Source organism: Lentzea sokolovensis (assembly GCF_033949975.1).
GTDB lineage: Bacteria > Actinomycetota > Actinomycetes > Mycobacteriales > Pseudonocardiaceae > Lentzea > Lentzea sokolovensis.
The window spans coordinates 115,344-961,712 of the sequence record NZ_JAXAVU010000014.1; the positions used below are offsets into that span (position 1 = coordinate 115,344).

The 846,369-nt window shown below is 69.5% G+C and carries 740 protein-coding genes, 1 tRNA gene, 10 pseudogenes and 1 riboswitch; of the genes and pseudogenes, 320 read left to right on the forward strand and 431 right to left on the reverse strand.

The genetic code is table 11. The features are described from left to right. Window positions 1–27: 27 nt before the first annotated feature. The 8 genes from ppk2 to SK854_RS34665 form a co-directional block, all read right to left on the reverse strand. Entirely contained in the window at window positions 28–819 is a 792-nt protein-coding gene (gene ppk2, locus SK854_RS34630) for a polyphosphate kinase 2 (RefSeq protein ID WP_319979345.1), read from the reverse strand. Next, complete coding sequence (locus SK854_RS34635) at window positions 819–3,344, reverse strand: cation-translocating P-type ATPase (RefSeq protein WP_319979346.1); 2,526 nt, start codon at window positions 3,342–3,344, stop codon at window positions 819–821. Before SK854_RS34635 ends, ppk2 begins: the two co-directional genes overlap by 1 nt. Continuing rightward, window positions 3,325–3,720 (reverse strand): CBS domain-containing protein, encoded by a 396-nt coding sequence (locus tag SK854_RS34640; protein WP_319979347.1) that lies wholly within the window; start codon window positions 3,718–3,720, stop codon window positions 3,325–3,327. The genes SK854_RS34635 and SK854_RS34640 overlap by 20 nt, the downstream gene beginning before the upstream one ends. Next, on the reverse strand, window positions 3,717–4,166 hold the full coding sequence (locus SK854_RS34645; RefSeq protein ID WP_319979348.1) for a universal stress protein: 450 nt from the start codon (window positions 4,164–4,166) through the stop codon (window positions 3,717–3,719). Before SK854_RS34645 ends, SK854_RS34640 begins: the two co-directional genes overlap by 4 nt. Before the next feature lie 25 nt (window positions 4,167–4,191). Next, window positions 4,192–6,768: a bifunctional acetate--CoA ligase family protein/GNAT family N-acetyltransferase gene (locus SK854_RS34650; protein ID WP_319979349.1), complete on the reverse strand. Its 2,577-nt coding sequence runs from the start codon at window positions 6,766–6,768 to the stop codon at window positions 4,192–4,194. Continuing rightward, the gene (locus SK854_RS34655; RefSeq protein WP_319979350.1) at window positions 6,765–7,268 is read right to left on the reverse strand and encodes a universal stress protein; all 504 of its coding nucleotides are present in this window, start codon (window positions 7,266–7,268) and stop codon (window positions 6,765–6,767) included. Before SK854_RS34655 ends, SK854_RS34650 begins: the two co-directional genes overlap by 4 nt. 77 nt (window positions 7,269–7,345) lie before the next feature. Then, on the reverse strand, window positions 7,346–8,560 hold the full coding sequence (locus SK854_RS34660) for an MgtC/SapB family protein (protein WP_319979351.1): 1,215 nt from the start codon (window positions 8,558–8,560) through the stop codon (window positions 7,346–7,348). Window positions 8,561–8,564: 4 nt separating this feature from the next. Then, window positions 8,565–8,762 (reverse strand): DUF1918 domain-containing protein, encoded by a 198-nt coding sequence (locus tag SK854_RS34665; protein WP_319979352.1) that lies wholly within the window; start codon window positions 8,760–8,762, stop codon window positions 8,565–8,567. 155 nt (window positions 8,763–8,917) lie between these two features. Here SK854_RS34665 and SK854_RS34670 point away from each other — a divergent pair, with 155 nt between their 5' ends. Continuing rightward, a complete protein-coding gene (locus SK854_RS34670; protein ID WP_319979353.1) occupies window positions 8,918–9,364 on the forward strand; it encodes a universal stress protein in 447 nt (148 codons plus the stop codon). A 10-nt stretch (window positions 9,365–9,374) separates the two neighbouring features. Here the strand turns inward: SK854_RS34670 and SK854_RS34675 are convergent, their stop codons facing one another. From SK854_RS34675 to SK854_RS34685, 3 genes are read right to left on the reverse strand one after another with little or no spacing between them, the layout of a single operon-like run. Then, window positions 9,375–10,250, reverse strand: coding sequence for a universal stress protein (locus tag SK854_RS34675; protein WP_319979354.1), 876 nt, complete (start codon window positions 10,248–10,250; stop codon window positions 9,375–9,377). Further along, the gene (locus SK854_RS34680; RefSeq protein ID WP_319979355.1) at window positions 10,247–10,813 is read right to left on the reverse strand and encodes a CBS domain-containing protein; all 567 of its coding nucleotides are present in this window, start codon (window positions 10,811–10,813) and stop codon (window positions 10,247–10,249) included. Before SK854_RS34680 ends, SK854_RS34675 begins: the two co-directional genes overlap by 4 nt. 26 nt (window positions 10,814–10,839) lie before the next feature. Continuing rightward, window positions 10,840–11,532, reverse strand: coding sequence for a hypothetical protein (locus SK854_RS34685; RefSeq protein WP_319979356.1), 693 nt, complete (start codon window positions 11,530–11,532; stop codon window positions 10,840–10,842). Window positions 11,533–11,597: 65 nt separating this feature from the next. Here SK854_RS34685 and SK854_RS34690 point away from each other — a divergent pair, with 65 nt between their 5' ends. Further along, entirely contained in the window at window positions 11,598–11,882 is a 285-nt protein-coding gene (locus SK854_RS34690; RefSeq protein ID WP_319979357.1) for an SHOCT domain-containing protein, read from the forward strand. Window positions 11,883–11,959: 77 nt separating this feature from the next. Next, the gene (locus SK854_RS34695) at window positions 11,960–12,616 is read left to right on the forward strand and encodes a response regulator transcription factor (protein ID WP_319979358.1); all 657 of its coding nucleotides are present in this window, start codon (window positions 11,960–11,962) and stop codon (window positions 12,614–12,616) included. Between the two features lie 4 nt (window positions 12,617–12,620). Here the strand turns inward: SK854_RS34695 and SK854_RS34700 are convergent, their stop codons facing one another. Continuing rightward, window positions 12,621–14,294 (reverse strand): sensor histidine kinase, encoded by a 1,674-nt coding sequence (locus SK854_RS34700; protein WP_319979359.1) that lies wholly within the window; start codon window positions 14,292–14,294, stop codon window positions 12,621–12,623. Between the two features lie 139 nt (window positions 14,295–14,433). Between SK854_RS34700 and SK854_RS34705 the strand changes: the two genes are divergently transcribed. The 5 genes from SK854_RS34705 (at window position 14,434) to SK854_RS34725 (ending at window position 20,299) form a co-directional block, all read left to right on the forward strand. Further along, complete coding sequence (locus SK854_RS34705; protein ID WP_319979360.1) at window positions 14,434–15,432, forward strand: Acg family FMN-binding oxidoreductase; 999 nt, start codon at window positions 14,434–14,436, stop codon at window positions 15,430–15,432. A gap of 106 nt (window positions 15,433–15,538) precedes the next feature. Further along, window positions 15,539–16,231: a universal stress protein gene (locus SK854_RS34710; RefSeq protein ID WP_319979361.1), complete on the forward strand. Its 693-nt coding sequence runs from the start codon at window positions 15,539–15,541 to the stop codon at window positions 16,229–16,231. A 67-nt stretch (window positions 16,232–16,298) separates the two neighbouring features. Further along, complete coding sequence (locus tag SK854_RS34715) at window positions 16,299–16,784, forward strand: hypothetical protein (protein WP_319979362.1); 486 nt, start codon at window positions 16,299–16,301, stop codon at window positions 16,782–16,784. Window positions 16,785–16,877: 93 nt separating this feature from the next. Further along, window positions 16,878–19,208 (forward strand): phosphoketolase family protein, encoded by a 2,331-nt coding sequence (locus SK854_RS34720; RefSeq protein WP_319979363.1) that lies wholly within the window; start codon window positions 16,878–16,880, stop codon window positions 19,206–19,208. Then, window positions 19,199–20,299: an acetate/propionate family kinase gene (locus tag SK854_RS34725; protein ID WP_319979364.1), complete on the forward strand. Its 1,101-nt coding sequence runs from the start codon at window positions 19,199–19,201 to the stop codon at window positions 20,297–20,299. The genes SK854_RS34720 and SK854_RS34725 overlap by 10 nt, the downstream gene beginning before the upstream one ends. A gap of 258 nt (window positions 20,300–20,557) precedes the next feature. Here the strand turns inward: SK854_RS34725 and SK854_RS34730 are convergent, their stop codons facing one another. The 3 genes from SK854_RS34730 to SK854_RS34740 form a co-directional block, all read right to left on the reverse strand. Then, window positions 20,558–21,460 carry a DUF1963 domain-containing protein gene (locus tag SK854_RS34730; RefSeq protein WP_319979365.1) on the reverse strand — a complete coding sequence of 301 codons (903 nt, stop codon included), beginning with the start codon at window positions 21,458–21,460 and terminating at the stop codon, window positions 20,558–20,560. A 268-nt stretch (window positions 21,461–21,728) separates the two neighbouring features. Further along, window positions 21,729–23,321, reverse strand: a complete 1,593-nt coding sequence (locus tag SK854_RS34735) for a phytoene desaturase family protein (protein ID WP_319980042.1) — start codon at window positions 23,319–23,321, stop codon at window positions 21,729–21,731. 2 nt (window positions 23,322–23,323) lie between these two features. Further along, complete coding sequence (locus tag SK854_RS34740; protein WP_319979366.1) at window positions 23,324–23,800, reverse strand: SRPBCC family protein; 477 nt, start codon at window positions 23,798–23,800, stop codon at window positions 23,324–23,326. Window positions 23,801–24,145: 345 nt separating this feature from the next. Between SK854_RS34740 and SK854_RS34745 the strand changes: the two genes are divergently transcribed. The 3 genes from SK854_RS34745 (at window position 24,146) to SK854_RS34755 (ending at window position 29,107) form a co-directional block, all read left to right on the forward strand. Then, entirely contained in the window at window positions 24,146–24,931 is a 786-nt protein-coding gene (locus SK854_RS34745; RefSeq protein WP_319979367.1) for an ANTAR domain-containing response regulator, read from the forward strand. 262 nt (window positions 24,932–25,193) lie between these two features. Further along, complete coding sequence (locus SK854_RS34750; RefSeq protein ID WP_319979368.1) at window positions 25,194–27,905, forward strand: SpoIIE family protein phosphatase; 2,712 nt, start codon at window positions 25,194–25,196, stop codon at window positions 27,903–27,905. After that, window positions 27,902–29,107 (forward strand): PP2C family protein-serine/threonine phosphatase, encoded by a 1,206-nt coding sequence (locus SK854_RS34755; protein WP_319979369.1) that lies wholly within the window; start codon window positions 27,902–27,904, stop codon window positions 29,105–29,107. Before SK854_RS34750 ends, SK854_RS34755 begins: the two co-directional genes overlap by 4 nt. Before the next feature lie 17 nt (window positions 29,108–29,124). Here SK854_RS34755 and SK854_RS34760 read toward each other — a convergent pair whose 3' ends face one another. Genes SK854_RS34760 through SK854_RS34775 form a run of 4 tightly spaced genes read right to left on the reverse strand, consistent with a single transcriptional unit; the run spans window position 29,125 to window position 31,314 of the window. Then, entirely contained in the window at window positions 29,125–29,589 is a 465-nt protein-coding gene (locus tag SK854_RS34760; RefSeq protein ID WP_319979370.1) for a nuclear transport factor 2 family protein, read from the reverse strand. Between the two features lie 29 nt (window positions 29,590–29,618). Continuing rightward, on the reverse strand, window positions 29,619–30,428 hold the full coding sequence (locus tag SK854_RS34765) for a DUF1295 domain-containing protein (protein WP_319979371.1): 810 nt from the start codon (window positions 30,426–30,428) through the stop codon (window positions 29,619–29,621). Between the two features lie 11 nt (window positions 30,429–30,439). Further along, on the reverse strand, window positions 30,440–30,877 hold the full coding sequence (locus SK854_RS34770; protein WP_319979372.1) for an SRPBCC family protein: 438 nt from the start codon (window positions 30,875–30,877) through the stop codon (window positions 30,440–30,442). Between the two features lie 50 nt (window positions 30,878–30,927). Beyond that, window positions 30,928–31,314, reverse strand: coding sequence for a hypothetical protein (locus SK854_RS34775; protein WP_319979373.1), 387 nt, complete (start codon window positions 31,312–31,314; stop codon window positions 30,928–30,930). A gap of 97 nt (window positions 31,315–31,411) precedes the next feature. On the opposite strand from SK854_RS34775, the gene SK854_RS34780 reads away from it, so the two are divergent. Further along, window positions 31,412–32,392 carry a carboxylate-amine ligase gene (locus SK854_RS34780; RefSeq protein ID WP_319979374.1) on the forward strand — a complete coding sequence of 327 codons (981 nt, stop codon included), beginning with the start codon at window positions 31,412–31,414 and terminating at the stop codon, window positions 32,390–32,392. A gap of 34 nt (window positions 32,393–32,426) precedes the next feature. Continuing rightward, window positions 32,427–33,389, forward strand: coding sequence for an iron-containing redox enzyme family protein (locus SK854_RS34785; protein WP_319979375.1), 963 nt, complete (start codon window positions 32,427–32,429; stop codon window positions 33,387–33,389). Here the strand turns inward: SK854_RS34785 and SK854_RS34790 are convergent. Continuing rightward, on the reverse strand, window positions 33,311–33,508 hold the full coding sequence (locus SK854_RS34790; RefSeq protein WP_319980043.1) for a CDGSH iron-sulfur domain-containing protein: 198 nt from the start codon (window positions 33,506–33,508) through the stop codon (window positions 33,311–33,313). The two genes, SK854_RS34785 and SK854_RS34790, sit on opposite strands and share 79 nt — an antisense overlap. Before the next feature lie 166 nt (window positions 33,509–33,674). Here SK854_RS34790 and SK854_RS34795 point away from each other — a divergent pair, with 166 nt between their 5' ends. Further along, on the forward strand, window positions 33,675–34,664 hold the full coding sequence (locus tag SK854_RS34795) for an NAD-dependent epimerase/dehydratase family protein (protein ID WP_319979376.1): 990 nt from the start codon (window positions 33,675–33,677) through the stop codon (window positions 34,662–34,664). Window positions 34,665–34,715: 51 nt separating this feature from the next. Here SK854_RS34795 and SK854_RS34800 read toward each other — a convergent pair whose 3' ends face one another. Both SK854_RS34800 and SK854_RS34805 read right to left on the reverse strand, forming a co-directional pair. Beyond that, window positions 34,716–37,022 (reverse strand): ATP-binding protein, encoded by a 2,307-nt coding sequence (locus SK854_RS34800; protein WP_319979377.1) that lies wholly within the window; start codon window positions 37,020–37,022, stop codon window positions 34,716–34,718. A 266-nt stretch (window positions 37,023–37,288) separates the two neighbouring features. Further along, the gene (locus SK854_RS34805; RefSeq protein WP_319979378.1) at window positions 37,289–38,125 is read right to left on the reverse strand and encodes a GAF and ANTAR domain-containing protein; all 837 of its coding nucleotides are present in this window, start codon (window positions 38,123–38,125) and stop codon (window positions 37,289–37,291) included. A 289-nt stretch (window positions 38,126–38,414) separates the two neighbouring features. On the opposite strand from SK854_RS34805, the gene SK854_RS34810 reads away from it, so the two are divergent. Further along, the gene (locus SK854_RS34810; protein WP_319979379.1) at window positions 38,415–38,774 is read left to right on the forward strand and encodes an STAS domain-containing protein; all 360 of its coding nucleotides are present in this window, start codon (window positions 38,415–38,417) and stop codon (window positions 38,772–38,774) included. Window positions 38,775–39,166: 392 nt separating this feature from the next. After that, complete coding sequence (locus tag SK854_RS34815; protein ID WP_319979380.1) at window positions 39,167–40,450, forward strand: cation:proton antiporter; 1,284 nt, start codon at window positions 39,167–39,169, stop codon at window positions 40,448–40,450. A 9-nt stretch (window positions 40,451–40,459) separates the two neighbouring features. Here SK854_RS34815 and SK854_RS34820 read toward each other — a convergent pair whose 3' ends face one another. Beyond that, a complete protein-coding gene (locus SK854_RS34820; RefSeq protein WP_319979381.1) occupies window positions 40,460–41,020 on the reverse strand; it encodes a hypothetical protein in 561 nt (186 codons plus the stop codon). A gap of 101 nt (window positions 41,021–41,121) precedes the next feature. On the opposite strand from SK854_RS34820, the gene SK854_RS34825 reads away from it, so the two are divergent. After that, window positions 41,122–41,559, forward strand: coding sequence for an Hsp20/alpha crystallin family protein (locus SK854_RS34825; RefSeq protein ID WP_319979382.1), 438 nt, complete (start codon window positions 41,122–41,124; stop codon window positions 41,557–41,559). Window positions 41,560–41,571: 12 nt separating this feature from the next. After that, window positions 41,572–41,829, forward strand: coding sequence for a hypothetical protein (locus tag SK854_RS34830; RefSeq protein ID WP_319979383.1), 258 nt, complete (start codon window positions 41,572–41,574; stop codon window positions 41,827–41,829). 195 nt (window positions 41,830–42,024) lie between these two features. On the opposite strand, the gene SK854_RS34835 is transcribed toward SK854_RS34830, so the two are convergent. After that, on the reverse strand, window positions 42,025–42,921 hold the full coding sequence (locus SK854_RS34835) for an oxidoreductase (protein ID WP_319979384.1): 897 nt from the start codon (window positions 42,919–42,921) through the stop codon (window positions 42,025–42,027). Window positions 42,922–43,018: 97 nt separating this feature from the next. Between SK854_RS34835 and SK854_RS34840 the strand changes: the two genes are divergently transcribed. Then, complete coding sequence (locus SK854_RS34840; RefSeq protein ID WP_319979385.1) at window positions 43,019–43,441, forward strand: PLAT/LH2 domain-containing protein; 423 nt, start codon at window positions 43,019–43,021, stop codon at window positions 43,439–43,441. 114 nt (window positions 43,442–43,555) lie between these two features. On the opposite strand, the gene SK854_RS34845 is transcribed toward SK854_RS34840, so the two are convergent. Genes SK854_RS34845 through SK854_RS34855 form a run of 3 tightly spaced genes read right to left on the reverse strand, consistent with a single transcriptional unit; the run spans window position 43,556 to window position 45,987 of the window. Beyond that, window positions 43,556–44,389, reverse strand: a complete 834-nt coding sequence (locus SK854_RS34845) for a DUF1963 domain-containing protein (protein ID WP_319979386.1) — start codon at window positions 44,387–44,389, stop codon at window positions 43,556–43,558. Between the two features lie 54 nt (window positions 44,390–44,443). Beyond that, window positions 44,444–45,358, reverse strand: coding sequence for an SDR family NAD(P)-dependent oxidoreductase (locus SK854_RS34850; protein ID WP_319979387.1), 915 nt, complete (start codon window positions 45,356–45,358; stop codon window positions 44,444–44,446). After that, window positions 45,355–45,987 (reverse strand): NAD(P)-dependent oxidoreductase, encoded by a 633-nt coding sequence (locus SK854_RS34855; RefSeq protein WP_319979388.1) that lies wholly within the window; start codon window positions 45,985–45,987, stop codon window positions 45,355–45,357. The genes SK854_RS34850 and SK854_RS34855 overlap by 4 nt, the downstream gene beginning before the upstream one ends. A gap of 58 nt (window positions 45,988–46,045) precedes the next feature. Between SK854_RS34855 and SK854_RS34860 the strand changes: the two genes are divergently transcribed. Continuing rightward, window positions 46,046–46,624: a TetR/AcrR family transcriptional regulator gene (locus SK854_RS34860; protein ID WP_319979389.1), complete on the forward strand. Its 579-nt coding sequence runs from the start codon at window positions 46,046–46,048 to the stop codon at window positions 46,622–46,624. On the opposite strand, the gene SK854_RS34865 is transcribed toward SK854_RS34860, so the two are convergent. The 8 genes from SK854_RS34865 to SK854_RS34900 form a co-directional block, all read right to left on the reverse strand. Next, a complete protein-coding gene (locus SK854_RS34865; protein WP_319979390.1) occupies window positions 46,621–47,967 on the reverse strand; it encodes an alpha/beta hydrolase domain-containing protein in 1,347 nt (448 codons plus the stop codon). The genes SK854_RS34860 and SK854_RS34865 overlap by 4 nt on opposite strands. A 22-nt stretch (window positions 47,968–47,989) precedes the next feature. Beyond that, entirely contained in the window at window positions 47,990–48,766 is a 777-nt protein-coding gene (locus SK854_RS34870) for an ATP-binding cassette domain-containing protein (RefSeq protein WP_319979391.1), read from the reverse strand. After that, window positions 48,766–49,623: an ABC transporter ATP-binding protein gene (locus tag SK854_RS34875; RefSeq protein WP_319979392.1), complete on the reverse strand. Its 858-nt coding sequence runs from the start codon at window positions 49,621–49,623 to the stop codon at window positions 48,766–48,768. Before SK854_RS34875 ends, SK854_RS34870 begins: the two co-directional genes overlap by 1 nt. Before the next feature lie 9 nt (window positions 49,624–49,632). After that, entirely contained in the window at window positions 49,633–50,574 is a 942-nt protein-coding gene (locus SK854_RS34880; protein WP_319979393.1) for an ABC transporter permease, read from the reverse strand. Between the two features lie 7 nt (window positions 50,575–50,581). Next, window positions 50,582–51,412 (reverse strand): ABC transporter permease, encoded by an 831-nt coding sequence (locus SK854_RS34885; RefSeq protein WP_319979394.1) that lies wholly within the window; start codon window positions 51,410–51,412, stop codon window positions 50,582–50,584. 20 nt (window positions 51,413–51,432) lie between these two features. After that, on the reverse strand, window positions 51,433–52,980 hold the full coding sequence (locus SK854_RS34890; protein ID WP_319979395.1) for an ABC transporter substrate-binding protein: 1,548 nt from the start codon (window positions 52,978–52,980) through the stop codon (window positions 51,433–51,435). Window positions 52,981–53,073: 93 nt separating this feature from the next. Then, window positions 53,074–54,174 carry an ArsR/SmtB family transcription factor gene (locus SK854_RS34895; RefSeq protein ID WP_319979396.1) on the reverse strand — a complete coding sequence of 367 codons (1,101 nt, stop codon included), beginning with the start codon at window positions 54,172–54,174 and terminating at the stop codon, window positions 53,074–53,076. Between the two features lie 53 nt (window positions 54,175–54,227). Next, the gene (locus tag SK854_RS34900; RefSeq protein ID WP_319979397.1) at window positions 54,228–55,280 is read right to left on the reverse strand and encodes a lysyl oxidase family protein; all 1,053 of its coding nucleotides are present in this window, start codon (window positions 55,278–55,280) and stop codon (window positions 54,228–54,230) included. 229 nt (window positions 55,281–55,509) lie between these two features. On the opposite strand from SK854_RS34900, the gene rph reads away from it, so the two are divergent. Then, a complete protein-coding gene (rph, locus tag SK854_RS34905) occupies window positions 55,510–58,032 on the forward strand; it encodes a rifamycin-inactivating phosphotransferase (RefSeq protein WP_319979398.1) in 2,523 nt (840 codons plus the stop codon). Here rph and SK854_RS34910 read toward each other — a convergent pair. Further along, on the reverse strand, window positions 58,029–58,625 hold the full coding sequence (locus tag SK854_RS34910) for a TetR/AcrR family transcriptional regulator (RefSeq protein ID WP_319979399.1): 597 nt from the start codon (window positions 58,623–58,625) through the stop codon (window positions 58,029–58,031). The two genes, rph and SK854_RS34910, sit on opposite strands and share 4 nt — an antisense overlap. Before the next feature lie 115 nt (window positions 58,626–58,740). Here SK854_RS34910 and SK854_RS34915 point away from each other — a divergent pair, with 115 nt between their 5' ends. The 3 genes from SK854_RS34915 to SK854_RS34925 are packed head-to-tail and all read left to right on the forward strand — an operon-like array spanning window position 58,741 to window position 61,327. Then, on the forward strand, window positions 58,741–59,967 hold the full coding sequence (locus SK854_RS34915) for a cytochrome P450 (RefSeq protein ID WP_319979400.1): 1,227 nt from the start codon (window positions 58,741–58,743) through the stop codon (window positions 59,965–59,967). Further along, complete coding sequence (locus tag SK854_RS34920; RefSeq protein ID WP_319979401.1) at window positions 59,964–60,158, forward strand: ferredoxin; 195 nt, start codon at window positions 59,964–59,966, stop codon at window positions 60,156–60,158. The genes SK854_RS34915 and SK854_RS34920 overlap by 4 nt, the downstream gene beginning before the upstream one ends. After that, a complete protein-coding gene (locus tag SK854_RS34925) occupies window positions 60,158–61,327 on the forward strand; it encodes an NAD(P)/FAD-dependent oxidoreductase (RefSeq protein WP_319979402.1) in 1,170 nt (389 codons plus the stop codon). The genes SK854_RS34920 and SK854_RS34925 overlap by 1 nt, the downstream gene beginning before the upstream one ends. 21 nt (window positions 61,328–61,348) lie before the next feature. Here SK854_RS34925 and SK854_RS34930 read toward each other — a convergent pair whose 3' ends face one another. Beyond that, on the reverse strand, window positions 61,349–61,975 hold the full coding sequence (locus tag SK854_RS34930) for a hypothetical protein (protein ID WP_319979403.1): 627 nt from the start codon (window positions 61,973–61,975) through the stop codon (window positions 61,349–61,351). A gap of 408 nt (window positions 61,976–62,383) precedes the next feature. Between SK854_RS34930 and SK854_RS34935 the strand changes: the two genes are divergently transcribed. After that, entirely contained in the window at window positions 62,384–63,325 is a 942-nt protein-coding gene (locus tag SK854_RS34935; RefSeq protein WP_319979404.1) for a hypothetical protein, read from the forward strand. Further along, complete coding sequence (locus SK854_RS34940; RefSeq protein ID WP_319979405.1) at window positions 63,325–65,448, forward strand: hypothetical protein; 2,124 nt, start codon at window positions 63,325–63,327, stop codon at window positions 65,446–65,448. The genes SK854_RS34935 and SK854_RS34940 overlap by 1 nt, the downstream gene beginning before the upstream one ends. Here SK854_RS34940 and SK854_RS34945 read toward each other — a convergent pair. The 4 genes from SK854_RS34945 to fxsA all read right to left on the reverse strand — a co-directional run bounded on the left by SK854_RS34945 (window position 65,423) and on the right by fxsA (window position 71,568). Then, window positions 65,423–66,664: a pentapeptide repeat-containing protein gene (locus tag SK854_RS34945; protein WP_319979406.1), complete on the reverse strand. Its 1,242-nt coding sequence runs from the start codon at window positions 66,662–66,664 to the stop codon at window positions 65,423–65,425. The genes SK854_RS34940 and SK854_RS34945 overlap by 26 nt on opposite strands. Further along, window positions 66,657–67,619: a hypothetical protein gene (locus SK854_RS34950; protein ID WP_319979407.1), complete on the reverse strand. Its 963-nt coding sequence runs from the start codon at window positions 67,617–67,619 to the stop codon at window positions 66,657–66,659. Before SK854_RS34950 ends, SK854_RS34945 begins: the two co-directional genes overlap by 8 nt. A 10-nt stretch (window positions 67,620–67,629) precedes the next feature. Next, window positions 67,630–71,301: an FxSxx-COOH system tetratricopeptide repeat protein gene (gene fxsT / locus SK854_RS34955; RefSeq protein ID WP_319979408.1), complete on the reverse strand. Its 3,672-nt coding sequence runs from the start codon at window positions 71,299–71,301 to the stop codon at window positions 67,630–67,632. A gap of 99 nt (window positions 71,302–71,400) precedes the next feature. Continuing rightward, the gene (gene fxsA, locus SK854_RS34960; protein ID WP_319979409.1) at window positions 71,401–71,568 is read right to left on the reverse strand and encodes an FxSxx-COOH cyclophane-containing RiPP peptide; all 168 of its coding nucleotides are present in this window, start codon (window positions 71,566–71,568) and stop codon (window positions 71,401–71,403) included. Between the two features lie 152 nt (window positions 71,569–71,720). Between fxsA and SK854_RS34965 the strand changes: the two genes are divergently transcribed. Together SK854_RS34965 and SK854_RS34970 are read left to right on the forward strand one after the other, a co-directional pair. Further along, complete coding sequence (locus SK854_RS34965; RefSeq protein WP_319979410.1) at window positions 71,721–72,836, forward strand: FxsB family cyclophane-forming radical SAM/SPASM peptide maturase; 1,116 nt, start codon at window positions 71,721–71,723, stop codon at window positions 72,834–72,836. 8 nt (window positions 72,837–72,844) lie between these two features. Beyond that, the gene (locus SK854_RS34970) at window positions 72,845–73,963 is read left to right on the forward strand and encodes an aKG-HExxH-type peptide beta-hydroxylase (protein ID WP_319979411.1); all 1,119 of its coding nucleotides are present in this window, start codon (window positions 72,845–72,847) and stop codon (window positions 73,961–73,963) included. 11 nt (window positions 73,964–73,974) lie between these two features. Here SK854_RS34970 and SK854_RS34975 read toward each other — a convergent pair whose 3' ends face one another. The 3 genes from SK854_RS34975 to SK854_RS34985 all read right to left on the reverse strand — a co-directional run bounded on the left by SK854_RS34975 (window position 73,975) and on the right by SK854_RS34985 (window position 76,542). After that, complete coding sequence (locus SK854_RS34975) at window positions 73,975–74,502, reverse strand: hypothetical protein (RefSeq protein ID WP_319979412.1); 528 nt, start codon at window positions 74,500–74,502, stop codon at window positions 73,975–73,977. 203 nt (window positions 74,503–74,705) lie between these two features. Further along, complete coding sequence (locus tag SK854_RS34980; protein WP_319979413.1) at window positions 74,706–74,987, reverse strand: DUF3040 domain-containing protein; 282 nt, start codon at window positions 74,985–74,987, stop codon at window positions 74,706–74,708. Between the two features lie 103 nt (window positions 74,988–75,090). Continuing rightward, complete coding sequence (locus SK854_RS34985; RefSeq protein WP_319979414.1) at window positions 75,091–76,542, reverse strand: amidase; 1,452 nt, start codon at window positions 76,540–76,542, stop codon at window positions 75,091–75,093. Between the two features lie 322 nt (window positions 76,543–76,864). On the opposite strand from SK854_RS34985, the gene SK854_RS34990 reads away from it, so the two are divergent. Both SK854_RS34990 and SK854_RS34995 read left to right on the forward strand, forming a co-directional pair. After that, a complete protein-coding gene (locus tag SK854_RS34990) occupies window positions 76,865–77,434 on the forward strand; it encodes a TetR/AcrR family transcriptional regulator (RefSeq protein WP_319979415.1) in 570 nt (189 codons plus the stop codon). A gap of 20 nt (window positions 77,435–77,454) precedes the next feature. After that, window positions 77,455–79,401 carry an ABC transporter ATP-binding protein gene (locus tag SK854_RS34995; protein WP_319980044.1) on the forward strand — a complete coding sequence of 649 codons (1,947 nt, stop codon included), beginning with the start codon at window positions 77,455–77,457 and terminating at the stop codon, window positions 79,399–79,401. A 57-nt stretch (window positions 79,402–79,458) separates the two neighbouring features. Here SK854_RS34995 and SK854_RS35000 read toward each other — a convergent pair whose 3' ends face one another. Further along, entirely contained in the window at window positions 79,459–80,595 is a 1,137-nt protein-coding gene (locus tag SK854_RS35000) for a hypothetical protein (RefSeq protein WP_319979416.1), read from the reverse strand. A gap of 260 nt (window positions 80,596–80,855) precedes the next feature. On the opposite strand from SK854_RS35000, the gene SK854_RS35005 reads away from it, so the two are divergent. Then, on the forward strand, window positions 80,856–81,971 hold the full coding sequence (locus SK854_RS35005) for a DUF3068 domain-containing protein (RefSeq protein ID WP_319979417.1): 1,116 nt from the start codon (window positions 80,856–80,858) through the stop codon (window positions 81,969–81,971). Here the strand turns inward: SK854_RS35005 and SK854_RS35010 are convergent. Continuing rightward, window positions 81,956–83,083: an amidase gene (locus tag SK854_RS35010; protein WP_319979418.1), complete on the reverse strand. Its 1,128-nt coding sequence runs from the start codon at window positions 83,081–83,083 to the stop codon at window positions 81,956–81,958. The genes SK854_RS35005 and SK854_RS35010 overlap by 16 nt on opposite strands. A gap of 249 nt (window positions 83,084–83,332) precedes the next feature. On the opposite strand from SK854_RS35010, the gene SK854_RS35015 reads away from it, so the two are divergent. Beyond that, window positions 83,333–84,289 carry a DUF3068 domain-containing protein gene (locus SK854_RS35015; protein ID WP_319979419.1) on the forward strand — a complete coding sequence of 319 codons (957 nt, stop codon included), beginning with the start codon at window positions 83,333–83,335 and terminating at the stop codon, window positions 84,287–84,289. Here the strand turns inward: SK854_RS35015 and SK854_RS35020 are convergent. After that, entirely contained in the window at window positions 84,286–85,047 is a 762-nt protein-coding gene (locus SK854_RS35020) for a class I SAM-dependent methyltransferase (protein WP_406601875.1), read from the reverse strand. The two genes, SK854_RS35015 and SK854_RS35020, sit on opposite strands and share 4 nt — an antisense overlap. A 102-nt stretch (window positions 85,048–85,149) precedes the next feature. Between SK854_RS35020 and SK854_RS35025 the strand changes: the two genes are divergently transcribed. Next, window positions 85,150–86,271: a glycosyltransferase family 4 protein gene (locus SK854_RS35025; protein ID WP_319979421.1), complete on the forward strand. Its 1,122-nt coding sequence runs from the start codon at window positions 85,150–85,152 to the stop codon at window positions 86,269–86,271. On the opposite strand, the gene SK854_RS35030 is transcribed toward SK854_RS35025, so the two are convergent. From SK854_RS35030 to SK854_RS35040, 3 genes are read right to left on the reverse strand one after another with little or no spacing between them, the layout of a single operon-like run. After that, complete coding sequence (locus tag SK854_RS35030; protein ID WP_319979422.1) at window positions 86,218–87,240, reverse strand: hypothetical protein; 1,023 nt, start codon at window positions 87,238–87,240, stop codon at window positions 86,218–86,220. The two genes, SK854_RS35025 and SK854_RS35030, sit on opposite strands and share 54 nt — an antisense overlap. A 4-nt stretch (window positions 87,241–87,244) precedes the next feature. After that, the gene (locus SK854_RS35035) at window positions 87,245–87,412 is read right to left on the reverse strand and encodes a hypothetical protein (RefSeq protein ID WP_319979423.1); all 168 of its coding nucleotides are present in this window, start codon (window positions 87,410–87,412) and stop codon (window positions 87,245–87,247) included. A 3-nt stretch (window positions 87,413–87,415) separates the two neighbouring features. Then, entirely contained in the window at window positions 87,416–89,020 is a 1,605-nt protein-coding gene (locus tag SK854_RS35040; protein ID WP_319979424.1) for a hypothetical protein, read from the reverse strand. 253 nt (window positions 89,021–89,273) lie between these two features. On the opposite strand from SK854_RS35040, the gene SK854_RS35045 reads away from it, so the two are divergent. Beyond that, window positions 89,274–90,449, forward strand: a complete 1,176-nt coding sequence (locus SK854_RS35045; protein ID WP_319979425.1) for a polysaccharide biosynthesis protein — start codon at window positions 89,274–89,276, stop codon at window positions 90,447–90,449. A gap of 64 nt (window positions 90,450–90,513) precedes the next feature. On the opposite strand, the gene SK854_RS35050 is transcribed toward SK854_RS35045, so the two are convergent. Then, on the reverse strand, window positions 90,514–94,551 hold the full coding sequence (locus tag SK854_RS35050) for an alpha-(1->3)-arabinofuranosyltransferase (protein WP_319979426.1): 4,038 nt from the start codon (window positions 94,549–94,551) through the stop codon (window positions 90,514–90,516). A gap of 75 nt (window positions 94,552–94,626) precedes the next feature. Between SK854_RS35050 and SK854_RS35055 the strand changes: the two genes are divergently transcribed. Beyond that, window positions 94,627–95,337 (forward strand): class I SAM-dependent methyltransferase, encoded by a 711-nt coding sequence (locus tag SK854_RS35055; RefSeq protein WP_319979427.1) that lies wholly within the window; start codon window positions 94,627–94,629, stop codon window positions 95,335–95,337. A gap of 18 nt (window positions 95,338–95,355) precedes the next feature. Here the strand turns inward: SK854_RS35055 and SK854_RS35060 are convergent, their stop codons facing one another. Next, window positions 95,356–96,903, reverse strand: coding sequence for a substrate-binding and VWA domain-containing protein (locus SK854_RS35060; protein ID WP_319979428.1), 1,548 nt, complete (start codon window positions 96,901–96,903; stop codon window positions 95,356–95,358). Between the two features lie 70 nt (window positions 96,904–96,973). Beyond that, window positions 96,974–97,237 carry a UBP-type zinc finger domain-containing protein gene (locus SK854_RS35065; RefSeq protein ID WP_319979429.1) on the reverse strand — a complete coding sequence of 88 codons (264 nt, stop codon included), beginning with the start codon at window positions 97,235–97,237 and terminating at the stop codon, window positions 96,974–96,976. A gap of 56 nt (window positions 97,238–97,293) precedes the next feature. Between SK854_RS35065 and SK854_RS35070 the strand changes: the two genes are divergently transcribed. Next, window positions 97,294–98,961: an FAD-dependent oxidoreductase gene (locus SK854_RS35070; protein WP_319979430.1), complete on the forward strand. Its 1,668-nt coding sequence runs from the start codon at window positions 97,294–97,296 to the stop codon at window positions 98,959–98,961. After that, window positions 98,961–100,373 carry an ATP-binding protein gene (locus SK854_RS35075; RefSeq protein ID WP_319979431.1) on the forward strand — a complete coding sequence of 471 codons (1,413 nt, stop codon included), beginning with the start codon at window positions 98,961–98,963 and terminating at the stop codon, window positions 100,371–100,373. Before SK854_RS35070 ends, SK854_RS35075 begins: the two co-directional genes overlap by 1 nt. A 136-nt stretch (window positions 100,374–100,509) precedes the next feature. On the opposite strand, the gene SK854_RS35080 is transcribed toward SK854_RS35075, so the two are convergent. Continuing rightward, entirely contained in the window at window positions 100,510–101,319 is an 810-nt protein-coding gene (locus tag SK854_RS35080; RefSeq protein WP_319979432.1) for an SDR family NAD(P)-dependent oxidoreductase, read from the reverse strand. A gap of 83 nt (window positions 101,320–101,402) precedes the next feature. Here SK854_RS35080 and SK854_RS35085 point away from each other — a divergent pair, with 83 nt between their 5' ends. Next, window positions 101,403–101,819 carry a MarR family winged helix-turn-helix transcriptional regulator gene (locus tag SK854_RS35085; protein ID WP_319979433.1) on the forward strand — a complete coding sequence of 139 codons (417 nt, stop codon included), beginning with the start codon at window positions 101,403–101,405 and terminating at the stop codon, window positions 101,817–101,819. 101 nt (window positions 101,820–101,920) lie between these two features. Here SK854_RS35085 and SK854_RS35090 read toward each other — a convergent pair. From SK854_RS35090 to SK854_RS35195, 22 genes and pseudogenes are all read right to left on the reverse strand, one after another. After that, a pseudogene (locus SK854_RS35090) lies at window positions 101,921–102,141 on the reverse strand (trehalose-6-phosphate synthase); the annotation flags it as partial. Window positions 102,142–102,333: 192 nt separating this feature from the next. After that, complete coding sequence (locus tag SK854_RS35095) at window positions 102,334–105,114, reverse strand: eCIS core domain-containing protein (protein ID WP_319979434.1); 2,781 nt, start codon at window positions 105,112–105,114, stop codon at window positions 102,334–102,336. Window positions 105,115–105,127: 13 nt separating this feature from the next. Continuing rightward, a complete protein-coding gene (locus tag SK854_RS35100) occupies window positions 105,128–106,003 on the reverse strand; it encodes a Pvc16 family protein (RefSeq protein WP_319979435.1) in 876 nt (291 codons plus the stop codon). Beyond that, window positions 106,000–107,328 (reverse strand): ATP-binding protein, encoded by a 1,329-nt coding sequence (locus SK854_RS35105; RefSeq protein WP_319979436.1) that lies wholly within the window; start codon window positions 107,326–107,328, stop codon window positions 106,000–106,002. The genes SK854_RS35100 and SK854_RS35105 overlap by 4 nt, the downstream gene beginning before the upstream one ends. A gap of 1 nt (window position 107,329) precedes the next feature. Further along, window positions 107,330–108,982: a hypothetical protein gene (locus SK854_RS35110; RefSeq protein ID WP_319979437.1), complete on the reverse strand. Its 1,653-nt coding sequence runs from the start codon at window positions 108,980–108,982 to the stop codon at window positions 107,330–107,332. Between the two features lie 5 nt (window positions 108,983–108,987). After that, a complete protein-coding gene (locus SK854_RS35115; RefSeq protein ID WP_319979438.1) occupies window positions 108,988–110,754 on the reverse strand; it encodes a hypothetical protein in 1,767 nt (588 codons plus the stop codon). A gap of 3 nt (window positions 110,755–110,757) precedes the next feature. Beyond that, the gene (locus SK854_RS35120) at window positions 110,758–112,185 is read right to left on the reverse strand and encodes a hypothetical protein (protein WP_319979439.1); all 1,428 of its coding nucleotides are present in this window, start codon (window positions 112,183–112,185) and stop codon (window positions 110,758–110,760) included. A 16-nt stretch (window positions 112,186–112,201) separates the two neighbouring features. Then, complete coding sequence (locus tag SK854_RS35125; protein ID WP_319979440.1) at window positions 112,202–113,776, reverse strand: phage tail protein; 1,575 nt, start codon at window positions 113,774–113,776, stop codon at window positions 112,202–112,204. Next, window positions 113,773–115,902 (reverse strand): baseplate J/gp47 family protein, encoded by a 2,130-nt coding sequence (locus SK854_RS35130; protein ID WP_319979441.1) that lies wholly within the window; start codon window positions 115,900–115,902, stop codon window positions 113,773–113,775. The genes SK854_RS35125 and SK854_RS35130 overlap by 4 nt, the downstream gene beginning before the upstream one ends. Continuing rightward, window positions 115,899–116,297, reverse strand: coding sequence for a GPW/gp25 family protein (locus tag SK854_RS35135; protein ID WP_319979442.1), 399 nt, complete (start codon window positions 116,295–116,297; stop codon window positions 115,899–115,901). The genes SK854_RS35130 and SK854_RS35135 overlap by 4 nt, the downstream gene beginning before the upstream one ends. Window position 116,298: 1 nt before the next feature. Beyond that, on the reverse strand, window positions 116,299–116,661 hold the full coding sequence (locus tag SK854_RS35140) for a hypothetical protein (protein WP_319979443.1): 363 nt from the start codon (window positions 116,659–116,661) through the stop codon (window positions 116,299–116,301). Next, the gene (locus SK854_RS35145) at window positions 116,658–118,160 is read right to left on the reverse strand and encodes a phage baseplate assembly protein V (protein ID WP_319979444.1); all 1,503 of its coding nucleotides are present in this window, start codon (window positions 118,158–118,160) and stop codon (window positions 116,658–116,660) included. Before SK854_RS35145 ends, SK854_RS35140 begins: the two co-directional genes overlap by 4 nt. Then, the gene (locus SK854_RS35150; protein WP_319979445.1) at window positions 118,157–118,807 is read right to left on the reverse strand and encodes a CIS tube protein; all 651 of its coding nucleotides are present in this window, start codon (window positions 118,805–118,807) and stop codon (window positions 118,157–118,159) included. The genes SK854_RS35145 and SK854_RS35150 overlap by 4 nt, the downstream gene beginning before the upstream one ends. Before the next feature lie 2 nt (window positions 118,808–118,809). Then, window positions 118,810–119,634: an eCIS core domain-containing protein gene (locus SK854_RS35155; RefSeq protein WP_319979446.1), complete on the reverse strand. Its 825-nt coding sequence runs from the start codon at window positions 119,632–119,634 to the stop codon at window positions 118,810–118,812. An 86-nt stretch (window positions 119,635–119,720) separates the two neighbouring features. Further along, a complete protein-coding gene (locus tag SK854_RS35160) occupies window positions 119,721–120,161 on the reverse strand; it encodes a hypothetical protein (protein WP_319979447.1) in 441 nt (146 codons plus the stop codon). 7 nt (window positions 120,162–120,168) lie between these two features. Beyond that, window positions 120,169–120,609 (reverse strand): phage tail protein, encoded by a 441-nt coding sequence (locus SK854_RS35165; protein ID WP_319979448.1) that lies wholly within the window; start codon window positions 120,607–120,609, stop codon window positions 120,169–120,171. A 3-nt stretch (window positions 120,610–120,612) separates the two neighbouring features. Next, window positions 120,613–122,505 carry a phage tail sheath subtilisin-like domain-containing protein gene (locus SK854_RS35170; protein ID WP_319979449.1) on the reverse strand — a complete coding sequence of 631 codons (1,893 nt, stop codon included), beginning with the start codon at window positions 122,503–122,505 and terminating at the stop codon, window positions 120,613–120,615. A 77-nt stretch (window positions 122,506–122,582) separates the two neighbouring features. Beyond that, on the reverse strand, window positions 122,583–123,326 hold the full coding sequence (locus tag SK854_RS35175) for an AfsR/SARP family transcriptional regulator (RefSeq protein ID WP_319980045.1): 744 nt from the start codon (window positions 123,324–123,326) through the stop codon (window positions 122,583–122,585). 164 nt (window positions 123,327–123,490) lie between these two features. Continuing rightward, window positions 123,491–124,654, reverse strand: coding sequence for an LLM class flavin-dependent oxidoreductase (locus tag SK854_RS35180; protein ID WP_319979450.1), 1,164 nt, complete (start codon window positions 124,652–124,654; stop codon window positions 123,491–123,493). Window positions 124,655–124,766: 112 nt separating this feature from the next. Continuing rightward, window positions 124,767–125,438 carry a DUF4166 domain-containing protein gene (locus SK854_RS35185; protein WP_319979451.1) on the reverse strand — a complete coding sequence of 224 codons (672 nt, stop codon included), beginning with the start codon at window positions 125,436–125,438 and terminating at the stop codon, window positions 124,767–124,769. After that, window positions 125,435–126,145: a hypothetical protein gene (locus SK854_RS35190; RefSeq protein ID WP_319979452.1), complete on the reverse strand. Its 711-nt coding sequence runs from the start codon at window positions 126,143–126,145 to the stop codon at window positions 125,435–125,437. Before SK854_RS35190 ends, SK854_RS35185 begins: the two co-directional genes overlap by 4 nt. A 74-nt stretch (window positions 126,146–126,219) precedes the next feature. Beyond that, window positions 126,220–127,479, reverse strand: a complete 1,260-nt coding sequence (locus SK854_RS35195; protein WP_319979453.1) for an FAD-dependent monooxygenase — start codon at window positions 127,477–127,479, stop codon at window positions 126,220–126,222. 53 nt (window positions 127,480–127,532) lie between these two features. Here SK854_RS35195 and SK854_RS35200 point away from each other — a divergent pair, with 53 nt between their 5' ends. Then, entirely contained in the window at window positions 127,533–128,102 is a 570-nt protein-coding gene (locus SK854_RS35200) for a TetR/AcrR family transcriptional regulator C-terminal domain-containing protein (protein WP_319979454.1), read from the forward strand. 50 nt (window positions 128,103–128,152) lie between these two features. Here SK854_RS35200 and SK854_RS35205 read toward each other — a convergent pair whose 3' ends face one another. From SK854_RS35205 to SK854_RS35215, 3 genes are all read right to left on the reverse strand, one after another. Continuing rightward, complete coding sequence (locus tag SK854_RS35205) at window positions 128,153–131,725, reverse strand: S8 family serine peptidase (RefSeq protein ID WP_319979455.1); 3,573 nt, start codon at window positions 131,723–131,725, stop codon at window positions 128,153–128,155. A gap of 104 nt (window positions 131,726–131,829) precedes the next feature. After that, window positions 131,830–133,701 (reverse strand): acyltransferase family protein, encoded by a 1,872-nt coding sequence (locus SK854_RS35210; RefSeq protein ID WP_319979456.1) that lies wholly within the window; start codon window positions 133,699–133,701, stop codon window positions 131,830–131,832. Between the two features lie 108 nt (window positions 133,702–133,809). Then, window positions 133,810–134,040: a hypothetical protein gene (locus SK854_RS35215; RefSeq protein WP_319979457.1), complete on the reverse strand. Its 231-nt coding sequence runs from the start codon at window positions 134,038–134,040 to the stop codon at window positions 133,810–133,812. On the opposite strand from SK854_RS35215, the gene SK854_RS35220 reads away from it, so the two are divergent. Further along, a complete protein-coding gene (locus SK854_RS35220; protein ID WP_319979458.1) occupies window positions 134,039–134,545 on the forward strand; it encodes a CBS domain-containing protein in 507 nt (168 codons plus the stop codon). The two genes, SK854_RS35215 and SK854_RS35220, sit on opposite strands and share 2 nt — an antisense overlap. A 78-nt stretch (window positions 134,546–134,623) precedes the next feature. After that, on the forward strand, window positions 134,624–135,907 hold the full coding sequence (locus tag SK854_RS35225; protein WP_319979459.1) for an ArsB/NhaD family transporter: 1,284 nt from the start codon (window positions 134,624–134,626) through the stop codon (window positions 135,905–135,907). On the opposite strand, the gene SK854_RS35230 is transcribed toward SK854_RS35225, so the two are convergent. Both SK854_RS35230 and SK854_RS35235 read right to left on the reverse strand, forming a co-directional pair. Continuing rightward, complete coding sequence (locus SK854_RS35230; RefSeq protein ID WP_319979460.1) at window positions 135,904–137,112, reverse strand: MFS transporter; 1,209 nt, start codon at window positions 137,110–137,112, stop codon at window positions 135,904–135,906. The genes SK854_RS35225 and SK854_RS35230 overlap by 4 nt on opposite strands. A 2-nt stretch (window positions 137,113–137,114) precedes the next feature. After that, window positions 137,115–138,092 carry a helix-turn-helix transcriptional regulator gene (locus tag SK854_RS35235; RefSeq protein ID WP_319979461.1) on the reverse strand — a complete coding sequence of 326 codons (978 nt, stop codon included), beginning with the start codon at window positions 138,090–138,092 and terminating at the stop codon, window positions 137,115–137,117. A 97-nt stretch (window positions 138,093–138,189) separates the two neighbouring features. Between SK854_RS35235 and SK854_RS35240 the strand changes: the two genes are divergently transcribed. The 3 genes from SK854_RS35240 (at window position 138,190) to SK854_RS35250 (ending at window position 140,109) form a co-directional block, all read left to right on the forward strand. Next, entirely contained in the window at window positions 138,190–138,585 is a 396-nt protein-coding gene (locus tag SK854_RS35240; RefSeq protein WP_319980046.1) for a RidA family protein, read from the forward strand. A 136-nt stretch (window positions 138,586–138,721) separates the two neighbouring features. Further along, a complete protein-coding gene (locus SK854_RS35245; protein WP_319979462.1) occupies window positions 138,722–139,336 on the forward strand; it encodes an RNA polymerase sigma factor in 615 nt (204 codons plus the stop codon). Then, a complete protein-coding gene (locus SK854_RS35250) occupies window positions 139,336–140,109 on the forward strand; it encodes a hypothetical protein (protein WP_319979463.1) in 774 nt (257 codons plus the stop codon). Before SK854_RS35245 ends, SK854_RS35250 begins: the two co-directional genes overlap by 1 nt. 167 nt (window positions 140,110–140,276) lie before the next feature. Here SK854_RS35250 and SK854_RS35255 read toward each other — a convergent pair whose 3' ends face one another. Beyond that, on the reverse strand, window positions 140,277–140,684 hold the full coding sequence (locus SK854_RS35255) for a nuclear transport factor 2 family protein (RefSeq protein ID WP_319979464.1): 408 nt from the start codon (window positions 140,682–140,684) through the stop codon (window positions 140,277–140,279). Window positions 140,685–140,950: 266 nt separating this feature from the next. Between SK854_RS35255 and SK854_RS35260 the strand changes: the two genes are divergently transcribed. After that, the gene (locus tag SK854_RS35260) at window positions 140,951–141,439 is read left to right on the forward strand and encodes a hypothetical protein (protein ID WP_319979465.1); all 489 of its coding nucleotides are present in this window, start codon (window positions 140,951–140,953) and stop codon (window positions 141,437–141,439) included. Window positions 141,440–141,852: 413 nt separating this feature from the next. Beyond that, window positions 141,853–142,128: a hypothetical protein gene (locus SK854_RS35265; RefSeq protein ID WP_218164774.1), complete on the forward strand. Its 276-nt coding sequence runs from the start codon at window positions 141,853–141,855 to the stop codon at window positions 142,126–142,128. A gap of 107 nt (window positions 142,129–142,235) precedes the next feature. Here SK854_RS35265 and SK854_RS35270 read toward each other — a convergent pair whose 3' ends face one another. The 4 genes from SK854_RS35270 to SK854_RS35285 all read right to left on the reverse strand — a co-directional run bounded on the left by SK854_RS35270 (window position 142,236) and on the right by SK854_RS35285 (window position 145,548). Beyond that, entirely contained in the window at window positions 142,236–142,802 is a 567-nt protein-coding gene (locus SK854_RS35270; protein ID WP_319979466.1) for a DUF402 domain-containing protein, read from the reverse strand. Window positions 142,803–143,003: 201 nt separating this feature from the next. After that, window positions 143,004–143,777 carry a maleylpyruvate isomerase family mycothiol-dependent enzyme gene (locus SK854_RS35275; RefSeq protein ID WP_319979467.1) on the reverse strand — a complete coding sequence of 258 codons (774 nt, stop codon included), beginning with the start codon at window positions 143,775–143,777 and terminating at the stop codon, window positions 143,004–143,006. A 391-nt stretch (window positions 143,778–144,168) separates the two neighbouring features. Further along, window positions 144,169–144,858: a M15 family metallopeptidase gene (locus tag SK854_RS35280; protein ID WP_406601870.1), complete on the reverse strand. Its 690-nt coding sequence runs from the start codon at window positions 144,856–144,858 to the stop codon at window positions 144,169–144,171. Between the two features lie 321 nt (window positions 144,859–145,179). Beyond that, complete coding sequence (locus tag SK854_RS35285; protein WP_319979469.1) at window positions 145,180–145,548, reverse strand: heavy metal-binding domain-containing protein; 369 nt, start codon at window positions 145,546–145,548, stop codon at window positions 145,180–145,182. A gap of 18 nt (window positions 145,549–145,566) precedes the next feature. Between SK854_RS35285 and SK854_RS35290 the strand changes: the two genes are divergently transcribed. Beyond that, window positions 145,567–145,842: a hypothetical protein gene (locus SK854_RS35290; RefSeq protein WP_319979470.1), complete on the forward strand. Its 276-nt coding sequence runs from the start codon at window positions 145,567–145,569 to the stop codon at window positions 145,840–145,842. A 64-nt stretch (window positions 145,843–145,906) separates the two neighbouring features. On the opposite strand, the gene SK854_RS35295 is transcribed toward SK854_RS35290, so the two are convergent. Both SK854_RS35295 and SK854_RS35300 read right to left on the reverse strand, forming a co-directional pair. Further along, window positions 145,907–147,835, reverse strand: a complete 1,929-nt coding sequence (locus SK854_RS35295) for a glycoside hydrolase family 44 protein (RefSeq protein ID WP_319979471.1) — start codon at window positions 147,833–147,835, stop codon at window positions 145,907–145,909. A 170-nt stretch (window positions 147,836–148,005) separates the two neighbouring features. Then, the gene (locus SK854_RS35300; RefSeq protein ID WP_319979472.1) at window positions 148,006–148,488 is read right to left on the reverse strand and encodes a YybH family protein; all 483 of its coding nucleotides are present in this window, start codon (window positions 148,486–148,488) and stop codon (window positions 148,006–148,008) included. A gap of 101 nt (window positions 148,489–148,589) precedes the next feature. Here SK854_RS35300 and SK854_RS35305 point away from each other — a divergent pair, with 101 nt between their 5' ends. After that, window positions 148,590–149,252, forward strand: coding sequence for a TetR/AcrR family transcriptional regulator (locus SK854_RS35305; protein ID WP_319979473.1), 663 nt, complete (start codon window positions 148,590–148,592; stop codon window positions 149,250–149,252). A gap of 82 nt (window positions 149,253–149,334) precedes the next feature. On the opposite strand, the gene SK854_RS35310 is transcribed toward SK854_RS35305, so the two are convergent. The 6 genes from SK854_RS35310 to SK854_RS35335 all read right to left on the reverse strand — a co-directional run bounded on the left by SK854_RS35310 (window position 149,335) and on the right by SK854_RS35335 (window position 156,360). After that, the gene (locus tag SK854_RS35310; protein WP_319979474.1) at window positions 149,335–150,366 is read right to left on the reverse strand and encodes a hypothetical protein; all 1,032 of its coding nucleotides are present in this window, start codon (window positions 150,364–150,366) and stop codon (window positions 149,335–149,337) included. Between the two features lie 29 nt (window positions 150,367–150,395). Then, window positions 150,396–150,950, reverse strand: coding sequence for an RNA polymerase sigma factor (locus SK854_RS35315; RefSeq protein ID WP_319979475.1), 555 nt, complete (start codon window positions 150,948–150,950; stop codon window positions 150,396–150,398). 187 nt (window positions 150,951–151,137) lie between these two features. Beyond that, window positions 151,138–151,836 carry a glycoside hydrolase family 11 protein gene (locus tag SK854_RS35320; RefSeq protein WP_319979476.1) on the reverse strand — a complete coding sequence of 233 codons (699 nt, stop codon included), beginning with the start codon at window positions 151,834–151,836 and terminating at the stop codon, window positions 151,138–151,140. Window positions 151,837–152,126: 290 nt separating this feature from the next. Beyond that, a complete protein-coding gene (locus SK854_RS35325; RefSeq protein ID WP_319979477.1) occupies window positions 152,127–155,060 on the reverse strand; it encodes a M48 family metalloprotease in 2,934 nt (977 codons plus the stop codon). Between the two features lie 116 nt (window positions 155,061–155,176). Next, a complete protein-coding gene (locus SK854_RS35330; protein WP_319979478.1) occupies window positions 155,177–155,338 on the reverse strand; it encodes a hypothetical protein in 162 nt (53 codons plus the stop codon). Window positions 155,339–155,568: 230 nt separating this feature from the next. Then, window positions 155,569–156,360 (reverse strand): PaaX family transcriptional regulator, encoded by a 792-nt coding sequence (locus SK854_RS35335; RefSeq protein ID WP_319979479.1) that lies wholly within the window; start codon window positions 156,358–156,360, stop codon window positions 155,569–155,571. Between the two features lie 91 nt (window positions 156,361–156,451). On the opposite strand from SK854_RS35335, the gene SK854_RS35340 reads away from it, so the two are divergent. Genes SK854_RS35340 through SK854_RS35360 form a run of 5 tightly spaced genes read left to right on the forward strand, consistent with a single transcriptional unit; the run spans window position 156,452 to window position 161,373 of the window. Continuing rightward, the gene (locus SK854_RS35340; protein ID WP_319979480.1) at window positions 156,452–157,330 is read left to right on the forward strand and encodes an SDR family NAD(P)-dependent oxidoreductase; all 879 of its coding nucleotides are present in this window, start codon (window positions 156,452–156,454) and stop codon (window positions 157,328–157,330) included. Between the two features lie 11 nt (window positions 157,331–157,341). Then, entirely contained in the window at window positions 157,342–158,217 is an 876-nt protein-coding gene (locus SK854_RS35345; protein WP_319980047.1) for an amidohydrolase family protein, read from the forward strand. After that, on the forward strand, window positions 158,214–158,672 hold the full coding sequence (locus SK854_RS35350) for a MaoC family dehydratase (RefSeq protein ID WP_319979481.1): 459 nt from the start codon (window positions 158,214–158,216) through the stop codon (window positions 158,670–158,672). Before SK854_RS35345 ends, SK854_RS35350 begins: the two co-directional genes overlap by 4 nt. Before the next feature lie 9 nt (window positions 158,673–158,681). Continuing rightward, a complete protein-coding gene (locus SK854_RS35355; RefSeq protein ID WP_319979482.1) occupies window positions 158,682–159,998 on the forward strand; it encodes an MFS transporter in 1,317 nt (438 codons plus the stop codon). Continuing rightward, entirely contained in the window at window positions 159,937–161,373 is a 1,437-nt protein-coding gene (locus SK854_RS35360) for an acyl-CoA synthetase (protein WP_319979483.1), read from the forward strand. The genes SK854_RS35355 and SK854_RS35360 overlap by 62 nt, the downstream gene beginning before the upstream one ends. Here the strand turns inward: SK854_RS35360 and SK854_RS35365 are convergent. Then, window positions 161,342–161,974 (reverse strand): TetR/AcrR family transcriptional regulator, encoded by a 633-nt coding sequence (locus SK854_RS35365; protein WP_319979484.1) that lies wholly within the window; start codon window positions 161,972–161,974, stop codon window positions 161,342–161,344. The genes SK854_RS35360 and SK854_RS35365 overlap by 32 nt on opposite strands. Before the next feature lie 97 nt (window positions 161,975–162,071). Here SK854_RS35365 and SK854_RS35370 point away from each other — a divergent pair, with 97 nt between their 5' ends. Beyond that, window positions 162,072–162,842, forward strand: a complete 771-nt coding sequence (locus SK854_RS35370) for an SDR family NAD(P)-dependent oxidoreductase (protein ID WP_319979485.1) — start codon at window positions 162,072–162,074, stop codon at window positions 162,840–162,842. Here the strand turns inward: SK854_RS35370 and SK854_RS35375 are convergent. Next, window positions 162,831–165,641: a BTAD domain-containing putative transcriptional regulator gene (locus SK854_RS35375; RefSeq protein WP_319979486.1), complete on the reverse strand. Its 2,811-nt coding sequence runs from the start codon at window positions 165,639–165,641 to the stop codon at window positions 162,831–162,833. The genes SK854_RS35370 and SK854_RS35375 overlap by 12 nt on opposite strands. A gap of 53 nt (window positions 165,642–165,694) precedes the next feature. Between SK854_RS35375 and SK854_RS35380 the strand changes: the two genes are divergently transcribed. Next, window positions 165,695–166,558, forward strand: a complete 864-nt coding sequence (locus SK854_RS35380) for an alpha/beta fold hydrolase (protein ID WP_319979487.1) — start codon at window positions 165,695–165,697, stop codon at window positions 166,556–166,558. 41 nt (window positions 166,559–166,599) lie between these two features. On the opposite strand, the gene SK854_RS35385 is transcribed toward SK854_RS35380, so the two are convergent. Next, window positions 166,600–171,057 carry an alginate lyase family protein gene (locus tag SK854_RS35385; protein ID WP_319979488.1) on the reverse strand — a complete coding sequence of 1,486 codons (4,458 nt, stop codon included), beginning with the start codon at window positions 171,055–171,057 and terminating at the stop codon, window positions 166,600–166,602. 259 nt (window positions 171,058–171,316) lie between these two features. Here SK854_RS35385 and SK854_RS35390 point away from each other — a divergent pair, with 259 nt between their 5' ends. After that, complete coding sequence (locus SK854_RS35390) at window positions 171,317–172,159, forward strand: polysaccharide lyase (protein ID WP_319979489.1); 843 nt, start codon at window positions 171,317–171,319, stop codon at window positions 172,157–172,159. A gap of 1 nt (window position 172,160) precedes the next feature. On the opposite strand, the gene SK854_RS35395 is transcribed toward SK854_RS35390, so the two are convergent. From SK854_RS35395 to SK854_RS35425, 7 genes are read right to left on the reverse strand one after another with little or no spacing between them, the layout of a single operon-like run. Beyond that, window positions 172,161–172,568 carry a hypothetical protein gene (locus SK854_RS35395; protein ID WP_319979490.1) on the reverse strand — a complete coding sequence of 136 codons (408 nt, stop codon included), beginning with the start codon at window positions 172,566–172,568 and terminating at the stop codon, window positions 172,161–172,163. A gap of 18 nt (window positions 172,569–172,586) precedes the next feature. Next, window positions 172,587–173,168, reverse strand: a complete 582-nt coding sequence (locus tag SK854_RS35400) for an alcohol dehydrogenase catalytic domain-containing protein (protein WP_319979491.1) — start codon at window positions 173,166–173,168, stop codon at window positions 172,587–172,589. Then, a complete protein-coding gene (locus tag SK854_RS35405; protein ID WP_319979492.1) occupies window positions 173,165–173,992 on the reverse strand; it encodes a carbohydrate ABC transporter permease in 828 nt (275 codons plus the stop codon). Before SK854_RS35405 ends, SK854_RS35400 begins: the two co-directional genes overlap by 4 nt. Continuing rightward, a complete protein-coding gene (locus SK854_RS35410; RefSeq protein WP_319979493.1) occupies window positions 173,989–174,870 on the reverse strand; it encodes a carbohydrate ABC transporter permease in 882 nt (293 codons plus the stop codon). Before SK854_RS35410 ends, SK854_RS35405 begins: the two co-directional genes overlap by 4 nt. Continuing rightward, on the reverse strand, window positions 174,867–176,144 hold the full coding sequence (locus tag SK854_RS35415; protein WP_319979494.1) for an ABC transporter substrate-binding protein: 1,278 nt from the start codon (window positions 176,142–176,144) through the stop codon (window positions 174,867–174,869). Before SK854_RS35415 ends, SK854_RS35410 begins: the two co-directional genes overlap by 4 nt. Next, entirely contained in the window at window positions 176,141–177,142 is a 1,002-nt protein-coding gene (locus SK854_RS35420; RefSeq protein WP_319979495.1) for a Gfo/Idh/MocA family protein, read from the reverse strand. Before SK854_RS35420 ends, SK854_RS35415 begins: the two co-directional genes overlap by 4 nt. Continuing rightward, window positions 177,139–178,275: a GntR family transcriptional regulator gene (locus tag SK854_RS35425; RefSeq protein WP_319979496.1), complete on the reverse strand. Its 1,137-nt coding sequence runs from the start codon at window positions 178,273–178,275 to the stop codon at window positions 177,139–177,141. The genes SK854_RS35420 and SK854_RS35425 overlap by 4 nt, the downstream gene beginning before the upstream one ends. 131 nt (window positions 178,276–178,406) lie before the next feature. Between SK854_RS35425 and SK854_RS35430 the strand changes: the two genes are divergently transcribed. The 3 genes from SK854_RS35430 (at window position 178,407) to SK854_RS35440 (ending at window position 180,940) form a co-directional block, all read left to right on the forward strand. After that, complete coding sequence (locus SK854_RS35430) at window positions 178,407–179,417, forward strand: NAD-dependent epimerase/dehydratase family protein (protein WP_319979497.1); 1,011 nt, start codon at window positions 178,407–178,409, stop codon at window positions 179,415–179,417. Further along, complete coding sequence (locus SK854_RS35435; protein ID WP_319979498.1) at window positions 179,417–180,448, forward strand: dihydrodipicolinate synthase family protein; 1,032 nt, start codon at window positions 179,417–179,419, stop codon at window positions 180,446–180,448. Before SK854_RS35430 ends, SK854_RS35435 begins: the two co-directional genes overlap by 1 nt. A 105-nt stretch (window positions 180,449–180,553) precedes the next feature. Further along, entirely contained in the window at window positions 180,554–180,940 is a 387-nt protein-coding gene (locus tag SK854_RS35440; RefSeq protein WP_319979499.1) for a glycoside hydrolase family 20 zincin-like fold domain-containing protein, read from the forward strand. On the opposite strand, the gene SK854_RS35445 is transcribed toward SK854_RS35440, so the two are convergent. The 4 genes from SK854_RS35445 to SK854_RS35460 are packed head-to-tail and all read right to left on the reverse strand — an operon-like array spanning window position 180,901 to window position 185,079. Beyond that, complete coding sequence (locus SK854_RS35445) at window positions 180,901–181,716, reverse strand: carbohydrate ABC transporter permease (RefSeq protein ID WP_319979500.1); 816 nt, start codon at window positions 181,714–181,716, stop codon at window positions 180,901–180,903. The genes SK854_RS35440 and SK854_RS35445 overlap by 40 nt on opposite strands. Further along, window positions 181,713–182,687 carry a carbohydrate ABC transporter permease gene (locus SK854_RS35450; protein ID WP_319979501.1) on the reverse strand — a complete coding sequence of 325 codons (975 nt, stop codon included), beginning with the start codon at window positions 182,685–182,687 and terminating at the stop codon, window positions 181,713–181,715. Before SK854_RS35450 ends, SK854_RS35445 begins: the two co-directional genes overlap by 4 nt. After that, window positions 182,684–184,090: an N-acetylglucosamine/diacetylchitobiose ABC transporter substrate-binding protein gene (gene ngcE, locus SK854_RS35455; RefSeq protein WP_319979502.1), complete on the reverse strand. Its 1,407-nt coding sequence runs from the start codon at window positions 184,088–184,090 to the stop codon at window positions 182,684–182,686. The genes SK854_RS35450 and ngcE overlap by 4 nt, the downstream gene beginning before the upstream one ends. Before the next feature lie 26 nt (window positions 184,091–184,116). Next, entirely contained in the window at window positions 184,117–185,079 is a 963-nt protein-coding gene (locus SK854_RS35460; protein WP_319979503.1) for an acyltransferase domain-containing protein, read from the reverse strand. Window positions 185,080–185,333: 254 nt separating this feature from the next. Between SK854_RS35460 and SK854_RS35465 the strand changes: the two genes are divergently transcribed. Genes SK854_RS35465 through SK854_RS35480 form a run of 4 tightly spaced genes read left to right on the forward strand, consistent with a single transcriptional unit; the run spans window position 185,334 to window position 189,467 of the window. Continuing rightward, a complete protein-coding gene (locus SK854_RS35465) occupies window positions 185,334–186,296 on the forward strand; it encodes a Gfo/Idh/MocA family protein (RefSeq protein WP_319979504.1) in 963 nt (320 codons plus the stop codon). After that, entirely contained in the window at window positions 186,284–187,216 is a 933-nt protein-coding gene (locus SK854_RS35470) for a Gfo/Idh/MocA family protein (RefSeq protein ID WP_319979505.1), read from the forward strand. The genes SK854_RS35465 and SK854_RS35470 overlap by 13 nt, the downstream gene beginning before the upstream one ends. Then, window positions 187,216–188,010, forward strand: coding sequence for a Gfo/Idh/MocA family protein (locus tag SK854_RS35475; protein WP_319979506.1), 795 nt, complete (start codon window positions 187,216–187,218; stop codon window positions 188,008–188,010). Before SK854_RS35470 ends, SK854_RS35475 begins: the two co-directional genes overlap by 1 nt. Next, a complete protein-coding gene (locus SK854_RS35480) occupies window positions 188,007–189,467 on the forward strand; it encodes a beta-N-acetylhexosaminidase (protein WP_319979507.1) in 1,461 nt (486 codons plus the stop codon). The genes SK854_RS35475 and SK854_RS35480 overlap by 4 nt, the downstream gene beginning before the upstream one ends. Here the strand turns inward: SK854_RS35480 and SK854_RS35485 are convergent. The 6 genes from SK854_RS35485 to SK854_RS35510 form a co-directional block, all read right to left on the reverse strand. Beyond that, a complete protein-coding gene (locus tag SK854_RS35485; protein WP_319979508.1) occupies window positions 189,457–189,816 on the reverse strand; it encodes a sunset domain-containing protein in 360 nt (119 codons plus the stop codon). The two genes, SK854_RS35480 and SK854_RS35485, sit on opposite strands and share 11 nt — an antisense overlap. 9 nt (window positions 189,817–189,825) lie before the next feature. After that, entirely contained in the window at window positions 189,826–190,791 is a 966-nt protein-coding gene (locus SK854_RS35490) for a hypothetical protein (RefSeq protein WP_319979509.1), read from the reverse strand. 111 nt (window positions 190,792–190,902) lie between these two features. Beyond that, window positions 190,903–191,421 carry a hypothetical protein gene (locus SK854_RS35495; RefSeq protein ID WP_319979510.1) on the reverse strand — a complete coding sequence of 173 codons (519 nt, stop codon included), beginning with the start codon at window positions 191,419–191,421 and terminating at the stop codon, window positions 190,903–190,905. Beyond that, window positions 191,414–192,514, reverse strand: coding sequence for a hypothetical protein (locus SK854_RS35500; protein WP_319979511.1), 1,101 nt, complete (start codon window positions 192,512–192,514; stop codon window positions 191,414–191,416). Before SK854_RS35500 ends, SK854_RS35495 begins: the two co-directional genes overlap by 8 nt. 11 nt (window positions 192,515–192,525) lie before the next feature. Then, window positions 192,526–192,912, reverse strand: a complete 387-nt coding sequence (locus tag SK854_RS35505) for a FixH family protein (protein ID WP_319979512.1) — start codon at window positions 192,910–192,912, stop codon at window positions 192,526–192,528. Further along, window positions 192,909–194,243 (reverse strand): hypothetical protein, encoded by a 1,335-nt coding sequence (locus tag SK854_RS35510; RefSeq protein ID WP_319979513.1) that lies wholly within the window; start codon window positions 194,241–194,243, stop codon window positions 192,909–192,911. The genes SK854_RS35505 and SK854_RS35510 overlap by 4 nt, the downstream gene beginning before the upstream one ends. Before the next feature lie 135 nt (window positions 194,244–194,378). Here SK854_RS35510 and SK854_RS35515 point away from each other — a divergent pair, with 135 nt between their 5' ends. Together SK854_RS35515 and SK854_RS35520 are read left to right on the forward strand one after the other, a co-directional pair. Next, on the forward strand, window positions 194,379–195,512 hold the full coding sequence (locus tag SK854_RS35515; protein ID WP_319979514.1) for a sensor histidine kinase: 1,134 nt from the start codon (window positions 194,379–194,381) through the stop codon (window positions 195,510–195,512). Next, window positions 195,509–196,168 (forward strand): response regulator transcription factor, encoded by a 660-nt coding sequence (locus SK854_RS35520; protein ID WP_319979515.1) that lies wholly within the window; start codon window positions 195,509–195,511, stop codon window positions 196,166–196,168. The genes SK854_RS35515 and SK854_RS35520 overlap by 4 nt, the downstream gene beginning before the upstream one ends. 147 nt (window positions 196,169–196,315) lie before the next feature. Here the strand turns inward: SK854_RS35520 and SK854_RS35525 are convergent, their stop codons facing one another. The 4 genes from SK854_RS35525 to SK854_RS35540 form a co-directional block, all read right to left on the reverse strand. After that, entirely contained in the window at window positions 196,316–196,945 is a 630-nt protein-coding gene (locus SK854_RS35525) for a hypothetical protein (RefSeq protein ID WP_319979516.1), read from the reverse strand. A gap of 92 nt (window positions 196,946–197,037) precedes the next feature. Next, the gene (locus tag SK854_RS35530; RefSeq protein WP_319979517.1) at window positions 197,038–197,682 is read right to left on the reverse strand and encodes a response regulator transcription factor; all 645 of its coding nucleotides are present in this window, start codon (window positions 197,680–197,682) and stop codon (window positions 197,038–197,040) included. Next, window positions 197,667–198,722, reverse strand: a complete 1,056-nt coding sequence (locus tag SK854_RS35535; protein ID WP_319979518.1) for a hypothetical protein — start codon at window positions 198,720–198,722, stop codon at window positions 197,667–197,669. The genes SK854_RS35530 and SK854_RS35535 overlap by 16 nt, the downstream gene beginning before the upstream one ends. Then, complete coding sequence (locus SK854_RS35540; protein ID WP_319979519.1) at window positions 198,715–199,737, reverse strand: sensor histidine kinase; 1,023 nt, start codon at window positions 199,735–199,737, stop codon at window positions 198,715–198,717. The genes SK854_RS35535 and SK854_RS35540 overlap by 8 nt, the downstream gene beginning before the upstream one ends. Before the next feature lie 131 nt (window positions 199,738–199,868). Here SK854_RS35540 and SK854_RS35545 point away from each other — a divergent pair, with 131 nt between their 5' ends. From SK854_RS35545 to SK854_RS35555, 3 genes are read left to right on the forward strand one after another with little or no spacing between them, the layout of a single operon-like run. Beyond that, the gene (locus tag SK854_RS35545; RefSeq protein ID WP_319979520.1) at window positions 199,869–200,435 is read left to right on the forward strand and encodes a VanZ family protein; all 567 of its coding nucleotides are present in this window, start codon (window positions 199,869–199,871) and stop codon (window positions 200,433–200,435) included. Between the two features lie 38 nt (window positions 200,436–200,473). After that, on the forward strand, window positions 200,474–201,139 hold the full coding sequence (locus SK854_RS35550; protein ID WP_319979521.1) for a response regulator transcription factor: 666 nt from the start codon (window positions 200,474–200,476) through the stop codon (window positions 201,137–201,139). Then, window positions 201,132–202,229, forward strand: a complete 1,098-nt coding sequence (locus SK854_RS35555; protein WP_319979522.1) for a sensor histidine kinase — start codon at window positions 201,132–201,134, stop codon at window positions 202,227–202,229. Before SK854_RS35550 ends, SK854_RS35555 begins: the two co-directional genes overlap by 8 nt. Here the strand turns inward: SK854_RS35555 and SK854_RS35560 are convergent. Next, the gene (locus SK854_RS35560) at window positions 202,183–202,770 is read right to left on the reverse strand and encodes a GrpB family protein (RefSeq protein WP_319979523.1); all 588 of its coding nucleotides are present in this window, start codon (window positions 202,768–202,770) and stop codon (window positions 202,183–202,185) included. The two genes, SK854_RS35555 and SK854_RS35560, sit on opposite strands and share 47 nt — an antisense overlap. Window positions 202,771–202,939: 169 nt before the next feature. On the opposite strand from SK854_RS35560, the gene SK854_RS35565 reads away from it, so the two are divergent. From SK854_RS35565 to SK854_RS35580, 4 genes are read left to right on the forward strand one after another with little or no spacing between them, the layout of a single operon-like run. After that, window positions 202,940–203,974, forward strand: coding sequence for a M12 family metallopeptidase (locus tag SK854_RS35565; protein ID WP_319979524.1), 1,035 nt, complete (start codon window positions 202,940–202,942; stop codon window positions 203,972–203,974). 11 nt (window positions 203,975–203,985) lie between these two features. Then, the gene (locus SK854_RS35570) at window positions 203,986–204,168 is read left to right on the forward strand and encodes a hypothetical protein (protein WP_319979525.1); all 183 of its coding nucleotides are present in this window, start codon (window positions 203,986–203,988) and stop codon (window positions 204,166–204,168) included. Window positions 204,169–204,181: 13 nt separating this feature from the next. Further along, window positions 204,182–204,439, forward strand: coding sequence for a hypothetical protein (locus tag SK854_RS35575; RefSeq protein ID WP_319979526.1), 258 nt, complete (start codon window positions 204,182–204,184; stop codon window positions 204,437–204,439). A 4-nt stretch (window positions 204,440–204,443) separates the two neighbouring features. Beyond that, a complete protein-coding gene (locus tag SK854_RS35580) occupies window positions 204,444–204,755 on the forward strand; it encodes a YbaY family lipoprotein (protein ID WP_319979527.1) in 312 nt (103 codons plus the stop codon). 1 nt (window position 204,756) lies between these two features. Here the strand turns inward: SK854_RS35580 and SK854_RS35585 are convergent, their stop codons facing one another. Beyond that, window positions 204,757–206,865, reverse strand: coding sequence for a discoidin domain-containing protein (locus tag SK854_RS35585; RefSeq protein WP_319979528.1), 2,109 nt, complete (start codon window positions 206,863–206,865; stop codon window positions 204,757–204,759). A gap of 182 nt (window positions 206,866–207,047) precedes the next feature. On the opposite strand from SK854_RS35585, the gene SK854_RS35590 reads away from it, so the two are divergent. Further along, window positions 207,048–207,950 carry a DUF1996 domain-containing protein gene (locus SK854_RS35590; protein ID WP_319979529.1) on the forward strand — a complete coding sequence of 301 codons (903 nt, stop codon included), beginning with the start codon at window positions 207,048–207,050 and terminating at the stop codon, window positions 207,948–207,950. A 32-nt stretch (window positions 207,951–207,982) separates the two neighbouring features. Then, a complete protein-coding gene (locus SK854_RS35595; protein ID WP_319979530.1) occupies window positions 207,983–208,468 on the forward strand; it encodes a DUF305 domain-containing protein in 486 nt (161 codons plus the stop codon). On the opposite strand, the gene SK854_RS35600 is transcribed toward SK854_RS35595, so the two are convergent. The 9 genes from SK854_RS35600 to SK854_RS35640 all read right to left on the reverse strand — a co-directional run bounded on the left by SK854_RS35600 (window position 208,459) and on the right by SK854_RS35640 (window position 221,299). After that, window positions 208,459–210,657, reverse strand: coding sequence for a discoidin domain-containing protein (locus tag SK854_RS35600; RefSeq protein ID WP_319979531.1), 2,199 nt, complete (start codon window positions 210,655–210,657; stop codon window positions 208,459–208,461). The genes SK854_RS35595 and SK854_RS35600 overlap by 10 nt on opposite strands. Before the next feature lie 94 nt (window positions 210,658–210,751). Then, entirely contained in the window at window positions 210,752–211,765 is a 1,014-nt protein-coding gene (locus SK854_RS35605) for a LacI family DNA-binding transcriptional regulator (RefSeq protein ID WP_319979532.1), read from the reverse strand. Window positions 211,766–211,804: 39 nt separating this feature from the next. Beyond that, window positions 211,805–214,897, reverse strand: coding sequence for a PA14 domain-containing protein (locus SK854_RS35610; protein ID WP_319979533.1), 3,093 nt, complete (start codon window positions 214,895–214,897; stop codon window positions 211,805–211,807). A 403-nt stretch (window positions 214,898–215,300) separates the two neighbouring features. Further along, window positions 215,301–215,564: an HAD family hydrolase gene (locus tag SK854_RS35615; protein ID WP_319979534.1), complete on the reverse strand. Its 264-nt coding sequence runs from the start codon at window positions 215,562–215,564 to the stop codon at window positions 215,301–215,303. Between the two features lie 29 nt (window positions 215,565–215,593). Further along, window positions 215,594–216,547, reverse strand: a complete 954-nt coding sequence (locus SK854_RS35620) for an XdhC family protein (protein WP_319979535.1) — start codon at window positions 216,545–216,547, stop codon at window positions 215,594–215,596. Between the two features lie 2 nt (window positions 216,548–216,549). Further along, window positions 216,550–218,637 (reverse strand): xanthine dehydrogenase family protein molybdopterin-binding subunit, encoded by a 2,088-nt coding sequence (locus SK854_RS35625; protein WP_319979536.1) that lies wholly within the window; start codon window positions 218,635–218,637, stop codon window positions 216,550–216,552. Window positions 218,638–218,641: 4 nt separating this feature from the next. Then, a complete protein-coding gene (locus SK854_RS35630; RefSeq protein ID WP_319979537.1) occupies window positions 218,642–219,622 on the reverse strand; it encodes an FAD binding domain-containing protein in 981 nt (326 codons plus the stop codon). Next, window positions 219,619–220,158 (reverse strand): (2Fe-2S)-binding protein, encoded by a 540-nt coding sequence (locus tag SK854_RS35635; RefSeq protein WP_319979538.1) that lies wholly within the window; start codon window positions 220,156–220,158, stop codon window positions 219,619–219,621. The genes SK854_RS35630 and SK854_RS35635 overlap by 4 nt, the downstream gene beginning before the upstream one ends. Before the next feature lie 91 nt (window positions 220,159–220,249). Further along, on the reverse strand, window positions 220,250–221,299 hold the full coding sequence (locus tag SK854_RS35640; RefSeq protein WP_319979539.1) for a LacI family DNA-binding transcriptional regulator: 1,050 nt from the start codon (window positions 221,297–221,299) through the stop codon (window positions 220,250–220,252). 107 nt (window positions 221,300–221,406) lie between these two features. Here SK854_RS35640 and SK854_RS35645 point away from each other — a divergent pair, with 107 nt between their 5' ends. The 5 genes from SK854_RS35645 to SK854_RS35665 all read left to right on the forward strand — a co-directional run bounded on the left by SK854_RS35645 (window position 221,407) and on the right by SK854_RS35665 (window position 229,393). Continuing rightward, window positions 221,407–223,017, forward strand: coding sequence for a glycoside hydrolase family 13 protein (locus tag SK854_RS35645; RefSeq protein WP_319979540.1), 1,611 nt, complete (start codon window positions 221,407–221,409; stop codon window positions 223,015–223,017). A 20-nt stretch (window positions 223,018–223,037) separates the two neighbouring features. Beyond that, a complete protein-coding gene (locus SK854_RS35650; RefSeq protein WP_319979541.1) occupies window positions 223,038–224,393 on the forward strand; it encodes an ABC transporter substrate-binding protein in 1,356 nt (451 codons plus the stop codon). Then, window positions 224,390–225,340, forward strand: coding sequence for a carbohydrate ABC transporter permease (locus SK854_RS35655; protein WP_319979542.1), 951 nt, complete (start codon window positions 224,390–224,392; stop codon window positions 225,338–225,340). Before SK854_RS35650 ends, SK854_RS35655 begins: the two co-directional genes overlap by 4 nt. A 319-nt stretch (window positions 225,341–225,659) precedes the next feature. Continuing rightward, window positions 225,660–226,523 (forward strand): carbohydrate ABC transporter permease, encoded by an 864-nt coding sequence (locus tag SK854_RS35660; RefSeq protein WP_319979543.1) that lies wholly within the window; start codon window positions 225,660–225,662, stop codon window positions 226,521–226,523. 17 nt (window positions 226,524–226,540) lie between these two features. Beyond that, the gene (locus SK854_RS35665) at window positions 226,541–229,393 is read left to right on the forward strand and encodes a carbohydrate-binding protein (RefSeq protein WP_319979544.1); all 2,853 of its coding nucleotides are present in this window, start codon (window positions 226,541–226,543) and stop codon (window positions 229,391–229,393) included. 30 nt (window positions 229,394–229,423) lie between these two features. Here the strand turns inward: SK854_RS35665 and SK854_RS35670 are convergent. The 3 genes and pseudogenes from SK854_RS35670 to SK854_RS35680 all read right to left on the reverse strand — a co-directional run bounded on the left by SK854_RS35670 (window position 229,424) and on the right by SK854_RS35680 (window position 231,015). Further along, window positions 229,424–229,692: pseudogene (locus SK854_RS35670) on the reverse strand (DUF6510 family protein). Between the two features lie 13 nt (window positions 229,693–229,705). Next, on the reverse strand, window positions 229,706–230,446 hold the full coding sequence (locus SK854_RS35675; protein ID WP_319979546.1) for a ferredoxin reductase: 741 nt from the start codon (window positions 230,444–230,446) through the stop codon (window positions 229,706–229,708). Further along, a complete protein-coding gene (locus SK854_RS35680; RefSeq protein WP_319979547.1) occupies window positions 230,416–231,015 on the reverse strand; it encodes a sulfite oxidase-like oxidoreductase in 600 nt (199 codons plus the stop codon). Before SK854_RS35680 ends, SK854_RS35675 begins: the two co-directional genes overlap by 31 nt. Window positions 231,016–231,070: 55 nt before the next feature. Between SK854_RS35680 and SK854_RS35685 the strand changes: the two genes are divergently transcribed. Next, a complete protein-coding gene (locus SK854_RS35685; RefSeq protein WP_319979548.1) occupies window positions 231,071–231,859 on the forward strand; it encodes a crotonase/enoyl-CoA hydratase family protein in 789 nt (262 codons plus the stop codon). 54 nt (window positions 231,860–231,913) lie between these two features. Here the strand turns inward: SK854_RS35685 and SK854_RS35690 are convergent, their stop codons facing one another. The 3 genes from SK854_RS35690 to SK854_RS35700 are packed head-to-tail and all read right to left on the reverse strand — an operon-like array spanning window position 231,914 to window position 237,113. Further along, window positions 231,914–234,091 carry a penicillin acylase family protein gene (locus SK854_RS35690; protein WP_319979549.1) on the reverse strand — a complete coding sequence of 726 codons (2,178 nt, stop codon included), beginning with the start codon at window positions 234,089–234,091 and terminating at the stop codon, window positions 231,914–231,916. 11 nt (window positions 234,092–234,102) lie between these two features. Then, window positions 234,103–236,424 (reverse strand): ABC transporter permease, encoded by a 2,322-nt coding sequence (locus SK854_RS35695; RefSeq protein WP_319979550.1) that lies wholly within the window; start codon window positions 236,422–236,424, stop codon window positions 234,103–234,105. After that, window positions 236,421–237,113, reverse strand: a complete 693-nt coding sequence (locus tag SK854_RS35700; protein ID WP_319979551.1) for an ABC transporter ATP-binding protein — start codon at window positions 237,111–237,113, stop codon at window positions 236,421–236,423. Before SK854_RS35700 ends, SK854_RS35695 begins: the two co-directional genes overlap by 4 nt. Before the next feature lie 138 nt (window positions 237,114–237,251). Between SK854_RS35700 and SK854_RS35705 the strand changes: the two genes are divergently transcribed. Continuing rightward, window positions 237,252–238,037 carry a sensor histidine kinase gene (locus SK854_RS35705; RefSeq protein ID WP_319979552.1) on the forward strand — a complete coding sequence of 262 codons (786 nt, stop codon included), beginning with the start codon at window positions 237,252–237,254 and terminating at the stop codon, window positions 238,035–238,037. After that, window positions 238,034–238,690 (forward strand): response regulator transcription factor, encoded by a 657-nt coding sequence (locus SK854_RS35710; protein WP_319979553.1) that lies wholly within the window; start codon window positions 238,034–238,036, stop codon window positions 238,688–238,690. Before SK854_RS35705 ends, SK854_RS35710 begins: the two co-directional genes overlap by 4 nt. Here the strand turns inward: SK854_RS35710 and SK854_RS35715 are convergent. Beyond that, window positions 238,674–241,352 carry an ATP-binding protein gene (locus SK854_RS35715; protein ID WP_319979554.1) on the reverse strand — a complete coding sequence of 893 codons (2,679 nt, stop codon included), beginning with the start codon at window positions 241,350–241,352 and terminating at the stop codon, window positions 238,674–238,676. The genes SK854_RS35710 and SK854_RS35715 overlap by 17 nt on opposite strands. 109 nt (window positions 241,353–241,461) lie before the next feature. On the opposite strand from SK854_RS35715, the gene SK854_RS35720 reads away from it, so the two are divergent. Beyond that, on the forward strand, window positions 241,462–241,782 hold the full coding sequence (locus SK854_RS35720) for a hypothetical protein (protein WP_319979555.1): 321 nt from the start codon (window positions 241,462–241,464) through the stop codon (window positions 241,780–241,782). After that, entirely contained in the window at window positions 241,779–242,285 is a 507-nt protein-coding gene (locus tag SK854_RS35725; RefSeq protein WP_319979556.1) for a YceI family protein, read from the forward strand. Before SK854_RS35720 ends, SK854_RS35725 begins: the two co-directional genes overlap by 4 nt. Before the next feature lie 7 nt (window positions 242,286–242,292). On the opposite strand, the gene SK854_RS35730 is transcribed toward SK854_RS35725, so the two are convergent. The 3 genes from SK854_RS35730 to SK854_RS35740 are packed head-to-tail and all read right to left on the reverse strand — an operon-like array spanning window position 242,293 to window position 243,676. Continuing rightward, window positions 242,293–242,613, reverse strand: coding sequence for a hypothetical protein (locus SK854_RS35730; RefSeq protein ID WP_319979557.1), 321 nt, complete (start codon window positions 242,611–242,613; stop codon window positions 242,293–242,295). Next, window positions 242,610–242,957, reverse strand: a complete 348-nt coding sequence (locus SK854_RS35735; protein ID WP_319979558.1) for a hypothetical protein — start codon at window positions 242,955–242,957, stop codon at window positions 242,610–242,612. The genes SK854_RS35730 and SK854_RS35735 overlap by 4 nt, the downstream gene beginning before the upstream one ends. Window positions 242,958–242,974: 17 nt before the next feature. Continuing rightward, on the reverse strand, window positions 242,975–243,676 hold the full coding sequence (locus SK854_RS35740; RefSeq protein ID WP_319979559.1) for a class I SAM-dependent methyltransferase: 702 nt from the start codon (window positions 243,674–243,676) through the stop codon (window positions 242,975–242,977). Window positions 243,677–243,934: 258 nt separating this feature from the next. On the opposite strand from SK854_RS35740, the gene SK854_RS35745 reads away from it, so the two are divergent. Continuing rightward, complete coding sequence (locus tag SK854_RS35745) at window positions 243,935–247,522, forward strand: discoidin domain-containing protein (protein ID WP_319979560.1); 3,588 nt, start codon at window positions 243,935–243,937, stop codon at window positions 247,520–247,522. Here the strand turns inward: SK854_RS35745 and lgt are convergent. The 4 genes from lgt to SK854_RS35765 form a co-directional block, all read right to left on the reverse strand. After that, the gene (gene lgt / locus SK854_RS35750; protein WP_319979561.1) at window positions 247,449–248,357 is read right to left on the reverse strand and encodes a prolipoprotein diacylglyceryl transferase; all 909 of its coding nucleotides are present in this window, start codon (window positions 248,355–248,357) and stop codon (window positions 247,449–247,451) included. The two genes, SK854_RS35745 and lgt, sit on opposite strands and share 74 nt — an antisense overlap. Window positions 248,358–248,418: 61 nt before the next feature. Then, window positions 248,419–250,200, reverse strand: a complete 1,782-nt coding sequence (locus tag SK854_RS35755) for a CocE/NonD family hydrolase (RefSeq protein WP_319979562.1) — start codon at window positions 250,198–250,200, stop codon at window positions 248,419–248,421. Between the two features lie 120 nt (window positions 250,201–250,320). Continuing rightward, window positions 250,321–251,439, reverse strand: coding sequence for a fatty acid desaturase family protein (locus tag SK854_RS35760; protein ID WP_319979563.1), 1,119 nt, complete (start codon window positions 251,437–251,439; stop codon window positions 250,321–250,323). A 76-nt stretch (window positions 251,440–251,515) separates the two neighbouring features. Continuing rightward, complete coding sequence (locus SK854_RS35765; RefSeq protein WP_319979564.1) at window positions 251,516–252,583, reverse strand: ferredoxin reductase; 1,068 nt, start codon at window positions 252,581–252,583, stop codon at window positions 251,516–251,518. 85 nt (window positions 252,584–252,668) lie between these two features. On the opposite strand from SK854_RS35765, the gene SK854_RS35770 reads away from it, so the two are divergent. Further along, window positions 252,669–253,814, forward strand: coding sequence for a helix-turn-helix domain-containing protein (locus SK854_RS35770; RefSeq protein ID WP_319979565.1), 1,146 nt, complete (start codon window positions 252,669–252,671; stop codon window positions 253,812–253,814). Here SK854_RS35770 and SK854_RS35775 read toward each other — a convergent pair. Continuing rightward, window positions 253,811–254,439 (reverse strand): annotated as a pseudogene (locus tag SK854_RS35775) (8-oxoguanine DNA glycosylase OGG fold protein). The gene SK854_RS35770 and the pseudogene SK854_RS35775 sit on opposite strands and share 4 nt — an antisense overlap. 119 nt (window positions 254,440–254,558) lie before the next feature. Here SK854_RS35775 and SK854_RS35780 point away from each other — a divergent pair. Genes SK854_RS35780 through SK854_RS35790 form a run of 3 tightly spaced genes read left to right on the forward strand, consistent with a single transcriptional unit; the run spans window position 254,559 to window position 257,229 of the window. Beyond that, the gene (locus tag SK854_RS35780) at window positions 254,559–255,320 is read left to right on the forward strand and encodes an ABC transporter ATP-binding protein (RefSeq protein WP_319979567.1); all 762 of its coding nucleotides are present in this window, start codon (window positions 254,559–254,561) and stop codon (window positions 255,318–255,320) included. Next, window positions 255,317–256,669, forward strand: a complete 1,353-nt coding sequence (locus SK854_RS35785) for a hypothetical protein (protein WP_319979568.1) — start codon at window positions 255,317–255,319, stop codon at window positions 256,667–256,669. Before SK854_RS35780 ends, SK854_RS35785 begins: the two co-directional genes overlap by 4 nt. Further along, window positions 256,666–257,229 carry a hypothetical protein gene (locus tag SK854_RS35790; protein ID WP_319979569.1) on the forward strand — a complete coding sequence of 188 codons (564 nt, stop codon included), beginning with the start codon at window positions 256,666–256,668 and terminating at the stop codon, window positions 257,227–257,229. Before SK854_RS35785 ends, SK854_RS35790 begins: the two co-directional genes overlap by 4 nt. On the opposite strand, the gene SK854_RS35795 is transcribed toward SK854_RS35790, so the two are convergent. The 5 genes from SK854_RS35795 to SK854_RS35815 all read right to left on the reverse strand — a co-directional run bounded on the left by SK854_RS35795 (window position 257,226) and on the right by SK854_RS35815 (window position 262,222). Further along, the gene (locus SK854_RS35795) at window positions 257,226–258,434 is read right to left on the reverse strand and encodes a GDSL-type esterase/lipase family protein (RefSeq protein ID WP_319979570.1); all 1,209 of its coding nucleotides are present in this window, start codon (window positions 258,432–258,434) and stop codon (window positions 257,226–257,228) included. The genes SK854_RS35790 and SK854_RS35795 overlap by 4 nt on opposite strands. Window positions 258,435–258,494: 60 nt before the next feature. Next, the gene (locus tag SK854_RS35800) at window positions 258,495–259,151 is read right to left on the reverse strand and encodes a response regulator transcription factor (protein ID WP_319979571.1); all 657 of its coding nucleotides are present in this window, start codon (window positions 259,149–259,151) and stop codon (window positions 258,495–258,497) included. Next, a complete protein-coding gene (locus SK854_RS35805) occupies window positions 259,148–260,272 on the reverse strand; it encodes a sensor histidine kinase (protein ID WP_319979572.1) in 1,125 nt (374 codons plus the stop codon). Before SK854_RS35805 ends, SK854_RS35800 begins: the two co-directional genes overlap by 4 nt. After that, window positions 260,269–261,096 (reverse strand): CPBP family intramembrane glutamic endopeptidase, encoded by an 828-nt coding sequence (locus SK854_RS35810; RefSeq protein WP_319979573.1) that lies wholly within the window; start codon window positions 261,094–261,096, stop codon window positions 260,269–260,271. The genes SK854_RS35805 and SK854_RS35810 overlap by 4 nt, the downstream gene beginning before the upstream one ends. A gap of 127 nt (window positions 261,097–261,223) precedes the next feature. Then, a complete protein-coding gene (locus SK854_RS35815; RefSeq protein WP_319979574.1) occupies window positions 261,224–262,222 on the reverse strand; it encodes a MerR family transcriptional regulator in 999 nt (332 codons plus the stop codon). A 203-nt stretch (window positions 262,223–262,425) separates the two neighbouring features. Here SK854_RS35815 and SK854_RS35820 point away from each other — a divergent pair, with 203 nt between their 5' ends. From SK854_RS35820 to SK854_RS35855, 8 genes are all read left to right on the forward strand, one after another. Next, on the forward strand, window positions 262,426–263,400 hold the full coding sequence (locus SK854_RS35820; RefSeq protein WP_319979575.1) for a TerC family protein: 975 nt from the start codon (window positions 262,426–262,428) through the stop codon (window positions 263,398–263,400). Window positions 263,401–263,409: 9 nt separating this feature from the next. Beyond that, entirely contained in the window at window positions 263,410–265,890 is a 2,481-nt protein-coding gene (locus tag SK854_RS35825) for an excinuclease ABC subunit UvrA (RefSeq protein ID WP_319979576.1), read from the forward strand. A gap of 27 nt (window positions 265,891–265,917) precedes the next feature. Beyond that, on the forward strand, window positions 265,918–266,724 hold the full coding sequence (locus tag SK854_RS35830; protein WP_319979577.1) for an IclR family transcriptional regulator domain-containing protein: 807 nt from the start codon (window positions 265,918–265,920) through the stop codon (window positions 266,722–266,724). Window positions 266,725–266,808: 84 nt separating this feature from the next. After that, a complete protein-coding gene (locus SK854_RS35835; protein ID WP_319979578.1) occupies window positions 266,809–268,227 on the forward strand; it encodes an amidohydrolase family protein in 1,419 nt (472 codons plus the stop codon). Further along, window positions 268,227–269,357 carry a CaiB/BaiF CoA transferase family protein gene (locus SK854_RS35840; RefSeq protein WP_319979579.1) on the forward strand — a complete coding sequence of 377 codons (1,131 nt, stop codon included), beginning with the start codon at window positions 268,227–268,229 and terminating at the stop codon, window positions 269,355–269,357. Before SK854_RS35835 ends, SK854_RS35840 begins: the two co-directional genes overlap by 1 nt. A 61-nt stretch (window positions 269,358–269,418) precedes the next feature. Beyond that, on the forward strand, window positions 269,419–270,186 hold the full coding sequence (locus SK854_RS35845) for a citryl-CoA lyase (RefSeq protein ID WP_319979580.1): 768 nt from the start codon (window positions 269,419–269,421) through the stop codon (window positions 270,184–270,186). 3 nt (window positions 270,187–270,189) lie between these two features. Beyond that, window positions 270,190–271,056 carry a dioxygenase family protein gene (locus SK854_RS35850; RefSeq protein ID WP_319979581.1) on the forward strand — a complete coding sequence of 289 codons (867 nt, stop codon included), beginning with the start codon at window positions 270,190–270,192 and terminating at the stop codon, window positions 271,054–271,056. Further along, window positions 271,041–271,931 carry a quinone oxidoreductase family protein gene (locus SK854_RS35855; RefSeq protein WP_319979582.1) on the forward strand — a complete coding sequence of 297 codons (891 nt, stop codon included), beginning with the start codon at window positions 271,041–271,043 and terminating at the stop codon, window positions 271,929–271,931. Before SK854_RS35850 ends, SK854_RS35855 begins: the two co-directional genes overlap by 16 nt. Here SK854_RS35855 and SK854_RS35860 read toward each other — a convergent pair. Then, a complete protein-coding gene (locus SK854_RS35860; protein WP_319979583.1) occupies window positions 271,904–273,262 on the reverse strand; it encodes an alpha/beta fold hydrolase in 1,359 nt (452 codons plus the stop codon). The two genes, SK854_RS35855 and SK854_RS35860, sit on opposite strands and share 28 nt — an antisense overlap. A 130-nt stretch (window positions 273,263–273,392) precedes the next feature. Here SK854_RS35860 and SK854_RS35865 point away from each other — a divergent pair, with 130 nt between their 5' ends. The 4 genes from SK854_RS35865 to SK854_RS35880 all read left to right on the forward strand — a co-directional run bounded on the left by SK854_RS35865 (window position 273,393) and on the right by SK854_RS35880 (window position 277,152). After that, window positions 273,393–274,826, forward strand: a complete 1,434-nt coding sequence (locus SK854_RS35865) for an FAD-binding oxidoreductase (protein ID WP_319979584.1) — start codon at window positions 273,393–273,395, stop codon at window positions 274,824–274,826. A gap of 126 nt (window positions 274,827–274,952) precedes the next feature. After that, window positions 274,953–275,594, forward strand: a complete 642-nt coding sequence (locus SK854_RS35870; protein WP_319979585.1) for a metal ABC transporter ATP-binding protein — start codon at window positions 274,953–274,955, stop codon at window positions 275,592–275,594. After that, window positions 275,591–276,418 (forward strand): metal ABC transporter permease, encoded by an 828-nt coding sequence (locus SK854_RS35875; RefSeq protein WP_319979586.1) that lies wholly within the window; start codon window positions 275,591–275,593, stop codon window positions 276,416–276,418. Before SK854_RS35870 ends, SK854_RS35875 begins: the two co-directional genes overlap by 4 nt. Next, window positions 276,394–277,152, forward strand: coding sequence for a metal ABC transporter solute-binding protein, Zn/Mn family (locus SK854_RS35880; protein ID WP_319979587.1), 759 nt, complete (start codon window positions 276,394–276,396; stop codon window positions 277,150–277,152). The genes SK854_RS35875 and SK854_RS35880 overlap by 25 nt, the downstream gene beginning before the upstream one ends. Here the strand turns inward: SK854_RS35880 and SK854_RS35885 are convergent. Both SK854_RS35885 and SK854_RS35890 read right to left on the reverse strand, forming a co-directional pair. Next, entirely contained in the window at window positions 277,133–278,629 is a 1,497-nt protein-coding gene (locus tag SK854_RS35885; RefSeq protein WP_319979588.1) for a class I adenylate-forming enzyme family protein, read from the reverse strand. The genes SK854_RS35880 and SK854_RS35885 overlap by 20 nt on opposite strands. Continuing rightward, window positions 278,626–280,239 (reverse strand): CoA transferase, encoded by a 1,614-nt coding sequence (locus SK854_RS35890; RefSeq protein ID WP_319979589.1) that lies wholly within the window; start codon window positions 280,237–280,239, stop codon window positions 278,626–278,628. The genes SK854_RS35885 and SK854_RS35890 overlap by 4 nt, the downstream gene beginning before the upstream one ends. 84 nt (window positions 280,240–280,323) lie before the next feature. Between SK854_RS35890 and SK854_RS35895 the strand changes: the two genes are divergently transcribed. Continuing rightward, complete coding sequence (locus tag SK854_RS35895; RefSeq protein WP_319979590.1) at window positions 280,324–281,403, forward strand: acyl-CoA dehydrogenase family protein; 1,080 nt, start codon at window positions 280,324–280,326, stop codon at window positions 281,401–281,403. Here the strand turns inward: SK854_RS35895 and SK854_RS35900 are convergent. Continuing rightward, on the reverse strand, window positions 281,384–282,148 hold the full coding sequence (locus tag SK854_RS35900) for a hypothetical protein (RefSeq protein WP_319979591.1): 765 nt from the start codon (window positions 282,146–282,148) through the stop codon (window positions 281,384–281,386). The two genes, SK854_RS35895 and SK854_RS35900, sit on opposite strands and share 20 nt — an antisense overlap. Next, window positions 282,133–283,260, reverse strand: coding sequence for an MFS transporter (locus tag SK854_RS35905; RefSeq protein WP_319979592.1), 1,128 nt, complete (start codon window positions 283,258–283,260; stop codon window positions 282,133–282,135). The genes SK854_RS35900 and SK854_RS35905 overlap by 16 nt, the downstream gene beginning before the upstream one ends. 71 nt (window positions 283,261–283,331) lie before the next feature. Here SK854_RS35905 and SK854_RS35910 point away from each other — a divergent pair, with 71 nt between their 5' ends. Next, complete coding sequence (locus SK854_RS35910; RefSeq protein ID WP_319979593.1) at window positions 283,332–284,006, forward strand: DJ-1/PfpI family protein; 675 nt, start codon at window positions 283,332–283,334, stop codon at window positions 284,004–284,006. On the opposite strand, the gene sigC is transcribed toward SK854_RS35910, so the two are convergent. Then, window positions 284,003–284,578 (reverse strand): RNA polymerase sigma factor SigC, encoded by a 576-nt coding sequence (gene sigC, locus SK854_RS35915; RefSeq protein WP_319979594.1) that lies wholly within the window; start codon window positions 284,576–284,578, stop codon window positions 284,003–284,005. The two genes, SK854_RS35910 and sigC, sit on opposite strands and share 4 nt — an antisense overlap. A 70-nt stretch (window positions 284,579–284,648) precedes the next feature. Here sigC and SK854_RS35920 point away from each other — a divergent pair, with 70 nt between their 5' ends. Next, window positions 284,649–285,386: a zf-HC2 domain-containing protein gene (locus tag SK854_RS35920; protein ID WP_319979595.1), complete on the forward strand. Its 738-nt coding sequence runs from the start codon at window positions 284,649–284,651 to the stop codon at window positions 285,384–285,386. Window positions 285,387–285,489: 103 nt separating this feature from the next. Here SK854_RS35920 and SK854_RS35925 read toward each other — a convergent pair whose 3' ends face one another. The 4 genes and pseudogenes from SK854_RS35925 to SK854_RS35940 form a co-directional block, all read right to left on the reverse strand. Continuing rightward, the gene (locus SK854_RS35925) at window positions 285,490–286,392 is read right to left on the reverse strand and encodes a S1 family peptidase (protein ID WP_319979596.1); all 903 of its coding nucleotides are present in this window, start codon (window positions 286,390–286,392) and stop codon (window positions 285,490–285,492) included. Window positions 286,393–286,473: 81 nt separating this feature from the next. Further along, on the reverse strand, window positions 286,474–286,929 hold the full coding sequence (locus tag SK854_RS35930; protein ID WP_319980057.1) for a sensor histidine kinase: 456 nt from the start codon (window positions 286,927–286,929) through the stop codon (window positions 286,474–286,476). A gap of 118 nt (window positions 286,930–287,047) precedes the next feature. Next, window positions 287,048–287,326: pseudogene (locus SK854_RS35935) on the reverse strand (DNA-binding response regulator); the annotation flags it as partial. Beyond that, window positions 287,254–287,490, reverse strand: a complete 237-nt coding sequence (locus tag SK854_RS35940; RefSeq protein ID WP_319979597.1) for a response regulator transcription factor — start codon at window positions 287,488–287,490, stop codon at window positions 287,254–287,256. The gene SK854_RS35940 and the pseudogene SK854_RS35935, both read right to left, overlap by 73 nt. A gap of 148 nt (window positions 287,491–287,638) precedes the next feature. On the opposite strand from SK854_RS35940, the gene SK854_RS35945 reads away from it, so the two are divergent. Next, window positions 287,639–288,910 (forward strand): cation:proton antiporter, encoded by a 1,272-nt coding sequence (locus SK854_RS35945; protein ID WP_319979598.1) that lies wholly within the window; start codon window positions 287,639–287,641, stop codon window positions 288,908–288,910. Here SK854_RS35945 and SK854_RS35950 read toward each other — a convergent pair. Together SK854_RS35950 and SK854_RS35955 are read right to left on the reverse strand one after the other, a co-directional pair. Further along, entirely contained in the window at window positions 288,856–289,302 is a 447-nt protein-coding gene (locus SK854_RS35950) for a GNAT family N-acetyltransferase (RefSeq protein WP_319979599.1), read from the reverse strand. The genes SK854_RS35945 and SK854_RS35950 overlap by 55 nt on opposite strands. An 83-nt stretch (window positions 289,303–289,385) precedes the next feature. Further along, window positions 289,386–291,665, reverse strand: coding sequence for a proprotein convertase P-domain-containing protein (locus SK854_RS35955; protein WP_319979600.1), 2,280 nt, complete (start codon window positions 291,663–291,665; stop codon window positions 289,386–289,388). A 196-nt stretch (window positions 291,666–291,861) separates the two neighbouring features. On the opposite strand from SK854_RS35955, the gene SK854_RS35960 reads away from it, so the two are divergent. Continuing rightward, window positions 291,862–292,731: a helix-turn-helix domain-containing protein gene (locus SK854_RS35960; protein WP_319979601.1), complete on the forward strand. Its 870-nt coding sequence runs from the start codon at window positions 291,862–291,864 to the stop codon at window positions 292,729–292,731. A gap of 82 nt (window positions 292,732–292,813) precedes the next feature. Here the strand turns inward: SK854_RS35960 and SK854_RS35965 are convergent, their stop codons facing one another. Further along, window positions 292,814–294,109, reverse strand: coding sequence for an MFS transporter (locus SK854_RS35965; protein WP_319979602.1), 1,296 nt, complete (start codon window positions 294,107–294,109; stop codon window positions 292,814–292,816). 152 nt (window positions 294,110–294,261) lie between these two features. Here SK854_RS35965 and SK854_RS35970 point away from each other — a divergent pair, with 152 nt between their 5' ends. Next, a complete protein-coding gene (locus SK854_RS35970; RefSeq protein WP_319980048.1) occupies window positions 294,262–294,804 on the forward strand; it encodes a class I SAM-dependent DNA methyltransferase in 543 nt (180 codons plus the stop codon). Here the strand turns inward: SK854_RS35970 and purU are convergent. Genes purU through SK854_RS35995 form a run of 5 tightly spaced genes read right to left on the reverse strand, consistent with a single transcriptional unit; the run spans window position 294,801 to window position 300,564 of the window. Next, a complete protein-coding gene (gene purU / locus SK854_RS35975; RefSeq protein WP_319979603.1) occupies window positions 294,801–295,643 on the reverse strand; it encodes a formyltetrahydrofolate deformylase in 843 nt (280 codons plus the stop codon). The two genes, SK854_RS35970 and purU, sit on opposite strands and share 4 nt — an antisense overlap. Next, window positions 295,643–296,221, reverse strand: coding sequence for a sarcosine oxidase subunit gamma (locus tag SK854_RS35980; RefSeq protein WP_319979604.1), 579 nt, complete (start codon window positions 296,219–296,221; stop codon window positions 295,643–295,645). The genes purU and SK854_RS35980 overlap by 1 nt, the downstream gene beginning before the upstream one ends. Beyond that, window positions 296,211–299,048 carry a 2Fe-2S iron-sulfur cluster-binding protein gene (locus SK854_RS35985; RefSeq protein ID WP_319979605.1) on the reverse strand — a complete coding sequence of 946 codons (2,838 nt, stop codon included), beginning with the start codon at window positions 299,046–299,048 and terminating at the stop codon, window positions 296,211–296,213. The genes SK854_RS35980 and SK854_RS35985 overlap by 11 nt, the downstream gene beginning before the upstream one ends. Beyond that, window positions 299,045–299,326 (reverse strand): sarcosine oxidase subunit delta, encoded by a 282-nt coding sequence (locus tag SK854_RS35990; protein ID WP_319979606.1) that lies wholly within the window; start codon window positions 299,324–299,326, stop codon window positions 299,045–299,047. Before SK854_RS35990 ends, SK854_RS35985 begins: the two co-directional genes overlap by 4 nt. Before the next feature lie 8 nt (window positions 299,327–299,334). Then, the gene (locus SK854_RS35995) at window positions 299,335–300,564 is read right to left on the reverse strand and encodes a sarcosine oxidase subunit beta family protein (protein ID WP_319979607.1); all 1,230 of its coding nucleotides are present in this window, start codon (window positions 300,562–300,564) and stop codon (window positions 299,335–299,337) included. Between the two features lie 68 nt (window positions 300,565–300,632). Between SK854_RS35995 and SK854_RS36000 the strand changes: the two genes are divergently transcribed. Continuing rightward, a complete protein-coding gene (locus tag SK854_RS36000; RefSeq protein ID WP_319979608.1) occupies window positions 300,633–301,289 on the forward strand; it encodes a GntR family transcriptional regulator in 657 nt (218 codons plus the stop codon). Here SK854_RS36000 and SK854_RS36005 read toward each other — a convergent pair. The 4 genes from SK854_RS36005 to SK854_RS36020 form a co-directional block, all read right to left on the reverse strand. After that, the gene (locus tag SK854_RS36005; RefSeq protein ID WP_319979609.1) at window positions 301,273–302,406 is read right to left on the reverse strand and encodes an aromatic ring-hydroxylating oxygenase subunit alpha; all 1,134 of its coding nucleotides are present in this window, start codon (window positions 302,404–302,406) and stop codon (window positions 301,273–301,275) included. The two genes, SK854_RS36000 and SK854_RS36005, sit on opposite strands and share 17 nt — an antisense overlap. Then, window positions 302,403–304,850: a GcvT family protein gene (locus tag SK854_RS36010; RefSeq protein ID WP_319979610.1), complete on the reverse strand. Its 2,448-nt coding sequence runs from the start codon at window positions 304,848–304,850 to the stop codon at window positions 302,403–302,405. Before SK854_RS36010 ends, SK854_RS36005 begins: the two co-directional genes overlap by 4 nt. Further along, complete coding sequence (locus SK854_RS36015) at window positions 304,847–305,932, reverse strand: S-(hydroxymethyl)mycothiol dehydrogenase (protein ID WP_319979611.1); 1,086 nt, start codon at window positions 305,930–305,932, stop codon at window positions 304,847–304,849. Before SK854_RS36015 ends, SK854_RS36010 begins: the two co-directional genes overlap by 4 nt. A 177-nt stretch (window positions 305,933–306,109) precedes the next feature. Continuing rightward, window positions 306,110–306,892 carry an IclR family transcriptional regulator gene (locus SK854_RS36020; RefSeq protein ID WP_319979612.1) on the reverse strand — a complete coding sequence of 261 codons (783 nt, stop codon included), beginning with the start codon at window positions 306,890–306,892 and terminating at the stop codon, window positions 306,110–306,112. Window positions 306,893–307,024: 132 nt separating this feature from the next. Here SK854_RS36020 and SK854_RS36025 point away from each other — a divergent pair, with 132 nt between their 5' ends. Continuing rightward, the gene (locus SK854_RS36025) at window positions 307,025–307,342 is read left to right on the forward strand and encodes a bifunctional 3-phenylpropionate/cinnamic acid dioxygenase ferredoxin subunit (protein WP_319979613.1); all 318 of its coding nucleotides are present in this window, start codon (window positions 307,025–307,027) and stop codon (window positions 307,340–307,342) included. Next, window positions 307,339–308,493 (forward strand): NAD(P)/FAD-dependent oxidoreductase, encoded by a 1,155-nt coding sequence (locus tag SK854_RS36030; RefSeq protein WP_319979614.1) that lies wholly within the window; start codon window positions 307,339–307,341, stop codon window positions 308,491–308,493. The genes SK854_RS36025 and SK854_RS36030 overlap by 4 nt, the downstream gene beginning before the upstream one ends. Here SK854_RS36030 and SK854_RS36035 read toward each other — a convergent pair. Beyond that, the gene (locus SK854_RS36035; protein ID WP_319979615.1) at window positions 308,488–309,270 is read right to left on the reverse strand and encodes an SDR family NAD(P)-dependent oxidoreductase; all 783 of its coding nucleotides are present in this window, start codon (window positions 309,268–309,270) and stop codon (window positions 308,488–308,490) included. The two genes, SK854_RS36030 and SK854_RS36035, sit on opposite strands and share 6 nt — an antisense overlap. A gap of 71 nt (window positions 309,271–309,341) precedes the next feature. Here SK854_RS36035 and SK854_RS36040 point away from each other — a divergent pair, with 71 nt between their 5' ends. From SK854_RS36040 to SK854_RS36065, 6 genes are all read left to right on the forward strand, one after another. Further along, on the forward strand, window positions 309,342–310,577 hold the full coding sequence (locus tag SK854_RS36040; protein ID WP_319979616.1) for an MFS transporter: 1,236 nt from the start codon (window positions 309,342–309,344) through the stop codon (window positions 310,575–310,577). A 5-nt stretch (window positions 310,578–310,582) separates the two neighbouring features. After that, window positions 310,583–311,191, forward strand: coding sequence for a TetR/AcrR family transcriptional regulator (locus SK854_RS36045; protein WP_319979617.1), 609 nt, complete (start codon window positions 310,583–310,585; stop codon window positions 311,189–311,191). A 128-nt stretch (window positions 311,192–311,319) separates the two neighbouring features. Continuing rightward, the gene (locus SK854_RS36050) at window positions 311,320–312,552 is read left to right on the forward strand and encodes a sensor histidine kinase (protein WP_319979618.1); all 1,233 of its coding nucleotides are present in this window, start codon (window positions 311,320–311,322) and stop codon (window positions 312,550–312,552) included. 4 nt (window positions 312,553–312,556) lie between these two features. After that, window positions 312,557–313,225 carry a response regulator transcription factor gene (locus tag SK854_RS36055; RefSeq protein ID WP_319979619.1) on the forward strand — a complete coding sequence of 223 codons (669 nt, stop codon included), beginning with the start codon at window positions 312,557–312,559 and terminating at the stop codon, window positions 313,223–313,225. Window positions 313,226–313,266: 41 nt separating this feature from the next. Then, a complete protein-coding gene (locus SK854_RS36060) occupies window positions 313,267–313,836 on the forward strand; it encodes a TetR/AcrR family transcriptional regulator (protein ID WP_319979620.1) in 570 nt (189 codons plus the stop codon). Continuing rightward, entirely contained in the window at window positions 313,833–314,699 is an 867-nt protein-coding gene (locus SK854_RS36065) for an SDR family NAD(P)-dependent oxidoreductase (RefSeq protein ID WP_319979621.1), read from the forward strand. The genes SK854_RS36060 and SK854_RS36065 overlap by 4 nt, the downstream gene beginning before the upstream one ends. Here the strand turns inward: SK854_RS36065 and SK854_RS36070 are convergent. Further along, the gene (locus tag SK854_RS36070) at window positions 314,676–317,573 is read right to left on the reverse strand and encodes an ATP-binding protein (protein ID WP_319979622.1); all 2,898 of its coding nucleotides are present in this window, start codon (window positions 317,571–317,573) and stop codon (window positions 314,676–314,678) included. The two genes, SK854_RS36065 and SK854_RS36070, sit on opposite strands and share 24 nt — an antisense overlap. A gap of 136 nt (window positions 317,574–317,709) precedes the next feature. On the opposite strand from SK854_RS36070, the gene SK854_RS36075 reads away from it, so the two are divergent. Further along, window positions 317,710–319,272, forward strand: a complete 1,563-nt coding sequence (locus SK854_RS36075; RefSeq protein ID WP_319979623.1) for a S8 family peptidase — start codon at window positions 317,710–317,712, stop codon at window positions 319,270–319,272. A gap of 20 nt (window positions 319,273–319,292) precedes the next feature. Then, window positions 319,293–320,825: a S8 family serine peptidase gene (locus SK854_RS36080; RefSeq protein WP_319979624.1), complete on the forward strand. Its 1,533-nt coding sequence runs from the start codon at window positions 319,293–319,295 to the stop codon at window positions 320,823–320,825. A gap of 69 nt (window positions 320,826–320,894) precedes the next feature. Here the strand turns inward: SK854_RS36080 and SK854_RS36085 are convergent, their stop codons facing one another. Both SK854_RS36085 and SK854_RS36090 read right to left on the reverse strand, forming a co-directional pair. Next, window positions 320,895–322,700, reverse strand: a complete 1,806-nt coding sequence (locus SK854_RS36085) for a trypsin-like serine protease (RefSeq protein WP_319979625.1) — start codon at window positions 322,698–322,700, stop codon at window positions 320,895–320,897. A 295-nt stretch (window positions 322,701–322,995) separates the two neighbouring features. Further along, complete coding sequence (locus SK854_RS36090) at window positions 322,996–324,561, reverse strand: phospholipid carrier-dependent glycosyltransferase (protein WP_319979626.1); 1,566 nt, start codon at window positions 324,559–324,561, stop codon at window positions 322,996–322,998. A 164-nt stretch (window positions 324,562–324,725) separates the two neighbouring features. Between SK854_RS36090 and SK854_RS36095 the strand changes: the two genes are divergently transcribed. Genes SK854_RS36095 through dinB form a run of 3 tightly spaced genes read left to right on the forward strand, consistent with a single transcriptional unit; the run spans window position 324,726 to window position 328,264 of the window. Further along, complete coding sequence (locus SK854_RS36095) at window positions 324,726–326,063, forward strand: MFS transporter (RefSeq protein ID WP_319979627.1); 1,338 nt, start codon at window positions 324,726–324,728, stop codon at window positions 326,061–326,063. 9 nt (window positions 326,064–326,072) lie between these two features. Next, window positions 326,073–327,038, forward strand: coding sequence for a serine hydrolase domain-containing protein (locus SK854_RS36100; RefSeq protein WP_319979628.1), 966 nt, complete (start codon window positions 326,073–326,075; stop codon window positions 327,036–327,038). A 35-nt stretch (window positions 327,039–327,073) separates the two neighbouring features. Next, window positions 327,074–328,264, forward strand: a complete 1,191-nt coding sequence (dinB, locus tag SK854_RS36105; protein ID WP_319979629.1) for a DNA polymerase IV — start codon at window positions 327,074–327,076, stop codon at window positions 328,262–328,264. Between the two features lie 57 nt (window positions 328,265–328,321). Here dinB and SK854_RS36110 read toward each other — a convergent pair whose 3' ends face one another. Both SK854_RS36110 and SK854_RS36115 read right to left on the reverse strand, forming a co-directional pair. Further along, a complete protein-coding gene (locus SK854_RS36110; RefSeq protein ID WP_093601844.1) occupies window positions 328,322–328,525 on the reverse strand; it encodes a cold-shock protein in 204 nt (67 codons plus the stop codon). A gap of 10 nt (window positions 328,526–328,535) precedes the next feature. Beyond that, the gene (locus SK854_RS36115; protein ID WP_319979630.1) at window positions 328,536–328,763 is read right to left on the reverse strand and encodes a hypothetical protein; all 228 of its coding nucleotides are present in this window, start codon (window positions 328,761–328,763) and stop codon (window positions 328,536–328,538) included. A gap of 150 nt (window positions 328,764–328,913) precedes the next feature. Here SK854_RS36115 and SK854_RS36120 point away from each other — a divergent pair, with 150 nt between their 5' ends. The 4 genes from SK854_RS36120 (at window position 328,914) to SK854_RS36135 (ending at window position 332,592) form a co-directional block, all read left to right on the forward strand. Further along, window positions 328,914–329,144, forward strand: coding sequence for a hypothetical protein (locus SK854_RS36120; RefSeq protein WP_319979631.1), 231 nt, complete (start codon window positions 328,914–328,916; stop codon window positions 329,142–329,144). Window positions 329,145–329,309: 165 nt separating this feature from the next. After that, window positions 329,310–330,968 carry a discoidin domain-containing protein gene (locus SK854_RS36125; RefSeq protein ID WP_319979632.1) on the forward strand — a complete coding sequence of 553 codons (1,659 nt, stop codon included), beginning with the start codon at window positions 329,310–329,312 and terminating at the stop codon, window positions 330,966–330,968. 68 nt (window positions 330,969–331,036) lie between these two features. Next, window positions 331,037–332,116: an NAD(P)H-dependent amine dehydrogenase family protein gene (locus SK854_RS36130; RefSeq protein WP_319979633.1), complete on the forward strand. Its 1,080-nt coding sequence runs from the start codon at window positions 331,037–331,039 to the stop codon at window positions 332,114–332,116. After that, complete coding sequence (locus tag SK854_RS36135) at window positions 332,113–332,592, forward strand: carboxymuconolactone decarboxylase family protein (protein ID WP_319979634.1); 480 nt, start codon at window positions 332,113–332,115, stop codon at window positions 332,590–332,592. Before SK854_RS36130 ends, SK854_RS36135 begins: the two co-directional genes overlap by 4 nt. A gap of 19 nt (window positions 332,593–332,611) precedes the next feature. On the opposite strand, the gene SK854_RS36140 is transcribed toward SK854_RS36135, so the two are convergent. After that, on the reverse strand, window positions 332,612–334,126 hold the full coding sequence (locus SK854_RS36140) for a GMC oxidoreductase (protein ID WP_455032268.1): 1,515 nt from the start codon (window positions 334,124–334,126) through the stop codon (window positions 332,612–332,614). 322 nt (window positions 334,127–334,448) lie between these two features. On the opposite strand from SK854_RS36140, the gene SK854_RS36145 reads away from it, so the two are divergent. Together SK854_RS36145 and SK854_RS36150 are read left to right on the forward strand one after the other, a co-directional pair. Further along, complete coding sequence (locus SK854_RS36145; protein WP_319979635.1) at window positions 334,449–336,380, forward strand: FAD-dependent oxidoreductase; 1,932 nt, start codon at window positions 334,449–334,451, stop codon at window positions 336,378–336,380. A gap of 130 nt (window positions 336,381–336,510) precedes the next feature. Next, window positions 336,511–337,059, forward strand: a complete 549-nt coding sequence (locus SK854_RS36150) for a DUF1062 domain-containing protein (RefSeq protein ID WP_319979636.1) — start codon at window positions 336,511–336,513, stop codon at window positions 337,057–337,059. Here SK854_RS36150 and SK854_RS36155 read toward each other — a convergent pair. Then, window positions 337,049–337,912 (reverse strand): LysR family transcriptional regulator, encoded by an 864-nt coding sequence (locus SK854_RS36155; RefSeq protein ID WP_319979637.1) that lies wholly within the window; start codon window positions 337,910–337,912, stop codon window positions 337,049–337,051. The two genes, SK854_RS36150 and SK854_RS36155, sit on opposite strands and share 11 nt — an antisense overlap. Before the next feature lie 74 nt (window positions 337,913–337,986). Between SK854_RS36155 and SK854_RS36160 the strand changes: the two genes are divergently transcribed. Further along, complete coding sequence (locus SK854_RS36160; RefSeq protein ID WP_319979638.1) at window positions 337,987–338,592, forward strand: dihydrofolate reductase family protein; 606 nt, start codon at window positions 337,987–337,989, stop codon at window positions 338,590–338,592. A gap of 96 nt (window positions 338,593–338,688) precedes the next feature. Continuing rightward, entirely contained in the window at window positions 338,689–341,673 is a 2,985-nt protein-coding gene (locus SK854_RS36165) for a TIM-barrel domain-containing protein (RefSeq protein WP_319979639.1), read from the forward strand. Here SK854_RS36165 and SK854_RS36170 read toward each other — a convergent pair. Beyond that, window positions 341,651–342,352 carry a FadR/GntR family transcriptional regulator gene (locus tag SK854_RS36170; RefSeq protein ID WP_319979640.1) on the reverse strand — a complete coding sequence of 234 codons (702 nt, stop codon included), beginning with the start codon at window positions 342,350–342,352 and terminating at the stop codon, window positions 341,651–341,653. The genes SK854_RS36165 and SK854_RS36170 overlap by 23 nt on opposite strands. 145 nt (window positions 342,353–342,497) lie before the next feature. Between SK854_RS36170 and SK854_RS36175 the strand changes: the two genes are divergently transcribed. Genes SK854_RS36175 through SK854_RS36185 form a run of 3 tightly spaced genes read left to right on the forward strand, consistent with a single transcriptional unit; the run spans window position 342,498 to window position 346,600 of the window. Next, the gene (locus SK854_RS36175; RefSeq protein WP_319979641.1) at window positions 342,498–343,859 is read left to right on the forward strand and encodes an SLC13 family permease; all 1,362 of its coding nucleotides are present in this window, start codon (window positions 342,498–342,500) and stop codon (window positions 343,857–343,859) included. A gap of 4 nt (window positions 343,860–343,863) precedes the next feature. Next, the gene (locus tag SK854_RS36180) at window positions 343,864–345,270 is read left to right on the forward strand and encodes an acyl-CoA synthetase (protein ID WP_319979642.1); all 1,407 of its coding nucleotides are present in this window, start codon (window positions 343,864–343,866) and stop codon (window positions 345,268–345,270) included. Continuing rightward, window positions 345,254–346,600, forward strand: coding sequence for a carboxyl transferase domain-containing protein (locus SK854_RS36185; RefSeq protein ID WP_319979643.1), 1,347 nt, complete (start codon window positions 345,254–345,256; stop codon window positions 346,598–346,600). The genes SK854_RS36180 and SK854_RS36185 overlap by 17 nt, the downstream gene beginning before the upstream one ends. Here SK854_RS36185 and SK854_RS36190 read toward each other — a convergent pair. Genes SK854_RS36190 through SK854_RS36215 form a run of 6 tightly spaced genes read right to left on the reverse strand, consistent with a single transcriptional unit; the run spans window position 346,582 to window position 350,350 of the window. Beyond that, complete coding sequence (locus tag SK854_RS36190; RefSeq protein WP_319979644.1) at window positions 346,582–346,746, reverse strand: hypothetical protein; 165 nt, start codon at window positions 346,744–346,746, stop codon at window positions 346,582–346,584. The genes SK854_RS36185 and SK854_RS36190 overlap by 19 nt on opposite strands. A 9-nt stretch (window positions 346,747–346,755) precedes the next feature. Beyond that, on the reverse strand, window positions 346,756–347,064 hold the full coding sequence (locus tag SK854_RS36195; RefSeq protein WP_319979645.1) for a hypothetical protein: 309 nt from the start codon (window positions 347,062–347,064) through the stop codon (window positions 346,756–346,758). Beyond that, window positions 347,061–348,236 carry a cation:proton antiporter gene (locus SK854_RS36200; RefSeq protein WP_319979646.1) on the reverse strand — a complete coding sequence of 392 codons (1,176 nt, stop codon included), beginning with the start codon at window positions 348,234–348,236 and terminating at the stop codon, window positions 347,061–347,063. The genes SK854_RS36195 and SK854_RS36200 overlap by 4 nt, the downstream gene beginning before the upstream one ends. Before the next feature lie 4 nt (window positions 348,237–348,240). Then, the gene (locus tag SK854_RS36205) at window positions 348,241–348,714 is read right to left on the reverse strand and encodes a cation:proton antiporter regulatory subunit (RefSeq protein WP_319979647.1); all 474 of its coding nucleotides are present in this window, start codon (window positions 348,712–348,714) and stop codon (window positions 348,241–348,243) included. A gap of 8 nt (window positions 348,715–348,722) precedes the next feature. Beyond that, complete coding sequence (locus SK854_RS36210) at window positions 348,723–349,370, reverse strand: response regulator transcription factor (RefSeq protein WP_319979648.1); 648 nt, start codon at window positions 349,368–349,370, stop codon at window positions 348,723–348,725. After that, window positions 349,367–350,350 (reverse strand): HAMP domain-containing sensor histidine kinase, encoded by a 984-nt coding sequence (locus SK854_RS36215; protein WP_319979649.1) that lies wholly within the window; start codon window positions 350,348–350,350, stop codon window positions 349,367–349,369. The genes SK854_RS36210 and SK854_RS36215 overlap by 4 nt, the downstream gene beginning before the upstream one ends. A 289-nt stretch (window positions 350,351–350,639) precedes the next feature. Between SK854_RS36215 and SK854_RS36220 the strand changes: the two genes are divergently transcribed. After that, window positions 350,640–350,786 carry a hypothetical protein gene (locus SK854_RS36220; protein ID WP_319979650.1) on the forward strand — a complete coding sequence of 49 codons (147 nt, stop codon included), beginning with the start codon at window positions 350,640–350,642 and terminating at the stop codon, window positions 350,784–350,786. On the opposite strand, the gene SK854_RS36225 is transcribed toward SK854_RS36220, so the two are convergent. After that, window positions 350,764–351,417 (reverse strand): winged helix-turn-helix transcriptional regulator, encoded by a 654-nt coding sequence (locus SK854_RS36225; protein WP_319979651.1) that lies wholly within the window; start codon window positions 351,415–351,417, stop codon window positions 350,764–350,766. The genes SK854_RS36220 and SK854_RS36225 overlap by 23 nt on opposite strands. A 122-nt stretch (window positions 351,418–351,539) precedes the next feature. Between SK854_RS36225 and SK854_RS36230 the strand changes: the two genes are divergently transcribed. Then, window positions 351,540–352,757 (forward strand): MFS transporter, encoded by a 1,218-nt coding sequence (locus tag SK854_RS36230; protein ID WP_319979652.1) that lies wholly within the window; start codon window positions 351,540–351,542, stop codon window positions 352,755–352,757. Here SK854_RS36230 and SK854_RS36235 read toward each other — a convergent pair. Continuing rightward, a complete protein-coding gene (locus SK854_RS36235; protein WP_319979653.1) occupies window positions 352,744–353,331 on the reverse strand; it encodes an XRE family transcriptional regulator in 588 nt (195 codons plus the stop codon). The genes SK854_RS36230 and SK854_RS36235 overlap by 14 nt on opposite strands. 67 nt (window positions 353,332–353,398) lie before the next feature. Here SK854_RS36235 and SK854_RS36240 point away from each other — a divergent pair, with 67 nt between their 5' ends. Then, window positions 353,399–354,352, forward strand: coding sequence for an alpha/beta fold hydrolase (locus SK854_RS36240; RefSeq protein ID WP_319979654.1), 954 nt, complete (start codon window positions 353,399–353,401; stop codon window positions 354,350–354,352). On the opposite strand, the gene SK854_RS36245 is transcribed toward SK854_RS36240, so the two are convergent. The 5 genes from SK854_RS36245 to SK854_RS36265 form a co-directional block, all read right to left on the reverse strand. After that, complete coding sequence (locus tag SK854_RS36245; protein ID WP_319979655.1) at window positions 354,342–355,814, reverse strand: amidase; 1,473 nt, start codon at window positions 355,812–355,814, stop codon at window positions 354,342–354,344. The genes SK854_RS36240 and SK854_RS36245 overlap by 11 nt on opposite strands. A gap of 4 nt (window positions 355,815–355,818) precedes the next feature. Beyond that, a complete protein-coding gene (locus SK854_RS36250) occupies window positions 355,819–356,670 on the reverse strand; it encodes an alpha/beta fold hydrolase (RefSeq protein WP_319979656.1) in 852 nt (283 codons plus the stop codon). A gap of 11 nt (window positions 356,671–356,681) precedes the next feature. Beyond that, the gene (locus tag SK854_RS36255) at window positions 356,682–358,076 is read right to left on the reverse strand and encodes an amidase (RefSeq protein WP_319979657.1); all 1,395 of its coding nucleotides are present in this window, start codon (window positions 358,074–358,076) and stop codon (window positions 356,682–356,684) included. Further along, the gene (locus tag SK854_RS36260; RefSeq protein WP_319979658.1) at window positions 358,073–358,648 is read right to left on the reverse strand and encodes a TetR/AcrR family transcriptional regulator; all 576 of its coding nucleotides are present in this window, start codon (window positions 358,646–358,648) and stop codon (window positions 358,073–358,075) included. Before SK854_RS36260 ends, SK854_RS36255 begins: the two co-directional genes overlap by 4 nt. 153 nt (window positions 358,649–358,801) lie before the next feature. Then, on the reverse strand, window positions 358,802–359,722 hold the full coding sequence (locus SK854_RS36265; protein ID WP_319979659.1) for a patatin-like phospholipase family protein: 921 nt from the start codon (window positions 359,720–359,722) through the stop codon (window positions 358,802–358,804). Window positions 359,723–359,940: 218 nt separating this feature from the next. Between SK854_RS36265 and SK854_RS36270 the strand changes: the two genes are divergently transcribed. The 4 genes from SK854_RS36270 to SK854_RS36285 all read left to right on the forward strand — a co-directional run bounded on the left by SK854_RS36270 (window position 359,941) and on the right by SK854_RS36285 (window position 364,825). Beyond that, complete coding sequence (locus tag SK854_RS36270) at window positions 359,941–361,551, forward strand: ABC-F family ATP-binding cassette domain-containing protein (protein WP_319979660.1); 1,611 nt, start codon at window positions 359,941–359,943, stop codon at window positions 361,549–361,551. Beyond that, complete coding sequence (locus SK854_RS36275; RefSeq protein WP_319979661.1) at window positions 361,544–363,115, forward strand: ABC-F family ATP-binding cassette domain-containing protein; 1,572 nt, start codon at window positions 361,544–361,546, stop codon at window positions 363,113–363,115. The genes SK854_RS36270 and SK854_RS36275 overlap by 8 nt, the downstream gene beginning before the upstream one ends. Window positions 363,116–363,158: 43 nt before the next feature. Beyond that, window positions 363,159–364,001: a hypothetical protein gene (locus SK854_RS36280; RefSeq protein WP_319979662.1), complete on the forward strand. Its 843-nt coding sequence runs from the start codon at window positions 363,159–363,161 to the stop codon at window positions 363,999–364,001. A gap of 74 nt (window positions 364,002–364,075) precedes the next feature. After that, complete coding sequence (locus tag SK854_RS36285; RefSeq protein WP_319979663.1) at window positions 364,076–364,825, forward strand: DUF899 family protein; 750 nt, start codon at window positions 364,076–364,078, stop codon at window positions 364,823–364,825. Here the strand turns inward: SK854_RS36285 and SK854_RS36290 are convergent, their stop codons facing one another. Continuing rightward, entirely contained in the window at window positions 364,826–365,557 is a 732-nt protein-coding gene (locus tag SK854_RS36290; RefSeq protein WP_319979664.1) for a class I SAM-dependent methyltransferase, read from the reverse strand. A 61-nt stretch (window positions 365,558–365,618) separates the two neighbouring features. On the opposite strand from SK854_RS36290, the gene SK854_RS36295 reads away from it, so the two are divergent. Beyond that, entirely contained in the window at window positions 365,619–366,806 is a 1,188-nt protein-coding gene (locus SK854_RS36295; protein WP_319979665.1) for a GNAT family N-acetyltransferase, read from the forward strand. Between the two features lie 132 nt (window positions 366,807–366,938). Further along, window positions 366,939–368,255, forward strand: a complete 1,317-nt coding sequence (locus SK854_RS36300; protein WP_319979666.1) for a cytochrome P450 — start codon at window positions 366,939–366,941, stop codon at window positions 368,253–368,255. Between the two features lie 46 nt (window positions 368,256–368,301). Here SK854_RS36300 and SK854_RS36305 read toward each other — a convergent pair whose 3' ends face one another. Further along, on the reverse strand, window positions 368,302–370,797 hold the full coding sequence (locus SK854_RS36305; RefSeq protein ID WP_319979667.1) for an ABC transporter permease: 2,496 nt from the start codon (window positions 370,795–370,797) through the stop codon (window positions 368,302–368,304). Continuing rightward, window positions 370,794–371,525, reverse strand: a complete 732-nt coding sequence (locus SK854_RS36310; RefSeq protein WP_319979668.1) for an ABC transporter ATP-binding protein — start codon at window positions 371,523–371,525, stop codon at window positions 370,794–370,796. Before SK854_RS36310 ends, SK854_RS36305 begins: the two co-directional genes overlap by 4 nt. A 236-nt stretch (window positions 371,526–371,761) precedes the next feature. Between SK854_RS36310 and SK854_RS36315 the strand changes: the two genes are divergently transcribed. The 11 genes and pseudogenes from SK854_RS36315 to menC all read left to right on the forward strand — a co-directional run bounded on the left by SK854_RS36315 (window position 371,762) and on the right by menC (window position 386,351). Next, complete coding sequence (locus SK854_RS36315; protein ID WP_319979669.1) at window positions 371,762–373,138, forward strand: serine hydrolase domain-containing protein; 1,377 nt, start codon at window positions 371,762–371,764, stop codon at window positions 373,136–373,138. Then, window positions 373,135–373,998: a serine hydrolase gene (locus SK854_RS36320; RefSeq protein ID WP_319979670.1), complete on the forward strand. Its 864-nt coding sequence runs from the start codon at window positions 373,135–373,137 to the stop codon at window positions 373,996–373,998. The genes SK854_RS36315 and SK854_RS36320 overlap by 4 nt, the downstream gene beginning before the upstream one ends. Next, the gene (locus tag SK854_RS36325; protein WP_319979671.1) at window positions 373,995–375,563 is read left to right on the forward strand and encodes an ABC transporter substrate-binding protein; all 1,569 of its coding nucleotides are present in this window, start codon (window positions 373,995–373,997) and stop codon (window positions 375,561–375,563) included. The genes SK854_RS36320 and SK854_RS36325 overlap by 4 nt, the downstream gene beginning before the upstream one ends. Beyond that, window positions 375,560–376,513 (forward strand): ABC transporter permease, encoded by a 954-nt coding sequence (locus tag SK854_RS36330; protein WP_319979672.1) that lies wholly within the window; start codon window positions 375,560–375,562, stop codon window positions 376,511–376,513. The genes SK854_RS36325 and SK854_RS36330 overlap by 4 nt, the downstream gene beginning before the upstream one ends. Before the next feature lie 85 nt (window positions 376,514–376,598). Then, window positions 376,599–378,428, forward strand: coding sequence for a dipeptide/oligopeptide/nickel ABC transporter permease/ATP-binding protein (locus SK854_RS36335; protein ID WP_319979673.1), 1,830 nt, complete (start codon window positions 376,599–376,601; stop codon window positions 378,426–378,428). Continuing rightward, window positions 378,425–379,120 (forward strand): annotated as a pseudogene (locus SK854_RS36340) (ABC transporter ATP-binding protein); the annotation flags it as partial. The gene SK854_RS36335 and the pseudogene SK854_RS36340, both read left to right, overlap by 4 nt. An 8-nt stretch (window positions 379,121–379,128) precedes the next feature. Continuing rightward, window positions 379,129–380,160 carry a dipeptidase gene (locus SK854_RS36345; protein WP_319979674.1) on the forward strand — a complete coding sequence of 344 codons (1,032 nt, stop codon included), beginning with the start codon at window positions 379,129–379,131 and terminating at the stop codon, window positions 380,158–380,160. After that, window positions 380,157–383,378 carry a serine hydrolase gene (locus SK854_RS36350; protein ID WP_319979675.1) on the forward strand — a complete coding sequence of 1,074 codons (3,222 nt, stop codon included), beginning with the start codon at window positions 380,157–380,159 and terminating at the stop codon, window positions 383,376–383,378. The genes SK854_RS36345 and SK854_RS36350 overlap by 4 nt, the downstream gene beginning before the upstream one ends. After that, complete coding sequence (locus SK854_RS36355; RefSeq protein WP_319979676.1) at window positions 383,378–384,442, forward strand: M20 family metallopeptidase; 1,065 nt, start codon at window positions 383,378–383,380, stop codon at window positions 384,440–384,442. The genes SK854_RS36350 and SK854_RS36355 overlap by 1 nt, the downstream gene beginning before the upstream one ends. Continuing rightward, a complete protein-coding gene (locus SK854_RS36360) occupies window positions 384,439–385,248 on the forward strand; it encodes a GNAT family N-acetyltransferase (protein ID WP_319979677.1) in 810 nt (269 codons plus the stop codon). Before SK854_RS36355 ends, SK854_RS36360 begins: the two co-directional genes overlap by 4 nt. Next, a complete protein-coding gene (gene menC, locus SK854_RS36365) occupies window positions 385,245–386,351 on the forward strand; it encodes an o-succinylbenzoate synthase (protein ID WP_319979678.1) in 1,107 nt (368 codons plus the stop codon). Before SK854_RS36360 ends, menC begins: the two co-directional genes overlap by 4 nt. A gap of 337 nt (window positions 386,352–386,688) precedes the next feature. Here menC and SK854_RS36370 read toward each other — a convergent pair whose 3' ends face one another. Further along, window positions 386,689–387,273 carry a hypothetical protein gene (locus SK854_RS36370; protein ID WP_319980058.1) on the reverse strand — a complete coding sequence of 195 codons (585 nt, stop codon included), beginning with the start codon at window positions 387,271–387,273 and terminating at the stop codon, window positions 386,689–386,691. A 139-nt stretch (window positions 387,274–387,412) separates the two neighbouring features. Then, a complete protein-coding gene (locus SK854_RS36375; RefSeq protein WP_319979679.1) occupies window positions 387,413–387,817 on the reverse strand; it encodes a hypothetical protein in 405 nt (134 codons plus the stop codon). Between the two features lie 999 nt (window positions 387,818–388,816). On the opposite strand from SK854_RS36375, the pseudogene SK854_RS48320 reads away from it, so the two are divergent. Both SK854_RS48320 and SK854_RS36380 read left to right on the forward strand, forming a co-directional pair. Continuing rightward, window positions 388,817–389,014 (forward strand): annotated as a pseudogene (locus SK854_RS48320) (helix-turn-helix domain-containing protein); the annotation flags it as partial. A gap of 168 nt (window positions 389,015–389,182) precedes the next feature. After that, complete coding sequence (locus SK854_RS36380) at window positions 389,183–390,472, forward strand: hypothetical protein (RefSeq protein WP_319979680.1); 1,290 nt, start codon at window positions 389,183–389,185, stop codon at window positions 390,470–390,472. A gap of 175 nt (window positions 390,473–390,647) precedes the next feature. On the opposite strand, the gene SK854_RS36385 is transcribed toward SK854_RS36380, so the two are convergent. Together SK854_RS36385 and SK854_RS36390 are read right to left on the reverse strand one after the other, a co-directional pair. Next, a complete protein-coding gene (locus tag SK854_RS36385; RefSeq protein WP_319979681.1) occupies window positions 390,648–391,208 on the reverse strand; it encodes a CBS domain-containing protein in 561 nt (186 codons plus the stop codon). Between the two features lie 76 nt (window positions 391,209–391,284). Next, window positions 391,285–391,362, reverse strand: a complete 78-nt coding sequence (locus SK854_RS36390) for a hypothetical protein (RefSeq protein WP_319980050.1) — start codon at window positions 391,360–391,362, stop codon at window positions 391,285–391,287. Window positions 391,363–391,472: 110 nt separating this feature from the next. Between SK854_RS36390 and SK854_RS36395 the strand changes: the two genes are divergently transcribed. The 10 genes from SK854_RS36395 (at window position 391,473) to SK854_RS36440 (ending at window position 403,920) form a co-directional block, all read left to right on the forward strand. Further along, on the forward strand, window positions 391,473–391,646 hold the full coding sequence (locus SK854_RS36395) for a hypothetical protein (protein WP_319979682.1): 174 nt from the start codon (window positions 391,473–391,475) through the stop codon (window positions 391,644–391,646). 127 nt (window positions 391,647–391,773) lie between these two features. After that, complete coding sequence (locus SK854_RS36400; RefSeq protein WP_319979683.1) at window positions 391,774–392,394, forward strand: SRPBCC family protein; 621 nt, start codon at window positions 391,774–391,776, stop codon at window positions 392,392–392,394. Continuing rightward, entirely contained in the window at window positions 392,394–393,617 is a 1,224-nt protein-coding gene (locus SK854_RS36405; RefSeq protein ID WP_319979684.1) for a wax ester/triacylglycerol synthase domain-containing protein, read from the forward strand. Before SK854_RS36400 ends, SK854_RS36405 begins: the two co-directional genes overlap by 1 nt. A 588-nt stretch (window positions 393,618–394,205) precedes the next feature. Next, window positions 394,206–394,631 (forward strand): hypothetical protein, encoded by a 426-nt coding sequence (locus SK854_RS36410; protein ID WP_319979685.1) that lies wholly within the window; start codon window positions 394,206–394,208, stop codon window positions 394,629–394,631. Beyond that, entirely contained in the window at window positions 394,628–396,640 is a 2,013-nt protein-coding gene (locus SK854_RS36415) for a hypothetical protein (RefSeq protein WP_319979686.1), read from the forward strand. The genes SK854_RS36410 and SK854_RS36415 overlap by 4 nt, the downstream gene beginning before the upstream one ends. A 49-nt stretch (window positions 396,641–396,689) precedes the next feature. Further along, window positions 396,690–398,555 (forward strand): hypothetical protein, encoded by a 1,866-nt coding sequence (locus tag SK854_RS36420; RefSeq protein WP_319979687.1) that lies wholly within the window; start codon window positions 396,690–396,692, stop codon window positions 398,553–398,555. A 4-nt stretch (window positions 398,556–398,559) separates the two neighbouring features. Continuing rightward, a complete protein-coding gene (locus tag SK854_RS36425; RefSeq protein ID WP_319979688.1) occupies window positions 398,560–401,325 on the forward strand; it encodes an ATP-binding protein in 2,766 nt (921 codons plus the stop codon). After that, the gene (locus SK854_RS36430; RefSeq protein ID WP_319979689.1) at window positions 401,325–401,783 is read left to right on the forward strand and encodes a hypothetical protein; all 459 of its coding nucleotides are present in this window, start codon (window positions 401,325–401,327) and stop codon (window positions 401,781–401,783) included. Before SK854_RS36425 ends, SK854_RS36430 begins: the two co-directional genes overlap by 1 nt. Before the next feature lie 167 nt (window positions 401,784–401,950). After that, window positions 401,951–402,079 carry a hypothetical protein gene (locus SK854_RS36435; protein WP_319979690.1) on the forward strand — a complete coding sequence of 43 codons (129 nt, stop codon included), beginning with the start codon at window positions 401,951–401,953 and terminating at the stop codon, window positions 402,077–402,079. Window positions 402,080–402,264: 185 nt separating this feature from the next. Then, a complete protein-coding gene (locus SK854_RS36440; protein WP_319979691.1) occupies window positions 402,265–403,920 on the forward strand; it encodes a PucR family transcriptional regulator in 1,656 nt (551 codons plus the stop codon). Here SK854_RS36440 and SK854_RS36445 read toward each other — a convergent pair. After that, window positions 403,901–404,680 (reverse strand): annotated as a pseudogene (locus SK854_RS36445) (LysR family transcriptional regulator); the annotation flags it as partial. The gene SK854_RS36440 and the pseudogene SK854_RS36445 overlap by 20 nt on opposite strands. Before the next feature lie 69 nt (window positions 404,681–404,749). Here SK854_RS36445 and SK854_RS36450 point away from each other — a divergent pair. Continuing rightward, entirely contained in the window at window positions 404,750–405,340 is a 591-nt protein-coding gene (locus SK854_RS36450; protein ID WP_319979692.1) for a short chain dehydrogenase, read from the forward strand. Here the strand turns inward: SK854_RS36450 and SK854_RS36455 are convergent. Then, the gene (locus SK854_RS36455) at window positions 405,328–405,909 is read right to left on the reverse strand and encodes a TetR/AcrR family transcriptional regulator (protein WP_319979693.1); all 582 of its coding nucleotides are present in this window, start codon (window positions 405,907–405,909) and stop codon (window positions 405,328–405,330) included. The genes SK854_RS36450 and SK854_RS36455 overlap by 13 nt on opposite strands. A 103-nt stretch (window positions 405,910–406,012) precedes the next feature. Between SK854_RS36455 and SK854_RS36460 the strand changes: the two genes are divergently transcribed. The 6 genes from SK854_RS36460 (at window position 406,013) to SK854_RS36485 (ending at window position 415,960) form a co-directional block, all read left to right on the forward strand. Then, the gene (locus SK854_RS36460; RefSeq protein WP_319980051.1) at window positions 406,013–407,536 is read left to right on the forward strand and encodes an MDR family MFS transporter; all 1,524 of its coding nucleotides are present in this window, start codon (window positions 406,013–406,015) and stop codon (window positions 407,534–407,536) included. A 13-nt stretch (window positions 407,537–407,549) separates the two neighbouring features. Next, window positions 407,550–408,035 (forward strand): universal stress protein, encoded by a 486-nt coding sequence (locus SK854_RS36465; RefSeq protein WP_319979694.1) that lies wholly within the window; start codon window positions 407,550–407,552, stop codon window positions 408,033–408,035. A 95-nt stretch (window positions 408,036–408,130) separates the two neighbouring features. After that, window positions 408,131–408,562, forward strand: a complete 432-nt coding sequence (locus SK854_RS36470) for a hypothetical protein (RefSeq protein ID WP_319979695.1) — start codon at window positions 408,131–408,133, stop codon at window positions 408,560–408,562. 49 nt (window positions 408,563–408,611) lie between these two features. After that, entirely contained in the window at window positions 408,612–411,299 is a 2,688-nt protein-coding gene (locus tag SK854_RS36475) for an AfsR/SARP family transcriptional regulator (protein WP_319979696.1), read from the forward strand. Window positions 411,300–411,507: 208 nt separating this feature from the next. After that, entirely contained in the window at window positions 411,508–413,634 is a 2,127-nt protein-coding gene (locus tag SK854_RS36480) for a hypothetical protein (RefSeq protein WP_319979697.1), read from the forward strand. Window positions 413,635–413,659: 25 nt separating this feature from the next. After that, entirely contained in the window at window positions 413,660–415,960 is a 2,301-nt protein-coding gene (locus tag SK854_RS36485; RefSeq protein WP_319979698.1) for a glycosyl hydrolase family 95 catalytic domain-containing protein, read from the forward strand. Between the two features lie 135 nt (window positions 415,961–416,095). Here SK854_RS36485 and SK854_RS36490 read toward each other — a convergent pair whose 3' ends face one another. Further along, on the reverse strand, window positions 416,096–417,103 hold the full coding sequence (locus SK854_RS36490; protein WP_319979699.1) for a LacI family DNA-binding transcriptional regulator: 1,008 nt from the start codon (window positions 417,101–417,103) through the stop codon (window positions 416,096–416,098). A gap of 99 nt (window positions 417,104–417,202) precedes the next feature. On the opposite strand from SK854_RS36490, the gene SK854_RS36495 reads away from it, so the two are divergent. Genes SK854_RS36495 through SK854_RS36505 form a run of 3 tightly spaced genes read left to right on the forward strand, consistent with a single transcriptional unit; the run spans window position 417,203 to window position 421,084 of the window. Beyond that, the gene (locus tag SK854_RS36495; RefSeq protein WP_319979700.1) at window positions 417,203–419,059 is read left to right on the forward strand and encodes a discoidin domain-containing protein; all 1,857 of its coding nucleotides are present in this window, start codon (window positions 417,203–417,205) and stop codon (window positions 419,057–419,059) included. Between the two features lie 42 nt (window positions 419,060–419,101). Next, entirely contained in the window at window positions 419,102–420,916 is a 1,815-nt protein-coding gene (locus SK854_RS36500) for a ricin-type beta-trefoil lectin domain protein (RefSeq protein ID WP_319979701.1), read from the forward strand. Between the two features lie 42 nt (window positions 420,917–420,958). Beyond that, entirely contained in the window at window positions 420,959–421,084 is a 126-nt protein-coding gene (locus tag SK854_RS36505) for a hypothetical protein (protein WP_319979702.1), read from the forward strand. A gap of 9 nt (window positions 421,085–421,093) precedes the next feature. On the opposite strand, the gene SK854_RS36510 is transcribed toward SK854_RS36505, so the two are convergent. Together SK854_RS36510 and SK854_RS36515 are read right to left on the reverse strand one after the other, a co-directional pair. Continuing rightward, window positions 421,094–421,501, reverse strand: a complete 408-nt coding sequence (locus tag SK854_RS36510; protein ID WP_319979703.1) for a DUF6292 family protein — start codon at window positions 421,499–421,501, stop codon at window positions 421,094–421,096. Window positions 421,502–421,583: 82 nt separating this feature from the next. Further along, window positions 421,584–422,129: a protein-arginine deiminase family protein gene (locus SK854_RS36515; protein WP_319979704.1), complete on the reverse strand. Its 546-nt coding sequence runs from the start codon at window positions 422,127–422,129 to the stop codon at window positions 421,584–421,586. Window positions 422,130–422,288: 159 nt separating this feature from the next. On the opposite strand from SK854_RS36515, the gene SK854_RS36520 reads away from it, so the two are divergent. Continuing rightward, window positions 422,289–424,919 (forward strand): helix-turn-helix transcriptional regulator, encoded by a 2,631-nt coding sequence (locus SK854_RS36520; protein ID WP_319979705.1) that lies wholly within the window; start codon window positions 422,289–422,291, stop codon window positions 424,917–424,919. Here the strand turns inward: SK854_RS36520 and SK854_RS36525 are convergent. The 15 genes from SK854_RS36525 to SK854_RS36595 form a co-directional block, all read right to left on the reverse strand. After that, window positions 424,900–425,280, reverse strand: a complete 381-nt coding sequence (locus SK854_RS36525) for an ester cyclase (RefSeq protein WP_319979706.1) — start codon at window positions 425,278–425,280, stop codon at window positions 424,900–424,902. The two genes, SK854_RS36520 and SK854_RS36525, sit on opposite strands and share 20 nt — an antisense overlap. After that, on the reverse strand, window positions 425,280–425,699 hold the full coding sequence (locus SK854_RS36530; protein ID WP_319979707.1) for a Dabb family protein: 420 nt from the start codon (window positions 425,697–425,699) through the stop codon (window positions 425,280–425,282). The genes SK854_RS36525 and SK854_RS36530 overlap by 1 nt, the downstream gene beginning before the upstream one ends. After that, window positions 425,699–426,826, reverse strand: coding sequence for an MFS transporter (locus SK854_RS36535; protein ID WP_319979708.1), 1,128 nt, complete (start codon window positions 426,824–426,826; stop codon window positions 425,699–425,701). The genes SK854_RS36530 and SK854_RS36535 overlap by 1 nt, the downstream gene beginning before the upstream one ends. Window positions 426,827–426,897: 71 nt before the next feature. After that, window positions 426,898–427,548, reverse strand: coding sequence for a GntR family transcriptional regulator (locus tag SK854_RS36540; protein ID WP_319979709.1), 651 nt, complete (start codon window positions 427,546–427,548; stop codon window positions 426,898–426,900). Window positions 427,549–427,568: 20 nt separating this feature from the next. Next, entirely contained in the window at window positions 427,569–428,912 is a 1,344-nt protein-coding gene (locus SK854_RS36545) for an ABC transporter substrate-binding protein (RefSeq protein WP_319979710.1), read from the reverse strand. Then, a complete protein-coding gene (locus SK854_RS36550; RefSeq protein ID WP_319979711.1) occupies window positions 428,909–429,814 on the reverse strand; it encodes an acetylxylan esterase in 906 nt (301 codons plus the stop codon). Before SK854_RS36550 ends, SK854_RS36545 begins: the two co-directional genes overlap by 4 nt. Next, entirely contained in the window at window positions 429,808–431,964 is a 2,157-nt protein-coding gene (locus tag SK854_RS36555; RefSeq protein WP_319979712.1) for a glycosyl hydrolase family 95 catalytic domain-containing protein, read from the reverse strand. Before SK854_RS36555 ends, SK854_RS36550 begins: the two co-directional genes overlap by 7 nt. Then, window positions 431,961–432,842 carry a carbohydrate ABC transporter permease gene (locus SK854_RS36560; RefSeq protein WP_319979713.1) on the reverse strand — a complete coding sequence of 294 codons (882 nt, stop codon included), beginning with the start codon at window positions 432,840–432,842 and terminating at the stop codon, window positions 431,961–431,963. The genes SK854_RS36555 and SK854_RS36560 overlap by 4 nt, the downstream gene beginning before the upstream one ends. A gap of 9 nt (window positions 432,843–432,851) precedes the next feature. Then, a complete protein-coding gene (locus tag SK854_RS36565) occupies window positions 432,852–433,811 on the reverse strand; it encodes a carbohydrate ABC transporter permease (RefSeq protein WP_319979714.1) in 960 nt (319 codons plus the stop codon). A gap of 17 nt (window positions 433,812–433,828) precedes the next feature. Further along, a complete protein-coding gene (locus SK854_RS36570) occupies window positions 433,829–435,787 on the reverse strand; it encodes an alpha-galactosidase D (RefSeq protein WP_319979715.1) in 1,959 nt (652 codons plus the stop codon). A 31-nt stretch (window positions 435,788–435,818) separates the two neighbouring features. Next, on the reverse strand, window positions 435,819–436,907 hold the full coding sequence (locus SK854_RS36575) for a mandelate racemase/muconate lactonizing enzyme family protein (RefSeq protein WP_319979716.1): 1,089 nt from the start codon (window positions 436,905–436,907) through the stop codon (window positions 435,819–435,821). 254 nt (window positions 436,908–437,161) lie between these two features. After that, entirely contained in the window at window positions 437,162–437,617 is a 456-nt protein-coding gene (locus SK854_RS36580; RefSeq protein WP_319979717.1) for an SRPBCC family protein, read from the reverse strand. A 25-nt stretch (window positions 437,618–437,642) separates the two neighbouring features. Then, window positions 437,643–438,491 (reverse strand): NmrA/HSCARG family protein, encoded by an 849-nt coding sequence (locus tag SK854_RS36585; RefSeq protein ID WP_319979718.1) that lies wholly within the window; start codon window positions 438,489–438,491, stop codon window positions 437,643–437,645. 74 nt (window positions 438,492–438,565) lie between these two features. Beyond that, window positions 438,566–448,972 (reverse strand): calcium-binding protein, encoded by a 10,407-nt coding sequence (locus SK854_RS36590; protein WP_319979719.1) that lies wholly within the window; start codon window positions 448,970–448,972, stop codon window positions 438,566–438,568. A 177-nt stretch (window positions 448,973–449,149) separates the two neighbouring features. Then, entirely contained in the window at window positions 449,150–450,091 is a 942-nt protein-coding gene (locus SK854_RS36595) for a D-2-hydroxyacid dehydrogenase family protein (RefSeq protein ID WP_319979720.1), read from the reverse strand. 25 nt (window positions 450,092–450,116) lie between these two features. Here SK854_RS36595 and SK854_RS36600 point away from each other — a divergent pair, with 25 nt between their 5' ends. Next, complete coding sequence (locus tag SK854_RS36600; protein WP_319979721.1) at window positions 450,117–450,575, forward strand: DUF3291 domain-containing protein; 459 nt, start codon at window positions 450,117–450,119, stop codon at window positions 450,573–450,575. On the opposite strand, the gene SK854_RS36605 is transcribed toward SK854_RS36600, so the two are convergent. Continuing rightward, window positions 450,532–451,089, reverse strand: coding sequence for a TetR/AcrR family transcriptional regulator (locus tag SK854_RS36605; protein WP_319979722.1), 558 nt, complete (start codon window positions 451,087–451,089; stop codon window positions 450,532–450,534). The genes SK854_RS36600 and SK854_RS36605 overlap by 44 nt on opposite strands. 56 nt (window positions 451,090–451,145) lie before the next feature. Here SK854_RS36605 and SK854_RS36610 point away from each other — a divergent pair, with 56 nt between their 5' ends. Then, the gene (locus tag SK854_RS36610) at window positions 451,146–451,538 is read left to right on the forward strand and encodes a hypothetical protein (RefSeq protein ID WP_319979723.1); all 393 of its coding nucleotides are present in this window, start codon (window positions 451,146–451,148) and stop codon (window positions 451,536–451,538) included. On the opposite strand, the gene SK854_RS36615 is transcribed toward SK854_RS36610, so the two are convergent. The 4 genes from SK854_RS36615 to SK854_RS36630 all read right to left on the reverse strand — a co-directional run bounded on the left by SK854_RS36615 (window position 451,528) and on the right by SK854_RS36630 (window position 455,838). After that, window positions 451,528–452,658: a lipase family protein gene (locus tag SK854_RS36615; protein ID WP_319979724.1), complete on the reverse strand. Its 1,131-nt coding sequence runs from the start codon at window positions 452,656–452,658 to the stop codon at window positions 451,528–451,530. The genes SK854_RS36610 and SK854_RS36615 overlap by 11 nt on opposite strands. 86 nt (window positions 452,659–452,744) lie before the next feature. After that, window positions 452,745–454,151, reverse strand: coding sequence for an FAD-binding oxidoreductase (locus SK854_RS36620; protein ID WP_319979725.1), 1,407 nt, complete (start codon window positions 454,149–454,151; stop codon window positions 452,745–452,747). A gap of 64 nt (window positions 454,152–454,215) precedes the next feature. After that, complete coding sequence (locus SK854_RS36625; protein ID WP_319979726.1) at window positions 454,216–455,313, reverse strand: calcium:proton antiporter; 1,098 nt, start codon at window positions 455,311–455,313, stop codon at window positions 454,216–454,218. 132 nt (window positions 455,314–455,445) lie between these two features. Continuing rightward, the gene (locus SK854_RS36630) at window positions 455,446–455,838 is read right to left on the reverse strand and encodes an SSI family serine proteinase inhibitor (RefSeq protein ID WP_319979727.1); all 393 of its coding nucleotides are present in this window, start codon (window positions 455,836–455,838) and stop codon (window positions 455,446–455,448) included. Between the two features lie 244 nt (window positions 455,839–456,082). On the opposite strand from SK854_RS36630, the gene SK854_RS36635 reads away from it, so the two are divergent. The 4 genes from SK854_RS36635 to SK854_RS36650 all read left to right on the forward strand — a co-directional run bounded on the left by SK854_RS36635 (window position 456,083) and on the right by SK854_RS36650 (window position 460,374). Then, complete coding sequence (locus tag SK854_RS36635) at window positions 456,083–456,670, forward strand: D-alanyl-D-alanine carboxypeptidase family protein (RefSeq protein ID WP_319979728.1); 588 nt, start codon at window positions 456,083–456,085, stop codon at window positions 456,668–456,670. A 90-nt stretch (window positions 456,671–456,760) separates the two neighbouring features. Next, complete coding sequence (locus tag SK854_RS36640) at window positions 456,761–457,381, forward strand: TetR/AcrR family transcriptional regulator (RefSeq protein ID WP_319979729.1); 621 nt, start codon at window positions 456,761–456,763, stop codon at window positions 457,379–457,381. A 33-nt stretch (window positions 457,382–457,414) separates the two neighbouring features. Beyond that, complete coding sequence (locus tag SK854_RS36645; RefSeq protein ID WP_319979730.1) at window positions 457,415–457,912, forward strand: COG4315 family predicted lipoprotein; 498 nt, start codon at window positions 457,415–457,417, stop codon at window positions 457,910–457,912. 221 nt (window positions 457,913–458,133) lie between these two features. Next, the gene (locus SK854_RS36650; RefSeq protein WP_319979731.1) at window positions 458,134–460,374 is read left to right on the forward strand and encodes an exo-beta-d-1,3/1,6-glucosidase; all 2,241 of its coding nucleotides are present in this window, start codon (window positions 458,134–458,136) and stop codon (window positions 460,372–460,374) included. On the opposite strand, the gene SK854_RS36655 is transcribed toward SK854_RS36650, so the two are convergent. The 10 genes from SK854_RS36655 to SK854_RS36700 form a co-directional block, all read right to left on the reverse strand. Continuing rightward, window positions 460,352–461,128 (reverse strand): hypothetical protein, encoded by a 777-nt coding sequence (locus SK854_RS36655; protein ID WP_319979732.1) that lies wholly within the window; start codon window positions 461,126–461,128, stop codon window positions 460,352–460,354. The genes SK854_RS36650 and SK854_RS36655 overlap by 23 nt on opposite strands. Beyond that, complete coding sequence (locus tag SK854_RS36660; protein ID WP_319979733.1) at window positions 461,125–462,858, reverse strand: class I SAM-dependent methyltransferase; 1,734 nt, start codon at window positions 462,856–462,858, stop codon at window positions 461,125–461,127. Before SK854_RS36660 ends, SK854_RS36655 begins: the two co-directional genes overlap by 4 nt. Then, on the reverse strand, window positions 462,855–463,991 hold the full coding sequence (locus SK854_RS36665; protein ID WP_319979734.1) for a glycosyltransferase: 1,137 nt from the start codon (window positions 463,989–463,991) through the stop codon (window positions 462,855–462,857). Before SK854_RS36665 ends, SK854_RS36660 begins: the two co-directional genes overlap by 4 nt. Continuing rightward, window positions 463,988–464,755, reverse strand: a complete 768-nt coding sequence (locus SK854_RS36670; RefSeq protein ID WP_319979735.1) for an alpha/beta fold hydrolase — start codon at window positions 464,753–464,755, stop codon at window positions 463,988–463,990. Before SK854_RS36670 ends, SK854_RS36665 begins: the two co-directional genes overlap by 4 nt. Next, window positions 464,748–465,008, reverse strand: coding sequence for an acyl carrier protein (locus SK854_RS36675; protein ID WP_036014077.1), 261 nt, complete (start codon window positions 465,006–465,008; stop codon window positions 464,748–464,750). Before SK854_RS36675 ends, SK854_RS36670 begins: the two co-directional genes overlap by 8 nt. Beyond that, window positions 465,008–468,673 (reverse strand): beta-ketoacyl synthase N-terminal-like domain-containing protein, encoded by a 3,666-nt coding sequence (locus SK854_RS36680; protein WP_319979736.1) that lies wholly within the window; start codon window positions 468,671–468,673, stop codon window positions 465,008–465,010. The genes SK854_RS36675 and SK854_RS36680 overlap by 1 nt, the downstream gene beginning before the upstream one ends. After that, window positions 468,661–475,170, reverse strand: coding sequence for an SDR family oxidoreductase (locus SK854_RS36685; RefSeq protein ID WP_319979737.1), 6,510 nt, complete (start codon window positions 475,168–475,170; stop codon window positions 468,661–468,663). Before SK854_RS36685 ends, SK854_RS36680 begins: the two co-directional genes overlap by 13 nt. 195 nt (window positions 475,171–475,365) lie before the next feature. Further along, window positions 475,366–476,160 (reverse strand): SIR2 family NAD-dependent protein deacylase, encoded by a 795-nt coding sequence (locus SK854_RS36690; RefSeq protein ID WP_319979738.1) that lies wholly within the window; start codon window positions 476,158–476,160, stop codon window positions 475,366–475,368. After that, window positions 476,157–477,002 (reverse strand): protein-ADP-ribose hydrolase, encoded by an 846-nt coding sequence (locus SK854_RS36695; RefSeq protein ID WP_319979739.1) that lies wholly within the window; start codon window positions 477,000–477,002, stop codon window positions 476,157–476,159. The genes SK854_RS36690 and SK854_RS36695 overlap by 4 nt, the downstream gene beginning before the upstream one ends. Before the next feature lies 1 nt (window position 477,003). Continuing rightward, window positions 477,004–477,756 carry a nuclear transport factor 2 family protein gene (locus SK854_RS36700; protein WP_319979740.1) on the reverse strand — a complete coding sequence of 251 codons (753 nt, stop codon included), beginning with the start codon at window positions 477,754–477,756 and terminating at the stop codon, window positions 477,004–477,006. 55 nt (window positions 477,757–477,811) lie between these two features. Between SK854_RS36700 and SK854_RS36705 the strand changes: the two genes are divergently transcribed. Then, window positions 477,812–478,630: a helix-turn-helix domain-containing protein gene (locus tag SK854_RS36705; protein WP_319979741.1), complete on the forward strand. Its 819-nt coding sequence runs from the start codon at window positions 477,812–477,814 to the stop codon at window positions 478,628–478,630. Between the two features lie 84 nt (window positions 478,631–478,714). Here the strand turns inward: SK854_RS36705 and SK854_RS36710 are convergent, their stop codons facing one another. From SK854_RS36710 to SK854_RS36720, 3 genes are all read right to left on the reverse strand, one after another. Further along, window positions 478,715–479,587, reverse strand: a complete 873-nt coding sequence (locus SK854_RS36710) for an aminoglycoside phosphotransferase family protein (RefSeq protein WP_319979742.1) — start codon at window positions 479,585–479,587, stop codon at window positions 478,715–478,717. A 69-nt stretch (window positions 479,588–479,656) separates the two neighbouring features. Then, window positions 479,657–480,628 (reverse strand): 3-oxoacyl-ACP synthase III family protein, encoded by a 972-nt coding sequence (locus SK854_RS36715; RefSeq protein ID WP_319979743.1) that lies wholly within the window; start codon window positions 480,626–480,628, stop codon window positions 479,657–479,659. After that, window positions 480,625–482,061 carry a ThiF family adenylyltransferase gene (locus tag SK854_RS36720; protein ID WP_319979744.1) on the reverse strand — a complete coding sequence of 479 codons (1,437 nt, stop codon included), beginning with the start codon at window positions 482,059–482,061 and terminating at the stop codon, window positions 480,625–480,627. The genes SK854_RS36715 and SK854_RS36720 overlap by 4 nt, the downstream gene beginning before the upstream one ends. A gap of 9 nt (window positions 482,062–482,070) precedes the next feature. Between SK854_RS36720 and SK854_RS36725 the strand changes: the two genes are divergently transcribed. The 3 genes and pseudogenes from SK854_RS36725 to SK854_RS36735 all read left to right on the forward strand — a co-directional run. Then, window positions 482,071–482,388, forward strand: a complete 318-nt coding sequence (locus SK854_RS36725) for a hypothetical protein (protein WP_319979745.1) — start codon at window positions 482,071–482,073, stop codon at window positions 482,386–482,388. A gap of 322 nt (window positions 482,389–482,710) precedes the next feature. After that, entirely contained in the window at window positions 482,711–501,268 is an 18,558-nt protein-coding gene (locus SK854_RS36730) for a type I polyketide synthase (RefSeq protein ID WP_319979746.1), read from the forward strand. Window positions 501,269–501,296: 28 nt separating this feature from the next. Further along, window positions 501,297–506,459 (forward strand): annotated as a pseudogene (locus SK854_RS36735) (type I polyketide synthase); the annotation flags it as partial. Here SK854_RS36735 and SK854_RS36740 read toward each other — a convergent pair. The 8 genes and pseudogenes from SK854_RS36740 to SK854_RS48330 all read right to left on the reverse strand — a co-directional run. After that, the gene (locus SK854_RS36740; RefSeq protein ID WP_319979748.1) at window positions 506,449–506,919 is read right to left on the reverse strand and encodes a GNAT family N-acetyltransferase; all 471 of its coding nucleotides are present in this window, start codon (window positions 506,917–506,919) and stop codon (window positions 506,449–506,451) included. The pseudogene SK854_RS36735 and the gene SK854_RS36740 sit on opposite strands and share 11 nt — an antisense overlap. After that, window positions 506,916–507,368: a winged helix-turn-helix domain-containing protein gene (locus tag SK854_RS36745; protein WP_319979749.1), complete on the reverse strand. Its 453-nt coding sequence runs from the start codon at window positions 507,366–507,368 to the stop codon at window positions 506,916–506,918. The genes SK854_RS36740 and SK854_RS36745 overlap by 4 nt, the downstream gene beginning before the upstream one ends. Window positions 507,369–507,383: 15 nt before the next feature. After that, window positions 507,384–508,316: an ABC transporter substrate-binding protein gene (locus tag SK854_RS36750; protein ID WP_319979750.1), complete on the reverse strand. Its 933-nt coding sequence runs from the start codon at window positions 508,314–508,316 to the stop codon at window positions 507,384–507,386. Between the two features lie 12 nt (window positions 508,317–508,328). Continuing rightward, a complete protein-coding gene (locus SK854_RS36755) occupies window positions 508,329–509,051 on the reverse strand; it encodes an amino acid ABC transporter ATP-binding protein (protein ID WP_319979751.1) in 723 nt (240 codons plus the stop codon). Further along, a complete protein-coding gene (locus tag SK854_RS36760) occupies window positions 509,048–509,881 on the reverse strand; it encodes an amino acid ABC transporter permease (RefSeq protein ID WP_319979752.1) in 834 nt (277 codons plus the stop codon). Before SK854_RS36760 ends, SK854_RS36755 begins: the two co-directional genes overlap by 4 nt. A 248-nt stretch (window positions 509,882–510,129) precedes the next feature. Continuing rightward, window positions 510,130–511,401 (reverse strand): LLM class flavin-dependent oxidoreductase, encoded by a 1,272-nt coding sequence (locus SK854_RS36765; RefSeq protein ID WP_319979753.1) that lies wholly within the window; start codon window positions 511,399–511,401, stop codon window positions 510,130–510,132. A gap of 12 nt (window positions 511,402–511,413) precedes the next feature. Next, on the reverse strand, window positions 511,414–511,665 hold the full coding sequence (locus tag SK854_RS48325) for a hypothetical protein (RefSeq protein ID WP_406601877.1): 252 nt from the start codon (window positions 511,663–511,665) through the stop codon (window positions 511,414–511,416). Window positions 511,666–511,744: 79 nt separating this feature from the next. Then, window positions 511,745–512,266 (reverse strand): annotated as a pseudogene (locus SK854_RS48330) (LLM class flavin-dependent oxidoreductase); the annotation flags it as partial. Between the two features lie 178 nt (window positions 512,267–512,444). Between SK854_RS48330 and SK854_RS36775 the strand changes: the two are divergent. Genes SK854_RS36775 through SK854_RS36800 form a run of 6 tightly spaced genes read left to right on the forward strand, consistent with a single transcriptional unit; the run spans window position 512,445 to window position 517,252 of the window. Next, window positions 512,445–513,455 carry a DUF6745 domain-containing protein gene (locus SK854_RS36775; RefSeq protein WP_319979754.1) on the forward strand — a complete coding sequence of 337 codons (1,011 nt, stop codon included), beginning with the start codon at window positions 512,445–512,447 and terminating at the stop codon, window positions 513,453–513,455. An 8-nt stretch (window positions 513,456–513,463) separates the two neighbouring features. Continuing rightward, window positions 513,464–513,856 carry a hypothetical protein gene (locus tag SK854_RS36780; RefSeq protein WP_319979755.1) on the forward strand — a complete coding sequence of 131 codons (393 nt, stop codon included), beginning with the start codon at window positions 513,464–513,466 and terminating at the stop codon, window positions 513,854–513,856. Window positions 513,857–513,901: 45 nt separating this feature from the next. Continuing rightward, window positions 513,902–514,282: a MerR family transcriptional regulator gene (locus SK854_RS36785; RefSeq protein WP_319979756.1), complete on the forward strand. Its 381-nt coding sequence runs from the start codon at window positions 513,902–513,904 to the stop codon at window positions 514,280–514,282. Further along, window positions 514,273–514,581, forward strand: a complete 309-nt coding sequence (gene trxA, locus SK854_RS36790) for a thioredoxin (protein ID WP_319979757.1) — start codon at window positions 514,273–514,275, stop codon at window positions 514,579–514,581. The genes SK854_RS36785 and trxA overlap by 10 nt, the downstream gene beginning before the upstream one ends. Window positions 514,582–514,600: 19 nt before the next feature. Then, window positions 514,601–516,184, forward strand: a complete 1,584-nt coding sequence (locus tag SK854_RS36795; RefSeq protein ID WP_319979758.1) for a Na+/H+ antiporter — start codon at window positions 514,601–514,603, stop codon at window positions 516,182–516,184. A gap of 18 nt (window positions 516,185–516,202) precedes the next feature. Next, on the forward strand, window positions 516,203–517,252 hold the full coding sequence (locus SK854_RS36800; RefSeq protein ID WP_319979759.1) for a gamma-glutamylcyclotransferase: 1,050 nt from the start codon (window positions 516,203–516,205) through the stop codon (window positions 517,250–517,252). Here SK854_RS36800 and SK854_RS36805 read toward each other — a convergent pair. The 5 genes from SK854_RS36805 to SK854_RS36825 form a co-directional block, all read right to left on the reverse strand. Continuing rightward, entirely contained in the window at window positions 517,233–521,213 is a 3,981-nt protein-coding gene (locus tag SK854_RS36805) for an NACHT domain-containing protein (RefSeq protein WP_319979760.1), read from the reverse strand. The two genes, SK854_RS36800 and SK854_RS36805, sit on opposite strands and share 20 nt — an antisense overlap. A gap of 87 nt (window positions 521,214–521,300) precedes the next feature. Beyond that, window positions 521,301–522,872, reverse strand: coding sequence for a hypothetical protein (locus SK854_RS36810; RefSeq protein ID WP_319979761.1), 1,572 nt, complete (start codon window positions 522,870–522,872; stop codon window positions 521,301–521,303). A gap of 85 nt (window positions 522,873–522,957) precedes the next feature. Continuing rightward, window positions 522,958–524,847: a VWA domain-containing protein gene (locus SK854_RS36815; protein ID WP_319979762.1), complete on the reverse strand. Its 1,890-nt coding sequence runs from the start codon at window positions 524,845–524,847 to the stop codon at window positions 522,958–522,960. A 41-nt stretch (window positions 524,848–524,888) separates the two neighbouring features. Beyond that, window positions 524,889–525,131, reverse strand: coding sequence for a DUF397 domain-containing protein (locus SK854_RS36820; protein WP_319979763.1), 243 nt, complete (start codon window positions 525,129–525,131; stop codon window positions 524,889–524,891). Then, window positions 525,046–525,894 carry a helix-turn-helix domain-containing protein gene (locus SK854_RS36825; protein WP_319979764.1) on the reverse strand — a complete coding sequence of 283 codons (849 nt, stop codon included), beginning with the start codon at window positions 525,892–525,894 and terminating at the stop codon, window positions 525,046–525,048. The genes SK854_RS36820 and SK854_RS36825 overlap by 86 nt, the downstream gene beginning before the upstream one ends. A gap of 130 nt (window positions 525,895–526,024) precedes the next feature. Here SK854_RS36825 and SK854_RS36830 point away from each other — a divergent pair, with 130 nt between their 5' ends. From SK854_RS36830 to SK854_RS36855, 6 genes are read left to right on the forward strand one after another with little or no spacing between them, the layout of a single operon-like run. Then, window positions 526,025–527,158 carry an efflux RND transporter periplasmic adaptor subunit gene (locus SK854_RS36830; protein ID WP_319979765.1) on the forward strand — a complete coding sequence of 378 codons (1,134 nt, stop codon included), beginning with the start codon at window positions 526,025–526,027 and terminating at the stop codon, window positions 527,156–527,158. Further along, window positions 527,155–527,835, forward strand: coding sequence for an ABC transporter ATP-binding protein (locus SK854_RS36835; RefSeq protein ID WP_319979766.1), 681 nt, complete (start codon window positions 527,155–527,157; stop codon window positions 527,833–527,835). Before SK854_RS36830 ends, SK854_RS36835 begins: the two co-directional genes overlap by 4 nt. Then, window positions 527,832–529,022, forward strand: a complete 1,191-nt coding sequence (locus SK854_RS36840; protein ID WP_319979767.1) for an ABC transporter permease — start codon at window positions 527,832–527,834, stop codon at window positions 529,020–529,022. Before SK854_RS36835 ends, SK854_RS36840 begins: the two co-directional genes overlap by 4 nt. Window positions 529,023–529,034: 12 nt before the next feature. Beyond that, complete coding sequence (locus SK854_RS36845) at window positions 529,035–529,532, forward strand: hypothetical protein (protein WP_319979768.1); 498 nt, start codon at window positions 529,035–529,037, stop codon at window positions 529,530–529,532. Beyond that, window positions 529,532–530,221, forward strand: a complete 690-nt coding sequence (locus SK854_RS36850; RefSeq protein ID WP_406601871.1) for a response regulator transcription factor — start codon at window positions 529,532–529,534, stop codon at window positions 530,219–530,221. The genes SK854_RS36845 and SK854_RS36850 overlap by 1 nt, the downstream gene beginning before the upstream one ends. Next, the gene (locus tag SK854_RS36855; protein WP_319979770.1) at window positions 530,218–531,468 is read left to right on the forward strand and encodes a sensor histidine kinase; all 1,251 of its coding nucleotides are present in this window, start codon (window positions 530,218–530,220) and stop codon (window positions 531,466–531,468) included. The genes SK854_RS36850 and SK854_RS36855 overlap by 4 nt, the downstream gene beginning before the upstream one ends. On the opposite strand, the gene SK854_RS36860 is transcribed toward SK854_RS36855, so the two are convergent. Continuing rightward, complete coding sequence (locus tag SK854_RS36860; RefSeq protein WP_319979771.1) at window positions 531,454–532,638, reverse strand: YbiU family protein; 1,185 nt, start codon at window positions 532,636–532,638, stop codon at window positions 531,454–531,456. The two genes, SK854_RS36855 and SK854_RS36860, sit on opposite strands and share 15 nt — an antisense overlap. Window positions 532,639–532,726: 88 nt before the next feature. Between SK854_RS36860 and SK854_RS36865 the strand changes: the two genes are divergently transcribed. After that, a complete protein-coding gene (locus SK854_RS36865; protein WP_319979772.1) occupies window positions 532,727–533,794 on the forward strand; it encodes an ROK family transcriptional regulator in 1,068 nt (355 codons plus the stop codon). 1 nt (window position 533,795) lies between these two features. Here the strand turns inward: SK854_RS36865 and SK854_RS36870 are convergent, their stop codons facing one another. The 6 genes from SK854_RS36870 to SK854_RS36895 all read right to left on the reverse strand — a co-directional run bounded on the left by SK854_RS36870 (window position 533,796) and on the right by SK854_RS36895 (window position 540,286). Next, the gene (locus SK854_RS36870) at window positions 533,796–534,599 is read right to left on the reverse strand and encodes a class I SAM-dependent methyltransferase (protein WP_319979773.1); all 804 of its coding nucleotides are present in this window, start codon (window positions 534,597–534,599) and stop codon (window positions 533,796–533,798) included. 90 nt (window positions 534,600–534,689) lie between these two features. Then, complete coding sequence (locus SK854_RS36875; protein WP_319979774.1) at window positions 534,690–535,259, reverse strand: XRE family transcriptional regulator; 570 nt, start codon at window positions 535,257–535,259, stop codon at window positions 534,690–534,692. Window positions 535,260–535,268: 9 nt separating this feature from the next. Further along, window positions 535,269–536,336 carry an FAD-dependent oxidoreductase gene (locus SK854_RS36880; RefSeq protein ID WP_319979775.1) on the reverse strand — a complete coding sequence of 356 codons (1,068 nt, stop codon included), beginning with the start codon at window positions 536,334–536,336 and terminating at the stop codon, window positions 535,269–535,271. A gap of 107 nt (window positions 536,337–536,443) precedes the next feature. After that, complete coding sequence (gene dgoD / locus SK854_RS36885) at window positions 536,444–537,586, reverse strand: galactonate dehydratase (RefSeq protein WP_319979776.1); 1,143 nt, start codon at window positions 537,584–537,586, stop codon at window positions 536,444–536,446. Next, window positions 537,583–538,263 carry an SDR family NAD(P)-dependent oxidoreductase gene (locus SK854_RS36890; RefSeq protein WP_319979777.1) on the reverse strand — a complete coding sequence of 227 codons (681 nt, stop codon included), beginning with the start codon at window positions 538,261–538,263 and terminating at the stop codon, window positions 537,583–537,585. Before SK854_RS36890 ends, dgoD begins: the two co-directional genes overlap by 4 nt. A gap of 10 nt (window positions 538,264–538,273) precedes the next feature. Then, window positions 538,274–540,286: a hypothetical protein gene (locus SK854_RS36895; RefSeq protein WP_319979778.1), complete on the reverse strand. Its 2,013-nt coding sequence runs from the start codon at window positions 540,284–540,286 to the stop codon at window positions 538,274–538,276. 74 nt (window positions 540,287–540,360) lie between these two features. Here SK854_RS36895 and SK854_RS36900 point away from each other — a divergent pair, with 74 nt between their 5' ends. Then, entirely contained in the window at window positions 540,361–540,954 is a 594-nt protein-coding gene (locus SK854_RS36900; RefSeq protein WP_319979779.1) for a bifunctional 4-hydroxy-2-oxoglutarate aldolase/2-dehydro-3-deoxy-phosphogluconate aldolase, read from the forward strand. Here SK854_RS36900 and SK854_RS36905 read toward each other — a convergent pair. From SK854_RS36905 to SK854_RS36920, 4 genes are read right to left on the reverse strand one after another with little or no spacing between them, the layout of a single operon-like run. After that, a complete protein-coding gene (locus tag SK854_RS36905) occupies window positions 540,941–542,893 on the reverse strand; it encodes an alpha-galactosidase (protein WP_319979780.1) in 1,953 nt (650 codons plus the stop codon). The two genes, SK854_RS36900 and SK854_RS36905, sit on opposite strands and share 14 nt — an antisense overlap. Continuing rightward, entirely contained in the window at window positions 542,890–543,714 is an 825-nt protein-coding gene (locus SK854_RS36910; RefSeq protein WP_319979781.1) for a carbohydrate ABC transporter permease, read from the reverse strand. Before SK854_RS36910 ends, SK854_RS36905 begins: the two co-directional genes overlap by 4 nt. Window position 543,715: 1 nt before the next feature. Continuing rightward, window positions 543,716–544,552 carry a carbohydrate ABC transporter permease gene (locus tag SK854_RS36915; RefSeq protein ID WP_319979782.1) on the reverse strand — a complete coding sequence of 279 codons (837 nt, stop codon included), beginning with the start codon at window positions 544,550–544,552 and terminating at the stop codon, window positions 543,716–543,718. A gap of 10 nt (window positions 544,553–544,562) precedes the next feature. Continuing rightward, window positions 544,563–545,825 carry an ABC transporter substrate-binding protein gene (locus SK854_RS36920; RefSeq protein WP_319979783.1) on the reverse strand — a complete coding sequence of 421 codons (1,263 nt, stop codon included), beginning with the start codon at window positions 545,823–545,825 and terminating at the stop codon, window positions 544,563–544,565. A gap of 77 nt (window positions 545,826–545,902) precedes the next feature. Here SK854_RS36920 and SK854_RS36925 point away from each other — a divergent pair, with 77 nt between their 5' ends. The 3 genes from SK854_RS36925 (at window position 545,903) to sph (ending at window position 549,082) form a co-directional block, all read left to right on the forward strand. Then, on the forward strand, window positions 545,903–546,592 hold the full coding sequence (locus SK854_RS36925) for a FadR/GntR family transcriptional regulator (RefSeq protein ID WP_319979784.1): 690 nt from the start codon (window positions 545,903–545,905) through the stop codon (window positions 546,590–546,592). Between the two features lie 105 nt (window positions 546,593–546,697). Further along, window positions 546,698–548,011 (forward strand): alpha-lytic protease prodomain-containing protein, encoded by a 1,314-nt coding sequence (locus tag SK854_RS36930; protein ID WP_319979785.1) that lies wholly within the window; start codon window positions 546,698–546,700, stop codon window positions 548,009–548,011. Window positions 548,012–548,155: 144 nt separating this feature from the next. Further along, complete coding sequence (sph, locus tag SK854_RS36935) at window positions 548,156–549,082, forward strand: sphingomyelin phosphodiesterase (RefSeq protein WP_319979786.1); 927 nt, start codon at window positions 548,156–548,158, stop codon at window positions 549,080–549,082. Here sph and SK854_RS36940 read toward each other — a convergent pair. From SK854_RS36940 to kdpF, 13 genes are all read right to left on the reverse strand, one after another. Further along, window positions 549,075–549,377, reverse strand: coding sequence for a DUF6968 family protein (locus SK854_RS36940; RefSeq protein ID WP_319979787.1), 303 nt, complete (start codon window positions 549,375–549,377; stop codon window positions 549,075–549,077). The genes sph and SK854_RS36940 overlap by 8 nt on opposite strands. Window positions 549,378–549,382: 5 nt before the next feature. After that, entirely contained in the window at window positions 549,383–551,857 is a 2,475-nt protein-coding gene (locus SK854_RS36945; protein WP_319979788.1) for a DUF6493 family protein, read from the reverse strand. Continuing rightward, window positions 551,854–554,322 (reverse strand): DUF6493 family protein, encoded by a 2,469-nt coding sequence (locus tag SK854_RS36950; RefSeq protein ID WP_319979789.1) that lies wholly within the window; start codon window positions 554,320–554,322, stop codon window positions 551,854–551,856. The genes SK854_RS36945 and SK854_RS36950 overlap by 4 nt, the downstream gene beginning before the upstream one ends. Then, complete coding sequence (locus SK854_RS36955; protein ID WP_319979790.1) at window positions 554,319–555,599, reverse strand: SWIM zinc finger family protein; 1,281 nt, start codon at window positions 555,597–555,599, stop codon at window positions 554,319–554,321. The genes SK854_RS36950 and SK854_RS36955 overlap by 4 nt, the downstream gene beginning before the upstream one ends. A gap of 44 nt (window positions 555,600–555,643) precedes the next feature. After that, window positions 555,644–556,954 (reverse strand): diaminopimelate decarboxylase, encoded by a 1,311-nt coding sequence (lysA, locus tag SK854_RS36960; RefSeq protein WP_319979791.1) that lies wholly within the window; start codon window positions 556,952–556,954, stop codon window positions 555,644–555,646. 110 nt (window positions 556,955–557,064) lie between these two features. Then, complete coding sequence (locus SK854_RS36965; RefSeq protein ID WP_319979792.1) at window positions 557,065–558,552, reverse strand: amidohydrolase family protein; 1,488 nt, start codon at window positions 558,550–558,552, stop codon at window positions 557,065–557,067. Window positions 558,553–558,633: 81 nt separating this feature from the next. Beyond that, entirely contained in the window at window positions 558,634–559,548 is a 915-nt protein-coding gene (locus tag SK854_RS36970; RefSeq protein ID WP_319979793.1) for a glycoside hydrolase family 16 protein, read from the reverse strand. 54 nt (window positions 559,549–559,602) lie between these two features. Then, window positions 559,603–560,292, reverse strand: coding sequence for a response regulator (locus tag SK854_RS36975; protein WP_319979794.1), 690 nt, complete (start codon window positions 560,290–560,292; stop codon window positions 559,603–559,605). Then, entirely contained in the window at window positions 560,289–562,805 is a 2,517-nt protein-coding gene (locus tag SK854_RS36980) for a sensor histidine kinase KdpD (RefSeq protein WP_319979795.1), read from the reverse strand. The genes SK854_RS36975 and SK854_RS36980 overlap by 4 nt, the downstream gene beginning before the upstream one ends. Next, a complete protein-coding gene (locus tag SK854_RS36985) occupies window positions 562,783–563,310 on the reverse strand; it encodes a potassium-transporting ATPase subunit C (RefSeq protein WP_319979796.1) in 528 nt (175 codons plus the stop codon). Before SK854_RS36985 ends, SK854_RS36980 begins: the two co-directional genes overlap by 23 nt. Before the next feature lie 3 nt (window positions 563,311–563,313). Beyond that, window positions 563,314–565,278, reverse strand: a complete 1,965-nt coding sequence (gene kdpB / locus SK854_RS36990) for a potassium-transporting ATPase subunit KdpB (RefSeq protein ID WP_319980052.1) — start codon at window positions 565,276–565,278, stop codon at window positions 563,314–563,316. A gap of 23 nt (window positions 565,279–565,301) precedes the next feature. Beyond that, complete coding sequence (gene kdpA / locus SK854_RS36995; RefSeq protein ID WP_319979797.1) at window positions 565,302–566,924, reverse strand: potassium-transporting ATPase subunit KdpA; 1,623 nt, start codon at window positions 566,922–566,924, stop codon at window positions 565,302–565,304. Further along, a complete protein-coding gene (gene kdpF / locus SK854_RS37000) occupies window positions 566,924–567,022 on the reverse strand; it encodes a K(+)-transporting ATPase subunit F (RefSeq protein WP_319979798.1) in 99 nt (32 codons plus the stop codon). The genes kdpA and kdpF overlap by 1 nt, the downstream gene beginning before the upstream one ends. A 273-nt stretch (window positions 567,023–567,295) precedes the next feature. On the opposite strand from kdpF, the gene SK854_RS37005 reads away from it, so the two are divergent. Both SK854_RS37005 and SK854_RS37010 read left to right on the forward strand, forming a co-directional pair. Further along, entirely contained in the window at window positions 567,296–567,916 is a 621-nt protein-coding gene (locus SK854_RS37005; protein WP_319979799.1) for a nucleoside/nucleotide kinase family protein, read from the forward strand. Further along, window positions 567,913–569,427, forward strand: coding sequence for a hypothetical protein (locus SK854_RS37010; protein ID WP_319979800.1), 1,515 nt, complete (start codon window positions 567,913–567,915; stop codon window positions 569,425–569,427). Before SK854_RS37005 ends, SK854_RS37010 begins: the two co-directional genes overlap by 4 nt. On the opposite strand, the gene SK854_RS37015 is transcribed toward SK854_RS37010, so the two are convergent. Beyond that, entirely contained in the window at window positions 569,424–570,269 is an 846-nt protein-coding gene (locus SK854_RS37015) for an alpha/beta hydrolase (RefSeq protein WP_319979801.1), read from the reverse strand. The two genes, SK854_RS37010 and SK854_RS37015, sit on opposite strands and share 4 nt — an antisense overlap. 101 nt (window positions 570,270–570,370) lie before the next feature. On the opposite strand from SK854_RS37015, the gene SK854_RS37020 reads away from it, so the two are divergent. After that, on the forward strand, window positions 570,371–571,213 hold the full coding sequence (locus SK854_RS37020) for a helix-turn-helix domain-containing protein (protein ID WP_319979802.1): 843 nt from the start codon (window positions 570,371–570,373) through the stop codon (window positions 571,211–571,213). Here the strand turns inward: SK854_RS37020 and SK854_RS37025 are convergent. From SK854_RS37025 to SK854_RS37035, 3 genes are all read right to left on the reverse strand, one after another. Next, entirely contained in the window at window positions 571,195–572,154 is a 960-nt protein-coding gene (locus tag SK854_RS37025; RefSeq protein ID WP_319979803.1) for a zinc metalloprotease, read from the reverse strand. The genes SK854_RS37020 and SK854_RS37025 overlap by 19 nt on opposite strands. Window positions 572,155–572,222: 68 nt before the next feature. Continuing rightward, window positions 572,223–573,326, reverse strand: a complete 1,104-nt coding sequence (locus SK854_RS37030) for a winged helix DNA-binding domain-containing protein (RefSeq protein ID WP_319979804.1) — start codon at window positions 573,324–573,326, stop codon at window positions 572,223–572,225. 15 nt (window positions 573,327–573,341) lie between these two features. Then, on the reverse strand, window positions 573,342–575,315 hold the full coding sequence (locus SK854_RS37035; protein WP_319979805.1) for an MMPL family transporter: 1,974 nt from the start codon (window positions 575,313–575,315) through the stop codon (window positions 573,342–573,344). A 56-nt stretch (window positions 575,316–575,371) separates the two neighbouring features. Between SK854_RS37035 and SK854_RS37040 the strand changes: the two genes are divergently transcribed. Beyond that, window positions 575,372–575,815, forward strand: coding sequence for a MarR family winged helix-turn-helix transcriptional regulator (locus SK854_RS37040; RefSeq protein ID WP_319979806.1), 444 nt, complete (start codon window positions 575,372–575,374; stop codon window positions 575,813–575,815). Here SK854_RS37040 and SK854_RS37045 read toward each other — a convergent pair. Further along, a complete protein-coding gene (locus SK854_RS37045; RefSeq protein ID WP_319979807.1) occupies window positions 575,808–576,398 on the reverse strand; it encodes a maleylpyruvate isomerase family mycothiol-dependent enzyme in 591 nt (196 codons plus the stop codon). The two genes, SK854_RS37040 and SK854_RS37045, sit on opposite strands and share 8 nt — an antisense overlap. Window positions 576,399–576,458: 60 nt before the next feature. On the opposite strand from SK854_RS37045, the gene SK854_RS37050 reads away from it, so the two are divergent. The 4 genes from SK854_RS37050 (at window position 576,459) to SK854_RS37065 (ending at window position 579,902) form a co-directional block, all read left to right on the forward strand. Further along, window positions 576,459–576,995, forward strand: a complete 537-nt coding sequence (locus tag SK854_RS37050) for an RBBP9/YdeN family alpha/beta hydrolase (RefSeq protein WP_319979808.1) — start codon at window positions 576,459–576,461, stop codon at window positions 576,993–576,995. Between the two features lie 10 nt (window positions 576,996–577,005). Continuing rightward, window positions 577,006–577,935: an RNA polymerase subunit sigma-70 gene (locus SK854_RS37055; protein ID WP_319979809.1), complete on the forward strand. Its 930-nt coding sequence runs from the start codon at window positions 577,006–577,008 to the stop codon at window positions 577,933–577,935. Between the two features lie 558 nt (window positions 577,936–578,493). Beyond that, window positions 578,494–579,060: a GNAT family N-acetyltransferase gene (locus tag SK854_RS37060; protein ID WP_319979810.1), complete on the forward strand. Its 567-nt coding sequence runs from the start codon at window positions 578,494–578,496 to the stop codon at window positions 579,058–579,060. Then, window positions 579,060–579,902, forward strand: coding sequence for an alpha/beta fold hydrolase (locus tag SK854_RS37065; protein WP_319979811.1), 843 nt, complete (start codon window positions 579,060–579,062; stop codon window positions 579,900–579,902). The genes SK854_RS37060 and SK854_RS37065 overlap by 1 nt, the downstream gene beginning before the upstream one ends. On the opposite strand, the gene SK854_RS37070 is transcribed toward SK854_RS37065, so the two are convergent. The 4 genes from SK854_RS37070 to SK854_RS37085 form a co-directional block, all read right to left on the reverse strand. Continuing rightward, window positions 579,852–580,397, reverse strand: a complete 546-nt coding sequence (locus SK854_RS37070; RefSeq protein WP_319979812.1) for a hypothetical protein — start codon at window positions 580,395–580,397, stop codon at window positions 579,852–579,854. The genes SK854_RS37065 and SK854_RS37070 overlap by 51 nt on opposite strands. Window positions 580,398–580,522: 125 nt before the next feature. Beyond that, window positions 580,523–581,857 (reverse strand): ferredoxin reductase family protein, encoded by a 1,335-nt coding sequence (locus SK854_RS37075; RefSeq protein ID WP_319979813.1) that lies wholly within the window; start codon window positions 581,855–581,857, stop codon window positions 580,523–580,525. A gap of 56 nt (window positions 581,858–581,913) precedes the next feature. Further along, entirely contained in the window at window positions 581,914–582,561 is a 648-nt protein-coding gene (locus SK854_RS37080) for a response regulator transcription factor (RefSeq protein ID WP_319979814.1), read from the reverse strand. Then, window positions 582,558–583,820, reverse strand: coding sequence for a sensor histidine kinase (locus SK854_RS37085; RefSeq protein ID WP_319979815.1), 1,263 nt, complete (start codon window positions 583,818–583,820; stop codon window positions 582,558–582,560). The genes SK854_RS37080 and SK854_RS37085 overlap by 4 nt, the downstream gene beginning before the upstream one ends. Window positions 583,821–584,047: 227 nt before the next feature. Here SK854_RS37085 and SK854_RS37090 point away from each other — a divergent pair, with 227 nt between their 5' ends. Both SK854_RS37090 and SK854_RS37095 read left to right on the forward strand, forming a co-directional pair. Next, the gene (locus tag SK854_RS37090) at window positions 584,048–585,208 is read left to right on the forward strand and encodes an ABC transporter substrate-binding protein (RefSeq protein ID WP_319979816.1); all 1,161 of its coding nucleotides are present in this window, start codon (window positions 584,048–584,050) and stop codon (window positions 585,206–585,208) included. 14 nt (window positions 585,209–585,222) lie between these two features. Then, window positions 585,223–585,975, forward strand: a complete 753-nt coding sequence (locus SK854_RS37095) for an MBL fold metallo-hydrolase (RefSeq protein ID WP_319979817.1) — start codon at window positions 585,223–585,225, stop codon at window positions 585,973–585,975. Here SK854_RS37095 and SK854_RS37100 read toward each other — a convergent pair. The 3 genes from SK854_RS37100 to SK854_RS37110 form a co-directional block, all read right to left on the reverse strand. Beyond that, window positions 585,962–586,384 carry a VOC family protein gene (locus tag SK854_RS37100; RefSeq protein ID WP_319979818.1) on the reverse strand — a complete coding sequence of 141 codons (423 nt, stop codon included), beginning with the start codon at window positions 586,382–586,384 and terminating at the stop codon, window positions 585,962–585,964. The two genes, SK854_RS37095 and SK854_RS37100, sit on opposite strands and share 14 nt — an antisense overlap. A 10-nt stretch (window positions 586,385–586,394) precedes the next feature. Then, entirely contained in the window at window positions 586,395–586,829 is a 435-nt protein-coding gene (locus tag SK854_RS37105; RefSeq protein WP_319979819.1) for a helix-turn-helix transcriptional regulator, read from the reverse strand. A gap of 66 nt (window positions 586,830–586,895) precedes the next feature. Next, on the reverse strand, window positions 586,896–589,184 hold the full coding sequence (locus tag SK854_RS37110) for a glycosyl hydrolase family 18 protein (RefSeq protein WP_319979820.1): 2,289 nt from the start codon (window positions 589,182–589,184) through the stop codon (window positions 586,896–586,898). 181 nt (window positions 589,185–589,365) lie between these two features. Between SK854_RS37110 and SK854_RS37115 the strand changes: the two genes are divergently transcribed. Beyond that, window positions 589,366–589,812 (forward strand): hypothetical protein, encoded by a 447-nt coding sequence (locus SK854_RS37115; protein ID WP_319979821.1) that lies wholly within the window; start codon window positions 589,366–589,368, stop codon window positions 589,810–589,812. A 37-nt stretch (window positions 589,813–589,849) separates the two neighbouring features. Here SK854_RS37115 and SK854_RS37120 read toward each other — a convergent pair whose 3' ends face one another. After that, a complete protein-coding gene (locus tag SK854_RS37120; RefSeq protein WP_093606187.1) occupies window positions 589,850–590,302 on the reverse strand; it encodes a DUF4396 domain-containing protein in 453 nt (150 codons plus the stop codon). Window positions 590,303–590,382: 80 nt separating this feature from the next. On the opposite strand from SK854_RS37120, the gene SK854_RS37125 reads away from it, so the two are divergent. Beyond that, window positions 590,383–590,715: a hypothetical protein gene (locus tag SK854_RS37125; protein ID WP_319979822.1), complete on the forward strand. Its 333-nt coding sequence runs from the start codon at window positions 590,383–590,385 to the stop codon at window positions 590,713–590,715. A gap of 52 nt (window positions 590,716–590,767) precedes the next feature. After that, the gene (locus tag SK854_RS37130; protein ID WP_406601872.1) at window positions 590,768–591,274 is read left to right on the forward strand and encodes a DUF305 domain-containing protein; all 507 of its coding nucleotides are present in this window, start codon (window positions 590,768–590,770) and stop codon (window positions 591,272–591,274) included. Between the two features lie 111 nt (window positions 591,275–591,385). Here SK854_RS37130 and SK854_RS37135 read toward each other — a convergent pair whose 3' ends face one another. The 5 genes from SK854_RS37135 to SK854_RS37155 are packed head-to-tail and all read right to left on the reverse strand — an operon-like array spanning window position 591,386 to window position 595,884. Next, window positions 591,386–592,381 carry a YdcF family protein gene (locus SK854_RS37135; protein WP_319979823.1) on the reverse strand — a complete coding sequence of 332 codons (996 nt, stop codon included), beginning with the start codon at window positions 592,379–592,381 and terminating at the stop codon, window positions 591,386–591,388. A 22-nt stretch (window positions 592,382–592,403) separates the two neighbouring features. Next, a complete protein-coding gene (locus tag SK854_RS37140) occupies window positions 592,404–592,571 on the reverse strand; it encodes a hypothetical protein (protein WP_177320962.1) in 168 nt (55 codons plus the stop codon). 16 nt (window positions 592,572–592,587) lie between these two features. Continuing rightward, the gene (locus SK854_RS37145; RefSeq protein ID WP_319979824.1) at window positions 592,588–592,740 is read right to left on the reverse strand and encodes a hypothetical protein; all 153 of its coding nucleotides are present in this window, start codon (window positions 592,738–592,740) and stop codon (window positions 592,588–592,590) included. Between the two features lie 34 nt (window positions 592,741–592,774). Beyond that, window positions 592,775–593,494 carry a phosphotransferase gene (locus tag SK854_RS37150; RefSeq protein ID WP_319979825.1) on the reverse strand — a complete coding sequence of 240 codons (720 nt, stop codon included), beginning with the start codon at window positions 593,492–593,494 and terminating at the stop codon, window positions 592,775–592,777. Further along, window positions 593,491–595,884 (reverse strand): tetratricopeptide repeat protein, encoded by a 2,394-nt coding sequence (locus tag SK854_RS37155; RefSeq protein WP_319979826.1) that lies wholly within the window; start codon window positions 595,882–595,884, stop codon window positions 593,491–593,493. Before SK854_RS37155 ends, SK854_RS37150 begins: the two co-directional genes overlap by 4 nt. Before the next feature lie 93 nt (window positions 595,885–595,977). Between SK854_RS37155 and SK854_RS37160 the strand changes: the two genes are divergently transcribed. Beyond that, entirely contained in the window at window positions 595,978–596,739 is a 762-nt protein-coding gene (locus tag SK854_RS37160; protein ID WP_319979827.1) for an IclR family transcriptional regulator, read from the forward strand. A 30-nt stretch (window positions 596,740–596,769) separates the two neighbouring features. Next, window positions 596,770–598,215: an aldehyde dehydrogenase family protein gene (locus tag SK854_RS37165; RefSeq protein ID WP_319979828.1), complete on the forward strand. Its 1,446-nt coding sequence runs from the start codon at window positions 596,770–596,772 to the stop codon at window positions 598,213–598,215. Here the strand turns inward: SK854_RS37165 and SK854_RS37170 are convergent. From SK854_RS37170 to SK854_RS37200, 7 genes are all read right to left on the reverse strand, one after another. Then, window positions 598,212–598,841, reverse strand: a complete 630-nt coding sequence (locus tag SK854_RS37170; protein WP_319979829.1) for a response regulator transcription factor — start codon at window positions 598,839–598,841, stop codon at window positions 598,212–598,214. The two genes, SK854_RS37165 and SK854_RS37170, sit on opposite strands and share 4 nt — an antisense overlap. Continuing rightward, window positions 598,838–599,701 (reverse strand): sensor histidine kinase, encoded by an 864-nt coding sequence (locus tag SK854_RS37175; RefSeq protein ID WP_319979830.1) that lies wholly within the window; start codon window positions 599,699–599,701, stop codon window positions 598,838–598,840. Before SK854_RS37175 ends, SK854_RS37170 begins: the two co-directional genes overlap by 4 nt. Next, the gene (locus SK854_RS37180) at window positions 599,698–600,909 is read right to left on the reverse strand and encodes a serine hydrolase domain-containing protein (protein WP_319979831.1); all 1,212 of its coding nucleotides are present in this window, start codon (window positions 600,907–600,909) and stop codon (window positions 599,698–599,700) included. The genes SK854_RS37175 and SK854_RS37180 overlap by 4 nt, the downstream gene beginning before the upstream one ends. A gap of 208 nt (window positions 600,910–601,117) precedes the next feature. Then, on the reverse strand, window positions 601,118–602,668 hold the full coding sequence (locus SK854_RS37185) for an MDR family MFS transporter (protein WP_319979832.1): 1,551 nt from the start codon (window positions 602,666–602,668) through the stop codon (window positions 601,118–601,120). Continuing rightward, window positions 602,665–603,288 carry a TetR/AcrR family transcriptional regulator gene (locus SK854_RS37190; protein ID WP_319979833.1) on the reverse strand — a complete coding sequence of 208 codons (624 nt, stop codon included), beginning with the start codon at window positions 603,286–603,288 and terminating at the stop codon, window positions 602,665–602,667. Before SK854_RS37190 ends, SK854_RS37185 begins: the two co-directional genes overlap by 4 nt. A gap of 73 nt (window positions 603,289–603,361) precedes the next feature. Beyond that, entirely contained in the window at window positions 603,362–604,078 is a 717-nt protein-coding gene (locus SK854_RS37195; RefSeq protein ID WP_319979834.1) for a DUF427 domain-containing protein, read from the reverse strand. A gap of 42 nt (window positions 604,079–604,120) precedes the next feature. Further along, a complete protein-coding gene (locus tag SK854_RS37200) occupies window positions 604,121–605,104 on the reverse strand; it encodes a ribose-phosphate diphosphokinase (RefSeq protein ID WP_319979835.1) in 984 nt (327 codons plus the stop codon). A gap of 424 nt (window positions 605,105–605,528) precedes the next feature. On the opposite strand from SK854_RS37200, the gene SK854_RS37205 reads away from it, so the two are divergent. Continuing rightward, complete coding sequence (locus SK854_RS37205; protein WP_319979836.1) at window positions 605,529–607,022, forward strand: alpha/beta hydrolase; 1,494 nt, start codon at window positions 605,529–605,531, stop codon at window positions 607,020–607,022. A gap of 36 nt (window positions 607,023–607,058) precedes the next feature. Next, window positions 607,059–608,558: an alpha/beta hydrolase gene (locus tag SK854_RS37210; protein ID WP_319979837.1), complete on the forward strand. Its 1,500-nt coding sequence runs from the start codon at window positions 607,059–607,061 to the stop codon at window positions 608,556–608,558. On the opposite strand, the gene SK854_RS37215 is transcribed toward SK854_RS37210, so the two are convergent. Then, a complete protein-coding gene (locus SK854_RS37215) occupies window positions 608,523–611,306 on the reverse strand; it encodes an AAA domain-containing protein (RefSeq protein ID WP_319979838.1) in 2,784 nt (927 codons plus the stop codon). The genes SK854_RS37210 and SK854_RS37215 overlap by 36 nt on opposite strands. Window positions 611,307–611,346: 40 nt before the next feature. On the opposite strand from SK854_RS37215, the gene SK854_RS37220 reads away from it, so the two are divergent. Further along, a complete protein-coding gene (locus SK854_RS37220) occupies window positions 611,347–612,180 on the forward strand; it encodes a phosphotransferase (protein WP_319979839.1) in 834 nt (277 codons plus the stop codon). Here the strand turns inward: SK854_RS37220 and SK854_RS37225 are convergent. The 3 genes from SK854_RS37225 to SK854_RS37235 all read right to left on the reverse strand — a co-directional run bounded on the left by SK854_RS37225 (window position 612,177) and on the right by SK854_RS37235 (window position 616,445). Continuing rightward, the gene (locus SK854_RS37225) at window positions 612,177–613,994 is read right to left on the reverse strand and encodes a S8 family peptidase (RefSeq protein WP_319979840.1); all 1,818 of its coding nucleotides are present in this window, start codon (window positions 613,992–613,994) and stop codon (window positions 612,177–612,179) included. The two genes, SK854_RS37220 and SK854_RS37225, sit on opposite strands and share 4 nt — an antisense overlap. 162 nt (window positions 613,995–614,156) lie before the next feature. Next, window positions 614,157–615,095 (reverse strand): sigma-70 family RNA polymerase sigma factor, encoded by a 939-nt coding sequence (locus SK854_RS37230; RefSeq protein ID WP_319979841.1) that lies wholly within the window; start codon window positions 615,093–615,095, stop codon window positions 614,157–614,159. A 66-nt stretch (window positions 615,096–615,161) separates the two neighbouring features. After that, window positions 615,162–616,445 carry a hemolysin family protein gene (locus SK854_RS37235; protein WP_319979842.1) on the reverse strand — a complete coding sequence of 428 codons (1,284 nt, stop codon included), beginning with the start codon at window positions 616,443–616,445 and terminating at the stop codon, window positions 615,162–615,164. Window positions 616,446–616,535: 90 nt separating this feature from the next. Between SK854_RS37235 and SK854_RS37240 the strand changes: the two genes are divergently transcribed. From SK854_RS37240 to SK854_RS37255, 4 genes are all read left to right on the forward strand, one after another. Then, window positions 616,536–616,931, forward strand: a complete 396-nt coding sequence (locus SK854_RS37240; RefSeq protein WP_319979843.1) for an ATP-binding protein — start codon at window positions 616,536–616,538, stop codon at window positions 616,929–616,931. A gap of 79 nt (window positions 616,932–617,010) precedes the next feature. Then, window positions 617,011–617,751 (forward strand): hypothetical protein, encoded by a 741-nt coding sequence (locus tag SK854_RS37245; RefSeq protein ID WP_319979844.1) that lies wholly within the window; start codon window positions 617,011–617,013, stop codon window positions 617,749–617,751. Window positions 617,752–617,761: 10 nt separating this feature from the next. After that, complete coding sequence (locus tag SK854_RS37250) at window positions 617,762–618,823, forward strand: sensor histidine kinase (RefSeq protein WP_319979845.1); 1,062 nt, start codon at window positions 617,762–617,764, stop codon at window positions 618,821–618,823. Continuing rightward, window positions 618,820–619,425: a response regulator transcription factor gene (locus SK854_RS37255; RefSeq protein WP_319979846.1), complete on the forward strand. Its 606-nt coding sequence runs from the start codon at window positions 618,820–618,822 to the stop codon at window positions 619,423–619,425. Before SK854_RS37250 ends, SK854_RS37255 begins: the two co-directional genes overlap by 4 nt. On the opposite strand, the gene SK854_RS37260 is transcribed toward SK854_RS37255, so the two are convergent. Continuing rightward, window positions 619,422–620,504 carry an oxygenase MpaB family protein gene (locus SK854_RS37260; RefSeq protein ID WP_319979847.1) on the reverse strand — a complete coding sequence of 361 codons (1,083 nt, stop codon included), beginning with the start codon at window positions 620,502–620,504 and terminating at the stop codon, window positions 619,422–619,424. The two genes, SK854_RS37255 and SK854_RS37260, sit on opposite strands and share 4 nt — an antisense overlap. 43 nt (window positions 620,505–620,547) lie before the next feature. After that, a complete protein-coding gene (locus tag SK854_RS37265; protein WP_319979848.1) occupies window positions 620,548–621,210 on the reverse strand; it encodes a GntR family transcriptional regulator in 663 nt (220 codons plus the stop codon). Between the two features lie 50 nt (window positions 621,211–621,260). Between SK854_RS37265 and SK854_RS37270 the strand changes: the two genes are divergently transcribed. After that, entirely contained in the window at window positions 621,261–621,677 is a 417-nt protein-coding gene (locus SK854_RS37270; RefSeq protein WP_319979849.1) for a VOC family protein, read from the forward strand. Between the two features lie 97 nt (window positions 621,678–621,774). Next, complete coding sequence (locus tag SK854_RS37275; RefSeq protein WP_319979850.1) at window positions 621,775–623,016, forward strand: cytochrome P450; 1,242 nt, start codon at window positions 621,775–621,777, stop codon at window positions 623,014–623,016. Here SK854_RS37275 and SK854_RS37280 read toward each other — a convergent pair. Beyond that, complete coding sequence (locus SK854_RS37280) at window positions 623,006–623,596, reverse strand: TetR/AcrR family transcriptional regulator (RefSeq protein WP_319979851.1); 591 nt, start codon at window positions 623,594–623,596, stop codon at window positions 623,006–623,008. The genes SK854_RS37275 and SK854_RS37280 overlap by 11 nt on opposite strands. A gap of 106 nt (window positions 623,597–623,702) precedes the next feature. On the opposite strand from SK854_RS37280, the gene SK854_RS37285 reads away from it, so the two are divergent. Continuing rightward, window positions 623,703–626,780 (forward strand): S8 family peptidase, encoded by a 3,078-nt coding sequence (locus SK854_RS37285; protein ID WP_319979852.1) that lies wholly within the window; start codon window positions 623,703–623,705, stop codon window positions 626,778–626,780. On the opposite strand, the gene SK854_RS37290 is transcribed toward SK854_RS37285, so the two are convergent. Continuing rightward, window positions 626,777–627,589, reverse strand: a complete 813-nt coding sequence (locus tag SK854_RS37290) for an NmrA family NAD(P)-binding protein (protein ID WP_319979853.1) — start codon at window positions 627,587–627,589, stop codon at window positions 626,777–626,779. The genes SK854_RS37285 and SK854_RS37290 overlap by 4 nt on opposite strands. Window positions 627,590–627,657: 68 nt before the next feature. On the opposite strand from SK854_RS37290, the gene SK854_RS37295 reads away from it, so the two are divergent. From SK854_RS37295 to SK854_RS37320, 6 genes are all read left to right on the forward strand, one after another. Then, window positions 627,658–628,914 carry an alpha/beta hydrolase family protein gene (locus SK854_RS37295; RefSeq protein ID WP_319979854.1) on the forward strand — a complete coding sequence of 419 codons (1,257 nt, stop codon included), beginning with the start codon at window positions 627,658–627,660 and terminating at the stop codon, window positions 628,912–628,914. A gap of 365 nt (window positions 628,915–629,279) precedes the next feature. Further along, on the forward strand, window positions 629,280–633,041 hold the full coding sequence (locus tag SK854_RS37300) for a discoidin domain-containing protein (protein ID WP_319979855.1): 3,762 nt from the start codon (window positions 629,280–629,282) through the stop codon (window positions 633,039–633,041). Between the two features lie 25 nt (window positions 633,042–633,066). Continuing rightward, the gene (locus SK854_RS37305) at window positions 633,067–636,396 is read left to right on the forward strand and encodes a CARDB domain-containing protein (RefSeq protein WP_319979856.1); all 3,330 of its coding nucleotides are present in this window, start codon (window positions 633,067–633,069) and stop codon (window positions 636,394–636,396) included. Between the two features lie 60 nt (window positions 636,397–636,456). Beyond that, the gene (locus SK854_RS37310) at window positions 636,457–637,308 is read left to right on the forward strand and encodes a universal stress protein (RefSeq protein WP_319979857.1); all 852 of its coding nucleotides are present in this window, start codon (window positions 636,457–636,459) and stop codon (window positions 637,306–637,308) included. Between the two features lie 111 nt (window positions 637,309–637,419). Then, on the forward strand, window positions 637,420–637,746 hold the full coding sequence (locus SK854_RS37315) for a hypothetical protein (RefSeq protein WP_319979858.1): 327 nt from the start codon (window positions 637,420–637,422) through the stop codon (window positions 637,744–637,746). 49 nt (window positions 637,747–637,795) lie between these two features. Further along, window positions 637,796–639,040 (forward strand): toll/interleukin-1 receptor domain-containing protein, encoded by a 1,245-nt coding sequence (locus tag SK854_RS37320; RefSeq protein WP_319979859.1) that lies wholly within the window; start codon window positions 637,796–637,798, stop codon window positions 639,038–639,040. Here the strand turns inward: SK854_RS37320 and SK854_RS37325 are convergent. The 6 genes from SK854_RS37325 to SK854_RS37350 all read right to left on the reverse strand — a co-directional run bounded on the left by SK854_RS37325 (window position 639,035) and on the right by SK854_RS37350 (window position 647,881). Continuing rightward, window positions 639,035–641,815: a right-handed parallel beta-helix repeat-containing protein gene (locus SK854_RS37325; RefSeq protein ID WP_319979860.1), complete on the reverse strand. Its 2,781-nt coding sequence runs from the start codon at window positions 641,813–641,815 to the stop codon at window positions 639,035–639,037. The genes SK854_RS37320 and SK854_RS37325 overlap by 6 nt on opposite strands. After that, a complete protein-coding gene (locus SK854_RS37330; RefSeq protein WP_319979861.1) occupies window positions 641,815–643,983 on the reverse strand; it encodes a transglutaminase-like domain-containing protein in 2,169 nt (722 codons plus the stop codon). Before SK854_RS37330 ends, SK854_RS37325 begins: the two co-directional genes overlap by 1 nt. Beyond that, entirely contained in the window at window positions 643,980–645,125 is a 1,146-nt protein-coding gene (locus SK854_RS37335) for a DUF58 domain-containing protein (RefSeq protein WP_319979862.1), read from the reverse strand. The genes SK854_RS37330 and SK854_RS37335 overlap by 4 nt, the downstream gene beginning before the upstream one ends. A gap of 1 nt (window position 645,126) precedes the next feature. Continuing rightward, window positions 645,127–646,098, reverse strand: a complete 972-nt coding sequence (locus SK854_RS37340; protein WP_319979863.1) for an AAA family ATPase — start codon at window positions 646,096–646,098, stop codon at window positions 645,127–645,129. A 210-nt stretch (window positions 646,099–646,308) separates the two neighbouring features. Further along, on the reverse strand, window positions 646,309–647,244 hold the full coding sequence (locus SK854_RS37345; RefSeq protein ID WP_319979864.1) for an alpha/beta hydrolase: 936 nt from the start codon (window positions 647,242–647,244) through the stop codon (window positions 646,309–646,311). A 61-nt stretch (window positions 647,245–647,305) separates the two neighbouring features. After that, the gene (locus SK854_RS37350; RefSeq protein WP_319979865.1) at window positions 647,306–647,881 is read right to left on the reverse strand and encodes a TetR/AcrR family transcriptional regulator; all 576 of its coding nucleotides are present in this window, start codon (window positions 647,879–647,881) and stop codon (window positions 647,306–647,308) included. Window positions 647,882–647,969: 88 nt separating this feature from the next. Here SK854_RS37350 and SK854_RS37355 point away from each other — a divergent pair, with 88 nt between their 5' ends. Then, entirely contained in the window at window positions 647,970–649,019 is a 1,050-nt protein-coding gene (locus SK854_RS37355) for a saccharopine dehydrogenase NADP-binding domain-containing protein (protein ID WP_319979866.1), read from the forward strand. Here SK854_RS37355 and SK854_RS37360 read toward each other — a convergent pair. Both SK854_RS37360 and SK854_RS37365 read right to left on the reverse strand, forming a co-directional pair. Beyond that, a complete protein-coding gene (locus SK854_RS37360) occupies window positions 649,012–651,012 on the reverse strand; it encodes a neutral/alkaline ceramidase (RefSeq protein ID WP_319979867.1) in 2,001 nt (666 codons plus the stop codon). The two genes, SK854_RS37355 and SK854_RS37360, sit on opposite strands and share 8 nt — an antisense overlap. Before the next feature lie 25 nt (window positions 651,013–651,037). Continuing rightward, window positions 651,038–651,898, reverse strand: coding sequence for an EamA family transporter (locus tag SK854_RS37365; RefSeq protein ID WP_319979868.1), 861 nt, complete (start codon window positions 651,896–651,898; stop codon window positions 651,038–651,040). Window positions 651,899–651,966: 68 nt separating this feature from the next. On the opposite strand from SK854_RS37365, the gene SK854_RS37370 reads away from it, so the two are divergent. Continuing rightward, window positions 651,967–652,818 (forward strand): LysR family transcriptional regulator, encoded by an 852-nt coding sequence (locus SK854_RS37370; protein ID WP_319979869.1) that lies wholly within the window; start codon window positions 651,967–651,969, stop codon window positions 652,816–652,818. Between the two features lie 80 nt (window positions 652,819–652,898). Further along, entirely contained in the window at window positions 652,899–654,500 is a 1,602-nt protein-coding gene (locus tag SK854_RS37375; protein ID WP_319979870.1) for a long-chain fatty acid--CoA ligase, read from the forward strand. On the opposite strand, the gene SK854_RS37380 is transcribed toward SK854_RS37375, so the two are convergent. Then, window positions 654,493–656,160 carry a helix-turn-helix domain-containing protein gene (locus SK854_RS37380; RefSeq protein ID WP_319979871.1) on the reverse strand — a complete coding sequence of 556 codons (1,668 nt, stop codon included), beginning with the start codon at window positions 656,158–656,160 and terminating at the stop codon, window positions 654,493–654,495. The genes SK854_RS37375 and SK854_RS37380 overlap by 8 nt on opposite strands. 144 nt (window positions 656,161–656,304) lie before the next feature. On the opposite strand from SK854_RS37380, the gene SK854_RS37385 reads away from it, so the two are divergent. Next, window positions 656,305–657,669: an MFS transporter gene (locus SK854_RS37385; RefSeq protein WP_319979872.1), complete on the forward strand. Its 1,365-nt coding sequence runs from the start codon at window positions 656,305–656,307 to the stop codon at window positions 657,667–657,669. Between the two features lie 13 nt (window positions 657,670–657,682). Next, a complete protein-coding gene (locus tag SK854_RS37390) occupies window positions 657,683–659,296 on the forward strand; it encodes a tannase/feruloyl esterase family alpha/beta hydrolase (protein WP_319979873.1) in 1,614 nt (537 codons plus the stop codon). 6 nt (window positions 659,297–659,302) lie between these two features. On the opposite strand, the gene SK854_RS37395 is transcribed toward SK854_RS37390, so the two are convergent. Beyond that, window positions 659,303–660,190, reverse strand: coding sequence for a LysR family transcriptional regulator (locus tag SK854_RS37395; RefSeq protein ID WP_319979874.1), 888 nt, complete (start codon window positions 660,188–660,190; stop codon window positions 659,303–659,305). An 82-nt stretch (window positions 660,191–660,272) separates the two neighbouring features. Here SK854_RS37395 and SK854_RS37400 point away from each other — a divergent pair, with 82 nt between their 5' ends. Next, a complete protein-coding gene (locus SK854_RS37400) occupies window positions 660,273–661,520 on the forward strand; it encodes an MFS transporter (protein ID WP_319979875.1) in 1,248 nt (415 codons plus the stop codon). Here the strand turns inward: SK854_RS37400 and SK854_RS37405 are convergent. Continuing rightward, complete coding sequence (locus tag SK854_RS37405) at window positions 661,471–662,184, reverse strand: YwqG family protein (protein WP_319979876.1); 714 nt, start codon at window positions 662,182–662,184, stop codon at window positions 661,471–661,473. The two genes, SK854_RS37400 and SK854_RS37405, sit on opposite strands and share 50 nt — an antisense overlap. A gap of 54 nt (window positions 662,185–662,238) precedes the next feature. On the opposite strand from SK854_RS37405, the gene SK854_RS37410 reads away from it, so the two are divergent. Then, complete coding sequence (locus tag SK854_RS37410) at window positions 662,239–662,694, forward strand: hypothetical protein (protein ID WP_319979877.1); 456 nt, start codon at window positions 662,239–662,241, stop codon at window positions 662,692–662,694. A gap of 58 nt (window positions 662,695–662,752) precedes the next feature. Here SK854_RS37410 and argG read toward each other — a convergent pair whose 3' ends face one another. Together argG and SK854_RS37420 are read right to left on the reverse strand one after the other, a co-directional pair. Then, window positions 662,753–664,198 (reverse strand): argininosuccinate synthase, encoded by a 1,446-nt coding sequence (argG, locus tag SK854_RS37415; protein ID WP_319979878.1) that lies wholly within the window; start codon window positions 664,196–664,198, stop codon window positions 662,753–662,755. Between the two features lie 92 nt (window positions 664,199–664,290). Continuing rightward, window positions 664,291–664,770 carry a hypothetical protein gene (locus SK854_RS37420; protein WP_319979879.1) on the reverse strand — a complete coding sequence of 160 codons (480 nt, stop codon included), beginning with the start codon at window positions 664,768–664,770 and terminating at the stop codon, window positions 664,291–664,293. 76 nt (window positions 664,771–664,846) lie between these two features. On the opposite strand from SK854_RS37420, the gene SK854_RS37425 reads away from it, so the two are divergent. Further along, a complete protein-coding gene (locus SK854_RS37425) occupies window positions 664,847–665,668 on the forward strand; it encodes a siderophore-interacting protein (protein WP_319979880.1) in 822 nt (273 codons plus the stop codon). On the opposite strand, the gene SK854_RS37430 is transcribed toward SK854_RS37425, so the two are convergent. The 5 genes from SK854_RS37430 to SK854_RS37450 are packed head-to-tail and all read right to left on the reverse strand — an operon-like array spanning window position 665,654 to window position 670,301. Continuing rightward, window positions 665,654–666,259 (reverse strand): hypothetical protein, encoded by a 606-nt coding sequence (locus SK854_RS37430; RefSeq protein ID WP_319979881.1) that lies wholly within the window; start codon window positions 666,257–666,259, stop codon window positions 665,654–665,656. The genes SK854_RS37425 and SK854_RS37430 overlap by 15 nt on opposite strands. Continuing rightward, on the reverse strand, window positions 666,256–667,809 hold the full coding sequence (locus SK854_RS37435; RefSeq protein WP_319979882.1) for an amidohydrolase: 1,554 nt from the start codon (window positions 667,807–667,809) through the stop codon (window positions 666,256–666,258). Before SK854_RS37435 ends, SK854_RS37430 begins: the two co-directional genes overlap by 4 nt. After that, window positions 667,806–668,195 (reverse strand): acyl-CoA thioesterase, encoded by a 390-nt coding sequence (locus tag SK854_RS37440; RefSeq protein WP_319979883.1) that lies wholly within the window; start codon window positions 668,193–668,195, stop codon window positions 667,806–667,808. Before SK854_RS37440 ends, SK854_RS37435 begins: the two co-directional genes overlap by 4 nt. Further along, complete coding sequence (locus SK854_RS37445) at window positions 668,192–669,568, reverse strand: AMP-binding protein (RefSeq protein ID WP_319979884.1); 1,377 nt, start codon at window positions 669,566–669,568, stop codon at window positions 668,192–668,194. The genes SK854_RS37440 and SK854_RS37445 overlap by 4 nt, the downstream gene beginning before the upstream one ends. Next, window positions 669,561–670,301, reverse strand: a complete 741-nt coding sequence (locus tag SK854_RS37450; protein WP_319979885.1) for an enoyl-CoA hydratase/isomerase family protein — start codon at window positions 670,299–670,301, stop codon at window positions 669,561–669,563. Before SK854_RS37450 ends, SK854_RS37445 begins: the two co-directional genes overlap by 8 nt. 76 nt (window positions 670,302–670,377) lie before the next feature. Between SK854_RS37450 and SK854_RS37455 the strand changes: the two genes are divergently transcribed. The 3 genes from SK854_RS37455 (at window position 670,378) to SK854_RS37465 (ending at window position 674,367) form a co-directional block, all read left to right on the forward strand. Beyond that, window positions 670,378–670,938 (forward strand): TetR/AcrR family transcriptional regulator, encoded by a 561-nt coding sequence (locus SK854_RS37455; RefSeq protein WP_319979886.1) that lies wholly within the window; start codon window positions 670,378–670,380, stop codon window positions 670,936–670,938. Further along, window positions 670,937–671,141, forward strand: a riboswitch (cobalamin riboswitch). Its footprint overlaps the gene before it by 2 nt. A 96-nt stretch (window positions 671,142–671,237) precedes the next feature. After that, window positions 671,238–673,463 (forward strand): 5-methyltetrahydropteroyltriglutamate--homocysteine S-methyltransferase, encoded by a 2,226-nt coding sequence (metE, locus tag SK854_RS37460; RefSeq protein ID WP_319979887.1) that lies wholly within the window; start codon window positions 671,238–671,240, stop codon window positions 673,461–673,463. 154 nt (window positions 673,464–673,617) lie between these two features. Continuing rightward, window positions 673,618–674,367, forward strand: a complete 750-nt coding sequence (locus SK854_RS37465) for an NPP1 family protein (protein ID WP_319979888.1) — start codon at window positions 673,618–673,620, stop codon at window positions 674,365–674,367. On the opposite strand, the gene SK854_RS37470 is transcribed toward SK854_RS37465, so the two are convergent. Further along, a complete protein-coding gene (locus tag SK854_RS37470; protein ID WP_319979889.1) occupies window positions 674,368–675,039 on the reverse strand; it encodes a TetR/AcrR family transcriptional regulator in 672 nt (223 codons plus the stop codon). Window positions 675,040–675,132: 93 nt separating this feature from the next. On the opposite strand from SK854_RS37470, the gene SK854_RS37475 reads away from it, so the two are divergent. Beyond that, window positions 675,133–675,858: an SDR family oxidoreductase gene (locus tag SK854_RS37475; protein ID WP_319979890.1), complete on the forward strand. Its 726-nt coding sequence runs from the start codon at window positions 675,133–675,135 to the stop codon at window positions 675,856–675,858. Continuing rightward, window positions 675,858–676,730: an SDR family NAD(P)-dependent oxidoreductase gene (locus tag SK854_RS37480; RefSeq protein ID WP_319979891.1), complete on the forward strand. Its 873-nt coding sequence runs from the start codon at window positions 675,858–675,860 to the stop codon at window positions 676,728–676,730. Before SK854_RS37475 ends, SK854_RS37480 begins: the two co-directional genes overlap by 1 nt. On the opposite strand, the gene SK854_RS37485 is transcribed toward SK854_RS37480, so the two are convergent. From SK854_RS37485 to SK854_RS37505, 5 genes are read right to left on the reverse strand one after another with little or no spacing between them, the layout of a single operon-like run. Further along, the gene (locus SK854_RS37485; protein ID WP_319979892.1) at window positions 676,727–677,446 is read right to left on the reverse strand and encodes a polysaccharide deacetylase family protein; all 720 of its coding nucleotides are present in this window, start codon (window positions 677,444–677,446) and stop codon (window positions 676,727–676,729) included. The genes SK854_RS37480 and SK854_RS37485 overlap by 4 nt on opposite strands. Beyond that, window positions 677,443–677,943 carry an MOSC domain-containing protein gene (locus SK854_RS37490; protein ID WP_319979893.1) on the reverse strand — a complete coding sequence of 167 codons (501 nt, stop codon included), beginning with the start codon at window positions 677,941–677,943 and terminating at the stop codon, window positions 677,443–677,445. Before SK854_RS37490 ends, SK854_RS37485 begins: the two co-directional genes overlap by 4 nt. Next, complete coding sequence (msrA, locus tag SK854_RS37495; protein ID WP_319979894.1) at window positions 677,922–678,419, reverse strand: peptide-methionine (S)-S-oxide reductase MsrA; 498 nt, start codon at window positions 678,417–678,419, stop codon at window positions 677,922–677,924. Before msrA ends, SK854_RS37490 begins: the two co-directional genes overlap by 22 nt. A gap of 22 nt (window positions 678,420–678,441) precedes the next feature. Continuing rightward, window positions 678,442–679,581, reverse strand: a complete 1,140-nt coding sequence (locus tag SK854_RS37500) for an AI-2E family transporter (RefSeq protein ID WP_319979895.1) — start codon at window positions 679,579–679,581, stop codon at window positions 678,442–678,444. A 52-nt stretch (window positions 679,582–679,633) separates the two neighbouring features. Next, a complete protein-coding gene (locus tag SK854_RS37505; protein WP_319979896.1) occupies window positions 679,634–680,029 on the reverse strand; it encodes a nuclear transport factor 2 family protein in 396 nt (131 codons plus the stop codon). A gap of 82 nt (window positions 680,030–680,111) precedes the next feature. Between SK854_RS37505 and SK854_RS37510 the strand changes: the two genes are divergently transcribed. Beyond that, entirely contained in the window at window positions 680,112–680,480 is a 369-nt protein-coding gene (locus SK854_RS37510) for a winged helix-turn-helix transcriptional regulator (RefSeq protein WP_319979897.1), read from the forward strand. 10 nt (window positions 680,481–680,490) lie between these two features. Here SK854_RS37510 and SK854_RS37515 read toward each other — a convergent pair whose 3' ends face one another. Next, on the reverse strand, window positions 680,491–681,663 hold the full coding sequence (locus SK854_RS37515; protein WP_319979898.1) for an FAD-dependent oxidoreductase: 1,173 nt from the start codon (window positions 681,661–681,663) through the stop codon (window positions 680,491–680,493). A 15-nt stretch (window positions 681,664–681,678) separates the two neighbouring features. Then, window positions 681,679–682,446 carry a DUF4142 domain-containing protein gene (locus tag SK854_RS37520; RefSeq protein ID WP_319979899.1) on the reverse strand — a complete coding sequence of 256 codons (768 nt, stop codon included), beginning with the start codon at window positions 682,444–682,446 and terminating at the stop codon, window positions 681,679–681,681. 95 nt (window positions 682,447–682,541) lie between these two features. On the opposite strand from SK854_RS37520, the gene SK854_RS37525 reads away from it, so the two are divergent. Beyond that, window positions 682,542–683,030: a MarR family winged helix-turn-helix transcriptional regulator gene (locus SK854_RS37525; RefSeq protein WP_319979900.1), complete on the forward strand. Its 489-nt coding sequence runs from the start codon at window positions 682,542–682,544 to the stop codon at window positions 683,028–683,030. Here SK854_RS37525 and SK854_RS37530 read toward each other — a convergent pair. From SK854_RS37530 to SK854_RS37550, 5 genes are all read right to left on the reverse strand, one after another. Continuing rightward, on the reverse strand, window positions 682,977–683,534 hold the full coding sequence (locus SK854_RS37530) for a TetR/AcrR family transcriptional regulator (protein ID WP_319979901.1): 558 nt from the start codon (window positions 683,532–683,534) through the stop codon (window positions 682,977–682,979). The two genes, SK854_RS37525 and SK854_RS37530, sit on opposite strands and share 54 nt — an antisense overlap. A 9-nt stretch (window positions 683,535–683,543) precedes the next feature. Beyond that, window positions 683,544–683,972 carry an SRPBCC domain-containing protein gene (locus SK854_RS37535; RefSeq protein WP_319979902.1) on the reverse strand — a complete coding sequence of 143 codons (429 nt, stop codon included), beginning with the start codon at window positions 683,970–683,972 and terminating at the stop codon, window positions 683,544–683,546. 211 nt (window positions 683,973–684,183) lie between these two features. Beyond that, window positions 684,184–685,248 (reverse strand): CU044_5270 family protein, encoded by a 1,065-nt coding sequence (locus tag SK854_RS37540; protein WP_319979903.1) that lies wholly within the window; start codon window positions 685,246–685,248, stop codon window positions 684,184–684,186. Then, a complete protein-coding gene (locus SK854_RS37545) occupies window positions 685,241–685,810 on the reverse strand; it encodes an RNA polymerase sigma factor (protein WP_319979904.1) in 570 nt (189 codons plus the stop codon). The genes SK854_RS37540 and SK854_RS37545 overlap by 8 nt, the downstream gene beginning before the upstream one ends. Window positions 685,811–685,901: 91 nt before the next feature. Further along, the gene (locus SK854_RS37550; protein WP_319979905.1) at window positions 685,902–686,468 is read right to left on the reverse strand and encodes a GNAT family N-acetyltransferase; all 567 of its coding nucleotides are present in this window, start codon (window positions 686,466–686,468) and stop codon (window positions 685,902–685,904) included. 57 nt (window positions 686,469–686,525) lie between these two features. Here SK854_RS37550 and lexA point away from each other — a divergent pair, with 57 nt between their 5' ends. Continuing rightward, window positions 686,526–687,185 carry a transcriptional repressor LexA gene (lexA, locus tag SK854_RS37555; RefSeq protein ID WP_319979906.1) on the forward strand — a complete coding sequence of 220 codons (660 nt, stop codon included), beginning with the start codon at window positions 686,526–686,528 and terminating at the stop codon, window positions 687,183–687,185. Here lexA and SK854_RS37560 read toward each other — a convergent pair. Beyond that, window positions 687,182–688,063, reverse strand: coding sequence for a LysR family transcriptional regulator (locus SK854_RS37560; RefSeq protein ID WP_319979907.1), 882 nt, complete (start codon window positions 688,061–688,063; stop codon window positions 687,182–687,184). The genes lexA and SK854_RS37560 overlap by 4 nt on opposite strands. Window positions 688,064–688,131: 68 nt before the next feature. Between SK854_RS37560 and SK854_RS37565 the strand changes: the two genes are divergently transcribed. Both SK854_RS37565 and SK854_RS37570 read left to right on the forward strand, forming a co-directional pair. Continuing rightward, window positions 688,132–688,791: a type 1 glutamine amidotransferase domain-containing protein gene (locus SK854_RS37565; protein ID WP_319979908.1), complete on the forward strand. Its 660-nt coding sequence runs from the start codon at window positions 688,132–688,134 to the stop codon at window positions 688,789–688,791. A gap of 49 nt (window positions 688,792–688,840) precedes the next feature. Then, window positions 688,841–689,080 carry a hypothetical protein gene (locus tag SK854_RS37570; RefSeq protein WP_319979909.1) on the forward strand — a complete coding sequence of 80 codons (240 nt, stop codon included), beginning with the start codon at window positions 688,841–688,843 and terminating at the stop codon, window positions 689,078–689,080. 102 nt (window positions 689,081–689,182) lie between these two features. On the opposite strand, the gene SK854_RS37575 is transcribed toward SK854_RS37570, so the two are convergent. Beyond that, window positions 689,183–690,550, reverse strand: a complete 1,368-nt coding sequence (locus SK854_RS37575) for a DUF6297 family protein (protein ID WP_319979910.1) — start codon at window positions 690,548–690,550, stop codon at window positions 689,183–689,185. Next, window positions 690,547–691,152, reverse strand: a complete 606-nt coding sequence (locus SK854_RS37580; RefSeq protein ID WP_319979911.1) for an ABC transporter ATP-binding protein — start codon at window positions 691,150–691,152, stop codon at window positions 690,547–690,549. Before SK854_RS37580 ends, SK854_RS37575 begins: the two co-directional genes overlap by 4 nt. A 98-nt stretch (window positions 691,153–691,250) precedes the next feature. On the opposite strand from SK854_RS37580, the gene SK854_RS37585 reads away from it, so the two are divergent. Genes SK854_RS37585 through SK854_RS37595 form a run of 3 tightly spaced genes read left to right on the forward strand, consistent with a single transcriptional unit; the run spans window position 691,251 to window position 693,495 of the window. Then, complete coding sequence (locus SK854_RS37585; RefSeq protein ID WP_319979912.1) at window positions 691,251–692,408, forward strand: LLM class flavin-dependent oxidoreductase; 1,158 nt, start codon at window positions 691,251–691,253, stop codon at window positions 692,406–692,408. Further along, complete coding sequence (locus SK854_RS37590) at window positions 692,405–692,827, forward strand: MarR family winged helix-turn-helix transcriptional regulator (protein ID WP_319979913.1); 423 nt, start codon at window positions 692,405–692,407, stop codon at window positions 692,825–692,827. Before SK854_RS37585 ends, SK854_RS37590 begins: the two co-directional genes overlap by 4 nt. Next, window positions 692,827–693,495 carry a CE1759 family FMN reductase gene (locus tag SK854_RS37595; RefSeq protein ID WP_319979914.1) on the forward strand — a complete coding sequence of 223 codons (669 nt, stop codon included), beginning with the start codon at window positions 692,827–692,829 and terminating at the stop codon, window positions 693,493–693,495. The genes SK854_RS37590 and SK854_RS37595 overlap by 1 nt, the downstream gene beginning before the upstream one ends. Here the strand turns inward: SK854_RS37595 and SK854_RS37600 are convergent. Genes SK854_RS37600 through SK854_RS37615 form a run of 4 tightly spaced genes read right to left on the reverse strand, consistent with a single transcriptional unit; the run spans window position 693,492 to window position 696,353 of the window. Continuing rightward, window positions 693,492–693,851: an SDR family NAD(P)-dependent oxidoreductase gene (locus SK854_RS37600; protein ID WP_406601873.1), complete on the reverse strand. Its 360-nt coding sequence runs from the start codon at window positions 693,849–693,851 to the stop codon at window positions 693,492–693,494. The genes SK854_RS37595 and SK854_RS37600 overlap by 4 nt on opposite strands. Before the next feature lie 47 nt (window positions 693,852–693,898). Then, window positions 693,899–694,648, reverse strand: coding sequence for an ABC transporter permease (locus SK854_RS37605; protein WP_319979915.1), 750 nt, complete (start codon window positions 694,646–694,648; stop codon window positions 693,899–693,901). Continuing rightward, on the reverse strand, window positions 694,645–695,367 hold the full coding sequence (locus SK854_RS37610; RefSeq protein WP_090063910.1) for an ABC transporter ATP-binding protein: 723 nt from the start codon (window positions 695,365–695,367) through the stop codon (window positions 694,645–694,647). The genes SK854_RS37605 and SK854_RS37610 overlap by 4 nt, the downstream gene beginning before the upstream one ends. Next, entirely contained in the window at window positions 695,364–696,353 is a 990-nt protein-coding gene (locus SK854_RS37615) for an ABC transporter substrate-binding protein (RefSeq protein WP_319979916.1), read from the reverse strand. Before SK854_RS37615 ends, SK854_RS37610 begins: the two co-directional genes overlap by 4 nt. Window positions 696,354–696,407: 54 nt before the next feature. On the opposite strand from SK854_RS37615, the gene SK854_RS37620 reads away from it, so the two are divergent. Beyond that, entirely contained in the window at window positions 696,408–697,928 is a 1,521-nt protein-coding gene (locus tag SK854_RS37620; RefSeq protein ID WP_319979917.1) for an FAD-dependent monooxygenase, read from the forward strand. A 4-nt stretch (window positions 697,929–697,932) separates the two neighbouring features. Further along, complete coding sequence (locus SK854_RS37625) at window positions 697,933–698,448, forward strand: hypothetical protein (RefSeq protein ID WP_319979918.1); 516 nt, start codon at window positions 697,933–697,935, stop codon at window positions 698,446–698,448. Here the strand turns inward: SK854_RS37625 and SK854_RS37630 are convergent. Continuing rightward, complete coding sequence (locus SK854_RS37630; protein WP_319979919.1) at window positions 698,433–698,807, reverse strand: YciI family protein; 375 nt, start codon at window positions 698,805–698,807, stop codon at window positions 698,433–698,435. The two genes, SK854_RS37625 and SK854_RS37630, sit on opposite strands and share 16 nt — an antisense overlap. Window positions 698,808–698,903: 96 nt before the next feature. On the opposite strand from SK854_RS37630, the gene SK854_RS37635 reads away from it, so the two are divergent. Next, entirely contained in the window at window positions 698,904–699,341 is a 438-nt protein-coding gene (locus SK854_RS37635) for a hypothetical protein (protein ID WP_319979920.1), read from the forward strand. Here SK854_RS37635 and SK854_RS37640 read toward each other — a convergent pair. Genes SK854_RS37640 through SK854_RS37655 form a run of 4 tightly spaced genes read right to left on the reverse strand, consistent with a single transcriptional unit; the run spans window position 699,309 to window position 702,264 of the window. Continuing rightward, window positions 699,309–700,970, reverse strand: coding sequence for a GMC family oxidoreductase (locus SK854_RS37640; RefSeq protein ID WP_319979921.1), 1,662 nt, complete (start codon window positions 700,968–700,970; stop codon window positions 699,309–699,311). The genes SK854_RS37635 and SK854_RS37640 overlap by 33 nt on opposite strands. After that, the gene (locus SK854_RS37645) at window positions 700,967–701,245 is read right to left on the reverse strand and encodes a hypothetical protein (RefSeq protein WP_319979922.1); all 279 of its coding nucleotides are present in this window, start codon (window positions 701,243–701,245) and stop codon (window positions 700,967–700,969) included. The genes SK854_RS37640 and SK854_RS37645 overlap by 4 nt, the downstream gene beginning before the upstream one ends. Before the next feature lie 52 nt (window positions 701,246–701,297). After that, window positions 701,298–701,630, reverse strand: coding sequence for a putative quinol monooxygenase (locus SK854_RS37650; protein ID WP_319979923.1), 333 nt, complete (start codon window positions 701,628–701,630; stop codon window positions 701,298–701,300). 31 nt (window positions 701,631–701,661) lie between these two features. Then, window positions 701,662–702,264 carry a DUF6928 family protein gene (locus SK854_RS37655; RefSeq protein WP_319979924.1) on the reverse strand — a complete coding sequence of 201 codons (603 nt, stop codon included), beginning with the start codon at window positions 702,262–702,264 and terminating at the stop codon, window positions 701,662–701,664. Window positions 702,265–702,322: 58 nt separating this feature from the next. Here SK854_RS37655 and SK854_RS37660 point away from each other — a divergent pair, with 58 nt between their 5' ends. After that, window positions 702,323–704,287, forward strand: a complete 1,965-nt coding sequence (locus tag SK854_RS37660) for an MDR family MFS transporter (RefSeq protein ID WP_319980055.1) — start codon at window positions 702,323–702,325, stop codon at window positions 704,285–704,287. Here SK854_RS37660 and SK854_RS37665 read toward each other — a convergent pair. Continuing rightward, complete coding sequence (locus SK854_RS37665) at window positions 704,284–706,902, reverse strand: AfsR/SARP family transcriptional regulator (RefSeq protein ID WP_319979925.1); 2,619 nt, start codon at window positions 706,900–706,902, stop codon at window positions 704,284–704,286. The two genes, SK854_RS37660 and SK854_RS37665, sit on opposite strands and share 4 nt — an antisense overlap. A gap of 190 nt (window positions 706,903–707,092) precedes the next feature. On the opposite strand from SK854_RS37665, the gene SK854_RS37670 reads away from it, so the two are divergent. Further along, window positions 707,093–708,226: an endonuclease/exonuclease/phosphatase family protein gene (locus SK854_RS37670; RefSeq protein WP_319979926.1), complete on the forward strand. Its 1,134-nt coding sequence runs from the start codon at window positions 707,093–707,095 to the stop codon at window positions 708,224–708,226. Here the strand turns inward: SK854_RS37670 and SK854_RS37675 are convergent. Both SK854_RS37675 and SK854_RS37680 read right to left on the reverse strand, forming a co-directional pair. Then, window positions 708,223–708,513: a DUF1905 domain-containing protein gene (locus SK854_RS37675; RefSeq protein WP_319979927.1), complete on the reverse strand. Its 291-nt coding sequence runs from the start codon at window positions 708,511–708,513 to the stop codon at window positions 708,223–708,225. The genes SK854_RS37670 and SK854_RS37675 overlap by 4 nt on opposite strands. 24 nt (window positions 708,514–708,537) lie before the next feature. Beyond that, window positions 708,538–709,083 carry a hypothetical protein gene (locus SK854_RS37680; protein WP_319979928.1) on the reverse strand — a complete coding sequence of 182 codons (546 nt, stop codon included), beginning with the start codon at window positions 709,081–709,083 and terminating at the stop codon, window positions 708,538–708,540. A gap of 85 nt (window positions 709,084–709,168) precedes the next feature. On the opposite strand from SK854_RS37680, the gene SK854_RS37685 reads away from it, so the two are divergent. After that, window positions 709,169–709,720 (forward strand): TetR/AcrR family transcriptional regulator, encoded by a 552-nt coding sequence (locus SK854_RS37685; RefSeq protein ID WP_319979929.1) that lies wholly within the window; start codon window positions 709,169–709,171, stop codon window positions 709,718–709,720. A gap of 5 nt (window positions 709,721–709,725) precedes the next feature. Continuing rightward, on the forward strand, window positions 709,726–711,891 hold the full coding sequence (locus SK854_RS37690; RefSeq protein WP_319979930.1) for an MMPL family transporter: 2,166 nt from the start codon (window positions 709,726–709,728) through the stop codon (window positions 711,889–711,891). A 123-nt stretch (window positions 711,892–712,014) separates the two neighbouring features. Here SK854_RS37690 and SK854_RS37695 read toward each other — a convergent pair whose 3' ends face one another. From SK854_RS37695 to SK854_RS37710, 4 genes are all read right to left on the reverse strand, one after another. After that, on the reverse strand, window positions 712,015–712,350 hold the full coding sequence (locus SK854_RS37695) for a DUF6292 family protein (protein ID WP_319979931.1): 336 nt from the start codon (window positions 712,348–712,350) through the stop codon (window positions 712,015–712,017). 87 nt (window positions 712,351–712,437) lie between these two features. Continuing rightward, window positions 712,438–713,382 (reverse strand): sporulation protein, encoded by a 945-nt coding sequence (locus SK854_RS37700; RefSeq protein ID WP_319979932.1) that lies wholly within the window; start codon window positions 713,380–713,382, stop codon window positions 712,438–712,440. A gap of 28 nt (window positions 713,383–713,410) precedes the next feature. After that, window positions 713,411–714,442 (reverse strand): hemolysin family protein, encoded by a 1,032-nt coding sequence (locus SK854_RS37705; RefSeq protein ID WP_319979933.1) that lies wholly within the window; start codon window positions 714,440–714,442, stop codon window positions 713,411–713,413. Continuing rightward, the gene (locus SK854_RS37710) at window positions 714,439–715,683 is read right to left on the reverse strand and encodes a hemolysin family protein (RefSeq protein WP_319979934.1); all 1,245 of its coding nucleotides are present in this window, start codon (window positions 715,681–715,683) and stop codon (window positions 714,439–714,441) included. Before SK854_RS37710 ends, SK854_RS37705 begins: the two co-directional genes overlap by 4 nt. A 106-nt stretch (window positions 715,684–715,789) precedes the next feature. On the opposite strand from SK854_RS37710, the gene SK854_RS37715 reads away from it, so the two are divergent. The 7 genes from SK854_RS37715 (at window position 715,790) to SK854_RS37745 (ending at window position 723,149) form a co-directional block, all read left to right on the forward strand. Beyond that, window positions 715,790–716,185, forward strand: coding sequence for a helix-turn-helix domain-containing protein (locus SK854_RS37715; protein WP_319979935.1), 396 nt, complete (start codon window positions 715,790–715,792; stop codon window positions 716,183–716,185). A 33-nt stretch (window positions 716,186–716,218) separates the two neighbouring features. After that, the gene (locus SK854_RS37720) at window positions 716,219–717,922 is read left to right on the forward strand and encodes a dihydroxy-acid dehydratase (RefSeq protein ID WP_319979936.1); all 1,704 of its coding nucleotides are present in this window, start codon (window positions 716,219–716,221) and stop codon (window positions 717,920–717,922) included. A 297-nt stretch (window positions 717,923–718,219) separates the two neighbouring features. Then, entirely contained in the window at window positions 718,220–719,785 is a 1,566-nt protein-coding gene (locus SK854_RS37725) for an ABC transporter substrate-binding protein (protein ID WP_319979937.1), read from the forward strand. Beyond that, window positions 719,752–720,756 (forward strand): ABC transporter permease, encoded by a 1,005-nt coding sequence (locus SK854_RS37730; protein WP_319979938.1) that lies wholly within the window; start codon window positions 719,752–719,754, stop codon window positions 720,754–720,756. The genes SK854_RS37725 and SK854_RS37730 overlap by 34 nt, the downstream gene beginning before the upstream one ends. Then, on the forward strand, window positions 720,749–721,633 hold the full coding sequence (locus SK854_RS37735; protein WP_319979939.1) for an ABC transporter permease: 885 nt from the start codon (window positions 720,749–720,751) through the stop codon (window positions 721,631–721,633). Before SK854_RS37730 ends, SK854_RS37735 begins: the two co-directional genes overlap by 8 nt. Then, window positions 721,627–722,529, forward strand: coding sequence for an ABC transporter ATP-binding protein (locus tag SK854_RS37740; protein ID WP_319979940.1), 903 nt, complete (start codon window positions 721,627–721,629; stop codon window positions 722,527–722,529). The genes SK854_RS37735 and SK854_RS37740 overlap by 7 nt, the downstream gene beginning before the upstream one ends. After that, window positions 722,511–723,149 carry an ABC transporter ATP-binding protein gene (locus SK854_RS37745; RefSeq protein WP_319979941.1) on the forward strand — a complete coding sequence of 213 codons (639 nt, stop codon included), beginning with the start codon at window positions 722,511–722,513 and terminating at the stop codon, window positions 723,147–723,149. Before SK854_RS37740 ends, SK854_RS37745 begins: the two co-directional genes overlap by 19 nt. Here the strand turns inward: SK854_RS37745 and SK854_RS37750 are convergent. The 5 genes from SK854_RS37750 to SK854_RS37770 are packed head-to-tail and all read right to left on the reverse strand — an operon-like array spanning window position 723,121 to window position 726,628. Then, complete coding sequence (locus SK854_RS37750) at window positions 723,121–723,645, reverse strand: class F sortase (protein ID WP_319979942.1); 525 nt, start codon at window positions 723,643–723,645, stop codon at window positions 723,121–723,123. The genes SK854_RS37745 and SK854_RS37750 overlap by 29 nt on opposite strands. Then, window positions 723,645–724,388 (reverse strand): DUF4397 domain-containing protein, encoded by a 744-nt coding sequence (locus tag SK854_RS37755; protein WP_319979943.1) that lies wholly within the window; start codon window positions 724,386–724,388, stop codon window positions 723,645–723,647. Before SK854_RS37755 ends, SK854_RS37750 begins: the two co-directional genes overlap by 1 nt. A 26-nt stretch (window positions 724,389–724,414) precedes the next feature. Further along, window positions 724,415–724,696 carry a hypothetical protein gene (locus SK854_RS37760; RefSeq protein ID WP_319979944.1) on the reverse strand — a complete coding sequence of 94 codons (282 nt, stop codon included), beginning with the start codon at window positions 724,694–724,696 and terminating at the stop codon, window positions 724,415–724,417. 33 nt (window positions 724,697–724,729) lie between these two features. Then, entirely contained in the window at window positions 724,730–725,479 is a 750-nt protein-coding gene (locus tag SK854_RS37765; RefSeq protein ID WP_319979945.1) for a hypothetical protein, read from the reverse strand. Window positions 725,480–725,503: 24 nt separating this feature from the next. Beyond that, on the reverse strand, window positions 725,504–726,628 hold the full coding sequence (locus tag SK854_RS37770; RefSeq protein ID WP_319979946.1) for a GAF domain-containing protein: 1,125 nt from the start codon (window positions 726,626–726,628) through the stop codon (window positions 725,504–725,506). Window positions 726,629–726,756: 128 nt separating this feature from the next. Between SK854_RS37770 and adh the strand changes: the two genes are divergently transcribed. The 6 genes from adh to SK854_RS37800 all read left to right on the forward strand — a co-directional run bounded on the left by adh (window position 726,757) and on the right by SK854_RS37800 (window position 732,182). After that, window positions 726,757–728,280 carry an aldehyde dehydrogenase gene (adh, locus tag SK854_RS37775; RefSeq protein WP_319979947.1) on the forward strand — a complete coding sequence of 508 codons (1,524 nt, stop codon included), beginning with the start codon at window positions 726,757–726,759 and terminating at the stop codon, window positions 728,278–728,280. After that, on the forward strand, window positions 728,280–728,630 hold the full coding sequence (locus tag SK854_RS37780) for a DUF779 domain-containing protein (protein ID WP_319979948.1): 351 nt from the start codon (window positions 728,280–728,282) through the stop codon (window positions 728,628–728,630). The genes adh and SK854_RS37780 overlap by 1 nt, the downstream gene beginning before the upstream one ends. An 11-nt stretch (window positions 728,631–728,641) precedes the next feature. After that, window positions 728,642–729,496, forward strand: coding sequence for a hypothetical protein (locus SK854_RS37785; protein WP_319979949.1), 855 nt, complete (start codon window positions 728,642–728,644; stop codon window positions 729,494–729,496). Next, a complete protein-coding gene (locus SK854_RS37790; RefSeq protein ID WP_319979950.1) occupies window positions 729,493–730,344 on the forward strand; it encodes a hypothetical protein in 852 nt (283 codons plus the stop codon). The genes SK854_RS37785 and SK854_RS37790 overlap by 4 nt, the downstream gene beginning before the upstream one ends. A 69-nt stretch (window positions 730,345–730,413) precedes the next feature. Next, window positions 730,414–731,685: an alpha/beta hydrolase family protein gene (locus SK854_RS37795; protein ID WP_319979951.1), complete on the forward strand. Its 1,272-nt coding sequence runs from the start codon at window positions 730,414–730,416 to the stop codon at window positions 731,683–731,685. Window positions 731,686–731,795: 110 nt separating this feature from the next. Continuing rightward, window positions 731,796–732,182: an SgcJ/EcaC family oxidoreductase gene (locus tag SK854_RS37800; RefSeq protein ID WP_319979952.1), complete on the forward strand. Its 387-nt coding sequence runs from the start codon at window positions 731,796–731,798 to the stop codon at window positions 732,180–732,182. 159 nt (window positions 732,183–732,341) lie between these two features. On the opposite strand, the gene SK854_RS37805 is transcribed toward SK854_RS37800, so the two are convergent. The 3 genes from SK854_RS37805 to SK854_RS37815 all read right to left on the reverse strand — a co-directional run bounded on the left by SK854_RS37805 (window position 732,342) and on the right by SK854_RS37815 (window position 735,113). Further along, complete coding sequence (locus tag SK854_RS37805; RefSeq protein WP_319979953.1) at window positions 732,342–733,385, reverse strand: chitinase; 1,044 nt, start codon at window positions 733,383–733,385, stop codon at window positions 732,342–732,344. Window positions 733,386–733,452: 67 nt separating this feature from the next. Further along, the gene (locus SK854_RS37810) at window positions 733,453–734,817 is read right to left on the reverse strand and encodes a matrixin family metalloprotease (RefSeq protein ID WP_319979954.1); all 1,365 of its coding nucleotides are present in this window, start codon (window positions 734,815–734,817) and stop codon (window positions 733,453–733,455) included. A 104-nt stretch (window positions 734,818–734,921) separates the two neighbouring features. Then, entirely contained in the window at window positions 734,922–735,113 is a 192-nt protein-coding gene (locus SK854_RS37815; protein WP_319979955.1) for a response regulator transcription factor, read from the reverse strand. A gap of 116 nt (window positions 735,114–735,229) precedes the next feature. Between SK854_RS37815 and SK854_RS37820 the strand changes: the two genes are divergently transcribed. From SK854_RS37820 to SK854_RS37835, 4 genes are read left to right on the forward strand one after another with little or no spacing between them, the layout of a single operon-like run. Then, window positions 735,230–736,852 carry a S8 family serine peptidase gene (locus SK854_RS37820; protein WP_319979956.1) on the forward strand — a complete coding sequence of 541 codons (1,623 nt, stop codon included), beginning with the start codon at window positions 735,230–735,232 and terminating at the stop codon, window positions 736,850–736,852. 26 nt (window positions 736,853–736,878) lie between these two features. Next, on the forward strand, window positions 736,879–737,475 hold the full coding sequence (locus SK854_RS37825; RefSeq protein WP_319979957.1) for an RNA polymerase sigma factor: 597 nt from the start codon (window positions 736,879–736,881) through the stop codon (window positions 737,473–737,475). Beyond that, the gene (locus SK854_RS37830; protein ID WP_319979958.1) at window positions 737,472–737,948 is read left to right on the forward strand and encodes a hypothetical protein; all 477 of its coding nucleotides are present in this window, start codon (window positions 737,472–737,474) and stop codon (window positions 737,946–737,948) included. The genes SK854_RS37825 and SK854_RS37830 overlap by 4 nt, the downstream gene beginning before the upstream one ends. Window positions 737,949–737,961: 13 nt before the next feature. Then, window positions 737,962–740,454 carry a CHAT domain-containing protein gene (locus SK854_RS37835; protein WP_319979959.1) on the forward strand — a complete coding sequence of 831 codons (2,493 nt, stop codon included), beginning with the start codon at window positions 737,962–737,964 and terminating at the stop codon, window positions 740,452–740,454. Between the two features lie 57 nt (window positions 740,455–740,511). Here SK854_RS37835 and SK854_RS37840 read toward each other — a convergent pair whose 3' ends face one another. The 3 genes from SK854_RS37840 to SK854_RS37850 form a co-directional block, all read right to left on the reverse strand. After that, window positions 740,512–740,691, reverse strand: coding sequence for a hypothetical protein (locus tag SK854_RS37840; RefSeq protein ID WP_319979960.1), 180 nt, complete (start codon window positions 740,689–740,691; stop codon window positions 740,512–740,514). Window positions 740,692–740,777: 86 nt separating this feature from the next. After that, a complete protein-coding gene (locus SK854_RS37845; RefSeq protein WP_319979961.1) occupies window positions 740,778–741,701 on the reverse strand; it encodes an NADP-dependent oxidoreductase in 924 nt (307 codons plus the stop codon). 106 nt (window positions 741,702–741,807) lie between these two features. Beyond that, a complete protein-coding gene (locus SK854_RS37850; RefSeq protein WP_319979962.1) occupies window positions 741,808–742,203 on the reverse strand; it encodes a MerR family transcriptional regulator in 396 nt (131 codons plus the stop codon). A 228-nt stretch (window positions 742,204–742,431) separates the two neighbouring features. Between SK854_RS37850 and SK854_RS37855 the strand changes: the two genes are divergently transcribed. The 3 genes from SK854_RS37855 to SK854_RS37865 all read left to right on the forward strand — a co-directional run bounded on the left by SK854_RS37855 (window position 742,432) and on the right by SK854_RS37865 (window position 747,171). Further along, window positions 742,432–743,328 (forward strand): tetratricopeptide repeat protein, encoded by an 897-nt coding sequence (locus SK854_RS37855; protein WP_319979963.1) that lies wholly within the window; start codon window positions 742,432–742,434, stop codon window positions 743,326–743,328. 769 nt (window positions 743,329–744,097) lie between these two features. Further along, the gene (locus SK854_RS37860) at window positions 744,098–746,572 is read left to right on the forward strand and encodes a tetratricopeptide repeat protein (RefSeq protein WP_319979964.1); all 2,475 of its coding nucleotides are present in this window, start codon (window positions 744,098–744,100) and stop codon (window positions 746,570–746,572) included. Window positions 746,573–746,760: 188 nt separating this feature from the next. Beyond that, window positions 746,761–747,171: a hypothetical protein gene (locus SK854_RS37865; RefSeq protein ID WP_319979965.1), complete on the forward strand. Its 411-nt coding sequence runs from the start codon at window positions 746,761–746,763 to the stop codon at window positions 747,169–747,171. Between the two features lie 130 nt (window positions 747,172–747,301). Here the strand turns inward: SK854_RS37865 and SK854_RS37870 are convergent, their stop codons facing one another. From SK854_RS37870 to SK854_RS37885, 4 genes are all read right to left on the reverse strand, one after another. Beyond that, a complete protein-coding gene (locus SK854_RS37870) occupies window positions 747,302–748,201 on the reverse strand; it encodes a fibronectin type III domain-containing protein (RefSeq protein ID WP_319979966.1) in 900 nt (299 codons plus the stop codon). 227 nt (window positions 748,202–748,428) lie between these two features. Beyond that, window positions 748,429–749,598: a hypothetical protein gene (locus tag SK854_RS37875; protein ID WP_319979967.1), complete on the reverse strand. Its 1,170-nt coding sequence runs from the start codon at window positions 749,596–749,598 to the stop codon at window positions 748,429–748,431. A gap of 244 nt (window positions 749,599–749,842) precedes the next feature. After that, complete coding sequence (locus tag SK854_RS37880; RefSeq protein WP_319979968.1) at window positions 749,843–750,787, reverse strand: SDR family NAD(P)-dependent oxidoreductase; 945 nt, start codon at window positions 750,785–750,787, stop codon at window positions 749,843–749,845. Beyond that, window positions 750,784–751,728, reverse strand: a complete 945-nt coding sequence (locus SK854_RS37885; RefSeq protein WP_319979969.1) for an SDR family NAD(P)-dependent oxidoreductase — start codon at window positions 751,726–751,728, stop codon at window positions 750,784–750,786. Before SK854_RS37885 ends, SK854_RS37880 begins: the two co-directional genes overlap by 4 nt. Window positions 751,729–751,841: 113 nt before the next feature. Between SK854_RS37885 and SK854_RS37890 the strand changes: the two genes are divergently transcribed. Beyond that, the gene (locus SK854_RS37890) at window positions 751,842–752,393 is read left to right on the forward strand and encodes a TetR/AcrR family transcriptional regulator (protein WP_319979970.1); all 552 of its coding nucleotides are present in this window, start codon (window positions 751,842–751,844) and stop codon (window positions 752,391–752,393) included. Here the strand turns inward: SK854_RS37890 and SK854_RS37895 are convergent. Further along, entirely contained in the window at window positions 752,329–752,799 is a 471-nt protein-coding gene (locus SK854_RS37895; protein ID WP_319979971.1) for a GbsR/MarR family transcriptional regulator, read from the reverse strand. The genes SK854_RS37890 and SK854_RS37895 overlap by 65 nt on opposite strands. 65 nt (window positions 752,800–752,864) lie before the next feature. Here SK854_RS37895 and SK854_RS37900 point away from each other — a divergent pair, with 65 nt between their 5' ends. The 3 genes from SK854_RS37900 to SK854_RS37910 are packed head-to-tail and all read left to right on the forward strand — an operon-like array spanning window position 752,865 to window position 756,027. Continuing rightward, entirely contained in the window at window positions 752,865–753,383 is a 519-nt protein-coding gene (locus tag SK854_RS37900; protein WP_319979972.1) for an FAD-dependent oxidoreductase, read from the forward strand. Between the two features lie 11 nt (window positions 753,384–753,394). Next, entirely contained in the window at window positions 753,395–754,909 is a 1,515-nt protein-coding gene (locus tag SK854_RS37905; RefSeq protein ID WP_319979973.1) for an alkaline phosphatase D family protein, read from the forward strand. Beyond that, window positions 754,906–756,027: an NHL repeat-containing protein gene (locus SK854_RS37910; protein WP_319979974.1), complete on the forward strand. Its 1,122-nt coding sequence runs from the start codon at window positions 754,906–754,908 to the stop codon at window positions 756,025–756,027. The genes SK854_RS37905 and SK854_RS37910 overlap by 4 nt, the downstream gene beginning before the upstream one ends. A gap of 1 nt (window position 756,028) precedes the next feature. Here SK854_RS37910 and SK854_RS37915 read toward each other — a convergent pair whose 3' ends face one another. Further along, window positions 756,029–757,063 (reverse strand): aldo/keto reductase, encoded by a 1,035-nt coding sequence (locus SK854_RS37915; protein WP_406601876.1) that lies wholly within the window; start codon window positions 757,061–757,063, stop codon window positions 756,029–756,031. Between the two features lie 68 nt (window positions 757,064–757,131). Between SK854_RS37915 and SK854_RS37920 the strand changes: the two genes are divergently transcribed. From SK854_RS37920 to SK854_RS37930, 3 genes are read left to right on the forward strand one after another with little or no spacing between them, the layout of a single operon-like run. Continuing rightward, a complete protein-coding gene (locus SK854_RS37920; RefSeq protein WP_319979976.1) occupies window positions 757,132–757,662 on the forward strand; it encodes a hypothetical protein in 531 nt (176 codons plus the stop codon). Between the two features lie 21 nt (window positions 757,663–757,683). After that, the gene (locus SK854_RS37925; protein WP_319979977.1) at window positions 757,684–758,073 is read left to right on the forward strand and encodes a MerR family transcriptional regulator; all 390 of its coding nucleotides are present in this window, start codon (window positions 757,684–757,686) and stop codon (window positions 758,071–758,073) included. A 10-nt stretch (window positions 758,074–758,083) separates the two neighbouring features. Beyond that, window positions 758,084–758,746 (forward strand): MOSC domain-containing protein, encoded by a 663-nt coding sequence (locus SK854_RS37930; RefSeq protein WP_319979978.1) that lies wholly within the window; start codon window positions 758,084–758,086, stop codon window positions 758,744–758,746. Between the two features lie 98 nt (window positions 758,747–758,844). Here the strand turns inward: SK854_RS37930 and SK854_RS37935 are convergent, their stop codons facing one another. From SK854_RS37935 to SK854_RS37945, 3 genes are read right to left on the reverse strand one after another with little or no spacing between them, the layout of a single operon-like run. Further along, the gene (locus tag SK854_RS37935; protein WP_406601874.1) at window positions 758,845–759,267 is read right to left on the reverse strand and encodes a protein-tyrosine phosphatase family protein; all 423 of its coding nucleotides are present in this window, start codon (window positions 759,265–759,267) and stop codon (window positions 758,845–758,847) included. A 16-nt stretch (window positions 759,268–759,283) separates the two neighbouring features. Beyond that, the gene (locus SK854_RS37940) at window positions 759,284–759,673 is read right to left on the reverse strand and encodes a DUF1304 family protein (RefSeq protein WP_319979980.1); all 390 of its coding nucleotides are present in this window, start codon (window positions 759,671–759,673) and stop codon (window positions 759,284–759,286) included. Further along, window positions 759,670–760,059 carry a cupin domain-containing protein gene (locus SK854_RS37945; RefSeq protein WP_319979981.1) on the reverse strand — a complete coding sequence of 130 codons (390 nt, stop codon included), beginning with the start codon at window positions 760,057–760,059 and terminating at the stop codon, window positions 759,670–759,672. The genes SK854_RS37940 and SK854_RS37945 overlap by 4 nt, the downstream gene beginning before the upstream one ends. 88 nt (window positions 760,060–760,147) lie before the next feature. On the opposite strand from SK854_RS37945, the gene SK854_RS37950 reads away from it, so the two are divergent. Together SK854_RS37950 and SK854_RS37955 are read left to right on the forward strand one after the other, a co-directional pair. Then, window positions 760,148–761,134, forward strand: a complete 987-nt coding sequence (locus SK854_RS37950) for a helix-turn-helix transcriptional regulator (RefSeq protein ID WP_319979982.1) — start codon at window positions 760,148–760,150, stop codon at window positions 761,132–761,134. A 60-nt stretch (window positions 761,135–761,194) separates the two neighbouring features. Further along, the gene (locus SK854_RS37955; RefSeq protein WP_319979983.1) at window positions 761,195–762,529 is read left to right on the forward strand and encodes an FAD-dependent oxidoreductase; all 1,335 of its coding nucleotides are present in this window, start codon (window positions 761,195–761,197) and stop codon (window positions 762,527–762,529) included. Here the strand turns inward: SK854_RS37955 and SK854_RS37960 are convergent. Together SK854_RS37960 and SK854_RS37965 are read right to left on the reverse strand one after the other, a co-directional pair. Next, window positions 762,495–762,968 (reverse strand): hypothetical protein, encoded by a 474-nt coding sequence (locus tag SK854_RS37960; protein WP_319979984.1) that lies wholly within the window; start codon window positions 762,966–762,968, stop codon window positions 762,495–762,497. The genes SK854_RS37955 and SK854_RS37960 overlap by 35 nt on opposite strands. Window positions 762,969–762,988: 20 nt before the next feature. Continuing rightward, the gene (locus SK854_RS37965) at window positions 762,989–763,393 is read right to left on the reverse strand and encodes a VOC family protein (protein WP_319979985.1); all 405 of its coding nucleotides are present in this window, start codon (window positions 763,391–763,393) and stop codon (window positions 762,989–762,991) included. 109 nt (window positions 763,394–763,502) lie between these two features. Here SK854_RS37965 and SK854_RS37970 point away from each other — a divergent pair, with 109 nt between their 5' ends. After that, window positions 763,503–764,468 (forward strand): helix-turn-helix transcriptional regulator, encoded by a 966-nt coding sequence (locus tag SK854_RS37970; RefSeq protein ID WP_319979986.1) that lies wholly within the window; start codon window positions 763,503–763,505, stop codon window positions 764,466–764,468. Here SK854_RS37970 and SK854_RS37975 read toward each other — a convergent pair. Further along, window positions 764,422–765,087, reverse strand: coding sequence for a Clp protease N-terminal domain-containing protein (locus SK854_RS37975; protein WP_319979987.1), 666 nt, complete (start codon window positions 765,085–765,087; stop codon window positions 764,422–764,424). The two genes, SK854_RS37970 and SK854_RS37975, sit on opposite strands and share 47 nt — an antisense overlap. 93 nt (window positions 765,088–765,180) lie before the next feature. On the opposite strand from SK854_RS37975, the gene SK854_RS37980 reads away from it, so the two are divergent. From SK854_RS37980 to SK854_RS37990, 3 genes are all read left to right on the forward strand, one after another. Then, on the forward strand, window positions 765,181–766,989 hold the full coding sequence (locus tag SK854_RS37980) for a serine/threonine protein kinase (RefSeq protein WP_319979988.1): 1,809 nt from the start codon (window positions 765,181–765,183) through the stop codon (window positions 766,987–766,989). Between the two features lie 7 nt (window positions 766,990–766,996). After that, on the forward strand, window positions 766,997–767,734 hold the full coding sequence (locus SK854_RS37985; RefSeq protein WP_319979989.1) for an SDR family NAD(P)-dependent oxidoreductase: 738 nt from the start codon (window positions 766,997–766,999) through the stop codon (window positions 767,732–767,734). 111 nt (window positions 767,735–767,845) lie between these two features. Beyond that, window positions 767,846–769,183 (forward strand): glycosyl hydrolase family 18 protein, encoded by a 1,338-nt coding sequence (locus SK854_RS37990; protein WP_319979990.1) that lies wholly within the window; start codon window positions 767,846–767,848, stop codon window positions 769,181–769,183. Here SK854_RS37990 and SK854_RS37995 read toward each other — a convergent pair. Further along, entirely contained in the window at window positions 769,076–769,483 is a 408-nt protein-coding gene (locus SK854_RS37995) for a DMT family transporter (protein WP_319979991.1), read from the reverse strand. The two genes, SK854_RS37990 and SK854_RS37995, sit on opposite strands and share 108 nt — an antisense overlap. Further along, window positions 769,483–769,797: a DMT family transporter gene (locus tag SK854_RS38000; protein WP_319979992.1), complete on the reverse strand. Its 315-nt coding sequence runs from the start codon at window positions 769,795–769,797 to the stop codon at window positions 769,483–769,485. Before SK854_RS38000 ends, SK854_RS37995 begins: the two co-directional genes overlap by 1 nt. Before the next feature lie 50 nt (window positions 769,798–769,847). Here SK854_RS38000 and SK854_RS38005 point away from each other — a divergent pair, with 50 nt between their 5' ends. Continuing rightward, window positions 769,848–770,720, forward strand: coding sequence for a 5'-nucleotidase (locus SK854_RS38005; RefSeq protein ID WP_319979993.1), 873 nt, complete (start codon window positions 769,848–769,850; stop codon window positions 770,718–770,720). Here the strand turns inward: SK854_RS38005 and SK854_RS38010 are convergent, their stop codons facing one another. The 5 genes from SK854_RS38010 to SK854_RS38030 form a co-directional block, all read right to left on the reverse strand. Further along, entirely contained in the window at window positions 770,721–771,440 is a 720-nt protein-coding gene (locus SK854_RS38010) for a hypothetical protein (protein WP_319979994.1), read from the reverse strand. A 66-nt stretch (window positions 771,441–771,506) separates the two neighbouring features. Continuing rightward, window positions 771,507–776,972 carry an ATP-binding protein gene (locus tag SK854_RS38015; RefSeq protein WP_319979995.1) on the reverse strand — a complete coding sequence of 1,822 codons (5,466 nt, stop codon included), beginning with the start codon at window positions 776,970–776,972 and terminating at the stop codon, window positions 771,507–771,509. A gap of 160 nt (window positions 776,973–777,132) precedes the next feature. Beyond that, complete coding sequence (locus SK854_RS38020) at window positions 777,133–778,356, reverse strand: MFS transporter (protein WP_319979996.1); 1,224 nt, start codon at window positions 778,354–778,356, stop codon at window positions 777,133–777,135. A 1-nt stretch (window position 778,357) separates the two neighbouring features. Then, window positions 778,358–778,849 (reverse strand): Gmad2 immunoglobulin-like domain-containing protein, encoded by a 492-nt coding sequence (locus SK854_RS38025; protein WP_319979997.1) that lies wholly within the window; start codon window positions 778,847–778,849, stop codon window positions 778,358–778,360. 78 nt (window positions 778,850–778,927) lie between these two features. Beyond that, window positions 778,928–779,011, reverse strand: a tRNA-Tyr gene (locus tag SK854_RS38030). Between the two features lie 231 nt (window positions 779,012–779,242). Here SK854_RS38030 and SK854_RS38035 point away from each other — a divergent pair. Both SK854_RS38035 and SK854_RS38040 read left to right on the forward strand, forming a co-directional pair. Further along, a complete protein-coding gene (locus tag SK854_RS38035) occupies window positions 779,243–781,807 on the forward strand; it encodes an ATP-binding protein (protein ID WP_319979998.1) in 2,565 nt (854 codons plus the stop codon). 48 nt (window positions 781,808–781,855) lie between these two features. Further along, window positions 781,856–782,146, forward strand: coding sequence for a hypothetical protein (locus SK854_RS38040; RefSeq protein WP_319979999.1), 291 nt, complete (start codon window positions 781,856–781,858; stop codon window positions 782,144–782,146). Here the strand turns inward: SK854_RS38040 and SK854_RS38045 are convergent. The 4 genes from SK854_RS38045 to lnt all read right to left on the reverse strand — a co-directional run bounded on the left by SK854_RS38045 (window position 782,143) and on the right by lnt (window position 785,563). Beyond that, window positions 782,143–782,616 carry a TspO/MBR family protein gene (locus tag SK854_RS38045; protein ID WP_319980000.1) on the reverse strand — a complete coding sequence of 158 codons (474 nt, stop codon included), beginning with the start codon at window positions 782,614–782,616 and terminating at the stop codon, window positions 782,143–782,145. The two genes, SK854_RS38040 and SK854_RS38045, sit on opposite strands and share 4 nt — an antisense overlap. A gap of 17 nt (window positions 782,617–782,633) precedes the next feature. Next, window positions 782,634–782,921 carry a hypothetical protein gene (locus SK854_RS38050; protein WP_319980001.1) on the reverse strand — a complete coding sequence of 96 codons (288 nt, stop codon included), beginning with the start codon at window positions 782,919–782,921 and terminating at the stop codon, window positions 782,634–782,636. 343 nt (window positions 782,922–783,264) lie between these two features. Then, entirely contained in the window at window positions 783,265–784,032 is a 768-nt protein-coding gene (locus SK854_RS38055; RefSeq protein WP_319980002.1) for a polyprenol monophosphomannose synthase, read from the reverse strand. Continuing rightward, the gene (gene lnt / locus SK854_RS38060; RefSeq protein ID WP_319980003.1) at window positions 784,016–785,563 is read right to left on the reverse strand and encodes an apolipoprotein N-acyltransferase; all 1,548 of its coding nucleotides are present in this window, start codon (window positions 785,561–785,563) and stop codon (window positions 784,016–784,018) included. The genes SK854_RS38055 and lnt overlap by 17 nt, the downstream gene beginning before the upstream one ends. 37 nt (window positions 785,564–785,600) lie before the next feature. Here lnt and SK854_RS38065 point away from each other — a divergent pair, with 37 nt between their 5' ends. Genes SK854_RS38065 through SK854_RS38075 form a run of 3 tightly spaced genes read left to right on the forward strand, consistent with a single transcriptional unit; the run spans window position 785,601 to window position 787,671 of the window. Next, a complete protein-coding gene (locus SK854_RS38065) occupies window positions 785,601–786,596 on the forward strand; it encodes a class I adenylate-forming enzyme family protein (RefSeq protein WP_319980004.1) in 996 nt (331 codons plus the stop codon). A gap of 46 nt (window positions 786,597–786,642) precedes the next feature. Then, entirely contained in the window at window positions 786,643–787,038 is a 396-nt protein-coding gene (locus tag SK854_RS38070; protein ID WP_319980005.1) for a class I adenylate-forming enzyme family protein, read from the forward strand. 27 nt (window positions 787,039–787,065) lie between these two features. After that, the gene (locus SK854_RS38075) at window positions 787,066–787,671 is read left to right on the forward strand and encodes a TetR/AcrR family transcriptional regulator (protein ID WP_319980006.1); all 606 of its coding nucleotides are present in this window, start codon (window positions 787,066–787,068) and stop codon (window positions 787,669–787,671) included. Here the strand turns inward: SK854_RS38075 and SK854_RS38080 are convergent. Next, a complete protein-coding gene (locus SK854_RS38080) occupies window positions 787,575–788,831 on the reverse strand; it encodes a hypothetical protein (protein ID WP_319980007.1) in 1,257 nt (418 codons plus the stop codon). The genes SK854_RS38075 and SK854_RS38080 overlap by 97 nt on opposite strands. A gap of 135 nt (window positions 788,832–788,966) precedes the next feature. On the opposite strand from SK854_RS38080, the gene SK854_RS38085 reads away from it, so the two are divergent. Beyond that, window positions 788,967–789,161, forward strand: a complete 195-nt coding sequence (locus SK854_RS38085; RefSeq protein ID WP_319980008.1) for a PspC domain-containing protein — start codon at window positions 788,967–788,969, stop codon at window positions 789,159–789,161. 47 nt (window positions 789,162–789,208) lie between these two features. Here the strand turns inward: SK854_RS38085 and SK854_RS38090 are convergent, their stop codons facing one another. The 3 genes from SK854_RS38090 to SK854_RS38100 form a co-directional block, all read right to left on the reverse strand. Further along, on the reverse strand, window positions 789,209–789,751 hold the full coding sequence (locus SK854_RS38090; RefSeq protein WP_319980009.1) for a hypothetical protein: 543 nt from the start codon (window positions 789,749–789,751) through the stop codon (window positions 789,209–789,211). A 159-nt stretch (window positions 789,752–789,910) separates the two neighbouring features. Continuing rightward, window positions 789,911–790,381 carry an HIT family protein gene (locus tag SK854_RS38095; RefSeq protein ID WP_319980010.1) on the reverse strand — a complete coding sequence of 157 codons (471 nt, stop codon included), beginning with the start codon at window positions 790,379–790,381 and terminating at the stop codon, window positions 789,911–789,913. Between the two features lie 142 nt (window positions 790,382–790,523). Further along, on the reverse strand, window positions 790,524–791,303 hold the full coding sequence (locus tag SK854_RS38100; RefSeq protein WP_319980011.1) for a bestrophin-like domain: 780 nt from the start codon (window positions 791,301–791,303) through the stop codon (window positions 790,524–790,526). A gap of 263 nt (window positions 791,304–791,566) precedes the next feature. Here SK854_RS38100 and SK854_RS38105 point away from each other — a divergent pair, with 263 nt between their 5' ends. From SK854_RS38105 to SK854_RS38125, 5 genes are all read left to right on the forward strand, one after another. Further along, on the forward strand, window positions 791,567–793,627 hold the full coding sequence (locus SK854_RS38105) for a COG1361 family protein (RefSeq protein WP_319980012.1): 2,061 nt from the start codon (window positions 791,567–791,569) through the stop codon (window positions 793,625–793,627). A gap of 74 nt (window positions 793,628–793,701) precedes the next feature. Then, window positions 793,702–794,256 carry an EF-hand domain-containing protein gene (locus tag SK854_RS38110; protein ID WP_319980013.1) on the forward strand — a complete coding sequence of 185 codons (555 nt, stop codon included), beginning with the start codon at window positions 793,702–793,704 and terminating at the stop codon, window positions 794,254–794,256. Between the two features lies 1 nt (window position 794,257). Beyond that, the gene (locus SK854_RS38115) at window positions 794,258–794,974 is read left to right on the forward strand and encodes a GNAT family N-acetyltransferase (protein ID WP_319980014.1); all 717 of its coding nucleotides are present in this window, start codon (window positions 794,258–794,260) and stop codon (window positions 794,972–794,974) included. A 52-nt stretch (window positions 794,975–795,026) separates the two neighbouring features. Beyond that, window positions 795,027–797,423, forward strand: a complete 2,397-nt coding sequence (locus tag SK854_RS38120; RefSeq protein WP_319980015.1) for an excinuclease ABC subunit UvrA — start codon at window positions 795,027–795,029, stop codon at window positions 797,421–797,423. 17 nt (window positions 797,424–797,440) lie between these two features. Continuing rightward, window positions 797,441–797,998, forward strand: a complete 558-nt coding sequence (locus SK854_RS38125; RefSeq protein WP_319980016.1) for an EF-hand domain-containing protein — start codon at window positions 797,441–797,443, stop codon at window positions 797,996–797,998. On the opposite strand, the gene SK854_RS38130 is transcribed toward SK854_RS38125, so the two are convergent. After that, the gene (locus SK854_RS38130; protein WP_319980017.1) at window positions 797,995–798,420 is read right to left on the reverse strand and encodes an SRPBCC family protein; all 426 of its coding nucleotides are present in this window, start codon (window positions 798,418–798,420) and stop codon (window positions 797,995–797,997) included. The genes SK854_RS38125 and SK854_RS38130 overlap by 4 nt on opposite strands. 9 nt (window positions 798,421–798,429) lie before the next feature. Then, window positions 798,430–799,569 (reverse strand): Glu/Leu/Phe/Val dehydrogenase dimerization domain-containing protein, encoded by a 1,140-nt coding sequence (locus tag SK854_RS38135; protein WP_319980018.1) that lies wholly within the window; start codon window positions 799,567–799,569, stop codon window positions 798,430–798,432. 82 nt (window positions 799,570–799,651) lie between these two features. On the opposite strand from SK854_RS38135, the gene SK854_RS38140 reads away from it, so the two are divergent. After that, the gene (locus SK854_RS38140) at window positions 799,652–801,130 is read left to right on the forward strand and encodes an APC family permease (protein ID WP_319980019.1); all 1,479 of its coding nucleotides are present in this window, start codon (window positions 799,652–799,654) and stop codon (window positions 801,128–801,130) included. Here SK854_RS38140 and rho read toward each other — a convergent pair. The 16 genes from rho to SK854_RS38220 all read right to left on the reverse strand — a co-directional run bounded on the left by rho (window position 801,111) and on the right by SK854_RS38220 (window position 818,845). Further along, complete coding sequence (gene rho / locus SK854_RS38145) at window positions 801,111–802,136, reverse strand: transcription termination factor Rho (protein ID WP_319980020.1); 1,026 nt, start codon at window positions 802,134–802,136, stop codon at window positions 801,111–801,113. The two genes, SK854_RS38140 and rho, sit on opposite strands and share 20 nt — an antisense overlap. Window positions 802,137–802,331: 195 nt before the next feature. Further along, complete coding sequence (locus tag SK854_RS38150) at window positions 802,332–802,892, reverse strand: DUF4360 domain-containing protein (RefSeq protein WP_319980021.1); 561 nt, start codon at window positions 802,890–802,892, stop codon at window positions 802,332–802,334. Between the two features lie 30 nt (window positions 802,893–802,922). Then, window positions 802,923–805,016, reverse strand: a complete 2,094-nt coding sequence (locus tag SK854_RS38155) for an acetate--CoA ligase family protein (RefSeq protein ID WP_319980022.1) — start codon at window positions 805,014–805,016, stop codon at window positions 802,923–802,925. Further along, window positions 805,013–806,176, reverse strand: a complete 1,164-nt coding sequence (locus SK854_RS38160; RefSeq protein ID WP_319980023.1) for an acyl-CoA dehydrogenase family protein — start codon at window positions 806,174–806,176, stop codon at window positions 805,013–805,015. The genes SK854_RS38155 and SK854_RS38160 overlap by 4 nt, the downstream gene beginning before the upstream one ends. 284 nt (window positions 806,177–806,460) lie before the next feature. Beyond that, on the reverse strand, window positions 806,461–806,811 hold the full coding sequence (locus SK854_RS38165) for a GntR family transcriptional regulator (protein ID WP_319980024.1): 351 nt from the start codon (window positions 806,809–806,811) through the stop codon (window positions 806,461–806,463). 74 nt (window positions 806,812–806,885) lie between these two features. Then, complete coding sequence (locus SK854_RS38170; protein WP_319980025.1) at window positions 806,886–807,197, reverse strand: hypothetical protein; 312 nt, start codon at window positions 807,195–807,197, stop codon at window positions 806,886–806,888. A 15-nt stretch (window positions 807,198–807,212) separates the two neighbouring features. Next, window positions 807,213–808,517 (reverse strand): nickel/cobalt transporter, encoded by a 1,305-nt coding sequence (locus SK854_RS38175; protein WP_319980026.1) that lies wholly within the window; start codon window positions 808,515–808,517, stop codon window positions 807,213–807,215. Beyond that, complete coding sequence (locus SK854_RS38180) at window positions 808,514–809,542, reverse strand: tetratricopeptide repeat protein (protein ID WP_319980027.1); 1,029 nt, start codon at window positions 809,540–809,542, stop codon at window positions 808,514–808,516. Before SK854_RS38180 ends, SK854_RS38175 begins: the two co-directional genes overlap by 4 nt. A 15-nt stretch (window positions 809,543–809,557) precedes the next feature. Beyond that, complete coding sequence (locus tag SK854_RS38185) at window positions 809,558–810,976, reverse strand: DUF4331 domain-containing protein (protein ID WP_319980028.1); 1,419 nt, start codon at window positions 810,974–810,976, stop codon at window positions 809,558–809,560. A gap of 68 nt (window positions 810,977–811,044) precedes the next feature. Next, on the reverse strand, window positions 811,045–811,443 hold the full coding sequence (kal, locus tag SK854_RS38190) for a 3-aminobutyryl-CoA ammonia lyase (protein WP_191297440.1): 399 nt from the start codon (window positions 811,441–811,443) through the stop codon (window positions 811,045–811,047). Further along, window positions 811,440–812,192 (reverse strand): lysine 5,6-aminomutase subunit beta, encoded by a 753-nt coding sequence (gene kamE / locus SK854_RS38195; RefSeq protein WP_319980029.1) that lies wholly within the window; start codon window positions 812,190–812,192, stop codon window positions 811,440–811,442. Before kamE ends, kal begins: the two co-directional genes overlap by 4 nt. Further along, the gene (gene kamD, locus SK854_RS38200; RefSeq protein WP_319980030.1) at window positions 812,185–813,756 is read right to left on the reverse strand and encodes a lysine 5,6-aminomutase subunit alpha; all 1,572 of its coding nucleotides are present in this window, start codon (window positions 813,754–813,756) and stop codon (window positions 812,185–812,187) included. Before kamD ends, kamE begins: the two co-directional genes overlap by 8 nt. Before the next feature lie 3 nt (window positions 813,757–813,759). Further along, the gene (locus SK854_RS38205; RefSeq protein ID WP_319980056.1) at window positions 813,760–815,307 is read right to left on the reverse strand and encodes an amidohydrolase; all 1,548 of its coding nucleotides are present in this window, start codon (window positions 815,305–815,307) and stop codon (window positions 813,760–813,762) included. Beyond that, window positions 815,300–816,310, reverse strand: a complete 1,011-nt coding sequence (gene kdd / locus SK854_RS38210; protein ID WP_093587728.1) for an L-erythro-3,5-diaminohexanoate dehydrogenase — start codon at window positions 816,308–816,310, stop codon at window positions 815,300–815,302. The genes SK854_RS38205 and kdd overlap by 8 nt, the downstream gene beginning before the upstream one ends. 70 nt (window positions 816,311–816,380) lie before the next feature. Further along, a complete protein-coding gene (locus SK854_RS38215; RefSeq protein ID WP_319980031.1) occupies window positions 816,381–817,889 on the reverse strand; it encodes an alpha-amylase family protein in 1,509 nt (502 codons plus the stop codon). Beyond that, entirely contained in the window at window positions 817,886–818,845 is a 960-nt protein-coding gene (locus SK854_RS38220; RefSeq protein ID WP_319980032.1) for a TIGR03885 family FMN-dependent LLM class oxidoreductase, read from the reverse strand. The genes SK854_RS38215 and SK854_RS38220 overlap by 4 nt, the downstream gene beginning before the upstream one ends. A gap of 102 nt (window positions 818,846–818,947) precedes the next feature. Between SK854_RS38220 and SK854_RS38225 the strand changes: the two genes are divergently transcribed. Continuing rightward, complete coding sequence (locus SK854_RS38225) at window positions 818,948–819,343, forward strand: SsgA family sporulation/cell division regulator (RefSeq protein WP_319980033.1); 396 nt, start codon at window positions 818,948–818,950, stop codon at window positions 819,341–819,343. Window positions 819,344–819,350: 7 nt separating this feature from the next. Here the strand turns inward: SK854_RS38225 and SK854_RS38230 are convergent, their stop codons facing one another. Both SK854_RS38230 and SK854_RS38235 read right to left on the reverse strand, forming a co-directional pair. Then, window positions 819,351–819,911, reverse strand: a complete 561-nt coding sequence (locus tag SK854_RS38230; RefSeq protein WP_319980034.1) for a GNAT family N-acetyltransferase — start codon at window positions 819,909–819,911, stop codon at window positions 819,351–819,353. Then, entirely contained in the window at window positions 819,908–820,372 is a 465-nt protein-coding gene (locus SK854_RS38235) for an FxsA family protein (RefSeq protein ID WP_319980035.1), read from the reverse strand. Before SK854_RS38235 ends, SK854_RS38230 begins: the two co-directional genes overlap by 4 nt. Before the next feature lie 130 nt (window positions 820,373–820,502). Between SK854_RS38235 and SK854_RS38240 the strand changes: the two genes are divergently transcribed. The 3 genes from SK854_RS38240 to SK854_RS38250 all read left to right on the forward strand — a co-directional run bounded on the left by SK854_RS38240 (window position 820,503) and on the right by SK854_RS38250 (window position 825,529). Beyond that, window positions 820,503–821,891, forward strand: coding sequence for a KamA family radical SAM protein (locus SK854_RS38240; RefSeq protein ID WP_319980036.1), 1,389 nt, complete (start codon window positions 820,503–820,505; stop codon window positions 821,889–821,891). A gap of 1,250 nt (window positions 821,892–823,141) precedes the next feature. Further along, window positions 823,142–823,282, forward strand: a complete 141-nt coding sequence (locus SK854_RS38245) for a hypothetical protein (protein ID WP_157512885.1) — start codon at window positions 823,142–823,144, stop codon at window positions 823,280–823,282. Window positions 823,283–823,543: 261 nt separating this feature from the next. Then, window positions 823,544–825,529 carry a hypothetical protein gene (locus tag SK854_RS38250; RefSeq protein WP_030476134.1) on the forward strand — a complete coding sequence of 662 codons (1,986 nt, stop codon included), beginning with the start codon at window positions 823,544–823,546 and terminating at the stop codon, window positions 825,527–825,529. A 204-nt stretch (window positions 825,530–825,733) separates the two neighbouring features. Here the strand turns inward: SK854_RS38250 and SK854_RS38255 are convergent, their stop codons facing one another. Next, on the reverse strand, window positions 825,734–825,925 hold the full coding sequence (locus tag SK854_RS38255) for a hypothetical protein (RefSeq protein ID WP_144065156.1): 192 nt from the start codon (window positions 825,923–825,925) through the stop codon (window positions 825,734–825,736). 212 nt (window positions 825,926–826,137) lie between these two features. On the opposite strand from SK854_RS38255, the gene SK854_RS38260 reads away from it, so the two are divergent. Then, window positions 826,138–828,222 carry a GNAT family N-acetyltransferase gene (locus tag SK854_RS38260; protein ID WP_084400827.1) on the forward strand — a complete coding sequence of 695 codons (2,085 nt, stop codon included), beginning with the start codon at window positions 826,138–826,140 and terminating at the stop codon, window positions 828,220–828,222. A gap of 106 nt (window positions 828,223–828,328) precedes the next feature. Next, window positions 828,329–828,760 carry an ASCH domain-containing protein gene (locus SK854_RS38265; RefSeq protein WP_216824316.1) on the forward strand — a complete coding sequence of 144 codons (432 nt, stop codon included), beginning with the start codon at window positions 828,329–828,331 and terminating at the stop codon, window positions 828,758–828,760. Window positions 828,761–828,892: 132 nt separating this feature from the next. On the opposite strand, the gene SK854_RS38270 is transcribed toward SK854_RS38265, so the two are convergent. From SK854_RS38270 to SK854_RS38280, 3 genes are all read right to left on the reverse strand, one after another. Next, the gene (locus SK854_RS38270) at window positions 828,893–829,192 is read right to left on the reverse strand and encodes a hypothetical protein (protein WP_030476138.1); all 300 of its coding nucleotides are present in this window, start codon (window positions 829,190–829,192) and stop codon (window positions 828,893–828,895) included. A gap of 158 nt (window positions 829,193–829,350) precedes the next feature. Further along, entirely contained in the window at window positions 829,351–831,708 is a 2,358-nt protein-coding gene (locus SK854_RS38275; protein ID WP_030476139.1) for an AAA family ATPase, read from the reverse strand. A 303-nt stretch (window positions 831,709–832,011) separates the two neighbouring features. After that, complete coding sequence (locus tag SK854_RS38280; protein WP_144065157.1) at window positions 832,012–832,374, reverse strand: hypothetical protein; 363 nt, start codon at window positions 832,372–832,374, stop codon at window positions 832,012–832,014. A gap of 814 nt (window positions 832,375–833,188) precedes the next feature. Here SK854_RS38280 and SK854_RS38285 point away from each other — a divergent pair. Further along, window positions 833,189–833,329, forward strand: coding sequence for a hypothetical protein (locus tag SK854_RS38285; protein WP_319980037.1), 141 nt, complete (start codon window positions 833,189–833,191; stop codon window positions 833,327–833,329). 79 nt (window positions 833,330–833,408) lie between these two features. Here the strand turns inward: SK854_RS38285 and SK854_RS38290 are convergent, their stop codons facing one another. After that, window positions 833,409–833,864, reverse strand: coding sequence for a hypothetical protein (locus tag SK854_RS38290; RefSeq protein ID WP_030476141.1), 456 nt, complete (start codon window positions 833,862–833,864; stop codon window positions 833,409–833,411). Window positions 833,865–833,948: 84 nt separating this feature from the next. Between SK854_RS38290 and SK854_RS38295 the strand changes: the two genes are divergently transcribed. Next, window positions 833,949–834,323 carry a MerR family transcriptional regulator gene (locus SK854_RS38295; protein WP_051769324.1) on the forward strand — a complete coding sequence of 125 codons (375 nt, stop codon included), beginning with the start codon at window positions 833,949–833,951 and terminating at the stop codon, window positions 834,321–834,323. Between the two features lie 148 nt (window positions 834,324–834,471). Here the strand turns inward: SK854_RS38295 and SK854_RS38300 are convergent, their stop codons facing one another. From SK854_RS38300 to arsM, 4 genes are all read right to left on the reverse strand, one after another. Further along, window positions 834,472–834,627, reverse strand: coding sequence for a hypothetical protein (locus tag SK854_RS38300; RefSeq protein WP_157512887.1), 156 nt, complete (start codon window positions 834,625–834,627; stop codon window positions 834,472–834,474). Window positions 834,628–834,817: 190 nt separating this feature from the next. Then, on the reverse strand, window positions 834,818–835,078 hold the full coding sequence (locus tag SK854_RS38305) for a hypothetical protein (RefSeq protein ID WP_144065158.1): 261 nt from the start codon (window positions 835,076–835,078) through the stop codon (window positions 834,818–834,820). 466 nt (window positions 835,079–835,544) lie between these two features. Beyond that, the gene (locus tag SK854_RS38310) at window positions 835,545–835,667 is read right to left on the reverse strand and encodes a hypothetical protein (RefSeq protein WP_276326658.1); all 123 of its coding nucleotides are present in this window, start codon (window positions 835,665–835,667) and stop codon (window positions 835,545–835,547) included. Window positions 835,668–835,706: 39 nt separating this feature from the next. Then, complete coding sequence (gene arsM, locus SK854_RS38315; RefSeq protein WP_030476143.1) at window positions 835,707–836,594, reverse strand: arsenite methyltransferase; 888 nt, start codon at window positions 836,592–836,594, stop codon at window positions 835,707–835,709. Between the two features lie 79 nt (window positions 836,595–836,673). On the opposite strand from arsM, the gene SK854_RS38320 reads away from it, so the two are divergent. Both SK854_RS38320 and SK854_RS38325 read left to right on the forward strand, forming a co-directional pair. Beyond that, window positions 836,674–837,024, forward strand: a complete 351-nt coding sequence (locus tag SK854_RS38320) for an ArsR/SmtB family transcription factor (protein ID WP_030476144.1) — start codon at window positions 836,674–836,676, stop codon at window positions 837,022–837,024. A gap of 128 nt (window positions 837,025–837,152) precedes the next feature. Continuing rightward, complete coding sequence (locus SK854_RS38325; protein WP_036014098.1) at window positions 837,153–839,231, forward strand: PhoX family protein; 2,079 nt, start codon at window positions 837,153–837,155, stop codon at window positions 839,229–839,231. A gap of 116 nt (window positions 839,232–839,347) precedes the next feature. On the opposite strand, the gene SK854_RS38330 is transcribed toward SK854_RS38325, so the two are convergent. Then, entirely contained in the window at window positions 839,348–839,776 is a 429-nt protein-coding gene (locus SK854_RS38330; protein WP_030476146.1) for a heavy metal-responsive transcriptional regulator, read from the reverse strand. Between the two features lie 82 nt (window positions 839,777–839,858). Here SK854_RS38330 and SK854_RS38335 point away from each other — a divergent pair, with 82 nt between their 5' ends. Beyond that, window positions 839,859–840,842 carry an alkylmercury lyase family protein gene (locus tag SK854_RS38335; protein ID WP_030476147.1) on the forward strand — a complete coding sequence of 328 codons (984 nt, stop codon included), beginning with the start codon at window positions 839,859–839,861 and terminating at the stop codon, window positions 840,840–840,842. 15 nt (window positions 840,843–840,857) lie between these two features. Here the strand turns inward: SK854_RS38335 and SK854_RS38340 are convergent, their stop codons facing one another. The 4 genes from SK854_RS38340 to SK854_RS38355 all read right to left on the reverse strand — a co-directional run bounded on the left by SK854_RS38340 (window position 840,858) and on the right by SK854_RS38355 (window position 843,485). Further along, window positions 840,858–841,493: an arsenate reductase ArsC gene (locus SK854_RS38340; protein WP_030476148.1), complete on the reverse strand. Its 636-nt coding sequence runs from the start codon at window positions 841,491–841,493 to the stop codon at window positions 840,858–840,860. Further along, on the reverse strand, window positions 841,490–842,179 hold the full coding sequence (locus SK854_RS38345; protein ID WP_030476149.1) for an arsenate reductase/protein-tyrosine-phosphatase family protein: 690 nt from the start codon (window positions 842,177–842,179) through the stop codon (window positions 841,490–841,492). The genes SK854_RS38340 and SK854_RS38345 overlap by 4 nt, the downstream gene beginning before the upstream one ends. A gap of 320 nt (window positions 842,180–842,499) precedes the next feature. Beyond that, window positions 842,500–843,165 (reverse strand): permease prefix domain 1-containing protein, encoded by a 666-nt coding sequence (locus SK854_RS38350; RefSeq protein WP_051769329.1) that lies wholly within the window; start codon window positions 843,163–843,165, stop codon window positions 842,500–842,502. Then, window positions 843,147–843,485 carry a PadR family transcriptional regulator gene (locus SK854_RS38355; RefSeq protein ID WP_030476151.1) on the reverse strand — a complete coding sequence of 113 codons (339 nt, stop codon included), beginning with the start codon at window positions 843,483–843,485 and terminating at the stop codon, window positions 843,147–843,149. The genes SK854_RS38350 and SK854_RS38355 overlap by 19 nt, the downstream gene beginning before the upstream one ends. Window positions 843,486–843,592: 107 nt before the next feature. Here SK854_RS38355 and SK854_RS38360 point away from each other — a divergent pair, with 107 nt between their 5' ends. Both SK854_RS38360 and SK854_RS38365 read left to right on the forward strand, forming a co-directional pair. Next, entirely contained in the window at window positions 843,593–845,701 is a 2,109-nt protein-coding gene (locus tag SK854_RS38360) for a PEP/pyruvate-binding domain-containing protein (protein WP_319980038.1), read from the forward strand. A 5-nt stretch (window positions 845,702–845,706) separates the two neighbouring features. Next, entirely contained in the window at window positions 845,707–846,162 is a 456-nt protein-coding gene (locus SK854_RS38365; RefSeq protein ID WP_144065159.1) for a DUF2306 domain-containing protein, read from the forward strand. Here SK854_RS38365 and SK854_RS38370 read toward each other — a convergent pair. Then, a pseudogene (locus SK854_RS38370) lies at window positions 846,147–846,369 on the reverse strand (cupin); the annotation flags it as partial. The gene SK854_RS38365 and the pseudogene SK854_RS38370 sit on opposite strands and share 16 nt — an antisense overlap.

Genomic DNA, 846,369 nt, shown 5'->3' on the forward strand with positions numbered 1-846,369 from the left:
CTCGGCGCGGGGCTTCCGCTACGACGTTCAGACGAGCTTGGCGGCGTGATCCGGCACTTCTCGCTGCAGGGCGCGGGCCGTGCGCTGGTAGCCGCTGGACGGTGGCCGCGCCGGCAGCTTGATCTTCGGCGCCGTGACCTCGTGGTAGTCGATCGTGCCGAGCAGGTGGGCGATCATGTTGATCCGCGCCCGTCGCTTGTCGTCGCCCTCGACCGCGTACCAGGGTGATTCGGCGATGTCGGTGTGCACCATCATCTCGTCCTTGGCGCGGGAGTAGTCCTCCCAGCGCGTCAGCGACTCGAGGTCCATCGGCGAGAGCTTCCAGCGCTTCAGAGGATCGTCCAGGCGCTTGCGGAAGCGGCGTTCCTGCTCGGCGTCGCTGACCGAGAACCAGTACTTGCGCAGCAGGACGCCGTCCTCGACGAGCATCCGTTCGAACTGCGGGCACTGCCGGAGGAACAGCCTGTGCTCCTCCGGCGTGCAGTAGCCCATCACGCGTTCGACGCCGGCGCGGTTGTACCAGCTGCGGTCCAGCAGCACGATCTCGCCCGCCGCCGGCAGATGTGCCGTGTAGCGCTGGAAGTACCACTGGGTGCGTTCGCGTTCGCTGGGTGCGGGCAGGGCCACGATGCGGGCGACGCGCGGGTTGAGGTGCTCGGTGATCCGTTTGATCGCCGAGCCCTTGCCCGCCGCGTCCCGGCCCTCGAACGCCACCACGAGCCGGGCGCCGGTGGCCTTCACCCACTCCTGCAGCTTCACCAGCTCGGTCTGCAGCCGGAGCAGCTCCTGCTCGTACACCTCGCGACCCAGCTTGGCCATCAACTGCCTTTCCCGTGACGCTGCCGCCACTTCTCCAGCTCCACGACGACGTACGCCGCCGCACTCAGCATGAAGACCACCAGCCAGGGCTGCCACCCGAGCGGTTCGGTGTGGAACAGCTCGTTCATGAACGGCACGTAGGTCAGCAGCAGCTGCAGCCCCACGGTCACGCCCACGCCCACCCACAGCCACCGGTTCGGCCCGGTGCTCGGCCGCCACTTCTCCAGCGAGCGGCAGTTGACCAGGTAGGCGATCTGGGCGCCGACGAAGACGTTCACCGCCACCGTCCGCGCGGCCTCCAGCGTGGCACCCGATGCGAGCTGCCAGCGGAACGCGCCGAACGAGCACGCGAGCAGGATCGCCGAGACGAACACGATCCGGCCGACGAGCCGCCGGGTCAGCAGTGGAAGCGACGGCGGCAGGGGTGGGCGGCTCATCACGTCGGCCTCGCGCGGTTCGAACGCGAGCGTCAGTCCCAACGCGACGGCTGTGGTCATGTTGATCCACAGGATCTGCACCGGCAGGATCGGCAGTGCCGTGCCGAGCAGGATCGCCGTCAGGATCACCAGGCCTTCGGCCATGTTGGTGGGCAGCGTCCAGATGATGAACTTGCGCAGGTTGTCGAAGACCGCGCGGCCCTCCTCGACCGCGGCGCGGATCGAGGCGAAGTTGTCGTCGGTCAGCACCATGTCGGCGGCCTGCTTGGCGACCTCGGTGCCGCCCTTGCCCATCGCCACGCCGATGTCCGCGCGGCGCAACGCGGGTGCGTCGTTCACGCCGTCGCCGGTCATCGCGACGACGTCACCGCCGGCCTGGATCTCCTTGACCAGCCTCAGCTTCTCCTCGGGTGCGACGCGGGCGTGCACCTCGGTGATGCCGAACTCCTCCGCGATGGCACGGGCGGTGGCCGGATGGTCGCCGGTGATCATCCTGACCTCGATGCCCGCGGCCTGACAGGCGCGCACGGCTTCGATCGCCTCGGGCCGCGCCGGGTCGTGCATCGCGACCAGGCCGAGCAGGACCACGTTGCCCCGCAGGCATTCCTCGGTCAGCTCCACGCCTGCCGCGCGTCCGACGGCCAGGACCCGCAGGCCGGCGGCGGCCAGTTGTTCGGCTTCGGCGCACTTGTCCTGCCCGGCGAGTGCCAGGATCCGTTCGACCGCGCCCTTGACGTAGACCACGTCGTTGGCGTGCCGGGTCGCCATGAACATCCGTTCCGAGTTGAACGGCAACACGTCCACCCGGTCGGGTACGTCGCTGTGGTCGAGCCCGGCCTTGTGCGCCGCCACGACGAGCGCGGCCTCGGTCGGATCACCGATCGGGAGCCAGCGTCCACCGTCCTCGACGATCCGGGCGTCGTTGCACGCGAGGCCCGCCAGCAGGCACTCACGCAGCACAGGGGTGACTTCAGGCGTGATAGCCCCGGTCGGCTCGTACCCGATGCCGGACAGGTCGTGCCGTGCACCTCCTGCGACGACCGTGTTGACCGTCATCGCGTTGGCGGTGAGCGTTCCCGTCTTGTCCGTGCAGATCACCGTGGTGCTGCCCAACGTCTCGACGGCGGGCAACCTGCGGATGATCGCGTTGCGCTTCGCCATCCGCGCCACCCCGATCGCCAGCGTCACGGTGACCGCGGCGGGCAGGCCTTCCGGGATCGCGCCCACGGCAAGAGCGACGGCCGCGGTGACCATCTCCGCGAGTGGTTCGCCACGTAGCACGCCCACAACGACGCTGAACGCCGCGAGGCCGAGGATCACCACGGTCAGGATCTGGCTGAAGCGCGTGAGTTTGCGGGTCAGCGGGGTCTGCACGGTGGTGGTCGTGCTGACCAGACGGTGCACGCGGCCGATCTCGGTGTCCGCGGCGGTCCCGATCACGACACCGCGCCCGCCCCCCGCGGTCACGAGCGTGCCGGAGTAGGCCATGTTGGTCCGGTCGGCCAGCGCGGTGTCCGAGGGCAACTCCACCGGACTCTTCGCCACCGGCAGGGACTCGCCGGTCAGCGCCGACTCGTCGACGCGCAACTCCTTCGTGGCGACGAGCCGGAGATCCGCGCCGACCTGGTCGCCCGCCTCCAGCACGACCAGGTCGCCCGGCACGAGCTCCGCGGACGGAACGCGTGCGGTGAGACCGTCGCGCACGACGGTCACCTCCGTGCGCACCATCGCCGTCAAGGCGTCCAGGGCACGTTCGGCACGGGCCTCCTGGATGAACCCGATGACGGCGTTGACCACGACGACGGCGAACACCACGGAGGCGTCCACGACCTCGCCCAGGGCCGCGGTGATGCCCGCGGCCACCAGCAGCACGTAGATGAGCGGGTGGTGCAGCTGTCCGAGCAGCCGCACCACCCAGCTCTGGCCGCGCACGGCGGCCAGCTCGTTCGGCCCGTGCGCGGCCAGCCGGTCCCGCCACTGGGTGGTGGTGAGTCCGGCTGCCTCGTCGGTCTCCGCCATCAGGACGACCTCGGCCACCGGCAGTCCGTGGTGGACGACGTCCTCGCGGTCAGCCGTGCTCAGCGGCATGGCCCACTCGCAGGTGCGGGTCGTCGTGGCTCATGGCGCGCAGCACGTCGAGCCGGGTGACCACGCCGATGACCCGGCCGTCGTCGAGCACCGGCACGCAGAGCACCTCGTAGCGGGTCATCGCCTCGAAGAGCGTCGCCACGTCGAACTCCGCCCCGACCGTCAGCGCGGGCTGCGTCATGACCTGCTCGACCTTGGGCGAGCCGCCCTCACCGCCGCGGCAACCGACTTTGGTCACCACGGCGACGAACATGTTCCCGTCGACGACGGGCAGCATCGTCAGGCCGAAGTCGTCCATCAGCCCTTCGGCGTAGCGGGTGAAGTCACGCGGTCCGACCGTGACGAGGGGACGGACCATCGCGTCGACGGCCTTCATCGCGTGGTCTCCGCGAGCTCACGGTCGTTCACCGGGATGACGACGATCGGCGCGTGTGCGTGCCGTACGACGTGCGTGCTCGTCGAGCCCAGGACGATCTGGCGGATCCGGTGTCCGGTGTGCGAGGCGACGACCAGCATCGCGGCGCCCTCCGAGGCCTTCTCGAGCGTCTCCGCCGCGTCGCCGCGCAGGCTCGTGCGGACGATCTCGGGCAGGTCCTGGCGCTGCTCCGACGCCTTCCGCACCGCCTTCTCGATCAACGCCTCCGACTCGGCCCGCACGCGCTGTTCGGTGGTCTCGGTCCAGTCGGCGAGCGCCTCGAAGGTCCAGGCGTGGACGACGTGCAGCGGGCATCCGCGCACGACCGCCTCGTCCAGTGCCCACTCCAGCGCTCGGTCCGACGCGGGCGTTCCGTCGATGCCCACCACGATCGGCTTGGTGCTCATGGCTCTTCTCCTCTGGTTCGCGTTGTCAGGTGGTGCGCAGGCGGCGCAGGAACGGATCGGTGTGCCGGGCAGGTGCGACGCGGACTCGTGCGTCGACGACCACGCATCCCTTGTCCGTCAGCACCAGGGGGTTGATGTCGAGCTCGACGATCTCGGGCAGTGCGCCGGCCAGTTCGGCGACTCGGAGCAGCACTTCCCGGACGGCGTCCTCGTCGGTGCCGGCGAGCACGTGGCCCGCGGTGCGGAAGCCGTGCAGCAGGTCGTCCGCGTCCGCTGTGGACAGTGGCGCGAGTGCCGCGGCGCGGTCGTCGAGCAGATCGGTGTCCACGCCGCCGAGGCCCGTGACCACGAGTGGTCCGAACTTCTCGTCGGTGACGACACCGACCAGCAGCTCCCGGCCGCCGGACGCCATCGGTTGCACGAACACGCCGCGCAGCCGGTCGCCGAAGCGTTCCTGGAACGCGCGGAAGGCTTCCGCCACACCGCCCGAGTCGGTGACATTGAGTTCCACGCCGCCTCCCTTGCTCTTGTGCAGCAGGTCGTCGGCCACCGCCTTGAGCGCGACCGGGGCGTCGTAGGCCAGTTGCGCCGCCACCGCGTGTTCCACGGTCGTCGCGAGCGTTCCGCCCAGCACCGGGAGCCCGAACGTGGTCAGCAGCGCCATCACCTCGTCCGGAGGCAGCCAGCCCTCTTCCCCGGCCACGATCGACTTCGCGGCGTCGAGGTCGATCCGGTTCAGGCGGGCGAACTCCCTCGGGCGGGCCAGCCAGTCCGCGCGCTCGACCAGCCGGGCCAGTGCCGCGGCGGCTCGAGCGGGTTCGGCGTAGCAGGGCACGTCACCCGCGAGCCGTTCGGTTTGGCCGGTGCGCACCGCGAGCACGGGTTTGCCGTCGACGTCGTGCACGCCGCCGGTGGGGTCGCCGAGTGCGGTCGGCACCGTCACGGTGATCACGGAGTCGACCGCCGGGTCCGCGCCGATGATGTCGAGGCAGCGGGCGAAGGTCTTCTCGTCGACGACAGCGGTGGTGTCGACCGGGTTCTGCAGGCTGGCCGTCTGAGGAACGAGCTGTGCCAGCGCCTTGCGCGTCCCCTCACCGAGTGTGGCCATGTGCAGGCCTTGGCGTACGCAGGCGTCCGCGGCCAGCACGCCGAGCCCTCCGGCGTTGCTGAGCACTGCCACCGACCGTCCATTCGGGAGCGGCTGCCGGCTCAGGGCCATCACGGCGTCGGTCAGTTCGGGCACGCTGTCGACCGCGATCACGCCCGCCTGCCGGAACAGCGCGTCCCTGGTGACCGACGGCGTCGCGGTCGAGGCGGTGTGCGAGGCGGCGGCGCGCTGGCCGGCTTCGCTGGTGGCGGCGCGGATGGCGAGGACCGGTTTGGTCGCGGCGACGCGGCGGGCGATGCGGGCGAACTTGCGCGGGTTGCCGAAGGATTCGAGGTACAGCGCGATGATGTGAGTGTCCTGGTCGTGTTCCCACCACATCAGCAGGTCGTTGCTGCTGATGTCGAGCTTGTCGCCGGTGGAGACGAGGGTCGACAGGCCGAGACCGAGGCGGCGCAGCTCTTCCTGCACGCCGATCGCGATGCCGCCGGACTGGGTGATCAGCCCGATGTGGCCCGGGAGCGTGCTGTGCGCCGCGAAGGTCGCGTTCATCCGCACACCGGGCGAACTGGTCGACACACCGAGGCAGTTCGGCCCGACGAGCCGCATGCCGTGCGCACGAACCGCGTTCAGCAGCTCCTCCGCGTCGACACCGGACGAGATGACGACCAAGGCCCGCACACCGCGACGACCGCATTCCTCGGCGACGGCGGGAACGGCCTTCGCCGGCACGCACAGCACCGCCAGTTCGGGTGCCTCCGGCAGGTCGTTCACCGAGCCGTGGCAGTCGACGCCAGCCACGGACTTCGCGTGCGGGTTGACCGCGTACAGGTCGCCGGTGAAGCCGCCCTCGACGAGGTTGCGCAGGACCGCGTGGCCCACCGAGTCCGGTGAACGGCCGGCGCCGATCACGGCGATCGAGCCGGGCCGCAGCACGTGCGTCAGGCTGGCGACGTCGGCGCGCGACTCCCGTTCGCTCATCACGTCGAGGTAGTGGTCGCCGGGCTCGAGGACGAGCTCGACGTAGATGACCTCGCCGTCGGGCACGATCGAGGTGACGAGCCCCATGCTCGTGAACACGCGCAGCATCCGGCCGTTGATCGTGAGCACGTCGGCGGTGAACCGCCGCACCCCGCGGCCGCGTGCCAGCGACGCCAGGTGCTCCAGCAGCAGGGTGCCGACACCGTGGACCTGCTCGGCGTGCGACACGACCAGTGCGACCTCCGCGAAGTCCGTCTGCCGCACCACCACGTAGCTCGCCGCCCCCAGCAGCCGGCCGTCGCGGTAGGCGCCGAGCACCACGTGGTGCGGGGCGGCCGGCGAGACCATCCGCTCGACGAAGTCCTCCAACTGCCGCGGCGACGTGCTGAAGAACCTGAGGTACTGGTCCTCGATCGGCAGTTCGTGGTGCAGCGCGAGCAGCGCCGGGACGTCGCCCGGCCCCAGCTCGCGCACCGTGACGACCGAGCCGTCCGTCAGCAACGCCGCCGCGTTCACAGCAGCGGTCCGGGCGTCAGCGGTGCGGCCGCGGCAACGAGCGCGTGCTCCTTCTTGACCTTCGGCTGCCGGATCACGACGACCGGGCACGCGGCGTGGTGCACGCAGTACGAGCTGACCGAGCCGAGGACGACCTCGACGACCGTGTTGTGCCCGCGGCTGCCGACGACGAGCAGCTCCGCTTCCTCGGACGCCTTGGTGAGCGCGTCCCTGGGGTCGCCCTCGACCAAAATCCGGCGGATCTCCACGCCCTCGAACCCGTGCACCGCACCATCGAGCGCCTTCTGCGCCGACTCCTTCATCGCCTGCGGCGACATCGCCATCAGAACCTCGGCGGGCACGGGGCCGATCATCCCGCCGTAGTACGGGTGCCACGCGGAAATCACGTCGACCGGGCATCCGCGCCGCCGGGCGTCCTCGACGGCCCACTGCAACGCCGCCTGCGAGGCGGGTGATCCATCGACTCCGACCACCACGGGCCGGGACTCCTTCTCGCTCATGTGCTCCAGCCTCGCGGTCCGCGCCGCGGCCGGTGAGTGCCCGCGGTCCCGCGCCGTCCGGGACCTTCGTCCCCGGTCTACCAGGCCATGCCCAGCCCGACCGCGACGACCGCGGGCGCGAGCCACGCGGCGAGCCTCAGCGCGAACCGCGGTCCGCCGGCCACCGTGGCCAGCACGAGTTTCACGACGGTGTTCGTGGCCAGCGCGGCACCGCACGCCAGCACCGCGATGTGCACCGAAATCGACTGTGGCGCAAGCGACGCGGCCGCGATCGCCGCGGCGTGCGCGTCCGCCAGGCCGCCCAGAGCGCCGGCAGCCACCACTCCCCCGCCGCCGAGCCACTCCGCTGCCGCACGGGTGACCACCAGGAACAGCACGAGGATCGCGGCCAGTGACAGCGCCGCCTTCACCGACATCGGCCTGCTCACCACGGGCTCGTCGTTCTCCGCTTCGGCAGGCTTGGTGCGCCAGACGAGCCACGCCACCTCGGCCAGCAGCACCAGCGCCCCCGCTCCGATCGCGGGCAGAAGTCTCAGCGCGACAGACGGACTCGCGATGGCGGTCACCGCGACGATCTGCGCCAAAGTGGCCAGGTTGACCGCCACCGCACCCGGAAAAGCCGCCGCACCAACGGTTCGGTGCTTGCGCGCCATCACCGCGGTGGTCGCCGAGCCGGAGACGAAGCCACCGGCGAACCCGGTGACCAGCAGGCCCCAGCGCTCGCCGAACGCCCGCGCCGCCACGTAGCCCGCCCAGCCGATCACCGTGACGGCGATGACAAGCCACCACACGCGTGCGGGGTTCAGCACCCCGTACGGGCCGAGGGGCCGGTTGGGCAACAACGGCAGCACGACGAACGCGACGACGAACAGGATCATCGCGTCGCGCACGTCCTGATCACTCACCACCTTGCGGGCGAACCGGTGCAACGGCCGTTTGGCCGCCAGCAACGCGGCAGCCGCCACACCCACCGGCACCGCGAGCTCGGGCCGATGCCAGGCGAGCGCGCCCAGCAGGAACGTGGCGATGGCGGCGATCTCGGTCGTGGCACCCGGCTCGGAGGTGCGCAGGTACCAGGTGATGACGAGCGCGGCGACCGCACCGAGCGCGACGGCGACGGCGACGGGTGACAGCGCGGCGCTGATCGCTCCGGCCAGCGCGATCAGCGGGAACGTCCGCGAGCCCGCGGGCCTGGTCGAGTCGTCGGCGTTGTCGTGCTCACGTTCCACGCCCAGCAGCAACCCGATCGCGAGCGCCGTCGCGAGGTGGCCGAGTGCGACAGCGGTGTCCACCGGCTCAGCCCGCGCGCAGGCGCGCGGCCTCTTCCTCGGCCGTGACGACGTGCGTGTCCGGGCCGGGGAACACCAGTGCCTCGTGCTCGGTGTCCAGCCACCGCACGAGGTAGGGAGGTCTGCCCTCCGCGTGCTTGACCGCCGTGACCTGTCCGCGCCGGCCGCTGGGCTCCACCAGCCAGTCGCCCCTCTTCACCTTCATGACGTCCTCCTTTCGATCCGTTCGCTCCGTGCGATCAAGAGTTCGTCACGCGCGTGCCCGTCAGCAGTGCGGATGGGCTCACCTGGCTCGTGACGTTGGTCCCTGCCAGCGGTCGCTCCAGAGCCGCACGCTGGTTCCGAGTGATGGGAGCAGCCATGAGGACACCTGTGATCCTGGTCGGCGTCGACGGTTCGACGGAGTCGCGCGCGGCGTTGCGGTGGGCGTTGGAAGAGGCGGCGCACCGGGGTGCCAGGGTGGAGGCGATGCTGGCCTACCAGCAGGAGCCCGTGGTGGTGCCGGCCGTGCCGATGGGCCTCAACCCGTACGGCGAGATGCCCCGACGGCACCCGGCGCGCGAACTCCACGCCACCGTGCAGCAGGTGCGCACGACGATGTTCAACGCACCGGACGTCGCCGAGTGCGTCGTGGTCGGCGATGCGGCGGACCACCTGGTCGAGGCCTCGAAGCACGCCGAACTGCTCGTGATCGGCACGCGAGGACGCGGAGCCGTCCGCGAATTCCTCGCGCACGGCGTCGCCGCGAACTGCCTGCGTCACGCCGGATGCCCGGTCGTGGTCATTCCTCCGACCACGACCGGCTGAAGTACGCGGCCTAGTCGGGCCGCACGACCGCCAACGGGCACGGCGCGTTGTAGACGAGTGCCTGACTCGTCGAGCCGAGCAGCATCCCGGTGAACCCGCCGTGCCCGTGGCTACCCACCACCACGAGCTGAGCCTCAGCCCCGTACCGCATCAGCGCCCGCACGGGCCGATCGCGCACGACCACCGGGTGCACCTGCACGTCCGGGTACTTCTCCTGCCACCCGGCGAGGCGTTGCGCCAGCAGCCTGCGTTCGTCGGCCTCCACCTGGCCCCAGTCCACGGTGAACCGCGACGAGCTGTACGCGCTCTCGACCATGAAGTCGGTCCAGCACATCACGACGGTCAGCTGGGCACCGCGCACAGACGCCGTCTCGAAGGCGAACGCCAACGCGGCCTCACTCGTCGGGGAGCCGTCGACACCGACGACAACAGGCCCATCGGGCACGGACGTGCCGCGCACCACGACTACAGGACTCTTGCCGTGTGCCGCCAGCGCCAGGGCGGTGGAGCCGACGATCATGCCGGTCACCGTGCCCAGGCCCTGCGAGCCGACCACGACGAGGCGCGCGGACTTCGACTCCTCGATCAGCAAGGCGGTGGAACCGCAGCACGCGATCTCGGTGGTCACCTCGACGCCGGGCGCCGCCGCCCGCGCGGCCGCGGTGGCCTCGTCCAGCTTGTCGCGGCCCAACTGCTCGATCGCCTGGCGGATCTCGTTGCCGGTCAGGATGATCTCGGGATAGCCGCGGGTCGGCAGCACGTAGGCGTGCACGAGCCGCAACGGCACCTTGTGCCGCGCACACTCCCGCGCGGCCCAGGCCACGGCGAGCAGGGCGGAGGTGGAGCCGTCGACGCCGGCCACGATCGGGGCGGATGGGGCTTTCATCGTTGTCCTCCAGTCAGAACACGGGCGCGGCGCACTCCCGGCACAGCGTCGGCGAGTGCGACGAGGACCCGTTCGGTGTCCTCGTCGGTGGTCGCGGCGCCGATGACGGCCTCGCCGTCGACGACGCTGACCGTCCACTTGCGACCGCCGCCGTACATGTCGAGCACGCGCTGGACTTCCGCGGCCACCGTCGTGTCGGCCCTGGCGATCACCCTCACCAGATCGCGGCGGGTGACCACGCCGATCACGGTCGAGCCGTCGACGATCGGGACGCACCGCCGCCGGTCGTCGATCATCACGCGCGCGAGCACCTCGGCCGGCGCGGCGGCGTCCATCGCGACGGCGGGGGTGGTCATCACGTCGGCGACCGCGGTGCCGGTCTCCTCGAGGTACTTGCCGCGCACCAGGTCGGCCTCGGTGATGATGCCGACGAGGCGCTTGTCGTCGTCGACGACGGGCAGCGCGGTGAACCCGTGCGAGACCATCAGCGCGGCCGCGCCCTTGAGCGGCACGGCCGGCGTCACGGTGATCACCGGGCTGGTCATGATGTCGCGAGCACGCATGGCGGAACTCCCTTCCGGCTTCAACGCTAGGAATCGGAACGACCGGCGGACGCTGCCGTAGGTCCCGTGCCGACCGGGCCCTTCGCACCGACGATCGCCACCGCCTGCGGAAAGCCGGCGAGCTCGTGCCGCTCGATCAGGCCCGCCCGCCACTCCCGCCGGTGCACCAGGTGGACCACCGGCCGGACGGCCACACCCGCACTGCGTCCCGCCAGCACCGCGGCCTGCAGGGCCGCACCGCCCCGGACGTGGTCAGGGCGCCGGTCGCCGGTGGTGATCACGACGAGTTCGTGGTCGTTCAGGGAGCGCAGCTCCGTCCCTGCCCAGTGGCTCGCCCACCCGAGCGCATGAGCGTCACCGGCACCGGACGCGTCGGCGAGGCGGATCGCCCGGTGCAGGTCGAGATCCTGCGGGTCCGGTGGCTCGCGGCGGTCCGCCCGGACGACGGCGAGCACGCCGGGGCTGGCCTGGTCGGTCGGGAACACGACGTGCGGATGCCACCCTGCGTAGCGGATGGCCAGCACGACGTGTTCCAGGGCGGCTCCGCACGAGAGCAGCCGGTCGAAGCCGAGCGGGTCGTGCCCGGACCGCTGGCCTGTCTCGAAGAGGTAGGCCGAACGGCCGTGCAGCTCCAGCGCCCACGGGCGGTCCGCGCTGTACACGGGCGCTTTGACGGCTGCCTCGACGATCTCCGCGGACTCCGCTGGGTTCCATCGCATGCCCCGACGATTCCGCCGCGGCACACCGCGCGGACAGAGCGGACGTGCTCCCCCGGATCGGGCACTTGGACTCTCCGCGCGGCCGGGTCACCGGGAAGAACCTGGACACGACGACGGAGGCGATGACGATGACCTGGTACTACGGCACCCCGATGGGCTGGGGCGGGTTCTCGATGATGGCGCTGACCATGCTGGTGTTCTGGGGCGGCCTGGTCGCCCTGGTGGTCGTGCTGCTGCGCCGGGCCCCGCACACCGGCTCGGAGACCCGCATACTGAGGGAGCGGCTGGCCCGGGGTGACATCGACACCGAGGAGTTCGACCGGATCCGGAGGACGCTCGATTCCCGGTGACAGGGTCTTTGGTCCCTGTGTGCCGCCGGTCAGCTGAGAGATCGTGATCGCGGAACGATCGAGAGAGGGTGGTTGCGGTGGTGTCGCGAGTCTTCCTGGTGGACGACCACGAGATCGTCAGGGTCGGCATCAGGGAACTGCTCAGCGCCTCCCCTGACCTGGAGGTCGTGGGCGAGGCCGCCTCGGTGACCGAGGCGCTCACGATGGTCCCGGCGACCAACCCCGACGTGGCGGTGCTCGACGTGCGGCTGCCCGACGGCAACGGCATCGAGCTGTGCCGCGAGCTGATGTCCCGGATGCCGGACCTCAAATGCCTGATGCTCACGTCGTTCACCGACGACGAGGCGCTGTTCGACGCGATCATGGCCGGTGCGTCCGGGTTCGTGCTCAAGCGCATCCTCGGCACCGACCTCACCACGGCGGTGAAGACCGTCGCGGCCGGACAGTCCCTACTGGACGCCCGGTCCACGGCCGCGCTGCTCAACCGCATCCGCCGCGAACGAGAGCAGGGCGACCCCGTCCGCGCGCTCACCGAGCAGGAGCGGACCGTGTTCGACCACATCGGCGACGGCCTGACGAACCGGCAGATCGCGGACAAGATGTTCCTCGCGGAGAAGACCGTGAAGAACTACGTCTCGCACCTGCTCGCGAAGCTCGGTCTCGAACGTCGCACCCAGGCCGCCGTGCTGGCCTCACAGCTGCGCAAGCCCACCCACGACAACGAAACCGGCTGACCCGTCAGTCCAGCGGAACCCGCCACGTCACCCGAGTACCGCCACCGGGTTCTTCGCTGACGGTGAGCACGCCGTTCAGCTCGGCCGCGCGCTGCTCCAGGTTGCGCAGACCGCTGCGGGCGACGTCGGCAGGCATGCCCAGACCGTTGTCGACCATCGAGATGATCAGCGCGTCGCCCGCCTCGACAGTGAGCGTCAGTTCCGTGGCGTGTGCGTGGCGCAGCGCGTTGCTCACGGTCTCGCGCACCACCGCCTCGGCGTGCTCCCCGATGTAGTCGGGCACGAGGCTGTCGATGGTGCCCGACATCCGCACGGCCGGACTCAGTTCGCCGTCCTCGGTGAGTTCGGCGACGGCGTTGAGCAGCCTGCGCCGCAGACCGGTGTCACCGGAGTCCGCCTGCAGGTCGAAGATCGACGTGCGGATCTCCAGCACCGTCTGGTCGAGCTGGACGACCGCCTTCGTCACCCGCCTGCGCGCCTCCGGATGCGTCACCCACGTCAACGCGCCCTGCAGGCTCATCCCGGTGGCGAACAACCGCTGGATCACGTGGTCGTGCAGGTCACGGGCGATCCGGTCGCGGTCCTCCAGCACGTCCACCAGGCGTTTGGCGCTCTGGTTCTCCGCGAACTCGATCGCGACCACCGCCTGGTCGGCGAACGAGGCCAGCAGCGGCATCAGGTCCGCGCCGAACGGGGCAGCGTCCTTGTCCCGGACCGCGAGCAGGACACCGGTGACCGCCGAGCCGGCCCGCAGCGGCAGCACCACCGCGGCTCCCGTCCGCGCGGGCAGGTCGCCGAGCTGGCCGTCCACCTCCTCGACCAGCGCCGGAGCGGCCGTCTCCAGCACCTGTGCGAGCACTGGCGCGTCGGCGGCGAAGGTGTCGGGAACAGCCTCGTCTCCCGCGTGCGCCGCCCTGCGGAGTTCCTTCCCGTCCCGCAACAGCACCGCCGCCCACGACGCCGACGCCAGCTCCACGGTGCGCTGGCCGATCAGCCGCAACGCGTCCTCGGCGGTGGCGCCGCCGAGGAGCTGGGCGTTGATCTCCGCCGTCGCCTCCAGCCACCGCTCGCGCATCCGCGAGCGTTCGAACAGGCGGGCGTTCTCCACCGCGACACCGGCCGCCGCGGCCAGCGCCGCCAGCACGACCTCGTCGTCGGCGGTGAAGTCGCCGTCGCCGATCTTCTCGGTCATGTAGAGGTTGCCGAAGATCTCGTCGCGCACCCGCACGGGCACGCCGAGAAAGCTGTGCATCGGCGGATGGTTGGCCGGGAAGCCGACCGACGCCACGTGCTCGCTCAGGTCGTGCAACCGGATCGCCCTCGGATCCTTGATCAGCAGGCCGAGCAGGCCCTTGCCCTCGGGCAGATGTCCCATGTGCGCACGGGTCTCCGGGGCGATGCCGACGTAGACGAACTGCGAGAGGTTGTTGTGCGAACCGAGGACGCCCAGCGCGCCGTAGCGGGCTCCGACGAGCTCCACCGCGGCCTGGACGATGCGCTGCAGGGTGGAGTCCAGCTCCAGACCGGCCCCGACCGCGAGGACCGCGTCGAGCAGGCTCTGCATCTTGTCCCGCGTTGACCCGATCTCGGCGAGCCGGTCGCGCATCTCGTCGAGCAGATCGTCCAAGCGCAGCCCACCGAGCAGACTGCGTACCGGTGGGTCCTGCGGGTCGGCCATGGATCAAGCCTGTCACGAGGTCGTGGCGACGCCAAGCGGTCCCTGCCAGGTCGGGACCTTCGACGGTGGGGCCGCTCGGCGGTTGCGCAGACAGTGGGGCGATCAGGACTTCGAACGGCAACACGACGGGGTGAAGGACATGGCCGAGGTGACCGCGGCGCTGGGACTGGGGCCCGAGCAGGTCGGGCGGGTGCTGACGGCCGCCTCGCTCGCGCCTTCGGTGCACAACACCCAGCCCTGGCGCTTCCGCGTCCGGTCAGACCGCATCGAGTTGCACCCGGACACCTCCCGCAGGCTGCGGGCGACCGATCCCGAGGATCGCGAACTCCGGCTGTCGTGCGGCGCGGCGCTGTACAACATGCGGCTGGCGTTGCAGGACATGGGAGTGCGCCCGCTCGTCACGATGCTGCCAGGTCAGGACGCACCCGGCGCGCTCGCCGTCGTGCGCAAGGGCGGCACGGTCAAGCCCGACGCGGAGAACCGCGCGCTGCTCGACGCCGTTCCCCACCGGCGCACCAACCGCCACCCGTTCCACGACGCCCCTGTCGACCCTCGCCAGCGGCACTCCCTGGTGCGGGCGGCCGAGCTGGAACGCTCGTGGCTGCACGTGGTCACGACCCCTGAAGACCGGGCCCAGCTCAAGCGATTCGTCCAGCAGGCGCACCAGATCCAGCTGGACGACGGGGCCGTGCAGGCGGAGCTGGCGGCCTTCACCGGCCACCGGCCGCACGCCGTGGACGGCGTGCCACCCGCGTCGGCGGGGATCCGGCCGGAGCTGCAGGACGAGTGGACTTTCCGCGACTTCCAGGGCCCCGAACGCCATCCCGGCAAGGACTACGAGTCCGACCCGCTCGTCGTGGTCCTCTGCTCGCACTACGACGGTCCGCTCGGCGAACTGCAGGCAGGCCAGGCGCTGCAACGCGTGCTGCTCACCGCGACCACGCACGGGCTTTCCGCGTCGTTCCTGTCCCAGCCGGTCGAGGTGCGGCGGATCCGCGAAGACCTGCGGCGCTCCCTCGGCGGCACGCTCGTCCCGCAGACCGTGCTGCGCGTGGGATTCAGCACGCCGGTCCCGGCCACGCCGCGACGGCCGGTGGCCGAGCTCCTGCTGAACGCGAAGGATCGCGCGGAGTGCTGAGGCGTCCACGTCGCGTGACCGGCCCCGCGGCGCTGGGACTTTGGTCCCGGCCGGACGGACCCTTCCCGCCCTGCTCCAGACGGACGCCGCGAACCATTGTCGACCCATGGAACCAGTCGTGATCATCCAGGACGGCGCCCGGCGTGACGAGGCCGTGCTGCGGTGGGCCGCCGCCTACGCCCAGCTCACCGGCACAGGCCTTGAGATCCGCCGTCCGCAGGACGACTTCCGCGCCCAACTGGTGGTCGTCGGGTACCGGGGCCGAAGAACCTCGGCGCCGGGGCTGGGTGGCCACGTCCTGCCGCTACTGGCCTCGACGCGCTGCGACACGGTCGTCGTACGCGGTACGCCCGAGGCCGTCGACGCCCGGCACCGCCACGTCACGGTGCTGGTCAGCGGCGGCCCCGGTGACCGGCGGGTGCTGCGTCACGCCGCGGACTTCGCCCTGCGGCGTGACGCGGCACTGCGGGTCCTCCACGCCGCGCCGGAACTCCCTGTCCGGGACGGCGTCGACACGGACGACACGTACGTGCTCGCGCGTGCTGCCGCGACGCTCGACGGGTTCAGGCACCATGCCGTGCTCGTCCGCGCGCAGCCGCACGAAGCGATCGCGCGGTGCACGGACACAGACCTCATCGTCGTCGGTTCCGGTGACACGCATGAGAGCGGTACCGTCACAAGAGCCTCGCTCCATCACGCGCCGTGCCCCGTTCTCGTGGTGCACCAACCGGTTCTGGAGGCACGCCATCGCCGTACCGCCATCCCCGCTCCTCGCCGACCGGTTCGCCTCCAGGCCTGAGTTCGGCCGCACCGACCACGTGCTGGTCGACGCGAATCCCGCAGCCACGTGGAATTCCTTGCGGAAGTTGGATCTCACCGAGCTGCGCGGCGGTGTCGCGGGGTTCGCGGTGTGGTTCCGCGAGGCGCCGGAGCGTTGGCGTGCGCGCGATCGTGGTCCCGCTCGTGAACGCACTCGCCTGACGTGGAGCGACCTCGACGCCGGCACGGACTGGATGATCCTCGGCGAGAACCCCGGCCACGAGATCGTCCTCGGCGCGGTCGGCAAGTTCTGGCGGCCGGTGGTGAAGTGGGTTCCGTGCGAGCCCCGTGACTTCCCCGACTTCGCCACACCGGGTTTCGGCAAGGTCGTGTGGTCGTTCACCGCGCACCCCTACGGCGAACGCCGCACGTTGCTCTCGTCCGAGATTCGCGTGACGCTCACCGATCCCCAGGCATGGCTCAGCTTCCGCCGCTACTGGCGGATCAGCACGCCGGCCGTGCGGATCATCAGCCGTGCGGTGCTGCGCACGATCAAGCACAACGCCGAGACCGGCGGCGCAACAGGTCCTTAGGTCCTCCGGCGTCGGGGACCACGTGCTCTGCGCCGCGCCCGCCGGTCCGGGAAGTCTGGGATCGACGAACCGGCGAGAATTGAGGAGCGAGAGATGTCGAACGCCGACCTGGAGCTCGTCGACGCGTACTGGCGAGCCGCCAACTACCTGTCGGCCGGCCAGATCTACCTGATGGACAACCCGCTGCTGACCGAACCGCTGGCACCGGAGCACATCAAGCCCCGCCTGCTCGGCCACTGGGGGACCACACCGGGCCTCAACTTCGTCTACGCGCACCTCAACCGGATCATCCGCGAGCGCGACCTCGACATGATGTTCGTGACCGGCCCCGGCCACGGCGGTCCCGCGTTGCTGGCCAACACGTGGCTGGAAGGCTCCTACAGCGACACCTATCCGGACGTGCCACGCGACGCCGAAGGCATGCGGAAGCTCTTCCGGCAGTTCTCCTTCCCCGGCGGGGTGCCCAGCCACGTCGCGCCCGAGGTGCCCGGCTCCATCCACGAGGGCGGCGAACTGGGCTACTCGCTGGCGCACGCGTTCGGTGCGGCGTTCGACAACCCCGGTCTGATCGTCGCGTGCGTGGTCGGTGACGGCGAGGCCGAGACCGGCCCGCTCGCGGCCAGCTGGCACGCGAACAAGTTCCTCAACCCGCGGAGCGACGGCGCGGTGCTGCCGATCCTGCACCTCAACGGCTACAAGATCGCCAACCCCAGCCTGCTCTCGCGGATCCCGCACGACGAGCTGGACGCGTTGCTGCGCGGCTACGGCTACGCGCCGTTCTACGTCCAGGGCGACGAACCCAAGACGATGCACGCCCGCATGGCGGAGGTGCTCGACCAGATCGTGGACGAGATCCACCGCATCAAGGGCTCCGAGGAGCGGCCGCGCTGGCCGATGATCGTGCTGCGCAGCCCCAAGGGCTGGACCGGTCCGTCCGAAGTGGACGGCGTGCCGGTCGAGAACACCTGGCGGGCGCACCAGGTGCCGTTGTCGGGCGTGCGGGACAACCCGGACCACCTGCGGCAGCTGGAGGCCTGGCTGCAGAGCTACCGGCCGACGGAACTCTTCGACGAAGGCGGAACGCCGCGCCCGGAGCTCGACGCGCTGGTGCCGGCCGGTGAGCACCGGATGGGCTCGACGCCGCACGCCAACGGCGGGCTGTTGTTGCGCGAGTTGAAGATGCCGGGGATTCGCGCGCACGCGGCCGAGGTCGTGAAGCACGGCACCACGCACTCCGAACCGACCAGGGTGCTCGGCCGGATGCTGCGCGACGTCATCACCCTGAACGCCGACGCCAGGAGTTTCCGGATCTTCGGCCCGGACGAGACGGCGTCCAACCGCCTCGACGCCGTGTACGAGGTGACCGGGAAGCAGTGGCAGGCCGAGACGCTGGCCGTCGACGAGCACCTGGTGCACGACGGCCGGGTGATCGAGGTGCTGTCCGAACACCTGTGCCAGGGCATGCTGGAGGGCTACCTGCTCACCGGCAGGCACGGGCTGTTCAACTGCTACGAGGCGTTCATCCACATCATCGACTCGATGTTCAACCAGCACGCAAAGTGGCTCAAGACGCACAAGAAGCTGGAGTGGCGCAGGCCGGTCGCGTCGCTGAACTACCTGCTCAGCTCGCACGTGTGGCGCCAGGACCACAACGGTTTCTCCCACCAGGACCCCGGTTTCATCGACCACGTCATGAACAAGAAGGCCGAGGTCGTCCGCGTCTACCTGCCGCCGGACACGAACACGCTGCTGTCGGTGGCGGATCACTGCCTGCGCAGCAGGGACTACGTCAACGTGATCGTGGCGGGCAAGAACGAGACGCCGGACTGGCTCGACGTCGACGAGGCGATCCTGCACTGCACCCGTGGCGCCGGCATCTGGGAGTGGGCGAGCAACGACGACAGCATCGAGGAACCGGACGTCGTGCTGGCGTGTGCGGGCGACGCCCCCACCGTCGAGGTGCTCGCCGCGACGAAGCTCCTGCGCGAGCACCTGCCGACGTTGCGGGTCCGCGTGGTCAACGTGGTGGACCTGATGCGCCTGCAGCCCGACACCGAGCACCCGCACGGCATGCCGGACCGCGAGTTCGACGCGCTGTTCACCGCCGACAAGCCCGTCATCTTCGCCTATCACGGCTACCCGTGGCTGATCCACCGCCTGACCTACCGCCGCACCAACCACCACAACCTGCACGTCCGCGGCTACAAGGAAGAAGGCACCACGACGACACCGTTCGACATGCTGGTGCTCAACGACATGGACCGCTACCGGCTGGTGATCGACGTCGTCGACCGCGTCCCCGGCCTCGGCCCCAAAGCGGCCCGGCTGCGTCAGCACATGCAGGACCAGCGCACCCGCCACCACAACTGGATCCGCGAGCACGGCGAGGACATGCCCGAGGTCCGCGACTGGACGTGGCAGTGAACGTCCTCGTGGTGAACGCGGGCTCGTCCAGCCTGAAACTCCGCGTTCTCGGCGAGGACGACACCGTCCTCGCCGAGACCACCGTCGAACGGTGGTCGGGCGGCGACGAAACCGGCCCGCTGGAGGACTTCCTTCGAGACGCACCGTCCGTGGACGCGGTCGGGCACCGCGTCGTGCACGGTGGCTCCGAATTCACCAGCGCCACCGCGATCAACGACGACGTGCGCGCCAGGATCGAGGCGCTCACCGGACTGGCGCCGCTGCACCAGCCCCGCGCGCTCGCCGGCATCGACGCGGCACGCCACCTGCTCCCCGACGTGCCCCAGATCGCGTGCTTCGACACCGCCTTCCACACCACGATGCCCGCGGCCGCCACGACCTACGCCGTGCCCGCCACGTGGCGCCGCAAGTGGGACCTGCACAGGTACGGCTTCCACGGCCTGTCACACGCCTACGCCTCCCGGCGGGCGGCCGAACTGGCAGGCATGCCCGGCGCACGGGTGGTGAGCTGCCACCTCGGTTCCGGGGCGTCGCTCGCCGCTGTCGCGAATGGACGGTCCGTGGACACGACGATGGGCTTCACCCCGTTGGCGGGTCTGGTGATGGCCACCCGCAGCGGAGACGTCGACCCCGGCCTGCTGGTGTGGTTGCAGCGCGCCGGACTGACACTGGACGAGCTCGAAGACGGCCTGGAACACCACTCCGGTCTCGCCGGCCTGTCCGAGGTCGGAGGTGACCTGAGGGACGTGCGCAAGGCCGCGGAGAACGGCGACGAGCACGCGGTTCTCGCGTTGCGGGTGTACGTGCATCGGCTGCGCCAGAGCGTGGCCGCGATGACCGCGTCCATGGGTGGGATCGACCTGCTCGTGTTCACCGGCGGTGTGGGAGAGCACGACGCGGCATTGCGGGCGGGCACCGCTGCCGGACTGAGTTTCCTCGGCATCAGCCTCGACGAGGGCCGCAACTCCGAGGTCGTGCGGGACAACCGCGTCAGCGCGGACGGTTCGGCTGTCGGGGTCTGGGTCGTCGAGGCACGGGAGGACGTCGAGATCGCCACGCAGACCCGGTCAGCGCGCGACGTCGAGAGATGACAACACAACTGGCCGCGCGCGACAGCTGGCGGTCGTGGTTCCGCTGGACGACCGTGGGGAGAGTTCGAGGGCTTTCTCGCGGGCGGAACTGGATCGGCGTCACGACACTGGCAGCGGGATTCGCCTGGGCCGATGGGTCTGGGCCAACGCCTTGACCTGGGGTGCTGGCCCGCTCTCCCAAAAGAGCCGGGGTTCTGTTGGTGTCGACACAAACAGAACCCCGGCTCTTTTCGCCCCCGTCTCACGGCCTCTTGCGCGCTACTCGGTGAACATCGTGAACGACCGCATCTTGTCGAAGCGCCGGGCGGCGAGATCGTCGGAGTTGATCAGGAAGCATCCGTAGTAGACGTCGCTTTCCGTGTGGAACTGCGCGAGCGGCACCCATTCCTGCCTCAACCGGCGCTCCTCCTCGTGGAGCAGGCGGAACCACTCCGCCCTCTGGAGGTCGGAGCCGCGAGGCCGGTCACCGATGTTGATGGACGCCATCTGCGTCCACGGACCGTCCTGGCCGCCGATCTCCATGCCGTACCCGCCGAGGCGGAGCGCGGCGGACCGGTCCTGCGCCGGCCAGAGTTCGCCGACCAGCGCGCACAGCTCGTCGAGGTGCTTCAGTTCGTCGAGGAGCTGCTTCACGGTGTCCGACTCGAACTCGACGTCGCGTTCTTCGATCCAGTCCGGCAGAACCGGCTGAACCCACGCGGACAGGCGGCGCTCGGGAATCAGGAACGGGATGTTCTCGTGGAAGAACGTCGCGCTGTCGTGATCGGACGGCGGTGACGCCACCGCCGTGTCCGTTCCCGCCGGGACGTACAGGGCCTGCGCGTACGGCGACCCACCAAGAGGGGAATGTTCTTCCATGTCCTCCTCGTGGTGCAGGAACAGCAGCAGCGAGCCGTCTTCCGGCAGGGCAAGCCCTTCGGCCCGAGGAAGGGCCGCGCAGTCCACGGAGCCGATGAACGGCAGCGGGTAGCTCTCGCCGCCCGGCCACTCCACGCCCACCGGTAACCGCGGTAATCCCCCGAGCTGCCCGACGCTCTCCTCTTCGGCACTGCCCGTGCTCGCCCAGATCGCGAACCGGAGCTGATCGGAGAACTTGTCGACTTCGTCGCCCGGGATGTCCCGATCGAGTGCGGCACTGCGGAATTGCTCGTAGCGGTTCATGGCGGAGCATGATCGCAGATGGGTGGGAGCGCTCCCTCACGCGGCCGGACAGGTGGTGCGGGTGAAACCGGGGAACGTCGACGGGTTCCGGCCGGTTTCCGTTGGCGCTCAACTGATCCAGCATGAACCAGGAGACGCGGATCGCGCTGTGGCCATCGCCCACATCGCCTGACCGTCCGGTGTGGAGCCCGCAGATCTCCATCGCGCACCAACGCCGCCGTCGCGCTCGACGTCGTGGAACGCCCACCGGCAGTCCGGTGGTGCTGTCTCAGCTGTAGATCAGGTCCTGCACGAACCGCATCGACCGGCCGTACAGTGCACCGCCGACGCCTGCCCTGGCCAGAGCGGCACGAGCGGCGTTCGCTCCTGGTCCCCCGTGCACCGCGCCACCCGGATGCGCGGAGGCGCCGGCGAGGTAGAGCCGGTCGATCGGGGTGTCCGCGCGCCCGGCACCCGGCAGCGGGCGGAACACCAGTTGCTGGTGGATCGCGGAGGTGCCGGAGTTGATCGCGCCGCCGACCAGGTTGGCGTCCTGCTCCTCCAGGTCGTGCGGGCCGGACACGTGACGGCCGCGGATCGTGGTGGTGAAACCGGGTGCGTGCCGCTCCACGACCTGTTCGACGCGGTCGGCATGACGGCGCACGGCGTCACGGTCCCAGCGCATGCCCCGCGGCACGTGGGTGTAGGCCCAGGCCGCCTCCGTGCCCCGGGGCGAGCGGGACGGATCGGTCGTGGTCATCTGGCCGAGCAGGAGGAACGGCCTGTCCGGCAGGCGGCCCGCGGCCAGTGCCGTGCCGAAGTCGGTGAGGCCGTCGACGTCGGAGTCCAGGTGCACCGTGCCGGCCGAGCCGGCCGCCGGGTTGGTCCACGGAATCGGCTTCGACAACGCCCAGTCGACCTTGACGGTGCCGTCGTCCCAGCGGAAGTTCCGCAGGTCGTCGAGGAGACGCGCCGGTAGGTGCCCGGAGTCCACCATTCGCCCGTAGAGGGTGGGGGCGGGCACGGTCGCCAGCACCGCGCGTCGCGCGCGAATCCGCTCACCACCGCTGTCGGCGACTCCGACGGCCTGGCCGCGGGCGACGAGCACCTTCGTGACCTCACGTCCGCACTCGATCTTGCCGCCGCGCTCGGTCAGCCTGCGCACCAGCGCCGCGGTCAGCTGGCCCGCACCGCCCTCGGGCACCGGGAAGCCGACGTCCTGGGCGAGCATGCAGAGCAACCAGCCGAAGACGGCGCTGCCGGACTGGCCGGGGCCGAGGTCGGAGTGCAGGGCGTTGCCGGAGAGCAGGATCCGGGCGCCGTCGCCGGTGAAGCGCTCCTCGCCGAGGGTCTTCGCCGGCATGGTCAGCATCCGGGCCATCCGCAGGGCCTCGGCGACGCCGAGCGTGCGCGCCAGCCGGGATGCTGGCCGCACCGGCGGGAACGGCGTGAACAACGAGTCGAGGAGGTGGTCGCGGATGCGCTGCCACGTCTCGAACTCACTGCGCCAGGCGTCTCCGTCCGCCGGCGAGAACGCCGCCAGCGAGGCGACGGTCTCGTCGAGGTCCCGCGACAGGACGGCGCACCGGTCGTCGGGAAGAACGTGTGCGACGACGGCGGGCGCGTGCGTCCAGCGCAGTCCGTGGCGTTCCAGTCGCAGCCCTCGCAGGATCGGGGACGCCGCGCCCAGCGGGTAGAACGAGCTGAACAGGTCGCTGTGGAAGCCCGGCTCGATCAGTTCGGCCGTGCGGACGGCTCCTCCGGGTTCGGCGGCGGCCTCCAGCACGAGAACGTCCCATCCCGCGTCAGCCAGCAGGTTCGCCGCCACCAGGCCGTTGGGCCCGGCGCCGATCACCACGGCGTCCACAGCGGTCGCGGGCACGGTCACCGGATCTCGTTCTCGCCGGCGCCGAGCGACGGTGCGTCGCGGCCGACCGCGAGATCGCCGAGGCGGGCGAGGGATTCCTTGTTGCGTGGTCCGAACAGCACTCCCTGGAGGACGCCGGGAACCAGGCTGGCGGGCCCTCCCACGACCTCCTCCTCCATGGTCACCTGCGTGCCGGTGCCGTTGTGCAGCGGAGACAGGCTGATGCGCACCTTGGCGGTGCCCAGCACCCACAGGTGCGCTTCCAGTTCGAGCAGCCGTCCTGGCTCGACGGCGAGAACGGTGGTGGTGTCCTCGATCTGGGTGGGCCACGCTCCCGCGCTGTGGTGGATGCGGGTACCGACGGACGGCCAGCCCTCGTCCACGTCCCGGATGTGGGAGTTGCCGACCACCCAGCCCGCGTAGGACCAGCCGTCGGCCAGTACGGCGAAGACGTTGTCCGGACTGGTGCCCACGACGTGAACGGTCTTCATCATGGCTTTCTCCCGTGATCCGTGTAGCGGCCCTGCGCTCTTTCTTCCCTGAATCCGGCATGTTCATGCGGCATGGGTGCCAGGCCACGCGTTGGGGCGTCTCGTTCGGGCTACTCGCCTCGAAGCACCCGGTACGGCTGGGACCGCGTCGTGCGCGACGCGGTCCTCGTCTGTCAGCGCACCGCGCCACCTCGGGTGGCCGGCCTGGACCGGTGCGGGCTGTCGAGACCGACAGCACCCCGCGCTGGTTCGGTTATCCCGCCTTCGCGCGGGCAGGCTCTAGCATTCCCTGTGAGAGCGCTGGGCGACCAGCGCCGCCAACTCCATCCCGGCGAAGGGCCCGGCGGCATGAACGACTTCACAGTCCCACCGGGCCAGAGCGGTGGGCACGCCGCCGGAGCCGAGCGGCAGGATCCGGTGGAGCGACTCGACGAGGCCACCTCCGCGCTGATGACGCTGCGGGACGGTTTCTCCGGCGTGGAACCGCTCGACGAGGTGCTTCAACGCCTCGCCGAGACCGCCACGAGAGCGATCCAGGACGCCGACGCGGTCACCGTCACCGTGAGCCCCGAGCAACCGAGGACCGCCGCCGCCAGCGACGCGTCGCTCACCGAGATCGACGAGGAGCAGTACCGCGCCAACCGCGGTCCGTGTCTGGAGGCCGCGCGCACGCTCCGGGCCGTGCGCGCCGTGGTCGGGGACAACGGGACCGACTGGCCCGAGTTCGACGCGGCCGCCGACCAGCACGGCGTGCGTGCCTACTTGTCCGTGCCGATCCTGCTGCCGGACACGGACCACAGCGACGCAAGACACGTGGGGTCGCTCAACATCTCCAGCTACACCGGCACGGCGTTCGACCCGTTCGACGAAGGCCTGATGCGGCTGTTCACCACCGCCGCCAGCGCCGGGATCGCCAACGCCCACCGGTGGCAACGCTCCCGCGAGAAGATCACGCAGCTCGAGACCGCGCTCCTCTCACGTGCGGTCATAGACCAGGCGAAGGGCGTGCTCATCGCGGTGCACTCGTGCACCGCGGACGAGGCCTTCGCCATGCTCGTGCAGCAGTCCCAGAACAAGAACCTCAAGCTGCGTGATGTCGCGCAGGGCCTGCTCGACGGCGTCGCCCCGCACTGAGCACGACGCACGTACAGCTCGCCGGGGTGGGCCGGCTGCCGGCTCGGCCGGGTCGTCGATCGCCGGCAGCTCACGTTCGTCGTCCATGCTGTCCGGAACACGTTTGCCGGGCGCTCCACAGTGGCAACCCCGCCACAGCTGTTCGAGATGAAGGGGCCCGCGGATGAGTTCGTCGTCGTTCTCCCGCAAGCACATCCTGGCCATGACGGAGCTCGGGCGCGCGCGGTTCGCCGCACTGTCACCGGCGTGACAGGCTGCAGACATGGGCACCGCCGGACATGAGATCGACTCCGACCGACTGCGCGGGCTCGTGCGCAACCTCGGCGTGGTCTTCTGGGCCGCCGACGCCCGGACCCGCGAGTTGACCTTCGTGTCCAGCTACGTCGAACAGCTGCTCGGCCACCCGGTCCGGCGCTGGCGGGAGGAGCCGGAGTTCTGGGACTCGGTCGTGCACCCCGACGACCGCGACAGGACCCGGCGGGAACGGTGGCACGGCGCCGGGGACCACGACGACTACGACCTGAGCTACCGCGCGCTCACCGCGGGGGGCGAAGTCGTGTGGCTGCACGAGAAGGTGCACGTGGAGCGCGATGAGACAGGCGCGCCGCGAGCTCTTCAGGGCGTGCTCATCGACGTCACCGGCCAGCGCGCCGCCGCCGAGCGGGAACGGTTCCTCGCCGTGCTCGACCGGGAGTCGCAGAAGCTCGACGACGCCGACGACCTCATGGCGCTGGCGACCCGGCTGCTCGGCGAGCACCTCGCCGTCGACCGCTGCGCCTACGCGAGGACGGAGGCGGACGAGAACCACTTCGTCATGAGCGGTGACCACGCCACCGGCCTGCCTCCGTTGCCGGGCCGGTTCGCCATGCGCGAGTTCGGCGCGGGAGCGCTGCGCGCGATGCGGGCGGGAGAGCCGTGGGTGGTCGTGGACAGCGGCGACGACCCGCGACTCGACGAGGACGACCTGGCGGCCTACGCCGTCACGGGCATCCGCGCGGTGATCTGCCTGCCGCTGCTGCGGGGCGGGCGGTTCGTCGCGGCCATGGCCGTGCACCAGGCGCAACCGCGGCAGTGGACCCAGGACGAGATCGACCTCGTGTCCGTCGTGGTCAACCGCTGCTGGGAGTCGATGCAGCGCGCGCACTCCGACCGTGCGTTGCGCGACAACGAGCGGCGTCTCCGTCTGCTGATCGATCGGGCGGTCGACTGCATCTGGGTCCTCGACGGGGAACGGCGGTTCGTCGAGATCAACCCGGCGGCGTGTGCGTTGCTGGGCTACCGGCGCGAGGAGCTGATCGGCCGCCGTGCCGAGGAACTGTTCGTGCCCGGCGAGGACGGCCGGGATCTGCCGCAGGCCCAGGAGACCGGAGTCTGGAACCTGCGCTGTGCCAACGGATCTGTCGTCGCGCTGGAGCTCAGCGTCCAGGTCACGCCGAACGGGCTGCAGGCCATCGGGCGGGACGTGACCGAACGGCAGCGCACCGAGGCCGAGCGCGAACTGCTGCTCCAGCGCGAGCACGAGATAGCCACCGCGTTGCAGCGCAGCCTGTTGCCCCGTGAGCTCCCGGTGCTGGAGCGCCTCGCCATCTCCGCCCGTTATCTGCCGGCGTCGAGCAACGCGCAGATCGGCGGCGACTGGTACGAGGTGCTCCCGATCAGCGGCACGGTGGTCGGGATGTCGGTCGGCGACGTCGTCGGCTCGGGCCCGACGGCCGCGGCCGTGATGGGACAGCTCCGCAGTGCCCTGGCCGGTTTCCTGGTCGACGGGCACTCCCCCGCCGCCGCGCTGGAACGGCTCGACGCCTTCGCGTCCAGGGTGAACGGCGCCATCGGCAGCACCTGCGCGTGCATCACCTTCGACTGGGCGACCGGCAGGCTGTGCTGGTCCAGCGCGGGTCACCTGCCGCCGCTGGTGGCCGATCAGCGAGGAGCCCGGCTGCTGACGAACCACACCGGCGCGGTGCTGGGCACTCCGGGACGAGGCCCGTACGAAGAGCACAGCACCGCGCTGGCCCCTGGCGGATCGATCGTGCTCTACACCGACGGCCTGGTCGAACGCAGGGGTGTCGTCGTCGACGACGGTCTCGACCGGCTGCGCGCCGTCGTGGCGGACGCACACCACCGGGCGCCCGCCGAACTGACCGACACGATCGTCGACGCGCTGCTCACCGACGGCCGCAGCGACGACGTCGCACTCGTCGTCGCCCGCCACCTGCCCGCACCGCTGCACGTGTCCACCCCCGCCGAGTCACACCGGCTGTCCGAACTGCGCGGTGCCGTGTCCGAGTGGGCGGAGGCCTCGGGGCTCTCCGACGACCTCGCGTACGACCTCGTCCTCGGCTACGGAGAGGCCGCCGCCAACGTCGTGGATCACGCTTACCCTGACACCCTGGGCACTTTCGACACCGAGATCGTGCACAGGAACGGCGCCGTGCACGTCACCGTGCGGGATCACGGCAGGTGGCGTCCGGCGCCGGAGGAACCCGGCCACCGCGGCCGCGGGCTGCAGATGATCCGCGCTCTGGCAGAGGACGTCGAGCTCGACTCGGACAGCACGGGCACGACGGTCAGCTTCCAGTTCCCCACCACACCGACCGGCGCCACGCCGGCACCGCCGCCGCCCGCCAAGCCGTCCGACGTGATCGGGCTCGCCGCGCAGGAGGGTCCCGGCGGTACGCAGGTGCTCCGCCTCACCGGCGACCTCGACGCACACACCTCCGGCGGCCTGCGCGAACCACTGCTGGCCCACATCGCCGCCCGGCCCCACGGCCCGGTCGAGATCGACCTCACCGGCCTCGGCTATCTGAGCAGCTCCGGCGTCGCGCTGCTCCTCGAGGCCGCGGCCGGCGCGCGGCGAGCCGGGCGGACGATCAGCGTGACCTGCCTGTGTGGCAGCGCTCCGGACCGCGTCCTCACGTTGTCGGGCCTGCACGACGTCCTCGCGGTGCAGAGCCGGCCCGGTGAGTTCACGTGACCAGACGGGCAGAGGCCTGGAACTCGGTGTTCCGCCGGATCATCAACGGCGCCCACCTGACCACGGCCGACGGTCTGGCGGCACTGCTGGACGAGGCCACCGCCCAGGCCGATGTCAGCGTGCGGCTCTACATCGTCGACATGGGACAGCAGTGGCTGCGCTCGGCCCGTCCTGAACCGCTGCCGCCGTTGCGAGTGGATTCCACCGTGGCCGGACGCGCGTTCCAGCGGACCGACATCATCGCGGTGCACGATTCGCCGCCGCACCTGTGGCTGCCGGTGCTGAACGGCACCGAACGGCTCGGCGTGCTCCAGGCGACCCTGCACGGAGACAACGACGACCAGGCCCGTGAGTACTGCTGGGAGCTCGCGGGACTGATCGGGCATCTCGTCATGAGCAAGCTCCACTACAGCGACTTCCTGCACGTCCGGCGCCGCACCACACCGTTCTCCGTGGCGTCCGAACTGCTGTGGCAGCTGCTGCCGCCCCAGACCTTCGCCTGTGACCAGTTGACGGTGACGGCGGTGATGGAGCCCTATCACTCCGTGGGCGGCGATGCCTACGACTACTCCGTCGACAACGGCCGCGCACACGTCTCGATCTTCGACGCGACAGGGCACGACATGCGGGCGGGCCTCACCACCGCGGTGGCGCTGGCGTCCACCCGCAACGCACGCCGCAACGGTCTCGGCCTCGTCGAAGCGGCCGAACTGGCCGACCAGGCCGTGCAGCAGCAGGCAACCGAGGGACTCAGGGCCCCGTTCGCGACGGCGGTGCTCGCCGAACTCGATCTCGCGACCGGGGTGCTGCACTACCTCGTCGCGGGACATCCGCCGCCCCTGCTGGTGCGCGGCGGCAGGATGGTCAAGGCGTTGAAGAACCCGGTCACCCTGCCGCTCGGCCTCGGCCACCTCTCCACGGCGCCACGGCGGCTCGGACGGGAACAACTCCAGGCAGGCGACCGGGTCCTGCTCCACAGCGACGGCGTCACCGAAGCGCGCGACCCACAGGGCGAGCAGTTCGGCGTGGAACGTCTGGTCGATCTCACCGAACGTCATGAAGCGGCCGGGCTGCCCGCACCCGAGACCCTGCGCCGGGTGTCCCGCGCGGTGCTCGACCACCAGCGCGGGCAGTTGCAGGACGACGCCACCCTGCTCCTGCTCGAATGGAGCAGGACCGCGGCCCGTCGCGTTCTTCCCTGACCCGCGCCCGAGTCTCACTAACCCCGGGCATCGTCGAAACGGCCGTCGAGTTCCCCCTGCGGCAGGACCTCGGTGGAGTTGTGCTCACGGACGATCCGCCACGCGTCCGGCGTCCGCCGCCAGACCAGCGAGGTCGTGGTCCGGATGTCCGTGACGCCACCGGGTGTGACGATCCGGGCCACGAACCTCAGCGTGGACGCGGCCAGGTCGCCACTCGCGACGACGTGCGGGCCGTCGTCGATGGCGTGCCGCGCGGACACCATCTCGCGGAAGGCGGGCTCCCAGATCGCGCCGTAGCCGGCGGCGGTCGTCGCCACGCGGTGTTCGGGGTCGAAGTCGTCGTAGAGGCGGACGTCCGGTGAGGTGAAGTCGTAGAACTCGCCGAAGACACGCCGGAAGTCGAAGGGCACGTCTCCTTCGCGACGGTCCCAGCCGAAGACCCACCGGCCGTGCTGCCTCGCGACCACCTGGTCGTCGTTCATGATCTCGACGCCAGGACCGCGCCAGGATTTCAGGCAGGGTGCGTCACACCCACCCGCTTCGAGGGCCGGGGAAAGAAGAAGGCGACGCGCCTCTGGTAGTCGCGATAGCCCGGGCGGTCCCGCATCCGTTGCTCGGTGCGCTTCGCCCCGGTGGCGAACATCAGCAGATAGCTCATCAGCGCCGGTGCGGGCAGCGTCCACCCTGCCGGGGACGACGCGGCTGCCGTGAGCCAGGCGCCGTCCCAGACGAGCGAGTCGCCGAAGTAGTTGGGATGGCGCGACCAGCCCCACAGGCCGGTGTCGAGCACGTCAGGGCGTTCGCTCCCGTCCTGCTTCGAGTACTCGGTCTTCTGCCGGTCGGCCAGTGCCTCGATCACCGCGCCCGCGGCCATGACGGCGAGTCCGGCGGGAGCGAGCCATCGGCGGGCGGTGCGCGGCAGCGTGCTGGAGGCGGCGATCTGCACGGGGACGGAGACCAGCAGCTGGCACAGGCCCTGGGTCACGAAGACCTTGCCGATCACGGCCGCCGTCGAGGCTCCCCGCAGGAACTCCGTGTAGCGCGGGTCTTCCTCGTCACTGCCGCGCACACGGCCGAGCATCTGGTGCTCCAGGCGGGCCGCCCACGCGGTCGCCGCGGCTGCCAGTGCCCACCGCCTGCGGGTGTCGCCGCTACCGGCGAGGGCGCCCGTGACCGCCACGGCGGCCAGTCCCGGGCCCCAGGCGACGTCGGCGTAGTCGCGCCGTCCTGTGCGCAGGGCGACCACCGCCGTAGTCGCCTGGATCGTCCCCACGACGACGGCGGACAGGCCCGCCACCCGTCGCAGGTTGGCGAAGTCCACCTCGCGCGGCACTAACGCGCCAGCCCGTTGAGCACCTCGGTCATCTGCTTCTCGGTGTCGTTGCCGAGCTTCTCGAAGACGAGCTTGCCCAGCGGGGCCGCGAGTTTCGCCGCGCCCTTGAACTCCAGGTCGTTGGTGTAGGTGATGGTCGAGCCCGCGCCGTGGGGCGCGATCTCGATGGTCTCGGTGGAGGTGGCGGTGTCGTTGCGGCCCACCAGCACGATGCGGTCCTGAGCGAGTTGCTCGAGCGTGTAGGTGAGTTCGGTGGTGATGCCCGCGATCTTCGACGTGTTGTGCCAGTTCGCCCCGACCGCGACCGGCCCGCTGTCGTTGCGGGTGCAGCTCTCGGTGCCGGGGTCCCACTGCTCGGCGTTGCCGAAGTCGGCCAGGTACGGCACGACCGTCCCAGGTGAGGCGTCGACGGTGAACGTGCGGGACACGGTGGTCATGAACGAATCCTTTCGCCGGGTACAGGTCTGAGTACCCAGCGCGGGAGCGATCAGTCGTTCTCTGCGTGCGCGGCGGAGCTGAGGCGTTGGCGGTCGCGCTTGAGCTGCTTCTCCAGGCCGTGCCGCTGTCCGCCGGCCAGGTCGTCGCGGGCGGCGCGTTCGACGTCCCGGAAGACGTCGTAGTACATGTCGTCGTACTCCTCGACGATCTGGAACGTCCACCGGCCGGGCAGGACGTTGCGGCCCATCAGGTCCCGTTGCACGCGCTTCGCGTGTTCGGGGTGGCCGGCCTCGCGCAGTGCCGCGATCGCGTCGTCGAGCTCGAAGTCGGCGGTGCCGGTGAGCTGGTGGAACGAGTACAGGTGGCCGCGAGCGCGTTCGGTGGTCTCCAACGCTTTGCGCAGCTTGCCGAGCGCCTCGATCGTCTTGTCGTCCATGCCGATCCGAATACCCCGTGGAGGTTCGCGCCTACCCCGTACGGGTAACCGCAGTTCACCAGGTTCCAGGAAGAGCGGAGACGGTCACTTGCCGGACATGTGCGCCGACACCGTGGGTGTGGAAGAAGAGTTCCTGCTCGTCGATCCGTTTTCCCGGCGCACGGTGATGCGCGCGAACGCCGTGCTCGCCCGATTGCGCGACACGGAACTGACCAAGTTCCACGCGGAACTGGCCGGAACGCAGGTGGAGGCCGCGAGTGGGCCGTGCACCAGCGTGGCCGCGCTGGGCGAGGTGCTCACGCACGCCCGTTCCATGGTCGCGGATGCCGCACGGGCAGAGGGCCTGGAGCTGATCTCCCGTGGCACACCGGTCAAGAACTCGACGCATTCGGTGGTCACGGACGGTGCGCGGTATCACCGCATTCTCGACACCTACGCGGGCGTCGTCGACGACTACGAGGCGTGCGGGTGCCACGTGCACGTCGGCGTGCCCGATCGCGAGACCGCCGTGGCCGTGCTGAACCACGTGCGGCCGTGGCTGCCGACGTTGCTCGCTCTGTCCGCCAACTCCCCCGACCGCGGCTACGCGAGCTGGCGGACGGTGCTGCAGTCGAGGTTCCCCGGCGCCGGCGTGCCTCCGCTGTTCGTCGACGCGGAGGACTACGACGCCCACGTCGGCCGGATGGTGGCCTGCGGGACGCTCGTGGACCGCGCGCAGTCCTTCTGGCTGGTGCGCCTGGCCACGACGCTGCCGACCGTCGAGTTCCGCGTGGCCGACGCGGCCGCCGAGGTGGACGACGCGGTGCTGCAAGCGGCGCTGTCCCGCGCGCTCGTGCACACCGCCCACGAAGACGTCCTCGCGGGCAGGGAACCCCTCGCGGTGCGGGACGACGTGCTCGCCGCCGCGGTGTGGACGGCCTCCCGGTACGGCATCGACGGCGCCGGAATCGACCCGTGGCGCGAGTGCCGGGTCCCCGCGACCGCCTTGCTCGACGACCTGCTCAAACACGTGACGTCCGCTTTGGACGAACGTGACGAACTCGCTCTCGTGCATGGGCTCGTCGCCGCGCGGGTATAGCTTGTGAGTGCAACTTCCTTCGCCTCGCGGCCCTTTGTCCGAGCGTGTCGTCGCCGCACTGAACGGTGAACCGGACGGACGCGAGCTGGCGTTCGTGGCCGCCGATCCGTACGGCGAGGACCTCGCCGTCGCCCTCCACACGTTGTACGAACTGCATTACGGCGGTTTCGACGGCGTGCACCCGGCCTGGGAATGGGATCCCGAGCTGCTGCGGCTGCGCGCACAGGTCGAACGCGTCTTCCTCGACCGGCTCAGATCCGATGTGGACGGCGGAGACGATCTCGAAGGGACGCTCGGCGCGATGCTGGTCGAGCACGTCCCCGGCAGCGGTGTCTCCCATCACATGCGTGATGGCGGGACGTGGGAGCAGATGTGCGAGTACTTCGCGCATCGTTCGGTCTATCACCACAAGGAAGCAGACCCGCACGCCTGGGTGATTCCGCGCCTGCGGGGCAAGGCGAAGGCCGCCCTGGTCGCGGTGGAGTTCGACGAGTACGGCGGCGGCCGGGCCGACCGGATGCACTCCCGTCTGTACGCCGATCTGCTCGACGGCGCGGGAATGTCGGCCGAGTACCTGCACTACTTCGACGACGTGCCGGCACCGGCCATCGCGATCGTCAACATGATGTCGATGTTCGGCCTGCACCGGTCGTTGCGCGGCGCGCTGGTCGGCCACTTCGCCGCCGCCGAGATCACCACGGGACCGAGCGCGCATCGCATGGTGCAGGCGTTGACGCGTCTCGGCGCCGACCCGCGGTGCGTCGAGTTCTTCACCGAGCACATCGAGGCCGACGCCGTGCACGAGCAGATCATGCGCAACGACGTGATCGGCTCTCTGCTGGAGCAGGAACCGTTGCTGACAACGGACGTGGTGTTCGGCGTCCAGGCGACGGAACTGCTGGAGTCACGCCTCGCCGATCACCTGTTGTCCTCGTGGGAGGCGGGCGAGTCGTCGCTGCGGACCCGCTTGCGGTGGCTGGTGTCGCAGAACGGGTAGCGCTTGCTGCGACGGCAGGCGCACACCGCGACCACGAACCGGTCGCTGGTGTGCGTCACTCCGTCGTCGGTGACCAGTTCAACCGGTCCTTCTACGAGCATCGGGCCGTTGGGCACCATCGTCACGCGGCGCGGGTTCTGTCTGGTCACCGTTCCTGACTACCCGGGGTTCGCTCCGCCGAATCAGGGGAAGACCAGAAGGTGACTTCGGGGAGGCGAACGTGAACGCAGTCGTGCGGCACGGCAAAGGTGACATCGGGCTCGACGACGTGAACGTGAGCCGCCCGTGAAGGTCGTCATCACCGGCGCGACCGGCAACGTGGGCACCGCCCTGCTCCGGCGGCTGGCAGAGGAACCCGACATCGAGGTGCACGGCATCTCCCGCAGACCACCGGCGGCCGCACCTCCCTACGACGTCGAGTGGACCCCGATCGACATCAGCAGGTCAGGAGCGGAGGAGCTCCTCCGCGTGGCGTTCGAGGGCGCGGACGCCGTCGTGCATCTCGCCTGGCTCATCCAGCCCGCCCGCAACGAACGCCTGACGTACTCGACGAACGTGGCGGGATCCGCGCGCGTGTTCGACGCGGCGGTGGCAGCGGGTGTGCCACACGTGGTGCACATGTCGTCCGTCGGCGCGTACTCGCCGGGCAGCAAGGACCGCCGGGTGGACGAGACCTGGCCGGTCGACGGCGTGTCCAGCTCGTTCTACAGCAGGCACAAAGCCGCGGTGGAGCACATGCTGGACACCTTCGAGGGCCGGTTCGTCATCAGCCGGCCGCGACCGGGGCTGATCCTGCAGTCCGACGCCGGAGCGGAGATCCGCGACTACTTCCTGGGCAGGCTGGTGCCGCGAAGCCTGTTCCGCCACCGGATTCCGCTGCTCCCGCTGCCACGCGACATGGTGCTGCAGTTCGTGCACGCCGACGACGTCGCCGACGCACTGGTGCTGATTCTGGAGAAGCGGTTGCCCGGTGCGGTGAACCTCGTGTCCGAGCCCGTCATCACGCCACGGGCCTTCGCCGAGGTGCTGGGCGCCCGGCACGTGCCCGTCGCGCCAGGTGTTCTGCGGCAACTGGCGAACGTCACGTGGCACCTTCGGCTGCAGCCCACCCCGTCCGGATGGGTCGACCTCGCACTGAGGTCTCCCCTGCTGGACGCGTCGCGGGCACACGAGGAGCTGGGCTGGAAACCCCTGGTAGGTGCGGAAGAAGCGCTGCGGGAGATCGTGCACGGCATCGGGCGAGGAGGCGGCGTCGACGCGAGCCCGGCGCTGTGACGCGGAGGACAGGCCCGGCAGTCCACACAGGACAGCGCGGAGCCGGAACGCTCAGCGGGCTCCGGGAGCAGTCGTCTCCAGACCGCGGGTGAAGTCGGCGAGCACGTCCTCGGCGACGCGGTGCAACTTGGTGTTGCTGCGCTGGGAGAGGCTCACCAGGTGCTGGAAGGCGGTGTCGCCGTCCCAGCGCCGGGTCACCATCAGGATGCCCATGGCCTTGCCGATCTCGCCACGGGTGGCCACGGCGGTGCGCAACGTCTCCGTCTGGCGTTCGCCTCTGGCGATGAGCGTCTCCCGGAACCGGGACAGCTCGAGATGGACGCGGACGCGTGCGATGAGCTCGGCCGGGTCGAACGGTTTGACGACGTAGTCGTCCGCACCGAGCCGCAGTCCATCCACAGTGGACTCCGCGCCCGCGCGGGCGGTCAGCAGGATCACCGGCAGGCGCGCCAGTTCCTGGTCGCCGCGCAGATCTCCCAGCAGGGCAAGGCCATCGCGGCCGGGCAGCATCACGTCGGTGAGCACCGGGTCCGGGCGGGCGGTGTGGACGCGGTCCAGGGCGGTCTCGGCGTCCGCGGACGCGTCCACCGTCCAGCCCTGGCCGGTGAGCAGGCGCACCAGGTAAGCCCGCAGGTCGGCGTTGTCCTCCACCAGAAGGATCCGCCGTTCGTCCTCGGTGCGTGACCGGCGGCTCGCGACCGGCTCCTGTCGCCGCTCCTCACCGGCGAACGCCGCGCCCAGGTCCGCGATCCGCTCCCCCGCCGGCACGGGGACGTCCGCGGGCACGTACGGGATGGTGACGGTGAAGGTGCTGCCCTCGCCGGTGCGGCTGTGCAGCTCGACCTGACCGCCCAACGCCCCGGACAGGTCGGCGACCAGGGCCAGGCCGATGCCGGTGCCTCCACGACTGCGACCCGCAGGGCCTTCTACCTGGTGAAATCGGTCGAAGACGCGGTCCTGCTCGCCGGGCGGAATGCCGGCACCGGTGTCCGCGACGGCCAGCACCACCTGCCCGTCGGTCCGGCGAAGGGTGACCGTGACGGCGCCGTGGTCGGTGAACTTGATCGCGTTGGAGACGAGGTTGAGCACGATCCTCGCCCACATCTCCTGGTCGATGGCCGCCGTGATCGGCTCGGCGGACACCGTCAGCGCCAGGCCGGCCCCGTCCGCGGTGGCCCGGCACATGCTGACGCACCCTTCGGTCAGCTCCGCCAGATCGGTGGGTTCTGGCCGGGCGTGCAACCGGTCGGACTCCGCCCTGGCCACGTCGAGCAGGTCGTCCACCAGTCGATTGAGGCGCAGCGCCGCCCGGTGAGCCGCGGCCAGCGTCTCGCGCCGCTCCCCCGTCTCGTCCTCGACCAGCGCGCCGAGCGGTGCGAGCAACAGGGTCAGGGGCGTGCGGAACTCGTGGCTGATGTTCTGGAAGAAGCGGTTCTTGGCCGCGGCCAGTTCCGAGAGGGCCTCGGCTCGGGCACGTTCGGCGGCGTACGCGTGCGCGTCACCCAGGAGGGCGGCGACCTTCGCCGCGACCAGGTCGACATAGCCCGCGTACAGGTCGTCGAACGCTCTCAGCGGGCTCAGGCCGAGCACCAGCACGCCGGTCACCGCCGAGGCGTCCTGCAGCGGAGCCACCACGGCGTGGTCCAGGTACTGCGTCCGGCCTGTTTCCGCCGCCTGCCGCACGATCTCGTCCGGTACGTCGATCTCACCGCTCGTGGCGACCAGGTCCTCGTGTCCGTCCTGTTCGCACAGGTAGACCTTCACGGCGGGCACGTCCGGGCGATTGTTCGCCAGCACCTCGACCGCGGCGCGGCACACGTCGGCCGGGGTGTCGGCCTCGGCGATCGTCACCATGCCCAACCGGTGCAAGGACTCCAGACGGCGTTCGCTCAGCACCTGTGCGGTGACGTCGGTGGTGGCCACGAAGATGCCCGCGACGCCTCCGTCGTCCGTGTGCACCGGGCTGTAGGAGAACGTCCAGTACGTCTCCTCCAGGTAGCCGTGGCGGCGCAGGAGCAGCCGCAGCTTCTCCGAATACGTCGCGCAGCCCGACAGGGCGCGGTCGGCCAGCGGCGCGAGCTCGTCCCACACCTCCGCCCAGCACTCGGACCCGCGCTGTCCCACCGCTGCGGGGAACTTGTCCCCGAGCACGGGCATGTAGGCGTGGTTGAAGATCTGCACCAGGTCAGGGCCCCACCACAGCAGCATCGGGATCTGCGACGGCATCACCGTGCGCACGGCGGACCGCAGCTCCACGGGCCACGACTCGACCGGGCCCAGCGATGTCGATCCCCAGTCCAGGCCACGATGCGCCGCACTGGTCTCTTCGTCGCCGGTGAACAGGCCCACCCTCGCCATCACGCCCTCCGCTGTCGTGGCGGAACTGGGAGGCGGACGACACCGAGCAGGTTCGTAGCCGACCCAGAACCGCTCGGCTGCCGTTTCAACCGACGGTGGAATTCTACCCGGAGGACCTTCCGGGAGCTTCGCGGCGCGGGCGGAGGACGTGCTGTTGGTGCGGCACGCGGGTGAGCTACTCCGTCCGTCGTGCACTGGAGCACCTGCGCTACGAGCCGATCGGGTTCCAGCCTGCGAACCCCGTCCGCACTCCGCGTTTCACCGCGTCAGGGCAGATCCAGGTCGCCGTGGCGGCTCGCGATGGTCTCGGCGAGTTCGACGAGCTTGACGTTGAGGTGCTGGGAGGACTGGCGCAGCAGGTCGAACGCCTCGTCTGCGTTCAGTCCGCGACGGGCCATGAGAATGCCCTTGGCCTGTCCGATGACGTCACGGGAGTTGATCGCCCGGCGCAGCTGCTCGGCCTGCAGGGCGGAGGCGTCGACGGCCTCGGTGTGCGCCAGCGCCAGGGACGCGTGCGTGGCCAGCAGCAACGCGACCGCCTGGTCCGTCTGGTCGAGGCCGCGCCGCTGACGGGAGTAGATGTTCAACGCACCGGACAGCCGGGGCGCCTGGGCGTCGGGCAGCAACGCCGTGGACAGCACCGCGCCCATGCCCCGTTGGGCCGCCTCCGGGCCGAACCGGGGCCAGGACACCGCGACGGTCAGGTCGGGCGCCGACGCGACAGCCGGGCCCTCCGGATCCGCGACGTCGAGGCAGGGCCCTTCCAGCAGGTCGTACTGCAACTGGTCGAGCTCGATCGCGATCGGGTCGGTCTCCACCGGCGTGTGGAACTTCCCGTCCCGGGACCGCAGGGTGACGCTGACCAGGTCCGCGCCGGGCACGACCCGCACCGCGGCGTCGACCACCTGCTGCAGCACCTCCCCCGCCGTGGTGGCGTCGAGCAGGGAGTACGTCAGGGTGGCGAACTGCTGGGCCAGCGGCCCGAGCGGCGCTCCGTGATCCCGCGCGGGTGCCCGGCCGGCCGCGAGCGCCTTCTCGGCGTCGGCCGTGAACCTCGTCCGGTCGAGACTCCAGTCCTCGTCGCTGGGGGGAAATTGCGGCACCTCGGCTCCTCTCCTTCCCGTCCGGTGGAACACCGACGACGGTGGTGGGGCTGACCGGGCGCTGCACTGCTGAACCCCTGGCCCACGGTAGGCGATCCCGGCACCGGTCGCTGGCGGCCGATGCGGCATCACTGCTGCCCCGACTCTGCCAGACGCCGCAAAACCCCTCGCCTCGCGTTGTGGGCCGTGCCGCGATCGCCTACCGTGAGGGGAGGTCCAGCCGTTTCCCTTGTCGGGTTCAGCAAGCAGCTCGGTGAACGCCCCACCACCACAGAGTGGAGTCGCCGTGATGAAGGCAGAGCTCAACACCCGCCCACCCGTGTGCTCGGTGTACGGCTTGCGGCAGGACGGCGTTCCGATCGTCGCCGTCACGGGCGAGGTGGACATCGCCACCGCGCCGTTGCTCCGCGCGGAACTCATGACCCAACTGGCACAGTCACCCGTCGCGCTGGTCGTGGACCTGCGTGAGGTGACCTTCTTCGACTCCTCCGGCATCGGCGCTCTGCTCACGGCCCACCGGCAGGCGTCGGATCTCCGGGTGGTGGCGGACAAAACGCCCGTGCTCAGAACTCTCCACTTCTCCGGTATGGACACGGTGTTCCGGGTCCATCCGACGCTGACGGAAGCGCTGGCAGGACTGGCCCGATGACCACTGCGTCCACAGTGGACGGCAGTGTCTTCTGACATGGCACCGCGCACGACGGGCAGCCCTGGCGTTTGACCGAGAACAGGAAAGTACTGCGAAGGCTGCCGGACCAGGCGGGCCGCACGTGTGCGAGTCACGAAGACACCGCGGCTGGCCCCGGTCGGTACGGACATCTTCTGACGCGACGCACAGCAGGTGTGGCCCGAGCTGCGCCCGTACTTCGACGACCGCGCTGAAGGGCGCCCGAACTCTCGGCCCGCCCGGCACCGCGGAAGGTCTGGCAGAACTGCGGGAGACAACGCCGGGGTACGACGACCACCGCGAGTGGCCTTCAGTTTCGGACTTGTACCCAACGGGGTATCTGCCCGGTCCAAGGGTCGAACGAGAGGCACACAGTGGATCCAGGCCCCCTGTTGTACACCGGCGCGGGCCTGGCGACGCTGGCCGCCGCTCTCCTGCCCCGGTTGCTCGACCGCGCACCGATCTCCATGCCGATGCTCTTCCTCGGCGCGGGCGCGCTGACGTTCTCCTTCGTCGAGCCGCTGCCCGCACCCGATCCCGTCGAACACAGCGGCCTGCTGCTGCACCTGACCGAGATCTGCGTGATCATCTCGCTGATGGGCGCGGGCCTCGCGCTCAACCGCGTGGTGAGCCTGCGCGGCTGGGCGAGCACCTGGCGTCTGCTCGCCATCACCATGCCGTTGTCGATGCTCGGCGTCGGCCTGCTCGGCTGGGGCGCGCTCGGTCTCGGCGTCGCGGCCTCCGTTCTGCTCGCGGCCTCCCTCGCCCCGACTGATCCCGTGCTGGCAGGCGAGGTGCAGGTCGGCGAACCCGCGGAGAACCCGGAGTCCGACGAGGACGAGGCACGGTTCGCGCTCACCTCCGAGGCCGGTCTCAACGACGGTCTGGCCTTCCCGTTCACCTACGCCGCCATCGCGATCAGCCTCGCCGGAGCCGCGCCCTCGGAATGGCTCGGCCACTGGCTCGCGGTGGACGTGCTCTGGCGGCTGTTCGCCGGGCTGGCCGTCGGCCTGCTCATCGGCTGGGCGCTCGGCAAGCTGTTCTTCTCGGCTCCGTCGGAGAAGTTCCGCCTGGCCGAGCACGCGGAGGGATTCGTGGCCCTCGCGGCGACGTTCCTCGCCTACGGGGTCACCGAGCTGATCAACGGCTACGGGTTCGTCGCCGTCTTCGTGTGCGCGTGCGCGATCCGTGCCGGCGAACACCGCCACGGCTACCACCAGGTCCTGCACCAGTACGTCGAGCAGGCCGAGCGCATGCTGACCGTGGTGATCGTCTTCCTGCTGGGCGGCGCCGCGGCCACCGGCCTGCTGTCCGGCACCACGTGGGCCGAGATCGGCGTGGCCGCCGCGGTCCTCCTGGTGGTGCGACCACTGGCCGGCTGGATCGGCCTGCTCGGAGGCAGTTCAGGCCCTCGCGAACGAGCCGTCATCTCGTTCTTCGGTGTACGCGGCGTCGGGTCGCTGTTCTACCTCGTCTACGCCCTGCAGGCAGGGCGGTTCGCGGAACAGGACGCGCTCTGGCGGGTCGTCGCGCTCGTCGTGATCGGCTCGATCCTGGTGCACGGACTCTCGGCGTCGCCCGTCATGTGGCTGCTCGACCGGAAACGGCGGCAGAAAGCTCGGCGCCGCAACGACAAGCCCTCTCACACCCACGTGTGAAGCCCACGGCTACTCGAGCCCTGCCCTGCGGTTCTGGGTGTCGCGGCGCACCTGGTCGGTCTGCGCGGTGACCGCCGCGATCCGGTCGGCCAGCGCGGGGTCCGTCGTGCGGACCTGGTCGTGGGCGTCCGCCAGCGGGCCGAGCAACCGAGCGGCGTCGTTCTCCGACAGAGCCTCGCGAACGGCCGGATCCACCTCGCCGACGTGTCCGGCGAGGCTGCGCAGCGAACCGGAGTTGTCCCGTGCCCACCGCGATATCGCGCGATCACCCGCACGACGGTCACGTTCGGCCTGCACGCGCTCGTCCCCGGTCGCACCGTCCAGATCGGACGGTCGCAGGCGCAGGTAGCGGCGTTCCGCGGCCTGGCGGCTGGCCACCCCCAGCGCGGGCGCCAGCTCCGCCCAGCTCGTGCCGAGCTCTCTGGCGGCGGCGATCAGCTGGGGTTCCCAGTCCGTCAGCTCGGCCCGCAACTCGCGCAGCAGGACCAGCGCGGCCAGCACCTGGGTCGTGCTGAGGTCCGCGTCCGCGCTCGTGGCCGCACGGAGCGCCTCGTAGTCGCCGATCGCCATGTTGTCATCCTTTCGACGACATTCGTCTTGTCATCGTTCCGACGACATGCTACAACAGTGGTGCGCGTTGACAGCAGTCGAAAACATCGAGGAGGTGCCGGATGTTGATGCGCACTGACCCGTTCCGGGAGCTGGACCGCTTGGCACAGCAGGTGTTCACCGGGCCGGGCACGTGGTCACGGCCCACGGCGATGCCGATGGACGCCTACCGCGCGGGCGACGAGTTCGTGGTGGCGTTCGACCTGCCGGGCGTGTCCGCGGACGCGATCGAGCTGGACGTCGAACGCAACGTGCTGACCGTCAAGGCGGAGCGCAGGCCGACCATCACGGGCGACAACGCCGAGATGCAGGTCGCGGAACGACCGCTGGGCGTGTTCTCCCGCCAGCTGTTCCTCGGCGACACACTCGACACCGAACGCATCCAGGCCGCCTACGACGCGGGTGTGCTGACCCTGCGCATTCCGGTGCTGGAGAAGGCGAAGCCACGCAAGATCGCGATCACGAACACCGAGCAGGACGTGAAGCAGATCGACGCCTGACCGGGAGTGGTCGTGGTCGCGCGGACGTTGGACGAGGAGTTCCTCGCGCTGATGTGCGAGGACGAGGACCTGGTGCGCGCCGAGTTCGACGCGATCATCGAAGCGAGCTGGGGAGAGCCACCGCTTTCCCCGGCTCCACGCCGGCCGATCCCTTCGACGCCGTACCGGAACGTGGTCCGGCCGCACGGACAGGACCGCGTCCCGATCGGCAGAGCGGCTCGGCAGCGCTCCCCTCCGTCACGGAAGGCAGGTGATGCGTGGAAACGGTGAACAGCAGGAGCACGTCCGGCCGACCGCTCGCACCGTCAAGCCGACTCCACGGTGGCCGGCTCAACTGACGCCACCAAGCGCACGGGCGCAACGAACAGCGAGCCGCCCGGACTCCTCCACCCAGGTGGCCCCGTACCGCGAGAGCGCGGCGCGGGGTCACCTTTTTCTGTCCTCATCGGAGTGTCGTGACCGGGCTCAGGACTTCGCGGCCGGCGGGAAACTCACGCCGGTGAGCCGCTCCGACGCCTCCCACAGCCGCCGCGCCAGCACCGGGTCACTGGCCGCCGCCGACCGGCCGACCAGCGCGGGATGGCCGTGCAGCTCGAACCGTCCGTCCGGGCCGACGTAACTGGCGCCCGGCAGGTCCTGGGTCGCCGCGTACAACGACGGCAGCGCGCCCTGCGCCTCGGTCTGCGCGAGGTAACGCCCGGCCACGTGCACGATCTTGACCAGATGAGGGTTGCGGCCCTTGGTGCCCAGGTTCGTCGCCGAGTAGCCGGGGTGCGCGGACAGCGCGCGCACGGACGACCCGGCCTCGCGGCAGCGCCGTTCCAGTTCCAGGGTGAACAGCAGGTTCGCCAGCTTCGACCGGCCGTAGCCCTTCACCGGGGTGTAGCCGGAACGGGCGAGGTCGAGGTCGTCGAGATCGAGCACGCCCGCCTTGTGCGCGCCGGAGGCCACGGTCACCACGCGACCGGTCATCGAGGGCAGCAGCAGGTTGGTCAGCGCGAAGTGGCCGAGGTGGTTGGTGCCGAACTGCAGCTCGAACCCGTCCGCCGTGCGGCCGAACGGGGTCATCGCCACCCCGGCGTTGTTGACCAGGACGTCGAGAGTGCCCTGCCAGCCCTCGGCGAACGCGCGCACCGACGCCAGGTTCGCCAGGTCCAGTTCGCGGACCTCGGTGGTGCCGGACATGGCGGCCGCGGCCCGCTCCCCCGCGGCGACGTCGCGCACCGCGAGCACCGTGCGCGCCCCTGCCGCGGCGAAGGCGGTCGCCGTGCCACGGCCCACCCCGCTGCCCGCACCGGTCACCACGACGGTGCGACCGGTGAGGTCGGGAAGGTCGTCGGCGGTCCACTGGCGCTTCGTCATGATCGCCAGCTTAGGCGGCCGCCGGACGACCACTGAACGACCACCGTCCCCCGCGACCGTATCGGTGTCACGGTTTTCGTCGACAGGAAGAGAGAAGATGAAGATCCGCAGTGTGCTGCTCTGCGCAGCACTGGCCGTCCTCGGCACGCTCACGACGGTCGTACCCGCCTCGGCCGACGGCATCAGCACCTACTACCTCACCTTCCGCACCGGCAACCTGCCGAACGCGGACACCGAGGACGCCGTCCGGGTGACGATGTTCGGCACCGAGGGCAACTCCGGCCCGATGCAGGTCGACAGGGACTTCCGCCGCGGCGAGACGTGGACGTCCGGCCCGCACCGGCACCCGTCGTTCGGCACCATCGGCTACATCAGCCTGGGCAAGGGCGGCCGGGAGTCCGACGCCTGGTACTCCGAGTACGTCGACATCCACGAGGAAGCCACCGGCAGGGTCTACCACTGCGCGGTCAACGAGTGGTTCCCGCAGGAAAGCCTGACGCGGTTCTACGCCTGCGTGTGAGCTGAGCAGCCGGTGCGAGCGCGAGTGGAGGCCTCCTCACTCGCGCTCGCGCCTGCCTCCGGAGAGCGCGATCGCGTCCACAATGGACGAAAGCTGTGCCCAACGAAGTCGGACTCAGGGATTCCAGTCCACGAGGACCTGGGTGCGGTCGAAGCGTTGTGCGATCAGGTCTTCTCGCTGGATCACCCAGAAGATGGCGGCGCCTCCGCCTGACCGGTGGACGTTGAACTCCAGCAACAGGACCCAGTCGCCGGCGTCGGACGACGGCGTGCCAGGGCCGGGCCACCGCTCCGCCTTCTCCTCGGCGGCGGCGCAGAGGACGGCGATCTCGGTCGCGTCACTCCCGTTGCAGTCCGTGCCGTACCCGCCCAGCACCAGGGTCGCCCCGCCCCACTGGTCCGCCCACACCCGAGCCAGCGCCTCGGAATGGGGATGCCCCGGCATCGGCACGAGGTAGACGGGTGACGGCGCGGCGACCGTGCCGACGAAGGGCAGGGACACGTCGGCCGTCAGGTGGATGTCGCCCTGCGGGAACTCGTCGTGGTTCTCCGCGAAATCATCACCGCAGGCCGGATAGGACGAAGGATCCAGCTCCCGTTCCACGACGGCCGCGCCTTCCGGCACGTACACGACCTCGCCCATGCCGTGCTCTTCCGGATAGCCGAAGAACAGCAGCCTGCCGTCGGCCGGCAGCGGAAGATCCGTCGCTTCCCGCGGAAGGGCGGCGCAGTCGATGGTGGCGACCAACGGGTACTCCTGCGTCCCGACATCGGCGGGCAGCATGATCGGACCGCCGAACCGGCCCACGACCGGCCCGTCCCCGTCCAGCGCCAGGAGTGCGGAGGGGCGGACGAGCTCCATCCACCGCTCCACATCGGGTTCCGGGATCTTCCGCGCGAGCGCCTCGGAGCGGATCTGGTCGAGGATCTTCACGTTCCTGGGATTCACGGCGGCACCGTAACGCGGGGTACCGACAGTTCTGATCGTTCCCCAGCACCGAACTCATCCGTCCAGTTCTGCCCAGTCGGCGCTGAGTTGCCAGGCCTTGGCTCGCGTGGCGGGGTCGTAGGAGACGCCGGGCGACCGTTCCTCCTTGTCCCGCACGTAGTAACGGCCCGTCACGGTCGCGAGGCCGGGGTCCGTGGCCAGACGCAGTGCCGCCTCCGCACCGGCTTCCGGTGTCAGCAGACGACTGTGAATCAGTGACCGGAAGGGTCTGAGCGCGGCGGGCGTGATGTCGTCGACGATGCTCGTGCTCACGATCCCGGGGTGCACGGCGTTCACCGTCACGCCCTCGTCGTGCCACCGGTCGGCGAAGACGTAGCCGCAGATCGTGCTCAGCAACTTGGCCCGCGCGTAGGCGGTGAACGGGGCGAAGCCCTCGGCGGGGTTGAGCTCACGCAGGTCGGTGACGCCGTGGAGGTCGAGCGAGACGGGCCGGGGCCTGCCGGGCAGCGGCACCGAGCGGGTGTCGGACATGGTCGCCGAGACGACGTTGACGACACGGCTGGGCGCGGCGGCCTGGAGCCGGTCGTGCAGGAGGTAGGTGAGCGTGAACCCGGCCAGGTGGTTCACGGCCAGGTGCGCCTCCACGCCGTCGGCGGTCAGCCGCCGGTCGCGGTAGTGCGCCCCGGCGTTGTTGATCAGCAGGTGCAGCCTGTCGTGGCGGCGCGAGAACTCGGCGGCGAGCCGGTGCAGGTCGCGGCGGACGCCCAGGTCGCCGGTGAGCACCTCCACCCGGTCAGCGCCGAGCTCGCGCCGCAGGGCTTCTCCCCGTTCCGCGTCGCGGCTCGTGATGACGACGTGGGCGCCGGCGCGGACCAGTTCCGCGGTGATGACCCTGCCCATTCCGCCGGCACCACCGGTCACCAGCGCGACCTGGCCGCTCAGGCCGGTCCGGCCACTGTGGACGTTCATGCGGCGATCCCGGGGGTCTGGCGGACGAACGCCGGTCGCACGGCCTCTCGCACGAGGAAGTCGGCCAGGTCGGCGCGCGACACCGAGGAAGTCACGGTGACGCGCAGATCGTTGCCCGTGCGGTAGCCGCCGGTCGCCGGGGTGTCCTTCAGCGCGGGCGGCCGGACGATCGTCCAGTCCACGTCGGACTGCCGGATGAGCGCCTCCATCACCTCCTTGTCCCGCATCTTGTGCTTGACCGACGCCCAGAGCAGCAGGGAGTACAGCGACCGGTCACGGCTCTCCGCCGCACCGTGTGCGCTGACGGCGACGAGGCGGCGCACGTCCGTCTCCTTCATCGCGAGCAACGTGGCGCGGATGCCGTCCGAGCAGACCGTGGACGGGCCGCGGTCGTTGGTGCCGAGCGCGCTGATGACCGCCTCGTGACCCGCGACGACGTGGACCAGATCGGCCAGCACGGGCAGCACCGCCACGGTCAGGCCCGGCGCGGGCGGAATCGCGTCGCTGCGGCGCACAACGGCCGTGACGGCGTGCCCGGCTCGCAGCGCGACGTCGACGACAGCCCGTCCGGTGCCACCGCTCGCCCCGAGGACCACCAACCGGGAAACTTCTGAGTCACTGTGTCTCATAAGTTCCACTCTGCCGTCCCGCGTGCTTCTGAGTCAAGTTGTCTCATAAGATGGCGCCATGGCCGACTCCACCGACCCCCGCATCACCCGCAGCCGCGAGGCGATCCTCTCCGCGGCACGAGAACTCCTCCGTGAGGACGGTCCGGCCGCGGTCACCCACCAGAACGTCGCCAAACGCGCGGGAGTCGGGCGTGCGACCGTGTACCGCCATTGGCCACAGCCGAGAATGCTGCTCGACGACACGATGGCCGGGGTCCGGATGCCGTTCTTCCGAGACCCCGTCCCGCCCGTCCGCCCGTGGCTGGCGCGGCAGATGCGCACACTCGCCGATGAACTCGCCCTGCCCGAGGTGCAGGCGGTCACCGCGGCGCTGTTCCACGGACCACCGGACGAACCCGACGCGGCTGCACGACGCGAGCAACTCATCGCCACGATCAGCGGCCAGCTCGGCACAGCCCTCGACTCGGCGACCCGGACCGGCGAGCTCCAGCCGTCGGCCGACCTCCTCGACGCCCCGGCGATCATCATCGGCCCTCTGGTCTTCCGGACCATGTTCGAGCGCCGCCCGGTCACCGACGCGATGATCGATCACCTGCTGGAGGCGATCGGGACCTGGACCGGTCAGGTCGACCGCTAGGACGACACCGGAACATCCAGGCGCCGCAACTCCTCGGCGTCGATCGGCAGGTAGGTCTGCTCCCGCAGGTACTGCTCCAGCCGGTCCGCGACCCTCCGCCGCCACCTCTCGACGTCGCCGTACAGCTGCTCGAACGTGCTGGGATCAAAGGGGATCTCGTTGCCGTGGTACCAGCTGGGGCGGCCGAGCGGGGTCGCGGCGGTCAGGGTGGACGTGGGCACGTCCACGTAGGTGGTGCGCCAGCCACCGAGCGCGTTGCCGTGCTCGTCGCGCAGGATCTCGTCGGTGTCCCCCTCGGTGGCGAGCACCTTGCTCGCCACCGGTGCCCGGCCGGTGTCCGACCAGTCCAGCAGCGCCTGCCACACCGTGTGGTGGACGTGGCTGTTCGGGAAGGTGCTCCACCTCGCGCCGGACGGCAACGGGCATCCGGCGAGCCGTGCGCGGTCCGCGGCGGACATCTCCCTGGTCTCCCGGTGGGCCATGCCGGCCACCTCGTACAGGCGGAAGCTCGCGCTGTCGGCACGGCGGTGGCTCAGCCCGCGCACCTGCCCGCCGACCCCGCAGCGCCGGCGGACGCTCTGGAACTCGGCCTCGCCCAGCACCTCGATCACCGGGACGTCGACGTCGGGCAGGGCGGGGCCGCCGGACGCTCCCGGCAGGTAGCCGTCGAACGCGGGCGCGTCGCCGGGCAGCCGCAGCCGGTCGTGGTGGTGGCGGATGAACTCGCGCACGACGCCGCCGGTCTGCGAAATGCCGCCGAGGTAGACCTTCTGGGCCTTGATTCCGCTGCCGGGCAGACCTTCGCGCAGCGCGGCGGAGACCTGGGCCAGGATCTCCGGCGACTGCGGTGTCGCGTCCCACCACTGCCGCATGAACCTGTCGTACTCCTGCACCACGTCGGCGTAGTCCGCGTCCGGCGAGAACGGGATGGTGGCGGCGAACTGCTGGGAGAGCGGGCTTTCCGCGAACGTGAACGTGCGGTAGCGGTCCGGGTCGGCGCCCGCGATCAGCCCCATCGCCGAGGGCGCCTGCGAGTCGATCTCGACCCAGACGTGGTTGCCCCGCATGACGAACCGGTTGATCGCACGCCACACCGACGTGCCGCCCCAGATGTGGCTCGCCTCGGCGATCACGGTGCCGCTGAACCGGGCCGGGTCGGCCGGGCGGCGGATCAGGATCCTGGTGCCGTAGGGGGTTCCGGCGGCCGTGCCGGAGACGAGGTACTCCTCCTGGACGTAGTCGTAGCGCGCCAGCCGGTCGGTGCCGTAGGGCTCCAGCACGACGGCGCGGGAGCCGGGAACGTCGGGGTGCGGGCCGGTGACGATGGCCGCGTGGACGGTCATGCAGGTCCTTTCATCTGTGCCGTCACAGGGAAGGTGCGGCGTCGAGCAGGGTTCGGGTGTAGGGCTCGCGCGGGGAGTCGAAGATCTCGTCACGGGTGCCGAACTCGACCAGTGCCCCGGCGCGCATCACGGCGACCTGGTCGCTGATGAACTCGACCACCGCCATGTCGTGGGAGACGAACAGCATCGCGAAGCCCCGCGCCTGCTGGATGTCCTTGAACAGGTTCAGGATCTGCGCCTGGACCGAGACGTCGAGGGCGGAGACGGGTTCGTCGGCGACGAGGAGGTCCGGTTCGAGCGCGAGGGCCCTGGCGATGGAGATCCGCTGCCGCTGGCCACCGGAGAACTCGTGCGGCAGCCTGCCGAGTCCGGTGCGGGCGAGCCCGACCTCGTCGGCGAGCGCGGCGGCACGGTTCCGGCGTTCGGCGCGGGTGTGCAGGTCCTGCGCCCGGAACGGTTCGACGAGCAGGTCCTCCAGGGTCATCCGGGGGTTGAGCGAGTTGGACGAGTCCTGGAAGACCATCTGCATCCTCCGCCGGAACGGGCGCATCTTCTTCGGTGTCAACGAGGTCAGGGGCTGTCCGTGCACGGTCACCCGGCCGCGGTCCGGCGTCAGCAGGCCGACCGCCATGCGGCCGAGCGTCGACTTGCCGCTGCCCGACTCCCCCACCAGGCCGACGGTCTGACCCGCGTGCACCCGGAGGCTCACCTCGGTGACGGCGGCTGTGCGGCGCCGCGCGAAGAACGGTCCGGAGGAGAAGTCCTTGCCGACACCGTCGAGGTCCAGCACCACGTCCATCACGCGCCTCCCGCCATCGCGCGGGTCTGGTCCAGCACCGCGCGGTCGATCGTCGGCAGCCGGTCGACCCGGCGGCCGAGCCGGGGCGCCGCGTCGATCAGCGCGCGGGTGTACGGCTGTTCGGGCTGCGCGATGATCTGCGCGGTGGGACCTTGTTCGACGACCCGTCCGTCGTACATCACCAGCACCTCGTCGCTGTAGCGGGCGACCAGGCCGAGGTCGTGACTGATCAGCACGAGGGCGAGATCGAGCTCCTCGCGCAGCCGCACGAGCAGCCGCAGGATCTGTTGCTGCACGGTGGGATCGAGCGCTGTGGTCGGTTCGTCGGCCAGCAGCAACCGGGGACCGCACGAGATCGCCATGGCGATCATGACGCGTTGCCGCATGCCGCCGGACAGCTCGTGCACGTAGGCGTCGAGCACCTTCCGTTCACCGCCCAGGCCTACCTGCTCCAGCAGTTCCAGAGCACGGTCACGGGCCTGCCCGCGACTCAGCCCGAGGTGGTGGCGCAGTGGACGGATCATCTGGGTTCCTATGCGCAGCAACGGGTGCAGGGCGCTCATCGGTTCCTGGAACACGTACCCGATCTCCGCTCCCCCACGGGCACGGCGTCGTCTCGCCGGCTCGCCGAGCAGCTCCGTGCCGTCGAAGAACACCGAGCCCTCCGCCTTGATCTGCGGAGGCAGGATGCCCATCACGGCGGCGGCGGTGATGCTCTTGCCCGATCCGGACTCGCCGACGACGGCGAGCGTCCGTCCACGACGGACTTCGAAACCGACGTCCCTGACCAGCGGGAGGTCTCCGATGCGCGCCGAGAGCCCGGACACGCGCAGTACTGGCTCTGTTGTGGTGTGCACGTCGGCTCCTCAGTAGCGGATGCGCGGGTCGAGCAGCGAATAGAGCAGGTCGATCACGAGGTTGAGCAGGACGTAGACCACGGCGATGAAGAAGATGCAGCCCTCGATCACCGGGTAGTCGCGGCGTTGCACCGCGGTGAGCAGCAATTGCCCCAGACCGGGGATCGAGAAGATCGACTCGGTGACCACGGCGCCGCCCATCAGCGAGCCGGTGGTCAGACCGACGACGGTCACCATCGGCACCACCGCCGCGCGGAAGACGTACTTGCGGATCACCGTGCGTTCGGGCAGTCCCATCGACCGCGCGGTCGTCACGAACGGCTGGTGCAGCGAGTCCAGCACCCCCGCCCGGCTGTACCGGAACAATGTGGCCGCCTCCAGCAGTCCCAGCGAGATCGCCGGCAACGCCAGGTGGTGCAGGAACAGCAGGGGGTCCTCGGCGAACGAGACGTACCCCGCCACCGGGAAGACCTGCCACACCACCCCGAACACCGCGATCAGCAGGACGGCGAGCCAGAAGCTCGGCAACGCGATGCCGACCGACGACCCGAAGACCAGCACCCGGTCGAGCAGACCGTGCCTGCGGGTGCCCGCCGCGATGCCGAGTGCCGGGCCGATCAGCACGGCCACGGCGAGTGCGAGGACGGTGAGCTGCACCGTGACCAGCGCGTGCTCGGCCACGAGGCCGGACACCGCCTGGTCCGCGAAGAGCGAGTTCCCGAAGTCGAGCCGCACGACCCTGCCGAGCCAGGTGAGGAACTGGTCCCACAGCGAGGCGTCCAGGCCGAGCCTGGTCCGGACCTCCGCGATCTCCTCCGAGGTCGCGGCGTCGCCCGCGATGGCCGCCGCCGGGTCGCCCGGCGCCAGTCGCAGCATGACGAACAGGAGCACCATCGGGACGGCGACGGTGGGCAGCAGCGCACCGAGGCGCTTGAGGAGGTAGTTGGTCACGGGGTTCTCACTTCCTCGCCGACCGGGGGTCGAACACGTCGCGGAGGCCGTCGCCGAGCAGCACGAGCCCGAGCACGGTCAGCACGATCGCGAGGCCCGGGAACACCCCGATCCACCAGGCCGAGTAGAAGTACTGCTGGGCCGCCGACAGACTGGTGCCCCAGCTCGGCACGTCGGGAGGCAGCCCGATGCCGAGGAAGCTCAGCGCCGCCACGGACAGCACGGTCACCGAGAACGCCAGCGCCGCCTGCACGATCGTCACCGACAACGCCTCCGGCGCGACGTAGCGCAGCAGCACCCAGCTCGTCCGCGACCCCAGCGAGGTCGTCGACTCCACCATCGGCATCGCCTTCACCGCCAGCGCCGCACCGCGCACGACGCGGGTCACCATCGGGATCAGCACGACGGTCAGCCCGGTGATCATCGTGGCGACGCCGTCGCCCAGCACCCCGACCAGGCTGATCACCAGCACGATCGAGGGGAACGACATCAGGCCGTCCACCACCCGCATCACCACGGCGTCGACCCAGCGGAAGTACCCGCACAGCACCCCCAGCACGTAGCCGGTGAGAACGGCGAGGGCGGTGGTGACGGCGCCGATGCCCAGGGACGTGCGGGCGCCGTGGACCACCATCGTCCAGAGATCGCGGCCCTTCTCGTCGGTGCCGAACCAGTGACTCGCGCCGGGCGGGCGCAACGTGCTGGTGGGATCGACGCGGTAGGGGTCGCCACCGAGCAGCGGGGCCAGCAGGGCGAGCACGACCATCAGCCCGAGCAGCGCCGCGCCCGCCATCGCGGTCCGGTCGCGCATCAGGTCTCGGAAACGTTGTCGCAGCATGGTATTCCTTCGCATGAGAGCTAACGACCGAGCCAGACGTTGTAGAAGCCGCGGACCGTGCCGAGCGCCGGAGCGAACCCTCCGATGCGCGTGCTGGTGACGGCGAGGTTCCCCTCGAAACCGAGCTTCACGAACGGCAGGTCGGTCCAGACGAGCTCCTGCAGCTCGGTCCACGCGGCCTGCCGGGCGGGTTCGTCCGCGCCGGAGAGGATGCGGTTCATGAGCGCGTTCTTCGCCGGGGTGTTCCACCAGCCGGGGAAGCCGGAGCTGAAGAACACCACCGTCAACGGGTCGGAGTAGCTGGTGCCGGTGGCGAGGAACATGTCCCACTGCGCGGGGTCTGCGCGGCGCGAGGTGAAGCTGGTCTCGTCGGTGGCCTGGAGCGCGACGGTGATCCCGGCGGCGGCGAGTTGCTGACGGATCAGTTCGGCGTGCGGGTCGCGGCTGGGCCGGTACAGCACCCGCAGCGGCGTGCCGTCGTAGCCCGCCTTTGCCAGCGCCTTCCTGGCGCCCTCGACGTCCGGGGCCGCCCGGTAGATCTGGCTGCCCGCGGTCGAATGCCACGGAGAGGTCTCCAGGAACATGCCGGAGTCGTCGAGGAAGTTCTCGGTGGAACCGAGGCTCTGCAGGGCGATCTGCTTAGGGTCGAGCGCGCGCTGAACCGCCTGCCGCAACGCGAGGTTCGTCGCTGGCCCCTGTTTGAGGTTGAACTGCACGAGCCGGAACTGGCCGCCCGGCACGACGACCGGGTTCAGCTTGTCGTCCCGCCGGTAGCTCGGCAGCTGGTCCATCAAAGGACCCGACGGCGCGATGTCGACGGCGTCGGTCCTCAGCTGGTTCAGGACGTTGGAGTCGTTGTAGGGCACGAACTTGACGCGGTCGGCGTAGGCGGTCTTCGCCCCGCTGGCGCCGTCCGGCGGTTCGGCGCGGGCCTGGTAGCCGTCGAAGCGGTCGAGGATCACCTGGCGATCGGGCACGAACTCGCGCAGCTGGTACGGACCTGTGCAGACGATGCGCGGCAACGGCTTGTTCGGCGGCACGTCCGCCACGAGCCGCGCGGGCATGACGTAGGCGGCGGTGTCCGGAGTGGACAGCAGCGCGGGAACCGCGGAGCTGGGCTGCTTGAGCTCGATGACGACGGTCAGGTCATCGGCGGCGGAGACGGTGCCGAGGATCTTGCCGAAGGTCGCGCCGGGGCTGCTTCCAGCGTACCGCCGCAGTGACGCGACGACGTCCTCCGCGCGCAACGGCGAGCCGTCGTGGAACGTGACGCCCCCGCGCAGGCGGACGGTGTAGGTGGTGGCGCCGTCGTACTCGTAGTCCTGGGCCAGCCCGTTGTGCACGCCCATGCGGGCGTCGTTCTCCCAGAGCCCCTCGCACATCGTCGCGGCGGCCAGCCAGTTGCTCCGCAGCGTCGAGTACACGGGGTCCAGCGCGGTGGGCATGCTCGCGATCACGAGCTCCCCACCGCGGCGAGGGGTGGTCGTGTCCACAGTGGCCTTCGCGGCGCATCCGGCCACTGTGGACACCACGAGCGCTGCGGCGAGCAGCTGGCGAAGCGTCTTCATCGGCACTCCTGGGGACGTCGGGCGGCGAGTGGCGCCAAGTATGCGTCCGTCCCCGTGCCGGGGAGCCGTGAGTTACCGGGGGTGCGGTAATGGTCAGCCGACGATGCCGGAGACCAGGTCGTAGCCGATGCCGTAGAGCCTGCTGGTCTGGATGCGGTGCTGCACGGTGCGCCCGTGCCGTGCCGAGACGACCAGCCCGACCTCGCGCAGGCGCCGCAGGTGACGGGACACCTGCGGCTGCGTCATCCCCGTCCGCCAGGCCAGTTCGGTGGTGGTGCACTGCTCGTTGATCAGGTGCCGGCAGATCTCCAGGCGACCGGCGTCGGTGAGCACGAGCATCCGCTCCCGGATCTTGTCGAGGGTGTCCGCTCCCCGCGGCCCGTGCTGCTCGGCGGGGTACTGCACGACGACCGGCGGCTGCTGCGGCCAGTTCTTCAGCTTGTCGTCTTTGACCAGCAGGTGCGGATGCCCGAAGTGGGAGGGCACGAGCACCAGCCCACGCCCGCGCACCGTCACTGCCGCCTGCTGGAGCTTGCTGAACTCGACCGTGTGCTCGGCGACGTCGATGACGGCGTTGGGCGAGAGCGACCCGACGACCAAGGGCAACGGCTCCGTGCGCAACGACGCCTCGACCCGCTCGGCCGAGCGTTCGAGAGCGGGCCGCAACCGGCGCCACAGCACCCCGAAGAACGTCTCCGACGCCACGTGCAGCAGCCCGAGCAAGCGGGCGCGGAACCTCTCCGGATCCGCCACGAGCTCACCGGCCAGCACGCCACGCCGCGTGGACCGTTCCCCGCACGCCCGGACGAACGCCTGCGCGCCGGCGGCGTCGTCCAGCGGCCAGGCGAAGTTCTGCCGGAGCCCGAAGATGGCCATTCCGGCCATCTGGATGAACACGCCGAGGTCGAGATCCGCGATCTGGGCGAGCTCGGCCTCCAGATCGCCGGAATCTCCCGGCGCGAGCGGCAGCATCAGCCGGGTGCGGAACCGGGCCCACAGCGGGGCGAACGCGACGCACTCCGCCGCCGCCGGTCCCGGCAGGTCGGCGAGCACCCTGCGCACCCACGTGCCCCGGTCCGGGTGGTGGCCCGGTTCCGCCAGCACGTGCAGGCACGCCATGAGCTCGGCGGTCGCCGAACACCGGGCCGACACCTCGGCCGGGCGCACGCCGTGCAGTCGCAGGAGGACCGACATGACGACCGAGTGTAGGCCGCGACCGTCCGATCAGGATTCCGCGAGCACCCGGTTCAGCGGCAGGAGCAACAGCAGCAGCCCTGCGCGGCCGTTCCGCACTCCGGCCTGCCCGGCGCGGATTCCCAGATCGGTCCACTGCGGGCGCGGGCGAGCAGGTCGTCCGTCCGGAGCTGTCCCGAGCACCGCTCCTGCCCTGGACAGCTCCGCAGCAACGTGACGGCGGGGGCCTCGGTGATCACCGCGGGCCGCCGCTTCGCCCCGCCCGGCCACTGCACCGAGATCGAGATCGACGAGGAGTTGTTGTCGTAGCGGGACTCCGCGAGGGTGCGGTCGGAGTTGACCGTGTTGACCAGGTCGTAGGTACCTGAGGTGACGTTGGTGAGGTCGAGCCACTGGAAGTCGACGCCCTTGCGGTAGTCGTCGCCGCTGCCGACCGAGATGCCCTCGAACATCTCGGTGGCGTCCGGGGCGTTCCTGCCGCAGTTGCTCTTCTTCAGGCGTTCGGCGAGCAGCCCTTCCGGGCTCGCTGGATCGGGCAGACCGCCCGCGTCGGCGGTCCGGTAGCGGTCGCCCAGGCAGAAGCCGTTCTTGCGGTCGGCGACCACCGTCCTGCCACCCGGCGTGCGCAACTGCATCCGCGCGAACCCCATGAGGTGCCAGTGCAGGTGCGTGGGCGCCGGCTCGTAGTACATCGACGTGGCCGTGCCGCGCCGGGCATCGTCGTACGAGCCGGGGATCGGCCCGCCGCGCGACGTCTGGAACGCCTGCCGCACCGACATCTCGTCCGAGTTCCGGTCGGACCGGCGGCCGTGCAGCATCAACGGGCCTTCGCCCACGTTGTCCATCGCGGTGGTGAACCGGATCCGCACGGCCCGGATCTCGCCGGACGTCACGCACTCCCCGTTGGGCGCCTGAGCATCGGCGACCATGCAGACGTCCCAGTCGCGGCACAGCGAGGGATCGCCACCGTAGCCACCCGCACATCCGACCGGCGCCTGGCGGAGGTCGGGAAGCAGAGGCCGTTCGTCCGCCTGAGCTGGTTGCGTCAACGCCAGCACGAGCGCCAGCGTCACCCCTGCCGCGTTCCACCTTCTACCAGAACCCACGGCGGACAAGGCTAGAGCCGGACATCGCCGGCGAGCCCTCGCCGGCGCCAGGTGTACCCGGCCGAGTGAACGATTGCCGGAGACGAAAAATGGGGAGATCCCCTCTCCCCACTTCAACATATAGCGCACGGGTGGGCTTGCGGCAAGACCCCGTTCGTCGCGCAGAATCTCCCGCCTGACGCCAAGCTCGTGCCAGTGCGCGAGACGAGAAATCGGGGGAAATGACCGGATGAGCGGCTATGTGCTCGGTCTCGCTGAAGTCGACGACACGCGGATTTCGCTCTGCGGTGGCAAAGGAGCGCATCTGGGAGAGGTCGCCCGAATCGAGGGCGTCCAGGTGCCTCCCGGCTTCTGCGTGACGACGGAGGCGTTCGACCGGGTCCTGCGCGAGGCGCCGTCGATCGGCGAGCGACTGGACCGGCTGGGACTGCTCACCGCGGACGACCGGGAGGAGATCGCCGCGCGGAGTGCGGAGGTGCGGCAGGAGATCGAGCGGCTCGTCGTGCCCGACGAGGTGACGGCGGCGATCACGGACGCGCTGGAGCGGCTCGGCGAGCGAACCCCCTGCGCGGTCCGGTCGAGCGCGACCGCGGAGGACCTGCCGACCGCGTCGTTCGCGGGCCAGCAGGACAGCTACCTGAACGTCGTGGGGACGGCGGAGATCCTGCGGCACGTCAGCCGGTGCTGGGCCTCGCTGTTCACCGAGCGGGCCGTGACCTACCGGCTGCGCAACGGTTTCGACCACCGCCAGGTGCGGATGGCCGTGGTCGTGCAGCAGATGGTGTTCCCGGACTCGGCCGGCGTTCTCTTCACCGCCGACCCCGTCACGTCCAGTCGCCGGATCTCCTGTGTCGAAGCCGTTTTCGGGCTCGGCGAGTCCTTCGTGTCCGGTCTGGTGAACGCGGACATGTACCGCGTCCTCGACGAAGAGATCATCGAGAGGACGGTCGCCACCGGGCAACCGGCGCTGACGGACGCGCAGGCGGTGCGCCTGACCCGGCTCGGCCGGCGGATCGAGGAGCACTTCGGCAGGCCCCAGGACATCGAGTGGTGCCTGGCCGGCGACGAGTTCCAGATCGTCCAGAGCAGGCCGATCACGACGTTGTTCCCCGTCCCCGAGACCACCGACGACGACAACCACGTCTACGTCTCGGTCGGCCATCAGCAGATGATGACCGACGCCATGAAGCCGCTGGGCCTCTCCGTGTGGCAGCTGACGACGCCCAGGCCGATGGCGATCGCGGCAGGGCGGCTCTTCGTCGACGTCACCCCGATCCTCGCCACGCCCCAGAGCAGCGCCGCTTTCCTGGACGTCGCGGACAAGTCCGATCCGCTGATGGGCGACGCCCTGCGCACCGTCCTGGGCCGCACCGGCTTCGTCCCGGCGGGCGACGGGTCCGGACCGTCGTTCCCCGGCACCGCGCAGGCCGAGATCGAGACCGATCCGGACCTCGTCACCGAACTGATCGGCAACGCCGAGGCGTCCGTCGCCGTGCTGAAGCGCGAGATCCGGGGGAAGTCCGGACCGGAGCTGCTCGAGTTCGTCATCGCGGACTTCGAGGAGCTGCGCCGGATCCTGTTCGATCCGCGCAGCAACCAGGTGATCATGGCCGGGATGCAGGCGACGTGGTGGCTCAACGAGAACCTGCGCGAGTGGCTCGGCGAGAAGAACGCCGCCGACACGCTGACGCTGTCCGCTCCGCACAACGTCACGTCCGAGATGGGACTGGCGCTGCTCGACGTCGCGGACGCGATCCGCCCGCACCCCGAGGTCGTCGCGTTCCTGCAGGACGCCGAGGACGACTTCCTGGACGCTCTGCCCGGATTGGCAGGCGGCCGGGAAGCACGCGATGCCATCCAGGACTACCTCGGCAAGTACGGCATGCGCTGCGTCGGCGAGATCGACATCACCAGGACGCGGTGGAGCGAGAACCCCGCCGCACTCCTGCCCATGATCCTCACGAACGTCAGGAACTTCGAGCAGGGCGCCGCCGGGCACCGCTTCGACCAGGGCCGGCAGGAGGCCTGGAAGAAGGAGCAGGAGGTCCTGGAGCGCCTGCTCGTTCTTCCCGGCGGCGAGCAGAAGGCCGCCGACACCAAGCGGATGATCGACCGCGTGCGCACGTTCATCGGCTATCGCGAGTACCCGAAGTACGGGATGATCAGCCGCTACCTCGTCTACAAGCTGGCGTTGCTGCAAGAAGCCGAACGCCTCACCGCTGCAGGCCTGCTGGAGTCCGAAGAGGACGCTTTCTTCCTCACGCTGCAGGAACTTCACGAGCTGACGCGCACCGGCCAGGGCTACGGAGAAGTCATCCGCGAGCGCAGGGAGGCCTTCAAGTCGTTCGAGATGCTCACTCCCCCGCGCGTGCTCACCTCCGACGGCGAGGCCATCAGCGGAAGCTACCGGCGCGACGACCTGCCGGAAGGCGCGCTCTCCGGCCTGGCCGTCTCCGGCGGGACCGTCGAAGGACGGGCCCGGGTCGTCCTGAACGTGGCGGACGCCGACCTGGAGCCGGGCGACATCCTCGTCACCGCCTACACCGACCCGAGCTGGTCACCGCTGTTCGTGACGATCTCGGGCCTGGTGACGGAAGTCGGCGGCATGATGACGCACGGCGCGGTGATCGCGCGGGAGTACGGACTGCCCGCGGTCGTCGGCGTCGACCAGGCCACCCGGACGATCCAGGACGGTCAGCGGATCAGGGTGAACGGAACCGACGGGTTCGTCGAGATCCTTCCGGCGCGCTAGGGAGCCGCGGGGCTGGGGAACGGGATCGCCTTGGTGTGCAACAGCTTGAGCGTCTCACGGGTGATGTCCGTGACGTCGACCCGACCACCGCTCGCGGTCCACGTCTGCACGACGACCTCGATCACGTTCATGGTGCTCGCGGCGGTCAGCGCGGCGTGCAGCACGTCCCCGGTCCCGCTCTCCCGCCGGAGGATCTCCTGGGCCAGCCGCTGACGCCAGCTCCAGCACAGGTCGGCCAGGCCGGCCCGCAGCCCCGTGGTCTTGTCGAAGATGTCGTACAGCGCGAGCAGGCGCGCCGAGTTCGCCCCGATCGTCTGCTCGACGCTGTCGACGACGGCGTAGAGCGCTTCGGACAGCGGCGTTTCGTCCGGCTGGGCGAGGAAGGCGTCCATCGCCGCGTCGAGCCCGTTCTCCACGAAGCTGACGACCAGCGCCTCTTTGGTGGAGTAGTAGCGGTAGAGCGTCCGCGTGCCGACCTCGGCCGCGGCGGCGATCTGCTCGATGGTGGTGTCGTCGTACCCCTGCGCGACGAACAGGTCGAACGCCGACTCGGCGATGAACCTCCGGGTGCGTTCCATCTTCGTCTCGCGCAAGCCCACAGCGCACCTCCCTGCCCCGTCTCCCGCGAACGGTAGCACTGCCACTTGGCAGTCACTGCCATATGACACACAGTTGCGGCACCTCATGCCATCTGGCAGTCTCGGTCATATGACAGCGACTGCCATATTTTCTCGGTTCCCGACCGCACGCGACTCCGGCTGCCCGTTCGATCCGCCCGCCGAGTACGCCGAACTGCGCGCTCAGGAGGGCACGGCCTCGCTGACTTGTCCGGTCGGCGTCGAGGCCCGCGTTGTCAGCCGGTACGCCGACGTGCGCGCGATGCTGGGCGATCCCAACCTCAGCTCGCACGCGGCCCCGTCCACTCACGTCGTGGCAGGCGGCCTGCTCGACCGCCCGGTGGCGCCCGGCAGCCTGCTGAACATGGACGGCCCCGGCCACGCCCGGTTGCGGCGCCTCCTGACGCCGGAGTTCACCGTCAAGCGCATCCAGGCGATGCGCCCCTACATCCAGGGCCTGGTCGACGACCACCTCGACGCGCTGCTGGCGCGGACCGGGCCGGTCGACCTGGTGGCGGACTTCGCGCTGCCGATCCCGTCACTGGTGATCTGCGAGCTGCTGGGCGTGGACTACGCCGACCGCGACCGGTTCCAGGAGCAGACCGCGGTGCTGATCGGCACGAACAGCGACCCCGCCGCGCTGGAGCAGGCCAACCTGGAGGTCGTCGGGTTCATGACCCAGCTGGTGCTGACCAAACTGGCGGCGCCGAGCGACGACCTGCTGGGCAGGCTGATCGTCAGGGCCCGGGAGAACGGCCAGGAGCTGTCGGTCGAGGAACTGGTCACCCTGGGCATCACCCTGCTGATCGCCGGGCACGAGACCACCGCCAACATGATCGGCCTGAGCACGCTGGCCCTGCTGCGCCGGCCCGACCAACTGGCCGCGCTGCGGGCCGATCCCGGGCTCGCGGGCACCGCCGTCGACGAGATGCTGCGGTACCTGTCGATCGTGCAGTTCGGCGTGCTGCGCCAGGCCACCGGCGACGTGACGATCGGCGACGAGACGATCAAGGCCGGTGAGTGGCTCGTGGCCGCGTTGTCGGCCGGCAACCGGGACGAGTCGGTGTTCCCCGACCCCGATCGCATCGACCTGACACGAGAAGCGACCGCGCACCTGGCGTTCGGCTACGGCATCCACCAGTGCCTCGGCCAGCAGCTGGCCAGGGTCGAACTGCAGGAGGTGTTCGCCCGGCTGCACCAGCGCATCCCGACGCTGCGACTCGCGGTTCCGTTCGAGGACGTCGAGTTCAAGAACGACGCGCTGGTCTACGGCGTGCGCTCGCTGCCCGTCACCTGGGACCGCGAGGACAACCGATGAAGGTCCGGATCGACGTGGACGCCTGCGTGGGCGCGGGCCAGTGCGTGCTCGCGGCACCCGACGTGTTCGACCAGCGCGACGAGGACGGCATGGTGGTCCTGCTGCTGGAGAGCCCGCCCGCGGCACTGGAGGCGGCCACCGAGCACGCCGCCCTGCTGTGCCCGGCGCTCGCGATCGTGGTGGACAGGTAGTGGCACCTCTTCACCAGGTGGTCGTCGTCGGCGCTTCGGCGGCCGGCGTCACCACCGCCGAGACGCTGCGCCGCGAGGGCTACACCGGCAGGCTCACCCTGGTCGGCGACGAGAAGGTGCTCCCCTACGACCGGCCACCACTGTCCAAACAGGTCCTGGCGGGTACGTGGGAGCCGGAGAAGACGCTGCTGCGTCCCGATTCCGCGTACGTCGACCACGACATCGAGCTCAAACTCGGCAGCGCCGCGAGCGGACTGGACCTCGCCGGTCGCACGGTCGCGCTGTCGAACGGCGAGGAGATCGCCTACGACGGCCTGGTGATCGCCACCGGAACGACCCCGCGGACACTCCCGTTCGGCCACGACCTGGCCGGAGTCCACGTGTTGCGGACCATCGACGACGCCCTGGCGTTGCGCGGCGACCTGCTGCGGTCGTCTTTCGTCGTGGTCGTCGGAGCGGGCTTCCTCGGCACGGAGGCAGCGGCGGCGGCCCGCCGGCTGGGCCTGGACGTGACGCTGGTCGACCCGCTGCCACTCCCCCTGGTCCGCCAGTTCGGCGACCAGGTCGCCTCGGCGATCGCCGAGCTCCACGAGGAACACGGGGTGCGGCTGCGCACCGGATCCGGCGTGACCGCGTTGCACGGCGACATCGCGGTGTCGGGAGTCGAACTGACCGACGGAACCGTGCTGCGGGCGGACGTCGTGCTGGTAGCGATCGGCGCGACGCCCACCACCGCCTGGCTGGACGGCTCCGGGGTGCCGGTGGACGACGGCGTGGTGTGCGATGCCACCTGCCGCGCCGTCGACGGCGTGTACGCCGCCGGCGACGTGGCCCGCTGGTTCAACCCGCACTTCGGTTCTCCGATGCGGGTCGAGCACCGGATGAACGCCACCGAGCAGGGCATGGCGGCGGCCCGCAACCTGCTCGGCGCACAGATCCCGTTCGCTCCGGTGCCGTACTTCTGGACCGACCAGTTCGACGCGAAGATCCAGGCGTACGGCGTGTTCCCGGCCGATGCGGAGATGGTGGTCGCCCACGGGCTGCTCGCCGAACGCAAGTTCGTGGCGCACTACCTCGCGGGCGGCCGGGTCGTGGGCGTGCTCGGCTGGAACATGGCCAGGCAGCTGCGCCAGGACCGGCAGCTGATCTCCCCGGCAACCGTTGCCTGAACGCGTGCTGCCGGCCAGGCCTCAGAGACGTTCGGCCACTGATTCCAGCACCGCGGCTTGGACTTGGGCGCTGAGGTGGCTGATCACCTCCTGCGCCTCGCCGACCTGAGGCGTGGGCGGCGCGTCGCTGTCCACGAGGTGCGGTTCCAGCCCGGCAAGCTGCTCCAACCGGAAGAACGGGACGTACTCGAACACCGCGTCGTAGGCGCGGCACAAGGCACTCAGCCGGTCCTTGTCCTCCTGGTACGGCTGTCCTGACGAGTTCAGCACGTACAACCAATACCAGTCGTTGACGCCGTCCTGGAAAGTGTTCAGCAACGTGCGGAGCATCGCGGCCACCCCCACGACCGAGAACACCTGCGGGGAACTCAACCGCCCACGGACCGCGGCCTGGGCGTCGACAGCATTCCTGGACCCAACCTCGGCGGCGGCGCGGAAAGTGGTGTCGAACTGGTCCAACGTGGACTGAGCTTCGGTGAACAGCGCCGTCACCCGCGGCGGCATTCGCGGTGACGGAAGGTCTGCCACGGCTTTGTCCGAGTGGTCCACGCCGGCGATTTCGGAAAGCTCCCGCTGAATCTGGCCGAGCGATCGTTCCAACATCGCGACCACGTCTTCCCCGAGCAATGGCAGCTGTCTCTCCAGCACAGCGGACAGCGTCTCCTGGAAAGCTCAGTGATCACAAGAGATGGGCGCCTCGCTGAACGCGTCATGAGACAACTCGTCCGGTCGCAGGGGCCGCCGCCGTCGACGCTGTCTTGGAGCGGCGGGAGCAATGCGCGCGCCCTGAGAATCCGACGGAAACCTGATCCCGCCATTTGCCCAGCGACAGGGGCCTTCCCCGCACGACCAGCCTGTTGCCCAAAGAGGTGGAATCCGCCGGACGCACCGCACACGCATTCCTCGTCGTTTCGACGGGTGACCGCTTAACACCTGAACACCGGTCGCGGCACCCGACTCACCGATCGGCGGTCTTCCCAGTGCCGTCGATCGTGGTAATACTCCCTGCGCCCCTGACGACATCGGGGTGGAACACGGAAGATCTGAGGACGGTGAGTGCGGACGATGCGGCGCGACAGCGGGCGGCCATCCGTGGTCAATCCGTTCGTCGTGCCAGGCTGGGAGGAGTCGCCGTTGCGGCCGCTGTGCCCGTGGCGGTACACGGCGCATGACGAGTTCTACGTGGACGTCAACCACACGCTGGCGGCGTTCCAGGAGTACACGCGGCGGATGGCCACCGCGGAGACGCTGCGTGAGGACGGCCGGCTGGTGCTCGTCACCGGCGAGTCGGGGTGCGGGAAGACCGCGCTGATCAACCGGTGCGCGCACTGGACGCGGGGCCGGCTCGCCGAGCACGAGCTGAGCGGTGTCATCGTTGATCTCACCAGGGACGGGTCGCAGCAGTCCGTCGACGAACGCATGCGGCTCGTCACCGAGCGGCTGCTCGACGAGTTGGCGCACAACGGTTTGCTCTCCCCCGAGGCGCTCGCGGGATTCGAGGGCGTGCGGCCCGGCCGGGTGTACGCGGGGCTGGGCAACGTGCTGCCCGGGAACGTCGTGCTGATCGTGTTGCTGCCGCCCGCCGAGGTGATCGGGGAGATCGTCGCGTACGCCGGGCTGGCGCGGCGCCGGTTGTTGTTCTTCGCCGAGTCGTCGTACCTCGACCACGCCCAGGTGTCGCGGGTGCGGGAGTCCGTGCCGGAGCCGCCGATCACGTTGTCCGTCGGGCCGTTGAACCCCGGCGACGTGCAGCGGTTCGTCGAGGACCGGCTGGACCGGCACCGGCGGCGGGGGAACTACCCGCGGATCAGCGTCGAGACGATGAACAAGGCGGCCATGCCGTTGCGGTCGATCGCGCAGCTCCAGCTGATCCTCTGCGAGGTGTACGAAGAACGGAGCAGGCAGAACAGCGGCTACACCGACGACGACTGGGTCACCTACGAGGACATCACCCGGCTGTTCTACGAGAAGCTCCTCGACGACCTCAGGATCCGCTGATGACCGTGAACCCGTTCAGCCCCATGGCGGTCACCCAGATCACGCAGGCGATGAGCCCTGGCGTCGAGACGGATCCGATCCGCGCGGCCAAGGCGTATCTGGACGACTACCTCGCCGACCCGCGCACGGGCAACGTCATCGCGGTGATCGGCGACTACGGCACGGGCAAGACACATCTGGCCTGCGAGCTGCTGGAGCACGCGGGCACCGGATGCCGGCGGCTCTACCTGGAGGCAACGCCGAACGGGTTCGCCGGGCTGTACCGCAGGTACCTCGAGGAGCTTCGGGCCGAGGACCTGCTCGCGCGGCTCAACGAGGTCTACGCGGGGATCGTCGCCGACCACCTGCACTCGACCGGCGCGCCGGCGCAGACCGTGCAGTGGTTGCGCGACGGCGTCATCGAGCCTCAGGGCGTCGTCGTGAAGATGCAGCTGCAGGCCAACAGCCTGCTGAGCCGGTTGCGGACGAGGTTGCAGGAGATCACGCGGCACCCGGCGTTCAGCATCGCGGCGATGTTGTTGCTGCGCGAGGGTTTCGAAACATCCGTGTGGAAGTGGCTGCGCGGCGCGGATCCGGACGTGCTGCTGGTCGAACGCGGTATCAGCGAACCACTCGCCTCGGACGCCGCCGCGCTCGCCGCGCTGGGCGCCTTCGTCCGGCTGCACGCCTACGGCGACCAGCGGTTCCTGCTGGTGATCGACGAGATGCACAAAGCGGTGGCGGGCAGCACAGGTGACGCCGGCATGAGCGCGTTCCAGACGTTCCTGCAGCAGTTCGACACCGCCGGCGCGTGCCTGGTGCTGACCGGGCTGCCGGAACTGATGACCGTGCTGCGCGCGGACGTCCGGGAGCGGATCACCCACGAGATCACCATGTCCCGCTTCGGCGCCGAACACGTGCGCCTCGTCATCGAGACGGCGCAGGGCGGGCTGGAACCTTTCACCCGTGACGTCGTGGACTACCTCGTCGCCATCGCCGACGGCACGCCGCGCAAGGTGATCAGGCTCTGCCACCACCTGTACCGCAGATGGCTCGCGGACGGTTCGCCGATCACCGACGAGCTCGTCAGGGAGGTGGCGCGCGACGTCGGCCTGTTCAGCTCCGACGACGTGGAGGCGGCGACGACGCGGCTGCTCGACGCGGGGGACTTCAGCCATCTGCGCCACCACTTCCTCGGCCAGGCCGTCGAGACGCAGGTCGACTTCTGGGTGACGTTCCCCGATGGCACGGCCGGCTGCGCGATCGTGCTCACGGACTCGGTGCTCGACACCCGTGACGCGGAACGGCTCACCGCGAAGGTGCTGGCGCTGCGCAAGATCGTGCTCGACTGCCGCGTGCTGCTCGTCGTGAACGGCAGGCTGGCCGGGGAACCGGGCGACCGGCTCACCAGCGTGCTGAGCCGGCCTCCGCTCGAGTACCAGCGGCTCACGTACGCCGACCACATGACGGCGTTGCTGCGCGCGATCGAAGCCGAGGTGCGCACGGAGTCCGACCACAACCCGGTCGAGCGGCTGCAACAGGCGCTGGAGCGGATCACCCGGCAGCAGGCCAGCATCCACGGCTTCATCGAACGGGTCGCCGAGCAGCTGGACGACGTGCGTTCGGTGTCCGACAACCGGATGGACGCGATTCAGGCGCGGCTGGACGCGATCGCGGGCGACCTGCGGATCGTGCGGGACGGCGGGCCGCCCGGCGCCGAACAGGGCGTGCGGTTGCCGCCGCTGGTCGACCAGGAGTTCACCAGGGCCCTGGACCTGCTGGCCGACGTGCTGGACGTCGACGCGGCGCTCGCCGAGGAGTTCGCCAAAGGTGACGCGCTCCCCAGGTTGCCCCAGTTCCTGCGCAGGGGACTGGAATCCGCGGCCGTCGCGATCGTCCTGCGCACGATGGTGCTGGCGTTCCGCGACTCGGTCACCGACTGGTACCGGGCGGAGCGGCTGACGGCGCAGGAACCGGTGTCCCCGAAGGCCTACGAGCGCCTCGACGGGCTGTGCCGCTCGTTCGACGCCCTCACCGAGTTCGTGCCGATCGCCCGGCTGGAGGAGCTGGCCGCGGACAGGAAACCGGGCCTGGTCGGCACCTTCTACAGCCTCAGCGTCAAGGTGCGGCACGCTTTCCGCTGACCACCGTGCCCCACGTTCCCTCACACCCCGGCGGGGCGGGGCAGTCACCGTTCAGCGCGAACCCCGGCGGCCAGGTGCGGGTGGTGTCGGCCGGGACGTCGGTGCGCGCCATGACCTCGTCGAACCTCACCTCGGTGAACCGGGTCCCGTCGAACGCCACTTCGCCCGCGAAGCACGCGCCGGTGAACCTCGCCTGCTGCGCGAACCCGACCCCGTCGAACGACGCCATCCGCCGGAACACCGCGCGCTGGAACCGGCTTTCACGGTGGAAGACCGCGCCGTCGAAGGAGACGTCACCGCCGAACTCGACGCCGACGAACACCGCCTGGCCCGCGCAGTCCACGCGGTCGAACCGCGCCCGTCCGCGCAGCACCGCGCCGTCGAACGTCGCGGCGCCCGCGAACCTCGCGCCGCGCCAGGACGATTCCCCGTCCACCGCCAGCTCGTCGAACCAGACGTCGTCGTCGATGAGCGCGTCGTCGAACGAGATGTCCGTGAACGCCGCCTGCCGGAACGTCGTCCTGCCCTGCAGCTGACAGCCGCGGAACACCGCGTGCCGGGCGCGGCACCCGCCGAGGTCCAGTTCCGCCAGCCGGGCTCCGCTCAGGTCGAGGTCCGTGTCCGCCCAGAAGTACCTGCCGGTCTCCGGCCGCAGGTGCTTGGTGAGGATCGTCTGCGCCGTCGTGCGGACCTGTGCCTCCAGCTCGTCGTCGGGCGGCCGCATCCGCAGGTACGCGCACAGGACGTTCACGATGGTCTGGCGCTGGTCCTCGATGTTCTGCGCGAGGCGTTCCAGGGCGAACATGCCGCCCATCCGGACCGCCGCCTTGTCCGAGCCGAGCTGTTCCACCGCCTTGCCGTAGAGCTCGGTGACCAGTCGTTCCACCGCGTCGGCTCGGTTGTTGGTCGCGGTCAGTTCGTTGAGCTCGTGCGTCCGGTCCGCCTGGGACTGGTCGTGTTCCTTCTGCTTCAACGAGATCTCGGTCGTGCGCTGGCGGCGCGCGGCGAGCCACAACGCGCCCGCTCCCCCGGCGCCGACCACGATGGTGCCCGCGGTCCTGATCGCGTCGAGCTTGTTGCGCTCGGCGTCGGTGCCGCCGCCGTACGCCCACACCAGCAGCATCGCGAGTCCCACGCCGACCAGCACGAGCAGCACGCCCGCGATCGTGATCGAGCGCTGGGACAGGACCCTGTACCGCGGCCGGTCGTCACTCATCGGCCGCCATCAGACGGGCGAGTTCGGCCATGTGCAGGTCCGCGTGGGCGACGCGGGACTGGTCCAGCGTGACGCCGAAGAGGTACCGGCCCGCGCCGAGCCGGTAGTAGTAGACGGCCCCCTGTTCGACGTCGAGGACCAGGCGCAGCAACCGGCCACCCGGCATCGGGGTCAGAGTGCGGTTCAGCGACGTGACCGACGCGGACAGCTCCCGGCTGAAGGAGCTGTAGAACCGGCGTCGCACCCCCGCGGAGATCTGCACGAAGAACGGGGCCAGTTCCGGCGCGTCGAAGGTGTCACCGGCCACGGCCACCTGACCGTCCACGTGGTACGCGACGAAGTGCAGTTCCCTGCGCCGCAACACCTCTTTGAGCGCGTCCTCCATCCGGCCCGCTCCGCGCGCGCCGGGCACCCGCAGCGACGCCACCGGTTCCACCGAGCCGATGAACGGCGAGAACTCGTCCCCCGCGGTCTCCCAGCCGCCGGGGTTGTACGACGGCTGACGCGTGCGGGCCCTCAGTCCGGTGGAAAGCCGCGCCACGGCGCTGTCGGCCGACACCACCTCCGGCATGCCCGGCAGCAGTTCCTCGCCGGACTTGGCGAACGTGACGCCGACGATCAGGTCACCCGGCTGGACCGACGTGCAGATCGCCGCGCCCTCGCTGGTCTGCAGCACCATGCGGATCAGCGAGGCGGTCCTCGCTCCCCGCAACGAGTCGCTGAAGTCCTTGTGCAGCAATGACAACCGGCGGCCGAGCGCCACCAGTTCAGTGCGCCGCGGATCGTCAGGTGCGAGCCGGTCGACCGAGAAGTTGTGCAGGCCCTGGCTGTGGTGCGCCAGGTGTGCGAGCGCGGTGGCGCCGGCCAGCGTCTCCTCGCTCTCCCTGATCATCGCCAGGAACACCCCGCCGGCGTGGCTCGCCACGGAGGTGTGGATCCGCTCTTCGTTCGCCACGACGCCGCCCTCAGGTCTGCGGAACGTCGAGGTCGAGTGGTCCCCACGAGCCGTCCCGAAGGTACGCCCTGGTCACCTCGGTGTACGGGTGCTTCAGCCCGAGGAGCTCGACGTGGTCCTCGTGCAGCGCCGTCATCAACGCCCGGACCTGGTCGTGCTCACCGCGGGCGTCCGCCACCGCCGCCGCGTAGTACCTGGCCGCCAACGTCCACGGGTGCGCCTCCCCGAGCTGGGAACCGAACTCGGCCCTCCCGCGGCTGATCAACGCGTCCGCCTCCCCCAGGTCTCCCTCGTCCAGCCGGATGCGGCCGATCGCGACGCAGCACACCGTGACGAACGGGTGGCGCGCGTCCAGTCCCACCTCCTGGGTGAAGCCGTTGAGACTGATCGCGGCGTGCCGGGCGGCGGAGGCGAGATCGCCCAGCCTGCGCAGGTCGTGCGCGAGGCTCAGCCTGCACCCCAGCGTCCACGGGTGCTCGGGGCCGAGCCGCTCCCCGTAGTCGGCCAGGGTCTCCCGATTGCGGTCGGCCGCGACGGGCACCCTGCCGGTCTGCCGGTCCGTGATGGCCTGGTTCCACCGGATCCGCAGCTCCAGCGGGTTCGTCGCCGGCCGCAGGAGCTGGACGTGTTCTCTCGCCGAGCGCAGGGCCTCGACCGACTCCTGGAAGCGGCCCAGCTCGCGGAGATAGATGCCGATGCTGCACATCGACCACCACGTCTGCATCTCGTTCTGCCCGAACAACCGCAACCGGCGCTGGTAGTTGTCGCGTTCCACGCGCAGTGCGGCCTCCGCCTCGCCGGCCAGGTAGTGGGACAGCGCGAGGTTGTTCGCCGCGGTGCGGGTGTGCGGGTGGTCGTCGCCCAGCGACCGGCGCAGGCCCGCGTAGGTGACCTGGTCCTCCAGCAACGCCTCCGCGAACTGCCCGAGCCCGCGCAGGTCACCCCCTCGCCCGCGCGCGGTGATCAGCGCCTGCGGGTGGTCGGGCGACAGCAACCTGCGCTGCCGCGCGAGCACCGCGTCGTCCAGCGCCAGCGCGGAGTGGTTGTCGCCCAGGATCCGGTGCAGGTTCGCGATCTGCCCGCGCAGCCGCAGCAGCAGACCGTCGTCCTCGCCGAACTCGGCCGACCAGCGGTCGATCAACCCCTGGGCGACGTCGAGAACGACCCGCAGGCGCGCCGGCGGGCCGTCGAGGTACGCGTGCCGCACCTGGCTGACCATCCAGCGCCGCACCGGTTCCGCCGTGGACTGCAGCGCCCCCGAGAACACGACGTGCTTCTGCAGCTCCGCGTACCGCCGGACACCCGAGGCGTGATCGTTGTCCACATCGGACGGTGCGTAGGCCGCCAGTGCCGTCAGCACCTGGTCCCGCCGTTCCGCCCTGGTCTCCGCCGGCATGAGGTCGCGCAGCGCGGCCTGCACCACGCGGTGCATCCGCACCAGCGGCCGCCGTCCCCAGTCGACGTCGAGCAGCCCGTACCTCGCGCCCATCCACAGCACCGAGTCCAGCTCGTCCGCGCCACCCTCCAGCAACGCGGCGTCATCGCCCGCCGCGGCCATCAGCGCGTGCCACACGGCGCTCGCCCGCAACATCCTGATGTCCGCGCCCTCGGGCGACAGGAACGCGCACATCTCCGCGAGCAGAACGGTGACCCTGCCCAGGGCGGACGTGCGCAGCGTGGCCACGTGCAGTCCGACGACCTGCTCGTCCACGGCGGCGTCGTGGTCCAGCGGCACCTCGGCGAGCCTGCTGAGCAACTCGCGCACCGCCCACTCCGCATGCGTGGGATCCCCGGCGCTCTGCACGACCTGGCCGAGCCACGCGGCGACCAGTTCGACCGCGAGCGGCTGGTGCCGCACGGCCTGTGCGGCGGCCTGCGCGTCCTCGGCGGAGAGTTCGGGCACGTGGCGGCTCAGCAGCAACGTGCTCTCGTCGGCGGAGAGTTCGGCCAGCGCCAGTTCCTCGCCCGCGAGGGGATGCGGACGCGTCGTGGTGATCACGACGTGGCCCGCACCGACCGCCGACGGCAGAGTGTCGATCAGATCGGGGTCGTCGGCGTTGTCGTAGACGACGAGCCAGCGGTTGGCCGGATCTGTCGCGAGGGCGCGCAGGACGTCCCCGCCGCGGATGCCGACCACGTCACGCACCTGCGCCGTCAGGTTGCCCATGGCGTCCGCCAACGCCTGCTGGTCGTGTGCGGTGACCCAGTGGACGAGGTCGTAGTCGTGCGCGAACCGGTGCGCGTACTCGCGGGCGAACTCGCTCTTGCCGATGCCGGGTGGGCCGGTGATCTGGACCTGCGCGCTCTGGCCCGGCCGAAACCGGTCGCGGAGGTGTTCGAGCTCGTGGTCGCGGCCGACGAAGTCCGAGTTGCGTTGCGGGAGCACCAGCACGCGTGGGCTGCTGCCGGGGAACCGGCTGCCCTCGACGGCCAGCGATCCGCGCGTGTCGACCAGGCCGAAGTGCGCGACGAGGCGTTGCCGCGCACGCACCTCCGTGGTGTCGGCGAGTGACACGGTGATCGCGTCGACGTCGTTCGTGCCGTCCAAATCGCTCGTGACCAGCAACCTGGTCACCTCGACGGAGCCGTTCCGCTCGGCGACGGCGGCGACGAGGTCGTCGAGCGCCGCCCGCACCGCCTGGTCGATGCCGCCGTCCGTCTCCACGAACGCGACCTGCACGGTCCCCGCGCCGGCTTCCGGCCGTGCCAAGACGTTCATGCCCGCGGCCTCCATCTGACCGCGGATCCAGTCGGCCCACGCTCTGCCAGGCGCGGCGTGCAGCAGCACCAGCGGTGGCGGCTCGGCGCCCGCGTCCAGGCCGTACAGCCGGCGATAGCGCGACGCGATCAGCGGTGACACCGCGGGAACGGCCAGGATCTCGTCGTGCGTCACTGCGGCTGCCAGCTCGCCGTACGCGGTGAGCAGCCTCGACTCGATCACCGGGGACTCGACGAGCACGGTCAGCTGCGGGCGGAACGCGTCGTAGGGCCGGTACGGGATCTCGACCACACCTCGCGGCAGCAGCCGGCGTTCCTGGTCGCGCAGCAGTTCGGCGAACGCCGCGCGGATCGCGCCGAGCGCGCGTTCGGCCTGATTGAGGTACTGCTCGTCGAACATCGTCGCCACCGGGATGAAGTCCACCGGCCGCGACGACTGCCGGCGCACCGCCCTGCCCAGTTCGGCCGCCCGTTCCGGCACACCGGGGCGCGGGGCGAAGCACAGGGCCACGGCATCGCACAGCTCGGCCACGACGGCGTGGGCGGCATCCCGCCGGGGCGACACGGCGGCATCCACGAGGACCTGGTCGTAGTCGGTGCCCAGCAACAGTTCCCGCAGGTCGCGGGGTGATGTCCCGTCCTGCGGCACCGGGACCCTGGCGACCTTGACCACGTCGACGAAGCCACCCGAGTCCAGCAGCGCGTACCGCTCGACCTCGGCGTCCGGCACCTGGCCGAGGTTCGCCGCCAGCGCCGACACCAGCCGGGCGCCGAGCACGTCGTCGAGGGACAGGTGGTCGACCAGGAACGGCGCCAGGTAGTCGGACGTGCGCGGGAGCTCCGGCACCCAGTCGAGGACCAGGACCCGCTTCCCGGCGCCGGCCAGCACGACCGCGAGGTTCGCCAGCGTGCCCGTCTGCCCGGTGCCCGCGCCGGGTGAGAGGAAGGCGACGACAGTGCGCATCACGTCTCCCCGAGCGGTCTCCTGGGTCGGCAGGAAGAGGGGATCACGCTACTTGGTCGGCCACCGGGGTGGATCTGCTGAACAGGTGAACATGAAAGGCTACAAACGGTTCTGGAACGCCGCGTACTGCCCCGGTGTCGACGGGTCCTCCGCCAGCGCGCGCCGCAACGCCCGCGTCAGCACCGACTCCGGTATCCCTTCGAGCTGCTCGAAGCCGATCCCCGTGAGGTCGACGAGCTCGGACGTGAGTTCGGGATCATCGGCCACGTCGCGCTCCTCGCCCTGCAATCGGGATCGCTTGCCGCGCAATCATAGTCAGCACGGGGCAGGTGGAGGAGCACGAATCCCCCTACCGGTGGACTTACCGGCGTGCGGCGGGCGTGCAACCATCCCTGCGAGCCGACCGGACTGGAGCCCTGATGGACCGCACGCCGCGTCTGCTGCCGCGGGAGTTCGTGGTGAAGATCCACAGCAGGTGCAACCTCGCGTGCGACTACTGCTACGTCTACGAAATGGCCGACCAGCGCTGGCGGAGCAGGCCGGTGCGGATGTCGGCCGAGACGTTCGAGTGGACCGCGTTCCGCATCACCGAACACGTTCGGACGCATGCTTTGGAGCATGTGGACGTGGTCCTGCACGGGGGTGAGCCGCTCCTCGCCGGCATGGAGGCGATCCGCGGTTTCCTGACGTCGGTCCGCTCCGCGATCGGCGGGGTGGCGCGTTTTTCCCTGCAGACCAACGGTCTTCTGCTGTCGGAGGACGTGCTCTCGGCGTTGCTGGAGCTGGAAGTGCGGGTGGGGGTCAGCATCGACGGCACGGCCGCCGACCACGACCGGCATCGCCGGTACCGGTCCGGCGGGGGAAGCCACGCCGCGGTCGCACGGGCGCTGGAGCTGTTGCAGGAGCAGCGTTTCCGCCCGATCTACAGCGGACTGCTGTGCACGATCGACCTCGCGAACGATCCGGTGGCGACCTACGAGGCCCTGGTCTCGTTCGGCCCGCCGGTCGTCGACTTCCTGCTGCCGCACGGGAACTGGACCTCGCCCCCGCCCGGGGTCGGCGCCTACGCGGACTGGTTGATCGCGGTGTTCGAACGCTGGTACCGCGCGCCCTCGCCGGAGACGTCCGTGCGGATCTTCGGCGAGATCATGAACGTGCTGCTGGGCGGCAGGTCCAGGGTGGAGGGCATCGGCACCACCCCCACCTCGACGGTCGTGGTGGAGACCGACGGCGCGCTCGAAGGACCCGACCAGCTCGCCTCGTCCTTCCACGGCGCCGCGGTGACCGGCCTGGACGTGACGACCGCGTCGTTCGACGACGCCGCGCGGTCACTCGTGCCGACCGGCCTGCCGCTGCCCTGCCACGACTGCGAGGTCCGCGCCGTCTGCGGTGGCGGCCTGCTCGCGCACCGCTACCGCGCGGGCGCCGGGTTCGGCCACCGCACCGTCTACTGCGCCGACATGTTCCGGCTGATCCAGCACGTCCGGCAGCGGCTGAACTCCGACATCGCGGCACTCGCTGGACGGTCCCGATGATGCACGGCATGTCCTTCTCGCTGTTCCGCGAACTGGCGCGCGGAGGGGGTGGCGCCCCGGCGATCCGCCTGCTCTCGTCGGCCCGGCGCAGCAGGACGCTGCTGATGGTCTCGCTGCTCGCGCGGCAGGCGCCGCCGGAGGTCCTGGTGGCGTACGACGCGCTGAAGGCGGTGTCGGCAGCGGCGCCGAAGGCCGCGGATCTGGTTCTGGCGCATCCGATGACCGGCGTCGCGGTCAGTCGTGCGAGCCGGGCAACGCATGCCGCTTCTCCCGGTCTGTTCACCGGCATGGCGCTCGCGACCGCGTTGCGCGCGGGCGTGGATCTTCACGTCGAAGCGCCGTGCGAGGAGCTCTTCCTCCCCACAGTAGGACGAGTGCGCGGCGGCGCGGTTTTTTCAGTCTTGAATGGACAGTTGTTTGTGGATGGAGTTCCGCATGCACCTGTCAGTCCCGTCAGGCTCGCACTCGGACCACGCGAAGTGGAGCTCGACACCGACGTGGACGTCGCCCGCTGGCAGGAGGTGATGGCCGCGGGGTGGGACGAACTGGCCCTGAACCACCCCGAGGTCGCCGAGGAGTGCGCCCTCGCCGTCACGGTGCTGTCCCCGATCCCGACACCTCCGAGCGGCATGGCCAGCGCGACGCTCGCGGACGCGTTCGGGTGTGTCTACCTGTCCCTGCCACCGGACCCGCGCACCGCCGCGCTCACCCTGGTCCACGAGCTGCAGCACGCCAAGCTCGCCGTGCTGATCGACCTGTTCCCCCTGACCGAGGCCCACCCAGGCGAGCTGTTCTACGCCCCGTGGCGCGACGACCCGCGCCCCCTGGTCGGCCTCCTGCACGGCACCTACGCCCACCTGGGCGTGGCGGCCTTCTGGCGCCGCTACACCGACGGGCGCGCCCAGGAGGAACACACCCGCTGGCGCACCGCGTCGCGGCAGGCAGCGGCCACCATGCTGGCCAGCGGCAGGCTCACCAGGCTGGGCACCGCCTTCGTCACGGAGATCGCGGAGGTGCTGGACGGCTGGGACGGCCCCGTCTCCCCCGGCGCGCGGACAGCCGCCGAGACCGCGCTCGCCCGGCACCGCGCGCTGTGGGAGGACGCGAACCGTCAGCGGCTGCCCTGAATCGCCGGTTCCTACGAGACCTGGAACAGCCGCTCGTACGTCGTCTGCTCCGGCGTGAAGACCAAGTCGAACTCCGGGCCGGCTCCAGTCGCGGTCTCTCGCAGCCGTGCCACGACCTCGGCCGCCGGTGGCAGCCCGAGGCCGAGCGCGTCGGCCGCGTGCCGCTGTCGTGCGGGCAGGTCCGGCATGTCGTTCAGGTACTCGGCGGCGAGTTCGCTGTTCTCCTGCTCGGTGAACTCGCGGAAGTCCCTCCACCACGGCGCGACCAGCAGCAGTTGCAGCAGACTCCGCAGCCCGATCGCGACCAGCGCCGCGCCACCTTCCGAGTCCGCGTACAGCACCGGACGTTCCTCGCCGCCGTCACCGCAGAAGAAGTACGTGCCTCCCGCGCCGTCGCCGGCGAACCCCTCCAGCACGGCACCGGACGCGAGGTGCACCTCCTCCACGTGATCTGCCCGGTCGAGTTCGAAGTCGCCCGGCCAGGCCAGGAAGCGAGCGGTTTCGGCGTCGTTGGCGATGACGGCGATCAGTGACGGCACGGCACGCATGGTAGGCGAGCGCGGGAATGCCGCGGAACGAGTCCGCGACGGGCTGGAGTGGGAGTGCGATACCGGCACCGCACTGATCCCGACCCCGTCCAGGTGGTCGAGTTCGGCAGCGTGTTCAGAACCGCGGGCAGCGGCACCACGATCCCCTGGAAGTACTGAGGACCCAGCGCACGCGTCGCTGGACGGACCGCTCGCTACTCGCGGTGCCCGCGCCAGATCTGGAAAGCGAACCAGGCGAACACTCCGAAGGCCACGCAGGCGCCGAGCACGACGAGCACCACCGAGGACAGCGTCACGCCGGTCATCACGACGATCAACCCGGCCGCGTAGGTCAACAGTGCCGCGGCGAGGAACAGCGTCCTGCGCGGCACCCTGGGTGCCGGACGGGTGAGCTTGGCGGCCAGCTTCGGGTCGTCCTCGGCGAGGCGGCGCTCGATCTCGTCCAGTTCCTGCTGCTCGCGGTCCGGCAGTCTCATTCCCGGTCCTCCCGCTGGGCTGGTCAAGGCGTCACCTACGCCAACGCACGAGACCGCTCAAGGTTCCCCGATCATCGCGCGGACTCGTGGCCTGCCCGACAGGCTACCTCGGCGCCCGGAAGCCGCCGGTCCTCCGCTCGAGCAGTTCGGCCAGCCTCAGCGGGGTGCGATCCTCGAACATCGGGCCGATGAGCTGCACTCCGACCGGCAGGCCCTCGGGGGAACAGCCCGCCGGTACGGCGGTGGCGGGCAGGCCGGGCATGGTGGCCAGGCCTGCCCAGACGAGCTGGTCGAAGTACGGGTGCTCGACGCCGTCGACGTCGATGCGCCGTTCCAGCGGGTTGGGGTCGTGGTCGTGCGGGAACGCGGGCGTCGGCGTGATCGGGCACACCACGGCGTCGAACTCGGCGAACAGCCGCCTCCAGCCGTGGCGGTGGATCTCGCGGCGGTTGGTCGCCTCGATCCAGTCGCGATGGCTGCACACCAGGGCGCGCTGCCGCACGGCGTCGAGACTCTGGTCGTCCGCGCTCAGTCCGGCGGCGCGGGCCTGCAGCTGCTCGTACGACTCGATGGGGAAACGCGCGACGGAACCCGAGATCAGCAACAGCATGTAGAGCGTCGCGGCCTCGGTCAGATCGGGCAGCAACGGGCTGTGCCGTTCGACGCGGGCGCCGGCCTCGACGAGCGCGGCGGCCACCCGGTGCACGCCCTCCCGCACCGCCGACCCGGTCGGGAGGAGCGGATGGTCGTCGAGGACCAGGACCCGGAAATCGCGGAGCCGCTCGTGCCGGGCGGGCGGCAGTGCCACCCGGTGCGCCTTGCCGGACGTCAGCGGGTCCGGTCCTGCCATGACGTCGAGCAGGAGCGTCAGGTCACGGGCGGAGCGCGCCATCGGACCGACGACGGCGAGGTCGAGATCGGTCGGCAGGACCGGGTCGGACGGCGCGACCATGCCGCGGGTCGCCGCCAGTCCGACGGTCGGCTTGTGCGCGTAGACGCCGCAGAAGTGCGCGGGGGTGCGCAGCGAGCCGGCGAGGTCGGAGCCGATGGACAGCGCGCCGAACCCGGACGCCAGGGCCGCCGCCGACCCGCCGGAGGAGCCGCCCGGCGTGCGACTGCGGTCCCACGGGTTGGTCGTGGTGCCGTAGATGTCGTTGAAGGTCTGGATGTCTTGCAGCCCCAACGGCACGTTGGTCTTGCCGAGCAGCACCGCGCCCGCGTCCTTGAGCCGTGACACCTGCACCGCGTCCTCGGCCGGCAGGTGGTCCCGGTGCGGCGGCATGCCCCAGGTCGTGGGCAGCCCGGCCACGTCGTAGCACTCCTTGACCGTCACCGGGACGCCGAGCAGCGGCCGGTCCTCACCCCGCGCCCGTGCCTGGTCGGCGCGGTGTGCGGCCGCCCGTGCCCGGTCGAAGTCCCGCACGCAGATCGCGTTGATCACCTCGTCGTCGCGCTCGATGCGGGCGATCGCCTCGTCGGTCAGTTCCACCGATGTCACCGCACCGGCGCGCAACGCGCCAACGAGCTGTCCGGCCGTCTGAAAGCTCCATTCCATGAATTCGAAGATAACGACGCGACTCGGAGGGCACGAAATTCCGATTCGCGAAACAGAGATGCCGAACACCCGAACGACGAAGGTGCATCACCGCAGTTCAAAGTCCCGAAAGTGGACCATCTCCCCCGCGCAAGCCATGAAATTCCGCATCGCTCAACAGGATGGAGGTCTCAGTTCTTGTTCGCCCAATGATGTTCTCGACCGCGATTTTCTCCAAGTCCACTCACGCCTGGAAGCTCATACTCATTTGACGGAGTGAGCACTCACTCCGCATGATGGACGCATGACACCAGCATCCGAAACCCGGCGAAGAGCGCCGAGCATGAGCGCGGAAGACCGGCGCGCCATGATCGTGCACGCCGTGCTGCCGCTCCTGATCGAGCACGGCGCGAACGTGACGAGCAGCCAGATCGCCCGCGCCGCCGGCATCGGCGAGGGCACCGTCTTCCGCGCGTTCAAGGACAAGGACGAGCTGTTCGACGCCTGCACGGCCGAGGCGCTCAGGCCCGACCACGTGCTCGACGCGATCGCCGAGATCCCCGTCGACCAGCCGTTGGAAGACCGGCTCGTCGAAGCCGCCGAGGCTCTGGGCGCGCACCTCGAACGCATGGGGGCGCTGATGAGCGCGCTGCACGCGTCCGGCCGCGTCAAGCACCGCGACCCCGAACAACGCCGCAAGGGCGGACGCCGCGAGTCGATGGCCGCCATCCGAGGGGCGATGGTCGAGCTGTTCACGCCGGAGAAGGATCGGCTGCGGCTGCCACCGGAGCAGCTCGCCGGGCTCTTCCTGACCCTGTTGTTCGGCGGCCGCCGGCTGGCGGCGGACGTCGACCCGCCCACCACGCGCCAGGTGGTCGACTTCTTCCTGCGCGGCGCCGTGGAGGCTGAATGATCCCGGGTGGCGGGGGCGGCATGGAGTTCATGCTGGGCCGGCGCGGCCGTCGGCGGCGCGCCACGACGGTGCCGGAGAGCGGACTCACCGGACCGGTCGACATCCCGGAAGCGAAGCCGGACGACCAGCCGAAGGATCTGCGCTCCCGGTTGAAGCGCGCGAAGACGTCCGTGGCGGGCACCGTGCGCGGCCTGCCGAAGGTCGCGAAGCTGACGTGGCAGGCCAGTCCGACCTTGACCGTCCTGCTGGCGCTGATCACGCTCCTGTCTGGACTTCTTCCGACCGCGACCGCGTACATCGCAAAGCTGCTGCTCGACTCCGTCGTCGCGGCGATCCAGCACACCGGCACCACGGGTGACATCGCCGAAGTCGCGCTGCTCCAGTTCGCCGTGCTCGGCGCGACCGCGATCAGCAGCGCGCTGACGTCGATCGCGCAGGCGCTGCTGCAGGAACGCATGACGCTGACCATCCGCCACCGGGTGATGGAGCACGCCAGCGACCTGCACCTCGCGTACTTCGAGGGCTCGACGTCGTACGACATGCTGCGTCAGGCCGCTCAGGAAGCGCCGACGCGCCCGCTGTCGATGATGAACTCCGCGCTGGGGCTCCTGCGGACGCTGATCACGTTCGGCAGCATGATCGCGTTGCTCGTCTCGATCAGCCCGCTGCTGGCCCTGGTCGCGCTGCTGGCGCCGATCCCCGCGTTCATCTCGCAGTCGAAGTACGGCTCGCGCGCGTTCTGGCTGACCTTCATGATGTCGCCGATCAAGCGTCGGATGGACTACCTGTCCTCGTTGGTCACGACGGACACCTACGCCAAGGAGACGAAGCTGTTCGGGCTCGGCCCTTACTTCGTCGACCGGTTCCGCCGGCTCGGCACCGTCTCCTACGAGCGGCAGCGGAAGCTGACGGTCAACCGCAACATCAGCTCGACCTCCTGGGGGCTGCTGAGCACGTTGGCGGGTTCGGCGATCACGCTGTACATCGCACTGGAAGCGGTCGGCGGACGACTCACGCTGGGAGACCTGGCGCTGTACACGGCTGCCGCGGCGTCCGTGCAGACGTCGGTGTCCGGGTTGTTCACGGCACTTTCGGGGATGTACGAGAACAACCTCTACCTCGACACGCTGTACCGGTTCCTCGACACGAAGCCGGAGATCACGGCGCCCGCATCACCTCGGCCTATGCCGTCCACAGTGGAGGGTCACATCGAGTTCGACTCGGTGACCTTCAGCTACCCCGGCGCCGAGGATCCCGCGCTGGACGCCGTCAGCTTCGAGATCCGGCCCGGCGAGACGGTGGCGGTGGTGGGCCGCAACGGCGCGGGCAAGTCGACGTTGTTCAAGCTGCTCTGCCGGCTCTACGACCCGACCGGCGGCCGCATCCTGCTCGACGGCGTCGACATCCGCGAGTACGACCCCGTCGCACTGCGCACGCGGATCAGCGCGATGTTCCAGGACTACGTGACGTACCAGGGCACGGCCGCGGAGAACATCGGCCTGGGCGACCTGACGCGGCTGGAGGACCGGCCGCACATCGAGGACTCGGCCCGCCGTGCCGGCGCGGACGAACGGATCGAACGGCTGCCGCAGGGCTACGACAGTCCGCTCGGCCGCTGGTTCGACCAGGGGGTCAGCCTCTCGGGCGGCGAGTGGCAGAAGATCGCACTGGCGAGGGCCTTCCAGCGGGAGGCGCCGATCCTGGTGCTCGACGAGCCGACGTCGGCGCTGGACGCGCGGGCCGAGCACGACCTGTTCTCGCGACTGCGGGAACTGTCGGAGGGCCGCACGACGCTCTACATCTCGCACCGGTTCTCGACCGTGCGGCAGGCGGAGCGGATCCTGTTGCTGGAGCACGGGAAGGTCGCCGAGTACGGGACGCACGAGGACCTGATGGCGGCCAAGGCCGGGTACGCCGAGCTGTTCACGCTGCAGGCGCAGGCGTACCTGGACGAAGTGCCCAGCTGATCCACCTTCGCGGCCAGGGTGCGGCCGTCCGGCGGAGCGGACGGCCGCACACCGGGCTCAGCGGAACGCGTAGTCGGCGATCACCGCCTGCAGGCGGAGGGGGTTCGTGCCCGGCAGGTCGGCGTAGCCCACGGCGATCATCCGGTTCGTGCCGGGCACGGCGGCGATGGCGTTGTAGTTCGTGCCGAACGAACCCGGCGGCGCGGGCGCCGGAGTGGTGGTCCAGCCAGCCGGGCCGTGGGAGCTGAAGGACGCCTGCGGGAACTGGCCGACGACCCACGGGACGCCGTTCGCCCCCACCGCGACGCTCCGGGTCGCAGGCGTGTTCAGCCCGCTGACGGTCTGCCAGGTGGTGCCGTCTCCCCGCAAGACCACGTTGCCCGACCCCATGCCTCCACCGTCGCCCACCGCCCACATGTCACGGGAGGACGTACCGTCCAGCGCCTGCATGGTGAGCTGCTGCTGATTCAGTCCTGTCTGGACGGTTCGCCAGGCCGTGCCGTTCCAGTGGAACAGCAACGGCCCCGAGTAGCCGTTCCACATGCCGTTGCCCGCGGCCCACACGTCGTCCGACGCAAAGGCCTTGACGGCGTTGATGATGCAGAAGTTCACGAAGCCGCCGCCCGTCACGCATTCGGCGGGGGGCTGGTGTTCCTGCCAGGAGCTTCCGGTCCACTCGTGGAACACCGGGGCGTTGCCGTGATGACCCACCAGCCACGCGCGTCCATCCACAACGGACAGATCCCGGATCGACAGCGTGCCGGGGGTGGCACCCGGCGGGTACGGCACCTCGGTCCACGTCCCGGCGTTGTAGCGCCACACCAGCGTGACGTTGCCGTCCGGCGACCACGGTGCGCCCGTGACCCAGACGTCCTTGGCGGACGACGCGGCGACGCGCTGGAAGGACACCCGCCCCTGCACGACCGGGAGCGACGTCCGGTACCACCTGATCCCGTTCCACCGCAGCATCATCGGCTCGCCGGTCGTGTACTGCTGATCCGGGTCGTAGCCCTCGAAGCCGACCGCCCAGGCGTTCCTGGTGTCGACGGCGGCGACGTCCCAGAGATTGCTCGTCGCCTTGCTCTGCGGGATCGGGACCAGGCGCCACGCCGGTTCCGCGGCCGCGGCGGGCACGGCGGCGCCGACGGCCACCGCGACCGAGAAGGCTAAGGCCAGGCATCTGCGAACTCTCATAAGTCCCCCAAGCTCTTGGACCCGAACAGGGCTGTGCGCGGCCGATCATTCAGGACGCGCGGCCGCCGGCCAGGGGTTCGCACCACCTTGACCGAGTTGAGCGGCGATCGTGACCCACCCGCCGCGACCAGGTAACCCGAATGGGATTCAGGTATGCCCTTGTGATCTAGCTCACGAACCAGGTAGAACAGAACGCACGGTTACCGGAAATCGCGCCTCACGGAACGCCCTCCCTGCCACCCGATCCCTTGTGAGGACCTGTGCGAACCGCAGTCGTCGCCGCCCTGCTCGGACTCGGCGCCTTCGCAGTGGCGGCCGGTCTGGTGCTGCAACTGCACACCTATCCCCTGCTCGCCAAGCTTCAGCACGACATCGACTCGGTCACGGTCTCCGAAGGAGAGGGAGTCACCGCCGTCGTCTACCCGCCCGGCGGCGGCATGCCGGAAGTACGCCACAACCTCAGTCTCACGGCGACCACGCACGTCGAGGGTGATCTCGCCGCGCCGGAGGTCAAGGAGAACGGCGACGTCACCGTGTGGAAGCGGGCGACGATCGTCAAGGAGGACTCCGACAAGCTCGTGCTCAGCGCCGAGGTGCGCAAGATCTGCCTCGACCGCCGCACCGGCGAGGCGGTCGCGCCCTGCCACGGGGAGTTCTACGAGACCGAACAGGGCAAGCGGGTCACCGCCGAAGGCCCGCAACTGCTGCAGCCCGGCCTCAACTTCGTGTTCCCGTTCGACACCGAGCAACGCGATCACCGTTGGTACGACACGGTTCTCAAGCGCCCGGTCGACATCCACTTCGCCGGAGAGCAGCTGTTGCAGGGACTCGACGTGTACCGGTTCACGCACACGATCCCGCAGACGGAGCTCGACCGGTTCGCGGTACCCGGCTCACTGGTCGGCAGCCAGGAGCCGTCCGTGGACGTGACCCAGTACTACGGCGTCACCCGCACGTTGCTGGTCGAGCCCACGACCGGCGCGGTGCTCTCGGTCCGGGAGGACATCCGGCAGGAACTGCGCACCGACACCCAGGACGAGGGCGAGGGAACCCCTGTGTTCGCCGGAGAACTGCGGCTGACGAACGCCTCGGTCGCCGCGAACGTGGACCAGGTCCGGCAGAACCTGCCGAAGCTGTTCGTCATCACCGTCCTTCCCACCGTCCTGTGGGTCGCCGGTGCCGTGCTGGTCGCGATCGGGCTGGTCCTGTTGCTCGTGTGGCGGCGCGGTCTCGTCGCCGGGGCGCTGGCGCTGGTGATCGGTGCGTGCCTGGCCGGCGCGATCACCTATGGCGTCACCGACGCCAGCGACCCGGACGACTCGCTCGACCTCAAGAACGTGGTGTCGTCCTCGAACGTCGACTACGGCCTCCGATGAGCACCTCGTCCCTCCTCGATGATCTCGGCGACCCCGAGCAGTTGACCCTCTGCTCTCGGCACCGCGATCAGGGTCACCGGCAACGGGTTCCCGTCGGCGTCCGTGTCCGCGCACACGGACACGGCCGGATAGCCGCTGACCCTCCAGAGCGGGGAGAACGGAGAGGTGGCGCCGTTGCGCACCAACACCCCGCCGGGCAGCGACATCGTCTCGGCCGGGCCGGTGTGCCCCGGCGTCACCAGCACGTCGACGCCCGCGAACATGTGGTTCACCATCACCCGCTCCGCCGCGCGCATCGACCGGCAGATGCCCCGGAACGGCCTGGGCAGGAAGCGGTCGAGCAGGTCCAGCTCACGAGGACCGGCGGCCAGGTGCGGCGCCAGCAGGAGCCTGGACTCGCTGGCGAGGTGCGGGTCGTGGTCGACCACTTCGCCGACGTGCAACGACAACAGCGCGGCGACGTCCTCGACGGCCCGGCGCATGGGCGGACGGGTGCGGGACGACATCGCGAGACCGCGCAACGACACACCGATCCTCAGTGGACGGTTCGCGGGTTCGGCCGCCCAGCCGATCGCCCGCACGACGTGCGCCACGTCGGCCACCGTCCTCGCCACCACGCCGTGTCCGCCGGAGGTCTCGAAGCCCACCACACCCGCGCCTCCCGCGGGCACTCCTCCGGCACCGGGCGCACGGCGTGCCAGCACCGCGGCCACCACACCGGTGGCGACGGCGACGGCCGTGCCCGACACCTTGGGATCGAGCGCCGTGGCGGGGACGCCCGGCGACGGGTTGCGATGAAGCTCGGCTCCCGACGTTCTCCCGATCACCACGGCTCCGGCCGCCACCAGTGCGTCGAAAGCCGAACGCGGCAGGGAGTCCTCGACGGCCAAGGGCAGTCCGAGCAGGCCGCCGCTCTCACCGCCGGCCAACCGCCGATCGGCCTCCTCCGCACTGCGCCGGGCGGCGGTCAAATCGACATCTGTGAAAACGTGCCGCGACGAGTTCAGCCGATGTTCGGTCATCGCAAGGAGTTCTGCTGCGGTCGTCGCACCGCGTGCGAGCAGCCGGGCCTGCTCAACTGCTCCCGGATAGCACACAGGGGTTTCTTCCACGTGTCTCTTCCTCCGGCATCGTCGCCGATGAGTAAGGAGCTGCTTCCTTCAGTCGCTACCCGTTGGCCAGCAGGGGTTCCGCCGAATGGCTCCGCAGTTCGGCGGCCGAGTAGCTTCTTTCTCCACGCGGACCGATCAAGATGACCTGAGTCACCCCGGTCGAGGGGTTGCGCAGAGGTTACTGTCCGGTAGGTTCCACGCCACTGTGACGTCCCTCTCATCATCGGAACACACCCAGAAGGAGGACGAGTGCGACGTGTTGCGAGCCTCGTGCTGGTAGGACTGGGCATCTTCTCGCTGGCGCTCGGAGCAGTCCTGCGCTTCTACGTGTACCCCGAGCTCGCAGTCGTGCCGCTCGACCAGAAGACGGAATCCGTCGCCGAAGGCGCGGCGAAGGTCTTCTACCCCAAGGAACTCGTGGTCAAGGATGCGCGGCTGACGGCCACCCGCAAGGTCGAGAGCAACCTGACCGTGCCGGAGGCCAAGGTCAACGGTGACGTGATGGTGTGGGACCAGGGTCTGGTCGTCACCGACTCCGAGAACCAGCTCGTCTCCGCGGTGAAGCACCGGGTGTGCCTCGACCGGCGGACGAACATGGCTCTCCAGGAGTGCACCCAGCAGTACGTGACCGACGCCGAGGGCGACCCCACCGCCGCCGACAAGGCGGTGCACCAGGAGGGACTCAACTACAAGTTCCCGTTCGACACCCAGCCCCAGGACTACGAGTACTTCGACACCACCCTGCGCAAGGCGACGACCGCGCGTTACGAGGGCACGGACGAGGTCGGCGGGCTTGAGGTCTACAAGTTCGTGCAGAAGATCCCGTCGACCAAGTTCCGCGACCAGGACGTGCCGGGCACGCTGGTGAACAGCACCGCGGCGTCGGTCAAGGCGGAGCGCCGCTACGAGAACACCCGCACCATGTGGGTCGAACCGGTCACCGGCATCATCGTCAAGGGTTCGGAACACCAGCGGCAAGCGCTGTTCGGGCCGGACGGAAAAGAAGGAACGGTGCTGCTCGACGCCACCCTGACCTTCAACGAGAAAACCGTCAGAGAATCGGTGGACCGCGCCTCCGAGGCGCGCGGAAAATTGACTCTGATCAGCAGCACCGGACCGATCGTCCTGCTTTCCGCCGGCCTGGTCCTGCTGCTCGCCGGAATTCTTCTCGGCGTGCTCGGACGGCGGGCCAGGCACGTCGCCTAGGCGCGACGCCTGAGCACGATCACGAAGTTCCACGAGGCGATCTCCCGGACCCCCGGGACACGGGTGACCCACTTCGCCCACCACGGGTGGTACCGGGGGAACGTCTCGATCACGTCGGCGACGGTCTGGCGGTGAGCCCACCGCCGGACCGCCCCGACGCTCACCGGGAACAGGGAAGTGCCGAACGAGTTCTTCGGCGGTTTGCCGTTGCGGCGCTCGTACCGGCGTCGCGCGTAGTGGCCGCCGAGGAAGTGCCACGGCGCTGTCTCGTGGCCGCCCCAGGGTGAGTACCACGGCGTGTAGGACATGAAGACGGTGCCTCCGGGCCTGGTCACACGCACCATCTCGGCCAGCATCAGCCACGGGTCGTCGACGTGCTCCAGGACGTTGGACGAGTAGCAGACGTCCACCGAGCCGTCGCGGAACGGCAGCGCCGTGCCGCTCGCGCGGATCATGCCGGGGTCGGGCTCACCGCGGGCGGACAGCTCGCCGACGTCCGGGTCCAGACCCACGTACCGGGCGCCGGCGCCGCGGAACGCCTCGGCGAAGTAGCCGGGACCGCCGCCGACGTCGAGCACGACGGCACCGCTCAGGGACACGTACGACGACACCTGGGCGACCGAGTCGTCCGCCAGGATCCGATAGAAGTGGTCGGGGTCGGACTGCTCTTTCAGGAATGCGCGAAAAAGCCGAACAGAACGACTGAAAGTTGGCTTTCGCAACTTTTCAGGGGCCGAAACTGAACCGATCTCGACCATTGCTATCTCCCGCATTCCGTCTACGATGGCTACCTGGCAGTAACCTAGCATCGGGAGAGGCAGATGTCGCGTGGTCCTGATTACCGGCCGAGCATTCTGCTGGTGAATTGGCGCGACACCAGACACCCCGAGGGCGGCGGTTCCGAACGTTACGTCGAGCGCATCGCCGAGGGCCTCGCCCGGCTCGGCTACCGGGTCTCGATCCAGTGCGCCGGCCACGACCGCGCCCCCTCCGGCGACTGGGTGGCGGGCGTCCGCTTCCGCAGGCGCGGCAACAAGTTCACGGTCTACCTGCACGCCCTGCTCGCGATCCTGCGCTCCGACGCGGACGTGATCGTGGACGTGCAGAACGGCATGCCCTTCTTCAGCCGCCTGGTGGCGCGCTGTCCCGTCCTGGTGCTGGTGCACCACGTGCACCGCGAGCAGTGGCACAGCGCGCTGGGCCCGTTCTTCGGCCGGATCGGCTGGTGGATCGAGTCGTGGCTCGCGCCGAGGCTGTACCGCAAGTGCCGCTACATCACCGTCTCCAACGTGACGCGGGACGAGCTGGGCGGGCTCGGAGTGGAGCTCCGTCGCACGGTGGTCGTGCCCAACGGGCTGGACGCGCCTCCCGCCGTCACCGCGCGGCGCACCGAGGCCCCTGTCCTCGTCGCGGTGTCCAGGCTGGTCCCGCACAAGCGGCTGGAGCACGCGATCGACCTCGTCGCGCGGCTCCGTCCACAATGGCCGGACCTGCGCCTGGAACTCGTCGGCGAGGGCCCGTGGAAGGACGTGCTGCGGCAGCACGCGATCGACCGCGGGGTGCAGGACAGCGTCGTCATCCACGGCTGGGTCGACGAGCAGGCCAAGCACGAGATCCTCGCCGGGGCGTGGCTGCACGTGTGCCCGTCGGTCAAGGAGGGCTGGGGCATCGTGATCATGGAGGCCGCCTCACACGGCGTGCCCACGATCGCGTACCGCTCGGCGGGCGGTGTGGCCGAGGCGATCGTGGAGCACCGGACAGGTCTGCTCGCCGAGGACTTCGACGACTTCGTCCGGCACGCGGAGACGCTGTTGCGGGACCAGCCGTTGCGCAAGGCGATGGGCGCGGCGGGCAGGGAGCGTGCCCAGCAGTTCAGCTGGGAGGAGAGCCTCGACGCGTTCGAGGGCGCCGTGCACAGCGCCCTGCGGCTACCTCCGCGCCTCGTGGCCGGTGAGCACCGCGTCGCACAGCAGGTCGAGTAGCCCCGCGGCGGCGGCCGCGTCGAAGTCCTTGCGCCGCAAGCGCACCGTGGCCGTGGTGACCTCCCCTGTCGTCACCACGCCGAACGCGACGCCCGACCGGCCGCTCGCCGAGGGGAAGAAGCGCAGGGCGCGGACGTTCGCCTTGACGACGCCGAGGTTCGACACCAGGAACGTGCTGCCGAGCCGGGAGGCCAGCAGCCGAATTCCCCACTGCGCCACCGGGTTGTGCGCGCTGGGGAAGCCCGCCTCCGGCGCCGCCGCCGTCAGCAGCGTGCGCACGTCGTCCTCGGTGGATCCGGCCGGCAGGCGCAGTCTCAGCAGCGCGCTGTCGGCCTCGGGACGCGGATCCGCGCCACCGCGCCAGGAAGCACCGATCGCGGCGACGACGCGGCCGTGCGCGGCACCTCGCGCGGCGTTCCACTTCCGCGTCGCGTCCAGCGCCGCGGAGGTCAGTCTGGCGCTGCCCAGCTTCACGGCGGGCAGCGCGCGGGACACGAGGTGGTCGCCGGACTCGTTGCCGTGCAAGGAAGGCTGGATGCGCGCGGGAGGTGTCCACACGGCTTCGCGCACCCGGTCGAGGGCGCTCAGGAGATAGGGCCGGTCGGGGCTTCGCAGCGCCACACCGGTCGCGGAGCTGTGCACGGACTCACCGAGTGCGATGCCGAGCAACGCCAGCAGGCCCAGCCCGTCGACCGCACCGTGGTGCGCGGCGATCATCAGCGAGTCGCCGGCGAGCGCGACCCGGACCAGCGGATCGCCCACGCGGTAGTGGCCGTCGGCGAACTCGGTCCGCGCACCGTCCCAGTCGGACGGACGGAGCACGACCGCGGCCGGACCGAGGTTCGGGAACTCCGTGCAGGCACGGGACATCCGCGCGGCCACCACCGAGGGATCCGGCGCCTCACGCAGACTCGCTTCGAGCAGAATGCTCCAGGAGGCCGCCGGGTCCCCGGAGAAGGCCACGGTCACCCGGTCAGCGCGAGCCGTAGTCGAGGACCACCGGCTCCTCGGCCTTCTGACCTTGCTCGATCCGCTGCTCGACGACCTTGTCGGGGCTGTTCTGCTCGACGACGATCACGCCGACCCCGCCGGCGAGCGCGGCCCCGGCGACGATCGCTACCAGCACCGAAACCAGTTCCACGTCTTACTCCTCATGTCGGGGTGCCGCGAATCTACCGACCGGTAACCGTCTCCACAACAGGCTCGCGCCGATCAGTGACCCAGCCGCGACCCAGGCGAGCACAACGGGTGCAACGGGTGGGCCGTTCGGTTCATCGGGCACTGCTCCAGGTACCCGGTAGAGCGCCAGTTCGGGCCCGTCGTGGACCTTCTCCAGCCGAGCCAGCAGGTTCTCGTCCACCCTGCCGGGCGTCCCGTGTTCGACCAGCACCCAGCCGATGCCGCTCAGGTCACCGCCGCGCAGCCGTGCCGCCCGCGGGTCCTCCCCCGCCACGACCTTCCCGCCGACCGACAGCGAGTCGTCCACGACGGTCGTGCCGGGCAGGTAGCGCGGCGCCGGGTCGAGCTGGGTGCGCCGGTCGTTCCAGTCGAACCGGCGGAACGCCGACAACGGGTACACCGCCACGTCGCCGGGCTGGTCGACGAGCTTCTCCCGCACCGCGGCCCAGTCCGCCGGGTAGCCGACGGGGTCGAGGCGCCCGAACCCGCCCCAGGCCAGGTCCGGCAGCAACCCCAGCAGCAGCACGGCCACGAGCAGCCGGGCGCGCAACCGTTCCACCGCGACCGCGAGCCCGATCGCGAACGGCAGCGCGAGCCACGCCACCCACTTCTGGCTGTCGCGCAGCAACCCGGCACCGGGCACGTGCTCGATCAGCGCCTCCAGCGCCGTCACGCCACCCGGCAGCACCGCGAGCAGGGCCAGCAGCGCACCGAGCACTCCCAATCCCGCCAGCGGCCACACCGGCAGGCGTTTCGACAGCTCCCGCAGACCGAAGAGCGCCGCCCCCAGGAGCAGCACGGTGAGCACGGGAAGCATCGGATTGGCCCGGCTCACCGGCACGACCTCGGCGTTCCAGATCCCGCCCAGTCCCAGCACGCTGAGCACCGGCCCGCCCCAGTTCTCGCCACGCGCGCTGAACGCCTCGACACCGGCCGGGTCGGACAGTCCGTCGTGCAGCAACGAGGGCACCCACCACGGCGAGTTCAGCACGACACCGATCGCCAGGACCTGCCACGCCTTGCGGCGTCCGGCGGTGGCCAGCGCCGTGCCCAGCGCGAGGACGCCGCCCGGCGCCGAGAGCACCGCGGGCAGGCTCGCGAGCACGAGCCGGGTCCACGCGTGCGGTTCGCCATCACGCATCCGCAGCCCGGCCATCGCGACCCACGGCAGCGCCGCGTAGCCCAGCAGCAGCGTCCAGTGACCGATGAAGAGACGTTCGGCGACGTAGGCGTTCCACGAGTACGCCACGGCGGCGACGATCCGCACGCCGGTCTTCTCCGTCGGCACCAGCAGCCCGGCACCCAGGGCCCCGGCGAAGACGATCGCGAGCAGCGCGAGCTTCTGCACCACCTGACCGGGGACGACCTGGGTCACCAACGCCACCACGGCGTCGACGGGAACCGCCCGCGGTAGCGCGTCGCCGAGCCCGAACGCCGCCGCGTTCAGCGGCTGCTCCGGCGTGAACACCATGTCGTAGACGAGGACGTAGCCCGGCCACAGCACAGGCGCGAGCGCTGCCAACGCCAGCATCCCGCACGTGGCGTAGAGCTTCGGTCCGTTCGGCCGCACTTGCTCCCTCTCCGGTCGCGCCGGGGCTACAGTCGCCGAAACTACCGGCCAGTAGTACTCGCGGGTAGGGCCTGTGTCGAAGTCCGGTGCGATGAGAGTCGCGCTTGAGGTGGTTCCCGGTGGTGCGGCCGGACGGCCCGCGTACCGGTGTTGTCCGGCCGTGCTGCCAGGGGCCGCCTCGGGCCCGGTTGTCGCGGACCGGACTTCGACACAGGCCCTACCGCGGCAGACCCGGCCACCGGAAGGAACCCGCGTGTCCGCTCCGGCGACGACCACCACCCGCCTGGACGCCCTGCTGATCACGGGCGCGCTGCTGGGCGCCAACGCCGCGAGCTACGTGCTGACCATCGCGGCCGCACGAGCTCTCGCACCCGCGATCTTCGGCGAGCTCAGCGCATTGCTCGCGCTCGTGGTCATCGGCGTGGTGCCGGCGATGAGCCTGCAGACCGTCGCCGCCCTGCGCGTCACGAGCCTCGGCCCGCGGCCCCTGTTCGGACTGGGCCTGAGCGTGAGCGCGGGCATGACGGTGCTGACCCTGGCCCTGGTGCCGCTGCTCGCCCACCTGCTGCACCTCGACGGACCGTGGCCGGTGGTGTGGCTGGCGCTGTCGCTGGCCCCGCTCACGGTTCTCGGTGTCCTGCACGGTCTTCTGCAGGGAACGCACCGGTTCGGCGCGCTGGCGCTGCTGGTGTCGCTCGAAGGGCTCGGCAAGGTCGGCGGCGGGGTGATCGGGCTGTGGCTGTCCCCCTCGTCGACCTCGGTGCTGGCGGGCACGGCCATCGGCTCGTTCCTGGTCGTGCTGACCGGGTGGCGGCTGTGCGGCGCTCCGCGCCCGGCACGGCCCGCGGGTGGAGCCGAGGTGATGCACGCGTCCCAGGCCATGCTGGCCCTGGTGCTGCTGGTGAACCTCGACCTCGTGCTGGCCCGGCACCAGCTCGCGGACCTGGCGGGCGGCTACGCCGTGGGAGCGGTCGTCACGAAGATCGCCTACTGGCTGCCGCAGGCGGTGGGCGTGCTCGTGCTGCCCCGCATGGCCGACGCCGGCGACCGGCGCCGCATGCTGCCGAAGGCGTTGGCGGTGTGCGCGGGCCTCGACGCGTTCGTGATCGTGGGCTGTGTCCTGTTCGGACCGCTGGGCGTGTCGCTGATCGGTGGCGCGCGCTACCAGGGCGACGCCATTCCGTTGTGGCAGTTCGCTCTCGTGGGTTCCTGCCTGGCGCTCGTGCAGCTGCTGCTGTTCTCCCGGATCGCGAGCGGCGACCGGCGGTCCACCGTCGCGGTGTGGATCGCGGTCGCCGCCGAGGTCGCGCTGATCACCCTGTGGCTCAACGGCTCCGTCGGTCAGGTCGTGACCGGTGCGCTGCTCGCGACGGCGGGACTGGTGGTCGCGGGCACGGTCATCGAGACCCGCGGAGCCAGGCGGGCCTGATCACGGCACGGCAGGATCAAGGCACGGCATGATCACGGCGCTGGGGGATCAAGGCGCTGCGGGATCAGGACGCTGCGGGATCAGGACGCTGCCCGAACGGGCCGAACGCGGCCGCGACCACCGCCGAGACCGCCACCAGGAACGCGGCCTGGACGAGCGGGACGTAGGCCCACTCCTGCCCGTGACCGAGGATCCGGCCGAGCACCGCCACACCCGATCCCAGCGCGACCCCTCCCACCGCGATCACCTTCGGCGCCGCCGCCCAGAACTCTCGCGCCAGCAGGCACGCGATCACCGCCACGATCGGCAGCATGCCGCCGAGAACGGCCAGCAGCACGAGCATCGCCACCATCAGCCAGCGACTCCGCGACGGTGCCACGAACTCCACTCGCCGCCGGACCGGGACCGCGGCGAGCAGGAGGACCGCCAGCACTCCCAGCGCGCCTGCCAGCAGGCCCGTCCGGTACCGGGCGTCCGGGCCGAACTCCAGCGCGACCACGCCGCCGTCGCCCTCGGGCAGGACGTACGCCTGCTGCCAGCCGTCGACGCGGACCTTCTCCAGCACCTGCCCGTTCAGCGTCGCCGTCCAGCCGTCGTTGACGTTCTCGGACACCACGAGCAGTGCGCGGGCTCCCGGTGCGACGGTGACCTCCCGTTCGGTGGCGTCCCAGGCGCCGATGGTGACTTCCCGGTGCGTCGCAACGGGTTTCGGGAGTTCGACGTGGGTCACGGAGACGTCCTGCACGACGAACGAGTCGGATCGCGACGTGGTCAGCACGTGGTCGCCGGCAGGCAGCTCCAGGGCGGTCGCCAGGTCGTCGTCGCACAGCACCGCCTTCAACGGGCGGTTGGCCAGGACGTCCCCGAGCACGCCGGACACCGAACTGCTGATCTTCTTCCCGTCGATGTCGACCACCGGGCCACTGCCGCACGGCACGGTGAACGGCGTCGTCGCGGGCACCGGCTTCAGCACGCCGTCGAGCGCGGGCACCCGGAGCTCACCGATCTCCGCGGGCCCCGCACCACCTGACTCGCGCACGACGAGTTCGAGCTTCTCGGTGTCCGCCGGTTTGATCGTGACCAGACCGTCCGCGCCGACGCGCACGACCTCGGTGCCCGCGTCGGTGCGCACTTCCAGCTCGACGGGCGTTCTGGCTCCCCCGGCTCCCTCGATCCGGAACTCCGCGAGGGTCCGTTTCCCCTTCCACGCCACCGTCAGCGTCGGCCGCAGGTCCGTCACGTCCGGCACCCACGACGTGCCCAGGTCACCGTCCACAGCGGACAACGGGCTCGCCGCGACGTCGCCGGCGAGCGAGGTCGTCCCCGTGATCGTCAGGCCCTCCGGTGTCACCGGGTTCTTCGCGCCGGCGGCAGGCACGACGGTGGCGTTCACCGCGAACTTCCCGGCGGCCGAGGTGCGGAACAGCCGCGTGAGCCCGTTGACCTCCTCGCCGAACCGGGACAGCGACGAGTCGCACCGCACCGCACCGTCGGTCCGGTAGCAGGCCGGCCGCGACTGACTGCCTCGGGTGAACGAGAAGCCCGGCCTGGCCGCGTCCTGGTCGCGCGGCACGCGCAACGCCCGCTGCGCCGTCATGCCCGGAACGCTCAGTTCCTTGATGCCGACGTTGCCGTCCTGCCGGTCGGCGGCGACGCCGAGGACCGTGACGCGCACGCTGCCGGTGAGACCGGGACGGACGGGGTAGGCGTGCGGGCCGCCGCCGGACGGGACGTCGTGCACGCTCTCCCCCGCGTCCGTGGTGAGCCTGATCCGGGTGACCGCCCAGCCCACCCGCAGGTCGTCGACCACGTCGAGCGTCACCTCACCGACCGAGCGCGGGGTGTCCAGGTCGATCTCCAGCCACTGCCCGACAGGCCCGGTGAAGCTCGACGAGTGCCACGCGGACCCGCCATCGCCGTCCACCGCCGCGAACGGCGAGTTCGCCGGGTCGATCGCGCCCGCCGCGTCGGCGTACGCGGTCGACGTGGAGGCGCGCACAGCCCGGATGCCGCGGTATTCGGCGACGGTCTGGTGCTTGACGTCCTGGAACGGCGACACGTCCAGCGCGACGCGTCCCTGCCGTGACTTCTCGCCCGCGGACATCGTCTGGCTGAGGTTGTCGGTCACCCTGCCGACGTTGCGTTCCTTGCGCCGCAGGCCGTCGGTGACGAGCAGTTCCCCGGTCCGCCCCTCCGCGTCGCCCGCGAGGACCGCCGGCTGGTCCGCCTTGATCAGTCCCTGGGACAGCAACGGCAGCAACGACTCCGGCCCGCCGCTCACCGTCGGCACGTCGGCCTCGTTCACCGCGGTGACGACCGGGACCGCCCGCTTCACCTCGAAGATCTCCAGTGCGTGCCCGCCCGCGGCGGCGTCGACCGAACTGACGAGCCGCTGGTCGCTCATCCGCACCTCGGGCCCGAACTGGGCGACGCGCTCGATGCCGGGTGATCCCTGAAGCGCCTGACGCAGCACGGTGAGAGGCGGCGAGCCGGTCGGTTCACGCACGATGTCGTTGCGCAGCAGCAGGAACCGGTATCCCCCGCGGGCGAGGAAGTCCGCCAGTCCGGCCGAGCCGCGGCCGTCCGCGAGCGCGTCGTAGACGGCGTCCATGTACCGGGTGTTGCCCTCGGAGCCCAGCGGTACCTGATTGCGCACCGCCCACGGTGCCTTCGCGAGCGCCTGCATCGGCTCGTCCACGGTCCTGCCCCAGGTGTACTGGCCGAAACCCGTGGCGGGCAACAACAACGTCCTCGCCCGGCCGTCCTGCTCCGCGAGCCATCCCGCCGCCTCGCGCCAGTGGTCCGGCACGTCCGACCACCCCTGGCCGGGCCGCAGGGTCAGCAGCCACGCGGGTGCCGCGACGACCGCGATCAGCAGGAGCGCGACACCGGTGCGCACCCGTCGCCGCCAGTGTTCGGGAGCGGCCCGCAGCCCGACCGGCCGGGACAGGTGCAGCCCGTGGACGAACCCGAGGACCAGGCACAGCCGCAGCACCGGCTCGAACTTGTGCACGTTGCGCAGGGGTGCGAGCGGCCCGTCCAGTGCTCCGCGCACCACCTCGGCGAGCGGCGAGTCGAGCGATCCGACGTACCCGACGGTCAGCAGCGTCAGCCCCGCCAGCGTGCCCAGCACCAGGAAGCGGCGTTCCGGCAGCCCGAGCCTGGCCAGTCCGACGACGCCGATCAGCGCCACCAGAGCGGTGCCGGCCATCAGCGCGGGGTTGTCGACCAGGAGGAACCCGTTGGGCCACCAAGGTTCGCCCTGGAGCACGTACGCGACCCACTGGTTCGTTCCGCGCAGCACCTGGAACAACGACATGGGCGCGGTGGTGTTCGCCGCAGACTCGATGTAGTCGAGGAACGGCAGGCTGTACCGGCCGAGCAGCAGCAGCGGGAAGATCCACCACAGCGCGACCGCGATGACGCAGCCGGCCCACCACAGGACCAGCCTCACGTGCGCGCGGTTCCACGTGCGCGTCAGCAGCCAGATCCCCGGGAGCACCAGCGCCATCACGACCATCGCGCCGTTGACTCCGCCCATGCCCAGCACCGCGAGCGCCGACAGGGCGGCGGCCCGGCGCGGCGACCCGATCCGGTCGGCCAGCACCAGCGGCAGCAGCACCCACGGCAGCATGACGGCGGGCAGCATCTCCGCGGACAACGGCCCGATCTCGGTCAGCACCCGAGGGGCCAACGTGTAGGCGAGCGCACCGGCGTACCTCGTCGGCTCGTGGCCGATGCCGAGTGCGCGGGCCAGCCGCAGCACCCCGTAGAACGCGAGGCAGAGCAGGAGCGCGCACCAGAGCCGTTGGGTGACCCACGCGGGAATGCCCAGGATCTGGCCGGTCGCGAAGAACGGCCCCATCGGGAAGAAGTAGCCGTACGCCTGGTTCTGCAGCTCGCCGGCCGTGGCGGCGGGATTCCACAGGTGCAGCGCCCTGCCCAGGAAGCCGACGGGGTTCACGGCCAGGTCGAGCTTGGTGTCGAACGTGGCCGTTCCGAAGCGTTGCGCGAACGACAGCACCGTGAGTGCGATGAGCACCCACGTCGTCGGGTTCCGGTGTGCGATCTTCAGGTTCTTGATGGCGCAGGAAGTTACCACCGGGTAGTGCTCGCGGGCGACTGTCGCTATCTTGGGCCACCACGACCGTTCTGGGGAGCACTCAGGCAGGTGGCGATGACATCTCCGACAGCGTTCGAGCAGGCGTGGGAGCTGGGCGACCAGGTTCCCGGGTGGTTGACCGTCGACCAGGCGACGATGTTGTGGAGAGCCGTGCTGCGGCTCGGTCCCGGCACGCGGATCGTCGAGATCGGCAGCCACCAGGGACGATCCACCACCGTGCTGGGCATCGCGGCGCGCTCCGTCGGGGCCACCGTGGTCGCCGTCGACCCGTTCGTCGAGGGCAAGCTGTTCGGCGGCACCCCCACCCGCACCCGGTTCGAGAAGAACCTCGCCCGCGCGGGCCTGACCGACGTCGTGCGGCTCGAAGCCGAGTACAGCACCAAGTTGCGCCGGGAGTGGGACGAGCGCATCGACCTGCTGTACATCGACGGCAAGCACGACTACTGGACCTACACCGACGACATGCTGTGGTCGGAGAACCTCGTTCCCGGCGGCGAGATCCTGGTCCACGACGCGTTCTCGTCCATCGGGGTCACCTGCGGCATCATCGCGAAGGTGCTGTGCGGCAAGCGATACGTGTACGTGGACCGGGCGGGCTCCCTCGCGCGCTTCCGTTTGACGCAGCCGGACTGGGCCGATCGCAGGCGCGTGCTCGCCGAGATGCCCTGGTTCCTCCGCAACGTGGGGATCAAGGTTCTGCTCCGCCTGCGGCTGCGTCCGGTCGCGCGGCTGTTCGGCCACGACAGCCCGTACGACCCGTACTGAGGTCGTCCGCCGGGACGCCTACTGGGGACGGCAGGCGGGCGGCTGGCAGAGCATCGTGCTCAGCGCCTGCGCGAAGATGTCGCTGATGCCGGCGGGGTCGACGGTGGTGAAGGCCCTGCCGCCGGTCGCGTCGGCGATCCTCGTCAGTTCGTCGACGTCGACGTCGGGACCCATGCCGATCGCGATGACGGGCAATGGCCTGCGCTTGTCCTGCAGCTTGGCCAGTTCGTCCAGCAGCTGGCGCTGACCGATCGAGTCGGGGTCCTCGTTGCGGCCGTCGGTCATGATGGCGACGATGTTGATCCGCCCGAGCTCCCAGGTCCTCCTCGCCTCCTGGTAGGCGGCCAGGGTGGTGTCGTAGAGGCCCGTGGCCCCGTTCGCGGTCGCCCGCGTCGCCCGGACCGCCGCGACGGCCTGACCGCTCGCGAGGTGGTCCTTGACCGACGCGAACGGGATGATCTGCTTGTAGTCCTTGTCGCCGTCCAGCCTGGTGGAGAACTTCCACAGGCCGATCTGCGTGCCGGGCTTGAACATGCCCAGGCCGCGTTCGGCCGCCCCGACGGCCAGCGCCATCCGCGTGGTTCCTGTACGGGGGACGATCTGGTTCATCGAGCCCGACACGTCCAGGACGCCCAGCACTCGCGCGGTCAGCGTGAGACCGCTCCAGAGGCGCAGTGTCTCGTCCACGAATCCCTGCTCCGGACCGGCGGCCTTGTCGTCGGGCGCGCGCAGGCCGAACCGGTCGAATCCGGCCCCCGAGCGCAGCCGCGCCAGGAACTTCTCCGCTCCCGCCCGCTGCGCCTCGCCCGCGTCGGGCAGCACGACGTAGGGGAAGTCCAGCGGCGGCACCGGATTCTCCGGGGCGACCGCCGCCAGCCGTGTGGCGCCGGGCGTGGAGTTGTGCCGCTCCAGGGCCTGCTCGGAGGTGGGAAACACGTCCAGCGGACGGGTGAACAGATCCTCGGCCCGCTCGGCGTAGTCACCGGACACGGGCCTGATGGCGGCGACCGTCGCGGCCGCGGGATCCTTCTCCGCCGACGCGAACCCGCGCATCGCGAGCAACGCCGACAGGCTGGCCGGATCCCTGGCCGGATCCGCGATACCGGCGACCGCGGTGGCACCCGGCCCGATCAGCTCCCGCCAGTTCCTGGCCTTCACGGAGTCCTTGACCGCGAGCACGACCGGCGACCGCCCCACGGAGATGCCGGACTCCGGCACCCGCCACGCACCGGAGTCCCGTGCCTGCCGCAGCCACATCGTGGACTCGGGCACCCAGACCGAGGGCGACACCTCCCCGGCGACGAGCCGTGTCATCGTCTCGCGCGCGGGCTCGGCCTTCACCTCGACGCGATAGCACTCGTCCGCCGCGTCCAGCGTCTCCGCGACCTCGCTCAGAGCCGGAGCGACCGCGGGCGCAGCGGTGACGAGAACCGTCGCCGGTTCCGTGCAGCGGGTCGCGTTGAGCCGGTCGATGACCACGTCGCCGCCGATCCAGGCGACGACGGACAACACGAGCAGCACCGAAAGCCCGACGACGGGCGCCGTCACCCGCCGTGGTCGCACCATGGCGGACACCTTAGACAACCGGTCCGGGCACCACCAGAACTCGACGGTTCCGGTTTCCGCACGCGGAAGATCACACGAGCGTGTTGTCCACGAAGCACCAGCGCCAGGTCTCCCCCGGCTCGAACGAACGCATGATCGGGTGCCCCTCGTCGGCGAAGTGCTTCGAGGCGTGCTTGGCGGGCGACGAGTCGCAGCAGGCGACCTTGCCGCAGCCGAGGCACAGGCGCAGGTGCACCCACCTGCCGCCGACGGCCAGGCAGTCCTCGCAGCCCTCCACAGTGGAAGGAGTGGGCTCCGGGCCCAGCTCGGCGACGTGTTCGCAGGTGGTGGTCACGGCACGACGGTACCTCGATTGCTGTCATCGACAAGTTCTGGTGTTTGACTGAGCACATGACGACTGCCGACCGCGTCGCGCGGCCCTCGATTCTCACGGTGGACGACGACCCTGCCGTGTCGCGGGCGGTGGCGCGCGACCTGCGCCGGATGTACGGCGAGCACTACCGCATCGTGCGAGCGGAGTCCGGCCCTCAGGCGCTGGAGGCCCTGCACGAGATCAAACTGCGCGGCGAGGAGGTCGCGGCACTGCTCGCGGACTACCGGATGCCGCAGATGAGCGGCATCGAGTTCCTGGAACAGGCCATGGACGTGTTCCCCCAGGCGCGCCGGGTGCTGCTCACGGCGTACGCCGACACCGACGCCGCGATCCAGGCGATCAACGTCGTGGACCTCGACCACTACCTGCTCAAGCCGTGGGACCCGCCGGAGCAGAACCTCTACCCGGTGCTCGACGAGCAGCTGCGCGCCTGGGCGGTGAGCGACCGGCAGCCGCCGCAGCGGGTGCGGGTGATCGGGCACCGCTGGTCGCCGCGTTCCTACGAGGTGCGTGACTTCCTGGCACGCAACAACGTTCCCTTCCGCTGGCACGCGCTCGACGAGCCGGAGGCACGCTGCCTGCTCACCGCCGCGCATCAGGACGGAACCACGCTGCCGGTCGTGGTCACCGCTCAGGGCACGGCGTTGGTCGACCCGTCGGACGCGGAGCTCGCCGCCGAGGTGGGCCTGAGCACGCAGCCGTCGGCCGAGTTCTACGACCTGATCGTCGTGGGCGGCGGGCCGGCGGGACTCGGCGCCGCGGTGTACGGAGGGTCGGAGGGACTGCGGACCGTCCTGGTCGAACGGATCGCGACGGGCGGCCAGGCCGGCACCAGCAGCCGCATCGAGAACTACCTGGGTTTCCCGGACGGGGTGTCCGGCGGGCAGCTGACCGAACGGGCCCGCAGACAGGCGGTCAAGTTCGGCGTCGAGCTGCTCACCACCCGCGACGTCGTCGCCCTCGAACGCCGGGGAGCCGCGCGCGTCGTGCGGTTCGGCGACGGCACCGAACTCGCCGCCCACACCGTCATCCTCGCCACCGGCGTGTCGTACCGGTTGCTCGACGCGCCCGGACTCGGCGAGCTGACCGGGCGGGGCGTGTACTACGGCGCCTCGACCACGGAAGGCCCGAACTGCGCCGGTCAGGACGTCTACCTGGTCGGCGGGGCGAACTCCGCGGGCCAGGCGGCCGTCTACTTCTCCGGGCACGCGCGCAAGGTGGTGATCCTGGTGAGGGGCGACTCGCTGGAGTCGTCGATGTCGCGGTACCTGATCGACCAGCTCGCGGCGATCCCGAACGTGGAGGTGCGCACGCACACCGAGGTCTGCGGCGGCGCGGGTGAAGATCACCTCGAAACGCTGACGTTGCTGCACAACAAGACCGGCGAGACGACGACCGTTCCGGCGGGCTGGTTGTTCGCGTTCATCGGCGCCGCCCCGCGCACGGACTGGCTGGACGGCACACTGGAACGCGACGAGCACGGGTTCCTGCTCGCCGGCCCCGACCTCGGCGGCTCGCCGTCCGGCTGGGACCTCGAGCGGGCGCCGTACCACCTGGAGACGAACGTGCCCGGCGTGTTCGTCGCGGGCGACGTCCGGGCGGACTCGGTGAAACGGGTCGCGTCCGCGGTCGGCGAGGGCGCCATGGCGGTCACGCTGGTCCACCGTTACCTGGAGAGGTCGTGATGGAGAGGCTCACCGCGGCTGAGCTGCGCGAACTGTTCCTGTTCGAGAAGCTCGACCAGCCCCAGCTGGACTGGCTGACCGAGCACGGTCACGTCGAGACCCGCGAGGCGGGCACGCCCGTGCTCACCGAGGGCGAGCCCGCGACGTGCTTCTTCGTGCTGCTCGAAGGCACGGTCGCCCTGTGCCGCACCATCGGCGGCCAGCGGATCGAGGTGAGCCGCAGCGACCTGCGCGGCTCGTACTTCGGCGCCACCCAGGCCTACCTGGAGCTCGACCAGCCGACCTACCAGATGACCGTCGAGTCGATCACCGCCACGTCGATGCTGCAGTTCGACGCCGACGAGTTCGGGCCGATGGTCCGCGCGTGGTTCCCGATGGCGATGCACCTGCTGGAGGGCCTGTTCTGGGGCATGCGGAACACCCAGGCCACGGTGGGCCAGCACGAACGGCTCACCGCACTCGGCGCGCTGTCCGCGGGCCTCACCCACGAGCTCAACAACCCGGCCGCGGCCGCCGTGCGAGCGACCGCGGCACTCCGCGAACGGGTCGCGGGCATGCGGCACAAACTCGCCCTCCTGTCGCAGGGGGCGATCGACCCGGCCACGCTGCCCTCCCTGGTGAAGCTTCAGGAGAAGGCGGTCGAACAGGTCGCCAAGGCGCCGAAACTCAGTCCGTTGCAGGCCAGCGACGCCGAGGACGAGGTCGCCGACTGGCTCGACGACCACGGCATCAGCGGCGGCTGGGACGTCGCGCCCGTCCTCGTCGCCGCCGGACTTGACGTCGAGTGGCTGGAGAACTCGCTCACCGCCTGCCCGGCGGCCGTCACCGGATCCGCCGTGCACTGGCTCAGGTACACGGTCGAGACCGAGATGCTGATGAACGAGATCGAGGACGCCACCACCAGGGTGTCCACTTTGGTCGGTGCGGCCAAGCAGTACTCGCAGATGGACCGCGCGCCGTTCCAGGTGGTCGACGTGCACGAGCTGCTCGACTCCACCCTGGTCATGTTCGGCGGCAAGCTCGGGAACGTCCAGGTCGTCCAGGACTACGACCGGACGCTCCCGCACATCCCCGCGTACGCCGGCGAGCTCAACCAGGTGTGGACGAACATGATCGACAACGCCCTGAGCGCGATGGACGGCTCGGGCACGTTGACCGTGCGGACCTCCAGGCAGGACAAGCACCTCGTCGTGGAGATCGGCGACACCGGCCCCGGAATCCCGGCGGAGGTGAAGAGCCGGATCTTCGAACCGTTCTTCACCACGAAGCCGGTCGGGGAGGGCACCGGGCTCGGGCTGGAGATCTCGTGGCGGATCGTGGTCAACAAGCACCACGGCGCGATCCGCGTGGAGTCGCAGCCGGGCGACACGCGGTTCCAGGTCTTGCTGCCCCTGGACGCGGTGGGACCGTGACGGACAGCGCACCGCGGTCGAAATGTGTTACCTGATGACACATCGAGGCGAATATCTACGCAGGTACAGCTGACCCGAGTTGCCCGTCGGGCGCACAAACCCGAATCATCGCGCCGCAGGGATATTTCGTCATCACTCAGTCCAGATCGGTGACGACGTCAAGGCCGAGCTTGCGATTGAGGGCGGCGACGGCGTTGGTGACCGCGCGGCGGGGCATCACCCGCGCCACGAGCGTGGTCAGCCGGTTCACGCCGCGGCCGGGATAGGAGGCGATGCGGCCGCGCGCGTAGTCGTCGAGCGTGCGGGCGGCGACCGACTCCGGCGAGTCGGTCACGCGCGGATCCATCGTGGCCGTTGTGCCGTCGAAGAAGCCGGTGTCGGTCGCCCCCGGATGCGCGGCCATGACGCGGACGCCGGAGCCACGCAACTCCTCGGCGACGGCCTCGGTGAACGACAGGACGAACGCCTTCGTCGCGGCGTAGCTCGCCTGGTAGGGCATCGGCTGAAACCCCGCTGTCGAACCCACGTTGATGATGCCACCCGCTCCCCTGGCCACCATCTCGCGGCCGAACAGGTAGGTGAGCTCCATCAGCGCTCCGACGTTGAGCGCGACGGAGCGGGTGCTCTGCACGAAGGGACGTTCGAAGAACCTGCCGGCCGAGCCCGACCCGGCGTTGTTCACCAGCAGGTCGACCTGAAGACCGCGGTCGGCGACGGCCTTGACGAGGTTCTCGGGGCCTGAAGGGGCCGCGAGATCCACTGCGATGACCTCGGCCATCACGCCGTGCGCGGCCCGCACCTCTGCCGCAAGGGCTTCCAGCGCTGCCGTGCTGCGCGCCACCAGCACCAGGTTGGCGCCCCTGCGCGCCAGTTCCAGCGCATACGCACGCCCGAGCCCTTTCGACGCTCCGGTGACGAGCGCGGTGACGCCGTGGAAGGAGTCCATGACCTGCTCCAGTCGTTCGAGTCTCGAACTATCTCATGGCGAGCATAACAAGTTCGAGACTCGAAGCAAGTTAGACTGCTCCCATGAGCGAGGAAGGACCGGTGGCGGCCATACGCGCCATCCACGAGGTGTTCATGCGCACCGAGGCGGCGATCACCGGACCCCTCGCGGAACTGGGTCTGACCACCGCGACCGCTCAGGCGCTCTGGGCGCTCGATCCGGATGAGGAACCACCGTCGATGAAGACGGTGGCTGCCCGACTGCACTGCAACGCCCCCAACCTCTCCTTCGTCGCGGACCAGCTCACCGCACGCGGACTAGTCGAACGGGTCCCTGACCCGCGAGACCGGCGTTCGCGCGCGCTCGTCCTCACCACCGAAGGCGTACAGGTGCGTTCGCGGGTCATGAGCATCGTGATCGAGCACAGTCCACTGTCGGCCCTGAAACCTGATGACATGACCACACTGCTGTCCATTTTGGACAAACTCGGGCTCGGGTGACCGTGTCAGGACCGGTCCAACTCCGGGATCAGCTCCCCGATCAGCCTGATGCTCGTCATCACCTCGTACGCCTGCAGCTTCTTGCGGCACGTGTCCGGGCTGCCGACGACGTCCGCGCCGAGCAAGCCGCGCAAGGTCTCCTCCCTCGCGGACAGCTGGGCGAACAGTTCGGCTGCCGGGAACGCGGGATGTGCAGGAAGAACCCGACGTGCAGGTCTGGTCTCAGCTCCCGGAGCAACGCGGGCACCAGCTGCAACTGGTAGTCCTGCCCCCAGACGATCGCACCTGGCTCGGTCAGCCGTGCCGCCGCCTCGGCGAATCGCCAGGCGGTCGTGCGGCACGGCTACCGCAGCATCACGCCATCCGGATACACACCCGTGCAGGTGCGCGACAAGGAGGTGAACCAGCAGGCCTGGGTCAGGCGTCCGATCCCGGCACACGCCGCAGCAGGTTGAGCCACAACGGAAAGCCCGCTCACCTCATCCAGCGTGTCGCGCGGGTCGAACCTGCCGGACTACGGGAGGTAGGTGATCCGAATGGCAGTGCCACGGCCCGGAGCCACCAGCACGTCGTAGTGGAGGATGTCGGCAAGTTCGACGGGGGCCCGGTGCAGGTTCTCGCGCACCGCCTGCTGCACCGCGCGAAGGTCTTCGAGGCTGTGCAGCTCCCACTGGAACGGCCTCATCCCCCAGTCCCTGGTCCACTCCGCCTGGTGGACGAGCTGGTCGAAGAGGCCTTCTGGGACTCTGCCGCGATGGGCTTTGATCGCCAGCGGCATCTTGATCTCACGACCGGACCGCTTCGCGAAGTCGAAGTGATCGACGTCGACCAGGATGCCGTTCTTCGTCTGCCCCTGCAGGTTCAGCGACGGCGTCCGCTGGTTCGGCCCCACTTCCATCATGGCCTCGAACCTCCCGCCCTCGCTGGCGAGCGGTGAATGTCCCTTGACCGAGGTGCGGAACGGCGCGGTCAGCTGATGCGGTCTGCGCACGCCGGAGTAGCCGAGCGCCTTGTTCACGCGGCTGGCGTACAAGTCCCTGATCGCCGTGTCGACCGCCTCCACGGTGGTCCTGGTCGGATTCAGCGCCGCCTCGTCGATGAGTTTGCGGATGTCCGCCGGATAACGGCGACGGTTGTTCTGGAAGTGGGTCATGAAGCGATCCAGTGTCTCGGCCGACGGTGTCCTGCCGATGCCTTCGGCCGGAATCGGAGGCTCCTTGGGTTCTGACGGCCTGCGTGGGCGACGTGACCCCCCGCCGCCCGAACCGCCACCGCCACCGCCACGGCTTCCGCCACCCGCACCGCCCGAGCCCCTGGCCGGCCCCGCCTGCGTCGTGGTTCCCGAGGCGTGAACCGGTTGCCCGACCGGCTTCTTCGGCCCGGCTGTGGCGACCGCGCGGTCGCCGCCTGCCTCGACCGCGGCGGGAACGTGGTCGGCTTCCGCCGCCGTCCGCGCCGAGGCCTCTTCTGCTTCCACGACTTCTGCCAGTTCGCCCTCGGCTCGCGCGGCTGCCGGGTTCTGGACCGGCGCGGAGTCCTTGAAGGGTGGCGGGTCCTGGCGTCGGCGGCGGAGTGGATGCACCACCGGCTTCGGTTCAGGGGGCAGTGGTTTCGGCTCCGGCGGCATCGGCTTGGGCTCGGGAACGAACGGCTTGCGCGGCTCGGGCGGTGGGAAGGAAGGTTCGGGAGGAGGGGCCGGCCGACGGTAGCCGGGAGGCCCCTGCTCGGAGGGATGTGGCGTGGGAGCCGGTGCTTCCTTCGGCAGGGCAGGCGGTTTCGGCTGTCCAGTCGCTTTCAGACCTTCGGCCGCCTCCAGCGGTTTCGCGGTCTCGGCGACCTTGGCGAGATCACCAGCCTTGGCGGCGTCGCCGACCTTGCCGAGTTCGCCCGCCTTCCCGAGGTCACCGGCCTTGGCCAGGTCGGCCACCTTGGCCGCCTCGCCGATCTTTCCCGCGGCTCCGGCACCACGTCCCAGGGACCCTGCGGCCTTGCCCTCGCCGGCGCCGATGAAGAAGCTGCCGACGTCACCGAGCAACAGGCCGGGGATCTCCCCGTAGCGCTTCTTCTTCCACGCCTCGATGTAGTTCTCCCCCAGGCCTTTCACCAGGGCCAGCATCTCCGCCTGCCGCTGCTTCTGCTTGGCCTCCTCCGCGGCCAGGTAGTTCTGGCCCGCCTGCTTGGCCGTGGTCTTCGGGTCGGCGAGGTCGGAGACGAGGCCGGCCGCGTTGGTCATCGTGTCCCGGCTCGGGGTGGGACTGGCCATCTCGGCGATCTTGTTCAAGCCTTCGGCGGTGCGCACGGGGTGCACGACGATGTTGGCCAGGCCCTCCCCCATGGTGTAGACGGACTTCATCAGGCCGCCCTGGACCTGCCGGGAGTAGGCAGAGGCCTTGCCGCCGGTCATGGAGTCGGCGGCCTTGGTCAACGGGTCGCCGGAGGTGCCGAACTTCCCGTCCTCGTAGGCCTCGATCCCGTTGAACACCTCCTTCTTGAGCTCGGCCAGTCCTTCGTCCACGCCCTTCTGGTAGTCCTGCACCGCCTGGATCGGGTGGCCCTGGAGCGTGGCGCGCATCGCCGCGCGGCGTGGCTGGGAGGTCACCTTCGCCGCGGCCGTCATCACCCTCGCCGTGGTCTTCAGCGCCGCCCCCTGCGGGCCGTCCGGGGCGGTCTTCGCCGCGTACTGCTCCAGCTTCTGCGCGACGACCTCGTTCAACGACGGCGCTTCGTTGACCTTGGAGACGAACTCCCTGGCCTTCTCGATCGCCGGCGCCGCGCGGTGGTACGCCTCCCGCGCTTTGCGTTCCAGCCACGACATCTCCCCTGCCTGGCGGGCGATGCCGGGGCTGCTCGCGCCCGCGACCACGACCGGTCCGCCGCCCGCCGCGTGATCGGCCGCCTGGTGGGCGTCGTGTTCGAGGTGGTGGCCCGCCGTCAGTCCCGGAGCGGGTGCGCCTCCTCGCGACTGCTGCACCACGTGCGCGAGTTCGTGGGCGAGGGAACGCTTTCCGCGCTCGTCGCCCGGCGCGTACTCCCCTTCGTTGAACACGATGTGATCGCCCACCGTGTACGCCTTGGCGCCGGCGGCCGTGGCGGATTCAGCGGCCACGGCGTCGGTGTGGACGCGGACGTGGGCGAAGTCCGCGCGAAACCGTTCCTGCATGAGGGCCCTGGCAGCCGGATCCAGCGGCTTCCCCGGTGACCGCAGCGCCCGCTCGTGCAGAGCGTGCTCCAGCCCGGCTCGCTCGGGCACGGCTCCTGACTCGTTCTGCGGAAATGGCTCTCGCTCGGAACTCATGCCGGACCCCTCGTCACGTGAGGATCAGCTGGTAGGCGTCGCCGGCGTCGGGCAGGCGCGCCGCGACGACCCGCTCGGCGAAGCCCTGGGCGCGAGCCCGCAGCAGGTAGTCGCCGGGAGCCAGGCCGTGGAACAGGTACCGCCCGTCGGGTCCGGACTCCGCCACACCGGCGCCGGCGCCGTCGGGCCGCTCCAGCCGGACCGTCGCTCCCGCGATCGCCTGCCCCAGCGCGTCGACGACCGTGCCGCCGAAGTCGATCAGCACCTCGCCGCCGGGGAACTCGGCGATCCGCGTGGTGACCAGCGGGGCCGCTGCCCTGGTGGCGAACTCGACCGGAATGGTCAGCCGCAGGTAGATCGCGGGCCGCCACGGGTGCGCGCCCGCCATCGTCCCCCAGAACTCCGCGTACTTCGAGAAGCCCTCCCCCGGCATCACGACGGTCGGCAGCTCGGCCTCGGCGATGGCGGGCGGGAAACCCGCCGGCACCCCGGCGGCACCGTAGACCCGCCGCGGCACAACGGGTTCGGCATCGGCCAGCGCGGCGGCGACGCGGTACAGCAGCTCGTGCTCGTCCATCGTCGGTTCGACGGCGGGAGTCACGGACGCCGAGCTCCACGCGGTGATCAGGTAGTGCAGGTCGGCCCGACGGGGTGGGACACCCGTGCGCATCTCGCCGTCGACCAGCCGGTGGGTCCTGTCGACGCTGCGCAGCCCGCGGTTCTCCCGCAGTTCGACGAGATAGACGTTGACGGCGTCCTTTTCGAGCGTGGCGACGTACTGCTTCCAGGTGTCGTCAGGAGGCTGGAACCGCACCTGGGTGTCGGACTCGATCCCGTCCACAGCGGAGATCAGCAGATGGCGGAGCATCCGGTCGACGTGGGCGATCACGGCTGGAACTCCGCTTCGGAGAGCTGCTTGCCCATTTTCTGGTACTCCCGCCGCACCGCCCAGAGAACGTGCCGCATGCGGATCGGACCGTCTCCCGCGAGGTACGCGGCGGCCAGGGCGCAGTTCTTGATGTTGCCGCCGCCCAGCGGATAGCGCTGGGCCAGCAGCACGACGTCGACGTCGTCGGACAACGGTGCCCGGCCCGGCCAGATCTGCGCCCAGATGAGCCGCCTGCTCGGCTCGTCGGGGAACGGGAAGTGCACCGCGAAGGCGAGCCGGCGGACGAACGCCTCGTCCAGGTGGTGCCGCAGGTTCGTGCCGAGGATCGCCAGCCCGCGATAGGACTCCATCGCCTGCAGGAGATACCCGATCTCCAGGTTGGCGTACCGGTCGTGCGCGTCGCGCACCTCGCTGCGCTTGCCGACGATCACGTCGGCCTCGTCGAAGAGCAGAACGGCGTCGGCCGACTCCGCGGCGGCGAAGACCCGCTTGAGGTTCTTCTCCGTCTCCCCGATGTACTTGTCGACCACCCTGGCCAGGTCGATCCGGTAGAGGCCGAGCCCTAGCTCGCCTGCCACCACCTCGGCCGCCATCGTCTTGCCGGTGCCGGGCGGTCCGGAGAACAGCGCGGCGATCCCCGTGCCACGGGACAACTTCTCGGCGAACCCCCACCGGCCGAGCACCCGTTCGCGCCCGGCGACGGCGGCGCAGATCTCCCGCAGCATGGCGGTCGTGTCCTCCGGCAGCACCAGGTCGGCCCACACGGCCCTGGGGGTGATCCGTTCGGTGAGACCGGTCAGCTGATCGGCCGCGCGGACCCGTGCGGCCGCGGCCAGCCGCTCGTCACCGCCGCGGTCCCCGATGAGCGCGTCCACGATCCGCGGGGCGACGACGACGTACCGCGCCCGGTCCGGCGACGCGGCCTCGCGCGGGTCGGCGACCAGCTCGATGAGCTCGTGCCGCCGCAACGGGCCGTCCGCGCCGAATCGGGCACGGCACGCTGATCGCTCATCAGCGTTGGCGCACAAGAGGGTCAGGACCGCGTCCACTGTCGGCCTGCCGCGCGTCGCGTCCTCCTGCAGCAGGGCGAAGGCCCGTTCGTACCGGGCGTCGAGCTCAGGGGCCAGGGCGACCGCCAGCACGTCGACGTCGAACGAGGACAGCCCGAAAGTCCTTGCCAGCCAAGCGAAACCGGACCCCTCGACGGCGGTGTCCACCAGTGCCGCGCCATCCCACCCGGCCACGCCGTCGACCACCGCGACCAGGCGCCGGTCGAGTGCGTCGCCCAGCGGGCCCGCCCGCTCCAGCAGAACATCGGCCGGCATCTCAGGTCTCACCGCCCGCCGGTTGTGCGACGGCGTCGAAGACGTTGCGTTCGGCGGGCTCGCCGTACACCTCCGGATGCAGGTAGTTGCCGCGTTCGAGGTCCTGCTTGTCGGTCTCCACCCGCAGCGGATTGGCCATCGCGTAGGCGTCCTGCCGAACACCGGTGACCTGCCAGCACACCTTCGCGCCTGCCGGGCCGCCCGCGACGGTGAAACGCCCGCCGGAGATCTCCTCGGCCACGTGCAGGTTCGGTGCCGCCGCTCCCACCGCCGTGAGCTGGTATCGGAACTCGGTGTTCAACGGCTCGAACCAGGACGGCAGTTCCACCACCGCCGCACCGGCGTCGTCGAGCACGACCACCCCGTCGTAGACGTTCTTCATCTGGTCGCTCTCGACGGCGGAGTGGCTCAGGTACCTGTTCGCCGGATCCGCCGGATGATCGATCTTGAAGTTCAGCGACGTCTTGATCAGCGTGCCTCGCACCTCGACGTTGCCGTGGAAGACCGCGGCTCGGGTGCCGCCGGAGGCGACCAGGCCGGTCCCGTCCCTGCTGGTGGCGCGGACGCCCTCGCCGATGTCGGTCTGGGCGAACACGCCGATGGGAGTGGGGAAGACGAAGGTGTCGTCGTTGCGGACGTAGACGTCCGGGGAGACGGCCCCGAAGTTGGGCTGCTGCCCGCCCACCGCGATCCGCGAGGTGAACGAGGCCAGGAACCCGCCGACGTTCACCCGGCCCAGGGTCGTGTTGCCCTGGATGTCGACGTTGCCGTGCGCGGCGGCGGACCGGATCACCCAGTCGCCCGACTGTCCACTGTGGATGTGACTGACCACCGGGCCGACCGCGGGTGTGTGAATCTCGACGGTGCTGCCCGGCGTCGCGGGTGCGCGCACCCGCAGCAGACCGGAGAGGTCCACGGTGTCGCCCGACGGGACCAGCCCGGCGGTCTCGGTGAACTGAACCCCCTGGGGCAGATGGACTTTCCGGGACACGGCGAGATCACCGTCGCCGCGGACGCCGATCGTGGCGGTGGTGCGGGTGTCGACACTCGTGGTCCCGGCGGCCGCGGTCACGTTCTGGCCCTGGAACTCGACCCGGTCGACGGCGATGCCGGTCGCACGGCGACGTTGCGCTCCCAGCGATGTCACGTTCCCCACGCCGTCGACCTGGATCTGGGCCAGCACCACCTCGGTCCCGGAGTCCTGGAACCCCTCGACCGGCCGGAACCGCAGCAACGGGGTCTCCATCATCAGGAACGTCTGGCTCGCCTGGAACTCCGCCTTGTCGAACGTCTCGGCCCACGCGATCGTCACCACCAGCGCCCCGCTGACCCCGGCCGTGGACACCAGCACACCGGTCTCGCCGACCGGTGCCAGCGCCTGGTCCTCCAGTTTCGCCATTCCTCCCGCCGCCAACGAGATGTGGCGCCCCGAGGCGTCGACCGCGACACCGACGCCGATCCGCACACCCGCCGCGGCAACGGAGACGCCGAGTCCGATGCCGACACCCCAGCGGTGCGACGCCGAGGCGTGGGTGGCGGCCAACGGCTGTGCATAGCGCTCGACGTCGACCCGGCTCTCCCGCAGCGTCGGCGTCCCCTGCCGCGGCTGCCCTGTGACGTCCACGTAGCTCGTCCGGACCAGCTTCTCCGCCATGGGACTCAGCCCCCGTCCGGCAGGTCGGCACGCGTCCGCGTCGAGACCGCGAAGGGAACGGCCCGTTCGGCGGGTTCACCGTGGGCGTCCGGGTGCAGGTAGTTGCCGCGCTCGTCGCCCTCCTTCTCGGTCTCGACCCGCAGCGGGTTGGCCCGCGCGTAGGCGTCGTGCCGGACGCCGGTCAGCAGCCAGCACACCTTCGCCCCGGCCGGCCCGCCCGCGACGGCGAAACGCCCGCCGGAGATCTCCTCCGCCACGTGCAGATTCGGCGCCGCCGTACCCAAAGCCGTGAGCTGATAACGGAACTCGGTGTTCAACGCCTCGAACCACGACGGCAGCTCCACCACCGCCGCGCCGGCGTCGTCCAGCACCACCACGCCGTCGTACACGTTCTTCATCTCGTCGCTCTCGACAGCGGAGTGGTTCAGGTACCTGTTCGCCGGATCCACCGGATGATCGATCCTGAAGTTCAGCAACGTCTTGGTCAGCCTGCCCCGCACCTCGACGTCGCCGCTGAACACACCGGCCGGCCTGCCCTGGGCGAACACGGCGGGACCGGTGCCGAGGTGGACCGCGGCGACGGCCGCCTTGCCGGTTCCCCTGGCCACCCCCTTGACTCCCTCACCGGCGTTCAGCCCGTCGCCCCAGACACCGGCGGACCCGACGTTCGCGGGAGCGTGCGTCTCGCCGTAGACACCGATCCACTTCCGCCCGACGCCGGAGAACCCGGTGGCACCGTCCGCGCCGGCCCCGGTCCCGTTCGGCGAGGTGCCGAACACGCCGAACCAGTCGTCGCTCTCGCCGAGGACGCCGACGGCGCCGCTCTTGCCCCAGACCCCCGGCCCCGGCTTGGCGCTCTGGTTGTCGTTGACGCCGAGCACGCCGGGGTGCAACTCGGCATGGCTGAGGCCGAAGACTCCCCGGCGCGTCGCCGACTCACCCAGCACCGCGTCGACGCCCGCACTGTCGCGGACCACCAGCCCGTCGGGGACGCCGCCGGGCACCTTGAGCGGTCCGGACACCGCCAGTGCACCCGACCGGGCGGCGAGGCCGACCGCGTCGCTGAGCTGAATCCCTTGGGGCGCATGGAACTTCGTGGACGCTGTGAGCGCACCGTCCGGCCGCACGGCGATCGTGGCGGTCACCCGGTGATCGACGCTGGTGACGCCCGCGGTGGTGGTCACGCCCGGCGCCCGGAACTCGACCCGGTCGACCGCGATGGCCGCCGTCCGGCGCCGCTGCGCGCTCAGCGCGGTGACCTTGCCCGTGCCGTCGACCTGGATCTGCGCCAGCACCAGCTCGGCACCGGAGTCCTGGAACCCGTCGGCCGGCCGGAACCGAAGCAACGGGGTCTCCATCATCAGGAAGGCCTGACTCGCCTGGAAACCGGCCTTGTCGAACGTCTCGGCCCACGCGATCGTCACGACCAGGGACCCGCTCAGCCCGTCCGTGGGCAGCACGACGCCGATGTCCACAACGGACACGAGCGTCTGGTCCTCCAGCTTGGCCGACCCACCGGCGGCCAGCAGGACGTGCCGGCCCTCGGCGTCGACCGCCACCCCGGTCGCCACCCGCACGGAGGCCGACCCCACCATCGCCGAGACCCCGAGGCCGGAGCAGATGCCCCACTGGTGCAGGGTCGCGGAGTGGGCGTTCATCAAAGGCCGCACGTACCGCTCGACGTCGACCCGGCTCTCCCGCAACGCCGTCGAGCCCTGCCTCGGTTGCCCGGTGACGTCCAGGTAGCTCGTCCGGACCAGCTTCTCCGCCATGACCTATTCCTTTCCGGCCGGGACCGCGGACTGTCCGAAGAGCACGAAGCGTTCCTCGGGCGCGCCGTGCACCTCGGGATGCAGATAGGTGCCCTGCTCCTGCTGGGGCTTGTCTTCTTCGACCACCAGCGGGTTGGCCACGGCGTAGGCATCGCGTCGCACGCCGGTGAGCTGCCAGCTGACCTCCTGGCCCGGCCGCCCGCCGGCGATCCGGAAGCGTCCACCGGAGACCTTCGCGGCGACGTGCAGGTCCGGCGCGGGGCCACCGATCGGCGTCAACTGGTAGCGGACGCGGTCGTTGAGCGCCTCGAACCACCCCGGCAGTTCGACCTCCGCCGCACCCGAGTCGTCAAGCACGACCACCCCGTCGTAGACGTTCTTCATCTCGTCGCTCTCGACGACGGAGTGGTTGAGGTACTGGGAATCGGGCGCGTTCGGATGGTCGATCCTGAACTGGACCAGGCTCTTCTTCAGCGTTCCGACGACCTCGACGTCACCGCGGAACAACGCGGCCCTGCTGGGAAGGTGCGGCGAGTTCCGGAGACCTTCCACCACCAGTTTCGGAAAGTTCGGCTGGAAGTCGGACACCTGATCGAACCCGATGGACACCCCGCCACCGCGCCTCTGCATCAAGATCCAGCCACTGCTGCTCCCCGAGTTGACGAACCAGTCGCCTCTGACGCCGCTGTAGAAGTAGCTCGGCGCGGCCTGCGGACCACCCGACAGGGAGGCGCCACCTTCGATGCTGACGCTCGCAGGCACCTGCAGCACGTCGTCGCGGTCGACGTACAGCGACGCGTACTCGACGTTGCGGGCCGTGGACACCCCCATTTCCGCGCTCTCCACCACCGCTCGCTGGAAGACCAGTCGGCCGACCCCGATGGTGGCCGGCCATCGAAAGCCCCCCTTGAGTTCCTTCACCGTCCCGTTCTCCACGTTGACCTGGGCCAGCACGACCTTGGTCCCGTCGTCGACGTAGCCGAACAGGGAGTGCCACTCCACCGACGGCGTTTCCATCAGCTGGAAGACCTGGTTGGCCTGGTACGCGGCCTTGTCGAAGGTCTCGGCCCAGCCGAGCGTCAGCATCAGGCTGCCGGTGCGCCCGCCGGTGGGCACGGTGACGCCTGCCGCGGACACCGGCGCCAGCGTCTGGTCCTCCAGCTTCACCGCGCCGCCCTCCGCGACCACCAGGTGTCTGCCCGCTGAGTCCAGCGCGACACCTGGCCCGACGGTCACCTCGGTCGCGCCGATCGCCGCGGTCACCTCCAGGCCGGAACCGACACCGAACCCGTGCAACGAGGACGCGTGCGCCGCCAGCGACGGCCGCACGTACCGCTCGACGTCGACCCTGCTCTCCCGCAGCGCCGTCGTTCCCTGCCGCGGCTGCCCGGACACGTCCACGTAGCTGGTGCGAATGAGTTTCTCCGCCATCGCTGTCCGCCTCCGCTCAGGTTCCGACCGCGGACATCAGCCAGTACCAGGCCGCCGCCGGTCGCTGGCGGTCCACGATCTCCGAGATGCCCGCGTGCACTGCTCGTTGCTCGTCGCTCGACGTGTTGTCCGCGTCGAAGTGGACGGTGACCGCGAACTCGTGACTCGCGGCCCGGAAGTTCCGTCTCACCGCGACCTCCGACCCCATCGCCGGATCGTTCGGGTCGCCCCGCTCGCCGAAGTACAGAGTCCGGTCCCGCAGCGCCATGCCGGTCGGGAAGACGAGCTGCCCCTGCGTGCTGACCCGTTCGACGGACGGCGCGGAACCCAGGCGGACCCGGTAGACCGCGGACGGCTCGACGACGGTCCGCAGGAACGGCCCGGCGCCGGAGCGCAGTGGTTTGAGACCGGTGTCGGCCACCAGCAGCGATCCGTCCCGGTCCTCGACCACGGCGACCGGCGCGACGAGCGGGTTCCGATCCGATGGCAGACCTGCCAGCAGCCGCACCGCGGTCCAGGACGACGGGTTGGCGCGGTTCACCTTCAGCAGGTCGCCGGGGGTGGCGGTGCCGTCCTGCTCCCGCGCGTCGGTGACGATGATGTCGCCGCCCGCGGTTCTGACCATTCCCAACGGGGTCATGGCGCCGGTCAGAGCGCGGCGTTTCCACGTGTTGGTGGCCAGGTCGACGTCGACGACGTCGGTCACGTCCAGGATCAGCAGGTGCCCCGCGTCGAAGACCATCGCGTTCGGCAGGTTGAGCGTGGCGCCCGCGGGCATCGCGACCACCGTCTCGGTGAACGGTTGCCCGGCGGTGACCCGGATGAGCTGGAACGCGCCCGCGCGCAGGTCGATGACGTACAGGACCCATTGCGCGGCAGAGGTGTCGAAGGCCAGCGCCACCGGCTGTCTCCACTTTCCCGCACCGAGTGGGCGCGGTCGTGGCGGGGCCCCGGCCAGGTCGGCGAACTCACCGGTCAGCGTCATCCGCCACACCCCCGCCGGCTGTGTGCTCGCCTCGGTGGGACCGGGAGCGCCCGAGTCTCCGACGACCAGGTGTCCATCGGGAGTGACGCCCAGGCACGCGACGCTGGTCAGACCCGGATAGAGCTCGTTCGTCGGAGCCAGGAGGCACGGCCCCTGCGTGACCAGGGCGTGCACGGGCGCGGGCTCCGAGCCACGCAGCCGGGCGAAGAGCACCTTGGCCGCGCCGTCGATGGTGATCCGCTGACGGGCGACGTCGGCGCTGTAGAGGTCGAGATAGCGAGCGAGGCCCGCCTGACTCCCGCGCTGCCCGTAGATCGTCACGATGTCGCGAATCGCCCTGCGCCGCAGGCGTTCGTCCCATGTGGACTGGAGCTCCAGGCCGACGACCCCCGCCAGCCAGGGCAGGAAGTCGGCGCGGACCGACGCGGGGTCGAACAGCGTGGGCAGCAGGTCGATGGACTCGGCCAGGCCGGGGCGGCGGTACTCGACGTCGTCGGCCCGGCCGCTGAGGATCTTCTCGAACACCTTGAGCAGCGCGTCGAGATCCGCGTTCCCGTGGTAGATCCGGGGCAGGTGGGCGAAGTAGGAGCTCGCGGGCGAGGTCATAGGTCCTGCTCCACACCCACGTCGAGGGAGCCGAAGCACACCAGTTCGTAGTCCGTCACCCTGACCAGGCTCGGCGAGTCGACCGCCAGTCTGAACGGGCGGTGCTTGGCGTCGTCCCAGGCGAGACCGGCCGGGTGGTAGGGCGGCGGGGACTGGGCGGTGAGCCTCAGCTCGCTGATGTAGCCGATGTGGTCGTCAGGCTTGATCGCGCGGTAGACGTCCGACACGTACAGGTTCTGACCGATCTCCCAGCCGTCGTCGTCGTTCCCGCCCTGGGTCGGGTGAAGGAACTCGGTGACGCGCCTGCGGATGTCCGTCTCCACAGTGGACACGGTGGTGTGACCGCCGCTCACCGCGCCGGGGAAGACCTTGGCCCGCACGAAGACCTTGATCGCCAGGTACCGCGGCCCGCTCACCCGCAGCGCCGCGGTGACGTCGCGGGCCGCGTCGAGCACCGAGAGGACCTGCTGCACCAGGGCGACCGACGGCTCCGGCCGGGCCACGGCCAGCTCGGCTTCCGGCACCACGAGCACCTGCACGTTGCCGGGAGCGCGCACCAGTCCGGCGAACGTCCACGGGCCGCGGGTCTTGTCGACGTAGGCCGGCAGGCAGCGCACCTTCGCGATCCCCGGCGCGGCCTGGCGGGCGAGGAACTCGTAGTCCTCGGCGGTGATGGCCCTGTCCCTGGTGCGCAACAGCCTGGGCCCCCGCAGGGTGGCCGCCTCGACGGGCTCCTCGTCCTGACCGCCGGCGCCGCGCACCGGGTTGGTGACGCCGGCGATGTCGGCGATCCCCTCCGCGGGCATCGTCACCGCGCCCGCGGCCACGTTCCCCGCGGCACCGGAGGCGACGTGGCGGTACCGCGCCGTGACGGCGCTGCCCCGTGGCGGCGCCGGACGTCCGGCGGGAGCCGCGAACGTGATCTCGGCGCTGGACGGGTCGAGGTGGAAGGTGCCGGGAGCGAGGGTGTCCGGGTCCGCGATCCGCCAGGGCGAGCCGTCGATCTGCACCTCGACGTGGTGCAGCGGGTCCCGGGCGGACCGGTCGAGGAACACCGGCCGGTTCCGCAGGGGCAGCACCTGGGCGTTGCCGGTGGCGGCGCCGACGACCTCCAGCGCGTCCCGCCCGGCGGTCAGCGCCGTCGAGGCGGGCACGGTGTTCAGCAACAGCCGCCGGACGGTCACGGTCTGTGCCGCCGCCGGATGCTGCAGGACGAGCCCTATCCAGCGGCGAGCCGGATCGTTCGCGGCTGCACCGGCCGGCTTGCGGTTCCAGCCGGCCGGGTTCTGCGCGGCCCAGGCCGGTGCGGCGGGCAGACGCAGCCGCACCCGCCCGACGTGGGACGGTCCGGCCAGGGCCGGTGCGATCTCGACCGCGAGCGCCGGCCAGTCCTTCGGTTCCTTCTTCGGGTCGGTGCCCGCGACCGGACTGGTGTCGCTGGAGAAGGTCCAGGTCGCGGTGGCGAGATCGGCGGGAATCGGCTCGTCGACACCCTTCACCCGGTACTCGACCTCGACGTACACGTCGAGGGTCTCCACGGGCAGGGCGAACTCCTTGGTGAACCCGAGCAGCAGCACGGCCCGGTCCCTGGCGGGCGGCGTCAGGTCGACGCGCGTGCCCACCGGTTCCGGAGGAAGCATCACCGCGCTGATGTCGGCCGGGACGCCCTCCGCTCCCGCTGCCGTCTTCTCGACCAGGAACACCTTCTCGACCGCCGCCGGCACGACCCGGCAGTCCGCCTCGGTCTGGAAGACCACCGGTGGCTGCGACTCGGTTCCCTTCGTCTGGGCCAGGGCGGCTTTCGGCACCAGCGCCGACCGGCCCGCGATCGGCGTGAACGTCAGCAGGGTGCGGGCGGGCACGGCGGCGGCGCGGGTGATGCCCAGCAGGTTCAGGAAGGCCACCTGGCTCTTGGCCGGCACCTGGTTGAGCCGGTAGATGAGCTGCTCGACGAGATAGGCGAACAGTTCCACCAGGGTCAGCGCCGGATCGCTCGGTGCCCGCGTCGTCAGCTGCGGCGCGTACCGCTCGATCAGGTCCGTGGCGTCGGCCACGAGGTCGTCCCACCGCCGGTCGTCGAGATCGGGCGGGACGAGGCGGCCGCGATCGGAGCCTGGCGCGGTCACCGCGACGCGCCCAACTCGAGGGCGACGGTCGTGGACCGTTGCTCCGAACTTCCCCGTGGCCGGTAGTGGACGGTGAGCACGAGAGCGCCGCGGCCCAGGTCGTTGACGACGTCGACGGCGCCCAACTCGATGCGCGGCTCCCACCTGGCCAACGCCGACTCCACGTAGAGCCGGGCCAGGTTCGCCGTCGCCGCGTTGTTCGGGGCGAAGACGAGACTCGCGAGCTCACAGCCGAAGTCGGGCCGCATCGCCCGCTCGCCGGGGGCGGTGCCCAGGATGATCCTGATCGACTGGTCGAGGACGTCGGGGCCCGCGACCTCCGCCACCCCGCCGCGATCGGTGATCGAGATCGGGAAGGCCGTGCCCCGGCCGTGGGATTCGATGCGCAGCGTCATGTCACGCCCCCGCCGTGAGGAAGGTCTGGCCGGGGCCGGCGAGCACGCCGGACGCGGGCGGCACCACGACGGGCAGCCCGTCCGTCGTCCCGATGAGGCCCAGTCCGCACTGAACGGGCTTGCCCTCGACGGTGAGCCGGGCCGCGAGTCCGCCGGTGATCGCGGCGATCCGCGTGCACTTCTTGGTGGACGGCAGGTTGTCCACGGTCACGCAGCTCGTCGGCGGGATCGTGGTGCCGGGGAGGCTGTCCGCGGTGAGCACCCCGGCGCCGAGGACGGTGAGCCGCAGCGAGCCCACCACGGGGATCGGGGCTGCCGGATGCGCACAGGTGACGGTGCTCGCGGCGGTGAGGACGGGGTTCACGACGTCCTCCCGCTCACGTCCATGGTGCCGAGCACGCCGACCCGCACGTTGACGGCCTTGATCTCGATGTCCCCGGTGGGCGTGAAGACCAGGGAGCTGCCGGTCTTGTGGGTGATCGAGATCTCCCCCGGAGCGGTGCCGGCGGGCGGCGGCTCCTGGACGCTGCGCAGGCTGCCCAGCACGATCGGGTTCGCGAACTGCCCGTGCTCGAACGCGACGACCACCTTGTCCCCCGGCTCTGGCAGGAAGACCGTGCCGCTGAGCTTGCCTGCCAGCGGCGTCACGCAGGGCGCCATCACGACGTCGGCGGCGTCGGAGAACCACGGGAACCGGATGCCGAGCTTGTGGGTGACGGGATCGACCATCAGCACCTCCGCGACGACGACACCGGCGACGGGCTCCTCCCGGTCCGGCGGCGCCGAACCGCCGCCGATCGCCTTGCGCACCAGCTGAAGGACGCTGGCCCCGGCCCGCTGGGTGACGTCGAACTCGGTGCGGTAGCCGCGTTTGTCGAGCGTGTGGGTCACCTTGCTGAGCCGGTACAACCCGCTGAACCGCTTGCCGACCCCGCGCACGGACACGAAGGTGCCTGCCCGCAACTGAGGCAGCCCCACACAGGAACCGTGCGCCTCGTACAGGCCGTCGAGCAGTTGCTGGAGCAGGGACTTGGCCAGGGCGAACGCGTCGACCGGCGACTTGACCGGACGGCCGCGCACCACCTGGCGGCCGAGCGAGCTGAGCGCCGACAGGGCGCTGCTGCCCAGCCGTTCCACGAGCGAGTCGAGATCCAGCGCGGCCGTGCTCATGATGCCGACGATGCTCTGCGCCAGGTCCTCGTTGTAGCCGCGGACCACCTGGACGCCGGCCAGCCTCGCGTTGCCGACGCGCGGGGTGAAGCTGCTGAGGTTGCGGCCCCATTCGAGCTCCACGGCCTCCAGTTGCGGGCGCGGGTAGCGGAAGTACAGCTTGTCCCACCACACGTAGACGTCGAAGAAGTTGTCGGCGGCACGACGCTTCAACAGCGCCATGTCCGTGCCGGTCTGCGGCAGCACGGTGTGGGTGAACGGCGACGGGTCCACGATCGGGATCAGCCCCGCCTCGACCGCGATCTGCGCGGCCACCGCGCTGTCGTTGACGAACCGGAACGCCGGCCTGTCCGGCACGTCGTGCCGCAGCCGCAGCGACCGGTCGTAGCCGACGATGGTGATCGTCGGAGGGCCGGACTGGGGGAAGTCCGGCTCGATGGACGCGATCTCGCCCAGCATCATCGGCTCCGTCCCCGAGCCGTAGCCCAGGTGGATCTCGACGCTCGTGCCCAGTTCGAACAGCGGCGAGTCGGTGAAGCGGTTGCCGGCGTTGTCGAGGACGATCGTGAACATGTCGGCCAGCTCGACGTTGTTGTCGTAGCGCACGCTGATCAGGTGCCGCGTCACGTCGGTGGCCAGGGTGACGCCACTGATGCGGATGTCGGCACGCGGGGCGTAGGTGTCGATCTTCATGGCGCCTGCCGTCCCGGGATGACGATCCGCTGTCCCGGCCGCAACGACAGCGGGTCGGTGATGTCGTTGGCGTCGGCGATCTCCCGCCACCGGCGCGGATCGCCGAGGTGACGCGCGGCCAGCTTGGACACGGTGTCGCCGTCGGCGATCACGTACACCTGCCCGTCCAGGATGTTGTTCACCGTTGGGGCGCCTACGAAGAAGCCCTGCCGCACGTTCAGGTCGACGCGCACGAACTCGGTGAACCGGACCGAGATCCTGGCGCGCACCGGGGTGCCGTCGGGCAGGAACATGGTGAACCGCTGGTCTGCCTCGGAGAGCACGCAGGTGAGTCCGAAGCTGCCCATGACGAACACCAGCACCGGTGGCGCGTGCGTCCCCGGCAACGGCGCGAGCAGTGCGACGATCCGCTGGGTGTGGACCCGGACGTCGGTCGCCGCCTCGTAGGTGTCGAGGAACAGGTCCATGCTGAGCACCCGCGCCTGGCCCCGGACGTACTGCACGGGCGAGGCGCCCAGGCCGGGGATCGGGATCTCGGCGAACTCGTTGCGTTGTTCGACCCGGTACTCCTCCGGGTTGTACATCACCGCCAGGCGCTGCCCGGAGTCGGTGTTGACGATGGTGGCCTTGGCCAGCTGCGCCGCCATCCTCAGCCACCTCGCTCGACGTCGGATTTGATGCGGCGCAACAGATCCCGGTAGATCGTCTCGGACAGTTCGGCCGCGTCGGGCAACGCCGCCGGTGCGGTGACCGGCGGTGCGGCCGTCCGGTCGGTGGCGGCCGTCATCGCGGTCGCGGTGGTGGGTGCGGCCGGGGCCGGGCTACCGGGGTGGCTCACGGGTGGCGGGACTCGTCCCGCCACCGGGTGCCGATCAGGGAACCCGGACGCGCCACCGGACCGGCCGCCGTCGAGCGCGGACCACTCGACGGCGTGCGCCCGCTGTTCCTCGTCCGCCCTGCCTCCCGGCGTGGCGCGGTCCCACGACGCTGCCGTCGAGTTCTGCCGGACGTGCCAGGCCTCGTGGGCCAGCAGCGCGAACCCCTCCGGCTCCGACGGCGCGAGACGACCGTCGCGGAAGAAGACCTCGTGGCCGATCGTCACCGCATCGGCGCCGTGCGCACGGGCGACCGCGTCCGCGGTGGCATCGGCACGGACCCGCAGCGGGGGAAGGTCCGAGCCGACGACCGCACGCAACCGTCCGGTGACGTCGGCGGACAGCTCGTGCCCGGAGCCGGGATCCTCCTGGCGCGCAGGCCATTCGGCGTCGACGGCGGTCATCGGCTGCTCGGCCGGGTCGGAGACGGCGACCTCCACCCGTTCCCGTCCGGTCCGGGCGGACCTGGCGAGTTCCGCCGCCCGCCCCGACACGGTCCTGGCGGCCGCCGTCCACCCCGGCGACGCGGTGCGCCGCCGGGTCAGCAGCCGGACCTGTTCGGCCAGCTGCTCGCCGAGAGTCCGTTGTGGATCTGGCACGGCCGGTCCCTCCTACTCCTCACGCCGGGGCGCCACCGCGAGTGCCGCGGCCAGCCAGCGACGCCGTTCGGCGTGGTCGAGCTCCATCAGCTCGGTGTGGGTCCAGTGAACGAGTCGTCCGAGCTGGGCGACCTCGTGGTAGACCCGGTCCACGGGGTAGCCGTCGATTCCCCCGGCGGTGGTGCCTCCGCGGTGAACCGGCGGTCGCAGTGCGGGCAGGTGACGCCGAACTCGCGGGCGGACAGGCCGTTGACGCGGTTGTACAGCTCCTGCAGATAGGTCAGGTCCTGGGAGAACAGGCCTTCGATGGTGCCGGGGTTGATCTCGGTGACCGTGCCGATCCGCAGGACCACCCGCGACAGCAGGATGACGATGAGATAGGTCGGAAGGGCGCGCACCCGCGGGTCCTTCATCGGCAGGATCTCGTCGGCCGCGGTCGCCAGGCGCATCACACCGTTGCGGTGCAGGGTGCCCGCGGAGTCGAGATACCCCAACGGCAACTCGAATTCGTGCTCGGTGACGAACATGGGCGGCCTATGCCCGCGTGATGCCCTCGTGCGCCAGCACGAGGGTCTCGACCGCGATCTCGTTCCCGGTGGCCTGGAACGAGGAGCCCTCCCACTTGGTCGGCCAGGCGGCGACGAAGTTCCAGCGCACCACCTCGCGGCGGTTGGCCAGGTCGTAGACGACGATCGACCCGTTCTTGCGCGCGATCGTCCCGTTGATCACCTGCTGGCGCCAGGTCCACAGCTCGGTGGAGTCGGTGAGTCCCCACTTGAGGGTCAGGTTGCCGTAGCTCGTCTTGCCGGGAAGCTTGCGGACGGTGACGTTGTCCCCGCCTTCCCTGGTCTCGATCACCTCGGTGGTGGCCTCCATCCCGGTGCACTCCCGGAAACTGGCCTGCGAGATGCCGTCGAGCTCGACGAGGAAATTGAAGCTGACGTACGGGTCGACGCGCGCGCCGGTCTGCGCCATGGCTCATCCTTCCTGTACTTGTCCGCCTCCGGCAGACATGCCGATCCGGACGACCACGAACTCGGCCGGGCGCACCGGGGCGACGCCGATCTCCAGCACCACCTGCCCCAGTTCGCGCAGCCCTGGCGGGTTGTTCTCGTCGTCGATCTTCACGTAGAAGGCCTCTCCGGCCGTGGCGCCGAACAGCGCGCCGCCGGCCCACACCCTGGTGAGGAATTCGGTGACCGTCCGTTCGAGCTTCTTGCGCAGGGTCAGGTCGTTCGGCTGGAACACCGCCCAGCGCAGGCCTTCCTGCAGGGACTCCTCGATGAACATGAAGAGCCTGCGCACGTTGACGTAGCGCCAGACGACGTCGTCGGACGTGGTGCGCGCGCCCCAGACCAACGGCCGCCCACCGCCGAAGACCCGCAACACGTTGACACCGTTGACGTTCAGCTCGCCCTGATCGACGTCGTCGAGGGCCTTCGCCACGCCGACCGCCCCGGTGATCGGCTCGTTGGCAGGCGCCTTGTGCACCCCGTGCTCGGCGTCGCTGCGGGCGTAGACGCCGGCCAGGTGCCCGGACGGCGGTACCGACAGCGTGCCCGGCCCGGCCGGGTTCGGCACGGTGATCCACGGGTAGTAGAGCGCGGCGTAGCGCGAGCGCACGGTGAGGCGGTGTTCGAGGATGCCGGTAGCGCCACTGGGTGACTGGTCGGCCTTGGTGGCGTCCACGAGTGCGAACCGGTCCTTCATGCGCTCGCAGTGGGCGATGACGTCGGCCTGGATCCCCGCGTCCGGCCCCACCGCGTCGGGCACGCAGACCAGGCTGATGTCGTCGATCGTCGCCAGGACGTCCAGTGCCGTCACGTATCTTGCTCGGTCCATTGTGGACGGATCGTCGGCGGTTCCCCCGGCCAGGGCCTTGCCTGCGACGGCGACCGGCCGGTTCTTCGGTGGCGGCGTCGCGTTGGGGACCGCCGCGACCGTCACGGCGGCCGAGTCGACCACCCGGCCGAAGTAGCGGCTGTGCCGCGGGTCCAGCGCCAGCCTGTCGTACGACTGACTGCCGTCCGGATGGTTGACCGTCAGGAGGAACTCGACCGACGCGACCGTGGCCTGGGGCTGCCCGGCGGCGAACGAGTAGGCGTTGGCCAGGCCGGGCGTCACCGTCACCAGCCCGGCCGCCACCGCGTCCACGACCACGCTCTCCTTGGTGGCTCCCTTGGTGATCTGCAGAACGGTGCCGCGCTCGACGCCGGCCGCGGGCGTGAGCCGGAACGTCGTCTGTCCCGGCACCAGATCGGCGGTCCTGACCGAACCGGTCGCGGGAGTGCCCGCCGGCAACGCCGCGTCCAGGAAGAGCCTGCCGTCCCTGACCCTGGTGACGACCGCTCGTTTGCCTTCGTAGTCGACGGTCTCGCCCGCGGCGAAGGCACGCGCGTCGTCGGCGGTGGTCAGGGTGATGACCGTCCCGGCACCGGACGCCGGTTTGGCCGCTGTCGCCAGGAACTTCGCGCCGGTCAGGATCTCGGCCGCGGCCGTCGTGACGGTGATCAGCTGGCCGGCCGGGCCTTCCTTCGTGGCGGACACCCTCAGAACGGGCTTGCCCGCTTCGTCGAGCAGGTCGAGCGACGAGTTCGTCGCGGTGCCGACGCGGACCACGTAGGCCGCGGTTCCGCCGTTCTCGAAGAAGCCGCGCACGGCGTGGGCGAGATACCGGCGTGGAGTCGTGACGTAGTCACCGAACATCTCGGTGAACCGGGTCCAGCTGGTGACTTTCTCCGGGCTGCCGATGGGGCCCTTCGCGGCCGGGCCGATGAAGGCCGCCGTGCTCGTGCCCACGCCGGGAATCGGCCCCACCGCGGGGCGCTCCTCGACGTACACGCCGGGGGCCCGGCCCTGGTAGTCGACCATCGAACGCCTCCACTCCGGCCGCGGTTGTGCCTGGCCGACGGTGGCAGAGCCGGTGTCACCCCGCTGTCACCGGCGCATCACCCGTGCCGCGGAGTCCGGCCGATCAACGCCGCCATCAGCGGCGACGGCGCCGCGCCGAGTTCACTGTGGATCAGCGTCCGGTAGGCGTCGTACGTGCGGAAGGCGGCCACCAGGTTGCCTTCGGCCATGTGCGCCTGGATCAGCGCGCGCTGGGCGCTCTCCCGCAGCGGGTCCGCCCCGACCGCGACCAGGGCGGCCTCGACGGCTTCCGCGAACCGCCCGGCGGCGGCCAGATGCCTGCTGAGGTCCTCCAGCGCGTGCAGCACCCGCTGACGCAGCCGTTCGCGCTCGTGGACCGCCCAGTCGTCGTACCACCCCGGCAGCAGGTCGAGCGCCTCGTCGCACCACGGCATCAGCGCCAGGTCGCTCGCCCGCACGTGCCCCTCGATGAGCCGCCGGGCCCAGTCACCGGCGATGTGGGCGTCGACGGCGACCCCGGCGCGCAACGCCACCGAGTTGTTGTCGGCGTCGACGAGGCCGACCCCCGTGCTGCGCATCCGCCACAGCACCGAACGCAGGTTGCCCGCGGCACGGCGATCGGACACCGCCGGCCACAACGCGCCGGCGACCACGGTCCGATCGATCCGCAGCCGCCGCACCGCGACCAGCGCGATCAGCCGTTTGCACCCCTCCGGCAGATCGGTGCGATCACCCCCGACCGTGACGAACGGCCCTCCGAACAGGTGCAGGTAGGGCCGGTCGGCGTCGTTCCCGGCCAGTGGCAGCTCGGCCACGTCCACGACCAACCCCCTCTCCTCCGGTCCCCTGAATCCGCCGGTGCTCCATGGCAGTTAAGACATCGTTCTGCCCACACCTCAGATACAGACGACACGAGGGAATCACCCAGATGGCCTCAGCTCGCCGCCTTGATGGGCGACGAGCGAAGGCACCCCGGGTGACCAGGTCAGGACCGGTCGAACTCCGGGATCAGCTCCCCGATCAGCCTGATGCTCGTCATCACCTCGTCCGCCCCGATCGGCCCGATCTGCTGCAGGCACATCAGCCGGTCGATCCCGAGGTCCGCGTACGCCTGCAGCTTCTTGCGGCACGTGTCCGGGCTGCCGACGATCAGCGACTGCTGCGCCGAGAGCACCTCGAACAGCTCGTCCTCCGGCACGTCCTCGCCCTGGATGATCCGGCCGATCACGAGCTGCGCGTCGGTGGGGGCGGCGTCCACCTCGGCGCGCAGGAACTCGCCGGTGAGGCCACCGTCGCCGGTCGCGAGGATGTCCTGGTGGCGTTGCATGGTCGCGGCGAACTCGGCCGCGGCGTTGAAGAAGCGCAGAGCTGTCACCGTGTACCAGGCCGCGGCGGCGGCCGCACCGTTGCGCATGGCCTGTTCGTCGGTCTCGGCGCAGTGCACGAAGGTGAAGTAGGCGACCTGGTTGTTGACGAACGAGCCGACCGGGGCGGTGCACTCGGCGGCGGCCGCGCGGTAGAGGTCGATCATGCGGGCCACCCGGTCGATGGACTCCCAGATCGTCGTGCCGAGCACTCCTACGCCGCGGCGGCCCGCCTCCTCGAAGGACGTCGGCGAGGCGGCGGCCTGCCACAGCGGCGGGTGCGGGCTCTGCAGGGGCTTGGGGATGATCGAGACGTCGGAGACGTCGTAGTGCGCGCCGGAGTGGGAGAAGCGGTCGGTGGTCCACATCTTCGGCACCATCTCGAACGCCTCGGCGGTCTGGGCGCGCGCGTCCGCGGGCTCGACGCCGAACAGGTTCCACTCGGGGATGGTGGAGCGGGTGAGGCCGAGCTCGACGCGGCCGCCGCTGAGGTGGTCGAGGGTGGCGGCGCGTTCGGCGACGCGGATCGGGTGGTTGAAGCGGCCCGGTGCCAGCACGGCGGCGTGACCCAGGCGAATGCGGGAGGTCTGCTGGGACAGGGCGGCGAGCATCAGCTCGGGCGCGGAGGACAGGCTGAACTCGCCCGCTCCGTGGTGCTCGACCTGCCACCAGCAGCCGTAACCGAGCTCGTCGGCGAGGCGGGCCTGGTCGAGGGCCTGGCGGAAGCGGAACTGCTCGGTGGCAGGGCCGGGGTTCTGGATCTCGTTGAACAGATCGATCTTCATCGGCACACACCCTCACCTCGCGCGGACACCAAGGCTGATGTCTCTGTGAGCGATCAGGTCGTTACGCGGCCGATACAAATCCCTCGAACGGAGCAGTCCGGCAGGGCGCCGCTCAGACCCTTGCCTGCTCCCGCACCGGCCTGACCGCGTCCGGCACGAGGTCCACTTCGGGGTAAGCGCAGGTGAACGTGCCGTGATAGCCGAAGAGCGGCCCGAACCGGTGGTTGGTGACCTCGACGTTGATGCGGAATCGCCCCAGCTCGTCGTCGTAGGACTCGCGGACCTCCGCGGTGCCGGTCACCAGACCGGGGATGCGGAAGTGCAGCGGACCCTCGTGGAAGCGCTGCTCGCCGCTGCGGATCAGGAGCCCACCGCGTTCGTCGACGGACAGGCGCAGGTCGACGGAGAGGTGCTGGTGCGTGCCCAGGTAGTCCACGACGGAATCCCGCTCGGGGCTGTAGATCATCGTGGCGTCCCAGCGCCGGGGCCGGTCGAAGTCGAAGGTGCGGACGAACGTCACCGTCTCCCGGCCGAGCGAGTCGCGGTAGGGGTAGTTCTCGATGGTGAACGGGATGTCGCGGCCGTGGCCCGGCAGGAGGATGTGGCGCTTGGCCCCGAGCCAGAGGAACGGCCGGGTGAAACCGCGACCGTGCCACACCCGGTCCATCGTGCCCGTGCCGACGCAGGCGACGCCGTCCGCACTGGCGAAGCCGAATCGGCGTTGCAGTTGCGGGTGCAGGCGGTCGAAGTCGTCACCGAGGGCGCGCTGGAAGATCGACGTCATGGTTGCTCCAAAGTGGACAGGGTGGAGGGCGCCGTCGACGAACGGCGGTCCGGTGGAGTGCGCCGGCACCTCCTGGCGGCCGGCGTGGACGGCAACGGCGGGGCCAGCAGGGCGGCGAGCGTGACGGCCGCGGCGAGCACGACCGGTGCGGCCCACCAGGCGACGGCGCAGACGGCGAGCCTCGTTCCCGCGTCCAGCAGTGCTCGCCGAAGCGACACCTCCGGCGGCACGCCCCGCTCCAGCCACAGCCGAAGCCGATCGAACGACCACGCCGTCCCCCACCCCAGCAGGAGACGGAACGGGCGATCGGCCAGCGCCCCCAGCCGGCCCCAGCCCGGCTGGTAGTCGTACCCGGTGAGGAACCGGATCCCCGCGCTGGTCGGCACGTACCGCCAGTAGCCGGACCCGCTGCGGATCAGGGACAGCGGATGCGCCGAGCTGAACCGCAGCGCCGACGTCCGCGAGCCGTCGGGCTTGGTGCGCTCACCGACGCTGATGCCGGTCCCGTCCACCGTCAGCCCGGGCAGGACGCGGACGGCGTACCGGAAACGCTGTGCCGCGTCCGGTTCCGTCTTCGGCAGGTGGTCGATCCAGGTGAACCGGAGGTCCCACCGTTGGTGCTGACGCGGTTCCTGCGTCTGCCGCCACAGGTCGTCGAGGTCGGCACGGATCACCGTCTCCACGTAGAGCGTTCGTCGTCGCGCCATGTGACCCCCTGCTGTTTGAGCATCTGCTCAAACAGCAGGGTAACCAGATTTGAGCAGATGCTCAAACTTGGTGGTCAGTACAGCTGGGCGAGATGCCCGTCCGGCCGCACGAGGCCGGCCTCGGTCTCCACGTGGCCGCCGCCGCGCAACCGCTCGAAGAGCCTGTCGCCGCCCGGTAGCGACTGGTCGGGCACACGCCTGCCGGTGGCGTAGGCGACGTCGAGGCCGGACAGTCGTTCGGCGAGTTGCTGGGACATGTCCGGCGCGGACGCGATCAGCCCGCTGACGACCGCGCGCAACGCCTGCCCCTCAGCTGAGTACGCCGTCATCAGGGCGGTCTGGGCCCTCGTGTGCCGGAGCAGGTCGGCGCCCACCGGGTGACGTTCGGAGTGGTAGGTGTCGAGCAACGCGGCGTCCGCGCGACCGGTGACCACGGCGGCGAGCTTCCAGCCGAGGTTGTGCGCGTCCTGGATGCCCACGTTCATGCCGACTCCCCCGGTCGGGAAGTGCATGTGCGCGGCGTCGCCGGCCAGCAGGACGGCGCCGGAGCGGTAGGCGGCGGCCTGGCGGGTGGCGTTGCCGAAGCGCGACAGCCACTTCGGGTCGCGCATGCCGAAGTCGGTGCCCGCGATGGCCTTGACCGTGGCGCACAGCTCGTCGAGGGTCAGCTCACCTGGCCACTCGGGCCGGTTCGTGGCGGGATCGCCCCCGACGACGCGGTGCACGCCACCTGGGAGCGGCACGACCATCAGGCCGCCGTCGGGGCCGGTGACGCTCGCGAACCCACGTGCGGGCGGGTCGTCGAGGACGACGTCACCCAGCCAGCCCCAGGTAGTGGCATCGGTGCCGGGGAAGTCGATGCCCGCCGCCTCCCGCACGGTGCTGCGAGTGCCGTCGCAGCCGACCACGTGATGTCCGGCGACGACCTCGCCATCAGCCAGTTCGACCCCTTCCGGAGTCAGGCCCACCACTCGGCATCCCCGCCTCACCGTCGCACCCATGCCGACGGCGCGCTGTTCGAGCAGCTCCTCGGTGCGAACCTGGGGCAACGCCAGCGTGAACGGGTACGGCGTGTCCAGCGCCGAGAAGTCCATGCGGTCCGACAGCCCGCCGAAGTGCCCGTTCGGGATGCGGATGCCCTCCTCCAGGAACGGCTCCGCCACTCCCCGGCAGTCGAGGATCTCGATCGTGCGGGGGTGGATCGTGAGCGCCTTGGAGTTCGAGTCCCGTTCCAGCCGCGTTTCCAGCACCACCACGGAAGCCCCTCCCAGCCGCAGTTCCCCGGCCAGCCAGAGCCCGGTCGGCCCCGCGCCCACGATGACGACGTCGTGCATGACTCACTCCCTTGGTCACTGACCAATGCTTCGCGGTCGAGTAGACTAGGTCAGTGACCAAGAGTCAAGCGGACGTGGTGCGGACCGCGCTGGAGATCCTCGACGAGCGCGGCGCCGAAGCGGTGTCGATGCGCGCCATCGCGCAGAAGCTCGACGTGCGGATGAACACCGTCCTCTGGCACGTCAAGACCAAGGCGCGGCTCGAAGAGCTGATGGCCGACGCGATCGTCGCCGGCGTCTCCCTCGACGGCCTGCCGGAGGACTGGCGCGAGCGGGCCGCCGAGATCGCGCGCCGCTATCGGCAGGCGCTGCTGGCACACCGCGACGGTGCCGCCGTCGTGGCGGGCACCTACGCCGCGGAACCGGCCACTTTGGACATGGCGGAAGCGCTCGTCGCCGCGCTGCTGGACGGCGGGCTGTCCGCCCGGGACGCCGCGTGGACGTGCTGGAGCGTCATTTACTTCATCCTCGGCCTGGCGCAGGAAGAACAGGCGCTGCCGCACGGTTCAGGCACTCTCGTCGTCGGGGCACGACCGGCGCTGGAGCGCGTTCTGCCTTTCCTCGCCGAGGAGTCGTTCGACGCCCGGTTCGAGTTCGGGATCGCCAAACTGCTGGCCCGGTGAGATCGGCGTCGCAGGGGTGCCCTGCCCCGAGCAGGGCACCCCGTGCGGTCCTACTTCACCGCGTAGGCCCTGGTGATCGTCTCCGTCACCGAGTTGCCCAGAACGTCGACGGCCGTGGCGCGCAACGACGCGAAGCCCGTCGTTCCGGCCGGAAGCTCCACCTTCCCGCCGGCGACCTTGACGCGCTGCCAGGTCACACCGTCGTCGAAGGACACCTCCACCCCGATCGACCGCACGTTCGCCGACGGAGCACCGGGCTGGTGCACGACCGACACCGTGCCGCGCACCGGACCGTGCGCGGTGTTGTGGTCGTCGAGGTCCAGCGCGTACCGGATGTCGAGCAACGGCAACGCGGCCCGCTCGTCCGTGCCGGACAGTGAGTGGAACCGCCACTCCGAACGCACCTTTGTGGACAGTGCGGGAGTGAGGTTGCCGGTCGGTCGCACGGCCTCGGCGACCAGCGTGAACCAGCCTGGGCCGGACGGCACGTCGAACGTGCCCAGCGCCGGACGGTCGGTGCTGCGGCCGATCTCCTTGCCGTTCTTCGACAGCACCGTGGTGCCGGTGTGCGACGGGTCGAAGTAGCTGACCGTGCCCGGATCGCTGTCGGAGAACATCGGGATCATCAGGCTGATCCGGTCACGCGACCGGTACGCCCACGGCAGCGGCTTGGCGTCCGCCCGCGCGATCGGCAGCGTGGTCAGCTCAGGGCCGAACGGCGCGGCGAAGACGCGGGACGTCCGCTTCTCCCCCGCTTTCACCGTCACCGGGAGCGTGATCTCCGAGTACGGCTGACGGCCGTCCGGCAGGAACGCGCCCGCGTCGAACAGCTGCACCGCGGCGGCGGGTGAGATGTAGTCGGTGCGGCGCTGCGGCCACTTCGACTCGACGTCCGCCCCCGCCCGCATCGGCCCGACGGCCCACGACGCGGCACCGAACCGGTAGGTGCCCGCCGGCATGGTGTCGATCAGCCTGCGCTCGATCCGGCCGAGACCGGCCTTGGCGAACTTGAAGTCGTACCCGCCCGGCAGTCCCTTGACCTCCTGGCCGAGGAAGTACGACACAGGACTGTTGGCACGCACGGACATCGTGGCTTCCACGGTCCGCTGCGCCATCAGGTCCTGCACGCGGCGCAGTTCCGCGGAGTCGAAGATCAGGCCGGTGGGCAGCGCGGGTTCGGCGGCCGAACCCGAGTCGACGGTCGGGTTGAAGTACGAGAGCACGGCCCGCGCGCCCTTCTGCTTCAACAACTCCACGCCGCTCATCAACTGCTCGCCCGGCGGGTACACCGGGTCGTCCCAGTTCTTCGGCGTGATCACCGCGATGGCGCCGGAGACGTCGGCCGCCTCGATCGACGCGCGATCAGCCTCACCGACGCCGACCAGCCGGCCGGTGCAGGTACCGGTGAAGTCGGTGGTCCACGGGAAGTACGTCTCGCTGAGCTCGAATCCTCCAGCCCCGCTCAGCGCCGTGAGCGCCCACGGGTGGTTCCAGTAGCTGAGGTTCGTCAGCGACAGACCGCGCACGTCCGGGCCTGCGACGCTGTACAGCCGTGCGCCGTCCTTCGGCACGCCGCCACCACGCAGGATGCCCGCGGACTCCAGCGGTCCGGACTCGTCGGGGTCGGACAGGAGCCCGAACCCGCCACCGAGCTGGGGCCGCGCGTCCGGGTCGTCCACCCCGACCGTGATCGGCTTGCCCGCCTTGGTGTTGGCGTCGACCGTCGTGTCCCCGGCGACCTCCACGCGCTGGGCGAACACCGTGTTGTCGCCGGTCAGCTCCGCGATGAGCCCCAGCACGCGGTAGGGACCGCCTGGCACGGTGAGGCTCAGCGAGTCGGTGAACGTGAAGTCCCCGAAGGCCTGGCCGGTGCGCTCGTTCTGCACGATCACCAGGGACTGGAAGGACTCGCCGGACCTCGGCGGGACCTTCACGGTCAGCGTCCGCTTCTCGCCGTTGAACTGGCCGGTCACCGGCGTCGTCAGCACGACGTCACCGGCACGCGCCCGCAGCGCCCCGGTGAGCTCGCCCGCAGGTTGCGTCGTGGGACGCGCCGTCACCGTGACCGACGCCGAACCACCGGCGGGTACGGTCACCGACTTCTCGACCGAGAGCACGTTCCTCCGGTCGACCTCCAGCTCCAGAGCCAGGGTGACCGGCTTGCCGCCGGAGTTGACGTAAGTGATCTCGCGGGTCGATTCGGCGGTGCCCCACACCGTGCCGAACCCGGCAACGCCCTCGACCCGGACCTGTTGCGCGACACCACGAGCGAGGTCGAGCCTGCCCGCGCCCTGGGCCAGCGTGGAGATTCCGGAAAGTCGCCGGGACGAGCCGATCAACGCGTTCTTGATCTGTTCACCGGTCCAGTCCGGGTGCTGCTGCGCGAGGATCGCGGCAGCGCCGGCGACGTGCGGTGACGCCATCGACGTGCCGGAGAGCTGCGCGTAGTTGTCGCCCACCGCGTACTCGGGCAGCGACCCGGCCGCCCGCGCGGCGACGATGTCCGTGCCCGGTCCGGCGATCTCCGGCTTCAGGCCGAAGTCGCCCAGCCTCGGTCCCTGGCTGGAGGTCAGGTTGAGCTCGTCCTGCTTGGTCACGTTCGCCACGGTGAGCGCGCGATCGGCGGCACCGGGACTGCCCACGCTCTCGCGCAGCCCGGAGTTGCCCGCCGCGATGACGAACAGCGTGCCGCTGGACGCCGAGAGCTCGTTGACCGTCTGGGACATCAGGTCCGTGCCGTCGGTGACACCGCCGCCGAGGCTCATGTTCACGACGTCGGCGCCCTGCTCCACGGCCCACCGCATGCCGTTGAGGACCCAGTCCTCCCGGCCGCCGAACTCGCCGAGCACCTTGCCGACCAGCAGCTTCGCGCCGGGCGCGACGCCCTGGTAGCGACCCTGCGAGGCCGCACCGCTGCCCGCGATCGTGCTCGCCACGTGGGTGCCGTGCCCGTCGGTGTCCTGCACGCCCTCGCCGGTGAAGTCCGCCGAAGTGTCCACAACGGACTTGAGGTCCGGATGGGCGGTGTCGTACCCGGTGTCGAGCACGGCGACCTTCACGCCGTCACCGCGGAACCCCGCCTGCCACGCCTTGGGCGCACCGATCTGCTTCACGCTCTCGTCGAGCGTCGGCCGCACCCGGCCGTTGAGCCAGATCTTCTCCGCCGCGAGCCGGGCCGAACCTCGCTCACGCCACCGTCCCGCCGCCTCGGTCTTCGGGATGTAGACCGCGTTCACGCCCGCGGTCAGGGCGGCGGCGCCGGTCACGATCGTCGGCACGGTGGGCTCGTTGCGGTCGTCGTAGCCCTGCTGGACGAGTCCGGTGACGTCGAACAGCCGCTTGTCCAGCTTACCGGCCTTGAGGTCCGCGACCGCGTCCTGCGGCACGACGTGGTCGTGGCCGTCGAGCCGGTAGCGCCAGGCACGCAGCTGCTCGCGGCCCTTCGCCATCCGCACGGACGAGACGCGGTCCCCGTCGACGACGACCTGGTCGCCGGTGATCAGCGTGACGACGCCGGGCGTGCCCGCGGCCTGCGGCTGATTACCGCTCGCCGCCGCGGGTTTCGCCACCGCGACGGAGAGCAGGAGCGCGGCAGCGAGAGCCGCGCTTCGTTTTCTGTACATGCGATTCCTTCGAGCAGGGGTGGCCAGTTCCCCGAACCTAGGGCGCGCGAATCGTCCCGTCTGCGATCTTCATGACCTCTTCACAACAACCGGGATCTTCACGGTCAGGCCTCGGTCACGGCGTCGAGTGCCAGTTCGACCACCGGCGACAGCGAGCGCATGAAGGTGGCGCTCACGTGGTTGTCGTCGAAGTTGACCAGCAGGTCGCCGACGACGGGCGGGCACTGGTCCTCGGTGCAGAGGTGGTCGCTGAAGTCGAGGAACGACACGTTGGCGGGCACGTCGAGGAGGGCGTACGGCGGAACGGGCGCGAGCAGGTCGGCACGGGGCGCGCCACAGCGGGCCGCGGGACCGTGCACCTGCACGCAGTCGAGCACGGAGAAGCTGTAGCGGGGGTTGTCGCGCACGGCGACCACTGGGATCTGCTCGGCGTCGAGCTGGCGCCAGCGGTCGACGAACCCCGGCGGCGTCTGCTCGGTGAGTCCTACTTGGACGTCGCGGGTGGCGAGCGTGAAGACGAAGTCGGGGCGCAGACCGATGATCTCGGTCGCCGCGCTCTCGTTCCACCGCTCGCAGGACTGGTCACCGGTCACCTTCTCCGACCGCGTGGAGAACGGGCAGGCGCCCTTGAGCATGGCGATCAGCTGCCAGTTCCGGCGTTCCGCGATCGGTGCGAACGCGGCGAGGTACTGCTGGACGTGGGAGTCGCCGACGAGCACGACGCGTTTGGCCGGGGTGCCCTCGACCGGGCCGTAGCAGACGTCGAGTTCCTGGTTGTGCACTGATTTCGCGCAGTGCCGGCCGTCGAGTGCCGCGAAGTCCGTGGCAGGGATCTGCGCGGCCACCTCGCGCGGTCCCGCCGGCTGCAAGACCGTCGTCGCCACGAGGAGCGGGATCAGCAACAGAGCCGTGAGCGTGCGTGCCCTGAACCGAGACCCGCGCACGGGTTTCTCCACCAGGTGATGCGTGACGGCCGCGAGCACGAGTGATGCGCCGATGATCGCCACCCCGTCGAGCACACCGACCTCGGTGTGGCCGCTGAGCACGAGCCAGCCCACCAGCACCGGCCAGTGCCAGAGGTAGAGGGCGTAGCTGAGGTCGCCCAGGTAGCGCAACGGCCCGGAGGCCAGCAGTCGGTCCGCGCCGAACCTGCTGCCGGTGGCTCCGGCGACGATCACCGCGGCGGCGCACGTCGTGGGCCACAACGCCAGATAGCCGGGGAATCCCGCGCCCACGTCCAGCACGATCCCGCAGACCACGAGTCCCAGCAGACCGGACCATCCCAGGACAGTCCTCAAAGGACTCGCGAGGTCGATGCGCGACACGGCCAACGCCAGCAGACCGCCGAAGGCGAACTCCCAGATCCTTGTCGCCGTGTGGAAGTAGGCCAGCGGCTGGTCGACGGCGGTGAGCCACACCGAGTAGCCGAGCGAAATCGCGAAAACTGCTGACAGCACGTGGAAAAGCGATCGGCGCAGCAACGTGACCACCAGGACCAGCAACGGCCAGACGAGGTAGAACTGCCCCTGGATCGACAACGACCAGAAGTGCTGCACGACGCTCGCCTGCTCGTGCTGGGCGTAGTAGTCGGTGGAATCCGACGCCAGCTGCCAGTTCTCCAGGAACAGCGCGGACGCGATCACCTCGCGCACGGTCTGCGGCCAGCGGTTCTCCGGCAGCAGCACCGCCCCGGCCACCAGCGTCGCGCCGAGCACCACGATCGCCGCGGGCAGCAGCCGCTTGGCCGTCCTGCTCCACAACACGCGCAGGTCGAGCCGGCCGCGCCCGGTGGCCCGCACCAGCTGTCCCGTCACCAGGAACCCGGAGATCAGGAAGAAGACGTCGACGCCACCGGAAACGCGGCCCAGCCACACGTGGTAGACGACCACGAGCAGTGCGGCGACCGCGCGCAAGCCTTGCAGTTCCGGCCGATAGGTCCGCTCTGGTGGTGGCGAACTGTGATCACTTCCTGACACGCCTGCGAGGCTGACGCCCGGACGCGTTCCAGTACATCCGTGGCAACACCCAACTTCGTCCCGGACCGCTCCTCCTGACGGCCGGTAGTTGAGTGACAGGACGGATCGTCAGAGGCCCGGCGACCGGGAATCGTTGGTGGCACACACCTCCGACCGCTGCTGGGAGGCGCCGTGGTCCACACCGACCGACCCGCCCGCACTCGACGGCCGCTGAACTGGGTCCTGCTCGGGATCGCCCTGGCCCTGCTGATCGCCGGGATCACCGCGGCGCACGCACTTCTCGTCGCTGCCGGGCTGATCCTGGCAGGGCTGAACCTGACCGGAAGGGGAGGCGACCATGCCCACAGCGGGACGACTGGCCGGACGCACCGAACGGGCTGATGCCATGCAGGCACGCGACATCGCCATCAACGTTCCGACCGTGACGGTCGACGACCCGATCACCAAGGCGGTGCGGGTGATGGCGGTCAACCGGCTGCCGGGGCTGATCGTGGTCGACGACCGCGGCCGGCCGTGGACGGTCCTGCCCGGCACCCAGGTGCTGCGGCTCGCGGTTCCCCAGTCCTATCAGGAGGATCCCGCGCTCGCCCGCGTCGTCGACGAGGGCCACGCCGACCTGTTCTGGATGGAACTGAGCGACCGCACCGTCGGCGACGTGGCACCGAACCAGCGCGCCAAACCCGCGACCGTCCGCGCCGACGCGACCCTGCTGGAGGTCGCCGCGCTGATGGCCCGCCAGCACAGCCCGCTCGTCGCCGTGGTCGACGACGACGGAGCGCTCGTCGGCGCGATCACCCTCGACCGTCTCATCACCTCGCTCGCGGTCTACACCGCCGAGGACTGAACCCGGGCCATCTGTCCCCGTCACCGCCGGCGCGCTGAACTCGCGCCGGCGGTGACACCCATCCGCGTTGGGAGATCCGTGAGCGCCGCCCTTGCCCTGACGATCTTCCTGGTCGCGTTCTTCTTCATCGCCACCGAGAAGGCGAACAAGGTCAAGGTCGTGCTGGTGGCGGCCGGGCTGATGGCCGTGTTCGGCCTGGTCCCGGGCTCTGAGGTGTTCTACTCCGAGCACGCGGGCATCGACTGGAACGTCATCTTCCTGCTGTTCGGCATGATGATCATCGTCGGGATCGTCAAGCAGACCGGCGTGTTCGACTACCTCGCCATCTGGGCCGCCAAGAAGGCCCGCGGCCGCCCGTACCGGCTGATGGTGATGCTGATGGCCATCACCGCGATCGCGTCGCCGTTCCTGGACAACGTCACCACGATCATGCTCGTCGCGCCGGTCACGATCGTCGTGTGCAACCGGCTGCGGATCGCCGCCCAGCCGTACCTGATCGCCGAGGTGCTCGCGTCCAACATCGGTGGCGCCGCGACGTTGATCGGCGACCCGCCGAACATCATCATCGGCAGCCGGGCCGGGCTCACGTTCACCGACTTCCTCGTCCACATGGCGCCGGTCGTCGCGGTCGTGTTCGTGGTGTTCGTGCTGCTCACGAAAGTCCTGTTCCGCAAGTCGTTCCAGTACAACGCCGAACACGTCGAGGCCGTGATGGCGTTGCAGGAACGGCGGGCGATCACCGACCCCGCGATGCTGCGCCGCTGCCTGGTCGTCTTCGCGGGCGTGGTGATCGGGTTCGGCCTGCACTCCGTGCTGCACCTCGACCCCGCGATCGTCGCCCTGGTCGGCGCCGGTGTGATGCTGCTCGTGACGCGGGCCGACGTGAACGACGTGCTGGCCGAGGTCGAGTGGCCGACGCTCACGTTCTTCATGGGCCTGTTCGTGATGGTGGCGGGACTCGTGCACACCGGTGTCATCGAAACCGTTGGTACGTGGGCGGTCTCGGCCTTCGACGACAACTACTTCGCGGCCGCGACGGCGTTGTTGTTCGGCTCCAGCGTGCTCGGCGCGTTCTTCGACAACATCCCTTACGTGGCCACGATGACCCCGGTGGTCGAGGGCATGGTGGCGGAGATCCCCGACGCCGGAACCGGCCGTGCGCTGTGGTGGTCGTTCGCCCTCGGCGCGGACTTCGGCGGCAACGGCACCGCGGTCGCCGCCAGCGCCAACGTCGTCGCGCTCGGCATCGCCGCCCGTGCCGGACACAAGATCAGCTTCTGGCAGTTCACCCGCTACGGCATCGTCGTGACGCTGGTGAGCACCGCGATGGCCTGGGGTTACGTGTGGCTGCGGTACTTCTAGGCCGCCTGTCGCAGCACGGGCGACACCCACGCCGTCACGACGCCTGCCAGCAGCACCGCGAGACCGGCGGCGAGACCGGCCCGTGGATCACCCAGTGCGACCGACAGGACTCCGGCCAGTGCCGCACCGAGGGGCTGGCCGAGACCCCAGGCGACCATCCGCGCCGTCGTGTTCACCCGCGACTGCAACTCCTCCGGGCACACCTGCTGCCGGTAGGTGATCCCGTTGATCACCACGAGCGCGCCGGTGATGCCCCAGTACGTCGCGGTGACGCAGAGGACGAGCCAATGTCCGCTGAGGAGAACGAGGACTCCGCCGAGCACGGACAGCGGTAGCGCGGCCAGCGACACCTTCGCGTTGCCCCAGCGCGCCGTCACCCGCGGGAACAACCGGGAGGCGATCACCGCGCCCACTCCCCAGCAGGTGAACAACACCGCCAGCCGGGCGTCCCCTTTCGGTGCGACGCCGAGCACTTTGTCGGCGAACGGCACGAGCACGGCCATCCACGCGCCACTGGCGACCGAGTGCGTGGCGCCCACGAGCGTGAGGATCCGGATGACCGGTTCTTGCCACAGGAACCGCAGCCCTTCGCGCACGTCGTTGGCAAGCTCGCCCGCACCGCGCACCGGCCGTGGATTGGCCATGGAGCTGGTGATCGCGCGCAACAACAACGCCGATCCCACAGCCGTCAGCGCGTTCACCGCCAACAGTGCGGCTGGAGCGACGATCGCCACGAGCAGCCCCGTCACACCCGGCACGACGAGCTCCACCACGGTCGTGCGCCCGTAGAGCTTCGAGTAGGCGGTGGTGAGCTTTTCCTTGCCCACCAACGCAGGCAGCGCACCGAAGTTCGCCGCGTCGAAGAACACGAACGCCGTCTGCGTCGCGAACGCCACCGCCACGACGTGCGGCGCGGTCAGCCCTCCCGCCAGCCACGCCAGCGGCACGCTCAGCAGCACGGCGGCGACCGTGAGGTCCATCGCCACCATCATCGAACGACGGTCCAGCCGATCCGCGAGCGCACCGGCCAGCAGCCCGAAGACCAGGTACGGCAACGCCTCCGCCGCCGTGACGGCCGAAGTCCAGCCCGCCGAACCGGTCAGCTGGTAGACGAGCACGGGCAGCGCCACCGCCGACACCACCGCGCCGACGACCGACAGCACCCGTGCGGACAGGTAGCGGCTGAAGTCGCGCTCAGGACTCACCATCACTCCCCCGTTCCATCGCCGTACCGAGCGGCGACCGCCATCGCCCGCTCCCTCAGCGCGGCACGCAACCACTGCGGCTCAAGGACTTCCGCTCCCACTGACAGCCGCCACACCGCCCACTCGGCGTGGCGGGAGTCCTGAAAGGTGACCTCCATCCGCTGCCACCCGTCCTCGGTCTCCTCGGCGAGAACGGCCAGCGCGGTCCCCACCAGTTCCTCACGCCGGGCCGGACGCACCCGCAGCAGCACGGCGACCTGGTCGTCACCCGCCCGGAACCGCGTGCCGCGTTCCTGCCAGGCCCGGTCCAGGTCGACCCGGTCGGCACGCCGCGCGGGTTCGTCCAGCTCCTCGGCGGCCAGGATCCGGGACAACCGGTACGTGCGGTCCTCCCCCGACCTCTGGGCCAGCAGATAACCCTGCTCCCGCACGGTGACCAGGCCGATCGGGTCCACCGTCCGCCACTCGGGCGCCTTCTCGTGCGCCTCGTAGTGGATTCGCAGCCGGTGCCCCGCGAACACCGCGCGCCGGACCTCCACCACCACCGCGTCCGGCAGCTCCTCCTCGACCGCGCGACGCGACAGCAGATCGGTCTCCGGGTCGATGAGCAGGCGTTCCGCCGCACCGGCCGCCGTCTGCCGGTAGCTCTCGGGCAGCGCGTCGACCACCTTGAGCATGGCCGAGGCGAGGGCCGAGCCAAGGCCGAACACCTGGGCGCCGCGCCGCGATCCGGCGACCAGCAGGGCGAGCGCCTCGTCGTGGTTCAGGCCGGTGAGTTCGGTCTGGAAGCCGGGCAGCAACGCGAACCCGCCGTGCCGGCCGCGTTCGGCGTAGACCGGGACGCCCGCCGCGGAGAGCGCCTCGATGTCGCGCAGCACCGTCCGGGTGGAGACCTCCAGTTCGCGGGCCAACGCCGTCGCGGACAGCTGACCGTGCCTGCGCAGCAGCAGGACCAGTGAGACCAACCGGTCGGCACGCATGCGAAAACCCTACGGGAATACACGACACAGGATGTCGTGTATTGGTTGCGAGGCTGCACAGCGACATCCGGGAATCCTGAATGGAGCTGTTGTGGCAGTGGAACGAACGCCGGTCAACCCGTGGGCCTGGTCGGCGGAGCTGGGGTACCACCAGGGCGAGGTGGTCACCGGGCAGACGCGGACGCTGTTCTGCGCCGGCCAGACCTCGATGAACGGCGACGGCAAGCCCGAGCACGCCGGGGACATGGCGGCGCAGCTGGCGTTGAGCCTCGACAACCTGGAGGCGGTGCTGGCCGAGGCGGGGATGTCGCTCGCGAACCTCGTGCGGCTCACCGTCTACACCACCGACGTCGACCTGTTGTTCCAGCACTACGGCGTGCTGGCGGGCCGGCTCGGCCAGGCGCGGGTGGCGCCGCCCACGACGATGCTCGGCGTGACGCGACTGGCGATCCCCGATCTGATGATCGAACTGGAGGGCACGGCGGTCGCGTAGGTGCTTCGGCGGCGCCGACCTGGTCGGCGCCGCCGGACGCCGGCTCAGGGCCTCTTGGGGCGAGACGCAACGCCGTGGGTGCCTGCGGGGACTTCAAGGTGTGAGGACCACTGCGGAGCGAGAGCGGGAGCGGACCATGCGGGCAGGGCCTGAGCACGCCGGTGCGGCGGATGCCCGAGGGCTGTCCCCTGACGACGACCAGGAGCTGTGGGAGCAAGCCGCGAGCGGTGACGTCGCCGCGTTCGGGGAGTTGTTCCGCCGGCACTCCGGCGCGGTGTGGAACTACGCCTACCGGTTGACCGGCTCGTGGTCGGTGGCGGAGGACCTGACGTCGGCCGCGTTCCTCACCGCGTGCCGTCGGCTGGGCGATCTGACGCTGGTGAACCGCAGCGCACGGCCGTGGCTGTTCGCCGTGACCGGCAACCTGGCGCGTCGGGAGCACCGCGGACGAGGGCGGTTCGCGGCGGCGCTGGCCCGCCTCCCACGAGGTGGAAGCACACGGGACCACGCCGATGACGTGGCGGACAAGGTCGATGCGGACCACCGGCTGCGGGAGGTGCTCGACGCCGTCGCCAAGCTGCCCAAGGCCGAACGCGAGGCCGTCGAGTTGTGCCTGATCGGTGGCCTGTCCACCGCGGCGGCCGCGGCCGTGCTGGGCGTGGCCGAAGCGAGCATCCGCTCCCGGATATCCCGCGCTCGCAGCCGGCTGCGCGACACCACCCTGGACGCCACGACCCCCGAGGAGCGGTGATGAACAACGACGTCGATCTGCCCGCCGACCGACCGATGCACGACGACCTGCGGGAACACCTCTGGGAGCGGATCAGGCCCCAGGTCGAGGCCACCCTCTCCGGCAGGCGTCGCCGATCGGTCGCCACACCGCTGTCGGCGGCGGCCGCGGTGGGGGTGCTCGTCGCCGGCGGTGCGCTGGTGTTCGGCCCGATCGGCACGCCCGGCCGCGTGGCTCCTGCGGCCGATCCCGCCGAGGTGCAACTCGCACAGGACTGTGTGAACACCACGATCGCCGACGGCGCGGACGTACCCGACCCGAAGAGTTGGCAACCGGGAGCCAAGATCGACGTCGGCGTCGCCGACGGGTGGTCGGAGTTCCTGGTCATCCGCACGGACAGGGCCGCGGCGGTCTGTCTGGTGGCCGGCCGCACGACCGGTGGCATCACCGGTCCTGACGCCTCCGAGATGGAGGGTCACGGCAGGCACAGCTACGCCAATCTCACCGTTGCACGCCCGTTCGACTACTTCGACGCCTGGAACTTCCCCGACGGCGGAAGCATCCAGTTCGGGATCGCCACAGACGACGTGGTCGCGGTGTCGGTGGTTCGGCAGGACAACACCGTCACGCCCGCGGTGCTGCGCAACGGGACGTTCGCGGTGCACATCGAGAGTGGTGAGTTGTGCGGCAGACCCGTCTACCCCGACACGCCACCGGCGGTGAGCAACCTGCTGCGGGTCACGCTCAAGGAAGGTCAGGTCGTGGAAGGGCCGCTGTGCGCGCCCACTCAGTAGACGACATCGCGTTCGCCGCTACGTCAGCCGTCGTCGGCACATGCCTGACCGTCTCCTGCTGACCAACTCCATCTTCGCGGTCGTGGACGTGAAGCCCTCGTGTTGCCGGCGGAGATCCTGCGGCGGTACGACGGCGAAGTGATCACGAAGCTCGCCGAGCAACCGACCTAGCCGCGAACCAACGGGAGCAACGGCTTGACCAGTCGGTGCGCGATGCGCCAGCCGGAGCGGCCGCGCTGGTAGGTATCGGTGTTGAGCACGGTGACCAGGGTGGTGCCGCCGTCCTTGTAGAGCATCTCGGCGCGCAGGTAGTGGGTGCCGGTCGCGGTCTGGTAGCCGGCGTGAACGTCGACGATGTGGTTGGTGACGACGTGCGTGGTGTGAGTGGTGAGGTCGAAGACGCCGTGCCAGAACCCGCGGATCGCGTCCAGACCGGTGAGCGTCGGCAGCTCGATGGCGGACGCGTCGAAGACGGCGTCGTCGGTGAAAACCTCGTCGATACCGGCGGAGGTGGCGGTGTCGAGCAGCAAGGCGTACCGGTGGGTCAGCGTTCTGATCTCTTCGATGTCACGCACGCGGCCGACGGTACCAACGTGATCAGAACGCGGGCCGGGGATGGCGGGCGAGTCGCCGGACGCGCTCATGCCGATGAGCGGATATTCGGCGCCTTCGTCGGCCGGTGACTTTCTGGGACATCCTCGCGCACCGCCAGAAGGTGACGCGAGTCTGGCGGAGGCGCTGCGCCGCTGGATCGGCGACGCCCCAACAGTTCCGGCGCACGCCTGACCGGAGCGCCCGCGCGTACCCTGCCAAGAGGAGGCGAGACCTGGGGAGGCGCCGGATGCGTGGACGTTACTGGCTGCTGCTGTCGTACGTCCTGCTGGCGACCGGGCTGTGGCTCTGGACAGACCACTGGCCCTGGCTGCTCTGGGCGTTCCCGATCGCGCTCGTCTTCACCTTCGTGGTCCTCCTGTCCGGGTACAGCAGCGAATTCACGGTCCGGCGGCGGTGGCGCGAGATGCGGACACTCGCAGAGCGGATTGGCGCGCGCGACGGCGAGCTGGTGTATGAGAGCCGGCGACGGTGGGCGGCCATCGGCCACCAAGCTTCGATGTGCCTGCAGACCATCCGCCCCGGCACCATGGCCGAGGTCCGGCGGACGCTCGCCGGCAGAATCAAGGCCGCCGGCTTCGTGCCCGACTCCACCGGGAACTGGTGGACCGGGACCGGCAAGATCATGCTCTCCAGCCACGTCCGGACCGAGCAGTCCTTCCGCGTGATCCCCGAGGGCCACGTCCTCACCGAAATATGCATGCACGAGACGAGCTAGTACTGCAACGGCAGTTAGGCAATTGGGCAGCCGCGGAGTTTGTAGCGACTGAGACAGGCTTGGTGATGTCGCCGGCGGCGGAAGCACGACCAGGCCCAGACGTGCTCGGCGGCGTCGGCGACACGCAGGTCGGGCCCTCAGCGCGATAACGGCATTCGGGACAAGTCTGAAACTTGGCGCCAGCTGGTGACCTGAGGATGTCCCGCGGGCCGGCGCCGAGTGCACAGCACAATCCCCCAGATACCGGGCGATCCTCGGTCACCACGAGCATCGGACAGTCGGCGTCCCGTCGAGACGCGCACTCATGCCGATGACCGGACCGAATCCTGAGCGTTGCCGGTCGACCTTGCTTCCGGAACCGAGCTAACACCGGTCTCCCGTGGAGCGACTCACGCCGCAGGAGGTGGTTGCTCGTGATCGCACGTATCGCGGTATGGGAGCCGATGCCCGATGACGACCGGCAATGGGTGATCGACGCGGCGAAGACCGTTCCGGGCGTCCTCGACGCCTACCACCTGCTTGACCCGGCCACCGGTAATGGCTTGTCGATAGCCTTCTTCGAGGACGAGACGGATCCGGCCGCGGTGAAGGCCGCGATCGCGCAACGAGCCGAGGCGATCGGCTGGAACAACGTGCCGCGTCCCGCGCCGAAGTCCGAGACGATCTATCGGGTGATCCGCAAGGGCTGACCAGGGCCGCCGGCGCTGACGTCCCCATCTGCCGCTGACCGGCGTTGCTCAAGCGCGCTCATGCCGATGAGCGGATGGACGTGTGCGGGTCGACGGTGGCCTGATGATCAGCCTGGCGCGGTGACGATCGGTCCCAGCGGGCTGGGTAGCGCCGCCAGGTCGCGCAGCCGCTGGGGCGGGAAGTCGGTCCACGTCTCGCTGGGGTCGCGGGCGGCGTGCAGGTGCTGGTCGAGGAAGCGTTGCCAGCGCCGCAGTCCGTCGACGGCGGTGGCGATGTCGAGTTGTCCTGCCTCGATCGCGTCGGCGAACTCGTCGAGATCGAGCATCCGCTGATGGCGACCGTCGGTGGGTACCAGGACATCGGCGTAGAGGTCCCGGACGGTGACCGAGTCCCGCGTGGCCGAGACGTGCACGAGGTCCACGTACCAGGTGGTCGGTCCGTCCTGGGTCTGGTCGGTTCCCAGGTTGGACCGCCAGGCGGGGATGGACATGCTCACCCCGAGGTCGAGCAACACGAACACGCGTTCCAGCAGCGTCCGACCGGGCCATGGAGTGAAGCTGTCCGGCAGCTGGAACTCGTAGGCGAGCGTGTCACCGAGGCGGATGCCGGGCAGCGGCCCGAACAACGGCCTCGGATCGCCGTGAGCGCCTCGCCAGACCTCAACCTGTTCCACGAACCATTCGTACCCGACACGGCGGAAGGATGTGGCGGTTCCTCCTGACGCGCACTTCGTGATCGACAACGTTGTTCGCGAACACCACCGTCGGCAAGGCACTGTCATGCCGCGGCGGGTGCGATCGAGTGGCTGACACACCGGATGTCGCCTGTCGTCCAGGTATGACTCAGCCAGATGCGTCAGGCAGGTGTTGATTCCTCAGAAGCCGGGAAACACGCGACGCAGGTCGTCGAGCGTGACACTGCCCTCGACCGTGACGCCGATGTCGTGCGGTGCCTTGAGACGGCCGCTGATCAGACGGACGAACGCTTCCTGCGGCCCGTTGAACGTCGCGGAAGGTGACTCGAGGTGGTCCACCACCATGACCACGTCGTCGATCACCAGACCGGCGCCGGAGATCGCGACGGACACGGGGGCCGCGAGCTCGGCCGGCTTCGCGAGGAAGCCCAGCAGGAAGCCCAGGGGCCCGGCCAGGAGGTCGACGAGCACCGCGGCCGAGTCGGCGTTCACTCCGGCGTGCGGGTCGAAGGCCACGCGCACGTCCCACGAGTGGTTGGCCACCTCGTTGAGCCGCATGCCCAGGGCGGTCAGCAGCGGAACCGGCTCCGGCAGGAAACCGAGGTCGACGGTCAGCGACGAGCGCTGGTCGGGCGTGAGCGCCTCGACCATGTCGAGCCAGCGGCCGTCGTGCTCCAGAAAGCCCTCGGCCTGCGCACGCGGCACGGACGCGTCCCAGCGGGCCCAGATCGTCTGGTTGTCCTCGGCCGCCACGGTTTCTCCGGCGGCCCGGGCGATCGGCGCACGGCCGATCTCCGCGCCACTGCCGAGATGGGACAGAGCCTGAGCGACGGTCCACTCCGCGGCGCCGCTGGTGAAAGCCAGCTGCTCGTCGGTCAAGGTGCGGACGAGACCGGCAAGCACGTCATGCTCGGCACGCAGGGCGGTGATCGTGCGGTCCACGAGTTGACTCATACCGTCCCCAACTCACAGACCCGCGCATGTGTTCCGCTGGTTCAACGCCACTTTGACTCGCCGTCGCGAAAGCCAGGCCACCGATGCGCCTCGACGAGCCCGGTGCCGCACCATCCGCATCTGCCGATGATCGGATGGTGTGGTCGAGTCGATGGTGCCGAGGCTTCACCTGAGGCCGGCCTGGTGGATGCGTTTGACATAGCGCTCAACGACGCCGGCCTCCTGATTCACTCGCGCACACCCGATCTGTTCTGAGCCGCCGCGCCCCGAGCGCCGGTCCTGGACGCCGTCATGGCGCCCGGGACCGCCGCCACTCCATCCGGAGGCGATCCCGGGCGCTGTTCGCGTTACTCGGTGCGACAGGCCGCGCCGATGGCTTCTCGGTCTGGTGTCAGGGCTTCTCGAAGTGCTGGTAGTCGATCGGGGTGTCCCAGAAGCCGCCCCAGGTCCAGCCGCGTGTGGTGAACGCCTGCTCGGTGGCGTCGCCGGCGTGGATCATGCCGGGAACGTTCTGGGTGCGGTCGACGTAGGGCGCGCCGTTGGGCGGGTAGACCGTGCCGCTGCGGGAGATGTAGGGGTTCTGCACGGTGTTGATGTCGATGGCCCGTCCGTAGGAGTGGTTGGACCAGGCGGTGCCGCCGGTGATCGGCCGGCAGTTGAACGCCGAGGTGTTGTTCGCCGCCATCGACGCGTCGTCGTCGGAGTCGTACTTCTCGATGGTCTCCATCCGCTGGATGGGGAACCGGCCGAAGTACAGGTCGGCGAAGACGCGGGCGACCTCGGTGGCGAGATCGGCGTTGACGACCAGTTCGCCGCGGTGCACCGCACCGTCGAAGCCGACGAAGTTCAGGCTGATCAGCCGCAGCTGATCGGGCCCGACGGGGCAGCCTTCACGCCAGCTGGAGGCGAGCCGCTTCGCGGTGACCGGCTTGATCACGGCGACGTAGGGCGGGAGGCCGCTGCCGGCCGGCGCGGCGAGTTGCACGGTCTGGGCAGTGGCGGCGGGCGCCGGCGTGGTACCGACCAAGACCGCGGACAGAGTGAACGTGATGAGCGCAAAGACTCTGGTGCTCAACCTCAAAGTACTTCCTCTCGTTCTCTGCTACGACAGAGTGGGATTCGCCGTGGTTCGGGCAATCCAAGGCGTTCGTGCGGAATCCACCTGCCGGGCCACGTAGGAGAAGCAGCTCATCGACAGCAATCGTCAGTGGACTGCTTCCGGCCGTTCACCCCCAGCCGCGCGAAGACGCCCTCGGGGATCGACACTGCCAGCGGTGCGCGAACAACGTCAACTTCGCTGAGACGTTTCGACCCTCCCCGAAACGTCCGGTCGCCAGTCCCACGTGTGCCCGGGACAGCGCCGTCGAGATCGACATGCTGCTCGCGCGGATGGACCCGGCGTTCACTCGCAAGCGCACCACCGAGGTGAACCCGAACCTGAAGATCTTCGGAGGCGAGCCTCGGAGGTCCAGCGGGCGACGAGCGCACGGCACTTCGCGAGCGGTTGGATCAGCTGGAGGAGCGCGGAGCACGAGTTGCGGCGCCGGGATCTTGTGATCGTCGCGGATCGGCCGCACCGCCGTCCCACCGCGAAGAACTCCGTGACATGGCCGGACCAGCTGTGGATGTGCTGCAACAACTGCACGCCGACGATACCTTCCGCCTCCAGCGCCGCGGCCTCCGCCTGCATCCGTTCCATGGCGAGTTCCCTTGCCGTGTAAAGGCCTTGGGTGAACACGGGCAGCTCCGCGTTGCGTCCCAGATTCTTCATGACGGCGCCGACCGTCTGATGCGCGACTCAGAAGAGGACGCGCAGAGGTGCGCGCGAGTGGTGTACGTGCCGGTGGAGTCCGTCCTCTCCGTCGACGGAGGCCACGACCTCTTCGCCACAGTGCAACCAGAACTGCCGCACCGCAGGGAACTCGTCGCCCTGGTCGGCCGGCTCTGGCCGAGGGTCGGGCAGGGCGAGATCCGCCTCGGCGGCTGCTCCGGGCACATCGGCGCCCTCTCCGGCATGACGCGGGACGAGGCGATGTCTGCGTGGAGGAGGAACTCCAGCAGGTGATGCGGGAGTGGACGCCGCTCGCCCAGTTCAGGGCGGACTACGTCCACGTCGGACGTTCGGCGTCTCAGGTCGGCGTGCAGGTCAGCGTCGCCGCGGCCGCTCTACCGGTGGCCTGAAACCCGAACGTGGTGCTGCCACCAGCACCTATGGAGCCGTTCCACCCGGCGTCCGCGGCGACCACGCGGCTGCCGTCCTGCTTCAGGCTGGTGCCCCACGAGTTCGTGACCTGCTGGCCGCCGGGCCACGTCCAGCTGACCCGCCATCCGGCCATCGCCGTGTGGCGGTCGTTGGTGACGGTCACCGTCGCGACGTGTCCGGTGCTCCAGTCGCCGTTGACGTGCAGGCTCGCCGAACACCCCGCGGGCGGCAGCACCAGCAGCGTGATGGAGTTCGCCGGATACGTCGCGTCGACACGACCGTCGCTCACCGGCAGGTCCCCGCCGCGCACGATCCCGCCCAGGTTCGCCGGGCCGTAGGTGAACCGTTGCGCCGCAGCGGTTCCGTCGAATCCGGCCATCGACAGCGGCGACGTCAGGTCCTCGCCGGTCTTGTTGACGACCATGACGGTCAGCGCGTCGTCGGACGTGCGCTGTGCCGCGTACACCGCGAGCCGGCCCTGGTCGGCGGAGGTCGCCGACACGCTGACGTCACCGAATCGGCTGCCCGCGCCGTCGTAGTTGCGGTACATCCGGAACGCGTACGCGCCCGGATCGGTCGGCTTGGGCTCGCCCCACATCGTGGCGAGGTCGAGACCTTCACGTCCGAAGATGCCGAGAACGTCGGCCTGCGTCAGCGCGCCGTTGATGTCGTCCAGCGCGCCCCAGTTGTACTCGGTGATGGCGGTCTTGGTGCCGGGGTTGTACTGGTCGATCCACGACTTCATCGTGCGGATGAACTGCAACGGCGGCGCGTTGACCCCGCCGGGGCCGATCCAGGACTCCTCGACGTAGGTGGGGTCCCACAACGACCTCGTGGACCGCAGCCGCAGCGCGTTGGACTCGGGGTCCTTACCACCGCCGATCTGCGGGTAGAAGTGCTGGTCGAAGTAGTCGAGGAAACGCTTACCCCCGTGGGCGTCGCTGTAGTCCTTCATGTTCTTCAGGTACCACTGCGAGAGGTTGAGCCCGCCGTGCGCGGCCGAGTCGACGCCGGGCCCGCAACCGTCCACACCGGACGCGACCCACTCGCAGTACCCCCAGCCGGACGGGCCGAGGACCGCGGCACCGGGGTCGGCGGCCTTGATCGCCGCGGCGGTCGCCGTGCCCTTGTTCCCCAGTTCGTCGTACGAGACCAGTTCGGGGTGCACGTCACGATGCGTGTGGGCCCACAACACCGGCTCGTTGTCGAGCTCGTAGATGGGCACGCCACCCTGCGCCGCCGTGCCGAACCTGCTCACCAGGTGCGACACCATCTCACCGGCGAACGCCGCGTCGGCCCTGACCGAGGTGTCCTCGGGCACGCCGGCGAGGTTCGTCCCGTTGAGCAGACCGTTGCCGCAATTGGGGTCCCACTCGTCGAAGCCGTCCTGCTGCGGGTACCTGGTCGCCGGGAAGCCGCACGCGAACGGGTGCGACGACGGCGAGTCCTTGGCCACCCAGCCGACCATGGGCACGGTGACGACCGGCTTGATACCGCGGTCGAGGTTGGACCCGACCATCCACTCGAGGGTGTGCTGCTCGTCGGCGACGATGTTCTCGAAGTACCAGTCGCTGCCGGTGTTGTACGTGTGGTTCTTGAAGTTGTAGCGGCTGGACGCGTTGCCGCCCCAGCGCGCCACCGACTGGCCGATCTCGGCGTTGAACGCCGGATCGCCGCCGTTCAGGCCGTAGATGCCGGGACTGATCGCGTGCCGGGCGGCGGAGGAGTCCACCGACAGTTCGGGCCCGGTGGCCGCCGCCGCGCTGGGAGCCGCCTGGACCGTGAACGTCGCCGCCACGAGCAACGCCGCCGAGCCCGTGGCCGTGATCGAACGCGCCTTCCGCCATTGCCGCATGCCGACCACAGACGCCCCCGCCCGATCCAATGCGTGGATATGTGCCCACAGGACGGTCGCGGGAAACACGGAAAGCGTCAAGCGCGAACAGATCGAATCGACGGCGTTCGAGTCGAAGACTCAATTCGGATGAATGCGTTCACCCGATCATCGACATTTCCGCCGCGGAGTCACCTGGACGCGGCAGCGGTCCAAGGCTCTCCCCTGTCGCGCTTCATCGGCGGGACCTTGAAGTTCGCGTAGGAGTACTTGCCGGTGATCGAGCCGTCGGCGTCGAAGTGGAACACGTCCATTCCCTGCCAGACCATGCGCGGGCCGTGCCGCAGGAGCCCGAGCAACCGCAGCAGCGGGTAGACGCCGCGGCCGCGTGGCCCGGAGACGTCGATCCGGCACGCCCAGCGGATCGCCGCGCGTCGCCCGGACTCGTCGACGAGCTTGTCGTGCACGTCGAAGCGCATCGCGCCGTACCGGCCGGCGAACTGGGGCGCGAACTCCGCGCGAATCGCGGCCTTGCCCCGGTGCTTCGCGCCGTCACCCGGCTCGTACTCGGCGTCGTCGGCGAAGAAGTCCATGACGCGGTCGAGGTCGTTGACGTTGAACGCGTCGACGAACTCGTCGACCGTCGCCGACAGGGAGCGCTGCTGCTGGGTCATGAGTCGTGGCCTCCGGCCGCGCAGGGGTGTGGTGCTGACCGGCAAGACGATAAAGGAACACCGTACTTTTAACAAAACCTCCTGGTAGAGTGCCCAACGACATGGAAGCGTCGTTCCGGCGGGCACGGCGCCCGGATCAGAAGGAGCAGCGGCGGGAGACGATCCTCGCGGCCGCCCGCGATCTCGCGCTCGACAAGGGCGTGGCCCAGGTCAGCCTGGGTGACATCGCGGCCGCGGTCGGCCTGGTGAAGTCCAACGTCCTGCGCTACTTCGGCACCCGCGAAGAGATCTACCTGCAGCTCAGCATGCGTGACGGCACGGACTGGGCCGACGCGGTGCGGACCCGGCTCAGGGACGCCTCCGGCATCGAGCAGATGGCCTCGGCACTGGCGGACTCCTTCGCCGAGCGGCCCCTGTACTGCGACCTGATCGGTCACGCCGAGACCATGCTGGAGCACAACGTCTCGCTCGAGGTGCTGCACACGTACAAGCTGTGGGCGATCGACATGTACGCACAGGTCGGCGAGCAGATCATGGCCGTGTGTCCGGAGCTGACCGGCAGGGACGGGTCCTCCGTGGTGTTCGCCGCGGGGGCGTTCGTCGGCAGGCTGTACCCGCTGTCCCAGCCACCACCGACACTCGCCGAGCTCTACGCCCGCGAGCCCGGGATCGCGGCGGTGTTCCCGCCTTTCCGGCCGACGCTGCAACGCTTCATCGCGGCGACCGCCTCCGGCCTGCCCGCGGTTCGAGGCGATTCGCCCTGACCGCGTCGCTCTTCCTGAATCCGCGCACAGCACTGTCCTGAGAGGACCGAAGTCTCCCAGGACAGCGCGTGCTCCAGCAGGATCAGATCTTGCCCGCCGCCACGTCGGCGAGGTTCACGCGGGACGACTTGTAGGTCACCACCGCGTACTTCGACGGACTCGGCGAGTTCTCGGCCGGGAAGGTCTCGTCACGGATGGGCAGTCCGTTGTCGGCGTTGATGGTCAGCTTCGCCGAGGCGTGACCGCCCAGGATGTCGGGGCTCGCGCCGATGGTCAGCGCGCGCTGGCCGTCGACGTCGGTCTCGCCGACGGTCGCCTCCTTGATGGTGGCGAGCAGCTTCAGCACACCCGCGCGGATCTCGGCGTTGGCGGCGCCGACGAACAGCGCGTACGTGGCGTTGCTCCACAGGTGGTTGCCGATGCGGTTCTCCAGGTCCTTGCCCGTCGGACGCGGCCTGGGAGGCAGCACCTCCTTGCCGGCCTTGCGAAACGTCTCGTCGACCTCTGCCTGGGCATCCGCCCAGGCCTTGTCCGCCTCGGCGGGGCTCAGGCCGAGTCCCAGGGCGTTGCCGGCGGCGGTGACCATCGCGACCCTGGCCTTTTCCACGTCGCCGTTCGCGGCCTGGCGGGCCGCCGCCATCACCTTCGCGTCGAACGGCCGAGCCTGGTCCTCGTTCTTCGCCGCCGAGGCCCCCAGGGTCTTCGCCGAGTCCCCCTTGAAGACCTGGCCCTTGTCGGTGTAGACGGTGTAGTAGACGTACGGCGAGCCGTCCGGCGCGGTCTTCGTGCCGATGATCAGCGACGAGTCACCCGTCAACGCGGCCGCGGCCTTGATCTCGGAGGCCAGCTTCACCAGCGGTGACTCGACCACCGGCGGGGCTGCCTCGATCGCGGGGCCGGTCGGGACGGTGCCGCCCGTCGTGCCCATCACCACGGCCGTGGCGACGGCGGCCGCGCCCACCGCGGCGACACTGACCTTGGGCCAGGAGAACCAGCGCTTCGGCCGCACGACCGTGGTCGCGGGCTCGGGCTCCGCCATAGCCGTGTGCAGCGCCGTGCGAGCACGGTCGTAAGCCTCCGGACCTGGGGCCGGCACTTCACGCAGATTCTTCATCAGATCCATTTCATCCATGGGGTGTCTTTTCACGTTGTCGGGACTTGCAGCAGCGCGGCCACCTCGGGGGTCTCACGCAACGTCTTGCGCGCCTGGTGCAACAGGCGGCGGGCCGTGCCCGCGGGGATGTCGAGCACTCGCCCGGCCTCCGCGACGGTCAGGTCCTCCCAGGCGACCAGGCCCAGCACTTCCCGTTCCTCCGGCTTGAGGCGGGCCAACGCGTTGCGCAGCAACGCCTGCGTGTCCACGCGGTCGTCCACCGCCGGCCAGGGATCCCAGTCACTCGCCACGCGGGTCAGGTCCGGCGCCGGTTCCTCGGCCGGTTCCGACCGCCAGTGCCGGCGCAGCCTGTTCAGCGCGACGCCGTACAACCAAGGCCTGGCCTCGGGATGCGAAAGGTCATAGGTCGCACGGGACTCGTACGCCGCAACCCACACATCGCCGAGCACGTCCTCTGCTGCTTGTCGCCCCACCCGGCGCGCGAGGTAGTTCCCGATCGCGGTCTCGTGGCGACTGATCACTTCCACGAAGGCGTTGGTGTCTCCGCGCAGTGATCTGCCGATCAGTTCCGCGTCTGACGACATGAAGCTCCTCGGGGTCTCGCTTCGCCCTTGCACCCCGTATTTGCCAACGCGCGCCAAAAGCGTTCAGGTTGCTTCGCCCCATGACGAAGTTCGCTGCTCAGCGGCTGGCCGCGGAACGAGCGAGGCCGCCGGGAGTCGTGGGGGACACGACTCCCGGCGGCCCGGGAACCCGATCAGGAGCAGGCGCTCACCTCACCGTGATGTTGGAGTTGCCGCTGCTCTGGTATCCCTCGGTCGCGAGGATCATGTAATAGCTGAAGTTGCCGAGCCGCATGTTGGCGCGGCTCCACGCGTCGAAGTGGTTGCCGGTGGTGATGGATCCACCGGTCCGCCTTTGCTGCCGGACGCTCCAGAACTGCGGGAAGGTCTTGTTGTTGCCTTCGACGGAAGGCGCGTTGTACCGCATCGTCTGGTAGATGTCGTACGTGCCGCCGTCAGTGGTGACCGTGCCCTTGTAGGTGCCGGTGGGCCGGTAGTTGCCCCAGTTGTCGACGATGTAGTACTCGACCAGCGGGTTCGACGTCCACCCGTAGAGGGTCAGATAGGCGTTGCCGGACGGGTTGAAGCTTCCGGAATAGTTCACCGTCCGCCGCGAACCGTTGCTCCAGCCCTTGCCGCCGACGAAGTTGCCGACATTGCTCCACGAGGTGCTGTAGTTGCCGCTGGAACCGAAGTCCATGCACACCCGGCCGCCGCCGTCGGTCCAGAAGGAGAAGTAGTAACCGCCGTTGTTGCCCGTCTGGCTCGAGCACGTCGCGGCGGCACCGACGTCAGCGCCGGCCACGACGGGCGTCAGCGCCATGACCAGCGCGGTGCAGGCGCCGCTGACGAGCAGTGCGACACGGCCGCGTTTGCGGCTCGACGGTCGGAAATTGCTTTTAGCCATATGCGGTACTCCTCGTCATCGAGGTCGGTACGGCGGCAAGGCAGCACGAAGCGACACGTGCGAGTGAATGGTGATCGCGATGACGGCCGCCGTCGATTCGGACACTAGCAGTGCCGAGCCGACTCCGTAAGGTTGCCGAGAAGTTTCGAAACGTTGCGGTGAACGCGCGTCGCCTATAGCAGGCTGCTTTTATGTCCATCAAACAAGTCGAATCAATCGAATGATTCGACAGCTGAACTCATGTTCATGGATCGAGCTAAAGATTTAGCCTTCGAGTCGTCGCACCGGACTCAACCGGTGTGGCTCGTCCGGGCCAGCTGAATGGTGAACGAGGCGCCGGTCTGCGTCATGACGTCGCCCTGACAGACGTAGTGTTCCGGCTCCACGCTCGCCTCGAGCGCACGTGTCTCCTGCACCACACCGTCAATCGTCACCGTGGTGGTCCCGCTGGCCACCGGGCTGCTGTACAGGATCTGTCCGGCTCCGGTGTCGTACCTGAAGGTGATCGTTCCTGAGCTGACTGATCGAAGTGTCTTCCCGTCGAACGTCCCGGTCGTGACGTTTCCGGCACCGAAGTCGAGAACCGCCGTGCCGTCCGCGCGGAACCGCTGGACCCGACCGGCGCTGGTGAACCGCACGTCGACCCCGCCGGGGGACTTCACGTGTGATTCGTTGGCAGTCTCGATCCACGTCCCGACGACGCATGTGTCCACTGTGGTCTCTTGCGGGCTGCTGTCGCGGCCTGCCGAGGTGGCGCTGGTGGGCGGCGGTGGCTTCGCGTCGCCTTCGTCGTCGGGCACAGCGGAGGACGAGCTCACCTGACCAGTCCAGATGTTCCAGTCTCCTCGCAGCCCGGGCAGAGGGGCGGCGATCATCACCGCGGCCAGCAGAGCGATCACCACGACGGACACGCCACGGGCACCGGCGGGCCCCGAGGCCGGGGCAGCCGGGTGAGTGCGTCGTCGGCGCAGGGCGCTGACCGCGGCACCGAGCAGCGCGCCCGGAACCGCCGCGATCAAGCCCTTGATCAGGATCGTGTGCAGATGGCCGGTGAGATCGGGGAGGCTGACCATCGGAACGCAACTCGTCGGCGCGTTTCCGTACAGGTCCGTGCAGCGGCTGAACGTCAGGACACCGAGCCAGCCGATGGCGGCGAGTGTTCCCGTCAAGGACACCGCGAGCGCGACGAGGGCGGGACGGTGCCGGCGGACGCGAGCGGCGACGAGGCCGGCGACAACGGCTTGCGCGAGCACGGCCAAGGTGATGTACGTGCACAGCTGCACGTAGCCGAAGTAGGTGGTCCCGGTCGTGAAGGTGGTGTCCTGTCGAACGTTCAGCGGCAGTGCGGACTTGGCCACGTAGGACAGGGCGACACCGATGACCATCACCGCGATGCCACCGACGAGTCCGGTGGTCAGTGGTCGGCCGAGACGCAGGGCGGGTGCCCCGGCCGCATTGCTGGTTCCGCGGCGGCGGAGTGTGATGACGATCGGGACGAGCCAGAGCAGGGTCAGGCCGGGCAGGGTGAGCGGGTTGCCGTCCAGGTACCGCAGCGGGAGCCAGGTGAAGTCGGTCCACCAGGCGAGGGTGCGGTACCACCCGATTTCCGCGCCGGTCCCGGGGACGGATCCGGGGATCGGCGTCCACAGCGCGAGGTCGAGGCCGTGGAGGACGAACCACGCGGCGAACCAAGATGCGGCAACGACTCCAGTGGCCGCCACCACCGCGAACGGCGCCCACCGGCGGCGCGGCGTGGCCGGCGTCAGTGCCAGGCGAAGAACAGACAGCGTCCATCCGGCCAGCAGCACCCCGCCGGCCACCAGCAGCAGCGTGGTGAGGACGACGGCCACACCTCCGCCCAGGCCGCCGCCTGGCTGGTCCCCTCTGACGCTCGCGTGGAACAGCGACAGATGCTCGCCGAGCACGAATCCGGCAGCGAGCACCGCCGGGCACAGCAGCCAGGTCCACCGGAGCCGCCGCGCCGGGTCGCCGGCAGCGGCGTGCCACAGCGTGACCGCGAGCAGCCCGCTGAGGACCAGCGCGATCACCAGACCGGCCAGGCCCCGGCTGAAGGCGGCGGTCGCCACGAACAGGAAGTCGAACACGAAGCCGAGATCGGTGGCGAGCATGCCCGCGGCGATTCCGGCCCCGGCCAGTACCCACGGGCTGGGGCGTGCCAGGACGGCCGGGTCGTCGATGGCGGCCAGCCGCTGCCGGGGGTCGGGATGCGTGCTCAGCAACGCCCGCCACCGCGGGCCGGCCGGTGCCCGGAGCCGGCCGACGAGGCCACGGAGTGCCCCATCTGGTCCATCGTGGACGGCAGCGATCGCGTCGGCGTGCGTCTCCCGGACGTGCAAGATCGCGTTGCGGGTCAGGTACACCAGTGCGGTGAGCGCCAGCAGTGAGCCGAGAACGGCCAGCGTCTCCGTCCAGTGGCCGGTCAGCGCCGTCACGGACCAGCCGAGCGGGATGGCGATCAGCAGGCCGCCCACGAAGGGGATCAGGGCGACGACCACGTACGCCCGCCAGATCGCCATGGTCAGGTAGGTCTTGTCCACGTCCCGGTTCCACAGGTGTGCCAGCTCGTGCAGCACGACCGCGCGAAACGCGGCCCGATCGGTGCTGTACAAGATGACCAGACCCGCGTCGAGCTGCACCCGGCGGCGCCGGACGTGACCGAACGACCGCCCGCCGACCGTGGCGTTGTACGGCGCGAGCAGCCACGCCGGGGGCCGAGCCAGTCCGACCTTCTGGCTCAACTCACCGAGATACGCCACCAACTCCGGGCAGTTTTCGGCGGAGATCGGCACCAACCGACGCCGGCGAATGATCCACCACGGCTGCAGCCAGTACAGGACCACCGCCAAGCCGAACAGAAGCACCAGCCCGTACCCCGCCCAGGACACCTCATCGAGGTACACAGGCGCGAGACACCGCATCACGCGCGCGGCAGCCTCCGCGCGCAACGGCACTTCATCCGGGCCGGCCAGAGGCGGCAGACCGGACACCTCGGCGAAGCAGCTCTTCTGGGCATCCACCTGACGGGCCGAGTTCGCGGGCACCAGCAGGTGCAGGAGCATGAACATGGTCGAACTCGTGGCCGCGACCACTGCGATCAACAGCGCGAACCGCGTCGTCGTCCCCGCGGGCACATCGTGCGGACGGGGCACCGGTCTGTGCGCGGTGTCGTCCTGGCTTCCGCTCTCGACTTCCGCGCCGGTCATCGCCGACCTCCCCGAAGCGGCCAGGACAGCACCTCAATCCCTCCTCGCCCAGACGAAGATCGGCCCCAGCCGAGGGTTCTCCTCGTCGTTCGGACGCGCGAGTGTTTGTGCACTTCTCACTCGATTGTCGTAGCGAGCAGACCCGCACCGGCCACGTCGCGCAAAAGTCCTGATTGGACGGTGGCGGTGGCGAGGAGGAGGACGTCCGCGTCCATGCCGGGGGCTACGGCGCCCATCCGGCCGACACGCCCGAGATAGGCGGCCGGCGCCGTGGTCACCGTGGGCAGGACGTCCAGTGGCCGCGAACCGGACGCGGCCGGTTCGCGGAACTCGGTGTGCAGGTCCGCGGGGTCCGTCCGTCCTGGTCGTGATCGGCACGCCGGCGTCGTGCACGCGCTTCACCATGCGCAGTGACATGTCGTAGCACCGGCGGTAGGTGGCGCGAGTCTCCGCGGGCAGCGCGATGAACCGCGCCTGTTCGTCAGCGCTATAAATTCAGTGCTGCGACCTAGCCGGCATCGACCTCGATCGACTCGATGGCGGCGGCCGCGAGCGGGGTCGCGGTCTCGACGTAGCGGGTGGCCAGGGACTGGAACAGCTGCTCGGCCTCGATCGCGGGCCAGTCCCCCGCGAGCAGTTCGGCCGGCAGGTGGGGGTCCTGGCGCACGAGGTCGAGCCAGTCGGCGTGCAGCAGCAACTGGCGGGCCAGGTCGTCGGGCAACGAACTGTCCGGCACCCGCCACTTCGTCAGGAAGTCCTGGTAGCGGGCGGCGATGGCGGCCGTGTCGAACGCGCGGCGGGCCAGGTCCACCGCCTCGGTCGGTTTGGCGTGCTGGGCGGTGAAGACGGTGACGTTCTCCGCGAGCCCCTCGACCAGCGCGGTCACGTCGCGCGCGCCCGGTGCGATCCACAGGCCGTTCTGCACCGGCCCGAAACCGGCCCACTGCAGCTGCGACCGCAGGTCGTGCCGTTCGCCGCGGCGGCCCTCCGGCAGCGAGAAGCCGACCAGGGTCCAGGTGCCGTCCCAGTCCCGGTTGACCGCGCCGGTCTGCCAGATCCGGCGCTCACCGTCCCGCAGGACGTCCGTCGCGCGCGGCGTGAGTCCGAAGTAGACCTTGCGGCCGTTGCGGTGCTTGGTGAGCAGACCCCGTGAGGCCATGCGCGTCAGCGTCGAGCGCACCGCCTCCTCCGAGACGTCGACGCGCCCGAACACGTCGATCACGCTGCCCGAGTAGACCGCGATGCCGCGGTCGAACACGTACAGGCCGAGGAAGTTGAGCATCAAGGACTGGGGTGTCACGCTGCTCACGATACATGTTGGGCAGCATCTAGACGAGCGTCATGAATATGCCCTACTTTGGATCGCGACCCCAACGGAGAGGACTCGCCTGATGGAGCTGTCGGGAAAGGTCGTGATCGTCACCGGCGCCGGTCGCGGGCTGGGCCGGGCCTACGCGGAAGCGTTGGCGCGCAACGGGGCCAAGGTCGTGGTCAACGACGTGGACGAGTCCGCCGAGGAGCTCGCCGCGAGCATCGGGGGCCGCGCGGTGATCGCGCCGGTCGGGTCCGCCGAGACGGCCGACCTGCTCGTCGCGGCCGCCGTGGAGGAGTTCGGACGGCTCGACGTGCTGGTCACCAACGCCGGAATCCTGCGCGACCGCGTGCTGTGGAAGATGACCGACGACGACTTCGACGCGGTCATCAACGTGCACCTGCGCGGCACCTTCACCTGCGCCCGGGCGGCGGCGGTGCGGATGCGCGAGCAGGGCACCGGAGGCAGCCTCGTGCTGATCTCGTCGCCCGCCGGCCAGCGCGGCAACTTCGGCCAGACCAACTACTCCGCCGCGAAGGCCGGGATCGCCGCCATGGCACGGACCTGGGCGTTGGAGCTCGCCCGCTCGGACATCGCCGTCAACGCGGTCGTCCCCGTCGCCGCCACCGAGATGACCCGCACGATTCCGGCGTTCGCGCCGTTGATCGAGGAGTCGGAACGGACCGGCGCGCCGCTGCCGGAGTGGGTGCGGCGCGACGAGGGCCTGGGCACCGTCGAGGACGTCGCGGACCTGATCGTCTACCTCGCCTCGGACGCGGCGAAAGGCGTGACGGGACAGGCGATCGGCATCGGCGGGGACCGGCTCGCGCTCTGGTCGCACCCGGCCGAGAAACAGGTCCTGTTCGCGGACGGCGGCTGGAACGCGGCGGCCATCGCCGAGCGGTTCAGCGAGTTCGAGGCCGAGACCTACGGAGTCCCGATGCCGGTGGCGCCATGAACGTTCCCAAAATGGATGTGGACAGCCTGGTCGCCATCGACGTCCACACGCACGCCGAGATCTCCAGCGACGGCCACAGTTCGCTGAGCTCGACACTGATCGAGGCGTCCGCCAAGTACTTCAAGGCCGCTCACCGGCAGCCGACGATCGCCGAGACCGCCCAGATCTACCGCGAGCGGAAGATGGCCGCGGTGATCTTCACGGTCGACGCCGAGCACGCCACCGGCCACCCGCGCATCTCCAACGAGGAGGTCGCCGCGTCCTGCGCCGAACACGCGGACGTGCTGATCCCGTTCGCGAGCGTCGACCCGTGGAAGGGCCGCACCGCCGTCCGGGAGGCGCGGAGGCTGGTCGAGGAGCACGGTGTGCGGGGCTTCAAGTTCCACCCCAGCCTCCAGGACTTCTCCCCCGACGACCGGATGGCGTACCCGCTGTACGAGGTCATCGAGGAGCTGGGCGTGCCCGCGCTGTTCCACAGTGGACAGACCGGGATCGGCGCCGGCGTGCCCGGCGGTGGTGGCATCAGGCTCAAGCACTCCAACCCGATGCTCGTGGACGACGTCGCCGTGGACTTCCCGCACCTGCGGATCGTGCTCGCGCACCCGTCGTTCCCCTGGCAGGACGAGGCGCTCGCGGTGGCGACGCACAAACCGTTCGTGTACATCGACCTGTCCGGCTGGTCGCCGAAGTACTTCCCGCCACAGCTCGTCCGCTACGCCAACACCCTGTTGCAGGACAAGGTCCTGTTCGGCTCGGACCACCCGGTGATCACCCCTGACCGCTGGCTCGCCGACTTCGCCAAGCTCGACATCTCCGACGAGGTCCGGCCCAAGATCCTCAAGCACAACGCAGCCCGCCTGCTCGGACTCGTCAAGGAGGACGCGTGACCATCTCCGTCCAAGGAATCGCCGAACTCAAGGCCCTGGCGGGAACGAGCCTCGGCCACACCGACTGGTTGCAGATCGACCAGGGCCGCGTCGACACGTTCGCCGCCGCCACCGACGACCACCAGTGGATCCACGTCGACCCGGAACGCGCCGCCACCGGACCGTTCGGCGGCACGATCGCGCACGGCTACCTGACGCTGGCGCTGCTCATCCCGTTGATGACCGAACTGCTCGACGTCTCGGGCGTGCGGATGAGCCTGAACTACGGGCTGGAGAAGGTGCGGTTCCCCGCGCCGGTGCCGGTCGGGGCCAAGATCCGGTTGCTGGGCCGGGTCGAGTCGGTCGAGGACGTGCCGGGCGACGGCGTGCAGCTCACCGTCGACTTCACCGTCGAGATCGAGGGCTCCGCGAAGCCCGCTTGTGTCGCACGTGCCGTCTACCGCCACTACGCATGAGGTGAAGTCATGGCGACAACAACGCAGTTACGCCGCGCGGTCTCGTCGAGCTTCCTCGGAAGCGTGATCGAGTACTACGACTTCCTGCTCTACGCCACGGCCTCCGCGGTCGTGTTCAACAAGGTCTTCTTCTCCTCGCTGGACCCGCTGGTCGGCACGATCGCGAGCTTCGGCACGTTCGCCACCGGCTACCTCGCCCGCCCGCTCGGCGGAGTCCTCTTCGGACATTACGGGGACCTGCTGGGGCGCAAGAAGATGCTCGTGCTCACCATGAGCCTGATGGGTGTGGCGAGCTTCCTGATCGGCCTGCTGCCCACCTACGCCCAGGTCGGCTGGCTCGCTCCGGCCGGACTGATCCTGCTGCGGGTCGTGCAGGGCATCTCCGTCGGCGGCGAGTGGGGCGGCGCCGTGCTCATGTCGGCCGAGCACGCCACCTCCCGGCGCGGGCTGTGGGCGAGCTTCACCAACGCGGGCGCGCCGTGCGGCATGGTGCTGTCGACGCTCGCGCTGTCCGGCACCGCCGCGCTGGTCGGCGAGAAGGCCTTCCTCGAGTGGGGATGGCGGGTGCCGTTCCTGCTGAGCCTGGTGCTGCTCGGCATCGGCCTGTTCGTGCGGATGAAGGTCGAGGAGACGCCGGTCTTCAAGGCGGAGCGGAAGAAGGGCTCGATGCCGTTGCTCGACGTGCTGCGCAACCACCCGCGCACGTTGTTGCTCGGGATCGGCGTCGGCCTCTCCGCGTTCGTCGCGCAGTCGACCCTGACGACTTTCATACTCGCCTACGGCGTTCAGGCGGGTAACAGCCGGCAGACGATCCTCAACGCGCTGACGTTGTCCTCAGCGCTCGCGGTGATCGGCATCCTCGGCTGGTCGGCGGCGTCGGACCGGTTCGGGCGCAGGCCCGTCGTGCTCGCCGGCGCCGTGCTCATGGCGGCGTTCGGGTTCGCGCTGTTCCCGTTGGTGGACAACGGGTTCGTGGTCCTCGCTCTCGTGCTCGGCCAGGCCGTGATCCATCCGATGATGTACGGGCCGCTCGCCGCCCTGTACAGCGAGCTGTTCAACACCGGCAGCCGCTACACCGGCGCCTCGCTCGGCTACCAGCTCGCGGGCCTGGGCGCGGGGCTCGCGCCGTTGCTCTTCGCGCAGGTGCAGAGGTCCTCCGGCACGGGCGCGATCCCGTTCATCCTCGCGGCGTTCTGCCTGCTCACCGTCGTGTGCACGGTGATCCTGCGGGAGACCAGCCGGACCAGCCTGACAGGAGACAGGAATGCGGAACTCGGGGCTGGGCAGCTGGCCACACCGCCGCGCGCGCATGGCGCCGAAGCGTGAAGCACTGACCTACGACGGCGTCTCCACGACGTACGGGGAGCTGGCCGTCCGCACGACCCGGCTGGCGTGGCGGTTGCGGGAGCTCGGAGTCCGGCACGGTGATCGGGTCGCGTACCTCGGCCCGAACCACCCGTCGTTCGCCGAGACCCTGTTCGCCACGCACCAGCTGGGCGCGATCTTCGTGCCGTTGAACTTCCGCCTCTCCCCGGCGGAGATCAACTACCAGCTCGGCGACTGCGGTGCGCACGTGCTGGTGCACGCGCCTTCCCATCAAGTGGAGCACCCGCGGGCGGTGTCGCTCGCCACGTACGAGGACTGGCTTCTCGGCGGTTCCCACGAACCGCTGGACGAGCCGGTCGGCATCGACGACACCGCGCTGATCCTCTACACCTCCGGCACCACGGGCAGGCCCAAGGGCGCGATGCTGAGCCACGCCAACCTGTTGTGGAACACCTTCAACCTGATGATCGGCGTCGACATCGCGTCGGACGACGTCACCCTGGTCACGGCGCCGCTGTTCCACGTCGCCGCGCTCACCCAGACGCTGCTGCCCACCTTCATCAAGGGTGGGCACAGCGTGATCACCTCGGGCTGGGACGTCACCAAGTGCGTTTCGTTGATCGAGACGCACGGCGTGACGTGGATGTTCGGTGTGTCCACGATGTACGCGGACCTGGCGTCCTCGCCGCAGTGGCATACGGCGGACCTGTCGTCGTTGCGAGTGCTGCTGTGCGGTGGGGCGGCGGTGCCGGACGCGGTGATCCACGCCTATCAGGACCGGGGCCTGGTGTTCTGCCAGGGTTACGGCCTCACTGAGACCGCTCCGGGCGCCACGTTCCTGGAGGCTTCCGACAGCGTGCGGCGGGCGGGGTCAGCGGGACCGTGCGTGTTCTTCGGCGACCTGCGGCTGGCCGACACCGGCGAGATCGAGGTGCAGGGCCCGAACGTCACCCCCGGCTACTGGAACGACCCGGTCGCCACCAAGGCCGCGTTCACCGAGGACGGGTGGTTCCGCACCGGCGACCTCGGGCGGCTCGACGACGGTCACCTGTACGTCCTGGACCGACTCAAGGACATGTACATCTCCGGCGGCGAGAACGTCTATCCGGCCGAGGTGGAGAACGCGATCACCTCGCACCCGGACGTCGCGGAGGTCGCCGTCGTCGGGGTGCCGGACCAGCGGTGGGGCGAGGTCGGACGCGCGTTCGTGCGGCCTCGCGACGGCGCTGTGGTCGACGCGGCCGGGTTGCGGGAGTTCCTGCTGCCGCGCCTGGCGAAGTACAAGATCCCGGTGCACGTCGAGGTGGTGTCGGAACTGCCGCGAACGGGATCCGGGAAGGTCCTCAAGCCCGCGCTGCGCCGGTTGCCGCTGTGACCTCGTGCCGGGCCAGGATCGTCTGGACCGCCTCGTCCACCGAGTGGGCCATGGCCTTCTCGGTGGGCGCCCAGTTCATCAGCAGCATCCGGGGCCAGAACGCGAAGTTCGAGATCATGCCGAGGAACTGGGTGGCGGCCAGGATCGGGTCCCGGACGTCCAGGGTGCCGGCCTCGTGTTCGGCGGCGAGGTAGTCGCGAACCGCGTCGAAGAACGGCTGTTTGCCCAGTTTGAACTGGGTCTGGCCGAGTTCGGGGAAGCGCGGCGCCTCGGCGATGACGATGCGGAACAGCGCGACCATGCCCGGCCGCGTCAGCAGCGCCACGTACCGGTTGCCGAGCGCGGTCAGGCCCTTCCCCGGGTCGCCGGGCTGCGGGGTGAGCGCGCCCTCCTCCGTGCGCCAGTAGTCCGTGACGATCGCGTCGAACAGCTCAGCCTTCGTCGGGAACTGCTTGAACAGCGTCGCCTTCGACACCCCGGCCGCGTCGGCGATGCGCGCGAGCGAGGTCTTGTCGTAGCCGGATTCCAGGAACAGCCCCGTCGCCGCGTCGACGATCGCCGTCCGCTTCTGCTCCGCCATGCGTTCGTGGTAGGTCGGCACGCCGTCCAGTATGCCATGAGGTGAGTCACTTGACTCACCATGCCTATCGCGCCTACCGTTCCGAGGTGAGTCACTCAACTCACCACTGGAGGACATGATGGGACGCTTCGACGGCAGGACGGTGTTCGTCACCGGCGCGACGAGCGGGATGGGCGCGAGCCACGTGCGGGGATTCCACGCCGAAGGCGCACAGGTCGTGATCGCCGCGCGGGACCTGGACGCGGGTTCGAAGGCCGCGGAGGAGCTGGGTGAGCGGGCGTTCGCCGTACAGCTCGACGTGACGGACGAGGACGCCTGGATCTCGGCGGTCCAGGCCGCGGAGGAGCGGTTCGGGCCGGTGTCGGTGCTGGTGAACAACGCGGGCGCGCAGCACGCGGCAGCGTTGATCGAGGACACCTCGCGCGAGGTCTGGGACCGGACCATGGCGGTGAACCTGACCGGGCAGTTCCTCGGCATCAAGCACGTCGCGCCCTCGTTGCGCAGGGCCGGCGGCGGCTCGATCGTGAACATCGCCTCGACCATGGGCAACGTGGGTTCGCCCTATTACGCGCCGTACGTCGCGAGCAAGTGGGCACTGCGCGGACTGACCAAGACCGCCGCGCTGGAGCTCGGCCGCGACGGCATCAGGGTGAACTCGATCCACCCCGGTGTCGTGTCGACGCCGCTGATCAACGAGCCGGTCGCGGCCGGTCAGCCCGCGATCGGCGACCTCTACTCCCCCGCGCCGTTCGCCGTGCCGCGGCTGGGCGAGCCCGGCGAGTTCACCGCACTGGTGCTCTACCTGGCGTCGGCGGAGGCGGCGTTCGCGACCGGGTCGGAGTTCGTGCTGGACGGTGGTCTGCTGCTCGGACCGGCACTAGCCGCGTAGGTAGTCCGTCACCGGGCCGAACGTGAACAGCCCGGTACCCGCCACGAGCTCGTCCTTGGCGGGCAACAACAACGCGTGGGCGCGCTCACGCAGTTCGTCGTCACGCAGTCTGGTCGCCGCCATCGCCAGCAGGCAGGCGCGGACCTCGGTGAGCAGGTCCGCCGGTCCGTCCGGGAGCGCTCGCGCCGCGGCCAGCGCCTCGTCGCGGGGCAGCGCCAGCGGGCGAACCCAGTCCAGCAAAGGGCCCCAGTCGTCATCGAGGTCCACTGTGGACGGCCCGTGCACGCTCAGCAGGGCCAGCGGCAGGAGTCCGCGTTCCATGCCCCACATCCCGGTGCCCCTGATCCGGTCGGCGGCGGCCCGGTAGGCGCGGTCTGCCTCTGCGGTCTTCCCTGCCGCAGTGAGCTTCAGCGCCGCGTACCAGTCGGTGAAGACACCGACCAACGGCAGGTCGTGGCGCCGGGCGAGGTCGTCGGCCGCGGCCGCGTGCACGTCGGCGGTGCTGAAGTCGGCCAGCGCGGAGCAGGCCTGGACGAGGATCAGATGGCCCAGCACCTCGTAGGTGACGTCGGTGGCGACTTCGAGGAGTTCGCGGCCGATCGTGGCACGCTCGTGAGCGAGGCCCGTGCGGCGGAAGGTGTGCATGAACCGGGCATTCAGCGCGAACGCCCGGAGTACGGGATCGCCGAGGTCACGGGCTATGGCCTCGGCTTCCCGCGCTTCGCCGAGGCGGGCGCTGGTGCCTCGGTCCTCCATGGCGATGGTGGCGAGCAGACGGGCGCGGGTCGCGGTGGGGCCGGGGAACGCGGGCAGGGTGCGTTCGGCGGCGGCGATCAGTTCTGCGGAGTGGGCCGGGTCGTCGTTCGTGGTCCAGATGCCGGGGACGTCGTACGAGCCGATCACCTCGGCCAGCTCCCGCGGACTGCTCGCCAGCCGCAACGCCGCCGACCTCTGCTCCCGTGCCGCGGCCAGGTCTCCGCTCACCGCCAACGCCCTGACCAGCCCCGTCAACCGCTCCGAGCCGGCCGCGATCGCGGCACGCCACAGCCGCACCGCCTCCCGTGGCGAACGCGTCTGCTCCGCGGCCTCCGTCAGTGCGTTCGCCGCCGCCGCGCTCTTCGTGCCCGCGAGGCCGTAGTGATGCGCGATCGTCTGCACGTCACCGGGTCGCAGCGCCTCCGCCACCGCCACCGCCTCGTGCCAGCGAGCACGCCTGGTCAGCGACACGTCCTCGTACACCGTGTCACGCACCAAAGCGTGCGTGAACCGGGCGTGACCGGGCGCCACCTCGACGACGAACCCGGCTTCGATCGCGCGGTCCAGCGCGTCGAGCACGTCGTGACCGGCCAGTGCGGCCAGCAGGTCCACCTCGACGTCCCGCCCCAGCACGGAGGCCTGGTGCAGCACGGACCGCGCCTGCGCGGGCAGCCCGGCGAGGCGATGGCGGAGCACGTCACGCACACCGGCCGGGACCGAGCCGAGATCGCCACCGGACGCGACCAGCCGGCCCAGTTCCTTGGCGTAGAAAGGATTGCCGCCGCTGCGTTCGTGGATCGCGACCGCGTTCTTCGCCCCGACCAGTGCGGCCACGGCCTCTTCGTCCAGGCCTCCGAGCTCGACCCGGACCGGTTCGGCACGGGCCAGGGCCTCCAGCGGCACCGCGGTGCGCGAGGTCGCCACGATCAGCACCCGGCCGGAGAACCGGTGGCCGGTGAACGCGGCGAGCACAGCCAGAGTCTCCTCGTCGGCCTGGTGCAGGTCGTCGAGCACGACCAGCACCGGCGCCGCCGATTCCACGGTGGACACGATCGCCAGGCGGAGCCGGAACCGGTCAGCGGCCCCGAGTTCCTCCCCCAGCGCTTCGACCACCTGCTGCCACGGCCACGCCACGGGCGCGTCCTCCTGGCAGCGCGCCCAGACCGTCCTCCAACCCCGGCCGGTCAGCAGCTCGGCGAACGCCGTGGCGAGGGCGGTCTTGCCCACGCCGGCCTCGCCCGTCACCAGCGCGATCCCCAGACCGGCCGCCGGAACGGCGGTCTCCAGCAACGCCAGCTCGGTGGCGCGTCCCACCAGTGACGACACGGGTGAGGGCCGCAGACGCGGGGACTGGGCCAGGATGTCCGCCTCCAGCGCGCGGAGTTCCGCGCCCGGATCGACGCCGAGGTTCTCGACGAGCGCGTGCCGGGCCTCGCGCACCGCCTCCAGGGCGTCACCCTGACGCCCCTCCCGGTACAGGGCCAGCGCGAGCAGGCTCCAGGCCTTCTCGCGCCACGGGTGGTCGGCCAGGTGGGCACGCAGGTCGGCAACGACACCCGCGGCCCGCCCCAGCGCCAGTGCGGCCTCGGCGCGCCGTTCGACCGCCACCAGCCGCAGTTCTTCCAGCCTGTCGATCTCGGCCCGCGCCCAGTGCTCGTCGGCGAACTCGCCGTAGGCGGGGCCGCGCCACAACGCCAGCGCGCTGTCCAGGACGGAAAGGTCGCCGCCGAGCATCTCCTCGAACCGCCAGGCGTCCACGTCGTCGGCGAGCAACGCGTAGCCCGCTCCTTCAGTGACCAGCAGCGAGGACGGAGTCCGGGGTGGACGATCGGGTTCGAGAGCCTTGCGCAGCGCCCCGACGAACGTCTGGACCGTGCCGAGGGCGCCGTCCGGCGGCTCCTCCCACAGGTCGGCGACGAGCGTGCGCACCGGCACGACGCGGCGGCGGGCGACCAGCAGGCGGGCCAGCACGGCGCGTTGCTTCGGGCCGCCGAGGCGGGCGGATCCCGCGGTCAGCGGGCCGAGCACCCCGAACGTCACCACCCGCTGACCCTAACGCTGATCGGTTGCTGATCGGGCAGGCGCACAGTCGGGGCGTGAACCACACCGCATTCGACTACCAGCGCATTCAGGTCTCCGACGGCGTCGAGCTCAACGTCGCCACCACCGGCTCCGGCAGCCCGATCGTGCTGTTGCACGGCTTCCCGCAGACCCACCTCATGTGGCGGCACGTCGCCGCCGACCTGGCCGCCGACCACACCGTGATCATGCCCGACCTGCGCGGCTACGGCGACAGCGACAAGCCCGCCGACACCGGCCTCACCTACGCCAAGCGCACGATGGCCGCCGACGTCGTCAAGGTCGCACAGGCGCTCGGCCACGACCGGTTCGCCCTGGCAGGGCACGACAGGGGCGCGCTCGTGGCGTTCCGCACCGGGCTCGACCACCCGCAGCACGTCACGCACCTGGCGTCGCTCGACGTGCTGCCGACGCTGGACATGTGGGACGTCATGCGCGGAACGTCCGCCGCCGTCGGGTTCCACCTGTTCCTGATGGCACAGCCGCCGGGCCTGGCCGAGCAGATGATCAGTGCCGTCCCGGACGCGTTCTTCGGCCACTTCCTCGACATCTGGGGCGGGCAGCCGTTCCCCGAGGAGGTGCGCGCCGAGTACCTGCGGGCGAGCCGCGAGGCCGTCACGTCGATCGTCGCGGACTACCGGGCGTCGGCCACGATCGACGTCGAGCACGACACCGCAGACCGTGAGTCCGGAAACCAGTTCGAGATGCCGGTCACCGTGCTGCAGCAGGACTGGGGTGCCGCGCTCGGCTTCGACGCCAAGGCGTTGTGGCAGGCCTGGGCACCTGACCTCGACCACCGCACGGTCTCCTGTGGACACTTCATGGCCGAGGAGGCGCCGGAGATCGTCGCCGGGGCGATCCGCGACCTGCTGAAGCGCTGATGCGAACGGGCCGGGGCTCGCAGCCCCGGCCCGTCGCACCGCTATCCGACCGTGAACGTCACCTTCAGCAGATCGCCGTGCCGGGTGACCGAGCTGACCGGCTGGTTGTTCAGCTCGACGGTGCGGACACCGGGGGCGTGCACGGTGATCGTCACCTGGCCCCGGTCCACCGTGCGCCCGACGGCGAGCCGCAACGTGCTCCCGTCGAACACCGCGGAGGCGTTCTCCAGCTTCTTCGACGCCGTGAGCCAGGTGCGTCCGTCGACCTCGACCGACTGCCGGTTCAGCAGATCGATGCTCAACGGCTTGTCACCGGCCCTGCGCACCAACGCGTACCCGCCGTCGTACAGCACGTCGTCACGCCGATCGCCGGCCAGTTGGACGCGCACATGCCCGTCCCGCAGCTGCTGTGCCGACACGATCGCACTGGGTGCAGCCGCCGACCGGGTCTCCAGCAACGTGGTGAACCGGGTGGCCGTGCCGTCACGCCGGGCCAGCACGAACGGGATCTGCTTGCCATCCGTCGCAAGGCCCGGCCCTGTCGTCCGCAGCACCTGCGTGGACGACGGTGCGAGCGCCCGCATCGACAACACCGACTGCGGCGTCTTCCACTCCGCCTGCCAGGCACCGTCCGCCGCGGTTCCCTCGGCGACGAACCGCAGTTCGTCGTAGCCGAAGTCCTTGTCGTTCGGGTCGAGCACGCAGGTGCCGCAGGCCGGCGGCGTCATCGCCGGGCCGGACACCGTCAGGTCGCCGACGCCGTGCCACGACTGGTCGAACCGGTGCGCCGACGAACCGCGAGCGTCGAAGACGTCCACCGCGTACTCGTCGGTCGTCAGCTCGGCCCGCCGCAGCGACACGTCCGGCATCGCCGCGTAGGGCTTGTCGGCCTTGGCGTCGACCACCTTGAACCGCGGCGTGGTGCCGAAGTACTCCAGCGCACCGCGGATGTTGCGGTCCTGGCTCTTGCCGTCGACCACGACGGTGTTGTGCGACACCGACTCGCGGTACCAGTTGTTGGTCAGGTCGGCGTTGTCCACACCGTAGATCTGGCCGAGGTCGGTGGACTGCAACCCTCCCCCGCCGACGACGTCGAGGTGCAGCTTGTCCGCGTGGCCGTGAGTGCCGCCGGCCACGCCGTGGTCGAGCCGCACCGCGTTGGCCTGGAACGGATCGACCGCGCCGGAGAAGCCCAGCCGCACGTCGTCGAACAACGCGACACCCGCCGCGTTCTCCACCACCAGCGAGATCCTGGCCGCGATCGCGTCCTTCGGCACGTCGGCGCTCAGTGTCCGGGAACGCCAGCCCAGCAGGTCGTGGAACGTGGTCGCGACCGGAGCCGACACACCTGCGGGCGTCACGAACGACAGCTCGATCCGTGCGCCACCGTTCTCCTTCAACGGCAGCAACGGTGAGAACGTCCGCGCGTCGAGCTTCACCGACGTCACGTTCCCGCCGGTCACCGGGACATCGGTGGTCCAGGCACTGCGGTTCAGGCCACCGGTGACCTTCGCCGACGACGAGCCGCGGTACGGCAGCGGTGACAGCTCGGCCGCGCCTTCGGCCTTCCAGCCCCGCCCGGAGTCCTCGAACCCGCCGGAGCCCAGCAGGTCGTCGGCGAACAGGTCCACGTCATCGACCGTCACATCACCGCGCACGGACAGCTTCACCGAACGGGCCAGCGGCGGCACGTCCAGGCCGGCTTCGCGTGCCGACCAGGAGTCACCGGAGATGGCCAGCGATCCCCGGCCGACCTCCCACCGGTCGAGCAGGAAGACCGCGTCGATGCTGCCCCTGCCCTTCGCCATCGCCTGCAGCGTGAGGTGACTGAGCCGGGTGCCGTCGAGTGGGAACGTCTGCGAGGCCGCGCCGGTCAGCCTGCGGTCCTTCCACGTGCCGCCGTCGAGCTGCCAGAACGCGGGCTTGCTGCTCTCCGCCAGCGACGCGTCCTCGAAACCGGGGTTCGGCACCAGGTTCGGGGCGTCGGACGAGCGCAGCACCGTCTCGCCGAGCCCGCCGAACGTGGCACTGGGCTGCCGTGGGCCGCTCAGGCTCGGCAGCGAGTCGACGCCGAAGCGCAGTGCCCACCGGTCCGCACGCGGGCGCCCGAGGTTGGTGTAGGCGTAGTTCAGGCCCGTCGCGAAGTCGCGTTCGCCGTACTCCGCGTAGGCCCACTCGGCCATCGCCGCGAAGCTCGGCCCGAAGCGCCGGCCCCACGTGCCACCGTCACCGGCCGCCGGAATCGTCAGATCCGGGTGCAGGTACGGCAGCAGCGTCGTGTGCATCGAGCGGAATCGTTCGTCCACTGTGTAGTCGCGTTCGCCCAGGTTGCGCGCGGAGACCGCGAGGGAGGTGAGCGCCTGCAACGCGTACACGTGGTAGCTCGCGGCGCCCTCCCACCACCAGCCGTCGGACAGCCGGGCCTTGTTCAGCAGGAACTCGGTGCCCATCTGGGGATCGTCCAGAGCCCACTTCCGCAGGCCCTCGTCACCGATCGCCGAGCCGACGCCGTGCACCGCCGCGACCGTCCAGGCCTGGAAGTTCGACGTCACCGTCGGATACGACCGCACCAGCTCGGCCAGCGGCTTCAACAGGTTCAGCGAGATGTCGACGCGATCGGAGTCGGGCAGCGTCTCCCGGATCAGGTCGTAGCCGTCGATCAGGCCGATCGCGGCCACCGCCTCGTCCAGCGACTGGTAGTGCACCCGGCCGTAGATGACGTTCAACGGCACGGACAGGAACCGCTCGGCGTAGTACGCCAGGATGTCCCGTGCCTTGGCCGCGTAGCGCTGGTCGCCGGTCACTCGGAAGGCGAGCCCGAGGTCGGCGACGGCCTGGGCGGCGTTGTTGTGCCAGATCTCGATCCACGCGGCGTCCAGCAGGTCACCGGTGTAGGACTTGCCGTCGATCGGGCAGCGGTGCAGCTTCGGGGAGTTGTAGTTGAACTCCAGCGAGGTGTTGGTGCCGGGGCACTTGAAGTTGCCGCTCCAGCCGCCGTGGTTCACCGGCTGGTCGAGCGGCCTGGCGAGCCACGCGTCCGCTTCGGTCTTCACGACCGAGTCGAACGCCTTGCGCGCCCAGTCCTGTCCGGCGATCCGCTGCTTCAGCGCGTCGAGCTGCGCGGGAGTGCTGTAGACCCGTGGCGCGCCACCGGGAGAGGTCGCCTGCTCGGCTTTGAAGCTCGCCTGCTGCACCAAAGTCGTGTCACCGGCGGGCGTCGCGGTCAGCACACCGGACGACCCGGCGGGCACCGACACCGAGACGATCGCGGACTCCCCCGGCTGCAACACCGGGGTCGCGGCGGGAGTCACCGAACCGGGGCCGTCGACGGCGAGCTGCAGCGAGTCGGCGACAGTGCGGCGGTTCGTGACGGTGGTCTGGAACTTCGCCTGGCCACCGGCGGCCGCGCTCTTGGTCTGCGCGTCCGGCGAGATCCACGGCGACTCGGGCGTCACGCGCACGTCGTCGACCCACGCGGTGCCGGTGGCGTTCTGGATCGCCGGGATGATCTGGAGCCTCGTCATCAACGGCGGCACGCGGAACGTGCCGGAGATCGTCGTCCAGTCGCGCGAGCCGGTCAGCACGCCGTTGATCAGGCCGGACGGCGAGTAGACGCTCTGCCCGTTCGCGTCGGTGTAGAGGAACCCGACGGTGACCCGCAGGCCTCCGGGGAAGTCCGTGTAGTCGGCCGTCTCGACCTTGTCCAGCTTGACCTTCGCGGAGACGTGCACGACGGGCCAGGTCTTCTGATCGAGCGGAACGGTGACGAACCCGCCGATCTTCTGCGTCGGCGAGGCGTCGATGCGCAGCGACCGCGTGCCGTGGAAGGCCGTCGTGGCGTCGACCTTGTAGGTGGCGCTCAGGTACGGCGTGCACCAGGCGGGCGCCGGACAGGCCTCAGTGGACGGTGTGGTGAGCTCGAAGCTGGGGTTGTTGACCAGGTTCACCCACGACTCGGCCCTGATCCTCAGGTCGTCGAACCGCGCGGTGCCCTTGGCCCGGTCCAGCGCGATCGACAGGAACGCCGACACGGTGCCGGGTGGAACCGTGTGCACGTCGGCGCGTTCGGTCCAGTCCTGCGTACCGGTGAGGTTGATGCCCTTCCAGGTGCGCTTGCCGGTGGCGTCGACGAACGCGATGCTGATCTTCGCCGCGTTGTCGGCGGTCGCGCCCTGCACCACGTCGTCCAGCTGCACGCGGCCGGACACCTTGACCGAGCTGATCCGCCGCACGTCGATCCCGAACGACGCCGACGTGGCGCCCTCCCAGGCCGTGCCGGTGGCGGACGTGACCACGAGGGCACCGTTCTCGCGCTTGGCGCCAGCGGAGAGCGTCCACGACGTGGTGGCGTTCTCGAAGCCTCCGTTGCGGAGCAGTTCGTGTGCCACCGGTGTGTCCGGGGCCGGTGGTCCAGGTGCGGCGGAGGCGGTCGCACTCGTGGCGACGGCCATGGCCGCCACGACGACGAACGCCTGCAACACCGCGACAGATCTTCTCATCGGGTTCCTCCAGAAAAGAATTCATTCCGCCTGAGGGAAGGAATTGAACGGCCCCCGCACGTTGCCGGAATCCTGCGACATCGCGGAAGTCCAGTCAATGCCCGGTTTTCACCCGACCGTCCACACCGGAATCTTTGCGGAATGAATTGCTCCGCCGTTGACCCGCCGTCGCCGAAGTGGCAATACTGCGTCAGGTAAGAGGTACAGACCACCTCGTCCTCCCGCCCGCCCGCGGGTCACACCCCTGTGGAGGAAATGCATGCGAACAAAGACGTTGCTCGTGCTTTCCAGTTGTGCGGCGATACTCGCCTCGACCATTGCCGCACCATCGGCGATGGCGGCCGCGCTGAACAACTACTTCGAAACCCCCGCCGCCGGTGCGCCCTACACCCTCGCGAAATGGGCGGCCGACGGCTGGAACGCGCCCTGGCACCAGGGCCTCGACACCCGCACGTACATCGACTCCAGCGTGAAGCGCAGCGGCAGCAAGTCGTTGCGGGTCACCTACCCCGCCGGGCAGTTCGGGCCGGGGCCGTCCGGCGCACAGGCACCGTTCGCGATCCCGCGCGCCCAGCAGTACTACGTGGCGCAGTGGGTGCGCTTCAGCTCGGACTTCAGCTGGGGCAACACGAACTTCGCCGGCAAGGTCGGCGTCGGGCTCGGCGCGGGCGCGTCCTGCTCCGGCGGCATCCCGTGCGACGGTTACAACGGCTTCACGTCGCGGTTCATCTGGCGCAGCGGCGGCAAGGCCGCGATCTACTACTACAGCATGGATCACGCCAGCCAGTACGGCGACTACCGCGACCTCTCGCTCGACGGCAAGCCCGTCTACTACCCGCCGGGCCAGTGGGTCGAGATCGTGCAGCGGGTCAAGGTGAACACCGTGACGAACGGCAACGCCAACCCCGACGGCGAGATCCAGGTGTGGTTCAACGGCCGGTCGGCCGCGCTCATCACCGGACTGAAGTTCGTCCGCAACGGCGACCTCATCGACCGGGCCTACCTGTCGTCGTTCGCGGGCGGCGGTGACGCCTCGTTCGCGCCGACCAGGACCGGCTACATCTGGTACGACGACCTGCGCGTCAACACCAGCCCGATCTAGCTCATCCATGTGTCACCAGCGGTTTCTCCGGTAGCAGTGCCAGGGTTTCCGGTAGTGAGTCGAACGTCAGGTGATCGCTGAACACCGGCAGGGGATCCACCTCTCCCCCGGCCACGAGAGCGAGCACGGCGGGCAGGTGCGGCGTGATGTCGGGCCTGCCCGTCGTGAACGTGACCGCGTTCATGTACATCGGCCCGGTGGGCACCGTGACGCCGGCGAAGTAGATGCCGGCGCTGTGACAGTGCCCACCGGGTTCGGTCGCCTTCAACGCCGCCGTGAGCCCGTCCGGATGCCCGGAGGCGTCGTAGGTCAGCGGGAACTCCCGCCGGTCCAGGTCCGCCGCCGATGCGACCGCCTGCGCGCCATACCCCCTCAGCAATGGCGCGACGACGTTCGCTGGCATCGACATAGACGACACGGGACGCGTTCAGCGCACGGGCGAACGCGCAGGCGTACAACCCGATGCTGGTGCCACCGAACACGAGCAGCGGCGCACCAGGCGCGTGCGTCTGTCCCTTGAGGACGCTGCGTACGCGTCCGTCAGGTTGTCCGAGGCCGACGCGAACGCCTCGGGCTCGGCCCCGTGCGGCAGCTTGACCAGGTTCGCCGCCGCCCACGGCACCCGCACCAACTCGGAGAACAGGCCACCCCACGCACCGCCGAGCGGCAGCCCGAACATCGCGTAGCGCGGCACCGACAGGCAGCGCGACGGCGCCCCCGCCGAGCACGTGGCACAGGTGCCGCACGAGATGTGCCACGGCACGACCACGAGATCACCGGCGACCAGCCCGGACACCTCGTCGCCCACCTCCACGACCTCGGCCACGCACTCGTGCCCGAGCTGCAACGGCGCCGGGAACGGCGTCCGTCCCGCGATCACCGCCCGGTCGAGGTCGCAGGTGGTGGCGGCGACCGGCCGCACCACCGCGTCGCCGGGATCGACGACGCGTGCGTCCGGGACGTCACGCCAGCGCAGCTCACGAGTCCCGATGTACTCCAAAACCCTCATTTCACACTCCCTGCGGTGAGTCCTGACCGCCAGTACCGCTGCAACAACAGGAAAGCGAGCACCAGCGGCAACAACGCGAACAACGAACCCACGACCATCAGCGGGTAGTAGTCGGGGTCGATGTTCGCGAGCGAGTTCCAGCTGTAGAGGCCGAGGCTGACCGGGTAGAGGTTCTGGTCGGACAGCATCACCAGCGGCAGGAAGAAGTTGTTCCAGATCGACGTGAGCTGGAACAGGAAGATCGTGACGTAGCCCGGCGCGAGCATCCGCAGTCCCACGAACACAAAGCTGCGGATCTCCGTCGCGCCGTCGACCCGTGCCGCTTCCAGCACCTCGTTCGGCACGTAGGCCGCGGAGAACACCCGCGCCAGGTAGACGCCGAACGGGTTGAACAGGACCGGGATGATCACCGACCAGATCGTGTTCGCCACACCGGCGGCCGACGCCATCAGGTACAGCGGCAACGCCAGTACCGCGGCCGGCACCATCACCGACACCAGCACGAGAGCGAACAGCTGGTTCTTGCCGGTGAACGAGAACTTGTCGAACACGTACCCGGCGGCCGTGCTGATCAACGCACCGACCGCCGCGCCTCCGGCCGCGTACAGGATGCTGTTGAGGTACCAGCGCCCGTAGATGCCCTTCTCCTGCGTGAACAGGCCCTTGACGTTGTCCACCAGGGCGAAGTTCGAGAGGTCGAAGAAGTCGGAGGCGAACAGCGCCTCGGTGTCCACAGTGGAGGCGAGCAGCAGCCAGACCAGTGGCAGCAACGCGTACAGCACGCCGACGCCGATCACGACGTTCGCGGTGAGCCGGCCGGTCATGCCTTCCCTCCCCGCGCGGCGCCGCGAGTGACGGCGAACGAGAGCAGACAGCACACGATCAGCAGCAACACCGAGGCCGCCGAGGCGAGACTGTGGTTGTTGCGGGCGAACGCGGCGTCGTAGATGTACATGTTGGGGGTGAAGCGCGGGCCGATCAGCGGGGTGACCTTGCTGAGCAGCATGGGTTCGGTGAACAGCTGCAACGCGCCGATCACGGTGAAGATCAGCACGGTCACGATCGTGCCCCTGATCAGCGGCACCTTGATCGTCACCGCTGCCCGCACGGGCCCGGCGCCGTCGATGGCGGCCGCCTCGATCACCTCCCGCGGCACGGCTCGCAGCGCGGCGAAGAAGATCACCGTCGTGTAGCCGAGACCGCTCCACAGCGCGATGTTCACCAGCGATGGCACGACCATCTCGAGCCCGAGGAAGTTGACCTCCAGGTCGAGGCCCTTCATCAGGTCGATCACCGGCGAGATGCCCGGCGTGTAGAGGTAGAGCCAGAGGACGGTCGCGATGATGCCCGGCACGGCGTGCGGCACGAACAGGATCGTCTGACTGATCTGCCGCAACCGCACCACACCCGAGTCGAACAGCAGCGCCAGCGACAACGCGCCGACGATCACGAGCGGGATGAACACGGCCGAGTACAGCACCGTGACGCCTACGCCCTGCAGAAAGCTGGGGTCGGTCAGGACGACGCCGTAGTTGCGCAGTCCGACGAACGCCGTCCGGCCGTTGCCGAACCCGAGCCCGGTGTGCGAGCGGGCGAAGAAGCTCAGGTAGATCGCGTACAGCGTGGGCGCGAGGAACACCACGGCCAGCAGCGCGACGAACGGGCCGAGCAGCACGCCGACGGCGGAACGTTGCCTGATCACGAGCGCCTCACCGACAGACCGAGGCTGCGCATGTCCGGCAACGTCTCCGCCTCGGCGTCACGAAGAGCCTGCGCGATCGTGGTGCCGTAGGGGATCCGGGCCAGGCCGTGATGGATGGACGTGGCGGTGGACTGCATGCGCGGCCCCCACATCCAGCCGCCGTGCTGCAGTTCGTACTGCTCGGCCGCCAGCCCGTAGAGGTCCTGTCCGCCGTAGAACGTGGTCTTGAACTGCTTGGCGGCCGCGTCCCACAGCTTCGGCGCGGCGGGCAGCAGGCTGGACCGCCCGCTCGACAGGCGCGCGGTGATCGCCTCGGGCGAGGTCGACATCCATTCGACGAACCGCATCGCCCGTTCCTTCTTGACGCTCTCCGCGGTGATCACGTGCAGCGAGGCGCCGTCCCGTCCGATCGACGGCTTCGCGGGGTCCCACTGGGGTGCCGCCGCGATGCGCCACTTCCCCGTGCCGCCGGGCACCGAGGACGCCAGCGCGGCCACGCCCCACGTGCTGACCAGGTGGCTGGCGACCCGTCCCTCGGCGAGCGCGGCGAGCCACTCCTGGCTGCTGCCGGGCGCGAGGAAGAGCAACTGCTCGTCGAGCAGGCCCTGCCAGTACTCGGCCGCCTTCAGCGAACCCGCGTCGGTGAAGTTGACGACCCACGAGTCGCCGTCGACGCCGAACCAGCGGCCGCCGGTCTGCATGACGTGGGCGGCGAAGAGGTTGTAACCGTTGGGGTGGAAGGCGGTCAGGTAGATGTTCCTGGCCTTCAACGCGCGGGCTGCCTCGCGGAACTCGTCCCACGTCGTCGGCACGTCGACACCGTGCTCGCGCAGGACGTCCTCGCGGTAGAGCATCAGCAACGGCGGCAGGTCGAGCGGAACGCCGTAGACCCGGCCGCCGAACGTGGCGCCGGACCAGGCGACCTCGCCGAGTTCCGCCCGCAGCCGCGCGCTGACCAGGTCCGTCAGGTCGGCGGTGACGCCGTCCAGTGCGAACATCGGCAGGTCGGCGTCGGCCATCGACACCACGTCCGGCGCGTTGCCCGCGCGGGCGGCGTTGGACAGCTTCGCGTTGCCGCCGGCGAAACCCGACGTCACCGTCTCCAGCACGACAGGTTCGCGAGGGTTCAGCGCGTTCCAGGCGTCCACGACGGTGTTCGTGCCGCGCAACGACGACCAGAACTTCAACGGCCCGTTCGGGTCCTTTGTGGACGACGAGCATCCGGCCAGCAGCGTGAGACCGATGGCAGCGAGCAGGCTGCGCCGGCTGATCATGGGCGGACCGCCGGGCGCGGCACGTCCACGGGGTTGCCGCGGTCGGCGGCCTGGTACACCGCCAGAGCGGCGGACACGACAGACCGTCCGTAGGCGCCGTCGATGTACTCGCCGCCGTCGCCACGCGCGGCCGACACGAAACCGTCGAGCTGCGACCGGAACGCCGTGCGCAGGTGGCTGGGACTGGCCTCGACCAGCGTCGTGATGTTGCCGTCGCGCAGCAGCAAGAGGCCGTCGCTCGCGGAGACCCGCAGCGTCACCTCCGGCATCACGACGTCGGTCTCGTCGTAGTACGGCGTTCCCCTGCTGGTCAGCACGACGCTGGCGGTCACACCGTTGGCGAGTTCGATCAGCGCGAGCGAGTCGGTCTCGACGTCGATGCCCTCACGGCCGCGCACCACGCTGCTGACCCTGCGCACGGTGCCGCCGCCGAACCACTGGATGCGGTCCAGGCCGTGCGTGCCGACGTTCAGCACGATGCCGCCACCGGCGAGAATCGGGTCGAAGAACCAGGCGGGCCGCGAGTTCGGCTCGTAGTGCGCGGACCGGCGGTGCGCGATCAGCAGCGGATCGCCGAACTCACCGGACGCGATCAGCGCGCGGGTCTCGCGTGCCACCGGGTCGAAGTGGATGACGTGGGCGACCGCGAGCAGCACGTCCGCGTCCCGGCAGACCTCGATCATCCGCGAGCAGTCCTCGACGGTGGTCGCCATCGGCTTCTCCACCAGCACGTGCAGCCCGGCCTCCGCGGCCTGGACGACCTGCTGGGCGTGCAACGCGTGCGGCGTCGTGATGATGACGCCGTCGAGGTTCGCCTCGGTGATCATCGTGCGGTAGTCGTCGTACACCTCGACGCCCGGTGCCGCGAGCGCCTCGGCGGCCTCGCGCCGCACGTCGCAGATCGCCGCGATCGCGTAGCCGCCGGCTCCGGCCGCCGCACGGACGTGGTGCGCGCCGACCGCGCCGGCACCCAGGAGTCCGATCCGGAATGAGGTCATGTTCCTGCTTTCTCGTGAAGCTTCAGCTCTGCGGAGCCGCACGACGCCCTGACGACGAGCCGCGGCTGGATCAGCACCTGCTGGGAGGGAACGTTGCGGCCACCGTCGATGCGGTGGAGGAGCAGCTGGGCGGCCAGCGCGCCCACATCGGTCTTGGGAGGCGACACGGCGGTCAGCGGGATGTCGCCGACCTCCGCCACCTCGTCGTCGTAGGCGACCACGGCGAGATCTCGTGGCACGGACAGGCCGAGCCTGCGGGCGGCGACGATCAACGCGGCGGCGTCGCGGTCGCCGTGGCAGAACACCGCCGTGACACCGGATTCGGCACAACGCCGGGCGTACGCGGAGATGTCCTGCGCCTGCCACAAGAGCCTGCGCACGGTGGCGGCGGCATCGACGTCCAGCAGCTCGACGGCCTCGTCGAACCCGTGCGCGACCTGCTCGGACGTGCCGGTGCTGACGCGGCCCAGGAACCCGATCTTCTCGTGCCCCAGCGACTTCAGATGCCGGACGGCCTTGCAGACACCACCGGCGTGGTCGGTGCCGACGAACGTGGTCGGGTCGTCCGGCTCCGGCGACGGCGGGCGTCGCTCGGCGAGCACGTACGGGACCGGGAGGTCGCGGAGGCTGTCCACGTAGGACTGCGGGTCGGTCATCAGGTGCAGGCTCGGTACCAGGAGCAGGCCCTGCACACCCGTTTCGAGCATCGTGCGCAGCTCGTCGCGTTCGACGTCGAGGTCGTACTTCGAACACACCAGCACGACACCGACGCCCGCACCGCGCAGGACGCGCTGCAGTCCGTCGATCACGCGCGGGTAGTAGTAGGTCGTCGACGGGACGAGCACACCGACGAGCGGCCGTCCCGATCCGATCGGCGCGGTCTCGGAGCGGACGAACGTGCCCGCGCCCTGCCTGCGCAGCACGATCTGCTCGTGCACGAGCTGGCCGACGGCGCGCCGGATCGTGTTGATGCTGACCGACAGCGTGGTCGCGAGCTCGCGTTCGACGGGCAGCTGGTCGCCGGGCCCGTACACCCCGTCGGCGATGTCCTTGCGCAGACGGTCAGCGGCCCACTGCCATTTCGGGCCAGCGGAGGAATGAAGGAATGAATCCCCCGATTCAGCTGATGTCATGCCGGGAAGAATGACTCATGCTGCTCCTTGCCGCAAGAGGTGACCTGTGATTTTGTGAACCGAGTCCACATCAGGCCAAAAATTCATTCCTTTCAAAGAATGAATTCGTCGCATGCTGGGAGTGTGCCCTCATGAATGAGGCAGACCTCGAAGAAGAACTCGGCAGGCCCTCTCCCGCGCTGGTCGCGGAGGCCGCCGGCTGGGGTGACGTCGTCGTGCTGGGTGCGGGTGGCAAGACCGGGTCGGGCATCGCCGGCATGGCCCAGCGCGCCCTCGTCCAGGCCGGTGGCGACGCACGGGTGCGGGCGGTCTCGCGATGGTCCGACGAGGACGGACGCGCGCGGGTCGAGGCCCAGGGCGTCGAGATCGTGACGGCGGACCTCGCGGATCCGGCGGCGGTCGCCGGTCTGCCGGACGCCGACACGGTGATCTTCCTCGTGGGCGCCAAGTTCGGCACCGCGGGAGCGCCGGAGCAGGCGTGGATGACCAACACCGTGCTGCCCGCGTACGTCGCCGAGCGCTACCCGAAGGCGCGGATCGTCGCGTTGTCCACTGGCAACGTCTACGGCATGACCGCGCCGGTCACCGGTGGCAGCGTGGAGACCGACGAGCCGCGGCCCGACGGCGACTACGCGATCACGTGCCGCGGCCGGGAGCAGGTGTTCACGCACGCGGCGCGGACCAGGGGGACACCCGTGGCGTTGATCAGGCTCAACTACGCCTGCGAACCCCGCTACGGCGTGATCGCCGATCTCGCGCAAAAGCTCGTCAAGGGCATGCCGGTCGACCTCACCACCGGTGCCGTGAACGTCGTGTGGCAGCGGTACGCCAACGAGGTCGTGCTGCGCAGCGTCGGGCATGCCTCGGACTCGCCGTTCGTGCTGAACCTGACCGGACCCGAGACCGCGTCCGTCCGTTCGATCGCCACGCGGCTGGGCTCCCGGCTCGGCGTGGAGGCGTCGTTCACCGGCTACCTGCCGGAGACCTCGCTGCTCAGCGACGCGACGACGTGCCACGAGCTGTTCGGCTACCCGGACCGCACCCTCGGCCAGCTGATCGACCTCCAGGCCGCGTGGCTGCGCGACGGCGGGCCGCTCTGGTCAAAGCCGACGAAGTTCGAGCGACGGGACGGGCGGTTCTGATGGACTTCGCGACAGCGGCTCTGCTGCACCGCGGCACGGTGATCCCCGCGCACCCGTTGGCGCTGGACGAGTCCCGCACGCTCGACGAGGAACGGCAACGGGCCCTCACCCGCCACTACCTGGAGGCGGGCGCGGGTGGGCTCGCGGTCGGGGTGCACACCACCCAGTTCGAGATCCGGGAGCACGGGCTGTACCGGCCGGTGCTGGAACTGGCGGCGGAGGAGATCGCAAGCCGCGCACGGCCGGCGGCACTCGTCCCGCCCACCGCCGCCGCGTCATCCAGCCCGTTCCTGCGCATCGCCGGAGTGGCCGGGCCGACCGGTCAGGCGGTCGCCGAGGCCGAGATCGCCCGCGACCTCGGCTACGACGCGGTGCTGGTCTCCCCCGGCGGACTCGCGGACCTCACCCCCGGTGACCTGCTCGACCGCAGCGCCGCGATCGGTGAGGTCCTGCCGACCATCGGCTTCTACCTCCAGGAGGCCGTGGGCGGCCGCTACCTGCCCCGCGCGTACTGGCGGCGCCTCGCCGACCAGCCGTCGACCGTCGCGGTGAAGGCCGCGCCGTTCGACCGTTATCGGACGCTGGAACTCGTGCAGGGCGTCGCGGACTCCGACAGGGGCGCCGAAGTCGCGCTGTACACCGGCAACGACGACAACATCGTCAGCGACCTGCTCACGCCGTTCCACGTACGCGGCGGCGTGCGGCGGTTCGTCGGCGGCCTGCTCGGGCACTGGGCGGTGTGGACGCGTTCCGCCGTGCGAATCCTCCAGGACGCTCACGCCGCCGTGGACGGCGATGTGGAGGCACGAGCACGGGTCGCGGCGTTGAGCGCGATGTGCGTGGACGCCAACGCGGCGGTGTTCGACGTCCGGAACGGCTTCGCGGGCGTGATCGCCGGCGTGCACGAGGTGTTGCGGCGCCAGGGAGTCCTGCGCGGCATCTGGTGCCTCGACCCGGACGAGACGCTCTCCCCCGGTCAGGCCGAGGAACTCACCCGCGTGCAGAACACCTACGCGGACTGGCTGAACTGACGCAGGTGCGGGCATCGCGTCCGCCCACGGATGCCCGCACCTCACCCTCGCCCCCACTCTCTTACCTGTCAACGGAATGTATTCCACCGTCCAAGAAGGAGCATCATGGCCATTCGCAGGCACGGCAAGGAGCCCCGGCGCCGCACAGGACAGTTCCTGCTGTGCAAGGGCATGGACATCAGATCGATCGGGAACGCCGGTGAGGCGGCGAAGCTGTTGCGCCGCTACGTCCACGAGGAGACGGGAATCGTCCTCGGCAACTCACCGGAAGGCGTGGTGATGGTGACGCACGAGCCCGCGATGCGCGGACTCGGCGAAGAGGGCTATGCCCTGCTGGTGAGCCCGAACGCGGTGATGCTGCGCGCGGCCACCCCAGCAGGGCTGGTCAACGGTGTCGAGCAGTTCCGCCGGCTGCTGTCACCCGGCGGAAGGGTGCCCGCGGTGGACCTGACTCACTTGACCGCACCGGCCGTGGCCCCGGCCTGGATGTAGCGCTGGAAGCACACGTACGCCAGCAGGACCGGCAGCATCGCGATGGTGAGGCCGGCGAACAGGCCGCTCCAGTCGCTCTGATAGCCCTGCGACGTCGACAACGCGGCCAGTCCCTGCGCCAGCACGTAGTTCTCCGGATCCGGGTTGAGCACGAGCGGCAGCAGGTACTGGTTCCACAGGCCGAGAAAGTTGAAGATCGCGACCGACACCAGGCCCGGCCGCGCCATCGGCAGCATCACCCGGAAGAACACGCCCCAGTGCGTGCAGCCGTCGATGAACGCCGCCTCGGCGATCGCGGACGGCAGCGTGCGGAAGAACGCGTGCAGGAAGAAGATGGTGAACGGCGTCGCGAACGTCGCGTACACCAGGATCAGCCCGAGTTTGGTGCCCAGCAACCCCATCTGCTCGACCGTGAAGAACAACGGCACGAGTGCGAGGAACGTCGGGAAGAACTGGGACGTCACGAACAGGTAGTAGACGAACCTGTTGCCCGGGAACCGATAGCGCGCCAGCGTGTAGGCCGCGATGCCACCGACCAGCATGGTCAGGAACAACGCGCCGCCGACGACGATCACCGAGTTCAGGAAGTACTGCCCGATCGACGCCTCGTTCCAGGCACGGCCGAAGTTGTCCCAGCGCGGCCTCTCCGGCACCGTCCACGGGCTGGTGAGGATCTCGGTGTCGGACTTGAACGAGCTCGTCACCGCCCACAGCAGCGGGAACGCCGTGACGATCGCCCAGAAGCCGAGCGCGATGTGCAGCGGGAACCGTTTCATGCCAGCTCCGTCCGGTTCTTGTTGCCGCGCAACGCGACGAGCGCGAACACGAGCGTGCCGAAGAACAACGCGACGCCCATCGCGCTCGCGTAGCCGAACTTGCCGTACTCGAACGCCGTCCGGTACAGCGACAGGCCCATGACCTCGGTGGAGCCGTCCGGGCCACCGGGTCCGACCGTCATGATCTGGACCAGCGCGAACGCGTCCAGCGCGACCATGCCGAGGTAGACGAACGCCACCTGGACGTTGTCGCGCAGCAACGGCAGCGTGATGCGCCGGAACGTCGTCCAGCCCGTCGAGCCGTCGATCAGCGCGGCCTCGAAGATCTCCTTGGGGATGGCGTCGATCGCGGCGCTGAACAGCACCATGTAGAAGCCGACACCCGACCAGATCATCACCGCCATCACCGCGAGCAACGCGAGGCCTGGTTCGGCGAGCCAACTCCTGGCGAGACCGTCCAGGCCGATCGCGCGCAGCACGCCGTTGATCAGGCCGTTGTTCGGGTTGTAGGCGAAACCCCAGAGCACGGCCACGATCGCCACCGACAGCATCTGCGGGAAGAAGAACACGATCTCGTAGAACCGCGCTCCCCGGACACCGCTGCGCCCGTCCTCGCCGCCGCGCTGGATCATCGTGGCGAGGAACAGGCCGATGCCGATCGTCGCCGCGGGCATGAGCAGCAACAGCAGCAGGTTGTTCTTGATGGCGTCCAGGAACAGCGAGTCGCCGGCCAGGCGGGCGAAGTTGTCGAACCCGACGAAGTTCGCCTTGCCCGCCACACCGTTCCAGTCCGTCAGCGACAGGTAGAACGCCTGAGCGTAAGGCGACACGATGAAGATCAGGTGCAGCACGAGCGCGGGTGCGAGGGCGCCGATGACGAACCCGTACCCGCGGTTGAGCTTGCGGCGCTTGCGCGGCGCGGGTGGAGCGGGCGCCGCAGCCCGCTCCACCGGCCTGGTCAGGACGCTCACTTCCGTTCGTACTTCTTGATGCTGGTGTCCTTGGCGAGGTCGTCGGCGGCCTTCTGCACGCGGTCGACCCACTCGGCCGGAGTGATCCGGCGCGTCACCAGTTCGGCGACCGCGTCGTCCACGGCCTTGGTCAGCGTCGGGTACCAGATGCGGTGCCGGTAGTTGATCGTGTCGTCACCGGCCTTCTTCACCGCCTCCGCGACCGAGCTCAACGCCGGCGACATCGTGAGGCCCTCGGTGGCGCCCTTGACCGACGGCAAAGTGCCGACGGACTTCGCGAAGTCCTTCATGGCGTCGCGGGAGAACAGCATCCGCAGGAACTCCAGGCCGCCCTGCACGTTCTTGCCCTGGCTCGGCACGAGGTACGCCTCGCTGCTGCCCGCGTGGATCGCGTTGGTCTTGAGCTTGCTGTTCGAGCTCAGCGACGGCACGGCGCCCATCACCATGTCGAACCCGGCGGGCGTGACGGACTTCTGCTCGGCCTCCAGCCAGGAGCCGCTCGGGATGATCGCGGCCTTGCCCTGACACCAGGCCGCCTGCGCCTCGGTGTGCGACAACGCTTCCGAGCCCTGCATCAGATACCCCTTGCCGGACAGCTCCGCGATCGCCTCGGCCGCCGCCTTCACCGACTCGTGCCGCCAGGCGTTGGGCTGCAGGTTGTCGATGGACTTGAGCAGATCCATCCCACCGCCGCGCACGGCCATGACCAGCAACGGATCGGTCATGTACTCGGGGAACTTGCCCTGGTAGGTCCACGGCGCGATGCCGGTCTTCTTGATGTCCTCGCAGAGTTCGAGCATCTCCGGCCACGTCTGCGGCCACATCCAGCCGTTCTTCTCGAACAACGGCTTCGAGTACCAGAGGCCCCAGGCGGTGTAGGCGTAGTTGAACCGCACGAACGAGCCGTCGTACGTGCCGTCCTCGACCACGCCGGGCAGCAGCGTGTCGCGCACCTTGACGTTCGGGTCGTCCCACGACGGCGCGTCGAGCAACTTGTCCAGGTTCTCGAGCTGCTGGGACTGGTTGAGCGCGGCGATGTCGAGCCGGCCCGCGCCGGTGTTGTTGACGACGTCCGGCGGGTTGCCCGCGACGAACCTCGGCCGCAGCGTGTCGCCGACCTTCTGGATGCCCTTGTGGTCGATGACCGAGCCGCCGAACTGCTTCTTGTAGACGCCTTCCGCGGCGATCACGTAGTCGTCGCCGTAGGCGCCCTTGAAGACGACGACCTCCAGCGGGGCGTCGGCCTTGACGCCGAACGGGTTCGTGGAGCTCTTGTCTCCGCCCTGCGACTGCTGCCCGGCGTTGCCGCCGGCGGTGACGCACGCGGCCAGGGTGGGCACTGACAGGCCCAGCACGGCGGCGGCTCTGAGCATGCTGCGCCGCGAGATCTCGTGGGAGGACATGGCGAAGTCCGTTCTTGGTGGAGGGATCAGGGAAGGGCGAGCCAGCCGCAGCCCTGGCGCCAGTGGCCGCCGGACTGGAGGTGGCTGACGATCGCGCGCTGCAGGGTGGTGTCCTGCGGCAAGGTGGCGAGGTCGCCGGTGCCGGGAGGCAGGTGGTGGACGAACTCCAGCACGTCGCTGTCGCAGTCCGGCATCGGTCCGAACCGGGTCCAGCGGCGTTGGAACCGGACGATGTTCGAGCTCTCCGGCAGGAACTCCGCGAGCTGCGGGTCGAGCAGCCACGAACGGCAGGTGCCGTGGTCGTGGTGCTCGTCCGGGAAATGCTCTGTGAAGAACGGCCTGGCGCGGCGGAACGACTCGTCGCACGCCTCGGGAGTCATCGGGCCGTCGCCGGGGATGTGCACTTCCAGAACGGGTGTGCCGTCCTTCGGACCGTCGTCCGACTCCGCCTGGTACTCGTCGATCGTGAGCACCGCGCGGTCGAACTGCAGCCTGCCGAGCCGGAAGAGCGTGCCGCGGAAGTGCCGCACCAACCAGCCCTGCCGGTCGAAACCGCCTGTGTCGTAGTACTTGCGGTAGCTGGCGACCTTGGCGCCGAGGTCCTCCACGGTCGCCGCGGTGACGTCGAACGGGATGTTCAGCCTCCGGTGCAGCGCCAGCAGCGACGGCAACGCGAGCAGGAAGAGGTGGACGTAGAAGTAGCGTCCGGCCTCGCCGAGTTCGGCGGGGGCGTTCGGCCAGTCCACCTTCCGGCTGGGGATCGGGTCCGCCGCGTAGAGGACCTGGTGGCACCTTCGGAGCGCCTCCCAGAGTTCCGGTGTCCTGTTCGGACTGGGGAGCGTCGCCAGCACGCCGGTGTGGTCCGCGTCTGGCACGCCCAGCAGCACGAGCCGTCGTGCGGCCTCCGCTGTCGTCACCGGCTCCAGGTCCGCGACGTCGGCTCCCGGCTGTTTCAGCAGCGCGGCGAGCCAGTCGTCGGTCTCGCTCATGGCGGCACCTGCTTTCCGGCGATTCCTTCCCCGAAACGGGAATGAATATGGCGTGTCTTGCCCTGGTTCGGCACATCATTATGTGTGACCTCCTGCACGTCAATGATTCTTCGCAGGTCACACGAACAGCTGAAGAATGACTACCGTGCGCTCATTCCCCCAGGCCAGAGCCTTGCGGTGCGTGAGGATTCATTCCTTCGAGACGGGATTCATACCGTTGACTCGGCAATCAGAGGCGCATTTGAATGGCACACATGTCCCATCCCGGTCTTCGGCTCGCAGTCGCCGGAGCAGCACATCCGCACGTCGCCTACGTCCTCGACGAACTACCCCTTCGCACCGATGTCGAACTGGTCGGAATCAGCGATCCGGACCCCTCACTCGCAGCCCGGTACGGGGTGCCGTCGTACACCGGCCACCGCTCGTTGCTCGACGAGCAACAGCCTGATGTCGTTGTGGTGGCGGGCATCTACGCCGACCGCGGTCAGGTCGTGGTGGACGCCCTGCGAGCAGGAGCGAACGTCCTCGCCGACAAGCCTCTCTGCACCAGCTTGTCCGACCTGGACGCGATCGCGGTGGCCGCCGACGAGACGAGACGTCTCGTCTCGTTGTTGCTGGAGAAGCGCGGCTACCCGGAAACCCTGGCCGCCCGCGAACTCCTCGACTCGGGCACACTCGGCGCGTTGTCCCTGGTCGCGGCATCCGGGCCGCACAAGCTCGTTCGCTCATCTCGGCCATCGTGGTTCCTCGACCGGCCGACCTATGGCGGCGTGATCGGCGATTTGGCCGTGCACGACATCGATCTCGTGGTGTGGCTGTCAGGCGCTCGCGAGGGCACGGTGAGCGCGGTCGGCGGCACGACACACGGAGCAGTCCTGCTGCGTGCGGGCGACGTGGCGGCGACCATCGAGGTCAGCTGGCTGACCCCGGACGCGGCACCCTGGCACGGCGACTACCGCATGCGGCTCACCGGCACCACGGGCACAGCGGAACTCCTGTGGGCACGGGGAAAGCTGGACGTCGAGACCCGTGATCGTCCTCTGTGGACGGCCGCGCTGCCCGAACGCCGGCGCCCTGCCGCGGCCGCGCTGGACGCGTTCGTGACCGGCGAGGAACCGGAAGTCGGCACCGCGGACAGCCTCCTCGCCACGCGGATCGCGTTGCTGGCTCAGGACAGCGCGGACCGCGGAGGGGTGGTGCACCGGTGGGCGGCCTGAGGTTCGCGCTGGTCGGAGCCGGCGCCATCGGCGCGACGCATGCGCGGTCGATCACGTCCTCGGCCGAACTCGCCGTCGTCGTCGACAACAGCCTGGAACGGGCCCGACAGGTGACGTCCGAGTTCGGCGGTACGCCGATGACGTCGTTGACCGACGCGTTCGAGCACGTCGACGCGGTGAGCGTGTGCCTGCCCAGCGGCGCACACGCGGACGCGGCCGTACTCGCGTTGCAGGCGGGCAAGCACGTGGTCGTGGAGAAGCCGATCGACATCACCCTCGCCGCGGCGGACCGGATCATCGCCGCGGAACGGGAGTCAGGCCGCACCGTGACGGTGATCAGCCAGCGGCGGTTCCAGTCGGAGTCCGCGGCCGCGCACCGGGCGATCAGCGACCTCGGGCGGATCACCTCGGGCATCGCCGAGTCGACGTTCTGGCGACCGCAGGAGTACTACGACTCGAAGCCGTGGCGCGGCACCCGGGCGCTCGACGGCGGCGGCGCGCTGATGAACCAGGGCATCCACGCCGTCGACCTGCTGCTGTGGCTGATGGGCGAGCCGGTGGAGGTGCTCGCCCGTAGCGCCTGCCTCGCTCACGACCGGATCGAGGTCGAGGACACGGTCGCGGCCGTCGTGACGTTCGCGAGCGGCGCGCTGGGCACGATCACCGCGACCACGGCCGCCAATCCCGGTCTGCCGGTGCGGGTCGCGGTGCACGGCGACCGCGGCAGCGTCGTGATCGGCGAGAGCGGCTCCCTCGACGACGCGCACCTCGCCCAGTACACCGACTTCCTCGACGCCGTCCGCGACTCCCGCCCGCCACTCGTCGGCACCGCGGACGCGCGTCGCGCACTCGCCGTCGTGCTCGCCGTCTACGAGTCCGCCCGCACCGGAAAACCCGTTGAGCTGAATGGAGAACGGTAGTGCGCATCGGCATCATCGGCACCGAGAACAGCCACGTCGACCACATCATCGACCACCTCAACACCAGGCAGGGTCCCCGCGTGGTGGCCGTCAGCGGTGGCCACTCGGAGCGCAACGAGTCGTTGCGGGCCATGGGTTCACTCGAACGCATAGTGGACGCGCCGGAGGACCTGCTCGGCCTGGTCGACGCGGTCGTCGTCGCCGACCGGCACGGCGATCTGCACCGCGCCCACGCCGTGCCGTTCTTGCGGGAGGGCCTGCCGGTGTTCGTCGACAAGCCGCTGGCCTGCACGGTCGAGGACGCCTCGACGATCGTCGCGGAGTCCTTGGCCCACAACGCGCCGCTGACGTCCTTCTCGGCACTGCGCTGGATCCCCGACACCGAAGCCCTTGCCGCGGAGGCTCCTGCACACAGTGTCGTGACTTCCGGGCCGGTCGATCCAGCCAGTCCGCACGGTGGCATCTTCTTCTACGGCATCCACCCCGTCGACGTGGCGTTGCGCCTCGCGCCGGGCCCGATCCGGTCGGTCGGCGTCACCAGGCTCTCCGATCGCATCTCCGTGCGGGCCGAGGTGGGCGACACCGAGGTCGAGATCAACCTGATGCTGGGCGAGGCGCCGTTCACCGCCTCCCGCGATGGCGTGGAACGCACACTCGAACTCGACGAGCACTACTTCGTGCCCGGCTTGAAGGCGTTCCTCGACATGATCGCCACCGGCAGGCAGCCCATCAGCCACGACGACCTGCTCCGCCCCGTCCACCTGCTCAACGCCGTCGCGAAGGCCATCGCATGATCATCCCCAAGCCGGTCCACCTGGTCCGCTCCCCCGGCGTCTTCACGCTGTCGCCCACGTCCGCGATCGCCGCCTCCGCAGACGCGCTGCCCGTCGCCCGGCTGTTGCAGTCCTCCGTGGATCTGCCGCTGCGCGAGGACGGTGACGTCGTGCTGGAGGTCGAAGGTGACGGAGAGGGCTACACGTTGTCCGTCACGCCGTCGTCAGTGCGGTTGCGCGGATCGGTCGTGGGTCTGCGGCACGCCGTGCAGTCGTTGCGGCAACTGATCTCCGGCTCCGAGATCCCGGCGGTCGAGGTGCGCGACGAGCCGAGGTTCGCCTGGCGCGGAGCCATGATCGACGTGGCGCGGCACTTCCTGCCCCTGTCGTACCTGCGGCGCCTCGTCGACCAGATCGCGCTGTACAAGCTCAACGTCCTGCACCTGCACCTCACCGACGACCAGGGCTGGCGGATGCCGATCGACCGCTACCCGGCGCTGACCTCGGTGGGCGGCCACCGCGCCGAGAGCATGATCGGCCCGGCCGGCGGCTCCTCCTACGACGGAATCCCGCACGGTGGCGCCTACACCAAGGAAGAACTGCGGTCGCTGGTCGCGTATGCCGCCGCTCGCGGGGTGACCGTGGTGCCCGAGATCGAGATGCCCGGTCACGCCCGTGCCGCCCTCGCCGCGTACCCGGAGCTGGGCAACTTCCCCGAGCGCACGCTGCCGGTGTGGACCGGCTGGGGCGTGTCCGACGCGCTGTTCGGCGTGCAGGAGAAGACCTTCGCGTTCCTGCGCGACGTCCTGACCGAGGTGCTGGAGGTGTTCCCGTCCCCGCACATCCACATCGGTGGCGACGAGTGCCCCGCCGTCGAATGGGAGACCAGTCCGCTCGCCGCCACCCGCGTCGCCGCCGAGGGCCTGCCGGGTGCGTCCGCGCTGCACGGCTGGTTCCTGGGCCGGATCAGCGAGTTCCTGGTCTCCCAGGGCCGTCAGCCGATCTGCTGGGACGACGGCGAGAACCCGCACGGTCTCCCGCGCCAGGCCGCGGTGATGATCTGGCGCGATCCGCGGCACGGTCTGGAAGCCGTCCGCCGAGGACATCACCTGGTCATGGCGCCGTTTCGCAGCACCTACCTCGACTACCCGCAGAGCGCCGAGGGCGAGCCGCCCGGCCAGCCCGCCGCCGTCGTGTCGCTGGAGGACGTCTACCGCAACGACCCGCTGCCGGCCTCGTGGGACGCGGAGTGCGCGGCGCGGGTGCTGGGGACGCAGGGCCAGCTGTGGACCGAGTTCGTGCGGACACCTGAGCACGCCGAGTACCTGGCGTTCCCGAGACTGTGCGCGCTGGCCGAGTCGGCGTGGTCGGTGCAGCGGGACTGGGCGGACTTCCGTTCACGTCTCGCCGCGCACGCGCCGATGCTCGCCGAGGTCGCGCCGCACCACCGGCCGCTCGACCTGAACCTCACGCCTTGACGCGAGCCTTGGTGGTCCACATCCGGTAGCCCGCCGACACGGCCTCGGCCTCGGAGGCGAACGTCATGTCGCCCTTCGTCCGCTGGTAGTACGGCGAGTCGGGCGTGTGGTAGACCATCGTCTTCGAATTGCCCTTGACCGGCAACGACTCCTGCTTCGCCGGCTTCGGCGCCACCGGCTGTTCGGCGATCACCACCTGCTCCGCCGCCGGCCGGGGCGCGGGCAGGGCGAGGCGGGTCTTCGGGCGTTCGGGCTGCAGGCGGCCGCGCACGGACAGCCACGTCACCAGCGAGCCGACCGCGAACGACACCAGGCACAGCAGGAACATCTGCGAGAACAACCAAAGCACAACGAACTCCTAACGGACTACGACGTCGACCTGGCGTGTGGCCGGGTCGTACTCGCCGCCGGGGGCGGGACGGGTCTCGATGGCGATCAGCGCGGGCGACACGCCCTGGCCCACGAGGACGTCGCGCACCATCTGGCCGCGCGTCGTGGCCACCGCCTGGTCGGTGCCGTGTGCCACCAGCGTGATCGAGGCACGCGGTGCGACCAGGAGCATGCGGCCGACTCGTTGGATGAGCACCGTGCCGTGGCCTTCGTAGGCGGTGGTGCCCTGCACGAACCGGATCGCGCCGTTGCCGTTGACCAGGCGGGAGATCGAGTCGTGCAGCGCCTCGACGTTCAGGTCGCCGACCGCCGCGGACGGGCCGACCTCGATGCGGTCGGTGACCTGCAGGCCGTTCGCCGCCTGGGTGACGGCCTCGCGGACCGCGGTCGCGCGGGCCTCGTCGGGGACGCGGGCGGCGATGGCGATCTGACCGTTGTGGACGGTCGCGGTCACGTCGGACACCTTGGCGGACAAGGCGGCGGAGACCACCCGTCCGACGACGGCCGGGGGAATCGGCAGCAGGCCGCCGAGCCGGAGCGCGGCCGTGACCCGGTGGTCGGCCGCCTGCACGGCCTGGATGAGCGCACCGCGTTCCGCGTCGTCGGCGACCGCGCCGGAGACCAGGATCTCGGCGCCGCGCACCGCCACGAACAGCTGTGCCGGTTCGGCCTGCCGAACGTCGGCCGTGCCGACGCCGGACACGTCGGAGACCACGGCGCGCACCGCGTCGACCGAGCGCGGCGCGACCTCGCTGACCACGACGGACCGGCCCTCCACGGCGACAACGCCGTGGTAGCCGGCCTTTCCGAGCGCCGAACGCACATCGGCGTCCAGCGACCGCTCGATGCCACCGCCGTAGACGACCACGCCGGTGGCGGCGAGCAACGCGGGCAGCAACAGCCCGCCAATCCATACCGCGTGAGGCAAACGCACGGCGCAGGGGTACCGGACCTCGCGGCCGAAAAGCCAGCCGCCCAAGCCTTTCGAACCGAACTTCACCCGGTCAGGTGGCAGGAACCGGGCCTGCCACCTGATCCAGCGGCTCTAGTCGACGGTGGTCTTCGTCCTCCGCCACGCGATCACGATCAACGCGATCAGGCCGAACAGCGGGATGGTGCTGACGGCCCAGGACAGGCCCATCGGCGGGCCCGGCTGCTCCATCACCTGGAGGTTCTTCAGCTCACCGGTCCCGGCGCCGGCCGGGCCGTCGACGTCGAACCGCAGCGTCCACGTCCCGGGCTCGGGCAGGGCGTAGATGTCCAGGCCCCACACCTCCCGCTTGCGGGGATGACGTGCCAGCGGGTCGTCGTCGGCCTCCACGCCCTCGTGGAGCACGGTCAGCGTGCCCTTCTTGCCCGTGATGCCGTCCTCGGGCGCGAACGTGAAGTCCAGCGACTGCATGGCCTTCACCGGCCACGTGCTGAAGCCGATGGTCAGGTCGTACGGTCCTGCCTGCACCTTCTCGGTGTGCACGACGTTCACCGGCTCGAACGCCAGCGCCGGACCGGCCAGTCCGAACAGCAGGGCTACCGTGCCCGCGAGACCCAGCAACGTCTTACGCATGGCGTTCTTCCTTTGCTGGTGCGAGGTGACGGAGCATGTGACCGAACCGCCGGCCGAGCATCCCGGCGAGGGCACCGAGCAACACGCCCGCCACGACGGTGGCCACGTAACGTTCGATCGCGGGGAAGTTGCTGCCGTACACGAAAACGCGCTGCACGGGCGCGAGACCCGTGATGATCAGGCCGCCGACGGCGCCGGGAACCCAGGCGGGCAGCCCGCGCAGCAGTTCCACGGCGACCGCGACGAGGATCAGGCTCATCGGGATCATGTTGGGCAGGCCGGGGACGCCGTCCACGTAGTCGCGCAACGGCAGGCCGGTGGCGTCCGCGTAGACCTCGGTGGCCCACGGCGAGAACCACCAGAACACGGCCTGAAGTGCGGCGACGACCACTCCGACGGCGAGCGCGCCGCCTCGCTGCTTCAGGACGTACGCGCCCATGAACAGGATCATCACCGAGAAGAACGCACTACCCGCGTTGACCGTGTTGACGGGTCCGCCGGGCAACGCGCGCAGGCCGAGCACGGTCACCATGCTGAACGCGAGCAACGTGGCCGCGGCGCCCGCGACGCCGTAGGTGCCCCAGCGCTCGTCCCTGGCGACCGCGAAGATCATGACCGCGCCGACCATCGTGATCGAGATCGACAGCAGCAGCCCGATGTGCGGCGGCGAGTCGATCACGGCGTCGAAGCCGTACAGGCCGTGCCACCACTGGTCCCACAGTCCGTAGACCAGGAACAGCGCCGCGCCGATGCCGGAGACCAGGTAGCCGACGGGGGCCTCGAACGTGCGGCCGAAGACGCCGACCGCGCGGCCACCGACCATCGGGTCGACCGTCTTGTCGCGCTTGGCGTTCGCGGTCGTCAGCAGGACCACGGCGAGGCTCGCCAGGCCCGAGATCGCACTGCCCGCGTACAGGAACAGGTGCGGCATGGTGAAGAACGTGTCCGGCCCGACGTCGGAGTGCCACTGGATGTCCCAGGTCAGTCCGATCAGCGAGAGCAGGGTGCCGCCGAGCACGACGCTCGCCGGGACCAGCCCCCTCGGGACCGTCCTCGCCGGCGACGCTGTCGTCGCCGCGATGTTCGCGGTCATGTCTCCCCCTTCTAGGTGAGCAGCAGCGGGATGACGACCCGCTCGCTGCGCAGTGACACGGTGATCTCCCATTGGCCGGCCATGAGCAGGTCGACGCCCGCGACCCGGTACCGGCCGGGAGCCTGCGGCGCCGCGGTGATCGGGGCGAGCGCGTGACCCATCTGCGGCATGGCCGGTTCGACCGTCACTTCACCGTCGGCGGCGTTGCCGGAACGGTCGGTGATCCGCAGGTCGAACGTGTTGTTGCCGGTTCTGGTGCTGGTGGGCGTGAGTTCGAACCGGAGCCCGCCGCTTTCGGCGAGGTGGGGCTGGGCCTCGACGCCGCGTGGCCACAGCACGACCAGCGCGGCCACGATGGCGATCACCCCGGCCAGGACGGCTACCGCTGAACGCCTCACTTCGAAGCCACCTTCCCGGCGGGAACGTCGACGATCTTGGGCACGGTGACGACCGAGTAGTCCCGTTCGACCTGGATCCACACGAGGTACCTGCCCGGCAACGGGAACGAGTAGGTGAACGGCACGTCCGGCCCGTAGGCGGCGACGCTCTCGTCGGGCTTGTCCGGCATGCCCGGTACCGGCGGGATCATCGAATGCACGTGCGCCCAGATCGGCGCGCTGACAGCGGAGTCGGTGACCGGGCCGACGACGATCATGTGCCCGAGCATGCCCAGCCACGGCTGCAGCTCGCGCTCGCCGAACTTCGCGGTGATCGTGCTCGGCCGGCCCGCCTCCCGGATCTCCATCGCCGTCTCGGTCTTGCCGTCGTTCGGCGACGCGGTGGCGGATCCGGCAACGTCCACACTGGACCGCAGCAGCTGCACTCCCCCGCCCCGCCGCGCGATCTCGGCGGCGATGGCGTGCGTGCCCTGTTCGGGATCGCGCAGCCGGGCGCGGTACTCGCCGGGCGCCGTGCGGACCGGGTGCAGGTGGCGGAGGTGACCGGACGGCGACACCACGACGAGGTGGATGAACGCGCTGTCGTGCACCAGAAGGTCGTCCACGGGTCGTCCGGACGAGCCGTCCGTCAGACCGAGCACGAGGTCGTTGCCGTCCATGCTCGGGACCAGGTTCACCGGCGGCCGCGAGAAGTCCACTATGGACGTTCGCTCGTAGGGGTTCATCACGTTGTCGTAGGTCGGGTCCAGCTGCGTGCCGGGTGCCGCGACCGGCGGGATGCTCGGCGCCAGCAACGCCGCCGTCACACCGACCGCCACCGCCGCGACCACGCCCGCTGTGGGCACGAGCGCGAGCCCCGGCCTGCCGAACACGGCGAACAGCAGCGCCGCCAGCAACAGCACTCCGGCCGCGATGAACCCGCCGTAGGTCGCGTTCTCCCACGGCGACGGCACGATCGCCGGCACGACGAACGGAATGGTCGCCTCGTCGACCGCCAGCTCCCACGGTCCGGGCCGGTCCACGCGCAGAACGCCGGAGTAGAACCCCGGCGTGGCACCGAGTTCCACCTTGGTGGTGCTGCTCGGCGCGCCCGCCGCGCGCAACGTCAGTGCGACGTCACCGGCCGGTGTGCCCGCGTGCGTCACGACGTCGACGTGCACCGGTCCCGGCACCTCCGCGACCCGCCGGATGATCACCGTCAGGTCGCGGTCGCCCAGGCTCTGCGCGACGTGGACGTCAGCGCCGGACTGGACACCGTCGGCCAGTGCGGGGGCCGCGATCCCCAGGATCGCCCCCAGCACGAGCAGCAAGGTCACACCACGTCGTTTCATCGCGACCGAACGTATCGATCATGCCCGCCTCACCGCGTCACTGCCGAGACGGAAACCGGGTCCCCCGCGCGGGGGATCTCCGACCCCTGCGAAGCGGGAGGTTCTCAGGGACGTCATCGGGCAGGATTGCGCTCGATGGATCTGATCAAGCTGCCCCTCAAGCACCAGTCGTGGCTGGTCGCGGCCGTCTGCATGGTCGTGGACGGCGGGTTCGTGCTGCTCGACCGCGAACCGTTGCACCAGACCGTGATCGTGCTGATCCTGACTTTGGCCGTGGACGCGATGCTCGCCGGTCCCGCCCGGCTGTCGCTGTGGGTCGCGGCGGCGCAGGCGGCCGTCCCGGTGATCGTCCTCGTCTCGATGAACAACGGGATCGACGCCAACGACGCCGGCCTGCTGATCGCCGGGTACCGGGCAGGGGCGTGGCTGCGCGGCACACCGGCCTACACCTCGCTCGGACTGCTCTCGGCCAGCCTGATGGCCTGCATGGTCCTCTCCGGCTACAACCCGTTGCAGGCGACGCTCGTGGCGTGCAAGGGCGCGTTGCTGCCGTGGCTCGTCGGCCGCTACACGACGGCCCGCCGCGCCTATCTCGCCGAACTGGAGAAGCGGTCGGCGATGGCGGAGAAGGACGCGAAAGCCGCTGTCACCAAGGCGATCACCGAGGAACGCGGTGCGATAGCCCGCGACCTGCACGACGTGATCATTCACCACGTGAGCGCGATCGGCCTGCACGCCGGCGCCGCCCGCCTCGGCCTGCCGGACGGCAATCCCAAGCTCACGAACTCGTTGCGCGCGGTCGAGACGTCCAGTCGCGCGGCCATGGTCGACCTGCGGCACCTGCTCGACCTGCTGCACGGCGACAAGTCCGAGGGCGCGCGGCAACCGGGGCTCGACAACCTCGACGAGCTCCTCGACGGCGTGCGCGCGGCGGGCAGACCGGCTCGGCTGGAGGTGCGCGGGCAGCGGCGGGACGTGCCGGAGTCGTTGGACATCACGGTCTACCGGATCATCCAGGAGATGCTGACCAACGCCCTGCGGCACGGTGACGCGTCCGGCGTGACGGTGACCCTGGAGTACGCGCCGGACTCGCTGACCGTCGCCGCGTGCAACGTCGCGGGTCCCGGCGACGACTCGGGATCGGTGCGCAGGGGCCTGGTCGGCATCCGCAACCGCGCGGGCATGTTCGCCGGCACCACCCGGTCCGGGTTCGAACCGGACGGCCGCACCTGGCGCACCGTCGTCACGTTCCCCCTGGAGGCGTCATGACGCTGTCGGTGCTGCTCGCCGACGATCACGCGATGCTGCGCTCCGGCATGCGCGCGATCTTCGACACGCAGGACGACCTCCGGTGCGTGGCGGAGGTCGCGGACGGGCGGGCGGCGGTCGCCGAGGTCGCGCGGCTGCGGCCGGACGTGGCGGTGCTCGACATCCGCATGCCCAAGCTGGACGGCCTCGGCGCGACGGAGATGATCCTCGCGGACCCCGCGAACCGCACGAAGGTCCTGCTGCTCACGACCTACGACACCGACGAGTACGTCTACCGCGCCCTGAAGGCCGGTGCCAGCGGGTTCCTGCTGAAGTCACTGCCACCGGAGGAGCTGATCTCCGCGGTGCGGGTGGCGGCGCGCGGTGACGCGTTGATCGACCCGTCCGTGACGCAACGGCTGATCGCGCGGTTCGCGGTCAGCCTCGCCCCTCCCCCGACGCCGCCGGAGCTCGCGCTGCTCACCACACGCGAACGCGAGGTGCTGCTCCTGGTCGCGGCGGCCCACAGCAACGCCGAGATCGCCGCGCGGTTGCACGTCGGGGACGAGACGGTGAAGACGCACGTGTCGCGGGTGTTGTCGAAGCTGGGGCTGCGGGACCGGGTGCACGCCGTGGCGTACGCGCACATCAACGGGCTGGTGCAGAACCGCCGCTGAGCCGTTCCTCGACCGTCCAGGACCGGCTGCGGTCGGCGAACTCGTCCCGGCGCGTGCCCTGAGCAGTGTCATGGTGGTGATCACGGATCTCCACCCCAGGCCTGGCGAACCGCGGGGACCCCTCGTCCACCCCGCGGGCCAGCCGGATCAGCTCTGCCAGACGATCGGCGACTTGACGTAGTCGTCGCCGCGGTTGTACTCGGCGCCCGCGACCTTCAAGCCGTCCTGCGCCGCGCTCAGCACGCAGGTCTCGTACGTCTCACCGGCCGCCTTGAACGTCTTCGGCGCGCTGGTGGAGTCGCACTTCGGCGTGTCACCGCTGATGATCACGCCCGTGCCCTTGCCGTCCTCACCGAGGCCGCGCAGGCCGATCGAGGTGAAGCTCAGGTCGGTGCCGCTGAGGTTCTCGACCTTGGCCCGCAGGTAGAACGGCGTGATGTTCTTGGCCTTGTCGCCGAACTTCGCCAGGTCCTCCTTCGCGCCCGCCTCGATGGCCGTGACGGTGACCGCGATGGTGCCGGTCTTGTCGCCGGTGACGAAGGGGATCACCGCGCGGGTGCCGACCTTGAGCTTCGTGCCGGGAGCGGTGACGTCGCCACCTGCGGGGACGGCGGGCACCTCCTTCGAGGCGCTGGTCTCCTTGGTGCTCGTGGCGGTGCTCGTCGTCGTGTCGGTGGCGGGCGTCGCCGAGCCGGTGGTCCCGGAGCCGCAGGCCGACAGGAGCAGGCCCGCCGTCGCGGCGGCGGCGATGAACAGGGGGCCACGGGCGTGCGTCACTGCGGGACTCCTCGGACTGCGGAACCTGGGTGCCCAGGACGTTAGGCCGGATGCCGGAGCGGCGGTATCGGTCGTTCGCACCACACGGCTGCTCAGAGGTCGTCGAGGCCGATCAGCCCGTCCTGGATCGCCCTGGCCACCAGTGCCGCCTTCGTGGGGGCCTGCCTGCCGATCGCGGCGTACTTGACCCTGATCCGCTCCAGGTGGGAGTTCACCGTGCTGAGCGTGATGTTCAGGCGTTGCGCCACGAACTCCTTCGACTCGGACTGGAACCACTCGACCAGGACCTCGGTCTCGCGTGGCGAGAGGGCCGGCCTCATGTCCGACCTGTCGCCCGCCAGCGCGCCCGCGAGTGCCGGCGGCGTGTACGACTGGCCGACGGCTGCCGCCTTCACCGCCTGCACGAGGTGGTCGGCGCCTTCGGCCTTGGTCAGGTAGCTGAGCGCGCCGATCTCCAGGCACTGCAACGCGATCTCGTCGTCGTCGCGCATCGAGTAGACGATCACCTTGCGGCCGTCCTCGACGAGCTTGCGCAGTTCGGACGTGGCGGGCGCTCCTCCGGTGAGGTGCAGGTCGAGCACGACGACGTCCGCCGTGGCACCGGGTCCGGTCCAGGCCACCCCGGGGTCCTCGCCGCTCGCGACGAGCTCGATGTCCGCCGTGGACAGCCAATGCGCGACTCCGGCGCGCACCACGGGATGGTCGTCGACCAGGACCGCCGTCACGCCGTCCGCCATCTCGCCTCGCTCCTCACCAGCCCGCTGTGGACACTCGTCTCGACGGTGACCGCGGCTGTCGTGCCCGCCTCCGGCAGGGTCTCCGGCGCGTCCGCCACGACGGCCACGCGCACCTCGGTGGCGGTGCGCAGCAGACTCACCTTCGCACGTCCGTTCGCGACGGCAAGTGCCTGGGCCATCGGGGCGACCAGTTCACGACGAACCTCCGTCGGGACCGGTGTGGCCGTGCCGCTCACAGCGAGCGAGACGACGACACCGCGCCGTTCGGCCACGTCCACACACGCGGTCAGCTCGTGCAGCAACGGGTCGGGCACGTCGTCGTTCTCCGCGAACAGCCTGCGCAGCTGCACGGCCGCCACCGAGCACCGCAATCTGGTCGTCTGGTCGGCCACGCTCACCTGCTCGTCGGCCAGGTCGGCGAGCAGCGGCAGCACCGCTCCGAGCTGGCCTTCGAACCCGGCCTTCAGGTCCTGTTCCCGTTGGCGGGCCAGCTCTTCGCGGGTGCGGTCGGCGTCGTGCTCGGCGGCGGCCTCGGCGGCGAGGCGGGCGTCCCGGTGCAGCACGCGCGTGATCACCAGGACGCCGAGCTGGAAACTCGTGCCGCTCAGGATCACGACTCCGGCGGTGCCCACGTCGCCGCTCCCGGTGTGCGCGAACCACGCGATGCTGAAGCAGATGTGTGCGCTCAGTGCCGCCAGCAGCAGTGCCGGCCGCTCGACCAGCACCAGCAGCAGGTACCAGCCGACGAGCCCGAATCCCCAGTCGGGCGGGCCGAACGACGCTCCGGCCGGCAGGGCGGTCGTCGCGAGCACCGACGCGGCGAGGGGTGCCACGCACAGCCACGCGGGGAGTTCCGGGCGAGCCGCCGCGACGTTCCCGGCGACGATCCCCAGAGTCGAGGTCAGCAGGACGTACGCGACCCACGCCGCCGGGCCATGTGGGAACCCGACGAGCTGGGGCAGCATGAGGACGAGCTGAATGGCCAGGACGACGGCGAGCAGCACGCGCCGAGTGATGATGAGAACCGAGTGGTCAGTCATCGGGCCACCTCAGCCGTGCGGTGGTGCCACGCCCCTCGGCCGATTCGATCACCGCGGTCCCGCCCACCGCCTCAAGCCGATCGACCACCGATCCGCGCAGGCCACGCCGATGTCCGGGCACGTCCGCGGGCACGAACCCCCTGCCGTCGTCTCTGATGACGACGACCGCGCCCCGCTCGACCGTCAGTTCGGCGCTGGTGGTGCCCGCGTGGCGTTCGACGTTGGTCAGCAGCTCACGTACGGCCCGCACGAACGCCAGCGCGACCCCGGCCGGCACCGGCACGACCTCGGCCTCCACCCGCACGTGAACGGAACTGTCCCGCGCCACCGCTGCCAGCGCGGCCCCGAGGTCCACCGTCCCCTGCCCGTGCCCCCGTTCGGCCAGCACCACCAGATCCCGGCGGGCCTGAGCGGCCACCGCCACCGGATCACCACCGTGCGCGGCCATCAGGAACGTCGCGGCGGCCGTGTCGTGCAACAGCGCCAGGTACTCCCGCTCCCGCCGCCCCTGGTCGAGGGCGACCGCCGCCGCCCGCCGCTGCTCAGCGGCCCGCTCCCGCAGCAGGTCCACCCTCCGGCTCGACCGGCGCAACAACTCGTACGCCAGCCGCGCGAGCACCGACTCCAGCACCGCCCGCACGAGCACACCGGGCCCGGTCGTCACCACCTGCACCGCCAGCAACGCCGCCGTCGCGGGCACCGTGACCTTGAGCGGCCACTGCCACTGCCACGTGATCAGCGTCGTCGTGAGCACCGTTGTCACCCACTGGTCGGCGTCGGCCCCGAGCAACACCGACAGCACGACCACGCGGAGGAACGCCACCGGCAACGCCACCCGCGGAAACCGGAAGTCGGCGACAGTGCTCACCGCCACCAGCGCGAACAGGGCCCAGCCCAGCGGCGAGTTCAGCGAGAACGCGCCGAACAGGCTGATCAGGACGACACCGGCGCCGCGGACGGGACCCGCGAGACGGGACACCGTCGCAAGCAGCCTGGCCTCCAGCACGTCAGGCATTCTGCGTGAGACGTTCCCGGACCGCCCGGCCGGGCCCAGCGGTGAGCCCCGCTGCCCAAGCGGTCCACATGTCGTCCGCGTATCGAAAAACGCGTACACCCTCGCAACAGCCGGTCGGCTTGGGTTGAGTCGTGCTCAACACCTGGCAGGAGTGGGTCGGTACGGAGACCGGGGTCGTGCTCGGCTCGGTGCTGGGGTTACCGGTGGCCGTGCTCGTGATGCTGCTCCTGGCGCTGTACCGGCGGTTCAAGGGCACCGCGCGGCCGTGGCGGAACTCGTTCGCCGAGGTCGGCCTCGTCTACGGGACGCTGCCGTGGGTGTGGATCATCATGCTGCCGGGCGAGGAGCCGGGCGTCGAGGGCAAGTTGAGCCTGGTGCCGTTCGCGGACGTCCTCGACCTCCTGGCCCACCGCGACATGGGCCAGATCGTCGGCAACATGCTGGTGTTCGCGGCGCTCGGGTTCTTCGCTCCGCTGCGGTTCGCGGGCCTGCGGTCGGTGTGGCGGGTGCTGGCTTTCGCGGCGGCGTGTTCCGCGTTCCTGGAGATCCTGCAGTTCGTGCTGCGGCTGGACCGGGTGTCCTCCGTGGACGACGTGCTGCTCAACGCCGTCGGCGCGGCGCTGGCCTCGCTGCTGTCCTGGCGGTGGTGGCGTCCCAAGCCCGCGGTGCTGCCGGACCTGCGGCTCGTCGGGGTTTGAGTGTGCGCGCGACATACCGTGCTGCCTAGGCTGGCGCCATGCGCGTGCTGATCGTGGAGGACGAGCCCTACCTGGCCGAAGCCGTCCGGGACGGGCTGCGGCTGGAGGCGATCGCCGCGGACATCGCCGGGGACGGCGACACGGCCCTGGAACTGCTGCGCGTCAACTCCTACGACCTCGCGGTGCTCGACCGCGACATCCCCGGGCCGTCCGGGGACGAGGTGGCGCGGCGGATCGTCGCGTCCGGCAGCGGCATGCCGATCCTCATGCTCACCGCGGCCGACCGGATCGACGACAAGGCGTCCGGGTTCGGGCTCGGCGCCGACGACTACCTCACCAAGCCGTTCGAGCTGCGGGAACTGGTGCTGCGGCTGCGGGCACTGGCACGCAGGCGCGCGTACGCGCGGCCGCCGGTCAGCGAGATCGGTGGCCTGCGACTCGACCCGTTCCGGCGCGAGGTGTTCCGCGACGGGCAGTACGTCGCGCTGACCCGCAAGCAGTTCGCGGTGCTCGAGGTGCTGGTCGGCGCGCAGGGCGGGGTCGTCAGCGCCGAGGAACTGCTGGAGCGGGCCTGGGACGAGAACGCCGACCCGTTCACCAACGCCGTCCGCATCACGGTCTCGGCGCTGCGCAAGCGACTCGGCGAACCGTGGCTCATCGCGACGGTGCCGGGCGTCGGCTACCGCATCGACGCGGATGGCTAGGCCTCCCGGCCTCAGCGCCCGCCTGAAGTTCACCCTGAGCTACGCGGGCATCGTCGTCGTGGCCGGCGCCGTCCTGATCGGGCTGGCCTGGTGGGACCTGCTGCGCTACGTCCCCGACAACGACCAGGGCCTGCTGTTCACCAGCCCCAACCGCTACCTGCTCTCCCGCATCTTCGGCCGCGCCGCCGCCATCGCCATGGTGTTCCTGGTGGCGTTCGGCCTGATCGGCGGATGGCTCCTGGCCGGGCGCATGCTCTCCCCGCTCGACAAGATCGCGGACGCCGCCCGGCTGGCCGCGAAGGGGTCGCTGTCGCACCGCATCCGGCTGCCCGGCAAGGCGGACGAGTTCCGCGAACTCTCCGACGTCTTCGACGACATGCTCGGCAAACTCGAATCACACGTCGCCGAGCAGCGCAGGTTCGCCGCCAACGCCTCCCACGAACTGCGCACCCCGCTGGCGATCTCGCAGTCCCTGCTCGACCTCGCGCGCCAGGACCCGACGCTCGTCGACGGCGAGTTCCTCGACCGCCTGCACACCTCGAGCCGCCGCGCGATCGACCTCACCGAGGCCCTGCTGCTGCTCAGCCGCGGCGACCGGGGCGTGTTCAGCCGCGAGCCCGTCGATCTCTCCCTGATCGCCGAGGAAGCCGCCGAAACCCTTCTCCCCCTGGCGGAACGGCGCGGGATCACGCTCGACGTCACCGGCGGGAAGGCGACCACCACCGGTTCCGCGGAACTGCTCCTGCGCGTGATCACGAACCTCGTCCAGAACGCCATCGTCCACAACCTCCCGACCGGCGGCTCGATCACCGTCCACACCGAACCGCAGCACCAGGCGTGCGTCGTCCGGGTCGAGAACACGGGCCGGCTGCTCCCGGCGGACCTCGTGCCGACGCTCACCGAACCGTTCCAGCGCGGCGGCGAGCGCGTTCGCGACGATGATCACGCGGGTGTCGGCCTGGGACTCGCCATCGTGCACAGCATCGTCCGCGCACACGAAGGCGCGCTCGACGTCGTGCCACGCCCGGAAGGTGGCCTGCGCGTCACGATCCGGCTGCCCAGTCACGCAGCCGAGGCCCGATCTCGGTGAAGAACGCCGTCTTGGCGCGCGTGTAGTCGTCGTAGTCCGGCCCGCCCGCGTGCTCGTCGGCGAGCCTGCGCTTGACCTGCTCGTAGCGCCGGGCCTGCTCGGGGTGGCAGCGCAGCCAGTCGCGGAAGTCCACGACGAACCGCGCGAACGGCGAGTCGGCGCGGCGGACGTGCAGGATGGCGCCTTCCACCGCTGAGTGGAAGAGGCGCTTCTCGTAGGCGGCGTCGTCCGCCTGGTCGCCGGGCCTCCTGCCGTCCCGGTGCACGCCGGGCGAGTTCGGCCGCGCGCCGTGAGCCGGAACGAACGGCGTGGGCGCGAGGAGCTCGGCCAGGTCTGCGAGTGGCGGCAGATCGGGCATGCGCACCTGCAGGTCCACGATCGGCTTCGCACCGAGGCCCGGCACGGCGGTCGAGCCGATGTGCTCGTAGGCGAAGCCGTCCGCCCCGGGCAGGGACGAGAACGCCGAACGCACCTCGCTGAGGAGTTGTCGTGCGCGAACGGGCCAGGCGGCGTCGTATTCGACGATGACAGCGGAAGGCATGTCGCCACCATAGGCCCGACGTGGTCGTCGCCTTTCGCCGCTTTTCCGTTACACCACCACTTTGAACTCTCCATCAATTCCACGAATACGACGGAGACCTTCGACCCTGTGCGATCCGGCCGTCCGGGGTCAGGCTTGGTGGTCTTCTGCGTGGACGGGAGTGAACACGATGACCGAATCGAGTGGCAGCGGCCAGTTCCGCGTCGGCCCCGAACTCAGAACCGGCGTGATCCAGACGCAGAACCAGGGCGCGAAAGCCGTGCTGTACACCGAGGTCGACGGCGAGCCGATGGTCGAGGGTGACATCGTGCTCACCCTCGTGCAGGAAGGCGAACTGCACCTGGAGGGTGTGGTCATCCCAGGTCAGCAGTTCCGCTGGCCCGGTGGGCGGGTCCCGTTCGAGATCGACCCGGCCCTGCCGGACCAGGCCCGCGTGCACAACGCCATCGCGCACTGGGAACGCAACACGCGCATTCGTCTGGTCCCGAGGAACGCGACAGACACGAATTTCATTCGTTTCCAGCCTGGCGGCGGGTGCAGCTCTCCCGTGGGCATGCGGGGAAACCGCCAGAACATCACCCTGGCGCCGACCTGCCCGACCGGCGCGACCATTCACGAAATCGGGCACAGCGTCGGTCTGTGGCACGAGCAGAGCCGCGAGGACCGCAACAACTTCGTGACGATCGACTTCACGAACGTCCAGCAGCAGAACGCCCACAACTTCAACCAGCACATCACCGACGGGGACGACGTCGGGCCGTACGACTACCACTCGATCATGCATTATCCGCCGCGGGCGTTCGCGATCGACACGAGCCGCAACACGATCACGCCGACCCAGAACGTCACGATCGGCCAGCGCGAAGGGCTCAGTCCTGGCGACTGCGCCGCGGTGCGCGCGATGTACAGCGGCCTCGAACCGGCGGCGGTGTTCCGGGGCGTGCAGTTCACCGGCTCGGTCGCGGCCGGATCGACGCGGACCTGGTTCACCCACAGCTGGCCCGCCCACTGGTACGTGCTGTGGACCGTCGTGCCGACCGCTCCCGCCGTCGACGGCCCGGCGCAGATCGAGTGGACCACGCAGGTCACCCGGCAGTCCGGTGGGCTGCTCAAGTACTTCCTCGCCATCAGGAACCTGACCACCGGCCAGGTCGAGATCGAGGCCCGCTACGACGTGCTCGGCTGGTCGCCGGACGCACTGTGAGAGGAGCTGCCGTGAGCGCCGACCTCGACGGCGGGGCCGCCCCCGCGTCGCTCGACGACCTGGTCGTGGCCGAACCCGCGCAAGCCGCGGGCAACGGTGGTGCGGCACCGGATGCCGTCAGTGACACCGAAAACGCCGCCGATGTCGAGGCCCAGCCTGAGGCCGAAGACGCCGGGCCGGCACCCGAAGAGTGAAGGGGGAATCCCGATGCGACTTGGTGTGCAGTTCCGAGGACAGGTGCCCGGCGGGTCGTCGCGGCGCTGGTTCACCCACAGCTGGCCGGAGGCCTGGCGGGTGGTGTGGATGGTGGTGCCGACGTGGCCGATGGTCGACGGCGCCCAGCAGATCGAGTGGAAGGTGCAGGTCGACCGGCAGGCCGCCGGGCTGATCAAGTACTTCATCGAGATCCGCAACCTCACCGGCGGCCCCGTCGACGTCGAGGCCCGCTTCGCCGTGCTGAACTGACCAGGTGCACGGCACCGTCGTGATCCCGGCAGGCACGCCCGCGTTCGGCCGGGCGGTGCTGCGGGTGCGGCTGCTCGACGTGTCCCTCGCCGACGCGCCGGCCGTCACGAAAGCCGAGCACGTCAGCGAGTTCCGCCGCGACGACACCGCCGAACAACGCCTGCCGTTCGACTTCGGCCTGGCTGATGGGCCGATGCTGAACGTCGCCGCTCACATCGACGTGAGCGGCGACGGGCGGGTTCGTCACGGCGATCTGCTCAGCACCAGCGCCGTCGAGCCGTCGGACGGCGTGGTCGTGCTCGTGGAACTGGTGTAGCTCAACGCCGGTAGATCCCGAACTCGTACAGCGAATAGCCCCAGCCTGTCCCCCGCTGGGTGGCGTGCAGCCGGACGTAGCGGCCGGTCGCCGTCACGTCGATCGAGTCCACTCCTCCGTTGCCGGTGGTCGTGCCGTGGACGGACCGGAAGTCGGTGCCGTCGTCGGACACCTGGATCTCGTACGCACGCCCGAAAGCGCCCTCCCACACCAGTTGCACGTGCTGGAACGTGGTCACCGCGCCGAGGTCGACCCTGAGCCACTGCGGATCGGCCCAGTCGGTGGCCCAGCGCGAGGTTCCGCTGCCGTCCACCGCGTTCGACGGCGGGAACGGCGCGCCGTCACCGACCTGCTGGTACGAGGACGCGGTCACCGGCTTGCCCTGGGCCACGTTCACGCCGGACGGTTGCGGCGCCACGACCCGCACCGACCGGGTCTCGATGCCGATGTTGCCGCGCCCGTCCTCGGCCATCACGTAGACCTTCCACACGCCCAGGCGGTCCGGGGCGGTGGTGGTGAGCCGGTTTCCGTTCACCTGGACGGAAGCGCTCGCCAGTCCGCCGCTGTTGTCGACGTACTTGCTGTTGAACGCGGCCGACCACGAGATCGCGTCGCCGTTGGGATCGGACGCGGCGACGTCGATGGTCAGCGGTGCGCCCGCCGCGACGGTCTGCGGCACGGTCATCGACGAGATCACCGGCGGGGTGTTGGCGGGAGTGGCGCCGCCGAACGCCCGTTGGACCGAGTAGAACGAGAGCCGCTTCTTGCCCGCGGGCGTGAGGTTGAACCAGACCGCGCCGAAGTCGTACTCCGTGCCGTAGTGGAAGAGCGTGCCGCCGAAGGCCACGCCGGTGTGGCCGACGATGCAGTTCCAGGCCTGGGTGTAGCCGTCGCGCTTCTGCACGTCGGTCGGTTCCGCGGGCACGCCGTTGGCGTCGTTCGGCACCTCCCACTCACCGGCCGGACCGGCCTCGGTGAGGATGTACGGCTTGGTGTAGCCGCCGGAGATCCAGTCCTGGCGCACCTTGCAGACGTTGCCGTAGGAGTTGACGGCGTAGAGGTCGAGGTCGGGTGCGTGCGCCTTGAGGTACACCCACGCACCGGTCCACGCGTCCGTGTTCGTCACCGGGTGGTTCGTGTCGATGGCGTGGATCGCCCGCGCCGCCTCGTTGACGTACTTCGCGTACTCGACGCGCTGGGTCTCCAGCTCGATGCCGGAGTAGCAGTTCTGCAGGCCGAGGATGGACTCGTTGCCGACGTTCCACATCAGGACGCCGGGATGGTCCTTGTAGGTGGTGACCCACTGGCGGATCTGCCCGAGCACGTCCGCCTTGTACTGGGCATCCGTCACGTAGTTCACGCAGCCACCGGAACCGGGACCGCCACCGGGCTGCAACCAGAAGCCGTTGATCACGCGGAGACCGTTCGCGGCAGCGGCGTCGAGCAGCGGACGGGTCGAGGCGTCCGTGCCCCAGGTGCGCAAGGTGTTGACGCCCAGGGACTTCAGCTCCGGCATGTACCGGGCGGCGTCCGCGGCGGGCGGACCCCAGGTCAAGCCCTTCACGACCCACGGCTGTCCGTCGACCGTGAGCTGCCAGTTGCCCTGCGAGCCCGTGACGCGCACACCGGTTCCCGGCACGACACCGCCTTGCGTGCCGTAGACGCGGAACTCCCACAGCGAGACGCCGTAACCGTTGGCGCGCTGGGTGGCGTTCACCCGGACGTAGCGACCTGTGCCGGTCACGTCGTAGCCCTGCCGGCCGCCGGTCGCACCGGTCACCGAACGGATCGGCTGCCACGAGTCGCCGTCGGCGGAGACCTGGATCTCGAACGCCGTCGCGTACGCGGACTCCCAGTCGAGCTCGACCCGGCTCACCGCCGACGAGGCGCCCAGGTCGACGCGCAGCCACTGCGGGGCGCTCCACTCGCTGGACCAACGGGTGTCGCCGTTGCCGTCGACCGCGGCCGACGCGGGTGTGCCACCGTTCTCGGCCGACGAGGCGAGCGCGGGTTTGCCCTGGGAGAGCAGGGTGGGAGCGGCGTGAGCCGGTAGGACTGCCAGACCGAGGAGCACGGCGATCACCGTGCAGATGGAGCGGACGCGGACCATCGCGCCTCCTGCCACAGGTAGGGATGTAGGAGGAGAGCGCTCTCACAACCCTGCCGCCGAACGTTACGACGAGAGGTCGGCAGTGTCAAAAGAACCGGTCTTGACACCTCACGAGGGCTAGCGGGACGCTGTTTGGGAGAGCGCTCTCCAAGCCGGTTCCCCACGTCGGCAGGAGGACATTGGTGTCCAGAAAACTCAGCGCGTTGACGATGACGGCTGCCCTGGTGGCAGCCGTGGTCGTGACCAGCTCGGCTCAGGCCGACGACCTGGTCACGCACCACGAGTTCCAGGCGAACTGCTCGGTCACGACCCATCTCCCGGACGACCCGATCGTCTTCCCGGGACTGCCGGGCGCGTCGCACATGCACACGTTCCTCGGCAACCAGTCCACCAGGGCGAGCAGCACCAACGACTCGCTCAAGGCAGGTCAGACCAACTGCAAGACGCCCGACGACAAGTCCGCGTACTGGTTCCCGTCGGTCATCAACGGCGACCAGATCGTCCCGCCGGACTTCCCCCAGGTGATCTACTACAAGTCCGGCATCCTCAGGTACCAGGACGTCGTGCCGTTCCCTCCGGGCATGCGGTTCGTGGTCGGCAGTCCCACGGCGACGCAGGAGCAGTTCCGCACCGCGCCGGGCGCGGTCGAGGGCTGGGAGTGCGGCGACAGCTTCCACAACTGGGACATCCCGGCCTACTGCACGCCCGGCACGCAGCTCAACGTCCGTTACCAGGCCCCGAGTTGCTGGAACGGCCGCGATCTCGACTCCGCGGACCACAAGTCGCACATGGCCTACCCGGACCGTGCGACGCTGGTGTGCCCGCCGAGCCATCCGGTCGCGGTGCCGATGATCGAGTTCAAGATGGCGTTCCCGGTGTCCGGTGACATGTCCCGCGTACGACTCTCCAGCGGTCGCGGGTACACCTGGCACTACGACTTCATGAACGCCTGGGACGCGCCCACGCAGGCCGCTCTCGTCCGCCACTGCATCAACGGCGGCCTGCAGTGCGACCCGCGCGGATTCGACCTGTACAAGCCGAATCGAGGCGCCGCACTGGGACCGGACTACCGGTTGCCGCGGTGAGGTTCCTCGCCTCATGCACCCCAGGGCGGCGCGTGCCCTGGGGTGTTTCCGCGTTGCTGCTGGCGGGATGTGCCGCGCCTGCTCCCCCGCCCGCGCCGCCGGTGTCCCCGTTCAACGCCACGGACACCGCGTGGGTGCAGCTGATGATCCCGATGAACGAACAGCTCCTGCCGGCACTCGACGTCGCCCCGCCCGCGCTCGCCGAGTTCGCCACCGAGCTCAAGGCCTCGCACTCGGACGAGTTGGTCCACCTGCGGCAGCTGCGTGACCGGGCAGGACTGCCGGACACCAACCCGCACGCGGGCCACCAGATGCCGGGCCTCGTCTCCGAAGCCGACCTGCTGGCCATCAGAACGGATCCTTCCGCGCTCACCGAGAAGCTGCGCGAGCACCTCGACCAGACGGCGAAACTCGCTCGCGGTGAACAGGAGAACGGAACGGACGCCGCGACCAAGGAGTTCGCGGCGTCCGTCGAGTCATCCCGCAGGGATCAGCTCACCAGGCTCGGTCAGGGGTAGTTCACGACGTACCGGACCTGGTTCGCCAGGTCCGCCTGACCGCCGGTGCCGTTGATGACGTTGGCGATGGTGCCGACGCCGCCCAGCGACACGGCCACGAGATGCGTGAACCGGACACCCGACCGGTTCGGCGCCTCGAAACCGTTGTCCGTCACGATGCTCGGATCAGCCTGGTTGAAGGCGTACACGCCGACACCGAACGCGTCGTGCGTGGTCACCGAGTCGGCGACCTTGTAGCCGGCCCAGCCCCGCTTGGACCCGTTCATCCACGCGGCCTGGTTCGGCGGGTCGTACGGCAGCTCGTTCTGGTACAGGTAGACGCGGCCGCCGTTGCCGTTCCACACCAGGTTGTGCTGCTGGTAGTGCTCGACGAACAACCCGTACGCGATCACGTTGTCGCCGTTGACGACCACGCCGTTCTGACCGGGGTTGGCCGTCCAGCTGACGCCCGCGCCGTGGTCGGCCCGCCACACCCAGGTGTGGTCGATGATCGTGTTGCGGCTGTTGACGCGCATGCTGACCGTCGCCTTGCCCGCCTGTGACCCGCCGACGCGCAGGTACACGTCGTGCAGCGAGGTCGGGTTGGCCGCGTGCGAGGTGGTGTTGGAGTCACCGATCTCCAGCAGCACCGGGGAGTTCTGCACGCCCGCGTCGACCAGGAACCCGGCCAGCTTCACACCGTCCACATCGGACGTCGTGAGCGCGGCCTTGCCGGTGGTCGGCGTCAGGGTCGCGAGGCCGAGGCCCAGCACGACGGTGTTCGGCCGGGTCACCCGGATCGTGTCGTCGAGCTGGTGGATGCCGGGCGTGAGCAGCAGGTGCTTGCCCTGCGTCAGCGCGGCGTTGATCGTGGCGGCCGGCGTGCCGGGCTTGACGATGAAGAAGTCCGCGAGCGACACCGACGTGCCGGGGTTGCCGTTCTCCCAGCTCGTGCCGCGCGAGTTCTGGCGCAGCGCGGGCAGGAAGACGCGGTACTCACCGGAGTTGTCGAAGTACAGGTACGGCTTCTCGCGCGTCACCGGAGAGTTGTCGACGGTCGTGTGCGACGGGTTCGGGAAGTTGTTGGGCGGTGCGCCCTGGGTACCGGCGAACACCATGTTCCACACCGAGCCCGACCAGCCGCCGGCGAGGTTGCTGTTGCGGGTCAGGAACTGCTGCTGCGAACCGGAGACGGTCACGCCGTCGATCTTGCTGTCCACGATCAGGCCACCGCTGGCCCAGCCGTCGTAACCGTTCCACAGATGCGCCTGACCGCGCAGGTGCATCCGCCGGTACGCGGTGGCCTGCGAGACCGCCCAGCGCTCGATCTGGTTGGGCGGCAAGGTGACCGACAGGTTCTCGGCGCCGCGCCAGAAGTTCTGCGTGGCGTTGCCGAGGTTGTTCGGGTCGTCGCCCTGCTGCAACCAGTCGGCCTCGACGCGGATGTGGCCGTTGATGTTCACGTCGTCCGGCATCAGGCCGAGACCGACGATCTGCGTGTAGAACCGGAGGTTCACATCGGCGTTGTAGCTGCCGGGTTTGAACAGCACGGCGTGCCGCTGCGGACCGAACTGGTTGGTCTTCATCTGCGTCGCGATGGAGTCGAGCCGTGACTGCATCTCCGACTGCGACGAGCCCGGACCGTAGACGTACACGTTCGGGCCGAAGTCCGGGTTGCGCGGGTCCGTCGGCGTGACGCCGGGGGTGTCGGGCGTGGTGGTGAAGACTCCGAGCTCCCACAGGGAATAGCCGTAGCCGGTGCCGCGCTGGGTGCCGAGCACGCGCAGGTAGCGGCCGGTCCCGGTGACGTCGACCGACTGCGTGCCGCCGGTGCCGGTCGTCGTCGAGTACACGCTGCGCCACGAACCGGAGTCGGCGGCGTTGTCGGTCACCTGGACCTGGAACGCCTTGCCGTACGCGCCCTCCCAGCTCAGGGAGACGCGGCAGACCTGCTGGCTGGAGCCCAGATCGACCTGGATCCACTGAGGGTCGGAGAACTGCGAGGACCACCGCGTGCCCGCGTTGCCGTCGACGGCGGCGGAGGCGGGGGTGCCGCCGTTCTCCGTGGAGGACGCGGTCGCGGGACGGTTGAGGGCGACGTTGGAGGTGCCGCACGCGGCGGCACCCGCTTGGGAGGTAACGCTGATCGTTGTCACGAGACACAGAGCGGCAGCGGCGAACGCGGCGGCCCTGGACAGGGTTGAGCCCATGATCCTGCCTGACGGGGGAAGGGCTGAAAGCCTTGGACAGGGGCGTGAGAGCGCTCTCCCAAGGGACGTTAACGCCGGGTGTCGAACAGGTCAATCAGGCAGAGGCCCGTACGACGAGTTCCGGTTCGAAGATGACGGATTTCGGCCGTTGTCCCGGTTTTTCGAGGTCCGCGAGCAACAGGTCGGCCATCTGCGCGGCGATCCGCTCCACCGGCTGGCGGATCGTGGTGAGCTGCGGCCGGCAGGCCAGGGCGGGCGCGCTGTCGTCGAACCCGACCACGGCGACGTCATCGGGAACGCGCAGGCCGTGCTCGTGCAACACGTCCACGGCCGCCTGCGCCATCAGGTCGTTCGCGGCGAACACCGCGTCGAGGTCGGGACACTCGACGAGGAGCCGGTGCATCGCGGCCGCGCCGCTCTCGGCGGTGAAGCCGCCCTCGACGGTCGGGACGTACGGGATACCGTGGCGGGCCATGGCGTCGCGGAAGCCGGCGTGCCGGTCCTGGCTCGCCAGGACGTCCATCGGACCGGAGATCGCGGTGATGTTGTACCGCCCCGCCGCCACCAGGTGGTCCGCGGCGAGCCTGCCGCCCGCGCGGTGGTCCATGTCGACGTAGCTGACCGGCATCGGCCTGCCGGGCCGCGCGTAGAGCACCGAGGGGACACCGGCCTCCAGCAGCCGGGCGGGCAACGGGTCGGCTGGATGCGTGGACACCAGCAGCGCGCCGTCGGCGCTGCCCTGTCTGAGGAACTCGACGACCTCGGTCCGCGCGTGGTCCGAGTCGGCGAGCATCAGCACCGGGTGCACGCTGTGGCCGCGCAGGAAGTCGACCACGCCGGCCGTCACCCGGCCGAAGAACGGGTCGGTGAACACGTCCGATCCCCCGCCCGCGCCGGAGATCACCAGCGCGACCGTGCCGGTGCGCCGGGTGACGAGAGACCGGGCCACGCGGTTGGGCGTGTACCCGGTCTGCTCGATCGCGTTGCGCACCGTCTCCTGGAGTTCAGGATCGACGTTGCGCGTGCCGTTGACGACCCGTGACACCGTCGCGCGGGACACGCCCGCGATTCTGGCAACGTCCTCCAACGTGGGTGCGACCTTGCTCATGCACCGGTTGTACCACGATCGGAGAGCGTTCTCCCAACATCAAGAGGTGACGACCACGTCCTTGATCGCACCAGGCCAGTAGTCGACGTTCTGGCCGTTGTACTTGGCACGTCCCACCGCGAGCGCGCCGGTGCTCACGATCGCCGGTCCCGCCGGGGCCGTGGCCACCAGCGCGCCGTCGACGTAGAGCCGGATCTCGCCGCCCTTCCTCTCTCCCTTGAGCTCGTACCAGCGGCCGATCTCCGGCGTGGTCTCGAACCGGGCGCGGTTGCCGCCCGGTGTGCTGAACGCGAACGCGCCCTGGCCGTACTGCAGGTAGAAGGGGTTCTCCCGCTCCCGGCCGTCCTGGCTCACCGCGGAGACATAGCCTCCCGGCACCTCGTTCAGCCGCACCTTCGCCGACACCGTGTAGTCCTTGGTCGTGTCGACGACGGGTCCGTAGGTCTCCGCCGAGCCGTTGCGGAACTCCAGCGCCCCGTCCTTCCAGGTGGCGCCGGACGGGCTGAGCGTCAGCGGGTTCTTGCCGGTCGAGTCCTTGGCCGTGCTTCCCTTGGTCTCGTTCAGCTTCCACTCGCCGCTGCCCGCGTACGGGTACGGCTTGCCCGCGTTCGCCCCGGCCTCGATGACCCGCCGGTTGATCTCGCGGACCGGACCCGGATCGACCTTGATGCGCTTGCGGTCGTAGGTCCAGAGCCCGTTGAGTTCACCCTCGAGGTCGGTGACCTGCGTGTAGACCGACGCGGACATCTCCGCGCGGGCCTGGCCGAGGTAGAACGTGCGGGTGTTGTCGACGTACTTCGCCGTCAGCGCCGCCTTGTCCGCCACGCCGCTGTAGATCGCGATCGGCGCACCGGGCCACTGGTGTCCCGGCGTGCGCAGTGTGAAGCCGCCGTGCTCGCCGTCCATCACGACGCGCTTGCCGTCCGGACGGGCCGGGTCGGTGTTGTTGTAGTCGTGGTGGTCGATGACGTCGCCCTTGCCGCTGTCACCCTTGGAGGCACAGCAGTTCACGCCGCTGTGGGCGCTGACGACGCGGCTCGGGTCGAGCGCCTTGACCTCGTCGGTGATCTGACCGGTCACGGTGCGGTCCCACTCGCCCCAGCCCTCGTTGAACACGATCCAGGCGTAGATCGACGGGTAGTTCTGGAGCTGGTGCATCAGCTCCTTGCCCTCCTTGACGAACCGCTCCTGCGAGAGGGGGTTGTTGCCGTCCTCCAGCGCCACGAAGTCCTGCCACACCAGCAGTCCGAGCCGGTCCGCGTGGTAGTACCAGCGGGCGGGTTCGGCCTTGATGTGCTTGCGGACAGCGTTGAAGCCGAGGTCCTTCTGCGCCTTCAGGTCGAAGATCAGCGCCTCGTCGCTCGGCGCGGTGTTCAGGCCGTCCGGGTAGAAGCCCTGGTCGAGCTGCATCAGGTTGAAGATCGGCTGGCCGTTGAGCGTCAGCTTCGGGGTGCCTCCGACGTTCGCGATGCCGGTGGAGCGCATGCCGAAGTAGCTCTTGACCTTGTCCTTGCCGAGCGTGATGTCGAGCTTGTAGAGGTACGGGTCGTCCGGCGTCCACAGGTGCGCGTTGGGCACCGGCAGCGTCAGGTTCGAGTTCGCCGGTCCGGTGACCGTGCCGACCTGCTTGCCCCTGGCGTCGCGCGCGACCGCGGTGACGGTGGCGTTGCCGGCGGACTTGACGTTGACCTTGAGCGTGCCCGTGGTGAGGTCCGGGGTCGTCTTGATCTCGTCGATGCCCTTGTCCGCGACCGGTTCCAGCCACACGGTCTGCCAGATGCCCGACGACGGCGTGTAGAAGATGCCGCTGGGGTTGGGCGACTGCTTGCCCTTGGGCTGGTTCGGGCCGGTGGTGTCGGTGACCGCGACGACGATCTCCTGCTCACCGCGCTTGAGAGCGTCGGTGATGTCCGCGCTGAACGCCGTGTAGCCGCCGGTGTGCTCCGCGACCAGCTTGCCGTTCACCCAGACCTTGGCCTCGTAGTCGACCGCGCCGAAGTTGAGCTTCAGCCGTTGCCCGGAGCCGATCTTCCAGTCGTGCGGGACGGACACCGTGCGGCGGTAGAACATGTGGTCCTCGTGCCGTTCGAGTCCGGAGAGCTGCGACTCGATCGGGTAAGGCACGACGACCTTCTCGCGCAGCTTCTTGCCGAACACCGGCTGCTCGCCCGCCTTGGCGCCCGCGAACTCCCACGGCCCGTTGAGGTTGAGCCACTTGTCGCGTTCCAGCTGCGGCCTCGGGTACTCCGGCAACGGGTTGCGCGTGTCGACCTTCTCGCCCCACGGCGTCCTGAGCCGTTCCGCGGAGACGTTGCCGGTCGAGCGGGCGGTCCTCTCGACCTTCTTGCCGTCGACCGCGAGCGCGCCGGCGCCGTCGTAGTAGATGCGCACCCGCTGGCCTTTCAGCACCCGCTCGCCCAGCCGGATCGTGGCCTTGTTGCGGTTCGCGGTGATGAGCGAGATCGGGAACGGCGTGGCGTCGACGTCGATGCGCAGATGGTCCTTGAGGTCGTTCACGCCCGTGACGCGGCCACCGAAGTCCGCGGTGAGGGTGCGACCGTCCTTGGAGACCTCGGCCGTGCGCGGCACCACCTGGAAATCGGCGGGCGGCGTGAACGCGGACTCCGGCACGAGCTGCTTGGCGATGGCCGGGCTCGACCAGCGCAGGAACATGTTGGCGCCGCCGACGTCCTGGAACATCTCCAGCTTGAACGCGTACTGACGCCCGGCGGTGAGCGTCACCGGCGCGCTGGTCTGCTCGCGGTCCCAGTCGGGCACCCAGTGGTCGATCACCGGTTTGTCGTCGATCAGCAGCCGGAAACCGTTGTCGCCGATGGCGTGGAACGTGTAGTCGCCGGACTGCGGCACCGCGATCTGCCCGGTCCAGCGGGCCGTCGTGTGCTCGGTGCGGCCGTTGAGGAACCCGAAGACGCCGGTCAGGTCACCCTGGTTGATGTCGGCGTCCAGCACGGTGCCACCCAGGGTCGCGAAGTCCCGCGCGCCCGGTGCCGACATGCTGAAGTACTCGCCCTTGAGGCCGTGCACGGGCTCGGCGGCACTCGCGGACGGCAGTCCGGGCGCTATGCCCAACGCCAGCAGCAGAGCGACGAGGACGGGGGCGGCTTTCTTCATCAGCGAAGATCCCCTTCGATTTTACAACGTTGTAAGAGCGCTCCCATACATCCACGCACACGGTTCTGACGCGGTGCTACGGCCGAATGGAGGTATCCGGCATGTCAAACCGGACAAGTTTCCGGGAAGTTACGGCAGGTGCCTGGATCGTTCGACCTGGCGCCGGAGCTCCCCGGACACCTCGGGCCCGCGACCGGACCACCGGACGGACCGCAGGTCAGACACGACGACGGGGCGCGGGCGTGTGCAGGGCTGCCACCCCGGCACCGACGACCGCGGCGATCCCGTTGACGTTGTCCCCGGAGACCACGCGCTCCCTGATCGGCACGCCGAGACGCGCCGCCGCGCGGGAGACAACCCTCGGGGCTGGGCTTGCCCCGCGTCACGTCGTCGCTGCCGATGATCACCGGCCGCTGGGGCATCCGAGCCCCTCGCGGCCTCCGGGAATCGGTTCGGTCGAGCCGGCGTCGGCGATCTCGATGGCGTCGATGCGCCGCACCGCGTGAGCGTGCACGACGGCAGGCACGTGCAGCCGGACGGTGTCCGCCGAACGCCGGCCGTGCACGCCGCGCAGGACCTGGCCGGGATCGGCGCCGAACTCGTGCGTCCACGCGCGTTCGGCGGCGACCGTCGAGTCGGCCAGCACGCCGTCCAGGTCGAACAGCACACCCCCGGCAGGCCAGGTTCAGCGTCTCCTCACCACGCCGGCAACGTCGTCCTGATCGAGTCACGGCCGTCGCGCAGCCGCCGACCGGACCGCGCGTTGCCCACCGCCACCACCTCCGCGAGGATCGACAGCGCGGTCTCGGCGAGCGACGCGCCACCGAGGTCGAGTCCGGCTGGACCGCACACGCGTTCCAGGCCGGGCACTCCCTCCAGCCGCCGCAACCGCTGGGCGTGCGTGGCTCTGCTGCCCAGGGCGGCGACGTGCCCGGCCCCGCTGCCCAGCGCGGCACGGATCGCCAGGTCGTCGATGCGCGGGTCGTGCGTGAGCGCGACCACGGCGTCTCCCGGTCCGAGCGAGGTGATCCACTCATCCGGCCAGGCGCGGATCACCTCGCAGGACACCGGAAACGCCCCCGAGGCGACGTGACCGGGCCGGGGATCGAGGATGACCACCCTGCGGTGCAACGACTCCGCCAGCGCGGCCACACTTGCGGCGAGGTCGGTGGCACCGACCAGGACGAGCGTGTTCCGTCCCGGCAGCTCCTCGACGAACGCCGGGCCGTCGACGGGAGCGGTTCCCACCGACCACGCGTACGGCGGGGTCAGGTCGATCCGCACGGACAGCGGCCGGTCGTTCGTGATGGCCGAGGTGATCGCCGAACGCACCGGATCGTCCGGCACGTGCGTGAGCAGCACCCGCAGTTCCCCAGCGCAGGCAGGGGTTTCCTCCCACGGCATGAGGTGCGCGCCCGGCGCGACGACGGCGACCCCGGGCGCCTCGCCGTCGAGCACGGCCCGGGCCGCGTCGAGCACCATCCCCTCGACGCAGCCGCCGGACACCGACCCGCGCCACGTTCCGTCCGCCGCGATCGCCATGGTGGCGCCGAGCGGACGCGCACCCGGTCCGTCGCGATCGACGAGCCGGGCGAGCACCATCGGCGAGTCCCGTTTCTCCACCACGAACGGCCACACCTCGCGCAGCACGGTCAGTCCTCGATCACGCGGTCGAGCGTGATCGGCAGCCGGCGCTGACGCTTGCCCGTCGCGTGCCACACGGCGTTCGCGACGGCCGCGGCGACCGCCACCGTACCGATCTCGCCGGGTCCCTTGAGCCCCAGCGGGTTGTCCGGCTCGTGGTCGTCCACGACGTCGGCGTCGATGTACGGCACGTCCGCGTTCGCCGCGAAGTGGTAGCCGGCGAAGTCCGCGTTCACCTGCCTGCCCGTCACCTCGTCGCGCACGACCTGCTCGTGCAAGGCCATGGACAGCCCCATGATCATGCCGCCGACCAGCTGGCTGCGCACCATCAGCGGGTTCACCACCCGGCCGACCGCGAACCGCCCGACCAGCCTGCGCGCCCGCACCTCCCCGGTCGCGGGATCGACCGCGACCTCGGCGAAGATCGCGCTGTAGGCGTGCCGTTCGCGGGGCGGCAGGCTGAAGATCTCGGTGGTCGTGTCCGAGGTGACCGACACCGGCAGCGGCGGCTTCGACTCCAGTTGAGCCAGCAACTCCTTGGCCGCCGACGAGATCGCCCAGGACCACGACGTCGTGCCGAGCGAACCTCCCGCGCCCCAGGCCGGTCCCAGAGCGCTGTCGCCGATCCTGAGCCGGATCTTCGCGCGGTCGACGTGCAGCACGTCCGCGGAGATCGCGGTCAACGCCGTGCGCGCGCCGGTGCCGATGTCCATCGCCGCGATCGCGACGGTGAACGTGCCGTCCGGCTCCGCGGTGATCGTCGCCGACGACGGGAAGGCGGTGGTGAGGAACGAGGTTCCGGCCATCCCGGTGCCGATCAGCAGGTGGCCTTCGCGCCGCCGTCGAGAGCGATGGTCGCGACCGGCCCAGCCGAACGTCCGCGCGCCCTCCTCCACGCAGCGCAGGAAGTTGCGGCTGGTGAACGGATGCCCGCTCACCGGGCCGACCTCGGGTTCGTTGCGGCGGCGCAGGTCGAGCGGGTCGATCCGCAGGCGTTCGGCGAGTTCGTCCATCGCGGACTCCAGCGCGAACGAGCCGGGCGCGGTACCGGGCGCGCGCAGCGAGTTCGGCGGCAGGATGTGCAGCGGCACCACGTTGATCCGGGTGCGGATCGCGTCGGCGGCGTAGAGGACCTTGGCGATCTCCACGCAGTTCTCGATGTACTCGGCCTTCACCGAGAGCTCGAACGCGGCCTCGTGCCCGATCGCGCGCAGCCGGCCGTCGGCGTCGGCGCCGAGCCGCACGTGCTGCTCGGTCGCGGCCCGCGCGGACGTCGTCAGGAACACCTCTTCCCTGGTCAGAGCGACCCGGACCGGCCGCTGGAACACCAGCGCGGCCATCGTCGCCAGGATCAGCTGCGGTCCCACGCCCGTCTTGCCGCCGAACCCGCCGCCGAGCTGCTCGGCCTCGACGCGCACGTCCGTCAACGGCCTGCCGAACAGCACCGACAGCATCTGCGCCGTGCCGAACGGGGCCTGGTTCGTGTCGAACGCGCGGATCTTGCCGTCCTCCAGCCAGACCGTCGCCGCGTGCGGTTCCATCGCGCAGGCGGACTCCGGCGGCGTGAAGTACCGCTCCTCCACCGTGACGGCGGATCGGGCCAGCTCGGCGTCGAGGTCACCCTTGTTCGCGTCCGGGCCGAACGAGGTCAGCGCGGGCCGCAGCGACGGATGACCGGCCGAGAAGGCGATGTCGTGCGGTTGCTCCACATAGGACACCCGCAGCCGTTCGGCTCCCGCCCGCGCCTGCTCCGGCGTTTCCGCCACGACGAGCGCGACCGGCCAGCCGCCGTGCTCGATCTCGTCGTTCTGCAACAACAGGAACTGCCCGTCGGGGCCGAAGAACGGCGAGCCCGCCTCCGGGTTGAGGCGTGGTGCGGTGCGGTGGTCGACGACGCCGATCACGCCGGGCGACGCGAGGGTCTCAGCGGTGTCGATGCCGGTGATCCGGCCGCGGGTGATCGTGGCCGTGACAAGGGCGCCGTGTGCCATGCCCTCGACCGGGATGTCGGCGGTGTAGCGGGCACGGCCGCGCAGCTTGTCCTCGCCCTCGACCCTGGTCCACGACGAACCGATCGCCTCGGGGGTTGTCGTCATCGTGTCACTCCGCTCGGGTCAGGTCGGTCAGCACGGCCTGGACGAGGTTGCGCGCGAGCGACACCTTGTAGCCGTTGTGCGGCAACGGTGTCGCGGCGGCCAGCTCGGCAACGGCTGCGGCGCGGAACATCTCGGGCGTGGCCGGGCCGCCGAGCAGCCGTTCCTCGGCGATCTTCGCCCGCCACGGGTGCGAGGCGACGCCGCCGAGCGCGATGCGGACCTCGTGCACCCGGTCCTCCCGAACGGTCAGGTCCGCTGCCACCGACACGGTCGCGAAGGCGTAGGACGCGCGCTCACGGACCTTGCGGTAGCGCGACCGGCCGCCCTCCTTGTGCGGCAACGTGACCGAGGTGATCAACGCTCCGGCGGGCAGGGCGGTCTCGACGTCCGGCGTGTCGCCGACCGGCGGGAAGAACTCACCGATCGGGAGCTCACCCTGGCCGGTCAGCGTCTCGTACCGCACGACCGCGTCGAACAGCATCAGCGCGACGGCCATGTCCGACGGGTTGGTCGCGACACAGCTGGACGACGTGCCGAGAACGGCGTGATTGTGGTGCTCGCCTTCCAGCGCCGCACAACCGCTGCCCGGCACGCGCTTGTTGCACGCGGAGGCCAGGTCGGCGAAGTAGGCGCATCTGGTGCGCTGCAGGAGATTTCCGGCGACAGTCGCCATGTTGCGCAGCTGCCCGGACGCACCGGCCAGCACCGCCTGCGACAGCGCTGGATAACGGCGGCGGATCTCCGGATGCGCGGCGGTCTCGCTGTTGGTCGTCGTCGCGCCGATGACCAGGTCACCGTTGGAGGCCTCGCTGATTCCGGCCAACGGCAACGCCCGCACGTCGATCAGCCGGTCAGGTGTCTCGACGCCGCGCTTCATCAGGTCGACGAGATTCGTGCCGCCGGCCAGGAACTTCGTGCCGGCCTCGGCGACCGACGTCAGCGCGTCGTGGACGGCGGTCGCGCGGCGGTAGGCGAACTCCTTCACCGCTTCACCTCTTCGCGTTCGGCGGCGTCGAGCACGGCCCGCACGATCGACGGGTAGGCCCCGCACCGGCAGAGGTTCCCGCTCATCCGCTCGCGCACCTCGTCGGCGTCGAGCTCGCACACGTGGTCCGGCGACACGTCGGCCGTGACCGCGCTCGGCCAGCCCGCGCGGTGTTCGGCGAGCACCCCGACCGCCGAGCAGAGCTGCCCCGGTGTGCAGAACCCGCACTGGAACCCGTCGAGCCGCAGGAACGCCTCCTGCACCGGCCGCAGCTCGTCGTCCGCCGCGAGCCCTTCGACCGTGGTGACCTGGGCGCCGTCGGCGGCGACCGTGAGCGTCAGGCACGACACCACGCGCCTGCCGTCCAGCAGCACCGTGCACGCGCCGCACTGGCCGAGGTCACAGCCCTTCTTCGGGCCGGTGTTCTTCGTGTCCTCGCGCAACGCGTCGAGCAACGACCTGCGGTGGTCGACCGTCAGGCGGTGGGTCTTTCCGTTGACCTTCAACGAGATCTGGCTGCGAGTGGCGTCAGTCATCGCCCTCCCCTTCGACTGATTCGATCGAATCAGCGAACGACGGCCGGGAGGTGAACGATGCTCTCGCGCTCTTGCCTGATCGTCCCGCGCCTCAGCGGGCCGGGCCGGTCGACCCCCTCTCCACGAGGCGGACGTCCAGGGTGGCGGGCCCCGGCGGTTCCTCGTCGCGTTCGATCTCGCCGATCAGCATCGCCACGGCCGTCGCGGCCTTCGCCGGGAGGTCCTGCGCGATCGTGGTCAGCGTCGGCCGGACGTACCGGCAGAGGTCCAGGTCGTCGAAGCCCATCACCGAGACGTCGTCGGGCACGCGCGCCCCGGTCTCCTGCAATCCGGCGACGACGCCGATGGCGAGGATGTCGGCGGTGGCGAACACGGCCGTGGCCGACGGGTGGTCGGTGCGCAGGCGACGGCCCAGCGCGACGCCGTCGTCGTAGGTGGTGTTGGCCGCCTCCACCGCGCAGTCGCCGCCGAGGGCCTCCTTGAAGCCCTGGAAGCGTTGCCACACAACGCCTTGACCGGCGAACCGCGGACCGGCGAAGACGACGTCGACGTGGCCGAGGGCCCGCAGGTGCTCGGCGGCCAGCCGGCCACCGGTGGCGTCGTCGGTGCGCACGCCCCTGGTCACCGGGTTGTCCGCGTAGCTGTCCACCGCGACGATCCGGGTGCGGCCCGCCGAGCTCGCGGTGAACGTGGCGATCTCCTCGTCGAGGAAGCCCAGAAGCAGCGCCCCGTCGAGGTTCCAGGCCCGCAACGCCTCCGCGACCTCGCCGGGGCGGGCGATGCCGCGCAGCAGCACGTCGTAGGCGCGCTTGCGCAGCTCTCGCTCCAGCTGGCCGATGATCGCGACGTTGTGCGGGCTGATCGTCAGGCTCTCCTCGTCGGCCGCCGGCACCAGCACGCCGACCATCCGCGACGACTTCGCGGCGAGGCTGCGCGCGGAGTGGCTCGGCACGTACCCCAGCTCCACGACGATCCGCTGGATCCGCTCGATCGTCGCGGGAGAGACCCTCGCGCTGTTGCCGTTGATGACGTTCGAGACCGTCATCATGCTGACGCCCGCCTTCTGGGCGATGTCCTTCAACGTGACCCGCACGCTCGCGTTCCCGCCTTCCCCGCTCGGCTGCCGCTCGGTTGACAGCATGGCACGGGTCACATTACCGTCATTTCAGGTTGAGCGCTAAACCTACTTTCAACCTTCCCAGCGAGAACGGGGTCGACGTGAGCAGTGGCATTTCCGTCGCACCATCCGTGACCAGGCCCGTGAACAGCGCGGACTGGTGGCGGGACGCGGTGATCTACCAGATTTACCCGCGCAGTTTCGCGGACGGCGACGGCGACGGCGTGGGTGATCTCGCGGGCGTGCGATCGCGGTTGCCGTATCTCGCCTCGCTCGGGATCGACGCGCTCTGGTTCACGCCCTGGTACGCCTCCCCGCTCGCGGACGGCGGCTACGACGTCGCGGACTACCGGGCGATCGACCCGGCGTTCGGCGACCTCGCCGAGGCCGAGCGGCTCATCGCGGAGGCAGCCGGACTCGGCATCCGCACGATCGTCGACGTGGTGCCCAACCACGTGTCCGACCAGCACGCGTGGTTCCAGGTGGCGCTGGCGGCGGGGCCGGGTTCCCCCGAGCGGGAGCGCTTCTGGTTCCGGCCGGGCCGCGGCGAGCACGGCGAACTCCCGCCCACCGACTGGGTGTCGAGCTTCTCCGGCGGCACGTGGACCCGCACGGTGAACCCGGACGGCACGCCCGGCGAGTGGTACCTGCACCTGTTCGCGCCGCAGCAGCCCGACCTCAACTGGACCCACCCGGACGTGTGGCGTGAGCACGAGGCCGTGCTGCGCTTCTGGTTCGACCGCGGGGTGGCGGGCATCCGGATCGACTCGGCGACCATGCCGGTCAAGGATCCCGGGTTTCCCGAGGTGGCCGAGGCGGCCGGCCATCCGTTCGTCGACCGCGACGAGGTGCACGAGATCTACCGGCGGTGGCGCGCGGTGGCCGACTCCTACGCCGAGCCGAGGGTGCTGATCGGCGAGGTCTGGCTCGCGGACCAGCAGCGGTTCGCCCGTTACCTGCGTCCTGACGAGATGCACACGGCGTTCAACTTCGACTTCATGACCCGCCCGTGGGACGCCGCCGAGCTGCGTGCCTCGATCGAGTCCACACTGGACGCTCATCGGCCGGTCGGCGCGCCCGCCACGTGGGTGCTGGCGAACCACGACGTCACCCGGCCCGCCACCCGCTACGGCCGCCAGGACAGCTCGTTCGGGTTCGAGGCGCGGAGGTTCGGCATCGCGACGGATCTCTCCCAGGGCACGCGCAGGGCACGCGCGGCGGCGTTGCTGACGGGCGCGTTGCCCGGCTCTCTGTACGTCTACCAGGGCGACGAACTCGGTCTGCCCGAGGTGGAGGACCTGCCGCTGGACGTGCTGCAGGACCCGATGTTCTTCCGTTCCGACGGGGTCGACCCCGGCCGGGACGGGTGCCGTGTCCCGCTGCCGTGGACCGCGGCCGGCAGCGCGTTCGGGTTCAGTCCACAGGGGACGGTCCCGGCGCCGTGGCTCCCCCAGCCCGCCGGCTGGGGCTCCTACTCGGTGCAGCGGCAGGAGACCGATCCCGGCTCGATGCTGAGCCTCTATCGCGCCCTGCTGTCGCTGCGGCCACGCGATCCGGAGTTCTCCTGGCTCGACGCGGGCCAGGACGTGCTCGCGTTCCGCCGTGGCGCCGACTTCGTCTGCGTCGTGAATCTCGGTTCCACCCCTGTTCCCCTTCCGCCGCACACCGACGTGCTGCTCGCCAGCTCCGAAGTGCGCGACGGCCACCTCTCCCCCGACGCCGCCGCCTGGCTGCGCGGGTAAGCCGCCCGCAAGGAGTGACGATGAAGTCCTCGAGAATCAGCGCCGCCGTACTGGCCACGGCGCTCGCCGTCACCGGGTGCGCCGGTGGCGAGCCGGAGGGGTCGGGTGGCCGGCTCGCCCTGACCGTCGCGATCGACCCCGGCCTGGAGAAGGGTGCGGTCGACGCGTTCAACGCCCGTGTCGCCGAGTTCGAGAAGGCGCATCCGGACGTGGACGTGCAGCCCCAGGAGTACAAGTGGGACGCGACGACGTTCACCGCCCAGCTCGCGGGCGGCACGCTGCCCGCGGTGTTCACCGCGCCGTTCACCGACGGCCGCGGGCTCATCGAACGCAGGCAGATCGCGGACATCAGCGGCGAGGTCGCGAAGCTGCCGTACGCCAAGGGGTTCAACGCCTCGGTGGCGAAGGCCGGTCAGGCGGCGGACGGCGGCATGCAGGCCGTGCCGATCGCCGCCTACGGCCAGGCCCTGCACTACAACCGCACGCTGTTCACGCAGGCGGGCCTCGACCCGGACAAGCCGCCCGCCACGTGGGCCGAGGTGCGGTCGGCCGCGAAGCAGATCGCCGAGCGCACCGGCCAGGCCGGCTACGCCCAGATGACGGCGGGCAACACCGGCGGCTGGATCCTCGCCACGCTCGACTACGCGTTCGGCGGCCGGGTCGAGCAGCTCTCCGGTGACAGCGCGAAGTCCACGCTGAACACGGACGAGATGCGGGCCGTGCTGAAGCAGCTGCAGGACATGCGGTGGACGGACAACAGCATGGGCGCGAACTTCCTGTACGACTGGGCCACGATCAACCAGGACTTCGCGGCGGGCCGCATCGGCATGTACGTCTCGGGCGGCGGCAACTACGGCTCGCTCAAGGCGCAGAACGCGCTGAAGGCCGAGGACTACGGCATCACCACGGTCCCGTTGGCGGACAAGGGCACCGCCGGCGTGCTCGGCGGCGGCTCGCTCGCCGTGGTGCGCGCGAAGTCGTCCGCCGCGGTGGTGTCCGCGGGTGTGAAGTGGATCGACTTCTACTACCTGTCGAAGCTGACCGCGCAGGACCAGGCCGTGGCCGACGCGAAGACCACGTCCGAGACGGCGCAGGCGGTCGGCTCGCCCGAACTGCCGGTGTTCGACCGCGCCCTGCACGACCAGCGGCAGCAGTGGATCGCGCAGTACGTCAACGTGCCGGTGCAGCAGATGAAGCCGTACACCGACAAGATGTTCGCGCAGCCACTGGTTCCCGAGCCCACGAGGTCGACCCAGCAGGTCTACGCGCTGCTCGACCCGGTGGTGCAGGCCGTGCTGACCGACCGGAACGCCGACGCGACCGCACTGCTCGCTCAGGCCGAGTCCCAGGCGCAGGCGCTGCTGGACCGCAAGTGACCACCACCGCCTCTCCCCGGCAGGCCGCGCCACCCCGCCCGGCACGGCCTGCCGCGCACCCCCGTCGTCGACGGCGCCGCGGCGGCCTCGCGGCCCTGCTGTTCCTGCTGCCGATGTTCGCGGTGTTCGGCGTGTTCTCCTGGATCCCGATTCTGCAGACCGCCGTGATGTCGGTGCAGCAGACGAACCTGGTCGACACACCGGAGTTCGTCGGCCTGGACAACTTCGTGACCGTCCTGAACGACCCGCTGCTGTGGACGGCGGTCCGCAACACCCTGTGGTTCGCGTTCCTCGCGCTGCTCATCGGCTACCCCGCGCCGTTGGTGCTGGCGGTGCTGATGAACGAGGTGCGCCGGCTGCGCGGCCTCTACAGCGCGCTCGCCTACCTGCCCGTGGTGGTCCCACCGGTGGTGGCGGTGCTGCTGTGGAAGTTCTTCTACGACGCGGGCCCGCACGGCCTGTTCAACACGGTGCTCGGCTGGGTGGGCATCGCGCCGGTCGCGTGGCTGCAGGACGGCGGCACCGCGATGGTGTCGCTCGTCGTCGAGTCCACCTGGGCGGCGATGGGCGGCACGGTCATCATCTACCTGGCCGCACTCACCCGCGTGCCACCAGAGCTCTACGAGGCCGCCGAGATCGACGGCGCCTCGGTGTGGCACAAGGTCTGGCACGTGACGCTGCCGCAGTTGCGGGGAGTCCTGCTGATCACGTTCATCCTGCAGATCGTCGGCACCGCGCAGGTGTTCCTCGAACCGTTCCTGTTCACCGGCGGCGGCCCGGCGAACAAGACCACCACGATCCTCCTGCTGATCTACAACTACGCCTTCGCCTCCAGCCTCGGCGGCGACTACGGCGCCGCCACCGCCCTCAGTCTGATGCTCGCCGTCGTGCTGGCCCTGCTGTCCGCCCTGTACTTCCGACTCACGCGCTCGTGGAGCACGTCATGACCACCCGCAGCGAGCAGGACCCTGCTGTGCAGCCGCCTCTCCAGGCAGCGCGGGAACCGCTACTGACTCAGGCAACCCCACCCAGCCTGACGCCCGCCACCGCACACCACGTCACCACCGAACGCAGCCGCCACAACGCAGTCGACCGCCACGGCCTCCTGCCCCACATCCCCCAGGCGGGCCCTCCGCCCAGTTCTCACCACTCCGCGGAGCGCAACACCACCGGCCGCCGCACCCCGGCAGCCGCTACCGACCACACACCCGCCACCGCAATCACCCCGCCTTCCGACCCCCACCCCACCAGCCCGCGGAGCACCCCATGACCGACCGCGGAGTCCTCTCCACCCACGACCGCAAGGTCCCGGCCGTCCGCCGAACCATCCGGACCGCGCAGACCCTCCTGCTGGGCGGCCTGCTGCTGATCGGCCTGGGCCCGGTGCTGTGGCTGGCGAAGGCGGCGATCACCCCGACCCAGGACACCCTGCGCGCACCGCTCGCGTTGTGGCCCAACGGGTTCGACTTCGCGAACCTCGTCACGGCGTGGACGCGGGTGGAGATCGACAAGTACTTCCTGAACACGGTGCTGCTCGCGTTCGGCGCGTGGGCGGTGCAGTTGCTGGTCGCGATGACGGCCGGGTTCGCCCTGTCCGTGTTGCGGCCGCGCTGTCGCAAGGTCGTCACGGGGGTGGTGCTGGCGACGTTGTTCGTGCCGTCGGTGGTGCTGCTCGTGCCGCTCTACCTCACGATCACCGACCTGTCGCTGATCAACAGCTTCTGGGCGGTGTGGCTGCCGGCGGGCGCGAACGCGTTCAACGTCCTGCTGGTGCAACGGTTCCTCGACGGTCTGCCCCGCGAGGTGTTCGAGGCCGCGACCGTGGACGGGGCCGGTCCGTTGCGGCTGTTCGTCTCGATCGTGCTGCCGATGTCCCGTCCGATCCTCGGGGTGGTGTCGGTGTTCGCCGTCATCGCGTCGTGGAAGGACTTCCTCTGGCCGATGCTGGTGCTGCCGGATCCGGCAGTGCAGCCGTTGTCCGTGCGTCTGCCCGCACTGCAGCGGTTCGTCGAGCTCGACGTGTTCCTCGCCGCGCTCGCCATTTCGACCCTCATCCCTGTCGCGCTCTTCCTCGTCTTCCAGCGCCTGTTCCTCAACGGCAGCGCGCTCAGCGGAGCGGTGAAGGGCTGAACGAACGGAACCCCCACATGGCAACGTCGCCATGGTTGCGCGCGCTCGCAACCGCCCTGATCACCCTGTCGGCAACAGTTCTTCCCACCACGGCCACCGCGGCCACCACCCGTCTTGAGGCCGAGAACGCCGCGCTGAGCGGCGGCGCGGTCGTCCAGACCGATCACACCGGCTTCAGCGGCACCGGATTCGTCGGCGGCTTCACCGACGCGAACCGCGGCACCGCCACCACCTCGTTCGCGTGGTCCGCACCGGCCGCCGGCACCTACTCGCTCGCGGTGAAGTACGCCAACGGCACCGGCTCGCCGCGCACCCTGACGCTGCGGATCGACGGCGCAGGCCCGCGACAGATCACCCTGCCCTCCACGGCGAACTGGGACACGTGGAGTTCGGCCTCGACAGCGGTCCAACTGCCGGCGGGCGCGCACACCTTCGCGTACAGCTTCGGCTCGGCCGACAACGGCAACGTGAACCTCGACCACCTCGAAGTCGCGACCACCGTGACCGAGTCCGGTCCCGCGTACGAGGCGGAGAACGCGACGCTCAGCGGCGGCGCGGTCGTCCAGTCCGACCACCCCGGCTACACCGGCGGCGGATTCGTCGGCGGGTACACCGACGCGAACCGCGGCACCGCACGCACCACGTTCCGGGTCACGGCCGCCACCGCGGGTCAGCACGACCTCGCGATCCGGCTGGCGAACGGCACCGGCTCCGCGCGCACCCTGTCGCTGTACGTCGACGGCGCGAAGCAACGGCAGATCAGCCTGCCCGCGACGGCGAACTGGGACACCTGGGCGACCACGACCGAACAGGTCACGCTGACGGCAGGGCAGCACGACGTCGCGCTCGCGTTCGACTCGGGCGACTCCGGCAACCTGAACCTCGACAGCCTCACCGTCAGCACCGCGGTCCAGGCCGGTCCGGGCGAGGCCGAGTCGGCCTTCCGCTCCGGCGGCGCATCCGTCCACACAGGACTCGCGGGCTACGCGGGCTCCGGCTACGTCGCCGGATTCGGCACGGTCGGCGCACGCGTCGTGCGGACCGTCAAAGCCGACAACGCCGGGAACGCGACCGTCACCGTGCGGTTCCAGAGCACGTCGAACGCGACGCTGGCGTTGACGGCCAACGGCCGGGACGCGGGCACCCTCTCGTTCGCCGCGGGCAGCGGCTGGCGCACCACGACGGCGACGGTGCCGTTGCGCGCGGGAGTCAACACCGTCGGCCTGACCAGCACGACCGCCACGGACGTCGCGATCGACAGCATCTCCGTCACCGGCGAAGGCGCTCTTGCCCAGCGCGGCGCGACGGTGCCGTACACGACCTACGAGGCCGAAGCAGCCACCACGAACGGCACGGTGCTCGCGGCGAGCCGCACGTACCGGCAGATCCAGTCCGAGGCCAGCGGCCGCAGGGCGGTGGTTCTCGACGCCGTGGGCGAACACGTCACGGTCAAGCTCACCGCGCCGGCGAACGGCCTGGTGCTGCGCCACTCCATCCCGGACAACGCGGCCGGAACCGGCCAGCGCGCACCGATCTCGTTGTACGCCAACGGAACCAAGCAGCGCGACATCACGCTGACGTCCGAGTACAGCTGGGTGTACGGCGACTACCCGTACTTCAACAACCCCGCGCTGGGCGGCGGGCACCGGTTCTTCGACGAGACCAGGATCCTGGGCGACTGGGCTGCCGGCACCGAGCTGAAGTTCCAGGTGGACACCGCGAACGCGCTCGCCTACGTGCTCGACTTCGTGGAGGCCGAGGCGGTGCCCGCGGCCGCGGCCGCGCCGGCGAACGCCGTGTCGATCACCTCGCACGGCGCCGTGCCGAACAACGGCTCGGATGCCACCGCCGCCATCACCGCGGCCATCGCGGAGGGCGCCGCCCAGAACCGGCCGGTGTGGGTGCCGGCGGGCACGTTCCGCATCTCGTCTCGCATCAACGTGGGCAACGTGCGGATCATCGGCGCCGGGCCGTGGCACTCGGTCGTCCAGGGCGCCGGCTCCAAGGGTGGTTTCCTCGCCACCGGCAAGGTGACGATCGCGGACCTGGCGATCTTCGGCGACGTCCGGGTGCGCGAGGACAACGGCTCCGATCCCGCCCTGGAAGGCAACTTCGGCTCGGGCTCGCTGCTGCAGAACGTGTGGATCGAGCACACCAAGGTCGGTCTCTGGGCCGACAACGGCACCAACGGCCTGTACGCGGTCGGCCTGCGCGTGCGCAACACGTTCGCGGACGGCGTGAACCTGAACGGCGACGTCGTCGACACCAGGATCGACCAGTCCACCACGCGCAACAACGGTGACGACGGCCTCGCGATGTGGTCCGAGGGCGCACCGGTCACCAGGACCGCGTTCACCAGCAACACGGTCCAGTTACCGGCGGGCGCGAACGGCATCGCGGTCTACGGCGGCGCGGACAACCGCATCGAGGACAACCACGTCTCCGACATCGTCACCTCGGGATCGGGCATCGCGGTGAGCACCTGGCACCAGCCCGTTCCGTTCAGCGGCACGACGACGGTGCGCCGCAACACCCTGCTGCGCGCGGGCAGCTTCGAGCCGAACTGGAACTCGGCGATCGGCGCGCTGTGGATCTACACGGCCGACCACGAGATCCGCACGCCGGTGGTGATCAGCGATCTGACCATCACCGACAGCAGCTATCAGGGCGTGCTGATGAGCTGGCAGAAGACGATGACCCCGATCACCTTCGACAGGCTCACCATCGACGGCGCCACCTGGGGCTTCGAGATCCAGGCCGCCGGGAGCGGCACGATCTCCGGCACCAAGGTCACCCGTGCGTCCTCCGGCGGGCTGCTCAACGCCCAGGGCTTCGCGCTGACGCTGGGAGGAGGCAACTCCGGTATCTGACGCGATCCCGCTGCCGTCCCCGAAACCGCCTCACGGGGATGGCAGCGGGATCTCCAGGCTCACCGTGCCGCGCAGATCGAGCCACGCGCGGTCGCGGCCGCGGACCAGCCGCAGCACGACCTCCTCGCAGTGCGGCAGCGCGCGACGATGCCCGGCGCGTTCTGGTAGACGCGCAGGGTCGCCACCGAGCCGCGGTAGCCGCAGCCGGAGCACTGTCCGGTCGCCACCGTCAGGTCCACCGCGAAGATCTCCCGCAGATCGCCCGCCAGCGCGTTGCCGTCGACGTGGTCGTCGCTCATCGGTGCTCTCCTGTCAGCCGAAGCGTTCGGTGCGGACGCGGCGGGGGTCGTGACCGAGCGCCACGAAGATGTCGGACACCGTCTCGACGAACCCGGTCGGCCCGCACACGAAGACGTTCGGGGTGAAGTCGGCCGGCCAGGCGTGGGTGTTCAAGGTGGCCAGGCCGAGGCGTTTCGGTGGCTCGGGCGAGCCTTCCGGGGCTTGCCGGGTGTACACGAGGTGCACGTCGAGGCCGGCGTCCTCGCGCGCACGCCGGCGCAGTTCGTCGGCGTAGTAGACGTCCTCTGGTGTGCGCACCGAGTAGATCAGCCGGAACGGCACCCGGCTGCCTTCCGCGGCCCGTGTGCGGATCATCGCCATCAACGGCGCGATGCCCGATCCGCCCGCGACGAGCGTCACCGGCGCCTGGTCGGCCGCGCGCCACACGAACCAGCCGCCGACCGGGCCGCGCAGCTCGATCTGGTCGCCGGGTGCGAGCACGTCGCACAGGTACGGCGACACCTCGCCGTCGGCGACCCGCTGAACGCTCAGCTCGAACCGCTCCCCGTCCGGCGCGGAGGAGATCGAGTAGCTGCGCTGCACCGAGTAGCCGTCCTCGGCGGTCAGCCGGACGTCGACGTGCTGCCCCGGCAGGTGACCGGGCCAGCCGGGCACGTCGAACACGAGGCTGCGCGCGCTCTTGGTGATGTCGGTGGACTCGGCCACCGAGGCCACCCGCCAGGTCAGTCGCCCTGATACCGCTGCTCGCGCCATGGGTCTCCGTAGTCGTGGTAGCCCGCGCTTTCCCAGAAGCCGGGTTCGTCCTCGAGCAGCAACTGGATCCCGCGGACCCACTTCGCCGACTTCCAGAAGTACAGGTGCGGCACCAGCAGCCGCGCCGGGCCGCCGTGCTCGGGCGTGAGCTCGTCGTCGTCGTAGCGGTACGCGATCCACGCCTGGCCGTCGATCAGGTCTTCCAGCGGCAGGTTCGTCGTGTAGCCGCCGTAGGACTGGACGAGCGCGAAGTCCGCCGCCGTCTCGACGTCCTCCAGCAGGACGTCGAGCGAGACGCCCTTCCAGCGGGTGCCGAGCTTCGACCACTTGGTGACGCAGTGGATGTCCTTGGTGATCTTCTCCGCGGGCAGGTCCATCAGCTGCTGCCACGACCAGTCGTAACGCTGACCGGCCTCGGTGTTGATCGTGAACTGCCAGCGGTCGGTGGTCACTCGCGGCGTCGGGCCCGCCGTGAGGACGGGGAAGTCCTCTGCCAGGTACTGACCGGGCGGCAGCTGCACGTCCGGTGACTGGCGTCGCCCGGTGAAACCGGGAGAGACGATTGGCATCGTGTCAGTAGACGCCAGTGGCGCGCCGAACGCCACTGCTGATCACGGAGGTCACATGGACGTCAGGGTCGAGATCACCGGCACCACGACGCTGATCCGGATGAATCGCCCGGACCGGCGCAACGCGGTCGACGGCCCGATGGCCGCTGAGCTGCGGGACGCGTTCCTCGCGTTCGAGGCCGATCCCTCGCAACGGGTCGCGGTGCTCGCGGGCGAGGGCGGGACGTTCTGCGCGGGGGCGGACCTGAGCGTCGTCGGGGATCCCGCCCGGCGCAACGAGCTCGACCCCTCCGGTGGCGGCGCCGGCCCGATGGGGCCGACCCGGCTGGAGCTGGGCAAGCCGGTGATCGCGGCGGTGAGCGGCTACGCGGTGGCGGGCGGGCTGGAGCTCGCGCTGCTGGCCGACCTGCGGGTGGTCGAGAGCGACGCGGTGTTCGGGGTGTTCTGCCGGCGGTGGGGTGTGCCGTTGATCGACGGTGGCACCGTGCGGCTGCCACGGATCGTGGGGCTGGGGCGGGCGTTGGATCTGATCCTCACCGGACGTCCGGTGCACGCCGAGGAGGCGTTGGCGATCGGGCTTGCCAACCGGGTGGTGGAACCCGGTCAGGCGGTGGCGGCCGCGCTGGAGCTGGCCGAGCAGATCGCCGGGTTCCCGTTCGAATGCGTGCTGGCCGACCGGGCCTCGACCTACGGCGGACTCGACCTGCCGCTGGCCGAGGCGTTGCGGGCAGAAGGCGCGGCCGGGGTGCCGATCGTGGCCCGGGAAGGGATGGCCGGCGCCGCCCGGTTCGCGGGCGGCGCCGGACGGCACGGGAAGTTCGCTGACGACGGCGGCGAACGGTGAGGTCCGGCGCCGGACGGCACCTCCGGTCCGGTGTCGGACCGGAGGTGCGGGCGATCAGCGGAGGCGCCGGATCGTCAGGTCGGCGTTGCGGGCGATCTCCCGTTCGGTGAACTCGCCCTTCACCCACTGCTTCTTCGCGTAGAGCCGTGCCTGGTCGGTGTGGTGTGGAGAGGCCGGGTCAGCGGACTGGCCGTAGATCAGCATCGAGCTCATCCGCGGGCCGTTCTTCGTCAGCTCGACCGCCATGACGAAGCTGGAGCCGTGCGAGATCTCCGGAGTGAGTCCCGGTCGGGGCGGGCCGGGCACCGAGATGACGTTGAAGCAGCCTTCCGGGCCGCGGCAGCCGTGGATCGGGATGCCCTCGTACTGCTGGACGGCGTCGAGCGGCACGTCCACCGCGACACCGGCGTCTCCGAACAGCCGGACCGTGTCGGCGAAGGCCCGCTGGACGCCGGGATCGCTCGCGTTGATGCCGCGTGGGGTGTGGACGGGGTCGGCCGGGTCGAACGGCACCTGCCACAGGTTCGTCCCAGGACGGCCGGTCAGCGCGACGAACGAACGCCAGAAGTAGGCGCCCCGGCTTTCTGAGCCGGTGTCTCCGGTGCCGGGCCAGGCTGCCAGGACCGAGCAGGCAGCGCGGACGTCGACGGGCCGGCCGTCGTTCGCGGGCAGGGTCGGGTTGGCCTGGCACATCGCGACGACCGCGGCTCGGCCCTGCTCGGCGGTGAGGTTGCGGTTGCCGAACATCGCTTGTTCCAGAGTGGACAGTGTGAAGGTGTTGGTGCCGATCATGTCCAGGCCCACGCGGGTGCGCGCGGACCGTTCGGTGCCGACGTCGCCGACGATGGACGGGTAGCCGGTCAGCGGCGCGGCGGGGTTCGCCAGCCACGCGCTGTCGTTCATGTTGCTGACGTGGTCGCGCCGGATCAGCGTGGGCAACCGACGAGGGCCGAACCTGCCCGGCGTCACGGCGTCGGGGTCGGTGCCCCAGCCGCAGTCCGACCGGCTGCCGTCGAGGACCACCAGGCCGATGGGCACGTCGGCGCCGCACCGGGCGCGCTGCTCGTCGGTGACGTGCGGGACGACCTGGACGTCACCGAAGTAGGCGGTGCCGGTGGTGTCCGAGGCGAGTGTGTTGACCCACGGGAGTGCCTGGTGACGGACGAGCGCCTGGTGCAGGTCGGGCACGCTGCGGGCGCGGGCGATGGCCAGCCACTGGTCGACGACCTGCAGGTTGCCCAGGTTCGCGTCGCGCAGCACGAACGCGGTGGTGTCGGTCCACTGCAGCGCGCGGTCGTCCTCGACCACCGGGCCGTCCGGGGTGCGGTAGAGGGTTCTCGTCGTGCCGCCGGCGGTGACCTGCTCGGCGATCATGCGGTGTGCCTTGCCGTCGACGAGGTAGCTGGTCGGGTCGCCGGGGACGAGGGTCAGCTTCGAGAGCGTGATCGTCTGGGCCTCGGACGCCGTGTGGGTCCAGCCGAGCTTGTCGTTGTGGCCGATGTTGACCACCGGCACGCCGAACAGGCCCGCGCCGCTGACGTTCAGCTCGCCGGGGATCGTGAGGTGGTGCTGGTAGAAGCGCCAGGTGTCGGCCCAGTCGAAGTGCGGGTTGCCCAGCACCATGCCGGTTCCGGCGGCGGTCGCCTGCTTGCCGAGCGCGATGCCGTTGCTGCCGGGCCGTTCCTTCTCCACCCGTGCGGGCGCCGCGAGCGCCGTGCCGGGCGGCTGGGCCGACACGAGCTGTTCCTGGAAGCCTTCGCTGCCAGTGAGACCGGCGACCTGGTGGACGCGCCTCCACACGTCGATCTCGGTGATCGGCCTCGCCCAGGCCTTGCACCCCTCGGGCGCGCCGTTCTGGGCGAGATAGCGGTTGAACCCGGCCACGTACCCCCGCACCAGGTCCTTGGCCTGCTTCGAGGGACGGTCGAGCTGCCGTTCGACCACCGCGGACTGGTTGAGGCGCTGGTAGTAGAGGTCGCTGGCCAGGTCGTCCTGCCCGAACCAGCGCGACCGTTCGGCGGACAGCGTCACGACGATCTCCGCCATGACGCAGGTGTTGTCCTCGGCGAACGCGTAGCCGAGTCCCTGGCCGACGCCGCGATAGTCGTGCGCGAGCACGTGCGGGATGCCGTAGGACGTTCGTCTGATCACCGTGCCGCTGTCGGCGACGGCGGGCAGGCTCGTGGCCAGAACCCCTGCTGCCACGAGCGACAACGCGATGAACCTGCGCATTCGTGATCCCCCTATTCGTTGTGCAGGACGGTGGCGATCGAGAGACGCGCCGCTCCCCTGGCCGGCACGACCGCGCCCAGCACGGCGATGACGACGCCGGTGAGGGCCAGCAGCGCGAGCAACGGCGCGTGGTAGACGTTCATGAGGATGTCGACGGCGTCGGCCTGGCCCGCGTGGGCCATTGCGGGCACGACCAGCTGGTGCACGCCGATGCCGACGGGCACGCCGATCAGTCCGCCGAGCACGCCCAACGCGCCCATGGACGTCACCAGCAGCACGGTGACCTGACGCGGGGTCATGCCGATCGACTTGAGCATGCCGAGGTCACGGCGCCGTTCACGGGCGTTGAGGACGACGGTGTTGAACACGCCCAGGGCGGCGACGGCGCCCAGCACCAGCGTCAGCACCAGAGCGGCGCCGATGATGATCACGGCGGTCGACGACGTGCCGTCACGCGGCGGAAGGACGCGCAGTCCCGAATCCCCGGCCTTCACCGCGGCGGTGTAGGTGGCGCGGTCGGTGCCGGGTGCCATCTGCACCAGGTACGTGTCGGCACGGGCACCGGGTTCGAGGAGGTCCACAGTGGACCAGTCGGCGAAGATCTCGTCGGCGTTGTTCGTCAGCACGACGCCGACGATCTTCATCTGCGTCCGGTTTCCCCGCGCCTGAACGGTGATCGTGTCGCCGACGGCGAGCCCGCGCTGGTTGAGGAACCTCGACGGCACCACGACCTGCCCCGGCCCGTCCGGCCAGTGCCCGGTCAGCACGCGCGGGCCGAGCGTCGCGGTGTCCCCGCGGTAGAACAGGATCGTGGCCTTCTGGGTGCCGCCCGCGACCTCGGCGTCGAGCTGGGTGCTGGCGAGAACCGCTGTCGTGCCGGGCAAGGAGCGCAGCATCGACTCGTCCTCGGCGTCGCTCAGTGTCGCGGCGGGCGCCTCCACGCCTTCCGGACGAACGCCGGGCATGCCCGGCGGTGATCCGGCCATCAGCTCGACGCGGTCGGTGAAGTGGGGCCGGACGGCGTCGTTGTAGGCCGTCATCGACATCGTCACGCCTGCCGCGAGGGTCACGGTCATGACGCCGAGCACGACCGAGGCCAGCGTCAGCGCGCTGCGACCGGTGCGGGCGAACGGCATCCCGAGGCCGAGGCTGATCGACCGCGGCAGCCGCGTGCCGCCCAGCCAGCGCTGCACGCGCAACGCCCTTCCGGTGTGCGCGGTGATGCCCGCGCTGATCGCCCGTGCCGCCGGCAGCCTTCGCGCTCGAAGTGCCGGAACTAGGGCGGCCGACGCCACCAGCAACGGCATGCCGAGCGCCGCGACGATGTTCACCCACGGCGCGAAGCTCAGCTCGTCGACACCGAAGCCCTCGACCGCGTCCTGCACGATCGGTTTGGCGACGAGGTTGCCCGCGACCGTGCCGAGCGCGCAGCCCGCGAACGCCGGGATCGACACCATCACCAGGTAGACGGCCATGACCTGGTTCGGGGTGAAGCCGATCGCCTTGAGCATCCCGATGTGCCGCAGGCCCGCGACGACGGCGCCGCTCACGACGTTGGCGACGATCAGCACCGCCACGGCGAGCCCGAGAATCCCGAAGATCATCAGGAACGGGATGAACACGCCGAGCTCGGACGTCGCCTTGTCCTTGACGGTGAGGTGCGACAGCGTGCCGAGCAGCGCGCCCTCCGGCAACCCCGCCGTGACCGCCGCCTGTCCCGCTTCGACCTGGGCGGCGGTGCCGGCCTGCGCGAACCGGTAGAGCATCTGCAGCGCGTTCGGTCGCAGCGCCGCGATCTGCTCAGGAGTCACCCACGCGTCGGCTGATCCCGTGACCGAATGGGCGAACCCGACGACCTTCAGCACCGGACGTCCAGGCAGCCGAAGCTCGAAGCCGACGTCCATCCGCCCGACGGATCCCGGTGTGCGGTTGAGGACGATCTCACCGGCGTTGGTGGCCCATCTGCCCCGCCACACCGAGACGCGGTCGACCTGACCACCGGGATCGGCCCGTCCCACCACGGTGAGCGCGCCGAGGAAGACCTCCCCGGTCGAAGTGTCCACAGTGGCCTGCTGGAACGGTCCCGCGGACACGGTCTGTCCCGCTGCCTGCTTCAGCTGGGCCTCGGTCACCTTCGCCGGGTCGAACGCCGCGGCCAGGTGCGCGCCCCGCTGGGTGGCGAAGGCCCGGTCGAACGGCGCGGCCGACGCGTCCAGCAGGCCGAGCGCCATCACGAGCGTCGCACTCGCCGCGCAGACCACGACACCGATCACGATCGTCTGCAGCTTGCGCCGGCGGACCGCGGCCCAGGACGCCGACCACACCGCGCTCATGCCCGATCCATGCTGTGCTCGCGGGCGATCCGGCCGTCGACGACCTCGATCACCCTGGTGGCGCAGCGGGTGGCGAGGCGTTCGTCGTGGGTGACGAGCAACAGGGTCTGGCCGATCTGGTTGAGGTCGAGCAGCAGGTCCATGACCTGTTCGCCGGACCTGCTGTCGAGGGCGCCGGTCGGTTCGTCGGCGAGCAGCAGGGCGGGGCGGTTCATCAACGCCCGTGCCACCGCGACGCGCTGCCGTTCGCCGCCGCTGAGCTGCGCCGGGTAGATGTTCTTGCGGCTGGAGATGCCGAGCTCTCCGAACAACTCCAGGGCGCGTGTGCGGGCCTGGCTCGCTTTCATGCCGGTCAGCTGGGCCGCGAGGGCGACGTTGTCGAGCGCCGACAGGTCGTCCAGCAGGTTGAAGAACTGGAAGATCATGCCGATGCCGCGCCGGCGGAACAGGGCGAGCCCGGTCTCGCTGAGCACGCCGAGATCCGAACCGTGCACGATCACGCCGCCCGACGTCGGGCGGTCGAGGCCGGCGATCATGTTGAGCAGCGTGGACTTCCCGCTGCCGGACGGTCCCATCACCGCGACGGCCTCCCCGGCGCGGACGACGAGGGACACCCCGTCCAGCGCGGTCGAGTCGCTGTACTCCTTGCGCACGTTCGTCAGCTCGACGACGGCGTCTGCGTTCTGCATGGCGGCCATCTTGCTGAGCCGCGGGTTCGGAGGCGTCAGTCCGGGGAGGTAACTCGGCGGGCGGGGTCATCCTGGGGATGTAGTGACTGCATCCGGGGTTTGATGCGCGGGTGATCGGCGCTCTGGGACAGTGACGGGGTGTGGGAGCTGGTGGTGGCCGTCGTCGCCTGCCTGGCCGCGGCGTACTTCGCGATGCGGCTGGCGGCGTCCCGGCGCGCGTACACCCGTGCGATGGAGGAACGCGGCTGGTTGCTGGAGCGGGAACGGGAGACCGCCGCCCGCAACGCCGTCGACGCCGAACGGGCCCGCATCGCACGGGAACTGCACGACATCGTGAGCCACAACGTGAGCGTGATGGTGGTGCAGGCAGGGGCGGCGCGGCGGGTGCTCACGGCCGGGACGTCCGAGGCGACCGACGCGTTGCTGGCCGTGGAGAACGCGGGCCGCGACACGATGACCGAGCTGCGGCACATGCTCGGCCTGCTCGCGCCGTCCGCCGACAGCGACGATCTGCTGGCGCCGCAACCGGGTCTGAGCCGGTTGAGCTCGCTGGTCGACCGGATGTGCTTCGCCGGGCTGCCGGTGGAGGTGCGCATCTCCGGCGAGCCGCGGCCGTTGCCGTCCGGTGTCGACCTGACGGCGTACCGGATCGTGCAGGAGGCGCTGACCAACGCGTTGAAGCACGGCGACGGGCGCAAGGCGGAGGTGACGGTGCGGTACGCGGAGCACCACCTGCGGGTCGAGGTGCTCAACTCCGGGCCCAGCGCACTGTCCGGCGACTCGGTGTCCTTTGAGGACGGTCAGGGACGGGGGCTGCTCGGGTTGCGGGAACGTGTGGCGGTGCTGGGCGGCGACCTGGACGCGCGCAGGCGGCTCGGCGGCGGGTTCCGCGTCCGCGCCAAGATCCCGATCGAGCGACCGTGACCGGGCCGCGGGTGGTGATCGCGGACGATCAGGCGTTCGTGCGCATCGGGTTCCGGATGATCCTGAACTCCGGTGGCATCGAGGTCGTCGGCGAGGCGGCGGACGGGGCCGAGGCGGTGTCGGTCGTGCGCGACCTGCGGCCGGACGTCGTGCTGATGGACATCCGCATGCCGGGGATGGACGGGCTGGAGGCGTGCCGGCGGATCGTGCGGGAGCCGGGCGAGAGCCGTGTGCTGATGCTGACGACGTTCGACCTCGACCGGTACGTGTACGAGGCTTTGGCGGCGGGTGCCAGCGGGTTCCTGTTGAAGGACGTCACGCCGGAACACCTGATCGCGTCCGTGCGGCTGGTGGAGACCGGGGACGCGCTGCTCGCGCCGTCGATCACCCGGCGCCTCGTGGAACGCTTCGCCTCCGGCGTCTCCGCTCCCGCCGTGCACAGGGATCTCGCTGTTCTGACACCACGGGAACGCGAGGTGCTCGCGTTGGTCGGGAGTGGACGGTCGAACTCCGAGATCGCCTCGTACCTCACGTTGAGCGAGGCCACCGTGAAGACGCACGTGGCACGCATCTTCGCCAAGCTGGAACTGCGCGACCGCGCGCAGGCCGTCGTCCTCGCCTACGAGACGGGCCTGGTCACGCCCGGCGCGTGAGCTCCCAGGCGGTGATCTCGGTCCTGGTGCGCAACCCGAGTTTGGCCAGCACGCTGCGCACGTGCGTCTCGACGGTGCGTTCGCTCAGGTGCAGTTTCGTCGCGATCTGCCGGTTGGTGAGGGCCTGCGCCACCAGGTCCACGACCTCGGACTCGCGTGGCGACAACGGATCCCGCGCCTGTTCGTCGGTCTTGATCTGCTTCAGGAACCGGTCGGCCTGCGCGAGCCGGATCGGCATGTCCAGCGCACGGAACTCGGCCGCCGCCTCGGTCGCGAGCGTCCGTGCCGCGGCCGGGTCGGTCAGTGCTCTGGCGAGCCCGAGCCGGCTGAGCGCGGTGAACGGCCGCGCGCCGATGCGAGCGTTCATCTCCAGCGCCAGCCGGTAGTGCTCCGCCGCGACCTCCCTGCGGCCGCACGTCATCGCGAGATCGCCGAGCAACCGCGGCGTGGCGGCGTTGGAGAACAGCGCGCCGGACCCGTCCGCACCGTAGTGCGGCTCCAACGCGGACAGCACCTCGTACACCCCGGCCGCCGCCTCGACGTCGTCCAGCAGGCACGCGACCGCACCGATGTGCGAGACCAGCGGCGCCCACGTGGGCGCGACCTCCAGCGTCGCCGGCATCGCCCGGAACTCCTCGAACGTGGCCCTCGCCTGCTCGGTTTCCCCGAGCAGCGCGTGCAGGTACGGCACGTAGACACGAGCCAGCGGAATGTCGCCGACCTGGTCGAGCACCGCGAACGCCTCTCGCGCCTCCGCTTCGTCGATGCCGCCTTCGAGCTGCGCCAACCCCTGCCGGAACGCGTAGTACATGCCCATGGTGGCCGTGGCCCCGATCCGTTCGGCCACGGTCTTCGCGGTCTCGTTGCACTCGCGCGCTCGCTGCAACTGGCCGACCAACGCCGCCCGTGTGGCCCGCAGCCGGTGCAGGTGCCACCACGCCACCGCGTGCTGCCGCGCCTCCGCGAACTGTTCGATCAGGTCCAGCTGCCGGTCGACCTCGCCCAGGTCCCCGGCCTGCAACGCCGCGTCGACCAGCCACACGTGCCCCCACAGCTCGGCGTGCGGCTGCCGGGCCGTCCCGGCCAGTTCGACGGCCCGGTTCGCCAGCACGACCCGTTCGTCGCGGAACTGCGGCGCGCACAACGCCAGGTGCCGGGCGTGGATGCCGTCCAGTTCCGCGTCGGGGTCGCCGCTGCGCACCGCGAGCTCCAACGCCGTCGCGGACAGCTCGCGTGCGCGGTTTCCGTGACCGCTGGTGGTGGCCGCCATGGCGCGGCGGGCGAGCAGCCGGGACGCGGTGGCTTCGCCGGGGTCGTGCCGCAGGGCGGTGGCGCAGAGCTGGTCGACGGCGGTCAGCAGCGAGCGGTCGCCCAGTCCGTTGATGACGAGGGCCGCTTCGGCGATCAGCTCCGGGGTGCCCGACTGCTCGGCGAGGCGGGCGGCGGTGCGGCAGTGGTCGAGGCTGGCCGCGGCGTCGCCGGCGAGGAACTCGGCTCGGGCGAGTCCGAGGGTGAGCTCCGCCGTCTTCTCCTCGGACGCCGCGAGTGCGAGCGCGGCGAACCCGACCGCCTCGTCGTAGGCCAGCTCCGCCGTGGCGGCCCGCGCCGCCTCGGTCGCCCACCGGGTGCACTCCGCGGGCGCGTCCACTCCCCCCGCACGCCGCCACTGAGCCGCGATCCTCCCCGGCGCACCACCCCCGGCGGCCAGCGCCAGCGCACACCGCCGATGCAGGTCGGCCCGCGCCGAAGGCGCGAGGTCCTCGTACACCGCGTCCCTGACCAGGGCGTGGGCGAAGGCCAGCGCCCCGTCGCGGACCTGCAGCACCCCGGCCGCGACAGCCTCGTCCAGCGACGCCGAAGGCTCGTCCCCGGTGACGGCCGCGAGCAGCGCGGGGTCGATCCGCTCCCCCAGCACGCTCGCCACCCCGAGCACCTCCCGGGCCCGTGCGCTCAGCCGGTCCAGCCGCGACAACACCAGCCGATGGAGTTCCCCGGCCTCCTCACCGCTGTCGAGCAGCATGCGCACGTACAGCGGGTTGCCGCCCGTGCTGTCCACCAGTCGCGCGGCCAGTGCCTCCGGGTCCGCCACGCCCGCCGAACGCACCCACCCGGCCACGTCACCCCTGCTCAGCCCGCCCAGGTGCACCGTGCGGGTGGCGGGGGCGCGCATCAGCTCGGACAGCTCGGCGTCGCGGTAGGTCGCGACCACCAGGATCCGCGCGGCGGGCAACTCGGCCGCCAGGTGACCGAGCAGGCGCAACGACGTGCGGTCCGCCCAGTGCAGGTCCTCCAGCACGATGAGCAGCCCATCGGTAGAAGCCTCGGCCACCAGCGCGTCTGCGGCGTCGGCGAGCATGGCGAAGCGCGCGGAGTCGTCCGGACGCGCCTCGGAAAGCACGCGCGACAACTCGGGCAGCGCACGAGCGAGTCGACGCCAGGGCCACAACGGAGGCATGCCGGGGTCGTCGACGGCGTGACCACGCGCGACCGGGATTCCGTACGAGGCGGCCATCGAGGCGACGGCCGAAGCCAGCCGGGTCTTGCCGATGCCCGCCTCGCCTCGAACCAGCACGAGACGGCCAGAACCACCCGCCGCCGCGACGAGGCTCGCGCGGAGCGTGGCCAGTTCGCGGTCCCGTCCGAAGATCGGAGTCTCCTCCACACCCGGAGTATCGCCGACCGGTGGCGGTTCAGTACCGCACTCCGTACTGGCACGGATCCGCGTCGCGCCGAACGCGCCGAGACTCGGTGCATCGACCAAGGAGGCGACCATGTACGCACAGCTCACCTACTTCGACGGGCCCCGCGGCCCCGAACAGCTGGCCGCCGCGGACTTCGCGGCCAAGCAACGAATCACGCCCGCGGCCCTGTCGGTGCCGGGCAACATCGCGACCTACGTGCTGCGCCGGGCGGACGGGGCGGAGGTCGTGGTGTCGATCGCCGAGTCCGAGCAGGTGCTGATCGACACGCAGAAGGCGATCATGAGCACGCAGTTGCTGCCCGGCGAGGACGCGGCACTGCTGCGGGGCGCGGACCGCGTTGAGATCTACCCGGTGCTGCAGGTCTTCGAGTACGACGGCGGACAGTCATGACCGCCGTGCGCACGCTCGCCGCAGGAGTGTGGCGGGCGGACCTCACTCGGAGCACCGCGTCGTTCCAGGTCGGCAACCTCGGCCGCAAGGCGCACGGCACCGTGCCGATCACGGAGGGGTCTGTCGAGATCGGACCGGACGGCGCGCTGCTGGCCGTGCACGGCGTGCTGGACCTGGGCTCCATCGACACCGGGAACACCAAACGCGACCTGGACCTGCGCAAACCGGGCCTGCTCGACCTCGACCGGCATCCCACGATGAGGTTCACCGCGACCTCGGCACGGGTTGCCGAGGGCGGCTGGCAGGTCACCGGCACGCTCACCGCCAGGGGCGCGCACACCACGATCGAAGGCACCGCCGAACTGTCCTCGGTGGACGAACGGGAGGCGGTGCTGACCGCGACGGCCCGGCTGGACCGCCGCACGCTGGGAGTCCGCGCGCCGGGGTTCCTGATCGGCCGCTACGTGGACATCACCGTCACCGCGGTGATCAGGCCGGTGTGACCCCGCGTCAGCCGCCGAGGGGCTTGCGGACCTCGGCGGCCTTCGCGGCGCCGTACTTCGCGATCAGGACCTCGTCGAACAGCTGGTCCCTGCTCAGGTTCTTCTCGTCGCGCAGTCCGTTCAGGTCGGTGTCCGTCAGCCCGAAGACCGCCAGGGAGTCGAACTTCCACCTGTCGTCCTCGCGCACGAAGCTGAAGATCGTGCCGGTGAACTCACCGTCGAGGAGCACCTTGGCGATGGCGTTGCCCTTGTTGATCGCCGGCTCGTCCAGGGTGACGTCGGCGATGCTCGCGGCACCGACGATGTTCCGTTCGACCGCGGCCTTCACCAGGTCCTTCGGCGACGCGCCGCGCACCGTCGAGGGTCCAGTTCCGCGCGCATCGCGTACGCGAGGACGCGGCCACTGGGCACCAGGGGGTCGAGTTCGCGCTCCGTGGCGGTGAGCGCGAGCTTCCTGATCTTGTCGTACTCGTCGAGGGTGTTGCGCGACACCACCCCGACGGCGGTGGCGCCGTCGTTGGCCAGCGCGGCCTTCGCGTAGGTCTCGAAGGCGTCCCGAATGGACTGTGCGTCCTCCACCGGCGTCGGGCTCGGAGCGGATGTGGTGGCCGGTGCGGAGGTGCCGCACGCGGCCGCGAAAAGGCACAGAGCTGCCACGATGAAACGTCTCACGCGCGGAGCGCAGGGGTTCATTCCGCCTGGAGGACGAAGAACAGGAAGCTCGGCGCGGTCGCGAGCAGGTGGAACTCCGACGGGAACAGCTCACGGGCTTCCGGTGCCGGTGGCGGTTCGGCGATCCGGGAGATGCGGAACCCGGCCGCGGTGAACGCGTCGGTCATCGCGTGCAGCGGCCGGTTCCAGAAGGTCACCTTGACCAGCTGGTCGCCCACCGGCCACTCCGCCACCTGTGCGCGGGTCTCGAAGTAGTCGGGCCGGCGCCCCTGCACGCGCTCGATCGAGTACTCGGCGGTGGGGTGGTTGACCGACGCGATGAGCCGGCCGCCGGGGCGCAGCACCCGCCGCGTCTCGGCCAGGGTCGGTCCCCAGTCCTCCAGGTAGTGCAGCACCAGCGAAGCGATGACGTCGTCGAACTCGCCGTCCGCGAAGGGCAGCGGCTCGGCGATGTCCGCGACGCGCAGGTCGGCGTCCTCACCGAGACGGAGCCGGGCCCGCTCGATCATTCCCGTGCTCACGTCGATGCCACTCACGATCGCTCCCCGCTCGCGCAGCGCCGCGAACAACGGGCCCGCGCCGCACCCCGCGTCGAGGATCCGGCGTCCGGCCACGTCTCCTGCGAGGGCGAGGGTGGCGGGCCGCTCGTAGTAGGCGTTCGGCAGGCTCTTCTCGTTGTCGATGTCGTACGCCTCGGCCACGCTGTCGTAGTCGCTCATGCACTCGATCTTGCCAGCGTGGTCACCAAAGCGGCTCCAAGGCACCAACGGAGACCGGACCGCTCGTTGTACCGGTCTTTTACACGTGCGGGACCGGGACGGACCGCGTTGTGCCTGGCCAGTGGACATGACTCGATCCCGAAGCGATGACATCGATGTCTTCGTCGCGAGATCCTGTCTCGTTTGTCTTGTTGACCAGTCGCGTAACGAGACCGAAGCTTCCTGGCAACGTTGTCAGGACAGGGATCGGAGCTCGCAATGGCGGAGGACAGCGGTGTCTCGCGCAGACAGGCACTGACCATGGGCGGTGGTCTGCTCGCCGGTTTCGGTCTGAGCTCCGTGTTGTCGGGGTCAGCGTCAGCGGCGCCCGAGCAGGCCGCGGCGCAGCAGAAGGCCGTGGACCTCGCGTTGTTCCGTCCGGTGTCGGTGTCCTCGACGGACTACGCGGCGACCCCGGCGGAGTTCGCCGTGGACGGTCTCGCGCAGGTCGGTGTGCAGGGCTCCGGCTGGCGGGCGGGTCAGGGCGACGGCCAGTGGATGATCGTGGACCTGCAGGGCCGTTGCGAGATCAGCTCGGTGGTGCTGACGTTCGAGGCCAAGCCGGGTGACGGGGCGTTCGACGCGAACGGCTCGCGCGCCGACACCCTGGGCACGGAGATCCTCTCCAGCTACGCGACCGTCTTCGACCTCGACGTGTCCGACGACGGCAAGGTCTGGCGGACGGTCCACGCCACCGAGTCCGGTGCGGGCGGCGTGATCACGATCCCGTTCGCGCCCGCCGTGAAGGCGCGCTGGGTCCGGTTCTCCGCTTCGCGCAGGTCGACGACGAACCCGTTGGGGCTCAACGGACTGCAGGTCTACGGCACCAGCAGGGACACCCGGCCCGCGGTCAAGGGCTGGACCAACTGGCCCGTGCGGAACCACGAGAACCCCGCGCTGATCGTGGCACCGGACGGGTCCGTGCCGCTGGAGTCGGGCTGGGTGCTGACCATGCAGGACTTCGCGCCCGCCGAGGACGGCGCCGCGCTGTCGGGTCAGAACGTCGACACCCGCGGCTGGGTGCCCGCGACCGTGCCCGGCACCGTGCTCGCGTCGCTGGTCGAGCAGGGTCACCTGCCGGATCCGGTGTACGGCATGAACAACCTCAAGATCCCGGAGGCCCTGTCCCGGCACACGTGGTGGTACCGGCGCACGTTCAGCGTGCCGCGCGGCCTCGACACGGGCGCGGGCAGGCACGTGTGGCTGGAGTTCGACGGCATCAACCACGAGGCCGAGTTCTGGCTCAACGGAGCCAAGATCGGCGCGATCAGCAACCCGTTCGGCCGGGCCGCGCTCGACATCACGTCCACACTGCGCAAGACCGGCGACCAGAACCTGGCCGTCAAGATCGCGCCGATGCCGTTCCCCGGCAGTCCTGGAGACAAGGGACCGCGCGGAGAGGCGTGGGTCGGCGCGAACAGCACGATGTTCAAGAACTCCCCCACCTACCTCGCGGTGTCGGGCTGGGACTGGATGCCCGCCGTCCGCGACCGCGCGTCGGGCATCTGGAACCACGTCCGGCTGCGCTCGACCGGCGCCGTCGTCGTCGGCGATCCGCGCATCGACACGGTGCTGCCGGACAAGACGACCGCCGAGGTCACGTTCACCGTGCCGGTGCGCAACGTCGAGTCCTCCGCGAAGAGCGTCACCGTGACGGCCGAGTTCGACGGTGTCAAGGTCAGCAGCACCGTCAGCGTGCCCGCGAACTCCGAGGCCGCCGTCGTGTTCGCGCCGGCCACGCACCCCCAGCTGCGGATCAAGAACCCGAAGCTGTGGTGGCCCAACGGGTACGGCGACCCGACGCTGCACGACCTGACGCTGACGGCCACGCTCGGCACCGCGGTCAGCGACCGCAAGAAGCTCAAGTTCGGCATCCGGCAGGTCACCTACCAGTACGACCTGCCGATCACGATCGTCGACGGCGCCGCCGACCAGACCGTCGACTTCCCGGCCCAGCAGGCCCGTTACGTGCGGATGCAGGGCGGCAGGCGCGCCACCAGCTGGGGATTCTCCGTCTTCACGATGTCCGTCGTGGACAGCAGGACCCCGGACGCCGACCTGGCGCGCGGCAAGACCGCGACCGCGTCGTCGGCCGCCGACTGGACCTCACCCGGCGCCGTCACCGACGGGGACCCGAAGTCACGCTGGACCTCGAACTACAACGACAACGAGTGGGTGCAGGTCGACCTGGGCGCCGCGACCTCGTTCGACCGCGTGACGCTGCGCTGGGAGACGGCCTACGCGGCCACGTTCAAGATCCAGGTCTCGCAGGACGGCGACAGCTGGACCGACGTCGTGGCGCAGGACAACTCCCCCAAGCCGCTGATCATCCTCGTCAACGGCGTGAAGATCTTCGCCCGCGGCGGCAGCTGGGGCTGGGACGAACTGCTGCGCCGCATGCCCGGTTCGCGCGCGGACGCCGCTGTGGCGCTGCACAAGGACATGAACTTCACCGTCATCCGCAACTGGGTCGGCTCGTCGTACCGCGAAGAGCTCTTCGAGGCGTGCGACAAGTACGGCATCCTGCTGTGGAACGAGTTCTGGCTCGGCTGGTCCGCCGACCCCGCGAACCACGACCAGTTCTTCGCGCAGGCCAAGGACACCGTGCTGCGCTACCGTTCGCACGCCTGCTGCGTGGCGTGGTTCGGCTGCAACGAGGGCAGCCCGCCCTACGCCGTCGACAAGGTGCTGCGCGAGATCGTGCACACCAACACGGACCTGATGTACCAGCCGAACTCGGCGGGCGGCGTGATCACCGGCGACGGCACGTACCGGTGGGTCGACCCGCGCACGTACGGCACCGGCGAGGCCACAGGCGGGAAGTTCGGGTTCTGGAGCGAGATCGGCCTGCCGACGGTGTCGGTGGTCGAGAGCATGCGCAACCTCGTCGGCCAGGGCAACTCGGGCTGGCCGATCGGGGACGCCTGGTACATGCACGACTGGTCGGAGAACAGCAACCAGCAGCCCAAGGGCTACCAGGCCGCGATCGACGCCCGCCTCGCGCCTTCGAGCAGCATGGAGGAGTTCTGCCGCAAGGCGCAGTTCGTCAACTACGAGAACATGCGCGCGATCTTCGAGGCGTGGAACGCGAGGCTGTGGAACGACGCCACCGGCGTGCTGCTGTGGATGTCGCACCCGGCGTGGCACAGCACGGTGTGGCAGACCTACGACTACGACATGGACGTCAACGGCAGCTACTACGGCTCCCGCAAGGGCTGCGAACAACGGCACGTGCAGGCGAACCTGACGACCTGGCAGGTCACGGCGGTCAACCACACCGCCTCGCACCTGATGGGCGTCACCGTCAAGGCACAGCTGTTCGCCCTGGACGGCAAGGCGATCGGGCAGGCGCAGGAGCAGAAGCTCGACGTCGCCGCGACCTCGGCGAGCACCCTGTTCACGGTGCCGTTCGACGCCGCACTGCCCGCGTTCCACCTGCTGCGCCTCACCCTGACCGACGCCCAGGGCAAGCAGATCTCCGAGAACACCTACTGGCGTTACCGCACGCCGGAATCCATGCACGCCCTCAACCAGCTCGCGTACACGACGCTCACGGCCACGTTGAGCAGCAACAAGAACGGCTACACCGCGACCATCCGCAACACCGGCAAGACGGTCGCCGCGATGGTCCGGCTGTCCCTGCGGGAGCGCAACGGCACCGACCGCGTGCTGCCGACCCTCTACGGCGACAACTACTTCTGGTTGCTGCCCGGTGAGGTCCGGACGGTCACGATCAACCCGCAGCGGTCCGTCCGGAACCCGCGTCTGCTGGCGGAGGCGTACAACTCGGCGCCGAAGCTGAGCTGAGATCCTCCCGGCCGGGGTGCCGCCGTGCCGACCACAGCGTCAGCGCGGCGGCGCCCAGTCCCACGATCAACGAGGTCCAGATGTTCAGGCGCAGCCCGAGGATCGTGTTCGCGGTGTCGATCCGCAGCGCCTCGATCCACAGCCGGCCCAGCGTGTAGAGCACCACGTACAGCCCGAACGCGCGGCCGTGCCCCAGTCGGAACCGCCGGTCCGCCCAGATCACCACGGCCGCCGCGGCGAAGGTCCACAGCAGTTCGTACAGGAACGCCGGGTGGAACGTCCCCAGCACCACCGGCAGTCCGTCCGAACCGATCACCGCACGGCCGGCGTCCTGGTCCCACTCGTGGATCGTGAGCGCCCACGGCAGGTCGGTCGGGCCGCCGTACACCTCGTTGTTGAACCAGTTGCCGAGACGGCCGATCCCTTGTGCCAGAAGGATTCCCGGTGCGGCGGCGTCCGCGAGCGGAGGTAGCGCCACTCCGGCGCGTTTCGCACCGATCCACGCTCCGAGCGCGCCGAACGCGATCGCACCCCAGACACCCATCCCGCCTTCCCAGATGTAGAGGGCGCGAATCGGGCTGCCGCCAGGGCCGAAGTACGGCTGCCAGGACGTGGCCACGTGGTAGAGCCTGGCGCCGACGATGCCGAACGGAACGCCCCAGGTCGCGATCTGGTTGATGACGCCCGGCCTGCCGCCGCGCTGGACGTAGCGGCGTTCGGTCAGCCAGGCGGCGACGAGGATGCCGCCGATGATGCAGAACGCGTAGGCGCGGATCGGCATCGGACCGAGGTGCCAGACGCCCTGGGTCGGACTGGGGATGGCGGCCAGAAGCATCGCGCCACACTAACGACGCCGAGGCCTGCGCACTGTGAAGTCCGCAGGCCCCGGCTCTTCGTCACTTGTTCAACACACCGCCGACGATCGGCAGCACCACTTTGCTGACGCCCAGCGACACGTTCAGCGACACACCGCTCGCTGCCGTGTCCGTGGCGAGGTAGGCGTTGTGGTTCGTGACGAGCACGATCCCGATCCGGTGCCCGGCGGGGATCAGCGCGTCACGGGCGTGCAGCTTCCAGGTGACCTCCGCGGTGGACCCGTTGGTGGGCAACGGGGTCGCGGTCTCCAGCGACAGCCGGTTCTTGGCGTCGATCGCACCCTTGGTCAGCATGGTCGCCGAGACCGCCTGGATCGACACGTCCGGCGGACGCGCGCAGCCGGTCTTGTCCCGCAGGTCGTTGCGGCCGCACACCTCCGTGGACAGCTGCAGCGGGCTGCGTTCGGACAGCACCGCCTGCGTGCTCGGGCCGTAGTCCACCAGCAACGCGGTGAGCGGCGTCGACGCCCGGTTCGACGCGACCCGCACCGTCAGGCTGACCTCGCCGGACAACCGCGCGTCCTTCGTCAGCGGTGCCGTCACGTAGGCGAGCCGGTTGGTGTTCGCGGTCTCCGGGCCGGCCATCATGGTCGCTTCGCTGATGTTCGCGTTCGCGCGCAGGTTCTGCGTACCACTGGTCACCGGCGTGGTGGTCAGCGAACCGGACATGCCACCGGCCGCGGGACCGAAGTACAGCGTGGTGTCCTTCGTGTCCGGCCGCGGCCAGGAAGCGGCCTGTTCCCAGCTGCCGTCCGGCTTCTGCACGTCGGCCATGGGCTCGTCCATGATCCCGTTGTCCGCGCCCTTGAGCCAGTGGTCCATCCACAGGCCCATGACGCGCTGCCACTCGGCCTGGCGGAACGAGATCGGGTCGAGGTGGCCGCCGCGGTGCAGCCAGATCTTGCGCGGCACGTTCCGGTCCGCGAGTTCCTTCCACCAGCGGCCGAACTGCGACGGCTTGACGTTCCAGTCGGCCTGGCCGTGCACGGCGAACACCGACGCGGACACGTTCTGCGCGCCCACCCGGTAGTCGCGGGCCTTCCAGAACGACGTGTAGTCCCACGACTCGTCGCCGTCGTCCGCGGAGAGCTTGTCGAAGACCGGCTTGCACTTCGCCTTCTGCGCCGCGCTGACGACGTAGTTGGCGAGGAAGGTCGGGTAGTTGGATTCCCAGCCCTTGTAGCCGATGCCCTGGTCACGGGCGTACTCGTACCAGCTGGAGATCGCGGCGATCGGCACGATCGTCTTCACGCCGGGGATGTTCGCCGCGGCCGCCGCGTTGGGCAGCGTGCCGTTGTAGGAGACGCCGAGCATGCCGACGTTGCCGGTGCTCCAGCTCGCGACCGCAGCCCGGCCGTCCGCGTAGAACGCCTTGGCGCGGCCGTTGAGCCAGTCCACGACCGCACGGACGCTCGCGGTGTCCTCCGGGCCGCCGGTGGTCGGGCAGCCGGTCGAACGGGAGGTGCCTTGCATCTCCATCTCGACCACGGCGTACCCGCGCGGCACGAAGTACTCGTCGTACCAACGGCCGAAGCCGCGCGGCACGTTCGTCGCCGACGCGGCAGCAGCACCCAGCCCGTAGTAGGGACTGGCCTCCATCACGATCGGCACTCGCTCGGCGGTGTCGGGCCGCATGACGTCGGCGGCGATCCGGTCGAGCTTGCCGTCCGAGTCGCTGTCGATCGTGGACTCGACGTAGACGGTCTCGGTGATCGCCGCGGCGGCAGGGGCCGCGGCCGAGACAGGCGTGTAGATCGTCGCGGCCGCGAGAACTCCGGCCGCGACGAGATAGACCCTTCGCATGTGTTCCTCCGTCGGAGGGCCCGATGAAGCAGCAGGGGAATAACTCGGGCCTCACGAAGGAATCTCACCGAATCCGGAGGTGTCTCCGGTACGGCCGAAAGGACTGAACCACTACCGATCTCAGGCGGCGACCAGTTCCTTGTCCTTGCTCGGCGTCTTGACCTTCGGCTTCTTGTTCGGCAGCGACAGGCGGAAGACCTTGTGCCACGCCGAGAAGACCTGCTTGGGCAGCGGGCCGGTCACGTAGTCCAGCTCGTACTTCTCGAACAGCGCGCGCACCTTCACCGCGACCTCGGCGTACCGGTTGCTCGGCAGGTCCGGGAACAGGTGGTGCTCGATCTGGTGCGACAGGTTGCCGGTCATGAAGTGCATGGCCTTGCTGCCGCTGATGTTCGCGGAGCCCATCATCTGGCGCAGGTACCACTGGCCGCGCGTCTCGCCCCTGATCGACCGGCGCTCGAAGGTCTGCACGCCCTCGGGGAAGTGACCGCACATGATCACCGAGTGCGACCAGAGGTTGCGGATCAGGTTCGCGGTGAACGTCGCGGCGAGCGTGGTGAGGAACGACGGGCCCGACAGCAGCGGGTGGATCACGTAGTCCTTGAGCACCTGCTTGCGGATCTTGCGACCCACGGCCTTGGCCCGCGCGACGAACTCGGGGTTCTTGCGGCGGCGCTTGTGCAGGTTCTTGCCCAGCTCCAGGTCGTACGCGGCGATGCCGTACTCGAAGAAGCACGCGTTGATGAAGTTCCACAGCGGCTGCGCGAGGTACATCGGGTGCCACTTCTGGTCCTCGTCCACGCGCATGATGCCGTAGCCGAGGTCGTTGTCCTTGCCGATCACGTTGGTGTACGTGTGGTGCAGCTCGTTGTGCGAGTGCTTCCACTGGTCGGCCGGCGAGACGTGGTCCCACTCCCAGGTCGTGGAGTGGATCTTCGGGTCGCGCATCCAGTCCCACTGGCCGTGCAGGATGTTGTGGCCGATCTCCATGTTGTCCATGATCTTCGCCACGGACAGACCGGCGGTGCCGATGATCCACGCCGGCGGGAAGAGCGAGAACAGCAGGATGCCGCGGCTCGTCAGCTCCAGCTTGCGCTGCACCGAGATGACCTTGCGGATGTAGGCCGCGTCCTTCTCACCACGGCTCGCGATGACCTCGTCGCGAATCGCGTCGAGTTCGCGGCCGAGCTCCTCGATCTGCTCGTCGGTGAGGTGGGCGGTGGGATCGATGGCGGTCATGTAGCTCGCTTTCCGGGGAGCAGTGGCTGGGGGTGGGCCACTTCGCGGGGGGAGGAATGAATGTCTGTGGTGGGCGCTAGCGTTCGAGTTCGCAAGGGCCCGCGGCGGCGGACACGCAGGTCTGGACGAGCACGTGGGCGGTGGGGCTGTCCGAGGCCTCGGTGATCTCGCCGGTGCGCAGGTCTCGCACGGCGCCGGACTTCAGCGGCGTCACGCAGCCGAAGCAGATGCCCATGCGGCAACCGGACGGCATCAGCACACCGGCCTCCTCGCCGATGTTCAGCAACGGCGTCGCGCCGTCGGCCTCGACGGTCTTGCCCGTCTTGCCGAACGTGACCTCGCCACCCTCGCCGGCGACGACGACGGTGGGCCGGAAGCGCTCCATGTGCAGGCGCTCGGCGACACCGTGCTTCGTCCAGTGCTCCTCGGCTGCGTCGAGCAGGCCGGTCGGGCCGCAGGCCCAGGTCTCGCGCTCGGCCCAGTCGGGCACGAGCTTCTCCAGCTCGGCGACGTCGAGCATGCCGTCGGTGTCGGTGTGCAGCTCGACCAGCGTCAGCGCTTTGTCGGCCACCAGGTCGTGCAGGTCGTTGCGGAAGATCACGTCTTCCTTGCGCGGTGCGGAGTGCACCATCACGACGTCGGCGAACTTCGTGTCGCGCAGCATGCCCATCACGGGCGTGATGCCGCTGCCGGCCGTCAGGTAGAGCACCTTCGCGGGCTTGGCGGCGGGCAGCACGAACTCGCCGGTGGCCTGGTCGAGCTGGATGACCGTGCCGGGCTTGGCCTTGCGAACCAGGTGGTTGCTGACCTTGCCGTCGGGAATGGCCTTCACGGTGATCGTGATGCGACCGTCGGCGCGGCTCGTCGGCGATGTCACCGAGTACGCACGCCACAGGCGCACGCCGTCGACGTCGATCCCGATCCGGATGTACTGACCGGCGACGTGACCGCGCCAGCCCTTCCCGGGCCTGATCACGATGGTCGCGGCATCGTCTGTCTCGCGGTGCACGGCCTCGATGCGGCCGCGCAGGTCAGCACCCGCTCGAAGTGGGCTGACCAGGTCGAGGTAGTCGGACGGCAGCAGCGGCGTCGTGACCAACTCAAGCAGTTTCCACGCCCTGCTGCGGAGGGCGGCACTAGTCATGACTCCAGCTTGATAGCCCCAGGGCGTAAAGTCCTGTCCGTAGGACGTGAATCTGCCGGGCTGGATTGTTCGCAGGGAACAAATCGTGAGTCACGCAATGCGGAGGGCCACCGAACTGGCCCTCGACGAGAAGACAGTCACCGCGCTGAGGGCCGTCCTGAGGACGACCGCCGACGAGGTGGTCCGGGCGATCATCGACGAGGTGCCGAGCTACGCGAACGCACTTTCCGGACGCATGGGCGGCACCATCCGCCGCGCCGTCCGCACGGCGCTGGGAGCTTACCTGGACCTCGCCAGCGGCGCGGGCGGAGGCGGCGGCGCCGGTGACGCGGCCTACGAACTCGGCCGCGGCGAGGTGCGCGACGGCCGTTCGATGGACGCCCTGCTGAGCGCCTACCGAGTCGGCGCCCGCGTGGCGTGGCGAGGCCTGGCCGCAGGCGCCGTACCAGCGGGTCTGCCCGCCGCGGAGGTGGCGAAGTTCGCCGAACTGACCTTCGCCTACATCGACGAACTCTCCGCCGCGAGCGCCGCGGGCCACGCCGACGAACTGGCCGCACGAGGCCTCGCACACGAGCGTCACCTCGAACAACTCGCCCGCGACCTGCTGGCCGGTTCGAGCACCGAGGTCCTCCAGGCTGCCGCGCAACGGGCCGGATGGCAGCCGCCGACCACGCTGACCGCGGTCCTGCTGCCCGCCTTCCAGGCCCGCCCCGCCTACCGCCTGCTCGACCCCGGCACACTGGTCCTGGACGACCTGCCCGACTCCACCGGCGTGCTCTTCGTCCCCGACGCCGACCGCTCCCACCTGCTACGACAGCTCGTCAGCCGTTCCGCCGTCGTCGGCCCGGCACGCCCATGGACGCGTGCCACCGCCTCGTACGCACGGGCCGTACGCGCGCGCTCGCTCTCTCTGGACATCCGCGACACCGAAGACCACCTCGCCGCTCTCGTGCTGAGCGCCGACCCCGACGCGTACGCCGACCTGCGAGCACGCGCGCTCGCCCCGTTGCTGGCACTGCCGGCCACCTCCGCGCAGAAACTGGAGGAGACGTTGCGCGCCTGGCTGCTGCACCAGGGCCGCCGGGAGGACGTGGCGGCGGCTCTGTTCGTGCACCCGCAGACCGTCCGGTACCGGATGGGGCAGCTTCGCGACCTGTTCCCGGATCTCGGGTCTCCGCTGCGGGTTCTGGAACTGACGCTCGCGGTGGGCCTGCCTCCGTCGAAGGACTAGTTTCGGTCAACACTGAAGCTATTGAACAGCTTGAGCTCGATCTCGTCGGGCGCTCGGCCGGTCTCCTGGCCCCACCTCGCCAGGAGACCGCAGTAGCGCTCGTAGGTCTCCGCCGGCCAGGGGCCTTCGCGATGCAGCGAGGTCCAGCCGCACCGGTCTCGCAGCCGGGTCGCCACGACGCGGTCGAGGATCAGGCACGGGTGGTCCGGCGCTCCCCCACCGGCGAAGTACAGGAACTTGGTGAAGAACGACGGGCCCAGGTACCGGATCGCATTGCTGTTCCCCGGCCTGAGCAGCGCGAACGCGGAGGCCGGAGCGCTGTGGACAGGTCCGCAGCCCTGGTCAGCAGGTTCTCGCAGCGGGGAACGTCCGCCGCGATGCTGGTGAGCCTGCGCGCGTTCAGCCGCAGATAGCTGCCCGATCCCCAGGCCAGCGTCCGCCACAGCAGGGTGAACACGTCATCGCCCGGCGCCCAGACGTCAGCCCTGGTGAGCCGGTCTCCGCTCGGCGGCCTGCCGGGAAGGTGGCGCGCGCCGAGCTCGTCACGCCACCACTCGGTCCTGATCAGGACCGAGTGGTGCTCCAGGACGGTCTCGTCACGAGGCGACCGGGGAACCGCCCGCATGGCGCACCACGCCGGCCGCCGTTACCCCGCGCGGTGACCGGCGTCACAGCATTCCGAGAACCTCAGATGCCCCAACGCCGTCTTGCCCATCAAGACCGGACCAGTTGAGGGAGAACGGGATGCAGGCGATCGAAGCCGACAGCCTGGTCGTGCGCGTGGGCGGGCGCAACGGCCGCAACGCGGTGAACGGGCTCAGCCTGAGGCTCGGCCGGGGTGTGCACGGGCTGCTCGGCCCGAACGGCGCGGGCAAGACGACGCTGATCCGCACGCTGGCGACGGTGCGATCTCCTACCGCGGGGACGTTGTCGTTGCTCGGCACGCCAACGAACGGCAAGCTCAGGACCGTGCGACGCAGACTCGGTTATCTGCCACAGCACTTCGGCTACTACAAGCGGTTCAAGGTGCGGGAGTTCGTGGAGTACCTGGCGTGGCTGAAGGAAGTGCCGCCCGCGCGGATTCCCGGTGCCGTGCGCACCGCGCTGGAGCGGGTCGGGCTGACCGACCGCGCCGAGGACCGCATGAAGTCGTTGTCCGGCGGCATGGTCCGCAGGGCCGGCATCGCGCAGGCCATCGTCAACGACCCCGAGGTCCTGTTGCTCGACGAGCCGACGGTCGGGCTGGATCCCGCGCAACGGCTGCGGTTCCGCGAGCTCGTCGCCGAACTGGGCCAGCAGGCCTGCGTGCTGATCTCGACGCATCTGGTCGAGGACGTCGCGGCGGCGTGCACGGACGTGGTGCTCGTGTCGGAGGGATCCCTGGTGTTCCAGGGAACTCCCGCCGATCTCACCGCCGCGGGAACGGCCGCGCACGTCGGCGACACCCCGATCGAGCGCGGCTACTCGGCGCTGATCAGCGCGAATCCCGCCGGGGGTGCCTGGTGACCGCGCTGCGCATCGAACTACGGCGCTCGACCGCGCTGTGGGCCGGGCTGCTCGTCCTGGTCTCCGGCACCGGAATGCTCGCACTGGTCATGTCGTCGGGCGTGCGGTGGACGGGCAACTCGACGTCGGCGGTGCTCGGGCTCCGGCTGCCGCTGGCCTACGTGTGGGCGCTCGTCGTGGGACTGGCCGTCTTCCAGGGCATGCGGGACAGCCGTGCGCGGGTGACCGAGCTGTTCGACGCCACCTCCCGTCCCGGCTGGGTCCGGCTCGGCACGCTCGCCTCCGCCGTGGCGGGCGTGGTCGCGGTCGCGACGGCGCTGCTCTGCGCGGGACTGGTGGCCAACGTCGCGCTGGGCGGCGGATTCGTCTCCGCCGGGTTCGTCCCGCTCCTGGTGACCGTCGTGCTCGCCCTCGCGTCGAGTGTCCTTCTGGGACTCGCGGTCGGCCGGCTCCTGCCGCACCCGCTGACCGCGCCGGTGGCGCTGGTGGCGACGTTCATGGTCGCGACCACGGCCGGACGGGCGCTCGAAGTCACCACCCCCGGTGACGAGATCTCCCCTCTGGCCCTGCTCACGCCCGTCATGGACGCGCCGAGCTCCGACCTCGTCACGACCTCGGCCTCCGTCGACCTCGGCCAGATCGCGTGGTTCACCGGCCTGGGCGTGACGGCGTTCCTGTTGCTCGTCGCACGGACCCATCTCGGACGGCTCGCGGCACTCGTGCCGGCCGGGCTGGCCGTCGTGCTCGCCCTGTCGATCATGCCGGTCAAGTACTCCGACGTGCTCGTGGCGGATTCGATCGCGAGCAGGCTGGTCTGCGAGGGGAAGGTGTGCCTGAGCCAGGCGCACTCGGACGACCTCCCCAGGACCGCCGCGGTGGGACGGGACGTGCTGGCCAAGCTCGCCGTCCTGCCGGACGCGCCCACCGAGATCAGGGAGGACACGTCGGCGATGGCGCACCTCACCGCGCCACAACGCGATCAGAAGACCGTCTACGTGCGGTCGCAGGGGCATCCCCGCGTGCTGACCATGACGGACGACCAGCTGCGGCTCGAACTGCTCTCCGGAGCGGGCGTGGCGGGATGCTCCGGCCCGAACAGCTTCAACACCTACGAAGGCGTCGTCCGCTACCTGACCGCCGGCTACTTCAACGGCGAACTGGCCGAGCTGGCCTCCGAACCTCTCATGTGGAACAGCGACAGGCTGCGTGCGCAGATCGACCAGGCCTGGCAGCAGTTCCGCGGCCAGTCCGCGCAGGAACAGCTGAACCGGGTGGCGCGGGCACGGCAGATGTTGCTCACGTGCCAGGACTCCGAACGCGTGCTCGACGTGCTGAAGGCAAGCCGATGAGGCCGCTCGCGTTGTACGCGCAGTCACGCGCGGTGCCCGCGGCGCTGGTGCTCCTGCCTGTCGTGGTGCTGATCGCCTGGTCGGCGCTCCACTCGCCGTGGACGCCGTTGAGCGCTTCACTGACATCGCTGGCCGCCGTGCTGGTGGCCACGGCCGGCCTCGCGGGCCAGGACCCGGAACTCGACAGGTCGACCGCGGTCCCCTGGCCGATGTGGAGGCTCGGGCACCTCCTGCTCGCCACGGCGGTGGCCACGGCATCGGTGTTCCTGGTGCAGCAACTCGGTTCTGAGCGCTTCGACGCGGCGTTCGTCGTGCGCGACACGGCGGGCATGGTCGGCCTGGCCGGACTGGCGGCGACGGTGGCGGGCGCCCGGCTCGCCGCCACCGCCCCCGTGCTGTGGTGGGCGGTGGCGGCGATCATGCCGCCGAGCGGGTCGCTGACCGGCCGGATCGTCACGTGGCCGCTCGGTTCCCCGGGCGACGCGGCGACGACGTGGACCGCGGCGGTGCTGTTCGTGGCCGGGGTCGTCGCCTACAGCGCACGCGGCGGGCGGCGCTAGCCCAGGTCCTCCAGCGCGATGTAGTCGGCGATCGCCTGCTGCCCCGCGATGTTCGCGTGCACGCCGTCACCCGTGTCGTACCGCGGGTTGACGGCGTTCGGCCTGATCGGGTCCTCCAGCACCTGGTCGAAGTCCTGCACCGACGCGCAGGTGTCCGAGCAGTCGCCGCCGCGCTTCACGAAGTCGTTGACGGCGTGGCGGTCCACGTTGTTCTGGTCGCTGTAGCCAGGTCGAGGCGTGATCGGGGTGACGTGCACGTCGATCCCGGCCTTGCGCAGCCGTTCGAACACGGTGCGGTAGCTGATCATGATCTGTGCGGTGGTGCAGCCGTTCGCGAGGTCGTTCGTGCCGTAGTAGTAGATGACGTCCGTGACGCCGTGCAGCGCGAGGACGTCCCTTTCCAGGCGTGACAACGCATCCAGGCCGACGAACGGCGTCGGCGTGTTCGGGCAGACGGCGCTCGTGGTGCCGCTGATGCCGGCGTTGGCGACCGCGAGCTGGGGACGCGACGAGGCCACGATCCGGCGGGCCAAGACGTCGGCCCACCGCTTGTTGGTGCCGAGTTCGGTGCAGCCCGGGCCGCAGTTGGTGCTGCCCACGCCGTCGACGACCGAGCTGCCGAACGGCACGATCGTCCCCTTCAGCACCGGGTTGAACACGTCGACCGCGCTGACCAGATAGGTCGACTGGGTCTTCTCGGTGTACGCGGCACCGGTGTCGGTGGTGTGGTCGCCCGAGCCGGACGGGGTCAGGTAGTTCTCGCGGAACGCCGACTCGTGCCGGCCGGGCACGACGTCACCGGCGACGTGCATGCTCACGGCGAGATCGGTGCCGGGCTTGGTGGCCACGGTCGTCCGGTCGCTCCACAGCTCGCCTCCGGCCGGGATCGTGACCGCGCGACGGCCTCCGAACGTCACATCGCGCGCGCCCTCCACCGCCGCGCCGCCGACGCTCAGAGCGACCGTGGTGCGGTCGATCGTCAACGGCCGCGTGCCGAACGTGTTCTGCACCCGGATCCGGACCGCACTGCCGCCCTGGCTGAGGTGCGTGATCATCCGCATCGACTGGTCGTGCAACGTCACAGGGGCGAGGTGCTGCTGCGACTGCGCCCACGAGGTGAACCAAAGGGGACGGTCGGCCGCGGCCGCTGGTGTCAGAAGCGCGCCCACGGCCAGAACGGTGGACACGATGGCAGGGATTCTCATACCCAGGTTCTTATCGCTTCGTGACGATCACGTCACGTCTTGTGATTACCCGGTAAGGGCTCAGGTCACCAGGCCGCGGCGGTAGGCGTAGACGACGGCCTGCACGCGATCGCGCAGGTCGAGCTTGGTGAGGATGCGGGACACGTACGTCTTCACCGTCTCCTGGCTGATCACCAGCGCCGCGGCGATCTCGCTGTTGGACAGGCCCTCCGCGATCAGCCTGAGCACCTCCAGCTCACGCGGCGCGAGCTGGGTCTGCGCGACCTCCTCGGCCGGCCGGATGCGCGCCGCGAACCTGCCGACGAGCTGGCGCGTCACCTCCGGCGCGAGCAGGGCGGCGCCGCTCGCGACGGTCCGGATGCCCTGCAGCAGCTGGGCAGGGGGCGCGTCCTTGAGCAGGAACCCGCTCGCACCGGCCCGCAGCGCCTCGTAGACGTACTCGTCCAGGTTGAACGTCGTCACCACGAGGACCTTGACGGGGTCGGGCACACCGGCGCCCGCCAGCAGCCGGGTCGCCCCGATGCCGTCGAGCACCGGCATGCGCACGTCCATCACGACGACGTCCGGATCGAGCCTGCGGGCCAGTTCGACCGCCGCGCGTCCGTCCCCGCACTCCCCCACGACCTCCAGGTCGGGCTGGGCGTCGATGATCGTGGCGAACCCGGTGCGGATGAGCGCCTGGTCGTCGCACACCAGCACCCGGACCGGTGCGGTCACGCCGGGTTCCCCGCGGGGATGCGCGCGCGGACGACGAAGCCGCTGTCCCGCTGCCCCGCCGAGAACTCGCCTCCCAGCACGTCGACGCGCTCGCGCAGCCCCGCCAGGCCGCGCCCGCTGCCTCCGACGGGTGTGGACGACCTGGCGCCCTCGGTGCCGACCTCCACGGTGATCTCCCTTTCGCCGTAACGCACGTACACGTTCGTCTGGTTGCCGTGCGCGTACTTCAGCGCGTTAGTCAACGCTTCCTGCACGACCCGGTACGCGACGGCCTCGGCGCTGCCCGCGTCCCGCACCACCTCGCCTTCCTCCGCGAACTCGATCGGCTGCCCGGCGAGCCGGGTCTGCTCGACCAGCGTGCGCAGGTCCCCGAGTGTTTCCGTGCTGTGGTCGGGATTCAGCAGGTCGAGCAGGTGCCGCAGGTCGGTCAGCGACCGGCGGCCGGTGTCGGTGATCGCCTGCAACGTCTGGTCCAGCCGCTCGGGGGCAGCGGTGAGGTACCGGGCGGCCTCCGCCTGCACCACCATCGCCGTCACGTGGTGGGTCACCACGTCGTGGAGCTCGCGGGCGATCAACGTCCGTTCCGCGACACGGGTCGCCACGGCGACGTGCCGGCGGCGTTCCTCCTCGGCACTGCGCGAGAGCCGCAGCCACGCGCCGATCGCCCACAAGGCGGCCACCGCCAGGTAGAACGTGACGAACCCGGCCACGCCTTCCGTGGCTCCGTTCAGGTCGAGCGCGACGGCCAACCCGACGTACCCGGCGGAGAGCGCGATCACGGTGCCGCGCCGGTGGTGCGACAGGTGCAGCCCGGCGCTGATCAACGCTATCGACAGCGCCGTGCCGGCGACGGTGTGGTAGCCGCGCAGCTGGTCGACGGCGAACGCGACCGACACCAGCGCGAGGCAGGCGAGAGGCCACTTCCGGCGGACGACCAGCGGCAGGCACTCGAACGCGATCACCGCGATCGTGAGGGCGTCGAACGGCCGGTTCGGCAACCCGCCGAGCTGGGTGCCCTTGTCGTGCAACGCGGGCACCAGCGATGCCAGCGCGAGCAGCAACGCCAGTGGCGCGTCCTGGACGCGAACGTCCCAGGCGCGCCACCGCTGAAGGCTGATCACGCGGCGAGAGTAGCGGCCGACGCGGCACGGCCACGGCGCGGCACGATGTTGTCGCGGCGCTTGGCCAGCCACAGGAACGCCGCCGTGACGACCAGGCCGGCCAGCACCGAGTACACGCTGGCCTCCGGCCCGAACGCCCCACCGGTGACGAGCGCGGAACCGGACGTGACGCCGTCCAGCAGCCCCTGCGGAGCGTCCTGACCGGAGACGCTCGTGCTGAAGATGCCGCCCTGGGCGAAGTTCCACGCGAAGTGCACCCCGATCGGCACCCACAGGTTGCGGGTGGCCACGTACGCGGCGCCGAGCATGAGGCCTGCCTCGATCGCGATGGCGAGCGAGCTCCACACCGTGGCGTTCGGGTTGAAGATGTGCGCGAAGCCGAACACCAGTCCACTCAGGACCAGGGAGAGCCACGTGCCGAGGCGCTCCTCGACGATGCGGAACACGACGCCTCGGTACATCAGCTCCTCGGTCACCGCGACGGCGACCATGAACCCGAAGATCGCGATCATGCCGGACACCGAACCCCAGCCGCGCACCTCGTAGCCGCCGAGGAAGGCGATGTTGAGGATCACCGCCCCGAACATCGCGAGTCCGACGAGGACACCGCGGCCGAGAGCGCCGGCGGCGATCTTCAACGAGACCTCTGCGGGCTCACGGCGTTCGGTCCTGCGCACCACCCAGGCGTACGCGGCGAGTGCCAGGGCCGCCGCGACGATGCCGGCGACCAGCGTGAGCGGCGCGTTCCACCCCAACGCCTGCACGCCGACGCCACCCGCGAACGAGACGGCCGCGACCAGGAGAAACTGCTTCAGAAATCGCATGGCCGGAACGTTAGGGATTTCACGCCTCCGCAACGTCCCCGTGCGGTGGACATTCGTGTGTAGCTCCTACGGGGGACACGGAAGGTGTCAACTCGACACGCTTTTCGTCGAGTTGACACCTTCCCGGTCACGGCTTGCACGGGGATGCAGCAGCGTTCAGCGCCGCGGACAGCCAGGCGAACGGCATGAACTCGGCGGCCTCCTGCGCGGTCCCGTCGATGATCGCCACCAGCGACTGGTACCGGGTGTACGGATCGGTGGACGTGGCGGCCTCCTCGAGCGACCCCAGGTACATCTGTTCGATGCCGAGCACGTCGGCCGCCAGCTTCGCGCGGTACTCGGGACTGTCCGGAATCTCGGTGATCTCCCCCATGTGAGCGGCGTAGAGACCGGCGATCTCGCGCCCCAGCGGTGAGTCGGCGGGCGCACCGGATCGCTGCGCCTCCTGCGCCCGCACGAGGATCGCGCCTCCCCGTTCGAACACGCCCACCATCTCCGCGGACGTCATCATCGCGGCGTCGGGCAAGGAGAAGGTCTCGCGCAGCGCCTCCTTCACGTCGCGGCGGAAGTCCGCGTCCTGCAGGAGGTTCGCCAGCTCGATCCACGCCTCCAGTTGCTCGGTGGCCGGCTCGTCCGGCAGGACCAGACGGCCGTTGCGCATGATCCCGAGGAACTCGGGGCTGACTTCGAGGCCCTCGCTGATCTCGTTCCAGAAGTCGTCGAACAGCCGGTCGCGCTCGTCGTCGGACATTCCCACCAGCTTGTGCATGAGGATCACCTGTTCCGCCTCGGTGTGCTGCCGGGCGATCGTCCGCAACACGGCCTTCCTCGATCGGATGCGGCGGGCCTGGTCGTCCAACCGGGACAGGTGCGCCGTCGCGAGGTCGGACAGCGTCACTCGTCCCTCCAGCAGCCGCCGGATGTCGTCGAGGCCCGCGTCCAGTTCGCGCAACGTGCTGACGAACTCCAGCCGGGCGATGGCGTGCACGTCGTAGAGCCGATGCCCGGCCGCCGTGACGTCGGCGGGCACCACGATTCCCTCGTCGGAGTAGAAGCGGATGGCGCTGACGCTGAGCCCGGTGCGCCGCGCCACCTCTCCGATCGCGTACAGCCTGATGTCGTTCATGAGGCCAGTGTCGGACCTCAAGCCGCTTGAGACGCAAGCCCCGGGCACCAGCTTGATCTTTACCATTGCTTTACCTATGCTTCGCGGCGAGGGGAGTACTTCCCAAGCGCCTGCCCGGTCAGTACGGACGTCCGATGACGTCCTCGGGAGGCCACCCGCACCGGGTGAAGGAGACCTCGAACGATCATGTTCGAGGAGGACGTGTGTCCGTGGAATCCGTGGCGTCGCCCGGTTTGTGGTTCGTGAGCATCGCGGCGCTGCTCGCCCTGCTGGTGGTCGACTTCCTGGTCACGCGCCGCCCGCACGAGGTGTCCGTCAAGGAGGCCGCGGGGTGGTCGGTCTTCTACCTGACGCTGCCACTGGTGTTCGGTCTCTGGCTGTGGTTCCAGTTCGGCAGCGGCCAGTCGCTGGAGTTCGTCACCGGGTTCGTCGTCGAGAAGTCCCTCTCGGTGGACAACCTGTTCGTCTTCATGCTGCTGCTCGCCGCGTTCAGCGTGCCGGCGGAGATCCAGCAACGCGTGCTGCTCTACGGCATCGTCGGCGCTTTGGTGCTGCGCGGCATCTTCATCGCGGCCGGCGCCGCCATGCTGTCGGCCGGGACCTGGGCGTTCCTCGTGTTCGGGCTCGTGCTGCTCGTCTCGGCGGTGAAGATCCTGCAGACGGCGCTCGCCGGTCACCCGGAGGCCAAGGACACCTCGAAGATGCGGTCGGTGCGGCTGCTGCGCAGGTTGATGCCGGTCACCGACGACTACCGGGGCACGAAGATGATCGTCCGCGAGAACGGTCGCAGGGCGCTCACCCCGCTCGCGATCGTGGTGGTGGCGATCTTCGCGACCGACGTCGTGTTCGCGATCGACTCGGTGCCCGCGGTGTACGGCATCACCGAGGACCCGTACCTGGTGTTCACCACCAACGCGTTCGCGCTGCTCGGCCTGCGCGCGCTGTACTTCGTGCTGCAGTCGTTGCTCGCCAAGCTCGTGCACCTCAACCACGGCCTCGCGATCATCCTGGCGTTCATCGGGGTGAAGCTGGTGCTGCACTGGGCACATGGCGTCTGGCCGGCCGTGCCGACGATCCCTACGCCGGTCTCGCTGGGCGTCATCGTGGTCACGCTGGGCGTCGTCACGCTGACCAGTCTTCGCTCGCGTCGCACGGAGGAAACGGTCTCCAGGCCGTAGGTTCGACGGATGCAGGAACAGCCTCTGGCCATCGAGGTGCGCGGCGCGCGGGTGCACAACCTGCGCGACGTCGACGTCACGGTGCCGCTGCGCAAGCTCGTCGCGATCGCCGGCGTGTCCGGTTCAGGCAAGTCGTCGCTCGCGATGGGCGTGCTGTACGCGGAGGGATCGCGGCGCTACATCGAGGCCTTGTCGACGTACACCCGGCGCCGGATGTCCCAGGCACCGCGTGCGGCCGTCGACAGCGTGCGGCACGTCCCGGCCGCGCTCGCCCTGCGGCAACGGCCTGGCGTGCCGGGGGTGCGCAGCACGTTCGGCACCTCGACCGAGCTGCTCAACGTGCTGCGCCTGCTGTACTCCCGGCTCGCCTCGCACCGCTGCCCGAACGGCCACCCGCAGGCGCCGACGATCGACGTGGCCATGGAGGTGCCGCTGACCTGCCCGGTCTGCGGTGTCACGTTCTCCGCTCCTGGTGCGGAGGCGCTGGCGTTCAACTCCGACGGCACGTGCCCGCACTGCACCGGCACCGGCGTGGTCCGGGAGATCGACGAGGCCCGGCTGGTCCCCGATCCGTCGCTCACGATCGCGGGCGGGGCCGTCGCGCCGTGGTCGTTGTTCGGGCTGGCCGTGATGCCCGAGGTGGTCGGGGAGTTCGGCGTGCGCACCGACGTGCCGTTCGCGGATCTGACCGACCAGGAGCGCGAGATCGTCCTGCACGGCCCGGCGGAGAAGCGGAAGATCCGCGTGCCGTCCAAGAACGGCAGGCTGTTCGACCTGAACTTCACCTACCGCAACGCCAGGCTGGCCGTTCAGGAGGCGCTGGACAACGCCACCACCGAACGCGGCCTGAACCGCGTCAACAGGTTCATCACTACCCAGACCTGTCCGACGTGCCACGGCACCCGGCTCAGCGAGCAGGCGCTGGCGCCGCGCGTCGACGGGATCAATCTCGCCGAGGCCACCGCCCTGACCCTGGACGACCTGGTCGCCTGGGCGCCGCTGGTCGAGAAGTCCCTGCCGCCGGACATGATCGCGATGGCCAGGAGCATCGTCAGCCAGCTGCTGGAGACCGCGCGACGGCTGGTCGAACTCGGGTTGGGGTACCTGAGCCTCGATCGGGCGTCCTCCACCCTGTCCACCGGCGAACGGCAGCGCGTCCAGCTCGCGCGGGCGGTGCGCAACCAGACGACCGGCGTGCTCTACGTCCTGGACGAGCCGTCCATCGGCTTGCATCCGTCCAACGTGGACGGTCTGCTCGGCGTCGTGCGGGACCTGTTGCGGGACGGCAACTCCGTGGTGCTGGTGGACCACGACGTCCAGGTGCTGCGCGAGGCCGACTGGCTGATCGAGATCGGCCCCGGTTCCGGCGCGGAAGGCGGACGGGTCCTGACGACCGGAGACGTCCGAACGCTCGCGGAGAATCCGGACTCGTTGCTGGGCGGCTTTCTCGTGGGCCGCGAACCGGTCGTCGTGCGGCCTCGGGTCGGTGCGGACGAGATGTTCGAGCACGGGCGCATCCACCTCGCCACGCGCCCGTTGCACACCGTCCACGCCCTGGACCTCGACCTTCCGCAGGGGCGCCTGACCGCGGTCACCGGTGTCTCGGGGTCGGGGAAGACCACGCTGGTCCTCGAAAGCCTCGTGCCGGCGCTGGAGGCCAAGAACTCCGGCGCCCCGCTGCCCGCGTGGGTCGCGAAGATCGACGCCGGTGCCGTCACGCGCGTGAACGTGGTCGACGCGACCCCGATCGGCGTCAACGTCCGCTCGACCGTCGCCACCTACAGCGGCGTGCTGGACGACCTCCGCCGCGCCTACGCGGCCAACGCGGACGGGCTGACCGCCGGCGACTTCTCCTACAACACCGGTTCACTGCGCTGCCCGCGTTGTGAGGGCACCGGCGAGGTCTCGCTCGACGTGCAGTTCCTGCCGGACGTGGACATCGCCTGTCCGGACTGCGAAGGCACCCGCTACTCCCCCGCCGCGAGCGAGTACCGCCGCGCCGACGACGGGCTCACGCTGCCCGAACTGCTCGCGCTGACCGTCCGGCAGGCCGTCGAGCACGTCGGGGACATGCGCCGGGTCCGCACCCGGCTGCGGTCGTTGTTCGACCTGGGCCTGGGCTATCTCACGCTCGGCGAGGCCACGACCGCGTTGTCCGGCGGCGAGGCCCAGCGGCTCAAGCTCGCGTCCGAGCTCGACCGCGACCAGGCGGACGCGCTGTTCGTGCTGGACGAGCCCAGCGTCGGCCTGCACCCGCTCGACGTCCGCACGCTGCTGTCGGTGATCGGGCGCCTCACCGACAGGGGCGCGACGGTCGTCGTGATCGAGCACGACCTCGACATGATCGCCAACGCCGACCACGTCGTGGACATGGGTCCCGGCGGTGGCGCGGCGGGCGGCACGATCGTCGCCGCCGGCACACCGGAGCACCTCGTCGAGGCGTCGCAGAGCCTCACCGGCCAGTACCTCGGCAAACACCTCACGCATTAACGGACAAGTGTCCGATACCGTGGGCCCATGCCTGCTCGCCCTGACACCGGCCCCGACTTCATCGAGGCGCTCGCCCGCGGCCTGGACGTGATCCGCGCGTTCCGGCCGCTGCGCCCGGTGATGACGCTCAGCGAGGTCGCCACGGCCACCGGGCTCGCGCGGCCGACCACGCGCCGCATCCTGCTGACGCTGGTCGAGCTCGGCTACGTGCGGCAGAACGAGAGCGGCTTCGCGCTCACGCCGAGGGTGCTCGAACTCGGCGTCGCGTACGTGCGTTCGATGGGCCTGTGGGACGTGGCGCGCCCGCACATGGAGCGCCTGTGCGCCCGCACGAACGAGTCGGTGTCGATCGCGCAGCTCGACGGGTCGGACATCATCTACGTCGCCCGCGTGGCCGTGCCGAAGATCGTGACGCTGTCCGTGCAGATCGGCACGCGGTTCCCGGCACTGCCGACCTCGCTGGGAAAGGTGCAGCTCGCCGCGTTGTCGCCGGCCGAACTGGAGGCCGTGCTCGCGCAGCCGACCCGGTCTGGGCTGACGCCGAAGTGGCGACCGGACGCGGCCGAGCGCGACGCCGAACTGCGGGACGTGCGGGCGCGCGGGTGGGCGTTGACCGACGAGCAGCTCGCGCTGGGCATCCGGTCGGTCGCGGCGCCGTTGCGCGACGGGAACGGCACGGTCGTCGCCGGGATCAACGTCAACTGCCACGCGTCCGAGACGTCGGTCGAGCACATGGTCGAGCACCACCTGCCCCTCCTGCTGCAGGTCGCGGGCGAGATCAGCGCCGACTTCGCCCGGCTCGGCACGGTGCCGCACGAGGTCGTCGCGTCCTGAGGATTGACCTGAGGGTTGACCTGAGGCCGTTGAAGGTTGACGATTCAACGGACACCTGTCCGCCAGACGGTCAAGGAGTTCCCGATGAGTTCCGTCGTCCTGAGAAACGGCACTGTCCTGACCATGGACGGCCGCGCGCCCCTCGTCGATCACGACCTGCTCGTGGTGGACGACCGGATCGCCGCGATCGGGCCCCGGCTGGAGGTGCCGGAGGGGACCGTCGAGGTCGACGCCACCAACGGCATCGTCATGCCGGGCATGATCGACACGCACCGGCACATGTGGCAGACGGCGATGCGCGGCTACGGCGCCGACTGGACGCTCACGCAGTACTTCGTCTGGTACTACCTGGAGTGGGGCAAGGTCTTCCGGCCGCAGGACATCCACGCCGGCAACCTCCTGGGTGCGGCCGAGGCCCTCGACGCCGGTGTCACCACGACCGTCGACTGGTCGCACGGCCTGCAGACCACCGAGCACGCCGACGCCGCCGTCGACGCGTTGCAGGCGGTGCCCGGCCGGTTCGTGCTGGCGTACGGGAACATCCAGGACAGCCCGGCCACCTGGACCGGCACGCCCGAGTTCCGGGACTTCGTCTCCCGCCGCATCACCGGCGACGACATGCTGGGCTTCCAGCTCGCGTTCGACGTGACGGGCGACCCGTCGTTCCCCGAGAAGGCCGCCTTCGAGGTCGCGCGGGAACTCGGCGTCCCCGTGACGACGCATGCGGGCGTGTGGGGCGCGACGAACGACGACGGCATCAGGCTGATGTACGACAACGGGTTCATGACGCCGCAGTCGATCTACGTGCACGCGGCGACGTTGTCCGCCGACTCCTACCACCGCATCGCGGCGACCGGCGGGTCGATCTCCGTGTCGACCGAGAGCGAGCAGAGCGCGGGCCAGGGCTACCCGCCCACCTGGGCGATCCGCGAGCACGGCATCCCGGTGTCGCTGTCGATGGACACGTCGGTGTGGTGGAGCGGCGACCTGTTCTCCGCGATGCGCACGACGCTGGGCGCCGACCGATCGCGTGAGCACATGGCGGCGCACAGCAAGAACGACACCGTGACGCATTCGTCGTTGCGGGCCCAGCAGGTCGTGGAGTGGGCGACGATGGGCGGTGCGCGGGCGTTGGGACGCGCGGACGACCTCGGCAGCCTGGAGGTCGGCAAGAAGGCCGACGTCGTGTTGCTGCGCAACGAGAACTCCCCCGCGATGTTCCCGATCCTCAACCCGTACGGACACGTGGCGTTCCAGGCGCAGCGGTCCGATGTGGACACCGTGATCGTCGACGGGCGGATCGTGAAGCGCGATCACAAGCTCGTCGGCGTCGACCTCGACTCCATCCGCACCCAGGTCTCCGGCACCGTCGACCACCTGCGGGCGCAGCTCGGCGAGGAGGCGTGGGCGAAGGGCATGAACCCGGACGTCCCGGAGTCCAAGGTGCTGGACAACCCCTACACCTACACCGAGTACCGCGGCGACACCAGGACGTCCGTCTGATGGGTGGTCCACTCGAAGGCCTCCTCATCGCCGACTTCTCGCGCGTGCTGGCGGGCCCGTACGCGACCATGCTGCTGGCCGACATGGGCGCCTCGGTCGTCAAGGTCGAAGGTCCGGCCGGGGACGAGACCCGCACGTGGATGCCGCCGGTGCGCGAGGACGTCTCGACCTACTACCTCGGCGTCAACCGGGGCAAGCGGTCGATCGCGCTCGACCTGCGCTCGCCGGAAGACGCCGCGCTGGGCCGTGAGCTCGCCCGGCGCGCGGACGTGGTGATCGAGAACTTCAAGCCCGGTGGCCTGGCCAAGTACGGGCTCGACCACGCGAGCGTCAGCGCCGGCAACCCGCGGGTGATCTACGCGTCGATCACGGGATTCGGTTCCGGGGACGGGAAGCACGTTCCCGGCTACGACCTGATGGTGCAGGCGATCTCCGGGCTGATGAGCCTGACCGGTGATCCGGACGGGCCGCCGTACCGCGCGGGCATCTCGGTGTTCGACGTGATGGCGGGCAACCACGCCGTGATCGGCATCCTCGCGGCACTGCGCCACCGCGATCAGACCGGGCAGGGCCAGCTCGTCGAGGTGAACCTGCTGTCGTCGGCGTTGACGGGCCTGGTGAACCACAGCTCGGCGTTCGTCGCGGGCGGGGTCGTGCCGTTCCGGATGGGCAACGCGCATCCCAGCGTGTTCCCCTACGAGCCGCTGCCGACCGCCGACAACGACCTGATCATCGCGGCCGCCAACGACGGCCAGTTCCGGAAGTTGTGCGAGGTGCTGGGGTTGTCCGAGGTGCCGGACGACCCGCGGTTCGCGCGCAACGCCGACCGCACGCGCAACCGCGAGGAGTTGCGGCCGATCCTGCTGGAACGGCTGCGAACACGTGGCGCCGTCGAGTGGTTCGACCTGCTCGTGGCGGCCGGGGTGCCGTGCGGGCCGATCAACACGATCGACGGCGGGTTCGCGATGGCCGAACGGTTCGGGCTCGACCCGGTCGTGGTGGTCGGGGACGTGCCGACGACCCGGCACCCGATCCGCTTCTCGGAGACCCCGGCCGTCTACGAACTGCCGCCACCGGAACTGGACGAGCACGGCGACGAGCTGCGCGCGTGGCTGAAGGAGGAGCAGTGACGGTCCGCCCGGACTTGAGCGACCACGACGCCGATCTCGCCGCCAGGCCGGAGGAGAACCTTTGACCGTCTATGAAACGGCGCTCGGCGCGTCGACACCCGACACGATCACGTTGCTGGGGCAGGACCTCGCGCGGGACGTGATGGGCACCGTCGGGTTCGGCGAGCTGGCGTTCTGGCTCGCCACCCAGCGCAGGCCGAGCCCCGGCGAGACGCGGCTGTTCGAGGCGGTGCTGGCCGCGCTCGCCGACCACGGGTTCACGCCGACCGCGATCGTCAGCCGCCTCACCTTCCTGTCCGCGCCCGACTCCGTGCAGGGCGCGCTCGCCGCCGGGCTGCTGGGCGGCGGTTCGCGGTTCCTCGGAGTCACCGAGGACGCGGGCCGGTTCCTCAACGCAGTGGTCAGCGCACACGCACCCCGGGAGGACTGGGACGCCCTCGCGTTGGAAACCATTCGGGCGCAAGGAAAAGCGCGCATTCCCGGACTCGGCCACCACGTGCACAAGAACGGCGACCCCCGCACGCCGCGCCTGTTCGAGATCGCCGAGGAGGAGGGCCTGGTCGGGCCGCACCTCTCGCTGTTCGCCGCGATCGGGCGAGTTCATCCGCAGGTGCTCGGCAAGACGTTGCCGCTCAACGGCGCCGGCACGTGCGGCGCGGTGCTGGCCGACCTCGGCCTTCCGCTGGAGTTGTTGCGGGGCTTCGCGTTGCTGGCCCGCACCGCCGGACTGATCGGGCAGCTCGCGGAGGAGCTGCGCAATCCCGTCGCCAACCAGATCTTCCTTTCCGTCGATGAGAACACCAGGTCCGTAGCACCTGTCGAGGAGTGAGCAATGCAGCTCGTCACCGAGGACAACATCACCGCGCTCGCCGAGCAGCGCTGGGCCACCGCGAAGGACCCGCGGACCGCGCTGCTCATGACCGCGCTCGTCCGGCACCTGCACGACTTCGCCCGCGAGGTGCGGCTCACCGAGGCCGAGTGGATGGCCGCGATTCAGTGGCTCACGGCCACCGGGCAGATCAGTGACGAGAAGCGCGAGGAGTTCATCCTGGCCTCCGACGTGCTCGGGCTGAGCATGCTGGTCGTGCAGATGAACCACCAGTTCGCGCCGGAAGCGACGCCGGCGACCGTGCTCGGGCCGTTCCACATCGACGGCTCCCCCGAGCTCGGGTTCGGCGGCGACATGTCCGACGACGTGACCGGAACTCCGCTCTACCTCACCGGAACCGTGCGTTCGCTCGACGGGTCGCCGGTGCCTGGGGCCGTGCTCGACGTCTGGCAGGCCGACGCCGACGGCGCCTACGAGGCCCAGCTCGACGTGGACGAGGCGCGGTTGCGGGCGAAGTACCGGGCCGAACCGGACGGCTCCTACTGCGTGCGGACGATCACGCCGAAGGGCTACTCGATCCCGATGGACGGGCCGGTCGGCGCGTTGATCGAGCAGACCGCGATCAGCCACTTCCGGCCGGCGCACGTGCACTTCCTGCTCACCGCGGACGGGTTCGAGCCGCTGATCACGCACCTGTTCGAGGAGGGCGCCGAGTACCTCGACAGCGACGTCGTGTTCGGCACCAAGCAGGAGCTCGTGGTCAGGTTCGTGCCGCGCGAACCCGGCGTCACCCCGGACGGCGGACTGTCCGAGGTGCCCTGGGTGCTCGCCGAGTACGACTTCGTCCTGCAGCCGTGCGCGCCGCACTAGTCGTTCGTCCCGGTCAGCCGCCGTCGCTCGCTGACCGGGGCGAGCCTTCCGGCGAGGTCGTCGTGGACGTGCTCGCGGCGCCCATCACGCCGCTGGACCTGTTGTGCGCCAGTGGAACCTCCTACTTCGGGGTGCCCGCGACGCCGTACGTGCCCGGCGTGCAAGGGATCGGGGCGGTCAACGGACGGACCGTGTGGTTCCCCACCACTGCCGGGATGGCTCCCGGAGACGGCAGCATGGCCGCGAAGGCGGTGGCGCGCCAGGAAGATCTGGTGTTCCTGCCGGACGTCGATCCGGTCCTGATGGCCGCGCTCGGGTTGTCGGCTGTCGCCGCGTACATGGCGTTGACGTGGCGGGGTGAGCTGGTCGCCGGGGAGACCGTGATCGTGCTCGGGTGCGGCGCGGTCGGGCAGTCCGCGATCCAGCTCGCGCGTCTCGCCGGTGCCGGGCGGGTGATCGCCGCGGCGCGGTCCGAGGAAGGCCGTGACCGCGCGGCACGGGCCGGAGCCGACGTCGTGGTCACGCTGGAAGACGTGGGTGCTCAGAGCGCTGACCTGCTGATCGACCCGTTGTTCGGGGAACCCGCCGCCGCGGCCGCCCGGGCGTTGCGCCCAGGCGGCCGGTGGGTGAATCTCGGCGGTTCGGCGGGCGAGACGTCGCCGATCACCTCGTCGACGTTGCGCAGCCGGTCGTTGCGGTTGTCCGGCTACACGAACAACGAGCTGACCTCGCAGCAGCGTGCCGACGCCATCTCAGTGATCGCCCGGCACGCCGCGGAGGGCGCGCTCACCGTCGATCACGAGGTGGTGCCGCTCGCCGACGTCACGGATGCCTGGCACCGCAGGGCTCACGGCCGGGTCGTGCTGGCCATGTAGTCCTGGACCTTCTTCAGCGTCACCGGGTCGTCCATGCCGCCGCCGTGGCCGACCTGATCGGTGACGACGTGGATCGCCTTGTGTCCCAGCTGCTTCCGCACCGCGTCCGCCCAGACCTTCGGCGTCGCCGGGTCGAGCGAGTTGCTCAGCAGCAGTGTGGGGTGCGTGCTGCGCGAGGACACCGGCTTGGGCCGCCCGGTCTTCGGGCCGCCGACGCAGATCGAGCTGTAGTTGCTGGAGTTCGTCGAGTACCCGACGACCGGCGCGGCCTTCCTGGCCGACGCCAGATCCAAGCGGGCCTCTTCCGCGGACGGCACGGCGAACGGCCAGTCCGAGCACGTGTTCGGGTCCGCGTACTCGAACCTCTGGGGCAGCGGCTCACCGCCGGGCTCGTCGGGGAACGGGTTGCGTCCGTCGGCGAGATCGCGCAGCCCCTTCGCCACCTCGGCGAAGTCGCGGGGCGCGAAGATCTCGAAATAGCGCGTGATCATGACGTCCGACCACGGGAAGCCGAAGAACTTGCCCGGGAGACCGCCGGCGTTCTGCTGGGCCTTGCGGAACACGTCGGCCGGGTTCTGGCCGTGCAACGCGCTGTCCGGCGTCTCGGCGGACCACTGGGTGAACTTCGCGAAGATCGCCTCGACTCCCGCCGCGGCCGTGGTCATGAACTCCCTGCGGTCCTGGTCCGGGTTCATCACGCCCTCGATGATCGAGCCGTCGACGTGCTGCCCGAACTTCTCCAGGTACCGCTCAGCCAGCAATGTGCCGTACGACAGGCCATAAACGTTGACCCGCTTGGCACCCACAGCCTTGCGCAACGCGTCGGCGTCGTTCGCGGTGCTGTAGGCGTCGAGGTGGTTGTCGAGATTCTTGACGCCTGTCGTGCACGTGGACCAGAACGCCTTCTGGTTCTTCTTGAGCGTTTCGAACGCCCCGGCGTCCGTCGGCGGCACGTACGGGATCTTGAGAATCTTGTCGACGTCACAGGTCATCGGGTGGCTCTCGCCGACGCCGCGCGGATCCAGGGCGATCAGGTCGTAGCCGGGCAGAGCGGGCCGGAGGGTCCCGAACGTGAAGTCGCCGGGCTGTCCCGGTCCGGAAGGGAAGCCCAGAACGGTTCCCCTGCTGTTCTCGGCCTTCCGCCGGTAGGCACGCAGCCCGACCGTGCCCTTGCCGGGTTTCGCCCAGTCGATCGGCACGGTGAGCGTGCCGCACTCGACTCCGTCCGCGACCGGCTTGTCGCACGCACCCCACCCGAGGTCCGGTGTCGCCTGGGCTTGAGCGGCGAAGGTCAGCGGGATCATCCCCGCGACCGCCGCCACCGCCGTCATTCGTGCACTGCTGCGAAAGGTCACCACCTGAGAGTGGATCTACGGCTCGTCAGCGGTCATCACGCTGCGGTCGGGGAGGGAAGTCCACCTCAGGTCGTACGACCTGCGCGGGTGATCATGGCGTGCCACCATGGGCCGGGTGGATCGACGCAGGTTTCTGAAGGTCGCGGGCCTCGCCGGTGCCGGTGCCGCACTCGCGGCCTGCACCTCCCCCACCTCCCCGGTTCCGCCACCGTCCAGTTCGTCCGTTCCGAGTGGACCGCCCGACTGGACCGCTTTGCGTTCCAAGCTGTCCGGCCGGCTCGTGCTGGCGGGCGACGACGGGTTCGCCTACCAGGGCTTCAACCCCGTGTGGGACGGCCAGAAACCCGCCGCCGTCGCCAAGGTCGGTTCTGCCGCGGACGTGCAGGCGTGCGTCGAGGCGGCTCGCGGACGGGTGGCCCTCGCCGCCCGCAGCGGTGGCCACAGCTATGCCGGGTACTCGTCGCCGTCCGGTGGCCTGCAGGTCGACGTGCGCGGGCTGGCCGGTGTCGAGGTGCTGCCGGGTGACCAGGTCCGCGTCGGTTCCGGCGCCGCGCTCGGTGACGTGGCGAAAACCTTGGCGGCGTCCGGCCGGTGCCTGCCGACCGGCACGTGCCCGTCCGTCGGCGTCGCGGGGCTCACACTCGGCGGCGGCATCGGCGTGCTCTCCCGCAAGCACGGGCTCACGTGCGATCACCTGGTGTCGGCACAGGTCGTGACAGCGGACGGGCGACTGCTCACCGCGTCCGCCCAGCAGGAGCCCGACCTGTTCTGGGCGTTGCGCGGCGGTGGTGGCGGCAACTTCGGGATCGTCACCGAGTTCGTGTTCGCCACCGTGCCCGCGCCGGACGTCACCGTCTTCTCGCTGTCGTACCCGACCGGTGCCGCGGACGCTCTCGGCGCGTGGCAGACGTGGATCGCGGACGCACCCAACGAGCTGTGGTCCAACGTCGTCGTGCGCGGCGGTGCCCAGCCGAGTTGCCGGATCGGCGGCTGCTTCATCGGCTCGGTCAGCGACCTGGCCGCGCTGCTGGGTGGCCTGCCCGCCCCCGCCTCCCGGTTCATCCAGCCGCAGACCTACGCCGAGGCCACCCAGTACTTCGCGGGTGGCCCGATCGCCCGGGAGTCGGCGGTGGCGTCCTCCCGCGTGGTGCGCGAGCCGATCAGTGACCCGGCGAAGGCGGTGAACCTGCTGGCGGGCCAGTCGGACGAGACGTACCTGATCTTCGACGGACTGCGCGGCGCGGTGGCCGACGTCGCGCCGGACGCCACCGCGTTCCCGCATCGCACGGCTCTCGCGAACGTCCAGATCTACCTCAAGACACCGCCCGAGGCCGCCGACGAGGCGCGCACGAGGCTCGCGAGGATCCGCGACGGCCTCGGCGCGCTGGTCGGCGACACCGGCTACGTCAACTACATCGACCCGCAGATGCCGCAGTGGGCGCAGGCGTACTACGGCGGCAACCTCGCCCGGCTTCAGAACGTCGCCGCGAAGTACGACCCGGACCACGTGTTCGCCTTCGCACAGGCCGTTTCCCGGTGACACCGAGCCAGTGAGGTGATGACCGGCCCGGTGTGACCCGTCCACTGGTCGGACGGCGGGGCGCGGAAGTTCCCGAACTCACCCGTCTGAGGGAACTGATCGGGTTCGCGCACCGACTAGATGCTCGTGGAAACGACAGGTCTGCCGGTGCGGCTGGCGGGGGTGAGCTGCGCGCACGGCGGCAGAACGGTCGTGCGTGACGTCTCCCTCGACGTCGCGCCAGGCCAACGCGTGGCGCTGACCGGCACGAACGGTTCTGGCAAGACAACGCTGCTGCGCGCCGTTCTTGGACTCCATCGCACGGCGGACGGGGTCGTCGAAGTCGGCGCGCGGCAGGCCCGCACCGCCGGAGACTGGGCCCGGCGGCGGCGTGAGATCGCGTGGATTCCGCAACGGCAGGCGGCGGGCCGGTTCCCGCTGCTCGTCGACGAACTGCTGGCCAGCAGCGGCGCGCTGGAACCCGCCCGTGCGGCGGCTCGTGAACTCGGGGTCGGGGACCTCGGGCGGCAGCCGGTGCACACGTTGTCCGGCGGGCAGTTGCAGCGGGCCTATCTGGCTCGGGCGATCGGGTGCGTCGACGCCGGGGCCGGGCTGGTGCTGGCCGACGAACCCACGGCCGCGCTGGACTTCGAGGGGCAGGCCGCCGTTGCCGGGCTGCTGACGAGCCTGCCGGTCACGGTGGTGGTCGTGACGCACGACCGGGCCGTGGTGCAGCGGTGTGAACGGGTGCTGGAGATGGCCGCCGGGACGCTGCGGGAGATCACGTGATCGAACTCCTGGAACTCGCCGCCGTCCAACGAGCGGCGTTCGCCCTGCTGCTCGGCGCCGTAGCACTGCCCATCATCGGCGTCGTGATCATCGGGCTCGACATCATGCCGGTCCGCTTCGCCATGATGCACATCGCGTTGCTGGGCATCGCGGTCGGCCTGCTGACCGGCCTGGACCCCTTGCTGTGCGCGGTGGTCGCGTGTGGACTGTCCGGCGCCGGCCTCGCCCCGCTGGCCCGCAGCTCCTCCGGCCTGTCCGGCGCGATGGGCCTGGTGATGAGCCTGGCGATCGCCGCCGCGCTGCTGGTCCTGTCGATCTCCGGCGTGAACGCGTCGGCGGCGTTCGAGCTGCTGTGGGGCTCGATCCTGGCGACCAAGACCGGGGACGTGATCCTGCTCGGCCTCCTCGCGGTCGTCGTGCCCGGGCTGTTCCTGTGGCGGCGCAGGCAACTCGCGCTTCTCCTGCACGACCGGGAGCTGGCCGCGTGCTCGGGTGTGCCGGTCAACCGGCTGACGCTCGTGTTGCTGGTGCTGGTGGCGATCGCGATCGCCGGCGCCATCCGGTTGACCGGGGCGTTGCTCGTCGACGCGCTGACCTTGTTGCCCGCCCTGGCCGCCCGACGACTCGCGCAGTCCCTGACCGGGATGGCGTTGTGGGCCGTCGGGATCGGCGTCGTCGTGAACCTGGCCGGGTTCGCCCTGGCACTGCTGCTGGACCAGCCACCTGGTCCGGTCCTCGTCCTGCTGGCGGGTGCTGTCGCGCTCGCCGCCCATTTCATTCCCGAACGGAGAACCCTCGCATGGCAGTCCGCCTCCTCGCACTGACCGCCGCACTGCTGCTGGCCGGGTGCGGAACGACCGCGACCCCGCAGCCCCGGCAGACCGGGCCCAAGGTCGTGGCGACGACGAGCTGGGAGGCCGGGTTCGCGAAGGCGGCCGGGGCCGGCGACGTCACGGTGATCGTGCCCAAGTCCGTGCTGCACGCGCCGGACTACGACCCGAAGCCGTCCGACCTGAAGGCGGTGGCGGACGCGGACTACGTGCTGTACGCGTCGTTCGAGTCGTTCGCGCCGAAGATCACCGACGCCGCCGGGTCGAAGGCGAAGAAGGTCGAGGTCGCGCTCGACAACTCGCGGGACAAGGTCAAGGCCGAGGTCACGCGGCTCGGTGAGCTCTTCGGCACGCAGGACGCGGCGAAGAAGTGGATCGCGGGGTTCGACGCCGAGTACGCCAGGCTCGCCGGTGAGGTGAAGGCCAAGTGGCCGGGCGGGCAGCAGCCGAAGGTCGTCGCGCAGATGTTCGTCGGCTACGCGGCCGACCTGGCCGGTGCGGAGCTGCTGGGCGTGTACGGGCCGGAACCGGTGACGGCGTCGCAGGTCGCGGAACTCAGGAACAAGGGGCCGCAGTTCGTCTTCGAGAACTCCCACATGAGCACCGGCACCGTGCTGCCGGACGCGAACGCCGAGCAGGTCGACCTCGTCAACTACCCCGACGACGACAACGACCTGCTCGGCGTCTACCGCGCCAACGCGAAGACGATCAGCGACGCTCTCGCCTAGCGAGCACGCGCAGGGCGTCCCGGTCGACCTTGCCCGCCGGGGTGAGGGGGAACTCGGGCAGCACCAGCAGGTGTTCCGGATGCTTGAACCGGGACAGCCCGCCCAGGAACTCCCCGAGTTCCTCGACGGTCACGGGGGCGCTCACGACGAGGCACGCGCACAGCCGCTCACCCATCAGCTCGTCCGGCACGCCGACGCACGCGACGTCCCGGATGGACGGGTGAGCGGCCAGCGCCTGCTCGACCTCGGCCGGGCTGATGTTCGCACCACCGCGGATCACGATGTCCTTGCGTCGCCCGACAACGGAGAGGTAGCCCTCGGCGTCGAACACGCCGAGGTCGCCGGTGCGGACCCAGCCGTCCGGCGTGCGATAGCGGGCGTTGAGGTCGTCGTCGACGTACCGCAACGGGCTCATCGGACCGCGCGCGATGATCTCACCGACCACGCCGGTGGGAACGGGCCGCAACGCCTCGTCCACGACGAGAATCGAGGCCACCGCGGGGTTCGGACGCCCGGCACCGCGGTGCGGCGGGTCGTCCAACGCGGTGTGGCAGTTGACGCCGTCCGCGGACCCGTAGACGTTGACCACGATGGCGTCGAACACCTCGCGGCACGCTTCGGCGGTCGCCGCGTCGAGCTGGGCGCCGCCGGGGGCGATCACCCGGATCGACGAGTAGTCGCCGGGCTGGTCCAGCAGCATCTTGAACATCGTCGGCACGCCGAACAGGTGGGTCGGCCGCGCCCGTGCGATCAGTTCCACAGTGGACTCGACGCTGAACTTGCTCTGCAGCACCAAAGTGCCACCGTGCCGGGCTAGCGTGACCGTGGTTCCGTTGCTGCCGAACGACGACGCGAGCGGCACGAGGAACAACGCCCGCAGCTCCTCCCCCGGTGGAATCAGCCTGCCGACGAACGCGCCGCGCCCGCCGAGCAACGCGTTGTGCGAGTACAGCACCATCTTCGGCTCGGCCTCCGAGCCCGACGACACGAGAATCCGCGCCGGGCCGTGGGGATCCGAGCGCACCGGCTCGACCACGTCCGCCGGAGCCACCAAAGAGACCGTGGACCAGGCGTCCGGCAGGTCGTCCGCGATCACCCCGACCGCGCCGCTGCGGGTGACGAGCGAGCGTGCCTCGTGCTCGCCGCGTCCGACCGGGAACGGCAGCACCACCCCACCCAGCGCGGCGACGGCGAGGTCGGCCGCGACGGCGTAGCGGCAGTTGGGCAGTTGCACGGCCACGACGTCACCGGGCCGCACGCCGCGTTCGCGCAGGTTCGCGGCCATGCGAAGGGCGAGTTCGTTGAGCTGCGAGTAGGTCAGCTCTCCGTCGTCGTCGATCACGGCTGTTCGCGACGGGTGTAAGAAGACGCGCACCGCGAACAGGTCGTAGAGGTCGCGGTCCGGGTAGTGGCCCTGCGCGGCCCACTGCCGGCGGAGCGCGACGGGGACGAGGTCGTGGACGGTGGTGGTCGTCATCTGAACCTCCAGGGTGTCAGGACTTCGGGGCATCGGTGTTGGTCGAGCGCGACCACGTCGGCGAATCGCGGGTCGGTGGAGATCGAGGCGAGGTCGTCGGTGACCGGGACGCCCTCGTGGATCCAGCCGCCGTCGCCGAGCAGTGGGCGGCGGAAACCCGCTGCGGGACGGCCTTTCGCGTCCAGTCGCAGGAGTTCGGCCGCTGCCAGCAACGACGACTCGGCGCGGATCGCGCGGCCGGTGCGTTCGCGCTGGAGCAGGGCGGCGACGGTCGTGTAGGCGCCGAGGAGGCCGCCCAGCACGTCGAGCAGGGTCATCAGCGACGGAGCCGGAGGCTCGTCGGCGGAGCGCAGCAGTGCGCCGAGGCCGGTGCGGGCCTGGGCCATGAAGTCCGTGCCCAGCGGGGCGTCGGGGAGTCTGCCCGCCCAGCCCGAGGTGTGGACGAAGACCAGCGCCGGGTTCACCGCGGCCAGGTCGTGCGCGCCGACGCCGAGGCGTTCGGCGGTGCCCGGCGCCCAGTTGTGCAGGAAGACGTCGGCGGTGCGGACGAGGTCGCGGAGCCGGTCGCGGTCTGGTGGATCTTTGATGTCGATCTCGACGGCGGACTTGCCGCGGTTGAGGGCCAGCCAGCGGGCTGAGGCGTCGCCGCACATGGGTGGCATGCCGCGCAACGGATCGCCGCCGGGTGGTTCGACGCGGACGACGGTGGCGCCGAGGAGGCCGAGGAGGTGGGCGGCCAGCGGGGCCTGGACGCGGCGACCGGCTTCGAGCACGACCAGGCCGGACAACGGCAGCGAACCGCGCACGCGATCCCGTCCGCCCTTGAAGTCCAGCGTGGCCAGTTCAAAAGCCGGTCCGTCCGTCGAGTTGGGCTCGTGCAGATGGCAGATGCTCATCGCAGTCGCGTCCGCGTGCGCCTTCAGTTCTGCGAACGTCCGCGCCTCCGCCGCCGCGTGCAACTCCGCCGGCAGCGGCGCGGTCGCGGTCGGATACCGGAACTGGAACGGCCGCCAGCCCGCGCCGATCACCCTGCCCGGCACGCCGAGACCGGCCCAGAACGCCTGCCACACCGCCGGATCGAGCGCCTCGATCTCGAACAGCACCCCGTCGGCACTCCGGAACGGCGGCCCGCCAGGTTCGAGCGCGGTGGCCTCGGCCTCCGGCGCCCCGGCTGCCGCGAGGTACTGCGAGACCGTCGTCAGCGCGGACTGCGCGACGCTCGTCGTGACGCTCGACCGGCCGTCGAACAGCGCCGCGAGCAACCCGGTGCCGCCGATGACACCGGCCGCGGTGGCGCAGTAGTCCAGGCCCAGGCCTCGCGGTGAGCCCTGGCTGCGGCCGTGCACGTGCATCGGCCCGCACACGGCCTGGGCGCTCGCCTCGTCGGTGACCTCGCCGCCGCGCACCGGTCCGGCCCAGCTGACGGCCAGTTCGGCGGCGGCCTCGACGTGGGCGGGCTCACCGCCGGCGTCCGGGAACCGGGAGACGCTCGCGCCCGACTGGTGCAGGAGCGCGCCGAGCACGCCGGCCGCGGCCGAGTCGCCGCGGACGGTGATCTCGGTGGCGGACAACGGCGGATCGCTCGTCGTCCGGTCGAGGTGCAGGGTCACGCGGGCCTCCTCCTGGCGACGGCGGTCGGTCGTTCACCAGTCGGACGGGACACCGCCCGAGTTCCCAGCGGAGAGGAAGAGCCGGTGCTGGAACAGGTTTCCGCGTTCGTCCGTGAGCACGTGCAGCCGAGTGAGACGGTGCTGGACGCCGGAGGTGAGGCAGGTCAGGCCGAACTGGCGCGGGTGCGGGCGCTCGCGAAGTCCGCCGGGCTGTGGGCTTTGCCACTGCCGCGCGACCTCGGTGGCGGCGGACTGGGCCTGACCGAGTACTTCGCGTGGGCGGAGCAGGAAGGGAGCAGCGATCACGGACCGGCAGCGCTCGGCTCCGCGTGTCTGCTCGACGTGCGGATGTTCCGACGGTTCGCCCGTCCGGCCGTGCTGGAGTTGCTGAAGCCGTTGGTGGCCGGGGAGATCAGCGGCAGCTACGCGATGACGGAGCCGGGCGTGGCGGGCTCTGATCCGGCTGCCGCACGCACGACGGCCGTTCGGACCAGCGGTGGCTGGCTGCTCAACGGGCGGAAGTGGTTCACCACCGGCGCCGGAAACGCCTCGTACGTCACGGTTCTGGCGAGCGGGTCGCTGTTCGTCACGACAGACTTCCGCGTGGTGCGGGAGATTCCGGTGCTGGGCGCGGCCGGTCAGTTCGAGATCGCGCTGGAAGACGCGTTCGTGCCGGACGACCACCTGCTCGGTGAGGGCGGCGACGGGCTCGCCATCGCGGGGACCCGGCTGGCGCTCGGCAGGACGTTGCGCTGCCTGCGGTGGATCGGGATGGCCGAGCGCGCGTTCGGCCTGATGTGCCTGCGGGCCGACGAACGCCAGGTGCGCGGCAGTGCGCTGGCTGATCGGCAACTGGTGCAGCAGCACGTCTTCGAGTCGTTGCTGGCCATCCGGTCGGCGCGGGCGCTCACCCGCCAGGCGGCCGCACTCGTTGCGGCGGAACAGGACGCGCGGACCGAGATCGGACTCGCCAAGGTCGCGGCGGCACGCACACTGCACCAGGTGACGGACGCGGCGATCCAGGTGTTCGGCGCGGAGGGGCTCGCCCCCGGCACGCTGCCGATGCTCGCGCGGATCGGCCGTGCGGCAAGGATTCTCGACGGCGCCGACGAGATGCACGTCTCCGACACCGCACGGCGAGTGCTCAGAACTCGCGCGAACTGATCTCGCCGAACGCGATCGCCAGTGCCAGGGCGTAGAAGAACGTGCCCCACACCAGTTCCTGGTTCTCCAGGTCGTCGTAGGTGCCGCCGAGCAGCCTGCCGTCCCGCACCGCGCCGCCCAGCCGGGCCAGAGGTGCCGACGCGTCGAGGCCGAGCTTGAGCATCGCGACGGCGGCGATGGCGTCCGCCGCGGTGTCGCCCGGCGCGTGCCACTCGCGTGCCATCGATTCCGCGCGTGAGCGGTACTCCTCGCCGAGCCACTGGACGGCGTCCGCCGCCGCCAGCATCAGCCAAGCCCGTCCGCGCGGCCAGGTCTCGGCCAGCTCCAGATGAGCGTCCACATGAGACCGCGCGAGGTCGTGCAGACCGGCGGAGGCCAGCAACGGCACCACTCCGGCCGCGCCGTCCGCCCGGATTCCGGTGTCGGGTCCGAACGCCGTGCCCCACGGGATCACGCCGTCGACCGCGCGGGAGGCCAGCGACTTCGCGGCTCGTCCGGCGTCTCCCCTGCCGTACCAGAAGATCAGGCCCTGCAGCACGGTGTCGGTGTCGTGCCAGCAGTCCAGCTTTGCCGTCCATCTCGCCGCGTCGCGGTGACCGTTCAGCCACAACAACCCCGCCCAGCACCCACCCGCCCACGAGCCGCGAGCCGTGGTGCGCCAAGGGCCTGAAGCACCAGCGTGGAGCGGGAACCGTTCACCCACCTCCGCCAGCGTCGCCTCGACCCGGTTCATCGCGCCCGCCACGCGACGACCGCCGCCGCGAGGAACTCCGCCGCCACCAGGACCCACCCGGCGCTGTAGCCGAGCAGCCCGAACAGCGGCGGGCCGAGAGCGAACCCGGCGAAGAACCCGGCCGACACGAGCGCGGAGTTCCGGCCCAGTTCAGGTCCTGACGACGCGGCCACGACCAGGAGCATCGAGATCGCGTTCGCCGCGACGGCACAGCCGCCCACGACCACCATCGCCACCCAGGCCAGTGCGGGAATCCCGGTCAGCAGGAGCAGCGGCGACAGCACGGCCGCCGCGGACAGCCAGACCAGCAACTCACGCGCCGACGTGCCCGCCACCCTGGACCACTGGATCCGGCCCGCGATCCCGACGACGCCGAGCACCGCGACCAGCCCGGCCGCGACCGGTGCGGTGAAGCCGAGTTCCTCCGTCGCGAACAGCGCCACGTACGTGTTCACCGCCGCGATGCCCGATCCGAGCAGCACCGAGAATCCCGCCAGTCGCCAGATCAGCGCGTCCGCGGTCAGCGAGACCCTCAGCGGTGGACGCCGAGCAGGCGCGGGATCTTCGGGCAACGCAAGGCAGGCGAAAGCCGCCAGCAGGGCCGTGAAAGCGGCGACGCCGACCGCGAGCCGCCAGTCCACGCCGTCGGCGAGCCACGCCAGCGGCAGTCCGGCGACGAAGGCGCCGAGCTGCACACCGGATTGCTTGACGCCCAGCAGAACGGGCCGGCGCGGCGCGGGCACGGACGTCGCGATCAGCTTGTTGGTCGAAGGATTCGCCAGTGCCTGCGGGACGCCCCCGAGCGCCACCGCGAGCACCAGCACCGCGTAGTGCGACGCGGTCGCGAACACGGTCAGGGCCACCGCACTCGTCGCGAACAACGCGATGATCGAGCGCCTCGGTCCGAGCGCGTCCACCGCCGGCCCGATCGCCGGTGACAGCACCACCGCCACCCCGAACCCGGCCGTCACGAGCACGCCGAGCAACGGCCGCGCGATGCCGAACTCCCCCACCAGCGCGGGGGAAAGCGCTCCCAGCAGGAACAACGGCAGCATCGACGCGGTCATCGCCGCCGTCGTCAGCACCGGCACCGCTGCCCGCCCGCGCAGGTGAACCTTCTCCACGGTCACTAGTCGCGCGAACGAGCCGTGAAGTTCCCCGGAACCGAACGCGTTCGCGCGCCGACCTGTGAACCATGGAACGTCGAACCTTCTTGCGCGCTTCGGCGCTGTCACTGGGACTCACCGGAACCGCCACCGCCACCGCCGCGACACCGCTGCGAGTGCAGGTGCTGATGTTCGAGGGCGTCGAGGAACAGGACTTCATCGCCCCCGTCGAGGTGCTCGGCCTGGCCGGCAAGCTCAGCAACGGCGCGATCCGCACCACCCTCGTCTCGACGGACCGCCCACGCACGGTCACCTGCACGTACGGCACCAAGGTCGACGTGCCGAACGGCTGGTCGCCCGGCGAGGCGGACGTGCTCGTGGTGCCCGGCGGCGGTTACGCCAACCCCGGCGGCCCCGGCGTGCACCCGCTGATCCGCGACCGCTCGTTCCTGCGCGGGCTGGCCGAGTCCGACGCGCTCAAGGCAGGCATCTGCACGGGCACGATGATCCTGTCCGCGGCGGGGATCACCCAGGGCCGCAACGCGACCACGCACTCCGCAGCCAAGGCCGATCTCGCCGCCCAGGGCGCGACCGTGATCAACGCCCGCGTGGTCGACGACGGCGACCTGATCACCGGCGGCGGCATCACCTCGGGTCTGGAGGTGGCGCTGTGGCTGGTCGAACGGTTCGCCGGCGCGCAGGTGGCCCAGCGAGCGGAGACCGTGCTGGAGTACGAGCGCCGCGGGACCGTGTGGAGGAGCTAGACGACCCCGACGTCCTCGTGGCCCTGCCCGTTGATCAGGTCCTCGCGGGCACGCGCCACCCGCGACCGCACGGTCCCGATCGGGCAGCCCGCCACCTCGGCGGCCTCGGCGTAGGACAGGCCGAGCACCTGGGTCAGCAGCAACGCCTCCCGCCGCTCGGGCGCGAGACCGGCGAGCATCACGTTGAGCTCGACCACGTCCTCGAACCCCGCGTAACGGGCGTGCTCGGCGTACCGGTCCGCGTCCGAGGCCAGCTGGTAGTCGGCCGACCAGGCGATCGACGGGCGCGCGACGGCGGCCCGGATGTGGTCGACGACGGTGCGGCGGGCGATCGAGAGGAGCCAGGTGCGGGCCGAGGAACGGGCCTCGAAGCCCGGCAGGCTGCGCAAAGCCCGCAGGTAGACGTCCTGGGTGAGGTCGTCGGCGACACCCATGCCACCGAGGTGGGCGACCAGCCGCCAGACGTCGCGCTGCGTCAGGCGGATGAACCGCTCCAGCGCCTCGCGATCACCGGCACCGGCGGCCAGCGCGCACGCCGTCACCGCCTCGTCGTCACTCCTCGAAGTCGACACGATTCGGCAGAGTAACCCAACGCTCAAGATTGCCGGGAACTGTGAACGCTCAATAGCCGACAATGTCGATGTGGAGTGCTACACCTGCCGCGAAGCCCTGTCCGCGAGGCTCGACGGGGAACCAGAGGGCGTGCCCGCCGACCAGGTGGACGCGCATCTCGACAGCTGCGCGTCCTGCCGGGAGTGGCACGACAGCGCCGCCGCGCTCACCCGCACGCTCCGGGTGAGACCGGCCACGCGGGTGCCGGACCTGGCCGCGGCGATCCTCGACGCCGCGCCCCCGATCACCCCGCCCGCGCCACGGGGCTGGTTGCCGCGCGGACTGCTCACCGGGGTCGCCGTCGCACAGCTCACCCTCGGCGTGGCCCAGGTGGTGGGCGTCAACGCGTCCGCGCACGGCGGCCACACGACCGGCGTCGACAGCAGCCACCTGTTCAACGAGAGCACGGCGTGGAACCTCGCGCTCGGCCTCGGTCTGTTGTGGACGGCGCTGCGCCCGGCCGCGGTCGCAGGCATGTTGCCCGTCACCGCCGCGTTCGTCGCGGTGCTGATTCCCTACTCCGCCAGCGATCTCGTCAGCGGCACGGCGACGGCGGCGCGCGTGTTGTCGCACTCGCTGTTGCTCGTCGGGCTGGTGCTGCTGGTGTTCGTGCACTTCAGCGAACGCGGGCCGGGCGACCGCACTCCCTTGGCGCACAACGAGGGCGACACCGCGCACGACGCGTCCAGCACGGCGGACCGTGCTGGACGCCAGCGCGTGCGGCGCCGGATCAGGCTGCGCCCCGTGAGCAGACGGGACGCCGCCTGACAGTGATGTGACTCGGAATGTCGGCTGGTGAATTCACGCTCAGCAGGGCACCTCGCGGCGCCCTGACCGCGAATTCGCCCGGCGACATTCCGAGCCACACCACTTAAGGAATCCGAGCGCCCACTGCGGCGAGCGCTTTCGTGACCGGCTGGAAGAACGTCACGCCACCGCTGCGGCAGTCACCACTGCCGCCGGAGGTCAGGCCGATCGCGTTGCCGTTGGCCGTGAAGAGCGGTCCGCCGCTGTCGCCGCCCTCCGCGCACACGGTGGTCTGGATCAGGCCGGTGACACGGCCTTCGGGGTAGTTCACCGTGGCGTTCAACCCCGTCACGCGACCGTCGCGCAGTCCGGTCGTGCTGCCCATCCGCTGGACCTGCGTGCCGACGCGGGCCTCGGCGGCGCGCTGGATCCGCACCTTGCGGCCGTTGCCGGTGTCGACCTCGCTGGGCGCGTTGGCGTTGCGGTCGTTGTAGGTGAGCAGGGCGAAGTCGCCGTTGCCGGGGAACGTCGACCGGACGACGGTGGCCGCCGCTCTTCCGCCCTGCGTCAGGGAGAACTGCCTGCCCGCGGCCGTGCAGTGGCCGGCGGTGAGGATGGCGGGGCGGTCGTCGCCGGTGACGACGTTGAAGCCGAGCGAGCAGCGGCTGTTGCCGGCGAAGATCGCGTCGCCTCCCTCGGCGAACAGCTGGAACGTGCCGGCGGTGCGTTGCAGCTTCACGCCGGCGCCCATCGCGTTGACCGTGGACACGAGGTTGTCCCACTTGGCGCCGGTCACCGTGCTGTCGGCGGTGACGAGGACCTCGTTCGTCGCCGGGTTGACGGCCCACGCGGTTCCCGGCACGGAAGCCTTCTCCCGCAACGTCTCGGTGGCCTGCTCGGGTGCCGTGCGTTGGTCGGGCGCCGCCTGGCTCGCGGTGAACGTCGCGGCGGTGATCGCCATGGCGACGAGGCCGACGGCGCCCGCGATCACCTTCCCACGGCGGTGATCATCGTGGTGTTTGCCCATGTGGCGCCCTCTCGTTACCAGACTGAGATCCGCTCATGTCTGGGGATACGTACGGGGCGGCGTTCCGGTTTAGATGAATGATCAGCGCCCGAGAGGCAACCGCAGCCGGAGCCGGAACCCACCGTCCTGCGCCGGGCCGGACGTGATCACCCCGCCGAGCAGGGCCGCCCGCTCCTGGAGGCCGACGAGTCCGTGCCGGGCGCTGGGCAACGCGAGCGTCGGGCGGGTCGGCGCGGTGTTCGTGATGGTCACGGTCAGGTGGGTGTCGTGCGCTATCTCGACGTGGGCCGTGCTGCCGGGGGCGTGCTTGCGGACGTTGGTGAGGGCTTCCTGGATCGTCCGGTAGATCGTGCGCTGGCACGCCGAGTCGATGCCGGTGGGAGCGGTCCCGGTCAGCGTGGCCTCGATACCGCTACCGGCGACCAGTCCGTCCACATCGGACGAGGTCGGCTGCGGAGTCAGCTCGGTGGCCGCACTTCCGGAGGCGCGCAGCAGGTTCACCATGTGCCGCAACTCGTCCAGCGTGTCGACGGACAACCGGCGAACGTTCTCGGCTGCGGCCCGAGCATCGGGATCCGCGGTGGACACGCTCAGCGCACAGGATCGCGGACACGTGGTCTTTCACCGTTCCAACGCTGACGTGGATGCGCGAAGCGATGTCCGCATTGGACAGTCCCTCGGCCACCAGCACGAGCACGGCCCGTTCCCGTTCGGTCAGCCGCTCGGCCCTGGCCGCCTCCGAACCGGCGCCCGAGCCCAGATACCCGTCCACCACCGTGCGCGTGACCTTCGGCGACAGCACGACACCACCCGCCGCGAGCATGCGGACGAACTGCGCGAGCCGGCCCGGTGCGGTGTCCTTCAGCAGGAACCCGGCCGCGCCCGACCGCAGCGCCGTCGCGATGTACTCGTCGGAGTCGAACGTCGTGAGCATCGGATGTCGAGCGGCACGACGTCCGGGCGGTGCAGGCTCACCTCCTCGACCGCCTGCGCGCCCGTCACCGTCGCGACGACCTCGATGTCCCCCGCCGCCCGCAGGATCAGGCGGAACCCCGAGCGCACCAGCTCCTCGTCGTCCACGACGATCACGCGAACCATGCGGTCCAGTCTCGGCGCGCACGACACGGGTGCGCATCCCGGGGTCGGTCGGTCCGGCATCCCCCGACCGGCTGGACCGCACCCGACGATCGGCGGGGTCCGGCCGAGTCGGACGTCCTCTTAGGACACAGTCGGTCAAGATGGGCGGATGAACTCGCTGTTGCTCGCCGCCGCGTTCGCCATGGTCGTCAGATCACTGGCCGCGAACCGGCTGGACCGCTGGAACCTCGGCGCGCCGCTGGTGATGGTGCTGGCCGGGGTCGTGGTCGGGCTGTTCGAGCCGAGCGCCATCGCGGAGGGCCTCAACACCGAGTCCGTGCAGCACGCGGCCGAGATCATTCTCGCGGTGCTGCTGTTCGTCGACGCCACCGAGGTGCGCGCGGGGCGGCTGTGGGGCGCCTACCCCGGGCTCGTGGCACGTGTGCTGCTGGTGGCCATGCCGATGAGCATCGCTGTTGCCGCGCTGCTGGGCTGGCTGCTGTTCCCCGCCCTGCCGTGGGCGGTCCTGCTGCTGGTCGCGTGCGTGACGGTGCCGATCGACTTCGCCCCGGCGGAACGGGTCGTGCGCGATCCCGGGCTGTCGGTGCGGGTGCGCGGCACGTTGAACGTCGAGAGCGGCTACAACGACGGCATCGTCACGCCGCTGTTCCTGTTCGCGCTGATCCTGGCGGGCGACGACTCGCAGGACCGCACGCCACTGGAGGCGCTCGGCACGGTGCTGCCGTTCGCGCTGAAGGCCCTCCTGGCCGGTGTCGTGATCGGCGCGCTCCTCGGCTGGCTGATGGACCTCGCGCACCAGGCCGGCTGGGTGAGCGACCAGTCCGCACGCGTCGCGGTGCTGCTTGCCCCGTTGCTGACCTACACCGCGACGGTCGCGATCGACGGCAACGGCTTCGTCGCCTCGTTCGTCTGCGGCATCGCGTTCCGGTACGTGCACCGGCTGCTCAAGGCGCGCCGGGTCCGCACCGGACGCGCCGAGGCGCGCTCGGACGCGCTGAACACCGACCTGCACCTGCTGGAGGACGTCACCGGGCTGCTGACGATGACCATGTGGTTCGTGGTCGGCATCGCCGCCGTGCTCACGTTCTACCTGGGCGTCTCGTGGCAGGTCCTGCTCTTCTGCGCGGCCGTGCTCACCGTGGTCCGGCTCGTGCCCGTGTTCCTCGCCTTCACCGGGTCGCGGATGCCCCGGCGCGAACGCCTGCTCGTCGGCGCGCTGGGGCCACGCGGCACGACGACGATCGTGTTCGGTCTGCTGGCCTTCAACCGGTTGCCGGAGGGGAACGCCGCCGACACGATCCTGACGATCACCGTGGTCTGCGTGCTCGGCAGCGTCGCCCTGCACGGCGTCGGAGCGACGCCCTTTCAGAGGCTCTTGGCGAAGTGGAACGCGGGGATCACGAAGCCGGACGCCAGGTAGAGGCGGTGCGCGTGGTGCCGCGGCGTCCCCGAGTCGAGGTGCACGCCCGCGCAGCCGAGCCGGCGGGCCTCGTCGTCGACCCACCGCAGCAGGGCGCTCGCGTGGCCCTGCCCGCGGGCGGCCGGCAGCGTGCTCAGGTCGTCGATGTAGAGGTGCGACCCCGCGTAGAGGTTGGTCATGTGCCGGAACCCGGCCAACGAGACGAGACGGTTCGTCTCGTCGTAGGCGACGACGAGACGGTAGCCCTCTCGCCGCTGAGCACGGACGAGCTCGGCGAACTCGTCGGCGTCGGTGAGGTGCGGGCGGAGTTCGCGCATCACGTCGAACGCCAGGGCGGTGTCCCCGCCGTCCAGTTCGGCGACGGTGCGGGTGATGGTGTCGCGTGTGGTCACGGTGATGATGTTCGCCGAACAAGTGGCCTCTCAGAATACCCATTGCACGGATAAACCAAGAGGCCACTTGTCGGTGGACGGACCTACGGGGCCAGGTTGATGCCCCAGGTGTCGATCGTGCCGGCGTCCTGCGCCGCCAGGTCGCGGACACGGAGCTTCCACGTCCCGTTGGCGGTCTCGCTCGACACGTTGGCCGTGAACGTGCGGTCGATGTTGTCGGCGGAACCACCGGTGCGGTTGTGCAGCGTGTAGGACGTGCCGTCCGGCGCGATCAGCGCCACCGTCAGGTCACCGACGTACGGGTGGACGATCCGCACCGTCACCACGGAACTGGCGGACGGCGTGGCGGAACATCCGGAGATCACGACGTCGCTGTCGACCGCGGCGCCCGCGTCCGGGATGGCGACGTCGTTGGGGTTCGTGCCGGTGCAGCTGCCGCCACCGCCGCCCGTGACGGTCAGCGAGTAGGTGGCCGTGCGGGAGGCCGAACCGGCGGCGGTGATCGTCACCGGGTAGGTGCCCGCGGCGACCGACGCCGTGGTGCTGATCGTCAGCGTCGAGCTCGACCCGGTGGTCACCGAGGCCGGGCTGAACGACGCCGTCGCGCCGGAAGGAAGTCCGGACGCGGACAGCTGCACGGTCTGCGCGTCACCGCTCACCGTGGCGGTGCCGACCGTGGCCGAGACCGACGAGCCCGCCGCGACGGAGCCGGACGTCGGCGACACCGAGACGGAGAAGTCGGCGCCCGGCGTACCGGTGCCGACGGCCGACTTCCACAGGGTGTAGGCGATGCCGTCGACCGCGCGGTTGAGGTGCGTGTCGCTGATGTTGGCGGTGGTGTCGCAGGACGAGTGGTAGCAGGGGTCGAACGCGGCACCCGAGGTACCGCCCCACTTCGTCGCCTGGGCCGCGGTCTTGCGCGCGCTGGCGCCCATCGCGTACCCGGACGCCGGAATGCCCGCGTTGGTGAAGGACGCGTCGTCGGAACGGTTGCGGCCCTCGGTGTTCTCCTCCGGCGACAGGCCCAGGGAGTCCCAGTACGCCTTCATGTGCGTGGACTGGGTGCTGGTGATGTTGTTGATGAAGTAGCCGCCGTTGGTCGACCCGACCATGTCGAAGTTGTGGTAGGTCTTGATCTTCGAGCGCTCGGCCGTGGGCAGCTGCGAGACGTAGAAGCGCGAGCCGTTGAGGCCCTGCTCCTCGTCGGTCCACCAGCCGAAGCGGACCTTGTTCAGCATCGACGGGTTGCGCTGGGCGAGCACGAGCGCGGTCTCCAGCAGCGCCGCCGAGCCGGAGCCGTTGTCGTTGATGCCGGGACCCGCGGACACTCCGTCGAGGTGGGCGCCGAACATGTAGACGTTGTTCGCGTTGCCGCCCGGCCACTCCGCGATCACGTTCGGGCCGGCGCCGGTGGTGCAGCCGGAGGTGCAGGGCTGCTCGGTCACGCTGTAGCCGGCCGCGGTGAGCTTGTCCTTCACGTAGGTCACCGACGCGCGGTAGCCGGCCGAGGTGGAACGCCGGTTGCCGCCGTTCTGCGAGGCGATCGTGCCGAACTGGGCGAGGTGCGCCTTGACCGCGTTGATGTCGATGTCCGGGATCTGCGGACCGGTGCCGCCCGTGACGGTCAGCGTGTAGGTCGCGGTCTTGGTCGTGGTGCCCGCGGCCCGGACGGTGATCGGGTAGGTGCCGGACGAGATCGAGGCCGTGGTGCTGATCGACAGCGTGGAGTTCGAGCCCGTCGTGACGGAGGCCGGGCTGAACGACGCGGTGGCGCCGGAGGGCAGTCCGGTGGCGGTCAGCGCGACGGTCTGCGCCTGACCCGCCGTGGTCTGGGTCTGGACGGTGGTCGAGGCCGAGGATCCCGCCGCCACCGAACCGGACGCCGGGGACACGGCGACGGAGAAGTCGTTCGCCGGGTTCGAGCCGCCGAGGTTCAGCGACCAGGCGTCGATGCGGCCGGTGTCGTTGTTCGCGTTGTCGTTGACCCGCAGCTTCCACGTGCCGTTCGAGGTCTCGCCCGACAGGTCGACGGTGTAGGTCTGGTCGATGTTGTCCGCGGAGCCGCCGGAGCGGTTGTGCAGGACGTAGGCGGAGCCGTCCGGGGCGACCAGGCTGACCTGGAGGTCACCGATGTAGGTGTGGACGATCTTCACCGGCACCGTGGCGGTGGCCGAGGGGGCCGACGAGCAGTCGCTGATGGCGATCGAGGACTCGACCGTCGTGTTGTCGCCGATCGCCACGTCGGCTTCGTTGGTGCCGGAACACCCGGCTGCCAGGGCGGGCGCGGAGGCCGCAGGGAGGGCCAGCGCTGCCACGGTGACAGACACCAGTGCTGTGGCGAGCAGAGATCTTCTTCTTCGCACAGTCGGGCTCCTTCGCAGGGATGCAGGGTCACGCGACCGTAGCCGTCGAAGTCGCGCCGTACATCCGGTCGTTCGGAGGGTTGTCGTCACGATTGACGTGCGGCGATCCGCCGATGTCCGTTTTCACTTTTAAGTCCCGGCTTCCGTTGCGCCATCAGAGGGATAGCGTCGGGTCCCCGGCCGGAAGGAGACATCGATGTCGCTCGCGACGCCCGACTTCGCGTCCACGTTGCGGGACGCCGTCGTGGCGCGCGGTCTGTCGCTCGAACGGATCCGCGACCACCTGGCTCGCCGCGGGGTCTCGGTCAGCCTCGCGACGCTGAGCTACTGGCAGACCGGGCGCAGCCGGCCGGAACGCCGTGCGTCGCTCGCCGCCGTCACGCACCTGGAAGAAGTGCTGGACCTGGAGCCCGGTGCGTTGTCCGTCCTGCTCGCGCCGGCGTCGCGCGGGAGCCGTCTGCAGAGTTCCATCAGCGCGTTCTGGCCGATGCCCGCGGTGATCGAGGACGTGGTCGGCGGGGTCGACACGCGCTGGGACTCGCGGCTGACGCGGATCAGTCAGCACGACCGCGTGACGGTCGGGCCTGATCGGGGTGAGCGGTCGTTCGTGTCGCGGCAGGTGCTGCGGGCCGAGGAGGACGGACCGGACCGGTGGGTGGTGATCCTGCACCTGGACGAGCACGACAGGGCGCTGCCGGTGATCAGGCCGCTGCACAACTGCCGGCTCGGGCGGGTCGTCACACGGCCTTCCGACGGGCTGCTGGTGGCGGAGTTGCTGTTCCGGGCGCCGTTGCGGCGGGGGCAGACGGTGATCACCGAGCACGAGCTGGTGAACCAGGCGCCGTATCCGCTGGCCACCAACTACTCCCGCAAGTTCCGGCGGCCGGTGCACGAGTACGTCCTGGAGGTCACGTTCGACGCGGTTCCGCGCACCTGCCGCCGGGTGGTGCAGGACGCGGACGGGGCGCGGCAGTCGTTCGGGGTGCAGCTGGACGAGGGCGGGTCGGTGCTGGGGGTCGCGTTGAAGTTCGGGCCGGGCTGCTACGGGTTCGAGTGGACCTGGTGAAATGAGTGGAACTCCTTCGCGGGGCAGGGTGCCGAAACGGCATTCCGGAATACCTGCGAGCCGCGAATTCAACTTCGCAGTTCTACCTCTTCAATTCAGGCCACCGCGCGTGGTCCTCGTTGATGCGGAACTCGTGCGAATGCGTCCACACACCGCCGGCCGGGTCGCGGTGCTCGTGTTCGACGACTTCCGGGTCGTACGTCGGCCAGAGCCGCAATGCTCCCACCGCGCCGACGGCGGTGATCGCGCCGAGCACGACGAACGCGGTGGTGATGTTCGCGGTCGTGGCCAGCCACCCGGCGAGCGGATAGCAGAGCAGCCAGCAGGCGTGGGACAACGCGAAGTCCGCGGCGAACAACGCAGGCCGGTCGAGCGGGTCGGCGGACCGGCGCAGCAGACGCGCGCCCGGCGTGAGGGCGAGCGAACACCCGGCGCCGATCAACGCCCACAGCACCAGCAACGCCGGCCAATTCCCCGCGAACACCGTGCCGGCGAACAACACGGCGACGAGCGTGATTGCCGCACGCAACACCACAGCGCGGTCCGCAAAGCGTTCAAGCAGCCCGGGCAACAACAGTGCCGCTGTCAGCGAGCCCAGTCCGTTGGCTGCCAAGGCGATGGCGACGTCGGACGCGTCGCGGCCAAGTCCGTCCCGCACGTGCGCCACGGTGTTCACGAACACCATCGAACCCGCGGCCGCCGCGGCCAGATGCACGGCGAGAAGGCCGCGCAACCGCGGTGTGGCGAGGTAGATGCGGATGCCGCGGGTGGTGTTGTCGTACCAGCCTCCCTTGCGCGGCAGCGGTTTCGGGCGCGGAAGCACTACCGACGTGACGAGCAGGGCGGAAGCCGCGAAGCCGAGCGCGGTGCCGAGGAAGAGCTGGTGGAAGCTGAGGACCGCCAGCGCCGCGGCGGCGAGAGCCGGACTGAGCAGGCTCTCCAGGTCGTAGGCCGTGCGGGACAACGTGATCGCGCGGGTGTAGTCGCGTTCGTCGGGCAGGACGTCCGGGATGGTCGCCTGGAACAACGGCGTGAACGCGGCGGACCCGGCCTGCAACAGGAAGATCAGCACGTAGACCTGCCACACCTCGCTGACCCACGGCAGCATGGCGGCGACCGCGACCCGCACCAGGTCGAGCGCGATCAGAACAGCACGGCGGGGCAGCGCGCCGAGCAACGCCGTGGCGATCGGCGCCACCGTCACGTAGGCGATCATCTTGATCGCCAGCGCCGTGCCGAGCACCGCGCCCGCCTCGGCTCCGGCGAGGTCGTAGGCCAGCAGACCGAGCGCGACGGTGGCCAGTCCTGTTCCGGTCAGCGCGACGACCTGGGCGCCGAACAGATTCCGGTACGTCGGATCGCGCAGAACGGAAATCACGGCCGCACTATATGCACGAAAATAGGTTTGCGTCGACGGTGCAATAGCCGCTCCCTGGCAACAGCAACTCACTCACAACAATTCACGGTAGGGTTTTCGCCGTGACCCCGTACGACGAAGTGGCGTCCCTCTACGCCGAACTCTTCAGCGACATGCTCGACACCAGGCCGCTCGAACGCGCGATGCTGGCCGCGTTCGCCGACCTCACCGACGGACCGGTCGCCGACCTCGGGTGCGGCCCAGGCCACCTGACCGCGCACCTGCGCTCGCTCGGGCTGGACGTCTTCGGGCTCGACCTCTCCCCCGCGATGATCGCGCTGGCCCGCGAGACCCATCCGGACCTGAGGTTCGAGGAGGGCTCGATGGCCGCGCTGGACCTCGAAGACGGGGCTCTCGGCGGCATTCTGGCGTTCTACTCGATCATCCACACGCCGCCGCACGAACTGCCGGCCGTGTTCGCCGAGTTCTGCCGCGTGCTCCGGCCCGGCGGCCACCTGATGCTCGGGTTCTTCGCGGGCGACGACCCCGAGCCGCAGGAGTTCGACCACAAGGTGACGCTCGCCTACCGCTGGTCCCCGTCGGCTCTGGTGGATCTGCTGAAGCAGGCCGGTTTCGCCGAGGTCGGACGGCTGGTGCGGGAACCGATCGAGGGCGAACGGTTCCTGCAGGCCCAGCTGCTGGTCCGCAAGCGCTAGCGGAAGACGACGGTTCCGTTGCCGTTGAGCAGAACCCGGTGCTCGCAGTGCCAGCGGACGGCCCGCGACAGGGCGAGGGCTTCGGCGTCGCGCCCGGCGGCGGTGAGCGCGCGTGGGTCGAAGGAGTGGTCCACGCGCAGCACCTCCTGTTCGATGATCGGCCCCTCGTCGAGGTCGGGGGTGACGTAGTGGGCCGTCGCGCCCACGTACTTCACGCCGCGGTCGTAGGCCTGGTGGTAGGGCTTGGCGCCCTTGAAGCCCGGCAGGAACGAGTGGTGGATGTTGATCACGCGGCCGGCCAGCTTGGCGCACAGGTCGTTGGACAGCACCTGCATGTACCGGGCCAGCACCACCAGATCGGCCTGGTACTCGTCGACGAGTTCGACCAGGCGCTGTTCGGCGAGGTGCTTGGTGTCGGCGGTGTTGGGCACGTGCACGAAGTCGAGCCCGGCCGCCTCCGCCATCGGGCGCAGGTCCTCGTGGTTGGAGACGATGGCGGCGATCTCACCGCCGAGACCGCCCGCACGCCAGCGGAAGAGCAGGTCGTTCAGGCAGTGGCCGGCCTTCGACACCATCACGAGCACGCGGGGTGGCCGGTCGTCCCACAGGTCGAAGTCCATCTCGAACTGGGTCGCGACCTTCGCGAACTCACCGGCGAGTTCGTCGGTTTCGACGCCGTCGCAGGAGAACGCGGTGCGCAGGAACAACTTCCCGCGCACGTCGTCGTCGAACTGCTGGTGCTGCACGATGTCGCAGCCGTGGTCGACCAGGAACGACGTCACGGCGTGCACGATGCCCGCCCGTTCCGGGCAGTGCAGGGTCAGGGTGAACTGGGGCATCACGCCACCGCCAGGTACTCGGAGCACGCGTCGCCGAGCCACGCCGCGAGGTACTCGGCGAACGACGAGCGCACCAGGACCGTGAACCGGTCGTCGCCGTTCACCTGCAGGATGATTCCCGTCCTCGCGAGCAGCGTCTGCACGCAAGTGCCGCCGGGAGCCGAAGCCGGGTGCAGGTCCACGGAACATCCGTGAGCCAGCACGTCTCGGACCCGCGGCCCTTGAAGGACCACGGTCGTGCGCTGAGCCGAAGTGTCCACAACGGACCCCCTGACAGTCCCGAGCGCGCCACGCAACACCTCCTCGATCGTGATCTGCAGGTCGGGCGCGGCCACGACGAGGAACTCGTCAGGGCCCAGCCACAGCACCTCGACGTCCCCGAACCGTCCGGAGCCCGAGGTGAAAGTGCACGCGGCAGAGGGGAACTGGACTCCGAGCGCCGAGCCCATCGCCGCGATGGCGCCGGAATCCGACACGCGGACCGTGAGCTGCGACCGGAACGGCAGCTCCGCGACGTCCAGCACGGAGCCGAGCGCCGCCAGCCGGTCGGTCCAGGCGGAGAGAGGGCTAGCCGTCACGACGGGCTCCTTCCTTGTCGTACAGCACGGATTCGGTGACGGTGACCGGCACGAGCGCGTCCGCGACGGGCACGAACAGGGTCTCGCCGATGCGTTCGTGGCCCGAGCGCACCAGCGCCAGCGCGAACGTCCGGCCCAGAGCGGCACTCGGGTAGCTGGACGTGACGTGGCCGAGCATCCGCACCGGCGGTTCGGGCAGCCGGTCGGTCTCCACGATCTGCGACCCCTCCGGCAGCAGCACCGAAGGATCGACGGGCAGGAGCCCGACCAGTTGCTTGCGGTCCGAGCGGTTGTTCTCGGCGCGCGCGAACGAGCGCTTGCCGATGAAGTCTGGCTTCTTCTTCGACACCGCCCACGACATGCCGAGGTCCTGCGGCGTGACCGTCGCGTCGGTCTCCTGGCCGATGATCGGGTAGCCCTTCTCGGCGCGGAGGACGTGCATGGTCTCGGTGCCGTACGGCGTGATCCCGTACCGCTCCCCCGCCGCCATCAGCGCCTCCCAGACGGCGATGCCGTGCCAGGCGGTCACGTTGATCTCGTAGGCCAGCTCACCGGAGAAGCTGATCCGGCACACCCGCGCGGGAACTCCCGCGACGACGGTGTCGTGCCAGGTCATGAACTCGAACGCCTCGTTCGACACGTCCAGCGCAGGAGCGACGGCGGCGAGCACGTCCCGGGATCGCGGGCCCACCAACGGGATCGTGGCCCAGTGCTCGGTGACCGAGGTGCAGTGCACGTCGAGGTGCGGCCACTCCGTCTGCAGCCACTCCTCCATCCAGTCGAGGATCTTCGCGGCGTTGCCGGTGGTCGTGGTGATGAGGTAGCGCTCCTCGCCGACGCGGATCACCGTGCCGTCGTCGATCACCATGCCGTCGACGCCGCACATCACGCCGTAGCGGATCTTGCCGACCTTCAGCGTGCTCATCATGTTGGTGTAGAGCATGTCCAGGAACTTGCCGGCGTCACGGCCCTGCACGTCGATCTTGCCGAGCGTCGAGCCGTCCATCAGGCCGACGCTCTCCCGCGTGGCGCGGCATTCGCGCAGCACGGCCGTGTGCAGGTCCTCGCCCGGATTCGGGTAGTACCAGGGCCGCTTCCACTGCCCGACGTCCTCGAACAACGCCCCGTGCGCCACGTGCCACGGGTGGATCGCCGTGACGCGCACCGGGTCGTGCAGTTCGCCGCGGTCACGTCCGGCCAGCGCGGCGAAGGAGATCGAGGTGTAGGGCGGGCGGAACGTGGTGGGCCGCTGGTCTTCCAGCTCCACGCCCAGCGCCTCGGCGACGATGCCCGCCGCGATCATGCCGGACGTCTTGCCCTGGTCGTGCGCGGTGCCGATGGTCGTGTAGCGCTTGATGTGCTCCAACGACCGCAGACCCGCCCCGGTCGCCCGCAGCACGTCGGAGACCGTCGAGTCCCTCTGCAGGTCGACGAAGCTCGCGTCGTCGTCGCCCGGCACCCGCCACAGCACCAGGCCGGAGCGTGCCGTGCACCGAGAGTCCGACACGGGCAGCGGTACCTGACCACCCGGCGCGAACCCGGCGGCGGCAGAGGCCTCCGCACCGGCGTCCCGTCCCTGCCGGGCACACGCGTTCAGGTCCAGCTCACCGGTCGCGGAGCCCGCCGCACGGACCGCGGAAAGCTCCTCGCCCGGCACGAACGCGCCGAGTTCCGCGTCGTAGCGCAGCTTCCCGCGGGCCTGGCTGAACAGGCTGACGACAGGGTTCCAGCCGCCCGACACCAGGACGGTGTCGCACGGGACGTCGACGTCCGGTGACGCCGGGGCCAGCGGGCCGATCCGCGCCGCGGTCACCCGGCCGCCGCCCTCGGTCCCCACCACCACGTGCCCGGCACGAACCTCGATGCCCCGCGCGGCGCACTCGGTCGCGAGCCGGGCGGGAGCCTCCTGGCGGGCGTCGACGATCACCGCGATGTCCACACCGGACTCCGCGAGGTCGATCGCCGCGCAGTACGCGCTGTCGTTGGTGGTGAACACGACCGCGCGCGAGCCGGGCAGCACTCCGTAGCGATGCAGGAACGTGCGCGCGGACGAGGCCAGCATGATCCCGGGCCGGTCGTTGCCCGCGAACACCACCGGACGTTCGTGGGCACCGGTCGCGAGCACGGTCTGCCGCGTCCTGATCCGCCAGACCCGTTGCCGGGCAACGCCTTCCGGCGCCGCGAACCCGAGGTGGTCGGTGCGCTTCTGCAGGGCGAGCACGAACCCGTCCTGGTACATCCCGAACGCCGTGGTGCGCTCCAGCACCAGCACCCCCGGCGTGCTCTTCAGCTCCGCGACGATGTCCGCGACCCACTCGGCGGACGGTCTGTCGTCCAGGTACTCCTCCACGCCCAGCAACGCGCCGCCGGCCTGGTTCTGCTCGTCCACCAGCACCACCCGCGCGCCACTGCGCGCGGCGGTGAGAGCCGCCATCAGACCAGCGGGCCCGGCGCCCACGACCAGCACGTCACAGTGCTCGTGCTTGGCGTCGTAGCGTGACGGGTCCGGTTCCGGGGCAAGCCGTCCCTGGCCCGCCAACCCGCGCGCCACGAGACCGTCGTAGAGCTCCACGGTCGTCGCGAGCAGCATCGGCTCGGAGAAGGGCGCCTCGATCTGGACCAGCGACGTCGGGTCCTCGGAGCCCGCCGCCACGATGCCGCGCGGCCGGCCGAGCTTCACGCTGCTGCCGACCTCGTGCACGCCGTTGGCGAGCAGGGCCGACGCGAGCGTGTCGCCGGGGTGTCCGGTGCAGGACTGGCCGTTGAAGGTGAAGTGCAGCAGGGTGTCCCGGTCGATCGCGCCACCGGTGGGCGTGCGGAACGTCATGCGATCACCTCGGGCATGGGCTCGCCCACGCGGTAGACGGCCAGCAGGTCGTGGGTGCGGGTGTCACGGACGGCGTTGAACCACCGCCGGCACCCGGCGTGGTGACTCCAGCGCTCGGCGAACGGGCCGCTCGGGTTCTCCCGGAAGAACACGTACTGGGCCCACTCCTCGTCGGTCAGCGCCGACGGGTCCTCGGGGTACGCGACGTGGGCCTGGCCGCCGTAGTGGAACTCCGCTTCCTCGCGCGGCCCGCACCACGGACACGGGATGAGTTGCATGTCAGCTCCTAGTGCGCGACGGCGGCGGCGCCGTGCTCGTCGACGAGAGCGCCCGTGGTGAAGCGCTCCAGGGTGAACGGCTCGTTGAACGGGTGCGGCTTGTCGTGAGCGATGGTGTGCGCGAAGCAGTCACCGACACCGGGGGTGGCCTTGAACCCGCCGGTTCCCCAGCCGCAGTTCAGGTACAGCCCGCCCACCGGCGTGAGACCGACGATCGGCGAGGCGTCCGGGCTGACGTCGACGATGCCCGCCCACGTCCGCAGCAGGTGCGCGCGGGCGAAGACCGGGAACAGCTCCAGCGCCGCCGACATCTGCTGCTCGATGATGTGGAACGAACCCCGCTGCCCGTAACCGTTGTAGCTGTCGATCCCGGCGCCCATCACCAGTTCTCCCTTGTGCGCCTGGGAGACGTAGACGTGCACGGCGTTCGACATGACGACGGTCGGGTGCACGGGCTCCAGCAGCTCGGACACCAAGGCCTGCAACGGGTGTGAGGCGAGAGGGAGGCGCAGGCCGACCATCTTCGCGAGCACCGAGCTGTGCCCGGCCGCGCACAACGCGACCTTGCCGGCGGCGATGCGCCCCCGACTCGTTTCCACCGCGGTGACCCGGCCCTGAACCGTCTCCAGCCCGGTGACCTCGCAGTTCTGGATCAGGTCGACGCCCATCGCGTGCGCGGCCCGCGCGTAGCCCCACGCCACGTAGTCGTGCTTCGCGATGCCCGCGCGCGGCTGGTAGGTCGCGCCCAGCACCGGGTAGCGGACGTCCGGCGACGTGTTGACGATCGGGCAGATCTCCTTGACCCCGGTGGGATCCACCCACTCCGCGTCGATGCCGTTGAGCCGGTTGGCGTTGACCCGCCGGACGCTGTCGCGCACGTCCTGCAGGCTGTGCGCCAGGTTCAGCACACCGCGCTGGTCGAACAGGATCGGGTAGCCGAGGTCCTCCTCCAGGCCCTCCCACAGCTTCAGCGAGTGCTCGTAGATGCCGGAGCTCTCGTCCCACAGGTAGTTCGACCGGATGATCGTCGTGTTGCGGGCCATGTTGCCGCCCGCGAGCCAGCCCTTCTCGAGCACCGCGACGTTGGTGATCCCGTGGACCTTCGCGAGGTAGTAGGCGGTGGCGAGTCCGTGCCCTCCGCCGCCGACGATCACGACGTCGTAGGAGGCCTTCGGTTCCGGGTTGTCCCAGAGGAAGTCCGGGTGCTCGGGCAGATGTGCTCCGGGCGGGCTGGTCATGGCGACGCCTCCAGCGAAATCATCTGGTCGACTACTGGTATATCAGTCTGTGCAGTACCGTAGGTCACATGAACGCACGGGTCAACGACGAGCCCGCCTCCGTCTCACTCACCGAACAGGCGTACGCCGTGCTGCGCGATCGCCTGGTCATGCTGGAGATCAAACCGGGCGAGCCCATCAACGAGGACAGGCTGCGCACCGAACTCGGCGTGGGCCGCACCCCGATCCGGGAAGCGTTGAAACGGCTGGAGCAGGAACGGCTCGTCGTCGCCTTCCCGCGCCGCGGCACGTTCGCCACCGACGTGAACATCTCCGACCTCTCGCACATCTCCGAGGTGCGCAGGACCCTCGAACCCCTCGCCGCGGCCGCCTCCGCCGAGCGGGCCACGGCTGCGGACAGGACCGCGCTGACCGAACTGCGCTCGCGGCTCGACACAGCGCCTTCCGGTGACAACACGGAACTCCTGCGCACCGACGTCGGCGTGCACCGCGCCATCTACGGGTGCGTGCACAACCCGTTCCTGGAAGACACCCTGATCTCCTACGACAACCTGGCCACCCGGATCTGGTGCGTCTTCCTGCCGCGACTGTCCGGAATGGCCGGTCACGTCGACGAGCACGTGCCCCTCCTCACCGCGATCATCGAGGGCGACGCGAAGAAGGCGAGCGAACTCGCCTCCCAGCACGTCATCGGTTTCGAACAGGCCATCAGGGCGTTGATCTGACGGCCAGCTTCTCCTGCACCCACGAGTGGAACTCCCCGATGTGGTGCTCGGAGGGAACCAGCACACCGCCGTTCCGGTAGGCCCGCGACGACATCGCGGGCTGGCACCGTTCGCAGGCCTCGAAGTCCTGCTCGTTCACGCGGTGGAACAGCTCGACCGACCGGGACACGTCCTTGCCGGTGGCGACGACGTCCTTGGCGTAGAGCCAGTCGCACTCGACGATCGTGCGGTCGGCGGCCATCGGGAACATCCGGTGGATGATCACGTGGTCCGGCACGAGGTTGATGAACACCTGCGGCCGCACGGTGATCGCGTAGTACCGGCGGTCCTGCTCGGCGTCCACTCCGGACAGGTTCTCGAAGCCCTCGCCGCCGTCGATCGTGAAGCCCTTGATCTCCTCGCCGAACACCGCGCCGTGCCCGACGTAGTACTGCGCCGCGTAGCCGTCCGCGAACTCCGGCAGGACCTCCGTGAGCTCCGGGTGGATGGTGGCGCAGTGGTAGCACTCCATGAAGTTCTCGATGATGAGCTTCCAGTTGGCCTTGACGTCGTAGGTGATCCGGCGACCCAGGTCCAGTTCGCTGACCTGGTAGTTGCCGATAGCGTCGAGGTTGCCCAGCCGTTCGCGGACGTCCTGCTGCACGGTCTCCTCGAACGACGCCGGCTCGTCGGCCAGCGACAGCCACGCGTACCCGAGCCATTCCCTCAAATGCACGGGCCTCAGGCCGTACTCGACGCGGTCGACGTCCGGCATCGACGTGAGGTTCGGCGCGGCGACCAGTTTGCCGTCGAGGCCGTAGGTCCAGGCGTGGTACGGGCACTGGAAGTTCCGCTTGACCGTGCCGGTCTCCTCGACGCACAGCTTCGCGCCGCGGTGCCGGCAGATGTTGAGGAACGCGCGCAGCGAGCCGTCGCGCGAACGGGTCACGAGCACGCTCTCGCGTCCGATCTGGACGGTCCGGAAGTTGCCGGCGTCCGGGAGGTCTGCGCTGCGGACCGCGCAGAACCACATCCGCTCGAAGATGTTCTCCTGCTCCAGCGCGAAGATCGCCGGATCGGTGTAGGTGCTTCCGGGCAGCGTCGGGATGAGGCTGGACGGCAGTTCGGTCTGGGTCATGAGCGGATCCGCTTCATCTCGGGGTCGAACAGCGGCTCGGACGACACGACGGCCTGGACGCGTTCACCGAAGTACTCGATCTCGACCGGAGTTCCCTCCACCGCGACCTCGGCCGGCAACCAGGCGTAGGCGATGTTCTTGCCGATCGAGTAACCGCGAGCCGCACTGGTCACGTATCCGACCGGCACGCCACCGGCGAACACCGGCTCGGAACCCATGACGACCTGGTAGTCGTCGTCGATGACCAGACAGGTGAGCTTGCGAACGGCCGTCTCCTCGGAACGACCCTCCAGCGCCCTGCGGCCGTGGAAGTAGCCCTTGTTCATGCGGACCGCGAAACCCAGCCCCGCCTCGAACGGGTCGTGCTCGGTGGTCACGTCGGCGCCCCACGAGCGGTAGCCCTTCTCCAGCCTCATGCTGGTGAACGCGCTGCGACCGGCGGCGATGACCCCGTGCTGCTGACCGGCTTCCCAGAGCGTGTCCCACAGACGACGCCCCATGTCGGCCGTGGTGTAGAGCTCCCAGCCGAGTTCACCGACGTACGACAGGCGCATCGCGGTGACCGGCACCTCGCCGATGAACGCCTCCTGCGCCTTGAAGTACCCCATGGCCTCGTGCGAGAAGTCCGTGCGGGTCAACGGTTGCAAGAGCTTGCGCGCAAGAGGTCCCCACAGGCCGATGCAACAGGTGCCCGGCGTGATGTCGGCGATGTGCACGCCACCGTTGGGCGGCAGGCGCCGGCGCAGCCAGTCGAGGTCGAGCGGGCCGTTGGCGCCGACCTGGAACCGGTTCTGGCCGAGCCGGGCGATCGTCAGGTCGCTGCGCACTCCCCCGTCCTCGTTGAGCAGCAACGTGTACACCACCGCGCCCGGCTTGCGGTCGAGCTGGTTGGTGGTCATGGTCTGCAGGAACGTCAACGCCTCCGGGCCGCTGACCTCCAGCCGCTTCAACGCGGTCATGTCGAACATCGCGACCCGCTTGCGCGCGACGAGGGCCTCGGCGCCGGCGATCGGCGACCAGAACCGGGACGCCCACTCGTTGCGTTCCGGGATCTCCGCGACCTCGGGCAGCCCGGCGTTGGCTTCGTACCAGTGCGGACGTTCCCAGCCCGACGCCTCCAGGAACACCGCGCCGAGTTCCTTCTGCCGCTCGTAGAACGGGCTGGTGCGCAACGGCCGCGGGCGTTCGGCGGGCTGCAGCGGGTGCAGGACGTCGTAGACCTCGACGAACGCCCGGCAGCTGCGTTCGTGCACGTAACCGGGTGAGCGCTGGACGTCCTCGAACCGGTTGAGGTCGCAGCCGTGCAGGTCGATGCCCGGCTGCCCGTCCACCAGCCACTCGGCCATCGCCTTCGCGACACCGGCGGAGTGCGTGATCCACACGGCCTCGGCGACCCAGAAGCCCTGCAGCCCGGGGTGTTCGCCGAGCAGCGGGTTGCCGTCCGGGGTGAAGGAGAACAGGCCGTTGACGCCCTCCTCGACCTTCGAGTCGCCGAGGGCCGGCAGCAGGTCGACGGCGGCGTCCCAGGAGGTCTCGAAGTCCTCCGGGGTGAAGGCGATCTCGGACGGCATGGTCGGGGCCACGTCGAAGTCGAGGATGTCGTCCGCCGAGATGGGCATCGGCCGGTGCCCGTACGCGCCGATGCCGATGCGGTCGACGTGCTCGCGGAAGTACAGGTCGGCGTCCTGGTGGCGCAGCAACGGCTTCGACATCTCGGACAGCTCGGTGTTGACCCCCTTCAAAGCCGCCAAGGGAGCTGTCTTCGCGTACTGGTGGGCCATCGGGACGAGCGGGATGTCGAGGTCGACCATCCGCCCGATCCGCGGGCCCCACATGCCGACGCACGACACGACGATGTCGGCGGCGAACGTGTCGTGCTCGGTGACGATCGCCTTGACCCGGCGGCCGTTGCGTTCGATGCCGATGACCTCGTGGTGTGCCAGGAACTTCGCGCCGCGCTCGATCGCCCTGCGCGCCTGCGCCTCGGCGGCCCTGAGCGGTTTCGCGATGCCGTCGCTGGGGATGTGGAAGCCGCCGAGGATCTTCGACGGGTCGAGCAACGGGTGCAGCCGCGCGCACTCCTCGGGATCGCGCAGGTAGCTCTCGACGCCCCACGACGTCGCCCAGCCGTGGCGGCGCTTGATGTCCGTCCAGCGTTCCGGGGTGGTGGCGACCTCCAGCCCGCCGAGCTGCTGGAAGCACCACTTGTCGTCCATCGTCAGCGCCGTGTACTTCTCGACGGTGTACTTGGCGAACGAGGTCATGGTCTTGCAGCCGGTGGTCTGGAAGACCAGGCCCGGCGCGTGCGAGCTGGACCCGCCGGTCGCGAACAGCGGTCCCTGTTCGAGCACGGTGACGTCGGTCCATCCCCGCGCGGTCAGTTCGTCGGCGAGCGCGCATCCGACGATGCCCGCGCCGATGAGCACGACTCTCGGCTGGGTCACAGGACCACCACCGAGCGCAGGACCCGGCCGTGGTGCATGTCCTCGAACGCCTTCTCGACGTCACCCAGCCCGATCGTCTCCGAGACGAACGCGCCGAGATCGAGCCGGCCCTGCAGGTACAGGTCGATCAGCATCGGGAAGTCGCGGCTGGGCAGGCAGTCCCCGTACCAGGACGACTTCACCGCGCCGCCGCGCGAGAACACGTCGATCAACGGCAGTTCGAGCTTCATGTCGGGCGTCGGCACACCGACGAGCACGGCGAGGCCGGCGTGGTCACGGGCGTAGAAGGCCTGCTGGAAGGTCTCGGGGCGGCCGACCGCGTCGATCACGACGTCGGCGCCGTTGCCCTCGGTGAGCTCGCGGATCGCCTCCACGACGTCCTGCTCGCGGGCGTTGATCGTGTGCGTGGCACCGAACCGCTCGGCCCACCGCAGTTTCGTGTCGTCGAGGTCGACGGCGATGATCGTGCGCGCCCCCGCCAGCCGAGCTCCCGCGATCGCCGCGTCACCGACGCCGCCGCACCCGAGCACGGCCACGCTGTCGCCGCGCGTGACGCCGCCGGTGTTGATCGCGGCACCGATGCCCGCCATCACGCCGCAGCCGAGCAGGCCCGCGACCTCCGCGGGTGCCTTGGGGTTCACCTTCGTGCATTGTCCACTGTGGACGAGCGTCTTCTCGGCGAACGCGCCGATGCCCAGCGCGGGTGACAGCGGCGTGCCGTCGGCGAGCGTCATGGGCTGCGCGGCGTTGTGGGTGTTGAAGCAGTACTGGGGCCGGCCGCGCAGGCAGGAGCGGCACGAACCGCACACAGCGCGCCAGTTCAGGATCACGAAGTCGCCCGGCTCCAGGCCGGTCACGCCCTCGCCGACCGCCTCGACGATCCCCGCGGCCTCGTGCCCGAGCAGGAACGGGAACTCGTCGTTGATCCCGCCCTCCCGGTAGTGCAGGTCGGTGTGGCACACCCCGCACGCCTGCACCTTCACCAGCGCCTCGCCCGGACCGGGATCGGGCACGAGGATCGTCTCCACCGAGACCTTGGCTCCGCGCCCCGCCGCCACGACACCCTTCACCGCATGTGCCACTTCGTTCGCTCCTGTCGGCGAGTTCCGTAATACGCAACGCAGTTCGCATTATGCAACTAGCGCATCACGGTGCGGCCCGCCGGAGCCGTTGTCAAGACCTTGTCGCACGGACGGAGGCACCCAGAACGGCAGCGAGCCCCCGGCCGTGACCGAGGGCTCGCTGTGCGTGAACGTCTTTCACAGCACGGAATGCCCCATTCGGACGGACAGGTCGCGCGACGCCACCCGCAGCTCCTCGACGATCTCCGGCATGCGCTTCTGCGAGAGCCGGTAGGCCGGACCGGCGGCGCTGATCGCCGCCACGACGTCACCGTGCGAACCGAACACCGGCACCGCGACCGCGTGCAGACCGGCCTCCAGCTCCTCCATGCAGGTCGCGAACCCGTCCTCGGCCGTGCGTTGCAGCACGCACCGCAGCTTCACGGGATCGGTGATCGTGCGCGGGGCGCAGGGCTCCAGATCGCCCGACAGCAGGCGGTCCTGGTCGTCGGCCGACGCCGCGGCGAGCAGGACCTTGCCGCTCGACGTGGCGTGCAACGGCGTGCGCTGGCCGACCCAGTTCTGCGCCGCCACCGCGGAACTCCCCCGCGCCTGGCTCACGTTCAGCGCGACGCCGCTGTCGAGGATCGCGATGTTGACGGTCTCGCCCAGCCGGTCCGCGAGCTCCGTGCAGACCGGGCCGCCCACCCGGACGTAGTCGAGCTGCCCGGTCACCGCGCCGGCGAACCGGAGCATGCCGAGGCCGATCCGGAACGGGCCGCGTTCGCCGTCCTGTTCCACGAGATCACGGGCCTGAAGCGTGTAAACGAGTCTGGACGCGGAGGACTTGTGCACGCCGAGCTCGGCGGCGATCTCGGTGATCCCCGCTTCCCCGTTGCGGGCCAGCAGCTCCAGCACCGCCACCGCCCGATCGACCGATTGCACCAGCGCCGTGTCGCGCGCCTCCCCGTTGTTGCTCATTACGCAAACGTAACCGATTAGTGCAACAACCCCAGACAGCCCGAACGCACCTTGACGCGTCCCGCGTTCTGCCTCATTCTGCTGTTGCGTATCGCACATCGCGTTCCGTAATACGCAACGGAGGGGTTCGAGATGATCACCGCTTGCGCCGTGGCCGATCTTCCAGTCGGCGAATCCGTGCGTATCGATGGCGACCCGGCGATCGCCGTCTTCAACGCGGACGGCGAGTTCTACGCGATCGACGACACCTGCAGCCACCAGGACGCGTCGCTGTCCGAGGGCTGGCTGGAGGGCTGCTTCGTCGAGTGCCCGCTGCACGCGGCGAGCTTCGACCTGCGCACCGGCGTCCCGACGTGCCTGCCCGCCAAGAAGGCCGTGCGCACGTACCCGGTCGTCGTGCAGGACGGCGTGATCTACGTGGACACGGGCAGCCGCGAGGCCGTGGCGTGAAGACGGTCGCCGTGGCCGGTGCGTCACTGGCCGGGCTGCGGTCCGTGGAGGAGCTGCGCAAGCAGGGCTTCGACGGACGGATCGTGGTCATCGGCGACGAACCACACGCGCCCTACGACCGGCCGCCGCTCTCCAAGGCGTTCCTGAACGGCACGATGCCCGCCGAGGACCTCGCGCTCTCCGACGACGACTTCGGCGCCGAATGGCGGCTCGGCGTCCGCGCCGGCCAGATCGATCCCTCGACCGGCTCGCTGCACCTGTCGACCGGCGAGATCCTGCGCGCGGACGGCGTGGTGATCGCGACCGGCGGCCGTCCCCGCGCTCTTCCCGGCACCTCTGACCTCGCCGGCGTCCACACCCTGCGCACCCTCGACGACGCCGTCGCGCTGCAAGCGGATCTGCGGTCCGGCGCTCGTGTCGTGGTCGTCGGCGCGGGATGGATCGGCGCCGAGGTCGCCTCCACGTGCCGTGCGCTCGGCCACGAGGTGACCGTCGTCGAGGCCGCCCCGGTGCCGATGGAACGCGCGCTCGGCCCCGTTCTCGGCTCGCTCTGCGCCGACCTGCACGCCGACCACGGCGTCGACCTGCGTCTGGGTGTCGGCGTGGCTTCGTTCGCGCACAACGGTTCCAGGGTGACCGGCGTCCTGCTGCGCGACGGCACGCACCTGCCCGCCGACGTCGTGGTGGCCGGGATCGGCATGGAACCAGCGACGAACTGGCTGGCAGGCTCTGGTCTCGCCGTGGACAACGGGGTGCTGTGCGACACCGGTTGCGTCACGTCGATCGCGTCCGTCGTCGCCGTGGGCGATGTGGCCCGTTATCGCACCACCGCCGGAGATCACGTCCGGCACGAGCACTGGACCAACGCCTCGGAACAGCCGGTCGTCGCCGTCCGCAACCTTCTCGCCGGCGCGACCGTGGAGACGTTCCGGCCGTCCGGTTACGTCTGGTCCGAGCAGTTCGGCGTCCGGCTGCAACTCGTGGGTGAGACCGGCGGCGCGGACGAGGTGGCCGTGATCGACGGGTCGCCGGACGACCGCAGGTTCGTCGCCGAGTTCCGCCGTGCCGGCCGGCCGGTCGGGCTGCTCGCCATGAACAACGCCAAGCTGTTCGGCCGCCTGCGCCGCCGGCTCACCGCTCCCGTGTCATAGGCAGTCCAGCAGAGCGGCCGTGCGCTTCTCCAGGTGCGGCCGGGCGTCGTAGCCGGTGAAGATCCACGGCGAGCGCTTCTCCATGCCCGCCAGCACCATCTCGCCCACGGCGTCGATGCCGGGCCCGCTCTTCAAGAAGGCCGCGACGGCGGGCACGTAGTCGTCCCGCAACGCGACGGCGGCGTGCGACGCGCTGGTGTTGGCGACGATGTCCGTGTCGACCGGTCCCGGGCACAGGACGCTGACGTCGACGCCGTGCTCGGCCACGTTCAGGCGCAGCGACTCGGACAGGCCGACGACGGCGAACTTGGCCGTCGCGTACAGCAGGTTCGGGTCCGACACGAGCCCGGCGACCGACGCGGTGTTCACGACGTAGCCGGTCCGGCGTTCGATCATGCGCGGCAGGAACGCCTGGATCCCGTTGATCACGCCGGTCAGGTTCACGGCGAGGGCCAGGTCCCACTTGTCGTAGGTCAACTCGGTGACGGTGGCGTACGGCACGATGCCGGCGTTGTTGAACAGCAGGTCCACCGGTCCCAGCGCGCGTTCAGCCTGGTCGGCGACCTGCTCGAACGTCTCCCGGTCGCGCACGTCCAGCCGATACGTCTCCACGGCCGTCACCTGGGACAGATCTTCTTCTGCGCGAGCCAGCGACTCCTCGTCGACGTCGGCCAGCGCGAGGCTCACACCCCGGTGCGCGAGCGCCCTCGCGATGCCCAGGCCGATCCCCCTGGCTCCGCCGGTGACGAAAGCGGCCGAGCCCGTCCAGTCCCGCATGGGAACACCTCTCTATGTTGATCTGATGACACTATGCTGACCAACACAGTAGCCTGCTCAGCATGCATCCAATGCCTTTACGCGAGGTTCTCTCCGCCGGCGGCCGCGCCACCGTGGGCGTCCTGGTCGGCCTGCAGGTCCTGGACAGCGTCGACAACGTGATGTTCGTGGTCTTCGCGCCCGAGATCCGCGAGTCGCTCGGCATCAGCACCTCGGCCGTCGGCGTCCTCGGCGCCCTGGCCGGGGTGATGGTCGCTCTCGCCGCACTGCCACTCGGCCTGCTGGGCGACCGGCACCGCCGCACGACGATCGCGGGCGTCGCCACCCTCGTCTGGGCCGCGGCCGCCGGAGTGCTGGGAACGGTCCAGAACCTCTGGCAGGCCGTCGCGGTTCGCGTGGTCGCGGGCGTCGGCAAGGCCAACGAGGGCCCGATCCAGTCGTCACTGCTGGTCGACGCCTACCCGCCGGCCGGGCGAGGGCGGGTGCTCGGGCTGCACCGCGGCGGGCAACCGCTCGGCATCGTCACCGGTCCCCTGCTGGCGGCGGCCTTCGCGGCGTTCATCCCCGAGGAGCACGAGGCCTGGCGCTGGGCGTTCGCCTTCCTCGCCGTTCCCGCACTGCTGCTCGGCCTGGCCGCGCTCCGCCTCCCCGAACCGGTCCGGAAGCACGCCACGACGACACCACGAGACGCACTGAACAGTGTGAAGAAGATCCGCACGGTCGTGCGAGTCGTGGTCGCGCTCGGCGCGTTCGGCATGTGCGCCACGACGGTGCCGATCTACATGAACGTCATCCTCGAAGAACAGTTCGGGCAGAACGCGATGGCTCGCGGCCTCATCACTTCGGCCTGCGCGCTCGGCGGGCTCCTCGGCGCGGCGCTCGGCGGGTCCGTCAGCGACAGGCTGTTCCGGCGCAGCCCCCAGGCCTGTCTGCACCTCGCGGCAGGCGCGCTCTCCGTGCTGGGCGTCGGGTTCGCGGTGCAGGCGTACGCGCCGGACGTCACGACCTACGTGGCCGTCGGGATGATCGTCCAGGCGATGACGTTCGCGGGCATCGTTCCGCTGAGCCTGGTCGTGGCCTCGGTGACACCGAAGGAGTTCCGGGCGACGGCGTTCGCGCTGATCGGCGTCTGCACGGCGGTGATCGGCGGGCTCGGCGGCGCGGCGCTCACCGGTGCGGCGGCGTGGTTGTGGGGCGACCAGGCCGCGGTCGCCGTGGTGGCGCCCGCGGCCTCGATCGTGGCGGGCCTGGTGCTGGTCGGGACCGCTCGGCACGTGCCGCACGACCTCGCCGGGGTCGTACGATGATCGCCGTGAACTCCCCTGGGCCGCGCCGGATCGACGAGATCGGCGACGAGAGCCGCCGCCGCATCCTGGACGCCGCCGAGGAGCTCTTCGCCGAACGCGGGTTCGACCGCACGTCCTTTGTGGACATCGCGAAGCGGTCGGGCATCAGCCGCGGTTCCATCCCGTGGCACTTCAAGAACAAGGACGGCCTCGTGATGGCCGTGGTGGAACGCGTGGTCGGGCGGATCTGGCCGGCCGAGCGCTACGAGTCCGTGCCGTCGCTGACCGAGGTGTTCGCGGAGACGGCCGAACTGCTCAGGAGCGGCAACTCCGCGCTGGTGTTCATGATCCTGGTCGAGGCGCTGAGCGAACGCGGTGTCGTGCAGGAGCAGTACCGGGAGTTCTTCGCCCGGCGACGCGAGGGCATCGAGGTCCTGCTGCGCCTCAAACGCCCTGTCACAGCCGATCCGGAGAAGGCCGCCGAGCAGGAACGCACCGCCGCCGTGGCGCTGAACGGCGCGCTCCTCGGCATCCACCTGCAGGCACTCGTCGATCCCGGGAAGGTCGATCTCGACGCGGCACTGGTGTCGGTCGCGACCATGTTCGACCGCAACCTCGCCGAGGTCTGGCGCTGACGGCGCGGCGTTCCCGATGAAGACCGTGCTACCCCGGTAGCACGACCCGATCATGGCTACGGTGGTAGCGCACGGAGTCAACGCCGCGGTACGACGATCCGCGGGCGGCGTTCTGCGAGCGTTCTCGCATGACCGGAAACCGGAAGTCGATGTTCGCTGAGGTCAGGCAGTTCCTCGCCACCTGCGTCGCCACGCTCTTCGCCGGGAAGCGGTTGGTCAGGACACCGTCCCCGGAGCGGTGGCGGCACGTCCGGCTGGGGATCACCTGTGCCCTGGCCGCGCTGGTCGTCCTGCTGGACGTGATCGTCCCGCCAGGACGGTACGGCTGGGACTACCCGGTCCCGGGCTGGTGGTTCACGGCGACCGCGGCGGGCGCGGTGCTGCTGACGCTCCGACGTCCACTGTGGTCCTGGCGGATCACCGCGCTGCTGGTGGCGCTGACGCCGCTGATCAACTGGCTCTGGAGCGACGAGTGGCTCCTCCCCTGGTCGCCCGGGCTGATCCTCGCGACCACGGCGGTACTGCTGATCGTCGCGCAGAACTACCGTCACACCGTTCTGACGTGGGTGTTCCTGTTCACCGTCGCCGCCGCGTGGCCCTGGCTCGGCGGCTACCTGCCGAGCGCGCTCATGGTGAGCGCCGTCGTGGGCGGGGCGCTCGTCCTCGGCAACGCGATGCGGTTGCGCCGCATCGCCGAGGCTGACAGCGCCGCACAGCGGACGCGGGCCACCACGCTGGAGGAACGCGCGGTCATCGCCCGCGAACTGCACGACGTCGTGGCGCACCACATGTCCGTGCTCGCCCTGCGCGCGGGAAGCGCCCGGTACCGGTTCGCCGATCTGCCACTGGAACTGCTCGACGAATTCGACGAGATGCAGTCCACCGCCCGCGAAGGCCTCTCCGAGATGCGGCGGCTGCTGGGCGTGCTGCGCAACGAGAACGGCGAACTGGAGACCGCGCCGCAGCCGCGCGTGGAGGAGATCGCCGAACTGGCCGACCGGTTGCGCGGCGCGGGAGTCGAGGTGTCGTCGCGGATCGAGGGGACCGTGCGGGACGTGCCTGATGGAGTGGCGCTGTCCGCGTACCGGATCGTCCAGGAAGCGCTGAGCAACGCCGTCCGGCACGCACCGGGATCCACTGTGGACGTCCAGATCTCCTCGTCTCCTCAGGAACTTCGGCTGGTGGTCGCCAACGGCGCGGCGGCGGAGCCTCCACCGCCCACGGACGGCAGGGCCAGGCACGGCATGCTGGGGATGCGTGAACGGGTCACGGCCCTCGACGGTGCGTTCAGCGCGGGACCGGATGAGCGCGGTGGGTTCGTCGTGGCGGTGACGCTGCCGTTGAACGGGAACGGGGAATGACCGGGTGAACATCAGGGTGCTGATCGTCGACGACCAGACGATGGTCAGGCAGAGTTTCCGCGCCGTGCTCAACGCGCAGCCCGACATCACTGTCGTCGGTGAGGCCGGCAACGGCGCCGACGCCGTGCACGCGGCCATCCGCGACAAGCCGGACGTCGTGCTGATGGACGTCCGCATGCCGATCATGGACGGCCTGGAGGCCACCAGGGAGATCCTCGGCCACCCCGACCTCGCCGGCACCGTGCACGTCCTCATGCTGACGACGTTCGACATCGACGAGTACGTCTACGGCGCACTGCGAGCAGGTGCCAGCGGGTTCCTGCTCAAGGACGCGCCGCTGGACGACCTGGTCAACGCCGTGCGGGTGATCGCGGCGGGCAACGCGCTGTTCGCCCCGGCCGTGACACGCAGGCTGATCGCGGAGTTCGCCGCACGCCGGCAGGACCCGGTCGAGCCGGGACGCGCGGACCGGCTCACCGCGCAGGAGCTGAAGGTGTTGCGGCTGGTCGCGCGCGGGTTGTCGAACACCGAGATAGCCGCCGCGCTGGTGATCGTGGAGCAGACCGCGAAGACGCACGTCAGCAGGGTGTTCGCCAAGCTCGGGGTGCGGGACCGGGCGCAGGCGATCGTCGCGGCCTACGAGATGGGCGTCATCGTTCCCGGACAAAACTAGAACGGTTTCAATTTCAGAACCGTTCTGCCTATGCTGGGGTCATGACGGGCAGACGCGACCGCAAGAAGGCGGCGACCCGCAGGACCCTGGCCGACGCGGCGCTGGAGCTGTTCCTCGAACGCGGCTACGACAACGTGACCGTGAAGGAGATCGCCGAAGCCGCCGACACCGCGATCGCGACGCTGTTCGCGCACTTCCCGGCCGGCAAGGAAGCCCTCATCCTCGACGACAGCGGCGAACGGGAAGCGTCGTTGACGGCAGCGGTCCGCGAACGCCCGGAGGGCACCTCCCCGCTCGACGCCCTGCACGCGTTCTTCGCCGGCCGGGCACCGTTCCGCGAGGACCTCCCCGAGGAGTACCGGCGGCGGATGGACCTGATCCTGGCCACCCCGGCGCTGTGGGCGTACGCCCGCACGGTCTGGATCGCCTGCCAGGACACGCTCGCCGCGCTGCTCGCCGAAGCCACCGGTCTCGACGAACCGGACGACTCGCTGCACGTGCTGGCCCGCTACGTCCTGGAGACCCCCGACCTGGCCTCGGCCCGGCCCGATCGCGCCGCCGCGCTCGCCGAGGCCTTCGCCCACCTCAAGCGAGGATGGCCCGCCCTGTGAACGTCCTGGTCACCGGCGGCAACGCCGGCATCGGCTACTTCACCGCCGAACAACTCGCCGAAGCCGGAGCGACAGTCGTGCTCGGCAGCCGTTCCCAGGCCAAGGCGGAGACGGCCGCGGCGTCGATCCGGGCGCGGGTCCCCGGTGCTGTCGTCCACCACACGCCGCTGGACCTGTCCGACCTGCCGTCGTTGAAGTCCTCCGTGGACGGACTCGAGCCGCTCGACGCGGTCGTGTTCAACGCGGGCATCGCACGAGACGAGACGTCTCGTCTCGTCAGCTCCGACGGCCACGAGCTGATGTTCGCCACCAACCACCTCGGGCACTTCGCGCTCACCTACTGGCTGGCGCCCCTGCTCACCGGCGCCCGGATCATCACGGTCGGCAGCTTCGCCGCCCGCTCCGAACGGCTCGACCTCGCCGACCTCCAGTCCACTGAGGACTACGACCAGAAGCGCGCCTACGGGCGCTCCAAGCTGGCCCAGATGAGCTTCGGCTTCGAACTCGACCGACGCCTTCGCGCCGCCCGCAGCAACGCCATGAGCGTCGTCGTCCACCCCGGCGGCGCCCTGGACTCCCTGACGCCCTCGCGGCCGGGCGTCCACACCCGTCCCGCGTCCACCCGGATCGCCGGACTCCTGTTGCACGGCAAGGACGATGGCGCCCGGCCAGCGGTGCACGCGGCTCTCGACCCCGACGTCGAAGGCGGGCAGCTCTGGGGTCCGCGTCAGTTCGGCCTGCGCGGCAAGCCGCACCTCGAAAAGCCGCACGCGCACATGACCGACGAGCAGACCGCGAAGGTGCTCTGGGACAAGAGCTGCGAACTGACCGGACTCGACCTAGGCGAGGTCCTCGGCCTGTAGCTCGGCCCGCGACGACACCCCGAGCTTGCGCAGCACCCGTGCCGCGTGCTGCTCGACGGTCCGCGGCGACAGGAACAGCACGTCGGCGATCTTCCGGTTGGTGTGCCCGGCGACCAGCAGCCGCGCCACCTCCTGCTCGCGGGGCGACAACTCGTCGCCGTACCCGCGCCTGCCCCGCCGCGACGGTTTGCCGCCACCGATGCCGCGCAACTGGTGCCGGCAGCGGGCCGCGTCACGAGTGGCGCCCAGTCCGTCGAACGTGTCGACGAGCGCCGACAGGATCTCCGCCGCCTTCTCCTGGTCGCCGGGCAGCAGGCAGGCGGCCTCGCGTTCGGCGACCAAGGCGGTGAGGTACGGCGCGGGCAACGCCGAGTACCTGTCGGCGGCCTCCCGGTAGAGCAACACGGCGGGGTCGAGCTGACCGCGTGCCTCCGCGAGCAGGCCACGGCACCAAGCCAACGAAGCGAACGCCATCGGGGCGTCCCGGTCCTCGATCCCCGCGGCGATCTCCTCGATCAGCGTCTCGGCGTCGGTCTCGCGCCCGGCCGCGAGGAACGTGGCCACGGCGACCGGGCCCAGTTCGGTCGCCCACACCCACACGCCCTTCGTGCGCACGATCGCCAGCCCGCGGTCGACGTCCACGCAAGCACGGGTGATCTCGTCCTGCGCGAGCATGGTCCTGGCGAGAGCAGCGCACCCGGCGACAGCGACCGGGGCGATCGACTCCTCGGGAGCGAACGCGCCGGTCTCGGTCAGGTAGCTGGTCGCCTCCGCCCACTCGCCGCGGGCTGTCGCCAGCGATCCCAGGATCAGGCACAGCTCGCTGGCCAGCGGAAACAGGTCGCGATACTCGTCGAGCAGGGTCACCGCGCGCTCCGCGAGGCCGTCCCAGTCGCCAGTCAGCCAGTCGAGCCGGGCCCTGGTCGCGTGCGCGGTGCTCGCGACGAACGGGGCACCGCACTCCGCCGCATACCTCAGGCCGTTGCGCAGCAGGTCGGCGCACAGCTCGAAGTGACCGGTCGTGGTCAGCGCGTCGGCGAGGTTGCAGTGGGCGCGGGCCAGCTGGCGCAGTTCGCCGGGGGTGGCGGCGGGCAGGAACTCCAGCCGCTGCAGCACGGCCGGGTCGCCGGTGTGCATACGCGACCCGATCTCGTTGGCGTACAACGACATCTTCAGCTCGGGATCGTCGGACTCCGCACGGGAGCGGGCCGCCTGGTCGAGCCACGGCAGCACCTCGCTCATCGGGGTGCCGCCCAGGTAGGACAGGCCCAGCACGGCGGCCCCGCGGGCGGCCAGGTCCGGGCGCTCGGTGAGGTCGGCGACCGCCCGTTCGAGCTCGGAACGGGCCTCCTCGACACCACCTGCCTGCCGGATCAGCAACACGCCCCGGTAGAGGCGCACCTGGCCGCGCGCGGCGGTCGACAGGCGGCGGTCGGACAGCAGGCGTTCGAGCGCCTCCGTCGGATCGAGCTGGTCCAGGCCCTGGTGGGCGATCTGGCCGAGCTTGATCGCGAGCCGGTCGACGTCGTCCGCGGGCACGGCGGGGTCGAGCAGCAGCCTTTGCAGCAGGGCGGTGGCCGTGGTCGCGTCGCCGTTCTCCACGGCCCTGTCCGCGGCGGCCTCGCCGTAGCGCAGCCACGCCGACGTGCGCCCGGCGCGTTCGCTGTGCTCGGCGAGCTGCACCAGCGGACGCGGTTCGACCTGGTCGAGCACCTCGACGGCACGGCGGTGCAGCTCCTGCCGGTCCGGTCCGCCCAACGTGTCGTACACGGCCTGCTGAGCCAGAGCGTGCCGGAAGCCGTAGCGCCGTGCGTCGACCTCGTGCAGAACGTGGCCCGTCAGCGCGTGCGTCAGAGCCGCACGACTCTCACTGATCTCGGCCACCTCGCCGAGCAGTTCCACGGACGCGGGCGCGCCCAGCACGGCGGCGGCCTGCACCAACCGGGTGGCCGCGGCGGGCAGTGCGGCGAGGCGCTCGGCGATGGCGTCGCGCAGCAGGACGGGCACGTCCACGTTGTCGAGCAACCGACGGGCCGTGGCGCCGTCCGCGTGCACGGCACCGGCCGGATTCCGCAACGCCCGCAACGTTTCCTCGACGACGAACGGGATGCCCGCCGTGCGTTCGTGCAGCTTGGCCGCGAACTCCAGCGACACGGGTTCGCCGTCGAGAATCGCGGACGTGAGCGCACGGACCTCGGCCACGTCGAGCGGTTCGAGTTCGAGCAACGCGCTGGTGATCCCGGTCGGCGGCCGGTACGCCGATCCCAGCGGGACCCCGCCCGGCACGTCCTCGCGCCGGTAGGTGACCACGATGGACAGATTCGCCGGTGGGTCGCCCATCAGGAACCGCAGCAGCTGCCGAGACCCGTCGTCGGCCCAGTGCAGGTCCTCGACGACCAGCAGCACCGGTCCGAGCACGCCGAGCAGCTCGCGCATCCCGCGGAACAACCGATGCCGGTCGGCCCGAGGGTCACCGGTCGGAGGCGGTGGCGCGGGCAGGTACTCGGCGAGTTCCGGCAACAGTGAACCGAGCGCACCCGACACCGGGCTCAGCCGTGAATGGTTGCGCGCCAAGCGTTCCGTGCAGTCGCGCAAGGCCTCCAGCACCGCGCCGTACGGGAACGGCTCCCCCACCGGCTGGCAGTGGCCCATGAGGACGGAGATCGGGCCGAGATCCGCGTCGAGCAGCTCACGCACCAGGCGTGACTTACCGACGCCGGCCTCGCCCTCGATCATGATCACCGCGGGATGGCTCGGCACGGCGGCTCGCAGCGCGCCGAGCTGGTCACCTCGCCCCACCAGCACCGGCGAGCTCGTGCGCATCAGTCCGCCGGGGTCGCAGCGCCGCGCCCTGGACTTCGGTGTCCGGCTCATCCGCACCGATGTTAGGCGAAAGACGGGTATCCCTACGTAGCGATATCCGGATTGTTCGCCGTTCCCCGCCGCCCGATGGTGATCCGCACGTGGTCGCCCACCCCTGCCGAGGCGGCCGGAGAACGGAGAACCAGAGATGCGACTCGATCGCACAACACGCGTGCTCGCGGCGACGGGCATCGGCCTGGCCGTCGCAGCGGCGGTGAGCAGCCCTGTTTCCGCCCAGACGGGTTCGATCCAGCAGTCCGCCCAGCCCGTCGCGGGCAGCTACATCGTCGTGTTCAAGGACGGCGCCAGCGACGTTCCCACCACCAACGCCAAGGCGCTCGACCTCGCCCGCAAGCACGGCGGCAAGGTCAGCAACACCTACGTGGCGTCGGTGCGCGGCTTCGCGGTGAAGCTGGACGAGGCGGCGGCGCGCAGGCTCGCGGCCGACCCGTCGGTCGCCTACCTGCAGCAGGACGGCTGGGCGCGGATGTCCGACACCCAGACGAACCCGACGTGGGGCCTGGACCGGATCGACCAGGCGAACCTGCCGGTCGACGCGAAGTACACCTACCCGAACACCGCGTCGAACGTGACCGCGTACATCCTCGACACCGGGATCTACAAGGCGCACACCGAGTTCGAGGGCCGGGCCAAGGACGGTTACGACTTCATCGACAACGACGCGGACGCCTCGGACTGCCAGGGCCACGGCACGCACGTCGCCGGCACGGTCGGGTCGAAGACGTACGGCGTGGCGAAGAAGGTCAACCTGGTCGCGGTGCGCGTGCTCGACTGCTCCGGCAACGGCCAGTACTCGCAGATCATCAAGGGCATCGACTGGGTCGCGCAGAACGCGCAGAAGCCCGCCGTGGCGAACATGAGCCTCGGCGGCGGCGCGGACTCCACTGTGGACAACGCGGTGAAGCGCGCCATCGCGGCGGGCGTGACGTTCGGCCTGGCGGCGGGCAACAACAACGGCGACGCCTGCCAGACCTCCCCCGCCCGCGTGCCGGAGGCCATCACGGTGGCCGCCAGCGACTCGGCCGACAAGCGCTCGATCTACACCGGCGGGCAGGCGTCGAACTGGGGCTCCTGCGTCGACCTCTTCGGGCCCGGTTCGAACATCACGTCGACCAAGAACGGCGGCGGCACCACGTCGATGGGCGGCACCTCGATGGCCACCCCGCACGTCGTCGGTGCCGCCGCTCTGTACGCGTCCGCGAACCCGTCCGCGACCCCTGCCCAGGTTCGCGACGCGCTGGTGAACAACGCCACGACCGGCAAGATCACCGACCTGCAGGGCTCGCCGAACAAGCTGCTGAACATCAGCTTCATCGGCGGCGGTGGCCCGGACCCCGAGCCGTGTGCCGCCGCCACCAACGGCGACGACGTGTCCATTCCGGACACCAACACCGCGGTGACGTCGTCGGTGAACGTGACCGGCTGCACGGGCAAGGCCTCGACCGGAACCAAGGTCAAGGTCGACATCAACCACCCGTACACCGCTGATCTGGCCATCGACCTGGTCGGTCCGTCCGGTGCGACCTACAGCCTCAAGAAGGCTCGCGGCGCGACCTCGTCCGCCGGTGTGCACGAGACCTTCACGGTCGACGCCTCCGCGGAGAACCGCAACGGCACGTGGAAGTTGCAGGTGACCGACGTCTGGACCTACGACGCCGGGAACATCGACACCTGGACCCTGACGTTCTGACGAGCACGGAAGGACTTCCCATGCACCGCACCACCTGCGGGCTCGCCGTTCTGATCGTCGCCTCCGCCCTGCTGGCCACCCCGGCGCAGGCGGCCGAAGCCGACTTCGTCAAGGCCCGCAACCCCGTGGCCGGCGGCAGTTTCATCGTGTCCCTCAAGCCCGGCGCCGCGATCCAGTCGACGTCGAGCGCTCTCACCCAGAAGTACGGCGGCAAGCTCGACGCCGTGTTCTCCCACGCCATGCGCGGTTTCCAGGTCAAGAACCTGACCGAGGCCGGCGCGCGGAAGCTGGCGGCCGACCCCGCCGTCAAGGCCGTCTACCAGGACGGCACCGCGAAGGCGCTGGACGTGCAGGACAACCCGACGTGGGGCCTGGACCGCGTGGACCAGGTTTCGCTGCCGCTGGACAAGAAGTTCAACTACCCCAGCGGCGGCGCGTCGAACGTGACGGTCTACATCACCGACACCGGTGTGAAGACGTCGATCGCCGACTTCGAGGGACGTGCGTCCGTGGGCGCCGACTTCATCGAGGACGGCCAGAACGGTCAGGACTGCTCGGGCCACGGCACGCACGTGGCGGGCACGGTCGGGTCGAAGACCTATGGCGTGGCGAAGAAGGCCAAGCTGGTCTCGGTCCGCATGCTCGGCACGAGCTGCACGGGCAACGGTCCTGACTCGGCCGGGGTCAAGGCCATCGAGTGGATCACGGCGAACGCGAAGAAGCCCGCCGTGGTCAACGCTTCCTGGACCTTCGACACCGCCGACATCGGCAACGACGCGATTGCCGGCATGGTCGCCTCCGGTGTGCAGATGGCCGTCGCGTCGGGCAACAGCTCGACGGACGCCTGCTCCACCGGTCCCGCCAAGATCGCGTCGCTGATCACGGTGAACGCGACCTCGTCCAACGACGCGCGTGCCTCGTTCTCGAACTACGGCACCTGCACGGACATCTTCGCGCCGGGTGACAACATCACCTCGCTGGGGCTGAACGGCGGCAGCACGAACATGTCCGGCACGTCCATGGCCACCCCGCACGTCGCGGGGGTCGCGGCCCTGCACCTGTCGGCCAACCCGTCCGCGAGCCCCCAGGCCCTGCGCGACGCCCTGGTGAACAACGCCACCTCCGGCAAGGTCACCAACCCGGGTACCGGTTCGCCGAACAAGCTGCTGTACAGCGGTTTCATCGGCGGCGGGCCCAACCCCGAGTGCGGTCCCGGCACGAACGGCGACGACGTGTCCATTCCGGACGCCGGGTCTGCCGTCTCGTCGTCGGTGACGATCTCGGGCTGCACCGGCAACTCCACGGCCTCGGCAACCGTCAAGGTCGACGTCAACCACACCTACACCGGCGATCTGGCCGTCGACCTGGTCAGCCCGTCCGGCAAGTCCTACGTCCTCAAGAAGGCCGGCGGGGCTTCGTCCTCCTCCGGCATCCACGAGACCTACACCGTTGACCTCTCCTCCGAGGCGCGCAACGGCACGTGGAAGCTGCAGGTGAAGGACATCTACACCTACGACACCGGCAACATCGACACCTGGACCCTCACGGTCTGATTGTCGCGCAACGGAACGAGCCCCGGAGCCGATGTGGCTCCGGGGCTCTTCCCTGCTCCCCAGAAGGGTCTAGCGGGTGACGGTCAGCGTGAACGTCGTCGTGCCGGTCTTCCCGTCCGCCGAGGTGGCCTTGACGGTGATCGGGTAGGTGCCGGGCGGGGTGGAGAAGTTCGTGAAGATCCAGACGTTGCTGCTGCCGTTCTGGCCGACCGTCGCCGGGTTGAACGACATCTGGGCGCCGGTGGGCACGCCGGACGCGGTCAGCGTCAGGTTTCCGGTGCCACCACTGGCCTTCACCACGGTCTGGGCCAGCAGGCCCTGCTTGACGCTGGCCGACGACGGCGAGGCGGTCACCGTGACGTCACCGGTCGGCGGGTCGGTGCCCTCCACCGTGAGCGACACCGTGGTGGTGGCGGTCTTCCCGCCCGCGTCGGTGCCGGTGACCGTGATGCTGGAGGTTCCGGCGGTCGCGGTGCTGGACACGTCCAGCGTCAGCTTCGACGAACTGCCCGCGCCGACCGACGTCGGCTGGAACGTGGCCTTCACGCCGCTGGGCACACCGGACGCCGACAGGGTGATCGTCTGGCCACCGCCGTCGGTGGAAATGGTGGTGGAGACGTACTTGCCCTTGGCCGCCTTGACACTGCTCGGCGAGGCTCCCAGCGTGAAGTCGCCCGGCTGCGGGTCGCCACCACCGGTGACGGTCAGCGAGTACTTGCCGGACGCCGTCTTCCCGCTCGACGTGGTGCCGGTGATCGAGACCTCGTAGGTGCCGTTCGGCGCCGAGGTGGCGGCGTCGAACGTGACCTTGGCTGAGTTGCCGGTGGTCACCGACGTCGGCTGGAAGACCGCCTTCACGCCGCTGGGCAGCCCGGACGCGGACAGCGTGGCGTTCTCCGCGCCACCCGAACCGGCCGTGGTGGTGATGCCCGCGGACACCGTCTTGCCCGCCGCCACCGAACCGCTGCCCGGCGCGACGGTCAGCCCGAAGTCACCGACCGGGGGCTGCTCGCCGACCTCGGCCTTGACCCAGTCGCCCATCTCGTTGTCGAGGCGGCCGTAGATCGAGTACCACTTGAAGTCCGACCGGCTCCACGACGCGACGCCGTAGATCTTGCCGTCGAAGATCAGCGGGCCGCCGCTGTCACCGGGCAGGATCGAGATCCGGCCGTCGGAGTACCCGGCGCAGATCATGGTCGCCGACTTGAAGCCCGCGCCGACGCCCTGGCAGACGCTGTCGCCGTTGACGACCGGCAGGCTCGCCTTGTCGAGCGTGACGTCCTGCGAGTTGTCGTTGAAGTCCTTCTTGCCGTAGCCGAAACCGAGGCCGGTCTTGCCCGGCGCGGCACCGCCCGAGTCCGCGGAGGTGGCGAACTTCGGGTACGCGGCACCGCCCTTCAGAGCGATGTCGCGGTCCACGGTCACGACGGCGACGTCGTAGCCCTGGTCGAAGTTGACGTACTTCGGGTGCTTCTTGTAGCTGACGACGTTCACGGCGAAACCGGTGCCGGCGCCGCCCTTGTAGTCCTTGAGGTCGTCGAGCCCGTAGACGAACTTCTTCTCCCCCTGGGCATCCGCGCAGTGCGCCGCGATCAGGATCTTGCGCGGCGCCACGACCGTGCCGGTGCAGGTCTGGCCCTCCGGCCGGGTGCCGCCGGCGCGGATGCCCGCGATGATGCCGGGGAACTCGCTCACGGTGGCGTTCTGCCCGCCGACGAACATGGGCGAGGCGTCACCGAGGTTCGCGGGGACGGTGTCCCCCAGGTAGTTCGCCGCAGGGGCGTTCGGCGGTGCGGCGTTCGCGATGCTGACGGGCGTCAGCACCGTGGCCGCGACCAGGGCCAGCAGGCCCCAGGACCGTGGTGTTCTCGTCACGTTGGTTCCTCTCGGATCAGGAACGCCCACCTCAGGGCAGGGGCGGCGGTCGTTCGCTGCGATCACTGTCGGAGGACTGCACGTGCGGAACAATCAGGGTCGGCATCCGTAGGGGTACGGAACTTTCCTACCTAGGGTCTGTGTCGGGGTCTGGTTCGATGAGAGTCGCGCTTGAGGTGGTTCCTGGTGGTGCGGCCGGACGGTCCGCGTACCGGTGTTGTACGTGGGTCGTCCGGCCGTACCACCAGGGGCCGTCTCGGGCCCGGCTGTCGCGGACCAGACCCCGGCACAGGCCCTACGGACGGCGGAAGATCGTGATGGAGTGGCCCACGACGTCGATCGGCGTGCTCGTGTCGATCAACGCTCGGAGGACGTCGTCGGCCTTCGCGATGGCCGTGTTGGACACGACGAGCAGCCCGTGCACCTGGTCTTCCGGCGCCTTGCGCGGGTCTTCGGCGTGGATCCCGTAGTGCTCGGGCACTCCGGCGCCCTTGTGGACGAGCCACATCCGTTCGCCGGGATAGCGTTTCAGCCGCTCGGCCAGCCGCCCCAGGTCCTGGCCCCAGTCGACGTTCGAGTCGTGCAGGTGCAGGTGGGTCTTCGACGGGCCGCCGAACACCTCGTTGGAGTACGGCAGGTAGTACGGGAACGTCCACAGTGAACTGACGGCGACCAGTGCGACCGCGAGCGTGGCCCAGCGCCGGTGCGCGACCACCGCGGCGGCGACCGCGAGGAACATCGGCACGAAGATCGCGTAGCGGACGCCGAGGTCGCGGCTGCCTGTCATGGCCACGGCCAGCAGCACGGCCGCGGGCGCGAGGACGTACGCCGCCGCGGGACGTCTGATCAGGGCGACGGCACCGGCGGCCCACAGGAGCAGCGCGCCCAGCGGTGTCTTCACCAGCAACGCGGCCGGCAGGTAGTACCAGTGCGAACCCTCGTAGTGCGTGCCGAACAGGTAGCCGCCCCAGACCCGGTTCTCGAAACCGGCCTGGACGCGCATCCCGTCGAGGTAGGGCTCGGGGAACGGCAGCCAGCCGACCGGCGCGGACGGCAGGTCCGGCGGGGACTCCCAGCGCAGCAACGGATCCACGGCGAGGTAGGACACCCACACCACGGCGAGCGCGATCAGCAGCACGGCGAGCGCGGCTTTGGCGCGGGCGTGCCAGAACACCAGGAACAGCACCACCGGGACGGCGGCCAGGGTGTTCATCTTCGTCGCCAGTGCCGCGCCGAGGGCCAATGCGGCGAGCGGCAGGTAGAGCGCGGGGTTGGCGCGCGCCCGCCACACCAGCCAGACCGACGTGAGCACGAACCCGGCCGCTGGGACGTCCAGCGTGGCCAGCGATCCGTGCGCGATGAGATCGGGCGAGAACGCGTAGAGGGCCAGCGCGAGCAGCCCGCCCGTTCGGTTCGTGATGTCCGTGGCGAACAGGAACACCACCACGCCGAACAGCAGCGTGAGGACGATCATCGGCAGTCTGGCCAGGAGCAACAGCTTCGCGGGGTCGTTGCCCGACTCGTAGAGCAGGTGCCGGCCGAGTTCCGTCTGGTCGCCCTGGAAGTCCGGGTCGAGGTGCGCGTCGGCGAACGCGAGCCCGGTCGCCATGATCAGTTTGCCCAGCGGCGGGTGCTCCGGGTTGTACCGGAGGCTGTGCTGCTCCAGGTGGACGACCGCCGCGCCGATGTAGACCGGCTCGTCGATGGTCGGCGTCTGCTGCACCGCCGTGGTGATCATCGCGATGGCCATCTGGGCCAGGAGCACGGCCGCGGCCAGCCCGAACAGCCACCGCCGCGGTGCTCTCACCCGCACGGACGGCAGGGGCACCTCGGCAGGGCGCTGGATCGTGGCGAGCGACAAGGCCGCGCGGTCCTTTCACGTGGGTGAACAACCCGACACTCTCCGAAACGGGATGCCCGCTGATTAGGTTGCTCCACACTTACGCAACAGATTGTTGCGAAAGACCCTGTCGCATTTCAGCTACAACTTGTAGCTTTACTGGCCCCGGACGAGGGAGACCAGCCGTGACCACGCTCAGATCCACCCGCCCCGCGATGGCCGTTCTGGCGGCGTTGGCCGTCACGATCGGCGCCCTGGAAAGCATTCCGTTCCCCGCGCTTCCGCTGCTGCAACGCGAACTCGGCCTCGATCCCGCCCAGGCCGGCCTGCTGTCCACGACGTTGATCATCACGTCGGCCATCACCATGCCGATCGTCGCGAAGATCGCCGACGACCGCGGCGGGCGGCGGATCCTGCTCGTGCTGACCTGGTGCATCGTGGCCGGGGCCGTGCTGTCGGCGTTCGCGACGTCGTTCCCGGTGATCCTGCTCGGACAGTTCCTCCAGGGCCTGGGCGGCGGCGTTCTGCCGGTGTCGTTCGTGGTGGCACGGCGGCTCTTCCCCGACTCGACACCGGTCGCGGTCGGCGTGCTCACCGGTCTGTTCACGGTCGGCAGCGGACTGGGAGTGCTCGCCGCCGGGCCGCTCGCCGACGCCTTCTCGCGGCAGTGGATGTTCCTGCTGCCGGCGCTGGCCGTGGCGGCCGTGGCGATCATCGCGCCGGTCGCGTTGCCGGGACCGGGGCAGGTGAGGCGCACCAGGCTGGACTGGCCGGGTGCGGCGTTGCTGGCACTGGCGCTCGCCACGCTCATGCTCGCGCTCTTCCTGGCGCCGCAAGGACTTGCGGGCGCCGCGGTGCTGCTCTTGCTGGCAGCCGCGTTCGGTGCCGGGTGGGTTGTGGCCGAACGCCGCGCCGCACATCCGCTGGTCGATCTCGGTGTCCTGCGGTCGGTGTGGAGGGCGAGTCTCACGGCCGGGGCGCTCGGGGCGAGTTACTCGGCGACGTACTTCCTGGTGCCGCAACTGCTTTCGGGGTTCGGCGCGACGGCCAGCGAGATCAGCCTGTACCTCTTCCCCACCGTGCTGGTCGCCGTCGTGGTCGGGCCGTTGTCCGGACTGTTCGCGCGGCGGGCGGGGACCAGGACCGCCATGGCCGCCGGCCTGACGCTCACGGCCGCGGGCACGTTGTTCATGGCCGGATGGCACGAGGTGCCGTGGCAGATCGCGGCAGGGATGCTGGTAACACTCGGGCTCGGCGTCGGGACCGCGTCCACGGCCACCTACACCGCCGCGATCTCCTCGGTCGGCGAGCAGGACACCGGCGTCGCGGCGGCCACGTGCGGGATCGCGCGGGCGATCGGTGCCGCGCTGGGCGTCCAGGTCGCGGCGGCGCTGCTCACGGGAGGAGCGTCCTTCCGGCTCGGCTTCGCGCTCGCCGCGGTCGTGGCGTTGGCACCGCTGGTGTTGCTGCGCGGAATCCGGTCACCGGAAAACCGTTTCGGCGCGGCGTTGACGCGGGGCTAGCCTGCGCGAATGCCGTTGGGAGACATCGACAAGATCGCTCAGGACACCGGTTTCTCCGGCGTGGTGCGGATCGACCACGCCGGAGAGATCGAGTTCGAGAAGGCCTACGGGCTCGCGAACCGCGCGTACGGCGTGCCCAACACCGTGGACACCAGGTTCGGCATCGCCAGCGGCGGCAAGGGGTTCACCGCGCTGACCGTGCTCTCCCTGATCCGCGAGGGCGCGCTGGCACTGGACACGACCGCCCGCTCGTTGCTGGGCGACGACCTTCCGCTGATCGCCGACGACGTGACGGTCGAGCACCTGCTCACGCACACGTCCGGCATCGGCGACTACCTCGACGAGGAAGGCGACTGGCAGGTCGACGACTACGCGATCGGCGCGGTGCACGCGCTGACCACGACCGAGGCGTTCCTGCCGTTGCTCGACGGGCATCCCACGAAGTTCAAGGCCGGTGAGCGGTTCGGTTACTGCAACGGCGGTTACGTGGTGCTGGCGCTACTGGCCGAACGAGCCACCGGGCAGGGTTATCACGACCTCGTCCGCGACCGCGTGCTCCGGCCCGCCGACCTGACCAGGACGGACTTCCTGCGTTCCGACGAGCTGCCCGCCGACGTGGCCGTGGGCTATCTGGAGGGCCTCGACCGCTCCAACGTCTTCCACCTGCCCGTGCTGGCGACCGGTGACGGCGGCATCCACACCACCGCGGGCGACATGTCGAAGTTCTGGCGCGCGTTGTTCGCCGGCGACCACGCCGAAGAGGTGACGCGGCCACGCCACGACGTTCCGGAGGAGTCCCTGCGCTACGGCCTCGGCTTCTGGCTGCACGAGACCACCGACACCGTGATCCTCGCCGGGTACGACGCCGGCGAGTCCTTCAAGTCCACTCACGACCCGCACACCGGCACGACCATCACGGTCCTGTCGAACACCTCGCCCGGTGCGTGGCCGATCGCCCGTGCACTCATGTCCTGACGACACTGTTCTGAACGGGTGACGGATGCGAACATGTGTTCGTGAGCACCCCGATCCTGCACGCCGACCTGGACGCCTTCTACGCGTCGGTCGAGCAACGGGACGATCCGAGCCTGCGCGGCCGTCCGGTGATCGTGGGCGGCGGTGTGGTGCTGGCCGCGAGTTACGAGGCCAAGGCGTTCGGCGTGCGCACGGCGATGGGCGGGGCGGCGGCGCGCGGACTGTGCCCGCACGCGGTCGTCGTGCGGCCGCGGATGTCGGCCTACTCCGCCGCGAGCAAGGCGGTGTTCGAGGTGTTCCGCGACACGACGCCGCTGGTCGAGGGCCTGTCGATCGACGAGGCGTTCCTCGACGTCGGCGGCCTGCGCCGGATCGCCGGACCGCCCGAGGTGATCGCCGCACGACTGCGGGCGACCGTGCTGGAGCAGGTCGGCCTGCCGATCACGGTCGGGGTGGCGCGCACGAAGTTCCTCGCCAAGGTCGCGAGCGGGGTCGCGAAGCCGGACGGGCTGCTGGTCGTGCCCGCCGACCACGAACTGGAGTTCCTGCACCCGCTGCCGGTCGAACGGCTGTGGGGCGTCGGCGAGGTGACGGCGGCCAAGCTGCACGGCCTGGGCCTGCGCACGGTCGGCGAGGTCGCCGCGCTGGGCGAGGTGGCGCTGGTCTCGATGATCGGCCGCGCGGCGGGCAGGCACCTGTACGCGTTGGCGCACAACCACGATCCGCGTCCGGTCCACACAGGACGCCGCCGCCGGTCGATCGGCTCGCAGCGAGCTCTGGGCCGCCGGGAACGCACTCGTGACGACCTCGACGCCGTTCTCGCGTCGCTGATCGACGGCATCTCACGGCGACTGCGCACGGCACATCGCGCGTGCCGGACCGTGGTGCTGCGCCTGCGGTTCGCCGACTTCAGCCGCGCGACCCGTTCTCACACCCTGCGGCATCCGACGACGGAGACCGAGGTGCTGCTGGCGTCGGCGAGAGAGCTGCTCGGCACGGCGATGCCGTTGATCGAAAGCCGCGGCATCACGTTGCTGGGCGTGTCGCTCACGAACCTCCAGAACGACGCGCCGATGCAGATGACGCTGCCGTTCGAGGAGCAGAAGCCGGCCGCTCTCGACGCCGCGCTGGACGACGTGCGCGACCGCTTCGGATCCCGGTCGGTGACGCGGGCGGCGCTGCTGGGACGGGATCCGGGCATCTCGGTGCCACTGCTGCCGGACTGACGCCGTGGAGTGAGCGGCCGGGGCCTGCTCACTCCACAGTGGACTTTCCGAGCCCGGTCAGACGAGGCGCACGGAGCGGGCCTGCGGGCCCTTCTGGCCCTCGCCGACCTCGAACTCCACGGCCTGGTTGTCGGGAATGCCGTGGTGGTCGTACCCCTGCACCTCGGACTGGTGCACGAACAGGTCCGGCCCGCCGCCCTCAGGCGCGATGAAGCCGAAACCCTTGCTGCCGTTGAACCACTTGACGGTTCCTCGAGTCACTTGCGTACCCCTATGCGTGAAGTGCGGTGGAGGCCGGCAGGTTCGCCAGGCCGAGCATGGACAGCAGTTCACGGCAGTCGACCGCGTCGTGGGAACGCTCCGCCACTCGTTTGGCGGCCTGACGCTGGTGCAGGAGTTCGGTGGTCTCGGCGTGCAGACGTGCCTGCGCGAAGTCTTCCGCCGCGTGGCGCGTCGTGCCGAATCGAGGAGAAGTAGAGGAAAGGCGTTCCGGCTGCAAGCCGGTGCTCCTGTCTCCGGCCGGAAACGCCGGACCGGACGGGGATCGGGAACCGCAGCGGCTGGTTGCCGTCAGCTGGTACCCCAATGGGCCCCACAATAGCCCAATGACCAGCGGCGAGCACCACACGCACCGCGTAGGGTCGCCCCCATGCCCGAAGACGAAGGTGGCCCTGCGCTGGCCCCCACGCTGGCCGAATGGCTCAAAGCCCGCGAGGAGACAGCCCGCCACCTGGCCGCCGGAGCCAAGCGAACGGTCGACGGGGAATGGGTGCAGCGGCTCGCCGACCTCCTCGCGACCGAGCGGTCGTGGCAGGACCAGTACACCGAACTGGTGGCCCTGGGCAGTCTCGACGGCCGGTTCCCGCCCTCGAACCGCTGATCTCGGATCAGCCGGATCGGCACGACGTCGCCGTCCTTGATCCACGCGCCCCGTGGCGTGCAGGGGCGGCAAGCTCCGCGATCAAAAGACCGGTTCGTCAAGTTATTGCGTGATCTTGTAGACATCTTGCACTCTGGAGTCGAATCGCCGACAAAGGAGTTCGCGATGTCCCTGTCACGCCGAACACTGCTCAGCACCGCGCTCGCCGCTCCCGCGCTGGGGCTCCTGCCCGCCCCGGCGCACGCGGCCGGCCCTCCCGGCGACGTCGTCGGGAAGATCACCGTCGGGTACCAGGGCTGGTTCGCCTGCCGGGGAGACAACTCCCCCATCGACGGCTGGTGGCACTGGAACGACAACTGGAGCCAGCCGCCGGCACCACCCACGAGTTCGATCGTCGCGTGGCCCGACATGCGCGACTACGCCCGCACCTATCAGACGGCGTTCGCGAACCTCGGCGACGGCCGGCCCGCCACCCTGTTCTCGAACTACGACCGGCAGACCGTCGACGTCCACTTCCAGTGGATGCGCGACAACAACATCGACACGGCGGCGTTGCAGCGCTTCAACCCGACCGGCGGCGAGGGCCCGATCCGCGACGCCGTGACCGCGCACGTCCGGCCGGCGGCCGAGGCGTCCGGGCGGAAGTTCTACATCATGTACGACGTCACGAACTGGACGAACATGCAGTCGGAGATCAAGACCGACTGGCTGGACAAGATGTCCGCGTACACGTCCTCCCCCGCCTACGCCCGGCAGAACGGCAAACCCGTCGTCTGCGTCTGGGGTTTCGGGTTCAACGACCCCGGCCGGCCGTTCGGCCCGGAAGCCTGTCAGGACGTGATCAACTGGTTCAAGGCGCGCGGCTGTTACGTGATCGGCGGCGTCCCGACCCACTGGCGGCTGGAGATCGAGGACTCGCGGCAGGGTTTCGCGGGCGTGTACCGGTCGTTCGACATGATCTCCCCGTGGATGGTCGGCCGGATCGGCACCCCGGCGGACACGGATCGCTTCCACACCAACGTGAACAGCCCCGACCAGGCCGAGTGCGACGCACGTGGGATCGACTACCAGCCGTGCGTGCTGCCGGGCGACGTGGGGTCACGGCAACGGCTGCACGGCGACTTCATGTGGCGGCAGTTCTACAACATGGTCCGCCTTGGCGCACAGGGCATCTACATCTCGATGTTCGACGAGTTCAACGAGGGCAACCAGATCTGCAAGACCGCCGAGACGCTGGCCGACGTGCCCGCCGGTTCCGGTTACCTCGCTTTGGACGAGGACGGCACGCGGTGCTCCGCCGACTACTACATGAGGCTGACCGGCGACGGCGGCAGGATGCTCAAGGGCCAGATCGCGCTGACCGCCACCAGGCCCACCCAGCCGTGGGTCGGCGGACCGCCCGCCCCGGACGTCGACCTGGCCGCCGGACGCCCGACGACCCAGAGCTCGCAGACCCAGCACTACGGCAGCGGGTTCGCGGTCGACAACGACCCGAACTCCTACTGGGAGAGCGCGAACAACGCCTTCCCGCAGTGGATCCAGGTCGATCTCGGGGCTGCCCACGCCGTGAAGCGCGCGGTGCTCACGCTCCCACCGAACCCGGCGTGGGGACGGCGGACCCAGACCGTGACGGTCGAGGGCAGTGCCGACGGCCGGACGTTCAGCCCGCTCGCGCAGTCGGCCGGGTGCGTTTTCGACCCCGCGACCGGGAACTCGGCCACGGCCGCACTGCCGGGCGCCCAGGTCCGGCACGTCCGGCTCACGTTCACCGGAAACACGGGCTGGCCTGCGGGTCAGTTGTCAGGCCTCAAGCTCTACGCCTGATCACGCCCGCGGGTTCTCGCCGGATGGGCGCTGTACAACTAGAACGTGTTCTAGGTAATCTGCACCACATGATCGCCACAGTGGTGTGGGGTACGGGAAACGTCGGCCGTGCCGCCATTCGCGCCGTCGATGCCCATCCGGCGCTGAAACTGACGGCCGTGGTCGTCCACAACCCGGAGAAGGTCGGCCGCGACGCGGGCGATCTCGCCGGACTGGACACCGAACTCGGGATCACGGCGACGAACGACATCGACGCGGTGCTCGCCGCGAGCCCGCGCGCCGTGGTGTACGCGGCGTCCGGCGACATCCGCCCCGACGACGCGCTCGCCGACATCACCAAGGCGATCAGGGCGGGCGCGGTGGTCGTCACGCCGTCCCTCTACGCGCTCTACGACCCGCGCAGCGCCCCTCCGGAGCTTCGAGAACCTGTTCTCAAAGCGATCGAGGAGGGCGGCGGCTCGCTGTTCGTCTCCGGCGTCGACCCCGGCTGGGGCAACGACGTGCTGCCGTTGATGATCAGCGGCCTCGGCAGCACGATCGACGCGGTCCGCTGCCAGGAGATCTTCGACTACTCCACCTACGACCAGCCGGACGCGGTGCGGTGGCTGATCGGGTTCGGCCAGCCGCTCGACTACCAGGCGCCGATGCTGATGCCGACGGTGCCGACCATGGTGTGGGGCGGGCAGATCCGGTTGCTGGCGCGGGCTCTCGGCGTGGAGCTCGACGAGATCCGCGAGACCGTCGACCGGCGCGCGCTCGACGAGACCGTGACGACGCGGACCATGGGCGAGTTCGAGAAGGGCACGCAGGGCGCGATCCGGTTCGAGGTGCAGGGAATCGTGGGCGGCGAGCCGCTCATCGTCATCGAACACGTCACGCGCATCCACAACTCGTGCGCCACGGACTGGCCGATGCCGCCGTCGGGCGACGGCGCGCACAAGGTGATCATCGAGGGCCGGCCGCGCATCGAGGTGTCGGTCGAGGCCGTCGACGAGGGCGAGAACCGGTCCGCGGGCGGCAACGCCACGGCGGTCGGCCGCATCGTCAACGCGATCGACTGGCTGGCCGGCGCGGATCCCGGTCTCTACGACGCGCTCGACGTCCCGCTGCGTCCCGTCGCCGGCAAGCTCGGAAGGAGCAGGCCTTGAACATCGACATCCCCGAGGGCAAGGACCCCATCGGGTACGTGTGGGGCGAACTGGTGCCCGGCATCGGCATCTCCGCCGCGAACCTCTCGCTCGCCGTCTACCAGCACACCACGCTGGGACTGCGCGAGTTCGAGGCGGCGCGGCTGCGGATCGCCCAGATCAACGGCTGCATGTTCTGCCTCGACTGGCGGACCGAACGCGACGGCGTGAAGGTCGAGGACGACTTCATCGACGCGGTGACCCAGTGGCGCACCACCGACGCCTTCGACGACCGGGCGAGGCTGGCCGCGGAGTACGCCGAGCGGTACGCACTGGATCACCACGGTCTCGACGACGAGTTCTGGTCCCGCATGACCGCGCACTACAGCCAGGTCGAGATCGTGGAACTCACGATGAGCATCGGGGCCTGGCTCGTGTTCGGCCGGCTGAACCGGGTGTTCGGCCTCGACGCGATGTGCGTGCTGCCGAAGTTCTGAGAAGTCCGGACAGGACTGCTCAGAGGTCGGTGGCGATGATCTTCTCGATGTTCCTCTCGGCCAGCGCCGTGATCGTGACGAACGGGTTCACCACGGTGCTGCCGGGAATCAACGACCCGTCGATGACGTACAGCCCCGGATAACCTTGCAAGCGACCGTAGTTGTCGGTGGCCCTGTTCAGGATCGCGCCACCGAGCGGGTGGTAGGTCAGGTGGTCGCCCCAGATCTTGTACACGCCGAAGAGGTCGGTCCGGTAGATCGTCCCCTCCTTTGAGTTGATCTTGTCGAAGATGGTCTTCGCGGCGTTGATGGAGACGCTCTTCCACGCGGTCTGCCAGTTCAGGTCGACCTTGCCCGCGGCGGCGTTCCAGGTGAACTGGGCGCGGTTGGGGGTCTTCGTGATCGACAGGTAGAACGACGCGTAGGTCTCGATGCCGGTCGGCAGCGGCGCCACCTCGGCGAACGCGCCGCCGGCCGCCCAGTTGTCGATGCCCAGGGTCGGGATGGACGACTGCAACGCGCCGGTCGGGTCCCACATGTGGTTGGCCCGGCCGCACATGACGTTGCCGTTGTCGCCCCAGCCCTTGCCGACCTCACCGTTCAGGTTCGGCAGCGCACCCGTGGCCTTGAGCTTGACCAGGAGCTTGCTCGTTCCGACGCTGCCCGCCGCGAAGAACACCTTCGCCGCCGTGACCTCCTTGACCGCGATCGGGTCGCCGTTGGTGTTGAGCTGCTCGATGGTGACCTTGTAGCCGCCCGTCGCGGGCACGACGTTGACGACCCGGTGCAGCGGCGAGATGGTGACGCGCCCGGTCGCCCTGACCTTGCTGAGATAGGTCTTCTGCAACGACTTCTTGCCGTAGTTGTTGCCGTAGAGGATCTCCCCCACCAACGCCGACTTCGGGACCGTCCCGGCAGCCTCCTGCTCCATGTAGTTCCAGTCGTACACGGTGGGCACGAACACGTACGGGAAGTTCGACCGCTGGGCGTGCTTCCGGCCGACCCGCGCGTACTGGTAGGCGTCGGTCGTGTCGAACCAGGCCGGCCGGATCATGTTGACGCCGAGCTCGGCGTTGGCGCGCGGGTAGTAGGTGCCGTACATCTCGTCGGGATTCACCGTCGGCAGGACATCGCCGAAGTTCTCCCGTTTCGGCGTGACGGCCATGCCGCCGTTGACGAGCGAGCCGCCCCCGACGCCGCGTCCCTGGTAGACGGTGATGCCGGCGAACTCCTCGGCGTCGAGGACGCCGGTGTAGCGCGGGATCGCCTTGTCGATCGGGAAGCCCAGGAAGTTGCTCAGCGGCTGTTTCGTCTTGGTGCGCAGCCAGAAGGACCGCTGATCAGGGGTCGTCGTGTTGGCGAAGATCTTCCCGTCCGCGCCGGGGGTGTCCCACGCCATGCCCATCTCGACCATGTGGACGTCGACCCCGGCCTGGGCGAGACGCAGGGCCGCCACGCTTCCGCCGTAGCCGGTGCCGATCACGAGAGCGGGTATGACGGCCGCGTCGGCGATCGACGCCGACGCTCGTGCCACCGGAGTGACGCCTCCGAGGGCGACAGCTCCAAGAATAGAACCTGTTCCAGCAATGAACGAACGTCGTGAAGGACCCTCGAAACCGTTGTCACACGTCATTGTGTGGGTCATGTGATCTTCCTCACTGTGGGCGCATGAGAACAAGTTATACCGGCGGTTGTAGATCAAGTCACTACCTGGTAGTCCCGGTTCGCCCAGGTGCGCGGCGCAGGTGAGCGTCTTGACGACGAGATTCGGGTGCCACGCGGACAACCCGTACGGCCCAGTACGACCACACGATCCGGGAATGTCCGTCCACGCATGGCCGCCCGACAATCGAGCGATGCCCTCGGTATCTGATGGTGGTGAGGACGCGAGACCGAGCGTCCTGGTGATCGGTGCGGGAGTGTCCGGCCTGGCCGCGGCGCGCGCGTTGCGGGGCCTGGGCCATCCGGTCACCGTGCTGGAGGCGCGGGACCGCGTCGGCGGCCGGATCTGGACCGACGAGCACGGGGTCGACCTGGGCGCGCACTGGATCCACGGCACGGACGGCAACCCGATCACCGAACTCGTCGAGGACCTGGGGCTCCCGTACAGCTACGTGGGCGGGGACAGCGCCTACACCGGCGGGTTCGACAGCCTCGACCTGTTCGGGGCGGACCGGCGGGCGGTGAACCACCGCTACAAGAGCCGGACCCTCGAACTGGCCGACGAGGTGCTGCACGAACTGGAACACCGTGCCGCGGTGGCGCGCAAGGGAGATCATCCGGACGTCCCGCTGGGCGAAGCGATGCGGCAGATCCTCGCCGAACGCCGGCTGTCCATCGAGGACGAACAGGCCGTGCGGTATCACCTGAACGTGATCCTGCGCGAGGACGCGGCGGAGGATCCCGACAAGCTCTCGTTGAAGCACTGGGAAGACGGCTATCTCGTCTACGGCTACGGCGACAGCACGGTGCACCAGGGCTATCAGTCCGTTGTGGACGCTCTGGCCGACGGGCTGGACGTCCGCCTGGGGCACGTGGTCACGCACGTCGAGGAAGGGCGGGTGTTCACGGACCAGGGCATGTTCGAGGCGGACAAGGTGCTCGTGACGTTGCCGCTGGGGGTGTTGAAGGCCGGCGCCGTGGAGTTCTGGCCTCCGTTGCCCGAGGCCAAGCAGTCCGCGATCGCCCGGCTCGGCTTCGGCACGCTGAACAAGATCGCGCTGCACTACTCCGCACCGTTCTGGCCCACGGACCAGTACGTCTTCGGCTACCTGTGCCGGGACACGGACCGGTACCCCACGGTCGTCATCAGCATGTGGAAGTCACACGGCAAGCCGGTCCTGGTGATGCTGCTCGGCGCCTCGCTCGGCCGTGAGATGGAGACCTGGTCCTCAGAAGAGGTCTCGGCGTACGCGACCGAGGTCGTCCAGGACCTCTTCGGCGCGGACGCACCCGCTCCCGTCTCCGTTTCGCGCACCACGTGGTCGTCGGATCCGTACGCGCTGGGCTCCTACACCTGCATCGGTGTCGGCTCGTCGTCCAAGGACATCGCGACGCTCGCCGAACCGGTCGGCGACAGGCTGTTCTTCGCCGGCGAGGGCACGAATCCATACCACTGGGGCTGCGTGCACAGCGCCTACGAGTCCGGCCTCCGCGAGGCCGCGCGCATCAGCGGCGACCCGGACCTCTACACCCCGCCCAGCGCCGGGAAGTCCCGCGCCCAGTCGCGCAACACCGACCGGATGCTGCGGTTCGTGCGGATGCGGATGAACCACATCACCGCGTCCGAACTCGCCGAACGGGTGGCGTGCCTTCGGTGCAGCGTCGATCCCCACGGCGTGAGGTTGTTCGCGGCGCTCGCGGACTCCGAACTGGAGACGCTCGCGTCGATGTTCGACGAGATCCCCTACACCGCAGGCGATGTTCTCTTCCACGAGGACGACGCGGCGCACGGGGTGTTCCTGGTCGCGTCCGGACGGATCGAGATCGACTTCGGCGGCATCTACGAGCGCGCCGTGCTCGGCCGTGGCGCGTTGCTCGGCCACTACGACATGTTCTTCAACGCCCGCACCACGTCCGTGACGGCGCTGACCGACGACGTCGTGGTGTTCTACCTGGACCACTACCGCTATCAGAGCTTCCTGTACGCCTTCCCCGACGTGATGATGCTGATGCTCTCGGACCTCGTGACGAGGTGGGAGCAGTTGGAGAGCGCGCTCGGCGCCGCGACCCTGCCGAAATTGAATGGAACGACACCGGCTCGGGCGGCTACCTTCCTGCCGGACTGAGTCGTCGAGGCAAGGACGTGCCGTTGTACACCGTGTGAGACCTCCCCAAGCACTTGGTTTTCGTTGCGCGACGCGTTCTTGAGCGCCGCGCTCCTCTTGCTGCGGTCTTCTCACCGATCGGTGTACTGCTGTGCTCATCACCTGGGCCGTCGTGCCCACCTGCCTTCCTCTTGTCCGCCGTCGTTGCCACGTGTGCGCCGCCGACCGCTTCCGGGCGAGCGGCAAGTTCCGCGTCAACGCCAACCACAAGGTCCTCGACGCCTGGCTTCTCGTCCTCTGCACGGGGTGCGGGGACACGGCCAAGCTCACGATCTTCGAACGGGCGCACGTCCGCTCCGTCCGGCCCGCGTTGCTGGACCGGCTGCACCGCAACGACCTGGCTCTCGTTCCCGAACTGCTGCAGGATCCCGTTCTGCAGCACCGCAACCGCGTCTCCCTCGACTGGGAGGGTGCGTGGCGGCTCGACACCGGCGGGTCCGATCACCTGGAACAGGAGGTGGTCGACGTGTCGGTGCGGTTCGCGGCGCGGATTCCGGTCCGGCCGGTGCGGCTGATCGCGGACGCGTGCGGCCTGTCGCGGGCCGAGGTCGAACGGTTGATCGTCGAGGGGAAGGTCGTGTCGGCGATCCGGTTGACCGGCAAGGTCTCCGGCGACTTCACCTTCACGCTCAAGCGCTGACGGTTCCCGTCAGCGCGGCCAGTACGGCGGCCACGCCCGGAGGATCGGGCGGGTCGCCGTACGTGGCGGCGTGGATCTGGCGGTGGAAGCCCTTCAGTTCGGTGGCGTGCACGTCCGGCCGTCGATGGGCCCGCAAACCCAGTCCTGGCAGGATGGCGACGCCCGCACCGGCCGCGACGAGCGCCTGGACGACCACCATGTCGTCGCTGTGCGAGGAGACGCGGGGCGTGAAGCCCTCGCTGCGGCACACGGTCTCCAGTTCCTGCTGACACGCGTCACACCCGCCGATCCACGCGGAGTGGCGGTGGTTCGCGAGGCTGTCGTCCGGCTGCCGGCTGATCAGGTGGATGGGATCGTCACCGAGGTGGACGAACCGAAAGCCCTCCTCGACCGGGGTGTCCGCGTGCCGGAAGACGAGGGCGATCTCGATCTCGCCGTGCCGCAGCATCCGCAACGCCTCGACCGGATGCCGTTCGACCAGGCTGAGCTCCAGCCCGGGATGCTTCGAGGCCAGGGCGGCGGCCACCTTCGGGACGATCGTCGCGGCGACGGAGGCGTTGGCGGCCAGCCGGACCCGTCCCGACTGAAGACCGACCTGCGCGGCCAGTTCGGTGGCGGCGGCGTCGACGCGGCCCATGATCTCGGCCGCGCGGGCGGCGAGCAGGTGTCCTTCGGGCGTCAGGCGAATGCCGCGGCCGACGCGTTGCACGAGCTTCACGCCCGTCTCCGCCTCCAGCCTCGCCAGGTGATGGCTCACCGACGGCTGGGAGTAGTGCAGCTGCTTGGCCGCTTCGGTCACCGAGCCGTGCCGGGCCACCGCCGCCAGCACCTTGAGGTGCACCAGGCTGAGCATTCATCAAGGCTATCAATGAGATCCCCGCGTTTTTGGCATTGGACGTCATAGATCGCGCGGTCCAGGCTGGGTTCATGACCAAGGTGACCTGCGATCTCTCGATCTCCCTCGACGGCTACGCGGCGGGGCTCGGCCAGACCGAGGACCGTCCGTTCGGGGACGACGGCGGCGACGGCTGGGGCAGCGAGCTGCACGCGTGGATGGAGGATCCCGCCGAGCAGAAGTGGCAGATGGACCGTCTCGCCGAGACGAAGGCGTTCATCATGGGACGCAACATGTTCGGCCCGGTCCGCGGCTCGTGGGACCGCACGTGGAACGGCTGGTGGGGCGACGATCCTCCGTACCACGCGCCGGTCTTCGTGCTCACCCATCACCCGCGCGAGCCGCAGCCGATGGAGGGCGGCACGACGTTCCACTTCGTGACCGAGGGCATCGCGGCGGCGTTCAAGCTCGCCCGCGAGGCTGCGGGGAACGGCAACATCTCGATCCACGGCGGCGCCACCACGATCAACCAGTACCTGACCGCGGGCCTCATCGACGAGCTGCGGCTGCGGATCGTGCCGGTCACGCTCGGCGCCGGCACGCGGTTGTTCGACGGCGTTCCCGGGCTGAACCTCGAGCAGGTCGACTCCCGCGCGGGCACCTCCTTCACGCATGTGACGTACCGGGTCGTGCGCTGATTGGAGTCTTGATCGCTCCACATCGTCAGGCCAAGGTGAGGAAGGTTCAGCTACCTGAACACCTCGGAAGCCGACGGCGTCAGACGAGGAGCACGAATGCGGAAACGCACGACGATCGTCCCCCTGCTAGCCCTGCTGACCCTGGCCCTCCCCGCCCCCGCGACCGCCCAGCCCAACGGCACGGTCGTCTCCGGGCAGGCCAGGTTCCAGATCCTCTCCCCCACCCTGATCCGGTCCGAGTTCGCCGGGAACAACGCCTTTGAGAACCAGGCCACTTACAACGTTGTAAACCGCACGATCCCCCGCACGGCCTACACGTCCCGCGTGCAGGACGGGTGGCTGACCATCACCACCTCGGCGCTGACCCTGCGCTACCGCGTGGGCTCCGGGCCGTTCCGCGCGGACAACGTCGAGCTGAAGACGGCCGGCACGACCGCGTCCCCGTGGCGGCGGGTGGTCTGTGCGACCGGACAGCTGTGCGAGGTCGAGGACCAGCAACGGGAAGGCGTGCTGATCGCGGCCGATCACGCCGGCAGCACCGGCTCCGGCTTCGCCGCCGGGTTCTCCTACACCAACAACGGGATCACGGCGACCGTGCGCGCCTCGGCCGCGGGCCGGCACCGGGTCGTCGTGAAGTACGCGAACGGGCAGGGCGGCGACGGCAAGCACGAGAACCGCACGCTCCGGCTCGGCGTCGACGGGCAGGCACCTCGTCAGATCACCCTGCCGGCGACCGCGAACTGGGACACCTGGCAGCAGGTCTCCTCCGAGGTCGACCTCTCCGCTGGTGAGCACCGCATCTCGCTCACGCGAGGCGCGGCCGACTCGGGCAACGTCAACGTTGACAGCCTCGCGCTGCTCACCGGCGACCAGGCCTATCCCGGCGTGCGGGCGGTGGACGACTGCCGGTTCGGCACGAGCTGCGAGGCCGAGAACGCGGTGGTCAGCGGCGCCGCGAAGATCGCTGTCGAGCACGCGGGGTTCGCGGGCACCGGGTTCGTCGCCGAACTGGTCGGCGGCACGCGGCTGAGCCAGCGCGTCACCAGCGTGCCGGCGGCGGGCACGTATCCGGTGGCGCTGCGTTATGCCAACGGTGTCGGTGGCGACGGCAAGCACGAGCCGCGGACCGTGCTGCTCAACGGGCAGGCGATCACGTTGCCCGTCACGGCGAACTGGGCGACGTGGGCCACGGCGACGGCACAGATCTCGTTGCCGGCGGGCACTTCCGACCTGAACGTCACGTGTCCGGACTCCGGTTGCCACGTCAACCTCGACACCATCGGGGTCAACACGTCGGCGCAGCACCTGGCGCTCGGCGGCTACCGGCGTTCGCTCGACGGCTACACCGGCACCAACGGCGATCCCCAGCTGACCCCGGGTCTGCTGTACCGCGACGGCTGGTACCTGCTGGACGACACGACCTCCGCGCTGCGCAACGGAACCCCGCGGGTGGATCGGGGCGCGCAGCCGTACCAGGACGGGTACGTGTTCGGCTACGGCCAGTACTACAAGACCGCGCTCGGTGATCTCACGACGCTGACCGGTGGGCCGAAGTTGTTGCCGCGCTGGGCTTACGGCGTCTGGTACTCGGAGTACATCGACCGGACCGCCGCCGACTTCCGCGACCGCATCCTGCCCGCCTTCCGGCAGCACGGGGTGCCACTGGACGTTCTGGTGGTCGACACGGACTTCAAGGCGGGCAACACCTGGAACGGCTGGCAGATGGACCGGTCGAAGTTCCCCGACCCGCAGGGGTTCCTGGACTGGGCGCACGGCGAAGGCCTGCACAGCACGTTGAACATCCACCCGAGCATCCAGGGCAGCGACCCGGACTTCGCCCGTGCGCAGGCGACCGCGAAGGGCAAGCTGGCCAAGGGTTCCTGCACGGACTGCTACGTGTTCGACTGGGGCGACCCCGACCAGCTGCGCGCCTACCTGGAGCTGCACCAGAAGATGCCGACCGACTTCTGGTGGCTCGACTGGTGCTGTGACGGCTCGGGTTCGTCGTTGCACGGCGTCTCGCCGGACTCGTGGATCAACGAGCAGTACTCGAAGATCGGCTCGTTCGCGTTCTCGCGCGGGTTCGGATCGTTGCAGGCGGGCGGGTACAGCGGTTCCGGACCGCTGCCGACCGGGCCGTGGGCGGAGAAGCGCACGACCCTGCACTTCACCGGCGACACGTCGTCGACGTGGGGCGCGTTGAAGGGCACGATCGGGTACACGTCGGCCGAGGGCGCGTCGACCGGGATGTCGAACATCAGCCACGACATCGGTGGCCACAACGACACCACCGGTCTGCGCGGGTCTGAGCAGTACCTGGACAACGGCCAGGTCCGCTACACCACCAAGATGCCGGACGACATGTACGCGCGGTGGGTACAGCTCGGCGCGTTCCAGCCGATCACGCGGCTGCACAGCAACCACAGCGACCGGTTGCCGTGGCAGTACGGTCCGGCCGCGCAGGCGTCGGCGACGAAGTTCCTGAACCTGCGCGAGCGGCTCGTTCCGTACATCTACTCGGTGGCGGAGCAGGCGCAGCGGACGGGTGTCCCCCTGGTGCGTCCCGCCTACCTGGAGCATCCGGGCAGCCCGGAGGCGTACTCCACTGTGGACAGTCAGTTCCTGCTCGGGCCGGACGTGCTGGTCGCGCCGATCACCACGCCCGGTGACGTCGGCGAGACGCGGGTCTGGTTCCCGCCCGGTCAGTGGACCGACTACTTCACCGGAAAGGTCTACCAGGGCAACACCTGGGCCACGGTCAGCGCGGGCTGGGACACCATGCCGGTGTTCCTGCGCGCGGGCGGCATGCTGGTCGAGCGCACGAACAACGTGTCCAACGACGCCAAGAACCCGGTCGACGCGCTGACCGTGCACGTCACGGCCGGAGCGAAGGGCGAGTTCACGCTCTACGAGGACAGCGGGCGCACGCGGATCATCCAGCACGGCGACACGATCGTGGTGCTGTCCGGCAAGGTGTCCGAGCAGGACTGGAAGTTCGTCGTGCACAAGGCGGACGGGTCCAGCCACGTCGTGCAAGCGCGCAACTCGCCGGCGGTGGTCAGTCTTCGGGCACCCAGGTGAGCAGCCTGACCTTCGCGACGGTGCGCACGTGCTTGCGCATCGCCGCGGCGGCCTTCTTCGCGTCCCCCGCGGCGATGGCCTCGTAGATCGACGTGTGCTGCGCCAGTGACCGGGAGGGGCGCCCCGGCTGGCGCAGCGACTCGGTGCGGCTCTCGGTGATCTGCTCGGCGATGGTCTTCATGAACTCGGCGAGCAGCGAGCTGTGGGCGGCGGCGGTGACGGCGGCGTGGAAGCGGCGATCCCCTTCCACGCCGTTGTCGCCGTCGGCGATCTCGTCGCGCATGAAGTCCAGTGCCGCGCGGATGGTCTCCAGTTCGGCGTCCGTGCGGCGTTCGGCGGCGAGTTCGGCGAGCTTGGTCTCCAGCGCCTCGCGGGCCTCCAGCACCTCGGGCAGGCGCTTGCGGCGTTCGACGAGCTGCTCGACCGGTTCGACGTCGAGGGTGTCGCGCACCAGGTACGTGCCGCCGCCGTGCCGTGCCTCGACCAGGCCCTGGACCTCCAGCACCACGATCGCCTGCTTGACCGACGCGCGGCTGACCCCGAGGCTCGCGGCGAGGTCGCGTTCGGCGGGCAGCCTGTCCCCCGCGCTCAGCCCGGCTTCGACCACGTGCGCGCGCAGGCGTTCGAGCACCTGCTCGTACAGGCGGGATTTGACCATGGGCCGCAGTGCCTCGGACATCGGCCCAGGATAACCGGTCAAGTGGCTCATCCACTAGGCCACCTCTTGACAGCTGCTGGACAGTGGGCGGAAAGTGGCTGAACCACTTGGCCACTGAGCCAGCTCTGGCCATCCACCCGGACAGCCCCAACGACGGGAGCCCTGCATGTCCGCCGAACTGATCTCGATACTCGTGCTGGTCGTGGTGTTCGTCATCGCCACGACCAGGTCGATCAACATGGGTGCGCTCGCCTTCGCCGCGGCCTTCGGGGTCGGCACGCTGGTGGCGGACATGAAGACCGACGACATCTTCAAAGGCTTCCCCGGCTCGTTGTTCGTCGTGCTGGTCGGGGTGACGTTCCTGTTCGCCATCGCCCGCGCCAACGGCACCACGGACTGGCTGGTGCACATCGCGATCCGGTTGGTCGGCGGGCGGATCGCGTTGATGCCGTGGGTGATGTTCGCGATCACCGGCGTGCTGACGGCGATCGGCGCGGTGAGCCCGGCGGCGGTCGCGATCGTGGCGCCGATCGCGATGGGGTTCGCGGCCAAGTACCGGATCAGCCCGTTGCTGATGGGCGTGATGGTGGTGCACGGCGCGCAGGCCGGCGGCTTCTCCCCCATCAGCATCTACGGCACGATCGTCAACGGCATCGTGGCCAAGGAGGGCCTGCCGGGCAACGAGATCGTGCTGTTCCTGGCCAGCCTCGTGGTGAACCTGCTGATCGCCGTCGTGGTGTTCGTGGTGCTGGGCGGGATGAAGCTCGCGCGGCATCCACTCGACGCGCCCGCGCTCGCCCGCGCCGGTGGTGGTGGAGAGACCCCTGGTGGGGACGATGGTGGGCGCGCTCGCAGTGGGGGTGACAACGGTCTCGGCGGCGGAGTCGGCGCCGATGACGGCGGCGGCGCGACCGCCGACGAGCGCGTCACCCTGACCGCACCCCGCATCGCCACCCTGCTCGGACTGGCCGCGCTCGTCGTGGCCGCGCTGGTGTTCGACCTCGACGTCGGCCTCGCCGCGATCACGGTCGCCGTGCTGCTCAGCGTGGTGTGGCCGGAGACCTCCAAGGAGGCGATCACCCAGATCACGTGGCCGACCGTGCTGCTGATCTGCGGCATCCTCACCTACGTCGCCGTCCTGCAGACGATGGGCACGATCAAGTGGGCGGGCGACTCCGTCGCGAGCGTCGGCGCTCCCCTGCTCGCCGCCCTGCTGATCTGCTACATCGGCGCGATCGTGTCCGCGTTCGCGTCGTCGGTCGGCATCATGGGCGCGCTGATCCCGCTGGCCGTGCCGTTCCTGTTGCAGGGCGAGGTCAGCGCCATCGGCCTGATCGCGGCGCTGGCGGTGTCGGCGACCGTGGTCGACGTGAGTCCGTTCTCCACCAACGGCGCCCTCGTGCTCGCGGGCGCGCAGGACGTCGACCGCGACAAGTTCTTCAAGCAGTTGATGGTCTACGGCGGGATCATGGTCGCGGCAGCGCCGCCGCTGGTCTGGCTCGCCCTCGTCGTCCCGGGAATCTGGTGAGTCCATGTTCGCCTTGCAGTCAGACCGCGTCGCCCTCCGCTTCGGCGACCGCACCCTCACCCACACCGAACTGGCAGCCTGCGCCGGACCGTTGGCACAGCAGCTGTCCGGCCTGCCTCGGGTGGCGATCTGGGCGACCCCGGCCATCGAGACGTGCGTCGCGGTGGTCGCGGCCCTGCTCGCCGGGGTGCCCGCCGTGCCGCTCAACCCGAAGGTCGGCGAACGCGAACTCGCCCACATCGTGGCGGACAGCGCGCCCGCCCAGGTGCTGGCGGCTCCCGGCACGCGGCTGCCCGCCGGGCTGGACTCGGTGCCACGACGGGACGTCACGCTCGACGGCGGCCCGGTCGCACCGTTCGCCGAGCCCGGCGACGAGGCTCCGGCGTTGATCGTCTACACCTCGGGCACCACCGGCTCGCCCAAGGGCGTCGTGCTGCCGCGCCGGGCCATCGTGTCCACTTTGGACGCGGTGGCGGAGGCGTGGGAGTGGTCGCCGGACGACGTGCTGGTGCACGCGTTGCCGTTGTTCCACGTGCACGGGCTGATCCTCGGCGTGCTGGGCCCGTTGCGGCGCGGTGGCACCCTGCACCACCTCGGCAAGTTCTCCACCGACGGCGTGGTGCGGGCGCTGGACGGCGACGGCACGATGATGTTCGGCGTTCCGACGATGTACCACCGCATCGCCGAAGAGGTCGGCGGCGACCTGAAGCTGGCCAACGCGTTGAGCGGCGCACGGCTGCTGGTGTCGGGTTCGGCGGCGCTGCCGGTGCGCGACCACGAGCGGATCGCCGTCGCGACCGGGCAGCGGGTGGTCGAGCGGTACGGCATGACCGAGACGCTGATGAACACGAGCGTCCGCGCGGACGGCGACCGCAGGCCGGGCGCGGTCGGAGTGCCGTTGCCGGGCGTCGAGGTGCGACTCGTCGACGACGCCGGACTGACGCTGGACGACGTCGGCGCGATCGGTGAGATCCAGGTACGCGGACCGAACCTGTTCACCGAGTACCTGAACCGTCCCGACGCGACCGCCGAGGCGTTCGCGGACGGCTGGTTCCGCACCGGCGACGTCGGCACGCGCGACGAGGACGGCTACTTCCGCATCGTGGGCCGCAAGGCCACGGACATCATCAAGAGCGGTGGCTACAAGATCGGCGCAGGCGAGATCGAGAACGCCCTGCTGGAGCATCCCGGGGTGAAGGAGGTCGCGGTGACCGCTGAGCCCGACGAAGACCTGGGCGAGCGGATCGTCGCCTGGGTCGTGTCCGCCGACGTGGTGGCGTCGCCGGACGAGCTCGCCGACCACGTGGCACGGTTGCTCACGCCGCACAAGCGGCCTCGGGTGGTGCGGTTCGTGGAGTCGTTGCCGCGCAACGACATGGGCAAGGTGATGAAACGTGCTCTGCGGACGTGAGCCGGCCCGTGCGGTGATCGGCCTGGTGGCGTCGTCGTTCGCCGAGCTGCCGGACGACCTCGGACCGTCCGGAGTGGATGGACCGCTGCGGTGGCCCGGCTACGGCGACCAGCTCTCCCGCGCGGCCGCCTCCACCGGTGAGCGCGAGTCCGTCGTCTGCGGCGTCGCCGAGGTCGGTGGCGTCACGGCCGTGGTGGTGGCGTTCGAGTTCGGCTTCCTCGGCGGCTCGCTGGGCACCCGCACCGGTGCCCGCATCGAGCAGGCCTTCGCACACGCCCGCGAGCTGCGGCTTCCGGTGGTCTCGCTGGTCGCGACCGGGGGCAGCCGCATGCAGGAGGGCACGCTCGCGTTGATGCAGCTGTCCCGGATCGCCCGCCAGATCACGCTGACCCGCGAGGCCGGACTGCCGCACGTCGCGGTGCTGCGCGATCCCACGACCGGCGGCGGCTGGGCCACGCTCGGGGCGGGCGCGGACGTCGTGCTGGGACTGCGGGGTGCGCAGGTCGGGTTCGCCGGGTCGCGGGTGCGGCCGCCGGGGTACTCGGTGACGCAGCAGTTCGCGGCCGGGCTGGTCGACCAGCTCATGCCGCCAGAAGAACTGCCCGGCCGGCTGGAGCGCTGGCTGCGGCTGCTCACCACGTCCGCCGACGGCCCCGCGCCGGTGCCGTCGGCGCTGGGGCAGGCGACGTTGCCGAAGACCGGGTGGGACGCGGTGGTGCGCGCTCGGACGCTGGGCCGTCCGCGGGCCAAGGCCTATCTCGGCACCTACTTCGACTGGCACGAACCCATCAACGGTGACCGCGCCGGTGGCGTCGATCCCGGGGTGCTGTGCGGGTTCGGGCATCGCGACGGGCAGACCATCGCGTACGCGGCTCAGTGCGGCACGGCGACACGGCCTGCCGGGTTTCGCACGGCGGCGCGGCTGGTGCGGCTGGCGGACCGGCTCGGCATTCCGGTGCTGACGCTCGTCGACACACCGGGTGCGGCCAACGACGCCGGCGCCGAGAAGGCCGGGGTGGGCGCGGCGATCGCCGACATGTTCACCGCGATCGCGGCGGCGCGGGTGCCGGTGACGACGCTGGTGATCGGAGAGGGCGGGTCCGGTGGCGCGCTGGCGTTCGCCGCACCGGACCGGATGTGGGTGACGCCGGACAGCTACTTCGCGGTGATCTCACCCGAGCTGGCCACCGCGATCCTGAAAAGGGACCCGGCGCAGGCCCGGCAGACGGCGGACCAACTGCGGCTGCGGCCGCAGGACCTGGTCGAGCTGGGCGTGGCGCAGGGGATCGCCCAGCTCGACCAGTCCGCTGATCAGGCCACGGCCAGGTAGAGGAAGGCCAGAAGCGAACTCGGGACGCAGATCGTCACGAGTCCGACCACGCCGTAGAACGGCTCTTTCTTCTGCACCATCGCGCCCAGCGCACCGACACCGATGAGCACGGACGCGAGCAGCAACACCAACACGACATAAGACATGCGAGATCCTCAGGAGTCAGGGGTACGGAGAGCCGGGAGCACCGCACGAGGCGGCGCCCGGCTCGACCACTGACCCGAGGTCGTCGCCTCGACGCTCAAAGCGCCGCTGACGAACACCCGTGCCCGGACTTGCGGCGGGCACGGGTCGGTCACCGCCCCGAGCAGCGCCCAGCAGGCGTCCGGGGACGCCGTCGCCTGCACGTGGACAGCCGAGACCGGAGCGTTCAGCCCCGAACCCGGCTGGTCGGACGCGACCTCACGCGTGCTCGTGCCGACGAACGCCAGCAGCAGGGCCAGCAGGAGCGCCGGCCACCTCACTGAGCCGCTGCCCGCCTGCGGAGGAAGAACTCGCCGACCGGTTCCACGTACCGCGCCGCGATCGGCCCGATGATCGCCATCAGCAGCACGTACGCCGTGGCGAGAGCGGCGAGCTGGTCGCTCACGTGGCCGGACGCGACGGCCAGACCGGCGATGACGATGGAGAACTCGCCGCGTGCCACGAGAGCGGCTCCGGTGCGGGCGCGGCCCATCAATCCGATGCCCTGCCTGCGCGCCGCCCACCAGCCCGTCGCGACCTTCGTCACCGTGGTGATCACCGCCAGCAGCACCGCCATGCCCAGCACCGGCGGGATCGTGCGCGGGTCGGTGTTGAGGCCGAACACGACGAAGAACATCGCGGCGAACAGATCTCGCAGCGGTTCCAGCAGGCGCGTGGCGTTCTCGGCGGTGGAGCCGGAGATCGCGATGCCCAGCAGGAACGCGCCGACCGCGGCGGACACCTGCAGTTCCGAGGCGATGCCCGCGACGAGCAGCGCGGAGCCGAGGAGCTTGAGCAGGAACACCTCGTGGTCCGGACTGTCCACAACGGCCGAGATCACGCGGCCGTACTTCAGCGCCACCACCAGGACCACGGTGATCGCGAGCAACGAGATGCCGACGGACGTGAGTCCGCCGAAGAAGCTGACACCCGCGAGCACGGCGGTGAGCACCGGCAGGTACACGGCCATGGCCAGGTCCTCGAACACCAGGACCGAGAGGATCACCGGTGTCTCGCGGTTGCCGAGGCGGCCGAGGTCGCCGAGGACCTTGGCGATGATGCCGGACGACGAGATGTAGGTGACGCCGGCCATCGCGAGCGCCCCGACCGGGCCCCAGCCGAGCATCAGCGCGACGATCGCGCCGGGGGCGGCGTTGAGCAGGATGTCGAGGAGACCGGCCATCCACGACTTCTTCAGGCCGGTGGTCAGTTCGGAGGCCGAGTACTCCAGGCCCAGCAGCAACAACAGCAGCACCACGCCGATCTCGCTGGCCAGGTGCGCGAACTCCTCGATGCCGTGCAACGGGATCAGCCCGCCGGACCCGAACGCGAGACCGCCGACGAGGTAGAGCGGGATCGGCGAGATGCCGAATCTCCAGGCGAGGCGGCCGAGCAGGCCCAGTCCGAAGAAGACCGCACCCAGTTGGATCAGGGCGATCGTGGTGTCGTGCACTGGCTCAGCCGCCCGTCAGGATGTCCGCGGCGGTGTCGAGACCGTCCGCGGTGCCGACGACGACCGCGAGATCGCCGTTCTCGAACAGGAAGTCGGGGCCCGGCGACGGATGCGCGTTGCCCGCCCGCACCACGGCCACGATCGACGCGCCGGTGCGGGTGCGCAGCGCGGTGTCGCCGAGAGTGCGGGACGAGAACGCCGTGACCGGCAGCTGACGGGTGGTGATCCCGGTGATGTCGGCGTGCTGCCTGGCGAGCTTCGAGACGAGCTGCGGCGCCCCGAGCAGACCGGCGAGCGTGCCCGCCTCCTCCGGCGTCAGCGGGATCGAGGCGGCGGTCGTGTCCGGGTCGTCCTGTTTGGACATGATGAGCTCGAACTTGCCGTCGCGGTAGGAGATCACGCCGATCCGGCGGCCGGAGCGGATGGAGAAGTCCTGCCTGACCCCTATGCCGGGCAGGGGCGTCACTTCGACGTTCACTCGAGTTCCTAGGGTTCGATGAGCCCGGCGCGGATCGCGTACCGGGTGAGTTCGAGGCGGTCCTTGAGCCCGAGTTTCTGCAGCAGGTTGGCCCGGTGCCGCTCGACGGTCTTGACGCTGATCACGAGCATGTCCGCGATCTCCTTGGAGGAATGACCCTCCGCGACCAGCTTGAGGATCTCCTCCTCGCGATCGGTGATCGCCTTGGCCGGGAAGCCGTTGCCCTCCTTGGCGCGGTCCAGGTAGTTGCGGATCAGCGAGTTCACCGCGCCGGGGTAGAGGAACGGCTCGCCGCGCATCGCGGAACGACACGCCTCGACCAGGTCGCGGTCGGCGACGGACTTGAGCACGTACCCCGACGCGCCCGCCTTGAGCGCCTCGAAGAAGTACTGCTCGTTGTCGTACATCGTGAGGATCAGGATGCGCAGGTCGGGCAGGAGTCTCGACAGCTCGCGGGCTGCTTGGAGGCCGGTCAGCCGCGGCATGGCGATGTCGAGGATCGCGAGATCCGGCTGCTCCCTGCGGGCCATGGCGATCGCCTCGGCGCCGTCGCCCGCCTCGCCGATCACTTCGAGGTCCGGTTCGTTGTCCAGGATCAGCCGGACGCCGCGGCGGACGAGCGCGTGGTCGTCCGCGAGCAGGATGCGCACGGTCATTCGCTCTCCCCCTTCGCCTTGACGACGAGCCTGACCTCGGTGCCGTTCGCCGTCGATCCGACCGCGAGGTCGGCGCCGACCAGCAGCGCGCGTTCCCGCATGCCCCGGATTCCGGCTCCTTCCTGACTGCCGCCGATCCCCCGGCCGTCGTCGCGCAGCCGCAGCTCCACTTCGGACGGACGGGCGGTCAGGCTCAGTTCGATCTCCTGGGCGTCCGCGTGGCGCACGGTGTTGGTGAGGCCTTCCTGCGCCACGCGGTAGACGACCAGCTCGGTCTCGGCGTCCAGCGCGGGCAGGTTCTTGTCGAACGACCGCCGGATCGTGAGTCCCGCCGGCTCGCCGATCTCCCGCGTGAGGGCCTTGAGCGCGCTGACCAGCCCCAGTTCCTCCAGCACACCCGGTCGCAGCCGGCGGGCGATGCGGCGGATCTCGTCGAGCGTGCTGCGCGTGGTCTCCTGCACCTGCAGCAACTCCTCGCGGGTCTCCCGCGGCGACTGGTCCGCCACCCGCTTGAGGCCGAGCAGCACCGCCGTCAACGACTGCCCGACCTCGTCGTGCAGTTCCTGCGCCACCCGGCGGCGTTCCGACTCCTGCGCGGACAGGGCGATCGCCGAGCTGTACCCGCGCTCGGCCTCCAGCCGGTCGATCATGGTGTTGAAGGTGGTGATCAGCTCGGCGATCTCACCGTGCCCCGTCGCCTGCAGCCGCGGACCCGGCTTGAGCAGGTCGATCGTGGTCATCGCGCGGGTGAGCCTGCCCAGCGGCGCGAGCCCCACCCGGATCAGCACGGCGTTCGCGATCAGCATCACGACCAGGCCCGCCGCCAGCACCACCACCTCGCGCAACGGCGCCGGCGTCGACACCGTGGCGGGCCCGAACACCAGCAGGGCGGCCGCCGTCACCAGGACCAGGGCGTTGAGCAGGAAGATCCGCCCGAACAACGACACGCGCGCCGCCTCTCCGTGATCACTTCCCGCCACGCCTGCGAGGCTGACTGGCGAGGGCGCCACCTGTCCATCCGTGGCAACACCCATGTTCGCGGGGCGATGGCAGGTGCGCCGGTCGGCGAGGTGACGGCGGGGCGGAGGTGGGGACGGTCACGCCGGGTGGAGTGACGCGGGCCGCATCGGCGGGTGGCGACACCCACGCCCGACGCCGACTGTCCGCCCAGGCCACCGCCAGGTTGAGTGCGGTGACGGATCGCCAGAACCCAGGTCACTGACGCATCGTGGAACCCGACGCCCTCAACCCCCAGCTGGGAGGCGCCCGATGACCACTCGCCAGAAGACCTGGCCGCTCCACCTGATCGCACTCGCGCTCGTCGCGGCAGGCCTGTTCATGCCGCACGCGCTGCTCGTCGCCGCCGGGCTGATCCTGGCGGGCTCGGTCGCGCTCAGGCCGCCAGCGGAACGGTGAACACCCGCAGGAACGTGTCGAGCAGCTCGCGGTCGCCCCGCAGCTCCACCAGACCGTCCCGCATCACCGCGATGATCACCCGGTAGGCCGCGAGCTGGTCGTCGGCGAGCTGCGGAACCATGACCAGGTCGGGCTCGACCGGGGCCGGGCCCAGGCCGGTCACCAGTTCGCCGTCGGCGATGACCGCGTGCACCACGGCGTCGCGGACGTGGATCTCCCAGGACGCGGTCAGGCCGGCGGCTTTCGCGGGCTGGAACGCCGTGCGGAGGCTCAGCACCGCGCCTTCCGGCGTGACGACGTCGCCCGGTTGCGGGTCGCCGAGCTGGGTCGCGCCCCAGCGCGCCAGGGACAGCAGCGCGGGCTCCAGCGACCTGCCGACCTCGGTGAGCGCGTAGACGACACCCCGCGCGGGCGCCGGGGCGACCTGACGCTCCACGATGCCCGCCTGTTCCAGCTCCTTGAGGCGCGTGGCCAGCACGTTCGTCGGGATTCCCGACAACCCCGTCTGCAGCTCCGAGTAGCGACGCGGCCGGACGATCAGGTTGCGCACGATCAGCAGCGCCCACCGCTCGCCCACCAGTTCCAGCGCGCGGGCGAGGCCGCAGTACTGGCCGAAATCACGTCGCTTCACGCACTCACCGTAGCAAGCTTGCATTAGCGTAGCCAACTGCGTGATTCAAAGCTCACTTGCAAAAAGCAAGCGGCTGCGTCTACCGTCGTCCGCACCACTCCCCCGAACTCGAAGGACTTCAGGTGACCGCACTGCTTGATCGCACAGACACGGCCTCGCGCCGGCCGTACCTGTCACGCGGCGTGGGCTTCGCGGGCATCTCGGCCGCGATGGTCGCGATCCTGGTGGCGGCCGGGGCGCCGACCCCGTTGCTGCCGGTCTACCAGCACCAATGGGGGTTCGCGCCGTGGGTGCTGACCCTCGCGTTCGGCGTCTACGCGTTCTCGCTGCTCGTCGCGATCCTGGTGATCGGGTCGCTGTCGGACCACATCGGACGGCGCCCGCTCATGATCGCCGCGCTGGGCATCGACCTCGTCGCGATGCTGATGTTCCTGGTCGCCCCGAGCATCGGCTGGGTCATCGCCGCACGGGTCGTGCAGGGTGTCGCGACCGGAGCCGCGTCCAGCGCGCTCAGCGCGGCCGTCGTCGAGCTCGCGCCGGAGCGGTTCAAGAAGCTGGGCGCACAGATGACCAGCATGGCGCCGCTCGGCGGGCTCGCGATCGGCGCGCTCTTCGCGGGCGTGCTGGCCGAGTTCTCCTCGAACGCGGCCTTCGACGTGTGGTTCGTGCTCGCCGTGGTGATGGCGGCCGGGACGATCTTCGCGGTCTTCACGCCGGAGACCGCGACGCGCAAGCCGGGCGCGATCGCCTCGCTCAATCCCCGCATCTCACTGCCCGTGCAGGTGCGCAGGCTCTACTGGACCTCGGTTCCGGGCATCGTCGGCGGGTTCATGACGATGACGGCGTTCATGGGACTCGTGCCCGCGTTGCTGGTCGCGGTGTTCGCCGTGAAGAGCCCGATCATCGGCTCGCTGCTGGCCTTCGTCGCTCTCGGAGCGTCCACTGTGGCCTCCGCGTTCAGCAGCGGGGTGAAGGCTCCGAGGCTGCGGCTCGGCGGCACGATCGCGATGGTCGCCGGCGCCGTCCTGTTCATCGGCAGCATCGGGGCCGTCTCACTGCCCCTGCTCTGGGCGGCCGCGATCGTGGGTGGAGCCGGGATCGGCGCCTCGTTCGCCGGCACCACCCGCGGGCTCGTTCCCGAGGTCGCGCCGCACGAGCGGGCTGGTCTGTTCACCGCGATCTTCTTCGTCGGCTACCTCGCGATGGGCAGCTCGGCGATCATCGCGGGACTGCTCGTCGGCGTCGTCGGCGCGGCGCCCATGGCGGTCGGCTACGGCGTCGTCGTCGCGATCGTGACGCTGGTCAGCGTGGTCGCGATGGTGCGCCTCAACCGGAAGTGATCTTGTCGGCGTGGACGTGCGTGCGCACCCCCTGGGGGTCGAACAGGATGAGCAGTTCGACCGCGCCGCCGTCCGCGCTGCCCAGCCAGTGCGGCTTCGAGGTGTCGAACTCGGCGGCCTCACCGGGCGGCAACGTCAGGTCGAGGTCGTCGAGCACCAGCCGCAACCGTCCGTTCAGGACGTAGAGCCACTCGAACCCGTCGTGCGTCTGCAACGTGGGGTCAAGTGGTTCCGGGACGGCCGGGATGAGCATCTTGAACGACTGCACCCCGCCCGGCCGCCGCGACAACGGCACGAACGTCATGCCGTACTTGTGGATCGGCTTGAGGTGGATGCGCGGGTCACCGGTGCGCGGGGCGCCGACGAGGTCGTCCAGCGGCACGTCGTAGGTGCGCGACAGCGGTAGCAGCAGTTCCAGGGTCGCCCGCCGCTGCCCGCTCTCCAGCCGCGACAGGGTGCTCTCCGAGATGCCGGTGGTCGTCGCGAGGTCGGCGAGGGTGATGCCGCGGTGCCGGCGCAGCGTCCGCAGCCGTGCGCCCACCCCGTCGAGAACGTCTTCGGTTTCGCGGTTCACGACCGCCATCTTGCCACCATGGCAAGTTTTCGTGCCAGGTCCGGCAACCTCGGCCCAGGCTGGGCTCATGAAACGGCTCCTGCTCGCACTGCTGCTCATGATCACGGCCTGTTCGGCACCTCCGGAGATCCCGCCGCACGCTCAGGTCACCCAGAACGATCCGGCCTTCCAGAAGACGTTCCGGCACGAGTTCGCCGACGTCGAGGGCGTGCGGATGCACTACGTCACGGGCGGCGGCGGCAGCCCGGTCGTGCTGATCCACGGCTGGCCGCAGACCTGGTACGGCTGGTGGCCGATCATGCCCGCGCTCGCCGAACGCCACACCGTCTACGCGCTCGACCTGCCCGGTCTCGGCGACAGCACCGGCACGCCGAAGGGCTACGACAAGGCCACGCTCGCGCGCTACGTCCACGCGCTGACCAGCAAGCTCGGCCTCAGAAACGCCTCCATCGTCGGCCACGACCTCGGCGCCGCCGTCGCGTTCCAGTACGCCAGCCAGTTCCCCGGGGACACCGCCCGCCTGGGCTACCTCGACCTGCCGCTACCGGGACCGGCGATCGACGCGCGCAGCTACCGGAGCCTGAGCTGGCACATCGCGTTCCACTCGCAGCGGCAGGTGCCCGAGGCGATCGTCCAGAACGACGTCCGCGACTACCTCGAGCTCTTCTACCCGCAGGTCGCCCACCAGGGCAGCGCTTTCGGTGGCACGTCGACGAAATCCCCGTTCGCGGACGACGAGATCGACGAGTACGCGCGGACCTACGGCAAGACCCTGTCGAACGGCTTCGAGCTGTATCGCGCGCTGGATCAGGACGTCCGCGACACCGAAGCCGCCCGGCCGGCCCAGGCCCCGACCCTGGTCATGGCCGCGGAAGGCCAGGCGCAGGCGATCGCGGGCACGGCGGCCCCGCGGATGACGAACATCGTGCGGGCGCTGGACGTCCCGCACGCCGGCCACTGGCTGGTCGAGGAGAATCCTCAGTTCGTCACCGCGGAACTGCTGCGGTTCCTCAGTTCATGACCGGCACGCGGTCGGCCCACGGCAGCGCCTCTTCCAGTTGCGCCGCGAGCTTGATCAGCATCGACTCCCCCGCGAGCGGCGCGACGAACTGGACGCCGAGCGGCAGCCCGTCCGCCGTCCAGTGCAGCGGCAACGACAGCGCGGGCCGGCCGGTGATGTTCGCGAGCTGCGTGTAGGGCACCCAGCCGAGGTTGTCGGAGATCATGTCGTCGACGATCTTCGTGTGCTTGAGGAACCGGGCCGTGCCGGTCTTGAGCAGCACGTCGGTGGCCCGTTGCAACGACACCGGCAGGTCGAACCGGCCGACCTCGGGCGGCGGGGTCGCCAGGGTGGGCGTCAGCAGGAGGTCGTAGGACTCGAAGTACGTGCTCAGGCGGCGGGTGTGCTCGTGCCGCCGCTGCACCGCGTCCACGTAGTCGACGCTGCTCGTGGCCCGTCCCAGCGCGGCCATGAGCAGCGTGTCGCGTTCGAACGCGCTGTCCGGCGCCCCGGTCAGGCGTTTCGCGTCGGCGACCTTCCAGGCGAGGTTCACGAACCACGTCAGCAGGAAGTCCTTCGCGAGCACGGCGTCGTCGAACGGCGCCTGCGGCAGTTCCTCGACGTGGTGGCCCAGTTCGGTGAGCACCTGCACGGCGGACGCGACGGCCGCGTACGCCTCGGGGTGCGGGTCCGGGTTGATCGCCGACGGCACCCGCACGCCGATCCGCAACCTGCCCGGCGCCTGGCCGACGCAGGAGGCGAACGATTCCGCGGGGAGCGCGGGCGAGTACGGCCCGGCGAGCTCACCGCCGCAGATGACGTCGAGCATCGCGGCCGTGTCGCGGACCGTCCTCGACACCACGCCCTGCACCGCCGCGCCGTGCATCATCTCGGCGGTCTCCGGGCCGAACGGCGTGAGTCCGCGTCCCGGCTTCAGCCCGACGAGCCCGCAGCACGCCGCCGGGATCCGGGTCGAGCCGCCGCCGTCGTTCGCGCCCGCGCACGGCACGATCCCGGCGGCGACCGCGGCGGCCGAGCCACCCGACGACCCGCCGGGAGTCCTCTCCAGATTCCACGGATTGCGCGCGGGACCCCAGACCGTCGACTCGCTGATCGCCTTCGCGCCGAACTCCGGCAGGTTGGTCTTGCCGAAGATCACCAGGCCGGCGTCGATCCAGCGCTGGACGACGGTCGAGTGCTGGGCGACCTTGAGCGCCTTCAGCGAGAGCGACCCGTTCGAGGTGGGCAGGCCCGCGTAGTCCTGGCCGAGGTCCTTGATCAGGAACGGCACCCCGGCGAACGGGCCGGTGAGGTCGTCCGAGGGTTCGGCGGGGACGTCCCGCACGATCGCGTTGAGCCGCGGGTTCACCTCGGCGGCGCGCTCCCGTGCCGTCGCGAGGAGTTCTGCCGCGGAGACCTGCCTGTCCGCGACGAGCCGGGCCAGCCCGGTGGCGTCGTACTTCCGGTACTCGTCGAATTCCACGCGCTCAAGGTAGCTGCTCGGCCACGCCGAAGATGGTGTCGCGCACGACCGCGGGAGATTCCTGCGGGATGAGGTGCCCCGCCTCCTCGACGACGATCATCTTGCCGCGCGGCGCGGCGTCCATCAGGTCGGCCGCGTGCTGGTTGAACACCGGGCGCCACTTCGCCATCCCTCGCTCGACCAGTCCCGCCTGAAGGCAGACCGTCGGCACGTCCGGCGTGCCCGCGACCTGCACCCGGCGCAGGACCGGCAGGGCCCACCCGATCTGCGCCGCCTCCCGGCCGCCCGCCTTCATCGCCCGCGCGGTCGCGTAGTCGCGCGTCATGATCTCCACGTCGGCCGCGGAGATCTCCGGCGAGACTCCGTTGCGGAACGCCTGCCGCTTGATCAGTCCCTTGCCGCCCAGGCGTGCGATCACCGCCATCAGGCTGAAGAACCTCGCCGCGACCTTGGCGTTCCGAGTGGACATGATCTCGGCGAGGGTCGCGTCCACGAACACCATCCCGGCCACGCGTCGCGGGTGCCGGTCGGCGAACACCCGGATGATCGGGCCGCCCCAGCTGTGCCCGACGAGCACCACCGGTTCGGTCTCGCCCAGCGCGTCGAGCAACGCGGTCAGGTCGTCGACGATCCGGTCGAGCGTGCGGTCGTGCGGGTCGACGTCGCTGCCGCCGTAGCCCGCGCGGTCGTAGGCGAGAGTGCGGTGGCGGGCGCTCACCTCGCGCTGGGTGTGGATCCACGACGAGCCGGGCGCGCTCATCCCGGCCTCGAAGACGATCAACGGCCCTGGGCCGTGTCCCGCCGTGAAGGCGCGGATCGCCCGGCCGTCCGGCAGGGTGACGATCTTCTCGAGCATCTTCGGACCCTTCACCGGTGCCAGCTGGGCGGGTGGACTTCGTCCCACAGGGCCGCGCTTTCCAGCTGTGCGGCGAGGGCGAGCAGTTCGGAATCACGGCGGTTGCGGCCCACGAGGTGCACGCCGTGCGGCAGTCCGTCGGCGTCCACGTGCGACGGGAGCGAGATCGCGGGAACTCCGGCGAGGTTCGCCCACGGCGTGTGGCAGGACCACTTCAGCATCAGGTCGGCCTCGTCGCCGGCGTAGTGGCCGATCGGTACCGGCGGGCCGTTGGTCGTGGGCGTCAGCACGACGTCGTAGTCGTCGACCGCGGCCAGGAACGCGCTGGCGTAGCGGGCGAGGAGTGCCTGTGCCATGACGATGTCGTTGGCGGACAACGTCTCGTTGATGGCGAGTAGGCGCCGGGTGTACGGCCGCAGCAGGTGGGTTCGGTTCAGCGGCACCATCATCTGGGTCACGGCACCCACCTGGTAGGCGAACCAGGCCAGGATCGCGTGGCTCACGGGCTCGTCCCAGCGGGCGGGCAGCGGAATCTCCTGGACGTCGTGGCCGAGTTCTTCGAGCGTTTTCGCCGTGCGCCGCACAGCGAGTTCCGCCTGCGGGTCGGTGTCCTCGCTCGTGCCGGTGTCCGTCCACATCGCGATTTTGAGGCGGCGCTGGAGGTTCAGGGCCGTGAAACCGCCCTCGTTGCGCCATCCGTACAGGTCGCCGGGCGCTGGTGAGGCCATGACGTCCAGCAGCAGCGCGGCGTCCTCGACGGTGCGCGCCATCGGCCCCTCGGTGCTCGCGACGAGGAACGAGGCGGCGGGCGCCGGGCTCACCAGGCCGCGGCTCGGCTTCATCCCGACGAGGTGACAGGTCGCCGCGGGCGTGCGGATCGAGCCGGCGCCGTCGCTGGCGTGCGCCACGGGCAGCAGTCCCGCCGCGACGGCCGTGGCCGCACCACCGCTGGAGCCGCTCGAGTAACGCGTTGGCGCGTAAGGAGTCACGGCCGGGCTCGGCGTGACGTCGTTCTCCGTGTAGCAGGTCGCCCCGAACTCCGACGTGTTCGTCTTGCCCAGAAAGACCGCGCCCGCCTGCCTCAGCAGCCCGACCGTCCACGAGTCCTCCGGCGGCACGAACTCGGCCAGCGCCGCCGATCCGAACGTCGTGCGAAGACCGGCCGTCGCCGCGAGGTCCTTGATGCCCAACGGCAGTCCGAGCAGTGGTGCCCGATCTCCCGCGGCCAGCCGTTCATCCGCTTTGGCGGCCTGGTCGAGCGCACTCCCGTCGATGGTCACGAACGCGCCGAGGTCGGCGTGCCGCCCGATGCGCTCCAGGTAGTGCCCGGTCAGTTCGCGGGAGCTGATCTCCTTGGCACGCAGTGCTTTCAGCTGCTGTGCGGCCGAGAGTTCGTGCAGGCTCATGGCTTCACCGAGGTGCCGGTGAGCAGGCGGTGCACCGACTCCGTCACCACGTCGAGTTCCTCGGGCGTCATCGGCTCGCCACCGAACATCCGCCGGTGCATCAGCGGACCTTCGAGCAGGTTGCCGACGAACGGCAGTGCCGGCACCTCGGCGATCTCACCGCGCCGCACCGCCCGTGCGATCGCGTCGACCAGCGGTTGCGACCGGCGCCCGACCAGCGCCCGGAACGTCCGCTCGGCCTCGGCGTCCCCGCGCAGGTCCGCCAGGAAGCCGACCAGGCCGTCGTTCCACGGCTCGTTCGAGGCCCTGGCCAGGTCCTCCGCGAACGCCCTGAGATCACCCCGCAACGTGCCGGTGTCGGGGTCCGGCACGGGCGGCAGGTACGCGTCGAGCACGTCCGCCACCAGCCGCACCTTGCTGCGCCAGCGCCGGTAGACGTCGGTCCTGTGTGCGCCGGATTGCGCCGCGACCTGCGTCAACGTCAGCGCGTCGTAGCCGTTCGAGGTCAGCAGCGACCACGCCGTCGCCAGCAGCCGCTGTTCGAGCTCGGGATCCCGCGGACGCCCCGCCACCGGCAGCCCTCCAATTCGCAACAAGTTGTAGCGATATCGTAGGCCGACCGGCTCTCCGTCACAAGTGGCCGTTGCCTGGGCCGTGTCCTGCAGGGCCGTTCGATGAGAGTCACGGTCGAGAGTCCCGGAGGCCGCGACTATCGCGGACGAGCCCTACAGGACACGGCCCAGGTGCCTCATCGCGGCCTCCACCCCGACGTCGAGGGCGTCCTGCATGACGCGCGGGCGTCGCTCGGTCCGGCCGATCACCGCGCTGCCCAGCGGCGGGCGGATCTGCAGGCAGTCCGGGTGGGACGCGAGCAGTTCCTCGTCCTGCGCCCTGATCTCCTCGCGGCGCAACCAGCCCGCCACGACTCCTGGCGCGTGCCGGGCGAACCAGCGCGACAGCACGAGGCGTTCACCACGGGACGGCGGCGTCCCCTGGGACTCGTCCTCGCGCCGGGTGCGCAGGGCGACGACGTGCGTCGCCCCCTGCGCGATCGCCGTCCCGACGGGGATGGTCTCGCTCAGCCCGGCGTCGACGTACGGGCGGCCGTCGATCACCACCGGGTCGCCGGCGAGGAACGGCATCGCGGCCGACGCCCGCAGCGCGGTCTGCAGGCTCACCGTGTCCCGCACGTACCCGTGCAGGTCGGCGGGCTCGCCGGTGAGACCGTCCGTGGTCATCGGGTGGAACTCCACGGGGTTGTCGAGGACCTCCTGGAAACCCATCGGGTGGACCTGCGTGTAGATCGTGTGAACGAGGTGATGGGTGTCCACGACCGGCCGCCGGGTGAACGCGCGCCGCGGGTTGATCGTCGTGCGCATGACGGCCGGATCCCACCACGCGTGTTTGCTCTGGTCCGCCCGGCCGCAGAGCAGCCAGGCCGCGTTCAGCGACCCCGCCGAACTGCCGTAGACGGCGTCGAACAGCGGCAGCAGCCCGAGCCGTTCGATCGCGACGGTCATCCCGCTGGAGTAGACGCCGCGTGAGCTTCCACCTTCGACCAGCAGCACCAGCCGGGCATCGTCGTTCCGTTGTCCTGGAAGGCTTTGCCGTCGCTTCCGCTCGCGCAGCAACTCGAGAACCGCCATGCTCAAAACCCTATCTGCGGCGCTTCCGCCACGCTGCTAATGTGGACGTGAGATCAACCGCCCTCGATGAGGAGCTCGACGTGCTGGTGGGTGAAGACGACATCTCAGGGTGAGCCCTGGATGTGACAGGCCATCGATGACCGATGGCCGTTCAGTCGTCCCCTTTTCCACACGCGCGGCCGTTTCCGCGCGCGGCACATTCTTGAGGTCTCACACCCATGTCCGACGCATTCATCGTCGTGTCGTCCCTGTCCTTCTCCTGGCCGGACGACACCCCCGTGTTCGACGGTCTGTCCTTCTCGGTGCCCGGCGGGCGCACCGGTCTCGTCGCCCCCAACGGTGCCGGGAAGTCGACACTGCTCAAGCTCTTGGCAGGCACATTGGCGCAATCTGAGGGAACCGTGTCCGTCGAGGGCGTCCTCGGCTACCTCCCGCAGGACCTGCCGCTCACCGCCGGGCTGACCGTGGCCGAGGTGCTCGGCGTAGCGGACGTGCTGCGCGCCATCGCGGCCGTCGAGTCCGGCGACGTCGCCGAGGAGCACTTCACCACCATCGGCACCGACTGGGACCTGGAGGAACGCACGCGCGCGCAGCTCGACCGGCTCGGGCTCGGCGACCTGGCGCTCGACCGGGTGCTCGGCACGCTGAGCGGCGGGCAGGTCATCTCGCTCGGGCTCGCGGCGCAGTTGCTGAAGCAGCCGGACGTGCTGCTGCTCGACGAACCCACCAACAACCTCGACCTGGACGCGCGGCACCGGCTCTACGACGTGCTGGACGACTGGCGCGGGTGTCTGCTCGTGGTGAGCCACGACCGGGCGTTGCTCGACCGGATGGACCGGATCGCGGAGCTCGACGGCGGCGAGGTCCGGTTCTACGGCGGCAACTTCAGCGCCTACGAGGAGGCGGTCACCGCGGAGCGCGAGGTGGCCGAGAAGAACATCCGCAGCGCCGAGCAGGAGGTCAAGCGCGAGAAGCGGGAGATGCAGCAGGCCCGCGAACGGGCCGCGCGCCGTGCGTCCAACGCGCAGCGCAACCTCGGCAACGCGGGACTGCCGAAGATCTTCGCGGGCAACATGAAGCGCAACGCGGAGGTGTCGGCGGCCAAGGCGGACGGCACGCACGCGGCGCGTCTCGGTGCCGCTCGCTCGAAGCTCGACCAGGCCGAGCGGGCGTTGAAAGAGGAGCAGAAGATCAGCCTGGAGCTGCCGCAGACCGCGGTTCCCGCCGGGCGCACGCTCTTCCTCGGCTCGGACGTCCGGGTGCGGAACCTGTTCTCCGGCCTGGACTTCGCGATCCGGGGACCGGAGCGGATCGCACTGGCCGCACCGAACGGCGCGGGCAAGTCGACGCTGCTGCGCGTGGTCCACGGTTCGCTCGCACCGGACAGCGGCGAGGTGAAACGGGCCGACGGCCGGGTCGCCTACCTGTCGCAGCGGCTCGACCTGCTCGACGACTCCCGCACGGTGGCGGAGAACCTCGCCGCGTTCGCCCCGGCCATGCCGCCGGCGGAACGGATGAACCTGTTGGCGCGCTTCCTGTTCCGCGGACCCCGCGCCCATCTCCCGGTCGGGGTGCTGTCGGGCGGCGAACGGCTGCGGGCGACTTTGGCGTGCGTCCTGTTCGCCGAGCCCGCGCCGCAGTTGCTGTTGCTCGACGAACCGACGAACAACCTCGACCTGGTCAGCGCCGGGCAGCTGGAGAGCGCGCTGAACGCGTACCGGGGCGCGTTCGTCGTCGTCAGCCACGACGAGCGGTTCCTGAGCGAGGTGAAGATCGACCGCTGGCTTCGCCTGGACGGCGGCAAGCTGGTGGAGGCCGCTCATGGCTGACGCACTGGTCGCGACCGAACTGGTGCGCGGGTTCGGTGGCCGGCGCGTGCTCGACGGGGTGTCGCTGACCGCGGCGCCCGGCCGGCGCATCGGGCTGATCGGCGAGAACGGCGCGGGCAAGTCGACGTTGCTGCGGCTGCTCGCGGGCGTCGACCAGCCCGACGGCGGTGTCGTGCAACGGCCGCCGGACCTGGGTTTCCTGCACCAGGAGATGCCGTTCCCGGACTCCGCCACGGTCGCCGAGGTCCTGGACGACGCGCTGGCCGAGTCCCGGGAGGACCTGGCCGAACTGGAACGGCTGGGCGCGCTGCTCGCCACCTCGGACGTCGAGGCGGAGTACGCGGAACGGCTGGAACTGGCGCAGCGGCACGAAGCCTGGGACGCGGACCGGCGGGCCGACATCGTCCTCACCGGACTCGGGCTCGGTGACGTGGGCCGTGAGCGAACGCTCGGATCGTTGTCCGGTGGGCAACGGCGGCGCCTCGACCTGGCCGCGCTGGTGATCCGGCGGCCGACCGCGTTGCTGCTGGACGAGCCGACGAACCACCTCGACGACGACGCGGCCGCGTTCCTGGAGGAACAACTGCGGTCGCTGCCGGGCATCGTGGTGCTGGCGAGCCACGACAGAGCGTTCCTCGACGCGGTGTGCACGGACCTGGTCGACCTCGACCCGGCGGTCGACGGCCCCGTCCGGTTCGGCGGCACCTACACCGAGTACCTGCGTCAGAAACGCGCCGACCGCGACCGCTGGGAACGCCGTTACGCCGAGGAACAGGAGGAAATGGCCACGGTGCGCGACTCGCTCGGCCTGATCGCCGGCCGCATCGCGCCGAACCGGGCCATGCGCGACAGCGACAAGATGGGCTACGGCGTGCGGGCGAACCGCGTGCAGAGCCAGATCTCCCGCCGCGTCCGCAACGCCACCCGGCGCCTGGAAGACCTCGAACGCGACGCCGTCCCCGCTCCCCCACGCCCGCTGCGGTTCGAACCGGACGCGGTGGCGTCGCAGGCGGAGGACCTGGTGTCACTGCGGGAGATCCGGGTTCCAGGGCGGCTCACGCTCGACTTCCTCGACGTGCGCGACGGCGACCGGCTGCTCGTGACCGGCCCGAACGGCGCGGGCAAGTCGACGCTGCTGCTCGTGCTGGCGGGGAAACTCGACGTCGACGGGGTGCGGCGGCATCCCGGCGTCCGGGTCGGGCTGCTCGACCAGGACACGACGTTCGCCAACCCGCGCCTCACCGCACGAGGCACCTACGGCCGCACGCTCGGCGCCGAACGGGTCGAGCAGGTGCCGCTGGAGTCGTTGGGGCTGCTGCACAAGTGGGATCTCGGCAAGCCCGTCGGCACGTTGTCGGTGGGCCAGCAACGCCGCCTCGCGCTCGCGCTGCTCGTCGCCGATCCACCGCACCTGTTGCTGCTGGACGAGCCGACCAACCACCTGTCGCCGACGTTGTGCGACGAGCTGGAGGACGCGCTGGGGCCCGGTCCGGGCGCGATCGTGCTCGCGAGCCACGACCGCTGGCTGCGCAACCGTTGGCAGGGAGCCGAAATCCGGTTGTGAAACTCAGTGGACGACCCCCGGATGATGGTTCCGGGGGTTTCCGATGGTGGTGTTCGAGTGCGTGGCGTGCGGTGCCGCGCTGACCGTTCCGCTGACGCAGGTCGACGGGCCTGACCACGAGGTGGTTCATCAGTGGGGCAACGGCATCCGGTACATGCCGAGTCTGGTGCCCGCCGGCACCTACGCCGGACGGGACCGGATCGTCATCGCACCCGGTGACGTGCGCGGTGTGTCGTGGATCGAGGACCGGCTCGTCGGCTACTGCTGCGGGATCGACGGCCACGAGGGCCCCAACCTCGCCTGCGCGTGCGGGCGGCCCGTCGCGACGCGGGTCGACGACTGCTCGCTGTGGCAGGTGGTGCGGTTCGAACCTGACGCCGTGCGCCCCATCGGCGTTCCGGATCCAGTACGCGAGTGGGAGTCGTTCGACTGGGACACCACGCCGCTGACCGACGCGGACGAGTGGTGGCAGGCACGCGCGGAGATCTCGGCGGCGGTGGCGATCATCCGCGTGCTGACAGCCGCCGGAGGTGCGCCCGTGACCGTTCCGGACGGACCGCTCGCGGACACGTTCCGGCGCGAGTTCGACGCACAACGGCTGTCAGGACCGGCCCTGTCCCTGGGGCTGGCCGGGCCGGGTACCACCGAGGAGGCCGACATCCTGCTCGTCCCTCGGCATCCGCAGACCGGCGACGCGTGGCCCGCGCAAGGATCGGTCGTTCCGATCTCCGCCGAGCTGTGGGTCTGGCTGGCCCGCACCGACGAGCAGCCGGTCCGGCCCAGAACCGGTGGTCAGTGGGCGCCTCATCTCAGCGACGATCCGCTGCCACGACGGCCGAGGACCGTCGAGCCGTGTCTTTGGGCCGTCCGCAGATGGCTGCCCTGAGCCATGTCGAGATGGCGGAGACAGCTTCGACGTGGTTGTGCAAGGACACCCGCACAACCCACGGAGGACTGATCATGACCGGACGCCCGCCCGTCACCGACCTCGCCACCTGGCAGAAGGCCCGCGACGAGCTCCTTGTCCGCGAGAAGGCCCACACCCGCGAGGGCGACGCGATCGCCGCCGAACGCCGGAAGCTGCCGATGGTCGAGTTCGACGGCGAGGTCGAGGTCGTCGGCGCCGACGGACCCGTGCCGTTCGTGGAGCTGTTCCAAGGCCGCGACGAGCTCGTGGTCTACAAGCACATGTGGTGGGACGGCGCGCCCCACCAGGGACAGTGCGAGGGCTGCACCCACATTCCGTGGCACTTTCCCGACGCCGCCTACCTCAACGCGCGCGGGGTCTCGTTCGCGATGGTGACCACGGGCGCGTGGGACGAGGTGGCCGCGTTCGTGGAGTTCATGGGCTACACCCAGCCGTGGTACTCGGTGCGCGGTGCGGAGGAACCCGTCGGCGGTGAGATGGGCTATCTGACCAGCTATCTGCGCGACGGCGACCGCACGTTCCTCACGTACTCCACGACGGGGCGCGGCACCGAGCGCGTCAACGGGTCGCTGGGACTGCTCGACATGACCGTCCACGGCCGCGGCGAGGCCTGGGAGCAGCACCCGGAGGGCTGGCCCGAGGCACGGCAGGCGGGCTGGTTCTGGCGCACGAACGCGGACGGGAACTCCAGCTGGGGCGAGGACAGCCGGCCGGTGCCGCAGTGGACCCGGCAGGGCGCGACGCCGGTGACGACCCTGGGGCGGCAGGGCCACTGCCACTGATCAGCGCGGTTTGACCGCGGTGGCGAGGAGGCGGCGCCTCCTGTCGAAGTTCGACAGGACGTGCCGCGCCTCCTGCCGCATCGACACCATCGCGGGGTCGGACGCCTCGACGGTGAGCGCTTCCTCCCACATCCGCCTCTCGGTCACCCTCCACTCCGGCCTGTCCGCGATCTCGACGCCGGCGAACCCCGCCTCGGGAAGCTGCGTGGCCAGGTCCACCTCGCGAGTCCGCCGCGTGATCCGCTCGTCGTCGGGATCGACCGCCTGCCAGCAGGTGACGACCAGCCGTCCGCCGGGCCGGAGCACCCGCAGGCACTCCCGCAGCGCGTCCGGCTTGGACTCCGCGAACTGCAGGGCGTCGGCGATCAGCACCGCGTCGACCGAGGACGCCCACAACCCGGTGGCGGTCAGCGTCCCGACCCGGAAGTCGCCGCCGCTGCGTTCCGTGGCCTGCTCGATCGCGACGGCCGAGAAGTCCACGCCGACCAACCGGCATCCGGTGCGGCGCGCGATCTCCAGCCCGTACCCGCCCCGGCCGCAGGCCAGGTCCAGCAGCACCTGGCCGTTCCCCAGACCGAGGGTGGTCACGACCTCGTCGAGGCCGGCCCCGCTCAGCAGGCTCGTCGACTCCAGGCCCGGTGGGAGGTCGAGCACCCGCCGCACAAGCTCGTCGGCCAGTGGCGACGCGGCACGGTCGGCGTACCAGCGGTCGAAGTCCTCAGCGCTCGTCACCACACCGACACTGCCAGAAAAGTCGTTTGTGCTCAGCGGCTTTTCACCGGTCCACTGTGGCGTGCAGATCCGTTCCACTACAGCCCAGGACCTCGACGTCTTCCTCGGCACCGTCCACACCGCGTTCGGGCGCTTCCCCGAGACCCCGGACCCGGACGGCGGTGGCCTCTGGTGGTCGGCGCTCGAGATGGACAGGAGCCTGCTCGCCGAGACGGAGGACGGGAAGGCCGTCGGAACGGCCACCGCCTACTCGTTCGAACTCACGCTGCCTGGCGACGTCGTCGTGCCGGCGGCCGGGATCACCGCGGTCGGCGTGCTGCCCACGCACCGCCGCCAGGGCGTTCTCACCGAGATGATGCGGTACCAGCTGGGTGAGCTGCGCGAACGCGGCGAGTTCCTGTCCGTGCTGCTGTCCTCCGAGGGCGGGATCTACGGCAGGTTCGGCTACGGCCCCGCGACCTACACGCGCCGCATGACGGTCCAACGCAGCCAAGGTGCGTTCAGGACGCAGGTGCGCACGGGCGCGATCGAGGTCCTTCCGCGCTCCGAAGCCACCGACGTCATGGAACAGGTCTACGACCGCTACCGCCGCACCCAGCCCGGCGCGCTGGGAAGGCCGCACCGCTGGTGGGCTCTGGGCGCGGGCATGCCGCCGATGACACCGGCACCGCGCTACGTCGCTGTCCACCGCGACGGCGACCAGCCGGACGGGTACGCCACCTACGTGCTGGACAGCGGCACGCTGACCATCGACGAGATCATCACCACCGACGACGCCGTGTTCGCCGCGCTGGCCCGGTTCGCGCTCGACCACGACCTGGTCACCGAGGTGGTGTTCAAGCAGGTCCCCACCGGCCATCCGCTGCACTGGATGTTCGCGGACTTCAACGCGGGCCAGGTCAGCGGTGAGATGGACTGGCTCTGGATGCGGCTGCTCGACGTGCCGCGAGCGCTGACCACGCGCGGCTGGCTCACCGACGGCGAGATCGTGCTCGACGTCGACGACCCGTTCCTCCAGGAACGCCACCGCTACCTGCTGACCGTCGAGAACGGAATGGCCGAATGCGTGGAGACGACCCGCGATCCGGACCTGGAACTGGACGTTCGCGACCTGGGTTCGCTCTATCTGGGCGGAACCGCGCCGAGCACGCTCGTCCGGGCAGGGCACGTCACAGCGCACGGATCGGCCGCGAAAGCTGACGCTCTGTTCCGTTCCGAACGCCCTCCGCACTGCCTGCACTGGTTCTGACCGATGTCTGGACCAAAGTATGACGGCGAGTTAGGCCCAGGTATGACGCACGCGAGCGGCTGCGTCGTTATTGTCCGTTCCGACGGACATCATCAGCTAGTAACCCCCTTTCCGCCGAAGGGCAGCCGCGTCATGTGGGAAGTTCTGCAGTCAGCGACCGACGTCCGGTCGCGCGTGACCGAGTGGATGGGGAAGCGGTTCCTCGCACACCTCAGCAAAACCGGGTTCGACCTCGAGTCGTCCTGGTTCGTTCCCTCGCGCGTGCTCGCCCCGCTGCGGCGCAACGGGTTGGACCCGGTGCCGGAGCTGGCGCGGATGCAGTCCCACGGCCCGATCACGCGTCTGCCGCTGCCGGTCACGGTGTGGCTGGTGACGGGCTACGAGGCGTCCAAGCAGGTACTCGTGGACTCCGAGGCGTTCAGCAACGACTTCGGTCACCTGCGGGAGCTCGGGCTCTTCTCGGACGAGGCGCCGGGCGGGCTCGGGTTCAGCGACCCGCCGGAGCACACGCGGCTGCGCAAGGTGCTGACGCCGGAGTTCACCATGCGGCGGCTCTCCCGGCTGGTGCCGCGGATCGAGCAGATCGTCGCGGACCAGCTCGACCTGATGTCCATGAAGGACGGGCCCGTCGACCTCGTCGAGCACTTCGCGATGACGGTGCCCGCGCTCACGATCTGCGAGTTGCTGGGCGTGCCCGCGAGTGAGCGCGAGGAGTTCCAGCGGCGCAGCGTCTCGCGGTTCGACCTCGGCGGAGCGGCCACGACCTCGTTGTCCGCCGTGTCCGAGTCGATCGTCTACTTCCGGGAGCTCGTGCGGGCCCAGCGGCTGAACCCGACCGACGGGCTGCTCGGCGAGCTCGTCCGCAAGCACGGCGACGACCTCGGCGACGACGAACTCGCGGGCCTCGCGGACGGGCTGCTCACCGGCGGGTTCGAGACGACGGCGAGCATGATCTCGCTCGGCACGCTCGCGATGCTGCGCGACCCCGCCCTGCGCGATGCCGCACTCGGCGACGACAAGGCGGTGAACGGGCTGGTCGACGAGCTGCTGCGGCACCTCAGCGTCGTGTCCGTGGCCTTCCTGCGGATCGCCCGCCACGACGTCGAGATCGCCGGGACGAAGATCAAGGCGGGCGACATCGTGGCCTGCTCGCTGTCGCAGGCGAACCGCGACCCGAGCGTGTACGCCACCCCGGACGTGATCATGGCGGACCGTCCCGCGAGCCAGCACCTGGCGTTCGGCTACGGCGCGCACCGCTGCATCGGCGCCGAGCTCGCGAAGATGGAACTGCGGATCGCCTACCCGGCGCTCGTCCGCCGGTTCCCCGAGATGCGCCTCGCGGCCGAGCCGGGCGCGCTGTCGTTCCGCAAGCTCTCGATCGTCTACGGGCTGCACTCGCTGCCGATCCACCTCGGCGCGCAGCCCAGCCCGATCCAGCAGGTCCTCTGACGCCGAGAAGGGCCACCCGGTTCGTCCGGGTGGCCCTTCTCGTTCCTCACTCGCGACTGCCGATGGCGTCGATGGGTTTCGCGCGCAACGACAACCGCGTGGACACCGCGATCGAGACGAGGCCGAGCAGCGCGGCCCCGGCCAGCGCGCCCAGGTAGACCCCGATCGGACCGGCCGGTAGCGGGCTGCCGATCAGGCCGATCGACAGCCCGCCCAACGGCACCGCCGCCACCAGCGACCCCAGCACGGCGGCCAGTCCGACCGTCAGCAGCGCCTCGGTGCGCATCATCCGCACGATCTGCCGGCGTCCGGTGCCGACCAGGCGCAGCAGGGCGAACTCACGGCGCCGCGCGGCCGTCGACATCACCAGCGTGTTCGACACGGAGATCGCGACGTAGCCGAGGATCACGCCGACCGCGACGAGGTTGAGCAGGAACTGGGTCCGTTCCTGGCTGCGGTCCTGCGCCGCCACACGTTCGGTCACCTGCAGGCCCGGATAGCGGCCGGCCAGGGCGTCGAGGGCGATGGTGTCCGCCGCCTTCACGAGCACGGCGCTGTCCATGCCGGCGTTCGTGTGAGCGCGGGCGTCGGCGGCGGACAGCACGTAGTCGCCGAACGCGAGGTCGTGCCGGTAGGTCGCGACCACCTTCAGCTTCGCGCGCTGACCGTCCGCGTACCAGAACTCCACGTCGTCCCCGACCTTCTTGTCCTCCCAGGAGGCGTGCGAGTCGCTCAGCGCCACGGTGCCCGGCTGGAGGTCGTCGAGGCTGCCGGAGACGACGTCGAGGTCGACCATGCCGCTCGCGGTGGAGTCGAGGCCGTTGGCCGGACGGCTCTGCACCTCGACGCTGTCGCCCGTCCTGCTCGCGGTGATCACCTGGGTGCGCACCAGCGACGTGGCCGTGACGCCCGGGACCTGCTTGGCCGCCTCGGCGACCTCCGCGGGCACGCCGATGATGCCGGTGATCACGTGGTCGGCGGTGATCGACTGTTCGGTCTGCTGCTGCACGGCGGCCGTGAGCGTCGTCTGGCTGTAGAAGTTGACCACTGCGAACCCGATGGCCAGCATCAACGGCGTCACCGCGGCCGCGAGCCGCCGCGAGTTCTTCAGCACGTTCGCCGAGGCCAGATACCCGCTCACCCCGGCCGACCTGGCCAGCACCGGTGCGATGACCCGGACCGCCGCCCCGATCACCCTGGGCCCGGTGAGCGAGAGACCGATGATCAGCACGAGCGCCGCCATCACGGACATCGCCGCGCCGAGCTGCCCGCCGAGGAACAACGGCACGGTCGTCGCGCCCAGCCCGATGGCGATCAGCACCCAGCCGATGGCCAGCCGGACCTTGCCGACGTCCCGCTTCTGCACCGCGGCCTCACCCAGCGCCTCGACGGGGTTGATCGACGACGGCCTGCGCGACGCGCTCCACGCCGCGACCCGAGCCGCCGCCACACCGATCAGCAGGGCCGCGACCAGCGGAATCGGGCTGATCGAGAGAGCGAAGTCGTCCGGCACCACCCCGATCCGCGCGAACGCGTCGCGCAGGCCGTGGCCGACCAGGATGCCGAGCAGGCTGCCCAGCACACCGGCGATCACCGAGACGACGGTCGTCTCGACGCCGATCAGCTTTCGGATCTGCCGCGGCGTCGCGCCCACGGCCCTCAGCAGGGCGAACTCGCGGCGGCGTTGCTCGACGGTCAGCGCGAGGGTGCTGGCCACGACGAAGATCGCGACCAGGACCGCGTACCCACCGAACGACCCGGCGAGGATCGCGAGGAGCGACTTGGTCTGGCTGACGTCCTCGAACTCGGCCGCGCTGCGGTCGGCGCCCGAGGACACCGTGACGTGGTCGTTCGCGAGAACGCTCTCGATTCGCCCCGCATCGGCGCCCAGCACGCCGATGGCACTCACGCTGTCAGGACGTCCGGCGAGCTCGGCCGCCTTGGTCTCGCTGAAGAACAACGACGCCTGGCGCGCCCGGCCGGCGGCGTCGGCGATGCCCGCCACCCGGTAGGTCTCGGGGACCGAGCGGGTCATGATCCGCACCTGCGCGCCCACGCCGGCCCCCGCCTCGGCGGCCAGGCCCGAGTCCAGGACCACCTCGTTCGCCTGCGGCGCGGTGCCTTCCTTCAGCGTGAAGGGCGCCAGCACGGCGGAGTCCCAGTTGTGGCCGAAGGAGGGCTTGCTCGCGAGCGGCTGCCCGTCCTGGCCCACCACGACGGCGGGGAAGGTCTGCTCGGGGACGGCCCTCGCACCCGGTACCGCCGCGATCTTGGCCACCAGCGCGGCCGGGATGGACGGCTGCTCGGCGGCGTGCTCGAACGCCAGCACGTCACCGCCGTCCGGCCGGACGATCCGGTCGCCGGTCACGACCACGTCGGCGGCCGCGTACCGCTGGGTCGGCACGCCGCCGCGGAAGCCGGACTCCATCAGGATCCCGCAGGCCGCGACCAGCGCGGTGCCGCACAGGATCGCGACGAACGCCCCGATGAACCCGCTGGTGCGGGCCTTGACGGTCTGCCACGCGAGACTCAGCACGCTCACCACTCCCCGAGGTGCGTCATGCGCTCGGCGACCTTCTCGGGCGTCGGCCCGACGAGTTCGCCGGCCAGCCGTCCGTCCGCCAGGAACAGCACGCTGTGCGCGGCCGAGGCGGCCACCGGGTCGTGCGTGACCATCAGCACCGTCTGCCCCATCTCGTCCACAATGGACCGCAGCAGGGTCAGGACCTGGTGCGCGGTCCGGGAGTCCAGCGCCCCGGTCGGTTCGTCGGCCAGCACGACCTCGGGCCTCGCCACCAGTGCGCGGGCGATCGCGACGCGTTGCTGCTGACCTCCGGACAGCTCGGACGGAAGCCGGTCCAGCCGCCCGTCCAGGCCGACCCTGCCGACGACCTCGTTCAGCCATGCCCGGTCCGCCGCACGCCCGGCCAGGCGCAGCGGCAGGGTGATGTTCTGCTCGACGGTCAGCGACGGCAGCAGGTTGTAGGCCTGGAAGACGAACCCGATCCGGTCGCGCCGCACCTTCGTCAGCGCCGCCTCCTTCAGGCCGCCGAGGTCGGTGTCGCCGAGCAGCACGCGGCCGGACGTCGGCCGGTCCATGCCCGACGCGCAGTGCAGGAAGGTGCTCTTGCCCGAGCCGGACGGTCCCATCACGGCGGTGAACGTGCCCCGCCGGATGCCGACGGTCACCTCGTCCAGCGCGGTGACGGCGCCAGCCCCGGAGCCGTACACCTTCCGCACCGCCTGCAGCGACAGCGCGTCTGCCCTCATCACGTTTCTCCTTGGCTCGCAACGTTCTTCTGGCCATGAACGTAATTTCGCCGGCCGCGCGGAACGATCACGCAGGCTGCCCGGCCTCAGGTGGAGCAGGCTCTACCTCCAGGCGGGTTCGTCCGCGCGAACGAACCGGGGAGGTCAGATTCGTCGGCCACGACGAGGTGACCGTGAGGCCGCGAAACCTAGCGTTGCCGGTGACCGGAGTCACGTCGACGTGGGATGGGGCGCGGATGTCCAAGCTCAACGAGATCAACGAGTGGCTGCAGGAGAACCTGCCGCGACTGGCCGCCGAGCACGACGTGCCGGGGGCCGCGGTGGCCGTCACCGTCGGCGACGACGTGGCCGAGGCCGCGGCGGGCGTGCTCAACAAGAACACCGGCGTCGAGACGACGACCGACTCGCTGTTCCAGATCGGGTCGATCACCAAGGTCTGGACGGCGACGCTCGCGATGCAGCTCGTCGACGAGGACCTGCTGGACCTCGACGCGCCGGTGCGGGACTACCTGCCCGAGTTCCGCGTCGCCGACGAGGACGCCGCCGCGCGGATCACGGTGCGGCAGCTGCTGAACCACACCTCGGGATTCGAGGGCGACCTCTTCACCGACACCGGCCGCGGTGACGACTGCGTGGAGAAGTACGTCGCCACGTTGCACGACACGCCCCAGCTCTTCGCACCCGGCGAGATGTTCAGCTACAACAACGCCGGCTACTGCGTGCTCGGCCGGATCGTGGAGGTCATGCGCGGCAAGCCGTACGACGACTGCCTGCGCGAGCACCTGTTCGCCCCGCTCGGCCTGACCCACGCCGCCGCGGACGCCTACGAGGCGATCATGCACCGCGCCGCCGTCGGGCACCTCACGCCCGACGAGGAGTCCGGGCCGCAGGTGGCACCGGTCTGGGCGCTGGTGCGGTCGAACGCCCCGGCCGGTTCCATGCTCGCCATGAGCGCCAGTGACCTGCTGAAGTTCGCGCGGATGCACATGAACGCCGGTGCCTCCGTGTTGTCGCCCGCCGGTGTCGAGGCCATGCAGAAGGTTCAGGTGCAGGTGCCCGACCTCGCGTTGATGGGCGACGCCTGGGGTCTGGGCTGGGAGCTGTTCCACTATCCACAAGCGACGGTCATCGGCCACGACGGCGGCACGATCGGGCAGAACGCCTTCCTGCGCCTGGTCCCCGAGCACGGCGTCGCCGTCGCGTTGCTGACCAACGGCGGCAAGACCATCGACCTTTACCAGGCGATCTTCCGGCACGTGCTGCGCGAGCTCACCGGCGTCGAACTGCCGGCGATGCCCGAGCCCGCCGCGGAGCCCGCGCGCGTCGACGGCGACCGGTTCACCGGCGTGTACGTGTCGGCGGTCAGCGAGCGCGTGATCACCCAGGACGCGGACGGCCGGATCTGGATGGAGGTCATCCCGAAGGGGATCATGGCCGAACTCAGCCCGGAGTCCGCGGGCAAGACCGAGCTGGTGCCGTGGCGGGACGACACACTCGTTGCGGCGGAACCGGTGCACGGCATCCACATGCCGCACGCGTTCGTCGGCGACGACGGCAACGGGCGCGCGTTGTTCCTGCACACCGGCCGCGCGGACCGACGGGTGGCGCCGTGATCGCCGAGGTGTTCGCGGAAGCCGGCGTGGAGGGGTTCGTCCACGCCCGCGAGATCGGGGTGGACGGCCGGGAGTTCTCTCACCGCGCGGACGACCAGGTCGTGCTGGCGTCGGTGTTCAAGATCCCGGTCGCCGTCGCCTACGCCGCCGAGGTGGCGGCGGGACGGCTCGACGAGACCGAACGGACGCGCGTCACGTCCCGCTACCGCATCGGCGGGATCGGCACCGCGGGGTGTGCCGACGACGTCGAGATGAGCTGGCGCGACCTGGCGTTGTTCATGATGACGATGAGCGACAACGCCGCGACGGACGTCGTCTTCCACCGCGTCGGCCAGGCCGCGGTCGACGCCGTGCTGGCCAAGGCGGGGCTGGAGCGCACCCGGATTCTGGGCTGCTGCGAGGACCTCTTCGCCTCGGTGGCCGCGGACCTGGGCACGAACGACGTCGAGGAGGTGCTCGCGGGTCCGTCCTGGGAGCTCGTCTCGAAGCTGTCCATCGTGGATCCCGACCGCACCACTTCCTCGACGCCGAGGGAGATCACGACGTTGCTCGACGCCATCTGGACCGACCGCGTGGCGGAACCCGAGGCGTGCCGGCGGGTCCGGACGATCATGGCGCAGCAGATCTGGCCGCACCGGCTCTCGTCGGGCTTCCCCGCCGACGTCCTGGTCGCCGCCAAGACCGGCACGCTGCCCAGCGTCCGCAACGAGGCGGGCGTCGTCACCTACCCGGACGGCCACAGCTACGCCGTCGCGGTGTTCACCCGTTCCCAGTCTCTCGACCTGCGCGACCCCGCCGCCGACGCGGTGATCGGCCGCGCCGGACGCCTCGCCGTCGACCAGCTCCGGAGGACGTCATGAAGCGCGCGGTAGCCCTGCTCGGAGTGCTCGTCCTCGCCGCGTGCGGGACGACGGCCACGTCCGGAAGCCAGAACCTGGCCGAGGGCAAGACCTTCACCATGTCGGTCGCCGCGGATCCGGGTTCGCTCGATCCCGCCCTGACGGTCCTGTCGGTGGCGCGGCAGGTCGGCCGGTTCCTCTACGGCAGGCTGATCGAACGCACCTCGAACGGTGAGATCGTCGCCGGTCTCGCCGAGAAGTGGGACGCCACCACCACGACGGCGACTTTCACGCTGCGCCAAGGCATCACGTGCGCCGACGGAGCACCGCTGACGGCCGCCGACGTCGCCGCGAACATCACGTTCGTCGGCGACCCGAAGAACAACTCCGCGCTCGCCGGGCTCCAGGTCGTTCCCGGCACCACGGCCACGGCGGACGACGCGGCCCGCACCGTCACCGTCACCAGCGGCGCACCGGACGCGTTCCTGCTGACCAACGTCGGCACACTGCCGATCGTGTGCGCCAAGGGCATGGCCGACCGCTCGTTGCTCGCCAAGGGCGAACAGGGCACCGGCATGTTCACGGTCTCCGAGATCGTGCCGAACGACCACTACACCCTGGTGCGGCGCAAGGACTTCGCGTGGGGACCCGGGGACTGGCAGAAGGACCAGCAGGGCCTGCCGGACAAGGTCGTCGTCCGGGTGATCGCGAACGAGACGACCGCCGTGAACCTGCTGCTGTCCGGCCAGCTCACCGCCGCGGCTGTGGCGGGCCCCGACCAGGAACGCCTGCTCGCCCAGAAACTCGACCACGTCGACACCGCCACCCCGCTGGGCACGCTGTCGTTCAACCAGGCCGACGGCCATCCCGGCCAGGATCCCGCCGTGCGCCGGGCGCTTCTGCAGGCACTCGACCTCGCGCAGGTCGGCAAGGTGCTGACCACCGGCAAGGGCAGGCCGTCGAAGTCCCTCGTGACCGTCGAGCCCCGTCCCTGCACCGGCGACAACGTGACGCCGAACCTGCCCGCCTTCGACAAGGCGGCCGCCGCGAGCGCGCTCGACACCGCGGGCTGGCGGGCGGGGCCGGACGGCACGCGGTCGAAGGACGGCAAGCCGTTGTCGCTCAAGCTGCTCCAGCCGACCGTTCTCGGCCCGACGCTGACCGCGACCGCCGAACTGGTCCAGCAGGCGTGGCAGGGCATCGGCGTGCGGGTGGAGATCCAGCCGAGCGACGCCGCCGGCATCAACCAGGCCATGTTCGGCACCGGCGCGTGGGACGCGGCGATGGTGCCGCTGACGTTGTCGCTGCCGAGCCAGCTGGTGTCGTTCGCGGCCGGTCCGGTACCGCCGCAGGGCGTGAACTTCGCGCACATCGACAACGCGGAGTTCGCCGCGGAGTCGACGAAGGCGGCGAGCCTCGCCGGCGCGGCCGGGTGCGAGCACTGGAACAAGGCCGAGGCCGCACTGGTCCGCGACGCCAGCCTGGTGCCGTACTTCGACGCCGTCGTGCCCACGTTCGTCAAGGGCGCGAAGTTCACGATCAGCGACAGCGTCGACCCGGCCTCGATCCGGATGCTGGCCTCATGACCGCTGCCGGCTGGGCACCTTTCGCACGCCGGCGGGCCCTGCGCTTCCTGACCTCGCTGTGGGTGCTGGTGACCGCGGCCTTCCTGATGATCCACCTGATCCCCGGCGACCCGGTCCGCGAGTCCCTGGGCCTGTCCGCGCCACCGGATCTCGTCGCGGCCCGCCGTGCCGCGCTGGGCCTCGACGACCCGTTGCCCGTGCAGTACTGGCACTACCTGGAGGGGCTGTTCCGGGGCGAGTTCGGCACCTCGCTGATCAGCGGCACACCGGTCGCGTCGCTGATCGGCGACCGCCTGCCCGCGACCGTGCAACTGGCCGTGCTCGCGTTCCTGGTCGTGGTCGTCGTGGCGGTGCCGGTCGGCGTCGTCATGGCGATCCTGACCAGGGGCGGCCGCCGCCGTGGTGGCGAGCTGGCGTTCACCTCGACCAGCGTGGTGCTCGCGGCGATCCCGGAGTTCCTGCTCGCGGTGGGCCTCGTGAGCCTGCTCGCCGTGCAGCTGGGCCTCTTCCCCGTGGCGGGCAACGACGCCGCCGGTTCGTGGGTGCTGCCGGTGCTCGCCCTGGCCATCGGCCCGGCCGCGGTGCTCGCCCGGATCGTGCGGGTGGAGCTGCTCTCCGTGCTGGGCAACGACTTCGTGCGAACAGCCCGCGCCAAACGCCTGCCGTCACGCCTGGTGTACGTGCGGCACGCGCTGCCCAACGCCGTCACCGCGACCCTGACCCTGGGCGGCATGATGCTCGCCGCCCTGGTCGCGGGCACCGTGCTGGTGGAGAACGTGTTCGCGTGGCCGGGCCTGGGCTCGACCATCGTCGGCTCGATACAGCAGAAGGACTACCCGGCCGTGCAGGGAATCGTGCTGGTGTACGGGGCCGGGGTGCTGCTGGTGAACCTGGTCGTCGACGTGGCGCTGGCGCTGCTCGATCCGCGTTCGACGATCAGGGAGGCGTGATGCGCCTGCGCACCCTCACGACCACCACCAAGGCGCACGCCGCTTCCCGTTCAACCCCCACGTCACCGACCATCGGGGAGGCAGCATGCGCCGCCTAGCCGTCCTCCGCTCCCCCGTAGGTGCCGCCTCCGCCGTCCTCCTCACGGTCCTCCTCGCCCTGGCGATCTTCGCCCCGCTCCTGTGGGGCGACCGCGCCGGAGCCATCGACACCGACTCCATCCAGCAGGGCCCGTCCGCCGAGCACCTCCTCGGCACCGACCAGCTCGGCCGCGACATCTTCTACCGGGTGCTGGTGGCCACCAGGCTGACCATCGGGCTGGCGCTGCTCGCGACGCTGATCGGCGTGGTCACCGGCCTGGTCCTCGGGTCGGCGCCCTCGGTGCTGCCGCGGTGGGCGGGCAGGATCGTCACGTCGGCGGTCAACATCGCAGTGGCGTTCCCCGCGCTGTTGCTGGCGCTGTTCTTCGCCGTCATCTTCGGCACCGGGACGATCGGTGCGGTGCTCGCCATCGCGTTCGCGATCACGCCGTCGTTCGCGCGGCTCACACAGACGCTGACGGCGTCGGTGAGCGGGCGCGACTTTATCAAGGCGGCGCGGGTGTGCGGGGTGGGCCGGTTCCGGCTGCTGACCCGGCACGTCCTTCCCAACATCGCCGAGCCGCTCGTCATCAACGCCACCCTCGTGGCGGGGTCGGCGCTGACCGCGTTCGCCGGGCTGTCGTTCCTCGGCATCGGCGTGCAGGCGCCCTCCTACGACTGGGGACGGCTGCTCGGCGAAGGCCTCAGCCGCATCTACGTCTCCCCCGCGCCCGCGTTGGGGCCCGCGATCGCCGTGGTGCTCGCGGGTCTGGCGTTCAACCTGTTCGGCGAGGCCGCCGCGGCAGGCCACCGGGAACGGCAACCGCGCGGTACCGCGGTCCGCGCGCCGGAGCCCACCGGCGGCACCGACGAGAGCGGGCTGCTGACCGTCCGGAACCTGCACGTCACCTTCCCCGGCGGGATCACGCCGGTGCGGGGCGTGTCGTTCACCGTCCACAACGGAGAGATGATCGGCGTGGTCGGCGAGTCCGGCTCCGGCAAGAGTCTCACGGCGCTGGCCGTGTCCCGGCTCGTCGAACATCCCGGCACGGTCACCGCAGACACGTTGCGGTTCAACGGAAAGCCCCTCGGCCAGACCCCGGACCGCGAGCTGGGCACGCGGCTGGCGATGGTGTTCCAGGACCCGATGACGTCGTTCAACCCCACGCGGCGCATCGGCGGGCAGGTCGCCGAGGTGTCCGAGGTGCACCAGGGACTCAGCCGCAAAGCCGCGCTGCGCAAGGCGATCGGCCGCCTCGAAGCGGTGCGGATCCCGGAGCCGGAACGCCGGGCGAAGCAGTACCCGCACGAGTTCTCCGGCGGGATGCGGCAGCGGGCGATGATCGCGATGGGGCTGATGGGCGAACCCCAGCTGGTGATCGCCGACGAACCCACCACCGCGCTCGACGTCACGGTGCAGCGCGAGGTCCTCAAGCTGCTCGCCAGGATCAGGCAGGAGCGCGGTGCCGCGGTGTTGCTGATCAGCCACGACATCACGGTGGTGGCGCAGACCTGCGACCGCGTGCTCGTGATGTACGCGGGCCGGATCGTCGAGGAACTGCCGACGGACGAACTGTTCACGGCCGCGCGGCACCCGTACACGACGGCGCTGCTCAAGGCGGTGCCCGACCTCGACACGGACCGGGACGCGCCGCTCGCGGTCATCCCCGGCCGGCCACCGGAGCCCGGCGAGATCGGCCAGGGGTGCCCGTTCGCACCGCGCTGCCCGCTCGCCGACGACCAGTGCCGGACCGACGAACCCGAGCTCGAAGTCTTCGGCCCTGATCACCGGGTCGCGTGCTGGAAGTCCGAGAGCGAACTGGCAGGTGCGCGATGACCGACCTCGTCTTCAGCAACGTCACCGTCCGCTTCGGCCACCACACGGCGGTCGACGACGTCAGTCTGACCGTGCCGTCGGGCCAGGTCGTGGGCCTGGTCGGCGAGTCGGGCTCCGGCAAGTCCACCCTCGCCGCCACCGCGGTCCGCCTCATCAGGCCCACCGAGGGACGGGTGCACGCGGACGGCAAGGTCCAGATGGTCTTCCAGGACCCGTACTCGTCGCTCGACCCGAGGATGAGCATCGGCAACACGATCGCCGAGGCCATGCCGCGCGGCACCGACCGCAAGGCCGAGGTCGCGAGGCTGCTCGAACTGGTGAACCTCGATCCCGGCCGGGCCACCGCGCTGCCGGCGAGGCTCTCCGGCGGGCAACGGCAACGCGTCGCGCTCGCCAGGGCACTGGCGGGCAGGCCGAAGGTGATCATCGCCGACGAGATCACCTCCGCGCTGGACGTGTCCGTGCAGGGCGCCGTCCTGAACCTGGTCCGCGACCTGCAACGGCAGTTCGGCCTGACCATGCTGTTCATCTCGCACAACCTCGCCGTCGTGCGGTACGTGAGCGACCGCGTCGCGGTGATGCAAGCGGGCAAGATCGTGGAGGAGGGGCCGGCCGCGCAGGTGCTCGCCGACCCCCGGCACGAGTACACGCGCGAGCTGCTCGCGGCCGCGCCCAGGCGTGACACGAGACTGGAGGCTTCATGATCGACGATCTGCACGGGCGCAGCGTCGTCGCGGACACCCACAACGACCTCCTGGACGCGCTCGTCCACCGCCCGGTCGAGCGGTGGGTGCCGCACTTCCGCGAACGGTGGCTGCCGCAACTGCAGGCGGGCGGGGTGAACCTGCAGGTCCTGCCGGTGTTCATCGACGACGTGTTCCGGCCAGAGGGCGCGCTGCGGCAGACGTTGCGGATGATCGAGGTCGCGCACCGCGTCGCCGAGGCGAGCCCGGAGACCAGGCTCTGCGTCACCGGCACCGAGATCGACGAGGCCCTCGCCGCCGACCGCATCGCGCTCGTGCTCGCGCTGGAGAGCGCGCCGGGCGTGGGCGAGGACGTCGAACTGCTGGAGACGCTGTACCGGCTGGGCGTGCGGATCGCGTCCCTCGCGCACTTCGGCCGCACCGCGCTGGCCGACGGCAGCGGCGAGGACGCCACCGGCAGCAGGCTGACCAGGGCGGGCGTCGCCGCGCACGCCGAGATGGAACGTCTCGGCATGATCTTCGACGTCAGCCACCTCAGCGCGGCGGGCGTCGACCACGTGCTGGAGCTCTCGACCCGTCCGGTGATGGCGACGCACTCGTCGGCACGGGCGTTGCGCGACCACCACCGCAACCTCACCGATGAGCAACTGCGCGGCATAGCGGCCAACGGCGGCGTGGTGTGCGTCAACTTCTTCGCGCCGTTCCTGCACGAGTCCGACTTCACGATCGACCGCCTGGTCGACCACGTCGAGCACATCGCGGGCGTCATGGGCGTCCGGCACGTCGGCCTCGGCCCGGACTTCGTCAAGGAGGTCCTGGAGGACGTCACGCCGCCGTGCTGCGAGGCCCAGTTCATCGAGGGCGTCCCGACCGACCGCTTCCTGCCGGGCCTGGAGGGACCGGCAGGGCTGCCGCTGGTGACCGAGGCACTGCAGAAGAGGGGATGGCCCGAGGACGACATCGTCCGCGTCCTGGGCCAGAACGTGCTCGACCTGTTCCGTTCCGAACTGAGGGGATCCGCATCGTGACCACCATCGAGGACCTGTACGGCCACGCACTGCCGGAGCAGCCCGCGATCTCGCCCGACGGAACCGAGATCGTCTACGTCCTGCGCACCACCGACCGCGAGAACGACCGCGACGAACGCGCGCTCTGGAAGGTGTCCGACGGCAAGGCGAAGCAGCTCACCAGGGGCAGGTCCGACACGTCACCGGCGTGGTCACCGGACGGCAGGATCGCGTTCCTGCGCGCCCAGGACGGCCCGCAGCAGATCTGGCTGCTGGACGGCGAACCCGAGCAGCTGACGACCCTCCCCCTCGGCGCCGGCGCACCGGTGTGGAGCGAGGACGGCACGAAGCTGGCGTTCTCCGCGCCCGTCGACATCGCGGACGCCTCCGCGCCGATCGTGACGAGCCGCCTCTTCCACAAGGCCGACGGGTCCGGCTACCTGCGCAGCGTCCGCGCCCACCTGCACGTCCTCGACCTGGAGACCCGCGAGGTCCGCCGGCTGACCAGCGGCGACTGGCACGCCGGCGCGCCCTCGTGGTCCCCGGACGGCACGAAGCTCGCCTTCACGGCCTCGCTCGACGAGGACTCCGACCTGACGTTCCGCTCGGCGGTGCACGTCGTCGAGGTCGACGGCCACGCCGAACCGCGGCTCGTCGGGCAGGCCGACGGGCAGGCCGGAACGGTCACGTGGACCGAGGCCGGGCTGCTCGTCATCGGACGCACCACCACGGACACCGGCCACCTCGACCTCCTGCACCTGTCGCTGGACGGCGAGGTGCGCACCCTCTCCGCGCCGCTGGACCGCAACCTCATGCCCGGCATGGCGGGCTATCCCGGCGGCCTTCCGGTGCAGCACGGGAACACGGTGCTGTTCTGCGCCCGCGACCGCGGCTGCACCCAGCTCTACGCCGTCGATCTGGAAGGCGGTGACGCGCCGCGCCTGGTCCTGGGCGGGGATTCCCAGGTCGTGGCAGGGCTTTCGGTCGCGGGCGACGTCGCCGCCGTCGTCCTGGGCACGCCGACCTCTTACGGCGAGATCGCCACCATCGACCTGACCACCGGTGAGACCACCGTCCACACCGGACACAACGAGATCACGCCGTTCGTCCGCGAGGAGCGCGAGTTCACGATCTCGGACGGCACCGTCGTGCACGGCTGGCTGGTCCGCGACCCGGAGACCACGGGCCCGGCGCCGCTGCTGCTCGACATCCACGGCGGCCCGCACAACGCGTGGAACGGCGCGGCCGACCCGGTCCACCTCTACCACCAGGTGCTGGCACAGCAGGGCTGGGCGGTGCTGCTGCTCAACCCGCGCGGCAGCGACGGCTACGGCGAAGCCTTCTACCGGGCCGCGCTCGGCGCGTGGGGCAAGTCCGACGCCAAGGACTTCCTGGAGCCGATCGACGAACTCGTCGCGGAGGGCCTCGCTGATCCGGCGAAGCTCGCCGTCACCGGCTACAGCTACGGCGGCTACATGACCTGCTACCTGACCAGCCGCGACACCAGGTTCGCCGCGGCGGTGGCCGGCGGCGTGGTCAGCGACCTGACCAGCATGGGCGGCACGTCCGACGCGGGCCACTACGTGACCGAGCTCGAACTGGGCGGCCAGGGCGGGCACCTCGCGGAGCTCTCCCCGCTGACGCACGTCGGCGACGTCCGCACGCCCACCCTGATCTACCACGGCGCCGCCGACGACAGGTGCCCCGTGGGCCAGGCCGAGCAGTGGTTCACCGCGCTGCGCCAGAACGGCGTGCCGGTCGAGCTGGTGCTCTACCCGGACGAGTCGCACCTGTTCATCCTGAACGGCAAGCCGTCGCACCGCGCGGACTTCAACCGCCGCGTCGTCGACTGGGTGCGCGAGCACGCGGAGAACCGCAAGCCGCTCGACCAGAAGCACTGGCAGCGCAGGCTTTCCGCACTCGCGAAGAAGCACAACCTGCCGGGCGCGGCACTCGGAATCCTGTACAAGGGCGAGACCGTTCAGGCGCACCACGGCGTGCTGAACCTGACGACCGGCGTCGAGGTCACCGACGACACGATCTTCCAGATCGGTTCGATGGGCAAGGTCTGGACGACGACGGTCGTCATGCAGCTCGTCGACGAGGGACTGCTCGACCTCGACGCGCCGATCGTCGACGTGCTGCCCGAGTTGAAGCTGTCCGACCCGGTGGTCGAGCAGAAGGTGACCATGCGGCACCTCCTCACGCACACCAGCGGCATCGACGGCGACAACTTCACCGACACCGGCCGCGGCGACAACTGTCTGGAGCTCTACACCGAACTGCTCGCCGACGCCGCCCAGAACCACCCGCTCGGCGCGACCTTCTCCTACAGCAACGCCGGTTTCGTCCTGGCCGGCCGGGTGATCGAGAAGCTCACCGGCAAGACGTGGGACGTGGCGATGCGCGAGCGACTCTACGAGCCGCTCGGCCTTACGCGCGCGGGCACGCTGCCGGAGGAAGCGCTGCTGCACCGCGCCGCGGTCGGCCACGTCACCAAGGACGAGAAGCTCGAAACGGTGCCGGTGTGGATGCTGCCGCGCTCGCTCGGCCCGGCCGGAACGATCTTCGCGAGCGCGGAGGACGTGCTGAAGTTCGCGCGCATGCACCTCAACGGCGGCCTGGCCGAGGACGGCACGCGGGTGCTGTCGGAAGCGTCGGCGGCCGTGATGACCGAGAAGCAGACCGACGTGCCCGACCCGGAGGCGCTCGGCGACTCGTGGGGCGTCGGCTGGATCCGGTTCGGCTGGGACGGGCAACGGCTGATCGGCCACGACGGCAACACCATCGGCCAGTCCGCGTTCTTGCGCATCCTGCCGGGACACGACCTCGCGGTCACGTTGCTGACGAACGGCGACACGGCCCGTGAGGTGTATCTGGAGCTGTACAAGGAGATCTTCGCCGAACTGGCGGGTGTCGACATGCCGATGCCACGGCAACCGGACGCCGAACCGCCCACTGTGGACAACGCGCTGTACCTCGGCAGGTACGAACGGGCCTCGATGAGGCTCGACATCGTCGAGGGCGAGCACGGGCTGCAGCTCGACGTGACGCCCACCGGTCCGATGGCCGGCATGTTCCCCAAGCCGCCCGCGGTCGATCTCGTCCCGGCAGGCGACGGGCGTTTCCTCTACCTGTGGCCAGACTCCAAGAGCTGGTCCTCGCTGGTCTTCTACGCGCTGCCCACCGGGGAGCAGTACGTGCACATGGGTGTCCGCGCCACGCCGAAGGTCTCCTGATGAACCTGATCGACGACATCGAACGGCTCGTGTCCTGCGAGTCGCCGTCCACCGACCTGGCGGCGGTCGCCCGCAGTGCCGAGGTCACCGCCGCGGTGGGTGCCGCGCTGCTCGGCTCGCAGCCGGAACGGATCGTGCTCGACGGCCGCACGCACCTGCGGTGGCGGCTGGGATCGGGGCCGCGCAAGGTGTTGCTGCTCGGCCACCACGACACGGTGTGGCCGATCGGAACGCTGGAGCGGATCCCGTTCAGCGTGCAGGACGGTGTGCTGCGCGGGCCCGGCTGCTTCGACATGAAGACCGGCGTCGCGATGATCTTCCACGCCGTCGCGGCGCTCGGTTCTCCCGACGGCGTCACGGTTCTCATCACCGGCGACGAGGAGATCGGCTCGCCGACGTCGCGCGGGCTGATCGAGACCGAGGCCGTCGAGCACACCGCTGTCCTGGTCTGCGAGGGCTCTGCGGACGGCGGTGCTTTGAAGACCGAACGCAAGGGCACCTCGATGTACGAGGTGACGCTGCACGGACGCGCCTCGCACGCCGGGCTCGAACCCGAACGCGGGGTGAACGCCACGATCGAGGCCGCGCACCAGATCCTGGCCGTCTCGCTACTGGCGGACCCCGATGCCGGGACCACCGTCGTGCCTACCGTGCTCTCCTCCGGCACGACGACGAACACCGTTCCCGCGCAAGGGAAGTTCATGGTGGACGTCCGGGTGCGGAACCTCGCCGAGCAGCAACGGGTCGACGAGGACATGAAGGCGCTACAGCCGGTGCTGGACGGCGCGAAGGTCGAGGTGGCCGGCGGGCCGAACCGCCCGCCGCTGGAGCTGTCCGCGTCGTCCGCGTTGTTCGAGGTGGCCTCCGGGCTCCTGCCAGGGATCACCCAGGCGGCGGTCGGTGGCGCGTCGGACGGCAACTTCACCGCGGGCGTGGGAATTCCGACGCTCGACGGGCTCGGTGCCGTCGGCGGTGGCGCGCACGCCGAGAGCGAGCACGTGCTGGTGTCGGAGCTCGTTCCGCGCACCCAGCTGCTCGCGGCGCTGGTGAAGGAGCTGACATGACCCTGGTGAAGCAGAACGTGGTGGTCCGTCAGCTCACGGACTACGAAGAACTCCTTGCCACGCAACGGTTGTACGAGTCGATCTGGCGTCCGACCGTCAACGGCGGCACTCCCCCGGTCACCGCCGAGCTGCTGCGGGCGATGACGAAGGCGGGCAGCTACGTCGCGGGCGCGTTCGACGGCGACGTCCTGGTGGGCGCCTGCATCGGGTTCTGCTCGCCGCCCGCCGCCGGTGCGCTGCACAGCCACATCGCCGGGGTGGCGGCGGGCATGCGCGGGCGCAACGTCGGCTACGCGCTCAAGCTCGACCAACGGACGTGGGCGCTCGAACGCGGGCTCACCGAGGTCAGCTGGACGTTCGACCCGCTGGTGCGCCGCAACGCGTACTTCAACCTGGGCAAGCTCGGCGCCGACGCGACCGAGTACCTGCCCGACTTCTACGGCCACATGCACGACGACATCAACGGCGGCGGCGAGACCGACCGGCTGCTGATCAGCTGGCGCATCTCCTCCCCCGCCGCCGTGGCCGCGTGCGAGGGCAGACCGCGGACCGTCAGCGCGACGGGCGTGGTCGGGCTCGGGATCTCCGAGGACGGGCGGCCGGTGCCGGGAGTGTGTTCCGGCAGCACGATCCTGGTCGCCGTGCCGCCGGACGTCGAGTCGCTGCGGGCCACGAACCCCGCCGTGGCCGACGAGTGGCGCCACGCCGTGCGGGAGGTGCTCGGCGGGCTGCTCGCGAGCGGTGCGCGCATAACCGGGTTCGACAGGTCCGGCTGGTACGTCGTCGAAAGGGGCACTGAGTCGTGAAGCTGACCGGGGTGGAGATCCGCTGGGTCGAGATGCCGCTGAAGTCGCCGTTCCGCACCTCGTTCGGCACGCAGACCGTGCGGCAGTTGCTGCTGCTGCGTGCCGTCACGGACGAGGGCGAGGGCTGGGGCGAGTGCGGTGCCCTGGTCGATCCGGTGTACTCGCCGGAGTACGTGGAGGGCTGCGCGGACGTGCTGCGGCGGTTCTTCATCCCCGCGCTGACCGGACCGGTCGACGGCATCTCCGTCGCACCCCGGCTGGCGAAGTTCCACGGTCATCGGATGGCCAAGGCGGCGCTGGAGATGGCCGTCCTGGACGCCGAGCTGCGCGCTCGTGGCGTGTCGTTCGGCCGTGAGCTGGGCGCGGTCCGCGATCGCGTGCCGTGCGGGGTGTCGGTCGGGATCATGAACTCGATCCCCGAGCTGCTCGACGCCGTCGGCGGCTACCTCGACGAGGGCTACGAGCGGATCAAGCTGAAGATCGAACCCGGCTGGGACGTCGAACCCGTGCGGGCCGTGCGCGAGCGGTTCGGTGACGACGTGTTGCTGCAGGTCGACGCGAACACCGCGTACACGCTGGGCGACGCCCGGCACCTCACGAAGCTCGACCCGTTCGACCTGCTGCTGATCGAGCAGCCGCTGGCCGAGGAGGAACTGCTCGCCCACGCCGAGCTCGCCAAGGTCGTGCGGACGCCGATCTGCCTGGACGAGTCGATCACCTCGGCGTCGTCGGCGGCCGACGCGATCAGGCTAGGCGCCTGCCAGATCGTCAACATCAAGCCCGGCAGGGTCGGCGGCTACCTGGAGGCGCGGCGCATCCACGACGTCTGCGCGGCGAACAACGTCGCGGTGTGGGTCGGCGGGATGCTCGAGACAGGCATCGGCAGGGCCGCGAACGTGGCGCTGGCGGCGTTGCCCGGCTGCACGCTGCCGGGCGACACTTCGGCGTCCGGCCGCTACTACCAGCTGGACGTCACCGAGCCGTTCGTGCTGCAGGACGGCCACCTGCCCGTTCCGACCGGGCCGGGGCTGGGTGTGACGCCGTTGCCCGACGTGCTGGACGCGGTGACGGTGAAGACGGAGTGGATTCCTCTAGCGTCATAGCTGCACTGACCTGCGGAAATACCTCTTCCGCAGGTCAGTGCGACTCCGTTCGAGTTCGCTGAGGGACGTACTGGCACGTTCAACGCGCGGTTCTGCTCCCTGTTGCTCCCGGAACGTGCTCCCAGCCCAGCCACTCCGGCCCATTGGGGTCGCGCAGCTCCGGAAGCAAGCTGGCAGCGAGTCGACGGCCTCCTGTTCGCCTTGTACGGCCCGTGCGCGGATGGACCGGATCCGGCTCGCCGCACCCGGTGACGAGTCCGCCGAAACCTTCACTCCGCAGGTGGCAGCCACCGCCGCATCCCGGCTGAGATCCGGCGGTGGCTGCTCGCTGTCCGACTCAAACGCAGAAACTGCCCTGCCCCTGAACCTCCATGCACCTGCGGTAGTTCACGAATCGGGCGCCGCTGAAGACGAAGGATGCGACTCCGCGGCGCAATTTGAACGAGCCGTTGTCGTAGACCTTTTCTCCGGTGACGCTCCAGATCAGGTAAAAGCGTGCCGTGATCTCCTTTTCGCCGCCGGTCTTGTGGTACAAGATGTCCGTCGACCGACCGCCGTCGACACCGCGAGCACAAAGATGACCGTTGGTCAGGTATTTGCAGACGGCCCATCCGTCGTGCGCCTGGGCCGCGGGAGCGGCGACGACACCGGCGGTGGAGACGGCAGCCGCCAAGGAGACTGCGGCCAGTGACCGCCTGAACGATTTCCGCATTGCTTCACTCCGTTCTGATGCTCGCCATCGGGCGAGACCTGGAAACGATTGACGTCCTAGCCCGAATCCACGCCGCTTCAGCATCTGGTTCGCCCGCCGCAGCTCACGGTTCTCCCGCTCCAGCTGCGCGATCCGCTCCACCTCACCGCTCGTGGTGCCCGGCCGGTCACCGGCGTCGACCTCCGCGCACAGCTGCTTGCCGGTGATCACAGCAGCGGTCCGTTGTCTCCGCAGAATCCGCCGAATTCATTGACGGTCACTGAATTTCCCGTTCGCAGCGCTCGCAGAAATGCGGACGCCGCGAACGAAAAGGAGACGGCAGGCCACCGATGGCCAACTGACCACAGTTTCACCAGCGGTCATAAATATTGCACCGGATGGTGCGCGAGGACGTGCACGAAACCATTTGCGCGCTGCCGATTCTGGTCCACGCGCCCTGTTTCACCGGCCGCCAGGAATCGCCGTGAAATTTCACCTCATAGCTATGGGCATTGAAGGTGAAGGCGTCCACGTCAAGCCCGGTGAGGGGGCCGCCGCGTTGACCCTCGGCCAGATCGTGCTGGTTGCACTTCACCTTGTCCGCCCAACGCCAGCGGTTTCCTTTTTCGCTGTTCCATACGTCGCATCGGTGCTTCGTTCCCTCGAAAAGGGAGTCTGTGTAGGACATCGTGTGGCCGGTGTAGTTGCTCACTTCACCGCAGACCATGCCCAAGAAGCACCCCTCTCTCGCCAGCGCTGGTTCAGCCGTGATCATGGTGGCACCCAGGGACATCCCCAAGACCATTGCGGTCGCCGCCAAGCTTCGCTTCGTTCTCGTGCTGACACGCATCATCGCTACCTCCTTGTGTTTTCCTCGGGAGCCTGACCCGTCCTGCTCCCGTCATCAGCATCTCGACGTGGCGCACGAGTTGTAAGTGGTCTCGCAGAGGCTGGGACGCTGGGACGAGATGCATGCTCTGACCTGCGCGAATGCGTGTCCTTGGGATGCGGGACACAATCATCCATCGGCCTGTTGCAGGCGCAGCGTGTTGAGCGGCGTTCCGTCGTTCCCGAAGCGCGCTGGATATTCCATTCAAGGAGCAATAAGACGTCTCAGAAGATCTCATCGTGCTACAACCGGTCGGCAGCGGCCGGCGCCCGCAACGTTGGCCGCAGAAGCTGCGACGGTTTCTCAATCAGTTGCAAAGCACGTCCTGCGGTTACGGCAATCGCGAGGAAACTCTTATGGGTTCGCCCGCGCGTCCGGCGTTGCGCAGAAATGAGATCTTCTTCATGTCACCGACGTCCGACTGCCGGTGCTGGACACTGGCCTGGCATGCAACTTCGAGTTCGAATTGCAGCGGGAAGCGGCCGCCACTGACTCGACCGGAGGCGGGACGTCATTGATCTCTGCCATCACGCTGGTTCCGTGAGTGGGGCACAGAGCTGGCGTGATGGCCAGGCTGGGTACCTAGTTCCTCAACCACTGTCAGATCTGCGAATTGGCCGCCACCACCCATGATCAAAGGCAAATTATGACCACATTTGTGGAATATCACCCTCCTTGGATCACCTGATCGGGTGACTAATTCACTTCATTGAACCGGTGGTTGCCGCGAGACGTTCCTGCTATGACAGACGCGATGGATCATGGAAAGAGAGTGTGCCGAATCAATACCACGATCCGCCGCGGCGCAGTGGACCGCGCCGATCATCGACTTGGCCGTTTCGACTCTGTGGCGCGTGCCAGACCGAGCAGTGATCGGGGAGGATCATGACTGACGACAGGCGCGCCCGAGATCTCGGGAACCGCCTCGAGCAGCTCAAGGTGGCCAGCGGTCTCAGCTACGACGGCATCGGGCGGAAGGTTCACCTGAGCAAGTCCGCGGTGCACCGGTATTGCACGGGATTGAGCGTGCCGCGTGAGTTTGCGATCGTGGAGCGCATCGCTTTGGCGTGCGGTGCCAGCCGGGATGAAATGGTTCAGCTGCACCGCCTGTGGCTGCGTGCCACAGCCCCCGTGGACGACTGCGCTGACGTGAAAACGGTTCCTCTCCACGCTCACATCGAGCATCCCACCCCGCCACAGCCTCGTCGGATCAGGTTCGACCGGTTCCGGCGCTGGCTCGTAATGGGCACGGTGACAGCGTCGGCGGCGGTGTTCCTGGTCGCGAGCACGCCTGGCAAGTCCGCTGACGTGACCGGTGACCCGGCGGAGCAGGTGATCTCAGGACCGGCGTGGACGCTGCCGGCCGCGCCGGTGCCGAGCAAGCTGTTCGGAGTCACGATCAACAGCGGTACGGGGGCGATGCCCTCGTTCCGCGTCGGTGCCGTCCGGTTCTGGGACAGCGGCACGCGGTGGTCGGAGATCCAGCGCCAGCGAGGCGAGTTCGACTGGTCCGCGCCGGATCGTCTGGTGAACGGTGCGGAGAAGGCGGGTGTGTCGCCGCTGTTCGTCTTCGGCAGCACGCCGAGGTGGGCCAATCCCGCCGCTTCGGCCGGCCCGTACTCGGACGGCACTGCCGCACCGCCGACCGACCTGGCGGACTGGGAGACGTTCGTCCGGGCTGTGGCGGATCGGTACCGGGGGCGGATCGAGGCGTACGAGCTGTGGGTGCTGGCCAACGATCAGAAGTTCTACACGGGCGGCGTGGAGACCCTGGTCGACATGGCCCGTCGCGCCAGCGTCATCATCCGGTCGAGCGACCCGAAGGCGACGATCGCGTGCCCGGGAATGGGGCAGTTGTGGACTGCCGAGGGCGTGTCCTTCTACCGGCGGTTCGCCGAGCTCGGCGGATACGATCATTGCGACGTTGCGAGCGTCAAACTGTTCCAGCGCCAGGCGTCCGACCCTCCGGAAACGATGCTGGAGCTCACCACCTCGATCGACCGCGTCATGCACGAGGTCGGAGCGCATCCGAAGGTGTGGAACACCGGAACCACGTACTCCGTCGCGTCGCAGCCGCGGCTCGACGAGACCACCGCCCGGAACTACGCCGTGCGGTTCTTCCTGGTGGGAATCTACGCGCGGAAGAGCAACCTCGAGCGCATGTACTTCTACAACTGGGGCGGCACGAAGATCCCGCTCGTCCTGCAGCCGGTCGGCGGGGTGCCCACCAGCGCCGCGCTCGCCGTCGACCGCTTGCAGAGCTGGCTCCGCCGTGCGTACAGCCGTTCTTGTGGCCGCGGAAACGCCGCGAACCTGCCGGAGAACGTCTTTCAATGCGACTTCACGATCCGGGAGCCCGACCGGACCTACGACGCGACGATCAGATGGACTGACAAGGGAACTGCGTCAGTCGTCGCGGACAGGAATGCGGAGTCGATCCACTACCTCGACGGAAGCATCAAGGCAGTGCAGCCGGGCGACACCATCACCCTCACCGAGGAGCCCGTTCTGATCACCGCCAAGGCGGTGGCGCAACGTTGAGCGCCGTCGTTCTCGTGTCAACGACGGTCAACCGCTCTTTGAGTCCTTCTGCTTGGCCTCGCGTCGAGCGCTCTCCGCGCCCCACTCCTCGTCCGTGGGATCTGCGTCTTCTATCGGGCCGGCATCACGTGATGGTCAGTGGCCGGAGGCCTGGCCGCCTCAGGATCTTCGTCCTTCAGCAGGCCACCTGAGTCCCTCTGACTCCGGGCACTGTGCGCACGAGGGCTTCGACCACCTTGCGTTCCGCATGGTCGGAGAACGGTCCGGACACGCTCACTTCCCCGTCCAGCGCCGAAACCGTCCAGCGCGGGCGGCCGCTGTACGCGCGCAGGGCCGTTTCCACCCGCGCCGCCAGCACAGCGTCCGCCGGCGTGAGAATGCGCAGGAGATCGCTGCGGCTCACGACACCGACGAGCACCTGCCCTTCCGTCACGATCGGCAGGCATCGCAGGCGCTGCGACAACATGGTCGCGGTCAACTCCGCGGGCGAGGCTGTGACGGGTGCGCTGATCACAGATCCGCGCATCACCCGCGCGACCGGCGAGTGGGCGGTCTCCGGTGACATTCCGGCCGGCAACAGGTCGACACCGGAGACGACGCCCATCAGCCTGCCCTCGTCGTCCACCACCGGCAGAGCGGCAAACCCGTGGTCGCCCAGCACGGCGCTCGCCGCCCGGACCGTGGTGACCGGGTTCACCGACACCGCCGGACTGGACATCACATCTGCAGCGTTCATGGCGCTGAGCGTCTGCCTCGCGGTGGCGCGTCGGCAGTGCGGTAGGCCATTCCTGCGCGGTGACGTTGGTCCTGAGTCACTTCGGTGTGCGGACGATCGCCAGCGGGCACGGGGCATGGTGCACGAGCGCCTGACTGGTCGGACCGATCACCATGCCCGCGAAACCCCCGTGCCCACGACCAGCAACTGCGCCTCGGCTCCGTAGCGCATCAAGGCCCGCACCGGCCGATCACGCAGCACCACCTGGTGAAGTCCTGCGAGGTCATGAGCACGATCAGCACCGCGCCGCGCACCGTGGGCAGCGAGTGCGACCGCCGGACCCTCTTCGCACACCCGCGCCGTCCCGGTACGAGCCGCACCGGTTGCGCGCCAGCAGGCAAGACGATGATGTTCCGCGTCGGATCGTCGATGACGGGCCTGGTCGGACCGACGTGCTGACAGGTCACGGTCCCCGCGACGGCCTTGACACCGCACACCAAACCCGATGACCGGACTGCGGACGACCTTGCCAGGTCGGGTCCTACGACCCTGAGCAATCCGCACACGCTGAAGCACCGTAGAACTCATGAGGACGAACAAAGTCGTGGGATTGGCAGCGGGCGTCACCGCCGCGGCGGTGGCGTCGTATCCGCTGTTGTGGCGCGAGTGGTGCCAGACCTGGGGCGCGACCGAGGAGGAGGCACGGGCCACGTTGCCCGGTGACGACCTGCTGCTCCGGCCCGACCTGCTGACCACACGCGCGATCACCGTCGAGACACCTCCCAGCCGCATCTGGCCGTGGCTGGTGCAGATGGGCAGCGGGCGGGGCGGTGCCTACACCTACGACTGGATCGAGAACCTGTTCGGCTTGAACATGCACAGCGCGGACGAGATCCTCCCGCAGTTCCAGGACCTGCACATCGGTGACGTCCTGCCGGTCGGCGACGGCGGCCCGAAGCTGCTGGTGGAGGTTCTCGAACCCGATCACGCGCTCGTGCTGCGTTCCGACGACGGCCGGTGGGTCTGGGCGTTCGTGCTGCAGGAGATCCCCGGCGGGACCAGGCTGATCAGTCGCAACCGCATCGCCGTTCCCGACGCGTCGCTGCCCGTCCGGTGGTTCAACCAGCTCGTGATGGAGCCGGGAAGCCTGGTGATGGAGCAGAAGATGTTGCGCGGCATCAAAGAGCGGGCCGAGCGGTACCTCTGATGATCGACCGGACGAGCTCCGACGACCTGGTGTCGCTGGCCTCTGGCATGCAGGTCGGCGCCGTGGTGGTGCTGGAACGGGACCCCGGCGGCGTCGAGGCCGTGCTCGCGGACCGCGTCCGGACCGTTCCGCGGCTGCGCCGGCGTCTGGTCCGGGCACCCTTCGGCTGTGGTCGCCCGGTCTGGGTCGACGATGCCGGGTTCGACATCTCCCGGCACGTGCATCGGGTGGTCTGCCCGGCTCCCGGCGACGACGCGGTGTTGCTGGGCATCGCCTCCTCGCTGGTGACTCGTCCGTTGCCCCACTCGTCGCCACTCTGGTCGGCGACGCTGGTGACCGGGCTGACAAGAGGCAGGGCGGCGCTGGTCCTGGTATTTCACCACGTCTTGTCCGACGGCATCGGCGGCCTGGCGGTGCTGGCGAACCTGGTCGACGGGGCACCTCGTGCCGAGACCGGGCCGTTTCCCGCCCCTGCGCCTTCCCGCCGGGAACTCGCGAAGGACGCCTGGACGGCCCGGCTGAGACCGCGTGAGCGCGGCTCCTTCGCCGGGCCTCAGTGGCCGTCACTCGGTTCACATTGCTCCCTGAACCACCCCACCGGATCACGGCGGCGGCAAACCATGGCACGGGCCAGCGTCTCCAGACTGCATGCGGCCGCACACCGCTGCGGGGGCACGGTCAACGATGCTCTGCTCACCGCCGTCACGGGCGCACTCGGCACGGTGCTGAACGGCCGAGACGACCACCTCGACGAACTGGTCGTCTCGATTCCCGTGTCGACGCGCCGCTCGACCACCGCCACTCACCTCGGCAACAGCACCGGCGTCATGCCCGTCGCATTGCCGACCGGCGGCGACCCCTGTTCCCGTCTGACGCGAATCGCCGCCATCACCCGGTCGCACAAGAGATCAGTCACGTCGGTCGCGCCCATTTTCCGGACGCTGAAAGTCCTCGGGATGGCGGACTGGTTCATGAACCACCAACGCATGGTGCACACCGTCGTGACCAACGTGCACGGCCCTGATCACCCGATGCGCCTGGGCGGCGCGCAGGTCGTCGCCCTCATCCCGCTGTCGGCCACCACCGGCAACGTGACGGTGGCGTTCGCGGCCCTGTCCTATGTGGACGCGTTCACCATCACGGTGGTCTCCGATCCAGATCATGTGCCTGACCTGCTCGTGCTCACCGAGGCCCTGCAGAACGAGCTCGACCTGCTCACCTGAACGCCTCGGCCACCGCTCAGCCGACGTCGTGCCGAGAAATTGTCAGACGCGCCCTCGTTTCCGAAGGCAACCCGGATGCCGCGGTGCTCGATCCTGGACTCCCGGCGCCAAAGGCCCGGAAGTGATCACCAGACTCCGCACCCGCACAACGGTTTCGGTCATCGCGGTGTCCGCGAACAGCGAACCCAGACGAAGCCAGGTGACCACCGGGGCGTCGCGAACGTGGGGATCGCTCGGGCTCCCGCAGCCGATGAACCCTCCGGTCGGCCACTCAGCAACGCGGCCTTCAACTCTTCGAGCGAGGCCTCGTCATCGGTCCAGCGCGCTGAGCGCTCAAGATCAGCGGCTGACTCCTGGCCGGCGACGCGGCGATCGTCGACACCTGTATCGACGAGAGCCGAATCGAACGCCTGTCACGAATGAGGAATCGGAAGCTACCGGCTCATGACGGGCCGCGCTACCTCAACGCCCGGAGCAGCCGCACGGTTCAGGGACCATTCGGTTCCACCGAGCGAATTTCACCGGCAGGCGGCCTGAATTCCGCACGATGAAGAATTCTGCGGGTGTGGCGCATTCCGATGTTGCCAATTGAAGGCCATTTCAACCGGCGCCGTTGACACGTCCAATGCGCCAGAGCAATCTGTTGCTCCTGAAATCGGGGGGAAGCGGGTCGCGGAAGCTTTGAACACCGAGAGAGCCGGCATCGGCGGCGGAGAAGCGCGGGTCGAGACGCCACAGCCGGTGCCGGAGAGCGCAGAGCGTCCCGCTCTGGAGGAAACCGACGGCGATCGGATGGAACGCGAGGAAAGGCCCCTGCCGGAAACCGACGCCGAGCCTGACGAACCCGAGGAGCGACCGGAACGCCAGGAACGGCATGAACGGCGGGCTGACGAGCAGAAGCCCGCCCCGCCGAAGCAGGACGACGAGTTCGACAGACACGTCGACAACGCCGCCGTCGCCATCTCAGCCGCGTACGGGATCGATGCCAACCTGCCAGGCGGTCACATCACGTGAACACGGACATCGGCAAAGGATCGGTGGAGGACGCCGAGGACGCGAAGTCACCGGAGACGAGCTCAGAGGAGCGGGAACTGGACGCCGACCTCGCGCTCACCGACGAGCGGCCGCTGCAGGACCAGGACGCCGACGACAGCTGGACGGCCTCCACTCCCGAACAGGCGCACGACCGGATCGTGGCCATCCTCAACGGTGGTGGCACCGCGGCCGAGGCGTTCTTCAGTCAGCACTGGACCGGCGCCTTCGACAGCCCGTACGCGCATCCGGCGCGGAACCAGACCGCGATGAACGGCAAGGTGTTCGGGTTCGAAGTGCCGATGCTCCGCCGCAACGACGACGGCACCTTCGAGGTCAAGGCCCGGGAGACCGCCCGATTCCGCGACGACTGCAAGGTGGTGGTGGGTTCACGGGACTCGCTGCCGCAAGAAGATCAGGAGCGAGCGGACCGGATCGCGCACACCCGGCCCGGCTTCCAGGAGCGGTTCGTGGCCGCGGACGGCGAGCACCACCTGAAGCGCCTGGACAAAGAGGTCCTCCAGGCGCAGAAGGAACTCGCCGAGGCCGGTGGCGACCCCGCCAAGGGTGCGAAGGCCCAGCAGAACCTCGACATCGCACGGGAGAACCGCGCTCGGGGACCGGTCGAGGTGGCCGAGGCGGCGGTGCGCAGGGCACAGGGCGACCAGGTGGCGGCCGTGACTGCCCGGGTGTACCAGACCAGTTGGGAATCATGGCCGGCCGACGTCGACCCGCAGCAGGTGCGCGAAGCGGGTGAGGAGTGGGCGCTGAGTCAGAAGTACACGGGCGAGTCGAAGACCAAAGAGGCCGAGCTTCGGCTCGCCGAAGCGAAGCACGAGTACGCCCAAGGCGAGGTCGAGCAGGCGGGAGCGGCCCTGGCCGAGGCCCGGCGGTCGGGTTCGCCGACCGACGAGGCGGAAAGCGCTCTCGCCGCCGCACACGAGAGGCGGGCAACCGCCGCGACGGACGTGCGGACGGCCACCTCCGCTCGCGACGCGGCCAAGGACGCGGAGGAGGACTTCGCCGTCAAGCTCACAGACGCCCACGGCACCGTCGATCCCGGCGCGCGGCTCGGCGACACCGGTGCCGAGTTCGCCAGGACTGACAAGGCCGTCGAAGCCGCGCGGACGGCCCGCGCGGAAGCGGAGCAGTCGCTGGCCGCTGCCCCGCCCACCGAACGGGCCCGTGCCGCCGAGGCCGTGCGGGGAGCCGAGGCCGAACTGGTCGTGGCCCGTTACGAGGAAAGGCGTGCACGGAACGCACACCTCGACGACACCGCCGATCGGTTCTCAGACGCTCGGCGAAGTCCGTCGCCGGACGTGTTCGGCGGCGACGGCGCCGACGAACGCGCCGACCACGCACAGATGAGGAACTACTTCGGCGAGTTCCTGGGGCACATCGCCATCGAGCACCGGATCGCGGACCTCGAGAAGGACATTTCCGTGCCGCCGCTGCGCACGGTCGCCGAACTGCCCGACCGGGGCGCCGGTCACCTCGACGTGGTCCTCGAACTGGACGACGGGCAACGAAGCCCCCAGTTCCGGATCTACGAGGTGAAGGGGGCGAGCGCGGGCCGAGGCACCTCCGGCGGGTTCGAACAGGGCCACCCGGAGTACCTCGACCGGATGCTCAAAGGCCTGCACGAGAGGGCAGGCGCCGCCCACGACCGGATCGACGCCGCCCTGAAATCACCAGAGGGTCCCCAACGCGACAAGACGCTCGGCGATCTGCGCAGCGAGTTCAAGACCCAGGACCTCGGCACCGCCCAGAAGGCCTTCGCGGCCGAGCGGGACAAGGCGGCCGAGATCATCGAGGCCCGCGAGCAGGACGAGAAGGGTCAGGTGGAGGGCGACCAGCGCCGGGTGCGCTACTTCCAGGTCCAGGCGCAGGTGGAGGACTCCGACCTCAGGTCGCGGTACAAGGGCCACGTGGAGAAGGAGTACGACCTCTCCGCGAGAGCTCCGAAGAAGAACACGCAGGCCACCCCCTGACATCGCAGGAGGCGCGGCGAAGCGGACCCGATCACCAGGAGAGGTTGTCTTGACCGGTTCTACGAGTGTCACGCTCGCTGAACGGCTTTTCGTCCCGCAGGAGCGGTGGGGCTGGGAGTACGTCCCGCCCGCACCGATCACCCCTCACCCGGAGGAAGGTGACATGCCGGAGTGGCGGGAGCCGCGGGAACCCGACGTGAGCGTCCTGCGGGAGGGAATCGCCGACTCGGCCGGCAGGCTGTTCCGGCGCCTGCTGGTCACCTTCGTCTTGTTCGTCGTGCTGAAGTACGCGAGTGCGGACGAGCTGGCGGCTTTCGTCCTGGTGGGCGCCGTTGTGGCGTTCGTCGTCGTCCCGATCGTCCTGCCGCTGGTGCGGCTCGGGTTCATCCTCTCGCGGGCCAGGGCGGCTCGCCAGACGCACTACAACCGGCTGCTCAAGGCACAGCAGGACTGGGAGAACCGGCGGAAGGCGCACGAGCGGGCCGAGTGGGCCAGGCTGGAGGCGGCACAGCTGTGGCACCCGCTGCGACTGCGGTCGGGACCGAGCCGGGTGGACGTGTTCGGCGGCACGGCGGAGAGCTGGTCCAACCTGCTGGCCACCCTGGGGTGTTCGCTCGCGCAGGCAGGCACGAAGCTGACGGTCGCCGACTTCAGCGAGCAGTACGTGACCAGTGCCCTGGCCGGGCTGATGTTCGACCGCGGTCACCGGATCACCCAGATCGAGCTGCCCACGCACGTGGACCGGTACGACCTGCTGGCCGGGCTCGCCCCCGACGAGGCGGCGGAACTGCTCGCCCAGGCCGTGCACACGCTGCGCGAGCAGGGTGATCACGTGGATCTGCGAGCCCTGGACGCGGACCTGCTGGAAACCGTGCTCAGCCGTCTGACGGGCGTCCCCACCTTCAGCCGGGTCGTCGCGGGGCTGGAGGTGGTGCGCCGCAACTACGACAGCGTCACGGACCGCACACTGGACGCGGAGGAGCTGACCCTGCTGTCGTCCGCCGTGGACAACTTCGGCCAGGGCGAACGCGTCCAGCAGGAACTGCAGTTCCTCATCAGCTCCCTGCGGAAGATGATCCAGGGGAACGACTCGGGCAACGGCAAGGCATCGCTGAGCGAGATGTGGGACCTCGGCGGCCTCACCGTGGTGAACACGACCCATGACGAGTCCCGGCGGAAGGACTTCCTGGACCGGGTGGTGTTCCACCGGCTGCTGCACGACGTGCGCGGACTGCGCGACGGCGGCGACCGCGTGCTGTTCGTCGTCGGCGCTGACGCGATGGGGCTGAAGGCTCTGGAGATGCTGGCCAAGCAGTGCCGCCGGGTGGGCCTGCGGCTGATCCTGATGATGGAACGGCTGCGCGGTGACCTCAAGGAGCTGCTCGGCAGCTCCGACAGCGCCGCGATCCTGATGCGGCTGGGCAACGCCCAGGACGCCGCCGCGGCCGCCGAGTTCATCGGCAAGGGCTACAAGTTCGTGCTCAGCCAGACGACCACCCAGGCGAGCACCACCCTCACGAAGGGCACAGCGAACACGACGAGCGCCTCGGTGGGCGAGAGCAACACCGACACCCGGTCGAAGACCAGGGGCACGTCGTGGAACCAGGATGCGGCGCACTTCTTCATCAGTTCCAGAGGCGGATCCGGGAGCACCACGACGGGGACCTCGTTCACCGAGTCGCTGAGCTCCGGCTGGTCCGAGTCGGTGAACCAATCAACCGGTGACACCATCACCAAAGGCGACGCGGAGAGCAGGGTCCACGAGTACGTCGTCGAGCCCACGACCCTGCAGTCGCTCGCCCTCATGGCGTTCGTCCTCGTGGAAAGCCTTCCGTCCGAACGGCGGGTCGTGATCGGGGACTGCAACCCCGGCATCACGTCGCTGGACCGCGTCGCGCAGTTCCCGAGGAGCTGACGCCGTGGGCGTCCTGGACGGCTTCCGCTTCCACCGGGTCCTGTCGGCACCACGGCCACCGGACGACCCGGCGCTGCCCGATCCCGTGCCCGCGCAGTTGTTCGCGGCGCTGACCGGCGCGCACGCCGAGCTTTCCGGCGAGGCCGACGCCGCGATCGCCGTGGCGTGGTGCAGGCTCCCGGACGAGGGGCGGCTGCGGTTCGTGGTCGGCGGCCGGCCGCGCTTCCCACCGGCGGGCGGGGAAACGGGGCCGCTGTTGTACCCGCCGGGAGCGACCGGCGAGCGCACCCAGCTGGACGTGGCCGAGTTCCCCTGCTGGACGTCGTGCTCCGGCCAGGTCGATCCACTGTGGACGGCAGACGACGTCGGCGCGCGAGGCGGGTTCGACGACTACGTCACACACCTGCGGGATCCGTTCGCCTGGCTGGTGGTCGCCGAACCGCTGCCGGCGTCCCAAGTGGACGGAGAGCTGCTGCGGCTGTCCACCTCGATCCCCCGCATGCGCCGCAGGGAGAACTCCGAGGCGGACCAGGTCGCGCTGGAACGGGCCCAGGCCCGCTACCGGGAGCTCAGCCGGGCGCGGACCAGCGGCACGTGGAACGTCCGGCTGCTCGTCGGCGGGGTGTCCGAGATCGGCGTGCGGCGGGCGGCGGCCCTGCTGTGCGGCGCGAGCGAGCTCGGCGAACTGCCCTACGTCCTGGTCCCCGGATCGGCGATCGGCTCGTTCGAGTCCGCGGCCGTCCCGCTCGCCGGAGACGCGGACGGGCCCCGCTTCCCGTTCACCGCCAGCAGCGAACTGCTGGCCGCCGTGGCCCGCCCTCCGCGCAAGGAACTCCCGGGCATCCGGCTCGTCGAACCGGCGACGTTCGACGTGACCCCGGAACGCGACGGGCCGATCGGGCTGGGCGTGGTCCTCGACGAGTCCGACCAGCCGGCCGGGTCGTTCGGCGTGGATCCCGCCACGCTCAACCGGCACACCTTCGTCACGGGGGCCACCGGTGGCGGCAAGTCCCAGACCGCGCGCCACCTGCTCGAACAGCTCCACCACGCGCACGTGCCGTGGCTCGTGATCGAGCCGGCCAAGGCCGAGTACGCGGCCATGGCCGGCCGGATCGGCGGCGACCAGGTGGTGGTCATCCGTCCCGGCGACCCCGACGCCCTCCCGGTGGGACTCAACCCGCTGGAGCCCGAACCCGGCTTTCCCATCCAGACCCACATCGACCTCGTCCGCGCACTGTTCCTCGCCGCGTTCGACGCCGACGAACCGTTCCCCCAGGTGCTGAGCCACGCCCTGAACCGCTGCTACGCCGACCTCGGCTGGGACACCGTGCTCAACGAGTCCCGCCTGCCCGGCATCACGCCCCGCTACCCCACCCTGAGCGACCTGCAACGCACCGCGCTGGAGGTCGTCGACGGCATCGGCTACGGCAAGGAGATCACCGACAACGTCCGCGGCTTCATCGACGTGCGCCTGGGCTCGCTGCGCCTCGGCACGCCCGGCCGGTTCTTCGAGGGCGGCCACCCCCTCGACGTCGCGGAGTTGTTGCGACGCAACGTCGTGCTCGAGATCGAGGACGTCGGCAACGACCAGGACAAGGCGTTCTTCATCGGCGCCGTGCTCATCCGGCTGCACCAGCACCTGCGCACCAGGCGCACGCCCGGCCCCGTGGAACTGCGGCACGTCACGGTGATCGAGGAGGCGCACCGGCTGCTCCGGCGCACCCAGGAGGGCTCGCCGGCGGCCCACGCCATCGAGCTGTTCACGGCCCTGCTCGCGGAGATCCGCGCCTACGGCGAGGGCATCGTGATCGCGGAGCAGATCCCGGCCAAGATCGTCCCGGACGTGGTCAAGAACACCGCGCTCAAGATCATCCACCGTCTGCCGGCGCTGGACGACCGCGAGGTGGTCGGCGCGACCATGAACCTCGACGAGGACCAGTCCCGGCACGTCGTGTCGCTGCCGCCCGGCCGTGCCGTGGTGTTCGTCGACGGCATGGACCGCCCGATCCGCGTCACCGTGCCGCTCGGTGAGAGCCGCGAGGCCACGGCGGCCACCGCCCCTCCCCCGGTGCTGCGTTCGCGGAGCGTGGCCTGCGGGCGTTCGTGCACCGCGAAACCGTGCTCCCTGCGGGAGATCGGGCTCGCGGCGCGGCTGGCAGGGTCGCCGCGGTTCGTGTTGTGGATCGAACTGCTCACCGTGGCCCACCTGGTCGGCCGGCCGGCACCCCGTCCGGACGCCGAGTGGTCGCGCGGGCTGGGCGAGGTGGACCGCAGGACGCTGGAATGCGCTGTCGCACACGGGATCCAGACGTCCGTCGACGCCCGGTACACCGGTCTCGCCGACTACTACCAGCCGGAGTCGCTCGCGAAGCACCTGGCGGACGTGGCGATGGGGACCCTGGACGGCATCACACCGTGCGACGGCAAGGAACCGATGTGGCAGGCGGGCCGGTTCCGGTGGATCGACGTGCTGAGCGCGCTGCGCACCGCCGAGTCACCGGGAGCCCACCCGGACACACCGTCCTGGGCGGCCCGCGGCCTGACGCTGACCGGGCGCACGGCGAAGGAACAACTCGCTCAGCTGCGCGCACATCCGGACATGTGGCGCCCGGCACGCGAGACGATCACCGGCAACCGCGCGTACGAACCAGCCATGGCACGCCTGAGCAAGGAGCCTGTTCTCCGTGACCGGTTCCTCGACGCGACGAGATTCCTCAACTTGACCACGACCTGGCCTCTTCACGCCCTCACCCTTCCCAAGGAGTCCTGATGAGCGCTGACAGCGGGTCCGCCGACGCCGCATCTCCCTCGGACGCGCCGACCGCCGACTCGGCGGTCGACTCCGGGGAGAGTGCGCCCGAGTCGCAACCGGACCAGACCCACGAGAACAACGACGACGCCGACAGGGTGCTCGACTCGGAGGAGCCGGTCGACGGCTCGACCCCCTACCCCGACGAGGAAAGGCCAGAAGCCGAGTCGCGCGATGTGCCCCCGCATCTGGAGGACGAGGAACAGCGGAAGGCACAAGACGGCGCCAATGCCGAGGACAAGCGCGAGGACAAGCCGGAGGAGGAACCCGAGCCGGCCGAGGACGACCAGGAACCGCAGGAGCTCCAGGACGACACCGACCAGAGCATCTCTTCCACCGACACCGATGGGCCGCAAGGGGCCGAGCCGTTCGACACACCCGCCGCGGATGCGGGTGACTGGGACGCACCGGGCCGCTGATCAAGCGCGGTTCCTCGGCGTCGATCGGCACGCGGGGCCTGTTTCTGCCGACACCGCTCCCCGAATACCACGAGAATTCTTGGTGATCGGAGTGATCACCGCATGCGACGCGCACCGCGAGCAGCGTCGCTCTGGGCGCCCCGAATCAGGTCGGTTGGGCAACCGGCATGCAAGAGACCTGGCTCGTCGAGGACGAGGTGCCACGCGTGCTGAGGCTGCTCGAACAACCCCAGCGCCGCTGGGAAGTGGACGGCGAGTGGTCCTGGATCATGGAAAGACCGGACGAAACCAGGTGACCACCTGGGCATCGCGAACGTGTTCATCGCTCGTGCTCCCACACTGCTCCCAATCTGCGCGAACGCTCGGGCACCCGGAGCCGCTGAAGGACGCCTGACCAGTCTGAACACGCTGGCGCGCCAGTAGACTCCAATCGTTGAACCCTCAAAGGATTCCTCTGTAGACGGTTGGCAGGGTGGTGGACATGAGTCCGCGAACAGGCCTCGCCCGCGTGCTGGACGACCTCGGCACCACGCTGATCGACCTCGTGCGTGGTGATCCGAGCCGTGCCACCGACGTCGGCGGGGTGGTGATCCACGATCCCGACGACGACCAGGCGCTGCCGCCGTCCGCGCTGGTGCTGGGCGTCGGCGTGCGGGACCCGGCGGAGATCCTCGGTCTCTTGGACGGGGCCGCGGCGCTCGTCGTGCGCGGTCCCGTCGTGGTCACGGACGAGATCGCTCGCGCCGTCGACCGGTCCGGCGTCGTCCTGCTCGGCCTGGCGCCGGGCGCGTCGTGGACGCAGCTCGCCGCGATGCTGCGGTCGTTGCTGGCCGAGGGCGAGGTCGACCCGTCCGAAACGCTCGGCGGGGTGCCGGCCGGGGACCTGTTCGCCCTGGCCAACGCGGTGGCGTCGCTGATCAGCGCCCCGGTGACGATCGAGGACCGCAGCTCGCGCGTCCTCGCGTTCTCGGGCCGCCAGGACGAGGCCGATCCGTCACGCGTCGAGACGATCCTGGGCAGGAAGGTGCCGGCGCGCTACACGCGGATGCTGGAGCAGCGCGGGGTGTTCCAGCGGCTCTACCGCAGCGACCAGGCCGTTTACATCGAGGGGCTGCTCGCCGACGACGGCTCGCTGTGCCTGCCCCGCCTCGCCGTGGCGGTGCGCGCGGGCGACGAGTTCCTCGGCTCGATCTGGGCGGCTGTGCGCGGGCCGCTGTCCCCGGACAGGTCCGCCGCGTTCGGCGACGCGGCCAAGCTCGTGGCGCTGCACATGATGCGCCAGCGCGCGGGTGCCGACGTCGAACGACGGTTGCGCGCGGACCTGGTCTCGACCGCCGTCGAAGGAGGTCAGGGGGCCACGGAGGCGGTGCGCCGGCTCGGGCTGGCCGACCAGGCGTGCGTGGTGCTGGCGCTGGCACTGGCCCACTCGCACGGCGACGACCCGGCCGCGCACGCCCGGTTGCTGGCCGAACGGCAGCAGGTCGCCGACGCGCTCGCGATGCACCTGACCGCGGTGCACCCGCGCGCCGCGGCCGCGTTGATCGGCGACGTCGCCTACGCGATCCTGCCCGCCGAGTCGGAGGACCGGGCGTTGCGGATCGCCACGGACTTCCGCAACCGCATCGGCCACCAGGTGCTGGTGGGCGTCGGCGAGGTGTCCGACGGCCCGACGCTCTCGCGGTCGCGGGCCGGTGCCGATCTCGTGCTGCGCGTGTTGCGGGCCGGACGGGCGACGCTCGCGGTGGCGCGAGTGTCCGATGTGCACAGTGAGGGGTTGTTGCTGGAGCTGTCGGACCTGATCGCCGAACGCGGGGACACGCTGACCGGGCCGGTGGCGCGGTTGATCGCCTACGACCACAAGCACAGCGGCAACCTCGTGGAGACGCTCGGCGCGTGGCTCGACGCCTTCGGTGACGTCGTCGCCGCCTCGGCCGCCGTTTTCGTGCACCCCAACACGTTCCGCTATCGGCTGCGACGGTTGTCGGAGGTCGGGGAGATCGACCTCAGCGATCCGGACGCGCGGTTCGCGGCGATGCTGCAGCTGCGGCTGTGGCGGCCAGACGGCGCCGCGCCAGTGCGACGAACGCCCCGGTCGACGGATGCGCCGCCGGTGACGGCCACGCCAGGCGCACGGTGATCGGCTCGGCGTCGGCCAGCGGCAGGTAGGTGACGCCGGGATGCGGGTTGTGGTGGCTGCTGCCGGCCGCCGTGACCCCGACCGTCGCGCCGGTCGCGATCGACGTCAGCCACTCGACGACGCCGGGCACGTCGACGGTGCGCGGTCTTGCCCCGGACGGCCAGAGATCGGCGCCGGTCGTCGCCGCCGTCTCGCACACCGCGACGCACTCGCCTGCCAGGTCGGCGAGCAGCAGGGCGTCGCGGGCCGCGAGCGGGTGGTCGTCCGCGACGGCAGCGACGCGGGGTTCGTCGAGCAACGCCACGTGGTCGATGTCCGCGCCGGCCGGTTCGGTGCGCAGGACGGCGACGTCCGCCTCGCCGCGCCGCAGCGCCGCCTCCGGGTCGTCGGTGCGGCGGATGTGCACGAGCACGTCCGGGTGCTCGGCGCGCCACTCCCGCAGGAACGGGATCGTGTACTCGCCGAGCGCGGCCCAGGCGAAGGTGAGCCGGAGCGGCTGGGGCCGCACGGCTTCGGCCAGCGCCGAGTCCAGCGAGGTGAGAATGCGGTGGCTGTGCTCCCACAGCCGCTGGCCTGGTTCGGTCAGGGCGACGTGACGGGTCGTGCGTTCCACCAGGCGCACGCCCAGACGCCGTTCCAACTGGTCGAGCGTGCGCGAGAGAGCAGGCTGCGTGACGTGCAGCTCCTGCGCGGCCGCGGTGATCGAACGATGGTCGCCGATCGCGGCGAGCGCTCGCAGGTGACGCAGCTCGACATTCATGACCACCGATCATAAGTGCTGCACGAACGGCATTTCACTCGCGTTCGGAGCGGTTCTAGCGTCGAGGGCATGAGGATTCTGCTCGTTGGAGCGACCGGCAAGCTGGGCACCGCCGTGCACGAGGTGCTCGTCGAACGCAAGCACGACGTCGTGACCGTCTCGCGCACTGGAGGCGACCTGCAGTACGACGTGACCGACCCGGCCCAGGTGGCCGATCTCTACCAGACCGTCGGGCAGGTGGACGCCGTCGCGTCGGCCGCCGGGCACGTGCCGTTCAAGCCGTTCGGCGAGCTGACGATCGACGACTACCAGGCCGGGCTGACCGGCAAGGTGCTGTCCCAGGTCGCGCTGGTCCGCGAAGGCCTCGCGCACGTCACCGAGTCGTTCACGCTGATCACCGGCGTGCTGGCGCGCGAACCGATCGTCACGGGTGCCGCGGCCTCGCTGGTCAACGGCGCCGTGGAGTCGTTCGTGCGGGCCGCCGCCATCGAGATCGCCCCGCAGCGCGTCAACGCTGTCAGCCCGACGGTCTTCACCGAGGCGCTGGACGCGTACGGCGACTACTTCCCCGGTATGAAGCCCGTGCCGCTGGCCGACGTGGCGCAGGCGTACGTCCGCTCGATCGAGGGACGGCAGACCGGGCAGGTCTACGTGCTCTGAACCTGCACGCGGCTGAGCAACCGGTCGACGAGGTCGGGCAGTCGCTGCTCGCCCGCGCCCTCCAGCCACAGCGCGATGCCGGTGCGGATCGTGGCGAGGAACGTCGCCGCCATCAGCCGGGCGATCTCCTCGTCCGGCCCGCGCAGCACCAGAACGGCGGTCAGGTCGCGTTCGAGCGCGACCTGGTCGCCTGCCTGGCGTGCGATCAGTGACGGATGCCGGCGCAACAGCCGCAGCTGGGCCATCCACTCGACGTCCGGGAGGGGCCGGTCGCGGTAGAGCTCCGCGGTCGACGCGCGCAGTGCCTGCCAGGCGCCCTCGTGCTCCGGCCTGGCCCCGACCAGCGCGACCAGCGCCCTGAACCGTTCGCGGTCGGAGTCGAGAACGGCCTCTTCCTTGCTGGCGAAGTAGTTGGAGAACGTCCTGCGCGAGACCCCCGCCGCGTCCGCGATGTCCTCGACCGTCACCCCGTCGAGACCGTGCTCCATCGCCAGCCGCAACGCCGCTCCGGCCAGCGACCGTCTGGTCTCCGCCTTCTTGAGCTCGCGCCGAGTGGTGAGGGTCTCCATGGCGTTCAGCGTAGCCGGTGTAAGTTGCTCATTGCGCAAATTTGCACGACGCGCAAGAATTGTGGCGACGAAGGGGCGGGACGTGAAGATCGAGACTCAGGCGATGGGGCACCGGCAGGTGCTGGAGTCGCTGTCCGGACTGCTGCTCGCGCTGTTCGTGGCCATGGTCAGCTCCACGGTGGTCTCCACCGCGCTGCCGCGGATCATCGGCTCGCTGAACGGCACGCAGACGCAGTACACCTGGGTGGTCACGGCCACCCTGCTCACGGCGACGGCCACCACCCCGCTCTGGGGCAGGCTCGCCGACCTGTTCAACAAGAAGACGCTGGTCCAGGCCGCGATCGTGATCTTCGTGGTGGGGTCGCTGCTCGCGGGCTTCGCCCAGGACACCGGGCAGCTCATCGCCGCCCGCGCGTTCCAGGGCCTCGGCGTCGGCGGGCTGCAGGCGCTGGTGCAGGTCGTGATCGCCGCGATCATCCCGCCGCGCGAACGCGGCCGCTACAACGGCTACCTCGGCGCGGTCATGGCCGTCGCCACGGTCGGCGGCCCGCTGCTCGGCGGCCTGATCGTCGACGTGTCGTGGCTCGGCTGGCGCTGGTGCTTCTGGGTCGCCGTGCCGATCGCCGCGCTGGCGTTCGTCGTGCTGCAGGCGACGCTCAAGCTGGAGACCGTGCGCCGCGAGAACGTGAAGATCGACTACCTCGGCGCGACGCTGATCGCGGCCGGCGTGAGCGTGCTGCTGATCTGGGTCTCGTTCGTCGGCAACTCGTTCGACTGGCTGTCGTGGCAGACCGGTGCCATGGTCGGGGCCGGCCTCGTGCTGCTCGGCGCCGCCATCGCGGTGGAACTGCGCGTCGAGGAACCCGTTGTGCCGCTGCACATCGTGGTCCAGCGCACCCCGGCGCTGGCGATCATCGCGAGCCTCTCGGTGGGCATGGCGATGTTCGGCGGCGCGGTGTTCCTCGGCCAGTACTTCCAGATCGGCCGCGGCTACTCGCCGACCGAGGCGGGCCTGCTGACCATTCCGCTGATGGCGGGCGTGCTGCTGTCGTCCACGATCTCCGGCCGCATGATCAGCCGCACCGGCCGGATCAAGCCGTACATCGTCTCCGGCACGATCATCCTGGTGCTGGGCTTCCTCGGCCTGGGCTTCGTCGACCACGCCACCGCGCTGTGGATCGTCGGCGTCGCGATGGCCGTCGTGGGCATCGGCGTCGGCATGACGATGCAGAACCTCGTGCTGGCGGTGCAGAACAGCGTGCCTTTGAGCGAACTGGGCGCCGCGAGCGCGTCCGTCACGTTCTTCCGCTCGCTGGGCGGCACGATCGGCGTCTCGGTGCTCGGCGCGGTCCTCGCCAACCGCGTCACGGCCGACCTCTCCGCCGCGCTGCACGTGCCGGCGGGCCAGTCGACCGGCAGCACCAGCGCGCTGAACCTGCAGGCCCTGCCGCCCGAGGTCCAGACGATCGTGCACACCGTCTACGGCGACGCGACGGCGCACATCTTCCTGATCTCCGCCGCGGTCGGCGTGATCGGCATCATCGCGGCACTGCTGCTCAAGCCGATCACGTTGCGCACGACGATCGATCTCGAGAAGAAGGAAGCAGACTCAGCGGTCGCGCGATAACCGAGGGGGAACCATGAGCGCCGGCCTGAACAACGCTTTCGCGTCCACAGTGGACTCCTACGGTCCCGCTCCCCGGCCGTCGTCCCGGACCATCCTGGTCGGCATCGACGGCTCCGACACCGCGATGCGCGCGACGGCCTCCGCGTTCGGCCTGGCCCGCCGCCAGGGAGCACGACTGGTCGTCACGTTCGTGGCGTGCCACTCGTCCCTGGCGGCACTGAGCCCCGCCGTCGCCTCGGTCTTCGAGCACGAGGCGACGGCCAGGCTGCACGCCGAACTGAGCGACCAGGTCCGGTCGTTCGCCGAGGAACTCGACGTGCCGGTGACGTTCGTCAAGGCGTTCGGCGATCCGTGCACGGTGCTGCGGGACTCGGCGGACCAGTGCCAGGCCGACATGGTGATCGTCGGGGCGTCGCAGCAGGCGGGGCACCGGTTCGCGGGGTCGGTGGCGACCCGGCTGATCAAGCTGGGTCACTGGCCGGTGCTCGTGGTGCCCTGACCTGGACATTGCAGATTTCCCGCAAGGATTCCGCATGGTCGTGACGCGACGCTTCGGGCTGTAGTTCTGGACCACAGCTCAAGGAGTCGCACGACATGCTCAAGACCAGACTGGCCGCCGGGGTCACCGCGCTCGCCGCCACCGCGGGCATGGTGTTCGGCGCCGCACCCTCCGCGGCGGCCGCCGACTACCCCTACGCCGACATCGAGATGAGCCATCTCAAGTTCGGCGCGACCTACGTGACCGGCAGGGTCACCTTCTACAACCGGTCGGCGAGCGTCGTCGGCACCGGGCACTTCGTCGGCTGCCGCACGCTCTACGCCTGGGCGATCGACAAGCAGCCGGGTGACAAGGAGGTGGCGCTCGACGTCGGGAGCACCAGCCCCCAGTGCGACAAGGACCATCCCATCAACATCCCGCTGGAGGCGAACATCGCCGGTGGCGCCGACCGCGTGATCCTGGAGCTGCGCGACGGAGCAGGCAAGCCGTTCCCCACCAGGGTGTTCATGAGGTACGACCTGCGCTGACGCGGGCGACACGCTGATCAGTACTCTCCGAACAGGGAGGCTGATCAGCGTGTTGCGTCTGCTGGGCGAGGTGTCCGCGGGAGAGACGGACCTGGGGCCGCCCAAGCAGCGGTGCCTGCTGGCCGCACTGGCCGTGGACGCCGGCCAGGTCGTGCCGGTGGACCGGTTGCTCGACCGGGTCTGGGGAAACGACGTGCCCCGGCGTGGCCGGGAGACGTTGCACAGCTACCTCTCCCGGCTGCGGCAGGCGCTGGCGGGCGGCGAGGTGGGCATCGCACGCCGGTCGGGCGGGTACGTGCTGAGGGGACCGGTCGACCTGCACCGGTCGCGGGAGCTGTGCGCCGCAGGACGGGCGGAGTCCCCCGCGGAAGCGGCCCGGCTGTTCGCCGAGGCGCTGGAACTGTGGCGCGGCGAACCGCTGGCGGGGCTGTCCGGTGAGTGGGCCGCGGAGGAACGCGACCGGCTGGCGCAGGAGCGGCTCGCGGTGCTGCACGACCACGTGGACGCGCGGCTGCGGCTGGGGCACGGCGCCCAGCTGGTCGCGGAACTGGCGGCGCTGGCCGCCGAGCACCCCCTCGACGAACGGGTGGCGGGCCAGTACCTGACGGCGCTGCACCAGGCCGGGCGCACGGCGGACGCGCTGGAGCACTACCGGCTCGTGCGCGAACGACTGGTCGCCGAGCTCGGCGCGGATCCCGGTGCGGCGCTTCAGGATCTGCACACCCAGCTGCTCGCCGGAGCGCCCAAGGCCTCCAGGGCCGTGCCGCGTCAGCTGCCCGGCACGCCGACGCCGTTCGTGGGACGGCGCGCGGAGCTCGACCGGCTCGACGCGGCGGTGGCCGGGTCGACCGGCGCGGTGGTGATCTCGGCGATCGCGGGCGCGGGCGGCATCGGCAAGACGTGGCTCGCCCTGCACTGGGCGCACGAACGGTCCGATCGCTTCCCGGACGGCCAGCTGTTCGTCGACCTGCTCGGCTTCACCCCGGACAACGCCCCGCTGGACCCGGCGACGGTGCTGCGCGGGTTCCTCGACGCGCTGGGCGTCGCCGCCGAGCAGATCCCGGCCGAGCCGCACGCGCGAGAGGCGCTGTTCCGCAGCCTCGTCGCGGACCGCAGGATGCTGGTGCTGCTGGACAACGCGGCGACCGCCGACCAGGTCGTGCCGCTGCTGCCGGGCGGCCACGCGTGCACGGTGCTGGTGACGAGCCGCCGGGTGCTGAGCACGTTGATCGCCCGGCACGGCGCGGGCCACCTGGACCTGACGGTGCTGGGCGAGGCCGAGTCGAGAACCCTGCTGGAGCACCGCCTCGGCGCGGCACGCGTCGCCGCCGAACCGAACGCGGTGACCGCGCTGCTGGACTGGTGCCGCGGCTTCCCGCTGGCACTGGGGTTGCTGGCCGGTCGGGCGCTCACGAACCCCGGCCTCTCGCTGACCGGCCTGGCGGCGGAACTGCGCGAGTTCGGCGTGGACGCGTTGGACGACGACGACCCACTGGCCAGCCTGCCCGCCGTCATGGTCTCCTCGCACCGGGCGTTGTCCGAGGATCAGCAACGGGTCTTCGGCCTGCTCGCGATCGCACCGGGCCCGGACATCGGACTGCCGGCCGCCGCCAGCCTCGCCGGACTGACACCGGCCGCGACCACCCGCGTGCTCCGGGAGCTCCAGTTGGCGTCGTTGCTGTTCCAGGACTCACGCGGCCGCTATGCCATGCACGACCTCATCCGTGCCTACGCGGCCACGACCGAGGTCCACGACGAGACCGCGGTGCTGCGGGTGACCGACTTCTACCTGCACACCGCCCGCACCGCCGCCTATCTGGTGGACCCGCACCAGAGCAGGGTCGAGCTCGGACCACCCGCCACGGGAGCGTTGCCCGTCGAGTTTCCCGACTCCGCCGCCGCGGTGGCCTGGCTGGACTCGGAGTACGCCTGTCTCCAGGCTCTCCTGCACCAGGCCGCGGCAGAGCGACGGCACGAGGTCGTCTGGCAGATCGCGTGGACCCAGCGGATCTACGTCCACCGCCGAGGCACCTACCAGGAGGACCTGGAGATGTGGCGGTTGGCGGCCGAATCCTCCCGGCACCTGCCGGACGTGCGGAACCGGGTGCGCGCACACCTCCGCCTCGGCCGTGCCCACGTCAGGCTGGACCAGTTCGACGAGGCCGCCGACACCCTGCACCGAGCCCTGGCCCAGGCCCAGGAGCACGGCCTCGTCACGCAGATGAACGCGCACTTCGACCTGGCATGGATGTGGGAACGCCGGGGTGAAGAGCACCGGGCCCTGGACCACGCACGGCAGGCGCTCACCATCGCGCGGGACCACGACGAGAATCTCGTGGGCGAGGCGCTGAACCTGGTGGGGTGGCACGCCGCCCGCACCGGTGACTACGACATGGCCCGCTCGCACTGCGAGGAAGCGCTCGAGATCCACCGCGCCAACGACTACCCGCTCGGCATCGCGACCACGGTGGACAGCCTGGGGTACGTCGACCACTTCACCGGACGGCATCGCGAGGCGATCGCCCGGCACCGGCAGTCGATCACCATGCTGCGCGAACTCGGGTACCACGCCGAGGTCATCGCGGACGTGTTCGAGCACCTCGGACGCCCGCACGCGGCTCTTGGTGAACGAAAGCAGGCGCACGCGGCCTGGACCGAGGCCAGGGAGCTGTACCTGCGGCTGGACCGGACCGCGGATGCCGAGCGGATGAGCGAGTTGCTCGAACACCTCGGATGACATCGCGAACGACGACTTGGCCCGAAGAGCCTCTACCAGCAAGTTGAGCGCACTGTCGGCGCGCGATCAACTTGTCTCGTTGTCATAGGTCGGAGCACTGTACGGTACGTGCGGGCGCTGGGATTTCTAAACTTAATTTAGTATTTATTCTTGACGCGATCGAGTGGCCGAAGCATGCTTTGGCCACTCGACGACGAGAGGTACGGGTATGCCGAGAACCCTGCTGTCCGTGGCCACCATCGCCCTGGCGCTGCTGGCGCCCACGGCGGTCGCCGCCGCACCGTCCACCCCGGTCGAACACGCGGGTGTCGACCAAGGCGCGCCCACCTACTACGACTCGGGCATCGCACGCACTCCGTACATGGGGTGGAACTCCTACTTCGCCGTTGGCGCGGCGTCGGAGGAGAAGGTGCTCGGGGTGGCTGACCACCTCGTCAGCAGCGGCCTCGCGAAGGCCGGCTACGACATCGTCTGGATCGACGGCGGGTGGAACGCGAGCCCGCCGCGCGACGGCAAGGGTGCGCTCGTGCCCGACCCCGCGCGGTTCCCCTCCGGGTTCACCAAGCTGGTGGACACGTTGCACGCCAAGGGTTTGAAGGCGGGCATCTACACCGACGCCGGGGCGTGGGACGGCAAGAACTGCGCCGCCGGCAGTGGTGGCGGGTACTACGAGGCGGACGCGAAGCAGTTCGCCGGGTGGAAGTTCGACGCCATCAAGATCGACTTTCTGTGCGGCATCGCGCAGAACATGGACCCGGCCGTCGCCTTCACGCAGTTCTCCGCTGCCGTGCAGAAGGCCGGGCGCAAGATGATCCTCAACCTCTGCAACCCGGTCACCGACGAGTGGGGCGTGCCGCACCGCTGGGACCAGACCGCTTACGTGGCCTACACGTACGGGCCGCGCGTCGGTGACTCGTGGCGCACCAGCACGGACGTCGCGTTCGGCACGCCGTACGAGGGCATCTGGCGCGACGTGCTGCGCAACATGGATCGCAACCTCTACCGGCCCGGCGCGCAGGGGCCCGGTCACTACAACGACCCGGACTACCTGATCCCCATGCGCAAGACGGAACAGGGCACCTACGAGCTCAACGAGGAGGAGTCGACCTCTCAGCTCGTCATGTGGTCGGTGATGGCCTCGCCGCTGATCATCGGGTCGGACCCGCGCACGCTGCCGCCGTCGATGATCGAGACGCTGAAGAACCCCGAGATCATCGCGGTCGACCAGGACCCGCTGGCCATCCAGGGCGTGCGCGTCGCCGGTGCGAACAACGTCGACGTGTACAGCAAGGTGTTGTCCGGCAAGGGTGAGCGGGCCGTCGCGGTCCTCAACCGCAACGACCAGCCCGCCGAGTTCACGGTCAACCTCGCCGACACCGGCCTCGGCGGCAGTGTCTCCATCCGCGACCTGCGCGCCCGCGCCGACCGCGGCACGGCGACCGGCACCTACACCGTCACGGTTCCCGCGCACGGCACGGCGTTCCTCAAGCTGCGCGGTGAGACGGCTGTTCCCGGCACCGACGTCGGCGGCGAGACCTCGGCCAGCCCGGCCCTGATCCGCTGGGACGACAAGAACCTCGCCACGTTCGCGCGCGACAGGTCCGGACGCCTCACGCAGCGCTCGCTGGTCAACGGCGAGTGGCGCAACTGGGTCGTGCTCGGTGGCCCGCGCAACGGCCAGATCCTCGGCCAGCCGTCGGCGTTCGCGAGCCCGAACGGCCGGATCGACCTGTTCGTCCGCGGCACCGACAACGTGGCCTACCAACGGACTTTCGCGAACGGCAAGTGGGGCAACTGGACCTCGCTCGGCGGCACGCTGACCGACTCCGTGTCGGTGGCCTTCACCGGACCGGACAGCTGGAGCCTGTTCGGCCGCGGCGCCGACGGTCGCGTGTGGACGCGCGACAAGAACAACAGCACCTGGACGTCGGTCGGTTCCCCTGGCAACCAGCAGATCTACGGCAGGCCCTCCGCCGCGACGGTCGCGGCCGGCACGTTCGTCACGGTCCGGCTGCAGGACGACTCCGCCTGGTACCGCAGGCGCACCGCGAACGGCTGGTCCGCGTGGACCTCGCTGGGCGGCGTGATCAGCGGCAGCCCGACGGCGGTGGCCAACGGCGACCGGGTCAACGTCTTCGTCCGCGGCAGCGACTACACGTTGTGGCAGCAGGACCTCGTCGACGGCGCTGGCACCTGGTGGACCAAGCGCGACCAGTTCGTGAGCAACGCGCTGACCGGCGCGGTCGGCGGAGCGCCCGGCGCGAACGGATCGACCTGGGTCGCCGTGCGCGGTCCGGACAACGCCGTGCACGTGTCCAGCCTCGACGCCCGCTGATCAGCCCTCCCAACGGAGTTCAACGATGACCTCACGTCGCAACTTCCTGAAGGCCTCCGGTGCGCTGGGCCTCGGCGCACTCGTCCTGCCGACCTTCTCCGCCCACGCCGAGCCCTACCGGCCCACGTCCAACCCGCTCACCTCCACCCCGACCACGCTCTGGTACCCCGCTCCCGCCGACGAGGCGAAGATCATCGAGCAGGGTCTGCCGATCGGCAACGGCCGCCTCGGCGCGCTCGTCGGCGGCGGCGTCGAGAAGGACTTCCTGTACCTGACCGACGTCACCCTGTGGACCGGCGAGCTCAACGACACCTTGGAGGGTGACGGCCAGCTGCCGTACGACTCGCGCTTCGGCACGTTCTCCATGCTGGCCAAGCTCTACGTCGAGATGCCGGGCCACGCGGGCGCCACGAACTACCGTCGCGAGCTCGACCTGAGCAACGGCCTCGTCACCACGAAGTACACCCACGGCGGCAAGCAGTACCGGCGCGAGATCTTCTCCAGCCACCCGGACGACGTGGTGGTCGTCCGGCTCGTCGGCCCGAACCAGTCCGGCACGATCACGCTCACCGGCGCGCACGGCGAGCCGACCGTCGGCGACGCGCCGCACACCGCGGCCGTCTTCACCGGCTCGTTCCCGAACAAGCTGGCGTACAGCAGTGTCGTGACGGCGTTCAGTCCTGATGGGACGGTCGGGGTGGACGGTGCGAACCTGTCGTTCTCCGGCTGTTCCGACCTGGTGATCGTGTTCTCCGGCGGCACGAACTACGTCCCGGACGCGTCTGCCGGCTTCATGGACCCGCTGGTGGAACCGGCGAAGCTCGCGCTGCAGAAGGCCGGCGTGCGCGCCAAGGCCGATGCCCTGCTGCGCACGCACGTCGCCGACTACCGCAAGAAGTACGACCGGCAGAAGGTCGACCTCGGCCGTTCCACCGACGCTCAGCGCGCGATGGACACGTGGACCCGTTTGCAGGCAAGGGCTTCCGGGACCACGCCCGACCCGGAGCTGGAGGCGAGCTACCTCCAGTTCGGCCGCTACCTCGCCATCACGGGGTCGCGCGACAACCTGCCGATCAACCTGCAGGGCCTGTGGCTGTCGAACAACAACCCCGACTGGTACAGCGACTACCACACCGACATCAACATCCAGATGAACTACTGGCTCGCGGACCGGGCCGCGTTGCCGGACACGTTCGACGCGCTCGCGAACTACTGCGTGGCGCAGCTGCCGGCGTGGACGAACACCACGCAGTCGGTGTACCAGGACGAGCGCAACCGGTTCCGCAACACCAACAACCGCGTGGCCGGGTGGGCGGTCGCCTTCTCCACCAACATCTACGGCGGCAGCGGCTGGTGGTGGCACCCCGGTGGCAACGCGTGGCTGTGCATGTCGTTGTTCGAGCACTACGAGTACACCCTCGACCGCGACTACCTGGCCAAGATCTACCCGTTGCTCAAGGGTGCCTGCGAGTTCTGGGAAGCACGCCTGGTCGAGACGCCACAGGGCCTGGTGGACGACCACGACTGGTCGCCGGAGCACGGCCCGCAGGACACCCGCGGCAACACCTACAACCAGGAACTGGTGCACAACCTGTTCGGCAAGTACCGGATCGCGACCGACGTGCTGCGCCGCGACCAGGCGTACGGCCGCAAGATGTCGGGGTTGCGGGACCGGCTGTACCTCCCGGTGGTCAGCCCGAAGACCGGCATGCTGCAGGAGTGGATGTCGCCGGACGACCTCGGCGAGACCACGCACCGGCACCTGTCGCCGCTCGTCGGCTTCTTCCCCGGTGACCGCATCAACCACGACGACTCCCCCGCCGCGCTGATCGAGGGAGTGAAGCAGCACCTGATCACCCGCGGCATGGAGAGCTTCGGCTGGGGCCTCGCGTGGCGGGCGGCGTGCTGGGCGCGGCTCAAGGACGCCGACAGGGCGTACGAGTTGGTGCAGAAGGTGATCCGGCCGTCGATCGACCACGCGAACGGCACGGCGCCGAACTTCTTCGACATGTACAGCTTCGGCGACCGTTCGATCTTCCAGATCGACGCGAACCTCGGCGCTCCGGCGGCCATGCTGGAGATGCTGCTGTACGCGCGGCCGGGCGTGATCGAACTGCTGCCTGCGCTGCCACCGGCGTGGAAGACCGGCTCGGTCACCGGAATCGGTGCCCGCGGCGGCTTCTCGGTCGACCTGGCGTGGAAGGACGGCAAGGTCACCAGCGTGACCGTGCGCAGCGTCGGCGGCACCGAGACCGAGGTCCGCTCCGGCAAGTGGAAGAAGCGGATCAACCTGCGCAAGGGGCAGTCGGTCACGCTTCACCCGTGATACCGCCGGTTCGTGGTCACCAGTTGCCCAAGATCGGCTGGTGACCACGAACCCCGCCGTGGTCGCGTTCGGCTTGTGCTCACCGATCCCCAGCGCCGGACGTGGGGTGTGGTGCCCTCACGTTCCGCGCTGTCCTTAAAGCGCGGCCGTCGAGTCCCGCACGACCAACGTCGTCGCCAGCTCTATGTGCAACGCCTCGGGCTCGTGCCCGTCCAGCATCCGCATCAACTGCGTGACCGCGATGCTTCCCATCTCCTGCAACGGTTGCCGCACGGTCGTCAGCCGGGGGTTGGTCGCCTCGGCCAGGTCGATGTCGTCGAACCCGGCCACCGACAGGTCCTCCGGCACGCGCAGGCCTCGTTCCCGCGCGGCCTGCAACGTGCCGACGGCGACCTTGTCGTTGAAGCAGACGATCGCGGTAGGGCGGGGTTCCAGGTCCAGCAGTTCCGCGGCGGCACGCGCACCATGCGCGACAGTGGGTTCCACGTGCCGCAGTCGATCCGGTGTGAGCAGAACGCCCGCCTTGGCGAGGGACGCCCGGTGGCCGGCCAGGCGCGCGTCGCCCGCGAGCCACTCCTCCGGTCCGGCGATCACGGCGATGTCGCGGTGCCCGAGCCCGATGAGGTGGTCGGCCACGGCACGCGCTCCCGCGAAGTGGGCGGCCGACACGGAGGCGATGTCGGGCAACGGGAGGATGCGCGGGTCGACCACGACGAACGGGTGTCCCGCGCGGGACAACGCCACCAGCTCGGCGCTCTCCTCCGGCGGCAGGATGAGGATCGCGCCGTCGACGTCGGCCTGGCCGGTCAGACCGCGCAACGCGGCGCTGTGCTGACCTGACTCCCCCGCGTCCAGCAGCATGCGCAGGCCGTGCAGCTTCAACGCCTCGGCGATCGAGGAGACGATCAGCCCGAAGTAGTCGGTGAGGACGTACGGGCAGCGGACGTAGACCGTGCGCGTCCTCGACGCCACCACGTCCTGCTTGCGCCGTTCAACGGCTTGCAGGACCAGGTCACGGGTGCGCTGAGCGACGTTCACATGATCGTTGAGCACGCGGGAGACGGTCGCGATCGAGACACCGGTCTCCGCCGCGATGTCCCGCAGACTCGCACGCTGTTTCACGTTCTCGATCTTGCGTTCCACCTGGTCAATGTACCGGAAATCATCCAGACCATTGACCCTCGACACGACCGGGTGTTTCATCCTGAAAGCTGATGTTTCACAGTGATGAATGGGTGTTACATGAGACGTACCGCGATCGTCGCCCTCGTGGTCGGCCTGACCGCCGTGCCCACCGCCGAAGCGTCCAGCGCGCCCCAGGTCCGGGTGTGGGTGACCACGCCGGACCGCGCGGAGCTGATGCACGAACGCCCGCGCGTCACGTTCGGCACCAGCGAGTCGGCGCACCCGACGATCGTGGTCGACCCCGACCGCCGCTACCAGGAGATCGACGGCTTCGGCGCCTCGATCACCGACTCCTCCGCCGAGTTGCTCGCGGGCCTGCCCCCTGCCGCCCGCGCCGACACGATGCGCAAGCTCTTCGACCCCACCAGCGGCATCGGCGTGAGCTTCCTGCGCCAGCCCGTCGGCTCGTCCGACTTCACGGCGGCGAAGGAGCACTACACCTACGACGACGTGCCGGCCGGGCAGACCGACTTCCCGCTCAGGAACTTCAGCGTCCGGCACGACGAGGCGAAGATCCTTCCGTTGCTGCGCGAGGCGAAGCGCCTCAACCCGCGCCTGAAGATCATGGCCACGCCGTGGAGCCCGCCGGCGTGGATGAAGGACAACGACTCGCTCGTCGGCGGCAAGCTCAAGGACGACCCGAAGGTCTACGACGCCTACGCGCGGTACCTCGTGAAGTTCGTGCAGGCCTACGCGAGGGCCGGGGTGCCGGTCGACTTCCTGTCCGTGCAGAACGAGCCGCAGAACCGCAAGCCGGACGCCTACCCCGGCACGGACATGCCCGTCGCGGCGCAGATCAAGGTGATCGAGGCGCTCGGCCCGAAGCTCAGGACGGCCAGCCCGCGCACCAAGATCCTGGGCTACGACCACAACTGGGCCACGCACCCCAACGACGGCACGGCGGAGGCCGACTACCCGTACCAGATCCTCAACAGCAAGGCCGCGAAGTGGCTCGCGGGCACGGCGTACCACTGCTACTACGGCGACCCGAGCGCGCAGACCGCGTTGCGCGACGCCTTCCCGGACAAGGGGATCTGGTTCACCGAGTGCTCGGGCTCCAAGGGCGCCACCGACCCGCCCGCCAAGGTCTTCAGCGACACCCTGCGCTGGCACGCCCGCAACGTCGTCCTCGGCACCACCCGCAACTGGGCCCGCAGCGCGGTCAACTGGAACATCGCGCTGGACAGCACCGGGGGCCCGCACAACGGCGGTTGTGGCACGTGCACCGGCCTCGTCACCGTGCAGCCGGGCGGTTCCGTGGTCACCGACGCCGAGTACTACACGATCGGCCACCTCTCGAAGTTCGTGAAGCCCGGCGCGCGCCGCATCGCCAGCACGTCGTTCGGCACGACCGGCTGGAACGGCCAGATCATGGACGCCGCGTTCCGCAACCCGGACGGCTCCACGGCTCTGGTGGTGCACAACGAGAACGACGACCCGCGCACGTTCGCGGTCAACGCCGGCGACCGCACCTTCGAGTACACCCTGCCCGGCGGCGCGCTGGCGACGTTCACCTGGACAACCCAGCACAGGAGCAAGCTCGACCTGGTGCCGCTGACCGGCGCCACCGCGTCCCCTGACGGCGCGCTCGCGATCGACGACGACGCGTCGACCCGCTGGTCCAACGGCGGGGCCCAGGCTCCCGGCCAGTACCTGCAGGTCGATCTGGGACGCCGCAAGGACTTCCGCCGCGTCGCGGTCGACTCCGGCGGCAACCTCGGCGACTACGCCCGGACCTGGGAGCTCTCGGTCAGCGACAACGGCACGTCCTGGCGCGCGATCGCTTCAGGCGCGGGCGTCGGCCAGCTGACGAACATCGACGTCCGCCGCACGAGCGCGCGCTACGTCCGCATCACGTCCACCGGTACCGCGAGCAACTGGTGGAGCATCGCCGATTTCCGTTTGTACAACTGAACAACCGCTGTCGGGCGCCCAAACCCCTGCAAGGAGCGCTTAATGTCAAAGACGACACAACGCTGGCGCGGCATGGCGATCGCGGCAGCCGTGGTCACGGCGGGGAGCACCCTGGTCTCCCCCTCCGCCACCGCGGCGACCAACGCGAGCGTGTGGCTGACCACCGGTGACAAGGCGAACGCCCTGACCAAACAGGCGGACGTGATGTTCGGCTCGGGTGGCACCGGGTCGACGATCACCGTGAACCCGAACTCGACCTACCAGTCGATGGTGGGCTTCGGCGCGTCGTTCACGGACGCGGCGGCGTGGAACATCTTCAACTCGCCGCGCCGCAACGAGATCATGAACAACCTGTTCAACAAGAGCACCGGCATCGGCATGAGCTTCCTTCGCCAGCCGATCGGCGCGTCCGACTTCTCGCGGAACTTCTACACCTACAACGACGGCGCGGCGGACCCGACGCTGTCGCGGTTCTCCACCGCGCACGACAACGCCTACATCCTGCCGCTGCTGCAGCAGGCCAAGCAGCTCAACCCGCAGGTCGCCGTGATGGCCACGCCGTGGAGCGCGCCCGCGTGGATGAAGAACAACAACAGCCTCATCCAGGGCCAGCTCAACGACAGCCGCATCGGCGTCTACGCGGACTACCTGGTGAAGTTCGCGCAGGCGTACAAGGCCGCGGGCATCCCGATCGACTACCTGAGCGTGCAGAACGAGCCGAACTTCGAACCACCGGGCTACCCCGGCATGAGGATGTCGGCGCAGCAGCAGGTCAACGTCATCAACACCCTGGTGCCGAAGCTGCGCGCGGCCGGCGAGCAGGCGCGTCTGCTGGGCTACGACCACAACTGGGACGACACGACCTACCCGCAGACCGTGAACAACGGCGCGGGCGCCAACGTGATCGGCTCCGCGTGGCACTGCTACGGCGGCAACCCGGGCGGCCAGTCCGTCGTGAAGAACAACCAGCCCGGCAAGGACATCTTCTTCACCGAGTGCTCCGGCACGAAGTCCGGTGACGACGCGGCGACGTTCCGCGACACGTTGCGCTGGCAGGGCATCAACCTGGCGATAGGCGCCACGCGCAACCACGCGCGGTCCGTCGCGATCTGGAACATGGCGCTGGACCAGAACAACGGCCCCGTGATCGGCAGCTGCACCAACTGCACCGGCGTGGTCACGACCAGTGGCGGCAACGTCACGTACAACGCCGAGTACTATGTCCTCGGTCACCTGTCGAAGTTCGTGCAGCCCGGCGCGGTCCGCATCGACTCGACCGGCTTCGGCGAGGGCGGCGTGCAGAACGTCGCGTTCCGCAACCCGAACGGTCAGATCGTGCTCGTCGCGCTGAACTCGGGCGGCCAGCAGAACTTCCGCGTCTCCTACGCCGGCCAGACGTTCGGCTACACCCTGCCGGCCGGCGCGATGGCGACGTTCACGTGGCCCGGCACGCTCGACCCCGGCCAGCCCGGCGGCCGCACCGGCGCCATCACGGGCCTGGGCGGCAAGTGCCTCGACGTCACCAACGGTTCGACCACGAACGGCACCCTGCCGCAACTGTGGTCGTGCTTCGGCGGCCCGAACCAGACGTGGACCCTGGGCACCGACGGCACGGTGCGCGGCCTGGGCAAGTGCCTGGACGTGACCGGCAACGGCACCGCGGACGGCGCGACGGTCCAGTTGTGGGACTGCTTCGCCGGACCGAACCAGCGTTGGACCGCTTCCAACGGAACGCTGGTGAACGCCGGCAGCAACAAGTGCCTCGACGTCACAGGCAACAACACGGCGGACGGCGCGAAGCTGCAGATCTGGTCCTGCACGGGTGGCGCGAACCAGCGGTGGACCGTGCCCGCGTAGGGGAGGACGCTTGAGGTCGTGCCGCTCGGGTAACCGGGCGGCATGACCGATCCGCTCAATCCCGAAGCCCCCCACTCCCCCGGCACGCCCAGCCTCGACGATCTCGACGTCGAGGAACCCGAGGTGCCGCAGGAGAAGACCGACGACCCGAGCGAACCGCCGGACTGACGAGCCGGGTCAGGACAGCAGGCAACCGCGCTGCGCCGGCACGAAGGCCGCGAAGTCGCGGTTCGCCCGCTTCTGCTCCTTGTGCACCAGGCCGTTGACCCAGCGGACCACCTCGGCGGGCGCGGGCCGCGGGTCCCCACCCAGCCGCGCGACGTCCACGAGGTCCCCGAGCCGGTCCTCGACGGCGACCGACCATCCGTTCAGCTCGTTCCAGACCAGGGCGACGTAGTGGCCGGGGAAGTCCGGCAAACGCCCGTCCAGCGCCACGTAGGCGCCGGCCAGCGGCTCCGCGTCGACGCACGAGCTGTCGCCGCGCAGTCCGAGCCCTGTCACGATCTCGCTGACGTAGCTCCGCACCTCGCGGGCTACCGAATCGTCGAAGTCGATGTCGAAGTCGATCTCGGACTCCATGGTCATGACGCGCGGATACCCCTGCGGGGTGTCGTCGAAACCGGTCGGATCGGGCCCACCCGCATGGCGTACACCACACCCGTGACGGTCAGCGCCACCAGGCCGCCTTGGCCGGCTCGCGGAACGCGTTGGTCCCGCAGTGCACCTCGCCGCCGACCCTAGGCCCGTGCGGATCGGGTGCGCTGAAGACACCGCCGCCCAGTGAGATGCCGTTGGGGATGCCTGCCGTGTGCGCGACGAGCACCGTGCTCGGCGCCTGACCGGACCGCATCCGGTCGCGCAGGACGTTCACCTGCGCTTGGGTGACCCGCCCGGACGCGGTCAGCTCGTCGACCTCCTGCCGGCTGAACTGCTGGAACAGCACCGGAACCCGGACGAGGCCGCGGTCGGCCGGCCCGGTCTCCCTGGTCAGCACGGCGAGCTGGGAGTCGATGTGCCGGGCCGCCGTCTCGTTCCGCTCCAGGAACTTCGGGTCGGCGAGCGCCTGGTCGATCGTCGGTTTCTCCTTCTCACCGGTGCCGTCGAACAGCACCGCCGTGCCATGACCGTCCTTTGTGGCCTTGCGCAGCACGTCGACCGCGAGCCACCCCGTGTCGATGACGACCGGTTCCGCGTACTGCGAGCGTCCAGTCACGATCCACCCGGCAGTTGCGAACCCCTCGTGATCATGTGTTCTCCACGCTGGGGAAACTCCCAATGCGGACGCATCCGGCTACAGGCGACTACGCCTCCCCCTCAGGTTGTGGGCGGAACGGGTGACGGATGCCCTCGGCTCTCGCATACGGTTCGTCTCATGGACGCGCTCACATCGACTTCGCTCCTGGGGCGGGACGACGAGATCCGTTGCCTGTCCGGGATGCTCACCGCTGCCCGGGACGGGCGCGGTGGCGCGCTGGTCCTGCGTGGTGAGGCGGGGCTCGGGAAGAGCGCGTTGCTCGGCCACCTGCGGGAGTCGGCTGCCGGGTTCCGGGTGCTGGAGGCGTCCGGGTCGGAGTTCGAGACCGAACTGCCCTTCGCGGCGCTGCACCAGCTGTGCCTGTCGTTGCTGGACTCGCTGACCGGACATCATCGGGAGGCGCTCGACGTCGCGTTCGGACTGGCGAGCGGGAAACCCGACGTGCTGCGGATCGGCATGGCCACGCTGGACCTGCTCGCGGGCGGGGAACCGGTGCTGTGCCTGCTCGACGACGCCCACTGGCTGGACGAGGCGTCCGCGCAGGTCCTCGCGTTCCTCGGGCGGCGGCTGGCCTCCGAACCGGTGGTGCTCGTGCTCGCCGCGCGACGGCCGTGGGCGCGATCGCGGCTGGACGAGCTGCCCGGTCTGGAGCTGCGCGGACTGGCCGACGCCGAGGCCCGCGCGCTGCTGACTTCCGGGCCGGTCGCGGTGGTGGACGACAAGGTGCGGGAACGGCTCCTCGCCGAAGCGCGGGGCAACCCGCTGGCGCTGCTGGAGTTGCCCAAGGCCGGCGGGTTCGCGCTGCCGGACGTGGCGTCGGTGCCCAGCAGGATCGAACGCAGCTTCCAGGACCGGGCCGCGAGGTTGCCCGCTGACGCTCAACTGCTGCTGACCGTGGCCGGCGCCGATCCGACCGGTGAACCGGGGCTGCTGTGGGCCGCTGCCGCCGAACTGGGCATCGACGTGGCGTCCGCCGGGGTGGAGGCCGAGGCGTCCGGGCTGGTCAGCATCTCCACGCGGGTGCGGTTCTGCCATCCGCTCGCCCGGTCGGCCGTCTACCTCGCCGCCGCGCCGTCGCAGCGCCAGGCGGTGCACCTCGCGCTGGCGTCCGTCACCGATCCGTCGAGTGATCCGGACCGGCGGGTGTGGCATCGCGCGCAGGCCGGCACCGGGCCCGACGACTCGCTGGCCGCCGAGCTGGAACGCTCCGCCGACCGTGCTCGCGCTCGCGGCGGAGTCGCTGCCGCGGCGGCGTTTCTCGAACGTGCGGCGGCGTTGTCCGTGGAGCCTGGATTGCGGGGCGAACGCACGTTGGCGGCGGCTCAGGCCAAGCTCGACGCGGGTGCGGTCGACGTCGCGGCCGAGCTGCTCACGACGTTCTCCGCCGATGACGGGCGGGCGGATCTGCTGCGCGGCCAGATCGCGTTCGTGCGCAACAGGGAGAACGACGGGCCTTCGTTCGTGCTGAGCGCGGCTCGCCGGATGACCGGGGCCGATGCCCGCGACGGCGTGCTGGACGCGTTGGAGATCGCGCTCGCGTTCGGCCGTCCCACCGGTGTGATGGACGCCGTGGTGCGCGAAGCTCGCGGGCTTGAGCGCGGCTCGGACGCGTTGGAGGCGTTGGTACTTCTCACAGACGAGGGTCACCGGGCCGCCGTTCCCCTGCTGCGCCGGGTGTTCTCCGGCGACGACCTGGCGTGGACGCGGCATCCCGCGCTGGCGACCATGCTCGCCGGTGAGCTGTGGGACACCGAGGTGCACTCGGCGGTGACCGGGTGGCTGCTGAAGACCGGGCAGCAGGCCGGGTCGCCGTTCGTGCTGCGGCTCGGACTCGCCCAGCAGGCCGTCGGTGCGGTGATCACCGGTGAGTTCGGCACGGCGATGTCGGCCATCGCGGAGGAAGAGGCTGTCGCCGACGCCGTCGGGATGCCTCCGCTGCGGTATCCGCGGTTGCACCTGGCGGCGTTGCGCGGGCAGAAGCCGGAGGTGCTGGCCGAGATCGAGCACTCGCTGCGGGAGGCCGAGCGGCGGGCCGGCTGCCTGATCGCGAACACGCACTGGGCGTCCGCCGTGCTGCACAACGGTCTCGGCGACTATCCGGTGGCGCTGGCCGCTGCCCGTGAGGCGGTCGCGCCGGGCGATCTCTACCTCGCCGGGATGGCGCTGCCCGAACTGATCGAGGCGGCGGTGCGCTGCGGTGAGTCCTCGCTGGCCGCGGAAGCGTTGGAGGACCTGGTCTCTCGGACCTCGCCGTGCGAGACCGCGTGGGCGCAGGGCATCGCGGCCTACTCCCGTGCACTCGTCACGGGTGAGGAGGAGTCGTACGTCGCGGCGGTGAAGCAGCTGGAGTCCAGCGCGGGCCGGCCCCATCTCGCGCGGGCCCACCTGGTGTACGGCGAGTGGTTGCGCCGCGCCGGCCGCCGCGTCGACGCCCGCACGCAACTGCGCACCGCGCACGAGCTGTTGTCCTCCATCGGAATGGAGGCCTTCGCCGCTCGCGCCGCGCTGGAGCTGAAGGCCACCGGCGAGGTCGCCCGCAGCCGTTCCGCCCAGGCCACCGACGAGCTGACCATGCAGGAGACGCACATCGCCCGGCTGGTGGCGACCGGGGCGACGTCCAAGGAGGTCGCCGCCCGGCTGTTCCTGAGCCCCCGCACGGTCGATGCCCACCTGCGGAACATCTTCCGCAAGGTGGGCATCAACTCACGCCGTCAACTCAAGGACGTGTTCAGCTCAGCTTCGGCATGATCCCGAGCTGCTGAGCGGCCCAGAGGCCGTCCGCGTTGAGCCAGTACTCGGCGATCCTGCCGTCCACGACGCGGAGGACGTCCGTGCCGTGGAACGACACCGCACCGGCCTCGGCGAGCCAGCGCACCACGTGGAACGGCTCCTGCGAGATCGGCCCCACCTCGACCGTGAACTTGAGGCCGGGCATGGTCTGGTGGGAGCCGCGCACCCACTCGACGAGCCCTTCGCGTCCGGTGTGGTCCTGCGACGGCCCGCCGGTCAGCGGCGCGACGTGCCAGACGAAGTCCTCGTGGACGATCTTCTCGGCGAGGTCGAGCTCGCCGTTCCAGAAGTCGAGCCAGCCCTGGATCAGGTCGCTCATCACTTGTCTCCGTGCTGGCCGGGGGCAGCGCTGCCCGTGTACTCGCCGAGGTCGGACACGAGCTTGGTGAGCTCGGGGTCGCTGTCGTACCGCTTCTGGTGCAGGGCCGCGATCTTCGCGCCCATCTCGGGGTCCTCGTCGTCGGTGATGTCGAACGAGGCGAACTTGTCCACCAGCGGCAGCCCGACCCGGTCGGTGTTGCGGTGCGCCGGGTGGATCAGGTACTCCCAGTAGCCGTCGAGGTCCTCGATGACGAACGTGGCGCCCCACTCGTACTCGCCGCCGAAATCTCGGCCGACCACGAAGGACTTGACGGACGGGATGACGCGTCCCTGGTTGCGCAGGCTCTCCAGCGCCTCCTCGATCTGCTCGGGCGAGGCGTCCTTGCGCAGGGTGAGGCGGTTGCCGTGGTAGATCATCAGTTCTTCTCCTTGTGTGCCAGGGCGAGGACCGCTCCAGCGATGGTGGTGACGACGCCGGTCCAGGTGAACGCGGCCGCGATGCTCGTGGCACCGACGAGGGGTGCGATGACGAGCGGTGACAGGAACTGCCCCAGGAAGATCCCCGCGACGAGCCCGCTCAGGACCCGGCCGCGTTGCTCGGGACGGGCGAGGTTCGCGAGACCCGTGTTGAGGTTCGGCACGACCAGGCCCACCCCGAACCCGCCGATCAGCAGGCCGGCGGTGACCAGCGCGACCCCGTTCGCGTAGCCGATGACCAGCCACCCGACGCCGAGCAGCACGACGCTGATCGCGGTGATCTTCCCGGTCTTGAGCTTCGGGAACACGAGTGCTCCCACGACGCTGGTCAGCGTGCTGCCCGCGATCACGAACCCGATGACCGCGGGGCTCGCGTTCAGGTCTCGCAGCAGGAACGGAAGCTGCGTCGGGGCCATGTAGAACACGAGGGTCGCGACGAGGGCCAGCAGGTAGATCCCGATGGCCTGCCGGGGAAATGCCTGGCCACCGGCGGTCTGGGGTGGTGCGGGCCGTTCGTTGGTGAGCCCCGCCGCCGCGGCCAGGGCTATCAGCGCCGCGACGCTGTAGAGCCAGAACGGCAACCGCCAGTCGACGCCCGCCAGCAGACCCGCCAGCGGCAGGAACACGACCCCGCCCAGACTGGCCGCGGCCTGCTGGTAGCCCAGGAACCGGCCGCGTTCAGGGCCTTCGAACCAGTCGGTGATCAGGGCGCTGACCGCGGTCATGACGCCGCCGACCGCGAGGCCCAGCAGCGTTCTGGTGCCCAGGAGGACGGGCAGGCTGGTCACGAAGTACCCGGCCGTGCCGGCCACGGCGTAGAGAACGAGGCTCGCCGTGAGCAGCGGCTGGCGGCCCGTGCGGTCGGCGACCAGGCCCGCCAGCGGCGCGCTCACCGCGATGGCCAGCGAGGTGATGGTGAGGGCGAGCCTCACCAGGACGCCGTCGCCGTACACCTCGCCCATCGCGGGCAGGCTCGGGGCGATGATCGCCGCGGCCATGATCGTGAGTGTGGCGGAGGCCAGGACCACCGCCCGGGCCGTTCGCGTTGGCGCAGTTCGTGTTGTCACGCCACAAGACTCGCCCCGGAGCGGGGGCGTTCGCGTCGGTAGCCGTTACGTAGATCGCGTAGGTGACTCGCCTACATCCGGTCGAGCAGCCGCGCCCGCGCGACCTCCAGGTGCGCGGTCATCGCCGCACTGGCCCGCACCTCGTCCCGAGCGACCAGCGCGTCCACGATCGCCCGGTGCTCGGTGATCGTCTGCACCCCGAACGGCTGCTGGAAGTTCAGCCGGAACAGGTGCAGGTGGCAGTGGGTCTTGGCGAACGACTGCAGGACGGCCTCGTTGCCCGCGATCCGCAGGATCAGCTCGTGCAACCGCTGATCGTGCGCTGTGAGGTTCTTGTAGTCGTCGTAGGCGTCATCGGCGGGAGCCGACGGACAGGTCGCCAACTCCTCCTCGATGAGTTCGACGAACTCGGCCGTCATGCGGCCCGCCGCCAGCGCCGCGGACGGCGGCTCCAGCAGCAGGCGCAGGGCGTAGAGGTCGTCCACCTGCTTGCGGTTCAGCAGGTCCGTCACGCTGTAGCCGCGCAACGGGAGCCTGCTGACCAGTTCTTCGGATTCGAGGCGTGCCAGGGCTTCCCGGACTGGCGTGGGGGACACGTCGAGCTGACGCGCGAGTTCGTCTATGTTCACTCGGGCGCCGGGCGCGATGCCGTCGCTCATGATCAGCGCGCGGATCTGCTCGTAGACGTCATCCGCGAGCACGCGCCTGGTCGGTATCCGCAACACCACTCCTGAGGCTCCCGTCAGTTCTTGGCCAGTATCTCCTGCGAGACGCGTTCCATCTCGGCGAACACGTCGTCGGAGCGCTGGCCTGCGAAGTAGGCCTCGAAGAGGGGCTGTTCGGCGGACTGGACCGCCGAGCCGTTGGCGTAGGCGCTGGACGGGTAGAGGACGCCGTCCTTCACGTACTGGTTGAAGACGGTGAGGTCGACGCCCTGCGTCTTCATGGCGGTCACCGTGTTGTCCATGGAGGCGGGGATCGACGGGAAGAACGTGCCGGTGGCGCCCGCCTTGGTCTGGCACTCCTCGCTGCCCATGTAGCTGACCCACTTCCAGGTCAGGTCGGGGTTCTTGGTGCCGGCCCAGATGTTGTTGCCGTTCGAGTTGGACAGCACGGAACGCTTGCCGTCCGGGCCCAGCACGGTCGGGGCGATGCCGACCTTCACGCCCGGGATCTTGCCGAACGACGGCGCCGACCACGAACCGCCCATGGTCATGGCGACCTTGCCGGAGCCGATCAGGTCGACGTCGGAGATCGTGGACTGGTTGCCGGTGGTGAAGGTGCCGAGCTTCGGGGAGAAGCCGCGCTCGGTCAGCGACAGGACCCACTTCATGGTCTTGGTGAAGCGCGGGTCGGTGTAGTTGAACTTGGTGGGCCACTGGTCCTTGTCGCCCAGCCGCCAGCCGAGCGTGTTGACGAACGGCGCCCAGCTGGTCTCGCCGATGAAGCTGCGGCCCGCCATCGCGCCGATGCCGTAGGTGGCGATCTGCGTCTTGTCGAAGCCCGCCTCGTCGCCGTGCCTGCCGTTCTTGTCGATCGTGAGACGAGCGACGACCTTGTCGAACGTGCCGCCGTCGTCCGGGTTCCAGGTCAGCTTCTGCACGTCGGCCTCCGCCACGCCGGCCTTGGCCAGCATGTCGGCGTTGTAGTAGAGACCGGACGCGGCCCAGTCCAGCGGCAGCCCGTACTGCTTGCCGTCGGTGAACTTCCACGTGTCGACGCCGACCGAGAACTTCTTCATGTCCACTGAGGACTTCGCGATGAGATCGTCCAGCGGCATCAGCTGGTGCTGCGAGGCATAGGCCTGCAGGAACTGCACCGAGTTCTGGAACGCGTCCGGCGCGGTGCCGGCCACGAAACCAGCGGTCAGCTTGGTGAAGTAGTCGTCGACGTTGTAGCGGGTGATCTTCACGTCGGTGCCGGGGTTGGCGGCCTCGAACGCCTTCTCGCACTCGCCGTAGGCGACTGCCTGCTTGTCGTCCCAGGTCCACCAGTTCACGGCGTTGCCGGAGCCCGTGTCGGAACTCCCGCACCCCGCGACCACCAGGGCTGTTGCTGCGACCAGGGCAGCGGCGGCGATTTTCATGGCTTCTCCAGGAGACGGAATCGGAAGGCGTCGAGTGCGATGTCGAGGTCGTCGGAGCCGCCCGCCTCGTGGGCGCTGTGCTCCCAGACAGCTATCTCCCTGGGTCCGGCGTAGGCGTGGTAGGCGCCGAACACGGTGGACGGCGGCACGATGTCGTCCATCAGGCCGACCGAGAACCACGCGGGGGCCGTGGCTCTGGCGGCGAACCCCACTCCGTCGAAATAGGACAGTGCGGGGAAGACGTCGGAACGCCGGTTGTCGGCGATGTACTTGGTGAGCTCGGTGTAGGGCGGGCGGCCGCAGACGTTCAGCGCCCTGCGGAAGTCGCAGAGGAACGGCGCCTGCGAGTGGACGGCGGCCAGGTCGGGCACGAGACCGGCGACGGCCAGCGCGATGCCGCCGCCCTGGCTGTTGCCGATCACGGCGACGTCCGCGGAGCCCAACGCGCGCACGGCATCGACCGCCCGCACCGCGTCCGTGAAGACGCGCCGGTAGAAGTAGGTGGAACGGTCGGCGATGCCGCGGGTCAGGAAGCCGCCACCACCGCGCTGGTCCCGCACCTCCATCTGCAGGTGCGCGAACCCGGCGCTGGCCCAGGTCAGGTTCTCGACCGCGCTGCCCCGGTTGCCGCCGTAGCCGTGGTACTGCACGACAGCGGGAAGTCCGGACTGCCCCTTCGGCGTGCGCAGCCACGCGTGGATCCGGTCGCCGCCGAACCCGGCGAACGACACGTCGTGGACGTCGAGCGTCTTGAGCGGCGTCTCCACCGGCACGGCCTCGACGTCCAGATCGAGCGACCGGGCCTCGGCCAGCGTCGAGTCCCAGAACGAGTCGAAGTCGTCCGGCCGCACGTAAGTGCTGCGGTACTCCCACAGCGCGTCCAAACCGAGATCGGTCAGCACGAAATCCTCCCGCGTACTTCCACGACGTCATTCACGACGACCTCGGTGACCTCGCCACCGATGCTCACCGGCACGAACTCCGAGGCATCACCGGACACCCGCCGGACCCGCGCCAGAACATCTCCGTCGTGCCACGTGACGTCGACGGAAAGCCCTCCACGGCAACGAAGTCCGCGAGCCGAACCCCGCGACCAGCCGGAAGGCAGTGCGGGCAGGACGTCGATCACGCCGGTGTGGCTCTGCACCACGACCTCCGCGAGTGCGGCGGTGAAGCCGTAGTTGCCGTCGATCTGGAACGGCGGGTGCGTGCTGAACAGGTTCGGCAGCAGGCCGCCCCACTCCGAGCCGTCGACCGGCGCGTCACGATGACGGTCGCCGGTGAACGGCTGCGAGGCCTCGGACAGCAGTGACCGCACGGTCTCGCCGTCGCCCAGCCGGGCCCGCAGCGCCATCTTCCAGGCCCACGACCAGCCCATCGCGCCGTTGCCGCGCCGGTCCAGCACCTCGACGGCGGCGTCGCCCAGCTCCGTGCCGGCGACGATCTGGCCGAGCGGGTAGACCGACACCATGTGCGACATGTGCCGATGCGCCGGGTCCTCCTCGGGCAGGTCGTAGACCCACTCCCCCAGCCGGCCGTCGAACACCGGCACGGGCCGCAAGCGGGGCAGCGCGGCCGCGATCTCCGCGACCAGCGGGTCGGCGCGACCCGACGCCAGCGCGAGTGCGAGGGTCCGTTCGAACACGGCGCGGACCAGCATCACGTCCATCGTCACGGACCAGGTCAGCGCCTGCGGCCTGCCGTCCACGAGGAACCAGTTCTCCGGCGACGTCGACGGACACGTGTCGAGGTGGCCGTCGGGCCCTTCGACCAGCCAGTCGAGGAGGAACTCGGCACAGCCGCGCAGCAGCGGCCACGCACGCTCCAAAGTGGACCAGGTGCGGGCGAAGTCGTAGTGGTCCCAGGCGTGCTGGACCAGCCACGCGCCACCCATCTGCCAGATCGCCCACGACACCGCGCCGTGACCCATGCCGACCGGCAGCGCCCAGCCCCACGCGTCGGTGTTGTGGTGCGCGACCCAGCCGCGCGCCCCGTACAGCTCCCGCGCCACCTCGCCGCCGGTCAGCGCGAGCTTCTCCAGCAGCTCCAGCAACGGCTCGTGGCACTCGGCGAGCCCGGTGACCTCGGCCGCCCAGTAGTTCATCTGGGTGTTGATGTTGATCGTGTAGTTCGAGGACCAGGCAGGCCGCAGGTCGCCGTTCCAGATGCCCTGCAGGTTCGCGGGCGGCGCGCCGGGCCGTGACGACGAGACCAGCAGGTAGCGGCCGTACGCGAACAGCACGGACGCGATGAGCTGCTCGTCCTTGCCGGACAACAGTTCCGGCACGTCGACGATCTCGGGCAGGTCGCCGAACCGCACCTCGCACGCGTCCATCAGCGTCATGTGGTTGCCGTGGCGCCGGCCGGTCCACCACGACTCACCCGTGGTGGAACTGGTGAGCGTGAGCAGCCAGCGTTCGCCCTCGGTCACCTTGACCGTCACCGTGCCCCGTTCCCCCGAACCGTAGACCGGAGCCTCGACCTGAGGTTCGTGCCTCGGTGCCGAGTCGACGGGGATCTCGATGACCAGGTTGAGCCCGTCGCGCGAAACCTCCTGCAACGGCGTCGAAATCTCAACGTCCGCGGGCACCGCACCGGTGATCTCCACGCACAGTGCGGTTTCCGAGGTCCACACGCGCCGCACGACTTCCGAACCGCCGATGGTCATCCGCTCGGTGACCACACCCGTGCTCAGGTCCAGCGTCCGGCCGTGCGACTCACCCTCGGGCAGCGTGATCCACAGGTCCACGTACGGCAGGAAGGTCTGGCTGTACGGGCCTTCGAACGACATCAGCAGCTCGGTGGCCCGCTCCAGATCGCCTCCGAAGATCGCCTCACGCACCTCCGCGAGCCGTTCCGGACCGGCTCCGGAGGCCAGCATCTCTGCCAGGGCAAGAGAAGGACCCTCAGCGACGCCCGACCACACGGTCGCGTCGTTGACCTGCACGCGGGACCGGCCGGTCCCGCCGAACACCATCGCCCCGAGGCGGCCGTTGCCCACGGGCAGTGCCTCGGTCCATTCCGCCGCAGCCGACGGCCAGTGCAGTCTCACTTGATCCCCGTGAAGCCGATGGAGTTGACCAGCCGCCGCCCGAAGACCACGAACAGCAGCAACATCGGCAGCGCCGCGATCAGCGTCGCCGCCATCAGGCCCGCCCAGTCCAGCGACGCCTGCGGTGAGGACTGCTTGAACACCGCGAGCGCGAGGGTGAGCGGACGGACCGACTCGTCGTTCGTGACGAGCAACGGCCAGAAGTAGTCGTTCCAGGTGGTGATGAACGTCAGCAGCGTCAGGGTCGCCATCGGCGCGACGCTCATCGGCAGCACTATTCGGAAGCACACCCGCAACGGCCCGGCGCCGTCGATGATCGCGGCCTCCTCGACCTCGTTGGAGAGCCCGAGCATGAACTGCCGCAGGAAGAAGATGTTGAACGCGGAGAAGAACGCGCCGGGCAGGATCATGCCGCCGAAGCTGTTGAGCAGCCCCAGATCCTTCATCAGCACGAAGTTCGGCAGCAGCGTGAACACCGACGGCACCATCAGCGCGGTCAGCAGGACGCCGAAGACGACATCGCGGCCCTTCCAACGCAGCCGGGCGAACGCGTAGGCGGCCAGTGCCGAGAACACCACGGTGAAGAGCGTCAGAAGTCCCGCGTACACAATGGAGTTCCACAACGCCAGGGCCAGGTCGATACTGGCCCCCGAACCGCCCTCCGCGGCCGCTTCGGCGGGCGTGGCGAGGCCGAGAGCGCGCTTGAACGGGCCCCAGGTGAAGTCCACCGGCAGCAACGACGAGGGGTCGGTCGACATCGCGAAGTTGTTGGACAGCGCGGTCCGCACGATCCAGTAGAACGGGAAGATCGTGACCAGCAGCACGACGACCAGGTAGCCCCAGGCGACGCCCCTGCCGAGCTTCATCGAGAGGTTCACCGGGCCTCCTCAGTTGGTGTCGGACTCGCCGGCACGGGCCATCCGCATCTGCGTGAAGGTCACCGTGACGAGCATCAGGAACAGGGCGAGCGACATGGTCGCGGCGTAGCCGAAGTCGAACTGGCCGAAAGCCTTGTCGTAGATGTACATCTGCAGCACCAGCGACGCGTCCGCCGGACCGCCCTTCGTGCTGACCTGGACGATGTCGAAGACCTGGGTCGAGCCGATCACGTTGAGGATCACGACCATCACCAGGATCGGCCGCAGCAGCGGCAACGTCAGCGAGCGGAACATCTGCCACTCCGACGCGCCGTCGATCCGGCCTGCCTCGTAGATCGACGCGGGGATGGTCTGCAGGCCTGCGAAGAGGAGAACCGCGTTGTAGCCCATGGACTTCCACACGTTCAGCGCGGCCAGCGACGGCACCGCCCAGCCGTCCGATCCGAAGAACATGATCGGCTCGCCGGTGACCCAGGTGATCAGCTGGTTCACGATGCCGAGCTGCGGATCGAGCATCCACGTCCACACCAGCGCCGTGACGACGCCGGAGATGAGGAACGGCAGGATCATCAGCCCGCGGACCGTCGTGTTGACCCCCAGGCGGTGCAACACGACGGCGGTGATCAGCGAGACGCCGACGCCCAGCACCACGGACAGCACGACGAAGTACGCCGTGACGCCGAGCGAGTGCCAGAACCGGCCGTCGTTGACGAGTTCCTGGATGTTCGCCAAGCCGGTCCAGACCGGTGGGCTGAGGATGTGGAACTCGGTGAAGCTCAGGTAGACCCCGCGCAGCATCGGGTAGGCGAAGAACACGCCGAACCCGAGCAGGGCGGGGGCGACGAGCAGCCACGCGACCCACGTGTCGTTGCGGCGCGAGGCGGGGCCTTTGCGCCGGCGGGTGGGCGGAGGCGCCGTGGTGGCGAGGCCACGCACGACCTGGGCGCTTGAGTCCTGCACGGTTGTCACCACGGCACCTCCTGGTTCTAGATGCGGATGCTGTCGACGTCGAACACGGAGTCGTCCGGGTTGCCGATCCGGATCGTGTTGTTGCCCTTCAACAGGTAGATGGGCACGGTGACCTTCTGGGGCGTGTTCCAGTCGTCGTCGTTCGACCCGGCGACAGGCAGTTTGAAGCTGGTGCCGTTCACCGTGACGATGCCGGTCCTGCTGGCGTCAGCGGAGATGTAGGCCAGTTCGACGAGGTAGGTGCCCTCGCGCGGTGCGACGACCGTCGGCATGGTGATGTTGCCGCTGCCGCCGATGTAGCCGACCTTGCTGCCGCCCGAGCACGCGCAGCCGTAGACGGTCGCGCCGCCGCCGGGGCTGCCCTTCTCCGCCTCGTACGTCACGCTTTCCTGTGGCGTCACGAAGCTGACGGGCTTCGAGCGGGCGCCGTTCTGCACGACGGTGAACTCGTAGGAGGTCGCCGGGGTGAGGCCGGTGACGGTCGCCTTGGTGTCGGTGGTGGTGGCGACCTTCTTGTTGCCCGCGTAGACGTCGTAACGGACGCCGGACTTTCCGTACCACTTCAGCGACACGCTGTTCGGGGTGGCCGCGGTGCCCTCCACGACGCCGGGAGCGACCGAGCCGCGCGGGGTGATGGTGAACAGCTTCGAGCCGTGCACCGGCAGGTCTTCCGTGATGGCGCCGGACTTCTGGCCGACGTCCTTCCCGGCCCACACGTCGCGGACCTTCGCGTTGCCCTGGATGCCGAGCTGGCCGAAGTCGGCCGTCACCTTCGCGGGCTTGGAGCCGAGGTTGAACAACGCCACGGTGTAGCTGCCGTCGCGGTTGCGGGCGTACCAGACCTGCTGGTCGGAGAACTGGTCCACGGGCCGCGCGGGGACGCCCGCCTGGTTGATCGCGATGACCTCGTTGTTCGTCAGCAGCCTGTAGCCGTAGTCGTCGATCTTCGTGAGGTCGTCGCCGATGTAGAGCGGCGAGGACGAGATCGACCACAGCGTCATGTAGCTCTGCCGCTCGGCCTCGGTCAGGCCGTCCATCTGGCCGTTGCCGACGGCGAGGCTGTCGAGGTTGTTCCAGTGGCCGGGGCCGGCGTCGTCGATCCACTGCACGACGTCGTTCCAGCGTTGCTTCACCGACTGGTTCCAGGTGACGAGCGTGTCGCAGTAGCACTCGACGTCGGTGTCGACGCGCCAGCCGTTGGTGTTGGCCTTCCACACGTCGGCGTGGCGGTGGCTCAGCGCCCACGAGATGAGGAACTCGATCGGGCGGCCGGTGCTCTTGAGCGCGGAGTTCCACGCCTTCACGTCGGTCGTGTTGTCGTAGCGCTCACCGCCGCGGAAGCTGCCGGGACCGACGCCGTCGAGCTTGAGGAAGTCGACGCCCCACCCCGCGAGCACCTGCGCGATCGAGTCGATGTACTTCTGCGAGCACGGGTTCGCGAAGTCCATCTTGTACGCCATGTCCCACCCGTTGGTCTTGCGCAGGTCCGGGTAGACGATGTCCTTGGTGGTGCAGCCGGGCGCGTTGTAGATCGGCGTCTTGCCGTCGTTGTACGCCTTGAGGTCCAGGCCCACCGCCAAGTACGAGCCGAACTTCATGCCCTTGCCGTGGATGTAGTCGCCGAGCCACTTGAAGCCGCGCGGGAACTTCTTGGCGTCCACCACCGGCCGCCCGTACTCGTCGAACGAGCCGAGCCAGCCCGCGTCGACGTTCACGTGGTCGTAGCCGGCCTTCTTGAACTTCGCCGCCAGCACGTCCGCCTGGGCCAGCACGTTCTTCTCGTTGAGCCAGCTGGCAGGACCGTCCGGGTTCACGCCGGGGTAGTTGGTCGCCTGCAACGTCCAGCTGCTCCAGCCCATGTAGGGCTTCTCGGCTTTGGCGGCGGTCTGCTGTTGTACCTGGGGTGCTTGGGCCTGGGCTGCGGGGACCGCGACCAACGACGCGAGCAGGCCGGCAACGACACCTAACGCTCTCAAGACCACTCCTTTGTGATTTCCGGCGGTGACTTCAGGAGACCCGTAGGTCATCCATCGCGTCGCGGTCCCAGTCGATCCCGAGACCTGGCGTGTCAGGGGCGAGCGCGTGTCCGTCGCGGACGGTCATCTCGCTCTGGGTGATCCCGCGCAGCTGCGGGATGTGCTCGACGAACTTCCCGTTGGGCAGCGCGGCCGCGAGGCTGACGTGCAGCTCCATCAGGAAGTGCGGGCACACGTCGGCGTTGAAGGCCTCCGCGAGGTGCGCGACCTTCAGGAACGGCGTGATGCCACCGATCCGCGCGGCATCCACCTGGATGATCGAGGCGGCACCGCGTTCGAGGTACTCGCGGAACTGGGCCACGGAGTACAGCGACTCCCCGACCGCGATCGGGATGCTGGTGGCCTTCGCCAGGCGTTCGTGACCGCTCACGTCGTCAGCCGGCAGCGGTTCTTCGAGCCAGGTGAGGTTGACGTTCCGGAACGCGTTGGCCCTGCGGATGGCTTCGGCACCGGTCATGGACTGGTTGGCGTCGACCATGATCGCGAACCGCTCCCCGACCGCGGCCCGGACGGCTTCGAGACGCTCGACGTCCTCAGTCAGGTCGGGTTTGCCGACCTTCATCTTGATGCCCTGCCAGCCCTGCGCGGCCGTCTCCTTGGCACCCGCGACGAGTTCCTCAGTGCTCAGGTGCAGCCAGCCGCCCTCGGTGTCGTACAGGGGTACCGTCTGGCGGAACCCGCCTGCCATGCGCCACAAGGGTTCTTGAGCTCGCAGGCACCGCAGGTCCCACAGCGCGGTGTCCACGGCGGCCAGCGCCAGCGAGGTGATCGCGCCGACCGTGGTCGAGCGGGTGTAAGCGAACAGGTCGTGCCAGACGTGCTCGATCCGGCGGGCGTCGACGCCTTCGAGGCGAGGCAGCAGGTGGTCCTTCAGGAGGGCGAGGACCGAGCTTCCACCCGTGCCGATCGTGTAGGCGTACCCGAGGCCGGTGAGCCCGTCATCGGTCTCGACCTCGACGAAGACGGTCTCCTGCTTGATGAACTGCTGGACCGCGTCGGTGCGCAGAGTCTCCACCGGGACGTCGACCTGGAACGCCTCAGCTCGTCGGACCTTTGCCACGCCAACTCCTCGGATCTCTGATCCTATAGGATATTTGACGGGGATTGAACGCTGGCGTTACGACGGTGTCAACGGTCGTTCGGCCACGTTCCCACGCTGATGAGAGCGTTTTCAACGGTCAGGCGCGACCGGATCTCGTTCCGGTCCTCCGATGTCTGCAGCTCAACGCCCTGATCAGTGCTGTTGAGGCATGTTGGAGTGTGAGTGAAGATGTGAGCGTTTCTGTCCGGTTACCGATGAACGGACAGGAACGATCAAGCAGACTCGGCGGTCCGCTTCAGGCGCTGCAAGGTCGCCTCGATGTTGCGCTGGTTGGTCACAGCGCGGTTCGCGACGCCGGTCGCCAGCCGCGTGATCGGCACGTACCAGCCGGGCCTGCGGTCCCACGTCGACTCGGTGACCCGGCAGCCGTCGGCGGTCTCCTCGATGTCGTACTGCCAGCGCGACACCGCCATCCCCAGCGACTTCACCTCGAACGCGAACCTGGTCGCGGAGCAGTCGGTCACCGTGGAGGTCGTCGGCCACACCCGCCAGCCGCGCTTGTTGATGCCGCGGAACCGGGCACCGACGCGCGGACCGGCGGCGTTCAGCCACTTGCCACCGGAGTACTCCTCGGCACACGCGCCGAGTCGGCGGAGGTCGCTGACCAGGTCGAACACCCGCTGCGGCGAGGCAACGACATCGACGTGCGCGGAAGCGTCCGGCGTCATGAGGCAGAACTTACTACGAGTAGGTTCAGCGCACCAGCCACTCACGCACGGTGCGCGCGGACGGCACGATCGCCCTCGTCGCGTCGATGTCGGCGGCAACGGGATGCGTGCGCAGCCAGCGCCACATCCTCGTCAGGTCGTCGCCGACGAACCGGTGGAACAGCCAGATCGGCATCGGGAAGCCCCGAGGGGGACGACCACGGGCCTCCCGCCAGAGCGCGCGGCACTCGTCGACGCTCCGCACGTCCGCGCAGAGCGGGAGATCCGCACCCACGAACCGGTCCGGCTCCGCGAACACCCTGGCCGCCACGGCGCCGACGTCGCCGGCCGAGAACCACAGCAGCGGCCGGTGCGCGCCGATCAGCTTCGGCATCAGGTGCCACATGGACACAGCCGGGTAGAAGTCCTCGTCCGTCATCAGTTCCATGAACGCCATCGGGCGCAGCACGGTCAGCGGCAACCCGAGCGACGTCAGGTGATCCCGCACCACCAGCTTGCTCTCCCACTGCCGCACACCGGTTCCCGGCACGCCCGGCCCCGCCGAGGCGTACACCACGTGCCGCACGCCCTCCGAAGCCGCGGCGTCACCGACCGCGCGCCCCTGGTGGACCTCCTCGTCGAGGCCGCTGATCATCGGGTTCTGGACGCTGAACACCCCGTGCGCGCCCGCGAAGGCGGAACGCAGCGAGTCCGGGGACGCCATGTCCGCGCGCACCACCTCGGCACCCGCCGAAGCGAGCCAGCCGGACGCGGGTGACGAGGGGTCGCGGGTCAACGCACGGACCCGCCAGCCGGCCGCGAGCAGGTGCCGCGCGACCGCACCACCCTGACGCCCGGTCGCACCGGTGACCACGACCAGCCTGGTGTCGTTCATCGCGAACCTCCTGGCCTGTCATCGCCGCGGCACCCGGAGCCGCTCCAACGGCTCCGGGTGCTGCGGCACTCTCGTCAGTCCGTGCAGGACACCGGCGAGTCGAAGTGGCCCGGTGTCGTGGGATAGGCGGGGCCGATCCCGTGCTGGTTGTTGTCGGCCGGGTAGACCAGCGCCAGCTCGCGGAACGCCGAGGTGCCACTGGTGGTCGCGTCGCCGACCGTCTGGCCGGCACCCGAGCCCCACGCCAGCTTCTGCAGGAACACCTCGATGCCGGGGCTGCGCTGACGGATGTCGTTGTAACCGCCGTAGGAGGCCGGGCAGTGCGTGTACAGGTTGTACGCGCCGGCCCAGTCGATCAGGCGGTCACCGGGGTTCGGGCCGTTCTTCGCGCGGTCGGCCTGGAGCACGTCGCGGTCCCAGCCGCCGTAGATCCAGTCCGTGCCGTCGTGGTGCTGGTTGTCGGCCAGCGTCACGGGAACGGCGGGGTTGTCGTTGGTCTTCTCGGTCATCTCGAACCACAGGCACGGGTCGACCGCGCCGTCGCCGAGCGTCTGCGGCCACAGGCCCTGCGCGCAGTTGCCGGGGTAGGAGCCGCGCGGGTTGAAGTCGAGCACGTCGGACCCGAGCGCACCCTGTTGCGAGGCCGGCGAAGTACCGCCGACGCCACCGAACGTGTGGTCCACGAACCTGTCGTTCGTGCCGCGCGAGGAGGCGTCGAACGCGCCGTTGGTGAGGCAGTCCGGAGTCTGGGCGTTGACCACGGGGTCGCAGCCCTTGCCGCCCCACAGCACGTCCGCGCCGTCGCCGCCGAACGTCTGGTCGCCGCCGCTGTCGGCGTTGACCAGGTCGTCGCCGAACCCGGCGTGGATGTTGTCGTTGCCCTGGCCGCCGCGCATGCGGTCGTCGCCGCCCTCGGCGATGCCGTTGTGCGGCATGGCCGGTGCGGTCGGGCCGCCGACGAACTGGTCGCCGTTGACGTCGTGCAGCAGGTCGGCCCGCCGGTCGTAGGAGCCGGCGCGGAAGCCCGTGTAGGACTCCTGCGGCACCGAGTTCAGGCTCACCGTGAAGCCACGCGCAGCCACGTCGTTGGCGTTCATGTACTCGTTGACCACGCCACCGCGGTCACCGAGCATCGCGTCCTCGCCGTCACCGCCGAACATCACGTCGTCGCCGAGCTCGCCGTACATGTCGTCATCGCCGTTCTGGCCGTGCATGGTGTCGTTGCCGTCCTGACCCCACATGCCGTCGTTGCCGTCGTTGCCGAACATCGAGTCGTTGCCGAAGGCTCCACCGGGTTCGCACGTGGCCTGCGCGGTCGTGCAGAACCTGGTCGACGGACCGATGTCGGCCACCCTGGACACCGTCGCGTTCGACGGCACGGCACCGGACTTGTAGCGCTCGGCGTAGACCTGCTCGGTCATCGACCCCGGCTGGCCCTGCAGCGTGCGCTTCAGGGAGCCGTTGTCACCGAGTTGGACGTCGTCCTCGCCGTTGCCCTCGAACGCGTCGCCACCGTCGCGGAAGCCCTGGATCGTGCTGCCGCCGATCATGTCGTCCTGCCCGTCGGGGGCGGTGCCCACCAGCTGGTCGGGCCCGCTGGAGATGCCCGGCCAGTCCGCGTCGTTCAACGGGACCACGGTGGTCTCCGACGACGGGGAGCCGAGCCCGCGGTCGCCGCGCAGCACGTCACCGCCGCCGTTGCCCTCCAGGTGATCGGCGTTGCCGTCGCCGGTGAGGAAGTCCCCGCCGTCCTGGCCCCACTGGACGTCCACGCCCGAGCCGCCGGACATCCGGTCGTCCCCGAACCGGTCGGCCGGACCGGCCTGCAGGTCGTAGCGCTGCACGATCCGTTGCGCCATCGGGTTTCCGCCGGAGGGAGCGAGCCGGATCGTCGCCCGCGTCGGGGTCTCCCCCTGCGCCGGCCGCAGCACGACGCCGTTGTCGCCGATGGCGACGTCGTTGCCCGGTCCGCCGAACACCGCGTCCGACGCGTCGAGCTGGCCTACCGTCGTGTCACCGGCACCGGACAGCGAGGTGCTGTTGCCGCCGACGAGGTCGTCGTCGCCGTCGTCGCCCTCGATCCAGTCGACGCCCTGCGAGCCCTCGACGTAGTCGTCGGAACCGTTGCCCTTCAGCCGGTCGGGACCGGCCTGGCCGAAGATCACGTCGTTGGCGTCGTCACCGTCGACCTCGTCCGGTCCGGACGAGCCGGCGCGCGGGGTGAGGCCGAGGTCGTACAGGGAGATCGCCCGTGCGGTCATGCCGCGTTCCTGCACGACCCGGTGCGGTGTTCCACCGCGCACCAGCACGCCGTTGTCGCCGAGCACGACGTCCTGTGCGTTGTTGCCGTGGATGACGTCACCGGCGTCCGGCTGGCCCACGCCGGGCGAGTCCTCGGTCGAGCTGCCGCCCACGAGATCGTCCTGACCGTCGTTGCCGTCGATCTTGTCGCGGGCCGGGCCGCCCTCGGCGTAGTCGTCAGAGCCGTCGCCAGTGATGGCGTCCTCGTCACCCTGCCCGTAGATCACGTCCGGGTCGTCGCCACCGCTGATCTTGTCCTTGCCGGACGTGCCCGCGGCGGGCGTGTAGCCGAGGTCGAGCAATTCGGCCTTGTGCGCCTTGGCGAATCCTCGTCCGAGCGTGACCGGCGTGGCCTGTGCTCCGTCCACGAGGGACAGCACCGCGTTGTCACCCGCGATCAGGTCGGGCCCGGAGTCGCCGAACAGGCTGTCCCCGGCGTCCGGGCGACCGGCGTTCGCCGCCACCTCGGAGCTGCCACCGATGATCCGGTCCTCGCCGGCGTCACCGTGCACGACGTCGTCGGCGTTGTTGCCCTCCAGGTAGTCGTCCTTCGGGCCACCGAACACCTCGTCGTGCGCGAGACCGCCGAACGCCCGGTCGTCGCCGTCACCACCGAAGACGAAGTCCGCACCACCCGCACCGGCGTTCGCGCCGTCGAGGTCGAACGGCCCGTCCACGCCGTTGTCACCGATCACGACGTCGTTGCCGGCGTCGCCGTACAGGAAGTCGCCGACGTCCGGCTCGCCCGCCTTGCGCGTGCCGCCGATGACGCGGTCGTTGTCCGCACCACCGAACGCGCGGTCGACGCCGTTGTTGCCCTCGATGACGTCGTCCTGGGTGCCGCCGTACAAGGTGTCGTCGTCGTTGTTGCCGTAGATGTTGTCCACACCGGCGTCGCCGTAGGCCAGGTCCTTGCCACCACCGCCGTAGATGGTGTCGTCGTCATTGCCTCCGGCCAGGACGTCGTCACCGAGCTGACCGCACAGCCGGTCCTCGGCGGACCTGGCGTCCACGTTGTCCGCCTCGCCACCGGCGGCGACGATCTCGACCCCGGTACCACCGGTGATCAGGTCGCGGCCGTCGTCGGTGTCGTCCGGCTCGGCGGGCGGCGCCGACACGGGGTTGTCGCTCGGTGGCGTGCACGGGTTGGCGTGCTTGTCGCCGAAGATCTCCGCGCCACCGTCACCACCGATGACGTGGTCGTTGTCGGAGCCGCCGACGAGCAGCTTCGACGACGGCGTGACACCGGCGGGCAGCACGCGGTGCTTGACACCGCGCACGGGACCGAACACGCCGCTGCCGGTCACGTCGCCCACGTCCGACGGTTCCGCGATGACGTAGTCGTCGTGCGGGCCGCCGTACACCTTGTCCTTGCCGTAGCCGCCGGTCAGCACGTCGTTGTTGCCGCCACCGCGGATGTCGTCGACCTGCTCCTTCAACGAGTGACCGGTCACGAGGTCCACGCCCTGGCTGCCGTACACGGTGTCCGAACCCGTACCGGTGTCCACGACGTTGATCGCGTCCTTGGCGTTGTCGCCGTTGAAGCCCTTGTCCGCGGGGCCGTGCTCGTCGACACCGGTCTGCACCTCGGTACCGGTGTAGATCGTGTCGCCGCCGGAACCACCGGAGATCCGGTCGCTGCCGGTGCCGCCGATGATCACGTTGGCCTGCGCGACGAGGTGCGCCGGCGGGTTCGGCTTGCCTTCCGCGAGCGGACTGTCGGACGCGATGCCGATGTTGTCGTCGTCGGGACCGCCGTCGATCCGGTTCTTGCCCAGGCCGGCCGCGATCCGGTCCTTGCCCGCGCCGCCGCTGACGGTGTCGTCCGCGCCGCCGACGGTGATCACGTCGTCGCCGTCGCCACCGGTCACCGTCGCGGTTCCCTTGCCGCCGAACGCGGCCGCGAGGTCACCGGTCGTGATCTGGTCCTTGCCGGGACCGCCGTGCACGACCGACCTGCCGATGCCGGTCTTGACCGAGTCGTCGCCGTCACCGCCGGTGACCTCGACGTCCTTGTCGAACGGCAAGGCTGCGGCCTTGGCGTCGTTCACGGCGCCGCTCTTGTCGCCGTCGCCCTGGAAGACGATGATCCGCTTCCCGTCGTCACCGGTCGCGTTGCCGACCACCTTCACGAGGTTCGGGTCGCGGAACTCCTCGCGGAAGCCCAGCGCGCTCACGGCGAAGCCGTCGAATCCGCCGCCGTCCTTGACGAGCTGGGTGATCGTCCACTTCTCCTCGTTGTTGTTCGCGGTCCACGCGGGGTGGTTGCGCTTGCCGATGTCGTTGTCACCCATGTGCAGCACCAGCGTCGTACCGTCCTTGTGCGCGAGAACGGGTGGCGGTGGCGAGCAGTCGGGTTTCACGGAGAAGTCGAGCAACGTGATGTCGGCCAGCGTGAAGTCGAACGAGACGCTGAAGATCGAGAACCCGAGTGTGATGTACACCTTGAGGAACAGGCTCAGGCGTCCGTCCATGTTGAACAGGCACATCGGGTTGTTCAGCGCCACCTTGGAGAACTCGAAGAACCGGAACTTGCCGTCGTTGTTCGGGTCCGCCCAGGTGAGGTTGATCGTCAGCGCGACGCCGCCCTTGATGCCGACCTCGATCAGCACCACGCTCACCGCCGCGCCGGCGGCCAGCTCGCCGCGGAACGTCACGACGGGCAGCGGCTTGCCGGACTCGTCCTGCGTGACCAGGTAGATCGAGTCCAGAATGGACGCCGGCCTGCCCGACTCGATCGCCTTGCGGATGCCGAACGTGTCGAAGCCCGCCCGGAACCGCGCCTCGACCGAGGCGCTGCCGGAGATCGTCACCAGCACCGGCGGCGGCGCGTACACCGGGCCGAAGGACTGGCTGTAGGAGAAGCCGAGGCGCAGCGGGCCCGAGTCGAACCGGACCAGGTCCACGTCCTGGCCCATGATCAGGCCGAACAGCTTCGCCGGCTCCTTCAGGATCGGGAACGTGAAGCCCGCCTTGTTGCCCTCCTCGCCTTCGGACACGACCTTCGCCCCACCGGCCGACGCGTCGATCTTCGACGCCAGGTCGCCCGGCGCCAGGGTGATCTTGTTCGGGTCGATCAGGGACGCCGCGTTGTCCGGCGAGCTGGTCGTGGTCTTCGCCTTGTCGCCGAGCACGGAGAAGCTGCCGATGTCGATCGCCCCGCCGTTCTGGGTGATCTTGCCGATGAGCTGGATCGCGCGCAGGACCTTGTCCACGAACTCCAGTTCCGGCCCACCGGCGATGGTCGAGAACTCCTTGGCGATGGTGACCAGGTTGACGTCACCGCCGCCCACCGCTCGCGAGAGGTCCGACAGCACCGGGATCGGGGCGTAGAGCTGGTCGATGATCGGCTGGATCGGCTTGGTGAACAGCGCGATCTTCTCGACGATCGGTTTGAGCACCTCGCCGAGGAACTTCCCGGCGTTGAGCTGGACGTTGTTGAACGCGATCTCCGGCGTACCGTCACCGGGCCTGCCGCCGAACGCGTTCCACTCCCACTTGAGGTGGAACCAGCCGTTGACGCCGGGCAGCGGACCGGCGCTCACGTCGAAGTCCCAGTCGATGCCGACCTTGGCCTTCAGCGACACGTCGGTGACCTGGCCGACGTCGGCCAGGTCGGCCAGCGTGATCCGGTCGTCGTTGGCCGGCCCGCAGTTCTCGTAGCAGGCCGCCTGTCCCTTCTTGTGCAGGTCGACGACGAACGTGCCGTTGAACAGGTCGGTCGCGCCGCCCGCGTGCTGCTTCAGGTTCACGTCGAGGAACGCCAGGCGTGCCTTCATCGCGTCGGGCAACGTGAAGCTCAGCTTGACGCCGAGCTCGGGGTTCGGCCCGTCCTTGGTCGCCACGTAGAAACCGCTGCTCTTGTCGACGCCCGCCTTGACGTGCAGGTGGTAGGCGAGCGCCGCCTTCATCTCCGGCGCGCCCGGCGCCGCCTTCAGCGACAGGCCGGGGATGCCGATGTCCAGAGGGCTTTCCAGCGCAAGGGTTTCCTTGTCGCAGTCGTTGCCGAACACGTCACCGTCGCAGACGTCGAACGTGAACGTCGCACCGGTGATGTCCGCCAGCGACGCCGCCGCCGGGCAGTCCGTCAGCTTCGGGTTCGTCGTCGCCGGCACGTACGCCGCGCCGTTGGGCGTGTTCTTGTCGTCGAACGACACCGCGTCGGCACCCAGGTCACCCTTGATCACGACCCAGTTGTTCGCGTTCGGGTCGGTCTTGCGGATGACCTTGTACCCGGTGGCGTACTGCGACTTCTTCCAGGTGATCCGGTTGAAGTTGTCGCCGGTCAGCGGATCGGCGCCGTTGGTCACCTCGGCGAGGGCCGGCGGCGCGTCCTTGCCCTGGGCGCTCGCGACGACGCCGTAGACGTACTTCTTCGCCCCGGCCGTGCCCTGCGCGGTGGCCTTCGCCTCGGTCGCCGGCTGCAACGTGGCGTCACAGGTGAAGCCGACCGCGACCGCACTGCCGACCGCGGGCTTGAGGTGGTCGTTGACCCACGTGGTCAGCTCGCCGGTGTTGTTCACCCGGCCGCCGCCCGGCAGCTTGGTCATCGCCTCCTGGATCTTGGCGCGCAGCTTGCCGAACTTGTCGGCTCCCTGCTGGACGTCGTCGCCGACCAGCGGCAGCTTGCCGTCGAACGCGGCCGTGCGCAGCGCGCGTTCGATCATCGCCAGGTACTTCTCGATGCCGTCGCCGAACTGCGAGAAGTCCAGCAGCGCGTCGAGGATCTTCTGCCCGAGGTCGGTGGGCATCTCGAACCGCTTGACGCCGCCGGGCAGGTCGGGGCTGAACGAGAAGGCCTGGTCCAGATCCGTGACCTGACGCGGCAACCGGACGACGAACGAGTCACCGGGACTCGACAGCTTCGTCCAGTTGACGTTGTCCGAGCTCACGAACACCGGCATGACCGCGCACAGCGCGAGGTCGGTGCCCTGTGCCGGGTCGCCCTGGCAGGTGACGGGCTGGTTGTCGCCGTTGAGCGTCAGCTGCACGCCCTTGACGAAGTCGCTCAACGACACCGGGTTCTGCCCGCTGAAGCCGAGGTGCGCGTTGTAGTGCGCGTTCGCGACGGCCTTCTCCTGGCCCTTCGGGTTGCCGAGCGCGACGGACAACGGCCCGACCGAGGACTTCACCACACCGGTGATGCCGCCGTGCGCGGTGATGTCCACAGTGGAGTCGGGCAGGACCTTGAGCCCGCTCGCGTTCGCCGGTCCGTCACCGGCTTCCAGCGGCAGCACGAACCCGATCTTGGTGGAACCGGTCAGCGCGAGGTTCGCGGTGGCCTCGCCCTCGGCGCCGACCAGCGACCGCGCGGTGCCCTTGTCGTCGGTGAACGAGAACCGGACCGGCTGCGAGGTCGCGACCTTCCGCTTCACATCGACCTTGAGCACGATCGACGGCTTCGAGTCGACGACCTGGTGGGCGAACGAGATGCCGCTGCCGGTGGGCAGCGCGGCGTTCAGCTGCGTCACCAGGTCCTGCAGGTAGTCAGGAGGCGCGGCGGTCAGTCTGTCGACCGCGTCCTCCAGCGGGCTGCGGAACGCGTACGCCGTGCCGTCGGAAGGCACCTGGTCCCACGGTCCGGCCAGCAGCACGCGGTTGTTCTGCGGGTCCGCGGCCACGACGACCGCGACCTGGGTGCCGACCAGCACGGCCCGGCCCTGAAGGTCGGCACCGAACGCCTTGTCCCCAGTCCTGGTGTCGTCACGCAGGAAGCCGACGCTCTTGCCGTTGAGCGTGGTGTTGCCGTACTTGCCGGTGCCGGCGTCCGCGCTGCCGAGCAGCTCGGACAGCGACCTGCCGACGACCGGCAGGGGCGTGGTCATGGCGGACTTGACCTTGCCATCGCCGTCGACCGCCTGCAGTGAGCCGTTGAGCACCTGCAGCGCTTTGACGATCTGGCCGAACATCGCGCGCGGGTTGTTCGGGTCGAAGTCGAACGCCTTGGCCTTGTCGAGCGCCTCCAGGCCGGTGAACTGGAAGTTCGCCGGCTCGGTGATGTCGGGCATGGTGACGCCGACCTGCACCGGGCCGCCGAAGAAGTCCTGGATTCCCGGCACGTCGAGCTTCACCGTGGCCGTGGCCTTGGCGCCGACCGCGACGGTGAGCAGGTTCTCCGGTTCGAGCGCCGGTGTCTCCGGGTTGTCGACGACCTTGGCGAAGATCTGCGACAGCGGCAGGTCGCCGTCGGCGTCACCGACCTTCTTCAGGCTGATGGACAGCATGTCGGTCGCGCCGTCCTTCGTGGACATGTGCAGGTCGCCCGACATGTGCACCTTGAGGTACCCGACGCTGCCGTTCACGTCGACGTTCGTGTCGACCGGAGCGCTCGCCCTGAGCAGCTGACCGCCGGTGCGCAGCAGGAACCGGTCGGGCGTGCGCGGCAGGCTGGACACGAGGGTCGTGGTGCCGTCGGGGTTCTTGTCCGCGAACGGGCAGCCGGTGGTCGCGGCGTCCGGATCGAGAGACTTGCACGCGTCACCCTTGATCGGGTCGCGCAGGTCGAGCACCAGCGTCGCTTTGGCCTCGTAGGACGGCTTCACGGTCGCGGTGGCGTTCAACGCGTTGGCGCCCTTGAGCCCCTTGCTCGCGAAGATGTCGCCGAACGTGACCTGGCCGGTCATCGGGTCCGGCGCGTTGACCTTGTACGGCGACTTGTCGGCCGGAGTGCCGCCCTGCCAGCCTTCCTCGAGCGTGATCTCGTCGGCGGTGTTGCTCTTCACGACACCCTGCGAGGTGCCGGCGGACACGATGCGCCCCTTGAACGCGTCGACGGTCCACGGCTTGGTCTTGCCGACGTGCTTGAGGGTCGTGGCGGTGTAGGTGACACCGTCGCCCTGGCCAGAGGTGAGACTCGCGACCACGTCCAGCAGCCGGCCGTCGTTCGGCGCGTCCTGCTTCATGGTCAGCGTGAACTCGAGCTTCTTCACGTCGTCGCGGTAGCTCACGCCGGACACCGCGATGGGTCCGGTGTTGAGCTTGGTGAAGAGCTCCTGCACCGAGCTGAACTTGGGCAGCCCCGCCTTGGCCGGGTCCTCCTCCGGCTTGAACACGTTGTCGTCCACGAACTTCGCGAGCGCGCCGCCCGCCTTGACCGCGTCGGCGACCGTGCCTCGCATGAACGGCAGGTTCACGTTGCCGACCGGGTCGGCCGTCGAGCCCCACTGTGCGCGCTGCACCGCGTCGATCGAGCTGACCAGGTGGCTCAGGCCTTCGAGCAGGTCGCGCGGGCCGAGCGTGGTGAACCGGGTGAGCTGGGCCAGGTCCGGGCCGCTGACGGTGATCGACGGCGTGCCGCTCGCGATGTCCGGCCACTGCACGCCGATCGTGCCGGTGAGCCCGCCGACGTTCGCGCCCGCGAGCGGCTGGCTGGTGAACTTGAGGTTCGCGTCGACCTTGCCCGCGGGGTTGCCGAGGTTGATGTGGAACAGGCCCGCCGCGGCGCCGGGCTCGGTGATCTCGGTGAGCCTGCCGTCGCCGTTGGGGTCGTCGGCGAAGGCGGTGATGTTCGCTTCGACCGCGACGTGGCTGGCGCCCTTGTCGAGGTCGACGCCGAGGATGCCGAAGCCCGCGGAGGGCACGGCGTCCGGGTCGAACGCCCCCTTGGCCCCTACGGTGAACTTCGGCGAGTCACCGTCCTTGACGAGCCAGAACGAGTCGGTGGACTCCTGGTAGGCGAAGTGGAACCTGGCGTCGAGCGTGAACGTCACGTCCACGGCCCCGGACGTCGTGAAGCTGACCGACGGGTCGGCGACGCTGATCGGCTGTTTGTCCGCGACCGTCGTGACGTGCAGTGCGGCGTCGACCCGCTTGATGCCGTTGGTGTCGCTCGTCTGCACGGTGAGCGTGCCCGGCCTGCTGTCGCCGAGCTGGTAGGTGCCCGCGAGGTCGGGGAAGTTCTCCTTGTCCTTCAACGGGTCGTGCACCGTCTTGGCGACGAGATCACCGAAGCCGAGTGCCGCACCGGGACTCACGCCCAGCAGCGGCAGCGCCTCCCCCAGCCTGCCGACGCTCGCGAGCTGTTTCGAGAAGTCACCGAAGGCGCTGATCCCCGCCAGGATCTTCTGCACGTCCGGCGCCTGGGCCACTGCCGGTGAACTGACCACGACGACCCCGAACAACGCCAGCGCGCCGCTGGTCACCGCCGCGATCGCTCGCCTGCCGCTCCGCGAAAACCGCATGGCCGACCCGCCTTCTCGACGGCGTGGCCCCCGACGCCTCGCTGCCAGGTCAGTAGTTCCGCTGTGGAGTGACGCAGGACACACCTGTGCCACGACCGGAGAGTCGCCCCACCAGAAGACGGCGTTAGCCCTGGATCCAGCGGTCGCAGCCAATCACCCGTCCGGAGTACAAGACACCTACCGTGAGTGGGTCAGCTCCCGGACGGGTTCACCTCGGAGGAAGGCGTGAATTCCCTCGACGGCCTCTTGAAAGTAGGTGCGGTAGTTCGACGCGGTGACGTAGCCGAGATGCGGAGTCGCGAGCACGTTGGGCAACGTCCGCAGCTCGTGCGGGACGGGCAACGGCTCGGTCTCGAAGACGTCGAGGCCCGCGCCCGCGATCTTGTTGCCGCGCAACGCCTCGAGGAGCGCGACCTGGTCGACGATGGCGGCGCGCGAGGTGTTGATCAAGAACGCACCCGGCTTCATGCACGCGAGCGCGGCCGCGTCGACGAGGCCGCGGCTGCGGTCGCCGAGCACGAGGTGGATGGACGCGAAGTCGCTCTGCGCCAGCAGGTCGTGCAACCCGGACGCGAGCCGCACGCCCTCCGCCTCGACACGGTCGGCCGTCAGGTGGGGACTCCAGGCGACGACGTCCATGCCGAACGCCTTGCCGACACGGCCGACCGCTGTGCCGAGGTGACCGAAACCGAGCAGTCCCAGGGTGCTCCCGGCCAGGTCGACACCGACGGTGCTCTGCCAGGGACCGCCGGCGTGGAAGGCCGCGTTCTCGACGACCAGGTGGCGGGCGAGGCCGAGGATCAGCGCCCAGGTCAGCTCGGCGGGCGGCGTCTTCGCGCTGCCGGTGCCGCAGACCGTCACGCCGTGCTCGCGTGCCGCGTCCAGGTCGATCGACGCGTTGCGCATGCCGCTGGTGATCAGCAGCTTCAGGCTAGGCAGCCGTGCGAACAGGGCCGCGTCGAACGGGGTCCGCTCGCGCATGATCACGACGCACTCGGCCTCGGCCAGTTCGGCGGCCGGGTCGGGCAGGTGGTCACGCAGGACGGTCACGTCGAGGCCGGACCAGTCCGCGTTCGCCAGTGCCACGCCCTGGTAGTCGTCGAGCACCACACATCGCATGGGTCGATCATGCCAAAGTAGGCGCATGGAAGCCTTCCACCTGGCACAGGCCAACATCTCGACCGGGCGGTGGGCGTTCGACCACTGGAGGATGCGCGGGTTCGTGAGCCGGGTCGAGGCGATCAACGACCTGGCGCGGCAGGCTCCCGGGTTCGTGTGGCGGCCCACGTCCGAGCGGATGATGGACGACCTGAGCCGGTTGGGACGCGATCCGATGCTGGAGGCCTACAACCTCAGCGTGTGGGAGTCGGTGGAAGCGTTGTGGGCGTACGCGTTCAGCGGCGTGCACCTCGAAGCGGTCAAGCGCAGCAAGCAGTGGTTCGAGCCGGAGAGCGCGCTCGACGTGATGTGGTGGATCCCCGCCGGGCATCGGCCCACGACCGAGGAGGGTCTCGCGAAGCTCGACCTCGTCAGGCGGAACGGGCCGACGGCAGAGGGCTTCACGTTCCGGAAGCGGTTCCCGCCAGCGCACCTCGGACGATGATCTCGACCAGTGGCCGGGGATCGATCGCCTCGCCTCGCGCGAACTGCTGCAGGAACAGGCCCTGCACACACGCTCCGAGCGTGTCCGAGGCCGCCAGCGGGTCGCGCACGCCGAGCCCGGCGAGGGCCGGGACCAGCATCGACGCCATCGTGGCGCGGCCTCGCAACAACGCCTGCCGCACCTGAGGATTGGTCGCGGCCTCCACCCACAGCACCATGCGGGCGGTGACCGTGACGGCGTTCGGGCCTGTCATGAACTCGTAGAGCCGGCACAACTCGTCGACGAGGTCCTGGGGTGACGCCGGGTTGAGCGTCGTCTCGACCTGCGGGACCTCCTTGCGCACCATCCAGTCCACGACGCCGTCGAGCAGCGCGGCACGGCTGCGGAAGTAGTTGGACGTGGAGCCCTTCGGCAGGTCCGCGCGGTCGTCCACGCGGGCGTGGGTGAGGCCTCGCAGGCCTTCGGTGCCCAAGAGCTCCACGGCGGCGGCGAGAGCGCGGTCCCGGTTCGACATCACAGCGACACTATAAACGTAGTGACCAGACACTATGAACGTAGTACCGTCGATCCATGACCGCCACCATCGCCCTGATCGCCTGGATCGCCAACACCGCGATCGGCTTCGTTCTGCTGCTGCGCCTGCTCCGAGCACGAAGACGGGTACCGGCCCTCGCCTACTACCACCTCGCCACTTCGCTGGTCGGCCTCGGCATCTGGATCGCCTTCGTGGCCACGGGTTCGGCGCTGCTGGCGTGGGCCGGCTTCGCCGTGCTGACGCTGCACCTCACCCTCGGGGACACGCTGATGGTGAAGGGCTGGCGCAGGAGCAACCCCGACGCGCGGGGCATCGTCTACTTCCGGGCGACGATGTCCCTGCTGAAGAGGCCGCTCCCGCTGGCACACGCCTGGCTCTCGCCAGTGGCCTGGTTCCCGGCCTTCGCCGCCGCGGTGATCAGCAGTTAGGACGCGTGGACTTCCCGGCGAAGCGGTCACCCAGCCACAGCATCGCGTTCGAGCCCCACGCACTCACGGCGGTGACGTGCCCGAGCAACGGCAACGGCGTCCACTGCACGTCGGCGCCCAGCGAGCACCACTGCGAGCGCAGCTTCTGCCCGACGGCGAACGGGATCAGCTCGTCCAGCGTGCCGTGGTAGAGGTACACGGGCGCGGCCGACTTGACCGATCCGAGCGTGTTCTCCTTCAACCTGCTCTGCCACAACGGGTTCTGGATGACGTCCGGCGTCGTCGTCAACGAGTTGAGGCGCGTGAACGGTGCCACCAAAGCGATTTCAGCGACGCACGACTCGCGGATCTTGTCGATGACCTGCGTGCCGCGGGCGTTGAGCAACGACGACAACGGCAGTTCGGGGTAGGCCGCGGCGTACCCCGCAGCCGCCGCGAACACCAGGCCCGAACCGGCGTTGCCGTCGTTGAACTTCGCGACCGCGTTCAGGTCGGCCGGCACCCCGCCGGCGGCGACACCCACGACGTTCAGCGAAGGCGCGTAGGACTTCCACTGCTCGGCGGCGGCCGACGCGGCCTGACCACCCTGCGAGTAACCGAAAACGCCGACCGGCGCGTCAGCGGACAGCCCCGGGATGCCACTCGCGGCACGGGCCACGTCGAGCAGCGCCCGTCCCTCCGAACGTGCCACCGCGTAGGTGTGATCCCCTGGCGTGCCAAGGCCTTCGTAGTCGGTCACCGCGACCGCCCAGCCGTTGAACATCGCCTGCGCGAGGAACGCGATCTCGACCTCGGTGCCGCCCTGCAACTGCCGCGACGGCGCGCACTGGTCGCCCATGCCCTGCGTGCCCATCGCGTACGCCACGATCGGCCGCGGGCCGTTGTTCCACGGCAGCGGCGACACCAGCACCATGCCGGACACGACGGTGCCCTCGCCCGTCGCGGACGTGGAGTTGTACCGGATGTCGTAGGCCTTCACCGGCGCGGGCAGGAGCCTGAGCGGTTCCGGGTGCCACGCCACCTCCCGGCTGCTGACCAGCTCCCCCGGTGCGGCCGCCGTCGCGGGCGTGACCAGGGTGAACAACAGAAGAACGGCGGCGAGCACGGCACGGAGCTGCATCGTTGGACCCCTTTGTGGTAACCGGCGTTACCGCAATGTAGGGCCGAACGCCGCAACAGGACAATAGTCCGTTCGGCTTTATGGATTCACACGAGGCCCTGGGCGAAGGAAAAGACCCGGTCGGGGTCGTACTTCCGCGCCACCTCACGAAGCCGGGGCAGGGACGAGCCGTAGTACGCGTTCGCCCAGTCCGGCATCTGCGGGTCGAGGTAGTTGACGTACCCGTTGGCGCCGAACATCTTGCCGAGCTCATCGCGCGCGACCCCCATCGCACGCCGCGCGTTCGTCTCCCCCGCGGACAGGGTCAGCTCGACCTGGATGCTCGCCAACGCACTCCGGTGAGGGAAGGCGGAAGCCGGACCACGGCCGACCGCGCCGCCCAGAGCGTCGATCATGTTGTACGAGTTCGGGGTGTTCTTGAAGATGTCGGCGAGCTTCTGCGGGTCGGCGATCGGCTTCGTCAGCATCCGCGACGTCGCGACGTAGCTACCGCGCGACTGCGAGCCGCCGCCACCGTTCCAACTCGGGCGGCACGAACCGTCGCTGACCCGGCACCACGCGAACCGTTCCATCGCGGCGAGGAAACTCTGCTCTTGCTCACGCCGTGAGGTCGGCTGCGAACCAACGCGACGGACCAGGTCGTCCAGCAACGGCTTCAAGTTCACCGGCGTGCCGACGAAACAACCACCGACCTCGACGTACGGGTTCGAGCCGCTGCCCACGCCCACGGTCGAGGTGAGCGCGTCCGGCGCCTTGCCCTGCCAGTCAGGCCACGCGCTGAGCAGCGAGGCCAGCGACGCCGACGGGAACGCGAGGGTGAAGGTCGTCAGGTTGCGCGCCGGTTCGGTGCGGAACACGAACGACGTGACGATGCCGAAGTTGCCGCCGCCACCGCCGCGCAACGCCCAGAACAGATCGGGGTGTTCCGCGGCCGAGACCGTGCGATGCACGCCGTCGGGCGTCACGATCCGCGCGCTGACCAGCCGGTCGCTGGTGAGGCCGAACTGCCGGGCGGTCACGCCGATGCCGCCGCCCAGCGTCAGCCCGGAGATGCCGACGGTCGCGCACGTGCCGGCCGGCATCATCCGGCCGGCGTTCGCCAGCGCGACGTACAGGTCCATCAGCAACACGCCCGCGCCCACCTCGGCCGTTCCGTCGGCGCGGACGTCGATCCGGTTGAGGCCGCGCACGTCGACGACGAGCGCGCCGTCCGCCGTGGAGTAGCCGGGATAGCTGTGGCCGCCGCAGCGGGCGGTGATCCGGGTGCGCTCAGCACGTGCGATCTCGATGCACCGCTGGACATCCGCCGGTGACGTGACACGGGCGATCGCGCTGGGACGTTGCGCGTCGTACTGCGTGAAGTAGCCGAGCTTGGCGTCTCCGTAGGCGGTGTCGCCGGGCCTGATCAGCTGGACGTCCATTGTGGACTTGCCGACCAACGCCGACACAGCTCCTAAAGCGGCCGTGTGCAGAAGTGCCCTGCGACGCAACATTCCACGAACGTAGGAGTCGGACAAACCAGGGCACAACGGATCAAGCGACCGGGAAGGATCCCGGCTACGGGTTCACAGCCAGGAACAGGAACGCCGCGAGCAGAACCAGGTGCACGCCACCCTGCAGACGCGTCGCACGGCCCGGCACCACGGTCAGGACGCTGACCAGAACCGTGAGCAGCAGCAGGATCATCTGCGTCGACCCGAGCCCGAGCATCAACGGCCCGTCGAGCCAGATGGTGGCGAGCGCGATGGTCGGGATCGTGAGGCCGATGCTCGCGATCGCCGAGCCGTAGCCGAGGTTGATGCTGGTCTGGATCCGGTCGCGCAACGCGGCGCGGGCGGCGGCGATCGTCTCGGGCAGCAGCACCAGCAGGGCGATGACGACGCCGACGAACGACTGCGGGAACCCTGCGGCCCGCACGCCGGCCTCGATCGCGGGCGACTCGATCTTCGCGAGGCCGACCACGGCGATCAGTGCGACGAGCAGGAAGCCGAGGGAGATGAGCGCGGCGTTGCCGGACGGCGCCTCGGCGTGTTCGTCGGCCTCGATGACGCCGTCCTCGTCGACGGGGAGGAAGAAGTCGCGGTGCCGGACGGTCTGGGTGAAGACGAACATCGCGTACAGGCCGAGGGAGGCGAACGCGGCGAACGCGAGCTGCGGGCCGGAGAACTCGGGGCCGGGTGTGGTCGTGGTGAACGTCGGCAGCACCAGCGTGAGCGTGGCGAGCGTCATCACCGTGGCGAGCGCGCCGCCGCTGCCTTCGGCGTTGAACAGGATCGTGTGGTGCTTCATCGCCCCGAGCAGCAACGCGATGCCGATGATGCCGTTCGTGGTGATCATGACCGCGGCGAACACCGTGTCACGTGCCAGCGACGACGCTTCGGGGCCGCCGGACACCATGAGCGTGACGATCAGGGCCACCTCGATGATCGTCACCGCGACCGCGAGGACCAGCGAACCGAACGGCTCCCCCACCCTCAACGCGACCACCTCGGCGTGGTGCACGGCGGCGAGCACGGTCGCGGCGAGGACCAGGGCGACGAGCGCCACGAGCACGCCCCCGAGGTCACGACCCCAGGTCAGGGCGAGCAGGAGCAAGCCGAGCAACGGGGTGACGGTCGTCCAGTGCAGCAGTGGGAAGCGCGGGGCGGCGGCCATGATCCAACCCTCGCATACCGGCCGGGCCGCCCGCCATTCGGCGCAGCCCTCATTCCGGAGGCAACAAAATGTGGAGCGGAGCGCCCCTGCCGCGCCCCGCTCCACATTTTGTTTCGATGCCGTGTTCGATCCCTAGAAATCGAAGAGGGCACCGGTGTGCGCCAGCATGACGCACGAGTTCGGGTAGGTGTGAACCTCGTTCACGGGCTCACCGCGCCAGAAACCGAACATGGAGACCTCGACGGGCGCGTAGTGGAACGTGCACGCCCTGTCATCTGCCTGCATGGTCTGCAGGTCGGCGCCCGCGGAGGCCAGCGTCGCGCAGGCGAGGGCCCTGCGCGGGTGCCGGTCACCTCGTTCGCAGGTCAGGACAGTCGCCTTGAAGGCACCGCCGTCGAACTCCGAGTACCGGGCGGACAAGAGCAGTGCGGTGCCCCCGTGCGGAGCGGGAGCGGCCTGCGCGGTGCCGGTGAAGACGAAAAGTGACGCGAACAGAGCGACGATCGCAAAAATGCGGCCGGACATGAAAGCGGTCCTCCTGAGACCTCATTAAAACGGGCCGGTTCTCGGCCGACGCAGATGTTGCCACCATGTTTCGTCGCCGCGAAAGGGGCCAGCAACTGTTCACCGATCACATTTGCGCGCTCCGCCGAAAGCGTGATTGGGCCGAATGGATGTGGCGCTCGACACGTTCACCGAGACGCAGCTGCCGACGGACTGTTACGGGTTGCTGACAGACGCGGTTGCGCGCCGACGTATTATTCGAATCATGTCCAAGACCTCCAGACGCGTCGTGTTCGGCGTGCTCCTGATCGTCACACTCGTGGTTTCCACCGGCGGCGCGCTGGGTTACCTGGGCAGATTGACGCTCGTGTTCGACCGTCATGCCGGAAAGCCGCTCGCGATTGTCGAGGAAGTGCCGGGACCGCCGGACGGGCCGAACTGCTCGATCGACGCGCGCTACTTCGACGAGGAGCCGCGAGGCCTGCGTCCCGAGGTGCTGAAGGCGTGGCTGGCGCTGCGCGCCAAGGCCTCTGAGCAGGGCGTCAAGCTCTGCCTGAACGACGGCAAGCGCAGCCGCCAGCAGCAGCAGGCCGAATTCGACGAGGCGGTGCAGAAGTTCGGCACCGAAGAACTCGCGTCGAAGTACGTGCTGAACCCGCCGGACCGTTCGATGCACGTGATCGGATTCGCCGTCGACGTTCAGCCGATCGAATCCGCGAAATGGGTCGAGAAAAACGGCAACAGCCTCGGCTGGTGCCGTCGTTACGAAAACGAGCAGTGGCATTTCGAGTACAACGCCGGCTACCCCACCGGGGGTTGTCCCGCCCTGATCCCCAGCGCGACGGGCAGCTGACCCCCGCGCAAAGGTCTAGACGCCTGGGGTGCGCGGAAGGTTGCGCCGACGTAATCTGACAAGCCCAGTTACCAGATTGGAGCACCCCCGGTGGCCCGTGCCTACGGCGGCATTTCACCCGAGCAGCGCAAGGCGGAGCGCCGGGCGAAGCTGCTGCAGGCAGGCCTCCAGCTCTTCACCAGCGCGGGCTTCGCGGCCACCAAGATCTCCGAGCTGTGCACCGAGGCGGGTGTCTCCACCCGCAACTTCTACGAGGAGTTCGCCTCGAAGGAGGACCTGCTGCGCGACCTGCACGACCTGATCAACGCCACGGCGTTCGCCCAGGTCCGCACGGCGCTCAGCGAACTGGAGTCCGCCGACGTCGAGATCCGGATCACGACGCTGCTGGACGTGTTCGTGCGCAGCGTCACGGCCGATCCCCGTGCACCGCGCCTCAACTACGTCGAGGCCGTGGGCGTGAACGCGGAGATCGAGCAGCAGCACGTGCGCTGGGTGAACACGTGGGCGGAGTTCATCGAGTCCGAGGCGCTGCTGGCGGCGGCCGCGGGCGTGGCGCCGCAGCGGTCGTACCGGCTCACGGCGATCGCGCTGGTGGGGGCGATCACGGGGCTGCTGCGGGAGTGGCAGGCGCACCGGCCGCCGCTCGCGGTCGACGAGATCGCCGCGGAGATCCGCGAGCTGATGCTGGCGGCCATCCTGCGGTCGCGCTGAACCGGTGGGGCACCTCTGTCCGTAACCACCCGTGTGAGCCGATTCGCCGTTCTCGCGCTGTTGGTGTGCCTTGGTGCCTGTTCCGCACCGCCGGAAGAGGAGACCGCCTCACTGGCCGAACTGGAGGCCGCTGCCGGTCCGGTCGCGGGGCCCGCCCAGGTGCTGCCGGGCGACATCGCGAAACTGCAGGTCGAGGAGTCGCCCGCGGTCGGCGCAGTCGTCGCCGACCGCGAGCACAACACCCTCTACTTCTCCACCCAGGACGGCCCGTCGAAGTCGACCTGCCTCGAACCCGAGTGCACGCTCGTCTGGGTGCCGCTGCTGGCCGCGGGCGGCAAGATCGAGGCGCCGGACCTCGACCAGGCTCTGCTGAGCACCACGAAGCGTCCGGACGGGCTGGAGCAGGTCACGATCGCCGGCAAGCCGGTGTACCGCTACGTCGACGACGAAGGCGCCGGCGACACGACCGGGCACGGCGTGGACGACCGCTGGTTCGCGATCTCCCCCAGCGGAGCCAAGGCCTCCCGCTAGCGAAATTTCGGTGTCCGGGCGCGGCAGCGCGGCGTGACGCCTGGGCCACACACTGGAACCGGCTGCTCTTCGGAGTAGCCGGTTTGTCGCGTTCGTGTTACTCAAACGATTCGTTTGTACCGGAAATCCCGAAACCGGTTTCGCGCGGAACCGGTTTCAGGTATCAACTGTGAGAGCGCTCCCATAGACGCTGCCGCCGCACGAGCCCTCTCGGAGACCACATGGATCGCGACGACGTGCCCTACCTCGACGCCACGCTGCCCACCGCAGAGCGGGTGGCCGACCTGCTGGGCCGCATGACGCTGGCCGAGAAGGTCGGCCAGATGATGCAGCTGGACTCGAGGGAGGACCTGGACGACCACGTGCTGCGCAAGCACGTCGGCTCGATCCTGCACACCTCGCCCGAACGAGTGCTGCGCGCGCAAGACCTCACCACGCAGACACGGCTGCGTGTCCCGTTGCTCATCGCCGAGGACTGCATCCACGGCCACTCGTTCTACGAGGGCGCCACGATCTTCCCGACCCAGCTCGGCATGGCCGCGAGCTGGGACCCGGACCTGGTCGAGCAGGTCGCCCGCGTCACCGCCGTCGAGGCCGCCGCGACCGGCGTGCACTGGACGTTCTCGCCGGTGCTGTGCATCTCGCGGGACCTGCGCTGGGGCCGCGTCGACGAGACGTTCGGCGAGGACCCGGTGCTGATCGGCGAGCTCGCGGCCGCCATGGTCCGCGGCTACCAGGGCGACGGGCTCGCGGACGAGACGGCGATCCTCGCGACCGCCAAGCACTTCGCGGGCTACTCGGAGACCCAGGGCGGCCGGGACGCGAGCGAGGCGGACCTGTCGCGGCGCAAGCTGCGGTCGTGGTTCCTGCCGCCGTTCGAGAAGGTGGCACGCGCGGGCTGCGCGACGTTCATGCTCGGCTACCAGTCCACCGACGGCGTGCCGATCACGGTCAACTCGTGGCTCCTCGACGAGGTCCTGCGCGGCGAGTGGGGCTACAAGGGCACGCTCATCACCGACTGGGACAACGTCGGCCGCATGGTCTGGGAGCAGAAGCTCCAGCCCGACTACGCGCACGCCGCCGCGGCCGCCGTGAAGGCCGGCAACGACATGATCATGACGACCCCGCAGTTCTTCGACGGCGCGCTGCAGGGCGTCGAGGAGGGGCTGCTGGCCGAGTCCGACCTCGACCGCGCGGTCACCCGCATCCTGACGCTGAAGTTCGACCTCGGCCTGTTCGAGAACCCGCGCAGGCCCGACGCCGAACGCCAGCGCGTGATGATCAACCACGACGACCACGTGGCGCTGAACCTGCAGGTCGCGCGCCGGTCGCTGGTGCTGCTGCGCAACGACGGCGTGCTGCCGTTCGCCCAGGGCAAGGGCAAGATCGCCGTCGTCGGCCCCCTCGCCGACGACGCCCAGACCCAGCTCGGCGACTGGGCCGGCTCGTCCGGTCAGGCCGACTGGCTGCCCAACGGCCACCCGCGCGAGATGATCACGACGGTCCTGGACGGGCTGCGCGAGCTGTCCTCGCAGGAGATCACGTACGCCCGCGGCGCCGACATCCTCACGCTGGAGCCGGACCCCGAGGGCGACACGTTCCCCGACGGCCAGCCACGCCCGCCGGTCGTGAAGGCCTGCGCGCCGGACGCGACCCTGATCGCCGAGGCCGTGGCGGCAGCCGAGGACGCCGACTACGTGGTCGCCGTCGTCGGTGACGTGATCGAACTGGTCGGCGAGGGCCGGTCCACCGCCACGCTCGACCTGATCGGCGGCCAGATCGCCCTGCTCGACGCGCTGGCCGAGACCGGCAAGCCGCTGGTCGTGGTGCTGCTCGCGTCGAAGCCGCTGGTGCTGCCCGCGTCCGCGCGCAACGCGGCCGCGCTGCTGTGGGTGGCCAACCCCGGCATGCAGGGCGGCCGGGCGATCGCCGAGGTGCTGCACGGGCTGGTCGAGCCGAGCGGCCGGCTGCCGATCTCGTTCGCGGCGCACGCCGGTCAGCAGCCGACGTACTACAACCAGATCCGCGGCCAGCACGGCACGCGCTACGCCGACCTGACGCAGGAGCCGGCGTTCGCGTTCGGCGAGGGCCTGTCGTACACGACGGTCGAGTACGGCGACCTGCACGTGGAGACGGCGGTGCTGCGTCCGGACGAGACGGTCAGGGCGTCCATCGCCTTGTCCAACACCGGCTCACGGCCCTCTCGCGAGACCGTGCAGGTCTACGTGAGCGACGCCGTCACGTCGGTGAGCTGGGCCGACAAGGAGCTCAAGACGTTCAAGCAGGTCGACGTGGAGCCCGGCGCGACCGTGAAGGTCGAGCTGGAGCTCCCGGTCTCCGCCTGCACGATCGTCGACGCCGTCGGCGACCGGGTGGTCGAGCCGGGTGAGTTCGTCCTCCTCGTGGGGCCGAACTCGAAGGACCTCCGCCGGGCCGAGTTCACCGTAAAGCCTCTGTCTTGAAGGGGCCCGGGACGATCGTGAGGTAGCGGGGAGCGATCTCCACCGCCTTCGTGATCGCCTTCTTCACCGCCGGGACCAGGTCCGCGTCGACGAGTGCGACAGCGGGCCTGCCCGGCGGGTCCACCAGCATGCTGGCGCCGCGCGCACCGGCGACCAGCGCGGCCTCGACCACCGCGTCCTGTTCGGGATCCGGGTCCTGAGCGTGGTGGTACGCCGTCAAAGCCACACCGAGATCCTCTGCCTGCCTCGTGTACGGCCGCTCCACCTGCGGTTCCGTTCGCCGGATTCGGGTGTCGACGACGAGCAGCCGCTGGCCGGGCAGGTCGAGCGCTTCGGTCCGCGCCTCTTCGAACGGCTCGCCCGCGAGGTCCTTGAGCGCCAGCTCGACGGCCGTTCTGAGCGCCTCGCTCGCGGACAGTCCACTCCCCCGCGGCAGGTCGACGCTGCACATCAGCGCGGCTCCGCCCCTCGCCCGCACGCCCGCCGCCCACGCCGGGACGTCGTCGGACGGCAGCAGGGCGCGTTCGGTCGGCCGGTTCACCGACACGAGTTCGAGCAGGCCGTCGTCGCGCCGATCTCCCGCCACGATCGCACCCCACTTGGCGGGCACCTTGATCGCACCGCCGAGCAGGTTCAGCACGCCCGGCGCGTACCAGACGCCTTCGGCGGGCCGTCCGAACGTGCGCCGGAACGCGTGCGGCACCAGCCTGAGCTCCGGCGCGAGCTCAGGCCGATCCGCGATGTCCACCGTCATGACTTCTGGGCCAGCAGCCGGTAGGCGTTGCCGTTGCCGGTACGAGCGGCGAGGAACCGGTTCACCGTCTGGTCCAGCGCCAGCGCGACGAAGAACGCGGGGATTCCCAGCGACCACACCAGGAAGCTGCGGGTCCGGCGGAGCCTGACCTTCTCCGGACGCCAGGGCGCCGGCGTGCGCGGTGCCTTGTCACCCAGCCACAGCAGCAACGCGAGCGTGAAGTCGTTGCAGAGATGGGCTTTCGCGCGTTCGGTGGCCACCGTGGTCAGTCCGCGGTCGGCCAGGGCGTGCTCCAGGTTGCCGATCGGCATCATGTGCTGGTGCTGCGGCTGGAACCACGGCATCCAGTACTGGCCGAACAACCGGCCGAGCCGCCACTCCGGGTCCGGCAGCTCGATCAGCAGGTAGCCGCCGTTGGGCAGCACGTCCGCGGCGATGTCGAGCTCCTCCCACGGGTCGCGCACGTGCTCCAGGTAGTGGTGCATGCTGATCACGTCGTAGCGGCCCTTGAGCTCGCCCGCGAAGTCCTTGAAGCTGCCCCGGTAGGAGTTCTCGATCCGGCCGAGCCTGGCCGCGTCCTCGATGGCCGCGCCCTGGTCGAGCCCGTCGAACGTCGTCTGCGGCAGGACCTCCTTGGCTCCCAGGCAGAAGTGGGCGTGCCCGGAACCGACGTCCAGCCAGCGTTCGGGTTTGGTGAACGGCTCGACCATCCGCGCCCGGCCGTAGTACGGGTCGGTCTTGCCGGAGAACACCGCCTCCGCCGACGTCTCGCCGAGACCGTCGTAGAAGTCGCGGTAGTAGAAGCCCAGGCCTTCCTCGGTCAGGCGCGGGTTCTGCCAGACGTGTCCACATCGGACACACCGGTCCATGGTGAACGTGCCGGGCTTGCGCTGCACCAGGTCCGTCGCGGTGACCCAGCGACGCAGGTCCGTGCTCCCGCACGACGGGCAGTTGTCGCGCGGTGCCTCGTGGAAGTTCCGGTCGCGGTTCTGCTCGTACCAGGGCGCGGCCGCCTTGAGGTGCTCGGCCTGGCGCTTCTCGGCCGTCGACTTCTTGCCACCGGAAGTCTTGAACCACAGGTAGGGCGTGCGCAGGACGCGCGGCACCCACAGGTCACGCGGCCGCAGCGGCGTTCCGGCGAACACCAGGATCGGGTGCGCCCAGTACGCGGCCAGCGCGACGAGTCCCCACTGCCAGGAGGTGATCAGCGCGGCGGCGACGGTCGCGTACCCGATGACCGAGCCCGCGATCCACAGCGACGGCCGCTTCCCGAAGCGCCGCAGCGTCGCCGCGCGGTACCCGAGGTCGTACGGACCGGCCTCGAGCCCCGGCGCGACCGCGATGTCGACCTTCGCGTGCACGTGGTCCTTGACCCGCCGCACGTACGCCACGAACTCGGTCGGGTCGTCGGGGTCGACCTCCTCGGCGTACTTCTCCCGCACCAGAACGGCCTGTGACGCGCTGATGCCGCGCGCCCACTGGTCGTCGCGGTACTTGCCGGGGTCGAACGCGCCGAGCAGGTCCAGCGCGGCCACCGTCGGAAGGTCGCGCGGCACGAGGTCGACGAGGTCCGCGTCGGTCTCCCACGAGCCCTCCGGATGGACCCCGGTGGCGGTGAGAAGCGAGTGCTCGCCCGCGCCCGGGACGAGCACTCGCAGCTTGGACGCGCGGGAACGCAGGCGCAGGACGTCCAGCAGGACGACCAGAACCACCAGCACGGTGAGGATCACCCGGCCACCACCTTCTCCAGTCGGTCGGCTGCGGCCGCTGCGCCGCCTGCCGCCAAGAACGATTCGCGCACCAGCCCGGCGGCGGCCGCGTACTCCGGCTCGTCCAGCACGGACTCCAGTGCGCTGCGGATGTCCGCCGCGCGCGCCCGTGAGTAGGTCAGTCGTACTCCGGCGCCGGCCTGCACGACCTGGGCGGCGACGGTCGGCTGGTCGTCCCGGATCGGTGCCACGACCAGCGGCAACCCGTGTGCCAGCGCCTCGCAGACCGTGTTGTGGCCGCCGTGCGTGACGACCGCGTCCAGGTGCGGCATCAGCGCGAGCTGCGGCACTGACGGCAGCATCAGGACGTTGGCGGGCGCGGGTCGCGGTTCGGCGACCATCACCACTCGGACGGGGAGACCGGCGACGGCTTCGAGGACCTGGCCGAGAAAACGCTCGCCGGCGGGTCCGTTCAGGGTGCCCAGGGAGACCAGCACGCTGCGCGGCTCCGACCCGCGCACCAGCCACTCCCACGGAAAGTCGACCCGTTCCACGCGATGGCTCAGCGCGGGCCCCACGAACGCCACCTCGTCGCCGAACTCCCCCGCCACCAGCGCCTTCGAGCTGTAGACGAGCACGAGCAGCTCGGAGAACCTGATGTCCCCGTCGGCGAAGTCGTGCAGGAGATCGCGCACCCAGGCGTCGACCTTCGGCATCGTCCTCAGTGGATTGACCAGCTCGGCGGAGGTGCTGGCGGAGGTCGCCCACGGCACTCCGGCGTTGCGCGCCACCAACGGCCCCGCCAGCGCCTGCTGGTCGGCCACGATCACGTCCGGCCGGAAGGCCCGGACCGCCGCGTCGACCCCCGGCACCATGGAATGCCCCAGCGGGATCAGGAACTCCTCCCAGAAGAACTTGAGCACCGCCATCCCGCGCAACGCGAGCCAGCGCTCCCGTTTCGCGCGGATGTCGGCTTCCAGGAGGTCGTCGATCGCGGGAAAGATCCGCGCGTTGTCCGGCAGGAGTGGTGCCAGCGTGCCGGGATGCCCGACCCACGCGACGTCGTGCCCGCGCGCCAGCAGCTCGCCGCCCACGGAGGCGGTCGGGTTGACGTGGCCGGTCAGCGGCGGCACCACGAACAGGAACCGGCTCATGACGGCAACCAGTCCAGCAGCACGTCGAGCAGCTCGGCGGTGGCTTCGCGCAGGACCGTGTGTCCCAGGCCGGTCACGACGTGCAGGCGGCACGACGGGATCCGCTCCTGCAACTCGGCGGCGGCCCCGATCAGTTCGGACTCGGCTCCGTAGACACCGAGCACCGGGCACTGGACCTGGGTGAGGTCGAGCTTCGCGCCGGAACCGAGGTCGTCGATCAGCGTCGTGCCGTTGAGCAACGCGTCGGCGTTCACGGCGAGCTTCGCGATCTTGCGCTGGCCGAGGGCCATCAGCTGGTCCTGCGTCCGGTCGAACTCCAGGCCCAGCGCGGCGACGGTCAGCGTGTTCGTGATGTCCTCGAACCACGCGTCGCCGACCACTCCCCCGACCGCCGATTCGACCAGCACGACACCGCCGACCCGTTCGGGCGCCTGAACGGCCGCGTGCATGGCGACGACGCCGCCGTAGCTGTTGCCGATCAGGAAGACCGGCTCGGTGACACCGATCTCGTCCAGCACGGCGACCAGGTCCAGCGCGCTCTCCTCCGGCGTGTAACCGGAAGGCGGCCGCTCGGACAGGCCGTGCCCGCGCAGGTCGAACAGCACGGTGCCGAACCCGGCCTGGGCCAGCGGCGCGGCGAGCGTGTAGTAGAAGCTGGACAGGTTGTCCATCACCAGGCCGTGCACGAACACCACGGTCGGCGCATCGGTCGGCCCGAGCCGCTGCACGTGAAATCGCAGCCCTCGGGCGTGAACCTCAGACACGCGCCGTGATGTGGTCGACGAGGCGTCCGACGGACATCGCCATGATCTCGTCGATGTCCATGTCCGCCAGGAAGGCCACGAGATCCACGCCGTAGTGGGCGTTCAGCTTGTCCGCGAGCGCGACGAACTCGATCGACTCCAGGCCCAGGTCGTCGCTGAACGTGGTGTCGCGGGTGATCTCCACGCCCAGCAGGAAGTCCGGCCCGACCACCTCGGTGATCAGCTTGGCGACCTGCTGCAGCACCTCGTCCATCACATCTCCGTTCGCACGCGGGCCGCGGCGCGCCCTTGTTCTGAAATGACTTCGATCCGTGGCACGGCGAACGCGCCGCGCACCCGGCCGTCGGCGTTCATGGTCAGTTCCGCCGGATAGACCGGTCCGGCCCCGCGATCCCACAGCCACGCGCGCACGGCGTCCTTCGCCGCGATCACGCGCAGCAGCCAGTCGCGCTGGGCAGGCACGTCGAGGTCGCCGTAGTGCAGTCGTTCGGTCGAGTTCAGGTAGCGGCGCATGATCAGGTCACGGGTCGCGCTGTCGGACCAGTTCTCGGTCACCCGCAGCCAGTCGCCGTCCTGTGTGGACAGCATCTCGGTGCCGGGCTTGAGCTTGACCTGCCAGATCCGGTCGTCCGTGGTGAAGCGGCGGGTGGTCCAGCCGGTGATCCGGCACCACAGCGCGCCGTTCACGGTCAGCTCGGCGTCCGCGATCATCACCTGCTCGGTGACCTCGCGGATCCACGCGGTGCACTGGACGTCGGCGGTCGGCACGGGTCCGTGGAACGTGACCTGCTCGATGCCGGTGGGCAGCACGGTCTGGTCCTCGGTGCGGCAGACCTGCATCCAGTGGCCGATCAGCTGCCCGGCGCTGTCCAGCAACGCGCCCGGCGCGGGCAGCGGCGTCAGCACGCCCGCGATCCCGTTGTCCGCCAGGCAGTCGATCTTCGTGACGCCCGCGAACGCCGGTCCGTGGAACATCCAGTTGTCCCGGTACAGCTCGGAGGCGGACACCGGCGCCTCACGAACGCCTCGCAGCTCCTTGCTCTCGGACTGGACGGCCTGCGGTGCCATCAGCACAACGCCCTCGGCGTAGTCGCCGACCTTCACGACGACCCGGTCCTGTCCTTCCGCGCGGGCGGAGATCTTCACCGTCGTCGCGGGCAGGGCCGTGAGCCAGCGCTTGGCCTTGACCTGTGCGAACCCGTGCACGGTGCCGCCGGTGAGCCTGCGCGCGGCGTCCGCGAACACCTCCAGCAGGCCGGTCGCGGGCACGATCGGGAACCCGTCCGAGAGATCGGGCCAGCCGGGCGCCTGCGGGAACACCGAGTGGTCGACCAGTTCCGGCATGGTCCGCAACGAGAACTCGCGGGTGAACCCCGCCTCGTTGGGCCTGAGCGCGCCGACGACCTCACGCGCGACCGCGTTGGTGTGGGCCAGGAGCTTGTTGACCGCCGCGGACATCGGGCTGTCGTCGGCCACCAGCACTGGTTCGGCGCCGAGCGCGTCCAGCCTGATCTTCGGCGTGCCGAGTTTGAGCTTGACCTTGTGGGCCGTGCCGCGCTTGAGTCCGAACGCCCACAGCGCTTCCGGCGCGATGTCGGCGTTCACGGCGATGTGCGGCCGGTCGTTCAGCGTGTCCCCGATGAACCCGGGCAGGCTGCCCTGTCCGATTTGGACGAACGCGCGGAATCCGGCTCCGTGCAGGCGTTCCAGCAGCGGCCGGAACCGGACCGGCTCGACCAGGTGCCGCAAGACCAGTTCGCGGACCTCGCCGGCGCCCATCGGTTCGAGGGAGTTCGCCGACCACACCGGGATGTCCGACGCGCGGACCGGCAGTGCGTCGAGCATCTCCTTGGCCCGTCCCAGGTACGGGGCGAGCGCCGGGGTGTGGAAGCCGGTGCGGAACGGCATCAGCTGCGCCATCACGCCGTTGGCCTTGAGCGTGACCAGGACCTGTTCGAGACTGTCGATCGGGCCGCAGATCACCGACTGGTGCGGGCAGTTGTCGTGGCTGACCGTCACGCCGTCGATGAGGTACTGCTCGGCGGTGTCGGCCGAGCAACCCAGTGCGGCGTAGGCGATGTCGACCACCGCGACCGCGCCGGGCCCGAGCGCCGAGACGAACTCGTCGATCGTCGGGTAGATGCCGCCGACGACCATCGCGGTCCACTCGCCCATGCTGTGCCCGGCGAGCGCTCCCGGCGTGATGCCGAGCGCCATGAGTTCGCGGGCTTCGCGGCGGCCGTCCTGTAGCAGCCCGACGGCGTGGTCGACGACCTCGCCGCTGAACTCGCGTTCGAAGCCGGGGAACACGAACGCGACCTGGTCGGTGCCGGACAGCAGCGGCTGCGGGGAGAACCAGATGTCGTGCCGGCCGGGCCACGCCTTGCCCTGGGCGAGCACGCGTTCCGCGAGCTTGAGCTTGCGGTCGTCCGGGTTGCCGATGGCGAGCCGGAACGCCCTGTCGGCACTGGAGGTGCGGCGCTCTGCCAGCGCCTTCGCCAGTTCGTCCGCGGTGTCGGCGGCGAACGTCATCACCGGCTTGCGCGGCTTGGCGATGGTGTGGCCGTCGAGGACCGCGTGAGCGTTGATCCCGCCGAACCCGAACGCGTTGACGACCGCGCGGTGCCGTCCGGTCCACTCGCGAGCGGTCGTCACGGGCGTGAACCTGGTGCCGGTCAAGCTGCTGTGCGGGTTCTCGACGTGCAGGGTCGGCGGAAGCGTGTTGTGGTGCAGGGCGAGCGCGGCCTTGATCAGCCCGGCCATGCCGGCGGCGGGCATCGCGTGGCCGATCATCGACTTCACCGTGCCGATGCCGATCTCGTCGCCCTGGCCGCCGAACGCGGCGATCATCGTCTGCAGTTCGGCGGCGTCACCGGCGGGCGTGGCGGTGCCGTGCGCCTCGATCAGTCCCGGCGGGTTCTTCTGAGGGTCGAGATCCGCGTTGGCCCATGCCCGTCGCACGGCAAGGATCTGGCCGTCGGGGTTGGGCGTCATCATGCTGGTCGCGCGGCCGTCGCTCGCGGTGCCGATGCCGCGGATCACCGCGTAGACGCGCTCGTCGCCGACGTCCTCCAGCCGTTTGAGCACGACCATGCCGACGCCCTCGGACAGCAGCGTGCCGTCGGCTGAAGCGTCGAACGGCCGGATGCGTTCGGTCGGGCTCAACGCCCTGAGCTGCGTGAACACGCTCCACAGCGTCGGGTGGTGACAGACGTGGACGGCGCCGGCGAGCATGGCGTCCGCGCGACCCTCCTGGAGTTCGCGGACGGCGTGCTCGACGGCGACCAGCCCGGACGCGCAGGCCGCGTCCACGGTGTAGGCGGTGCCCTTGAGGTCGAACCGGTTGGCGATGCGCGACGCCGCCAGATTCGGCACGAGGCCGATCGACGCCTCCGGCTGCTCCGGCCCGAGGCGGTCGCGGATGGCCTGGCGCACGGTGTTCAGCTCGGTGCCGGCGAGGTTCGGGAAGAGATCTTTCACGACCGACACGACCTCGTCGGCGAGCCGGACCCGTTGATCGAGCCGGGCACAGCCGGGCGTGAGGTACCCGCCGCGTCCCACGACCACGCCGACGCGGTCCCGGGACGGCAGCATCGACTCACCGCCCGCGTCCGCGATGGCCTCGGCGGCCGTGGCGAGAGCGAGCAGCTGGTCGGGCTCCGCGCCGTCCACAGTGGACGGCATGATGCCGAACCGGGTCGGGTCGAACTCGGCCAGGTCGTCGACGAACCCGCCCTTGCGGCAGTAGAACCGGTCGCTGGTCCTGCTGTCCTGGTCGTAGTAGGTGGCCGGGTCCCAGCGGCCGGGCGGGATCTGGCCGATGGCGTCGACGCCGCTGACGATGTTGCGCCAGAACGTCGCCGCGTCGGGGGCACCGGGGAAGACGGCGCCGATCCCGACGATCGCTATGCCTCCCATCGGTAGACCACCTGCACGTCCTGACCGTTCGCGATCTCGTTCAGCAGCGCTTCGACACCCTGCTTCGGCTCGATCAGCGGGATTCCGCGCCGGGCGTACTCGTCGGCGAGCCCGACCGCCATCCCGGCACCGGCCCAGGGACCCCAGTCGACGGCGACGACCCTGCGCTGAGCACCCCAGAACCTCGCCATGCGGTCCAAGGCGTCGTTGGCGGCCGAGTAGTCGGCCTGGCCGCGGTTGCCGAAGACACCGCTGACACTGCCGAACAGCACGAGGAACCCGTCGCCGAACGCCTTGGCGCCGTTGACCTTCGTGGCCCAGACGCGGTCGAACGACTCCTGCGTCTTGGCTTCGATCAGCTTGTCGTCCAGCACTCCGGCGCCATGGATGACACCGTCGATCCGGCCGAACCTCGCCTTGACGTCATCGATCACCTTGCCCACAGCCTCGGCGTCGGTGACATCGCACTCGTGGTATCGCACGCTTGATGCTTTGGCGCGCAACCGTTCCATGGTCTGACGGACTTCGCGTTCGGCGAGCACCTTGCGCGCCCTGGCCGGCACGTTGTCCTTCTCGCCCAGCTCGAACAGCGCCTTCACGAGCTCGGGCTCGGTCGTGGCGTGGCTCAGCCGGTGGTCCTCGGCGGCGATCGGCGTGCGGCCGATCAGTTCGACGTGGCAACCGGTGCGCTCGGCGAGTTCGACGGCGGCGAGCGCGGTGATGCCGCGGGCGCCACCGGTCAGCAGCACCACGCTGTCGGCGTCCAGGTCGAGGGTTCCCGCTTCGAGGTCAGCCGGAATCGCCTCGATGACCTGCCGCCTACCGGCCTGGTAGCCGACGACCGCCGGGCCTGGCCCGATCTCGGCGAGCAACGCCGTGGCGATGTCGCGGTGGCTTTCCTTGGGGTTGACGTCGACAGAGCGCACCACGAGGTCCGGATACTCGAGTGCGGCCGTGCGGATCAGGCCGTGCAGGCCGATGTCCGCGGGCAGCTCGTCGGGCGTGTGGTCGAAGCCGAACGTGCCGCCGCCCGTGGTCACGACGACGAGCGCGACCCCGTTCGTCACGCACTGCTTGACCTCACTGAAGGCTTCCGGCAGCCGGGCCTGGAGCCGGATCACGACGTCGATTCCGGTCAGGTCGTCCGGGAACGCCTGCTCGATGCGCGGGCGGGCGGTGTGGCGTTCGAGCAGGTCGGCGAGTTCGAGCCCGATCCCGTTGTCGTCGATGATCAGCACGGTCCTGCCGCTGAGGTCGGCGGGTTCGGCCGGTTCGGCGGGCACGACCTGCGGCACGAGCCGGACGAGCCTGCCCGCTGACGCCGGCAGCGCGAGCACGGGCGCCGGGGCGGGGAGTGCCGGGGCCTCGCCGAACCACGCGACGATCCCGTCGATCGTCTTCAACTGGGCCAGTTCGTCGACGCCGCCCGTCGCGCCCAGTTCCTGAGCCAGTTCGCCCACGATCTCGGCGCGCTTGATGGAGTCGATCGACAGGTCCGCTTCCAGGTCCAGACCCGGTTGCAACATCTCGACCGGGTAGCCCGTGCGCGTGCTGATCGTCCGCAGCACCACCGCCCGGACGTCCTTCGCCGCAGCGGTGACCGGGGCCGCGGAGCCGAACCAGCCGACGATGCCGTCGATGGTCTTGAGCTGCGCGAGTTCGTCCACCGAGCCCGCCGCGCCCAGCTCCGCCACCAGTTCGCCGACGATCTCCGTCCGCTTGATGGAGTCGATCGACAGGTCCGCTTCCAGGTCCAGACCCGGCTGCAGCATCTCGACCGGGTAGCCGGTGCGGGCGCTGATCGTCCGCAGCACCACCGTGGCGACGTCTTCCTGCGGTGCGGCCTGCGGTTGCGGCACGGCGACCACCGGCTGGTCGATCACCTGCCTCGGCGCGGGCACCGCGGCGGGTTCGGTGCCGAGGTAGCTCAGCAGCACGTCCCGCTGCGCGCTCACCGCGTCCCGCATCCCGTCCAGGAACTTCTCGATGATCTCGTCGCGCCCCAGCCCTGAGCCGACTCGGAGAGTCGGGAACTCGGTCGCGGGCCGAAGCCCACCGGGCAGTGCGTCGCCGTTCGCGTCCCGCACGAGTCCTCCATCCACGTACCAGCCCGGCCGTGGCGGCACGACCGTGGCGGGTTCGGCCCTGTCCTCGAACAGCGGCGCGGTGTCCACCTCGACACCGGCGACCGCGAGTGCTGCCAGCGTGCGCAGGAAGGTCATGTGGTCGTCGCAGCGCAACGCCTGGTGCGGCCGGTCGCCGAGGGTCTTGCCGACCAGCGACGTCAGCACACCGCCGGGACCTGCTTCGACGAAGATCCGTGCGCCCGCCGCGTACATCGACTCGATCTGGTCCACGAACCGCACTCGGCCCGCGAGCTGCTCGGACAAGCCTTCGCGCACATCGGTGTGAGGAGCCGCGGACACGTTCGACCACACCGGGAACCGCATCGAGCCGAGAGAAGTGGCTGCGAGACGGGCCGCGAACCGGTCGCGGGCCCCGGCCATCAGCGGGCTGTGGAACGCTGCGGCGACCGGGATGTTCTTCACGGTCAGCCCGGCGCTCTTCAGCACCTCGACGGCGTTGTGCACGGCCTCGGTCGGGCCGGAGATCACGACCTGGTCGGGCGCGTTGTGGTTCGCCACCACGACATCGGACGGCAGCAGCGCCTCGACCTCGGCCACCGCGGCGGTGACGGCGGCCATCGTGCCGGGGTCGTCGCCGACCGCGTCCAGCATCGCCTGGGCCCGGGCCGCACTGAGTTCCAGCAGTTCGGCGGCCCCGAACGCGCCGGCCGCCGACAACGCGACCAGTTCGCCGTAGCTGTGGCCACCGGCCAGATCCGGTCGCACGCCGACGGAGTCCAGCAGCGCCGTGACCATCAGCCCGGCGATGCCGAGCGTGGGCTGGGCGTTGCGGGTGTCGGTGATCTCCGCGCGCTGCCGCGACACGTCCTCGGCGGTCAGCGCGGCAGGCGGGTACATGACCCGCTCGTAGCGCGCGTCGAGGAAGTCCTGCAGTCGCGGGAAAGCCGTGACCAGGTCGAGCAGCATGCCCGGCCGTTGGCTTCCCTGGCCTGGGTACAGGAACGCTATTTGTGGCCGTTCCCCCGACCTCAGCGACACCACATCGGACTCGCGCCAGGCCTCGACGTCCTTGAGCGCCTTCTGCAGACCATCGTGATCGCTGACCACGAACGCCGCCTGAACGGTGCCTTCACCGCACGCCGCTGCCAGCGAACGCAACGGGGTGCGCACGTCGACCAGCGCGGCGAGGCGAGCGGCTTCCCGTTGGGCGGCAGCCTGATCGTCGCCGCGGATCAGGAACAGCTCGGCCGGCCACGCCTTCAGGCCGTGGCGGGGTTCGTCGGCGCCGGTGTAGCCCGCGATGACGGTGTGGAAGTTCGTGCCGCCGAACCCGAACGCGCTCACGCCCGCGACCCGGTTCCTGCTCGCCCACGTGCGGTGGCCGAACGCGAACGGTGAGGTCTCGGCGTCCCAGAAGGCGTTGGGCTGCTTGACGTGCAACGTGCCCGGCCGCAGTCCGGTGTGGATGGACAGCGCCGCCTTGATCACGCCCGCGAGACCCGCCGCGCACTTGGTGTGGCCGATCTGCGACTTGACCGAGCCGATCGTGCAGGTGCCGGGTTCGACGCCGGAGAACATCTCGGTGAGCGACTTGAGCTCGGTCCGGTCTCCCACCACGGTTCCCGTGCCGTGCGCCTCGACCAGGCCGACGTCGGTGACCGGCAGCCCGGCCGCCGCGTACGCGCGGCGCAGTGCTCGTTGCTGGCCTTCCGGACGGGGCGCGGTCAGGCCCAGCGAACGGCCGTCGCTCGACGCGCCGATGCCCTTGATCACCGCGTAGACGCGGTCGCCGTCCCGTTCGGCGTCGGCGAGCCGTTTCAGGACGACGGCGGCCACGCCCTCGCCGAGCGCGATGCCGTCCGCCGCCGAGTCGAACGTGGCGCAGCGGCCCTCGGCGGACAGGGCTTTCACGGAGGCGAACATCTGGTAGTCGTGCGCGCTGTTGTGCAGGTCGACCGCGCCGCACAGGACCATGTCGCTGGTGCCGCCGACGAGTTCCTTGCAGGCCACGTCGAGCGCGGCGAGGCTGGACGCGCAGGCGGCGTCGACCGTGTAGTTCGCGCCGCCGAGGTCGAGCCGGTTCGCGACGCGACCCGCGATCACGTTGCCGAGCACGCCGGGGAACGAGTCCTCGGTCAGCTTCGGCAGGTGGTCGTCCAGGCCGTCGATGCCCAAGGCGGGCAACGCGGTGCGGACCGTGTAGGCGTTCGCGAGATCGGCGCCGGCCTCGGCTCCGAAGATCACCGACGTCCGTTCGCGGTCGAACACCCTGGTCTGGTAACCGGCGTCCGCCAGCGCCTTCGCCGACACTTCGAGCGCCAGCAGCTGGGCCGGTTCGATCGAGGTCAGCGAGGCGGGCGGGATCCCGTACGCGAGCGGGTCGAAGGCCGTGCGCGGCAGGAAGCCGCCCCAGCGGAACGGGCTGCCGTAGCGTTCGGGCGACCAGCGGTCCGGCGGGATCTCCGTGATGGAGTCGGTGCCCGCCAGCACGTTCGCCCAGAACTCGGTGACGTCGCGGGCGCCCGGCATGATCGCGGCCATGCCGACGATGGCGACGTCCAGCGGTTCCGGGGTGCTCTCGTGCTCGGCCGTCTCGGGCAGCACACCGGAGACGATGTCCTCGTGCAGCTGGGCGATCGTGGTGCGTTCGGACCGCAGGGTCGCGACCTGGCCGATCATGAACATGCCTTCGCGGCGCTGTTCGTCGTCACCGACCTCTTTGAGGACACCGTCGTCGCGGACGAGACCGCGACTGGCGAGCCGGAGCCGTCCCAGGTTGAGCTGTTCGAGCCTCTCCCAGCTCTCCTGCTTCGACAGTCCGGTGAGCTCGGCCCGCGCCTGCTCGAACGTGTCCACATAGGACGTCTGAGCGCATCGGACGGCGTGGCCGGGCGAGGTCTCCAGCAGCGCGGTGTCCTCGCACTCCAGCGCGACCTGCTGGAACACCGGACGGATCGCGCCGTGCGACACGGCTTCCTCGGTGAACAGGTAGGCGGTGCCGACGAGAACACCGATCGCCGCGCCGCGTGCCGCGATCGACGCGGTCATGGCGGAGATCATCGCGGCCGAGCGGGCGTCGTGAATGCCACCCGCGAACAGTGCGACAACGTCCTTCTCGCGGCCTTTGAGGACGTCGATCTGCTGCTGCCACAACGTGAAGCTGGTACGGGGACCGGTGTGCCCGCCGCACTCGGAGCCCTCGAAGACGAACTTGCGCGCGCCCTCGTCGAGGAACCGGCGCAGCAGCGCGGGCGACGGCACGTGCAGGAACGCCTCGATGCCGGCGTCCTCCAGTTCCCGTGCCTGCGTGGGCGTGCCACCGGCGACGATCGCGTACTTAGGCCGGACGGCCAGCACGGCCTCCATCTGCCGCGCCCGCAGTTCGGGCGGTGCGAAGCCGAGCAGTCCGACGCCCCACGGCCGGTCGCCGAGCTTCTCCGCGGTGTGCTCGAGCAGCGTGCGAACGGCCGGGCCCTCCATCAACGCGAGCGCGAGGAACGGCAGCGCGCCGCCCTCGGCGACGGCCGCGGCGAACGCGGGCTGGTCGCTGACGCGGGTCATCGGCCCCTGCGCGATCGGGTAGCGCAGGCCGGGGACGCGGTCGCAGAACGGTCCGCCCGGCCGGATCGGGCGGTCCTCACCCGCCAGGGTGAGATTGTCCCGAATGCCCCGCGCAATCGCGCAGACCACGCCTCCGACGGTCCCAAACGAGGTACGGTAGAAATCAGCCAAGGAACCTTCTTGACCAATTTCGAGCGTGTTTTGACGAACATGAACACGTAACCCGCGGTTCACGACGGTGTCAGCGCCATCCATCATGCGGACGGCGTTGACAATTTCGCCGGAAATATGTTTTCGAGCCTCCGCGACGAGGGTGAGCTGGCCTTCCAGCACCACTCCGCGCGCACCGCCCGCGATCGCCGCGGCAGCCGTGTCGGGGCCGATCGAGCCGGCCACCCAGACCGGCAGATCGGTCAGCGCGAGCACCTGCTGGAGCAGCACGAACGCGGGCGAACCACCCACTCGGCCGCCTGACTCGGCACCCTTCGCGATCAGGCCGGTGGCCCCGAACTCGATCGCCGCAGCGGCTTCCGCCACCGAGGTGATCACCGCGAGAACACGGCGTTCACCCAGCTCAGCGCGGTTCGGAGTACCGCGGGCGAGATCGACTACGACGGTGTCCACGGCTTCGGGCAGCGGCACCGTCAACGGTCCGTGCAGTCTCACCCCGAACGCGCGCGGATGACGCGCGGTCACGCGGGCGAGGTCGGCGGCGGCGTTCGGCCCGAGGTCGAGCACGCCGAGCCCACCGGCTCGTTCTGCCGCGACCACGAGGGCCGGGTTGGGGGTGCTGAACGGACTCAGGCACAGCACCCGTTCTCGATCCGACAGCATGTTCACTGTGCTCACTTCCTCACCCTGCAGGGGTGGGGAGAAAGGAATTCAGCTAGGGTTACTACTGACCGGTACGGTGACAACGCGCTCACCGTACGCACAAACCCGATGCGCCGTCGAGAGGGTGGTGAAACTTTCTCACATACGTAACCTGACGAATGGACCCGGATGGCGGGGGGTCTTACTCCAGTTCGCGGATAGCCCGATGTGCTATGGCAGATCGAGCACCTCGGTGATGTCCGCCCGCACAGACACCGCCCGTTCACCAAGATCGGCAGGCACCTCGGCGTGCGCGGTGTTGACCCGCACCAAGCGAGCGCTTGGCAGGCTGCGGACCAGCGATTCCACCGGTCGGCGAATGACCGTGGGCGTGCTGAACCCGGCACCGATCTCGATCACGAGCACACCATCTCCGAGCCACTCGCGCAGCCGTTTCCCCGCAGGCGCGTAGTGGTCGGGCACGTACTCGGGCCCCTTGTGCACGTTCAGGAACACCTCTCCCCCGCAGCGCGGACACACCGGCACCGTCTCGGACTCCCCTGTCAAGACGTCGTAGGTGGCCAATGCGGCGTCCACGATCGGCCTGCTGGGCCACGTCTCCCTTGTGCACGGCGTCTCGCACTGGTAGCGGCCGTAGTCGCCCTGCGGCGTCCACACCCTGTCCTCCGCGAAACCGTTGCGCGCGAACAACCCGTCCACATTGGACGTCAGGACGAAGTGGTCACGGGTCCCGACCAGGTCCCGCAACCTCGTGTACACGGGGTTCGGCTCTGCGCCGAACCGGATGTCGTCGACGTGCACGGACCAGTAGCCCCACAGCAACCTGGGCGGTAGCGGCAGCCCGATCAGCTGGTACCGCGCCCACAGGCCCTTCTCGTGCAGCACAGGAAACAGCTCGGCGAACCTCTCGGTGTCCGAGTAGTCGTAGCCCGCCGCCGCGGACAGTCCCGCGCCCGCCGCGATGAGCACTCGATCGGCCTCGTCCAGCCAGCGTTCCAGCGTCACGACAACTCCCGGTAGACAGTCTCGTCCTCGCCGCTGAACGCCACGAACACCACGCGGTCGAACCGGCCGGGACGCGTGGCGAGCCAGTCCCGGACCGTGCCGATCGCGGTCCGCGCGGCCGGCCTCTTCGGAAACCCGAAGATCCCGGTGCTGATGCCGCTGAACGCGATCGTGCGGATTCCCGGTACCTCGGCGGCGAGGTCGAGGCACGCCCGGTAGGAGTCGGCGAGCGCGGTTCCGTGGGCGGGCAACAGGTTTCCGCGCACGATCGGGCCGACCGTGTGCAGCACGAACGGCGCGGGCAGGTGATAACCACGGGTGATCTTCGCGGTTCCGGTCGGCTCCGGCGTTCCCTGCAGGGTCATGATCCGCCGGCAGTCGGCCCGCAGCCGTGGCCCCGCGACGTCGTGGATCGCGTTGTCGACGCAGGCGTGCAACGGCTGGAAGCACCCGAGCAGGGCGTCGTTGGCGGCGTTGACGATCGCGTCGGCCCGGAGCCGGGTGATGTCGCCTCGCCACACCGCGATCGGCGCTGGCAGCGTCAGCGCGTTCGTGAGCGGCCGCTGCTGGCGTTCGCCGCCGAGCAATGCGTCGAGCACGGCGACGAGTTCGGGGTCCAGCGGCGCGGGTTCGCGGACGGTGAGCACCGCCCGGAGCATGCGGCGCCGGTCCCCCGCCTCGCGCGGCAGCCGGAACCGGCCGACCCACGGGTCGTCGCCGAGCATTCGCAGGGCGAGACTCGTCAGGAGTTCGAGTTCGCCGGCGGGCGCGGGCGCACTGAGCGGGCGGAAGGGCTCGTCCAGTGCGACCGCGTGCCGGTAATCGGGCAGGGCCGTGAGCACGTCAGAACAGCCCGTTGCCGTGCGGGAGGCCGGCCGGGATCGGCGCGATGACGTCCCAGTGCTCGACGATCCTGCCGTCCTGGACGCGGAACAGGTCCCAGTACGCGACCGGTTCGCCGAACTCGCCTTCCGACTGCAGCAGAACGAGATCGCCCTCGGCCACGACCTGGTGCACCGTCTTGTAGACGAGGTTCTTGCCTTCTCCCGCCCACTTCGCCGCGGCCGCTCCGAACCCGTCGAGCCCGTCCGCGGCCTCCGGGTTGTGCTGCAGGTAGGTCTCGGTGGAGATGTAGTCGGTCAGCACCGAGTAGTCGGCGTCCTGCAGGATCCGCTGCGCGAACTCCTGCACCAGCTCGCGACTGCGTTCGGTGCCCTCGGCGGCGGGCTGTGCGGCACCGTCCGTCTGGGACCGTCCACTCGCGGTGTTCTCGACCACGGGCGTCAGTGCGTCCCAGTGTTCGGCGAGCTTGCCGTCCCGCACCCGGAACAGGTCGAACGCGACGAGCGGTTCCGGCCCGAAGCCGTGGTAAACACCGTGCAGTGCAACGAGATCGCCGTCCGCGATCACGCGCGCCGGTTCGTAGCGGAAACCTTCCGGCAGGCTCGCGACGAGCCCGCGCAACGCCTCGGGTCCGTCCGCGATGAGCGAGCTGTGCTGGCGGTAGTCCGGCGCGACCCAACGGTCCACAGCGGACGGGTCCTTGTCGCCGAACAGTTCGCCTGCGGCCTTGAGCACGAGTTCCTTGTTGTTCATGGCTGCAACGATGTCCCAGCAAGACGCTCACGACGAGGTAGGATCACGCCTCACCATGGTCAGAAGTGGACAGGTCGCGCAGTTCGGCTTCAGCAACCCCGACCGCGGGCAGCTGGGCCTGGAGGCACTCGACCTCGGCGTGCTCCGCCGCAGGCTCACCGAGGACACGCTGACGAAGGTGCACCGCACCGACTTCCACCAGCTGTTCCTGTTCACCGCGGGCACCGGCACCACCATGGTCGATTTCGTGGACCACCCGTGCTCACCCGGCACGCTCCTGCACGTCAGCCCCGGCCGGGTGCTCCGTCTGCCCGCGGGCGCGGTGGAGGCGTTCATGGTGCTTTTCACCCCCGCGTTCCCGCCGCCGGTGCTCAGCCCGTTCGGACCGGTCCGGCACCTGGTCCCCAAGGCGGAACTGGCGGTCTTCACCCGCGCCGTGCAGGACCTCAGGCAGGAGTACCGCCGCAACCTGCTGACCAACGAACCGGTGGACCTGCTCCGCCAGCTGCTGGGCGCGTTGCTGCTGCGCGTCGCCCGCCTGCCCGGCTCCGCTCCCGGCCACGCCGACGCCCGGTTCGAACGCTTCCAGCAGGAACTGGAACGGTCCTTCGCCTCCACCCGCAACGCCGCCGAGTACGCGGCCCGCATCGGCTACTCGACGCGCAGCCTGAACCGCATCTGCCTGGCCGCCACAGGTCTGTCCGCGAAGGCGTTGATCGACGCCCGCGTGACGCTGGAGGCCAAGCGGCTGCTCGTGCACACCGACCTGTCGTCGGCGGCGATCGGGCACCGGCTCGGGTTCAGCGAGGCCACCAACTTCACGAAGTTCTTCGCCCGCGAGACGGGCATGTCACCCGGCGCGTTCCGCGAGTAGCTGACCGCGGGCGTGACGGCGAGCTCGCGCCGGAACTGCTCGCGGCCGCGTTCGTCGAGGATACGAGGAGCACGTCGATCCGCATCAGTCGTCCCAGCCCGGACAGAGCTGGCCGAGCGTCCGGCTGGCGATCCCGGCGAGGAACTTGTTGGTCTCGCGGTAATACGGAAGCGCGAGCACGGCGAGGTGCAACGCCCAGCCCTTCGCGCGCGTCCAGGCGGCGTCGTCGAACTCGGCGAGTTCGCGCCGGAACTGCTTGCGTCCGCGTTCGTCCAGGTAGAGCCAGGCCGTCATGAGGTCCGCCGCCGGATCACCGACGCCGGCCGCGCCCCAGTCGATCACGCCGGTCAGCGCGCCGTCCGTGAACAGCAGGTTCCCGACGTGCAGGTCGGCGTGCAGCCAGCGGCCGGGACGGTCCCAGGTCGGGGCGTTGAGCGCGTCCTCCCAGATGGTGACGAGCCTGGGGTCGCCGCCGACCTGGGCGATGCAGGTGCGGACGGGGTCGTCGTGGTCGGAACCGGTCACCCGGCCTCGGCCGGTGGTCCACGGCCGTCCGGTCGCGTCGATCTCGTGCAGTGCGCGGATCAGTTCGGCCAGCCGGAACGGGGTGTCGTCGCCGACGGCCTCGATCGGGGCGGTCTCGCCGCCGAGCCAGCGCACCACCGACCACTGGTACGGGTAGTTCTCGGTCGCTTCGCCCAGCGCGACCGGTTCCGGCACCGCGACCGGCACGTGCGGCGCGACCAGCGGAACGACGACGGCTTCCTTGCCCGCCCCGTCCTTGGCCCACTCGCGGCGCGGCAGCCGCACCGCCAGGTCGTCGCCCAGCCGGTACAGGGCGTTGCTGGTGCCGCCGTGCGCGACCTCGCGAATCGGCAAGCCGTGCCAGCGCGGGAACTGCGTGCGGACCAGCTCGTCCACAAGAGACACGTCGGTGGCGATCACGCCGTCGAGCATCGATCAACTCCCCCAGAGGCCCGGTGCCCTTCGCATGCAACACCGGGCCGCCGGTGGGAGCAACTCGTTTTAGTGCCGGAAGCAGAGGGTTCCCCACTGGAACCCGGCACCGATCGCGGACATGACGAACACGTCGCCCTTGCGCAGCTCCCCGAACCGCGAGTGCAGCGCGGTGAACACCCCTGCCGACCCGGTGTTGCCGAGCCGGTCGAGCGTCACCGGTGCCTTCGTGGCGGGGACGCCGAGCTTGTCGAGCGCGGCGTTGATGATGTTCAGGTTGGCCTGATGGAGGAAGAAGTGGTCGATCCGCTCGATCGGCACCTCCGCCTTCGCCGCCGCGGTGAGGATGCTGTCGGGCAGCCACCTCGTCGCGGTGTCCCAGACCGCCCTGCCGTTCATCGTGACGAAGTGCTCTCGCCGCTCGACGGTCGACTCGCTCGCGGGCAGCCGTGAGCCGCCGGCCTTGATCTGCACGTCGTAGGACAGTTCGGAGCCGAAGTCCCAGGCCAGCAGGCCGCTGTCGCCGTCGCCGCGGTGCAGCACCGCCGCCGCGGCCGCGTCACCGAAGAAGATGCGGCTGGTGCGTTCCTGCGGGTCCGTGACGCGGCTGGCGCAGTCGGCCGCGATCACGAGCACCGTGCGGGCGGCCGAGGACTGCAGCAGGTGTGCCGCGAGCAGCAACGCCTGCACGCCGTTCGCGCACGCGGCCTGCGTGACGTCGAGCGTCAACGCCCGGTGCGCCCCCAGTGCCTCCTTGACGATCAGTGCCGTGGACGGCAGCGGCTGGTCCCACGTGTAGGTGGCGACGATGATCACGTCGACGTCGTGGACGGTCGTCTCGGAACTCGCGAGCGCATCCCTGGCCGCGGCGACGCACATGTCCGAGACGGCGCGATCCGGTGCGAGCCAGCGCCGTTCGCGGATCCCGGTCCGGCTGGTGATCCACTCGTCGGACGTGTCGACCATGCGCGCGAGATCGTCGTTGGTGACGATCCGTTCGGGCAGGTGGACACCGGTTCCCTTCAACGCCACCGGGATCACACCGAGCTCCTGGTGGTGTTGGTGGCGGGCGTGATCAGGTCGGCGAAGTCGACGTAGAAACGGCCGGACACGCATTCGGCGCCGAGCAGGATCCGGCGGGCGGCCTCGGCGGTGAGCGCGCCGCCGAGCGCCACGCCGGACGCGAGCTGCGGCCAGCTGCTGAGCGTCCTGCCGAGTTCGCCGAACGACGCGCGCAGCTCGGGGCTGATGCGTTCGGCGTCGACTATGGCGAGGATCAGGTCAATCTTTTGTTGTTTCGACAGGGTTTCGAGCTCGTCGGCGGTGACGTCGCCGATCAGGCCGTGCAGCAGCGGGCGGTGCGGTTCCTGGTCGAACCGCTCGACGTCGAGCATGCCGCGGTCGTTGCAGTCCATGACGACGGGGATGCCGCGCCGGCGGGCCGCCTCCCTGGCGGCGATCTTCGCGTACGGGGTGTCGCACTCCTCGACGACCAGGTCCAGGCCCTCGGTGAACTCGTCGAGGTTGTGCCTGGTGAGTCCGTCGGTGAAGATCTCGATGTCGAGGTAGGGGTCGATCTCGAACATCTGCCGCGCCGAGATGACGGCCTTGTTGACGCCGAGGTGGTGCACGCCCGCGCGCAGCCGGTTCAGGTTGGACAGACCGAACTCGTCGAAGTCGGCGAGCTTGAACCGGCCGCCGATGCCCTCGAGTGCGAACGTGACGGCGGCGCTGTTGCCGACCGACAGGCCGATCACGCCGATCCTGCGGCCCAGCAACGACCTCTGCTGCGGGCGTTCGATCTTGCCGCGGTTGCGGTCGGTGCGGACCAGCCGGAACTCCTCGCGGGGCAGCACGTGCACGAGCCGCTGCGACCACGGGTAGAAGACCCAGGTGCCGTACTCCCAGTCGGTGAGGCCGCCGAGCTGCTCGTGCTTGCGCCGGGTGAGGTCCTCGTGCGGCGGCAGCCAGGGTTCGCGGCTGCGGACGAGCTCGTCGATCTGCGCGTCGATCGTGTCGTGGACCTCGCGGACCTGACCGGAGTCCAGAAGTCGTTGCAGCGCTTCCCGATCGGCCGCGACCGTTGGGGTGAGGAGGACCGGTTGCCAGGCCGTGGTGTCCGCGTTGCCGTGGAGGTGGTGCGGCCGGCGGTGACTGAGCGCGACGGCGGGAGTGTGCTCGACCGCCGCCAGTTCCGGGAACTCTCCACGCATCCTCGTGACGAGTTCGTGGTATTCGCCGGCGCCTGCTTCGACGTCGTGGAACATGATCACGACGTCCTCGGTGTAGTGCTCGACGTGTCGGCGCGTCCCCTCGACACACCGGAAGCCGAATCGTTCGTGGAACAGGTGCTGGCCGTCCTTCGTCCCGGACGTGCCGATCATCGCTTTCGCACCTAAAGCGTGTGCGGCACCGATCGCGACGGCGTTCAAATAGGCACCGAGCCCCAGTTTCCGGGCCCGGTGTTCGACCACGAGTCGACTGTGCTCAAACGTTTCTCCGGGCGTGACACCGGCCTCGCGGAGAATTCGTTCGAATCCGGCATCGCCGAGAAATGCCCGGGACTGGAACAGCTCGCCGGTCGCCGGTGTCGACAACCTGATGTAGCCGAGAGGCGGCCCACCTGGCTCTTTCCGTGCGACGAAGTGCCAGGCGCCGTAGTCGAGGTCCTGATCGTCGACGTGCCGGCCGTCCTCGCCGCGGAACGCAGGTCGGCGTCCACGATCGAAGAGCACCCTCGCCCGCAACTCGCGGACCGTTTCCACTATCTCATTGCTGACGACCGTGTCGGCGGAAGCTAAGAACGCACTCACGTGCCACTGCTGGTACATCTGACGCGCCACCTCGAACAATGAGAAACAACGTTGATCGCGCGCACCTTAACCACAGTTGATCTTGATTGAGAAATCAAGATCACTAACGGGTGAACTCCGCTTTCGCGCCACTACGCCGTGCCGTCGCCACCCCGAACACCCCGTCCGGATCACGCTGCGTGGTCGCGCTCCCAGGCTGAGCCGCGGAAACGATCTCAGCGAGCAGAAGCTGTGGAATCCACTACAGGTTCGGCTGTTCGAATGTGCCAACGGGGAGCACCGCGGGATTCGGACTGACGGAGCGCAGAGCATGAGCAACTCCAGTGAGAAGGTTGTCGAGGCGCTGCGTGCGGCTGTGAAGGAGGCCGACCGCCTGCGCCGCGCCAACCGGCAACTGGTGGCCGCGGCCGGTGAGCCGGTGGCGATCATCGGCATGGCCTGCCGCTTCCCGGCCGGAATCACGTCCCCGGAACAACTCTGGGACCTGGTGTCCACCGGCAGGGACGCGATCACGGGCTTCCCCGCCGACCGGGGCTGGGACGTGGACTCGTTGCTCGGCAGCGGAGTCGACTCCCGCGGCAACAGCGTGTCGGTGCAGGGCGGCTTCCTGCACGGCCTGGCGGACTTCGACCCGGCGTTCTTCGGCATCTCACCGCGCGAGGCGGTGACGATGGACCCCCAGCAGCGCCTGCTGCTCGAAGTGTCCTGGGAGGCCATGGAACGAGCAGGCCTCGACCCGTCCACTCTGCGCGGCTCCCGCACGGGCGTGTTCGTCGGCACCAACGGCCAGGACTACGAACACCTCCTGATCCGCGGCCTGGACGACGCGACCGGCGACGTCGGCACCGGCATCGCCGCCTCCGCCGAGTCGGGCCGGATCTCCTACGCGTTCGGCTTCGAGGGCCCGACCCTGACCGTCGACACGGCCTGCTCCTCGTCGCTGGTCTCCCTGCATCTGGCCGTGAACGCCCTGCGCGGCGGCGAGTGCACCCTGGCCCTGGCCGGCGGCGTGAACGTCATGTGCACCCCCGGCTCCCTGGTCGAGTTCTCGCGCCAGGGCGGCCTGGCCCGCGACGGCCGCTGCAAGGCGTTCTCCGACGACGCGGACGGCACCGGCTGGTCCGAGGGCGTCGGCATGCTCGCACTGGCCCGCCTGTCGGACGCTCAGGCTTCGGGCTACCCGGTTCTGGCCGTGGTGCGCGGTTCGGCCGTCAACTCCGACGGCGCCTCCAACGGCTTCACCGCCCCGAACGGCCGTGCCCAGCAACGCGTCATCCGCGCGGCCCTCGACCGCGCCGGCCTTGGTCCGTCCGATGTGGACGTTGTGGAGGCGCACGGCACCGGTACCGCCCTGGGCGACCCGATCGAGGCCCGCAGCCTGCTGGCCGTGTACGGCGCGGACCGCCCGTCGCCACTGCTGCTCGGCTCCGTGAAGTCGAACATCGGCCACACCCAGGCCGCCGCCGGTGTCGCGGGCATCATCAAGATGGTGCAGGCGATGCGGCACGGCGTCGTGCCCGCCACCCTGCACGTGTCCCGGCCTTCCACACACGTCGACTGGTCCGCCGGTGACGTCTCCCTGGTGACCACGGCTCGGTCCTGGCCGGAGTCTGATCGCGCGCGACGTGCGGCCGTGTCGTCGTTCGGCGTGTCCGGCACCAACGCGCACGTGATCATCGAGGCCGCTCCGAGCGCTCCGGAATTGTCAGACCTGCCTGAGATGATTGAGATGGGGGCTCGCGACCCCCAGGGGGCCGGCCAATCCGAATCGATTCCGGTCCGGGTGCCGCTGGTCGTCTCGGCCAAGTCCGAAGCCTCCCTGCGAGCCCAGATCGACCGCATCCGCACCCACCCCGGCGACCCGCGCGACATCGGCCACTCCCTCGTCACCACCCGCACGCTCTTCGAACACCGCGCCGTCCTCCTGGCCGACACGGAAATCACCGGCCAGGCCAAGCGCACCGAGCTCGCGATGCTCTTCACCGGCCAAGGCGCCCAACGCCTCGGCATGGGCAAGCAACTCCACGCCCGCTACCCCGCGTTCGAACAAGCCTTCGACGCCTGCACCACCCCCGAACTCAGACAGATCATCTGGGGCGACGACGAAGACCTGCTCAACCAGACCGGCAACGCCCAGCCTGCGCTGTTCGCGTTCGAGGTGGCGCTCTACCGCCTCCTGCAACACTTCGGCGTCGAACCGGCCCATCTCGCAGGCCACTCCATCGGCGAGATCGCCGCCGCGCACGTCGCCGGCGTCCTCAGCCTCGACGACGCCAGGACCCTCGTCACCGAACGTGCCCGCCTCATGCAGGCTCTCCCCCAGACCGGCGCGATGGTCGCCGTCCAAGCCTCCGAAGCCGACGTCACGCCGCACCTCACCGGCACCGTCAGCATCGCGGCCGTCAACGGCCCCGCCTCCGTCGTCATCGCCGGCGACGAAGAACCGACCCTCGAACTCGCCCAGCGCTGGAAGCACAAGCGGCTCCGCGTCTCGCACGCGTTCCACAGCCCGTTGATGGAACCGATGCTCGAAGACTTCCGCGAAGTCATCAGCACCCTCACCTTCCACCAGCCCCAGATCCCCGTCCACGGCGCCGACGTCACCAATCCCGAGTACTGGGTCCAGCACGTCCGCGACACGGTCCGCTTCCACGACAACGTCCAAGCTCTGCAAGGCAGGACGTTCCTGGAAGTCGGCCCGGACGGCGTCCTCTCCGCACTGGTCGACGGCGCCATCCCGACGATCCGCAAGGACCGCGACGAGGTCGAGGCGTTCGAAACCGCCCTGGCCCGCCTGCACGTCAGTGGCACGCGAGTCGACTGGCTGCCCTGTTACCCCGGCGGCAAGCGCGTCGACCTGCCCACCTACGCCTTCGAGCACGCGCCGTACTGGCCGTCGGTGTCGGTCAGCGCGGGCGACGCCACCGGACTCGGCCTCTCCCCCGCCGGGCACCCGTTGCTCGGCGCGGCCATGACCGTCGCCGGGTCGGGCGAACTGATCCTCACCGGCACGCTGTCCGGCGCGCAGTGGCCCGCCTTCCCGACGGCGGGTTTCGTCGAGCTGGCGCTGAAAGCGGCAGACCTCACCGACCACGATGCCGTCGAGGAACTCACCACGGTAGAGCCGTTGCGGTTGGCGGGCAACGGTTCCGTGCAGGTCCAGCTCCACGTCGGCACCGACGGCCGTTTCACCCTGCACTCCCGCGCCGACCAGCAGGACTGGGTCAAGCACGCCGAAGGCAGGCTCGGCACCGGCACGCAGCCCGAGAACATCGCCGTGTGGCCGCCGAAGGGCGCGCAGGTCGTCGACAGCTCCCACGACGAGAGCCTCCGCGCGGTCTGGCAGCGGAAGGACGAGATCTTCGCCGAAGTCGCGTTGTCCCAGGACGCCACCGGTTTCGGCATCCACCCGGCCCTGCTGGACGCCGCCCTGAACGCCGCGTCCTTCCTCGGCGTCGAAGGCGAAGCCGCGGACTGGCGTTCGGTCACCCTGCACGCCACCGGCGCCGAACTCCTCCGCGTCCGTCTGTCCGAAGAGGACGGACAGGTTCAGCTCACCGCCGCCGACGCCGACGGGGACGCGGTCCTGGACGCCGCCATCTCGTTCCGCGAGCTGGAGGCGACGCGACGCACCGAGCTGTACCGGCTCGACTGGGTCCCGATCGAGGTCCACGGCACGAACGACTGGGCCGTGCTCGGCGAGGACCTCCTCGAACTCGGTGTTCCGGTCGTGGACTCGTTGGCGGGCGAGTCCACACCGGACACCGTCCTCGTGCCGGTGACCGACTCCTGGCAGGCACTGCTGCTCATCCAGGAGTCGCTCCTGACCAACTCCCGGCTGGTGTTCGTCACGCGAGGCGCCCTGTCCGGAGACGATCTGGCGGGCGCAGCCGTGTGGGGCCTGGTGCGGTCGGCGCAGGTCGAGCACCCCGGCCGGTTCCTGCTGCTGGACGTCGAGGACTCCCTCCCGGACGGCCTGGCGGCGCTCTTCGACCTCGGCGAAACCCAGGCCGTCGTCCGCGACGGCGAGGTGCGCGTCGGCCGGTTCAGCCGCGCCTCCGGCCACACCGCCGACCACTCGTGGAACGGCACTGTCGTCGTCACGGGCGACGTCCCCGAGATCGAGCAGCACGTCGGCGCGATGCCTGGCGTGCGCGGGGTCGTCACGGTCACCGACTGGGACTCTCTGCCCGAACTCTTGTCCACTGTGGATGATCTGGCCGCGGTCGTGCACGCGGCCGACTTCCAGGACGACGGCGTCGTCGGCGCCCTGACACCGGACCGGCTCGACACCGTCTTCCAGGCCAAGGCCGACACGGCATGGCTGCTGCACACGCTGTGCGGCGACGTTCCGTTCGTCGTGCTGACGTCGATCGCCGAGGTCGTCGGCGCGGTCGGCAAGGGCGCCCACGCCTCCGCGAACAGCTACCTCGAAGCCCTCGCCGCCCACCGCCGCGGTCTCGGCCAGCCGGGCCTGGCGCTCGCGATGGACACCTGGGACCCCACGCTGTTCGACGCCGCCATCAGGACCGACGAGGCGTTCCTCGCGCCGTTCGTCCCCGAGCGCGCCCGCCCCGGACGACGCACGGCCTCGAACGCCCGCAGCGGCGGCCTGGCGTTGAAGCTCACCGGCCTGCCCTCGGCGGACCGGCTGCCGTTCGTGGTCGAGGTGGTCCGCGAAGAGGCCACGAAGGTCATCCACGCCGACGGGATCGCGGAGGACAGGGAGTTCCGAGCGCTCGGCTTCGACTCGCTGACCGCCATCGAACTGCGCAACGCCCTCGCACTGGCCACCGGCCTTTCGCTCCCCGCGACGCTGATCTTCGACTACCCGACCCCGCAGACCGTGGCCGAGCACCTGCTCGCCGAACTGACCGGCGAGGGGCTCTCCGACGACGTCGTCGCCCAGGGCCAGGCCGATCTCGACGACCCGATCGTGATCGTCGGCATGGCCTGCCGCCTGCCCGGCGACGTCAACTCGCCGGAAGACCTCTGGCAGTTGCTCGTCACGGGCGGCGACGGCGTCACGACGTTCCCCCACGACCGCGGCTGGGAGGCCGAGGCGATGGGCGGCACCGTCGAGGGCGGCTTCCTGCACGGCGCGACGCAGTTCGACGCGGGCTTCTTCGGCATCTCCCCGCGCGAAGCCCTCGCCATGGACCCGCAGCAACGCCAGCTCCTCGAAGTCGCCTGGGAGGCCGTCGAACGAGCCGGCATCGACGCGACGTCGTTGCGCGGCACGAAGACCGGCGTCTACATCGGCACGAACGGCCAGGACTACACCAACCTGATCCTGCGTTCCCGCGACGAGGTCGAGGGCCACGCGTCGACGGGCCTGTCGTCGGCGGTGATCTCCGGGCGCCTCTCCTACACCTTCGGCCTCGAAGGCCCCGCCCTCACCGTCGACACCGCCTGCTCGGCCTCGCTGGTGGCCCTGCACCTGGCCGCGAACTCGATCCGCTCCGGCGAGACGACGATGGCCCTGGTCGGCGGCGTGACCGTGATGTCGACCCCGATGAGCTTCGCCGGCTTCAACGCCCAGGGCGGCCTGGCCGGAGACGCGCGCTGCCGTTCGTTCTCCGAGGACGCCAACGGCACGGGCTGGGCGGAAGGCGTCGGCGTGCTGGTGATCGAACGCCAGTCCGACGCCGTGCGCTACGGGCACCAGATCCTCGCAGTCGTGCGCGGCTCGGCGATCAACCAGGACGGCGCCTCGAACGGCCTGACCGCCCCGAACGGCCCCGCGCAGCAACGCGTGATCCGCCAGGCCCTCGCCAACTCCGGTCTGTCCACTTCGGACGTGGACGCGGTGGAGGCCCACGGCACCGGAACCGTCCTGGGCGACCCGATCGAGGCCCAGGCCCTGCTGGCAACGTACGGCCAGAACCGCACGTCACCGCTCCTGCTGGGTTCCATCAAGTCGAACATCGCCCACGCCCAGGCCGCCGCCGGTGTCGCGGGCGTGATCAAGCTCGTGCTGTCGCTGCGCAACGGCCTGCTCCCGCGAACCCTGCACGTGACGTCGCCGACCTCGCACGTGGACTGGTCGGCGGGCAACGTGGCGCTGCTGACCGAGAACACCCCGTGGCCTGCGGTGGACCGCCCTCATCGCGCGGGCATCTCGTCGTTCGGCCTGTCCGGCACCAACGCGCACGTGATCATCGAGGCCGCTCCGACCGCTCCGGAATTGTCAGACCTGCCTGAGATGATTGGGATGGGGGGTAGTTCCCCCCAGGGGGCCGGCCAATCCGAATCGATCCCGAAGGGCACGGCGGCCTCGGCGGGCATCTCCGGCGCGCCGCCGTTGCTCGTGTCGGCGAAGTCGCCCGAAGCCCTCCAAGCCCAGATCGACCAGATCAACGCTCTCGTGCAGAGCGGCGCGAACCCACAGGACGTCGCCTACTCCCTGCTGCACCACCGCGTGACGTTCGACCATCGCGCCGTGCTGCGAGACGGCGCGACACTGGCAGAAGGCGTCGCCACACCCAAAACCCTCGCGATCCTGTTCAGCGGCCAAGGCGCCCAACGCCTCGGCATGGGCAAAGAGCTGTACGAGACCCAGCCGGTCTTCAAAGCCGCGCTCGACGAAGTCTCCCAGCACCTCGACGTCACACCGGTCATGTGGGGCGACGACGCCGACGCGCTCAACCAGACCGGCAACACGCAGCCCGCCCTGTTCGCCTTCGAGGTCGCCCTCTACCGGCTCGCCGAAAGCACAGGCATCACCCCAAAGTTCCTGGCGGGCCATTCAGTGGGCGAGATCGCCGCCGCACACGTCGCCGGCGTCCTCACCCTCGAAGACGCCGCCACACTGGTAGCGGCGCGCGCCCGCCTCATGCAGGCGCTCCCGCAGACCGGCGCGATGATCGCGATCCAGGCCACCGAGGCCGAGGTCACCCCGCACCTCACCGAGAACGTCTCCATCGCCGCCGTCAACGCGGAGAACTCCGTCGTCATCGCGGGCGACGACCACGAAACGCAACGGATCACCGACCGCTTCAAAGACCGCAAGACCACTCGCCTCAAGGTCAGCCACGCGTTCCACAGCCCGCTGATGGAACCGATGCTCGCCGACTTCCGCGAAGCCATCAGCGCACTCACCTTCCACCAGCCCCAGATCCCGATCCAGACGCAGGCGGACGTCACCGACCCCGAGTACTGGGTGCAGCACGTCCGCAACACGGTCCGCTTCCACGACAACGTCGAAGCCCTGAAAGCCAAGGGCGCCAACGCGTTCCTGGAGATCGGCCCCGACGGCGTCCTGAGCGGCCTCACCGGCGCCATCCCCGCCCAGCGCCGCGACCGGGCCGAGTCCGACGCGTGGCTGACCGCGCTGGCCCGCCTGCACGTCATCGGCGTCAAGGTCGACTGGCAGCTCGACGGCCGCACGATCGACCTGCCCACCTACCCGTTCCAGCACGAGCGGTACTGGCCGGAGATCGCCCAGGCACCGGCGGCCGGCCGCGACCCGATCGACGCCGAGTTCTGGGCTGCCGTCGAACAGCAGGACGCCACCCAGCTCGCCACGACGCTCGACATGGACCCGAAGACCTGGGCCGGCGTGCTGCCAGGCCTGTCCGCGTGGCGGCGGAAGCGATCCGCGAAGTCCACTGTGGACTCGTGGCTGCACGAAGAGTCGTGGACGCCCATCACCGGCCTCAAACCGGCGCAAGGCTCGTGGTTCGTCGCGGTGCCGATGTCGCTGTCCGAGGACGCCTGGGTGCGCACGTTGCTGGCCTCCCTGGGCGACGACGTCACGGTGCTCGAAGTGGCGTGGGCCGACCGCGAGTACCTGACCGGGCAGCTGGTCGAGTTCAACCAGAAACGCTACACGGGCGTGATCTCGTTGCTGGCGCTGGACGATCTCGACGAACTGGCGCCGGTCGTCGGCACGACCGCGCTCATCCAGGCGTTGGGCGACGTGGACATCAACGCGCCGTTGTGGGTCATCACCCGCGGCGCGGTGTCGACCGGGCGCAACGACCTGCTCACGCAACCGTGGCAGACCGGCGTGTGGGGCCTGGGACGCGTCGCGTCGCTGGAGTACCCGCAGCGCTGGGGCGGTCTGATCGACCTGCCGGACGACCTCGACGACCGCGTCGCGCACCGGTTCACGTGCGTGCTGTCCAGCGACGAGGACCAGACCGCAGTCCGTTCCGCCGGAGTGTTCGGCAGGCGTGTCGTCGTTGGCGCGCAAGCGAACGGCATCGAGTGGACGCCGTCCGGAACCGTGGTGATCACCGGTGGTACCGGTGCTCTCGGCGCGCACCTCGCCCGTGACTTCGCCCAGCGCGGAGCCGCGAAGATCGTCCTGGTGAGCAGGCGCGGTCCCGGCTCCCCTGGCGCGACGGACCTCCAGGCCGAGATCACCGCGCTCGGAGCGGAAACCGTTGTCGTGGCGTGTGATGTCTCCGACCGGGACGCCGTCGCCGAGCTGCTGACCCCGGACGTCAAGGCCGTCGTGCACGCGGCCGGTGTGCTCGACGACATGATGTTCGACAGCCTGACGCCCGACGCGTTCACCAAGGTGTTCGAGTCGAAGGTGAACTCGGCGTTCGTGCTCGACGAACTGACACGCGGCATGGACCTCGACGCGTTCGTCCTGTTCTCGTCGGTCGCGGGGTCGGTCGGCAACATGGGCCAGGGCAACTACGCCGCCGCGAACTCCGTGCTCGACGCGATCGCCCAGCAACGCCACCAGGCGGGCCAGGCCGCCACGTCGATCGCCTGGGGCGCCTGGGCGGGCGACGGCATGGCGGGCGACGACCGCGTCGCCGAGCACATCAAGCAGGTCGGTGCGGCGTCGCTGGACCCGGAGCTCGCGATCACCGCGCTGCGTCACCTCGTCGCGCACGGCACGGCTACGGCGGTCGTCGCGGACCTGCGCGCACCGCAGCTGCTGATGGCGTTGCTGAGCCTGCGCCCGACGCCGGTGATGTCCGAACTGCCCGGCGCCCGCGAGGCGCTGGACGAACTCGCCGCCGCCCGCGCCGAGAGCGACTCGGCCGCGGCGGAGTTCCGGCGTTCGTTGCGTTCTCTGCCCGCCGACGAACGCGTCACCCCGGTGCTCGACCTCGTCCGCACGCGTGCGGCGGTGGTGCTCGGGCACGCGGGCAAGGAGGCGGTCGCATCCGACAAGGCGTTCCGCGACATCGGTTTCGACTCGCTGACCGCCGTCGACCTGCGCAACCACCTCTCCTCGATCACGGGGCTCGCGCTGCCCGCCAGCCTGGTGTTCGACTACCCGACACCGCTGGCGCTCGCGGAGTTCCTGCTGGACGAACTCCTCGGCGACACCTCCGTCGTCGCCGAGGAGCACGTTCGTCTCGCAGACACCGACGACATCGCGATCGTCGGCATGGCCTGCCACTTCCCCGGCGGCATCGACTCGCCGGACGACCTGTGGCGCGTGCTGATGGCGGGCGAGGACGTGATCACGTCGTTCCCGGCGGACCGCGGCTGGGACACGACCGAACCCATCCGCGGCGGCTTCCTGAACGGTGCCGCGGACTTCGACGCGTCCTTCTTCGGCATCTCCCCCCGCGAAGCCCTCGCGATGGACCCGCAGCAACGCCTCCTGCTCGAAACCTCCTGGGAGGCCTTCGAACGCGCAGGTGTCGACCCCGTGTCGTTGCGCGCCTCACGGACCGGCGTCTTCGTGGGCACCAACGGCCAGGACTACCAACACGTGGTGATGGCCTCCAACGAAGACCTGGAAGGCCACGCGGGCACCGGACTGGCCGCGTCGGTGATCTCCGGCCGCATCTCCTACGCGCTGGGCTTGGAAGGACCCGCCGTCACCGTCGACACCGCCTGCTCGTCAGCCCTGGTAGCACTGCACCTCGCCGCTCAGTCACTGCGCGGCGGCGAATGCTCCCTGGCCCTGGCCGGCGGCGTCACGGTAATGGCAACCCCGACCTCGTTCTCCGGCTTCTCCCGCCAGGGCGGACTCGCGCAGGACGGCCTGTGCAAGGCGTTCTCCGACTCCGCCGACGGCACGGTCTGGTCCGAAGGCGCAGCCGTCCTGGTGGTAGAGCGCCACTCCGACGCTCTGGCCGCCGGACACCCGGTGCTCGCCCTGGTCCGCGGTTCCGCGTTCAACTCCGACGGCGCCTCCAACGGCCTCACCGCCCCGAACGGCCCTTCCCAGCAACGCGTGATCCGCGCGGCCCTCGCCTCGGGCGGCCTGTCGGTGTGCGATGTGGACGCCGTCGAGGCCCACGGCACCGGCACCGTCCTGGGCGACCCGATCGAGGCACACGCACTGCTGGCCACCTACGGCCAGAACCGCGCCGAACCGCTGCTGCTCGGCTCGGTGAAGTCCAACCTGGGCCACACGCAGGCGGCAGCGGGCGCGGCGGGCGTCATCAAGATGGTGCTGGCGATGCACCACGGCCAACTCCCCCGCACCCTGCACGTCACCTCGCCCTCCTCCCACATCAACTGGTCCACGGGCGCCGTCGAACTCCTGACCTCCACCACCGCCTGGCCGACGGTGGACCGCCCACGCCGCGCGGGCGTCTCGTCGTTCGGCATCAGCGGCACGAACGCGCACGTGATCTTGGAAGCCCCGAGCGCTCCAGAACTGTCAGACCTGCCTGAGATGATTGGGATGGGGGGTGGTTCCCCCCAGGGGGCCGGCCAATCCGAATCGATCCCGAACCGCGAGGCGAAGTCGGCGAACCCCGTAGACGCAGCGGGCACGCCAGACACGCCAGACACGACGGGCACGACGGGCGCGCTAGGCGCGGCGAGCGCGGTGCCGTTGCTCGTGTCGGCGAAGTCTGCGGGCTCGCTGCGCGCTCAGGTCGAGCGGATCAAGGCCGTCCTCGCCGCCGGTGCGAACCCCGTCGACGTCGCCCACACCCTGTCGAAGCGGTCGCGGTTCGCCCATCGCGCGGTCCTGATCGACGGCGAGGAAGTCGCGAACGGCGTCGCCGGCGAGCACACGCTGGCGGTGCTCTTCTCCGGGCAGGGATCGCAGCGGCTCGGCATGGGCAAGGAACTGCACGAGCGGTTCAGCACCTTCGCGGACACGTTCGACGCCGTCCTCGCCCATTTCGAACCGGGCCTGCGCGACCTCATCTGGGGAACCGACGCCGACGCGCTCGACCAGACCGGCACCGCGCAGCCCGCGCTGTTCGCGTTCGAGGTGGCGCTGTTCCGGCTCCTGGAGGAGTTCCGGATCAAGCCCGCCCACGTCGCGGGCCACTCCATCGGCGAGATCGCGGCGGCGCACGTCGCCGGCGTCCTGAGCCTCGAAGACGCCGCCAAGCTGGTAGCAGCACGCGCCCGCCTCATGCAGGCCCTCCCGCAGACCGGCGCGATGATCGCCGTTCAAGCCACCGAGGCCGAGGTCACGCCGCACCTCACCGCGAACGTCTCCATCGCTGCGGTCAACGCGCTCAACTCCGTCGTCATCGCCGGCGACGAGCAAGAAGCCGAGGCCATCGCGGCCAACTGGAAGCACAAGCGGCTCCGCGTCAGTCACGCGTTCCACTCGCCGTTGATGGAGCCGATGCTCGACGACTTCCGCGAGGCGATCAGCGGGCTCACGTTCCACGCGCCGGTTGTAGGAATGTCAACATCCGGACAGGTCGGCACCGTCGACTACTGGGTGAACCACGTCCGCGACACGGTCCGGTTCCACGACGACGTCCAGGCACTCAGGAACAAGGGCGTCACGCGGTTCATCGAGGTCGGACCGGACAGCGTCCTGTCCGCGCTCGTCGACGGCGTGCCGACGTCGAGGCGTGACAGGACTGAACTGCACAGCTTGATGACTGCACTCAGTCAAGTACATGTCGACGGAATCAATGTTGACTTGACTCAGATGTTGATTCGAGGTGTACAAATCAACATCCCGACGTACGCCTTCGAGCGCGAGCGGTTCTGGCCGAAGGCATCCGTCGGTGGACGCACGGGCGACCTCACGGCCTATGGCCTCGCATCAGGCGGACACCCACTTCTCGGCGCGGCAGTCACCGTCGCGGGCACCGACGAGCTGGTGCTCAGCGGACGGCTCGCGAAGGCGACGCATCCGTGGCTCGGCGAGACGTTCCCGGCGACCGGGTTCCTGGACTTCGCGATCCGCGCGGGCGACCTCGTCGGCTGCGATCGCGTCGAACACCTCATCACGGCCGTGCCGTTGCATCTGCCGGAACGTGACGCCGTCGCCGTGCAGGTGCGCGTCGGACCACCGCAGGACGGCAAGCGCACGGTGAGCGTGCACGCCCAACACGGCGACACTTGGGTCGAGCACGCCACCGGCACGCTCACCACCGAGCCCTACCACGCGGCGTTCAGCGGCGACGGCGTTGAAGTCGAGCTGCCCGAAGGTGTGGACGACGCCGCGACGTTCGGTGTGCACCCGTTGTTGTTGGCGCAGGCCCTCGAAGGAACGAGCGAGTTGCTCGGTGAGGGCGTGCCGTTCGAGTGGCGGGACGTGTCGCTGCACGCCATCGGACCGGAGCGGCTGAAGGTCCAGCTCACGCGCAACGGCGACGCCGTCGAGGTAGCGGCCGCCGACGCCGAGGGCAACCCCGTGTTGTCCGTGCGCGCGTTGACCGTGCACGTGCCTGAGGTCCCGCAGGACCAACGGGTTCGTGACGCGTTGTTCCAGGTGAACTGGGTGCCGGCGCGACTCGGCGAGGCGTCCGAGATCAACGCCCGGATCGTCGAGGTCCTGGGCGGCGTCGACGCCGAGGCCGCGCACCGGGCGACGATCGAGGCGTTGGAGGTTCTGCAGAACGCCGACGAGCGCACGGTGTTCGTCACGCGGGGCGCGCAGGAACCGGTCAGCGATCTTGGTGCGGCAGCGGTCTGGGGCCTCGTGCGGGCCGCACAAGCCGAGGACCCCGGACGTTTCCTGCTGATCGACCTCGACGAGTCGAGCACCGTCGAACCCGGCATGCTGATGAGCGAGGAGCAGCAGCTCGTCGTCCGGGACGGCGTCGCCTACGCCGGACGACTGGCACGCCTGGGCGAGCACGAGACGCGACCCGTCGACTGGTCCGGCACCGTGCTGATCACCGGTGGTACCGGTGGGCTGGGTGCGGAGCTGGCGCGGCACCTCGTCGCGTCCGGAGCGCGGAGCCTGCTGCTCCTGAGCCGGCGTGGACCCGACTCCCCCGGTGCGTTGGAGCTGCGGGCGGAGCTGATCGCGCACGGTGCCATCGTCACGATCGCCGCCTGCGACGTGGCCGACCACGACGCGCTGGCCGCCGTCCTCAACGGGCACGACGTGACCGCTGTCGTGCACACGGCGGGCGTGCTGGACGACGGCGTGATCGCGTCGATGACGCCTGAGCGGCTGACGAAGGTGTTGCGGCCCAAGGTGGATGCCGCCTGGAACCTGCACTCGCTCGTCCCGGAGGCGCAGTTCGTCCTGTACTCGTCGGTGTCCGGTGTCCTCGGCACCGCGGGTCAGGGCAACTACGCGGCGGGCAACGCGTTCCTCGACGCACTCGCGCAGTACCGGCGTTCGCTGGGGCTGCACGCGGTGTCGCTGGCGTGGGGCGCGTGGACGTCCGAGGTCGGCATGACCGGGCAGATGGACGCGGCGGCGTTCGAACGGCTGGAGAAGTCCTCGATGCCGCCGCTCTCGCTGGAACTCGGCCTGGCCCTGTTCGACGTGGCGGTCAGGGTCGACGCCGCGCAGGTGGTGCCCGCACGGGTCATCAGCGGCACCACGAACGGCATGGTGCCACCGCTGCTGCGTGACCTCGTGCGTGGCGGACGCCGAACCGCGACAAACCGCTCCGACGTGCAGATCAGCCCGGACCACCTCGTGGACCTGGTGCTGAGTGAAGCCGCCTCAGTCCTCGGCCACGGATCCGCGGCGACGATCGACGCCGGGTTGGAGTTCAGCCAACTCGGGTTCGACTCGCTGACGTCCGTGGAACTGCGCAACCGCCTCGACGCGGCCACCGGCCTCACGCTCCCGGCGACGCTCGTCTTCGACTACCCGACCCCGCGGGCGCTCGCCGACCACCTGGCCGCCGAACTGTTCGGCGGCACCACCGAGGCCGAGTCGTTGGCGGGCGCCGTCAACGACGAGCCGATCGCGATCGTGGGCATCGGCTGCCGGTTCCCCGGCGACGTCATGGGCCCCGACCAGCTCTGGGACCTGGTGGCGGCCGGACGGGACGCGATCAGCGGCTTCCCGGCGGACCGGGGCTGGGACGCGGGCGTGGTCGGCGACGGCGCCGGCCAGTCGGTGACCGGGCACGGCGGCTTCCTGAACGGCATCGCGGACTTCGACCCGGCGTTCTTCGGCATCTCCCCGCGCGAGGCCGTCGCGATGGACCCGAACCAGCGCCTCGTCCTCGAAACCGCCTGGGAGGCCCTCGAACACGGTGGTCTCGACCCGCTGGCCCTGCGCGGCTCGCGCACCGGCGTCTTCCTCGGCGCCGGCGGCCTTGAATACGGCCAGCTGGTGATCAACTCCGAGCAGGCCCGCGAGGGCTTCTCCAGCACCGGAACGTCCCCGAGCGTCGTGTCCGGCCGCCTCTCCTACGTACTCGGTCTGGAAGGACCGTCGATCACGGTCGACACGGCGTGCTCGTCGTCGTTGGTGGCACTGCACATGGCCGTGTCCGCGTTACGGAACGGTGAGTGCACATTGGCGCTCGCTGGCGGCGTGCAGACGTTGGTGTCGCCGGGCACTTTCATGGAGTTCAGCCAGCAGGGCGGTCTCGCGCGTGACGGACGTTGCAAGGCGTTCTCCGATACCGCCGATGGCACCGCATGGGCCGAGGGCGTCGGTGTGCTCGTGGTCGAGCGTCTGTCCGATGCACTCGCTCAAGGGCACGAAGTGCTTGCGGTCGTGCGCGGTTCCGCAGTGAACTCGGACGGCGCGTCCAACGGCTTGACCGCGCCCAACGGCCCGTCGCAGCAACGTGTGATCCGTGCGGCGCTCGCTGCTGCTGGGTTGTCGACGTCCGATGTGGACGCCGTCGAAGCGCACGGCACTGGCACGGCCTTGGGCGACCCGATCGAGGCACAGGCACTGCTCGCGACCTACGGTCAGGACCGCTCCGAACCGCTGCTGCTGGGTTCGCTGAAGTCGAACATCGGTCATTCGCAAGCCGCGTCGGGCGTCGCATCGGTGATCAAGATGGTGATGGCGATGCGGCACGGCGTCCTGCCACGCACGCTGCACGTCACCTCGCCGACGTCGCACGTGGACTGGTCGGCGGGGTCGGTGTCGCTGCTGACTTCGGCGACCGCGTGGCCCGCGGTGGACCGGCCTCGGCGCGCGGGTGTGTCGTCGTTCGGCATTTCGGGGACGAACGCGCACGTGATCTTGGAAGCCCCGAGCGCTCCAGAACTGTCAGACCTGCCTGAGATGATTGGGATGGGGGGTCGTTCCCCCCAGGGGGCCGGCCAATCCGAATCGATCCCGATGGTCGTGTCCGCGAAGTCGGCCGACGCGGTCCGCGCTCAGATCGAGCGAGTCACGGCCTTCGTCGAGCGGACCGGGGCGAGCGCGCGAGACGTCGGGTTCTCCTTGCTCGGCCGGTCGCGGTTCGACCACCGAGCGGTCCTGCTCGACGGCGCCAAGATCGCCGCCGGACAGGCGAGCAAGAAGAAGCTCGCCGTGCTCTTCTCCGGGCAGGGATCGCAGCGGCTCGGCATGGGCCGGGAGCTCTACGAGCGGTTCAGCGCCTTCAAAACGGCGTTCGACGAGGTGGACCGGCATCTCCAGATCCGCGGCTTCGTCTGGGGCGAGGACGAAGCCGAACTGAACAGCACGGCCAGGACGCAGCCCGCGTTGTTCGCGATCGAGGTCGCCCTCTACCGGCTCGCCGAGAGCTTCGGCGTCAAGGCCGACGTGGTCACCGGGCATTCGGTCGGCGAGATCGCGGCGGCGCATGTCGCCGGCGTGTTCAGTCTTGAGGACGCGGCGAAGCTCGTCCAAGCACGCGCGAACCTGATGCAGGCGTTGCCGGCCAACGGTGCGATGTTCGCGGTCAGGGCGAGCGAGAGCGATGTCATGAAGCACCTCAACGACGCCGTGTCCATCGCGGCCGTCAACGGCGAGCACGCCGTGGTCATCGCGGGCGACGAGGCGCAGGCGGGGGAGATCGCCGAGACCTGGGAGCACAGGCAGCTCAAGGTCAGCCACGCGTTCCACTCGCCGCTCATGGAGCCGATGCTCGACGACTTCCGCGAGGCCATCGAGCACATCCGGTTCCAGGAGCCGAAGATCCCGGTGCAGGCGACCGGCGACGTCACGACGGCCGAGCACTGGGTCCGGCACGTGCGCGATGCGGTGAGGTTCGCGGACAACGTCGCGCACATCGGCGACGCCACGTTCCTGGAGATCGGCCCGGACGGGGTGCTGAGCGCGCTGGTCGACGGTGCGATTCCGGCACTGCGCAGGGACAAGGACGAGGTCGCGGCGTGGACGACGGCACTCGCTAGGCTGTTCGTGCAGGGAGTGGACGTCGACTGGATGCCCTTCTTCCCTCAAAACAACAAGATCAAGCTGCCCACCTATCCGTTCCAGCACGACCGGTACTGGCCGACGCCGCGCAAGAACGCCGGTGACGTCTCCGCGGTCGGGCTCGGTCCTGTGGACCATCCGGTGCTCGGCGCCGCGATGACGCTCGCCGGGTCCGATGCCGTGGTGTTCACCAACAGGCTCACGGAGGACCATCCTGAGGCGGCCTTCGCGGAGATCGCGTTCCGGGCGGCCGATCAGGTCGGGTGCGGGCTCGTCGAGGAGCTGGTCGTCAGCGGCCCGTTGACGGCGGGTGTGGTGCAGGTGTCGGTTTCGCCGCCGCAGGAGGGAAAGCGGGAGCTCACCGTCCACACGCGACAGGGTGACGAGTGGGTGCGGTTGGCGAGTGGCGTGCTCCGAGACGGTGAGTACGCGAGTGACTTCCGGGTCGGTGAGTGGCCGCCGAAGGGCGCGGTCGAGATCGGGGAGAACACCTGGCAGCTCGGGGACGCGACGTTCGCCGAGGTGTCGCTGGAATCCAACGATTCCAACCAGTACGGCGTGCATCCCGAACTCATCCAGAAGGCGATGCTCGGCGAGGACGTGCCGCTGGAGTGGCGGAGTCTGTCGTTGCACGCGATCGGCGCGTCGACGCTGAGGGTCCGGCATCTGGGTGGATCGGTCGATGCCGTTGACGGGCAGGGGGCGCCGGTCTTCTCGGCGCGGACGGTGGTCCTCGGTTCCAAGCTCACGAGGCAACAGCAGCAGGATTCGCTGTTCCGGCTGGAGTGGGTGCCCGCGCCGCGGTTCGCCGAGGCTGAAGCCGCGATCGTCGAGATCAGCGGCGGCGAGGACTACGTCGAGGACGCCCATTCGCTTGCTGTGCAGGCACTTCACGCGGTCCAGCGGGACGAGCGGGTCGTGTTCGTGAAGCGCGGCAATGACCTGGCGGCGTCGACGGTGTGGGGGCTGGTCAGGTCGGCGCAGTCGGAGAACCCCGGACGGTTCCTGCTGGTCGACACCGACGACTCCGCGCCTCTGCCGATCGGGTTGCTGGACGTGGGCGAGACGCAGGCGCGAGTGAGGGATGGGCAGGTCCAGGTTGCCCGGCTTGCCCGCGTCACCGACACCGTCGAGACGGCGCAGTGGGATCCGGAAGGCACGGTGCTGATCACCGGCGGAACGGGTGGGCTGGGTGCGGAGCTCGCACGTCACCTCGTCGCCGAGAGGCGCGCCAAGCGGCTGCTGCTCGTTTCACGGCGTGGGCCGGACGCGCCGGAAGCCGTTGCGTTGCAGGCGGAACTGACGGCGCATGGTGCGGACGTCACGATCGCCGCCTGTGACACCGCCGACCTCAAGGCGGTCAAGAAGGTGGTGAAGGGCGTCAACCTGACGGCCGTCATCCACACGGCGGGTGTGCTCGATGACGGCGTCATCGGGTCGCTGACGCCGGAGCGGCTCGTCACCGTCCTCAGGCCCAAGGTCAACGGCGCGTGGAACCTCCACGAGGCCACGAGGAAGCAGAAGCTCAAGGCGTTCGTGTTGTATTCGTCGGTCTCGGGCATTGTGGGTGCGCCGGGGCAGGGCAACTACGCGGCAGCGAACGCGTTCCTTGACGCGCTCGCCGTCCATCGGCACGAGCAAGGACTGCCGGCGACGTCGTTGGCATGGGGGCCGTGGGCGCAGTCGAGTGGCATGACGGCGCATCTGCAGGACGGCGCCATGGATCGCATGGGGCGGGGCGGGATGCCGCCGTTGAGCGTCGAGGAGGGTTTGCGGCTGTTCGACGACGCCACGTCGCGTGACGAGGCGTTCCTGGTGCCGGCGCGGATCAGCACCGGGCGTTCGGACGGGCCCGTCGCGGCGGTGTTGCGCGGGCTGGTCCGCGGTGGCAAGCGAACGGCGGGAGGCGCGTCCACTGTGGACTACGGCGCGACGCTGGCGGCGATGCCCGCGGAGGACCAGCTCCAGCACGTCCTCGACCTGGTGCGCGGGCACGCGGCCGGGGTGCTCGGGCACGGATCGCCCGCGGAGGTGCAGGCGGACAGGCAGTTCCGCGATCTCGGCTTCGACTCGCTGACCGCCGTGGAGCTGCGCAACAGCATCGCGGCCGCCACCGGGCTCAAGCTCGCGGCGACGCTCGTCTTCGACTACCCGACGCCCGCCGAACTGGCCGCGCACCTGCACGGCCTGCTGGTCGGCGTGCAGGAGGAACGGCCCGCGCTCGCCACCGAGCTCGACCAGGTGGAGATCGCGCTCGCCGCCGGAACGCCGGGTGTCGCGGCGCGGCTGCGCAAGCTGCTCGCCCAGTACGGCGGCACGGCCAAGAAGGAAGCCGCGCGCGATCGCCTCACCGAGGCCTCCGCGGACGACGTGTTCGCGTTCATCGACAACGAGCTCGGCCGACGCACCGAGCGCTGACCCACTTCACGACGGAAGGTTTCCGGCGATGCCGAACGAAGAGAAGCTCGTTGAGTACCTGAAGTGGGTCACGGCTGACCTGCACGAGACGCGTCAACGGCTGGAAGAGGTCGAGTCCGGGCGCCACGAACCGATCGCGATCGTCGGCATCGCGTGCCGGTTCCCCGGCGCCGTGCGCTCCGCCGAGGACCTGTGGGACCTGGTCTCGGAGGGCCGTGACGCGATCACCGGGTTCCCGACCGACCGCGGCTGGGACCTGGGAACGCTGGCGGGCGGGGACTCCGCGACGTTGCAGGGCGGGTTCCTGTACGACGCGGCCGAGTTCGATCCCGGCTTCTTCGGCATCTCGCCGCGTGAGGCTCTCGCGATGGACCCTCAGCAACGGCTGCTGCTGCAGACGACGTGGGAGGCCATCGAACGTGCGGGCATCGACCCGGCATCGTTGCGTGGCAGCGAAACGGGCGTGTTCGTCGGCACGAACGGCCAGGACTACGGACACGTGCTGATCGCCTCGGAGGAGGACGTCGAGGGCCACGCCGGAATGGGCACGGCCGCAAGCGTCATCTCAGGCCGCATCTCGTACACGTTCGGTTTCGAGGGTCCCGCCGTCACCATCGACACGGCGTGTTCTTCTTCTCTCGTCGGGTTGCACCTCGCTGCTGCTGCGCTGCGCAACGGCGAGTGCTCGCTCGCGGTCGCGGGCGGCGTCACGGTCATGGCGACGGCGTCGAACTTCGCCGGCTTCACGCGCCAGGGCGGCCTCGCGGTTTCCGGGCGTTGCAAAGCCTTCTCCGATGACGCCGATGGGACCGGTTGGTCCGAGGGTGTCGGCGTGTTGTTGGTGGAGAAGCTCTCAGACGCACAACGCAACGGACACCCCGTGCTCGCCGTGGTGGTGGGCAGCGCCGTCAACCAGGACGGCGCGTCGAACGGCCTCTCCGCGCCGAACGGTCCTTCGCAACGCCGGGTGATCCAGGCGGCTCTGGCATCGGCCGGGTTGGCGCCCGACGAGGTGGGCGCGGTCGAGGCGCACGGCACCGGAACAGTGCTGGGCGACCCGATCGAAGCGCAGGCGCTGCTCGCGACCTACGGTGCCGAACGGGCCGAGCCGCTGCGGCTGGGCGCGGTGAAGTCGAACATCGGGCACACACAGGCGGCCGCGGGTGTGGCGGGTGTGATCAAGATGGTGATGGCGTTGCAGCGGGAGACGCTCCCCCGGACGCTGCACGTGAGCACGCCGTCGTCGCACGTGGACTGGGCGGCGGGCAACATCGCGCTGCTGACGGAGGCCGAGCCGTGGCCGCGCGGGGAACAGCCGCGGCGGGCGGGGATCTCGTCGTTCGGCGTGTCCGGGACGAACGCGCACGTGATCATCGAGGAAGCCCCGAGCGCTCAGGAATTGTCAGACCTGCCTGAGATGATTGGGATGGGGGGCGGATCCCCCCAGGGGGCCAGCCAGTCGGGATCGATTCCGAACGGCGGGCGGGCATCGACTCCGGGCGACGGACGGACCGCAGCTGCCGACAGCGGGCAGGGCGCGGTGTGCCCGTTCGGCTTCGGCACGACCTCCACACCGGCCGACGAGGCTCCGCTGGTCGTGTCCGCGAAGTCCGCGAGCGCTCTGGAAGCGCGGGCCGGGCAGGTCCGCGAACTCGTCGACAGCGGCGCGAACCCCGCAGACCTCGGCCACTCCCTACTCACCACCCGATCCACCGGCTTCGACCACCGAGCTGTCCTCCTGAACGGCGTCACCCTCGCGAGTGGCCAGACCCAGCGCAAACCGGTGGCCGCCCTCTTCAGCGGCCAAGGCGCCCAGCGCCTCGGAATGGGCAAGGACCTCTACGAAACCTCCGACACCTTCCGCACCGCGTTCGACAACGTCGCCCAGCACCTCGACGTCGATCTCGACGACGCCATGTGGGGCACGAACGAGGAAGCGCTCAACCAGACCGGCACCACCCAGCCGGCCCTGTTCGCGCTGCAGGTGGCGCTTTACCGCCTTCTGGAGAGCTACGGGTTCAAGCCCGACCACGTCGCCGGCCACTCCATCGGCGAGATCGCGGCGGCACACGTCGCCGGCGTCCTCACGCTCGAAGACGCCGCCACCCTGGTCCAAGAACGCGCACGCTTGATGCAGGCCCTTCCGCAGAACGGCGCGATGTTCGCCGTCAAGGCGACGGAAGCGGAAGTCAGGAAGCACCTCACGGCTCAGGTCGACATCGCCGCCATCAACGGCCCCGACGACATCGTCATCGCGGGCGAAGAAGCGGCAGCAAGGACCACAGCGCAGAACTGGGAGCACAAGCAACTCAGGGTCAGCCACGCCTTCCACTCCCCGCTGATGGAACCGATGCTCGACGACTTCCGCAACGCCATCGAACACATCACGCTCACCAAGCCGCGCATCCCCATCCACACCAGCGGCGACGTCACGACCACCGACTACTGGGTCGGCCACGTCCGCGACACGGTCCGCTTCACCGAGAACGTCCAGAAGATCGGCGAGGCCACGTTCGTCGAGATCGGCCCGACCGGAGTGCTCAGCGCACTCGTCGACGGCTGCGTTCCGACGCTGCGCAAGGACAAGCCCGAACCGGCGGCGGTCCTCACCGCACTTGCCAAGCTCTACGTCAGCGGCGTGAACGTCAACTGGCGGAAGTTCTTCCCGCGCGGCGGCAAGATCGCGCTGCCCACCTACCCGTTCGACACGCAACGGTTCTGGCCCCAGGGCGGCACCGCGCCGAGCGGACCGGCCAAGTCCCACCCTGCCCTGCACGAGCTGCGGTGGATCGAAGCCACCGTCACCGCCAGTCCCATCGCGGCGGCCCGATGGGCGATCATCGGCGGGGACGAGTTCGACCTCGCGCACGTGCTCTACAGCGCCGGGCAGACCGTCACCGGGTACGGGGAGACGCTCGCCGAAGCCGCGAAGTCCACCAAGCCTGACGTGTTCATCGTGGCGGTCAGCGGTGACGGCACACCAGAAAGCACGCACGCACAGACGCAACGCGTTCTCGCGATCCTCCAAGAGGCCAACGACTACAGCGCGCACATCGTGTTCGTCAGCGGAGAGAACGACGTCACCGCGGCCGCCACGGCAGGGCTCGTGCGCAGCGCACAGATGGAGAACCCGGGCAGGTTCCTGCTGTTCGACACCGACGGGCTGGACGTGTCCGGTGCGTTGCTGCCCAAGCTGGTGGCGTGGGACGAGCCGCACGTGAAGGTCCGCAATGGACAGACGACCGTGCCACGGCTTCAAGAAGCCGAGAAGACCGAAGACGTGCACGAGTGGGACCCGGACAAGACCGTCCTGATCACCGGCGGCACCGGCGGGCTCGGCGCCGAGCTGGCGAAACACCTCGTCACCAGGCACAAGGTCAGGCACCTGCTGCTCGCCAGCAGGCGCGGCGAGGAGTCGCCCAAGGCCACCGAACTGCGCCAGGAGCTCGAAGCACAGGGCGCGATGGTCACGATCGCGGCGGCCGACGTCTCGAAGGCCGACGACGTCACCAGTCTCCTCAGTGCCGCGCAGAAGCCGTTGCAGGCCATCATTCACACGGCGGGCGTGCTGGAGGACGCGCTGATCGACGCGCTCACGCCGGAGAGCGTCACGAACGTCCTCACGCCCAAGGTCGACGCGGCCTGGCACCTGCGCAACGCCACGGACGTCCCGCTCGTGCTCTACAGCTCGGTCTCCGGCGTGATGGGTGCGGCGGGACAGGGCAACTACGCGGCCGCCAACTCCTACCTCGACGCCCTCGCCCAGAGCAGCGAGAACACCCTCAGCCTCGCCTGGGGTCCGTGGGCGCAGGACTCCGGCATGACGGCCGGGCTCAGCCAGGCCGCGATGGACCGGATGCAACGGTCCGGCATGCCGCCGCTGGCCGTCGAGCAGGGCCTCGCGCTGTTCGACGCCGCACTCGCGCACCGCGAACCCCTGCTGGTCCCGATCCACGTCGCCGCCCAGCGAGGCCCTGTCTCCAAGCTGCTGGGAGGCAACGCGGAACAGCCGCAGGAGAAGGCCGCCGTCACGGTGCTGGACCGGCTGCGCAACGCCCTGCCGGCGGAACGCGAGGCCATGGTCCGCGACCTCGTCACCGGCACGAGCGCGGCGTTGCTCGGCCACCCCGACCCGAGTGCCGTCGACCCGCAGAAGGACTTCCTCGAACTCGGCTTCGACAGCCTCATCGCCGTCGAACTGCGCAACCAGCTCAACGAACTCCTCAGCCTCAAGCTCGCCGGAAGTGTCGTCTTCGACCACAAGACCCCGGCGAACCTCGCCCAGCACCTCGTCACCGAACTCGGCACCCTCCACAGTGGAGGCAGCACGGGCAACGGCATCGAGGTGGCAGCGGAGGACACGGTGTTCGGGCTCTTCATGGAGGCCGTCACGAAGGGCAACGTCGCCGCCGGCCTGCAGATGCTCAAGGGCGTCGCGAACCTGCGCCCGATGTTCTCCTCCCCCGCCGAACTCGACGACCTGCCCGAAGCCGTCACGCTCGCGGACGGCCCGAAGCTGCCCAAACTCATCTGCATCAGCGCGCCCGGCGCGACGGCAGGCGTGCACATGTACGCACGGCTTGCGGCTCACCTGCGAGGAAAACGGCAGGTCAGCGCGCTCCCGCTGGTCGGGTTCGGTGCTGGGGAACCACTGCCGAAGGACGCCGCCGCGGTCAACCGGTGGGTGGCCGAGGCGGTGCTGCACGCGAGCGACGGCGACCCGTTCGTGCTCGTCGGCCACTCTTCCGGCGGCACCCTCGCCTACCTCGCGGCGGGCGTCATCGAGGAGACGTGGGGCATCAAACCGGACGGCGTGATCATGCTCGACACGCTGAGCCTCAACTACGACAACCGCGAGGGCATGGACTTCGAGTCCGTCACCAGCAACTACTTCAACACGATGGACTCCCCCGCGGTCAACATGAACAGCGCCCGGCTGTCCGCGATGGCGCACTGGTTCCCGCGCATCATCGACACCGGCATCCACACGACCGTGCCGAAACTGCTGGTCCGGTGCGCGAACGAGGTCAGGGGCACGGATCTGGTGACCGCGAACCAGGACGTCTCGGTGCCCGCGGACGACATCCGGCTCGTGGCCACCGACCACATGGCGATGGTGAAGGAGGACGCCCACCTCACCGCCGAGGTGATGGAGGACTGGCTCAGGGCCTTCCACCCCGTCACGTCCTGACGAGCAACGCCTTCTCGAACGGCAGCGGCCCGGCCGGCGGGACCGTCACGTCGAACAACGGCGTGAAGCCCGCCGCCAGGTACAGAGCGCGCGCCTCGGGCTGGCGAGGGCCGGTGGTCAGGTAGAGGCGCCGGTAGCCGAGACGAGACGTCTCGTCTCGCAGGACGTCCAGCACCCTCCGCGCCAGCCCCTGGCGGCGGTACGACGAGTGGGTCCAGATCCGCTTGAGCTCCGCGGTCTGCTCGTCGTACCGCCGGAACGCGCCGCCTGCCACGGCGGTTCCGTCGCGCAGCAGCACCATCAGCCCACCATCAGGCGGCGTCAGCGTGGAGTCCGGGAACAGTTCCATCCGCTCCCGAGCCGCCTGCCCGTACCTGCTCACATACTCGTGCACCAGCTCCGCCATCATCCCGGCGACCTCGGGAGCGTCCGGCCGGGTCCAGTGGACCTCGTCGGTCATCCGGCGCGCCGGTCCGCCAGCCGCACGACGTTCGGCGAGCGCTCCACCCGGACCCGGCTGCTCGACGCGACCAGGTACCCGACGCCGCGCACGGTCTGGATCACGTCCGACGCGTCACCGAGCTTCTGCCGGATCCGCCGCACGTGCACGTCGACCGTGCGGGCGCCGCTGTAGTCGTCGTTGACGCCCCAGACCGTCGCCAGCAGGTCACGACGACGATGGACGCGGTCCGTGTGCTCGCACAGGTGCAGCAGCAGCTCGAACTCCAGCCGCGTCGTCTCGACGAGTACGTCGTGCACGAACACCTGCCGCGTGTCAGGCAGGATGCGGACGTCCACCGCTTCGACAGCCGCCTGGGCCAAGGGCATCAGACCCACGTCGTTCAGCGCGCCGAGCAGCCGCAGCGCGGTGTCCTCGTCGTCGGTGTCGATGGTGATGCTGAACCTCATGACGCACCTCCCCGATCAGCTCTTCGGCAGACCCTGCGGGTTGATCTCGGACGTCGGCACGGCCTCGTCGGACAGGCCCCAGCGCTTCAGCACCTCCGCGTACTTGCCGTTGGCGATCAACTGGTTCAGCGCCTCCTGGACCGGGGTCACGAGCCCGCTGTCCTTCTTCGTGGTCACGGCGATCTTGCCCTGGACGCTGGCGCCGCCGGAGAAGTTGCCGATCACCTCGGTCTGCCCGGACGTCGCCGCGTGGTAGGCGGAAGTCGGGTTCGGGCCGAGGTAGGCGTCGATGCGGCCGGACTGCAGTGCGAGGTAGTAGTCCGACGAGTTCTGGAAGTACTTGATGTCAGTGGCTTTCAGACCCGCCGCGACGTTCTGGGTGCTCCAGTCGACCAGGATCTTCTCCTGGTTGGTGCCCGACGTCACGGCGATCACCTTGCCCGCCACGTCCTTGGGCTCCTTCACCTTCCAGGTGCCGCCCTTCTTCGCCTCGAACGCCAGCGTGTCGAGCCGGTAGGTGGCGAAGTCGTACTTCTCCTTGCGCGCCTCGGTGACCGTGATGTTCGACAGGCCGAGGTCGTAGGCACCGCTGTCCAGGCCGACGAACAGGTTCTCCCACGACGAGACCTCAAGTCGAGGCTTCAGGCCCAGCACGTCGGCGACCAGCGACGCGATGTCGGTCTCGACGCCGATCACGGTCTTGTCGTCGGTGGCGTAGAACCGCAGTGGCGGTGCTGTACCGGCGGATCCGCCGATCGTCAGCTCCCCCTTGGTTCTGAACTTCTCCGGGACCTTCGCGGCGATCTTGTCGTCCTTGGTGGCGGTGACCCGCTTCTGGTCCGGACCGAGGTTCACGCTCAGGCCCGCGACCTCGGTGGGCTCTTCACCGCCGGCGGTGCCACACGCGACCAGACCGAACGCCAGCACGGCGAGAAGTACTTTGCGCACAACGAGCTCCTTCTACAGAACCTTGGACAGGAAAGCGCGGGTGCGCTCGTGGACCGGGTGATCGAGCACCTCGTCCGGTGTTCCCTCTTCGACGATCACGCCGTCGTCCATGAACACGATCCGGTCGGCCACCTCGCGGGCGAAGCCGATCTCGTGCGTGACCACGACCATCGTGGTGCCGGTACGGGCGAGGTCGCGCAGCACGTCGAGCACCTCGCCGACGAGTTCCGGGTCCAGTGCCGACGTCGGTTCGTCGAACAGCACCACCTTCGGCTGCGTGGCCAGGGCTCGCGCGATCGCGACGCGTTGCTGCTGGCCGCCGGAGAGCTGCCGGGGATACGCGTCCGCCTTGTCCACCAGCCCGACCCGTTCCAGGAAGTGCCGCGCCTGCACCGGATCGGCCACCTCCGCGATGTTCTCCAACGCGGTGAGGTGCGGGAACAGGTTGAAGTTCTGGAAGACGAACCCGATGTCCTTGCGCTGCTTGAGGATCTCGCGTTCCTTGAGCTCGTGGAGCTTCCCGCCGCGGCGCTGGTAGCCGATCAGTGCGCCGTCGATGGTGATGAACCCGCGGTCGACCTTCTCCAGGTGGTTGATCGTGCGCAGCAACGTCGACTTGCCGGAGCCGGACGGCCCGAGCACCACCACCACCTCACCGGCCGCGACGGTCAACGACACTCCGCGCAGCACTTCCAGCGAACCGAAGCTCTTGTGCACGCCCAGAACCTCGATCACCGGCGGTCTCCTCGCGCGAAGTAGCGCTCGACGTAGTGCTGGCCGATCGAGAGCAGAGTGGTCAGGATGATGTACCAGACGGTCGCGACCATCAGCAGCGCCACGACCCGCGCGTTGCGGCCGTAGATGACCTGCACCTGGTAGAAGAGCTCGCCGATCGCCATCACCGAGACGACCGACGTGCCCTTGAACAGGCTGATCACCTCGTTGGCGGCGTTGGGCAGGATCGACCGCATCGCCTGCGGCAGCACGATTCTGCGGAACTGCCGGAACCTCGGGATGCCGAGCGCGGCCGCCGCCTCCAGCTGCCCGCGGTCGACGGAGATCACGCCGGACCGGACGATCTCCGCCGCGTAGGCCGCCTGGTGCAACGCGAGGCCGAGCACGGCCGCGCCCATCGGGCTGATCAGCGCGATGGTCTCGAAGCTGACGAACTCCGGTCCGAACGGGATGCCGAGCGAAAGCCGCTGGTAGAGATAGGAGATGTTGAACCAGAACAGCAGCTGCACGATCAGCGGGATCGACCGGAACGCCCAGATGTAGGTCCAGCCCACCGCCGAGAGGAACGGGCTCTTCGAGAGCCGCAGCACCGCGACCAGGATGCCGAGCGCGAAGCCCAGCACGGTGCCGAGCACGGTCAGCACGATGGTGGTGCCGACGGCGGTCAGGATCGACTGGGCGGTGAAGTACCGCGCGAACGTCGGCCAGTCCCAGGCGGGGTTCGTGACCAGGCCGTGCACGAACTGCGCGGCGAGCACCAGCACGAACGCCACCCCCGACCCAGCGCCACGGGTGGCGGGCCGGCACGACGGGTAACGCGGAGAGATCATCGTCCTTTGTGGACACCAAAGTCAGCGTGCCGGAAGAGGTCATGGCGAGTCCTTGCTGCGGCGGGGAACGTGAGACGAGCGAGAAGAGTCAGCTCGTACAACAGTCGATGCGACAGCGGGAGGACAGGACGAACGCGCCGTTCATCCTGTCCTCCCTTCCCTGCGCTCTTGAGGAGAGCACTCACTCAACGACGCTCACGTTATGTAGCGATGAACCAGCCGGGCAAGGACGTCCACGTGCTGAACAACTATCGGATACCGAGATGATCCCTCAACGTCGGACCTGTGTAGTCCGTCCGGAAAACGCCACGCTCCTGCAGCAACGGCACGACGGTGTCCGCGAACTCGTCGAGCCCGCCCGGCGTCACGTGCGGCACGAGGATGAACCCGTCGGCCGCGTCCTGCTGCACCAGGTCGTTGATCTGCGTGGCGACGCTGTCCGCCGAGCCGATGAACGTCTGCCGGGCGCTCACGTCGATCACGAGGTCGCGGATCGACAGGTTCTTCGCAGCGGCCTTGTCCCGCCACTCCTGCACAGTGGCGGCCGGGTCCTTGAACATCCGCACGCTCGCCCGGCCCTTCGCGATGGTGTTCTCACCGGTCAACGGCTCGACGTCGGGCAGAGGGCCGTCCGGGTCGTAACGGCTCAGGTCCCGGTTCCACACCTGCTCCAGGAACCGGATCGCGGTCGCGCCGCTGACCTGCTGGCGCCGCACGACCGCGGCCTTCTCCTGGGCGTCCGCGTCGGTGTCGCCGAGGATGAACGTGGCCGCGGGCAACACCACGAGCTGGTCGTGCGTGCGGCCGTACTTGGCCAGCCTGCCTTTCACGTCGCTGTAGAACTTCTGACCCGCCTCCAGCGTGCCGTGCCGCGAGAAGATCGCGTCGGCGGTGGCGGCGGCGAACTCGCGCCCCTCCTCGGAATCTCCGGCCTGGAGGATCACCGGACGACCTTGCGGCGAACGGGGAACGCCGAACGTGCCGCTGATGTCGAAGTGCTCGTCGGTGTGCTCGAACCGGCCCACGCCGGTGTCGAACAGCTTCCACGCCGTGCGCAGGAACGATTCCGCGCGGGTGTACCGGTCTTCCTGAGCGAGAAAACCGCCGCGCCGGAAGTTCTCGCCGGTGAAAGCGTCCCACGAGGTCACGACGTTCCAGGCGGCGCGCCCGTCCGACAGGTGGTCGAGCGAGGCGAACTGCCGGGCCACCTCGTAGGGTTCGTTGAAGGTCGAGTTGATGGTGCCGGCGAGCCCGAGCCTCTCGGTGACGGCGGCCAGCGCGGCGAGCACGGTGAAGGTGTCCGGCCGGCCGACGACGTCCAGGTCGTAGATCTCGCCGCCCTGCTCACGCAGCCGCAGTCCCTCGGCGAGGAAGAAGAAGTCGAACTTCGCCCGTTCGGCCGTCTGTGCCAAGTGGACGAACGACTCGAACTCGATGTGGCTGCCCGCCTGAGGATCGCTCCAGACGGTCGTGTTGTTCACGCCGGGGAAGTGCGCGGCGAGGTGGATCTGCTTGGTCATCTCGCGCTCCTTCTAGGCGAACTGGTTGGCGGGCCGGGCGAGACCGAGGTGGCCGCGCAACGTCCTGTGCTCGTACTCGGTGCGGAACAGTCCGAGCCGCCGCAGTTCCGGCACGAGTTCGCGGGTGATCTGCCGGAGATCGCCGTGCAGGCGGAAGCCGGCGAATCCGGCGGAGTGCCACTCGATCAGCTGCTCGATCGGGGTGGACACGTCGACATCTCGGAACACGAGCCTGTCGGTGGCCGAGACTTCGTCGGCGAACACGATGTCCCCCCAACGGGTGCGTGGCCGCGATCACCGGGTGGCCCTGCGGCGGGCGTGGCGTGATCGACGGCCCGCGCACCTTGAACCACCGGCCCTCGAAGTCGATGTGGTGCAGCTTCTCCCGGTCGATGAACCGCCCGGTGGCCTCGTCGCGGATCTCCGCGTCGTCCTCCCAGCTGTCCCACAACCGGCGCAGGACCTCCGCGTAGTCCGCGGCCTCCTCCCCCAGCTCGGACTCAGCCCCGACCGAACGACGCCCGAAGTGCTTGGCGTCAGCGGGATCGGGAGCGACGGCCAGTTGAACGCCCGCCCGTCCCCCGCTCACGTAGTCCAGCGTCGCGATCGCCTTCGACAGGTGGAACGGTTCGGTGTGCGTCACCACCGCCGTCGGTACAAGGCCGACGTGCGTGGTCAGCGGCGCGATGCGCGCGGCGGTGAGCACCGCGTCCAGTCCCGGCTGCCCGCCGAGCGAGTCGCCGAACGTGACGAAGTCGAGCGTGCCGTGCTCGGCCTCGCGCACGAGCCCGGCCCAATGCCTTGCGGTGAAAGCCTCTTCGCCGGTCGCGTGGAGCGCGGCGGCCAGGTGCAGTCGTGAGCCCACCGGTCCCCCTCTCGTCGTTTACTCGCATTCTGTGCGCGCGGAAGGGGGTCGTGCCGGGGCGGCCACTGGGTGGGAATCCCGGCCACCGGGGGAATATTTTTCGGGCTTGCGGATCGCGACGGGTTGGTGTCACGATCTTCCGCATGACGACTCGAAAGGGCGTGCGCGCCCTCGCGCTGTGAGCGCACCGAGCGGGCTTGAGGCCCGCTCCACCGATCGTTCCCCGCTCCGCGAAGACTGGTTAGCCCACGCGCTGAGCACCGCACCCGCTGATCGTCCGGCGGCCGAAGAGGCCGTGGTCCGGCTCTACGCGGCCACCGGCAGGCCACCACCGGAGTTCGCCTGGGTGCGTTCCCCCGCCGAGGCGGCGACTGTGTTGCCCGCCAAGGAGATCTTCCGCTATCACGACAACTGGCAGACCGTCGAGGCGCAGATCGCCGCGCTGGTCTCGGACCTGCGTCAGCGGCTGCGGCAACGCGGCGACTGGCAGGGAGCCCCGAGCCGCCGGGGCGGTGACCTGCGCCGAATCGTCCGCGAAAGCCTGATCCCCGCGATCAACTCCACGATGCCGGGCTCGCTCGGCATCGGCTGGGCGGGCCAGCACGAGGCCGACTGGCTGGCGGACGTCAACGCGCCTGACCTGGCACTGCTCGACGAGTGGGTGACTCTCACCCGGTCGACCGGGTGGTGGTGGCCGCGCGCAGGATTCTGCGTGATGGCCGACCGGCCGACGGCAGTGCACGTGGACGCGAACTCGTTGCTGCACAACGACAACGGCCCGGCCATCACGTTCGCCGACGGCACCCACGCCCACGCGTGGCACGGCACCACCGTGCCGAGGTGGGTGATCGAGGAGCCGGACGTCGTCCGGATCATGACCGAACGCCGTCTGGAGCTGCGTTTCGCCGCCGCCGAACGCCTCGGCTGGGAGACCTACGTCGACCAGGCCACGACGCCGTTGATCGCCACCGCGCCCGACCCCGGCAATCCAGGCTTCGACCTGCGTCTCTACGACCTGTGGGACCAGGTCAACCTGCTGCTCGTCGTCAACGGCTCGGTCGAACGCGACGGCACCCGGCGCCGCTACGGCCTGCGGGTCAACCGCTGGCAACGCGACCCGCTCGACGCGGCGGCCACGACCTACGGGTTGCGGGCCGACCAGTACGCCCAACTCCTACGACGCACCTGAAACACACCATGAACCTCGCAGAACTCGTCGACCGCACCAGCGTCGACGCGCTCGACCACCTCGAGCGACAGTCCACCATCCCCGTCGTCGACGGCCTGCAGGCCCAGGGCGACCTGATCGTCATCCCGTTCTCGATGCTCGACTCGCCGCCGGACGACGTCCCGGACCGCGAGGTGCCTCCCGAGGGCGTCCACCTCATCGCAGGCCTGAACGGCGGCAACCCGCACGTCCTCGTCGCGGACCCCGGCGTCTGCCGCTGGTCCACCGGCCGGGACCTGGCCGTCGTCGAGAACACCGCTCCCGTCTACCTCCTGCACCCCGAGCACGGCGGCACCGGCATCGCCGCGGGCCGGTGGCTGATCCGCCGGCAGTGGACGGCGGCCGGCCTGGTCGCGGACTGAGAAAGGCTTGCCTTGACGTGCGCGTCAAGGTTTAGCGTTCCCTTCATGAGGATCGGCGAACTGGCCAAGCGAGCCGGCACCACCACCCGTGCGCTGCGCTTCTACGAGTCCGAAGGGCTCCTCGAAGCGCAGCGCACGCCCAACGGCTACCGCGAGTACGGCGAGCACGACCTGCGGCTGGTTCGCGAGATCCAGTCGCTGCAGGCGGTCGGACTGTCCCTGGAGGACACCCGGCCGTTCGTCGCCTGCCTGCGCGCGGGTCACGAGTCCGGTGACTCGTGCCCGGACTCGCGGGAGGTCTACCGGCGCAAGCTCGCCGAGGTGGACGCCTGCCTGGACCGGCTGGGCGCCGTCCGGGAGTTCCTGCTGGCCAGGCTCGCCTTCCAGGACCCGTGTCTCGTACCCGAGGAGATCCAGTGCAGCTGACCGACGCCACGTTCGCCGACAAGACCCGGACCGGCACCGTTCTGGTGGAGTTCTGGGCGCAGTGGTGCGGGCCGTGCCACATGCTCTCCCCCGTGCTGGACGAGATCGACCGCGAGCGCGACGACCTGACCGTGCTCAAGATCAACGCCGACGAGAACACCGCCACCGCCCGCGACTACCAGGTCATGTCGCTGCCCACGATGCTGCTGTTCCGCGACGGCGTACCGATCCGTCAGATCGTGGGAGCGCGCCCCAAGGGCCGCCTGCTGGCTGAATTGGATGACGCGCTCAGCGCCTGAGCCGCCTATCTTTTAGCGCATGCTCGGTCTCGAACTCGTAGTGGTGCTGGGCGTGTGCATCCTGGCGAGCAGTGTCGTGTCGGGACGGTTGCGCGTCGCCGCCCCGGTCCTGCTGGTCGTCTGCGGTGCCGTGCTCGGCTTCGTGCCCGCCCTGGAAGAGGTCAGCCTGCCGCCCGAGGCGATGCTGCTGATCTTCCTGCCGGCGTTGCTGTACTGGGAGAGCCTCAACACGTCGTTGCGGGAGATCCGCAGCAACCTGCGCCCGATCGTGCTGCTCAGCACGCTGCTCGTCCTCGCGACCGCCGCGGCGGTCGCGGCCGTCGCCCACGCGCTCGGCCTCGACTGGGGTCCCGCGTGGGTGCTCGGCGCGGCCCTGGCCCCCACCGACGCGACCGCCGTCTCGGCCATCGCGCGGGGCATGCCGCGCCGCACCACCACGATCCTGCGCGCGGAGTCGTTGATCAACGACGGCACGGCTCTCGTGATCTACGCGATCGCCGTCTCCATCACCATCGGGGAACAGGAGTTCAGCACCGGACGCGTCGGCCTGCAGTTGTTGCTGTCGTACGCGGGCGGTGCGGCGGCCGGGTTGCTGGTGGCGTGGCTCGCGGTGCAGGTGCGCAAGCGGCTCGACAGCCCGTTGCACGAGAGCGTGGTCAGCATCCTGACGCCGTTCGCGGCGTTCCTGGCCGCCGAGACGGTGCACGGTTCCGGCGTGATCGCCGTGGTGACGTGCGGCCTGACCCTGGCGCGGGTCGGCCCTCGGATCGTGCGTGCCGACACCCGCCAGGTGAGCTACGCGTTCTGGGGCATCGCGACGTTCGTGCTGAACGGCGCCCTGTTCGTCCTGATCGGACTCCAGGCGCACAGTGCCATCCGCTCGCTGGACGGTTCGGAGACCCTCGCGACGTTCGGCGCCATCGGTCTCGTCTCCCTGACCGTGGCCGGCACGCGATTGTTGTGGAGCTACACGACTCCGTACGTGATCCGTGCTTTGGATCGCCGTCCTCAGCAACGGTTGCGGCGCGTGGGAGCCAGGCAACGCCTCGTGTCGTCGGCCGCCGGGTTCCGCGGCGCGGTGTCGTTGGCCGCCGCCCTGGCCGTGCCCGAGACGGTGGTGGGTGGCGGGCCGTTCCCGTTCCGCGACGAGATCATCCTGATCACCTCCGGCGTCGTCGTGCTGACCCTGATCGTGCAGGCGGTGATGCTGCCCTCGATCATCCGTTTCTCGCAGCTACCCGAAGACACGGCGCTGGACGAGGAGCTGCGGCTCGCCCAGTCCACGGCGTCCGAGGAGGCGTACGAGGCGCTCCCGCGGCTGGCCGACAAGGTGGGCGTCTCGGACGTCGTCTACAAGCGGGTGCTGGCCGAGTACGAACACCACCTGGAGGTCGTGCGGGCGCGCGAGGCCGGCAACGAGGAGGTGGCGCAGTCGGAGGTCGAGTACGCGGCGCTGCGGCTGGAGTTGATCGCGCACAAGCGGGCGACCGTGGTGCGGTTGCGCGACGAGGCCGCGATCGACGACATCGTGTTGCGCACGATCCAGCGGAAGCTCGACGTGGAGGAAGTGCGGTTGTCTCGGCGCGAGGTCGACGAGGACTGAGTTTGTAGGGTTGGTCGCATGATCACTCCACGGGAGCGCGTGCTGGGCCGGATCGCCGATCACCTGTGTGGCCGGTTTCCGGGGCATCCGGTGCGGGTGGCGGTGGACGGGATCACGGCGTCGGGCAAGACGACTTTGGCTCGGGAGCTGACGGCTGCCGTTGTTGCTCGTGGGCGTTCGGCGGCGCACCTGACGATGGACGGGTTCCACAACCCGCGTGCGGTGAGGCACCGGCAGGGGCGGGACTCGGCTGACGGGTATTACCTGGACGCCTACGACTTCGGTGCGTTCTCGCAGCTGGTGCTGGAGCCCCTCGGGCCCGGCGGGGACCTGCGGTATCGAGAGCGGATCATCGACCTGCGTTCGGACACTCCCCTGGACGAGCCACCGGTGACCGCGCCAGAAGACCTCGTGCTGGTGGTGGACGGGAGCTTCCTCCAACGGGAGCTGGAATGGGACGAGGTCGTCTTCGTGGACACGCCGTTCGAGGTAGCACGGGAACGCGGGACTCGGCGTGACGCGGAGTTGCTCGGCGGGCTGGAGCAAGCCGAACGTGCGTTTGACCAGCGATATCACGCTGCCTGCCGTCGGTACCTGGAAGAGGTGCGGCCAGCCGATCGGGCTTCCGTCGTGGTGGGGAACTCCGACGTCGCGAGCCCCGCACTGCGGCGGATCGGCGGGCCGGCCGACGCCGTGGTGAATCTGTTCTCGTACGGGACGCTGCAGACGCCATCGGTGCAGATCGAGCACTTCGGGCGGACGTTGGTCGGCAAGGAGGACGTGCTGCCCGGCTATCGGCAGGACTGGGTGACGATCACCGATCCCGCCGTGATCGAGGTCAGCGGGACGGACCGGCACCCGATCGTCCGGCACACAGGAGACCCAGCGGACACGACTGCCGGGACCATGCTCGAGGTGACGGCTGCGGAGCTCGCCGCGGCCGACATCTACGAGGTCGACGACTACCGGAGAGCGCTCGTTCGGCTCGATTCGGGCGCAGACGCCTGGGTGTACCTGGCCAGTAACAATCTCAAGACGCCTCCACCTTTCAGCCGCTCACCTTCTTGATCACCCACATCAAGTCATCGACGGTCTGTTCGGAGATGGCGACACGAGCGCGCCCGGAGAGTCGACCGAACGAGGGCGCGCGGACGTAATCGACACCCACAGGCACAGAAAAGATTCTGGAAAAAATCTTCTGCACATGACCGGAATCTTCATAGATTCGACAGAGTCGAAGCAAGAAGATCACGTCCAGCGGATCTTCGAGGAGCGTGTTGTACGCCGCCCCAGGCCTGCGCAATATTTCCATCATTGAACCAACAATGGGGCCGTCAGGTGCCGCGCAAAGCGCCAACCGAATAACTAGAGAAAGAACATTCGACGGCCTGTAGCTCGACTCCGCATCAGATAGCAAGCTCGCCAATTCATCAAATAGAAAAGCAGCCTGCATTCGATGGCTCGAATCCCCGTCTATCAGCATCTCCAGCAGGCTCATCAGTGTCGCCAACGACAGCTCAGCCACTTTCCAATCGCCAGCTAGAACACGATCAGACAGGGCTTTAATGCCTGCCCGAAAAAGTTCTCCAACATCCAGAGCAAGACCGCAGATTGCCATGCTCACGGCAAGTTCCGAGGTTTGAGGTTCAGCAACCCAACCCGAGCTGATCTTAGCCAAGAGCGCTTTTCTGACCAGAGTTGCACCGCGCGTGAAAGGATAGATCCGAGTCGCCCTCAAGATTGGACCGGCAGCGTCGCACGAAGCAATCCACCCTAAATCCTCATTCGCCACCTTAACAAGCAGGTCATTGATCCAACGCGGCTCTATGCGACTCTTGATTGCCACCACTTTATTGGCATCATCCGAAGGGAGCTTGCGAAGAGAGTCCAGGTCACTCGGGCCGATCATCGAGTCCATCGCATTGCCCATCGTCACGGCGTCTGGCCGATAGATCAAATCGAATGCCTTTGACAAAGCGCGCGAACTGATGTCATCCCTCCTATATCGAGGGCTATTCCAACCCCAAATCGAATCGACCCGCGGATCCCCCTTCCTCTCCCCCCTGCCGTGACGTGGATCAACCGCGTTTCGACTCACAACCTCAACGCTGAGATCGATACCTTCCCGCAAGAGCCGACTTCCGATCTTATCCAAGTCGACCTGCTTGCCAAACGAGCTGTCATAGACATAGATCCCAGCCAATCCTGCTGTGATGTCATCGGCCAACGCCTCCGCAACATTGAACACATCATCCAAGCGCGTATTTCGAACAGGCGCCTGGAAAATGTCGCGTCCCGCTAGACAAATTTCATCGTCTACCCTTTTTGCCTCAAGGATTGTCGATACACCAGAAAGAGCCTCAAGCGAGTACCAGGAGCGCCAGAGATAAACAAGACGATCCCAAGGTCGGCATCCTGAATCAGGCACCGAGAAGAGGGACTCGTCGAAAACGTAGCCCTCCACAGACAACACAGTGCGCAGCACGATGAGGTTGAGACTGTAGATCGCCGTGTGCCCAAGTGCGGACAGATGAACAAATGGGCGTTTGTCGTCGACATCGACGAGAAATTTCGGCGGGGTTCCGCGCAGGATACTTCGAATCTGCTCCCGAAGCAGTAGATTTAGATTATCAAGGAATCTGCCGATACCGCGCGACTCGTCCCGCAGGCGGTGACCTGCCCATTCGCGAAGCATCTCAAGGATCACAGGGCGCGAATGCAGGGCGGAATAGCACAAGCAGGCGAACCAGTTGTCGGTGATGACGTGAAGTCGCTGCTGAAGGGCTGAGCGAAGGTCATCATCTCCACTCAGTTTTTCTACCGTTTTCGCCTCCCGCAACAGGGTTCGCAGAATGAAGTCGGCCGTCAGAAACTCACCGAAGGTGTTGTGGAGAAACTCGAAGGCGGTCGAGTTGGACTCGCTCTCCGCCCCCGCACCCCCGGACGCCGTAGTACGGGACTCGTGGATGAAGAAGAAGCTGCCCAGCAGCAGCTCTGCCTGGCTCAACTGCGCACCACCTGCCGAGGTCTGCACCGTGCGCTCGACATCGAAGTAGGCGATGTCGCGGTTCAGCTGTTCCTTCGTGATGTGCAGGGATTGCCGGTTGAACATGCCGACTGCGGCAACCCCGAGACGTTCCAGGTCACGCTCGATCTGCTCACTCTGCTCACGGGGACCCAGCGCGCGGAAGAGCGTCCCCTCCTCGTCCTTGAGCCGCTCTCGTTCCATGAATCGGCAAAGCAGGCTGTGATAAAGACGGGTTTGGTCCAGTCGCTCGCCGTGGTGAAGTGAGTTCTCCTTCGAGTCGTAGACCGCGAGCATGAGCATGAGCAACGGCTGCCTCGCCAGCTGAAGGACCTTCTCCTCGGTGCCGGGGTGGAATGGCCGGGTGTTGGTCCGCGAGAAGTAGACCTGGTTGTGCTGGTTCCACACGGAGATCCAGGCTTGTTGTCTGGGCTCGTCGAACTCCTGGAGCCTGAGCACCGTGACGCCTGGAGGCATGACGGCCTTGTCGATCAGCGTCACGCGGCTGGTGATGATCACCCGGACCGGGCGCTTCTGGTTCGCCTCGCGGCGCTGGAACTGGTGAACCTTGTCGAGGTAGCCGCTGTAGACCTTGCCGCTCGACTGAAGTAGCTCGTCGTAGCCGTCGAGAATGATCACCGGCGGACTGTCCGGGAACGCCTTGGCGTACGTCGGCCAGTGCACGTCCAGGCCGGTGTCTTTCCGGATCTGTTGCTCAATCTGGGTCTGCAGCTCGGATTCAGCGTCGATGTCCCGCAGTTTCACCCGGACCGCGTTGAAGATCGGTGGCCGCAACGTGGCCGCAAGGAGCTCCGTGAACAACGACTTGCCCGAGCCCGGTTGACCGAGGATGACCAAGGGAGACTCGGTGCTGTACACCGATTGGAGGTAGGTGACGACGAAGGCACCGAGATCATCCTTGCTGTCGATGCCTGCCCACATGCGTTCGTCTTCGAGAGGCTTTCTGGTATCCATGTGCCGCAACACCTTGTACGCCTGCGGCACGAAGATGTCCCGTTTCCTCGGATACTGCAGAGCGGGGGCGTCGTCGCGACGGTCGTAACGGTCGTCGATCACCGGTTCTGCGATCCAGCCCGCATAGGTCCGGTTCAGTGCATCTGACACTTCGAGGGCTGGGTTCTCCATGACCCGCGCGTGGGCGATCACGCTGATCGCGTTGGCCAGGTTGGCTAGGCCCAGGTCAAGTGAGCGGGTTGCGGAGTCGATCCGGTCGAGCTTCTCGCGCACGCTGACGGTGAGCTGTTGCGTGCGGCCGTGCTCGCGGAGTTCCGACCAGATGAAGTACTCCGGCACTTCAGCCGCGAAGGCCAGGTACTGCAGTTCGTAGACCTCAACAGCCTTCGCTGGCAGATCCCGGAGCCGGGTACTGATCTCATCCCGTTGTGGCTCGCCGAGTCGCTCCCAGACAGCCAGTCCGCACACGAACTTGGTCAGCTGCCGAGCCATGTTCTCGTAAAGGTTCTTGCGGTTCTCTCCTTCCTGCTGCCTGGTGAGGACCGGATGGGGCAACGGGACGGGCACCTGTGAGAGGTCGATCCCGTCAGACTCCAGCGGCTTGGCCGGAGCGGCGGCGAGAGCCCCGATCTTCGCTGCGGCCCGCTCGGAGATCCTGCGTTGCTCCGGACCGCTGAGATCGATGGCTTTGACGAAATCAGGCAGACTGTCCTGCAGCGCCTCGAAGAAGGCTGTGTACGTCAGCAGGCAGTGGGCCGCCACGATGTGGCGGCCGCGGTCCACGAAGCTCGCCTTCGAGCTTTCGGCGATCTTCTTGACGGCACCGCCGGCGAGCTTGATGATCTCGTTCTTCGCGCCGATTAGCCCTAGCGCGGGCAGAGCGGTCGGCCCAAGCATCACTGGTGACAGCAGCAGCACGGCGCCCAGCAGCTTGTCTACCGCGCCCAGCAGTTCCTCGCCTTTGGCGCCGGTTTTGACGAGCTCCCGCACCTGCCGGAACGTCATCTCGAAGTTCGAAGCTTGAGCCATGCCAGATCATCGTCGCGTTGCAGCGACTTGCTACGGATGACTTAGGACGTCACTCTTTCGGCCCAAACCATGTCCACTACATGACCACTAACTGACCAGTGAGAGGCGCCGGGCGGGTTCGGTGACCGCAGCCTCGACTGACGGGATCTCGACCTCCTCGCCGCCGATCTCGCGGGTGATCCACGCGCCGGACTCCACCATGACCTTCAGCGTGCGGGTGTCGAGGGCGTTGACGCGGCCGTAGTACCACTCGTCGGTGGCGAGCGGGCCCATGCGATCGCCCATGCGCTTCTTGATGTCGAGGACACGCTCGAACAGCGTCTTCACGAGGGCGGCGCGGTCGTAGGGGCCCTGGAGGCCCTCGCGGATGCGGTCTTCGATGCCGCGCGGGGTGCCTTCGGAGTTCGGCATGAGCATGGTGGTCCAGGCGCGGGACTTCTCGCGGTACTGGAGCTGCTGCATGATGCCCTCGTGCTGGGCGAAGTCGGCGGCGCGGAAAGCCTTGCCGCGCCAGCGCTTCTGCAGGTTCACGGCCAGCGAGAGGGCGCTCTTCAGACCCGTGTTGAGGCCGCGGCCCGGCCAGAAGTGCAGGGAGTTCGCGGCGTCGCCGAGCAGGAAGCCGAACGTGTTCGGTGCCAGTTGGGCGGTGAACTTCGACATCTGCTGCATGCCGAGGGTGAACGAGTTGATGCCGACCACGTCCGCGACGCCGACGCCGAAGAAGCGCAGGCCGTCGAGGATTCGGGGCCACAGGTAGGAAAGCTTGTCGACGGACGGCTTGAAGACGGCGCGGTGGCGGTCGCAGACGAAACGGCCACCAGCGGAAGGGCGCATGGAGCAGCCGAACTTGCCGATGCACGAGACCGGGCCGCTCTCGCCCAGTGCGACGATCTCGGAGGCTTCTTCCGCGGTCAGGCGCATGTTGATGAAGCCGCCGCCCATCGAGTTGAAGAGGAACCTGTTCTGCGCCACGGTGAGCGGGACGGTGTGCTCGTCGGGTGCCTTGGCGGTGACTCGGATGCCCAGGACGCGCTCGTCGAGCGGGGAACCGTCCACTGAGAACAGTTCGCGGCTCGGGGTGCCGAACTGCGCCGAGAACGCGTCGCGGGTGGCGGAACGGGCTCCGTCCGCGATGGCCAGGACGTGCAGGCCGTCGAACTTCGTGGGCGCGGTGTAGGCGGCGGGGACCACCTCGATGCCGTAGACGTCCTGCGCCATGTCGAGCAGGCAGTCCTCGATCCAGCGGATCTTGATGTTGCGCGGACGGCCCTTGGACGCCGGCGAGTCCGGGCCGAGCGGCCACATCTCCGAGAACTTGCCGGGCATGAACAGGCGCTGCTGCACGGCGGACGGCAGGGCGGCCCAGACGTTGCTCTGCAGCGTCACGACCTGCTCGCGCCGGTTGTTGCCCTCGGCCTGGCCGCGCCACACGACGCGGTCGCCCTGGCGCATCCAGCGGCGGTCGTGGACGCGGACCGCGACCTGGTCGCCCAGCAGCGACTTGATGGTGCACGCGAACGCGAGGCCGACCGGGCCGCCACCCGCCACGTCCACCCGCAGTGGGGTGGACCTGCGCAGCGGAACGATCTTGCTGCCCTGCTTCGGCAGCATCACCGTCGGGCCGCAGCGGCCGATCAACACCGTCTTCTCGTCAGCCATGGCCATCCCCCTCGTTCCCGTTGTACGGCGGGAACACGTAGCGAGACGGACAACGGTTCAAGGGAGTTCGGGAAATTTTTCCCGGCTAGCCGAACCGGTTGCGCGCGAAGCCCGACCTGCTCTGACCGAACGCGTTCAGCGCGTGCACGGCGACGGCGTCACCGGTGTCGGAGAACGCCCGGACCGTGCCCAGGTTCGCCGTCAGGCTCATCAGCTTGCGGAACGTCACCTGGTCGTCGCGGAACTGCGGTGCCGGGGTGTGCGCGTGGGCCTGGCGCAACGTCTCGACGTGCTCGGAGAGCCGGGAGTTCGCCGTCTCCCGGTCGTTCTGGTAGAGGTCGTCGAGCGCGTAGAAGGTGATCTCGCTCGTCCACAGGCCCACGGCGTGCGCGAAGACGGTTTCCGGGGCGATCGTGCTGTCGGCGCCGAGCTGCAGCGTCTGCCGGCGGTTCTCGCCGGCGACCACGTCCACGTGCTGCACGGTCGCGGTACCGAAGTCCGCGTCGGCCGGGGCCTGCACCTCCAGGACCACCCAGTAGGTCTCGCCGTGGGCGAGGTCCGGGGCGAAGATCCGGATGCCCTCGTCCTGGGTGACGAGATCCGGCAGCGACTCGACGCCGAACTCCTCCCGTGCGCGCTCGCGAACCGCGGCGACGTCTCGCTCCACGCGGGCACGCGTCGGGGCGTCGGTGATGAGGTCGTGGCCGTACAGGTGCCAGGCGGTGACGGTCGAGTCGAGGCTGATCTGGAGCTGGATGTTCAGCGCGGCGAGGTGTTCGCGCCGCGCGAGGTCCTCGGCGAGGGTGACCCGCACGTCCTCGGGATCGGTGACGAGCGTGCAGAACCCACCGGTCGTGCCCGCCAGTGCCTCCAACTCGCGCATGCGGGCGTCACGGCCGAACCCGAAGCACGACAGCGTCAGTTCGCCCCGCGCTTTGGCGGCGATGTTGCGGCGGATGGCGATCCAGTCGCGTTCGCCTGAGCTCGGCTCCCCGTCCGAGAACAGGTAGACGCAGTTCACGACATCCGGCCGGGCGTGCCGGGAGAGCTCGTCGATGCCGTACAGGACGCCCAGGTTGATGTCGGTGCCGCCGTCCGCGCGCAGGGCCGCGACGATGGCGTCCAGCATCTCCTGCTCGAGCGACGCTTTCGGCGTGGCCTTGAGCAACGTCCTGGCCGTGGTGTCGAACGCGACGATGCCGAGGACGTCAGTGTCGCGCAGCTGGGTGTAGAGCTCGAGGATCGCGGTCCTGACCGTCTCGATCTTCCCACCGGCCATGGAACCGCTGGTGTCCACGACGAACACGAAGTTCACCGGCACGGACTGCGCGGCGGCCCCGCCCGCCTCCCCCGCCCGCAACGCGATCTCGACGAAGTGGGTGGTGTTCTCGTTGGCGCGCAGACCTGTCTGGGCGGGACAGGTGCCGCTGCTCACCGCGAGCGCGTGGCCGGGCTGTGGCAACGGGATGCCGGACGGGTCCGAGGCGATGAAGTCGTCGAACCTGATCTGCGCCTGGTCGATCAGGACCCCCTCGTCGATCAGGTCCTTGATGCCGAGCACCGCCCTGGTGCCGAACGCGTTGTTGCGGCGAACGAACAGGCCGTCCCGGGGCAGCGGGGACTTCCTGCCGCCGAGCGGGACGTCCTCCGAGAGCCAACGCCCCAGCTGAGCGGCGACCGTGAAGCCGGACCTAGAGGACTCTTCCCCGCCGACCACCGGCGGCGCGGACACGCCGACCCACTGGTCGTCGTCGTAGTCCGTGTCGTCGAGGTAGTCCGTGTCGTCGTCGAACCGGTAGGCGGGCTGTAGCCGGTACGACGACTCCTCTGGAACACCACCGATCAGACCTGAGTGCTTGTCCGGACGCGAGTAGACGCGGCGCGTCCTGTGCGAACGACGCCGGAGCCGGAGCCATGCGCCTGCCGCTACGGCCAACGCCACGCCCACGCCGATCAGGGCCCACACGAGGTTCATGTGATCGTCCTAGCAGGCTGTGCCGCCGAACAGAGCAGGTGTCAACTAACTGGCACCCTCTGGACGAAGTTCGCCCAGGCAGTGGCGCCGAAGGTCAGAACGCCCCCGGCCGGATTCTTCGAGTCACGAACCAGAGCATCAGCGGCGACCGACACCTCGACGCAGTTGTCGTCCTCGGTCGCACCGCTGTAGCTGCTCTTACGCCAAGCGCGGGCCTCGCTCATTGAGTTCCTCTCGCGGTCGGCCGACGTAGTCCGCCAGCACCCTCCGCGATTGTTCCTCATCCAAGGCAACCTCGGCCAAGCGATCGAACAGCAGGCGCGTCCGGGCGATGGCGCCCGGATCCTGCACGAACACCTTCGCCAAGTCGGTCGAGGTGAACGCCACGGGCATCGCCTTGTCGTACTCCCACAGCACACAGCTGGTGGCCACCAACCGTGCCGTCGCCGGTACGATCCGGATCCTGGGCGCGCCGAACAGCAGCTTGGCGTACTGATCTTCCATGGTCTGCACATCGCCGACCTGTGTCTGCAACGCATGCTCATGGATGTAGAACAAGCAATCCGGACGATCGTGCCGGTTCAGGATCACCTGGCGGTCCATCCGGAACTTGACCACCGTGGGGATCCGCTCCTCCACGATGTACCCGCCCATCCGGTAGAGGCTGTCGGCGTACTCCGGAGTTTGCGACAGGCCCGGTATCGCCTGCGAGTCGTAGCTGGTGATCGTGATGGCGGTCGCCTCCGCCATCGCGAGGGTGCGGAGGTTGTCCGAGACCTGGACGATGTACTCCTCGAACGCGTAGCGGAAGCGGCGTTTGAAGTCCTCGAAGAAGTCGATGTCCTTGCCCAGCATGGAGAGGTACTGCACCAGGTCGATCTCGCTGGGGCGGTACTTGCCGTTCTCCAGGGTGGAGACCTTGCTGGGATCCCAGCCCAGGCGGACGGCCAGTGCGGCGCCCGTGAGTTCGGACGACGTCTCGCGGACTTTGCGCAGTTCGTCGCCCAGATCCCGGCTGTATGCGGTGGAGGGAGTACTCGTGGCCATAGATCGACCGTAGGGCTTGCTCGAAAAGCAACAAGGGGCTCATTCGGGTGAAAACGGTCGGGCTGATCTTCAGCTCGTTGCCAGGAAACTCGCAGCCCTGACACAGCTTGCCGGACGACGATCCCGAGCCATGACTCGACGTCGCAGATCCTTGTTGATCAACGGACTGCTGGTGGTGGTGCTCCTCGGGGCCGGTGTGGCCGGCTACCTGGTGTTCTTCGGTTCCTCCGGCAATGCCCAGTCCACCACGACCGCTCGCACGGCCGCCGCCGCGAACCGGGACGTCAGCGAGGTGGTGACGGCTTCGGGGACGGTGCAGAGCTCGTTCAGCGCCGTCGCGTCGTTCGGGGCGAGCGGCACGGTCACCGAGGTCAACGTCAAGGTCGGTGACGCGGTCACGAAGGGCCAGCAGCTCGCGAAGCTCGACCCGACGCAGGCGCAGCTGCAGGTGGACATCGCGCAGGGCAACCTGAACGCGGCCCTGGAGAAGGGCACGGGCACGAACGCGCTGCTCACCGCGTACCGGCAGACGCAGCTCGCGCTCCAGCAGGCCAAGGACAACCTCGCCGCGACCGTGCTGACGGCTCCCGGGGACGGCACGATCACGTCGGTGACCGGTGCGGTCGGGCAGAAGGTCGGTAGTGGCAGCACTTCCAGCAGCAGCTCCACTTCCAGCACGACCAGCGCCACCACGACGGCGTCCGGGTTCGTCGTCGTCACCGACCTGAAGAACCTCGTGGTGAAGGCGAACGTCTCCGAGTCCGACGTCAGCAAGCTCAAGGCCGACCAGGCGGCGACCGTGACGGTCAACGCGATGGCCGGAACGCCGGTGCAGGCCAAGGTCACCACCGTGGACCTCACGCCCACGACCGCGAACAACGTCGTGCAGTACGGCGTGAGCCTCGCGTTGACTCAGCCGCCGGCCGAGCTCAAGCCTGGTCAGTCGGCGAGCGTCGAGATCACCGTCGCGTCCGCGCAAGGTGTCCTCGCCGTGCCCGCGGCGGCCGTGCAGACCGTCAGCGGCGCGAGTTCGGTGCAGGTCGTGGAGAACGGCGTCGAGTCGCGCAAGACGGTCGAGGTCGGGGTGCGCGGTGACCAGTACGTGGAGATCAAGTCGGGGTTGACCGCCGGTGAGGAGGTGGTGCTGCCGCAGGTGAGCACGTCGAACAGCACCAACCGGCAGCAGCAGCCGGGCACCGGGCAGTTCCCCGGCACCGGTGGCGGGCAGCGCAACAGCGGCGGGCTCACCGGGACCGGTCGATGAGCCCGGTCATCGAGGTCCGCGACCTCCGCAAGACGTACGGCGGCGGTGACACGGCCGTGCATGCGTTGCGGGGCCTCGACCTCACCGTCCAGAAGGGCGAGTACATCGCGATCATGGGCGCGTCGGGCTCCGGCAAGTCGACGCTGCTCAACATCCTCGGCTGCCTCGACATCGCGACGTCCGGCCAGTACCTGATGGACGGCATCGACACGGGCGAGTTCGACGAGGAACAGCTCTCGTTGCTGCGCAACAGGAAGATCGGGTTCGTCTTCCAGTCCTTCAACCTGGTGCCGCGGACCACGGCACTCGCGAACGTCGAGCTCCCGCTGGTGTACGCGGGAGTTCGGCGTGCCCAACGCCGCGAACGGGCGCTGGCGGCGCTTGATCTCGTTGGCCTGAAAGACCGCACGCATCACCGGCCCAACGAGCTTTCCGGTGGCCAGCAACAACGTGTGGCGATCGCGCGGGCGCTGGTGACGTCGCCCGCGATCGTGCTGGCCGACGAGCCGACCGGCAACCTCGACACCGAGTCGAGCCGGGAGGTGCTCGGCATCCTCGACCGGCTCAACGCGAGCGGGCGCACCGTCGTGCTGATCACGCACGAGGACGAGGTCGCGTCCCACGCCATGCGCACGGTCCGCGTGGTCGACGGGAAGGTCGCGGGGGTGCTGGTGTGAGGATCTTCGAGATCGCCGCGTTCGCGGTGAGAGGGTTGACCGCGAACAAGATGCGGTCGGGGCTCACCACGCTGGGCATCCTGATCGGTGTCGCGTCGGTGATCCTGCTGATCGCGGTCGGCAACGGCGCGTCGAGCGCGGTGCAGCAGAGCATCGCCGGGCTCGGCACGAACATCCTGACGATCAGCCCGCAGCGCGCCCAGCCCGGCAGCACGGCCAAGCCGCTGACCACGGCGGACGCGGCGGCGTTGGTGGGCCAGGACTCCCCCGACGTCAAGTACGCGTCGCCGGTGGTGAGTGCGCAGGCGACCGCGGGTTACGGGGACACGACGCACGACATCGGGCAGTTCATCGGCTCCGACCCGCGCTACTTCGACACCACGAACAGCTCGGTCGCGCAAGGGAACCTGTTCTCCGACAACGACGTCCAGCAGGCGCGCAAGGTCGTCGTAATCGGCGCGACGGTGGCCACCGAGCTGTTCCCCGGCACCGACCCGGTCGGGAAGTCCATGCTGGTCAACAACATCCCGTTCACGGTCGTGGGAGTGCTGGCGGCCAAGGGTTCCAGCGGGTTGCAGGACGCCGACGACATGGCCGTGGCGCCGTTGTCGACCACGCAGAACGCGCTGACCGGCTACGGAAGTCTCACGCAGATCGTGGTGCAGGCGCAGTCGGCCGACGCGCTGCCGAACGCGCAGGCCCAGGTGACGACGATCCTCAACGGCCGGCACAAGATCACCGAGACCGCCGACTACCGGATCCTGAGCCAGGACCAGCTGCTGACCGCGCGGACCGCGACGACGGAGACGTTCACCGTGCTCCTGGCGTCGGTGGCCGCGATCTCGTTGCTGGTGGGTGGAATCGGCATCACGAACATCATGCTGGTCACCGTCACCGAGCGGATCCGCGAGATCGGCATCCGCAAAGCCGTTGGCGCGCCGCGGTCCTCGATCCTCGGGCAGTTCCTGATCGAGGCGACGCTGCTGAGCCTGTTCGGCGGGGCGCTGGGCGTGGCGGCGGGGATGATCGGCAGCCAGTTCACCATCGCGGGGATCCAGCCCGTGCTCGTGCCGTCGTCGGTGCTGCTCGCGTTCGCGGTGTCGGCGTTGATCGGCCTCTTCTTCGGCAGTTACCCGGCTTCACGGGCGGCGAAGCTCCGCCCCATCGAAGCCCTCAGGCATGAATAAGGAGTTCACGACGTGACCAACCCACTCGATCAGCCGCTCGAGAACGACATCTCGGCCGAGCTGAAGGAACGCAAGACCGGTTTCGGCAAGACGACGGTGATCCTCGGGGTCGCGGTGCTCGCCATCGTGGCGTTCGTCGGCGGGGTGTTCGTGCAGAAGTCCTTCGGTGCCAGCGAGACGCCGACCCGGCAGAACGCCGCCGGGCGGCAGTTCCCCGGTGGCAACGGCGGTACTCCCCCGTCCGGGACGAACCGGCAGGGCGGCGGCCAGTTCGGAGGGCGCGGCACCGCCGGCACGATCGACCACGTCGAGGGCACGACCGTCTACGTGAAGACGCAGAACGGCCAGATCGTGAAGGTGTCCACTTCGGACACCACGAAGGTGGAGGTCACCTCGGAGGGCAAGCTCGCTGATCTCAAGGCCGGTCAGCAGGTCGTCGTGCAGGGTCAGGCGGGTTCCGACGGCACCGTGAGCGGGCAGACCATCACCCAGCGGCCGACCACCGGGTGATGCAGGATTCACGCGTGGAACGGGGCCGGTTGCTCGTCGTCGAGGACGAACCCAGCATCCGTGAGCTGCTGTGCGCCAGCCTGCGGTTCGCGGGGTTCACCGTGTCGAGCGCGGCGACCGGCTCCGAGGCGTTGACCGCCGCACGAACCGATGTTCCCGACCTGGTGCTGCTCGACGTGATGCTGCCCGACCGGGACGGGTTCGAGGTGGTGCGGCGGCTGCGTTCCGGTGGCGTGCGGGTGCCGGTGCTGTACCTGACCGCGCGGGACAGCACGGAGGACCGCATCACGGGCCTCACGATCGGCGGTGACGGGTACATCACCAAGCCGTTCAGTCTGGAGGAGGTCATCGCGCGGGTGACGGCCGTGCTGCGCCGCACCCGGCCCGGCGGCGAGAGCGAGCAACTGACCTGCGGGGATCTCTCGCTGGACGTGGAGAGTCATGTGGTCAGGCGTGGTTCGCGGGTCGTGGAGCTGTCGCCGACGGAATTCCGGTTGCTGCACTACCTGATGCGCAACAGCGGGCGGGTGCTGTCGAAGGCGCAGATCCTGGACCAGGTGTGGTCGCACGACTTCGACGGCGACGTCGGGGTGGTCGAGTCGTACATCTCGTACCTGCGGCGCAAGGTGGACGCTTCCGAGCCTCGGCTGATTCACACGGTTCGAGGTCTGGGATACATGATTCGATGACGTTGCGCGTGCGGCTGGTGGTCGTGCTCGTCGCCCTGGTGGCCGCGGGCCTGTTCGGCACGTGGCTGATCGGGTCGCAGGTGATGGAGCGCTATCTGCTCGGCCAGCTCGACGCGCGGCTGGACCGGGTCGCGTCGGCGCCGCGGCCGTTTCCGATGCGCGACAACATGATCCTGCGCGACGCGGACGGGGTGCTGTCCGGGACGTCCTTCGAAGGGCTGCCGGCGTACGGGACGTTGACGCCGGGCGAGCACGTCACGGTGGGCTCGCATCGGCTGGTGATGCGGCAGCTCGACGGTGCCGAACTGGTCGTGGTGACCGACCAGTCGGAGGTCGAACGGGCCGTCGACGATCTGCGGCTGGCGTTCCTGCTGATCAGCCTCGGGGCGTTGATCCTCGTCGGGATGGCCGGGTATGCGCTGGTCAGGGCTTCGACGCGGGCGTTGGAGGAGGTCGAGCAGGTCGCCGGGGAGATCGCGGCCGGTGATCTGTCGCGGCGGGTGCCGGTGCGGCGGCCCGGTTCGGAGGTCGGGCGGCTGGCGGCCGCGTTGAACACGATGCTGGGGCAGATCGAGCAGGCGTTCGCGGTGCGGGTGAGTTCGGAGAACCGGATGCGGCAGTTCGTCGCGGACGCGTCGCACGAGTTGCGGACGCCGTTGACGTCGATTCGAGGGTATGCCGAGCTTTACCGGCAGGGCGCGGCTTCGGATGCTTCGGCGGTGTTGAAGCGGATCGAGGACCAGGCCTCGCGGATGGGTTTGCTGGTCGAGGATCTGCTGCAGTTGGCGCGGCTGGACTCGGAGCAACCGCTGACGTTGTCCACTGTGGACCTGGTGGTTCTGGTGACCGATGCCGTGGTCGAGGCTCGGGATCGCGAGACGAGACGTCTCGTCTCGTTGGCCCTGCCGACAGGGCCGGTACTGGCCGAGGCGGACGAGGCGCGGGTGCGGCAGGTGCTGACGAACCTGCTGGACAACGCGTTGATCCACACGCCGGCCGAGTCGCCGATCGAGGTCCGGCTGACCGCAGAGGCGATCGAAGTGGCTGATCACGGGCCTGGGGTGACCGCGGAGCAGGCTTCGCGGGTGTTCGAACGGTTCTACCGCGTGGATCCCGCGCGTGGACCCGGCGGGAGTGGGCTGGGGCTGTCGATCGTGGCGGCGCTGGTCGCGGCGCACGGGTGGCGGATCGAGCTGGACACCGCGCCTGGTGAGGGCGCGGTGTTCCGGGTGCTATTCGGGGCGTGAGCGGTTCGGCCAGGTGCGTTCGTAGTGCTCTTCCGGGAAGTCGCTCGGGCTCGAACCCGTTGCGCGGGCGTGCTGGATCTCCTCGGCGTAGCGGTCGTTCCGGGGGCATGAGGGCGCGGCCGGGATGTACATGACGTTGCCCCAGCCCTGTTGATCGGTGACGGGCGCGACGCTGTGGATCATGTCGCAGTGCCACCAGACCGAGTCGCCCGCCCGGACGTCCGGGATGCCGCTCAGGGCCTCGATCAGGAGCTCGTGGTACTTCGGGTCGACCGGGAAGACCTGGTTGACCGTGACGCCGCACATGTCGTCGTCCGGGACGTCGTCGAGCAGCGGGCGCAGCATCAGGTACGCCATGGCGCCGGGGATCGGGACGGTGTGCAGGACGCCCTGGTCGTGGTCCATGTCGGAGAGCGCGGTCCAGCCCTGGAAGGTGCGGAACACCGAGCACATCGTCGTTCCGGGGTACTGCGGGCCGGTGGTGCGGTGGGCGGCGTCCCACGGGTCGTACTGCTCGGGCGTGCCGTTGAACAGGTGCCGGAACGCCTGCTGGTACTCGCGCGTCATCCACAGGTCGAGCGTGCCGGGGTCGAGGTGGGTGCCCAGGCCGTTGGAGTTCGCGCCGGGCGGGCGGCGGCGGATGCGGTCCGGGTAGCCGACGTCCTTCGCCGGGTCGAACCAGCCTTCGTGGTGCCACAGGCCGTTCAGGAACTGCTGGACCGTCGCCATGCGCTTGTGTTGCCTGGCTTGAGTCTGCGCTTCGGACCAGTAGATCGGGTAGATCTCGGGCTTCGAGCCGACACTGCCGAAGAAGTCGTCGCCGGGGCCGCGGTAGTTCTCGAAGAAGTCGTTGCCCTCGACGTAGTCCACGATGGACTTGTCCCAGGCCAGCGCCTGCTCGCGGTCGAAGTGGTTCCGCACGACGAGGCATCCCCGGCGTTTCACGAGGTCGGGCGACGCGGTGCCGGCCTCGATGTCGGCGTAGTCGATCACCGGCCAGGCCTGACCGGCTTTGACGTCGTCGACCTCGCGCCGGATCTGCCGCTCGACGACCGCGAACACCTCCTCGACGCTGCGTCCCGACGCCTCGATGTTCGCCCGGATCGCCTTTTTCACCTCCCGGATGGCTTTCGGCAGGTCAGCGGGGGTTGTCTCCCAGTTCGGCAGCACTTGTGACTCCTTCCAGTAAGGCCTCCTAACTTAGAACCATAGGCGTGTCGGACCGTTGTAGGCAAGACCCCTAACTAGAGTGCTGCGCGTGACCAGGCCGTCCCAGGAGTTGCTGCGCTCGATCTCGGACGAGCACGTGCTGCGGTCGTTGATGTCCGCACGCAAGCTCACGCGGGCGGAACTGGCGGTGGAGACCGGGCTGTCGAAGCCGACGGTGAGCGAGAGCGTCCGCCGCCTCGTGGACCAGGGCCTGGTCGCGGACACCGGCGAACGCACGCCGGGCGGCCGCGGCAAGGGCCGGGTCGGTTCGTTCTACAGCCTGGCCGAGGACATCGGCGTCGCCCTGGTCATGACGATCGCGCCGGACGGCGTGACGGCCGAGTGCGTCGACGCCTACGGGGACGTCGTCGGCCGCACCCACCACCCGATCGCCGACCCGGCCGAAGTGGCCGCCGCACTGCCGTCGGTCGCGGCGGAAACCGTTGCGGCGCACAACGTCCGACTGTGCACGGTGAGCGCGGCCGATCCCGTCGACCGGCGCACCGGCAGGCTCGTGCAGCTGCCCGACTCGCCGTTCCTGGTGGGAGAACTCGATCCCGTCGCGGCGCTCGGGCCGTTGCTGCACGGACCGGTCGTGGTGGACAACGACGTGAACTGGGCGGCGCAGGCCGAACACGCCGCGCTGGGCGTCGCGGACTTCGCCTATCTCTTTTTGGGCGAGGGTCTGGGTTGTGCGGTCGTCTCCGACGGCGAGGTCCGGCGCGGGCACTCGGGACTGGCCGGTGAGATCTCGCACCTGATCACGGCCGGGCCGTCCGGCGCGACGCCGTTCATCGAGGTGTTCGGCGAACTCGGGTTGCGCCGTCCGGGGACGACCGCGATCGACGTGGCACGGCTGCGGACCGCGGATCCCGTCGTGCTCGCGCGGGCCATCGGGGGTGTCGTCATGGCGTTGGTGACGCTGGCCGATCCCGAGGTCGTCGTGATCGGCGGATCCTGGGGGCCGTCGTTGCTCGGCGCGATCAAGGCCGAGTGTTCGCGGTTGCCGCGTCAGGTCGACGTTGTCGCGGCGTCCGTGGCGTCTCCGTCGCTGACCGGAGCACGGGCGGCCGCTCTCGACCTGCTGCGAACGGCGCTCGTCACAGCGTCGCGTTAGGTCACTTCCTCGCCGCCCACACGGTGCGTTCGGTGCGCAGGGAAAGGTCGTCGCGACGCACTGCTTCATCGGCCGCCGCGGGGCCGAACTGCCTGCGCAGAACGATGTGGGCGTAGCGTTCCACGGCTTCGGACCGTTCGATGTGGACGGTGATCGTGCGTTCGCCTTCGACGGTGAACCCGGCCTCGGTCAGCTTCGGACCCCAGTCCGCGCCTCGGTGGGGCAGGCGTTCGTCATGGGCGTCCGGGGCCTGCTCGGGGAAGAACTGCGGCATGCCGGCGAGCTCGACGACGGCCAGCAGGCCCGCGGGGGCGAGGGTCTTGTGGAGTTGGCCGAGGGTGTGGCCCGGGTCGGCCATGTGGTGCAGGGAGGCCGACGCCCAGATCAGATCCGGGGTGCCGAGGTCCGGCCAGTCGGAGTCGAGATCGGCCAGGACCGTGTGGACTCGGTCGGCCAGGCCTCGTTCGCCGGCTTTCTCGCGCAGTCGCCGGAGGTGGTCCAGTGAGGAGTCGACCGCGGTGATGTGGGCTTCCGGGTAACGGGCCAGGAGGGCGAACGTGCCCGCGCCCGTGCCGCTGCCCAGGTCGACGATGTGGCGGGGGTTCGAGGTGGGCAGCCAGTCGATGATGTCGGCGGTGTGGGTGGCGAGGAGTTCGGCGTCGAGGTCCAGGATCTCGGCCTGGTCGTCATCGTGCCCATGCCCGGCCCCGTGCCCGTGCCCGTGGCCATGCCCGTGCCCGTGCCCGTGGCCATGCCCGTGCTCGTGGCCGTGGTCGGCTCCGTGGCCATGTCGTTCGTCGCTCATGCGGCCAACGTAGGTCCGCCCTGCGCTAGATGCACGGCAGCTTGCGCAAGACGCAAGAAGGTCGGCCCGTCCGGTGCCGACCGCGCAAGATCACGCCTTCTTGTCGGCGTTGTGGCCGCGCCGCGCCTCCCGGTCGAAGATCCCGAGGATCTCGCACGGACCACCCGCTGTGCCGATCGCGTGCGGCAGCATCGTGGGGAACTCGGCGGCCTGGTTCGTCTCCACCCGGAACCTCCGGTTGCCCAGCAGCAACACCGCCGTGCCCGACAGCACCACCAGCCATTCGCGGCCGGAGTGCGCGCGCAGCGAGGCGGGGTTGTCGGGCGGCGGGGTGGTCATCCGCTGGCGCATGACGGTCATGCCCGGCTCCGCCTTGATCGGCCAGCGCATGTTGCCGTGCGCGCCGTCGAGCATCGGACTGACGATCACGTCGTCGGTGTCGGTCTCGACCAGCTGGTCGAGCGTCGTGTCGAGGGCGCGGGCGAGCGTGACGAGCTGGTCGAGGGCGAGGCGGCGCTGGCCGTTCTCGATGCGGCTGAGCGACGACGGACTGAGCCTGGCGCGGGTCGCGAGCTCGTCCAGCGACCAGCCCTGGGCGACCCGGAGCGCGCGGATCCGTTTGCGCACCAGGCCGTCCAGGTCACCATCCTCTTGGATCATGGTCCGATGCTAGGCGTCGATGAGGAGGTCGAGCAGCTTCTGCGGGGGCTCGTCGCCGAACAGGCTCTGGATCATCTCCTCGGAGTCCTCCGCGGTGTGGGCGGCGCGCACGAACATCGCCTCCTCGTACTCGGCGAGCGCGGTCTCCACGTCCTTCGTGGCGAGCGCCTGGCCGAGTTCGGCGGCGTCCAGCATGGCGAGGTTGGCGCCCTCGCCGTTGGGCGGCATGAGGTGCGCGGCGTCGCCGACCAGGGTCACCCGCGGCACCCGTTCCCAGCGGTGCCCGGTGGGCAGGGCGTAGTGCGGGCGGAACACCGGTTCGGTGTCGGACTCGGTGATCAACGCGGTGAGCTCGGGTGCCCAGCCCTCGAACTCACCGACGATCTTGCCGAGGTCGTCGAACCAGTCCAGCGGCCGGTTGAACTCCACGTACGCGTGCAGCGTGTCGCCGGCCTCCCGGTGAGCGAAGATCCCCTTGCCCTGGCCGGGGGCGAACATCGACCCGCCACCGACCACCTTCGCGATCTCCGGGTGCCGCGTTTCGGCGTCGTAGAGGTAGGTCTCGACGAACGACATGCCGGTGTACTCCGGCTTGGCGTCCGTGACCAACGCCCGCACCCGCGACCACGCGCCGTCAGCGCCGACCAGCACGTCGGCGTCGACGGTGCTGCCGTCTTCGAACGTCACCGTCCTGCCGTGGACGCCGATCACCTTGCGGCCCCACCGGACCGTGCCTTCCGGGAGCGAGTCGAGCAGCATCTGCCGCAGGTCGGCGCGCTGCACCTCGGGACGGCCGCCCGTGCCGTCGTCGCCCTGCTCGTGCAGAACCGTGCCGTCGGATTCCAGCACGCGGATGGCTTGACGGCCCGGAAGGACAAGGCTCTGGAACTCGTCCATCAACCCGGCCGCCTCGACGGCGATCTGGCCGTTGTAGTCGTGGATGTCGAGCATGCCGCCCTGCGTCCGTGCCGCGGGCGACTCCTCCGCCTCGTAGACGGTGGACGGGATGCCGTTGACGTGCAGCACACGGGCGAGCGTGAGACCGCCGAGACCGGCACCGATGATCGTGACGTGCATTGATGGGCTCCCCTGGAGATCGTGCCGCCTCCCTGACGGCACGACCAGGTTCACCCGGCGCGCTGACAGCGGACGCACACGTCACTGGCAGCCGCTGGCAGGCACTGTCACCACTCGGCGAAGCTGCCGTCGTCGTGCCGCCAGATCGGCGAGCGCCACGCGTGCCCGGACTCGGCCGCCCTGCGCACCGCCGCCTCGTCGACCTCGACTCCCAGGCCGGGGCCGGTCGGCCGGGCGATCCAGCCGTCCACGACCCGCACCGGCGCCATGTCCACCAGGTACGACGGGTCGGAGCCGTTGTAGTGCATGCCCGCGCTCTGTTCCTGGATCAGGAAGTTCGGCGTGGTGAACGCGACCTGCAACGACGCCGCGAGTGAGATCGGCCCGAGTGGACAGTGCGGCGCGATCGACGCGCCGTAGATCTCGGCCAGCGCCCCGATCCGGCGCAGCTCCGAGATGCCGCCCGCGTGCGACGGGTCGGGTTGCACGACCGCGACACCGACGTCGAGGACGGGCTTGAACTCCCAGCGCGAGAACAGCCGCTCCCCCGTCGCGATCGGCACCGTCGACGCCCGCACCACCGACGCCAGCACCTCGGCGGGCAGTTCGGGCAGCACCGGTTCCTCGACGAACATCGGCTGCACCTCTTCGAGCATCCGCACCAGCCTGCGCGCCATCGCGGGTGACACGCGGCCGTGGAAGTCGATCGCGAGATCTCCGTGCGGGCCAAGGGCTTCGCGCGCCTCACGGGCACGCTTGAGCACCGCCTCGGCCTCGGCGGGCGAGGCGATCGGGCGCATCTCCGCCGTGGCGTTCATCTTCACGGCGCTGAAGCCCGCCGCGACCTGCCGCGACACCGCGTCGAAAATGCCGTCCGGCCGGTCGCCGCCCACCCACGAGTACGCGCGCACCCGGTCGCGCACGGGGCCGCCGAGCAGTTCGTGGACCGGTAACCCGCGTGCTTTGCCGGCGATGTCCCAGAAAGCGTGGTCGTAGCCGGAGAGAGCCGAGGACAGCACGGGTCCGCCGCGGTAGAAGCCGCCGCGGCGCAGGACCTGCCACAGGTCCTCGACGCGCAGCGGGTCCTGGCCGATGACCAGCTCGGACAGTTCGTGGACGGCGGCGCGGACCGTCTCCGCCCTGCCCTCCACGACCGGCTCGCCCCAGCCGCTCACCCCCTCGTCGGTGCTCACCTTGAGGAACAGCCAGCGGGGCTCGACCAGGAACGTCTCGACCGCCGTCACCTTCATGAAGAGTCCTTCGCCGCGGACCAGCCGCCGTCGACCAGAAGCTCCGCGCCCGTCACGAACGACGCCGCCGGAGACAGGAGAAAACCGATCACCGAGGCCACCTCGGCCGGGTCGCCGAGGCGGCCGGCCGGGGTGGATCGGGCACTGCGTTCCCGATCCTCGGGTGAGACCCGGTCCCAGGCAGCTGTCAGCACGGGACCGGGCAGCACCGCGTTGAACCGGACGTCCGGCGCGTACTCGACGGCGAGCTGGCGGGTCAGTGCGACCAGCCCGCCCTTGGCGGTCGCGTAGGCGCCGTGGCCGGGGATGCCGAAGTGCGCGTGCACCGACGAGACGAGCACGACCGAGCCCTTGCGTTCACGCAACGACGGCAAGCAGGCCTGGACGCCGTGGAACGTGCCGCCGAGGTTGACCGCGAGCTGGCGTTCCCACTCGGCCGGCGTCGTCGCCTCCAACGGCTTGACCGCGACCGTGTAGGCGTTGCTCACCAACGCGTCCACGCCGCCGTCACACAGTTCGATCGCCCGCCGCCAGGTCTCCGGGTCGCTGACATCTCCCCGCACGGCCACATCACCGCGCAGGTCGATCCCGACGACCCGGTAACCGTTGTCCGTCAGGTGCTTCGCCGTCGCGGCACCGATTCCGGCACCCGCACCCGACACCACCGCGCACTTCATGCACGTTCTCCTAGAGCTTCTGCCGGTAGACCCTGTTGTCCGGCCCGCGCACCACAGTCCACGCGGAGCCGTCCGGACCAGCAGTAGCACCGACGGCGCCGACGAGCGAGTTGCTCGGGAACTCGGGACGGTTGAACCAGCCGCCCCAGACCCCGGCGGAGGAGTTGATCTGCCAGAGCGTGTAGTCGCCGGCCCGCGCGAACAGGTAGATCCGGTCCTGGAACTCGACCAGGGTCGGGCTGCCGGAGATCACGCCTCCGAGTGACGTCCACTGGCCGCCGCTGACCGGGCGGACCCAGACGTCGTCGGCCGCGGTGCGGACGGCCACCTGACCGCCGGCGACGCTCGGCCTGCCGTAGATCGGGGCGTCGCCGGGCGCCCCCAGCGAGGTCCAGGTGCCCCTGTAGAGCCAGACCTCGCCGTCTTCACCGCGGGCGACGATCGTGCCGTCGACCGCGACCGAAGGCGCGTCGGTGAGCTTGCCGCCCAGCGACTTCCACGACCCCCAGCGTCCGTTGTGGAGAGTGCGCTGCCAAGCGCGGTTGTCGTGGCCGCGGACGGTCACTTCGACGTCATTGCCGACGGTGCGGACGGCGGGCTGGCCCTGGATCGCCTTGCCCAGGCTCGACCACTGGCCGTCCCGCAGCATCTTCAGCTCGCCGCCCGTGCCGCGGCTGAACACCAGCGCCTCGTCGCCGACCCGTGCGATCGCGGGCGAGGCGGTGGCGTCGGAGCCCACTGCCTCACCGGGCACGAGGTCCGTGCCGCGCAACTTGAGCATCGCGGTGCCGTGCGGAGGAACCGTCACCGCGTACTTGTCGGTCGTCGTGCCGCGGTCGGCGCGAGCCCGCAGATCACGCACCGAAACGTCGCCCTTGAGGCCAGCCTGCGCGAAGTTCACCGTCATCTCGGCAGGGACGTCGCGGCGGTTGAGCAGCACGACCGAGCGCTCGCCCTTGCGGGACAACACCTTGCTGTAGACGTCGGTGTCGCCCGTCGAGGCGACCCGGACGCCCTGGATGGCCAGCGGGTCCTGGTTGACCGAGAGGATCTCGGGGTTCTTGAGCGTGTTCACCATCGACGGCGGCAGCGTGCGCGGGTCGGAGCCGATGATCAACGGCGAGGACATCTGCGCCCACATCACGAACTGAGAGGTCGACTCCTCCTCGTTGAGCTCGTAGGTGCCCTGCTGCGTCCTGCGCATCGGGATCAGGTAGTCCGGGTCGTTGTAGTGGCCGGGGCCGTTCGACTCCGGGTGCGCGGCGTTGCGGTCCATGTTGCGCAGCACGTCACGCCAGATGCCCTCGTACGGCGTGCCGAACGCGATGTCGGTGCTGGTGCGCCACGAGTCACCGGCCAGCGGGCCGAACGTGTAGGAGATGTCGGCGGTCTGGTCCGGCTCGTGCGGAACGCCCCACTCTCCGGTGACGGGGTTGCAGATGTTGAGGATCATCGGCCGGCCCGCCTTGGCGAGGGCCTTGCTGAAGTCCGTGAACGCCTGCGCGGGTTTGAGGTTCGCGAAGATGCCGCACAGGAAGTCGACCTTGACGGCGTCGAACTTCCAGTCAGCGAACCGCTTCGCGTCCTTCTCGTAGTAGCCGCCACCGCTGCCGACCGCGCAGTTCTTGCCGTCGGACGGCCCGGCGTCGGTGTAGATGCCCGCCTTGAGGCCTTGGGCGTGCAGGTCCCCGACCAGCTTCGGGAGGCCGCCGGGGAACTTCGCCGGGTCCTCGACCAGGTTGCCCCTGGCGTCACGCGGGGTCGGCGCGGTCCAGCCGCCGTCGATCCACACGATCTTGTACCCGGCGTCGCGCATCCCGCTGCTCACCAGGAAGTCGGCGACACCGCGCACGTCCTTCTCGGTCGGCGCGCCCAAGCCGTAGTACGTGTTCCAGCCCATGTACGGGGTCTTGGCGACACCGCTGTCGTAGTAAGTGGGCGCTCCTTGGTCGTCACCTGCGTGAGCGGGTGCCGCCACCAGGGACATCAAGGCGATGGCCAACGCGACTCTGCGAACCGACATGCCCGTGAGCCTCCCCCGCGTCCGTTGCAGGTGTCAAGAATAATTCGTAATTTATGTGTAGTAGGCTGGCGGGCGTGAGCTACCGCTACGAGATCACCCAGGCAGTCGTGCGGCAGGGCATCATCGCGATCGTTCGCACCGCGTCCGCCGCCACCGCTGTCGAGGCCGCCGTTCCGTTGCTGGACGCGGGTCTCACGTCCCTCGAACTGCCGTTGACGAACCCCGGTGCGCTGGAGGCGATCCGGCAGTTGCGCGCGGACCACCCGTCGGCGGTCATCGGCGCCGGTTCCGTGCTGGACGAGGCTTCCGCCGTCGCCGCGGTGCGTGCCGGGGCGCAGTTCCTGGTGGCACCCAACCTGAACGTGGCGGTGATCCAGGCCGGGCATCGGTACGGCGCCGCTGTACTGCCGGGTGCCGGGTCGGTTTCCGAGGTCGTGCAGGCGTTGGAGGCCGGGGCGGACGCGGTGAAGGTGTTCCCCGCGCCCACTCCTCAGTGGGTGCGCGACGTGCTCGCTGTGCTGCCCTACGCGCCGCTCGTGCCCACTGGTGGCGTCGCGCCGGCGGACGTCCCGAAGTGGCTGGAGGCCGGGGCGGTGGCGTGCGGGGTCGGGTCGGCCCTCGCCCGCACGCCGATCGACGACGTCAAAGCCCTGATCAGAGCGGCTTGAGCACGACCAGGTCGGCGTCGTTCGCCTGCGACCAGGCGAACGGCAGCCCGACGTGGGTCAGGTGCGCCGCCGAGTAGAGCTGACCGTCCTCATCCACATAGGACTCGCCGGTCAGACCCTTCAGCTTCACCCGCGAGAACTGGCCGGGCACCATCGGCACGCCGGTCAGCGAGCCCGTGTTCCAGGCCAGCACGACGATCCGGTCCTCGCCGGAGTACTGGATCGCGTCGTTCAGCAGGTGCGCTTCGCCGTTGTGCACGACGTCTCGGACGTCCTTGTACAGAGTGACCAGCGCCGCGGCCTCCTCGCGTTCGTCGGCCGACCACTGCCGCAGATCCGCGCCGATGCCGAGCACGCCGGCCATCGCGAGCACGAACCGGAACTTCAGCGAACGCGGACGCGCGTCGAAGAAGCCGGGCGCGTCCGTGACCCACGAGGACATCAGGTGCGGGGCGTGCATGTGCAGGAAGCCGTGCTGGATCTTCAGCCGGTCGAGCGGGGCGGTGTTGTCGCTGGGCCACACCACGTCCACCTTGCCGGTGGTCGCGAGGTCCGTCCGGCCGCCGCCGCCCGCGCAGCCCTCGACCAGCACGTGCGGGTGCTTGTCCCGCAGGTGGTCGAGCACGCGCCAGTAGTTGCGGACGTGGGCGTCGTCCTGGTCGAGAGGGCGTTCGGTGGCGGGGCGGTTCATGTCCCACTTCAGGTAGCTGATCCGGTAGTCGGTCAGCAGTCTGTCCAGAGTGGACGTCACGAACTCGTGGACCTCGGGCAGGCCCAGGTTGAGCAGCATCTGGTTGCGGACCAACGTGGGCTCGCGGCCGGGCAAGCGGTACACCCAGTCCGGGTGCTCGGCGTAGAGCTGCGACTTCGGGCTCACGCACTCCGGCTCGACCCACAGGCCGAACTCCAGGCCCATCCCCCGCACGTCCTCGACGAACGCGCCGAAGTCCGGCGACTCCGGGTACCAGTCGCCGAGGCCGCCTGTGTCGTCGTGGCGGCCGGTGAACCAGCCGTCGTCCACCACGAACAGCTCGACGCCCAGATCGGCGGCGATGCCGGCCAGTTCGAGCTGCTTCGGCAGGTCGACCTCGAAACCCGTCGCCTCCCAGGAGTTGTAGAGCACGGGCTTGCGGGCAGGCCTGGAACGCAGCCGGTCGTAGGCGTGCCAGACGCGGGCCAGGCCGTCCGTCGAGTACGCCAGCGCCAGTTCCGGGGTCGTGAAGGTCTCCCCCGGTTCGATCACGACCGGGCCGAGCATTCCGGCGCGCACGCGCGTGAGTCCGGACGGCTCGATCTCGGCCGTGATCTCCCAGGAACCGGACCACGCCAGCGACACGCCCCACGTGTCGTCCACGGACAACCAGGGCGCGTAATTGTGCCCGGGAACGCCGTAGGAGCTGCCGATTCGGAACCCGCCCGCGGGGAGGGTCACGTGGTCCAGCTGGAACTCGCGAGCCCACTCACCGTGCAGAAAGGACAGCCGGGGCTCGCGGACGGGCAGACACACGCCCGCCGATCCGATCCTGACGAGACGAGACGTCTCGTCTCGGGTGTTGGTCACCTCGACCCAGCGGGCCAGGACGTCGACGCCGGGTTCGGGCCGGTAGCAGAGCACGGTTCGCAAGCCGGCCACCTCGTCGACGAAGGCCAGGCGCAGCACGCCGTCCGACTCGTCCGCACCTTCGAACGTGAACCACGAGTCGCCGTCCACTTCGAGGTCGGCGCCGGTGAACGGACGCTCGCCGCGCGGCGCGTACTCGATCGGCGCCGCGTCGGCCTCGGTGATGAAGTGGATGTCGCCGAGGTTCTTCAACGGCGACGGGCCGGTCTCGACGCCGTGCGGGCCCCAGGCCACGAGCTCGGCCCAACGGCCGCCCGGTTCGACGGCCACCGTGTAGGAGGTGGTTTCCATCCGGAGAGTCCACTGGTGCTGGGTCATTTGACTGCTCCTACAGCGAGTCCGGAGATGAAGTGCCGCTGGAACCGCAGGAACACCGCCACGGTCGGGATCGCGGCGATCACCGACCCGGCCGCGATCACGTTCCAGTTGGAGACGTACTGGCCCTGCAACGCGAGCAGCGCGGGGGTCACCGGCATCACGGCGGAGGACCGCAGCACGGTGATCGCCCACAGCAGGTCGTTGAAGATCCAGGTGAACGCCAGCGCCGCCAGCGCGGCCAGCGCGGGCCTGGTCATCGGCAGCACGATCCGCCAGAAGATCTGCACGGGACCGGCGCCGTCGATGGTGGCGGCCTCCTGCACCTCGTTCGGCATGGCGCGCATGAAGCCCTGCAGCACGAACGTGTAGAAGCCGAGCCCGAAGCCGACCTGCACCACGATCAGCGCGAAGAGCGTGTCGTAGATGCCGAGCAGCTCGGTCAGCTTCGACACCGGTACGAGCAGGATCTGCGGCGGCAGCAGGTTGCCCGCGAGCATCAGCAGGATGATCGAGCGCCGGCCGGGAATCTCGAAGCGGCTCAACGCGTACGCCGCCGCCGCGCTCAGTGCCAGCGAGAGGAACACGGTCGGCACCGTGACGAGGACGCTGTTCCACATGGCGCCCGCGCCGCCGTTGGTCCACGCGTCGGTGAACCCGGCGAACGTGAACGACCGGGGCACCGACGCGAGGCCGTTGGCGGCGATGTCGTCGAAGCTTCGGACCGCCGTGACGAGCACGGCGACGATCGGCAGCAGCCAGAGCACGGAGATCGTGCCCGCCACGGCGTGGAAGACGCGGCCAGAAGAAGTGCTACCCGACATCTCAGTTCTCCCGGAACGCGCGGACGAGATAGGTCACGATCACGCCGAACGCCAGCACGAAGATGACGACGGCGAGCGCGCTCGCGTAGCCGAGCTTGAGCGACTGGAACGCGGTCGAGTACATGTACGTGCTGAGCAGCTCGGACGAGTGGTAGGGACCGCCGCGCGTCATCGACCACACCACGTCGAACGACCGCAGCGAGTCGATCACGATCACCGACAGCACCACCGAGTTGACCGAACCGAGCTGCGGCCAGGTGATGTGCCGGAACTTCTGCCAGCCCGTGGCACCGTCCAAAGTGGCCGCTTCGTAGAGTCCGGGGTCGATGCCCTTGAGGCCCGCCAGGTACAGCACCATCACGTACCCGACCTGCCGCCACAGCGCCGGGACCAGCACCGCGTAGAGCGCCGTGTCCGGGTCGGCCAGCGGGCTGCTGTCGAAGATCCCGCCCGGCTGGTAGAGCACCTGCCAGATCAGCGAGGTGGCGACCAGCGAGAACACCACCGGCACGAACAGCGCGGCCCGGTAGACGCCGACGCCGCGGCGTTCCTTCTGCAGCAGCACGGCCATGCCGAGGCCGCCGACCGCGGACAGCCCTCCGAAGAGCACGAGCCAGATCGCGGTGTTGGTGACGGCGGTGTGGAAGACCGGGTCGCCGATCATCCTGGCGTAGTTGTCGAGCCCGACGAACTGGGGCGGCGAGACGCCGTCCCAGTTCGTCAGCGCGAGCCAGAACCCCTGCAGCGCGGGCCAGAAGACCCAGAACCCCTCCACGAGCAACGGGATGAGCACGAACAACAGCAGGATCGGAGGGACTCGGGTGAAGCTTCTGGTCACGCTGGTCATGTCAGGACGACCACACCTGCTCGGCGGCCTTCTGCCACGTCGTCAGGATCGTGTCCAGCTGGTCCGGCTGCTGGAGGAACTTGATCAGCGCGGCGTCCGCGGTGGGCTGCAGGGCGTCGCTGGAGTCGCGGTTGAAGAACTGGGTGATCTCGGCGGCCTCCTTGAGGTGCTGGCGGCCCTTCGTGACGAGGGGTGTGCCGGAGTCCTTGGCGTTCGGGTGCGTCGGCAGGACCGTGCCCGACGAGGCCTTGATGTAGGCCTCCTGACCTTCCGCCGTCGCCGCATAGGTCAGGAACTCCTTCAGTTCCTTGACGTGCGGTGACTTGGCGCTCGCGAAGAAGCCGTCGGTCGGGCCCTCCTCCGCCAGCGGTACGGTCGGGTCGATGATCGGGAACCGGAAGAAGTCGATGTCGTCGATCGCGTCCTTCGGCGCCGCGTCGGCGAAGAACGCGCCGGTGAGCAGCATGCCCGTGCGGCCCTGCAGCATCGCGGTCGTGGCTTCCTGGAAGCCGATCGCGGTGCCGTTGGGGTCGGTGTAGGGCAGGACTTCGCGCCACGGCGTGAAGATGGCCTTCACCTTGGGGTCGTCGAACTTCTGCTTGCCCGCGAGGAGTTCGCGGTGGAACCCGGCTCCGTTGACGCGGATGTTGAAGTAGTCGAACCAGCTCGACGCGGTCCACGGCGAGTCCGATCCCGCGCCCATGCCGAGCGGGATCACACCCTTGCCCTGCAACGTCTTGCAGAGGTCGACGAACTCGGTCCAGGTCTTCGGCGGGGTGACGCCCCACTTGGCGAAGTTGGACTTGCGGTAGAAGAAGCCCCACCAGTAGTACGTCGTCGGCACGAACACCTTGCCGCTCAACGTCTTGAACGACTGGGGGTAGTCGCCCATGGTCTGCCAGACATCGCTGATGTCGAGCAGCAGCCCCTTTTCCTCGTACCCCTTGAGCAGTGCGCCGGGGTACCAGGTGAAGAGGTCGGGAGGGTTGGCCGAGGTGAGGTAGCTCGGGAGCTGGGTCCGGAAGGTCTCGGAGGCCACGGTGTTGACCGAGGCCTGCGCGCCCTTCTTGTCGTTGAACGCCTTCACCAGTGCGTCGATCGCCGCTTTGGCAGCAGGCGCCGAGAGGTTCGACTGGATCGTGGCCGTGCCCGCGGCCTGGGTGACCGGGCCTGAGGACGCCGAGGTGGCGCAGGATGCCGTGCCGCTGACCAGCAACCCGGCTCCCGCGGCGGCGGTGACGCGGAGGAAGTGACGCCTGTCCATGGCGGACAGATTGCGCCCAGGTCATGATCAAGTCAAGAATAATTCATAATTTATGATGTGCCGTATGCTCTGACCTCATGAGCGAGAAGCGGCTTCGTGGCGTGCACGGCCAGACCGTCGAGGCGCTGGCGGGCCGGATCCTGGCCGGCGAGATCGGCGAGGGCGACACCCTCGACCTCCCGGCACTGCGCGAGGAACTCGACGTGTCGCTGACCGCGCTGCGCGAGGCACTGAAGGTGCTGTCCGCCAAGGGCATGATCGACGCGAGGCAGAAGCGCGGCACGTTCGTGCAGCCGCGCTCGTCGTGGAACCTGCTCGACACCGACGTGATGCGCTGGCAGACCCAGGCCAGCAACACCGACCACAGCCTGTTCGACGAACTCACCGAGATGCGCGTGATCGTCGAACCCGCCGCCGCCCGCCTGGCCGCCGAACGCGCCTCGGCCGCCGACATCGAGGCCCTGGGTGGAGCCGTGGACCGGATGGCGTCCGCGCGCGACCTCGCCGCGACCGTCCGGGCGGACCTCGAGTTCCACCGGCTCCTGATGGCGGCCACCCACAACGCGTTCCTCACCCAGGTCGAGCGGATCATCGCGATCGGGTTGGCGGAGCGGGACAAGCTCGTGCACGGGAGCGTGGACGACGATCCCGTGCCGTCGCACCGTGCTGTGCTGGACGCGATCTCGGCCCGTGACCCCGAGGCCGCCTACGAGGCCATGCGGGCGCTGGTCGACAAGTCCGGGGCGGACCTCGACCGGCTGCGTTGAGCACGGGGTCGTGTCGCTCCACCTTATGGCCAATTGGTATGTACCACTTGGGTGTGATCCCCGCTTACGGTTTGCGCGCAATCACCCTGCGTGCAAGGAGCGGACATGAACCGCAAGCTCATCGCCGCCGCCACAGCGGCGGTCACAGCGGCCGGGCTGACCATCGCGGTGGCGCTGACGACCAGCGCCACCGCGGCCGACACGGCTGACCCTGCCCTGCTGGTCGCGATGGCCCGAGACCTCGGCATCTCCTCGGAGCAGGCGCGTGAGCGCCTCGACGCCGAGAAGGTCGCGGGCCAGACCGACGCCGCGCTGAAGTCTCGCCTCGGCCCGGCGTACGCCGGGTCCTGGCTGGACAGCACCGGCCACACCCTCACCGTCGCGGTCACCGACCCGGCGCTGGCGAGCGCGGTGCGTTCGCGCGGCGCCGTCGCCACCACGGCGAAGCACAGTGCGTCCGCTCTGGACAGCGCGAAGATCAAGCTGGACGCCAAGGCCACCACCGCACCCGACGCCGTCCCCGGCTGGTACGTCGACGTGCGCGCCAACAAGATCGTCGTGCTCACCCACGCCGGCGGCGAGGCGCAGGCCAAGGCGTGGACGGCCGAGTCAGGCCTGCGCGGCGACATGGTCGCCTTCGAGACCAGCACCGAGAACCCGAAGCCGCTGATCGACGTCGTCGGCGGCAACGCCTACGGCCTCCCCGGCGGCGGCCGCTGCTCCATCGGCTTCGCCGTCGAGGGCGGCTTCGTCACCGCGGGCCACTGCGGAGCCGCGGGCGGCCGCACGTCCAACCCCGGCGGCACCATCCAGGGCAGCAGCTTCCCCGGCAACGACTACGCCTGGGTCCGCACCGACGCGGGCAACACCCCGCGTGCCCTGGTCAACCGCTACCCGGGCACCGTCCCGGTCGCGGGTTCCCAGGAGGCTCCGGTCGGCTCTTCGGTCTGCCGCTCCGGCTCCACCACCGGCTGGCGCTGCGGCACCATCCAGCAGAAGAACGCCTCCGTCACCTACCCCGAGGGCACCATCACCGGCCTGACCCGCACCAACGCCTGCGCCGAGCCCGGCGACTCCGGCGGCTCGTGGCTGACCGGCGACCAGGCCCAGGGCGTCACCTCCGGCGGGTCCGGCAACTGCCAGAGCGGCGGCACCATCTACTTCCAGCCGGTGACCGAGATCCTGCAGGCCTACAACCTGCGCCTGATGACCTCCGCCGGCCCGACCACGACCACCCCACCGACCAGCACGACCACGACCACGCCTCCCGGCGGTGGCGGCTCGTGGGCCCCGTACACCAGCTACGCCGACGGCGCCGAGGTCACCTACGGCGGCGCGTCCTACCGCATCATCCAGCCACACACGTCCGTCCCCGGATGGGAGCCGCCGAACACCCCTGCCCTCTGGCAGCGGCTCTGACGGCACCCCCCGTCCCCCCGGCGGCTGCCGCCGCCGGGGGGACGGCTTCTGGTCTGCTCAGTTGAGAGCTCTTAATCGATACGACACCTTCGGGTCACTCCCAGCAGTTGTGAAAGACTTTCACGTCCGACACCATCGGGCTTCATGCGCCTGATCACGCTCGCCGCCGCCGTCGCGCTGACGATCTCGGTCGCCACCCCGGTGGTCGCGGCCCCCGCCGCCCCGAAGATCGCCACCTACAACGTGTTCATGCTGTCGCGGAACCTCTACCCGAACTGGGGACAGGTCGCCCGCGCCGACCTGATCGACAGCACCGGCGTGCTGAACGGCCAGGACGTCGTCGTGCTCAACGAGGCCTTCGACAACGCCGCTTCGGACCGGCTGCTCGCGAACCTGCGCGACACCTACCCGCACCAGACGCCGGTACTGGGCCGCAGCAAGGCCGGGTGGGATGCGACGACCGGCAGGTACAGCGACTCGACGCCGGAGGACGGCGGTGTCGCGGTGCTGAGCCGGTGGCCGATCACCACGCGCGTCCAGCACGTCTACCGGGACGGCTGCGGCGCGGACTGGTTCTCCAACAAGGGGTTCGCGTACGTGCGGATCGAGGCGCCGTCCGGACCGCTGCACGTCATCGGAACGCACATGCAGGCCGAGGACTCGACCTGCACCAGCGCGCCGGGCGGCTACCGGGCGAAGCAGCGGGCCGAGATCAAGGCGTTCCTGGCCGCGCGGAACATCCCCGCGGCCGAGCCAGTGTACGTGGCGGGCGACATGAACGTGATCAAGGCCAGCGCCGAGTTCCCGCAGATGGTCGCCGATCTGGGTGCGCGGACGCCTGAGGTGGTGGGGCATCCGTTCTCGTGGGACTGCGCGGACAACAGCGTCTGCCGCGACCAGTACGGGCCGGAGTACGCGTCGGAGCACCTCGACTACGTGCTGACGATCCAGGGACCTTTGCTGCGCAACGAGACCCGGCGGGTGAAGAGTCCTGAGTGGTCGATCTGGTCGTGGGGGCGCAAGTACACCTTCAACGACCTCTCCGACCACTACCCCGTGTTCGCTAGCTGAGCGGCGGCGCAACCGTCAGGCCGAGCTCGGGCATGCCCAGCCAGTCCAGGGTGGCGCCCGACTCGGCCAGCTTGATCCGCACGGCGTAGACGCTGAGCAACAGGGCTTGCAACGAGTCGACGCCGTACGCGGCAGCGATCTCGTCGTCGCCGATCTGGTGTGGACACTCCCAGTCGCCGTTGCCGCTCAACGGGTCCGGGCGCGGGGCACCGAACCGGATCACCACCTCGAACGATGATCCGTCCGGTGCCTTGCCCTCGATCTGCCGTTCGGCGACGACTGTGCCCAGGTCCATGGAGGTCAGCCTAGTGCGCTCACCAACCTGCGCGCCTGCACGACCGTCTTGCTGGCCCCCTTGCGGGCCGCCACCTCCGCGAGGCCGTCGACGCCGCCGCCCGGCTTGAGTTGCTGGGCCAGCTCGACCGCGAGCTCGACCAGGTCCGCGACCCTGTTGTGCGACCAGGCCTTCGGCAGCGCGGTCGTCAGCAGGTCCCAGATCTGGGCCGCGGCGCCCGAACGTGCGGTGTCACGCAGGCACGGGACCACGCGGTTCAGCGCGAGGTCGCCGCGTTCCAGCAGCAGGCCGACGATCTCGCCCAGCGCCTTGCCGTCGAGCTGGTCGCGGGCGGCGAGGATCAGCAGTGCGTCGACGGCGTGGGCACGGCCGACCGTCGCCTCGGCGCCGAGTCCGTACGCGAGCGCCAGGTTCGTGGCGACGCCGATCGGGCCCTGCGTCTCGGCGAGTGCCGGGAGCAACGCGCCGTCGTCGCCCTTCGATTCGCAACGGCACGCGAGGTGCGGCACCAGGTGTGCGGCGACGACCTCGCGCTGCGCGGGCAGAACCGCGGGCCAGCACGGGAGCATGGCCTCCCAGTCGCTGTACCCGTACCAGTACCGCTCCGGTTCGGGCAGGACAGGCGCCAGCGTCACCAACAGCCGCTTCTCCACCCGCGGCGGGGCGAGATAGCCGTTGGGCGTCGAACGGGTGCGTTCCACCAGTTCGACGACCGGATCGGGGACGCCGGTGAGCCACTCGCGCAGCAGCGTTCCCGCGGTGCCGCGCAGCGACGCGAAGTCCTCGGGCCCGGTGCCGCGCGGCAGCCGGCGACAGGCCTGCTTCAGGTCCTGGGGCCACGGTTCCCACTCCTCCGCCTCGGCTTTCGCGAGCCGTTCGAGAAGCGCTCCCGGGTCGAGCAGGCCGGACATCTCGGTGGGAGTGGACACCAGGAACGGGCGCGGTGACCTGACCAGTCCCCTGGCGATCTCGCGCAGCCTCTTGGCGAGGTACTGGCTGGGCGTGCCCGGCTCGGCGACCTTCAGCGCCGGGGTCAGCCGGTTCATCTGGCCGAGCGGCTCCGCGGGCGCGGGCACGGCGGCGATGATCGAGAAGAACATCGAGCGGCAGTCGGGAGAAGGGCTGTCGACATAGGCCTGCAGGTTGAGGCGGTTCTGGATCCACGGGTACTTGTCGTAGATCGGCCCGAACGCGGTCGCGACGGCTTCCCTGTCCTGCCAGGCGAACCTGACCACGGCTTCGACGATCCGTTCTACGGTCACCGGGTCGACGTAGGCCGTGTTGCGGCCGAACAACGCGCGCACCTCGCCGGTCAGTTCGTCGAGCGTGGCGATCGGGTCCGGCCACGGCCGCGGCACGAACGCCGCCAGCTCGGCGGCCTGCTCCGCGACGGTCTCGACGCCGAGCTGGGCGGCCAGGTCGGACGGCAGTTGCCCGGCCAGCGCCAGCAGTTCGGTTCTCGTGGCGTCGCTGATCTTCGCCTGGTGCTTGGCGACCAGCTTGACCGCCTGACCACGCAGGTCGTCCGACTCGTGCGCGAACAGCTCCGCGACGGTCAGCACGACTTCGTCCGGAGTGGACTTCGCGTGCTTGCCCAACCAGGTGAGCTGGGCGTGGATGAGTTTCTTCTCGGTGCGGCCGAACACCCATCGGCTCGCGTCGGCGAGCAGGTCGAAGTCGAGCTTTCCGGCCTCGTCCAGCGCCTTCAGCCGGTCCTGGGCGAGGCTGGCCACCACCGACCGCGAGTCGGGCAGCATCGCGACGTAGTCCCGTGCGTGCTCGGCGGTCTCGTCCAGCGTCACGTCGAGAATCTTGTGCAGCGCGAGGAAACCCTCCATCTCCTTGGCCGCACCGCCCTGCTGGAGCCGGGCGAGGCAGCCGTCGAGGAGCACCCGTCGATCTGCCCGCTCGTGCAGGAACTGGGGCCACTGCCAGGTGTCGGCGAAGATCGCCCCGGCTCCGACGACTTCCAGCATGCGCGGGATCAGCGCGTCGAAGGCCGGACGCCAGCGCGTGTGGCCGCCGAAGTCCATGAACGCCAACAGGAAGCCGTCGGAGTCCGGCGGGTCCTCTCCGCAGAACTCCAGCACGATCCGCAGCAGGTCGTGGCGGCCGGGTTCGCGGGTCGGCATCCTGGTGGCGATCCGTGCGACCAGGTCGGGCAGCCATGCGGGGTCGCGGTGCCGCAGCACGTCCAGGGCCTCGAGTGTGCCGTTCTCCTGGCTGATGCGGTGCCACCAGATCTGGTAGCGCACCAGCCACGGCGTGAGCGTGGACGCGTTGGGCAGCAACCCGATGCCCGCGATGTGCATCGCCGGGTGATGGTCCCAGTTCCGGCCGGACGCGCGGCGCTCCTTCTCGTACGCGACGAGTTCGGCGGCGCGTTCCTTGCGTTCGTCCGGGCTGAGGCTCTTGAGCACCTCGCCCAGCGCGAGCAACTGGCCCGTCTCGATCAGCGCCTGGATCCGTTCGAAGCTCACGACTTCCCTCCGAGAGCACTCATCAGGCGCTTCGCCTGCACGACCGTCTTGCTCGAACCCTTGCGGGCGGCGACCTCGGCGAGTCCGTCGACGGTGCCGCCTGGCTGGAGCTGCTGGGCCAGTTCGACCGCGAGCTCGATCACGTCCGCGACCCGGTTGTGGGTCCAGAGCCTCGGGAGGGCGGTGGTGAGCGCGGCCCAGATCTGCCGTGCCGCACCGGAACGGGCCGCGTCGCGCAAGCCGGGTGCGACCCGGTTCAGCGCGAGGTCACCGCGTTCGAGCAGTTGTCCCAGTAGGCCCCCGAACGTCCTGCCGTCGAGCTGGTCGCGTGCGGCGAGGATCAGGATCGCGTCGACGGCGTGGGCGCGGTTGACGATCAGTTCGGCGCCGAGTCCGTAGGAGAGGGCGAGGTGCACGGCAGGGCCTGCCGGGCCATGGGCTTCGGCGAGCATCGGCAGGATCGGGCCGTCACCGCCCTTCGACGCCGTCCGCGCGCGTAGGTGTGGAACGAGGTGGGCGGCAACGGCTTCCCGCTGAGTGGGCAGCACGGACGGCCACCACTCGATCATGGGACCCCACTCGTCGTACTGGCGCAGGAGCTGTTCCGGTTCCTCCAGGCCGGGAGTGACGGTCGCGTACAGGCCGGTGTCGGTGACGTCCTGCGAGTACCGCCAGGGGTAGCGATAAGTGCGTTCCACGATGGCGATTTCGGGGTCGGCCCTGCTCGCGAGCCAGTCGCGCACCTTGGCAGCCGCCTTGCTGGTCAGCGACGCGAACAGGGCGGCGTCCGTGTCGCGCGGCAGGCGCTGGACGGCCTGTCTCAGGTCGCGCTGCCACGGTTCCCAGCCCTCGGCCTCGGCCCTGGCCAGGCGGCCGGCGAGCGTGGCCGGATCGATCAGCCCGGACATCTCGGTGGGCGTGGAGACCAGGGCCGGCTTCGGCAGGTGCACGAGGCCTTTCGCGATCTCGTGCAGCCGCTTCGCGAGTTCGTCCCCGACCGCCCCGATGCCTGGCTCGGGCTTCCGGTTGCGAGCGAAGTCCAGTTCGGTGCTCACCTCGTGCTTCAGCGGGCGCAGCTTGTCGCGCGCGTCGAGGACCGCTCCGATGAGCTCGGAACGCGGGGTGTGCTGGAAGTCGTCGAACCACGGGCTGTTCTCGGAGAACGGCCTGATCGCCTGGGCGAGCGCTTCCCTGTCCTGCCAGGCGAACCGGACCACTGCCTCGATGATCCGTTCCGCTGTGGACGGTTCGACGTAGCTCGAGTTGCGGCCGAACGCGCTGAGCAGCTCTCCGGTGAGTTCGTCGAGGGTGGCGATCGGGCTCGGGAACGGCCTGGGCTCGAACGCGGCCAGTTCCAGGGCTTGTTCCTGGGACGTGGTGCCGCCGAGCTTTGCCGCCAGATCGCCTGGCAGCTGCTCGGCCAGGGCCCGGATCTCGGCCTGCGTCGTGTCAGCGGCGTTGCCGAGGTGCTTCACGATCAGCTTGACGGCCTGGCCGCGCAGGTCGTCCGACTCGTGCGCGAACAGCTCCGCGACGACCAGCACCACGTCGTCCGGGTTCGCTTTGGCGTGCTTGCCGAGCCAGGCCAGCTGAGCGCGGACGAGCTTCTTCTCGGTGCGGCCGAACACCCACCGGCTCGCGTCGCACAGCAGGCCGAAGTCGAGCCTTTCCGCTTCGTCCAGCCGCTTGAGCTGGTCCTGAGCGAGTCCTGCGACCGTCGACCGCGAGTCCGGCAGCATGGCGACGTAGTCCCGCGCGTGGGTCGCGATCTCGTCCAACGTGACCTGGAGAACCTCGTGCAGGGCCAGGAAACCGTCCATCTCCCTGGCCGCTCCGCCGCCCTGCTGGAGCCGGGCGAGGCACCCGTCGAGCAGCACCTGCCGTTCCGCCCGGTCGCGCAGGAACAGCCGAAACTGCCGGGTGTCCGCGATGATCACCCCGGCGCCGGCGACCGCCAGCATCTTCGGAATCAGCACGTCGAACGCCGGTCGCCACACCGTGTGCCCGCCGAGGGCCATGAGATTCACGAGGAACCCGTCCGAGTCCGGCGGGGTGTCGCCGCAGAACTCCACCACCACTGCCAGGAGGTCGTGCCGACGACCACGCGCCGGCATCCTGGCGGCGATCCTCGCGGCGAGGTCCGGCGCCCAGGCGAGGTCGCGGTGCCGCAGCACGTCGATCAGCACGCCGATGCCGTCGTTCTGGCCTCTGCTGTGGTGGAACCAGATCCGGTAGCGCACCAGCCACGGCGCGAGCTTGGAGGCGTTCGGCAGCAGTCCGGCACCCGCGACCGCGAGCGTCTCGTTGTCACTCCAGCGCTGGTCACCGGCCCGGTGTTCCTTCTCGTACGCGACCAGGTCCTTCGCGTACTCCTTGCGCTCCTCGGGCGTGAGGCTCTTCAGCATCTCGCCGAGCGCGTAGGTCCGACTCGACTCGATCAAGGCCCGGATTCGGTCGAAGCTCACGCCTTGCCCCTGACCATGTCCGCGGCCAGCACGTGCTTGCACTTGCCGCGGCCGCCGCGGTACTCGGCCCACCACTGGCAGGTGCACGCCTCGCCGTTGACGCGGTAGTCGCCGACCAGGGCGGTGTCGCCGTCCCAGCTGACCGCGTTCTGCTCGACGAGCGCCTTCGCGTTGCGCAGCCTGGGGTTCATGGCCTGGATGTCGACGCCGCCGTACGGGAGTTCGCGGTGGAAGTACGACGCTTCGGCCAGGTCGTAGCCCACCCGTCCGGACGTGCCGAGCTGCGCCAGCGCGTCCTTGACCCTGGCGGGGGTGAGTCCGGAGCGGTCGGCGAGGTCCGCGATGTCCACGCGGGGCTCGAAGTCGAGGAGGGCGCCGACCAGTTCGGCGTCGGTGTCGGCGTCTCCTGCGGCGAGACCGTCGAGAACGGCGCCCTCACCGGACAGGCCGCGGGTCACCTCGGGTGAGAGGACCAGGGTCAGGCGTTGCGAACCGAGGTCGACCTCCCAGCCGCTAGCGACCGGCTTGCCGTCAGCGGGCGGGCCGTAGAGCCGGACGGCCTTCGCGAAGCGCAGCAACGGGATCAGGGTTTCCAGGCGGTTCGGGCCTGCCAGGCACACGGCGTTGGCCGAGGCCGTTCCACTGAGCCGCAACGACTTCCCCGACGGCACCGCCCACACCGCCGCGCGTCCCTTGGGAAGGGTCTTGAGGAACCGCTGCGCGTCCATCGGGGCGAGTTCGGCCTTCAGGTCGAACTTCGAGGTGAGGACCTGGGTCTCGGCGAAGCCGCGCAGCCAGCGCGGCGGCAGCGGGACCTTCTTCTCCACGACCGCGCCGTCGAGCGTGCCGACCTCGACCTGGTCGGGGCCGACCGTGAGGTGCAGCGGGTCGCCCTTCGTCACGCGGGCGAGGGCGCGGCGCAGCGGCTCGTTGACGTCGACGTTCGTGGTGCCGCGGTCGTGGACCTCGCCGTCGAGGGCGTCGCCCAGCACATCCAGGCGCGCGTAGACACCGCAGCAGCCCGAGAACGACTCGAAGCGCAGCCGGTCGCCGTCGCAGGTGACGACCGGGTCGCGGAGGCGTTCGGTGGTGGGCTGGAAGTAGCGGGTTCCCGCGATCTTGGCGATGGCGAGCAACGCCGTGGCGGCCTGCTGCGAGTCGCCGAGGAAACCGGTGAAGAAACGCGGGTTCGGCGCCCTGCCGCCGGAGGTCTGCAGTCCCAGGGCGCGTCGCGTCTCGTCCAGCCGGGAGTCGGCGACGTAGGCGTACGAGTGCATCGCGCCACTCTAGGGAACAGACGTTCGACTCGGCGGCGGTTTGATCAAAGGTAGCGGCGCAGGAGGTCCTCCTCGGTCTCCCTGCGCACGATCGGCCGCGCGACGCCGTCCTTGACGGCGATGATCGGTGGACGGCACACCTGGTTGTAGTTCGAGGCCAGCGCGTGGTGGTAGGCACCGGTAACGGGGACGGCGAGCAGGTCGCCCGCGTGCACGTCCTCCGGAAGCGGCACGTCCTCGGCCAGCACGTCGCCGGCCTCGCAGTGCCTGCCGACGACCGTCACCGGCTTGGGTTTGCCGCCGCGACCGACCAGGCGGACCGCGTACTTGGCGCCGTACAGGGCAGGGCGCGGGTTGTCGCTCATGCCGCCGTCGACGGCCACGAACGTCCGCGCCGAGGCCTTGACCGCGCACACCCGGTACAGGGTCACGCCGGCGTTCGCGACGATCGACCGTCCGGGCTCGATGAGCACGCGTGGTGGCGGCACGCGGTGAAGCGCGCACTCGTAGTTGAGGGCGCCGGTGATCCGGTGCGCGAACCCCGCGAGGTCGAAGTCCGCATCACCCAGCAGGTACGGGGCGCAGAAGCCGCCCCCGAGGTCGAGCTGCTCGATCCTGGTGCTACAGGACGCGATCAGGCCGACCATCCGTCGCACGGCCTCCTCGTAACTGGCGACGTGCCTGACCTGCGAACCGATGTGGCAGTGCAGGCCCACCAGCTTCAGCGACGGCTGCTCGACGACCCGCAGGATCGCTTCCAGGGCAGCGCCGGACGCCAGCGAGAAGCCGAACTTCTGGTCCTCGACGCCGGTCGCGATCTTGGCGTGCGTGTGAGCGTCGACACCGGGCGTCACCCGGATCATGACCTCCTGGCCGTGCGTCGCCAACGCACCCAGCTGGGCGATCTCGTCGAGCGAGTCGACGACGATCCGCGAGACCCCGTGCTCCAGCGCGGCTTTCAGGTCCTCGGCGGTCTTCACGTTGCCGTGCATGACGATCCGCCGCGCCGGGAAGCCCGCCGCCTTGGCCAGCGCGAGTTCTCCTGCCGAGGACACGTCGAGGGACAGGCCTTCCTGCGCCATCCACCGGTAGACCTCGGGGCAGGGCAACGACTTGCCCGCGAACACGACCTCCGCCCGCGGCAGGGCGGTGCGGAAGGCCTGTGCCCTGGCGCGGACCGTCCGTTCGTCCAGGACCTGGCACGGGGTGCCGAACCGGGCCGCGAGCTGCGTGGCCGGGAGTCCACCGATGACCAGGTCCTGGCCGGCGAGATGCGTGCCGTCCGGCCAGAGACCGTCTTCCAGCACCGGTTCGGTGGCGCATCCGATGCTGGGCAACAACTCGGCGAGTGTCATGCGTCCAGCACACGCCTGGCGGCGGTCCGTGCCCAGATCCCGGACGGGACCCTGACACGGGTGGCCGCCACCTTGACGCGATCCTGACGATCACGGTGGCGGGGACCACATCAGTGCACGCAGCACCCCGTCGTCGCCGGCACCTCGACCGGTTCCTGTGCGGCGGTCTCGATCTCCTGGAGAATTCGTGCGCGGTCAGCCGGGCCGAGGTAACGACCCCGGCTGACGACGGCGTGCACGCGGCTGACGTTCGTGATGTCCCGCAACGGGTCCGCGTCCAGCACGACCAGGTCCGCCTGCTTGCCGGGCGTGACCGTGCCCGTCTCGTTCTCCAGGCCGAGGCAGCGCGCGGCCTCGCTGGTGGCCGACCGGAGTGCCTGGCCCGGTGTGAGTCCTGCCCGCACCAGGAGCGCGAGCTCGTCGTGCAGGGAGAAGCCCGGGAAGACGTAGGCGAACCCCGCGTCCGTGCCCGCGACGACACCGACTCCTGCTTCGTGCATCTCTCGCAGCAAACGCAGGCGGGCGTCGCCGAACTTCAGCAGTTCCGCCACCTGCTCGGGCGTGCGCGCCGGACGGCCGGACATGATCGTCTGCCATTGTGCGCGCAACGCCACCGGGACGTAGCGCATCCGTTCGAGGGCCACCGGGTCGTTCGCGATGGTCTCGGGTGAGCGGGACATGTTCCGTTCGACGAAGAGCGTCGGCGACTGCCAGATGCCCTGCTCGACCATGGCCGTGAACAGCCTGCGGGCGCGGGCCGGCGAGTGGGTGGCTACGGCGGCCCGTTCGATCCGGCCTCCGTGGCGGCCCCACCAGTTCGGGTCGGCCGGGTCGTCGGGCCTGGCGCGAAGCTCGGCGTAGAGGGCGTCGGCGTTGTCCGAAGTGGACGTGAACAGGTTGTACATGTGTTCGTGGGTGTGCTGGTCCAGGGCGTCCTGTACCGGCACGCGGGCGGGAACATGGCCGGCGAACGGGATTCTGAGCCTGCGGGCTTCCGCGGCGATGGCGGCGTAGCACTCCGGGGACAGGAACGAGTAGACCTTGACGAAGTCCGCTCCCCCGTCCTTGGCCCTGCGCACGGCGGCGCGGGCCTCCTGCGGGCTGCGGACGACGTCCGCGCCGGGCCAGATGGAGCCGGGGCCGTCGACGATCGCGCTGGCGATCACCATGCGGGGTCCGAGGATCTCGCCGGACTCGATGCGGCGGCGCGTGTCGTGCGTTTCGGGCTGGCCCCACATCTCGCGGATGCCCGTGACGCCTTGGACGACGTGCAGCGGTGCGACGGTGTTCTCCAGGAACGTCGCGTGGGTGTGCATGTCCCACAGGCCGGGGATCACGTACTTCCCGGCCACGTCGATCACCCGCACGCCGCGCGGGACGTCACGGTGGCGGCCGGCGGCCAGGATCCGGTCGCCGGCCAGCACGATGGTCGCGTCGCGGACGGGCGCGCGGCCCGTGCCGTCGATGAGCGTCGCTCCGCGCAGCACGGTCACGCCGGTCGCCGCCGTCGCGGGTTGCCCCACGGCGCCCAGCGCGACCGCTCCGAGTGCGCCTTTCCCCAGCCAGGACAGCACGTCCCGGCGCGCCAGATCCCCCACGGCTCCACCTTCCCCCCGAAGTCCCCTGCCGTCCAAGCTAGCGACTTCGGGGAGGTGGAGCAGTAGGGCTGGCCACAGGTTCTACGGTCGGGTCCACACCGCCACGTAGTCGACCAGCATCGGCCTGCCCGGCGTGGTCTGCGCGGTCGGCGTCGCCCGTCCCGCCACGCCGTTCGGGAACGCGCCACCCACCGCCACGTTCAGCAGGATGAAGTACCCCTGGTGCGAGGTCATGTTGTTCCACGACGTGGCGTCCATCTGGTTCTGCCGCACGATGTGGAACTGCTGGCCGTCGACGTACCAGCGCAGCTGGTTCGGGCTGACCGAGCGGTCCCACTCGAAGCGGTAGGTGTGGAACGCGGACTGGCAGGTGCTGCCGGGGCAGGCGCGGGACGCGCCGAGGCCGTTCGTCTCGTTGCACGGACCGCCGGGGTTGACGCCGCAGTGCAGCACGCCCCAGACGCTGTTGATGCCGTTGACGTTCTCCATGACGTCGAACTCACCGATGCTCGGCCAGTTCCAGTAGTTGCCGCGGTACGGCGAGCCCAGCGCCCAGAACGCCGGCCAGTAGCCCAACGCGGCCGCACCGGTCACGTTCGGCATCTGGATGCGGCCCTCGATGCGCAGGATGCCGCCCGCCGGTGCCTTGAAGTTCGCGCGACGAGTCTCGATGCGCGCCGAAGTCCACTCGCCGTTGGAAGCGCGCAACGGGGTGATGCGCAGGTTGCCGCCGCCGTCGAGGGCCAGGTTGGCGCGGTCGTTGGTGTAGCGCTGGATCTCGCCGGTGCCCCAGTTGCCGGGGCCGCCGGGGTAGCCGTGCCCGGTGTCGACGATCCAGTTGGTGCCGTTGGGCGCGGTGTTGTTCGCGCCGGTGAAGTCGTCCGACCAGGCAAGAGACCAGCCTGTCGGGGTGGGTGGAACCGCTGCCTGCGCGATGCCGGAGAGCGGGAGGACGAGGATCAGTCCCAGCAGGGCGCGCGTGAGTTTTCGAGCCACGATGATGACCTCTCTGTCACGATCGCACGGCAGCGGAGTTCCATGGAAGCGCTCTCACGCCCGCCCGTCAACCTCGAAGCGGTATCCCATTCCGGGCTCGGTGATCAGGTGCCGCGGGTGGGCCGGGTCGTCCTCCAGCTTGCGCCGCAACTGGGCGAAGTAGACGCGCAGGTACTGGGACTCGTTGACGTGCATCGGTCCCCACACCTCCTGCAGCAGCTGTTTCTGCGACACCAGCCGGCCCGGGTTGCGGGCCAGGATCTCGACCAGGCCCCACTCGGTCGGCGTCAGATGCACTTCACGGCCGTCGCGGCGGACCTTCTTCACCGCCAGGTCCACGACGAACGACGACGTCTCGACCACCGGATCGCCCGCCTCCCGCGCGAGGTTGCGGCGCACGGCCGCGCGCAACCGGGCCAGCAGCTCGTCCATCCCGAACGGCTTGGTGACGTAGTCGTCGGCGCCCGCGTCCAGGGCCTCGACCTTGGCCGACGAGTCGGTGCGCGCGGACAGCACGATGATCGGGATCGTGGACCAGCCGCGCAGGCCGGCGATCACGTCCACGCCGTCGATGTCGGGCAGGCCGAGGTCGAGCACGACCACGTCCGGCTTGCCCTCGACGGCCACGCCGAGCGCGGATTTGCCGTCGTAGGCCGTCATCACGTCGTATCCCCGCGCGCTGAGGTTGATCCTCAACGCCCGCACGATCTGCGGTTCGTCGTCCACTACCAGCACTGACGTCATCCGGAAGCCTCCTCGTGGGCGGGCAGGGAAATGACCACGGTCAGGCCGCCGCCCGGGGTGTCCTCGGCGCTGATCTCGCCGCCCATGGCCTCGGTGAAGCCCTTCGCGACGCTCAGGCCGAGACCGACGCCCGGTGTGGCGGACCGGTCGCCGAGACGTTGGAACGGCGCGAACACCTTGTGTCCCGCCTTCTTCGGCAGTCCGGGGCCGTGGTCGACGATCCGGAGCTCGACGGAGGACCCGTGCGCGCTGGCCCGGACGGCCACCTCGGATCCGCCGTGCCGCAGCGCGTTGTCCACGACGTTCGCGACCACTCGTTCCAGCAGCCCGAGGTCCGCGAGCACCGGCGGCAGGTGCTCGTCCACCACGACGGAGATCGTGTTCCGTTCGTCGACACCGGCCAACGCCCGCGCCACCGCCTCGTAGTAGCTGACGGGCCGCAGCACCGGCTCGACCGAACCGGTCGCGAGCCGTGACGAGTCCAGCAGGTTGTCCACCAGGCCGGTCAGCCGGTCCGCGGACTCCTCCACGGTCGCCATCAACTCGGTGACGTCCTGTTCGGACAGTGGCAGCGAGGTGTCGCGCAGGCTGCCGATGGCGGCTTTGATCGACGTCAGCGGTGTGCGGAGGTCGTGGCCCACCGCCGACAGCAGTGCCGTGCGCAATTCCGACGTCTCGACCTTGCGGTGCGCGTCGCGTGTCTCGTCGGCCATTCGCTGCTGCCGCAACGCCATCAACGCCTGCCCGGCGGCCGCCTCCAGCACGCGCTGGTCGCTCGCGGGCAACATCCGGCCGCGGAGTGCGAGGTGGATGTCGGACGTCACCATCACATCCGCGTCGGCGTCATCCGGTTCGTCGCACGGCCGCGGTCCCACGCACGCGACGCGTTCCCAACCGCCGCCACGGCGTTCGAGCAGTGCCACCGACTCCAGGCCGAAGTTCACCCGGATCTTCTCCAGCAGCCGCGCCAGCGGATAGGGCGACGTGAGCACGGTGCGGGAGTAGGAGGCCAGCAACGCGGCCTCGGTCCGGGCCCGCGCGCCCTGCTCTCCCAGCCGCGCCGCCCGGTCGACGGTCAGCGCCACGACCGTCGCGACGATCACCATGGCGGCCAGAGTGATCACGTTCTCCGGCGACCGCACGGCCAGGCTGTAGTAGGGCTCGGTGAAGAAGAAGTTCAGCAGCCCGGCACCGAGGACCGCGCAGAACAACGCCGGCCCCAGCCCGCCCGCGATCGCCACCACGCACGTGACCAGCAGGAACGCCACCAGGTCGGTCGAGAAGTCCAGCTCGTCGCGCCACAGCATGCCCAGCCCGGTGACGGCGGCCGGCAGCACGAGCGACAGTCCCCAGCCGATCAGACGCCGTTTCAACGACAACGGGTCGGTCTGCACCTTCCAACGCAGACCGCGCCGCGACTCGTCGTGAGTGACCATGTGCACGTCGATCGCGCCGGACTCCTGCACCACGGCAGCGCCGATGCCCTCGTCGAACGCCCGCGCGACCCGTGACCGGCGCGAAGTCCCCAGCACGAGCTGAGTGGCGTTGACGCCGCGGGCGAACTCCAGCAACGCCGTCGGCACGTCGTCGCCGACCACCGAGTGGAAGGTGGCGCCGACGTCCTCGGTGATCTTGCGGGACCTGGCGACGTGCTCGGGCGTCACGCCGGACAGCCCGTCGCCGCGCATCACGTGCACCACGAGGAGTTCCGCGCCCGCCCGCACCGCGATCCTGCGTGCCCGGCGGATCAGCGTCTCGCTCTCCGGCCCGCCGGTGATCGCGGCGACGACCCGTTCCCTGGTCTCCCAGGTGTCGGTGATCTCCTTCTCGCTGCGATAGCGCTGCAACGCGACGTCGACCTGGTCCGCCACCCACAGCAACGCCAGTTCGCGCAACGCCGTCAGGTTGCCGAGCCGGAAGTAGTTGCCCAGCGCCGCGTCGATCCGGTGCGCCGGATAGACGTTGCCGTGCGCCAGACGCCTGCGCAACGCCTCAGGCGTGAGGTCGATCAGCTCGACCTGCTCGGCGCGGCGGACCACCTCGTCCGGCACCGTTTCCCGTTGCCGCACACCGGTGATCCGCTCCACGACGTCGTTCAGCGACTCCAGGTGCTGGACGTTGACAGTGGACAGGACGTCGATGCCCGCTTCGAGCAGTTCCTCGACGTCCTGCCACCGCTTCTCGTTGCGCGAGCCCGGCGCGTTGGTGTGCGCGAGCTCGTCGATCACCGCGACCTCGGGCCCGCGCGCCAGGATCGCGTCGACGTCCATCTCCTCGACTTCGAGGTCGCGGTGCCGGATCACCTTGCGCGGCAGCACCTCCAGGTCCTTGAGCAGGGAGGCGGTCTTGTCACGGCCGTGGGTCTCCACGAGTCCGACGACCACCTCCGTGCCGCGCTCCCGGCGCCGGTGGGCCTCGCCGAGCATGGCGAAGGTCTTGCCGACGCCGGGAGCGGCGCCGAGGTAGATCCTCAGCTCACCCCGGCGACCGTCAACTGGCGCTGTCGATGGCACGGTTCAGCGCAGTCACGTTGACGGTGGTGGTGAAGGTGCCGTGAGTGTTGGCAGCGACCAGCTCGCGGACCTTCTCCACCGGCAGCCCGGACGCGCGCGCCACGCGGGGCACCTGCAACGCCGCGTACTCCGGGCTGATGTGCGGGTCGAGGCCGGAAGCCGACGCCGTCACGGCGTCCTGCGGGACCTGGCTCTCGGGCACGCCTTCGCGTTGCGCGATCTCAGTGCGGCGCTCCGCGATGACTTTCGTGTAGTCCTCGTTCAGCTCGCCCTTGTTCGACCCACCGGACGCGGGCAGCGTCGCGGCCGACGGCCTCGGGACGAAGTACTGGTCACCCTCGCGGGCAACGGCGACCAACGTCGTGTCCGTGGCCTCGGCGTTGGCGTGCAGGCCGGGGAGCCGCGACACACCCCACACCGACAGCGGGTAGAGCACCCCCAGGAGCACTGTGAGTGCGAGCAGGATCCGCAGACCCGCCCAAGACTGCTTCAGAAAGTTGTCCATGGTTCAGCCGATCCCGGGGATGAGTCGCACGAGCAGGTCGATCAGCCAGATCCCGGCGAACGGCGTCACGACGCCGCCCAGGCCGTAGATCAGCAGGTTGCGCCGCAGCAGCGCCGACGCGCTGGACGGCCGGTAGCGCACGCCCTTCAGTGCCAACGGGATCAGCGCCACGATGATCAGCGCGTTGAAGATCACCGCCGACAGGATCGCGGACTGCGGCGTGGCCAGGTGCATGATGTTCAGCTTGTCCAGCGCCGGGTAGATCGCCGCGAACATCGCGGGCAGGATCGCGAAGTACTTCGCCAGGTCGTTCGCCACGGAGAACGTCGTCAGCGCACCGCGGGTGATCAGCAACTGCTTGCCGATCTCCACGATCTCGATGAGCTTGGTCGGGTCCGAGTCGAGGTCGACCATGTTGCCGGCCTCCTTCGCGGCCGACGTGCCGGTGTTCATGGCGACACCGACGTCGGCCTGGGCCAGCGCGGGCGCGTCGTTCGTGCCGTCACCGGTCATCGCGACCAGGCGTCCGCCCTCCTGCTCCTTGCGGATCAGGGCCATCTTGTCCTCGGGCTTGGCCTCGGCGAGGAAGTCGTCCACACCGGCTTCCGAGGCGATGGCCTTGGCGGTCAACGGGTTGTCGCCGGTGACCATGACCGTCCGGATGCCCATCGCGCGCAGCTCGGCGAAGCGTTCCTTCATGCCGGGCTTCACGACGTCGGACAGCCTGATGACGCCGAGGACCTGGCCGTTCTCCGCGACGACGAGCGGAGTGCCGCCCTGGCCGCTGATCTCGTCGACGATCTCGCGGGCGGTGTCGGTCAGCTCGAACGCGGACGCGGCGCCCTTGCGGATGCTGCGGTCACCGAGGTCGATGCCGGACATGCGGGTCTGCGCGGTGAACGGCACGAACTCGCCGGTCTTCTCGTGCTCACTGGCGGGTTGCCCGCCCGCGAGTTCGAGGATGCTGCGGCCTTCGGGGGTGTCGTCGGCCAGGCTCGCCAGTCGCGCGGCCGCCACGAGCATCTCGTGGGAGGTCGGGCCGACCGGGATGAACTCGGTCGCGCGCCGGTTGCCCCAGGTGATCGTGCCGGTCTTGTCGAGCAGCAACGTGTCGATGTCGCCCGCCGCCTCGACCGCCTTGCCCGAGGTCGCGAGGACGTTGCGCTGCACCAGCCGGTCCATGCCCGCGATGCCGATCGCACTGAGGAGCGCGCCGATCGTCGTGGGGATCAGGCAGACCAGCAACGCCGTCAGCACGACCACCGACTGCTCGCCACCGGAGTAGATCGCGAACGGCTGCAGCGCCACCACCGCGAGCACGAAGATGATCGTCAGCGTGGACAGCAGGATCGTCAGCGCGATCTCGTTCGGCGTCTTCTGCCGTTCCGCGCCTTCGACCAACGCGATCATGCGGTCCACGAAGGACTCGCCGGGCTTCGTCGTGATCCTGACGACGATCCGGTCCGACAGCACGGTTGTACCGCCCGTGACCGCGCACCGGTCGCCACCGGACTCGCGGATGACGGGCGCGGACTCGCCGGTGATCGCCGACTCGTCGACGGTGGCGATGCCTTCGACGACGTCACCGTCGCCGGGGATGACCTCACCGGCCTCCACGACCACCAGGTCGCCGATCTTGAGCTCGGTACCGGCCACGACGTCGCCGTTGAGCATGCGGGCGACGGCGTCCTTCTTGGTCCTGCGCAACGAGTCGGCCTGCGCCTTGCCGCGCCCTTCCGCGACGGCCTCGGCGAGGTTCGCGAACAGCACGGTGAACCACAGCCACAGCGCCACCGCGACGGTGAACACGCTCGGGTCGGTCGCCGCGAACACGGTGACCAGCAGCGACCCCACCCAGACCACGAACATGACGGGGCTGCGCAGCTGGTGACGCGGGTGGAGCTTGCGCAACGCCTCCGGGATCGCCGCGGCGATGCTGGGCTTGGCAGGTGTCTTCTCCTGTGCCACAGCCGGTTTCTGAAGGGTGGTGGTCACAGCAGTGCCTCCGCGATGGGACCGAGGGCGAGAGCGGGAACGAACGTCAGCGCGGCGACCAGGACGATCGCGCCGGTGAGCAGCGTCGCGAAGAGCGGCCCGGTGGTGGGCAGCGTGCCCGCCGTCACCGGCACCTTCTTCTGTGCTGCCAACGATCCGGCGAGGGCCAGCACCGCGATGATCGGGATGAACCGGCCGAACAGCATGCACAGGCCGAGTGAGGACTGGAACCAGTCGTTCGTCACCGTGATGCCCGCGAAGGCCGACCCGTTGTTGTTCGACGCCGACGCGTAGGCGTAGAGGATCTCCGACAGCCCGTGCTCCCCCGGGTTGTTCAACGCGCCCTGTGTACTCGGCAGGATCGCGGCGATCCCGGCTCCGATCAGCAACACAGTCGGCATCGCGAGAATCGACACCGCGGCCGCCGTGACCTCCTTGCGCCCCAGCTTCTTGCCCAGGTACTCCGGCGTGCGGCCGACCATCAGGCCCGCCAGGAACATCGCGATGATCGCCATCACCAGAATGCTGTACAGCCCCGTGCCGACACCACCCGGCGTCATCTCGCCGAACAACATGTTCAGCAACGTCGCACCGCCACCCAGCCCGGTGTAGCTGTCGTGCAGCGAGTTGATCGCGCCGGTCGACGTGCCGGTGGTGGCGTCGGCGAAGATCGCGCTGCCGGGGATGCCGAACCGGAGTTCCTTGCCCTCCAGGGGCCGAAGGCCGTTCGCCTCGGCGGCCCAGATGATCCCGAGCATGGCCGTCCAGATGACGCCCATGACGCCGAGCAGGACGTAGCCCTGCTTCTTGTTGCCCACCAGCTGACCGAACGTGCGGGTCAGCGCGACCGGGATGGCCAGGATCAGGAAGATCTCGATCAGGTTCGTCCACTCGTTCGGGTTCTCGAACGGGTGCGCCGAGTTCGCGTTGAGGACCCCGCCGCCATTGGTGCCGAGCTCCTTGATGACCTCCTGGCTCGCAACGGGCGCGTTCGCCACAGTTTGGCCATCAACGTCCACACCGGACTTGAGACTCATCGTGACGCCGAACGCGATCAGCACGATGGCGCCGATGAACGCGATCGGCAGCAGGATCCGGACGGTGCCCCGGACGAGGTCGACCCAGAAGTTGCCGAGCCGATCCGTCTGGTGCCGGACGAAACCGCGGACCAGGGCGATGGCGACGGCCAGGCCGACCGCCGCGGACACGAAGTTCTGCACGGTCAGGCCGATCATCTGGACCGTGTGGCCCATGACGGCTTCCGGCACGTACGACTGCCAGTTCGTGTTGGCCACGAAGCTGATCGCCGTGTTGAACGCCATGCCCTCCGGCACGTTGCCGCGGTCGAAGTTCAACGGCAGCACGGACTGGATCCGCTGGATCACGTACAGGAACACGATGCCGACGAACGAGAAGCCCAGCACGCCGTACGCGTAGGTGCTCCACTTCTGTTCGGCGTCCGGGTTGATCCGCGCGAACCGGTAAATGGCCTTCTCGACTCTTGAGTGGCTCTTCGCGGTGAACACGCGGGCCATGTAGTCGCCGAGGGGCCGGTACACGACCGCGAGGGCCGCGACGAGGATGCCGACCTGCAGGAGGCCGGCCACGAGAGGTGACATCAGAACTTCTCCGGCCTGACGAGTGCGATGAACAGGTAGACGATCAGCGCGAGCGCGATCACACCGGCGACGGCGTTCGCGACGAGTCCCGTGCTCACAACTTCTCCAGTCCACGCACCGTCAGGCCCAGCACGACGAAACTCCCGATCAGCAGCAACGCGTAGGCCAGGTCGGCCATGACGCCGCTCCCTTCAACGACAAGGATTCTTGATGACGCCCGGAAGCGTGCATCACGAAATGCCTGATCAGGGGGTGCCTGACAGCGTCCTTACGGGGTCGGGCCCCGCCTTTACGCGTTCTTGAGGCCGGGGAGACCTGGGTCTCATCCGATAGGGCCTGTGGCGGTCACGATGTGTGAGAACGTCGGTGCCATGACGCGTGCGGAGATGCTCGGCGAAGTCGCCGATCTGCTGCCTGCCCGAGGCCTGGTCGGGGTCGACGGGGTCGATGGCGCGGGCAAGACGACGTTCTGCGACGACCTGGCTCAGGTGCTGCGTTGCAGGGGGCGCGAGGTGGTGCGCGCGTCCGTGGACGACTTCCACCACCCGCGCGCGATTCGCTGGCAGCGCGGACGGTCGTCGCCGGAGGGCTTCTTCCTGGACAGCTACGACTACGAGCGCTTCACCGGTCTCCTGCTCACGCCGTTCGCGGCCGGGCAACCGTTCCGGCGGGCGAGCCACGACCTGGAGACCGACGAGTACGTGGACGCGCCGGCCGAGGTCGCGCCGCAGTCCGCGCTTCTGCTGGTGGACGGCATCTTCCTGCACCGCGACGAGCTCGTGCGGCACTGGGACTTCTCGGTGTTCCTGGACGTCGGCTTCGCGGTGTCGGTGGCGCGGATGGCCGTGCGCGACGGCAGCCCGGCCGATCCGGACGACCCCCGCAACCGCCGTTACGTCGAGGGGCAGCGCCTGTACCTGGCGCAGTGCGATCCGGTGGCGCGGGCGAGGCTGCTGATCGACCACCGGGACGTGATATCCACTCGCGCGTGATCAACCCTGTGAGCCGCGGCGAGACGTGGCACCGCCCTGCCAGAAGCGGCCATCCGGATCCCTTGAAGATGCTGGGGTACGTCTGGCCTGTCGTCGAGGAGTTGCGGAGCAAGCCTCGCGAGGACTGGCCCGGTCCGGACGCGTTGACGGAAGCCCTGGTGGAGCTGGCGGAGTGGTTCGAGGAGTGCGGCTGGGACGACTTCGCGTTGCGCACGCACCACGAGGTGCTGGAGTTCCGCCGGGAGGCCGGTGACGCCGAGAAGCTGCGGCGCGTCCTGACGTTGATGCGCGACAACCTCATGCGGCAGGAACGGTACGAGGAGGCGTTGGAGGTCACGCAGGAGGAACTGCCACTGGCGCTGCGCCTGGCCGTGCCGGGCCACAGCAGTACGGGGATCGCCAACACGGCCAGGTACTGGGTCACCAACCTCCTCGGCAGACTCGGCAGGCACGCCGAAGCCGCCGAGAACGCCCGCGCGGCCGTCGCCGAGCTGGACGGCCAGGAGCTGGTACCGCACCGGCTGCCGGGCTACGACCTCGCGCACGCATGGCTGGAGTACGCGCACCGCCTCGCGACGATCGGCGACTACGAGCAGGCGGCGGAGTTGACCTCGCTCAGCGCGGCGTTCTGGCGGCACCGCGGTCCGGGACGGAACATCAACGGCCACAACGCTTTCGAGGAGCTCGGCCTCCTGCAGGTGCGCCTGGGCCGGTTCGAGGAGGCACGCGTGTCCGCCGACGAGGCCGTGGCCGTTCTGCGGGAGCACGCGGAGGACGAGGGCGACTGGCAGTCGCTCGACGACCTCGCCGGAGGACTCCACAACCACGCCAACCGCCTGCTCGACCTGGGTTTGTTCGCCGAGGCGCTGGAGGCCGCGCAGGAGTCGGCCGACCGCTACCGCGAGATGCTCGCGGCCACCGAACGCCACGCCATGGTGATGAGGGCGGAGCTGCGGCTCTCGGTCGCGCTCGTCAGTCTGGGCAGCAGGCTGCACGACGCCGGCAGACTCGACGAGTCGCTGACCGCCAGCGACGAGGCGATCTCCCTCGCGACCAAGCACGAGGACCGCGAGCTCGGCCGCCAGACGCTCGCGCGTGCGTGGAACAACCGGGCGAGCCTCCTGATCACGCGCCGCTCGTACGCCGAAGCCGCGGAGGCCGCCGCGAAGGGCATCGAGCTGTACCAGATGGCCGATGGCAAAGCCATGGCGCGCAACACCTTCGCACTGGCCTCGGCGCAGGCGGGCGAGCTCGGCGTCGCGCTGGAGGCGTCACTGTGGTCGGTAGCCCACTATCGGGAACAGCACGCCGGCGACCCGTACGAGTACAGCGACCTGCTGGCCGACGCGCTCTGCGACCACGCGCTGATCCGCGTCCTGCGTTCCGAACACGCGGAGGCCGAGGCTGCGATCAGCGAATCCCTTGCGATGTACGAGGAACTCGCCGCGCACAACCCCGGCCGCCACCGGCGCGAACTGGATCGAGCCCGGTCGGTCGCCGCCCGGATCTAGAGGTTCTTCGCGAAGAACTCGCTCACCCGCTCGACGACCTGGGGCACGTACCTGTCGTACAGGTCGACGTGCGTCGCGCCGTCGACCCAGTGGAACTCCTTGGGGCCGCCCGCCTTCTGGTAGGCCTCCACGCTCATCCACGACGTGATCGCCTCGCGCCCGGCCACCAGCAGCAACGGCCGCGGCGCGATCAGGTCGACGGCGCGGAACGCGTCGAACGCGGCGATCCGGCCGACGCTGCTCCACGTCACCGTCTTCGCCGAGCGCGGGTGCTCACCGCGTGGCGTGCAGTAGTACTCCCAGCCCTCGTACGAGTGCGGGCCGCCGGCGCGGGCCTGCTCGCCGGTCTCGGGGAAGAGCGTGAAGCTGCCCTCCCGCACCTGGTCCAGCATTCCCTGCAGCACGGCGGGATCCTGGGTGCCGTCGGCGCCGAACCGGAACTGGCGGGCGATGTCGGCCAGGCTGACGGTGGCGATCGCCTTGATCCGGTGATCGGTGCCGGCGGCCGCCACCCCGTAGCCGCCGGACGCGCAGATGCCGAGCACGCCCACGCGTTCGTCCTCCTCGCTGAGGAACTTCGCGGCCGCACGGATGTCCTCGACCCGTTGGAACGGGTCCTCCAGGCCGCGCGGCTCTCCCTCGCTCTCGCCCTGGTAGGCGGCGTCGAACGCCAACGCCAGAAAGCCCTGTTCAGCGAGCTGCTGTGCGTACAGTCCCGCCGTCTGCTCCTTGACGCCGGTGCCGGGATGCCCGACGACGATCGCTCCGAGCGGAGCGCCTTCCGGCCGGTAGAGGTGGCCGGCGATCTCGAGTCCGTTGCTGGGGAAGGTCACGTTGTCCATGTCCACCACGGTCGTCCCGCGAGACCGGCACAACCAGGGACGACCCAGCCTATGCACACCAGTACCAGGCACACGTCCCCGGAAACACGGACACTGGAGGCATGAGCGACCTGGGCGACTTCCTCCGCACCCGCCGTGCCGCGGCCGACCCGCGGCGCGCGGGTTTCCCCGACGACGGCAGGACCCGCCGCGTCCCGGGGCTGCGCCGCGAGGAACTGGCCCAGCTCGCCCACGTGAGCGTCGACTACGTCGTCCGGCTGGAACAGGGCCGCACCAACCGGGTGTCCCGCACCGTCCTCGACGCACTGGCCGACGCGCTCCAGCTTGCCGCGGACGAACGCGACTACCTGTTCACGCTCGCCGATGTCGCCCCTGCCAGGCAGGACGCCGCTCCTGAGGTCGCCGGGCGGTTGCAGCAGCTGCTCGACGGCATGCCGGACATCCCGGCGATGGTCCTGCACCGCCGCATGGACGTTCTCGCCTGGAACAGCGCGGCTTCCGCGCTTCTGACGGATTTCGGCGCTCTGCCCGCGCCGGAACGCAACCTGATCCGGCTGACGTTCCTCGACCCGGCGTTCCGCGCTCTGTACGGCGACTGGGAACGTTCGGCGCAGGAATGTGTCGCGGTGCTTCGGATGGAGGCGGGCCGCACCCCGCACGATCGCGCGCTCGCGTCCCTGGTGGGCGAACTGAGCGTGAAGGACCTGGACTTCCGCACGTGGTGGGCGACGCATCAGGTGCGCGGGCCGCGTCAGCTCGTGAAGACCTACCACCACCCGGTGGCCGGCACGCTGACCCTCGACGTCCAGCAGTTCACTGTGGACACCCACCCGGACCAGCTGCTCGTCGCCTACACGGCGACGGACGACGCGTCACGGGAGGGCCTGCGCTTCCTTCTGCTGTCGGCGCAGGCTCTCCCGTCAGATCACTTGCCGGCGCGGTAGGCCGTCCAGGCGCTCTGCATGCGGGTGTTCTGACCAGGGGTGAACTGGTTGTAGCAGTCGTCGAAGGAGTAGTCCATGTAGTTGTGGATCGGGTCCAGGCCCGTCCGCGAGCAGGAGTCGCGGCCTTCCGGGCAGCCCGAGGTGGAGCTGGTCTGCGCCGGGGTGTCCGCGACCTCGTCGTTGGTCGCGGTGCAGCCGCCCTGGAAGGTGTGCCAGAGGCCCATCCAGTGGCCGACCTCGTGCGTCACGGTCTTGCCGAGGTTGAAGTTGACCTCGGAACCTCCGGGGACGGTGGCGTAGTCGACGACGACGCCGTCCATCTTCGGGTCGCCCTTGTACCAGCTCGGGAACGTCGCGAAGCCGAAGCCGTCGATGTCGGTGAACCAGATGTTGAGCGTCGCGGCCGTGCCGACGCGGGTCTGGGTCTTCATCTGACGCTCGGTGCCGGCTTTGTCCGCGCCACCGTTGAACCAGGTGTTGTTCGTGTAGCGCTTGGTCTGCTGCAGCACGAACTTGAAGCCCGTCTTCGCCGCCGCGCTCGACTCCACGCCCGCGAAGCCGTCGTTGAGGACCTTGAGCTGCTTGGTGAGGGTGGCGTCGGTGATCGCGCCCTTGCCCGCCGAGGTGGTCACGACGTGGAAGACCACGTTGATCGTGCCGCCCGCCAGCGCGCTGAACTCGCCGAGCGAGTTGTTCTTCGTGATCTTCGCGCGCAGGTCCGCGTTCATCTCGGCGGCCTGGGCGTCGGAGATCTCGTTGCGGTCGTGTCCGGTGCTACCGGGCTTGCCACGCGCAGCCGAGTGCTCGTCAGCGTGCGTGTCGACGCACTCGGTCGAGCCGACGGCGGTCGCGGCGGGGGTGCCGCCGAGCAGGGTGATCGCGCCGGCGGCGAGCAGACCGGCGGCGAACGCCGGCAGCACGCGCTTTCTCGTGAGAGACATTGAACTTTCCTCCATGCAGGGTGGAGGAATAGTGACTCACGCACGGTCCTTTGTGGATCTTGACGTATTCACACAGTACGAACGTCGTGGGCCGGAAGGCCGCTCCACCACCGCGCGTAACGTTTGTACACCTGCGGTTCGCGATCACCGAGGAGCTTGCGCAGTGCCGCGGCCTCTTCCGCCAGTCCGGCCCATTGTTCCTCGTCAAGGGCGTGGAACGCGGTCGCCTCAACGCCTCCGTCCTCGGTGGGACGCCACACTCCGGCCACGTGGCCGTCGACGAGAAGTGTCGGCAGCGTGTCACCGTTGTTGCGGATGACGAGCTTGCGATATTCATTCGGAATGATCCGGCTGCGGTCGGCGTAGGCGAGCAACGTGCTGTCCCACATGGCCATCAGCCGTGGCGGTGCCGGGGTGTCCTCGTCCGGGATTGTCCGATTCGGAATGTCGTAGTGATCGCCGTGCTTCGCCAGGTCCAGCAACGCCAGCGCTTCCCGGATCGTGGTGCGCGGCAGCATGCTGAACTGGTTCATGTCGAGGACGGTCGCGGGCCCGAACCCGGTGAGGTAGCGGCGCAACATCTCGGCGACGGCCGCCATCCGTTCGCGGGGCTCCGCCGCCACGGCCAGATAGGACGGCCGCAGCCCGAACGACCACGGCCCGCCCGTCGGCGCGTGCACGAGTCCGCCGTAGGTCCGCAGCGCCCACCAGACGCCGGGCTCACCGACGTCGCCGACGTGGGAGTGCAGCAGTTCCTCGATCTCCGCCTTCTGCCGGGGCGTCGCCGCGAACTCCAGCAGGTGCTCCAGCAGCGCGTCGGCCTGGTCGATCGTGACGTTCATGGCCTTGAACCGCTTGTCGTACAGCCGCGACGCCCTCAGGGCGGGCAGCATCGCGTGGTGGAACACCTCGTGGTCCGCGGCCGTGACCGCGTGCAGGGTGATCCGCATCAGCGATGCCTTGCGGACCACCCCGCTCGCGAACGCCTCGTCCAGATCGGCGGGGTCGAAGCCCTCGATCCGGTTCCACAGCGCGATGTACGGCGACGCGGGTTCCTGCGCCTGGATCGCCACGACCCGGTCCACGGCCGTCAGCAGGTCGACCGGTTCGCGCCGCAGCAGCATCTGCCGGTCGAGCGTGGCGCGGTTGAGCTGACGAGCCGTGAAGGTCATGCCGGGAATCCTGACTCACCGCAGCTTCGACGGCCACCAGATTCGCCCGCCGATGTCGACCGACAGCGCCGGCACGAGCAACGACCGCACCAGCAACGTGTCCAGCAGGACGCCGAACGCCACGATGAACGCGATCTGCGTCAGGAACAGGATCGGCAGCACGGCCAGCGCCGCGAACGTGGCCGCAAGCACCACACCCGCCGACGTGATCACACCGCCGGTCAGGCTGAGACCCCTGAGCGTGCCCTCGACCGTGCCGAGCTGCTGGGTCTCCTCCCGGACGCGGGTCATCAGGAAGATGTTGTAGTCGATGCCCAGCGCGACGAGGAACACGAACCCGAACAGCGGCACCACGGGGTCGGAACCCGGGAAGTCGAAGACGTGGTTGAACACCAGCGCCGACACGCCCATCGTGGCCGCGAACGACAGCACGACGGTCGCGATCAGCAGCAACGGCGCCAGCAACGACCGCAGCAGCACCGTCAGGATCAGGAAGATCACCAGCAGCACGATCGGGATGATGAGCGTCCGGTCGTGCTCGGACGTCGTCCTGGTGTCGAGCAACGTCGCCGTGGGCCCGCCGACCTTGGTGCCGTCGATCCCGTCCACGGCCGCGCGCAGGCGCCCGACCGTCGCCACCGCCGCGTCGGAGTCCGGCGCGTCCTTCAGCGTGGCCTCGATCCGCACGAGCCCGTCGGCCGTGCCGGACGGCTTCACGTCCGCGACACCGTCCACCTTGGCCTTCTGCACGACCTCGTCGGCTGAGCCTTCAGAAGCGATGATCACGGTCGGCGACCCGGTGCCGCCGGGGAAGTGCCGCGACAGCACCTCCTGGCCCGCCACGGACTCGACCGGCGTCAGGAACACGTCGGACTGCGCCGTACCGGACGCCTTGAGCTGCGGCAGGAACGCGGCGCCGGCGAGCAGCACGAGTGTGGTGACGATCCAGATCGCGCGGGGCTTGCGGCGCACGAGCGTCGCGACGCGGCCCCACAGTCCGCTCGTCTCGGGGTGCTTCGAGCCGAACTTCGGCGCGAACGGCCAGAAGGCGCCGCGGCCCAGCAGCGCGAGCGTCGCGGGCAGGAACGTCATCGTGGTGATCAGGGCTGCGGCGATGCCGATGGCGGCGACCGGGCCGAGGCCCTTGTTCGAGTCGAGGTCGCTGAACAGCAGGCACAGCAGGCCGAGGATGACCGTGCCGGCCGAGGCCGCGATCGGTTCGATCGTGCCGCGCCAGGCCGTCTTGATGGCGGTGATCTTGTCCTCGGTGTCGCGCAGCTCCTCGCGGTACCTCGACACCAGCAGCAACGCGTAGTCCGTCGCGGCGCCGACCACCAGGATCGACAGGATGCCCTGGCTCTGGCCGTTCAGCGCGAGGACGTCGTTCTTCGCGAGCAGGTAGACCACGAAGCTGGCCAGGCCGAGCGCGAACACCGCCGACACCAGCACGACGAGAGGCAGCAGCGGACTCCGGTAGACCACGAGCAGGATCAGCGCGACCACGCCACCTGCCACGAGCAGCAGCAGCCCGTCGATCCCGCCGAACGCCTCGACGAGGTCCGCGACCTGCGCGGCCGGGCCCGTGACCAGCACCGTCAGCCCTTGCGGAGCGCCGCGCGTGCCGTCGCGGAGTTCGAAGACCGCGTCCTTGACGTCCTTCGCCGGGTCGAGCAGCACGATGGCCTGCGCGGCCTCACCGTCCTGCGCGGGGATCACCGGGGACGCTTTGAAGCCCGCGACCTCGTCGGAGAGGTACTTCCGGTCCTCCGGGGTCAGTCCGCCAGAGCGTTCCACCACGACGATCGCGGGGATCACGTTCTCCTGCTGGAACTTCTTCTGCAGCTCGGCGACCTGGGTGGACTCGGCGGAGTTGGGCAGGAACGCGCTGTTGTCGTTCTCCGCCACCTCCGACAGCTTGCCCGCGTACGGCCCGGTGAAGCCGCCCAGGGCCAGCCAGACGACGAGCAGTACCCCGGCTAGGACTCGCATCAGCCTTTTCCTTCGATCGTCGAACGTTTCGATGGCCGAAACAGTAAGCTGTGACCGTGAGCGATGCAAGTGACTACGACCTGAGCATGATGCTGCGCGCTTTGGTGATGGAGTCGAACCGATTCCTGGAGATCTTCAGCGCCGCGCACGCCCTGCATCCCACCGACATGACGGCGCTGCACCTCATCATGACGGCTCCGATGACACCCGGCACGCTGGCCAAGGCCCTGAATCTGAGCGCGTCCGCCACGACGTCCGTGCTGGACCGGCTGGAGAAGGCCGGTCACGTGACGCGTGAGCGCGACCTCGAGGACCGTCGCCGGGTCGAACTCCACGTGCTCGACCAGGCGACGGCGCTGGCGGCGACGTTCTTCCAGCCGCTGGCGCGCGAGTACGCCGCGGTGTGGGACGAGATGAGCGACGCGGACCGTCAGGTCGTGTTTCGGTTCCTCGCGGCGACGACCGAGGCGACGGCCCGCGTGCGCAAGGCGGTCAGCTGAGCCTTCCCTGCGGCAGCGTGCGCCCGCAGACCAGCAGCAACAGGTCCTGGGCCAGTCCCCTGACCGGCTTCCCCTCGCCGAACGTCCAGTCCATGTCGGTGGCCTCCAGGCGTTTGCCGTCGAGGTCCGCGCCGAAGTACTTGACGTTGCTCGGTTTCATGCCGTCGAGCACGAACTTCAGCCGTTCGTGCGGGACTTCGCGGTCGATGCCCAGCGCGGTCGTGATGTCGAGGCCGTGGATGACGTCGTGCGAGAGCGCGCCCGCGGGGCCGCTGCCGGGTGGCGTCCACGGGTGGTCGATGTTGCTCTTCAAGGCGTCGAGCAGGTCGCTTGTCGGTAGTTGGGCGTCCTTGCGGGCCATGCGGTCGGAGGCGTGGTTGAAGCGGCCGGCCGACTTCAGCATCTCCCAGAGCACTCGTTTACCTGACGAGCGGAACGGCAGTGTCGTGTGCGCGACGACGTGCTTCACCGTCCAGCCCTCGCACAGGCTGGGCGCGTTCCACTGTTCCTCGGTGAGGCCGCTCAGGAGTTCGGCCTGATCACGTCGTTCCGCCGCCACCGCGGCGCGGATTTCTGCTGTCATGGTCTTACTTACGTTCCGACCGACGAGAACTCATCGGTCGTCCGGCCAGGGGATCACGACATGAACCGCAAGGCTCTCATCTTCCACGGCACCGGTGCCCATCCAGACGTCGTGTGGCTCCCGTGGCTCCGCGAACAACTGACCAAGCGCGGGTACACCGTGGAGGCGCCGCACTACCCCGCCCTCAACGTCGAGCCGATCGCCACGTTCCTGCCGAAGGTGCTGGCCGCCCACACCTTCGACGAGGACACGGTCCTGATCGGCCACTCCGGCGGAGCCGCTCTGCTGCTCGCCGTCCTCCAGCACATCGACACCCCGGTCAGCCAGGCAGTCCTCGTCGCCGGCTACTGCACGAAGCCCAACACCGACGACGAGCCTGTCCTTCAGGACGACTACGACTGGGCCGCGATCAGCGCACACGTCCGCGACCTCTACTTCATCAACTCCCGCAACGACCCCTACGGCTGCGACGACCGGCAGGGTCGCGCGATGTTCGAACGGGCTGGCGGCACCCAGATCGTCCGCGACGACGGCCACTTCGGCGACGAGAACCAGCCCTACCCCACGTTCGACCTGGTCGACCGCCTAATCGACTAGGGTCCTTCGCGTGATCGAGGCGCTGGAGCCGTTCCGGGTCGAGCTGACCGGCTACTGCTACCGCATGCTCGGCTCCGGCTTCGAGGCCGAGGACGCCGCGCAGGAAACCCTCCTGCGCGCATGGAAGGCGTACGAGAGCTACGACTCGTCACGCGCGTCGCTGCGGACCTGGCTCTACCGCATCGCCACGAACATCTGCATCGACATGCAGCGCAGCGCCCAACGCCGCGCCCTGGCCGTCGACCTGGGACCGTCCGGCGGGGACTTCGGCGCCCCGCTGTCCGAGCGGATCTTCGTGCAGCCCGTGCCGGACGCCCTGGTGCTGCCGGAAGACCAGGCGATCCGCCGCGAGACGGTCCGGCTGGCGTTCGTGGCCGCGTTGCAACACCTGCCACCCCGTCAGCGCGCCGTGCTGATCCTGCGCGACGTGCTGGCGTGGCAGGCCTCCGAGGTCGGCACGCTGCTGGACATCTCGGTGGCGGCGGCGAACAGCGCGTTGCAACGGGCGCGGGCGACGTTGCGGGTCGTGGACGTCGGCGACCCTTTCCTGCCCTCCGATCCTGTGCAGAAGTCGCTGCTGAGCCGGTACTGCGAGGCGTTCGAGCGGCACGACGTGAAGACCCTGGTGGCTTTGCTGCACGAGGACGCGACGATGTCGATGCCGCCGTTCAGCTGGTGGCTGCGGGGGCGTGGGCCGATCTCGGTGGCTTTGAGCGATCCCGGCGCCGCTTGTGCAGGCGCGTGGCTGGTGCCGGTGCGGGCCAACGGGTCGCCCGCGTACTGGCAGATGCGGCCGGGGATGGACCGGCCGTTCGGGCTGGTGTTCCTCGACGTGCGGGGTGGGCTGGTGACCGGGAGTACCACGTTCCTGAACGTGGAGGAGTTGCTGCCTCTGTTCGGCGCGCCTGAGATGAGTTCGCGGCCGTCCGGATCGTCGTAACGGTTCAAGATCTCAAGTTGTCCACAGGCTTGCGGTTCGCTGACCTGCGTCTTCGCTGTTCGCGGTAGCCTGTGGACAGACGGGGAACCGGAATCGCGATCTGTTCGTTCCGCAATAGGAGGAAGCGCGGGGGGCGAGGAGTCGGGTCGGGCCGCACGGTCGACTGAGACCTCACCATCGATCGGGTCGGGGCAGTGAGTCGGTCAGGTCGGGGCTGGCGAACCGGGTCAAGTCGAGGCTGGCGACTCGATCAGGTCGGGGCTGGCGAACCGGGTCAAGTCGAGGCTGGCGACTCGATCAGGTCGGGGCTGGCGAACCAGGTCAAGTTGAGGTCGGCGAACCGATCAGGTCGGGGCCGGCGAACCAGGTCAAATCGGGGCTGGCGACTCGATCCAGCCGGGGCTGGCGAACCAGGTCAAGTCGAGGCCGGCGAACCGGTCAGGTCGGCCCGACGAATCGGTCGAGTCGGCCCGACGAATCGGTCGAGTCGGCCCGACGAATCGGCCACGTCGGGACAGCGGCCGTCACGACCGGCCAGGTCGTTCTAGTCTGGCTGACATGATCCGGATCGTGCCGTCGGACGAGGTGCCGTGGGAGGACGTCGAGGCGATCTTCGACGGCTCCGAGCCCGGCAAGTGCCACTGCCAGCGGTACAAGGTGAAGGGCTGGATCTGGCGCGACTCGACGCACGACGAACGCGTCGCCGCGCACGAGGAGCAGTCCGCGCGCGGCAGCGGCCTGGTGGCCTATGTGGACGATCAGCCCGCCGGGTGGGTGGCGGTCGAGCCGCGGTGTGACTACGCGAAGCTGCTCGGCATGCCCATCCCGTGGAAGGGGCGCGCCGAGGACAAGGACGACGACGGCGTGTGGGCCGTGACGTGTTTTGTGGTGCGCAAGGGGTTCCGCAGGCAGGGGCTCACCTACGAGCTGGCGGCGGCGACCGTGGAGCATGCGCGCGAGCACGGGGCTCGGGCCGTCGAGGCTTATCCGATGATCGCCGCGCCTGGGCAGAACGTCACGTGGGGCGAGCTGCACGTCGGTGCGCGCCAGGTGTTCGAGGAGGCCGGGTTCGTGCAGGTGACGCACCCGACGAAGCGGCGGTTCGTGATGAGGGTGGACTTCTGATGTTCGAGGAGATCGTCGTCGGGACCGAGCGGGGCGACGTTCCGGCGCTGGCCGCGGGCGATGGGCCGGTTGTCGTGTGCTGGCACGGGTTTCCCGACCATCCGGCGTCGTTCGGGCCCCTCGCCGAACGACTGGTCGCCGCGGGGCGCAGGGTGGTCGCGCCGTTCCTGCGCGGGCATCATCCGTCGACGGTGGGCGAGTTGCCGTTCGGTGACGGGCTGACGCTGGCCGTGGACGCCGCCGCGGTGAACTCGGCGCTGGGCGGGGCCGTCGACGTGATCGGGCACGACATCGGGGCCGGGGTGGCCGGGCGGCTCGCGGCCATCAGGCCCGACCTGGTTCGGCGGGTGATCACCATGTCGGTGCCGCCACCCGCGACTCTGGGGCGGATCTTCGCCGAACCCGCGCAGCAGCAACGGTTCTTCTACCTGTTCGTGTTCCAGGTGGCCGGGGTCGGCGAAGCGCTGCTGAACGACAAGTTGATCGACTACCTGTGGCGCACCTGGTCACCGGCCCTGGAAGTGCCGGACTACGTCACGGCCATGTACGCGGACCCGGCGATCCGGGCCAACGCCCTGAAGCTGTACCGGGCCAACTTCGACCGGTCGTTGCACGACCCGGCGCTCACAGACCTCGCCAAGCTGTCCGAGAAGCCCGCGGAGGTCCCGATGCTGGTGCTCGCGGGCGCGGACGACGGGTGCATCACGCCGGACAACTACGCCGGCGCCGCCACGGGTCTCGCGCCCGGTTCGCGGGTCGAGATCGTGGCGGGCGGCGGGCACTTCCTGCAGCTAGACAGCACCGACGAGGTCGCGGCGCTGGCCCTTGACTGGCTGAGCTGACTTGCGGATCCGGCCCCACGGCTTGAACACCGACAGGACGTAGGCGAACAGCAGCAGCGTCGGCGCGACCACGACCGGGTGCAGGATGCCGCTCGGGATCACCGCGGCCGGGTCGCCCGCCAGCATCCGTTCGCCGATCCGCGCGGCCTCCGCCACGCCGGGGCGCAGCGCGAACGCGATGAGCAGGGACATGCCGACGTTCAGCACGAGCTTGATCGCGACCCACCAGTACCTGACGAGGCCGTACTTGCTGCCGACGCCGAGCACCACGCCGGAGATCATGCAGACGACGCTGGCGCCGAACATCGGCCAGATCGCGAAGAGGTCGACCGCCTGGATCGCGACGCCCGCGGCGCCGATGTCCTCAGTGGACAGTGCGATCACGACCAGGATCCCCAGTGCGAGGTCGATGCCGAGCCACGCCGCCGCCGACAGGACGTGCACGAGCAGCACGGCCTTGCGGGCGCGGCCGCTGAGCTTGCGGTTGGTAGCCATTGCTCTCCCTCTCTCGTGGTGTCGAGATCCATGCTCGTCACCAGGAGGGGGCGCATCATCCGCTCACGTTCTGATCTCGCGTACGTCAGATTGCGTACGCCGGCGCTGAGCGGCAGAGCGGATCGTCAGGCCAGGCCGAACTTCTCGGCGTGGACTTGGGCATTCGGCACGTTCAGCGCCCGGAGTCCGCTCAGCACGGCCGCGGTCATCGCGGGCGGACCGCAGACGTACACGTCGCGAGCCACCACGTCGGGTACCAGCTGCTGCAGAGCACCCGGTTCGAACGGCCGGGCGCCCTGGCCGGTCCGGCCGGTGAGCAGGTGCAGCCGGCCGCGGCGGGCCGCGACGAGTTGGCGCAACTCGCCCAGCAGCACGGCTTCGCGCTCGTCGCGCACCCGGTAGAGCACGACGAAGTCGCCGGGGACGTGCTCCTGCAGCAGGGCCCGGATGGGGGTGACGCCCACGCCGCCCGCGATCAGCAGCACGCCCGGCCGGGTTCGGTGCAGCGAGGTGAACGCCCCGTACGGACCTTCGACGAACACGCGCGTCCCGACCCGAAGGGTGCGCAGGCCCGCGCTCCCCTTGCCGACGGCCTTGGCGGTCAGCCGCAGCGTGCGGCCGTCGGGCTCGGCCGACAGCGAGAACGGGTTCGCCAGCCACCAGTGGCGGTGTCCGGGGAACCGCCAGATGCAGAACTGTCCGGACTTGGCGGCCAGCCGGTCGAGGCCTTGTCCGGTCACGTACACCGACACCGCGTCGGGCGACTCCGGCACCACGGCGGCGACCCGGAACTGGTGGCGGGAGTTGAGGATCAGCGGCGTCACGATCCGACCGGCGACCAGAGAACCGAAGGCGAACAGCCACAGCGCCCACCAGTAGACCATCGCGAAGACCGACGACTTGAACGTCGTGGTCTCCAGCAACTGGTGCACGAACGCGAGACCCAGCGCCACGTACAGCAGCAGGTGCAGGCCGTGCCAGGTCTCGTACTGCAGCCGCCGCCGGATCGCCCGCGTCGAGACGACGCCGATCACCAGGACGGTGGTCGCCGCGAGCATCCCCAGCAACGAAGCGGGAACACCCGCCAGCGCGAGGAACGTCTTCCCCATCGACACGTTGTCCAGCGTCGCGTACCCGAGAACGACGATCGTGGCGTGCGTGAGCACCGTCCACAGCAGCGTGAAGCCGGTCCACCGGTGCCACACCGTCAGGCGGTCCATGCCGATGCGCCGGTCCAGCCACGGCAGCCGGGCGACCAGCAGCAACTGGAACATCATGATCAGCGCGGCGTGCAGGCCGAAGAACTTGGCGACGGTGAGAACCTCGTTCTTGCCCTTGCCGGCGGTCAGGAACAGGAACTCGACGATCGCCACGTTCACGACGACGAACGTCCACAGCGCCAACCGTGCTTGAAGGACCGGAGCCAAGCCACTGCGGCGGATGCGCGAGCTCGTCGTCACCTGAGGCCACCTCTCACGGCTTTGTGAAGCCGGGACAGTATGGGTTCCAGACAGCTCTAGCCGCCAGGCGTGACGATCCCTCTCTCGTAGGCGAACACGACAGCGTGCGTGCGGTCGCGCAGACCGAGCTTGGTCAGCACACGGGAGACATGCGTCTTCACGGTGGTCTCCCCCAGGAACAACGTCGCGGCGATCTCCGCGTTGGACGCACCCTTGGCCAGTTCCACCAGCACCTCGAACTCGCGGTCGGTGAGCTCCGGCGGCCGGGTGCGTTCCCTTGGGGCCGTGCTGAAGCGGGCGATCACCCGTCGTGTCACCTCGGGCGAGAGCAACGCGTCCCCGCGCGCGACGACCCGCACGGACTCCACGAGGTCTTCCGGCGAGGCGTTCTTCAGCAGGAACCCGCTCGCGCCCGCCTGCAGCGCCTCGAAGAGGTAGTCCTCGCGGTCGAACGTGGTCAGGATGACGACTCGTGTGCCGTGACCTGCGGAAAGGATGTGGCGGGTGGCTTCGAGGCCGTCCATGCGCGGCATCTGGACGTCCATCAGCACGACGTCGGGGCGCAGCGACGCGACGAGTTCCACGGCCTGGGCGCCGTCGCCCGCCTCGCCGACGACCTCGATGCCGGGCTCGGTGCCGAGGATGACCCGGAATCCGGCGCGGACCAGGTCCTGGTCGTCGGCCAGCACGACTCGCAAACTCACGCCTTCTCCTCCAACACGGTCGGCAGCGACGCACGGACCAGATAGCCCGCGTCACGCCGTGGTCCTACTTCCAGCGAACCGCCGTGCACGGCAAGACGTTCGCGCATACCGACGAGCCCGAATCCCGCGTTCGTGGACACGGCTCGGCCACGGCCGTCGTCGGCGATCTCCAGTTCCAGAGCGCTGTCCAGGAACCGCATCCGCACGTCGACGTGCTGCGCGTCCGCGTGCTTCACCACGTTCGTGAGTGCTTCCTGCACGACGCGATACGCCGACAACGCGACACCGGGTGGCACGTCGCGAGGTGAGCCGTACACGCCGTGCGAGACATCGAGGCCGGCCGCGCGGGCGCTGTCGAACAGTTCCGGCAGGTCGTCCAGGCCGGGCGCCGCCTTCAGGTCGGTCTCGGCGTCGGCCCGCAGCACGCCCAGCAGGCCGCGCAGTTCACTGATCGCGGTGCGGGCGGTCTGTTCGACGGTCTGCAGGGCGTCACGGGCCATGACGGGATCGGAGTCGAGGACGCGGCGCGCGGCACCGGCCTGGATGCCCATCACGGACACGTGGTGTGCCACGACGTCGTGCAGGTCGCGGGCGATGCGCATGCGTTCGGCCGCGATGGCGCCACGGGTGTTCTGCTCCTGCGAGCGGCGCAGTTCCTCCGCCTGGAACTCCAGCTGGGCCCGGCGCCGCGCTCCCGACCAGGCCATCTCCCCCACCACGTAGGCGAGCATGAAGAAGAAGATGTTGAACTCCAGTCCGTAGAGGACGGAGGCGAGCACCGGGTCCATCGGCCCGGCGGCGTCCTTGAAGTCGCCCTTGGGACCGAGCAGGGACCGCACGAGGTTGAACCCGAGCCACAGGAACATCGCGCCGATCACGCCGATGCGGGACCAGCGCGCGAGGCGGCGGTTCTGCTCCCACGCACCGACCGTGTAGATCGCCAGGAACAGGATCGCGGAGGGCACCAGGGTGTCACCGGCGCGGTTCACCTGCGCGGCGATGAACAGGGCCGACACCACGAGCATGACGGCCAGCGGGTAGCGGCGGCGCACGACCAGCGGCAACGACAGCGCGAGCACCCAGGCGAGCTGCGCGAGCAGACCGGGCGGATCCCGGAAGACGTAGGCGCCCATGCTGTTGACCAGCGTGGTGACCTCGACGGCGCACAGCAGCACGATCACGGCGATACCGATGTCGCGCCGCCGTTGCGCGGGCGTCGGGCCTGGCCGCCGCCACTCGTTCCACACGGGCTCTTCCACCCGATCACGGTACCCGGCACGCGTTTTGCATCGGAAATCGAAGCAGTTCACCCCACGGGGGTGTTCCGGGCCACAAAATTGGACGACCACCGGCCTCCTGTTCAATACTTCGGCCCCGCCGCTGATTCATTTCTCCCGCGACAAGGCCTGGAATGTCCATTCGTCAGCTGTTCTTGCCCACTGTCCTCCTACTGGCGGCGCTCACCGGCTGCGCAGGGAATGACCAGATGAATCAGCCGGTCAGGACCGGCCCCGGCGTCACCGACGAGGCAATCTCACTCGGTGTTCTGACTGACATGACCGGTCCCTTCAAAGGGACTTCAGTTCTCCGGATTCGCGGATATGAACTCTATCTGGAGCAGGTCAACAAACGCGGCGGCGTGTGCGGCCGGCGTATCGAACTGAAGCAGAAGGACCACGCCTACGACGTTCAGAAGGCACTGGACGGCTATTTCGAGCTCGAACCGCAGGTGCTGGGATTCATCGACGTCACCGGCCAGCCGATGACCGCGGCCATCGAGCCCGACCTGATGCAGACGCGGGCGCTCACCGTGCCCGGCTCGTGGGCGGCCTCCCTGCTGGGCAACCCGCACATGATGATCGTCGGCACCACCTACGACCTCGACATCATCAACGGCCTCGACCACTACAAGCGCAAGGGCGCGTTGAACACCGGCGACATGATCGGTCACCTGCACCTCAAAGGCAGCTTCGGCGACAACGCGCTGGAGGGCAGCCGGTTCGTGGCGGAGAACTGGGACATGAGGATTTCGGAGCAGGCGGTCACGGAGACGACCGCGAACCTGGCCACGCAGATCGCCGCCCTGAAGGCCGCCGACGCCAAGGTGCTCGTGCTCAGCCTCACCCCACCGCAGACAGCCGCGGCCGTGGGCATCGCCGCACAGCTCGGCTGGACGGTGCCGATCCTGTCGAGCGCCGTCAGCTACGACCCGGCGATCATGCAGTCTCCGGTGGCACCCGTCTTCACCCAGCAGGTCCTGCTCACGTCGCCGGTCGCGCCGTGGAATGCCGACGCGCAGGGCGTCCGCGAACTCCGCGACGGCTATCAGCAACGGTGGCCGGGCGAACCGGGCTCGCTGAACACCGTGCACGGCTACACGGTCGCGCTGGCGTACGTGGCCGTGCTGGAGAAGGCGTGCGAGAAGAAGGACCTCACTCGCGACGGCGTGCTCCGGGCGTTCCACGAGACCAACGCCATCGACACCTTGGGACTCACCGGTCAACTGCGGTTCTCGTTGGTGGGACGGCCTTCCGCGACGCAGTCGTACATGAGCCGGCCGGACGTGGCGACGCCCGGCACGCTCAAGGTCGAGCAGAACCTCTTCGAGTCGGAACTGGTGAAGCTCAAGGGAACGCGGGCCCGTTGATCTACGGTTGACCGATGGACCTCAGCCTGACCGTGCTCGGGTGCGCGACGCCGTACCCGCGCACGGACAACCCGTGTTCGGGCTATCTGGTGTCGCACGGCGACACTCGCGTGTGGATGGACGCCGGCACCGGCACGCTCGGCCCGTTGCAGCGCCACGCGCGGCTGGAGGACCTGGACGCGATCTGGATCTCGCACTTGCACGCCGATCACAGCGCGGACCTGCTCACCGCCTACTACGCCCTGCTGTTCGCGGACATCGATCGTGACCCGGTCCCGCTGTACGGGCCGCCCGGCATCGCCGACCGCCTCGCGGGGTTCCTCACCAACGGGCCGGTGCGCAGCCCGATCGAGGACGCGTTCGCGATCACCGAACTGCACGACGGCCACCAGACGACGGTCGGCTCGCTGCGGCTGACCACGGCGGCGGTCGAGCACGGCATCCCCGCCTTCGGCGTGCGGATCGAGGCGGAGGGCCGCTCGCTGACCTACTCCGGTGACACCGCGGCGTGCCCGAGGCTCGTCGAACTCGCCCGCGGCACCGACGTGCTGCTGTGCGAGGCCGAGAGCGCGGAGAAGACGCCGGACATGGCCCACCACACGCCAGAAGACGCAGGTGAGACGGCATCCCAGGCGGGCGCGGGACGGTTGGTCGTCACGCACGTGGGCCGCTTCCTGACCTCGCAGGAAGCGGTCGCCCGTGCCTCGGCCCGGTACACGGGGCAGGTCGACTACGCCGCGCCGGGCACCACGTTCAGAGTTGGTTGATGCGGACCAGGTTGCCGGCCGGGTCTCGGAACGAGCAGTCGCGCACGCCCCACGGCTGGTCTTCGGGCTCCTGCAGCACCTCGCCCGCACCTGACTTCTCAACCCATGCGCGCGCACGGTCGAAAGTGCCCTGCAGGTCCTTGGTGGCGAGCGAAAGCGCCGTGTAGACGCCCTTCGCCATGAGAACGGCGATGGTGCGGCGTTCCTCGTCGCTCACGCCGGGGTCGGCGGCGGGCGGGTGCAGCACGATGCCGGTCTGGGGCTGATCGGGTGGGCCCACGGTGATCCAGCGCATGGTGCCCTGGCCGACGTCCTTGCGGACCTCGAAGCCGAGCGCGTCGCGGAAGAAGCCGAGCGACTTCTCGGGGTCGTCTGCGGGCAGGAACGCAGCGGCGATGATGACTGACATGCCGGTCAACCTAATCGGACGGACCGGTCGCCGCTTCTCGATTCCTGATCGGCCTCATCACGGCCTTGGCCAGGCAGTTCGGGATGCCCTGCCCGTCCTCACCCGCGACCTTCCTGTACTGGCTCGGGGACATGCCGACCAGTTCGGAGAAGCGGGTGCTGAACGTGCCGAGCGAGGTGCAGCCGACCTCGAAGCAGACGTCGGTGACGGACATGTCGCCCCGGCGCAGCAACGCCATGGCCCGCTCGATGCGGCGGGTCATCAGGTAGCTGTAGGGCGACTCGCCGAACGCCGCGCGGAACGCGCGCGACAGATGCCCCGCGGACAGGTGCACGCCGCGAGCCAGCGCCGCGACGTCCAGCGGTTGCCGGTACTCGCGGTCGATCCGGTCGCGGACCTTGCGGAGCAGCAGGAGTTCCTGCAGGCGCGGGTCTTGGGCGGTCACGATGAACAGCCTAAGCCCCGCGCCTGACAGTTTCCTGACTTCGAGCCGGAGAGAACTCAGGGAGCGCTAGCAGGCGCCCTGGTCGCGCCAGACGCCCCACTCACCCGTGGTGCCGGGCTCCTCGCCCGTGGTCCACCACTGGGCACGCCACTTGCGGCCGTTGTGCGCCACCTCGTTGCCACCGGTGTAGACCTTGCCGCGCTCCCACGCGGGCAGCGAGCAGGCCGGCGGGTTCGTGGTGGTCGTCGTGGTGGTCGTAGTCGTGGTCGTCGTGGTGGTGGTCGTGGACGTGGTGGTGGAGGTCGGCGGGTTGCCGCCACCGATGCGCGGGTAGTCCGCGGTGATCGCGTACGACTGGCCGCCGAACGTGAACACGAAGTTCGACGGCGTCGAGATCGGCAGCTGGTAGCTGACGGTCACGTCGATCGACGCGCCCGGTGCCAGCGACTGCCACGACGGCAGCGTGAGCTCCGCCTTCTGGAAGTCGCCCTTCAGGCCGCCGACGTTGGACCCGCTGTGTCCCTTCGACACGATCTTCAGCCCGAAGCCGGACTGGTCGCCCATGCTGCCCGGCGCACTGGTGCCGTAGTCGAACGCGATCTTCGTGCCACCGGGGATGGTGACGGTGGAACGGTTCGTGAACTTGATCTTCGGCGTGATCGGGTAGTTGTTGTCGCCCAGCGCGAAGCCGTAGACGTCCACGTCGACCGCCAGAGACTGGGTCTGCTGCGTCGTGGCCTTCTGGGCACCGTAGGGCGCGGCGCCGTTCAGGCCGGTGTTGATGGTCGACAGCAGCGTGTCACCCATGAAGTACTCGTTCTTCGCGGAGTCGAACCTGTAGTCGCCGGCGAGCTCCCAGATCATGATGCCGCCGAGGCCCTTGTCCTTGACGTACTTGGCCTTCTCCGCGATCGACTGCTCGGTCTCGGTGGAGAGGAACACCTTCTTGTCGTTGTTCCACAGCCACGGCGACTTCAGCGTCGAGTCGTAGTACGGCGCGTACGTGCCGGTGAGGCGGTCGGCCGGGTCGTTGACCGGGTCCAGGCCGTACTGCGCGGAGTACGAACCGGTGATCTTGGCTTCCAGGTTCTTGGTGTGCCACAACGGGTTCACACCGGACGGAACCTCGGCGCCACCCGCGGTGACGTCGTGCCAGAGGTTGTCGATGCCGGCCGCGCCGTTGCCGCACGGCGTGGTCGAGCCGACCGACGAACCGGTGCCGGGCGGGCACTGCGACTGGTTCGGCAGCGGAGCCTTGCCCCACAACCCGTTCGTGCCACCGGTGACGCCCTGCCAGCCGCGCGAGTAGAACGGCACGCCGATGTTGATGCGTCCGGCCTGCATGGCGCCGCGGTAGTAGTGGTAGGACCAGTCGGTGTTCAGGTACCCCATGCCCTCGTACTGCGGTGCCGTGTACACGCCACCGGCCGAGAGCTCGCCGTCCTTGCCGTCGTCGTAGAGAGCGGCGTTCGGGCCGACGAACTGGTTCCACGAGCCGTGCAGGTCGTAGCTCATGACGTTGAGGTAGTCGAGGTACTTGACGACCTGGTACGCCTCCTGGCCGCGCAGCAGCCAGCCGGAGGCGGGCACGGCGGCGGTCAGCAGGTAGTGCTTGCCGTCGGCGGCACCGGCGCGGTCGAGCTTTTCGCGCAGCGTCTTCATGATCGCCTGGTAGCCGGCCCACAGCGTGCCGCGGTTGGCGTTGGAGATCCAGAAGTCGTCCGGGTTGCCGGCGTGGTTGTTCGACGTCGCGTACTCGTAGTCGATGTCAGCGCCGTTGAAGCCGTACTTGCGCAGGAACTCCACGGTGCTGTCGGCGAAGGTGTCGATCGCCGCCTGGTTCTGGCCGAGCTTGTAGAAGCCGCCCGACGCGTTGCGCGTGCCGTCGGCGTTGAAGAAGCCGCCGGTCTCCGCCCAGCCGCCGACCGAGATCAGCGTCTTGACGTTCGGGTTCTGCTTCTTGAACTTCGTGAGCTGGTTGAAGTGCCCCTTGTAGGGCAGCGACGGGTCCATCTCGGCGCCGGCGACGCCCGGCCACTCCATGCCGATGGACGAGTTGTTCGCGTCGTTCGCGCCGACCGAGATCTTGTTCTGGGCGTCGATGTGCGCGAACGCGTAGTTCAGGTGCGTGACCTTGTTCCAGGGGATGTCCTTGGCGAGGTACCCCGGCTGACCGTTCTTGCCGGTCCGCCAGCTGGTGAAGTACCCGATGACACGTCTGGACTTGTCCCCCAGGTTCTCGCGGCCGGCGGTGTCGTAGACCGTGCAGTACGGCGATTCGACACCCGGCGTCTTGTACAGCCCGTCCGGCCGGCAGTCCTCGTGGGCTGCGGCTGCGGTGGGCGCGTTGGTCACGGCTATCACGGTCCCGGCTAGCAGAGCTAGCACCGGGACCACTCTGGCGAGCAGTCGCAAGGGAAAGGACCTCCTGGCTAGGGCGGCGGCCACTGCCCGGAACGGTAAAATGGTCCAGACCTTTGCGTCAATAGTCGATCACTGACAAAAGGTGTCAGTGAATCGGTTTAGCGTCTTTTCCATGAGTGAGAACGATTTCAACTTCCTGCACGGCCGGTGGCGGGTGGCCAACCGCAAGATCGCCGACATCGTCGGCCGCGGCACCGAGTGGGTCGAGTTCGAGACGCGGGCCGAAGCCAGACCCCTCCTGGGCGGCGCGGCGATCATCGACAGCGTCTTCGCGGACGACTGGGAGGGCATGACCCTGCGCCAGTACGACCCCGCCGCCGACGTCTGGCGCATCTGGTGGGCGTCCACCCGCGCTCCCGGACACCTCGACCCGCCCCTGGAGGGTCGGTTCGACGACGGGCACGGGGTGTTCTTCGGTGACGACGTGGTCGGCGGGCACGCGGTGAAGGTGCGGTTCGACTGGACGCCGGGCGCCGAGCCGGTCTGGCAGCAGCAGTTCTCCTACGACGGTGGCGAGACCTGGGAGACGAACTGGGTGATGACGTTCACCCGCGCCTGACCAAGGAGGAAGGCCGGGGCGTTCGCGCCCCGGCCTCTCAGTGGTGGTGCTGGTGGACGACCGCGTGGCCCTTGCCGCGCGAGATCATCCAGCGGTTCACCGGCACCGTCACCACGAACGCGACGGCCAGCGAGAACACCAGCGCCGCCCAGAACACCCAGTTCGCGAGACCGGCGTTCATCGCGCCGGGCACGAGCAGCATCACCGCGTTGTCGACGATCTCCATGACCGCGATCGACACGGTGTCCGCGGCCAGTGCCACCCCGAGCGCGGCCTTGAACGCGAGACCGGAGCGCAGCACCGGGCGGATCGTCAGCGAGTAGCCGAACACGAACGCGAGCACGACGGCCAGCACGACCGTGGCGAGGTTGCCCCAGCCCAGCGCCGTGCCGATGACCATGCCGAGCACCTCGCCGATCGCACAACCGGTGAGGCAGTGCAGCGTCGCGGAGATCGCCTGCCTGGTCAGACTCGCGGGAGCGTGGTCCATCTCCTCCTCCTTCAGCGTCGCGCCGAACAATACCCCTAGGGGGTATACGTATCAAGCGATACCCCCGTAGGGTGTGTCACATGACGAGGCGCCGGCTCACCCAGTGGGTGTTGCTGTGCGCGCTCGTGTTCTCGGTCGTCGGTATGCACCATGTCGCAGCGGCGGAGACTCCGCACGCCGAGCACACGATGTCCCACCAGCAGGAACCTGAACAGCCGCACGAGCACGACCTGCTGCACCTGTGCCTCGCGGTGCTGGTCGCCGCGGCCGTGGTGCTGCTGGGCTGGTTCCTGGTCCGGACGGCACTCCCCCGGCTCGCGGCCCCTCCCGCCGAAACGCCGCTGAGCACCCCTCAACGTCCGCCACCGAGCGGAAGACAGCTCCTCACGACTCTCTGCGTGCTGCGGAACTGAGTTCGTCAGTCCGTTCAGCACTGTCCACAAACGCAGAGAGAAGAAGAATCCCTTGAAGAAGTCCCTCATCGGGGCTGTCGTCGGCATGCTCATGTTGAGCGCCTGCGGCGGTCCCGCGAACACGGCTGCCGATGTCACGTTCGCGCAAGGCATGGTCCCGCACCACGAGCAGGCGCTGGAGATGGCGAAGCTCGTGCCGTCGCGCAGCAGCAACGACAAGGTCCGCTCCCTCGCCTCGCGCATCGAGAAGGCGCAGGACCCGGAGATCGCTCAGATGAACGAGTGGCTCCAGCAGTGGGGTGCTGCCGAGCAGGACCACACAGGCCACGACATGGCCGGAATGATGAGCCACGACGACATGGCGAAGCTGGAGAAGTCCAGCGGCGCCGAGTTCGACCGGCTGTGGCTCGACATGATGATCAAGCACCACGAAGGTGCCGTCGAGATGGCGAAGACCGAGCTGGCCCAGGGCAAGGACGAGGGCGCGAAGAAGCTCGCTCAGGCCATCATCGACGGTCAGCAGCAGGAGATCACCGAGATGAAGGCGCTCCTGGGCTAACCGCATGGCCTAGAACGTTGGCTGGTAATTCACGCTCGGCAGGGCACCTCGCGGCACCGCCATGCACCCGTCTGACCGCGAATTCGCCCGGCAACGTTCTAGGCCACGCCACTAACCGATCTGGGTCAGCGCGAGCCCGCCGGCCATCAGCACGGCGCATGCCAGGCCGTGCACGACGGGGTTGCGGACCAGGAGCGCCACGAACTCCCGCAGGAACGCGCTCGGCACGAAGTACCAGGCCGTGGGCGCGCCGATGACCTGCAACCGCAGGCCCTGCTTGCGGGAGAGCACGGCGGTGCGGAACACGTGGTAGTTGTTCGTGACCGCGACGACCCGGCCGTTGAGACCTCGTTCGGCGAGCAAAGCCTTGCTGTAGCGCAGGTTCTCCTCGGTCGTGGTCGCCTGGTCCTCCATCACGACGTCGGCGTCGGGCACGCCGCGTTCGAGGAGGTACTCGTGCATCGCGAAGGCCTCGGAGACGTCCTCGTCCGCGCCCCGCCCGCCTGACACGACGATCACGGGTGACCGGCCGGCCTCGCGCTCGCGGTGGTAGAGCCGCATCGCGCGGTCGAGCCGGTTCGCCAGCAGCTTCGGCACGCGGGACCCGATGAGGCCCGCGCCGAGCACCACGATGCCGTCGAAGCCGTGGCGGCGGCCCGTGCGGCCGTAGATGACGGAGTACAGCAGGAGGCTCACGAACAAGAACGCGATGTACGCCGACATCAGGAACAGGCCGATGGCGGTGCCGCGGATCCAGTCGTTGGGCTGGGCGATGCCCCAGAAGAAGTAGATCATCTCGCCGAGCAGGGCCAGGCCCGCGAGCAGCGACAGCAGGTTGCCCAGCGACCGGCCCTCGCGGCGGACCATCACCAGGCCGTTGGCCAGCAACGCGAGCGGAAGCAGCAGCAGGCCGAGCACGGCCAGCATGAACGCGAGCAGCAGCGGCAGGCTCAGGACCGGGTTGTCCCGTCCGGCCTCCGCCAGCAACAACAGCAGCATCAGGAGCGCGATGCCGAGCCACACGGCGTTGCTCAGCCTGCGGCGGTCACGCACCATCCCGATGACGAAGAAAAGGGCGGGGATGAGGAAGAGCAGGCCGGCTAGCACCGGCCAAGGGTAGTACCGGTGATCACTCGTCGCTCTCGGGCGCCGGAACCGGCTTCGGGCGCGGCCTCAAGCGCACCGCGCCCGCCGTCAGATCGAGCGGTCCGGTCTCCTCGTAGTCCTCACCGGTGCCCGCGTCCGTCGCCTCGCGGCGGACTTTGGGGCCCGGGAACAACTCGCCCAACTGTCCCATGCCCTCGACACTACCCTCAGAACAAGGCGATGAGCAGGATGATGACGGCGATCGCGACGACGATCGGAATCCACATCGAACCCGCCGGCCTGCGGTAGTGGCTGCGGACCGTGGTGCTGCGGAAGAAGCTGTACGGGGCGCTGCGGCGGTGGCGGCGAACCCAGGGCATGTCGTCCTCCTCGATCGTGGCTGTCAGCACGGGGTTACCCGGTTCTCAGCCGTTCGAGTACTCCGGTCAGCCCAACTTCCACCACCTCGGGGTCGCCGATGTCGTTGCCGTGCAGAACCTCGTGCCACGGTCCGAGCCGATGCCAGATCAACGCCCGCTCCCGCAGCTCCCGCGTGACCCCGTAGGTCTCGGCGAGGGCGCCGGCGAACTCGGGCGGCGTGGAGTGCAGCGCCCAGGCGAGGTCGATCGCCGCGTCGCCGACGTGCAGGTCGCCGAAGTCGATCACGCCGGTCAGCACGCCGTCGCGGCCCAGCACGTGTTCGGGGCCGAGATCGCCGTGCACGAGAGTGTCAGCGGGCAGGCCATCGAGTTCGGCCAGCAGTTCCGCGCCGCCAGGAACCCGCACCTCCGCGCGGAACCTGTCGATCGGCAACGGCATCGGCCCGACGCCTCGTCGCGCGGCCTCCTCGACCGGTACCGCGTGCAGTGCCCGCAGGAACTCCCCCAGCTGCCGGCCCTGCACCGCGGTCAACGACACGAGTTCGCCCCGCACCAGCGCGTGCCGCACGACCACAGGCTCCTGGGACACGATCTCGGGAACGGGCACGGGCAACGGCAACCGGGGCGCAAGCCAGGGCATCACCGCCGCCTCGCGCAGCAACTGCGGGCCGATCTCCGGACGGCGCGGGCGGCGCACCACCCACCCGTCGACCAGCTCCGCCGTGCTGTCCCAGCCCTCACCGAGATATGTCACCCCGTCGCCAGGAACGATCGCGCGTCCGAAGCGACCTTCGCCTGACTGCGGTCCTCCGCCGCCTGCAGCGCTTCTCGTGCCGTGTCAACGGAACCGGTGATGCGCGCGCGGGCCAGCAATGCGCGTGAGTGGTCCATGAAGCTGTCGGTCTCGCGGATCGTGGTGAGCACCGCGTCGATCAGCTCGACGGATCCCGTGGCCTGAGCGAGCAAGATCGACGCGGTGATCACGCCGGGCTCGTAGCCGATCTTGCGCCCGAGCTCGACCGCGTCGCCCGCGTGTTGCCCCGCCTTCTCCGGTTCCAGCACGGCCATCGCGACCAGGCAGTCGATCCGCGACTTGGGGTGCTCGGCGTCGCGCGAGACCTCGAAACAGCGACTGGCCACGGTCAGGCCCTCGTCGATCTCGCCGCGTTCGGCACGGATGCGGGCGAGGCTCGCCAGTGCGTTCGCGAGGGCCCGCGGATGGTCCTCCTCGGTGTGCAGACGGACGGACTCCAGACTCGCGTCCAGCGCCCTGTCCAGCTCGCCCAGCTCGAAGTAGGCGACGGACAGGTTGTCCAGGACGAGCGCACGCTGGTTGCTCATGCCGTGCCGCGCGCAGACCTCGTACGCCTGCTCGATGTACCGCGCCGCCTCACGCAGCTCTCCCCTGGCGCCGTGGGAGATGCCGAGGTTCATCAGTGTGCTGGCCGCCGCGCGTTCGTCACCGATCTGCCGGCGCAGTGCGAGCGCCTCGGTGAGCTGGGCACGGGCCTGCGCGACCTCGCCCAGCTCCAGGTGCACGAGCCCGAAGTTGTTCCTGATCGTCGCGATCGAGCCGGGATCGTCCGCCTGCTCCAGCGCCGCCTCGTAGCAGTCCAGCGCGCCGCTGTACTCGCCACGCCCCCACGCCGACATGCCCAGGCCGAACAACGCCGCACACTGCCCAGCCCGGTCACCCGCCGCCCGTGCCGCCCGCAGCCCGGCCTCGAACACCAGCGCCTTCTCGGTCTCGAACCGCCCGACGTGCAGGTAGATCCGGACGACGTCGGCGAGTTGCTGCGCGTACGGCGACGGCGCGGCGAGCACGGCCGCGACCAGGTTGGCGTGCTCCTCCTCCAGCCACGCCGTGGCGTCCTCCCGGCCCTCGAACTCGAGGCATGCCCCGCTCAGATCGGGGTCGGTGATCAAGCTCAACTCGGCGATCACCTTGCCAATGGCGTTGTAGGCCGTCCTCAAATACCACGAATAACTGTGGAGCAGCCGGACCCGGTCGTCGCCGTCCGCAGCGTCAGCGGCAAACAGTCTGATGAGGTCATGCAGCTGGTAACGACCGCCAACGTGGTCAATGAGCCCGGCCCGCACCAGCTCGTCGAGCTGCGCGCCGGAAGCACTCCCCGCGAGCGCCGTGACGGCGTCGACCCCGATGTCCGCGCCAGGAGACAGCCCGACCAGCCGGAACACCCGCTTCGCCGCACTGCTCAACGCCCGGTAGGACAGGTCGAACGTGGCCCGTACAGCCGCGTCCCCGTCGATCTCCAGCACCGTCAGCCGATCACCACGCAACTCGTCGAGGTAGTCCTCGATGTGCCCGTACGCCACGTTCGCCCCCGCGATGCGCAACGCGAGCGGCAAGTGCGCGCACAGCCGTACGAGCTCAGCGCGTTCCTCATCAGTGCCCTCGACACGCATCCTGACCAGCAACTCGCGCGCTGCGTCATCGCCCAGCACGTCGAGCCGCAACTGGCCGGGCAGGTCGTGCCGGCTGGTGAGGATCGCCAGGCATCCCGGCTGGTTCGGCAACAGCAGCTCGATCATGTCTTCGACGGCGTTGTCGAGCACGACAAGCACCCGCTTGCCGACGAGCTTCTTCTGGTACAACTCGGCCTGGGCGTCGAGGCTCACCGGAATCGCGGCCTGCGGCACCCCGAGCGCCTTGAGGAACCGGCTCAGCGCCTGCCCCGGTGTGACCGGCGTCCCAGACGCGAACGCGCGCATGTTCACGTACAGCTGACCGTCGAAGTACTGCTCCCGCAACCGATGCGCGAGCCTCACCGCGAGCGCGGTCTTGCCCACCCCCGGCGCACCGGTGATCGCGATGACGCCTTCCTGGCGTTCGAGGCGTTCCAGCTCGTGCTCGCGGCCTACGAAGTCCAGGAGGTCCGCCGGAAGCTGGCACGGTCCCGGCGTGCGGACCTTGAGACGGTAGCCGGACGCGTCGGTGACGATCTCGTCCTGAATGGACCTGCGGAGCCTCTTGACCAGGGTGCGCAGCGCGGGGAGCGGGCCCGTCGGCGGGGTGTCGCCCCAGACCTCGCGGATCAGGTCGGCGAACAGCACCGGTTCGCCGGGGTGCGCGGCGAGAGCCCTGTGCAGCGTGTGGAGTTTTCCCTCTTGTGTTCCGGCCACCGGCCCGATCATAGGCGCGGCGCAGGTCGAGGTGCAGATGTCGGCCACGGCCTCGCTCGGGTGGCCCGGCCCGACCGCGGGCAGAATTCGTGGATGGCCGCCACCGTCTCCTCCAAGCTGCTGTCGCTGCTCGGCACGTTCGACAGCAGGCACCGCCGCCAGACCCTGAGCGGGATGGCGCGGCGCAGCGGGTTGCCGATCAGCACCACGCACCGGCTGCTGGCCGAGCTCGCGGAGTGGGGCGCGGTGCGGCGGCTGGACTCGGGCGAGTACGTGATCGGGCGGCGGATCTGGCGTCTCGGGTTGCTCGCGGCCGGCGAGGTGGAGCTGAGCCGGGTGGCGGAGCCGTTCCTGCACGACATCCACGCGGCGACGCGGGCGGTGGTGCACCTGGCCGTGCGGGAGGGTACCGAGGTGCTGTACCTCGATCGGGTGTCGGGACACGCGTCGGTGCCGATCGTGAGCTCGACCGGCAGCCGGTTGCCCTTGCACTCCACCGGGGTCGGGAAGGTGTTGCTCGCGCACGCGCCCGCGGAGATTCAGGAAGAGGTGCTCACGCACGGGCTGACGCGGATCACGGCGTTCACGGTCACGGAGCCCGGCCGGATGCGGGCGCAGCTGCACCGGATCCGGCGCGACGGGTACGCGCAGACGTTCGAGGAGATGACGCTCGGGGCGTGCAGCGTGGCGGTGCCGGTCGAGGTGGAGGGGCACGTCGTCGCGGCGCTCGGGATCGTGGTGCCGGACCTGCGCAACGTGCGGGCGCGACTCGTGGCGGCGTTGCAGGTGGCGGCACGGGGTATCGCCCGGATGCTGGAGCCCAGTTTCCATCCACCGGAAGCCGGACTTGGATGATCACCCCGTCTGACGGTTGAATCCTCAACCGTGGCAAGCGACAAGCGTGAGCTCCTCATCGGCGGCGACAGCGTTCCCGCGCTGGACGGCCGCACCACCGACGATCTCAACCCCTTCACCGGCGAGGTGTACGCCGTTGTGGCGGCTGCCGGTCCCGCGGACGTCACACGGGCCGTCGACGCTGCTCAAGCGGCCTTCCCGGAGTGGTCGGCGACGACCCCCTCGGTGAAGCGCGGGATCCTGCTGCGAGCCGCGGACGGACTGGAGGCCAGGACGGCCGAGGTCGTCGCGGTCATGGCCGCCGAGGTCGGCGGTGTCGGCGGGTGGGCCGGGTTCAACGTCATGCTGGCGGCCAACATCCTGCGCGAGGCGGCCGCGGCCGTCACCCAGCCCGTCGGCGAGGTGCTGACGACGGAGGTGCCCGGCCAGCTGTCGCTCGCCGTCCGGGAACCGCTCGGCGTCGTCGCGGCGTTCGCGCCGTGGAACGCGCCGGTCATCCTGAGCGCGCGGGCCGTCGCGGCGCCGCTCGCCGCCGGGAACACCGTGGTGCTCAAGCCCAGCGAGGACGCGCCGATCGCGGCCGGGCTGTTCATCGCCGACGTGTTGCGCGAGGCCGGGCTGCCGGCGGGCGTGCTGAACGTCGTGACGAACGCTCCCGCCGACGCCGCCGCGGTCGCCGAGGCGCTGATCACCGACTCGCGTGTGCGCGCCGTGAACTTCACCGGGTCGACCGAGGTCGGCCGGATCGTCGGAACCCTTGCCGCGCAACACCTCAAGCCCGCCGTGCTGGAGCTCGGCGGCAAGAACTCGTTGCTGGTGCTCGACGACGCCGATCTCGACCACGCCGTCGACGCGGCGACGTTCGGCGCGTTCCACAACGCCGGCCAGATCTGCATGTCGACCGACCGCATCCTGGTGCACCGGTCGGTCGCCGAGGAGTTCACCGCGAAGCTCGCGGCCAAGGTCGGGTCACTGCCGCACGGCGATCCCGCCGACCCCGGCACGGTGATCGGCCCGATGATCAACCCGCGGTCCGCTTCCCGGGTCGCCGCGCTGGTGGCCGAGGCGGTCGAGGCCGGCGCCACCGTGCGCGCCGGCGGCAACGGGGCCGCGACCGTGCTGGACGGTGTGACTCCGTCGATGCGCGTCTTCCAGGAGGAGATCTTCGGCCCGGCCGTCATCGTCGTCCCCGTCGCCGACGACGACGAGGCCGTGGCCATCGCGAACGACACCGAGCACGGTCTCACCGCGGGCATCCTCACCGAGGACTCGCGGCGCGGTCTCGCTCTCGCGCAACGGATCCGGACCGGCATCGTCCACGTGGGCAACCAGACGGTGGACGACGAGCCGCAGGCGCCGTTCGGTGGCGTGAAGTCCAGCGGCTACGGCAGGTTCGGCGGCCGGTGGGGCATCGAGGCGTTCTCCGCGACCCGCTGGGTCACCGTCGCGAGCGAGCACGGCCACTTCCCGTTCTAGAGGCCCGCTTCGTGGGCGATGATCGCCGCCTGGACCCGGTTCTCCGCGCCCAGGCGGCTCAGGATCGCGCTCACGTGCCCCTTCACCGTGCCCTCGACCAGGTCGAGTCGGCGGGCGATCTGCGCGTTCGACAGGCCCTGGCCGAGCAACGCCAGCACGTCGCGTTCCCGTGCGGTCAACGTCTCGACCCGTGTGCGCGCCTGCCCGACCCGGCCGCCGCGGAACCGGCTGATCATCCGGGCCGCCACCTTCGGCGCCAGGTAGGCGCCGCCGGACGCGAGCGCGTGCACACCCGCGATCAGTTCGCGCGGATCGCCTGACTTCAGCAGGAATCCGCGCGCGCCGCCGTCCAGCGCCCGTTCCAGGTAGCCGTCGTCGTTGAACGTCGTGAGCATCGCGACGCCGAACCCCAGCCGTGCCAGCTCGGTCGCCGCCTCCAGTCCGTCGAGGCGCGGCATCCGGATGTCCAGCAGCACGACGTCCGGCCGGTGCTTCAACGCGAGGTCGATCGCCTCGCGTCCGTCCGATGCCTCCGCGACGACGTCCAGTTCGGGGTCGGAGCCGAGGATGGCGCGCACGCCCGCGCGCACCATCGTCTCGTCGTCGGCGAGCAGTACGCGAATCACGAGTCCCCCGAGTGCGGTAGCACGGCGACCAGTTCGAACCGGCCGCCGCCACGACTGACGCGCAGGCTACCCCCGGCGAGCCGCACCCGTTCGCGCAACGCGACCAGGCCCAACCGGCTGCCCGCACCGCGCCGACGTCCGGCGTCGTTGCCCGCCTCGACCACGGTCGCGGCCTCGTCGGTGGTGATGCTCAGCCGCAGCAACGACTTCGGCGCGTGCTTGGCGGCGTTCGTCAGCGCCTCCTGCACGACTCTGCGGACCGTCGGTTCCACTGTGGACGGAATCGGGCCGTCTGCCGAGAACTCGACGTGCATCCCTGCCGCCACCGCGCGGTCCACGAGATCCTGGAGGTCGTGGTCGGACGGCGGCTCGCCGTCGCGCAGCAGGAACACCAGTTCCGACAACCGTTCCGTGGCGTCGGCCGCCGTCTCCCGGAGCTGCGCGGCGGCGGCCTGGTGCGCGGCGGGCAGCGTCATCTCCAGCGCACCCGCCCGCAACGCGAGCAGGCTCAGCTCGTGCCCGAGCCGGTCGTGGACCTCGTGCGCGATCCGGGTGCGTTCGCGCAAGTGAGCGGCCTCGACGGTGGCGGCGGCCAACGCGGCCTGCTGGTGCGCGACCCGCCCGAGGAACCACGGCAACGCGACCGACAGCCCCACCACCGCCAACGCCATCAGCCCACCGACGACCGCCCCCACCAGCACCAGCGCCGTCCAGCCGGACTCGGTGCGGCGCCCGAGCAGGAACGAGATCACGAACAACGGCCCCCACACCGCGACCGTCCACGGTGGAACGCTGGTCTGCATCGCGAACGACACCGCGACCGCCGCCGCCACACACCCCGCGAGCGCCGCCGTCCTCATCGCCGCCACCTCGCGACCGCGACACTCAGGTTCATCACGCTGGACACGCCCAACCACACCACAAGCGGCAGCGAATAGTGCGCCAGTTGGAAGAACGTGATGTCGCGCCCGCCGCCGTACAGCAGCCCGAGCAGCGTGGGCAACGCCAGCAGGATGCCCAGCGGTACGAGCCTGAGCACCTGCCACGCCTTGTGGAACCGCCGTGGCCTCCTCCGCGCCCGAATCCCCAGCCCGACCGACAACAGCGTGAACGCGGCCAGCACCAGATCGGTCAGCAACCGGTACGACTCCGGCTCCGGCGGCGTCCTGCCTTCGACGACGTCGGCGATCCCGTTCTCCAGCCCGTACGTGCCCTCGTTGCCGAGCGTGATCCCGCTGTTCGCCATGACCGCGATGCCGTACCCGGACGACGTCAGCAGCTGCCCGGCCGTGCCGGTGAACCAGATCCCGCTGTGCCGCAACCGTCCCTGCTGGTCGGCCTCCCAGCCCATGCCGTCCTGCGGAGCGAGCTTCGGCTGCGCGGCCAGCCACTTCCCCATGTCCGCGGCCGTGGTGATCACGCCGTCCGAGCCCGTGACGAACCTGTCCGGTTCGGTCAGCGGGATCGAGAACCCGTACGCGTAGCCGTAGCCCTCGCGGTAGTCCGGCGGCAGATCGCGTGGCGTCACGTCGATCGCGACGGTGTCCTTCATGTTCAGGGGCTCGAAGACGTGCTTCTTCAGGTACGCGTTGAAGTTCTCGCCCGACGCCACCTCGACCAGCCGTGCGGCCAGGTGGTAGTTGGTGTTGGTGTAGCGGAACTCGTTGTCGGGCACGGCTTTCTGGAGGGCTTCGCGCGCCCGTTCCACCGCCTCGGCCGGACTGCCGGGCTGCTTCAGGCTCTTCTCCGGCAACGTCCGGTCGCTGATCCCCGACTTGTGGGCGAGCAGCTGACGCGGCGTGACGCGCGAGTCGAACACCGGCCGGTCGAGGTCGATCTTGCCGGCGTCCGCGAGCTGCCGGACCGCCAGCGCCGTGAACGACTTGCTGACCGAGGCGATCGCCATCTTGGTGTTCTCGGTGATCGGGGCGCCGGTGGAGTCGTGCCCGAAGCCCTGGACCGCGACCACCTGGTCCCCCTTGGTGATCGCGACGGCGACGCCCGGATAGGAGGCCTCACCCATGTAGGTGGAAACGAGCAGCGTGAGCGCCGCACCCCAGATGTTCATGGGACAGAACGTAGGGATCGACGGGCGGAGAGACCCGGCCTGAAAGGCAGGGCGGACCCCCGACGAAAGTCAGGGGTCCGCCCTGCTGGACCGGACGGCAGGTCGGACGCTGGACGCCGTTCGCGCCTGGCGCCGACCCGCTCCCGGAGCTCTGAACGCGTCGAGGCCCCCGACCACGAAGGTCGAGGGCCTCGGCAACGAGCAACGATCAGTGACCCGCGGCCATCTCCGCCGCCAGCCGGTCGTCACCGCTCGTCTCCTTGAGCGGCTTCTCCTTGATGAACGCCACCGCGAGCAGCGCGAGCAGCGCGAACGGCGCGCCCACCAGGAAGATCTCCGCGGTCGCCGTCGCGTAGATGTCGGCGATCACGGCCTTGATCTCCGGCGGCAGCACCGAGATGTCCGGCACCTTGTTCTCGCCGCCGGTGCCGCCCATCGCGCCGAACTTCTCGGCGGCCAGGGACGAGACCTTGCTCGCGAGCACGGCGCCCAGCGCCGAGACGCCGATCGCGCCGCCCAGTGAGCGGAAGAACGTCAGCGTGGACGTGGTGGCGCCGAGGTCGCGAGCCGGCACGTCGTTCTGCGCGGCCAGGACGAGGTTCTGCATCATCAGGCCCACGCCGACGCCGAGCACGAACATGTGCACGGACACCATGAACACGGTCGTCTGCGCGGTGATCGTGGACAGCAGCAGCATGCCGCCGACCATGAACACGCCGCCGGCGACCAGGAACGCCTTCCACTTGCCGAACTTCGTGATGAGCTGGCCCGCGACGGTGGACGAGACGAGCAGGCCGAAGATCAGCGGCAGGCCGAGCAGGCCGGCCTGGGTCGGCGTCTTGCCGAGCGAGAGCTGGAAGTACTGCGACAGGAACACCGTGCCGCCGAACATCGCGATGCCGACCAGGGCACTGGCGATGGTCGCCAGCGAGACGGTGCGGTTGCGGAAGATCGACAGCGGCACGATCGGGTCGTGCGCGGTGGCCTCGACGCGGACGGCGGCCACGAGCAGCAGCACGCCCAGCGACACCAGGCCTGCGGTCCAGGCCGACGCCCACTCGAACTTCTGGCCGGCCAGCGAGGACCAGATCAGCAGGGTCGAGACGCCGGAGACGATCAGGAACGCGCCCAGGTAGTCGATCTTCGTCTTCTCGTTGCGCACGACCGGCAGGTGCAGGGTGCGCTGCAGCATGTAGATCGCGGCGAGGGTGAACGGGATGCCGATGAAGAAGCACCAGCGCCAGCCGAGCCACGAGGTGTCGACCAGGACGCCGCCGATCAGCGGGCCCGCGACGGTGCCGACGCCGAACACCGCGCCGAACATGCCGGAGTACTTGCCGAGCTCACGCGGCGGGATCATCGCGGCCATCACGATCGTCGCGAGTGCCGTGACGCCACCGGCGCCCAGGCCCTGCACGACGCGGCTGATGATGAGCATCTCGATGTTCTGCGAGAAGCCCGCGATCAGCGAGCCGACGACGAACAGGCTCAGCGACGCCTGGATCAGCAGCTTGCGGCTGTACAGGTCGGCGAGCTTGCCCCACAGCGGCACGGTCGCGGTCATCGCGAGCAGTTCGGTCGTCACGATCCACGCGAAGATCGACTGCGAGCCTTCGAGCTCGGAGACGATGCGCGGCAACGCGTTCGAGACGACGGTGCCGGCGAGGATGGCCACGAACATGCCGAGCATCAGGCCCCACATGGCCTGGACGACTTCCCGTTTGCTGTGGACCGGTGTTGCTTCTGCCTCGGTGCTCATGATCCCCCTTCGTGGTGGTGCGGTACGTGGGCCAGCCCGGTGCCGAACAGGCCGAGCGCCTCGCCGACCAGCTCGCCCAGCGCGACGCTGTCGTCCAGGGCCCATCGCGTCACGGCGCAACGGAAAGCGGCGCTCCCGGCGGCGACCAGCAGCCGCGGGTACACGTGGGACTCGGGCAGCCCCGCCCGCTGTCCCACGGCGTTCGCGAGCAGTTGCTCGGACTCGGCGCTGTTGGCGAACGCGCGGACCAGCAGGTCCGGCCGCTGCATCAGGACTTCCTTGCGCAGCAGCCACAGGTCGCGTGCGTTGTTCAGCTCGTCGGTGATCTCCGCGAGGATCGAGCGCCGGTACGCGTCGAACGGCGAGACGTCGTCGGCGAAGGCCAGGATGCGTTCGGCGATGCGCGGGCCCGCCTCGGGGTCCGCGCCGATGAGCGCCTCGTCCTTGCTCGCGAAGTAGTTGAAGAACGTGCGCACCGAGACGTCGGCCTCGGCGGCGATCTCCTCCACGGTGACGTGGTCGTAGCCCCGCTCGGCGGCGAGACGCACGGTCGCCCGCTCGAGCGCGGCACGCGTGCGGCGCTTCTTGCGGTCGCGCAGGCTCTCCCCCGGCTGGTTCACGAGGGCAAGGGTACGGATTGTTTTGCAGTCACTGCAAGTTTGCAGTGTGTGAACTAAGTCTCGCCGAGAGTAGCTATGACCAGGGACTCTTCGGCCTCTCCTGGAGCTCGCCGTCGACGAAGAGGTCGACCTTCTCGCTGTAGAAGCACGCCATTCCGGCGATCTTCTGGCTCTCCGGCAGCGGCTCCCGGTAGATCCAGACGAGGTCCTCGTGGGTCACGCCGTTCACCTCGACCGACCAGTACGCGGCGGTCCCCTTGTACGGGCACTGCGTCCGCGTGTCCGACGGCCTGAGCAGATCGAACCGAACGTCGCTCAACGGCAGGTAGTAGCGCGGCGGAAGGCTCGTCTCGAACAGGATCCGCGGCTGCGACGAGGCCGCCAGGGTCACCCCGTCCAACGCGACCCGCACGTGCCGTGAGCTGCTCAGGACGTCGACCCGCTTGTACGGGTCACGCGGGTGGACGTAGATCGGCTCGTCCTCTTCCAGCCACTCGTCCATGGCCGCGAACTCGAACCGGACCAGGTCCCGCAGCTCCGCCGAGTCCGGATAGGTCAGCGCGGCGCCCTCGGCCGTGCCGGACCGCGTGACGACGTCGTGGACCACGCCGTCGCCCCTGGTCTCCCCCGTCGGCCTCAGTTCGACGCGCACCGAGGACAGGGGCAGGTAGTAGGCCGGGTAGTACGGGACCTCCCAGACCAGGCGCGGCGAGGTCGTGTCCACGACCAGTTCGCCACCGAAGTACGCACGGACCCGCTTCGCCGAGGTCTCCACTCGCAAGTCGCCCATGCCCCATACCAACACGGGACGGCGGCGCGAGCTTCCCGGAAGTCAGGCGTTGCCGTCGAACAGCGACGTCACCGAGCCGTCCTCGAAGACCTCGCCGATCGCCCGCGCCAGCAACGGCGCGATGCTCAGCACGCTCAGGCCGGGGAACCGCTTCTCGTGCGGGATCGGCAGCGTGTCGGTGAGGATCACCTCGCGGGCCTTGCTCGCGATGAGCCGGTCGTGGGCCTCACCCGACAGCACGCCGTGCGTGGCCACGAGGACGACGTCCTTCGCACCCTGCTCCAGCAGCTGCCGTGCCGCCGTCGAGCTCGTCATCGCCGTGTCGATCATGTCGTCGACCACGACGCAGGTGCGGCCCTCGACGTCGCCGACGACGCGGTTGGAGGTGATCTCGTTGGGGCGCAACGGGTCGCGCGTTTTGTGGATGAACGCGATCGGGCAGCCGCCGAGCAGGTCCGCCCACTTCTCGGCGAGCCTGGTTCGGCCGGCGTCCGGGGAGACGATCGTGAGGTCCTCGCCCTGGTAGCGACCGCGGACGTGCTCGCAGAGCAGCCACATCGCGTGCAGGTGGTCGACCGGGCCGTCGAAGAAGCCCTGGGCCTGCGCGGTGTGCAGGTCGACCGTCACGATCCGGTCGGCGCCCGCGGTCTTGAACATGTCCGCGACCAGCCGCGCCGACACGGGCTCGCGTCCGGCGTACTTGCGGTCCTGGCGCGCGTACGGATACGACGGCACGACGGCGGTGATGCGCTTGGCCGAGGCGCGTTTCAGCGCGTCCACCATCAGCAGCTGTTCCATCAGCGAGTCGTTGACGGGCGCGCTGTGACTCTGCATGACGAACGCGTCCGCGCCGCGCACCGACTCCTCGAAGCGCACGAAGATCTCGCCGTTGGCGAAGTCGTAGGCGGCCTGTGGCGTGATGGCGACGCCGAGGTGCTTGGCCACGGCCTCGGCCAGTTCCGGGTGCGACCTGCCGGTGAGCAGGATGAGCTGCCGCTTGGCGATGCCCGGCTTACCGCTGACCATCGCCCACGCTCCACACTCGTCCGACCTTGAACCCGATCGTTCAGCATCTCCGCGAGATCACGCAAACCCCGTGTCCGGCCGATGAGATTCCACGTTGCAGAGGAATACTGATTCACTCGATCGGTACCACCCACAGGTAGTCACGTAGCAGCCCTCCTGTCCCACGCTCGGTATAGATCGGGGGAACCGGATTCACCTCTTGGGGTATGACCCTGGTGATTTCTTGATCAGCGTCCTTGAGGTGTCAATGACCATGCCTACGCTCCCCCCATGCCGGAGACCCAGGAAGCACCTGGACCAACAACCCAGGCTCCCCCCGCGAACCCGATCGTGATGGGCACGCCCATCCACGACCAGATCGCCGACCATCTGGGAGTTCGCCAAAAGCATCGACGGCCTGACTAAGCGCGGCTATGAACGCTCCATGCGTCTCTCCGTGCTCGGCGCCGTGGTGGCGCTCGTGGTCGTCCTCGCGCCACCGGCTCAGGCCGCGCCCGCCGCTCCGCCGGTCGTCTGGAGCGCGTGCGAGCCGTCACGCCCCGGATTCGAGTGCGCGACGATCATCGTGCCGCTCGACCACGACGACCCGCGCGGCGCGACCACGGCGGTGGCACTGACCCGCAAACCCGCCACCGACCGGGCAGGACGCATCGGCTCGTTGCTCTTCAACCCCGGCGGGCCCGGCGCGTCGGGGATCGACCACGTGTGGGCGTGGGGCGAGAAGATGTCGGCCGGGGTGCGGGGCCGGTTCGACGTCGTCGGCTTCGACCCGCGCGGCATCGGCCGGTCGAACCCGCTGCGCTGCTTCGCCTCCGACGAGGAGCGGGCGGAGTTCCTGGCCGCGGGCCCGATCTTCCCGTACGAGCGGGCGCAACAACGGCCGTTCTTCGACCGCTACCGCTCACTGGCGGCCAAATGCGACCAGCCGATCGCACGGCACATGAGCACCGCCGACGTCGTGCGTGACCTCGACCTGCTGCGGCGCGCGCTGGGCGACCGCAAGCTGACCTACTTCGGCACCTCGTACGGCTCGTACATCGGCACGACCTACGCGAACATGTTCCCGGACAACATCCGCGCCCTCGCGATCGACGGCGTGCTGAACCCCGAACTCTGGTCGAGCGGGCGGCAGATCGAGTCCGATCGGATCGCCACGAGAGAGGTGCTCGACGAGTTCTTCCGGCTCTGCGACGAGGCCTCGTGCGCGTTCGGACCGAACTCGGAGCAACGGTGGCAGGCTCTGCTGGACTCGGTGCGCGCCAAGCCGATCACGCTCGGCACCGAGGTGTGGACCTACGACGCGGTGATCCAGTGGGCGTTGTTCGCCGGGTTCGCCTCGGAGAGCTGGACGGACGTCGCCGCGGTGCTGGACCAGCTCTCCGACGCGGCTGCGAGCCCGTCGACGGCGTCGGCTCCGGTCTACGACAACTTCTTCGACGCCAACCTGGGCACCACGTGCGCGGACACCGAGTTCCCGCGCACCTTCGGCGAGTACCGCGCGGTCTCCCGTTACGCGGAGGCCGGGTCGGAGTTCGGCCCCTACTGGTGGTGGAGCACCAGCGCGTGCGCGAACTGGCCGGTGAACGAAGACCGCTACACCGGGCCGTGGCGGGCGCGCACGTCCGCGCCGGTTCTGGTGGTGGGCAACCGGTTCGACGGCTCCACGGACTTCCGGGGCGCGCAGGCCGTGGCGAAGCAGCTGCCCCACAGCCGGCTGCTGGAGTACGCGGGCTGGGGGCACATCGCGTACCGGCGCAGTCAGTGCGCCATCGACCACATCCACTCTTACCTGCTCAGCGGAGCGTTGCCCGCGGTGGGAACGGTGTGCCCGGCGAACCCGAACCCGTTCCTCGACACGGCGTCCCCACTGGCCGGTCACGACTTTCGGCGGTCGACGGGGCAGGTCGCGAGCAGGTAGGAAGAGCGCTTCTGCGGACAAGAGGGGAACTTGTCGATGCGATTCACCGTGCTGGCCGCCGCGGCCGCGCTCATGATCACCGGCACGCCCGCCGTACAGGCCTCGGGTGGTGGCGCGCAGGTCCCGAAGATCGACTGGGCGGCCTGCGGACCCGAGCACCCCGGCTTCGAGTGCGCCTCCGTGAAGGTGCCGCTGGACTACGACAACCCGCGCGGCGCCACCACCTCGGTGGCGCTGGCGCGCAAGCCCGCGACGGACAAGGCGCGCCGGATCGGGTCGCTGTTCCTCAACCCCGGTGGCCCCGGCGGTTCGGGCGTGAACTTCGCGCTCGGCGCCGGGAACAAGCTGTCGGCGAACATGCAGGGCCGGTTCGACATCGTCGGGTTCGACCCGCGCGGCATCGGCAAGTCCGATCCGTTGCACTGCTTCTCCAGCGAGGAGGACCTCGGCAAGTTCTTCGAGGGAATTCCCGGCTTCCCGTACCAGGCGGCGCAGGAACGGCCGTACTTCGACCGCTACCGCTCGCTCGGTCCGGAGTGCCTCGACGACCAGCCGATCGCCCGGCACATGAGCACCGCCGACGTGGCGCGGGACATGGACCTGCTGCGCCGCGCCGTCGGTGACAGCAAGATCAGCTACCTGGGCTTCTCGTACGGCTCGTTCCTCGGCGCGACCTACGCGAACCTGTTCCCGAACAACATCCGCGCGCTCGTCATCGACGGTGTGCTGAACCCGGCGCTGTGGTCGAGCGGGCAGCAGATCAAGTCGGACCGGATCGCGACCAAGGAGGAGTTCCGCGAGTTCCTGCGCACCTGTGACGAGGCCCAGTGCGTCTTCGGGCCCCAGTCGGAGAAGCGCTGGGACGCGTTGCTGAAGTCGGTGCGCGCCAAGCCGATCGAGCTGGGCGGTGAGGTCTTCACCTACGACGCGGTGATCAACTCCGCGCTCGGCGCGATGTACTCGCCGAGCGACTGGCCGGACGCCGCCGCGCTGTTCGACCAGCTGTCCGACGCGGCAGCCGGCCTCTCGGTCAGCTCCGTCACCGCGGAACCGGACTACGCCAACGGGTTCGACGCCTACAACGGCAACGTGTGCGCGGACATCGAGTTCCCGCGCGACTTCAACTCCTACCGGGCGACTGCCCGTTACGCCGCAGCGGGTTCCGAGTTCGGCCCCGCGTGGTGGTGGGGCAACGCGGCGTGCGCGAACTGGCCGACCAACCACGACCGCTACACCGGGCCGTGGCGCACCCGCACCAACGCCCCGGTTCTGGTGGTGGGCAACTACTTCGACGGTGTCACGGACTTCCGTGGCGCGCAGGCGGCCAACCGCCAGCTCGCCGGCAGCCGTTTGCTGGCGTACGCGGGTTGGGGTCACACGGCGTACGGGGTGAGCAAGTGCGCCACCGACCACACGAACGCGTACCTGCTGGCGGGCACGTTGCCGCCGGCCGGGACGGTGTGCCCGGCGAACCCGAACCCGTTCCTGCCGTCGGTCGCCTCAGCGGAGCCGTTGTTCAAGCCCAGCCGCAGGTAGTTCCTGCGCCAGCTCCACAGCGGCGCGGGCCGGGTCGTCACCGAACCGGCTGCCGAACGCGTCGTGCACGCGCCACCCCGCGTGGGTGAGCGCACGCCAGCGGGCCAGATGGGCCCGCACCCCTTCCGGGTGCGGGCGCGTCTCCACCGCGACGGCGTCGTCCTTCTCCCCCACCACGAGATCCACGCGCCACTGCCCCACCGGGTAGCCGGTGCGCACGGTCAGTCCGGCGGTCCGCAACTCGGCCGCGAGGCTCGCGGTCCAGGCGTCCTCGGGTTCGGTTCCGGCGGTCTCGGTCGGCGCGATGTCCGCGTGCCGCAGGTACTCGCCGATCAGGCCTGGTGGTTCGGCCGCCGACGTGATCACGTGCACCTGACGGCGGGCACGGGTGGTGAGGACGGCCAGCAGGTTGCGGTCGTTCACGAACCGCCACGCGCCTGGCTTCTCGTCGGCGGCGAGGCTGATCACGACCTCGTCGAACTCGCTGCCCTGCACGCCGTGGACGGTGCCCGCCCGGACGCCACCGGTGGTGATCTCGTCCAGCGTCAGCTCGCTCAGCAGAGCCTCTTCCAGTGCGTCGGCCTGGGCGCGGAACGGGGTCACGACGCCGATCGAGCGCACGCCGGCGGCCACCCGTTTGCGGACGTGGGCGAGCACGGCGTCCACCTCGGCCTGGTTCGCGCCCTTCGTGGTGCGTTCGCCGGAGACGTGCTCGGTGTCGATGCAGTCGACGTCGGCGATCGACGGGTGCGTGGTGAGCAGCGCGATCTTGCCGTCGTAGAACTTGGCCGCGGCGAACCCGATCAGGTGCGGCGCGCAGCGGTGGTGCTCGTCCAGCCAGTGCACGCCCGCGGTCGCGGCGCCCGCGTCGAACAGGCTCACCTTCGGCACGTCCAGCCGGTCGCGAAGGTCCTGCGTGCCCTCCGCGTCGACCGCCGCCTGCACGGCCTGGTCGCTGACGAACGACACGTGCCGCAGTTGCCGGGGATCGCCGCCGATCACCGCGGACCGGCCGCGCAGCAACGCGGGCGCGGCGAGCGGCTGGTCGACGTGGCTCGCCTCGTCGATGATCACCAGGTCGAACATGCCGGGCACCGGCGGGAGGATGTCCTCCACATCGGACAGCGTGCCGACCCACAAGGGCAGTGCCGCCACCAGATCCGCGCTGTCGATCTCCGCGAGTCCACGCCTTCTGGCCGCACGGCCCGACCTCAACGCCTTGGCCAGCGCCGCCACCGCACGGCGTGCGCCCGCACCCCGGCGGCTGACCGAGTACTCCTTGAGCCAGGCGGCGGTGGCGGTCCGGCTCGCGACGTCCTGCTCGGCCAGCAACGGCCGCAGCTCGCCGAACGCCGTGCCGCCGCTCGTCCCGATCCGGACGGAGGCCGCGGTCTGCTCGGCCGCCTCGATCGCCGCGGTCAGATCCTCGACGGAGACCTCGTCCGCACCGGCCAGGTTGCGTGCCTTCTTCAGCGCCCACCCGGTGCGTAGCCCGCCGAGGAACCCCGAGCGCGGCCGGAGGAGGCCGCGCAGTTCAGCGAAATCCACGCCGGCGTCGAACACCTTCGGCGCCACCGCTCGATGCGCCGGCATCAACGCTTGGTGCTTCTTTCCTTCTGCCGCCAGCTTTTCGTCCGTGAGCGAGCCGTCCGCCGTACGTTCAACCCGCTGAACCGCCGCTGCGGCAACGCGCCGGACCTGGTCGAGCTCGCCGAGCCTGCCGGGATCGCTCGTCGCGGACAGCCCGTCGCTCAGTTCGCGCGCCATCTCCTGTCGCAGTTCGGAGTCACCGAACAACACCGGCACCGGCCCGCCCGCCTTGCGCAGCGCGGCACCGAGCACGTCGGCGGCGTTGCGGGTGCGGCTCGCGAGAAGCACGGACTTGCCCGCCGCCACGGCATCCAAAGCCAACGCGGCGAGGGTGTGCGTCTTGCCTGCGCCGGGAGGCCCGCCCACGACCGTGATCCGCGCACGGCGTGCGTGCTCGACGGCGCGCATCTGGCTGTGGCTCAGCGGCAACGCCGAACTGATCGGCTCGTCGTGCGCGTCCGGCTTGGTGGCCGCCCCGTACAGCGCCGCGAACGCCGTGCCGTCGAGGCCCTTCTTGCCCGACCAGTCGAACAGCGCCGTGCCGTGCTCGGTCTTCACGACGGGTTCGCCCGCGTGCAGCCCGGCCCCCATCGCCACGACGAGTTCGTTGCCGGAGATGAACCGCTTGGGGTCGTCGTGCACGATCGGCACGTTCTCGAACCCGGCCTGCCGCAGCGTCTCGGTGATCCACTCCTCCGACGGCGCGAGCGCGGCCTCCCGTTCGGCGGTCTTGGCCCAGTCGTCGATCAGCGGGAACACGCCGGCGTCACCGGCGACGTGAAAGGCGTAGCCGAGCCCGATCCCGTGGTGCAGCCTGACCGGCCGCGACACCAGTGGCAGGCAGACCCGGCGCCGTTGCCCGCCGATCTGCGCGGGTCCGGCGAGGAACGCCCAGCCCAGTCGCAGCAGCCGGTCCTCCTGGTGCAGCGCGTCGTACGCGGCGAGGTGCGTGACCTCGTCGCGGGCCTGTTTGGGCGCGGTCCACGAGACCGGCGTCCAATGCGGACCCTCCTGGACCAGCGTGATCGCCCGCCAGGACGGCTCGTGGTCGCCGAGCCACAGCAGACCGGCAGATCTGGTGAGGTCGAGTTGGAGCTTCTGCGGCTGCTCAGCGGCACTGAGCCGGGCAAGGGTGCGCAAGACCGCAGAGACGTTCACGCACGACATCGTGCCATCCGAGGCAGTAGCTTCGTGGACCGTGGAGGATCTTCCGGCTGGACTGCCCGATCACGACCTGCGGGCCGGACTCGCCCGGTTCGGCATCACCGGCCCACCGGTCTACGCCCCGGTCGGCTTCGGCGACTACCACTGGACCGTCCACGACCGGTGGTTCACCTCGGTGTCCGACCTGACGACCAAGCCGCTGGCCGGACTGCGGCAGGCGATGGAGACGGCGGCGAGCCTGGGCGAGCAGCTGCCGTTCGTGGTGGCGCCGGTGCGGGCGGAGGACGGCGACACCGTGGTCCTGCTCAACGACCGCTACGCCCTGAGCGTCTTCCCCTGCGTCACCGGGGAATCCGGATCGTTCGGTGATCAGGTCCCTGCCGGGGTCGCCGAGCTGCTGACCGCGCTGCACAGCTGCGCGCCACCAGCGAGCTGCCCAGTGGCGGCGATCGACGTGCCGGGACGGGACGTGCTCGCGAGGTTGCTCGACGAGCCGGGCGAGTGGTTCTCGAGCCAGGCCCGCGAAGTCTTCGTGGCGCACACCGAGGTCGTACGAGACAAACTCGCCGAACTGGACCAGCTCGCCGGGCAACTCACGGACGAGCTGGTGGTCACCCACGGAGAACCCCACGCGGGCAACGTGATCAACACGCCGGCGGGACTGCGCCTGGTCGACTGGGACACCGTCGGACTGGCCCCGCCGGAACGCGATCTCTGGTTGATCGGCGGTGACAGCGCCTTCTACTCACTGCGCTGGGCCGTCAACGACATCGCGGACTTCGCCGTGTCGCTCCGCGCCCCGCACGAACAGTCGCGGGACGCGGAGCTCACGTTGCACTACTTCACCGAAACGCTCAAAAACCTTTAGAGCGTCAGGCTCCACGTGTCGATGGTGCCGACGTCAGCGGTGGCCGCGTCACGGACCCGGAGAGTCCAGGTGCCGTTGCGCGTCTCCGACGACAGGTTGGTCGTGAAGGTCTGGTCGATGTTGTCGGCGCTGCCACCCGCACGGTTGTGCAGGTTGTAGACCGAACCGTCCGGCGCGACCAGGTCGACGATCAGGTCACCCTTGTAGGTGTGCTTGATGTGCACCTCGACCTGGCTGGTCGCCGACGCCGTGCCGGTGCAGCCGCTGAACACGATCGTGCTGTTCACGGTCGTGTTGTCCGGGATCGCGACGTCCGTGCCGTTGGTCTGCTTGGCACAGGTGGCCGTGCCGACCGTCCAGGTGAACGACGTGCTGCCCGAACCGCCCGCGGACGCGGTGGCCGTGACGGTCACGTTGTACGTGCCGGCAACCGTGGCCGTGCCCGTGACGAGACCGTTCGAGGAACCGATCGACAGCCCGGTCGGCAGACCGGTGGCCGACCACGTGTACGGCGCGGTGCCGCCCGACGCGGACAGCTGCAGGTTCGCCGTGCCGTTCAGGGCCGTGGTCTGGTTGCCCGGGTTGGTCACGGAGACGCCGGGAACGCCGCCGGTGTTGGTGCGCAGCAACAGGTTCGCCGAACCGCTACCGGGGTTGGTGACCTTGCCCGGAGTGGCCTGGGCGAGGATCGCCGCGTGCACCTCGGCCGGGGTCTTGGCCGGGTTGTTCGCGAGGTACAGCGCCGCCGCGCCCGCGACGTGCGGGGACGCCATCGACGTGCCGCTCATCGTGGCCGAGCCGGTGTTGTTGTTGTAGGAGGCGGAGATGATGTCCTGGCCGGGTGCGAACAGGTCGCTGCACGTGCCGAAGGACGAGAACGACGCACGGGCGTCGGTGCGAGCCGCCGCCATGACGTTGATCGTCTCGGTGACGCGCTGCGGCGAGTACTTGCAGGAGTCGTCGTTGAAGTTGCCCGCCGCCACGACGTACGTGACGCCGCGGCCGATCGACGCGCGCACGGCGTCGTCGAGCACACGGCTCGGCTCGTTCGCCGTGCCGGTGTAGAGGCTCATGTTCGCGACGGCAGGCAGAACGGCGTTCGCGGTGACCCAGTCGACGCCCGCCGCCTCGGTGGCGACGGAGCCGCCACCGGCGCAGTTGAGCACCCGGACGGCCTTGAGCTTGACTTCTTTCGCCACGCCGTAGGTCGCCCCGCCGACGGTGCCGGACACGTGCGTGCCGTGGCCCTGGCAGTCCTTGCCGTTCTGGCCGTCGGTGAACGCGTCGAAGCCGAACGACGCGCGGCCGCCGAAGTCGGCGTGGTTGTAGTTGATGCCGGTGTCGATCACGTACGCCGTCACGTTCGACGCGCCCGTGCTGTAGCTGTACTTGCTGTCCAGCGGCAGGCTCGCCTGGTCGACGCGGTCAAGGCCCCACGACGGCGGGTTGAGCTGGTCGGTCAGCACCTGCACGGTGCGGTCCTGCTCCACGTAGGACACGGCCGGGTCGGCGGCCAGGCGCTTGGCCTGCTGCTTCGACAGCGTGGCCGAGAAGCCCTTGAACGCGGCCTTGTAGGTGAAGCCGATCTTGGCACCGTAGCGGGACGCCAGGCCGTCGACGCGGCCGCTGACCTCCGAGCGTGCCATGGTGTTGTCCTTGAGCACCACGATGTAGCTGTCCTGGACCGCGTTCGGCGCGCTCTCCGCGACGATCGGTCCCTCCGGCTGCGCGGCGGCGGCCTGGGGGAGCGCTAACACGGTTCCAGCGACGGCGATCGCCGCCACACCGAACGTGCGCAGGGTGTGTTGTCTCATCACTGCTCCTCATTCGCAGGGAACCGCGTGCGAACGCTGGGCCGGCCCTCGACGGCCCTGCAGATGCGTTCACACGCGGTTGCGAAACAGCTTCAGTCCGTTATCGGACGTGATGAGTCTTTAGTTGCGACAAGGAGCAGAACAAGCGACTTTCGTCTGTTGTCAGCCGGCGAGCGCGAAAAGATCGTCCCGGTCGCCCGACTGCTTGAGCTGGGCGAGCGACTGCTTCTCCAGCTGACGGATCCGCTCCCGGGTCAGACCGAGTTCCTCCGCGACCTCCTGAAGGGTGCGGGCACGCCCGTCCTCCAGGCCGAAGCGCAGGCGCATGATCCGGCTCTGCCGTTCGGGCAGCACGTTCAGCAGCGAACGCACGCCCTCGGTGAACTCCTGCTGTTCCAGGAGATCCGGGGCCGACACGCCGTCGGTGTCCTGGATCAGGTCGCCCAGCACCGAGTCGCCCTCGTCGCCGACCGGCGTCTCCAGCGACACGCAGGTGCGGGCCGCGTCGCGCATGTCCTGCACGCGCGCCGGCGAGCACTTGGCCTCGGCGGCGATCTCCTCGATCGTCGCCTCGCGGCCGAGCGCCGTGGACAGCTTCTGCCCGATCTTCTTGAGCTTGTTGACCTCTTCCACCACGTGCACCGGCAGGCGCACCGTGCGGGTCTGCTCGGCCAGACCGCGTTCGATCGCCTGGCGGATCCACCACATGGCGTAGGTGGAGAACTTGTAGCCCTTGGCGTAGTCGAACTTCTCGACGGCGCGGATCAGGCCGAGGTTGCCCTCCTGGATCACGTCCCCGAACGGCAGTCCGCGGAACGAGTGCTTCTTCGCGACCGACACGACCAGACGCAGGTTCGCGCGGATCATGTGGTCCTTGGCACGCTCGCCCTCGGCGACGATCCGGCGCAGCAGCCGCGGCTCGCGCGTCGTGTCACCGCTCTGGAGCAGGTGAGCGGCGTAGACACCGGCCTCGATGCGCCGGGACAGGTCGACCTCCTCGGAGGCGGTGAGCAGCGGTGTGCGCCCGACCTCGCGCAGGTACTGGCCCACCAGGTCCGCGTCCTGCTGCCCGGACGCGCGGTTCTTCAGATCTGCAGGCATGACAAATCCCCCCGTTTCCGTCGGCAGGTGTGACAGCCAGAGGTGGCTGCACTTGTGTGTAACGGTTCAGAGGTCCACTTCATTCCGCGGTTTCGGCTGTGACCTCAGCCTCACCTGCGTGATCGCGTGGTGTTCGACCTCCAGGACCTCGATCTTCCAGCCGGACACCTCCACCACGTCGCCAGGCTCCTCCGGGATGCGGCCGAGGAGCAGCAGGACCAGCCCGGCGACCGTCGTGTAGGGGCCGGGCGGCGCGTCGCGCAGCTCGACGCCGACGTCCACCAGGTCGTGCACCGGGAACGTGCCGGGCAGCTCGATCGACCCGTCCGCCTCGGTGCGCACCGAGATCACGTCCGAGTCGGTCTCGTCGTAGATCTCGCCGACGATCTCCTCGAGGAGGTCCTCCAGCGTCACGATGCCGTCGACGGCACCGTGCTCGTCCACCACCAGCGCCAGTTGCTCGTGCTCCGCCTTCATCCGCCGCAACGCGTCGGTGACGCGTACCGAGTCCGGCAGCACCATCGGCGCTCGTGCCACGTCCACGAGGGACACGGTGTCGTCGAGCAGATCTCGCAGGTGCACCACGCCGACCACGTCGTCCAGATGACCGTCCTTGGTCACCGGCGCCCGGGAATGTCCGGACCTGGCGAGGACTTCCCTGGCGGTGGCCGTGTCCAAACCTGATTCGAGGATCGTCACCTGCATTCGGGGCACCAGGACCGCGCGCAGCCGTCGTTCGTGGATCTCCAGCGCGCCGGTCATGATCGTGCGCTGCTCCGGGTTCAGGTGATGTTGCACCTCAACGAGATCGCGCAGCTCCTCCTGCGACATCGGCGCCTCGTCGGCGTTCGGGTCGCCGCCGAACACCCGCACCACCAGGTCGGTCGACTTGCTGAGCAACCACACCGCGGGCCGGGAGATGGTCGAGAGCAGGTCGAGCGCGCCGGCGACGATCTTCGCCCAGCGGACGGCGTACTGCATCGCGAGGCGTTTGGGCGCCAGTTCCCCGAAGACCAGTGTGACGAACGTCAGCACCACGGTCACGAGCGCGATCGCGACACCGTTCGCGGCGCCTCCCAGGAAGCTCAGCAACGGCACGATCGGCGCGGCGAGGGAGACCGCCGCCGTGGCCGACGCCAGGAATCCCGACAGCGTGATGCCGATCTGGACGGTCGCGAAGTACCTGTTCGGATCGCGTGCCAGCCGGACCAGCCGGCGATGCCCTTCACGTTCCAGCGAGCGCAGTTGACCTTCGCGCAGCGACACGAACGCCATCTCGCTGCCCGCGAAAGCCGCGTTGAGCAACACCAGCACCGCGACCAGTCCGAGGTCGAAACCATAGCCATCCACGCGTTTGGGGTAGCACGCGCGGTGGTATTTCGCACCCTGACGGCCGTCTTGAGCAGCCAGGAGGGCTTCAGCCGAACGAGGTGGGATGAGATGGACACCCCAGAGGTGCTGAGCGCCTCCGCGAGGACCTTGCACACCCTGCCAGAAGACGAGCCGGACCTGGCGGCGATGCGCGCGTGGGTCTGCAGTCTGTTGGGAGATCTACCCGAGGACGTCAGCCTCGACGTTCTCCTCGTGTGCACGGAACTCGCCAGCAACGCGTACGAACACGCCGAAGGACCGCGCGCTGTACGAGTGCAACGACATACCGACTTCGTCCGGGTGGAGGTCGACGACCACACACCGGCCGAGCTTCCGAATCTGGGTACCTCACGGCTCGGTGACACCCGAGGTCGTGGGCTGATCTTGATCTCCCAGCTGTCCCGTTGCTGGGGCACGATGGAGTTCGCCGGCGGGAAGACCATCTGGGCCGAGGTGACCACATAGTTCGTCTGTGCGTTTCGCACAGGCAAGTCGTGACACCGCACGGATGGGACTTGCGTCGAGTTTCTTCGACTCTCGATGCATGACGACTACGGTTTCGCCGGCGGTCAGGCCGCTGATGCGCCACGGAGCAGAGATGCTCGTGGCGATGCTGGCAGGGATGGCCCTGCTCGGGCCCCTGTGGACACCGGAACGGGCCGACCTGGCCGCCCTGTGGATGGCGGCGTCGATGTCCGTGCCGATGGCGCTGTGGATGCGCTACCGCGGTCACGGCAGGACCGCCGAGATGTGCGCGGCGATGTTCGTGCCGTATCTCGTGCTGCTGGTGCCGTACTGGTTCGGGCTGCTGGACGGCGACGCGGTCGAGATGGGCGGGCACCTGCTGATGCTGCCCGCGATGGCTGTTGTGCTGGTCCTGGGACGGCACGACCACGGAACGCCCAGCACGAACCCGGTGATCCGGACGCTGGGAGACCACTGGCCCGCGGTGATCGCCCTGGCGCTCTCGTTCGACTTCTGGCAGGCGCACGTGGTGCCTCCCGTGTGGACCCTGCTGCTGTGCCAGGCCGTGTATCTGTTCTGGGGACGGCGCGCGCCTCGGGTACAGCTCGCGGTGTTCAGCCTGTACGCGGTGCTGGCCGTGGTGGTGATCATGGTGTCGCCGTCGGCCGGAGTGCTGCTGATCGCGTTCGGGTGGGGCGCGCATGCGGTCTGGGATCTCGTGCACCACGTGCGCAACGCTGTCGTGCCGCGCTGGTGGTCGGAGTTCTGCGGTGTGTTCGACCTGGTCATCGCCGTCACGATCCTGATCGCGTGGTTCTAGGCTGATGGCGATGAACGACCTTCCGCACACCGCGTTGCGCGGCACTCTCCACCTGCTGTGGATGGGGTCGCTCGTCGTGCCGCTGATCTCGGTGCTGCGCGAGCCGTCCGCCACCCGGTGGCTCGGGGTGCTGGGCCTGCTGGTGCTGGCCGTGGCGTACGCGGTGACGTTGCGAGGCGGGCCGCTGTGGGTGCTCGTGGTCGCGACCCTGGTGACGATTCCGCTGGTGGCGCCGGTCGGGCCGGACGAGCTGTCGACGTGGGCGTGGATCGGCGGTGCGGCGGCCGGGTTCGCGCCGTTGATGCTGACCGGCCCGTGGCGGTGGCTGGCGGCCATCTGCGCGGTGGTGGTCGCGGGCCTCGTCGGGGCCGCTCACCACGGCGACCACACGAGGTACCAGATGATCGCGGTCTCGGTCGGGCTGACGATCATCGCGATGGCCGGGCTGCCGATGTGGTTCGCCGGACTGCTGGGGCAGGCGCGGGCAGGGCGTGAGGCGCAGGCGGAGCTGGCGGTGAGCGAGGAACGGCTGCGGTTCGCCCGCGACGTGCACGACCTGCTGGGACATCGGCTGACGGTGATCGCGCTGAAGTCCGAACTCGCCGGGCGGCTCGCTTCCAGTGACCCAGAGCGGTCGGCCGTGGAGGCGTTCGAGGCGCAACGGCTGGCGTCCTCGGCGTTGGAAGAGGTGCGTGACGCCGTGCACGGCTATCGCGCGGTGAATCTGCCAGAACAGCTTGAGGCCGTGCGGAACGTTCTGCAGGAAGCCGGTATTCGCTGCACCGTCTCGGACGTTCCGGTGGAGGGCGAACACGCGACGCAACTCGCGCTGGCGTTGCGGGAGGCCTGCACCAACGTGCTGCGGCACAGCCACGCGACGTGGTGCATGATCGACGTCGCTGCCGCCGAGGAGGAGGTGCGGATGACCGTCACGAACGACGGCACCGAGAAGCCTTCGAGCGAGGGCAACGGGCTTCGCGGTCTGCGCGAACGACTTGCGGCCGTGGGTGGTCAGGTGTCGGTGGAGAAGTCGGGCGACGTGTTCACGTTGCAGGTCGTGGTGCCCGCGTGATCAGAGTGCTGCTGGCCGACGACGAGGAGCTGATCCGCGACGCCCTCGCGGCGCTCCTCGACCTGGAGCCGGACCTGGAGGTGGTGGCCCGCGCGGGGGACGGCCGGGCCGCCGTCGAGGCCGCGCGGGCGCACCGCCCGGACGTGGCCGTGGTGGACCTGCAGATGCCCGAGTTGGACGGCCTGGAGGTCACCGAGGAACTGGCGCGCGTGCTGCCGTCGTGCGCTGTCGTGATCCTGACCGGCCGCGGCCGGCCGCCGCACCTGCAGCAGGCGCTGCACGCGGGCGCGAAAGGCTTCCTGCCCAAGGGATCGCCCGGCGGCACGCTCGCGGACGTGATCCGCCGCGTGCACGCCGGTTCGCGCTGGGTCGATCCCGCCCTGGCCGCCGACGCGCTCGCCGCTCCCCCGTGCCCGCTGACGCAGCGCGAGCTGGAAGTGTTGCGGCTCAGCGAGTTCGGCACCCCGGTCGCCGAGATCGCAGCGCGCACGTCGTTGTCCGCCGGGACCGTCCGCAACCACCTGTCGGCCGCGGTAGCGAAGCTCGGGGTCGGGAGCCGCGCCGAGGCGTTCTCGGTGGCGCACGAGCACGGGTGGCTTTAGGTCTTGAGGCAGGCCGGCACGGTGAGGGTGGTCGGCTGACCGTCGGTGAGCGTGCGGACGCTCGCGCCCAGCAACAGGTCGCCCGCCTTGTCCAGCACGGCCCGAGCGACCCGGCTGCGGTCCTCGCCGCGTTCGAACACGCGCATGACCCTGGCGCCGGCGCTGACCGTCCGCGTCCAGCCCTTCGAGTGCGGCACCTCCAGCCAGTCCGCGACCTCGGCGTCGACGACCTGCCGCACCATCGCCGCGACCACGCCGTCGAACGCCTTGCCGGGCACGAACTTCTCGTACAGCTCCACGAGGTTCCTGGTCAGCTCGATGCCTTCGTCCGACGGCGCGTAGGAGGCCCGGACCAGGGTGTTGCTGAGTTCTTCCGCTTCTTTCAGCGTTTCCGGCATCGCGTCCGGGCGGATGCCGAGCACCGCGCCCGCGACGCGCCAGACGTGGTAGTAGTCCTCGGCCTCCGTGTCGGTGACCGAGACGCCGATGCGGCGCATGCCGTCGATCACCTGCACGGAGAAGATCAGCAACGCGCCGAGCAGGTCCTGCTGGCACACCGGAACGCCGTCCGCCGCGTGGTCCCACTCCGGTGAGCGGCCGACGAAGTAGCGGACCGCCGCGTGGATGAGCCGGGTCTTCTGGATGGTCGGCACGAACGAGCCGCCCGTGCCGAAAGCGTTGGGCTCCATCATGTTCAGCACGAACTGCGACGTCTCCGACAGCCTGCGGTGCGGCTGGTTGAGGCGGTGCGTGAGCGTGAGGACCTTCGACGGCCTGGGTTGCGCGTAGCAGTTGACCATCGCGCCGAACGACAGCACCGACGCCACGTGCACGCCGTCGTCGATGAAGAAGTCGTGCGCGCGGGCGACTCGTTCCTCGTCCATCCAGTCAGGCGGGTCGTCGGTGGCGACGAGGTAGTCGCGGACCACGGGCGGCAGGTGTTCCGGGATCGGCTCGTCGTTGCCGCGGAACTCCGCGAGGACCCGGTTGACCTCGGCCAGGCTGCCGCTCTCGACCAGGTGCGCGATCACGGCGTCGGCGAGCGGGTCGCCCTCGTACTTCAGCGCGTGCAGATCCACATCGGCGAGCGTAGGGGCGGATTCGGCCGATTGATCGTTCCGATCACCTCTTCGGCCCAGTGATTCCACGCGTTGAGGTGAGTACGTCGAACGCGTGCGCGCGGTGCTCCGCGAACAGTTTCAGCGCCCCTTCCACGTTCCCCAGCCGCAGCGCCGCCACCAGGTCGCGGTGCTCCTCCCGGATCTGCTCCAGATACCCGTCCGTGCTCAGCCGCACCCGCGTGATCAGGAACAGGTGCACCTGGGACCGGATCGCCTCCCAGGCCTGGGTCAGTCGCGAGTGGCCGGCGGCGGCGTACACGGCGTCGTGGAACGCGATGTCGCACCGCACCATCTCGTGCGGCGTCGAGGCGCGTTCCATCTCCGCGGCCGCTGCGGAGATCTCGTCCAGCGAGGCACCTGTGGCCACGACGCGCTGCACGGCCAGCACCTCCAGGGCACCGCGCAGGCTGTCCAGTTCGGCGACGTCCTGAAGGGACAGCTCGGCCACCGTGGCGCCCCGATGCCACTCGGCACGTACGAGGCCCTCCCGTTCCAGCGAACGCAGCGCGTCGCGGACCGGGCCGCGGCTCACCCGCAGCGCCTCGGACAGCTCCACCTCGCGAAGCGCGCTGCCCGGCGGATAGCCGCCGTCGAAGATGGCCTCGCGGATCATGTCCGCGACCTCGCTGCCCAGACCTCGGCGTCGTGCCGGACCCACCGTCATGTGAGCAATGTTAACAAGGAGACATCTTGTCGGAATGTTAACATCTGGACATGCCGAACATCCCTCGTTTCCACCTCGCCATGCCCGTCGACGACCTCGCCGCCGCCCGCCGCTTCTACGGCGAGACGCTCGGCCTGGAGCAGGGCCGCAGCTCCGACACCTGGGTCGACTGGAACCTGCACGGCCACCAGTTCGTCACCCACCTGGCGCCGAGGACCGAGCGCGTCAGCAACCCGGTCGACGGCCACGACGTGCCGGTCCCCCACTTCGGCCTGGTCCTGACCGTCGACGCGTTCCAGACGCTCGCGGCGAAGCTCACCGACGCCGGCACGAAGTTCGTCATCGAGCCGTACGTGCGGTTCAAGGGCGAGCCCGGCGAGCAGTGGACGATGTTCCTGCTGGACCCGGCGGGCAACGCACTCGAGTTCAAGGCGTTCGCGGACGACGCGCAGGTGTTCGCCGTCTAAAGAGTTCCAAAAAATCTTGCACAACGCGCAAGTTTCGGTAGCGTGGGAGTGACGCCGAGCCACGATCCGGTCACACCGGGTCAGACAGGGAGAGGCCATGACCACGGCCGAGCGGCAGCGCAGCGCTCAACAGCTCATCCGCCCGCAGTTGCCCGCCGAACTCACCAACCGCGACGGGTGCCCGTTCGACCCGTCCCAGGGGCTGACCGAGCTGAGCGGGCAGGGGCGGATCCACAAGATCGAGCACAACGGCGACACCGTCTGGCTCGTCACCGGGCACGACGAGGCACGGGCGGTGCTCGCCGCGCCTCAGATGAGCTCGGACCGGATCAACAGCCCGCGGGCGAGGGCCCTGATCTCGCCGGAACTGCACGCGGAGCTGTTCCCGCCCGAGCGCCAGGCCGGGTCGTTCATCTTCATGGACGCCCCCGAGCACACCCGCTTCCGCAGGCTGCTGACCGGCCAGTTCACCGTGCGCAGGATGCGGGACCTCACGCCGCGCATCCACGAGATCGTCACGGACAGCCTCGACGCGATGATCGAGAAGGGACCGCCGGCCGATCTCGTGCACGACTTCGCGCTGCCGGTGCCGTCGCTCGTGATCTGCGAGCTGCTGGGCGTCGACTACGGCGACCGCGACGAGTTCCAGCGCCGCACGGCCAAGCTGCTCAGCCTGAACACCACGATCGACGAGCAGATCAAGAACACGGTCGAGCTGCGCAAGTTCATGCGGGGGCTGGTCGACGCCAAGCGGCGCAGCCCCGGCGACGACCTGCTGTCCGGGCTGGTCCGCGACACCGACCTCACCGACGACGAGCTCACCGGCATCGCGAACCTGCTGCTCATCGCGGGCCACGAGACGACGGCGAACATGCTGGCGCTCGGCACGTTCGCACTGCTGGAGCACCCCGACCAGTTCGCGAAGCTGCGCGACGAGCCGGAGCTGACCGAGAACGCGGTCGAGGAGCTGCTGCGGTACCTGTCGATCATCAGCATGGGCGTCTCCCGGCACGCCAAGGAGGACGTCGTGATCGGCGGCGCCACCATCCGCGCCGGCGAGACCGTCGTGGTGTCCGTGCCGGCGGTCAACCGGGACGACAGCCAGTACGACGACCCGCACGCCCTGCTGGTCGACCGGCCGCGCGGCCACCACGTGGCGTTCGGGCACGGCATCCACCAGTGCCTGGGGCAGCAGCTGGCGCGCGTGGAGATGACGGTCGGCTTCACCGAGCTGCTGAAGAGGTTCCCGGCGCTGAAGCTCGCCGTTCCCGCCGACGAGGTGCCGCTGCGGACCGACATGTCGATCTACGGCGTGCACTCGCTCCCGGTCACCTGGTGAATCCGGCGCCGAGCTGGTCGATCATCCGGCCGACCAGCTCGGTGACCTCGTACCTGTCCGTGGCCTGGGGTGTGTCGAGCCACCACTGCACGACCGCGCGCATCGACGCGAGGATCGTCGACGCCGTCACCGCCGGATAGGGGTCCGTCTGGGGGTCCACGCCGCAGCGCACCGCGATCGCCGCCGTCAACGCCTGCTCACGGGCGGAGTAGGCGGCGAAGAAGTGCGGCAGCAGTGCGGGGTGCTGCCGGAGCTGACGCAACTGACGAAGCCGGTCGAGGTCGACGTAGCGCGGATAGATCGACCGCAGCGCCTCGCGCAACGCGACCAGCACCGGTTCGCCCGCGGGCCGTGCGGCGAACTCCTCCACCAACGCGAGCGCCGTGGCCGTGTCGCCGGCGACGACCGCTTCTTCCTTCGAGGAGAAGTAGTTGAAGAACGTCCGCAGCGACACTCCGGCGGCCCTGGCGATCTGGTCCACCGTCACCCGGTCGAGGCCGTGCTCCACGCACAGGCTCCAGGCGGCGTCACCCAGTGCTTCCCTGGTCGCCGCCTTCTTGCGTTCACGCAGGCCCGTCATGGCGCAAAGATTAAAGCGTTCCGGAAATTGGTGTAGACCTTGTCACCCGGGTGAGCACCTCACTACGGTCCGTGAGAACGCTCTCACAAGACCTTCGGAGGACCGGGTGCGCCTACTCGGAGTCGTCGTCCTGGCCGGGGCCGTGCTCACCGCGGGCCAGGCCCATGCCTCTCCCCCACGTGCCGCGACACCGGCGCCGACCGTCACGCTGATCACCGGGGACCAGGTGCTCACCGGTCAACGGGCGGTCAGACCGGCGCCCGGCCGTGAACGCGTCCTGTTCTCCACCTACACCGCGCAGGGCCACGAGTACGTGGTGCCGCACGACGCCATCCCGATGATCGCGGACGGCCGCCTCGACGAGCGACTCTTCGACATCACCGAGCTCGCCACGTACGGCGGCGCCCTGCCGGTGATCGTCACCTACCCCGAAGGCACCCTGGGCGCGCAGTCCGGCCTCCAGCTGCGCAGCATCAACGGTGTGGCGTTCGACGCGGCCAAGACCCCGCTCACCGGCACCCTGTCCACGTCCGGCGTGAAGAAGGTCTGGCTCGACGCCAAGCGCAAGGCGAACCTCGACCGCAGCGTCGCGCAGATCAACGCCCCCGCGGCCTACGCGGCGGGCCTCACCGGCAAGGGCACCACGGTCGCCGTCCTCGACACGGGCGTCGACAACACCCACCCGGACCTGGCCGACCGCGAGATCGGCGAGCGGAACTTCTCGAACTCCGCGGACAACGGCGACCACTACGGACACGGCACGCACGTCGCGTCGATCATCGCGGGCACCGGCGCGAAGAGCGGCGGCAAGTACCGCGGCGTGGCGCCGGACGCGAGCATCCTCGACGTGAAGGTGCTGGGCGACAACGGTTCCGGCCAGGACAGCGGGATCATCGCCGGCATGGAGTGGGCGGTCGAGCAGGGCGCCCAGATCATCAACATGAGCCTCGGCGGCTACGACACCCCCGAGATCGAGCCCCTCGAAGAGGCCGTGAACCGCCTCAGCGCCGACAAGGGCACGCTGTTCGTGATCGCCGCCGGCAACAGCGGCCCCAACGCGCGCACGGTCGGCTCCCCCGGCACCGCCGACGCGGCACTGACCGTCGGTGCGGTCGACGACCAGAACGAGATCGCGGAGTTCTCCAGCCGCGGCCCCACGCAGGCCGGAACCCTGAAGCCCGACCTCACCGCACCCGGCGTCGGCATCGTCGCCGCCCTGCACTCCGACGGCAGGATCGGCGCACCGGTCGCCGACGGCTACACCTCGCTCGACGGCACCTCGATGGCGACCCCGCACGTCGCGGGCGCGGCGGCACTGCTGCGTCAGCAGCACCCGGAACTGGGCGGCACCGCGCTGAAGGCCCGTCTCACCGGCAGCACCACGCCCACCGCGAAGCTGACCCCGTTCGAACAGGGCTCCGGCCGCGTCGACGTCGCCAAGCTGATCAAGCAGAACGTGACGTCGAACCCGACGAGCATCAGCTTCGGCGCGCACCAGTGGCCGCACACCGGCGAACCCGTGCTGACCAAGGAGATCACCTACTCCAACGCGGGATCCGAGCCGGTCACGCTCGACCTCGCCACGGACACCGACGGCACCCTGTTCGGCGTCTCCCCCGCCAAGCTCGCGGTTCCGGCGGGCGGCACCGCGACGGCCACGGTCACCGCGGACATCGCGAAGCAGCCGGCAGGCGGTGTGTTCGGCGGCGCGATCGTCGCGAGCGGCGTGCGCACCGCGGTCGTCGCCGACCTGGAGGTGGAGAGCTACGACGTCACGATCACCGGCGTCGAGCGGTCCGGCGTCACGACGGCGTCGACCTTCGCGTTCCTGATCAACGTCGACACCGGCGCACGCGTCTGGCCGAACAGCACGACCGGCGTCGCGCGCGTCGCCAAGGGCCGCTACATCCTGTCCGGCAGCGTGCTGTCGTCCACCGGCGCCTGGACCCACGACGTCATCAACTACCCGAACCTGACCGTCTCCGGCGCCACGACGATCAACCTCGACGCGCGCCAGGCCAAGCCGGTCAAGGTGACGCTGCCCGTCACCGCGCAGCTCTCGTTGCTGCAGACCGGTTTCGAGCGGGTCGTCAACGGCACCGCCTACACCATCGGCAACTTCTCGGTCGGCGGTTCCATCGACCACCTCGGCGTCGCGAGCCTCGGCCCCGACTCGAACGAGGTCACCGGCAAGATCGCCACGTTCTGGAACGCCGGCCAGGACTTCTACGGACTCGCCTGGTACCAGAAGGGGCACGCTCCCAACGGCCTCACCAAGACGATCGCCAGGAAGGACCTCGCCACCGTCAAGGTCGACATGCCCGCGCTCAAGCCGGGCCAGAGCGCCTCGATCGGCCACACCTCCTCCCCTGAGGGCCGCGCCGACTGGACCTACGGTTCGCTGGACAACTTCACCTCCGGCCCGCGCACCGAGTACTACGGCGGCGAAGGCGGCGACTGGTCGCGCAGGTTCAACCTGTTCGACGAGACCGGCAACATCGGCGCGCTCGTCACGCCGCTGCGGCACTACCGGCCGGGCAGGTCCTACGTGGAACCGTTCAACCGTGCGGTGTTCGGCCCGGCGCTGCCCGAGACGCGGGGCGTCCCGCACTCGTTCCGCACCGGCGACTTCGTCCGCGTCACCATCCCGCTGTACGGCGACAACGCGGGCAACGAGGGCTACAGCCCCGTCACCGAAGCGCGCACGACCGTGTACCGCGACAACGTCAAGGCGGCCGAGACCGCCGAGGCGGGCTGGGCGATGCTGGACGTCCAGCCGGGCGCCGCGCACTACCGCGTGGAGACCTCCGCCGTGCGCGACACCGCCCTGAGCCCCAAGGTGTCCGGCGTGTGGACGTTCCGCAGCGACACCACGGCGAAGCAGACCGCGCTACCTCTGTCGGTCATCCGCTTCACCCCGCAGCTGGACGACAACGGCTACGGCCGCGCCGGCCAGATGCTCTCGGTGCCGATCTCGACCCAGTCGCAGGTGGACTCGGTGCGCGTGACGTCCGTAGAGGTCTCCTACGACGGCGGCACCACGTGGAAGCGCCAGCAGATCACAGCCAACCGCGTCCTGCTGGCCCACCCGAAGGACGCCAAGTCGGTCTCCTTGCGCGCCAAGGCGTCCGGCAGCGGCCAGACCGTCGAGCAGACCATCGTCGACGCGTACCTGCTCCGCTAACGGAAGGCGCCCGCGTGCTCGCGAGCCCACAGGGCGAACGAGCGCGCGGGCCTTCCCAGCACGTCCTCGACGCTGCCGACCACCGTGTACCCCTCGGCGGGCATGTCGCGCTTCCACTCGATCAGGAAGTCCACGACCTCGGCAGGCCGCCCCGCCCCGAGCATCTCCCGCCGCGCCTCGTCCTCGGACTGCTCGACGTACCGGATCTCCCGCCCGATCGCCGCGCCGATCACCGCCACCTGCTCCGGCACGGACAACGACTCCGGCCCGGTCAACGTGTACGTGCGGCCGCCGTGCCCACCCCTCGCGAGCACGGCGGCCGCCACCGCGCCGATGTCGCCTTCGTGCACGAGGGCACTCCGCGCGTACGCGAACGGCTCACGCACCACCCCCTCACGGCGCACCGGCTCGGCCCAGACCAGCGAGTTCGACATGAAGTCCACCGGCCGCAACACGGTCCATTCCAGTGAACTGGCCGTGACCGCCTCCTCCAACGGACTCCGGTACCCGCTCCACAACACCGTGATCCTGCGGACGCCGGCCTTCTCCGCCCGTTTCACCAAATCCGGCCCGGTGAGCAGTTCGGCGTAGTTCGCGCCCGCGTTCGTCAGCAGGTGGACGCCGGTGACACCGTCGAACGGAATCGTCTCCGGCCTGGTCAGATCTCCTTGCACGACCTCGACTCCCGCCGGAAACCGCGCCCGGTCCGCGTCCCTGGTGACAGCACGGACCCGCTGCCCCAGCGCGATCAGCTCGTTCACCACCTGGCGTCCGGCGTTCCCGGTCGCACCCGTCACGAGAATCGTCATGGGCCCGACCGTAAAACCTCCAGTTATCTGGAGATCAAGACCACGCCTCATCGCGTAGCTTGGAACCCGTGCGGGAACTGACCGACGAAATCGTGGCCGGCCACAGCCCGCCGCCTGCCGAGGACGTGCCCACCGGGGTGAGCATCCCCGGCCGGCACGTCGCGGAGGTCGCGCGGCACCCGGACGGCCGGCTCGCGGTCATCACGTGGTCGTCGCCGAAGATCGACCCCGGCCTGCTCAACCCAGCGCTGCACGTCGTGGAGACCGACGGCACCGTCACGGACCTGGGCGCGACACCCGCGGACGCCGGTTCGCCGGTGTGGTGGGGCGACGAGGTCTGCTACCTGGCGCTGACGCCGCCGCACCTGCAGGGCGGCAACGCCGTCTTCGACCAGCGGCACCGCAACCTCACCGAAGGCATGCGCGCCTGCCCGATCGACCTCGTCCAGGACGACGGCGACGCGCCGGTCGTGGTCGTCGCGACCGGCCTCGACACCGAGTTCCGCCGCCTCGACGGCGCCTCCCTCGCTCGCATCACGGGATCGCACCTGCCGCCGCGCTATCGCGACCTCGACGGCATCCCGTGGGGCGTGCAGGAACGCCTTCACTACCAGGCCCGGGACGGTCTGGAACTCGACGGCCTGCTGGTACTGCCACTGGGCAAGACGAGACGAGACGGACCGTCTCGTCTCGTCACGATCGTCCACGGCGGTCCGTACGACCGCTGGACCGACGACCTGCAACTGCACTGGGTGCCGTCGGCACAGTGGTTCGCGCACCAGGGGATCGCGACCTTCCTGCCCAATCCCAGGGGAGGGCAGGGGCACGGCCACGAGTTCGCGGCGGCCGTGGCGAAGAAGGTCGGCCAGGAGGAGTGGCACGACATCGAGACCGGGATCGATCTCCTCGTCGCACAGGGGATCGCGGACCCCGACCGGCTCGGCATCGCAGGCTGGAGCCACGGCGGGTTCATGGCCGCCTGGGCCACGACCAGGACCGACCGGTTCAAGGCGGCACTGGTCGGCGCGGGGATCTCGGACTGGCCGCGCCTCATCGCCACCGGCGAGTGGGGCACGTTCGAGGCGGCGCTGGGCGACAGCGCCGAACACAGCCCTCTCACCTACGCGGATCGGATCCGCACGCCGATGTTGATCGTGCACGGCGAGAACGACACCAACGTGCCGGTCGAGCAAGCAAAGCTCCTGCACCGCGCGGTGAAGCACTCGGAACTCGTCGTCTATCCCGGCGAGGGGCACTCGCTCCGGCAGAGTGAGCACAGGCTGGATCTCCTGAACCGAGCCAGAAGGTTGTTCGCGAAGCTCTGAAACTTGCGCAAACCTTACGCAAGATCGGCAAGTCGTGAGCAAGTCACCGCAAGCCAGCTCATCGCGCTCGAATCAATTTTTTAGGCAGGTTCGGGCCCAAAGCTCCCGCGACGCTGTTCATCCTGCCGCTGGTGATCGCCCTTGCGCACGCTGAGACACCGGTCGGATACTGGAACGAGCACCCGTCTTTCCTGTTCAGAGCGCTATGTCGCAAATTTGCGCAATCACGTCGAGATATTGCGGTAATCTGCTGGACACTTCTACGGTGAGGCGCGCCACACCCCCTCGCGTCCCCACCGAGAAGGGCCAAGCACGCCATGTCACCGACGACACGCGCTCGCTCCCTGCTAGCCCCGCTAACGGCTTTGATCACCGCCGCGGCCACCCTGACGTTCTCCCCCGCCGCGCAGGCCGCGCCGGTCAGCCTGGACCTCGCCAAGCAGACCCGCATCGACCAGGTCACCCTCACGTCCTCCAGGAACAGCACGGAAACCTTCGCCGTGCAGACGAGTCTCGACGGCAGAGGCTGGTCGACGCTGGTCGCGGAACGACCACACGACTTCAAGAACGGCAAGGTGACGTTCCAGGTCGACCCGACGCTGGTCAAGCACGTGCGCGCCACCAAGACCACGGCCAAGCTCGAGGTCCACGAGGCGGCGGTCAGCGCCCAGCTGCAGGCCACCTACAGCGCGAGCAGCACGAACCAGAGCTACGGACCGGGCAACGCCGGCGACGGCAACCAGGGGACGTACTGGGAGAGCGCGAACAACGCGTTCCCGCAGTGGATCCAGGCCGATCTCGGCGCCGCGGTGAAGGCCGACCGAGTCGTGCTGAAGCTCCCGACCGACGGCTGGGGCGCTCGCACCCAGACCCTCGCGGTCCAGGGCAGCACGGACGGCGGCAACTTCACCGATCTCGTGGCGTCCAGGGGATACGACTTCAACCCGGCCACGGCCAACACCGTCACCATCGACTTCACCGCGGCCACCACGCGGTACGTGCGGCTGCGGATCACCGGGAACACCGGCTGGCCGGCGGCCCAGCTCAGCGAGTTCGAGGTCCAGGGTCCGACGAGCGGTGACACGCAGGCTCCGGCGGCGCCGTCGAACCTCGCCTTCACGCAGCCGCAGGCCGGGCAGATCCGGCTGACCTGGAACGCGAGCACGGACAACGTCGGCGTCACCGGCTACGACGTCTACGCCAACGGCAGCCTGCGCACCACGGTGACCGGCACGAACCACACCGACAGCCAGCCCGACGGCCTGCGCGTGACCTACCACGTGATCGCGAAGGACGCGGCCGGCAACCAGTCCCCCGCCAGCAACACCGTGACGCGCGAGGGCGCCACCGGCACGAACCTGGCGCAGGGCAAGCCCGTCACGGCGAACAACAACGTGCACAACTTCGTCGCCGCCAACGCCAACGACTCGAACCTGGCCACCTACTGGGAGTCCAACGGGTTCCCCGGCACGCTGACCGTCCAACTGGGATCGAACGCGGACGTCAGCTCGGTCGCGGTCAAGCTCAACCCGGACTCGGCCTGGGGCGCCCGCACGCAGAACGTCGAGGTCCTCGGCCGCGAGCAGAACGCCACCGGCTTCACGAGCCTCGTCGCGGGCCGCGACTACCGCTTCGACCCGGCGACCGGCAACGCCGTCACGATCAACGCGGCTGCCAGGGTCGCCGACCTCCAACTGCGCGTCACGTCCAACACCGGTGCGCCCGGCGCCCAGGTGGCGGAGATCCAGGTGTTCGGCACCCCTGCCCCGAATCCCGATCTCACCGTCACCGCGACGTCGTTCACGCCGGCGGGCCCCGTGGAGACCGACCAGGTCACCCTGAACGCGACCGTCCGCAACGCCGGAACCGCGGCGTCCATCGCCACCGACGTGACGTTCTTCCTCGGCACCACCAGTGTCGGCACGGCCCAGGTCGGCGCCCTCGCCGCCGGTGCGCAGGCGAACGTCGGCACGACGATCGCCGCTCGCCCGTCGGGCAGCTACGAGTACACCGCCAAGGTCGACGAGACCAAGAAGGTGGCGGAGCAGAACGAGACCAACAACGCGCGCGTCCACCCGGACCCGCTGGTCGTGACCCCGGTCCCGAGCTCGGACCTGGTCGCGGTGCCGAGCTGGTCGCCGAGCAACCCGAGCAACGGCCAGAGCACCACTTTCTCCGTCGCGATCAAGAACCAGGGCACCATCGCGTCCGCGGCCGGAGCCCACGGCATCACGGTCACGATCCTGAACAGCAGCGGCCAGACCGTCCGCACGCTGACCGGCAGCCACAACGGCGTGATCAACGCAGGCGCCACGACCGCCGCGGTCAGCCTCGGCACGTGGCCCGCCGCCGACGGCCGGTACACCGTCCGCACGGTGATCGCGGGCGACGGCAACGAGATCCCTGCCAAGCAGGGCAACAACACCAGCGAGCAGTCGCTGTTCATCGGCCGCGGCGCGAGCGTTCCGTGGCAGCACGTCGAGGCCGAGGACGCCACGGTGGGCGGCGGCGCGCAGGTCCTCAGTCCGAACAGGACGATCGGCGACCTCGCCGGTGAGGCGTCCGGCCGTCGTGCCGTCACGCTCAACGGCAACGGCCAGTCCGTCGAGTTCACCACCAGCGGACCGACCAACACCCTCGTCACCCGCTTCTCCATCCCGGACAGCTCGGGTGGCGGCGGCATCACCTCGAACCTCAACGTCTACGTCAACGGCCAGTTCCACAAGGCCATCGACCTGACGTCGAAGTACATGTGGCAGTACGGCAACGAGGCCGAACCGGGCAACTCGCCGGGAGCGGGCGGGCCGCGCCACATCTACGACGAGGCGAACGTGATGCTCAACTCGACGTTCCCGGCGGGCACGAAGATCAAGCTGCAGAAGGACGCGGCCAACACCACGAACTACGCGATCGACTTCGTGAACTTCGAACAGGTGACGGCGGCCGGAAACCCTGACGCGGCACGCTATGCCGTGCCCGCCGGGTTCACCCACCAGGACGTGCAGAACGCACTCGACCGCGTCCGGATGGACACGACCGGCACCCTGATCGGCGTCTTCCTGCCCGCGGGCACCTACCAGACGGCGCAGAAGTTCAACGTCTACGGCAAGGCCGTCCGGGTCGTCGGCGCGGGTCCCTGGTTCACCCGGTTCCAGGCTCCGCTCGCGCAGGAGAACACCGACATCGGCTTCAGCGCGCAGTCGTCCGCGAGCGGGTCGACGTTCAGCGGGTTCGCGGTGTTCGGCAACTACACCGCGCGCATCAACGGGCCGGGCAAGGTGTTCGACTTCGCCGGTGTCCAGAACATGACCATCGAGAACATCTGGGTCGAGCACATGATGTGCCTGTTCTGGGGCAACAACGTCGACAACAACGTCATCAGGGACAGCCGCATCCGCGACATGTACGCGGACGGCCTCAACCTGACCAACGGGTCGGCGGGCAACCGGATCGCGAACATCGAGGCCCGTTCGACCGGTGACGACGCGTTCGCGTTGTTCGCCGCCACCGACGGCGGTGGCAGCGGCCAGCAGAACAACGTCTTCGAGAACCTCTCGGTGACGACCCCGTGGCGTGCGGCCGGTCTCGCGGTCTACGGCGGCAAGCTCAACACGTTCCGCAACATCTACGTCGCGGACACGCTCACCTACTCCGCCGTGACGATCAGCTCGCTCGACTTCGGATACCCGATGGAGGACTTCGGGCCCGAGCCGACGACGTTCAGCGGCCTCACCCTGGTGCGCTCCGGCGGCCACTTCTGGGGCGCGCAGACGTTCGGCGCGATCTGGATGTTCTCCGCTTCCAAGAAGTACACCGGGATCCGGGTGAGCGACGTCGAGATCATCGATCCGACGTACAGCGGAATCATGTTCCAGACCAAGTACAACGGTGCGGCCGAGAACGTCTTCCAGGACACGGTGCTGTCCAACGTGAGCATCTCGGGTGCGCGCAAGAGCGGCGACGCCTTCGACGCCAAGTCCGGGTTCGGGTTGTGGGCCAACGAGATGCCGGAGACCGGTCAGGGTCCGGCGGTCGGCGAGGTCACGTTCAACGGCCTCAGGTTCAGCAACAACTTCCAGGACATCAGGAACACCACGTCCACCTTCAAGATCAATATCAACAACTGATACCCCTGCCGCGAAGGACAATTCAATGAAAAACACGCTATTGAGGCGTGCGGTGAGTGCTGCCCTGGTCAGCGCCCTCGCACTGTTCGGATTGACACCCACGGCAGGAGCAGCGGTCGTCAGGCTGTCCGCGAACCTGACCGCGTCCAGCAGCAACGGCCCGTACGGCCCCGGAAACGCCGGTGACGGCAACCAGGGCAGTTACTGGGAGAGCACGAACAACTCGTTCCCGCAGTGGCTCCAGGCCGATCTGGGCGCCGCGAAGAGCGTCAGCAAGGTCGTGCTGCGCCTGCCCTCGAACTGGGAGCAGCGCTCGCAAACGCTTGCTGTGCAAGGAAGTTCGAACGGCTCGCAGTTCAGCGACCTCGTCGGATCCGGTGCGCGGGTGTTCGCGCCCGGTTCGAACAACACGGTGACGCTGGACTTCACGGCGACCGTCACGCGGTACGTCCGCGTGACGGTCACCGCGAACAACGGCTGGCCCGCCGCGCAGCTCAGCGAGTTCGAGGTGCACGGCGAGTCCGGACCGGTCGACCCGCCGCCGCCTGGCGACAACCTGGCTGCCGGCAAGCCGGTCGAGGAATCCGGGCACGTGCACAACTTCGTGCCGGGCAACGCCGTCGACGGCAACACCGGCACGTACTGGGAGTCCAACGGTCTTCCCGGCAACCTGACCGTGAAGCTGGGCTCCAACGCCGACGTCACGTCGGTCGTCGTCAAGCTCAACCCCGGCGGCGACTGGGGTGCCCGCACGCAGAACTTCGAGGTGCTCGGCCGTGAGGCGAGCGCGACGGCGTTCGGCACCCTGAAGGCCCGCGCCGACTACCGGTTCGACCCGGCCACCGGCAACACCGTCACCATCCCGGTGAGCGGGCGGGCCTCGGACGTGCGGCTGCACTTCTACTCGAACACCGGCGCGCCCGGCGGCCAGGTGGCCGAGTTCCAGGTGTTCGGCGCTTCCGCTCCGGCTCCTGACCTGACCGTCACGAACCTGACGTGGACGCCGGCCAGCCCGAGCGAGGCCGACGCGATCAGGCTCACCGCCACCGTGCGCAACGGCGGCACCGTGGCGTCCGGCGCGACGACGCTGAACGTCACGCTCGGCGGCACCGTCGCGGGCACCGCCGCGGTCGGCGCGCTCGCTCCTGGAGCCACGGCCTCCGTCAGCGTCGACGCGGGCCGGCGGGGTGCCGGGTCCTACGCGGCCGCGGCCGCGGTGGACCCGGCCAACCAGGTCGCGGAGACCAACGAGGGCAACAACACCTTCACCTCCGGCTCTCCCCTGGTCGTCGGCCAGGCACCGGGACCCGATCTGCAGATCACCGGCGTCACGCCGAACCCGTCGTCTCCGGCCGCGGGCCAGCAGGTGACGTTCGCCGTGCAGGTCAACAACCGCGGCACGTCGGCTGCGGGCGCTTCGGTGACCCGCGTGGCCGTCGGCGGCAGCACGTTGAACGCCAACACGGCTGCGATCAACGCCGGTCAGACCGTGACGGTCAACGTCGGCTCCTGGACCGCCACCAACGGCGGCGCCACGGCCACCGCGACGGCGGACGCGACCAACGTGGTCGCGGAGACCAACGAGACCAACAACACCGCGACCCAGTCCATTGTGGTCGGACGCGGTGCCTCGGTGCCGTTCACCTCCTACGAGGCGGAAGCGGGCCGCTACCAGGGCACGCTGGTGCAGGCCGACGCGGAGCGCACGTTCGGGCACACCAACTTCGGCTCCGAGTCCTCGGGCCGCAAGTCGGTGCGACTCGACGCGCAGGGTCAGTTCGTGGAGGTCACGTCGACGGTCAGCACCAACTCGATCGTCGTGCGCAACTCGATCCCGGACGCCGCCGCGGGCGGTGGCCAGGAGGCGACGATCAGCCTCTACGCGAACGACCAGTTCGTGCAGAAGCTGACGCTGTCGTCGCGGCACAGCTGGCTCTACGGCACGACGGACGACCCCGAAGGCCTCACGAACCGTCCTGGCGGCGACGCCCGCAGGCTGTTCGACGAGACCTCGCAGCTGCTCGCGAGCTCCTACCCGGCGGGCACGAAGTTCAAGCTGCAGCGCGATTCCGGTGACAACGCCCAGTTCTACTACATCGACCTGATCGACCTGGAGCAGGTCGCACCGGCCGCGCAGAAGCCCGCGGACTGCGTCTCGATCACGCAGTACGGTGCCACGCCGAACGACCAGACGGACGACGCGGACGCGCTGCAGCGTGCCGTGACGGCCGACCAGAACGGGGAGATCCCCTGCGTCTGGATCCCGGAGGGCAGGTTCCGCCAGGAGAAGAAGATCCTGACGCTGTTCAACTCCGGTCAGTACAACCAGGTCGGCATCCGCAACGTCGTCGTCCGCGGCGCCGGCATGTGGCACTCGCAACTGTTCAGCCTCACGCAGCCGCAGGACGCCAACACGATCAACCACCCGCACGAGGGCAACTTCGGGTTCGACATCGACGACAACACGCAGATCTCCGACATCGCGATCTTCGGTTCCGGCCGGATCCGCGGCGGTGACGGCAACGCCGAAGGCGGCGTCGGCATGACCGGCCGCTTCGGCAAGAACACGAAGATCACCAACGTGTGGATCGAGCACGCCAACGTCGGTGTCTGGGTCGGCCGCGACTACACCAACCTGCCCGACCGCTGGAACCCCGGTGACGGCCTGCAGTTCAGCGGCATGCGCATCCGCGACACCTACGCCGACGGCATCAACTTCACCAACGGCACGCGCAACTCCACGGTGTTCAACTCGTCGTTCCGCACCACGGGCGACGACGCGCTGGCGGTCTGGGCGTCGAAGTACGTGAAGGACCAGAACGTGGACGTCGGCAGCGGCAACGCGTTCCTCAACAACACGATCGCACTCCCGTGGCGTGCCAACGGGATCGCGATCTACGGTGGTTCGAACAACCGCGCGGAGAACAACATCATCTCCGACACGGCGAACTACCCGGGCATCATGCTGGCGACCGACCACGACCCGCTGCCGTTCGGCGGGACGACGTTGCTCGCCAACAACGCCCTGTACCGCACGGGCGGCGCGTTCTGGGGTGAGGCACAGGAGTTCGGCGCCATCACGCTGTTCTCCCAGAACCTGCCGATCCCCGGCGTCGTCATCCGCGACACCGAGATCCTGGACTCCACGTACGACGGAATCCAGTTCAAGGGCGGCGGCAGCGGCATGCCGGACGTGCAGATCACCAACGTCCGCATCGACAAGTCGAACAACGGCTCCGGCATCCTCGCGATGGCCCAGGCCCGCGGTTCGGCGAAGCTGACGAACGTGACGATCACCAACTCGCGGGACGGCGACATCACCATCGAGCCGGGTTCGCAGTTCGTCGTCAACTAGTTCTGGATCACCTTTAGAACCACCTCCGGCCGGGTATGCCCCGGTCGGAGGTGGTTTTTCATGTCTACGGTCGTTGTGGGGTTCGACGGTTCCGACCTGGCCAGGCGCGCAGTGCTCTTCGGTGCCGAGGAAGCTTCCCGCTGTGGCGCTGCCTTGCAGGTCGTGCACGCCGTGCGCGCTCCCCTGCCGGAGCCAATGTTCACGCCGATGTCCATCCCGGTGCCGGAGTTCGTCACCGAGGAGACGATGTCCAAGGCCGCCGAGGACCACCTCGCCGAACTCGCGGCCGAGCTCAAGGAGCGCTGGCCCGACCTCCAAATCGCCACCCACGTGCGCATCGGCCGTCCGGTCGACGTCCTCGCCGCCGAACCCGGCGACCTGCTCGTGCTCGGCTCGTCCGGGCGCACCGGCATCGCGGAGATGTTCCTGGGCTCCACCGCCGTCGAACTCGTGTCGACCGGCGGACGTCCCGTGATCGTGACGCGGTCCGGCCCTGTCGACGGCCGCGTGGTCGTCGGCGTCGACGGCTCCGACACCTCCACGGACGCGATCGCGTTCGCCTTCGAGTACGCCGCCCGCCACGGCCGCGACCTGCTCGCCATCTACGCGTGGAACGACGTCGGCTGGGCCGAACTGCCCGAGCAGGACTTCGACCACGTCCGCGTCGACCTCTCCAAGGTGCTGGACGAACAGCTCGCCCCACACGCGGCTCGTCACCCCGAGGTGCATGTGGCACGGGAGGTCGCGTTCGACGCACCCGCACGCGCGTTGCTCCAGGCGGCCGATGGCGCGGCTCTCATCGCCGTCGGCAGTCACGGCCGTGGAGCGGTGACGCGTGCAATTCTGGGTTCAGTGAGCCACGCTGTGCTCCACCACGCGCCGTGCCCGGTCGCCGTGGTCCATCGGAGGTGACGCGAGATGCGCGGGTTAGCGGCCGTGTTGCTGTGTCTGATGCTCGCGTCGTGCGGCCAAGTGCCCCCGGCGCAGGTTCCTGGGCCGAGCACATCCACCATCGTCAGCTCCGTGACGGCTCCTGGCACGACCGTGCCGAGCGTCCCGGCACCGGTGCCCCCGTCGTCGGCTTCGCTGCCGCCCACCCTGCCCACACCGTCGCGAGCCCTCGATCCGGGTGTGAAGACGGTGCGGGGCACGGTGTCCGGCGGGGTCGAGTCGGGCTGCACGATCCTCACCGCGCCCGGTGAGCAGTACCTGCTGCTCGGCGCCGACCCCGCGATCGCGGTGGCCGGCGCCGTGGTGGAGGTGACCGGGAAGGCTGATCCCGGTGCGATGACCACGTGCCAGCAGGGCACGCCGTTCCACGTCAGCAGCACCAAACGGGTGGGCGGCTGACGCGGCGCGCGTACCGGCCCCCACAGGAAATCCGTGCCACCATCGAAGGATGAGTGCCGTTCCTCCCAGCGTGTTCATCAGCCACTCGAATCTCGACCAGGACAGGTTCGTGGTGGCGTTCGCCAAGGCACTCGAGGACAACGGCGTACGGGTGTGGCTGGACCGCGAGGAGATCCTTCCCGGCGACCGCATCGTGGAACGCGTGTTCGAGCAGATCGACAACTCGGACGCGGTAATCGTCGTGGTGTCCGCCAACACCGCGAGCTCCAAGTGGGTGCGCGAGGAGATCGACGCCTCCGCCCGGCGAGCGATCGAACGCGATCTCACCCTGATCTGCGTCCGGCTCGATCGCGCCGAGGTCCCCGCGACGCTGTCGCACACCGCGTGGGTGGGCATCGACCCGTCCGTGGACTACAGCAACCAGCTCGAACGGATCCTGCGGGCGATCTACCGGGTGCCGAAGCGACGACCGCTCGGCCCTGTGCCCGACTGGGTCAACACCGAGACCTCCTCACCGTTGCTCGTGGACCTGCGGCGCGCGATCCGGTCCGGCTCCGGCGTCAACGACGTCGTCCGCACGGCCCTGGCCGCCGCACTCGACGCCGTGCCCCCAGCGCAACGGCTCGACAACGTGCCGGACCGCCGCATCCCGGCAGCCGTCGAGGAACACCTGTTGCGCTGCGACGGTGCCATGAGCGAACTCCTCGCGATCACCGCCGTGGCCGTGCACGACGACGACGTGGCGCGGGGCGGCCTGTGGACGTCCGTGCTCGCGCAGGTGCTGGAACGGCAGCCGTATCCGGCGCTGCTCGTCTCGTACGCGATCGGCGTGGCGGCGGTAGCGGCCAGGCACGACGAGCTCGTCCACACGGTGCTGAGCCGCGACCTGCGCACCCTGGTGCCCTATCGGGTGGTCGAGCCTCACGTCGCCGAGCTCCTGCCGAAATGGCGAGGAGCCAGGCCGCACGGCGCGTTGAGCGCGCACATCCGGTCGGTGGTGCGGCCGCACTTCCGCGAGCTGACCTCCGACCGCGAGTTCGACCGGGCGTTCGACGGGTTCGAGCTGCTGCGCAGCCTTCTCGAACTGCACCACGCCGGGGTCGCGCCGTCGCTGGGCGAGTTCGCCTACCGGCTGGCCCGGGGCGAGACGGCGGTGCTCGACGGGGTCACCGACAGGCTGAGGACCGGCTCTCCGGCGCTGCTCGCGGGTGCGTTCGACGGCGACGTGGCCAACGTGGAGAAGGCGGTGCGGCAGTTGGAGTCGACGGTGCGGATGCGGTACCGGCGGTCATGAACAGATGGCAGGCTGGCAGGTTTCGCCGCCACCCGTGTTGCCACCGCCGTCCTTGACGGTGGCGGGCATGGCGAGCAGCGCTCTGCCGCGGTTGTCCGACATTCGGTTGTTCCGCAACGTGATGTTGCTGCCTGCCGGTGCGCACACGTGCATCCCGCCGAACGCATCCTCGTTCCCACAACGGTCGCTGACGGTGCCGGACCGGCCGCCGTTGCCAGTGATCGTGTTGTTCTCGATGAGCAGTGAACTCACCGGCTGATTGATGTTGACGAACACCCCGATGAGACCCATCCCGGTGACCGTGTTGTTCCTGAACACACCGGACAACGGTCCACCAGAGTTGCGGATCTCAGCGAATGACCCGCCCGAGAAGGTGTTCTCCTCGATGTGAATCTGGCCTCCACGCAGACCGTAGAAGAGACGAAGCGTCGATCGCCGGATGTCGAGCATCTCACCACCTGCGGAAAACCCGTTCACCTCCGCGTCGGCGATGGTCAGATTCTCGCAACCCAGCCCTTCGAAGGAGTGTTTGCCGCCCGTGATCGTGACGGCGTTGGCCGGATTGTCCCCGCAAACCAGGCCAGCTCCTGGCCCCAGGATCTCCAAAGACGAGTTGATGAAGTCACACCGGGATCCGCCCAGACAGGACAACGCGACCATCGTGTTGGTGATGTCCACGTTGGTGAAGGTGGCCTGGGAAGAAATGATCCGTGTGCGGTGGAAGCCGTCGAACTTTCCGCCGTTGATGTGTGTGTCGCGGGCGTTGGTCATGTTCGGCAGTCTGCTTCGGAGGCCGGTCAAGGTGACACCGTCGGTGTTGGTGAGGCTGAAGACGCCGAGGGTGCCGTTGGTGATGGTCACGTTGGCCGCGTCCCGCACCGCGAGGGTGTCCTGCGAGACGTCGCTGTTGGACAGCAAATGGCCGCCGAGGTCGAGGTAGACGTCCCCGGACGTCACCGAGAGCGCAACGTCCGAACAGGACACATCGTTTCCTAGCCGCACGCTCGCGGTGATCGAGTCACCGCAGCTGAAGGACCGTGTCGGCAGCCCGACCTCGAACTGCTGGGACTGTTCGTCCACCACGCCGTTCGTGGTCGTCCGCGCGGTCACGGTGTAAGTCCCAGGCATGGTGAAGACGTGCCCGAACCCCTGCTCGCTGGAACTGCCGACAACCCCGCCACCGCTGGAGATGCTCCACTGCCAGGTCTGCGGGCTGCCGGTCACCTCGGCGCTGAACGACACCTGTGCCCCGGTCAGCGGCACGGCCGGTGAGACCTGCAACCGCACGATGGCCGCCGGAACGTCCTGCACGACGACCGTGGCGGAGGCGGAGGCGGACCGGCCGGACGCGAGTGTGGCGGTGACGGTCACGCCGAACGTGCCGGCACGGCTCCAGATGTGGCCGGTGCTCGTGCCGGTTCCCGTTGTGCCGTCACCGAAGTTCCAGCTCGCCGTGATCGCCGCGGCTCCGGCGAGTGACAGGTCGACCCTCGCGCCTGCCCGGACCGGGTTCGGCGGGGTCTGCTGGATGCGGAGCACGTCCTGTTGTGGCACACCGGATCCGAGCGTAGCGCGGCCCGTGGCCGGTGGCTGGGACGGGTTCGCGGGCTGGTTCGGGTTTGGCGGCTGCGGCTCGTCCGGCGGTGGCTTCGGCTGGTTCTCCGCGGGCACCTTCACCGTGCCGCGAGCAGGGTCGACGGGGTCGTACTTGGAGATCGGGTGCACCTGGCCGTCCAGGCCGATGACGCCTGCCCGTTCGCTTTCCGGGTCGTTGTAGAAGACGACGCCGTCGCGTTCGAACAGTTCGAACTGCGTCTGGCCGTCGAAGATCTGGCGGTCGAGCTGGTCGCTCGCGCCGTCGCGCAGGACCCAGACGTGGCCACGGCCGTAGTCGGGGACGAACGTGTGTTCCGCAGTCACGACGGCCGGGCCGAGCGCGGAGGTGCCGAGGACACGGGGACCGCCGCAACCGGACGTGAAGCGGCACGCCACGAACTGCCCGCGGTTGCTCACGGACACCAGTACGCCGGGTTCGCCGGGCAACCCGCTGACCGCGACCTCGTCGCCGGGCTGCAGCGGTACCTCGATCTCCTGCGCGACCTCACCCTCGGTGTTCAGCACGGACGCCATCCGCCGGTTGAGGTCGAGCAACGCGACGGTGCCCGCCGTCGCCACGATCCTGGTGGCACCGGGTGATCCGGCGTTCGCCCGTGACTCGCGCCTGCCCTCGCGGAACCACACCAGGTCGCCGGTCGCGTCGTCGACCACCCACAGCGCGCCCGTCCTGTCGACGGCCGTCAGATCCGGCTTCGCGGCCGGGCTCAGCACCTGCGGTTCTCCGCTTGACCGCAACGTTTGCTGATCCACTGTGGACAGAAGTCCCTGCCCGGTGTCGAACAACAGCAGCGAGTCCCCCGATGAGTAGAGCGACACCGCCGCGCCCGGCAGAGGCGACTCCGGCGCCGAGACCTCACGGGTCGCGCCGTCGACCCTGCGCAACGCCCCGGTCCCCCGGTTCACGGCGTAGGCGGTCAGGTTCTGTTGTGCCACCGCAAGTTTTGTACCCGGATCGGCGACCGGCACCCGGACGCCGACCTCCCTGGACGCACCGTCGAGGAGGGTGAGGTGCCCAGCGCGGTTCGACGACACCCACGCGCTGCCGGCCTGCAACCGCACCTCGGGCACGGAGTGCTGCTCGCGATCTCCGACCGCGGCCAGCACACCGCACCCCACCAGGCCGACCGCGCCCCACACCACCGCACGCACGTAGCGCATCAGCGGCCTCCTGCCCGCCGTGCGCGCCGGCCGTCGATCAACGGACGCGGGTCGATCGCCGCCCTGATCCGGCTGAGCCGACGCGGATGCAGCTCCCGACGCAGGTCCGACTCCAGTTCCCAGGCGAACGTGACGTCGTCGTCGGACGGCGGAACGCCCGCGAACGCCGCCGCGCTGGCCATCGGAGCCATCGTCGCAAGTGCGGCCACGCGATCACCGAACCTGGTGCGTGCCACGTCACCGATGTCGTGGACGGTCATCGACAGCGGAATGCGCAAACCAAGCTCCAGCAGCCGGTCCACCGCCTCCTGCCAGGCTCCGAGCAGGCGGGCGGCGGGATCCGCGGTCCTGCGCCGACGCCACCGGCGACGTCTCTTGGTCCCCACCACTCCGCCGAGGAACACCAGGACAACCGTCATCAGCACGATCAGCGTGACCACCGCCGTGCGGCGCACCAGTTCACCGAACCCCAAGCCTGGAGCCCCTTCCTCGCGGTTGTCCGGGCTCGCGGCGGGCGGCACCAGCGGCGGCGGGTCCGGCTGTGGCGGGCTGACCGTCGTCGCGTCGTCGTCGCGCGGCTTGTCCTCGGTGACCGCGGGATCCGTCGGTTCGAACGCCACCCAGCCATGCCCCTTGAAATGCACCTCGGCCCACGCGTGCGCGTCGCCCGCCGTCACGGTGAACGTGCGGTTCTCCGATTCGCGCAACAGATAGCCGACCGCGACCCGGCTCGGCATGCCCAGCACCCTGGCCAGCAAGGCGAAAGCGGCGGCGTGTTGCTCGGCATACCCCCTGCGGTCCTCTCCGAGCAGCATGTCGCGCAGCACCGCGACCGAGTGTCCTGGCGCCGCGTCGAGGCTGTAGGGCAGCCCGCGCAGATGTCGTTCCAGCAGCTGGAGCTTGCCGTACGCGGTCGGCGCCGTGGTGGTGACCGCGGAGGCGAAGGTGCGCAGCTCTGGCGGAACGGTGAGCGTGGCGCAGTCGCCGCACGCGCTCGGCGACGCGGTGTCGACCTCGTCACCACGTCCGCTGACCGTGCTGGTCGTCCGGTACTCGATGCCGTCGAACGAGCCCAGGTTGATGAGGGAACCGGTGCCCGCGCTGAACCCGGTCGCGGAGCTGTCACCCCGGTCCATCACGACGCTCCTCGGCCAGCCGACCACCGGGAGATAGGGACCCTGCAGCCGCGAGACCACGACGTGGGACGTCAGCTGCCCCGCAGGCGGCATGTCCGGATCAGCGGGAAGGCTGCGTCCGGCGAGCAGGAACGTCGTTTCCGTGGTCCACAGCGCGCCGTCGTAGCGGTCCAGGGCAGCGGTGCGCACCCTGTCCACACCGTCGCCGTCGAGCTCCACGGTGAAGAGCGTCCGCGCTTCCGCTTCCCGGAGCTGCGGCTTCACCAGCGCCAGCGGTGTGATCGACTCGGTGACGTGCAGAGGCGGCGAGCGCAGGTCACGCGGATCGAACCGATCCACGCCCGAGGCCAGTGGCACCCACTGAACGCCGACCACGCCCGCCGCGGTGACCAGGGCGATCACCGGCACCCCGAACACGAACCTGCCCCCGGCCACCCGGAGACTCACGGCCGGCCCCTCGTTCGCTCTCATGAGCACCAGCAGCAGTGCCAGTGCCAGGAACACCCCGGTCACGTCCAGCCGAGGGCCGGGGCTCTCGGCGGAGAAGAGCAATGCGATCACGAACGCGGCCACTGGCGGCGCGAGAGGCCCGAGCACCGAGGTTGTCCGCAGGGCGATCAGGGCAGCGCCGAACGCCGCTGCCCACGTGATCAGCAACGGGGTGGTCAACAGGTCGCCTCGCACGTCCGCGGGCAGGCCGACGGTGAGCATTCGCGCCCAGCCGCCGGCAAGCCCCTTGCCGAGCTCGACCGCCGTCCGCACGCTCGGCAGGCCGTACCGGATCGTGTCGGGGAACGCCAGGTATCCCGCGCAGACACCGAACACCGGTACCGCGCCCAGCACGACCCAGCCGCGGCGCGCGAGATGTGCGATCGCCGCGCTCGCTGTTGCGAGAGCGGCGATCGCACACATCGGCATGACGTGATCGCTGGACGCGAAGAAGCTCAGGTAAATGGCCGAGGTGCTCGCGACGAGCAGCCCGCACAGCAGAATCTGCAGGAGTGCCGGGATCCGGGCGAGCCACTTGGTCACCGTGACATCAGCTCGTTCCACTGCGAGGCGAAGTCGGCGCTGTCCCGTGCGTCGACCAGGACCATTCCGGCCGAGCTCGGCTGGGGACTGCCGAACGTGACGAGGCTGACGCTCAGGAACCGCGGGCGCAGCGCGGTGATCACGTCGAGCCGTCCGGCGGGTGGCTGTCCCGTCACCACGGCGAGCGAGACGCCTTCGGTGCTCGACACGACGTTCGCGAGCTGATCGGCGAGATCACGGTCCTCTTCGGACAGACGGGCCTCCGCGAGCCGGTCGAGCGCGGACAGCTCGTCGCTGGTCCACTGATCAGCCGTGCCCCGCTCCCCCGCAGGCTCCGCCGTGGTGCGCAGCTCCAGCGGAAGCCCTGCCCGGCACGCGGCGCGGACCAGCGAGGCGGCGGCACGGACCGCGTCCTCGAACCGGCCGTCCGGATAGGAACCGGCATCGACGTCGAGCACGACGAGATGCCGCGGCTCGTCCGGGATCACGTGATGGCGCACCATGAGCTTGCCCGCCCGCGCCGTCGACCTCCAGTGGATCAGCCGGTAGTCGTCGCCGTGCTCGTACTCCCGCAAACTGTGGAACGCGAGGCCGCCCAACGCGGACACACTGGACGTCAGCCCCTCGCTGTCGCGAGGACCGCCTCGCGACACCACGCCCAGGTGGTGCGTGCGCGGATGCACGACCAGCACGGACGAACTTCCCGTGCGGGCGCTGGATCGCAGCAGCCGCAACGGATCGGAGTGCCCGATCTCCACCTGGGCGATCTCATGGCGGCCGCGCCGCTGCGAGGGCAGCGCATAACGGTGTTCGTGCGAACCGCCCGCGGCCAGGCTCGGCACGTCGACGGCGAACGCCTCACCGTTGATCGACTCGACGACCGCCAGTGGCGGTGTGCGCACTCGCCCGAGGTTGTGCACGGTCAGCAGCGCGAGAGCCTGTTCGCCCTCGGTCGCGCGGTCCGGTCGGATCACCCGGTCGGCGTCGAGGTTCGGCCGCACCAGCATCGACAGCACGGCGACCACGAGCGCCACCACAGCGGCGATGCCGAACGCCACGAGCTCCGGGTAGTCCGCGGCGGCCCCCGCTGCGAGCATCACCAGTGCGAACACGGCGGTCACCAGACCGCTGCGGGTCAGCACGTCATCCCCACTTCGACGGCCGCGGCACGGGAGCGCTGACGAGGATCTCGTCCAGCACGTCCTCCGCGGTCTGCTTGCGCACCCGAGCCTCCGGCGTGAGCAGCAGCCGGTGGTTCAGGACCGGCTTCGCGACGACCCGCACGTCCTCCGGCGTGACGAACGACCGCCCGAGCACCGCGGCGTGCGCCTGCGCGGCGGCGGCCACGGCGATGCTCCCCCTCGGACTGATGCCGAGGCGCACGCTCGCGTGCTTGCGGGTCTCTCTCGTGATCACCGCGACATAGCGCTGCACCTCCCGTTCGATGTGCACGGATCGCACCAACTCGATCATGTCGCGCAGGTCGTCCAGGGTCATCACCGATCCGAGCTCTTCCGGTGCGCGCCGGGCCACGCCGTCCGCGATGATGTCGACCTCGTCGTCCACTCCGGGCGGATAGCCGACCTTGATCCGCATCATGAAGCGGTCCAGCTGCGCCTCAGGCAACGCGTACGTGCCGTGGTGCTCGATCGGGTTCTGCGTCGCAATGCACAGGAATGGCGCCGGCACCGGCCGTGGCCGGCCGTCCACGGTGACCTGCCGTTCCGCCATCACTTCGAGAAGCGCGGACTGCGTCTTCGGCGACGCCCGGTTGATCTCGTCGCCAATGACGATGTTGGCGAACACCGGCCCCTCGAAGAACTCGAACGTGTGCGCGCTCTGGTCATATGTCTGCACGCCGACGACATCGGACGGAAGCAGGTCAGGGGTGAACTGGATACGTTTCACCGTCGCCCCTGACACGGATTTCGCCAACGCCTTCGCAAGTGACGTCTTCGCGACTCCCGGCACGTCCTCGATCAGCAGATGTCCCTGCGCGAACAGGCACACGAGGGCAAGCCGCACGACCTCCGGCTTGCCCCGGATGAAGTCGGAGATGTTGGCTGACAGGTTGGCGAAGTGCCGATCGAACGTCTCGGAGTCAAGCGTGCTCATGTGGCTCCTCGCGGCGAGCGAACTGCGTCACATGGCGGTATTCGCGAGGCGAGGGAAAGCTGTTACCAACTCTCCCGAACTGGCCGGAAAGTGGTCAGGAACGAGTCAGAATTCCATGATCTCGCGAATTGTCCACACAGCCCGCGCACGAAGAACCCCTCCCGGCCATTTCAGACAGGAAGGGGTTCACGCCAATCAGGAGAAGGCTCATCAGCCGTTGAGCGCCTTGCGCAGGAACGCGATCGCCTGGCTGATCGCGCCTTCAGCGGCGTGCGTGCCGCGCAACGCGTTCAGCATCACGAAGTCGTGGATCGCGCCCGCGTACCGGACGGCGGTGACGGGCACGCCGGCCTCGCGCAGCTTGTCGGCGTAAGCCTCGCCCTCGTCGCGCAGCACGTCGGCTTCGGCGGTGATCACGAGCGCCTGGGGAAGGCCCGCGAGTTGTTCCTTGGTGGCCCGGAGAGGCGACGCGGTGATCTCGGCGCGCTCCAGCGGGTTCGTCGTGTACTGGTCCCAGAACCACTGCATGCCGTCGCGGCGCAGGAAGTAGCCCTCGGCGAACTGCAGGTACGAGTCGGTGTCGAACGACGCGTCGGTCACCGGGTAGAACAGCACCTGGGCCTTCAACGCGACATCGCCACGTTCCTTGGCCTGCAACGTCAGCGCGGCCGCCATGTTGCCGCCGACCGAGTCGCCGGCGACCGCTACGCGCGAGGTGTCGAGGCCGTACGAGGCGCCTTCAGCCTGGATCCACTGCGCGGTGGCGTAGTTCTGGTTGATCGCGACCGGGTAGCGGGCCTCGGGCGAGAGCGAGTAGTCGGGGAAGACGACGGCCGCGCCGGTACCGACGGCGAGTTCGCGGACCAGGCGGTCGTGGGTGTGGGCGTTGCCGAACACCCAGCCCGCGCCGTGGATGTAGAGGATCACCGGGAGCGGGCCGGCGACACCGGCCGGCTTGATCACGCGGACCTTGAAGCCGTCGAGCTCGACCCACTGCTCGTCGACCTCGGGCTTGGCGATCGCGCCCGACTGCACCTCGTCGACGGCCTTGCGGCCCTCTTCCGGGGCGATCTCGAACAGGAACGGCGGCTGGGCGGTGGCGGCGGCGAACTCGGCGGCGGCGGGCTCGAGGACTGGGCGCTTCATGGCTGCTCCTTCGGGTCGGTTGCCATAAAGCTATTGCACGATTAAATCGTGCACAACGTAATCACGGACTCACCTGAGGCGGGAATACTTCCGCCGCCGAGCGAACCGAGGCGACGACCAGGTCCAGGCAGGACTCGAAGTCCACACCCGTGTCGATCCAGCGTTCCAGCGCCTCCTGGAAGCAGACCGCGACGAGCCGCGCCACGAGCCTTGCCTCGTCGACCGCCGCTCCGCGCTCTACCAGTGCGTCGCAGAGGGCGGTCGTGATCGCGGCGGCCTTGGTGCGTTCGCGCTCCTGCAGCTCAGGGCTCGACGCGATCACGGCACGACGTTCGGCCGTGCGGTCCACACGTTCCACGAGCAGGGCGCCGACCCGGCGGGCGGCGTCGAGCGCGATGGCGGGCGGAGACTGTTCCGCCGAGGCGAGCACCGCCTCGGTGATCGCGAGAGGCAGTTGCTCCGCGCCGGCGAAGAGCACCTCGCGCTTGTCCGGGAAGTAGCGGAAGTACGAGCGGCGCGTGATGCCCGCGCGTTCGGCGATCTGCGTGACGGTCACGTCGTCGTACCCGCGCTCGGTAAACAGGTCGAGCGCCGCCTGCCTGAGACGATCTTCGGTTCCGGGATCCCACCTGGCCACAGCACACCCTAGCAAGTGATGTCTCAGTGTGCCGTCACCGTGCTAGCCTCGGTGATGACACACTGAGACATCACTTGCGGGAGTCGTCATGAGCATCTGGGTTCTGGGCGCCACCGGACGCGTCGGCCGTGCCGTCACCACTCGCCTGCTCGACCGGGGCGAGAGCGTGGTGCTGGTGGGCAGGGAGAGCGCACGGCTGCGCGAGATGGCCGCGGCGACCGGTCTGCGGGTCGTCGTCGCGGACACGGCCGACCGCATCGCGGCGGCGATCGAGGAGGAGCGGCCGGCTGTCGTCGTCAACACCATCGGCAACTACGCCGAGTCCGCGACCACCATCGCCCGCGCCTGTCTGCCCGGCGGGCACTACCTCGACCAGGCGGCCGACCTGACCGCCGTCCCCCGGCTGCTGGCCCTGCACGACGAGGCCGCGGCGGCGGGCAGCACGCTCGTCACCGGCGCGGGTTTCGGCGTCCTGGCAACGGAAGCCGTCGTGGCGGCACTGTGCGAGGGCCGCCCGGTCCCGGCCGGGGTGCGGGTCGACGCGGTCGCCTCGGTGGCCATGGAGGACGGCCTGCTGGGCGCGGCCCTGGCCGCCTCGATCCTCGACGTGCTGACCACCGGCGGACGCCGCTACCGCGATGGCGAACTGACGAGGTCACGCATCGGCGCGCGAGCGCAGCGGCTGCTTCTGCCCGACGGTGAGCACGCCGCGGTCTCCGAGGCGCCGTCCGCCGAACTGCTGGCCGCTCACCGTGCGAGCGCCGCGCCGGAGGTCTCCGCCGCCACCGCGATGATGCCGAGCTCGCCCATGACCCGCGCCGCGCTCCCGTTCGCGGGACGACTGCTCGGGCTGGAACCGTTGCGCCGCTTCGCGATCCGTCAACTGGCCGGGGTCAGGGGCAAGGCCGCGCCGAGGCCCCGCAAGCACTCCTGGGGCCACGCGGTGATCACGTGGCCCGACGGCACCACCCGTGAAGGGTGGCTGCGGGCGGACGACGCCATGGACTTCACGGCGGGTGTGTCCGCTGAGGTCGCGGCACGGCTCGCCAGGGGCGAAGGCAAGCCCGGCGCGTACACGCCCGCGGCCGCCTTCGGCCCCGATCTCGCCACCGCCGCGGGTGGCGAGATCATCAGCTGACGGTGAAGCCCGCCGTGGCGCCGGTGAAGCCCGAGATCTTGCCGGTCCAGCCGGACTTCTCGTCGCCGTTGTGCACGATCCGGTAGGTGCCGGCGGGGGTGTCCGCCGGGATCTGCCAGGTGATCGTGGCGTTGGAGTTGGCAACGCCGACCCGCGCCCACTGGTAGCGCGTGGACCAGTCGCCGTCGTCGGCCACGCGCACCCATGCGCCGTTCACCTGCCGCTGCACTTCGAGGAAAGTCCCGTTGCGGTGCAGGTTGTTCTTCGGGTGGCCGGTGACGAACACGGACGTCACGGTCTCGCCGCGTCCATAAGAAGCCTTGGGCGCGATCAGAACGTCGCCGTACTTCTTGTCCAACGGCTTGTCGTCGAGCACGACACCGGTCTGCAGGTTGATCTCGGTGAATGGCGGCTTGCCGGGGTTCGGGCCCGCGGGCAGAGCGGAACCGGCCTTCATAGACGCGGCGAGCTTGCCGAACTCCTGCTGGTAGGCGGGAGTGGTGTTGCGGCCGAACAGGGTGGAGCCGCCCTCGTACTGCTGCGAGTCGTACTCCTCCGGCGTGGTGACGTACTGGCTGTAGTCGTTGGCGTAGCCCTGGATCAGCACGTTCCGCACGGGCACCGAGAGCTCGGCCGCGACGGCCTTGCGGATGCGCAGACCCGCGGTGATCGTGACCTCACCGGGCACCGCGACGAGGTGCAACTGTCCGATCCGGACGATCTGCAGCGGCACGATGTTCGGCGTCGCGCCGATCAGACCGGTCGGCACCAGGGAGGCCTTGGGGAACTGGCAGTCCCGCAGCCACTGCGGAACCTCCATCTGCAACGGCTCGAACAGCTTCTTCCACGGCGACTGCATGCCCTCGGAGAAACCGGGGATCGCCGGACCGTCCTCGACACTGCCCGCGATCGTCGACGCGCCGACGACACCGGAACACGTCGTACCCGCCTTGCCATCGGTCGTGAAGCGTCCGTCGACCTGCACGGCCGACATGTCCACGAACCGCATGCGCGAGTCGACGCCGCCGGAGACCGAGGCCTGCGGACCGTTGTAGATCTCCTGCGCCTTGCGGTTCTGGCGCTCGCCGATGATGCGGGTGTTCTCCCACTCGTTCTCGGTGGGGCCGGAACCGGGCTTCAGGTTGAGGTTCGGCGACATGTCGCCCGCGTTGGTGTTCGGGAACGCCGCCACGAAACCAGCGGTGTTGTCCAGGTAGCGCACACCCTCGTCGTCGTGCTCCCACTGGTACGCCGCATAGCCCTTGTTGTCGGGGCTGATCAGCGTGTTGGCGTTGGTGATCGACGTGTTGTGCGTGGCGAACCAGCTGATCGCACCGACGTTGTCGCTGCCCTGCTTGAACTTCAGCACCGTCAGCTGCGGGTCGATGCCGGCCGGGAAGGCGGCCTTGTCGGGGTTGCGGTCGAACGCGACGCGCGACCGGTTGACCGAGGCGTTCGTCAGTTCACCGATGCCGAGGCTGATCGAGCCGGGCTTGATGTCCTCGTGCGCCTCGACGACCGACTCCGTGATGCCGTCGACCACGGCCGCCAGCGCCTGGGGCTGCATGCCGAGGATCGACAGGTTGTAGGCGAGGTTGTGCGACTGGCCGCCGGGACCGCTGTGCGTGTGCGTGGCGGACAGCAGCAGGTTCTCGCGGGTGTAGGTGGTGCCGTACTTGGCCTGGAGCTTCGCGAGGACGCCCTCCTGGACCGCGCGGAAGATCATCGCGAGGTCGGCGTTGACGTACGCGACGCGCTTGTTCGTGGCGCGGTCGACCACGACGTAGGCCCGCGACCGCAGCCGCTGGTGGATGCCCGTCGTCTTCTGGTCGAACTTCGAGTAGCCCATCATGCCGTTCTCGGCGGCCGGGCCGGTGACGTCGGAGATGCCGCGGCCCACCAGGTACGGCTCGGGTTCCGCCCACGCGAACGGGCCGCTGACCAGCGCCGCACCGACGAGTGCGGCGACCACCGTCAAGACTTTCGTCCGCATGAACACCCCGCTAAGTGAATTGGATTCACATTTCGGGTTTGACGGTAGGTGATCCAGACCACTTCGAGCAAGTCACAGCCAGTGCGTTGGCGGTGACCACGAGCAAGATTCCAGCCCAATGGTGGAGTTCGAGCGTCTCCCCCAGCACCACGAGCCCCGCCAGCGCCGCCAGCACCGGGTGCACGCTCATCGCCAGTCCGAACAGCCGCGCGGGCACCTTCCGCAGCGCGATCACGTCGACGGCGTAGGGCACGACGCTGCAGAACACGCCCGCGCCGACCGCGTAGAGGATCGACATCCCGGTCAGCTTCCCGTGCAGGACGAGCAGCACCGCGACCGGGACGTAGAGCGTCGCCGACATCGCGGTCGCCACGGCAGGCGCCTGCAGACCGGGCAGCCGGGCCCCGACCAGGCGGTTGAGCAGGATGTACGCGGCCCAGCAGCCCGCCGCGAGCAGGCCGAGCCCGACGCCGAGGTAGTCGCTGCTCGGGCCGGGCAGCACCAGCACGTACACGCCGACGGCCGCGATCAGCACGAACAGGAAGTCCCGGCGGGTCCGCGACCCGGCCAGCGCGATGCCGAGCGGCCCGAGCACCTCCAGCGTGACGGCGAGGCCGAGGCCGATGCGGTCGATCGCCATGTAGAGACTGAGGTTCATCGTCGCGAACACGAGGCCGAGCGCGATCGTCGGCCACCACTGCGCCCAGGTGAATCTTCGGAGGTTCGGCCGGGCCATCGGAAGCAGCACCGCGGCGGCCACGAACTGGCGCACTGCCACGACACCGGCCGGGCCGATGGCCGCGAACGCGTGGGCGCCCACGGCGGCACCGATCTGGTTGCTGGCCGCGCTCGCGGTCATCGTCGCGAATCCACCGAGGCTCTTCATGCCGCAAGCCTGCGGTCGCGGCTTTGATACGGGAAATGCATTGCCCGCGTCACCTATACGCTGGACGCATGGATCTGCGGCATCTGCGGGCGTTCGTGGCGGTGGTCGACGCGGGCACGTTCACCGACGCGGCAAGGGAACTCGACTTGACGCAGGCGTCGGTGTCCCGTTCGGTCGCCGCACTGGAGGCCTCGCTCGGTGTGCGCCTGCTGCAACGCTCCACACGGCACGTCGCGCTCACGGCCGTGGGCACGCAGGTGCTCGACGGCGCGCGGCGAGTGCTGGACGAGGTCGCGCACCTGCACCGGATCGCGTCGCAGTCGCTGACCGAGCTGCGCATCGGTTACGCCTGGTCAGCGCTGGGCAAGCACACCCGGCGCGTGCAGAAGTCCTGGGCCTCGAAGCATCCTGGGCTGCCACTGGTGTTCGTCCAGTCGAACTCGCTGACCGCCGGTCTCACGGAGGGCACCGCCGACGTCGCGGTCGTGCGCAAAGCCATCGACGACTCGCGGTTCGAGACGGCGTTGCTCGGCACCGAACGGCGCTACGGCGTGGTCGCGACGGACAACCCGTTGGCGCGCAAGCGTTCGCTGAAGCTGGCCGACCTCGCCCGGTACGGAATCGCGATGGACGACCGGACCGGAACGACCACTCTGGACCTGTGGCAACCGGGCAAGGCGCCTGCCGTCGTCCGCAACACCCACAGCGTCGACGAGTGGCTGACGCTGATCGCCGCCGGGCAGGCCGTCGGCATGACGTCGGAGGCCACCGCGAGCCTGAACCCCCGTCCCGGCGTGGCCTATCGGGCCGTGGTGGACGCGCCGCCGATCGCGGTGTGGCTCGCGTGGTGGAAGGACCAGCCGCCACAGCACCTCACCGACCTGATCACACTGGCGTGCGACGCCTACCGCGCGGTGTGAGGAATCGCTGCCAGAGCAGGAGAATGAGTGGAAGGTTCTGCCCTCTCGCCCACCAGGACGCTCACTTAGGGTGATCTTTCATGGACGGGCTGATGCAACCCCGGCCGCTCACCATCGCGCACGTTCTGGAGCGAGCCGAGCGGCTGTACGCACACAAGCTGGTCGTGACGGCCGGGGAGCGGGTCACGTACGCCGAGGTGGCCGAGCAGACCCGGCGCCTCGCCACCGCGCTCGACTCGCTCGGCGTCCCGGCCGGCGCCCGCGTCGCCACGTTCGCGACCAACACACGGCGTCACCTGGAGCTCTACCTCGCGGTGCCGATCACCAAGCGGGTGCTGCACTCCATCAACATCCGGCTTTCGGCGGAGCACCTGGAGTACATCGTCAACCACGCCCAGGACGACGTGGTGTTCGTCGATCGTGCCCTGCTCCCCCGAATATGGCCCAGTGCCGCCCGAATGCGGACGGTCCGGCACTGGGTCGTACTGCCCGACGACAGCGAAGCGCCGATCCCGGACGATCCCCGCGTCGTGCACTACGACGACCTGGTCGCGGCAGCCGAGCCGTTCGCGGGCTCGTTCGAGGACTCGTTCACGCTCGCGGACGAGAACCTGGCCTCCGGGCTCTGCTACACGTCCGGCACGACCGGACCGCCCAAAGGCGTGCTGTACAGCCATCGCTCGACGATCCTGCACTGCCTCGGCACGCTCGCGGCCGGTTTCATCGGCCTGTGCGAGAGCGATGTCGTGATGCCGATCGTGCCGATGTTCCACGCCAACGCCTGGGGTCTCCCCTACGGCGCGATGATGACGGGCGCCTCGCTGGTCCTGCCCGGCCCGTCTTCGGATCCGTCGCACCTGTTGAAGCTGATGGAGACCGAACGGGTCACCGTCGCCGGTGCCGTGCCGACGGTGTGGACGAGCCTGGTCACGGAGCTGCGATCCCACGACCTGAGCGCCACGCGGTTCCTGCTCGGCGGCGGCTCGGTGATCGCACCGGCGCTGTCCGAGATCTACCGGGCCGCGATCGGCGTGCCCATCACGCATTCCTGGGGCATGACGGAGATCAGTCCCGTCGGGACGATCGGCGGCACCCGCAGCCGGCACCGGGACGCGCCCGCGGAGGAACAGGTGGCGGTCCGGGCCTCCCAGGGCCAGCCGCTGCCACTGGTGAACCTGCGGATCGCCGACGTCGAGACCGGCACGGAGCTGCCACGCGACGGCAAGGCCATCGGCGAGCTCCAGGTGGCCGGCCCGTGGGTCGCGGGCGGCTACTTCCGGGTGGACACACCGGAAAGCTTCACGAGCGACGGCTGGCTGCGGACCGGTGACCTCGCCACGATCGACGCCGACGGCTACGTACGGCTCGTGGACCGGATGAAGGACCTGATCAAGTCCGGCGGCGAGTGGATCTCGTCCGTCGAACTGGAGAGCGCCCTCACCTCGCACCCCGACGTGGTCGAGGTCGCCGTGGTCGCGCGCCCGGACCCGAAGTGGGGCGAACGGCCGGTCGCCTACGTCGTCCTGCGCGACGGCAGCGCCACCACCGGCGACGACCTGCTGCGGCACATCACGCCCGCGGTCGCCAAGTGGTGGCTGCCCGACGAGGTCGTTTTCCGGACCGCACTGCCCAAGACCGGGACCGGCAAGCTGTCGAAGAGCACCCTGCGCGCCACTACGTGAGGTCCCGCAACCGGTGCAGCTGAAGGCCGAGTTGCAGCTCCAGGTCGTTCTCGGTGCGCCAGTCGGCACCGAGGACGTCGCTGACCCGGTCCAGTCGCTTGAGGAGCGTGTTGACGTGCACGTGCAACGCGCGCGCGGTCGCCGCGACGTTGGCACGGTGGTCGTAGTAGGCGCAGAGGGTTCCCACGAGATCGGTGCCGCGTCGCGCGTCGTAGTCGGCGAGAGGGCCCACGGACTCGGCGAGGAAGCGGTCGAGTTCACCGGCCCGGTCCACGTCGAAGATCAACGCGTAGAGGGAGTACCGGCCGGTCGTGGCGCCGCGGTCGGTGTGCCCCAGTGCCCGCATGACCGCGCCGCACCTGCCGGCCAGGGAGAACGCGCGCGACCAGTCGTGGTTGACCGCCCGCTCCCCCACGACCACGACGGGTGCGCCTGACGCGCGCCGCAGCCGGCGGTGGACCTCCTCGACGGTGCGGTCGTCGTCCGCGCTGGGCACGATCAGCGTCGCCCGGCCGAGGTGTTCGCCCGCCAGTCCGGACCGGTCCCTGGCGATGTCGTGCAGGTGGCGCACGAGGTCCGCGGACGACTCCGGCGAGTCCGCGACCAGGACCAGGTTCAGCCGGTCGGCGTTGATGTGCCGGGCCTGGGCGCGCGAGCGCTGGGAGGGGCTGATCCCGGGGCCGCCGACCATCAGCTCGGTCAGCAGTTCGCCGCTGAGCCGTTCACTCGCGTCGGCGACAGCGCGTTCCTTGAGGATCAGCAGGCCGAGGATGTGCGTGGCCCGTTCGAGCGTGCGCAGGTCCATGTCGTCCGAGACACCGTGCCCCTGCAACGCTTCGCGACTCCACGACAGCGCGCCGAGGTAGCTGTCACCCGCTCTGATCGGGGCCACGCTGTGCGCGACCCCCTGGGCGTCGACCGAGGTCGTGACCCGGCCGGAGTGATGTCCGGCGGCCCTGTCGAGCACGACCACGCTCCCGCCGAGCTGACCGGCGAGGACCTGCGCGACGTCGTCCGGCGTGCCGCCCTCCAGCACCACGCCCGTCAGGGTCTCGTGGATAGCCTGCGCCCGTTCGACGACGGTCATGTGTTCCCGCAGGTCCTGCAACGCTTTCCGGCTCTTCTCGTAGAGACGGGCGTTGTCGAGTGCGACCGCGGCGTGGTCGGCGAACGCGCTCAGCAACGCGATCTCGCCCGCGTGGAACGACCGCTCGGAGCGGTAGGCGGCGAACAGCGCGCCCACCACCTCGTCCCGGATCACCAGCGGCACACCGAGAAGAGCGACCAGGTCCTCGGTGCCGACCAGCACGTCGAAGCCGGCGTCGTGGTCGATGAGGGTCGAGGCGGCGTAGTTGCGCACCCACTGCGGGCGCCGGGTGGCCAGCACCTTGCCACCCAGGCCGACGCCGGCCGGGATCGTGGCGCTCAGGAACGCGGCGGAGATCGTTCCCTCCGCCGCCTTGGCCGACAGCCTGCCGTCCGCGACCAGCGACAGGTAGGTGAAGTCCGTGCCCATCAGGTCGTGGGCGTGGCGGACGATCGACTGCAGCACGGCGTCGAGCTCGCCGAGGGCCGTGAGCGACTTCGCCGTCGCGTACAACGACGCCAGTTCGCGCTGACGCCGCACGAGTTCGTGCGACTCACTCGGGTCGATGGTCACGACGCCATTGTTGCTCAGACGCCGGTGGTGGAAAGACCCACCGAACGGAGGCCAGGGGTGTGTGATCCAGACCTCAGCCGCTGAGTGTCGCCGCCCTAGCATTGGCCGTCATCACCTGCCGGTTCATCGACGAAGGCGGCATGCATGGCAACCCCTCTGGCCCAGCCCGAAGAGCAGTCCGCGACCCGGCGCCGAGGCTTCCGCAAGCTGCTGACCGCGGGGCTGATCGGCAGTTCGATCGAGTGGTACGACTTCTTCCTCTACGGCACCGCGGCCGCGCTGGTGTTCCCCAAGGTGTTCTTCCCTCAGTCCTCGGCACTGACCGGCACTCTGCTCGCGTTCAGCACGTTCTGGGCGGGCTTCGTGGCGCGCCCGATCGGCGGGGTGCTCGCCGGGCACTTCGGCGACAAGTACGGGCGCAAGCCGGTGGTCGTCGCCTGTCTCGCGCTGATGGGCGCCGCGACGTTCCTGATCGGCTGTCTGCCCAGCGCGTCGGCCGTGGGCGCACTGGCACCGATCCTGTTGGTGACACTGCGCTTCCTCCAAGGGCTCGCGGCAGGCGGCCAGTGGGGCGGCATCATGCTGCTGCTCACTGAGTCGGCGAGCCCGAAGCGGCGCGGGTTCGCTGGAACCTTCGGGCAGACCAGCGTTCCCGTCGCCGTGATCATCTCGAACCTGATCTTCCTGGCCGCCAGCGGCCTGATGCCGAACGACGCGTTCCTCAGCTGGGGCTGGCGGATCCCGTTCCTGCTCAGCGTCCTGATGTTCGCGGTGGTCATGTACATCCAGTCCAAAGTGGAGGACACGCCGGAGTTCCGCGAGCTGCAGAAGGAGGTCTCACGGCCGGAACGCGCTGTCGTCCGCGCCCCGCTGGCGCAGGTCATCCGGAGCAGGTGGGGCACGATCCTGCTCGCCTGCGGGATCCTCTCGGCCACCAACAGCCTCTTCTACGTCAGCATCGCCGGACTGCTGAACTACGGCACCACGTCCCTCAAGCTCGACCGCGTTCCGCTGCTGACGGTCGTCCTGCTCAGTTCCGTGGCGATGCTCGCGGTCCTGCCCTGGGCCGGGCACGTCTCGGACCGGATCGGACGCCGTCCGCTGATCCTCATCGGCGGCCTGGGTGTCGCGCTGTGGGGCTTCCCGTACTTCGGGCTCGTCAACACCGCGTCGCTGCCGCTGATCTTCGTCGCCGTGGTGGTGGGATTCATCTTCCAGAGCCTCACCTACGGCCCGATCGCGAGCTTCCTCGGTGAGCTGTTCGCGCCCAACGTCCGCTACTCGGGCGCGTCGCTGTCCTACCAGCTCTCCGCGATCATCATCAGCGGTGGCACGCCGTTCCTGATGACCGCGCTCATCGCCCAGACCGGCAGCACGATCCCCGTCGCCGCCTACATCACGCTCATGGGGCTGATCACGTTCGTCAGCGCGTGGTTCCTCCCCGAGACCAACCCCGCCGAGGTCCGCGAGGACCCGCTCGCCGTCCCCGGCACGCACCTCTACCGCTGAGAAGGAGTCCGGCGTGAAGCTCGCCCTGCTTTCGACCGCACTTCTGTTGCCAGGAATGACCTTTCTCGGTGCGGCACCGGCCGGCGCGACAACCTCGTGCGCCGATCTGAACCAGGTGAGGATCCCCGCCTCGGTCATCAGCCTGCCGACCACCGGCGGCCGCGTCACCGCGGCCACCGGCACGTCCAGTGTCGTGAGTGGACAGACGATCGAGTACTGCCAGGTCGACGCCGACCTGTATCCCGTCGACCGGTCCGCGCCCGCCATCAAGATGCGCGTCGCCCTGCCGCACGGCTGGAACGGCAAGGCGTTGATGTTCGGTGGCGGCGGCTACAACGGGACGATTCCCGCGCTGACCGGGAACGTGCCGTTCGCCGCCCCCGACGCCTTGGCACCCTTGGCTCGGCGATACGCGACGTTCGCGAGCGACTCCGGCCACCAGCAGGGTCCGGCGGCGGTTCCGTCGCTGGACGGCTCGTTCGGCGTGAACGACGAGGCGGTGCGGAACTTCGCCGCCGGTGACGCGCTGAAGAAGACGCACGACGCGAGCCTGTTCCTGATCCGGCGCGCCTCCGGGAAGAACCCCGCCGAGACGTACTTCGCGGGCGGCTCGACGGGTGGCCGTGAGGCCCTCGTCGTCGCTCAGCGCTGGCCGCGGGCGTTCGACGGCGTGATCTCGGGCTTTCCCGCGTGGAACAACCTCGCCGAGGGCCTGTACCTGGGACATCTGACGCAGGTCCTGTCCCGTCCCGGCGCGTTCCCCGGCCCCGCGAAGCAGACTCTGTTGTACGACAGCGTGATCAACGCCTGCGACGGCGCGGACGGCGTGCTGGATCGCGTCGTGTCGAACCCGCGCTGCCAGTTCGACCCTCGTGTCCTGCGCTGCCCTGACGGCGCCGACACCGGTCCGGCCTGCCTGTCCGATCCGCAGATCGGGGCCGTGACCGCCATGTCCACGGCGTTCCGGTGGCCGTACCGGGTCGCGAGCGGCGAGACCCAGTACCCCGGTTTCCCGTTCCTCTCGGGGGCGGACATGCGGACGCCGTTCCTCGGCTTCGGCACGACCGCACCGGCCAACCCCATGCCGGTCACCAGCGGCTACGGCATGCAGTACTGGGACCAGTGGGTGAAGTACTTCCTGACCCGCGACCCCGGCTTCAACTCGCTCGACCTGGACCCGTCGCGCCCCGGGAAGTGGCTCAGCCGGATCAGCGAGCTCTCCACGATCCAGGACCGCAACAACGTGGACCTGCGCCCGTTCGCACGCTCCGGCGGCAAACTGCTCCTGCTGCACGGCTCCGCGGACGAACTGGTGTCCCACCGCTCGACGAACGACTACTACCAGCGCGTGCGTGACCTCCTGGGTCCCGACACCACCGAGAAGTTCTCGCGCTACTACCTCGTGCCCGGGGCGAACCACGCGAACTTCGGCACACCCGCGTTCGCCGCCGGATGGGACTCGCTCACCGCGCTCGAACGCTGGGTCCAGAAAGGACAGTCGCCGTCGAACCCGGTCGTGGCCGACGCGGCCCACAACCGCACCCGGCCGCTCTGCGAGTACCCGGGCTGGCCCCGGTACCGCGCCGGAGATCCGGACAAGGCGTCGAGCTTCACCTGCACCCGTTGAACCTGTTCAGCGCGTGAAGAACTCGTGCACCACCGCGATCAACGCCCTGGTGGCGGCGCTGGGCCTGCGCCCGGCGGGCCACGCGAGTCCCAGCGGCCAGCGCAGGTCCGCGCCGGTCACGGTCAGGGTCTTGACGCCTGCCGCGGCGCCGATGACGTAGTCGGGCAGCAGCACGACGCCGAGGCCGTGCCGGACGAAGTCGACGCCGGTGTAGATGTCGGACATCTCCACCGTCACCCGGCGCGGCACGGCGGCGGCGGCGAACGCCCGGTCGGCCACGGCCCGGTTGCCGTAGCCCAGCGGTGAGTCGATGAAGTCCAGGCCGGCGAGGTCTCCGATGGAGACCTCGTCCCTGCCGGCCAGCGGGTGGTCCAGGGGCACGACCAGGTCCATCACCGAGTGGGACAGCTCGTCGAGAACGATCCCGGCCGGCACGTCGCCGGGCAGCGACACGAAGGAGAGGTCGAGCCGGTGGTCCAGGAGCTGCTCGACGAGCCCCAGCGACCCCGTGGTCGACGCGTTCGTGCGCACCAGCACACCGGGATGACGCCGGTGGAACTCGCCGAGCAGCGCGGGCAGGTTGATCAGGTTCACCGAGGTCAGCGTGCCGAGCCGGACCGTGCCGGTCAGCCCGCCCTGGACCTGCGCGACTGCGTCCCTGGCCTCGGTGACGGCGTCCAGCACGGCCTGGGCCTTCGGCAGCAGCGCCTCCCCCGCGTCGGTCAGCAGGACCCGCTTGGAGTTGCGGTCGAGCAGGACGGCGCCGAGCTCGCGTTCGAGGGTCTTGATCGCGGCCGAGACGGCGGACTGCACGACGTGCACGCGGACGGCGGCGCGGGTGAAGCTGCCCTCTTCCGCGACCGCGACGAAGTGTTCGAGCTGCCGGAGGTCCACACCAGGGAGTATCTCAGAAAGTGATGATCACCAGCTTCAACTTTCGTTGGACGTGATGCATCGAGGCACGCAAGGTGGAGGCATGTCCTTGGTCCTCGATTCACCGGTCGCCGAACGAACTGCCACCAACGTGCGCCACGGCAGGGGTTTCTGGGCCGTCGCCGGCACGTTCCTCATCGCGATGGCCTACTCGACCGTCCCCGCGCCGCTGTTCCCGCTCTACGTCGCGCGCGAGGGCTTCTCGACATTCGCGATCACGGTCGTGTTCGCGGCCTTCGCGGTCGGCGTGGTGATCAGCCTGGTGCTGGCGGGCCACGTCTCGGACTGGGCGGGCCGCAAGGCGATCCTCATCCCCGCGCTGGGCCTGGAGATCGTCTCCGCGCTGCTCTTCCTGACCAGCACGTCGCTGCCGGTCCTGATCGTCGCGCGAGTGGTCAACGGCCTGGGCGTCGGCATGATCGCCGCGACCGCCACCGCGTACCTCCACGACCTGCACTCCCGGCACCGCCCCGGCGCGTCGCCGCGTCGCTTCGAGATCGTGTCGACCGCGGCGAACATCGGCGGTCTCGGCGTCGGCGCGCTGGTCGCGGGCGCGCTGGCGCAGTACGCGCCGTCGCCGCTGAGCACCCCGTACGTCGTGCTGGCCGTGTTGCTCGTGGCGAGCATCGCCGCCGTCGCCCTCACGCCGGAAACCGTGGTGCGCAAGCGGGTCTCGTACCGTCCACAACGGATCAGCGCCGACCACGGCGACCGCACGGGTTACGTCGCGGCGGCCGCCGGAGCCTTCTCGGCGTTCGCGGTGTTCGGCGTCTTCACGTCGGTCTCGCCGGGCTTCGTGGCAGGCCAGTTGCACCATCCGTCCCGTCTGCTGGCCGGGCTCGTGGTCTTCCTCGTGTTCGGTGGAGCGGCGCTCGCCCAGACCGTGACCGGTGGCCTCTCCCTGTCCGTCCGGCGCGCGCTGGGCCTGGGCGGACAGGCGATCGGCGTACTGCTGGTCGTGGCCGGGATGCACGCGACGAGCTTCCCGTTGTTCCTGGTCGGCGGCGCGGTCGCCGGAATCGGGGCGGGCGTGCAGTTCAAGGCGTCGATCGGCGCGGTCTCCGCGATGGCGGCGCCGGAGAAGCGCGGTGAGGCGCTGGCGACGCTGTTCTTCATCGCCTACCTCGGGTTGAGCGTGCCGTCGCTGTCGATCGGGCTCGCCACCCGCTACCTCGCGCCCACCACGGTGATGGCGTGGTTCGCCGGGGTCCTGCTCGTGCTGCTGGCCGGGGTGGCGGCGCTCAGTCGACGTGCTTCCGGAACGGGTGCCGGACGTCCTTCTCGCACGTGAGGATGTTCAGGTTCCCTTCGCGCCCGAACGCCCACTCGACGTTCTCACCGGACGGCTCGCGCGTCCCCAGCGAGAGCATCTGCCGTTGTTCGGAGCCGCACTCGGGGCAGGTGAACGTGACCGGTCCGGTCTGCCACCAGGGCGTCCAGCCGCCGATCTTCGTCCCGGCCGACGTCTCCGGCCAGTCCTCGTCCTCCAACTCCTCGGGCCGGTCGAACGGGTGCGCGTACTCGGTGAACCTGATCGGTTCGAGCACGTTGACCGTGGGGACGTAGAGCTCCTCCTGCACGGAGGGCTCGGGCTCCTCCTCGATCAGCTCGATCACGGTGGTGGAGTCCCGCCACACCAGCCGCACGTCCGGGCCGAAGCAGTCGTCCAGGTTGTGGTGCAGCGTGCAGAGGAAGACCTGCAACAGGTCCGTGCCTGCGGGGAACGGGAGTTCGGGGAAATCCCGCTGGTAGAGCTGCACGGCACCGACGAACGGCATCCGCACGCCCACCGCGGTGGGATTGAGGTCGTCGTGCCGCGTGCCGTCGCACCAGGGCCACGGCTCGTCGATCGGCCACAGCATCGGGCCGCCGATGTGACTGTCGGCGTCGGTCGGCTCGCCCGCCGCCGGGTTGAGCAGCACCGCGGGCCGAGCCCACTCATCCTTGATCGACACAAGCCGGAAGACTAGCGGGGTAACGACAGCGAGGGCGACGCCGACCTCGGGGGCATGAGGTTCTCGATCACAGCTGTGCTCCTCGCCGTCCTCGCGGCGGGCTGCACCCCGGAGATCACCGGGTCCGGATCCCGTTCGGACTCCGAGTCGCCCACGACTCCGACGACCCAGCCGGCCACCACCACGTCGAGCGCGGTCACCGCCCTCAACGGCGTACCGCCCGAGCAGTACGAGAGCCTGCCCTCGCAGTACTGCGACCGGGTGTTCCTCGGAGCCCTCAGCAAGCCGATGCTGGCCGTCGTGATGGAGACCCCGAAGGGCAGGCTGAACTGCGACCAGGCCGGCGCGGTGCTGTTCGACTACTACGCCGAACGCCTGGAGCCGAAGACGGGACTGCCGCCGATCAAGGTCGGATCGATGTCGTGCAACCAGGTCGCCGAAGGCATCCTGCCCCAGGTCGTGTGCGCCGACGAGGAGAACGTCATCTACTCGATGTGGCCCCAGACCTGACGAGAACGGGGCCGGCGGGGTGATCCCCACCGGCCCCGTGTTCTCGTGTTGGTCCGTGTCAGTCCGTGCCGAACTCCATGGCAGCCGCGTCGAGCAGCTCGTCGGCCGCCGAGACCTCACCGCGCGAGGCGATGGCCTCCGCGCCGCCGTCCGGCACGTCGCCGATCAGCTGGGTCGGCTCGGGCAGTGCCGGGATGAGCGCCGACTGCCGCGTGCCGACCATGCCGAGGCCCGCGAAGAGCTCCAGCTTGGCGCGCGAGTCCGCGATGTCGAGGTTGCGCATGGTCAGCTGGCCGATGCGGTCGACCGGGCCGAACGCCGAGTCCTCGGTGCGTTCCATCGACAGCTTGTCCGGGTGGTAGCTGAACGCCGGGCCGGACGTGTCGAGGATCGAGTAGTCGTCGCCCCTGCGCAGCCGCAGCGTGACCTCGCCGGTGATCGCGGAACCGACCCAGCGCTGCAGCGACTCGCGCACCATCAGCGACTGCGGGTCGAGCCAGCGGCCCTCGTACAGCAGACGGCCGAGCTTGCGACCCTCGTTGTGGTACGCCGCGACGGTGTCCTCGTTGTGGATCGCGTTCACGAGGCGGTCGTAGGCGATGTAGAGCAACGCCATGCCGGGCGCCTCGTAGATGCCGCGGCTCTTGGCCTCGATGATGCGGTTCTCGATCTGGTCGGACATGCCGAGTCCGTGGCGGCCGCCGATGGCGTTCGCCTCCAGCACGAGGTCGACGGCGTCGTGGAACTCCTTGCCGTTGATCGTGACCGGGCGGCCCTGGTCGAAGCCGATGGTGACGTCCTCGGTCGCGATCTCGACCGACGGGTCCCAGAACTTCACGCCCATGATCGGCTCGACGATCTCGATGCCCTCGTTGAGCAGCTCGAGCGACTTGGCCTCGTGCGTCGCGCCCCAGATGTTCGCGTCGGTCGAGTACGCCTTCTCGACGGACGAGCGGTAGGGCAGGTCGCGCTCGAGGAGCCACTCGGACATCTCCTTGCGGCCGCCGAGCTCGTTCACGAACGCGGCGTCGAGCCACGGCTTGTAGATCCGCAGCGACGGGTTCGCGAGCAGGCCGTAGCGGTAGAACCGCTCGATGTCGTTGCCCTTGTAGGTGGAGCCGTCGCCCCAGATCTGCACGTCGTCGTCGAGCATGGCGCGCACGAGCATGGTGCCCGTGACGGCCCGCCCGAGCGGGGTCGTGTTGAAGTAGGCGCGACCACCGGAGCGGATGTGGAACGCGCCGCAGGCGAGCGCCGCGAGACCTTCCTCGACCAGCGCCGCGCGGCAGTCGACGAGACGTGCGATCTCGGCGCCGTACGTGCCGGCGCGACCCGGGACCGTCTCGATCTCGGGCTCGTCGTACTGCCCGATGTCCGCGGTGTACGTGCAGGGCACAGCGCCCTTCTCACGCATCCACGCGACCGCGACGGAGGTGTCGAGACCACCGGAGAAGGCGATGCCGACGCGTTCGCCGGCGGGAAGTGAAGTGAGCACCTTGGACACGTTGAGAATTATGCACGACGATGTATGGGCATGCACGTCGGGGTGTCCGTTAGTTGCACCTCAGCACTATCACCCCAGCTCAGGGGCGTGAATCAGGCTGGGTCGAGCTCGTCGGCCTTGGCCTGCATGCGCTGGATGCTGCCCTCGTGTTCCATGGAGCGCATCGCTGTGATGGCCGCGTACAGGTGCGCGCCCACGTACGGATCCTGCTCCTTGCGTTCGTTGACCTCGCCGAGAGTGGCGTTGTACATGGCATCGGTCATTGCCGCGAGCAACGCACGTGCGCGCGGAGCGACCCCCTTGGGCGCGGAAGCGTCGATGATCGGCGTGACACGTTCCCACACCTCGTCCGGCGGGCCGGGCGGGTACAGCTGGTTGAGCCCGAGCAGCCCGTTCTCCAGCGCGCCCATCACCAGCCAGATCTCACCCTCGTCAGTGGGCAGCAGCCGCGCGACGGCTTCCGCGTCCCGTTGGTGATAGGCGATGGCGAGACGCAGGCCGAGCGCCTGACTCCGGTTCTTGCTGGCGGGCTCTTCGAACCACCACTGCTGTTGCGCGGTCCTCGGGAACATGTTCGCAGTCTGCGGTACCAGCCTCGATTTCGCCCGAGGACTTAGGTAAGCCTAACCAAAGGTGTACCTTGCTGACATGTCGCGCTACTCCGCCTTCGACCGTTTCACGCTCAAGGCCGCCACCAAGGCCGCCGAGCTGCTGATGGCCCCCGCGAACCGCCGCGAGGTCTTCGACCAGTTCGTCATGACCGTCACGGCGGCGACCGAGCTCAGCGAGCACATGCGCCGGATCACCTTCCACGCGCCGGAGCTCGCCTCGTTCGAGGTGACCGGCCCGGACGAGTACTTCGGCCTGCTGATGGCGACCGGACGTGAGCTCGTCATGCCGGCCGACGACCGCATCAACGTCCGCTCGTCGTTGCGCGCGATGCCCGAGGACACGCGGCCGGACCTGCGCTGGTACACGGTCCGCGCGCATCGGCCCGACGTCGCCGAGATCGACGTCGACTTCGTGGTGCACGGCGACGCGGGCCCCGGCACGCGCTGGGCCCGCCGCGCGATCGCGGGCGACAAAGCCGGGTTCCGCGCGGGCGGTTCGGCCTACCTGCCGCCGCCGGAAGGCGCGGTGCTGCTGGCGGCCGACGAGACCGCGTTGCCCGCCCTGGCGGCGATCCTGGAGATCGAGACGCGGCCGGTGCACGTGTTCGTCGAGGTGCCGGACGAGTCGTACCGGATCGACCTCGAGGCGGAGTGGGTCTTCCGCGGTGCCGCCGAGCCCGGTTCCGCCGTGCTGAAGGCGATCCAGGGCAAGGTGCTGTCCACTGTGGACTACGCGTGGGCGTGCGGGGAGTCGGCGCTCGCCACCGGGGTGCGGCGGCACCTGACCAAGGACCGCGGGGTGGACCGCAAGGCGATCATGTTCAGCGGGTACTGGAAGGCCGGTTCAGCCCGCATGTGAGACACCGCTCAGCCGCAACGTCCGCGTCACCACCGGATCGGACGCCGCGATCCCGTACCGGTGCTCGTACACGGCCACGGTGATGCGGGCCAGGTCGTCGGCTGCGGCCGGGGTCTGGGCGACGTAGTCCGCCGCCATCAGCAGCATCGGGTAGCCGGCGCTGCCCTGCGGCGGCAGGTAGCCGTTGACGGGCAGCAGCACGGCGCCCAGGCGGCGGTAGAACGCGATGCGGCGGTGCCGGACGCGTTCCTCTGCCGGGTCGATGCCGTGCTGGGCAGGGTCCTCGACGTCGTAGATGATCCGGGTGTGGCCCGCGGCGGTCATGGCGACGCGCAGGTGCGTCCACAGGTGTTCACCCAGGCCGCGGCCCTTCTCCCCCACGGTGAAGTAGCGCAGGTAGACCCAGCCGGTGTCGCCGAGGGTGCGCAGGACGGCGAGGCCGAGCGGCTTGTCGTCCATCAGGACCAGGGCGGTGTCGGCGAGCAGGTCGTCGAGCGGCGCGCGCAGGTGTGGTTCGAAGCCGTCGAAGTAGATCTGCTCGACGTGCGCGAGCTCCTCTGGCGTCAGCGAAGAAGCGGCTACGAGCCTCATCGGAACTGTCCTCCCACCATCGTGCGCAGCACCTGGATGTCCTTGATCCGGCCGGCGGTGACCGGGTTGTCCGAGAGCACGACGAGGTCCGCGAGCTTGCCCGCGGTCAGCGTGCCCTTGAGGTGTTCCTGTTTGCAGGCGTAGGCGGAGCCGTAGGTGAAGGCGCGCAACGCTTCCAGGCCCGTCACGGCCTCGGCCGGACTGAACGGCGTGCCGGACGACGTCACCTGCTCGACCATGTCGTGCATGCCGAGCAACGGGGCGCCGTTCACCACCGGGCGGTCCGAGCTGCCGGGGACGATCATGCCCGCGTCGAGCAGCGAACGTTGGCGGTAGGCCCACGCGGCACGGTCCGGGCCGAGCGCTTTCAGCATGCCGTCGCCGATCTCGTTGACGAAACGGCCCTGCGGCACGGCGATCACGCCCAACGCGACCGCGCGCTCGACCTGATCGGGGCGGGCGACGCCGAAGTGTTCGACGCGGTGGCGGACGTCCGGGCGCGGGTCGAGGCGGTGCGCTTCCTCGTAGGCGTCGAGGACCAGGTCGATGGCCGCGTCGCCGATCGCGTGCGTGGCGACGCGCCAACCGCCTCGGTGGGCGGCGATGATCCGCGACCGCAACGCGTCTGCTGAGTCCTGCAGGTAGCCGTGGTTGCCCGGGGTGTCGGCGAAGTCGTGGCACATCGCGGCGGTGTGGCCGATCAACGAGCCGTCGGAGAAGATCTTGGTCGGGCCTATGCGCAGCCAGTCGTCGCCGAAGCCGGTGCGGACGCCCAGATCGAGGCCCAGTCCCAGTTCGGTCACGGGGTGCAGGGCGTCGGCGGCGATCATCAGCTCGACGCGGACGTGCAGCTTTCCCTGGTCGCGGGCGCGGTGGTAGGCCTCCAGCTCCACCGGGGACTTGCCGATCCAGCCTCCGCCGATGCCCGCCTCGACGCAGCTCGTGATGCCCTCGCTCAGGTACACGCGGCCGGCGCGGTCGATCGCGTCGACCAGGGTGTCCACCGGGTACGGCAGGACGAGCGGGCCGACGAGTTGCTGGGCCTGTTCCTGCAACAAGCCCGTCGACCTGCCGTTCTCCGTGACGACGAGCCCGCCGGGGACCTCGACCGCGCGTTCCGAGATCCCCAGCGCTTCCAGCACGGGCGTGTTCACCACGCACATGTGGCCGGAGGTGTGCTTGATCCACACCTTGCGGCCGCGCGCGACGCGGTCCAGGCCTTCGCGGGTGGGGTGACCGCCGCACTTGTTCTGGTCGTAGCCGTGACCGACCACCCACTCGCCGTCCGGTGCGGCTTCGACGGCGGCGTAGAGCGCGTCGAGACTCGTGACTCGGCAGTCCACTTCGGACAGAGTGAGACCGAACCACGCCATGTGGTTGTGGGCGTCGTGGAATCCTGGTGTGACGGTCGCGCCCTGAAGGTCGATCACCTCACGGGCCGGGACCTCCTCCAGCGCCACGATCCGGTCGCCCAGCACGGCGAGCGCGGACGCCGGGCCGTCCAGCGTCACGAACTCGGCGTTCGTGAGCAGCAGGTCCGCCTTGATCATGAGAGCCCTTCGAAAGCCATGCGGTACCAGTCGCTCCACGGCGCGGGGCGGCCGTCCTGGCCGACCTTGACGATCACCCGGTAGCCGGAGGCGTAACGGCCGCAGCGAAAGCCGTAGCGGGCGCTGGTGGTGCCGATGCGGTCGGCGGTGATCTCGACCGGGAGCACGCCGGGCGCGGTGAAGGCTGCGTTGAACTCGATGTGCAGTTCCTTGACCACGTAGTTCAGGTCGGGATCGCGGTCGGCGTAGGACGACCAGCCGAAACCCATCGACTCGAACAGCGCGGACTGGGCGCGTTCGACGTGCAGTGCGAACCGCGAGTTGTGCAACGTGCCGTTCAGGTCCAGCTCGTCGAAGAAGACCGGGCTCTCCCAGTGAAAGCTCACCGCAGCAGCTCCTTGGCGACGCGTTCGGACGGGGTGCGCGGTAGATCCTCGCGGAACTCCCAGAAACGCGGAACCTTGAACGACGCCAGTCTTTCCGCGCAGAACTCGGCGAGCTCCTGATCAGTGACTTTCCCGACGACGAACGCCTTCACCTCCTCACCGCGAATGTCGTCCGGCACGCCGATCACGGCCGCGAGCCGCACCGAGGGGTGCGACATCAGCACTTCCTCGACCTCGTGCGCGGCCACGTTCTCGCCGCTGCGCCGGATCATGTCCTTGCGGCGGCCGAGGTGGTAGACGCGGCCGTCCTCGATCCGCGCCAGGTCACCGGTGCGGAACCAGCCGTCCGCGAAGGGCGAGGGCAGGCCCAGGTAGCCGTCCATCATGCCGGGGCCGCGCAGCCACAGCTCGCCGTCCACGATCTTGGCCTCGCGATGCGGCGCGGGCAGCCCGAGACAGCCCGTGCCGACGAACCGGTCGTGGTCCTCGGCGGTGATGCGGAGGTCGGCGCCGGTCTCGGTCATGCCGAAGGCCTCGAACCAGCCGACACCCCACCGCTCTTCCAGTTCGGCGTGCAGGGCGGGCGGGATCGCCGAGGCCTGCACGACTCGCACGGAGTGCTTTCGGTCCAACGGGTCGGGTGGCATGCGCAGCAGCAACGCCGGCATCGCGCCGAGGCAGTAGAAGTAGGTGACGCCGTGCTCGCGGACCTTCGCCCAGAACGTGGACGGGTGAAAGCCGTCCAGAACCACGAGATGCGCGCCGGCGAGCAGCGCCGCGACGACGTTCCACTGTGGATCGATGTAGTGGAACGGTTGTGCCGTCAGCATCACGTCGTCGGAGTTCAGGTTCGGGAAGTGCTCGACCAGGCTGCCACCGAGCGTCAGCCAGTAGGTGTGCGACAGCGCGCACGCCTTCGGCTTTCCCGTGGTACCCGAGGTGAACTGGAGGCTGACCGGCGCGGACACCTCGCCCTGCACGAACCCGTCGACCGGCTCCAGCTGCTCGACGTGGTGCACCAGGTGATCGACGAGCAGCGGCCGGAACTCCTCGGTGCTGACCACGGCGACCACCTCGGCGGTCCGCAGCACGTGGGAAGCATCGACCGAGCGGTACTTGACGTTGAGCGGCACGGCCGTGGCACCGAGCTTGATCAGCGCGAACCACATCAGCGGGAACTCCGGCACGTTCCGCAGCATGATCGCGACCCGGTCACCCGCGCGGATCCCCCTGTCCCGCAACGCCTGTGCGTACCCGTCGGACAGCGCGTCGATCCGGGCGAAGGTGAAGGAGCCGCCCGGATCGAACGTCCACGCGGTCTTGTCCGGCCACCGCGTCACGGCCGTCCGCAGCGCGGAGATCAGGTCAGCCACGGCCGAACTCCTCCCGCGGCTCGTCCCCCTCGCCGGACAGGCTCGTGACGATCGCGTGGTCGACCTCGGTCGCCATCGCCTGCTCCAGCGTCGAGTCGAGGCCCAGGTCGAGCGCCCGTTTCGCGAGCCCGGCCGCGACCGGTGGCTGTTCGGCGATGCGGCGCGCGAGCTTCATCGCGTGCTTCTCGTGGTTCAGGGCGTAGGAGTTGATCAGCCCCAGTTGGTGCGCGCGGGGAGGATGAATCCGTTCGCCGAGCAGGAGCATCTCCTTGGCGCGCGCCAGTCCGACGAGCTTCGGCAACAGGCTGGAGATCCCACCCGTCACGCTGAGCCCCACGCCGACCTCGGGAAACCCGAACTCCGCACTGGTCTGCGCCACGACCAGGTCGCATCCCAGCGCGAACTCCGCGCCCGCGCCCAGCGCGTAGCCGTGAACCGCGGCGATCACGATGCCGGGGAAGTCGCGGATCGCGCGAGTCACGTCCTGGATGCGCTCCAGTCGTGCCCGCGTCTGCTCCTCGGTCTCGACCGGGACCGGCTCCTTCAGGTCGTGGCCGGCGCAGAACGACTTGCCACGGCCCGCCAGCACGATCACCCGCGCCTGGTCCTCCCGTGCCCGTGCGAACGCGGCCAGCAGGTCCTCGACCAGCGCCGGGACCACGGCGTTGAGCCGTTCCGGACGGTTCAGGTGCACCTGCGCGATGCCCTCGGCACAGGAGTAGTCGACGGTCATCTCTCCCCTTCGATCGATCGATCGATCGGGCCTGACGCTAGAGTGAGGGCGTCCAGGCGGTCAAGGGAGGCAGCAGATGACGACGGAGGAACGGGTCCGCGAGGCCGCCGTGCGGTTGTTCGCCGAACGCGGCTTCCACGGCACCGGCATCCGCGACCTCGCGCAGGCCGCCGGGCTGTCGTCGGCGACGCTCTACCACTACATGGGCACCAAGGAAGACCTGCTGGTCGAGATCATGCGCACGAGTCTCACCGAGTTGATCGGCAAGGCCGAGCAGATCACCGGTGACGAGACGGACCGTCTCGTCTCGTTGGTCAAGATGCACGTGCGGGCGCACGCCGAGAAGCCGCGCGAGACCGCGGTGGTGGACGGCGAGATGCGCGCGCTGACCGGCGAGCGCCGCGAGGAGATCGTGGCGTTGCGCGACCGCTACGAGCGCTTCTGGCAGGACGCGATCGACGACGGCGTGAAGGCGCGCAAGCTGACGGTGGCCGATCCGAGCGTCGCGCGGCTGGCGTTGCTGGAGATGTGCAGCGGCGTTTCCCGGTGGTACTCCCCGGACGGGCCGGTCAACTTGAGTGATCTCACCATTCAGTACGGCGCGATGGCGCTGGGCATGCTCGGCGCCGCCCGCTAGTGTCGGTCCTGCCAGCGGTTCACCCGGACTCGTTCCGGGTGGAGCAAAAGGGAACCCGGTGCGAGTCCGGGACTGCCCCGCAGCGGTGAGTGGGAACGAAAGCCGTCAGAAGCACTGGGTCTGCCAGACCTGGGAAGCGACGGCCGGTAGGAGCACGCAAGACGCCCACGAGTCCGAAGACCTGCCGCCGGTCCGCGCGCCGACCCGGCGCGCGGTGCTCCGGAGCCTCTCGGGCGCGGCTCCGTGCCGCCCTGCTCGCGTGTCTCCGGTGCTTCCGCACGCTCGCGAGGAGAGAGCCTGTGACCATCGGCAGCACCGTCTTCGGCTACCCCCGGATCGGACCGAAGCGCGAACTGAAGCGCGCGGTCGAGCAGTACTGGGCCGGGAAGATCGACGAAGCCGCACTTCACCAGACCGCCCGAGACCTGCGGGCGCGGACCTGGGCCGAACTGTCCGAACTGGACTCCGTGCCGTCGAACACCTTCTCGTTCTACGACCAGGTGCTCGACACGTCATTGCTGTTCGACGCGATCCCCCAGCGGTTCCGCGACCTCGGACTGTCCGAACTGGACACCTACTTCGCGGCTGCACGCGGCCGGGACGGCGCCGCGGCCCTGGAACTGACGAAGTGGTTCGACACGAACTACCACTACCTGGTGCCGGAACTGGGCCCGGACACCGAGTTCCGGCTGGCCGGCGACAAGCCGATCGCCGAGTACCGCGAGGCGCTCGAACTCGGCATCACGACCCGGCCGGTGCTGCTCGGCCCGGTCACGTACCTGTTGCTGGCCAAGAGCACGGTCCCCGGTTTCGAACCGCTGACGCTGCTCGACCGGCTGCTGGAGGCGTACGTCGAACTGCTCGGCCGCCTGCGCGTCGAGGGCGTCGAATGGGTGCAGATCGACGAACCGGCGTTCGCCGCCGACCGCACACCGGCCGAGCTGAACGCGTTGCGCCGCACGTACCGGACGGTGAGCGGGCTGCCGGGCAGGCCGAAGCTGCTGGTCACCGGCTACTACGGCGATCTGGGCGAGGCGCTGCCGATCCTGGCCTCCTCGCAGGTCGAGGCGATCGGCATCGACCTCGTGAGCGCGCCGGACACGTCGGTGGCGATCCCCGCGCTGCGCGACAAGATCCTGGTGGCCGGCCTGGTCGACGGACGCAACGTGTGGCGCACCGACCTGCACGCCGCTCTCGCGAAGGCCGCGGCGCTGCTGGGCTCGGCACGCGAAGTCGTCGTCTCGTCTTCCTCCACGCTGCTGCACGTGCCGTACGACCTGGAGGCCGAGACCCTCGAACCGGACGTGCGGGCGCGGCTGGCGTTCGCCCGGCAGAAGGTCCGCGAGATCGTGGTGCTGGGCAAGGCTTTGCGCGACGGAGCCGACGGCGCCTGGGCCGACGAGGCGCAGCGCCAGGTGCCCGGCCCGCGCCGCGACGACCACGTCCGGGCGCGCATCGCGTCGTTGCGGCCGGAGCACAGCCTCCGCGCGCCGTACGAGGAACGGGCCGCGGCCCAGCAGGCCCGGCTCGGGCTGCCGCCGCTCGCGACCACGACGATCGGGTCGTTCCCGCAGACCGGCGACATCCGCAAGGCACGCGCGGCGGTCAGGAACGGTCAGATCACCGAGGACGAGTACGGGCAGCGGATGCGGGACGAGATCGGGCGCGTGATCGATCTGCAGGAGGACATCGGCCTGGACGTGCTGGTGCACGGCGAACCCGAGCGCAACGACATGGTCCAGTACTTCGCAGAGCACCTGGAAGGCTTCGCCAGCACGCAGTTCGCGTGGGTGCAGTCGTACGGGTCGCGGTGCGTGCGGCCGCCGATCATCCACGGCGACGTATCGCGCCCGAAGCCGATGACGGTGCCGTGGAGCACCTACGCGCAGTCGCTGACGTCCAAGCCGGTCAAGGGGATGCTGACCGGTCCGGTGACGATCCTCGCGTGGTCGTTCGTCCGCGACGACCAGCCACCGGCCGACACCGCGAACCAGGTGGCGCTGGCGTTGCGCGACGAGATCCGCGACCTGGAGGCCGCCGGGATCCGGGTGGTGCAGGTCGACGAACCGGCGTTGCGCGAGCTGCTTCCGTTGCGCCGGAAGGACCAACCGGCGTACCTGGAGTGGTCGGTCGGCGCGTTCCGGCTCGCCACCGCGGGCGCGACGCCGGGCACCCAGATCCACACCCACCTGTGCTACTCGGAGTTCGGCGAGGTGATCGGCGCGATCTCCGACCTCGACGCCGACGTCACGACGATCGAGGCCGCACGGTCCAAGATGGAGATCCTGGAGGGCCTGGAGTTCCCGCGTGGCATCGGGCCCGGCGTCTACGACATCCACTCACCTCTGGTGCCGAGCGAGGACGACATGGCCGCGCTGATCACCGAAGCGGTGCGCGCGGTGCCAGGTGAACGTTTGTGGATCAACCCCGACTGCGGGCTCAAAACGCGCGGTTACGCCGAGGTGGAGCCGGCGTTGCGAAACCTGGTCGCGGCGGCCAACCGCGTACGCAACGACCTGGGCTGATGGGAGCGCGACCCCGGGACGTGATCGATTCCGTCCCGGGGTTGTGAATTTCCCGGTATGGCAAAGATTTGGCGAAGCACCTAGACGTGAACGCGGTTCATGTACCACCTTCGGCCTCGCAAGCCTCGCTCCCCTGCACCCCGGAGGCCTGAAGTTGAGGAAAAAGCTCCTGACCGCGCTCGCCGGCGCACTGCTGATCACGGCACTGTTCCCCGGCATCGCGCTCGCTGACCCGCCCCGGGCCATCCCCGCCAACTACGAGGCGGCCGACGGCAAGTGGCAACCGGCGTTCGACTACGACGGCGACGGCTGTTACCCCACCCCGGCGATCTCGCCGACCGGTGACATCGCGCCCGGCCTGAAGAACTCCGGCGCGCTGAACGGCAACTGCCACGACAGGTCCGACCTGGACAACACCAACTCCTACAGCCGTTCCAAGTGCAACAACGGCTGGTGCGCCTACCTGTACGACCTGTACTTCGAGAAGGACCAGGCCGTGCCGCTGATCGACTGCTGCGGCCACCGCCACGACATCGAGCACGTGATCGTCTGGGTGCAGAACGACGTGGCCCAGTTCGTCTCGACCTCGGAGCACGGCAAGTACAAGACCCACCCGCGTGCCAACGTGCAGTGGGAAGGCACCCACCCGAAGATCATCTACCACAAGGACGGCGCCAGCACGCACTGCTTCCGGCTCGCGGGTGCGGGCGAGCAGGCGGAGAACCACTACGGGGTCTACCAGTACCCCGCCCTGGTCAGCTGGGACCGCTTCCCCGCCGGCGTGCGCGACAAGCTCGTGAACGCGAACTTCGGCAGCGCGTCCCTGGCGATCAAGGACAGCGCGTTCAACTACAACCTCGGTCAGGCCAAGCCCTCCGGGATCGCGTTCGACCCGAACGCGTAGCTATTTCGCCACACGGTTCAACCACTCGGCCAAGAGGACCCGTTCCGCTGGAGACAGCATCAGGGGCGGGTCCTCTTCCAGTGCCACCCTCAGCGCGATCGCCCGGCTCGGGATGTCCGTCGGCTCGTCCGGCGCCACGTCCGTCGTGATCGCCCTGATCACCTGTTCCCGTGAGAACGTGATCAGCTCCAGGTCGCGGTCCTCCTCCGGCGTCGCGATCAACGCCAGCACGACGCCCATGCCCGCCGCGTGCACGAACTGCGCCGCCTGCTCGACGGGGACCGTCAACCGGCCCGCCGACGCGATGCGGCTGATGATCTCGCGGAGCATCGCGTCCGCCTCCAGTCGCGCCGGACGCCTGCGCGGCTCGCCGTACATCAGCAGGTAGAACGCGGGCCGCGCCAGGCCGAAGCCGATGTGCAGCTCCCATCCCCGGCGCAGGTCGTCCACGGGGTTGTCGCTGGCGCCCATCGCGTGCTTGGTCGCGAGGTAGTCGGAGAAGCCGAACGCCGCCACGGCGTCGAGCAGCCCGTCCTTGTCGCCGAACAGCCGATACAGCGTCGGCGCCTGCACCCCGGCCGCCGAGGCGACCGCGCGCGTGGACACCGCTTCCTTGCCGCCCTCGATGAGCAGGTCGGCCGCGGCCTTCACCAGACGCTCTCTCGTGTCCATGTAACGACGATAACACATCAGTGGTAGCGCTGATTCGATATCAGTGCTACGTTGATTTAGGTAACGACGGAAACACCAGCTAGGAGTGTCGCTATGACTCGCGTTGCGATCGTCACCGGCGGATCGAGGGGCATCGGACGGGCTGCCGCCGAGCGTCTCGCCGCCGACGGAACGGCCGTCGTCATCGTGTACGCCGGCAACAGGACCGCGGCCGACGAGGCCGTCGAGAAGATCAAGTCCGACGGGGGCCAGGCCGTCGCCGTGCAGGCGGACGTCGGGGACGAGGAAGCCGTCACCGCCGCGTTCGAACTGGCCGTGGAGACCTTCGGCGGCGTGGACGTCGTCGTGAACTCGGCGGGCATCATGCCGCTCGGCACCGTCGCGGACATGGACCTCGACACGTTCGACCGCATCATGCGCACCAACGCCCGCGGCACGTTCATCGTGTCCCAGCAGGCCGCACGCCGGCTGCGCGACGGTGGCGCGATCATCAACGTCTCGTCGTCCGTGGTGGGCCTGCGCTTCCCCCAGTACGGCGCCTACGCCATGTCGAAGGGCGGCGTCGAGGCGCTGACCCTGATCCTGGCCCGTGAGCTGCGCGGCCGCGACATCACCGTGAACACCGTCGCCCCCGGCCCCACCGCCACGGACCTGTTCCTCGACGGCAAGGACCAGGCGACCATCGACACCCTCGCGAAGCAGCCGCCGCTGGAGCGGCTCGGCTCGACCGGCGACATCGCGGAGGTCATCTCCTTCCTGGCGGGCCCGGCCCGCTGGATCAACGGCCAGACCATTCGTGCGAACGGAGGCATCATCTGATGGGCAAGGTCATCGTCGTCACGGGAGCGTCCAGCGGTTTCGGCGCGCTGGCGGTCCGCAGGCTGGCGCTCGCCGGCCACACCGTCTACGCGGGAATGCGGGAAACCTCGGGCCGCAACTCGGCTGCTGTGGCGGAGCTTCGGACGTTCGGGGCAGAGAACAAGGCCGACGTGCACTCCGTCGAACTCGACGTGCAGTCACAGGAGTCCGCGGACGCCGCGATCGCGTCGATCATCGCGGACCAGGGGCGTCTGGACGTCGTCGTGCACAACGCCGGCCACATGGTCACCGGCCCGGCCGAGGCCTTCACGCCGGAGCAGTACGCGGCCCTGTACGACGTCAACGTCCTGGGCACCCAGCGCGTGAACCGCGCCGCCCTGCCGCACCTGCGCGGTCAGCGTTCCGGCCACGTGGTGTGGGTGGGTTCCAGCTCGACGCGTGGCGGCACTCCCCCGTACCTGGCCCCGTACTTCGCGGCCAAGGCGGCGATGGACGCGGTCGCCGTCTCCTACCGCGCCGAGCTGCTGCGGTTCGGCATCGAGACCACGATCGTCGTGCCGGGCGCCTTCACCCACGGCACCAACCACTTCGCGCACAGCGGCACCGCCGCCGACACCTCGCGTGCCGCCGAGTACGAGGAGTTCTACCCCGGTCTGATGGACCAGGTCGGTGGCCGTCTCGCCGAACTGGAGCCGTCGTGGGCGGATGTGGGCGCCGTGGCCGATGCGATCGTGGACGTGGTCGGTGCCACGAAGCCGCCGTTCCGGGTGCACATCGACCCCTCCTCCGACGGTGCCGAGGTCGTGAACGCGGTGGCGGACCGGGTGCGCGGCGAGTTCCTGCGCCGGGTGGAGCTGGCCGACCTGATCTAGCGGCTGTTGAGGAGTGCGGACACCGTGAGGAACCGGTAACCGCGCTCCTTCAGCCCGGTGATCACGGGCTTGAGCGCCTGCCGGGTCTGCTCGCGGCTCGCGTACATGGGGTGGAGCAGGATGATCGAGCCCGGCTTGGTCTCCGCCAGGGTCTGCTGGGCGATCTGCTGCGCGGTGGGCGTGCCTTCGGAGTCCGGTTCCACGTCCCACATGACCGTCGTGCGGTCGTGTTCCTTCAGGTAGTGCGGCAGGGCGAAGAGCTTCTTGCCGTTGGGCGGGCGGAAGTGGATCTCGCCGCTGTAGCCGGTCCTGCGGATCTGGGCGTCGGTGTCCTCGATCTCCTTCGCCACCGTGCTCGGCAGAACGCCGATCATGCGCTGGTGGTTGAAGGTGTGGTTGCCGATCTCGTGCTTCGCGTCCGCGATCTGCCTGCCGAGTTCCGGGTGCTTCTCCAGGTCGCGGCCCATGAGGAAGAACGTGGCCGGGACGTCCTCGGCCTTCAGCAGGTCCAGGACCTGCTGGGCGCCGGCGGGATCGGGGCCGTCGTCGAAGGTCAGGGCCACGAGCTTCTCGTTGGTCTCGACGCGGTCGACCAGGTCACCGAAGAACTGGAACGTGCGGGCGCCGGCGACGTTCCACAGCGCTGCGGCGACGACGAGCACCAAGGTGAGGCCAACCGCCGTGATGATCGTCGGCTTGCGGCGCAACCACTTCATGCGCTCACTATGACCACGGTGGATTTCCCGGTCCGCAGCACCCCGTCGTCCAGCGGCACGCACCGGATCCCGCCCTTCCCCCGCAACGCCCTGAACGCGCCCGGAGCGATGACCTGATCCATCCAGGCGCAGGGGTTCGCCGGCCGATGCACCTCGAACCGCACCGGCCCGTCCCCGCTGTCCAGGCTGAACACGGCGCCACGCGGCAACGAGTCCACGTCGAACCCGCGCACGACGACGTTCCGGCGCGCCAGCAGCGGGTCCACCGGCCACGGGTCGAGCGACTCGGCCGCGATGAACGTGACGGAGGCGTTGCGGTGCGCGGGGTGGTTGAAGTACCGGTCACCGACAATGCCCAGCCCTGCCCGGACCTCCACGCGAGAACGCGAGACAGGCCCGGGATCGGGACGAGGGCCGTCCGACGGACGGCCCTCGAAGGCGTGCACGGGTGAGACGTGCAGCGCGACGATCTCGATCAACGCTCGCCGAGCTGCCACTCCGGCCGCACGTAGTGGCACGTGTAGCCGTTCGGGTAGCGCTCCAGGTAGTCCTGGTGCTCGGGCTCGGCCAGCCAGAAGTCCGACTCCTGGGTGACCTCGGTGACGACCTTGCCCGGCCACTTGCCGGAGGCGTCGACCGCGGCGATCGTCTCCTCCGCGACCTGCTTCTGACTGTCGTCGGTGTAGAAGATCGCCGAGCGGTAGCCGGCGCCGATGTCGTTGCCCTGGCGGTTGCGGGTCGACGGGTCGTGGATCTGGAAGAAGAACTCCAGGATCTGCCGGTAGCTGAGCTGCTCGGGGTCGAACGTGATCTCGATGGCCTCGGCGTGGTTGCCGTGGCGGCGGTAGGTGGCGTTCGGCGTGCTGGGGTCGCCGGTGTAGCCGACGCGCGTGGAGACGACGCCGGGGTGGCGGCGGAACAGGTCCTGCATGCCCCAGAAACAGCCGCCCGCGAGAACAGCCTTCTCCGTCACAGTGTCACTCCTCTTCTCGGGTTCACTCAGGAGAACGTTCGGTCTCGCCTGGTTCATCCCCGTCAGGTTGTGACGTAACCATTACGGACCGAGCCTCGATCACTTCGCCCAGGTATCGCACCACGACGGCCACCGCGGCGGCGACCGGGACGGAGAAGAACGCGCCCGCGATGCCGTACAGCGACGTGCCCGCCGTGACGACGAGCAGCACGACCGCCGCGTGCAGGCGCAGGCTGCGCGACTGCAGGATGGGCTGCAGCACGTTGCCCTCGACCTGCTGCACCACGATGACGATGATCAGCATGATGATGGCCGTGGTCAGGCCGTTGCTCACCAAAGCGACCAGCACGGCCAGCGCACCGGCGATGAACGCACCGATGATCGGGATGAAGCCGCCGAGGAACGTCAGCGCGGCCAGCGGGACCGCGAGCGGCACGCCGAGGATGAGCAGGCCCGCCCCGATGAAGATGGCGTCGATCAGCGACACGATCGCCTGGCTGCGGATGAAGCTGCCGAGCGTCACCCAGACCCGCTCCAGCACCGTCGTCACGTGGCCGCCGGCGCGCTCACCGATCACACCGCGCACCCACGGCGTGAACCGCGAGCCGTCCTTGACGAAGAAGAACGCCAGCAGCAGCGCCACCAGCCCGGTCACGACACCGGACGTCACCGCGCCCGCCCCGGTCAGCAGCCCGCCGGCGATCGACCCGATGCTGGACTTGATCTGCTCGACGCCCTGCGAGATGAGCCGGTCGAGGTCGCTGCCCTTCAGGTTGAACGGCGGCCCGGACGCCCAGTCCTGCAGCTGCGTGACGGCCTTCTGCGCGCTCTGCGCGATCTCCGGCACACCGGACGCGATCGACGACGAGATGGCCGCGATGACCCCGCCCAGCACGCCGAGCCCGACGATCAGCACGATCGTCGCCGCCAGCGCCGAGTTCAGCCCCTTCGTCATCATCCAGCGCGCCGGCGGCCACAGCACGGTCGTGATCAGCAGCCCGAGCAGCACGGGCATGACGACCACCCAGAGCGTCCCGATCAGCCAGAACACCATCCAGAAGCCGAGCGCGGCCAGTGCCGTCCGCAGACTCCACCGCGCGAGCCAGCTCACGCCGTGCCCGATGGCCTCACCCTTGTCCGTCCACCTGCGATCCCGTTCCACGCCGCACAGTCTGTCGTGATCTAGCCCGATCGGGTGGCGGGACGCGCCGAAATCACCCCCGGCCCCAGAACGCGTCCTCCTCCGCCGGGTCGGCCGTGAACAGCCACACCTCGACGACCTTGCCACCGGCCACGCGCATCAGGTCGACGCCGACGCCGTCCATCTCCGCACCGGAACGCTTGGCCGTCCAGTGCACCGTCGCGGCCACCGTGTCGCCGTTCACCATCAACGGGGCGTTGCGCTTCAACGAGAACGTGCCCTCGGACACGGACATCATGCCGCCGATCATGGCTCCGACGGCCTCGCCGCCGCGGTGCAGGCCCGAGAAGCGGTTGTCGCCGGGCTGGTGCCACACGACGTCGTCGGCGAACTGGGCGGCGACGGTGGCGAAGTCACCGGACTCAAGGGCCTCGAAGTAGGTGGTGGCGACGGCGAGCGGGGTGGTCATGGGTCTCCCTTTCGTTGCGGTTGACCTATGCTCACCAAAAGTAACCAATTACCTCAACGTAACTAATGGACGGATGTGCGCCATGTCACAGACCATGCCGGACTGGAGCGTCCTCCTGGCCACCTGTCCGTCGCGCTCGAGCCTGGCACGCATCGCGAACAAGTGGACGGCGATGGCGGTGTCGGTGCTGGGCAACGGACGCATGCGGTTCGGCGACCTGAGGACGCGGCTCGACGGCATCAGCGGCAAGGTGCTCACCGAGACCCTGCGAGACCTCGAACGCGACGGGCTCGTCACCCGGCACGTGCACGCCGAGGTGCCGCCACGCGTCGAGTACGAGCTGACAGAGCTCGGGTTCACGCTGCACGCGCCGTTGCTCGCGTTGTGCCAGTGGGCCGAGGAGCACATCGCCGAAGTGCTCACCAACCGCGAGGCCTATGACACCCGTTGACGCGAGGTGCTCAGGCGACTGTGCCTGCGGGTGCCGCGGGCGTGAGCACCCCGTCGACGTCCGGCATGACCGAGCCACGGATCAGGTTCCGCACGACGGGCAGACCAGAAAGCCGGAAGGCCATGTCCCGCAACGTGATCCGCCACGCCGACGAGGGCGCCATCCAGCCGATGAACCGCCGCCCGAACGCCTGGGTGTGCTCCACCGCGGGCTTCATCCGCGCCTGATAGCGGTCGAAGGCGCCGTCGAAGCCGGAAGACAACTCCTCCGCCAGCACGCAGGCACCGGTCATCGCGAGCGACGCCCCGTGACCGGCGAACAGCGAGACGGCCCCGCACGCGTCACCGACGAGCACGACCTTGCCGCGATGCCACACCGGCATGTCCACTTGGGACGCCTCGTCGTAGTAGACGTCCTCCGGCACAACGGAAAGCAGCGAGGGTGTGACCCAGCCGAGGTCACCGAACCGCGACCGCAACTCCGCCACCGGATCAGCGGGCAGCTCCGGCGAGGAAGACCGGTAGAGCATCAGCGCGGCCATCGAACCGTCCCGCACGGCATAGCAGCCGATCATCCGGTGCGGCACGGTCAGCATCTGGTAGCGATAGCCGATCCGGGCGCTCAGCTCGGGATCCCGGAACGAGAACGCCGCCGTGTGATGCCCCAGGTACCGCACGAACGAAGGCCCGAACACCAGTTCCCGGACCCGTGAACGCACACCGTCCGCACCCACGACCAGGTCGAACTCACCGAACGAACCGTCCGAGAACGTCACCCGCCCGTCGTCGACCGCGGAAACCGTGGTGCCGTAACGAATCGAAGCCCGCACGTCGTCACGGATCACCGAGGCCAGATCACCGCGCAACAGGCTGATCACTCCGTCCGCGACCGCCTCGTAGGCAGCCGTGGAGATCTCACTCCGCCGGCGACCGGCCGCGTCCACGCTGGTCACCGACGAGATCGGCGCCCGCCGCCGTTGCAACGCCGGCAGCAGCCCCATCCGCCGCGCGACCTCGTGACCCGGACCGAAGAAATCGATCATGTAGCCGCCCGCGCGGAACGACGGCGCCTTCTCCACCACCAGGACGTTCCACCCCGCGCGCTCCAGCCACCACGCGGAGGTGAGTCCGGCGATCCCCGCTCCCACGATCAACGCTCGTTGTTGGGCATTCGACTTGGGCATATGCCCAATCTAGCACTACGGATGCATCCGGCGACTGCTCCGCCCACCGGTCCAGAACCACAGACCGGCCACGACCAGCGCCAACACACCCAGTCCGATGAGGCCGTCGGGGACGCCGTCGCCCTGCTGCTGTTGTTGCTGGGAGTACTGGGTGTTCTGCTGCGGCACCCCCACGGGAGCAGGAGGCGCGACCGAGGAAGGCTGCGCGACCAGGGCCAGAGGGATCGCCTCGGTGTCGGCGAAGTCGACCATCCCGGTGGCTTCGAGCACCGTCATGTGGTCGAGCACGGTGTCCATGCAGACCTTGGCGTAGTCACGGATCGCCGTGTTGCGCGTGCCGGTGCGCACGCTGGCCAGGAACTTGTAGACCACGCCGTGCGCCGCCCGCAGCCGGTTCGCGAACACGCGGTCGAACTCAGGACTGCGCGCGGGCGCTGCCGTCATCTCGTCGAGCCAGCCCTGCTGCGACTCGTTGGGCCGCGTCGGCAACTGGACGTTCAGCGTGCGGGCGAGCTCGACGGTGCGCCGGTCCAGGTCGGCGTGCCCCTCGATCAGGTGCCGGCCCGCCTCCCGCACCTTCGGATTGGCCGACTTGTCCAGGCCCATCCGCCCGGCAGGCCCCTCCCACAGCCCCGCGAGCGCCACCTTCTGCAGCAGGTCGCGCCCGGCCGGACCCATCGGCCCGAACTGGGTCTGGACGTAGCCGGGTCCCAGATCCTGCTGCGCGAACGCGGGCTGCGCGCCGAGCAGCGATGCCAGCAAAGCGACGAGGAGTATCCGCATGCCGAGAGGTACGGACAGACCGCGACCCACCGACCGTTGCACAGTGCAATGTTTATCGTTTCGTTACCTCGGGCGGGCCCTGTAGAACTAGGCGGGTGAGCGATGCCGATGACCTGACCGACGCTGTCCTCACCGCGTCCCGCCTGCTGGTGGCCGTGTCGGCGCGATCGCTCGCGGCCGTCGAGGAGACGCTCACGCTGCCGCAGCTCAGGATGGTCGTCCTGCTCGACAGCCGCGGCCCGATGAGTCTCACCGCGCTCGCCGACCTCCTGGAGGTCAACCCGTCCACGGCCAAGCGCATGATCGACCGCCTGATCACGTCCGGCATGGTCGACCGCGCGCCGAACCCCGCGACGAAACGCGAGGTCGTGGTCGTGGCGAGCGACGAGGGCAGCCGGGTCGTGACCGAGGTGATGGCCCGCCGTCGTGCCGAGATCGGCAGGATCGTCGCGCGCATGCCGGAGCACCTGCGGCACGGGCTGGTCGAGGCGCTGACCGCGTTCGCCGAGGCCGGTGGCGAGCCCCGCTGGTCAGCCCGCGACGAGGCGCCGGAACGGGCCCGCCGCCACGCGGAAGTCGACTGACGAGTCCAGCGCGCGGTGCAGCACCAGCCCGTCGATGGCCGCGCCCAGCAACAACGCCACCGCGTCGGCGTCCCGCACGCCCGCCTCGCGCAACCACTCGGCGACCCGCGTCCGGAACTCCGCGACCAGCGCCGACAGCCCCGTCCGCAGTTCGGGCAGCCGGTGCGCGGCCAGGAACGCCTCGGCCAGCAGCAACGACTCGGGATCCGCGCCGGTGAAGCGCGTCAGGTCCGCGAAGATCCGTTCGACGCCCTCGGCCGGCGACACCGATCGCAGCGCCTGCGCGGACTCGGCCAGCGCCTTCGCGGCGAACTGCAGCGCGGCCGTCGACAGCAGCTCCTGCACCGACGAGAAGTGGTAGTGCACGAGCGCGGCATTGACGCCCGCCCGTTCCGCGACCAGCCGCGTGGTCACCGCACCCCAGCCGACCTCGCCCACCAGTCCAGCGGCGGCGTCGATCAGTTGTTCACGGGTGCGGCGGCCTCGGTCGGCTGATTTGGGCACGCGCTCAACTTAGCTTTCGGCCTTCTTCGCGAACGCGTCGAGCACCTCGGGCCAGCCGCCCGTGTTGTCGCGGAGCGCCTTCGCGCGCAGCTCCTCCGAGCCCGCGAGCTGGGAGAACCCGCTCTCCACGACCTTCAACCGAGTCGCGGACCCCTCGGGCGTGAGGGTGAACTCGACCAGCGTCGTGTTGTCCGCGCCCAGCTCCTTCCCCTGGAACGCACTGGCCCAGCGGTAGGACACGTAGCTCTGCGGCGTCACGGTCACGACCCGCACGGGGAAGTCGCCGTACTGCTCGTTCTTGCAGAGGGTCGTCTCCCCCTCGACGGCGGTACCGGACGGCTGGGAGGCCACCCAGAACCCCGGTTCGGTCACCAGCTGCCAGACCCGCGCCAGCGGCGCCTCGATCACGGTCTCGCGTTCGATCCGGTCCACGCTCACGACAACTCCCAACTCCGCCAATAAGTGCAACCCCAGAGTTGCACATCCCCCCGAGGATGCGCAACCCCAGGGTTGCATGTCTCTCCCGCGCCCCGAACGGCGGGAGAAGCTGGTGGCGTGACCCAGAAAGTTGGCTGGGTAATTCACGCTCAGCAGGGCACCTCGCGGCCGTCTGACCGCGAATTCGCCCGGCAACATTCCGGCCACACCACTAGCGGGCGCCCTGCGCGTCCACGATCTTCGTGGTCACCGCGGAGGAACTGCGGACGGTGCCCTTCTCCAGGCCGCCCTTGTCGTCGGGCATGTCCTCGGCGACGGTCGCCCGGCGACCGATGTAGTCACCGTTCTCCGGATCGATGATGATCTCGGTGAAGTCGTCGTAGTACTTCATGCCGAGCGCGACGCCTTCCTTGCCGTCGAGGTTGGCCTTCTTGTCGGTGACGACCAGGCCGGGCAACAGGGCGAGCGCGCGGAAGATGGTCGCCCGCACCTCTGCCGGGTACTGCCCCGAGTTGAGCGCCTCACCGGCCTGCAGCAACGCGCCCGAGTCGCCGGCCTGTCCCGCTTCCTTCAGCTTGGCCAGCAGTGCCGCCGGGTCCTTCGGCAGCGCCGCGACGAACTCCGGCGTCGGGTTGTGGAACGTGCCGTTCGTGCAGCGGTCCGGCTGCCCCTCGGCGAAGTACGGGTAGTTGCCGCACTTGCCGCGGAACTCCTCACCGTTCTTGAACGCCGATCCGGAGTCCGGCAGGCCGTCCCCCTCGTGCCCTTCCAGCCACTTCGCCGAGACGTTCTGGTTGCGGAACAGCCACTCGTCGCGGCGGTCGGCGGGAATCCACTGCTCCTGGACGATCTCGCTGTAGGTCGCCTTCGTGGAGCCGAGCTCCACGGTGATGCCCTCGTAGCGGCTGCGCACGTAGCGGAACTGGCCGGGGGCGAGCGGCCGGTCGACCACGCGGGAGGCCAGGTCCGCGGCCTTGGTCAGCTCCTCGGAGGCGCTCACGGAGTTGCTGCCGACGCCGGTGAGGTCGACGGTCGACGCGGCCAGGCCACCGCCGGTCAGCACGACCACGGCGGCCGCGGCGGCGAGCCAGCGGACCCGGCGGCGCGGCTGAGGTTCGGCAGTGATCGGTTCGGTCACTTCGGCGCGTGATTTCAGGGCTGCGGCCAAAGCGTTCTTGCCTGCCGCCACGTCGAACTGGACGGGCTCGTCGCCGGCCCGCGACAGGGCGGCGTCGAGCACTCGGTCGAGGGTCTCGGGCTGGGTGGGCTCAGACATGGCTGTCCTCGGTGAAGTCGTAGTCGGTCGCGACAAGGCGGGTGCGCAGCCGTGCGCGGCCACGGTGCAGACGAGTGCGCACGGTGGCCACGGGGACGTCGAGTGCCACGGCGATCTCGGTGGGCGTGAAGTCCGCCCACGCGTGCAGCAGCAGCACCTCGCGTTCCTCGACGCGCAGTTCGGCGAGCCAGGCGGTGAGCGGGCCGGCGAGCACGTCGGCGTCCGCCGCGGCGCTCACCCTGTCGCCGATGTCGGCCTCGTCGGTGCGGGCCGCGTACTCCTTGCTCCACGCCCGCAGCTTGCGTTCCTCGGCACGGACGTGGCCGCGCAGCAGGTTCGTCGCCACGCCGTAAAGCCAGGCGCGGATCGCATCGGCCTCGTAGGTCTGCCCGGCGCGCTGGTCCCACAGCACCAGGAACGCCTCGGACACCACGTCCTGCGCGGTGTCGGCACCGACCCGCCTGGCCACGTAGCGGTGCAACCGCTCGGCCGTCGACTCGTACAGCTCCAGCAGCGCGGCCTCGTCCAGCACGGCCGGCGCCACTTCTGGTGTCAGCGCCACGGGCGCCACCTGGGTTCGCACAGACCTACCTGGTCGCAGGCCCCAGGAGCGTTCCCGACGTGTGCTCACCGCCACATCGTGGAGCAGGCGATCAGATCTCGCTCGGGTACGGGTGCCGGGCCGCGAACTCGGGGGCCGTCATCCCGAACAGCACCACGTCGTGGTGGCGGCCGGCGAAGAACTCGTGGTCCCGCAGCCTGCCCTCCTCGGTGAAGCCGAGCTTGCGGTGCAACGAGATCGAGGCGTCGTTGAACGCCCAGACGCTCGCCTCGCACTTGTGGAACCGCCGCTCGCCGAACATGAAGTTCAGCAGCAGGCGCACGGCTTCCGTCGCGTAGCCGCGTCCTTTGTGCTCGGTGCCGATCGCGACCCCGTACATGAACCGTCCCGCGCGATGGTCGATCTCGCTGGTCGTCACCATCCCGGCCAACGCACCGTCTGCCAGCGACTCGACCGCGAGCATCATCCTGTCGTCCACCGGCTCCATCAACGCCCGCTTCTGCGCCCATTCCCGTTGCCCGGCAGCGGATCGCGGCGGATGGACGCGGTCCGCCCTGCGCATCTCGTCCGTGTTGTCGTCGAACCGGTGGAAGGCCGCCCAGTCCTCCGGCTCGACGCCGCGCAGCCGGACGAGCTCTCCTACCCAGGCAGAGGTCATCACATGATCGAACGGCCACCCGATCGTGTCCGCAACCCCATTACTAGTATCTGGCCGATGACCGCCTACGACGATCTTGAGCTCGACACGACGGAGCTGCCGGAGCGCCAGCAGAGGATCCTGGTCGCCATTCGCGACTGGGTCGTCGAGCACGGCTACTCCCCCAGCACCCGCGAGATCGGCGAGGCGGTCGGCCTCAAGTCGTCCTCCAGCGTGTCCAAGCACCTGTCGTCGTTGGAGGACAAGGGTTTCCTCAAGCGCGGCGGCTCCGTGACGCGACCGATGGACGTGCGGGCCTTCCTGAGCGGCGCGCCGCTGGCGCCGGGAACGGTCTCGGAGGACTCGATCTCCGTGCCCGTCGTCGGCGACATCGCCGCCGGTACGCCGATCTCCGCCATCGAACACGTGGACGAGGTGCTGAACCTGCCTCGCGGGCTGGTCGGCCGGGGCAGCAACATGTTCGCGCTGCGCGTGCGCGGCGACTCGATGATCGACGCCTCGATCTGCGACGGTGACACCGTCGTGGTGCGGCAGACGCACGAGGCCTACAGCGGGCAGATCGTCGCCGCGATGATCGAGGAGGAGGCGACGGTGAAGGTGTACCAGCGCCGCAACGGCCACGTGTTCCTCGAACCGCGCAACGAGGCCTACCCGGTCATCGACGGCGACCAGGCCGTGATCCTCGGCATCGTGGTCTCGGTTCTCCGCAGCGTCTAAAGGGCGCCCCAGTCGCGTGACCTCAGATGCTCCACGACCACGTCGGTGGCCGGGGTCGTCATACCGCGCGTGACGACGTAGAGGGTGTTGAGCGGGGGTATCTCCGGGTGGTGCAGCTGTTCGACGGATCCGGCGGCGAGCGCGGGTTCGGCGAGGTAGCGCGGTAGGGCCGACACGCCCGCACCGGCGATCACGGCGGCCAGCACGGCACGCAGGTCCGGCACGACGACGGCGGTGGCGTTCTTCGGTCGTGCGCCGAACTCGCTGCGCCAGTACCTCCGGATGATCGGCAGCTCACCGGAGTAGGCGACGAGCGGCAGGTGTTCGAGGGCGCGCGCCGGATCCCGCGCGAGCAACCGCTGGTCCACGGTCCTGGCCAGCAGTGGCGGCCCGACCAGCAGGAACTCCTCGTCGGTCAACGGCGTCGCGGTGAGGCCCGCTCCCGGACGGACCGACGACAGCACGAGGTCGAGCTGCCCGGCCTTCAGCCCGGCGAGGAGGTCGTTCGCCAGGCCGAGCGTGATCTCCAGGCGGAGGCCGCGCCGGGTCAGCGGGGTGAGCGCGGGCATGCCGCGGGTGGCCATGAACTCGGCCGCTCCGCCGAGCCGCACCGTGCCTTCGAGCGCCGGTGCGGGGCCGAGGGCGGACCGGAGCTGATCGAGGTGCGTGCCGACGCGCCGGGCCAGGTCGTCGGCTCGCGGTGTGGGTGTGACGCCGCGACTGCCCCGCACGAACAGCGGCGCGCCGAGCTCCTTCTCCAGCTTGGCGAGCTGCCCGCTCACCGCCGGCTGGGTGAGCCCCCGCCTGGCGGCCGCGCTGGTCAGCGAGCCGCCTCGGTAGATCTCCAGGAACGTCGCCAGCAGATCCAGGTCCGTCACCCTCGCAGCCATAAGTCATCTTATAGCTCAGCCGTCGCGTTCTGCTGATCTGTGATGTCCTGGGGCACATGAAGAAGCTACTGATGGTCGTGACCGGCGCCGACTCGCTGACGCTGGCGGACGGGTCGAGCCACCCCACGGGGTACTGGGCCGAGGAGGTCGTGGAGTCCGTGCGCGTGCTGCGGGAGGCCGGCGTCGAGGTCACGCTGGCCACACCGGGCGGCGTGGTGCCGACCGTGGACAAGGCGAGCCTCGACGGCAGGTTCGACGACGCCGTCGCGTCGCTGGAGGACCTGCGCGCTCCGGCGGTGCTGGCGTCGATGAACGCGGCCGACTTCGACGCGATCTACCTGCCCGGCGGACACGGTCCGATGGCCGACCTGGCGGTCGACACCTCGTTGGGCGAGCTGCTCGCGGACTTCCACGACAACGGCAAGGTCGTCGCGGCGCTGTGCCACGGACCGGCCGGGCTGCTCAGCGCGGTCCGCGCGGACGGCACGTTCGTGTTCACCGGCAAGGAGATCGCGGTGTTCAGCGACGAGGAGGAGCTCCAGGGCGGCCTGAACGTCCCCTACTCGGTCGCGGGCAGGCTGGCCGAACTCGGCGCGCGGCTCGCGCCGGGTGAGCCGTGGTCGAGCACGGTGATCGTGGACGGCAGGCTCGTCACGGGCCAGAACCCGCAGTCCAGCGTGGCCACCGCGGAACGCGTGGCGACGTTGCTCGGCTAACGCGGGGCAGCCGCGATCCGTTGCGGGGAGAACGGATTCGTCCTCCCTGGTGACGGGCAGCTCGGTCGGGGCGTTGTCCCAGTCGGCGTGGCCGAGCTCCAGCACGGAAGCCGGTCCGAACTCGTCCGCGCGGTGGCGCAGCTCGGGCCGCAGCAACTCGCGCACCAAGGCGCTGCCGCGCAGCACCAGGTTCTCGGACCACTCCGACTCCCCGATGATCCGCGCCATGGCGTCGCGGCGCGCGGCCGGCCACCGCGCGCCGTCAGCGGGGTCGAACAGGGGCCGGTAGAAGGCGCGCCGGTCCCCCCGACAGCGCAACTCGAAGTACCGCGCGGGATCGGTCGCGCCCTCCATTCGCCGGCGACCGCGCGCACCTCGTCGGCCTGTGGCCCTACAGCAACATCTGCAGCACGGCGAGCGCTGTCAGCAGGGCCGGTCCACGACTCAGCTGGACGATCAGACCGGCCGGTGTCGGCCCGTACATCCCGAAGCTGACGATCGCGGCGCCGTAATCGACCGGCGGCCGCGTAGCGATCCGATGTACGACTGCCACCGCACCCACTGTCGAGACGATCCCGTTCACCACGGACACATGTGGCGTGAAGGCCGTGGTGATGGCGCACCACAGCAGGGCACCCGCGGCGGGGAACGCGAGGTGCGCCAGCCGCAGCTCCCGATCCGGCAGCGCCAGGGCTCGGCGCATCGCCGGGGAACGGCACACGAACTTCAAGCCCGCGGCGAGCCGGTCGGTGGCCAGGAACGCGGCGACGAGGTGAACCGCGGGCGCCACGTCGGGCTCGCCGCCCAGCGCCACGAGAGCCGGCACCGGGAGCAGCGCGGCCCAGACGAGTACGGCGTTGGGGCTGCGGCGCAAGCGAAGCGCGTCGGTCCAGGCGAGAGCGGCGACGTGGGAGCGCGGCCCTCCTGCTCCGCGAGGCGCGATCCCGCCCAGCCGAGCCGATTTCACGCGACCGAGGGTGCGTGCACGGCGTTCGGCGAGGACCGCGCCGAGGAGGGCGAGGTCGAACCAGCTCACCGACACCCGCGCCACACCGGCCAGGGCCGCCCCACTCGCGAGGTCGGACCGCCGCAGGTGCCGTACGGAGGCCACGGCCACCAGCGCCAGACCGATCGCCACGCCCCAGGCGGTCCACATCACGCCGCTGCCGAACGAGGCCGGCTCGCCGGCAGCACCCGTCCAGGGCACCGCCACCCCGAACCACCCGGCAGGCACCAGCAGCGCCACCACCGCCAGCCCGGCCAGCCCGCTCAACCACCCCTGCGGCCGCACCCGAGCCCGTTGCACCACCACGGCCCCGGCCACCACGACCAGCCCGCAGGCAGCCCCGAAAACCCCGGCTACCGACGGCGGCACAACAGCCCCCACGATCCCGAACACCACAGCGGGCCACACCGCACCCACCGCGGCACCGGCACCGAGCAGCCCGAAGAGCCGAGGCCGCAACAGGGCCCCACGCGGCACCGGCGAGCTCAGCACCCAGAACATCCGGTCCGCGCCGACGAAGACCGGCCCGAACGCCAGCGACACCTTCAACAGCACGGTAGCGCCCAGCACCGACAGCCAGAGCGCGGTCCAGTCGCTCCCCGCCTGAGGTGCCTTCGTCAGCCCGGCGTACGCCCAGCCGTAGCCGACCGCCCCGGCGATCGACAGCAGAACGATCCGCGAGTACAGCCGGGCGACCATGAACCGCCACGGTTCAGGAGTCCGCGACCGGCGCCGGACGGCAGCGGCGGTCACAGCGCGACGGTCCGGCACGCCACCGCCTCCACCAGCTCCTGATCGTGCGACGCGAACACCACAGCGACCCCGGCTGCTCTCTCCGCCAGCAAACGGGAGCGCAGCCAGGCGCGGCCGGCCGTGTCGAGGCGCTGTTCCGGTTCGTCCAGCACGAGTACCGAGCGCGGGCGCACGAAGCACGACGCCAGCCCCAGCCGGTGCCGTTGCCCCGAGGACAACGTCGGCGGCAGCTGGTCGGCCGCCGAGGTCAGCCCGACCTCCGCCAGCACCGCCGCGACGTCCGAAGTGGACGCGTGCAGCCACGCCAGCAGCCGCAGGTGCTCCACGACGGACACGTCCGGGAAGTAGTCGGCGTCGTCGAGCAGTGACGCGACGGCGGCGCGGAACGCGCCCGACGACTCGTCCACCGGAGCTCCCTCGAACAGCACGCTGCCCGAGTCGAGCACCTCCGCGCCGACCAGGCACTTCAGCAACGTCGACTTGCCCGAGCCGTTCGGCCCCACGACGGCGACGGCCTCACCGGGAGCAACGACAAGGGACAGACCTGCGAAAACGGGGACTCCGCCGTAGCTGAAGCAGGCGTCCCCCACGCCCAGTGACATGTGATCAGCGTAATGGGAATGGATCGGGCCCCCAGGCGTTAGAGTAGATGCAAACGCATTAGTCATGAGGCAGTACAGATCAGAAGGAGGCGGGTGCCGTGCAGTTCGGAATCTTCTCGGTGAGCGACATCACCAGGGACCCGGTGAGCGGCGAGACCCCCAGCGAGGCCGAGCGCATCGACGCGATCGTGCAGATCGCGGAGAAGGCCGAAGAGGTCGGGCTCGACGTGTTCGCGATCGGCGAGCACCACAACCCGCCGTTCTTCTCGTCCGCGCCGGCCGTGCTGCTCAGCCACATCGCGGCGAAGACGGAGAAGCTGATCGTCAGCACCGCGACGACGCTGATCACCACGAACGACCCGGTGCGCATCGCCGAGGAGTACGCGATGCTGCAGCACCTGTCGAAGGGTCGCATGGACCTGATGCTGGGCCGCGGCAACACCGCGCCGGTCTACCCGTGGTTCGGCGCCGACATCCGGCAGAGCCTGCCGCTGGCGCTCGAGAACTACAACCTGCTGCACCGGTTGTGGCGCGAGGACGTCGTGGACTGGGAAGGGAAGTTCCGCACCCCGTTGCAGGGCTTCACCTCCACGCCGCGGCCGCTGGACGACCTGCCGCCGTTCGTGTGGCACGGGTCGATCCGCACGCCGGAGATCGCCGAGCAGGCCGCGTTCTACGGTGACGGGTTCTTCGCGAACAACATCTTCTGGCCGAAAGAGCACTACATGCGGCTGATCAAGTTCTACCGTCAGCGGTACGCGCACTACGGCCACGGCACGGAGAAGCAGGCCATCGTCGGCCTGGGCGGTCAGGCGTACATCGCGAAGCGGTCGCAGGACGCGCTCAAGGAGTTCCGCCCGTACTTCAACGAGGCTCCCGTCTACGGCCACGGCCCGCGGATGGAGGACTTCATGGACCAGACGCCGCTGTCGGTCGGCAGCCCGCAGGAGGTCATCGACAAGACGCTGACGTTCCGCGAGCACTTCGGCGACTACCAGCGTCAGATGTTCCTGATGGACCACGCCGGCCTGCCGCTCAAGATGGTGCTCAACCAGCTCGACCTGCTCGGCGAGGAGGTGGTTCCGGTGCTGCGCAAGGAGATGGAGGCGCGGCAGGACCCCGAGACCGCCAAGCCGCCGACGCACGCCGGGCGCGTCAAGGACAAGTACGGCGACGGTCCGGTCCGCCAGCCCAAGCCGAACGCCAACCGGGGTGACAACGTCACGGGTGGCTCGCCGTACCAGGACTCGCAGTGACCAGAGCCAACGAGGCGTGGGAGTCCCTGATGAAGGCGTACTCCGTGTTGATGAAGCAGTTCAACGCGGAGGACATCTGGGGCGACCTGACCATGCGGGAGTACGACGTGCTGTACCAGCTGTCCAAGTGCGACAGTCCGCTCAGGATGAGTGAGCTGAACCGCCACGTGCTGCTGAGCCAGCCCGCTCTGTCCCGCATGGTCGACCGCCTGGTCGACCGCGGCTACGTCGACCGCTGCCCCGACCCCGGCGACCGCAGGGGTGTGCGCCTGTCGCTCACCCCCGCGGGCCGGGAGACCCAGAAGCAGATCGGCAGCCCGCACGCACGCAGCGTCACGCGCGCACTGAACGTGCTGACGCCGGAAGAACTCGAACAGCTCGCCGTGATCACCGGCAAGCTCAGCCAGAGCGAGGAGTAATGGGCCAGAACTTCCAGCTGGTGGTGGTGTCCGCCGGCACGAGCGACCCGTCGTCCACCCGGCTGCTCGCCGACCGCGTCGCCGGACGGGTCACCACCCTCGCCAGCAAGCGGGCGCTGACCGTCGGCACGACGGTGATCGAACTGCGCGAGCTCGCCTCCGAGATCGCCAACGCCCTGGTGTCCAACCACATCGGGCCGAAGCTGCAGACCGCCATCGCGACCCTGCGGCACGCGGACGGCATCGTCGCGAGCACCCCCGTCTACAAGGCGGGCGCGAGCGGGCTGTTCACGTCGTTCTTCCAGATCCTCGACAACGACCTGCTGATCGCGAAGCCCGTCGTGCTCGCCGCGACGGCCGGCACCGCCCGGCACGCGCTCGTGGTCGACGACCAGATGCGCGGACTGTTCGCCTACCTGCGCACGGTCGTGGTGCCGACGGCGCTGTTCGCCTCGACCGAGGACTGGCAGGACAACGGCCTCAACAAGCGCATCGACCGCGCGGCCCTCGAACTGGTGGCGCTCATGACCTCCGGCTTCGAGAAGACCGTGCGCGACGAGTCGTGGGGCAGCTACCAGCACGAGTACGGCAGTGCTGGCGGCACCGAGCTGACGATCGACCTCGACTCCGACCTGATGCGCCTCGCCGCCGGTGGCGCGTCCAGCTAGAAGTCCGCGCCGCGCGAGAGCTTCTCGTTCTCGCGAAGCTCGGCCAGTGCACTCTCGTGCATCGCGACGGCGGCGTCGTACGCGGCGCCGCCGAGCACGGCCCGCACCCCGCGTTCGGGATCGCCCGGCTGCTTGCCGTCCTGGTCCGCGAACGTCGCGCGGACGCCCTGCACCAGACCCGTGTACGCGTCAACGGTTTCGCGCACCGGCTCGTCCTGGAACCCCGCGTAGGCCTTGGTGCGGAACGCTCCCGGCTCCACGACGAGCACGCGCACGCTGAACGGCTCGACCTCCTGGCGCAGCGTCTCGGACAACCCTTCGAGCGCGAACTTCGCCGACGATCCGGCCGACCTCACGCCGGGCGAACGGGCGCTGCTCGGCGAACTGCTGGCCGCCTGGCCCGCTAGAGCACCCGGTGTTCCTCGGACCAGGGCACCAGCTTGCGCTCGGCCCAGGTCAGGCCGTAGAAGAGCGCGACGCTGATGATCGCGAGCAGCGTCATCGCCGCGAACGCCAGCGAGGTGTCGGCGCTGCCGCCGGACACGGTGATCACGTAGCCCAGTCCGGCGTCGGCGCCCACGAACTCACCGATCACCGCCCCGATGACCGCCAAAGTGATCGACACCTTCAGGCCGACGAAGATCTGCGGCAACGCGTGCCACAGGCGCAGCTTGAAGAACTCGTGCGTGCGGGTGGCGTCGAGCGACCGGAACAGCTCGACCAGTTCACTCGGCGTCGACTTCATGCCGGACGCGGTCGAGATGACGATCGGGAAGATGCACACCAGCACGACCATGAGCACCTTCGAGGAGATGCCGAACCCGAACCACACCACCACGATCGGCGCGATGGCGACCTTCGGCACGGCGTTGAGCGCGACCAGCAGCGGGTAGAACATCCGCTCCAGCACGCTCGACCCGACGATCAGCAGCGCCAGCGGCACACCGATCACAATGGACAGTCCGAAGCCGGACACGGCCTCCCACAACGTGATCAGCGCCTGTTCGAGCAGGTAGCCGGGCAGTTCCAGGAACGACGCGACGACGTCGGCCGGTGAGGGCACGAGCAGCGGCTCGATCCCGAACACGATCGTGGCGAGCCACCACAGCCCGATGATCGCCAGCAGTCCGAGCACCGGCAGCGCGGCCTTCACGCGGTCACCAGGAGCCCGCGCAGTTCCCGGCTCACCTCGTCGAGCTCGACCTGGCCGAGCGCACGCGGCCTCGGCAGACCCACGTCGACGATCCGGTGGATCCGGCCGGGCCGCGGGCTGAGCACCACGATCCGGTCGGCGAGCAGGACGGCCTCGTCGATGGAGTGCGTCACGAACACGACGGCGCGCGGCCGGGCGAGCTGAACCCGTTGCAGCTCCTCGGAAAGCTCGGTGCGGGTGATCGCGTCCAACGCGGAGAACGGCTCGTCCATCAGCATCACCCGCGGGCTCTGGATCAACGACCGGCACAGCGACACCCGCTGCTGCATTCCTCCGGACAGCTCGTGCGGCAGCCGTTTCTCGAACCCGCCGAGTCCGGCCAGTTCCAGCAGCTCGTGCGCGCGGTCCCGCTGATCGCCCAGGCCGAATATCTCGGTCGGCAGCAGGACGTTGGCCAGCACCGTCCGCCACGGCAGCAACGCCGGCCGCTGGAACATCACCGAGACGTCCCTGCGCGGCCTGGTGACCGGCGAACCGGCCACCAGGATCCGGCCTCGCGCAGCCGTGAGCAGGCCGGCGACGAGCCGCAGCAACGTCGACTTGCCGCAGCCCGACCTCCCGATCACCGCGACGAACTCGTGCTCGCCCACCTCCAGGTCGATGCCGTCGAGCGCGTGCACACCGCCGAAGGAGTGCGAGACCCCGGTCAGGCTGATCACTTGGGCGAGCTCCCGAAGGACACGAAGTCGTCGGGCGCCAACGATCCCGCCGGAATCGCACCGGCCTCCACGAGGGTGCTGACGATCTTCTCGACGCGCGCCTCGGTCACCCCGCCCACGCGACCGCTGTAGTTCACAGGCTTGACGTACGGCGCCATCAGCCCGACCTCGGCACTGGCCACGTCCGCGTCCTGGGTCGGCTGGTACTTCTTGAGGATCGGGCCGACCTCGGCCGGGTGCTCGATCGAGTACTCAAGGCCCTTGAGCAGCGCCGTCATGAAGGTGCGCGCCAGCTCCGGCTTGTTCTGCACGACGTCCTTCGACGACACCAGCGCGTTGCCGTACAGATCGGGAACCAGGTCGCCGTAGGGCAGCACGACCGCCTTCCTCCCCTTCGCCGCGGCCTCGATCAGCGGCTTGCCGACGACGAACTGCCCGATCCCGTCGACCTGCCCGGCGGCCAGCAACTGCGGCAACGCGGGCGGAGCGGACGGCACGAACTGGACCTTCGCCGGATCGATGCCCGCCGCCTTCGCGTAGACCGGGAACATCACCTGGTTCGTCGACCCGGGCTGGTCACCGATCTTCTTGCCGACCAGGTCGGCGGGTGTCGAGATCCCGTTGCCCTCCAGCGCGACGATCGCGGCCAGCGACCGTTGCTGGATCGCCGCCAGCACGGTGACCGGCAGCTTCTCCTTCGCCGTGGTGATCGCGGTGGCGGTGAAGTCGGCGACGCCGAAGTCGGCACGACCGGCCGAGACCAGCTTCAGCACGTCGACGCTGCCGGTGCCCGGCGTGATCGTGACGTCCAGGCCCGCCTCCTCGAAGAACCCCTTCTCCTTCGCCACGTAGACGTAGGCGTCCCGGCCGAACGTGCCGAACGACGTCAGGTAGTCGACCTTCTGCAGAGCTTTCTGCCCGGTCGGCGCCGCGCAGGCCGTGACGGCCAGCAGAACGGCGAGTACGACTGAAAACGCTTTCCTCATGTTCCCTCCCCCGAAGGCTCCCTCATGGTCGAACATAGAGGTCGGGGAGGACCGATGAACACGTCCGATAGTCCGGTGGCCGTGATCGGCGCGGGCCCGATCGGGCTGATCACCGCGTTGGGGCTGGTCGCGCACGGTGTCCCGGTCGTCGTCTTCGAGGCCGGGGACGAACTGTCGGCGGACACGAGAGCGGGCACGATCCTGACGCGCACGCTGGAGGTGCTGGACCGGTACGACGCGCTGGGACCGGTGCTGGAGGCGTCGCTGCGGCTCGACGAGATCGGCGAGGTGGACAGGGCGACCGGGAAGTCGACCGGAAGCGTGCTCACCTCGGCGCTGGCCGGCGAGACGCGGTTTCCGTTCGTCGTCAACGTTCCGCAGCACGAACTGGAGCCGGTGCTCGCGTCGATGCTCGCACCCGGCACGGTGCGGATGGGACACCGGCTGGTGGACTTCGCACAACACGAGAACGGCGTGACGCTGCAACTGTCCACTCCGGACGGAATCGTCGGCTTCGAGGCCGCGTACGTGCTGGGGTGTGACGGCGGACGATCGACCGTGCGGGAACGGCTCGGCGCCGAGGTCACCGGGCACACCCTGGAGCAGCGGTACATGCTGGTCGACCTGGTGTGCGACCTCGACATCGCCCACCCGCGCGACTACCCGTACCTGGCCTACTTCGGCGACCGCGAGGAGTGGATGGTCCTCGTGCGGCAGCCGCACTGCTGGCGGTTCGTGTTCCCGCTGGCGCCCGGCCGCGACGAGCCCGGACCGGACGAGCTGCGGAACAAGGCGCGGCACTTCATCGGCGACGTCGACTCGCTGGAGGTGCTGGGCAGCAACGTCTACACCGTGCACCACCGCGTCGCGTCGTCGTGGCGGGACGGCCGCGTGTTCCTGCTGGGCGACGCGGCGCACCTGATCACGCCGATGTGGGCACTGGGCCTGAACACCGGCGTGCTCGACGCGTCCAACCTGCCGTGGCGGCTGGCGTGGGTGCTGCGCGGATGGGCTTCGGAGGCCTTGCTCGACGGCTACGAGGCCGAGCAGAAACCGGTGGCCGTGCACGGTTCGGGCGCGCTCGCGGAGGCGGCCCGTGCCGTGATGGACCGGCGCTCGGACTCCGTCGCGGGGTGGCAGGACGCGATGACGCGGACGTTGCTCGGCGTGCGGCTGGGCGCGGACTGGTCGATGACGCGCACCGGGCCGTTGCGCGTCGGCGACCGAGCCCCGGACCTGCGGGTCTTCGGCCTGCGCGGCCCGGTCCACCTGCACGAGCTGTGCCGCGACTCGTTCGTCGCGCTGCACCTCACCGACGCGCGCCGCCGGCCGTTCATCCCCGCTGACGGGCCTGCTGGTCTGCGGCAGGTGGTAGTGAGCCGGTGGGACGCTCCGCACTCGGACCTGCGTTCGCACGCGTACTTCGATCCGGGCGACACGGTGCGCGAACGCTTCGGCGACGTCGTGGTCCTGCTGCGGCCGGACGGACACATCGCCCACATCGAACCGTGGACCGCGCACTCGTGGCAGTCGGTCCAGGACCGCTATCTGCAGGAGGTGCGCCTTGCGGGGTGACGTCGTGATCTCACCGTCCGGCGAGGAGATCGTGCTCGTCGACGTCGGCCGGCGCGTGCTGCACGACGATCCGGTGATCAGGGTGTGGGAGGTGACGCTCGAACCGGGCGAGACCCACCCGTGGCACCTGCACCACAACCCGTACGTCGTGCTGAGCATCGACGGCTCGGAGGGCCGGATGGACTGGCTCGACGGCAGCGAACCCAGGTTCATCTCCGAGCACCGCGGCGGTTTCGTGTACCGGCCCGTGTCGCCCGTGCACCGGCTCACGAACATCGGCACGACCTTCTACCGCAACCGGCTGGTCGAGCTGAAGGACCTGGGCGAGAACCTGCCGGAGCCGTTGGACGTCCAGCCCGGCGACGTCAGCGTGCGCACGGTCTCGAACACGGCTCTGGACCTGGAGGGGCCGCACGTTCTCGTGGCGTTGGACAGCGAGGACGTGCGGCTCCACCCGGGTGGACCGTGTCAGCTGGACGACGAGTGGTTCGTCGTCGAGCTGAGCTACTTGGTCAGGTAGGGCTCGATGTCCTCGAACTCGGTGACCCGCCGGACCTCGATCGACATCTCCTCGACGCCCGCGAAGCAGGTGATGTACTCCTCGGCGATGGCCGTGGCCTCGGCGAGGTCCTTCGCGTTGACCAGCAGGAACCCGCCGACGACCTCCTTCGCCTCGGCGTACGGGCCGTCGGTCGACCTGATCGCCGCGCCACGCCTGCGCACCACCGCGCCCGGCTTCAGCACGCCCTCCGCGCCGAGCATGACCCCGTCCGCGTTGAGCTTCCCGATGAACGTGTTCATCCGCTCGATCAGCTCGGGGTTCGGCTCCCACGAGGCGTTGTCGTCCTCGTGAACCCGGTGCATGAGCATGAACCGCATGTCGTCTCCTCGTTGTCGGCTGGCGGCCTGTTCCGGCCGCCACCCCTGCGTCGATCGACGTCACGGAGCTTTCGACATTTTCGCCATGATGGCCAGGTGAGATTTTCGCGGCTGGTCGTCCCCCTGCTCAGCATGTGGCTGTTCGGCAACCTCTACGAGCAGATCGTGTGGAATCCGCAGCTGCTGGCGGACCCGCGGCCCGGTTCGCTCGTGGGCGTGTTCGCGGCAGGCAGTCCGATCTACTACTACCTGCCGTGGGGACCGCTCGGCGTGATCCTGGCCGTCGTCACGCGGGCGCCGCGGCCCGCGCTGGCCTGTCTGGCGGTCTCGGTCGCGATGAAGATCCTGCTGATCACGCAGGTCAACCCGGTGTTCCGCGACCCTGCCGTCTCCCGCGACGTCGTCCACGACCACGCCGTGCTCTGGGCGTTCGGCAACGGGCTCGTCGTCCTCGCGGTCGCCGCCGCGATCCTCTTGATTCAGCGAGCGCAACGTGAAGGTCTAGATCGCCTGGCCCAGCTCGACTCGGCGTGACACGAGATGGCCCGCTGTGCGCAGAGCCAGCGCGGCCATCGTCAGCGACGGGTTGGACGTGCCGAGCGACGGCATGCTGCCGCACCCCACCGCGTACAGGTTCGGGTGGTCCCAACAGCGTTGCCACTGGTCGACCACGGAGTCGCGCGGTGAGCTGCCCATGACGTGCGTGCCGCCGCCGTGCCCGGCACCCCACCAGCGCATCGGTTCGCCGTCGTGCTCGAAGTACCTCTTGTCATCGGGCTTGTACGAGGTGTGGTCCTCGGCTCCGAGCAGCTCGAAGAGCCGGTCCGAGACCCGTTTCGCGGCCAGCAGACCGTCCTTCACGTAGTCCGACAGTCCGTAGTGGACCGACGGGCGCGGGTTGCCCAGCGCGTCGAGGTCGTCGGCCAGCGTGACGCGGTTGGCCGGATCGGCCTCCTGCTCGACCTCGATCTGCAACGTGAACTGCCGGCCGACCCGGTCCGCCACCGCCTCTCTCAGCGCCTTGCCCCTGAGCCCCGCGGCGACGAACTCGGCCGTGTCGGAGTCGGGGCTCCCGGCCGCCCAGCCCCAGCCCCAGTTGCCGATCTCGATGCGGAACGGTGCTCTCACCCGACGTTGCGGACCACTGCGGAACGCCTCGATGCCCGTCGTCGAGCCCGGTCCGCGGAACGGGCCGACCGCCTGCGGCATCAGCGCCCACGTCAGCAGCGCGGGGTGGTCCATCAGGTTGCGGCCGACCTGGTCGCTGCTGTTCGCGAGCCCGGACATGAGCAGCAGCTTCGCGTTCTCGATGGCGTGCGCGGCGAGGACGACCACGTCCGCTTCTTCCTCGTGCCGCGTGTGCCTGCCGGACGTGTCGTCCTCGTAGCGTTGGTAGCTGACCTTGGTGATGCGCCCGGACTCGTCGGCGTGCACCCGGTTCACGACGCATCTCGTGCGCAGTTCGACGTTGCCGGACCACTGCTTCTGCGTCCGGTGCGGGGTGTACTTGGCGTTCTCCGGGCAGATCGGCACGCAGCTCGCGTAGCCGGTGCACCGATGCCCGTCCGGCCGGTAGTCCTGGACCGGGATCCCGTTGCGCGCCTGCGGTGTGCCGACGACGAGCAGTTCGCGCCCGTCGATCCACACACCGTCCACAACGGACGCGATGACGTGGTCGAGGTACGTGCGGGGCAGGGCGTGCATGGGATAGCGGTACCCGTCGGCGACGGGAAGGTGTTGCCGCTGCTCTTCGGCGTCGCCCGCGATCCCGATCTCCCACTCCGCCGCGCGGTAGAAGGGTTCCAGGTCGGCGTAGGTCAACGGCCAGTCGCGGCCACGTCCGAGATCGGCGGTGTGGAAGTCGTCGGGGCGCATCCGGGGTGTGATCCCGGTCCAGGCGGTGCCAGTGCCGCCGTTCATCCGCAGGTACGGGCTCGAGTAGTCGTGCGGCCCGGTGTTGATCAGGTAGCGGCTGGACGGCGCGGCGGCGGTCGTCCGGTACGGCGCGAGCGGCGACTTGACGAGGGCTCTGCGGAACCGGTGCACGGCGTCGTCGTTCGGTTCGGCCCCGGCCTCCAGCACGAGCACGCGGAACCCGTTGTCCCCCAGCACTTTGGCGACGAGCGAGCCGGCGAACCCCGCGCCGACGACCACGGCCCTCACCGGACGCTTCTTCTGGGTCTCTGCTCCCAGCTGCCGAATCCGGCCGCACGGGTCCCCGGCGCGGCGACCCCGACCGCCTTCCACGCCAGGCCTTCGGCGTAGGCGCGCTCGCTCGGGATCACCCCGCGCCAGACCCCGGTGTACCAGAGCTGGATGATCTCGTTCTCCGGCGCGCCGTCGGCCAGCGCGCGGTACTGCTCGACCAGTCCGGTCGACCTCAGCTCGTCCGCCGAGAATCCGGTCAGCTCGGCGGACAACTCCAGGAAGGCGTCCATGGCGCCCATCCTGGGCGGAGGAATCCTCTGCACCAAACGATCCGGGCAAGGCTCACCCGCGTGGCGCAACCTCCATCTCCCCGAGCAGCGACCAGTCGTCCTGCTCCACGGACTGGCTGACGATCCGCGGCGTCTCCGCGAGGTGCGGCGGCAGTTCCTTCTGCGCGTTGCGGAAGTGCTCCGACTGCACGTGCGCGCCGCCCGCGTCGCCGTCCCGGAACGCCTCGACCAGCACGTACTCGGTCGGGTCGTCGAGGCTGCGCGACCAGTCGAACCACAGGCAGCCGGGCTCGGCGCGGGTGGCCTCGGTGAAGCTCCTGCTGATCTCGGGCCAGGCCTCGGCGTGCTCGGGCAGGACGCGGAACTTGGCGGTGATGAAGATCAAGACGGCCTCCTTCTGGTGATCGCTCCCGAGCCTAGGACGGCTCGGTGATCGGGACCAGCGAGCCGTCCGGCCCGATCGTCATCCGCCGCGGGCCGCTCCGGACCATCGCGGCCACCGCGGCGTCGAGGACGGCATCCCGTTCAGGGTGGTCCGAACGCGTCACGCGGAAACCGTGCAGCACGACGTGGTCCGGTGGGCCCTCTGCCGTGAAGCCGAACATCTCCGTCGCGACCGAATCCGCGAGTTCGTACTGGTCGTACGACTCGGAGTTGTGCGACCGGAGCAGCGTGCCGTCCGCGGCCCACTCGGCGAACGCCAGCCACCCCGAACCGGAGTGCTGGGCGAACACCTTCAGCGGACGATCGCCCGCGTACTCCAGGACGTGCTCCTGAACGGGCCAGGTCGCCAACTCCTGATCGCACACGATCGTGGCATCCGGGAACACCGCGACGTACGTGAACCCGTCACCGGGGTAGATCTCGTCCGCCAGTTCGCTGTCCCCGACCGGCTCGACCGCGCAGCCCGGCCGCAACGCCCGGACCACCGCCTCCGCCGCCGAACGATCGGGCGCACCACCGGCGCGCACCGCCGCCCGCACGTCGCCGAACGCCACCAAAGCGGCCTTGGCCCCCATCGTGTTCCTCCCCCTGCGAGGTCGTCCAACCTGCGCGATCATCCCCTGCGTGCCCGAGATGATCGACACTCGCAGGCGGAACCTGGTCGTCGCGGCCGTCCTCCTCGCCATGCTGCTGGCCGCTCTCGACCAGACCATCGTGTCCACCGCGCTGCCCACGATGGTGGCGGACCTGGGTGGTGGCGCGCACCTGTCGTGGGTGGTGACGTCGTACCTGCTCGCCGAGACGATCATGACCGTGCTGATCGGCAAGTTCGGCGACCTCTACGGGCGCAAGAAGACGTTCGTCGTCAGCGTCGCGCTGTTCCTGATCGGCTCGTTCTTCGCGGGCTGGTCGGAGTCGATGGGCATGCTCATCGCGTTCCGCGCGGTCCAGGGCCTGGGCGCCGGCGGGTTGATGGTCACCTCGACGGCGATCATCGCGGACGTCGTGCCGCTCAAGGAACGCGGCAAGTTCCAGGGGTTCGCGGGCGCGGTGTTCGGCATCGCGACCGTGGCGGGGCCGTTGCTCGGCGGGCTGTTCGTCGACCACCTGAGCTGGCGCTGGGCGTTCTACGTGAACATCCCGCTCGGCATCGCCGTGGTGCTGATCGCGATCGCCGCGCTGCCCACGATCAAGGCGGCGGGCAGCCCGAAGATCGACTACGCCGGCATCGCGCTGATCGCCCTGGCCGCCACCGGGTTGACGCTGGTCACGAGCTGGGGCGGCACCGAGTACGCGTGGACGTCGCCGACGATCCTGTGGATGGCGGCCGGATCGATCGTGCTGCTGGTCGCGTTCGTGCTCGTGGAACAACGCGCGGCCGAGCCGATGCTGCCGATGAGGTTGTTCCGCAGCAGGGTGTTCACGGTGTCGGGCATCCTGAGCTTCGTCGTCGGGTTCGCGATGCTCGGCGGCATCACGTACCTGCCGATCTACCTGCAGTACGTGCGCGGCGAGTCGGCCACGGCGTCCGGGCTGTGGATGCTGCCGCTGATCGTCGGTCTGATGTCGACGGCCCTGTTCACCGGCAACACGATCAGCCGCACCGGCCAGTACCGGATCTTCCCGATCGTCGGTTCGGTCGGGCTCACCATCGGCCTGTTCCTGTTGTCCCTCCTGGACGCGGACACGAGCTACTGGGAGATGGGCGCGTTCATGATGGTGCTGGGCGCGGGCATCGGCCTGGTGATGCAGGTGCCGGTGATCGTCGTGCAGAGCACCACGAACTACACCGACCTCGGCGTGGCCACGTCCGGCATCAGCTTCCTGCGCACGATGGGCAGTTCGTTCGGAGTCGCGATCTTCGGCACGATCTACGCCAACCAGCTGCCGAAGCACCTGGTGATCCCGCAGGGCGTCGACCCGCGCGCCATCGCCGGCCCGGCCGCGGTCCACGCGCTGCCGGACGCGATCAGGGCCCCGATCGTCGCCGGGTACGCCGAGACCGTGCAGATGATGTTCCTGATCGCCGCACCGATCGGCCTGGTCGCACTCGCGGTGGCGTTCTTCCTGCCGCAGGTCCAGCTGCGCGACACGTCCCGCGCCGCCGCGGCGGGCAACAGCGGCGTGGGCGAGAGCTTCGCCGCACCGCCGTCGAACTCCTACGACGAACTGCGCAAGCTGGTCTCGACGGTCGTCTCGAAGTCCGACGAGGACCCCGGCCTGGCCGTGCTCCGGCGGTCCGGCGTCGACCTGCCGCTGGAACAGGCGTGGCTGCTCGGCCGCGTGTACCGGGCGTCGACGGACGACGGCGTCGCCACGCTCGACGAGATCGCTGAGATGACGAAGGTGCCCGGCGGCATCTTCGAACCGACCGCGCAGGCACTCGTGCGGTCCGGGCACCTGGCGTTCGGCGACGACGGCTACCGGTTCACCGACGAGGGCGTGGAGGTGTTCACACAGCTCGTGCGGGCGTGGCGGCGCTGGCTGCTCGACCAGCTGCAGGACTGGCACGAGCCGGACCAGCGCGACTTCGCCCAGGCGCTCGACTCGTTCACCGACGAGCTGATCGAGAGCGGCCGGCAGATGAGCCGGGTCTAGATGCGGGCTGCCAGGGCCGCGGCCTCCGCGTCGCGGCCCTGCTCCCGGTAGAGCTCCAGAGCGCGTTCCCGGTGCTCGCGCGCCCGCTCGTCCTCGCCGGCCTCGGCGTGCACGTCACCGAGGTGCTCCAGCACCTTGGCCAGCTCGGCGGAGTTGTCCAGTTCCCGGTACAGCGCCAGCGCCTCGCCGTAGTGCGTGATCGCGTCGGCGTGACGGTCGTCGTGGCGGGCGATGTGCGCCAGGCTGTCCAGCGTCGCGGCGATCCCCTCCACGTGACCGAGCTTGGTGTTGAGGAGCATGGCCTCCTCGCAGAACGTCCTGGCTTCGGCGTAACGGCCCAGGCACGCGTAGCGCCAGCCGACCTCGTTCAGCGACTCGGCCTCGCGGACCTCCGACCCGGCGACGCGGAACTTCTCCAGTCCGAGCACCGAGTGCTCCAGCGCCTTCTCCAGGTCGCCCTCGAACTCGGCCGCCCACGCGATCGACCGGTGGGCGGCACCGTGCGCCACGGGGTCGTCGTTGCGCGCGAACAACTCCAGGCTGCGCTCGAAGTGCTGGTGTCCCAACGCGGACTGGCCCAGCTCGACGTAGTCCGCACCGAGGCACATGTGCGCGGTCGCCTGCTTGGACTCCTCCCCCATGGCCTCGGCTGCCCGCAGCGCCGCCAGCCAGGCCTCCACGTCGTCGAACGTGCGCCCGCGCCGCAGGTGGTAGTTGTTCAGCGTGCGGCCGATCATCCAGGCCACGTCGAAAGCGCCGCGTTCCAGGGCTTGCCGTTGCTCGGTGACCAGGCAGGCGTGCTCCGCGTCGAACCACGCCATCACGGCGGCGTTGCTCTCGAACACGAGCGTGTGGCCGCTTTCGTGCTCCGGCAACGGTTTGTGCGGCTCCTGAGCGAGCGCGGCGGCGCGTGCGGTGGCGGCGTAGAAGTCGGCCAGCCGCGTGCCGGCGTCGGCGGGAAGGTCCGCCGCGTACAGGCCGACCAGGTCGTGCATCCGGTACCGGCCCGGTACGTGCTGGTGCACCAGGTGCGCGTTCTCCAGCTCCCGCAACACCATCCGCGCCCGCGCGACCGCGCGGTCCAGCAACGCCGCGGCCGCCGCGAGACTCACGTCCGCCGTGCCGACGGTGCCGAGCAGGCCGAACGCGCGTGCCGCCTCCTCCGACAGCGCCGCCACGGACCACGAGAACACCGTCCGCAGGTTCGTGCCGATCTCGCCCGCGTCCAGCGCGTCGAGCGGCTGCTCGCGCAGTTCCCCGGCGAACGCGGCCAGCGGGAAGTCCGGTTCCATCGCGGCCCGCGCGGCGACGATCGACAACGCCAGCGGCAGGCCTCCGCACCAGCTCACCAGGTCCGCGACCACCTCGGGTTCGGCCGCCACGCGCTCGGCGCCCAGCCTGGCCACGAGGAACTCCCGGGCGTCGGCCGGGTTCAGCACGTCCAACGACACCGAGCGCGCGCCGTGCGCGGCCACCAGCCCTGCGAGCTTGAGGCGGCTCGTGACCAGCACCGTCGCGTCCGAACCCGGCAGCAGCGGCACGACCTGCTCGGTGGAGCGGGCGTTGTCGAGCAGCACCAGCATCCGCCGGCCCGCGACCACACTGCGGTAGCGCGCGGCGCGTGCGTCCAGGCCCGCCGGGATCGTCTCCTCCCCCAGCGCCTCCAGGAACTCGCGCAGCACCGTCTCCGGCGGCGTCGGCCCGGCGGACGGGTCGAAGCCGCGCAGGTTCACGTAGAGCTGACCGTCCGGGAACTCGGCGAGGTGCCGGTGCGCCCAGTGCAGTGCCAGCGCGGTCTTGCCGATGCCGCCCGTCCCGCCGATCGCGGTGATCACGACGGTGCCGGCCGAGCCCAGCGCGGCCAGTTCGCCGGTGCGGCCGGTGAACCACGGGTGCGGCGCGGGCAGCTGCCTGGGTCCGGCGGCGCGTTCCTCCACGCTGCCGTTGAGAATCCGCTGATGCATGTCCTGCAACGGTTTGCTCGGATCGACGCCGAGCTCGTCGGCGAGGCGGTGACGCACGATCTCGTAGTGCCGCAACGCCTCCGCGTCGTTGCCCGACCGGTGCAGCGCCAGCATCAGTTGCGCGGCAAGGCGTTCGTCGAGCTGGCGTTCGCCGGCCAGCTGCCGCAACGAGGGCAGCAGCGCGGCGTGCCGGCCGTCCGCGAGCGCCACGTCGTTGCGATCCAGTTCGGCGGCGACGCGTTCGGCGTGCAGGCTCTCGCGCAGCGCGTCGAACCACGGCGACTCGAGCCCGTCCAACGCCTGGCCGCGCCACAGCCCGAGCGCCGCGTCGAAGTCGCGGTCGCGCACGAAGGCCCGGAAGCGGAACAGGTCGACCTGCGCCGGATCGACCGTGAGGTGATATCCGGCCGGTGAGCGCTCGATGTCCAGTTCCAGGAGCTTACGGAGCTTTGACACGTAGCCGTAGAGCGTCTCGCGCGCTCGCAGCGGCGCCCGCTCGCCCCAGACGCGGTCGAGCAGCCGGTCGACCGGAACCGGCCGTCCCTCCTCCATCAGCAGCGCGACCAGCACAGACCGTTGCCGGACGTGGCCGATCTCGACCGACTCACCCCGGTCGCGCACCTCGACGGCGCCGAGCAGCCCGAACTCCAAGATCACCCCTCAGCCAGTGGATTCAAGGTTCATCCTAGGTTCGTCCTCGGCCAAACGGGCAAAGTCGTTCTCGCGGAGGGCCCCACCACATCCGGCAGCCCAGCCACCGGGGCCCTCCACCATCGGCGCAGCGAAAGATCACCCGAGCGGACCAGGGCGAACACGTTCCTCCACATGCGACCCTGAAGTCGTGAGCACCACGCGGATCGGGTCGTTCAACGTGGAGAACATGTTCGAACGCCCCAAAGTGATGGGCCGCAACGCCACCAAACACGCGGCCCCGACTCTGGCCGCCCACGCCCGGTTCAACGAACTCATCGCCGCCGAGACCTACACGCCGGAAGTCAAGGAAGAGCTCAAGGAACACCTGACGACGCTGGAGTTGCTCAGGAGCGACCGGAGCAAGTACGCGATCCTGCGGCGCATCCGCGGCCGTTTCCTCGCGCGCCACCGCACCGGCGAAACCTCAGTCGTGGCAAGCGGACGCGAGTCCTGGGTCGGCTGGGTGGAGCTCACCACCGAACCCATCAGCGAACTCGCCACGCGGCACACCGCACAGGTGATGCGCGACGTCGGCGCAGACGTCCTCGGCGTGGTCGAGGCCGAGTCGCGCGAACTGCTGCACATGTTCTCCGCCAGCATGCTCAAGCACGTCGGCTGGACCCCGTACGAGGAAGTCCACCTCATCGACGGCAACGACGAGCGCGGCATCAACGTCGGTTTGCTGACGCGAGAAGAACATCAGGTCATCACCATCCGCACGCACGTGTACGCGCGGGACAGCTCGGGCACGATCTTCTCCCGCGACTGCGCCGAATACCACGTCCGCACGCCCGCCGGCCCCGAGGTCGTCGTGCTCGTGAACCATCTGAAGTCCAAGGGCTACGGCGCCCCCGGCGACCCTCTTGGTGCCCGCCGTCGCTTCCGCCAAGCCGTCCGCATCGCCCGCATCGTGAACCGGCTGCGCGACGAGGGCCACGAGCACATCGCCGTCGTCGGCGACCTCAACGACACCGCGGACAGCGAGGCGCTGCGACCGTTGTTCCAGCGCACGGGCCTGCGGGACATCAGCGAGCACGAGAACTTCGACTGGGACCACCGGCTCGGCACCTATCGCGGCGTCAACGAGAAGGGCAAGATCGACTACGTCCTGCTCACCCCGGAGCTGTTCGCCAAGGCCACCGGCGGCGGCGTCTTCCGCAAGGGCGTGTGGCGCGGCCCGCGCACCAAGAACCGTTGGGACGTCTACGAAACCATGACGAACGAGGTGCACGCGGCCAGCGACCACGCCGCGATCTACGCCGACATCGACTGGAGCGCCTAGACCAGCTCGACGGTCACCTCGATGACGTCGCCCGGCCCGACGTCGTTCTTCTTGCGCACGGCGGCCTTGATCGGCAGCACGTAACAGCCGGACTGCTTGTCCGGGAACACCGACGTCGACCACGTGCTGGCGCCGACTCCGGCACGGACCTTCACGGAGCCGAAGCCGGGGCCGGGCGTGGCGACGTCGCGGATCTGGTCCGAGACGTCCTCGGGCAGCGTCACGAAGGTCCAGGTTTCCGTGCGGCGGGCGTCCCAGATCCAGAGCTCCGCGTCGAAGACGAACATCGCGCCATTCTCACAGCAGTGGACTCACAGGGGCGCGCTGATGTGGAAGTCCTGGTCGAACCGTGCGGCCAGCTCCTCTCCCAGTTCGTACGGCGACCACTTCCGCACCAGGTCCAGGAAGCCGACCAGGTCCTGCCGCACGCCCTCCAGGTGCCTTCGCAGGTCCTCGGCCGGGATGTCGCACGCAGGCCCGTACCTGTGCTCGTCCTGCGGCCACAGCCTCACCCCGTCCTTGGCGAACTCCACCCCGGGAGGCCGGGAGTGACCGAGCCACGGCTCCTCGCCCTCGAGCAGGCCGGCCCAGTCCCGCCAGTTCTCCAGACCGACGCAGCAGCCCGGTTCGATCCGCACCCCGGTCGCGGTGTCCGACACCCGCACCCCGCCCGCCGCGATGATCATCTCCTCCTCCAGCAGCGCGCGCAGCAGCTCAGGACCGAACACCGCGTCGTCGTCAGCGCCGTAGTCGGCGATGGCGGCGAGCGCGGCGTCGAACTCCTCACGGCTCATCCGCGCGGACAGCGCGACGGTGTCACCACCTGTCACCTCGACGACAGCTCGAAACTCGATCACTCACCCATTGTGGTGACGAACGCCACCGACCATTTCGGTCGGTAAACCTACCGAACCGGTCGGTAAACGTCGTAAAGTCGGTCTCATGCCACGACAGCCCAAGGTCGGAGTCGACGAGAGGATCCTCGACGCCGCCGCCGCGCTCTTCGCGCGGCACGGTTTCGAGCAGACCTCGTTGAAGTCGCTCGCGGACGCTGTCGGTCTGTCCAAGGCCGGCCTGCTGCACCACTTCCCGAGCAAGGACGCTCTCTTCGAAGCGGCGTGGGAGCAGAGCCGTGTGCTGACCCGGCACGTCCTCGACCAGGTCTCCTCGCTGCCCGCCGGGTCCGAGCGGGACCGCCGGTCGCTGGAACTGCTGACCGACCACGCGCTGGACCGGCCGGGTCTGGTCTCGCTGCTGTTCCGGACGATGACGGCGCCGGGCGAGGACCCGCAGCAGGCGCAGGACGAGCTGCTCCTCAACGAGATGTTCGTCATCGACCCCGAGAAAGAACTGCCCCGCGCGATCCGCATCGTCGGCGCGCTGAGCTCCATGGCCGTGCTCACCCTGCTGGCCAACCAACAGGGTGACAAGACGACATGGCGTCCCTTGATCCTCGCTACCTGCTTCGACGCACTCGGGCACCAGGAGGCCTGACCATCATGGCGAAACTGCTCTACAAACTGGGGTTCGGTGCGTATCGGCACCGCCTTCCGGTCGTCCTGATCTGGCTGCTCGTGCTGATCGGCTCCGGTGTCGGCGCGTTCACGCTCGGCGGTGAGACGTCCAACTCGATGTCCATCCCCGGCCAGGAGTCGACCACCGCCCTGGAGCGCATCCAGGAGAAGTTCGGCTCCGGTGAGACCGCGTCGGCCAAGGTCGTCGTGCAGGCCCCGGACGGCCAGAAGCTGCCGCAGCACGTCAAGGCGATCACCGACCTGGTGGCCGACGAGTCCGCGCTCAAGGGCGTGCGGTCGGCGACGAACCCGCTCGACCCGGCCGCGCCGAGTGTCAACCGCGACGTCAACGTCGGCTACAGCACCGTCACCTACGACGTGAAGCCCGGTGAGGTCACCGACGAGCAGCGCGCCGAGCTGACCAAGGCCGTCGACAAGGCTCGCGCGGCGGGGCTGACCGTCGAGGTCACCGGCACCGCGATGCAGGAGACGCCGCACGTCGGCGGCCCGACCGAGGCCGTCGGTGTCGTGCTGGCGCTGGTCGTGCTCGCGCTGACCTACGGCTCGCTCGTGACCGCGGGCATGAACCTGCTCAGCGCCGGTATCGGCGTCGGCATCGGCACGCTCGGCATCACGATCGCCACCGGGTTCATGGACCTGCAGTCGACCACGCCGATCCTCGCCTCGATGCTGGGGCTCGCGGTCGGCATCGACTACTCGTTGTTCATCATCAACCGCTACCGCCAGGAACTGCGCCGGGGCTCCGACGTCGGGCACGCCGTCGCGACCGCGGTCGGCACCGCCGGTTCCGCCGTCGTCACCGCCGGTCTGACCGTGGTGATCGCGCTGGTGGGCCTCGCGATCGCGGGCATCCCGTTCCTCACGCAGATGGGCGTCTCGGCCGCCGCCACGATCGTCGTGTCGGTCCTGATCGCCATCACGCTGGTGCCCGCGGTGCTGAGCATGCTCGGCCGCCGCGTGCTGACCCGCAAGGAACGCTCCGCCACCGTCGAGAACCCCGTCGAGCCCAAGGACCGCGGTGTCATCCGCGGCTGGGCCGGTGCGATCACCCGCAACCGCGTCGTCGCGCTGCTGCTGTCGGTCGTGGCGCTCGGCATCGTCGCGATCCCGGTGGCGTCCATGGACACCACGCTGATCCAGAAGCCGCCGGCCGCCTCCACGCAGGAGCGTGCCGACCAGATCCTCGCGAAGGGCTTCGGCGAGGGCTTCAACGGCCCGATCATCGTCCTGTTCGAGGGCCAGGGAGCCGCCGCGACGGCCACCAAGGCGTCCGAGCCGCTCGCCAAGCTCTCCGACGTCGCGATGGTGACGCCGGCGCAGCCGAGCCAGGACGGCAACGCCGCGCTGGTCACCGTGATCCCGAAGTCCGGCCCGGACAGCACCGAGACCGAGAAGCTCGTCGCCGACCTGCGCGCCGAACTGTCCGATGTGGAGGGTGGCAAGGCCTACGTCACCGGCGCCACCGCGGTGAGCGTCGACGTGGCCACGTCCCTGGACAAGGCGCTGCCGATCTACCTGGCGGTCGTCGTCGGCCTGGCGCTCGTGCTGCTGATCCTGGTGTTCCGCTCGCTGCTGGTGCCGCTGGTCGGTGTGCTCGGCTTCCTGCTGACCATCGGTGCGTCGCTCGGCGCCACGGTCGCGGTGTTCCAGTGGGGCTGGCTTTCCAGCGCGGTCAACCTCGAGAGCACCGGCCCGCTGATCAGCCTCACGCCGATCCTGGTGATCGGCATCCTGTTCGGCCTCGCCATGGACTACCAGATCTTCCTGGTGTCCCGGATGCACGAGGCGCACCACCGCGGCGCCAAGCCGTTGGAGGCCATCACCACGGGCTTCCGCCAGGCCGCCCCGGTCGTCGTGGCCGCCGCGCTGATCATGTTCTCGGTGTTCGCGGGCTTCGTCCCCGCCGGCGAGGCGACCGTGAAGTCGATCGCGTTCGCCCTGGCCGTCGGCATCTTCGTGGACGCGTTCGTGGTCCGCATGGTGCTCGTGCCCGCGGCGCTCGCCCTGCTCGGTGAGCGCGCCTGGTGGCTGCCGAAGTTCCTGCGCTGGCTGCCGGAGCTCGACGTCGAGGGCACCGCGCTCGACGAGCTGCCGGCCGAGAAGAAGAAGCAGGAGACGGTCTCCGTCTAACTGAATCCGCTCACCGGTCCGTCATGCCTGTGATCTGATCATGGGCATGACGGACCGGTCTGCGTTCACCACGCTGCCGGCGAGGGCGAACGTTCAGGACGAGGTCGCGCGCGTCTTCTTCGGTCAGGCCACCTGCCCGGCGTGCGACGCCGGACTCACGGCGTCCGCCGAGCTGCTCTGAGCCATCAAGCGCCGCACCCAGCGGGCGACGGTGGGCGGCGGGGGTTCGACGGCGCCACCGAGGTGCTCGACCACGGTCAGCTCGGCACCGGACTCGACGGCGATCGCCCACCCGTGCCGTTCGGTCCACAACAGGGCGACGTCGTGGTCAGGATGACCGGGCAACCTGCCATCCACCGCGATGTACACGCGCAGCGGTTTCTGCCGGTCCACACACGAGGACTCACCGCTCAAGCCGAGTTCCCGCGTGACCCTCAACGCGTAATCAAGCGCGATCACGTCGTCACCGCCCTCCGTCCAACCGGGGTAGCAACGCCGACTGCTTGACGCATGGCGCGGTTACCCCGGTGGACGGAGCGCAAACCTCTACTCGCCGCCGAAGTCGCCGAAGTCCTCGAACGCGTCGTCCATCATCTCGCCGACCACCATGCCGCCGACGAGACCAGCGGCACCGGCCGCGACGACCGTGCCCATGCCCATCCCGCCGCGACCGTGGTGACCGCCGTGGTGACCGTGCTGGCCGTAGCCCTGCATGCCGCCGCCGCGCTGCGCGACCTGGGACAGCCATCCGTTGATGGACGACGCCCAGTCGGCGACCTCGGCCTCCTGGTGCGACAGGCGGAAGTGCCCGAACGCGTCACCGCCCGACGAGAACATGCCGCCGCGCTTGTCGGCTTCCAGGATCACGAACAGCTCGTGCGGCGAAGCCACGAACGTCAGCTCGACCTGCTGGACGGCGCCGGCGAACTGGGCCGGCGGGAAGAACTCGATCTCCTGGTAGAAACCGAGCTCCTGCGGCACGCCGTGCAGGCGGCCGGCCTCGACGTCCGCGCTGCGGAACGAGAAGCCGAGCTGCCCGAACGCGTTGAGCACCGCGTCCTGCGACGGCAGCGGGTGGACCAGCACGGGGTCGAGGTCGCCCTTGTCCGGCGCGCCCGCGATCACGAGCTCGGTCCGCACGCCCACGGTCATGCCGGGCAGCTGGCCGCCGCCCACCGCGGTGATCGGGGTCTCCCACGGGATCGGCAGCTGGAACGGGATCGAGACCAGCTGGCCGGCCCCGACCCGCACGCCCTGCTGCACGACGACCCGCAGGAACTCGGACACGCCGCTGTACTCGTGGTCACCGCGCTCGACCTCGACGCGGGTGACGAGCGACAGCACGACCTGGCCGATCTCGGCGTCCGCGCTGCCACCCTGGATGCGCACCTGCCCGGTGACGACCTGGCCGGGCGTGGCGTGCGGCGAGTCCAGCACGGTGTCGACCGACGGGCCACCGACGCCGAAGGCGCTGAGCATCCGCTTGAACATTTGTGTTTCCCTCTCTAGGAAACTCCGGTCAGCGGACGCCGACCGGACGGGTGTCGGTTTCGTCCTCGAAGTCACCGATCAGCTCTTCGAGGAGGTCTTCCAATGCGGCGATGCCCACGACATCGCCTTCTTCGACCAACGCGAGCTGCGAGCGTTCGGCGCGCATCGCCGTCACGGCCCGGGCCACCGGCATCGACGCCGGCAGCGTCAGCACCGGGCCCATCAGCTCGCGAGCCGTCGGGTCCTCGCCGCGGGCCGTGGCACGCATGGCCTCGCGGATGTGCACGAGTCCGACGTACCGGCCGTCCAGGCCGGTGACCGGGAAGCGCGACCGTCCACACTGGAGGCTGCGCTGCTCGATCTCCCGCGCGGTGGTGTGCTCGGTGACGGTCGACGTCTCCGCGACCGGCACCATCACCTCGCTCACGGTGGTGCGCTGGACCTGCAGCATCCTGGTCAGCAACCGTTGCTGGGCCTCGGGAATCAGGCCGTGCTCGGCGGACTGGCGCAGCAGCATCCGCAGGTCGTCCGGCCGGTGCGCCTGCGCCAGCTCGTCCTGCGGCTCGACCTTCAGCAGGCGCAGCAGGCCGTTGGACACCGCGTTCAGTCCACTGAGGAGCCAGCGGACCGAGCGGGCGAACGCGCGGAACGGCAGCGCCAGGATCAGCGCCGACCGTTCGGGGTGCGCGATGGCCCACGACTTCGGTGCCATCTCGCCGACGACCATGTGCAGGAACACCACCAGCACCAGGCTGATCGCGAACGCGACGCCGTACGCGAACGCGTCCGGCAGGCCGGTCAGCCTCAAAGCCGGTTCCAGCAGGTCCGCGACGGCCGGTTTGGCCAGCGCGCCCAGACCCAGCGTGCACAGCGTGATGCCGAGCTGCGCGCCCGCGAGCATCAGCGACAGCTCACGAATGCCCGCCACGGCGGCGCGGGCCGCCCGGGACGTCTCGGCGGCCTGCTCCAGGCGGTGCCGCTTGGCCGCGATCAACGCGAACTCGGCGGCCACGAAGAAGCCGTTCAAAGCAAGCAGTACAAGGGAGAGGACGATGCTCATCGGGACAACACCACCGAGTCGGGCACGTTGCGCGCCACCGCGGTGACCACCAGGCGCACTCCGTTCATCTCGATCTCGTCGCCGGCCTCGGCCACGCGGCCCAGCTGGTGCAGCACCAGACCGGACACCGTGTCGTACGAGTCGTCGCCCGGAAGTTCCACGCCGGTGACGTCCTCGACCTCGTCCAGCCTCATGCGGCCCGGCACGCGCCAGTCGTCGCCGACCTTCTCGATCATGTCGGCCACCCGGTCGTCCTCGTCGTGGATCTCACCGACGAGCTCCTCCGCCAGGTCCTCCAGCGAGATGACGCCGGCGAACCCGCCGAACTCGTCGACCACGCAGGCGAGCTGACGGCGTTCGGTCCGCAATCTCTCCAGCACGGCCGGCAGCGGCAGCGTCGCCGGGACCACCAGCGCGGGCGAGGCGATCTTCCCGATCGCGACGGCCGACCGTTCCTCCGGCGGCAGGGTCAGCACCTCGGCCAGCCCGACGACCCCGCGCAGGTCGTCGAGGTCGTCACCGGTCACGGGGAAACGCGAGTTCCCGGTGTCCAGCAACGAGACCACGCGACCGGCGGGCTCGTCGAACCGCACGGTGTGGACGTTGACGCGCGGGGTCATGGCCTGTTCCGCGACCAGTTCGCGGAAGCCGATGCCGTGCTCCAGCAGCCGGGTCAGCTCGGCGTCGAGGTGCCCCTGCTCCCCCGCCTCCTCGACGATCTGCCGGAAGTCCTCGGGCGTCGCGCCCTGCGGCAGTTCCTCGACGGGTTCGATGCCGAGCGCGCGCAGCAACCGGTTCGCGGCCGCGTCGAACAACCGGATCACGGGGCCGGCGATCTTCAGGTACACCAGGGTCGACGAGCTCAGCGCCAGCGCGAGCTGTTCCGGCCGCGCGATCGCGAGGTTCTTCGGCAACAGCTCACCGAGCACCATCTGCACGAAGGTGGCGAAGGCCAGCGCGATCACCATCGAGCCCGGCACGCCGAGCCCGGTGCCGAGCAGCGGCTCGGCCACGTAACCGACGAGCAACGCCGTCACCGTGATGCCGAACTGGGCACCGGACAGCATGAAGGAGAGCTTCTGGGTCACGCGGTAGGCACGCTCGGCGGCCTTCGAGCCGCCCTCGGCCATCTGCTGCAGCCGACCGCGGTCGACCGCCATGTACGCGAACTCCTGAGCCACGAAATACCCCGTGGCCACGGTCAGGACCACGATGGCGAGCAAGCCGGATGCGATCAACAAGACGCACCCGGCCACGTACTACAGCCGTCTACACCGGCTTCATCAGGCATGTTCCAACAGTAGCACGTGGCACTGTATGGTTTGCGGTGACGGGGAGGTGACCGCTGTGGCCGAGGCACTGCTGAAGATCGGCGAACTCGCCGCCCGCGCCGGCGTGAGCATCCGCACCGTCGACTACTACACGACGCTGGGCCTGATCTGCCCCGCCCAGCGCACCGCGAGCAACTACCGCCTCTACCGCGGCGACGACGTGGACCGCATCCACCTCGTGCAACGCCTGGAGGTCCACGGTCTTCCCCTGGAGGACATCGCCCGCGCGTTCACCGCCGCTCCCGCCGACACCGCGGCCGTCCTCGGGCAGATCGACACGGACCTGCGCACCCTCCAGGAGGCCGCCGACGCCGCGTCACCCGCGATGCACGGCCTGCTGTTGGTGATCGCGAACCGGGTCCACTCGCTGATCACCATCGCGCTGCAACTCCCGCCGGACCTGCCGATGTAGCTAAGGTCGAACAGGACGACTGGGAGGCGCGCAGTGGGGCTACGCAGCGAGCACTGGTACGCAGGTCAGGACCGCAACGCCTACATCCACCGCGCCTGGATGCGCCGCGGCGTCCCGGACGACGCCTTCTCCCGGCCCCAGATCGCGATCGCCAACAGCGCGTCGGATCTGACGCCGTGCAACGCGCACCTGAACGAGGTCGCGCAGTCTGTCTCCAACGGCGTGTACGAGGCGGGCGGCATCCCGCTGAACCTGCCCGTCGTGTCACTCGGCGAGACCAACGTCCGTCCCACCGCGATGCTGTGGCGCAACATGGCCGCGATGGCGACGGAAGAAATGCTGCGCGCCAACCCCGTCGACGGCGTGGTGCTGCTCGGCGGGTGCGACAAGACGATCCCGGCGCTGCTGATGGCCGCCGCGTCCGTCGACATCCCTGCGGTCGTGGTGCCCGGCGGGCCGATGCTGACCGGCACGTTCCGCGGCACTCCCCTGGGCTGCGGCACGGACGTGTGGCGGCTGTCGGAGGAGGTGCGCGCCGGCACGTTGTCGCAGGAGGCGTTCGCCCGCTCCGAATCGGCGATGATCCGCAGCCGCGGCCACTGCAACACCATGGGCACGGCGTCGACGATGGCGTTGGTCGCGGAGGCCCTGGGCACCACCGTCCCCGGCGTGGCGGGCACCCCGGCGCCGGACAGCAGGCTGCTGGAGGCCTCGCACGGCACCGGGCGGCTGATCGTCGAGCTGATCGAGAAGGACCGGCGCCCCAGCACGTTCCTCACCAAGGCGAACTTCCACAACGCGATCGTGGCGCTGGCCGCGATCGGTGGCTCGACCAACGCCGTGGTGCACCTGCTCGCGATCGCGGGACGGCTGGGCGTCGACCTGACGCTGGACGACTTCGACCGCATCGGCTCCGGCGTGCCGTTGCTGGTCGACCTCCAGCCGGCGGGCCGGTTCCTGATGGAGGACTTCCACCGCGCGGGCGGGCTTCTGGCCGTGCTGCGGGAAGTCCGCGACCTGCTCGATCCGTTGGCCCTGTCCGTCACCGGCACCCCGCTCGTCGACCACCTGGACGACGCGCCGATCTGGGAGCCGGAGGTGATCAGGAGTCGCCAGGAGCCGATCATCGCCGAGGGCGGGATCGCGGTGCTGCGCGGCAATTTGGCGCCATCAGGATGTTTGATCAAACCGGCGGCCGCGTCGGCTCATCTGCTGCAGCACCGGGGCAAGGCCGTGGTGTTCGACAGCATCGAGGACTTCCACGCCCGCATCGACGACCCGGATCTCGACGTGGACGCGGACTCCGTGCTGGTGCTGCGCGGCTGCGGCCCGCGTGGCTATCCGGGGATGCCCGAGGTGTCGAACATGCCGTTGCCGAAGAAGCTGCTGGAACAGGGCGTGCGCGACATGGTGCGGATCTGCGACGGACGCATGAGCGGCACGGCGTACGGCACCGTCGTCCTGCACGTGGCACCAGAGGCCGCGGCGGGCGGACCACTCGGGCTGGTCCGCACGGGCGACGTCATCGTGCTGGACGTGGAGAACCGCCGCATCGACGTGGAAGCGCCGGACTTCCTGTCCCGCACGCCGAACGCCGCGACGACGTCGGCCTTCGCGGCACCGAAACGCGGCTGGGAGCGGCTCTACATCGACCACGTCCTGGGCGCCGACACCGGAGCCGACCTGGACTTCCTGATCGGCTCCAGCGGCAGCGACGTGAGCCGCGAATCACACTGACCTCAGTGCGCGTGCGAGTGCTCCTCGACGTGACCCGCGTCATGCACGTGAGTGTGTGAGTGCGTTTCTCCGTCGTGCGTATGGGTGTGCTCATGCTCGACGTGATCGTGCGCGTGTTCCCCATGCGGATGCGTGTGAGTCGTGTCGCCGTGACTGTGCTCGTGGGTATGCACTCCGTTGGTCATGACTCGATGCTGGCATGAGTCCGGCTTGAGCGCACAGATGCAAGATCTTGCCTATTGCAAGTCCTTTGCTGTTAGCTGCTCCCGGCAACACGGACTTCTGGGGAGGATCTGCATGCGGCGAGCTGTTCTGGTGGCCCTCGTTCTGGTGGCGGGGTGTTCATCCCCCGACGGCGCGACGACCGGGCCGGCCACGTCGATCGTCATCGGCGCGGGCAGTGAGCCGGAGAACCTCAACCCCGTGCTCGGCTACGCCCCGGACGGCGCCGCGAAGATCTTCGACGGGCTCGTGACGCGGGACGCCTCGCTGGCTCTGAAACCGGCGCTGGCCGCGGAACTGCCGACGGCGTCGGCGGACGGCCTGACGTGGACGGCCAAGCTGCGCAAGGACATCACGTTCTCGGACGGCACCCCGGTGACCGCCGACGACGTCGTGTTCACCTACCGGTCCGTGCTGGACAAGAAGGTGAACTCCACGATCGCCTCCCGGTTCGACGCGCTGACCGAGGTCAACGCGGTCGACGCGAGCACCGTCGAGTTCAGGCTCTCGTACCCGTACGCCCCGTTCGCGCAGCAACTCGCACTCGGCATCGTGCCCGCCGCGAAGCTCACGGGCACCGACATCAACAGCACGCCGTTCAACACCACCCCGGTCGGCACCGGCCCGTACACCGTCGAGTCGTGGCGCAAGGGCGACCGGATGGTGTTGAAGGCCAACGAGAAGTACTGGGGCGGCGCACCCGCGATCAAGTCCGTGACCGTCGTCTTCGTGCCGGACGACAACGCCCGCGCGACCCGCATGGCCGCCGGCGAGTTCGACGGGACGGTGCTGCCGCCCAAGCTCGCCCAGACGTACCGCGACCGGTCCGGCTACAAGATCGTGCAGAACCCGTCCGCCGACTACCGCGGTCTGGGCATCCCGTCCGAACTGCCGCTCACCTCGTCGCCGCAGGTCCGGCGCGCGATCAACCTCGGCATCAACCGCCAGGCCATGATCGACGCCGTGCTGGCGGGCTCCGGCAAGCCCGCGTCCACGCCGATCTCGCCGTACCTGAAGGACTGGTACGACGACGGTTCCGCGTTCGGTTACAACGTCGCCGAGGCAGAGAAGCTGCTGGACGAGGCCGGGTGGCGCAAGGGCGCGGACGGCAAGCGCGCGAAGGACGGCCAGCCGGCGAAGCTGCCGGTGCTCTACCCCGCGCCGGACGTGCTGCGCAAGGAACTGGCGCTCGCCACGGCCTCCGACATCGCGAAGCTCGGCATCGACGCGCCCGTCGAGGCCACGACGTTCGAGATCATGCTGCAACGTCAGAAGGAAGCGGCCTCGGTGTGGGGCGGCGGCGACCCGTACGACCCGGACACGGCCGCGTACACGTTGCTGCATTCCCGGTACGCGGGGCAGTCGGGCTACGTGAACATGACGCTGTACAAGAACTCCACTGTGGACAGCGCGCTCGACACCGCGCGCCGCAGCCTCGACCCGGCCGCGCGCAAGAAGGCCTACGACGAGTTCCAGACGGCTTACTCGGCCGATCCCGCCTGGGCGTTCCTGGTGTTCCTCGACCACACCTACGTGCTGCGCGACAAGTGGAACGGCCAGGAGACCCAGGTCGAGCCGCACGACCACGGCCTCGTGCACGCGGTGTGGTGGAACCTCGAACGCTGGACGCCGAAGTCGTGACCCGGTCGATCGGCCTGTTCACGTTGCGGCGCCTGGCCTTCGCGGTCCCGGTGCTGCTCGTGGTCAGCTTCGCGCTGTTCGTGCTGGCCAAGGCCAGCCCGTTCGACCCCGTCGAACGCTACTTCGGCGTCCGGATCATCGGCGCCTCCCCGGAACGCGTCGCGCAGCTGCGCGAGAACTGGGGCGTGGACGAACCCGTCGTCGCCCAGTACTGGGCGTGGCTGCGACACGCTCTGGCGGGCGACCTCGGCGACTCGCTGTCGTTGCAGCAACCCGTGTCGGCGGTGATCGGCGACCGTCTCGGGTGGACGGTGCTGCTGGTGTCGGTCGGCTTCACGCTGGCGCTGGTGCTCGGACTGGTGCTGGGCACGTTCGCGGCGTGGCGGCAGGGGTCGTGGCTCGACCGTTCGATCACGGGCAGCTGCTACGCGCTCGAGGCGGCACCGGTCTTCTGGCTCGGCCTGGCGGTGCTGTACGTGTTCGCTCTGCAGCTGCGATGGCTTCCCGGTGGTGGCGTGACCACGGGCTCCGAACCGCCGTCCGTCGGCGGGGTCGCGGTCCACATGGTGCTGCCGGTGGCGGTGCTCGCGATCTCGCAGGCGCCGTGGTTCGTGTTGTTCGTGCGGCAGAACCTCCTCGAGTCGTTCACGCAGGACCACGTGATCGGAGCGCGGGCTCGCGGGCTGCCGGACCACCTCGTGGTGTCGGGGCACGCGTTGCGCACCTCGCTGCTGCCGTTCCTGACCCTCCTCGGCGCACGGCTGCCCGAGCTGATCACCGGGGCGTTGCTGGTGGAGACGGTGTTCTCGTGGCCGGGCATCGCGCGGGCGACGGTGGAGGCGGCGCTGAACGTCGACTTCGCGTTGCTGGGCGCGCTGACCGTGATGGCGACGGGTGTGGTGTTGCTGGGCAACCTGCTGGCCGACGTCCTGTACGCGCTGGCCGACCCGAGGGTGGCGCTCGATGGCTGACCTGCTCTGGCGTCCTGCCCCGCGCAGCCGCCTCACCGCCGCGAGCCCGCCACGCTCACCGAAGTGGCGGCTCCTGCCCTCCGCGATCATCCTCGGGGTCGTCGCGCTGACCGTTCTGGTCGTGCCGCTGTTCGTGGAGCTCAACGAGCAGTACGTCGACCTCGCGATCGCCAACCAGCCACCGTCCGCCGGGCACCTGTTCGGCACCGACGAGCTGGGGCGCGATGTGTTGCTGCGCTGCGTTTACGCGCTGAGGGTGTCCCTCACCGTCGGCGTGGTCGCCGCTCTGATCTCGGCACTGGTCGGCACGGCGGTCGGCGCGCTGGCGGGGTCGATCGGCGGCTGGTTCGACCGGATCCTGATGCGCGTGGTCGACGCCATCGCGTCGGTGCCGCACCTGTTGCTGGGCATCGTGATCGTCGCGATCCTGCGGCCGAGTCTCTCCGCGGTGATCATCTCGATCGCGCTCACGCACTGGCTCACCGCCGCGAGGATCGTGCGGTCGGAGGTGCTGTCGCTGCGGACCAGGCCGTTCATCGACGCGGCGATCGTCGGTGGCGCTTCGAGACTGCAGGTGATGACCCGGCATCTGCTGCCGAACGTCGCCCCGCAGGTCCTGCTCGCGACCACTCTGATGGTGCCGCACGCGGTGTGGCACGAGACGGCGTTGTCGTTCCTGGGCCTCGGTCTGCCGCCGCACGCGGCCAGCATCGGCAACATGATCAACGACGCCCAGCGCTCGTTGCTGATCGGCGGCTGGTGGATGTCCCTGGCGCCGGGACTGCTGCTGATCATCACGACGCTGGCGGTGTCCGGCGTGAGCGGTGTGTGGCGGGATCGGCTGAACCCCAAGCGGCGCACGGAGTTGACGTGGTGAACCTGGAGATCGACCGGGTGTCGGTGCGGTTCGCGCTCAAGGGCGCGACCGTCGAGGCTGTGAACGACGTGTCGCTGCGCATCCGGCCCGGCGAGTGCGTGGCGCTGGTCGGCGAGAGCGGCTGCGGCAAGACGGTGCTGGCGTCGGCGCTGCTCGGGTTCCTGCCCGGCAACGCGGAGACGTCCGGCAGTGCCCGGCTCGGTGACGTGGACCTGCTCGCGGCGACCGACCACGAGCTCGCGACCACGATCCGCGGCCGGCAGATCGGCCTCGTCCCGCAGAGCCCCGCGAGCCACCTGACGCCGGTCCGCACCGCGCGTTCCCAGCTCGAAGAGGCCGCGCGAGTGCTCGGCGGCGACGCTCTTCAGGCCGCCGAACGTGCGGGGCTGCTGCCCGAGCACCTCGACCTCTACCCACACCAGTTGTCCGGTGGCATGGCGCAGCGCGTCGCGAACGCGCTGGCACTCGTCGGCGATCCGTGGCTGCTGATCGCCGACGAACCGACCACCGGCCTCGACCGCGACCTCGTGGACGGGCTGCTGGACGAGTTCCGCAGGCTCGTCGACGACGGCCACGCCGTCCTGCTGATCACGCACGACCTCGCCGCGGCGCACAAGATCGCCGACCGGATCGCGGTGATGTACGCGGGACGGATCGTGGAGGTCGGCCCGGCCCACGAGGTGCTCGACAACGCGAAGCACCCCTACAGCCGGGGACTCGCCAACGCCCTGCCGGAACGGGACTTCCTGCCGATTCCCGGCCAGCCACCCCTGCTCACCGACCTGCCGGCGGGCTGCGCGTTCGCCCCGCGCTGCGAGCAGGCCACCGCGATCTGCGAGGACCGCCCCGTGCTCACCGACGACCCGCACGCCGTCGCGTGCCACCGCCCGTGCTGACCGCGAACGGCATCACCGCCGGCTACCGCGACCCGGTGATCACCGACGTCAGTCTCACCGTCCAGCCGGGACAGACCGTCGGCCTGGCCGGACCGAGCGGGTCCGGGAAGTCCACTTTGGCCCGTGTGCTCGCGTTGCTGCACAAGCCGTTCGCCGGCACCGTGGAGATCGACGGCGAGACCGTCACCGGGTTCCGGTTCCAGGCCGTGCAGCGCACCAAGATCGGCGTGCTCTTCCAACAGCCCAGGCTGTCCGTCGATCCGCGGTTCACCCTCCGCCAGGCGATCGCGGAGCCGTTGAAGAACCAGGACCGCGTCGACGAACTGGCCTCGCTGGTGATGCTCACCGACGACCTGCTGGGCCGCCGTCCGCACGAGGTCAGCGACGGCCAGTTGCAACGCGCCTGCCTGGCCCGCGCGCTGGCGCTGAACCCGCGCTACCTGATCTGCGACGAGATGACGACGATGCTGGACGCCTCCACGACGGCCGCGCTGGTCGGCGTGATCCGCGCCTACCAACGTGAGTCGAACGCGGGTGTTCTCGCGATCTCGCACGACACCACGCTGCTCACGAGGTGGGCCGACGAGACCGTCAGACTTTCAGCACCGCGTCCACGATGACGTTGTTCCGGTAGCTGCCCGCGACCCGGTCGAACTCGCCCCCGCACGTCACCAGCCGCAACTCCGACAACGGCGTCGGCCCGTACACGGCGTCCGTCGGGAACGCGGTCTTCTCCGTCGTGCGGGTGCTGCTCACGACGAACGTGAGCTTGCTGCCGTCCTCGCGTTCGACCAGTACCTCGGCGCCGGGCCGCAGCTCGGGCAGCCGGAAGAACACCCCGGGCCCGGTCTTCGAGTCGACGTGCCCCGCGATCACCGCCGGACCGGCGTCCCCCGGCGCCACGCCCTTGGCGTACCACCCGGCCTTGTCCGCGCGCGTCGGCGGCTCCAGCACCCCGGCGGAGTCGACCTTCAACGCCTCCAGCGACGTGTCGACCCCGATCGACGGGATCAGCACCGTCACCGGTTCCGGCACCTCGTCCGCGCCGGGACCCTTGACCACGTAGATCAGCGTGACCAGCACGGCCGCTCCCATCAGGAGCTTGCCCTTGGCCATCAGCCGAACCGGAACAGCCGGCCGCGCACCGAGTACATCGCGACGCCCACGATGAGCGCGATCACGAGCGCGGTGAGCCAGTCCCAGCCGCCCGCCATGCCACCGAACCCGGTCTCCTGCCCGCCGCCGGGCACGACCTCGGCGCCCTTGGCGTCCGTGCGCAGCTCGATCCGCCGCGCGCTGACCAGCATCGAGTAGACGCCGCCGGGTTCGAGCGTGGCCTCCAGCGTCGTGGAGTCCTTCCCGCGCGGCAGCACCTGCAGCCCGTCCGAGCCGGGCAGCATCACGACGTAGCCGGTCGTGGAGTTCGCCTGCACGTTGCGGTGCACGAACACGCTGCCGCGCAGCAGGTCCATCTCGGCGTCGCCGGCGTTGATCACGCGCAGCCGCGCCTGCCCGTTCGGCGGCAGGCTGACGTCGTCCTCGAGGACCTTCATCGAGGACGCGATGTCGATGACCGTGTACGCCTTCCCCGCGCCTGCCTGCACGAGCACCGACCGCAGCACCGGGCTCCCGGGATCGGCCCCTGCCGTGCGGAACTCGACGACGTGCTCCCCCGCCTCGACGCGGCGGTACTCGTAGAGCTCGGCGTAGTCGAGGGTGCCGAGCTTGACGCCGTCGAGCGTGGCGTCGACCCGCGCCTGGTCCATCGAGAAGTGCCCGAGGCGCACGTACGTGCCTGTCGCGGCCTGCGCGGGCGTGGCCGAGAACAGCAGCAACAGCACAACGGCGAGCACTCGCACGCGGACCCCTCCCCTCACTGGACGTGTCAACGATAACGCGCCTGATCAGCGCGCGGTGAGGTTCGGCCGGCCGCCGGGCCGTCTCCACGCGTGGGAGCGAACGCCAGGCCCGCCACGAACGCGTCCCCGCCACCGGTCGTGTCGACCACGTCGGCACACGCCGGCAGTTCGTCTCGCAGCCGTCCGGGCACGCCGCCGAGCATCTCCCGGCGTTCCCGCGCGGGCGCCGTGCCGCCGGGACCCGGCACCTCGTCCACGACGAGCACCAGGTCCCGCGCCACCTGTCCGACCACCACGATCTCGTCCACGACGATGGGCTACCCGCTGCGGATCAGTTGATGTCAGCTCCGCGGGAACTGATCGGTGACGTCGTCGCCGTCCGGGAGCACCGCGAACAGGTCCACCGGCGTCCGCTGCGACACCATCTCGCTGCGATGCGCCCGCTTGAGCCGGTCCCTGGCGACGACGACCTGCTGGCTCGGCGCGGACAGCACGAGGACCGGCACCGCGCCCTGCGCGACGTGCGCACCCACCCGGTCCGCGGTCCCGCGCCCGAACTTGAGCACCTTCCCGTACCGCATCAGGTAGAGCAGGTTCTCCTCGCCGCGCAAGCGCTTGAGCTGCCGCACTTCCCCGCTCTCGTCGTCGCGTCCCCACGTGCCGTGCGACTTCGTGAGCCAGCGGAATCCGGTCCACGGCAACCCGTGCACGTCCGTCGCGAGCACGGTCCAGCCCGGCCGGAAGTACTTGGCCAGGCGAACCTTCACGGTCGTCGCGGCGATGAACTCCGAGTTCTCCCGCCAGGTGCCGTCGAGCTCCAGCCGGTGCGCGATCTTCTGCACCGCCGGATCCGGCACCGACCTGTCGTCCAGGCACACCAGGCACCTCGTGCGCCAGCCGACGCCGCACGAGCGCGCGACACCGCACCAGCCGCACTGCTGGATCTGCACGGGCGCACCACCTGGCCGGTCGTGCACCACTTTCATCTGGTCGGACACAACCTGCAGGCACGGCGCGCACAAAGCGCACCACGCGACCTCGGTGACCTCCTTGCGCGGCAACCGGGTCATGCAGTTGATGCACTGCTTCACTTTGCCCTCCCCTTGCGGGAAAGCCTATTCCAGCGCCCTTCGCAGGCGCGAGGAGACGAGAGCGTGACGAGGATCGGTGACCGGGAGCAGCAGGTGCAGGCGTTCGAGCACCTCGGCGTCCTCCCCGCTGTCCGCGAACGACAGCAGCGCGTCGAGATCTCCCCGCTCCAGCACGCCCTTGCGCACCGCGGCGGCGAGGTCAACCCGTTCGTCGCGGACCACCGGAGCGTCCGAACGGGGTAGCAGATCACCGCTGTAGTGCCGGGTGGCCTTGCCCGCGTCGCCGGATCGCAACGCCGTCCGCACGTCGAGGAAGTCGCCGCGCACCACCGCATCGAGCCGATATGGCCTCGTCAACAGGACACCACCGAGCTGCGCACGCAGCCGATGCAGCTCCGCGCGGACCGTGGTCGGGTTCCCACGTTCACCATAGAGCAACAACGCGAGTTGCTCGGCCGTGAGTCCCTTGGGGTGCAGCGCGAGCGCCGTCAGCACCTCCGCGTTGCGCAGCGTCAGCCCCAGCGGCCGTCCGTCGAGATCGGCGTGCAGCCCGCCCAGGAAGTTCAGCGTGAGCACGTGCTGCCGCGGCGCGAACTGCCCCAGGTGGTGCTCGGCCAGCCGGGCGGCCGCGGACACGAGCTGCGCGACGGCCGGGTGCATGGTCTTCAGCGGCCCGCTGACGTCGACGACCCCCAGCAGCAGCCCCGTGTGGGGGGCGTGGATCGGGCTCGCCGCGCACGTCCAGCCGTGATAGGTGCGCACGAGGTGTTCGCGGGAGTGCACGGTGACGGACCGGCCGGTCGCCAGCGCGGTGCCCATCGCGTTCGTGCCGATGACGTCCTCGCTCCAGCGCGACCCCTCGGTGAGGTGGACGCGTTCGGCCTTGTGGCGGACCCCGTTGTCACCCTCGCACCACAGGACGTGGCCCCGAGTGTCGGTGACGATCATGATCGTGTCGTCCATCGACAACGTGTGCGTGAGCAGCGGGACCGTCGCCGCGAGCGGATGCGCGCCACGCAGGTCGGCGACCTCGTCCGGCGCGTAGACGACCGGCGCCTCGTGCCTGTCCGGGTCCACGCGCGCGGCAAGGGAGCGCCGCCACGACTCGAAGATCACCGGACGCGCGGCACCCAGCTCGACTGGGTCCATCGGTCCAGGATGCAGCCCGTAGCACCACACCGGCAAGCCTGGGACTACTCCGATCGGATGCAACGTGGGTGAAACGTTGCCGGTTCTACGTTCGCCGCCTGTTCGCAACGACGCGGAAGGCAGGCCCCATGGCGAAGTACGCGGCTCCAGGACAACCGGACAGCGTGATCACCTATCGCGACCGGTACGACCACTTCATCGGAGGCGAGTACGTGCCGCCCGCCAGGGGCCAGTACTTCGCCAACCCCACCCCGGTCACCGGGGAGGACTTCACCGAGATCGCCCGCGGCACCGCCGAGGACGTCGAACGCGCGCTGGACGCGGCCCACGGCGCCTCCCGCGCGTGGGGCAGGACGTCGGTCGCGGAGCGCGCCAACGTGCTCAACAAGATCGCCGACCGCATCGAGGCCAACCTGGAGATGCTCGCGGTCGCGGAGACGTGGGACAACGGCAAGGCGGTCCGCGAGACGCTCGCCGCCGACCTGCCGCTCGCCGTCGACCACTTCCGCTACTTCGCGGGCGCCCTGCGCGCCCAGGAAGGCGGCATCTCGCAGATCGACGAGGACCTGGTCGCCTACCACCTGCACGAACCGCTCGGCGTCGTCGCGCAGATCATCCCGTGGAACTTCCCGATCCTGATGGCGGTCTGGAAGCTCGCACCCGCCCTGGCCGCGGGCAACGCGATCGTGCTCAAGCCCGCCGAGCAGACCCCGGCGTCGATCCACGTCCTGATGGAACTGATCGCCGACCTCATCCCGCCGGGCGTGCTGAACATCGTCAACGGCTTCGGCGTCGAGGCGGGCAAGCCGCTCGCGTCCTCGCGCCGCGTCGCGAAGGTGGCGTTCACCGGCGAGACGACCACCGGCCGGTTGATCATGCAGTACGCCAGCGAGAACATCATCCCCGTCACGCTGGAGCTCGGCGGCAAGTCGCCGAACGTGTTCTTCTCCGACGTCGCCTCGCAGCGGGACGCCTTCTACGACAAGGCACTCGAAGGCTTCACGATGTTCGCGCTGAACCAGGGCGAGGTCTGCACGTGCCCGTCGCGGGCGTTGATCCAGAGCGACATCTACGACGGCTTCATGGGCGACGCCGTGGAACGGACCCGCGCGATCAAGCAGGGCCACCCGCTCGACACCGAGACGATGATCGGCGCGCAGGCGTCCAACGACCAGCTCGAGAAGATCCTGTCCTACATCGACATCGGCAAGCAGGAGGGCGCCCGCGTCCTGACCGGCGGCGAGCGCGCCGACCTCGGTGGCGAGCTCTCCGGCGGCTACTACGTGACGCCGACGATCTTCGAGGGCGACAACAAGATGCGGATCTTCCAGGAGGAGATCTTCGGCCCGGTCGTCTCGGTCACCCGGTTCTCCGACTACGACGACGCCATGAAGACCGCCAACGACACCCTGTACGGCCTGGGCGCCGGCGTCTGGTCCCGCGACGGTTCCGTCGCCTACCGCGCGGGCCGCGACATCCAGGCGGGCCGCGTGTGGGTGAACAACTACCACGCCTACCCGGCGCACGCGGCGTTCGGCGGCTACAAGCAGTCCGGCATCGGCCGCGAGAACCACAAGATGATGCTCGACCACTACCAGCAGACCAAGAACCTGCTCGTCAGCTACTCCCCGAACGCCCTGGGCTTCTTCTGATGCCCCGCGTCGCACTGACCCCTGAGGCCGCGGACGTTCTCCGCGGCCTCAGGGCCGAGCACGGCGACCTGATGTTCCACCAGTCCGGCGGCTGCTGCGACGGCTCGGCCCCGATGTGCTACCTGGCCGGGGAGTTCCGCACCGGCTCGTCCGACGTCCACCTCGGGGACCTCGCCGTGGACGAGTTCGTGATTCCTGTGTGGATGTCCGCGGCGCAGTTCGAGTACTGGAGCCACACGCACCTGACGATCGACGTCGTGCCCGGTCGTGGGAGCGGTTTCTCGTTGGAGGCACCGCTTGGAATACGTTTTCTGGTGCGCTCTCGACTGCTGGCGGACGACGAGCTCTAGCATGTGGCCGCATGACCGTCCAATGCGGATGCTGCGGAGCCGAGATCACCTCTACGGACCGCATCGACTACAGGCTCAACCGTCCGGAGCAACTGCTCGGCGTGCCCGGCGAGCGACTCGGCGCGCCCACGGGCGGGCTGCTCGTCGGACCGGACGGTGACTCCTACATCCGTTGCCTGCTCCCGGTTCGGCTGACCGGCGGAACCGAGATCGTGTTCGGCGCGTGGACGCAGATCAGCAAAGTCGACGCGATGTACGCGCACGCCGTGTGGGACAACGACGACCAGTACGCGAACCTGCGGATCTCCGGCACGTTCGCGAACGTGATCAAGCCGTGGGACCTGCTCGGTGTCCCGGTCGAGGCGGCGGTGCTCAACATCGACGAGCTGCCGTACTTCACCTCGCACCCGGTGCTGGAGCGGGAATGGGACCGCGACGAGGTGCTGTGCCGCATCCGGCACCCGTTGCCGATCCCCGTGCGCGAGACGCTCGGCGAGGTCTGGACCATCGAACGCACCGACGGCATGCGCTGCGTGGTCGACGGCCGCACGGTCAGGTTCACGAGCCCGGACCGCCGGGTGGCGCTCGACGTCTACGCCGACCTCACCGGCGGCAGCGTGAGCGACTTCCTGGGCGCGGTCCTCGACGGCTACCCCGCGAGCGCCGAGCACTCCGTGTCGCACGACGGTCCCGAGTTGCGTCACGCGTTCTGGCTGAGCGAGGTGATCGACGGCCACGAGGAGCAGGTGTTCCACGGGCACGTCGTCCGTCCCGGCACGATGATCTCCGTGCGTTGCGTGTACCGGTATCCGGCTGACAAGGCGTGGGCGCAGCACGTGCTCAACAGCGTCCGGTACATCGGGTGACGGCCTGCGCGTGCTGCGGTACCGAGACCGACGACTCGGGCGCCATCGACCTGGACCTGGGCCTGCCCTCGGGGGTGCGCAACCCGAAGCTGCTGGCCGGCGGCAACGTGCTGCTGGCCGACGACGCCTCGTTCGTCAGGAGCGTGCTGCCCGTCGAGCTGACCGGCGATCTGGAGCTGTGGTTCGGCGCCTGGATGCGGGTCGGTCTGCAGGAGGCCCTGCACGCGGCTGATTCGTGGGACGGCCCCGGCTACGCCTCGCTGAGGTTCACCGGCACGTTCGCGCACGACGTCAAGCCGTGGGACGGCCTGCGCGGCGCGGAGGTCGTCGCCGAGGTCCGCGAGCCCGACGACCTGCCCGAATACGTCCAGCACCCGCTGCTCGGCACGACCTGGGACCGTGACCAGGTGCTCAGCGGGTACCTGGTCGAGCTGCCGGTCTCGATCCGGCAGAAGCTGCCCGGCCAGTGGAGCATCGAACGAACCGCGGGCCTCACCCCGCACGTGCTCGAAGAAGGTCTGCGCTTCGCCGGTCCCGGCCGCGCGGTGTTCGTGGACGTCCGCAGGGCCATCGGAACGTCGGCCGAGAAGTTCCTGGAGCTCGCTCTGGAGGGCGCGCCTTCCGTGCCTGAGGACCAGCAGTTCCTCGTGCGGGACGGCGTCGAGATACGGCACGCGCTGTGGCTCACGACCACTTCGGAGGGCGTGACGCGGCACGAGTTCCACGGCCACGTCGCGCGGTTCGGCGAGATGCTCGTCGTGACGTGCGTGCACGACGACCCGGCCGACCACGCGTGGGCGCGGCACGTGCTGAACAGCGCTCGCTTCCGTCGCGTGACTCGCTCGTAACGTCAGGGAAATCCCAAGTTTGGGTGAGTGAGCTGGACCACTTGCCGAGCTCGACTGACGATTCCCGCCATGAACGTCCTGCTGGCATTCGCACTCACCGCGAGTCTCACGTCGCCGGTGCACCTGCCTCCGACCGCACCGTGCCCGGAGAACGTCCCCGCCGGCACCACCTGCTACGAGGGCCGGGACCCCAACGGCGCGTACTACACGATCGCCGTGCCGAAGAAGTGGAACAAGACGCTGGTCGTGCACTCGCACGGCGGCCCCGACCTGGGCGAGCCCACGCCGGAGCGCACGCGTGACGACTTGAACCGCTGGTCCGTGATGGTCAAGGAGGGCTACGCGTGGGCGGGCACCTCGTACCGGCGCGGCGGCTACGGGACGCGGATGGCGGCCGAGGACACCGACAACCTGCGCAAGATGGTCAGCGCGATGCTCAAGCCGCACAAGGTCTACATCCACGGGCAGTCGTGGGGCGGCAACGTCGCGGCCAAGACCATCGAGCTGTACAAGGGTTATGACGCGGCGCTGCTCACGAGTGGCGTCATGGCCGGTGGTTCGCGCGGGTACGACTACCGCGTCGACCTGCGCGTGGTCTACCAGTACTACTGCGGCAACCACCCGCGGCCGTCCGAGGCGCAGTACCCGCTGTGGCAGGGCCTGCGTCCCGGCTCCACGATGACGACCGCCGGGCTGCGCGGCCGGATCGAGGAATGCCTCGGCGTGGCCGGTAGCCGCACGCCCGAGCAGCAGCAGAAGCTCGACGACATCCTCGCGGTCACGAAGATCCCCGAGGAGACGCTGAACTCGCACCTGAACTTCGCGACGTTCACGTTCCGCGACATCGTGCACCTCCGGCTGGGCGACCGGAATCCTTGGAGCAACGCTGGTGTGGTGTACAAGGGTTCGCACGACGACAAGGCGCTGAACGCGGGCGTCGAACGCTTCGCCGCCGACCCCGCCGCCCGTGCCGAGCTCGCGTACGACAGCGACCTCACCGGCAAGATCGACATCCCGGTGCTGTCGGTGCACGCGATCGGCGACCCGACCGCGTTCGTGGAGCACGAGTCGGCCTACCGCGACGTCGTGACGAAGGCCGGCCGTTGGTACAACCTCGTGCAGACCTTCACGACCGAGGCCACGCACAGCGCGTTCAGCGACTCCGAGTACGCCGCGGCCATGCAGTCGCTGGAGGCCTGGGAGAAGTGGGGCGTCCGCTCCAACGCCTTCCTGATCGCGGCGGCCTGCTCCAGCCACGACAAGAAGTACGGCACGGGGTGCTTCTACAACCCCTGGTACAAGCCGAAGTCCTACGAGTCCCGGGTCGCGCCCCGCGAGTGACCCGATGAAGAAGGGCCCGGCTGCGCACACCGCCTCCATCACGCTGTGCGCGGCCGGGTCCGAGTTTCACCCTTGACCTCCACATTGGTCGAGGTACGACGATCTTCACCATGACCGACATCGCGGAAATCGAAGAGCTCGTCGCCACAGTCCAGCACTCGCAGCAGAACGAGCTCGCGGAGGAGTTCATCGGCCTCTTCCGCGCCGACGCGATCTGGACGACCGCACACGGCAAGCGCCTCACCGGTCGCGACGAGATCGCCTCCTTCACCCGCCAGGTCCTGCCCGGCGCGACGAAGGAGGCGACCGCCACGTACGAGGTGGCGCACATCGTGTTCATCCGCCCGGACGTGGCGGCCGTCAAGATCCGCCAGCGTCCGGTGAAGCCCGACGGCACGGTGATTCCCGAACAGAACGAGGGCTCACCGCTCTACGTCCTGTCCAAAGAGGACGGCACGTGGAAGATCGCCGCCGGGCAGAACACCATCGTGCTCTAGTGGTGTGGCCCGGAACGTTGCCGGGCGAATTCGCGGTCAGACGGGTGCATCGCGGTGTCGCCCCCACGTCCTCGTACTGGTTGTACGTGGGCGTGGGGGCGACACCGCGAGGTGCCCTGCTGAGCGTGAATTACCCAGCCAACGTTCCGGGTCGCACCACTAGCGCCCCTGCAGCGACTTCACCTTGTCGCCGAAGGTCCAGTTCTTCGAGCCGTCCCAGTTGATCGACCAGGTCATGAGGCCCTTGAGCTGGCCGCCGAAGCTGTTCCACGCCTGCCCCACCAGCGTGGGGTTCATGTAGCCGCCGCCGGCACCGGGCTGCGCGGGCAGGCCGGGAACCTGCTTGTCGTAGGGCACCTTGATCGTGGTGCCCTGCACGACCAGTCCCTTGTTCAGGCACTGCGTCTGCGCCACGAACCCCTGCACGGTCCCGGCCGAGTAGCTGTCGCCGGCGCAGCCGTACATGGAACCGTTGTAGTACTGCATGTTCAGCCACCACAGGCGGCCGTTGTCCGCGTACTTCTTGATGATCGGCAGGTACGCGCCCCAGATCGAGCCGTACACGACACTGCCGCCCGTCACGTACGCGGTCTCCGGCGCCATGGTGAGCCCGAACCCGGCGGGCATCGCCGCCAGCACGCCGTCGATGATGCGGATCAGGTTGGCCTGCGAGGCCGACAACGAGTTGATGTTGCCGCTCCCGACCAGCCCGGTCTCGATGTCGATGTCGATCCCGTCGAAGTTGTACTTCTTCAGAATCGGCACCACGGTGGCGACGAACCGGTTGGCCACGGCGGTCGAGCTCAGATCGATGCCCGCCGCCGCGCCACCGATCGACAGCAGGATCGTGGCCCCGGCCGCCTTCGCCGCGCACATCTCGGCGGGCGTGGCGACCTTCACGCCAACGTCCATGCCGTCCTCCCACAGCACGGTGCCGTCGGAGCGGATCACGGGGAACGCCGCGTTGATCACGTTGTAGCCGTGCTGCTTGATGCGGCTGTCGGTGATCGGCGTCCAGCCGAACGGCGGGTGCACCCCGTTCGACGCGCCGTCCCAGTTCTCCCAGTACCCGTGCAGGACCTTGCCCGCCGGACGGGGTTTGAGCGCGCAGGTGTCGGCCGCCTGGGCAGCGGACGGGACGAGCACGGTGCTCATGAGCAGAAGCAGGGCGGTCAGTGCCCTCAGCAACAAGCGGGCAGACATTCGCTCACCTTTCGCTTACAGGCGGCGACCCGCTGTCATTGAAGCACGAAATGGTCCAGACCTCTAGCTACCACCAGACCTCGACGGCAGCGCGGTACTCGGCCGACGCCAGGAACCCCGCGGCGAGGTCCTGGTGCGCCAGCCCGGCCCTGACCCTGCCCGCCCAGTCGTCCCAGCCGGCGGGGTCGGGAGAACGCCGCAGGAAGCGCTCGTAGGCCTCGCGCACGATGTTGCGGGTGTACTCCTCGGAGTTCAGGAAGCCGTTGGCCACGTCGCGCACCGACATTCCGCGCTTCATCAGGTCCACCCAGCCGTCGACCGCGCCTGGCTCGGGCGCGCGGTCCAGCAGCCTGCGGTACAGCGAGTCCACGAACCGCTCCGGCGTCGGGTTCCTGAGCTGGTACTCGGCGCTCTCCACGACGCCGGCGACGAGTGCCTGGCGACTCATGCCCCGGCGCAGGAGGTCGGACCAGCCCATGAGGCCGCCGGGCTCCGGCGCGCGGTCGAGGAGCTTGAAGTACAGCTGCGTGACGATGCGCTCCGAGTTCTCCAGGGAGTAGCAGAACCCGCGCACGAGGCCGTCCGCCGTCATGGCGCCGGTCAGGAGAAACCGCACCCAGCCGTCCAGCCCGGCGTCGTCGAAGCGCCTGCCGAGCAGGTCCCGGTAGAGCGAGGCGATCCAGATGTGATCGCGGTAGACCTGCCGCACACCGGCCCGGTCGTCCGGCATCGGCGTGTTCGGCGTCGGGTAGAACGGGTTCATCGTCGAGTTGGGCGTGGTGGTGTGGTGCAGGCCCAGCGAATGGCCGATCTCGTGCACGAGCACGGTGAGCAGGTCGATGCCCCCGGCACCGACACCCTCCCGCCACGTCTCGTCCTCGTCGAGGTGGATGTCGCCGGCGAGCTCGCCCGAGTTGGGCGGCGGGAAGAAGGCGTGCGCCAGCACGGAACCGGGGCCGTCGAAGGCGGGATCCTCCTCCGGCCCATGTGCACGCGAGCCGAACAGGATCCGGATGTCGCCGGTCTGCCCGTCGCCGACCTCGACGAACACCAACGGCACCACCGCGGACCACCGGTGGAACGCCTCCCGCACGATCTGCCGCTGCCGCGCGGCGTCGAGGTCGGGTGAGGTGTTGTAAACGCGGTAGGTGATGACCGCCTGAGCCCAGCGCGTGCCGGACGCGACGAACTCGCCCGGTTCCGCGGCCGTGAACGGATCCACGGCCACGCGGTCGGGGAACCCGCACCGGGGCCGCGCCACCGCCTCCGCTGTCGTCTCGTCGAACTCGCCGGTGACGGGGAGGGCGGCCGCCTCCTGGAACTGGGTCAACGCGACGCGGACGAGACTCGTCTCGTCCGCCTGCTCACCCCGCGACGGCGGCAGGTAGCCGTACCGGGTCAGATAAGCGAGTTCCTTCTCGTGGTTCGCCATGTGGATCTCCTCTGGGGTCGGACGAGTGCTCCGCCTCAGCCTCACCAATGCGAACCGCCTTGGAAAATAAGGAGAAGTGCGTAGATGTCCGATGTGGACGACGATCAGATCAGGCCGTGCTCGCGGGCCGCCAGCACGGCGGTCACCCTGTTCGACACGCCGAGCTTGCGATAGGCGTTCTCGAGGTGCTTGGTCGCGGTGCGCGGTGAGATGCCCATCGCACGCGCACTCGACCGCGCCGTCCTCCCGGCCATCACGTACGACAGCACTTCCCTTTCGCGTGGTGTCAGCGTCATGGTGCGGCAGGGTCCGCAGGAGGGCCGCGAAGTACGTGTCCGATTCGTTATCGGAGCGGTGTACTCCGCGCCGCGTCGTCGGCCCCTCGAATGGCATGGCAGACACGAACTACTTCATGATCGAGTCTCAGAACGAGCAGAGGGCGACGCTGAACCTGGTGCCCGACGGCTCGTCATCCGGCCTCACCTCGCTGCCCGAGAGCGTGCTGACCCAGCACCGCGCGCGGATGCTCGACCCGGCCACCGCGGCACGGGTGCCGGGGTACGTGGCGGACGGGCCGACCGCCTATCGCACCGAGGAACTCCTGGTACCTCACGACCTGCAGGTGGACACCCTCAACCAGGTGCTCGGCTTCGATCTCGGCCTTGTCCTCAAGCGGGACGGCGACGAGAAGACTCGCTGCCGGTTGGTGCCCGACGAGGACGTGGGCCGGAGGAAGGCGCGAGTGGAGAAAGGCATGCCGGCCGCGATCGACGTCGACGCGTGGAAGGCGTTGCAGACGCTGAGATCGGCGACGCTGGCAGGCGACGACCGGCTCAACAACTCACCAGGTCTCAAGGAGGCCGTCGAGAAGATCTCGTTGAACCGGCTGCTGATCGGCTCCGCCATGGGCGGGATCGGCGGCATGAGCACCCTCCAGGGCGTGCCCGGCGCCATCGGCGGCAACCCCGATCCCGGTGCGGGCCCAGGAGATCTCGGGTACTGGCGGTTCCCCGTCGCGGTGCAGCTTCCCCCCGCGCAGCGGTCGGATGACGCCGACACACCTCGACGTCCGGTGATCGCCGTACTGGACACCGGCATCGGTAAGAACAGCTGGCTTGGAATCGTCGACGAGAACGATCTCGGATCGTTTGTGAGCATCGACCCCGCCATCCAGGAGAAGGTGACCAGCCCGACCTCGCACAACAGCATCGGCTCGTACTGGGACCACCCGTCCACCGGCACACCGCTGACCGGATACCTCAGCACGCACACCGGGCACGGCGCGTTCGTCATCGGCATCATCCACCAGGTCGAACCCGACGCCGACGTGCTGTCGATCCGGGTCATGCACGAGGACGGGATCGTCCACACGGACGTGCTGATCACCGTCCTGGAGCGGCTGGCGCTGAGAGTCGAGGCGGCACAGGCTGCCAACGACGAGGAGCGGATGATCGATGTCGTGTCCTTGTCCCTGGGCGGATACCGGGAAGACTCGACGCAGCCCGCCAAGTTCGACATGCTCGCGGAGAAGATCAACGAACTGCGTGCGCTCGGCGTCGTGGTCGTGGCTTCCGCCGGGAACTACGCGAGCGCGAGAGAGTTCTGGCCGGCCGCTCTGGCCACACGGATCGTCGAGGACGAGATCACCGAGGGACCTCCGGTCGTGAGCGTCGGAGCCCGCAACCCCAACGGCACGAAAACCTTGTTCACCAACGACGCCATCTGGGTGACGACCTGGGCACTGGGCGCCGGAGTGGTCAGCACGTTCCCGGAGAACACCGACGGCAGCGGCAATCCCCGTTACCGGGTCATTGCCGAGAACGCTGCCGCTGACGACAGACTGGGCATCAGGGAGTCGTTGGAGACCGACAACTTCGGCTCCGGCTATGCCATCTGGGCTGGAACCTCGTTCGCTGCTCCAGCCGTGGCCGCCCAAATCGCCCGATTGCTGAAGGAAAGCCCCGAGGCCGAGCTCAGTCAGAGGACTACGCTCAAACGGGCAAAGGCGGCGGTGCGAAAAATTCTCGGGCAGTAGCAAGCAACCGCAGCGGGTGGTGGGTCATGCAGGACCGTGATGCCTTACAGGCCAGGGAAACGCCGGAGTCGAGACGCACCAGAGTCACCGAGCTGTTCGGCGCGGTGCGCGAAGGCAGGCACGAGCGCCTCGACGAACTCGTCGCCGAACTGAGTCCCCTGCTGTGGCAGGTCGCCCGCGGGCAGGGTCTGGATCGGCCAACGAGCCAAGACGTCGTGCAGACGACCTGGCTGAACTTCCTGCGGGACATCGACAACATTCGCGAGCCGGGCGCCGTGGTCGGCTGGCTGATCACCACCACCAAGCGAGAAGCGTGGCGGGCTCGCCGGAAGATGCACATCGGCGAGCCCCTGGACGGGTACGACGTGGCCGACGATTCCACGTCACCTGAGGAGAACGCGCTGTTGTCGGATCGGCAACGCCGGCTGTGGGAGGCCGTGGCACGGCTTCCCCGGCGTTGTCAGGAACTGTTGCGCGTGGTCGCGTTCGTGCAGCGGCCGGACTACACCGCGGTCTCCCGCGCGCTCGGCATGGCACGCGGCAGCGTCGGGCCGACCCGCGGAAGATGCCTGGCACAACTGAGGTCCGTTCTGGACGCCGATCCCGGCGGGAGATGGCTATGAACACAGACGGCATGGCGGAGCCGTTGGACGACAGGGACTTCCTGATCCTCGACAGTGTGCGGGACCTCTACGAGTCGGTCGACCCCATGCCTGCCGAGATGCTCGACGAGATCCGGTTCGCGCTGGCGTTGGAACATCTCGAGACCGAGGTGGCGCGGGCGTCCGACCTCGCGGAGGCGATGACACGCGGCGGGGAGAACCGGCGGCTCATCACGTTCGAGAGCGAGCGCATGACGATCGTGATCGGTGTCCAGGACGACGACGGCACGATAAGGCTGGACGGGTGGCTCACGCCGCCGGGCGCGCACCGCGTCGAACTGCACGTGCCGACAGGGGTCATCACCACGTCGGCGGACGAGCAGGGCAGGTTCTCGATCGACGGGATCGTCCGCTCCTCCGCGTATCTGACGGTGCGACTGGCTCAGCCTCAGACCGCGTTGCGAGCCGTCACCACGCCCACGGTGAACCTGTGACGAGAACCATGCGATGAGAACACTGCCCCAGGCGACCGTTGATCGCGTGCTGCGCATGCGTGAGGTCGGATCCAGCCTCACGAACAGCGGACGTCCCGCGGCCGGCGCACGTGCGCTCCGTGCCGCGCTGCTCCTGGCGGGCTGGCCGGACGGCGCCGACACCGGCAACTGGCTCGCCGGCCGCGTGCTGATCAGCCTCGGTCTCGCCGAGGCCGAGCAGGGCGACACCGAGGCGGGGTTGCGCCTGCTCGACGAGGCCGCGCGGATGGTCGCCCCCGAGCACCGCGGAATCCTGTTGCAGAACAAGGGTGTCGTGCTGCAGCGGGCGGGCCGCACGGACGAGGCGGCGCCGTTGTTCGACGCCGCCATTCCCCTGCTGGCCGACGTCCGCGACGACTTCACCCTCGCGACCGCGTTGCTCAACAGGGCGACGTTGCGGCTCGGTGTGGGACGCGTCCGGCTCGCACGCGACGACCTGGGCCGCTGCCGCCAGATCGCCGAGAAGAACCGCTACGACCTGCTCACGGCCAAGGTCGACCACGACCTCGGCTACTGCCACCTGCTGGCCGGTGACATCCCGCTCGCCCTGCGATCGCTCGACGAGGCATCCCGCCAGTACCGGTTGCACGGCGCGGACTACCTGCCGGTCGTCGTGATGGACAAGGCCAGGACGCTCCTGGCCGTGGGGCTCGCCAGCGAGGCCAGCCGGGAGCTCACCGAGGCCTTCCAGCTGTTCCGCCGTGACCACTTCAGCGTCGACTACGCGTGGGCGGAACTCACCAGGGCACAGATCGCGCTCGCGACGGGAGACCACGGCACCGCGTTGATGTGGTCGCGGCGTGCCGCACGCCGATTCCGGCGGCACGGCGACGCGGCCTGGGCGGCGGTGGCGGAGGTGACGACCGTGCAGGCGCAGTTGATGTGCGGTCGTCAGCCGAACGCTCTCGTCACTCGAGCCCGCCTGCTCGCGGATCGTTTGCACGACCTGGGTTTGCGCTACGACGGTGACCACGCCGAGCTCCTGTCCGCGCGGGCGTTGATCGCCGCCGGCCGTGTGGTCGATGCCGGCATCGCCGTGGCCCGGACGACCCGTCCCGCGGCGGGCGCACCGCTGGAGACTCGGTTGCTCCGCCAGCTGGTTCAGGCCGAGCTGCACAGCACCGCCGGCAGGACGGCGGCCGCGCTGGCTCACGCCCGCAGCGGCCTGGCGATGCTGAACCGGCAGCGCCGCCGGTTCGGCAGCATCGAGCTCCGCGCCGGTATCTCGGCACTGGGCCAGGAACTCGCCTGCACCGGGCTCCGCCTGGCTCTGCGCAACGGTTCCGCCCGGCTGGTCTTCGACTGGTCGGAACGCTGCCGTGCGCAGGCTTTCCGCGCACGGCCGGTGAGGGCCCTCGCCGACCAGGACACCCGCGAGATGATCGCCGAGCTGCGCCAGCTCGACCGCGTCAACCAACGGCACCACGTCGCACAGCTCGAACGCCGGCTGCGGGAGCGAGGCTGGCAGCAGGAGGGCACCGGCGAGGCCGTGGTCCCGATGTCGTTGAGCACGGTCCAGCAGGAGCTGGCCGGGACGCACGCGATGGTGAGCTTCGTCCACCACGACGGCGACCTGGCCGCATTGGTGATCAAGGACGGTTCCGTCGGCCTGGTTCACCTCGGTGCCCTCGGCACCGTGGTCGAGGCCGTGCGGAGATTGATCAGTGACCTCGACGCCCTGTCGAGCTGGCACCTTCCCACGCACCTCTTCGCGGTCTTCCGCGAGTCCGCCGAGTGGCATCTGGGTCAGCTGCAGCGTGCGCTGCTCACCCCATTGCGCCCACTGTTGGGACACGGCAACGTCGTCGTGGTGCCGTGCACCGGCCTCACCGGAATCCCATGGGGACTGCTGCCCGACTTCCGCGAGCGGGCGGTGTCCGTCGCGCCGTCGGCATCGGTGTGGGTCACTGCCCGCCGGTCGGCGACCACGGGACACGACGGTGCCGCGCTCTTCGTCGCCGGGCCAAACCTGAACCAGGCAGAGGCGGAGGTGCGCGAACTCGTGCGGCTGTACCCGCGCAGCACCTGCCTGGTCGGCGAGGACGCCACTGTGGAGGCCACCCTGCGTGCCCTCGACGGCGCCACCATCGCGCACCTCGCCACGCACGGCCACCACGAACCGGAGAACGTCCTGTTCTCCCGGCTGGACCTTGTGGACGGCCCGCTGCTGGCGTACGAGCTGCAGGGTCTGACTCAGGCACCGAAGCACGTGATCCTGTCTGCCTGCGACGTCGGCCAGGCCCAGGTCCGCGCCGGCGACGAGATCCTCGGCCTGACGGCCGCGATGCTCTACGTCGGCACGACCACCGTCGTGTCCAGTGTCGCCCGCGTGCACGACGACGTGGTCGTTGCCGTCATGCACGAATATCACCGGGCGATCCTTGCCGGAAACGAGCCCGCCCAGGCGCTCGCGGTCGCTTCCGGCATCGGATCCCTCGTACCCCTTGTCTGCTACGGAGCGGGGTAGCTCAGCCACCGCGACCACCTGCGGAGCAGCCTCGTTGCCGTCGTCGAAGTACTAGGCTCAGGCCGCTTTCAGCGACCAGAGCGTCTCCTCGGAGACCTCCACGACTGGGCAGCCGCCTCTGGATCCTGCGCGTAGCTGCACGAGGGTCGCGATGCTGTTCACCGTGCCGGGCCGGCCGCCGTTCACCACGAGCCACCTCGTCCACGGCGAGAAGATCGTCGAGGCCGGGACGAGCATCCCGGGTCGACGTGCACCCGGCGCGCGACCTCTTCCGGCTGGTCGACGACCCGGCCTCGAACCAGGCGTCCCGCTAGTTCTCGCTCTCACGCCACCTTGATGACGACCTTGCCCGCGGTGTGACCGTTCTCGACGGTGGCGAGGGCAGCCGGGGCGTCGGCGAGTGCGTGCACCGCGGTGATCACGGGTGCGAGGACTCCGTCGAGGGCCAGCCGGGCCGACCGTTCCAGGTTCTCGCGGTCGAGGCGACGCTCGACGAAACGTCCACCGAGATCGGCCACGGACGCGTCCCCCACGGCGATGACGGTGCGGGGATCCTTTGCCAGCGGCGCGACCGTCCGCAGCGAGGTGCCCCCGACCAGGTCGACGATCCCGTCGAAGCCGTCCGGAACCAGCTCGCGCGCCGCGGCGACCACGTCCTCGGCGGCGTAGTCGATGAACCGCACCCCGACGGCTTCGGCCTGCTCGCGCTTCGCGGTGCTGCCGGTGCCGATCACCCGCAGCTCGCGTGCGACGGCCAGCCGGGCGACGGCGAGACCGACACCGCCGCCGACGCCGTTGACCAGGATCGTGGCACCGGCCGGGAGGCCGAGCTGGTCGAGCGCGTCCACCGCGGTCGTCCCGGCCACCGGCAGCGTCGCCGCCACGGTCGCGGACAGGCCGGCCGGGATGCGCGCGGTGTTCGGCGCGGACAGCACCGTCGTCTCGGCGTAGGTACCGCCACCGGTGAGTGCGAAGCCGAAGACCGCGTCACCCACCTCGAGCCCGTCGACGTCCTCGCCCAGGGCTAGGACGGTTCCCGCCGCCTCCATCCCCAGCACGCGGGGAAACGGACGCCCGCCGTCGAGCCCGGGAACCAGACCAGAGCGCACGAGGTGGTCGAGGGGGTTCACGCCGGCGACGTCGACCCGGATCAGCACTTCGCCGCGACCGGGGACCGGATCGGGACGATCGAAGAACTCCTGCACCTCGGGCCCGCCGTGCTTGCCGAAACCCCATGCCTGTCCCATTTTCTGCCGCCTCCCAGGTGATCGGCCCGGTGATTCCGGGCCCTGTCACCACCCTCACCCCTGACATCGATGTAAAGGGCAAGCAGCTGAGGCGCGGGTCACACCATCAGGCCGGCTGCGCCACCTGTTCCGGGATCCTGGACAACTCCGCCCGGTGGCGACTGTTGATCTGCATCAGCGCATCGAGCGCGTCCCGTTCCTCGGTCAGCTGCGCGATGTCGGCGTCGATCCGGTCGCGCTCGCGCATCATCGCCGTGTACGTCTCCTCGGCGACGCCCAGATCATCGGGGAGATCCACGCACGGCAGCACAGTCGCGATCACCCGGCTGGGCAAGCCCGCGTCGAACAGCTGCCGGATGAGGGACACGCGGTCGACCTCGGCGTCGGAGTAGTGGCGCTGCCCCGCGTCGGAGCGCGAACTGGTCAGCAGTCCTTGCTCTTCGTAGTACCGCAGTGAGCGCGGACTCACGCCCGTGCGCCTGGACAGCTCGCCGATCCGCATGTCTCAGAATTTACTCCCGCGTGCTTCAGGTTCAGGGAAGCCGGCACCGGCGCGCGGTCCTCGATCACACGCCGTTCCCTCTTGCGTCGGCAGCGATCTATGGCGGACAGGCCGCCAGATCTAGGTCGCAAGTACGCTCGCATGGTGAATCGAGCGGTATCAGGCGGGATGGCTCTGGCGCAGGTGATGGCTCACTGCGGGGGCAGCCTCGCCGAAGCAGTGCGTCATGTGACCGGAGCGATCGCCTCCGAGCCGGCGAACCCGGAACCGTACGCGATCGTCGCCGAGTGGTGGCGGGACAGACCGTCCGAGCTGGTCGAGGTCCTCCGGGGAGCCAACTCCCTGCAGGAGGCGGTGGCGCAGTCATACCTCAGCTTTCTCCAGGGTGACATGGATGCCGCCGCGATGACGATCGGATCGGTCACCGGTGTGCGTCCCGACATCGCGTGGGCCGCGGCCCCCTGGTTCACCGACGAGCGTTTTCTCGGCGTTGTGAGTGCGGACGCGCTGGCCGAGGCCGCGATGCGCACGATGGACCGCGGCCACGACCTGGACGCCCCGGACATGAGAGAGCGGTTCCGGCCGTGGTTCGACGCCATTAACGCAGTCCGCTCCCGTCAGCCGTCGCCGGACGCGTTGGCCAAGATGGCGATCTTCCTGCGTGCCTGCGGTCTCACCGATGCGTCGTTCGCCCTGTGCGACCAGGCGGATTCCGTTGAACGAGTCATGTTCACGGAAGTCGTCCGGGCTGGCACGTGGCGAAAGCTGGGAATTCCGGAGCAGACGGCAGCCGCGTTCGAACGAGCCGTCACACTGGACCCGACCAACTGGTCGCTCTACCTGGACCTGGCCGACCTGCACGCCGAACAAGGCGACTTCGCCGCTGCGGTCCAGTTGACTGATCGGGGCTTGGAACACGAGCCATCCGAGCCCACCCTGCGGGCGGCGAGGGCCGCCTACCGGACGCGGCTCACCGGCTCACCTGCCGACTTGCGCGAACTCATCGACCTGGCGCCGCTCCTGCAGAACGACTCGTACCGGCACGTGCTGATCGACCACGCATGTGCTGGCGACGCCCTGCCTGACGAACTCGTGGCCGCGGCGCGGCGCATTCAGGCCGGCTGAAGCCCGCTTCAGCCGCGAGCAGCCACCGCATTCCCGACTGCGGCGGCAACTCGGCACCTCCGGTGCGTGCCGTGAACGTCGCGCATCCAACCAGCTGCACATTCCTGGTCCAAGTACTCACCGAACGCACGCTCATGCCGCCGAGCGTGCACGCCGGGCCTACCAACACGATTACGGCCGCCGAGAGCGCTTCGTGGTTCACAGTGCCCTTCGAATGCGGCCGTGGCGTCTCCCGCCATCCACATCGACGGTGCCACCTGCCACGCACCAATCCGAGAGGCCGGCCCGCTCGCTTGGGTTCGCGCCTGCACGGCAGCTTGAGCGCCCCGTCTCCACCGGCACTCCGGCTGCCCTGCGCTCAGTGGTCGACTGGGGCGCCGAACAGCCCCGTCGTGATCATCTCGCTGGCGTGAAGCGAGAAGCTCTCCTCCTGTCGTCAGGAATAACGGGCTCGCGCAGCAACTACGTGCTGGATCTGGGCATAGGTGGTATCCAGGTCAGCTGTCGTCTGTGCAGGTAGCGGCCGACACACTGGCTTGCCGCGCGAGTGGTCAAGCGTATTAGCACAGATGGGGCAACCTACGGGCGAGTATCAGCGCGGCATATCGGTTCGACTGGTCAGCTGAGGAATGCGCTCACCATTGTCATGTGGCAGGGCATTGGCGAGGTTGACAGAACGGCCTGACTGCTGTGATACGACTAGCCATTCGCACATGGTGATGACGGCCGCCTGTTGCGATGCGAAGCAGATTGTGCGTCAGGGGTGCTTGTGACCGCGAAGACCACGAAAGATCGTTTGCGACAGCGCCTGCGATCCCACGTGCCCAGAAAACCGATGCTCATCGGGCTCAGTTCGGTGACGGTCGGCATCGCTGGGCTGCTGTACGAACTCGACCAGTATGTAGCCGGCAGCCTGGTGCTGGTCACAGGAGGCGTGCTCGGCGCCGCAAGCGAGCGGCTAACCCGGCTAGCCAGACAGGACCATGACGCGCGGTCAGCGTCACCACACGGGTGCGATCTTGACGGTAGTAGTCACCGTGAAGGGCAGATCTGGAACATTCCTCGTCCGACGGCGACGTTCGCGGGCCGACATTCCGACCTGGCACGGTTGAAGCGCCGGTTAGCGCGTTCGTCGGTCTCCTTGGCCGCAGTCGCGCTTCACGGAGTGCCTGGTCTTGGTAAGACGCAACTGGCCATGGCGTATGCCGAGCGCCATCGCAGCGACTTCGACCTCGGTTGGTGGCTCAACGGTTCAAGTCGACTGTGGGCCGTGGCCGGTTTGGCAGAGCTGGCTGGACAGTTGGGGGTCGGTCTCAACGATCAGGAGCAGGCGGCCCGTGCCGCAGTTGCCGAACTCGGGCGGCGGGAACGATGGTTGCTCATCATCGACGACCCGCTCGACCAGGCGGATCTCGAAGGCTTGATCCCGAACGGACCAGGCCAAGTGATCATCACCTCTCGCAATCCGTCGTGGAGCACTGTCGCGTCGACCTATGAGGTGTCCCCCTTCTCGACAGCTGACGCCGTGAAGCTTCTGCTCGCCCACAGTGGAGACAAGAACAAGGAAGCCGCGGCTGTTATCGCCGATCAGATGCAAGGACTCCCGTTGGCGTTGGTGCAGGCCGGCACCTACTGCCGCTCCGGCGCGATCACGCTTGATGAGTACGCCCAGCGCTTCCTGACAAGCCAGGCCCGGCTGCTTGAGGAAGGAAGTCCAGGACCATACCCGCTCACGGTGGCCGTGACAGTCCGTCTAGTACTGGCGCAGCTAAGACGTGAAAGCCCTGTTGCCACCCAGTTGCTCTACTTGTTTGCGCACATGGGGCCAACAGGGTTACCGCACGATCTGCCCGCTCACGCGCCGCATGTGCTGCCACGGCGCCTTGCGCGTCTCGCCCAGGACCCCGTGTCGCTGGACAAGGCGATCCAGGTGCTCGTGAGGACCTCACTTATCAGCCCGGACCGGCCTGGCTATCTCCGCATGCACGGTGTGGTGCAAGAAATCGTCAGGGCCGATGTCGACCGGCGAACGAATACGTTGTGGCAGCGTGCGATGCGCAGGTGTCGCACGATCAGGGACAACGGGAACTCTTGGGGCGTGGCTCGCTGGCTCGATTCGGTGGGGCGCTTGCTGGTACACGCCTTTCCAGCTGATACCGAGGATCTGAGTCGCTGGACGCGCTGTGCGGAGCTGCAGCCCCATCTGGATGCGTATGCGGGGCTGGCAGGGCATTACAGTAGTGACGGCCTGATTTTGGCTAATGCGTGCGAACGTCTCGCGTTCTACCTCTGTGACCGTGGTGAGTTCGCTGCCGCTGAGCATCGCCACAACCAGACGTTGTCCCTGCGGAAGAAGGCTCTTGGTGCCAAGCACCCGGAGACGCTCGCTCACCAGCACCGCCTCGGACAGATGTTAACGCTACGCGGGGACTACATCCAATCCGCGGAACGCCTCCGTCAGCTGCACACCGTGCAACTGCGAACCGGAGGGCCGACCGATCCCGCGACGCTAGGCACCCAGCTGAGACTGGCGTTCGCGGTATTCGAGCTGGGCGAACTGCGCGAGGCCGAACGGCTCGCCCGAGACGTATGGAACTTTCTGCGCAACAGCTTCGGCGAGGATCACAAAGACACGCTGCAGGCACGTTTCGTGCTCGGCGCGGTCCTATTCGAGTCCAAATTGGACGAAGCGAGTCAGCACAACACGGCAGTGCATCAAGCTTTTGACGAGGTCTACGGCCGTGAGCACCTTCGTAGCCTCATGGCGTGGCACAACTGGGCCCGCAACCGTGCCGAGGTGGGCGCCTACGAACAGGCGCGGTCCGAACTCACGGAGATCCTTTCCATCACCAGCCGTGTTCACGGTCCGCGTCATCCATTCACCTTGTTCGCGCAGCACAACCTTGCACGTACGCTCTGGCTCCAGGGCGCGGAACTGAACTCGGTACAGGCACACTTTGAAGCCACCCTGGCGGCTCGGGAGGAAGCGATGGGGCCGAGGCACCCCAAAACACTGACCACCCGCCACTACCTCGCACGGGTACTCGCGAAGCAGGGTGACGTCGAAGCCGCCGAGAGGCAGCTACTCCACATCATCGAATGTCGGCACTCTGTGTTGGGCCACCGCCATCCCCAGACGATGCTTGCCATTGAGGATCTTGAACGACTGCGAACGTCGGGCACGATGAGTGTCAATGGTGTCGATGCCGCACGTAGGCTCCGGCCCGATCTGACAGAAGGCTGAGGCGGAAACCGCTGCTGCAAGGCGACAACTCAGGTTTCGATTCGTCACACCAGCGGCGCTGCCAGCCCAAAACGTCCGCTTCTGCCGATGAGCGTGCGCCCGAAGGAGCGTAGGTACGACCTCGGTCGCGGTGGCGGATGATGACTCCGCCGCACGAGGATGCGGCTCGATCGAACTGGAGGTGTCCGATGTTCGAACTGAGCATCGAGGAGGTGATCGCGGAGAGCAATCTCGAACTCTTCACGCGTGTTGACGGATTCAAGATCGAGCTGTTTCAGCGCAGCAGCAGTACCGCGCTGCGGTTCACCGATGACCAAGGCCAGGAGATCGCCAGCTTCCCCTGGTGGGACGACGTCGACCAGGATCTCCGCAGGTGGACTGTGGAAAACATCCCTCTGGGCAATATCCTGCAGCCGTACACGGACCTCGACCAGGGCTGGGGCATCCTGATCTGGCGCCAAGCAGATCGGGTGTACATCGCGGAGTGCAACGGCGAAAAACTGTTCCACAGCCTGCACTGGGTCGTCGCAGATGAGTACACCAACGCATGGACTGATGCTCTGGCACAAGCACGCCGAACCCCCGAACCAACGGCTTGACCTGCTCTCATGCCGCTGCCCGAGCGCATCTCCACCACCGAGTCAACCGGTTCGTTGGGGCCGGTCCTGCCCGCTGTCGCGGCATCAGGGGTCGCCGCTGCGCGGGCCTTGCGATCGGCGGGTCAGGGTGTCAGGCCGGCGGGATGGTGAAGATCAGGCCTTGGCTCATGGTCGAGCGGATGCCCTGCACGTCCTTGGTGACGACCTTCGCCCGGTGCTGCCTGTCGGGGGTCAGCCCGGTCAGCGTGACCTGCTTCTCGGTGACCAAGCCGGTGTGCCCGCCGTCCAGGTACACCTCGTAGCCCAGGGTCGGGTTCCACCAGGGGGAGGCTTCCCAGGCCAGTGTCACGGACGTCGGGGTCGTCGAGACCACCCGCAACCCGCTCGGGCGCGGCGGCCGCTCGAAAATGGCGGACTGCGACCACACGGTGCCCAGCAGGTCGTTCTGCGCCGGGTCGTGCGAGCAGGACGCGGTGACCGTGCCGAGAGGAGTGCCGTCGGCGCGCTCGGGGCGCAGTGTCAGCGCCAGGTCGTCCACGTGCAGGTCGTAGTAACCCGGTGTGGTCAGGTACTGCGTCGGGAAGGAGCCCGCGGCCCGCACCGCGGTGCCCTGGGTGGTCGTCAGCCACGTGGGCGCGACGGTGAACGAGGCCTGGGTGGTCCGCGTCCCGTCCGGGCCGGTGATGTGCGCGTCGAGTGTCGCGGTGCTGTCGGTGTCCAGGCGCACCCCGCCGGCCATCGTCAGGACCGGGCGCAGCTCGCGCAGGTCCAGGTCCACGTCGAGGTAGGCGGGTTCGTGCCTGGCGACGGTGTTCAGGCCCGCGCCTTCGTCCGGCAGACCGCCGACGACCCACACGGTCATCCGGGCGCTCGGCCCGAGGGAGGTCGCGCAGGTGTAGTCCATCCGCACCGCGGTCGTCTGCGCCGACGCCGAGGTCGCGGCTCCCGTCAGCGCCCCGACGGCCACCAGGGCAGATAACAGCGACAAGGCGGTGATGCGGAGCGGGTTTCGTTTTCTGCGCAACTTCATGTCCTCTCCGTGTTCACTCGACCACGGAAAGTGTCCCGCACGTCGACGTCGGTACGTGTCGACCATTCAGCCGCAGCAAGGTGAAGGCGATGTCCGAGCAACGCCTGACTTCCCACGCCACAACGAATGCACTCTCATGCCGCTGATCGTGCGCGGAGCTTCGACGCGCTCATGCCGACGAGCGGATGGCCGAGCGGTCGTCGCATGCCTGGCCGAGCGTGGTCGCCTTACTTGGCACTCGGCACCTGCACGAGTGACTCCGGACGTAGCGGCCACTCTGCGGAGGTGAGGCTGAGTCGATCGCCATAGGGGTACCGGTCATTCTCGTCGGCCGGCAGCGGATCGCGGACGAGACAACGATGCAGCAGCAGTTCTCGGCGCTGGTCCAGCGGCTCCACCTCGTGCTCGTGCCAACCGGCTCGAGGCGCTGGAGGGTCGTCGGCGATGTCCACCTCGCCGTCCCAGTTGAGGTGCAACCCCTCCTCATCCGAGTAGAACCGGCTGAAACATGTTCGCCACTGCGAGTTCGAACCCCAGCCGTGCGACGAGTCATCGGTCGGGCGCGACTGGCGACGGAAGGTGAAGTACAGCGTCGAGGTCGTGGCCACCGTGGCGTCGATGAGGTACTGCGGAGCCCGCACCCGCACGCCGGCGCGGCTGAACAGCAGGTCACCGAACCACAAGCCAGGCCACAACACCTCCTCCACCGTCACACTCGTCGCCGAGGGATCCTGCACCACGGTGAAGATCTCGTGGTGGAACGGGGAGAACGCCTCGGCGTGGTCGAACGGGGTCAGCCCGATACCCGAGAAGAACTCCGTGTACACGGCGAGCCCGTCGGACGTCACCCCACTGGTGGCGCCATTGGCGACGGTACGTTCTCCGGTGGCGCCGAACTCGGTGGGCGGTTCTCCCTGCGTGCAGAACCCTTCGATCAGGTAGTCGCTGACACGGCTGAGCCCGTACAGCTTCATGATCCGCCACAACTGCTCGTCGTCGCCGGAGTAGCCGCCGGCAGGCAGTCGCTCCCGTTTCCGCAGCGGCTCCAACTCGGCCAGGTGCTCGGCCGCGGTCGCCCTCTGACTGCTCAGGTACGCCCGACGCCCGCCGACGCCGTCATCGTGATCGAGCAACCCTTCGTACAGCTCACGAAAATAGCCCCAGTCGAGTTCCACGGCGCGATCATGATCCAGCCGACCACCATCTGCAACGACGTTTCGCAACCAGCGGGAACGCACTCTCATGCCGCTGGCCGGTACTCGGCCGGGGTGAAAGAACATCAACCGGCATCGCACGTTGACTCGCATCTGACTGAGGCACATTTGCGCGCGTATGCCGACACCGTCCGGCAACCAAGTCGTTGCTGGCCAAGCCTTTCCCGCAACGACCTCGCTCACCGACTCCTCGCCGGTCGGCGACGGCTGGGCCCGCACCCACCTCGGCCGCCGGGACCCGGACGCTGACCACCGTCATCACGGTGGCGGTGTCCCTGCCTGCGGTACCTGGTGCGCGCCACCTCAGGGCTCACGCTGCCCTCTCGACCGCGCGACCTTGAGCTTGGTGGCCCAGGCCACCCCGCCTGGGTCACCAACATCGCGCCACCCGACACCTTCGGGCGGCCCACTTCTGCTCGCTGTGGGCTCAAGCCGCCTTCAGCGACCAGAGCGTCTCCTCCGAGACCTTCCACAGCTGGGCCGCCGCCTCCGGATCCTGCGCGTACGGTGCGACGCCACGCATGTGGCTGCCGCCCGCGACCGGCGCGGACTCGTTGCAGTCCTCGAAGTAGCGGCCCGAGATGCCGTCCAGCAGCGGCGTGGTGGCCACGACGAGCGTGGTCGCGGCGCCCTGTTCCGGGGTCTTCATGCGGCGGGTGGCCGCGGCGCCGCTTTGGCGGATGCGCTCCTGCAGTTCCTCCGGCGTGAGGTGGCGCTGGAGGTTCGTGGCGATGCTGCCGGGCATGAGGGCGTTCATCGTGATGCCCTCAGAGGCCCAGCGGGCGCCCGCCTCCACGCCGAACAGGATGTTCGCGGTCTTGGACTGGCCGTAGGCCTGCCAGCGCTCGTACTCGCGGTGGGCGTAGTGGATGTCGTCGAACACGACCTCGCTCATGAGGTGCGCGGACGAGCTGACGTTCACCACTCGGGCGCCTTCGGCTCGCAGCGAGTTGAACAGGCCCAGGGTGAGGGCGAAGTGGCCGAAGTGGTTCGTGGCGAACTGGAGTTCCCAGCCCTCCGGCGTGCGGGTGAACGGGGTGGCCATGACGCCCGCGTTGTTGATCAGCAGGTGCAGCGGACCGTCCCAGTTGCGGGCGAACGCCTTCACCGACTCCTGGGAGGAGAGGTCGAGACGGGCCACGGAGATCCGCTTGTTGCCGGTCGACCTGCAGAGCGACGTGGCCACGCGCTGGCCCGCGTCGATGTCGCGAGCCGCGATGGTGACCTCGGCGCCGGCCGTGGCGAGGGCGCGCACCGTCTCCACGCCGATGCCCGAGGCACCGCCGGTGACGATGGCGCGGCGGCCGGCGAGGTCGGCCACATCCGCGACTTCCTGGGCCGTCGTGTCGAATCCGAATCCTGTGGTGATCATGCCTGCACCTTCAACGTTTCCTCGGAGACCTTCCACAGCTGGGCGGCGGCCTCGGGGTCGACCGCGTAGGCGGCGACACCGTTGGTCATGCCCTCGGTGTGGGGAACGGCCTCGTTGCAGTCTTCGAAGTAGAGGCCCGAACGGCCCTCCACCAAGGGGGACACGGCGAGCACCAGCGTGGTGGCCGCGCCCTGCTCCGGCGTCTTGAGCCGCAACGGGTTGTCGCCGCCGCGCAGCTTGATGCGCGCCTGCAGTTCCTCCTGCGAGATGTGGCGCTGCAGCGCCGTCAGGATGCCGCCCGGCATCAGGGCGTTCATCGTGATGCCGTCAGCGGCCCAGCGCCTGCCGGCCTCGACGCCGAACAGCACGTTCGCGGTCTTGGACTGGCCGTACGCCTTCCAGCGGTCGTACTCGCGGCGCTCGAAGTGGACGTCCTCGAACACCACCGGGCTCGACAGGTGGCCAGCCGAACTGACGTTGACCACGCGGGCGCCCTCGGCGCGCAGCGCGTCGAACAGGCCCAGCGTCAGCGTGAAGTGGCCGAAGTGGTTCGTGGCGAACTGGAGCTCCCAGCCCTCCGCCGTGCGGGTGAGCGGCGAGGCCATGACACCCGCGTTGTTGATCAGCAGGTGCAGCGGGCCGTCCCACGCCGCGGCGAAGGCCTTGACCGACTCCTGCGAGGTCAGCTCCAGCGGAGCGACCAGAACGGCCTTGTTGCCGGTGGAGGCGGACACCTCGGCGGCGACCTTCCGGCCGGCCTCGACGTCGCGCGCCGCGATGGTGACCTCGGCGCCCGCGGCGGCCAGAGCCCGCACGGTCTCGACGCCGATGCCCGACGCCCCACCGGTGACCACGGCGCGGCGGCCGGAGAGGTCGACGCCCTCGACGACCTCGAGAGCGGTGCTCCCGAACCCGAACGGGGTGGTGATGCGCTCACTCATCCTGTTTCCCCAACCTGTGTCGTACACTGAAACGGAGGTTCCTCCGGTTCGGGTTCCACCGTAAACGGAGGGGGCTCCGTTTAGCAAGTGACGTACCCCATAGGAGTGATGAAGTGCGTGCAGACGCGGTCCGGAACCGGGGGCTGCTGATCGAGGTGGCGCTCGACGCGTTCACCCACGAGAAGGACGCGACGCTCGGCGCCATCGCCAAGAAGGCGGGCGTCGGGATCGGCACGCTGTACCGCCACTTCCCCACCCGCGAGGCGTTGATCGAGGCGGTCTACCGCACCGAGCTGGAGAAGCTCTGCGACGCCGCGCCCGAGCTGCTCAAGACCCACGAACCCGAAGCCGCGCTACGGGAGTGGATGGACCGCTTCATCGCCTACGCCGCGACGAAACGCGACCTCAAGGACGCGCTGCAGGCCGTGATCGCCCTGGGCCTCAACCCGTTCGAGCACAGCCGCGCGAAGATGACCGAGGCCGTGTCGAGCCTGCTCGCCCCCCTCGGCGCGCGAACCGAACCCATGGACCTGATGGCGCTGCTGATCGGCGTCGCGCAGAACGGCGACCCGGCTCAGGCGAAGCGGATGCTGGACCTGATCATGAACGGGGTTCTCCACGACGCTGCCGCTCGAACCGCTCCACCAGCACCGGCGCCTCGTTGATCAGGAACGTGTAGAAGTCCCGCATGTACGTGAGCCGGTCGTGCGCGAGACCGGGCCCGACCGCCTCGACGCCCTTCTCCACGGCGCGAAGCACCTCGTCGACCACGGAGTGCTGGCGCGAGTAGAGCGTCGTCCAGGCGTTGTCCAGCATCCGGAAGTGCTCGCGCCGGCTGCCCGCGACGTAGATCCGCTCGATCAGCCCCATCTGCGCGACCATCCTGACCGCGCCCGACACCGATCCCGCGCTCACGCCCAGGAACTCGGCGAGATCGCCCGCGGTCAGCGAGTCCTTCTCGGTGAACATGAACGCGGCGATCGTCCGCGCTCCCATCCGCTGCATCCCGGCGCCGACCAGCGTCAGCGCCAACTGCTCGGCGGCTTCCCTGCGCTCTGTCTCGCCCGTCACAGTCATCCTGTCTTCAGAAATTTCTGAACGTTCGCTAGCCTCAATCCTAGGGGAAGGGGCTGGTCATGGCCACAGCACTCGTCGTCGGGGCCGGGGTCTCCGGCCTCGCCACCGCACTCAGACTCGCCCGCAGCACGTGGGACGTGGTCGTGCTCGACCACGGCACCCACCACGAACCGGTCGTGCTCACCGGCCCGGACCGCCACGCCGCGAAAAGGCTCGCCGCGCTGCCCCATCCGCTGCACTACGAGACCCGCCACAGCAAGGTCACCGCGCTGCACCCCGACCGGTTCGGCGTCACGGTCGCGTTCAACGACCACGACGACGAATGGTTCGACATCGTCGTGTGCGCCCAGCCGTGCTGCGAGGCGGAGCGATTACCCGGCCTCTGCCTCGAAACCTGGTCCCGCGACCACGTGGCCCTGCTCTACCGCGCCGTCCGCGACACCGGCCTCCCGCTCAGCGCCGCCGAGCTGCTCGCCGACGCGTTCGACATCCACAACGACGACATCGCCGCTTTCGCTTGGTGGGAAACCACTCTGAAGCCACACGCCGTTAGGCGGACCTTTACCCGCGTTCGGTAAGCCTGCGGGTCATGACCACGTTACGGAGACGTACCTTCATCGTGGGCGGCCTCGCGGGAGCGAGCGCCGGAGTGCTGCTTCCCGCACTGGCCAACGCGATCGGCTACCCGTTCACCCTCGGAGTCGCGTCCGGCGAACCGGCGGCCGACGGGTTCGTGATCTGGACCCGCCTCGCCCCCAGCCCGCTGAACGCCGACGGTCTCGGCGGCATGCCGAACACCAACAGCGCCGTCGAATGGCAGGTCGCCACCGACGAACGCTTCACCGCCATCGTCCGCACCGGCACGTTCACCACCACCCAGGCAAGCGCTCACGCCGTGCACGTCACACTCACCGGCCTGGAGCCGGGACGTGAGTACTGGTACCGCTTCCGCACCAGCGGTCACATCTCCCCCACCGGCCGCGCCCTCACCGCACCGGCCGTCGGCACCTCGCCCGCGCTGACGATGCTCTTCGCCTCGTGCGCGCACTACGAGGAGGGCTACTTCACGGGCTACCGCCGGATGGCCGAGGAACACCCCGACCTGATCCTGCACCTCGGCGACTACATCTACGAAGGCGCCGCCACCACCACGAAGGTCCGCCAGTTCGCCCCCGCCACCGAGATCAGCACGCTCGCGAACTACCGGGTCCGCCACGCCCAGTACAAGGCCGACCCGGACCTGCAGACCGCGCACGCCGCCGCACCGTGGCTGGTCGTGTGGGACGACCACGAGGTCGAGAACAATTACGCGAACCTCGTCCGCAACGACAGCAACCCCGCCGGTGACTTCACGGCTCGCCGCGCCGCCGCGTACAAGGCGTACTACGAACACATGCCGCTGCGATCCGCCCAGGCGCCGAGCGCCGCGAACATGTTGCTGCACCGCAGGGTCCGCTGGGGCAGCCTCGCCACGTTCCACATGCTCGACACCCGCCAGTACCGCAACGACCAGGCGTGCGGCGACGGCACCAAGGTCTGCCCCGCCGCCGACGATCCCGCCCGCACCCTCACCGGCACCCCGCAGGAGACGTGGCTGATCGACGGCCTCAGGCAGAAGCTCGGCACCTGGGACTTCCTGGGCCAGCAGGTGTTCTTCGCGCAACGGCTCGCCGCGGCGGACGGTTCCAAGAGCATGGACGCGTGGGACGGCTACACGGCCAACCGCACGCGCATCCAGAACGCGTGGGACACCAACGGGAACAAGGGCACGGTCGTGCTCACCGGCGACGTGCACCGCAGCTGGGGCGCGAACATCATGCAGAACTACGGAACCCAGAACCGGATCATCGGCACCGAGCTCGTCACGACGTCGATCACGTCCGGCGGTGACGGCAACGCGGCCGACAACAGCCTCAACCCGACCCTGAACCCGCACGTGAAGTACTTCAAGAACCTGCGCGGCTACGTGAAGACGCAGACCACGCCGACCGAGATGCGGGTCGACTACCGGGCCGTCGACAAGGTCACCGTGCGCGACTACCCGGTCAAGACCGTCGGCAGCTACGTCGTCGAGGCCACCAACCCCGGATTGCAGGCACCGTGAAGACACTCCTGATCGCGAGCCTCCTGCTGGCACCCGCCCCGATGACGTGGTCCACGGTCAACAGCGACTCGACCGGAGACCAGGACAACGCGTCCGTCTCAGCCACCCGCAACGGCTACACGGCCGTCGTGTGGGAGGACGACCGGGACACCACCGAGCCCACCGACCCGATCCACTCCGACGTCTGGATCCGCCTCTTCAAAGAGGGAGCGGCGGTCTACGAGAAGAAGCTCTCCACCGGCGGCACCGGCAACTGGCGCCACTGGCAGCCGGACGTCTCGCTGCACGAGGACGGCAGCGCGGTCGTCGTCTGGTCGGAGGACCCGGACGGCAACGGCTACTACAACATCGCGGTCCGCTCGGTCAGCGCGTCCGGGACCGTGTCGGGCTCCGGCACGGCCAACGCCAGCGCCGACGGCCAGCAGTACTTCCCCAGCGTGGCGGCGGACCCGGACAGCGGTGGCTTCGCGGTCACGTGGGAGGACCAGCAGGGTACCGCCGCGCCCACGGTGCGGGTGAGCGTGTTCGCGTCCCTGGGCTCCAAGTCCTACGAGGCCCAGGTCAACAACGCCGGCGGCACCCACGCCAAGCCCCAGGTCGCGATGAGCGCCGCGGGCAACGCGATCATCGCCTGGGAGGCCGACGCGAACGTCGCCCGCAAGATCGTCACCGCGGCCGGTGGCGTGAAGCAGGCGCAGACCACGACGGGGCAGGGGAAACGCCCCGCCGTGGCGGCCAACTTCAACGGCGACTTCGCCATCGCCTGGGAGCAGTCCGGAGTCCGCGCCCAGTCGTTCACGGCGGCCGGAACCTCACGTGGTGCCGTCGCGCAGACCACCGGCACCGACCCGCAGATCGGCATCGACGACCAGCTCGGCGTCGCGGTGACCACGACGGAGGCGCAGGACGTCCACACCAGCCTCTACAACCCCGACGGCACCACCACGGGCCGTCCCGAACGGCAGCTCACGGTCTCGAACGCCACCGGCAGGCAGGACGAACCCGCCGTGGGCGTCGACCCGTGGGGCCGCGTCACCGTCGTCTACACCGACGACAACGACGGCAACGGGTTCGACCAGATCTACCTGGGCACCGGCCTGACCACCCAGCGGTGGTGAGTCAGCGCTGATCCGACGGCCTGCGGCGCTGGTGGACGTCCAGCAGCGCCGCGGGCTGCCAGAAGCCGTGCACGTCGTAGGTGTCGACACCGGGCGGCACGATCTCGTCGATCCGGTCCAGAACGTCGTCGGTCAGCACCAGCGAGGCGCCCTCCAGCAACGACTCCAGCTGCTCCATCGTGCGCGGCCCGGTGATCGCCGAGGTCACGCCGGGATGCGTCGTCACGAACGCGACCGCCAGCGCGGGCAGCGAGACCCCCATCTCGTCGGCGAGCTTCGCGAACTGCTCCACGGCCTCGAACTTCGCCGCGTTGCCCGGCAGCGACTCGTCGAACCGCTCGGGGCTCAGGGTCGCCCGGAACGCCTCGGCCGACGCGCCCCTGCGGTGCTTGCCCGACAGGAAACCGCTGGCCAGTGGGCTCCACACCAGCACACCCATGCCGAGCCGGCGCGCCGTCGGCAGCACCGACCGCTCGACGCCGCGCGCCAGCAGCGAGTACGGCGGCTGCTCGGTCCTGAACCGCAGGTAGCCCCGGTTCATCGCCACGTGGTGCGCCTCGACGATCTCCTCCGCCGGATAGGTCGAGCACCCGAACGCCCGGATCTTCCCGTCCCTCACCAGGTCCGTCAGCACCGACAGCGTCTCGTCGATGTCGGTCTTGTAGTCCGGCCGGTGCACCTGGTAGAGGTCGATCCAGTCGGTCTGCAACCGCCGCAGGCTGTCCTCGACGGCCTTCAGGACGTACCTGCGCGAGTTGCCGCTGTTGTTGCGGCCCTCCCCCAGCGGGAAGTGCACCTTCGTGGCCAGCACCACGTCGTCGCGCCGGTCCTTCAAGGCCTTTCCGACGATCTCCTCGGACTCGCCCGCCGAGTACATGTCGGCGGTGTCGACGAAGTTGATGCCCGCGTCGAGGGCGCGGTGGATGATCCGCACGCCCTCTTCGTGGTCGTTGTTGGCCACGGATCCGAACATCATGGCGCCGAGGCAGTGGTGGCTGACCTCGATGCCGGTTCCCCCGAGAACGCGATAGCGCATGTTCATGGCGAGAACCTACGAACTAGAGCCGTCTCTAGGTCAAGAAGCACGTTGTTACTCTCGGGATCATGACCTCCGAGAGCGATCGACAGGCGTTCAAGCCCCTGCCCGGTCGCACGACCCCCAGTTCGACCGCCTGCGAAGCCGTGCTGCGAGACCTGTTGCCGCTGGTAGGGGCCGAAATTCCGGCCGCGGACCAGCCCGACGTCAAGCCCTCGTGGCGCCATCGGGCCCGGCGTGCCGTCGGCAAGGCGGTGGCGGCCTCCGAGGCGGCTCCCGAGGAGTGGTTCGAACCGCTGATGCGGGCCGCCGTCCTCGAACCGGACTCCGGTTTCAGCCGGGAGCTCGTCAAGCCCGCCATCACGGCGTTCGGCCGGCGCCGCGTCCAGCTCGCACTTCTCGACTACCTCGACACGGGCACCGCGGCCGACGTCGCGGGCGCCACCCGCGCCTGGCACGGGACCGAAGTCCAGATCGCGTACGAGCCGGGTTCCAGGACGCCCACGCCGGAGAGCCTCGCCGAATGGGAGGAGGGAAGCGATCTGCGCGAGCGCTACCAGCAGCTGCGCGACCAGGTCGAGGTGCGCTCGGCCGGGTAGCCCGGCACCTATGCTCGGACCATGGGGCTGAGCATCGGACAGGTGGCCGAACGCACCGGACTGAGCGTGCACGCGCTGCGGTTCTACGAGAAGGAAGGCATCCTCGCGCACCAGGTCCACAGAGGACCGGGCGGCCGCCGGGTGTACACGCAGCAGGACATCGACTGGCTGAAGATGTGCATCATGCTGCGCATGTCGGGGATGCCGGTGCCGGAGATCCGCCGCTACACCGACCTGGTCCGCCAGGGCGACGGCAACGAGCTGCAGCGCCTGGACATCCTGAAGGAGCACCAGGAACGCGTGGCCCAGCAGATGGTGCAGCTGCAGGAGTGCATGGACCTGATCACGCGCAAGGTGGGCATCTACCAGGACTACGTCAATTCGATCGCCGCCAGGGCGGTCGGCCAATAGTCTCGGCCCCATGCCTGTCGTGCTCTCGCTGAACGTCGCCCAGAAGACGGCCCCGGCCGACTACGCCCGCGTCGGTGCCACCGGCATCGACAAGCGCCCGGTGGACGGACCGCTGCGGATCAGCCCGCCCGGCGCCAAGGGCTCGGCGGGCAGCGGCGTCGCGGGTGACTCGATCGCCGACTGGGCCGCGCACGGCGGCGAGTACCAGGCCGTGTACGGCTACGCCCGCGAGGACCTCGACTGGTGGCAGTCGGAGCTGGGCGCCGAGTTCCACGCCGGCCAGTTCGGCGAGAACCTGACCACCCAGGGCATCGACCACACGACCGCGCTGGTCGGCGAACACTGGCGGATCGGCACGGCTCTGCTGGAGGTCACCGGCCCGCGCATCCCGTGCCGCACGTTCGCCGAGTTCCTCGGCCTGCGCGGCTGGGTCAAGCGGTTCACGCAGGTCGCCCGGCCCGGCGCCTACTTCCGCGTGCTGGAGGAAGGCCTGGTCGGGCCGGGCGACGAGATCACCGTCGTGCACCGGCCCGACCACGACGTGACGGTCGAGCTGTTCTTCCGCGCCGTGACCACGGAGGCCGCGTTGCTGCCCCGGTTGCTCGCGGCCGGCGACTCGGTGCCGCCGGAGGTCGTCGAACTGGTGCACAAGCGTTCGGTGGTCGAGTCCTAGTGGCGTGGCCTGAAACGTTGCCGTGCGAATTCGCGGTCAGACGGCCGCGAGGTGTCCTGCTGAGCGTGAATTCACCGCCGGCGTTTCGGGTCACGCCACTAGTTCGGCGGGAAGTTCCTGACCCAGCGCTTCTGCCACGGCGTTTCGACGGCACGCTTGTGGTAGTTCGCGCGCGTCCACGCCACGGCCTCGGCCGCCGGGACGCCCGCCAGCACGGCCAGGCACGAGATCACCGTGCCGGTCCGGCCGATGCCGCCGCTGCACGCCACCTCGACCAGTTCGCCGGACAACGCCCGCGCGTGCAGCGAGCGGATCACCCTGATGGCGGCGTCGTGGTCACGTGGAAGGCGGAAGTCCGGCCAGTCGATCCAGTCGTGCGGCCACGGCACGTCGACCGGCTTCGGTTGCAGGTACACGCCGTACTGCGGGTGCGGCTCCACGATCTTTCCGTCGCGCAGGCCACGCCCTCTGATCACGGCGCCGTCGGGTAGCTCAATCGTCTTCACGAAACGTTCCCCCATGAGTACCAAGCGGGTGCTAGGCGAACGACAGTACTACCAGTGGCGGAATCCCTTCTGCCGCAACGCCTCCCCACGCCTGGTTGCGCGGACGGCTCATCGCGAGCTGGTCGGCCACGGCCAGCACCACGCTGCCGCCGACCATGAACCACGACACGTAGAAGATCAGCGTGCGGCCGACCAGTTCCTGCCCGCTGTGCACCGCGATCAGCCCCGCGATCACCCCGCACGCCAGGAACAGGTTGTAGAACCCGACCCCGAACGCCCACAGCCGGATCGCCGGCACGTCCTGCGCGGGCTGCCCGAACATCGACCGGTGCACGCGCCCGATCAGGAACGCCTCGCAGACCCACACCACCAGGTGGATCAGGGCCGCGACCGCCGCGGCGACCTGGGCGACGACGCTCACCGCGTCACCCCGTGCCGGGCCAACGCCTCCATGCCGTTCGAGGACAGGTCGAGGAAGAACGCGCCCATCACGTCCCCGACGGCGAACGCCAGGAACTGCACTGACGGCGTGTGCACCGTGAACGTGTGGGACGCGTTGGGCGGAATGGTGATGGCATCGCCCGGTGAGAGGTCGTGGAGCTCGCCGTCGAGGAACACAGCCATGCGTCCGTGCAGCACGTAGTACGCCTTCGGCCACGGTGTGCGGTGCGGCGGTGCGGCTTCCCCACGCGGTGCGTCCACCTCGAACAACTCGTAGGTGCCGCCGGTGTGCTTCGCCGATATCCGGACGGTGATGGTCGCGTCGGGCACGGTGAGTACCTCGCCCTCGCCTGCGGTGGTCAGCATGCACCGCACCCTCCGCGACGGGATCGCGCCGTTGTATCCCGGAAAACTGGGATCCCGGACGGTCTGGAGCGGGCGCATACTGCGAACCATGTGGGAGGGTCGGGCGCTGGGCGTGCGACGCGACGTCACGGCACTGGCGGGCGCGGGGCTCGACGTCGCGCAACTGCACTCGGCGGCCATCGCCCTGGTGGACCGGGTGGTTCCGTGCGAGCTCGCCTGCTGGGCGTCGATGGACCCGGACTCCGGCGTGTTCAGCACCATGACCAGCGGCGTCAACCGCATCCCGCAGCAGTACGAGCCGGTGCTCGCGACCTGCGAGTACACGCCCGGTGAACCGCACACTTTCGCGTCGCTGGCGCAGCGCGGTGACACGGTGGCGAGGCTGGAGGACAAGCGGTCCACGCGGCTCAACGAGGTCTGGCGGCCGCTGGGTCTCAGTCACGAGCTGCGGTCGTTGTTCCGGGCCGACGACACCTGCTGGGGCGGGGCGGGAATGGTGCGCACCGCCGAGTTCAGCGAGCGCGAGCTGGAGTTCATGGCCTCGGTGGCACCCGCTCTCGGCGCCGCCACCCGCGTCGCGGCACGCACGTCGGCCCGCAGGACCGGTGCGCCCGCCATCGTCGTGGTCAGCGGGGACGGCACGATCCAGGCCTCGACCGCGTCCACCGCGCAGTGGCGGGACGAGCTGGAGGACGTCGCGCCGGGCCGGTTCGCGGTGATGTTGCGGGCCGCGGCGGCGGGAGCGCGGTCCGGGGCGTTCAGGGCGAGGGTCCGCGACGCCCGCGGCGGCTGGATCCTGCTCGAAGCCAGCGAGCTCGTGAGCGACGACGAGTTCGCGGCGGCGGTGACGATCAGCCGGGCGTCCGGCGCGGACCTGCTGGGGTTGCTGATCAAGGCGCACGGCGTGACCAGCCGTGAAGAGGACGTCTGCCACGAGGTGCTCGCCGGGCAGCCGACGTCGGCGATCGCGGCACGGCTGGCCATCTCGCCCTACACCGTGCAGGACCACCTCAAGTCGCTGTTCGCCAAGTTCGGTGTGCGCAGCCGCGCGGAACTGGTGGCGATGCTGTCCTGAGACCGAACACAGGACTCTCGGAGGATTCGCCCGGCAGGTCCTTCTGCCAGCATGGCCGCCATGTACTCCGACCGCGCCCTCGTCATCGGCGCCGGCTTCGCGGGACTGCTGGCGGCGAGGGTGTTGTCCGAGTCGTACGGCGAGGTCGTGCTGGTCGAACGGGACAAGATCACCCCCGACGCGGGGTACCGCGCGGGCACCCCGCAGGCCAGCCACCCGCACGCGCTGCTGGCACGCGGGGCGGACGCGCTGGAAACGCTCTTCCCGAGGCTCGGCGCGGAGCTGGAGGACGCGGGCGCGGTCCGCGCGGACCTCGGCAGCGACTTCCTGATCCGCACCCCGTCCGGCTGGGCACCGCGCGACTACCTGGGCCTCAGCGTGCTCTCGATGACGCGGGTGCTGATCGAACGGACCATCCGCCGCCGGGTGCTGGGCCTCCCGAACGTGTCCCTTGTGGACGGTGTGGCGATCGACGGTCTGCTGCACGACCGGGGCACGGTCACCGGGGTGCACGGCCGGCGCGGCGACAGGCCGTTCACCGACTACGCCGATCTCGTGGTCGAAGCCTCGGGGCGTGACGGCAAGCTCGTGTCGTGGCTCGCGGAACTCGGCGTGCACTGCCCGGCACCGATGATCGTCAACGGCCACGTCAGCTTCACCTCGCGTCTCTACGAGGTGAACCGCGACCTGAAGCTCGACTGGAAGACCGCCTTCGAGGTCACCCACGCCCCTGGCGCGAGACGCGGCGGTTCGGTGTCCACAGTGGACGGCGATCAGTGGTTCGTGACGTTGTTCGGCGCGGACGGCGACTCCGCGCCGACCGACGACGACGGTTTCCTCGACTACGCCACGACCCTGCACTGCCAGGACATCGCCGAGATCATCAAAACGGCCACCCCGGCCTCGAAGATCTACCAGGCGGGCAACCTGCGCAGCCGGTGGAACCGCTTTCACCAGGTCCCGGACTGGCCGCGCGGCCTGCTCGCGCTCGGCGACTCCGTGGTCTCGCTCAACCCCATGCACGGCCACGGCCTGACGCTCGCCGCCCTGTACTGCCTGGATCTGCGCACGCTGCTGCAGGAACACGACCTCGCCCACGAACCGCTCGTCTTCCAGCGCGCGGTCGCCAGGACCGCCAAGCTCCCGTGGAGGTCCGCGACGACCGCCGATCTCCGCTGGAGCGCCCGGAAACTCCCGCTGAGCACCCGGCTCCTGCGCTGGTACACCGACCGCGCGTTCGCGGCCGCCCCGGGAAACCGGCAGGTCTACCGCGCGTTCATCCGCGTCTCGCACCTGGTCGGCCACCCGGCCACGCTGTTCCGGCCGGCCGTGCTCTTCCGGGTGCTGCTGGGAAAGGCGTTCAGCGCACGGAGCCCTCGGGCCACAGAACCGTGACCGGCACACCACGCGACCGCGCGTAGGCCACCACGTCGGCAGTTCCGCCGGGTCCACGTCCTGGGAGCCCGTCCCACACGGCGAGCAGCGAGTCGGACTCGTCGACCATCCGCTTGCCCGCCTCCATGTAGGCGTGAGGATCCGGCGTGACGTACTCCAGCTGCACGACCTTGGCCGCCCGCGCGAGCAACGCGTCGTAGACGGGCCGGTAGTCCTCGGGCAACGTCTCGCGGTACTTCGAGGCCGGCAGCACGGCGACGAGCGCGCCGCCCACGTCCAGCACGGCCCGCGCGAACACCGCGTCCGCACCGTCCGCGAGGCACGACACCCCGGCCACGTCGCCGTGCTCCGCCACCGAGGCGCGGATCATCTCGTCGATCCGCGCCTCCAGCTCGGCGGAGAGTCCGCGATGTCCTGTGATGGCGAGGCGCGTCGTCATTTCGGCAGGATATGCGGCGCTCAGTCGCGGCGGTTCTGCTCCGCGATGGCCAGGTAGTGCGTGTTCGTCATGATCCCGAGGATGTTGCCGAACGGGTCGACCACCGACGCCGTCACGAAGCCCGGACCGCGCACCTGGGGTTCGTCGTGGATCTTGGCGCCCAGCTCCTGCAGCCTCGCGAACGTCGCGTCCAGGTCGTCGACCGCCCAGTAGAGGATCTGCCCCGCAGGGCCGTCGGACGGCGTCACCTCGAACCGGCGGTTCACGAGTCCGAGTTCGGCCTGGTAGTCGCCGATGCGGAACTCGACGTACGCGAGCACGCCGTCCGGGGTGCTCCGCTCGAAGTAGGCGTCGACCCCGAGGAACCGCGCGTACCAGTCACGGGCCTCGGTCAGGTCGTCGGCGTAGTAGGACACGGTCGACATTCCTCGCAACACAACTGCCTCCAGTGGAACTTCGCTTCGGTCTGTGCACTGACAAGCCTCCGCCGTAAAGTGCTCATCGAGTGAGCACTTTCAGCGGGAATCTGGAGACATGCGCGCAGACCGTCTAGTCGCCACGTTGTTGCTGATGCAGGCTCGCGGCCGGGTGACCGCCGCCGAACTGGCCGCGGAGCTCGAAGTCTCGAACGCCACCGCCCGGCGCGACCTCGAAGCCCTGTCCGCGGCGGGGGTACCCGTGTACCCCCAACCGGGCAGAGGCGGGGGCTGGTCGCTGATCGGCGGCGCCCGCACCGACCTGAGCGGCCTGACCTCGGCGGAGGCCCAGGCGTTGTTCCTGGTCGCCGGACCGGCCGCGTCCGTCGCCCCGCAGATCAAGTCGGCGTTGCGGAAGCTGGTCCGCGCGCTGCCGCAGACCTTCCGGGCCGAGGCGGAGGCCGCTGCCGAGTCGACGATCGTCGACACCGCCGGATGGGGCGAGGACGTCAAGGACAGGCCGGGCCTGGTCACCGCGCTGCAGCAGGCCGTCGTCAAACAGGTGCGGGTGCGGCTGAGCTACCGGAAACGCGGTGAGGCACCGAAAGAGCGCCTGGTCGACCCGTGGGGACTCGTCGACAAGGACGGCACCTGGTACTTCATCGCCGGCACCGACGAGGGCCGGCGCACGTTCCGGCTCGACCGCATCACCGGCCTGATCCCCACCGACGTCCCGTCCTCCCGGCCCGCCGACTTCGAGCTGGCGGGCGCCTGGAGCGAGGTCGTCACGGCCATGGAGGAGCGGCGTTCGGAGACGTCGGCGTCCGTGCTCGTGCCCACGCGGTTCCTGAAGGTCTTCCAGCACCAGCACGGACGCCACTGCACGGTCGTCGAGGACCGGGGCGAGTTCACGATGGTCGAACTGACGGCGCCACGTCCGCTCGACATCGCCCGCAACGTCGCCGGGTGGGGCGGCCTGATCACCGTCGAGTCCCCCGAGGTCGAGGAGCACCTGGCCCGCATCGGCGCGGAGCTGGTCAGCCGATACCGGCGTGCTGCTCCAGCCGGGCCAGCCGGGTCATGATCATCTCTAGGATCTTCGCCGCGTCCGGGGTGGCCTGCTGCTGCTTCTTGAGGTGGACGATGCCCGCGAGCGCCGTCTGGACAGCGCGGCGCGCGCCCTTGATCTCGATGCCCAGCTCGCGCAACTCCTCGCCGCCCGCGCCGTTCGGTTCGGCGACGATGCCGAGCAGCAGGTGCTCGCATCCCACGTAGTTGTGACCCAGAGCGATGGACTCGACGACCGCGAGCTCCAGCGCGGCCGCCCCGTCGTCGGCGAACCCGGGTTTCCTGCCCGTGGCCGCGGGGGTGGCGGAGGGCAGGCCTTTCGGTTCGACGTCGAGCGCTCGGAGGACGTCCATCGCCAGGTTCTCGCCCTCCCCGATGATGCCGGCCAGCAGGTGCGAGGTGCCGAGTTCGGTGCCCTGGGAGACCTCTGCGGCGATCTGGACGGCCTTCCACGCGCGGTCGGTGAACTGCGGGGGTTTGTCCCGTTGAAGGCCCTTGATGTCGAGCGCCCGGATCGCGGCGATCCGCTTGACCGAGCCTTCGAGCGCCCGCTGACAGATCGCCGAGACGGGAATGTTCATGTCCTTCACGGAGTCGGCGAGCTCGTCGGGCAGGTACACGTTGATTTTTGGCATAACCCCATATGTACCCCCAGATGGGGTTACAGTCAACCACGAACGCGGCAACCGTCACACTTGTGAGTGATCAGAGGGGACGGGAGCACCCGCGTGGAGGACAGCAGCAGGCTCATCGGAAGCCGCTACCAGTTGAAGCAGAAGGTCGGCCAGGGCGCGATGGGAGTCGTCTGGCAGGCCTACGACGAGCAGCTTCACCGCGTGGTCGCGGCCAAGGAACTGCTCGCGCTGGACGGCCTCGACGAAGCCAGGGTGGCCCGCGCGAAGGCCAGGGCCATGCGCGAGGCCCGCCTCGCCGCGCGCCTGGAGCATCCGAACGCCATCCGCGTCTACGACGTGGTGGAGGAGGACGGCCGGCCGTGGCTGATCATGGAGTACCTCCCCTCCCGCAGTCTCGCGGCCGTGATCACCGAGCAGGGCACGCTGCCACCCCGTGAGGTGGCCCGCATCGGGTGCTACACCGCCGCCGCACTGGCCGCCGCGCACCGCCACGGCATCCAGCACCGCGACGTGAAGCCCGGCAACGTCCTGATCGGCGACCAGGAAGTCAAGATCACCGACTTCGGCATCTCCCGGGCCACCGACGACGACGGCACCGCCACCGCGACCGGCACCGTCGGCACCCCCGCCTTCTTCTCCCCCGAGGTCGCCCGCGGCGAGGACGCCGGTCTCCCCTCCGACGTCTTCTCGCTCGGCGCCACGCTCTACAACGCCGTCGAGGGCGGCCCGCCGTTCGGCACGGCGGACAACAACCTCGTGATGCTGCACCGCGTCGCCGGCGGTTCGATCATGCCGCCCGCCAACGCGGGCCCCCTGCTGTCCCCCGTGCTGTTCCGGCTGCTCGCGAACGACCCCGAGCGCCGTCCGAGCATGCAGGAGGCCGTTCACCTGCTGGCCGCCGTCGTGAACGAGACGCCGCAGGCCTCCCAGGCGACCGTGGTCATCCCGGCGACGGTCAAGCTCCCGGCCGAGGCGCAGCCGGAGGAGAAGGCGAAGCAGGAGGCCGCGGCCGCCGCGGCGGGCCTGATCGCGGGCGCGGCGGCCGTGGAGGCAGCCGGTCTGACCGCCCCGCCCAAGGCAGAGCCCGAACCCGAGCCGGCACCGGAACCGGAAGCGGCACCCGAGCCCGAAGCGACGCCGGAACCTGAGGCGACGACACCGGTCGCCGAGGTGAAGGCGGAGGCACCTGCTCCCGCCGAGGAGAAGGCGCCGGAGGCAGCCCCGATCGTGACCCCGCCGGTCCGCGAGACCGCGGCGCAGCCTCCCACGCCGGTTCTCCCCGTCAGCCCTCCGCCCGCGCCCCCTGCGGAACCCGACGAGAACCGCCGCAAGTTCCCGCTGGTCCCCATCGCGATCGTTCTCCTCGTGCTGGCCGTGGGTGTCGGATCGTTCCTGTTGTGGCCCAAGGGCAACGGCAACCAGAACAACGCCCAGCCGCCGACCGGCAGCCAGACCGGCGCGAGCACCCCGTCGAGCCAGCCGACGTCGGGTCAGACCCAGCCGCAGGAACCGGCGAACAGCCAGACCCCGCCACCGGAGAACTCCCAGACGAACCCTCCGGCCGGCACGCCGAGCCAGGGCCAGCCGGAGCCGCCCGCCGGGCCGAAGAACGCCCAGGAGGCGATCACCGCCTACTACGCGCTGATCCCCGGCGACCTGCAGACCGGCTGGACCCTGCTCACCGACAGCTTCAAGGCCGGGCGCGGGCTGACCTACGACGGCTACCAGTCGTTCTGGCGCAGCTACACCTCGGTGCAGTTGTCGAACTTCGTTCCGCAGGGCGACAACGCCGTGACCGTGACGTTGCAGTACATGCAGGGTGGGAACGTCGCCATGACCGAGACGCCGACGTTCACGTTCGTGCAGCAGAACGGCAAGTGGCTGATCAACAGCCAGGGATGATGGCGGCATGACTCGACGCGCACTCGTCACCGGAGCCTCCCGCGGCATCGGCGCCGCCATCGCCCACGCCCTCGCGGCGAGCGGCCACCAGGTCGCCGTCCACTACCGCTCCGGCGCGGACGAGGCCCAGGCCGTGGCGGCGAGCCTGCCCGGCGACGGCCACGTGACCGTCCAGGGCGACCTCGGCGCGAACCGGGCCGGGCAGGTCGTGAGCGAGACCGCCGAGAAGCTCGGCGGTCTCGACGTCCTGGTCAACAACGCGGGGATCTACTTCCACCACCCCGTCGCCACGACGAGCTTCGAGGAGTGGCAGGACGCCTGGCGCCGCACGATCGAGCTCAACCTGTACGGCCCCGCCGACCTCGCCTGGCACGCGGTCCGGCACATGAGCACGGGCGGCCGCATCATCAACGTCGGTTCGCGGGGTGCCTACCGGGGTGAGCCCGACGCCCCCGCGTACGGCGCGGCGAAGGCCGGTCTGCACGCGATGACCCAGTCGCTCGCCCAGTCCCTGGCGCCGCGCGGCATCGCGGTCGCGGGCGTCGCGCCGGGATTCGTGCGGACCGACATGGTCACCGACCTCCTCGCCAGTCCCGAGGGCGAGCGGATCCGGTCGCAGAGCCCGTTCGGGCGCGTGGCCGAACCCGACGAGGTCGCCGCCGCCGTCGCGTGGCTGGCCACGGAGAACGCGCTGTGGGCCAGCGGCACGATCATCGACGTCAACGGCGCCTCACACCTCCGATGATTCGCCGAAACCGACCGGAACCAGTTCCGGTCGCGAGTTGATCTTCCAGCAACCGGTCTAGACCACTAACGTCGCGGTGGGCGCTCGACGAAGTGGAAGGCCTCCCCTGCAATGCGTTCATTCCGTTCACGCCTCGGTGCCGCCGGCCTCGCGCTGGCCGCCGCCGCGGCGACATTGACAGTCATGGCGCCTGCCGCGCAGGCCGCCTACCCCGCCGGGTTCAAGAGCGTCGGCTACATGCCGTCGTGGGCCGGCAACGTCAGCTCGATCCAGTACAGCAAGCTCACGCACATCAACTACTCGTTCGTGCTGCCGAACTCCAACGGCACGCTCCAGGGCCTGCCGGACCCCGGCAAGCTGCAGCAGCTGGTGAGCCTCGGCCACCAGAACGGCGTCAAGGTCTCGATCGCGGTCGGTGGCTGGAACGACGGCAACGACGACAACTTCGAGATCCTGGCGGCCAGCGCGAACGGTCGCACGACGTTCGTCAACGCGCTGATCAACCTGGTCAACCAGTACAACCTCGACGGTGTCGACATCGACTGGGAGTACCCGGATCCGGGCGCGGAGGGCGACAACTACACCCTGCTGATGCGTCAGCTCGGCGACCAGTTGCACAGCCGCGGCAAGCTGCTCACGGCCGCGGTCGTGAGTGAGGGCGGCACGGCGAACGGCGTGCAGCCCGCGGTGTTCGGCATCGTCGACTGGCTCAACATCATGGCCTACGACGGTGGCAGCCCGCACGCGAACTACGACTGGTCGATCGCTTCCGTCAACTTCTGGAAGAACCGCGGACTGCCTGCGAGCAAGGCCGTTCTCGGTGTGCCGTTCTACAGCCGGCCGACCTACATCTCCTACCGCGACCTGGTCGCGCAGGACCCGGCCAACGCCAACCGCGACAGCTACAACGGCAACCAGTACAACGGCATCCCGACGATCAAGCGCAAGACGACGTGGGCGCTGTCGAACGCAGGCGGCATCATGAACTGGGAGCTCTCCCAGGACACGACCGGCAGCACCAGCCTGCTCAACGCCATCTGGGAGACCGCCGGCAACGGCAACCCCCAGCCTCCGACCGGTGGCACCATCACCGGCTTCGGCGGCAAGTGCGTCGACGTGGCCGCGGCGAACTCGGCCAACGGCACCGCGGTGCAGCTCTACACGTGCAACGGCACGAACGCCCAGCAGTGGACTCGCAACGGAAGCACGTTGCGCGCCTTGGGCAAGTGCCTCGACGCGTCGGGTACCGCCAACGGCGCGGTGACCCAGCTGTGGGACTGCACGGGTTCCGGCAACCAGCAGTGGACCTCCGAGTCCAACGGCCAGCTGCGCAACACGGCGTCAGGAAGGTGTCTCGACGCCACCGGCAACAGCTCCGCCGACGGCACCAGGCTTCAGCTCTGGGACTGCGCCGCCACCGCCAACCAGCGGTGGACCATCAACGCCTGAGGCTCCTGACTTCAGGAACTTCAGCCCGATGACGCAGGCGATGATCCCGGTGAGGAACACGATCTTCCACGCGGAGAGCGTCTCCTCGCCGGTGATCATCGCCCACGTCACGGTCAGCGCCGCACCGATGCCGACCCACACGGCGTAGGCGGTCCCGACCGGAATCCGCTTCATGCCGAAGGAAAGCCCGACCATGCTCAGCGTCGCGGCGACCAGGAAGAGCACGTAGGCCCCCTGGGACAACGCCGTCGCCCACACCGCTTCGAGCACGGCGCTTCCCAGCAACACGGCCCAGTACATCAGCTCACCACCTTCAGGCCCGCGACGCAGCCGATCAACGCGACGAGCAGCAACGCCCTGGCCACCCCGAGCTTCTCCTCACCGCGCAGCACCGCGACGAGCACCGTGAGCACGGCCCCCACACCGACCCACACCGCATACGCCGTGCCGACCGGGATCCCGCGCATCGCCCACGCGAGTCCGACGACGCTCAGCGTCATCGACACGGCGAACACCACCACCGGCCACGGCCGGCGGAAACCCTTCGACGCCGAGAGCGCCGTGGCCCACACGGCCTCCAGCACCCCCGACGCGATCAGCACCACCCAGTACATTAGTACGACCGTACCAGAAAAGCGCGAACCGGGCGGCTACGATCCGTGATGTGGCTCCCAGCCTGGAAAACCTGCTGGTCGTAGGCGTCGCGTCGAGCGCTCTGTTCGACCTGACCGCGTCCGACGCCGTCTTCTCGACCGAGGGAGAACAGGCCTACCGCGCCTACCAGGAAGCCCACCTCACCGAACCGTTCGCGGCGGGCGTCGCGTTCCCGTTCATCCGCCGCCTGCTGCGACTCAACGCGCTGGCACCGCTGGTCGAGGTGATCGTGCTGTCGCGCAACTCCCCCGACACGGGCCTGCGCATCTTGAGGTCAGCCGCCCACCACGGCCTCACGATCACCCGCGCGATCTTCACCGAGGGCCGGGCACCGCACGAGTTCATGCCGGCGCTGAACATGTCGTTGTTCTTGTCCGCCAACGAGAACGACGTCCGCAAGGCGACGCTGGCGGGAATGCCGGCCGGCCAGGTGCTCAAGTCGTCGTTCCAGGACGACGACGATCCGGCGCTGCGCATCGCGTTCGACTTCGACGGCGTCCTAGCCGACGACGCGTCCGAGCGGATCTACCAGAGCGGCGGGCTCGACCAGTTCCAGCAGCACGAGGCCACGAACGTCGTCACACCACTGGATCCCGGGCCGCTGAGGAACTTCCTCGCGGGCGTGAACCGCATCCAGCGCCAGGCGGAGGACCGCATCCGGGTCTCGGTGGTGACCGCGCGGTCCGCTCCGGCTCACGAGCGCGCGATCAACAGCCTCAAGGCCTGGGGGCTGACGGTGAACGACGCGTTCTTCCTGGGAGGCTTGAAGAAGGCGCCGATCCTGGACGTGCTCAAGCCGCACATCTTCTTCGACGACCAGCGTGGGCACCTGATCCAGACCGTGCCGTGCGTGCACGTCCCGTTCGGCGTGACGAACGAGTGATCACGAGCGGCGCCACCACCTCTTCGGCCGTGGCGCCCGCACCGGGTCCAGGCCCAGCGTTTCCAGCTCGGCCAGGTTGCCGGCGTGGGTCTTGGTGTTCAGCGCGAGCGTGCCCAGCTGCGGATCTTCCTCGCCGATCTCGACTTCCTCGGTCAGCAGAACGTCCATCAACCGCTTCACCGACGGCGACGGGATCGGCTCGTCGACCGCGAAGTGCAGCATCAGGTGCTCCATGCCGGTGTCGCGCCACCGGGCGTTCGACACCCAGACCGTCCTGATCGCGGGGAACTCCGCGATCCGCCGCACCAGCGCCTGCCGCAGCGCGATGGCCAGCGCGTGTGTGGACGGACGAAGCTGCAACCACTCCCCCGCGGCGTCGCGGCCGCGCTCGCGCATCGCCCGGCGCAGCAACGGCACCGGCACGCGGGCCCAGCCGCCGAACGAGTGCAGCGACAGCATGTCGACACCGGTCTGCTTCGCGATGTCCAGCAGTCGCAACACATCGCAGTGCACGGCACCGGCGGCCTGCGGCAACTGGTCGGCGCAGCACGCCTCGCTGACGAAGCCGGGAATCGCGGGGCCTCCATCCGCGCCCGTGGCGAAGAGCACGGAGCCGCTCGCCTGCACGGGCACGAACACCCCGTGATCGGCCAGCGCGGCGAGCAGCCGCTCCGAGTCGTCGGACTGGGAATCAAGAGCAGCGGCGAGCGCGGAGTTCACGATCATTTCCTCCCCCAAGGAAAAAGCCCGGCCACCCAACGGGATGACCGGGCCTGATCCTAGAGGCTACTTCGCGAGACCGTCCTCGATCGCCTTGATGATCGCCGGCCGCAACTGCGCGGCCGAGATGATCGCGTCGACCGCCCCGACCTCGACCGCGCGCTGCACGCTGTGCACCCGGTCGAACTCGGCGGCCATCTCGTTGAGCTTCTCGGTCCGCACGCTCTGCCGCGTCGTCACCAGCTCGCCGGTCAACGCCGCCCGCTCGGCACCGGACGCCTCGGCCACCGCGGACTCCAGCTTCTTCACGCGCGGGTCGTTGGCCGTGCGGCCGTCGACCTCGCGGGCGAACACCACGGCCGCGGCGGGCGCGCCACCGATGACCGAGGCGAAGGAGCCCTCGACCGCGAGCACCGTCATGGACGGGTTCAGGGCCTTGGAGAAGACCACGAACGCGCCGCCGTGGTACCGCGAGATCACCGTGAAGACGATCGGGCCGCGGAAGTTGACGATCGCGCGGCCGATCTCGGCGCCGTACTCCAGCTGCAGTTCCCGCATCGACTCCGGCGAGCCGTCGAAGCCGGACAGGTTCGCCAGCACGACCAGCGGGCGGTTGCCCGAGGCCGCGTTGATCGCGCGGGCCGCCTTCTTCGACGACTTCGGGAACAACGTGCCGGCCGTGTAGGTGTCCGGGCCGTCGGTGGGCGGGAAGCCGGTGCGCGACACTCCGCGCGACTCGACGCCCAGCAGCGTCACCGGGATGCCGCCGAGGTGCACGTCCTGGACGACGGCGGTGTCGGCGTCGGCCATGCCGGCCCAGCGCTCCAGCACGTCGTGGTCCTGGTCGGACAACGCCCGCATGACGGTGCGGATGTCGAACGGCTTCTTGCGGTCCGGGTTCGACTCGATCGAGAAGATCTCGCCGACCGTGTTGAACGGGCTGTCCCCCACCACGTGCGGGTACGAGGAGACGTCACGGCCGACAGGGTCCGAAGTGGACACTCGGCGCGGTCCGACCTCGCCCGGCGCGATGTAGCTGTGCTCGTAGTGGCCCAGCAGCACGTCGAACGCCGCCCGCAGGTTCGGGGCCCAGTACTGCGCCTGGCCGTTCGGGCCCATGACGCGGTCGTAGCCGCCGATGCCGTAGTTGTCCTCCGCCGAGACGCCACCGGAGAAGTCGAGCGCCTGCTTGCCGGTCAGCACCATCGCCGAGTCCGGGGTCATGACCAGGATGCCCTTGGTGTGCATGAGCATCGTGGCCTCGGCGTTCCAGTACGGCTGGGCGCCGACGTTGATGCCGTTGACGACGACGTTGATCTCGCCACCGTCCTGCGTGAACTCGACGATCCGCTTGAGCGCCGCGGCCACCCAGTCCATGTTCTCGACACCGGAGTTCATCGAGATCTTCGCGCCGGACGAGAGCGAGAACCACTCCAGCGGAACGGAGAGCTCCTCGGCCAGGTCGATGGCGTGGATCACCCGCGAGCACTCGGGCTCGGCCAGCGCGCCCAGGGACTTCGTCGGGTCGCCCAGCAGCACGACGCGCTTCATGCCCTCGGGGTAGGCCGGGGTCGGCGTGGTCACCACACCGACGACGATGCCGGCCTTGTTGCCACCACGCGGGCGGTCGACGGGCACGAGTGCGCCCTCGACCAGGTCGTGCTCCACGAAGGACCCGCCGTCGCCGACGAGCATGTCGACCAGCTCGTACGGGTAGATCGTGCCGCGCGACTGGGCGCGCAGGACGTTCTGCCGGTAGTCGTCGAGCGGCTGGATCGGGGCCGTCGGGGGCTGCACGAACGAGAACCGCACACCGGCCCCGGCGTCGTTCGCGATCCGCACCCCGATGTCGGTGATGTCACCGGACACGGGATCCCTGCGGCGCGCCAGGAACAGGACCTCTTCCAGGTCCAGGCCCGCGGTCGTCGGCAGCACGCGCTGACCGATCGCGTCCAGGTCCTTCGACCCGAGCTCGGTGGGCGGCCACGCGTAGAGCACCACGCGGTTGGTGGCCAGCCGAGTGCGGCCACCGGACTGCGCGCGAGCCCTGCGGATGCCGTCCAGGCACGTGGCGAGCACGTCCTCGGCGGCGGGCAGGGCCACGATCCGGCCCTCGTCGTCGCGCAACGGCGTCAGGTCGCGGACCTGGCCGAGCGCCACGAGCCGCTCGTCGGACTTGTTCGCCTTGGCCACGGCGCGGAACAGGTAGACGTCCTCGTCCACAGAGGACAGCCGGGTGAGGTCGAACTCGCGCAGCCGTTCGAGCTGCATGCGTTCGGCGATGCGCGGGTGCAGCCCGCGCACCAGCCTCTCCTCCGCGAACCCGTTGGACGACGGGCGGAACGTGAAGTGGTGGTGCATCGACTCGCCGCGACGGCCCGCCACCGTGGTGGTGATGCGGGTGATCGTCGGCGGCAGCTGGTGCGCGGCCAGTGCGGCGCCCAGACCGGCGGCCATCTCGTCCTGGTCGGACGGGCCGTCGGCCCAGTTGACGTAGAGGTCCGCGACGACCGCGCTGCCGGTGCCGTGCTTGACGACGTCGCCGACGGCGTCGATCAGCGACGGGAACTCCACCGCGGTCGAGATGAGCCGCGTCTGCTCCGGCTCGTTCTCCGCGATGAAGAACGCCCCGTTCACGCGCGGGTTCTCCAGCGCCTTCTTCGTGTAGTAGCGGCGGGCCAGCACCTCCAGCAACGGGGTGTTGTCCGCACCGGGCTTGCCGATGCGCTGGCCGAGCAGCCGCACCAGCGGTTCGGCCGACGCCACCATCGCCACGATCCGCTCCTCGCGGTCCGCGGCCTGCGGCTGCGCGTCGAGGTGGATCAGGTGCTTGCGGACCTCGCTGTGCACGCGGGCGCGGTTGCGGCGCACCAGCGGCTGCGCGAACCAGGTGAACACGACGCTGCGGGCGAGGTCGGCCACCGCCGGGTAGCGGACCTGCGTCGCGGCGACGATGTGCTCCAGCACCAGGCCGATCTGGACCTGCTCGGACTCGACCGGCGGCGCCTCCTGCACCCACTGGCGCAGCAGGGTCGTCGCGACGGCCGCGTCGAACACGCCCCGGCGCGACGCCACGAAGATCCGGAAGACGGCCTGCTCCAGCTCCGGCGTGCGGTCGAGCTCGGTGATGCCGTAGTGGCCCATCACGTTCTGCAGGCGGGCGCGGAAGCCCTCCGGCAGCGCCGCGCGGTCGGCGTCCAGAGTCTTCAGGTACGTGTGGAGGTGCTCGCGCGGAGAGTGGATGTGGTTCTCCGGCTTGGTCTCCTCACCGGCGGGACGGTTGCGCGAGAGGTCGCAGAGGTCGGCGAAGATGCCGAGCAGCTGGGCCTCCTGCACGAGCGGCCGCTCCAGCAGGTCGTGCCGCGCGCCCATGTAGTCCGTCAGCACCCGCTCGGTGTCCGCGGCCGTGGTGTCGAAGCCCAGCAACAGGTTGCGCAGGTCGTCTAGGCCACGAGCGACGAGTTCCTCCGGCCGGACGTCCGTGCGCGGCGCGGGCAGTTCCAGCTCGACCGCCGACTCGGACTTCTGCTCCTCGACGGCGCCGGCCTCGTCCTCGATCTCCTCCAGCTTGAGCAACGCGCCACCGGCGGGCACCTGGGTGCCGACGACGACGTTGAGCTCCTTGAGGCGGGCGCGGAACGGCGCGCGCAGCACCGTCTCCATCTTCATCGCCTCGAGCACGAGCACCGGCGCGCCGGCCTCGACCTCGGCGCCGACCGCGAGCGGTGTGGCGACGACGAGCGCGGGCATCGGCGAGCGCAGGACGCCGCCCTCGTCGCGGGTGACGCGGTGGGTGACCCCGTCGACCTCGACCTGGTGAACCACGCCGTGCGTGCCGGTGACGACGCGGAAGCGCTCGCCGTTGACGGTGATCTGGCCGACGTGGTGGTCGAACCGCTCGACGTCGACGTCCCCGGTCAGCACGGTGTCGGAGTCCGCGGCGGACACGCCGACGCGGTACTTCGCGGCACCGATGCGGGCGACGTTCACGAGGTAGGGCTGGCCGCGCAGCACGAACTCCAGCTTGACCGCGCCCTCGTGGTTCGTGCGCGGCTGGCCGCCACGCGAGGACGCCAGCAGCTCGGAGCGGTTGATCTGCTCCTCGTCCTCGTACACCTCGATGCCGGCAGCGGCCAGGGCGATGGCGGAGTGGCGGTGCGAGATCAGGCCGCCCTCGGCGCGGACGCGGTCGATCCACGAGGTGTCGGCCGAGCCGTCGATCACGGCGGGCTCGTCGAGCAGGTCGAGCACGAAGCTCTTGTTGGTCGTGCCGCCCTCGATGATGACGGTCGTCTCGGCCATGGCGCGGCGCAGCTTGCCCAGCGCCTCGTCACGGGTGCGGCCGTACGCGATGATCTTCGCGATCATCGAGTCGAAGTCGGCGGGGATCTGCGAGCCCTCGGCCACGCCGGTGTCGACGCGGATGCCGGGGCCGGCCGGGAGCTCCAGCCGGACGATCGTGCCGGGGCACGGCGCGAAGTCGCGGTCCGGGTCCTCGGCGTTCAGGCGGGCCTCGACCGCGTGACCGAGCTCGACGGGCTTGTCGCCTTCGAGCTTGCCGCCACCCGCCACGTGCAGCTGCGCCTTGACCAGGTCGAAGCTCGTGGTGATCTCGGTGATCGGGTGCTCGACCTGCAGGCGGGTGTTGACCTCGAGGAACGCGAAGAGCTTCTCACCGGGGTGGTAGAGGAACTCGACGGTGCACGCGCCGCGGTAGCCCACCGCGTTCGCGAGCCGCTCGGCCGAGGCCTTCAGCTCGTCGACCTGGTGCGGCTCCAGCACGCACGACGCGGACTCCTCGATGATCTTCTGGTTGCGCCGCTGCACCGAGCAGTCGCGGACGCCGAGCGCCCACGCCGTGCCCTGGCCGTCGGCGATGACCTGCACCTCGACGTGCCGGGCGCCGGTGACCAGGCGCTCCAGGAACATCACGCCGGAGCCGAACGCGCGCGCGGCCTCCAGGCTGGTGCGCTCGAAGTTCTCTTCCATCTCCGCGGGGGAGGTGATCTTGCGGATGCCCCGGCCACCACCACCGGCGGTCGCCTTGAGCATCAACGGGTAGGTGACCTCCTCGGCCACCTTGAGGGCGTGCTCCAGGTCCGTGACGGCACCGCGCGACCACGGCGCGACGGGGACACCGACCTCCTCGGCGATCAGCTTCGAGCCGATCTTGTCACCGAGCTTGCGCATGGCCTCGGCGGACGGGCCGACGAACGCGACGCCGACCTTCTCGCACAGTTCGGCGAACTCGGGGATCTCGGCGACGAAGCCCCAGCCGACCCACGCGGCGTCGGCCTTCGTCTCGACGAGTGCCCTCTCCAGGACCTCTAGATTGAGGTACGGACGGTCAGCCGCCAGGCCGAGGTTGTAGGCGAGGTCCGCTTCCCTGACGAAGGGCGCGGACTTGTCGACATCGGTGTACAGGGCGACGGTCTCGATCCGTTCCCCTGACTCGGCGGCGAGCTCACGGACGGCGTGGATCAGCCGCATAGCGGCTTCCCCGCGGTTGACGATCGCTACACGACTGAACAACGACTTGGCTCCTCGCGGACATTACGACCTCAGCGGCAAACGCCGCCCAATCGATGTACACACTCTCGTCTACTACCCGGTAGGAAAACCGCTAGATCGAAGCGAGTTGAGCAGCGTGGTTTGTATGAAACCAACAAGCCACCAGGTCCTCGGCACAGCATCACTTGAGCCCGTGTCCCAACTCACCACCCCGCTCGGCGTTCACCCGGGACCACGCGAGCCCCGCGGCGAACACGAGCGGTAACGCCGTGATCACCAGGGCGGTGCGCACCGACAGCGCGTCGGCCAGGACTCCCCCGGCCAGCGCCCCGACGGGCTGCCCCACCCCGAACGTCATCATGCGCCCCACCAGGTTGACTCTGCCCTGAAGATGATCAGGGGACAGCAGCTGACGCACCGTGATGCCGTTGACGATCACGATCGTCGAGGTCAGACCCCACAGGGCGGTGCCCAGCACGGCGAGCCACCAGAGCTGCGCCCCCACCAGCAACCCCATCACCCCCACCCCGGCGGTCAGTCCGATCGTGGTGGTGCGGCGGGGTTCGCAGGTGTCGCTGATCGCGGGCATGAGGACCGTGGCGACGAACGACCCGGCGGCCAGCGCGCTGAACAACACGCCGATCCGCACGTCGTTCTGCGGCACCTCGAACACCCGGAAGGCGTAGACCACCAGCAGCCCGGACACGGCGCCGCCCGCGACCGCCTGACCGAGACCCAAGGCGAGGAAGAGCCGGACTGTGGGCTCCCTCCACAGGAAGTCGAGTCCCTCCCGGATGTCCGCTTTGAGGGAGGTGCGCGGCGGCCGGGTCAGGTGCAGCGGCCGCAGGATCGTGCGGACGAGCGCCGCGGACACGGCGAAGCTCACCGCGTCGAGCGCCATCGTCCCGGCCGGCCCGTGGATCGCGAACAACACTCCCACGACCGACGGCGCAGCGACGTGCACGGCGGTGGCCGTGCTCCAGATGGCGCTGTTGGCCCGGACGAGGTTCTCGCTGCCGACGAGCGCGGGCACGGCACCGAAGGTGGCCGCGTCGAACCAGACACCGACGCTCGCGACCCCCGCCGCGACCAGCAGGAGGTGCAGCGGGGTCAGCGCGTGCAGAGCCGACGCCACGGGCACGCTGGCGAGCAGCCCGGCGCTGACCAGGTCGGTGACGACCATGACCGTGCGCCGGTGCGTGCGGTCGACGAGCGCGCCCGCGACGAGCCCGAACGCGAGGTACGGCGCCGCGGTCAGCGCCGCGAGCGCTCCCGTGTACGCGGCGCTGCCGGTGAGCGAGTACATGAGGACGGGCAGCGCGACACCCGACACCGCGGACCCGGCCGTCGAGACCAGCCTGGCGAGCCAGAACTTCCTGAACTCCCGATCGTCCCAGAGGGTCACATCAGGACTGGGGAATCCGGATCACGCTCCCCGGGGTGATCACGTTGGGGTCCGTGATGACGTGCGGGTTGGCCCGCACCAGCCGCGTGTAGGTGTTGCCGGAGCCGTAGAACTGCGTGGCGATCGACCACAGCGTGTCACCGGCCTTGATCACGTACTCCTGGTACACCCGGTAACCGGGCACGATCCGCGGCCCGTACACCACCGGCACGATGACCTTGTCGAGTTCGGCGCCGTCCTGCGGCGACACCCAGAACACCTCGACGAAGAGCCGGTCGAGCGCGAACGACGCCCCCGACACGTCGACCTGGACCTGGAACTGGCCGTGGCCGCCGACCCCGTCCCCCGCGGTGAACCCGCCGACCACCTCGTCGTGGCCCTCGTGGATCCGGTAGCCGAACTGGGCCTCGAACGCCCCGCCCGCGGTGCCGGCGATGTGGACGCGGCTCCCGACCAGGCCGAGCGCGCGAGGTTGCTGAACGTCGATGGACATGGTGTCCCCTTCCTCCGCTAGTTAGGTCGTGAGCGGAGCGGGGGTCGTTGCCGGGGTTCACCCCGGTGGCGCAACGGCTGGTGGTGGAGGTCGGAGTCGAACCGACTCTGCACGGGGCTCCCGTTTTACAGACGGGCGGGGCTCCACAGCCCCATCTCCACCATTGTCGTGCGCATTTCTGGCGCACGAAAAAGCCGCCCTGACCCGTTCGCACGGGCGGGCGGCTCTCGACGTCGGTGAGGCCTTACGGCGTCACGACGGAGAGCCTGAGCTGGGCGGATAGCTGCGATAGCGGCGCATGCGGACCACCTTGCCGGACCGTCCGCGACGTCGCCAGCCATTTATCCGGCTATTTGACGGAAACGAGGTTCCCGGCGTGGACGACATCCAGGCGTGAGGGTTGTGGGGCGTGGCCGTGAGCTCGCCGCGGCGCGGTCGTGGCTGGCGGCGGAGACCGGGCGGCTGGTGCTGTGCGGCGGCGAGCCGGGCATCGGCAAGACGCGGCTGGCCCAGGAACTGGCCGGGCACGCGCTCGCGATCGGCCGGGAGGTCGTGTGGGGGCACTGCGTCGAAACCGCCGGCGCGCCCGCGTTCTGGCCGTGGCGGCAGGTGCTGAAGGCGACCGGCGCGGATCCTGATCTCGTGCTCGCGCACGACGCCGAGGTGCCGCAGGACAGGTTCCGGGTGTTCGACGCGATCGCGACCGCGCTGGACCGCGACGGCCTGGTGATCATCGTCGAGGACGTCCACTGGGCCGACGAGGCGTCACTGCTCGTGCTCGCTCATCTCGCCACGCAACTGCGGAACGTGCTGTTGTTCGCGACCTTCCGCGATCCGTGCCCGGCCGTCGCGGACCTCATGCGCTCGGCCGACCGGATCGACCTGCACGGCCTGTCCCCCGACGAGGTCGCGGAGCTGGTCGGGACCGAGCACGCGGCCACGATCACCGAGCTGACCAGCGGGAACCCGTTGTTCGTCACGGAGATCGCCCGCGCGGTCGGCGACGGCACGTGGCGCGCGGACCAGCCACCGCGCAGCGTCCGCGACATCGTCACCGCCCGCCTGGGCCGGCTCTGTCCCGACGCCCGCGAGCTGGTCAAGACGGCCGCGCTGATCGGCCGCGACTTCGACCTCGACCTGGCCGCCAGGGCCTCCGGACTGCCGATCAGCGCGCTGGACGAGGCCACGACGCTGATCGACGCGACCGGGCACCGGTTCGTGCACGCGCTGACCCGCGACGCCGTCGAGGCCGCGCTCACCCCGGCCGAACGCCGCGCGCTGCACCGCCGGATCGCCGAGGCGATGACGAGCAGCACGCGCTATTCCGACGTGGCCCGGCATTGGAACGCTTGCGGCGAAACAGAAGAGGCCCGCGCGTGGACGATCCGTGCGGCGCAGGACGCGGTGGTCCGGCTCGCCTACGAGGAAGGCGTGCGTCTCTACCGCGCCGCCGCCGAACTGGACGACAGCCACGACATCCAGGTGGCGCTGGGCAGAGCCGCCTACTTCGCCGGGGACCTCGCCGGATGTGTCCAGGCGGCCCAGCGCGCGGCTGAGCTGGCCTCGTCGCCCGAGCAGATCGCGGAGGCCGCCCTGGTCCTCGAAGCCGCACCCGGCGCGGGCGTCAACGCGGTCGCGACCCCGTTGTGCGACAACGCCCTTCGCCAGGACGTCGGCCCGGCCACCCGCGCCCGGCTGCTGGCCCAGCGCAGCCACCTCGCGTTCTACCGCGGCGAGCAGCACCGGCTCGACGAGCTCAGCCGGGAGGCGCTGAGGCTGGCCCGCGGCGACGATCGTGCGCTCGCCGAAGCGTTGCACGCCAGGCAGGAGGCGTGCCCAGGCCCGGCCGGACGTGCCGAACGCCTCGACCTGGCGACCGAGATGATCGACCTCGCCCACCGCACGCACAGCCCGCGCGGTGCGATGTGGGGCTCGCTGTGGCGCATCCACGCGTTGGTCGAGAGCGGCGAACTCGCTGCCGCACAAGAAGAACTCCCGGCCCTGAAGCTGGCCTGCGAACGCGTCGGTGGCCAGGTCCCGTTGTGGCACCTGGACGTCGTGACGGCGTGTCTCGCCCAGGCACAGGGCCGTTTCGCCGAGGCCCAGGAGGTCGGCCGCAGAGCCTACGACCGCATGCGGGTGATCGAGCGCGAACCGGCTTCAGGCGCCTACTTCGCTTTGCAGTGCGGGCTTTCCTGTCATCTCGGCGTCACCGAGGACGGCCTCGCGCTGGCCCGTCACTTCCACGACCCGCCACCGCGGTTCCGGCTGATGTCGAAGCTCACGCGGGCGTTCCTGTTGCTGCGCGCGGGTTTCCGCGACGAGGCCCTGGACTTCTACCGCCGGTCCGGCCCCATCGCCGAGTGGGACCTGCCCGCGTTCTTCGTGCTGCCCGGCCTGGTCGACGCCGTCCTGGTGACGTCGGGCCTGGGGCTGACCGAGGACCTGCGGCTGATCCTGCCCCGTCTCGCGGAGTTCCGCGGCGAGCACGCGGCCGGCAACGGCGTCGCGTACATGGGCCCGGTCACCCTCGCGCTGGGCCGCGGTCACCTGGCACTCGGCGACCACGAGCAGGCCGTCGCGGACCTCACCGCCGCCGTCGACGAGGCCTCCCGCGCCGGCGCGCCCGCGTTCGCCGCCGAGGCCCGCTGGCACCTCGCGGCCGCGTTGCGCGCGGCAGGCCGTGACGCCGACGCCGTGCACCGCGCCGCCGACCGTGCGATCCGCACGCTGGGCATGACCGCGTTCACCACGACCGAACTGAGCGGCCGCGAGCACGAGGTCGCGTCACTGGTCACCGAGGGCATGACGAACCGGCAGATCGCGCGCCGGCTGGTGATCTCCGAGCGGACCGCCCAGAACCACGTCCAGCACATCCTCACCAAGCTCGGCTTCAGCACCCGCAGCCAGATCGCGGCGTGGATGAGTACCGCACCGAGTACTCCGGCGGATGGCTGACCAGCGCGAACTTCCTACCTTGGGAGCACACCGACCGAGGAGGACCCCATGTGGCTCACCATCGCGACCCCGCCCATCCAGTCCCTCGACCAGCTCGACCAGGTGATGGGCGCGGCCACCCCCGACGGCCTGCGCGCCCGCTACGCCTGCCGGGCCGACGGCGAGTTCCGGGTCATCGCCGTGTGGGAGTCGAAGGAGCACGCCGACCGCTTCTTCCGCGAGGTGCTCGGCCCGATCCTGGCCCGCGTGCTCGGCCCGGAGCCGTCCGGCGCGCCCGCGATGACCGGCATGGAGGTGCTGCGCGAGTTCGTGCCGCGCCAAAAGACGACTATCAGCTAGTTCAGGACCGCGATCGACACGTTCAGGGCCGCCGCGAAGCTCACCCACGCCAGATAGGGCACCAGGAGCGCCCCGGCGGCCCTGCTCCGCCGCCAGAACGCCACGATCACCGCGACGATCGCCAGCCACAGCACCAGGATCTCGGCGAACGCCACCCAGAACCACCCGAGCCCGAAGAACAACGGCGTCCAGGCCGCGTTCAGCACCAGCTGCACGCCGAACAACGCCAACTCGTTCCGGGTCGCTCCCGCGCGCCAGGCAAGCCAGCCCGCGACCGCGATCATCACGTACAGCGTCGTCCACACCGGACCGAACAGCCACGCGGGCGGCGCCCAGGAAGGCTGCTCCAGAGCCATGTACGTCGATCCGGCCGACACGGAGAACAGCGACCCCACCACGGCGGTCACCAGCACGGCGCCCGCGAAGAGCCCGAGAGCGCGAACCGGATGGCGTTCGGATACCAGCGTCATGCCAGGGTGATACCCGTTCACGAGCCGGCCAAAGCACGAACGATCTCGAGCACCGCCGCCCTGCTCGGCCGCACGCGCTCGGCGGCGTTGAGCAGCGTGAGTTCGTCGACCAGCACGGCCTCGCGGATCTGCGCGTCGTGCCCCGGCAACTCGGCCCGCAACGCCTCCACCAGCCGCGACCGCAACGCGCGGCCCAGCGGGTCGTCAGCCGGCAGCAGGCGCCAATGCGTGCGCAGGATCCGTGCCGCCACGTCCTCGCCGCCGACCACCCAGAGCAGGCGGATCATCCGGTCGGCGAGGCCCATGGGAACAACGGTAAGGCCTGCTCCTGAAGTCGGCTCAGTACCTTCGACCACGAATCTTTCCCGGATCGGGAACGCTCGCGGGGCTCTTCCCGACAGGGGATTCACCAACGAATCCCTGGAGGAAACAGTGTCCTGGAATGGCAGACCCGCGAACTGCGGGAAGTGTCACGGCAGCACCATTCGCTGCGACACCTGCAAGGGCAACGGCAAGGTGCAGTGGACGTTCGGGGACTGCACCTCGTGCGACGGCACCGGCCACGTGTGCCCGTCGGACGGGAAGTACTGGAGATGACGGCCGTCACTTCGGACCGTCCGTGAAGAACGGTCCGAAGCGCCGGGCGGTCTACTTCTTCTTGCCGGTGAACAGGGCTTTGACCTGGTTCCCGCGGCGGCGCAGACCCCACTTCGTCACGCGGATCAGCGCCTCGCGCACGATGTTGCCGCTCATCTTCGACTCGCCGAACTCGCGTTCCAGGAACGTGATCGGCACCTCGCGAACCCGGAAGCCCAGCTCCAGCGTCCGCCACAGCAGGTCGATCTGGAAGCAGTAGCCGGCCGACGCGACCGAGGCGAGGTTCAGCTTGCGCAGGGTGTCCGCGCGGAACGCCCGGTAGCCGCCCGTCATGTCGCGGATGTTCGCGCCCAGTGCGAGCCGCGAGTACAGCGAGCCGCCCAGCGACAGGAACTTGCGCTGCGCCGGCCAGTTCACGACCTCGCCGCCCGGCACCCAGCGCGAACCCAGGACCAGGTCGGCCTTCGGCAGCGCGTCGAGCAGCCGGTGCAGCTGCTCCGGTGCGTGCGAGCCGTCGGCGTCCATCTCGCAGATGACGCCGTAGTCCCGCTCCAGCGCCCACTGGAAGCCCGCGACGTACGCGGCGCCCAGACCGGCCTTCTCGGTGCGGTGCATCACGTGGACCCGGTCGTCCGCGGCCGCCATCTCGTCGGCGAGCTGGCCGGTGCCATCGGGGCTGCCGTCGTCGACCACCAGCACGTGCACGTCGGGCAGTGCCGTGTGCAGTCGCTTGACGATCTTTCCGATGTTGTCCCGCTCGTTGTACGTCGGGATCACCACCAGCACCTGCCCGAGTTCCTGGTCAGGCTGCCGCGCCATTCGAGTCCTTCCGTCGTCGGGTGAAGCCCAGCGCCAACGCCACAAGGCCCGCAGCGGCAATCACCCACTCGGGCCAGGCTCCTAGCCAAGTCGCCAGCGTAGTCTGTGACCGCAGCGGCAGTGTCGCGACCAGGGCACCCGGCTCGAAAAGCCCAGTCTTCTGAGTGACGGAACCGTCAGGTTCGACGATCCCGCTGACGCCTGAGGTGGCCGCCACGACCACGGCCCGTCCGTGCTCCACCGCACGCAGTCTGGACATGGAAAGCTGCTGGTAGGTCATCTCCGTGTAGCCGAACGTGGCGTTGTTCGTCGGGATCGCGATGATCGTCGCGCCGGCCGTCACGGAGTCGCGGACCACTGAGTCGAACGCCACTTCGTAACATGTGTCAATCGCGACCTTCGCCGGTCCCATGACGAAACCTTCCGGGTCCGTGCCGGGCTGGAAGACACCCGCCCGATCGACCTCGGACGCGAACAGCCGGAAGAACGACCGCATCGGCATGGTCTCGCCGAACGGCTGCAGCTTGCGCTTCGTGTAGGTGTCCGTGGCCCCCTTCTCGGGGTCCCACAGCACCACCTGGTTTCGCGGCAGCCCGTCGCTCTTGTCGACGACCACGGCGCCCACCGCGATCGGCGCCTTGATCGCCTTCGCCGCCCTGTCGATGACCGCGGCGGCGTCGCTGTTGCGGAACGGGTCGATGTCCGACGAGTTCTCCGGCCAGATCACCACGTCGGGCTGCTTCACCTTGCCCGCCGCCACGTCCGCGGCCAGTTCGAGCGTGCGCTTCGCGTGGTTGTCGAGCACGGCCCGGCGCTGCGAGTTGAAGTCGAGCCCGGCGCGCGGCACGTTGCCCTGGATCGCGGCGACGGTGACCGTCCCGGCGGACGCGTCCACCCCCACGGGCACCACCAGGCCTACCGCCAGCGGCACGACGACCAGCGGCAGGCCGAGCTTCCAGTTCTTCACGAGCCAGAACAGCCCGAACCCGGTCAGCACCACCGCGAACGTCACCAGCGGCGCCCCGCCGAGCGAGGCGAGCGGCAGGAACCAGCCCTCCGGCTGCCCGAAGGCGATCTTTCCCCAGGTGAACCCACCGAACGGGAACACCCCGCGCAGCGCCTCGTCCGCCACCCACAGGCACGCCGCCCAGAGCGGCCACCCCGGCACGCGCGACGCGAACGCCATCGCCGCCGTGCCGATCGAGATCATCAGCGCGCACGCGAACGCCAGCGGCAGCCACGCGATCAGCCCGACGAACTCACCGGTCCACCGCAGCAGCGGCACCATGAAGCCGAGCCCGAACAGCAGCCCGTACCCGAAGCCTGCGCGCGCACGCCTGTCGTAGATCACATGCGCGAGCAACGCGAACCCGACCGGCGCCAGGAACCACAGCGGGCGCGGCGGAAAGCTCAGGTAGACCAGCACGCCGCCGGCGACGGCGAGTGCGATGCGCGACAGCACCGGAGTGCTCACTTTTCGCCTGCGCGCGGGCAATTCCGGCGATTCCGGCGCGATGGGGGGTGCGACCACCCGATCAGAGTACGAGGCCCCGGAGTACACAGGACGTATGAGCTACGTCGATCTTGTGTTGGAGCGACTGTCCACAGACGACGACCGTGAGTCCGTGATCGGCGGCGACACCAGACTCACCCGCGCACAAGCCCGTGACCTGCTGTTCCGCCTCGCCGACGGTCTCGTCCAGCGCGGTATCGGCCCCGGCGACGGCGTGGCCGCACACGTCGGCAACACGCCGGAGGCCGTTCTGCTGGCCGTGGCCGTCCACCTGCTCGGCGGCCGGCTCGTCTACGTGCCGCCGGAGCCGGGCCCGAACGAACTCAGGGCGTTGATCGAGCGAGCCGACGTGTCCGGGGTGGTGGTCGACCCCGCCTTCAGCACCCGGCTCGACGGCTGGGACCTCGCCGACCTCCCCGGCGACCCCGTCGAACGCGTTCCGGCGCCCGGCTTCACCACCGTCATGTACACCGGCGGCACGACCGGTCTGCCCAAGCTCGCCGTCCACCGCTCCGACGACCGGTGGGCGGCGTCTGCGCAGACACCGCCCATGAACCTGCTCTGCAACACGCTCATCACCCACGGCAGTGGCTCCGGCGCGGCGCGGCTCGCCCTGATGACCGGCTCGAAGCTGGTGCTGGGCCCGTCGACGTTCGACGCGGACACGTTCGTGCGCCTCGCCCGCGACGAGGAGATCAACGCGACGATGTTCGTGCCGCCGATGATGTACGAGGTGCTCGACCACCCGGACTGTCCCGGCCCGCAGTTCGGCGTCGTCATCCTCGGCGGCTCCCCGCTCGCCCCGCAGCGGCTGCGCCAGGCGATCGAGAAGTGGGGCCCGGTCGTCAACCAGGGCTACGGCATGACGGAGGCCATGGCGATCACGATGATGCCCGCGACGTCCGTCGACCTCTCGCGGCCGGACACGTTGCGCACGGTCGGCAAGGCGAATCCCGCCATGGAGGTCGAAACCCGCGACGGTGACGTGTGGGTGCGCGGCCCGTTCGTGATGGAGGGCTCTGCTGGTCATCAAGATCTGGTCCGGGTGTGAGTCGACGAAAAGCGCGTCGACTCACACCCGAAGGGGTGAACCCCCATTGAGCGAAACGGCCGATGGCTGGTTCAACACCGGCGACATGGGCTATTTCGACGACGACGGATTCCTCTACCTCAACGACCGCAGCAAAGACGTCATCGTCACTGGTAGAACGTCCGACAACGTCTACTCACGCCTGCTTGACGACTTTCTCGTCACGCTTCCCGGCATCCGGCAGGCGGCGGCGGTCGCCCGGCCGGACGAGGCACTGGGCGAGGTCGTGCATCTTTTCCTGGTCACCGAAGGACCGGATGTCGATGTCGACAGAATTCGCGATTCGGTCGTTGCCGAACTGGGTGAGCTTTACCAGCCCAGAGGGGTCACGATCGTGCCTCGACTGCCCCTGACCAAGGTGGGAAAGGTCGACAAGCGCAAGCTTCGCTCCCAGTTTCGGTAAGGTTCGGGCTAAATCAGGAGGTGACGGATGCCCCGTCCAAGCGTGGAAGCCGAACGCAAGGCGCAGATCCTCGCGTCCACCTGCAAGGTGATCGCGGCAGAGGGCTTCCGCCACCTCCGGGTGTCCGACGTGGCCAAGGACGCCGGCGTGTCGGGTGGAACGGTCCACTACTACTTCGAGACCAAGCGCGAACTCACCGACGCGGCCTTCGAGCACTGCTTCGAGCTCTCGGTCCGGCGCCGCCGCTGGATCCTCGAGTCCGACGAGCCCCCGTTGTCGCGTCTGCGCATGGTGGTCGAGTCGTACCTCCCCGAGGGGGCCGAGACCGTCGAGGCGTGGAAGGTCTGGGCGGAGCTCTGGGTCGAGGCGATCCGCAGCCCCGAACTGCAGGAGCTCAACGAGCGCTTCTACGGCGAGTGGCGCGACATCGTGGCGAGCATCTTCCGCGACGGCCAGGCCTCCGGCGACATCCACTCGTCCGGTGACCCGCTCGAACTGGCGAACATGATGGTCAGCATGCTCGACGGCCTCGCGCTTCAGGTGCTCGCGGGATCGAGGGCCATGACGGTCGACGCCATGCGCACCACGTGCCTGAGGTTCGTCGACCAGCTCTCCACCGCGTCCGTCGGATAGCTCAGTCCGCTCGTCACCACGCACAGCACGAGCAACAGCGCTACTGGCGTGCGCGTGAAACCCAGGAACAGCAACCCCTTCGGCACCGGCACGGTCTCCGCGAACCGCTGAGCCTCGCTGAGCAGCAGCCCGGCGAACATCAGGAACACCACGGCCAGCGGGAGCGTGCGCCCGACAGCGCTCACCGCGATGAGGCTTCCCGCGGACACCACCACGACCGCGGCCGTGAACCACCAGTGGTGCGGCGAATGCGACGGCCCCTTGCCGCCACGTGCCATCAACCAGTCCCCGAACAACACCGCCACCGTGCACAACACCAGCACCCGCATGGCCGTCAACGCGTTCTCCCCGTCGTACGCCATCGGCACGTAGGCGATCCCCAGGGCTACCAACGGGGTTACGGCCAGCCCGCGGGCCACCCGCATCACCGCGGGCCGTTGCTCCACGCCCGGCCTCATCGCCGACCTGGCCCGGATCTGGTCGGCGTCGCCCAGCTTGCTCTTCGCGGCGTCGGCGTCCTCCAGTTCCCAGACCACCCACACGAGCCCGAGCAACACCACCAGACCGAGCACGATCGCGTACCCGGTCAGCTGCCGCGGCCCGTAGATCCACCCGACGCCCCCTACGAGGACGCACAACCCAAGCCGGATCAACGCCCCGAGCTCCGGCCGCGCACTGCGCCACGTCTTCTGCGGCCACGACGTCAGCACCAGCCGTCGCATCACGAACCACACGCTCGCGCCCATCGCCACCGCCGCGACGACCATCGCCAGTCCCATCCCAGGCCGCGCGAGAGACCGCGTGTCCCCGAACAACATCACCGCCGAGACGAGCGACACCACCGTCACCTGAACCCTGAGACGCCCCAACGCCCACAGGTGCTGCCGAACCCAGCGATCCCGGTTCCGCCAAGCCGACTCGACCGCCACCGTCACGAGAAACCCGAGCGCGATGAGGCCGACAGGATTGCCCGCGAGATGCCCCACGGCGAGAACGGTGATCGGCACCGCCCGCGGATACGGACTCTCGACCAGCGTCAGGCTGCGCAACGGCGACGGCGGCCCGTTTCGCTCCTTGGTCCGCAACCACTGCCAGGCATGCCACAACAGCGGCGCGTAAACCGCGATGAACACCGTGTCGATCAGGAAGTCAACGCGCATTTCGGCTCCCCCAACGTTCGGGACAACCGTGCTGTCGCAGGTCACAGCCCTGGAGTTACGTGATGTAGCTCATCCGGGTGAAATCAGGGTTCATCCCCGATGCAACAGATGGACGAAAGTGGGCATCCTGGGTATATGACCACGACAGTTGCTTTGAGCAGGCCCAGGACCAACCGGATGATCGCGGGTGTCTGCGCGGGGCTCGCCCAGCGCTGGGGAATGAAGGCAAGCACCGTGCGCCTTCTGTTCCTGCTGTCCTGCCTTCTGCCCGGACCGCAGTTCGTCGTCTACATCGTGCTTTGGGTGATCATGCCCGACCGCGGTTACTGATCGACCGCAGGGAACGCCGCCCACCCCTCAGGTGGGCGGCCGTCCCGTCAGGGGGCGATCAACTCGCGGTAGCCGGGAATCGGCACACCGCCCGCCTTCTCGTACCGGAGCGCGTCGCTGGTACCGACGCGGGTGCCGTCACCCAGGCTCCTGTTCGAGGTCCACAGGATCGCACGCAACTGCGCGTTCTCGACGGACAGAACGTCCTCATTGGACCGCAGCTCACCGTTCTCCAGGGACCACTCGGCGACCGCCGCCCAGAACTTCTCCACCGCCTCCCACACGAGAAGGCAGCGCGGCCCGAGCACGACTCGGATCTCCTCCGTCGTGTGGAACTGCTCCAAGCCGTGCGAGGCGAGGTGCTGCAGGACCTCGACCAGCGTCACGACGAGTTCGTGGTTGGCCTCCTCGGCGGCCAGCTTCTCCGCGACGCGCGCGACCATCGGCAGCACGTCGTCCGGCGTCGTGCGGTCCGCCGCCACGCAAGCTGTCACCTTCGCGACGTTCAGCTCGCTCTGGTCGTCGAGGTGCTTCCAGGTCAGTCCGGCCGACTCCGCCAACCGCTGCGGTGCGGTCCTGCGTCCCCACATCTGCTTCTCCCCCAAGTGCGACTACCGGGAGATCATCGCAGAGGCGTCCACTGGAATGTCCCTTGACCAGGCGCAGGAACGCCTTCCACGCTTCCGGCTGGACCGCCAGGTGAGCAACGAGCGATGTGCTCAGTGCTTCCGGCACGCCCCAGGAGTGCGCTAGTTCTCCGTGTTGGCGGGCGCTGCTGGCGGTGCGTCGGCGTCGAGCCCCTGGCGAACGGCACTGGCTTCTTCGTCGAGCAGAGGGCGAGCACGGGTGGCCCAGTCCGCGTCGATGCGGAAGCTGTCGCCGCGGAAGCGTGGAAAGACGTGCAGATGGAAGTGGAAGATCTCCTGGAAGGCGGCTTCTCCGTCGGCGAGGAACACGTTGACGCCCTCGCAGCGCAGACCAGAGCGTCGAAGGGCGCGGCCCACGCGGTGGCCGATCCTCCAGACGTGTGTGCTCGTCTCCTCGTCCAGGTCTTCCAGCCCGACGGCATGCAGCCGTGGCACTACGAGGACGTGCCCCGGCGTCACCGCGCCGAGGTCCATGAACGCAACGACTCGATCATCTGCATATGCCACGCTCGCCTCGGCCTCTCCGGCGACGATGGCGCAGAAGACGCATTTCTCTGGCCTCTGGTCATTCACGTGCAAAGCGTTGCAGCTGCGTCGTGGGCGACGCGAGGCAGAGTGATGCCGGCTGCGGCTTTCGCCAGTCCGCTGCAGTCGAAGCCGCCATCGTTCAGGCCGCCACCTCCCCAGACGTAGGTGTAGATGGGCTCTACGACTTTCAGCGGTTCTCCTCCACCGGTATCCCGGCCAGTTCCTCCGACAGGCCCGTGAACGACTCCGGCTCCACCCGCAACACCCCGCTGAACGGCTGCGTCATCCCCACGCACAACACGCACACGAACGCCAGCACCGCCGCCGTCAGGCTCATCTGCAGCACGTGCCGCCTCCGTGCCGTGAAGCCGATCAACAACGGGAACACGATCATCCCCACGGCTCCCGCGATCGTGCCGAACAACATCAGCACGCCGGTGTTGTCCAGCCCGCCGGCCGAGTCGATCCGGTCGCGGCGCAGGTCGGTGATCTCCCGCATCCGTTCCAGCGACCGCTCCCGCGCGCTCTTCACCTGGTCCGGCGACGCGGGCAGGGACAGGATCTCGGAGTGCAGCGAGTTGAGCGTCTCAGTCGTCGCGTCGTCGGACTCGCCGACGGCCAGGCGCGGCCATTCCTTGTCCGCCACCAGTTTCGGGTACTCGGTGAGCAGCGAGCGGATGTGGTCGCGTTGCGGTTGGGGCATGACGGCGGTCTGCCAGTAGACGTCGGCCACGGCGGCGGCCTCGCGGGAGGCGTTGTCCTCGGCTGCGCCGCTCTCCTCCCAGACGATCACCACGTAGAACGCCAGCGCGACGATGAACAGGCCGCTGATCACCGCGCCCAGGAAGCCTCGCGAGTCCGCGTCCCGGTCGTCGGCCTGCTCGTGGGCACGGGAGCGCCCGAACAGGATGCAGGCGATGGCGGTCACGACCACCGACGCGAGAACGATGACTAGCGCGGTCCACATGGGGTCCATCTCCCCACAGCGGACACCGTTTGACCACCAACACCACGCTTCCCGGCACTGTTGTGCGCCCGTCAAGAGCAACGAGGCGTTGATCAAGCACACAGCAAGTCCACATCGGAGCACGCGGCCTCAACCCGTTGACACGAACAGGAGAACCGCACCCCGCCAACCGCGACGGAGAGTGAGGACGGCGTGATCAACGTGCGGTGACAACCACCGGGAAGCGTGCCAACCTGTGCCCCGACCCGACCGGAAGGCGTGGCATGCGTGTACCGATCCTCATCGCCGTCGTGCTGCTGATCCCACTGCTCACGCCGGGGCCGGTCGCCGCGGCCGAGGTGTGGCGCACCCAGTTCGACGAGGCGGTGTACGGAGACGTCACGGTCGTCGGCAACTCCGTCCTCACCTGCCCGACGCCCGAGCAGGCCGGACCGCATCCGAAGTACCCGCCGCAGTCCTGTGTGGACGCGCTGAACCGCAAGGGGAACGGGCCTTCCGCGCTGAACAACGCGCATCGCATGTCGTGGAACGACGTCGACGCCGATCCGGCGACGGTCAACTCGTCCAGCGCCGAACTCACCATCCCGGCCGGCGCGACCGTCGCCTACGCCAAGCTCGGCTGGGCGGGCAGCGCGCGCTGCCGCGACGCACAAGATCCACCAGGCACACCGCAGGACCCGGTCACCTTCAACGGCGCCGAAGTCGCCCCCGGCCGGTTCGTCATCGACGCGCCGGACGAGCTCTCCCACACCGACAACGCCTTCTACAGCGCCGAAGCCGACGTCACCCGCGCGCTGACGAGCGGCACCGTGACGGTCGGCAACGTCTGGGCACCGCAAGGGTTCGACTGCTTCGGCGGATGGTCGCTGACGGTCGTGTGGAAGTTCGCGAACGCCACCGCGACGACACCCGCGAAGCGTCACATCGCGGTGCACGGCGGGCACGTCCGGCTCCCCACCAAGAAGCCCGTGCTGAGCACGCCGATCGCGCCGACGCACCCAGCGGGCGGGGCCATCCGTCTGGGCATCACCGCGTACGAGGGCGACTGGGCCACGGACGGCGACCAGATGCTCGTCAACGGCGCGTCGATCGGCGGGCGCAACGCGTTCGTGTCGTCCGCACAGGGTGCTGCCTATCCCAACAACATGGGCGTCGACGCGCGCACGGTGACCATCAGCGAGGACGCCCTCAAGCCCGGCACCAAGAGCGCCGAACTCAGCTTCAAGAGGGCGGACGACGCGTTCCTCGTCCAGAGCATCGCGTGGTCGTTCCCGCTCCCCGAACTCACGCTGACGGTCGACCCGGAGAAGCCCGCCGCGCACCCCGAAGACACCGTCGCCCAGACCGCGACGATCACCAACGCCGGTGACGCGCCCGCCGCCGACGTGACCGTGTGCGGCCAGCAGATCGGCACGATCGCTCCACGCGCCACCGAAACCCGCACCTGTTCCTCCACGGCGGCCGACGACGACTACCCCGCGACCGTCGCGGTGAGCGGCACCAGCCTCGCCGGCGATCCGCTCGCGACGCAGAAGGCGACGACGGTCGACGTGCTGCATCCCGCGCTGAGCGCGACCACCACGGCCGACGAGATGACCGCTCTCCCGGGCCAGGCCGTCAAGTTCACGACGACGGTCACGAACACCGGCGACACCCCGCTCTACGACCTCGCCGCCCGCGCGGCCCGGGGGTGCGACCCCCTGCAGGGGCAGCTCGACCCCGGCGCGACGTCCACGGTGGACTGCACGGCCCCCGCCGGCGACGAGAGCGGCGCGCTGACCTCCACCGTCACGGCGGCCGACAAGATCGGCGGCAAGGTCGAGGCGACGGCGTCCGTGCAGGTCAAGGTGATCTACCCGCGGCTGACGATCAGCGCTGCCTGGTCGAAGGACCGGGCGCTGGACGGCGAGAGCGTCACGGTCACCGTCACGGTCGGCAATCCGTCGGACCTGCCGATCGCCGACGTCCGCGTGGAGGGCGAGCCTGCCGCGTGCCAGCGGGAGTTCCCGGTACTGCAACCGCGCGAGCGCGTCAGCTACACCTGTCTGGCCACGGCCCCGATGAACTCACGGTTGACCGTGTCCGGCGCGGGTGCCGGTGGGGCCATCAGCGAAAGCGCGGTCGTGCGGATCGAGTCGCTGAGCGCCCCGCTGCCGCCTGTTCCCGAACCGCGCGCATCGGCGCCTGACGAACCAGCGCCTCCACGCCCGGTCGCGCACGTCGAACAGGTGTCGAAACCGGCGGTCGGTGGTGTGGCCGCGGTAATCGGGATGATCGGCATGGTGGTCGTCGCGAGCGCGTTCTCCGGGTTGGGGCGCCGTTGATAACCGGGAGAATTCGCATTCACGGCACTAACAGAGGCATTTTACTTCGGAGCGGAATGCGGTAGAAGGGCCTTATGGAGATCACCGCCTTCCTAGACCGCAAGCTGGCCCGCCGGTTCCGGACGTACGACTCCGACGGCGACGGGTTCATCGAGCGGGAGGACTTCACACAGGCGGGCGAGCGCACCACGAAGGCATTCGGCTTAGGTCACGACGACCCGAAAGCCGTGCGGTTCCACGACATGCTGATCGGGCTGTGGAAGCAGCTCTCGGCGGTCACCGACCAGGACCGCGACGGGCGGATCAGCGTCGAGGAGTACAAGAAGGCGTTCGCGAACGGGTTGCTGGAGACGCCGGAGTCGTTCGACGAGGGTTATGTGCCGTTCCTCGACGCGCTGATGGCGATCGCGGACGAGGACGACGACGGCAAACTCACTCTGGAAGAGCACGTGACGTGGACCGGCGCGTTGATGAACCTCTCGGAGGCGAACGCGCGCGGAATTCACGACCTGCTGTCCGACGAGGACGGACTGCTGTCCACTCAGGCCTTGCTGGAGGCGATCCGGGAGTTCTACTTCTCCGAGGATCCCGCCGAGGCCGGCAACTGGCTGCTCGGATCGTTGGACTGACGTGCTCTTGAAAACCCTGCAGGAGTACGCGGCCAGGGCCCAGCCCGCCGAACACGTCGAAGAGGCGGGCGGATGGTGGCTGCGGCACTCCCCCGACGACGCCTGGTGGGTCAGCGCGGTGCTGCCGCACGACCGTGAAGACCGGGTCGAGGTCGCCGAGGAGTTCTGCGCCGAACACGGGTCCGGGGTGCGGTTCCAGATCACGCCGGGCGTGTGCGCGGACGACCTCGACCTGCGACTGGAGGACAGGGGTTACACGCGGGGTCATGACATGTCCCTGCAGATCGCCTCGACCGCCGAGGTGCTGCGCCACGCCGATGCCGACGCCGGCGAGGTGACGCCCAGACCGACCGACGAGTGGCTGGCGGCGTGGCAGAAGGTGACCAAGCGGGACGTCAGCGCCGAACGCGACCTGCTCAGCCGCGTCGAGCATCCCAGCACGTACGCGTACGCCGAGGTGGACGGCCAGGTGGTGGCCGTGGGACGCGCCGTGGCCGAGGAGGGGTGGGCCGGGGTGTTCGGCATGGCGACACTCCCGCACGCACGCGGTCAGGGAGCCGCACGGTCCGTGCTGGCCGCACTGGCCTCGTGGGCCGCCGCACGCGAGGCGAACCACCTGTACCTGCAGATGGAGAAGGCGAACACCACGGCGTTCCGGCTGTACGAACGGACCGGGTTCCGCGAGGTCTGCACGTACCACTACCGGATTCGTGCATAACCAATCAGGAATCAAGAAGGCAGAGCCGAGGTGCGCGAGTTAGTTTTGCGCCATGACCAGGACTGCACGGGCGGCGCACGATGCCGACACCCACGATCTGATCCGCGTGCAGGGCGCGCGGGTCAACAACCTGCGCGACGTCGACGTGGAGATCCCGAAGCGCCGGTTGACGGTCTTCACCGGTGTCTCCGGGTCCGGCAAGAGCTCGCTGGTGTTCGGCACCATCGCCGCGGAGTCGCAGCGGCTGATCAACGAGACCTACAGCGCGTTCATCCAGGGCTTCATGCCGACGCTGCCGCGCCCCGAGGTGTACCTGCTGGAGGGCATCACCACGGCGATCCTGGTCGACCAGCAGCGGATGGGCGCCGACCCGCGCTCGACCGTCGGCACCGCGACCGACGTGAACGCGATGCTGCGCATCCTGTTCAGCCGCCTCGGCGCACCGCACATCGGCGGCCCGCAGGCGTTCTCGTTCAACGTCGCCTCGATCTCCGGCGCGGGCGCCGTGACGATCGAGAAGGGCGGCCAGAAGGTCAAGGAGCGCCGCGAGTTCTCCATCACCGGCGGCATGTGCCCGCGCTGCGAGGGCCGCGGGCAGATCTCCGACATCGACCTGACCGAGGTATACGACGAGTCGAAGTCGATCCTCGAGGGCGCGATCAAGGTGCCCGGCTACAACGTCGACAACCAGTGGACCGTGCAGACGTTCGCGCAGTCCGGTTTCATCGACCCGGCCAAGCCGATCCGCAAGTACACCAAGAAGGAACTGCACGACTTCCTGTACCGGGACCCGATCAAGATCAAGGTCAACGGCATCAACCTGACCTACGAGGGCCTGATCCCGAAGCTGCAGAAGTCCATGCTGTCCAAGGACCGCGAGGCGCTGCAGCCGCACATCCGCGCGTTCGTGGACCGCGCGGCGACGTTCGGTACCTGCCCGGACTGCTCTGGTACCCGCCTGACGGAGGCGGCGCGGTCGTCGAAGATCAAGGGCGTCTCGATCGCGGACCTGTGCGACATGCAGATCACGGATCTGGCGGACTGGATCCGCGGCGTGAAGGACAAGTCCGTCGCGCCGCTGGTGGACAAGCTCGCGCACACGCTGGACTCGTTCGTCGAGATCGGCCTTGGCTACCTGTCGCTGAACCGGCCCGCGGGCACGTTGTCCGGCGGCGAGGCGCAGCGCGTCAAGATGATCCGGCACCTCGGGTCCGCGCTGACCGACGTCACGTACGTGTTCGACGAGCCGACGATCGGGCTGCACCCGCACGACATCGAGCGGATGAACAACCTGCTGCTTCGCCTGCGGGACAAGGGCAACACCGTCCTAGTCGTGGAGCACAAGCCCGAGACGATCGCGATCGCCGACCACATCGTCGACCTCGGTCCCGGCGCCGGGCGGGGTGGCGGCACGATCTGCTTCGAAGGGTCCCTGGCGGAGTTGCGCAAGAGCGACACCGTGACGGGCCGCCACCTCGACGACCGCGCGTCGCTGAAGCCCGAGGTGCGGGAGAAGACCGGCGTGCTGGAGATCCGCGGCGCGTCCACGAACAACCTGCGTGACGTCGACGTCGACATCCCTCTCGGGGTGCTGACCGTGGTCACCGGCGTGGCCGGTTCGGGCAAGAGCTCGTTGATCCACCGATCGATGCCGAAGGACTCCGGTGCGATCGTCGTCGACCAGACCCCGATCAAGGGCTCGCGCCGGTCCAACCCGGCGACCTACACCGGTCTGCTGGAGCCGATCCGCAAGGCGTTCGCCAAGGCCAACGGCGTGAAGCCCGCGCTGTTCAGCGCGAACTCCGAGGGCGCCTGCCCGAACTGCAACGGCGCCGGCGTGGTGTTCACCGACCTCGGCATCATGGCGACGATCGAGTCCCCCTGCGACGTCTGCGAGGGCAAGCGGTTCGACCAGGCCGTGCTGGAGTTCAAGCTCGGCGGACGTGACATCTCCGAGGTGCTCGCGATGCCCGTCTCCGAGGCCGTGGAGTTCTTCGGCGCCGGTGAGGCTCGCACGCCTGCCGCGCACGCGATTCTGGAGCGCCTCAACGACGTCGGTCTCGGCTACCTGTCGCTGGGCCAGCCGCTGACGACTCTGTCCGGCGGCGAACGCCAGCGCCTGAAGCTGGCCACGCACATGGGGGACAAGGGCGGCATCTACGTCCTGGACGAGCCCACCACCGGGCTGCACCTGGCTGACGTCGAACAGCTCCTCGGGCTGCTGGACCGCCTGGTCGAGGCGGGCAAGTCGGTGATCGTGATCGAGCACCACCAGGCCGTGATGGCGCACGCCGACTGGATCATCGACCTCGGCCCCGGCGCGGGCCACGACGGCGGCAAGATCGTGTTCGAGGGCACACCCGCCGACCTCGTGGCCGACCGTTCGACACTGACCGGCGAGCACCTGGCGGATTACGTTGGTGCCCCGGCGCGTCGCAAGAAGCGTTGAGCGGGTACCAAGGGGGCATGCACATCACCACGTTCCTGGACCGCAAGCTCAGTCGCAGGTTCGAGACCTACGACAGTGACCAGGACGGGTACGTCAACCGAGCGGACTTCGAACTGGCGGCGTCACGGACGACCGCCGCGTTCGGCCTGGGCCCGGACGACCGGCGGGCGAGGCGGTTCCAGGAGCACCTGCTGGGTGTGTGGGACCACCTCTCCGCCATGACGGACACCAACGACGACGGCCGGATCAGCGTGGACGAGTACAAGGCCGCGTTCGCCAAGGGGCTGCTGGAGCGGCCGGAGGCGTTCGACGACATCTACGTGCCGTACCTCGACGCGCTGATGGCCGTCGCCGACCACGACGGCGACGGCCATCTCGGCGTCGACGAGTACATGCGGTGGACCACGGCGTGGATCAACCTGCCCGAGGACGCCGCACGGGCCGTGCACGCGCGGCTCGACCACGACGGCGACGGCCTGATCGGCACAGAGGACCTGCTGGCGGCGATCCGGGCGTACTACTTCTCGGAGGACCTGGACGGGCCGGGAGCGTGGCTGCTCGGCCCGCTCGACTAGCCCCGGGTCTCGGCGACGCTCTTGATCGAGGCGGCCTCGGTCTCGACGTACCGCCTGGCCAGCCCCTTGGTGAACAGCCAGCCGAGCCCGGACAGCGGCCCGGACACGCTCACGGCGAGGGTGAGCCGGGCGCCGTCCGGGTGCGATTCGACGACGTGCGAGGCGACGCTGAGGGCGCCGGCCTGCTTCGACTCCCAGGTGTAGGACATCCCGCGGGTCAGTTCGGTGACCGTCCACACCGCCTCGGGCAGCTTCGGTTGCCTGAGGCGGGCGCTGGAGCCGACCGTGAACGGTCCGTCGTCGAGGCGTTCCACGGAGTCGACCGTCGGGATTCGTTCCGGCCAGCGCTCGACGTCGATGAGCACCTCCCAGACGCGTTCAGGCGGGGCCGCGATCGTGATGGCGTGCTGCAGGCCAGGCATCGGCCGAGTCTACGACTGCCGGAACCGTTGTTCGATCTCCTTCACCGCGGTGGCCGCGAGTTCTGCCGCCGCCGCTCGGGGTGAGGGCTGGTCGACGATCTTGGCGACGAGCCGGCGCATGTTCGTGCTGATCTTCGCGAACGCCGACTCGGCCGTGGCGTCGATGTCGCCGAACAGGGTCCACCACCACCAGGAGTTCGTGGCGGAGTTCGCGACGACGTCCGGGATGACCAGCGCTTCGATCTTGGCTTCGGCCTCTGCCGTCACCGGCATGTTGGCGGCTTCGACGATCAGCTTGGCGTTGACCTGGTGCGCGTTGTCCTTGTCGATCGCGTAGCTGGTGGCGGCCGGGACCAGCACGTCCGCCTCGACGTCGAGCCAGCTGGCGCGGTCGAGTTCTCGATCTTCGGGGCGCAGTTTTGACCGATCGATGGCGCCGTGGGAATCCCGGGACAGCAAAAGGGTTTCCACATCGAGCCCATCAGGGTTTGCTATGACACCGTGGACGTCCGCGAGCCCGACGATCTTGACGCCTGCTGTGGCGAGGTAGCGGGCCGTGGCGCCGCCCATCGAGCCGAAGCCCTGCACGAACGCGGTGGGGTTGCGCAGGTGGAGGTGCTCGATCCCCGCGAGCGCGGCCTCGGCGACGCCGTAGCCGCCGACCAGTTCGTCCAGGCTGACGCCGTCGACGGTGACCGCGAAGGCGTCCGCGAGGCGTTCCCTGGCCTTCTGCTCGTCGTCCAGCAACGGGTAGACCGCCTGGATGGACGACTGGAGGCCGATCTTCTCGATCGCCACGTCGATGGCCTGTTGCCGCAGTCCGAGGTCCTCCCCCATCGTCCAGAAGCGTTCGACGTAGGGCGACATGGCGTACAGGTACGCCGTGAGGACCTCTTGCGCCCGCGGGTCGTAGGGGTCGAAGTCGATGCCACCCTTCGCGCCGCCGAGGGGAACGTACCGGGCGCCGGGGTCGTAGTTGAGAGCCTCCTTGGCGGTCATCCCCTCCGCCAGGCCGCGGACCTCGTCGAGCGTGCACCCGGCACGCATGCGCAGACCCCCGCTGCTGACCCCGCGCACCAGCCGGTCGATGACGAGGTAGCCACGCGCTCCCGTCGCCGGGTCGATCCACGTGACCTGGAGAAAACTCATCGAACGCGTCCCCTTGACTCGAGCGTGTGACCGGCAGCTCCGCATAACTGACTGACGAATCAGTCAACCACTTGGAGGGCCCGTGAGCGAGGTACAGCCTCTCAGCGGAAACTGGCTGGGCGAACGCACCCACCTGCGCAAGTCGCTGCGCCGGGTCGACGTGACGTTCTACCTGCTCTGCACCCTCGTCGGCCTGGACACGATCGGCAGCGTCGCCGCGCACGGCCCGCAGGGGCTCGTCTGGATGGTGATCCTGGCGGTGGTGTTCTTCCTGCCGTACGGGTTCCTGACCACCGAGCTCGGCACGGCGTTCCCCGTCGAGGGCGGCCCCTACGTGTGGACCAAGCTCGCGTTCGGACGTCTCGCGGCCGGGGTGAACCAGGTCCTCTACTGGCTGTCCAACCCGTTGTGGACGGGCGGCACGCTGGCGATCATCGCCGTGACGACGTTCGAGACGTTCTTCCTGCCGTTGGGCATGGCGGGCAAGCACGTCGCGGGGCTGGCGTTCATCTGGACCGGCGTTCTCGCCGTCGCGGCGTCGTTGCGGATCGGCAAGTGGGTGCCCATCGCGGGTGCGTTCGCGCGGATCGTGCTGCTGGGGTTCTTCATGGTCTCGGTCGTCGTCTACGCGCTGAAGAACGGCGTACAACCGTTGTCCGGTGGCGACTTCGTGCCGACCTGGACGGGTTTCGTGGCGCTGGTACCGGTGCTGATCTTCAACTACGTCGGCTTCGAACTCCCGTCGACCGCCACCGAGGAGATGACGGACCCGCAGCGCACCGTGCCGTTCGCGATCCTGCGTGCGGGCGTCGCGGCGTTTCTTCTTTACGGAGGACCGATTCTAGGGATTCTGCTGGTGGTGCCGGCCTCGCGGATCCAGGGCCTGGGCGGGTTCATCGACGCCGCCAAACAGGTGCTGACCGTCTACGGCGGATCGGTTTCGCCTGACGGAACCGTCATGTTGACCGGCGCGGGCGCGGTACTGGGAAGCATTTGTGCGGCCGGCTTGATCATCGGCGTGCTGACTTCCGGTGTCTCGTGGGCGATCGGCGCGCATCGGGCGCAGGCCGTGGCCTGTGCGGACGGAGCCGGACCCGCCTGTCTGGGCCGTTTGTCCCCTCGTCACGGCACTCCGTTGCGCGTGAACATCCTGTCCGGACTGCTGGCGTCCGTCGTTCTGGTGACGGCACTGAACTTGTCCGGCGGCGACTCCGAGAAGTACTTCACCGCCGGGCTGGCGCTGGTGATCTCGACGACGTTCATCAGCTACCTGCTGACGTTCCCGTCGATGCTGGTGCTGCGCCGCCGGATGCCGGACGTCGAACGCCCGTTCCGCGCGCCTTTCGCCGTGCTGACAACGGTTCTGACGACCGGTCTGGTCGCGTTCACCGTCGTGGTGCTGATCTGGCCGCCGGAACTTCCCCCGGCGTTCGCGGGCGAACGGACGCAGTACACGCTGTCGCAGGTCGTACCGCTGCTGATCGTGCTCGGCATCGGCTTCTTGTTCTACGCGCTGGGTTCCCCGACTCGCGCTCGTGACGTCACCTCGACATCTGCATGAGGAACTCCGCGTTGCTCTGGGTCTTGCGCACCCCTTCGAGCAGCACGTCGATGTCGCGTTCGGCCATGGCACGGCGCATCTTGTCGGTGATGGCGAGTTCCTGCGGCCCGACCAGCAGTTCCGCCTTGCGGGTGCTGGACTGGTGGAGATCCACCGCGGGGTAGATCCGCTTCTGCGCGGCCTTGCGGTCGAGCTTCAGCTCGGCGTTGCCGGTGCTCTTGAGCTCCTCGAAGATGGCCGTGTCGGCCAGCGACCCGGTCTCGACGAGCGAGGTGGCGAAGATCGTGAGGCTGCCACCGTCCTCGATGTTGCGCGCGGCACCGAGGAACTGCTTCGGCGGCGTCAGCGCCCTGGCGTCGATGCCACCGCTGAGAATGCGGCCACCGTTGGGCTGCGCGAGATTGTAGGCCCGCCCGAGCCGCGTCAGCGAGTCGAGCAGGATCACGACGTCCTGCCCGTCCTCGACGAGCCGCTTGGCCCGCTCGACCGCGAGCTCGGCCACGCGGATGTGTTCGTTGGGGTGCTCGTCGAAGGTCGAGGTGAACATCTCACCAGGGATCGTCTTGCGCATGTCGGTGACCTCTTCAGGCCGTTCGCCGACGAGCGCCACGATCAGGTGGACGTCCGGGTAGTTCTTGGCGATCGCCGCCGCGATCTGTTGCAGAACAATGGTCTTGCCTGCTTTGGGCGGCGCGACGATCAGCGCCCGCTGCCCCTTGCCGACCGGCATGACCAGGTCGATCGTGCGGCTGGTGAGCTCGTTGGGGTCGTGCTCCAGCCGCAGCCGCTCGTTGGGATAAAGCGGCGTCAGGTCTTCGAACCGTGGCCGCTTGTGCGGCTTGCGCCCGTTGACCGTGTCAACGCTGATGAGCTTGTCGTTCTCCGCTTCACCGCTGATCTGGTCGCCGCGCCGCAGGTCGTGCTGCCGCACGAGACTCTGCGGAACCTGCGGCCCGTCAACGAGAAACGCCTTGTGGTTGCGTACGTCGAGTACACCGATGTGCATCGGGTCTGTCCTTTCAGGAGGGTTGTTCGAGACGCGCTTCATCGACTCCGCGCACGGGGTGCGACGGGAGGAGAGCGCTGCAGATGCTGTTGATTCGACCGCATCTGATGTGTGGGGCCACCGGCGTGAGAAGCCGGGGGTGTTGGCTGCGGCGTTGTGATCGTCCAGCAGCTGGTCGGAGCTTACGTGCGCTTGTTATTCCGCGCACTTCTTCCACGAGAGCCGGAACGTAGTGCTCACGCTCGAGTCGGTCGAGTCCATGGTCATGAAGCTGCCACTCCCCTTGCCGGTGAGCTTCAGTTCGGTCTCGACGGTCAACGGCTTGCGATCCTTGCACGGCCCGTGCGCGACCCCGCTCGGCGTGTCGGTGACCTGCCAGTTGTCACTCATCGGCGCCTGATAGGTGTGGCTGGTGTGCCGCGTCGGAAATCCGGGGAACCAGTAGCCGTTGCGCACGACACCCTTCGCCTTGTCCGTGAGGTGCGCGAACCCTCGGTAGTCCGTCGCCGCGATGCCGTAGGTGTACCCGGCGGCGTGGTTGATCCTGAGGGCGATCGTGCAGCTGCTCTTGGCCTCGTTTCCGTTGCCCTGCACCAGGAAGTCGCTGTAGGTGACCGTGAACGCCTCGTTGTCCTGGGACATGGCGACGTTCGTCGTGCCGACCGGGCACCCGGAACCGCCGACGCCGACCACGTCGATCGTCACCGGGCCGGGCGGCGGCACGAGCGCTGCCAGCAGTGCCAGCACGACCAGCATCGAGGCCTCCTCACGTCACTGCGGAAGAACCTATCGAGGCCCGCAATCCGTCGAATGGCGCAGAGGCCCACGCACCTGCACGTCATCCCCGGCGAGGCGAGGTGGGGTCATGCCACGCGTTGTCCGCTCCTCGTCGTTCAACGGCACCACCGAGGGGATGATCAGCGCGTCGACGGCCACCACGCCGTCCGGCCCCACGCGCACGGGGTTCAGCTCGATCTCGGCGAGGTCCGGTCTGGCCACGAGCGTCTCGGAGATCTTCGCGATCACCTCGGACAACGCCGCCACGTCGACCGGCGGCGCGCCACGCGCGCCGGACAGGAGTGGCGCGGAGACGAGGCGTGCCAGCATGTCCCGTGCCGTGGCGGGAGTCACGGGCGCCAGCTCGATCGCGGTGTCCCTGAACAACTCCGCGTGGATGCCGCCCGCGCCGACGAGGATCACCGGGCCGAACGAGTGGTCCCGCTTAGCTCCGATGATCAGTTCGACGGTGTGCTCGCGCGTGTCCATCTCTTCGAGGACGTACTGGCCCGGGCCGAGCCGCGCTCGCATCTCCTCGAACGCCGACGCGGGATCGGTGAGGTTGATCTTCACGCCGCCGTGCTCGCTCTTGTGGGCCAGCCAGTCGGCTTTGAGGGCGAACGGGCCTTCGAGACACGTCGCCCGCACCTCGGCCGTTGACGTGACGGCGTGTGCCTTGGGGAACCGGACGAAGCCGAGCAGGTCCCGGGCCGCCAGGTAGCCCGGTTCGAAGGGCGCGACCGGATCACTGGGACCGGAGGGCACGACCGAGTCCGGCTCGCGAGTGGACCGTTGATCAAGCGCACCGAGCCGAGCCGCGTCACCGAGTGCGGCCACCGCGCGCTCGATCGTGTGCTGCACGGGCACGCCGCCCGCGCGCAACGTGCGGACCGCGGCGGAGTCCTCGCGCATGCTGTGCACGACCACGGGCACGCCGGTCTCCCTTGCCAGCGAGCAGATCCGCACGGCGATGGCCACCTCGGAGGACTCCAGGGAGGGCGTGTCCTCTCCGTAGCTGCCGAAGTAGCCGGACAACACGACCGTGTCGACTTCACCTCCGCGCACCAGCACCTCGACCGCACGGGAGTAGTTCGCGAGGTCCTGCTCCCCCGCACCGGCGAGGTCGATCGGGTTGCGTTTCGACGCACCCACCGGCAGACCGTCCACAGCGGACAACGTGGGCACCGTCAGCCCGGCCGCCGCCGCGAGATCCGCCGCGATCGCGCCCTGCCCACCCGAGTCCGAGATGACCCCCACCCTGCCCCCACGGGGCACCCCGGACGTCAGCACCGCCGCCAGGTCGACCAGAGCCGCGGGCGTCGCCACCCGAACCGCTCCCGCGAGGCGACAAGCCGCGTCCACGACGTCCAAACAGGACGTCAGAGCACCTGTGTGCGTACGAGCGGCTTCCTGCGCGGCGACGGAGGACCCGACGGTCAGCAGCACCACGGGTTTGCCGGCCGCGCGCAGTTCCGACATCGCCGCCACGATCCCCGGACCGAAGCTCTCCAGGTAGAGGCCCACGACGGTGGTCAGGTCGTGGGAGACCAGGTCCAGCAACGCTTCCGTCGCCGTCACGTCCGCCTGGTTGCCGACCGAGACGAACCTGGAGATCCCGATGTCCGACGACGCCGCGAGGCCGGCGATCTCCAGCCCGACCTGTCCGCTCTGCGACACCACGCCCAGCGAACCTGCCTGGAACCGGCCCCACGCGAGGTGCAGCGACGTCGCCGCGTCGAACACGCCCAGGCAGTTCGGGCCGAGCAGCCGCGCGCCCGCGTCCCGGATCCGGCGGATGACGCGATCGTCGATTCCCGAGGTGATGCCGACGAAACCGCGCACACCGACCGCGAGCGCCTCGTCCACCACGGCCGGCACGTGTGCCGCGGGTACCGCGAGGACGACCAGTTCGGGGGCCTCGGCCAGTTCGGAGAGCGAGCGGACGGTGGGCTGTCCCAGAACGGCGCCACCACCGCGGTTCACGAGGTGCACGGCGCGGCGGTCGTGGCCTACGAGGGCGCCGCGAGCGAGCCAGTGACCCCACTTGGCGGGGTCGTCGCTCGCCCCCACGACGGCGACGGACGCGGGATCGGAGAAGATCATCTCTCACCGAGGCCGCGGGAGATGATCAGGCGCTGGATGTCCGAGGTGCCTTCTTCGATCTCCTCGAGCTTGGCGTCGCGCATCCAGCGCTCGACGGGGTACTCGCGGGAGTATCCGTAGCCCCCCAACGTCTGCACGGCCGCGTGCGTGCACCACATGGCGTTCTCCGACCCGACGAGTTTCGCCATCGCCGACTCCTGAGCCACCGCGTGGCCGTCGTCGTACAGGGTGGCCGCGCGCACGGCCAGCAGGTGCGAGGTGTCGACGCGCGTGGCCATGTCCGCGAGCCGGAACGCCACCGCCTGGTGCCGGATGATCGGCACCCCGAACTGCTCACGGTCGGTCGCATAGGCGGAAGCGAAGTCCAGCGCGGCACGGGCGAGGCCCGTCGTGGCCGCGCCGATGAGGATGCGCGACGCGTCGAACGTCCGCATCAGGCCGCCGAACGCCTGGCCCTCCTCGCCGAGCCGGTTCTCCACGGGCACGCGCACGTCGCTGAGGAACACCTCGGCGTTGACGATCGCGCGCTGCCCCATCTTCTGGAACGGCGGCCCGACCGTCAGCCCCGGCGTGTCACGCGGCACGACGAAAGCCGTGACACCACGCGACCTCAGCGACGGATCCACCGTCGCGAAGATCACGAACATCTCGGCGTAGGGGGCGTTGGAGATCCAGGTCTTCTGTCCTTTGAGGACGTACTCGTCACCCTCGCGCCGCGCCGACGTCTGGATGCTCGCCGCGTCCGACCCGCTGCCGGGCTCGGTCACGGCGACGGCGGTGAGCGGCGGTTCCGCGGACCCGAGCGGACCGAGGAACCGCTCCTGCTGCTCAGGTGTGCCGAGGTGCTCGATCGGCGCGCTGAAGAATCCGTTGGACGTGATCAGGTTGCCGATGCCGATGTCGCCGTGACACAGCTCCTGCTGAATCAGCACCTGGGTCAGCAGGTCGACGCCACCGCCGCCGAACCGCTCGGGGAGCATGAACGAGGTCAGCCCGAGCGCGGACGCCTTCTCCCACACGTCGAGCGGCGACTCGGTGTCCGCCTCGTCGACGGCACGCCCGCGTGGACGGATCTCCTTCGCCGCGAACTCCCTGGCCAGTTCTACGAACTGCTCCTGTTCGGCCGTGAGCCGCAGGCCGTCGCGGACGGTCCGCCCCATCTCGCACCCCTAAGTTGACTGACGAATCAGTTATTCACGATCCATCGGGCAGCCTAGCTCTGTCGAGACGGGTCAGCAGGGTCGCGAACGGGTGACTACCAGGGCATATGGGGAACGAAGAATGGCCCCTCGACAACGCCGACACCGACGTACGGTGTCCCTGCCGAGATGCTGATCACCTGCTTGGAGCAGCCGGCACGGGTGCGATGTCCGGCTGCGCCGGGGTGGTCCCCGTGATGGCAACCATCCCGCTGCTTTCCGCGAGACGGACTGCCATCACGGGACTAGGTCCGGAGAGCGGCACCGACGATCTCCATGGCCTCCTGCCGCGAGAGGCCCAGCTCCGCGGACATCGCCGCGTACTGGACCGCCGCCGCACGAACGCGTTCGCGGTTGCTGTCGCCGTTCGCGCTGACCACCGTGCCGGCGCGGCCCCGCGTCTCCACGAGGCCGGCCTCCTCCAGTTCACGGTAGGCGCGTGCCACCGTGTTCACGGCCAGGCCCAGGTCCTTCGCCAGGGCACGCACCGTTGGCAGCTTCGCGCCCACCGGCAGTTCTCGGTTCGAGATGGCGTGCGCGTAGTGCACGCGCACCTGCTCGTAGGGAGGTGTCTCCCCCTGGTGGTCGATCTTCACTGCGCCCCATCCTCCCCGCATGTAGCTACTTCTGTATTGACCAACGGGAGAAGGCGGCGGAGGTTGCGGTCGATTCAGCGCAGATTGTTCTTTTCGGCTCCCATCTGCACGTAGAGCTTGCGCCAGCCCTGGTCGGCGTCGGTGGCGGTTTTGCCGTCGCAGTAGGGTTTTGCGCCGTTCGACGTGTAGTAACGCAACAGGGATAACGAGACGACGGTGTCCCAATTACCTTCGTCGAAGTACTCCTCCCCCGGTGTCTGCTCCTGGTGTTTCATGCAGGAGATGTCGGACTGCCGTTCGTCGTCGAACTGCGCGGTGGGGGTGCCTTCGGTGCCGCACGCGGCCAGGCCCAGGGCCAAAGCGGCCAGCACGATGAGCTTCTTCATGATCCTTCTCCTTGACTAACCGGCCAGCGCACGCGTGGCCAGACCGACTCCGACGAGCATCACCAGCGCCGCGGTGCCCAGCGGCGTGAAGTCCGCGAACCCGCGGAAGCGGGCCAGGCGCGGCCCGAAGCGGTCGCGCAACGAGACCAGCAGCAGCCCGGCGGCGGTCAGCATCGCCGCCATGCCCAGGCCGTAGGCGAGCACCAGCACCACGCCGAACCAGGTGCGGCCGAGCGCGATGGCGCCCAGCAGCACCACCAGAGCCGAGGGGGACGGCACCAACCCGCCCGCCACCCCCATTCCGACGAGCCCCGCCCGGCGGTGCGCATGGCCATGGCCGTGTCCGTGCCCATGTCCATGCCCGCGGTCGTGCCGCTTACGACCACGGGACAGCACCGCCGAGCGGAGCAGCACCCCTCCGATCACCGCGACCAGCAGACCGCTCGCGACGCCGAGCCAGCGCAACACCGACTCGCCCGCGATCGCGCTGGACGCACTGATCAGCAGCCCCAGCACCAGGACACCCGCCGTGTGGGTGATGGTGACGGTGGCGCCGACGAGGAGTGCGTCGCGGCGGGTTCCCCTCGAACCCGCCAGGTAGGCGGCCATCACGGTCTTGCCGTGGCCGGGCAGCGCCGCGTGCGACGCGCCCAGCACCAGAGACAGCAGGACCGCACCGATTCCGACCACCGGGGTGAGATCACCCACCAGTCCGACGGCCGCCTTCGTGGCTTCACCCAGAACACCAGGTGGGGTCACGGCTGACCCCTCACCTGGTTGCGCGAGGAACCGCACCGCCCGCACGTCCAGCGGCGACGAGAGCAGGTCGTCCGGGTACGTGCGCAGTTCGTTGCTGATCGTCTCGGCCGGCGCGCCGGACACCGCGATGTCGACGCCGACGACGGTGATCTCGCGCCAGCCGGGTTTGTCCTTGAGGTAGGAGTCGCTGAACGTCACCTCGACCTCCCCGCGCACCGGCAGCGGCGCGGTGTACTCGCAGGTCAGACGCATCGTCGGCAGGCCGGCCTCACCGGGCGGGCGCACGACGTCGGCGTCGAGCACCTCGAACCGCAGTTCCTTCTCGTCGGCCATCGCGTTCAACGACTTCGCGCGTTCCGTGCAGCGCTTGCGGGCGTCGACGAACTCCCGGTCCTGCAGGGTCGGGATCTCCGCACTGTCCACAACGGACCGCAGCTCGATCCGGTCCGCGAACACCCGCAGCCCGTCGTAGTGGTTCACGCTGAGGTTGCTCAACGGGTGGGCCTGCGCCACCCCGCCCATCAGCAGCATCCCGAACAGCACCATCAGGAACACTCTCATCGCAGGCTCCCCAGAATCGCCTCACGGTGCCGCAGCACGGAAGGGTCTCGCCACCCCAGAGAGACGGCCTTGTCCGAGTACGGCAGCGCTTCCGCGGACCGCTTGTTCACGTGCAGAGCCCAGGCGAGAGCATCAGCCGTGAAGACGCTCTGCCGTTTGGCCCACTCCTTCTCCGCGAACCGCAACGCCTCGGCGGGGTCGCCGTGATCGGCAGAGATCAAAGCCGCCGTCAGATCGTCACCGCCCAACGCGCGCAACTGCCGCAAGGCGAGGTCGTACTGCGTTCGCGCCTCGGCAGACCGACCCGCCTTGTCCAAGGCCTCGCCGTACCTCACCAGGTGTTCCGGTGACGGCACCTTCGACGCCAGCTCGCGAGTGGCCTCGACGGACTCGTCGGTCCGCCCGTCCAGCTTGTCCAGGTGGAGCCGGCAGAACGCGACCTCGTCCGGTGACGAAGCCGATTCCAGCGCTCGTTCCAGAGCCCCGCGCGCCTCGTCGAGACGGCCTCGCAGTTCGAAGTGGTAGGCCGCGCGAGTGAACGACGCGACACCCGGCCGTAGGTCAAGCATGCGTTGCAGTGCAACGGATTCACCCTCGGAGTCACCGAGCTGGGTCAACGCGTCGACCAGCACTCCCTGTGCGGCAGCGGAGTCCGGCAACGCCGACACAGCGCGCCGGCCCCAGTCGCGGGCGGCAGCGAAGTCGTGCTGAGCGTTGGCGAGCGCACCACGCCCGATGAACGCCTCGCCGTTGCCGTCCGGCTTGAGCCGCAACGACTCGGTCAGCGCCTTCTCGGCTCGGGAATGGTGCTGGGGGTCGAAAGTGACGCGGGCGAGCTCCACGTGCGCGGACCCGAGCTGGGCCCAGGCAGAGGCGTCCTGCGGAGTGCGGCGGAGCTTGGCCTGCAACGACTCGGCGTTGCGCTGCAAAGAAGAGGTCTGCGTGGCGGCGGGTGTCGCCGCCTGCGGGGGAGCGCAGGCGGCGACAGCCAAAAGGGCAGCCAGCAGCGGAAGTGTTTTCCACATGGGAGGCACCCTCGTTCAGCGGGAGTTGACCGCCTGGTTGCTGGGCAGTCCGACGTACGGGAACCGATCTCCGAAGCGAACGTCGTTGCCGTTCACCCGGTCACCCTTCGCGAGCGCCGGCACGAGCTTGCCGGTCAGCGCCGCGCCTACGACCGCCTGGATCTCGATGTCCACGACGTCGTCGGTGAGCCTGCGGCCGTTCGGGAACCCCTGCAGGTCCCCGCCGAGCACGCCGAGCCGGTTGGGGTTGCGCGTCACCGGCGTGGACATGTTGAGCCGCAACATCTCCGACGGCTGGAACCTCTTCGGGTTCACATCGGCGTTGTTCAGCTGCGAGTTGAGATCGGCCTTGATCGGGCCGCCCGCCTTCGTGGTGATGCCGGTCAGGAAGATCTCCACCAGGTCGGCGCGCGGCGTCTTCGGCGCGGGGATGCCGTAGATCGCCTGGATCAGCCGGGCCAGTTCCGGGTCGTTCACCCGGTCCAGCAGCGCCTGGACCTTCGCGTCACCGACGGGTTCGAGCCCGTTGAACGCGTCCTTCAACGGCGCGGACGACACCACCTCGTTGACCAGCGGGTTGCCGAGCCTCGACACCTGCACGAAGTTGCCCTGCGGGGTCGCCTTGCCGGGGTCGAGCTTCAGCGTGCGGCGCTCGGTGTCACTCCAGACTCCGATCACCGGGTTGCGCTTCGGGTCGCCCTTGAGCGCGAGCATGGTCTTGGGCACCTGGATGGCGATGGTGTTGACGTTGTAGCCCATCAGGGTGTCCTGGTTGACCTCCTTCAGGTTCCCGCCGTACAGCAGGTCGAACACCCGCAGGTCCAGGAAGAACGAGTCCTCGGACGGTCCGATGTAGACCTGGCCGCCACCGGGGATCTTCGCCGTCGCCTGGTCCCTGATCGCGCCGAAGTTCGGGAACGACGCCGGGCCGGTGTTCGACGGCGCCGCGCGGCCGTCCTTCACGAGCTGGGTCGTCTTGCCCTGCTCGACGAGTTCCAGGGAGTAGTTCTGGCGGAACAACAGGTTCTCGTCGTTGATCGACGTGACCGGCCCGTTGTTGTAGAGGAAGGTGTTCGCCTTGCCCCGCCGGTCGTCCGTGCTGAACGTGACCCGGAACGTCTTGTCCGGCACCGCGTCGCCGTCCGCGTCGACGTTGATGTCGTACCGGGCGTCGGTGGCCCACGGGTAGAAGTTGGGGCCGCCGTTGGGTTCCTGCAACCCGAACCAGTTCGCGATGAGCGTGACCGTGTCGGGCTTGTCGGGGCTCGTGAAGGCGTACACGTCGGTGTTGTCGACCGCCGGGTCCGCCGCGATCAGTGGCGCCTCGCGGTGGCTGGAGGCCTGCGCCGCCGGTATCGCCGCCGCCACCGCGACCACGGCCGCGGCCGCGGCGATCGCACCCCGGCGTAATCGTTGTTTGTTGCTACTTGGCATTGTCCTGCTCCCTTCCCACGGCGGGGATTCGGAGCAGGACGCCATCCGGTTCGGACTAAATTTTGGAGTTATTCCGCGGCTTTCGGCGCGACGACCGTGCCGCGAGCCCGCGTTACGACGATCGGCTCAGCCAGTACGTCGGCTGCCGAAGGTCCGCGTTCGGGGGCAGAACGGCACACCACACGTGCCTCGAACTCGATCTCACGCGACCGCTTCCCGATGCGCACCAACGTCGCCGAGGCCTCGACGACGTCGCCGGCCTGGATCGGCGCCGCGAACTCGACGGAGCTGTACCCCGCGAACAGCCCCTCGTCGGAGTCCGTGTGGATGAGCAACTCGGTGGCGACGTCACCGAACATGCCGAGCCCGTACGCACCGTCGACCAGGTTGCCGCCGTAGTGCGCATGCGAGTGCGGCACGTAACGGCGGTGCGTCACCGAGAAACCCTCGACCAAAGCTCCGCTCACGCGGCGACCCCCTTCTTCTCCTGCATCGCGTGCACCAGATAGCTCGCGACCTCGCCCGGCGTGGTACCCCGGGAGAACACTCGATCAACCCCCAGCTCGCCCGCCATCAACGGATCGAATCGCGGACCGCCCGCCACCAGCAACGGCCGCCGGTCCCCCATCGCCTCGCGGAACGCCGCCGACATCTCCTGCGTGTTCAGGATGTGCGCGTCCCGCTGGGTCACGACCTGGGAGATCAGCACCGCGTCGGCCTTCTCGGTGCGGGCGGACCGCACCAGTTCGGGCACGGAGACCTGGGCGCCGAGGTTCACGACCTTCAGCTCCCGGTAGTACTCCAGGCCCTTCTCGCCCGCGAAGCCCTTGATGTTGAGGATCGCGTCGATGCCGACGGTGTGCGCGTCCGTGCCGATGCACCCGCCGACGACGACCAGCTTGCGCCGCAACACCTTCTTCAAAGCCGAGTTGACTTCGGAAGGGCTGAGCAACGGGTACTCGCGCTCGACGACCTTGACGTCGTCCAGGTCCACCAGGTGCTTCACCGAGCCGTAGACGACGAAGAACGTGAAGTCGGCGCCGATGGGGTTCGAGTGGACCACCATCGCGGGGTCCATGCCCATCTTGTTCGCGAGCTGCAGCGCAGCGCCGTCCGCCTTGGGACCGAAGGGAATCGGCAGCGTGAACGACGTCTGGATCATGCCGTCACCGGTGGTGTCACCGTACGGCCGCACGTACCTCTTCGCGTCAGACATCGTTGGCCTCCAGCATCTCCGAAGCCGGGTTGAAGTACTCGGGGGCCTTCTCGACCACGCCGTCCGCGCCCTTGCCCTTGTCCGCGGGGCGCTTCATCAGGCCGAACGTGCCGTCCGCGATGGCGTTGAGCAGACCGTCGTCGACGATGCGCCCCAGCAGATCGACGGCCTCGCCGAGCACCTGGTGCGCCCGCTTGACGATCAGCCCGTCCGGGGAGGGCCGGAAGTCCTCGGCGAGGCTGCCCGCCGCGTTCAGCACGTACCGGACGTTCTTCAGCGCCAGGTCGCGGTCCGACAGGAACGGTGTCACGACGGCTTCGGTCATCATGCCGACGAGCAGAATGGACTGTCCTGTCAGGACACCCGCGAGGTTGAAGAACCCGTCCAGCAGATAGCCGTCGAACACGTCGCCGGTCATGTGCTTGGTCGGCGGCATCCACTTCAGCGGCGCGTCCGGGAACAGTTCGCGGGCCAGCAGGGCGTGCGCGAGTTCGAGCCGGAACGAGTCGGGCACCTTCGGATTGATCTCGAACGCGTGGCCGAGGCCCAGCAGGTGGTCGGGCAGTCCCGCCTCGTGGGCGAAGTGCTCGTTGAGGAGCTGGGAGACCGTGACGGTGTGAGCAGCGTCGACGGCGTCCGCGGTGGTGAGGTAGTTGTCCTCGCCGGTGTTGATGATGATGCCGGCACGCGCGTGGACCTGGCGGGAGAAGCGCTGGTCGACGAACGTGCGGATCGGGTTGATGTCGCGGAACAGGATGCCGTACATCGAGTCGTTCAACATCATGTCCAGGCGCTGAAGCCCTGCCAGGACAGCGATCTCCGGCATGCACAGACCGGACGCGTAGTTGGTCAGCCGCACGTACCGGCCGACCTCCTTCGACACGTCGTCGAGGGCCGCGCGCATGATCCGGAAGTTCTCCTGCGTGGCGTACGTGCCCGCGAACCCGTGGTGCGTGGCGCCTTCCGGGACGTAGTCGAGCAGCGACTGCCCGGTCGAGCGGATCACCGCGATGATGTCGGCGCCGGCGCGGGCGGCGTTCTGGGCCTGGATCACGTCCTCGTCGATGTCGCCGGTCGCGACGATCAGGTAGATCCACGGGCGTTGCGCGGGATCACCCCACTTGGTGATCAGCTTGTCACGCTGGACCCGGTTGCGGTCGACCGTCTTGAGGCCCTTCGACACCGCGGACGTGGACGCCTTGCGCGCCGCCGTCAGGTCCTTGCCGGTGGGGATCCTGAACTGGATCTGGCCGGCGGCGGTGGCCTCGGCGAGTTCGGTGAGGGTGCCGAGGTTGTGCTCGCGCAGCGCGTGGAACGCCGGGAGCACGACGCCGTGTTCCAGTCCGCACTGCTCGCGGACCGTGTCGATCACGCGGTTGACCCACGGGACGTCACCGGCGCGGTGCGTGGAGTCCGCGCCGGTGATGCCTGCCAGGCGAAGTGTGGCGCGCTCGACGGCGACGGTGGTGTGCGCCTTCGCGAGGGACACCACCGGTTCGGCCGCCCGCGCCGCGAGCTTGCGCGCCGTGGCGACGACCAAGGGATCCAGGTCGAGCAACGCCATGAGTCACTTCCTCTCGTAAATCGTCCGGCCGTTGAGAACGGTCCGCACGCACACGGGCGCGGGACCGGTGAGATCGGGCAGTCCGGGCACACCGGAACGCGGGTCGGTCGACCAGCGCTGCACCCGTGCGTCCGAGCCGGCGACGACGAGGTCACCGGTCTCCCACACCGCGTACGTCGCGGGCGCACCGGGCTGAAGCGTGCCGGTCAGGCCGTCGTTCACGCCCGCAGCACGCCAGCCGCCGCGGGTGTGGGCGGTGAAAGCGGCACGCGGGGAGACACCGTGGCCCTCGGTCTTGTGGTGCACGGCAGCCTTCACCGCGGCCCACGGGTCGATGGCCGTCACCGGGGTGTCCGAGCCGAACGCGAGCACGACACCCGCGGCCGCGAGGCGGGAAAAGGGGTTCAGCCCCACACCGCGCTCGTCGCCGAGTCGCTGGACGTACATCCCAGTCGGGCCGCCCCATTCGGCGTCGAACAGCGGCTGCACGGAGGCGACGACGCCCCACCCGGCGAGTTTCTCCGCCTGCTCCCTCGACACCATCTCGACGTGTTCGAGGCGATGGCGTGCCGACGCGAGTTCGGGGGTGCCGAGCGTCTTCTCCGCGATCTCGAAACCCTCGATCACGGCGGCCATGCCCGCGTCGCCGATGACGTGGAACCCCGCCTGCACCCCCAGCTCGGTGCACTTGACCAGGTGGTCGGCGATCTGCCGTCCGTCCAGGTAGAGGGCTCCGGACGTGTCGGCGTCGGCGTAGGGCTCGGTCAAGGCGGCGGTGCGGGAGCCGATCGCGCCGTCGACGAAGTGGTCGCCGGCGAGTCCGCGCACGGGAACGCCCGGCAGCTCGTGGGCACCCCAGTAGGCCACCACCTCGGGGCCTTCGGTGTGGGCGAGGAGTTCGCGCAGGTCGTCCTCGCCGGAGATGTCCGGGCCGGCGCACTCGTGCACGGACGCGATGCCTTTCGACGCCGCGTGACGCAGGAACGTCAGTTGTGCGGCCGCGCGCTGTTCGGGCGTGATGGCGGCTTTCGCCGTGCCGCGCACGTGGTGGTGTGCGGCGCGCGAGAGAGGGCCGTCCGCGGAGAACCCATCGGCGGTGCGGGCTTCGTCGGTGATCAGGTCCGAGGAGACCAACGCCGAGTGCACGTCGATGCGCGACAGGTACACCGTCTTGCCCTGAGCGGCCTCGTCGATCTCGGCGCGCGTCGGCGGACGGTTCTCCGGCCAGCGCGTCTCGTCCCACCCGTGACCCCACACCAAGGGGCCTTCGGCGGCGCGCACCTTCTCCAGCAGTTCGTCCACAGAGGACGTCTTCGTCAGGTCGAGGCCGGTCAGGAGCAGACCTGCGGACGTGGCGTGCACGTGCGCGTCAACGAACGCGGGCGCGACGAACGCGCCGTCGAGTTCGACGACCTCGGCGTCCGGGTGCAGCGCGTGCCCGACCGAGTCCTGTCCGATCCACACGACGACACCGTCCGTGACGGCCATCGCCGTCGCATCCGGTGCGTAGATGCGGCCGCCGACCAAAAGTTGCGTACTCACGTCACGCAGTCTGCCGTTGCTCGAACAGGGCCCGCACACCCGCCCGCGTCCGGACCAGGTCCAACGCGAACTGGGCGTGACCAGGCACATATCCGTTGCCGACGATCATCTCCACGTCCGCGGCCAGACCCTCCGCACCGAGGGCCGCCGCGCTGAACGAGGTGGCCATCGAGAAGAAGATCACGGTGCCGCCGTCCGCGGTCGCGAGGATGGCGCCGTGCTCGCACCCCGGCACGTCCACGCACACGACCGTGACGTCGACCTGCTTGCCCACGGCCTCGGCCACGGCGACCGGATTGCGCGCGTCCGCGATCACGACCTCGTCCGCGAGGCCCGACTCACGCACCTGCGCGGCCTCACGCTCGGTCGGCACCAACGCGACGAGGCGCGACGCACCGGCCTGACGTGCGGCCGCGAGAGAGAGCGACCCGGACTTGCCGCCACCGCCGAGCACCAGCACCGACCCACCAGGATGCTTGCGCACCACACGGTCAGTCAGTGCCGGTGCACCGCACACGTCGAGCACGGACAGCGCCAGCTCGTTCGGCATGTCGTCCGGCAGCACGGCCGCGATGGACCGCCCGAACAGCACCGCGGTCCCCCGGCACGGCACCTGCTCGTCCTCGCCGTCCCAGTCCTGCAGGCCGTCGTTGATCCGCAGCGGCGTCAGCGTGAGGCTGACCAGCGTCGCGATCCGGTCACCGGCCTTGAGCCCGAGCGGCGACTCCGGCCCCACCTCGAGGACGGTGCCGAGCAGCATGCCGCCCGACCCGGTGACGGGGTTCTGCATCTTGCCGCGCTCGCCGACGATGTCGAGCACGGCCTGCCGGACCGCCGCGCCGCTGCCGTGCTGCTCCCTGAGCTGCCGGAACGACGCCGCGTCCAGGTTGAGCCGCTCGACCGCGACGATCACCTCGTCGGGGGCGGGCACGGGTTCCGCGTCCAGCCGCCACGCCTGCTGCGGCAGGACACCGGCAGGCTCCAGGACGCGGTGCAGTCCGTACGCGCTCACGCGAAAATCCTTCGGTCGACGACGCTGTCTCGAAGATATCTTCACGTGAAGCGTAAAGATTGCGCAAGCATCACTCGGTAACCAGGCGATACCAACGGCAGTCGTAGGGTGCGAGGTCGACCTTGGCACCGATCTTCGCGGGCTTCACGGAACCGCCGGTGAACAGGTCCGTGAGCACCCCTTCGGCCGGAACCCGCACGGTGACCTCCTGGTCCGTGAAGTTGTGCACGGCGATAACCGAGCCGCCGTCGCAGTCCGCGCGGTGGGCGAACACGGTCGGGTCGCCGACGTCGAGCACCTTCACCTCGCCCCACGCCAGCTCCGGGCACTCCCGGTAGCGCTCGACCAGGAGCCGCATCCACGTCAGCAACGAGTCGGGGTCGTGGCGCTGCTCCCCCGCGGCATCCCAGTCCATCGGCACGCGCACCGCCAGCCTGCCCTCGAGCGACAGGTCCTCCTCCAGCCCGATCTCCTCGCCGTAGAACAACACCGGAGTGCCCGGCAGCGTGAAGAGCAGGCTGTAGACCATGCGGATGCGGCGCTGGTCGCCGTCGAGCATGCCGGGCAGTCGCCGGCGCAGACCGCGGCCGTAGAGCTGCATCTTCGGATCAGGACCGAAGGCGTCGAAGACCTCCTGGCGTTCGTCCATCGGCAGCTTGTCCAGGGTCAGTTCGTCGTGGTTGCGGACGAACGTCGCCCAGTGGCCGTCGCGCGGTGGCGCCGGGCGTTCCTGCAGGGCCTTGGCCAGCGGTCCGGTCGACTGCCGCGCCAGGGCCAGGTACATCGCCTGCATGCCGACGAAGTCGAAACACATCGTGAGCTCGTCGCCGACGCCCTGGCCGTAGAACGCCATCGTGTCCTTGTACGGCAGGTTGACCTCGCCCAGCAGGACGGCCTCGCCGTTGCGGCGGTTGAGGAACGCCCGCAGGTCGGTGAGGTAGTCGTGCGGGTCGGGCAGCGAGACGGCGTCGAGCGGGTCGTTGTGCTCCAGCAGGAACGGGACGGCGTCCACGCGGAAGCCGCTCAGGCCCAGTTCCATCCAGAAGCCCATGATCCGGGCGATCTCGTCACGCACCTCGGGGTTGGAGACGTTGAGGTCGGGCTGGTGCTTGTAGAAGCGGTGCAGGTAGTACCTGCCGACCTCCTCCGAGTACTCCCAGAGGCTGTTCTCCTTGTCGGGGAACGTGATTCCCTGCGGTCCGTCGTTCTGGGGCTTGTCGGCCCAGACGTACCAGTCGCGTTTCGACGGGTCGTGGAACCACGGGTGCTCGTCGGACGTGTGGTTCACGACCAGGTCGGCGATCACGCGCATGCCACGGTCTCGTGCTGCGCGCACGAACTCCACGAAGTCGCCCAGCGAACCCAGCCGCGGGTCGACGCCGTAGAAGTCGGTGATGTCGTAGCCGTCGTCGCGTTCAGGGGTCGGATAGAACGGCATCAGCCACACACACGTGACGCCCAAGGCGTGGAGGTGGTCGATGCGTTCGGTGGCGCCGCGGAAGCCGTCGCTGGAGAACGTCTCCACGTCCAGGCAGTACAGAAAGGCGTTCTTCCACCAGACGTCGGACGTGCGGATCACGCGGTCACCTCCGGTAACACGTGCTCGCCGAACGCGTCGACGAACGGGATCAGGTCCTGGCCCACGTGGTGCAGGTAGATCTCTTCAAAGCCGAGGTCCGCGTACGTCCGCAGCTGCTCGGCGTGCCACTTCAGGTCCGCGGACACGTTGACGACCTCGGCGACCTGCTCCGGCGTGACGTGCTCGGCGACCACGTCGAAGTGCTCGGCCAGTTCGAGGTCCCAGCACACGGGCGGGCGGAACACGTTGCTGCGCCACTGTTCGTGCGCGATCGCGAGAGCCGTGTCGTCGTCATCGGCCCAGCTCAGATGCACCTGCAGGTGGAGCTTGCCCTTACCGCCGGCATCCCGGTAGGCGTCCGCGACCTCGCGCAACTTCTCCGGGGTGGTGTTGACGGTGATCAGCCCGTCCGCCCACTCAGCGCACCAGCGGGCCGTTTCCGTGCTCACGGCGGCGCCGATCAGCAGGGGCACCTCGTCCGGCAACGTCCACAGCTTCGCGCGGTCGACCGTGACCAGGCCGTCGTGGCTGACCTCCTCGCCCTTCAGCAGCGCCCGGATCACGTCGACGCATTCGCGCAGCCGGGCCGTGCGGACGTCCTTGCGGGGCCATACGTCGCCGGTGATGTGCTCGTTGCTGGCCTCGCCGGTGCCGAGCGCGGCCCAGAAGCGGCCGGGGTTCATCGCGGCGAGGGTGCCGATCGCCTGTGCGGTGATCGCCGGGTGGTAGCGCTGTCCCGGGGCCGTGACCACGCCGAACGGGAGGTCGGTGGCCTGCAGTGCCGCGCCGAGCCACGACCAGGCGAACCCGGACTGACCCTGGCGCGCGCTCCAGGGCGAGAAGTGGTCCGAGCTCATCGCCGCGCCGAACCCCGCCTCCTCCGCCCTGCGCACGGCGGTGAGGAGGTCGGCGGGATGTATCTGCTCGTGTGAGGCGTGTATGCCGTAGACCGTCATGCGCCTCAGGTACCCAGAGAAGAAGTTCTGGAAAAGCTTTGAACCGATCCTGAACGGGGTCCGTGTTGAGTGCAGCACCCTCACCGCGGAGGAGGAACGGCGATGTTCAACGAGACCCGGGTCGGCACGGCGACCGTCGTTGAGTTCGTTCGGCCGGACGGCTCGGTCGAGCCGATGAACGTCGACCTCCACTACCGCTCAGACGATCCGCATGCCGTGACCATGCGTTTTCACGCACGCGACCAGGAGTCGGTCTGGCTGGTCGGACGCGAACTGCTCGCCGACGGGATCCTGTCGCCCGCCGGGCTCGGGGACGTGCGGCTGCGGCCGGGCGACGGGGACGTGCTGTTCCTGGAGCTGTTCACCGAGGACTCGCACGCGGTGTTCCAGCTGTCGGCGACGGAGTTGCAGCGGTTCCTGGACTCCACCTACGCGGCGGTGCCGGCCGGTCGTGAGGTCCTCGACTTCGAACTGCTGATGAAGGACCTGCTGGGTTGATCCAGTCCTAGAGACGCAGTCCCAGCACGAGCTTGTCCGCGGAGTCGACCACGCGGAAACCGATGTGCTCCCAGAAGCCGATCGCGTGTGTGTTGTGGTGCCGCACGTGCACGTGGACGCCCTTTTCCAGGCGTTCGAGCACGCTGCGAACGAGCGTGCCCCCGAACCCCTTGCCCTTCGCGCGGGGCAACAGGTTCGCGTGCATGTGCGCCGGATAGTCCCGGATCATCATCAGGTCGGCGCGGGCCGGTTGATGGATCTGCTGCACGATCCGGTTCGCGTTCGGCCTCAGCGGATAGCGAACGCGCAGGTCAGGCCACCAGTCGCGGTCGCAGCGGTCCTCGAAGGCCTCCGTGTCGGACGCCGCGAGCGCGTACCCGCAGACCCCCTCGTCGTCCTCCGCCACGAACACCAGGTCGGGCTCGAACGCCACGTACGGTCCGACGTAGGCGTGGCCCATCAGCCGCGCGTCGTCGAACAGATGGCGAGCGCCCTGGCCCCCGTTGCCGGTGTCGAGGCAGATGTCGTACAGCGCGTCCAGGTCAGAGGGCCGGTACGCGCGGATCACCTGAGCTCGCGCCGTTCGGTGATGACGACGGGCTCGGCTTCGACGTCGATCACTTCGCCCTCGACGACCTGACCGGCGCCGAAGCGGCGTTCGTGCTCGAACTTGAGCGCCGCCGCCTCCGCCTGGCGCGCGATCCGCCGGCTCACGAGCTTGCGCGTGGGCGGGAAGAGCAGGAACAACGCGGCCGCGTCGCTGATGAAGCCCGGCACCATGATCAACGCGCCGGCGGCCGCGATCAGCACGCCGTCCGCCATCTCCTGGTGCGGCTGCTGACGCTGGAACACCGACTCGCGGAACGCGGCCATCGTCTGCGCGCCCTGGCGGCGCACCAGCGACAGTCCGACGAGGGTGCCGAGCAGGAGCAGAGCGATCATCCAGAGCCCGCCGATGGCGTTGCCGACGGCGACCATGACCGCGATCTCGGCGAACATCCCGAGCAGCAGCAGCGCGAAAAGGGGCATGCCTGGTCAACGCACGACAGCCGTCAAATGCTCCCGACCGGCCCTCCACCAGGTCTTGAGCTGAAATATTTACGGCACGCTAGCGGTATGACAGGATATCTTTACGCGACCTCGACGCTGAGGAGTACGGATGACTGCGCTGCACGACGCCACCACGGCGCTGGAGCGGCTGGACCGCCAGCCGTACACGTACGTCCGCCGAGAGCTGGTCGAACCTGACTGGCGACGCTTCCCCGGCTGGTCGCACGTGACCGAGGCGCAATGGCGCGACGCCCAGTGGCAGCGGGTGAACTGCGTCAAGAACGTGAAGCAGCTCCGCAAGGTCGCGGGCGACCTGCTCACCGACAAGTTCTACGACGACCTCGCCGCGGACATGGGCGCGTTCGCGACGATGTCGATGCTGATCCCGCCGCAGATGTTCAACACGATGGCGGTCGACGCCGAACTTTCTCCCGACGCCTTCACCGAGGCGTTCCTGAACGACCCGGTCCGCCGCTACATGCTGCCGGTCGCCTCCGACCGCGACCCCCACTGGCCGTCACACCCGCACTCGCAGCGCGACTCGCTGCACGAGGCGGAGATGTGGGTCGTAGAGGGCCTGACCCACCGCTACCCCACCAAGGTCCTGGCCGAGATGGTGTCGACCTGTCCCCAGTACTGCGGGCACTGCACCCGCATGGACCTGGTCGGCAACTCCACGCCGTTGATCGACAAGCACAAGCTCTCCCTGAAGCCGGTCGACCGCCAGGACCAGATGATCGAGTACCTGAAGAAGACCCCGGGCGTCCGAGACGTGGTGGTCTCCGGCGGCGACGTGGCGAACGTGCCGTGGCCGCAACTCGAGTCGTTCCTGATGCGCCTGCTGGACATCGAGACCGTCCGCGACGTCCGCCTGGCCACCAAGGCGCTGGCCGGCCTGCCCCAGCACTGGCTCCAGCCACGCGTCGTCGAGGGCCTGGAACGCGTCGCACGCACGGCTTCCCGACGCGGCGTGAACCTCGCGATCCACACGCACGTGAACCACGCACAGTCCGTGACGCCTCTCGTCGCCGAGGCCGCCCGCACCGCACTTGAGGTGGGCGTGCGCGACGTCCGCAACCAGGGCGTGCTCATGAAGGGCGTCAACGCCACCTCGGACGACCTGCTGGACCTTTGCTTCGCGCTGCAAGGGGAAGCGAACATCCTGCCGTACTACTTCTACATGTGCGACATGATCCCCAACGCAGAACATTGGAGGGTGTCCGTCTGGGAAGCCCAAGAACTTCAGCACGCGATCATGGGCTACCTACCCGGCTACGCGACGCCGCGGATCGTCTGCGACGTCCCGTACGTGGGCAAGCGGTGGGTGCACCAGCTCGCCGAATATGACCGTGAGCTGGGCATTTCTTACTGGACGAAGAACTACCGCACCGGGATCGAGCTCGAGGACCCGGAGGCTCTCGACCGTCGCTACCCCTACTACGACCCGATCTCCACCCTCGGCGCGGCCGGCCAGAAGTGGTGGACCGACCAGGCCTGACGGGCCACGATGGGGCCGTTTTCGGGACACCTCCCGGAGGCGGCCCCGTCGGCATGTTTTGCCTGTTCAGGCCCATCGTGACTCATTGGGTCTCGACGAGAAGGGGCCCAGAAGGGGCCCCAGAAGTCCACAGTGGACACTGTTTCAGGTACACAGTGGACACCGCCGGCCAGCGAATGGTCTAGCGCGCGGCGACTCGCACGTCTGCCATCAGACAGGGGTCGTTCTCCCGCGATGGAAGATCGCGCCTACAGCGAAGCCAACCACTGCTCCCTCGCGCACCGAGCTATCCCTGACTCCCTCACCGCGATTCCGGTCGATGACTCACGGGTCACCGACCGCAGACGGGCAGTCCTTGTGACCGAGAACACGTCACCAAATTCGGACAAATAGAAAGCGCAGTTCATCGCTATCGACGCTAGGTCATCCAGGTGAAGCTTGTAACGCGAACACTAGGCCACTTCAGCGAAAATACGCGTGCTTGAAGCGGGTAGCTGCTACCTTCCTTCTTTCAATGGACGACGTGTGTCTACAAGACTGCGTGCGTGCTCTCAATCATCATCGGCGTCTGCGCGGTCGTTCTGACAGTCCTGATCGGACTGTGCCCACCGCTCGTTATTGTTCTTCGGGATGTTAATGACCCGAAAGACCGGCAGCTCGTAGTCCACGCGCTCCGAGAGCTGATCGTGAGCTCGCTGGCGGCTGTAGCGCAGCTTCCAGGCAAGCTCGCGCAGTCCCTCCTAGACGTCGCACTTTCGGCGAGGGGGCCGGACAACCTGACTCCCCCGCTTGTCGAACCGAGCCCGGCACTGTCAGTGATTTCATCTGTACCGGCACCCGGACATGACCAGATACCCGGCGGACCACGGCCTTAGCACAAGACGTACCCATGTCCAGTCCGAACCACGAGCGCGACCGGTTAGCGGAACTACGAGCCAAAACTCGGTCAGATCGCGCACTGGTTCGGGCTACATATTCGGCAATTTCTCCCAGAGCGGGCTATTCCACACATCGCCTGGGCAGGGATGACGACCAGTTTCACGCCAGTCACTTCGACTCCTACGCCCGAGCCCAGACTTGACGACTATCCACGCGGAGAGTGGCGCAATCGGAGACTCCGACCTCGGTGACGGCGAGGAGGCAATCGATCTCGCCGACTACTACGGAGGAACAACTCCTCAGGAAGCGCACCGGGTTATATACCGCCAGCTCAAGCACTCGGCTCGTCACGCAGCGGATGAGTCCCCTTCTTGGGCCTCAAGAAGACGCTTGAGGGATTCGGGACGATCTACCGAAAGATTAAGGCAGAGAGCGCCGGCGAGCTGACCAAGATTCGCTTCGAATCCGTCTCCAACCGGCGGCTGGATGCGCTGCCATGGCAAGCGGGTTGACGACCTTGAAGTCCGAGATTGGAGACCGTTGGAGACACGTCAACAAGGAGATTCGGAAGTGGCAGCTTCCGTTCAGCGTGGCGCCGTGTCGAGCACCGCCCCATGTGGTGAAGTCTTCGCTCTATGACTCCTGGAGAGCACTCCGGCCCAGTCGCGGTGAGGGCCGAACTCCTACCCGCGCGGGCCGCATACCTGATACGCGCCGGCAGTCGGCGCGGCCTGCGACGCGCAGTCCAAGAAGCCACCACACGCTGGGGCGGCATGGCCGAACCGATCATCCCTGTCCGGCGCGACGGATCGGTCGAGGGATGGTGGCGGCAAGTCGTGGAGTTCGCCGGCGTCGAAGGACTTGTCGACGTGGACGTCGGCGCCTCTGTAGCCGCCGACGTGGCCAAGTCGTTCAAACTGCCGGTGACCGAACTGAAGCACATAGACCGGGGCGGAATTACCCGCTTCTCAACGCATCCTGCACGTCTTCCTGACTACGGCGACCCAACGCAGGCCCGGGTGATCCCTGCGGTCGGAAGCCCGTTGTGGCAGGTCGTCTTGGCTGGTGACTTCACCGCCGAGCACGAGCAAGCTCTCGACGGAAGCTTTGGCTACCGCAGGGCCCCGACTGCCGATCAAGTCGCCCGCGCGGCGCTGCACGGCCAGACGTGTCTCGATCAGACCGTCAGCAACTTCGCCGAGAACTACACCGCCGGCGCCTCGTCCATACCGGCGTTGATCTGGATGACAACCAGGGATACGTACCGCGACTGCTTGTGGTTCTGGAACTTCCGCGCCTTGAACGACCGGGGACACAACCCCGCTCCAATGATGATCGTCTCGGCCGACGACCTTCCTCATTGGATTGGCTTCGACCGAAATCTCGCCCATCAGTTGGATCGACCGGACGAGTTCGACCCTGACGTGGTCGTCAACAGCTTCTCTGTCTCGGAAGAGAGACTGCACTCGCTCGCACAGGAGTTCCTCGGTCTGCACGTGTCGGAGCAGAAGCTGACGTCACGCATCAGGTTTCCCGCTGACGCTCGCGTGCCGCCGCACACCTACCTCACCAATCTCGAACTGCGCGACTTCCTGCTCTTCGAACGAAGGTACGGAGAGTCACGTGAGGTAGAGACCTATGCCACCGCCGGTCGAGCACGACTGCGGTTCACCTCGCCGATCGAGTTCTCCGGCTCAGGCAAGACACTGCTCCGCATGTCCAGCCCGCTGTTCGATCCGTTTCCCCGCAAGGACATCCTTGCGAAACGGATCACGAACGGAGCGACCTGGCGAAGCGATCGTCTTGAGATCGCAACGAATGCGATGAACTCCTACCAACTGGAGCTGCACTTCCCATCGCTGCACGAGGCGACAACCCTCCTCATCGGTGAGCACACCTCCGAGTGGCACCTCTCGGAGAAAGGCAAGATCGCCGACGCACTCAACGCCGACTCGGATCTCTCGATCCTGCTACGGCCCAGCGTGCACGAAGCGATCTCTCATCTGACCTCGCCTCGTTCCACCTCGTACCTGCGCCAGATGGAGAAGATGCGCAAGAGCGGCACGTCCGAGGACGAGGTGCAGGCGTTTGGTGCGCGCTGGGGTGGTCGCGGTGTACGGCGATACGACAGCGCTGAAGGGTTGACGAACAGGCTGGGCAAGTCCGCGGTCCAGCCTGTCGAAGCCCTGGAGTCGCTGTGCGCGATGAACTGGGCGGAAAGAGGATTCGAGACTGTCTGCGCGCGCTGCGGGCTGAGCAGCTTCGTACCGATCTCCGACGTGAGCTCAGTGGCTCGCTGTCCTGGCTGCAGAGCCGCCACCTACTACACGTCCACCGATGCCGGCCTCACCTTGCAGTACAGGCTGAACTCCTTCATCGACTTGGCAAGTGATCAAGGAGTGATCCCGCATCTGCTGGTTGTCGCCGCGCTGCACAAGCGCGAGCCGCACACCCACCTGCTGGGTGGCGTGCTCGCCACCTTCCAGAACGGCACGGTCAACGAGATAGATGTCCTCGGTGTTCACGCCCAGCAGTTCATCGCCGGCGAGGTCAAGACCAAGGCTAGCGACTTCACCCCGGCCCAGCTCAAACGAGACCTCTCCGTCAGCTCACGCCTGGGCGCCGAGACTCACCTGCTCGCCGCAGTCGATGAAATCCCCAGCGAAGTCAAGCGTACGAGCCAAGAGTTGGCAGATGCGGCAGGCTTGCGGCTACTTATCTTGTCCAAGCACGATCTCCGCCCTGTCGATGATCTCTAGCGAGGCAGAGTGGTTCAGCACGCCTGTGTATCCCGAGGCGTTCATGCCCGGCCCGTCTGGAGCCGCCGTCGAGGTGGGCGCCGAGCCTCAGCACGTGGTTCTCGTCCTCACCCAGCCAGTCCGAGACAAGGTTGCATCCGACCGCGCCGCTCTGTTCGAACACGTCGACGCGAGTCACGAAACCCTCGGCGTCCCGCGTGGACTTCACGTGGTCGATCGACGCCGCGAACCCTGGGCACGTTCGTGTGCCCTGTTGCCGCCGTTCTGATCAGCGATCGACTGAAACTTCCGAAGGCGGGGAACGATGTCCTGGTAGGTGACCGCCGGGACGTCGGCGGCGGCGCCGCTCGAACCGGCCACCACCACGACACTCGCCAACGCGATAGAAAGTCGCATGTGTAGCGAAGCTAGAGAGTGGATGTCCTGAAAATGTCAGATTGTGGTCCGGAAATCGTGACGGTCGCTTCGGGTGAAAGCAAACGAACAGATGTGCGACTGGCGCCGCGATTCAGCTCGAACCGAACACTTGTGCGTCTGCAAATAGGCCTGTCAGGTGACTGATCAGCGCATACGGGCCGAGGTCGGCGCAGGTGAGTCACACTGCGGTGATGTCGACGAAGTCCGCGAACGTGGTCATCGAGGTCGTGGCCGGTACCGACGCCGCGACGATCGAGCGTGCGGTTGAACTCGGCAACACGGCAAAGAAGACGCTCGGTCTCTTCCCGCGCGAAGCGTATTTCGAGTACGCGGCCAAACACTGCTTGCTCGGCGCGATGAGAGACGGCGAACTGGTCGGTTACGCGCTGTTTCGCTTGCCACGCAACGAGGTCACCCTGGTGCACCTCTGCGTCGACAAGCCTTTCCGGGAGAAGGGCGTGGCTCAGCTGCTCGTCGACGAGGTGAGCCGTCGGCACCGGGCGAGGTTGGGCGTTCGCGCGAAGTGCCGCGACAGCTACGCCGACATCCAGCGGGTGTGGCGTGGGCTCGGCTTCAAACACCTCGGACGTGCGCGTGGGCGTGGTGAAGACAAGGCTCCGATGACTGTGTGGTGGCTCGACCACGAGCACGCCAACCTGTTCACTCCGGTGGACGAGCCAACCGAGCTGGCCGTGGCGATCGACGTCAACATCCTGATGGACCTGCACACCCGCAAGGACCATCCTCAGGCGGAACGGTCCCAGGTGTTGCTCGCACCCGATGTAGCGGACCGGATCGAGATGGTCGTGCCGCACGGACTCGAACGTGACCTCGACCGGCACTCGGCCGAGTCGCGCAGCAGGTTGGCCGATGTCGCCGCGCGTTACCGGCGCCCGAGCGGGCCGCCGAAGCGAGCCGAAGAGCTGCACGAGGTGCTACTCGACGCGGTTCGAACGGCCGAACCTGACCGTGCGCTGACCCCGCAGGACAAGGGAGACCTGTGGCATCTCGCTGAGACCGCCGGGGCAGGCATCCAGGTGTTCCTGACCTGGGACGAACGACTGCGGTCTCAGATGGCCCCGTTGCTCCCCCGGCTCGTCGCGTTTCCCGAACTCATGGCATTGCGTGTGATCGACCCGCACCACCTGGTCGTTCATCTCGATGAGCTGGCCCACTCGGTGGCTTACCAACCCAGGACGCTCGCCGGCAGTTCGTTCAGCACCGAGCTGGCGAACGCCCAGTCCGAGGCGGTACTCCTGACCTTCCTGGACCGGCGCGGCGGCGAGACAAAGCAGGAACTCAAGTCCCGCCTGAACGCACTAGCTCGTGCACCGCGATCTCACTCCATCGTGCGTGCAAGCGACGGGACGACCGTCGGCTGCTACGCGTCGATCGTCGACGACCACGTCCTCAAAGCACCGCTGCTACGCGTCCCGGATCACCCGGACGCCGACACCATGGCTCGCTACCTGCTTTGGACGTTGCGACTGGAAGCACGGAGCCACGGCGCCCACGTGGTACGCATCGAGGACCCCTATCTCTCCCCCGCCATCGAACGTGCGGCGAGCCACGAGAGCTACCAGCGCGTCAACGACACATGGCACAGCTGGGTGGTTGAGGCCGCCGGAACCGGCGCCCAGGTCAGCTCCGCTGTCTCCGCAGCGCAGGCCCAGGTCGGTCTCGGGCCTGCCGCCCTGCTTCCACCTCGTCTCGCCCCCGAATCAGCCGCGCAGTACGAACGGACCTGGTGGCCCGCCAAGATCACCGACAGCGACCTACCCCACTTCGCCGTCGCGATCCAGCCGCGCTGGAGCGCTGAGCTCCTCGGTGAGCCGCAGACCCTCACCCACCGGCCGACCACGCTGGCCCTGGGACGGGAGCACGTCTACTACCGCGGCAATCACCCCAGCGTGCTCAAGGCCCCTGGTCGAGTTCTGTGGTACCTGACGCAGGACGCCACCACCGGTGGTGGACGGTTCATCGGCACGTCGCTTCTCGACGCGATCGACATCGGAGCGCCGCTGGAACTGCACGAACAGTTCGCCCACTACGGGGTCTTCACCCTTGCTGACATCGACGGCGCCGCAGGGCAACGAGGTAGCGCGCAGGCGCTCCGGGTGTCCTACACCGAGCTGTTCCCGCGTCACATCCGCTGGTCCGAGTACCTCGACCTGATCCAATCGATGGACGGTCCGAAACGGATCCAGGGACCGGTTCGAATGCCGACCGCGACGTTCGCCGCGATCTACGACATGGCGAACACGACGAAGCGGTGACGTGATCCACGATCATCGTGGTGCAACATCACTTCGACCCCGTCGACCGCTAAGGTCACCCCCTGTGACTGCAACAGCGGTGGAATCGAGCGCGTGGACACCTGCTGTGCGCCCTTTGCTGATGTCGCTGCGTCCGCGATTCGCGGAAGCCATCCTGGACGGCACCAAGACCGTCGAACTGCGGCGCACCCGACTGTCCGCGCCCGACGGAACACACCTGATCCTCTACGCCAGCTCACCGGTGATGGCCGTCGTCGGCACCGCGGTGATCGTAGGCCGGGACACCGACACACCGGCACGGATCTGGCGGCGCCACCGCAAGCACGTCGGGCTGTTGCGACCCGAGTACGACGAGTACTTCGACGGTTCCGAACTGGCCACTGCCGTTTATGTGGGAGACCCGCGAAGACTGGCCACCCCTTGGCCATTGTCCGCACTGCGGGACACCGCCAAGTTCCAACCTCCCCAGAGCTACAGGTTCGTCTCCGACGACGACCCCGCCCAGCTACGCAACCTGGTGCCTGCGTACCCCCAGTGAGCAGCACTTCCCCATCTGATTCCAAATACATGGTCAGCGTGGTCCGCCCTGCAGTGTGAGAGCCAACTGACCTGCCGTCCCTCCGCGCCACGGGCACACCCGACTTGGACAAGAGCGGCATGCGCGCCTCGACTAGGCAACCTGCGGGAGAGCACCAACAGGCGACTGGGCCGTGTGCTCAGAACAGCATCTGCTGGTCAGATTTCGACTCGTCAGAGTGGTCTGCCCGTTGAGCGCGAACTTGTCTTCGACGGCCGCGTCGGGCGTGGGCAGACCGTGCTCCGCGATGATCGGCAGAATCCGGTCGCTCAGCCAAATCTGGCATCGCCGCGACGATTCGGACCCCTTCGAGCAGACCTCGGCGTAGCGGCTGACGAGGTCGGGCCGCACGCCGCCGGGCCTGGTCAGGAAGGCGTTCGGTCGATGCTCCATCGGCCAGCACCGATCGGCCTCGGACGAGTCTCACGCCACCAGCGAGTCCGGCGACCGAGGCTGGCGTGACGCGACAGGGCGAGCGGACTCGGAGGCCTGTCCACCGCCCTGCACGACCTGTTGGGGCGCGTTCTGCGGACGTGCCCCAACAGGTCGTGTCAACGTTCCTGGACTATGTTGACCTCGCGGTAGACCAAGGTGTCCAGTGCATCGCGGAACGCCTTGAAGTCATCGATCGGCTCGGTCGGTTCGTCCTCTAGCTGAAAGTTTCGTCGCATCCCTCGGATGTGGCTCTTCAGGTCTTCTGCGTCGATTGAGTTATCCAGGCTTGCCTCGACTTCTTCCAGCAGAAGCGTGGCCTCTTCCCGGGTGGCGGTGGCCGGGTGGTCGCGCAAGAACGAACGCTTCAAGCGCTTGATCTTGGCGCTCGTCTTCTCGGTCGTGATCTCGCGCATCGCTTGACGCTGTCGAGCACCCAACTCCCGGAACAAGATGCGGAAGTTGTTGGCCATGACCTCTGCCGCGGCCTCGAAACCCGCGTCCTGCCGGGCCACCTCGAGCACGTTGCGAGAGAACCCCACCTTGTCGAGGTGGAAGCCTTCCAGCTTGCCCGCAGCTGCTTTCTCCAATGCGTCATGCGTACCGGAGCAGCCTGCGAAGGACACGTCCTTGGCGGTAAGGGTACGGATCTTCGCTGCTTGATCGGGTTCAAGGAAGTCGTGTGCGTACCGTCGCACCGCGGCGATCCCGATCTCCAGCGGAACGAGGTCCTCAATGGCAACAACCCCGTCGGGAAACGTGCTCACGAGTCCTTCACCAGTCAGATCACCGAGCTGCAGGACGAACTTGGACTCGATCAGTGGCATGCCGTCTGGCCCCTTCCGGAGCGCCTTGCACGCTTGGTTGCCCGCGGTGTCGCTGTCGAGCAAGGCGATCACAGCGGGCCGGTCGACGTCTCGTCCTCGTGCGAGGTACACCAGATACGGGACGTGGGAGGCTGAGCCTGCCGGCACCAGCGTCAAGGTGTTCAGGTCGAGGTTGTCCAAGGACGACGCCTTCTGCTTGCGCAGGTGCGCAGACATGCCCGCGAGCATGATCTGGTCGGACATGCCTTCCAGCATCAGGTTGCAGTTGCTGATGAAGGTCGTCTCGCCAACAAAGCTGCCGAACGCTGACCGCAGCGGCTCGTAGTGGTTTCGTGCGGCGTTGCGCACGACGCGGGTGCCTTCGTCACCCTCGCCCTTCTCCAGGACGCGGATCCGTTCACCGTGGTTCTTGTCGATCAAGAACGGGGAATGTGTCACGTAGACGACCTGGCACGCTGCCCGGTTCGGGTCTTGCGGGTTCGCGAAGTCCTCGAAGATGCGGAGGAGATCTTGCTGGCCCGTGCTGGACAGGTAGGCGTCCGGTTCGTCCATGAGAAGGATCTCGCGCGCACCGGACTTCGGCGCCTCGTGGGCGAGATACTGCACGAAGTAGCTGAGGAAGTACCTGAGCCCACCGCTGCGTTCGTCAGCGGAGTACTCCGTACCGGTCCTGTCCCGGATCGTGAAGACCAGGTCCTGATCGCGCAAGGTCAACCGCAGCTCGAACTGGTGATCCTGCGACCACCACTTCGGGAAGTTCAGCGACGCCGCGAGCTCGCGATTCATCCGCTCCACGATCCCGTTGGCGAAGCCGTCCTTGCTCGCGTCGACCGCCTTCAGCAGCTCCTCGAACGCCGTGCGGTCGATGCCGGCCACCTTCAGCAGAAGGTCGTCAGCAAGCGCGAGCTGCTCGTCGTGCTCCTCGGTCTCCACATCCACTGCCGCGAAAGCGCTCATGATGTTCGACGCCGCTGCTGCGACCTGCTCAGCTGAGCCGAACCACGACGACCCGTTCTCCAGGATCTCGTTGAGGAACGACTGCCGTCCCTTACGAGGACTGGTACGCAGCGACTTCCTACCGTGGGCGAGGTACTTAATCGGAACACTTTCAGGTAGCGCAACGTCAGCGTTGATCTCAAACCACTGCGGGAGGGCACCGTCGAGTGCCTTCCTGTCCTTGACGGCAAGCTTCTTCCACTCGTTGTCCTGCTGGAGGTAGACGACGGGGTCAGGTCCTCCCATGCGGAACACCAAGAAGGAGTCCAGTTCGTCGTCCACTTCCGTCTTGCAGGCCTTGGCCAAGGCCGCTCGATCGCCTGCGTCCAAGCCCTTGAGCTCCACCCCGAAGTCGGGGAACGCCATGGTCTTGTTCACCGCGAAGTACTGCGAGTACCTGCAGAAGTCACCACGCTCGATGCCCTGGCCGGTGAGCGCGTGCTTCACCGCCCACAACAGCTGGCTCTTACCGGACTCGTTCGCGCCCACGACAGTGGTCACGCCATCCTCCAGCGGCACCCTGACGAAGGGGAACTCCATGCCATCCGACTTCAGCACGTCCCAAGGGTCGGCGACGAACCCCTCGTCAGCCTTGCGCAGGTAGTCGAAGTTGAACGAGCGGAAGAAGCGGATGTAGACGGTGGCGATGAACATCGGCGACTCGCTCCAGCTCGTGGACCTTCTGATGACCGGCATGCTACGTCCGGGGTCCGACAATTTCCGGCGGATAACGGACCCCTGCTGCCGAGACGTAGTGCCCCGCGGACCCAGGTTCGGCATTCATCGCCGTCATGAGGACGCTTCCGGTAATCAGGTAGGCCATTTCCAGCAGTGCGGAACTCCAGTACGTACATCGGTCTGGCCGACGAGGGTGTAGTGGGCAGAGGCGGTCGAGCTGTCGCGAGATGGACCACTGAGCGTCGAAGACGTGGCGAAGGCCGGCGGTCGCGGCACGAGCTAGCAGGTGCCGTCCGTAGATCCCCGAAGTCGTGCGTGCAGGCACCCAACTACTCGGTGCTGCGTCTGGATCTCGCTTAACCCGATCCGCAGAGCCTCGTCGTCGAGGTCCATGATCGCGCGCGTGCAGTGCGCTCCCGCCTGGCCCGCCGCCTCGACGAAGCCGTCCCATCGGCTTTGCATCCACGGGTTGTCGACGCGGAAGAAGCCCTGCCCGTCGCGCGCGGCGCGGGTTACATCGGTGCAGTGGCCTGCACGTGTGGGCGTCTCGACGTGGCCCTGCATACGGTCGATGTAGTCGAATAGGTTCTCAGCGGCCACGGCGTAGTGGACGAGCACTTCGCGGGCGCCCCGGTCGGCCATCACGCGACGAACACGTGGGCACCACATGCTCGCCGGTTCAGCGAGGAGCTGGCGTGACTACCACGGCATGCAACGCCCAGAGCACCGGCGGCGTTGTCCTCCACACAGCGGAACCCTGGCGGGAGGATGAGCACTATGGCACGTGCTGCCGGGGTCCAGGCCAGAGTAAATCAGCTTGTCGGGGATTTCCGCAGGTATGTGGAGGTTTACGACCGCGATCCCGCATTCGCCGTCGCACAGAGGGACGCGCACCGAGCCACCATCGCCACAAGGTACGCAGCAGGCACAGTGCGCGATGCTGTCGGCGACCCGCAGTTCGTATCCACGCTGCACCGCACACTCAACGCATGGGGCATAGGGCATAGAAGCTCACGGCTCGCACCCATCACCGAGTTCGCCCAAGCCCTCCGCAGAGCGGAGCCTGCGGTCACAGAACTCGAGTCGCTCCACATTGGAGACGACGGCCTAGCGGCCGACATCGCCGACAAGCTCTGGAACATCTTGGAGTCGCTCAGCGTGGTCGACAACAAGGCCAAGATCGTGGCCGGCACGAAGACTCTGCACCACCTCTTACCGAACCTCGTCCCTCCGATGGATCGAACGTGGACCGGCGAGTTCTTCCTCCTCCACCCACCTGAGTGGCAGACACACCAACGGCGCACCTTCCACTCCCAAAAGCGGCACGGGACAACGAGGCGCCGCTACGACTACTTGTGGCACCGGCTCGGCAAGCACCTGCCGTGGGTCGCGACGCGGCAGGTGAGCACCCACTGTATCCACCCCACGCTCACGTGGGTCGAGCGGTACTTCGGCTATGCCGTCGCGCGGGCACTTCGGCAAGAGCGACGCAGGCACCACGACCACCTACGTCCGAGCCACCATCGACGAAGTCGCCACGGCACTCGCCTCGCTCACGAACGAAGAACACCCGCTGGCCGTCGTCAGCCTTTCGTGAGAATGACTCGGCTCGTGTGTACGAATGCGGTGATAGGTGCTCGCGACGCCGACGCCAAACCTTCAACACGGCTCGAAGGTCAACCCCCGATCTGCCCAGACACGACGGGCTGGACGTGGTGCACGGTGCCGGCGGCGGAGGAGGTGAAGACCACCCCGCGCTCCACCAGCCGCTCACGCAGGTCGTCGACGCTTTCGACCAGCAGGTCGGGCAGGGCGTAGTACTCCTCCAGGATCGCGCGGGCCTGGTCGTTGTCGGTCACCGCGCAGTCGTAGCGCACCTCGCCGTCTTCGATGGTGATGTCGAAGGCGAAGAACGCACAGCACGCCTTCTCCCTCGCGGCCAGGTCTCGCACCCACTCCTCCAAGCCGGGCTCGACACGGAACCGGAACCGAATCCCATCGGTGGTCCTTTCCCGGCCAAGGAAAGCCGCATGGGTGAACAGCCGCCGGTACTCGGCCAACCTCTCGGCATCGGTGTCCGGGGCGTCGGTCATGTCGCACACGATCGGGGTGGCAGCGTCCGGGATCTGCATGGTCAGGCTCCTTGTCGTCGTCTTGTCTCCTGCCTAATCCGACTCTAGAGTCTGGACCTGAGTCCAGAGTCAAGAGGTGACCGCGTGAAAATCGGCCAAGTCGCCAATCAAGCCGGCGTAAGCATCGACACCGTCCGCTTCTACGAACGCCGCGGTGTACTGCCAGCCGCTGACCGCAGACCGTCCGGCTACCGGGTGTTCAGCGAGTCCGCGGTAGAACGGATCCGTATGGCCAAAGCCCTGCAAGACATGGGTTTCACCCTGGACGAGGTCATCGATGCCTTGCACGCTCACGACACGGGCGATGCCACCTGCGACAGTGAAAGATGGCGCCTGGAAGGCGTGGTTGACCGGATCGACGCCAAGATCGCCGACCTACAGCGCGCACGTCGCCACACGCAGGGGATCCTCGAAGGATGCCGAGCCGGCCAATGCCAACTCGCCCTCGGCAGCACCTGAACCGCGAGAGCTCATCACCATCACTGACCGCGCCACCGACCACATCGGACCTAGCACTACCGACAACCCTCCGAGCGGACACCATGAAGAACAACCGGCTCTTCGCAGCAGCCTCGCGACGAGCCGGGCCGATGCCGGCAACGCGCGCTCAGAAGCCGAGCAGCATGTGGAACAGCGGCTCCCGGTTGTTCCAGTTCGTACCGTTCGATCGGCGCTTCAATTGCTCGGCCGCGGCGCCGTCGAGCAGTAGGTGGATCGAATCGCGCGGTCGGTCGAGGCCTTTGCGAACGGCCTGCTTGTCCACGTTGCCGGTGCGCCTCGCGGCCCCGAAACGCGAAGGCGCGGCTGTAGAAGGTCTCGACCAGCCGGGTATCTGCAAAGTCGGGGTCGTCAGGATGTGCGCCGTGTCCCGGGTTCTTCTGGGGACTATCGATGATCAGCAGTCCCGGCGCGCGTGCACCTTGCTCGTAGGCCACTTCCCACAAGGAGAGGTATCACGCGAGGCTGATCAGTACGAGGCCGCCGCTGCTCGCCGACGTATAGGGAAGTCCGCGTACGTACGGCATGAGCTTGTCGTCCAGCATCGGGTCGCGCAATTTCGGGTACCCAATGTCCGCCGGCACTTCGCCGAAGCGTTGGGAGAGCCTGCGCAGCACGGCAGCGGGCTCTGGACGTGCTGCAGCCAGGCGCCGCTCCGCACAAAGTCGTGACGCGTGACCAGAAAGCCGGTCAGCCTGCGCCTCTGCTTCGCGCACGCGCTCCCACAAACGCTTGGTCTGCCTCGATTTGGGCAGTCCGCAGAATCCTCAGGTCATCACCAAGGCGAGTCCAGTAGTCGTTCAGCTCGTCAAGGCGACGTGTGATGGCCTTGAGCTCCGCTGAAGCACCGAAGGGCCCGGTCTCGTTGGCGCTGCGACGTCGCCTGTCCCTCCTTCCCATTCGCATGCGTCACAACGGTCGTATCCTCTGCGAGGCCGATGTGGCGCTGAGGTGAGCAGCAAGGCCCTAACCACTCGCTTTCTCGCCGGTCGGGGTGACAGCGAACCAGACTCCGTCAAGGCCATCTCCGGCTGCATCGCCGGCTTTCTCGTGTAGACCGATCCGGTGCCCGCACGCCCAACATCCGGTCCGGTTCGGCGAGGAGTCCGGCCCGCCCGTAAAACCGCAGGGTCTGCCAGTTCACACCCGCAGCCTCGACAACCCTCTCGGCGCGCAATCCGGTCACGACGACATTCCTTCGACCGGCGCCGCGAGCGCCTCGAACACGTCGGCGACGCGCAGTGCACGCTCCTCGGTGGGCAAGGTGCAACCTTGTGGTGCCCAGGGCTCAGCTTCTGTGGTCAAGCTTCGACGGTAAGCCTGTGCCCGGATACCTGATGTAAGTCACTGACAGCCGCATCCGGCAGCGGATTTGGCTTCGGCCAACGTCACGCCCGGCTCGACCGCTTGCTCGGTCGGCGTGCAGCACGCACTGACGCCACAGCACGACGCTTCACCCTGCGTCACAACAGGGATGTCAGCCGATTCGATCGGCTTGGTCGCGCGCACGATCGCTCCGTGCATCCCGTCCGCGGCCTCGAAGGTCGGCGTGATCTCGATGCCGGCGAAGCCAGCCGCCTGCAGACCTTCGCGGTACTCGGTGAAGGTGAGGGCCCCGGCGATGCAGCCGACGTAGGAACCCCGCTCAGCTCGCTCGGCGGGCGTGAGGTGGTCGTCGGCGACCACGTCGGAGATGCCGATGCGGCCGCCGGGGCGCAGAACGCGGAAGGTCTCGGCGAACACGGCGGGCTTGTCGACGGAGAGGTTGATGACGCAGTTGGAGATCACGACGTCGACGGTGTTGCCGGGCAACGGGATGGCCTCGATGTTGCCCTTGAGGAACTCGACGTTGGTGGCGCCGGCCTTATCCGCGTTGGACAGTGCGAGCGCGAGCATCTCGTCGGTCATGTCCAGCCCGTAGGCCTTACCGGTCGGACCGACACGGCGGGCGGAGAGCAGGACGTCGATGCCGCCGCCCGAGCCCAGGTCCAGCACCCGCTCGCCCTCGCGGAGCTCGGCAACCGCGGTGGGGTTGCCGCAGCCGAGTGAGGCGGCGACCGCCTCGGCGGGCAGCTGGTCGCGATCGGCCGCGGCGTAGAGCGTGGCGCCGAAGTTCTCGTCGATCTCCATAGCCTCCGGGCCGCAGCACCCACCTCCCCCTTGGGCCACAGCGGTCGCTGCTGCCGCATAGCTGGCGCGAACCGTTTCCCGCAGCTCGGTCTGCTCGCTCATGAGTGTCCTACCTCCAGGTTGTATTGAAGTCTGTCTATGTCATGTTGCACCTCGGGCGAAGAACAGTCAATATTGAAGTATGTCGAAGCAAGAGGGCGGTTGCTGCGAGCCCCTCTCCGAGGAGCCGCTCGCCGAAGTCCAGGCAGTCGAACTGGCGACGATGTTCAAGGCGCTCGGCGACCCGGTGCGCATGCGGCTGCTGTCGTTGATCGCCTCGCGACCCAGCGGCGAGGTCTGCGTCTGCGAGCTCACACCGGCGTTCAACCTCTCCCAGCCGACGATCTCCCATCACCTCAAGCTGCTCCGGCAGGCCGGTCTGGTCGATTCCGAGCGCCGGGGCACATGGGTGTACTACCGGGTGCGGCCGGAGACCACCGACAGGATGGCCGCCGTGCTGTCCAGCGTCAGCGGCGAGCGCACCGCGGTGTAGGTCAGGCAGGGTTCGCCCGCTGTTCATGTTCGCGTCGCCAGCCGACCGGCACGACCACCTACTGTCCTGGATCGACATAAGCCGATCTACCGCGCTTGTCGTTCCCGATGGACTCGCATGGAGGTACCGTGCCGCCGCGTCCCACCACGGACCAGCGGATCATCCCGCTGCCGTTGGCGTCGACCAACCACGCCGGGCGTTCCGCCCTGACCTGCCGCTACCGCTGCGGCGACGCCTGCTTCCACGAGGCGCCCAACACCTCGGCCAATCCCTACCTCGGCGACGTGATCGCCAGCGCATTGTCCCGCCGTTCGCTGCTGCGGTCGACGGCAGTGTTGTCGCTGGCTGCCGCCGGAACGGCCGCTGTCGCCGCACCTGCTTTCGCCGGCCCCGAGCCCGATGTCGAGCTGAGCCTCCATGGCGGCCGCGGTGCTCGCGGGCTCAGCTTCGAGCCGGTGGCGCACAACAAGCTCGACTCCGTGGTCGTCCCGCCCGGTTACGAGCAAGACGTCGTGATCCGGTGGGGTGACCCGGTTCTACCGGGCGCGCCGGCATTCGATCCGGCCAAGCAGACCGCTGCGGCGCAGGCGAAGCAGTTCGGCTTCAACGTCGACTACCTCGCGCTGCTGGACCTCGACCACGATCGGCTCGTGCTGGTCGCGAACCACGAGTACACCAGCGAGCTGGTGATGTTCGCCGGGTACAGCGCGGCCAACCCGACGCGTGAGCAGGTCGAGATCGCCTGGGCGGCGCACGGTCTGAGCGTTGTCGTGCTGGCGGAAGAGCGCCGCTCCGGCAAGCTCTCGCCGGTGAAGCACCGGCTCAACCGCCGGATCACCGCCACGAGCAAGCTGGAGTTCACCGGGCCGGCTGCGGGTAGCGCGCTGCTGAAGACCTCGGCGGACCCGGCCGGGCGCACGGTGCTGGGCACGCTGAACAACTGTGGTGGTGGCGTCACGCCGTGGGGCACGGTGCTGTCCGGCGAGGAGAACTTCAACCAGTACTTCGGCAACGCCGACCTGGTCACCGACCCGACCACGAAGGCGCGGCTCACCCGCTACGGGTTGCGGGGTACGGCGAGCGAGCGCAAGTGGGAGCGGTTCGACAAGCGCTTCGACGTGGCGCAGGAGCCCAACGAGACCAACCGGCACGGCTGGGTCGTCGAGATCGACCCGTTCGACCCGGACTTCGTGCCGCGCAAGCGGACCGCGCTCGGCCGGTTCAAGCACGAAGCCGCCGAGCCGCGGCTCACCCCTGACGGCCGGGTCGTGCTCTACATGGGTGACGACGAGCGGTTCGACTACTTCTACAAGTACGTCTCCAAGAACAGCATGCGGCGCGGCAACAGCCAGGCCGCCCGCCGGCACAACCTCACGCTGCTCGACGAAGGCACGCTGTACGTCGCCAAGTTCACCGGCGACAGCCCCGCCGCAGAAATCGACGGGTCCGGCAAGCTGCCCTCGGACGGCGCGTTCGACGGCACCGGCGAATGGGTCGCGCTGGCGAGCGGGAGCAAGTCGTTCGTGCCGGGCATGACCGCCGAAGAGGTCTACGTGTTCACGCGTCTCGCCGCAGACAAGGTGGGCGCGACGAAGATGGACCGGCCCGAGGACGTCGAGCCGCACCCGGACAACGGGACCGTCTACATCGCACTGACCAACAACTCCGACCGCGGCGTGGCAGGCAAGGCGGCGCCGGACGAGGCCAACCCGCGCACCCGCAACCGGCACGGCCAGATCATGGAGGTCATGGAGTCGCGCAACAACGCCGCGGCGACGAGCTTCCGGTGGCGGTTGTTCCTGGTGTGCGGCGATCCTGCGGACCCGAGTACCTACTTCGCCGGGTTCCCGAAGGACAAGGTGTCGGCGGTGTCCTGCCCGGACAACCTCGCGTTCGACCGCCACGGCAACCTGTGGATCGCAACGGACGGCAGCGCGCTCGGCTCCAACGACGGCCTCTTCGGCGTCGCTGTGGACGGTCGCTATCGCGGTCAGGTCAAGCAGTTCCTCACCGTGCCCGTCGGCGCGGAGACCTGCGGGCCAATCATTGAGGAACGGCGTGTCATCGTCGCCGTACAGCATCCCGGTGAGATCGACGGTGCGACGGTGGAGAAGCCCGGCTCGACCTGGCCCGGCGGACCCGGCACGATCGCACGCCCGTCCGTGATCGCGGTGCGCCGGACGGACTGCGGCCGGATCGGCGACTAAGACTCGGCTACCGATGGCCGGGATCGGTTAGTGGGAACGACTAACCAAGGTGGGGACCGTCCACGCGGGCGGTCCCCACTTCCGTTGAACACCAACCGCTTCGACCTGACAGCTGGTCACTTGTGATGAGCTGGGCGAGGCCGATGCCCAGCCGGGTTGATGATCGTGCAGATGTCGTTCTCGGTACAGGTCGCCGGGTCGGTCACAGCACCTCGGCGGACAAGACCGCGGAGCGCGTCGCGAGTCTTGGTCATCTCGGCCAGGCGGCGCTCGATGTCGGCCAGGCGCTCGCTGATCAATGCGGTGACGTGACCACAGGGTGCCTGTCCACCATCGCGCAACGCGAGGACAGAGCTGATCTCGGCGAGCGTGAGCCCGGCGCTCTGCGCGTTGCGGACGAAGGCGAGTCGCGCGATGGCTTGCTCGGGATAGTCGCGGTAGCCGCCACTTGTACGTGGCGGCGCCGGCAGCAGACCGGACTGCTCGTAGAAGCGGATGGTCTTCGTGCTCAAGCCACTTGTCGCAGCAAGAGTCCCGATGCGCATACCCCGGACGCTACTCCTTGACCTTCCAGTGCGCTGGAAGGTCTAGCGTCGTGGTGTATGGAACAAGGCTGGAGGGCACGCAATGCGAATCACGGTGCTGACGGTTCCGGGATGCCCGAATGCGGCCCCTGCGCTCGAGCGGGTCACAGCTGCGCTCGCGGGCCGGGCCGCTGAGATCGAGTTGGTCGAGGTACACGACCAAGACCAGGCCTGTGCACTGGGGATGACGGGCTCTCCGACGATCCTGCTCGACGGCATCGACCCGTTCGCGGCTGCCGAGGCGGTGCCATCGGTGTCATGCCGCCTATACCGGGGCGCGGACGGAACGGTGGCAGGAGCGCCGAGCGAAGCCGCACTGAGGCAGGCGATCGACAGTACCGGCCTTGCGCAACCGGCCGCTGTCGGCGACTGCTGTGAATCGGATGCGCTCGACGTCGTCGGCCGTGGCGGGAGAGGGCGTCGCGCGCCCGACGCGCGCGGCCTGCGGGCGGTGCATCAGGCGGTGCTGCGCCAGTTCGCCGCCACCGGCGCCGCTTCCGCACTGGACGAGCTGGAACCGATCGCCGCCGAAGCGGGCCGGACGGCCGGTGACGTGCTGGAGGAACTGGCCCGCGAGGACTTCCTGACCTTGGACGGGCAAGGGCACATCCGCGCCGCTTATCCGTTCTCCGCCACGGAGACGCGCCACCATGTACGGATCGATGGTGGCGCCGAGGTGTGGTCGATGTGCGCGATCGACGCGCTCGGCATCCCTGCGATGCTCAACCGTGACGCCGAGATCACCTCCACTGACCCGGTGACCGGCGAGCCGATCACCGTCACCACGCGGGACGGTAAGGCGACCTGGGAACCTGCCGGTGCGGTGGTGTTCGTCGGACAACGCCCAGGCGGCGGACCCGCGGCCACGGCATGCTGCGACGCACTTAACTTCTTCCGGAGCCACACCACCGCCCACGCCTGGATCAGCGAGCATCCCGAGGTCCCCGGACGCATCGTCGAGCAGTCGCAGGCGGAAGAGATCGCCGCGCGGACTTTCGGCCCCGTTCTCGCTTCCGGACCTTCATGAACGCCCTCGAGAAAGTCAGACGCGTGCCTCGACCCCAAGTTCCTGGAGGAGCTCACGCACGTGGCGCTCGATCTCGTCGCGCACGGGGCGAACGTCGGCGACGTCCTTGCCCGCTGGGTCGTCGAGCGTCCAGTCCAGGTAGCGCTTGCCTGGGAACACCGGGCACGCGTCGCCGCAGCCCATAGAGACGATCACGTCGGCGGCGCGGACGATCTCGTCGGTCCATGGCTTGGGGAACTCGCGGGAGATGTTGATGCCGCGCTCGAGCATGGCCTCGACGGCGGCCGGGTTGATCTGGTTGCCGGGCTCGGAGCCGCCGGACCAGGCCACCGCGCGGTCCTCGGCGAGGTCTTCGAAGAACCCGAGCGCCATCTGGCTGCGCCCGGCGTTGTGCACGCAGAGGAAGAGCACGATCGGCTTGTTGTCCGTCACGTGTCCTTCGACCTTGGCCAGCGCGTGCAGCCTCTGGCGGGCGAACCGTTCTGCCAGCAGCGGCAGGAAGTTCGGGATGGTGCTGTTCGAGGCGAACTGGTCGTAGCTGGTGTTCAGGAACCGTTCGATGGTCTCGGTGCCGAAGATGCCGTGAAACTGCGACTGCAGGCGGCTGGCGGCGGTCTTGAGGGCGAGTTGCTGGTCGATGCTCAGGGTCATCGGTCTTCTCCAGACTGGTGAACGACGGGGGCCAGCCGGTCGACCCGGTCGGCGAGATCGAGGAAGGCGTGTTCGAAGGCGTCCTCGGTGCCGGCGCGGGCCGGGTCGGGAACCGACCAGTGCAGGCGGTCGAGGTGACTGTCGAGCTGTTCGTGGGCGTTGTCGCAGACGGCGACCACGAGGTCGTCCGGCCGCAGGATGTCTTCGACGCGTGCGGTTCGGGCACGGGCGAGCGGCAGGCCGTGCGCCTTGGCGGTCGCGACCGCGAGCGGGTGCACTCCGTCCGCCGGCTTCGTACCGGCGGAGGCGGTGGGAACGGTGCTGCGCTTCTTCCACAGCGCCGCGGCGAGCTGAGAGCGCGCCGAGTTGTAGGTGCAGACGAACACCACGCGCGGCGCTGTCCGGTTTCCCGCCGGGCCGAGCCCCGTCAGCGCGTCCGCACGCAGGCGCAGGTAGTTGCGGCGCTGGTCCCCTTCCGAGCGGATGCGCTCCAGCACGCCTGCCTGTTCGAGCAGCTTCACGTGGTGTGCCAGCAGGTTGCTGGGCAGGCCGAGCTCGCGGCCGACCTCGCTGGGCGAGGCGTCACCAAGAAGCAGCCGGTCGACGATCGCCAGCCGCGCGGGTTCGCCGAGCACCGCGTACAGCCGTGCCCGCTCCACCACCGAGGAAGACCACTCAATGTTCATTGACTCAATGATGGTTGAGTATTCTTCGGCTGTCAACGGTGCTGCGCTGCCACGACGCAACTCACAACGGCCACATGCCGTGGGGCCGGAAGGCGGAGATGAAAGCATGACGGTCAACGAAGGACTCGTGACGACTCGAGCCGGTCGACCTGCGCGGTGGCGCGGCAGCGGGCTGGTCTCACTGCCAACGACGCACGCCGCCTTCGCCCCGCTACAGCCGCGACAACAGCTTCCGCGACCTGCGGCACAACCTGCGCTTCGCCACCATCACGGCGCCTGCTCGATCACTGGCGCGATGTTCGGCGGGCTGTTCCTCGCCGTCATCCTGCCGATCTCCGCGGCGAAATTGGCTCGTCACCACTGAGCGCCTGCTGCGCGTGGCGGCACGCGCGCAGCAGATGAACGCCACAACCGAGCCGAATCAGGCTCGCCAGTGCGGCCGTGATGGCCAAGACGCTGAGCCCGGCATCGGAACTGGTGGCCAGGACGGTGAGCATGCCGAGGTCCCCGACCATGCAGCCCACCACGACCGCTGCAGCGCCAGCCAAGGCCCGCCGAGGGACAGCGGACGGCACCCAGCGCGTCAAACCGCCAGTGGTGGCAAGCACCAGCAGTCCTATGAGGACCGCGACACAGATCAACGGCAGCACCGGAATGCCTGCCGGTGAAGTCGGCGCGAGCAGAAGCAGCCACCAGACACCCACCAGCGGGCCGGTGACGACCAGCACCGTGACGACGTGGCGTGCCTGCTGCGTGACCAATTCCCCTGCAAACGCGGCAGCGACCTGGTCAACCGTGCCGAACTCGTCGACGGCGGCTTCGGCGGCCGCTCGGGGTGGGCTACCGCTGTCGGTGTGGCGGGCGGCGGCTTCCGTCAAACCGTCGCGGAGTTCGTCGAGCACCGCGACGCGCGCCCGGCGCGGGCCTGGAAGACGAGTGGCGAGGGCGGCCAGATAACCCTCGATGATCAGGACGTCGCGGGCCATTGTCGCCTCGCCAGCAACGCTGACACCGCCGTCGAGAACGTGTCCCAAACAACCCGTTCTGCCTTCAAGGCCTCGCGCCCGGCGAGCGTGATCTCGTAGGTGCGGCGACGCCGACCGCCAACGGTGTCCCACCGGCTGTGCACCAGTCCAGAACGCTCCAGCCGATGCAGCGCCGGGTACACCGTCCCGGTCGGCAGATCGAAAGTGCCGTCGCTGCCTTCCCGCACGGCGTCGATCACCGCGTAGCCGTGTCGCGGCCCGCCTTCCAGGACCGCCAGCAGCAACGCGTCCAAGTGCCCCTTGAGCGTCTCGGGCCTCATAGGTAGCAACGCTACTCCGGCAGCTTGACAAAGTCACGACTTGCCAGTTCAAGGCCTTGGAGTAGCATCGCTACCTATAGCAATACTAGCTATAGGTGGTGGTGGCCGTGGACATCCTTCACCTGACCGAGGCGATAGACGTCGACCGCGAGGAAGCAGGCGGCAAGGCGTCCACGTTGGCCGAGCTGCTCGCGATCGGTTTCCCCGTGCCACCGGGCTTCGTCGTGCTCGCACGCGCCTTCGATCAGTCCGACACAGCTCTCGACGCCGCGTTGCTCGATGCCGCCGAGCGGCTGGGCAGCAGCCCATTCGCTGTGCGGTCCTCGGCTGCGGCGGAGGATCTCCCCGACGCGTCCTACGCCGGGCTGTACGAGTCGTTCCTCAACGTCCCCCTCGACGGACTCCCCGAGGCGGTCCGGGCCTGCCGAGCCTCGATGGCCGCCGCGCGCGTGACCGCGTACCGGGACACGCCGACGCAGATGGCGGTGCTGGTCCAGACGATGGTCGAAGCCGACGCCGCGGGAGTGGCGTTCACCGCGGACCCGCTCACCGGTGACCGGGACGACTTACTGGTCACCGCGGTCCGCGGCTTGGGCGAGCGACTGGTCGGCGGCGAGGCCGTCGGCGATCAGTGGACGGTGCGAGGCAGTGCGGTGCGATGTCAGCGGGTGACCGAACACGCGGTGGACGCCGATCAGGTTCGCGCGGTCGCAGAGTTGGGCCGCCGAGTCGAGGCCCACTTCGGACGGCCGCAGGACATCGAGTGGGCCTTCGCGGCGGGGCGGCTGTTCCTGCTGCAGGCACGGCCGATGACCGCCCTGCCCGATCCCGTCGACTGGCGCGCACCCGGTCCAGGGTTGTGGCAGCGCAACTTCCGGCTCGGCGAGTGGCTGCCGGAGCCGCTGACTCCGCTGTTCGCCGACTGGGTGCTCCCCCGCATCATCGCCGGGTTCAACGAGGAGATGAAGGCGACGGCCGGCGTCTCGCTGCCGTTCGGGCACGAGCTCGTGCACGGCTGGTACTACACGACGCCGCACCCGGTCATCACACCTGCGCGGCTCGCCGGCGCTCTCGTCCGCGGCAGGCTGACGTTGCTGCGGTTCATGCGTCATGCGTTGGTCCAGCCTCTGGTGAACCCTTCTGCTGCTGACACTGCGCTTCTCGCGCAACTCCATGTCCGTTGGACGGAGTTGCGTACGCGTTACCAGCAGCTGGTCGACAGCACGGACAGCACGGTTGACGACATCGCCGTCCTCGCGGGCAAGTACCTGTGGCTGCTGGCCGTCGTCGGAGGCGCCGCGTGGAAGATGGAGGCCGCGCTGGGACGTTTCGCCCGGCGGTACCTTCCAGATCAGCTTCCTGACGGCGTAGCGGTGTTGCTCGCCGGCTTGCCGGGCATCGAGACGGACATCCCGCCGCACGCGGTGTACTCGCTCGACTGGTACCACCCGATGACAACGCGATCCACAGTGGATGAATCGCGACGCGTCACGTCCGCCACAAACCGTGCGGCCGCAGAGAACCTGTGTCGCGACGCACTCACCAACCGGCCCTCGCTGCGGGCGAAGTTCGACGCGTTGCTCGCCGTCGCTCAGCGCTATGCCGTCATTCGCGAGCAGCAGGCGCGTGACCTCACGCTCGGCTGGCCGTTGCTGCGCCGCCTTGCCCTGCGTCATGGCGCGGAACTGCTATCCGGCGATCCGACCGACATCTTCTTCTGCACCCGCGCCGAGCTGAATGCCAAGGACAACAACCTCGCTGCGGTGATTCAGCGGCGGCGCACGACCTGGCAACGGCAACGTCGTCTGGCAGCACCGCTGCAGCTGGGTACCCCGTCCCGCCTGATCGGCGCGGTCATGAGCAGAGCAGGCGCTGCCCACTCCCCGACACCCGCCGCGGACAACTCGATCACCGGCCAACCGGCCAGCCCGGGGCGGGCCAGCGGCAGGGTCAGGATTCTGCGCGAGCCCAGCGAGATCGATCGGTTCGTCCCCGGTGAGGTGCTCGTCGCACCGACGACGACGCCTGCATGGACTCCGCTGTTCGCCATTGCGGCGGCGGTTATCACTGATGGCGGCAACCTCGCCGCGCACGCCTCGCTCGTCGCCCGCGAATACGGCATCCCCGCGGTCGTAGGAACCGGCAACGGGACCCGCGTGCTGTCCGAAGGACAAACTGTCGCGGTCGACGGCACCACTGGCGTCGTGAGCTGGTGATGGCGATGGCCCTGCAAGTCCTGATCGTCGGCCACGTCCTGCTGGGCCTCATGGCCACGATCACCGGAGCCGCCGCCATGCTCAGCCCCAAGCGAGCCGGCCGACATCCCCGCCGGGGCTTGTTCTACCTCGCCGGACTCACGGGCGTCGCGCTGACCGGCAGCGTGATCGCCATGTCCGACTGGACGCACCTGTGGCACCTCGCCACCCTCGGTGCCGCCGCGGCGGCCTTGGCCGCGATGGGCTTCGCCGCGCGACGGACGCGATGGCGCGGTTGGCTCGCCTGGCACATCGTCGGCATGGGCGGCTCCTACATCGCGATGCTGACGGCGTTCTACGTCGACAACGGCCCGCGCCTGCCGCTGTGGCAGCTTTTGCCGCCAGTCACGTTCTGGTTCCTGCCCGCGATCGTCGGGCTGCCGCTGATCGCGTTCTCCCTGCGCCGCTACGTCCGAACCTGATGGCTGGGAGCGAGCAGCCCGTCCAGCGACGGCATCCGGGACGAGATGGTGTCGCCGGTGAACCCGGCGATCCAGCCGTCCTCCTCCTCGAAGAACCGGATCGCGCAGAACTCGGGCACCGTACCCATGTCGAACCAGTGCCGGGTGCCGGCGGGCACCGACATCAGGTCACCGGCCTCGCACACCACCGCGTAGATCCGGTCGCCC

Excerpts from the sequence above, each read along its gene's own strand:
- ppk2 (WP_319979345.1), bottom strand. The coding sequence starts at position 819 with ATGGCCAAGCTGGGTCGCGAGGTGTACGAGCAGGAGCTGCTCCGGCTG.
- SK854_RS34635 (WP_319979346.1), bottom strand. The coding sequence starts at position 3,344 with ATGCCGCTGAGCACGGCTGACCGCGAGGACGTCGTCCACCACGGACTG.
- SK854_RS34640 (WP_319979347.1), bottom strand. The coding sequence starts at position 3,720 with ATGAAGGCCGTCGACGCGATGGTCCGTCCCCTCGTCACGGTCGGACCG.
- SK854_RS34645 (WP_319979348.1), bottom strand. The coding sequence starts at position 4,166 with ATGAGCACCAAGCCGATCGTGGTGGGCATCGACGGAACGCCCGCGTCG.
- SK854_RS34655 (WP_319979350.1), bottom strand. The coding sequence starts at position 7,268 with ATGAGCGAGAAGGAGTCCCGGCCCGTGGTGGTCGGAGTCGATGGATCA.
- SK854_RS34665 (WP_319979352.1), bottom strand. The coding sequence starts at position 8,762 with ATGAAGGTGAAGAGGGGCGACTGGCTGGTGGAGCCCAGCGGCCGGCGC.
- SK854_RS34670 (WP_319979353.1), top strand. The coding sequence starts at position 8,918 with ATGAGGACACCTGTGATCCTGGTCGGCGTCGACGGTTCGACGGAGTCG.
- SK854_RS34675 (WP_319979354.1), bottom strand. The coding sequence starts at position 10,250 with ATGAAAGCCCCATCCGCCCCGATCGTGGCCGGCGTCGACGGCTCCACC.
- SK854_RS34680 (WP_319979355.1), bottom strand. The coding sequence starts at position 10,813 with ATGCGTGCTCGCGACATCATGACCAGCCCGGTGATCACCGTGACGCCG.
- SK854_RS34685 (WP_319979356.1), bottom strand. The coding sequence starts at position 11,532 with ATGCGATGGAACCCAGCGGAGTCCGCGGAGATCGTCGAGGCAGCCGTC.
- SK854_RS34700 (WP_319979359.1), bottom strand. The coding sequence starts at position 14,294 with ATGGCCGACCCGCAGGACCCACCGGTACGCAGTCTGCTCGGTGGGCTG.
- SK854_RS34705 (WP_319979360.1), top strand. The coding sequence starts at position 14,434 with ATGGCCGAGGTGACCGCGGCGCTGGGACTGGGGCCCGAGCAGGTCGGG.
- SK854_RS34710 (WP_319979361.1), top strand. The coding sequence starts at position 15,539 with ATGGAACCAGTCGTGATCATCCAGGACGGCGCCCGGCGTGACGAGGCC.
- SK854_RS34720 (WP_319979363.1), top strand. The coding sequence starts at position 16,878 with ATGTCGAACGCCGACCTGGAGCTCGTCGACGCGTACTGGCGAGCCGCC.
- SK854_RS34730 (WP_319979365.1), bottom strand. The coding sequence starts at position 21,460 with ATGAACCGCTACGAGCAATTCCGCAGTGCCGCACTCGATCGGGACATC.
- SK854_RS34740 (WP_319979366.1), bottom strand. The coding sequence starts at position 23,800 with ATGATGAAGACCGTTCACGTCGTGGGCACCAGTCCGGACAACGTCTTC.
- SK854_RS34745 (WP_319979367.1), top strand. The coding sequence starts at position 24,146 with ATGAACGACTTCACAGTCCCACCGGGCCAGAGCGGTGGGCACGCCGCC.
- SK854_RS34750 (WP_319979368.1), top strand. The coding sequence starts at position 25,194 with ATGGGCACCGCCGGACATGAGATCGACTCCGACCGACTGCGCGGGCTC.
- SK854_RS34760 (WP_319979370.1), bottom strand. The coding sequence starts at position 29,589 with ATGAACGACGACCAGGTGGTCGCGAGGCAGCACGGCCGGTGGGTCTTC.
- SK854_RS34770 (WP_319979372.1), bottom strand. The coding sequence starts at position 30,877 with ATGACCACCGTGTCCCGCACGTTCACCGTCGACGCCTCACCTGGGACG.
- SK854_RS34775 (WP_319979373.1), bottom strand. The coding sequence starts at position 31,314 with ATGGACGACAAGACGATCGAGGCGCTCGGCAAGCTGCGCAAAGCGTTG.
- SK854_RS34780 (WP_319979374.1), top strand. The coding sequence starts at position 31,412 with ATGTGCGCCGACACCGTGGGTGTGGAAGAAGAGTTCCTGCTCGTCGAT.
- SK854_RS34790 (WP_319980043.1), bottom strand. The coding sequence starts at position 33,508 with ATGGTGCCCAACGGCCCGATGCTCGTAGAAGGACCGGTTGAACTGGTC.
- SK854_RS34800 (WP_319979377.1), bottom strand. The coding sequence starts at position 37,022 with ATGGCGAGGGTGGGCCTGTTCACCGGCGACGAAGAGACCAGTGCGGCG.
- SK854_RS34810 (WP_319979379.1), top strand. The coding sequence starts at position 38,415 with ATGAAGGCAGAGCTCAACACCCGCCCACCCGTGTGCTCGGTGTACGGC.
- SK854_RS34820 (WP_319979381.1), bottom strand. The coding sequence starts at position 41,020 with ATGGCGATCGGCGACTACGAGGCGCTCCGTGCGGCCACGAGCGCGGAC.
- SK854_RS34825 (WP_319979382.1), top strand. The coding sequence starts at position 41,122 with ATGTTGATGCGCACTGACCCGTTCCGGGAGCTGGACCGCTTGGCACAG.
- SK854_RS34835 (WP_319979384.1), bottom strand. The coding sequence starts at position 42,921 with ATGACGAAGCGCCAGTGGACCGCCGACGACCTTCCCGACCTCACCGGT.
- SK854_RS34840 (WP_319979385.1), top strand. The coding sequence starts at position 43,019 with ATGAAGATCCGCAGTGTGCTGCTCTGCGCAGCACTGGCCGTCCTCGGC.
- SK854_RS34850 (WP_319979387.1), bottom strand. The coding sequence starts at position 45,358 with ATGAACGTCCACAGTGGCCGGACCGGCCTGAGCGGCCAGGTCGCGCTG.
- SK854_RS34855 (WP_319979388.1), bottom strand. The coding sequence starts at position 45,987 with ATGAGACACAGTGACTCAGAAGTTTCCCGGTTGGTGGTCCTCGGGGCG.
- SK854_RS34860 (WP_319979389.1), top strand. The coding sequence starts at position 46,046 with ATGGCCGACTCCACCGACCCCCGCATCACCCGCAGCCGCGAGGCGATC.
- SK854_RS34865 (WP_319979390.1), bottom strand. The coding sequence starts at position 47,967 with ATGACCGTCCACGCGGCCATCGTCACCGGCCCGCACCCCGACGTTCCC.
- SK854_RS34870 (WP_319979391.1), bottom strand. The coding sequence starts at position 48,766 with ATGGACGTGGTGCTGGACCTCGACGGTGTCGGCAAGGACTTCTCCTCC.
- SK854_RS34885 (WP_319979394.1), bottom strand. The coding sequence starts at position 51,412 with ATGCTGCGACAACGTTTCCGAGACCTGATGCGCGACCGGACCGCGATG.
- SK854_RS34890 (WP_319979395.1), bottom strand. The coding sequence starts at position 52,980 with ATGAAGACGCTTCGCCAGCTGCTCGCCGCAGCGCTCGTGGTGTCCACA.
- SK854_RS34895 (WP_319979396.1), bottom strand. The coding sequence starts at position 54,174 with ATGTCGGTCCTCCTGCGACTGCACGGCGTGCGCCCGGCCGAGGTGTCG.
- rph (WP_319979398.1), top strand. The coding sequence starts at position 55,510 with ATGAGCGGCTATGTGCTCGGTCTCGCTGAAGTCGACGACACGCGGATT.
- SK854_RS34915 (WP_319979400.1), top strand. The coding sequence starts at position 58,741 with ATGACAGCGACTGCCATATTTTCTCGGTTCCCGACCGCACGCGACTCC.
- SK854_RS34920 (WP_319979401.1), top strand. The coding sequence starts at position 59,964 with ATGAAGGTCCGGATCGACGTGGACGCCTGCGTGGGCGCGGGCCAGTGC.
- SK854_RS34940 (WP_319979405.1), top strand. The coding sequence starts at position 63,325 with ATGACCGTGAACCCGTTCAGCCCCATGGCGGTCACCCAGATCACGCAG.
- SK854_RS34945 (WP_319979406.1), bottom strand. The coding sequence starts at position 66,664 with ATGAGTGACGACCGGCCGCGGTACAGGGTCCTGTCCCAGCGCTCGATC.
- fxsT (WP_319979408.1), bottom strand. The coding sequence starts at position 71,301 with ATGCGCACTGTCGTCGCCTTCCTCTCACCCGGCGCGGGCACCGGGCAG.
- SK854_RS34965 (WP_319979410.1), top strand. The coding sequence starts at position 71,721 with ATGGACCGCACGCCGCGTCTGCTGCCGCGGGAGTTCGTGGTGAAGATC.
- SK854_RS34970 (WP_319979411.1), top strand. The coding sequence starts at position 72,845 with ATGTCCTTCTCGCTGTTCCGCGAACTGGCGCGCGGAGGGGGTGGCGCC.
- SK854_RS34980 (WP_319979413.1), bottom strand. The coding sequence starts at position 74,987 with ATGAGACTGCCGGACCGCGAGCAGCAGGAACTGGACGAGATCGAGCGC.
- SK854_RS34985 (WP_319979414.1), bottom strand. The coding sequence starts at position 76,542 with ATGGAATGGAGCTTTCAGACGGCCGGACAGCTCGTTGGCGCGTTGCGC.
- SK854_RS34990 (WP_319979415.1), top strand. The coding sequence starts at position 76,865 with ATGAGCGCGGAAGACCGGCGCGCCATGATCGTGCACGCCGTGCTGCCG.
- SK854_RS34995 (WP_319980044.1), top strand. The coding sequence starts at position 77,455 with ATGGAGTTCATGCTGGGCCGGCGCGGCCGTCGGCGGCGCGCCACGACG.
- SK854_RS35000 (WP_319979416.1), bottom strand. The coding sequence starts at position 80,595 with ATGAGAGTTCGCAGATGCCTGGCCTTAGCCTTCTCGGTCGCGGTGGCC.
- SK854_RS35020 (WP_406601875.1), bottom strand. The coding sequence starts at position 85,047 with ATGGTCGAGATCGGTTCAGTTTCGGCCCCTGAAAAGTTGCGAAAGCCA.
- SK854_RS35055 (WP_319979427.1), top strand. The coding sequence starts at position 94,627 with ATGACATCTCCGACAGCGTTCGAGCAGGCGTGGGAGCTGGGCGACCAG.
- SK854_RS35060 (WP_319979428.1), bottom strand. The coding sequence starts at position 96,903 with ATGGTGCGACCACGGCGGGTGACGGCGCCCGTCGTCGGGCTTTCGGTG.
- SK854_RS35070 (WP_319979430.1), top strand. The coding sequence starts at position 97,294 with ATGACGACTGCCGACCGCGTCGCGCGGCCCTCGATTCTCACGGTGGAC.
- SK854_RS35075 (WP_319979431.1), top strand. The coding sequence starts at position 98,961 with ATGGAGAGGCTCACCGCGGCTGAGCTGCGCGAACTGTTCCTGTTCGAG.
- SK854_RS35080 (WP_319979432.1), bottom strand. The coding sequence starts at position 101,319 with ATGGACTCCTTCCACGGCGTCACCGCGCTCGTCACCGGAGCGTCGAAA.
- SK854_RS35085 (WP_319979433.1), top strand. The coding sequence starts at position 101,403 with ATGAGCGAGGAAGGACCGGTGGCGGCCATACGCGCCATCCACGAGGTG.
- SK854_RS35095 (WP_319979434.1), bottom strand. The coding sequence starts at position 105,114 with ATGAGTTCCGAGCGAGAGCCATTTCCGCAGAACGAGTCAGGAGCCGTG.
- SK854_RS35105 (WP_319979436.1), bottom strand. The coding sequence starts at position 107,328 with ATGCCGGCCGATGTTCTGCTGGAGCGGGCGGGCCCGCTGGGCGACGCA.
- SK854_RS35110 (WP_319979437.1), bottom strand. The coding sequence starts at position 108,982 with ATGGCGGAGAAGCTGGTCCGGACGAGCTACGTGGACGTCACAGGGCAG.
- SK854_RS35115 (WP_319979438.1), bottom strand. The coding sequence starts at position 110,754 with ATGGCGGAGAAGCTGGTCCGGACGAGCTACCTGGACGTCACCGGGCAA.
- SK854_RS35120 (WP_319979439.1), bottom strand. The coding sequence starts at position 112,185 with ATGGCGGAGAAACTCATTCGCACCAGCTACGTGGACGTGTCCGGGCAG.
- SK854_RS35125 (WP_319979440.1), bottom strand. The coding sequence starts at position 113,776 with ATGACCTCGCCCGCGAGCTCCTACTTCGCCCACCTGCCCCGGATCTAC.
- SK854_RS35135 (WP_319979442.1), bottom strand. The coding sequence starts at position 116,297 with ATGACGCTGCGCATCGAATCCCACGGCCGGGGCACGGCCTTCCCGATC.
- SK854_RS35145 (WP_319979444.1), bottom strand. The coding sequence starts at position 118,160 with ATGAAGATCGACACCTACGCCCCGCGTGCCGACATCCGCATCAGTGGC.
- SK854_RS35150 (WP_319979445.1), bottom strand. The coding sequence starts at position 118,807 with ATGGCGGCGCAGCTGGCCAAGGCCACCATCGTCAACACCGACTCCGGG.
- SK854_RS35160 (WP_319979447.1), bottom strand. The coding sequence starts at position 120,161 with ATGTTCGTCACCGAGCACGAATTCGAGTTGCCGTTGGGGTATCTCGAC.
- SK854_RS35165 (WP_319979448.1), bottom strand. The coding sequence starts at position 120,609 with ATGGCGCAGACCGGCGCGCGCGTCGACCCGTACGTCAGCTTCAATTTC.
- SK854_RS35170 (WP_319979449.1), bottom strand. The coding sequence starts at position 122,505 with ATGGTCGACTACCAGGGCCGGGCCCCCGGCGTGTACGTCGAGGAGCGC.
- SK854_RS35180 (WP_319979450.1), bottom strand. The coding sequence starts at position 124,654 with ATGAAGATCGATCTGTTCAACGAGATCCAGAACCCCGGCCCTGCCACC.
- SK854_RS35185 (WP_319979451.1), bottom strand. The coding sequence starts at position 125,438 with ATGACGTCGATCTTCCAGCGCGCCCTCGGTGACGACTTCGACCGCCTG.
- SK854_RS35190 (WP_319979452.1), bottom strand. The coding sequence starts at position 126,145 with ATGGCGCGACGACGAACGCTCTACGTGGAGACGGTGATCCGTGCCGAC.
- SK854_RS35195 (WP_319979453.1), bottom strand. The coding sequence starts at position 127,479 with ATGCACGACGTCGTCATCGTGGGCGCGGGGCCGACCGGGCTCTGGCTG.
- SK854_RS35205 (WP_319979455.1), bottom strand. The coding sequence starts at position 131,725 with ATGTACAGAAAACGAAGCGCGGCTCTCGCTGCCGCGCTCCTGCTCTCC.
- SK854_RS35220 (WP_319979458.1), top strand. The coding sequence starts at position 134,039 with ATGCCCACAGCGGGACGACTGGCCGGACGCACCGAACGGGCTGATGCC.
- SK854_RS35215 (WP_319979457.1), bottom strand. The coding sequence starts at position 134,040 with ATGGTCGCCTCCCCTTCCGGTCAGGTTCAGCCCTGCCAGGATCAGCCC.
- SK854_RS35235 (WP_319979461.1), bottom strand. The coding sequence starts at position 138,092 with ATGCGTGCCGACCGGTTGGTCTCACTGGTCCTGCTGCTGCGCAGGCAC.
- SK854_RS35245 (WP_319979462.1), top strand. The coding sequence starts at position 138,722 with ATGCGGGCAGGGCCTGAGCACGCCGGTGCGGCGGATGCCCGAGGGCTG.
- SK854_RS35250 (WP_319979463.1), top strand. The coding sequence starts at position 139,336 with ATGAACAACGACGTCGATCTGCCCGCCGACCGACCGATGCACGACGAC.
- SK854_RS35260 (WP_319979465.1), top strand. The coding sequence starts at position 140,951 with ATGCGTGGACGTTACTGGCTGCTGCTGTCGTACGTCCTGCTGGCGACC.
- SK854_RS35275 (WP_319979467.1), bottom strand. The coding sequence starts at position 143,777 with ATGAGTCAACTCGTGGACCGCACGATCACCGCCCTGCGTGCCGAGCAT.
- SK854_RS35285 (WP_319979469.1), bottom strand. The coding sequence starts at position 145,548 with ATGAAGAATCTGGGACGCAACGCGGAGCTGCCCGTGTTCACCCAAGGC.
- SK854_RS35290 (WP_319979470.1), top strand. The coding sequence starts at position 145,567 with ATGCGCGACTCAGAAGAGGACGCGCAGAGGTGCGCGCGAGTGGTGTAC.
- SK854_RS35295 (WP_319979471.1), bottom strand. The coding sequence starts at position 147,835 with ATGCGGCAATGGCGGAAGGCGCGTTCGATCACGGCCACGGGCTCGGCG.
- SK854_RS35300 (WP_319979472.1), bottom strand. The coding sequence starts at position 148,488 with ATGACCCAGCAGCAGCGCTCCCTGTCGGCGACGGTCGACGAGTTCGTC.
- SK854_RS35305 (WP_319979473.1), top strand. The coding sequence starts at position 148,590 with ATGGAAGCGTCGTTCCGGCGGGCACGGCGCCCGGATCAGAAGGAGCAG.
- SK854_RS35310 (WP_319979474.1), bottom strand. The coding sequence starts at position 150,366 with ATGAAGAATCTGCGTGAAGTGCCGGCCCCAGGTCCGGAGGCTTACGAC.
- SK854_RS35315 (WP_319979475.1), bottom strand. The coding sequence starts at position 150,950 with ATGTCGTCAGACGCGGAACTGATCGGCAGATCACTGCGCGGAGACACC.
- SK854_RS35320 (WP_319979476.1), bottom strand. The coding sequence starts at position 151,836 with ATGGCTAAAAGCAATTTCCGACCGTCGAGCCGCAAACGCGGCCGTGTC.
- SK854_RS35325 (WP_319979477.1), bottom strand. The coding sequence starts at position 155,060 with ATGACCGGCGCGGAAGTCGAGAGCGGAAGCCAGGACGACACCGCGCAC.
- SK854_RS35340 (WP_319979480.1), top strand. The coding sequence starts at position 156,452 with ATGGAGCTGTCGGGAAAGGTCGTGATCGTCACCGGCGCCGGTCGCGGG.
- SK854_RS35345 (WP_319980047.1), top strand. The coding sequence starts at position 157,342 with ATGGATGTGGACAGCCTGGTCGCCATCGACGTCCACACGCACGCCGAG.
- SK854_RS35355 (WP_319979482.1), top strand. The coding sequence starts at position 158,682 with ATGGCGACAACAACGCAGTTACGCCGCGCGGTCTCGTCGAGCTTCCTC.
- SK854_RS35360 (WP_319979483.1), top strand. The coding sequence starts at position 159,937 with ATGCGGAACTCGGGGCTGGGCAGCTGGCCACACCGCCGCGCGCGCATG.
- SK854_RS35370 (WP_319979485.1), top strand. The coding sequence starts at position 162,072 with ATGGGACGCTTCGACGGCAGGACGGTGTTCGTCACCGGCGCGACGAGC.
- SK854_RS35385 (WP_319979488.1), bottom strand. The coding sequence starts at position 171,057 with ATGAGAAGATCTGTCGCGGTGTTGCAGGCGTTCGTCGTCGTGGCGGCC.
- SK854_RS35390 (WP_319979489.1), top strand. The coding sequence starts at position 171,317 with ATGCGAACAAAGACGTTGCTCGTGCTTTCCAGTTGTGCGGCGATACTC.
- SK854_RS35395 (WP_319979490.1), bottom strand. The coding sequence starts at position 172,568 with ATGTCGATGCCAGCGAACGTCGTCGCGCCATTGCTGAGGGGGTATGGC.
- SK854_RS35400 (WP_319979491.1), bottom strand. The coding sequence starts at position 173,168 with ATGAGGGTTTTGGAGTACATCGGGACTCGTGAGCTGCGCTGGCGTGAC.
- SK854_RS35405 (WP_319979492.1), bottom strand. The coding sequence starts at position 173,992 with ATGACCGGCCGGCTCACCGCGAACGTCGTGATCGGCGTCGGCGTGCTG.
- SK854_RS35415 (WP_319979494.1), bottom strand. The coding sequence starts at position 176,144 with ATGATCAGCCGGCGCAGCCTGCTCGCTGCCATCGGTCTCACGCTGCTG.
- SK854_RS35420 (WP_319979495.1), bottom strand. The coding sequence starts at position 177,142 with ATGACCTCATTCCGGATCGGACTCCTGGGTGCCGGCGCGGTCGGCGCG.
- SK854_RS35425 (WP_319979496.1), bottom strand. The coding sequence starts at position 178,275 with ATGACATCAGCTGAATCGGGGGATTCATTCCTTCATTCCTCCGCTGGC.
- SK854_RS35430 (WP_319979497.1), top strand. The coding sequence starts at position 178,407 with ATGAATGAGGCAGACCTCGAAGAAGAACTCGGCAGGCCCTCTCCCGCG.
- SK854_RS35435 (WP_319979498.1), top strand. The coding sequence starts at position 179,417 with ATGGACTTCGCGACAGCGGCTCTGCTGCACCGCGGCACGGTGATCCCC.
- SK854_RS35440 (WP_319979499.1), top strand. The coding sequence starts at position 180,554 with ATGGCCATTCGCAGGCACGGCAAGGAGCCCCGGCGCCGCACAGGACAG.
- SK854_RS35445 (WP_319979500.1), bottom strand. The coding sequence starts at position 181,716 with ATGAAACGGTTCCCGCTGCACATCGCGCTCGGCTTCTGGGCGATCGTC.
- ngcE (WP_319979502.1), bottom strand. The coding sequence starts at position 184,090 with ATGTCCTCCCACGAGATCTCGCGGCGCAGCATGCTCAGAGCCGCCGCC.
- SK854_RS35460 (WP_319979503.1), bottom strand. The coding sequence starts at position 185,079 with ATGAGCGAGACCGACGACTGGCTCGCCGCGCTGCTGAAACAGCCGGGA.
- SK854_RS35465 (WP_319979504.1), top strand. The coding sequence starts at position 185,334 with ATGTCCCATCCCGGTCTTCGGCTCGCAGTCGCCGGAGCAGCACATCCG.
- SK854_RS35480 (WP_319979507.1), top strand. The coding sequence starts at position 188,007 with ATGATCATCCCCAAGCCGGTCCACCTGGTCCGCTCCCCCGGCGTCTTC.
- SK854_RS35495 (WP_319979510.1), bottom strand. The coding sequence starts at position 191,421 with ATGCGTAAGACGTTGCTGGGTCTCGCGGGCACGGTAGCCCTGCTGTTC.
- SK854_RS35500 (WP_319979511.1), bottom strand. The coding sequence starts at position 192,514 with ATGACCGCGAACATCGCGGCGACGACAGCGTCGCCGGCGAGGACGGTC.
- SK854_RS35510 (WP_319979513.1), bottom strand. The coding sequence starts at position 194,243 with ATGAAACGACGTGGTGTGACCTTGCTGCTCGTGCTGGGGGCGATCCTG.
- SK854_RS35515 (WP_319979514.1), top strand. The coding sequence starts at position 194,379 with ATGGATCTGATCAAGCTGCCCCTCAAGCACCAGTCGTGGCTGGTCGCG.
- SK854_RS35520 (WP_319979515.1), top strand. The coding sequence starts at position 195,509 with ATGACGCTGTCGGTGCTGCTCGCCGACGATCACGCGATGCTGCGCTCC.
- SK854_RS35530 (WP_319979517.1), bottom strand. The coding sequence starts at position 197,682 with ATGGCGGACGGCGTGACGGCGGTCCTGGTCGACGACCATCCCGTGGTG.
- SK854_RS35535 (WP_319979518.1), bottom strand. The coding sequence starts at position 198,722 with ATGACTGACCACTCGGTTCTCATCATCACTCGGCGCGTGCTGCTCGCC.
- SK854_RS35540 (WP_319979519.1), bottom strand. The coding sequence starts at position 199,737 with ATGCCTGACGTGCTGGAGGCCAGGCTGCTTGCGACGGTGTCCCGTCTC.
- SK854_RS35550 (WP_319979521.1), top strand. The coding sequence starts at position 200,474 with ATGCGCGTGCTGATCGTGGAGGACGAGCCCTACCTGGCCGAAGCCGTC.
- SK854_RS35555 (WP_319979522.1), top strand. The coding sequence starts at position 201,132 with ATGGCTAGGCCTCCCGGCCTCAGCGCCCGCCTGAAGTTCACCCTGAGC.
- SK854_RS35560 (WP_319979523.1), bottom strand. The coding sequence starts at position 202,770 with ATGCCTTCCGCTGTCATCGTCGAATACGACGCCGCCTGGCCCGTTCGC.
- SK854_RS35565 (WP_319979524.1), top strand. The coding sequence starts at position 202,940 with ATGACCGAATCGAGTGGCAGCGGCCAGTTCCGCGTCGGCCCCGAACTC.
- SK854_RS35575 (WP_319979526.1), top strand. The coding sequence starts at position 204,182 with ATGCGACTTGGTGTGCAGTTCCGAGGACAGGTGCCCGGCGGGTCGTCG.
- SK854_RS35585 (WP_319979528.1), bottom strand. The coding sequence starts at position 206,865 with ATGGTCCGCGTCCGCTCCATCTGCACGGTGATCGCCGTGCTCCTCGGT.
- SK854_RS35600 (WP_319979531.1), bottom strand. The coding sequence starts at position 210,657 with ATGGGCTCAACCCTGTCCAGGGCCGCCGCGTTCGCCGCTGCCGCTCTG.
- SK854_RS35605 (WP_319979532.1), bottom strand. The coding sequence starts at position 211,765 with ATGAGCAAGGTCGCACCCACGTTGGAGGACGTTGCCAGAATCGCGGGC.
- SK854_RS35610 (WP_319979533.1), bottom strand. The coding sequence starts at position 214,897 with ATGAAGAAAGCCGCCCCCGTCCTCGTCGCTCTGCTGCTGGCGTTGGGC.
- SK854_RS35625 (WP_319979536.1), bottom strand. The coding sequence starts at position 218,637 with ATGACGACAACCCCCGAGGCGATCGGTTCGTCGTGGACCAGGGTCGAG.
- SK854_RS35635 (WP_319979538.1), bottom strand. The coding sequence starts at position 220,158 with ATGACTGACGCCACTCGCAGCCAGATCTCGTTGAAGGTCAACGGAAAG.
- SK854_RS35640 (WP_319979539.1), bottom strand. The coding sequence starts at position 221,299 with ATGCTGTCAACCGAGCGGCAGCCGAGCGGGGAAGGCGGGAACGCGAGC.
- SK854_RS35650 (WP_319979541.1), top strand. The coding sequence starts at position 223,038 with ATGAAGTCCTCGAGAATCAGCGCCGCCGTACTGGCCACGGCGCTCGCC.
- SK854_RS35660 (WP_319979543.1), top strand. The coding sequence starts at position 225,660 with ATGACCGACCGCGGAGTCCTCTCCACCCACGACCGCAAGGTCCCGGCC.
- SK854_RS35665 (WP_319979544.1), top strand. The coding sequence starts at position 226,541 with ATGGCAACGTCGCCATGGTTGCGCGCGCTCGCAACCGCCCTGATCACC.
- SK854_RS35675 (WP_319979546.1), bottom strand. The coding sequence starts at position 230,446 with ATGGCGCGAGCAGCGGTATCAGGGCGACTGACCTGGCGGGTGGCCTCG.
- SK854_RS35680 (WP_319979547.1), bottom strand. The coding sequence starts at position 231,015 with ATGCCAATCGTCTCTCCCGGTTTCACCGGGCGACGCCAGTCACCGGAC.
- SK854_RS35685 (WP_319979548.1), top strand. The coding sequence starts at position 231,071 with ATGGACGTCAGGGTCGAGATCACCGGCACCACGACGCTGATCCGGATG.
- SK854_RS35690 (WP_319979549.1), bottom strand. The coding sequence starts at position 234,091 with ATGCGCAGGTTCATCGCGTTGTCGCTCGTGGCAGCAGGGGTTCTGGCC.
- SK854_RS35695 (WP_319979550.1), bottom strand. The coding sequence starts at position 236,424 with ATGAGCGCGGTGTGGTCGGCGTCCTGGGCCGCGGTCCGCCGGCGCAAG.
- SK854_RS35700 (WP_319979551.1), bottom strand. The coding sequence starts at position 237,113 with ATGCAGAACGCAGACGCCGTCGTCGAGCTGACGAACGTGCGCAAGGAG.
- SK854_RS35720 (WP_319979555.1), top strand. The coding sequence starts at position 241,462 with ATGTACGCACAGCTCACCTACTTCGACGGGCCCCGCGGCCCCGAACAG.
- SK854_RS35725 (WP_319979556.1), top strand. The coding sequence starts at position 241,779 with ATGACCGCCGTGCGCACGCTCGCCGCAGGAGTGTGGCGGGCGGACCTC.
- SK854_RS35740 (WP_319979559.1), bottom strand. The coding sequence starts at position 243,676 with ATGAGCGACTACGACAGCGTGGCCGAGGCGTACGACATCGACAACGAG.
- SK854_RS35745 (WP_319979560.1), top strand. The coding sequence starts at position 243,935 with ATGGCGGAGGACAGCGGTGTCTCGCGCAGACAGGCACTGACCATGGGC.
- lgt (WP_319979561.1), bottom strand. The coding sequence starts at position 248,357 with ATGCTTCTGGCCGCCATCCCCAGTCCGACCCAGGGCGTCTGGCACCTC.
- SK854_RS35755 (WP_319979562.1), bottom strand. The coding sequence starts at position 250,200 with ATGCGAAGGGTCTATCTCGTCGCGGCCGGAGTTCTCGCGGCCGCGACG.
- SK854_RS35760 (WP_319979563.1), bottom strand. The coding sequence starts at position 251,439 with ATGACCGCCATCGATCCCACCGCCCACCTCACCGACGAGCAGATCGAG.
- SK854_RS35765 (WP_319979564.1), bottom strand. The coding sequence starts at position 252,583 with ATGACTAGTGCCGCCCTCCGCAGCAGGGCGTGGAAACTGCTTGAGTTG.
- SK854_RS35780 (WP_319979567.1), top strand. The coding sequence starts at position 254,559 with ATGCAGGCGATCGAAGCCGACAGCCTGGTCGTGCGCGTGGGCGGGCGC.
- SK854_RS35790 (WP_319979569.1), top strand. The coding sequence starts at position 256,666 with ATGAGGCCGCTCGCGTTGTACGCGCAGTCACGCGCGGTGCCCGCGGCG.
- SK854_RS35795 (WP_319979570.1), bottom strand. The coding sequence starts at position 258,434 with ATGAGAATCCCTGCCATCGTGTCCACCGTTCTGGCCGTGGGCGCGCTT.
- SK854_RS35810 (WP_319979573.1), bottom strand. The coding sequence starts at position 261,096 with ATGCGATTTCTGAAGCAGTTTCTCCTGGTCGCGGCCGTCTCGTTCGCG.
- SK854_RS35815 (WP_319979574.1), bottom strand. The coding sequence starts at position 262,222 with ATGAACGACATCAGGCTGTACGCGATCGGAGAGGTGGCGCGGCGCACC.
- SK854_RS35825 (WP_319979576.1), top strand. The coding sequence starts at position 263,410 with ATGCAGGAACAGCCTCTGGCCATCGAGGTGCGCGGCGCGCGGGTGCAC.
- SK854_RS35830 (WP_319979577.1), top strand. The coding sequence starts at position 265,918 with ATGCCTGCTCGCCCTGACACCGGCCCCGACTTCATCGAGGCGCTCGCC.
- SK854_RS35835 (WP_319979578.1), top strand. The coding sequence starts at position 266,809 with ATGAGTTCCGTCGTCCTGAGAAACGGCACTGTCCTGACCATGGACGGC.
- SK854_RS35840 (WP_319979579.1), top strand. The coding sequence starts at position 268,227 with ATGGGTGGTCCACTCGAAGGCCTCCTCATCGCCGACTTCTCGCGCGTG.
- SK854_RS35850 (WP_319979581.1), top strand. The coding sequence starts at position 270,190 with ATGCAGCTCGTCACCGAGGACAACATCACCGCGCTCGCCGAGCAGCGC.
- SK854_RS35860 (WP_319979583.1), bottom strand. The coding sequence starts at position 273,262 with ATGACGGCGGTGGCGGCGGTCGCGGGGATGATCCCGCTGACCTTCGCC.
- SK854_RS35865 (WP_319979584.1), top strand. The coding sequence starts at position 273,393 with ATGGGCCGGGTGGATCGACGCAGGTTTCTGAAGGTCGCGGGCCTCGCC.
- SK854_RS35880 (WP_319979587.1), top strand. The coding sequence starts at position 276,394 with ATGGCAGTCCGCCTCCTCGCACTGACCGCCGCACTGCTGCTGGCCGGG.
- SK854_RS35885 (WP_319979588.1), bottom strand. The coding sequence starts at position 278,629 with ATGACGACCACCACCGTCCACGACCTCGTCCCCGTCGCGCTCCGCCGG.
- SK854_RS35910 (WP_319979593.1), top strand. The coding sequence starts at position 283,332 with ATGGAACGTCGAACCTTCTTGCGCGCTTCGGCGCTGTCACTGGGACTC.
- SK854_RS35925 (WP_319979596.1), bottom strand. The coding sequence starts at position 286,392 with ATGGGCAAACACCACGATGATCACCGCCGTGGGAAGGTGATCGCGGGC.
- SK854_RS35940 (WP_319979597.1), bottom strand. The coding sequence starts at position 287,490 with ATGGTTCGCGTGATCGTCGTGGACGACGAGGAGCTGGTGCGCTCGGGG.
- SK854_RS35945 (WP_319979598.1), top strand. The coding sequence starts at position 287,639 with ATGAACTCGCTGTTGCTCGCCGCCGCGTTCGCCATGGTCGTCAGATCA.
- SK854_RS35960 (WP_319979601.1), top strand. The coding sequence starts at position 291,862 with ATGTCGCTCGCGACGCCCGACTTCGCGTCCACGTTGCGGGACGCCGTC.
- SK854_RS35970 (WP_319980048.1), top strand. The coding sequence starts at position 294,262 with ATGCTCGACACCAGGCCGCTCGAACGCGCGATGCTGGCCGCGTTCGCC.
- purU (WP_319979603.1), bottom strand. The coding sequence starts at position 295,643 with ATGCCCCAGTTCACCCTGACCCTGCACTGCCCGGAACGGGCGGGCATC.
- SK854_RS35985 (WP_319979605.1), bottom strand. The coding sequence starts at position 299,048 with ATGACGTTCCGCACGCCCACCGGTGGCGCGATCGACCGGGACACCCTG.
- SK854_RS35990 (WP_319979606.1), bottom strand. The coding sequence starts at position 299,326 with ATGCAACTCATCCCGTGTCCGTGGTGCGGGCCGCGCGAGGAAGCGGAG.
- SK854_RS35995 (WP_319979607.1), bottom strand. The coding sequence starts at position 300,564 with ATGACCAGCCCGCCCGGAGCACATCTGCCCGAGCACCCGGACTTCCTC.
- SK854_RS36000 (WP_319979608.1), top strand. The coding sequence starts at position 300,633 with ATGAACGCACGGGTCAACGACGAGCCCGCCTCCGTCTCACTCACCGAA.
- SK854_RS36005 (WP_319979609.1), bottom strand. The coding sequence starts at position 302,406 with ATGACCCAGACCGAACTGCCGTCCAGCCTCATCCCGACGCTGCCCGGA.
- SK854_RS36020 (WP_319979612.1), bottom strand. The coding sequence starts at position 306,892 with ATGAGCAACAACGGGGAGGCGCGCGACACGGCGCTGGTGCAATCGGTC.
- SK854_RS36025 (WP_319979613.1), top strand. The coding sequence starts at position 307,025 with ATGATCACCGCTTGCGCCGTGGCCGATCTTCCAGTCGGCGAATCCGTG.
- SK854_RS36035 (WP_319979615.1), bottom strand. The coding sequence starts at position 309,270 with ATGCGGGACTGGACGGGCTCGGCCGCTTTCGTCACCGGCGGAGCCAGG.
- SK854_RS36040 (WP_319979616.1), top strand. The coding sequence starts at position 309,342 with ATGCCTTTACGCGAGGTTCTCTCCGCCGGCGGCCGCGCCACCGTGGGC.
- SK854_RS36050 (WP_319979618.1), top strand. The coding sequence starts at position 311,320 with ATGACCGGAAACCGGAAGTCGATGTTCGCTGAGGTCAGGCAGTTCCTC.
- SK854_RS36060 (WP_319979620.1), top strand. The coding sequence starts at position 313,267 with ATGACGGGCAGACGCGACCGCAAGAAGGCGGCGACCCGCAGGACCCTG.
- SK854_RS36070 (WP_319979622.1), bottom strand. The coding sequence starts at position 317,573 with ATGAGCCGGACACCGAAGTCCAGGGCGCGGCGCTGCGACCCCGGCGGA.
- SK854_RS36075 (WP_319979623.1), top strand. The coding sequence starts at position 317,710 with ATGCGACTCGATCGCACAACACGCGTGCTCGCGGCGACGGGCATCGGC.
- SK854_RS36080 (WP_319979624.1), top strand. The coding sequence starts at position 319,293 with ATGCACCGCACCACCTGCGGGCTCGCCGTTCTGATCGTCGCCTCCGCC.
- SK854_RS36100 (WP_319979628.1), top strand. The coding sequence starts at position 326,073 with ATGCCGTTGGGAGACATCGACAAGATCGCTCAGGACACCGGTTTCTCC.
- SK854_RS36120 (WP_319979631.1), top strand. The coding sequence starts at position 328,914 with ATGCCCGAAGACGAAGGTGGCCCTGCGCTGGCCCCCACGCTGGCCGAA.
- SK854_RS36125 (WP_319979632.1), top strand. The coding sequence starts at position 329,310 with ATGTCCCTGTCACGCCGAACACTGCTCAGCACCGCGCTCGCCGCTCCC.
- SK854_RS36130 (WP_319979633.1), top strand. The coding sequence starts at position 331,037 with ATGATCGCCACAGTGGTGTGGGGTACGGGAAACGTCGGCCGTGCCGCC.
- SK854_RS36145 (WP_319979635.1), top strand. The coding sequence starts at position 334,449 with ATGCCCTCGGTATCTGATGGTGGTGAGGACGCGAGACCGAGCGTCCTG.
- SK854_RS36155 (WP_319979637.1), bottom strand. The coding sequence starts at position 337,912 with ATGCTCAGCCTGGTGCACCTCAAGGTGCTGGCGGCGGTGGCCCGGCAC.
- SK854_RS36160 (WP_319979638.1), top strand. The coding sequence starts at position 337,987 with ATGACCAAGGTGACCTGCGATCTCTCGATCTCCCTCGACGGCTACGCG.
- SK854_RS36165 (WP_319979639.1), top strand. The coding sequence starts at position 338,689 with ATGCGGAAACGCACGACGATCGTCCCCCTGCTAGCCCTGCTGACCCTG.
- SK854_RS36170 (WP_319979640.1), bottom strand. The coding sequence starts at position 342,352 with ATGTCCGAGGCACTGCGGCCCATGGTCAAATCCCGCCTGTACGAGCAG.
- SK854_RS36175 (WP_319979641.1), top strand. The coding sequence starts at position 342,498 with ATGTCCGCCGAACTGATCTCGATACTCGTGCTGGTCGTGGTGTTCGTC.
- SK854_RS36180 (WP_319979642.1), top strand. The coding sequence starts at position 343,864 with ATGTTCGCCTTGCAGTCAGACCGCGTCGCCCTCCGCTTCGGCGACCGC.
- SK854_RS36190 (WP_319979644.1), bottom strand. The coding sequence starts at position 346,746 with ATGTCTTATGTCGTGTTGGTGTTGCTGCTCGCGTCCGTGCTCATCGGT.
- SK854_RS36210 (WP_319979648.1), bottom strand. The coding sequence starts at position 349,370 with ATGACCGTGCGCATCCTGCTCGCGGACGACCACGCGCTCGTCCGCCGC.
- SK854_RS36220 (WP_319979650.1), top strand. The coding sequence starts at position 350,640 with ATGACCACTCGCCAGAAGACCTGGCCGCTCCACCTGATCGCACTCGCG.
- SK854_RS36240 (WP_319979654.1), top strand. The coding sequence starts at position 353,399 with ATGAAACGGCTCCTGCTCGCACTGCTGCTCATGATCACGGCCTGTTCG.
- SK854_RS36250 (WP_319979656.1), bottom strand. The coding sequence starts at position 356,670 with ATGCTCGAGAAGATCGTCACCCTGCCGGACGGCCGGGCGATCCGCGCC.
- SK854_RS36255 (WP_319979657.1), bottom strand. The coding sequence starts at position 358,076 with ATGAGCCTGCACGAACTCTCGGCCGCACAGCAGCTGAAAGCACTGCGT.
- SK854_RS36265 (WP_319979659.1), bottom strand. The coding sequence starts at position 359,722 with ATGGCGGTTCTCGAGTTGCTGCGCGAGCGGAAGCGACGGCAAAGCCTT.
- SK854_RS36270 (WP_319979660.1), top strand. The coding sequence starts at position 359,941 with ATGTCCGACGCATTCATCGTCGTGTCGTCCCTGTCCTTCTCCTGGCCG.
- SK854_RS36275 (WP_319979661.1), top strand. The coding sequence starts at position 361,544 with ATGGCTGACGCACTGGTCGCGACCGAACTGGTGCGCGGGTTCGGTGGC.
- SK854_RS36280 (WP_319979662.1), top strand. The coding sequence starts at position 363,159 with ATGGTGGTGTTCGAGTGCGTGGCGTGCGGTGCCGCGCTGACCGTTCCG.
- SK854_RS36285 (WP_319979663.1), top strand. The coding sequence starts at position 364,076 with ATGACCGGACGCCCGCCCGTCACCGACCTCGCCACCTGGCAGAAGGCC.
- SK854_RS36300 (WP_319979666.1), top strand. The coding sequence starts at position 366,939 with ATGTGGGAAGTTCTGCAGTCAGCGACCGACGTCCGGTCGCGCGTGACC.
- SK854_RS36310 (WP_319979668.1), bottom strand. The coding sequence starts at position 371,525 with ATGAGGGCAGACGCGCTGTCGCTGCAGGCGGTGCGGAAGGTGTACGGC.
- SK854_RS36315 (WP_319979669.1), top strand. The coding sequence starts at position 371,762 with ATGTCCAAGCTCAACGAGATCAACGAGTGGCTGCAGGAGAACCTGCCG.
- SK854_RS36325 (WP_319979671.1), top strand. The coding sequence starts at position 373,995 with ATGAAGCGCGCGGTAGCCCTGCTCGGAGTGCTCGTCCTCGCCGCGTGC.
- SK854_RS36330 (WP_319979672.1), top strand. The coding sequence starts at position 375,560 with ATGACCGCTGCCGGCTGGGCACCTTTCGCACGCCGGCGGGCCCTGCGC.
- SK854_RS36335 (WP_319979673.1), top strand. The coding sequence starts at position 376,599 with ATGCGCCGCCTAGCCGTCCTCCGCTCCCCCGTAGGTGCCGCCTCCGCC.
- SK854_RS36345 (WP_319979674.1), top strand. The coding sequence starts at position 379,129 with ATGATCGACGATCTGCACGGGCGCAGCGTCGTCGCGGACACCCACAAC.
- SK854_RS36355 (WP_319979676.1), top strand. The coding sequence starts at position 383,378 with ATGAACCTGATCGACGACATCGAACGGCTCGTGTCCTGCGAGTCGCCG.
- SK854_RS36360 (WP_319979677.1), top strand. The coding sequence starts at position 384,439 with ATGACCCTGGTGAAGCAGAACGTGGTGGTCCGTCAGCTCACGGACTAC.
- SK854_RS36375 (WP_319979679.1), bottom strand. The coding sequence starts at position 387,817 with ATGATCACGGCTGAACCAGCGCTGGCGAGAGAGGGGTGCTTCTTGGGC.
- SK854_RS36385 (WP_319979681.1), bottom strand. The coding sequence starts at position 391,208 with ATGAACGCTGCAGATGTGATGTCCAGTCCGGCGGTGTCGGTGAACCCG.
- SK854_RS36390 (WP_319980050.1), bottom strand. The coding sequence starts at position 391,362 with ATGGTGATCGGTCCGACCAGTCAGGCGCTCGTGCACCATGCCCCGTGC.
- SK854_RS36395 (WP_319979682.1), top strand. The coding sequence starts at position 391,473 with ATGAGCACGATCAGCACCGCGCCGCGCACCGTGGGCAGCGAGTGCGAC.
- SK854_RS36400 (WP_319979683.1), top strand. The coding sequence starts at position 391,774 with ATGAGGACGAACAAAGTCGTGGGATTGGCAGCGGGCGTCACCGCCGCG.
- SK854_RS36405 (WP_319979684.1), top strand. The coding sequence starts at position 392,394 with ATGATCGACCGGACGAGCTCCGACGACCTGGTGTCGCTGGCCTCTGGC.
- SK854_RS36430 (WP_319979689.1), top strand. The coding sequence starts at position 401,325 with ATGAGCGCTGACAGCGGGTCCGCCGACGCCGCATCTCCCTCGGACGCG.
- SK854_RS36435 (WP_319979690.1), top strand. The coding sequence starts at position 401,951 with ATGCAAGAGACCTGGCTCGTCGAGGACGAGGTGCCACGCGTGCTGAGG.
- SK854_RS36440 (WP_319979691.1), top strand. The coding sequence starts at position 402,265 with ATGAGTCCGCGAACAGGCCTCGCCCGCGTGCTGGACGACCTCGGCACC.
- SK854_RS36450 (WP_319979692.1), top strand. The coding sequence starts at position 404,750 with ATGAGGATTCTGCTCGTTGGAGCGACCGGCAAGCTGGGCACCGCCGTG.
- SK854_RS36455 (WP_319979693.1), bottom strand. The coding sequence starts at position 405,909 with ATGGAGACCCTCACCACTCGGCGCGAGCTCAAGAAGGCGGAGACCAGA.
- SK854_RS36460 (WP_319980051.1), top strand. The coding sequence starts at position 406,013 with ATGGGGCACCGGCAGGTGCTGGAGTCGCTGTCCGGACTGCTGCTCGCG.
- SK854_RS36465 (WP_319979694.1), top strand. The coding sequence starts at position 407,550 with ATGAGCGCCGGCCTGAACAACGCTTTCGCGTCCACAGTGGACTCCTAC.
- SK854_RS36470 (WP_319979695.1), top strand. The coding sequence starts at position 408,131 with ATGCTCAAGACCAGACTGGCCGCCGGGGTCACCGCGCTCGCCGCCACC.
- SK854_RS36480 (WP_319979697.1), top strand. The coding sequence starts at position 411,508 with ATGCCGAGAACCCTGCTGTCCGTGGCCACCATCGCCCTGGCGCTGCTG.
- SK854_RS36485 (WP_319979698.1), top strand. The coding sequence starts at position 413,660 with ATGACCTCACGTCGCAACTTCCTGAAGGCCTCCGGTGCGCTGGGCCTC.
- SK854_RS36495 (WP_319979700.1), top strand. The coding sequence starts at position 417,203 with ATGAGACGTACCGCGATCGTCGCCCTCGTGGTCGGCCTGACCGCCGTG.
- SK854_RS36500 (WP_319979701.1), top strand. The coding sequence starts at position 419,102 with ATGTCAAAGACGACACAACGCTGGCGCGGCATGGCGATCGCGGCAGCC.
- SK854_RS36505 (WP_319979702.1), top strand. The coding sequence starts at position 420,959 with ATGACCGATCCGCTCAATCCCGAAGCCCCCCACTCCCCCGGCACGCCC.
- SK854_RS36510 (WP_319979703.1), bottom strand. The coding sequence starts at position 421,501 with ATGACCATGGAGTCCGAGATCGACTTCGACATCGACTTCGACGATTCG.
- SK854_RS36520 (WP_319979705.1), top strand. The coding sequence starts at position 422,289 with ATGGACGCGCTCACATCGACTTCGCTCCTGGGGCGGGACGACGAGATC.
- SK854_RS36525 (WP_319979706.1), bottom strand. The coding sequence starts at position 425,280 with ATGAGCGACCTGATCCAGGGCTGGCTCGACTTCTGGAACGGCGAGCTC.
- SK854_RS36530 (WP_319979707.1), bottom strand. The coding sequence starts at position 425,699 with ATGATCTACCACGGCAACCGCCTCACCCTGCGCAAGGACGCCTCGCCC.
- SK854_RS36545 (WP_319979710.1), bottom strand. The coding sequence starts at position 428,912 with ATGAAAATCGCCGCCGCTGCCCTGGTCGCAGCAACAGCCCTGGTGGTC.
- SK854_RS36580 (WP_319979717.1), bottom strand. The coding sequence starts at position 437,617 with ATGACGCCGGACGCTTCCGCGCACGTCGATGTCGTTGCCTCGCCGCAG.
- SK854_RS36585 (WP_319979718.1), bottom strand. The coding sequence starts at position 438,491 with ATGAACGACACCAGGCTGGTCGTGGTCACCGGTGCGACCGGGCGTCAG.
- SK854_RS36590 (WP_319979719.1), bottom strand. The coding sequence starts at position 448,972 with ATGCGGTTTTCGCGGAGCGGCAGGCGAGCGATCGCGGCGGTGACCAGC.
- SK854_RS36595 (WP_319979720.1), bottom strand. The coding sequence starts at position 450,091 with ATGCGATGTGTGGTGCTCGACGACTACCAGGGCGTGGCACTGGCGAAC.
- SK854_RS36600 (WP_319979721.1), top strand. The coding sequence starts at position 450,117 with ATGGAAGCCTTCCACCTGGCACAGGCCAACATCTCGACCGGGCGGTGG.
- SK854_RS36605 (WP_319979722.1), bottom strand. The coding sequence starts at position 451,089 with ATGTCGAACCGGGACCGCGCTCTCGCCGCCGCCGTGGAGCTCTTGGGC.
- SK854_RS36610 (WP_319979723.1), top strand. The coding sequence starts at position 451,146 with ATGACCGCCACCATCGCCCTGATCGCCTGGATCGCCAACACCGCGATC.
- SK854_RS36615 (WP_319979724.1), bottom strand. The coding sequence starts at position 452,658 with ATGCAGCTCCGTGCCGTGCTCGCCGCCGTTCTTCTGTTGTTCACCCTG.
- SK854_RS36620 (WP_319979725.1), bottom strand. The coding sequence starts at position 454,151 with ATGTTGCGTCGCAGGGCACTTCTGCACACGGCCGCTTTAGGAGCTGTG.
- SK854_RS36625 (WP_319979726.1), bottom strand. The coding sequence starts at position 455,313 with ATGGCCGCCGCCCCGCGCTTCCCACTGCTGCACTGGACGACCGTCACC.
- SK854_RS36630 (WP_319979727.1), bottom strand. The coding sequence starts at position 455,838 with ATGTCCGGCCGCATTTTTGCGATCGTCGCTCTGTTCGCGTCACTTTTC.
- SK854_RS36635 (WP_319979728.1), top strand. The coding sequence starts at position 456,083 with ATGTCCAAGACCTCCAGACGCGTCGTGTTCGGCGTGCTCCTGATCGTC.
- SK854_RS36650 (WP_319979731.1), top strand. The coding sequence starts at position 458,134 with ATGGATCGCGACGACGTGCCCTACCTCGACGCCACGCTGCCCACCGCA.
- SK854_RS36655 (WP_319979732.1), bottom strand. The coding sequence starts at position 461,128 with ATGACGGTGGACATCGCGGATCGGCCTGAGCTCGCGCCGGAGCTCAGG.
- SK854_RS36665 (WP_319979734.1), bottom strand. The coding sequence starts at position 463,991 with ATGAGCCGGTTCCTGTTCGTGGTGCCGCCGCTGACCGGCCACGTCAAC.
- SK854_RS36675 (WP_036014077.1), bottom strand. The coding sequence starts at position 465,008 with ATGGACGAGGTGCTGCAGCAGGTCGCCAAGCTGATCACCGAGGTGGTC.
- SK854_RS36680 (WP_319979736.1), bottom strand. The coding sequence starts at position 468,673 with ATGGGAGGCATAGCGATCGTCGGGATCGGCGCCGTCTTCCCCGGTGCC.
- SK854_RS36700 (WP_319979740.1), bottom strand. The coding sequence starts at position 477,756 with ATGAACAACAAGGAACTCGTGCTCAAGGCCGCAGGCGAACTGTTCGGC.
- SK854_RS36705 (WP_319979741.1), top strand. The coding sequence starts at position 477,812 with ATGGTCAGAAGTGGACAGGTCGCGCAGTTCGGCTTCAGCAACCCCGAC.
- SK854_RS36710 (WP_319979742.1), bottom strand. The coding sequence starts at position 479,587 with ATGCTCGACGGCGTGATCGCCACCGACGTGTCTCTTGTGGACGAGCTG.
- SK854_RS36730 (WP_319979746.1), top strand. The coding sequence starts at position 482,711 with ATGAGCAACTCCAGTGAGAAGGTTGTCGAGGCGCTGCGTGCGGCTGTG.
- SK854_RS36740 (WP_319979748.1), bottom strand. The coding sequence starts at position 506,919 with ATGACCGACGAGGTCCACTGGACCCGGCCGGACGCTCCCGAGGTCGCC.
- SK854_RS36745 (WP_319979749.1), bottom strand. The coding sequence starts at position 507,368 with ATGAGGTTCAGCATCACCATCGACACCGACGACGAGGACACCGCGCTG.
- SK854_RS36760 (WP_319979752.1), bottom strand. The coding sequence starts at position 509,881 with ATGATCTCTCCGCGTTACCCGTCGTGCCGGCCCGCCACCCGTGGCGCT.
- SK854_RS36765 (WP_319979753.1), bottom strand. The coding sequence starts at position 511,401 with ATGACCAAGCAGATCCACCTCGCCGCGCACTTCCCCGGCGTGAACAAC.
- SK854_RS36780 (WP_319979755.1), top strand. The coding sequence starts at position 513,464 with ATGAACCTCGCAGAACTCGTCGACCGCACCAGCGTCGACGCGCTCGAC.
- SK854_RS36785 (WP_319979756.1), top strand. The coding sequence starts at position 513,902 with ATGAGGATCGGCGAACTGGCCAAGCGAGCCGGCACCACCACCCGTGCG.
- SK854_RS36795 (WP_319979758.1), top strand. The coding sequence starts at position 514,601 with ATGCTCGGTCTCGAACTCGTAGTGGTGCTGGGCGTGTGCATCCTGGCG.
- SK854_RS36800 (WP_319979759.1), top strand. The coding sequence starts at position 516,203 with ATGATCACTCCACGGGAGCGCGTGCTGGGCCGGATCGCCGATCACCTG.
- SK854_RS36805 (WP_319979760.1), bottom strand. The coding sequence starts at position 521,213 with ATGGCTCAAGCTTCGAACTTCGAGATGACGTTCCGGCAGGTGCGGGAG.
- SK854_RS36810 (WP_319979761.1), bottom strand. The coding sequence starts at position 522,872 with ATGGCTGACGAGAAGACGGTGTTGATCGGCCGCTGCGGCCCGACGGTG.
- SK854_RS36815 (WP_319979762.1), bottom strand. The coding sequence starts at position 524,847 with ATGAACCTCGTGTGGGCCCTGATCGGCGTGGGCGTGGCGTTGGCCGTA.
- SK854_RS36820 (WP_319979763.1), bottom strand. The coding sequence starts at position 525,131 with ATGAGGAACAATCGCGGAGGGTGCTGGCGGACTACGTCGGCCGACCGC.
- SK854_RS36825 (WP_319979764.1), bottom strand. The coding sequence starts at position 525,894 with ATGGCCACGAGTACTCCCTCCACCGCATACAGCCGGGATCTGGGCGAC.
- SK854_RS36830 (WP_319979765.1), top strand. The coding sequence starts at position 526,025 with ATGACTCGACGTCGCAGATCCTTGTTGATCAACGGACTGCTGGTGGTG.
- SK854_RS36835 (WP_319979766.1), top strand. The coding sequence starts at position 527,155 with ATGAGCCCGGTCATCGAGGTCCGCGACCTCCGCAAGACGTACGGCGGC.
- SK854_RS36850 (WP_406601871.1), top strand. The coding sequence starts at position 529,532 with ATGCAGGATTCACGCGTGGAACGGGGCCGGTTGCTCGTCGTCGAGGAC.
- SK854_RS36855 (WP_319979770.1), top strand. The coding sequence starts at position 530,218 with ATGACGTTGCGCGTGCGGCTGGTGGTCGTGCTCGTCGCCCTGGTGGCC.
- SK854_RS36870 (WP_319979773.1), bottom strand. The coding sequence starts at position 534,599 with ATGAGCGACGAACGACATGGCCACGGAGCCGACCACGGCCACGAGCAC.
- SK854_RS36875 (WP_319979774.1), bottom strand. The coding sequence starts at position 535,259 with ATGATCCAAGAGGATGGTGACCTGGACGGCCTGGTGCGCAAACGGATC.
- SK854_RS36880 (WP_319979775.1), bottom strand. The coding sequence starts at position 536,336 with ATGCACGTCACGATCATCGGTGCCGGTCTCGGCGGTCTCACGCTCGCC.
- dgoD (WP_319979776.1), bottom strand. The coding sequence starts at position 537,586 with ATGAAGGTGACGGCGGTCGAGACGTTCCTGGTCGAGCCCCGCTGGCTG.
- SK854_RS36890 (WP_319979777.1), bottom strand. The coding sequence starts at position 538,263 with ATGAAGTGCGCGGTGGTGTCGGGTGCGGGTGCCGGAATCGGTGCCGCG.
- SK854_RS36895 (WP_319979778.1), bottom strand. The coding sequence starts at position 540,286 with ATGTCGGTTCGCAGAGTCGCGTTGGCCATCGCCTTGATGTCCCTGGTG.
- SK854_RS36905 (WP_319979780.1), bottom strand. The coding sequence starts at position 542,893 with ATGACCCAGCACCAGTGGACTCTCCGGATGGAAACCACCTCCTACACG.
- SK854_RS36910 (WP_319979781.1), bottom strand. The coding sequence starts at position 543,714 with ATGTCGGGTAGCACTTCTTCTGGCCGCGTCTTCCACGCCGTGGCGGGC.
- SK854_RS36920 (WP_319979783.1), bottom strand. The coding sequence starts at position 545,825 with ATGGACAGGCGTCACTTCCTCCGCGTCACCGCCGCCGCGGGAGCCGGG.
- SK854_RS36925 (WP_319979784.1), top strand. The coding sequence starts at position 545,903 with ATGAGCGAGAAGCGGCTTCGTGGCGTGCACGGCCAGACCGTCGAGGCG.
- SK854_RS36930 (WP_319979785.1), top strand. The coding sequence starts at position 546,698 with ATGAACCGCAAGCTCATCGCCGCCGCCACAGCGGCGGTCACAGCGGCC.
- sph (WP_319979786.1), top strand. The coding sequence starts at position 548,156 with ATGCGCCTGATCACGCTCGCCGCCGCCGTCGCGCTGACGATCTCGGTC.
- SK854_RS36940 (WP_319979787.1), bottom strand. The coding sequence starts at position 549,377 with ATGGACCTGGGCACAGTCGTCGCCGAACGGCAGATCGAGGGCAAGGCA.
- SK854_RS36955 (WP_319979790.1), bottom strand. The coding sequence starts at position 555,599 with ATGCACTCGTACGCCTACGTCGCCGACTCCCGGCTGGACGAGACGCGA.
- lysA (WP_319979791.1), bottom strand. The coding sequence starts at position 556,954 with ATGACACTCGCCGAGTTGTTGCCCAGCATCGGATGCGCCACCGAACCG.
- SK854_RS36975 (WP_319979794.1), bottom strand. The coding sequence starts at position 560,292 with ATGACGTCAGTGCTGGTAGTGGACGACGAACCGCAGATCGTGCGGGCG.
- SK854_RS36985 (WP_319979796.1), bottom strand. The coding sequence starts at position 563,310 with ATGGACAACTTTCTGAAGCAGTCTTGGGCGGGTCTGCGGATCCTGCTC.
- kdpA (WP_319979797.1), bottom strand. The coding sequence starts at position 566,924 with ATGTCACCTCTCGTGGCCGGCCTCCTGCAGGTCGGCATCCTCGTCGCG.
- SK854_RS37005 (WP_319979799.1), top strand. The coding sequence starts at position 567,296 with ATGACGCGTGCGGAGATGCTCGGCGAAGTCGCCGATCTGCTGCCTGCC.
- SK854_RS37015 (WP_319979801.1), bottom strand. The coding sequence starts at position 570,269 with ATGGACAACGTGACCTTCCCCAGCAACGGACTCGAGATCGCCGGCCAC.
- SK854_RS37020 (WP_319979802.1), top strand. The coding sequence starts at position 570,371 with ATGAGCGACCTGGGCGACTTCCTCCGCACCCGCCGTGCCGCGGCCGAC.
- SK854_RS37025 (WP_319979803.1), bottom strand. The coding sequence starts at position 572,154 with ATGTCTCTCACGAGAAAGCGCGTGCTGCCGGCGTTCGCCGCCGGTCTG.
- SK854_RS37030 (WP_319979804.1), bottom strand. The coding sequence starts at position 573,326 with ATGACCTTCACGGCTCGTCAGCTCAACCGCGCCACGCTCGACCGGCAG.
- SK854_RS37035 (WP_319979805.1), bottom strand. The coding sequence starts at position 575,315 with ATGCGAGTCCTAGCCGGGGTACTGCTCGTCGTCTGGCTGGCCCTGGGC.
- SK854_RS37045 (WP_319979807.1), bottom strand. The coding sequence starts at position 576,398 with ATGACAGCAGAAATCCGCGCCGCGGTGGCGGCGGAACGACGTGATCAG.
- SK854_RS37050 (WP_319979808.1), top strand. The coding sequence starts at position 576,459 with ATGAACCGCAAGGCTCTCATCTTCCACGGCACCGGTGCCCATCCAGAC.
- SK854_RS37060 (WP_319979810.1), top strand. The coding sequence starts at position 578,494 with ATGATCCGGATCGTGCCGTCGGACGAGGTGCCGTGGGAGGACGTCGAG.
- SK854_RS37065 (WP_319979811.1), top strand. The coding sequence starts at position 579,060 with ATGTTCGAGGAGATCGTCGTCGGGACCGAGCGGGGCGACGTTCCGGCG.
- SK854_RS37070 (WP_319979812.1), bottom strand. The coding sequence starts at position 580,397 with ATGGCTACCAACCGCAAGCTCAGCGGCCGCGCCCGCAAGGCCGTGCTG.
- SK854_RS37090 (WP_319979816.1), top strand. The coding sequence starts at position 584,048 with ATGAATCAGCCGGTCAGGACCGGCCCCGGCGTCACCGACGAGGCAATC.
- SK854_RS37095 (WP_319979817.1), top strand. The coding sequence starts at position 585,223 with ATGGACCTCAGCCTGACCGTGCTCGGGTGCGCGACGCCGTACCCGCGC.
- SK854_RS37100 (WP_319979818.1), bottom strand. The coding sequence starts at position 586,384 with ATGTCAGTCATCATCGCCGCTGCGTTCCTGCCCGCAGACGACCCCGAG.
- SK854_RS37115 (WP_319979821.1), top strand. The coding sequence starts at position 589,366 with ATGAGTGAGAACGATTTCAACTTCCTGCACGGCCGGTGGCGGGTGGCC.
- SK854_RS37120 (WP_093606187.1), bottom strand. The coding sequence starts at position 590,302 with ATGGACCACGCTCCCGCGAGTCTGACCAGGCAGGCGATCTCCGCGACG.
- SK854_RS37125 (WP_319979822.1), top strand. The coding sequence starts at position 590,383 with ATGACGAGGCGCCGGCTCACCCAGTGGGTGTTGCTGTGCGCGCTCGTG.
- SK854_RS37140 (WP_177320962.1), bottom strand. The coding sequence starts at position 592,571 with ATGGGACAGTTGGGCGAGTTGTTCCCGGGCCCCAAAGTCCGCCGCGAG.
- SK854_RS37145 (WP_319979824.1), bottom strand. The coding sequence starts at position 592,740 with ATGCCCTGGGTTCGCCGCCACCGCCGCAGCGCCCCGTACAGCTTCTTC.
- SK854_RS37160 (WP_319979827.1), top strand. The coding sequence starts at position 595,978 with ATGGCCGCCACCGTCTCCTCCAAGCTGCTGTCGCTGCTCGGCACGTTC.
- SK854_RS37175 (WP_319979830.1), bottom strand. The coding sequence starts at position 599,701 with ATGAGGACGGCGGCGCTCGCGGGGTGTGTGGCGGCGGCGGTCGCGGTG.
- SK854_RS37180 (WP_319979831.1), bottom strand. The coding sequence starts at position 600,909 with ATGAACATCTGGGGTGCGGCGCTCACGCTGCTCGTTTCCACCTACATG.
- SK854_RS37185 (WP_319979832.1), bottom strand. The coding sequence starts at position 602,668 with ATGAGCACCGAGGCAGAAGCAACACCGGTCCACAGCAAACGGGAAGTC.
- SK854_RS37195 (WP_319979834.1), bottom strand. The coding sequence starts at position 604,078 with ATGGGCGACTTGCGAGTGGAGACCTCGGCGAAGCGGGTCCGTGCGTAC.
- SK854_RS37200 (WP_319979835.1), bottom strand. The coding sequence starts at position 605,104 with ATGGTCAGCGGTAAGCCGGGCATCGCCAAGCGGCAGCTCATCCTGCTC.
- SK854_RS37205 (WP_319979836.1), top strand. The coding sequence starts at position 605,529 with ATGCGTCTCTCCGTGCTCGGCGCCGTGGTGGCGCTCGTGGTCGTCCTC.
- SK854_RS37210 (WP_319979837.1), top strand. The coding sequence starts at position 607,059 with ATGCGATTCACCGTGCTGGCCGCCGCGGCCGCGCTCATGATCACCGGC.
- SK854_RS37225 (WP_319979840.1), bottom strand. The coding sequence starts at position 613,994 with ATGAGACAACACACCCTGCGCACGTTCGGTGTGGCGGCGATCGCCGTC.
- SK854_RS37230 (WP_319979841.1), bottom strand. The coding sequence starts at position 615,095 with ATGCCTGCAGATCTGAAGAACCGCGCGTCCGGGCAGCAGGACGCGGAC.
- SK854_RS37240 (WP_319979843.1), top strand. The coding sequence starts at position 616,536 with ATGGACACCCCAGAGGTGCTGAGCGCCTCCGCGAGGACCTTGCACACC.
- SK854_RS37245 (WP_319979844.1), top strand. The coding sequence starts at position 617,011 with ATGACGACTACGGTTTCGCCGGCGGTCAGGCCGCTGATGCGCCACGGA.
- SK854_RS37250 (WP_319979845.1), top strand. The coding sequence starts at position 617,762 with ATGAACGACCTTCCGCACACCGCGTTGCGCGGCACTCTCCACCTGCTG.
- SK854_RS37265 (WP_319979848.1), bottom strand. The coding sequence starts at position 621,210 with ATGACGGTGGGTCCGGCACGACGCCGAGGTCTGGGCAGCGAGGTCGCG.
- SK854_RS37270 (WP_319979849.1), top strand. The coding sequence starts at position 621,261 with ATGCCGAACATCCCTCGTTTCCACCTCGCCATGCCCGTCGACGACCTC.
- SK854_RS37275 (WP_319979850.1), top strand. The coding sequence starts at position 621,775 with ATGACCACGGCCGAGCGGCAGCGCAGCGCTCAACAGCTCATCCGCCCG.
- SK854_RS37280 (WP_319979851.1), bottom strand. The coding sequence starts at position 623,596 with ATGACGGGCCTGCGTGAACGCAAGAAGGCGGCGACCAGGGAAGCACTG.
- SK854_RS37290 (WP_319979853.1), bottom strand. The coding sequence starts at position 627,589 with ATGACGATTCTCGTGACGGGTGCGACCGGGAACGCCGGACGCCAGGTG.
- SK854_RS37305 (WP_319979856.1), top strand. The coding sequence starts at position 633,067 with ATGAAAAACACGCTATTGAGGCGTGCGGTGAGTGCTGCCCTGGTCAGC.
- SK854_RS37310 (WP_319979857.1), top strand. The coding sequence starts at position 636,457 with ATGTCTACGGTCGTTGTGGGGTTCGACGGTTCCGACCTGGCCAGGCGC.
- SK854_RS37320 (WP_319979859.1), top strand. The coding sequence starts at position 637,796 with ATGAGTGCCGTTCCTCCCAGCGTGTTCATCAGCCACTCGAATCTCGAC.
- SK854_RS37325 (WP_319979860.1), bottom strand. The coding sequence starts at position 641,815 with ATGCGCTACGTGCGTGCGGTGGTGTGGGGCGCGGTCGGCCTGGTGGGG.
- SK854_RS37340 (WP_319979863.1), bottom strand. The coding sequence starts at position 646,098 with ATGAGCACGCTTGACTCCGAGACGTTCGATCGGCACTTCGCCAACCTG.
- SK854_RS37345 (WP_319979864.1), bottom strand. The coding sequence starts at position 647,244 with ATGAAGCGCCCAGTCCTCGAGCCCGCCGCCGCCGAGTTCGCCGCCGCC.
- SK854_RS37355 (WP_319979866.1), top strand. The coding sequence starts at position 647,970 with ATGAGCATCTGGGTTCTGGGCGCCACCGGACGCGTCGGCCGTGCCGTC.
- SK854_RS37360 (WP_319979867.1), bottom strand. The coding sequence starts at position 651,012 with ATGCGGACGAAAGTCTTGACGGTGGTCGCCGCACTCGTCGGTGCGGCG.
- SK854_RS37365 (WP_319979868.1), bottom strand. The coding sequence starts at position 651,898 with ATGAAGAGCCTCGGTGGATTCGCGACGATGACCGCGAGCGCGGCCAGC.
- SK854_RS37370 (WP_319979869.1), top strand. The coding sequence starts at position 651,967 with ATGGATCTGCGGCATCTGCGGGCGTTCGTGGCGGTGGTCGACGCGGGC.
- SK854_RS37375 (WP_319979870.1), top strand. The coding sequence starts at position 652,899 with ATGGACGGGCTGATGCAACCCCGGCCGCTCACCATCGCGCACGTTCTG.
- SK854_RS37385 (WP_319979872.1), top strand. The coding sequence starts at position 656,305 with ATGGCAACCCCTCTGGCCCAGCCCGAAGAGCAGTCCGCGACCCGGCGC.
- SK854_RS37400 (WP_319979875.1), top strand. The coding sequence starts at position 660,273 with ATGTCCTTGGTCCTCGATTCACCGGTCGCCGAACGAACTGCCACCAAC.
- SK854_RS37410 (WP_319979877.1), top strand. The coding sequence starts at position 662,239 with ATGAGGTTCTCGATCACAGCTGTGCTCCTCGCCGTCCTCGCGGCGGGC.
- SK854_RS37420 (WP_319979879.1), bottom strand. The coding sequence starts at position 664,770 with ATGTTCCCGAGGACCGCGCAACAGCAGTGGTGGTTCGAAGAGCCCGCC.
- SK854_RS37425 (WP_319979880.1), top strand. The coding sequence starts at position 664,847 with ATGTCGCGCTACTCCGCCTTCGACCGTTTCACGCTCAAGGCCGCCACC.
- SK854_RS37430 (WP_319979881.1), bottom strand. The coding sequence starts at position 666,259 with ATGAGGCTCGTAGCCGCTTCTTCGCTGACGCCAGAGGAGCTCGCGCAC.
- SK854_RS37435 (WP_319979882.1), bottom strand. The coding sequence starts at position 667,809 with ATGATCAAGGCGGACCTGCTGCTCACGAACGCCGAGTTCGTGACGCTG.
- SK854_RS37450 (WP_319979885.1), bottom strand. The coding sequence starts at position 670,301 with ATGACCGTCGACTACTCCTGTGCCGAGGGCATCGCGCAGGTGCACCTG.
- SK854_RS37455 (WP_319979886.1), top strand. The coding sequence starts at position 670,378 with ATGACGACGGAGGAACGGGTCCGCGAGGCCGCCGTGCGGTTGTTCGCC.
- SK854_RS37470 (WP_319979889.1), bottom strand. The coding sequence starts at position 675,039 with ATGGACACGAGAGAGCGTCTGGTGAAGGCCGCGGCCGACCTGCTCATC.
- SK854_RS37475 (WP_319979890.1), top strand. The coding sequence starts at position 675,133 with ATGACTCGCGTTGCGATCGTCACCGGCGGATCGAGGGGCATCGGACGG.
- SK854_RS37480 (WP_319979891.1), top strand. The coding sequence starts at position 675,858 with ATGGGCAAGGTCATCGTCGTCACGGGAGCGTCCAGCGGTTTCGGCGCG.
- SK854_RS37485 (WP_319979892.1), bottom strand. The coding sequence starts at position 677,446 with ATGAAGTGGTTGCGCCGCAAGCCGACGATCATCACGGCGGTTGGCCTC.
- SK854_RS37505 (WP_319979896.1), bottom strand. The coding sequence starts at position 680,029 with ATGACCACCCCGCTCGCCGTCGCCACCACCTACTTCGAGGCCCTTGAG.
- SK854_RS37510 (WP_319979897.1), top strand. The coding sequence starts at position 680,112 with ATGTCACAGACCATGCCGGACTGGAGCGTCCTCCTGGCCACCTGTCCG.
- SK854_RS37515 (WP_319979898.1), bottom strand. The coding sequence starts at position 681,663 with ATGCCCAAGTCGAATGCCCAACAACGAGCGTTGATCGTGGGAGCGGGG.
- SK854_RS37520 (WP_319979899.1), bottom strand. The coding sequence starts at position 682,446 with ATGCGGATACTCCTCGTCGCTTTGCTGGCATCGCTGCTCGGCGCGCAG.
- SK854_RS37540 (WP_319979903.1), bottom strand. The coding sequence starts at position 685,248 with ATGTCTGAGCCCACCCAGCCCGAGACCCTCGACCGAGTGCTCGACGCC.
- SK854_RS37550 (WP_319979905.1), bottom strand. The coding sequence starts at position 686,468 with ATGACCTCTGCCTGGGTAGGAGAGCTCGTCCGGCTGCGCGGCGTCGAG.
- lexA (WP_319979906.1), top strand. The coding sequence starts at position 686,526 with ATGACCGCCTACGACGATCTTGAGCTCGACACGACGGAGCTGCCGGAG.
- SK854_RS37565 (WP_319979908.1), top strand. The coding sequence starts at position 688,132 with ATGAAGAAGCTACTGATGGTCGTGACCGGCGCCGACTCGCTGACGCTG.
- SK854_RS37580 (WP_319979911.1), bottom strand. The coding sequence starts at position 691,152 with ATGTCACTGGGCGTGGGGGACGCCTGCTTCAGCTACGGCGGAGTCCCC.
- SK854_RS37595 (WP_319979914.1), top strand. The coding sequence starts at position 692,827 with ATGGGCCAGAACTTCCAGCTGGTGGTGGTGTCCGCCGGCACGAGCGAC.
- SK854_RS37615 (WP_319979916.1), bottom strand. The coding sequence starts at position 696,353 with ATGAGGAAAGCGTTTTCAGTCGTACTCGCCGTTCTGCTGGCCGTCACG.
- SK854_RS37620 (WP_319979917.1), top strand. The coding sequence starts at position 696,408 with ATGAACACGTCCGATAGTCCGGTGGCCGTGATCGGCGCGGGCCCGATC.
- SK854_RS37630 (WP_319979919.1), bottom strand. The coding sequence starts at position 698,807 with ATGCGGTTCATGCTCATGCACCGGGTTCACGAGGACGACAACGCCTCG.
- SK854_RS37645 (WP_319979922.1), bottom strand. The coding sequence starts at position 701,245 with ATGGACGCCTTCCTGGAGTTGTCCGCCGAGCTGACCGGATTCTCGGCG.
- SK854_RS37655 (WP_319979924.1), bottom strand. The coding sequence starts at position 702,264 with ATGGGGGCCAAGGCCGCTTTGGTGGCGTTCGGCGACGTGCGGGCGGCG.
- SK854_RS37660 (WP_319980055.1), top strand. The coding sequence starts at position 702,323 with ATGATCGACACTCGCAGGCGGAACCTGGTCGTCGCGGCCGTCCTCCTC.
- SK854_RS37675 (WP_319979927.1), bottom strand. The coding sequence starts at position 708,513 with ATGTTCGTCTTCGACGCGGAGCTCTGGATCTGGGACGCCCGCCGCACG.
- SK854_RS37685 (WP_319979929.1), top strand. The coding sequence starts at position 709,169 with ATGCCACGACAGCCCAAGGTCGGAGTCGACGAGAGGATCCTCGACGCC.
- SK854_RS37690 (WP_319979930.1), top strand. The coding sequence starts at position 709,726 with ATGGCGAAACTGCTCTACAAACTGGGGTTCGGTGCGTATCGGCACCGC.
- SK854_RS37700 (WP_319979932.1), bottom strand. The coding sequence starts at position 713,382 with ATGTTCAAGCGGATGCTCAGCGCCTTCGGCGTCGGTGGCCCGTCGGTC.
- SK854_RS37705 (WP_319979933.1), bottom strand. The coding sequence starts at position 714,442 with ATGAGCATCGTCCTCTCCCTTGTACTGCTTGCTTTGAACGGCTTCTTC.
- SK854_RS37725 (WP_319979937.1), top strand. The coding sequence starts at position 718,220 with ATGCGGCGAGCTGTTCTGGTGGCCCTCGTTCTGGTGGCGGGGTGTTCA.
- SK854_RS37735 (WP_319979939.1), top strand. The coding sequence starts at position 720,749 with ATGGCTGACCTGCTCTGGCGTCCTGCCCCGCGCAGCCGCCTCACCGCC.
- SK854_RS37750 (WP_319979942.1), bottom strand. The coding sequence starts at position 723,645 with ATGGCCAAGGGCAAGCTCCTGATGGGAGCGGCCGTGCTGGTCACGCTG.
- SK854_RS37770 (WP_319979946.1), bottom strand. The coding sequence starts at position 726,628 with ATGGACCCAGTCGAGCTGGGTGCCGCGCGTCCGGTGATCTTCGAGTCG.
- adh (WP_319979947.1), top strand. The coding sequence starts at position 726,757 with ATGGCGAAGTACGCGGCTCCAGGACAACCGGACAGCGTGATCACCTAT.
- SK854_RS37780 (WP_319979948.1), top strand. The coding sequence starts at position 728,280 with ATGCCCCGCGTCGCACTGACCCCTGAGGCCGCGGACGTTCTCCGCGGC.
- SK854_RS37785 (WP_319979949.1), top strand. The coding sequence starts at position 728,642 with ATGACCGTCCAATGCGGATGCTGCGGAGCCGAGATCACCTCTACGGAC.
- SK854_RS37795 (WP_319979951.1), top strand. The coding sequence starts at position 730,414 with ATGAACGTCCTGCTGGCATTCGCACTCACCGCGAGTCTCACGTCGCCG.
- SK854_RS37800 (WP_319979952.1), top strand. The coding sequence starts at position 731,796 with ATGACCGACATCGCGGAAATCGAAGAGCTCGTCGCCACAGTCCAGCAC.
- SK854_RS37805 (WP_319979953.1), bottom strand. The coding sequence starts at position 733,385 with ATGTCTGCCCGCTTGTTGCTGAGGGCACTGACCGCCCTGCTTCTGCTC.
- SK854_RS37810 (WP_319979954.1), bottom strand. The coding sequence starts at position 734,817 with ATGGCGAACCACGAGAAGGAACTCGCTTATCTGACCCGGTACGGCTAC.
- SK854_RS37815 (WP_319979955.1), bottom strand. The coding sequence starts at position 735,113 with ATGACGCTGACACCACGCGAAAGGGAAGTGCTGTCGTACGTGATGGCC.
- SK854_RS37820 (WP_319979956.1), top strand. The coding sequence starts at position 735,230 with ATGATCGAGTCTCAGAACGAGCAGAGGGCGACGCTGAACCTGGTGCCC.
- SK854_RS37825 (WP_319979957.1), top strand. The coding sequence starts at position 736,879 with ATGCAGGACCGTGATGCCTTACAGGCCAGGGAAACGCCGGAGTCGAGA.
- SK854_RS37830 (WP_319979958.1), top strand. The coding sequence starts at position 737,472 with ATGAACACAGACGGCATGGCGGAGCCGTTGGACGACAGGGACTTCCTG.
- SK854_RS37835 (WP_319979959.1), top strand. The coding sequence starts at position 737,962 with ATGAGAACACTGCCCCAGGCGACCGTTGATCGCGTGCTGCGCATGCGT.
- SK854_RS37840 (WP_319979960.1), bottom strand. The coding sequence starts at position 740,691 with ATGCTCGTCCCGGCCTCGACGATCTTCTCGCCGTGGACGAGGTGGCTC.
- SK854_RS37845 (WP_319979961.1), bottom strand. The coding sequence starts at position 741,701 with ATGGGACAGGCATGGGGTTTCGGCAAGCACGGCGGGCCCGAGGTGCAG.
- SK854_RS37850 (WP_319979962.1), bottom strand. The coding sequence starts at position 742,203 with ATGCGGATCGGCGAGCTGTCCAGGCGCACGGGCGTGAGTCCGCGCTCA.
- SK854_RS37865 (WP_319979965.1), top strand. The coding sequence starts at position 746,761 with ATGTTCGAACTGAGCATCGAGGAGGTGATCGCGGAGAGCAATCTCGAA.
- SK854_RS37870 (WP_319979966.1), bottom strand. The coding sequence starts at position 748,201 with ATGAAGTTGCGCAGAAAACGAAACCCGCTCCGCATCACCGCCTTGTCG.
- SK854_RS37880 (WP_319979968.1), bottom strand. The coding sequence starts at position 750,787 with ATGATCACCACAGGATTCGGATTCGACACGACGGCCCAGGAAGTCGCG.
- SK854_RS37885 (WP_319979969.1), bottom strand. The coding sequence starts at position 751,728 with ATGAGTGAGCGCATCACCACCCCGTTCGGGTTCGGGAGCACCGCTCTC.
- SK854_RS37900 (WP_319979972.1), top strand. The coding sequence starts at position 752,865 with ATGGCCACAGCACTCGTCGTCGGGGCCGGGGTCTCCGGCCTCGCCACC.
- SK854_RS37905 (WP_319979973.1), top strand. The coding sequence starts at position 753,395 with ATGACCACGTTACGGAGACGTACCTTCATCGTGGGCGGCCTCGCGGGA.
- SK854_RS37915 (WP_406601876.1), bottom strand. The coding sequence starts at position 757,063 with ATGCGCTATCGCGTTCTCGGGGGAACCGGCATCGAGGTCAGCCACCAC.
- SK854_RS37920 (WP_319979976.1), top strand. The coding sequence starts at position 757,132 with ATGACCTCCGAGAGCGATCGACAGGCGTTCAAGCCCCTGCCCGGTCGC.
- SK854_RS37925 (WP_319979977.1), top strand. The coding sequence starts at position 757,684 with ATGGGGCTGAGCATCGGACAGGTGGCCGAACGCACCGGACTGAGCGTG.
- SK854_RS37930 (WP_319979978.1), top strand. The coding sequence starts at position 758,084 with ATGCCTGTCGTGCTCTCGCTGAACGTCGCCCAGAAGACGGCCCCGGCC.
- SK854_RS37935 (WP_406601874.1), bottom strand. The coding sequence starts at position 759,267 with ATGGGGGAACGTTTCGTGAAGACGATTGAGCTACCCGACGGCGCCGTG.
- SK854_RS37945 (WP_319979981.1), bottom strand. The coding sequence starts at position 760,059 with ATGCTGACCACCGCAGGCGAGGGCGAGGTACTCACCGTGCCCGACGCG.
- SK854_RS37950 (WP_319979982.1), top strand. The coding sequence starts at position 760,148 with ATGTGGGAGGGTCGGGCGCTGGGCGTGCGACGCGACGTCACGGCACTG.
- SK854_RS37955 (WP_319979983.1), top strand. The coding sequence starts at position 761,195 with ATGTACTCCGACCGCGCCCTCGTCATCGGCGCCGGCTTCGCGGGACTG.
- SK854_RS37960 (WP_319979984.1), bottom strand. The coding sequence starts at position 762,968 with ATGACGACGCGCCTCGCCATCACAGGACATCGCGGACTCTCCGCCGAG.
- SK854_RS37965 (WP_319979985.1), bottom strand. The coding sequence starts at position 763,393 with ATGTCGACCGTGTCCTACTACGCCGACGACCTGACCGAGGCCCGTGAC.
- SK854_RS37970 (WP_319979986.1), top strand. The coding sequence starts at position 763,503 with ATGCGCGCAGACCGTCTAGTCGCCACGTTGTTGCTGATGCAGGCTCGC.
- SK854_RS37975 (WP_319979987.1), bottom strand. The coding sequence starts at position 765,087 with ATGCCAAAAATCAACGTGTACCTGCCCGACGAGCTCGCCGACTCCGTG.
- SK854_RS37985 (WP_319979989.1), top strand. The coding sequence starts at position 766,997 with ATGACTCGACGCGCACTCGTCACCGGAGCCTCCCGCGGCATCGGCGCC.
- SK854_RS37990 (WP_319979990.1), top strand. The coding sequence starts at position 767,846 with ATGCGTTCATTCCGTTCACGCCTCGGTGCCGCCGGCCTCGCGCTGGCC.
- SK854_RS37995 (WP_319979991.1), bottom strand. The coding sequence starts at position 769,483 with ATGTACTGGGCCGTGTTGCTGGGAAGCGCCGTGCTCGAAGCGGTGTGG.
- SK854_RS38000 (WP_319979992.1), bottom strand. The coding sequence starts at position 769,797 with ATGTACTGGGTGGTGCTGATCGCGTCGGGGGTGCTGGAGGCCGTGTGG.
- SK854_RS38025 (WP_319979997.1), bottom strand. The coding sequence starts at position 778,849 with ATGTCCATCGACGTTCAGCAACCTCGCGCGCTCGGCCTGGTCGGGAGC.
- SK854_RS38040 (WP_319979999.1), top strand. The coding sequence starts at position 781,856 with ATGTGGCTCACCATCGCGACCCCGCCCATCCAGTCCCTCGACCAGCTC.
- SK854_RS38045 (WP_319980000.1), bottom strand. The coding sequence starts at position 782,616 with ATGACGCTGGTATCCGAACGCCATCCGGTTCGCGCTCTCGGGCTCTTC.
- SK854_RS38050 (WP_319980001.1), bottom strand. The coding sequence starts at position 782,921 with ATGGGCCTCGCCGACCGGATGATCCGCCTGCTCTGGGTGGTCGGCGGC.
- SK854_RS38055 (WP_319980002.1), bottom strand. The coding sequence starts at position 784,032 with ATGGCGCGGCAGCCTGACCAGGAACTCGGGCAGGTGCTGGTGGTGATC.
- SK854_RS38065 (WP_319980004.1), top strand. The coding sequence starts at position 785,601 with ATGAGCTACGTCGATCTTGTGTTGGAGCGACTGTCCACAGACGACGAC.
- SK854_RS38075 (WP_319980006.1), top strand. The coding sequence starts at position 787,066 with ATGCCCCGTCCAAGCGTGGAAGCCGAACGCAAGGCGCAGATCCTCGCG.
- SK854_RS38080 (WP_319980007.1), bottom strand. The coding sequence starts at position 788,831 with ATGCGCGTTGACTTCCTGATCGACACGGTGTTCATCGCGGTTTACGCG.
- SK854_RS38085 (WP_319980008.1), top strand. The coding sequence starts at position 788,967 with ATGACCACGACAGTTGCTTTGAGCAGGCCCAGGACCAACCGGATGATC.
- SK854_RS38090 (WP_319980009.1), bottom strand. The coding sequence starts at position 789,751 with ATGTGGGGACGCAGGACCGCACCGCAGCGGTTGGCGGAGTCGGCCGGA.
- SK854_RS38100 (WP_319980011.1), bottom strand. The coding sequence starts at position 791,303 with ATGTGGACCGCGCTAGTCATCGTTCTCGCGTCGGTGGTCGTGACCGCC.
- SK854_RS38105 (WP_319980012.1), top strand. The coding sequence starts at position 791,567 with ATGCGTGTACCGATCCTCATCGCCGTCGTGCTGCTGATCCCACTGCTC.
- SK854_RS38110 (WP_319980013.1), top strand. The coding sequence starts at position 793,702 with ATGGAGATCACCGCCTTCCTAGACCGCAAGCTGGCCCGCCGGTTCCGG.
- SK854_RS38120 (WP_319980015.1), top strand. The coding sequence starts at position 795,027 with ATGACCAGGACTGCACGGGCGGCGCACGATGCCGACACCCACGATCTG.
- SK854_RS38125 (WP_319980016.1), top strand. The coding sequence starts at position 797,441 with ATGCACATCACCACGTTCCTGGACCGCAAGCTCAGTCGCAGGTTCGAG.
- SK854_RS38130 (WP_319980017.1), bottom strand. The coding sequence starts at position 798,420 with ATGCCTGGCCTGCAGCACGCCATCACGATCGCGGCCCCGCCTGAACGC.
- SK854_RS38135 (WP_319980018.1), bottom strand. The coding sequence starts at position 799,569 with ATGAGTTTTCTCCAGGTCACGTGGATCGACCCGGCGACGGGAGCGCGT.
- rho (WP_319980020.1), bottom strand. The coding sequence starts at position 802,136 with ATGCACATCGGTGTACTCGACGTACGCAACCACAAGGCGTTTCTCGTT.
- SK854_RS38150 (WP_319980021.1), bottom strand. The coding sequence starts at position 802,892 with ATGCTGGTCGTGCTGGCACTGCTGGCAGCGCTCGTGCCGCCGCCCGGC.
- SK854_RS38155 (WP_319980022.1), bottom strand. The coding sequence starts at position 805,016 with ATGATCTTCTCCGATCCCGCGTCCGTCGCCGTCGTGGGGGCGAGCGAC.
- SK854_RS38160 (WP_319980023.1), bottom strand. The coding sequence starts at position 806,176 with ATGGGGCGGACCGTCCGCGACGGCCTGCGGCTCACGGCCGAACAGGAG.
- SK854_RS38170 (WP_319980025.1), bottom strand. The coding sequence starts at position 807,197 with ATGAAGAAGCTCATCGTGCTGGCCGCTTTGGCCCTGGGCCTGGCCGCG.
- SK854_RS38175 (WP_319980026.1), bottom strand. The coding sequence starts at position 808,517 with ATGAGAGTGTTCCTGATGGTGCTGTTCGGGATGCTGCTGATGGGCGGG.
- SK854_RS38180 (WP_319980027.1), bottom strand. The coding sequence starts at position 809,542 with ATGTGGAAAACACTTCCGCTGCTGGCTGCCCTTTTGGCTGTCGCCGCC.
- SK854_RS38185 (WP_319980028.1), bottom strand. The coding sequence starts at position 810,976 with ATGCCAAGTAGCAACAAACAACGATTACGCCGGGGTGCGATCGCCGCG.
- kamE (WP_319980029.1), bottom strand. The coding sequence starts at position 812,192 with ATGTCTGACGCGAAGAGGTACGTGCGGCCGTACGGTGACACCACCGGT.
- kamD (WP_319980030.1), bottom strand. The coding sequence starts at position 813,756 with ATGGCGTTGCTCGACCTGGATCCCTTGGTCGTCGCCACGGCGCGCAAG.
- SK854_RS38220 (WP_319980032.1), bottom strand. The coding sequence starts at position 818,845 with ATGACGGTCTACGGCATACACGCCTCACACGAGCAGATACATCCCGCC.
- SK854_RS38225 (WP_319980033.1), top strand. The coding sequence starts at position 818,948 with ATGTTCAACGAGACCCGGGTCGGCACGGCGACCGTCGTTGAGTTCGTT.
- SK854_RS38235 (WP_319980035.1), bottom strand. The coding sequence starts at position 820,372 with ATGCCCCTTTTCGCGCTGCTGCTGCTCGGGATGTTCGCCGAGATCGCG.
- SK854_RS38240 (WP_319980036.1), top strand. The coding sequence starts at position 820,503 with ATGACTGCGCTGCACGACGCCACCACGGCGCTGGAGCGGCTGGACCGC.
- SK854_RS38250 (WP_030476134.1), top strand. The coding sequence starts at position 823,544 with ATGGCCGAACCGATCATCCCTGTCCGGCGCGACGGATCGGTCGAGGGA.
- SK854_RS38255 (WP_144065156.1), bottom strand. The coding sequence starts at position 825,925 with ATGCGACTTTCTATCGCGTTGGCGAGTGTCGTGGTGGTGGCCGGTTCG.
- SK854_RS38260 (WP_084400827.1), top strand. The coding sequence starts at position 826,138 with ATGTCGACGAAGTCCGCGAACGTGGTCATCGAGGTCGTGGCCGGTACC.
- SK854_RS38270 (WP_030476138.1), bottom strand. The coding sequence starts at position 829,192 with ATGGAGCATCGACCGAACGCCTTCCTGACCAGGCCCGGCGGCGTGCGG.
- SK854_RS38275 (WP_030476139.1), bottom strand. The coding sequence starts at position 831,708 with ATGTTCATCGCCACCGTCTACATCCGCTTCTTCCGCTCGTTCAACTTC.
- SK854_RS38280 (WP_144065157.1), bottom strand. The coding sequence starts at position 832,374 with ATGGCCGACCGGGGCGCCCGCGAAGTGCTCGTCCACTACGCCGTGGCC.
- SK854_RS38285 (WP_319980037.1), top strand. The coding sequence starts at position 833,189 with ATGCCGTCGCGCGGGCACTTCGGCAAGAGCGACGCAGGCACCACGACC.
- SK854_RS38290 (WP_030476141.1), bottom strand. The coding sequence starts at position 833,864 with ATGCAGATCCCGGACGCTGCCACCCCGATCGTGTGCGACATGACCGAC.
- arsM (WP_030476143.1), bottom strand. The coding sequence starts at position 836,594 with ATGAGCGAGCAGACCGAGCTGCGGGAAACGGTTCGCGCCAGCTATGCG.
- SK854_RS38320 (WP_030476144.1), top strand. The coding sequence starts at position 836,674 with ATGTCGAAGCAAGAGGGCGGTTGCTGCGAGCCCCTCTCCGAGGAGCCG.
- SK854_RS38330 (WP_030476146.1), bottom strand. The coding sequence starts at position 839,776 with ATGCGCATCGGGACTCTTGCTGCGACAAGTGGCTTGAGCACGAAGACC.
- SK854_RS38335 (WP_030476147.1), top strand. The coding sequence starts at position 839,859 with ATGCGAATCACGGTGCTGACGGTTCCGGGATGCCCGAATGCGGCCCCT.
- SK854_RS38340 (WP_030476148.1), bottom strand. The coding sequence starts at position 841,493 with ATGACCCTGAGCATCGACCAGCAACTCGCCCTCAAGACCGCCGCCAGC.
- SK854_RS38345 (WP_030476149.1), bottom strand. The coding sequence starts at position 842,179 with ATGAACATTGAGTGGTCTTCCTCGGTGGTGGAGCGGGCACGGCTGTAC.
- SK854_RS38350 (WP_051769329.1), bottom strand. The coding sequence starts at position 843,165 with ATGGCCCGCGACGTCCTGATCATCGAGGGTTATCTGGCCGCCCTCGCC.
- SK854_RS38355 (WP_030476151.1), bottom strand. The coding sequence starts at position 843,485 with ATGAGGCCCGAGACGCTCAAGGGGCACTTGGACGCGTTGCTGCTGGCG.
- SK854_RS38365 (WP_144065159.1), top strand. The coding sequence starts at position 845,707 with ATGGCCCTGCAAGTCCTGATCGTCGGCCACGTCCTGCTGGGCCTCATG.